This is a genomic window from Gymnodinialimonas sp. 57CJ19 (genome assembly GCF_038396845.1).
Lineage (GTDB): Bacteria > Pseudomonadota > Alphaproteobacteria > Rhodobacterales > Rhodobacteraceae > Gymnodinialimonas.
The window spans coordinates 2,051,448-2,958,328 of the sequence record NZ_CP151587.1 but is presented as its reverse complement, the minus strand read 5'-3'; the positions used below and the strand labels follow the sequence as shown (position 1 = coordinate 2,958,328).

Annotated in this window: 865 protein-coding genes, 14 tRNA genes, 1 other RNA gene, 5 pseudogenes and 3 riboswitches (2 of these 888 cut by a window edge); of the genes and pseudogenes, 454 read left to right on the top strand and 431 right to left on the bottom strand. The window is 61.6% G+C overall.

Translation table 11 applies throughout. The annotated features are described in order from the left end of the window. Positions 1-675, top strand: the final stretch of a protein-coding gene (locus tag AADW23_RS14475; RefSeq protein WP_341861648.1) for a ribonuclease E/G. It extends 1,983 nt beyond the left edge of the window; the window shows 675 of its 2,658 coding nt (coding positions 1,984-2,658); the start codon falls outside the window, past its left edge; it ends in the stop codon at positions 673-675. Positions 676-752: 77 nt separating this feature from the next. On the opposite strand, the gene AADW23_RS14470 is transcribed toward AADW23_RS14475, so the two are convergent. Then, entirely contained in the window at positions 753-1,505 is a 753-nt protein-coding gene (locus AADW23_RS14470) for a DsbA family protein (RefSeq protein WP_341861647.1), read from the bottom strand. Positions 1,506-1,620: 115 nt separating this feature from the next. Here AADW23_RS14470 and AADW23_RS14465 point away from each other — a divergent pair, with 115 nt between their 5' ends. Next, positions 1,621-2,766 carry an aminotransferase class I/II-fold pyridoxal phosphate-dependent enzyme gene (locus AADW23_RS14465; protein ID WP_341861646.1) on the top strand — a complete coding sequence of 382 codons (1,146 nt, stop codon included), beginning with the start codon at positions 1,621-1,623 and terminating at the stop codon, positions 2,764-2,766. A 53-nt stretch (positions 2,767-2,819) separates the two neighbouring features. Then, positions 2,820-4,025, top strand: a complete 1,206-nt coding sequence (locus AADW23_RS14460; RefSeq protein WP_341861645.1) for an N-acetylmuramoyl-L-alanine amidase — start codon at positions 2,820-2,822, stop codon at positions 4,023-4,025. Here the strand turns inward: AADW23_RS14460 and AADW23_RS14455 are convergent. Next, the gene (locus AADW23_RS14455) at positions 4,012-4,614 is read right to left on the bottom strand and encodes a class I SAM-dependent methyltransferase (RefSeq protein ID WP_341861644.1); all 603 of its coding nucleotides are present in this window, start codon (positions 4,612-4,614) and stop codon (positions 4,012-4,014) included. The genes AADW23_RS14460 and AADW23_RS14455 overlap by 14 nt on opposite strands. Positions 4,615-4,721: 107 nt before the next feature. Here AADW23_RS14455 and AADW23_RS14450 point away from each other — a divergent pair, with 107 nt between their 5' ends. The 4 genes from AADW23_RS14450 (at position 4,722) to AADW23_RS14435 (ending at position 10,894) form a co-directional block, all read left to right on the top strand. Further along, positions 4,722-7,289, top strand: coding sequence for a PBP1A family penicillin-binding protein (locus AADW23_RS14450; RefSeq protein ID WP_341864336.1), 2,568 nt, complete (start codon positions 4,722-4,724; stop codon positions 7,287-7,289). A 165-nt stretch (positions 7,290-7,454) separates the two neighbouring features. Next, positions 7,455-8,582, top strand: a complete 1,128-nt coding sequence (prfB, locus tag AADW23_RS14445; protein WP_341861643.1) for a peptide chain release factor 2 — start codon at positions 7,455-7,457, stop codon at positions 8,580-8,582. Positions 8,583-8,654: 72 nt separating this feature from the next. Next, positions 8,655-10,025 carry an amidase gene (locus tag AADW23_RS14440; RefSeq protein ID WP_341861642.1) on the top strand — a complete coding sequence of 457 codons (1,371 nt, stop codon included), beginning with the start codon at positions 8,655-8,657 and terminating at the stop codon, positions 10,023-10,025. 59 nt (positions 10,026-10,084) lie between these two features. Next, positions 10,085-10,894, top strand: a complete 810-nt coding sequence (locus AADW23_RS14435; protein ID WP_341861641.1) for a DUF2189 domain-containing protein — start codon at positions 10,085-10,087, stop codon at positions 10,892-10,894. A 66-nt stretch (positions 10,895-10,960) separates the two neighbouring features. Here the strand turns inward: AADW23_RS14435 and AADW23_RS14430 are convergent, their stop codons facing one another. From AADW23_RS14430 to AADW23_RS14415, 4 genes are all read right to left on the bottom strand, one after another. Then, positions 10,961-11,566 (bottom strand): polymer-forming cytoskeletal protein, encoded by a 606-nt coding sequence (locus tag AADW23_RS14430; RefSeq protein ID WP_341861640.1) that lies wholly within the window; start codon positions 11,564-11,566, stop codon positions 10,961-10,963. Further along, positions 11,556-12,893, bottom strand: a complete 1,338-nt coding sequence (locus AADW23_RS14425; protein WP_341861639.1) for a M23 family metallopeptidase — start codon at positions 12,891-12,893, stop codon at positions 11,556-11,558. The genes AADW23_RS14430 and AADW23_RS14425 overlap by 11 nt, the downstream gene beginning before the upstream one ends. A 202-nt stretch (positions 12,894-13,095) precedes the next feature. Then, complete coding sequence (locus AADW23_RS14420; protein WP_341861638.1) at positions 13,096-13,923, bottom strand: ferritin-like domain-containing protein; 828 nt, start codon at positions 13,921-13,923, stop codon at positions 13,096-13,098. Between the two features lie 153 nt (positions 13,924-14,076). After that, positions 14,077-14,538 (bottom strand): peroxiredoxin, encoded by a 462-nt coding sequence (locus tag AADW23_RS14415; protein WP_341861637.1) that lies wholly within the window; start codon positions 14,536-14,538, stop codon positions 14,077-14,079. A gap of 115 nt (positions 14,539-14,653) precedes the next feature. Here AADW23_RS14415 and AADW23_RS14410 point away from each other — a divergent pair, with 115 nt between their 5' ends. The 5 genes from AADW23_RS14410 to lpdA (AADW23_RS14390) all read left to right on the top strand — a co-directional run bounded on the left by AADW23_RS14410 (position 14,654) and on the right by lpdA (AADW23_RS14390) (position 22,464). Then, complete coding sequence (locus AADW23_RS14410) at positions 14,654-17,962, top strand: AsmA-like C-terminal region-containing protein (protein WP_341861636.1); 3,309 nt, start codon at positions 14,654-14,656, stop codon at positions 17,960-17,962. An 8-nt stretch (positions 17,963-17,970) separates the two neighbouring features. Continuing rightward, a complete protein-coding gene (queA, locus tag AADW23_RS14405) occupies positions 17,971-19,032 on the top strand; it encodes a tRNA preQ1(34) S-adenosylmethionine ribosyltransferase-isomerase QueA (protein ID WP_341861635.1) in 1,062 nt (353 codons plus the stop codon). Between the two features lie 55 nt (positions 19,033-19,087). Beyond that, entirely contained in the window at positions 19,088-20,377 is a 1,290-nt protein-coding gene (locus AADW23_RS14400) for an MFS transporter (RefSeq protein WP_341861634.1), read from the top strand. Beyond that, positions 20,374-20,949, top strand: coding sequence for a DUF924 family protein (locus tag AADW23_RS14395; RefSeq protein WP_341861633.1), 576 nt, complete (start codon positions 20,374-20,376; stop codon positions 20,947-20,949). The genes AADW23_RS14400 and AADW23_RS14395 overlap by 4 nt, the downstream gene beginning before the upstream one ends. A gap of 120 nt (positions 20,950-21,069) precedes the next feature. Next, positions 21,070-22,464 carry a dihydrolipoyl dehydrogenase gene (gene lpdA / locus AADW23_RS14390; RefSeq protein WP_341861632.1) on the top strand — a complete coding sequence of 465 codons (1,395 nt, stop codon included), beginning with the start codon at positions 21,070-21,072 and terminating at the stop codon, positions 22,462-22,464. A gap of 162 nt (positions 22,465-22,626) precedes the next feature. Here the strand turns inward: lpdA (AADW23_RS14390) and AADW23_RS14385 are convergent, their stop codons facing one another. Continuing rightward, entirely contained in the window at positions 22,627-27,000 is a 4,374-nt protein-coding gene (locus tag AADW23_RS14385) for a VWA domain-containing protein (RefSeq protein WP_341861631.1), read from the bottom strand. A 166-nt stretch (positions 27,001-27,166) separates the two neighbouring features. Here AADW23_RS14385 and AADW23_RS14380 point away from each other — a divergent pair, with 166 nt between their 5' ends. Together AADW23_RS14380 and uvrA are read left to right on the top strand one after the other, a co-directional pair. Continuing rightward, positions 27,167-28,279, top strand: a complete 1,113-nt coding sequence (locus AADW23_RS14380; RefSeq protein WP_341861630.1) for an MFS transporter — start codon at positions 27,167-27,169, stop codon at positions 28,277-28,279. Positions 28,280-28,353: 74 nt separating this feature from the next. Next, complete coding sequence (gene uvrA, locus AADW23_RS14375) at positions 28,354-31,245, top strand: excinuclease ABC subunit UvrA (RefSeq protein ID WP_341861629.1); 2,892 nt, start codon at positions 28,354-28,356, stop codon at positions 31,243-31,245. A 19-nt stretch (positions 31,246-31,264) separates the two neighbouring features. On the opposite strand, the gene AADW23_RS14370 is transcribed toward uvrA, so the two are convergent. The 6 genes from AADW23_RS14370 to AADW23_RS14345 form a co-directional block, all read right to left on the bottom strand. Then, the gene (locus AADW23_RS14370; protein ID WP_341861628.1) at positions 31,265-31,975 is read right to left on the bottom strand and encodes a site-2 protease family protein; all 711 of its coding nucleotides are present in this window, start codon (positions 31,973-31,975) and stop codon (positions 31,265-31,267) included. Then, positions 31,975-33,135 carry a cytochrome P450 gene (locus AADW23_RS14365; protein ID WP_341861627.1) on the bottom strand — a complete coding sequence of 387 codons (1,161 nt, stop codon included), beginning with the start codon at positions 33,133-33,135 and terminating at the stop codon, positions 31,975-31,977. Before AADW23_RS14365 ends, AADW23_RS14370 begins: the two co-directional genes overlap by 1 nt. An 80-nt stretch (positions 33,136-33,215) precedes the next feature. Further along, positions 33,216-35,759, bottom strand: a complete 2,544-nt coding sequence (locus AADW23_RS14360) for a TRAP transporter fused permease subunit (protein ID WP_341861626.1) — start codon at positions 35,757-35,759, stop codon at positions 33,216-33,218. 250 nt (positions 35,760-36,009) lie between these two features. Continuing rightward, complete coding sequence (locus AADW23_RS14355; protein WP_341861625.1) at positions 36,010-37,002, bottom strand: TAXI family TRAP transporter solute-binding subunit; 993 nt, start codon at positions 37,000-37,002, stop codon at positions 36,010-36,012. A gap of 249 nt (positions 37,003-37,251) precedes the next feature. Beyond that, a complete protein-coding gene (locus tag AADW23_RS14350; protein ID WP_341861624.1) occupies positions 37,252-38,607 on the bottom strand; it encodes a sigma-54 dependent transcriptional regulator in 1,356 nt (451 codons plus the stop codon). Further along, on the bottom strand, positions 38,604-40,514 hold the full coding sequence (locus AADW23_RS14345; RefSeq protein ID WP_341861623.1) for an ATP-binding protein: 1,911 nt from the start codon (positions 40,512-40,514) through the stop codon (positions 38,604-38,606). Before AADW23_RS14345 ends, AADW23_RS14350 begins: the two co-directional genes overlap by 4 nt. A gap of 192 nt (positions 40,515-40,706) precedes the next feature. On the opposite strand from AADW23_RS14345, the gene AADW23_RS14340 reads away from it, so the two are divergent. Next, positions 40,707-41,969: a DVUA0089 family protein gene (locus tag AADW23_RS14340; RefSeq protein ID WP_341861622.1), complete on the top strand. Its 1,263-nt coding sequence runs from the start codon at positions 40,707-40,709 to the stop codon at positions 41,967-41,969. An 80-nt stretch (positions 41,970-42,049) separates the two neighbouring features. On the opposite strand, the gene tpiA is transcribed toward AADW23_RS14340, so the two are convergent. Beyond that, entirely contained in the window at positions 42,050-42,796 is a 747-nt protein-coding gene (tpiA, locus tag AADW23_RS14335; protein WP_341861621.1) for a triose-phosphate isomerase, read from the bottom strand. A 73-nt stretch (positions 42,797-42,869) separates the two neighbouring features. Between tpiA and AADW23_RS14330 the strand changes: the two genes are divergently transcribed. Then, a complete protein-coding gene (locus AADW23_RS14330; RefSeq protein ID WP_341861620.1) occupies positions 42,870-43,790 on the top strand; it encodes a 2-oxoglutarate and iron-dependent oxygenase domain-containing protein in 921 nt (306 codons plus the stop codon). A 296-nt stretch (positions 43,791-44,086) separates the two neighbouring features. On the opposite strand, the gene AADW23_RS14325 is transcribed toward AADW23_RS14330, so the two are convergent. The 4 genes from AADW23_RS14325 to AADW23_RS14310 form a co-directional block, all read right to left on the bottom strand. Continuing rightward, positions 44,087-44,416: a TfoX/Sxy family protein gene (locus AADW23_RS14325; RefSeq protein ID WP_341861619.1), complete on the bottom strand. Its 330-nt coding sequence runs from the start codon at positions 44,414-44,416 to the stop codon at positions 44,087-44,089. A 7-nt stretch (positions 44,417-44,423) separates the two neighbouring features. After that, positions 44,424-44,804: an iron-sulfur cluster assembly accessory protein gene (locus AADW23_RS14320; protein ID WP_341861618.1), complete on the bottom strand. Its 381-nt coding sequence runs from the start codon at positions 44,802-44,804 to the stop codon at positions 44,424-44,426. Between the two features lie 83 nt (positions 44,805-44,887). Beyond that, entirely contained in the window at positions 44,888-45,580 is a 693-nt protein-coding gene (locus tag AADW23_RS14315; RefSeq protein ID WP_341861617.1) for a DUF3307 domain-containing protein, read from the bottom strand. Positions 45,581-45,789: 209 nt separating this feature from the next. After that, positions 45,790-46,152 carry an SUF system Fe-S cluster assembly protein gene (locus AADW23_RS14310; protein ID WP_341864335.1) on the bottom strand — a complete coding sequence of 121 codons (363 nt, stop codon included), beginning with the start codon at positions 46,150-46,152 and terminating at the stop codon, positions 45,790-45,792. A gap of 350 nt (positions 46,153-46,502) precedes the next feature. On the opposite strand from AADW23_RS14310, the gene tgt reads away from it, so the two are divergent. The 3 genes from tgt to lon all read left to right on the top strand — a co-directional run bounded on the left by tgt (position 46,503) and on the right by lon (position 50,897). Further along, a complete protein-coding gene (gene tgt / locus AADW23_RS14305; RefSeq protein ID WP_341861616.1) occupies positions 46,503-47,633 on the top strand; it encodes a tRNA guanosine(34) transglycosylase Tgt in 1,131 nt (376 codons plus the stop codon). Between the two features lie 84 nt (positions 47,634-47,717). Continuing rightward, positions 47,718-48,272: a hypothetical protein gene (locus AADW23_RS14300; protein WP_341861615.1), complete on the top strand. Its 555-nt coding sequence runs from the start codon at positions 47,718-47,720 to the stop codon at positions 48,270-48,272. A gap of 222 nt (positions 48,273-48,494) precedes the next feature. Beyond that, entirely contained in the window at positions 48,495-50,897 is a 2,403-nt protein-coding gene (lon, locus tag AADW23_RS14295) for an endopeptidase La (RefSeq protein ID WP_341861614.1), read from the top strand. 115 nt (positions 50,898-51,012) lie between these two features. On the opposite strand, the gene AADW23_RS14290 is transcribed toward lon, so the two are convergent. Beyond that, on the bottom strand, positions 51,013-51,192 hold the full coding sequence (locus AADW23_RS14290) for a hypothetical protein (RefSeq protein ID WP_341861613.1): 180 nt from the start codon (positions 51,190-51,192) through the stop codon (positions 51,013-51,015). Between the two features lie 304 nt (positions 51,193-51,496). Here AADW23_RS14290 and AADW23_RS14285 point away from each other — a divergent pair, with 304 nt between their 5' ends. The 6 genes from AADW23_RS14285 to AADW23_RS14260 all read left to right on the top strand — a co-directional run bounded on the left by AADW23_RS14285 (position 51,497) and on the right by AADW23_RS14260 (position 56,661). Further along, positions 51,497-52,276 (top strand): polysaccharide deacetylase family protein, encoded by a 780-nt coding sequence (locus tag AADW23_RS14285; RefSeq protein WP_341861612.1) that lies wholly within the window; start codon positions 51,497-51,499, stop codon positions 52,274-52,276. Between the two features lie 121 nt (positions 52,277-52,397). After that, complete coding sequence (locus AADW23_RS14280) at positions 52,398-52,886, top strand: HU family DNA-binding protein (protein WP_341861611.1); 489 nt, start codon at positions 52,398-52,400, stop codon at positions 52,884-52,886. A 15-nt stretch (positions 52,887-52,901) separates the two neighbouring features. Then, positions 52,902-52,973, top strand: a tRNA-Val gene (locus AADW23_RS14275). Positions 52,974-53,207: 234 nt separating this feature from the next. Then, positions 53,208-54,194, top strand: coding sequence for a TAXI family TRAP transporter solute-binding subunit (locus tag AADW23_RS14270; protein ID WP_341861610.1), 987 nt, complete (start codon positions 53,208-53,210; stop codon positions 54,192-54,194). Further along, positions 54,194-54,667: a DUF1850 domain-containing protein gene (locus AADW23_RS14265; RefSeq protein ID WP_341861609.1), complete on the top strand. Its 474-nt coding sequence runs from the start codon at positions 54,194-54,196 to the stop codon at positions 54,665-54,667. Before AADW23_RS14270 ends, AADW23_RS14265 begins: the two co-directional genes overlap by 1 nt. After that, a complete protein-coding gene (locus tag AADW23_RS14260; RefSeq protein ID WP_341861608.1) occupies positions 54,667-56,661 on the top strand; it encodes a TRAP transporter fused permease subunit in 1,995 nt (664 codons plus the stop codon). Before AADW23_RS14265 ends, AADW23_RS14260 begins: the two co-directional genes overlap by 1 nt. A 53-nt stretch (positions 56,662-56,714) precedes the next feature. Here the strand turns inward: AADW23_RS14260 and AADW23_RS14255 are convergent, their stop codons facing one another. Then, positions 56,715-56,921 carry a hypothetical protein gene (locus tag AADW23_RS14255; protein WP_341861607.1) on the bottom strand — a complete coding sequence of 69 codons (207 nt, stop codon included), beginning with the start codon at positions 56,919-56,921 and terminating at the stop codon, positions 56,715-56,717. Between the two features lie 72 nt (positions 56,922-56,993). Between AADW23_RS14255 and soxR the strand changes: the two genes are divergently transcribed. The 8 genes from soxR to AADW23_RS14215 all read left to right on the top strand — a co-directional run bounded on the left by soxR (position 56,994) and on the right by AADW23_RS14215 (position 61,591). Beyond that, positions 56,994-57,494 (top strand): redox-sensitive transcriptional activator SoxR, encoded by a 501-nt coding sequence (gene soxR, locus AADW23_RS14250; protein WP_341861606.1) that lies wholly within the window; start codon positions 56,994-56,996, stop codon positions 57,492-57,494. Continuing rightward, positions 57,487-58,095, top strand: a complete 609-nt coding sequence (locus tag AADW23_RS14245) for a histidine phosphatase family protein (protein ID WP_341861605.1) — start codon at positions 57,487-57,489, stop codon at positions 58,093-58,095. The genes soxR and AADW23_RS14245 overlap by 8 nt, the downstream gene beginning before the upstream one ends. A 52-nt stretch (positions 58,096-58,147) precedes the next feature. After that, positions 58,148-58,223 (top strand) — tRNA-Val (locus AADW23_RS14240). A gap of 340 nt (positions 58,224-58,563) precedes the next feature. Further along, positions 58,564-58,944 carry a hypothetical protein gene (locus AADW23_RS14235; RefSeq protein ID WP_341861604.1) on the top strand — a complete coding sequence of 127 codons (381 nt, stop codon included), beginning with the start codon at positions 58,564-58,566 and terminating at the stop codon, positions 58,942-58,944. 93 nt (positions 58,945-59,037) lie between these two features. Next, positions 59,038-59,970 carry a pirin family protein gene (locus AADW23_RS14230; RefSeq protein ID WP_341861603.1) on the top strand — a complete coding sequence of 311 codons (933 nt, stop codon included), beginning with the start codon at positions 59,038-59,040 and terminating at the stop codon, positions 59,968-59,970. Positions 59,971-60,098: 128 nt separating this feature from the next. After that, a complete protein-coding gene (locus AADW23_RS14225; RefSeq protein WP_341861602.1) occupies positions 60,099-61,073 on the top strand; it encodes a DMT family transporter in 975 nt (324 codons plus the stop codon). Positions 61,074-61,157: 84 nt separating this feature from the next. Further along, positions 61,158-61,234, top strand: a tRNA-Asp gene (locus AADW23_RS14220). A 280-nt stretch (positions 61,235-61,514) separates the two neighbouring features. Beyond that, positions 61,515-61,591 (top strand) — tRNA-Asp (locus AADW23_RS14215). Positions 61,592-61,796: 205 nt separating this feature from the next. Here the strand turns inward: AADW23_RS14215 and mnmA are convergent. Then, positions 61,797-62,939 carry a tRNA 2-thiouridine(34) synthase MnmA gene (mnmA, locus tag AADW23_RS14210; RefSeq protein WP_341861601.1) on the bottom strand — a complete coding sequence of 381 codons (1,143 nt, stop codon included), beginning with the start codon at positions 62,937-62,939 and terminating at the stop codon, positions 61,797-61,799. Positions 62,940-63,069: 130 nt separating this feature from the next. Between mnmA and AADW23_RS14205 the strand changes: the two genes are divergently transcribed. From AADW23_RS14205 to AADW23_RS14185, 5 genes are all read left to right on the top strand, one after another. Next, entirely contained in the window at positions 63,070-63,351 is a 282-nt protein-coding gene (locus AADW23_RS14205) for a DUF1153 domain-containing protein (RefSeq protein ID WP_341861600.1), read from the top strand. Between the two features lie 106 nt (positions 63,352-63,457). After that, positions 63,458-64,174 (top strand): response regulator transcription factor CtrA, encoded by a 717-nt coding sequence (ctrA, locus tag AADW23_RS14200; protein WP_341861599.1) that lies wholly within the window; start codon positions 63,458-63,460, stop codon positions 64,172-64,174. Positions 64,175-64,398: 224 nt separating this feature from the next. Further along, a complete protein-coding gene (gene ligA / locus AADW23_RS14195; protein ID WP_341861598.1) occupies positions 64,399-66,669 on the top strand; it encodes an NAD-dependent DNA ligase LigA in 2,271 nt (756 codons plus the stop codon). After that, complete coding sequence (gene recG / locus AADW23_RS14190; protein WP_341861597.1) at positions 66,662-68,764, top strand: ATP-dependent DNA helicase RecG; 2,103 nt, start codon at positions 66,662-66,664, stop codon at positions 68,762-68,764. The genes ligA and recG overlap by 8 nt, the downstream gene beginning before the upstream one ends. A 146-nt stretch (positions 68,765-68,910) precedes the next feature. Continuing rightward, on the top strand, positions 68,911-69,033 hold the full coding sequence (locus AADW23_RS14185; RefSeq protein WP_341861596.1) for a hypothetical protein: 123 nt from the start codon (positions 68,911-68,913) through the stop codon (positions 69,031-69,033). A 349-nt stretch (positions 69,034-69,382) separates the two neighbouring features. Here AADW23_RS14185 and AADW23_RS14180 read toward each other — a convergent pair whose 3' ends face one another. Next, positions 69,383-69,835 carry an iron-sulfur cluster assembly scaffold protein gene (locus tag AADW23_RS14180; RefSeq protein ID WP_341861595.1) on the bottom strand — a complete coding sequence of 151 codons (453 nt, stop codon included), beginning with the start codon at positions 69,833-69,835 and terminating at the stop codon, positions 69,383-69,385. 83 nt (positions 69,836-69,918) lie between these two features. On the opposite strand from AADW23_RS14180, the gene hisI reads away from it, so the two are divergent. Next, positions 69,919-70,281 (top strand): phosphoribosyl-AMP cyclohydrolase, encoded by a 363-nt coding sequence (hisI, locus tag AADW23_RS14175; protein ID WP_341861594.1) that lies wholly within the window; start codon positions 69,919-69,921, stop codon positions 70,279-70,281. A gap of 227 nt (positions 70,282-70,508) precedes the next feature. On the opposite strand, the gene gluQRS is transcribed toward hisI, so the two are convergent. From gluQRS to AADW23_RS14135, 8 genes are all read right to left on the bottom strand, one after another. After that, a complete protein-coding gene (gene gluQRS, locus AADW23_RS14170) occupies positions 70,509-71,405 on the bottom strand; it encodes a tRNA glutamyl-Q(34) synthetase GluQRS (RefSeq protein WP_341861593.1) in 897 nt (298 codons plus the stop codon). Continuing rightward, on the bottom strand, positions 71,402-72,010 hold the full coding sequence (locus tag AADW23_RS14165) for a methyltransferase domain-containing protein (RefSeq protein ID WP_341861592.1): 609 nt from the start codon (positions 72,008-72,010) through the stop codon (positions 71,402-71,404). The genes gluQRS and AADW23_RS14165 overlap by 4 nt, the downstream gene beginning before the upstream one ends. Positions 72,011-72,041: 31 nt before the next feature. Further along, positions 72,042-73,403 carry a methylenetetrahydrofolate--tRNA-(uracil(54)-C(5))-methyltransferase (FADH(2)-oxidizing) TrmFO gene (trmFO, locus tag AADW23_RS14160; RefSeq protein ID WP_341861591.1) on the bottom strand — a complete coding sequence of 454 codons (1,362 nt, stop codon included), beginning with the start codon at positions 73,401-73,403 and terminating at the stop codon, positions 72,042-72,044. A 317-nt stretch (positions 73,404-73,720) separates the two neighbouring features. Continuing rightward, positions 73,721-74,089 (bottom strand): DoxX family protein, encoded by a 369-nt coding sequence (locus AADW23_RS14155; RefSeq protein WP_341861590.1) that lies wholly within the window; start codon positions 74,087-74,089, stop codon positions 73,721-73,723. After that, positions 74,082-74,315, bottom strand: coding sequence for a hypothetical protein (locus AADW23_RS14150; RefSeq protein ID WP_341861589.1), 234 nt, complete (start codon positions 74,313-74,315; stop codon positions 74,082-74,084). Before AADW23_RS14150 ends, AADW23_RS14155 begins: the two co-directional genes overlap by 8 nt. Next, positions 74,308-77,061 (bottom strand): DNA gyrase subunit A, encoded by a 2,754-nt coding sequence (gene gyrA, locus AADW23_RS14145; RefSeq protein WP_341861588.1) that lies wholly within the window; start codon positions 77,059-77,061, stop codon positions 74,308-74,310. The genes AADW23_RS14150 and gyrA overlap by 8 nt, the downstream gene beginning before the upstream one ends. 143 nt (positions 77,062-77,204) lie before the next feature. Then, on the bottom strand, positions 77,205-77,687 hold the full coding sequence (locus AADW23_RS14140; protein ID WP_341861587.1) for a disulfide bond formation protein B: 483 nt from the start codon (positions 77,685-77,687) through the stop codon (positions 77,205-77,207). A 14-nt stretch (positions 77,688-77,701) separates the two neighbouring features. Further along, on the bottom strand, positions 77,702-78,280 hold the full coding sequence (locus tag AADW23_RS14135) for a YqaA family protein (protein ID WP_341861586.1): 579 nt from the start codon (positions 78,278-78,280) through the stop codon (positions 77,702-77,704). Between the two features lie 114 nt (positions 78,281-78,394). Between AADW23_RS14135 and AADW23_RS14130 the strand changes: the two genes are divergently transcribed. Further along, a tRNA-Leu gene (locus AADW23_RS14130) sits at positions 78,395-78,479 on the top strand. Positions 78,480-79,341: 862 nt separating this feature from the next. Further along, positions 79,342-86,682, top strand: coding sequence for a cadherin-like domain-containing protein (locus tag AADW23_RS14125; RefSeq protein ID WP_341861585.1), 7,341 nt, complete (start codon positions 79,342-79,344; stop codon positions 86,680-86,682). A gap of 206 nt (positions 86,683-86,888) precedes the next feature. Here AADW23_RS14125 and AADW23_RS14120 read toward each other — a convergent pair whose 3' ends face one another. From AADW23_RS14120 to AADW23_RS14105, 4 genes are all read right to left on the bottom strand, one after another. Beyond that, on the bottom strand, positions 86,889-87,473 hold the full coding sequence (locus tag AADW23_RS14120) for a nucleotidyltransferase family protein (protein ID WP_341861584.1): 585 nt from the start codon (positions 87,471-87,473) through the stop codon (positions 86,889-86,891). After that, positions 87,470-89,890 (bottom strand): FAD-dependent oxidoreductase, encoded by a 2,421-nt coding sequence (locus AADW23_RS14115; protein ID WP_341861583.1) that lies wholly within the window; start codon positions 89,888-89,890, stop codon positions 87,470-87,472. Before AADW23_RS14115 ends, AADW23_RS14120 begins: the two co-directional genes overlap by 4 nt. 194 nt (positions 89,891-90,084) lie before the next feature. Beyond that, on the bottom strand, positions 90,085-91,197 hold the full coding sequence (aroB, locus tag AADW23_RS14110) for a 3-dehydroquinate synthase (protein WP_341861582.1): 1,113 nt from the start codon (positions 91,195-91,197) through the stop codon (positions 90,085-90,087). Next, positions 91,190-91,765, bottom strand: coding sequence for a shikimate kinase (locus tag AADW23_RS14105; RefSeq protein WP_341861581.1), 576 nt, complete (start codon positions 91,763-91,765; stop codon positions 91,190-91,192). Before AADW23_RS14105 ends, aroB begins: the two co-directional genes overlap by 8 nt. Between AADW23_RS14105 and AADW23_RS14100 the strand changes: the two genes are divergently transcribed. The 5 genes from AADW23_RS14100 to AADW23_RS14080 all read left to right on the top strand — a co-directional run bounded on the left by AADW23_RS14100 (position 91,764) and on the right by AADW23_RS14080 (position 96,648). After that, a complete protein-coding gene (locus AADW23_RS14100; RefSeq protein ID WP_341861580.1) occupies positions 91,764-92,033 on the top strand; it encodes a hypothetical protein in 270 nt (89 codons plus the stop codon). The genes AADW23_RS14105 and AADW23_RS14100 overlap by 2 nt on opposite strands. Then, positions 92,023-93,549: a hypothetical protein gene (locus tag AADW23_RS14095; RefSeq protein ID WP_341861579.1), complete on the top strand. Its 1,527-nt coding sequence runs from the start codon at positions 92,023-92,025 to the stop codon at positions 93,547-93,549. Before AADW23_RS14100 ends, AADW23_RS14095 begins: the two co-directional genes overlap by 11 nt. Before the next feature lie 3 nt (positions 93,550-93,552). Then, positions 93,553-94,491, top strand: coding sequence for a tyrosine recombinase (locus tag AADW23_RS14090; protein ID WP_341861578.1), 939 nt, complete (start codon positions 93,553-93,555; stop codon positions 94,489-94,491). A 137-nt stretch (positions 94,492-94,628) separates the two neighbouring features. Continuing rightward, on the top strand, positions 94,629-95,993 hold the full coding sequence (locus AADW23_RS14085) for an HlyC/CorC family transporter (RefSeq protein WP_341861577.1): 1,365 nt from the start codon (positions 94,629-94,631) through the stop codon (positions 95,991-95,993). A gap of 100 nt (positions 95,994-96,093) precedes the next feature. Further along, complete coding sequence (locus tag AADW23_RS14080) at positions 96,094-96,648, top strand: VOC family protein (RefSeq protein WP_341861576.1); 555 nt, start codon at positions 96,094-96,096, stop codon at positions 96,646-96,648. Positions 96,649-96,791: 143 nt separating this feature from the next. Here the strand turns inward: AADW23_RS14080 and AADW23_RS14075 are convergent, their stop codons facing one another. Continuing rightward, on the bottom strand, positions 96,792-97,706 hold the full coding sequence (locus tag AADW23_RS14075; RefSeq protein WP_341861575.1) for an AraC family transcriptional regulator: 915 nt from the start codon (positions 97,704-97,706) through the stop codon (positions 96,792-96,794). 161 nt (positions 97,707-97,867) lie between these two features. On the opposite strand from AADW23_RS14075, the gene AADW23_RS14070 reads away from it, so the two are divergent. Further along, a complete protein-coding gene (locus AADW23_RS14070) occupies positions 97,868-98,821 on the top strand; it encodes an SDR family oxidoreductase (RefSeq protein ID WP_341861574.1) in 954 nt (317 codons plus the stop codon). A gap of 204 nt (positions 98,822-99,025) precedes the next feature. On the opposite strand, the gene gpt is transcribed toward AADW23_RS14070, so the two are convergent. Together gpt and fabI are read right to left on the bottom strand one after the other, a co-directional pair. After that, a complete protein-coding gene (gene gpt, locus AADW23_RS14065; RefSeq protein ID WP_341861573.1) occupies positions 99,026-99,544 on the bottom strand; it encodes a xanthine phosphoribosyltransferase in 519 nt (172 codons plus the stop codon). 1 nt (position 99,545) lies between these two features. Beyond that, on the bottom strand, positions 99,546-100,370 hold the full coding sequence (fabI, locus tag AADW23_RS14060) for an enoyl-ACP reductase FabI (protein WP_341861572.1): 825 nt from the start codon (positions 100,368-100,370) through the stop codon (positions 99,546-99,548). A 135-nt stretch (positions 100,371-100,505) separates the two neighbouring features. Between fabI and pdxH the strand changes: the two genes are divergently transcribed. From pdxH to modC, 8 genes are all read left to right on the top strand, one after another. Beyond that, positions 100,506-101,126, top strand: a complete 621-nt coding sequence (gene pdxH / locus AADW23_RS14055) for a pyridoxamine 5'-phosphate oxidase (protein ID WP_341861571.1) — start codon at positions 100,506-100,508, stop codon at positions 101,124-101,126. A gap of 126 nt (positions 101,127-101,252) precedes the next feature. Beyond that, positions 101,253-101,798 carry a cold shock domain-containing protein gene (locus tag AADW23_RS14050; protein WP_341861570.1) on the top strand — a complete coding sequence of 182 codons (546 nt, stop codon included), beginning with the start codon at positions 101,253-101,255 and terminating at the stop codon, positions 101,796-101,798. Between the two features lie 58 nt (positions 101,799-101,856). Beyond that, on the top strand, positions 101,857-102,339 hold the full coding sequence (locus AADW23_RS14045; RefSeq protein ID WP_341861569.1) for a DUF192 domain-containing protein: 483 nt from the start codon (positions 101,857-101,859) through the stop codon (positions 102,337-102,339). 59 nt (positions 102,340-102,398) lie between these two features. After that, positions 102,399-102,475, top strand: a tRNA-Pro gene (locus tag AADW23_RS14040). Positions 102,476-103,077: 602 nt separating this feature from the next. Continuing rightward, positions 103,078-106,755: a vitamin B12-dependent ribonucleotide reductase gene (locus AADW23_RS14035; RefSeq protein ID WP_341861568.1), complete on the top strand. Its 3,678-nt coding sequence runs from the start codon at positions 103,078-103,080 to the stop codon at positions 106,753-106,755. 388 nt (positions 106,756-107,143) lie between these two features. Further along, a complete protein-coding gene (gene modA / locus AADW23_RS14030; RefSeq protein WP_341861567.1) occupies positions 107,144-107,887 on the top strand; it encodes a molybdate ABC transporter substrate-binding protein in 744 nt (247 codons plus the stop codon). Beyond that, on the top strand, positions 107,884-108,585 hold the full coding sequence (modB, locus tag AADW23_RS14025) for a molybdate ABC transporter permease subunit (protein ID WP_341861566.1): 702 nt from the start codon (positions 107,884-107,886) through the stop codon (positions 108,583-108,585). The genes modA and modB overlap by 4 nt, the downstream gene beginning before the upstream one ends. Then, entirely contained in the window at positions 108,578-109,627 is a 1,050-nt protein-coding gene (gene modC, locus AADW23_RS14020; RefSeq protein WP_341861565.1) for a molybdenum ABC transporter ATP-binding protein, read from the top strand. Before modB ends, modC begins: the two co-directional genes overlap by 8 nt. A gap of 117 nt (positions 109,628-109,744) precedes the next feature. Here modC and AADW23_RS14015 read toward each other — a convergent pair whose 3' ends face one another. The 6 genes from AADW23_RS14015 to miaA form a co-directional block, all read right to left on the bottom strand. Further along, positions 109,745-111,859 (bottom strand): ABC transporter ATP-binding protein, encoded by a 2,115-nt coding sequence (locus AADW23_RS14015; protein WP_341861564.1) that lies wholly within the window; start codon positions 111,857-111,859, stop codon positions 109,745-109,747. A 90-nt stretch (positions 111,860-111,949) separates the two neighbouring features. Further along, positions 111,950-113,422, bottom strand: a complete 1,473-nt coding sequence (locus AADW23_RS14010) for an ABC transporter permease (RefSeq protein WP_341861563.1) — start codon at positions 113,420-113,422, stop codon at positions 111,950-111,952. A 12-nt stretch (positions 113,423-113,434) separates the two neighbouring features. Continuing rightward, the gene (locus AADW23_RS14005) at positions 113,435-114,544 is read right to left on the bottom strand and encodes an ABC transporter permease (RefSeq protein ID WP_341861562.1); all 1,110 of its coding nucleotides are present in this window, start codon (positions 114,542-114,544) and stop codon (positions 113,435-113,437) included. A 189-nt stretch (positions 114,545-114,733) separates the two neighbouring features. Further along, positions 114,734-116,389, bottom strand: a complete 1,656-nt coding sequence (locus tag AADW23_RS14000; RefSeq protein WP_341861561.1) for an ABC transporter substrate-binding protein — start codon at positions 116,387-116,389, stop codon at positions 114,734-114,736. Between the two features lie 355 nt (positions 116,390-116,744). Next, a complete protein-coding gene (locus AADW23_RS13995) occupies positions 116,745-117,542 on the bottom strand; it encodes an AraC family transcriptional regulator (protein WP_341861560.1) in 798 nt (265 codons plus the stop codon). 170 nt (positions 117,543-117,712) lie between these two features. After that, positions 117,713-118,579 carry a tRNA (adenosine(37)-N6)-dimethylallyltransferase MiaA gene (gene miaA, locus AADW23_RS13990; RefSeq protein ID WP_341861559.1) on the bottom strand — a complete coding sequence of 289 codons (867 nt, stop codon included), beginning with the start codon at positions 118,577-118,579 and terminating at the stop codon, positions 117,713-117,715. 108 nt (positions 118,580-118,687) lie between these two features. Here miaA and pyrH point away from each other — a divergent pair, with 108 nt between their 5' ends. Beyond that, positions 118,688-119,437 (top strand): UMP kinase, encoded by a 750-nt coding sequence (pyrH, locus tag AADW23_RS13985; protein WP_341861558.1) that lies wholly within the window; start codon positions 118,688-118,690, stop codon positions 119,435-119,437. Here pyrH and AADW23_RS13980 read toward each other — a convergent pair. Further along, positions 119,418-120,533: a Hint domain-containing protein gene (locus AADW23_RS13980; RefSeq protein WP_341861557.1), complete on the bottom strand. Its 1,116-nt coding sequence runs from the start codon at positions 120,531-120,533 to the stop codon at positions 119,418-119,420. The two genes, pyrH and AADW23_RS13980, sit on opposite strands and share 20 nt — an antisense overlap. Before the next feature lie 159 nt (positions 120,534-120,692). Here AADW23_RS13980 and frr point away from each other — a divergent pair, with 159 nt between their 5' ends. From frr to lpxB, 12 genes are all read left to right on the top strand, one after another. Continuing rightward, on the top strand, positions 120,693-121,256 hold the full coding sequence (frr, locus tag AADW23_RS13975; RefSeq protein WP_341861556.1) for a ribosome recycling factor: 564 nt from the start codon (positions 120,693-120,695) through the stop codon (positions 121,254-121,256). A gap of 120 nt (positions 121,257-121,376) precedes the next feature. Continuing rightward, entirely contained in the window at positions 121,377-122,102 is a 726-nt protein-coding gene (gene uppS, locus AADW23_RS13970) for a polyprenyl diphosphate synthase (RefSeq protein WP_341861555.1), read from the top strand. Between the two features lie 8 nt (positions 122,103-122,110). After that, positions 122,111-122,974 carry a phosphatidate cytidylyltransferase gene (locus AADW23_RS13965; protein ID WP_341861554.1) on the top strand — a complete coding sequence of 288 codons (864 nt, stop codon included), beginning with the start codon at positions 122,111-122,113 and terminating at the stop codon, positions 122,972-122,974. Further along, complete coding sequence (dxr, locus tag AADW23_RS13960) at positions 122,971-124,158, top strand: 1-deoxy-D-xylulose-5-phosphate reductoisomerase (protein ID WP_341861553.1); 1,188 nt, start codon at positions 122,971-122,973, stop codon at positions 124,156-124,158. Before AADW23_RS13965 ends, dxr begins: the two co-directional genes overlap by 4 nt. Next, entirely contained in the window at positions 124,158-125,489 is a 1,332-nt protein-coding gene (rseP, locus tag AADW23_RS13955) for an RIP metalloprotease RseP (RefSeq protein WP_341861552.1), read from the top strand. Before dxr ends, rseP begins: the two co-directional genes overlap by 1 nt. Positions 125,490-125,642: 153 nt before the next feature. Continuing rightward, on the top strand, positions 125,643-125,780 hold the full coding sequence (locus AADW23_RS13950; protein ID WP_341861551.1) for a hypothetical protein: 138 nt from the start codon (positions 125,643-125,645) through the stop codon (positions 125,778-125,780). A gap of 210 nt (positions 125,781-125,990) precedes the next feature. Next, positions 125,991-128,309, top strand: coding sequence for an outer membrane protein assembly factor BamA (bamA, locus tag AADW23_RS13945; RefSeq protein ID WP_341861550.1), 2,319 nt, complete (start codon positions 125,991-125,993; stop codon positions 128,307-128,309). Between the two features lie 23 nt (positions 128,310-128,332). After that, complete coding sequence (locus AADW23_RS13940) at positions 128,333-128,911, top strand: OmpH family outer membrane protein (protein WP_341861549.1); 579 nt, start codon at positions 128,333-128,335, stop codon at positions 128,909-128,911. A gap of 66 nt (positions 128,912-128,977) precedes the next feature. Then, positions 128,978-129,451: a 3-hydroxyacyl-ACP dehydratase FabZ gene (gene fabZ / locus AADW23_RS13935; RefSeq protein ID WP_341861548.1), complete on the top strand. Its 474-nt coding sequence runs from the start codon at positions 128,978-128,980 to the stop codon at positions 129,449-129,451. Further along, entirely contained in the window at positions 129,452-130,258 is an 807-nt protein-coding gene (gene lpxA / locus AADW23_RS13930) for an acyl-ACP--UDP-N-acetylglucosamine O-acyltransferase (RefSeq protein ID WP_341861547.1), read from the top strand. Positions 130,259-130,262: 4 nt separating this feature from the next. Beyond that, positions 130,263-131,030, top strand: coding sequence for a UDP-2,3-diacylglucosamine diphosphatase LpxI (gene lpxI / locus AADW23_RS13925; RefSeq protein WP_341861546.1), 768 nt, complete (start codon positions 130,263-130,265; stop codon positions 131,028-131,030). Next, a complete protein-coding gene (gene lpxB / locus AADW23_RS13920) occupies positions 131,027-132,169 on the top strand; it encodes a lipid-A-disaccharide synthase (protein WP_341861545.1) in 1,143 nt (380 codons plus the stop codon). Before lpxI ends, lpxB begins: the two co-directional genes overlap by 4 nt. Before the next feature lie 25 nt (positions 132,170-132,194). Here lpxB and AADW23_RS13915 read toward each other — a convergent pair whose 3' ends face one another. Further along, positions 132,195-132,665: a YbaK/EbsC family protein gene (locus AADW23_RS13915; protein ID WP_341861544.1), complete on the bottom strand. Its 471-nt coding sequence runs from the start codon at positions 132,663-132,665 to the stop codon at positions 132,195-132,197. Positions 132,666-132,734: 69 nt separating this feature from the next. Here AADW23_RS13915 and AADW23_RS13910 point away from each other — a divergent pair, with 69 nt between their 5' ends. Beyond that, a complete protein-coding gene (locus tag AADW23_RS13910; protein WP_341861543.1) occupies positions 132,735-135,518 on the top strand; it encodes a glutamine-synthetase adenylyltransferase in 2,784 nt (927 codons plus the stop codon). Positions 135,519-135,525: 7 nt separating this feature from the next. After that, the gene (locus AADW23_RS13905; protein ID WP_341861542.1) at positions 135,526-135,798 is read left to right on the top strand and encodes a hypothetical protein; all 273 of its coding nucleotides are present in this window, start codon (positions 135,526-135,528) and stop codon (positions 135,796-135,798) included. Here the strand turns inward: AADW23_RS13905 and AADW23_RS13900 are convergent. Together AADW23_RS13900 and AADW23_RS13895 are read right to left on the bottom strand one after the other, a co-directional pair. Further along, on the bottom strand, positions 135,795-136,856 hold the full coding sequence (locus tag AADW23_RS13900) for a hypothetical protein (RefSeq protein WP_341861541.1): 1,062 nt from the start codon (positions 136,854-136,856) through the stop codon (positions 135,795-135,797). The genes AADW23_RS13905 and AADW23_RS13900 overlap by 4 nt on opposite strands. After that, a complete protein-coding gene (locus tag AADW23_RS13895) occupies positions 136,853-137,848 on the bottom strand; it encodes a GlxA family transcriptional regulator (RefSeq protein WP_341861540.1) in 996 nt (331 codons plus the stop codon). The genes AADW23_RS13900 and AADW23_RS13895 overlap by 4 nt, the downstream gene beginning before the upstream one ends. A 189-nt stretch (positions 137,849-138,037) precedes the next feature. On the opposite strand from AADW23_RS13895, the gene AADW23_RS13890 reads away from it, so the two are divergent. Continuing rightward, the gene (locus AADW23_RS13890) at positions 138,038-139,411 is read left to right on the top strand and encodes a class II 3-deoxy-7-phosphoheptulonate synthase (RefSeq protein ID WP_341861539.1); all 1,374 of its coding nucleotides are present in this window, start codon (positions 138,038-138,040) and stop codon (positions 139,409-139,411) included. A 94-nt stretch (positions 139,412-139,505) separates the two neighbouring features. Here AADW23_RS13890 and AADW23_RS13885 read toward each other — a convergent pair whose 3' ends face one another. Further along, positions 139,506-140,201: a PAS domain-containing protein gene (locus tag AADW23_RS13885; RefSeq protein WP_341861538.1), complete on the bottom strand. Its 696-nt coding sequence runs from the start codon at positions 140,199-140,201 to the stop codon at positions 139,506-139,508. A gap of 168 nt (positions 140,202-140,369) precedes the next feature. Here AADW23_RS13885 and AADW23_RS13880 point away from each other — a divergent pair, with 168 nt between their 5' ends. From AADW23_RS13880 to AADW23_RS13870, 3 genes are read left to right on the top strand one after another with little or no spacing between them, the layout of a single operon-like run. After that, positions 140,370-141,272, top strand: a complete 903-nt coding sequence (locus tag AADW23_RS13880) for a YicC/YloC family endoribonuclease (protein ID WP_341861537.1) — start codon at positions 140,370-140,372, stop codon at positions 141,270-141,272. Continuing rightward, positions 141,269-141,940, top strand: a complete 672-nt coding sequence (gene gmk, locus AADW23_RS13875; protein ID WP_341861536.1) for a guanylate kinase — start codon at positions 141,269-141,271, stop codon at positions 141,938-141,940. Before AADW23_RS13880 ends, gmk begins: the two co-directional genes overlap by 4 nt. Beyond that, positions 141,937-142,455: a gamma carbonic anhydrase family protein gene (locus tag AADW23_RS13870; RefSeq protein ID WP_341861535.1), complete on the top strand. Its 519-nt coding sequence runs from the start codon at positions 141,937-141,939 to the stop codon at positions 142,453-142,455. The genes gmk and AADW23_RS13870 overlap by 4 nt, the downstream gene beginning before the upstream one ends. A 23-nt stretch (positions 142,456-142,478) precedes the next feature. Here AADW23_RS13870 and AADW23_RS13865 read toward each other — a convergent pair whose 3' ends face one another. Next, positions 142,479-143,102, bottom strand: a complete 624-nt coding sequence (locus AADW23_RS13865; protein ID WP_341861534.1) for a histidine phosphotransferase family protein — start codon at positions 143,100-143,102, stop codon at positions 142,479-142,481. Between the two features lie 18 nt (positions 143,103-143,120). Between AADW23_RS13865 and AADW23_RS13860 the strand changes: the two genes are divergently transcribed. The 3 genes from AADW23_RS13860 to AADW23_RS13850 all read left to right on the top strand — a co-directional run bounded on the left by AADW23_RS13860 (position 143,121) and on the right by AADW23_RS13850 (position 145,077). After that, positions 143,121-143,321, top strand: coding sequence for a DUF3553 domain-containing protein (locus tag AADW23_RS13860; protein ID WP_341861533.1), 201 nt, complete (start codon positions 143,121-143,123; stop codon positions 143,319-143,321). 162 nt (positions 143,322-143,483) lie between these two features. Next, entirely contained in the window at positions 143,484-144,260 is a 777-nt protein-coding gene (locus AADW23_RS13855; RefSeq protein ID WP_341861532.1) for a GNAT family N-acyltransferase, read from the top strand. Beyond that, positions 144,253-145,077 carry a lysophospholipid acyltransferase family protein gene (locus AADW23_RS13850; protein ID WP_341861531.1) on the top strand — a complete coding sequence of 275 codons (825 nt, stop codon included), beginning with the start codon at positions 144,253-144,255 and terminating at the stop codon, positions 145,075-145,077. Before AADW23_RS13855 ends, AADW23_RS13850 begins: the two co-directional genes overlap by 8 nt. 40 nt (positions 145,078-145,117) lie before the next feature. Here the strand turns inward: AADW23_RS13850 and AADW23_RS13845 are convergent, their stop codons facing one another. After that, on the bottom strand, positions 145,118-145,747 hold the full coding sequence (locus tag AADW23_RS13845) for a thiamine phosphate synthase (RefSeq protein ID WP_341861530.1): 630 nt from the start codon (positions 145,745-145,747) through the stop codon (positions 145,118-145,120). A 207-nt stretch (positions 145,748-145,954) separates the two neighbouring features. On the opposite strand from AADW23_RS13845, the gene AADW23_RS13840 reads away from it, so the two are divergent. From AADW23_RS13840 to AADW23_RS13830, 3 genes are all read left to right on the top strand, one after another. Further along, entirely contained in the window at positions 145,955-146,704 is a 750-nt protein-coding gene (locus AADW23_RS13840) for an RNA methyltransferase (protein WP_341864334.1), read from the top strand. A 169-nt stretch (positions 146,705-146,873) separates the two neighbouring features. Further along, positions 146,874-148,013: a heme A synthase gene (gene ctaA / locus AADW23_RS13835; RefSeq protein ID WP_341861529.1), complete on the top strand. Its 1,140-nt coding sequence runs from the start codon at positions 146,874-146,876 to the stop codon at positions 148,011-148,013. Further along, positions 148,013-149,479 carry a carboxypeptidase M32 gene (locus AADW23_RS13830; protein ID WP_341861528.1) on the top strand — a complete coding sequence of 489 codons (1,467 nt, stop codon included), beginning with the start codon at positions 148,013-148,015 and terminating at the stop codon, positions 149,477-149,479. The genes ctaA and AADW23_RS13830 overlap by 1 nt, the downstream gene beginning before the upstream one ends. 57 nt (positions 149,480-149,536) lie before the next feature. Here the strand turns inward: AADW23_RS13830 and AADW23_RS13825 are convergent, their stop codons facing one another. Next, complete coding sequence (locus AADW23_RS13825; RefSeq protein ID WP_341861527.1) at positions 149,537-150,343, bottom strand: enoyl-CoA hydratase; 807 nt, start codon at positions 150,341-150,343, stop codon at positions 149,537-149,539. 74 nt (positions 150,344-150,417) lie between these two features. Between AADW23_RS13825 and AADW23_RS13820 the strand changes: the two genes are divergently transcribed. After that, positions 150,418-150,837, top strand: coding sequence for a PaaI family thioesterase (locus AADW23_RS13820; protein WP_341861526.1), 420 nt, complete (start codon positions 150,418-150,420; stop codon positions 150,835-150,837). Positions 150,838-150,946: 109 nt separating this feature from the next. Here the strand turns inward: AADW23_RS13820 and speD are convergent, their stop codons facing one another. Next, positions 150,947-151,354 (bottom strand): adenosylmethionine decarboxylase, encoded by a 408-nt coding sequence (gene speD / locus AADW23_RS13815; RefSeq protein ID WP_341861525.1) that lies wholly within the window; start codon positions 151,352-151,354, stop codon positions 150,947-150,949. Between the two features lie 269 nt (positions 151,355-151,623). On the opposite strand from speD, the gene rplM reads away from it, so the two are divergent. The 5 genes and pseudogenes from rplM (at position 151,624) to AADW23_RS13790 (ending at position 156,142) form a co-directional block, all read left to right on the top strand. After that, positions 151,624-152,088, top strand: a complete 465-nt coding sequence (rplM, locus tag AADW23_RS13810) for a 50S ribosomal protein L13 (protein ID WP_341861524.1) — start codon at positions 151,624-151,626, stop codon at positions 152,086-152,088. Further along, positions 152,088-152,582, top strand: coding sequence for a 30S ribosomal protein S9 (gene rpsI / locus AADW23_RS13805; RefSeq protein ID WP_341861523.1), 495 nt, complete (start codon positions 152,088-152,090; stop codon positions 152,580-152,582). Before rplM ends, rpsI begins: the two co-directional genes overlap by 1 nt. A gap of 619 nt (positions 152,583-153,201) precedes the next feature. After that, positions 153,202-154,014: pseudogene (locus AADW23_RS13800) on the top strand (ABC transporter permease); the annotation flags it as partial. 248 nt (positions 154,015-154,262) lie between these two features. Next, a complete protein-coding gene (locus tag AADW23_RS13795) occupies positions 154,263-155,069 on the top strand; it encodes an ABC transporter permease (protein WP_341861522.1) in 807 nt (268 codons plus the stop codon). Continuing rightward, positions 155,066-156,142 (top strand): ABC transporter ATP-binding protein, encoded by a 1,077-nt coding sequence (locus AADW23_RS13790; protein ID WP_341861521.1) that lies wholly within the window; start codon positions 155,066-155,068, stop codon positions 156,140-156,142. Before AADW23_RS13795 ends, AADW23_RS13790 begins: the two co-directional genes overlap by 4 nt. A 90-nt stretch (positions 156,143-156,232) precedes the next feature. Here the strand turns inward: AADW23_RS13790 and AADW23_RS13785 are convergent, their stop codons facing one another. Then, complete coding sequence (locus AADW23_RS13785; protein ID WP_341861520.1) at positions 156,233-156,553, bottom strand: sulfurtransferase TusA family protein; 321 nt, start codon at positions 156,551-156,553, stop codon at positions 156,233-156,235. Here AADW23_RS13785 and AADW23_RS13780 point away from each other — a divergent pair. Genes AADW23_RS13780 through AADW23_RS13770 form a run of 3 tightly spaced genes read left to right on the top strand, consistent with a single transcriptional unit; the run spans position 156,552 to position 159,975 of the window. Beyond that, positions 156,552-157,307 (top strand): cytochrome c biogenesis protein CcdA, encoded by a 756-nt coding sequence (locus tag AADW23_RS13780; protein WP_341861519.1) that lies wholly within the window; start codon positions 156,552-156,554, stop codon positions 157,305-157,307. The two genes, AADW23_RS13785 and AADW23_RS13780, sit on opposite strands and share 2 nt — an antisense overlap. A gap of 41 nt (positions 157,308-157,348) precedes the next feature. Next, a complete protein-coding gene (locus AADW23_RS13775; protein WP_341861518.1) occupies positions 157,349-158,611 on the top strand; it encodes a hypothetical protein in 1,263 nt (420 codons plus the stop codon). Then, entirely contained in the window at positions 158,608-159,975 is a 1,368-nt protein-coding gene (locus AADW23_RS13770) for a cytochrome P450 (protein ID WP_341861517.1), read from the top strand. Before AADW23_RS13775 ends, AADW23_RS13770 begins: the two co-directional genes overlap by 4 nt. On the opposite strand, the gene AADW23_RS13765 is transcribed toward AADW23_RS13770, so the two are convergent. From AADW23_RS13765 to AADW23_RS13740, 6 genes are all read right to left on the bottom strand, one after another. Further along, positions 159,962-160,249 carry an N-(5'-phosphoribosyl)anthranilate isomerase gene (locus tag AADW23_RS13765; protein WP_341861516.1) on the bottom strand — a complete coding sequence of 96 codons (288 nt, stop codon included), beginning with the start codon at positions 160,247-160,249 and terminating at the stop codon, positions 159,962-159,964. The genes AADW23_RS13770 and AADW23_RS13765 overlap by 14 nt on opposite strands. 35 nt (positions 160,250-160,284) lie before the next feature. Then, a complete protein-coding gene (locus AADW23_RS13760; protein WP_341861515.1) occupies positions 160,285-160,512 on the bottom strand; it encodes a ribbon-helix-helix domain-containing protein in 228 nt (75 codons plus the stop codon). After that, the gene (locus AADW23_RS13755) at positions 160,505-160,687 is read right to left on the bottom strand and encodes a DUF4169 family protein (RefSeq protein ID WP_341861514.1); all 183 of its coding nucleotides are present in this window, start codon (positions 160,685-160,687) and stop codon (positions 160,505-160,507) included. The genes AADW23_RS13760 and AADW23_RS13755 overlap by 8 nt, the downstream gene beginning before the upstream one ends. Before the next feature lie 6 nt (positions 160,688-160,693). Further along, the gene (gene fumC / locus AADW23_RS13750) at positions 160,694-162,082 is read right to left on the bottom strand and encodes a class II fumarate hydratase (protein WP_341861513.1); all 1,389 of its coding nucleotides are present in this window, start codon (positions 162,080-162,082) and stop codon (positions 160,694-160,696) included. A 68-nt stretch (positions 162,083-162,150) separates the two neighbouring features. Next, positions 162,151-162,708 carry a methyltransferase domain-containing protein gene (locus tag AADW23_RS13745; RefSeq protein WP_341861512.1) on the bottom strand — a complete coding sequence of 186 codons (558 nt, stop codon included), beginning with the start codon at positions 162,706-162,708 and terminating at the stop codon, positions 162,151-162,153. Positions 162,709-162,747: 39 nt separating this feature from the next. Next, positions 162,748-163,248: a ClpXP protease specificity-enhancing factor SspB gene (locus tag AADW23_RS13740; protein WP_341861511.1), complete on the bottom strand. Its 501-nt coding sequence runs from the start codon at positions 163,246-163,248 to the stop codon at positions 162,748-162,750. A 320-nt stretch (positions 163,249-163,568) separates the two neighbouring features. Here AADW23_RS13740 and AADW23_RS13735 point away from each other — a divergent pair, with 320 nt between their 5' ends. Further along, positions 163,569-165,158: a Hint domain-containing protein gene (locus AADW23_RS13735; RefSeq protein WP_341861510.1), complete on the top strand. Its 1,590-nt coding sequence runs from the start codon at positions 163,569-163,571 to the stop codon at positions 165,156-165,158. Positions 165,159-165,276: 118 nt separating this feature from the next. Beyond that, on the top strand, positions 165,277-165,651 hold the full coding sequence (locus AADW23_RS13730) for a VOC family protein (RefSeq protein ID WP_341861509.1): 375 nt from the start codon (positions 165,277-165,279) through the stop codon (positions 165,649-165,651). 34 nt (positions 165,652-165,685) lie between these two features. Here AADW23_RS13730 and ssrA read toward each other — a convergent pair. Next, positions 165,686-166,055, bottom strand: a transfer-messenger RNA (tmRNA) gene (gene ssrA / locus AADW23_RS13725). 3 nt (positions 166,056-166,058) lie between these two features. After that, the gene (locus AADW23_RS13720; RefSeq protein WP_341861508.1) at positions 166,059-166,658 is read right to left on the bottom strand and encodes a GntR family transcriptional regulator; all 600 of its coding nucleotides are present in this window, start codon (positions 166,656-166,658) and stop codon (positions 166,059-166,061) included. Positions 166,659-166,846: 188 nt separating this feature from the next. Here AADW23_RS13720 and AADW23_RS13715 point away from each other — a divergent pair, with 188 nt between their 5' ends. Further along, entirely contained in the window at positions 166,847-167,320 is a 474-nt protein-coding gene (locus AADW23_RS13715; protein ID WP_341861507.1) for a hypothetical protein, read from the top strand. A gap of 436 nt (positions 167,321-167,756) precedes the next feature. Here the strand turns inward: AADW23_RS13715 and AADW23_RS13710 are convergent, their stop codons facing one another. Together AADW23_RS13710 and AADW23_RS13705 are read right to left on the bottom strand one after the other, a co-directional pair. Further along, complete coding sequence (locus tag AADW23_RS13710) at positions 167,757-168,791, bottom strand: extracellular solute-binding protein (RefSeq protein ID WP_341861506.1); 1,035 nt, start codon at positions 168,789-168,791, stop codon at positions 167,757-167,759. Between the two features lie 142 nt (positions 168,792-168,933). Beyond that, entirely contained in the window at positions 168,934-169,671 is a 738-nt protein-coding gene (locus AADW23_RS13705; protein WP_341861505.1) for a GntR family transcriptional regulator, read from the bottom strand. Between the two features lie 102 nt (positions 169,672-169,773). Here AADW23_RS13705 and AADW23_RS13700 point away from each other — a divergent pair, with 102 nt between their 5' ends. From AADW23_RS13700 to AADW23_RS13690, 3 genes are read left to right on the top strand one after another with little or no spacing between them, the layout of a single operon-like run. After that, complete coding sequence (locus tag AADW23_RS13700) at positions 169,774-170,718, top strand: DUF2182 domain-containing protein (protein WP_341861504.1); 945 nt, start codon at positions 169,774-169,776, stop codon at positions 170,716-170,718. A gap of 10 nt (positions 170,719-170,728) precedes the next feature. After that, the gene (locus AADW23_RS13695; RefSeq protein ID WP_341861503.1) at positions 170,729-171,445 is read left to right on the top strand and encodes a DUF1326 domain-containing protein; all 717 of its coding nucleotides are present in this window, start codon (positions 170,729-170,731) and stop codon (positions 171,443-171,445) included. Continuing rightward, entirely contained in the window at positions 171,442-171,954 is a 513-nt protein-coding gene (locus AADW23_RS13690; protein ID WP_341861502.1) for a DinB family protein, read from the top strand. The genes AADW23_RS13695 and AADW23_RS13690 overlap by 4 nt, the downstream gene beginning before the upstream one ends. Here AADW23_RS13690 and AADW23_RS13685 read toward each other — a convergent pair. Continuing rightward, positions 171,951-172,415, bottom strand: coding sequence for a hypothetical protein (locus AADW23_RS13685; RefSeq protein WP_341861501.1), 465 nt, complete (start codon positions 172,413-172,415; stop codon positions 171,951-171,953). The genes AADW23_RS13690 and AADW23_RS13685 overlap by 4 nt on opposite strands. 75 nt (positions 172,416-172,490) lie before the next feature. Between AADW23_RS13685 and AADW23_RS13680 the strand changes: the two genes are divergently transcribed. Together AADW23_RS13680 and acuI are read left to right on the top strand one after the other, a co-directional pair. Then, complete coding sequence (locus tag AADW23_RS13680; protein ID WP_341861500.1) at positions 172,491-173,594, top strand: dimethylsulfoniopropionate demethylase; 1,104 nt, start codon at positions 172,491-172,493, stop codon at positions 173,592-173,594. A gap of 51 nt (positions 173,595-173,645) precedes the next feature. Further along, the gene (gene acuI, locus AADW23_RS13675; protein WP_341861499.1) at positions 173,646-174,638 is read left to right on the top strand and encodes an acryloyl-CoA reductase; all 993 of its coding nucleotides are present in this window, start codon (positions 173,646-173,648) and stop codon (positions 174,636-174,638) included. A 9-nt stretch (positions 174,639-174,647) separates the two neighbouring features. Here acuI and AADW23_RS13670 read toward each other — a convergent pair whose 3' ends face one another. Then, positions 174,648-175,106, bottom strand: coding sequence for an Lrp/AsnC family transcriptional regulator (locus tag AADW23_RS13670; RefSeq protein WP_341861498.1), 459 nt, complete (start codon positions 175,104-175,106; stop codon positions 174,648-174,650). Positions 175,107-175,223: 117 nt separating this feature from the next. Between AADW23_RS13670 and AADW23_RS13665 the strand changes: the two genes are divergently transcribed. Both AADW23_RS13665 and AADW23_RS13660 read left to right on the top strand, forming a co-directional pair. Beyond that, positions 175,224-175,430: a DUF6356 family protein gene (locus tag AADW23_RS13665; protein ID WP_341861497.1), complete on the top strand. Its 207-nt coding sequence runs from the start codon at positions 175,224-175,226 to the stop codon at positions 175,428-175,430. Continuing rightward, positions 175,431-176,216, top strand: a complete 786-nt coding sequence (locus AADW23_RS13660) for a class II glutamine amidotransferase (RefSeq protein ID WP_341861496.1) — start codon at positions 175,431-175,433, stop codon at positions 176,214-176,216. It begins immediately after the preceding gene. Here the strand turns inward: AADW23_RS13660 and AADW23_RS13655 are convergent. The 6 genes from AADW23_RS13655 to AADW23_RS13630 all read right to left on the bottom strand — a co-directional run bounded on the left by AADW23_RS13655 (position 176,213) and on the right by AADW23_RS13630 (position 182,262). After that, complete coding sequence (locus AADW23_RS13655; RefSeq protein ID WP_341861495.1) at positions 176,213-176,968, bottom strand: SDR family oxidoreductase; 756 nt, start codon at positions 176,966-176,968, stop codon at positions 176,213-176,215. The two genes, AADW23_RS13660 and AADW23_RS13655, sit on opposite strands and share 4 nt — an antisense overlap. Positions 176,969-176,981: 13 nt before the next feature. Then, positions 176,982-177,371, bottom strand: coding sequence for a hypothetical protein (locus AADW23_RS13650; protein ID WP_341861494.1), 390 nt, complete (start codon positions 177,369-177,371; stop codon positions 176,982-176,984). Between the two features lie 118 nt (positions 177,372-177,489). After that, positions 177,490-178,704, bottom strand: coding sequence for an NADP-dependent isocitrate dehydrogenase (locus AADW23_RS13645; protein ID WP_341861493.1), 1,215 nt, complete (start codon positions 178,702-178,704; stop codon positions 177,490-177,492). Between the two features lie 203 nt (positions 178,705-178,907). Next, positions 178,908-181,103: an NADP-dependent isocitrate dehydrogenase gene (locus AADW23_RS13640; RefSeq protein WP_341861492.1), complete on the bottom strand. Its 2,196-nt coding sequence runs from the start codon at positions 181,101-181,103 to the stop codon at positions 178,908-178,910. A gap of 266 nt (positions 181,104-181,369) precedes the next feature. Beyond that, on the bottom strand, positions 181,370-181,603 hold the full coding sequence (locus tag AADW23_RS13635) for a hypothetical protein (protein WP_341861491.1): 234 nt from the start codon (positions 181,601-181,603) through the stop codon (positions 181,370-181,372). A gap of 5 nt (positions 181,604-181,608) precedes the next feature. Beyond that, positions 181,609-182,262: an alpha/beta hydrolase gene (locus AADW23_RS13630; RefSeq protein WP_341861490.1), complete on the bottom strand. Its 654-nt coding sequence runs from the start codon at positions 182,260-182,262 to the stop codon at positions 181,609-181,611. Positions 182,263-182,470: 208 nt separating this feature from the next. Between AADW23_RS13630 and AADW23_RS13625 the strand changes: the two genes are divergently transcribed. The 11 genes from AADW23_RS13625 (at position 182,471) to AADW23_RS13575 (ending at position 193,485) form a co-directional block, all read left to right on the top strand. Then, positions 182,471-182,929: an Rrf2 family transcriptional regulator gene (locus tag AADW23_RS13625; protein WP_341861489.1), complete on the top strand. Its 459-nt coding sequence runs from the start codon at positions 182,471-182,473 to the stop codon at positions 182,927-182,929. Positions 182,930-183,030: 101 nt separating this feature from the next. Then, positions 183,031-184,071, top strand: coding sequence for an aminotransferase class V-fold PLP-dependent enzyme (locus AADW23_RS13620; protein ID WP_341861488.1), 1,041 nt, complete (start codon positions 183,031-183,033; stop codon positions 184,069-184,071). Between the two features lie 22 nt (positions 184,072-184,093). Further along, positions 184,094-185,623 carry a Fe-S cluster assembly protein SufB gene (sufB, locus tag AADW23_RS13615; RefSeq protein ID WP_341861487.1) on the top strand — a complete coding sequence of 510 codons (1,530 nt, stop codon included), beginning with the start codon at positions 184,094-184,096 and terminating at the stop codon, positions 185,621-185,623. Between the two features lie 43 nt (positions 185,624-185,666). Continuing rightward, positions 185,667-186,572, top strand: a complete 906-nt coding sequence (locus AADW23_RS13610) for an FkbM family methyltransferase (protein ID WP_341861486.1) — start codon at positions 185,667-185,669, stop codon at positions 186,570-186,572. Then, positions 186,572-187,432 (top strand): FkbM family methyltransferase, encoded by an 861-nt coding sequence (locus AADW23_RS13605; protein WP_341861485.1) that lies wholly within the window; start codon positions 186,572-186,574, stop codon positions 187,430-187,432. The genes AADW23_RS13610 and AADW23_RS13605 overlap by 1 nt, the downstream gene beginning before the upstream one ends. Further along, positions 187,429-188,220 (top strand): polysaccharide pyruvyl transferase family protein, encoded by a 792-nt coding sequence (locus AADW23_RS13600; protein WP_341861484.1) that lies wholly within the window; start codon positions 187,429-187,431, stop codon positions 188,218-188,220. The genes AADW23_RS13605 and AADW23_RS13600 overlap by 4 nt, the downstream gene beginning before the upstream one ends. A 12-nt stretch (positions 188,221-188,232) precedes the next feature. After that, positions 188,233-188,988 (top strand): Fe-S cluster assembly ATPase SufC, encoded by a 756-nt coding sequence (gene sufC, locus AADW23_RS13595; RefSeq protein ID WP_341861483.1) that lies wholly within the window; start codon positions 188,233-188,235, stop codon positions 188,986-188,988. After that, positions 188,989-190,281 carry a SufD family Fe-S cluster assembly protein gene (locus AADW23_RS13590; RefSeq protein ID WP_341861482.1) on the top strand — a complete coding sequence of 431 codons (1,293 nt, stop codon included), beginning with the start codon at positions 188,989-188,991 and terminating at the stop codon, positions 190,279-190,281. A gap of 3 nt (positions 190,282-190,284) precedes the next feature. Next, positions 190,285-190,824 (top strand): YIP1 family protein, encoded by a 540-nt coding sequence (locus AADW23_RS13585; protein WP_341861481.1) that lies wholly within the window; start codon positions 190,285-190,287, stop codon positions 190,822-190,824. Between the two features lie 63 nt (positions 190,825-190,887). Beyond that, on the top strand, positions 190,888-192,111 hold the full coding sequence (locus tag AADW23_RS13580) for a cysteine desulfurase (RefSeq protein ID WP_341861480.1): 1,224 nt from the start codon (positions 190,888-190,890) through the stop codon (positions 192,109-192,111). 81 nt (positions 192,112-192,192) lie between these two features. Further along, entirely contained in the window at positions 192,193-193,485 is a 1,293-nt protein-coding gene (locus AADW23_RS13575; protein ID WP_341861479.1) for a PAS domain-containing protein, read from the top strand. On the opposite strand, the gene AADW23_RS13570 is transcribed toward AADW23_RS13575, so the two are convergent. From AADW23_RS13570 to mazG, 10 genes are all read right to left on the bottom strand, one after another. Further along, complete coding sequence (locus AADW23_RS13570) at positions 193,426-194,043, bottom strand: TetR/AcrR family transcriptional regulator (RefSeq protein ID WP_341861478.1); 618 nt, start codon at positions 194,041-194,043, stop codon at positions 193,426-193,428. The genes AADW23_RS13575 and AADW23_RS13570 overlap by 60 nt on opposite strands. Then, positions 194,043-194,927: a polyphosphate kinase 2 gene (gene ppk2 / locus AADW23_RS13565; RefSeq protein WP_341861477.1), complete on the bottom strand. Its 885-nt coding sequence runs from the start codon at positions 194,925-194,927 to the stop codon at positions 194,043-194,045. Before ppk2 ends, AADW23_RS13570 begins: the two co-directional genes overlap by 1 nt. An 81-nt stretch (positions 194,928-195,008) precedes the next feature. Beyond that, positions 195,009-195,965 (bottom strand): alpha/beta hydrolase, encoded by a 957-nt coding sequence (locus AADW23_RS13560; RefSeq protein WP_341861476.1) that lies wholly within the window; start codon positions 195,963-195,965, stop codon positions 195,009-195,011. Then, positions 195,962-196,903: a homoserine O-succinyltransferase gene (metA, locus tag AADW23_RS13555; RefSeq protein ID WP_341861475.1), complete on the bottom strand. Its 942-nt coding sequence runs from the start codon at positions 196,901-196,903 to the stop codon at positions 195,962-195,964. The genes AADW23_RS13560 and metA overlap by 4 nt, the downstream gene beginning before the upstream one ends. Positions 196,904-196,965: 62 nt before the next feature. Further along, positions 196,966-197,838 (bottom strand): ATPase, encoded by an 873-nt coding sequence (locus AADW23_RS13550; protein WP_341861474.1) that lies wholly within the window; start codon positions 197,836-197,838, stop codon positions 196,966-196,968. 50 nt (positions 197,839-197,888) lie between these two features. Beyond that, positions 197,889-198,263, bottom strand: coding sequence for a hypothetical protein (locus tag AADW23_RS13545; RefSeq protein WP_341861473.1), 375 nt, complete (start codon positions 198,261-198,263; stop codon positions 197,889-197,891). 53 nt (positions 198,264-198,316) lie between these two features. Then, entirely contained in the window at positions 198,317-199,255 is a 939-nt protein-coding gene (locus AADW23_RS13540; protein WP_341861472.1) for a DMT family transporter, read from the bottom strand. Between the two features lie 118 nt (positions 199,256-199,373). Next, complete coding sequence (locus tag AADW23_RS13535; protein WP_341861471.1) at positions 199,374-200,540, bottom strand: hypothetical protein; 1,167 nt, start codon at positions 200,538-200,540, stop codon at positions 199,374-199,376. A gap of 157 nt (positions 200,541-200,697) precedes the next feature. After that, entirely contained in the window at positions 200,698-201,624 is a 927-nt protein-coding gene (locus AADW23_RS13530) for a DMT family transporter (RefSeq protein ID WP_341861470.1), read from the bottom strand. Beyond that, the gene (gene mazG, locus AADW23_RS13525) at positions 201,621-202,418 is read right to left on the bottom strand and encodes a nucleoside triphosphate pyrophosphohydrolase (RefSeq protein ID WP_341861469.1); all 798 of its coding nucleotides are present in this window, start codon (positions 202,416-202,418) and stop codon (positions 201,621-201,623) included. The genes AADW23_RS13530 and mazG overlap by 4 nt, the downstream gene beginning before the upstream one ends. A gap of 115 nt (positions 202,419-202,533) precedes the next feature. On the opposite strand from mazG, the gene AADW23_RS13520 reads away from it, so the two are divergent. Next, positions 202,534-203,694, top strand: a complete 1,161-nt coding sequence (locus AADW23_RS13520; RefSeq protein WP_341861468.1) for a M20 aminoacylase family protein — start codon at positions 202,534-202,536, stop codon at positions 203,692-203,694. Between the two features lie 75 nt (positions 203,695-203,769). Beyond that, positions 203,770-205,008: a DUF2254 domain-containing protein gene (locus AADW23_RS13515; RefSeq protein WP_341861467.1), complete on the top strand. Its 1,239-nt coding sequence runs from the start codon at positions 203,770-203,772 to the stop codon at positions 205,006-205,008. 6 nt (positions 205,009-205,014) lie between these two features. Here AADW23_RS13515 and AADW23_RS13510 read toward each other — a convergent pair whose 3' ends face one another. Beyond that, a complete protein-coding gene (locus tag AADW23_RS13510; RefSeq protein ID WP_341861466.1) occupies positions 205,015-205,512 on the bottom strand; it encodes a flavin reductase family protein in 498 nt (165 codons plus the stop codon). 152 nt (positions 205,513-205,664) lie between these two features. Between AADW23_RS13510 and speB the strand changes: the two genes are divergently transcribed. The 7 genes from speB (at position 205,665) to AADW23_RS13475 (ending at position 211,393) form a co-directional block, all read left to right on the top strand. Further along, positions 205,665-206,630, top strand: a complete 966-nt coding sequence (gene speB / locus AADW23_RS13505) for an agmatinase (protein WP_341861465.1) — start codon at positions 205,665-205,667, stop codon at positions 206,628-206,630. Positions 206,631-206,712: 82 nt separating this feature from the next. Then, positions 206,713-207,675 carry a lysophospholipid acyltransferase family protein gene (locus AADW23_RS13500; RefSeq protein ID WP_341861464.1) on the top strand — a complete coding sequence of 321 codons (963 nt, stop codon included), beginning with the start codon at positions 206,713-206,715 and terminating at the stop codon, positions 207,673-207,675. Then, entirely contained in the window at positions 207,675-208,484 is an 810-nt protein-coding gene (locus AADW23_RS13495) for an aspartate/glutamate racemase family protein (protein WP_341861463.1), read from the top strand. The genes AADW23_RS13500 and AADW23_RS13495 overlap by 1 nt, the downstream gene beginning before the upstream one ends. A 112-nt stretch (positions 208,485-208,596) precedes the next feature. Further along, positions 208,597-209,625, top strand: coding sequence for an N-acetyl-gamma-glutamyl-phosphate reductase (gene argC, locus AADW23_RS13490; protein ID WP_341861462.1), 1,029 nt, complete (start codon positions 208,597-208,599; stop codon positions 209,623-209,625). Positions 209,626-209,664: 39 nt separating this feature from the next. Then, positions 209,665-210,111 (top strand): cytochrome c maturation protein CcmE, encoded by a 447-nt coding sequence (gene ccmE, locus AADW23_RS13485; protein ID WP_341861461.1) that lies wholly within the window; start codon positions 209,665-209,667, stop codon positions 210,109-210,111. A 125-nt stretch (positions 210,112-210,236) separates the two neighbouring features. Then, positions 210,237-210,848 (top strand): holin-associated N-acetylmuramidase, encoded by a 612-nt coding sequence (locus tag AADW23_RS13480; RefSeq protein ID WP_341861460.1) that lies wholly within the window; start codon positions 210,237-210,239, stop codon positions 210,846-210,848. Further along, the gene (locus AADW23_RS13475) at positions 210,839-211,393 is read left to right on the top strand and encodes a holin family protein (protein ID WP_341861459.1); all 555 of its coding nucleotides are present in this window, start codon (positions 210,839-210,841) and stop codon (positions 211,391-211,393) included. The genes AADW23_RS13480 and AADW23_RS13475 overlap by 10 nt, the downstream gene beginning before the upstream one ends. 9 nt (positions 211,394-211,402) lie before the next feature. On the opposite strand, the gene AADW23_RS13470 is transcribed toward AADW23_RS13475, so the two are convergent. Further along, positions 211,403-212,770, bottom strand: coding sequence for a M20/M25/M40 family metallo-hydrolase (locus AADW23_RS13470; protein ID WP_341861458.1), 1,368 nt, complete (start codon positions 212,768-212,770; stop codon positions 211,403-211,405). A 74-nt stretch (positions 212,771-212,844) separates the two neighbouring features. Next, positions 212,845-213,747 carry a LysR family transcriptional regulator gene (locus AADW23_RS13465; protein ID WP_341861457.1) on the bottom strand — a complete coding sequence of 301 codons (903 nt, stop codon included), beginning with the start codon at positions 213,745-213,747 and terminating at the stop codon, positions 212,845-212,847. Between the two features lie 99 nt (positions 213,748-213,846). On the opposite strand from AADW23_RS13465, the gene AADW23_RS13460 reads away from it, so the two are divergent. Beyond that, complete coding sequence (locus tag AADW23_RS13460) at positions 213,847-214,872, top strand: NAD(P)-dependent alcohol dehydrogenase (RefSeq protein WP_341861456.1); 1,026 nt, start codon at positions 213,847-213,849, stop codon at positions 214,870-214,872. Here AADW23_RS13460 and AADW23_RS13455 read toward each other — a convergent pair. Further along, a complete protein-coding gene (locus AADW23_RS13455; protein ID WP_341861455.1) occupies positions 214,808-215,359 on the bottom strand; it encodes a hypothetical protein in 552 nt (183 codons plus the stop codon). The genes AADW23_RS13460 and AADW23_RS13455 overlap by 65 nt on opposite strands. 91 nt (positions 215,360-215,450) lie before the next feature. Here AADW23_RS13455 and AADW23_RS13450 point away from each other — a divergent pair, with 91 nt between their 5' ends. Then, the gene (locus tag AADW23_RS13450; protein ID WP_341861454.1) at positions 215,451-216,023 is read left to right on the top strand and encodes a Crp/Fnr family transcriptional regulator; all 573 of its coding nucleotides are present in this window, start codon (positions 215,451-215,453) and stop codon (positions 216,021-216,023) included. A gap of 3 nt (positions 216,024-216,026) precedes the next feature. Here AADW23_RS13450 and AADW23_RS13445 read toward each other — a convergent pair whose 3' ends face one another. Then, positions 216,027-216,773, bottom strand: a complete 747-nt coding sequence (locus AADW23_RS13445) for an SH3 domain-containing protein (protein WP_341861453.1) — start codon at positions 216,771-216,773, stop codon at positions 216,027-216,029. 147 nt (positions 216,774-216,920) lie between these two features. Then, positions 216,921-217,010 (bottom strand) — tRNA-Ser (locus AADW23_RS13440). Positions 217,011-217,221: 211 nt separating this feature from the next. Here AADW23_RS13440 and AADW23_RS13435 point away from each other — a divergent pair. From AADW23_RS13435 to phoB, 15 genes are all read left to right on the top strand, one after another. Beyond that, positions 217,222-218,100, top strand: a complete 879-nt coding sequence (locus AADW23_RS13435) for a hypothetical protein (RefSeq protein ID WP_341861452.1) — start codon at positions 217,222-217,224, stop codon at positions 218,098-218,100. A 189-nt stretch (positions 218,101-218,289) separates the two neighbouring features. Further along, positions 218,290-219,045, top strand: coding sequence for a 50S ribosomal protein L21 (locus AADW23_RS13430; protein ID WP_341864333.1), 756 nt, complete (start codon positions 218,290-218,292; stop codon positions 219,043-219,045). A 7-nt stretch (positions 219,046-219,052) separates the two neighbouring features. Continuing rightward, positions 219,053-219,322 (top strand): 50S ribosomal protein L27, encoded by a 270-nt coding sequence (gene rpmA / locus AADW23_RS13425; protein ID WP_341861451.1) that lies wholly within the window; start codon positions 219,053-219,055, stop codon positions 219,320-219,322. Positions 219,323-219,475: 153 nt separating this feature from the next. Further along, positions 219,476-220,015 (top strand): GNAT family N-acetyltransferase, encoded by a 540-nt coding sequence (locus AADW23_RS13420; RefSeq protein ID WP_341861450.1) that lies wholly within the window; start codon positions 219,476-219,478, stop codon positions 220,013-220,015. Between the two features lie 111 nt (positions 220,016-220,126). After that, on the top strand, positions 220,127-221,161 hold the full coding sequence (gene obgE / locus AADW23_RS13415) for a GTPase ObgE (RefSeq protein ID WP_341861449.1): 1,035 nt from the start codon (positions 220,127-220,129) through the stop codon (positions 221,159-221,161). Then, positions 221,149-222,255: a glutamate 5-kinase gene (gene proB, locus AADW23_RS13410; protein ID WP_341861448.1), complete on the top strand. Its 1,107-nt coding sequence runs from the start codon at positions 221,149-221,151 to the stop codon at positions 222,253-222,255. Before obgE ends, proB begins: the two co-directional genes overlap by 13 nt. Before the next feature lie 63 nt (positions 222,256-222,318). Beyond that, a complete protein-coding gene (locus AADW23_RS13405; RefSeq protein ID WP_341861447.1) occupies positions 222,319-223,602 on the top strand; it encodes a glutamate-5-semialdehyde dehydrogenase in 1,284 nt (427 codons plus the stop codon). Positions 223,603-223,688: 86 nt separating this feature from the next. After that, positions 223,689-224,879: an aminotransferase class I/II-fold pyridoxal phosphate-dependent enzyme gene (locus AADW23_RS13400; RefSeq protein WP_341861446.1), complete on the top strand. Its 1,191-nt coding sequence runs from the start codon at positions 223,689-223,691 to the stop codon at positions 224,877-224,879. A 108-nt stretch (positions 224,880-224,987) separates the two neighbouring features. Continuing rightward, complete coding sequence (locus AADW23_RS13395; protein WP_341861445.1) at positions 224,988-226,040, top strand: ATP-binding protein; 1,053 nt, start codon at positions 224,988-224,990, stop codon at positions 226,038-226,040. Between the two features lie 120 nt (positions 226,041-226,160). Further along, entirely contained in the window at positions 226,161-227,204 is a 1,044-nt protein-coding gene (locus AADW23_RS13390; protein WP_341861444.1) for a substrate-binding domain-containing protein, read from the top strand. A gap of 69 nt (positions 227,205-227,273) precedes the next feature. Further along, complete coding sequence (gene pstC / locus AADW23_RS13385; RefSeq protein ID WP_341861443.1) at positions 227,274-228,650, top strand: phosphate ABC transporter permease subunit PstC; 1,377 nt, start codon at positions 227,274-227,276, stop codon at positions 228,648-228,650. Between the two features lie 12 nt (positions 228,651-228,662). Beyond that, positions 228,663-229,955, top strand: coding sequence for a phosphate ABC transporter permease PstA (gene pstA / locus AADW23_RS13380; protein ID WP_341861442.1), 1,293 nt, complete (start codon positions 228,663-228,665; stop codon positions 229,953-229,955). Between the two features lie 20 nt (positions 229,956-229,975). After that, the gene (gene pstB, locus AADW23_RS13375) at positions 229,976-230,821 is read left to right on the top strand and encodes a phosphate ABC transporter ATP-binding protein PstB (protein ID WP_341864332.1); all 846 of its coding nucleotides are present in this window, start codon (positions 229,976-229,978) and stop codon (positions 230,819-230,821) included. Between the two features lie 4 nt (positions 230,822-230,825). Further along, positions 230,826-231,551: a phosphate signaling complex protein PhoU gene (gene phoU, locus AADW23_RS13370; protein WP_341861441.1), complete on the top strand. Its 726-nt coding sequence runs from the start codon at positions 230,826-230,828 to the stop codon at positions 231,549-231,551. Then, positions 231,541-232,227, top strand: a complete 687-nt coding sequence (gene phoB, locus AADW23_RS13365) for a phosphate regulon transcriptional regulator PhoB (RefSeq protein ID WP_341861440.1) — start codon at positions 231,541-231,543, stop codon at positions 232,225-232,227. Before phoU ends, phoB begins: the two co-directional genes overlap by 11 nt. A 300-nt stretch (positions 232,228-232,527) precedes the next feature. Here phoB and AADW23_RS13360 read toward each other — a convergent pair whose 3' ends face one another. Further along, positions 232,528-232,869 (bottom strand): RidA family protein, encoded by a 342-nt coding sequence (locus tag AADW23_RS13360; protein WP_341861439.1) that lies wholly within the window; start codon positions 232,867-232,869, stop codon positions 232,528-232,530. Continuing rightward, positions 232,866-234,767 carry an AMP-binding protein gene (locus tag AADW23_RS13355; protein ID WP_341861438.1) on the bottom strand — a complete coding sequence of 634 codons (1,902 nt, stop codon included), beginning with the start codon at positions 234,765-234,767 and terminating at the stop codon, positions 232,866-232,868. Before AADW23_RS13355 ends, AADW23_RS13360 begins: the two co-directional genes overlap by 4 nt. A 125-nt stretch (positions 234,768-234,892) precedes the next feature. Here AADW23_RS13355 and AADW23_RS13350 point away from each other — a divergent pair, with 125 nt between their 5' ends. From AADW23_RS13350 to AADW23_RS13330, 5 genes are all read left to right on the top strand, one after another. Then, entirely contained in the window at positions 234,893-235,291 is a 399-nt protein-coding gene (locus tag AADW23_RS13350) for a rhodanese-like domain-containing protein (RefSeq protein ID WP_341861437.1), read from the top strand. Between the two features lie 88 nt (positions 235,292-235,379). Further along, positions 235,380-235,817: a type II 3-dehydroquinate dehydratase gene (gene aroQ / locus AADW23_RS13345; protein WP_341861436.1), complete on the top strand. Its 438-nt coding sequence runs from the start codon at positions 235,380-235,382 to the stop codon at positions 235,815-235,817. 6 nt (positions 235,818-235,823) lie between these two features. Then, on the top strand, positions 235,824-236,627 hold the full coding sequence (locus AADW23_RS13340) for a LuxR family transcriptional regulator (protein ID WP_341861435.1): 804 nt from the start codon (positions 235,824-235,826) through the stop codon (positions 236,625-236,627). 462 nt (positions 236,628-237,089) lie between these two features. Further along, on the top strand, positions 237,090-237,902 hold the full coding sequence (gene blaOXA, locus AADW23_RS13335; protein WP_341861434.1) for a class D beta-lactamase: 813 nt from the start codon (positions 237,090-237,092) through the stop codon (positions 237,900-237,902). Beyond that, positions 237,899-238,237, top strand: a complete 339-nt coding sequence (locus AADW23_RS13330; protein ID WP_341861433.1) for a hypothetical protein — start codon at positions 237,899-237,901, stop codon at positions 238,235-238,237. Before blaOXA ends, AADW23_RS13330 begins: the two co-directional genes overlap by 4 nt. Before the next feature lie 91 nt (positions 238,238-238,328). Here the strand turns inward: AADW23_RS13330 and tsf are convergent, their stop codons facing one another. Beyond that, a complete protein-coding gene (tsf, locus tag AADW23_RS13325) occupies positions 238,329-239,204 on the bottom strand; it encodes a translation elongation factor Ts (RefSeq protein WP_341861432.1) in 876 nt (291 codons plus the stop codon). A 78-nt stretch (positions 239,205-239,282) separates the two neighbouring features. After that, positions 239,283-240,074, bottom strand: a complete 792-nt coding sequence (rpsB, locus tag AADW23_RS13320; RefSeq protein WP_341861431.1) for a 30S ribosomal protein S2 — start codon at positions 240,072-240,074, stop codon at positions 239,283-239,285. Between the two features lie 263 nt (positions 240,075-240,337). Here rpsB and AADW23_RS13315 point away from each other — a divergent pair, with 263 nt between their 5' ends. The 3 genes from AADW23_RS13315 to AADW23_RS13305 all read left to right on the top strand — a co-directional run bounded on the left by AADW23_RS13315 (position 240,338) and on the right by AADW23_RS13305 (position 242,906). Next, on the top strand, positions 240,338-241,228 hold the full coding sequence (locus AADW23_RS13315; protein WP_341861430.1) for a PfkB family carbohydrate kinase: 891 nt from the start codon (positions 240,338-240,340) through the stop codon (positions 241,226-241,228). Beyond that, positions 241,225-242,142: a pseudouridine-5'-phosphate glycosidase gene (locus tag AADW23_RS13310; protein ID WP_341861429.1), complete on the top strand. Its 918-nt coding sequence runs from the start codon at positions 241,225-241,227 to the stop codon at positions 242,140-242,142. The genes AADW23_RS13315 and AADW23_RS13310 overlap by 4 nt, the downstream gene beginning before the upstream one ends. Before the next feature lie 68 nt (positions 242,143-242,210). Further along, complete coding sequence (locus AADW23_RS13305) at positions 242,211-242,906, top strand: DUF502 domain-containing protein (RefSeq protein WP_341861428.1); 696 nt, start codon at positions 242,211-242,213, stop codon at positions 242,904-242,906. A 211-nt stretch (positions 242,907-243,117) separates the two neighbouring features. Here the strand turns inward: AADW23_RS13305 and AADW23_RS13300 are convergent, their stop codons facing one another. Next, positions 243,118-244,830 (bottom strand): extracellular solute-binding protein, encoded by a 1,713-nt coding sequence (locus AADW23_RS13300; RefSeq protein ID WP_341861427.1) that lies wholly within the window; start codon positions 244,828-244,830, stop codon positions 243,118-243,120. A 439-nt stretch (positions 244,831-245,269) separates the two neighbouring features. Here AADW23_RS13300 and AADW23_RS13295 point away from each other — a divergent pair, with 439 nt between their 5' ends. Together AADW23_RS13295 and AADW23_RS13290 are read left to right on the top strand one after the other, a co-directional pair. After that, positions 245,270-246,055: a 3-hydroxybutyrate dehydrogenase gene (locus tag AADW23_RS13295; protein ID WP_341861426.1), complete on the top strand. Its 786-nt coding sequence runs from the start codon at positions 245,270-245,272 to the stop codon at positions 246,053-246,055. Positions 246,056-246,124: 69 nt separating this feature from the next. Then, on the top strand, positions 246,125-246,472 hold the full coding sequence (locus AADW23_RS13290; protein WP_341861425.1) for a pentapeptide repeat-containing protein: 348 nt from the start codon (positions 246,125-246,127) through the stop codon (positions 246,470-246,472). 56 nt (positions 246,473-246,528) lie between these two features. Here the strand turns inward: AADW23_RS13290 and AADW23_RS13285 are convergent, their stop codons facing one another. Continuing rightward, entirely contained in the window at positions 246,529-246,813 is a 285-nt protein-coding gene (locus tag AADW23_RS13285) for a hypothetical protein (RefSeq protein WP_341861424.1), read from the bottom strand. A 214-nt stretch (positions 246,814-247,027) separates the two neighbouring features. Between AADW23_RS13285 and AADW23_RS13280 the strand changes: the two genes are divergently transcribed. Next, a complete protein-coding gene (locus AADW23_RS13280; protein WP_341861423.1) occupies positions 247,028-248,056 on the top strand; it encodes a patatin-like phospholipase family protein in 1,029 nt (342 codons plus the stop codon). Positions 248,057-248,069: 13 nt separating this feature from the next. On the opposite strand, the gene AADW23_RS13275 is transcribed toward AADW23_RS13280, so the two are convergent. After that, entirely contained in the window at positions 248,070-248,696 is a 627-nt protein-coding gene (locus AADW23_RS13275) for an XRE family transcriptional regulator (RefSeq protein WP_341861422.1), read from the bottom strand. Positions 248,697-248,763: 67 nt separating this feature from the next. Between AADW23_RS13275 and AADW23_RS13270 the strand changes: the two genes are divergently transcribed. The 3 genes from AADW23_RS13270 to AADW23_RS13260 all read left to right on the top strand — a co-directional run bounded on the left by AADW23_RS13270 (position 248,764) and on the right by AADW23_RS13260 (position 252,165). Continuing rightward, on the top strand, positions 248,764-250,209 hold the full coding sequence (locus AADW23_RS13270; RefSeq protein ID WP_341861421.1) for a class I adenylate-forming enzyme family protein: 1,446 nt from the start codon (positions 248,764-248,766) through the stop codon (positions 250,207-250,209). Next, on the top strand, positions 250,206-250,868 hold the full coding sequence (locus AADW23_RS13265; protein ID WP_341861420.1) for a DsbA family oxidoreductase: 663 nt from the start codon (positions 250,206-250,208) through the stop codon (positions 250,866-250,868). The genes AADW23_RS13270 and AADW23_RS13265 overlap by 4 nt, the downstream gene beginning before the upstream one ends. A gap of 82 nt (positions 250,869-250,950) precedes the next feature. Further along, complete coding sequence (locus tag AADW23_RS13260) at positions 250,951-252,165, top strand: multidrug effflux MFS transporter (protein WP_341861419.1); 1,215 nt, start codon at positions 250,951-250,953, stop codon at positions 252,163-252,165. Between the two features lie 39 nt (positions 252,166-252,204). Here the strand turns inward: AADW23_RS13260 and AADW23_RS13255 are convergent, their stop codons facing one another. The 3 genes from AADW23_RS13255 to AADW23_RS13245 form a co-directional block, all read right to left on the bottom strand. Further along, a complete protein-coding gene (locus AADW23_RS13255) occupies positions 252,205-252,930 on the bottom strand; it encodes a DUF2306 domain-containing protein (RefSeq protein ID WP_341861418.1) in 726 nt (241 codons plus the stop codon). Between the two features lie 77 nt (positions 252,931-253,007). Next, on the bottom strand, positions 253,008-256,475 hold the full coding sequence (gene mfd, locus AADW23_RS13250; RefSeq protein WP_341861417.1) for a transcription-repair coupling factor: 3,468 nt from the start codon (positions 256,473-256,475) through the stop codon (positions 253,008-253,010). A 42-nt stretch (positions 256,476-256,517) separates the two neighbouring features. After that, the gene (locus AADW23_RS13245) at positions 256,518-257,036 is read right to left on the bottom strand and encodes a component of SufBCD complex (RefSeq protein ID WP_341861416.1); all 519 of its coding nucleotides are present in this window, start codon (positions 257,034-257,036) and stop codon (positions 256,518-256,520) included. Positions 257,037-257,187: 151 nt separating this feature from the next. Between AADW23_RS13245 and hemB the strand changes: the two genes are divergently transcribed. The 4 genes from hemB (at position 257,188) to AADW23_RS13225 (ending at position 262,021) form a co-directional block, all read left to right on the top strand. Then, entirely contained in the window at positions 257,188-258,186 is a 999-nt protein-coding gene (gene hemB, locus AADW23_RS13240; protein WP_341861415.1) for a porphobilinogen synthase, read from the top strand. 145 nt (positions 258,187-258,331) lie between these two features. Further along, positions 258,332-258,907: a YSC84-related protein gene (locus AADW23_RS13235; RefSeq protein ID WP_341861414.1), complete on the top strand. Its 576-nt coding sequence runs from the start codon at positions 258,332-258,334 to the stop codon at positions 258,905-258,907. A 93-nt stretch (positions 258,908-259,000) separates the two neighbouring features. Further along, positions 259,001-259,489, top strand: a complete 489-nt coding sequence (locus AADW23_RS13230; protein ID WP_341861413.1) for a DUF302 domain-containing protein — start codon at positions 259,001-259,003, stop codon at positions 259,487-259,489. Between the two features lie 51 nt (positions 259,490-259,540). Beyond that, positions 259,541-262,021, top strand: coding sequence for a penicillin acylase family protein (locus AADW23_RS13225; protein WP_341861412.1), 2,481 nt, complete (start codon positions 259,541-259,543; stop codon positions 262,019-262,021). Positions 262,022-262,027: 6 nt separating this feature from the next. Here AADW23_RS13225 and hflX read toward each other — a convergent pair whose 3' ends face one another. The 9 genes from hflX to dusB all read right to left on the bottom strand — a co-directional run bounded on the left by hflX (position 262,028) and on the right by dusB (position 274,119). Continuing rightward, positions 262,028-263,278 carry a GTPase HflX gene (hflX, locus tag AADW23_RS13220; protein WP_341861411.1) on the bottom strand — a complete coding sequence of 417 codons (1,251 nt, stop codon included), beginning with the start codon at positions 263,276-263,278 and terminating at the stop codon, positions 262,028-262,030. A 53-nt stretch (positions 263,279-263,331) separates the two neighbouring features. Next, positions 263,332-263,565: an RNA chaperone Hfq gene (gene hfq, locus AADW23_RS13215; protein WP_011455365.1), complete on the bottom strand. Its 234-nt coding sequence runs from the start codon at positions 263,563-263,565 to the stop codon at positions 263,332-263,334. Between the two features lie 115 nt (positions 263,566-263,680). Beyond that, positions 263,681-265,198: a potassium transporter TrkG gene (locus tag AADW23_RS13210; protein WP_341861410.1), complete on the bottom strand. Its 1,518-nt coding sequence runs from the start codon at positions 265,196-265,198 to the stop codon at positions 263,681-263,683. 12 nt (positions 265,199-265,210) lie between these two features. After that, a complete protein-coding gene (trkA, locus tag AADW23_RS13205; protein WP_341861409.1) occupies positions 265,211-266,587 on the bottom strand; it encodes a Trk system potassium transporter TrkA in 1,377 nt (458 codons plus the stop codon). 253 nt (positions 266,588-266,840) lie between these two features. After that, complete coding sequence (locus AADW23_RS13200) at positions 266,841-268,238, bottom strand: sigma-54 dependent transcriptional regulator (protein ID WP_341861408.1); 1,398 nt, start codon at positions 268,236-268,238, stop codon at positions 266,841-266,843. A 2-nt stretch (positions 268,239-268,240) separates the two neighbouring features. Next, positions 268,241-270,454: a PAS domain-containing sensor histidine kinase gene (locus AADW23_RS13195; protein ID WP_341861407.1), complete on the bottom strand. Its 2,214-nt coding sequence runs from the start codon at positions 270,452-270,454 to the stop codon at positions 268,241-268,243. 134 nt (positions 270,455-270,588) lie between these two features. After that, the gene (locus AADW23_RS13190; protein WP_341861406.1) at positions 270,589-271,968 is read right to left on the bottom strand and encodes a response regulator; all 1,380 of its coding nucleotides are present in this window, start codon (positions 271,966-271,968) and stop codon (positions 270,589-270,591) included. Between the two features lie 88 nt (positions 271,969-272,056). Further along, positions 272,057-273,124, bottom strand: coding sequence for an ATP-binding protein (locus AADW23_RS13185; RefSeq protein ID WP_341861405.1), 1,068 nt, complete (start codon positions 273,122-273,124; stop codon positions 272,057-272,059). Further along, a complete protein-coding gene (gene dusB / locus AADW23_RS13180; RefSeq protein ID WP_341861404.1) occupies positions 273,121-274,119 on the bottom strand; it encodes a tRNA dihydrouridine synthase DusB in 999 nt (332 codons plus the stop codon). The genes AADW23_RS13185 and dusB overlap by 4 nt, the downstream gene beginning before the upstream one ends. A 168-nt stretch (positions 274,120-274,287) precedes the next feature. Here dusB and AADW23_RS13175 point away from each other — a divergent pair, with 168 nt between their 5' ends. The 4 genes from AADW23_RS13175 (at position 274,288) to AADW23_RS13160 (ending at position 277,735) form a co-directional block, all read left to right on the top strand. Beyond that, positions 274,288-275,454: a bifunctional 2-C-methyl-D-erythritol 4-phosphate cytidylyltransferase/2-C-methyl-D-erythritol 2,4-cyclodiphosphate synthase gene (locus tag AADW23_RS13175; protein WP_341861403.1), complete on the top strand. Its 1,167-nt coding sequence runs from the start codon at positions 274,288-274,290 to the stop codon at positions 275,452-275,454. Continuing rightward, positions 275,451-275,936, top strand: a complete 486-nt coding sequence (locus tag AADW23_RS13170) for a phosphatidylglycerophosphatase A (RefSeq protein WP_341861402.1) — start codon at positions 275,451-275,453, stop codon at positions 275,934-275,936. Before AADW23_RS13175 ends, AADW23_RS13170 begins: the two co-directional genes overlap by 4 nt. Further along, on the top strand, positions 275,933-276,415 hold the full coding sequence (locus AADW23_RS13165) for a CinA family protein (protein WP_341861401.1): 483 nt from the start codon (positions 275,933-275,935) through the stop codon (positions 276,413-276,415). The genes AADW23_RS13170 and AADW23_RS13165 overlap by 4 nt, the downstream gene beginning before the upstream one ends. 135 nt (positions 276,416-276,550) lie before the next feature. Further along, positions 276,551-277,735: an ammonium transporter gene (locus AADW23_RS13160; RefSeq protein ID WP_341861400.1), complete on the top strand. Its 1,185-nt coding sequence runs from the start codon at positions 276,551-276,553 to the stop codon at positions 277,733-277,735. Between the two features lie 136 nt (positions 277,736-277,871). Here the strand turns inward: AADW23_RS13160 and AADW23_RS13155 are convergent, their stop codons facing one another. Beyond that, positions 277,872-278,315 (bottom strand): type II toxin-antitoxin system RatA family toxin, encoded by a 444-nt coding sequence (locus tag AADW23_RS13155; RefSeq protein ID WP_341861399.1) that lies wholly within the window; start codon positions 278,313-278,315, stop codon positions 277,872-277,874. A gap of 85 nt (positions 278,316-278,400) precedes the next feature. On the opposite strand from AADW23_RS13155, the gene hpt reads away from it, so the two are divergent. The 4 genes from hpt to AADW23_RS13135 all read left to right on the top strand — a co-directional run bounded on the left by hpt (position 278,401) and on the right by AADW23_RS13135 (position 281,969). Continuing rightward, positions 278,401-278,940, top strand: coding sequence for a hypoxanthine phosphoribosyltransferase (hpt, locus tag AADW23_RS13150; RefSeq protein WP_341861398.1), 540 nt, complete (start codon positions 278,401-278,403; stop codon positions 278,938-278,940). Between the two features lie 143 nt (positions 278,941-279,083). After that, entirely contained in the window at positions 279,084-279,563 is a 480-nt protein-coding gene (locus AADW23_RS13145) for a cytochrome c (RefSeq protein WP_341861397.1), read from the top strand. 12 nt (positions 279,564-279,575) lie between these two features. Beyond that, positions 279,576-280,481 (top strand): cytochrome c, encoded by a 906-nt coding sequence (locus AADW23_RS13140; protein WP_341861396.1) that lies wholly within the window; start codon positions 279,576-279,578, stop codon positions 280,479-280,481. Between the two features lie 141 nt (positions 280,482-280,622). Beyond that, on the top strand, positions 280,623-281,969 hold the full coding sequence (locus tag AADW23_RS13135; RefSeq protein ID WP_341861395.1) for a methyl-accepting chemotaxis protein: 1,347 nt from the start codon (positions 280,623-280,625) through the stop codon (positions 281,967-281,969). Between the two features lie 85 nt (positions 281,970-282,054). Here the strand turns inward: AADW23_RS13135 and lipA are convergent, their stop codons facing one another. From lipA to AADW23_RS13115, 4 genes are all read right to left on the bottom strand, one after another. Further along, complete coding sequence (lipA, locus tag AADW23_RS13130; RefSeq protein WP_341861394.1) at positions 282,055-283,002, bottom strand: lipoyl synthase; 948 nt, start codon at positions 283,000-283,002, stop codon at positions 282,055-282,057. 117 nt (positions 283,003-283,119) lie between these two features. After that, complete coding sequence (locus AADW23_RS13125; RefSeq protein ID WP_341861393.1) at positions 283,120-283,380, bottom strand: hypothetical protein; 261 nt, start codon at positions 283,378-283,380, stop codon at positions 283,120-283,122. 354 nt (positions 283,381-283,734) lie between these two features. Further along, positions 283,735-284,529 carry a hypothetical protein gene (locus AADW23_RS13120; protein WP_341861392.1) on the bottom strand — a complete coding sequence of 265 codons (795 nt, stop codon included), beginning with the start codon at positions 284,527-284,529 and terminating at the stop codon, positions 283,735-283,737. Positions 284,530-284,781: 252 nt separating this feature from the next. After that, positions 284,782-285,648, bottom strand: coding sequence for a DUF6456 domain-containing protein (locus AADW23_RS13115; RefSeq protein ID WP_341861391.1), 867 nt, complete (start codon positions 285,646-285,648; stop codon positions 284,782-284,784). Between the two features lie 483 nt (positions 285,649-286,131). Between AADW23_RS13115 and AADW23_RS13110 the strand changes: the two genes are divergently transcribed. Then, positions 286,132-286,374 (top strand): DUF6477 family protein, encoded by a 243-nt coding sequence (locus AADW23_RS13110; RefSeq protein WP_341861390.1) that lies wholly within the window; start codon positions 286,132-286,134, stop codon positions 286,372-286,374. Between the two features lie 132 nt (positions 286,375-286,506). Here the strand turns inward: AADW23_RS13110 and AADW23_RS13105 are convergent, their stop codons facing one another. Beyond that, positions 286,507-288,060, bottom strand: a complete 1,554-nt coding sequence (locus AADW23_RS13105; RefSeq protein ID WP_341864331.1) for a trimethylamine methyltransferase family protein — start codon at positions 288,058-288,060, stop codon at positions 286,507-286,509. 142 nt (positions 288,061-288,202) lie between these two features. On the opposite strand from AADW23_RS13105, the gene guaA reads away from it, so the two are divergent. The 6 genes from guaA (at position 288,203) to bhcD (ending at position 295,977) form a co-directional block, all read left to right on the top strand. Further along, on the top strand, positions 288,203-289,795 hold the full coding sequence (gene guaA, locus AADW23_RS13100) for a glutamine-hydrolyzing GMP synthase (protein WP_341861389.1): 1,593 nt from the start codon (positions 288,203-288,205) through the stop codon (positions 289,793-289,795). Between the two features lie 542 nt (positions 289,796-290,337). Next, on the top strand, positions 290,338-291,183 hold the full coding sequence (locus AADW23_RS13095; RefSeq protein ID WP_341861388.1) for a bifunctional allantoicase/(S)-ureidoglycine aminohydrolase: 846 nt from the start codon (positions 290,338-290,340) through the stop codon (positions 291,181-291,183). A gap of 345 nt (positions 291,184-291,528) precedes the next feature. After that, positions 291,529-292,719 carry an L-aspartate--glyoxylate aminotransferase BhcA gene (bhcA, locus tag AADW23_RS13090; protein ID WP_341861387.1) on the top strand — a complete coding sequence of 397 codons (1,191 nt, stop codon included), beginning with the start codon at positions 291,529-291,531 and terminating at the stop codon, positions 292,717-292,719. Continuing rightward, complete coding sequence (bhcB, locus tag AADW23_RS13085; protein ID WP_341861386.1) at positions 292,719-293,684, top strand: beta-hydroxyaspartate dehydratase BhcB; 966 nt, start codon at positions 292,719-292,721, stop codon at positions 293,682-293,684. The genes bhcA and bhcB overlap by 1 nt, the downstream gene beginning before the upstream one ends. Before the next feature lie 14 nt (positions 293,685-293,698). Further along, entirely contained in the window at positions 293,699-294,865 is a 1,167-nt protein-coding gene (gene bhcC, locus AADW23_RS13080) for a 3-hydroxy-D-aspartate aldolase BhcC (protein ID WP_341861385.1), read from the top strand. A gap of 146 nt (positions 294,866-295,011) precedes the next feature. Next, a complete protein-coding gene (gene bhcD / locus AADW23_RS13075; protein ID WP_341861384.1) occupies positions 295,012-295,977 on the top strand; it encodes an iminosuccinate reductase BhcD in 966 nt (321 codons plus the stop codon). A gap of 133 nt (positions 295,978-296,110) precedes the next feature. Here bhcD and lpdA (AADW23_RS13070) read toward each other — a convergent pair whose 3' ends face one another. The 6 genes from lpdA (AADW23_RS13070) to puuE all read right to left on the bottom strand — a co-directional run bounded on the left by lpdA (AADW23_RS13070) (position 296,111) and on the right by puuE (position 305,369). After that, on the bottom strand, positions 296,111-297,847 hold the full coding sequence (gene lpdA / locus AADW23_RS13070; protein WP_341861383.1) for a dihydrolipoyl dehydrogenase: 1,737 nt from the start codon (positions 297,845-297,847) through the stop codon (positions 296,111-296,113). 14 nt (positions 297,848-297,861) lie between these two features. Next, the gene (gene aceF / locus AADW23_RS13065) at positions 297,862-299,154 is read right to left on the bottom strand and encodes a dihydrolipoyllysine-residue acetyltransferase (RefSeq protein ID WP_341864330.1); all 1,293 of its coding nucleotides are present in this window, start codon (positions 299,152-299,154) and stop codon (positions 297,862-297,864) included. A gap of 4 nt (positions 299,155-299,158) precedes the next feature. After that, on the bottom strand, positions 299,159-301,816 hold the full coding sequence (gene aceE / locus AADW23_RS13060; RefSeq protein ID WP_341861382.1) for a pyruvate dehydrogenase (acetyl-transferring), homodimeric type: 2,658 nt from the start codon (positions 301,814-301,816) through the stop codon (positions 299,159-299,161). 162 nt (positions 301,817-301,978) lie between these two features. Then, entirely contained in the window at positions 301,979-303,418 is a 1,440-nt protein-coding gene (locus tag AADW23_RS13055) for a nucleobase:cation symporter-2 family protein (RefSeq protein ID WP_341861381.1), read from the bottom strand. Between the two features lie 26 nt (positions 303,419-303,444). Then, a complete protein-coding gene (locus AADW23_RS13050) occupies positions 303,445-303,963 on the bottom strand; it encodes an ureidoglycolate lyase (protein ID WP_341861380.1) in 519 nt (172 codons plus the stop codon). Next, positions 303,960-305,369, bottom strand: a complete 1,410-nt coding sequence (puuE, locus tag AADW23_RS13045; RefSeq protein ID WP_341861379.1) for an allantoinase PuuE — start codon at positions 305,367-305,369, stop codon at positions 303,960-303,962. Before puuE ends, AADW23_RS13050 begins: the two co-directional genes overlap by 4 nt. Positions 305,370-305,518: 149 nt before the next feature. Here puuE and uraH point away from each other — a divergent pair, with 149 nt between their 5' ends. Next, positions 305,519-305,872 carry a hydroxyisourate hydrolase gene (gene uraH / locus AADW23_RS13040; protein WP_341861378.1) on the top strand — a complete coding sequence of 118 codons (354 nt, stop codon included), beginning with the start codon at positions 305,519-305,521 and terminating at the stop codon, positions 305,870-305,872. A 53-nt stretch (positions 305,873-305,925) separates the two neighbouring features. Here the strand turns inward: uraH and AADW23_RS13035 are convergent, their stop codons facing one another. Further along, positions 305,926-306,858, bottom strand: coding sequence for a LysR family transcriptional regulator (locus AADW23_RS13035; protein WP_341861377.1), 933 nt, complete (start codon positions 306,856-306,858; stop codon positions 305,926-305,928). 101 nt (positions 306,859-306,959) lie between these two features. On the opposite strand from AADW23_RS13035, the gene AADW23_RS13030 reads away from it, so the two are divergent. Then, entirely contained in the window at positions 306,960-308,201 is a 1,242-nt protein-coding gene (locus AADW23_RS13030) for a urate hydroxylase PuuD (RefSeq protein ID WP_341861376.1), read from the top strand. Between the two features lie 231 nt (positions 308,202-308,432). Here the strand turns inward: AADW23_RS13030 and AADW23_RS13025 are convergent, their stop codons facing one another. Both AADW23_RS13025 and hdhA read right to left on the bottom strand, forming a co-directional pair. Then, positions 308,433-310,064, bottom strand: coding sequence for a serine hydrolase (locus AADW23_RS13025; RefSeq protein ID WP_341861375.1), 1,632 nt, complete (start codon positions 310,062-310,064; stop codon positions 308,433-308,435). 4 nt (positions 310,065-310,068) lie between these two features. Continuing rightward, positions 310,069-310,836 carry a 7-alpha-hydroxysteroid dehydrogenase gene (gene hdhA / locus AADW23_RS13020; protein ID WP_341861374.1) on the bottom strand — a complete coding sequence of 256 codons (768 nt, stop codon included), beginning with the start codon at positions 310,834-310,836 and terminating at the stop codon, positions 310,069-310,071. 259 nt (positions 310,837-311,095) lie between these two features. Between hdhA and AADW23_RS13015 the strand changes: the two genes are divergently transcribed. Together AADW23_RS13015 and AADW23_RS13010 are read left to right on the top strand one after the other, a co-directional pair. Further along, positions 311,096-312,178, top strand: a complete 1,083-nt coding sequence (locus AADW23_RS13015; RefSeq protein ID WP_341861373.1) for an AI-2E family transporter — start codon at positions 311,096-311,098, stop codon at positions 312,176-312,178. Positions 312,179-312,490: 312 nt separating this feature from the next. Then, positions 312,491-313,090, top strand: a complete 600-nt coding sequence (locus AADW23_RS13010) for a YdcF family protein (protein WP_341861372.1) — start codon at positions 312,491-312,493, stop codon at positions 313,088-313,090. Positions 313,091-313,103: 13 nt separating this feature from the next. Here AADW23_RS13010 and AADW23_RS13005 read toward each other — a convergent pair whose 3' ends face one another. Further along, positions 313,104-314,447 carry a PQQ-binding-like beta-propeller repeat protein gene (locus AADW23_RS13005; protein WP_341861371.1) on the bottom strand — a complete coding sequence of 448 codons (1,344 nt, stop codon included), beginning with the start codon at positions 314,445-314,447 and terminating at the stop codon, positions 313,104-313,106. A gap of 100 nt (positions 314,448-314,547) precedes the next feature. Beyond that, positions 314,548-315,381, bottom strand: a complete 834-nt coding sequence (locus tag AADW23_RS13000) for a hypothetical protein (protein ID WP_341861370.1) — start codon at positions 315,379-315,381, stop codon at positions 314,548-314,550. 295 nt (positions 315,382-315,676) lie between these two features. On the opposite strand from AADW23_RS13000, the gene AADW23_RS12995 reads away from it, so the two are divergent. Both AADW23_RS12995 and AADW23_RS12990 read left to right on the top strand, forming a co-directional pair. Then, on the top strand, positions 315,677-317,029 hold the full coding sequence (locus AADW23_RS12995) for an efflux RND transporter periplasmic adaptor subunit (RefSeq protein ID WP_341861369.1): 1,353 nt from the start codon (positions 315,677-315,679) through the stop codon (positions 317,027-317,029). Continuing rightward, on the top strand, positions 317,026-320,910 hold the full coding sequence (locus tag AADW23_RS12990; protein WP_341861368.1) for an efflux RND transporter permease subunit: 3,885 nt from the start codon (positions 317,026-317,028) through the stop codon (positions 320,908-320,910). Before AADW23_RS12995 ends, AADW23_RS12990 begins: the two co-directional genes overlap by 4 nt. A gap of 222 nt (positions 320,911-321,132) precedes the next feature. Here AADW23_RS12990 and AADW23_RS12985 read toward each other — a convergent pair whose 3' ends face one another. Together AADW23_RS12985 and AADW23_RS12980 are read right to left on the bottom strand one after the other, a co-directional pair. Continuing rightward, positions 321,133-322,932 (bottom strand): ABC transporter ATP-binding protein/permease, encoded by a 1,800-nt coding sequence (locus tag AADW23_RS12985; protein ID WP_341864329.1) that lies wholly within the window; start codon positions 322,930-322,932, stop codon positions 321,133-321,135. A gap of 146 nt (positions 322,933-323,078) precedes the next feature. After that, positions 323,079-324,548: a hypothetical protein gene (locus AADW23_RS12980; RefSeq protein WP_341861367.1), complete on the bottom strand. Its 1,470-nt coding sequence runs from the start codon at positions 324,546-324,548 to the stop codon at positions 323,079-323,081. Positions 324,549-324,682: 134 nt separating this feature from the next. Between AADW23_RS12980 and AADW23_RS12975 the strand changes: the two genes are divergently transcribed. From AADW23_RS12975 to AADW23_RS12965, 3 genes are all read left to right on the top strand, one after another. After that, positions 324,683-325,231 carry a TIGR00730 family Rossman fold protein gene (locus AADW23_RS12975; RefSeq protein ID WP_341861366.1) on the top strand — a complete coding sequence of 183 codons (549 nt, stop codon included), beginning with the start codon at positions 324,683-324,685 and terminating at the stop codon, positions 325,229-325,231. After that, a complete protein-coding gene (locus AADW23_RS12970; RefSeq protein WP_341861365.1) occupies positions 325,228-326,121 on the top strand; it encodes an endonuclease in 894 nt (297 codons plus the stop codon). Before AADW23_RS12975 ends, AADW23_RS12970 begins: the two co-directional genes overlap by 4 nt. Positions 326,122-326,209: 88 nt before the next feature. After that, entirely contained in the window at positions 326,210-326,491 is a 282-nt protein-coding gene (locus AADW23_RS12965) for a hypothetical protein (protein ID WP_341861364.1), read from the top strand. A gap of 51 nt (positions 326,492-326,542) precedes the next feature. Here the strand turns inward: AADW23_RS12965 and AADW23_RS12960 are convergent, their stop codons facing one another. The 10 genes from AADW23_RS12960 to AADW23_RS12915 all read right to left on the bottom strand — a co-directional run bounded on the left by AADW23_RS12960 (position 326,543) and on the right by AADW23_RS12915 (position 335,122). Next, positions 326,543-327,052, bottom strand: a complete 510-nt coding sequence (locus AADW23_RS12960) for a host attachment family protein (RefSeq protein WP_341861363.1) — start codon at positions 327,050-327,052, stop codon at positions 326,543-326,545. A gap of 1 nt (position 327,053) precedes the next feature. After that, positions 327,054-327,284 carry a hypothetical protein gene (locus AADW23_RS12955; RefSeq protein WP_341861362.1) on the bottom strand — a complete coding sequence of 77 codons (231 nt, stop codon included), beginning with the start codon at positions 327,282-327,284 and terminating at the stop codon, positions 327,054-327,056. 131 nt (positions 327,285-327,415) lie between these two features. Beyond that, positions 327,416-328,015 (bottom strand): superoxide dismutase, encoded by a 600-nt coding sequence (locus AADW23_RS12950; protein WP_341861361.1) that lies wholly within the window; start codon positions 328,013-328,015, stop codon positions 327,416-327,418. A 203-nt stretch (positions 328,016-328,218) separates the two neighbouring features. Then, a complete protein-coding gene (locus AADW23_RS12945) occupies positions 328,219-328,782 on the bottom strand; it encodes a sarcosine oxidase subunit gamma family protein (protein WP_341861360.1) in 564 nt (187 codons plus the stop codon). Next, positions 328,775-331,789 (bottom strand): sarcosine oxidase subunit alpha family protein, encoded by a 3,015-nt coding sequence (locus AADW23_RS12940; RefSeq protein ID WP_341861359.1) that lies wholly within the window; start codon positions 331,787-331,789, stop codon positions 328,775-328,777. Before AADW23_RS12940 ends, AADW23_RS12945 begins: the two co-directional genes overlap by 8 nt. Beyond that, a complete protein-coding gene (locus AADW23_RS12935) occupies positions 331,786-332,109 on the bottom strand; it encodes a sarcosine oxidase subunit delta (RefSeq protein WP_341861358.1) in 324 nt (107 codons plus the stop codon). The genes AADW23_RS12940 and AADW23_RS12935 overlap by 4 nt, the downstream gene beginning before the upstream one ends. Positions 332,110-332,112: 3 nt before the next feature. Next, positions 332,113-332,847 (bottom strand): hypothetical protein, encoded by a 735-nt coding sequence (locus AADW23_RS12930; RefSeq protein ID WP_341861357.1) that lies wholly within the window; start codon positions 332,845-332,847, stop codon positions 332,113-332,115. A gap of 51 nt (positions 332,848-332,898) precedes the next feature. Beyond that, positions 332,899-333,120: a hypothetical protein gene (locus AADW23_RS12925; protein WP_341861356.1), complete on the bottom strand. Its 222-nt coding sequence runs from the start codon at positions 333,118-333,120 to the stop codon at positions 332,899-332,901. Positions 333,121-333,271: 151 nt separating this feature from the next. Further along, positions 333,272-333,799 carry a hypothetical protein gene (locus AADW23_RS12920; protein ID WP_341861355.1) on the bottom strand — a complete coding sequence of 176 codons (528 nt, stop codon included), beginning with the start codon at positions 333,797-333,799 and terminating at the stop codon, positions 333,272-333,274. 78 nt (positions 333,800-333,877) lie between these two features. Beyond that, the gene (locus tag AADW23_RS12915; RefSeq protein WP_341861354.1) at positions 333,878-335,122 is read right to left on the bottom strand and encodes a sarcosine oxidase subunit beta family protein; all 1,245 of its coding nucleotides are present in this window, start codon (positions 335,120-335,122) and stop codon (positions 333,878-333,880) included. Between the two features lie 219 nt (positions 335,123-335,341). Between AADW23_RS12915 and ccmI the strand changes: the two genes are divergently transcribed. From ccmI to AADW23_RS12900, 3 genes are read left to right on the top strand one after another with little or no spacing between them, the layout of a single operon-like run. Beyond that, complete coding sequence (ccmI, locus tag AADW23_RS12910) at positions 335,342-336,583, top strand: c-type cytochrome biogenesis protein CcmI (protein WP_341861353.1); 1,242 nt, start codon at positions 335,342-335,344, stop codon at positions 336,581-336,583. Then, entirely contained in the window at positions 336,580-337,065 is a 486-nt protein-coding gene (ruvX, locus tag AADW23_RS12905) for a Holliday junction resolvase RuvX (RefSeq protein ID WP_341861352.1), read from the top strand. Before ccmI ends, ruvX begins: the two co-directional genes overlap by 4 nt. Next, positions 337,062-337,307 (top strand): DUF1289 domain-containing protein, encoded by a 246-nt coding sequence (locus AADW23_RS12900; protein WP_341861351.1) that lies wholly within the window; start codon positions 337,062-337,064, stop codon positions 337,305-337,307. The genes ruvX and AADW23_RS12900 overlap by 4 nt, the downstream gene beginning before the upstream one ends. Here AADW23_RS12900 and AADW23_RS12895 read toward each other — a convergent pair. Further along, complete coding sequence (locus tag AADW23_RS12895) at positions 337,304-338,128, bottom strand: sulfite exporter TauE/SafE family protein (protein ID WP_341861350.1); 825 nt, start codon at positions 338,126-338,128, stop codon at positions 337,304-337,306. The genes AADW23_RS12900 and AADW23_RS12895 overlap by 4 nt on opposite strands. A gap of 176 nt (positions 338,129-338,304) precedes the next feature. Then, entirely contained in the window at positions 338,305-341,706 is a 3,402-nt protein-coding gene (locus tag AADW23_RS12890; protein WP_341861349.1) for an indolepyruvate ferredoxin oxidoreductase family protein, read from the bottom strand. A gap of 196 nt (positions 341,707-341,902) precedes the next feature. Between AADW23_RS12890 and AADW23_RS12885 the strand changes: the two genes are divergently transcribed. The 5 genes from AADW23_RS12885 to grxD all read left to right on the top strand — a co-directional run bounded on the left by AADW23_RS12885 (position 341,903) and on the right by grxD (position 346,606). Beyond that, positions 341,903-342,817: a LysR family transcriptional regulator gene (locus AADW23_RS12885; RefSeq protein WP_341861348.1), complete on the top strand. Its 915-nt coding sequence runs from the start codon at positions 341,903-341,905 to the stop codon at positions 342,815-342,817. Positions 342,818-343,050: 233 nt separating this feature from the next. After that, a complete protein-coding gene (locus AADW23_RS12880; RefSeq protein WP_341861347.1) occupies positions 343,051-343,527 on the top strand; it encodes a GNAT family N-acetyltransferase in 477 nt (158 codons plus the stop codon). 137 nt (positions 343,528-343,664) lie between these two features. Beyond that, on the top strand, positions 343,665-345,824 hold the full coding sequence (gene purL, locus AADW23_RS12875; RefSeq protein WP_341861346.1) for a phosphoribosylformylglycinamidine synthase subunit PurL: 2,160 nt from the start codon (positions 343,665-343,667) through the stop codon (positions 345,822-345,824). A 60-nt stretch (positions 345,825-345,884) separates the two neighbouring features. Continuing rightward, positions 345,885-346,121 (top strand): BolA/IbaG family iron-sulfur metabolism protein, encoded by a 237-nt coding sequence (locus AADW23_RS12870; RefSeq protein WP_341861345.1) that lies wholly within the window; start codon positions 345,885-345,887, stop codon positions 346,119-346,121. A 125-nt stretch (positions 346,122-346,246) separates the two neighbouring features. Further along, positions 346,247-346,606 (top strand): Grx4 family monothiol glutaredoxin, encoded by a 360-nt coding sequence (grxD, locus tag AADW23_RS12865; RefSeq protein WP_341861344.1) that lies wholly within the window; start codon positions 346,247-346,249, stop codon positions 346,604-346,606. A gap of 171 nt (positions 346,607-346,777) precedes the next feature. Here grxD and der read toward each other — a convergent pair whose 3' ends face one another. The 4 genes from der to AADW23_RS12845 form a co-directional block, all read right to left on the bottom strand. Next, positions 346,778-348,220 carry a ribosome biogenesis GTPase Der gene (gene der, locus AADW23_RS12860; RefSeq protein WP_341861343.1) on the bottom strand — a complete coding sequence of 481 codons (1,443 nt, stop codon included), beginning with the start codon at positions 348,218-348,220 and terminating at the stop codon, positions 346,778-346,780. 81 nt (positions 348,221-348,301) lie between these two features. Beyond that, on the bottom strand, positions 348,302-348,754 hold the full coding sequence (locus AADW23_RS12855) for a YaiI/YqxD family protein (protein ID WP_341861342.1): 453 nt from the start codon (positions 348,752-348,754) through the stop codon (positions 348,302-348,304). Beyond that, entirely contained in the window at positions 348,747-349,784 is a 1,038-nt protein-coding gene (locus AADW23_RS12850) for a hypothetical protein (protein ID WP_341861341.1), read from the bottom strand. The genes AADW23_RS12855 and AADW23_RS12850 overlap by 8 nt, the downstream gene beginning before the upstream one ends. A gap of 14 nt (positions 349,785-349,798) precedes the next feature. Further along, positions 349,799-350,557: an HpcH/HpaI aldolase/citrate lyase family protein gene (locus tag AADW23_RS12845; protein WP_341861340.1), complete on the bottom strand. Its 759-nt coding sequence runs from the start codon at positions 350,555-350,557 to the stop codon at positions 349,799-349,801. Between the two features lie 264 nt (positions 350,558-350,821). Between AADW23_RS12845 and AADW23_RS12840 the strand changes: the two genes are divergently transcribed. The 9 genes from AADW23_RS12840 to AADW23_RS12800 all read left to right on the top strand — a co-directional run bounded on the left by AADW23_RS12840 (position 350,822) and on the right by AADW23_RS12800 (position 357,786). Further along, positions 350,822-352,018: an ABC transporter substrate-binding protein gene (locus tag AADW23_RS12840; RefSeq protein ID WP_341861339.1), complete on the top strand. Its 1,197-nt coding sequence runs from the start codon at positions 350,822-350,824 to the stop codon at positions 352,016-352,018. A gap of 99 nt (positions 352,019-352,117) precedes the next feature. Further along, complete coding sequence (locus AADW23_RS12835; RefSeq protein ID WP_341861338.1) at positions 352,118-352,909, top strand: ABC transporter ATP-binding protein; 792 nt, start codon at positions 352,118-352,120, stop codon at positions 352,907-352,909. Beyond that, positions 352,906-353,736 carry an ABC transporter ATP-binding protein gene (locus tag AADW23_RS12830; protein ID WP_341861337.1) on the top strand — a complete coding sequence of 277 codons (831 nt, stop codon included), beginning with the start codon at positions 352,906-352,908 and terminating at the stop codon, positions 353,734-353,736. The genes AADW23_RS12835 and AADW23_RS12830 overlap by 4 nt, the downstream gene beginning before the upstream one ends. A 4-nt stretch (positions 353,737-353,740) precedes the next feature. After that, complete coding sequence (locus AADW23_RS12825; RefSeq protein ID WP_341861336.1) at positions 353,741-354,163, top strand: hypothetical protein; 423 nt, start codon at positions 353,741-353,743, stop codon at positions 354,161-354,163. Next, the gene (locus tag AADW23_RS12820; protein WP_341861335.1) at positions 354,160-354,525 is read left to right on the top strand and encodes a hypothetical protein; all 366 of its coding nucleotides are present in this window, start codon (positions 354,160-354,162) and stop codon (positions 354,523-354,525) included. The genes AADW23_RS12825 and AADW23_RS12820 overlap by 4 nt, the downstream gene beginning before the upstream one ends. A gap of 41 nt (positions 354,526-354,566) precedes the next feature. Further along, positions 354,567-354,968, top strand: a complete 402-nt coding sequence (locus AADW23_RS12815; protein ID WP_341861334.1) for a hypothetical protein — start codon at positions 354,567-354,569, stop codon at positions 354,966-354,968. Between the two features lie 86 nt (positions 354,969-355,054). After that, complete coding sequence (locus tag AADW23_RS12810) at positions 355,055-355,342, top strand: hypothetical protein (protein ID WP_341861333.1); 288 nt, start codon at positions 355,055-355,057, stop codon at positions 355,340-355,342. Positions 355,343-355,435: 93 nt separating this feature from the next. Continuing rightward, a complete protein-coding gene (locus tag AADW23_RS12805) occupies positions 355,436-356,446 on the top strand; it encodes a branched-chain amino acid ABC transporter permease (protein WP_341861332.1) in 1,011 nt (336 codons plus the stop codon). Next, positions 356,443-357,786, top strand: coding sequence for a branched-chain amino acid ABC transporter permease (locus AADW23_RS12800; protein WP_341861331.1), 1,344 nt, complete (start codon positions 356,443-356,445; stop codon positions 357,784-357,786). Before AADW23_RS12805 ends, AADW23_RS12800 begins: the two co-directional genes overlap by 4 nt. Before the next feature lie 211 nt (positions 357,787-357,997). On the opposite strand, the gene AADW23_RS12795 is transcribed toward AADW23_RS12800, so the two are convergent. The 4 genes from AADW23_RS12795 to AADW23_RS12780 form a co-directional block, all read right to left on the bottom strand. After that, positions 357,998-358,774, bottom strand: coding sequence for an enoyl-CoA hydratase-related protein (locus AADW23_RS12795; protein WP_341861330.1), 777 nt, complete (start codon positions 358,772-358,774; stop codon positions 357,998-358,000). Positions 358,775-358,849: 75 nt separating this feature from the next. Then, positions 358,850-359,323, bottom strand: coding sequence for a cytochrome c-type biogenesis protein (locus AADW23_RS12790; RefSeq protein ID WP_341861329.1), 474 nt, complete (start codon positions 359,321-359,323; stop codon positions 358,850-358,852). Then, complete coding sequence (locus AADW23_RS12785; protein ID WP_341861328.1) at positions 359,320-361,308, bottom strand: heme lyase CcmF/NrfE family subunit; 1,989 nt, start codon at positions 361,306-361,308, stop codon at positions 359,320-359,322. The genes AADW23_RS12790 and AADW23_RS12785 overlap by 4 nt, the downstream gene beginning before the upstream one ends. A gap of 248 nt (positions 361,309-361,556) precedes the next feature. Then, entirely contained in the window at positions 361,557-363,119 is a 1,563-nt protein-coding gene (locus AADW23_RS12780; protein ID WP_341861327.1) for a helicase HerA-like domain-containing protein, read from the bottom strand. 514 nt (positions 363,120-363,633) lie between these two features. Here AADW23_RS12780 and AADW23_RS12775 point away from each other — a divergent pair. After that, positions 363,634-364,308 carry an invasion associated locus B family protein gene (locus AADW23_RS12775; RefSeq protein ID WP_341861326.1) on the top strand — a complete coding sequence of 225 codons (675 nt, stop codon included), beginning with the start codon at positions 363,634-363,636 and terminating at the stop codon, positions 364,306-364,308. A gap of 113 nt (positions 364,309-364,421) precedes the next feature. Here AADW23_RS12775 and AADW23_RS12770 read toward each other — a convergent pair whose 3' ends face one another. The 4 genes from AADW23_RS12770 to AADW23_RS12755 are packed head-to-tail and all read right to left on the bottom strand — an operon-like array spanning position 364,422 to position 368,648. Then, positions 364,422-365,627 (bottom strand): beta-ketoacyl-[acyl-carrier-protein] synthase family protein, encoded by a 1,206-nt coding sequence (locus tag AADW23_RS12770; RefSeq protein ID WP_341861325.1) that lies wholly within the window; start codon positions 365,625-365,627, stop codon positions 364,422-364,424. Between the two features lie 3 nt (positions 365,628-365,630). Then, positions 365,631-365,897: an acyl carrier protein gene (locus AADW23_RS12765; RefSeq protein ID WP_341861324.1), complete on the bottom strand. Its 267-nt coding sequence runs from the start codon at positions 365,895-365,897 to the stop codon at positions 365,631-365,633. A gap of 28 nt (positions 365,898-365,925) precedes the next feature. Next, positions 365,926-367,023, bottom strand: coding sequence for a UDP-3-O-(3-hydroxymyristoyl)glucosamine N-acyltransferase (gene lpxD, locus AADW23_RS12760; protein WP_341861323.1), 1,098 nt, complete (start codon positions 367,021-367,023; stop codon positions 365,926-365,928). Positions 367,024-367,052: 29 nt separating this feature from the next. After that, on the bottom strand, positions 367,053-368,648 hold the full coding sequence (locus AADW23_RS12755; protein WP_341861322.1) for a L,D-transpeptidase family protein: 1,596 nt from the start codon (positions 368,646-368,648) through the stop codon (positions 367,053-367,055). A gap of 409 nt (positions 368,649-369,057) precedes the next feature. Between AADW23_RS12755 and AADW23_RS12750 the strand changes: the two genes are divergently transcribed. The 3 genes from AADW23_RS12750 (at position 369,058) to msrA (ending at position 370,784) form a co-directional block, all read left to right on the top strand. Next, positions 369,058-369,615 (top strand): DUF882 domain-containing protein, encoded by a 558-nt coding sequence (locus AADW23_RS12750; protein WP_341861321.1) that lies wholly within the window; start codon positions 369,058-369,060, stop codon positions 369,613-369,615. Between the two features lie 213 nt (positions 369,616-369,828). Next, the gene (msrB, locus tag AADW23_RS12745) at positions 369,829-370,278 is read left to right on the top strand and encodes a peptide-methionine (R)-S-oxide reductase MsrB (RefSeq protein WP_341861320.1); all 450 of its coding nucleotides are present in this window, start codon (positions 369,829-369,831) and stop codon (positions 370,276-370,278) included. Continuing rightward, positions 370,275-370,784: a peptide-methionine (S)-S-oxide reductase MsrA gene (gene msrA / locus AADW23_RS12740; protein ID WP_341861319.1), complete on the top strand. Its 510-nt coding sequence runs from the start codon at positions 370,275-370,277 to the stop codon at positions 370,782-370,784. The genes msrB and msrA overlap by 4 nt, the downstream gene beginning before the upstream one ends. Before the next feature lie 92 nt (positions 370,785-370,876). Here msrA and AADW23_RS12735 read toward each other — a convergent pair whose 3' ends face one another. After that, on the bottom strand, positions 370,877-371,863 hold the full coding sequence (locus AADW23_RS12735; protein WP_341861318.1) for an Ldh family oxidoreductase: 987 nt from the start codon (positions 371,861-371,863) through the stop codon (positions 370,877-370,879). 269 nt (positions 371,864-372,132) lie between these two features. Between AADW23_RS12735 and AADW23_RS12730 the strand changes: the two genes are divergently transcribed. The 4 genes from AADW23_RS12730 (at position 372,133) to AADW23_RS12715 (ending at position 375,002) form a co-directional block, all read left to right on the top strand. Next, the gene (locus tag AADW23_RS12730; RefSeq protein ID WP_341861317.1) at positions 372,133-373,380 is read left to right on the top strand and encodes an integrase arm-type DNA-binding domain-containing protein; all 1,248 of its coding nucleotides are present in this window, start codon (positions 372,133-372,135) and stop codon (positions 373,378-373,380) included. Between the two features lie 368 nt (positions 373,381-373,748). Further along, positions 373,749-373,925 carry an AlpA family transcriptional regulator gene (locus AADW23_RS12725; RefSeq protein ID WP_341861316.1) on the top strand — a complete coding sequence of 59 codons (177 nt, stop codon included), beginning with the start codon at positions 373,749-373,751 and terminating at the stop codon, positions 373,923-373,925. 99 nt (positions 373,926-374,024) lie between these two features. Continuing rightward, positions 374,025-374,321, top strand: a complete 297-nt coding sequence (locus AADW23_RS12720) for a hypothetical protein (RefSeq protein ID WP_341861315.1) — start codon at positions 374,025-374,027, stop codon at positions 374,319-374,321. A 261-nt stretch (positions 374,322-374,582) separates the two neighbouring features. Beyond that, complete coding sequence (locus AADW23_RS12715) at positions 374,583-375,002, top strand: helix-turn-helix domain-containing protein (RefSeq protein WP_341861314.1); 420 nt, start codon at positions 374,583-374,585, stop codon at positions 375,000-375,002. A gap of 423 nt (positions 375,003-375,425) precedes the next feature. On the opposite strand, the gene AADW23_RS12710 is transcribed toward AADW23_RS12715, so the two are convergent. The 5 genes from AADW23_RS12710 to dusA form a co-directional block, all read right to left on the bottom strand. Then, on the bottom strand, positions 375,426-376,295 hold the full coding sequence (locus tag AADW23_RS12710; protein ID WP_341861313.1) for a hypothetical protein: 870 nt from the start codon (positions 376,293-376,295) through the stop codon (positions 375,426-375,428). 176 nt (positions 376,296-376,471) lie between these two features. Next, positions 376,472-376,939, bottom strand: a complete 468-nt coding sequence (locus AADW23_RS12705; RefSeq protein WP_341861312.1) for a hypothetical protein — start codon at positions 376,937-376,939, stop codon at positions 376,472-376,474. Between the two features lie 162 nt (positions 376,940-377,101). Beyond that, complete coding sequence (locus AADW23_RS12700) at positions 377,102-377,524, bottom strand: thermonuclease family protein (protein ID WP_341861311.1); 423 nt, start codon at positions 377,522-377,524, stop codon at positions 377,102-377,104. Positions 377,525-377,644: 120 nt separating this feature from the next. Further along, a tRNA-Arg gene (locus AADW23_RS12695) sits at positions 377,645-377,721 on the bottom strand. Between the two features lie 51 nt (positions 377,722-377,772). Next, the gene (gene dusA, locus AADW23_RS12690) at positions 377,773-378,780 is read right to left on the bottom strand and encodes a tRNA dihydrouridine(20/20a) synthase DusA (protein WP_341861310.1); all 1,008 of its coding nucleotides are present in this window, start codon (positions 378,778-378,780) and stop codon (positions 377,773-377,775) included. A 221-nt stretch (positions 378,781-379,001) separates the two neighbouring features. On the opposite strand from dusA, the gene AADW23_RS12685 reads away from it, so the two are divergent. Further along, complete coding sequence (locus tag AADW23_RS12685; protein WP_341861309.1) at positions 379,002-379,709, top strand: DUF4386 domain-containing protein; 708 nt, start codon at positions 379,002-379,004, stop codon at positions 379,707-379,709. A 115-nt stretch (positions 379,710-379,824) separates the two neighbouring features. Here AADW23_RS12685 and AADW23_RS12680 read toward each other — a convergent pair whose 3' ends face one another. Both AADW23_RS12680 and AADW23_RS12675 read right to left on the bottom strand, forming a co-directional pair. After that, positions 379,825-380,712: an amidohydrolase family protein gene (locus AADW23_RS12680; RefSeq protein WP_341861308.1), complete on the bottom strand. Its 888-nt coding sequence runs from the start codon at positions 380,710-380,712 to the stop codon at positions 379,825-379,827. Positions 380,713-380,838: 126 nt separating this feature from the next. Further along, positions 380,839-382,716, bottom strand: a complete 1,878-nt coding sequence (locus tag AADW23_RS12675) for an FAD-dependent monooxygenase (protein ID WP_341861307.1) — start codon at positions 382,714-382,716, stop codon at positions 380,839-380,841. Between the two features lie 160 nt (positions 382,717-382,876). Here AADW23_RS12675 and AADW23_RS12670 point away from each other — a divergent pair, with 160 nt between their 5' ends. Continuing rightward, positions 382,877-383,104, top strand: coding sequence for a DUF6455 family protein (locus AADW23_RS12670; RefSeq protein WP_341861306.1), 228 nt, complete (start codon positions 382,877-382,879; stop codon positions 383,102-383,104). A 10-nt stretch (positions 383,105-383,114) separates the two neighbouring features. Here AADW23_RS12670 and AADW23_RS12665 read toward each other — a convergent pair whose 3' ends face one another. The 12 genes from AADW23_RS12665 to AADW23_RS12610 all read right to left on the bottom strand — a co-directional run bounded on the left by AADW23_RS12665 (position 383,115) and on the right by AADW23_RS12610 (position 395,654). After that, the gene (locus AADW23_RS12665) at positions 383,115-384,128 is read right to left on the bottom strand and encodes an aldo/keto reductase (RefSeq protein ID WP_341861305.1); all 1,014 of its coding nucleotides are present in this window, start codon (positions 384,126-384,128) and stop codon (positions 383,115-383,117) included. After that, positions 384,125-386,191: an FAD-dependent oxidoreductase gene (locus AADW23_RS12660; protein WP_341861304.1), complete on the bottom strand. Its 2,067-nt coding sequence runs from the start codon at positions 386,189-386,191 to the stop codon at positions 384,125-384,127. The genes AADW23_RS12665 and AADW23_RS12660 overlap by 4 nt, the downstream gene beginning before the upstream one ends. A 38-nt stretch (positions 386,192-386,229) precedes the next feature. Continuing rightward, entirely contained in the window at positions 386,230-387,132 is a 903-nt protein-coding gene (locus tag AADW23_RS12655; RefSeq protein WP_341861303.1) for a helix-turn-helix transcriptional regulator, read from the bottom strand. Continuing rightward, positions 387,122-387,580, bottom strand: a complete 459-nt coding sequence (locus AADW23_RS12650; protein WP_341861302.1) for a thioesterase family protein — start codon at positions 387,578-387,580, stop codon at positions 387,122-387,124. The genes AADW23_RS12655 and AADW23_RS12650 overlap by 11 nt, the downstream gene beginning before the upstream one ends. Before the next feature lie 9 nt (positions 387,581-387,589). Continuing rightward, positions 387,590-388,786, bottom strand: a complete 1,197-nt coding sequence (gene boxA, locus AADW23_RS12645) for a benzoyl-CoA 2,3-epoxidase subunit BoxA (RefSeq protein ID WP_341861301.1) — start codon at positions 388,784-388,786, stop codon at positions 387,590-387,592. Then, positions 388,783-388,947 carry a hypothetical protein gene (locus tag AADW23_RS12640; RefSeq protein WP_341861300.1) on the bottom strand — a complete coding sequence of 55 codons (165 nt, stop codon included), beginning with the start codon at positions 388,945-388,947 and terminating at the stop codon, positions 388,783-388,785. Before AADW23_RS12640 ends, boxA begins: the two co-directional genes overlap by 4 nt. A gap of 56 nt (positions 388,948-389,003) precedes the next feature. Continuing rightward, positions 389,004-390,452: a benzoyl-CoA 2,3-epoxidase subunit BoxB gene (gene boxB / locus AADW23_RS12635; protein WP_341861299.1), complete on the bottom strand. Its 1,449-nt coding sequence runs from the start codon at positions 390,450-390,452 to the stop codon at positions 389,004-389,006. Positions 390,453-390,569: 117 nt separating this feature from the next. Then, the gene (gene boxC / locus AADW23_RS12630) at positions 390,570-392,225 is read right to left on the bottom strand and encodes a 2,3-epoxybenzoyl-CoA dihydrolase (RefSeq protein ID WP_341861298.1); all 1,656 of its coding nucleotides are present in this window, start codon (positions 392,223-392,225) and stop codon (positions 390,570-390,572) included. Between the two features lie 140 nt (positions 392,226-392,365). Then, the gene (locus tag AADW23_RS12625; protein WP_341861297.1) at positions 392,366-392,803 is read right to left on the bottom strand and encodes a DUF309 domain-containing protein; all 438 of its coding nucleotides are present in this window, start codon (positions 392,801-392,803) and stop codon (positions 392,366-392,368) included. A 2-nt stretch (positions 392,804-392,805) separates the two neighbouring features. Next, complete coding sequence (locus AADW23_RS12620; RefSeq protein WP_341861296.1) at positions 392,806-393,621, bottom strand: alpha/beta hydrolase; 816 nt, start codon at positions 393,619-393,621, stop codon at positions 392,806-392,808. Then, positions 393,618-395,153: a benzoate-CoA ligase family protein gene (locus AADW23_RS12615; RefSeq protein WP_341861295.1), complete on the bottom strand. Its 1,536-nt coding sequence runs from the start codon at positions 395,151-395,153 to the stop codon at positions 393,618-393,620. Before AADW23_RS12615 ends, AADW23_RS12620 begins: the two co-directional genes overlap by 4 nt. Positions 395,154-395,186: 33 nt before the next feature. Beyond that, positions 395,187-395,654 (bottom strand): DUF4863 family protein, encoded by a 468-nt coding sequence (locus AADW23_RS12610; RefSeq protein ID WP_341861294.1) that lies wholly within the window; start codon positions 395,652-395,654, stop codon positions 395,187-395,189. Between the two features lie 148 nt (positions 395,655-395,802). On the opposite strand from AADW23_RS12610, the gene AADW23_RS12605 reads away from it, so the two are divergent. Together AADW23_RS12605 and paaG are read left to right on the top strand one after the other, a co-directional pair. Beyond that, positions 395,803-396,285: a MarR family transcriptional regulator gene (locus tag AADW23_RS12605; protein ID WP_341861293.1), complete on the top strand. Its 483-nt coding sequence runs from the start codon at positions 395,803-395,805 to the stop codon at positions 396,283-396,285. Between the two features lie 74 nt (positions 396,286-396,359). Beyond that, positions 396,360-397,142 carry a 2-(1,2-epoxy-1,2-dihydrophenyl)acetyl-CoA isomerase PaaG gene (gene paaG, locus AADW23_RS12600; protein ID WP_341861292.1) on the top strand — a complete coding sequence of 261 codons (783 nt, stop codon included), beginning with the start codon at positions 396,360-396,362 and terminating at the stop codon, positions 397,140-397,142. A 9-nt stretch (positions 397,143-397,151) separates the two neighbouring features. Here the strand turns inward: paaG and AADW23_RS12595 are convergent, their stop codons facing one another. Both AADW23_RS12595 and AADW23_RS12590 read right to left on the bottom strand, forming a co-directional pair. After that, positions 397,152-399,461, bottom strand: coding sequence for a PIG-L family deacetylase (locus AADW23_RS12595; RefSeq protein WP_341861291.1), 2,310 nt, complete (start codon positions 399,459-399,461; stop codon positions 397,152-397,154). Positions 399,462-399,473: 12 nt separating this feature from the next. Beyond that, on the bottom strand, positions 399,474-400,643 hold the full coding sequence (locus AADW23_RS12590; RefSeq protein ID WP_341861290.1) for an ROK family transcriptional regulator: 1,170 nt from the start codon (positions 400,641-400,643) through the stop codon (positions 399,474-399,476). A gap of 119 nt (positions 400,644-400,762) precedes the next feature. On the opposite strand from AADW23_RS12590, the gene AADW23_RS12585 reads away from it, so the two are divergent. The 7 genes from AADW23_RS12585 to AADW23_RS12555 all read left to right on the top strand — a co-directional run bounded on the left by AADW23_RS12585 (position 400,763) and on the right by AADW23_RS12555 (position 408,605). Then, positions 400,763-402,025, top strand: a complete 1,263-nt coding sequence (locus tag AADW23_RS12585; RefSeq protein WP_341861289.1) for an extracellular solute-binding protein — start codon at positions 400,763-400,765, stop codon at positions 402,023-402,025. Positions 402,026-402,116: 91 nt separating this feature from the next. Then, positions 402,117-403,067, top strand: a complete 951-nt coding sequence (locus tag AADW23_RS12580; RefSeq protein WP_341861288.1) for a sugar ABC transporter permease — start codon at positions 402,117-402,119, stop codon at positions 403,065-403,067. 3 nt (positions 403,068-403,070) lie between these two features. Continuing rightward, positions 403,071-403,958 (top strand): carbohydrate ABC transporter permease, encoded by an 888-nt coding sequence (locus AADW23_RS12575; protein ID WP_341861287.1) that lies wholly within the window; start codon positions 403,071-403,073, stop codon positions 403,956-403,958. Further along, on the top strand, positions 403,955-405,445 hold the full coding sequence (gene argH, locus AADW23_RS12570; protein WP_341861286.1) for an argininosuccinate lyase: 1,491 nt from the start codon (positions 403,955-403,957) through the stop codon (positions 405,443-405,445). The genes AADW23_RS12575 and argH overlap by 4 nt, the downstream gene beginning before the upstream one ends. Then, positions 405,442-406,503, top strand: coding sequence for a sn-glycerol-3-phosphate ABC transporter ATP-binding protein UgpC (gene ugpC, locus AADW23_RS12565; protein ID WP_341861285.1), 1,062 nt, complete (start codon positions 405,442-405,444; stop codon positions 406,501-406,503). Before argH ends, ugpC begins: the two co-directional genes overlap by 4 nt. Before the next feature lie 132 nt (positions 406,504-406,635). Further along, positions 406,636-407,589, top strand: coding sequence for a p-hydroxyphenylacetate 3-hydroxylase reductase component (locus AADW23_RS12560; protein WP_341861284.1), 954 nt, complete (start codon positions 406,636-406,638; stop codon positions 407,587-407,589). Between the two features lie 101 nt (positions 407,590-407,690). After that, positions 407,691-408,605, top strand: a complete 915-nt coding sequence (locus AADW23_RS12555) for a LysR family transcriptional regulator (RefSeq protein ID WP_341861283.1) — start codon at positions 407,691-407,693, stop codon at positions 408,603-408,605. A gap of 63 nt (positions 408,606-408,668) precedes the next feature. On the opposite strand, the gene AADW23_RS12550 is transcribed toward AADW23_RS12555, so the two are convergent. Then, positions 408,669-409,688: a Gfo/Idh/MocA family oxidoreductase gene (locus AADW23_RS12550; protein ID WP_341861282.1), complete on the bottom strand. Its 1,020-nt coding sequence runs from the start codon at positions 409,686-409,688 to the stop codon at positions 408,669-408,671. A 491-nt stretch (positions 409,689-410,179) separates the two neighbouring features. On the opposite strand from AADW23_RS12550, the gene AADW23_RS12545 reads away from it, so the two are divergent. From AADW23_RS12545 to AADW23_RS12505, 9 genes are all read left to right on the top strand, one after another. Beyond that, positions 410,180-410,536, top strand: coding sequence for an OsmC family protein (locus AADW23_RS12545; RefSeq protein WP_341861281.1), 357 nt, complete (start codon positions 410,180-410,182; stop codon positions 410,534-410,536). A gap of 302 nt (positions 410,537-410,838) precedes the next feature. Continuing rightward, positions 410,839-411,501 carry an AEC family transporter gene (locus tag AADW23_RS12540; RefSeq protein WP_341861280.1) on the top strand — a complete coding sequence of 221 codons (663 nt, stop codon included), beginning with the start codon at positions 410,839-410,841 and terminating at the stop codon, positions 411,499-411,501. A gap of 16 nt (positions 411,502-411,517) precedes the next feature. Then, positions 411,518-411,673, top strand: coding sequence for a hypothetical protein (locus tag AADW23_RS12535; RefSeq protein ID WP_341861279.1), 156 nt, complete (start codon positions 411,518-411,520; stop codon positions 411,671-411,673). A gap of 37 nt (positions 411,674-411,710) precedes the next feature. After that, positions 411,711-412,394: a TRAP transporter substrate-binding protein DctP gene (gene dctP / locus AADW23_RS12530; RefSeq protein ID WP_341861278.1), complete on the top strand. Its 684-nt coding sequence runs from the start codon at positions 411,711-411,713 to the stop codon at positions 412,392-412,394. A 31-nt stretch (positions 412,395-412,425) separates the two neighbouring features. Beyond that, positions 412,426-412,674: a hypothetical protein gene (locus AADW23_RS12525; protein WP_341861277.1), complete on the top strand. Its 249-nt coding sequence runs from the start codon at positions 412,426-412,428 to the stop codon at positions 412,672-412,674. Next, complete coding sequence (locus AADW23_RS12520) at positions 412,671-412,820, top strand: hypothetical protein (RefSeq protein ID WP_341861276.1); 150 nt, start codon at positions 412,671-412,673, stop codon at positions 412,818-412,820. Before AADW23_RS12525 ends, AADW23_RS12520 begins: the two co-directional genes overlap by 4 nt. 207 nt (positions 412,821-413,027) lie before the next feature. After that, positions 413,028-414,254 carry a tripartite tricarboxylate transporter permease gene (locus AADW23_RS12515; RefSeq protein ID WP_341861275.1) on the top strand — a complete coding sequence of 409 codons (1,227 nt, stop codon included), beginning with the start codon at positions 413,028-413,030 and terminating at the stop codon, positions 414,252-414,254. Positions 414,255-414,312: 58 nt separating this feature from the next. Next, entirely contained in the window at positions 414,313-414,957 is a 645-nt protein-coding gene (locus AADW23_RS12510) for a tripartite tricarboxylate transporter substrate-binding protein (protein WP_341861274.1), read from the top strand. Positions 414,958-415,033: 76 nt separating this feature from the next. After that, positions 415,034-415,498, top strand: a complete 465-nt coding sequence (locus AADW23_RS12505; protein ID WP_341861273.1) for a hypothetical protein — start codon at positions 415,034-415,036, stop codon at positions 415,496-415,498. Between the two features lie 16 nt (positions 415,499-415,514). On the opposite strand, the gene AADW23_RS12500 is transcribed toward AADW23_RS12505, so the two are convergent. Both AADW23_RS12500 and AADW23_RS12495 read right to left on the bottom strand, forming a co-directional pair. After that, complete coding sequence (locus AADW23_RS12500) at positions 415,515-416,246, bottom strand: Ldh family oxidoreductase (protein WP_341861272.1); 732 nt, start codon at positions 416,244-416,246, stop codon at positions 415,515-415,517. After that, entirely contained in the window at positions 416,239-416,523 is a 285-nt protein-coding gene (locus AADW23_RS12495) for a hypothetical protein (protein WP_341861271.1), read from the bottom strand. Before AADW23_RS12495 ends, AADW23_RS12500 begins: the two co-directional genes overlap by 8 nt. An 8-nt stretch (positions 416,524-416,531) precedes the next feature. On the opposite strand from AADW23_RS12495, the gene AADW23_RS12490 reads away from it, so the two are divergent. From AADW23_RS12490 to AADW23_RS12460, 7 genes are all read left to right on the top strand, one after another. After that, the gene (locus AADW23_RS12490) at positions 416,532-416,714 is read left to right on the top strand and encodes a hypothetical protein (RefSeq protein ID WP_341861270.1); all 183 of its coding nucleotides are present in this window, start codon (positions 416,532-416,534) and stop codon (positions 416,712-416,714) included. Between the two features lie 123 nt (positions 416,715-416,837). Beyond that, positions 416,838-417,524, top strand: coding sequence for an FCD domain-containing protein (locus AADW23_RS12485; RefSeq protein ID WP_341861269.1), 687 nt, complete (start codon positions 416,838-416,840; stop codon positions 417,522-417,524). A 105-nt stretch (positions 417,525-417,629) separates the two neighbouring features. Then, the gene (locus AADW23_RS12480; RefSeq protein ID WP_341861268.1) at positions 417,630-418,364 is read left to right on the top strand and encodes a Gfo/Idh/MocA family oxidoreductase; all 735 of its coding nucleotides are present in this window, start codon (positions 417,630-417,632) and stop codon (positions 418,362-418,364) included. 140 nt (positions 418,365-418,504) lie between these two features. Next, entirely contained in the window at positions 418,505-418,714 is a 210-nt protein-coding gene (locus AADW23_RS12475) for a hypothetical protein (protein WP_341861267.1), read from the top strand. Beyond that, positions 418,711-419,214 carry an NAD(P)-binding domain-containing protein gene (locus AADW23_RS12470; protein ID WP_341861266.1) on the top strand — a complete coding sequence of 168 codons (504 nt, stop codon included), beginning with the start codon at positions 418,711-418,713 and terminating at the stop codon, positions 419,212-419,214. The genes AADW23_RS12475 and AADW23_RS12470 overlap by 4 nt, the downstream gene beginning before the upstream one ends. Positions 419,215-419,223: 9 nt before the next feature. Further along, a complete protein-coding gene (locus tag AADW23_RS12465) occupies positions 419,224-419,391 on the top strand; it encodes a hypothetical protein (protein WP_341861265.1) in 168 nt (55 codons plus the stop codon). A gap of 157 nt (positions 419,392-419,548) precedes the next feature. Further along, positions 419,549-419,695 (top strand): hypothetical protein, encoded by a 147-nt coding sequence (locus AADW23_RS12460; RefSeq protein WP_341861264.1) that lies wholly within the window; start codon positions 419,549-419,551, stop codon positions 419,693-419,695. A gap of 7 nt (positions 419,696-419,702) precedes the next feature. Here the strand turns inward: AADW23_RS12460 and AADW23_RS12455 are convergent, their stop codons facing one another. From AADW23_RS12455 to glyA, 5 genes are all read right to left on the bottom strand, one after another. Further along, positions 419,703-420,164, bottom strand: a complete 462-nt coding sequence (locus AADW23_RS12455; RefSeq protein WP_341861263.1) for a cupin domain-containing protein — start codon at positions 420,162-420,164, stop codon at positions 419,703-419,705. Between the two features lie 14 nt (positions 420,165-420,178). After that, a complete protein-coding gene (locus AADW23_RS12450) occupies positions 420,179-421,090 on the bottom strand; it encodes a dihydrodipicolinate synthase family protein (RefSeq protein WP_341861262.1) in 912 nt (303 codons plus the stop codon). Continuing rightward, the gene (locus tag AADW23_RS12445) at positions 421,087-421,452 is read right to left on the bottom strand and encodes a zinc-binding dehydrogenase (RefSeq protein ID WP_341861261.1); all 366 of its coding nucleotides are present in this window, start codon (positions 421,450-421,452) and stop codon (positions 421,087-421,089) included. The genes AADW23_RS12450 and AADW23_RS12445 overlap by 4 nt, the downstream gene beginning before the upstream one ends. Before the next feature lie 68 nt (positions 421,453-421,520). Next, entirely contained in the window at positions 421,521-422,258 is a 738-nt protein-coding gene (locus tag AADW23_RS12440) for an alcohol dehydrogenase catalytic domain-containing protein (protein WP_341861260.1), read from the bottom strand. Positions 422,259-422,403: 145 nt separating this feature from the next. After that, on the bottom strand, positions 422,404-423,675 hold the full coding sequence (glyA, locus tag AADW23_RS12435; RefSeq protein ID WP_341861259.1) for a serine hydroxymethyltransferase: 1,272 nt from the start codon (positions 423,673-423,675) through the stop codon (positions 422,404-422,406). A gap of 117 nt (positions 423,676-423,792) precedes the next feature. Here glyA and AADW23_RS12430 point away from each other — a divergent pair, with 117 nt between their 5' ends. Next, positions 423,793-424,683, top strand: coding sequence for a LysR family transcriptional regulator (locus tag AADW23_RS12430; RefSeq protein ID WP_341861258.1), 891 nt, complete (start codon positions 423,793-423,795; stop codon positions 424,681-424,683). Positions 424,684-424,689: 6 nt separating this feature from the next. On the opposite strand, the gene AADW23_RS12425 is transcribed toward AADW23_RS12430, so the two are convergent. The 4 genes from AADW23_RS12425 to AADW23_RS12410 all read right to left on the bottom strand — a co-directional run bounded on the left by AADW23_RS12425 (position 424,690) and on the right by AADW23_RS12410 (position 427,253). After that, positions 424,690-425,574: an MBL fold metallo-hydrolase gene (locus AADW23_RS12425; RefSeq protein ID WP_341861257.1), complete on the bottom strand. Its 885-nt coding sequence runs from the start codon at positions 425,572-425,574 to the stop codon at positions 424,690-424,692. 24 nt (positions 425,575-425,598) lie between these two features. Continuing rightward, positions 425,599-426,024: a DUF6691 family protein gene (locus tag AADW23_RS12420; RefSeq protein ID WP_341861256.1), complete on the bottom strand. Its 426-nt coding sequence runs from the start codon at positions 426,022-426,024 to the stop codon at positions 425,599-425,601. Between the two features lie 3 nt (positions 426,025-426,027). Beyond that, positions 426,028-426,459, bottom strand: a complete 432-nt coding sequence (locus tag AADW23_RS12415; protein ID WP_341861255.1) for a YeeE/YedE family protein — start codon at positions 426,457-426,459, stop codon at positions 426,028-426,030. A gap of 128 nt (positions 426,460-426,587) precedes the next feature. Beyond that, complete coding sequence (locus tag AADW23_RS12410) at positions 426,588-427,253, bottom strand: Crp/Fnr family transcriptional regulator (protein ID WP_341861254.1); 666 nt, start codon at positions 427,251-427,253, stop codon at positions 426,588-426,590. Between the two features lie 191 nt (positions 427,254-427,444). Between AADW23_RS12410 and AADW23_RS12405 the strand changes: the two genes are divergently transcribed. Then, positions 427,445-428,665: an acyl-CoA dehydrogenase gene (locus AADW23_RS12405; protein ID WP_341861253.1), complete on the top strand. Its 1,221-nt coding sequence runs from the start codon at positions 427,445-427,447 to the stop codon at positions 428,663-428,665. A gap of 164 nt (positions 428,666-428,829) precedes the next feature. Next, positions 428,830-429,846 (top strand): AbrB family transcriptional regulator, encoded by a 1,017-nt coding sequence (locus tag AADW23_RS12400; RefSeq protein WP_341861252.1) that lies wholly within the window; start codon positions 428,830-428,832, stop codon positions 429,844-429,846. Between the two features lie 5 nt (positions 429,847-429,851). Here the strand turns inward: AADW23_RS12400 and cueR are convergent, their stop codons facing one another. The 14 genes from cueR to AADW23_RS12330 all read right to left on the bottom strand — a co-directional run bounded on the left by cueR (position 429,852) and on the right by AADW23_RS12330 (position 444,067). Then, positions 429,852-430,238 carry a Cu(I)-responsive transcriptional regulator gene (cueR, locus tag AADW23_RS12395; protein WP_341861251.1) on the bottom strand — a complete coding sequence of 129 codons (387 nt, stop codon included), beginning with the start codon at positions 430,236-430,238 and terminating at the stop codon, positions 429,852-429,854. Continuing rightward, on the bottom strand, positions 430,235-432,460 hold the full coding sequence (locus tag AADW23_RS12390; protein WP_341861250.1) for a heavy metal translocating P-type ATPase: 2,226 nt from the start codon (positions 432,458-432,460) through the stop codon (positions 430,235-430,237). Before AADW23_RS12390 ends, cueR begins: the two co-directional genes overlap by 4 nt. An 80-nt stretch (positions 432,461-432,540) precedes the next feature. Next, the gene (gene kynU / locus AADW23_RS12385) at positions 432,541-433,728 is read right to left on the bottom strand and encodes a kynureninase (protein WP_341861249.1); all 1,188 of its coding nucleotides are present in this window, start codon (positions 433,726-433,728) and stop codon (positions 432,541-432,543) included. Then, entirely contained in the window at positions 433,725-434,546 is an 822-nt protein-coding gene (locus tag AADW23_RS12380; protein WP_341861248.1) for a tryptophan 2,3-dioxygenase family protein, read from the bottom strand. Before AADW23_RS12380 ends, kynU begins: the two co-directional genes overlap by 4 nt. A gap of 27 nt (positions 434,547-434,573) precedes the next feature. Beyond that, entirely contained in the window at positions 434,574-434,945 is a 372-nt protein-coding gene (locus AADW23_RS12375) for a Rieske 2Fe-2S domain-containing protein (protein ID WP_341861247.1), read from the bottom strand. A gap of 3 nt (positions 434,946-434,948) precedes the next feature. After that, positions 434,949-435,875 carry a metal ABC transporter permease gene (locus AADW23_RS12370; protein WP_341861246.1) on the bottom strand — a complete coding sequence of 309 codons (927 nt, stop codon included), beginning with the start codon at positions 435,873-435,875 and terminating at the stop codon, positions 434,949-434,951. Continuing rightward, positions 435,876-437,075, bottom strand: coding sequence for a metal ABC transporter permease (locus AADW23_RS12365; RefSeq protein WP_341861245.1), 1,200 nt, complete (start codon positions 437,073-437,075; stop codon positions 435,876-435,878). After that, positions 437,075-437,911, bottom strand: coding sequence for a metal ABC transporter ATP-binding protein (locus AADW23_RS12360; RefSeq protein ID WP_341861244.1), 837 nt, complete (start codon positions 437,909-437,911; stop codon positions 437,075-437,077). Before AADW23_RS12360 ends, AADW23_RS12365 begins: the two co-directional genes overlap by 1 nt. Then, positions 437,908-438,840, bottom strand: a complete 933-nt coding sequence (locus AADW23_RS12355; protein ID WP_341861243.1) for a zinc ABC transporter substrate-binding protein — start codon at positions 438,838-438,840, stop codon at positions 437,908-437,910. The genes AADW23_RS12360 and AADW23_RS12355 overlap by 4 nt, the downstream gene beginning before the upstream one ends. A 204-nt stretch (positions 438,841-439,044) precedes the next feature. Continuing rightward, positions 439,045-440,094: a sn-glycerol-3-phosphate import ATP-binding protein UgpC gene (locus tag AADW23_RS12350; RefSeq protein WP_341861242.1), complete on the bottom strand. Its 1,050-nt coding sequence runs from the start codon at positions 440,092-440,094 to the stop codon at positions 439,045-439,047. 14 nt (positions 440,095-440,108) lie between these two features. Continuing rightward, the gene (ugpE, locus tag AADW23_RS12345) at positions 440,109-441,017 is read right to left on the bottom strand and encodes a sn-glycerol-3-phosphate ABC transporter permease UgpE (RefSeq protein WP_341861241.1); all 909 of its coding nucleotides are present in this window, start codon (positions 441,015-441,017) and stop codon (positions 440,109-440,111) included. A gap of 14 nt (positions 441,018-441,031) precedes the next feature. After that, positions 441,032-441,913, bottom strand: a complete 882-nt coding sequence (locus tag AADW23_RS12340; protein WP_341861240.1) for an ABC transporter permease subunit — start codon at positions 441,911-441,913, stop codon at positions 441,032-441,034. A 104-nt stretch (positions 441,914-442,017) separates the two neighbouring features. Next, positions 442,018-443,319 carry an extracellular solute-binding protein gene (locus tag AADW23_RS12335; RefSeq protein WP_341861239.1) on the bottom strand — a complete coding sequence of 434 codons (1,302 nt, stop codon included), beginning with the start codon at positions 443,317-443,319 and terminating at the stop codon, positions 442,018-442,020. A 376-nt stretch (positions 443,320-443,695) separates the two neighbouring features. Next, a complete protein-coding gene (locus AADW23_RS12330; RefSeq protein ID WP_341861238.1) occupies positions 443,696-444,067 on the bottom strand; it encodes a methylglyoxal synthase in 372 nt (123 codons plus the stop codon). Between the two features lie 137 nt (positions 444,068-444,204). On the opposite strand from AADW23_RS12330, the gene AADW23_RS12325 reads away from it, so the two are divergent. Next, positions 444,205-444,969: a DeoR/GlpR family DNA-binding transcription regulator gene (locus AADW23_RS12325; protein WP_341861237.1), complete on the top strand. Its 765-nt coding sequence runs from the start codon at positions 444,205-444,207 to the stop codon at positions 444,967-444,969. On the opposite strand, the gene AADW23_RS12320 is transcribed toward AADW23_RS12325, so the two are convergent. Continuing rightward, on the bottom strand, positions 444,966-445,901 hold the full coding sequence (locus AADW23_RS12320; RefSeq protein ID WP_341861236.1) for a LysR family transcriptional regulator: 936 nt from the start codon (positions 445,899-445,901) through the stop codon (positions 444,966-444,968). The two genes, AADW23_RS12325 and AADW23_RS12320, sit on opposite strands and share 4 nt — an antisense overlap. Before the next feature lie 107 nt (positions 445,902-446,008). Between AADW23_RS12320 and AADW23_RS12315 the strand changes: the two genes are divergently transcribed. From AADW23_RS12315 to AADW23_RS12280, 8 genes are all read left to right on the top strand, one after another. After that, a complete protein-coding gene (locus AADW23_RS12315) occupies positions 446,009-446,989 on the top strand; it encodes a sterol desaturase family protein (protein WP_341861235.1) in 981 nt (326 codons plus the stop codon). Between the two features lie 396 nt (positions 446,990-447,385). After that, complete coding sequence (locus AADW23_RS12310) at positions 447,386-447,625, top strand: Flp family type IVb pilin (protein ID WP_341861234.1); 240 nt, start codon at positions 447,386-447,388, stop codon at positions 447,623-447,625. A 103-nt stretch (positions 447,626-447,728) separates the two neighbouring features. Then, complete coding sequence (locus tag AADW23_RS12305; protein ID WP_341861233.1) at positions 447,729-448,970, top strand: hypothetical protein; 1,242 nt, start codon at positions 447,729-447,731, stop codon at positions 448,968-448,970. Beyond that, positions 448,967-450,595, top strand: a complete 1,629-nt coding sequence (locus tag AADW23_RS12300; protein ID WP_341861232.1) for a CpaF family protein — start codon at positions 448,967-448,969, stop codon at positions 450,593-450,595. Before AADW23_RS12305 ends, AADW23_RS12300 begins: the two co-directional genes overlap by 4 nt. 3 nt (positions 450,596-450,598) lie before the next feature. Then, positions 450,599-451,561: a type II secretion system F family protein gene (locus AADW23_RS12295; RefSeq protein WP_341861231.1), complete on the top strand. Its 963-nt coding sequence runs from the start codon at positions 450,599-450,601 to the stop codon at positions 451,559-451,561. Between the two features lie 30 nt (positions 451,562-451,591). Then, positions 451,592-452,560: a type II secretion system F family protein gene (locus AADW23_RS12290; RefSeq protein WP_341861230.1), complete on the top strand. Its 969-nt coding sequence runs from the start codon at positions 451,592-451,594 to the stop codon at positions 452,558-452,560. Positions 452,561-452,571: 11 nt separating this feature from the next. After that, a complete protein-coding gene (locus tag AADW23_RS12285; RefSeq protein WP_341861229.1) occupies positions 452,572-452,991 on the top strand; it encodes a TadE/TadG family type IV pilus assembly protein in 420 nt (139 codons plus the stop codon). A 64-nt stretch (positions 452,992-453,055) separates the two neighbouring features. Then, the gene (locus AADW23_RS12280; protein WP_341861228.1) at positions 453,056-454,756 is read left to right on the top strand and encodes a hypothetical protein; all 1,701 of its coding nucleotides are present in this window, start codon (positions 453,056-453,058) and stop codon (positions 454,754-454,756) included. Between the two features lie 82 nt (positions 454,757-454,838). On the opposite strand, the gene AADW23_RS12275 is transcribed toward AADW23_RS12280, so the two are convergent. Further along, positions 454,839-455,450, bottom strand: a complete 612-nt coding sequence (locus tag AADW23_RS12275) for a helix-turn-helix transcriptional regulator (protein ID WP_341861227.1) — start codon at positions 455,448-455,450, stop codon at positions 454,839-454,841. 640 nt (positions 455,451-456,090) lie between these two features. Here AADW23_RS12275 and AADW23_RS12270 point away from each other — a divergent pair. Genes AADW23_RS12270 through AADW23_RS12260 form a run of 3 tightly spaced genes read left to right on the top strand, consistent with a single transcriptional unit; the run spans position 456,091 to position 459,046 of the window. Beyond that, complete coding sequence (locus AADW23_RS12270) at positions 456,091-456,675, top strand: TRAP transporter small permease (RefSeq protein WP_341861226.1); 585 nt, start codon at positions 456,091-456,093, stop codon at positions 456,673-456,675. Continuing rightward, positions 456,672-457,967, top strand: coding sequence for a TRAP transporter large permease (locus tag AADW23_RS12265; RefSeq protein ID WP_341861225.1), 1,296 nt, complete (start codon positions 456,672-456,674; stop codon positions 457,965-457,967). The genes AADW23_RS12270 and AADW23_RS12265 overlap by 4 nt, the downstream gene beginning before the upstream one ends. Before the next feature lie 35 nt (positions 457,968-458,002). After that, on the top strand, positions 458,003-459,046 hold the full coding sequence (locus tag AADW23_RS12260) for a TRAP transporter substrate-binding protein (RefSeq protein ID WP_341861224.1): 1,044 nt from the start codon (positions 458,003-458,005) through the stop codon (positions 459,044-459,046). 43 nt (positions 459,047-459,089) lie between these two features. On the opposite strand, the gene AADW23_RS12255 is transcribed toward AADW23_RS12260, so the two are convergent. Genes AADW23_RS12255 through AADW23_RS12245 form a run of 3 tightly spaced genes read right to left on the bottom strand, consistent with a single transcriptional unit; the run spans position 459,090 to position 461,288 of the window. Further along, on the bottom strand, positions 459,090-459,419 hold the full coding sequence (locus tag AADW23_RS12255; RefSeq protein WP_341861223.1) for a hypothetical protein: 330 nt from the start codon (positions 459,417-459,419) through the stop codon (positions 459,090-459,092). Positions 459,420-459,477: 58 nt separating this feature from the next. After that, entirely contained in the window at positions 459,478-459,900 is a 423-nt protein-coding gene (locus AADW23_RS12250) for a glyoxalase superfamily protein (RefSeq protein ID WP_341861222.1), read from the bottom strand. Next, entirely contained in the window at positions 459,897-461,288 is a 1,392-nt protein-coding gene (locus AADW23_RS12245; RefSeq protein WP_341861221.1) for an MATE family efflux transporter, read from the bottom strand. The genes AADW23_RS12250 and AADW23_RS12245 overlap by 4 nt, the downstream gene beginning before the upstream one ends. A gap of 256 nt (positions 461,289-461,544) precedes the next feature. On the opposite strand from AADW23_RS12245, the gene AADW23_RS12240 reads away from it, so the two are divergent. The 6 genes from AADW23_RS12240 (at position 461,545) to AADW23_RS12215 (ending at position 466,462) form a co-directional block, all read left to right on the top strand. After that, on the top strand, positions 461,545-462,111 hold the full coding sequence (locus tag AADW23_RS12240; RefSeq protein WP_341861220.1) for an XRE family transcriptional regulator: 567 nt from the start codon (positions 461,545-461,547) through the stop codon (positions 462,109-462,111). A gap of 82 nt (positions 462,112-462,193) precedes the next feature. Next, on the top strand, positions 462,194-463,396 hold the full coding sequence (locus AADW23_RS12235; RefSeq protein ID WP_341861219.1) for a glycine C-acetyltransferase: 1,203 nt from the start codon (positions 462,194-462,196) through the stop codon (positions 463,394-463,396). 8 nt (positions 463,397-463,404) lie between these two features. Then, positions 463,405-464,433 carry an L-threonine 3-dehydrogenase gene (gene tdh, locus AADW23_RS12230; protein ID WP_341864328.1) on the top strand — a complete coding sequence of 343 codons (1,029 nt, stop codon included), beginning with the start codon at positions 463,405-463,407 and terminating at the stop codon, positions 464,431-464,433. Positions 464,434-464,540: 107 nt separating this feature from the next. After that, positions 464,541-465,110 (top strand): carboxymuconolactone decarboxylase family protein, encoded by a 570-nt coding sequence (locus AADW23_RS12225; protein WP_341861218.1) that lies wholly within the window; start codon positions 464,541-464,543, stop codon positions 465,108-465,110. 106 nt (positions 465,111-465,216) lie between these two features. Continuing rightward, complete coding sequence (locus tag AADW23_RS12220; RefSeq protein WP_341861217.1) at positions 465,217-465,861, top strand: DsbA family oxidoreductase; 645 nt, start codon at positions 465,217-465,219, stop codon at positions 465,859-465,861. A 4-nt stretch (positions 465,862-465,865) separates the two neighbouring features. After that, a complete protein-coding gene (locus tag AADW23_RS12215) occupies positions 465,866-466,462 on the top strand; it encodes a helix-turn-helix domain-containing protein (RefSeq protein ID WP_341861216.1) in 597 nt (198 codons plus the stop codon). Between the two features lie 47 nt (positions 466,463-466,509). Here the strand turns inward: AADW23_RS12215 and AADW23_RS12210 are convergent, their stop codons facing one another. Both AADW23_RS12210 and AADW23_RS12205 read right to left on the bottom strand, forming a co-directional pair. Then, positions 466,510-467,490 (bottom strand): zinc-binding dehydrogenase, encoded by a 981-nt coding sequence (locus AADW23_RS12210; RefSeq protein WP_341861215.1) that lies wholly within the window; start codon positions 467,488-467,490, stop codon positions 466,510-466,512. Between the two features lie 20 nt (positions 467,491-467,510). Beyond that, positions 467,511-468,104, bottom strand: a complete 594-nt coding sequence (locus AADW23_RS12205) for a TetR/AcrR family transcriptional regulator (protein ID WP_341861214.1) — start codon at positions 468,102-468,104, stop codon at positions 467,511-467,513. Positions 468,105-468,411: 307 nt separating this feature from the next. Between AADW23_RS12205 and AADW23_RS12200 the strand changes: the two genes are divergently transcribed. The 4 genes from AADW23_RS12200 (at position 468,412) to AADW23_RS12185 (ending at position 470,700) form a co-directional block, all read left to right on the top strand. After that, positions 468,412-468,831, top strand: a complete 420-nt coding sequence (locus tag AADW23_RS12200) for a DUF2852 domain-containing protein (RefSeq protein ID WP_341861213.1) — start codon at positions 468,412-468,414, stop codon at positions 468,829-468,831. A gap of 111 nt (positions 468,832-468,942) precedes the next feature. Further along, on the top strand, positions 468,943-469,380 hold the full coding sequence (locus AADW23_RS12195) for an RDD family protein (protein WP_341861212.1): 438 nt from the start codon (positions 468,943-468,945) through the stop codon (positions 469,378-469,380). Between the two features lie 106 nt (positions 469,381-469,486). After that, entirely contained in the window at positions 469,487-470,320 is an 834-nt protein-coding gene (locus AADW23_RS12190) for an arginyltransferase (RefSeq protein ID WP_341861211.1), read from the top strand. After that, positions 470,320-470,700 carry a VOC family protein gene (locus AADW23_RS12185; protein ID WP_341861210.1) on the top strand — a complete coding sequence of 127 codons (381 nt, stop codon included), beginning with the start codon at positions 470,320-470,322 and terminating at the stop codon, positions 470,698-470,700. The genes AADW23_RS12190 and AADW23_RS12185 overlap by 1 nt, the downstream gene beginning before the upstream one ends. A gap of 125 nt (positions 470,701-470,825) precedes the next feature. Here the strand turns inward: AADW23_RS12185 and AADW23_RS12180 are convergent, their stop codons facing one another. The 4 genes from AADW23_RS12180 to AADW23_RS12165 form a co-directional block, all read right to left on the bottom strand. Next, a complete protein-coding gene (locus AADW23_RS12180; protein WP_341861209.1) occupies positions 470,826-473,180 on the bottom strand; it encodes a TRAP transporter large permease subunit in 2,355 nt (784 codons plus the stop codon). Between the two features lie 51 nt (positions 473,181-473,231). After that, positions 473,232-474,140, bottom strand: a complete 909-nt coding sequence (locus tag AADW23_RS12175; RefSeq protein WP_341861208.1) for a C4-dicarboxylate ABC transporter permease — start codon at positions 474,138-474,140, stop codon at positions 473,232-473,234. A 126-nt stretch (positions 474,141-474,266) separates the two neighbouring features. After that, positions 474,267-475,355, bottom strand: a complete 1,089-nt coding sequence (locus AADW23_RS12170; RefSeq protein WP_341861207.1) for a twin-arginine translocation signal domain-containing protein — start codon at positions 475,353-475,355, stop codon at positions 474,267-474,269. A 518-nt stretch (positions 475,356-475,873) separates the two neighbouring features. After that, positions 475,874-476,503, bottom strand: a complete 630-nt coding sequence (locus AADW23_RS12165; RefSeq protein ID WP_341861206.1) for a hypothetical protein — start codon at positions 476,501-476,503, stop codon at positions 475,874-475,876. 109 nt (positions 476,504-476,612) lie between these two features. On the opposite strand from AADW23_RS12165, the gene AADW23_RS12160 reads away from it, so the two are divergent. The 6 genes from AADW23_RS12160 to AADW23_RS12135 all read left to right on the top strand — a co-directional run bounded on the left by AADW23_RS12160 (position 476,613) and on the right by AADW23_RS12135 (position 482,197). Beyond that, positions 476,613-477,584 (top strand): LysR family transcriptional regulator, encoded by a 972-nt coding sequence (locus AADW23_RS12160; RefSeq protein WP_341861205.1) that lies wholly within the window; start codon positions 476,613-476,615, stop codon positions 477,582-477,584. Positions 477,585-477,869: 285 nt separating this feature from the next. Continuing rightward, a complete protein-coding gene (locus tag AADW23_RS12155) occupies positions 477,870-479,624 on the top strand; it encodes an acetolactate synthase 3 large subunit (protein WP_341864327.1) in 1,755 nt (584 codons plus the stop codon). A gap of 115 nt (positions 479,625-479,739) precedes the next feature. Further along, on the top strand, positions 479,740-480,351 hold the full coding sequence (locus AADW23_RS12150; RefSeq protein ID WP_341861204.1) for a hypothetical protein: 612 nt from the start codon (positions 479,740-479,742) through the stop codon (positions 480,349-480,351). After that, positions 480,348-481,007 carry a hypothetical protein gene (locus tag AADW23_RS12145; RefSeq protein WP_341861203.1) on the top strand — a complete coding sequence of 220 codons (660 nt, stop codon included), beginning with the start codon at positions 480,348-480,350 and terminating at the stop codon, positions 481,005-481,007. Before AADW23_RS12150 ends, AADW23_RS12145 begins: the two co-directional genes overlap by 4 nt. 15 nt (positions 481,008-481,022) lie before the next feature. Then, positions 481,023-481,580 carry an acetolactate synthase small subunit gene (gene ilvN, locus AADW23_RS12140; RefSeq protein ID WP_341861202.1) on the top strand — a complete coding sequence of 186 codons (558 nt, stop codon included), beginning with the start codon at positions 481,023-481,025 and terminating at the stop codon, positions 481,578-481,580. Between the two features lie 2 nt (positions 481,581-481,582). After that, positions 481,583-482,197 (top strand): hypothetical protein, encoded by a 615-nt coding sequence (locus AADW23_RS12135; RefSeq protein ID WP_341861201.1) that lies wholly within the window; start codon positions 481,583-481,585, stop codon positions 482,195-482,197. Between the two features lie 211 nt (positions 482,198-482,408). Here AADW23_RS12135 and AADW23_RS12130 read toward each other — a convergent pair whose 3' ends face one another. After that, positions 482,409-482,678 carry a hypothetical protein gene (locus AADW23_RS12130; RefSeq protein WP_341861200.1) on the bottom strand — a complete coding sequence of 90 codons (270 nt, stop codon included), beginning with the start codon at positions 482,676-482,678 and terminating at the stop codon, positions 482,409-482,411. Between the two features lie 317 nt (positions 482,679-482,995). On the opposite strand from AADW23_RS12130, the gene AADW23_RS12125 reads away from it, so the two are divergent. The 3 genes from AADW23_RS12125 (at position 482,996) to AADW23_RS12115 (ending at position 485,080) form a co-directional block, all read left to right on the top strand. Continuing rightward, a complete protein-coding gene (locus tag AADW23_RS12125; RefSeq protein ID WP_341861199.1) occupies positions 482,996-483,568 on the top strand; it encodes a sigma-70 family RNA polymerase sigma factor in 573 nt (190 codons plus the stop codon). A 113-nt stretch (positions 483,569-483,681) separates the two neighbouring features. Next, entirely contained in the window at positions 483,682-484,824 is a 1,143-nt protein-coding gene (locus AADW23_RS12120; RefSeq protein ID WP_341861198.1) for an aromatic ring-hydroxylating dioxygenase subunit alpha, read from the top strand. 4 nt (positions 484,825-484,828) lie between these two features. Then, complete coding sequence (locus AADW23_RS12115; protein ID WP_341861197.1) at positions 484,829-485,080, top strand: hypothetical protein; 252 nt, start codon at positions 484,829-484,831, stop codon at positions 485,078-485,080. Here the strand turns inward: AADW23_RS12115 and AADW23_RS12110 are convergent. Together AADW23_RS12110 and AADW23_RS12105 are read right to left on the bottom strand one after the other, a co-directional pair. Continuing rightward, positions 485,077-485,709, bottom strand: coding sequence for a hypothetical protein (locus AADW23_RS12110; protein WP_341861196.1), 633 nt, complete (start codon positions 485,707-485,709; stop codon positions 485,077-485,079). The two genes, AADW23_RS12115 and AADW23_RS12110, sit on opposite strands and share 4 nt — an antisense overlap. Next, positions 485,693-486,202, bottom strand: a complete 510-nt coding sequence (locus AADW23_RS12105; protein ID WP_341864326.1) for a lytic transglycosylase domain-containing protein — start codon at positions 486,200-486,202, stop codon at positions 485,693-485,695. The genes AADW23_RS12110 and AADW23_RS12105 overlap by 17 nt, the downstream gene beginning before the upstream one ends. A gap of 270 nt (positions 486,203-486,472) precedes the next feature. Between AADW23_RS12105 and ssb the strand changes: the two genes are divergently transcribed. The 4 genes from ssb (at position 486,473) to trpE (ending at position 491,800) form a co-directional block, all read left to right on the top strand. Then, the gene (ssb, locus tag AADW23_RS12100; RefSeq protein WP_341861195.1) at positions 486,473-487,009 is read left to right on the top strand and encodes a single-stranded DNA-binding protein; all 537 of its coding nucleotides are present in this window, start codon (positions 486,473-486,475) and stop codon (positions 487,007-487,009) included. Positions 487,010-487,146: 137 nt separating this feature from the next. Next, positions 487,147-488,334 (top strand): aminotransferase, encoded by a 1,188-nt coding sequence (locus tag AADW23_RS12095; protein ID WP_341861194.1) that lies wholly within the window; start codon positions 487,147-487,149, stop codon positions 488,332-488,334. Between the two features lie 93 nt (positions 488,335-488,427). Beyond that, complete coding sequence (locus tag AADW23_RS12090; protein WP_341861193.1) at positions 488,428-490,281, top strand: SurA N-terminal domain-containing protein; 1,854 nt, start codon at positions 488,428-488,430, stop codon at positions 490,279-490,281. 10 nt (positions 490,282-490,291) lie between these two features. Further along, a complete protein-coding gene (gene trpE, locus AADW23_RS12085) occupies positions 490,292-491,800 on the top strand; it encodes an anthranilate synthase component I (protein WP_341861192.1) in 1,509 nt (502 codons plus the stop codon). 218 nt (positions 491,801-492,018) lie between these two features. Here the strand turns inward: trpE and AADW23_RS12080 are convergent, their stop codons facing one another. Further along, a complete protein-coding gene (locus AADW23_RS12080; protein ID WP_341861191.1) occupies positions 492,019-493,656 on the bottom strand; it encodes a divergent polysaccharide deacetylase family protein in 1,638 nt (545 codons plus the stop codon). A gap of 189 nt (positions 493,657-493,845) precedes the next feature. Between AADW23_RS12080 and AADW23_RS12075 the strand changes: the two genes are divergently transcribed. The 6 genes from AADW23_RS12075 (at position 493,846) to lexA (ending at position 498,981) form a co-directional block, all read left to right on the top strand. Then, positions 493,846-494,427: an aminodeoxychorismate/anthranilate synthase component II gene (locus tag AADW23_RS12075; protein ID WP_341861190.1), complete on the top strand. Its 582-nt coding sequence runs from the start codon at positions 493,846-493,848 to the stop codon at positions 494,425-494,427. After that, positions 494,424-495,455 (top strand): anthranilate phosphoribosyltransferase, encoded by a 1,032-nt coding sequence (trpD, locus tag AADW23_RS12070; protein WP_341861189.1) that lies wholly within the window; start codon positions 494,424-494,426, stop codon positions 495,453-495,455. Before AADW23_RS12075 ends, trpD begins: the two co-directional genes overlap by 4 nt. 207 nt (positions 495,456-495,662) lie before the next feature. Next, the gene (gene trpC, locus AADW23_RS12065) at positions 495,663-496,472 is read left to right on the top strand and encodes an indole-3-glycerol phosphate synthase TrpC (protein ID WP_341861188.1); all 810 of its coding nucleotides are present in this window, start codon (positions 495,663-495,665) and stop codon (positions 496,470-496,472) included. Continuing rightward, entirely contained in the window at positions 496,472-496,966 is a 495-nt protein-coding gene (gene moaC / locus AADW23_RS12060; protein ID WP_341861187.1) for a cyclic pyranopterin monophosphate synthase MoaC, read from the top strand. The genes trpC and moaC overlap by 1 nt, the downstream gene beginning before the upstream one ends. Next, entirely contained in the window at positions 496,963-498,159 is a 1,197-nt protein-coding gene (glp, locus tag AADW23_RS12055) for a gephyrin-like molybdotransferase Glp (protein ID WP_341861186.1), read from the top strand. Before moaC ends, glp begins: the two co-directional genes overlap by 4 nt. 135 nt (positions 498,160-498,294) lie before the next feature. Further along, the gene (gene lexA, locus AADW23_RS12050) at positions 498,295-498,981 is read left to right on the top strand and encodes a transcriptional repressor LexA (RefSeq protein ID WP_341861185.1); all 687 of its coding nucleotides are present in this window, start codon (positions 498,295-498,297) and stop codon (positions 498,979-498,981) included. A gap of 53 nt (positions 498,982-499,034) precedes the next feature. Here the strand turns inward: lexA and AADW23_RS12045 are convergent, their stop codons facing one another. Continuing rightward, positions 499,035-500,453 carry an FAD-binding domain-containing protein gene (locus AADW23_RS12045; protein ID WP_341861184.1) on the bottom strand — a complete coding sequence of 473 codons (1,419 nt, stop codon included), beginning with the start codon at positions 500,451-500,453 and terminating at the stop codon, positions 499,035-499,037. A 100-nt stretch (positions 500,454-500,553) separates the two neighbouring features. Here AADW23_RS12045 and pepN point away from each other — a divergent pair, with 100 nt between their 5' ends. Beyond that, a complete protein-coding gene (gene pepN, locus AADW23_RS12040) occupies positions 500,554-503,127 on the top strand; it encodes an aminopeptidase N (protein WP_341861183.1) in 2,574 nt (857 codons plus the stop codon). Positions 503,128-503,132: 5 nt separating this feature from the next. Here pepN and AADW23_RS12035 read toward each other — a convergent pair whose 3' ends face one another. After that, positions 503,133-503,879: a heparan-alpha-glucosaminide N-acetyltransferase gene (locus AADW23_RS12035; protein WP_341861182.1), complete on the bottom strand. Its 747-nt coding sequence runs from the start codon at positions 503,877-503,879 to the stop codon at positions 503,133-503,135. 162 nt (positions 503,880-504,041) lie between these two features. Between AADW23_RS12035 and AADW23_RS12030 the strand changes: the two genes are divergently transcribed. Further along, on the top strand, positions 504,042-504,455 hold the full coding sequence (locus AADW23_RS12030; RefSeq protein WP_341861181.1) for a hypothetical protein: 414 nt from the start codon (positions 504,042-504,044) through the stop codon (positions 504,453-504,455). 55 nt (positions 504,456-504,510) lie between these two features. Here the strand turns inward: AADW23_RS12030 and AADW23_RS12025 are convergent, their stop codons facing one another. The 3 genes from AADW23_RS12025 to AADW23_RS12015 all read right to left on the bottom strand — a co-directional run bounded on the left by AADW23_RS12025 (position 504,511) and on the right by AADW23_RS12015 (position 506,994). Further along, positions 504,511-505,482, bottom strand: coding sequence for a transglycosylase SLT domain-containing protein (locus tag AADW23_RS12025; RefSeq protein WP_341861180.1), 972 nt, complete (start codon positions 505,480-505,482; stop codon positions 504,511-504,513). A gap of 119 nt (positions 505,483-505,601) precedes the next feature. Further along, positions 505,602-506,225, bottom strand: coding sequence for a transglycosylase SLT domain-containing protein (locus tag AADW23_RS12020; protein WP_341861179.1), 624 nt, complete (start codon positions 506,223-506,225; stop codon positions 505,602-505,604). Positions 506,226-506,433: 208 nt separating this feature from the next. After that, positions 506,434-506,994, bottom strand: a complete 561-nt coding sequence (locus tag AADW23_RS12015) for a type 1 glutamine amidotransferase domain-containing protein (RefSeq protein ID WP_341861178.1) — start codon at positions 506,992-506,994, stop codon at positions 506,434-506,436. Positions 506,995-507,121: 127 nt separating this feature from the next. Here AADW23_RS12015 and gatB point away from each other — a divergent pair, with 127 nt between their 5' ends. From gatB to AADW23_RS11995, 4 genes are all read left to right on the top strand, one after another. Continuing rightward, entirely contained in the window at positions 507,122-508,636 is a 1,515-nt protein-coding gene (gatB, locus tag AADW23_RS12010; protein ID WP_341861177.1) for an Asp-tRNA(Asn)/Glu-tRNA(Gln) amidotransferase subunit GatB, read from the top strand. A 3-nt stretch (positions 508,637-508,639) separates the two neighbouring features. After that, positions 508,640-508,864 (top strand): hypothetical protein, encoded by a 225-nt coding sequence (locus AADW23_RS12005; protein ID WP_341861176.1) that lies wholly within the window; start codon positions 508,640-508,642, stop codon positions 508,862-508,864. Further along, entirely contained in the window at positions 508,857-508,985 is a 129-nt protein-coding gene (locus AADW23_RS12000) for a hypothetical protein (RefSeq protein WP_341861175.1), read from the top strand. Before AADW23_RS12005 ends, AADW23_RS12000 begins: the two co-directional genes overlap by 8 nt. 139 nt (positions 508,986-509,124) lie before the next feature. Next, complete coding sequence (locus AADW23_RS11995; RefSeq protein WP_341861174.1) at positions 509,125-509,526, top strand: DUF4177 domain-containing protein; 402 nt, start codon at positions 509,125-509,127, stop codon at positions 509,524-509,526. Here the strand turns inward: AADW23_RS11995 and AADW23_RS11990 are convergent. Then, positions 509,503-509,760, bottom strand: coding sequence for a BolA family protein (locus AADW23_RS11990; protein WP_341864325.1), 258 nt, complete (start codon positions 509,758-509,760; stop codon positions 509,503-509,505). The two genes, AADW23_RS11995 and AADW23_RS11990, sit on opposite strands and share 24 nt — an antisense overlap. A gap of 78 nt (positions 509,761-509,838) precedes the next feature. Between AADW23_RS11990 and AADW23_RS11985 the strand changes: the two genes are divergently transcribed. Together AADW23_RS11985 and AADW23_RS11980 are read left to right on the top strand one after the other, a co-directional pair. Continuing rightward, complete coding sequence (locus tag AADW23_RS11985; protein ID WP_341861173.1) at positions 509,839-510,471, top strand: J domain-containing protein; 633 nt, start codon at positions 509,839-509,841, stop codon at positions 510,469-510,471. 49 nt (positions 510,472-510,520) lie between these two features. Then, entirely contained in the window at positions 510,521-511,711 is a 1,191-nt protein-coding gene (locus AADW23_RS11980; protein ID WP_341861172.1) for an NAD(P)/FAD-dependent oxidoreductase, read from the top strand. Here the strand turns inward: AADW23_RS11980 and AADW23_RS11975 are convergent. Further along, a complete protein-coding gene (locus AADW23_RS11975; RefSeq protein ID WP_341864324.1) occupies positions 511,708-513,156 on the bottom strand; it encodes a TrkH family potassium uptake protein in 1,449 nt (482 codons plus the stop codon). The genes AADW23_RS11980 and AADW23_RS11975 overlap by 4 nt on opposite strands. A 207-nt stretch (positions 513,157-513,363) precedes the next feature. Between AADW23_RS11975 and AADW23_RS11970 the strand changes: the two genes are divergently transcribed. Both AADW23_RS11970 and AADW23_RS11965 read left to right on the top strand, forming a co-directional pair. Beyond that, positions 513,364-513,543 (top strand): hypothetical protein, encoded by a 180-nt coding sequence (locus tag AADW23_RS11970; RefSeq protein ID WP_341861171.1) that lies wholly within the window; start codon positions 513,364-513,366, stop codon positions 513,541-513,543. A gap of 82 nt (positions 513,544-513,625) precedes the next feature. After that, on the top strand, positions 513,626-513,943 hold the full coding sequence (locus AADW23_RS11965) for a hypothetical protein (RefSeq protein WP_341861170.1): 318 nt from the start codon (positions 513,626-513,628) through the stop codon (positions 513,941-513,943). Between the two features lie 91 nt (positions 513,944-514,034). On the opposite strand, the gene folE2 is transcribed toward AADW23_RS11965, so the two are convergent. The 3 genes from folE2 to metZ all read right to left on the bottom strand — a co-directional run bounded on the left by folE2 (position 514,035) and on the right by metZ (position 516,981). Continuing rightward, complete coding sequence (gene folE2 / locus AADW23_RS11960; RefSeq protein WP_341861169.1) at positions 514,035-515,114, bottom strand: GTP cyclohydrolase FolE2; 1,080 nt, start codon at positions 515,112-515,114, stop codon at positions 514,035-514,037. A 182-nt stretch (positions 515,115-515,296) separates the two neighbouring features. Beyond that, entirely contained in the window at positions 515,297-515,791 is a 495-nt protein-coding gene (locus AADW23_RS11955) for a GNAT family N-acetyltransferase (protein ID WP_341861168.1), read from the bottom strand. After that, positions 515,788-516,981, bottom strand: a complete 1,194-nt coding sequence (gene metZ, locus AADW23_RS11950) for an O-succinylhomoserine sulfhydrylase (RefSeq protein WP_341861167.1) — start codon at positions 516,979-516,981, stop codon at positions 515,788-515,790. The genes AADW23_RS11955 and metZ overlap by 4 nt, the downstream gene beginning before the upstream one ends. A 78-nt stretch (positions 516,982-517,059) precedes the next feature. Then, positions 517,060-517,138: riboswitch (SAM riboswitch) on the bottom strand. 334 nt (positions 517,139-517,472) lie between these two features. Here metZ and AADW23_RS11945 point away from each other — a divergent pair. The 4 genes from AADW23_RS11945 (at position 517,473) to AADW23_RS11930 (ending at position 521,947) form a co-directional block, all read left to right on the top strand. Further along, positions 517,473-518,408 carry a 5-bromo-4-chloroindolyl phosphate hydrolysis family protein gene (locus tag AADW23_RS11945; protein WP_341861166.1) on the top strand — a complete coding sequence of 312 codons (936 nt, stop codon included), beginning with the start codon at positions 517,473-517,475 and terminating at the stop codon, positions 518,406-518,408. Positions 518,409-518,412: 4 nt separating this feature from the next. Next, positions 518,413-519,615 carry a toxic anion resistance protein gene (locus AADW23_RS11940; RefSeq protein ID WP_341861165.1) on the top strand — a complete coding sequence of 401 codons (1,203 nt, stop codon included), beginning with the start codon at positions 518,413-518,415 and terminating at the stop codon, positions 519,613-519,615. Positions 519,616-519,623: 8 nt separating this feature from the next. Continuing rightward, a complete protein-coding gene (locus tag AADW23_RS11935) occupies positions 519,624-520,565 on the top strand; it encodes a DUF2927 domain-containing protein (protein ID WP_341861164.1) in 942 nt (313 codons plus the stop codon). Between the two features lie 263 nt (positions 520,566-520,828). Then, entirely contained in the window at positions 520,829-521,947 is a 1,119-nt protein-coding gene (locus tag AADW23_RS11930; protein WP_341861163.1) for an SPFH domain-containing protein, read from the top strand. Positions 521,948-522,051: 104 nt separating this feature from the next. Here the strand turns inward: AADW23_RS11930 and AADW23_RS11925 are convergent, their stop codons facing one another. Both AADW23_RS11925 and AADW23_RS11920 read right to left on the bottom strand, forming a co-directional pair. Next, entirely contained in the window at positions 522,052-522,579 is a 528-nt protein-coding gene (locus AADW23_RS11925) for a hypothetical protein (RefSeq protein WP_341861162.1), read from the bottom strand. 163 nt (positions 522,580-522,742) lie between these two features. Beyond that, on the bottom strand, positions 522,743-523,165 hold the full coding sequence (locus AADW23_RS11920; protein ID WP_341861161.1) for a cytochrome b/b6 domain-containing protein: 423 nt from the start codon (positions 523,163-523,165) through the stop codon (positions 522,743-522,745). Positions 523,166-523,273: 108 nt separating this feature from the next. On the opposite strand from AADW23_RS11920, the gene AADW23_RS11915 reads away from it, so the two are divergent. Then, the gene (locus AADW23_RS11915) at positions 523,274-524,173 is read left to right on the top strand and encodes a DUF1206 domain-containing protein (protein ID WP_341861160.1); all 900 of its coding nucleotides are present in this window, start codon (positions 523,274-523,276) and stop codon (positions 524,171-524,173) included. Here the strand turns inward: AADW23_RS11915 and AADW23_RS11910 are convergent. Beyond that, positions 524,170-526,308 (bottom strand): malate synthase G, encoded by a 2,139-nt coding sequence (locus AADW23_RS11910; RefSeq protein ID WP_341861159.1) that lies wholly within the window; start codon positions 526,306-526,308, stop codon positions 524,170-524,172. The genes AADW23_RS11915 and AADW23_RS11910 overlap by 4 nt on opposite strands. 62 nt (positions 526,309-526,370) lie before the next feature. Next, on the bottom strand, positions 526,371-528,416 hold the full coding sequence (locus AADW23_RS11905; RefSeq protein WP_341861158.1) for a ComEC/Rec2 family competence protein: 2,046 nt from the start codon (positions 528,414-528,416) through the stop codon (positions 526,371-526,373). Between the two features lie 183 nt (positions 528,417-528,599). On the opposite strand from AADW23_RS11905, the gene gltX reads away from it, so the two are divergent. Beyond that, positions 528,600-530,006 carry a glutamate--tRNA ligase gene (gene gltX, locus AADW23_RS11900; protein WP_341861157.1) on the top strand — a complete coding sequence of 469 codons (1,407 nt, stop codon included), beginning with the start codon at positions 528,600-528,602 and terminating at the stop codon, positions 530,004-530,006. Between the two features lie 130 nt (positions 530,007-530,136). Further along, positions 530,137-531,429 (top strand): citrate synthase, encoded by a 1,293-nt coding sequence (gene gltA / locus AADW23_RS11895; RefSeq protein ID WP_341861156.1) that lies wholly within the window; start codon positions 530,137-530,139, stop codon positions 531,427-531,429. Between the two features lie 147 nt (positions 531,430-531,576). On the opposite strand, the gene AADW23_RS11890 is transcribed toward gltA, so the two are convergent. Next, on the bottom strand, positions 531,577-531,993 hold the full coding sequence (locus AADW23_RS11890) for a SufE family protein (protein WP_341861155.1): 417 nt from the start codon (positions 531,991-531,993) through the stop codon (positions 531,577-531,579). A 145-nt stretch (positions 531,994-532,138) separates the two neighbouring features. On the opposite strand from AADW23_RS11890, the gene AADW23_RS11885 reads away from it, so the two are divergent. Continuing rightward, complete coding sequence (locus AADW23_RS11885; RefSeq protein ID WP_341861154.1) at positions 532,139-532,585, top strand: hypothetical protein; 447 nt, start codon at positions 532,139-532,141, stop codon at positions 532,583-532,585. 23 nt (positions 532,586-532,608) lie between these two features. Here the strand turns inward: AADW23_RS11885 and rnd are convergent, their stop codons facing one another. The 3 genes from rnd to purM form a co-directional block, all read right to left on the bottom strand. Beyond that, positions 532,609-533,769: a ribonuclease D gene (rnd, locus tag AADW23_RS11880; protein WP_341861153.1), complete on the bottom strand. Its 1,161-nt coding sequence runs from the start codon at positions 533,767-533,769 to the stop codon at positions 532,609-532,611. Positions 533,770-533,880: 111 nt separating this feature from the next. After that, complete coding sequence (gene purN, locus AADW23_RS11875; RefSeq protein WP_341861152.1) at positions 533,881-534,474, bottom strand: phosphoribosylglycinamide formyltransferase; 594 nt, start codon at positions 534,472-534,474, stop codon at positions 533,881-533,883. Beyond that, positions 534,471-535,520: a phosphoribosylformylglycinamidine cyclo-ligase gene (gene purM / locus AADW23_RS11870; RefSeq protein ID WP_341861151.1), complete on the bottom strand. Its 1,050-nt coding sequence runs from the start codon at positions 535,518-535,520 to the stop codon at positions 534,471-534,473. Before purM ends, purN begins: the two co-directional genes overlap by 4 nt. Before the next feature lie 196 nt (positions 535,521-535,716). Between purM and AADW23_RS11865 the strand changes: the two genes are divergently transcribed. Both AADW23_RS11865 and AADW23_RS11860 read left to right on the top strand, forming a co-directional pair. Further along, the gene (locus AADW23_RS11865; protein ID WP_341861150.1) at positions 535,717-536,667 is read left to right on the top strand and encodes a hypothetical protein; all 951 of its coding nucleotides are present in this window, start codon (positions 535,717-535,719) and stop codon (positions 536,665-536,667) included. Positions 536,668-536,785: 118 nt separating this feature from the next. Continuing rightward, positions 536,786-536,862, top strand: a tRNA-Ile gene (locus tag AADW23_RS11860). A 285-nt stretch (positions 536,863-537,147) separates the two neighbouring features. Here the strand turns inward: AADW23_RS11860 and AADW23_RS11855 are convergent. The 3 genes from AADW23_RS11855 to AADW23_RS11845 all read right to left on the bottom strand — a co-directional run bounded on the left by AADW23_RS11855 (position 537,148) and on the right by AADW23_RS11845 (position 540,024). Beyond that, entirely contained in the window at positions 537,148-537,924 is a 777-nt protein-coding gene (locus tag AADW23_RS11855; RefSeq protein ID WP_341861149.1) for a hypothetical protein, read from the bottom strand. A gap of 545 nt (positions 537,925-538,469) precedes the next feature. Continuing rightward, positions 538,470-538,613 (bottom strand): hypothetical protein, encoded by a 144-nt coding sequence (locus tag AADW23_RS11850; protein ID WP_341861148.1) that lies wholly within the window; start codon positions 538,611-538,613, stop codon positions 538,470-538,472. A 106-nt stretch (positions 538,614-538,719) separates the two neighbouring features. Next, positions 538,720-540,024 (bottom strand): ATP-binding protein, encoded by a 1,305-nt coding sequence (locus tag AADW23_RS11845; protein WP_341861147.1) that lies wholly within the window; start codon positions 540,022-540,024, stop codon positions 538,720-538,722. 30 nt (positions 540,025-540,054) lie between these two features. Here AADW23_RS11845 and AADW23_RS11840 point away from each other — a divergent pair, with 30 nt between their 5' ends. The 4 genes from AADW23_RS11840 to AADW23_RS11825 all read left to right on the top strand — a co-directional run bounded on the left by AADW23_RS11840 (position 540,055) and on the right by AADW23_RS11825 (position 542,946). Further along, positions 540,055-540,918, top strand: a complete 864-nt coding sequence (locus AADW23_RS11840) for an MBL fold metallo-hydrolase (protein WP_341861146.1) — start codon at positions 540,055-540,057, stop codon at positions 540,916-540,918. A 58-nt stretch (positions 540,919-540,976) separates the two neighbouring features. Further along, positions 540,977-541,051: transfer RNA gene (locus AADW23_RS11835), tRNA-Asn, on the top strand. A gap of 510 nt (positions 541,052-541,561) precedes the next feature. Then, positions 541,562-542,614 carry a glycosyltransferase family 2 protein gene (locus AADW23_RS11830; protein ID WP_341861145.1) on the top strand — a complete coding sequence of 351 codons (1,053 nt, stop codon included), beginning with the start codon at positions 541,562-541,564 and terminating at the stop codon, positions 542,612-542,614. After that, a complete protein-coding gene (locus AADW23_RS11825; protein WP_341861144.1) occupies positions 542,611-542,946 on the top strand; it encodes a hypothetical protein in 336 nt (111 codons plus the stop codon). Before AADW23_RS11830 ends, AADW23_RS11825 begins: the two co-directional genes overlap by 4 nt. Positions 542,947-542,966: 20 nt before the next feature. Here the strand turns inward: AADW23_RS11825 and AADW23_RS11820 are convergent. The 6 genes and pseudogenes from AADW23_RS11820 to AADW23_RS11795 all read right to left on the bottom strand — a co-directional run bounded on the left by AADW23_RS11820 (position 542,967) and on the right by AADW23_RS11795 (position 548,047). Continuing rightward, positions 542,967-543,993: pseudogene (locus tag AADW23_RS11820) on the bottom strand (transposase). Between the two features lie 230 nt (positions 543,994-544,223). After that, on the bottom strand, positions 544,224-544,961 hold the full coding sequence (locus tag AADW23_RS11815) for an Asp/Glu racemase (RefSeq protein ID WP_341861143.1): 738 nt from the start codon (positions 544,959-544,961) through the stop codon (positions 544,224-544,226). Continuing rightward, positions 544,958-546,118: a Xaa-Pro peptidase family protein gene (locus AADW23_RS11810; protein WP_341861142.1), complete on the bottom strand. Its 1,161-nt coding sequence runs from the start codon at positions 546,116-546,118 to the stop codon at positions 544,958-544,960. Before AADW23_RS11810 ends, AADW23_RS11815 begins: the two co-directional genes overlap by 4 nt. Beyond that, on the bottom strand, positions 546,115-547,140 hold the full coding sequence (locus AADW23_RS11805; RefSeq protein WP_341861141.1) for a pyridoxal-phosphate dependent enzyme: 1,026 nt from the start codon (positions 547,138-547,140) through the stop codon (positions 546,115-546,117). Before AADW23_RS11805 ends, AADW23_RS11810 begins: the two co-directional genes overlap by 4 nt. 135 nt (positions 547,141-547,275) lie before the next feature. Continuing rightward, positions 547,276-547,593 (bottom strand): hypothetical protein, encoded by a 318-nt coding sequence (locus AADW23_RS11800; RefSeq protein ID WP_341861140.1) that lies wholly within the window; start codon positions 547,591-547,593, stop codon positions 547,276-547,278. Between the two features lie 142 nt (positions 547,594-547,735). Next, positions 547,736-548,047 (bottom strand): hypothetical protein, encoded by a 312-nt coding sequence (locus AADW23_RS11795; protein WP_341861139.1) that lies wholly within the window; start codon positions 548,045-548,047, stop codon positions 547,736-547,738. A 125-nt stretch (positions 548,048-548,172) separates the two neighbouring features. Between AADW23_RS11795 and AADW23_RS11790 the strand changes: the two genes are divergently transcribed. Both AADW23_RS11790 and AADW23_RS11785 read left to right on the top strand, forming a co-directional pair. Then, positions 548,173-548,526: a TfoX/Sxy family protein gene (locus AADW23_RS11790; RefSeq protein WP_341861138.1), complete on the top strand. Its 354-nt coding sequence runs from the start codon at positions 548,173-548,175 to the stop codon at positions 548,524-548,526. Positions 548,527-548,619: 93 nt separating this feature from the next. Then, positions 548,620-549,885, top strand: coding sequence for a calcium-binding protein (locus AADW23_RS11785; RefSeq protein ID WP_341861137.1), 1,266 nt, complete (start codon positions 548,620-548,622; stop codon positions 549,883-549,885). A 116-nt stretch (positions 549,886-550,001) separates the two neighbouring features. Here the strand turns inward: AADW23_RS11785 and ndk are convergent, their stop codons facing one another. Further along, positions 550,002-550,424: a nucleoside-diphosphate kinase gene (ndk, locus tag AADW23_RS11780; protein WP_089946822.1), complete on the bottom strand. Its 423-nt coding sequence runs from the start codon at positions 550,422-550,424 to the stop codon at positions 550,002-550,004. Between the two features lie 171 nt (positions 550,425-550,595). Here ndk and AADW23_RS11775 point away from each other — a divergent pair, with 171 nt between their 5' ends. The 3 genes from AADW23_RS11775 to AADW23_RS11765 all read left to right on the top strand — a co-directional run bounded on the left by AADW23_RS11775 (position 550,596) and on the right by AADW23_RS11765 (position 553,800). Next, entirely contained in the window at positions 550,596-552,437 is a 1,842-nt protein-coding gene (locus AADW23_RS11775) for an ABC-F family ATP-binding cassette domain-containing protein (protein WP_341861136.1), read from the top strand. Between the two features lie 133 nt (positions 552,438-552,570). Then, the gene (locus AADW23_RS11770) at positions 552,571-553,188 is read left to right on the top strand and encodes a MarC family protein (RefSeq protein ID WP_341861135.1); all 618 of its coding nucleotides are present in this window, start codon (positions 552,571-552,573) and stop codon (positions 553,186-553,188) included. Between the two features lie 33 nt (positions 553,189-553,221). After that, positions 553,222-553,800 (top strand): TIGR02281 family clan AA aspartic protease, encoded by a 579-nt coding sequence (locus AADW23_RS11765; RefSeq protein ID WP_341861134.1) that lies wholly within the window; start codon positions 553,222-553,224, stop codon positions 553,798-553,800. On the opposite strand, the gene AADW23_RS11760 is transcribed toward AADW23_RS11765, so the two are convergent. Both AADW23_RS11760 and AADW23_RS11755 read right to left on the bottom strand, forming a co-directional pair. Further along, a complete protein-coding gene (locus AADW23_RS11760; RefSeq protein WP_341861133.1) occupies positions 553,797-554,261 on the bottom strand; it encodes a DNA polymerase III subunit chi in 465 nt (154 codons plus the stop codon). The genes AADW23_RS11765 and AADW23_RS11760 overlap by 4 nt on opposite strands. A gap of 29 nt (positions 554,262-554,290) precedes the next feature. Continuing rightward, positions 554,291-555,757, bottom strand: a complete 1,467-nt coding sequence (locus AADW23_RS11755; protein WP_341861132.1) for a leucyl aminopeptidase — start codon at positions 555,755-555,757, stop codon at positions 554,291-554,293. A gap of 162 nt (positions 555,758-555,919) precedes the next feature. On the opposite strand from AADW23_RS11755, the gene lptF reads away from it, so the two are divergent. From lptF to rsmA, 6 genes are all read left to right on the top strand, one after another. Further along, positions 555,920-557,038 carry an LPS export ABC transporter permease LptF gene (gene lptF / locus AADW23_RS11750; protein ID WP_341861131.1) on the top strand — a complete coding sequence of 373 codons (1,119 nt, stop codon included), beginning with the start codon at positions 555,920-555,922 and terminating at the stop codon, positions 557,036-557,038. Further along, a complete protein-coding gene (gene lptG / locus AADW23_RS11745; protein ID WP_341861130.1) occupies positions 557,035-558,129 on the top strand; it encodes an LPS export ABC transporter permease LptG in 1,095 nt (364 codons plus the stop codon). The genes lptF and lptG overlap by 4 nt, the downstream gene beginning before the upstream one ends. Continuing rightward, positions 558,126-560,264 carry an LPS assembly protein LptD gene (gene lptD, locus AADW23_RS11740; RefSeq protein WP_341861129.1) on the top strand — a complete coding sequence of 713 codons (2,139 nt, stop codon included), beginning with the start codon at positions 558,126-558,128 and terminating at the stop codon, positions 560,262-560,264. Before lptG ends, lptD begins: the two co-directional genes overlap by 4 nt. 73 nt (positions 560,265-560,337) lie before the next feature. Then, the gene (locus AADW23_RS11735) at positions 560,338-561,594 is read left to right on the top strand and encodes a peptidylprolyl isomerase (protein WP_341861128.1); all 1,257 of its coding nucleotides are present in this window, start codon (positions 560,338-560,340) and stop codon (positions 561,592-561,594) included. Next, the gene (pdxA, locus tag AADW23_RS11730; protein WP_341861127.1) at positions 561,595-562,596 is read left to right on the top strand and encodes a 4-hydroxythreonine-4-phosphate dehydrogenase PdxA; all 1,002 of its coding nucleotides are present in this window, start codon (positions 561,595-561,597) and stop codon (positions 562,594-562,596) included. Positions 562,597-562,732: 136 nt separating this feature from the next. Beyond that, positions 562,733-563,590: a 16S rRNA (adenine(1518)-N(6)/adenine(1519)-N(6))-dimethyltransferase RsmA gene (gene rsmA, locus AADW23_RS11725; RefSeq protein WP_341861126.1), complete on the top strand. Its 858-nt coding sequence runs from the start codon at positions 562,733-562,735 to the stop codon at positions 563,588-563,590. Positions 563,591-563,662: 72 nt separating this feature from the next. Here rsmA and AADW23_RS11720 read toward each other — a convergent pair whose 3' ends face one another. The 4 genes from AADW23_RS11720 to AADW23_RS11705 form a co-directional block, all read right to left on the bottom strand. Further along, positions 563,663-564,382, bottom strand: coding sequence for a DUF4167 domain-containing protein (locus tag AADW23_RS11720; protein WP_341861125.1), 720 nt, complete (start codon positions 564,380-564,382; stop codon positions 563,663-563,665). A gap of 234 nt (positions 564,383-564,616) precedes the next feature. Then, positions 564,617-565,456: a peptide chain release factor N(5)-glutamine methyltransferase gene (gene prmC, locus AADW23_RS11715; protein ID WP_341861124.1), complete on the bottom strand. Its 840-nt coding sequence runs from the start codon at positions 565,454-565,456 to the stop codon at positions 564,617-564,619. Then, positions 565,453-566,520 (bottom strand): peptide chain release factor 1, encoded by a 1,068-nt coding sequence (prfA, locus tag AADW23_RS11710; protein ID WP_341861123.1) that lies wholly within the window; start codon positions 566,518-566,520, stop codon positions 565,453-565,455. The genes prmC and prfA overlap by 4 nt, the downstream gene beginning before the upstream one ends. Continuing rightward, on the bottom strand, positions 566,520-567,038 hold the full coding sequence (locus AADW23_RS11705; protein ID WP_341861122.1) for a DUF1499 domain-containing protein: 519 nt from the start codon (positions 567,036-567,038) through the stop codon (positions 566,520-566,522). Before AADW23_RS11705 ends, prfA begins: the two co-directional genes overlap by 1 nt. Positions 567,039-567,133: 95 nt before the next feature. On the opposite strand from AADW23_RS11705, the gene AADW23_RS11700 reads away from it, so the two are divergent. Together AADW23_RS11700 and AADW23_RS11695 are read left to right on the top strand one after the other, a co-directional pair. Then, positions 567,134-568,069: a nucleoside hydrolase gene (locus tag AADW23_RS11700; RefSeq protein WP_341861121.1), complete on the top strand. Its 936-nt coding sequence runs from the start codon at positions 567,134-567,136 to the stop codon at positions 568,067-568,069. A 96-nt stretch (positions 568,070-568,165) separates the two neighbouring features. Then, positions 568,166-569,605, top strand: a complete 1,440-nt coding sequence (locus tag AADW23_RS11695) for a protein adenylyltransferase SelO family protein (RefSeq protein WP_341861120.1) — start codon at positions 568,166-568,168, stop codon at positions 569,603-569,605. A gap of 91 nt (positions 569,606-569,696) precedes the next feature. Here AADW23_RS11695 and AADW23_RS11690 read toward each other — a convergent pair whose 3' ends face one another. Then, positions 569,697-570,590: a DMT family transporter gene (locus tag AADW23_RS11690; protein ID WP_341861119.1), complete on the bottom strand. Its 894-nt coding sequence runs from the start codon at positions 570,588-570,590 to the stop codon at positions 569,697-569,699. 167 nt (positions 570,591-570,757) lie between these two features. Between AADW23_RS11690 and AADW23_RS11685 the strand changes: the two genes are divergently transcribed. From AADW23_RS11685 to AADW23_RS11665, 5 genes are all read left to right on the top strand, one after another. Continuing rightward, positions 570,758-571,666 (top strand): tellurite resistance TerB family protein, encoded by a 909-nt coding sequence (locus AADW23_RS11685; RefSeq protein ID WP_341861118.1) that lies wholly within the window; start codon positions 570,758-570,760, stop codon positions 571,664-571,666. Positions 571,667-571,770: 104 nt separating this feature from the next. After that, entirely contained in the window at positions 571,771-572,184 is a 414-nt protein-coding gene (locus tag AADW23_RS11680; RefSeq protein WP_341861117.1) for a Fur family transcriptional regulator, read from the top strand. Positions 572,185-572,452: 268 nt separating this feature from the next. Then, the gene (locus AADW23_RS11675; RefSeq protein WP_341861116.1) at positions 572,453-573,313 is read left to right on the top strand and encodes a DMT family transporter; all 861 of its coding nucleotides are present in this window, start codon (positions 572,453-572,455) and stop codon (positions 573,311-573,313) included. A gap of 84 nt (positions 573,314-573,397) precedes the next feature. After that, positions 573,398-574,675: a phosphopyruvate hydratase gene (eno, locus tag AADW23_RS11670; protein WP_341861115.1), complete on the top strand. Its 1,278-nt coding sequence runs from the start codon at positions 573,398-573,400 to the stop codon at positions 574,673-574,675. Positions 574,676-574,774: 99 nt separating this feature from the next. Continuing rightward, positions 574,775-576,109: an ATP-binding protein gene (locus AADW23_RS11665; RefSeq protein WP_341861114.1), complete on the top strand. Its 1,335-nt coding sequence runs from the start codon at positions 574,775-574,777 to the stop codon at positions 576,107-576,109. A gap of 18 nt (positions 576,110-576,127) precedes the next feature. Here AADW23_RS11665 and AADW23_RS11660 read toward each other — a convergent pair whose 3' ends face one another. After that, a complete protein-coding gene (locus AADW23_RS11660) occupies positions 576,128-577,273 on the bottom strand; it encodes an anhydro-N-acetylmuramic acid kinase (protein ID WP_341861113.1) in 1,146 nt (381 codons plus the stop codon). Between the two features lie 61 nt (positions 577,274-577,334). Between AADW23_RS11660 and tyrS the strand changes: the two genes are divergently transcribed. Next, the gene (gene tyrS / locus AADW23_RS11655) at positions 577,335-578,582 is read left to right on the top strand and encodes a tyrosine--tRNA ligase (RefSeq protein ID WP_341864323.1); all 1,248 of its coding nucleotides are present in this window, start codon (positions 577,335-577,337) and stop codon (positions 578,580-578,582) included. Positions 578,583-578,662: 80 nt separating this feature from the next. Next, positions 578,663-579,589, top strand: coding sequence for a GNAT family N-acetyltransferase (locus AADW23_RS11650; RefSeq protein WP_341861112.1), 927 nt, complete (start codon positions 578,663-578,665; stop codon positions 579,587-579,589). 40 nt (positions 579,590-579,629) lie between these two features. On the opposite strand, the gene AADW23_RS11645 is transcribed toward AADW23_RS11650, so the two are convergent. After that, entirely contained in the window at positions 579,630-580,352 is a 723-nt protein-coding gene (locus AADW23_RS11645) for a GNAT family N-acyltransferase (RefSeq protein ID WP_341861111.1), read from the bottom strand. Between the two features lie 116 nt (positions 580,353-580,468). Next, a complete protein-coding gene (locus AADW23_RS11640) occupies positions 580,469-580,939 on the bottom strand; it encodes an outer membrane protein assembly factor BamE (RefSeq protein ID WP_341861110.1) in 471 nt (156 codons plus the stop codon). A gap of 215 nt (positions 580,940-581,154) precedes the next feature. Between AADW23_RS11640 and AADW23_RS11635 the strand changes: the two genes are divergently transcribed. The 10 genes from AADW23_RS11635 to AADW23_RS11590 all read left to right on the top strand — a co-directional run bounded on the left by AADW23_RS11635 (position 581,155) and on the right by AADW23_RS11590 (position 589,825). Further along, positions 581,155-581,706, top strand: a complete 552-nt coding sequence (locus AADW23_RS11635) for a YceD family protein (protein WP_341861109.1) — start codon at positions 581,155-581,157, stop codon at positions 581,704-581,706. Positions 581,707-581,939: 233 nt separating this feature from the next. Then, positions 581,940-582,143, top strand: coding sequence for a 50S ribosomal protein L32 (gene rpmF / locus AADW23_RS11630; protein ID WP_341861108.1), 204 nt, complete (start codon positions 581,940-581,942; stop codon positions 582,141-582,143). A 32-nt stretch (positions 582,144-582,175) separates the two neighbouring features. Next, positions 582,176-583,273 (top strand): phosphate acyltransferase PlsX, encoded by a 1,098-nt coding sequence (gene plsX, locus AADW23_RS11625; protein ID WP_341861107.1) that lies wholly within the window; start codon positions 582,176-582,178, stop codon positions 583,271-583,273. Next, on the top strand, positions 583,270-584,250 hold the full coding sequence (locus AADW23_RS11620) for a beta-ketoacyl-ACP synthase III (RefSeq protein WP_341861106.1): 981 nt from the start codon (positions 583,270-583,272) through the stop codon (positions 584,248-584,250). Before plsX ends, AADW23_RS11620 begins: the two co-directional genes overlap by 4 nt. 97 nt (positions 584,251-584,347) lie before the next feature. Then, a complete protein-coding gene (gene ihfA / locus AADW23_RS11615) occupies positions 584,348-584,650 on the top strand; it encodes an integration host factor subunit alpha (RefSeq protein ID WP_341861105.1) in 303 nt (100 codons plus the stop codon). 111 nt (positions 584,651-584,761) lie between these two features. Continuing rightward, entirely contained in the window at positions 584,762-585,607 is an 846-nt protein-coding gene (locus AADW23_RS11610; protein WP_341861104.1) for a MerR family transcriptional regulator, read from the top strand. A gap of 59 nt (positions 585,608-585,666) precedes the next feature. After that, positions 585,667-585,743: transfer RNA gene (locus tag AADW23_RS11605), tRNA-Pro, on the top strand. 74 nt (positions 585,744-585,817) lie between these two features. After that, positions 585,818-586,903, top strand: a complete 1,086-nt coding sequence (locus AADW23_RS11600) for a 2'-deoxycytidine 5'-triphosphate deaminase (RefSeq protein ID WP_341861103.1) — start codon at positions 585,818-585,820, stop codon at positions 586,901-586,903. Between the two features lie 225 nt (positions 586,904-587,128). Further along, the gene (dddP, locus tag AADW23_RS11595) at positions 587,129-588,460 is read left to right on the top strand and encodes a dimethylsulfonioproprionate lyase DddP (RefSeq protein ID WP_341861102.1); all 1,332 of its coding nucleotides are present in this window, start codon (positions 587,129-587,131) and stop codon (positions 588,458-588,460) included. A 132-nt stretch (positions 588,461-588,592) separates the two neighbouring features. After that, positions 588,593-589,825, top strand: coding sequence for a bifunctional alpha/beta hydrolase/OsmC family protein (locus AADW23_RS11590; RefSeq protein ID WP_341861101.1), 1,233 nt, complete (start codon positions 588,593-588,595; stop codon positions 589,823-589,825). Here AADW23_RS11590 and AADW23_RS11585 read toward each other — a convergent pair. Continuing rightward, entirely contained in the window at positions 589,782-590,258 is a 477-nt protein-coding gene (locus AADW23_RS11585) for an Lrp/AsnC family transcriptional regulator (protein ID WP_341861100.1), read from the bottom strand. The genes AADW23_RS11590 and AADW23_RS11585 overlap by 44 nt on opposite strands. A gap of 141 nt (positions 590,259-590,399) precedes the next feature. Between AADW23_RS11585 and cysG the strand changes: the two genes are divergently transcribed. The 6 genes from cysG to AADW23_RS11555 all read left to right on the top strand — a co-directional run bounded on the left by cysG (position 590,400) and on the right by AADW23_RS11555 (position 595,856). After that, positions 590,400-591,794, top strand: coding sequence for a siroheme synthase CysG (gene cysG, locus AADW23_RS11580; RefSeq protein WP_341861099.1), 1,395 nt, complete (start codon positions 590,400-590,402; stop codon positions 591,792-591,794). Beyond that, the gene (locus AADW23_RS11575) at positions 591,794-592,117 is read left to right on the top strand and encodes a DUF2849 domain-containing protein (RefSeq protein WP_341861098.1); all 324 of its coding nucleotides are present in this window, start codon (positions 591,794-591,796) and stop codon (positions 592,115-592,117) included. Before cysG ends, AADW23_RS11575 begins: the two co-directional genes overlap by 1 nt. 3 nt (positions 592,118-592,120) lie before the next feature. Further along, positions 592,121-593,782 carry a nitrite/sulfite reductase gene (locus AADW23_RS11570; RefSeq protein ID WP_341861097.1) on the top strand — a complete coding sequence of 554 codons (1,662 nt, stop codon included), beginning with the start codon at positions 592,121-592,123 and terminating at the stop codon, positions 593,780-593,782. Further along, positions 593,772-594,485, top strand: a complete 714-nt coding sequence (locus AADW23_RS11565; protein ID WP_341861096.1) for a phosphoadenylyl-sulfate reductase — start codon at positions 593,772-593,774, stop codon at positions 594,483-594,485. The genes AADW23_RS11570 and AADW23_RS11565 overlap by 11 nt, the downstream gene beginning before the upstream one ends. A 22-nt stretch (positions 594,486-594,507) precedes the next feature. Beyond that, complete coding sequence (locus tag AADW23_RS11560) at positions 594,508-594,930, top strand: DUF934 domain-containing protein (RefSeq protein WP_341861095.1); 423 nt, start codon at positions 594,508-594,510, stop codon at positions 594,928-594,930. A 65-nt stretch (positions 594,931-594,995) separates the two neighbouring features. After that, complete coding sequence (locus AADW23_RS11555; RefSeq protein WP_341861094.1) at positions 594,996-595,856, top strand: ferredoxin--NADP reductase; 861 nt, start codon at positions 594,996-594,998, stop codon at positions 595,854-595,856. A gap of 98 nt (positions 595,857-595,954) precedes the next feature. Here the strand turns inward: AADW23_RS11555 and AADW23_RS11550 are convergent, their stop codons facing one another. Beyond that, positions 595,955-596,794 carry a hypothetical protein gene (locus AADW23_RS11550; RefSeq protein WP_341861093.1) on the bottom strand — a complete coding sequence of 280 codons (840 nt, stop codon included), beginning with the start codon at positions 596,792-596,794 and terminating at the stop codon, positions 595,955-595,957. Between the two features lie 186 nt (positions 596,795-596,980). On the opposite strand from AADW23_RS11550, the gene infC reads away from it, so the two are divergent. Beyond that, positions 596,981-597,529 (top strand): translation initiation factor IF-3, encoded by a 549-nt coding sequence (infC, locus tag AADW23_RS11545; RefSeq protein WP_349771074.1) that lies wholly within the window; start codon positions 596,981-596,983, stop codon positions 597,527-597,529. A gap of 60 nt (positions 597,530-597,589) precedes the next feature. Here infC and AADW23_RS11540 read toward each other — a convergent pair whose 3' ends face one another. The 9 genes from AADW23_RS11540 to AADW23_RS11500 all read right to left on the bottom strand — a co-directional run bounded on the left by AADW23_RS11540 (position 597,590) and on the right by AADW23_RS11500 (position 608,521). After that, positions 597,590-598,141: a sugar O-acetyltransferase gene (locus AADW23_RS11540; protein ID WP_341861091.1), complete on the bottom strand. Its 552-nt coding sequence runs from the start codon at positions 598,139-598,141 to the stop codon at positions 597,590-597,592. Positions 598,142-598,144: 3 nt separating this feature from the next. Further along, positions 598,145-598,927: a xanthine dehydrogenase family protein subunit M gene (locus AADW23_RS11535; protein WP_341861090.1), complete on the bottom strand. Its 783-nt coding sequence runs from the start codon at positions 598,925-598,927 to the stop codon at positions 598,145-598,147. Positions 598,928-599,020: 93 nt separating this feature from the next. Further along, positions 599,021-601,387, bottom strand: a complete 2,367-nt coding sequence (locus AADW23_RS11530; RefSeq protein ID WP_341861089.1) for a xanthine dehydrogenase family protein molybdopterin-binding subunit — start codon at positions 601,385-601,387, stop codon at positions 599,021-599,023. A gap of 132 nt (positions 601,388-601,519) precedes the next feature. Then, the gene (locus AADW23_RS11525) at positions 601,520-602,005 is read right to left on the bottom strand and encodes a (2Fe-2S)-binding protein (RefSeq protein ID WP_341861088.1); all 486 of its coding nucleotides are present in this window, start codon (positions 602,003-602,005) and stop codon (positions 601,520-601,522) included. Positions 602,006-602,182: 177 nt separating this feature from the next. Then, positions 602,183-603,136: an XdhC family protein gene (locus AADW23_RS11520; protein ID WP_341861087.1), complete on the bottom strand. Its 954-nt coding sequence runs from the start codon at positions 603,134-603,136 to the stop codon at positions 602,183-602,185. A 133-nt stretch (positions 603,137-603,269) separates the two neighbouring features. Beyond that, positions 603,270-605,018, bottom strand: coding sequence for an OmpA family protein (locus AADW23_RS11515; protein ID WP_341861086.1), 1,749 nt, complete (start codon positions 605,016-605,018; stop codon positions 603,270-603,272). Positions 605,019-605,117: 99 nt separating this feature from the next. Further along, a complete protein-coding gene (locus AADW23_RS11510) occupies positions 605,118-606,401 on the bottom strand; it encodes a VWA domain-containing protein (RefSeq protein WP_341861085.1) in 1,284 nt (427 codons plus the stop codon). Between the two features lie 137 nt (positions 606,402-606,538). After that, entirely contained in the window at positions 606,539-607,501 is a 963-nt protein-coding gene (locus AADW23_RS11505) for a hypothetical protein (RefSeq protein WP_341861084.1), read from the bottom strand. Positions 607,502-607,621: 120 nt separating this feature from the next. Further along, entirely contained in the window at positions 607,622-608,521 is a 900-nt protein-coding gene (locus AADW23_RS11500; protein WP_341861083.1) for a MoxR family ATPase, read from the bottom strand. Between the two features lie 296 nt (positions 608,522-608,817). Between AADW23_RS11500 and AADW23_RS11495 the strand changes: the two genes are divergently transcribed. Continuing rightward, complete coding sequence (locus tag AADW23_RS11495) at positions 608,818-609,615, top strand: hypothetical protein (RefSeq protein ID WP_341861082.1); 798 nt, start codon at positions 608,818-608,820, stop codon at positions 609,613-609,615. 80 nt (positions 609,616-609,695) lie between these two features. Here the strand turns inward: AADW23_RS11495 and AADW23_RS11490 are convergent, their stop codons facing one another. Genes AADW23_RS11490 through AADW23_RS11480 form a run of 3 tightly spaced genes read right to left on the bottom strand, consistent with a single transcriptional unit; the run spans position 609,696 to position 611,351 of the window. Next, positions 609,696-610,091, bottom strand: coding sequence for a carboxymuconolactone decarboxylase family protein (locus AADW23_RS11490; protein WP_341861081.1), 396 nt, complete (start codon positions 610,089-610,091; stop codon positions 609,696-609,698). A gap of 12 nt (positions 610,092-610,103) precedes the next feature. Beyond that, positions 610,104-610,919 carry a cyclase family protein gene (locus tag AADW23_RS11485; protein WP_341861080.1) on the bottom strand — a complete coding sequence of 272 codons (816 nt, stop codon included), beginning with the start codon at positions 610,917-610,919 and terminating at the stop codon, positions 610,104-610,106. A 42-nt stretch (positions 610,920-610,961) separates the two neighbouring features. Continuing rightward, complete coding sequence (locus tag AADW23_RS11480; RefSeq protein ID WP_341861079.1) at positions 610,962-611,351, bottom strand: lysozyme inhibitor LprI family protein; 390 nt, start codon at positions 611,349-611,351, stop codon at positions 610,962-610,964. A 159-nt stretch (positions 611,352-611,510) separates the two neighbouring features. Here AADW23_RS11480 and pyrC point away from each other — a divergent pair, with 159 nt between their 5' ends. The 11 genes from pyrC to AADW23_RS11425 all read left to right on the top strand — a co-directional run bounded on the left by pyrC (position 611,511) and on the right by AADW23_RS11425 (position 621,308). Beyond that, entirely contained in the window at positions 611,511-612,551 is a 1,041-nt protein-coding gene (gene pyrC, locus AADW23_RS11475) for a dihydroorotase (protein ID WP_341861078.1), read from the top strand. Positions 612,552-612,627: 76 nt separating this feature from the next. Then, positions 612,628-613,308: an orotate phosphoribosyltransferase gene (locus AADW23_RS11470; protein ID WP_341861077.1), complete on the top strand. Its 681-nt coding sequence runs from the start codon at positions 612,628-612,630 to the stop codon at positions 613,306-613,308. A gap of 270 nt (positions 613,309-613,578) precedes the next feature. Further along, positions 613,579-615,096, top strand: a complete 1,518-nt coding sequence (locus AADW23_RS11465; RefSeq protein WP_341861076.1) for a replicative DNA helicase — start codon at positions 613,579-613,581, stop codon at positions 615,094-615,096. 129 nt (positions 615,097-615,225) lie between these two features. Then, complete coding sequence (gene alr, locus AADW23_RS11460) at positions 615,226-616,251, top strand: alanine racemase (RefSeq protein WP_341861075.1); 1,026 nt, start codon at positions 615,226-615,228, stop codon at positions 616,249-616,251. Next, a complete protein-coding gene (locus AADW23_RS11455; RefSeq protein ID WP_341861074.1) occupies positions 616,248-617,033 on the top strand; it encodes an ABC transporter permease in 786 nt (261 codons plus the stop codon). Before alr ends, AADW23_RS11455 begins: the two co-directional genes overlap by 4 nt. A gap of 103 nt (positions 617,034-617,136) precedes the next feature. Next, positions 617,137-617,880 carry an ATP-binding cassette domain-containing protein gene (locus tag AADW23_RS11450; RefSeq protein ID WP_341861073.1) on the top strand — a complete coding sequence of 248 codons (744 nt, stop codon included), beginning with the start codon at positions 617,137-617,139 and terminating at the stop codon, positions 617,878-617,880. A gap of 47 nt (positions 617,881-617,927) precedes the next feature. Continuing rightward, a complete protein-coding gene (locus AADW23_RS11445; RefSeq protein ID WP_341861072.1) occupies positions 617,928-618,356 on the top strand; it encodes a hypothetical protein in 429 nt (142 codons plus the stop codon). After that, positions 618,357-618,767, top strand: coding sequence for a hypothetical protein (locus AADW23_RS11440; protein ID WP_341861071.1), 411 nt, complete (start codon positions 618,357-618,359; stop codon positions 618,765-618,767). It abuts the gene before it with no gap. Positions 618,768-618,805: 38 nt separating this feature from the next. Then, on the top strand, positions 618,806-619,258 hold the full coding sequence (locus AADW23_RS11435) for a paraquat-inducible protein A (RefSeq protein WP_341861070.1): 453 nt from the start codon (positions 618,806-618,808) through the stop codon (positions 619,256-619,258). 45 nt (positions 619,259-619,303) lie between these two features. After that, positions 619,304-620,671, top strand: coding sequence for a DNA repair protein RadA (radA, locus tag AADW23_RS11430; RefSeq protein WP_341861069.1), 1,368 nt, complete (start codon positions 619,304-619,306; stop codon positions 620,669-620,671). A gap of 58 nt (positions 620,672-620,729) precedes the next feature. Then, positions 620,730-621,308 carry a CvpA family protein gene (locus tag AADW23_RS11425; RefSeq protein WP_341861068.1) on the top strand — a complete coding sequence of 193 codons (579 nt, stop codon included), beginning with the start codon at positions 620,730-620,732 and terminating at the stop codon, positions 621,306-621,308. Positions 621,309-621,356: 48 nt separating this feature from the next. On the opposite strand, the gene AADW23_RS11420 is transcribed toward AADW23_RS11425, so the two are convergent. Next, on the bottom strand, positions 621,357-621,812 hold the full coding sequence (locus AADW23_RS11420) for a hypothetical protein (RefSeq protein WP_341861067.1): 456 nt from the start codon (positions 621,810-621,812) through the stop codon (positions 621,357-621,359). 157 nt (positions 621,813-621,969) lie between these two features. Between AADW23_RS11420 and purF the strand changes: the two genes are divergently transcribed. Genes purF through AADW23_RS11405 form a run of 3 tightly spaced genes read left to right on the top strand, consistent with a single transcriptional unit; the run spans position 621,970 to position 624,466 of the window. Further along, a complete protein-coding gene (gene purF / locus AADW23_RS11415) occupies positions 621,970-623,448 on the top strand; it encodes an amidophosphoribosyltransferase (RefSeq protein WP_341861066.1) in 1,479 nt (492 codons plus the stop codon). After that, on the top strand, positions 623,445-624,053 hold the full coding sequence (locus AADW23_RS11410; RefSeq protein WP_341861065.1) for a DUF2199 domain-containing protein: 609 nt from the start codon (positions 623,445-623,447) through the stop codon (positions 624,051-624,053). The genes purF and AADW23_RS11410 overlap by 4 nt, the downstream gene beginning before the upstream one ends. Continuing rightward, on the top strand, positions 624,050-624,466 hold the full coding sequence (locus tag AADW23_RS11405; protein ID WP_341861064.1) for a DUF1284 domain-containing protein: 417 nt from the start codon (positions 624,050-624,052) through the stop codon (positions 624,464-624,466). The genes AADW23_RS11410 and AADW23_RS11405 overlap by 4 nt, the downstream gene beginning before the upstream one ends. Before the next feature lie 89 nt (positions 624,467-624,555). Here the strand turns inward: AADW23_RS11405 and AADW23_RS11400 are convergent, their stop codons facing one another. Next, positions 624,556-625,161, bottom strand: a complete 606-nt coding sequence (locus tag AADW23_RS11400; RefSeq protein ID WP_341861063.1) for a biotin transporter BioY — start codon at positions 625,159-625,161, stop codon at positions 624,556-624,558. Between the two features lie 108 nt (positions 625,162-625,269). On the opposite strand from AADW23_RS11400, the gene AADW23_RS11395 reads away from it, so the two are divergent. Continuing rightward, positions 625,270-625,950 (top strand): SDR family oxidoreductase, encoded by a 681-nt coding sequence (locus AADW23_RS11395; RefSeq protein WP_341861062.1) that lies wholly within the window; start codon positions 625,270-625,272, stop codon positions 625,948-625,950. 61 nt (positions 625,951-626,011) lie between these two features. Here the strand turns inward: AADW23_RS11395 and AADW23_RS11390 are convergent, their stop codons facing one another. Next, positions 626,012-626,440 carry a cell division protein ZapA gene (locus AADW23_RS11390; protein WP_341861061.1) on the bottom strand — a complete coding sequence of 143 codons (429 nt, stop codon included), beginning with the start codon at positions 626,438-626,440 and terminating at the stop codon, positions 626,012-626,014. Further along, positions 626,433-627,404: a hypothetical protein gene (locus AADW23_RS11385; RefSeq protein WP_341861060.1), complete on the bottom strand. Its 972-nt coding sequence runs from the start codon at positions 627,402-627,404 to the stop codon at positions 626,433-626,435. The genes AADW23_RS11390 and AADW23_RS11385 overlap by 8 nt, the downstream gene beginning before the upstream one ends. A gap of 295 nt (positions 627,405-627,699) precedes the next feature. On the opposite strand from AADW23_RS11385, the gene tkt reads away from it, so the two are divergent. Then, positions 627,700-629,715 carry a transketolase gene (gene tkt / locus AADW23_RS11380; protein ID WP_341861059.1) on the top strand — a complete coding sequence of 672 codons (2,016 nt, stop codon included), beginning with the start codon at positions 627,700-627,702 and terminating at the stop codon, positions 629,713-629,715. Between the two features lie 338 nt (positions 629,716-630,053). Here the strand turns inward: tkt and AADW23_RS11375 are convergent, their stop codons facing one another. After that, positions 630,054-631,022 (bottom strand): DUF808 domain-containing protein, encoded by a 969-nt coding sequence (locus tag AADW23_RS11375; protein WP_341861058.1) that lies wholly within the window; start codon positions 631,020-631,022, stop codon positions 630,054-630,056. Between the two features lie 209 nt (positions 631,023-631,231). Here AADW23_RS11375 and gap (AADW23_RS11370) point away from each other — a divergent pair, with 209 nt between their 5' ends. The 12 genes from gap (AADW23_RS11370) to AADW23_RS11315 all read left to right on the top strand — a co-directional run bounded on the left by gap (AADW23_RS11370) (position 631,232) and on the right by AADW23_RS11315 (position 641,635). Continuing rightward, entirely contained in the window at positions 631,232-632,236 is a 1,005-nt protein-coding gene (gene gap / locus AADW23_RS11370; protein WP_341861057.1) for a type I glyceraldehyde-3-phosphate dehydrogenase, read from the top strand. 314 nt (positions 632,237-632,550) lie between these two features. Then, positions 632,551-633,036, top strand: coding sequence for a cupin domain-containing protein (locus AADW23_RS11365; protein ID WP_341861056.1), 486 nt, complete (start codon positions 632,551-632,553; stop codon positions 633,034-633,036). A 39-nt stretch (positions 633,037-633,075) separates the two neighbouring features. Beyond that, the gene (locus tag AADW23_RS11360; RefSeq protein WP_341861055.1) at positions 633,076-633,219 is read left to right on the top strand and encodes a hypothetical protein; all 144 of its coding nucleotides are present in this window, start codon (positions 633,076-633,078) and stop codon (positions 633,217-633,219) included. Between the two features lie 128 nt (positions 633,220-633,347). Then, positions 633,348-634,349: a type I glyceraldehyde-3-phosphate dehydrogenase gene (gene gap, locus AADW23_RS11355; RefSeq protein ID WP_341861054.1), complete on the top strand. Its 1,002-nt coding sequence runs from the start codon at positions 633,348-633,350 to the stop codon at positions 634,347-634,349. 199 nt (positions 634,350-634,548) lie between these two features. Next, on the top strand, positions 634,549-635,745 hold the full coding sequence (locus AADW23_RS11350) for a phosphoglycerate kinase (RefSeq protein WP_341861053.1): 1,197 nt from the start codon (positions 634,549-634,551) through the stop codon (positions 635,743-635,745). 84 nt (positions 635,746-635,829) lie between these two features. Beyond that, positions 635,830-636,720 (top strand): fructose bisphosphate aldolase, encoded by an 891-nt coding sequence (locus AADW23_RS11345; RefSeq protein ID WP_341861052.1) that lies wholly within the window; start codon positions 635,830-635,832, stop codon positions 636,718-636,720. Positions 636,721-636,846: 126 nt separating this feature from the next. Further along, positions 636,847-637,140 carry a septum formation initiator family protein gene (locus AADW23_RS11340; RefSeq protein WP_341861051.1) on the top strand — a complete coding sequence of 98 codons (294 nt, stop codon included), beginning with the start codon at positions 636,847-636,849 and terminating at the stop codon, positions 637,138-637,140. Between the two features lie 213 nt (positions 637,141-637,353). Further along, complete coding sequence (pdhA, locus tag AADW23_RS11335) at positions 637,354-638,382, top strand: pyruvate dehydrogenase (acetyl-transferring) E1 component subunit alpha (RefSeq protein WP_341861050.1); 1,029 nt, start codon at positions 637,354-637,356, stop codon at positions 638,380-638,382. Continuing rightward, entirely contained in the window at positions 638,383-639,756 is a 1,374-nt protein-coding gene (locus AADW23_RS11330) for a pyruvate dehydrogenase complex E1 component subunit beta (RefSeq protein WP_341861049.1), read from the top strand. It begins immediately after the preceding gene. Then, positions 639,732-640,004, top strand: coding sequence for a hypothetical protein (locus AADW23_RS11325; protein ID WP_341861048.1), 273 nt, complete (start codon positions 639,732-639,734; stop codon positions 640,002-640,004). The genes AADW23_RS11330 and AADW23_RS11325 overlap by 25 nt, the downstream gene beginning before the upstream one ends. A gap of 27 nt (positions 640,005-640,031) precedes the next feature. Further along, positions 640,032-641,342 (top strand): pyruvate dehydrogenase complex dihydrolipoamide acetyltransferase, encoded by a 1,311-nt coding sequence (locus AADW23_RS11320; RefSeq protein ID WP_341861047.1) that lies wholly within the window; start codon positions 640,032-640,034, stop codon positions 641,340-641,342. Next, a complete protein-coding gene (locus tag AADW23_RS11315; RefSeq protein ID WP_341861046.1) occupies positions 641,339-641,635 on the top strand; it encodes a hypothetical protein in 297 nt (98 codons plus the stop codon). Before AADW23_RS11320 ends, AADW23_RS11315 begins: the two co-directional genes overlap by 4 nt. 1 nt (position 641,636) lies before the next feature. Here the strand turns inward: AADW23_RS11315 and AADW23_RS11310 are convergent, their stop codons facing one another. The 8 genes from AADW23_RS11310 to AADW23_RS11275 all read right to left on the bottom strand — a co-directional run bounded on the left by AADW23_RS11310 (position 641,637) and on the right by AADW23_RS11275 (position 648,846). Further along, entirely contained in the window at positions 641,637-642,167 is a 531-nt protein-coding gene (locus AADW23_RS11310; RefSeq protein WP_341861045.1) for a pseudouridine synthase, read from the bottom strand. Next, positions 642,167-642,601 (bottom strand): hypothetical protein, encoded by a 435-nt coding sequence (locus AADW23_RS11305; protein ID WP_341861044.1) that lies wholly within the window; start codon positions 642,599-642,601, stop codon positions 642,167-642,169. Before AADW23_RS11305 ends, AADW23_RS11310 begins: the two co-directional genes overlap by 1 nt. Position 642,602: 1 nt before the next feature. Beyond that, on the bottom strand, positions 642,603-642,956 hold the full coding sequence (locus tag AADW23_RS11300; RefSeq protein ID WP_341861043.1) for an MmcQ/YjbR family DNA-binding protein: 354 nt from the start codon (positions 642,954-642,956) through the stop codon (positions 642,603-642,605). Then, entirely contained in the window at positions 642,953-645,742 is a 2,790-nt protein-coding gene (polA, locus tag AADW23_RS11295; RefSeq protein ID WP_341861042.1) for a DNA polymerase I, read from the bottom strand. Before polA ends, AADW23_RS11300 begins: the two co-directional genes overlap by 4 nt. A gap of 95 nt (positions 645,743-645,837) precedes the next feature. After that, the gene (locus AADW23_RS11290; RefSeq protein WP_341861041.1) at positions 645,838-646,515 is read right to left on the bottom strand and encodes a TIGR02117 family protein; all 678 of its coding nucleotides are present in this window, start codon (positions 646,513-646,515) and stop codon (positions 645,838-645,840) included. Continuing rightward, entirely contained in the window at positions 646,512-646,694 is a 183-nt protein-coding gene (locus AADW23_RS11285) for a zinc-finger domain-containing protein (RefSeq protein ID WP_341861040.1), read from the bottom strand. The genes AADW23_RS11290 and AADW23_RS11285 overlap by 4 nt, the downstream gene beginning before the upstream one ends. A 186-nt stretch (positions 646,695-646,880) precedes the next feature. After that, complete coding sequence (locus AADW23_RS11280; RefSeq protein ID WP_341861039.1) at positions 646,881-647,255, bottom strand: HIT domain-containing protein; 375 nt, start codon at positions 647,253-647,255, stop codon at positions 646,881-646,883. 13 nt (positions 647,256-647,268) lie between these two features. Next, a complete protein-coding gene (locus AADW23_RS11275; protein ID WP_341861038.1) occupies positions 647,269-648,846 on the bottom strand; it encodes a DUF5928 domain-containing protein in 1,578 nt (525 codons plus the stop codon). A 153-nt stretch (positions 648,847-648,999) separates the two neighbouring features. Here AADW23_RS11275 and AADW23_RS11270 point away from each other — a divergent pair, with 153 nt between their 5' ends. From AADW23_RS11270 to AADW23_RS11260, 3 genes are all read left to right on the top strand, one after another. Then, positions 649,000-649,818, top strand: coding sequence for a sulfotransferase family protein (locus AADW23_RS11270; RefSeq protein ID WP_341861037.1), 819 nt, complete (start codon positions 649,000-649,002; stop codon positions 649,816-649,818). A 167-nt stretch (positions 649,819-649,985) separates the two neighbouring features. Further along, positions 649,986-651,215: a tetratricopeptide repeat protein gene (locus AADW23_RS11265; RefSeq protein WP_341861036.1), complete on the top strand. Its 1,230-nt coding sequence runs from the start codon at positions 649,986-649,988 to the stop codon at positions 651,213-651,215. Between the two features lie 2 nt (positions 651,216-651,217). Continuing rightward, positions 651,218-652,069 (top strand): FecR family protein, encoded by an 852-nt coding sequence (locus AADW23_RS11260; RefSeq protein WP_341861035.1) that lies wholly within the window; start codon positions 651,218-651,220, stop codon positions 652,067-652,069. Between the two features lie 22 nt (positions 652,070-652,091). Here the strand turns inward: AADW23_RS11260 and AADW23_RS11255 are convergent, their stop codons facing one another. Continuing rightward, on the bottom strand, positions 652,092-654,287 hold the full coding sequence (locus AADW23_RS11255; RefSeq protein ID WP_341861034.1) for an adenylate/guanylate cyclase domain-containing protein: 2,196 nt from the start codon (positions 654,285-654,287) through the stop codon (positions 652,092-652,094). Between the two features lie 189 nt (positions 654,288-654,476). On the opposite strand from AADW23_RS11255, the gene AADW23_RS11250 reads away from it, so the two are divergent. Continuing rightward, entirely contained in the window at positions 654,477-655,166 is a 690-nt protein-coding gene (locus AADW23_RS11250) for a cyclic nucleotide-binding domain-containing protein (protein ID WP_341861033.1), read from the top strand. Between the two features lies 1 nt (position 655,167). Here the strand turns inward: AADW23_RS11250 and AADW23_RS11245 are convergent, their stop codons facing one another. The 4 genes from AADW23_RS11245 to nth are packed head-to-tail and all read right to left on the bottom strand — an operon-like array spanning position 655,168 to position 657,958. Continuing rightward, entirely contained in the window at positions 655,168-655,887 is a 720-nt protein-coding gene (locus tag AADW23_RS11245; RefSeq protein WP_341861032.1) for a cyclic nucleotide-binding domain-containing protein, read from the bottom strand. Positions 655,888-655,902: 15 nt separating this feature from the next. Then, positions 655,903-656,895 carry an adenosine kinase gene (locus AADW23_RS11240; protein ID WP_341861031.1) on the bottom strand — a complete coding sequence of 331 codons (993 nt, stop codon included), beginning with the start codon at positions 656,893-656,895 and terminating at the stop codon, positions 655,903-655,905. Positions 656,896-656,900: 5 nt separating this feature from the next. Further along, positions 656,901-657,290 (bottom strand): RidA family protein, encoded by a 390-nt coding sequence (locus tag AADW23_RS11235; RefSeq protein ID WP_341861030.1) that lies wholly within the window; start codon positions 657,288-657,290, stop codon positions 656,901-656,903. Further along, entirely contained in the window at positions 657,287-657,958 is a 672-nt protein-coding gene (nth, locus tag AADW23_RS11230) for an endonuclease III (RefSeq protein ID WP_341861029.1), read from the bottom strand. Before nth ends, AADW23_RS11235 begins: the two co-directional genes overlap by 4 nt. A 119-nt stretch (positions 657,959-658,077) precedes the next feature. On the opposite strand from nth, the gene AADW23_RS11225 reads away from it, so the two are divergent. The 3 genes from AADW23_RS11225 to AADW23_RS11215 all read left to right on the top strand — a co-directional run bounded on the left by AADW23_RS11225 (position 658,078) and on the right by AADW23_RS11215 (position 660,695). Continuing rightward, entirely contained in the window at positions 658,078-658,926 is an 849-nt protein-coding gene (locus tag AADW23_RS11225; protein WP_341861028.1) for a bifunctional helix-turn-helix domain-containing protein/methylated-DNA--[protein]-cysteine S-methyltransferase, read from the top strand. 178 nt (positions 658,927-659,104) lie between these two features. Beyond that, the gene (locus AADW23_RS11220; protein WP_341861027.1) at positions 659,105-659,767 is read left to right on the top strand and encodes an OmpA family protein; all 663 of its coding nucleotides are present in this window, start codon (positions 659,105-659,107) and stop codon (positions 659,765-659,767) included. Positions 659,768-659,927: 160 nt separating this feature from the next. Further along, positions 659,928-660,695 carry an FCD domain-containing protein gene (locus AADW23_RS11215; protein WP_341861026.1) on the top strand — a complete coding sequence of 256 codons (768 nt, stop codon included), beginning with the start codon at positions 659,928-659,930 and terminating at the stop codon, positions 660,693-660,695. Positions 660,696-660,806: 111 nt separating this feature from the next. Here AADW23_RS11215 and AADW23_RS11210 read toward each other — a convergent pair whose 3' ends face one another. Further along, the gene (locus AADW23_RS11210; RefSeq protein WP_341861025.1) at positions 660,807-662,027 is read right to left on the bottom strand and encodes a mandelate racemase/muconate lactonizing enzyme family protein; all 1,221 of its coding nucleotides are present in this window, start codon (positions 662,025-662,027) and stop codon (positions 660,807-660,809) included. 82 nt (positions 662,028-662,109) lie between these two features. Then, on the bottom strand, positions 662,110-663,192 hold the full coding sequence (locus AADW23_RS11205; RefSeq protein ID WP_341861024.1) for a Zn-dependent alcohol dehydrogenase: 1,083 nt from the start codon (positions 663,190-663,192) through the stop codon (positions 662,110-662,112). 144 nt (positions 663,193-663,336) lie between these two features. On the opposite strand from AADW23_RS11205, the gene pcaD (AADW23_RS11200) reads away from it, so the two are divergent. Then, the gene (gene pcaD, locus AADW23_RS11200) at positions 663,337-664,128 is read left to right on the top strand and encodes a 3-oxoadipate enol-lactonase (RefSeq protein WP_341861023.1); all 792 of its coding nucleotides are present in this window, start codon (positions 663,337-663,339) and stop codon (positions 664,126-664,128) included. Then, entirely contained in the window at positions 664,125-665,447 is a 1,323-nt protein-coding gene (locus AADW23_RS11195; protein ID WP_341861022.1) for a lyase family protein, read from the top strand. The genes pcaD (AADW23_RS11200) and AADW23_RS11195 overlap by 4 nt, the downstream gene beginning before the upstream one ends. Here the strand turns inward: AADW23_RS11195 and AADW23_RS11190 are convergent. The 7 genes from AADW23_RS11190 to fabA form a co-directional block, all read right to left on the bottom strand. Next, on the bottom strand, positions 665,444-666,427 hold the full coding sequence (locus tag AADW23_RS11190; protein WP_341861021.1) for a threonine/serine dehydratase: 984 nt from the start codon (positions 666,425-666,427) through the stop codon (positions 665,444-665,446). The two genes, AADW23_RS11195 and AADW23_RS11190, sit on opposite strands and share 4 nt — an antisense overlap. Then, entirely contained in the window at positions 666,424-667,257 is an 834-nt protein-coding gene (locus AADW23_RS11185) for an alpha/beta hydrolase (protein WP_341861020.1), read from the bottom strand. The genes AADW23_RS11190 and AADW23_RS11185 overlap by 4 nt, the downstream gene beginning before the upstream one ends. Beyond that, positions 667,257-667,946 (bottom strand): haloacid dehalogenase type II, encoded by a 690-nt coding sequence (locus tag AADW23_RS11180; RefSeq protein WP_341861019.1) that lies wholly within the window; start codon positions 667,944-667,946, stop codon positions 667,257-667,259. Before AADW23_RS11180 ends, AADW23_RS11185 begins: the two co-directional genes overlap by 1 nt. Before the next feature lie 136 nt (positions 667,947-668,082). Continuing rightward, positions 668,083-668,871 (bottom strand): SDR family oxidoreductase, encoded by a 789-nt coding sequence (locus AADW23_RS11175; RefSeq protein WP_341861018.1) that lies wholly within the window; start codon positions 668,869-668,871, stop codon positions 668,083-668,085. A gap of 11 nt (positions 668,872-668,882) precedes the next feature. Continuing rightward, a complete protein-coding gene (locus AADW23_RS11170; protein ID WP_341861017.1) occupies positions 668,883-670,112 on the bottom strand; it encodes a beta-ketoacyl-ACP synthase II in 1,230 nt (409 codons plus the stop codon). A gap of 63 nt (positions 670,113-670,175) precedes the next feature. Next, a complete protein-coding gene (locus AADW23_RS11165) occupies positions 670,176-670,850 on the bottom strand; it encodes a M50 family metallopeptidase (protein WP_341861016.1) in 675 nt (224 codons plus the stop codon). Then, the gene (fabA, locus tag AADW23_RS11160) at positions 670,850-671,359 is read right to left on the bottom strand and encodes a bifunctional 3-hydroxydecanoyl-ACP dehydratase/trans-2-decenoyl-ACP isomerase (RefSeq protein ID WP_341861015.1); all 510 of its coding nucleotides are present in this window, start codon (positions 671,357-671,359) and stop codon (positions 670,850-670,852) included. Before fabA ends, AADW23_RS11165 begins: the two co-directional genes overlap by 1 nt. Before the next feature lie 182 nt (positions 671,360-671,541). Between fabA and irrA the strand changes: the two genes are divergently transcribed. The 3 genes from irrA (at position 671,542) to typA (ending at position 675,011) form a co-directional block, all read left to right on the top strand. Beyond that, positions 671,542-671,967, top strand: a complete 426-nt coding sequence (gene irrA / locus AADW23_RS11155; protein ID WP_341861014.1) for an iron response transcriptional regulator IrrA — start codon at positions 671,542-671,544, stop codon at positions 671,965-671,967. A gap of 1 nt (position 671,968) precedes the next feature. Beyond that, a complete protein-coding gene (locus tag AADW23_RS11150; RefSeq protein WP_341861013.1) occupies positions 671,969-673,102 on the top strand; it encodes a histidine kinase dimerization/phosphoacceptor domain -containing protein in 1,134 nt (377 codons plus the stop codon). 91 nt (positions 673,103-673,193) lie between these two features. Continuing rightward, positions 673,194-675,011: a translational GTPase TypA gene (gene typA, locus AADW23_RS11145; protein WP_341861012.1), complete on the top strand. Its 1,818-nt coding sequence runs from the start codon at positions 673,194-673,196 to the stop codon at positions 675,009-675,011. A 72-nt stretch (positions 675,012-675,083) separates the two neighbouring features. On the opposite strand, the gene cysE is transcribed toward typA, so the two are convergent. From cysE to AADW23_RS11015, 26 genes are all read right to left on the bottom strand, one after another. Then, positions 675,084-675,914: a serine O-acetyltransferase gene (gene cysE / locus AADW23_RS11140; protein ID WP_341861011.1), complete on the bottom strand. Its 831-nt coding sequence runs from the start codon at positions 675,912-675,914 to the stop codon at positions 675,084-675,086. A 99-nt stretch (positions 675,915-676,013) separates the two neighbouring features. Then, positions 676,014-676,721 (bottom strand): DUF2793 domain-containing protein, encoded by a 708-nt coding sequence (locus AADW23_RS11135; protein WP_341861010.1) that lies wholly within the window; start codon positions 676,719-676,721, stop codon positions 676,014-676,016. Further along, a complete protein-coding gene (locus AADW23_RS11130; protein ID WP_341861009.1) occupies positions 676,714-681,171 on the bottom strand; it encodes a glycoside hydrolase TIM-barrel-like domain-containing protein in 4,458 nt (1,485 codons plus the stop codon). The genes AADW23_RS11135 and AADW23_RS11130 overlap by 8 nt, the downstream gene beginning before the upstream one ends. A gap of 1 nt (position 681,172) precedes the next feature. Beyond that, positions 681,173-681,607, bottom strand: coding sequence for a peptidase (locus AADW23_RS11125; RefSeq protein WP_341861008.1), 435 nt, complete (start codon positions 681,605-681,607; stop codon positions 681,173-681,175). Beyond that, entirely contained in the window at positions 681,604-682,482 is an 879-nt protein-coding gene (locus AADW23_RS11120; protein WP_341861007.1) for a DUF2163 domain-containing protein, read from the bottom strand. The genes AADW23_RS11125 and AADW23_RS11120 overlap by 4 nt, the downstream gene beginning before the upstream one ends. Continuing rightward, positions 682,479-683,111 carry a DUF2460 domain-containing protein gene (locus AADW23_RS11115; RefSeq protein WP_341861006.1) on the bottom strand — a complete coding sequence of 211 codons (633 nt, stop codon included), beginning with the start codon at positions 683,109-683,111 and terminating at the stop codon, positions 682,479-682,481. Before AADW23_RS11115 ends, AADW23_RS11120 begins: the two co-directional genes overlap by 4 nt. 12 nt (positions 683,112-683,123) lie before the next feature. Further along, positions 683,124-683,792, bottom strand: a complete 669-nt coding sequence (locus AADW23_RS11110) for a phage tail tape measure protein (RefSeq protein WP_341861005.1) — start codon at positions 683,790-683,792, stop codon at positions 683,124-683,126. Further along, positions 683,776-684,000, bottom strand: a complete 225-nt coding sequence (locus AADW23_RS11105) for a rcc01693 family protein (RefSeq protein ID WP_341861004.1) — start codon at positions 683,998-684,000, stop codon at positions 683,776-683,778. The genes AADW23_RS11110 and AADW23_RS11105 overlap by 17 nt, the downstream gene beginning before the upstream one ends. Then, positions 683,997-684,314, bottom strand: coding sequence for a gene transfer agent family protein (locus AADW23_RS11100; RefSeq protein ID WP_341861003.1), 318 nt, complete (start codon positions 684,312-684,314; stop codon positions 683,997-683,999). Before AADW23_RS11100 ends, AADW23_RS11105 begins: the two co-directional genes overlap by 4 nt. 3 nt (positions 684,315-684,317) lie before the next feature. Next, entirely contained in the window at positions 684,318-684,731 is a 414-nt protein-coding gene (locus AADW23_RS11095; RefSeq protein WP_341861002.1) for a phage major tail protein, TP901-1 family, read from the bottom strand. Between the two features lie 40 nt (positions 684,732-684,771). Further along, the gene (locus AADW23_RS11090) at positions 684,772-685,182 is read right to left on the bottom strand and encodes a DUF3168 domain-containing protein (protein ID WP_341861001.1); all 411 of its coding nucleotides are present in this window, start codon (positions 685,180-685,182) and stop codon (positions 684,772-684,774) included. Further along, a complete protein-coding gene (locus tag AADW23_RS11085) occupies positions 685,179-685,505 on the bottom strand; it encodes a head-tail adaptor protein (RefSeq protein ID WP_341861000.1) in 327 nt (108 codons plus the stop codon). The genes AADW23_RS11090 and AADW23_RS11085 overlap by 4 nt, the downstream gene beginning before the upstream one ends. Then, positions 685,502-686,089, bottom strand: a complete 588-nt coding sequence (locus AADW23_RS11080; RefSeq protein WP_341860999.1) for a hypothetical protein — start codon at positions 686,087-686,089, stop codon at positions 685,502-685,504. The genes AADW23_RS11085 and AADW23_RS11080 overlap by 4 nt, the downstream gene beginning before the upstream one ends. A 164-nt stretch (positions 686,090-686,253) precedes the next feature. After that, a complete protein-coding gene (locus AADW23_RS11075) occupies positions 686,254-687,435 on the bottom strand; it encodes a phage major capsid protein (RefSeq protein WP_341860998.1) in 1,182 nt (393 codons plus the stop codon). Positions 687,436-687,484: 49 nt separating this feature from the next. Continuing rightward, a complete protein-coding gene (locus AADW23_RS11070) occupies positions 687,485-688,036 on the bottom strand; it encodes an HK97 family phage prohead protease (protein WP_341860997.1) in 552 nt (183 codons plus the stop codon). Between the two features lie 9 nt (positions 688,037-688,045). After that, entirely contained in the window at positions 688,046-688,294 is a 249-nt protein-coding gene (locus tag AADW23_RS11065; protein ID WP_341860996.1) for a hypothetical protein, read from the bottom strand. After that, positions 688,291-689,451, bottom strand: a complete 1,161-nt coding sequence (locus AADW23_RS11060) for a phage portal protein (protein WP_341860995.1) — start codon at positions 689,449-689,451, stop codon at positions 688,291-688,293. Before AADW23_RS11060 ends, AADW23_RS11065 begins: the two co-directional genes overlap by 4 nt. Positions 689,452-689,541: 90 nt before the next feature. After that, positions 689,542-690,897 carry a terminase family protein gene (locus tag AADW23_RS11055; protein ID WP_341860994.1) on the bottom strand — a complete coding sequence of 452 codons (1,356 nt, stop codon included), beginning with the start codon at positions 690,895-690,897 and terminating at the stop codon, positions 689,542-689,544. Beyond that, on the bottom strand, positions 690,812-691,168 hold the full coding sequence (locus AADW23_RS11050) for a hypothetical protein (RefSeq protein ID WP_341860993.1): 357 nt from the start codon (positions 691,166-691,168) through the stop codon (positions 690,812-690,814). Before AADW23_RS11050 ends, AADW23_RS11055 begins: the two co-directional genes overlap by 86 nt. Positions 691,169-691,629: 461 nt before the next feature. Further along, on the bottom strand, positions 691,630-692,787 hold the full coding sequence (gene mltG, locus AADW23_RS11045; RefSeq protein ID WP_341860992.1) for an endolytic transglycosylase MltG: 1,158 nt from the start codon (positions 692,785-692,787) through the stop codon (positions 691,630-691,632). Between the two features lie 6 nt (positions 692,788-692,793). Then, complete coding sequence (gene fabF, locus AADW23_RS11040) at positions 692,794-694,050, bottom strand: beta-ketoacyl-ACP synthase II (RefSeq protein ID WP_341860991.1); 1,257 nt, start codon at positions 694,048-694,050, stop codon at positions 692,794-692,796. A 249-nt stretch (positions 694,051-694,299) separates the two neighbouring features. After that, on the bottom strand, positions 694,300-694,536 hold the full coding sequence (locus AADW23_RS11035) for an acyl carrier protein (protein WP_341860990.1): 237 nt from the start codon (positions 694,534-694,536) through the stop codon (positions 694,300-694,302). Positions 694,537-694,766: 230 nt separating this feature from the next. Next, a complete protein-coding gene (fabG, locus tag AADW23_RS11030) occupies positions 694,767-695,504 on the bottom strand; it encodes a 3-oxoacyl-[acyl-carrier-protein] reductase (protein ID WP_341860989.1) in 738 nt (245 codons plus the stop codon). A gap of 18 nt (positions 695,505-695,522) precedes the next feature. Next, on the bottom strand, positions 695,523-695,936 hold the full coding sequence (locus tag AADW23_RS11025; RefSeq protein WP_341860988.1) for a hypothetical protein: 414 nt from the start codon (positions 695,934-695,936) through the stop codon (positions 695,523-695,525). After that, a complete protein-coding gene (fabD, locus tag AADW23_RS11020) occupies positions 695,933-696,874 on the bottom strand; it encodes an ACP S-malonyltransferase (protein ID WP_341860987.1) in 942 nt (313 codons plus the stop codon). Before fabD ends, AADW23_RS11025 begins: the two co-directional genes overlap by 4 nt. A 161-nt stretch (positions 696,875-697,035) precedes the next feature. Next, positions 697,036-697,923: a hypothetical protein gene (locus AADW23_RS11015; RefSeq protein WP_341860986.1), complete on the bottom strand. Its 888-nt coding sequence runs from the start codon at positions 697,921-697,923 to the stop codon at positions 697,036-697,038. A 336-nt stretch (positions 697,924-698,259) separates the two neighbouring features. On the opposite strand from AADW23_RS11015, the gene rpsF reads away from it, so the two are divergent. The 4 genes from rpsF to AADW23_RS10995 all read left to right on the top strand — a co-directional run bounded on the left by rpsF (position 698,260) and on the right by AADW23_RS10995 (position 700,808). Then, positions 698,260-698,613: a 30S ribosomal protein S6 gene (rpsF, locus tag AADW23_RS11010; protein ID WP_341860985.1), complete on the top strand. Its 354-nt coding sequence runs from the start codon at positions 698,260-698,262 to the stop codon at positions 698,611-698,613. Between the two features lie 32 nt (positions 698,614-698,645). After that, complete coding sequence (gene rpsR / locus AADW23_RS11005; RefSeq protein ID WP_011454743.1) at positions 698,646-698,873, top strand: 30S ribosomal protein S18; 228 nt, start codon at positions 698,646-698,648, stop codon at positions 698,871-698,873. Positions 698,874-698,885: 12 nt separating this feature from the next. Then, positions 698,886-699,506, top strand: a complete 621-nt coding sequence (gene rplI, locus AADW23_RS11000; RefSeq protein ID WP_341860984.1) for a 50S ribosomal protein L9 — start codon at positions 698,886-698,888, stop codon at positions 699,504-699,506. 93 nt (positions 699,507-699,599) lie between these two features. Next, the gene (locus tag AADW23_RS10995) at positions 699,600-700,808 is read left to right on the top strand and encodes a PQQ-dependent sugar dehydrogenase (protein ID WP_341860983.1); all 1,209 of its coding nucleotides are present in this window, start codon (positions 699,600-699,602) and stop codon (positions 700,806-700,808) included. 134 nt (positions 700,809-700,942) lie between these two features. Here the strand turns inward: AADW23_RS10995 and AADW23_RS10990 are convergent, their stop codons facing one another. The 5 genes from AADW23_RS10990 to tig all read right to left on the bottom strand — a co-directional run bounded on the left by AADW23_RS10990 (position 700,943) and on the right by tig (position 706,249). After that, positions 700,943-701,398 (bottom strand): hypothetical protein, encoded by a 456-nt coding sequence (locus AADW23_RS10990; RefSeq protein WP_341860982.1) that lies wholly within the window; start codon positions 701,396-701,398, stop codon positions 700,943-700,945. Between the two features lie 250 nt (positions 701,399-701,648). After that, the gene (locus tag AADW23_RS10985; protein ID WP_341860981.1) at positions 701,649-703,157 is read right to left on the bottom strand and encodes a hypothetical protein; all 1,509 of its coding nucleotides are present in this window, start codon (positions 703,155-703,157) and stop codon (positions 701,649-701,651) included. Positions 703,158-703,400: 243 nt separating this feature from the next. Beyond that, a complete protein-coding gene (locus tag AADW23_RS10980; RefSeq protein WP_341860980.1) occupies positions 703,401-703,925 on the bottom strand; it encodes a hypothetical protein in 525 nt (174 codons plus the stop codon). A 78-nt stretch (positions 703,926-704,003) separates the two neighbouring features. Further along, positions 704,004-704,663 carry a hypothetical protein gene (locus AADW23_RS10975; RefSeq protein ID WP_341860979.1) on the bottom strand — a complete coding sequence of 220 codons (660 nt, stop codon included), beginning with the start codon at positions 704,661-704,663 and terminating at the stop codon, positions 704,004-704,006. 260 nt (positions 704,664-704,923) lie between these two features. After that, entirely contained in the window at positions 704,924-706,249 is a 1,326-nt protein-coding gene (gene tig / locus AADW23_RS10970) for a trigger factor (protein WP_341860978.1), read from the bottom strand. Between the two features lie 248 nt (positions 706,250-706,497). On the opposite strand from tig, the gene AADW23_RS10965 reads away from it, so the two are divergent. Next, positions 706,498-708,603: a protein kinase gene (locus tag AADW23_RS10965; RefSeq protein WP_341860977.1), complete on the top strand. Its 2,106-nt coding sequence runs from the start codon at positions 706,498-706,500 to the stop codon at positions 708,601-708,603. A 6-nt stretch (positions 708,604-708,609) separates the two neighbouring features. Here the strand turns inward: AADW23_RS10965 and AADW23_RS10960 are convergent, their stop codons facing one another. Beyond that, entirely contained in the window at positions 708,610-709,260 is a 651-nt protein-coding gene (locus AADW23_RS10960; protein WP_341860976.1) for a tyrosine-protein phosphatase, read from the bottom strand. Positions 709,261-709,361: 101 nt separating this feature from the next. On the opposite strand from AADW23_RS10960, the gene AADW23_RS10955 reads away from it, so the two are divergent. Beyond that, entirely contained in the window at positions 709,362-712,844 is a 3,483-nt protein-coding gene (locus AADW23_RS10955; protein WP_341860975.1) for a protein kinase, read from the top strand. Here AADW23_RS10955 and AADW23_RS10950 read toward each other — a convergent pair whose 3' ends face one another. The 14 genes from AADW23_RS10950 to AADW23_RS10885 form a co-directional block, all read right to left on the bottom strand. Then, positions 712,845-713,801, bottom strand: a complete 957-nt coding sequence (locus AADW23_RS10950; RefSeq protein WP_341860974.1) for a sulfite exporter TauE/SafE family protein — start codon at positions 713,799-713,801, stop codon at positions 712,845-712,847. Further along, the gene (locus AADW23_RS10945) at positions 713,798-714,247 is read right to left on the bottom strand and encodes a hypothetical protein (protein ID WP_341860973.1); all 450 of its coding nucleotides are present in this window, start codon (positions 714,245-714,247) and stop codon (positions 713,798-713,800) included. Before AADW23_RS10945 ends, AADW23_RS10950 begins: the two co-directional genes overlap by 4 nt. A 25-nt stretch (positions 714,248-714,272) precedes the next feature. After that, positions 714,273-716,279: an FHA domain-containing protein gene (locus AADW23_RS10940; RefSeq protein WP_341860972.1), complete on the bottom strand. Its 2,007-nt coding sequence runs from the start codon at positions 716,277-716,279 to the stop codon at positions 714,273-714,275. A 9-nt stretch (positions 716,280-716,288) separates the two neighbouring features. Further along, on the bottom strand, positions 716,289-717,152 hold the full coding sequence (locus tag AADW23_RS10935) for a hypothetical protein (protein WP_341860971.1): 864 nt from the start codon (positions 717,150-717,152) through the stop codon (positions 716,289-716,291). Between the two features lies 1 nt (position 717,153). Then, complete coding sequence (locus AADW23_RS10930; protein ID WP_341860970.1) at positions 717,154-718,638, bottom strand: protein phosphatase 2C domain-containing protein; 1,485 nt, start codon at positions 718,636-718,638, stop codon at positions 717,154-717,156. Next, a complete protein-coding gene (locus AADW23_RS10925) occupies positions 718,635-719,234 on the bottom strand; it encodes an FHA domain-containing protein (protein WP_341860969.1) in 600 nt (199 codons plus the stop codon). The genes AADW23_RS10930 and AADW23_RS10925 overlap by 4 nt, the downstream gene beginning before the upstream one ends. A gap of 127 nt (positions 719,235-719,361) precedes the next feature. Further along, positions 719,362-719,928, bottom strand: coding sequence for a DUF3726 domain-containing protein (locus AADW23_RS10920; RefSeq protein WP_341860968.1), 567 nt, complete (start codon positions 719,926-719,928; stop codon positions 719,362-719,364). Beyond that, the gene (locus AADW23_RS10915; protein WP_341860967.1) at positions 719,925-721,610 is read right to left on the bottom strand and encodes a hypothetical protein; all 1,686 of its coding nucleotides are present in this window, start codon (positions 721,608-721,610) and stop codon (positions 719,925-719,927) included. The genes AADW23_RS10920 and AADW23_RS10915 overlap by 4 nt, the downstream gene beginning before the upstream one ends. After that, positions 721,607-722,578 carry a membrane dipeptidase gene (locus tag AADW23_RS10910; protein WP_341860966.1) on the bottom strand — a complete coding sequence of 324 codons (972 nt, stop codon included), beginning with the start codon at positions 722,576-722,578 and terminating at the stop codon, positions 721,607-721,609. The genes AADW23_RS10915 and AADW23_RS10910 overlap by 4 nt, the downstream gene beginning before the upstream one ends. Before the next feature lie 88 nt (positions 722,579-722,666). Continuing rightward, the gene (locus tag AADW23_RS10905) at positions 722,667-724,211 is read right to left on the bottom strand and encodes a trimethylamine methyltransferase family protein (protein WP_341860965.1); all 1,545 of its coding nucleotides are present in this window, start codon (positions 724,209-724,211) and stop codon (positions 722,667-722,669) included. Continuing rightward, entirely contained in the window at positions 724,180-725,034 is an 855-nt protein-coding gene (locus AADW23_RS10900; protein WP_341860964.1) for an isocitrate lyase/phosphoenolpyruvate mutase family protein, read from the bottom strand. The genes AADW23_RS10905 and AADW23_RS10900 overlap by 32 nt, the downstream gene beginning before the upstream one ends. Continuing rightward, positions 725,031-725,450, bottom strand: a complete 420-nt coding sequence (locus tag AADW23_RS10895; protein ID WP_341860963.1) for a DUF2867 domain-containing protein — start codon at positions 725,448-725,450, stop codon at positions 725,031-725,033. The genes AADW23_RS10900 and AADW23_RS10895 overlap by 4 nt, the downstream gene beginning before the upstream one ends. Further along, positions 725,447-726,322 (bottom strand): homocysteine S-methyltransferase family protein, encoded by an 876-nt coding sequence (locus AADW23_RS10890; RefSeq protein WP_341860962.1) that lies wholly within the window; start codon positions 726,320-726,322, stop codon positions 725,447-725,449. Before AADW23_RS10890 ends, AADW23_RS10895 begins: the two co-directional genes overlap by 4 nt. 65 nt (positions 726,323-726,387) lie before the next feature. Beyond that, positions 726,388-728,838, bottom strand: a complete 2,451-nt coding sequence (locus tag AADW23_RS10885; RefSeq protein WP_341860961.1) for an FAD-dependent oxidoreductase — start codon at positions 728,836-728,838, stop codon at positions 726,388-726,390. A gap of 231 nt (positions 728,839-729,069) precedes the next feature. Here AADW23_RS10885 and AADW23_RS10880 point away from each other — a divergent pair, with 231 nt between their 5' ends. Then, positions 729,070-729,918, top strand: coding sequence for a LysR family transcriptional regulator (locus AADW23_RS10880; protein WP_341860960.1), 849 nt, complete (start codon positions 729,070-729,072; stop codon positions 729,916-729,918). 97 nt (positions 729,919-730,015) lie between these two features. Here AADW23_RS10880 and AADW23_RS10875 read toward each other — a convergent pair whose 3' ends face one another. After that, complete coding sequence (locus tag AADW23_RS10875; protein ID WP_341860959.1) at positions 730,016-730,963, bottom strand: NAD(P)-dependent oxidoreductase; 948 nt, start codon at positions 730,961-730,963, stop codon at positions 730,016-730,018. Between the two features lie 203 nt (positions 730,964-731,166). On the opposite strand from AADW23_RS10875, the gene AADW23_RS10870 reads away from it, so the two are divergent. The 5 genes from AADW23_RS10870 (at position 731,167) to AADW23_RS10850 (ending at position 734,886) form a co-directional block, all read left to right on the top strand. Next, a complete protein-coding gene (locus AADW23_RS10870) occupies positions 731,167-732,660 on the top strand; it encodes an FAD-binding oxidoreductase (protein WP_341860958.1) in 1,494 nt (497 codons plus the stop codon). Between the two features lie 103 nt (positions 732,661-732,763). Next, a complete protein-coding gene (locus AADW23_RS10865; protein ID WP_341860957.1) occupies positions 732,764-733,168 on the top strand; it encodes a hypothetical protein in 405 nt (134 codons plus the stop codon). Beyond that, a complete protein-coding gene (locus AADW23_RS10860) occupies positions 733,165-734,211 on the top strand; it encodes a hypothetical protein (protein ID WP_341860956.1) in 1,047 nt (348 codons plus the stop codon). The genes AADW23_RS10865 and AADW23_RS10860 overlap by 4 nt, the downstream gene beginning before the upstream one ends. Next, the gene (locus AADW23_RS10855; protein WP_341860955.1) at positions 734,201-734,497 is read left to right on the top strand and encodes a hypothetical protein; all 297 of its coding nucleotides are present in this window, start codon (positions 734,201-734,203) and stop codon (positions 734,495-734,497) included. The genes AADW23_RS10860 and AADW23_RS10855 overlap by 11 nt, the downstream gene beginning before the upstream one ends. Positions 734,498-734,499: 2 nt before the next feature. Next, complete coding sequence (locus tag AADW23_RS10850) at positions 734,500-734,886, top strand: DUF1801 domain-containing protein (RefSeq protein WP_341860954.1); 387 nt, start codon at positions 734,500-734,502, stop codon at positions 734,884-734,886. Positions 734,887-735,093: 207 nt separating this feature from the next. Here the strand turns inward: AADW23_RS10850 and katG are convergent, their stop codons facing one another. After that, the gene (gene katG / locus AADW23_RS10845; RefSeq protein ID WP_341860953.1) at positions 735,094-737,295 is read right to left on the bottom strand and encodes a catalase/peroxidase HPI; all 2,202 of its coding nucleotides are present in this window, start codon (positions 737,293-737,295) and stop codon (positions 735,094-735,096) included. A gap of 130 nt (positions 737,296-737,425) precedes the next feature. Between katG and AADW23_RS10840 the strand changes: the two genes are divergently transcribed. Then, positions 737,426-738,337 (top strand): hydrogen peroxide-inducible genes activator, encoded by a 912-nt coding sequence (locus AADW23_RS10840; RefSeq protein WP_341860952.1) that lies wholly within the window; start codon positions 737,426-737,428, stop codon positions 738,335-738,337. On the opposite strand, the gene AADW23_RS10835 is transcribed toward AADW23_RS10840, so the two are convergent. Next, the gene (locus tag AADW23_RS10835) at positions 738,334-739,920 is read right to left on the bottom strand and encodes a hypothetical protein (RefSeq protein WP_341860951.1); all 1,587 of its coding nucleotides are present in this window, start codon (positions 739,918-739,920) and stop codon (positions 738,334-738,336) included. The two genes, AADW23_RS10840 and AADW23_RS10835, sit on opposite strands and share 4 nt — an antisense overlap. Before the next feature lie 167 nt (positions 739,921-740,087). On the opposite strand from AADW23_RS10835, the gene AADW23_RS10830 reads away from it, so the two are divergent. From AADW23_RS10830 to AADW23_RS10820, 3 genes are all read left to right on the top strand, one after another. After that, a complete protein-coding gene (locus AADW23_RS10830) occupies positions 740,088-741,272 on the top strand; it encodes a phosphatase PAP2 family protein (protein ID WP_341860950.1) in 1,185 nt (394 codons plus the stop codon). Positions 741,273-741,276: 4 nt separating this feature from the next. Further along, complete coding sequence (locus tag AADW23_RS10825; protein WP_341860949.1) at positions 741,277-743,352, top strand: S8 family serine peptidase; 2,076 nt, start codon at positions 741,277-741,279, stop codon at positions 743,350-743,352. A gap of 326 nt (positions 743,353-743,678) precedes the next feature. Next, positions 743,679-745,781 (top strand): DEAD/DEAH box helicase, encoded by a 2,103-nt coding sequence (locus AADW23_RS10820; RefSeq protein ID WP_341860948.1) that lies wholly within the window; start codon positions 743,679-743,681, stop codon positions 745,779-745,781. Here AADW23_RS10820 and AADW23_RS10815 read toward each other — a convergent pair. From AADW23_RS10815 to AADW23_RS10780, 8 genes are all read right to left on the bottom strand, one after another. Next, positions 745,778-746,590, bottom strand: a complete 813-nt coding sequence (locus tag AADW23_RS10815; RefSeq protein ID WP_341860947.1) for a citryl-CoA lyase — start codon at positions 746,588-746,590, stop codon at positions 745,778-745,780. The genes AADW23_RS10820 and AADW23_RS10815 overlap by 4 nt on opposite strands. 70 nt (positions 746,591-746,660) lie before the next feature. Beyond that, positions 746,661-747,656: a fatty acid desaturase gene (locus AADW23_RS10810; protein WP_341860946.1), complete on the bottom strand. Its 996-nt coding sequence runs from the start codon at positions 747,654-747,656 to the stop codon at positions 746,661-746,663. A gap of 200 nt (positions 747,657-747,856) precedes the next feature. Further along, the gene (locus AADW23_RS10805) at positions 747,857-748,255 is read right to left on the bottom strand and encodes a DUF2177 family protein (protein ID WP_341860945.1); all 399 of its coding nucleotides are present in this window, start codon (positions 748,253-748,255) and stop codon (positions 747,857-747,859) included. Between the two features lie 34 nt (positions 748,256-748,289). Then, positions 748,290-749,027: an SDR family NAD(P)-dependent oxidoreductase gene (locus AADW23_RS10800; RefSeq protein ID WP_341860944.1), complete on the bottom strand. Its 738-nt coding sequence runs from the start codon at positions 749,025-749,027 to the stop codon at positions 748,290-748,292. After that, positions 749,020-750,177 carry a cyclopropane-fatty-acyl-phospholipid synthase family protein gene (locus AADW23_RS10795; protein WP_341860943.1) on the bottom strand — a complete coding sequence of 386 codons (1,158 nt, stop codon included), beginning with the start codon at positions 750,175-750,177 and terminating at the stop codon, positions 749,020-749,022. Before AADW23_RS10795 ends, AADW23_RS10800 begins: the two co-directional genes overlap by 8 nt. Beyond that, on the bottom strand, positions 750,177-750,929 hold the full coding sequence (locus AADW23_RS10790) for a DUF1365 domain-containing protein (RefSeq protein WP_341860942.1): 753 nt from the start codon (positions 750,927-750,929) through the stop codon (positions 750,177-750,179). Before AADW23_RS10790 ends, AADW23_RS10795 begins: the two co-directional genes overlap by 1 nt. After that, on the bottom strand, positions 750,929-752,209 hold the full coding sequence (locus AADW23_RS10785; RefSeq protein ID WP_341860941.1) for an FAD-dependent oxidoreductase: 1,281 nt from the start codon (positions 752,207-752,209) through the stop codon (positions 750,929-750,931). Before AADW23_RS10785 ends, AADW23_RS10790 begins: the two co-directional genes overlap by 1 nt. Before the next feature lie 184 nt (positions 752,210-752,393). Next, positions 752,394-754,061 (bottom strand): GMC family oxidoreductase N-terminal domain-containing protein, encoded by a 1,668-nt coding sequence (locus AADW23_RS10780; RefSeq protein ID WP_341860940.1) that lies wholly within the window; start codon positions 754,059-754,061, stop codon positions 752,394-752,396. Positions 754,062-754,166: 105 nt separating this feature from the next. On the opposite strand from AADW23_RS10780, the gene AADW23_RS10775 reads away from it, so the two are divergent. Together AADW23_RS10775 and AADW23_RS10770 are read left to right on the top strand one after the other, a co-directional pair. Beyond that, the gene (locus AADW23_RS10775) at positions 754,167-755,129 is read left to right on the top strand and encodes a LysR family transcriptional regulator (protein WP_341860939.1); all 963 of its coding nucleotides are present in this window, start codon (positions 754,167-754,169) and stop codon (positions 755,127-755,129) included. A gap of 70 nt (positions 755,130-755,199) precedes the next feature. After that, entirely contained in the window at positions 755,200-755,895 is a 696-nt protein-coding gene (locus AADW23_RS10770; RefSeq protein WP_341860938.1) for a YoaK family protein, read from the top strand. Positions 755,896-756,171: 276 nt separating this feature from the next. Here AADW23_RS10770 and AADW23_RS10765 read toward each other — a convergent pair whose 3' ends face one another. After that, a complete protein-coding gene (locus AADW23_RS10765) occupies positions 756,172-756,471 on the bottom strand; it encodes an SCP2 sterol-binding domain-containing protein (protein ID WP_341860937.1) in 300 nt (99 codons plus the stop codon). Positions 756,472-756,703: 232 nt separating this feature from the next. Beyond that, positions 756,704-757,066, bottom strand: coding sequence for a helix-turn-helix domain-containing protein (locus tag AADW23_RS10760; RefSeq protein ID WP_341860936.1), 363 nt, complete (start codon positions 757,064-757,066; stop codon positions 756,704-756,706). A 112-nt stretch (positions 757,067-757,178) separates the two neighbouring features. Between AADW23_RS10760 and AADW23_RS10755 the strand changes: the two genes are divergently transcribed. From AADW23_RS10755 to AADW23_RS10700, 12 genes and pseudogenes are all read left to right on the top strand, one after another. Next, positions 757,179-758,108 carry a ring-cleaving dioxygenase gene (locus tag AADW23_RS10755; protein ID WP_341860935.1) on the top strand — a complete coding sequence of 310 codons (930 nt, stop codon included), beginning with the start codon at positions 757,179-757,181 and terminating at the stop codon, positions 758,106-758,108. Further along, entirely contained in the window at positions 758,105-758,812 is a 708-nt protein-coding gene (locus AADW23_RS10750; RefSeq protein WP_341860934.1) for a dienelactone hydrolase family protein, read from the top strand. The genes AADW23_RS10755 and AADW23_RS10750 overlap by 4 nt, the downstream gene beginning before the upstream one ends. A gap of 11 nt (positions 758,813-758,823) precedes the next feature. After that, the gene (locus AADW23_RS10745) at positions 758,824-759,111 is read left to right on the top strand and encodes a GNAT family N-acetyltransferase (RefSeq protein WP_341860933.1); all 288 of its coding nucleotides are present in this window, start codon (positions 758,824-758,826) and stop codon (positions 759,109-759,111) included. A gap of 42 nt (positions 759,112-759,153) precedes the next feature. After that, positions 759,154-760,131, top strand: a complete 978-nt coding sequence (locus AADW23_RS10740) for a pirin family protein (protein WP_341860932.1) — start codon at positions 759,154-759,156, stop codon at positions 760,129-760,131. Positions 760,132-760,797: 666 nt separating this feature from the next. Beyond that, the gene (locus AADW23_RS10735; protein ID WP_341860931.1) at positions 760,798-761,067 is read left to right on the top strand and encodes a DUF1127 domain-containing protein; all 270 of its coding nucleotides are present in this window, start codon (positions 760,798-760,800) and stop codon (positions 761,065-761,067) included. A 94-nt stretch (positions 761,068-761,161) separates the two neighbouring features. Further along, the gene (locus AADW23_RS10730; protein ID WP_341860930.1) at positions 761,162-761,395 is read left to right on the top strand and encodes a hypothetical protein; all 234 of its coding nucleotides are present in this window, start codon (positions 761,162-761,164) and stop codon (positions 761,393-761,395) included. Positions 761,396-761,493: 98 nt separating this feature from the next. Next, positions 761,494-762,411, top strand: coding sequence for a universal stress protein (locus AADW23_RS10725; RefSeq protein ID WP_341860929.1), 918 nt, complete (start codon positions 761,494-761,496; stop codon positions 762,409-762,411). Positions 762,412-762,453: 42 nt separating this feature from the next. After that, positions 762,454-762,933, top strand: coding sequence for a DNA starvation/stationary phase protection protein (locus tag AADW23_RS10720; RefSeq protein WP_341860928.1), 480 nt, complete (start codon positions 762,454-762,456; stop codon positions 762,931-762,933). Positions 762,934-763,070: 137 nt separating this feature from the next. Then, positions 763,071-764,324: an MFS transporter gene (locus AADW23_RS10715; protein WP_341860927.1), complete on the top strand. Its 1,254-nt coding sequence runs from the start codon at positions 763,071-763,073 to the stop codon at positions 764,322-764,324. A 767-nt stretch (positions 764,325-765,091) separates the two neighbouring features. Then, positions 765,092-766,087, top strand: coding sequence for a nitronate monooxygenase (locus AADW23_RS10710; RefSeq protein ID WP_341860926.1), 996 nt, complete (start codon positions 765,092-765,094; stop codon positions 766,085-766,087). 401 nt (positions 766,088-766,488) lie between these two features. Continuing rightward, positions 766,489-767,618 (top strand): annotated as a pseudogene (locus AADW23_RS10705) (IS3 family transposase). 534 nt (positions 767,619-768,152) lie between these two features. Beyond that, entirely contained in the window at positions 768,153-768,395 is a 243-nt protein-coding gene (locus tag AADW23_RS10700; RefSeq protein WP_341860925.1) for a transposase, read from the top strand. Positions 768,396-768,811: 416 nt separating this feature from the next. Here AADW23_RS10700 and AADW23_RS10695 read toward each other — a convergent pair whose 3' ends face one another. Both AADW23_RS10695 and AADW23_RS10690 read right to left on the bottom strand, forming a co-directional pair. Next, complete coding sequence (locus tag AADW23_RS10695) at positions 768,812-779,242, bottom strand: Ig-like domain-containing protein (protein ID WP_341860924.1); 10,431 nt, start codon at positions 779,240-779,242, stop codon at positions 768,812-768,814. Positions 779,243-779,366: 124 nt separating this feature from the next. Further along, a complete protein-coding gene (locus AADW23_RS10690; protein ID WP_341860923.1) occupies positions 779,367-782,825 on the bottom strand; it encodes a hypothetical protein in 3,459 nt (1,152 codons plus the stop codon). 294 nt (positions 782,826-783,119) lie between these two features. On the opposite strand from AADW23_RS10690, the pseudogene AADW23_RS10685 reads away from it, so the two are divergent. Next, positions 783,120-783,264: pseudogene (locus AADW23_RS10685) on the top strand (transposase); the annotation flags it as partial. A 104-nt stretch (positions 783,265-783,368) separates the two neighbouring features. Here AADW23_RS10685 and AADW23_RS10680 read toward each other — a convergent pair. From AADW23_RS10680 to AADW23_RS10665, 4 genes are all read right to left on the bottom strand, one after another. Next, positions 783,369-784,073 (bottom strand): IS6 family transposase, encoded by a 705-nt coding sequence (locus AADW23_RS10680; RefSeq protein WP_341860922.1) that lies wholly within the window; start codon positions 784,071-784,073, stop codon positions 783,369-783,371. Positions 784,074-784,972: 899 nt separating this feature from the next. Next, positions 784,973-785,812, bottom strand: a complete 840-nt coding sequence (locus AADW23_RS10675) for a hypothetical protein (RefSeq protein WP_341860921.1) — start codon at positions 785,810-785,812, stop codon at positions 784,973-784,975. Between the two features lie 68 nt (positions 785,813-785,880). Then, the gene (locus AADW23_RS10670) at positions 785,881-786,756 is read right to left on the bottom strand and encodes a DUF4231 domain-containing protein (RefSeq protein ID WP_341860920.1); all 876 of its coding nucleotides are present in this window, start codon (positions 786,754-786,756) and stop codon (positions 785,881-785,883) included. A gap of 178 nt (positions 786,757-786,934) precedes the next feature. After that, on the bottom strand, positions 786,935-787,249 hold the full coding sequence (locus tag AADW23_RS10665) for a TIR domain-containing protein (protein WP_341860919.1): 315 nt from the start codon (positions 787,247-787,249) through the stop codon (positions 786,935-786,937). Between the two features lie 641 nt (positions 787,250-787,890). Between AADW23_RS10665 and AADW23_RS10660 the strand changes: the two genes are divergently transcribed. Then, positions 787,891-788,307 carry a Stf0 family sulfotransferase gene (locus tag AADW23_RS10660; RefSeq protein WP_341860918.1) on the top strand — a complete coding sequence of 139 codons (417 nt, stop codon included), beginning with the start codon at positions 787,891-787,893 and terminating at the stop codon, positions 788,305-788,307. A 1,247-nt stretch (positions 788,308-789,554) separates the two neighbouring features. Here the strand turns inward: AADW23_RS10660 and AADW23_RS10655 are convergent. Both AADW23_RS10655 and yacG read right to left on the bottom strand, forming a co-directional pair. Further along, positions 789,555-789,629, bottom strand: a tRNA-Phe gene (locus AADW23_RS10655). A 102-nt stretch (positions 789,630-789,731) separates the two neighbouring features. After that, positions 789,732-789,914 carry a DNA gyrase inhibitor YacG gene (yacG, locus tag AADW23_RS10650; RefSeq protein WP_341860917.1) on the bottom strand — a complete coding sequence of 61 codons (183 nt, stop codon included), beginning with the start codon at positions 789,912-789,914 and terminating at the stop codon, positions 789,732-789,734. A gap of 139 nt (positions 789,915-790,053) precedes the next feature. Here yacG and AADW23_RS10645 point away from each other — a divergent pair, with 139 nt between their 5' ends. Beyond that, positions 790,054-791,319, top strand: coding sequence for a lytic murein transglycosylase (locus tag AADW23_RS10645; RefSeq protein WP_341860916.1), 1,266 nt, complete (start codon positions 790,054-790,056; stop codon positions 791,317-791,319). Between the two features lie 145 nt (positions 791,320-791,464). On the opposite strand, the gene AADW23_RS10640 is transcribed toward AADW23_RS10645, so the two are convergent. The 8 genes from AADW23_RS10640 to AADW23_RS10605 form a co-directional block, all read right to left on the bottom strand. Then, positions 791,465-792,511: a ribonuclease E/G gene (locus tag AADW23_RS10640; protein WP_341860915.1), complete on the bottom strand. Its 1,047-nt coding sequence runs from the start codon at positions 792,509-792,511 to the stop codon at positions 791,465-791,467. Then, positions 792,508-793,080 (bottom strand): Maf family protein, encoded by a 573-nt coding sequence (locus AADW23_RS10635; RefSeq protein WP_341860914.1) that lies wholly within the window; start codon positions 793,078-793,080, stop codon positions 792,508-792,510. The genes AADW23_RS10640 and AADW23_RS10635 overlap by 4 nt, the downstream gene beginning before the upstream one ends. A gap of 12 nt (positions 793,081-793,092) precedes the next feature. Continuing rightward, positions 793,093-793,641 (bottom strand): hypothetical protein, encoded by a 549-nt coding sequence (locus AADW23_RS10630; protein WP_341860913.1) that lies wholly within the window; start codon positions 793,639-793,641, stop codon positions 793,093-793,095. Between the two features lie 6 nt (positions 793,642-793,647). After that, positions 793,648-793,866 carry a translation initiation factor IF-1 gene (gene infA, locus AADW23_RS10625; protein WP_341860912.1) on the bottom strand — a complete coding sequence of 73 codons (219 nt, stop codon included), beginning with the start codon at positions 793,864-793,866 and terminating at the stop codon, positions 793,648-793,650. Positions 793,867-793,935: 69 nt separating this feature from the next. After that, complete coding sequence (locus AADW23_RS10620; protein ID WP_341860911.1) at positions 793,936-794,826, bottom strand: carbon-nitrogen hydrolase family protein; 891 nt, start codon at positions 794,824-794,826, stop codon at positions 793,936-793,938. After that, entirely contained in the window at positions 794,823-795,404 is a 582-nt protein-coding gene (locus tag AADW23_RS10615; protein ID WP_341860910.1) for a GNAT family N-acetyltransferase, read from the bottom strand. The genes AADW23_RS10620 and AADW23_RS10615 overlap by 4 nt, the downstream gene beginning before the upstream one ends. Next, the gene (locus tag AADW23_RS10610; protein WP_341860909.1) at positions 795,401-795,802 is read right to left on the bottom strand and encodes a ketosteroid isomerase-related protein; all 402 of its coding nucleotides are present in this window, start codon (positions 795,800-795,802) and stop codon (positions 795,401-795,403) included. Before AADW23_RS10610 ends, AADW23_RS10615 begins: the two co-directional genes overlap by 4 nt. 60 nt (positions 795,803-795,862) lie before the next feature. Further along, positions 795,863-796,597, bottom strand: a complete 735-nt coding sequence (locus AADW23_RS10605) for a WYL domain-containing protein (protein WP_341860908.1) — start codon at positions 796,595-796,597, stop codon at positions 795,863-795,865. A 109-nt stretch (positions 796,598-796,706) separates the two neighbouring features. On the opposite strand from AADW23_RS10605, the gene AADW23_RS10600 reads away from it, so the two are divergent. Continuing rightward, positions 796,707-797,063 (top strand): VOC family protein, encoded by a 357-nt coding sequence (locus AADW23_RS10600; protein WP_341860907.1) that lies wholly within the window; start codon positions 796,707-796,709, stop codon positions 797,061-797,063. A gap of 31 nt (positions 797,064-797,094) precedes the next feature. Here the strand turns inward: AADW23_RS10600 and AADW23_RS10595 are convergent, their stop codons facing one another. The 7 genes from AADW23_RS10595 to AADW23_RS10565 are packed head-to-tail and all read right to left on the bottom strand — an operon-like array spanning position 797,095 to position 802,299. Beyond that, positions 797,095-797,553, bottom strand: a complete 459-nt coding sequence (locus AADW23_RS10595; protein WP_341860906.1) for a low molecular weight phosphatase family protein — start codon at positions 797,551-797,553, stop codon at positions 797,095-797,097. Positions 797,554-797,557: 4 nt separating this feature from the next. Then, entirely contained in the window at positions 797,558-798,031 is a 474-nt protein-coding gene (locus AADW23_RS10590; protein ID WP_341860905.1) for a UPF0262 family protein, read from the bottom strand. 6 nt (positions 798,032-798,037) lie between these two features. After that, complete coding sequence (hisD, locus tag AADW23_RS10585; protein WP_341860904.1) at positions 798,038-799,342, bottom strand: histidinol dehydrogenase; 1,305 nt, start codon at positions 799,340-799,342, stop codon at positions 798,038-798,040. A 47-nt stretch (positions 799,343-799,389) separates the two neighbouring features. After that, entirely contained in the window at positions 799,390-800,397 is a 1,008-nt protein-coding gene (locus AADW23_RS10580) for a GNAT family N-acetyltransferase (RefSeq protein WP_341860903.1), read from the bottom strand. Beyond that, positions 800,394-800,855, bottom strand: coding sequence for a DUF2948 family protein (locus tag AADW23_RS10575; RefSeq protein ID WP_341860902.1), 462 nt, complete (start codon positions 800,853-800,855; stop codon positions 800,394-800,396). Before AADW23_RS10575 ends, AADW23_RS10580 begins: the two co-directional genes overlap by 4 nt. Beyond that, complete coding sequence (gene murA, locus AADW23_RS10570; RefSeq protein ID WP_341860901.1) at positions 800,852-802,111, bottom strand: UDP-N-acetylglucosamine 1-carboxyvinyltransferase; 1,260 nt, start codon at positions 802,109-802,111, stop codon at positions 800,852-800,854. Before murA ends, AADW23_RS10575 begins: the two co-directional genes overlap by 4 nt. Positions 802,112-802,128: 17 nt before the next feature. Further along, positions 802,129-802,299: a hypothetical protein gene (locus AADW23_RS10565; protein WP_341860900.1), complete on the bottom strand. Its 171-nt coding sequence runs from the start codon at positions 802,297-802,299 to the stop codon at positions 802,129-802,131. 190 nt (positions 802,300-802,489) lie between these two features. Here AADW23_RS10565 and AADW23_RS10560 point away from each other — a divergent pair. The 9 genes from AADW23_RS10560 (at position 802,490) to AADW23_RS10520 (ending at position 811,224) form a co-directional block, all read left to right on the top strand. Continuing rightward, positions 802,490-802,564: transfer RNA gene (locus AADW23_RS10560), tRNA-Thr, on the top strand. Between the two features lie 174 nt (positions 802,565-802,738). Next, positions 802,739-803,770 carry a LacI family DNA-binding transcriptional regulator gene (locus AADW23_RS10555; RefSeq protein ID WP_341860899.1) on the top strand — a complete coding sequence of 344 codons (1,032 nt, stop codon included), beginning with the start codon at positions 802,739-802,741 and terminating at the stop codon, positions 803,768-803,770. Between the two features lie 120 nt (positions 803,771-803,890). After that, the gene (locus AADW23_RS10550) at positions 803,891-805,210 is read left to right on the top strand and encodes a sugar ABC transporter substrate-binding protein (protein WP_341860898.1); all 1,320 of its coding nucleotides are present in this window, start codon (positions 803,891-803,893) and stop codon (positions 805,208-805,210) included. A gap of 125 nt (positions 805,211-805,335) precedes the next feature. Next, the gene (locus tag AADW23_RS10545) at positions 805,336-806,202 is read left to right on the top strand and encodes a sugar ABC transporter permease (RefSeq protein ID WP_341860897.1); all 867 of its coding nucleotides are present in this window, start codon (positions 805,336-805,338) and stop codon (positions 806,200-806,202) included. 10 nt (positions 806,203-806,212) lie between these two features. After that, positions 806,213-807,043: a carbohydrate ABC transporter permease gene (locus AADW23_RS10540; RefSeq protein WP_341860896.1), complete on the top strand. Its 831-nt coding sequence runs from the start codon at positions 806,213-806,215 to the stop codon at positions 807,041-807,043. Positions 807,044-807,054: 11 nt separating this feature from the next. After that, positions 807,055-808,059: an ABC transporter ATP-binding protein gene (locus AADW23_RS10535; protein ID WP_341860895.1), complete on the top strand. Its 1,005-nt coding sequence runs from the start codon at positions 807,055-807,057 to the stop codon at positions 808,057-808,059. After that, positions 808,056-808,829 (top strand): L-iditol 2-dehydrogenase, encoded by a 774-nt coding sequence (locus AADW23_RS10530; RefSeq protein WP_341860894.1) that lies wholly within the window; start codon positions 808,056-808,058, stop codon positions 808,827-808,829. Before AADW23_RS10535 ends, AADW23_RS10530 begins: the two co-directional genes overlap by 4 nt. A 14-nt stretch (positions 808,830-808,843) precedes the next feature. Next, positions 808,844-810,361 carry a mannitol dehydrogenase family protein gene (locus AADW23_RS10525; protein ID WP_341860893.1) on the top strand — a complete coding sequence of 506 codons (1,518 nt, stop codon included), beginning with the start codon at positions 808,844-808,846 and terminating at the stop codon, positions 810,359-810,361. 170 nt (positions 810,362-810,531) lie between these two features. Continuing rightward, the gene (locus tag AADW23_RS10520) at positions 810,532-811,224 is read left to right on the top strand and encodes a fumarylacetoacetate hydrolase family protein (protein ID WP_341864322.1); all 693 of its coding nucleotides are present in this window, start codon (positions 810,532-810,534) and stop codon (positions 811,222-811,224) included. Between the two features lie 21 nt (positions 811,225-811,245). Here AADW23_RS10520 and AADW23_RS10515 read toward each other — a convergent pair whose 3' ends face one another. From AADW23_RS10515 to AADW23_RS10495, 5 genes are all read right to left on the bottom strand, one after another. Then, positions 811,246-811,746, bottom strand: a complete 501-nt coding sequence (locus AADW23_RS10515) for a hypothetical protein (protein WP_341860892.1) — start codon at positions 811,744-811,746, stop codon at positions 811,246-811,248. Positions 811,747-811,947: 201 nt separating this feature from the next. Next, positions 811,948-813,102 carry a CapA family protein gene (locus AADW23_RS10510; RefSeq protein ID WP_341860891.1) on the bottom strand — a complete coding sequence of 385 codons (1,155 nt, stop codon included), beginning with the start codon at positions 813,100-813,102 and terminating at the stop codon, positions 811,948-811,950. A gap of 57 nt (positions 813,103-813,159) precedes the next feature. Then, positions 813,160-814,365, bottom strand: coding sequence for a crosslink repair DNA glycosylase YcaQ family protein (locus AADW23_RS10505; protein WP_341860890.1), 1,206 nt, complete (start codon positions 814,363-814,365; stop codon positions 813,160-813,162). A 9-nt stretch (positions 814,366-814,374) separates the two neighbouring features. Further along, positions 814,375-816,264, bottom strand: a complete 1,890-nt coding sequence (locus tag AADW23_RS10500; RefSeq protein WP_341860889.1) for an acyl-CoA synthetase — start codon at positions 816,262-816,264, stop codon at positions 814,375-814,377. A 107-nt stretch (positions 816,265-816,371) separates the two neighbouring features. Continuing rightward, positions 816,372-818,198: an ABC transporter transmembrane domain-containing protein gene (locus tag AADW23_RS10495; protein ID WP_341860888.1), complete on the bottom strand. Its 1,827-nt coding sequence runs from the start codon at positions 818,196-818,198 to the stop codon at positions 816,372-816,374. A 407-nt stretch (positions 818,199-818,605) separates the two neighbouring features. Here AADW23_RS10495 and AADW23_RS10490 point away from each other — a divergent pair, with 407 nt between their 5' ends. After that, complete coding sequence (locus AADW23_RS10490; RefSeq protein WP_341860887.1) at positions 818,606-820,723, top strand: M10 family metallopeptidase C-terminal domain-containing protein; 2,118 nt, start codon at positions 818,606-818,608, stop codon at positions 820,721-820,723. A 69-nt stretch (positions 820,724-820,792) separates the two neighbouring features. Here the strand turns inward: AADW23_RS10490 and AADW23_RS10485 are convergent. Continuing rightward, positions 820,793-820,866 (bottom strand) — tRNA-Gly (locus AADW23_RS10485). Positions 820,867-821,250: 384 nt separating this feature from the next. Between AADW23_RS10485 and AADW23_RS10480 the strand changes: the two genes are divergently transcribed. Together AADW23_RS10480 and AADW23_RS10475 are read left to right on the top strand one after the other, a co-directional pair. Further along, on the top strand, positions 821,251-821,427 hold the full coding sequence (locus AADW23_RS10480) for a hypothetical protein (protein ID WP_341860886.1): 177 nt from the start codon (positions 821,251-821,253) through the stop codon (positions 821,425-821,427). 238 nt (positions 821,428-821,665) lie between these two features. After that, positions 821,666-821,815: pseudogene (locus tag AADW23_RS10475) on the top strand (IS5/IS1182 family transposase); the annotation flags it as partial. Between the two features lie 388 nt (positions 821,816-822,203). On the opposite strand, the gene AADW23_RS10470 reads toward AADW23_RS10475, so the two are convergent. From AADW23_RS10470 to AADW23_RS10460, 3 genes are all read right to left on the bottom strand, one after another. Then, positions 822,204-822,869: an RraA family protein gene (locus AADW23_RS10470; RefSeq protein WP_341860885.1), complete on the bottom strand. Its 666-nt coding sequence runs from the start codon at positions 822,867-822,869 to the stop codon at positions 822,204-822,206. A 167-nt stretch (positions 822,870-823,036) separates the two neighbouring features. Beyond that, positions 823,037-824,002 (bottom strand): mannonate dehydratase, encoded by a 966-nt coding sequence (locus AADW23_RS10465; protein WP_341860884.1) that lies wholly within the window; start codon positions 824,000-824,002, stop codon positions 823,037-823,039. Positions 824,003-824,012: 10 nt separating this feature from the next. Then, positions 824,013-825,521 (bottom strand): M81 family metallopeptidase, encoded by a 1,509-nt coding sequence (locus AADW23_RS10460; protein WP_341860883.1) that lies wholly within the window; start codon positions 825,519-825,521, stop codon positions 824,013-824,015. 108 nt (positions 825,522-825,629) lie between these two features. On the opposite strand from AADW23_RS10460, the gene AADW23_RS10455 reads away from it, so the two are divergent. Further along, on the top strand, positions 825,630-826,565 hold the full coding sequence (locus tag AADW23_RS10455) for a succinylglutamate desuccinylase/aspartoacylase family protein (protein ID WP_341860882.1): 936 nt from the start codon (positions 825,630-825,632) through the stop codon (positions 826,563-826,565). A 26-nt stretch (positions 826,566-826,591) separates the two neighbouring features. Here the strand turns inward: AADW23_RS10455 and AADW23_RS10450 are convergent, their stop codons facing one another. After that, positions 826,592-827,446 (bottom strand): SMP-30/gluconolactonase/LRE family protein, encoded by an 855-nt coding sequence (locus tag AADW23_RS10450; protein WP_341860881.1) that lies wholly within the window; start codon positions 827,444-827,446, stop codon positions 826,592-826,594. A gap of 207 nt (positions 827,447-827,653) precedes the next feature. Here AADW23_RS10450 and AADW23_RS10445 point away from each other — a divergent pair, with 207 nt between their 5' ends. Next, complete coding sequence (locus tag AADW23_RS10445) at positions 827,654-828,745, top strand: pyridoxal-phosphate dependent enzyme (RefSeq protein WP_341860880.1); 1,092 nt, start codon at positions 827,654-827,656, stop codon at positions 828,743-828,745. After that, positions 828,738-829,532, top strand: coding sequence for an SDR family oxidoreductase (locus AADW23_RS10440; protein WP_341860879.1), 795 nt, complete (start codon positions 828,738-828,740; stop codon positions 829,530-829,532). The genes AADW23_RS10445 and AADW23_RS10440 overlap by 8 nt, the downstream gene beginning before the upstream one ends. A gap of 11 nt (positions 829,533-829,543) precedes the next feature. Here AADW23_RS10440 and AADW23_RS10435 read toward each other — a convergent pair whose 3' ends face one another. Continuing rightward, entirely contained in the window at positions 829,544-830,467 is a 924-nt protein-coding gene (locus AADW23_RS10435) for a dihydrodipicolinate synthase family protein (protein WP_341860878.1), read from the bottom strand. A gap of 1 nt (position 830,468) precedes the next feature. Continuing rightward, positions 830,469-831,212, bottom strand: a complete 744-nt coding sequence (locus tag AADW23_RS10430; RefSeq protein WP_341860877.1) for a phytanoyl-CoA dioxygenase family protein — start codon at positions 831,210-831,212, stop codon at positions 830,469-830,471. Positions 831,213-831,383: 171 nt separating this feature from the next. Between AADW23_RS10430 and AADW23_RS10425 the strand changes: the two genes are divergently transcribed. Continuing rightward, positions 831,384-832,136: a helix-turn-helix domain-containing protein gene (locus tag AADW23_RS10425; RefSeq protein WP_341860876.1), complete on the top strand. Its 753-nt coding sequence runs from the start codon at positions 831,384-831,386 to the stop codon at positions 832,134-832,136. A 4-nt stretch (positions 832,137-832,140) separates the two neighbouring features. Here AADW23_RS10425 and AADW23_RS10420 read toward each other — a convergent pair whose 3' ends face one another. Continuing rightward, positions 832,141-833,445, bottom strand: a complete 1,305-nt coding sequence (locus AADW23_RS10420; RefSeq protein ID WP_341860875.1) for an aminotransferase class III-fold pyridoxal phosphate-dependent enzyme — start codon at positions 833,443-833,445, stop codon at positions 832,141-832,143. A 65-nt stretch (positions 833,446-833,510) separates the two neighbouring features. Between AADW23_RS10420 and AADW23_RS10415 the strand changes: the two genes are divergently transcribed. Continuing rightward, a complete protein-coding gene (locus AADW23_RS10415) occupies positions 833,511-834,542 on the top strand; it encodes an amidohydrolase family protein (RefSeq protein WP_341860874.1) in 1,032 nt (343 codons plus the stop codon). Here the strand turns inward: AADW23_RS10415 and AADW23_RS10410 are convergent. The 6 genes from AADW23_RS10410 to AADW23_RS10385 form a co-directional block, all read right to left on the bottom strand. Further along, positions 834,539-835,468 (bottom strand): dihydrodipicolinate synthase family protein, encoded by a 930-nt coding sequence (locus AADW23_RS10410; RefSeq protein WP_341860873.1) that lies wholly within the window; start codon positions 835,466-835,468, stop codon positions 834,539-834,541. The genes AADW23_RS10415 and AADW23_RS10410 overlap by 4 nt on opposite strands. Before the next feature lie 38 nt (positions 835,469-835,506). Continuing rightward, positions 835,507-836,514, bottom strand: coding sequence for an ABC transporter ATP-binding protein (locus tag AADW23_RS10405; RefSeq protein WP_341860872.1), 1,008 nt, complete (start codon positions 836,512-836,514; stop codon positions 835,507-835,509). After that, positions 836,504-837,511, bottom strand: coding sequence for an ABC transporter ATP-binding protein (locus AADW23_RS10400; protein WP_341860871.1), 1,008 nt, complete (start codon positions 837,509-837,511; stop codon positions 836,504-836,506). Before AADW23_RS10400 ends, AADW23_RS10405 begins: the two co-directional genes overlap by 11 nt. Before the next feature lie 4 nt (positions 837,512-837,515). After that, the gene (locus AADW23_RS10395) at positions 837,516-838,451 is read right to left on the bottom strand and encodes an ABC transporter permease (RefSeq protein WP_341860870.1); all 936 of its coding nucleotides are present in this window, start codon (positions 838,449-838,451) and stop codon (positions 837,516-837,518) included. 3 nt (positions 838,452-838,454) lie between these two features. Further along, positions 838,455-839,417 (bottom strand): ABC transporter permease, encoded by a 963-nt coding sequence (locus AADW23_RS10390; RefSeq protein WP_341860869.1) that lies wholly within the window; start codon positions 839,415-839,417, stop codon positions 838,455-838,457. Positions 839,418-839,510: 93 nt separating this feature from the next. Further along, positions 839,511-841,130 (bottom strand): ABC transporter substrate-binding protein, encoded by a 1,620-nt coding sequence (locus AADW23_RS10385; RefSeq protein ID WP_341860868.1) that lies wholly within the window; start codon positions 841,128-841,130, stop codon positions 839,511-839,513. A gap of 289 nt (positions 841,131-841,419) precedes the next feature. Here AADW23_RS10385 and AADW23_RS10380 point away from each other — a divergent pair, with 289 nt between their 5' ends. From AADW23_RS10380 to AADW23_RS10355, 6 genes are read left to right on the top strand one after another with little or no spacing between them, the layout of a single operon-like run. Further along, positions 841,420-842,445 carry a Gfo/Idh/MocA family oxidoreductase gene (locus AADW23_RS10380; protein WP_341860867.1) on the top strand — a complete coding sequence of 342 codons (1,026 nt, stop codon included), beginning with the start codon at positions 841,420-841,422 and terminating at the stop codon, positions 842,443-842,445. Next, on the top strand, positions 842,442-843,212 hold the full coding sequence (locus tag AADW23_RS10375) for an SDR family oxidoreductase (RefSeq protein ID WP_341860866.1): 771 nt from the start codon (positions 842,442-842,444) through the stop codon (positions 843,210-843,212). Before AADW23_RS10380 ends, AADW23_RS10375 begins: the two co-directional genes overlap by 4 nt. Then, positions 843,206-844,171, top strand: coding sequence for a Gfo/Idh/MocA family oxidoreductase (locus tag AADW23_RS10370; protein ID WP_341860865.1), 966 nt, complete (start codon positions 843,206-843,208; stop codon positions 844,169-844,171). The genes AADW23_RS10375 and AADW23_RS10370 overlap by 7 nt, the downstream gene beginning before the upstream one ends. Then, a complete protein-coding gene (locus tag AADW23_RS10365) occupies positions 844,171-844,959 on the top strand; it encodes an SDR family oxidoreductase (RefSeq protein WP_341860864.1) in 789 nt (262 codons plus the stop codon). Before AADW23_RS10370 ends, AADW23_RS10365 begins: the two co-directional genes overlap by 1 nt. A 15-nt stretch (positions 844,960-844,974) precedes the next feature. Continuing rightward, positions 844,975-845,781 carry an aldolase/citrate lyase family protein gene (locus AADW23_RS10360; protein ID WP_341860863.1) on the top strand — a complete coding sequence of 269 codons (807 nt, stop codon included), beginning with the start codon at positions 844,975-844,977 and terminating at the stop codon, positions 845,779-845,781. Then, positions 845,781-847,061, top strand: coding sequence for an amino acid deaminase (locus tag AADW23_RS10355; protein WP_341860862.1), 1,281 nt, complete (start codon positions 845,781-845,783; stop codon positions 847,059-847,061). Before AADW23_RS10360 ends, AADW23_RS10355 begins: the two co-directional genes overlap by 1 nt. Positions 847,062-847,098: 37 nt before the next feature. Here AADW23_RS10355 and AADW23_RS10350 read toward each other — a convergent pair whose 3' ends face one another. Genes AADW23_RS10350 through AADW23_RS10340 form a run of 3 tightly spaced genes read right to left on the bottom strand, consistent with a single transcriptional unit; the run spans position 847,099 to position 849,305 of the window. Further along, positions 847,099-847,497, bottom strand: coding sequence for a RidA family protein (locus AADW23_RS10350; RefSeq protein WP_341860861.1), 399 nt, complete (start codon positions 847,495-847,497; stop codon positions 847,099-847,101). An 18-nt stretch (positions 847,498-847,515) separates the two neighbouring features. Next, positions 847,516-848,523, bottom strand: a complete 1,008-nt coding sequence (locus tag AADW23_RS10345) for a GntR family transcriptional regulator (RefSeq protein WP_341860860.1) — start codon at positions 848,521-848,523, stop codon at positions 847,516-847,518. Then, positions 848,520-849,305 carry an SDR family NAD(P)-dependent oxidoreductase gene (locus AADW23_RS10340; protein ID WP_341860859.1) on the bottom strand — a complete coding sequence of 262 codons (786 nt, stop codon included), beginning with the start codon at positions 849,303-849,305 and terminating at the stop codon, positions 848,520-848,522. Before AADW23_RS10340 ends, AADW23_RS10345 begins: the two co-directional genes overlap by 4 nt. Before the next feature lie 63 nt (positions 849,306-849,368). On the opposite strand from AADW23_RS10340, the gene AADW23_RS10335 reads away from it, so the two are divergent. After that, on the top strand, positions 849,369-850,547 hold the full coding sequence (locus AADW23_RS10335; protein ID WP_341860858.1) for an amidohydrolase family protein: 1,179 nt from the start codon (positions 849,369-849,371) through the stop codon (positions 850,545-850,547). Position 850,548: 1 nt separating this feature from the next. Here AADW23_RS10335 and AADW23_RS10330 read toward each other — a convergent pair whose 3' ends face one another. The 4 genes from AADW23_RS10330 to AADW23_RS10315 form a co-directional block, all read right to left on the bottom strand. Further along, positions 850,549-852,708, bottom strand: a complete 2,160-nt coding sequence (locus AADW23_RS10330; protein WP_341864321.1) for an MFS transporter — start codon at positions 852,706-852,708, stop codon at positions 850,549-850,551. Positions 852,709-852,782: 74 nt separating this feature from the next. Next, on the bottom strand, positions 852,783-853,880 hold the full coding sequence (locus tag AADW23_RS10325) for a sialidase family protein (protein WP_341860857.1): 1,098 nt from the start codon (positions 853,878-853,880) through the stop codon (positions 852,783-852,785). Between the two features lie 38 nt (positions 853,881-853,918). After that, positions 853,919-855,433: a M81 family metallopeptidase gene (locus AADW23_RS10320; protein WP_341860856.1), complete on the bottom strand. Its 1,515-nt coding sequence runs from the start codon at positions 855,431-855,433 to the stop codon at positions 853,919-853,921. Positions 855,434-855,515: 82 nt separating this feature from the next. Further along, positions 855,516-857,087: a putative N-acetylmannosamine-6-phosphate 2-epimerase gene (locus tag AADW23_RS10315; RefSeq protein ID WP_341860855.1), complete on the bottom strand. Its 1,572-nt coding sequence runs from the start codon at positions 857,085-857,087 to the stop codon at positions 855,516-855,518. Between the two features lie 249 nt (positions 857,088-857,336). On the opposite strand from AADW23_RS10315, the gene AADW23_RS10310 reads away from it, so the two are divergent. The 3 genes from AADW23_RS10310 to AADW23_RS10300 all read left to right on the top strand — a co-directional run bounded on the left by AADW23_RS10310 (position 857,337) and on the right by AADW23_RS10300 (position 860,740). After that, positions 857,337-858,068, top strand: a complete 732-nt coding sequence (locus tag AADW23_RS10310) for an SDR family oxidoreductase (protein WP_341860854.1) — start codon at positions 857,337-857,339, stop codon at positions 858,066-858,068. Between the two features lie 12 nt (positions 858,069-858,080). Beyond that, positions 858,081-858,935, top strand: a complete 855-nt coding sequence (locus tag AADW23_RS10305) for a fumarylacetoacetate hydrolase family protein (RefSeq protein WP_341860853.1) — start codon at positions 858,081-858,083, stop codon at positions 858,933-858,935. A 983-nt stretch (positions 858,936-859,918) separates the two neighbouring features. Beyond that, entirely contained in the window at positions 859,919-860,740 is an 822-nt protein-coding gene (locus AADW23_RS10300) for a lytic murein transglycosylase (RefSeq protein ID WP_341860852.1), read from the top strand. A 263-nt stretch (positions 860,741-861,003) separates the two neighbouring features. On the opposite strand, the gene AADW23_RS10295 is transcribed toward AADW23_RS10300, so the two are convergent. From AADW23_RS10295 to AADW23_RS10285, 3 genes are read right to left on the bottom strand one after another with little or no spacing between them, the layout of a single operon-like run. Beyond that, the gene (locus tag AADW23_RS10295) at positions 861,004-861,999 is read right to left on the bottom strand and encodes a substrate-binding domain-containing protein (RefSeq protein ID WP_341860851.1); all 996 of its coding nucleotides are present in this window, start codon (positions 861,997-861,999) and stop codon (positions 861,004-861,006) included. A gap of 35 nt (positions 862,000-862,034) precedes the next feature. Next, the gene (locus tag AADW23_RS10290; protein WP_341860850.1) at positions 862,035-863,072 is read right to left on the bottom strand and encodes an ABC transporter permease; all 1,038 of its coding nucleotides are present in this window, start codon (positions 863,070-863,072) and stop codon (positions 862,035-862,037) included. Continuing rightward, a complete protein-coding gene (locus tag AADW23_RS10285; protein WP_341860849.1) occupies positions 863,069-863,863 on the bottom strand; it encodes an ATP-binding cassette domain-containing protein in 795 nt (264 codons plus the stop codon). The genes AADW23_RS10290 and AADW23_RS10285 overlap by 4 nt, the downstream gene beginning before the upstream one ends. A gap of 252 nt (positions 863,864-864,115) precedes the next feature. On the opposite strand from AADW23_RS10285, the gene AADW23_RS10280 reads away from it, so the two are divergent. The 7 genes from AADW23_RS10280 to AADW23_RS10250 all read left to right on the top strand — a co-directional run bounded on the left by AADW23_RS10280 (position 864,116) and on the right by AADW23_RS10250 (position 870,483). Then, entirely contained in the window at positions 864,116-865,012 is an 897-nt protein-coding gene (locus AADW23_RS10280) for an AraC family transcriptional regulator (protein ID WP_341860848.1), read from the top strand. 118 nt (positions 865,013-865,130) lie between these two features. Further along, complete coding sequence (locus AADW23_RS10275; RefSeq protein ID WP_341860847.1) at positions 865,131-866,240, top strand: NAD(P)-dependent alcohol dehydrogenase; 1,110 nt, start codon at positions 865,131-865,133, stop codon at positions 866,238-866,240. After that, on the top strand, positions 866,237-866,962 hold the full coding sequence (locus tag AADW23_RS10270; protein ID WP_341860846.1) for an SDR family oxidoreductase: 726 nt from the start codon (positions 866,237-866,239) through the stop codon (positions 866,960-866,962). The genes AADW23_RS10275 and AADW23_RS10270 overlap by 4 nt, the downstream gene beginning before the upstream one ends. Before the next feature lie 55 nt (positions 866,963-867,017). Next, positions 867,018-868,478 carry a xylulokinase gene (gene xylB / locus AADW23_RS10265; RefSeq protein ID WP_341860845.1) on the top strand — a complete coding sequence of 487 codons (1,461 nt, stop codon included), beginning with the start codon at positions 867,018-867,020 and terminating at the stop codon, positions 868,476-868,478. Positions 868,479-868,856: 378 nt separating this feature from the next. Then, positions 868,857-869,063: riboswitch (cobalamin riboswitch) on the top strand. Between the two features lie 39 nt (positions 869,064-869,102). Then, the gene (locus AADW23_RS10260) at positions 869,103-869,282 is read left to right on the top strand and encodes a CbtB domain-containing protein (protein WP_341860844.1); all 180 of its coding nucleotides are present in this window, start codon (positions 869,103-869,105) and stop codon (positions 869,280-869,282) included. Between the two features lie 4 nt (positions 869,283-869,286). Next, the gene (locus tag AADW23_RS10255) at positions 869,287-869,979 is read left to right on the top strand and encodes a CbtA family protein (RefSeq protein WP_341860843.1); all 693 of its coding nucleotides are present in this window, start codon (positions 869,287-869,289) and stop codon (positions 869,977-869,979) included. Between the two features lie 27 nt (positions 869,980-870,006). Continuing rightward, a complete protein-coding gene (locus AADW23_RS10250) occupies positions 870,007-870,483 on the top strand; it encodes a hypothetical protein (protein WP_341860842.1) in 477 nt (158 codons plus the stop codon). Here the strand turns inward: AADW23_RS10250 and AADW23_RS10245 are convergent. From AADW23_RS10245 to cbiE, 7 genes are read right to left on the bottom strand one after another with little or no spacing between them, the layout of a single operon-like run. Continuing rightward, positions 870,467-870,817, bottom strand: a complete 351-nt coding sequence (locus tag AADW23_RS10245) for a DUF1636 family protein (RefSeq protein WP_341860841.1) — start codon at positions 870,815-870,817, stop codon at positions 870,467-870,469. The two genes, AADW23_RS10250 and AADW23_RS10245, sit on opposite strands and share 17 nt — an antisense overlap. Beyond that, positions 870,814-871,554 carry a precorrin-6A synthase (deacetylating) gene (gene cobF / locus AADW23_RS10240; RefSeq protein ID WP_341860840.1) on the bottom strand — a complete coding sequence of 247 codons (741 nt, stop codon included), beginning with the start codon at positions 871,552-871,554 and terminating at the stop codon, positions 870,814-870,816. Before cobF ends, AADW23_RS10245 begins: the two co-directional genes overlap by 4 nt. A 1-nt stretch (position 871,555) precedes the next feature. Beyond that, positions 871,556-872,278 (bottom strand): uroporphyrinogen-III C-methyltransferase, encoded by a 723-nt coding sequence (gene cobA / locus AADW23_RS10235; protein WP_341860839.1) that lies wholly within the window; start codon positions 872,276-872,278, stop codon positions 871,556-871,558. After that, positions 872,275-873,600, bottom strand: a complete 1,326-nt coding sequence (locus tag AADW23_RS10230) for a cobyrinate a,c-diamide synthase (RefSeq protein ID WP_341864320.1) — start codon at positions 873,598-873,600, stop codon at positions 872,275-872,277. Before AADW23_RS10230 ends, cobA begins: the two co-directional genes overlap by 4 nt. Further along, on the bottom strand, positions 873,593-874,387 hold the full coding sequence (cobM, locus tag AADW23_RS10225) for a precorrin-4 C(11)-methyltransferase (protein ID WP_341860838.1): 795 nt from the start codon (positions 874,385-874,387) through the stop codon (positions 873,593-873,595). Before cobM ends, AADW23_RS10230 begins: the two co-directional genes overlap by 8 nt. Next, complete coding sequence (locus tag AADW23_RS10220; protein ID WP_341860837.1) at positions 874,384-874,758, bottom strand: cobalamin biosynthesis protein; 375 nt, start codon at positions 874,756-874,758, stop codon at positions 874,384-874,386. The genes cobM and AADW23_RS10220 overlap by 4 nt, the downstream gene beginning before the upstream one ends. Beyond that, positions 874,755-875,951 (bottom strand): precorrin-6y C5,15-methyltransferase (decarboxylating) subunit CbiE, encoded by a 1,197-nt coding sequence (gene cbiE, locus AADW23_RS10215; RefSeq protein ID WP_341860836.1) that lies wholly within the window; start codon positions 875,949-875,951, stop codon positions 874,755-874,757. Before cbiE ends, AADW23_RS10220 begins: the two co-directional genes overlap by 4 nt. On the opposite strand from cbiE, the gene AADW23_RS10210 reads away from it, so the two are divergent. Continuing rightward, positions 875,950-876,714, top strand: coding sequence for a cobalt-precorrin-6A reductase (locus tag AADW23_RS10210; RefSeq protein WP_341860835.1), 765 nt, complete (start codon positions 875,950-875,952; stop codon positions 876,712-876,714). The genes cbiE and AADW23_RS10210 overlap by 2 nt on opposite strands. Here AADW23_RS10210 and cobJ read toward each other — a convergent pair. The 7 genes from cobJ to AADW23_RS10175 are packed head-to-tail and all read right to left on the bottom strand — an operon-like array spanning position 876,678 to position 884,668. Continuing rightward, positions 876,678-877,454, bottom strand: a complete 777-nt coding sequence (cobJ, locus tag AADW23_RS10205; protein WP_341860834.1) for a precorrin-3B C(17)-methyltransferase — start codon at positions 877,452-877,454, stop codon at positions 876,678-876,680. The genes AADW23_RS10210 and cobJ overlap by 37 nt on opposite strands. Continuing rightward, complete coding sequence (locus AADW23_RS10200; protein ID WP_341860833.1) at positions 877,451-878,188, bottom strand: precorrin-2 C(20)-methyltransferase; 738 nt, start codon at positions 878,186-878,188, stop codon at positions 877,451-877,453. Before AADW23_RS10200 ends, cobJ begins: the two co-directional genes overlap by 4 nt. Further along, the gene (locus AADW23_RS10195; RefSeq protein WP_341860832.1) at positions 878,185-878,814 is read right to left on the bottom strand and encodes a precorrin-8X methylmutase; all 630 of its coding nucleotides are present in this window, start codon (positions 878,812-878,814) and stop codon (positions 878,185-878,187) included. Before AADW23_RS10195 ends, AADW23_RS10200 begins: the two co-directional genes overlap by 4 nt. A gap of 2 nt (positions 878,815-878,816) precedes the next feature. Beyond that, positions 878,817-879,941, bottom strand: coding sequence for a precorrin-3B synthase (locus AADW23_RS10190; RefSeq protein WP_341860831.1), 1,125 nt, complete (start codon positions 879,939-879,941; stop codon positions 878,817-878,819). Further along, on the bottom strand, positions 879,938-883,210 hold the full coding sequence (cobN, locus tag AADW23_RS10185; protein ID WP_341860830.1) for a cobaltochelatase subunit CobN: 3,273 nt from the start codon (positions 883,208-883,210) through the stop codon (positions 879,938-879,940). Before cobN ends, AADW23_RS10190 begins: the two co-directional genes overlap by 4 nt. Before the next feature lie 6 nt (positions 883,211-883,216). Next, positions 883,217-884,269 carry a cobalamin biosynthesis protein CobW gene (cobW, locus tag AADW23_RS10180; RefSeq protein ID WP_341860829.1) on the bottom strand — a complete coding sequence of 351 codons (1,053 nt, stop codon included), beginning with the start codon at positions 884,267-884,269 and terminating at the stop codon, positions 883,217-883,219. Positions 884,270-884,272: 3 nt separating this feature from the next. Then, positions 884,273-884,668: a DUF1636 domain-containing protein gene (locus tag AADW23_RS10175; protein WP_341860828.1), complete on the bottom strand. Its 396-nt coding sequence runs from the start codon at positions 884,666-884,668 to the stop codon at positions 884,273-884,275. 32 nt (positions 884,669-884,700) lie between these two features. Next, a riboswitch (cobalamin riboswitch) is annotated at positions 884,701-884,898 on the bottom strand. Between the two features lie 77 nt (positions 884,899-884,975). Here AADW23_RS10175 and cobO point away from each other — a divergent pair. Next, the gene (gene cobO, locus AADW23_RS10170) at positions 884,976-885,584 is read left to right on the top strand and encodes a cob(I)yrinic acid a,c-diamide adenosyltransferase (RefSeq protein ID WP_341860827.1); all 609 of its coding nucleotides are present in this window, start codon (positions 884,976-884,978) and stop codon (positions 885,582-885,584) included. 253 nt (positions 885,585-885,837) lie between these two features. Next, on the top strand, positions 885,838-887,283 hold the full coding sequence (locus AADW23_RS10165) for a cobyric acid synthase (protein WP_341860826.1): 1,446 nt from the start codon (positions 885,838-885,840) through the stop codon (positions 887,281-887,283). Here the strand turns inward: AADW23_RS10165 and pcaD (AADW23_RS10160) are convergent. The 4 genes from pcaD (AADW23_RS10160) to AADW23_RS10145 form a co-directional block, all read right to left on the bottom strand. After that, a complete protein-coding gene (gene pcaD, locus AADW23_RS10160) occupies positions 887,278-888,072 on the bottom strand; it encodes a 3-oxoadipate enol-lactonase (RefSeq protein WP_341860825.1) in 795 nt (264 codons plus the stop codon). The genes AADW23_RS10165 and pcaD (AADW23_RS10160) overlap by 6 nt on opposite strands. Beyond that, on the bottom strand, positions 888,072-889,181 hold the full coding sequence (locus tag AADW23_RS10155) for an LLM class flavin-dependent oxidoreductase (RefSeq protein WP_341860824.1): 1,110 nt from the start codon (positions 889,179-889,181) through the stop codon (positions 888,072-888,074). Before AADW23_RS10155 ends, pcaD (AADW23_RS10160) begins: the two co-directional genes overlap by 1 nt. A gap of 178 nt (positions 889,182-889,359) precedes the next feature. Then, positions 889,360-890,682, bottom strand: a complete 1,323-nt coding sequence (locus AADW23_RS10150) for a TRAP transporter large permease (protein WP_341860823.1) — start codon at positions 890,680-890,682, stop codon at positions 889,360-889,362. A 13-nt stretch (positions 890,683-890,695) separates the two neighbouring features. After that, entirely contained in the window at positions 890,696-891,163 is a 468-nt protein-coding gene (locus AADW23_RS10145; RefSeq protein WP_341864319.1) for a TRAP transporter small permease, read from the bottom strand. A 294-nt stretch (positions 891,164-891,457) separates the two neighbouring features. Here AADW23_RS10145 and AADW23_RS10140 point away from each other — a divergent pair, with 294 nt between their 5' ends. The 3 genes from AADW23_RS10140 to AADW23_RS10130 all read left to right on the top strand — a co-directional run bounded on the left by AADW23_RS10140 (position 891,458) and on the right by AADW23_RS10130 (position 894,037). Next, positions 891,458-892,534 carry a C4-dicarboxylate TRAP transporter substrate-binding protein gene (locus AADW23_RS10140; RefSeq protein ID WP_341860822.1) on the top strand — a complete coding sequence of 359 codons (1,077 nt, stop codon included), beginning with the start codon at positions 891,458-891,460 and terminating at the stop codon, positions 892,532-892,534. An 82-nt stretch (positions 892,535-892,616) separates the two neighbouring features. After that, entirely contained in the window at positions 892,617-893,501 is an 885-nt protein-coding gene (locus AADW23_RS10135; protein WP_341860821.1) for a polysaccharide deacetylase family protein, read from the top strand. 2 nt (positions 893,502-893,503) lie between these two features. Continuing rightward, positions 893,504-894,037 carry a cupin domain-containing protein gene (locus AADW23_RS10130; protein WP_341860820.1) on the top strand — a complete coding sequence of 178 codons (534 nt, stop codon included), beginning with the start codon at positions 893,504-893,506 and terminating at the stop codon, positions 894,035-894,037. Positions 894,038-894,040: 3 nt separating this feature from the next. Here AADW23_RS10130 and AADW23_RS10125 read toward each other — a convergent pair whose 3' ends face one another. From AADW23_RS10125 to AADW23_RS10095, 7 genes are all read right to left on the bottom strand, one after another. Continuing rightward, entirely contained in the window at positions 894,041-894,448 is a 408-nt protein-coding gene (locus tag AADW23_RS10125; RefSeq protein ID WP_341864318.1) for a GFA family protein, read from the bottom strand. 61 nt (positions 894,449-894,509) lie between these two features. Further along, positions 894,510-895,130: a glutathione S-transferase family protein gene (locus AADW23_RS10120; protein WP_341860819.1), complete on the bottom strand. Its 621-nt coding sequence runs from the start codon at positions 895,128-895,130 to the stop codon at positions 894,510-894,512. Between the two features lie 18 nt (positions 895,131-895,148). Further along, positions 895,149-897,524, bottom strand: a complete 2,376-nt coding sequence (locus AADW23_RS10115) for a xanthine dehydrogenase family protein molybdopterin-binding subunit (protein ID WP_341860818.1) — start codon at positions 897,522-897,524, stop codon at positions 895,149-895,151. Next, positions 897,521-897,991: a (2Fe-2S)-binding protein gene (locus AADW23_RS10110; protein WP_341860817.1), complete on the bottom strand. Its 471-nt coding sequence runs from the start codon at positions 897,989-897,991 to the stop codon at positions 897,521-897,523. The genes AADW23_RS10115 and AADW23_RS10110 overlap by 4 nt, the downstream gene beginning before the upstream one ends. A gap of 3 nt (positions 897,992-897,994) precedes the next feature. Beyond that, positions 897,995-898,813, bottom strand: a complete 819-nt coding sequence (locus AADW23_RS10105) for a xanthine dehydrogenase family protein subunit M (RefSeq protein ID WP_341860816.1) — start codon at positions 898,811-898,813, stop codon at positions 897,995-897,997. Between the two features lie 101 nt (positions 898,814-898,914). After that, entirely contained in the window at positions 898,915-899,580 is a 666-nt protein-coding gene (locus tag AADW23_RS10100; RefSeq protein WP_341860815.1) for a TetR/AcrR family transcriptional regulator, read from the bottom strand. Beyond that, on the bottom strand, positions 899,577-900,068 hold the full coding sequence (locus AADW23_RS10095; RefSeq protein ID WP_341860814.1) for an OsmC family protein: 492 nt from the start codon (positions 900,066-900,068) through the stop codon (positions 899,577-899,579). The genes AADW23_RS10100 and AADW23_RS10095 overlap by 4 nt, the downstream gene beginning before the upstream one ends. Before the next feature lie 89 nt (positions 900,069-900,157). On the opposite strand from AADW23_RS10095, the gene AADW23_RS10090 reads away from it, so the two are divergent. Together AADW23_RS10090 and AADW23_RS10085 are read left to right on the top strand one after the other, a co-directional pair. Continuing rightward, entirely contained in the window at positions 900,158-901,114 is a 957-nt protein-coding gene (locus AADW23_RS10090) for a cyclase family protein (RefSeq protein ID WP_341860813.1), read from the top strand. Positions 901,115-901,125: 11 nt separating this feature from the next. Next, on the top strand, positions 901,126-901,710 hold the full coding sequence (locus AADW23_RS10085) for a glutathione S-transferase N-terminal domain-containing protein (RefSeq protein WP_341860812.1): 585 nt from the start codon (positions 901,126-901,128) through the stop codon (positions 901,708-901,710). On the opposite strand, the gene AADW23_RS10080 is transcribed toward AADW23_RS10085, so the two are convergent. Further along, on the bottom strand, positions 901,707-902,900 hold the full coding sequence (locus AADW23_RS10080) for an FAD binding domain-containing protein (RefSeq protein WP_341860811.1): 1,194 nt from the start codon (positions 902,898-902,900) through the stop codon (positions 901,707-901,709). The two genes, AADW23_RS10085 and AADW23_RS10080, sit on opposite strands and share 4 nt — an antisense overlap. Positions 902,901-903,058: 158 nt before the next feature. Here AADW23_RS10080 and AADW23_RS10075 point away from each other — a divergent pair, with 158 nt between their 5' ends. Both AADW23_RS10075 and AADW23_RS10070 read left to right on the top strand, forming a co-directional pair. Further along, a complete protein-coding gene (locus AADW23_RS10075) occupies positions 903,059-903,619 on the top strand; it encodes a carboxymuconolactone decarboxylase family protein (RefSeq protein ID WP_341860810.1) in 561 nt (186 codons plus the stop codon). Then, entirely contained in the window at positions 903,616-904,566 is a 951-nt protein-coding gene (locus AADW23_RS10070; RefSeq protein ID WP_341860809.1) for an SLAC1 anion channel family protein, read from the top strand. The genes AADW23_RS10075 and AADW23_RS10070 overlap by 4 nt, the downstream gene beginning before the upstream one ends. On the opposite strand, the gene AADW23_RS10065 is transcribed toward AADW23_RS10070, so the two are convergent. From AADW23_RS10065 to AADW23_RS10055, 3 genes are all read right to left on the bottom strand, one after another. After that, complete coding sequence (locus tag AADW23_RS10065; protein ID WP_341860808.1) at positions 904,563-905,243, bottom strand: SOS response-associated peptidase; 681 nt, start codon at positions 905,241-905,243, stop codon at positions 904,563-904,565. The genes AADW23_RS10070 and AADW23_RS10065 overlap by 4 nt on opposite strands. A gap of 21 nt (positions 905,244-905,264) precedes the next feature. Next, positions 905,265-905,432 carry a hypothetical protein gene (locus AADW23_RS10060; protein ID WP_341860807.1) on the bottom strand — a complete coding sequence of 56 codons (168 nt, stop codon included), beginning with the start codon at positions 905,430-905,432 and terminating at the stop codon, positions 905,265-905,267. Between the two features lie 181 nt (positions 905,433-905,613). Next, a protein-coding gene (locus AADW23_RS10055; RefSeq protein ID WP_341860806.1) for a 5'-nucleotidase C-terminal domain-containing protein crosses the window boundary here: on the bottom strand, positions 905,614-906,881 show its 3' portion. The gene runs 331 nt beyond the window's last position; only the last 1,268 of its 1,599 coding nucleotides appear in the window; its start codon lies beyond the right edge, outside the window; it ends in the stop codon at positions 905,614-905,616.

Here is a 906,881-nt window from a genome sequence, read left to right as displayed (position 1 = left end):
GTCGCCGACGAGTCCGATGACGCCGTGGAAGCGCCCGAGGAAGTCCGTGCCGACGACGAGCAGCCGAAGAAAAAGCGCCGTCGGCGTCGCGGTGGCCGGGGCCGTCGTCGCAACGGCGACGAGACGGCTGAAAACGCCGAGGACGGCCCGCAGGGCACGGAGGAGGGTGCCGCGGAGGCGTCAGCCGACGCTCCCGCCGAGGCGCAGTCCGAGGGGGATGGCGAAGCCAAGCCCGAAGGCGAAGAGCAGCCCAAAAAGCGTCGCCGTTCGCGCCGTGGGGGCCGTGGCCGCAAATCTTCTGAAACGACAACCGAAGGCGCAGAAGCCGAAGGCAGCAACGCTGATGCCTCCGCAGAGGCCGAACCCGCTGCGGAAACGCGCCCAGAGCCAGCCGCAGAACCGGTAGCCGAAGCCGCCCCCGAAGCGCAGCCTGAAGCCGAAGCCGCACCGGAGCCGCAGGCCGCACCCGAGGCGCAACCGGAAGCAACCCCGGTTGCAGAGGTTGAACCCGCCCCCGAGCCGGAAGCCGCGCCCGAAGCTGAGCCAGAGCCTGCCCCGGAACCCGTGGCAGAAGAAACGCCCGAGCCAGCCATGGCCGAGGCCGCTGTCACACCGGAACCTGTGGCAGAGGCCCCCGCCAAGCCCAAACGGCGCGGTTGGTGGTCGCGCGGCTAACCCGCACGACCTTTTCCAGACAACAAAAAGGGCGCCTCACCGGGCGCCCTTTTCTTCAACGAGGTTCGTAAAACCTGTCAGCCCGCCGTGTCGCGGATAATCGCCACGATATCTTGCATATTCGCCAGCGGCACATAGCCCTGCACCAACTGATCCCCAAACACGAACGACGGCGTGCCGGTAATCCCCATCCGCTGCCCTAATGCGTAGTTTGCATCAATGGTGGACTGCACGATCGGGTCGTCGATCGCCGCGAAGATCGCTTCGCTATCAAGGCCCAAATCGTCCGCCAGACGCGCCAAGGCCAGCTCTGTCACATCTGAGCGCATCGCCATCAAACCATCGCTGATCTGCTCATAGGCCTCGCCGCCCAAAGCGATGCGCGTGGCGATGGCGAAGCGCGACGCCAGCACCGATTGCTCGCCCAAGATGGGGAATTCCTTGGTGATGATGCGGATGTTGCCATCGGTTTCGACCAGTTCATTCACCTCGGGATGGGCGCGGCGGCAGTAGCCGCACCGGTAATCAATGAACTCGACGATCACGACGTCGCCTTCAAGGTTACCGCCCACATGGTCAAACGCCGACCCGAAGATCGCCGGTGCGTTATCGGCCACGGCGACCTCTTGTGCGGCGGCCTCATCGGCGGCCTGGCGTTCTTCCAGCACCGCGATGGCCTCCATCAGAACCTCGGGGTTGGTCAGCAAATACTGGCGCACTTCTTCGCGGAAGGTCTGGCGCTCAGCTTCTGTCATGTCGCCAATATCGGTGGCGACCACGGGGCCTGCCAGAAAGGCCAGAGCGGCCACGCTCATCATCAGTCGTTTCATAAAGCTCTCCGCTCGATAAATCCTTTTGCACGGTCTAGCACATCACAGCCGCGCCGCCATTGACGAATGCGCCATTGGGTGGTCTCACACCTTCGTGAGCAAAAAGGAGCCGCCCATGCGCCAATCGACCCGATCCCATGTAGATCCGTTCATCGTGATGGACGTGATGGAGCAGGCCCGTGCGGCGGAAGAAGCCGGACGCCACATTATCCATATGGAGGTCGGCCAACCGGGCACCGGCGCCCCGAAAGCGGCGCGCGACAGGTTGGCGACGGAAATGGCTGCGGGGCCTTTGGGCTATACCGTGGCCTTGGGGCGGCCCGATCTGCGCGCAGGCATCGCGGCGCTATATGATGAATGGTACGGCATTGATCTGGACCCGGCCCGTGTGGTGCTGACGGCGGGCGCGTCGGGGGCGTTCATCCTCGCCTTTACGGCGCTGTTTGATGCCGGGGCGCGGGTCGCCCTGGGGGAGCCCTGCTACCCCAGCTATCGCCAAATCCTCACCGCGCTGTCGCTGAACCCCGTGGGGCTGCAAACCCATGCCGACACGCGCTATCAGCCGACGCCGGACCACCTGGACCCCAGCCTGGATGGCCTGATCGTTGCCAGCCCCGCCAACCCGACGGGCACAATGCTGTTCAAGCCCGAGTTAACGGCGTTAACCAATGCCTGCGCGGAACAGGATATCTCGCTGATTTCAGATGAGATTTACCACGGCCTGCAATATGATTCCCGCGCCGTCAGTGCCCTTGAAGTCACCGACGACGTGTACGTCATTAACTCTTTCTCCAAGTATTTCTCGATGACCGGATGGCGGCTTGGCTGGATGGTCGTGCCCCCCGACCATATCCGCACGATCGAACGGCTGGCTCAGAACATGTTCATCTGCCCATCCCACGCCGCTCAGGTCGCCGCACTGGGCGCCCTTTCGCCTGAGGGTCGGGCCGAGTTGGACCAGCACCGCGACATCTACACGCGCAACCGCACGATCTTGCAAGACGGGCTGAAGGCGGCGGGCCTATCCAACACTGCGCCTGCCGATGGGGCGTTCTACGTCTATGCCGATGTCAGCCACCTGACCGATGACGCCCGCGCCTTCGCCGCGCAAATCCTTGACCGCGCAGGCGTCGCCGTGACGCCGGGGCTCGACTTCGACAAGCAGCGCGGGGCAGGGACATTGCGCTTCAGCTATGCCCGCGCGACCGAGGATATCGAGGAAGGCGTCGCCCGTCTGACGGCCTTCTTCAACAGCCTCTAGGACCGCCGTATCTGATCCGCTAATGTGGCCCAAACATGCAAAGGGATAACCCCGTGGTCCGAGCATTTCTGATTGCCCTATTTCTGTGTCTTGCGGGTCCCGTTTCGGCCCAAACCCTCAGCGCCTCGGCGCGGGCTTTGCCCGAAGACTCGTCGCTGGAAGGGAACCGCCGCGGGACCGAGCTGCGCTTGGTACTGAGCCAAGCGGTGCCGTTCCGGGTGTTCACGCTGGATGATCCGATGCGGGTGGTGATGGATTTCCGCACCGTCGATTTCAGCGCCTTGCCCGAGGATTTCAACGATGCGCGTCTGGTCGAAAGCGTGGCCATGGGCGGCGCGTCCAGCCCCGGTTGGTCGCGCATCGTCCTGTCGCTGAACGCCCCGCAATCGCTGGACGTCGCTGCGATGGATACCGATGAGCTTACCGGCGAAGCTATTGTTTCCCTTACGCTATCCCCTTCAGATGCAGATAGTTTCGCGGCCAGCGCCGGGGCCCCTCCGGGCCTTGATGCGGTGTTGCTGCCCGTTGTGACCCAAGCCGTGCCCCAGGACGATGACACGCTTGTGGTGATGCTTGATCCCGGCCACGGCGGCGTTGATCCAGGTGCGCTTCGGGAAGGCCATTCAGAGGCGGAGTTGATCCTGTCCTTCGCCCGAGAATTACGCGAAGTGATGCGCCGCACCGGGCGGATTGAGGTCGCCATGACCCGCGACGCCGATGTGTTCGTGCCGCTGCCCACCCGTGTCACCCTTGCCCGCGCGGCGGGGGCGGATTTGTTCATCTCGATCCACGCCGACGCCATCGCCGAGGGCCGCGCCCAGGGGGCAACCATCTACACCCTGTCGGACGAGGCCACAGACGCCGCCACCGCCGCACTGGCCGAGCAGCACGACCGCGCCGATCTGCTGCAAGGGGTGGACCTGAGCGGGGCCGATGATGAGGTTGTTGGTCTTTTGCTGGACCTCGCCCGGATCGAGACCGCGCCGCGCAGCCGCGCCTTCGCCGATATCCTTGTGCAAGCCATTGAAACAACGGGGTTGGACCTGCACGCGCACCCCCGCAGTGAGGGTGCATTCTCGGTCCTGAAAGCGGCGGATTTCCCGGCGGTGCTGCTGGAAATCGGGTTTTTAAGCGAGGGCGGCGATCTGCAAAATATCCTCGATCCGCAATGGCGGGCTCGGATGCAGGCGGCGATTACCGGCGCCGTGATTGCGTGGAGCGAGGCAGACGCCGCGGCAGAGGCGCTCAGACGCCAGTAGACCGCGCCAACCACACGGAATGGCCACGCAACGCCGCATCTTCGGGGCGGAACCAGATCACCTCAAACCCATTCTCTGCCAGCAGCGCCCGGTATTCATCGGGCGCAAGGCTGGCGTGGTAGACCGGGCTGGTGCCAACGGTCCCCATGGCCTCTCCCGCGTCGGGACCTGAGGTGAATAGCAGTCGCGCATCGTCGGCGGCATGGGCGGCGAAGGTGGGAAACATCGCCCGCTGATCCACCATCGACAGGTGGAAAAAACTGTTGAACGCCAGAATGATGTCGAACCGCTCCGCCAAATCCAGCCCGCGCATATCGGCCATCACGCGCCGCATCTCTGGCACCCGTGTGGCGCATTCCGCCAGCATCTCGGCCACGCCATCCACGCCCGTCACGTCATGGCCCTGCGTCACAAACCACTGCGCAATCGGCTGGCCCGCACCGCATCCAAGGTCCAGCACGCGCAAGGGGGCAGGGCGCTCTGCCACGCAGGCCTCTAGCGCGGGGCGTTCCCACAGGTCTTGGCTTCGTTGCCGCGCCCATTGGGCTGCTTCGACGCCATAGGTTGCCAATATGTCTTCCGGCCCCATGTTATCCCCTAATTGTGACTTGTTTTCACGGCGAAAACTCGCGCACATGCTTTTGACCGCCGCGCCTGCGCGCTGTATACCATAGCCACTCTTGGGGAAGCAGGCTCATCATGCGATTCATTATCGGATTTTTCGGCGCGATCTTTAGTGCCGTGACCCTTGGGCTTGTCTTTGCCGCGCTTGGCTTGGGCGGGCTGATCTTCATGTATTCGCGCGGCCTGCCGGATCATGAGACCCTGGCCCGATATTCGCCCCCCACCATCAGCCGCATCTATTCGCGCCAAGGCATGATCGTGGATGAATTTGCCACCGAACGGCGTCTGTTCACCCCGGCGGAAGAAATCCCCGACCTGGTGTCTTTCGCCTTTGTCTCGGCAGAAGATCGCAATTTCTACAATCACTCAGGCTATGATCCCCGCGCCATTGTGGCGGCTTTCGTCGATGCCGTGCGCTCGCGTGGGCAGGACGTGCGCGGCGCCTCCACCATCACGCAGCAGGTGATGAAGAACTTCCTTCTCGATGGCTCCCGCACCGTGGAACGGAAGGTACGAGAGATCATTCTGGCCGCCCGGATTGAACGCACCCTGTCCAAGGACCGCATCCTGGAGCTGTACCTGAACGAGATTTTCCTCGGTCAGAATTCTTACGGCGTGGCGGCTGCGGCGCAGACCTATTTCAACGCGACGCTGGAAGATCTGACGCTGGAACAGGTCGCCTACCTGGCGGCTTTGCCCCAAGCCCCGTCGCGGTTCCACCCGGTCGATGATTATGAACGCGCAATCAACCGCCGCGATTATGTGCTGCGAGAGATGTATGAGAACGGCTACATTACCCGTGATGAGATGGAGGCCGCGCAGGCCAGCGCGCTGGAAACCGTCCAAGGCGGCCATATTGAGGCTTACCGCCTGACCCGTCCGCCGCGGAACTACTTCACCGATGAAATCCGCCGCCAACTCAGCGCGGAATTTGGCGCGGACGAGTTCTTTTCCGGCGGCTATGCCGTGCGCTCCACCATGGATGAGGGGCTGCAAGAGGTCGCCGAAGCCTCACTGCGGCGCGCGTTGGAGCAATATGACCGCAATCTGGGCACCTGGCGCGGGGCGACGGACACGATTGACCCCTCGCTTCTGGAGGATGAGGCGACGTGGCGCGAGGCTCTGTCCGGTGCTCAAATCGCCCGTGACGTGGACGGCTGGTTTGCCGCCGTGGTGCTGGAGGTCGGCGAGAGCTCGGCGCGGATCGGCATTGAGGGTGTGGAAGACGACGAAGACGGCCACTTCATCCCCGCCAACGACGTGACATGGGCACGGCCCCTGCGCGAGGACGGGTCGCGCGGTAACACAGCACGGGTCGCGGGCGATCTGCTGTCCGTGGGCGACGTGGTGCACGTGCGCCGCATGACCAGCGATAGCGACGGCAGTTTCATCCGCTGGACCCTGCGCCAGATCCCCGAAGTGCAAGGCGGTTTCATGGCGATGGATGTGCATACGGGCCGGGTTCTGGCGATGCAGGGCGGGTTCTCGTATCAATATTCCTCGTTCAACCGCGCCACCCAGGCAACGCGTCAGCCGGGCTCGAGCTTCAAACCTTTCGTTTATGCGGCAGCGCTCGATTCCGGCTATAGCCCCAACACCATCGTCATCGACGCCCCCATCGAGGTGGAGACCGGCGAAGGTATTTGGCGGCCCCAGAATGCGTCGCGGCAGTTTTACGGTCCGTCGCCCCTGCGCACCGGGATTGAGCGGTCAAGGAACCTCATGACGGTGCGTTTGGCTCAGGACGTAGGCATGGAGACCGTTGCGCGCTATGCGGAACGCTTCGGCGTCTACGACGAAATGCAGCCCTTCCTTGCCAATTCCCTCGGGTCGCAGGAAACCACCTTGTTCCGCATGGTTGCGGCCTATGCGATGTTCGCCAATGGCGGCGAGCGGGTAGAGCCGACGTTGGTGGACCGGATCCAGAACCGCTATGGTGAAACGGTCTATCGCCACGACCAGCGGCTGTGCCCGGATTGTGACGTGGCATCCCTTGATCCCGGCGTTGCGCCCCGGATCGTCTCCACGCGGGAGCGGGTCATTGACCCGATCACGGCCTATCAGTTGACCTCGATGATGCGCGGCGTGGTCGATCGCGGCACGGCGTCGTCCTCGGTAAACCTTCCAGTCCCCACAGCGGGTAAGACAGGTACCACCAACGACGCCCGTGACGTGTGGTTTGTGGGCTTCACCTCCAACATCGTGGCGGGCTGCTACATTGGCTACGACCAACCCGAAAGCCTGGGGCGCGGCGCGTCGGGCGGCGGCATGTGTGGGCCGGTGTTCCAACGCTTCATGCTGGAAGCGATCGAGGAATATGGCTCGGGCGATTTCCCGGTGCCGGAAGGGGGGCAGTTCTTCCCCATCGACCGTTTCTCGGGCGCACGCCTGCCGGACGGGGCCCAGGGCAACAACGTGGTGTATGAGTTGTTCCGCGCCGGTGAAGAGCCGTATGCGGGGCTGTTGTCAGTGATCGACGGCGGGTGGGCGATGTCCTCGGACATCCCGATGTTCACTCAGGATGACGGCAGCGGCGGGGGCGGGGGCCAAGGCACCTTGGTGGAAACCTCCGACGGGGATACGGCCCGCGTGCCGACAAACACCGGTTTCGGCACGCTCAGCTCCGGTGGATTGTACTGACGGCACCCGCTGCCCAGACAGACTTTTGCAAAAGTCTGTCCAAAGCCTTGCAAGGCTTTGGATGCGCTGGCGGTGATGTTGGTTTTCCGTTTCAAGGTGATCAGCGCCTTGAGGGTTGCGCGGCGCTGGTCTATCCCTGCATGAGCATTTCTGAGAGGCACTCCCATGCGCGCCGAGACCACCGCAAACATTGAAAAGATCCAAAACTCGTTGACCCTTTTGGGCCAGCGTATGGACATCGAGACGGCGCCCTTTCGTCTGGAGGAATTCAACGCCCGCGTTGAGGACCCGGACCTTTGGAACGATCCCGAGAAAGCGCAGAAGTTGATGCGTGACCGGCAGGTTCTGGTCGATAAGATCAAGCAGTACGAGGCGATCAAGCGCGGGGTGGAAGACAACGCCGAGCTGATCGAATTGGGCGAGATGGAAGGCGACGCGGAAGTCGTGGCCGAGGCCGAGGCGGCCTTGGCGGCGCTGGTTGAAGACGCCGCCGCGAAAGAGCTGGAAGCCTTGCTGGATGGCGAAGCTGATAGCAATGACACCTTTCTGGAGATCAACTCGGGCGCGGGCGGCACGGAAAGCTGTGATTGGGCCTCCATGCTGGCGCGAATGTATACGCGGTGGGCTGAAAAGCAGGGATATGATGTGGAGCTGCAAAGTTTCAGCGCCGGGGATGAGGCCGGGATCAAGTCTGCCGTTTACAAGATATCGGGTCACAACGCCTATGGATGGTTGAAGTCCGAGAGCGGCGTGCACAGGCTTGTGCGGATTTCACCGTTCGATAGCGCGGCCAAGCGGCATACGTCGTTCACATCGGTGAAGGTTTACCCCGTGGTGGATGACAACATCGAGATTGAGGTTAATCCCTCGGATATCCGGATCGATACCTACCGGTCATCGGGGGCGGGCGGCCAGCACGTGAACACGACGGATTCGGCGGTTCGGATTACGCACCATCCGACAGGGATCGTGGTGACCTCGTCCGAGAAGTCGCAGCACCAGAACCGCGATATCGCGATGAAGGCGTTGAAGTCACGGCTCTATCAGATCGAGTTGGACAAGCGCTCGGCCAAAGTCAACGAAGTCCATGAGAATGCAGGCGACGCGGGGTGGGGTAACCAGATCCGGTCCTATGTGTTGCAGCCGTATCAGATGGTGAAAGATCTGCGGACGTCCTTTGAGACATCGGACACTCAGGGCGTGCTGGACGGTAATCTCGACGGGTTGATGGCGAGCGTTCTGGCGATGGATGTGTCGGGCAAGAGCCGGGCTGAGGCCAACGCAGGGGACTGACTTCTGGCGGCGGCGCGGGGGGCGGGCCGTCGGATTCGATATTTACGAAAAGGTGAAGCGGGGGGAGCGCCCATGACTGAGCTGTGGCGTCTTGGGGCGAGGGCTTTGTCGCGGAAGATTGCGGCGGGCGAGGCCTCTTGTGTGGAGGTGATGCGGGCGACTTTGGCGCGGATCGATGCGGTCAATGGCGAGGTGAACGCGATTGTGTCGTTGCGCGACAGGGAAGCCTTGATGGGAGAGGCTAGGGTCGCGGACGCTGTGGGCGGCGGCGGTTGGCTGAGGGGCATTCCGGTGGCCGTGAAGGATTTGGTTGCCGTGAAGGGGGTGCGGTCCACCTGGGGGTCGCAAATATTCGCGGATTTTGTACCTGAGGCAGATGATGGCTTGGCGCGCGCCTTGCGCGGTGTGGGCGCGATCGTCATCGGAAAGACCAATGTGCCGGAATATGGGTTGGGCTCGCATTCCACCAACGCGGTCTTTGGGGTCACGCGTAATCCGTTTGATATGTCGCGCACGGCTGGAGGATCTTCCGGCGGGGCGGGGGCGGCTTTGGCCACGGGGATGGTAAGCGTCGCCGATGGCTCCGACATGATGGGCAGTTTGCGCAATCCGGCGGCGTGGAATGATGTTTACGGATTTCGCCCCACGGTGGGCGTGGTGCCGGGAGAGCCGAGGGACAATGTCTTGTTGCACCGTCTAGCGACCTTGGGGCCGATGGGGCGGTCCATTGAAGATGTGAGCGGCCTGTTGGACACGATCGCGGGGCGATCCGTGGCGGTGTCGCACGCGCCCAGGGCGCCACGCGTGGCATGGCTTGGGGATTGGGGCGGCGCTTACGGGATGGATGCGGGCCTGTTGGAGGCCGGGGAAGCGGCTGTGGTACAGGCGGAAGATCTGGGGTGGCAGGTGGAGAAGATCACCCCGCCCATGGCCGCGGGAGCATTGTGGGACAGTTGGACGACGTTGCGATCCTTCGTAGTGGCGCAGGACCTGGCCCGCCATTGGCGCGACCCGGCGCAGCGCGCGTTGCTGAATGCGCAGGCCCTGTGGGAGGTGGAGCGCGGGCTTGCCTTGACCAGCGATCAGGTGGAGCGGGCCAGTGCCATTCGCCGCGACTGGTTGGCCGTGCTGGACGATTTGTTCGCGCGATTTGATGCCCTCATGCTGCCTGCGACTCAGATGTGGCCGTTTCCGGCGGATTGGGATTGGCCGCGCCAATTGGCGGGGCAAGAGACCGACAGCTATCATCGCTGGATGGAGTGCGTCGTGCCCGCCAGTCTAGCCGGGGTGCCTGCGCTCTCGATGCCGGCGGGCTATGGCGACAGCGGCTTGCCCCACGGGGTGCAGTTGATCGGGCCGTCGGGGGCGGACGGTAAGGTTTTGGCCATGGGCGCCGCGTGGGAGGAAATGATCGGCCCGCGCCTTGTCCGAGATCCTGCCTGAACGCGCCCCTTTGCGCCGCGTGCGTAAGCCCCTACACTTGCCGAGGGAGGGGCGATGACATGACCGACAGCACTGTACATCCGGTGGGAGAGGGCGCGCCGGCGATCCGAGACCTGAGGCTTGGCGATCTGGCGAAGGCATTGCGCCTTGGGCTGAGGGATTTCCTGCGCAAACCGATGATGGGGCTGGGGTTTGCTGCCGCCTATATGGTGGGGGGATGGTTGCTTTACCTGCTTCTATTCGTCACCGATCAGGATTGGCTGGCGATCCCGATCACGGTGGGCTTCCCACTGTTGGGGCCCTTTCTTGCCGTCGGGCTTTACGAGGTGTCCCGCCGTCTGGAGGCCGGGCAAACTGAGTGGGCGCGGCGCGACATTCTTGGGGTGATCTGGCGCCAACGCTTGCGGCAACTACCGTCGATGGCTTGGGTGATTATCGTCTACTTCCTGTTCTGGTCGTTCTTCGCCCACATGCTGTTCGCGCTGTTTCTGGGGCCATCGGCCCTGACCAATGTGACATCATCCTACGGCTATCTGTTGCAGCGAGAGGGCATCTTGATGCTGCTGGTGGGCACGGGCTTTGGGGCGATCTTTGCGTTTGTCCTGTTTGCGCTGACTGTGGTGTCACTGCCGCTATTGCTGGACCGGGAGGTGGATTTCGTGACCGCCATGATCACCTCTGTCTCGGTGGTGAAGCAGAACTTTACCGTCATGGTGGTCTGGGGCGTCATCATCGCCGGGCTGACCTTTTTGGCGCTGCTGCCGGGGCTGTTGGGCCTGTTCGTGGTGCTGCCGGTCCTCGGCCATGGATCATGGCATTTGTATCGTTTGGCGACGGTCACCGGGCCGGCGCGCAATCCGCACGCCTGAGCAGTCCTGAAACGAAAAAAGCCGGGCAGGGCGCCCGGCTTATTCCAATCAATATAGCCCCGGGGCTTAGTCCTTGGAGGACGGCACCGGGCCAGCGGCTGCCGGGCGCGGGATCGACGAGGACGGCGCCTCGGCCGCGGAGGGCGAGCCGGTGGAAACGGGCGTACGCGCCGTTGGAACCGGGTTCGACGCGCCCGTGGACAGCGGATCTTCGGCGCGCTGAACGGAGCCTTCGAAGTGGGCACCGCTTTCGATGGCGATGGTCTTGTGGATGATGTCGCCTTCGACACGGGCAGTGGACGTCAGGCGGACTTTCAAGCCACGCACACGGCCAACAACGCGGCCGGTGACGACGATGTCGTCTGCCACAATCTCACCCTCGATGTTGGCGCTTTCGCCGACAGTCAGAAGGTGGGCACGAATGTCGCCCTGGACAGTGCCTTCGACCTGAATGTCGCCGGTTGTGCGCAGGTTGCCGACAATCGTCAGGTCCGTGGACAGCATCGAAGGCTGTGGCTTGGTCTTGCTGCCGGTCGCGGCGGCGGTATTCGTTTTATTCATGGTATCTCCAGAAGAGTTGCCCGTTACCCCGGTCGAACCAGTGCTGGCGGACCCGGACGACGCATCGCCAGTCTTAGGTCCGGGTTCGTTGATCTTGGATTTAGAAAACATTGCGTCCTGCCCTTATGAACGTCATCGGATTAACAGGCGTGCCATTGCGATGCACTTCATAGTGCAAATGCGTGCCTGTGCACCGACCCGTGCAGCCCATATCACCTAACAAGTCCCCGCGCGAGACCCTTTGGCCTTCGTTCACGCGAATACGCGATAGATGCGCGTAGCGAGTCATGAACCCGTTAGCATGGGTCACTTCTACTGTATTGCCGTAACCGCTCATCCGTCCAGCGTGGGTCACAGTTCCCTCGCCACCGGCAACAATCTGCGTGCCACGGGCCCCGGCGAAGTCAACGCCGTTGTGCATCCGGCGCGACCCGTTGAACGGGTCGCCGCGCGGGCCGAAGCCCGACGTGTTGCGGTAAGAACCGTTGACCGGGTTGGCAAGCGGAAGACGCTCGGCCGCGATGCGGTACATGTTGATCCGGTCGAGGCTTTCGAGAACCTCATTGGCGCGCATCGACAATCCGTCGGCGGGCTCCCCGGAGGTGGACAGGATCGGCGTCAGCGGGCCGCCCTGGCCGGAATAGCCCCGGCGCACGGCGTCGATCAGATCGTCGGTGTTCATGCCGGCGGCACGGAACATTTCGTCCAGCGGTTCCATGGAAACGGCGACCGCCTCTTCCAACTGGCGGAACACGCGGCTGGAGCGTTCGTCGGTGAGGGCCGCTTCGAAGTTCAGGCGGTTGATTTCCTCTTCCGCCTCAGCAACCAGCGTGTAGCCGGTGTCACGTTCTTCGGCGGTAAACTCGAGAGCCTGGTTCAGGAAGGCGAGGGTTTGCTCCAGCTCGTCTTCGCGCTCGGCGGCGGTCAGGACGGTGCCGGTGTCCGCTTGCAGTTCCGACTGGAGGGCCGCTTGGGCGACACGGGCGTCGTCGCGTTCGCCGATGGTGCGGCGCAGGGTGGCCTGGATCACGTCAACGGCGATTTCCAATTCACGGGCGCGTTCTTCACTGTCGAGAAGTTGCGTCTGCATCGCCGACACCTGATCCATCGCCAAAGCGAAGCGGTCCTGGGCGGCGCTGGCCTCGGCGGCGCGGGCGTCGCGCTCATGGGCCAGAAGGTTCAGGCGCAGTTGATAGGATTCCTGTTCGCGCGCCGCCAGGTCCCGAGCGTTGCCCGAGGAAATGGAGTCGATCAGAAAAAATGACGTGACGATGACTGTCCAGCCCACCGCAACGGCAGACCCCAAAATCATGCTTGCCTGCGTGATAGGGCGAAGGCGGATAAACCGCGTCCCCTCTTCCGATTTCAGGAAGAGGCGTTGTTCTGGCAGATGCCGTTCAAGCGCCGCATTCACGCGGCCATAAAGCCGAGAGTTCACTATCCTTAAGCCTCGCTTCCCCTTGTGTATGTCTGCATCGCCAACTTGTCCCTAGCGGCAGTCGCAGCAGGCTTGGGGATAAGCCACACCGCGCTTTGTGCCAACACCCTAATGGAGAACTGCTTAAAACGCACCGAAAAATCGCGCAATTGCGGCGGAAATTCGCCGAAGTGGCCTCGTTTCTGGTATACAGGTCGGAGGGTTAGCGTCGAATCTCGTCCGCCAGTGGCCAGTAGAAGTCTGGCGGAATGCCCGCCTCGGCCCGTTTCTCTTCGTTGAACGGCGGCTTCAGGGGGCCGTGGAAATAGCGCTGGACCAGATCGTGAAACGCCTCTTTCGGGTCAAGGTCATGGCGGCCACACAGGAAGTGGAACCACTTGGAGCCATAGGCCACGTGGTGGACCTCTTCGGCGTAAATCACTTGCATGGCGTCTACCGCCTGCTGCGCGGCGGGGTCGTTCTTGGCGTTCTGGAAGATCTTGATCATCCCCGGCGTGACATCGAGGCCACGGGCCTCGAGCACCATGGGCACCACGGCGAGGCGGCCCAACAGATCGCCCGCGGTGTCTTGCGCCGCGCGCCACATGCCAGCGTGGGCAGGCAGAGCCCCGTAGTGGGACCCCATGACCTCCAGACAATCGGCGATCAGGTTGAAATGCTTTGATTCCTCATCGGCGGCGCGGACCCAATCGTCGAAAAAGCCGATGGGAAAGGGCGTGGCCGAAAATCGGGCGATCAGATCCCAGTGCAGGTCGACGGCGTTCAATTCGATATGAGCGACGGCGTGCAGGATCGCGATGCGCCCCTGCGGCGAACCCGGTTTGCGGCGTGGCACGTCGCGCGGATCAAGCAGCACAGGCGCGTCGGATCGGGCCGGGGCATCGGGCGGAGGGGCGGTGCCAATCTCGGGGCGTGCGCCAGCGTCACGGGCGGCTTGCCACTGGGCCGCGAAGCGCCGCGACAGGGCAGTTTTTGCGCGGGCATCGGCCGTGCGCAGGACCTGGTCGGCCATTTCGGCAAGGGGGATCATGGGGCTGGCCTTTACGAACTCGTCAAAATGCGCGGCTAAAGTCGCATTGGCATTTGTTAAGGGGAGGGGGGCGCGGCCCCCCTGTCAGTCTTTTGCGGGCAAAAGCCTGCCACCCCCCGGGATATTTCTGGAACGAGGAAGCAGGGACGCGGGTTACAGGGCGCGCGCGGCTTCGAGCACGGCCTCGGCATGGCCGGGGACTTTCACCTTGCGCCAGATCTGGGCGATGTTGCCGTCGCTGTCGATCAGGAAGGTGGCGCGTTCAATGCCCATGTATTTCTTGCCGTACATGTTTTTTTCCACCCAGGTGCCGTATTGCTCGCAGGTGTCGTGGTCGGTGTCAGAGACAAGCGCGATGGAGAGGTCGTGTTTGGCGATGAACTTGTCATGTTTGGCGGCGGTGTCTTTGGAGATGCCGATGAGGGTGGTGTTGGCTTCGGCGAAGGCGGATTCGAGGCCGGTGAAGGCGATGGCCTCCTTAGTGCAGCCCGGCGTGTCGTCCTTGGGGTAGAAGAAGAGGACCACGGCCTTGGGGCGTTGGTCGGACAGGGTCAGGGTTGTGCCGCCGTCACGGGGCAGGGTGAAATCGGGGGCGGGGTGGCCTGTCTCTAGCATGGGCGGTCCTTTCGGGGCATCGGCGTATTCACGTTGCAAGCTAGGGGATTTGCGCGAAGAATAAAGGGAAGACAACCGGCAAGGTGTTTTTGGGGCTTAGGACGGGTTTTGGGGTTTGACGGGTAGCGGCACGGACGAAGCAGAGCAGCAAGGCAGGGGGCGCAGGCGCTGGCGCATTGCGCTCATCGTGCTGGCGTTGGTTGTTGTGCTGCCGTTGGGCGCGGCCTGGGTGCGGTTATCAATTGCGCCGATGAGCTTGCCCGCCGCGATGCAGGACCAGATCGAGGCGCGGATCAACGCGGCGATGGCGTTGGGCGATGTCTCGGTCGGGGATATGGTTCTGGGCTTGCCGCAAGGGGGACGTGCGCCGGCGTTGGAATTCCGCGATGTGGTGATGACCACCGTGGAGGGCGACGTGAGGGCGGCGTTTCCGGTGCTGCGGTTGCGCGTGGCGCCGGGGCCGCTGGTGTTGGGCCGGGCGCGGATCAAGCGGATTGTGGTGGTGGGCGCGGGCCTGAACATGACCCGAGACGCCGATGGGCGCATTGATTTGGCCTTTGCCGGGAATTTCGCCGGTGGCGATGACGCGGATAGCACCGGGGAGCGGGCGGAGCGGACCTTGGTGGAAACGTTGGCGCTGTTGGATCTGATGTTCGCGCGAGAGGTATTCTCCCGCCTCGACGAAGTGCGCGGAGAGGCGATGCAGGTGAGCTTGTCGGACGCCGAGACGGGGCGCGACATGCGCTTGCACGGGGCCGAGGTGCGCCTGACGCGGGGCGAGGGCGCGATGACCTTGCAGATTGACGGTAATCTGGAAGGCAGCCGCGATGCGGCGTTGAGCGTGACCATTGGCCGGGATGCGATCCGGGGCGTCACCGACATGGCGATGGTTTTTGACACCTTGGCGGCACAGGATTTGGCCGCCATGTCTCCGGCTTTGGGGTGGTTGGACCTGATGCGCGCGCCGATTGACGGCGAATTGACGGCAGAGCTTGGGGATGACGGTGTTTTGGGCGCCTTGGATGGCGCGTTGCAGATCGGGCCGGGGCAGGTGACCTTGCCGGGACAGGACGCGCCGCTGCCGTTCAACGCGATGGAAGCACGGCTCAGCTACGCGCCCGGCACCCGACGCGCCCGGTTCGAGCAGCTGGCTGTTTCGGCAGATCAGCTCTCGTTCGAGGCGGTGGGCCATGCGGATATTGACGCGGCGGGCCGGGTGTTTACCGGGCAATTCGCCGTGCGCGATGTGATCGCTGATCCCGAGGGGATGTTCGATGCGCCTTTGCAAATTGATGGGCTGATGCTCGATCTGCGCCTTAGCTTGGGCGAAATCGTGCGCCTTGATGTGGGGCAGGCGACGGTCTTTGATGGCGCCTTTCGCGCCACGGCAAGGGGCCGCGCTATGGCTGCGCCGGAGGGGCTGACGCTGGCCCTTGACCTGTCGATGGCCGAGGTGGATGTCGCCTCGGCCCTGTCGTATTGGCCCGCCACGGCGATCCCCAATACCCGCTGGTGGGTGACCGAGCGGATGTTGGCAGGCACGGCGACGGGCGCGGATTTGTCGCTACGAATGCAGCCCGACCACGACCCGATTTACGAGCTGTCCTTTGACTTCACCGACGCCGATCTGATCGCCTTGCCTGCGGGGCCGCCGATCCGTGGCGCATCGGGGTTCTTGCGGCTGGAGAATGACACGCTCTCCGTCGGGCTGGATGGCGGCGGCGTCGCGGCCGAAGGGCAGGGCGCAGTGTCGCTTGCGGGGTCCCGGATGCGGATTGGCGATGTCTCGGTTCCGGGGCCGTTGGCCACGTTTGACCTTGAAATCAACGGCGATGTCCCGGACCTGATGCATATCCTCGCAGGTCCGCCCTTCGCGGTGTTGGAGGCCAGCGGCTACGCCCCTGATGAGATTGGCACAGGCCAGATCGTAGCGCAGGCGGCCCTTGCGACCCACCTGGTTGCCCGCACCGAGGCGACGGGATTTGACGGTGTTGATATAGACGCCTCTGCCATCGTGACCGGCTACCGGGGCACGGAACTGGTGCCCGACCGCACGTTGACCTCGAACCGGCTCACCGTGGCGATGACGTCCGAGCGCCTGTCTGTGGGCGGGCGCGGTGCCCTTGATGGTGTGCCTGTCACCGGAAACTGGAGCGTTCTGCTGGACCCAAGCGCGCCGCCCGGCAGTTTGATCGAGGCGCGTGCGCAGGTGGACCGCGCGAGCCTTGCGACCTTTGGGGTGGACCTGCCCGATTGGCTGATCTCAGGCCAGGGAGAGGCCGACATGACTGTCGCCCTTCACCCCACGCGCCCGGCGCAACTTCGGGTCCGTTCCGACCTTGATGGCATCGCCTTGGCGATCCCGCCGCTGGCGTGGCGCATGGCGGCGGGGCGGACCGGGGACTTCACCGCCGAACTCACCCTTGGCCTGCAACCCGAGGTGCGGTCCCTGGCGCTGGAAGGCGCGGGCCTGTCGCTGGATGGGGCCGTGACCTTCACCGAAGATGGCTACCTGAACCGCTTCTCCGCCGGGCGGTTTCGCCTTGGGCAATGGCTGGACGTGCAGGGCGGCCTTGTGGGGCGGGGCAATGCCGCCCCCGCAATCGAGGTGTCGGGCGGCGTGCTTGATTTCCGCACCATGCCCTCGCTTCTGGGGGCCAGTGGCAGCGGTGGCGGCGGGGATGTAGGGCCGTTGGACGTGCGCCTTGACCGGATGCAGATCACCGAAGGCATTGCGCTGACTGGCCTTCGGGCCAGCCTTGATGGCGCTACGGGCAGCGGCCAGTTTCGAGGCCAGGTTAACAACGGCGCGCCCATCAGCGGCCAGTTGGTGCCAAGCGCCAACGGCCCTTCAGTGCGACTGCAATCGCCGGACGGGGGCGCGGTTCTGCGCTCGGCCGATATTTTCGAGAACATGCACGGCGGCGCGTTTGACCTGATCCTTGCGGCGCGGGCGCAATCGGGCGAATACGATGGCCGCCTGACCATCGACAGCCCACGCCTGCGCGATGCCTCTGTCATGGCAGAACTGTTGAACCTGATTTCCGTGGTGGGCCTTCTGGAGCAACTCTCCGGCGACGGCATCAATCTGGGGCAGGTGGATGGCGCATTCCGCATCACCCCCACCGCGATCACGGTTCAGGAAGGCACCGCCGTCGGCCCCTCCATGGGGTTCTCCATGGACGGTGTTTATGACGTGGCTTCAGGACGTTACGAGATGCAGGGCGTGGTCTCTCCGTTCTATCTGGTGAACGGGTTGTTCGGCGCGATTTTTGCGACGCGGCGCGAGGGACTTTTCGGCTTCAATTATCGGCTGATCGGCGATAGCGACGACACGCGGGTGACGGTGAACCCCTTGTCGATTCTCACCCCTGGCATCTTCCGTGAAATCTTCCGTGCGCCGCCGCCGGACTTCTCCCAGTAGGGCTATTGATGAAACTTGACGACTTCGATTTTGACCTGCCTGACGCCCTGATCGCCACACGGCCGGCGCGGCCCCGGTCCTCGGCGAAACTGTTGGTGGCGGACGGGGCGGCGACCCGTGATCTGACCGTCGCCGACCTGCCTGCGCAACTGCGGGCGGGGGATCGTTTGGTGCTGAACGATACCCGCGTGATCCCCGCACGGCTATCGGGCACGCGCACAAGGATGAGCGCCCAGGGCGAGGTTACCGCCAAGATCGAAGTGACCCTGATGGAGCCGCAACCCGATGGCACATGGTCCGCCCTTGGAAAGCCCATGCGCAAGCTGAAGGTGGGGGAGATTGTTATCTTTTCCAAGGATTTGCGGGCGGAAGTTAAAGCGATGGATGAAGGCTTGCGCCTGGCCTTCAACCTCAGCGGGGATGACTTTGACGCCGCCCTCAATGCCGCCGGTGCCATGCCTTTGCCTCCGTACATCGCGGGCAAGCGCGCCCCCGATGCGCGTGACCATGACGACTACCAGACCATCTGGGCCAAACACGCGGGCGCAGTCGCCGCGCCGACGGCCAGCTTGCACTTCGACGCAGAGCTTATGGCCGCGCTCTCGGCCAAGGGGGTGGAGGTCTCTTACGTCACCCTCCATGTGGGCGCGGGCACGTTTTTGCCCGTCACCGTCGAAGACGTCACCACCCACAAGATGCACGCCGAATGGGGCGAGGTCAGCGCCGAGGCCGCCGCCCAGATCAACGCCGCCAAAGCCGCCGGCGGGCGGGTCATTCCCGTGGGCACCACTGCTCTGCGCCTGATTGAGAGCGCGGCGAAAGATGGCCAGGTTCATCCGTTCGAGGGCACGACCGAAATCTTCATCTACCCCGGCTACACGTGGCAGATCACCGACGCGCTGATGACCAACTTTCACCTGCCCAAATCGACTCTGCTGATGCTGGTCAGCGCGTTGATGGGCAAGGACCGGATGGACGCCGTCTACGCCCATGCCATCGCGCAGGGCTATCGCTTTTTCTCCTATGGCGACGCCTCTTTGCTAATTCCGTCGCAAACCCGCCAGACCTAGCCAGACGCCGCGCGTTAGCCGTCGCAAAACTTCCCCTTTGGAAAGGCACGTTTCCATGATCACCGTTATCCGCAGCGCATGGGCGCTACTTTTTGGCATGTTCCTCTTGCAGATCGGCAACGGCCTGCAAGGCTCCCTCATGGGTGTTCGGGGCGCGATCGAGAACTTCTCGACATTCCAATTGTCCCTGATCGGTTCGGCCTATTTCATTGGCTTTCTGGGCGGTTCCAGCATGGCGCCCAAGTTCATCGCCCGGGTTGGCCATGTACGCGTCTTTGCGGCGCTGGCCTCTTTCATCTCGGCGATTGTGATCTCTTACCCCATCGTCGCCGACCCCTATGTCTGGATGGTTCTGCGCGTTGGCATCGGGTTTTGCCTGTCCGGCGTTTATGTGACGGCCGAGTCGTGGCTGAACAATTCCTCCACCAACGAGACCCGGGGCCAGTCGCTTTCGGCCTATATGCTGATGCAGATGTTCGGCCTTGTGGCGGCGCAGGGCTTTCTTGCGGCGGGTGATCCTTCGGGTTGGCTGTTGTTCGTGATCCCCTCGATCCTGGTGTCGCTGTCGTTCGCGCCGATCCTTCTGGCCGCCACGCCGACACCGGCGATCGAAGAAACTCGTTCCATGTCGCTGCGCCAACTCTATGACGCCTCACCCTTCGCCTCGGTCGCGATGCTGCTGATGGGGGGCGTGTTTGCGGGCCAATTCGTCATGGCCCCGGTCTATGCGACGGAACTGGGCCTGAACCTGCAACAGCTCTCCGGTTTCGTGTCCGCCATCTTTCTGGGGGCGATTGCGTTTCAATACCCCATCGGCTGGATGTCGGACCGTATGGACCGCCGCCTGTTGATCGTGGGGGCTGCGTTTCTGGGGGCGGCTGTGTCGATCCTGGGGATGTTCTTGGGCGGCAACTACTGGGCGCTTCTGGCCATCGCCGCGCTGTCGGGCGGTCTGGCGCAGCCGCTATACGCGCTCATCATCGCCTATATAAACGACTATCTGGAACCGGAAGACATGCCCGCTGCCTCGGGCGGGATGATCTTTGTGAACGGCATTGGTGCAATATCTGGCCCGCCTCTCATGGGTCTGTTGATGGGTAATATCGGGGCCTCCGGGTTCTGGCTGTTTCTTGCCGTAGTCCTTGTCTCCATGGGCGTTTACGGGGTCTTCCGGATGACGCAGCGGGTCTCGGCCTACACCGAGGAAGACGATTACGACGCGGTTCCTTACGCCTCGATCATGCCGGGCACTGCATCGCCTGTAGCCGTTGAGGCCGCGCAGGAGTACTATGTGGAGGCCGCTGAAGAAATGGCGAGCGATGCAGAAGAGGATCAAGACCCATGACCCACGCCGCCGACGTTTTAACCTTCTGGCTCTCTGCTGGACCGTCCAAATGGTACATCCAGGACGATGCCTTCGATCAAGCGATCCGGGATCAATTCGGTCAGGTGTGGCAGGCAGCCCACGACGGCTACATGCCGAACTGGGCAGCGGATGCGCCGGGTGCCTTGGCGTTGCTGATCTTGTTGGACCAGTTCCCTCGCAACATGTTCCGCGATGATCCGCGGGCCTTCGCCACCGATAGCAAAGCGCTTAAGGTTTCGGGCCAGGCGATGGCCCACGGCTGGGACCGTCAAACGCCGGAGCCTGAGCGTCAGTTCTTCTACATGCCGTTCATGCACTCGGAAAACATCGACCACCAAGACGCCTGCGTCGAGCTGATGGACACAAGGATGGAAACCGGCGACAACGCGCTTCACGCCCGTGTTCACCGAGAGATCATCAGGCGATTTGGCCGCTTTCCCTACCGCAACGGCCCCTTGGGCCGCACCACGACCGATGCAGAGCAAGCCTTCCTTGATGACGGCGGCTACGTGACGCTTCGCAAGAAATTCCAAGCGGATCATGGCCTTTAGGCGCTATGCACTGGCTGCAAAGCGGCATGCGACGTAGCGGCAATTGTCTGGCTTGGGATATTGGTTTAACGTTGAACAAATCTCAAAGACGTTGACGTCCCAGACCCGGAGAAGACCCCAATGGCCGCACAGAACTTTGATCTTATTGTTATTGGGGCCGGGCCGGGCGGCTACGTTGCCGCCATTCGCGCCAGCCAGCTTGGCTTGAAGACCGCGATTGTTGAACGCGAACATATGGGCGGCATCTGCCTGAACTGGGGCTGTATCCCCACCAAGGCGCTTTTGCGCTCGTCCGAGGTGTTTCACCTGATGCACCGGGCCAAGGAGTTTGGCCTGTCCGCCGATGGTATCAGCTATGACCTGAATAAGGTGGTGGACCGCTCTCGCAAGGTGGCCAAACAGCTTTCGGGCGGCGTGGCGCATCTTATGAAGAAGAACAAGATCACCACCGTGATGGGGGAGGCGACGATCCCTGCCAAGGGCAAGGTCGTGGTTAAGACGGAAAAGGGCAGCGAAGAGCTGACGGCGAAAAACATCATCGTCGCCACCGGCGCGCGGGCCCGTGAATTGCCGGGTCTCGAGGCCGACGGCAAACGTGTCTGGACCTACAAAGCCGCGCTTAACCCGCCCCATATGCCGAAGAAGCTGCTGGTCATCGGCTCGGGCGCGATTGGCATCGAGTTTGCCAGCTTCTACAACACGCTCGGCGCTGACACGACCGTGGTGGAAGTCATGGACCGGGTGTTGCCGGTGGAAGACGCTGAAATCTCGGCCTTCGCCAAGAAGTCGTTTGAAAAGCAGGGCATGAAGATCATGCAGAAGGCGATGGTCAAGCAATTGGACCGCGCCGCCGATAAAGTCACCGCGCATATCGAGGTGAACGGCAAGGTCGAGAAGCAGGAATTCGACACCGTGATCTCCGCTGTCGGCATCGTCGGCAACGTGGAAAACCTGGGACTGGAAGCGCTTGGCGTGAAGATCGACCGGACCCATGTTGTGACCGATGAATACTGCCGCACCGGCGTCGATGGGCTCTATGCCATCGGTGACATCGCCGGCGCGCCTTGGTTGGCGCATAAGGCGTCGCACGAAGGGGTTATGGTTGCGGAGTTGATCGCCGGTCAGAAGGCGCATCCGATCAAACCCGAAAGCATCGCGGGCTGCACTTATTGTCATCCTCAGGTGGCCTCGGTCGGGCTAACGGAAGCGAAAGCGAAAGAGCAGGGCTATAAGGTCAAGGTCGGACGCTTCCCGTTCATTGGCAACGGCAAGGCGATTGCTTTGGGGGAGCCTGAGGGGCTGATCAAGACCGTCTTCGATGAAAAAACCGGAGAGCTTCTGGGCGCTCATATGATCGGGGCAGAGGTCACGGAATTGATCCAGGGCTACGTCGTCGGCCAGAAATTGGAGACCACGGAGCAGGACCTGATGGAGACGGTCTTCCCGCATCCAACCCTGTCGGAGATGATGCACGAAAGTGTGCTCGACGCCTATGATCGCGTGATCCATATCTGAGGTGCGAACCCGGGGTGCTCACGCTTGAGCACACATCTTAAGGGACTGCAAACACTCGATATTCACATTGTTATACAAGAAAAAAGAGGGGCCACGGATGTGTGGCCCCTCTTTCTTCGTCTCGGCATGAGGGCGGCGAATTGTGCCGCCCGTTTTGCCGCTCTACTGCACCGTGATCGGCAACTCTGCAATCGCGCGGCGATCCTGGTCCATGAAGTAGCGCAGCACATATGAACCCGGCGTCTCTGGCACGTTTAGGGTGACCGTGCTGCCCTCGCTTGTGCGAGCATAGCTTTGCCACTGGCCGCCGCCGGTGGCCCCGACAAGACCCAAACCGATGAAGTCACGGTGATAGTCAGGCCCGGTCCATTGAACCTCTACCGTACCTCCGGCAGGAGCGACGGTGGGGGCCGCGAGGGTTGCCGTGACATCGGTGAGGGTCATTGGAACTTCGGCAATCGCTACGCGGTCCTGATCAATGAAGTAGCGGATCAGGTATTCGCCGGGCTCTGTCGGCATCAGCAATGTCAGGGGAGAGCCTTCACTGGTACGGGTGTAGTTCTGCCATTGCGCACCGCCCGTGGCCCCAACGGCCCCGATGGCGATGAAGTCACGATGATAATCCGGCCCGGTCCAGCCAAGCTCGACCACGGAACCCACGGGCGCCGTTGTCGGAGCCGTGAGTGTCGCGGCGGGCGCGGTGAGGGTGATTTCCGCCTCGGCCTGCACCACTCGATCCTGATCCACGAAGTAGCGGATGACATAGGTGCCCGCCTCGGGCGGTGTCAGCAGCATGAGCGGAGAGCCTTCTTCGGTGCGCGTGTAGTTTTGCCAGCGTTCGCCGCCGGTCGCGCCCACGGGGCCGATGCCGATGAAATCGCGGTGATAATCCGGCCCGGTCCATGCAACCTCGATGACTGACCCCGCAACCGCCGTCGTCGGTGCGGTAATGGAAGATGCAGCCTCGGTCAGGGTGATCCGTGCTTCGGCCAGAACCGAGCGGTCTTGGTTGAGGAAATAGCGGATCACGTATTCGCCCGCCTCAGGGGGCGTTTGCAGACGCAGGATCGGGCCTTCTTCGGTGCGCGTGTAGTTCTGCCAGCGTTCGCCGCCGGTCGCGTCCACGGGGCCGATGCCGATGTAATCGCGGTGATAATCCGGCCCGGTCCAAGCAAGCTCGATCGTCGAGCCTGCCACGGCTGTTGCCGGTGCGGTGATGGAGGCCCCGACCGACGTGACCTCCAGCGTGGCGGTGGCAAGCTCGGTATTGCCCTGGTTCATGAAGTACGAAACTTCATAGGTACCCGGCTCGGACGGGACCAAAAGCTGCACCGGATTGCCGTCGGCGGTGCGGCTGTAGTTCTGCCACTGCGCGCCGCCGGAAGCGCCAGCGGGGCCGATGCCGATGTAATCGCGATGATAATTCGGCCCGGTCCAACCCACTTCGACAGTCGAGCCCGCCACCGCGCTGGCCGGCAGGGTCACGCTGGCTTCAGCCGGGGTGACGGTAAGCAGCGCAGACAAAAGGCTCGTGTTGCCCTGATGCAGGAAGTACTGCACCCGGTATGTGCCCGGCGTGGGCGGCACCTGCAATTGCAGCGGATTGCCGTCTGCCGTGCGGGTGTAGTTCTGCCACTGTGCGCCACCGGAAGCGCCATCGGGGCCAATACCGATATAGTCGCGCGGCGCGTCCGGCCCGACCCATGCAACCTCGATCATTGATCCGGCCACGGCGGTGTCGGGCAGGGTCAGCGCGGCGTCAGCCTCTGAGACCTCGACCGTCATCCGCGCCAGCACCTGCCGGCCCTGGTACTGGATGTATCGCAGCTCATACGTGCCGGGCGTTGCGGGATATTGCAGACGCAGGGGATTGCCCTCGGCCACCGCCGCACGGGTCGCGAAATCGTAACTGTGGTTCGAGGTGTCAGCGGGGTCGATAAAGCCGATCCAGTCGCGGTCATAGGCGGGGCCCGTCCAGCCGACTTCCGCGAATTGCCCGGTCTCGCCTGTAGCGGCGGTGGTCAGGGTTGCCTGCACCTCTGTCACTTCGACGGTCATCCGAGCTAGCACCTGACGGCCCTGACGCTGGATATAGCGCAACTCGTACGTGCCGGGAGCAGCGGGGTAGTTGAGGCGGACGGGGTTGCCCTCCGCCACTGCCACGCGGGTAGCGAAGTCGTAGGAGTGGTTGGAGGTGTCAGCGGGATCGATGAAGCCGATCCAGTCGCCGTCATAGGCGGGACCGGTCCAGCCGACCTCGGCCTGCGCGCCCGCGATGCCTGTGGCGGCGGTGGTGAGGGTTGCCTGCACCTCTGTCACTTCGACGGTCATCCGGGCCAGCACCTGACGGCCCTGACGCTGGATATAGCGCAATTCGTAGGTGCCGGGAGCGGCGGGGTAGTTGAGGCGGACGGGGTTGCCCTCGGCCACTGCCACGCGGGTGGCGAAATCGTAGGAGTGGTTGGAGGTGTCAGCAGGATCGATGAAGCCGATCCAGTCGCCGTCATAGGCGGGCCCGGTCCAGCCAACCTCGGCCTGAGCGCCTGCGGTGCCGGTGGCAGAGGTGGTCAGGGTTGCCTGCACCTCTGTCACTTCGACGATCTGGCGCGCCAGCACGGTTCGGCCAAGCGCCATCACGTAGCGCAGTTCATAAGTGCCTGCTTCGGCGGGGTAATTCAGCGCCGTGGGGGAGGTTTCGCCATTCAGCTGCACCCGGGTCAGCGCATCATAGCTGTGGGAGGCGGTATCATCGACGCGGTAGTAGCCGATCCAGTCATCGGAGAAATTGGGGCCGGTCCAGGTCACGGTGCCGGTGTCGCCCGCGATGCCGGAGGCGGCCTCGACCGAGGCGGGTTGGGGCAGAACTTCGAAGGGCAGGCGGGCCAGAACCTGGCGGCCATTCTCGGCCAGGATATAGCGCAACTCGTAGGTGCCGGGCAGCGGCGGGACGCGCATGCGCTGGGGGTTGCCCTCGGCCGGGGAAAGGCGGGGGGTGAGGGCGTCATAGCTGTGGTTGGAGGTGTTCGCGGTCGGGTAGAAGCCGATCCAGTCGCCCTCGGCCCCGGGGCCGGTCCACGCCACTTCGATGGTATCGCCCGCGCGGGCCTGACCCACGGCGGTGAGGCTGGCCTGGGGCACGGGCTCGGGGAAGACCACGACGATCTGACGCGGTTGATCCACGACCACGAAGTCAACGCTTTGCTCGATCTCCTGAGCGGTCCAGTAGGCGGTGACGCGGTAGGCGCCGCGCGACATCTGGAAGGTGGCAGGGTTGGAGGTGACGGGGTTGGTTTGCAGCGGCTCCACATCCCAGATGACCGGGTCGGTGATGGTCACGCCGCCGACGCTGCCGATGCGAGCGACAAAGTCGATTTCCACGGTGAGGGCGGGCAGGGGAACGATGACCTCTTGCGGGGTGTTGGGCTCGACCGTGAAGCGGGCCTCGTGGCGGGTGCCGGCGTTGGCGCGCTCCACCTCCAGGCGGTAGTCGCCGGGCAAAAGCGCCACGTTGCCGCCGGGGGCCACGACGGGGCCAAGAAGCGCCGTGTCAGCGCTGTCAAACAGCGTCCACGCCAGTTGCGAGGCGGGCACCGACATGTCGGGCCGCACGCGGGCGGTGAAGGTGATTTGCGAGGTGTCGATGATCGGAGGCATGGCGACGATGACGAGGTCTGTCTGGCCGTCGATCACGGTGAAGGAGGTTTGATAAGTCTGCGGGCCGTTGGGTTCCGTCCGGGTCGCTTGGGCGATGTAGGTGCCGGGGAACAGGCTCACGTCGATGGCGGGGCCTTGGATGCCGGTGCTGACGGTATCGCCATCGGTGCCCAGAAGTGTCCAGCTGACGGGGCGGGTGGGCAGGGCGCCTTCGGGCAGAACCTGCGCCTCGATCCGCATGGGAGTGGGGGCGATTGCGACAACGGTTTCAAGGGCTTCGCCTAGCTCTGTCGCGTTGTCGGCGGTCAGAAACTGCCCGCCGGTGTTGTCGGCAATGCACTGCATCTGCGCCCGCGCCTCGGGCTCGGAGGCGACATCGAAACCGATCACATGGGCGGTGAAATCCACGCCCGTGGCTTCCAGTTCGGCGGCGATGGCGCAGGGATCAGGGTTACAGTTCTCGATCCCGTCGGAGACAAGGATCACTGTCGCGGCCTCTTCGGTGGAGCGCAGCGATTGCGCGGCGGCGATAACGGCGTCGGTCATCGGTGTGCGCCCGCGCGGGTTGATCGCGTTCACAGCGGCGAGGATTTCATCCTGAGTGCCGGGGGCGGGGGAAACGATCGTCTCAATATCCGTGCAGCTGCCCCGTTGGCGATGGCCATAAACCGTCAGACCAAGAGAGACATCGTCGGCCATGTCGGCCAGCATTTCAGCGATAACTTCCCGCGCGATAACGATTTTATTGACCCCATCAATCTGCCCCCACATGGAGCCAGAACCGTCCAACACCAAAATCGTGTTGGGCCGATCCGCTGATTGCGCCAAGGCTGCAAGGGGAAGCATGAGGAGTGTAAACAGGGCGAGGAAAAACGCGCGCATAAAAAGTCATCCGTTCTAGACAAATGGGGCAGGGACCGGGCGAACTCCGGCCATTCCCGTTCACGGTAACGTGTTCGGGGCGTGCCGCATAGGGCGGGTTTTCCTGCCATTGGAACAGGGCGCTGCGTTTGCTTGACGGCGGCGCGAAATCGGACGATGCAACCCCATGACCCTTTCCGAGACCCGCACCCCCTGGCCGCTGATCGCGGCATTATATCTGACCGGGTTGATCGCGGGGATGCAGTTTTCCAAAATCTCCCTGACGTTGACGGCCCTGGCTGAGGCCTATCCGGGCTGGCCCGTCGCCTTCGCGGTGTCGGGCGTGGCGGTCATGGGCATCCTCTTTGGGGTCATGGCGGGGGGGATCACCGCCAGTATCGGCCCGCGCCGCGCGATCCTGATGGCGTTGGCGGCCTCCGCAATTGTGGGCGGGGCCGAGGCCTTTTTGCCGCCATTCCAAGCCTTTATGGCGCTGCGGGTCATCGAAGGCGCAGGACATCTGGTGCTGGTCGTGGCCGTGCCCACATTGATGGCGCGTCTTGCCGCCCCCAAGGACCGAGGTCTGGTCATGGGCCTTTGGGCCACCTTCTTTGGTGTCGGTTTCTCCGTCGCGGCCCTGCTGATGGGCGATAATCTGGTGCTGGCCTACGGTGGCCACGCGGTCTTTGCGGGCCTGATGTTTTGCGTTCTTACGGCCATGCTGCCCCGTGGCGTCGTGGCGGTGCGCCGCCCGTTGCCGCGATTGTCCGATCACCTGACGATCTACGCCACCCCGCGCCTTTTCGCGCCCGCATTGGGCCACGGCATTTACGCGATGTTGTTTCTGGCGCTGGTGACATTCCTTCCGCTGGCCCTTGGCGCGTTATGGCTTGCCCCTATCCTTCCGCTGGCGGGCATCCTGGGGTCGTTGCTTGCCGGGGTGCTGATCCGCTGGTTCACGCCCGGAACGCTGGTGCCCACGACCTTCGCGGCGATGGCGCTTCTGTTTTCGCTCACGCTTCTGGGGGGCGCCGCGGCGCCCTATGTCCTGATCCTCGCCATGCTGTGCAGCGGCGTCACGGCGGGCGCGGGTTTCGCGGCCGTGCCCTGGCTGAACGAGGCCGACGACGACCGCGCCCTGTCCAACGGAGCCCTTGCGCAATTGGGCAACATCGGGACGTTCACCGGCACGCCGGTTCTGGCAGCCCTTGGGTCTGCGGCCTACCTTCCCGTGGCGATTGGCGTCTGTATCGTGGCGGCAGTTGTCACCTTCCTTGCGTATCGCGCCGCCCGTTCTTAATTTGTTCCTCTTTTTCTGTTGGAGACTCGGACAGTAGCACCTATGTGTAACCGCACAGTTAATCGGGGGCGGATATGGCCGAGTTGAAGAACATCGAGGTGCGCGGCGCGCGCGAACACAACCTCAAGAACATCGACCTTGATATTCCCCGCGACAAGCTCGTGGTGATTACAGGTCTGTCGGGCTCGGGCAAATCCTCCATCGCGTTTGACACGATCTACGCCGAGGGTCAGCGCCGCTACGTTGAATCGCTGTCCGCTTATGCACGCCAATTCCTTGATATGATGGAGAAACCCGACGTCGATCACATCAGCGGCCTGAGCCCCGCAATTTCGATCGAGCAAAAGACGACCTCCAAGAACCCCCGTTCCACCGTGGGCACCGTCACCGAAATCTACGACTATCTGCGCCTGCTTTTTGCGCGCGCGGGCACGCCCTTCAGCCCCGCCACCGGCCTGCCGATCGAGGCGCAACAGGTGCAGGATATGGTCGACCGCGTCATGGCGATGGAGGAAGGCACACGCGCCTATTTGCTCGCCCCCATAGTGCGCGACCGCAAAGGCGAATATCGCAAGGAATTCCTAGAACTACGCAAGCAAGGTTTCCAAAGGGTTAAAGTCGACGGCGCCTTCTACGAATTGGACGAGCCGCCGACCCTCGACAAGAAATTCCGCCACGACATTGATGTTGTCGTGGACCGGATCGTGGTGCGCGAAGGTACGGAAACACGGTTGGCCGACAGCTTTCGCACCGCGCTGGATCTGGCCGACGGCATCGCGGTGCTGGAACTGGCACAGCGAAGCGGCGAGGACCAGGCGCCCCAAGAGGGCGACAGGGAGGAGCCGCAGCGGTTCACCTTCAGCGAGAAATTCGCCTGTCCCGTCAGCGGATTCACCATCCCCGAGATCGAGCCGCGCTTGTTCTCGTTTAACGCGCCGTTTGGCGCCTGCCCGTCGTGCGACGGCTTGGGGATGGAGCTGTTTTTCGACGAGGGTCTGATGGTACCCGACAAGGCCCTGTCCCTTGAAGATGGCGCTATCGCCCCGTGGCGTAAGGGAAAATCCCCCTATTTCGTGCAAACGATCGAAGCTATCGCCAAGCATTACGGCTTTGCGCCGAAGACAAAATGGAAAGACCTGGACCCGAAGATCCAGCAGGTTTTCCTGCGCGGATCGGGGGAGGAGGAAATCCAATTCCGCTACGACGAAGGCGGACGCGTTTACCAGGTTGAGCGCACCTTTGAAGGCGTCATCCCCAATATGGAGCGCCGCTATCGCGAAACCGATAGCGCGTGGATCAGGGAAGAATTTGAGCGGTTCCAGAACAACCGCCCCTGCGGCGACTGCGGCGGCTATCGTCTGCGCCCTGAAGCGCTGGCGGTAAAGATCGCGGGCCTCCACGTGGGCCAGGTGGTGCAAATGTCGATTTCCGAGGCCTTCGCATGGTGCGAAACCGTGCCCGAAAGCCTGACGAAGCAGAAAAACGAGGTTGCCCGCGCGATCTTGAAGGAAATCCGTGAGCGTTTGGGGTTTCTTAACAATGTGGGGCTTCAATACCTTACGCTATCGCGCAACGCGGGCACTTTGTCGGGCGGTGAAGCGCAGCGTATTCGGCTGGCGTCGCAGATCGGCTCGGGCCTGACGGGGGTGTTGTACGTGCTGGATGAACCCTCGATCGGGTTGCATCAGCGTGATAACGACCGGCTGCTGACGACGCTGAAGAACCTGCGCGATCAGGGCAATACGGTGATCGTGGTGGAGCATGACGAAGAGGCGATCCGCGAGGCGGATTACGTCTTCGATATCGGCCCGGGTGCGGGGGTGCATGGCGGGCAGGTGGTGGGTGAAGGCACGCCCGACGACCTGATTGCCAACCCCAACTCGATCACTGGGGATTATCTGGCAGGACGGCGCGAGATCGCGATTCCGGCCAAGCGGCGCAAGGGCAACAAGAAGAAGCTGACGGTGGTGAAGGCCACGGGCAACAACCTGCAGAATGTCACGGCGGATTACCCGCTGGGGCAGTTCGTGTGCGTCACGGGCGTGTCGGGGGGCGGCAAGTCCACGCTGACAATCGAGACGTTGTTCAAGACGGCGTCGATGAAGCTGAACGGAGCGCGGCAGACGCCGGCGCCGTGTGAGACGATCAAGGGGTTGGAGCATCTGGACAAGGTGATCGACATCGACCAGCGCGCCATCGGACGCACACCACGGTCCAACCCCGCGACATACACCGGCGCCTTCACGCCGATCCGGGATTGGTTTGCGGGGCTGCCCGAGTCCAAGGCGCGGGGCTACAGGCCGGGACGGTTCAGTTTCAACGTGAAGGGCGGCCGGTGCGAGGCCTGTCAGGGTGACGGGCTGATCAAGATCGAGATGCACTTCCTGCCAGACGTCTACGTGGAGTGCGAGACCTGCCGGGGCCAGCGCTACAACCGCGAGACGTTGGAGGTGCAGTTCAAGGGCAAGTCCATCGCCGATGTGCTGAACATGACGGTGGAGGACGCGCAGGAGTTCTTCAAGGCGGTGCCCTCGATCCGCTCGAAGATGGACGCGCTGATGCGGGTGGGTCTGGGCTATATCAAGGTCGGCCAGCAGGCCACGACACTGTCGGGCGGTGAGGCGCAGCGGGTGAAGCTTTCCAAGGAACTGGCGAAGCAATCCACGGGACGCACGCTCTATATCCTCGACGAGCCGACGACGGGCCTGCACTTTGAAGACGTGCGTAAGCTGTTGGAAGTGCTGCATGAATTGGTGGATCAGGGGAATTCTGTCGTTGTCATTGAACATAACCTCGACGTGATCAAAACTGCCGACCACATCATCGACATTGGCCCCGAGGGTGGCGATGGCGGTGGGCAGATCGTGGCCAAGGGCACGCCGGAGCAGGTGGCGAAAGTGGCCGAAAGCCACACCGGGCGCTATCTCGGGCCGATGCTGGAGGCACGGCAGCACGCGGCGGAATAACTGCGCGGCAGCGGTCAGGTTAATAAAACCCCTGACCGCTGCGCATCATGCGCCAGCTTTGCATGAAGCTGGGGAAGAACAGCAGAATGAAGCCGAAGGCGAAATAGGCGGCGAACATCAGCGGTATCCACAGGATCGAGAAGATAACGCCCACGGCTCCGGTGATCTTGTTGGCAGTGACCGCGCGGACGTAGCGATGCAGCCAGGAATGCAGCAGCCGCCCGCCGTCTAACGGCAAGATTGGCAACAGGTTGAACAGCGCGAGGAACAGGTTGAGTTGTGCGAAAAAGCCCAAGTTACGGGTCAGCTCTGACGTGCCCTGAGGCGGGGTGATCAGGGTGCCGTTGATGTTGACAGGCGTAGGCTCGGCAATCGTGAGGGGGACGATCAGGGTGATGATTGCCCAAAGCGCGAGGTTCACAAGGGGGCCCGCGACGGCGATGAACTCGGTCTGGCGCGGGCTGACACGGGCGTGGTATTCACAAAACCCCCCGCCCCCAAAGAGCACGATGCGCGTAACGGGGATGCCTTGGGCCACGCATGCCGCCGCATGGCCCAGTTCATGGAGCAAGATCGCCACCACGATCATCGAAAAGCCCATGGCGGCGGCGGCGATGCCGCGATCCATGAAGAGCATCGCGAAGAGCACGGCGAGCAGCAGAAGGCTGATGTCGAACTGGATCGGGATGCGCCACGGGCCGCGCAGGGTGAAGACGATGGCATTGCCCATCAGCTGCGCACCATCAGCGCATCGAGGCCGTGGAAGTGATAGATATCAGCATATTGCGGCACGGCGGTCAGGGCCAGATCAGGGCAACGCTGGAAGAGGATCGGCAGGGCGATTTGCAGCTCTAGCCTGGCCAGAGGTGCGCCGACGCAGAAGTGCAGGCCCGCGCCGAAGGCTAATTGTGCGGGGCCAGAGCGATCGGGCAGGAAGGTATCGGGATCGGGGTAGACCTCTGGGTCACGGTTGGCCGCGCCGAGCAGGAGCGCCACTTGGTCGCCGCGCTGGAAGGTGTGGCCGTGAACCTCAACCTCCTCATAGGCGGTGCGGGTGAACATATGCAGCGGCGGGTCGATGCGCAGCAGTTCTTCGGTGAATTTGGCAGGGTCGGCAGGGGGGCGGTGGCCGTCTTCGAGGCAGAGTTTCATGCCGTTGCCGATGGAATGCACCGTCGCCTCGTGACCCGCGTTCAGGAGCAGGATGCAGGTGGTGATCAGCTCGTCGGTGGAGAGCTTCGCGCCGTCTTCCTCGGCGGCGATGAGCGCGGTGATCAGGTCGTCCTGTGGGTCGCGGCGCTTGCGCTCGACGTAGTCTCGCATGAAGGCCACGAACTCCTCCGTCGCCGCAACGGCGACGTCCTCGTCGGCGCGGGTGCGGCCCGCCTGGTACATCATCACCATGGCGTTGGACCAGCGCAGCAGGTCTGGGGCCATATCCTCGGGCACGCCAAGGAGGCGGGCGATGATGGTGACGGGAAGGGGCCGGGCGAAGGTTTCAAGCAGGTCGTGGTTTTCGGGGAAGCGGTCGATCAGGTCGTGGGTCAGCTGGGTGATCTCGGGCGCCAGTTCCTTGATCCGGTGGTTGGTGAAGGCACGCAGCACGAGGCCGCGCAGGCGGGTGTGGCGGGGCGGCTCCAGCTCCAGCATGGAGTGGGCTTCGACGTTGTAGAACGGTTTGAGGTGGTCCGGCACGGGGAGCGCATCCACAGGCTCACGGCCGAAGCGGCGGTCGCGCAGGATGGCATTGGTGGCCGCGTGGGTTGTGGTGCAAGGCATGGCGTAATCGTGCCAGTGGAACAGGGGGCCATGGGCACGGGCGCCGGCGTAGAACGGGTAGGGGTTCTGCACGAAGGCGGGGTCGGTCGGGGATTGGTGAAGTGTGATCATGGGACTGTTTAAAGTGATCGACGCCCCGCTTGGTAGGGGGCGTCGTGCAGTTTTTCGATATTTAAGAAAAGGTGAAGGGCCTAGTCGGCGCCGCGCACCGGGATGGCAGCGTTTGCCGTGGGGTTGAAGAGGCGTTGGATCAGGAAGATCACCACCGCGGTTGCGATGCCGGCGATGTCGGTGGTCCAGCCGCCTGCGATCAGCAGGAGGGCGGCGAGGATCAGGCCCACCCGTAGGAACCACACGGGGCGATTGCCCACGAACCAGCCCTGGATGCCCGATGTCAGCAGGAAGATGCCCAGGATTGCCGTGATGCCTGCGCGCAGGAGGTTATACCAGGCGGGGGCCTGGTGGATCATTTCACCGGCTTGTTCGACGATGGGGCCCTGCATCAGGAGGTTGCCGTTGTAGAAGAACATGAACGGCACGATGAAGGCGGCGATGCCGATCTTGAAGCTGGCGACGCTTGTTTCCATCGGGTTGGCGCCAGAGATGCCAGCGGCAGCATATGAGGCCAGGGCCACGGGCGGCGTGATGGCGGAGACCACGGCGAAGTAGAAGACGAAGAAATGTGCCGTCAGTTGCGGGATGCCGAGGGACACGAGGCCCGGCGCCACAACGCTTGCGGCCACCGCGTAGGCCGCCGTGGTGGGCATGCCCATGCCCAGAAGGATCGCGATGCACATGGCGAAGAACAGCGCCAGAAGTTGGCTGACGCCTGCCAGGTCCAGAAGGACCGAGGAAAAGCGCGCGCCAACGCCGGTAAGGGAGATGACGCCAACGATGATGCCTGCACAGGCGCAAACGGCGATGATCTGGATCGACATGACGCCTGCGATCTCGAGCCCGCGCAGCATGCCTTTCATGCCGAGGCCAAGGGTGCTGTCGGGGTTCGCCACTTCCTGCACCGAGATGTAGAGGAAGCTGGCCACAATGATCAGGCCGGTTATCAGCGCGAGGTTCGTCATCAGTGCGCTTTGATCAGCCCCCGGTGCCGGGGCGGGGGTGACGATCCAGACGACGGTGAGGATGATCGTCATTGCCGAGATGGCGAGCACGAAGAGGCGTTGCAAGGACCAGGCGCCGCGCGGCAAGAAGTGCTCGGGCGCGGCCCAAGAGACGACGACGGCGGCAACTGTGGCGAGTGTGCCTGCTCGGATCACCGAATAGCCCATGAAGAGCGCCGCAATCAGGATGACGATCGGCAGGAACAGGAAGACCTTCTTGGCCATTTCGCGGAACTTTGGCAGCTCGTCTTCACGCATTCCGCGCATGCCGAGTTTGGCGGCCTCAAAATCCACCATGAAGTAGATGGAGGCGAAGTACAGCACGGCGGGGATCAGCGCCGCGATGGCGATGTCCTGATAGGGGATGCCGGTGATCTCGGCCATGATGAAGGCGCCCGCGCCCATGATCGGGGGCATGATCTGCCCACCGGTGGAGGCGGCTGCTTCCACGGCGCCGGCGGTTTTCTTGTGGTAGCCGACTTTCTTCATCAGCGGGATCGTCAGTGAGCCGGTGGCCACCACGTTGCCCGCCGATGTGCCGTTGATCATGCCCATCAGGCCCGAGGCGAAGATTGCCACTTTCGCAGGCCCCCCACGGGCACGGCCCGCGGCAGCGAAGGCGAAGTTGACGAAGTAATCGCCCACTTTGGAGGCCTGGAGGAAGGCGGCAAAGATGATGAACAAGATGATGTAGGTCGACGACACGGCTGTGGTTGGCCCAAGGATGCCTGCGTCGGTGTAAACGAAGCCGAAGAAGCGCTGCCAGTCATAGGGGTTTTGCACCGCAAGGATGCCGGGCAAAAGATGTGCCGTGAAGGTGTAGACGAGGAAGACCCCGGTGATGATGACGAGGGCCAGACCCGCGACGCGGCGGGTCAGCTCCAGGATCATCGCGGCGCCTGCGGTGGCCGCGAAAGCCACTCCGATGGGCACGAAGGAGGTGCCGACAGCGTTACGCGCAGCGGTGGAATAGATCGGGATCAGGTAGAGCGCGACGACCACGGCGCAGAGCGCCAGCACGATGTCGGAGGCGGCGAAAGAGCCGCGGCCCTGACGCTCGAACCAGCCAAGCACGATGGCACCGCCGGTGGCGACCAGCAGGGGCAGGCCGAAGTGGAAGACTTCGGCATTGTAAATATCGGTGCCGGGGAAGGCGGCCCAAGTGGTCAGCCCGCCCATCTGCGGCAGCTCTCCGCCGTTGATTTGGGCGATGAAGCCCAGGACGGTATAGGCGGCATAGAGCGCGGGAAGGGCGAAGAGTGCCGCGACCAGTGAGATCGCTCTTGTCGAGCGGTCCGACGCGACCTCTGCGCCGAAGGTATGGGCCGAGAACAGCAGGAACCCCAAGGCCAGGGCGCCCGCGATATGGGTGATGCGGAAGTTCCATGTTTCCATTGGGAACTGCGGCAGGAAGGGCAATTCAATCCCGGTCATCGCGGAAATGGACAGGCCGTTCAGGGCCGCCATGTGGAAGCCCGCATAGAGCACCGACAAGATCCCCACGATCAAGAACGCGCGGCCCTCGAACAAGCGGCGATTGCTTTCTACCGGCTCTTCATCCACGCCGTCGGCGATGATCGGGCCGTCTACTTGGTCTGTCGCTGCTTGGTCGGTCATGGGCTGTCCCTTGGGGCTATGGGATTGGGGGCTGCGGGATTGGCGGTCTGCGCTGCGGATGATCGCGCGCGAAGAAAAGACGTGGAGACGGACCGGACGCAAAGGCAATGCCTGCGCGGTGGTGCGCCGAGCAGGGGCACGGCGATCCGGTTCGGATGCGGCCGAGGTGGCCAGAGGTGTGTCGGAGTGGTCCGAAGCGCGGGGCGAGGGGGGAAGGGACAGGCCCATGAAAGGCCCGCCCCAAAACCGATTAGCCGCCGTGGATCATGTCCGCAGGGATATCAGCGCCTGCGTTCTCGGTGAACCAACGGGCCGCGCCGGGGTGCCAGTTCAGGACGTTGTTGCGGTCCCAGTTTTCTGGCAGGGTCGAGCGTGCCGCGCCGTGGATCGCCTGCATCCGCTCGTTGTCGGACATGACGATGTCGACGACGGCGTAAACGAAGCTTTCGGGCAGTTCACAGTTGGCGATGGCGAAGTTCCACATGGAAACCGACTGCGCATCTTCGGTGAGGGTCTCGTAGGTGCCCGCGGGGATCGTGAAGGGCGATACGGGGAACGCTTCCATGATCGTGGCTTGCTCTTCTTCGGTGAAGGCAATGAAGTTGATCTCCGTTTGCACTTCAAGCTGGCTCACGGCGGGGGTTGGAACGCCAGCTGCGAAGGCGATCACGTCCAGCAGCCCGTCCTGTACCTGACCGCCCAGGTCGGTCCAGTTGCCGTTGCGGCGGTCAAACTCGACGCCGAGGGTTTCCATCATGCGAGGGAAATAGGTGTCCGAAGTGGAGCCAGCGGGGCCAAAGCCGATGCGGGCGCCCGCCGGGATATCAGAGATGGACTCGATGCCGGAAGAGGCCAGAACGGTCACCGCGAAGGGCGTCTGATACATGGGGAACATCGCGCAGGCGCCGGTCATTTGCAGGCCGGGGGCGATGGGGTTGGTGCCTTGCAGCGATTCAGCGGCCGGACCCATGGTGGTCATGCCGAACTGTGCCTCGCCGGTGTGTACCAGGGCCATGTTCTGCATTGGGCCGCCGGTGATCTCGGAGCCGCCGGAAATGCCCAGCTCGTCCGCCACAAGGTTGGCCCAACCGGAGCCATAGGCGAAGTAGGTGCCGCCCTGACCGGCGGTGCCAAGGGTGAAGTTCTCGGGCCAACCGGTGCGATCAACATGGCCGTCCGCAAAGGCGGAGGTCGCAACGATAGCGGTGGACAGCGTCAATGCGCCGAGTTTTGTAAATGTCATGGTAGTCTCCCTAAGATACCTGCGACCGGGCTCCCGCCCCGATCGCTTGCACGTTTGGTGTGGGCAAACCCCCCCGGCAACAACCGTGCATTTACCGTGTTTGCGCTAAAAACGAGCGCCCCCTTGTCACTTTGGGTGGATTTCTACCCATTCCCGCCCTTCACTTGGGTGGAAATCCACCCATCAAGCGGGGTCAAATTCCTTGCAAGGAATTTACCAGAGCCTTGCAAGGCTCTGAGCAAAACCCTTTCAAGGGTTTTGGGCGTCTGGGGCGGGGCGGAAGTCAGACCGATCCAGGGCGTGTTTTTGCATCTTCTCGTAGAGCGCTTTGCGGCTGATCCCCAGCGCCTCATAGGTCGCTTTGATCGAGCCGTTTTGCGCGCTGAGTGTTGCCGCGATCAGGCTGCGTTCGTGGGCGGCCATTTGATCGGCCAGCCGACCGGTTCTGTTGGGGTCGCCTTGCAGGCCAAAGCCAAGCACCGCCCGTTCGGCTTCGTTGCGCAGCTCTCTGATATTGCCGGGCCACGCCTTGGTGGCCAGGTCTGCCAAGGCCTCAGGCGAGACTGGCGGGACCGGTCTGCTATGGCGGGTGGAAGCCTCCGCCATCAGGATCTGGAACAGGGGCGGGATGTCCTCGCGCCGCTCCGCCAGGGGTGGCATGCGCAGGGTCACCACGTTCAGCCGATACAGCAGGTCGTCGCGGAACGTGCCCTCGCTGGCGGCTTTGGCCAGATCCCGGCGCGACGCGGCCACGACCCTCAGGTCGAGCGCCACAGGTTCGTTCGAGCCAAGCGGCGTAATCGCCCGGTCTTGCAGCGCCGTCAGCAGCTTGCCTTGCAGGGCCAGCGGAATACTGTCGATCTGGTCAAGGAACAGCGTGCCCCCACGGGCGTGTTCAAACTTTCCGTAACGCTCCCGCGTGGCGCCGGCAAAGGCGCCGGGGGTGTGGCCGAAAAGCTCGCTTTCTATCATCGTGTCGGGCAGGGCGGCGCAGTTCACCGCCACGAAGGGCCGAGCGGCCCGGTCGGACGCTGCGTGCAACGCCCTTGCGGCCACTTCCTTTCCGGTGCCCGTCGCCCCCTCGATCAACGCATCGGCGTCGGTCTCGGCCACCGCTCTGAGCTGCGCGCGCAACTGGGCCATGGCGGTGGAGCGACCGTTCAACATTGCCGCGATCGGGTCAGTGCCCGCCGCGCCCGAGGATTGCGCCTTCAAGGCCCGCACCTCCATCGTCAAGCGCCGCTTGTCCAGCGCCCTTTGGATTGTCTCGACCAAGCGCGCGGGATCATAGGGCTTTTCCAGAAAATCATAGGCCCCCTGGCGCATGCTTTGGACCGCCAACCCCACGTCGCCGTGACCCGTGACCAAAATCACCGGCAGGTCCGGGTCGCGGTCCAACGCTTCGGCCATCAGGGCCGTGCCATCCATGCCCGGCATTCGAATGTCCGTCACGAGAATGCCCGGAAATTCCTTTGAGATATGTCCGAGGGCCTCTGCCGCCGTCGGGCAAAGGATCACGGGGATATCGGCCAGCGACAGGGTCTGCTCTCCGGCGAGGCGCAGATCGGGTTCGTCGTCAACAAATAGGACCGGAGCGTCGATCATTGCGCGGCACTCTCCTTGGGTTCAGGTGGCACAGCTTCTAGGGTCATCCGAAACACCGCGCCACCCTCTGGGTGGTTCTGGGCCGAAAGCCGCCCGCCAAAATCGCCAATGATATTGAAAGAGATCGACAGTCCAAGGCCAAGACCCTTCCCCGGCTCTTTGGTGGTGAAGAAGGGATCAAACGCCTGCTCCAATGCTTCTGCCGATAGGCCGGGCCCGATATCGCGCACGGAAATTTCGGGCCGCTGCCCGCCGGTCAGCGTGATTTCGATCCGAGGCGCATCGAGGTCGGCCATCGCATCCATCGCATTGCCCAATATGTTCACGACCACTTGTTGCAAGCGCACGCGGCCGCCGCGCACCCAGATTTCTTCCTCGGGTGGATGATAGACCACCTCTGCGCCCCTCAGGCGTGCGGCCATCAACTCCAACGCGTCGTGGATCACCGGCCTCAACGGTACGGGGCCGGTCTTCTCTCCGGGGCGACGGGCGAAGTTACGCAGGTGCTTGGAGATCGCAGCCATCCGGTCCGTGAGCCCGCTGATCCGCTCAATATTGCTACGGGCGTCTTCGGGGCGCTCCCGGTCCAGAAAGGCGCGGGCGTTTTCGGCGTAAGACTTTATCGCCGACAAAGGCTGGTTGAACTCATGGCTGAGCGCGGCCGACATCTGCCCCAAGGCCGCCAGTTTCCCCGCTTGCACCAACTCGGCCTGTGTCTTTCGCAACCGAACCTCCGTGGCGCGGCGTTCCTCAACCTCGGCCTTCAACGCGGTGGTGCGTTCGGCCACCCGCGCCTCCAGCAAGGTCGCGAGCGAGCGTTCTGCTGCCAACCGCTCGATCAACCGGGCGCGTCGGGCAAATATTGCCGCCGACACAAGGCCCACGATGACCGCCACCAAGACCAGCAACAAAACTGCCGTCCACGCCCTTTGGGTTGCCGGCCCCGTCGGCGTCAGGATCGACACGCGCCAGCTGGCCGCCGCCACCAATGCCGTCTGGCTGACAAAGCTTTCGCCCTCCACATTGGCCAATTCCAGACCGAACCCAAGGTCGGGATCAAGGGCGGAAAACGTCATCTCCAAAGGCGTCAGTAGCGCAATCGGATATTGCCGAGTGCGCGCGATTTCATCCATGACCCAATGGGCAATCAGCCCCGTCCTGCGAAAACGCCACGCCGCTCGATCCGATAGAAAAACCACACTGTTGACGTCACGCACCATGATGGAGGCATCAGAAGCGGCCCAAGTTTCCTCGAACTCATCAAGGCGGATCTTTACCACCACCACGCCGATGATGCGCGTATCCTCGATCACCGGAGAGGCAAAGTAATACCCCCGCTGTCCCGATGTGGTCCCCAAGCCGTGAAACCGCCCCAACCCGGCCCCCATCGCATCAATAAAATACGGGCGGTAGGCGAAGCTCTGGCCCACGAAGGAATGCTCGGTCCGATAGTTTGACGCCGCAATCGTGCGCCCTTCGGTGTCGAGCACATAGATATCCGACACATCCAGCGACAGGGCAGACTGTCGCAGCAGTTCGTTGGCAAAGGGGACGATCCCTTCGTTGTCAGGTTCCGCCAGAAGCTGCGGCAAAATCGGGCGGTCTGCAATCAGGGCGGGCAGGGCTTGCGTGCGCTCCAACGCGCCGCGCAGTACCTCGGTTGCCAGCCTTAGGGTCGCGGCATCCTCGGCCCCGGCCTGGCGCAGGTACAAACGCTCGATCCGGGGTTGTGCGGCGAGAATGACGCCGACAACGAGCAGGGTCAAAAACGCAACAATCCAGATCGCACGGCGGGGCCGGGTGGCGCGGGGGCGGCCCAGGTGCATTGCCTCGGTCGCAGGCCTTGATGCCAGCGCGGCAGTGGCGCGGGCAATCGGATCAAGGTCAGAGGCAGAGCGATGGCGCATGGCAATATCTATGGCAGGCGCCGTGCGGGCTGGCCAGAGGGCAGGGGAAACCGGACAAGCGTCGGCAATCACGGAACTTTCCCCGTATGAATTCCCAAACCCTTCATTGGAAAACACTGGCAGGACGTGCATATTCCCCAGGAAGGAGCCACCGCGCCACACCCCGCGGTCGCACGTTTGGAGGATACCTTAATGAAATTTACGTTTTCCGCCCTCGCCACCACAGCTATCGTGGGCCTGACCGCAGGGGCCGCCTCGGCGCAGGACCTGACCTGTGGCGGTTTCGGGGTTGATGGCCAATGGATGGGCGGCACGCCGGACGCATCCGATATTGCCACCGCTGACGGCCCGTTGACCTTGTCAGGTCTGCCGATTGCGCTGGAAGGCAACACGGTCGGCTATTTCTCTACCTCCGAGGCGATGGACGTGCGGGTCGAGGCGCAGCCAACCGATGGCGGCGATAGCGTGATCGAGCTGTACGACGAAGCGGGCGCATTGGTGGTAACTGACGATGACAGCGGCGGCGGTTGGGCGTCGCGCGCGGAAACGGCTTTGGCGCCGGGCAACTACTGCCTGACCACACGCGGCTATGCAGGCGGCGGTCTGACGACGGATATGCGGGTGGGTCGGCTTGAGCATGAGACGATCACCAACGGCCTGAATGGCGGCTTCTTTGGCGGCGGCACAGGCGGCTACTTCGTGGGCGTCGATGCCTGCACGTCGGAAACAGAGGCCACGGTTCTGGGCAATGGTCCCCTTGATGGCCAATTGTTCGAGGGCGGCGCTTCTGCGGTCAACACGATCACGGGCGTGCCTTACTACCGCTTCACCCTCGAGAGCCCGCAAGCGCTGTCGATCCGGGCCGAAAACCCCTCGGCTGATCCCTACATCTATTTCTTCGACGGCAACGGCACGCTTTTGGCCGAGAATGACGACTACCAATCGCTCAACAGCCGGATTGATTTCACCTCGCCTCTGGCTGCGGGCACCTATTGCATCGGCATGCGCGCGCTGTCGAACCCCAATATTCCGGTGACGGTTTCCGTGGTGGGCTATGACGCGGCCACGGCCTTGGCCGAGCTTTACGACACCGGCGAAGCCGCCCCTCCGATGGATGGATCGTACCCGATCACCGATCTGGGCGTGCTTCCGGGCCGCTCCGTGCGGGACGCCCAGATTGCGGGCCGTCAGGCGACTTGGTTCTCGTTCGAAGTGACGGAACAAGGCGCGGTCGTGATTGACGCGGTGGAAGTGACCGACAGCGACCCGGTCATCTTGCTGTTCAACGATCTGGGTCAGGAAATCGCCTATAACGATGACCATGGCGGAACGCTCAACAGCCAGATCACGGCACGGGTTCAGGCCGGGCGCTACCTGTTGGCCGTGCGGCAGTATTCCGAAAATTATCAGGGCATCATCCGCATCGCGACGGAACGCTACGTTCCTGCCGAGTAATTGGGCCTGCCGAGTAATCGGGACGACAAGATCGGGGCCGCCCGCGCAACCCTGCGGGCGGTCGCCTTTTTTTTGGCCGCTCAGGCTGCCGACAGCGCGGCGATGATGCCGCCAAAATCCGCCGCCTTCAGGGAGGCGCCCCCGACCAACGCGCCATCGACGTTGGACACGGCAAATATCTCGGCCGCGTTGCCGGGTTTGACAGAGCCCCCATAGAGCAGCGGGATATCTTGCGCCGCGCCGCCCCGGCGAGCTGCCAGTTCAGACCGGATATGATCATGAACCTCCGCAATTTGCTCCAACGTTGGCGTGCGCCCGGTGCCGATGGCCCAAACGGGCTCGTAGGCGACAACGATCTGCTCGGGCTTGGCGCCCGTGGGGATCGAGCCTGCCACCTGCGCCGCGACCACCTGCAAGGTAACGCCCGCGTCGCGTTCTGCCTCGGTCTCTCCGACACAGACGATGGCGATCAACCCTGCTTCAATCGCCGCGCCGACCTGCAAGGCCACATCCACGCTGCTTTCCCCGTGGTCCGCGCGCCGCTCGGAATGGCCTAGGATCACATGGCTCGCCCCCGCATCCGCCAGCATTCTGGCCGAGATGTCGCCGGTGTGCGCCCCCGTTTGCGCCGTGTGGCAGGTCTGCCCCCCCACATAGAGGTCCATCAACCCCGCCCGCGCCGCCATGGGCGCGATCAGCGTCGCCGGTGGGCACAGCAAAACCTCGCAGGTGGCCGCCTCTACGGCGCTCGCCAAGGCGTCAACCTCGCTCAAATCCGCCTCAACCCCGTTCATCTTCCAATTGCCAGCTGCCAATTTCCGTGCCATCGCCATCTCCAAAGTTATGTTGCCCATGTCGTGGCAGCCGCGGCGCAGAAGTCAACCCGACAGGAGGTCCCTGATGATCCCGCATATTGACGCCCAAGCCCTTGCCGCCGGTGATCCCGCTGCGCTGGCAGCGACCAAACAAGGCGCAGAAGAGGTGGGCTTCCTGACCCTCCACAATACCGCGCTAAGCGCTGCCGATGTGACCGAGACCATCGCCGCCTACCGCGCCTTCTTCAAAGGCAGCGCCGCGACCAAGCAAGCGGTGAACATGAATGTCACCGGCTCCAACCGGGGGTGGGGCGGGGCAGGGTCCGAGCAGGTCGATCCCAATGCCAATCCCGACTACAAAGAAGTCTTCGATTGCGGCGTTGAGTTGCCCAAGGACGATCCCTTCGCGCGCCTTCCGGTCTATGCGCCCAACCAATGGCCCTCCGCGCCGCCCGCGTTCCAAGCCACGGTCGAGCGCTACTTTATCAAAGCCCGCGCCGTTTCACTGGACCTGCTGCAAGGTATCTCTGCGGCCATCGGCGCCGACCCGCACTTCTTTGCCGACAAGTTCACCAAACCCATGGCGCTCTTGCGCGGCAACTACTACCCCGAGCGCCCCACCTGGGCCGGCAAGAAAGACTTCGGTATCGCCGCCCATACCGATTACGGATGCCTCACCCTTCTGGCCACCGACGGGCAACCGGGCCTCGAAGTGCAACTGCGCGACGGCACTTGGGTGCCGGTGCAAGCCGCGCCGGGCACCTTCATCATCAATTTCGGTGAAATGCTGGAGATGTGGACAGCCAACCTGCCCGAAGGCGGCCAAATCCGCGCCACGCCCCACCGCGTGATTGGCGGCGCCCAGGAACGCATCTCGATTCCCCTGTTCTTCAATCCTGCCTTTGACACAAACGTCTCCCCGATGGGCGCGGCCCCAATCACCGCAGGCGAACACCTGTCCAAACGCTACCAGGAAACCTACACCCACCTGCAAGACGCCTCCTGAGCCCGCCCCACACCCCCTCGCGCGGCCCCTCCTTCATCTTGGCTTTACAACTCCGGGGGTTTGGGGGCCGGCCCCCAATGAAGGGTGCGTTTGGGGGCTGGCCCCCAATGAAGGGTGCGTTTGGGGGCTGGCCCCCAATGAAGAGTGCGTTTGGGGGCTGGCCCCCAATGAAGAGTGCGTTTGGGGGCAGGCCCCCAATGAAGAGTGCGTTTGGGGGCAGGCCCCCAATGAAAGGTACGTGTTGGGGGACATCGGAAGCACGTTCAGGCGTGAACCCCACATATCACACCGAACCGCTACAGATACGCCAAAGCCCGCCGTGCCCATGCGACCGCTTCTTCCGGGTCGTCCAAAGCCGCCTCGGGCATGGTCCAATAGGGCATGGCTGTGGGCTTTCGCTTTGCCCCTTCGCGCTCGTAGGTCCAGCGGGTGCAGCCTTCGGCCTCCAACACGTCACGAAACGCGCCGGCCCCTTTCAGGTGCAGCTGTCCGTCGGACATCAACAGCGCGAAAATCGTGCCTTCATGGTAGATGCATAACCCGCCCATCATCTTGCGGGTGCTCAGCCCTCCGAGCCCGTCGAAAAGCTCCAGAGCGTGGGCGATCTCTTCGTCGGAAACGCTCATCGCGCACTCATGAAGACGCGTTCTCGGCCTGCAACTCGTCCATATCCTTGAACTTGATCGATTCACCGCAACCGCAAGCATCCGTCACATTCGGATTGCGGAACTGGAACGAGGCCTCCAGCAGCGACACTTCGTAATCAATCTCGGTGCCAAACAGGAACATCTGAGCCATCGGCGCGATCATCACGCGGGCGTCGTCTTGCTCCACCACTTCATCGAGCGGATCAATCTCGGACACGTATTCCATGGTGTATTCCATGCCCGCACAGCCGCCTTTCTTGACGCCAATACGCAACCCCTGCGTGCCACCTTGCTGCATCAGCTTGGCGATCTGCTTGGCGGCTTTATCCGTCATGGTGACGGCCTGTTTTCCGGGGATACCGAACATGGGCTTGGCTTTCCTGTGACTGCTTGACCTCTAATGTAGGCTCCAAGGGGCGCTTTCTCAAGCCTGAGTGGAGGACTCGGACATCAATGCATCATCGGCATTGCCAGAGCCATGGGCACCGCCACCGCCAACCCCCATGCGAGGCTGACCGCCGTGCCCAACAGCAGGCGGTACCTTGCGCCATTGTCGCGGCTCGCAAAGCTGATCCCGAGATAAAGCCCCTTCACCGCGACCACCGCGGTCAGAAGCAGGGGCCAGATCTGCCATCCGCCAATGAGCACGACACATAGCGCCGCCCGCTCGACCCAGCCCAACAAGACCCCGTGGCCCGATCCCGGCCCGCGCCCGGCCATCAGCATCGCCACGGCATATTGCCCCCCGCGCGCGGCGAAGACGACGCCGCCGATAATCATGTAATAAAGCGGGATATGAACCACCTCGACCTCTGCCAGGGGGCTCATCGGCCATATCTGCGGCGCCAACAGAGCGATCCCCGCGATCGAGGCGACGTGCAGCACCTGATCGGCCACATAGGCGCCCAAGCCTTCGGGCATCGCATAGGTCTTCACGATGTCGATCCATAGATGCAGCGCCGCGAGGGCCAGAAACCACGGATTCAGCGTCAGCGTGGTCAGGCACATCGTCCCCAGAACCAGCCCGATATGGGCGGCCATGGCGATGGGTCGCTTCTTGTTCACCACCATCCAAGTGGTTTGCAGCACGTAATCCGCGATCACATGGGCAAGAAATAATGCGGCAAATGTATAGGCTGCCATTTGGTGTGTATGATCCCGTTTCGCCGGGGCACAGGCTTGCGCCTACACCCCGATGACAGCGCAAGATACGCCGTCCCCTTCCAAAATATTCCCCTTCAGGAAGGATGGCAGGACCGCGCCGCGGGGACAAGCAAGGGAAACCGCTAGGGGACGTAAGGAAAGCCTGCCTTTACACCGGCGCAACCCGCGCCAAGGCAGGATGGCGGTGCTTACATGAAGCCCAGTTCAAGACGCGCTTCGTCGGACATCATGTCCATGCCCCAGGGCGGCTCCCAGGTGAGTTGCACGTCAACCTGCTTCACGCCGTCCAGCGGCTCGACCGCGTCGGCGACCCAGCCGGGCATCTCGCCCGCCACCGGACACCCCGGTGCGGTGAGGGACATGGTGATAGACACCTCGTTCTCGGCCCCGATGTCGATCGTGTAGATCAAGCCAAGGTCGAAAATATTCACTGGAATTTCAGGGTCATAAACAGAACGACACGCCTCCACGACGGTATCGTAGAGGGGGTGGTCGGTGGTCGAGGGCGCGATCAGCGGTGCGCCTTCCATTTGTGGTGTCTGTTCGGTCATGGTCATTCCCGGTTCATATCTGAGCAAAGATATAAGGATTGAGAGGGAGGCCGTAAAGGGAGGCAGGGCGCCGATCTCGTCCGAAAGTGCGTTCTCTTGGGGTCAGCGCTCTATCTCAGGGGCGGGCGAGGTCAGAAATCTGGCCAAAACGGTCAAGACGCGGCCCTCGGGTTGGCGGACGAGCCTTTGCCCGTGGGCCAGCCCTACGATGCGGTCGGCCAGTGGCTACATTGGCACGGGTGAACATGCCGTGCGGGGGGGGGTGTTTCGAGCCAACGCGCAGCGCGCAGCGCGGTGCAATGCAGACGCCCCTTTGCAATTCTCGCGCCGCGCCGCTATGGGCTGGCGGTATGACAAAACGCTTCTCTTTCAGCCTCAACGCGACCTCGGGCAAGGCCCGCACGGGCGTCATCTCCACCCCGCGCGGCGCCATTCGTACGCCCGCCTTCATGCCCGTGGGCACGGCGGCGACGGTAAAGGCGATGATGCCCGAAAGCGTGGCCGCCACGGGCGCGGATATCCTGTTGGGCAACACCTATCACCTGATGCTGCGGCCCACGGCGGAACGCATCGCCAACCTTGGCGGGCTGCACAGGTTCATGAACTGGGACAAGCCGATCCTGACGGATTCGGGCGGGTTTCAGGTGATGTCGCTGGCCGATCTGCGCAAGCTGACCGAGGAGGGCGTGACCTTCCGCAGCCATATCGACGGCTCCAAGCATTTGCTGTCGCCCGAACGCTCGATGGAAATTCAGAAGCTTCTGGGCAGCGATATCGTCATGTGCTTCGACGAATGCCCGGCGTTGCCTGCGGATCGCCGCGCGTTGGAGGAGTCCATGCGGCTTTCCATGCGGTGGGCCAAGCGCTCGAAAGAGGCGTTCGGCGACCGTCCCGGCTATGCGCTGTTCGGCATCCAGCAGGGCGGGCTGGAGGAAGACCTGCGCGAGGAATCGGCCAAGGCGCTGCGCGAGATCGAGTTCGATGGCTACGCCGTGGGCGGTTTGGCCGTGGGCGAGGGGCAGGAGGCCATGTTCGGCTGCCTCGATTTCGCGCCGGATCAGTTGCCTGTGAACAAGCCGCGCTACCTGATGGGCGTGGGCAAGCCGGATGATATCGTGGGCGCGGTCAAGCGCGGCATCGACATGATGGATTGCGTGCTGCCCTCCCGCTCCGGCCGGACCGGGCAGGCGTGGACCCGGCGCGGGCAGGTGAACATCAAGAACGCCCGCCACGCCGATGACCCGCGCCCGTTGGATGAAAACTGCACTTGCCCGGCCTGCGCCAATTACTCCCGTGCGTATCTTCACCACGTCTTCCGCGCGCAGGAGATGATTTCGGGCATGCTGCTGACATGGCACAATCTGCATTATTACCAACAGCTTATGGCTGAAATGCGCGACGCCATCGCCGCCGATGATTTCGCCGGGTTTGAGGCACGTTTCCACGCCGAGCGCGCGCAAGGCGATATCGCGGTTCTGTAAGGTGTCAGAGCCGCGGGTTTTCCGCAGCTACACAAGCCAATGGGCAAAATGCATAGTGACCTCCAATCACGATTGGAGCGGCCTATGACTGAACGCGTTGTCTTCAATGGAAAAATGAGCCTCGGCATCGCGCTGTTCGTCAGCGTGATCTTTGGCGGCATCGCAACCTTTGGGGTGATGATCCTCTACGTCGCCGCGCGTGAAGGGGTTTTTGACCTGTTTTTTGTCGCCATCGCGGTGGTTGTGGTGCTGTTGTTCTGGGCCGTGATTGGCGTGTTATGGAGCGCCCTTGGCGTCTGGCTCATCATTACGCCACAGTATGTCCGCACCGTGGGCGCGTTTGGCACTCACACCTACCCGGCAGAGGGCTTGCGGGCCGGCATTTTCGCCAAGCGCCTGTCCACCGGGCAGATCGGGAAAGCCAACTACAAGACCCATAAGGGTGAACAGCTATGGCTTCGCGCCGCGGGTCAGAAACCCCGGATGATTGCGCAAGGCTTGGCTGACGACGCCGGAATTCAACGTGTCATGCAGACCTTACAGGATCTCATCGGCATCCCCGTGCAGCGCTTGCATCCCGATGCCACGACACTGGTGATCAAACCGGATTTCGGTCCCTTCGACGAAACGCTTTCTTAACCGAATATCCCCAATATTTTGCGCTTTACCCAGCGCAAACCTCCAAATCTCGGTTGTGCCGCCCAAGTTGCGGGTGCACAGTATTTCCTAACTTTTGCACCGCGCGTTTGCTTGAAATTGCATCCTGCGCGCCCCACGTTAAGAAATCCTGAAGATGGAGGGGGCTAGGTTGCCGCGAAGCGGGGCCCGGACCCTCGGCCAAAGACCAAGGAAGTAGGCATTATGTCTGACCAAACGATCTATCCCGTCCTTCCCCTGCGCGACATCGTCGTGTTCCCGCACATGGTTGTGCCGCTCTTCGTGGGCCGCGAAAAATCCGTGCGTGCACTGGAGGAAGTGATGCAGGACGACAAGCAGATCCTGCTGTCGTCGCAGCGCGACCCGGCCGAGGATGATCCCGGCGCGGACGACATTTATGAAAACGGCGTGCTGGCCAATGTGTTGCAGCTGCTGAAACTGCCCGACGGCACCGTGAAGGTGCTGGTCGAAGGCCGCCGCCGTGTGCGCATCGACGAATTCACCAACACCGACCCATTCTTTGAGGCGATCGCCACGGAACTGTCGGAATCCACCGGTGATCTGGAGGCCATCGCGGCCCTGACCCGGTCCGTTGGGGAAGAATTCGAAAAATACGCCAAGGTGAAGAAAAACGTGCCGGAAGAGGCGCTTACCTCTGTCTCCGAGGCTCATGACCCGGCGAAGCTGGCGGACCTCGTGTCCGGTCATCTGGGCATCGAAGTGGATCAGAAGCAGGAGCTTCTGGAAACCCTGGAAGTCGCCGCCCGGCTGGAGAAGGTATATGGCCTGATGCAGGGCGAAATGTCTGTTTTGCAGGTCGAAAAGAAGATCAAGACCCGCGTGAAGTCGCAGATGGAGCGCACCCAGCGTGAGTATTATCTGAACGAACAGATGAAGGCGATCCAGCGCGAGTTGGGCGACGGCGAAGAGGGCGAAGGCGAAGTGGCCGAGCTGTCCGAGCGGATCGCCAACACCAAGCTGAGCAAAGAAGCGCGCGAGAAGGCGGACGCCGAGCTGAAGAAGCTCAAGAACATGTCGCCGATGAGCGCCGAGGCCACGGTTGTGCGCAACTACCTCGACTGGATGCTGTCGATCCCGTGGGGCGTAAAATCTCGCGTCAAGAAGGACTTGGCCAAGGCTGAAGCCATCCTGGACGACGATCACTATGGCTTGGAGAAGGTCAAGGAACGCATCGTTGAATATCTTGCGGTGCAGCAACGCTCCAAGAAGCTGAAGGGGCCGATCATGTGCCTTGTCGGCCCTCCGGGCGTGGGTAAGACCTCGCTTGGCAAGTCCGTGGCGAAAGCGACGGGGCGTGAGTTCATCCGGATCTCTTTGGGTGGGGTGCGTGACGAATCCGAGATCCGCGGTCACCGCCGGACCTACATCGGCTCCATGCCCGGCAAGATCATCCAGGCGCTCAAGAAGGCGAAAACGACGAACCCGCTGATCCTGCTCGATGAAATCGACAAGATGGGTCAGGATTTCCGGGGCGATCCGGCGTCGGCCATGTTGGAGGTCCTGGACCCTGAACAGAACGGCACCTTCGTCGATCACTATCTGGAGGTCGAATATGACCTGTCGAACGTGATGTTCCTGACCACGGCGAACTCCTACAACATGCCGGGTCCGCTTCTGGACCGGATGGAGATCATTCCGTTGGCGGGCTACACAGAGGATGAGAAGGCCGAAATCGCCAACCGTCACCTGATCGCCAAGCAGGTCAAGAACCACGGGCTGAAGGCCAATGAATTCACGCTGGAGCCCGAGGCCCTGCAAGAGATGATCCGCACCTACACCCGTGAAGCGGGCGTGCGGAACCTGGAGCGGGAAATCGGCAAACTGGCGCGGAAGGCCGTGACCAAGATCGTCCGCAAGAAGGTTGAGGAAGTCGTTGTAACCCCTGAGAATCTCGGCGAATTCCTTGGCGTGAAGAAGTATCGCTATGGCTTGGCGGAAGATGCCGATGCCATCGGCGTCGTCACGGGCCTTGCCTATACTTCCGTGGGCGGCGATCTGCTGCACATCGAGGCGTTGAAGCTGCCCGGCAAAGGGCGGATGAAGACGACGGGTAAGCTTGGCGATGTGATGAAGGAGTCCATCGACGCGGCGGCCAGCTACGTGCGCTCCATCGCGCCCGAGATCGGGGTGAAGCCGCCGAAGTTCGACCGCATGGACATCCACGTCCACGTGCCCGACGGCGCGACGCCCAAAGACGGGCCAAGCGCGGGTCTGGCGATGGTGACGTCCATCGTCTCGGTGCTTACTGGAATTCCGGTGAAGCGCGATATCGCGATGACGGGCGAGGTTTCCTTGCGCGGCAATGCGATGCCCATCGGCGGCTTGAAGGAAAAGCTATTGGCGGCTCTGCGTGGGGGGATCACGACTGTTCTCATCCCGCAGGAGAACGAGAAGGACCTGGTGGAGATCCCCGACAACGTGAAGGAAGGGCTCAACATCATCCCGGTCAAACATGTGTCCGAGGTTCTGGCCCATGCCCTGACCGAAGTACCTGAAGCGATCGAATGGGACGAGGCCGCAGAGGAAGCCGCCGCCGCCGCGGCTGCGATCGCACGCGGGGGCGAAGGGGCGACCGCGCACCACTAAGGTGGTGCCTGAGCGTCACACGCTAACGTGTTGAAACAAAAAGGCCCGCATCCGTAACTGGATGCGGGCCTTTTCATGCTCGGTGGGTGCGGCGGTGCCGTCCCTCGAAGCGAAATTAGTGGTGCGTTGCCAGAATGAACAAGATCAACGCGAAGGCAGGAACAAAGATGCCTTGGTTGGAAGACGCCGTGTCAACGACCACAACTTCCTGTGGAACCGCAGGCACATAGCCGCTGGCGTTGGCAGAGGTCGAGATTACGGCAACCGCAGCAGCGGCGATAAGAGCTTTTTTCATGGTATTCCCCCAAGGAATAAAAACAGACTGGATCACGCAACGTTGCAGCGTCGCGCTCGTCAAACATTTTGGCAGAAAATGGCCGACAGGAACAACGAAGCGCTAACTTTGCCCGAGGTGTGCGGTTTGAATTCGGCGTAAGTGGCTAAAAAGTCACGAAATACAGGCGTTCAACAGGGTTTTGTGACTTATCGACAACGCTAAAGGCGCATTCTTCCCCTACGTAAAGGGTGATTCGTTGATTTAAATTCAGAACTGCCCCCATGATTCGCCCGACCGATTGCCCTTATTCAGGAACTCAGTCGTGGAATATAAAATTAAACGCAGATCATTAATTGCAGGGGCTACGGCGGGCCTTTTCGCGCCGCTTGTCGCCCGCCCCAGTCACGGGCAGGGCTTGCCTCTAACCTTCGCCGGGCGCGGTCCGATCACCCGGGCCGAGGCCGCCACGGTGACCCGCATCCCCTCGGGTCAGCCCTTGGTGGCGATGACCTTTGACGATGGACCGCACCCTAGTTTGACACCGCTTTTGTTGGATATGCTGGCGGCACGCGGCATCCGGGCGACATTCTACGTGATTGGGCGAAACGCGGAACGCCACCCGCAGATCCTGCAACGGATGGTGGACGAGGGCCACGAGGTCGGCAACCACACCTGGTCCCACCCCAATCTGCACGGCTATTCCGATGCCGCTTTGCTGTCCCAGATAGACCGCACCAGTCGCGCGGTTTTTGACGCGGTGGGGCGGTCACCGGTCACGATGCGGCCCCCTTATGGCAATCTTTATGCGCGCCAAAGGCTGCTGCTGTACCATCAACGCGGGATGCCGACGATCTTATGGTCGGTCGATCCGTTGGATTGGCAGCGTCCCGGCTCTAGCATCGTGGCGCAGCGGATCGTGGGCAATTGCCACAGGGGCGCGGTGATCCTGGCCCACGACATCCATCGCGCCACGGTCAGGGCGATGCCGCAGGCCTTGGACGGCATCATCGGGCGCGGCTATCGGTTCGTCACCATGTCCGAGCTGATCGGCTGGCCCAGGTGGGATCGGCGCCGTTTCCGGTTGCTGGACGCGACCGCTTAACCTTTATTCATGGGGTAGGGTGGCCCAATGCCCCTTCTTCCGCTAAGCTGTTTCTAGAACAGAAACAATCTGCGCCGTGTCCAATGGGCCTGAGTGCAGAGGCAGCATGTGAGGCATACCCATGGCGACGAAAGCAACGCGCAAACGCAAATCCACCTCCGCAGGTCCGCGCCGATCAAGCGCGCTTGGCACCACGGCGGCGGCCAAAACCACGGCCCCCGCGTCGCCCGAACCCGCGACACCCGAAGTTGCGACACCCGAAGCTGGGGCCGCAGTCACGCCGCCCGCCCCTGAGGACGTAACCGCCGCCCCAAGCGGCTCTGCCGACGATGATCGCCTCAAGCGCCCCGACCTGATCGAGGCGGTGGCCAAGCGCGTGTCCCTGAAACGGTCCGAGGTGAAAATGGTCTTTGACGTGGTGCTTGATGAGATCGGCAAGGCGATGGACGCCTCCGATGAGGTCGTGGTGCCGCCTTTGGGTAAGTTGATGGTAAAAAAGCGCATGGAAAAGCCCAATGGCGACATGCTGACAGTCAAGCTCAAACGCGCCGCAGCAGACCCCGCCGCCGGCGACGTGGCCCCCCTTGCAGACGTGGATGAGGACAGCTAAAAGCCCGCGCAGGTCGGGTGATTAGCTCAGTGGTAGAGCGCTTCGTTCACATCGAAGATGTCAGGAGTTCAAATCTCTTATCACCCAAAAATTCCCTCCGTTCAGCCCTGTTCCCAACCTATCCAGCGTGCTCTCGCGCGCCTCAGATCACCGCTCTTTTTGCCTATTTTTTAGGCGGTTAGCGGAGGGTGCAGCAGTAAGCTAGCGGTGTTCAGCCTCGGCAAAAAGGGCCGTTGTTATTCCCTTGGAAGGGTTGTTATTGTCCTCCAGTCTCCGGAAAAAACCGGGGTTACGGGCGTGACGCCCGATAGGGAGGAAACTATGTTCAATCACTTGATCCGCAAGCCCGTATGCTTGCTTGGAACGGCGGCGCTGGCCGCGATTACATTTGCTGCGCCGGCAGTGGCACAAGAACAACTGTCGATCGCCACGGGCGGCACAGGCGGGACGTATTACCCCGTCGGCGGCGGTCTGGCCGAGATCGTTAACAACCACGTCGAAGGCTATTCGGCGACCGCAGAAGTCACCGGCGCATCGGTCGAGAATATGGGCCTGATTGCCACCGGCGACGCCGATCTGGCGATTGCCTTGGCCGATACGGTCGCCCATGCCTACAACGGCACCGGCAACTTTGACGGTCAGCAACTGCCCATGGTGCGCGGCCTCGCCTCGCTTTACGCCAACATGGTGCACATCGTGACCCTTGAGGGCAGCGGCATCACCTCGCTTTCCGATCTGGCGGGCATGCGCGTTTCCGTTGGCGCGCCCGGGTCCGGTACGGAAGTGAACGCTTCTGCGATCCTTGGGGCCAATGGCATCTCTTACGATGACATCGACGAACAGCGCCTGAACTTCAATGAGACCGCCGATGCGCTGGCAAACGGCGATATCGACGCGGGCTTCTGGTCCGTTGGGGCGCCGACGTCGTCGATCCTCAACCTGGCCACGACGCAAGATATCGTGATCCTCAGCTTGTCCGAGGACGAATTGGCCGCTTCCATGGGCGCTCACAGCACCTTTGCGACCACCACGTTGCCCGGCGGCAGCTACAACGGCGTGGACGCCGATGTGGCCGTTCTGGGTATTCCCAACGTCCTGACCGTATCGTCCGAGATGTCGGACGATCTGGCCTACGCCCTGACCCAAGCGATGTTTGAAAACATTGCCGAATTGCAGGCCGTGCACCCCGCAGCGAATGAAACCACGGTCGAATTCACCATGTCGGCCACGCCGATCCCGCTGCACCCCGGTGCCCTTCGTTACTATGACGAAATCGGCGCGGATGTGCCGGACCACCTGCGCGAGTGATGCGTGACACGACTGTAAGAGGGGGGCTTTTTGCCCTCCTCCTGCTATGTGTGGCCGGCCCCGGTGCTGCCGATGACCTTGTCGCCACCCATGAGGATGGCCGGGAAATTACGCGACTATCGGTCCCCGAGGGGACGGAATGGTGCGTGCTCTGGCATCATTCGGTCGAAGGGTTCGAGGTCACCGATTGCTATGAGAACCGCGAAGGGCGGATGGTGCTGGTGCACTCGCATTTGCCGGATTTCGCCGCAGGGCTCGATCACATTCCCGGCCGGGGCACGCAGGTGTCTGACGGGCAGGGCGGATATTTCATTCTCGATATTGATGAGCCCGTACCGGGGGACGCCTATGTGTTGCGTCCGGGTCTGGGGCCTGTCGATCATCGGTTGCGGGTGGGCGATACGATTGTGTCCCTCTCCGCTGTTGCCCCGCGAGAGCGGGTGCGGATCGCTTTGGTAAGGAGCGCTGAGTAATGGTCACCGACACAGAAGTCCCGACCGAACCCGCACCGCAACCAGCGTTTGTGCTGCGTGTGATTGCCGTGATCGGCATCGCGTTGTCGCTGTTTCAACTGTATGCGGCGGGCGTGCAGCCTCTGGGTCTGTTCTTCCAGCGCCCCATTCACCTCGGGTTCATTCTGGTTCTGTGTTTCCTGATCTACCCCGCCTTTGGCCGTGACCGTCCGCGCGGCGTGTTGGGGTGGATCATTGACGGCACGTTGATCTGCGCCGGGATCGTCGCGGGCGCTTGGGTGCCGGTGAACATCGACACCATCGCCAACCAGATTTTCCCGCGCACCATCGACGTGTGGATCGGCGTGATGACCATCGTTGTGGTGCTCGAAGGGGCACGCCGCGCCGTGGGCCTTGGCATGACGATCATCGGCGCGGGGTTCATCGCCTACGCCTTTGCGGGCCGGAGGGGAGAGCTGCCGTTTCTGGCCGATTGGTTGCCCGGCATCCTGAACCATCGCGGCTATTCGCTAGAGCGTCTTTCAAGCCAGATGACCTTGGGCGCAGAGGGCATTTTCGGCATCCCCTTGGGCGTTGCGGCGACGTTTGTGTTTATCTTCGTGCTGTTTGGCGCGTTTCTGGAAGTCACCGGCGCGGGCAAGTTCTTCATTGATCTGGCCTATGCCGCGACGGGGCGGCAACGGGGCGGCCCGGCGAAAGCGGCCGTGATCGCCTCGGCTGGCATGGGATCAATCTCGGGATCGGCGATTGCCAATGTGGTGACCACGGGCGCGTTTACCATTCCGCTGATGAAAAAGCTTGGCTACCGTCCGGCGCAGGCCGGCGGGATCGAGGCTGCAGCCTCCACCGGCGGGCAGATCATGCCGCCGCTCATGGGGGCAGGGGCCTTTCTGATGAGCGAGTTCACGCGGGTGTCCTATGTGGACATCGTGCTCGTCTCGATCTTCCCGGCGGTTCTGTATTTCGGCACGGTTTACCTGCTGGTCCATATCGCTGCGGTAAAACAGGGCATGAAGGGCTTATCCGTGGCGGACCTGCCCCGAACCCGCGAAGTGCTGGCCGAAGGGTGGCATTTCCTGCTGCCCCTTGTGGCGTTGATCGCGCTGTTGGTGGCGGGCTATTCGCCCATGCGCGTGGGCTTCTACGCAATTCTGTCGATCATCGCCGCCGCCTCGGCCCGTGCGTTGTGGACCTTCGCGGCCTCTGGCCCGACGACGGCGGGCTTTATCGCCATGTGCCGCAAGGGGCTTTCGCTGACGCTGGAGGCGCTGGAACTGGGCGCACGCAACGCGGTCGCCGTGTCCATGGCTTGCGCCGTTGCGGGCATTGTCGTGGGGGTCGTGGGGCTGACCGGCTTGGGCCTGAAGTTCTCGGCCATGATGATCGCGTTTTCCGGCGGCAACATCGTCTTGGCGCTGATCCTCGTGCTGTTGGCCAGCTTGATCCTTGGCATGGGCCTGCCGGTGACGGCGGCCTATATCGTGTTGATTATCCTAGTCGGCCCCGCCCTGACCGAGCAGTTCGGCATGCCGATCCTGATCGCCCATCTGGTGGTGTTCTGGTACTCGCAGGACAGTAACGTGACGCCCCCCGTGGCGCTCGCGGGCTTTGCGGGGGCAGCGATTGCCGGGTCAAAACCGATGGAGACAAGCGTTCAGGCGTGGAAATACGCCAAGGGGCTCTATCTGATCCCGCTGTTCATGGTCTTTAACCCTGAGATCATCATGGGCGGCGAGGTGCCGGTCGTGATCTGGAGCGGCGCGATTGCCGTTCTTGGCCTTGCCGCCTTCGCCGCAGCGTTGGAGGGCTACCTTTGGGCCCCTATGCCGATGTGGATGCGGGTGGCCTTGGTGCCCGGCGTCGTCGCGCTGTTCTGGCCGAATTTCACGGTGGAAGTCGTGGGGGCGGTGCTGATCGTGATCTTGCTGGCGCTCAACTGGTGGCAGGCGCGGGGTGCACAACCACCCGCAGGTCCGGAGACCTCAGCCGCCTAGACAGGGGCCGCGGGCCCATGCGGCCCGCGCCCGAGTGGCTATGGGTGTGCATTCTACATCAACCCTAGGTCATGGCGCTGCGGACTGCGCAGTGGCATCCCCAGGTCTTTCGCCATGTGGGGATCAAGCGTCACGTCACGCAGGTGGTGCATTGGCTGGCGTTGCGCGGCCCGCAACCACCACCTCCGCCATGCTTCCGCAAGGGAAGGGCCGGGGCGCGGAGGGGCGGTGGAACGGGGCAAATCAACATGGAACGTCATTGGAATACCTCTTGGCGAATCGTTGCGATTTCTAGACGCTACAACCTCAAGCTAACTTGAGGTAAAGCGCTAATGTCCGGTAAGATGTCCACCGACCTCAGCGTCGGCCAAATGGCTGAGCGTGCTGGTGTCGCCGTGTCCACGCTGCATTTTTACGAGGCCGAAGGGCTGATCCGCTCGGCCCGCAACAGCGCCAACCACCGCCGTTATGAGCGCAAGGAGCTGCGCCGCGTCGCCATCATCCGCACCGCGCAATCGGTCGGCGTGCCCCTGTCCGAGATCAAAGCCCTGTTCGATGGCTTGCCAAAGGGCAAGATCAGCGCCGCCGATTGGGCCCATGCCGCAACCCAATGGGCGGACCGTCTGGACGACCAGATCGAAACGCTGTTGCGCCTGCGCGATCAGATGGGGGCGTGCATCGGCTGCGGATGCCTGTCGATGACGGCTTGCCCCCTGTATAACCCCGATGACCGCATTGCCGCCAAAGGGGCTGGCCCAAGGCGATGGAACGGCGGGCCTGAAGATCGGGCAGAGATGGACACAAGCTTCGAGAAAGCCCAAGGCGATGCGTGACCTTCCCCCCCTCTATATCCTGCGCCATGGCGAGACGACGTGGAACCGCGAAGGTCGCTGCCAAGGCCATCTGGACGCGCCGCTCACGGAATTGGGCCGCACCCAGGCCGCGCAACAGGGGCGGATCATTGCGGATCATATCTTGCCGCGTTATCCCGAAATCTCGGTCTGGGTCAGCCCCCTTGGGCGCGCGAAAAGCACCTGGGCGATCGCGGCAGAGGCCTCAGGGCTGGCGTCGCGCGCCGTCCGGTCCGAACCGCGTTTGGCCGAGGTCCACATGGGCGACTGGCAAGGCCGCCGGCGCGACGACTTTCTGGCCGAAGACCCCGCGGCCCGGGCCCACCCGAACCTGTTTGAGCTGTCCCTCAACACACCCGGCGGCGAAAGCTACGACGCCCTGCGTTCGCGGCTGGTTGAGTGCCTGCACCAAGTGAATCAGCCCACCATCTGCGTCACCCACGGCATCACCTCCTTGGTGCTGCGCGGGCTGATCCTGGGACTACCCCGCGAAGAAATGGCCGATCTGGGACACGATCAGGGCATCGTTTACCGTTTAAATGAGGGGGCAGAGCACCGATTAGAGGCTTCATCGCAGAAATGATCCAGATTGCCTCTTGCCCGTGCCAATTCCTCACGCTATCACGCGCTCCGTGGGGTCGTTAGCTCAGTTGGTAGAGCGCTTCGTTTACACCGAAGATGTCGGGAGTTCGAGCCTCTCACGACCCACCACTTCTACTGCTCTACCGTGATACTGCCGCCCAAGCACGGCGACGATGGCCCGACCCGCGCGGATTTCTTTTGTAATCCTCTGGGTCGGGAGTTCGAGCCTCTCACGACCCACCACTTTCCTTGCTCTACCGTGATACTGCCGCCCAAGCACGGCGACGATGGCCCGACCCGCGCGGATTTCTTTTGTAATCCTCTGGGTCGGGAGTTCGAGCCTCTCACGACCCACCACTTTCCTTGGTCTACCGTGATACTGCCGCCGTGCCCAAGGGCGGGCATTCCGGCAGTTGACCCATATACGTATCACAGCCAAACTTGGATTTCCCCAAGGATGGAGCGCAAGATGATGGACCCCGACACACCGCAAAAGCCGATTAACGCCCCCGGTCACGGGAAGCCGATGCAATCGGCGATCATCATCTACGTGCTCTATGGGGCGGGCGTCGTTTTCCCCCTCGCGGCCCTTGCGGGGCTGATCTACGCCTATGTGGAGCGGGGCAAGGATGCGACGTTGGACACGCACCTCAGCTTTCAGATCGCCACGTTCTGGTGGGGATTGCTGATGATTGTTGTTGGGCTTGTGCTGATGCTGTTTATCGTCGGCTTCCTGGTCTGGCTTTTCTGGTTCGTGTGGCTGGTGGTGCGGTTGATTACCGGGTTCCAGTTGGCGGACGCGAACCAGCCGATTTCGGGCACCGAGATGTTCGGGTTGAAGGCGATCTAGGTGCGCCTGCGCACAGCGGTCGTTTTTATTGGTCGAGTATGCGCATCTGTGCGGAGCAGCTATATTCCCTCCTGCAACAAAAGAGCCTGACCCATGAGCTGGAACCCCATCCTCGACACGCATTATCCTATCGGCACCGATGTGGACGCGATTGAGACAGTGATTGTCCCTCGGGCCCGTGACCTCGGTGATTTTGAAGTGCGCCGCGCGTTGCCCGCGCCAAAGCGGCAGATGGTCGGGCCGTTCATCTTTTTCGATCAGATGGGGCCAGCGGAATTTCTGACCGGGCAGGGGGTGGATATCCGGCCCCATCCCCATATTGGCCTGTCCACGGTGACGTATCTGTTTGAGGGCAAGTTTCACCACCGCGACAGCTTGGGCACCGACCAATGGATTGAGCCGGGAGCAGTGAATCTGATGACGGCAGGCCACGGGATTACCCATTCGGAGCGGGTGGACGGCGAGATGCTGAACGCGCCCTACACGCTGTCGGGGCTTCAGACATGGATCGCGCTGCCCAAGGACGTGGAAGACGGCAATCCGGCATTTGCCCATGCCGCCAAAGGTGATCTGCCGCTGCTCGAGGCCGAGGGCAAGCAACTTCGCCTGATCCTTGGCGATGCCTACGGAGAGGTGGCACCGGTTCAAACGCCCTCGCGCATGTTCTACGCCGATGCTCTGCTAGAGGCGGGCGCGGCGTTGCCCATGCCCGAAGATCACGAGGATCGCGGCGCTTATGTGCTCGACGGATCGGTGACGGTGGCCGGACAAGAGTTTGAGCGGGGTCAGATGATGGTGTTTCGCCCCGGCGACAAGATTGCCATGACCGCAGGCGGGCAGGGCGCAAGGGTAATGATCCTGGGTGGAGACACCATGGACGGCCCACGCCATATCTGGTGGAATTTCGTGGCGTCCTCGAGGGACAAGATAGACGCGGCGAAAGAGGCGTGGCGAGAGGGGGATTGGATGCATGGCCGGTTCCAGCTGCCCCCCACCGACAATGCCGAGCACGTTCCGCTTCCCTGACGGTTTCCCGAACCATCCTGCGCAATTGCCCTTGCCGTTGGTCAAGGGTTTCGCCACCGTGCGAGAATGAAGCAACTCTTCGATATTTTCCAACGCCCTAGGCGGCCCATGCCACGGGATGCCAGCTGATGAGTTCCCCCGACGCCACGCCGCTGCGCGCCATTGTGCTGATCCTGATCGGCATGGCCTGCATCTCGGTCAACGACATGCTGATCAAGTTCCTGTCTGGCGGCTATGCGCTGCATCAGATGGTGTTCATCCGCTCGGTCATCGGCATTGTAGTCACCAGCGTTTTCGTCTGGTTCGAGGGCGGCTGGCAGATTCTCAAGACGGATCGTCCCGGCCTGCACCTCATGCGGGCGGCGCTGATCGTTTCGGCCAACATGCTGTATTTCGCGGGTCTTTCCGTCATGCCGCTGGGGGTGGCGACGGCGCTGTTCTTCGTGGCGCCGCTGTTCATCACGCTGCTGGCCATTCCTGTTCTAGGCGAGAAGGTGGGCCGCCACCGTCTGACGGCCCTTCTCATCGGGTTCGTGGGCGTGGCCGTCATGATGCTGCCCGCCAATGACTGGTCCGAGATCCCCCGCGCGGCGATGTTGCTGCCGATCATCGCGGCTGCGTGCTATGCGGGCATGCAGGTGATGACCCGGAAGTTGGGCGCAAAATCCGCAGCCTCGGCCATGGCGATCTACATCCAGTTGGCCTTCATCGTGGTTTCGGTCGTGTCATTTTTCGCCGTGGGCCATGGCCGCTACGCCGAGGGCGTGGAAAGCGAAAGCCTTATCTTCCTTTTGCGTGCCTGGATATGGCCCGCACCGGACGACATCTGGAAGTTCATCGTCCTTGGCGTGACCTCGGCGCTGATCGGCTACTCGCTGTCGGCAGCCTACCGGATCGGCAATGCGGCAACCGTGGCCTCCTACGAGTACGCAGCCCTGCCGATGGCGATCTTCCTGGGGTGGCTGGTTTTCGGAGAGCGCCCCGGTTGGGTCATGCTGCTTGGCACCGCCCTGATCGCTGGCGCGGGCCTCTATGTTTTCGCCCGAGAGCGCCGAAGTTCAGGCATTGGGCCCGCCGCAGAACGCCCCATTCGCCGCGGATAGGGCGGCTGTGAGAAAATTTCCTCGAATTCATCGCCCGCGCCCGCTTGACCGCACCGCACGGCGTCGTTATCCCACCCCTCACGCGCGGTTGTAGCTCAGTTGGTTAGAGTACCGGCCTGTCACGCCGGGGGTCGCGGGTTCGAGTCCCGTCAACCGCGCCATTTATCCCCTTCCTTTTACTGTCCTACCGCCCTTCGGGCTACTTGAGGACGGCTGTGACCGTGCTGCCGCGCTTCGTGGGGGGGGAAGCGTCGCAATCACCCTTTACGCGATTGGGACGAAGGGGGCCAAATCACCCACCCGGCAACATCCGAAATCAGACCGCATTCGCCCGTTGATAAGCGCAAAAACGGAGCAATATGGATTACCGCAAAATTCGCCCGAAAACCGACAGTTTCCCGCTTGACCGCATCGCAGCGCGTCGTTATCTCGACCCCACGCGCGGTTGTAGCTCAGTTGGTTAGAGTACCGGCCTGTCACGCCGGGGGTCGCGGGTTCGAGTCCCGTCAACCGCGCCACTTATCCCCTTCCTTTTAGTGTCCTACCGCCCTTCGGGCTCCTTGAGGACGATCACGCTTGCCGTAACGGCCTTCGGGCTACTTGAGGACGTGCGCATTTATCCCGTCGCGCTTCGCGCGGGGGGGGGGGAGGCGCTTTCGCGCCTCCGGTGGCCCTTCGGGCAAGAATGGCGTTGCGGTGGCGCGGGACAGTCGGAAAAGGCCCTTAGCCCCTGTGAATCCAGCCGCCGCCGAAAATGCGGCCGCCTTCAGGGGCGTAGAACACGCAGGCCTGACCGGGGCTGACGCCTTCCTCGGCCACGATAAGCTCAACCTCCGCCTCGGTGGCGGAAAGCGGGCGGATCACCGCGGAACGGGGCGGACGGGTAGAGCGGATTTTGACCTCCAACTCCCATGACTCCTGGCTGTCGAACGGCACGTCGCCGAGCCAGTTGATCTCTCGCACAGGCACCGTGCGGGTCGAGAGCATTTCTTTCGGGCCGACGATCACTTGCCGCGTGTCCGGGTCCAGCTTTACCACATAGAGCGGGTCTTCCAGACCGCCGATCCCCAACCCGCGCCGTTGCCCGATGGTATAGTGAATCACACCCCGGTGCTGCGCCAGCACGTTGCCCTCCATGTCGACGATGTCCCCGGGGTCGGCCGCGCCGGGGCGCAGTTTCTCGATCACGGCGGCGTAATTGCCGTTGGGAACGAAGCAGATGTCCTGGCTGTCTGGCTTGTCGGCCACGCTCAACCCGTATTTCGCGGCCAGCGCGCGGGTCTCGGCCTTGCTTTCCAGATGCCCCAAGGGGAAGCGCAGAAAATCGAGCTGCTCTTGCTTGGTCGAAAACAGGAAATACGACTGGTCGCGCGCGGCATCGGCGGCGGAGTGCAACTCGGCCTTGTGGGCGCCCATTTTGCGTTGAATATAGTGTCCCGTCGCCATGCAATCGGCGTCGAGGTCTTTTGCCGTCTCCAGCAGATCCTTGAACTTCACCCGCTCATTGCAGCGGATACAGGGCACCGGGGTGGCGCCAGCAAGGTAGGAATCGGCGAACTCGTCGATCACGGCGTCCTTGAAGACGTTCTCGTAATCCAGCACGTAATGGGGGAAGCCCATCGTTTCGGCCACCCGCGCGGCGTCGCGAATATCGAGGCCGGCGCAACACGCACCTTTCTTGGCCAGCGCCGCGCCGTGGTCGTAAAGCTGCAAGGTGACACCCACCACATCATAGCCTTCATCGGCCAATTGCGCGGCAACGGCGGACGAATCCACCCCGCCAGACATCGCCACCACAACTCGGGTGTCGGCGGGAGCTTTGGCAAAACCTAAAGAATTCAGGCCGTGGGGGCGGTCGAGAGCCATGGAAAACTGTCCTAATCAGGGGGGCGTGTGCGAAATATAGGAAAAAGGCGACATATCACAAGGTTCGCTTACCCGATGTTAAACCTCATGGGCCATCACTCGTTTAGATGAATGAAAAATTGAGGCCGAGATGTATATCAGGAAAATCCAAGGGCCGCATGCAGTGTCACTGCCTGACGGCAGCACAATGACGCGATCTGATCTGCCGTCGCCGGACACAACGCGGTGGGTGGCCAGCCGAAAAGCGGCGGTGGTGCGCGCGGTCGCCCATGGTCTGCTCAGCGCGGAGGAGGCGATTCGCACCTACTCCCTTTCGGAAGAGGAACTTAGCTGCTGGACAGACGCCGTGGAGAAGCATGGAGAAAAAGCGCTCAAAACAACGGCCATACAGAAATTCCGTGAAACCGAATAAAAAAGAATTAGATGTTTCGGTGAAAAGTCTGCGGGTAGGTAACCTCGTGTTAACTATTTAGACGAAAACTAGGCGTATCGGATGTGAGTTACCTGGAGTTAAGAGTATGCGAGTATTGTTAGTCGAAGACGATCCCACCACTTCGAGGAGCATCGAAATGATGCTCAAGCACGCGAACCTTAACGTGTATGCGACCGATCTTGGTGAGGAAGGGATGGACCTGGCGAAGCTGTATGATTACGACATCATCCTTCTGGACCTGAACCTGCCCGATGTTTCTGGTCATGATGTCCTTCGCCATTTGCGCACAGCTCGGGTGGAAACGCCAATCCTCATTCTTTCCGGGCTTGATGACCCCGAAAACAAATTGAAGGGTTTCGGTTTCGGGGCCGATGACTATTTGACCAAACCGTTCCACCGCGAAGAACTGGTTGCCCGAATTCACGCCATCATCCGACGCTCCAAAGGCCACGCACAATCGGTGATCAATACCGGTAAGATTTCTGTAAACCTTGATGCGAAGACAGTCGATGTGGGCGGCACGCCGGTCCATCTGACGGGCAAAGAATACCAGATGCTTGAACTGCTATCCCTGCGCAAAGGCACGACGCTAACCAAAGAGATGTTCTTGAACCATCTCTATGGCGGAATGGATGAGCCTGAGCTGAAGATCATCGACGTTTTCATCTGCAAACTGCGCAAAAAACTGTCGGAAGCGACCGGTGGGAATACACACATCGAGACGGTCTGGGGCCGCGGGTACGTTCTGCGTGATCCGGTTTCTGCTGCCGATATGAACATGGACATGGCCGCCACTGGATAAGTTTAACGCGACCATGAGCGTCCCGACGTTCCGACGATGCGGGGGCTTCGTCTGAATATGTTCGAGATGACGCGAAAGGCGGCCCGGTAGTTCCTGGGCCGTTTTTTTGTTCACCGAGGACGGGCGGGGCCGGAAATTGACGCTCTGAAGCTGTCTGATCTCTGGACCAATCCCGCGCCGCCTCCTATCACAACACCCACGTATTTGCAGCTTTGGGGGCGCGCATGTCACAACCACTCACCGACGCGGCCGACTTGGCGGCTCAGCTCTCGGACGATGAGGCGGCGAAGCGCTTGGCAGAACTCGCTGCGATCCTGAGCGATGCCAACGCCGCCTACCACGGTGAAGACGCCCCCGACATTTCCGACGCCGATTATGATGCTCTGAAGCGAGAGAATGCCGCGATCGAAGCGGCGTTTCCCGCGCTTAAACGCGCCGATAGCCCCAGCGATCAAGTGGGCGCGGCCCCCTCGGCGGGTTTTGCCAAACTGACCCACAGCCAACGAATGCTATCGCTCTCCAACGGCTTCGACGCGGCAGATATCCGGGACTTTGTGGCCGGCATCCGGCGCTACCTCAACCTGTCCAAGGCCGCGCCACTTTCCTTCACCGCTGAACCCAAGATTGACGGGCTCTCCCTGTCCCTGCGCTATGAGGGCGGCACCCTCGTTTCCGCCGCGACCCGAGGGGACGGAGCCGTGGGCGAGAACGTCACCCAAAACGCGCGCACGATCTCGGACATTCCGCAAACCCTGACGGATGCGCCTGACATCCTGGAGGTGCGTGGCGAGGTCTACATGAGCCACGCCGATTTCGAAGCCCTGAACGCACGCCAAATCAGCCACGACGCCAAACCCTTCGCCAATCCCCGCAACGCCGCGGCCGGATCTTTGCGCCAGTTGGACGCGGCCATCACCAAATCGCGCCCCCTGAAGTTCTTCGCCTATGCCTGGGGCGAGCTAAGCGCCCCTCTGGGAGAAACCCAGTCCGAGGCGCTTAAGACTTTAGAATCCCTCGGTTTCACCATCAACGACCTCACCAAAACTTGTCACAGCTGCGAGGAGATGCTGGCGCATTACGCCAGTATCGAGGAGGGGCGCGCTGATCTGGGCTATGACATCGACGGCGTCGTCTACAAGGTTGACAACCTCGACTATCAGCGACGCCTTGGGATGCGCTCCACCACGCCGCGATGGGCCATCGCCCATAAATTCCCCGCCGAACTGGCGTGGACCACCCTTGAGGCCATCGACATTCAAGTCGGCCGCACCGGCGCGCTCAGCCCGGTTGCGCGGCTGACGCCAGTGACGGTGGGCGGCGTTGTCGTGTCCAACGCGACGCTGCACAATGAGGATTACATCGCCGGGCGCGACGCCAATGGCGGGCCGATCCGGCCCGATGAAAACGGGGTGGGCAAGGACATTCGCGTGGGCGACCGGGTGCAGGTCTACCGCGCAGGCGACGTGATCCCGAAGGTGGCGGATGTGGACCTGTCCAAACGCCCCGCCGATGCGCAGCCCTACGTCTATCCAACCGATTGCCCGGAGTGTCAGTCGGCTGCAATCCGCGAAGAAGGCGATGCGGTACGACGCTGCACCGGCGGCCTGATCTGTCCTGCACAAGCCGTTGAAAAGCTAAAACATTTCGTCAGTCGCGCGGCTTTCGACATCGACGGCCTCGGCGCAAAGCAGGCCGAGGCTTTCTATCTGGACGAATGGATTTCAGAACCTGCGGATATCTTTTTGTTGCGGGAAAGATACGGCGAGGGGCTGCAACAGCTCAAGAACCGCGAGGGCTGGGGCGAGAAATCGGCCACCAGCCTGTTCAGCGCCATCGAAGATAAACGGGAAATCGCCCTGCACCGCCTGATATTTGCCCTGGGCATCCGCCATGTGGGCGAGGTTGCGGCAAGTGATTTGGCCCGGCATTTCGGCACGTGGGACGCCTTGGCCGAAACCATCGACGCGGCTGCGCCGGCTGCCGAAGCGCACCTGAGGGCCGAGGCGGCCATCATCGCCGAACGCAAAGCCGCCGCCGACATGGGGCGCCGCGCCTCGCTGCAACCGGAGCGCGACAAGGCGTGGGCCGGCACGCCCGCCGCCGCCAAGGCCGCATGGGAGGATTTGACCGGCATCGACGGGATCGGCGCGACGGTTGCTGTGTCGCTCGTGACCACCTTCCAACAGCCGCGCGAAAGGGCCTCGATCGACCGCCTTATTGCGCAGGTCACCGACGTTCCGCCGCAAGCGCGCGCCACCCAAAGTGCCGTGGCGGGCCTGACCATTGTGTTCACCGGATCACTGGAGCGGATGACAAGATCCGAGGCGAAAGCGCGGGCCGAGGCGCTTGGCGCGAAGGTCTCGGGCTCGGTCTCGGCCAAGACAGATATCGTGGTGGCGGGGCCGGGGGCCGGATCAAAAGAAAAGAAAGCCAAGGACTTAGGGATTGAGTTGCTGACCGAAGATCAATGGCTGGACCGGATCGGCGATGGCTGATCACCTTCCCAAAGGCCGGCCCGAAATCCTGTTTCCGCTGTTTGCGGGATTGGAAACTTTGGATGGTGTCGGCCCGAAGACGGCCAAGAACTACAGCGGCATTAACGTGGAAACGCCCCGCGATCTGATTTTTACGCTGCCCGCGGGCGGTCTGGACCGCACCCGCCGCGCCTCCATCCGCGATGTACCTCTGCCGGGCCCGGCAACGGTCGAGGTTACCATCGGCGCCCACATCAAGCCCAAGGGGCGTGGCCCGTATCGGATTGAGGTGGAGGACGCGCAGACCTCTTTCCAACTCGTGTTCTTCCACGCCCGCGGAGACTATCTGGAACGCCAACACCCGACCGGCGCGCGGCGGGTCATTTCGGGCAAGGTGGAGCTTTATGACGGTGTGGCGCAGATGGCCCATCCTGACCATATGCTCCCCCCCGAAGAGGCCGAGACCATTCCCGAATACGAGCCGGTCTACCCCCTGGCCCAAGGTCTAACCCAACGCGGCGTCCACAAAGCGGTGCAATCGGCGTTAACCAAGGTCGAGCATCTGGGCGAATGGATAGATCTTAACACCGTTAAGGAACGCGATTGGCCCGCGTGGTCCGAGGCGATCCAAGCCGTCCACGCGCCAAAGAACGCAAGCGATCTCAGCCGTGCCGCGCTGCCCCGCGAACGGCTCGCCTATGATGAACTGTTTGCCCACCAATTGACCCTCGCACTGGCGCGGAACACCCGGCGGCGCAAGGCCGGGCTCGTCTCGGAAGGTGACGGAAAGCTAAGGGCCAAGGTGCTGGCGGCTTTGCCCTATACGCCGACCGGGGCGCAACTGCGCACGATCCAGGAGATTTCCGAAGATATGGCCAAGCCGCAGCGGATGAACCGCCTGCTGCAAGGGGACGTCGGCGCGGGCAAGACGCTGGTGGCCCTGATGGCGCTGCTGGTCGCGGTAGAGGCGGGCGGGCAGGGGGTGATGATGGCCCCGACCTCGATCCTGGCGGGGCAGCATTACCTGAACCTCAAACCTCTGGCGGATGCCGCAGGCGTGGTGTGCGAGGTGCTGACCGGCGCGGACAAGGGTAAGGATCGCCAAGGTAAACTCGCCGCGTTGGCAAGGGGCGATATCCACATCCTCGTGGGCACGCACGCCGTGTTCCAAGACGATGTGGCGTTCAACAGCCTGCGTTTGGCCGTGGTGGATGAACAGCACCGCTTTGGGGTCCGCGAAAGGGTGCGGCTGAGCCAAAAGGGCGAGATGGCAGATGTGCTGGTGATGACCGCCACGCCGATCCCGCGCACGCTGTCCCTGGCGCAATACGGTGACATGGATGTGAGCGTGTTGGACGAAAAACCGCCGGGGCGCACGCCAGTGAAAACGGCGCTGATTTCAACGGCGCGGATGGATGAAGTGGTGGCGCATCTGCGCGGCGCGTTGGATCAGGGGCGGCAGGCCTATTGGGTCTGCCCGTTGGTGGAGGAATCCGAGGTCTATGACGCGACCGCCGCAGAAGAGCGGTTCAAGATGCTCCGCGCGGCCTTCGGAGAGGGTAAAGTGGCGCTGGTCCACGGGCAGATGAAGCCGAAGGAAAAAGACGCCGTGATGGCGGCCTTCAAAGCGGGCGAAACAAGGGTGTTGGTGGCGACCACGGTGATCGAGGTGGGGGTGGATGTGCCCAATGCCTCGATCATGGTAATTGAACAGGCGGAGAATTTTGGTCTGTCGCAATTGCACCAACTAAGGGGAAGAGTGGGGCGAGGATCGGCGGAGTCCACCTGTCTGTTGATGTACCGCGCACCTTTGGGCGAAACCGCCACCCGCCGCCTGCAAGTGATGCGAGAGACCGAGGACGGCTTCCGCATATCCGAGGAAGATTTGGCGATCCGGGGCGCGGGCGACGTGATCGGAACAGCGCAATCGGGGCTGCCCAGGTTCCGCGTCGCCAACCTTGAAGAGCAGAGCGCGCTGATGGCGCTGGCCCAAAGCGACGCACGGGCGTTGCTGACGCTCGACCCCGATTTGGAAGGGGCACGCGGGCAGTCTGCAAGGGTACTTTTGTGGCTGATGGAGCAAGACAAGGCGATCCGACTACTGGACGTAGGGTAAGGCTGGGGAGGTCTAAAACGAGAACGGAACACGCTTTGTTCTCAAATGTTCTCAAAAAGTTCTTTACAATTTTAGCGGAACGTGGGAACAAAGATGCAACAAAGACGTTACCTACCCAGACGTTCGGTAATACAGGAGACGCCCCGATGATTGCACAAGCCGCTCAAATTCTCGCCCGTTCGCGCGATACGCTGATGTATGATCTGGCAGGCGTTGTGGCACTCGCCTTGATGACGGTTGGGATGCTGCATCTGCCCGGTCTGGTCTGAATTTTCGCCCCCTGTATTTTTGCCCCTGTCGGTATCTGACCCGCCCGCCGCCCCGCAAGGAGTTGTCCCACCCCTAGATTTTTCGCGCAGCAGGACTTGAGAGAGACCTGAAACCTTCCAGACTGCGCCCGTTTTCTGCCTGCGATCCACGGGTTTCGTTTGCGCCACTTGTCCCGGCCCAAACACGATTTGCCTCGCCCTTAGTCCCATGCCTCGGGACGTCACGGATACGCATTACTACGCCGCCATCCTTGTCCGGGATGCGCGGCGTTTTTTTTGGGGAAATGGCGGCGCGGTGTGGAAGATCCTTGCAAGGATCTTCCCAGTCTTTTGCAAAAGACTGGGGCGTCTAGGCGCAGGCGGCGTGTTCGGCCTCGGCCATGGCTTCGGCGGTGGCGTCGAGGGCGAGCATGATGGAGGCGTGACGATTACGGTATTCTTTCGCGGGTTCGAGCACCTCGTAACCTTCCCAAGGGGCGCCGGGGGGCGGGCCGTCGAATTTGAGCATCGCTTTCAGGGCATCGCGGGCGGCTTCCACCTCGAGCCTCGTGCGGCCGATGACGTGCTGTCCGAGAAGGGCTGCGGCCGCCTGACCAAGGGCACATGCTTTGACGTCCTGGGCGAAGGCGGAGACCTTGTCGTCGGTCAGGCAAAGTTCAACGGTCACGGTCGAGCCACATAGCGGCGCGCGTTTCTTTACCCGCGCCTGGGGGGCTTTGAGCGCGCCACGATGGGGGATGTCCGCTGCCAACGCGAGTATGCGTTGAGAGTAGAGTTTAATCAGATCGCTATCCGCTGCCATCGTTCGCCTTTCGGGGCTTTGCCTTTCGGGTCCGTCATGACGTAAGTAGCGTCGCGTGGGCCATTTGCAAAGAGGACGACCCGATGAAAGACTTTGATAGGGCAACACTTCGCTATGATGTGAACGGGTTGATCCCCTGTATCGCGCAGCAGGAAGGCACCGGTGAGGTCCTGATGATGGCGTGGATGAACGCAGAAGCGGTGGCAAAGACCTTGGAAACGCGGCGGGTCACCTATTGGAGTCGGTCACGCCAAGCCTTTTGGGTCAAGGGAGAGACCAGCGGTCACACCCAGGCTTTGGTAGATTTGCGGATAGATTGTGACCGGGATTGTTTGTTGGCGGTGGTCCAGCAAGAGGGCGCCGCGTGTCACACGAACCGGCGGGTGTGTTTTTACACCTCGGTCGTTGACGGCGAAGAGGTTGAGTTGATGGCGCCGATGGGGTGAGGAGGTGCTGGTTTTGCGGAGGGGTGTGGTGCTTGGGTGCGGGAGCAGGCCTTGGATCGATCGCGTCTAACTGGGGCCAGCCGTCCAGACTATGCTTTTTTAATGGGGGGGGCGAGCCCTGTTGAACAAGCCTCTCTAACTGGGGGGCCAGTCCCCCAGACCATGCCTCTTTAACTGGGGGGCCAGCCCCCCAGACCCCCGGCGATATTTTTGAAAAGATGAAGGGGTCAGAGGCCGACGAGGTGGCGGATGTCGGCGGGGCTGGCGCCTTCAGTGCGGTAGGTACGGATGGCGCGGGCATCGTCGCGTTTGGCGAGGCGGCGGCCGTGGTTGTCACGGATCAGGGCGTGGTGATGGTAGGTGGGCGTGGGCACTCCGAGGAGGCGTTGCAAGATCACGTGGATTTTGGTGGCGGCGAAAAGGTCATCGCCGCGGATCACATCGGTAATGCCTTGGGCGGCATCATCGAGAACGACGGAGAGATGATAGGAGCCCAGGAAATCACGGCGCGACAGGACGATATCGCCGATGTTCTGTTCCATCTCGGTTGCTGTGAACTCGATCAGACCCTTGGGGCGCCGTCCGGTTTCGGAGAATGACGCGAAGGTTTTAGCGCCATGTTCGGTCCTGCGTGCGTCCATGACGCGGGTCACGGCCTTACCCATGTCTAGGCGAAGGGTCGTATCTTGTGGGAGGGGAACGTCGCTGTGCCGTCGGCCTGACCCGGCGTGGATGCCACGACAGGTACCGGGGTAGATGATCCCATCGGGGCCCATGGGTGGGTCTCCCTCATGGGGGGCGGATGCAGCGGCGAGGATGTCGCGACGGTTGCAGGTGCAGGGATAGAGCAGGTCGTCCTGCCAGAGCGTTTGGAGAGCGGCGCGGTAGGCGGGCAGTCGGGTGGATTGGCGCAGAGGCTCGGCGTCCCAATCGAGGCCGAGCCAGCGAAGGTCGTCGATGATCTGTGTTTCCCATTCAGGTTTTGAGCGCTGGCGGTCGATGTCTTCGATCCGCAAGAGGAAGGTGCCGGTTTGAGCACGGGCCATGTCATGGGCCAGGATCGCGGAATAGGCATGGCCCAAGTGCAGAGGCCCGGTGGGAGAGGGGGCGAAGCGGGTAATCACGTGCGACGGAACACGTAAACCGTGGACATGACGTCGATACCGGGCAGATGCGCGCCGCGTTCTTCAGAGATCAGCTCCATGAGATGGGCTTGGGCGGCAAGCGCCGCCGGGAATTCCGGCGCCTCTAGGGCCACATCGTTGAGAGAGATGACGAAATAGCCGGCTGAGGGCAGGGCTGAGACGAGGGGCGCGATCACCTCGGCTGGGGCGGCGCCGGGGCCGATGGCGCCGATTGCAGTGATGGCTTGGTAGGTGTTCGGGGCCACGGGGGGCGGAGCGTCGGCTTGGGCCTTGGTGAGCGTTCGGTAGATGTCTTTTGCCCGCGCTTTGGTCAGCATTGCATCCGACAGGTCCACGCCGTCAATAACGCGGAAACCCTCGGCCCACAAAGCCTCGCCTGAGAGGCCCGTGCCACAGGCGAAATCGAGGATCGGGGCGGTTTTGGCCAAGCCTGTCGCCGCAAGCGCTGCGGCACAGCGTGTCGGGGTGGCATAGGCGTTGGCGGTGATCTCGGCCTCGTAGGTGTCGGCCCATTGATCGTAGTAGTCGCGCACGCCATCGCCTTTGAGGTCGTAGACCTTTGACAAGAATGGTGTATCTGGCATGCGCGATCTCCCACCTATGGCCGCTTATGAGCTATTGTGCGGCTGCCTCTGAAGGAGATAGCCACTGGGTCCATGCCTCCTTGGCGCGGTCCGTGTAGGCTTTATAGCGGTCTTTGCGGCCCCTGCGTCCACCCTTGAGGCCCTCAACCGGGGGAAATAACCCGAAGTTGACGTTCATTGGCTGGAAGGTTTTGGCGTCCGCGCCGCCCGTGATGTGGGTCACGAGCGCACCCATGGCGGTGGTGTTGGGGACCTCTGGCAGGGTCTGGCCGAGGATTTCAGCGGCGGCCATGCGGCCCGCGAGAAGGCCCATGGAGGCGGACTCGACGTAGCCCTCAACGCCCGTGATCTGGCCCGCGAAGCGGATGTGGGGCTTTGAACGCAGGCGCATCTGAGCGTCCAGCAGGGTGGGCGAGTTGATGAAGGTATTGCGGTGGATGCCACCGAGCCGGGCAAAGGAGGCCTCATGCAGGCCCGGGATCATCGCGAAGACCTGCTTTTGCGCGCCGTAGGTCATCTTGGTCTGAAAGCCCACGATATTATAGAGCGTTCCCAAGGCGTTATCGCGGCGCAGCTGCACCACGGCGTAGGCCTTGGTTTGCGGGTCATGGGGGTTGGTCAGGCCCACGGGCTTCATCGGACCAAAGCGCAGGGTCTCGCGGCCCCGCTCGGCCATAACTTCGATGGGGAGGCAGCCGTCGAAGTAGCCCGCCGTTTCCCCCTCCTTGAACTGGGTCTTGTCGGCGGCCAGGAGCGCGTCGATGAAAGCCTCGTACTGGTCATGGGTCAGGGGGCAATTGATGTAGGCTTGCTGTTCCTCCAGCGTGTCGCCCTTGTCATAGCGCGACTGGCGCCAGGCGATATCCATGTCGATGCTGTCGGCGTAGACGATGGGGGCGATGGCATCGAAGAAGGCCAGCGCGTCCTGGCCAGCCTCGCGCGCGATGGCGTCGGCGAGTTTGGAGCCGGTCAGCGGACCCGTGGCGATGATGGTGGGGCCATCGGTGGGAAGGTCCGTGATTTCGCCGTAGGCGATCTCGATATTCGGATGGGCTTGCAGCTTGGCCGTCACGGCCTCGGCAAAGGGATCACGATCGACGGCCAGCGCACCGCCCGCGGGCAGCTTGTGGTCGTCGGCGGTGTGCATGATGACCGAATCCGCCGCACGCATTTCCCAATGCAGCAGACCCACGGCGTTTTGCTCGCTGTCGTCAGAGCGGAACGAGTTGGAGCAGACCATTTCCGCCAGGTTGCCGGTGCGATGGGCGAAGGTTTCGACCTTGGGGCGCATCTCGATGATTTTGACGGAAACGCCCATGTTGGCGGCCTGCCAGGCGGCCTCGGACCCGGCCATACCGCCGCCGATGATTGTAAGTTGTGATGACTGTTTCATGGGGGGTGATGTAGGGAGTTCTTATGAAAAGGGAAAGCCACGAGTGCATACTGGAAAGGGGGGAACCGGATTTCAGGTGTAGGTGCACGCCGGAAATGGCGGGGCTTTGTTCTTTTGTTTGGCGTGTGGGGTTGGCGTGAGCCCGAATGGGTAGGCTAATTCGGGGTGTTGGCTTGGGATGAATTGCTGAGAGGCCGTTTACGGGCAGGTCTGCCGTAAACAGGCCAGTGCAAGGGTATCTGCGAGTCGCGATCCGCCTCAAGGACGCCTACGGCGCCGCGCAGGCGCGGTCTGCGATCCTTGACCCGGTTCCCGACTCACGCGGTGGGGTGCAGGGCGAAGCGGCCGGGGCCGTGGGCGGCGAGCATCAGGTAGCCGCCCGCGATGGTCCAGTTCTTGAAAGCGATGGTCATCTGCCACGGGTCATCCATGAGGATGTGAAAGCAGGAGGTGACGATGCAGTAGGCGGCGGCGGCGAGTGCGAGGGGACGGGTGTAGAGGCCGAGGGCGATGCCCACGCCCGCGATAGTGGTGAAAATGCCGGCGGGCCAGAGCAGCCCGGCGGGCAGGTTGGCCAACGCGAGCAGGGCGCCCGCACCGGTGGGGTCAGAGATCTTCTGGACCGTTCCAGCCAGCATCAGCGATGCCAGAAGGAGCCGCCCGACAAGCGCCAGAAGGTCACTCACCGCGCCGTTCCAGGGCCGCGGCGACCCGCTCCATCGCAGTGGCACTGCGCTCGGCGGCAGCAAGCTGGCGCTCCTGCATCTCGATCTGACGCGCCTGGTTGGCTTCGATCTGCTCGTTGGTCTTCTGCATCCGTCGCCCGCGCGGGATGCCGACGATCAGCATGATCGCCAGCATCAGCATCATGACCGTGAACGCCACGGTCAGAAAGGTGTCGGTATCAGACATCCTCTCCACCTTCGATCACCTCGGCGTCTTCATCACCCTGGTCGGCGATATAGGCGACGCTGACGATGTCCTCGCCCTTGGCCGTGTTGAAGACCTTCACGCCACCCGCAGAGCGGGACCGGAACGAGATGCCGTCGATTGGCACGCGAATGCTCTGACCCGTGGAGGTCGCCAGCATGATCTGGTCGTCCATCTCCACCGGGAAGCTGGCCACAAGCGTGCCGCCGCGCATTGCCTTGTCGATGGCGCTGACACCTTGGCCCCCGCGACCGCGCACGGGATAATCATGGGACGAGGACAGCTTGCCAAGGCCGCCCGAGGTGATCGTCAGGATCAGGTCCTCGGCCGCGCTCATTTCGGCGTAACGCTCTGGCGAAAGATCACCCTCGGGCACGTCATCCTCATCGGTTTCCGTTTCCTCGGTCACACCCGCCATCAGGCGGCGTTGCTTGAGGTAGGCGGCACGTTCCGAGGCTTCTGCATCGAAGTGCCGGATGATCGACATCGAGACGACCTCATCGTCCGTACCAAGGCGAATCCCTCGCACACCGGTCGAGGCGCGGGAGTTGAAGACCCGCACGTCAGTGGCCGGGAACCGGATCGCGCGGCCCTGTTTGGTGACCAGCATCACGTCATCGTCGTTCGAGGCGATGCGCGCGTTGATCATCCGCCAGCCTTCGCTGTCGCCTTCGAACTTCATCGCGATCTTGCCGTTGCGCATGACATTGGCGAAATCACTCAGCGCGTTGCGGCGCACGGTGCCGCGGTCGGTACAGAAGACGACCTGCAACTCGCCCCAGTGATCCTCATCCCGGTCCACGGGCATGATCGCGGCAATCCCGGTGCCCGTTTCGATCGGCAGGATATTCACGATGGCCTTGCCCCTGCTGGAGCGGCTTCCCGACGGCAAGCGCCATGTCTTCAGCTTGTAGACCATGCCGCTGGTCGTGAAGAACAGCAGCGGCGTGTGGGTGTTGGCGACGAACATCGACGTCACGACGTCGTCGTCCTTCATAGAGCCGCCGGACACGCCCTTGCCGCCGCGCTTCTGCGCCCGGAAGTCGGCCAGTGGCGTGCGCTTGATGTAGCCGCCTTGGGTGATGGTGACGACCTGATCCGAGCGTTCGATCAGGTCTTCGTCGTCCATGTCACCGGACCATTCGACAATCTCTGTCCGGCGGTCCACGGCGAATTTCGCGCGCACCTCGGCCAATTCGTTGGATATGATCTCCAGGATCCGTTCTCGCGAGGCGAGGATGGCGAGGTAATCCTTGATCTTGCCTGCCAGCTCTTCCAGCTCGTCGGTGACTTCCTTGACGCCCAGTTGCGTCAGGCGTTGCAGGCGCAACTCCAGAATGGCGCGGGCCTGCGTTTCCGACAGGTTGTAGGTGCCGTCTTCGTTGGCCGTATGGGTCGGGTCATCAATCAGCTTGATGAACGGCAGGATTTCCTCGGCTGGCCACGCGCGGGTCATCAGGGCCGCGCGGGCGGCGGGCGCATCGGCGGAGGCGCGGATCGTTGCCACGACTTCATCGACGTTGGAAACCGCCACGGCCAAACCGCACAACACATGCGCCCGGTCGCGGGCCTTGCGCAACTCGAACGCAGTGCGACGCGCCACGACTTCTTCGCGGAAATCGAGGAACGACGTCAGGAACGCGCGCAGGGTCAGTTGCTCGGGCCGGCCACCGTTGAGCGCCAGCATGTTGCAGCCAAAGCTTGTCTGCATCTGCGTGAAGCGGAACAGCTGGTTCAGCACCACCTCGGGCGTGGCGTCGCGCTTCAACTCCACCACCACACGCACGCCGATCCGGTCGGATTCGTCGGCCACGCCGCTGATCCCGTCGATCTTCTTGTCGCGGACCAGTTCGGCAATGCGCTCGATCATGCTCGACTTGTTCACCTGATAGGGGATTTCGTCGATGACAATGGCGTAGCGATCCTTGCGGATCTCCTCGACGCGGGTCTTGGCGCGGATGATGACGCTGCCGCGCCCCTCCAGATACGCCTTCTGCGCGCCGGAACGGCCCAGAATGATCCCGCCCGTGGGGAAGTCAGGGGCGGGGACATATTGGATCAACTCTTCCGAGGACAGGTCCGGCTTCTCGATCAGTGCCTGACAGGCATCAATCACTTCGCCCAGATTGTGGGGCGGAATATTGGTGGCCATACCAACGGCAATACCGCCCGCGCCGTTCACCAGCATATTGGGGAAGCGGGCAGGCAGAACCGTGGGTTCTTGTTGTTTGCCGTCGTAGTTGTCCTGAAAATCGACGGTGTCTTTGTCGATATCTTCTAGAAGATAGGCAGCCGGGCTATCCATGCGCACTTCGGTGTAGCGCATCGCGGCGGGGTTATCGCCGTCCATGGAGCCGAAGTTGCCTTGCCCGTCCAGCAGGGGCAGCGACATGGAGAAATCCTGCGCCATCCGCACCAGTGCATCGTAAATCGCGCTGTCGCCGTGGGGGTGGTACTGGCCCATCACGTCGCCCACAGGCCGGGCCGACTTGCGGTAGGCTTTTTCATGGGTGTTCCCGGTCTCGTGCATCGCGAACAGAATGCGGCGATGAACCGGCTTGAGGCCGTCGCGCAGGTCCGGGATCGCCCGAGAGATAATCACCGACATCGCATAGTCGAGGAACGAGGTCTTCATCTCCGCCGAAATGTCGATCGAGGGGCCGGAAAACTCGGGCCGCTCGGGCAGGGTTTCCCCGTCGTTTTCAGGGGGTTCAGGAGTGTCGGTCATTTGTCCGCCCGTTCGTCGTGTTATACGCTATATTTTGTTGAGCGGACTATAGCTGCCCCCGATATGGGGTGCAATGGCGCGATCACACTGCGAGGAGGCCCCGTAGAGGCCGAGGAGGGGCTGAAAAACGAGGGGCAGGGCGGTTACGCCCGTGCCTTCTCCTTCGTCAGGGCGGCGGTCAGCCAAATACCCGCCAGCACAACGCAGAAGATGCCGTTCCAGCTGGCCATCGACAGCCCGGCGAAATGCCAGGCCGCCTCGTTACACAGGACAATCTGGGGCCCGGTGGTGGTGTCGAACAAATCCTCCATCGACAAGCTGCCCACATCTTGTGCCGCGCCCGCGCCGCAGACCTGCGGGCCGTCCCACCAGCGTTGCTCTACGCCCGTGTGCAGTAGCGCGATGCCCGCGTTCACTGCCATGGTCAGCCCGCCGAGCCATGCGATGACCGCACGGGGGAACACCACGCCCACCAACGCCAGGCCGATGGCGATGCGGTGCGGCCAGCGTTGCCACAGGCACATGGTGCAAGGCAGAAGCCCCACCCAATATTGAAAGTAGAGCGCGCCGCCAAACAGCGCGGCAGAGCCCAAGCCCGCCAGTAAGATAAGATTGCGCCGTGTCATGATCGTGCTCTCCATTACAGGAACTTCAACACATAGAACCCGCCGCCCAAAAGCAGGCAGAACAGGATGAACATCAGGCCCAAACGCTTCTCGATGAAGTCCTTGATCGGGGCGCCGAATTTCCACAGCAGCGCCGCCACAATAAAGAAGCGCAAACCACGTGCTATAATAGATGTGACGATAAAGGTGCCAAGGGGCAAGCCAGTCCAACCCGACATGATCGTGATCACCTTGTAGGGGAAGGGCGTCAGACCCGCGATCAGCACAGGCCAGAAGCTCAGGTCATTGAACTGCTCGTTGAACTGTTCAATCCGCTCTATCTTGCCAAGGGCTTCAAAGATCGGGCGGCCAATCTCTTCAAACGCAAAAGCGCCGATGGCGTAGCCCAGAAGCCCGCCCAGAACCGAGGCCACAAGACACACCCCCGCAATCAGCCAGGCCCGCGATGGACGCGCCAGGATCATGGGAATCATCAAGACGTCGGGCGGGATCGGAAAAACCGAGCTTTCCGCGAAGCTTACAATCGCCAAAACCCATAGTGCATTGGGGTGTCCGGCAAAGCCCATAACCCAGTCATAAAGGCGGCGTAGCATCTTGGCGTCCTCATATAATTCGCCCGCTTAGTGACGTATCGCGCACAAGGGAGCAAGCGGAGGCTTACAGCGTGTTGACGGCGCCGTCCGGGGGCGCTATCCGGTCGCCACAGGGCCCGAGTGGCGGAATTGGTAGACGCAGGGGATTCAAAATCCCCCGCCGCGAGGCTTGTCGGTTCGAGTCCGACCTCGGGTACCAGCCCTTCGCAAGAAGACGACGACAAACGCCGGGGTTCGCCCCGGCGTTGCCATTTTTCGGGGCGTGTGTTTCCGGCATGTCGCTATGTGGCACGAATGCGGCAAAGCCTTGGCCCAGGGCCACCGCGCCCGGCGTCACCTTCTCGCCAAAACGCCCGTGGCGCTATCGCTCCGATTCGGTTGGATTAATTCTGAAAATGCGCAACTGACCGGAAGGACATGTCCAAATGGTCAGGTTTTGCGTGTCGTAGCGGTGCACTGCTGGCAACAGACTGTTTCCGTTACGTCGGTTCGCGTTTGTTGCTGGATTGGCGACAATCGTGCAGAAGCGCCAATCGCTCGCTTTGGGCTGCTTTGACCAAGGGGCAAGAACGCAACGTTTGCGGCAAGAAAAACAGGCGTTTCCAAATGTGGCGATTTTGTGATCTCGAAACAATCATGGCGAAAACACGGCCAACACCATGCCGTTTCAGCCCCAGTCTGACCCAAAAGTTGACACATTCTCTAAAAATTTCCCTTCTCCTTACTCAATTCTTTGGGGTATCTCTCACTCAGCCCAACTGGGGGGCGATGTCTGCAAATAGGCCACGGGGGCGGCCGCACACGAATGTCGCGTGAAAACGCGGGAGGGGTGTTGCCGTTAAGAAGACCGGTCAAGAATGACTGCGTTGGCAATCGGTGCGAGCTACGACCGTCGAGGCGTAGTATCGTCCTGTCGAGACCCGTGTCTCGATCCTCTCCTTCCACTTGGAACATTCTTGTGCGTGCCGCCCTTGGGCCAGCCAGCATCGCATCAGTTTGAATAATTTTTTCCTGCGTGAGTGGGGAGGTCCGGCGTTCGGTCGGCAATAGGAGAGTGCGAGATGACGAATTTCACTGACCCGGCAAATCTGGATAAATTGATCGGACTTTGGGACTTCCGCGAAGGCAACGAGACGGCCGACACGGGACTGGATGACGGCATCGCGCAAAACGGCGAGACGCTGGACAATCCTCCCGACGGCTCCAACGCGCAGGCCGCCAGCTTCGGTGGCGGTTACCTTCACGTCGGCAGCGGCAGCAACAGCCACCCGACCGTCTTCGATGTGAACGCCGATGCGAACAGTTCTTCCGACGATGAACAGTTCAATCTCGATCGCGGCACCCTTGAAGTGCAGTTCATTCAGACGGAACAATCGGGTAGCTCAGAAGATGTGATCCTTTCGCGCGGCGAGGAGAAGATCGACGAGGACGACGAAGGTTTCTTCGAGATCCGGGTCACGAAATATGGCGAAGTCGAAGCCTATCACAACACGAACGACGGCGACGCCAAGGTCGAGCTCTCGACCAGCAAGGATTTCTTCTGCCCCGGAGACGTCGTCAACGTTAAGTACAGCTTCGACGTCGCCACCGGCGCGACCCTGACGGTAACCAACGTGACAGCGGGCACATCCGAGACGATCACGGTAGAGGAACCCGGTCTCACGTTCGATCTGACCGACAACGACGATGAGGAATTCACCTTCGGCGCGCGTGAGTCAGACGACGGCGAATACGACAAGGAATTCGAGGGCAAGATAGATTACGTTGCTCTCTACACCACCGAGGGCGGCCCCTCCGGTCCTGGCGGGCCCGACGGCATCGTTGATGGCGAGGACTTCGGTGAGGTCATGCTGCCGGGTTACGACGACGCCAACGCACCGACCGATGGCGGCGGTGACATGATCGACGGCGACGATGGTCTCGACGACGTGATCATGGGCAATGGCGGCGACGACAGCATCCACGCGGGTCTTGGCGACGACACGGTCTTCGGCGGCGCGGACAATGACACGATTTCTGGCGATCAGGGCGATGATCTGATCATCGGCGACGGGACAACCAGTGCCCCGGTCACCATGGTGCGCGAGAGCTTCGAGTGGGACAAGGCGCCTGATCCCAACGGGCCCGGCGACATCGAGAATGGCGATCCGATCACCGGGTTCACCCAGAACACCGGCAACGTTGACGTGGCCTTCTCGATCGTGACAGCGGACGCTTCCGTCGACAGCGAATTTGCCAACAACAAGCAAAACGTCGATGACATCGTGGACGATGGTTCTGACGTCGACGAATACAGCTCTCTGTCCAGCACGGCAGAGCACAATGGCGACCGCGAGGCCTATCAGCTAGAGTTCTCGGACCCGGTCGAAAACGTCTCGTTCCGTGTCAATGACATCGACGGCGACGGCGTGGTGAAGTTCACCGCTTATCTTGACGGCGCGCCGGTCGAATTCCTGTTGGAGGGCGGCAAAAAGCTGACGCTTCTGGATACCGACGGCGTCGCAGGCGTGGACACCGCGGATTCCCAAGGTGACTACAAGGACGACGATTCCGACTATTACTCGGTGCTGGTCACGATCCCCGGCCCGGTCGATCGTATCGTCATCGACCACAGCCAGGACGGCAATAACGACAGCGGCATCAACGTCACGGACGTCTACTTCGACGCGCCCGAAGTGGCGGACGTGCCTTTCGGCGACGACAGCCTGCTTGGCAGCGAAGGCGACGACACCATTTACGGCGACAACGGGGACGTGGCCGCCGGAGATCCTGCGCAGAGCGGTGGTAACGACACGCTGATCGGCGGTGAAGGGGACGACGCCCTCTTTGGCGAAGGCGGCGATGACACCATCATTGCAGGCGCGGGCGACGATGTGACCGGCGGCGAAGGCTCCGACATGATCGTTGTGGACGCCGACGAGATCGACGGCGCGGGCAATAAAACCGGCGATATCAACGTCGATGGCTCTACCGAGGGCACCGACAACGATACCCTCGACCTGACGGCCTTTGAAGCCTACCGCAACCTGACCGAGACACCGGACGCCGACGGCGACAGCACCTCGGGTACCGTCGAAGTGCAAAACGGCGACGGCGATTGGGTGAACGTCAACTTCCTAGAGATCGAGAACCTGCTTCTGCCAGACCTCTACAATGAAGGCCCGGATGCGGTTGACGACTCCATTCCCGTGGACGAGGACGAGTCTGTCACCTTCAACCCATTGGCCAACGACAGTGATCCCGAAGGCGACCCCCTGACGGTCACCGATATTTCTGACCCGTCAAACGGCACGCTGACGGACAATGGCGACGGCACATACACCTACGAGCCGAACGACGACTTCAACGGCACCGATAGCGTCACCTACACCATCTCCGATGGGAACGGCGGCACGGATACGGCGACGATCACCTTTAACGTGGCCCCGGTAAACGATGCGCCGGATGCGGTGAACGACTCGGTCACCACCGATGAGGATACGGCGATCACCATCGACGTGCTGGACAATGACACCGACGTGGACGGCGACCCGCTGGAGATCACGGGCGCTTCCGTGCCTGCCGATCAAGGCACCGTGGAAATCGTCGGCAACGAGCTGCTTTTCACCCCGGCCGAGAACTTCAACGGCCCGGCGACGATCAGCTACTCTATCTCCGACGGCCAAGGCGGCACCGACACGGCAGAGGTGCTCGTGAACGTGACCCCGGTTAACGACGATCCTGTCGCGGTAGATGACACCGCTTCCACCATGGAAGACGAAAGCGTCGTCATCGACCTGATCGGTAACGACACCGATGTGGACGGCGACACGCTGGAACTGGCTTCGGTCTCTGTCGATCCAGCGCTTGGCACTGTTGTGGACAACGGCGACGGCACGGTGACCTTCACGCCTGCGCCTGACTACAACGGCCCGGTGACGATTGATTACACCGTTTCCGACGGCAATGGCGGCACCGATGATGGCCAGGCGGTTGTCTCTGTGGGCGCGGTCAACGATGGCCCAACGGCTGTTGACGACAGTGCATCCACCGATGAAGACACCGCCGTTACGATCAACGTGATCGGCAACGACACCGACCCCGATGGCGATACGCTGGAAGTGGTGGGCGCGACAGTTCCCGCCGATCAAGGGACGGTCGTGAACAACGGCGACGGTACGCTGACTTTCACCCCGGCTGAGAACTACAATGGTCCGGCTGAAATCACCTACACCATCACCGATGGCAACGGCGGTACCGATGAGGGCACTGTTAACGTAACGGTTAACCCCGTTAACGACGATCCAGTCGCGGTAGATGATATCGAGACAACCGACGAAGACGTTGCGGTTGTGGTCGATCTGCTCGGCAACGACACCGACGTGGACGGCGACACGCTGGAGCTGGCCTCGGTCTCGGTTGATCCGGCGCTTGGCACCGTTGTGGACAACGGCGACGGCACGGTGACCTTCACACCTGCGCCTGATTACAACGGCCCGGTGACGATTGATTACACCGTTTCCGACGGCAACGGCGGCACCGACGATGGCCAAGCCATCGTCTCGGTCGGTGCGGTCAATGACAGCCCCGAGGCCGAAGATGACACCGCGTCTACCGATGAGGACACGCAGGTCATCATCGACGACGTGCTCGACAACGACAGCGATCCCGATGGCGACACGCTGACGATCATCTCCGCCACTGTGCCTGCCGATCAGGGCACGGTCACGATTGACGGCGACAACCTCGTCTTCGACCCGGCAGAGAACTTCAACGGCGACGCGACGATCACCTACACGATCTCGGACGGCAACGGCGGCACAGACACGGCGGACGTCGTGGTCACCGTGGCCCCCGTCAACGATGACCCGGACGCGGTGGATGACGCCGACAGCACCGACTTCGAGACTGCGGTTGAGATCGACGTGTTGGCCAACGACAGCGACCTCGATGGCGACACGCTTACGGTTGCCAGCATCTCTGTCCCGGCCTCGGAGGGTACGCTTGCGCCCACCGGCACCGAAGGCGTCTACTCTTTCACGCCGGCAGACGGTTTCGAGGGCACGGCGACGGTCACCTACACCATCTCTGACGGCAATGGCGGCACCGATACCGCGACCCACACCATCGAGGTTGGCGCAGATCCGACCCCGCCCGATGGCGTTGTTGACGGCGAGGACTTCGCCGAGGACATGGGCCCCGGCTATGATGACAGCAACCTGCCCACCGATGGTGGCGGTGACTTCATCGACGGACCTGATGGCGACGACGACATCATCGAAGGCAACGGCGGCGATGACACGATCAACGCGGGCCAGGGCTCTGACACCGTATCCGGCGGCACGGGCGACGACAGCATCGTCGGCGGCGCATCCGACGACGGCGATGACCTGAGCGGCGATGAAGGCGACGACACGCTGCGCGGCGGTGGCGGCGACGACACCCTGGACGGTGGCGTCGGCGACGACGTGACCGACGGCGGCACCGGCGATGATGATATCACCGGCGGCGACGGCGCCGACAGCGTTTTGGGCGGTGACGGCAACGACACCATCGACACCTCTGGCAGCCAGGATCTGTTGGACGCAGGCTGGCCGGGCTACGGTCCGATCCCCGCTGTCGCACCCGACAGCGACCCCGATGATGACAAGGACACCGTTGACGGCGGGGCGGGCGATGACCTGATCTCCACTGGCGACGATGCCGACGTGATCAACGCGGGCACCGGTAACGATACCGTGGACGCAGGCATCGACGATGACAGCGTTCAAGGGGGCGCGGGCGACGACCTGCTGATCGGTTCCGAGGGTAACGATACGCTTTCGGGTGGCGGCGGTGACGACACCATCTTCGGTGGTCTTGAAACGCCGGCTCCCGATGGGGTGAACCTTGCCGACGACGGCTTTGGCGCACCGTTCGGCCCCGATCCCGATCCTCTCAACAACGCCGACCTCATCGACGGTGGCGCGGGCGACGACCTGATCTACGGCCAGGACGATGCCGACACGATCACGGGCGGCACCGGCAACGACACCATCGACGGCGGAGTGGATGACGACTCTATCATGGGTGGTCAGGGCGAGGACTCCATCGAAGGAGGCCACGGTCAGGACTTCATCCAGGGCAACAACGACAACGACTGGATTTCCGGTGGTCGCGGCTCGGACACGCTGGAAGGCAACGCAGGCGATGACACGATCATCGGCGGCGCGGGCGACAGCATCATCGGCGGTGGCGGTGCGGACAGCATCTTCATCGACCAGGACGAAGTGGACGAGAACGGCGACAACGACGCTGCCATCTTCGTGGAAGGCAACACCTTCGGCGATGACAACGACACGCTCGACCTGACCGACTTCGTGGCCTACCGGAACCTGGTGGAAACCACCGATGGCGACCTGGACAGCACCTCTGGCTCGGTTGAAGTCCAGAACGATGAGGACGAGTGGGTTGAAGTCACCTTCAACGAGATCGAGAACCTGCTGCTTCCCCCGAAAGCTCCCGATGGGGTGGTCGACGGCGAAGAATTCGGCGAGGTCATGGATCCCGGCTATGATGACAGCAATCCGCCCACCGACGGCGGCGGTGACATCATCGACGGACCCGACGGCGACGACGACAGCATCCGTGGCAACGGTGGTGATGACACCATCAACGCGGGTGAGGGCGACGACACCGTAGATGGCGGCGACGACGACGACAGCGTGCGGGGTGGCAACGGCGACGACATCGTCATGGGCGGTGACGGCGACGACACTGTGCGCGGCGAGGAAGGCGACGACACCGTTTCCGGTGGTGACGGCGACGACTCCGTCACTGGCGGCGCTGGCGATGACGTTCTGGATGGCGGCGCAGGCGACGACAGCCTGACCGGCGGCTCCGGCGATGACACCATCGACGGTGGCTTGGGTGATGACACGATCACCGGCTCCACCGGTGCCGACAGCATCACCGACATGGATGGCGACAACGTAATCAACTCGGACAACCCGGGCTCGTTCAACCCAGACCTCGGCACGCCAATCCCGACTGCCGGTGGCACCGGGCCGTTCATTATTGCGGCGCCGGATGCAGATCCTGACGACAACAAGGACACCATCACCACAGGTGCCGGCGACGACACCATCAATGCCGGTGACGATGCCGATGTGATCGATGCAGGCGACGGCGACAATGTCGTTGACGGCGGCACCGATGCGGACACCATCACGACGGGGTCCGGCGACGACAGCATCGTGGGTGGCGAAGGCAGCGACCTGATCAACTCTGGCGACGGTGATGACACCATCGACGGCGGCGTCGGCAACGATCTGGCCAACTTCATCGACGAGCCAAACGACGGCTTCACCGGCGACCCAATCTTGAACAATGGCGATGACACCATCAACGCCGGCGCCGGGGACGACGTGGTCAACGGCGAGGACGACAACGACCTTATTGATGGCGGTGAAGGCGACGATACGCTGGACGGCGGCATCGACGACGACACCATCCTGGGTGGCGAAGGCGACGACGTTATCATCGGCGGCCAAGGGGCAGATAGCCTTGACGGTGGCTTGGGTGACGACACTTTCAACGTGGGCACGTTCACCGATCCGAACGGCACCGGTGACTATGTTGAAGGCGCGGGCGACACCATCGTTGGCGGTGAAGACCCCGGCGACGGCGATGTCGACACCCTCGACCTGACGGGCGCGGGATCGCTGAAAGTTGTTTACGACGACGGGATCGACCCAACCGGTACGCCCGGTGAATCCGGCACGGTGATCTTCTACACCGACAATACTCAGAGCGAAGAAGCCGGCCGCCTTGAGTTCAAGGAAATCGAGAACGTCATCCCCTGCTTCACGCCGGGGGCGATGATTGCCACACCACGTGGTGAGGTTCCGGTGGAAACCCTGCGCGAAGGCGACAAGGTGATCACCCGCGACAACGGCATCCAGGAGATCCGTTGGACCGGAAACCGGACCCTGAACCGCACGGAATTGGCGGAAGGGAATGGCCTCAAGCCGATCCTGATCAAGGCGGGCTCCCTTGGGCGCAATCTGCCCGAGCGGGACATGCTGGTCAGCCCGCAACACCGCGTGTTGATCACCGGCGAGACTCCGCAGCTCTACTTTGAAGAGAGCGAAGTTCTGGTCGCAGCCAAGCATCTGGTCGGCAAGCAGGGCGTGAGCGTCATGGATACGATGCGCACCACCTACATCCACTTCATGTTCGACCGCCACGAAGTGGTTCTGTCGGACGGCGCTTGGACGGAAAGCTTCCAGCCAGGTGATCAGACCCTGGGTGCCATGGGCGAGGCGACACGCGAGGAAATCCTTGCGCTGTTCCCTGAGCTTGCCACCGAAGGCGGCCTGACCGACTACGCGGCAGCGCGCCGCTCGCTTAAGGCCCATGAGGCGAAACTGCTTCGCCTCTGACGGCCTAGGGGACGCGTGTTGCTCGCACCACGCGCGTCCCTCCGGACACTGTAGCTACGTGTAACGAGTGTTGAGCGTGTGTGTTTTGTAACGAGTAAGACGACGTAACGCTTAAACGGTACCGCGGACGATCTCAGGGGGCTGAGGTCGTCCGTTTTTCGTAGACCGGGCCTCGGCCCGGGGCCGCCGCGTTGCCACGCGACGCCTCAGGACGACCGATTCGCCCGCCACGCGGCCCAATCCTCGGGCGTGTCCAGATCGACGGTGGCGCGGTCATCCTTCAGCGGGATCAGCGCCACATCGCTGGCATGGGCTTTCAAAATCGACCGCGCCCCTTCATCGCCTTGCAGTTTCGCCAGATGCTTCAGATACTTGGCCGCGAAGACGACCGGCTGCCCCGGCGTGCCCGTGTCGCTGGCCGCCTGAACGATGGGGGCAATGCCTTGGCCGTGCAGACCCAACAACAAATGCAGATCGCCTGCGGTGATGTCAGGCATATCGGCCAGAGCGATCATCACAGAAGTGTTCTTGAGCCCCGCCACGCCCGCCCGGATGGAAGCGGCCATGCCGTCGTCGCCTTCGGCCTCCACAACCTCGGCGGTGATACCGTCCAGCGCGGCACGGCGCGCGGGTTGGTCCGGGCCAAGCACGATGCGGGTGTCACCGCCTTTGACGCAACGCTCGGCCATGAGGCGCAGAAGCGGTCGGCCGTCCACCTCTTCCAGCAGCTTGTCGCGATCCCCCATCCGGGAAGAGGCACCGGCGGCCAGCAGAACAATCAAACGGCTCATCCGCGCATCCGCACGTCTTCGCCGTCAAACAACGGATTGGTGATCAGACGGGCAGGGCGCATACGGCCGAGGATTTCAATCTCCACCGCCAGCCCTTCGACGGCCCTGTCGCGCGGCACAAAGCCAAGGGCGATGGATTTCCCGGCGGTGTGCGAATAGCCGCCCGAGGTGCAGAACCCTACGACCGCACCGTCAATCGAGATCGGCTCATAGGCGACAACATCGGCGTCGAGAGCGTCCACCTCAAACGCGGCGAGGACGCGGCTTGGCGCAGAGGAGCGGTCAGCCTCGGCCGCCGCGCGGCCAATGAAGTCGGTGTTTTTCTTCCAAGAGATGAAGCGATCAAGCCCGGTCTCCGCGGGCGTGTAATCAGGCGAAAATTCCCGCATCCACGAGCCAAAGAACTTGTCCAACCGCAGCGACATCATCGCCCGCATCCCGAACGGCTTTATCCCGAACGGCTGGCCCGCCTTCCATAGCACCTCCCACAGGGCGCGTTGTTCCATGGCGTCCACGTAGATTTCATACCCCAGATCGCCGGTGTAGCTGACGCGCTGCACAAAGGCGGTGGAATGGCCGATGGTTAGCTGGCGCGCGTCCATGAACTTCATGTCGGCCACGTCCTCGCGGGCCACAGCCTGCAACACATCACGGGCATGGGGGCCTGCGATCTGAAACCCGGTGCGCCGGTCCGAGACGTTATCAAGGCGCACATCGCCGTCCGCGTCGTCTGGCGGGTTCTGCATGAACCAGCGCATGTGATAGGCCTGCGCCCCGTAGGAACCGGTCAGCTGAAAGTGTGTCTCGGACAGGCAGGTGACGGTAAAATCGCCGATGATCTGGCCCTTGGGCGAGAGCATCGGGTTCAGCGCCAGCCGCCCCGGTTTGGGGATGCGGCCCGCCATGATCCGGTCCAACCAGGCCCGCGCGCCGGGGCCTTGCACGTCGTATTTGCCGAAGTTCTGCACTTCGTTGATGCCGACGGCCTCGCGTACCGCTTTCACTTCCCGCGCGGTGGCGTCCCACGCGTTGGAGCGGCGGAAGGAGGGGGCCTCATAGCGAGGCTCGTCGGGGGCCGCGAAATAATTCGGCACTTCCAGCCCGTACTGCTGCCCCCAGACCGCGCCCATACCGTCAAAGACGTCATACATCGGCGTGGTGCGGCAGGGGCGCGCGGCGGGGAGTTCCTCGTTCGGGTAGACCACCGAGAAGCGGGTTTGATAGTTCTCGATCACCTTGGGCAGCGTGTAGGCGGGGGTGATCCAGCGACCAAAGCGAGCCACATCCATGGCCATCACGTCGCGCTCGGCCTCGCCCTCGACCATCCATTGCGCAAGCGACAGGCCAACCCCGCCGCCCTGGCTGAAGCCCGCCATCACGCCGCAGGCGGACCAATAGTTGCGCAGGCCCGGTACGGGGCCGACCAGAGGGTTGCCATCAGGGGCGAAGGTGAAGGGGCCGTGGACAACGGATTTGATGCCCGCGCGTTCCAGCACCGGGAAGCGGCGGAAGGCGAAGGCGATGGAATCCTCAATCTTGTCGAAGTCGTCGGGCAGGAGTTCATGGCCAAAATCCCAAGGGGTGCCATCGACAGCCCAGGGGCGGCAGGTTTTCTCGTAGAAGCCGATGCAGAGGCCACGCCCTTCTTGCCGGAGATAGGATTCGCCCGCGGGATCCATGACGTGGGGATGCTCGGTGTCGCGCTCGTAGATCTCAGGCGTTTCCTCGGTCACAAGGTATTGGTGTTCCATCGGATGCAGCGGCAGGTAACACCCCGCCATGGCCGCCACCTCCCGCGCCCAGAGACCTGCGGCGTTGACCAGATGCTCGGCGATGATCGTGCCTTTGTCGGTGACGATCTCCCACGATCCATCCACACGAGCGTTGGTCTCCAACACCTTGGTATGGGTATGAATTTGCGCACCGCCCATGCGCGCGGCCTTGGCATATGCATAGGTGGTGCCAGAGGGGTCCAGATGGCCATCGAGCGGATCATAGAGCCCGCCGAGGATGCCTTCGGTGTTGGTGATCGGCGCGAGCTTGGCGATTTCCTCGGGCGAGACGATTTCCGTCTCGAGCCCCATGAAGCGGTGCTTTGCGCGCTCGGCCTTGAGCATGTCCAATCGCTCGGGCGTGTCGGCCAGGGTGACGCCGCCCACATGGTGCAAGCCGCAGGACATGCCGGTGAGGTCTTCGAGTTCCCGGTAGAGGCGGATGGTATAGCCCTGAAGGGCCGCCATGTTGGTATCACCGTTGAGCGTGTGAAACCCGCCCGCCGCGTGCCAGGTGGAGCCTGACGTGAGTTCAGAGCGTTCCAGCAGCGTCACATCGGACCAGCCCAGTTTCGTCAGGTGGTAGGCGACGGAACAGCCAACGACGCCGCCGCCGATGATGCAAACACGGGTGTGGGATTTCATCGCTGTGCCTCCTGTGGGTTTGGGTCATCTGAGGTCACGGGGCGATGGTGGGCAAGTCTGATTGCGACATTAGCGGGTCGGTCGCGGACGGGATCTTGGGGGGCGCGGGTGAGGCGCTTCAATCGCGGACCCGATCGTATGGGGCGGCGGGGGAGTGAGTTGTATGGGCCAAGATGAAGGGGGAGCGGCGCGCTTTATTGGCTGGCGAGGGCGTCTTGCAGCAAGGTCATGACGGTGTCGGTGGGGACATCGGCGGTGACGAAGGCGTCCCCGATGGCACGGGCCAGGATGAAGCGGAGTTGGCCTGCGACGACCTTTTTGTCTTGTCCCATGAGCTCCATGAGGGTGTGCGCCTCGGGGAGGTCGCCGGGGATGTCGTGGAGGTCTTTTTTCATGCCCATGGCGGCGAGGTGGGCACGCACACGCGACGGGTCTTCCTGGGAGCAGAGGCCGAGGCGGAAGGAGAGCTCGAACGCCAGTGCACAGCCAATGGCGACGCCTTCGCCGTGGAGCAGGCGGTCGGAGTAACCGGTGGCGGCCTCCAGAGCGTGGCAAAAGGTGTGGCCGAGGTTAAGGAGCGCCCGGTCGCCTTGTTCGGTTTCATCGCGGGCGACGATATCGGCTTTCATCTGGACGGCGCGTTTCACCGCTTCCTGGCGCAGGGCTGTGTCGCCCTGGGCCATGGCGGGGCCGTTGATTTCCAACCATTCGAAGAAGGCGGCATCGCCGAGCATGCCGTATTTGGAGACCTCGCCGTAGCCGGCAAGGAAATCACGGCTCTTGAGCGTGCCGAGGACATCAATATCGGCCAGCACCAGAGAGGGTTGGTGGAAGGCCCCGATGAGGTTTTTGCCTTGGGGGGCGTTGATCCCGGTCTTGCCGCCCACGGAGCTGTCCACCTGCGCCAGAAGCGAGGTCGGAATTTGCACGAAACGGATGCCGCGGCGATGGATGGCAGCGGCAAAGCCCACCAGATCGCCGATCACGCCGCCGCCGAAAGCCACGACGATATCGGCACGCTCGACCCGTTCGGTCAGCAGCCAATCGGCGACCCGTTGCAGGTGTGGCCAGGATTTGGTGGCCTCACCGGGGGGGAGGATCAGCGCATCACTTTCGATGTCGGCCGCAGAGAGGCCCGCACGCAGGGCATCCAGGTGCAAGGCGGCGACGGTTTCTTCCGTGACGATCCAGACCTTGGGCCGGGTGAGGAGCGGCGCGATGCGGGCACCGGCCGTGGCGATAAGCCCTGAGCCGATCTCGACATCATAGGCGCGATCGCCAAGGTCTACTCGGACAGTATCAATCATCGGCAGGGGCCTTTTGCAGGGTGCCATTGCGGCGCAGGATCTCCATCACCTTGTCGGCGGTGGCATCGATCGACCAATCGGGTTGGACCGTCACCTTATCGGGCGCCAGGGCGTAGGCGGGGGTCCGTTCCGCCAGCAGGTCGGCGAGGGTGGCCCGCGGGTTCGAAGTGCGCAGAAGCGGGCGGTGGGTCTTGTGCCGTACCCTTGACCATAGCAGCGGCAGGTCGGCCTCGAGCCAGACCACGGTGGCCTTTGCCAAAAGCATGTCGCGGTTGGCGGGCGATAGCCACGCGCCGCCGCCGGTGGACAGGATGCAGGGCGGTCCGCGCAACAGACGCTCGATCACTTGCCCCTCTTTTTCGCGGAAGAAGGGCTCTCCGTAGCGGTCGAAGATCTCGGCGATGGTCAGCTGAGAGGATTGCACGATTTCGACGTCCGAGTCGTGCATCGGCACGTCCAACATTAACGACAGCGCCCGGCCGATCGCGGTTTTTCCGGCGCCCATCATGCCAATAAGCACAACGCTTTTGACCAGTTTCCCCGGCACCTGTGGCACGCTTTCGCCCATGGCTGAAAAAATTCCCTCGATCAGTGGCGAAATCTCGCCTTCCATGGCTTATATGATGTCGCAAGCGGCGGCAAACGTCGAAGGCATCCAAAGGCGTCGGATGCTGACATTTCTAAGGGCAGGTGGACCGGATATGGGGCGGATCATTATTTTGATTTTGGTGTTACTTCTGCTGAGTGCGATCGCACTGGTGGGATATGCCTATTCGGGCTTGATGCAGCCCGATGTGCAAACCGTCACACAACCGGTTGATTTGGATGTGGATTAACGGCGTTAACCTATGGGTCATCGCCTGTGTGTTCGGGGGCGTGGCGGCGGCGCAAGAAATCAATACCAGCGACCTGCCGCCCCTGGGTACGCCCGATTGGCTGTCGGACACGATCACACGGCCCCATGCCAATATCGCTACCGATGCCTCAATCCCGGCGATCACGGTGCTGCCTTTGGATGCGATCCAGCTGGACGCTGTCGGGCTGTTGCCAAGCTCGATCACTGGCTTGCCTGCGGACCTTTGGGGCGCGTCCGAGACGGCGACCTTGGCCGCCTTGATGCGGGCGCAGCCGGTGCAGGGCCTGCCCGCGATGCAAAGCTTCACGCAGACCCTTGCCTTGGCAGAATTAGCGCCGCCGCAAGGGGCCTCACCCGAAGGGTCCGACCTGTTTCTTGCCCGCCTCGACATGTTGCTGACGCGCGGCGCGCTGGACCCGGCGCAAGCCCTGATGGAAAGGGCAGGGCCCACGGCCCCGGCGGTGTTTCGGCGCTGGTTTGATGTGTCCCTGCTGACCGACCGGGCCACCCGCGCGTGCGCCGCGATGAACGCCAACCCCGATATCGCCCCAACCTTGCCCGCCCAGATCTTCTGCCTCGCGCGTGGCGGAGATTGGCCCGCCGCCGCCCTGTTGTTGGGCACCGGAGAGGCCTTGGGCCAGATATCCGAGGACGAGGGAGACCTGATCGCCCGCTTCCTTGACCCTGAATTGTTCGAGGGCGAGCCACCGCTGCCACCGGACGCGAACCTGACCGCGCTGGAGTTCCAGATGCGCATGGCCATCGCCGAACGCCCCGATTCCACCGGTCTGCCCCTGGCCTTCGTTCACGCTGACCTGAGCGTTCTGGCGGGCTGGCGGGCACAGCTTGATGCGGCGGAAAGACTGACCCGCTCGGGCGCCATTGCGCCGCAACAATGGTTGGCGATCTATACGGCCCAAGCCCCGTCGGCCTCGGGCGCGGTCTGGGACCGGGTTGCGGCGGTACAAGCCTTCGACGCCGCCCTGCTGGCCGGTGATCCGGTGGAAACCAGTCGCCGTCTCGTACCGGCATGGGACGCGATGGGGGCCGCGGGCTTGCAGGTGGCATTCGCCGATATCTATGCGGATCGGTTGTTGCGCACGCCGCTGGTGGGCGACGCGGGCATCCTTGCGCGGCAGGTCGGCTTGCTGTCGCCGATCTACGAGGAAGTGGCCCAATCCGCCGTGCCCCAGGATGCCGATGAGCGCTTCGCTTTCGCCATTGCCCGTGGGCTGCCGCCTGATGTTGTTCCCGGCACCTCCGTTCTTGGCCGCGCCGTGGCTGCGGCCTTCGCCGATCCGCTCCCGTCCCACCGCTACGCATCCTACCAGCAAGAAAACCGCTTGGGAGAGGCGCTTTTGCGGGCCGCCCAGACCCTTGCGAGCGGCAGTGCCGATGCCGATGACACCACCGACGCGTTGGTTCTGTTCCGTGCCGTCGGGCTCGAAGACATCGCCCGCCGCGCCGCCCTGCAACTCCTGCTGCTCGAAAACTGACCGATGACAGCCCCCGCCACCGATAGCGACTGGATCGTGCTCTACCTTGATGCTGCCGCGGCCGAGCAGGGGGCGGCGCGCAACACGCTGTTGGCCTATGGCCGTGACTTGCAAGATGCCATGGCGGCGCTCTCCAAATCCGGCGGCTTTGCCACGGCCGACCGCGCGGCATTGGAAGCCTATATCGCGCGGCTCGAGGCCGAAGGCCTAGCCCCCGCCACCCGCGCCCGCCGCCTGTCATCCCTGAAGCAACTCTACCGGTTCGCCCATGAAGAGGGCTGGCGCGATGACAATCCGACGCTACAAATCACCGGCCCCGCCCGGGCGCGCAAACTGCCCAACACGCTCTCGATGGAAGAAGTTGACGCCCTGCTCGAGGCCGCCACCACCCATGGCCGCACCGCGTCCGATCGTCTGCGCAATCATTGCCTGATGCAAATCCTCTACGCCACCGGCCTGCGCGTAACCGAGCTCGTCTCTCTGCCCCTCGCAGCCCTGCGCGGTGATCCGTCTATGCTGTTGGTCCTTGGCAAAGGTGGCAAGGAACGCATGGTTCCCCTCTCACCGCCCGCGCGCGCTGCCATCGCTTCATGGCTCAACTACCTCGATGAAACCCATCAGGCGTCACGCACTGCCCCCAATCCCGCCCCGCAAAGCCCTTTCGCCTTTCCCTCCCGTGGCAAATCCGGCCACCTGACCCGTGTGCGCTTCTTTACCCTGATCAAAGAACTCAGCGCCGCCGCCGGGATCGACCCTTCCCGCGTCACCCCCCACACCCTGCGCCACGCCTTCGCCACGCATTTGCTGCAAAACGGGGCCGACCTTCGCGCGATCCAAACCCTGCTCGGCCACGCCGACATCGCCACGACCGAGATCTATACCCACATCCTCGACGAACGCCTTCGCCAACTGGTGCTCGATAAACACCCCCTCGCGCGGTAGCCGCCGCACTTTCGGGCGCCACGCAGCCCCCATTTCACCTTTTCATAAATATCGAATCCACCGCTCTCCCCGCGTCGATCCATCGGCGTTGAGGCGCAGCCCTTGAACGCGCGCCACCGCAGCCCCATAACCAATCCATGGAAAACGAAACCCTCCCCCTCGATCCCGCCGCTGACACCTCCGCTGCGCCGTTCTTCGACCCCGCCGCCTTCAACGATCCCAGCACGTGGATCGTAGCGGCCGTAATTCTGTCGCTCCTGGTGTTCTCGGGTTTCTTTTCCGGCTCCGAAACGGCGCTGACGGCGGCATCCCGGGGCAAATTGCGCTCCATGGCCGACAAAGACGACCGAGCCGCCAAGGGCGCTCAAAAGGCGTTGGACCTGAAAGAGGACAACGAACGGCTGATCGGCGGCATCCTTTTGGGCAACAATCTTGTGAACATCCTCGCCACATCGCTGGCGACCGTCTTGTTCACCACGCTTTTGGGAGAAGGGGCCATCGTCGCGGCCACCTTGGTGATGACGGCCCTCGTCCTGATCTTTGCCGAGGTGTTGCCCAAGACCTACGCCATCACCAACCCCGAAACCTCTGCCGCGCGTATCGCCCGGCCCATCGCGCTTATCATTGCGCTGATCGCGCCGATTGTGGCGGTCGTTCGGATCGTCGTGCGCGCCGTACTACGCCTCTTTGGTCTGCGCATTGATGCGGGGGCGAACATGTTGTCGGTGCAAGAAGAAATCATGGGCGCTTTGACCATCGGTCACCAGGAAGGCTCGGTGGAGAAGGAACAGCGCGACAGGCTTTTGGGCGCACTCGACCTCCATGAACGCACGGTGGAAGAGATCATGCTTCACCGCTCCGGGATCGAGATGATCGACGCCGATGATGATCCCCAGGCAATCCTCAGCCAAGCCTTGCAATCGCGCCACACGCGCCTTCCGGTATTCCGCGATGATCCCGAAAACATCGTCGGCGTTGTCCACGCCAAAGATCTTTTGCGCGCCATTGATCGCCTGACCCGTGGGAAAGACGCGCCCGGCCTTGAAAGCTTCGATGTCTCCGCCGTCGCGATGGAGCCCTACTTCGTGCCCGAAACCACGACGCTCGACGATCAGATGCGTCAGTTCCTGCGTCGTCACACCCATTTTGCGCTGGTGGTGGATGAATACGGCGCCCTTGAGGGCCTCATCACGCTCGAGGATATCCTTGAAGAAATCGTCGGCGAAATCACCGATGAATTCGACACACCCGAAGAGCCGACGCTGCTGCCGGACGCGTCGGGCAATTTCACCGTTGATGGGGCCATGACGATCCGTGACCTCAACCGCGCGGCCGAATGGACCTTGCCCGATGATGAGGCCAACACCGTCGCCGGTCTGGTGATCCACGAGGCGCAGACAATTCCGTTGCCGGGACAATGCTTTGCCTTCCACGGTTTCCGTTTTGAGGTGGCAGGCCGCGAGGCGAACCGCCTGACGCAGCTCAAGATCCGTCGACTGTAGCGGTCTGCTCAAGCGTGAGCAGGGGATTAAACCTCTGTTCTGGATCAATAAAAGTGTTAACGGGCGCATGCGCATGCCGCCCTGACCGAAAGGACAGCCCATGCACAAATTGCAATCCCAAGGCCTGCATCACATCACAATGATGGGCGCGGATCGTCAGACCTCCATCGACTTTTGGGAAGGCGTTCTGGGGATGCCGTTCATCTTCGAGCAACCCAATCTGGACGACCCGGACCAAGGCCACCTGTACTTCGATCCGGGCGACGGGCGGCTGATCACCATCTTCACCAACGAGGCCCGCACGGCCCCGGACCATGCCGCCGAGCAAAGCACCGGGATGCTGCACCACGTGGCCTTCTCGGTCAGCCAGTCGATGTATAGCCAACTGGTGGAGCGGCTCGACGCGCGCGGCATCAAACATTCGGGCGAGAAGGACCGGGGCTTCATGAACTCCATCTACTTCCGCGACCCTCTGGGGATGCTGATCGAACTGGCATCGTATCGTTTCGAGCCGCCCGCGGTGCATACCCACGCCGATGTCCTGATGGCCGCGCACAAGGTGCGGGTAGAGGCCGGGGACAAGGCGATAGGCGACAAGCATCTGGCGATCGCGATCGAACAGTTAAGCGCGACGCGGGCCAGTTTGAGTGATTGAGGTGGGGGTGCGGAGGGCAGGTTAGAGCGCGTAACGTCGGATGCCGCGCATAGCATAGAGGGTAGGAAAGGGCGGATTTCAGACAGTCGCTGCACTTTACTCCGAGGTCTGCTGTGCGGGACTTTCCGCCGTTCGATTTGCCTTCATAAAGGTCCGCTAAGTTGGCCCTGGGCCACCCCTGCCGCAAGTTGTTGGTCGTGACTCCATTGTCGTGGTGATTGGCCGTACACCCTTTTGAACTCACGGCTGAACTGAGATGCGCTTTGATAGCCCACGGCCCAGGCCGCCTCGGACACGGTCTTCCCCTCGGCGATCTTCATCGCAGCGTTATTCAACCGCATCGATTTCACGAACTGGATCGGCGACATAGTCGTCGCCTCCTTGAACCGCCGATGGAAAACTGCGCGGCTCATCCCCACATGGTCGGCCATATCGTCGATAGTGACCTGTTCGTTCAGATGGCTCGAGAGATAGTCGATTGTACGCGCAATCTCATTTCCGATCCCGAAGGCCCGTCTTGCAACGGTCCCGGCTTCGCCCACGAGCACCGCGTAACATAACTCGCGCAGCCTCCCTGTTCCCAGCACCTCAAGATCGACCGGATTATCGAGTAACTCGAGGAGCCGCAGCAAAGCCTCGGTGAATCCGGCATCCCATGACGCCAAGGCCAGAGCCTGTGCCGCCTCAACCGGAGACTGTCTCCTGCCAACTGCAGTTGCCCCGATCTCCATCGTGAGTTCGCGCATCATTCTTGGGTCCAAAGTAATCATCACGCCGAGCAGAGGATTTTCTTTGGACGCCTGAGGCGTGCCCGCCTCCACCGGTAAAGTCATGGGACACAATAGGTAATTGTCGCTGCCATAGACGTGGTGCTCACCGTCCAGAACAGCTTCTTTAGAGCCACAGAGAACAGCTACCACTGTGGGCTCGTAGACAGCAGGCACGCAGGGCATGGCCTCGGTCACCCGGAAAAGCTGGACGCCCTTGAGTGCTGTATCGACAAGGCCTGCCTCGGGTAGACGGCGCTCGATAAGGTTTTTGATCTGGTCTTTGCTCATGCACACTTGCTGACAGAGGACTTTCATCATTGCAATGTCGTTGAGACGATTGGGCAAGTAATCGAGAGAATGCTGCCTGTTTCTGCATCCTGCTTGGGTCTATCTGTGCTTTCAGACAATGACACCGCAAACCGCCAGCCTGCGCTGGCAGGAGACAGAAAATGGCAGATACGACATTCGGACCGAAAGGCTGGACGCCAGAACGCCTCGGCAACCAGTTAGGCAAGACCTACATCATCACCGGCGCCAACGCGGGCGCTGGCTTTCAGGCCGCGCGCATCCTTCTGAAGAAGAACGCCAAGGTGGTGATGCTGAACCGCTCGGCGGAGAAATCCGAGGCTGCAATCGCTGATCTGAAAGAGGAATTCGGTGCAGAGGCCGACGTGAGCTTCATCCGGATGGACCTGTCTGTTTTGGACAGCGTGCGCAAGGCTGCCGAAGAGGTCCTGAAGACGGTGCCGCGCATCGACGCGCTGATCAACAACGCCGCCATCGCGCAGGTGCCAACACGCAAGCTGACCGTCGACGGGTTCGAAAGCCAGCTTGGCACCAATCACTACGGACATTTCCTGCTCAATGGTCGGCTGTTCGATCGCATCGCGGAAAGCAAAGGCCGGATCGTGGTCGTCGCCAGCCTCGGCTATAACATGGGTCTAAAAACCATCAAGTTCGATGACATGAACTGGGATGAGGGCTATGGCGCGAACACCGCGTATTCGCAGAGCAAGCTGGCGCAAATGATGTTTGCCTATGAATTGCAGGACCGTCTGGCCGCGGCGGGGCGCAAGGATGTCGAGGTCTTCGTCTGTCATCCGGGCTCGTCGGCCACATCGCTTATAACCACCAGCGGAAGCCGCACGATGCGTTTCATCTGGTGGCTGATGAGCAAGACGCCGATGGTCCAGACTGCCGAACAAGGATCATACCCTGAGGTCATGTGCGCGACCGAAGAGGCTCTGACCGAGCAACGCGCCCTCTATGGTCCGACGGGCCGAATGGAAGCGGTCGGCCCGGTCGGCAAGGGTTCACTGAACGCTCACGCCTATGACAAGGCTGTCATGACAAGGCTTTGGAATGAGTCGGAAAAAGCTGTTGGGTTCGAGTGGAAACTCTGACCCGCTAATATAAGTCAGCTGCCAGCGCACCCTTCCAGAGAGCGGCCATTCGTACACACCGCAGCATTGGTCAATTCGGGCTCGAAGCCGTCATTCGCTGCAGACATCACCAAGGTCAGCAAAGGCCCGAAAGCGGGCAAATCGGTTGATTACCGATCGACTGCTTCGTCCCCGCTCAGCAGACTTGTGCCTCGTCGCCCCCCGTCAATCCTTGCCGCGATACGGCTCCACGTATTGCAGAGCCATATCCCAGGGGAAGAAAATCCACGTGTCTTGGGATACGCCCGTAATAAACGTGTCCACCATCGGCTCGCCTTCCGGCTTGGCGTAGACCGTTGCGAAATGCGCCTTGGGGTAGAGCGAGCGGACCAGTTCGAGCGTTTTGCCGCTGTCCACCAGATCATCGACGATCAAGATGCCTTCGCCGTCGCCCATGATCTCGGCGTCGGGGGATTTCAGCACCTTCGCCTCGCGGCGCTTGTCGGCTTTGCCGCCGCCGGAATGGTAGGACACGACAGAGATCGTGTCGACGGTGCGGATGTCCAACTCTCGGGCCACGATCATCGCAGGCGCCATGCCGCCGCGGGTGATCGCGACGACCGCACGCCATGCGCCGTCATCGGGGCCACGGCCATCCAAGCGCCACGCCAAAGCGCGGCTGTCACGGTGGATTTGGTCCCAGGAGATGTGGAAGCCTTTTTCGTGGGGCAGTTGTGTTGTCATCTTACTCGCCCTTCTTCTCGATGCTCATGTCGGGCGCTTCGGGGTTCTTCATGCCGATGACGTGGTAGCCCGCATCGACGTGGTGAACCTCTCCGGTGACGGCACTGCCCATGTCAGACAGCAGATAAAGCGCGGATTTGCCGACTTCATCCTGGGTCACGGTGCGGCGCAGGGGCGAATTATTTTCGTTCCATTTCAGGATGTAGCGGAAATCACCGATGCCCGACGCGGCGAGGGTCTTGATCGTGCCGGCGGAAATCGCGTTCACACGGATGCCGTCGCGGCCCAGATCCTCGGCCAGATACATGACGGAGGCCTCCAGCGCGGCCTTTGCCACGCCCATGACGTTGTAGTGGGGCATCACCCGCTCGGCGCCGTAATAGGTGAGCGTCAGCAGCGAGCCGCCGTTGTTCATCATCTTCTCGGCCCGTTGGCACACGGCGGTGAAGGAGTAGACCGATATGTTCATCGTCATCTCGAAGTTCGCGGGCGAGGTTTCGACGTAGCGCCCGCGCAGCTCATTTTTGTCCGAGAAACCAATGGCGTGGACGACGAAGTCCAGGTTGTCCCATTCCTTGCCCAATGTCTCGAACAGGCTGTCCAGGGACGACTCGTCGCCAACATCGCAGGGGATGACCAGCGACGATCCCAGCTGCTCGGCCAAGGGCCCCACACGCTTGAGCAAGGCATCGCCCTGATAAGAGAACGCCAGTTCAGCCCCTTCCGCAGCGAGCGCCTTGGCGATCCCCCATGCGATGGATTTATCGTTGGCCAGGCCCATAATCAGACCGCGCTTACCGTCCATCATACCCATCGTGTGTCCCATTCTCTTAATCGTTTGTTGACACTCTCGTAGGCCATACCATGCAGGGCTTCAAGAACTAGGCGTCGGGTCGGTGCCTCTTGTCGGGGCGGCTGTTGCCCGCTAGCTCAGGTAACAACGACGATCAGGAGGCATCAGATGAGTGAGCGAAACGGTATTTTTGCGGGCGATGATCCCTTTGCACTGGCGCAGACCTGGCTGGAAGAGGCCGAAGCGGCCGAGCCCAACGATCCCAACGCCATCGCGCTATCCACTGTCGATGCCACGGGCATGCCGAACGCGCGGATGGTCTTGCTGAAAGAGATCGAGGCACCGGGGGCGGGGCAGGGTGGTTTTGTCTTCTATACGAACTATGGCTCCGCCAAGGGACAAGAGATCGACGCGACCCAAAAGGCCGCTTTCGTGATGCATTGGAAAAGTCTGCGCCGTCAAATTCGCGTGAGGGGGACGACCGAGAAAGTCGCCGGGCCGCAGGCTGATGTCTACTATAAGTCGCGCTCTCTCAAGAGCCGTCTGGGGGCGTGGGCCTCGGACCAATCGCAGCCCTTGGACAGTCGCGCGTCGCTGATGGCCGATGTGGCACGGGTCACGGCCGCGAAGGGGACGAACCCGGACCGGCCGCCATTTTGGGGCGGTTTCCGGATCGTGCCCACGGAAATCGAGTTCTGGGCCGATGGTGCCTTCCGCCTGCATGACCGGTTTCAGTGGCGTCGAACCGGGCCGGAAATGCCTTGGAAAGTTCAGCGTCTGAACCCGTGAGTTACGTTAACGTCACCTGACTTGGGTGTTGCCGATATACAATTTGGCGTTACGCGAAATTGCAACCTATTGATAAACCTTATTTCTTTAGCCTTGTGTGCGCGTACAACGATGCCACGATAGGTCATGGTACGTGATATTGGAGATATGGGTTTGGGACGCGCAGAAAGTGGTGCTGGCGGCGCTATGGTCGCGGGTCAGGTAAAATGGTTCGACACGACCAAAGGGTTTGGTTTTGTCCTCGCCGAAGATGGCGGGCCCGATATCTTGCTCCACGCGAATGTGTTGCGCAGCTTTGGCCGTGGGTCGATCGCGGAAGGGGCGCGCGTGATGCTCCGCGCACAAACCACCGGTCGCGGACTTCAGGCGACCGAGGTGATCGCCATTGAAGCCTCTGATCACGATGCCCCGGACGAGCCGCGCCCGTTTCCCGACCTTCCCGATGCCACTGACCTGCCCCTTGTCGCGGCGCGTGTGAAGTGGTTTGACAAGGTGAAGGGCTTTGGCTTTGCCAATGTCTTTGGCGACGCCACGGATGTCTTCGTGCACGTCGAGGTTTTGCGCAGTTCCGGTTTCGCTGAGTTGCAGCCCGGTGAAGCGATTGCCGTGAAGGTGGTCGACGGGCCGCGGGGCAAAATGGCCGCCGAAGTGCGCAACTGGGATACGATTTAGGCACATTCCTCTGGGTTCGGGGCCGTGTGCCGCGACAAAGAGAAGTGAGACCTTATCCATGCGACGTAATCTTCTGGGATGTCTGATCTTGGCTGCGATGCCGTTCGCTGCCGCGCCTGCCTTGGCCAATTGCAGCGAGGACCGCGTCGAGCTGCGTGGCGATTGGGGCAGCGCCCGATTCCGCGTGGCCATCGCCGATGAGGTGCACGAACGCGCCCAGGGGTTGATGCACGTGCCCGAGCTGCCGCGCCTTGGCGGGATGCTCTTTATCTATGACCATCCACAGCGGGTAAGCTTCTGGATGGAGAACACGCTGATTCCCCTCGACATGATTTTCGCCGATGAGACGGGGCAGGTGGTTAACGTCCACACCGATGCCGTTCCCATGGACCGCACGCCGATTCCCGGCGGCAGCGATGACATACTATATGTACTGGAGGTGAACGCAGGCACAGCGGAAACTTTCGGGATCGCGCCGGGAACCCAATTGCGCCACGTCTCTGTGGCGCAAGAAATCGCTGTTTGGCCCTGTTCGGAATAAAGAAGTGCAACTGGGGGCTTGCACACCCCTCCCGTCTCTGGATATGACCCCCGCACGGTCGGGGCGTGGCGCAGTCTGGTAGCGCACCTGTTTTGGGTACAGGGGGTCGTGAGTTCGAATCTCGCCGCCCCGACCACTTTCCAGCACAATCCACATTTTGGGGCCGATTTGGCCGAACCCTCGAATTATTGGGTTGTCTGTGACTTATCTGTCATGACCACACTATATCTAGTGTTTGGGCGCCTCGCGCTGAATCGGGCGAGCCGTGCGAAGTAACGGGACCGTGATTCACCCAAGGTCACATGCAGCACGTCGGCTATCCCGCCCGGTTTAAAGGGAAACCCTTGATTGGTTAACGTTGACACCTGTGCACAGGAATCAGCGGGCAAATTGGAGCCCCTGCGATCGGTCGCGATTGCAAGGTTTATTTCCCTGTGGATTATCCAAAAAAGTGATTGACCCGATTGGTCCAGATACGTCAGTTAGTGTATGTCGGATCAAGCGCTACCACATATAGCGCATCACCGGCAGGGGCAGAGGGTAACCTCAGCAGTATCTGTGCGAGTACATCAATGGACTGCCGACCGCAGGCAATCTGCGGCCGTCCGGACCGATGTGCGCATTGCAAGGATAACGCGCTCCACAAGATTAGAACGGTCAGAGGGCAGAAGACCCTGGCAGACCGCTTGGATGGGACATGGGCCGCAGGCTCTGGTGAGAATTTAAAGAGGCAGATTCATGAAGATTGAACGGCGATTTACCCGCGACGGCGCAGATGTGTATGCGGATCAGACTTTCACGACGACCACGTCGGAGATTCGCAATCCCGACGGGACAATCGTGTTCAAGCTCGACAACGTCGAAGTGCCGACCGGCTGGAGCCAGGTTGCCTCGGACGTGATCGCCCAGAAATACTTCCGCAAAGCGGGCGTGCCCGCCGCGACCAAGCCTGTAAAAGAAAAAGGCGTCCCCGCATTCCTTCAGCGCCACGTGGCCGACGAAAAGGCGCTGGAGGCTATGCCGGAAGACCAGCGTTATGGTGGCGAAACGTCCGCCAAGCAGGTCTTCCGGCGCCTTGCGGGCGCTTGGGCTTACTGGGGCTGGAAGGGCGGCTACTTCACGTCTGAGGCCGACGCACAGGCGTACTTCGACGAGATGCAGCTGATGCTGGCGCGCCAGATGGCAGCGCCCAACAGCCCGCAGTGGTTCAATACCGGCCTGCATTGGGCCTACGGCATCGATGGCCCGGCCCAAGGCCACCACTATGTGGACTACAAGACCGGTAAGCTGACGAAATCCACCTCTTCCTACGAGCACCCACAGCCCCACGCCTGCTTCATCCAAGGCGTGCAGGATGACCTGGTGAACGACGGCGGCATCATGGACCTGTGGGTACGTGAAGCGCGTCTGTTCAAGTACGGCTCGGGCACCGGCACCAACTTCTCTCACCTGCGCGGTGAGGGCGAGAAGCTGTCGGGTGGTGGTAAATCTTCGGGCCTGATGGGTTTCCTGAAGATCGGTGACCGCGCGGCGGGCGCGATCAAGTCCGGCGGCACTACGCGGCGCGCGGCGAAGATGGTGATCGTGGACGCCGATCACCCCGATATCGAGGAATTCATCGAGTGGAAGGTGCTGGAAGAGCAAAAGGTTGCCTCCATCGTGGCCGGCTCCAAGATGCACGAAAAGATGCTCAACGGTATCTTCGGCGCGATCAAGACATGGGACGGCTCCCTGGATGATGCGGTTGACCCGGCCAAGAACGACGCGTTGAAAGGCGCGATCCGCGAAGCCAAAAAGGTCATGATCCCCGAGACTTACGTGAAGCGCGTGCTGGATTACGCCAAGCAGGGCCACACCAGCATTGAGTTCCCGACCTACGACACGGATTGGGACAGCGAGGCGTATAACTCGGTCTCTGGCCAGAACTCCAACAACTCCATCCGCGTCACCGATGCCTTCCTCAAGGCGGTTGAGAATGACGACGACTGGAACCTGATGAATCGTCGTGACGGCAAGCCAGCCAAGACGATCAAAGCCCGCGACCTGTGGGAAAAAGTCGGCCACGCCGCCTGGGCCTGTGCCGATCCCGGCATCCAGTACCACGACACCGTCAACGCATGGCACACATGCCCCGAGGACGGCGAAATCCGCGGCTCCAACCCGTGCTCCGAGTACATGTTCCTGGACGACACGGCCTGTAACCTGGCGTCGATGAACCTGCTGACCTTCTACAACGGCGGCACGTTTGACGCGGAAAGCTACATCCACGCCTGCCGTCTGTGGACGCTGACGCTGGAAATCTCGGTGATGATGGCGCAGTTCCCCTCCAAGGAAATCGCCCAACGCTCCTACGACTTCCGCACCCTGGGCCTTGGCTTCGCCAACATCGGCGGCTTGCTGATGAACATGGGGCACTCCTACGACAGCGCCGAGGGCCGCGCCCTTTGCGGCTCGCTCACCGCGATCATGACCGGTGTGGCTTATGCGACCTCCGCCGAGATCGCCTCCGAGCTTGGGCCCTTCGCCGGCTACAAGAAAAACCGCGAGCACATGCTGCGGGTGATCCGCAACCACCGCAACGCGGCCTACGGCAAGACCGACGGCTATGAGGCGGTGAACGTGAACCCCGTTGCCCTCGACCACGCCAACTGCCCCGACCAAACGCTGGTCAGCCTTGCCAAGCAAGCATGGGACGAGGCGCTGACCCTGGGCGAGCAGCACGGCTACCGCAACGCGCAAGCAACCGTCGTGGCGCCTACGGGCACCATCGGCCTTGTGATGGACTGCGACACCACCGGCATCGAGCCTGACTTCGCCCTGGTGAAGTTCAAGAAGCTGGCCGGCGGCGGTTACTTCAAGATCATCAACCAGTCGGTGCCTGCCGCGCTGGAGACACTGGGCTATTCCTCCAGCCAGATCGAAGAAATCATCGCCTATGCGGTCGGTCACGGCACCATCGGTCAGGCGCCCGGCATCAACCACACCAGCCTGATTGGTCACGGTTTCGGCCCCGCTGAAATCACCAAGATCGAAGAGGCCCTGCCACAAGCCTTTGATATCCGCTTCGTATTCAACCAATGGACCCTCGGCGCGGACTTCTGCACCGAAACCCTTGGTATCCCTGCGGAAAAACTGAACGATCCCACCTTCGACCTGCTGCGTCACCTCGGCTTCACCAAAGCCGATATCGAGGCCGCAAACGACCACGTCTGTGGGACCATGACCTTGGAAGGCGCACCGTTCCTGAAGGACGAGCACCTTAGCGTGTTCGACTGCGCGAACCCCTGCGGGAAGAAAGGCAAACGCTACCTGAGCGTGGATAGCCATATCCACATGATGGCCGCGTCCCAGTCCTTTATCTCGGGTGCGATTTCCAAGACGATCAACATGGCCAACCACGCCTCCATCGAGGATTGCCAGAAAGCCTACGAGCTCTCCTGGTCCCTGGGCGTCAAGGCCAACGCTCTGTATCGGGACGGCTCCAAACTGTCGCAACCTCTGGCCGCTGCCTTGGTCGAGGACGACGACGATGCCGCTGAAATCCTGGAAACGGGCTCGCCGCAGCAAAAAGCCAACGTGCTGGCCGAAAAGGTCGTCGAGAAGATCATCGTCAAGGAAATCTCCCGCGCGCGCGAAAAGATGCCTCAGCGCCGGAAAGGCTACACTCAGAAAGCCATCGTCGGCGGCCACAAGGTCTACCTGCGTACCGGCGAGTACGAGGACGGCAACCTGGGCGAGATCTTCATCGACATGCACAAGGAAGGCGCAGGCTTCCGCGCGATGATGAACAACTTCGCCATCGCCGTCAGCGTGGGCCTGCAATACGGCGTGCCGCTGGAGGAGTTCGTGGACGCCTTCACCTTCACCAAGTTCGAGCCATCGGGCATGGTCCAGGGCAACGAGACGATCAAGAACGCGACCTCGATCCTCGACTACATCTTCCGCGAATTGGCCGTGTCCTATCTGGACCGCACTGATCTGGCCCATGTGGCCCCGACCGGCGACACGTTCGATGACGTGGGCCGTGGACAGGAAGAGGGCGTGCGCAACTTCGAGGAAGTGCCGGGATCGCGTGCCGCCTCAGCCGTTGATGTGCTCAAGCAAGTGGCCTCCACCGGTTACCTGCGCTACCGGGCCCCACAAGAGCTGCACGTGTTGCAGGGCGGCATGAACGCGGACCCGGTGGCCACGCTGGAAACGCTGGTGCCTGAAACCAAGGGCAGCGGCGGCACCATGGCGGCGGCCACCGCCACCACGGCTGTGTCCACCGGCTCTGTCTCCATTGATGCCCGCACAAAGGCGAAGATGCAGGGCTATGAGGGCGAGGCCTGCGGCGAATGTGGCAACTACACGCTGGTGCGCAACGGCACCTGCATGAAGTGCAACACCTGCGGCGGCACCTCTGGGTGTAGCTGAGCAGACGATACCGGGGCCAAATTCCTTGCAAGGAATTTGCAAAACTCTTGCAAGAGTTTTTGCCCCACCAACCATTCGGGTGCCAAGGTCCTCACCAGACTTGGCGCCTGGGTAATCGGGGTTTGTAACGGAACCCTCGATATCCGGGGCGGGTGCGCTCGCCCCAGACGCTGATCAGGTCGCAGGCAGAACACGACGGGCAGTCAAATATCAGAGCCTGATCAGCGAACCTAGGGGGGGCCAAGTGCCCTCCCTTTTTTTCTGTCTGGCACAGGGCTTCGCCGGATAATTTCCGCCCAAATTCAACGCCTTCTGCGACGATGTTTACCTAAGGGGCACGCGCTATCGCCGCTTGCCCAACCTCGCTAGGCAGGCGATAGTCGCTGCCATGCGTTCACTATTTTTTCACTGTTTGGTTTTTATCCTCCTGACGTTGCCGGCGCGGGCGGAGAATATCCTTGTGTTCGCAGCGGCCAGCTTGGCCGGGCCGCTCGACCGTGTTGCTGCCGCATGGGAAGAAGAGACGGGCCAATCCGTCACCCTCGCTTATGCCGGGTCCTCTGCACTGGCCCGGCAGGTGCAAGCGGGCGCTCCGGCGGATGTGGTGTTTCTGGCCAATGCCGACTGGATGGATGTGCTGCAAGAAAGCGGCGCCCTGCAAGCCGACAGCCGCCGTGATATCCTTGGCAACGCGATGGCTCTGGTAATCAATACCGCGGCCTATGAAGCCCTGAACCTAAACACTATCCCGGACCCCTACGAGGGGCGCTTTGCCATGGCCCTGACAGATTCCGTGCCGGCGGGCATCTATGGCCGTGCGGTATTGGAGGCGATGGACCTTTGGGAGGACCTGCAAGATCAGGTGGTGGAGGCCGATAACGTCCGTGCCGCAACGCGTTTGGTAGCGACTGGCGCGGTGGAGCGGGGCATTGTCTACCAGACGGAAGCACTTGCCGACCCGCGCGTCTCGATCCTTGCTCTTGCTTCTGACCGGTTGCACCCGCCCATCCGTTACCCCGCTGCGTTAACCTTGAATGCCACGCCGCAAGCTGCTGAATTTGTTTATTTTCTCCAGAGAGAAACTGCGCTTGAGATCTTCGGTCAGGCTGGATTCCGGGCCGCGCCGCAATGAACGGGTTTCTCGGCCCCGCCGAATGGGAGGCCTTAGCCCTATCCCTGCGCGTGGCTCTGACCGCGACGCTGGTTGCGCTGCCGTTCGGCATCGCGGTGGCCTACGTCTTGGCCCGCAAACGCTTCCCCGGTCACGGTCTTCTCAATGGGCTGGTCCACCTGCCGCTGATCCTGCCGCCCGTGGTCACAGGATACCTTTTGTTGGTCAGTTTCGGCCCTCACGCCCCCTTGGGCGCGGCGTTAGAGGTCATGGGCCTCGGCGTTGCTTTCCGCTGGACCGGCGCGGCGCTGGCCGCCGCAATCATGGCGTTTCCCTTGATGGTCCGGGCCATTCGCCTTTCGCTGGAGGCCGTTGACCCCAAGTTGGAAGAGGCCGCCAGCACCCTTGGCGCGTCAAGGTTAAGGGTTTTTACCACGATCACGCTGCCCCTGATGGCGCCGGGTATTTTGACCGGCACCGTGCTGGCTTTTGCCAAGGCGATGGGTGAATTCGGCGCGACTATCACCTTCGTTTCCAACATCCCCGGCCAGACGCGTACCGTACCCTCGGCCATCTACGCCTTCTTGCAAATGCCCGGCGGCGAGGGCGCGGCATGGCGCTTGGTCATCGTGTCCGTCGTGGTCGCCATGGGCGCGCTTCTGGTGTCAGAAATGCTTGCGCGGCGGGTCCGGAGCCGGATCGGAGGCGCCGATGCTTGAGGTTCGGATAAAGCACGATTTTCCCAGCTTCGCCTTGGACGTGGCGTTCGCGGCGCCCATGGGGGTGACGGCTCTGTTCGGGCGCTCTGGCGCCGGAAAAACAAGCGTTGTCAGGGCCGTGGCGGGCGTTCTTGAAGCGGACGTGGCGCAGGTCACTGTGGATGGAACGGCGTTGGACGGCCTGCCAGTTCCCCAACGACGCATCGGCTATGTGTTCCAGGAGCCGCGGCTATTTCCCCATATGTCGGTCCGCGCGAATCTGTCCTACGGGATGCGCGGCGCAGAGATGGGACCGGTGGTGGAGATGCTCGGGATCGGCGATTTACTGGACCGCCGCCCCGGCGCGTTATCGGGTGGTGAGGCGCAAAGGGTGGCCATCGGGCGCGCGTTGTTGAGTGCGCCACGGCTGTTGCTTCTCGATGAGCCCCTGGCCGCTTTGGATGAGACGCGAAAAGCGGAAATTCTGCCCTATCTGGAGCGCCTGCGCGATGAGGTGGGGATACCGATCCTATACGTGTCCCACTTGGTGCCGGAAATCGCGCGTCTGGCGACAACGGTGGTGGCGCTGGAGGGGGGCCGTGTGGTGCGGGCGGGGCCCGCGGCAGAGGTATTGGCAGACCCCGATGTGGTGCCGGTGTTTGGGGTGCGAGAGGCGGGGGCCTTGGTGAATGCCACCATCGCGTCCCACCATGACGACGGGTTAACGGCGTTAACCTGGTCGGGCGGTGAGCTTTTGTTGCCCCATGTGCCGCAACCAATCGGCGCGAAAGTCCGGGTCCGGGTGGAGGCGCAAGATATCATGCTGGCCACCACGCGGCCCGAGGGGATATCGGCCTTAAATATCGTTCCGGTGAGCGTAGTTTCCCTGCGCGATGGCGCCGGGCCGGGGGTGATTGTGCAGCTCCGCGCCGGTGATGATGTCTTGCTGGCGCGGGTGACCGGGCGCTCGGCCAAGGCGATGGACCTGTCCGAGGGGTGGCAGGGCTACGCGGTCCTGAAATCCGTCGCCGTCGCGGCCGGAAACATCAGCCGCACAGGCTAGGGAACGGCCGCCTTCGAGCCCCCCACCGCAAGCGGCGGGGAGCCGCTCAGGCCAGCCGTCGCCGCATTAAGCGGCGGGCGCTTGGGGCCAGTGGCCCGTGTCGCTTATTCGGGTCGCCTATTCCGCCGCGATCTTAATCACCGGCTCCATCCGCGCGAGGATATCTTCCGCCAAATGACACTTGATCTGGTGCCCATCGGCCATGGTCCGCATGGGCGGCACGTCGCGTTCACAAAGGTCACCGGGCACTTCGGATTTCCAGTTGCACCGGGTCTGGAACGGGCAGCCGGAGGGCGGGTTCATGGCCGACGGAATGTCACCTTCCAACACGATATGCTTCTTCTCAACGGAGGTATCGGCGATGGGGACAGCGGACAAAAGCGCCTCGGTGTAGGGGTGGTAGGGTGGGCTAAACACTTGTTGTGTATCGCCAATTTCCACTACATGGCCCAAGTACATCACCATGACCCGGTCCGACAAATAGCGCACGATCGACAGGTCGTGAGAGATGAATAGAAGCGTCGTCTTTTCGCGGCGCTGGATTTCCATCAACAGGTCCGTCACGGCCGCCTGCACCGACACGTCGAGCGCCGAGACAGGCTCATCGGCCACCACGATCTTCGCATCTCCCGCAAAGGCCCGTGCAATGCCGACACGCTGCTTCTGGCCGCCCGACAGCTGGCGCGGCATGCGGTCCGCAAAGGCGCGGGGCAGCTTCACGAGGTCGAGCAGTTCCAGCATACGGTTGCGCCGATCCGCATCGCTGTTGCCGATCTTGAACACCTCCAGCGCCCGGATGATCTGGCGGCCTACGGTCATCGAAGGGTTGAGGGTGTCGAAGGGGTTCTGGAACACCATCTGGATGCTCGACACCGTCTTGGTATCGCGATCCTCGATGGCGGTGCTCTGGATTTCCTGACTGCCCATGACGATGGAGCCGTCGGTGGCCGTCTCCAGCCCCATCAGCACCTTGGCGAGGGTGGACTTGCCGCAGCCGGATTCCCCCACGATGGCCAATGTCTCGGATTCGCGGGCCTCAAAGCTCAATGTTTCATTGGCTTTAACCACCTTTTTGTCGCCGCCGCCGAAGAGCGCGTTGGCGGCGACTTCGTAGTATTTCTTCAGATTGTCGATCTTCAGGACCACGTCGCCGATGGGCGCTTTCTCGGTGGTTGCGGCCAGCTCGATCGGGGCGTTCCAGTCGATCTCCTTGAACTTCACACAGCGCGAGGCGTGGCGGTCATTGCCGGGGACCGTTTCCATCGGGATCGGCGCGGCGTCGCAGCGGCCGCTTTCAAAATAGTCGCAACGGGGGCCGAAATTGCAGCCGGGCGGGCGTTCGTGGGGCAGGGGGAAGTTGCCCGGGATCGCCACGAGGGGACGGGCGTTCTTGTCGGCACCCGGCAGCGGAATCGAGCGGAACAGCGCCTGCGTATAGGGGTGCTGCATCTCGTCGAACACGTCCTCGATTGAGCCGGTCTCCACCGCCTCGCCCGAGTACATCACGCAGAGCCGGTCACAGGTTTCCAGCACCAGCCCAAGGTTGTGAGAGATGAACAGCATCGAGGTGCCATATTTTTCGCCCAGTCCCTTAACCAGGTCCACGATGCCCGCTTCAACCGTCACGTCGAGCGCGGTTGTCGGTTCGTCCAGGATCAGCAAAGAAGGCTTTGACATCAAGGCCATAGCGATCACGATGCGCTGCTGTTGGCCGCCCGACAATTGGTGAGGGTAGCTTTTCAGCATCCGCTCCGGGTCTGGCAGGCGCACGTCTGTGACGACCTCTAGCGCAAGTTTATAGGCCTGTTTCTCGGACACGCCTTCGTGGATCATCGGCACTTCCATCAGCTGTTTGCCGATCTTCATGGCGGGGTTCAGGGACGCCATCGGCTCCTGATAGATCATCGCAATTTCGGACCCGCGCAGGTCGCGCAGTTCCTCGTCCGACATCGCGTTCAGGTCGCGGCCCTTGAACTTGATCGTACCGCCGACGATCCGCCCGTTCACGCCCAGATCCTGCATCACGCCAAGGGCCACGGTGGATTTGCCGCAACCGGATTCGCCCACGAGCCCCATCGCCTCACCGGGCATCACGGTGCAGGAGAAATCCATCACGGCGGGGATTTCGCGCAAGCGGGTGAAGAACGAGATTGAGAGATTCTCGATTTCCAGAATTGGGCCGTCGTAGCGGTCCGGGACAGCTTTGATGTTGTCTGCGATGGTATCGACCATGTTAGTTTTCCTTAACTGACCGGCCCGCCAGGGGCTGTGACATTCGTACACCGAGGCGTACACAGGCTGTGCATACAGGTGACATACCCATCAATCCTTCAAGCTTTCTTCGCGCAGGCCGTCGGCCAGCAGGTTGAGGCCAAGCACCAGCGTCATCAGCGCCAGTGCGGGGGGCAATGCGGGGTGGGGGTAGATCGTCAGAAGGCGGCGGCCTTCGTTGATCGTGCTGCCCCAGTCCGGCGATTCCGGCGACACGCCGAGACCGAAGAAGCCGAGCGTTCCCAGAAGGATCGTGGTGTAGCCGATGCGCAGGCAGAAATCGACGATCAGGGGACCCCGCGCGTTGGGCAGGATCTCCCACAGCATGATGTACCACGGGCCTTCGCCGCGGGTTTGGGCGGCGGCCACGTAGTCGCGGGTTTTCACGTCCAAGGTGATGCCGCGCACGATGCGGAACACGGTGGGGGAGTTCACGAAGACCACGGACACGAACACGATCAGCAGGTTGCCCGCGATGTCGAACAGGTCCAGCGCCTCGGGCCAGAAGCGGATCGGCGCATCGGGGTCTGAGGCGTTGGAGATCAGCGAGAAATACGCCCAGAAGCCCACCGCAGCGGCAAGGCCCACGTAGATGTTCCGGCGCATCGGGTCGGTGTGATAGCGAGAGTTGAACAGCACGATCAGGAACATGATCGGGAACAGGAACAGCACCATCGACATATATTGCGGCACGCCCGCGGCGACGATTTCCGGCGTGACCAGCAGGAAGAACAGCAGAATGACCGGGAACGCCAGCGCGAGGTTGGCGATGAAGGTCAGGACGGTGTCCAGTTTGCCGCCGAAGTAGCCCGCTGGCAGGCCAAGGGTGATGCCCACCATGAAGGCAAACAGCGTGGCGACGGGGGTGATGGACAAAACGTCCGCCGCCCCGAAGAACACGCGGGAGAACACGTCACGCCCCAGATTGTCGCCCCCCAGAAGGTAGTAGGGGTAGGCGCCTTCGTCGATCTCGCCCTGGGGCAGTGGGGTGCCGGGCAGCTCGTTCCGCATGGACGACACAAGGTCGATCGCGCCATGGGTCGGCACCAAGGGGAACAGGCCCGAAAAGATCGCCGCAAAGACCCAGAACATGACAAGGAAGAACCCCGCCATGCCGATGGGGCTGTCGAACAATTTGCCGTAAAGGCCCAGCTTGCGCTTGAAGATCATGGACAGCGTGAAGGTCACGATCAGGGCGATCCAGACCGGCAGAAGCCGCAGGGCCATGGCCCCCAGGATGCCCTTTTGTTCGATCGTGGGCAGGAGGATGCCGCCGATGATGAAGCCCAGACAACAGGCCACGAACAGCAGCACGCCGTATTTCATCGTGTCCAGCGCGTAGTCTATCGCCGTCTTGCGCAAGGACATGGTGCCGTCGCCGTTGAACTCCAACTCTCCGGCGCGCACGCCCGCGATGGTGAGGATGGTGTTGGCCAGAAAGCCCAGGACGAAGACGGCCAGGGCCACCAGCATCAGCGGGTTGAGGAAAGCTCCGAAGGAGCCGGACCAGGTGAGAGGTTCCATTGCTCGGGCTCCTTAAGAGATGCGAATGCGAGGGTTGAGGAAGACGTAGCCGATATCCGAGATCAGCTGCGTGAGCAGGACCACGAAGACGGCGACGATGGAGCAGGCCAAAAGCAGCTCGATATCGTTGTTCGATGCCGCTTGGACCATGGTCCAGCCGAAGCCGTTGTAATTGAACAGTGTTTCCACGATCACCACGCCGGTCAGCAGCCACGGGAATTGCAGCATGATGACGGTGAAGGGCGCGATCAGCGCGTTGCGCAGGGCGTGCTTCATCACGATGTTGCGGAAGCTGACGCCTTTGAGGCGCGCCGTGCGGATATATTGCGCGGTCATCACCTCGGCCATGGAGGCCCGCGTCATGCGCGCGATGTAGCCCATGCCGTAAAGCGCGATGGTGGTGACGGGCAGGGTGAAGTTCCAAAACGTGATGTCTTCCATCGCGGAACGGGCCGAGCCGAGGAACAGCGTGCGGCGGTCGCCAAGCCAGCCATCGCCGCCAAGCCAACCCCATTCCGTCAGCGTGCTCGACACGCCCGCGGTGGTGGAGGCAAAGAGCACGATGAAGATCACGCCCGACACATATTCCGGCGTCGCGGTGGAGCCGATGGAGAGGGTCGAAAGCGTCCGATCCAGCCGGGAGCCTTCGCGCATCCCCGCCAGAACCCCCACCAGAAGGGCGGCAGGCACCATCAGGCCAAAGGCCCATCCCATCAGTTTCAGGGTCAGTAAAAGGCGGCCGGGAAGGACGTTGGCGACATCTTCGTCAGACACGGTGGAGAAGCCCAGATCCCCTTGCAGCAACCCACAGCGGGTCGGCGCATCGGCGGGATCGGTGCCGAAATCAATGCAACGTCCGGTAATTTCACCGGTCTCGGGGTCTTCCTGCGTCCAGCCGGGCATGACGCCCAACCATTCGCCGTAGCGTAGCAACATGGGGCCGCCGTAGCCGTTGTTGTCGAGCCAGCTCACGACCTCTTCGTCGGTCATGCGCGCGTTGCCTTGGGTTTTCGCCAGTTTCTCCAGGTTGGGAAACAGGTTGGTCAGGAAAAACACGACAAGCGTCAGGCAGAGTGCGGTCAGGATCATCACGCCGGTCCGGCGCAGGATGAAAGCCCCCATGAAAGTATCCCCTGTGTCTGGGTATACGCAGCGATTGCGTAAACCTGGATGGCACGTTCCCAACCTCGGCCCTGGGGGCGGATCGGGTTTGGCCGCGACGCGCAGGTTTGTTCAGATCACCCACGTCGCCATGAAAGAAAGAAGAAACCGGCGCCCGCGTATGGTGCGGGCGCCGGTGATGCGAAGCGCTTAGGCTTCGAAACCAATGTAGTGCACGTTGATCTCGAACTTCGCGTGCATGTCGTTGTTGACAAGACCCGGGCGCGAGTGACGGAAGAGCGAGCGCCAGTACGGCTGGATGGTCACGCCTTGCTCCTGCATGATCTCTTCCAGACGCGCCATGATCTCGCGGCGCGCATCGGCGTCCTGGATACCGTTGGCTTCGGTCAGCAGAGTGTCGAACTCCTCATTGGCGAAGCCTGCCTCGTTCCATGGCACACCGGAGCGGTAGGCGAGGTTGAGGATCTGAACGCCCAACTCGCGGTGGTTCCAGTTGGTGGAGCTGAACGGATAGGACGTCCAGTCGTTCCAGAAGGTGGAGCCGGGGATGATCGTCCGCGTGACGTTGAAGCCGGCGTCGCGCAACTGCGCGGCCACGGCATCGGTGGTGTTCTTGCGGTAATCATCGTCGATCGAGATCAGCTCGAACTCGAAGTCTGCGTGGCCGGATTCCTCAAGCAACGCGCGCGCGCCATCGGGATCGACCGTTTGAGGCGGCAGTTCTGCATACTCGGGGTGAATGGGGCAGACGTGGTGGTTTTCTGCCGTGACGCCCTGGCCGTTGATGCCCAGATCAAGGCAGACCTGGTTGTCGACGGCCATGTGGATCGCCTGACGCACCTGAAGGTTGTCGTAGGGGGCGTTGTTCTGGTTCGGACGCACCACAACGGTGGCCGCCGTCACAACTTCGGACTGATCCCAGCCGATGGCCTGGAACAGATCCACGAATTCGCCGACCGTCTCGTAGGTCATGTCGAATTCGTCGGCCTCGGCGGCGGCGAACCATGCGGCAGGATCCTGGCCCAGATCGACGAACTGGATTTCATCCAGATAGGTGTCGCGCCAGTAGGTGTGGCCTTCCTTGCGCGACAGGGTCGCGGAAACGCCAACTTCGTAGTTGGTGATCTCATAGGCGCCGGTGCCCACGCCGTGATCGGCGGGGTTGGTGCCGATCAGGTCACGGTGCTGGATCGCAGAGGGGTAATCTGCCACGCCCGGCACGAAGGTGATGTCGGGGTTGGGGTAGGTGACGCGGACGGTGTAGTCGTCCACGACCTCGATCGCGCCTTCGCGCGCCACGCCGGTGTCTGCATCCACAAGCTCGCCCATTCGGGTGGCCATGGAGTTGCCTTCCACGGTGGTGTCGCAGAAGCCGATCAGGTTGGCGGCCACATCGTTGGCGTCAAACGTGTCGCCGTTGTTCCACATCACGCCCTGGCGGACGTTCAGCGTGTAGACGGTCGCATCTTCGTTGGCTTCCCAGCTTTCCAGCAGCACGCCTTCGAACGAGCCGTCGTTGTTGTACTGGATCAGATACTCCAGAAAACCGCGGGTGACGTTGGCCATTTGCGACCAGTCATAGGTGCGCGGATCCTTGAGGGCGCGGACTTCTTGCTGGATGCGCAATGTGCCGCCCTGGGCGGGCACGGCGCGGTGGCCATCGGCGCTGGCCGGTGTCGCGCCGATCAGCGAATAGGCGGCGGTGGCAGTCAGACCCAAAGCGGTGGAGCGCACGAGGAATTCGCGACGGTCCAGTTTGCCGGCCTTGTGTTCGGCGGCATACATCTCGGCGACGGGGTGGGTCGTAAGGCCAGCCTCGGCGCGCGTGTGGGTGAAATCTTTCATGTGTCGTCGTCTCCCTGTGACGTCGTTATGTTGTTTTCATGTCGTGCGTTAGACCGACCCCTTCGGGCATTCTGTGCGCCCGATTGGTTTCGGCTCGATGCCAACTAACTTTATTAGCATCCGTATCAAGGGCCTGCGTCAATCGTTTGTTGCGCCATCAAATGGTCTATTTGCGACATCCAAATTTATCAGAACCGACATTGCGTTCAGATGCAACCAATAAGATGTATACAGGTGGCCCGCACAGCCACGCAGAAACCGTCGAAATACGACACGACGAACAGGCGTGCGACACGCCGCGACGCTCAGGCTCGCTGCATAACGAGGCGGTCAGACGTTCGACATGCTGCGACGGTCAGGCGCGATGCGGCGGTTTGCGAAACTCGGAAGGGGTGCGGCCCACAGATTGGCTGAAGGCACGGGTGAAATAGGCCGCCGAGGAGAACCCCAATTGCTGCGCGACTTCACGGGCCGGAAGATCGGTTTCCTGCAACAGGCGGCGCGCCTCGTGCATGGTGCGTTCGGTGAGAAGGGCCAAGGCGGGGCGGCCCGAGGCCTCGCGGCAGACGCGGCTGAGGTGGGTGGGGGTGACTTGCAGGAGCTTGGCGTAATCGGCCACGCCGATCCCTTTGCGGAAGTTCTCTTCCAGTTTGGCGGCGTAAATCTCCACCAGTCGGTGGGACCCTTCGCGGGCGATCGCGCCCTCTTGTCGCGCCAATTCCCGGGCCATCCATGCGGAGACCAGAAGCGAGTACGCGGTGAGGGCCTGATCCAGGGCGGGGGCTTGAGCGGCCAATTCATTCTCGATCTTCTCGATATGAGAGGTGATCGCGGCCTGGCTTTCGATGTTGGAGACCCGCAAATGAAACGGGTCCTTGGGGAGGGCCAGGCTTTCGTCGGTGGGAAGGCAAAGCTGCAACCCCTGGGTTTGAGAGGCAAGTTCCAGCGCCATCGGCACGTGGGCGGGCACGAAGACCGCCGTATTGGGGCCGTAACCGCGGGTGACGCAGTTGACCGTGACGCGCCCTTGTCCGCGGGTGATCCAATAAAGGCGATTGCGCGGAGAGGCGTGCAAAAGCTCCACCCGCCAAGCGCCTTGCATGCGCAGTTTGCCCAGAGAGGCAACGGCGTGAACGGTGGGTTTTTTCGACATCTCAAACATTGGTCTAGGGTAGCGGCGGGGCGAGGTGGTGCAAAGGGGAGATGTTGGCGTTTCGCGTCAGATGCGGCGATTGATTCTTTTGTTAAGAATTGGGGGGCGCTGCCCCCACTGCGCGGCGGGGCCGCGCAGACCCCCCGGGATATTTCAAGAACGAGGAATTGTCAGGGGAGTGTGACTTGGGTCCAGTGTTTTGTATTGGAGCGCAACCAAGAGCGTTGGCGTTTGGCATATTGGCGCGTCGCTATGATTGCAGCCTCGCGCGCGGCGTCGAGCGTGAGGGTGCCTTGCAGGTGCGCGATGAGTTCGGGGGCGCCGATGGCCTTGGCGGCACCGCCCGCCTGGGGCCAGAGGGGCAGGTTTTGTTGGGCCTCAATCAGGGCGCCTTGGGACATCATCTGATCGAAGCGTTGCGCGATGCGGGTGTTGAGCCAGTCCCGATCGGGCATCAGGGCGAAGGCTGTGGTGGCCGGGAGGGGGAGGAGGGGCGGCGCGGTCTCGTCCTGCCAAGCGGAGAGGGGGCGCCCGGTGGCGCGCAGCACCTCCCACCCGCGCTGAACGCGCATGCGGTTGTGGCAATCGATGCGGTCTGCGAGCGCCGGGTCGCCCGCGCGCAGCTCGGCGAGAAGTTGCTCAGACGGGAGGGCGTCGGCCCGGGCGCGGACGTCGGCGGGCACGGGGGGGATATCGGCGAGGCCCTGGGTGAGGGCGCGAAAGTACAGGCCGGTGCCGCCCACGATCACGGGGTTTTGCGGCAGGAAGGGGGTGACGTCCCGGAGCCATTGGCCCACGTCGTAATGCGCCGTGAAGGGGACATGGCCGAAGAGGTGATGGGGGGCGGCGGAGGTTTCCTCAGGCGAGGGGCGGGCGGTGAGCACGCGCCAGCCGTCATAGACCTGCAACGCATCGGCGTTCACGATGACCCGCGACTGCGCCTGAGCGATAGAGATCGCCAGCGCGGTCTTGCCCGACGCCGTGGGTCCGGCGATCAGGACCGGTTTGTCGGTGGGGAGGGACGCGATATCTATCAAAGCATGGCCACTTGTGCATCAGGGGGCGGAAATCGGCCACTTTCGGGCGTTGAACCGCCGCGCCATTTAGATCATTGTGCGCGGCAATATCAAACAAGGATCAGCTCCATGCCAAATGATGTCATCTCTGACGCAAATTCCGGGGACGACGTGCGCTACAAGCGCGTCATGTTGAAAATCTCAGGCGAGGCGCTGATGGGCGATCAGGGGTTCGGGTTGCACCCGCCCACGGTGGAGCGGATTGCCAAGGAAATCCAATCGGTTCATGAGCTTGGCGTGGAAATCTGCCTGGTGATCGGCGGCGGCAATATCTTCCGGGGCTTGCAAGGCAGCGCCCAGGGGATGGAGCGGACGACAGCCGACTACATGGGGATGTTGGCCACGGTAATGAACGCGCTGGCGATGCAGGGCGCGTTGGAAAGCCTGAACGTCTACACACGCGTCATTTCGGCCATTACGATGAACGAAGTGGCCGAGCCCTACATTCGCCGCCGCGCCATTCGTCACCTGGAGAAGAAGCGCGTGTGCATCTTTGCGGCGGGCACCGGGAACCCCTATTTCACCACCGACACGGCGGCGACGCTGCGGGCCTCGGAGATGGATTGCGAGGCGATCTTCAAGGGCACCAAGGTGGACGGCGTCTATGACAAAGACCCGGCCAAACACGCCGATGCCAAGCGCTACGAGAGCGTCACCTATGACGAGGTTCTGGCGCAGCATCTGGGCGTTATGGACGCCAGCGCCATCGCTTTGGCCCGCGAAAACGACCTGCCGATCATGGTTTTCTCCCTCGATGAGCCGGGCGGGTTCCGCACGATTTTGTCGGGGCAGGGGACGTTTACGCGCGTCCACGACTAGAAGAAGACGCCATGGCGGGTCTTTGGGCCTGCCATGCGCGCATGTTGGCAATATGGCGCTGAGCCAACCGCTTCTGGCGGTTGGGGGCGGGCACCGGACGGGCGGGAGCCTTGGTCAGTTGTGCAAGGTCGTCCAAACTGTCCACCGCAAAGATCGACAGGATTTCTGCCACCGCCGCCGCGCCGAGGGTCTTCACGGCCTCTGGCCCCAAGAATAGCGATTCTGCCCATATGCCGTTGGCGCAGACGACCTCATGCCTATCAAATAGCATGTGCCAATAGCGCGTTGGCGTATCGCCGGGGGCTTGGGCCACGCCGGGATGATCCAGCAGGCGCAGGGCAGGCACGAGAACCTCGGCGATGCCGAACATCCGCTGCACGATGGGCGACTGAACCAATATGCGATGTTGCGGGGAGACCGCTAGCGCATGGGTGGGCAGAGCGTTTCCCAAGGCGCCCGCGGCAATCTCGACCGGGGCGCGGGGACCGGGGCGGGCCAGGCGCTGCCCGCCGATCCAACGAAGCGTCTGCGGACCATTGTCGGCGGTGATGACCTGATCGCCGGGGCGCAAACGCTCGATCCGGGTAGGCCCTTGAGGTGTGTCGATCAGGGTGCCGGAGACGAAACACACCGTTGTGTTATTGACCGAGTAGGTCTTGTAGGCCCCCACGAAATTCGTGCTTGCCGGTGACGTCAATTCGATCTGCGTGATCTGCATGTTGTCGAGCGATGGCGCCCCTTCGCGATCCACGATGAATGAATCGCCATTGGGCATCTGTTTGACGACGACCTGCAACGTCGTCTGGGTGCCATCCGCTTCGGTGATGACCGCGTTATAGAGGACGGAGGCATCAATCGGGCCGGAGTAGCTGCCGGTGCTGGTGGTGTAGCTGATCGAATCTGCGGTGCCGCCTTCGTCATCGTAGAGGATGCCGTCGTCGCCGTCGTCAAATTGCGTCACCGTGACCATTTCCATGTCGCCAATGCCGTAGGTCCCTTTCACCGCATCGGGATTGTCGGTGTCCCAATCGGATTCATCATTGTCCATGATGGCAAAGTTGCCGATGAAGATATGATTTGCTGTCGAATAGGACATGGCGGACCTCTTGCTGTCAGAAGAGGCGAGGGTAGGGATAAAGAGTAAACAAGCGGTGCATGGGCCCGAAATCTCTGGCGCGAGATGGAGTGTTGTCGAACCTCCCCGTGGCGGGTTACAAGCGTCGACAGTAAAGAAACAAAAGCAGGCCAGGATAAAATGTCCGACGATTTTATGCTCGACACCGATGATCTGGAGCGACGGATGGAAGGGGCGATCGCGTCACTTCGCACCGAATTCGCTTCCTTGCGGACAGGACGGGCCAGCGCCTCAATGCTGGAGCCGGTGATGGTGGACGCCTATGGCAGCCCGACGCCGATCAACCAGGTGGGCACCGTCAACGTGCCAGAGCCACGTATGGTCACGGTAAACGTGTGGGACAAGGGCCTTGTCAACAAGGTCGAAAAGGCAATCCGCGAAAGCGGTCTTGGCATCAACCCGCAGCTCAATGGCACGATCATCATGCTGCCGATCCCCGAGTTGAACGAGGAACGGCGCCGGGATTTGACCAAGGTTGCCGGCACCTACGCCGAAAACGCGCGGGTCGCAGTGCGCAACGTGCGCCGCGATGGCATGGATCAGGTGAAGAAAGCCAAATCCGACGGTCTGGGCGAAGACGACCAGAAGTTCTGGGAAAGCGCGGTGCAAGAACTGACCGACACGTACATCAAGCGCGTCGACGATCAGTTGGAGATCAAGCAAGAAGAGATCATGCAAGTTTAAGGATTTTATGATCTGGATCGGGGAAAGGGGGCCTGCACGGCCTCGCCCCCCGCCCTGTTGGATGTGGAATATGTAGACCTGCACCCGTTTTCTGGTTGCTCGCCGAAAGGACGCCCCGCCATGCCAAGCCCGTCTGACAAGACCAAGGCCCCCAAGCACGTTGCGATCATCATGGATGGCAATGGGCGTTGGGCGCAGATGCGGCATCGGCCTCGGTTGGTGGGGCATCATGCGGGGGCCAAAAGGGTGCAGGAGATCGTGCGCGCCGCCCCTGATCTTGGGGTGAAATACCTGACGATCTTCGCGTTCTCGACCGAAAACTGGAAGCGCACCCAGACGGAAGTGGCGGGGCTGATGAAGCTGTTCAAACGCTACATCCGGCGCGAGGCGCAAAACCTGCTCGACGAGGGGGTGCGGGTGCGGTTCATCGGTGACCGGGTGAAGCTGGAGCCTGCCTTGGTGGACCTGATGGACGGGCTGGAGCTGTTGACCGCCGATAACGACCACGTCCACCTGACGATTGCCCTGAACTATGGGGGCCGCGATGAGGTGGCACGGGCCGCAAAGCGCATGGCCTACGACGTTTCCATGGGCAAACTGGATCCGCGCGATGTCTGTGATGAGACATTCCCCAGATACCTCGATACCCATGTTCTGCCGGACCCCGATCTGGTGATCCGCACATCGGGAGAGGCGCGGATTTCCAACTTCTTGCTGTGGCAGTCGGCCTATGCGGAATACGAGTTCATCGACACGTTGTGGCCGGATTTCACGGCGGACGTCTTTGCGACAGTTGTGGGGCGCTTTGGCGCCCGTGACCGCCGCTTTGGCGCAGTAGAGGCCTGAAGGCAGTCATGGCGGAGGCACCCAAATCGGCGTCGGGCCCCAAGTTCGCGGACCTCTTGCCCCGTATCGTCTCGGCGGTGGTCTTGTTGACGGTGGCGGGCCTTGGCCTGTGGCTTGGCGGCTTGGTCCTGGCCCTGTTGCTGTCGATTTTCGGGGCCGTGATGGTGTGGGAATACTTCCGCCTCATCATCCGCCTCACACGGCCCTTTGCGATGGTCTGCACGGTGCTCAGCTCGGCCCTGCTGGCGCTGTCGCTGGTTCTTGAACATGCGCTGGTGACCGAGTCCGACGACTTGCTGGCCGTGTCCCCCATGGCCACAACGGTCATGGCGATTGCGATGATCGTCACCGCGATCCCGGTGCGCAAATCACGGCTCGAGTCGCTGTTCGGGGCGATGATCCCCTTGGCGACGTTCCTGTTTTTCTACCTGCACCAGTCCATCCCCTACGCCATGTGGCTGGTGGTGGCCGTGGTCATCACCACCGATGTATCGGGCTATTTCTTTGGCAAGCTGATTGGCGGGCCGAAGTTCTGGCCCTCTCTCAGCCCCAATAAAACCTGGTCGGGCACGGTGTCTGGCTGGATCATGGCGGGGCTGATTGCGCTGGTGGTAAGCTGGCAGGGCGAGGAAAAGCTGTCCACGATCGCGATTGCGGTGGCTTTCGCCGTCGTCGTGGCCTTCGCCGCCCAGATGGCCGATATCGCGGAATCGGCCCTGAAGCGCCGGGCAGGGGTCAAGGACAGCTCTAACTTGCTGCCCGGCCATGGCGGCGCATTGGATCGCTTTGACGGCATGTTGGGGGCCTTCACCGTAGCCGGGCTGGTCTTTGTGCTACTTGGCTTTGCGATTGGGGCGCCCGTCGCTCCATGAAGCGGGTCAGCATTTTCGGGGCGACAGGCTCCATCGGCCAGAACACCCTTGATCTGATCGCCCGCGATCCGGGCGCCTATGATGTCGTGGCCCTGACCGGCGCGCGCAACATCGCGCAACTCGCCGCAGATGCGAGGAGGGTTTCGGCGAGCATCGCCGTAACAGCCGAGGAGGATCTGCTGCCCGATCTGCGCGCCGCGCTGGAGGGCTCGGGCATCGAGGCCGCCGCAGGCCCCAAAGCCCTGCTGGAGGCCGCCGACCGCCCCGCCGATTGGATCATGTCCGCCATCGTGGGCGCAGCCGGTCTTGCGCCGGGGTTCCGTGCCCTGCGCCATGGCACCACGCTTGCGCTGGCCAACAAGGAAAGCCTTGTCACCGCAGGGCCGCTTCTGCTGGCGGAAGCTGCCAAGCACGGGGCCACGATCCTGCCTGTCGATTCCGAGCATTCCGCCGTTTTCCAGGCGCTGGTGGGCGAGGACATGGCCGCGGTCGAGCGGATCATCATCACCGCCTCGGGCGGCGGTTTGCGCGATTGGCCCGAGGCCGCGCTGGCCAATGCCAGCCCCGCGGATGCGGGCGCCCATCCCAATTGGGACATGGGGCAGCGGATCACGATCGACAGCGCCTCTATGTTCAACAAGGCGATGGAGCTGATTGAAACGAAAGAGTTTTTCGGCGTCCGGCCTTCACAGATCGAGACCGTTGTTCACCCGCAATCGCTGATCCACGCCCTTGTAGGTTTCAACGACGGCGCGTTAATGGCGCACCTTGGCCCGCCCGACATGCGCCACGCCATTGGCTACGCGCTCAACTACCCCGATCGCGCCCATTTGCCCGTCGCCCGCCTCGACCTTGCCCAGATCGCGACGCTTGAATTCCACGCCCCGTCGCCCACCCGCTACCCCGCGCTGGCCATTGCCGCGCAGGTGATGGAGACCGGCGGCACCAGCGGGTGTATCTTCAACGCCGCCAAGGAAATCGCCCTGGATGGATTCCTTGCAGGCCAGATCGGTTTCATGGATATGGCAGGCATCGTGGCCGACACCCTTGACGCGATGTCGTCACAGGGCAGCCTTTCAATTGCCCCACAAAGCCTTGAGGACGTCCTCAAGACTGACCAAATAGCCAGAGACATGGCTAAACGCATAATCACGTCCCGGTTCGAGCAAAAAGAGAACGCTTAATGGAATTCCTCCCCGCTTTCGGCAACTTCGGTTTCACCCTTCTGGCCTTTGTTGCGGCCCTGTCGATCATCGTGGCGATCCACGAATATGGTCACTACATCGTGGGCCGCTGGTCGGGCATCCATGCCGAGGTGTTCTCGATCGGGTTCGGACCTGTGTTGTGGTCGGGCGTGGACCAGCACGGCACGCGCTGGCAGTTGGCGGCGCTGCCCTTTGGCGGTTACGTGAAATTTCTGGGCGATGCCAATGCGGCGTCAGCCGGGGCTGATGGTGAAGCATTGGGCGAGATGGACGCGGCGGAGCGTCGTCGCACCATGCCCGGCGCGCCCCTTTGGGCCCGGGCTGCCACCGTGGCGGCGGGGCCGATCTTCAACTTTATCCTGTCGATCCTGATCTTTGCTGGCGTGCTGTTGGTCAATGGCCGCGCCGCCGATGAGGCGATTGTCGGAGGCCTCATCCCCGTGCCCGAACAGATTTCGGTGCTGGAGCAGGGCGATCTGATTACCGCGATTGAAGGGGAGCCTGTTGGCTCTTTGACCGATGTCTACGAGCTGAGCCGCTCTCTCGATCCACAGCAGACGGTGACTTACGATATCGTGCGCGATGACGCCCCGATGCAGGTCGAAGCCGCGTTCCCGCTTCTGCCCATCGTCGGATCAGTGGCGCCGCAATCGGCGGCTATCGCGGCGGGCATTGCCGAGGGCGATGTGATCATGTCGGTGGACGGCGCGCCGATTTATGGTTTCTCTCAACTGCGCGACGCGGTGGATGCCTCGGAAGGGACGGAACTGGACCTGAGCGTTTGGCGCGACGGCGACATGCTGGAGCTGACCCTTGCGCCGCGCTCCACCGATCTGCCCACCGCAGAGGGCACGTTCGAGACCCGCTGGCTGATCGGCATTACCGGGGGCCTGATTTTTGAGCCTGAAACAGTGTCCGTCGGCCCCTGGGATGCACTTACATCGGGGGCGCGTCAGACGTGGTTCGTGGTTAATTCGTCTTTGTCGGGCCTCAAGCACATCATCACCGGCGCGATTTCGACCTGTAACCTGCAAGGCCCCCTGGGGATTGCGGAAACCTCCGGGGCGGCGGCGTCCCAAGGCTTGGACAACTTCATCTGGTTCATTGCCGTGCTGTCCACCGCCGTGGGCCTGCTTAACCTGTTCCCGATCCCGGTGCTGGATGGCGGCCACCTTGTTTTCCACGCCTATGAGGCGGTGGCGGGCAAGCCCCCTTCGGACAAGGTGCTGAAGGTGTTCATGATGGTGGGTCTTGTGCTGTTGCTGTCGCTGATGGCGTTTGCGCTGACCAACGACATCTTCTGCCCCTAAGGCGCTGATTGCCCAGTGTTTATTTCCTGCATCGCCACCGGCGGGGCAGGGAGGAGTGGGTAAAGGAACCTTTAAAACTCCCCGGGGGGAACAAGGTATGGCCACATTTGGACCGGATATTGACGGTAACGAAATCAGACGGAGCCGGTTATCATGCGTTACCTCACCAACAGCACCCGCGGAATGACTCAGCTTTTGTCGCTGAACACGGACCGTTTCCTTGCGCCGCTTCTGATCGTGGCCGCGCTGACCCTTGCAGGCTGGCTCCTGCGGATCTCTGGCCCGTTCTGAAGCGGTCAAGACCGAATAGTTAACGGCGTTAAGGCGGCGGCATATAATTGCCGACCGCCTTTTTTGTATGGTGTGGCCCGTGTCGAGAAGGCCACAGATTGTTACAAACCTTTGAAAAGGCACAACCCATGCCCCCACAGGGGTTTGACTACCTGACGGGCGCACGATACCCACGTCCTGTCTGCTATTTTGACCAAAGGGTGGGATACCATGGTCCTTCGTGCTTTTGCGCACTTCACGTCACACGTGGGGCGGCTGCTTGCCCCCGTATTCGTCGTGCTTTCGCTTGTCGCTGTCGCCGCTCCGGCTGACGCGCAATCGTTCCGATTCAACAGCTTCGACGTGCAGGGTAACATCCGCACCAACGACGCGTCCGTGCTTCAGGTTGCGGGCATCGCGCCCGGCTCGACCGTTTCCGCAGGGCAGGTGAACGACGCCTTGCAACGCTTGCAGAACTCGGGCCTGTTCGAAGAGGTCGAGGTTTCGCCCCGTGGCAACACGCTGGTGATCTCGGTCGTGGAATACCCGACGATCAACCGCATCGCGGTGGAAGGGAATCGCCGCCTGGATGATGATGAGCTTTTGGCCATCCTCGAATCCACCCCGCGCCGCGTGTTCTCTCCGATCACCGCCGAGCGTGACGCCGCCGCGATTGCCGAAGCCTACCGCGTGACCGGCCGCCTGACGGCCACCGCAACGCCGCAGATCATCCGCCGCGATGAGAACCGCGTTGATCTGGTGTTTGAAGTCTCCGAAGGGTCCGTTGTGGAAACGCAGCGCATCGCCTTTGTCGGCAACCGTGACTACTCGGACCGTCGCCTGCGCCAAATTCTGGAATCGACCCAAGCGGGCCTGTTCCACGCGTTGATCCGCTCGGACACGTTCATCCAAGATCGCATTGCCCTGGACCGTCAGCTGCTGACCGACTTCTATCAGGATCGCGGCTACATCGACTTTGCCATTCAATCGGTAACGCCAGAACTTAGCCGGGACCGGGGTGCGTATTTCGTGACCTTCAACATCCGCGAAGGCCAAAGCTATCGCATTGGCAACGTCTCGGTCGTGTCGCAGATGCCCGGTGCCGATGCTGCGGTTTTCCAGAACGTCATCAACGTGCGCCAAGGGGTGCGGTACAGCCCGCGCGTGATCGACAACGTGATTACACGGATGGAGAACCTTGCCTCGGATCAGGGCCTGCGGTTTGTCCGCGTAGAGCCGCGCCTTGTGCGCGACGATGCAAACCTGATCGTGAACGTGGAATTCGTGATTTCCCGCGGCGAGCGTGTGTTCGTGGAGCGCATCGACATTGAGGGCAACCAGACCACTCTGGACCGGGTGATCCGCCGTCAGTTCGACGTGGTGGAAGGCGACCCGATGGACGCCCGCCAAGTCCGCGCCGCGGCCGAGCGCATCCGCGCCACCGGCTTCTTCGCTGACGTGCAAGTGGCCGGTCGCCAAGGCACCTCGCCCGAGCAAGTGATCGTGGACGTGGACGTGGAAGAGCAGCCAACCGGCTCGCTCGGGTTCTCGGCCAGCTATTCGACAGATTCGGGCGCTGGCCTTGCGGTCAACTTCTCGGAAACGAACTTCCTTGGCCGGGGTCAAGCCGTCGCCTTGGGCTTCAACACCACCGACGGGTCGCAGTCGTTCAACTTCTCCTTCACGGAACCCGCGTTCATGCGCCGTGACCTCGCCCTTGGGTTCTCGGCCTATTACGGGATCACGGAAGACGACGATTCCAGCGCGGAATATACCCGCTACGGCGTCGGCACGAGCTTGGCCTTCCCATTGAGCGAAAACAGCCGTTTGGCCCTGTTCTACAACTACGACCACGATGAGACTTCGGGGTATGACCCTGCCGCTGACTCCGCCATTTTGGTTCGGGAGGCCGACGAAGCAGACACCTCTCGCGTAGGCTTCACCTATAGCTTCGACAACCGCGACACGGGCCTGAATCCCAACGCGGGCGTCTCCTTGGCCTTCACCGGCGAATACGCTGGCTTGGGCGGCGATACCGAGTTCCTGCGCACGCAAGTGCGCGCTCAGGCGGAAACGCGGGTCGCTCGGGAAGAAGTTACCCTGCGCGCCACGTTTGAAGGCGGCGCGATCAATGCCTTGGACGGCGGCACACGTCTGGCCAACCGGTTCAGCCTGAACTCCCGTCAAATTCGCGGCTTTGAAAGCGGCGGCATCGGGCCACGGGACATTAACGCGAACAACCAGAACGCCCTTGGCGGTAACTACTTCGCCGTGGCTCGGTTTGAGGCGGCGTTCCCCCTCGGTCTGCCAGAGGAATACGGGATATCCGGCGGCGCGTTCTTTGACGTCGGCTCCGTCTGGGGATTGGATGATACGGCGGGCACCGGCGGCACGGTAGACGACAGCTTCGCGCTGCGCTCGGTGGTTGGTGTGTCGGTCTTCTGGGACACGGCCCTTGGCCCGCTACGGTTCAACTTCTCGCACCCCTTGCAGTACGAGGATTACGATCGCACCCGGGCCTTTGACTTCACGGTCGAGGCGCGTTTCTAACCGCCATGCCTAGGTTATGCCCAATGCTTCGCGCCGCCGCCCTTGGGTTGGCGGCGCTTGCCGTCTCGGCCCCGGTGGGGTCGGCGCAGACCCTTGCGCCGCCGGCCGCGTCGATCCTTGTGCTCAATCAGGACCGGCTCCTGACCCAGACCGAATTTGGGCAGCGCATTCAGCAAGAACTGGATGCCGCGTCGCGGGCGCTGGCTGCCGAAAACCGGCAAATCGAAAGCCAGCTTACCGAGGAAGAACTGGACCTGACCGAGCGACGCCCCTTGATGTCGCCCGAAGATTTCCGCGTTCTGGCCGATGAATTCGATAGCCGCGTCGTGGCGATCCGGGCCGCGCAAGATGCTAAGAGCCGAGATATCCAGACCCAGTCCGAGGCCGCCCAACAGCGCTTCTTCGAGGAAACCTTCCCCGTGCTTCTGGAGATTGTTCAGGCCCGCGGGGCCGCGGTCTTGCTGGATAGTCGCACGGTTCTGCTCTCGGCGGGGTCGGTCGACGTCACCGACGCCGCCATCGTCGCCATTGATGAGGCCTTGGGGGATGGGGGGGAAGACCCGCTGATTTCCCTGCCCGGCGTTACCCCAGACGAGCAATAGCCGCTTCTTGCCGTAGCCGAGCGGAGTTGCTAGGCGTCATTCAACAAAACTTTCGGGAGACCCGCCATGACGGCCGACGTTCAAACCACCGCCGACATCGACCTGATCCAACGGATCTTGCCCCACCGCTATCCGTTTCTTCTGGTGGACCGGGTGCGGGATATCGTGCCGTTTCAATCCGCTGTGGGCCTCAAGAACGTCACGGTGAACGAGCCGCATTTCCAAGGCCACTTCCCCGGCGTGCCGATCATGCCCGGCGTCACCATCATCGAGGCGATGGCCCAAACCGCTGCCGTGATGGTGGGCGTGTCGGCCGATTTGGCGGACAAGAACTTCCTCGTCTACTTCATGGGCATCGACGCGTGCAAATTCCGCCGCAAGGTGGTGCCCGGCGACGTGCTGGAGCTGCACGTTGAAGCCACCCGGGGCAAAGCCGGCGCGAAGGTATGGAAATTCGCGGGCCGCGCCACGGTTGAGGGCGAACTGGCCTGCGAATGCGCCTTCACCGCGATGATGGATATCCCCTCGGAGGCGAGCTAAATGGCCATCGACGCCAGCGCCAACATCCACCCCAGCGCGGTGATCGAGGACGGCGCGACCATCGGGGCGGGCTGTCAGATCGGCCCGTTTTGCGTGGTCGGCCCCGAGGTGACCCTTGGGGCGGGTGTGGTGATGAAATCTCACGCGATCGTCACGGGCTGGACGGAAATCGGCGATGACTGCGAGATCTTTCCGTTCTGCAACATTGGCGAGATCCCCCAGGACAAGAAATTCGGCGGCGAACGCACGCGCCTGATCGTCGGCAAACGCAACCGCATCCGCGAAGGCGTGACGATGAACACCGGCACCGAAGGCGGCGGCGGCGTAACCCGTGTGGGCGACGACGGCCTGTTCCTCGCCAATGCCCATGTGGCCCATGATTGCATCGTGGGGGACCGGGTCATCATGGTGAACTCTGCCGCACTGGCGGGGCATTGTGTGGTCGGAAATGACGTGATTATCGGCGGATTGTCCGGTGTGCATCAGTTCGTGCGGATTGGCCACGGCGCGATCATTGGCGCGGTCACCATGGTCACCAATGATGTCATTCCCTACGGTCTTGTGCAGGGGCCGCGTGGAAAATTGGACGGTTTGAACCTTGTGGGGTTGAAGCGGTCGGGCGTCGCGAAGGCGGATATCACCGCCTTGCGGGCCGCGTTGCAGGCGTTGAAGCAGGGCGAGGGGACCAGTTTTCAGGAACGCGCCCGCCGCCTTGGCGAGAGCGAGGAAATCGACAGCACCTACGTCCGCGAGATCGTTGATTTTGTAATGGGCGACAGCGACCGCTCATTCCTGACGCCGGAATAAACTGATGCGTGCGATTTTAGCGGGAAAAGGGGCCTTGCCGAGGCTACTGCTCGAAGCGGGCTCAGCCGAGGTGGTGGGTTTCAAGGGGATGCCGGTCTCGGTCGTGCCCACTGTGGATGCGCGGTTCGAGCAGATGGGGCTTTTGTTCGATGAATTGCGAAAACGCGATGTCACGGAGGTCTGTCTTGCAGGCGCCATGTCGCGTCCGCCGCTGGACCCCGTCGCCTTTGACCCGCTGACCGCATCAAAGATGCCGCTGATCATGAAGGCCATGGGGCAGGGCGACGACGCCCTTCTGCGCGCCGTAATCGACGTGATCGAGGGCGCGGGTTTCAAGGTTGTCGGGGCAAAGGATATCCGGCCCGATCTGGTCGCCCCGGTGGGGCTTTTGGCAGGTGAAGAGATGTCTGACAGGGATGCCGCGCGGGGCCGTGCCGTGCTCGACGCGTTGGGGCCGCACGATGTGGGTCAGGGCGTTGTCGTGGCGCGGGGGCAGGTGATTGGGGTGGAAACCCTGCAAGGCACCGATGTGATGTTGGACTTCGTCGGCCGCACCATGCCGGGATCGCGCGGGGTGTTGGTAAAACGCCCCAAACTGGGCCAGGACTTGCGGGTCGATATGCCCGCCATTGGCTCCAACACGATCCACAACGCCGCCGCCGCGGGTCTTGCCGGGGTCGAGATTGCCGCCGAAAACGTGCTGCTTTTGGACCGTGACGCGATCCTCAAGGCCTGCGCCGAGACCGGTGTTAGCCTTCGGGCAGGCCCTTGAAACTGTTCCTTGTCGCCGGAGAGCCCTCGGGCGACCGCCTTGGCGGCGCAATGTTGCAGGGCTTCGCTGATATCGACGTGGCGGTGGCGGCTATGGGCGTCGGCGGCCCGATGATGGCAGCCCAAGGCATGGCGTCGCTGTTCCCCTATGAAGAACTCGCCGTGATGGGCATCGCCGAGATTTTGCCGAAGTACCGCCACCTCAAGCGCCGCATCGCCGAGACGGCCCGCGCGGTGGCCGCCTCTGAAGCGGAGGCATTGGTCACCATCGACAGCCCGGACTTCGGCCTGCGCGTGGCCAAACTGGCCCGTGCCGCCAATCCCTCGCTCAAGACGATCCACTACGTTGCCCCTTCGGTATGGGCGTGGCGTCCCAAGCGGGCGACCAAGATGGCCCGAGTGATCGACCATGTTCTGGCGCTATTGCCGTTCGAGCCACCTTATATGGAAGCGGCGGGCATGAGCTGCGATTTCGTCGGCCATCCGGTCGTTTCCGAGCCATTGGCGACAGCGGCGGAAGTGTCTGCGTTTCGCAGCGCCCATGGGCTTTCGGAGGGTCCTGTGGTGCTGGTCCTGCCCGGGTCTCGTGGGTCGGAAGTGTCGCGGCTGGTGCCGGTGTTCGGCCAAGCCCTTAACGGCGTTAACGCCTCGTTGGTATTGCCCACGTTGCCCCATACCCGCGCCACGGTCGAGCAGATGACAGGGGATTGGACACAGCCGCCGATCTTGGTGGATGCCTCGGACGCCGTGCAAAAACGCGCCGCCTTTGCCTGCGCCGATGGGGCGCTTGCGGCGTCCGGCACCGTGTCGTTGGAACTCGCCGCCAATGGCACGCCCATGGTGATCGCCTACGACATGAACTGGCTGACGCGCGCAATCATGAAGCGCGCGATCCAGATAGATACCGTAACCTTGGTTAATCTGGTGTCGGAAACCCGCGTCGTGCCTGAATTCCTCGCCGAGGACTGCAAACCCGACGCCATTCGCGCGGGGCTACAGGCGATCTTGCAAGGCGACAGCGGGCAAGAGGCCGCCATGGCGTTGACGATGGAACGGCTGGGGCGGGGACAGGAGGCGCCCGGTATCCGGGCCGCTCGGTCTATTCTGAAGGTGGTCTATCCTGAAGGCGGTCAAACCTGAGCGCCGTTAACCTTCCCTGACGGCGTTAACCCGTGAAATCCGCCGCCTCAGCGCCCGCCAGATCAACCAACGTCTGCGGCGCAATCGCGAAGATATGGCGCGGCGTGCCCGCGGCCGCATAGACCACGTTGAAGTCCTGTAGGCGCGGGTCGTACCACGCGCGGATCGGCGACAGATGCCCCACGGGCGATACGCCGCCAATGGCAAAACCGGTCTGTGTGCGGATCAACCCCGCGTCGGCCTTGCCCAAAGGCACGCCAGCCACTGCGCTGGCCTTAGCCGCGTCCACAAGGTTGCCCCCCGCGGTCACGAACAAGACAGCCTCGCCGTTGGTTTCATCGCGGAAAATGATCGACTTGGCGATCTGGTCCAATTCGCAGCCCGCCGCCTGTGCCGCGTCGGCGGCGGTGCGCGTGCCGTCCGACATCTCTAGCACTTCCACCGTGACGCCCGCTTCTTCCAACGCGCGGCGCACGCGCTTTAACGACTTTGACACTGTCCCAATCCCCTGCCATTCCATGCCTGACCTAGCTAGTTCCATTCGGACCGAACCGGAAGACCGCTCATGCCCTTTGCCGCCCGCCTGACCCGCACGCCCCTTGCCTATGCGCCCGATCGCGGGGCCGAGGCGTTAACCCAGATGCACGATCTGCCGCCGGAATTGTCCGAGCTGATTTCTGGCGCCGCAGGGTCTTCTCCGTTTCTGGCGGAGTTGATCCGCAAGGAAGGCCATTGGCTGTCCCACGCCCTGTCCGAAGAACCGGAAGAGGTTGTCGCCGGCCTGATCGAGGAGACGGGCACGTTAACCACGGCCACGATCGACGCGGGCCTGCGGCAGTTAAAGCGGCGCGCGGCATTGGTGGTGGGGCTGGCGGATTTGGGTGGCGTGTGGGGGCTGGCGACGGTCACGCAGGCCTGGACAGATTTCGCCGATGCCTGCGTGGCGGCGGCTTTGGCGGTGCATGTGGCGGCGCAAGCACGGCGCGGCAAGATCCCGGGCCAGACCGAGGCCGACGCCCTTAAAGATGGGGCCGGAATGGTGGCTTTGGCGATGGGCAAGATGGGCGCGGGAGAGTTGAATTACTCCTCCGACATCGACCTGATTTGCCTGTTTGATGAGAGCCGTTTCGATGGCCCCGCCGAGGAAATGGAGGCGCGTGCAGGTTTTATCAAAGCCACCCGCGCCATGGCGGCCACGCTGAACGACCCCACCAAGGACGGTTATGTTTTCCGCACTGATTTGCGTCTGCGCCCTGATGCTTCGGTCACGCCGGTGTGCATCTCCATGGCGGCGGCAGAACGGTATTATGAGGGGGAAGGCCGGACATGGGAACGCTCCGCCTATATCAAGGCGCGTCCGGCGGCGGGGGATAGCGCGGCGGGGGCGAATTTCTTAACGGCGTTAACGCCTTTCGTCTGGCGCAAGCATCTGGACTTCGCCGCCGTGGCGGAGACCATGGATATGCGCCAGCGTATCCGAGACCATAAGGGACTGCATGGGAAAGAGCTGGAAGGGCGCAACCTGAAGCTCGGCCACGGCGGTATTCGCGAGATCGAGTTCTTCGCCCAGACCCGCCAGCTTGTGGCCGGGGGCCGGGACCCAAGCCTGCGCCAGCCCCGCACGGTGAAGGCCTTGGCCGCCCTTGCGAGGGCCGATTGGATCACGCGCGAAGATGCCAGCACTTTGGCCGACCACTACGCCGCCCTGCGCGAGGCCGAACACCGCTTGCAGATGATCGACGACGCACAAACCCATTCCCTGCCGAAAACGCCGGAAGGTTTCGACCGCCTCGCAAGGTTAAGCGGCGAGGACAACACGGCGCGGTATCGCGCGGTGTTGGAGGAGCGGTTGGATGCGGTCGCCACCCTGACCCAAGACCTCTACGCCTCCAAATCCAGCACAAGTGTCGCGCCGGTTCTGTCGGAGGCGGCCCAGGATATCGTGGCCCGCTGGCCCGGCTATCCGGCCCTGAAGTCAGAACGCGGGCAGGCCATTTTCGAACGCCTCAAGCCTGACCTTTTGAACCGTTTCACCCAATCCGCCCGTCCCGACGAGGCATTGTCAAACTTTGACGGTTTCCTACGCGGCCTGCCTGCGGGGGTGCAGATTTTCTCGCTCTTCGATGCCAACCCCAGCCTCGTGGATCTACTGGTCGATATCTGCGCCACGGCCCCCGGTCTGGCGGCCTATCTGTCGCGTCACAGCCAGGTGCTGGATGCGGTTCTGGATGGGCAGTTCTTTGCCCCCTGGCCCGGGGCGCAGGGGCTGGAGGATGGCCTGTCCGAAACTCTGGCCCCCTTGGATTACGAGGCACAGTTGGACACGGCGCGGCGCTGGCAGAAGGAATGGCACTTCCGTGTCGGGGTTCACATGCTGCGCGGGCTGATCGACGCCAAGGACGCGGCACGGCAATATTCCGATGTGGCGCAAGCGGTTGTTGCGGCGCTCTGGCCCTGCGTCTGCGCCGATGTGGCGCGGCGCCACGGAGAGGCACCGGGGCGCGGCGGTGTGGTGTTGGCGATGGGATCGCTTGGGGTGCGGGAAATGACCGCCACCTCGGATCTGGACCTGATCGTGATTTTCGACGCCCAAGGGGTCGAGATGACCGACGGGCGCCGCCCCCTCGATCCGCGCGGCTGGTTTGCCAAGGCGACCAAGGCGATGATCACGGCGCTTAGCGCGCGCACCGCAGAGGGGAAGCTCTACGACGTGGATATGCGTTTGCGGCCATCGGGCGGGCAGGGGCCGGTGGCCACGGCGCTGTCGTCGTTCGAACGCTATCAGCGAGAGGAGGCCTGGGTTTGGGAACATATGGCTCTGACCCGCGCCCGTGTTGTGGCGGGCGACACCACCTTGGCGCGCGACGTAGACGCGATCCGGCACGCGATGATCGAGGGCCGCAAGGGCGACGCCAGCGTTTTGCCCGAAGCCGCCGTCATGCGCACGCGCCTGCAAGAGGCGGGGCGCGCGGGCAGCACGTGGTCGGTGCGTGACGGGGCGGGCGGAATGCAGGACATCGCCCTGGTCGCCCAAGCGCTGGCCTTGTCAGCGGGTCGCGCCGTGGAGGGCACATTGGCGCAGATCGACACCGCCACTCGGGCCGGGCTGATAGGGGCAGAGGACGCGGCCCAATTGGCCAAAGCTTACGATCTGTTTCAAACCGTTTCCCAAGGCGGGCGCTTGCTGACCGATGCCTCCCTAGAGATCGACAATACCGGCGAAGGGGGCCGCGCGTTTCTTCTGCGCATGGCCGGCGTGACGGCGACGGAGCTTTTGGTGACGCAGTTGGACCAATCGCGCCATGCCGCTGCCGCTATCATCAACAAAATTCTAACCCCAACCGAGTGACCTTGCCATGAAAGACCAAGACCCCAACGACCCCAAGGGTCTTATCCGCGAAGCCTTCAAGATCGAAGGTATCTCGGCCCCTGAGTGTCGGTCGATCTTTGTGGATTGGGCGCTGAGCGTTCAGTCCGACAATCACGGGCCTTTGATCGAGGCGTTGCTGGATCGGCACGCGGCAGAGCCTGCGGATCACCCGATGAAGGCGGTTCTGACCGAGGGCTTGGCGGAGAAGCCCACAGCAACGCGGCGCGGGGGGCGAGCGGCGCGGGTCAAAGACAGCTAGGGGCGTTGGATATAGCGGGTCTGATAAGTAATTTCGATCGGCTCTGCGATGCGCACGGCATCGGCTTCCAGTTCCGCCAGTGTCGGATACCAATCCAGCGGCGTGGGGGTGCCTTCGGGGTTTGGGGTCTCGACCATGTGACGCAGCGCACCGCGCAGGCCCGCAAGGTCACGGCCGCCGTCGAACAGCTCGCCTAGATCAAGGGTTGCGATGTTGGCGCAGGCCTCGGGGACGCAATCGACCCAAATCTCATAGGGTTCACCCCAGACGCCGGGCAGAATACCGGTGGTGCCATTGTGGGCGATCGCCATGCCGGAAACCGGCACACCTTGGCCGTCGGCGCCGCGATAGGTGAGGTTCGGGTTCGAATTGGGGCGGCGTCGGAAGGCCATTTGTGCCTGACCCAAATGCGCGATGATCCGCGTTTCGATCGCGTCCTCAACCTCATGGCGGCGCGGTGTCTGGCCATCCAGATACCACATGAGCGGCGGCGTGAGGATGTAGCGCTGCGTGTAGGGCACCATCGAACGGGGACCAGAGACCATCGCACGGGTCGGGTCTGCGGCGACGTCGGCGCTTAGCTCCAGCACGGCGTCACGGGAGAGGTCCTGTTCGATCATCTCCACGGCGGTCGAGAATGCATGCAAGGGGCCAAGGTCCATCCGGCGTGGGTTGCAGAAGGCGTAATCCTCGGCGATATGCGCGTCGCGCACGGTCCAAAGCACCTTGGCGCTTTGGTTGCTGCAATAGACCGGGACGTGATCGCCGCTGGCGAACAGGTCAATCATCCGGCCGGTGTGAAACCCGATCTGGGTATCGGCGGGCAGGGCGTTGATATCTAACTCAAACCACCCTTCGCCGCCGTCTTGGAAGACGACAACATCGGGGGCGCTATTCTCTAATTGCAGAAGGGACGCGACAGACACTTGCGGTAGCGCCGCCAAGGCACGGGCATCCCGCAAAGAGCGCAGCGATTGTTGCGGGCCGCCCATCAGCAGCAAGACACCGGCCAGCAGAGTCAGGCCGATTATGCCCCCGAAGAGCACCCGTTTTGTCATGCTTTGGCTCGAGCCGCGTGGCTGCCGCGTTCGCGGTATGGGGTCGTGTCATAATGGGCGCGGTAGCATTTGGAGAAATGCGACGGAGAGGCAAAGCCGCAAGCCAGCGCCACGTTGATCACGCTCATATCCGTCTGCATCAGAAGGTTGCGGGCTTTACCAAGGCGCAGCTCCATATAATACCGCTTCGGAGAGCGGTTGAGATACCGGCGAAACAGCCGTTCCAGCTGGCGCGTGGACATGCCCACATCCATCGCCAATTGCGCGGGGCTGATCGGGTCTTCGATGTTTTGTTCCATCATCCGAATGACCTGGCCCAGTTTCGGGTGCCGCACGCCGATGCGCGTCGGGATCGACAAGCGTTGGGTGTCCTGGTCCGTTCGGATCGAGGTGTAGATCAGTTGATCGGCCACCAGATTGGCCAGATCTTCGCCCTGATCCTCGGCGATCAGCTTCAGCATCAGATCAATCGAGGCCGTGCCCCCCGCCGTGGTGATCCGATTGCCATCGACCACGAAGACGGATTTCGTCAGGGTCACATCTTCGAACTCTTCGGCGAAACTGTCCTGGTTTTCCCAATGGGTGGTGGCGCGTTTGCCGTCCAGAAGCCCGGCCTTGGCCAAGGTGTAGCCCGCCGTGCACAGCCCGCCGATGACCGGGCCTTTGCGGGCCTCGCGCCGGATCCAGCTGAGCAGGCGCTTGGTCGTTGCCCCCGCCACATCAATGCCACCGCACAACAACACCACATCGTCGCGGTTCACCTCTTCAAGGTCACTATCGAGGCGAAACCAAATCCCGGCAGAGCATTGCGCATATTCGCCGCCTTCGCCCGCAAGGGTCCATTCATAAAGCTCTTGGCCCGACATGCGGTTGGCGATCCGCAGTGCCTCCACGGCTGAGGCGAAACACAGCATGGTAAACTGATCCAGCAATACGAAGACAAACCGTTTCGGGCCTTCGTTTGGGCGCAGGCGGGCACCTTTGTCCGACATTTCTCAACCTTCCGATGTGGCCGAATAGGCGTGGCATACCTATCGTAAGGTGTAGCGAAAGCACTTATATTGCGCTGGCGCAATCCCATGGCGGCAAATTCGATGCCGCAGATATGGAAAATCCGGGATTGGAAGCGGGGCGGGCCTTGTGTAGAGAGGTCGTCGATCCCTGCGACATTGGAGAAAGTTATGACCGCAGCAAGCAGCTGGACGAAATCCGATTGGCGCGCAAAGCCGCGCGTTCAAATGCCTGACTATCTGGACGCCGACGCGCTTGGCGCCGTCGAGGCGCAGCTTCGTCAGTATCCGCCGCTTGTGTTTGCAGGCGAGGCGCGTCGCTTGCGCGACGAATTGGCGGCCGTATCCCGTGGCGATGGTTTTCTTCTGCAAGGGGGCGATTGCGCCGAAAGCTTTGCCGAATTCTCGGCCGACAACATCCGCGACACGTTCAAGGTGATGTTGCAGATGGCGATGGTGCTGACCTACGGCGCGAAGGTGCCTGTGGTGAAGATTGGCCGTATGGCAGGGCAGTTCGCCAAGCCGCGTTCGGCGCCTACGGAAACCCAAAACGGGGTGGAGCTGCCCTCGTACCGCGGTGACATCATCAACGATCTGGATTTCACCGAGGCCGCGCGTATCCCCAACCCGGCCAAGATGCTGCAAGCCTACACCCAGGCTGCAGCCTCGCTGAACCTGGTACGAGCCTTTTCGACCGGTGGTTTTGCCGATATTCATCACGTTCATTCCTGGACACTGGGCTTCACCGACAGCGAAGATGCGGGCAAATACCGCGACATGGCCAACCGCATCCAGGATGCGCTTGATTTCATGACCGCAGCGGGCCTGACTTCGGAAACCAACCATGAACTTTCGACGGTTGATTTCTACACCTCTCACGAGGCGCTTTTGCTGGAGTATGAAGAGGCACTGTGCCGTTTGGACAGCACCTCGGGCAAGTGGTTGGCGGGCTCTGGCCATATGATCTGGATCGGCGACCGCACCCGTCAGACCGACGGCGCCCATGTGGAGTTCTGCAAAGGCGTGCAGAACCCGATTGGCATCAAATGTGGCCCGACACTGACACGTTCGGACCTGAAAGAGCTGCTCGATACGCTGAACCCCAACCGGGAAGCGGGGCGCATCGTGCTGATCAACCGCTTCGGCGCAGGCAAAGTGGGCGACCACATGCCCAAGTTGATCCGCGCAGTGGAAGAGGAAGCGCACCCCGTTGTCTGGACCTGCGACCCGATGCACGGCAACACGATCAAGGCCGACAGCGGGTACAAGACCCGTCCGTTCGAAAGCGTGCTGCGTGAAGTGCAGGAATTCTTCGCGGTTCACGGGGCAGAGGGCACGATCCCCGGCGGCGTCCACTTCGAGATGACGGGCCAGGATGTGACCGAATGCACCGGCGGCGTGCGGGCCGTGACGGACGAGGATCTGTCCTCGCGCTATCACACCGCTTGCGATCCGCGTCTGAACGCCTCGCAATCGCTGGAACTGGCGTTCCTGGTGGCGGAAGAGCTTTCGGCAAACCGCAGCGCGATGCGGGCCACGGCGTAAGTCGCGGCTCTGCGCCGCGGCGCAAAATACAAAGGAAAACGGCGGGTGGCTTAGGGGCCAACCCGCCGTTTTTTATGGTGCGCCTGTGTGGGGTTCAGGACAGCCCGCCGGTGATGACCTGAAACACGGGCCGGGCCTGCGGCGTATCTTCGGATTGCACCTGCGTGGCCGTTTGCGTCGCCAAACGGGGGCGCATCACCCGGGTCGAGATCAGTTGGCCCGGCGTTGTATCGCCCATCGGCCCAATGATCGGCCCGGTTTCGGGAATGTCCAGCGTCCAGCTGTCGGTCACGTGGAAGCGCCCGCGCATATCGGACACGAAGGGCGTCACCGCCGCGCGTTCGGCGTAAATCGCCAAGGCCCGTGTCAAGGCGCCGCGGGTGTCGGTTAAGGGCAAAATGGCCATCTGAGCCTCGGGCACCGGGCCGGAGCGCTCTTGCCGGGCAAGGGACAGGATGCTGACTGCAGGCGTGGTGATCGCGGTTTCGGCGGCATCCATGGCGCGGTTGCGGTCGTCCAGCTCGAACAAGGCGCGAAACGGCATTCCGCGCAGTTCCATCCCGGCCCGTGTGGACATGGTGGCCCCGGCCAAACGCACCCGCACCGTGCCGGCGCGGGGACGTTCCAGAATACAGATGCGCGACAGGTGGCGGGTGATGGCGGCGGGGCTGATCTCGGTCCGGCCGGGGGCCACGCGGTCGCCGCGCAATTCGTCCCAATAGCGCAGAACACTGGTGATCCGCCCGCCCATATCGGGCTGCGTATGGGTCATGTCATAGGTATTTCTCATCTCGCACACTCCAACGTTGTTTGGCCTGACGTTGAATGCCAAGGGACCAGAACCTTTCTTTTGGCCGTGCAACGAATGGCGCGTCTTATCGCCGTGCTGCACTTCCTGATCCTTTTCGAATACACTGTATAAAATTGTTCGGGCAGGGGGAGAATTGACAGATGGTTAATGACACGAGGCGAAAACATGGGGGCTAACGGGCTTGCGTCGATGACGGCATTCGCCAGCGCCGAAGGCGCGACGGAGGGCTTTTCGTGGAGCTGGGACCTGCGCTCGGTCAACGGGCGGGGTTTGGATTTGCGGCTGCGCCTGCCCGATGGATTGACCCCGTTGGAGCAGCCGTTACGCGCTGCGCTGCAAAAGGCGCTGTCGCGGGGCAATGTGACGCTCGGCCTGCGCCTGAACCGCGTGGGCACCGCCGGCAGCCGCCTGTCCACACAGGCGCTTGATGCCGCCCTGGAGATGATTTCCGAGGTCGAGGCTCGGGCCAACGGCGGGCTGACCCACTCCACCGCTGTGGACGTGCTGGGGATGCGCGGCGTGATGGATGGCGCGGATGACGTGGCGCTCCCCTCGGTCGATCTGCTGATGGCTGAAGCCGCTGCGCTGATCGACGCCTTCGTTGCCATGCGCGCGGCAGAAGGCGCGGCGATGACGGCTGTGATGAACGCACAATTGGACCGCATGGCGCAGCTGACGCAGGACGCCGCCACCGCCGCCGCGAAAAGAACACAGGCGCAGGGCAGCCGGTTCCGGGCGCAAGTCACGGCCCTGTTGGAGGAAACCGATATCGTGGACGAGGCGCGTCTGGCACAAGAAGTGGCGATCTTGGCGGTCAAAGGCGACGTGACCGAGGAAATCGACCGCCTATCCGCTCATATCGCAGCGGCAAAAGCCTTGGTGGCCGAGGGCGGCCCCGTGGGGCGCAAGCTGGATTTCCTGATGCAGGAGTTCAATCGAGAGGCCAACACGCTTTGCGCCAAGTCCGCTGACACAGCCCTGACCGCCATTGGCCTTGACCTGAAACTGACCATAGATCAGATGCGCGAGCAGGTACAAAATGTGGAATGACCATGACTGATACGCAGCGACACGACCCGAAACGACGGGGCCTTCTGATTATCCTGTCGTCACCGTCGGGGGCGGGCAAATCCACCCTGGCGCGACGCCTTATGGCTTGGGACGAAACGCTCAGCTTTTCGGTCTCGGCCACCACCCGCGATCCCCGTCCCGGCGAGGTGGATGGGCAGGACTATCAGTTCATGGCAGAGGCAGAGTTCAAGGGCCTCGTGGCCGATGGTCAAATGCTCGAACACGCCCATGTTTTTGGCAATTTCTACGGCTCGCCCATGGCGCCCGTGTCCCGCGCGATTGAGGCCGGGCGCGATGTCTTGTTCGATATTGATTGGCAGGGCGCGCAGCAGATCCGCAACTCTGACCTGGGCAAACACACGTTGTCGATCTTCATCCTGCCCCCCTCGATTCCGGAGTTGAAAAAGCGTCTGGAAGGGCGCGCGCAAGACAGCGCCGAGGTCATCGAAAAGCGGATGCGGCGCAGTTGGGATGAAATCAGCCGGTGGGACGCCTACGACTACGTTTTGGTGAACGACAACCTGTTGATGACCGAAGAGCGTTTGAAGACGATCATTACGGCAGAGCGTTTGCGCCGTGAACAGCAACCCGGCTTGCAAACCCACGTGCGCGCATTGCAAGCGGAATTTGAGGATTTGGAACAATGATCTATGAGTTAGGCGGCGTTTCGCCCGATATTGCCGAAGACACGTGGATCGCGCCCGATGCCAATGTGATCGGCAACGTGGTGTTGGAGGCAGGCGCCAGCGTGTGGTTTGGCTGCACCCTGCGCGGTGACAACGAGGAAATTCGCGTCGGCGCGGGCTCTAACGTACAAGAAAACGTGGTGGGCCATACGGACCCCGGCTGCCCGCTGTTGATTGGGCCCGATTGCACGATCGGTCATAAGGCGATGTTGCATGGCTGTGTGATCGGCGCGGGCAGTTTAATCGGCATGGGGGCCACGGTGCTGAATGGTGCCAAGATCGGCGCGGGCTGCTTGATCGGCGCGGGTGCCCTGATCCCGGAGGGCAAGGTAATCCCCGATGGGTCACTGGTGATGGGAATGCCCGGCAAGGTGGTGCGCGAGTTGGACGAGGCCGCGCGGGCCGGTCTGTTGGCATCGGCCGAACTCTATCGCCAGAACATGCGGCGGTTCAGGGCGGGTTTGCGCGCGCTGTAAAGGGCAAGCCGCGCCCTGGGGCGTCAGGCGGTGGACATGCGAAACGTTTCCGCCTCGGCCACGTAGTTTACGGTCATGCCGAGCGCTTGCGCGGCCCGTAGGAGTACGGGAAATTGCGCATCGGATGGACGCAGGGGCCGATCGGGTGATGGTGCACCCGAACGCAGGATGTCCCACAGGTTTTCATCCACATTGATCTTTGGGCCCGTCGCTTCCAGTTCCCAATTGCCGGTGGGGTTGGGACCCAGACGAATGGTGCCGCCCATGGGCAGGGCAGCTTCGGCGCAAAGCAGCATCAGCAACGCCATCTTGGTTTCCTGACGGGTGCGATCTTCTTGTGCCATCCATACGGCAGCGATGCGGCTTTGGTGAAAGTAGCCGTCCACCACTGCTTTTGCCTCGCGCAGGGAGGTGAGCTGCTCGGGCACGGCGCCGCCAAATGCGAGCCGAAACAGCCTTATCCGCGCTTCAGCCGCGCGCACGGCGTCGCGGATCAACTCGACCTCCGGGCCATCGGCCTTTCCGGTCATCTCCAGAAGCTCAACCCCATTGCCGATTGCGCCTAATGGGTTAATTAGATCATGGCACAGGCGTGAGGCCACCAAATCGGCCAAATGAGTGGCCGGATCAATCAATTCATCCCGCATCGAAGGCTCTTTCCTGATATGGACAAAGACAGTTCCGCTGCCGACATCACCGCCATTCTTGCGCCGGGCATGTTCGTGCGCAATCCTGCCGCGCCCGAGTGGGGCCGTGGGCAGGTGCAATCCAACATTTCAGGGCGGGTAACGGTCAACTTCGAGAACGAGGGCAAGCTGGTTTTGGACGGGCACAAGGTTGCATTGCTCATTGAGTATCCCTCCTGAAACGTTGCTGAACGCTAACGCCAAATGGTTAATTCTCTTTTAACGCCCGTAAACGAATTTGATTTGGTACCGTTGCGCCAAACTTGCAAATAAGCAAGAGGTTGGTAAACCCGCCCCGCGCCCGCACAGGGGCACAGTTTTCAGGGAAAACACCCAAACACCATGCAGATTGATGAGCCACATCTAGCGCTGAGGCTGGCCCAGACGCCCGCTGAAATCCGTGCCGCTCAGCGCCTGCGCTACAGTGTCTTCGTCGAAGAACTGGGTGGCTCCGGCCCGATGGTGGACCATGACGCCCGCCTGGAGATGGACCGTTTTGACCCGCATTTCGACCACCTGATCCTGTCCGATCACCGTCGCGCGGCGGGGGATGAGGTGGTGGGCGTTTACCGTGTGATGCGTTCCGATGGGGCCGCACGGGCCGGGCAATTCTACTCGGAAGACGAATTTGATCTCGGCGTGCTACGCCGCTCGGGCCGGACGCTGTTAGAGCTGGGGCGGTCCTGCGTTCACCCCGATTATCGCGGCGGCACAGCGATGATGCATCTGTGGAACGGCCTTGCCGATTATATCGCGGACCATGGGATTGAAGTGATGTTCGGTGTCGCCAGTTTCCACGGGCAGGATCCCGCGCCCTTGGCGGGGCCCTTGTCACTGTTGCACCATCGCCACCTGGCGCCGGAAGACATTCGCCCCAGGGCCCGTGCCGACGGGGCGCAGCCGATGGGCTTGATCGCGGAAGACGCACTCGACCGTCCCGCCGCCATTCGGGCCATGCCGGCGCTGATAAAGGCTTATCTGCGCCTTGGCGGTTTCGTGGGTGAGGGGGCCTATATCGACCGGGCGTTCAACTGCGTTGATGTCTGCCTTGTCATGGACGTGGCCCGCATGTCCGCGACCCACCGGGCGATCTACCAAAGGGGCGGCACCCGTGATTGAGCCGTGGGAAGGCCCCGAAACACCCAAGCGCCGCGAGATTGGCGTGTCAGAGAGCCTGCGCATCGTAAGGCGGGCGACGCCCTTGCTCGCGATCTTGCTGATCTGTTTCCCCACACTGCTGATTTTGCGACTGCCCGAGCGGTTGATTGCCGGGCAAAGGCGGCCGGTGACGCCCTATCTGACGCAGCTGGTATGCATCGTGGCCTGTTGGAGCCTGAACCTGAAACGCAGCGTCAAAGGCGCCCCCATGCGCACGCCGGGGGCCTTTGTGTGCAACCATGTAAGTTGGCTCGACATATTTGTGCTGAACGCAAACAAGCGCATGTACTTTGTGGCCAAATCCGAGGTGAGCGGTTGGGGGGGCATCGGCTGGTTGGCACGAGCGACGGGCACGGTGTTTATCCGCCGCCAAAGGTCCGACGCTGCTACGCAGACGCGGCTGTTCGAAGATCGGCTGATTGCGGGCCACCAGCTATTGTTTTTCCCCGAGGGCACCTCGACCGATGGAGAGCGGGTGCTGCCGTTCAAGACCACGCTGTTTCAGGCGTTCTTTGCTGAGCGGTTAAGGGTTCGGGTCAGCATTCAACCCGTGACCCTGTCCTACACCGCCCCCCAAGGCGCGGATCGGCGGCATTACGGGTGGTGGGGCGATATGGATTTTGGGCCAAGCCTGCTGCAAATTCTTGCCACGCCGGGGCGGGGCCATGTGCAGGTGCAATACCACACGCCGCTTCCGGTGGCCCAAGCCGCCAACCGCAAAGCCTTGGCAAAAGCGGCTGAAGAGGCGGTGCGCACGGGCTTTGACGCAGCCCTTTAATGGGGCAAGGGCCGGGAAATGGCGCGGTGTTGCGAGAGGATCAGCGCAGGCTGGCGGTCAGGGCCTGAAGGGCAGCGACGGGGTCATCGGCGTGCCAGATCTCGGCTCCGATGCAGAAAAAATCCGTCACGGGCGTGAAGGCTTCCACCAGCTCTGCCGTCAGGGCGCCTTCGGCGACAATCGGCACTTCGATCATCTGCGACCACCAGGCGAACAGATCATGCTCGGCACGGCTGCCGTCACCCAGAGTGCTTTCCCCCACGGGACCGAAGCTGACGTAATCCGCGCCCGCCTCTCCGGCGTTCATGCCGTCGTGGCGCGACGTGCCGCAAGACGCGCCAATGATCGCATCCGCGCCCAACGCCTTGCGGGTGTCGCGCACGCTGCGTGACCCGTCGAGCAGGTGCACGCCGTCAAGGCCAAGGCGTTCGACCAGCTGCACATGGCGGTCAATCACCAGCGGGATATCGCGGGCGTGGGCGATTTCGCGGCATTGGTCGGCGGCACGGGAAAGGGTGCTTTCGTCTTCGGTGGTCAGGGTAAGGCGCACACAGGCGATATCAACGGCGTCCAGCAGGGCGGCCAGTTGCGGCGCGAAGGTGTCGACCTCGAAGGCGGTGGGCGTCATCAGGTAGAGTTGCGGGGTCTCTTGGGGCGCTTGATCGTCCATGGGGGCTCTTTGTGTGGCTTTGGGGCGCGGGGGCGCACATTGGGGTTGGCTGCGCTGATACAATCCAACGCGCGGCGGAGCAATGGCCCAGGCAGAGCGCTGCCGTCAGCATGCTTGCACGGGGCCGGTCCCGGCGCTATGGGCAGGCCCATGTCAGATCAGCCCGATACACCGCCCGCAGTGCCGCAAATGCCCGAAGCGTCGCAAATGCGCGCCTCGCAACCCGCCTTCATTCTTGTGCGCCCGCAGATGGGGGAAAACATCGGCGCGGCGGCGCGGGCGATGTGGAACTTTGGCCTCGACCGGATGCGGGTTGTGGCCCCACGCGACGGTTGGCCGAATGAGCGGGCCGTGGCCCTGGCCAGCGGCGCGGGGCGGTTGCTGGATGAGGCGCAGTTGTTTGACGATGTACCCTCAGCCTTGAGCGATTGCACCTACGTCTTTGCCACGACGGCGCGGGACCGGGGGCTGACCAAGCCCATCGTGACGCCCGAGCGGGCGATGGAACAAGCGAGAGAGATCATTGCCCAAGGCGGCAAGGTCGGCGTGATGTTCGGGCCAGAACGGGCCGGGTTGGAAAACGCCGATGTGGCGCCCGCCAATGCGGTGATCTCTGTGGATGTGAACCCGGCGTTTCCGTCCCTGAACCTGGCGCAATGTGTGTTGCTCTGTGGGTATGAGTGGCAGCGCCACGGCGCCAGCGTCGCGCCCGAGGTCATGGCTTTGGCCAAGACCGAGTTTGCCAGCGGTCTGGAGTTGGAGAAGCTGGGGGCGCATTACGAGGAACGGCTGGAGGAGGCCGGTTTCTTCTGGCCGCCCGCGAAAGCCGAGAGCATGAAGCTGACCCTGCGCAATTTATGGGGGCGGTTGAACCTGACCCGCGCCGATGTGCAGACCCTGCACGGCGTGATGCGGCAAATGGTGAGATGGGCCGAGGGGCGGCGTAAGGATTTGTAAGCCAGCGTCAGCGGGCGGTGCTTGTGGCAGAGGTTGACTGGGGCGCTGCCCCAGACCCCGGGAATATTTGAAGAACGAGGAAGATGGGGTCGCGCGTAAGGTCGCGGGCGCTTGAAGGGCGTGCGGGGGCGCGATAGGTCAGGTATTGAGACGAGACAAGGGGTGCGTCATGGCTGGCCAACGCAGTATTTTCGAAGACGTGGACGGGGCGCAGAAGCCCGCGGCGACACCGGGCGGCGTGAGCCGGGACCGGGGGCGCGGGCGCGGTCGGGTCCGTTTGTTCATCATGGTGTTGTTTGCCATGGTCGTGGTGCAGATCGCCGTGGGCGGGCTGACGCGGCTGACGGATTCGGGGCTATCCATCACCGAGTGGGCGCCGATCTCGGGCGCGGTGCCGCCGATGGATGGGGCGGCATGGGAGGCAGAGTTGGAGGCCTACCGCGCCACGACAGAGTATCAGGAACAGAACCGCGGCATGAGCCTTGAGGAATTCAAGGTGATCTATTGGTGGGAATGGGGCCACAGGCAGTGGGCGCGGTTGATTGGCGTGGTTTGGGCCGCTGGATTCGGGGCGCTTTTGGCGACGAAATCGGTGCCTGTGGGCTGGACGGGCCGGTTGGTTCTGCTTGGAGCATTGGGCGGTTTGCAGGGTTTTGCGGGCTGGTGGATGGTGTCCTCAGGAATGGCGCCGGGGATGTTTGATGTGGCCTCGTACCGCTTGGCGGTGCATTTGGTGCTCGCGTTTGTGATCCTTGCCTTGATGGCGTGGTACATCATGACATTGGCCCGAGCGGAGGCCGAGTTGATGACCGCGCGCCGCGACGGGGACCGCAAGTTGGGCGGCATGGCGACGGGGCTGTTGCATCTGAGCATGGTGCAAATCCTGATCGGAGCCATGGTGGCAGGCATTGATGCGGGACGGAACTTTATTGACTGGCCGCTGATGGCAGGGGCGTTCACGCCGCCGGACATGTGGGCGATTGAGCCGTGGTATCGCAACCTTTTCGAGAATGACGGAACGGTGCAGTTCATCCACCGCATGGTTGGCTACGTTTTGCTGGCCTTCGGGATTGGCGCTTGGGTCGCGGCAAGACGCTCGGCCCGGGTGGCCACCAAGCGGGCCTTCGACTGGGTCATGGTGATGATGCTGGGACAGGTCGTTTTGGGCATTGTGACGGTCATGCATTCTTCTCCATGGTATCTGGCGATTGTCCATCAATTCGGGGCGGTTGTGCTAATTACCCTGATCATGCGGGCGCGGTTCTTGGCGCGCTATCCGCTTCCCCAATCCGTGAGAGGAGCCGCCTGATGGCTGCATTGGAAGACCTATTGGCATTCAACCGCACGACTGAAGCCCTGGGGCAGGTCATGGGCCGTTTGGGATGGGATCAGGAAACAATGATGCCCCCCGCCGCAGCGCAACAACGCAGCGAAGAGATGGCGGCGTTGGAAAGCGTGCTGCACGCGCGGCGCACGGACCCGATGGTAGGGGAATGGTTGGCGCAGGCGCGGCCCGAGACGGATGTGGACAGGGCGCAGGTCCGAGAGATCGCGCGCAGCCATGCCCGCGCGGTGAAGGTGCCTGCGGATTTGGCGGCGGAACTGGCGCGGCTGACCTCAGTCAGTCAGGGGATATGGGCCAAGGCCCGCGCGGCGGAAGACGTGGCGGCGTTCTTGCCGACCCTCAAGCAGGTCGTGGCGTTGAAGCGAGAGGAAGCGGCGGCGATTGCAGACGGGGGCAATCTCTATGATGCGATGCTGCAAGATTATGAGCCCGGCGCGACGGCATCCGAGATTGGCGCGTTGTTTGACCGGATGCGGCCGCGTTTGGTGGCTTTGCGGGATCGGTTGGCAAGCGTGGAGATGCCGGACGCCCTGAGCGGCACCTTCCCCGAGGCCGCACAAATGGCACTGGGCCGAGAGATAGCAGAGCGGTTCAGCTACGACTTTGACCATGGCAGGTTGGATCAGGCGGTGCATCCGTTCAGCTCTGGCTCTGGGGCGGATGTGCGCATCACCACGCGGGTGGACGAGAATGAGCCGATGGGGTGTTTGTACTCCACCATCCACGAGGTTGGGCATGCGACTTATGAATTGCACATCGCGGATGAGCTGCGCCTGACCGCATTGGGGCAGGGGGTCTCGATGGGGGTGCATGAGAGCCAGAGCCGGATTTATGAGAACCAGTTGGGCCGCTCGGAAACGTTTTGCCGGTTCCTTCATGGGCGCATGACAGAGTATTTCGGTGAGCTCTCGGCCCCTGGGGACGAGATTGCGCGGGTGATCAACCGCGTTGAGACGGGCTACATTCGCACAGAGGCCGATGAGGTGCATTACAACCTGCACGTCATGTTGCGGTTTGATCTGGAGCGCCAGCTTTTTGGCGGCGCGTTGGAGGTTGCGGATCTGGAGGAGGCGTGGAACAGCAGGTTCGCGGCCGACTTTGGGATGGTGGTGGACAAGCCCTCCAACGGGGTGTTGCAGGATGTGCATTGGTCGGTGGGGCTGTTTGGCTATTTCCCGACCTACGCCTTGGGCAACGTTTATGCCGGGTGCCTGAATGCCGCGTTGCGGCGCGATGTGCCGGGGGTGGATGAGGCCCTTGCGGCCGGTGATCCGGGCCCTGCTTTGGCGTGGTTGCGCGAAAACCTCCAACGCCATGGCGGGCTGCGCAGCCCCAGAGACACGATCATCCATGCCACGGGGGCCGAGATTTCCGAGGCGCCGCTGTTGGATTATCTGGACGCTAAATACGGCGCACTTTTCGGGGTGTGACCCCTTCGGGGCGGAATCCTTCCTCGGGCGGTTCCCGCCCTCGTCACAGTGGTACCGTTAGTCTTTGGCCCAATCGGGCGCGCGTTTCTCCAGGAAAGCGGAGATGCCTTCGTTCGTGTCGCGATTTTGCATGTTGGTGACCATGGCCGCGCCGGTCAGGGCGTAGGCTTGGGCCAACGGGAGGTCTGCCTGGTCGTAGAAGGCTTGCTTACCAATACGAAGGGCGGCCCCGAGTTTACCTGCGATGACTTCGGCCAGATCGGCGGTGGTGGCGTCCAGCTGATCTGCGGGCGCGATGCGGTTGATCAGGCCCAGATCGCGGGCGCGGGTGGCGGTGAGGAATTCACCGGTGGTGAGCATCTCAAACACTTGCTTAGGGGGCATGACGCGGCTGAGCGCGACCATGGGCGTGGAGCAGAACAGGCCGATGTTGACGCCGTTCGCGCCAAAGCGGGCGTCATCGGTGGCCACGGCCAGGTCGCAGGAAGCAACCAGCTGGCACCCGGCAGCGGCTGCCAGCCCGTGGACCTGGGCAATGATCGGCTGGGGTAGGCGGGGCAGGGTTTGCATCATGTGAGAGCAACGGTCGAACAGGTCTTTCCACGCGGCGCTGCCTTGATCCGCATGTTGGCGGGCGGCCTGCATTTGTTTGAGGTCGTGCCCGGCGCAGAAGACACGGCCTGCGCCTTTGAGAACGATCACCTTCTGGGAGGCGCTATTGGCGAGGGCGTCCAGCGTGGATTGGAGGGTGTCGAGCATCTCATCCGATAGGGCATTGAGATTGCCGGGAGAATTGAGGGTCAGGTGGGTGACCGCGCCGCGATCCTCGCGGAGGACAAGTGGGTCAGAGACAGGTTCAGACATGGGGGGCAGGTGTCCCTTGCGCAGTTGGATGGTTTTGGAAAGGGTAGCGTTCAACACGTGAAGGGGGAAGAGCAATGGGCGTGATGATGCAGGCGGAGGAGATTGCGGAGTATCTGGACGAGGTGTTCCCTCAGGTCCGCGGCGATTTTGTGATTGAGGAGGTGGCGGACCGCGCGGTGCGCATTCGGATGCCCGTGGCAGAGCGGCATTTGCGCCCCGGCGGCACAGTGTCGGGCCCGGCGATGTTCGCGCTGGCGGATGTGTCCGTCTACATTGCCGTATTGGCGATGAAGGGGCGGGAAGCATTGGCGGTGACCACGGGGGGCTCGTTCGACTTTATGCGCAAACCTGTCGCCGGGGTTGATCTGATCTGCGAATGTCGCCTGCTGAAGATCGGCCGGGTATTGGCGGTGGGGGAGTGTCTGATCTTCTCGGAAGGGATGAATGAGCCCGTGGCAAGGGCGTCGATGACCTATTCGATGCCGCCCAAGTGAGTCTTTTTGAGGCGCCCAAGGGCGCGGGAGGGGCGCTGCCCCTTTGCGGCATTTCCAAGAGAAATGCCGCATACCCCGGAGGTGTATTTGCCAAGATGAAGGGGGAGCCTCAGTCTTTGGGGGCGCCGCGGTGCAGTTCTTTGAGATCTAGGTGGGCGGGGGTGAAGGCAGCCTTCAGAATCGGGATGGCGGCGTGGGGATCGGTGGCCCCGCACATGAAGATATCGAAGGCGGCGTAGCCGATCTCGGGCCATGTGTGACAGGAGATGTGGGATTCCGCGAGGATCGCCATGGCGGTGACGCCCTGGGGAGAGAAGCGGTGCGAATGGATGTGCAGGAGCGTGGCGCCGGTGGCTTTGGTCGCGTGGCGGAGGGTCTGTTCGATGAGGGCTTGGTCATCGAGGTTTTGCGCATCGTGCAGATCAATGATTAGGTGCGTGCCCGCGTAGGTCTCGCGGCCCTGGTGGGTCAGGTGCGGGGCGGTCTGGGGGGGCGGTGTGTTGGGCGTGTGGGTCATGGGGCGAAGATGGGCGCGAGGCCGCGGTGGCTGCAAGGGGGAAAAGAGGCTCATTGGTGGGAATGGCGGTGGAATTGCCGTGAAAGGGGCGCGAAAGTATGGGGTAAAATAATACCTTAATTGTAAGGCATTGCTTTTGCATCGTTTTGTGATGGTGGCTGCCCTTGACGCGGGCGCAACAATGCTTAGAAGACATCCAATGTTCGGGGGGCTTGCCCTCCATTGTTTTTCTTGGGTGCGTAACGCATCTACCCGTAAGGAAATACACCATGAAAACCTTCTCTGCCACGCCGGCGGATATCGACAAGAAATGGATCATCATTGACGCCGAAGGCGTCGTGTTGGGCCGTCTCGCGTCTGTTATCGCCATGCGTCTCCGCGGCAAGCACAAGCCGTCTTTCACGCCGTCCATGGATATGGGCGACAATGTTATCGTGATCAACGCCGACAAGGTGCAGGTCACGGGCAACAAGCGTGACAAGCCCAACTACTGGCACACCGGCTACCCGGGTGGGATCAAGTCCCGCACCACCGGTCAGATCCTTGAGGGCAAGTACCCTGAGCGGGTTCTGATGCAGGCCGTCAAGCGCATGCTGCCCGGCGGCAAGCTGTCGCGCCAGCAGATGACAAACCTGCGCGTTTATGCGGGCGCCGAGCATCCCCATGAAGCGCAAGATCCAATCGTTCTCGACGTCGCGTCGATGAACTCCAAAAACACACGGGGAGCGAAATAATGGCTGAGACCCTGACATCGCTCGAAGAGCTCAAAGGCTCTGTCGAGGGCGTTGACGCAGCAGCTCCTGCTGTTGAGACCATCTCCCGCGAGCCCCAGCGCGACGCGCTTGGCCGCTCTTACGCCACTGGCAAGCGGAAGGACGCGGTCGCCCGTGTCTGGATCAAGCCCGGTTCCGGCAAGATCACCGTGAACGGCAAAGACATGCCCGCGTATTTCGCGCGTCCTGTGTTGCAGATGATGCTGCGTCAGCCGTTTTCGGTTGCCGGTGTTGAAGGTGAATTCGACGTCATGGCAACCGTTAAGGGCGGTGGCCTTTCCGGTCAGGCCGGCGCGGTTCGCCACGGCGTTTCCAAAGCATTGCAACTTTACGAGCCCTCTTTGCGGGGCGCGCTGAAAGCGGCAGGTTTCCTGACCCGCGACAGCCGTGTGGTTGAGCGTAAGAAGTTTGGTAAGGCGAAAGCCCGTAAGAGCTTCCAGTTCTCCAAGCGCTAATCGCTTTGCTCCAAAATCAAATCAAGCGCGGCTTCTGCCGCGCTTTTTTTGTGGCTAACCGATGGGTCAGGCCCTTTTGGCGGACCTTTTGGGGGCGTTAGCCTTTTCTTGACTAATCAGAACTTATTAATCAATTATTAACATATTGCGACATGGCCGAGCCAAGCGGCTATGGGCAAAAAGTGTTGCACTGTGCAGGGAAATTTCACTCCGGCACGTGATATTCATATTTTTGTAGTGCCTGGACGCTTTTTGCGGTCAGGTCGGAGTATTTGAAAACGGACAGAAGTGTTCGCCGAGGGCGGAGCAAATTGCGCTTTTTCAACTGCAAGAGATGTGACCACGCGATGCGATATGGGGCATCCCACTGCGGCGCCTGCTGGGAGCCGACACCCGCCTACAACCGAAAACCACTGCTGGTGTCACTTTTGATTCTTGTGGCACTTGCCCTTGTCGCCGCAGCTTTCCAGACCCTTTGACCCGGCGCACAAGCACGGGGAAAAATGCCTTGACGGTCATCGCCGTGAGGTAAAATTCTGCTGCCTGAAACCTTCCTCTTGTGGTTAACGTGGTAAACGGCAATCGTGGTCTGATCGCTGAAAAGGGGACGCGGCGCGCAATGGGGATTGGTTTGTCGAAAGACGCGAAGCAGGGGTTGATTATTGTCAGCCCGGCCTTGGTCTATGCGGTTCTTTTATTGGCGGTGCCGCTGCTGACGATCATTCTGTTCAGCTTCTGGACGCAGAATTTCCTGACAATCGACCGCACGCTGACGCTAGAGAACTACGCCGAGGCGCTGACCGATCCGCTTTACCGGGCGTTGATGCTGCGCAGTTTACGGATATCGGCCTCGGTCACGGCGGTGACAGTGGTGCTTGCCTTCCCGATTGCCTATTTCATCAGCTTCTACGTGCGTCCGCAGAAGAAGGCGCTTTGGCTGTTTCTGATTACCATCCCGTTTTGGACCAGCTACCTGATCCGCATCTTTTTGTGGCGGGTGATCCTTGCCTATGACGGGCCAGTGAATGGCACGTTGATGGGACTTGGACTGATTGATGAGCCGCTGTCTTTCATCCTCTATAACGCCAATGCGGTCGTCATCACGCTGGCCCATGCCTTCGCGCCCTTTGCGATCCTGCCGATTTTCGTGAGCCTGGAGAAGATCGACCGCAGCTTGCTGGAAGCGGCCCGTGATCTGGGAGAGGCCACGGTGATGACCTTCCTGCGTGTGACCTTGCCCCTTGCGATGCCGGGCGTGCTGGCGGCGGTCTTGATCGTGTTTATTCCGACGGTGGGCGATTACGTGACGCCAAAGCTGGTGGGCGGATCGGGCGGCACGATGATTGCCAATATGATCTATGTGCAGATTTTTGACCTGTCGAACCGCCCCATGGGGGCAACTTTGGCGGTCTTTGCGATGGCCAGCGTGACGATCACGCTGGCTTGGGGGATATTGCATGTCCGGTTCTGGGTCCACCTTTCGGACAGCATCGGCGGCGGGTTAAGGGGCACCGGTTTGACGCTGGCTGCCGCCGTGGCAGAGATTGCGGCTCTGCGGTGGATCTTTCTGAACGGCGATCCCTATTTCGGGCCAGCGGGCACCTTGGGGCTGATGGCCGCGATCATGGCAGGCGGCGCGATTGCCATTGCCGTTCTCTTGCCCAAGGGGAGGTGGGGAATATGAGAATTTCCGCTCTGGGCGTCTTTGCCGTGCTCTATCTGATCTTTCTTTATGCGCCGATCATTTTGCTGCCGGTGTTCGCTTTCAATGACGGCACGATCATTGCCTTCCCCTTGCAGGGCTTCACCTGGGGATGGTTTGCAGAGCTGCGCAACATCCCGGCACTCCACGAGGCCACGGTTAACTCACTCATCATCGCGGTGTCGGTGGCGATCTTGTCGACGACCCTTGGGCTGTTCGCCGCGCGCGCCGCGACGCGCCACGACTTTCCCCTGAAAGCGGGAATCATGGGGTTCATCATGCTGCCCCTTGTGCTGCCCGAAGTGATCGTCGCGATTTCGCTTTTGGTGGTGTTGATGCAATTGGGGCTGAACACGTCGGTCTATACGATCATTGGCGGGCATACGTTGCTGTGCATGCCCTTTGCGATTGCAATCTTGCAGGGCAGTTTCTCGGGCCTTGATAACAGTCTGGAGGAAGCGGCGATTGATCTGGGAGAGACGCGCTTGGGCGCATTTCGACTGGTGATATTGCCGCTGGTGACGCCGGGAATTGTGGCCTCACTGCTGATCTGCTTCATCATCAGCCTTGATGAATTTATCATCGCCTTCTTCCTGTCCGGCAATGAGCCGACCTTGCCAGTATACCTTTGGGGCCAGTTGCGCTTTCCGGCACGGCTGCCGGTGGTCATGGCGCTTGGCACCATCCTTGTGGCCCTGTCGATCATGCTGTTGATCGTGGCCGATATCTTCCGCCGCCGGGGCCTGCGCCGGGCGGGCCAATCTGATGCCGGAGGGTTCTTATGACCGACGCGCTTATCTCGTTGCAGAACGTGAACAAATACTACGGCGATTACCATGCGCTGCGCGACATCTCGGCCCAGATTGGCAAGGGGGAGTTCTTCTCGCTTTTGGGGCCATCGGGCTGCGGGAAGACGACGCTTCTGCGGTCGATTGCCGGGTTTGAGGAGATATCCTCGGGCGTGATTACGCTGTCGGGGAAGGATATGGTCGGGGTGCCGCCGAACTTGCGGCCCACGAATATGGTGTTCCAAAGCTACGCGATCTTCCCGCATTTGACAGTGGAGCAAAACGTGGGCTTTGGCCTGCGCCGAGCCGCGATGAATGCGACGGAAAAGACCCGTGCCATTGGGCAGGCGCTGGAGATGGTCGGGCTGGGACATTTGGGCCGCCGTGCCGCCCACGCCCTGTCGGGCGGGCAACGCCAGCGTGTTGCCTTGGCGCGCGCGTTGATCCTGAAGCCAAAGGTCTTGCTGTTGGATGAGCCCTTGTCGGCGCTGGACCGTAAGATGCGCGAAGAAATGCAGGTGGAGTTGATGAAGCTTCAGCGGGAAGTGGGGATTACCTTTGTTCTCGTGACCCATGACCAGGAGGAGGCCCTGGTCATGTCCGATCGTATCGCCGTGATGTTTGAGGGCGAAATCGCGCAGCTGGACGATCCAGAGGTCCTGTACCGGCGCCCTGCCAGCAAGCGGGTGGCGGATTTCATCGGGGTGATGAACTTCCTGCCCGCCCATGCAACGGCAGATGGTGTGGATGTAGCAGGACTTGGCACGGTGGCGTTGGAGGCTGCGCAGATGCCGGGGGGCGCTGTGGTGGGAGACTGCTCCGTCGGGTTGCGGCCGGAGACCTTGTCGATCCTTTATGAAGGAGACGCGACACGGGCGCGGGAGACGGAGGGTCGGGTCGAGGAAGTCGTCTACTACGGGGACATGACCTACTACGACGTGACATTGGACGGCGCGGCGCGGCCGGTGCGGATTTCGATGCGCAATGTTGTCGGGCGTGAAGTCCTGGAGGTCGGCGCACGGACCCGGGTGGCGTGGGATCCGAGGGCAATTGTGGCCTTTGGCGCCTAAGAGAACGCGGGCGGCGGGATTTTTGGCAGGCGGCGGATTGAGTTGTACTTGCCAAGATGAAGCAGGAGCGCGGCGCTTGGGGTCGCCCCCCTAGGCGCTTTTTTGGACCGTGTAGGCGGTTGTGCTTTCGTCGATTTCGGTGGCCGAGAGCAAGCTGTGGCCTTGCTCGGCGCAGAAGTGGGGCACGTCGATGAGGGCGGCGGGATCGGTGGCGAGCAGGCGCAGGGTGGTGCCGGGGGCTGAGGCCTCCAGCGCTTTGCGCAGGCGCAGGACGGGCAGGGGGCAGAGCAGGTCGCGGGCGTCGATATCAATCATGTCTGCGTGGATAGGGCCACGGTCGGGCGGCGTCCACGGGAATGTGACCGAGCGCCCCCGTGACGACAGCGGGTAGGCAGCATAAGGGTGGGGCATGTTTGGAATTGATCTTTTTGATGCCGCGATTCTGCCGGCCATGGTGGTGGCCCTGACCGCCGGGGTGCTGAGTTTCCTGAGCCCCTGCGTGTTGCCGATCGTGCCGCCCTATCTTGCCTATATGGGCGGGATCTCCATGAGCGATATCCAGAACGAGGCACGGGCGTCACGGCGCAAGGCCTTGTTGGCGGCGGTGTTTTTTGTGATGGGGCTGTCGACGGTCTTTGTTTTCCTGGGCTTCACCGCATCCCTGTTGGGGCAGTTTTTCTTGCAGAACCAGATCCTTCTGGCGCGTATCTCGGGCGTTGTGGTGATCATTTTCGGCCTGCATTTCCTGGGCGTTTTCCGCATTCCCTTGCTGGACCGTGAAGCGCGTTTGGATGCGGGCGACAAGGGCGGCTCGACCCTGGGGGCCTATGTGTTGGGCTTGGCCTTTGCGTTTGGCTGGACGCCCTGCATTGGCCCGCAGTTGGGGGCAATCCTGTCGATCGCGGCGCAAGAGAGCAGCGTGCAGAGGGGCACAATGTTGCTTGGCGTCTACGCGGTTGGTCTGGGTCTGCCGTTTCTTATTGCGGCCGCCTTTATCGACCGGGCGCAGGGGCTGATGGCGCGGCTGAAACGCCACATGGTGCTGATCGAGCGGATCATGGGCGGGCTTTTGATTGTCGTGGGCTTGGCCCTGTTGACCGGGGCGTTTTCGGCCTTCTCTTTCTGGTTGTTGGAAACCTTCCCAGCCTTGGGGCAATTGGGTTAATCGGCCCTAGCCCTGCCGCAATCCGGGACTATGCTGCGCCTATGACGCAGGTTCACAAACGCCATGTTCTCTATATCCCCGGTTTCGACCCGGTGCCGCCCCGTGCGTATCGCGAGAGGTATCGGCGCGAGGCGGCGTTGCAGGCCGACATCTCTGGCTACCGGATCGAGAATGGCACAGCGCCCAAGGGCGCGCGTTTTGGCTGGCACGTGGATGCGCAGATCGAAGGGGCAGAGGTTTCGACCGATCTGGAGGTGCTTTACTGGGCCGATATTGTGCGCAAGGGGATGAGCGCGGGCGTCGCGGGGACCTACTGGCAATTGCTGCGCACGGCGTGGATTTACATCAGCTCGGGGGCGTTGTTTCGCCTGATGCGGCTGCGCAAGGGCCCGGTAATTGCGGCGCTGTACCCGGTTGCGGTGCTCCTTGGCCAGGCGCTCCTCGCGGGGGGGCTGTGGTTCGCGGTGTTCTTGGGCTTCATGTATGTCAGCGAAGAGGTCTTGGCGCTGATCGAAGGGCGCGCGTGGCTCTTGCAAAGCGACTTCGGCGCACGCGCGTGGTTTGCCATTCTGGTGCTTGGCCCGATTACGGCGTGGCTTTTTTTGCGATGGTGTGCGCGAAGGGATCACTTGCTGGCGTGGTATTTGATGAAGGATTACGCCTTTTCGGCCCAAGCTTGGGGGGCGTATCCGGCGGAGCAGGAGGATCGGATGCGGGCCTTCACCGACCGGATTGCAGAGGTCTTGCAAAGCGACGTCGATGAAGTTCTGGTCGTTGGCCATTCATCGGGCGCCTATATCGCGGTGTCGGTTCTGGCGGATCTGATCCGGGCGGGGCGCGTGCCAGAAGACGGCCCAGAGCTGTCGTTGCTAACCCTTGGGCACGTCGTGCCAATGGTCAGCTTCTTGCCGAAAGCCACCCGGTTGCGGGCTGATTTGGCCTTCATGGCCGCGCAGGATGTGGCTTGGGTGGACGTGACCGCGCCGGGGGATGGGTGTTCGTTCGCGTTGTGCGACCCGGTCGCCGTGTCGGGGGTGGCGCCTGTGGGCAAGACGGGGCCCTTGGTCCTCTCGGCCGCCTATACGCAAACCTTGAGTGCCGCGCGGCAAAAGGCGTTGAAGTGGCAGCTGTTCGAGCTGCATTTCCAGTACCTCAATGCCTTCGATAATTTGCCCGATAGATCAGACGCTTACGACTACTTCCGCGTGACCGCCGGGCCGCTTACGTTGGGGGCGCGGTTTGCCAATCGTGCGCCCTCTGCGAGCCGAATAGAGACACCCGTGAACAAGTTTACCGACCCATGAGCGATCTGCCCCCAAAGCCGCCTGCGCGCGCGGATCGCGTGTCGCTTTGGCGCTACATGCGGCTGTTTCGCGAGGACATCCTGTCGGCGCAGCCAGCGCGGCTTTATCACGCCTGGATGGCCGAGTTCCGCACGCCGTTTTTCCGGTCGTACATGGTGAATGAGCCTGCTTTGGTAGACGAAGTCCTGAAGGCGCGGCCGATGGACTTTCCGAAATCGGACCGGGTGGGCGAGGGGTTGCGGCCGCTCTTGGGCAATAGCGTGTTCCTCACCAACGGGGAGACGTGGAAACGCCAGCGCCGGATCATTGATCCTGCGTTTGAGGGCGGGCGCCTGCGCGACACGTTCCCGGCGATGTGGGCGGCAGGCGAAGCAGCGGTGGCGCGGATGGGGGAGGGGCTGCAAGGCCCCGCTGCCCCCATGGAGATTGAAGAGGAAATGTCCCACGCGGCCGCCGACGTCATCTTCCGCACCCTGTTTTCGCTCCCCATCGAGGCTGATATCGCGGGCCGCGTGTTCCACGAATTCCGTGCCTATCAGCGCACGCAACCGATCCTGAACGCGGCCGCCTTCGTGCCTCTGCCGCGTTGGCTCCCGCGCGGACACCGGGCCAAGACCCGGGAAACCGCGCGGAACATTCGGGCCCTGATTACGCAGATGACCGCCACCCGCATGGCCGAGATTGAGGCGGGGAACGCCCCCGATGATCTGGCGACCAAGATCATGACCACCGCCGATCCAGAGACCGGAGAGAGGTTTACCACCCAAGAAATGGTCGATCAGGTCGCGATCTTCTTTTTGGCGGGCCATGAAACATCTGCCTCGGCCCTTGGGTGGGCGCTGTACCTGTTGGCGCGCTACCCAGAGTGGCAGGATAAACTGGCGCAGGAGGCGTCGAGGCTGCCCGACGTCGCGGACTTCGCCGTTGTGTCGAGACTGAAACTGACCCGTGATGTGTTCCGCGAGGCCCTGCGCCTTTACCCGCCGGTTCCCATGATGGTGCGCGAGGCCACGTGCCCAGAGACGTTCCGCAAGCGGGCTGTGAAGCGCGGCAGCCAGGTGGTGATCTCGCCTTGGCACCTGCATCGACAAGACCGGCTCTGGGATAACCCCGATGGCTTCGATCCGGGGCGCTGGCATACGGATAATGGCAAGACCTGTATGCGCGAGGCGTTTATCCCGTTCTCCGCCGGGGCGAGGGGTTGCACCGGAGCGGGCTTTGCCATGGTGGAGGGGGTTTTGTTGCTGGCGATGCTTTTGCGGTCGTTTCGATTTGAACGGATCGAAGGGGATGATCCGGTGCCCGTCGCTTATCTGACGGTGCGGGCCAAGGATGGCATCCGGCTGCGTGTTAGCCGCCGGTAACTGAAGCGGCACCGGGGGGCGGGTTCCCACGACCGGGGCCAGAGGCCAGAATGGCCACGGGCAACGTATTGCAAAACACGACGATATTGCCGTCGTTTTCCAGCGCCCGAAACTTGCGCCGATCCAGTTCCTGTTTGAAGCGCTCCATCCCCGCACCCCGTTTCACGGCCTTGACCGAGATCCGGAACAAGCCGCCGTTATGGACGCCGGGGCAATCGAACGTCTGTTCAATCCATGTTTCGGAAGGATCACCGGTGGGCGTATTGGCTGTCATGGGGCAAACGCTACTGGACCGAGCTTAACAGTGACTTAAGGCTGCTCAGATTTTGCGGCGTTCAGAACATAGACCCGAATGGCAGAGGCCAGCCCCGCACTGACGCCGCGGGCGGCATCAATTTCGGCCACCAGCGCGTTGACCGACAGGCCCCGGTCTGTCGCGATGGCTTGCAATTCGATCCAGAAGGCATCCTCTAGCGACACGGAGGTGCGGTGTCCTTGCAGAGTGAGGGAGCGTTTGCGGGGGCGGGCGTCAATCATCGTCGCGCCCATGCCCCTCAAGCCGCTTTTCGGCCAAGGCCTTACGCGCGGCTTCCAGATCACGCTCGGCCCGTGTGCGGCCATGCTTCACGGCGTTTTCGTCCGCGCTTCGCTTGGCCGCGTCGCGCGCGCGCGCTTTGCGCGCGCGGTTGAGGTTGATGGGCGCGTCCGCCATGGCCGCTTACTTCGGGCCGATCATCTGCTCGGGGCGGACGACCTTGTCGAAGGTTTCTTCATCCACGAAGCCCAAGGCGACCGCCTCTTGTTTCAGGGTGGTGCCGTTCTTGTGGGCGGTCTTGGCAACCGTGGTGGCGTTATCGTAGCCGATGGTCGGTGCCAGCGCGGTGACGAGCATAAGCGACTCGTTCATGATCTTCTCGATCCGCACGACGTCTGCCTTGATGCCTGCGACGCAATTGTCGGTGAAAGCCACGCAGGCGTCACCGATCAGCTGCATGGACTGGAGCACGTTATAGGCCATCATCGGCTTGTAGACGTTAAGTTCAAAATGGCCCTGCGATCCGGCGAAACCCACGGCGGCGTCGTTGCCAATGACATGGGCGCAAACCTGCGTCATGGCCTCGCACTGGGTCGGGTTCACCTTGCCGGGCATGATCGAGGAACCGGGCTCGTTCTCGGGCAACATCAACTCGCCCAAGCCGCAGCGGGGGCCGGAGCCGAGCAGGCGGATATCGTTGGCGATCTTGAACAACGCGGCGGCGGTGGTCTTCATCGCGCCCGACATGGCGACCATGGCATCGTGGGCGGCGAGCGCCTCGAACTTGTTGGGAGCGGTGACAAACGGCAAGCCAGTGATCCGCGCCATGTTGGCGGCGACCTCTTCGCCCCACCCTTGAGGCGTGTTCAGGCCCGTGCCCACGGCGGTGCCGCCCTGGGCCAGCTCGTAAATATCGCCAAGGGCAGTTTCCACACGCTCGATGCTTTTGAGGACCTGATGGGCGTAGCCGCCGAATTCTTGCGCCAGCGTAAGCGGCGTGGCGTCCATGGTGTGGGTGCGCCCGATCTTGATGATGCCGTCAAACTCGGCCACTTTTTCCACCAGACAGGCGTGCAGCTTGCGCAGGCCGGGCAAGGTCACGTCCCGCGCCGTCATGGCGGTGGCGATATGCATGGCGGTGGGGAAGGTGTCGTTGGAAGACTGCCCCATATTGCAATGATCGTTGGGGTGGACGGGATCTTTCGATCCGATCGTGCCGCCCAAGATCTCGATCGCACGGTTTGCGATCACTTCGTTGGAGTTCATGTTGGACTGGGTGCCAGAGCCCGTCTGCCACACGACCAGCGGGAAGTTGTCGTCCAGCTTGCCGTCGATCACCTCTTGCGCGGCCTCGAGCATCGCGTCGCCGATGCCGTCCAGCTTGCCACGGGCGATGTTCGCCTCAGCACAGGCGCGTTTGATCACGCCAAGGGCGCGGACAACGGCCACGGGCTGCTTTTCCCACCCAATGGGGAAGTTCATGATCGAGCGCTGCGTCTGCGCGCCCCAATATTTGTCAGAGGGAACCTCCAGGGGGCCAAAGCTGTCGGTTTCGGTGCGGGTGGTGGTCATGGGCATGTCTCCGGTATGCATTTGTATGCCGTCTATCTTTGGCCCGCCGGGGCGTCCATGCGACAGCTTTACTCTTGGGAAAAACGATACACGCGCGCGGGGGGCATGTTCCACCAAATCTTGTGGCTTTTGCGCCATGTGAGGCCCAATTCATCACGCACCGCTTTGGTCACGGGGGGCTTGGGGCCATAGGTGAACTGTACATAGTCGCCGCCGGGCGCGACCAGCTTGGCAAACCCGCTTAAGATATCGCGTTGCAACTTTGTGGACATCGACAGCAGCGGCAGCCCCGACACCACCGCCTGCACACCACTCAGGGGCAGGGTGCCGCACTCGCCCGCGCTCATCTGATGGACGTTCAAGCCGGGAAACCGAGACCGGAGGCGGTCGCAAAATCCCGGGTTCATCTCGATCGAATGGCAATTCTCCGGCGCAATCCCGGCATCCAGAATGGCCTTGGTGATACTGCCTGTGCCAGCCCCCAGCTCCACTACCGGGCCTCTGGTGGGGTCAAGCTCACGTGTCATTTCGGCGCACAGCACGGCAGAGGAGGGGGCGAGGGCCACTATTTGATGGGGCCGCCGCAGCAATTGCCCCATGAAGAGCGCGAATTCACTGGAGGCCATGGGGCAGAAATCCTTGAAAGCCGGAGCGCGTGGCAGGGTCTAATGATTGCGTCGGAACGTATCGAGGCTCACAACCTCTGCCTCTTGCGTTTGGCTGTCGCCGTCATCGCCCGTTTTATCATCGGAATCGTCCGGCCCGCCGAAGGGCGGCGTGGGATCATCGTCCCCGTCTTCATCATCAGACTGCTCGAACCGCCAGCCAAACTCCACCGACGGGTCCACGAAGGTCGCAATGGCATCGAATGGGATTTCCAACCGCTCCGGCGCGTCACCGAAGTTGAGGGTGATGGCAATGCCGTCTTGGTTGACCACCAGATCGTCGTACCAGTTCTGGATCACGATCATCATCTCTTCGGGGTATCTTTCGCGCAGCCAATCGGCCAGCCCCACATCGGGGTGGCGGGTATCGAAGGTAATGAAAAAATGGTGCTCTCCGGGCAGACCATCGCTGGCAACGCGGTTCAAGACCTCTCGGATCACGCCGCAGACGGCCTCGTGCATAAGGCGGCCATAGGGGATGGAAGGAGGGGTATCAGACATTACGCAATCGCCATATCGTTTGAGCAGACACGGGCATTGTAGAAGATTCGCCAGCGGATGTAAGACGCGGTTTGGCGGAGCACCCGGGCCCAAGTGCTCCGGGCGGTTTTAGGTGCCGAACGCAGCAGACACCGGGATAGCTTGCCCGGCAGGCCCGACAACTGCCCAGAAATTGCGCAAGCCCCGCCGCAAGACCGCCACTTACGACAACTGTGACGTGTCGCAAATTGCTTTCCCCTTACTTCAAGGGTATCCACTAATTATCTTTTTAAAACAGTTACTTTTTCCATATCGGAAACAATCGCCACTGGGGGTGCGCTATGGTTTCGTCTACCGATACACAGTCCGGGTCCGACTCCGGCACTATAAACGGGATCGACGTGGGCCTGACCGCGACGCTGCCGGCCTATGCCACCGATAGCTTTGAAGTTGGCGCTGACATCACAACCGGCGCCTCGACGCAGGACATCAACGTGGCCCTGGTGATTGATACATCAGGCTCTACCGCGAACAGCTCTGGCTCTGATGTGGACGGGGACGGCGTGAACGACACGTTTCTGGAGGCCGAGAAACTGGCCGCCAAACAGGTGTTCCAATCCCTGATGGATGCAGGCTACGCCCCCGAAGACGTGACCATCACGCTGATCGAATACAACAGCAACGGCAACACTCTGGGTCATTTCAACCTGAACGAGCAGAGCGCGTTCGACGCGGCCGTCGATGGCCTGACGGCGGGTGGCGGCACCAACTTCGAGCAGGGCTTGGACGAGGTCGTGGATGCATGGCGCGCCACGACGACCGATGGCAATGCCGACGACAACCCGGAAAGCGAAGTCACCTCGAACGACAACAACCTTGTGCTGTTCCTGTCTGACGGGCGCTCCAACCGGGGCAATCCCAACAGCGAAGTGAACGAGCTGGAGAACGAGTTTGACGCCGACATAACCGCCATCGGCATTGGCTCGGGCGCGGTGCTGGGGCAGTTGAATGCTCTCGACAACACGGGCGGGGCCGACAAGATCACTGACCTGACGCAGCTAGAGGCGTTGATAACCGCGCCCCCACCGCTGCCGGAATTGAACTACGTGGAAATCGTGGTGAACGGCGTCGTGCTGGAAACCATCCCTGCCGATGATCCGCGTATCGTCGAGACGCCCCTGGGTCTGCGCATAGATTGCGCCGAGGTCACGGGCTATCCCTACAATGTGGGGGACTCGTTGGATGTAGAAGTCCGCGCGGTCTTCGAGCCCACGGGCGAGGCGCTGAGCGTTAGCGGTTTTGCTGTGCCGCTGTTCGTTTGCTTTACACGAGGCACCCATATTCTGACCCCAGCCGGGCAACGGGCGGTTGAAGACCTGAGCGTCGGCGACCGGATCGTGACCCGTGACCACGGCGTTCAGGCGATCCGCTGGATTGGCGCCACTCATTTGCCCGCCGCAGCACTGGCCGTGCGCCCCGATCTGCGCCCGATCCGCATCAAAGCGGGCGCATTGGGCCCGGACACGCCGATGCGCGACCTGTGCTTGTCGCGTCAGCATCGGGTCTTGGTCCGCGATTGGCGAGCGGATCTGTTGTTTGGTAGCCCCGAAGGCGTCCTGACGCCCGCGTTTACCTTGGTGAACGACCGCGACATCCGCGTCGATGACGGCGGGGCCGAGGGCGTGGAATACTTCCACATCGCCTTTGACACCCACGAAGTGATTTATTCCGAAGGTCTGGAGACCGAAAGCTTCCACCCGGCCTCGGATACGGTCTCTGTCCTGAGCGAGCCTCAGCGGGAGGAGCTTTATGCGATTTTCCCTGAACTCGAAGACGGCATCGCCGACATGCCCGCCGCCCGTGTGGGCCTGAAGGGCCGTGACGGTCACGCGCTGAACACGCGCCGCATTCGGATGACTGCTGCAGAGTAGGCGCGGCTTAGACGTAACGATACGGAAGCGCCCTGCCGGAACCGGTAAGGGCGTTTATATGTCCGCGCTGTGCCAGAATGATCTTGCCACATAGCCCCAAACGCACGACGCTTCCCCCATGTCCCAATCCCGGCGCGCAATCTCTTTCGTAGCAACGGCCATGCCCGATCTGGCAGAGGCGTTTTACAGCGATACTCTCGGGCTGACGCTGACCGAAAAGTCGCCCTATGCCTTGGCTTTTGCGGACGGCGACGCGGTTTTGCGGGTACAGATCGTCCAGACCTTCACGCCCGCGCCCTACACTTCCCACGGGTGGGAGGTTCCTGATATCGCGCAGGAGGTGGCGGATCTGACTTCCAAAGGTGTGGCGTTCGAGCGTTTTGAGCCGCTGAATCATGACGCGATGGGGGTGTGGACAACGCCCGATGGACACCGGATCGCTTGGTTCAAGGATCCCGATGGCAACATCCTTTCCCTGACGCAGCGTGCGTGATCGCCATTGGCAAAATGGCATCGCTGTGAGGGAAAGTGCAGGCTTCTGTTGCCAGGTGCCTGCGAACCCCGCCTAACGCGGCTAGGCGTTAGGGCTTAAAGTCGGCGACTAAGACAGCTTACGCTGCGATAGCCATTGCCGGAGCACGGTTGTCATTTGCAACTGTACGATGTGAACCGATAACGGTGGTATCTCACCGGGACAAAGCTAACCCCTTTAGACGTTCGTCGATCCTATTTCGACCCCATAGCCAACCCGCAAATGACGGGGCCCCAAGATTGGGATTTGGTGGAGTCGCCGGGTACCGCCCCCGGGTCCGATCCGCTTATTACGAGCGCGTTTATGTCCATAGTCCCCGAAGGAACATGCAACACATAGGCGGCTGTGCCGCTGCGATCAAGGGGCGCTTAGGGCAGTTGTGCCTCCAAAAGCGCACGTACGGTGCCGATCCGGGTGGCATTGGCCATGCGCTCCATCACTTCGGGTAGGCGGCTGTCCTTGCCGTCGGACGATTGCGCCGCCTCTGCGATCCGCCAGCGGAACAAACGCCACAGCGCGGCTTTCAACGCCTCGGCCAGAATGTCACTGGACATCTCCTGGCTAATTACCGCCAGAGAGGTGGCGCGGATCTTGAAGTTGGTTTCAAGGTCAATGGCCTCGGTGGTGCTGACCTGCCGTTCCAAAGCAACGATATAGGCGTTTGCTTCAACCGACAGGGGCTTGTCGCCCTCGATATCTGCACCGACCCGCAGCAGCGAAAAGGCAAGCTCGATGTCGAGATCGCGGCGCGATTCATCCAGCGGCGACACCACCGTGCCCACGCCCGAGCGTACTTCGACCAAGCGTTCATAGGCCAGACGCTGCAACGCCTGCCGCACGGGAGTACGTGAAACGCTGAACTCCTCAGCAAGCGCCTGTTCATGCAACACCGGGCTGGCGGTGGGCGGTTCGAGGCAAATGCGCTTGCGCAGCGCATCTGCGATAGACGCGGCGTTGTGTTTTGACAATTCAGCCATCCTTAGAGCGATTGCGTTGCGACTGCATTCGGATAGGCGTATCTGTATACAGGAGCAAGCGAAAGCAACTAAAAATGTCAGATATTCAATCGTCACCGCGTTCAGACTCGACCCCGAGCGCGCGCCTCCAGGGCAGTATGCGGGCCGTTATCCCCCATCCCTATGGAGGCAAAGTCGCAATGACGGGCTTTCCCGGCCTCGAAACGGGCTTTGACGGTTCAGCGCTTTTTACCCCGGAACTGTGCCGTGAAACACTGATGGGACTCTACGCCCAAGGTGCCCGTGACCTGTTTGTCATGGTTGAACCGGACGAGTTGGACGAGGTTGGCTTCCAATTACTGGAAACCACCGCGTCAGAGGTGGGGATGTCGATCATCTACTACCCCATCCCTGATTATTCTGTCCCCTCCGAAGAACTGACGACCGCATGGATGGCCCGTCGCCCCGAGCGTGAGGCCCTTTTGCGCGGCAACGGCACCATCGCCTTCAGCTGCCAATACGGGGCAGGGCGCAGTGGTTTGATGGCGTGCTGGACATTGATGGAAGCGGGCCTTTCCGCCGATGAGGCGATTTCGTTGGCGCGCACTCATTTCTCGGAAGCCGTTGAAAGCGGGTCACAAAAAGCGTGGCTGCACGCGCTTGTTACGGGGTAGCCACGCCTCTGGCGTCCCAATTCTCCGCTCTAGCGGTTCTTTACACGCGTAAATATACTGTTGCCATACACAACCACTCATGTATACACGTACAGGAGAGGACGCGATGCGATGGAAGCGTGCCTGGAGAAATCCAGAATTTGCATCGCGCTCCGGCCCCCACAGGTGCAGCCAGCTACCCGTGTCATGGTTGTAACTGTGGGGGACACTCTCTTCTGGTACCGAGTGTTTTGTAGCGAGTGTCTTGTACCGAGTGTTTTGTACCGAGTGTGTTGGGTGCGAGTGCTTTGCAGTTTACGAGTGAAGGTCTCGGGTTTTAATGCTGTTGGGGTGAAGCAACTAGGTTGCTCTCAAAACCGGCAATGACCTTAAACTAAAGGCGCCCCGTTCTTTCCGGGGCGCCTTTTTTTGTTTGGACTGTGTGGGAGTGGGGGCTTTAGAAGCCCGCCTTGATCCGCTCGAACGCTTCGGCTTGACGCTCACGCTGTTCATTGGAAATTGGCAATTGCGCCAGAACCGGCACCGTCACTTCGCCCAGACCTGCGGCTTCCATTGCTTCGGTTCCCAAAGCTTGCAGGGCTGCGTCATTGGCCGAGCCGAACCCGTCGTTCAGCAAAGGACCAGCGGAGGCGTCGGAAAGCACGGCGTTCACGTAATCATAGGCCAAGCTCTCGTCAGCGGTGCCTTCGACCATGTTCACATAGCCGCAAAGCCACACAGAGGAGCCTTCCGTCGTGTTGCGCGAAAATCCGACGTTGAAGCCTTCTTCGGCCATTGCGACCGGCACTTCGTTCCAGACCCAGGCGGCCAGGACTTCGCCGGAACCAACCAGTTGGCTGATCTCGGCAGGGTCCGTCCAATAGGTGCGCAGGTTGCCGTGAATGCCCCGCAGCCAAGCGGTGGCGGCGTCAAACTCGGCGTCGGTCACGTCGGACCAATCGGTCACGCCGGTGGCCAGATAGGCCAGCGCATAGGCGTCGTCCACGTTGTCGGGGATCGACAGGCGGCCCGCATAGGCGGGGTTGTTGAAGATCTCAAGCGAGGTCACATCATCCGCCGACAGCTCATCCGCGTTGTACGCCACAGCGGTAGAGCCATAATCCGTCGGCAAGAAGAACAGCTCTTCGCTGCCCGCCAAAACGTCTTGGCCCACAAGGTCCGCGTTCAACGTGGCGAATGCGGCGATCTGGTCCGTATCCCACGCCTCAATAATGCCCGAGGCCTGCCAGCGCGGCACGGAGCCCGCACAAATGTGGGTTACATCGGACTGAAACCCGGCCAGAAGCCGTTGGAATGCTTCATCTTCGTCGCCGAAGAAGACAAACTCCGGCGCGCCATGGGCATCCACGAAAGGTTGATGGAAAGACGGGTTCTCAAATCCCGAATAGTCAAAGACCGTCAGGTCCTGAGCCGTGGCAGGCAAGGCAAACGCCAGAGCGATTGCAGAGGTGAGAAGGGTAGTTTTTTTCATTGTGTAGACATCCCTGTTGAGACCTTGAATGTAAGGTTGCCGCAAAGATTAGGGCCGGGGACAGGCAATCTCAAGCGTTTGAAGGCATCACGCCGCACGATTTCAGGGAATAAGCAGCATTTTGCAGGGACGGCGCCGGGACTTACTTGGCGGCGGTTTGGGCGCGGGCGGCAAAGACCGATTGCGCAAGGGTCTTGGTGTAGCTTTCCAGCTTCGCCAAGGCCTCTGATACCGCCGTGCCGTCGCGGGCTTCGGCCGCGTCGGCGATGCAGGTATGCAAGCGCACGATCTCTTCGCGGTTACGGGCGGTGAAGGTGATCATGTTCATCAACGGTTGCATCGCCTCCACCGCGCCCGCCAGTTGGTAGGACATCACCGGATTGTCGGCCCCGTCCACCAAGGCCCGGTGAAACGCCACGTCCGAGGCGCAAAACGCCTCGTCGCTCAGGCCCGGCTGCCCTTGGCGCAGCGTCTCCACCCGCATCGTGGCCAGATGATCGGCCGTGCGCCGTTTGGCAGACAGATCGGCGCAGGCCCGCTCCAACGCAAAACGCGCCTCGCAGGCAGTGTCGAAAGCCACGTCGTTCATTCCCAACAGCAGGGTCGAAGTGGTGATATGTTGGCCATAGGCGTCCTCATAGGACAGACGGTTCACGAAAGCCCCGCCAAAGGCGCCCCGTTGTGTGCGGATAAGCGATTGCGCTGCAAGCCGCTTCAGCGCCTCGCGCACCGTCGATCGAGACACCTTAAAGGTTTCAGACAGTTCCGCCTCTGACGGCAAGCGCTCGTCCACGATCAACGCGCCCGAGATGATCGCATCCCGGATCGCCGTGGCAATCTGCGCCGATAGGTCGGCTTTGCTGTTTGGGTCGATTTTCATTTGTCAGACATTTAATTGTCTGACATCACTTTGGGCAAGTAGATTCGCCGCGCCGTATCTAAGTGCGTCTCAGCGGCAACGAAGAAGCGGGAGAGTCTTCGCATGACCCACACGATCAAATCCGCCCTCTGGCTTGGGTTTTTCACGGTCATTTTGGTGTCTTGGGTCGTTTTGTACCAGATGAGCACCGGCATGGGCCTCGACCTGATCGGCCGCCCCGCGATGGACATGCCCATGGCACAGAGCGCCGCCGAGGACATGGGCGGCATGGATATGCCGAGCATGGAGGAGGGTTCCCCGCCCGCCGCAGGCGCACAAGAGGTACCCGCCGCAGTTGAACAAGAGGCACCCGCCGCAGGCGAGATGGCTATGCCCATGGCGATGGAAGGCATGGATATGGCCGATATGGATATGGGCAACATGGATATGTCGGCCATGACCCGCTTCGGCCCCTTGTTTGGCATGTGGTCGATCATGATGGCCGCGATGATGTTGCCCACCCTTGTGCCAACCCTGACAAACTACGACCGCCTGATCGCCTCGGCCGATGGGACGCGGGCCGGATGGCTTGGGGTGCTTGCTGGCTATTCCATCGTCTGGATCGGGGTCGCCGCGCTGTTTGCTGTCACGCAGATCCTGCTGCTGCGTGCGGGGCTGATTGATATGATGGGCATCGCCTCCAACACATGGATCGCCGGTAGCCTTCTGCTCGCCGTAGGCGCGTTCCAGTTCACCCGCGCGAAAGAGGTCTGCCACGGCGTCTGCCACGCCCCCATGACTTACTTCCTCGGCCATTGGAAAACCGGGTTCCGGGGCGGCATCCGTATGGGGATGGGCCTTGGCGTGTTCTGCGCGGGCTGCTGCTGGGGCTTCATGGCCCTGGGGTTTGTGGGCGGCATGATGAGCCTTCTCTGGATGGGCCTCGCCACGCTTTTCATGGTCCTCGAGAAACTGCCCCAAATCGGGCATTATGTAACCAAGCCCCTTGGGGGTGCACTGATTATCGGCGGATTGGGCGTGCTCGCCTATCCGTTCATCGCTGGATAGGGAGACCACCATGAGCCTCAAGAAACGACCCGACGCCGACCGTCTTGCCGTCAGTCAACGCATTGATCAGCGGATGGAAAACCCCAAACGCCGCAAGATCACGCCGCGCGATTGGGCGATCAAGGGCGAGTTGATCCTAAACTGCTCGTGCACCGTATTCTGCCCCTGTGTCGTATCCTTGGGCAAACACGAACCGACCGAGGGTGACTGCAAGGCGTGGATGGGCATTGCCATTGATGAAGGCCATTTTGAGGGCGAAGACCTGTCGGGCCTCAACGTCGGTCTGATGGTCTATATCCCGGGCCGCATGGCGGACGGCGGCTGGCAGGTGGCGGCCTATGTGGACGATCGCGCCTCGGGCAAGGCTTACCAAGGGCTGCTGGAGATCTTCTCGGGCGCGGCGGGTGGCACCACGGGGCTGTTCACGCTTCTTGTGTCTGACATCGTGAATGCGGAACGCGAGAAGGTCGAGATCACCCGTGATGGCAACAAACGTGGGCTGTTTGTCGGCAAGAAGATCCAGGGCGAGGTCCAAATGCTTGATGGGGGCAACCCCGATCACCCGGTGATGATTACCAACTCCAAATACTGGATGGGCCCCGATATTATCGCGGCCAAGGGCCTCAAATCCCGTGTGCGGGACTTCGGCAAGATGTGGGATTTCTCCGGCAAATCCGCCGAGATTTGTCCGATTGACTGGTCCGGCTCTGCGGGCGGCAAGCGGTGATCAGCCCCGACTACGCCCGCTATATGGCCCGCTACAACGCGTGGCAAAACCAGTGGATGTATCAGGCCGCCGATGGCCTGACCGAGGCGCGGCGCGAGCAAGACCAGGGCGGATTTTGGGGCGGCATCCGCACGACCCTGTCGCATCTGTTTTGGGGCGACACCATCTGGATTTCGCGCTTTGATGGCGGGCCGGGGCCTACCATGGCGATGGATACGTCGCGGGGCTATGATTGGCCCACGCTGATGGCGCAACGCCCCCAGCTTGACGCGCGGATCGCGGCTTGGGCGTGGTCCACTGACGATAGCGATTTTGCGGGCGATTTCAGCTGGTTCTCGGACGCAATGCAGCGCGATTTCACCATGCCCAAAGCGGTTTGCGTGATGCAGTTGTTCAACCACCAAACCCACCACCGAGGCCAGGTGCATCAGATGCTTACCAGCCTCGGCGTGAAAACCACGGACACCGATCTGCCGTTCATGCCGGACGAGGTGCCGGAATGGCTTTAGCGGGTCTGTGCCATGGCCGCGTAATCGCTGCGGCCGATGTAGTTGATATCCTCAAAGCCCCAGCTTGTATCTTCGGGGCTGTCGAGGGTCAGAACGATGGCCATGTAGCGACCTTGCACGCCCGATCCAAGGGCGGCGGGGCCGTTCGCGCCCTCGATGGCGAAGGGCACGATAGCTTGGCCGCGTGTGTTGTAGCGGACCGGCAAGATCATACCGTCCCAGCCGCGGCCCGCGGCCCCTCGGGTGCCCTCGAACAGCTCTGCCGGGCTCTCGCTGCCATTGGAGATGGCATTGAAGAACTCCGCGTTGGTCTCGTTCGAGAATGGCGCAATGGCGTTTACATCTTGCTGCACATACCCATGCAAAATGGCCGAGGCGACGCGGTCCGCGCCGATGTCCTGGGCCGTGGCAATAGAGGTCGTGGCCAGCACCGACAGCGCCGCGAATGCAATTCGTTTCATGTAAATATCCCTTGGGTTGTTTCCGGCAATTGTAACGCCACTTCCCCTCACACGCCAAGGTAAGGAGACCCTCACATGGCCCTGATCTCTCCGTCGCGCCGTCTGCGTCGTACCCCGTTTTCCGACGGGGTCGAGGCCAGCGGCTGCAAAGCCTACACCGTTTATAACCGTATGCTTCTGCCCACGGTGTTCCGGTCGGTGGAAGAGGATTACCACCACCTGAAATCTGCCGTGCAGCTGTGGGACGTATCGGTGGAACGTCAGGTTGAAATTCGCGGCCCCGATGCAGGGCGCTTGGTGCAAATGCTCACGCCCCGGGACCTGCGCGGCATGCTGCCGGGGCAATGCTACTACATGCCTGTGGTGGACGAGACAGGGGGGATGCTGAACGATCCGGTCTTGTTGAAGCTGGCCGAGGATCGCTGGTGGATCTCCATCGCGGACAGTGACCTTCTGTATTGGGTCAAGGGCGTGGCACAGGGCTACCGCTTGGATGTTCTGGTGGACGAACCCGATGTCTCTCCGCTTGCGGTGCAGGGCCCTCAGGCGGATGCGCTGATGGCCCATGTCTTTGGCGACGCCGTGCGTGATATCCGCTTCTTCCGCTTTGGTTGGTTCGAATTTCAGGGCCACGACATTGTTGTCGCGCGGTCGGGCTACTCCAAGCAGGGCGGGTTCGAGATTTACGTTGAGGGCTGGGATATCGGAATGCCCCTTTGGAACGCGCTGATGGAGGCGGGGCGCGATCTGGATGTTCACGCCGGATGCCCCAACGGGATTGAGCGGATCGAGGGCGGCTTGCTTAGCTTCGGCAACGACATGACCGATGACAACACCCCCCACGAATGCGGCCTCGGCAAATTCTGCAACACGGCCACTGCGGTGGGTTGCATCGGCCGCGACGCGCTGTTGCGGGTGGCGAAAGAGGGGCCGGTGCAGCAAATCCGCCCCATAGCAATTGATACCGATACCCTTCCGCCATGCGACCGGGTTTGGCCGCTGATGGCTGGAAAGAAGCGCGTGGGGCAAGTGACCTCTGCCGCCTATAGCCCGGATTTCCAGGAAGGCGTGGCGATTGGCATGGTCCGCATGACCCATTGGGACGCGGGGACGCAGTTGCATGTGCTGACCCCGAATGGGTTAATGCCAGCCGAAGTGCGCGACGGTTTTTGGATTTGATTGCAGGCCATTACGGCGCAATCTTAAAGTGATACATAAAGGAGTGACGCAATGACGTTCAACGCTTTGATCGTAGAAAAGAATGATGAGGGCAAGACCAGCGCCTCGGTCCAAGCCATCACTGAAGATCGGCTGCCCGACGGCAATGTGACAGTCGCGGTGGAGTATTCCACCCTCAACTACAAGGACGGCCTTTGCGTCGGCCCCGGTGGCGGTCTGGTCCGCAATTACCCGCACGTGCCGGGCATCGACTTGAGCGGCACCGTGGAAGCCTCTGACGACGCACGTTATTCTGTCGGCGACAAGGTGGTGCTGACCGGTTGGCGCGTGGGCGAAATGCACTGGGGCGGCTATTCCCAAAAGGCCCGCGTGAATGCCGATTGGCTCGTACCTTTGCCGGATGGTCTGACAACACGTCAGGCAATGGCCGTGGGGACCGCTGGGTTCACTGCGATGTTGGCCGTGATGGCGCTGGAAGATCACGGCCTAACCACTGGAAATGGCGAGGTTTTGGTGACGGGCGCGGCCGGCGGCGTAGGCTCTGTCGCCACGGCGATCCTTGCGGCTCGCGGGCACGAGGTTGCAGCAGTCACGGGGCGGCCCGAGACGGGGGATTACCTCAAATCCCTTGGTGCCGCCCGCATCGTCGCCCGAGAGGAGCTGAACGAGACCACCAAGCGCCCGCTGGAGGCCGAAACATGGGCCGGTTGCGTGGATGCCGTGGGGGGCGACATGCTGGCGCGGGTTCTGGGACAGATGAAATATGGCGCTTCGGTTTCTGCCGTCGGTCTTGCAGGTGGCGCGGGGCTTCCGGCGACGGTGATTCCGTTCCTTCTGCGTGGCGTGAACCTTCTGGGCATAGACTCGGTCATGCAGCCCTATGAAAACCGCGTCCGCGCGTGGGCGGCGATTGCCAAAGACCTGCCGATGGACAAGCTGGAAGCAATGGTGGAGCCCGCCACGCTCGCCGACTTGCCAGAGCTTGGCCGCGCCATCCTGAAAGGCGGCGTTCGGGGCCGTGTGGTCGTGGATGTGAATGCCTGAATGGCAGGGTCAAAGGGGGAGGGCGCTGCCCTCCTTCAACTCCTCCATGACGAAGCTGGCCGAGACATCGCCCATTTCAATCCGGGCGATAAGGCGTTGATATAGCTTGTCATAATCGGCCATGTCCGCGACGCGCGCGCGGATTAGATAGTCCAGATCGCCGGTCATGCGGTAGACACCCAAGATCTCGGGCATGGCACGCACGGCGCGGCGAAATTGATCCAGCCAATCGGCGGAATGATGCGCTGCGCGGACTTGAATAAACACCATCAGTCCAAGACCTACGGCGGCAGGGTCCACCACGGCGACGCGGCCGGTCAGAACGCCCCGATCCTCCAGCGCCTTCACCCGTCGCCACACGGCGTTGCGGGACAGGCCGACGTGCTGGCCAAGTTCCTCTAGCGGTTCATCGCAGCGCTGTTGCAAACGGGCGAGTATCTTCGCGTCCATTGGGTCAAGACTTATCATAACCCTCTCATAGTGGGAAATTTTCCACAAGTCACCGACAAGCTGCCGAATTTTTGGGAGCTTTGCACACGTCTCCTGTGGCAATCTGCAAAAAACACTCACCAACAGGAGCAGACCATGATCCGCCGCGTATTCCTCGACCATCCCGCAGACGTTGACGAAAGCTATCTTGAGCATATGGCTTTCGCCGGAAAGTTCAGCGTTAAACTATTTGCCGCCGCCGGTGCTGCCGCGGTCCACGCGCTGATCCCTTGCCTGTTTGAAAAGACCGCCAGCAAGTTGATCGCCGAGATGTATGCCAAGACCCACAACCGAGGCGCGTGAATGTGCCGTTGGGCCGCCTATCTGGGCGAGGCGATCTATCTTGAGGAATTATTAACCAGTCCGGGCCATTCTCTGATCACCCAGAGCCGCGCCGCAACGGAATGCAAGACGGCAATCAATGCCGATGGGTTTGGCGTGGCTTGGTATGGGGACCGGGCGGAGCCGGGGCTTTATCGGGACGTGTTCCCGGCATGGTCGGACCCGAACCTCGCATCCTTGGCGCGCACGGTTAAAAGCGGTGCATTTCTGGCCCATGTGCGGGCCTCGACCGGGGCGGCGACCAGCCGCAACAACTGCCACCCCTTTGCCCATGGTCGGTGGAGCTTCATGCACAATGGCCAGGTCGGGGGCTTTGACCGGTTCCGCAGGCACGCGGATATGGGCGTGTCAGATCGGCTATACTCGCACCGGAAAGGGGCCACGGACAGCGAGTTGCTGTTCCTCTATGCGCTGGAAGGCGCTTTGGATGCCGACCCCATGGGCGCGATGCTTGCCGCGCATTGCACCCTGGAGGCGATGTCGCTGGCCCAAGGAACCACACCGCATCTGCGCAGCTCTGCCGCGTGGAGCGATGGAAAAAGACTTTTCGCCCTGCGCCTGTCGTCCGACCACATCGCGCCCTCGGTCTATTACCGCTGGAGCGAAAGCCGCAACGGGTGGGCTGTGGTGTCAGAGCCGCTGGAAGTCGGGCAGGGCGGTTGGACCGAACTACCCCCCGGTCACGGCGCGGTGTTTGAGGGGACAACGGTGGACATTCAGCCGCTGGAAATCCGCCAAGTGGCCTAGATGGAGCCCGCCTCGACCATGTAGTTATGGGCCGAGCACATGGCCGCGTCGTCGGAGGCCAGGAACAGCGCCATGCGCACCACATAGATCGGGTCAATCGGGTCCGGCAGGCACTGGCGGTTGAGTTGCGATTGCAGCGCCTCTTCCGTCACCCACAGCTCTTTCTGCCGCTCGGTCATGATCCAGCCGGGAACGATGGTGTTGACCCTGATGCGGTGCCGCCCCAGATCGCGGGCCATGGTGCGGGTCAGCCCGTGGGCCGCCGATTTGGCCGTGGCATAGGCGGGAAAGCCGCCGCCTGCCTCCCACCACGAATTGGACCCCATGTTGATGATCGAGCCTTTGCCCGCCGCGATCATCGCGGGGGCGACGGCTTGGATGGCGAAGAACTGATGGCGCAGGTTGGTGGCTTGGCGGTCGTCCCAGTATTCGGGCGTGACCTCGTCCCATTCGTGGCGGTCATCGCGGGCGGCGTTGTTGACCAAGACCTCTGCCGGGCCGTTCACCTCTACCAGCTTGGCGAAGGCGGCCCGCAAGGCTTCGATGTCGCGCAGATCGCACGCCGCAAAGGCCGCGCCTGTCTCTGCCGCGATGGCCGTCCCTGCGGTTTCGTCCAGGTCCACAAACCCCACCTTCGCGCCCTGTTCCGCAAAGGCGCGAACCATGCCCGCGCCAATGCCCGACGCGCCGCCGGTGATAATGACAGAGGCGCCGTTGAGGCTGGGGTAGGTCGCGAATTGAGGTGAGGTCATGGAAGGCTCCGGATTAGGCTGAGGGGGCGCGCGCGTCGTAGTTAACCCGAATGGTCACGCCGCCGCTGTTGTCGCGATAGCTGTCGTTGATGAAAAACGTTAAGATGCGCCATCGGTCCAGCTCAAAACAAAGAGACGCGGGGTTTTGAACCGCTTGCTCCGGTGTCGGCCATTGGGCCGAATGCGCCCTCAGCACCGTTGACGAGGTGTCCGAGAAGCCATCGCTCATCACGGAAAAACCGGTCTGCCATGTGCCTTTGTACCTTGGTGTCCACGCCATGTAGTCGTCTGTGCCGCCCCTGGTCGCGGTCAGCTCATACAGCCCGGCGGGCGCGCGCATTGTCACAAAAGGCGGATGGGTTGCGGTCGGACTGGGGGACAGAATGACGTCGTAGGTTTGCATGGGAAATCCTTCAAGAAAATGAGGCCCCACTTGACCCGCACAACCGTTGCTCTGTCAAATCCTTCCACACAAACGAAGACCGCCGGGTTTGGCGGTCTTCGGGGTCGTGTTCGTCTGATTAACCCGCCAAGGCGGCGTTCAGGTTCTCGTCAATCTTCTCAAGAAAGCCCATGGTGGTGAGCCAGCTTTGATCCGGCCCCACCAACAGCGCGAGGTCTTTGGTCATGTGCCCGGCTTCCACCGTCTCCACGATCACCCGCTCCAACGTTTCGGCGAACTCCAGCAGTTTGGCGTTGTCGTCCAGCTTGGCGCGGTGCTTCAGCCCGCCTGTCCACGCGTAAATCGAGGCGATCGAGTTCGTAGACGTGGCCTTGCCTTCCTGATGGTTGCGGAAGTGGCGCGTCACTGTGCCGTGGGCGGCCTCGGATTCCACGATCTTGCCATCGGGCGTCATCAGCTGCGACGCCATCATCCCAAGCGACCCGAAACCCTGCGCCACCACGTCGGACTGCACGTCGCCGTCGTAGTTCTTGCAGGCCCACACAAAGCCGCCGTTCCACTTGATCGCACAAGCAACCATATCGTCGATCAGGCGATGTTCGTACCAGATGCCCTTTTCTTCGAACGCTTCTTTGAACTCGTTATCGAAGACCTCCTGGAAGATTTCCAGAAAGCGGCCATCATATTGTTTCAAAATGGTATTCTTGGTGGAGAGATACACCGGCCAGCCAAGGTTGAGGCCGTAGTTCAAAGACGCTCGCGCGAAATCGTAGATGGATTTGTCGACGTTATACATCGACATGAAGACGCCCGCGCTGTCGGCCTTGTAGACCTCATGCTCAATCTCGGTGCCATCTTCGCCGACGAATTTCATCGTCAGCGTGCCCGCACCGGGGAATTTCATGTCTGTCGCTTTGTACTGGTCGCCAAAGGCATGGCGGCCCACCACAATTGGCTGCGTCCAACCCGGCACAAGGCGGGGGACGTTCTTGCAGATGATCGGCTGCCGGAAGATCACGCCGCCCAGAATGTTGCGGATCGTCCCGTTGGGCGATTTCCACATCTTCTTCAGCCCGAACTCTTCCACCCGCGCTTCATCGGGGGTGATCGTGGCGCATTTGACCGCTACGCCCACTTCTTTGGTCTTTTCAGCGGCATCAATGGTGATCTGATCGTCGGTGGCATCGCGGCTTTCGATGCTGAGATCGTAATAAAGCAGATCAATGTCGAGGTAGGGCAGGATCAGCTTGTCTTTGATGAACTGCCAGATGATGCGCGTCATTTCATCGCCGTCCATCTCAACGATGGGATTATCAACTTTGATCTTGGTCATTGAGCCATGTCCTTCGGAGGAGGGTCTGTTGAGATGCTTAGAACAACCAAGCCACGCTGAATCAAGCCTACAGGCCGTAGCTTCGCATCTTCGGCACAGCAGAAGGCGTGTCCGCCCTATTCAGCCGCATTTTTGGCAGCAAAGTCTTGCCAAATGCTAAAAGCGGCATCGCCGAGCAGAGGCCCGGCGATGCACGTCGGCGTTTAGTCGATGATCGCGTTCAGCGTCGCGGAGGGGCGCATGACGGCGGCCAGCTTGACCGGATCGTTCAGGTAGTAGCCGCCCGTGTCGGCCTCGGACCCTTCGGTTGCGTCCAGTTCTGCGATGATCGCGGCTTCACCCTCGGCCAGTGCCTTGGCGATGGGTGCGAATTCTGCGGCCATCTCGGCGTCCGTGGTTTGGGCGGCTAGCGCCTCGGCCCAGTAACGGGCAAACCAGTAATGGCTGTCGCGGTTGTCGGGCTGGCCGACCTTGCGACCGGGCGAGCGGTTGTCGTCCAGGATGCCTTGGGTCGCCGCATCAACTGCGTCGCCGAGAACCCGCGCTTTGGCGTTGCCCTTGGCATCGGCAAGGAAATTGAAGGACTCGCCCAAGGCGCAGAACTCACCCAAGCTGTCCCACCGCAGGTGGCCTTCGCTGTGGAGCTGCTGAACGTGCTTGGGGGCAGAGCCGCCCGCGCCGGTTTCAAACAATCCGCCGCCCTGCATCAGTTTCACGATCGACAGCATTTTGGCCGATGTCGCCAGTTCCAGGATCGGGAACAGGTCGGTCAGGTAATCGCGCAGCACGTTGCCGGTGATGGCGATGGTGTTTTCCCCCTTGGTGATCGTCTCCAGCGAGGCGCGTGTTGCTTCGCGTGGGGCCATGATCTCAAATTTGTCAGCAACACCAGCGGCTTCCAGCAGGGGCTTCACGTATTGGATCAACTGAGCGTCATGGGCGCGGTTGGCATCCAGCCAGAAGATGGAGCGGAACCCGGTGGCTTTCTGCCGGGCAATCGCCAGCGCAACCCAATCCTCGATCGGCGCCTTGCGCGCCGAGGCCGAGCGCCAGATATCGCCCGCCTGCACATCGTGGGAATGAAGCACTGTGCCGTCGGAGGCGATCATCTTGACGGTACCGGCCTCGGCAATCTCGAACGTGGTGGGGTGAGAGCCGTATTCCTCGGCCTTCTGTGCCATCAAGCCAAGGTTTTGCACCGTGCCTGCAGTGGCCGGGTCCAACGCGCCATTTTCTTTAAAGAACGCGATGCTCTCGTCATAGACGGGGGCGTAGGAGTTGTCGGGGATGACGCAAACGGCGTCGTCCTCTTGCCCATCGGGGCCCCAACCCTTGCCGCCAGCGCGGATCAGCGCGGGCATGGAAGCGTCGATGATCACGTCAGAGGAGACGTGAAGGTTGGTGATGCCCTTGTCGCTATCGACCATATACATCGGCGGACGCTCTGCCATGCAGGCGTCAATCGCGGCCATGTTCTCGGCGTCGTCTTTCACACGTGCCAGCAGATCGCCCAAGCCTTGGTTCGGGTTCACGCCCAACTCGGCCATCTTGTCGCCGTGGGCCTCAAAAACCGGTGCCAGGAAGGCGCGAACCGCATGGCCGAAGATGATCGGGTCCGAGACCTTCATCATCGTTGCTTTCATGTGCAGCGAGAACAAGATGCCCTCGGCCTTGGTTTTTTCGATCTCGTCAGCGAGGAAGGCATCAAGCGCGCTCGCACTCATGTAGGTTGCGTCCAGCACGGTTCCTGCGGGGTAGGAGAGGCCGTCTTTCAGAACTGTTTCACCGTTCGCGGTTTCCAGGACGATCTTCGCTGTCGTATCCTCGGCCAGCGTTACGGACGTCTCGTTCGAAAAGAAGTCACCACCCGACATGGAGGCCACGCGGGTTTTGCTATCGGCGCTCCAGGCGCCCATGCGGTGGGGGTTGTTCTGGGCGTAGTTCTTGACCGCGGTGGCGGCGCGACGGTCCGAGTTTCCTTCGCGCAGAACCGGGTTCACGGCGGAACCCTTGATCCCGTCATAACGGGCGCGGATCTCTTTTTCTGCATCCGTTTCAGGGGTTTCCGGATAGTTGGGGATGTTAAATCCCTTTCCCTGAAGCTCGGTAATTGCGGCCACAAGCTGCGGCACAGAGGCCGAGATGTTGGGCAGCTTCACCACGTTGGCCGACGCGGTCTTAACCAGTTCACCCAAAGCGGCCAGATCATCGGAAATGCGCTGATCGTCGGTCAGGTTTTCAGGGAAAGTCGCGAGGATGCGGCCCGCAAGGCTGATGTCCTTGGTGCCGACGGTGATGTCGGCTGCCTTGGCGAAGCGTTGGATGATCGGAAGCAGCGAGGCCGAGGCCAGCTCGGGCGCTTCGTCGACTTTGGTGTAGATGATGTCAGGAGTTGTCATGGAACGGCCCTCTGCGCGTGTTTGTGTGTTGCGGTCCGTGTAGCGGAACAACGCGCGGTGGGGAAGGGCGTATACCGTGGTATACTGGCGACGCGGTGTCGCGGGAAGCCGGGTGGCATCACGAAACGGAATGACGACGGTCGCAAGCGGGTGGTGCTACATTAAGCAAATCAAAAGAAGGTCGCGCGGCGCGGGTTTGCAACTTTGCAAAACGGCAAAAGGGGCAGCTGATTATAGGGAAAAAGGTCGACCGCCACGCGAAGGCGTTACTGGCCTGAAAGCGCGGCCTCGGCCGCCTTGATCTTCGCCTCAAGAACTTTGCGGGCCCGAGCCTCGGCCTGGATCACGCGTACGGCGGTTCGGTAGAGTTCTTCGGTGGTGGGAGAAGACGCGCCGACGACCTGAGCGATGGTTTCCGGCAGCGTTTCATCATCCAAGGCAATCGCCGCCGCACAGGCGTCGATTGCGAGTTTCTCGGCAAGGTCGTTGGCAAGGCCCATGGAATTTACCGTGTGTTTTCCGTCAGGCGACGACGCACGTAGGTTTGAACAGTTTCGATCATCGGGTCCATGTAGGGATCCTCGAAGAAGTGTCCCGCGCCTTCCATCTCCTCGTGGGTAATGGTGATGCCCTTCTGCTCGTGCAGCTTGTCCACAAGGATGCGGGTATCTTGCGGTTTCGCAACGCGGTCAGCCGTGCCGTTAATCATCAAGCCCGAGGCCGGGCAGGGCGCGAGGAACGAGAAGTCGTACATGTTCGCAGGGGGAGAGACCGAGATGAACCCAGTGATCTCGGGGCGACGCATCAGCAGTTGCATCCCGATCCATGCCCCAAAGGAGAAGCCCGCAACCCAGCAGTGCTTGGAATTGGGGTTCATGGATTGCAGGTAATCCAGCGCGGAGGCGGCATCGGACAGCTCGCCAATACCCTGATCGTATTCGCCCTGAGACCGGCCCACACCACGGAAGTTGAAACGCAGAACCGTGAAGCCCATCTGATGATAGGCGTAGTGCAGGTTATACACGACACGGTTGTTCATCGTGCCGCCGAACTGCGGGTGCGGGTGCAGGATGATCGCGATAGGCGCGTCTTTTGCCTTTTGCGGGTGGTAGCGGCCTTCTAGCCGGCCTTCTGGTCCGGGGAAAATTACCTCGGGCATCCACGTCTCCTACTCGTATCGTGTGCTCTCGGGAGGAATGGCGCGGTTTTCTTGACGGGCCGCGCGGGCCTCCCTAGAACGATTCCAATGTGAGCGCGGCTGGTTAACCGCGCAAAGGTTGCATCGCAGTTAAGGGCGGGGCGCGAAAAGGTCAATCATTCAAGCACGTGTGCGTGCCGATTGCGGGGCCTGTGGCAGGAGCGATGGGATGAAACTGAGTACAAAGGGCCGCTACGCGATGGTGGCGATGGTTGATCTGGCGTTGCAAGAGGGCGACCGGCCCACATCGCTATCGGAACTGTCGAAGCGACAGGGCGTGAGCTTGCCGTATCTGGAACAATTGTTCGTAAAGTTGCGCCGGGCCGAGTTGGTCGTATCGGTGCGCGGCCCAGGGGGCGGCTATCGCTTGGGTCGGGCGGCATCGGATATTCGCGTGGTCCAGATCTTTGAGGCCGTGGATGAAACGGTGAGCGCGATGCATCAGGGAGCGGGCGCATCGAGCAAGGCATCGGGGAGCCGCGCCCAAAGCCTGACGAACCGGTTGTGGGAAGGCTTTTCGGCCCATGTCTACGTGTTCTTGCACCAAACAAGGTTGTCGGACGTGGTGAAGAATGAATTGTCGCCCTGTCCCGCGGTGCCGAACCTGTTCGAATTGGTGGATGAGTAAGCGATAGCGCTGAAACGCGGGCGGCATTGTGTGCGGCTGGTGTTGGAGTGAGTTGTATTGGCCAAGATGAAGCCAGCCCAGAGTGCTGACCGGAGAGTTTTATGAGAGTGCGCAGTTACCTCGACTGGAACGCCACGGCGCCCCTGCGCCCGGAGGCGCGCGCGGCGATGGGGGCGGCGATGGATTTGGTCGGAAACCCCTCGTCCGTGCATCAAGAGGGGCGGGCGGCGAAGGCCATGTTGGAGCGGGCAAGGGCGCAGGTGGCGGAAGCTTTGGGTGCCTTGGCGGCCGATGTGGTGTTTGTGTCGGGTGCGACGGAGGCGGCGGCGCTGGCGATGGCCGGTCGCGGGCTGGCCTGCGCAGAAGTGGAGCATGATGCGGTGCGCGCCTGGGGCGAGGGGCCGTTGGACGTGAGTGCGCAGGGGCGGGTTGTGATTGGGGAGCCGTCCCGGTCCAGTGTGCAGGTGGCCAATTCCGAGACCGGGATTTTGCAGGATTTGCCGGAGGGTTTGGCGGTCAGTGACTGGACGCAGGGCTTTGGCAAGGTGCCTTTGGCCTTTGATTGGGCGGGCATTGATATGGTTTTTGTGTCGTCGCACAAGGTCGGTGGCCCCAAAGGCGTTGGGGCGTTGGTGATGCGGCGTGGTCTGGATGTGCAGGCGCAGATCCGCGGTGGCGGGCAAGAAAGTGGCCGTCGCCACGGGACCGAGAACCTGATTGGGATCGCCGGTTTTGGGGCTGCTGCAGAGGCTGCCGCACGCGATTTGGCCGACGGATTGTGGGAGCCGGTGGACAAACTTAGAATATTTCTAGAAAAGACTCTGGAAGACGCGGCGAAATCGACTATTTTAGTCGGGAAAGGCGCGGCACGCTTGCCCAACACCTCGATGTTTATCACCGAGGGGTGGAAGGGCGAGACGCAAGTGATGGCGATGGACTTGGCGGGGTTTGCGGTTTCTGCGGGCTCGGCGTGTTCCAGCGGCAAAGTGAAGATGTCGGGCGTATTACGCGCGATGGGATATTCCGAGGTCGAGGCGGGAAGCGCGTTGCGCGTATCGCTTGGGCCCGAAGTGACAGAGGGGCAGGTCGCGGCATTTTGCGATGCGTGGCTGGCCGCTCGGGACAAGAAATTCGCCCGTTGAGGCGGGCGTTTGGAGGTGCAGGATGAGCGCGTTGGATATGGATGAAGTTCAGGTCAAGGAAGGTGTCGATCAGGAAACGGTCGATGCGGTCAAAGGTCTTGGCGGGGCGTATAAATACGGCTGGAACACTGAGATCGAGATGGACTATGCGCCCATCGGCGTGAACGAAGACATTGTGCGCCTGATCTCGGAAAAGAACGAAGAGCCCGAATGGATGCTCGACTGGCGCCTGCAAGCGTTCAAACGCTGGAAGCAGATGAAAGAGCCGGAGTGGGCGATGGTGGATTACCCCGCCATCGATTATCAGGGCCAATATTACTATGCCCGTCCCAAAAGCATGGAGACCAAGCCCAAATCCTTGGACGAGGTCGATCCCAAGTTGTTGGAAACTTACAAGAAACTCGGTATTCCGTTGAAGGAGCAGATGATCCTTGCCGGTGTCGAAGGGGCGGAAGATGCGCCGGCGGAAGGCCGTAAGGTTGCCGTGGATGCGGTCTTTGACTCGGTCTCTGTCGGGACAACGTTCCAGGCAGAGCTGAAAGCCAAAGGCGTGATCTTCTGCTCGATCTCCGAGGCGATCAAGGACCATCCGGATCTGGTGAAGAAGTACCTCGGCTCGGTCGTGCCGATCACCGACAACTTCTTTGCGACGCTCAACAGTGCAGTTTTCTCGGACGGGTCGTTTGTCTACATCCCGCCGGGCGTGCGCTGCCCGATGGAGCTGTCCACCTACTTCCGGATCAACGCCGAAAACACCGGCCAGTTCGAGCGGACGCTGATTATCGCCGACAAGGAAAGCTACGTCTCCTACCTTGAGGGTTGCACCGCGCCAATGCGCGACACGCACCAATTGCACGCGGCGGTGGTGGAGCTGGTCTTGCTGGAAGATGCGGAGATCAAGTATTCCACTGTTCAGAACTGGTATCCCGGTGACGAGAACGGCAAGGGCGGCATCTACAACTTCGTGACCAAACGCGCCGATTGCCGGGGTGATCGGTCCAAGGTGATGTGGACGCAGGTCGAGACCGGCTCGGCCGTGACGTGGAAGTACCCCAGCTGTATCCTGCGGGGGGATGACTCTCAGGGCGAGTTCTACTCCATCGCCATTGCCAACAACATGCAGCAGGCCGACACCGGCACCAAGATGGTGCATCTGGGCAAGCGCACGAAATCGCGCATCGTCTCCAAGGGTATTTCTGCGGGCAAGGCGCAGAATACTTACCGGGGGCTCGTGTCGATGCACCCGAAGGCCAAGGACAGCCGCAACTATACCCAGTGCGACAGCCTTCTGATTGGTGACAAATGCGGGGCGCACACGGTGCCTTATATCGAGGTGAAGAATAACTCGTCCCGCGTGGAGCATGAGGCAACGACGTCGAAGGTGGACGACGACCAGATGTTCTACTGCCAGTCGCGCGGCATGGACGAGGAAGAGGCCGTGGCCCTGATCGTCAACGGCTTCGCCAAGGAGGTGCTGCAAGCCCTGCCGATGGAATTCGCCATGGAAGCGCAGCAGTTGGTGGCGATCTCTCTGGAAGGGTCGGTGGGCTAAGGCCCGCACCGGGCCCGACCATCACCACGATTGAGGTAAAGAAGTGAGCGTTCCTTTTGATGCAGATCGCGCCCGCGCGATGATCGAGATCTTGTCGCCTGAGCGGCGCACGAGGGTTGTCGACATTGGGGCTAATCCGCTCGACGAGACGCCCTACAAAGGTCTGCTCTCGATCGGTGCCTGCGACGTCTGGGGATTTGAACCGCAGCGTGCGGCCTTTGACAAGTTGATGGAGGCGAAAGGCCCGCGCGAAAACTACCTTTGCGCGGCAGTGGGCGATGGCAACCGGGCAGAGCTGAAGGTCTGTGCCGACAGTGGCTTTACCTCGTTGTTGGAGCCCAACCTTGCGCTGGCGGAGGCAACAGGACAGTTCCGGGACCGGGTTAAAGTGCTCGAGCGGATCGAAATGGACACGACCCGACTGGATGATCTGGACGAGATACCTCAGTTCGATCTTTTGAAAATCGATATTCAGGGCGGCGAGCAGATGGTGTTCCGCAACGGTCCCAAAGCCATATCGCAGGCATTGGCCGTGATCACCGAAGTTGCCGCCTTGCCGATCTACGAGGGGCAACCCCTGCTCCATGATCAACTGAATGAGTTGGCGCAGCATGGGTTCTATCTGCACAAATTCCTTTTCATGAAGGCGATTGGGTTCCGAAACCCCCACAGTGCCCGTTTGTCACGTGGCCTGTACCGCAGTCAGGTTAGCGATGGTGACGCGGCCTTGGTGCGTGGGATGACGGATATGGCGTCGCTGAAGACAGAGGAACTCAAGCATCTCGCGATCCTTGCCGATAGTGTCCTGCTGACTCAGGATCTTGCTGTCGTGGCAATGACGGAGTTGGTGAAGCGCGACGTGCTGACCGACGATGCCGTCCATGACTACATTGATTTGCTGCCCAGAGTACGCCCGCACGCGCGCGCGGCTGGTGGGGGCGCGAACTGATGCATAGCGTGTTGGAACAAGCTCGCGCGATTTGTAACGCGGACCCGGTGCTGGCAGCTCTGTTGCCTGACGTACCCGGTGCGATCGAGATCACTGAGTGTGAGATCGACAGCAAAGACGTGCGGTTTGCCACCAACATGGAACGCGATCCGATCCAGCGCAGCCATCGCAACAAGCGCTTTTTTGAGCCGCAGGAATTGGACCTGATGCGCACCTACCTGCCCAAGGGCGGTACGTTTCTGGATATCGGCGCCAATGTCGGCAACCACAGCCTCTATGCTGGCCTCTTCTGCCAGGCCGGGCGTTTAATCCCGTTCGAGCCCAATCCCCTGGCCTACCGGCTTTTGGTTCTGAACCTTGTGATGAACGGCCTCCAAGACCAAACGGTGTTTGACTATGTGGGCTTCGGCGCGTCCGATGTGGACGCCGAAGGTTTTGCCATGACTGATCGGCAAAAGAACCTTGGCGCGGCCCGCATGGTCGCCGGAGAGGGAGAGATTGCGACCCTGCGCCCCGATGACTTCCTGACCGACGAGACGCCCCATTTCATCAAGATCGACGTGGAAGGGATGGAGATGGAGGTGCTGCGCGGGTTGCAGAAAACCATCCGACGCACGCGCCCTGTGCTGCTGGTTGAAGTGGACCGCGCCAACATCCATGACTTTGCCGATTGGCGTTTGGCCAATGGGTTTGAGCTTCCGGCCTCGATCAAACACTACAAGGAAAACCGCAATTTTCTTTGTGTCCCAGAAGAGCGGGGGGACGACCTTTCCGTGCCCGACGCCCGCGCCCGTGACGCGGCGGCAAAGCTGTTTGCGGGCCGAAAGGCTGCCGCACCGCGCAAGGAGGGACGGGGATGAGTGATCCGATCCGCCTCTACTATTGGCCCGCGCCGAATTTCGGCGATGCGCTGTCGCACCTGATCGTGGAACACGTTTCGGGCAGGAAGGTCGTGAACGCGCGCCCGAAACAGGCAGAGCTGTTTGCGCTTGGCTCACTCATGCATGTGATCTCCAAACACTGGACAGATCACTCGCGTGGCGAGGGGCCGATTTTGTGGGGTACGGGGCTGTTGAACCCGTTCTATCGCAAGGATTTCCTGGAAAACGTCCGGGTGCGGCTTCTGCGCGGCCCGATCTCGGCCGCGTTCCTGCGCCTGAAAATGACCGAGTTCGGCGATCCGGGCCTGTTGGCGGATGAGGCCCTTGGCCCTGTCACGGAACGTCACGACCGCGTGGCGATCGTGCCCCATCACAGCCAGATGGAGGACCCCCGCTTCGTTGATATGGTCGAGGCCGACCCGGCGCTGCATTTGATCGACGTGCGCCTTGATCCCGAAACCGTATGCCGTGAAATCGCGTCTTCGGCCCATGTGTTCAGCGCCTCTCTGCATGGGTTGATCGTGGCCGATGCCTACGGCGTTGCGAACACATGGATGGACCCTGACACACAGGGCCGTCTGAAATACCACGACTATGCGGCCTCTATCGGGCGCGACTTGATCGCCCCGGTCGAGGTTGACGATGTCCCCAAAGCGGCCCGCGCCGCCCAGGATGGACCGCTTCCCTATACCGAAGGTATCGCGCGTTGCCGCGAGAGCCTTCACCGACATTTTCCGGCCGAACTGCGTGCCGGAACAACTCCATGAAGAGGATAGAACATGCTGAATATCAAAGGCTTGGCCGTAGAACTTGAAGAAGAAGATAAACAGATCCTCAAAGGTGTTGATCTGGAAGTAGGCGCGGGCGAAGTGCACGCGATCATGGGCCCGAATGGCTCGGGTAAATCTACCTTGTCTTACGTGTTGTCCGGGAAGGGCGGCTACGAGGTCACAGGCGGCTCGGCCACGCTGGACGGCGAAGATCTGCTGGACATGGACCCCGAAGAACGCGCGGCAGCGGGCCTGTTTCTGGCATTCCAGTACCCCGTTGAAATCCCCGGCGTGGGCAACATGACGTTCCTGCGCACCGCCGTGAACGCGCAGCGCAAGCAGCGCGGCGAAGAGGAAATGTCGGCGGGCGAGTTCCTGAAGGTGATCCGTGCCAAGGCCAAAGATCTGAAGATCGACGCCGAGATGCTGAAGCGCCCCGTCAACGTCGGCTTCTCGGGCGGCGAGAAGAAGCGCAACGAAATCCTGCAAATGGCGATGCTGGAACCCAAGATGTGCATCTTGGACGAGACGGACTCGGGCCTCGATGTGGACGCCATGAAGCTTGTCTCCGACGGCGTGAACGCCCTGCGTAGCGAGGGGCGCGGCTTCCTTGTTATCACCCATTACCAACGTCTTCTCGACCACATCAAACCCGACGTTGTGCACATCATGGCCGATGGTCGTATCGTGAAATCCGGCGGCCCGGAGTTGGCCCTTGAGGTCGAGCAAAACGGCTATGCCGACATTCTGGCGGAGGTAGCTTAAATGGCCAATCCGGCTGCAAAACTCGATCTGACCGAAGCGCGGATTGCCGCGCTGACGATGCCAGACAACGCGCCCGATGCCCGTGGCGCAGCCCTCGCGCGGGTGCGCGAAATGGGGTTGCCCACGCGCCGTGATGAATATTGGCGCTACACCGATCCCGCCACTTTGACGCAGGCCAACACACCGCGTGCGGCCGTGTTCCACGACCCGACCGAGACGCCCTTGTTCGCGGATATCGACCGCCTCAAGGTCGTTTTTGTCGATGGCGTGTTTGATGCCGACAAGTCCGATGATCTCGCCATGGCGGGTCTGGAGATTGAGCGTCTGGAAGACGTCTTGGCCAAGGACATTCATTGGGCCAAGGATTTCTACGGCACCCGGGAAACTGCGGGCCAGGACCCCGTGGCGCGTCCCCTTGCGGCGCTCAACACCGCCTTTGCCACCGACGGCGTCGTGATCCGGGCCACCGCCAAGGCCGAAAAGCCCGTAGCGCTGATCTACTTGCACCGCGATGAGCGGTCAGAGGTCATGTTGCACCATCTGGTGCGGGTCGAAACCGGTGCCGAGCTGACCTTGCTGGAGGTCGGCCCCGCCGCTGCGCGTTTTAACAAATGCTTGGAAATCGACGTGGCCGACGGCGGCGCGTTCCATCACGTCTGCGCCCAAGGCCGCGACCATGAACGCCGTGCCGCGACCCATATCTTTGCCCGTGTGGGCGCGGGGTCGCTTTACAAGTCGTTCACCACGACGGCCAACGGCGTGACCACGCGCAACGAGCATGTCATCGACATCGTGGGAGACAACGCCATGGCCCATGTGGCAGGCGCGGCCCTCGGAGATGGCAAGAGCGCCGATTTCCATCACGATGACACAGTTTTCATCACCCACGACGCGGTGGATTGTGAAAGCCGCCAAGTCTTCAAAAAGGTCCTGCGCAACGGGGCCGAGGGCGTATTCCAAGGCAAGATCCTTGTGAAAGCGGGGGCGCAGAAGACCGATGGCTATCAAATCAGCCAGTCACTTCTCCTCGACGAAGACAGCAGTTTTCAGGCCAAACCCGAGTTGGAGATCTACGCCGACGATGTGATCTGCTCTCATGGCTCCACCACCGGCGCGATCGACGAAGAGGCGATGTTCTACCTGCAATCGCGCGGCGTGCCCGTGGATCAGGCGACAGACCTTTTGGTTCTTGCCTTCCTGGCCGAAGCCATCGAGGAAATCGCCGATGAAGCGATCCGCGATGACGTCACCGCGCGGCTCGAAGAATGGCTGGTGCGCCGGCGGGCCGGCTGATCCATGAGCGTAAGCCAAGATATGGTCGCAACCTGGCGCAGGCCGCGTGCGGTGATGCGCAAGCTGCTGGCGATGGGCGTTCGAGAAGATCGGGCGCTGGCGCTGCTGTTCGCGGCCTGTCTGATGATCTTTGTCGGCCAGCTGCCACGCTTGCAAAGGGCCAATACGTTGGAACAGCAAGAGTGGTTGGCGACGGCCACCAAAGCCTCGGACCAGGTGGCAACGTTCCAGGCCGAAATTGCCATCACCGGCTTTGCGTGGCTGCTGGTCTGGCCGCTGATGTTTTACCTCATCGGCGGGCTGACCCATATCATCGCGCGTCTTTTCGGCGGGCGTGGCAGCTTCTATTCGGCGCGTCTGGCACTGTTTTGGGCGCTTCTGGCGTCCAGCCCCGCGTGGCTGTTTCACGGCCTGGTCTCGGGCTTCATCGGCCCCGGTCCGGCGCAGCAAATCGCGGGCGTGATCGTCATCGGCTCTTTCCTTGGGTTCTGGAGCATCTGTCTGCGAGAGGCGGAAACAAACCCTGAAGGGGCCACCCCTTGAACCTTTCTTACCAACACCGGACGGCCCCCAAGGCCGCCCCCCAAGATACGGGCGGTCTTTCCCATGACCTATGATGTAGAGGCGATCCGCGCCGATTTCCCGATCCTCTCGCGAGAGGTCAACGGCAAACCCTTGGTCTATCTCGACAATGGCGCCTCGGCCCAGAAGCCGCAGGTGGTGATTGATGCGATTACGCAGGCCTATTCGCAGGAATATGCGAATGTGCACAGGGGCTTGCACTACCTGAGCAACCTTGCGACCGAGAAATATGAAGGCACCCGCGCCACCATCGCGCGGTTCCTTGGCGCCGCCGATGAAGAAGAAATCGTCTTCACCACAGGCACAACCGAAGCGATCAATCTAGTGGCCTATTCCTGGGCCATGCCACGCATGGAAGCGGGTGATGAGATCATTCTGACCGTCGCCGAACACCACGCAAATATCGTGCCATGGCACTTCCTGCGCGAACGCCAAGGGGTGAAACTGGTCTGGGTCGATGTGGATGCCAACGGTGACCTTGATCCGCAAGCGGTCATTGACGCCATGACCCCGCGTACCAAACTGGTCGCCATGACCCATATGTCCAATGTCTTGGGCAGCGTCTTCGACGTGAAAACCGTCGTCGATGCCGCCCACGCCCGTGGCGTTGCGGTGTTGGTGGATGGCTCTCAATCCTCGGTCCATATGCCGGTGAATGTGGATGCCATTGGGGCGGATTTCTACGCGATCACCGGTCACAAGCTTTACGGCCCCAGCGGCTCGGGCGCGATCCACATCAAACGGTCCCGCATGGACGAGATGCGCCCCTTCATGGGGGGCGGCGACATGATCCGGGAAGTGAGCCGAGAGGTCATCACTTGGAACGACCCGCCGATGAAGTTTGAGGCCGGCACGCCGGGCATCGTCCAGCAGATCGGCCTTGGTGTCGCGTTGGAATATCTGATGGATATCGGGATGGAGAACATCGCCGCCCACGAAGCCGATATCGCGGCCTATGCTGGCACGCGCCTGAAGGGGCTCAACTGGTTGAACGTGCAGGGTAATTCCGCCAGCAAGGGGGCTATTTTCAGTTTCACCATGTCCGGCGCAGCCCATGCCCATGACATCTCTACCGTGCTCGACAAGAAGGGCGTGGCGGTACGGGCAGGGCACCATTGTGCGCAGCCCTTGATGGAACACATGGGCGTTAACGCCACCGCTCGCGCGTCCTTCGGAATGTACAATACGCGCGCCGAGGTCGATACGCTGATCGACGCGCTGGAGCTGTGCCACGAGCTTTTCGCCTGACGTGATGCCGCAAGACCTGTGCGTTAAGGATATTGTAAGACGCATCTGAGACGAAAGAGGCCTACCAGAAAGGTCTCATACATGCCGAAAGAAGTCGCCGTTGGGGTGCAGCCCAGAAACACAAACCGGGAGACACCATTTCACCCCGAGGAGTTGTTCTTTTCGCGCGCTGACAGACGAGGGATCATTCGCGGCGGGAATGGCGTTTTCTGTCGCGTCAGCGGCTATCAGTGGGATGAACTGGTCGGCTCGCCTCACAAGATGGTGCGCCATGATGATATGCCCAAGGCCGTCTTCTGGCTGATGTGGAAAGCCATCTTGGCAGGCGAACCCCTTGGCGCTTATGTGAAAAACCGGGCCAAGGATGGGGGATATTATTGGGTCTATGCGATTGTGATCGCCCAAGATGACGAATTCGTTTCGGTTCGTCTGAAGCCCACCAGCCCAATGTCGGACACGGCCAAATCCCTATATGCCGACATCCGCGCCTTGGAAAAGACGGGCGAGGTGACGCCGGAAGAAAGCGCGCAGGCGCTTTTGGCGCGGCTGATGGATCTCGGCTACGCCGATTACGCCAGTTTCATGTCAGCGTCATTGTCCCAGGAAATTCGCGCGCGCGATGCGTTGATTGCCCGTGGCCCCAATAACCGGATGGAGCGTTTTGCAGAAATGCTCACATTCCTGGAGACGATCCGAACCGAAGGGCAAACCATCATCGATGGCTTCAAAGCCATCGAGGATTCCCCCAAGAACATGCGCGTCCACGCCACGCGGTTAGGCGAATGCGCCGCGCCCCTAGGGGTGATTTCCTCCAATTTTCATGAGATTGCGACGAATATCAAATCCGGGATCAAGCCGTTTCTTGACGGATTGGATCATGTGGCGGAATGCCTGGGTCGCGGCCTTTTCGTGAACTGCGCCGTCAGCATGTTGAGCGAGATCATCGTGCAATTCGGGGCCGAACCGGACCGCCAATTCGCCGCTTTCACCTATGATGAAATGGATCGCCTCAAGGCGCAGCACCCAAAACAGACCGAACAGGGGCAGGAGGTTCTGGAAGATGTTTTGCGCACATTGGCAGAGTTTGCAGGCGCTTGTTTGACGTTGAAGCGGACCCTGTCGGGGCTCAACATCATGCGGGTGATGAGTGAGATTGAAACCGCCCGCATCGGTGATCCCACGGGCAGTATGGGAGAGATCATCATGCAGTTGCACCGGTTCCAGACACTCACGCAATCCTGCCTAAGCAGTATTGAAACCCACAGCGGCCGCATCCAAAGCATCCTGCGCAAGGAGCTTTCCGTTGAAAGTCGCCTAAGCGTCCGGGTCGATCAACCCCAGGCCACGCAAGTAAATGCCAATACCGGCCTCTAGCAAATCTTCGGGCGGGAAGGGCGCAATGGCACCGGGGCGACCGCGGGCAAAAAGCTCTACCACACCGTGGGACATGGCCCAGATGTGGGCGGAGAACATCGATGACGGCGGGCGCTTTTCCGGCGGGATATGCTCGGAGAGTGCCTCAGCAGCGTGCTCCAGAATGGCGCTGGATTTGTTCGCGGCCGCAGCCAATTCCGGCGTCGCATTGACCGAGGTGCCGGATTCAAACATCGCCATGTAATGGCCGGGGAATTTGCGGGCAAACGCCAGATAGGCGCGGCCCGTCGCTTCGAACGCCGCAAGGGCCGAAGGCTGTCCGCCGTTGAAGGCATGGACCATCAGGTCCGCAAAAATCTCGTGGCCCTGGCGCGCGCATTCCGCGATCAGTTCTTCGCGCCCATCAAAGTGGCGATAGACCGCCGCAGGGGTCACGCCTGCCGTCTTCGCCGCCTCCGACAGGGTGAATCCTGTCGGGCCTTTCGCCTCGATCAGGTGCAAGGCCGCATCGACCAGAGCCTGCTTGAGGTTGCCGTGATGGTAGCCGCGTTTGGACATCAGTTGGCCGCACCGGGATCTGTCCACATGTCCGGCCCGCCGGTGATTGCGGGATCGGGCACGCCCACCAGTTCCGCGTTTTTGCTGTCGTAATCCAGCCCCTGCAACACGGCGCGGATCACCGCCAGCCGCGCACGGCGCTTATCGTCGGAACGGATCACCGTCCAAGGTGCCGCCGCCGTGTGTGAGCGTTCCAGCGTTTCCGCGATAGCATCGCTATAGGCGTCCCACTTCTTCAGGCCTTCCACGTCAATCCAGCTGAGTTTCCAGTGCTTTAGCGCATCTTCTTCGCGGGCCATGAAACGGCGCAACTGCTCGGCCCGGCCCACGTTCAACCAGATCTTTGTCAGGTGAATTCCATCGGTTGCAATCGTGCTTTCAAAGCCCGGAAGTTGCGCGAAAAACGTCTCTCGCTGCGCGTCCGTACAGAAGCCAAAGACCTTTTCCACCACGCCGCGATTGTACCAACTGCGGTCAAACAGGCGGATTTCCCCGGCGCTTGGCAGGTGTTGGATGTAGCGTTGGAAGTACCATTGCCCGGCTTCACGCTCCGTCGGCTTCGACAAGGCCACGACGCCTGCCGCCCGGGGGTTCAGGTTCTCGCGGATGCGTTTGATCGCGCCGCCTTTGCCTGCCGCGTCACGACCCTCGAAGACCACGGCAACCCGCGCACCGCTATCACGCACCCACGCCAGCATCTTGACCAGCTCAATCTGGAGCGCGGCAAGATCTGCCTCATAAGCATCCTTATCCATCCGCTTCTCATAGGGGTACGACGGGTCCAGCACGCGGTTCTTCTTCGCGTTTTCAATCTGCTCGCGCACCCAATCCGGGGCGGCGTCGTTGAAATAGGCGCTGATGGCGCCGTCAAAGGGTTTGCTCATGGCTCGGGCCTGCTCTCGCAAAATGTTATTATCTATTACATTAGGGGGCTGGTGGCGATTTCGCAATGAAACAGCGCGGTTTCAGCGCAGTCCCGCCCGTGAGGTAACGCGGGCAATCGCTTCGGCAATCGCCTCGGGTTCGGCGTGTTGAGGCATATGGCCGACGCCTTCCAGCACCGTAAGGGCAGCGTCGGGGATTTGCTGACTGAGCGGGGTGGCGTGAATGTGGAGGCCAACGGTCGTGTCGGCGTCCCCGTGGATAATCTCGACCGGCAGTGCGACGTCGCCGTAGCGCGGCACCATCGCCTCAATCTGCGGCAGCAAAGCCACCCGTTGGAGCGCGTTTTCACGAAGCGAGGCGCGGCGCAGGGTCAGACCGGGGGCGAAATGCTGGCCGTAGCCCGCGGGCGCCGATTGCGGGGTGAAGACCGCGTTCACCTGCTCGGTCACGATCCGTTCCGGCACCCATGCGGCCAGAAGGTTTGCCAGGATCGGCCCCCCAATGGGGTGGGCCAAGGTTCGGTAATAGGCGCTGATCCCGGTGTCCCAAGGGTTTGTCGCGCCTGCCAAAACCACAAGGCCCGCCATCACATTGGGTCGCTCCACCGCCCAAGCCGTCGCCACGGACCCGCCAAAGGAATGGCCCACCACGATGGGGTTTTCAGCGCCCAGGGCAAGGCTCGCCTCGGCCAGAAGCCGCGCCTGATCGGCGATGGAAACGCCGTCACTCGGCACCTCCGTATAGCCATGACCGGGGCGATCAAACGCAATGACGCGATAGCGGTCGCGAAGGCGCGCGACCATGTCGAAGGTCCAATCATTCAGGTTCCCGCCCGACCCGTGCAGCAGCACGACGACGGGGCCTTCGCCCTCATCTGTGTAGTGAACGCGGGCGTCTCCGACCTGCACAAAGGCCCCCGAAGGGGGATTGGCCGCCTCTGCCGCCGCCTCATTCCGTCCGGCACGCCAAACAGTGACCAATGCGAGGAGGCATGTGGCGCAAGCCAAAATGCCGAGGAGGGCCAGCACCAGTTTCACCGCCGCAAATCCGTAGAGGCGAAGCCGATCTGATCCATGTCGAAGGGCGTCGTCAGGTACAATTCACTGACCCAATTGCCGTAGAGCAGATGGGCGTGGGACCGCCAGCGGTTCATCGGTGTGCGGGTCGGATCGTCGTCGGGATAGTAGTTCACCGGCACGTTGATCGGCGCGCCGGCCTCTGCGTCGCGGTCGTATTCCTGCTTCAAGGTCTCGCTGTCATATTCAAAGTGGTTGAACACATAAAGCGCCCGGTGGCTTGCGTCTTCCACCAACGCGGGCCCCACTTCATCCGAGCCGATCAGCGTCGTCAGGCCCGCCTGCGCCACCTCGTCGGCCCGCACTTCCGTCCACCGCGACACGGGCATCAGCACATCGTCCGAGAACCCCCGCAGGTACGGCGACGCCGGGGCTTGGTTCACGTGGCGGAAGCACCCAAAGGCTTTCGCGTCCAGCATGTGCTTCTTGATTCCGTGGAAATGATACGCCATCGCCATACCGCCCCAGCAAATGCCAAAGGTCGAATGCACATGGGTCTGGGTCCAATCCATTACCGTCTTCAGCTCATCCCAATAGGTGACTTCTTCAAACGGCAAATGCTCGATCGGGGCGCCGGTAATCAGCAGCCCGTCAAACTTCTCACCGCTGGCCTGCACTTCCGAGAAGGGACGGTAGAACTCATCCATATGCTCGGACGATGTGTTTTTGGAGGCATGGTCCGACATCCGGATCAGCGACAGTTCGATCTGCAAGGGCGAGGCCCCAATCAGCCGCGCAAACTGCGTTTCCGTCTGGATCTTCTTGGGCATCAAATTCAGAAGCCCGATCCGCAGGGGACGTATATCCTGCTGCGAGGCCGCGTCCTCGGGCATCACCATCACGCCTTCGCGCGACAGGACGTTATAGGCGGGCAGGGTATCGGGCAATTTGATGGGCATGGGTTTATTCTCTTGCTGCGTTGGCAGAATTTAGGCGGAGGGGGGCCGATGTGCCAGTGACCTCACATAGATTTGCGCGCCAGCGCCTGCGCGATCATCTCCTCGGCGTCGCGCCCGTCGCGCACGGCTTCCACCGCGGCTGCCGTGACGCCGACGCCCCAGTTCTGCGCCATCGCCCGATAAAGGGGCGCACGGTTATGGATCACCTGCGAAAAGGCGTGGACGGCGAAGTCATCGGGGTCCACCTGCGCGTCGGTCACGCCATGGTGGGCAAGGTAGTCTTGCCAGAGCGTCTCTAGCAGGGCGGGCGGATAATAGATCGGCTTTGGGTTCAGCTTGAATCGGCGGATCAGTTCGGCGTCGTGGCCTTCGGGGGATTCAATCCAGATCATCAGGGTGTTGGACGCCAGCGTCTGCAACACCTCGTCCTTGGGGTCGTCAGGGGACACCACTTCGCAGATGGAGCCGCCGGTATCGCAGATGAAATGACCGTACCCGTACAAGGCAGCCGCGCGGTGAATGAACGGCACCGTGTCCAGAAGGGCGTTCACCTCGGCGCGGCGATGCAGCGCTTGGCGGCGCTGGTATTCGGCAAACGGCAAACCGCCCTTGGACGGATCGCCGGGCTTGCCCAGATAGGTGGACAGCGGCGCGAGGTTATCGAAGGTAATGTTGGACCCGATATAGATACTGTCCGAGCGCAAAAGCTCGGCCAATAGCGGCACCTTCATCGCCTGCGCCTTCAGGTTGTCGGCAATATGCTCGCCCATATAGGCGGTGCCGATCCGGTAATCGACGCTGTAGTGAAACCAATCCCCGCCATCGCGCAGCTTGTTGGACAGCACCGTTTTGCCAAGGCCAGACATGCCAAAGACGGCCACCCGTTTGGCAGGGGCATCAAGGAAGGCTTGCGGGCTGTCGTAGATCAGTTCCATCGCCGATGCTTGCCACGGGCAAACGCCTCAAGGCAAGCGGGCGAATGCGTTTAGCGATACCAGATTCCCTGGTTTGCCAAGTACCCCTCCACTTGCAGGCGATGGTGCTGGTGCAATCGGTAGCCTTGCGACAGGTAGTTCTGGTTGGTCTGGGCGAATTGGGCGTCCGACATGCCGTGGTGCGTGGCCCAATCGCGCAGTCCTGCGGGGGCCGGGCCGAAATGGGCGTTGAACTGCAAGTGCCCATACACAAGCCCGGCCTCTACGTGGACGGGAATAAGGGGGTGATAAAAGGCCTCATCGAAGAAATACTGGTAGTCAGCGCTGGACACCCAGCCTGTGGTGCTTTGCTGAGCCTGGCTGCTCGGCGCGCTGAATGTAAGGAGACACAGAGCCGTCAAAGCGGATGCGATTAGGTGTTTCATGATCTAATTCCATTGCAGATAGTGGGCGAAATATGCCCGCAATGAAGGTGACGTTAGGGCAATCCATGCCCGCCGGTCAAATGTTTCGACCCGCGCTTTAGGACGCGCAGAATACGCCCGTCTAAAATCAGCAACCCCACCGCCAATAGCGCGAAGCCCAAGAAGGCCTCGGGCGCAAGGCGCTCCTCCAACACCACGGCTCCCAAAATGATCGCCACGGGCGGGATCAGCAGCGTCACCAACATGGCGTTGCCCGTGCCGACCATGGCGAGGACGCGGTAATAGAGAAGATAGGCGAAGGCCGTGCCGAAAACGGCAAAGTAGCCCACAGCGAGGTATGTCTGGGGCAGGGCGGGCCACGTGGGGGCGCCGTCCATGACCAGAGCGGCAGGCAGCAGGATCAGGCTTGCACCCGTCAACATCCCCGCCGCTGCCACCGCCGGGGTTAACCCCATTAACCTTTTGCGCGCCCAAGCACTGGCCAAGGCGTAGGAGAACGTCCCCCCAATCACCGCCAATTGCGCGAGGCTTCGGATATCGAATTGCCGCAAGCTGTCCAGACCGATCGCCACAGCGACCCCGGCAAATGCCACCGCCACGCCGATGGATTTGCGCAGGGTCAGTCGTTCATCAGCAAAGCACAGGGCCGCCACCAACACCCCAAAAATCGCCGTGCCGGCGTTGAAGATCGAGGTCAGCCCGGTCTCGATAAACTGCTGCCCCCACGCCATCAAAGCAAAGGGGATCACGTTGTTCAGCATCCCCATCACCACGAACGCGCCCCAAATGCGAAGATCGCCGGGCACGGGCAGGCGGCGGATCAGCACATAGATCCACAAGATCACGCAGGCCCAGATCACCCGATGCGCCACGAGGGTCAGGAAAGGGATTTCCTCCAGCCCCAGCTTGATCGACAGAAATGAGGCGCCCCAGATCAGGGCTAAAACGCCCATCTCGGCCCACGCGCGGGTGCTTACAGAGGTTTGTGTCATGGCAACGGTCTAGGCCCCCACGAGCCGCCCCGCGACCCGGAACTTGCGATAGCGACAAAGAAAAACCCCGCCAGCGCAGAGCGCGGCGGGGTTTGAAGATTTTGAAAGGTACAGTCGGTTAGAAGGTGTAACCAACTCGCAGGCCAAAGCCCACGGCATGGTTGTCGTCAAAGTTGGCAAAGGTCGTACCGGGAGTGACTGGGGATTCCGTGATCGCATCGCCTATGAAGGTGTAATTGATCCCGCCCGTGATTGTTGTATCGCCAATGGTGTAACGTGCTCCCAACCCTAAGGAGGTACGTCCATCAGTTGGGCCGAGATTGCCGGAGAAGCCGCCATTTGAAGTCTCGTGAGTAATAGACCCCAGAACCGTCCAAGTGTCATTCAAAACGCGGGCTCCACCTAGCGTATATGTGAAAACGTCATTGTCATAGCTCACCAAGGAGTTTCCCGATGAGATGGAACCGGTATAAAGTGGGGGGGTAATGTTGAATTCCGTCCAATCTACCCAACGGACCGAACCAAACACCAAAGTGCCTTCTGCGACGCCAGTTTGAGCTTCAAGAAGCAGCTGCTGTGGAATTGTCGTTTCGAAAGTCGTCGGTCCCACACCACCGGCAGAAGTGCCCTCAGTTCCGGAAAACGTGTGATCGGTTGCGCTGTAGTAAGTCAGCGCCACTCGCAAAGCGATGTCGGGGCGCTCATAAGCCGCCCCAAGCATATAACCCAGCTCATAGTCGCTTTCTGCGTTCATCAAGTAACGGCCGCCGGCTCCCGCAGAGCCATCAAAGAGAGCTACGCTTCCCTCTGCACTCACGGCACGCAGACCGCCATATACCGAGAAGTTCTCAGAAAATTCGTAGCGTGCTGCGAGGGTCAACGCGTTAGAATTAATCTCTGCTTGTGATCCGCGTCCCGTACCATAGGCATAACCTGGGCCAGAATTAGGCGTATAGTTTACGTCAGCCCCAATCGGCTGATCATACATCACTGCGAAAGATAAGGCGTCCGTTACGTCTTGGCGGTATGCAAAACTAGAATAGCTATAAGCCGGGGCAATATCGCGTGACTCTGATCCGGCAGAAGACCCAAGTGTAGCGATAGTTTCTTGCTGCACTCCAGTTATCTCCGGATCAACATAGGTGAAGCCGAACTCCACATAGGATCCGTCTTGAAACAGGATCGCGGGGCTCTGGCCTTGGCGCTCCACGCCGCCTGCATGGGCGATGGTGGTGGTGGCCAGAAGGGCCGCGAGTGTGGTGGTGGTTTTTGTAAAGCGGGTCATGTGAATGCCTCCCCGTCGATGTGTCCCTAAACGTATCCTGCGTTCTCCCTCGCAGGGCTTGGCATCAATAACGCCGAGAAACCTCCCCTCCGGTCAAATATTCCCCTGCGTCACATCTGGGTTATGGGCGGATCAACACGCTAATGTGTCTCAAAAGCTACACATTCGACGCGCGTCCGCGCCTGCGGCGGTGTTCTACTAATATATTCATGTAGTTCGCCCCGAAAATGAGAATCGCACCCAGTAGAACCGCCCACTCCAACGGCTCCTCAAAGAACAACGCGCCCACTATGGCGATCAGGGGCAGGCGGGCGAAATCGATTGGCATCACGACTGAGGCCGGTGCCAACGCGAAGGCCGATGTCATGCAAAAATGCGCCAAGAGCCCGCAAATCCCGATCAGAACCACCCAAGGCACCAGGGCCAGCGACGGTAGGGCCATGGTGCCGTCGTAGAGGCAGAATATCAGGCCAAAGATAAATTGGATCACCGTTAGCCAAAACAGGATGCAGGTGATTGTCTGGTCGCTTGTCAGGCGTTTGGTGAAAATCGCCGTCGCCGCAAAGAACACCGCCGCTGCAAGCGTGGCCCCCATGCCGAAGGAGAACGGCGCGGCACCTGGCTGCACGACAATCAATATCCCAATAAAACCAATAACTCCCGATGCGACCTTCATCCAAGTCAACCGCTCGCCCAGAAACAGCGCCGCAAATATGATGACCCAGAGGGGCGCGGTGAATTCCAGCGCGAATACCTGCGCCAAGGGGATCGCACTGACCGCGAAAAACCACAGGTTCTGCCCGGCAAAATGGCAGGCGTTGCGGATGATGTGAAGCGGCAGGCGGTCGGTGCGTATCTGGTGCAGATGGCCGCGCAACCCGCTAATGAGCAGGACCAGTACCAGCCCCACGGCCGAGCGGTAGGCCATCAACTCGAACGTATCCAGCTCTGCCGTCACGCGCCGTCCTGCCACGGCCATGGCCGAGAAAGACACGATCGCGCCGATCATGAACGCGGCGGCCCTCGGCACATTAGGCGGAGGCACGTTGGACGGACGCACGTTAGACGGGGGGGCCTCGCTCATAAGCCTTTGGCTTTCGCGTCGTCCCAAAGCGCGTCCATTTCTTCTAGTGTGCTTGAAGTGGGGCTTGAAGAACGCTCCGCAAGCGCCTGTTCAATATAGGAAAACCTGCGCACGAACTTGGCATTCGCGCCGCGCAGCGCCGTTTCCGGATCCACCTTCAGGTGACGCGCCAGATTGGCCATCACGAATAACAGGTCCCCCATTTCCTCGGCGATTTTTTCCTGTGGCAGGGTGTCTCTCGCTTCGGCCAGCTCTCGGGCTTCTTCAGCGATCTTGTCGATGACATGCCCAATCTCGGGCCAGTCAAACCCCACCCGCGCCGCGCGTTTTTGCAGCTTTTCGGCGCGCATCAAGGCGGGCAGTCCCATCGCCACGTCATCCAACACGCCGCCGGCATCCTTGGCGGCCCGCTCAGCCGCCTTCACCGTTTCCCAATCCGCCACCTGTTGCTCGGCCGATTTGGCGTTGCTTTCGTCGCCGAACACATGGGGATGGCGGGCGATCATTTTGTCGCCAATGCCCCGGGCCACATCGTCAAAGTCGAAATGCCCGCCATCCTCGGCCATCTGCGCGTGGAAGACGGACTGGAACAGCAGATCCCCCAACTCTCCACGTAGCTCGTCCATATCACCACGCTCGATGGCGTCGGCAACCTCGTAGGCCTCTTCGATGGTATAGGGGGCAATTGACGCAAACGTCTGCTCCACGTCCCACGGGCAGCCATGAACGGGATCGCGCAGCCGCGCCATGATGGCGCGCAGGCGGTGCATCGGGTCGGAGGGGAGCGTTTTCATGGTGCAAGGGATGGGCCAACATTCACCCCAGAGCAAGCCCCCAGTTAGGTCCTTGCATCTTCGCCCCACAGGCTCAACACTGGGCACAACACCCCCCCCGATATTGGAGAACTCCATGCCCATCATCAACTCCATCGCTGCTATGGCCGACGACATGAAAACCTGGCGCAGGCATCTTCATATGCACCCGGAATTGCAGTTCGAGTGCCACCAGACCGCTGCTTTCGTGGTGGACAAGCTCAAGGAGTTCGGCATCAGCGATATTCACGAGGGGATCGCGACCTCGGGCGTTGTGGCGATTATCGACAGCGGTGTGCCCGGCGACACCATCGGTCTTCGCGCCGATATGGATGCGCTTCCGATTGAAGAGGCGACGGGGGCCGACCATGCCTCGACCATTGCCGGGAAGATGCACGCTTGCGGCCATGATGGCCATACGACGATGCTGTTGGGGGCGGCGAAATATCTGGCCGAGACGCGCAACTTTACGGGTCGCGTGGCGCTGATTTTCCAACCCGCGGAAGAGGGCGGCGGCGGCGCGGGGGTGATGGTGGACGAAGGCATCATGGATACCTTCAACATCGCCAAGGTCTTCGCGCTGCATAACGTGCCGGGCAAAGAGTTGGGCAGCGTCTTTACCAACCCCGGCGCGATCATGGCGTCCGCCGACACGTTCCACGTGAACATCAAGGGCAAGGGCGGCCATGGCGCCTATCCCCATGAAACCTTGGACCCAATCCCGGCGGCCATTGCCGTAGCACAGGGCTTTGGCACGATCGTGTCACGCAACAACAGGGCGCTGGATGACCTGGTCGTGTCGGTCACGCAAATTCATGCGGGCTCTACCGATAACGTGATCCCGGAATCCGCCTACCTCAACGGTACCGTGCGCACCTTTGATGCCGATGTCCGCGACATGGTTGAACGTCGCATGGGCGAGATCGCCGAAGGGCAGGCGGCCAGCTACGGGGTGGAAATCGACTTCGTCTACGAGCGTGGCTACCCCGCCACGATCAACGACCCGGGCGCTGCGGCTTTCGCCATTGACGTCGCCCGAGATGTCGCCGGGGCCGAGCGCGTCGATGGCAATGCCTCCAAAGAGATGGGAGCCGAGGATTTCGCCTATATGCTGGAGGCCCGGCCCGGTGCCTATCTGTTCGTCGGCGCGGGCGAAGGCGCGGGTCTGCACCACCCCGAATTTGACTTTAACGATGAAATTTCGCCCCTGGGCGCCAGCCTTCTGGCGGGCTTCGTGGAACGCGCCAATCCCGCCTAGGGACCACGAGCCCTGCGTGGAAATAATTTGCGCGACGGCCATTGCTCGCTGGCGCCGTTGCTCTATCATCCTGTCATGATTAGCAAATGGCTTTGGACGCTGCGCAGCCTGTTGCGCGAACTGTGGGTGCGCGTGGCGGCTTTTGCCGTTTTGGCAATCCTTGTAGCGGCGGTCGCGCCGCTGTTGTCACCGCTTATTCCCGAGGAATGGGCCGAGGCTTTGGGCGGCAATGCTGTCGATGACGTGTTGCATATCCTTGCCTCGTCGATGCTGGCGGTCACGACCTTCTCACTGTCCATCGCAGTGAACGCCTTTACAGCGGCAGCAAGCGCTGCCACGCCGCGCTCCACCGCGCTTTTGCAGCAAGACACCACGACCCAAACCACGCTGTCCACCTTTCTGGGGGCGTTTGTCTACTCCATCGTGGCGATCATCGGCCTGAACGCGGGCTATTACGACCCAGGAGCACGGTTGGTGCTGTTTATTGCCACGATCCTCGTGGTGATTGTCGTTGTGCTGACCCTGTTGCGCTGGATGGGCTACCTGCCGGAATTCGGGCGCATGAACAACACCCTCGACCGGGTCGAGGAAGCCGCCCGTACAGCCCTGAGCACCCGGCTGAAAACACCTTGGATGGGCGCGCGCCCCATGAAAGGACCACCACCCGAGGGCGCGGTCCCCCTGAAAAGCGATCAAACCGGCTACATCCAACACATAGATGTCGAAGCCCTGAATGACTGCGCCGAGGCGGCGGGCTGCCAGTTCTATCTTGCCACTTTACCCGGAGATTTTGTCTACCCCGGCGCGCCCCTTCTCCATGTGTTGGGCGGATTCGATGATTCCGAGCCGGTGCGGCACGCCTTTACCGTGGATCGGTTCCGCAGTTTTGACCAAGACCCGCGCTATGGCATGATTGTTCTGGCCGAAATCGGATCGCGGGCGCTTTCGCCTGCCGTGAATGATCCCGGCACTGCCGTTGCGGTGATTGGCAGACAGCTTTCGGTTTTGGCGCAGTGGGAGGTTCGCGAAGCCCCCGACGTGCGCTTTCCCCTCATCCACGTCCCCTCTACCGATCCCGTTGATATGGTCGAGGCCGCGTTCCGCCCCCTGATCCGTGACGGGGCGCAAAACGCGCAGGTGCAACTACATCTGATGGAGGCCCTGGAAGCGCTCAACACCATCTCTGCCGAGGTTTTCGGCCATTCGGTGCGCACCCTTTTGGATGAAATCAAGGACAGGATTGACGGCGCCGAAGGATTGTCACGGCGCGACCATGACGATCTGGCCAAGCGTCTTTCGTCGATTGATGCCTAGACGCGCCTAATGGTTCTCGGCCCGGAGGTAGCGGCGCATCCCGTAGAGCAGCGGCTTGCCATCCTCGGCCACACGTACGGCCTCAACCGCGCCGATGCAGATGTGGTGCGAGCCGATCTTCTCGGCCGACACAAGGCGGCAATCAAACCCCACCAACGCCGCCGACAGAAACGGGGCGCCGGTTTCAAGTATGGTGTGATCCACGGCGTTGAACTTGTCGCCCCCCGGCGCGGGGATGCGTGACGAGAAGATGTCGGAAATCTCGGTTTGGCCGATCCCCAGCACGTTGATGCAAAAGCAGCCGTTTTCCAACACCAACGGCAGGGAGCTGGCGCTGGCGTTGAGGCACGTCAGCATGGTCGGCTGATCGCCATCGGCCGAGATCGAGGTCATGGCCGAAACCGTCACCCCGCCGCGTCCCGCAGGGCCGTCGGTTGTCACCACACAGACCGAGGCGGCCGCGCGGCTCATGCCTTCCAGAAATGTCGCTTTCAGATCGTTCATTTTCATCCCTTTGTCGCCGGCCCGTCTTGCCCGCTTACCTGTTGGGGGAAACATCGCCCACCCCGGTTCCCGGTACAAGATGGATCAATTCAGGGCTTCGCCAAGGCCCAATCCGGGTATAGCAAGGGCACAGGAAACGCGAAGGGCAAATCATGGCACTGGAAGATGCAAAGAACGAGGTCGATGGGGCGTTCACCCGGGGCGGGCTCAAGGGATTGGCATTCGAGAACGCCTTTTCCGGCGCGCCCTCGTTCTTGCGGCGCCGCTACACCAAGGATTTGTCCGGCGTGGATGTGGCGATTTCCGGCATTCCGTTTGACCAATCTGTCACCAACCGCCCCGGCACGCGCCTGGGGCCACGGGCAATCCGTGCGGCCTCGGCGCTTCAGCCCTTTGATCCGCCCTATGGATGGAACGGCTATTCCCCTTTGGAGGCGCTGGCCATCGCCGATTATGGCGACATGCCCTTTGACTATGCCCACACCGCCGATGTCCCCGCCCGGATCGAGGCCCATATTGCGGGCATCCTCGGGGCAGGGGCGGCGGCCATTACCCTTGGCGGCGATCATTCTATCACCCTGCCGATCCTGCGCGCCCATGCGGCTGTTCATGGACCCTTGACGCTGATCCAAGTGGATGCCCACACCGACACCTGGCCCGATGATGACCCTTCACGGATCGACCACGGGACGTTTTGCTACACGGCGGTGAAGGAGGGGCTGATTGACGTGGCTCGGTCCTCTCACATCGGCATTCGGACTGTGGTGGAGGATAACCTTGGCATCCACATCCACGACGCCCGTGAAATGCACGAGGCCGGAGCCAGCGCGGTTGCCGCGGCCGTGAAGGCACGGGCGGGCGATGGGCCGGTCTATCTGTCGTTTGATATCGACGCCCTGGACCCCGCCTTCGCGCCCGGCACCGGAACGCCCGTGTGGGGGGGCATGTCCAGCGCTCAGGCAGCGATCTTGTTGCGGGACCTGGCCGGGATCAACCTTGTGGGCGGCGATGTGGTAGAGGTCTCTCCGCCGTTCGACGTGTCGGAGATCACCGCCGTGGCGGGCGCCCATGTGGCGATGGAGCTTCTGTGCCTTTGGGGATGGACCCGGCGTGGATAGCGCGGGCCTTGTCCAAACATCACTAGACCCGCACAAAACGACTGACTAAGTGTTTCGTACAGCCTTCTGACGAGGTCATCCAATGCCCCTACGTCGCCGTTCAAATCGCAAGGCGCTGCACGCTTCCGAAAGGGCTGTGGCACGCGATATTTCTTATGCCAACTCTGCCGTCACCAAAGGCGGCCGGGCGCTGATCCGCGCGATGGAGAACTCGACCGGGCGGCTCAGACTGATCCGCCGTGCGAGGGGCTACGCCGAGGACATGCGCCAAGGCCGCGACTTCTGGGACGTGATGGTGCAACGCTACAAGCTGGAGCTTGAAGTGGTGGGCGGATCGCTGGATAACATCCCCGAAAACGGCCCGCTGGTGATGATCGCCAACCACCCCTACGGCATTCTGGACGGGCTGATGTTGGGCCATATTCTGGCGCAGACCCGAGGCGATTTCCGCATTCTGGCGCACCAGGTGTTCCAAAGGGCGGAAGACCTCAACAAGGTGATCTTGCCCGTATCGTTTGAAGACACGAAAGCGGCGCTGGCCCAGAACATCGCTACCCGCAAGACGGCGCTGTCCTACCTGGACGATGGCGGCGCGATTGGCGTCTTCCCCGGCGGCACGGTCAGCACGGCGGCCAAGCCCTTTGGGCGGCCCATGGACCCGAAATGGCGCAGCTTTACCGCGCGGATGATTGCCAAATCCGAGGCGACCGTGGTGCCGATCTATTTCGAGGGCCATAACTCTCGACTGTTTCAATTGGCCAGCCACTTGCACTCGACCCTGCGCATGGGGTTGCTGATCAAGGAGTTCCGCGCGCGCACCAACTCCAAGGTCAAGATCGTCGTGGGCGCGCCGATCTCACGGGCCGAGCTGGACGCGCGGGCAGGGGATCCGGTTGCGTTGATGGAGTTCCTGCGCCAAACCACCTATGCCTTGTCGCCACGCCCCCTTGACCCCGAGGCGCGGGGATTTGAATTTGAGGCTAAACATCGCAGGCCAGACGCAAAGAAGCCCGCGACGCGAAAAACGATAAAGGAGCGGTACTGATGGCAGTAGGAATTTTCGACAGCGGCCTTGGCGGGCTGACGGTGCTCGATGCGGTGTCCAAGGCGCTGCCCGATGTGCCGCTGATCTATTTGGGCGACAACGCCCATGCCCCCTACGGGGTGCGCGACGCCGATGACATCTACGACCTGACAACCGCCGGGGTTCAGCATCTGTTCGACCGGGGCTGCGATCTGGTGATCTTGGCGTGCAACACGGCCTCGGCCGCGGCGCTTCGGCGGATGCAGGAAGGCTGGGTGCCGGAAGGCAAGCGGGTGCTTGGCGTCTTTGTGCCGCTGATCGAGGCGCTGACAGAACGCAACTGGGGCGATAACTCTCCACCGCGCGAAGTGGGCGTGAAAGAAGTGGCGCTGTTTGCCACCCCAGCCACCGTCAGCAGCCGCGCGTTTCAGCGGGAGCTGGCGTTTCGGGCCATTGGTGTGGATGTAGAGGCGCAGCCCTGTGGTGGCGTCGTCGATGCCATTGAAGACGGCGACATGATTCTGGCCGAGGCGTTGGTGCGGTCCCATGTGGACGCGTTGAAACGACGGATGCCCGAGCCGCAAGCAGCAATCCTTGGCTGCACACACTACCCGCTGGTCGAAGAGGTGTTCCGCGCGGCCCTCGGCGACGGCGTCGCCGTCTTCTCGCAGCCGTCCCTGGTGGCGGCCAGCCTTGGCGACTACCTTGAGCGTCGCCCCGAAATGTTGGGCTCAGGCGAGCCTGCGTTTCTGACCACGGGTGATCCGAAATCGGTGGAAGCTCAAGCCACGCTGTTCCTGCGACGAGAGATCAAGTTTCAGGCCGTCTAGCGGCACACACTCGGCATAGACCAGCGGCCGTTATGGCCCCATAACGAACCGTGATTTGTAACGGCGGTGGCTTTGGCCTATTCCCCGTCAGACGCATCAGAAAGCAAGTCCCATGACCAAGAAAATCGCGATCCTAGGCGCTTCCGGCTACACCGGGGCCGAGCTGTGCCGTCTGATCCATGGCCACCCTGATATGGAGATCGTGGCCCTGACCGGAGACCGCAAGGCCGGGCAATCCATGGCCTCGGTCTACCCGTTCCTTCGCAGCGCCGCGCTGCCCGATTTGACGCGGATCGAGGATGTGGATTTCTCTGGGGTTGATCTGGCTTTTTGCGCATTGCCCCACGCGACATCTCAGCGCGTTATCAAAGACTTGCCCCTCGACCTTAAAGTTGTGGACCTTTCCGCCGATTTCCGCCTGCGCGATGTGGCTGACTATGCCAAATGGTACGGCAAAGCCCACGACGCGCCCGAGCTTCAGGCCGAGGCCGTCTATGGCCTGACCGAGTTCTACCGCGACGACATCGCCTCGGCCCGGCTGGTGGCAGGCACGGGCTGCAACGCGGCCACGGGGCAATTCGCCCTGCGGCCTCTGATTGCGGCGGGGGTTATTGACCTCGATGACATCATCCTCGACCTGATTTGCGGCGTCTCCGGTGCGGGACGCTCCCTGAAAGAGAACCTTTTGCACGCGGAATTGTCCGAAGGCACAAACGCCTACGCCTTGGGCAGCACCCACCGCCATCTGGGGGAATTTGACCAAGAATTCAGCCTGATCGCAGGCCGCAAGGTCGAGATCCAGTTCACCCCTCATCTGGCGCCGTTCAACCGGGGCATCCTGGCGACGGGCTATGTAAAAGGCGACGCGGACGCGATCCATCAAACGCTGGTTGACGCATATCAAAGTGAGCCGTTTATCGAGGTGCTACCCATGGGCGCAGCCCCCTCGACCCATGACGTGCGGGGCACCAACTATTGCCACATCGGCGTGGCAGCGGATCGGCGCAGCGGGCGGGCTCAGGTCATCGCGGCGTTGGATAATTTGTGCAAAGGCTCCAGCGGGCAGGCGATCCAGAATGCCAACCTGATGCTGGGGCTGGATGAGACTGCGGGCCTGATGGGCATGGGCGTATTCCCTTAAAGGATTGCGCAATCGTAGGGCAGGAAGAGAGGCGGCAAGATGCGTGGACTAAAGAAGCAACGGCGTATTCAGATTATCGTGCTGGCCTTCGTTTTCATGACGGCAGCCGTCGCGTTGATCGTCTATGGCTCACAAGATGCCTTCAACTTCTTCCGAGCGCCCGCTGAGGTTGCCTCGGACCCGCCGCCGCCCCATGAAGTGTTCCGTATCGGCGGCTTGGTGGAGGAGGGCTCTTTGGTGCGCGGGCAGGGTGAGACGATCACCTTTGCGGTGACCGATGGCGCGGCCTCGATCCCGGTGAGCTACACGGGGATCTTGCCTGACCTGTTTGGCGAAGGTGAAGGCATGGTCGGTACCGGGCGGCTCGTGGACGGCACGTTTGAAGCGACGGAAATCCTCGCCCGCCATGACGAGACCTACATGCCCGCCGAGGTGATCGAAGCGCTGCAGGAACAGGGCGTCTACGTCGACCCCAACGATAGCTGACGACGCGCCTCTCCTCGGCCAAAGGCCTCCTCGCAGGCTTGCGTTTCTTTGACGATGTTAGGGGTTTGTTAACCCCGCCATGGTGGATTCAAGCCTCCAGAAACCAAGAGCATGGAGGGCGAGCCATGCAAACGGTTCGGTCTATCGCAGAACAGATTGTGGCCCGTGAAGGCGGGTTCGTGAACGACCCCGATGATCCGGGTGGCGCGACGAAACATGGTGTGACGATCCACACGATGCGGGCGTTGGGGCTGGATCTGGACGGGGACGGCGATGTCGACGTGAACGACGTGCGCCGCATCACGCCGGAACTGGCCACGGACCTGTTTCTAGAACATTATTTCACCCGTCCCAACATCCATATGCTGCCCGATCCGCTGCAAGCCAGCGTCTTCGATATGCAGGTGAATGCTGGCTCCAACGCGGTGCGGATACTGCAACATCTGCTGCGGGATATGGGGCTGGATATTGCCGTGGATGGGGCCATTGGTCCGCAGACCGCGCGGGCGGCCCACGCCGCGATTAACACAGCGCCCGATCATCTGGTGGACGCCTACGGCATCGCGCGTCGGAATTACTATTACAGGTTGGCCGACCGCCGACCCGCCTCGCGCAAATACGCGCGGCGGCGCGATGGCGGCAAAGGCGGTTGGATCATCCGCGCCGAGGAATTCATTTCACCGCGCTACCACCTGACGGCGGCGCAACATCGGGATCGGACAGCATCATGGGATTGATTGATCGGGCCTTGGATGGCCTAGGAGCTGGCAGCACTGTGGAAGGCATCGGCGAGGCGGCGGAAGGATTGTCAGAGGTTTTCGTGCCCAACGCCACACGGGCGATGGAATTGGCTGCAGAAATTCATCAAGCCACGCTCGAAACCGCCGCGTCAGAGTTTCAGCACGCGGGCACGGGCCGGTTCGACCGAATGATTAACGGTCTTAACCGCTTGCCGCGGCCGTTTCTGGCCTTGGGAACCCTCGGCCTGTTTGTCTACGCGATGGCAGAGCCCGCAGGCTTCGCCACCCGAATGGTTGGCTTGCAAGAGGTGCCCGAACCGCTTTGGTGGCTATTGGGCGCAATCGTCAGCTTCTACTTCGGCGCGCGGGAATTTCACTATACCCGCGATCCCTCTGCATCCCGGGACGGCGCGCGGCGGCGGAGCCTTCGCGAACGCCTTGGGGGTATTTTTCGCCGCCGCGCCCCTGCGCCTGATCCCGCCGCTCCGACGGGGGAGCAGGCTGCCGACAACCCCGCCCTTGAGGCGTGGAGGGACCGCTAAAGGGCGGAGTTACCGCAAGTCCTCGGGGCGGGTGCCCGCCAATGCCCCCAACACGACACTCATCACGCCTGTTGCATCTTGCAGCAGGCGTTTTGGCAGATGCTCATCGGGGGCGTGTTGCGAACAGCCGGGGAAGGAATGCGGCACCCAGACCGTCGGCAGGCCCAGTCCATCGCGGAAAATGTCGTTGGGCAAAGAGCCCCCAAGCGACGGCAGAACCACCGGCGCCGTGCCGGTCCCCTCGGTGATCGCTTGGGTCACAAATTGCGCCGCCGGATGGCCCACCGGGGTCTGGCTTGCGGCGAAAGACGGGCCTTCCTGGGTGATCTTGATGTCCGTAAATCCGTGGATATCCAGATGCTTACGCAGGGCCTCCGCCAAACCCGCGGCCTTGGTGCCCGGCGCAAAACGGAGTTGCACCCAAGCCGAGGCACGGGGCGGGATGGCATTGACCGGGGCAGGCGGGTCGCCCGCGTGCATCGCCAGAACCTCGGCCGACGACCAAGCGTGGATCCGCTCGGCCGGGGTGAGCCCTTCGGCGCCCCAATCCGCGTCAATCGCGCCGCCCGCAGGGGTTAACCCTGTTAACGCTTCACGCGTTGCATCGGGGATCGTGCCGGGGGTCCATTCCGCAATTTGTAACGCGCCGCTGCGATCGGTGATGCAGGCCAGCGCGTGGGCCATTTCCAAGGCCGGGTTCCGCAGGGCGCCACCAAAGTTGCCAGAATGCCGCCCGGCGATGCGGTGTTCCAAATCCAACCTGAAGGTGGCCGCGCCTCGGGCGCCCAGAAAGACCGTCGGTCGCCCTGCATCCATGCGCGGCCCGTCCGAGGCCAACAACAGATCCGCGTCCAGCAACGCCCTGTTATGGTTGCAAAATTCCGCCAGTCCGGGGGAGCCTACCTCCTCCCCCATCTCGATCAACCACGTGACATTGGCCCCCAAGCTGCCCCGTTGCGCCAGCACGGTTTCAAGGGCGGTCAGGTTCACCAGAAACTGCCCCTTGTTGTCGGCTATCCCGCGCCCGAACCAATCGTCCCCCACTTCGGTCAACGCCCAGGGGTCGAGCCCGTCGCGCCATCGGCCCGCCATTCCAGGCACCACATCGCCGTGGGAATAGCTAAGGATGGTGGGCAAATCCGCGCCCTCATGGCGCTTGGCGACCAGAAAGGAATGCCCCTCGCAATCATGCACATCGCAGGTAAACCCTAACGCCGTTAACCAACCCGTCACATGGGACAGGAACGCCGCGAGCTGCGGCGCCGAGGCGGGGTCGGTGGCGTCGGTTTGATAGGCGATAAGGTCGCCCAATCGTTGACGAAACTGGGGGGTGCGAGCGGCGGCCGCGCCGGCGGAATAAAGGCTGGATCTGGTCATGAAAAGCAGACTATGCGGCAGGACAGTGAAGTGCACGGCGGAATTTGCAGTAGCGCGAGATGGGCATCAGCCGTCTATTTGCGCGACAATTCTTGCACCAAATAATCGTAAACCCGACGAATGCGCCGCGATGTCGTGACGTCGCGATGGGTCACGAGCCAGATGGGAAAGCTGAGCGGCTCCAAATCCGGCAATACCCGCACCACGGCGGGGTCAGCATCGCCGATGGCCGAATCCAGAATGCCTATGGCGGCGCCCTGCTTAACCAGTTCCCACATCACCAGATAACTCTCGGTGAACAAGGGGAAATTCGCATCGGTCAACCCAAGCCCCAAAGAGTTAAGCCCCTTAATCATTCCGCCCCCGCGATCCATATTCACAAAACTGGCATGGCGCAGATCATAGGGCGTGGCGGGGTGTCCCAACTCCTCCAGATAGCTCGGCGCAGCATAGAGCACCGCGTCGGCCATGCCAATTTTGCGCGCAATCAAATCCGGCTCAGTCGGGCGGAAGTTTCGGATCGCGATATCGGCTTCCCGGCGCAGAAGATCGCTGGCGTGGTTGGCGACCACGACCTCCACCTGAATGCCCGGCTCGAGGCGGCGCAGCTTGGCGACGATGGCGGGCAGCAGAACCGTCGCATAGGTCTCGCTCGCGGAAATGCTGATGCTGCCTTCAAGGGCCTGCGATTGACCAAGGGCGGTCAGCGACACCCGCCCCGCCGCATCGCCCATGGCGCGGACGTGTTCCAGCAATTCCATCCCGCTTGGGGTCAACGTCAGCCCGCGTCCGACCCTCTCGAACAGCACGATCCCCAGTTCTTGCTCCAACCCATCGACCTGCCGACCTAACGTCGGTTGTGCCATGCCCAAAGCCCGCGCCGCCGCCGAAAGCGAGCCTTCTTCTGCGGTCACCAAAAACGCGCGCGCTTTGTTCCAGTCAAATTTTACAGCACGCCAATCCATACGAATATGCATACCAAACTTAGAACTTTGGTCAATTCGTATGAGGCTTCCGGACCGATAAGCAGGGTCCACAGCGCCCGCAAGGTCGCGCCCCTCAATTGGATCGAAACGATGTTTGCCTATACCTATTCGCGCTACGGCGCCCCCGAAGTGCTTGAACTGACCCAAGTGCCCAAGCCGACCCCAAAACCGAGCGAGGTGCTGGTGAAAATCCACGCAACCACCGTCAGTGCCGGAGATTGGCGGGCGCGAAGTTTGACGATGCCCAACGGGATGGCTCTAATGGGGCGGTTGTTCTTCGGGATAACCGGACCGCGAAAACCCATCCTTGGTACCGAGTTCTCGGGCGTGGTCGAGGCGGTCGGAGCGGAGGTCACCGCCTATGCCCCCGGCGATGCAGTGATCGGATTTCCCGGCGCGAGCTTTGGGGCCCATGCTGAATATATCGTGATGCCCGAGGGCGGAAAGTTGGTGCCTATGCCCGAAAATTTGTCCTTTGCCGAGGCAGCTTCCTTGCCGTTTGGCGGCACCACAGCATTCGATTTTCTGGTTAACAGGGCCGGGATCAAAGCCGGGGAGGCGGTGCTTATCAACGGCGCGTCGGGGGCGGTCGGGTCGGCCTGCGTGCAGATCGCCAAGCACCTGGGCGCCCACGTGACGGCGGTGTGTTCTGGCAAGAACGCTGATCTGGTGCGGTCCCTTGGGGCGGACGAGGTCATTGACTACAAGCAGCGGGATTTCGCCGCCGAGGCCACTTTGTTTGATGCCGTGGTGGACACCGTTGCCACCGCGCCGCTCAAGCGCGTGCGGCATGTTCTGCGCCCCAGGGGGCGGTTGGTGATAATCGCCGGCAGCACCACGGACCTGCTGTTTGGCGCGGTGAAGGCGCTGTTTTATCGTCGGAAAACCATCGGCGGGGTGGCAAGCGAGGCCCGAGATATCTTGCAAGCCGTGGTGGACTTGGCGGCAGAGGGGCAGTTTCAGCCAGTGATCGACCGTTGCTATGGCTTCGACGTCATGCGGGCCGCCCACGCCCATGTGGACACCGGGCGCAAGAAGGGGGCTGTGGTGGTCAGCCTTCTGCCCGAAGCCCTCGCCAACGTGCCCAAAGACAGCCCCCAGCAAGGAGCAGCGTAGCCGTCACCGCCCCCGTCGTCAGGAGTGCCTTGGCGACGGAGGCAGCGCTTGTCGCAGCCACCAGGGGGGCAGGTAGATGCGGCATGTTAAGGATCATCGCCACGATGCCTGCATTCTCTGCGTAATCACAAAGCGCGGCCCCGATCGCGAGGGGGGAGGCAAGCCTTTGCCAGCCAACCGGGCGGCCCGCTGTAAGGAACCGGTTGGTGCTGACCAGGGTAGCCGCCAGTAGGGCGGGGTAGGCGGTATCAAGGGGGATTTGGCGGCTAAGGTAGTAGTGCCGCCCACTGGCCCCGAGCGCGTCCAACAGCGTCGCCGCCTCGGGGCCGCTATAGCCCATTGGGCGCATGTCAAAGGGCACCAACCCCGAAAGCGCCTGCAAGTGGGCGAGGGTTCCAGTGATCATTGTGACGTAAATCACCGCAGCCACGAACCCGAAGGTAAGGGCGGCGCGGGCATGTTGTTGGGGCAGGAAACGTGTCATCATCGGAAGACCTATTGGGATGTCATGGGGTAGTTGGGTCATCTGCCCTGATTGCGCCCGCGCGTGCATTATCATTTGTTAAGGGAATTAACCGTTGGACCTGCTGAGTTTCCTGCGCCAGTCGCCGGCGCTGAAAGACCCTGTCCAAGCCAAGCATTTCGCGACGCTCTGGGCCACGCGCAGGGGGCCGAAGGGCGCTCGGATCGCGTCGCAGGGCACGCCGGACAAGGCAGAGATCATCTTGCTCGACGGGGCGGCGGCCAGTTTGATCAGCGACGCCGAAGGGCGCACGGCCTGCGTCGGCCTGTATCAAGGGCCGTGCATCGTGACGCCGAGCATCGCCCGCACCCGCGATGGCCAGTCCCTTGTCACGATCGAGGCCCAAACCGATACGCTGATCGCCACCATGGACGCGGACGCCCTGAGCGCAGAGATGCTCTCCAACCCTTATGTGCGCGATTGGGCCAACGGCGCTCTGCGGGCCGCTTTGGCGCAGAAGGCGGACCGCGAATGGTGCCTTGCGGCTCTTGGCGGCGCTCAACGATTGGCATGGCTGCGAGAGAATTTCCCGAGCATGGAAGAGGTGTTCCCCCACGCGCTGATCGCCTCTCACCTAGGGGTCACGCCTGTGACCCTTAGCCGATTGCGGCAGGCTGCGAAGGCATAGGCATCACTGAAACACTTCACCGGTTTGCGCGTTTAAATACAGACGGTTCGCGACGGTCGCTCCACCACAATAGGTGAAGTAGATCGGTTGACCCCGGTGGCTGGAGGACGCCACCCATCCGCCCATGTCGCGAAAATCCTGAGCGGTGCAACGGCCTTGCCCGATCAGCGATTGGGCAGCCGCCGCAAAAGCCGCGCGGTGGCTGGCAAAATCGTCAGATCCGGCGATCAGTTCCTCAACACCCGAGGCACCAGCCGCAGGATCATCGGGACGCGTCCGGGAAAGATGCGCCAAGGAAACCCACTCGGCGAAAGCCCCGTCCGAGATGCCGTTGGCAGGGTCACAAGCCCCATTGCCGCTATCGACATAGGCGCTTTGGCCGCCGACACAGGCCGCGTCATAGGGCTGCGTGATCCGCGCCCACCCTGCGTTTTGCTCCCGCACAACCACCCCCTCGCGGAAAAACAATTGTCCAACGATACCGCAGCTTTGGGACGCACATGTGCGGCGGTTCAAACGGTCAGAGATGACCCAATACCGATCCTCAGCCCCATTCTCGGCCCAAGGGCGCGCATTCTCGTCTGGCAATGGGGGTACTGATCCCTCAGGGACGGGGTCGATCGTGCCGAGCACAACAAAGCAGACGAGAAAACTAACCAGGGCCACCCAACGCCGTTGGAAGGGCCGGAACGGGTAAACCACCCCCGCAAGCGACACGAGCGCCGCAAGCACCAAGAGAATTGTGGTCACAACGCCCCCCCTAAAGCTCTCATTTTTTAAGATAGTGGTTAAAAATCTTTTAATTTGAGGATGCAGACTGTCTGAGCCCGCGCAATTATGTCCGCATCAAGAAATGCCGTAGGGCACGCCAACTTAAAGGAACGGGAAGGGGGCTAGTGGCGGAGAGACAGGGATTCGAACCCTGGGTAGGCTTGCACCCACAACGGTTTTCGAGACCGCCCCGTTCGACCACTCCGGCACCTCTCCGCGGTCTCGGCCAATTGGCCGTGGCGGGTCGATAACGGCAAGCGGCGGACCGCGCAAGGGGCTGTTGGGGGGGTGAGGTTGGATTTTTACGCTCGCATCCCCATTATGCTGCCCTAAATGCAGGCAGTGTCCATTCTTTTGGGTGACCGCCCCATGGCCAAAGGGTCGCAACCGCGCCATGTTGCCCGCCGAGTGTATGAAGGAGCTTCCCATGATCCGCGCCGTCTTGTTGTCGTTGTCTATCGCCCTTGGGGCATTGGTTTGCACCAGCGACGGGCTGAGGGCGCAAGACGTTCAAGCCGTCAGCTCGCCCCGCTTGGCCGCAGAGGCGCCAGAACTCCACGCAATTCTTGATGGGTTGGGAATGTATGAGATCATTGCACTGATGGGCACTGAAAACACTCAGGGCGGCATTGATATAGAAGCTCAGCTTTTTCCCGGCGCAGGCGGGCAGGCGTGGCAGGCGACCGTGATGCGCCTTCATGCGGGCAATCGCATGGCGGTGCTCTTTGAAGATACCATGAGCCAAGACACGCTGTCGCCCGAGCAGATGCAGGAGATACAGGCCTTTATCGCGACCGAGGCCGCGCAACGCATGATTGCCGGAGAGATTGCCGCGAGGCGGTTGTTTCTTGACCCCGAAGCGGTGGCCACCGCGACCGATGTGTTTTTTACCGCGGTCCAAGAGGATGACCCACGCATCGACCTGCTGCGCAGGTTCAATGATGTGAACGGGCTGGTGGAGCGCAATGTTATCGGAGCGCTCAATTTGCGGGTGGCCTTCTATCGCGGCCTGATAGATGGCGGCGCTTTTGATAATGACGTGCCCGAAGGCATGATGCTGTCCGAGGTCTGGTCCCACGAAGCTGAAGTCCGGGAGATGACGATCGAATGGCTCTATGCCTATCAATTGGTGGCCTATGCCGACGCCAGCGACGACGATCTGGAAGCCTATATGGCGCTGGCGGCCTCCGATGCGGGGCGGGCGTTGAACTCGGCCTTGTTCAACGCCTTTGATTCCATGTTGACGACCCTGAGCTATGAATTGGGAACGTCAGCGGCAGCTTTCATCGCAGGGGAAGACACTTGAGGCGCAGAGCCTGTTGACAAAAACCCGAACATGACCGATACGGCGGCTTCCGGTGCGCCTTGGCGTGTGGGAATTGGTATGTATGATGCCCGAAAAGGGCGCGCAGCCCGAGGTGGGGAAACCCGGAACATGGACGACACCGAAAGGCATCGTTCGGACCACAGGGCGCGGGAAATGAAGGAAGATACTATGTTCGCTGTCATGAAGACAGGCGGCAAGCAATATAAAGTCCAGGCCGGCGATAAGCTGCGCGTGGAACTGCTTGCAGCAGAGGCCGGTGAAGAGGTCCAGTTCAACGAAGTTCTGATGCTTGGCGGTGACACGGTCACCGTGGGCGCGCCCCTCGTGGAAGGCGCCGCCGTACAGGCCAACGTGATTGATCACGTGAAGGGCGAAAAGCTGATCCACTACGTGAAACGTCGTCGGAAGCACTCGTCGCAGCGCAAGAAGGGCCACCGCCAGAAGCTGACCCTGATCGAGATCACCGACATCCTGGAGTCGGGCGGCGACAAGTCTGGCCGCAAGATCGCCATCGGCGCGGGCATCGCCGGTGTGGCCATTGGTGCCGCTGCCGCTGCTGCCGTTGTGGTTGCCAAGAAGTCCGCCAAGAAGGACGACGCCCCCAAGGCCGAGAAGAAAGCCGCACCGAAGAAAGCCAAGGCAGAGGCAGCCCCTGCCGCTGACGCCGCACAAGAGGGCACGCGCCCCGCAAACCTGCTCACGGAAGCCCGTGGCGGTCAGCCTGACGATCTGAAAAAGATCTCGGGCGTGGGTCCGAAGCTGGAAGGCCTGCTGCACGAAAACGGCGTGTTCCACTTTGACCAGATCAAAGATTGGGGCCCCGCAGAGATTGCCTATATGGATGACAAGCTGTCCTTCAAAGGCCGCATTGAGCGTGACAACTGGATCGAGCAAGCGACGACGCTTGCCGCAGAACAGGAGTAATTGAACTATGGCACATAAAAAAGCTGGTGGTTCCTCCCGCAACGGCCGCGACTCAGCTGGTCGCCGCCTTGGCATCAAGAAGTACGGCGGCGAGTCCGTTATCTCTGGCAACATCATTGCACGTCAGCGTGGCAACAAGTGGTGGCCGGGTGAAGGTGTGGGCGAAGGCAAGGATCACACGATCTATGCCGTGACCGATGGTCATGTGTCGTTCCGCAAGGGCTTCAAGGGCCGCACGTTCATTTCCGTCCTTCCGGCAGCCGAGGCTGCCGAGTAAGCGCCACTTCCCGTGGGTATGATTTTTCAGGGGGCCGGCGACATCGCCGGCCCTTTTCGCATTTCTACCGATGTTCTTGTGCGTGGAGGCTGCCATTCCCATTTATAGGGAGCGGGAGAGCAAAAGAATAACGGGGTCGGAGGAGGCCCAAACATGAAACAGGAAACCATATTGGCCCAGGCCGTGATCGAAACGCCCCGGATGTTTTTACGTCCCATGCGCCCGTCGGACGCAGGGTTGTTGGCGATGTATCACGCGGACAAACGCGTGGCGGAGATGACGACCTCGATCCCCCATCCGTTACCGCCCGGCGCGGCTGAGAGCTTTATTGCCAACTATATCAAGCCTGACCGGACATCTTTCGCCTGGGTCATGGACGCGACAGAGTTTGGCGGATCGGAAGTAATGGGGGTGATCACTCTCGATCAGATGGACCGGGATCAGTCTGAGATTGGCTATTGGGTGGCGCCCGCCATGTGGAATACGGGTTTTGCCTCGGAAGCGGTGCAAGCGATGGTGGATGCCAACCCGTTGCGGAACAAGACCGTGTTTGGATCGGTGTTTCAGGACAATCCCGGATCAGCACGGGTGTTGACGAATGCGGGGTTTGACTACCTTGGAGATGCGGAAGCGTTTTCCGTCGCAAGAAATGCCAAGGTTGCGACGTGGACTTACCTCAAGCGTTTGGCGTAAGAGGCGGGGAAGCGGAAGGGGGCCAGCCCCCTTTGCGCATCTGAAGATGCGCTGACCCCCGCGATATTTTTGAAAAGATGAAGGGCGGACGCGAAAGTGTCCGGCGATGGTATGAAATTTCTCGATCTGGCCAAAGTTTACATCCGCTCGGGCGGCGGCGGCGGCGGGTCGGTCTCGTTCCGGCGTGAGAAGTACATCGAGTATGGTGGACCGGACGGGGGCGACGGCGGCTCGGGCGGGAATGTGTTTATCGAGGTGGTCGAAGGGCTGAACACCCTGATCGATTTCCGCTACCAGCAGCATTTTTTCGCCAAGAACGGTCAACCTGGCATGGGTAAGCAGCGCACCGGTCGCGATGGCGCGGATATCGTGCTGCGCGTCCCCGCAGGGACGGAAGTGTTGGAAGAGGATCAGGAAACACTGATCGCTGACCTCGACGAAGTGGGGCAGCGCATTTGCATTGCCAAGGGCGGTAATGGCGGTTTCGGGAACCTGCATTTCAAGAGCGCCACAAACCAGGCGCCCCGTCGCGCGAACCCTGGGCAAGAGGGCGTGGAGCGCACGATTTGGTTGCGCCTGAAGCTGATTGCCGATGTGGGTCTGTTGGGTCTGCCGAACGCCGGGAAATCTACGTTTCTGGCGGCGACGTCCAACGCAAGGCCAAAGATTGCGGATTATCCATTCACCACGCTGGTGCCAAACCTCGGCGTTGTCGGCGTGGACGGTGCGGAATTCGTGGTCGCCGATATCCCCGGCCTCATTGAAGGCGCAAGCGAGGGCAGGGGCCTTGGAGATACGTTCCTTGGCCATGTGGAGCGCTGCGCGGCCCTGTTGCATCTGGTGGACGGGACTGCCGAGGATGTGGTGGCCGATTACCACACGATCATTACCGAGTTAGAGAACTACGGCGGAGAGCTGGCGTTGAAACCGCGGATCACCGTGCTCAACAAGGTGGACGCGATCGAGCCTGGGGAACTGGCCGAGAAGCGCGCAGCCCTTGGCGCGGTGGCCGGAAACCTGATGGAGATGTCCGGCGTTGCAGGCACCGGCGTGACCGAGGTGCTACGCGGGTTGCGCGCGCGCGTAGACGCAAACCAGAAGGCTGCGCGAGACGCTCTTGAGGAGCCCGAGCAATGGCGTCCCTGACGGGGGCCAAACGGGTCGTCGTCAAGATCGGGTCGGCACTGTTGGTGGATCGAAGCACCGGTGATCTGCGCGGTGAATGGCTGCATTCCCTCGCGCTGGACGTGGCGGCCCTGAAAAGCAATGGCACCGATGTGATCCTGGTGTCTTCGGGGGCCATCGCACTGGGACGCGGCGCGCTGGATCTCGGCCATGGGGCCCTGTCCCTTGATGAGGCACAAGCCGCCGCTGCCGTTGGCCAGATCCGCCTCGCGCGCGCCTATGAGGAGGCCCTGGCCCCCCACGGCCTGACTTCGGCGCAGATCCTCCTGACGTTGGACGACAGCGCTGATCGCCGGCGCTATCTGAACACACGCGCAACCTTTGCGGCGCTTTTGTCGCGTGGTGCGGTGCCGATCGTAAATGAGAACGATACCATCGCGACGGACGAAATCCGCTATGGCGACAATGACCGGCTCGCCGCCAATGTAGCCGTCATGGCGGGCGCGGATGCCTGCGTCTTGCTGAGCGATGTGGACGGCCTCTATACCGCCAACCCTAGCGACGACCCAAGCGCCCGCCACCTCCCGGTGATCGACACGATCACCCCAGAGATTGAAGCGATGGCTGGGGATGCGGGATCGGGCCTTTCGAAGGGGGGGATGAAGACCAAGGTGATGGCGGCGCGCACAGCAACCGCTGCGGGCTGCGCCATGGCGATCACCCAAGGGGCGGTCTCACACCCCCTTGATGCTCTGCAAAGCGGGGCCAAAGCCACTTGGTTTACCGCTACCCTTTCTCCGCAACAGGCCCGCAAAGCGTGGATCGGCGCGATGAAACCCAAAGGTGCGCTACGCCTTGATCCCGGCGCCGTCAAAGCCCTTGCCCATGGAAAATCTCTTCTCCCCGCAGGGGTCAGCGCCGTTGAAGGCGACTTCCACCGCGGCGATCCCTTGCGCTTGGAAGCCACAAACGGCGACGCAATCGGCATCGGCCTCAGCCGTTATGCCGCCGATGAGGCGCGTGCGATCCAAGGCCACCATTCCGATGAAATTGAAGAAATCCTCGGCTATCCGGGCCGTGCGGCCTTGGTGCACCGCGACGATATGGTACTCTGATCCAACAGCTTCACCTTTTTACAAATATCGACTCTGCCTTTCCATCCCGCGATGAGGTTTCCGATGAAAGACCTACCTAAATTAAACTCGGAGAATGACGTTCCCGCCCTGATGGCCGAGATCGGCAAGCGGGCCAAAGCGGCCAGCGCGGAGCTGGCATTCGCAACACCGGAAGCAAAGACGCAGGCGTTGAACGCCGCTGCCGATGCCGTTTGGAACAAGCGAGAGGCGATCATCGCGTCCAACGAAAAGGATATGGCGTTTGGACGTGAAAAAGGCCTGTCCGATGCCATGTTAGATCGCCTTATGCTGGACGAGGCAAGGGTAGAGGGCATCGTGCAAGGCTTGCGTGCCGTGGCGGCGCAGGATGATCCCGTTGGGCAAGTGCTGACAGAATGGGACCAACCCTCGGGCCTGCATATCAAACGGGTGCGCACACCTCTTGGTGTGATTGGCGTGATCTATGAGAGCCGCCCCAACGTGACGGCCGATGCGGGCGCTCTGTGCCTGAAATCCGGCAATGCCGTGATCTTGCGCGGCGGCTCGGAGAGCTTTCACTCCTCGGGCGCGCTGGCCGATTGTCTGCAAGAGGGGCTGCGTGCCGCCGGGTTGCCCGCGGACGCTGTGCAACGCGTGCCAACCCGAGACCGCGCCGCAGTGTCTGAGATGTTGACGATGACCGACTCGATTGACGTGATCGTGCCTCGGGGCGGCAAGGGCTTGGTGGGGCTGGTGCAGCGCGAAGCGCGGGTGCCGGTTTTTGCGCATCTGGAGGGCATTTGTCACGTTTACCTCGATGCCTCGAGCGACCCGGAAAAGGCGTTGCGCGTGGTCTTGAACGCCAAGACCCGGCGCCCGGGGATCTGCGGCTCGGCGGAGTGCTTGCTGATCCACCGCGATGTGGTGGACACGATCGGGCAGGGCGTCGTGCGGGCCTTGCTGGATGCCGGTGTTGAAGTGCGCGGCGATGCGGGCTTACAGAAGATTGAGGGCGTGGTGGCCGCGCAGGAAAGCGATTGGGGAAAAGAGTTCCTCGACATGATTATCGCTGCGAAGGTGGTGGATGATATTGATGCGGCACTGACCCATATTCGGACTTTTGGCTCCAATCACACCGACGCGATTGTTGCCGAGGATGACGCCGCGGTGGCGCGGTTCTTTCAGCGGCTGGATTCGGCGATTTTGATGCACAATGCCTCCACCCAGTTTGCCGATGGTGGCGAATTTGGGATGGGTGCGGAGATCGGAATTGCGACGGGCAAGATGCATGCACGTGGACCGGTCGGGGCGGAGCAATTGACCTCGTTCAAGTATCTCGTTACGGGCGATGGCACGATCCGGGGATAAGGGTACGCTTTTTTCGGAGCGGTTAAGCGGGGGACCAGTCCCCCGCGCCCCCTGCGATATTTTTGAAAAGATGAAGGAGAGCCGTGATGGCGAATGGTCGGAATGAGAAGCCCGGAACATTGGTGCGCCGCGCCGCTTTGCGAGAGGGCGTGAGCCGCGCCGTTGTGACGCCGATCCAGCCTTCTGTTGTGTACGCTTCGCCGTCGATTTCTACCTTGCACGATCAGTACGAGGGGCGGGCGCACGGCTATACCTACGCGCGGGAGGGGCACCCGAATGCGGAGCTTTTGGCACGCAAGATCGACATGTTGGAGGAGGCCGAGGGCGGATTGGTTCTTGGCTCGGGCATGGCGGCGGTGTCGGCCACGATCATGGGTCTGTTGGGGCAGGGCGACCATATCGTCGGGGGCAACCAGCTTTACGGGCGTTCGTTGCGGTTGATGCATCAGGATTTGGCGCGATTTGGGATTGCGACATCGGTTGCAGATCCGACGGACGTGGAGGCGATGCGGGCGGCGATCCGGCCGGAGACGAAGATGATCTTGGTTGAGGTCATCTCCAACCCGACGTTGCGGGTTGCGGATATGGCGGGGATTGTGGCGCTTGCGAAGGAGGCGGGCGTGATCTTGGCGGTGGACAACACCTTTACCACGCCGATTGGGTACAAGCCGTTGACCGAGGGGGCGGATATTACGATTCAATCCGTGACCAAGTTGCTGGCCGGGCATTCGGACGTGACCCTTGGCTATGTGGCCGCCCGCGACCCAGAGCTGATGCGCAACATCTATGACTTCGCCGTCACCGTCGGGATGACGCCCGCACCAAACGAATGCTGGTTGGCGGAACGCGGTCTCTACACATTCCCGCTGCGATTTGAGAAGGCGCAGGCCAACGCCGCGGCTTTGGCCGATTGGTTGGCCGACCACCCCAAGGTGGGTCGGGTCCTGTACCCCGGTCGCGCCGATCACCCCGACCACGAGGTTGCGGCCTCGATCGTAGGACAAGCCTTTGGCAACATGGTAAGTTTCGAGCTGAAGGATAAGACCGAGCCCGCCGCAGACCGGATGGTGCAAGCCGCCCCCGATCTGCCGTTCGCGCCTACTTTGGGGGATGTCGGCACCACGTTAAGCCACCCGGCATCGTCAAGCCACCGGGGCCTTGGAGCCGAGGGGCGGGCGGCGCTGGGGATTTCTGATGGGTTCTTCCGGGTGTCGGTCGGGATCGAAGAGATTGAACTGCTGATCGCGGATTTTGAAGGCGGGCTGCGGGCGGTCTAAGCCGAGCATACTGCGGCGCGGCCCTTCACCGAGGGGCCGCAAGCCCGTTGCAAGACGGCGCAGAATCGCGCCACACCTCCGGGGCGTACTGGCAGGGGGACGCCGCCGATGACCCGAAACCTGATTAACACCGTCATGTTCACGGTGCCGGACCCGATGGTGTTCATCGACAGTAGCGGCGCCATTGAGGATGCAAATCCGGCTGCCACAACGCTTTTTGGCGATTGGATTATCGGGCGCAATTACGCGGCCCTCCTGCGCCAGCCGGCGTTGTTGAGCCAAATCGACACCGTTCTCGCGGGGGCTGCCGCGGCCGAAGCACGCATAGAACGCGCCGATCAAACCGGGGTTTCGCAGTACCGGGTGCGCATTTCAGCGGTCGAAACGCCAGAGGGCCGCGCCCTTTTGCTGCATTTCAACGACATCACCCATCTGGGAGAGGCGCAGGAAATGCGGCGCGACTTCGTGGCCAATGTCTCCCATGAGCTACGCACGCCGTTAACCTCGATGATCGGGTTTATCGAGACCTTGAGAGGCCCGGCCCGAAACGATGCCGACGCCCAGGACCGGTTCCTGTCGATCATGGAGGAAGAGGCCCTGCGGATGGACCGTCTGATCTCGGACTTGCTGTCGCTGAGCCGGGTGGAATCCGTCAAACGCCTGCGCCCCAATGATACGGTTGATCTGGCGGGGGTTGTGGCCAGCGTCATCGCCACCCTGACGCCGAGGGCACGGGACACCGGCAACGTGCTGCGGCTGATCCATGACGGGACGCCCGCGATGATCCAGGGGGACCGGGATCAGGTGATCCAGGTCTTTCTGAACCTGGCTGAGAACGCACTGAAGTACGGCGGGGCGGAGAAGCCTGTGACGATCGCCATTTCGCGCGGGCAGGGAAGCGGGGCCACGGTGGGGGAAATCCTTATCGTGGATGTCACCGATGAGGGCGAGGGGATCGCCTCGTTACATTTGCCGCGCCTGACCGAGCGTTTTTACCGGGTCGATTCGCATCGGTCGCGGGAAATGGGCGGCACCGGGCTGGGGCTGGCGATTGTGAAGCATATCGTCAACCGGCACCGGGGGCGGCTAAAAATCACCTCAAAACGAGGGCAGGGCAGCACATTCTCGGTGCAGTTCCCGGCGATCTCCGAGGCGTCTTAGCCCGTGTCATAAAACTGATACGTACCTGTCACAAAAGCATAGCGATGCTGCCGTAGCAGGGGGCCAAGCGCGCCAACAACAAGCGCGTGATGTCTGAAAACCAAATGGAGAGAGTCTTAAATGTCTTTCGCAAAAATCAGTGTTTCGGTTGTCGCACTTGCCGCCGTTTCTGCCACTTCCGCTTTGGCCCAGGGCCGGGAAGAAATCCGCGTTGTCGGGTCCTCCACCGTTTTCCCATACTCGCAAGCGGTTGCTGAGCAATTCGCAAACCTGACCGGCGCCCCTTCACCCATCGTTGAATCCACCGGCACTGGTGGCGGCATGCAGATCTTCTGCGGCGGTATCGGCGAAGCCCACGCAGACGTCACCGGCGCGTCCCGCGCCATGCGGGCATCCGAGTTCGAGCTTTGCCAAGAAAACGGCGTGACCGACATCACCGAAATCTACTTCGGCTCCGACGGTCTTTCCCTTGCGATCTCTCGCGACAGCGAATTCGCTTGGGACCTGACGCTGACCCAAGTCTACCTTGCCCTGGGCGCACGGGTTCCTGTTGACGGCGAATGGGCCGATAACCCCTACACCTTGTGGAGCGAAATCGACGCTTCCCTGCCCGCGGTTGAAATCCTCGCCTACGGCCCTCCGCCCACATCCGGCACACGCGATGCCTTTGTTGAGCTGGCCATGCACGCCGGTTGTGAAGAGCTGGCCTACGTCCACGACGGCGGTTTTGACGGCGACTGGGTCGAAGAAAACTGCTCGCGCATGCGCACCGACGGGCCTTTCGTTGAAGCTGGTGAGAACGACAACCTGATCGTCCAGCGTCTGCAAGCCGATGCCAACGCTTTGGGCATCTTCGGCTACTCCTTCCTGTACGAAAACCTCGACACCTTGCAGGCTGTGAACATCAACGGTGTTGCACCTGACGCGGCAACGATTGCCTCGGGCGACTACCCGATTTCGCGACCTCTCTTTGTTTACGTGAAAAACGCCCACCGCGGTGTGATCGCGAACCTTGAAGAGTTCATCGAAGAGTTCGTTTCCGAAGAGGCCATGGGCCCCGGCGGCTACCTGTCCGAGCGTGGCCTTGTGCCGCTGGAAGACGACCTGCGCGCCGCCACCAATGACGCGGCAATCACGGCCGTGACTTACACAGGCGCCGAATAAACGGCTCCCGATCTACTCTGGCTGCCCGGCGTTTTGTCGGGCAGCTTCCTTCTCTTGCAGAGTTTTCCCATGACCCTGACCGCCTTTCTCATTCTGATTGCCTTCGCCATCGCGGGCTACATGTTGAACCGCCAAACGGCTGCGGCGATCCGGTCCGATGGGACGCGCCTGCATTCGTTACTGCATTTCCACGGCCTCTACGCGATGCTGATGATCCTGGTCCCGGTCTTCGTGATCTTGGTCCTGTTCCTGATCCTGGAGACGCCGGTGATCGACACCATCGTCATGAGCGGCGTCCCTCAGGCTGAGCTAGAGGGGCTTGATAGCGGCGCGGTGCAACTTATCCTCGCGGAGATCCGCTCTATCGCGAACGGGCAGGTGTTTGGCACCCCCGCCGACTGGAAGCTGGGGGCCGCCGAGCGCCTAAGCGCCCTGTACCGCAACGCCGACATTCTTCTGATCGTTCTGGTCCTGCTGCTAAGCGTCGGTATCCTGTTCTACACCCGCAACCGCGTCTCGGCCGAATTCCGGGCTCGCCAAGCGGTGGAGGCCATTGTCAGCGGCCTGATGATCGCCTGCTCGCTTGTGGCCATCTTCACCACCGTGGGCATCGTCTTCGCGCTGGTCTTTGAGACCTGGAAATTTTTCCAGATGGTGCCGCTGCAAGACTTCCTCTTTGGCGTGAACTGGGAGCCTCAGATCCCGATCCGTGAAGACCAGATCGCTGCGGAAGGGGCCTTTGGCTGGCTGCCGGTGATCTTGGGGACGGTCGTGATCTCGGCTGTGGCCATGTTTATCGCAACGCCTGTTGGGTTGATGTCAGCGATCTACCTGAACGAATTCGCGCCGCGCCGGATGCGGGCTGTGGTGAAGCCGCTTCTGGAAATCCTCGCCGGGGTTCCCACGGTTGTTTACGGCTTTTTCGCCATCCTGGTAGTGGCGCCCGCCTTGCGCGGGGCAGGGGCCGAGCTTGGCATTCCGGTCTCGCCCAACACCGCGCTGGCGGCGGGCGGCGTGATGGGGATCATGTTGATCCCCTTCATTTCTTCCTTCGCCGATGATGCCTTGTCCGCCGTGCCGCGTAGCCTGCGCGATGGGTCGCTGGCGCTTGGCTCAACCCGAGCAGAAACCATGCTGAAGGTGCAATTCCCTGCCGCCATTCCCGGTATTGTGGGCGGCGTCCTGCTGGCCGTCAGCCGCGCCATTGGCGAGACTATGATCGTGGTGATGGCCGCAGGCCTCATGGCTCGAATGACGATCAACCCCCTCGATAGTGTGACCACGGTGACAGTGCAGATTGTGACGCTGCTGATCGGCGACACGGCTTTCGACAACCCCAAAACGCTGGCGGCCTTCGCCCTGGGTCTGATGCTGTTCATCATCACCCTCGGCATCAACGTGTGGGCCCTGCGCATCGTGCGCAAATACCGCGAAATCTACGATTGAGGCGACGGATCAATGGCAAACTTTCCAGATACCAACGGTACGACCCCGGCCCGGTCGCTGCGTCAGGCGTCGGCCCAAGTGCGTCGCCGCAAGCGTAAAGAGTTGCTGCTGCAAGCCTGCGGGCTTGGGGCGATCCTGCTGGCCTTCTCGGTGCTCTTTATGCTTGTCGCCTCGCTGGTGAAAACGGGTCACACGGCCTTTGTGCAGACCCATGTGACCCTTGATGTCTACGTGGACCCCGCCGAGATCGAGGTGGACCGTCTGCCACGCGGCGGCTTCCAGAACGTGCTGACGGCGGCCGTACTGGCCAACCTGCCATCGGCGGACCCGGAAACCGACGCCCGTGCGGTGCGGGGCATCCTATCCAACGGGGCGCAGTTCGACCTGCGCGACCGGGTTGTGGCTGACAACGATCTGATTGGCCAGACCATCACCCTGACGCTGCCCGTTGCCGATATTTTCGACCAACTCAACAAGGGCGGCATTCGTCGCGACACGCCGGAAGAGCTGCGCCGCGTCAACGACCAAGAGATCCTTTGGTTCGACGAATTGGACGCCGCTGGCCTGATCTCTCGGCCCTTCAATGTCGCGCTCTTCACCAACGCCGATAGCCGCTTTCCTGAACTGGCGGGCCTGAAGGGGGCTTTGGTGGGATCATTCTGGGCGCTGCTGACCTGTTTTGTCATCGCCTTTCCCATCGGCATCGGCGCGGCCATCTACCTGGAGGAATTCGCCCCGAAAAACCGCCTGTCGGACTTCATCGAGGTGAACATCAACAACCTCGCGGCGGTGCCGTCGGTGGTCTTCGGTCTTCTGGCCTTGGCAGTGTTCCTGAACTGGTTCGGCATGCCCCGGTCGGCCCCATTTGTAGGCGGCCTGACCCTGGCGCTGATGACCATGCCCACGATCATCATCGCGACCCGTGCGGCCCTGAAAGCGGTGCCACCCTCGATCCGAGAGGCCGCCTTGGGCCTTGGCGCATCGCGTCAGCAGGTGGTCTTCGGGCACGTCCTGCCCTTGGCCATGCCCGGCATTCTTACGGGCACAATCATCGGCCTTGCTCAAGCGCTTGGGGAAACCGCGCCGCTGCTTCTGATCGGGATGAACGCGTTCATCACCTCGGCGGCCAGCTCTCCGTTTGATGCCGCCACGGCGATGCCCACACAGATCTTCATCTGGGCCGACAGCCCTGAGCGCGGCTTCGTCAGCCGGACATCCGCCGCGATCCTCGTGCTGCTTGGCTTCCTGGTCATCATGAACGGCATCGCGATCTATCTGAGAAATAAATTCGAAAGACGGTGGTAGGCCTCATGAAGGATTTCAACGTGAACGACATGCGCACAATCGACCAAGAGGTAGCTGTGGAAACGCTCAAGATGAAAGCCCGCGGCGTAGATGTGTTCTACGGGGCAGGGAACGGCAAACGCTCTGCCGAGAGTATGCTGAACGACGCGTCCGTCACCCGTGCCATCAAGGGCGTGGATGTGGATATTGCCGACAAGACAGTGACGGCGTTCATCGGCCCTTCGGGGTGCGGTAAATCCACCTTTCTGCGGTCGCTCAACCGGATGAACGACACCATCGAGGGCTGTAAGGTCACCGGAGAAATTACGCTGGAAGGCGAGAACATATACGACCCGCGCATCGACCCGGTGCAATTGCGCGCCAAGGTGGGCATGGTGTTTCAGAAGCCAAACCCGTTCCCCAAGTCGATCTTCGAAAATGTCGCCTACGGTCCCCGCATTCACGGGCTGGCCCACAAAAAAGCGGACCTTGAGGAGATCGTTGAAAAATCCCTGCGCCGCGCTGCCATTTGGGACGAGGTGAAAGACCGCCTCGATGCGCCTGGCACCGGCCTTTCCGGTGGGCAACAGCAGCGTCTTTGTATCGCCCGTGCGGTCGCCACATCGCCGGAAGTTCTGCTGATGGACGAGCCTTGCTCGGCGCTGGACCCCATCGCGACGGCGCAAGTGGAAGAACTGATCGACGAGCTGCGGGAGCGATACTCTGTTGTCATCGTGACTCATTCGATGCAGCAAGCCGCACGGGTCAGCCAGAAGACCGCGTTTTTCCACCTTGGGAACATCGTCGAATTCGACGACACCGACAAAATTTTCACCAACCCCAGCGATCCGCGCACGGAAAGCTACATCACGGGACGGATTGGATAGCGCCATGCCAAACCAGGAACACATCGTCAGCAGCTTTGACCGCGACCTCGAAGGGATTCAGACCAAGATCATGCGCATGGGCGGCATGGTGGAGGAGTCGATTGCCAATGCGTCCACCGCGTTGACCACCCGCGACATCGAACTGGCCCAGGCCGTTCGCAAGGCCGACCGCACTATTGATGCGGCAGAGATCGACCTTAACGAAGAAGCCGCACGCATCATCGCGCTGCGCCAACCCGCGGCTTCGGACCTGCGAATACTACTGTCGGTTTTCCGCGTGTCAGGAAACCTGGAGCGGATCGGAGACTACGCCAAGAACATCGCTAAACGCAGCGAAGCAGTGATCGCGCTGCCCTCGGTTCCCGGCGACGCAGCCGCGCTCAAACGGATGGCACGCCAAGTTGAAATGATGCTGAAAGACGTGCTCGACGCCTATATTCAACGCAACGCCGACCTTGCCGAGGATGTGCGCCAGCGCGACCTTGAAGTGGACCAGATGTATTCCGCGCTGTTCCGGGAATACCTGACCCACATGATGGAAGATCCGCGCCACATTACCACCTGTATGCACTTGCATTTCATGGCAAAAAATATCGAACGGATGGGGGACCACGTGACCTCGATCGCCGAGCAGGTGGTCTATCTTGTGACCGGCGAAGCCCCAACCGACGACCGCCCGAAAGACGACGAAACGGCTTTCGTGAAAGGGCGCCTGAACGATGGCTGGTGAACCGATCGTCCTTGTGGTGGAAGACGAGCCTGCTCAACGGGAGGTGCTCGCCTACAACCTCCGTGCCGAGGGGGTCTCGGTCGTGACGGCGGCCTCGGGCGACGAGGCGTTGATCGTGGTGCAAGAGACGTTGCCAGACCTCATCGTGTTGGACTGGATGCTGCCCGAGGTCAGCGGAATCGAGATTTGCCGCCAATTGAAATCGGGGGCCGCCACGTCAAAAATCCCGATCATCATGCTCTCGGCGCGGTCCGAGGATACGGACAAGGTGCGCGGCCTCGAAACCGGCGCCGATGACTACATCACCAAGCCGTATTCTGTGGCTGAACTTCTGGCCCGCGTGCGCACTCAGTTACGTAGGGTAAGGCCGTCCTCGGTGGGAGAGCGGATGGAGTATGAAGACATTGTCGTCGACCTGGCCGAGCACCGGGTTTATCGCGGCGGAGACTTGGTAAGCCTTGGGCCGACAGAATTCCGCTTGCTGACCGCGTTCATGGAACGGCCGGGCAGGGTGTGGGCCCGCGAACAGCTTCTGGACCGGGTCTGGGGCCGCGACATCTACGTCGATAGCCGTACGGTGGACGTCCACGTGGGCCGCTTGCGCAAGGCGTTGAAGGTGGCACAAGCCGGCGACCCGATCCGCACGGTGCGCGGCGCGGGCTATGCGCTGGGGTAAAGTTGAGCGTGAGCGTTGCGGCGTAAGTGATTGGACTGGCGAGACAATCATGTCGGCGGGTGTGTTGGCATCTTGGCAGCGGCGCTCAGCCGTCGCTGAGGGGCCGTTGCATAGGCTGTCGGCGCTCAGATCGACGAGAGCGCCAGTTTAGGCCGATGCGATCCGAGATTTTCAACGCCCAACATACGAGGGGGCGGCACCATAGCGGCACCATATCCCTCAGTGCATTTAGCCAGTAATCATGATTATGTTAAATATGCAGATACCCAACTATGCCAGACACTTACAAAGCCCCCCGGTTCAAACCACCGCCGCTGTGACAATCATTTCCACCTTCAGCACGTCACGCGCCAACCGCGCTTCGCCACAGGCCCGCGCTGGTGCGTGGCCTTCAGGCACCCAGGCGTTCCAGACCTCGTTCATGGCGGCGAAGTCGGCCATGTCCGCCAGCCAGATCGTGACCTGCAACATATGTTCGCGCGACGACCCGGCTTGCGTCAGCAGCGCATCGACACGGCGCAGGCATTCGTGGGTCTGTTCCGTGATATCGGCACCCTCGCCCACTTGGCCCGTCAGATACGCCACACCATTGTGCTTCACGATTTTCGAGCTGCGAACGCCCGGTTCAATCCGTTCAATCATCCGATCAATCCTTTATCGGTTAAAACTTGCGTGATCTCATCAAGGATCACAGGGTCATCAATGGCGGCGGGCATCTTATAGGCCTCAGCGTCCGCAATCTTCTGCATGGTGCCGCGCAGAACCTTGCCAGAGCGCGTCTTTGGCAGGCGTTTCACCGGTACCGCCAATTTGAACGCGGCAACAGCGCCGATGTCATGGCGGACCTTTTTGACCAGTTCGGTGGTGATTTCATCAACGTCTTGCTCCACACCTGATTTCAGGACGAAGAAGCCCAAAGGCACTTGGCCCTTCAATGCATCCGCCTTGCCCACAACCGCGCATTCGGCCACGGCATCGTGGTTGGAAAGGACCTCTTCCATCGCGCCGGTGGACAGCCTGTGGCCGGCCACGTTGATGATGTCGTCGGTCCGCGCCATGATGTGCAGATAGCCGTCTTCGTCCAGAATTCCCGCATCTGACGTCGCAAAATATCCTGGGAATTCATTGAGATAGGACGAGTGGAACCGTTCCTCCGCGTTCCAGAGTGTCGGCAAACATGCCGGCGGCAGCGGCAGTTTCACCACGATGTTTCCAAGCGTCCCGTTAACAACGGGATGGCCCTCATCATCCAGGACCTGCACGTCATAGCCCGGCATCGGAACACCCGGAGAGCCATGTTTTACGGGCAAGGCCTCGATCCCCATGGGGATTGCGGAAATCGCCCACCCGGTCTCGGTCTGCCACCAATGGTCGATCACTGGCACGCCAAGTTGCGCCTCAGCCCAAGCCAATGTCGCCGGGTCCGAGCGTTCGCCCGCAAGGAACAATGTGCGCAGGCCCGAGGTGTCGTATTTCTTCAGAAACGCGCCTTCTGGGTCCTGCCCCCGGATCGCGCGGAATGCCGTGGGCGCGGTGAACAGAACGCTCACGTCATGCTCCTCGATCACGCGCCAGAATGTGCCGGCATCCGGTGTGCCGATTGGCTTGCCTTCAAACACCACAGTCGTGCAGCCCGCCAGCAAAGGCGCGTAGCAGATGTAGGAATGCCCCACGACCCACCCCACGTCCGACGCGGCCCAGAACACGTCTCCTGCGGACACGCCGTAGATATTTTTCATCGACCAGTTGAGCGCCACCATATGGCCGCCGGTGTCGCGCACCACGCCCTTGGGTTGGCCCGTGGTGCCGGAGGTATAAAGGATATAAGCCGGGTCCGTCGCCAACACCTCGGCGCAGGGGGCGCGGCGCCCCTCGGCACGGGCGCGGGCCATTTCCTCGGCCCAATCCAGATCGCGGCCCGCGGTCAGTTCAGCGGGCTGGATGTCACGCTGGAGAACCAAGCAGAACGACACGTCATTTTGCGCAATATCAACAGCTTCTGACACGAGGCTCATGTAATCAATGACCCGTCCCGGCTCGATCCCGCAAGAGGCCGTCAGGATAACCGTGGCATCCGCATCGTCGATCCGCGTGGCCAGCTCAGCCGGAGCAAAACCGCCGAAAACCACGGAATGAACCGCGCCAATTCGGGAGCACGCCAGCATCGCAACCAGCGCCTCTGCCACCATCGGCATATAGATGATGACACGGTCCCCCTGCCCCACGCCCATGTCTGTCAGCACCGCACCAAGGGTGGCGACCTCGTCCAGCAGCTCTGCGTAGGTGATCGTGCGCTTGCTGTCGGTGACGGGGCTGTCGTAGATGATCGCAGGCTGGTCGCCGCGTCCGGACGCCACGTGGCGATCCACGGCGTTGTGGCAGGTGTTACCAACCGCGCCTTCAAACCAACGCCCATACACGCCGGAACCGCGCGTAAACGCCTGTGTCGGCGGTGTCATCCAATCAATCGCGCCGGCGGCCTCTAGCCAAAAGCTTTCGGGGTCCGTGCTGGCCCGTTTGAATGTCGCTTTATAAGTCATCTAGTCTTCCTCCCGCCGACGCAGCCCAAAGCGCCAGCCCCGCAAATGTCATCGCAGGTTGCGGCGCGGCGCGGGCGCGGTCAATGTGCGTTACCGCTATCTGCGACAGAATAGGAGCTTTCGCCATGGGCCTGAAAACCTCTGCCTCACAATTGGTTGCCACCGCTCGCGCCCGGATTGAGGAGGTCGAGACCGCCGAGTTGATCGCCAAGGTCGATGACCCCGATGTGGTGATCGTGGATATCCGCGACATCCGCGAGCGTCAGCGCGGGTATATCCCCGGCTCGGTCCATGCGCCGCGCGGCATGATCGAATTCTGGGTGGACCCCGATAGCCCCTACTTTAAGCCGGTCTTTGGACAGGAAGGAAAGAGGTACGTGTTTCACTGCGCCTCGGGCTGGCGATCGGCCCTGACGGTGGCGACACTGCAAGACATGGGCTTTGACGCGGCACACCTGCGCGAAGGATTTTCACCATGGGAAGAGCACGGCGGCCCGGTTGAGATCCCGGAGCCCAGGAAATAACCGCTAAGGGTGCCAAAACTTGGCCAATTCAACGACTCGACGCAAGCCGCCGGTTGCCTATACAGTGCCGCTAAAGGGATACTGACGAATGAAGCTATTAGTCCTCAACGGGCCCAACCTTAACCTCCTGGGAGAGCGTGAGCCGGGCATCTATGGGGCCGCGTCCCTGGCAGATATCGAGGCCGAGTGTCAGGCCTTCGTCAGCACCTTTGGGTCCAGTGTTCGGTTTGAACAATCCAACCACGAGGGCGGGCTTGTGGACGCGCTTCACGGGGCGCGTCACGACACCGACGGCGTCGTGTTGAACGCGGGCGCCTACACCCATACTTCCATCGCACTGCGCGATGCGATCAGCGCCACGCGCTTGCCGGTGATAGAGCTTCATTTGTCCAACACCCATGCCCGCGAAGAATTCCGCCACACATCAATGATCGCGGCGGTGGTCGTCGGTATCATCCAAGGCTTCGGCGCAGACGGCTACCCCCTCGCCCTGCGTGCCCTGCATCAACACCTTTCAAAAAAGTAGCATTCTATGAAACGTCTCCGCCCCTATATGGAAATGTCCACCGTCGAAGACCTCTGGGCCCACCATACGAAAGTATTGGCAGGCTACGGCTTTGACCGCGTGTTTTACGGCTTCAATGCCTTTCGCGGCGCGGGTCTGTACGACAACCCCGAAGACGCGCTGCTTCTGACGAACATGCCCTCCGACTATGTAGAGGCCTATGTCGACGGCGGCATGTTCCGAGACGGCGTGATGATGCGGTGGGCGACCGAGAATGTGGGCGCCGCATCCTGGCGCGACGTCTACACGGCCATGGCCCACGAAGAGCCCTCCAAGGGCGAGTTGGCCATGCGCGCGATGAATGAAAAACACGGCATTACAGCGGGTTACACGGTGAGCTTCCCCATGGCGATCAAGAACGCCAACGCGGGCATTGGCATGGCCGTGAAAAAGGGCATGGACCAGGACGCCGCCGATGCGATCTGGGCCGAGCATGGCGAGGATATCGAGACGATCTGCCATGTGGCCCACCTGTGCATCCTGCAACTGCCCGCGACGGGTCAGCGCAAACTACTGACCCCGCGCCAATCCGAGGTGTTGGAACTGGTGGCCGACGGCAAGACCATGGCCGATATCGCGCTACTGCTGGAACGCAACGTGGCGACGATCGAAAAGCACCTGCGCGGCGCACGGGATGCGTTGGGGGTTGAGACGACCGCACAGGCCGTGCGCAAGGCCTCGATCCTGAACCAGATCTTCCGCCTCGATGACCGCGAAGACACCACGCCCCGCCTGCCCCATATGGCGGGAACCGTCGGTGATCGCCGTTAACCTGTCCTAATCGACAGGTAGGGATTCCCCTATCTATCGCGATGAAGCCACATCCTGCATAACGTCCTTGTTCCGTGAGTGATGGCAATTAACGCCAGGAACACCGGGTTTCGGAGGTACGTATTTTCCCGCCTCCGGACCCACCCGGCGCCTGCTTGCACGCGGTTGGGTTCGGAGCGGTTGGTCCGTATTTTAAGGGCCGAACACCGCTTCGGGGAAACGGCGGCGGGGTCTTCTCCCTCCCCTCGCGCCGCAAATTCAGATTGCGCCTCAGCTGTCCCTTGAGGTGTAAGATCCGGCGCTTCGTCCTTGTCCCTCGTGCGCCGGACATTCCAAGACGGTGCTGCCCCTGTCCCGGGCAGTGCCGTTTTTTGTGGCCTTTCCTATATCTCAGGTCCCCTTCTCTTGTCCTGTGCACGCGGTTATGAAGACCCTTAAGTCCACCCCATTCGGAGCCCCACGATGCCCAAACAAGTGATCGCTGGTGCCCTCACAGGCCTGTGTCTCTCCGTTAGCGCCGCCCAAGCCGAGACGATCTGCACCCTGATCGCGTCCCCTTCAGCGCAGGACGCGATTTACGAGGTCGGCGATTGCGACCGCCGGGTCACGCCCGCCTCTACCTTCAAGGTAGCCCTATCCCTTATGGCGTTTCACGATGGTGTTCTACTGGACGCCCACACCCCGACCCTGCCCTACCAGAGCACCTATCCCGACTGGGGCGGCGAGAACTTGCGGCAGGCCACCGACCCGGACCGCTGGATGACCTATTCCGTCGTGTGGTTTTCACGGCAAATCACGCCGCTTTTGAGTCTGGATCGGATGACAGAGCTCGCCCAAGGCATGGGCTATGGAAACGCGGATTTCAGCGGAGACTATGGCCAGAACAACGCGCTGGAACGGGCTTGGATGACCTCCTCTTTGCTGATCTCTCCACGCGAACAGGTCGCGTTCTTATCGCGAATGATTCAAAATTACTTGCCGATCTCAGGCGAAGCCGTCGCGCAAACGATTGAGATTATGGATTATACCGACACACCCGGCGGTTGGCGGATCTATGGCAAGACGGGTGCGGCCTACCCTAGAATGGAATCCGGTGCGTTTGACTATGCCCAGGGCTGGGGCTGGTACGTGGGGTGGGCCAGCAATGGCGACACCACATTGGTTTTCGCCCACCTGACCCAAGATGAGACCCGGCACCAGACCTCTCCCGGCATCCGAGCGCGGGAAGCTTTTCTTGCCGGGTTTGAGGCCCTCGCCAACGGCGCGCTGCAATGACCAGCCCTACACTGGCTTTCGTATGTGTCGCGGCATTGTGCGTGCCGCTGGTTCCGGCTCATGCTCAAACTGTGGACCTAGGGGGGCTGACATGGGTCGAACAGAAGTGTGTGCTCTATCAAAGCGCGTGGGATTGGGCCGTTAACAGTGTCGGGGCAGAGCAGATCAGCGCAAACTTCATTGCCGACAACGACCGGTTCGTGGCCTCGGGCTGCCTGGCGGATATTGCCGTATGCCCCACAAACGATGCGGAATTTGAATTGGCGAATTTGCTGACTGTTATGACAATGAACGAAGGCATGGCCAGTACCTTCGTGCCTTTTGCCTGCCCCTGACGCGGCAAGCATCAGCGCAACAAAAAGGGGCAGAGGATTGCTCCCCTGCCCCTTCGTATAGCGCGTAGACCGGACATTTGCCCGGGGACGCTTAACCTTTGGCGGTCTTGGCCACTTCTTCTGCGAAGTTCTCGACCTTCTTCTCGATGCCTTCACCCACTTCGAGGCGAACGAAACCGGTGATCTCGGCGCCGGCCTCTTTGGCGGCATCGCCAACAGTCAGGTCAGGGTTCACAACGAAGGCCTGGTTCACGAGCGTGATTTCCGAGAGGTACTTCTTCATACGACCCACGATCATCTTTTCGATGACCTGCTCAGGCTTGCCGGATTCGCGGGCGATGTCGATCTGGACCTGCTTTTCCTTCTCCAGCATTTCCGCGTCCACGGCGCCCTCGTCCAGAGCGGCGGGGTTCACGGCGGCCACGTGCATGGCAACCTGCTTGGCGAAGGCTTCGTCGCCGCCTTTGGTAGCAACCAGAACGCCGATCTTGCCCATGCCCTCGGCAGCGGCATTGTGCACGTAGGAAACGACAACGTCGCCTTCCAGCGCAGCCATGCGGCGCACGGACATGTTTTCACCGATCACGGCAACGGCGTCAGTCACGGTCTGCTCGACGGACTTGCCGCCCATGTCAGCCGCTTTCAGCTCGTCCACATTGTTCACGCCCTTGGCGACGTCAGCAATGCCAGCAACCATTTTTTGGAAGTCAGCATTCTTGCCCACGAAGTCGGTTTCAGAATTCACTTCAACCGCAACGCCTTTGTTACCCTCAACGGCAACAGCCACGAGGCCTTCAGCGGCCGTACGGCCGGATTTCTTTGCGGCTTTTGCAAGGCCCTTGGTGCGCAGCCAGTCAACGGCCGCTTCCATGTCGCCTGCGGTTTCGGTCAGCGCCTTCTTGGCGTCCATCATGCCAGCGCCAGTTGTGTCGCGCAGCTCTTTTACCATGCTTGCAGTGATTGCCATGTCATGGATCTCCTGAATGAAAATGGTGTCGGGCCCGGCAATACCGGGCCCTTGTATCAGTTCCGCAACGCCCGGGGCTTATGCCTCGGCGGCAGGGGCTTCTTCAGCTGCGGGCTCGGCGATGGCTTCCTCAACGGAGCCCTCTTCCAGACCACCAAGGTCAACACCGGCTGTTTCCAGTTGCGTGGACATGCCGTCCAGCGCCGCGCGGGAAATCAGATCGCAGTAGAGTGCAATGGCACGGGCCGCGTCGTCGTTACCGGGGATGATGTAATCCACACCATCGGGCGAGCAGTTGGTATCAACCACAGCCACAACAGGAATGCCCAGTTTCTTGGCTTCGGCGATGGCGAGGTCTTCCTTGTTGACGTCGATCACGAAGATCAGGTCTGGAAGGCCGCCCATTTCGCGGATGCCGCCGAGGGAGGCTTGCAGTTTGATCTGGTCACGCTCCATGCCCAGACGCTCTTTCTTGGTCAGACCTTCGAGAGAGCCGTCGGCTGTCTTCTCGTCGATCTCTTTCAAGCGAGAGATGGAGTTGGAAACGGTTTTCCAGTTGGTGAGCGTGCCGCCCAACCAACGGTGGTTCATGTAGTACTGTGCGCAACGCTCTGCGGCATCGGCCACAGGCTTTTGCGCCTGACGCTTGGTGCCCACGAAGAGGATCCGGCCGCCTTTGGCGACGGTCTCACGCACAACCTGAAGCGCTTGCTCCAGCATCGGGTGGGTCTGGGTCAGGTCGAGGATGTGGATGCCATTACGGTCGCCGTAGATGAACTCGCCCATGCGGGGGTTCCAGCGTTGCGTCTGGTGGCCGAAGTGAACGCCAGCTTCAAGAAGCTGACGCATGGTGAAATCTGGAAGCGCCATGCCAATTTCCTTTCCGGTTTGCGCGTAGGGCGAAGGATTAGAGAAAGCGCCTTGGACGCGGACTCAACCGGTGGACTGATCCATGGAATTTGCCATGGGGCCCGCCTTCGCCTGAGAAGTGAGGGTGCCTTAGGGGGTTTGGGGAGAGGTTGCAACCTATGAATGAGCGTCAGGCGGGTGGAAAGCGAGGGATTGAGTTGTATTTGCCAAGATGAAGGAGGGAGTGTCTTGCGGGGCGGCGGATGTCAGGGCAAGAGGAGAGGATGGAACAGAGACCGGATATTTTGTGCATCGGCGCAGTTTTGTGGGACATCATTGGCCGCACAGACGAACCGATGGTGCTTGGCAATGACAAGCCGGGGCAAATCAGCCGTTTGCCGGGAGGCGTGGCGTTGAATATTGCCATGACACTTTCGGGATTCGGGTTGCGGGCGGCTTTGTTGTCGGTGGTGGGTGAGGACACGGAGGGGCGCGAATTGCGCGCGGCGGCAGCCGAGATGGGGCTGGATGTAAGCCCGATGTTGGTGGATGCCGCCCTGACCACGGATCGCTATATGGCGATCGAGGCGCAGGGCCAGTTGATTGCGGCGATTGCCCATGCCCATTCGTTGGAACGCGCCGGCGCCCGCATTCTGGCACCTTTGGCCGACGGCACCTTGGGGTCTGAAGCCGAGCCTTGGAACGGTCCTGTTGCCCTGGACGGCAATCTGACGGAGGCTCTTTTGCAAGACATCGCGGTTAGCCCCTTGTTCGCGGAGGCGGATTTGCGGATTGCGCCTGCCTCGCCAGGCAAGGCATTGCGGCTGCGCCCCTTGCTGTCGCATCCCCGTGCCACGATTTACGTGAACCGAGAGGAAGCAGGGCTTCTGACAGGGACACACCCCGCCAATGCCGCCGCCGCCGCCGAAGCCCTGATCGCTGCGGGCGCTCGCAGGGTGCTGGTCACGGAAGGCGCGCAAATGGCCGTAGATGCCTGCGCCGATCACAGCTTGTCCGCCGTACCGCCCGCCGTTGAAGCGCGGCGGATCACCGGAGCGGGCGATACATTCATGGCAGCCCATATTGCTGCCGAAGTCGCGGGGGAATCCCGCGAGAAATCACTGGAAGCCGCGGTGAATGCAGCGGCCACCTACGTCTCAGGAGATACCCCATGACGCTTCCCCTTACCTTTTCGCCCGAGGTTGTCGAGGCCCGTGCCAACGGCACTCCCATCGTAGCGCTCGAATCCACGATCATCACCCACGGCATGCCCTATCCGCAGAACCTCGACACCGCACGTTTGGTCGAAGACGAGATCCGTGAAGCCGGGGCGGTTCCCGCAACAATTGCGATCATGGACGGTCGGATCCAGATTGGCTTGACCGAGACGGAGTTAGAGGTTCTGGCCCAGGCCCAAGACGTCTCGAAGCTTAGCCGCGCCGATTTGGCCGCGTGCCTGGCCATGGGTGGCGTCGGTGCCACGACGGTTGCTGCAACGATGATTTGTGCCGCCATGGCCGACATCAAAGTGTTTGCAACCGGCGGCATTGGTGGCGTCCATAAGGGCGCGGAAGAGACCTTTGACATCTCCGCCGACCTGCGTGAACTGGCCCATACCCCTGTGAGCGTCATTGCAGCGGGTCCCAAAGCGATCCTCGACCTGCCCAAGACGCTGGAAGTTCTCGAGACCCTTGGGGTACCGGTGTTTGCCTACGGCCAAGATGCCTTCCCCGCATTCTGGAGCCGTGACAGCGGGCTGACGGCGCCCCTACGGGCGGACACGGCGGCACAGATTGCCCAATCGCATCTGATGCGCACCCGCCTTGGCCTGCCAGGCGGACAACTGGTGACCAACCCGATCCCCTTGGCCGATGAAATCCCGGCGGCCACCCTTGCGCCAATCATCGCGCAGGCGCAGTCCGAAGCCGACGCCAAGGGCATCTCCGGCAAACAGGTCACCCCGTTCCTGCTGCAACGCCTGTTCGAGCTGACCGACGGCGCCACGCTGACCTCCAACATTGCCCTCGTGCGCAACAACGCGCGGCTTGCCGCAGCGGTCGCGCGTGAAATGATCGCCGGGACACCGTGATCCTTGTACGCCCCACCCTCGGCGCTTAGTTAATCCAAAGCCCCACTCATTCGAGAACCGCTCCGCCGATGAAATTGCCTCCTACGCCAGATATTCCACGACGGGGGTTGTTTGCCTCTCTACGGTCGAACTTCCTGACGGGTTTGATCGTGATTGCGCCCATCGGCATCACAATCTGGCTGATCTGGACCCTGACAGGCTGGATTGACAGTTGGGTCCTGCCCTTTATCCCCAATGCCTATAACCCCGCGATGCTGATTAACGAGTGGACCGGCATCCAAGTGAACATCCGTGGCATCGGCGTGGTGACGTTCCTGATCTTCACCATGATCGTGGGCTGGATTGCGAAGGGTTTTATTGGACGGTCAATGATCCGTTGGGCCGAAAGCCTCGTGCTGTCGATCCCGATGGTGCGCACGATCTATTCCGGCCTGAAACAAATTGCCGAAACGATCCTTCAGCAAGGGCAACAGAACTTCGACAAAGCCTGTCTCGTGGAATATCCGCGTCGCGGCATCTGGGCGATCGCCTTCATTTCTACCACCGCCAAGGGTGAAATCGCCAAACGCGCGCCCGAGGACATGGTCTCGGTCTTCCTGCCCACAACACCCAACCCGACATCGGGCTTCTTGCTGTTTGTCCCGGTCAAGGACACGATTGTTCTCGATATGACGGTCGAGGACGCCGCGAAACTGATCATCTCCGCGGGTCTGGTCTATCCAAACGGCCAAGACCCCTCGCAACCTCCTGCGCCCAAACCCTAGGCCACAGGAAAAGGGCGCTCCTATTCCGAAAAGCCCTCCTTCATCTTTTTAAAAATATCGCCGGGGGTCTGGGGGGCTGGCCCCCCAGGTAATCAGGCTTGGTCTGCGGGGCTGGCCCCCAGGTAATCAGGCTTGGTCTGGGGGGCTTGTCATCCACTCTTAAGGTGGGTCTCAAGCCTGCCTCTAAGGTCTCTATCGTGACCTGAGGGGCTTACTCCTCCTCAACCCACCAAACGTCCGGCTGCCAACCAATCCAATCTCCGTAGATCGGAATGTAATCCGGGAAATGCAGTTCAGAATTGTAGGCAATCCGGCTGATGGGGTTGTGGTGGAACGGCACCACGTAGCGGTCCGAGATCAAGATCCGGTCCAAGGCCCGCACTGCTGCACGGTAGTTCTCTTGCGAGGACGCGCTCAGCATCTCGTCGATCATCGCCTCAATCGCCGGATTGCACCCGCCGTGCAGGTTGCGGCCGCCATCGACCAAACCCGCGTCGCAGCCCCAGTAGTTGCGCTGTTCGTTTCCGGGGCTGAGCGAAAGGCCCCAGCGATAGTAGATCATGTCGTAATCATAGACGTCGCGCCGCTCCCGGAACTGGGCACTGTCGACACGGGTGACCGTCACCACAATCCCCAAACGCGCCAGCGCTTCGGTGTAGATATTGGTGATCGCATCGTTCTCGGAACTGCCGGTCTGGAGCAGGATCTCGAACGTCACGGGGCCGTTGGGTCCGGTCATCACGCCTTCCTCTACGGTGTATCCGGCCTCTTCCATCAGGGCGATGGCGTTGCGGATGCCGGCGCGGTTGCGTTCGGTGCCGTCGGAGATGGGCAGCGTGTAGCCTTCGATGGCTCCGGGAAGCAGCTCTTCTGTGAAGGGCTGCAGGATTTCCAGCACCCTGCCCTCTGCCGCGCCCTCGTGCATGGCCAGAGGAGAGTTCGCGAAGGGCGACGTGATGCGGGGGTCGACCCCGCCATTGACTGTCTCGTTAATGAACTCAAAGTTGAACGCTTGGATCATCGCCTCGCGCACGCGCCAGTCCGAGAAAACCGGACGCCGCGTGTTCATCACAAATCCCGTCATGCCCGAAGGGCGTTGATGCGCCACCTCGGAGAGCTGAACTTCACCCGATTGCACCGGGGGGAAATCGTAATCCGTGGCCCATGCCTGCGCCGAGGTTTCGCGCTGCGTCGTCACCAGGCCGCTGGTGAAGGCCTCGGTCATGGCCGTGCCATCGGCGAAGAACTCCATGCGGATCTCATCAATGACATTGGTGCCGCGCCGAAACGGAATATCCGCGCCCCAGTAGTCCGGGTTGCGGGTCAGGGAGACGAAACGTCCCGCCTCAAAGTCGGTAACGACATAGGGCGCCGTGGCGATCGGGATGACATCAAGACCGCTTTCAAGGAAGGCATGCTCCTCCCACTGGGCCGCTTGCAAGATCGGGCGCAGGCCCATGATCATCGCCAACTCTCGGTCAGGCTCGGTCAAGGTAATCCGAACCGAGCGATCGCCGGTCGCCTCGATGCCTTCCACCCGGCTCCATGCGCCCAGATAGCGGGGGTGGCCTTCGGTCCCCAAGGTCTCAAACGACCAGATCACATCTTCGACCGTGACCGGAGACCCGTCGGAGAATCGCGCCTCCTCACGGATTACGAATTCGACCGACAGGTTGTCCTCTGCAATGTCCACCGATTCGGCCAAGAGCCCGTACAGGGTGAACGGTTCATCCCAGGACCGCCCCAGAAGCGATTCGTAAGTCAAGAATCGCAGCTGCCACGGGGTAGAGCCTTGGCGGATATGCGGGTTCAGGCTGTCAAAACCGCCCACTTCCCCCGTCACGATCCGCCCGCCCGTGGGCGCATCGGGGTTGGCATAGGGCAAATGCGTGAAGTCCGGCGCCAGCGCAGGCGCGCCATACATGGCCACACCATGTTGTGGGTCAGTATGGCCTGCGGTGCTAAGTGCGATGCTCAGCCCAATAGATAAGGCGCATTTCGTGAAACAATTCGTCGGCATTTGCGAACAATCCTCCAGCAGCTCGTTTTTGTTATGGTTAAAGGCTACCGGGCGGCGGGCGTGGGCGCAAACTTTTCAGTTGGACTCCGGCCAAGTCATTGCTTATAAAGAACTCACTGCTCGATAGGTTTCTTGCCTGTATGAAACCTGCCTCAATGACTTAGCCCTGGCCTTGTGCCAGGGTTTTTTTTGTCCCTCCCCCTGCCCGTCCCGCGTCCCCAAAAACTCTTGCAAGAGTTTTCCAAGGCTTTTGCAAAAGCCTTGCACCGTTGGCCGCAACGCCCTCTGTTCATTTCGCACGTGCAGCATTAGCCTGCCGGAAACGACCTTTAGGAGCACAACAATGGCCATCATTACTGACATGTCCGGCAAGACCGCCATCATCACCGGATCGAACTCTGGCATCGGGTTGGGAATCGCCCGTGAACTGGCCCGCGCCGGGGCCGATGTTGTCCTCAATTCCTATACCGATGACGAGGCCGACCACGCGCTCGCCGCTGAAATCGCGGCAGAGCACGGGGTGACGGCCCGCTACATTCAGGCCGACATGTCCAAAGGCGACCAGGCCCGCGCCCTGATCGAGAAGGCCGGCACCTGCGATATCCTGATTAACAACGCCGGCATCCAGCACGTTGCCCCGATTGATGAGTTTCCGACAGGCAAGTGGGACGCGATCATTGCGATCAACCTCTCGTCCGCCTTTCACACCACCGCCGCTGCGCTTCCGATGATGCGCAAAGCCGGTTGGGGCCGTGTGGTGAACATCGCCTCTGCCCACGGGCTGACGGCCTCTCCCTACAAATCCGCCTATATCGCGGCCAAGCACGGGATCGTCGGCATGACCAAGACCGTGGCCCTGGAAACCGCGCAAGAGCCGATCACCGCCAATGCCATCTGCCCCGGCTACGTGCTGACGCCTTTGGTGGAATCGCAGATCCCAGACACCATGCGCGAATACGATATGTCGCGTGAGGATGTGATCAAGAACGTGATGCTCAAGCGTCAGCCCTCCAAGGAATTCGCCACGACCGAGCAGATGGGCGGCACGGTTGCGTTCCTGTGCTCGGCGGCGGCAGACCAGATCACCGGCACAACCATCAGCGTTGACGGCGGTTGGACCGCGTTGTGATATCAACGGCGCGGGGGCGATGCGCCGCTTCCCCGCGCCAACAATGACGTCTCAATCAGGAGAGCCCGAATGGCAGACCAACCCGAAGCTGGCCGCGATAAGCTGCAAATCAGGAATATGTATTTGTGCGGGTCAACCTTCACCTCGGTGAGCTTGAAGGACGCAGAGTTCCGCGAGACCCATCTGATGGGGGCCGTGATCGACGATGTGAACGCTACGGGCCTGAAGTTTCACAACGTGAACCTGACGGCAGCCTCGTTCGAGGATGTGAACCTGTCGATGACGACGATCAATTCTGCCAATCTGGAAGGGGTGTCCATCACCAACGCCAATATCACCGATATGACGATCGAGGGCGTCAAAGTCAGCGACATGATCGTCCTATGGAACAAGATACATGGCGACGACGACGGGTGATCCATGGCTACGGTAACCGCCCCAAAACCAACGGCGTTGGGGCGGCGCAGTCTTATTCAGCCCTCGGGCAGGGCGTTCAGGCAATCGAAGGCGGCGACACGGTGCGCATCGTAGGTGGTACGATCTTCCGTCGACAAGGCGTCACGCTCATCGCTGCGCACGGCGCTAACCTGGTTGAACCAGACCGTATGCTGACGGGCGACATCACGGGTTTCAGCGGCACAGGCCGCCTCACGCTCTGCGGCGGCTTCGGCCACCAAATTGGAGCCGCCGCCCAAGACAAAGAACCAGACCGCTGCGCCCACAAGGGCAAGGGCCACAATCGCAATTACTGCGCGCATAAGAGACTTCCTTCTGAAATTGGCATTGAGATCAGGCCGATGGCCCACCTCCGCCTTCTTAGTGTGCAACCAGACATACAGCAGCCAACATCCGCAACAATGCGGTGAAACCGTACCTTTTACGCCCCATCCCCCTTGCGCCCTGCCCCCGGACCATGGCCAAAGCCCCCGGAACAAGACCCAAGACAAGACCCACGACCAAAGGACGCCCTCTATGACCAAACGGATCAACCTTGCCCTTCAAGGCGGCGGTGCCCACGGGGCGTTTACCTGGGGCGTGCTGGACACCCTGCTGCAAGAGCCCGAGATCGAGATCGCTGCCATCTCCGGCACCTCGGCGGGGGCATTGAACGGGGCGGCGGTGAAATCGGGCCTGTCGCAAGGCTCCAACGCGGCGGCGATCGACACGCTGGCTTGGGTCTGGGAAAAAGTGGGTGCCATCACCGATCCGACGTTTACGCCCTGGCTCAATATGTTCTCGCCCCAAGCGGTCAGCGCAATCCTGGAAACCTCGATCCCGTTTCTGGCCGGGGATGCCTATTCCCGTGCCGTCAGCCCCTATGCCTCGGGGCCGTTCTACAAGAATCCCTTGCAAGACATTGTCTCGGAGCTTCACTTCGATAGCATCTGTGACGACAACGGCCCCGCGTTCCATATCTGCGCCACCAACGTCCGGTCCGGCAAAATCCGTGTGTTCACCGGAGATGAGATCAGCCCCGAGGCGATCATGGCCTCGGCCTGCCTGCCCACCATGTTCCGCGCCGTGGAAATCCAAGACCCCACCACCGGCAAGCAAGAGGCTTATTGGGACGGCGGCTACACCGGCAACCCGGCCCTTTTCCCCCTATTCGCGCCCGACCTGCCGCGCGATATCGTCATCGTCAATATCAACCCGCTGCACCGCGATGAGGTGCCGACAACGGCCCGCGCGATCCAGAACCGGATCAATGAGATCAGCTTCAATTCCTCCTTGTTCCGGGAATTGCGGGCGATTGATTTCGTGCAGCGCCTTTTGCACCGCGACATGATTGGCGGGGATGCCTTCAAGGATGTGCTGATCCACATGATCGCCGATGATGAGCTGATGCGCCAACTCTCGGTGGCGACCAAGGTCATTGCGACGCCGCAGGTGATGCACCAATTGCGCATGGCGGGGCAGCACGCGGCGCAGAATTTCCTGCGCGATGCGATTGATCATATTGGCGAGGATAGCACTCTCGACTTGCGGGGTATGTTCGAATAGCGCGGCAGCGCGCTTACGCCAGTGACGTCACCCAAAGGATCGTCGCGTCATCGTCCGAGGTAGACACGACGTTATGCCCCATCGCGGCATCGTAATAGGCGCTGTCCCCACGAGACATGTCAACCGGTTGATAAAACTCGGTGAATAGCCGCACGGTGCCGGTTAACACATAAAGGAACTCTTCCCCCTCGTGGCGCACCCAACCGTCAAACTCGTCGAAGGCACGAGCACGGATGCGGGCGCGGTAGGGCAGCATGGACTTCTGCACCAATTGGTCGGCCAGCAGCTCGTGCTCGTAAGTTGTGGTGGCGTGGGCCGCCCCCTCGCCGCGTTTCGTGGTCACCATGCGCCCGCCGCCCTGCGGCGTGGCCGAGGGCGTGAACAGCTGCGGCACCGAAATCCCAAGCCCACCCGCCAGCTTTTTCAGCGCGTCATAGGTGGGCGACATCTGACCGTTTTCGATCTTTGACAGGGTTGATCGCGCCAGCCCCGCTTCGCCGGCGGCCTGTTCCAACGTCCAGGCGCGTTCCTTGCGCAGTTCGCGCACCCGCGCGGCAAGGTCTACGGGCAGCGGCGCGGCCTCATCGCCGGTGGCGCGGGCGATGCGGATCAGGCTGGGGTTGTCAGGCAAATCACTCATGTAGCGTGCGATAACGCACAGGGACTGTCCCTTGCAACCGTCCTGAGTGTCTCATACCCAATGCATTATGCCCTGCCCGTCCCGCTTTAACCTTTCGTCCTATGTGCTGTCCAAAGCGCGGGAGACGCCCGATAAGATCGCGCTGGCGATCCTTGGGCCCGCACGGGCAGAGCGGTGGTCCTACGCGCGGCTGGAAGACGCCGTGGCGCGGGCGGCGGGCGGCTTGGTTGCAGCGGGGTTAACGCCCGGTGATCGGCTGATGCTGCGCCTTGGCAATTCGGCGCGGTTTCCCATCGCCTATCTGGGGGCGATCCGGGCAGGTATCGTGCCAATCCCCACGTCTGCTGCCTTTACGAAGCGCGAAATTACCGTTATTTCCCAGACACTTCCGCCCGACGCCGTGCTGGCAGAGGAGGGCATCGCCCTGCCCGATGCGCCCTGCCCCGTGCTGTCGCCTGACGTGCTGGATGGCGCGCCCCTTGGCCCCCATGACAGCGCCGCCGATGATCTGGCCTATATCGTTTTCACCTCGGGCTCATCGGGTAGACCCAAGCCCGTGGCCCATGCCCATCGGGCGGTTTGGGCTCGACGGATGATGTGGGAGGGCTGGTACGGCCTGCGCCCCGACGATCGGTTAATGCACACGGGCGCGTTTAACTGGACCTATACCCTTGGCACCGGCTTGCTGGACCCTTGGGCGATGGGCGCCACGGCGCTGGTTCCTGCCCCTGGCACTGCGCCTGAAAGCCTTGCTTTATTGGCAAAACGCCATGATGCGACCATTCTGGCAGGCAGCCCCGGCATCTTCCGCAAGCTGCTTCACGGCCCCCTTCCACCGATGCCGAAACTCCGCCATGCCCTCTCCGCTGGAGAGGCTCTGCCTCCGTCGCTCCGCACCCGTTGGCAGGCCGCGACCGGCACCGATATTCACGAGGCTTTGGGGATGTCCGAGGTCTCGACCTTCCTGTCGGGCTCCCCCGCGCGTCCCGCGCCGGAAGGCACCACGGGTTACCCCCAAAAAGGTCGCCGCGTTAAGGTTAACGACATGGTTAGCGACGGGTGCCTTGCGATCCACGGAAGCGACCCCGGCCTGATGTTGGGGTATATCAATGGTAGATCAATTGATCTGCCCCTACGTGACGGATGGTTTCAGACCAGTGACCGGGTCGAAGAGGCAGAGGACGGCGCGTTCCGCTATCTGGGTCGCGCCGATGATGTTCTGACGGCGGGCGGCTTTCGGATCGCGCCGCTGGAAATCGAGCATGTGTTTGACGCGCACAAGGACGTGACCGATTGCGCCGCTTTGACGGTCCATCCGAACCCTGAAACCACCATTCTCGCCCTTGCCTATTGCGGCCCTGCAAGCGAGGATCAGTTGAAAGAGCACGCACGCCCTCTTCTTGCACACCACAAACACCCCCGTGCCTATTTGCGCATGGAACGCCTGCCCCGTGGGGCCAATGGCAAACTGAACCGAGCCGCCTTGAGAGCGGCCGTTAAGGACTTGATATGATTAAACTAGACATCCTCTCGGACCCGATTTGCCCTTGGTGCTACATCGGTTGGTCCAACCTTGCCCGCGCCATGGAGGCACGCCCCAACCACCCCTTCACGATTGAATGGCATCCGTTCCAGCTGAACCCCGATATGCCGGAAGGCGGGATGGACCGCCGCGCCTATCTGGAAGGCAAGTTCGGTGGCAAGGACGCCGCCGTGAAGGCCTATGCGCCCGTGGCCGAGAAGGCCAAGGAAGCAGGACTTGCGATGAACCTGGAGGGGATCAAGCGCACACCAAACACCCGCGACGCCCATCGGTTAATCCATTGGGCTGGGATCGAGGGGCGTCAGACCCCCACCGTTCTGGCGCTGTTTCGTGCCTATTTCGTGGATGGTCGCGATATTGGCGACCGGGAAACGCTGCTGGATATTGCCCAAAGCGTCGATCTGGACCGCGACATGATCGCCAAGCTCTTTGAGAGCGGTGCCGACGCCGATGATATCCGTGCCCGCGACACCCATGCCCGCGAGCGGGGCGTTCAGGCGGTGCCGACCTTCATCGTCGCCAACCAACACGCCGTCCCCGGCGCGCAACCGCCCGAGCAATGGGAAGCGATCATCGACGATTTGAACGCGCAGCTTGAGAAGGCAGACCAAGCAGACAGCGCGGAATGACCCATCTAGCCGCCATGTGTTTGATCCCCCGACACGACGCCCCGATCTGGAGCGCCCTTGCGATATTCTGGAGACGAAAACCTTGATCAAAGCGCCAACAGCTCGGCTTTCCACCGGCGAATTCATTGCCTTGATGGGAATGGTCTTTGCAACAATCGCCTTCTCGATGGACGCGATGTTGCCCGCTCTCCCCCAAATCGCAGAGGAGCTTTCCCCAAGCGAGCCGACTTTGGCGCAATTTGTGCTGACCAGTTTTGTGGTCGGCATGGGCGTTGGCACCATCTTCGCGGGCCCGTTGTCGGATCGGTTTGGCCGCAAGCCGGTGATTTTCATTGGCTCTGGCATCTACGTCTTGGGCGCGTTTCTGGCCTATATCGCGCCGACGTTGGAACTGGTCCTTGCGGCCCGTGTGTTGCAAGGCCTGGGCGTTGCCGGCCCCCGTATCGTGGCCATGGCGATGGTCCGAGACCTGTATTCCGGTCGCGAAATGGCACGCATCACTTCGTTCGTGATGTTGGTTTTCACCATCTTCCCGGCCATCGCGCCCTTGATCGGAAACGGGATCATTACCCTGTTTGACTGGCGCGCCATTTTCCTCGCCTTTGTGGTTTTCGCCATTATCTCGGTCGGGTGGTTGATGCTGCGCCAGCCCGAAACCCTGCACCCCGAGGACCGCCGCCCCCTGAACCTCGGCAATCTATGGGAGGGCACGAAAGAGGTCATGGCCGTGCGGCAAATGCAATTGTCGATTGCGGTGCAAACCCTGATCTTTGGGGCGCTTTTCGCGAGTATATCCTCGATTCAGCAAATCTTCGACCTGACCTATGGGATGGGCCATTGGTTCCACTGGCTGTTTGCCGCCATCGCCCTGCTGACCGCGCCTTGTGCGCCAATCAACGGACGTTTTGTGGTGCGGATCGGGATGCGTCCGCTTATCTCTCGGGCGCTGGTGTTCCAACTGGTCTGTTCGGTGATTTTCATCGGCTCCCTGATGCTGGGCGCCGCCCCGGAGGTAGAGGTCTGGTACTACTTCGCGTGGTCCGTGACGGTCTTCATGATGATGGGGTTCACCATCGGCAACCTGAACGCGCTGGCGCTGGAGCCTCTGGGCCATGTGGCGGGGCTTGCGGCCTCGATCATGGCGGCGATTGGCACGATTGGCGGCGCGGTACTGGGCGGTATCATTGGCCAGCTTTACAACGGCACGGCCCTGCCCCTGGCCGCCTGCGTGGGTGTGCTGGCGTTGGTCGGCGTGGTGATCATGCGGCGGATGCCACGGGAGAAAACGGACGGGTAAGGGCGCTTAGGCGGCAGAGGAGCGGCAGAGGGCGAAACGCTACTCTGCCGCCTGAACCGCGGGCCGCGCGGCGCGGTTTTGTCGGTGCCACCACCAGGCCACCACCAGCACATTGGGCACCCAACAGGTCCAGCCGAGGTAGGGAAACACCACGTCCATATCCCAGAAAATCCGCAGGATCGGCAGTTGCAGGCGGAAAGACACGGCCCCGAAACTGAGCGCCGCCATCATCACCATCCAGCGTTGGTGCAGCACCAAACGCTTGGTCTTGATCGCCCAGATCCCCATGACCAAGGCGCCGAACCACGCAACCGAACCCATGGCAAAGCCCAGTTCCGACCAGAACGGCAGGGTCATGTTGAAACTGATCGGCGGCGTTGTCAGGGCTGCGATGGTCACGATGGGCACCAGCGCCCACCCCAGATAGACATGCTTGCGCCGGTCCCCGCGCCGCCACATGCGGCTGACTTGCACCGGCACCAGAAGAACGGCCAAACCCCCAAAGATCATGTGGACGGCCAGAATAGAGCCTACGTTTTCAATGTGATAGGCGACATGGTCGGCCCCGCGAGAGATACCTTCCACCACGAATCCGGCCCAAGGGGCATCGAATCCTTCACCCCAATGGGCAAAGACGCCGTAGATCAGCCCCGGCGGCACAAACTTGAAGGCCGAGGCCGCAGAGATGAACGAAAACAGCAAAAACGCGATCCAGCCCCAGCGGGGGATTTGGCGTTTGGGAAGCGGTCTGGTGGGGTCTGACATCGGGCTTTGATCCTGAACGGGTGACGTCGCACTGGGCGCGTTTTAACCCGCCCACAGGGCCGCGGCAATGCGGCGGTTCACCCCTTTGCAAACACCGCCAAATCACGCGCGACGGCGAAGGCCCCCTTGATCTTGTCGGCGTCTTTGGGCCAGTCGGCCATGACCACGATCTTGTTGTCCTTCACCTTCGCGCGGCCGTTCTGGTCCTGCACGAATTGCACCAGCCCTCCGGGGTTGGGGAATTTGTCGTTGTGGAACTGGATCGTCACGCCTTTCGGCCCCGCGTCCAGCTTGGCGATATGGGCGCGTTTGCACATGGCTTTGATGCGCACGACCAAGAGCAACGTGTTCACTTCCTTGGGCAATTTGCCGAACCGGTCGATCAACTCGGCCGCGAAGCCCTCCAGATCCACCTTGGTTTCCAACTGCGACAGGCGGCGGTAGAGGCCAAGGCGCACGTCGAGGTCGGGCACATAGGCTTCCGGGATCAGGACCGGCACACCAAGGTTGATCGTCGGCGACCATTGGCCGTCGCTGTCGCCCAGAAGCCCCTCGCCCTCGCCGGAACGGATCTTGGCAATCGCCTCTTCCAGCATGGACTGGTAGAGCTCGAACCCCACTTCCTTGACGTGGCCCGATTGCTCCTCACCCACGATGTTGCCGGCGCCGCGAATGTCGAGGTCCTGGGACGCAATCGTGAAGCCCGCCCCAAGGCTGTCGAGGCTGCCCAGAACCCGCAGCCGCTTCTCGGCTGACGGTGTCAGCTTTCCGCGCGGCTTCGTCGTCAGGTAGGCGTAAGCCCTTGTTTTCGCGCGCCCCACCCGGCCCCTGATCTGATAGAGCTGCGCCAGCCCGAACATATCGGCCCGGTGAATGACCATGGTGTTGGCGGTGGGGATGTCGATGCCGGATTCCACAATCGTCGTGGCCAGAAGCACGTCATATTTGCCGTCGTAGAAGGCGACCATGCGGTCGTCCAACTCTCCGGCGGCCATCTGCCCGTGGGCGGTGATGAAGCTGACTTCGGGGACGTGATCGCGGAGAAATTCCTCGATCTGCGGCAGGTCTTCGATGCGGGGAACCACGTAGAACGACTGCCCGCCGCGATAATGTTCGCGCAGCAGCGCCTCGCGGATGGTGACGGTGTCGAACTCAGAGACGTAGGTGCGGATGGCGAGGCGGTCCACGGGCGGCGTGCCGATCATCGACAGGTCACGGACGCCGGAAAGCGACATCTGCAAGGTGCGCGGGATCGGCGTGGCCGACAAGGTCAGCACGTGAACGTCACTGCGCATCTCCTTCAAACGTTCCTTGTGGGTGACGCCAAAGCGCTGCTCTTCGTCGATGATCATCAGGCCAAGGTTCTGGATCCGCACGGTTTTCGCCAGGATCGCATGGGTGCCGATGACGATGTCGACGGTGCCGTCGGCCAGGCCCTTGCGCGTCTGCTCGGCCTCTTTGGTGCTGACGAACCGGCTGAGTTGGCGGACCGTGATCGGGAACCCCCTGAAGCGGTCCTGGAATGTCTTGGCGTGTTGCCGCGCCAGCAGCGTCGTGGGGGCCACCACGGCCACCTGCATGCCTGAGGCCGCCGCCACAAAGGCCGCGCGCATGGCGACCTCCGTCTTGCCGAAGCCCACGTCGCCCACCACAAGGCGGTCCATCGGGCGGCCCATGGTGAGGTCTTCCAGCACATCCGCAATCGCTGAAAGCTGATCGTCCGTTTCCTCATAGGGGAAGCGGGCGTTGAACGCCTCCCACATGTCGCCGGGCGGCTCGAAGATCGGGGCCTTGCGCAACTCGCGCTCGGCAGCAATGCGGATAAGCTTGTCCGCAATCAGGCGGATGCGTTCCTTCAGGCGGGCCTTCTTGGCCTGCCATGCGCCGCCGCCGAGTTTATCCAGTAGCCCATCGTCATGGCCATAGCGCGACAGCAGTTCGATATTCTCGACCGGAAGGAACAGACGGTCTCCGCCCGCATATTCCAGCGCGATACATTCGTGCGGCGCACCGGCCGCTGTGACGGTTTCCAAACCGTTGTATCGGCCCACGCCGTGATCCACGTGAACGATAAGATCGCCGGGCGACAGGCTTTGGGCCTCGGTCAGGTAATTGTCGGCGCGTTTAACCTTGCGCTTGGGGCGGATCAGCCGGTCCCCCAACACGTCTTGTTCCGAGATCACGGTGACACTGCTGCCCTTGGTGATCGGCCCGGTGAAGCCTTCTTCAAGCGGCCAGACGGTCAGGTTGACGGAGCCCTTGCCGCCAATCCCCCGGGCATCGTTAACGCGGTTAACCTCTGTCAGACCTTCGTCTTCCAGAAGGCCCTCCAACCGCTCCCGCGCGCCTTCGGACCAAGAGGCGATGACGACCGCGCCATCTTTACGCATCGCTTTAACATGATCCGCCAAGGCCGCGAAAAGGCTGATGTTTTCTTGCTGCCGCTCCGGCGCGAAAGAGCGCCCGACACGTCCGCCCGCATCAATGATACCGGGTCCGGGGGCCGCAGCGTTAACCGAGAATTGCACCAGGCGGTGTCCGTCCACGGCAGCGGTCCATGCGGCATCGTTCAGATACAGCAACTCGGGCGCGGCGGGCTTGTAGACGGTGTCCAAACGCCCCTTCTGGGTCAGGGCGGTTTTGCGGGTGTCGTATTGGTCGGTGATGCTCTCCCACCGGGCCAAGCGCTGGGGCGTGGATTGGTCATCGAGCGTGATCGTCGCGCCGGGGAGGTAATCGAACAGTGTCTCCAACCGCTCATGGTAGAACGGCAACCAGTGCTCCATCCCCTGCGCCTTGCGCCCCGCCGAGACGGATTCATAAAGCGGATCTTCCGAGCCGCCTGCCCCGAACTCTACCCGGTAATTCTGCCGGAACCGCGCGATGGCGGCGTCGTCAAGGATGACCTCGGACACGGGCGCAAGCTCCACCCGCTCCAGCTTTTCGGTGGTGCGTTGTGTCACCACATCAAAGCGCCGCGCCCCGTCGAGCGTATCGCCAAACAGGTCCAGCCGCACGGGGCTGTCTTCGCCCGGCGGCCAGACGTCGATGATGCCGCCGCGCACGGCGTAATCGCCGGGCTCGCTAACCGTGGGAGACTGCACGTAGCCCATGCGCACGAGGAACGCGCGAAGGGCCACTTCATCGACCCGGCCCCCGACAACGGCCGCGAAGGCCGAGGGCGCCAGAAGATCACGGGGCGGCACGTATTGGGTGGCGGCGTTCAGCGTGGTCAGAAGAATAAACGGCCCCGAAAGCCTCGCCGCCAAGGTCGCCAGCGTCGCCATGCGGGCGGCGGAAATCTCGGCCTGGGGGGACACTCGATCATAGGGCAGACAATCCCAGCCGGGAAACTCCAGCACAGGCACCTTGGGATTGAAGAAAGCCAAGGCCGTGGCCATGGCACGCAGGCGTTTGTCATCACGGGCCACATGGACCACGGGCGCACCTTTTGCGGCTTCGGCCAGCACAAGGGTGGCGTCAAAGCCTTCAGGCGCTCCGCCGCAAAGAATATGGGCGCTTGGGATATGAGTTTGATCAGCCATGGATCGCCTCACCTACGCCGAAGCGCGGTCAAGTCAAGCCTGTCACCCCAAGGGGCCGACGTTGACGTTTTGGTACATGCCCCAGAAAGCGGTGACAAAGATGAACACGACGCCCAACATCTGAACCATCGTGCGGTGCTGGCGCAGGATCTGCGGCACATGGCGATAGTCATCTGCTTTCAGGCGGTAAGACGTCCAGACACCAAGCGCGATCACCAGCATGGAGGGGCACAAGAGCAGGAAAATCGCCTGCGAAAACTCCACCCCATAGGCCCATCCCGTGACAGCAAGGCCCGACAGGATAAAGGTCGAAAAACCCATCGCAACGGTGCCGGAGGTCTGCGCGTAGGTCACGTTACGTTCCGCGTTCATTCGGGTGAGCACCAGCAAATCCTCGGCTGCCTGCGCGTCGCCGCGTTTGGACCGGGTGACAAGGTAGTAAGGGACGCCGACGGTCCAATGGCTCATCGAGGACCACAGGATGGCAAGGACTATCCAATACCACAGGTTTGAGAACGACCGGAGGTCGATCACTTCGGTAAGAAGATCGAAGAAGTCCAAAGGGTATTCCAATTAGGCAGGCGGCAATTTTGCGCACCATATGCGCGGCGATAGGCAGATGCTAGTCCCCCGTTGTGTTGGGGGTGGCCTTGCGTGGCGTGCGTTGCCGTGGCACCTCTGTCGCGCCTGAAATCAGCGAAAGTTTGTTCCCATGACCGTCAATCAAGCCTCGTTTCCGCAGACCCGTTTTCGGCGCAACCGGTCCTCGGGCGCGCTGCGCAATCTGGTGCGCGAAAGCCAGCTGTCGGTCCATGATCTGATCTGGCCCGTTTTCGTCTGCGCCGGCACCAATGAGCGGCAGGCCGTAGCCTCGATGCCCGGTGTGGAGCGCCTATCGGTTGATCTGGTGGTAGAGGCCGCGCGGGACGCGGCCCGCCTTGGCATCCCGGCGATCTGCATCTTTCCCTACACCGACCCTGCCCTGAAAACCGAGCTTTGCGAGGAGGCCTGGAACCCGGACAACCTGTCAAACCGCGCCATTCGTGCGATCCGGGATGCAGGGATCGAGATTGCGATCATGACCGACATCGCACTGGACCCCTACAACATCAACGGCCACGACGGCATCGTGCGCGACGATGTGATCGTCAATGACGAAACGGTCGAGGCGCTGGTGAAGATGGGGCTGGCCCAGGCCGAAGCGGGGGCCGACATTTTGGGGCCGTCCGATATGATGGACGGGCGCATTGGCGCGATCCGCTCCGTGCTGGAGGCCGAGGGCCATACAAACGTGACGATCATGTCCTACGCTGCGAAATTCGCCAGCGCCTTCTACGGCCCGTTCCGCGATGCGGTGGGCGCGTCGGGCGCATTGAAGGGCGACAAGAAGACCTACCAGATTGACCCGCTGAACGCCCGAGAGGCCCTGCGCTGCGTCGAACGCGACCTGAGCGAAGGGGCGGATATGGTGATGGTCAAACCCGGCATGCCGTATCTGGACCTCTGCCGCCAGGTCAAAGACCGCTTCGGCGCACCGACCTTTGCCTACCAGGTCAGCGGCGAATACGCGATGATCCAGGCGGCGGCGGGCAACGGTTGGATCGACGGAGACAAGGTCATGCTGGAAAGCCTGATGGCGTTTCGCCGGGCGGGCTGTGACGGGGTGTTGACGTATTTCGCACCGCGCGTGGCGAAGCTGTTGAACGGATAGCGCACGTCCTGCGCCCTGACATCGGCGAAAACCCGCAGATGCAGTGGTTTCACGGATGACAGGGCAGGTTTTTCGGCGTATTCTTGCCGCCAAGGATCGGGGCGCAAAGTCCCGGCAAATGCAGTTATATAGGCAAGGTATTCCCATGGCAGATGGTCTTTCGACACCAGCGCTTTCCCGGCGTTCCGTTCTTCTCGGCGCGGGATCACTCCCGCTTCTCGCAGCATGCGGCAACCCGCTGGGCAACGCCAATGCGCCGCGCATTGATAGCCGCGTAGACGCCGCGATCGAGTTCATGCAGCAAGAGGTGCCCGGCACCGCGGACCTGATCTCGCAGGCCTCGGGCATGTTGGTCATGCCGCTGATTTCCGAGGCCGGTTTCGGCGTCGGCGCAAGCTACGGACGTGGCGCGTTGCGCGTGGGCGGGGCGACGGTGGATTATTACTCGGCCGTGTCCGGCAGCTTTGGCTTGCAGATCGGCGCGCAACAATATGCGCATACCTTGTTCTTCATGACCCCCTCTGCCTTGGCCGATTTCCGCGGCTCTGTCGGGTGGTCCGTGGGTGCGGATGTGCGCTATGCGGTTAACACCAACGCGGGCAATCTGGGCTTTGATACGGCTACATTGGCCGAGCCAGTGATTGCGGTGATCTACGGCCAAGCGGGCCTGATCATCGGGGCAACCCTGGACGGCACACGCTACACGCGGATCATTCCGTAAACGCCGCACGCCAAAACACCCTCGCGCATCTGTGACTGGCCGCCTACCCGTGGCCAGTCCACTGTGCCACCTCCACCCTGTCGGAGGTCTTTCATGCTGCGCGCGTTTCTTGCGATCCTGATCCTAGCCCTGCCCCTGTCCCTGCCTGTTTCGGCCCAAGAGGTCGCCGACATTGCCCCGCTACCGGGGTGGGAGGTCCACGCCACCGCCCATGATTTCGCGACCCTAACCGAACGGACCCGCGCCGCCGTCAGCGACAATGGCTTGGCCGTCGTGACCCGCGCAGGCCCCACCGCCGCCGCCGCAAACAGGGGCGTCACCATCCCCGGCAACATGGTCATCGGCGCTTTCAACAACGCTTTCGCCGTGCGCATCGTGCGCCTGTCCACGCCCGCGATGATCCACGCCCCGATCCGCCTTTACGTCACCGAAAACGCCGACGGCACTGGGACGCTCAGCTATATCCGCCCCTCGCACCTATTCGCCCCCTATACCGACGCCGCCGCCCCCGATTTGGCCGTGGCCGCGCGGGAACTGGATGTGATCTTTGCCGCCATTGCGGCACAGGCCGCTGCAAGGTAGAGATTTGCGATGCGCATGCGCGACTCTCTGGGGTGAAAGGCCACGCAACCGATGATGACTCTCCTGCGATGGCTGACCCGTCTTGTCGGCGCTGGACTTGTGATCGTCGTGCTGGTCGGCACCTTGTTTTACTGGATAGCCGGACGCTCGATCCCCGAATATGAAGCCGATTGGACGGTTCCCGGCCTGCAAGCCCCGGTGGAAATCGTACGCAACACCGCCGCTGTGCCCCATGTCTTCGCCCTGACCGATCACGATGCCTACTATGGGCTCGGCTTCAGCCACGCCCAAGACCGCCTGTGGCAAATGCTGCTGATGCGCCGACAGGGCCAAGGGCGTCTTTCCGAAATCTTCGGGCGGCGCACGCTGGAGATTGACGACCTGATGCGCAGGCTGGATCTGGATGGCCACGCGAGCCGATCCCTGAATGCCTTGTCCGATGAAACCATGGGGATCTTGCAGGCCTATGCCGACGGCGTGAACGCATGGCTGCGCCTGATCGGCACCGAGGCCTTGGGGCGCGGCGCTCCGGAGTTGTTCCTGTTCGAGCCGGAAATTGCCCCGTGGCGGCCCACGGATTCTGTCCTGATCTCAACGCTGATGGCGCTGGAGATGGCGACGCACCACGAGAATGAGATCCTGCGGGCGCGGGCCTCGCTTGCTCTGCCCGATCCGGCGCGGATCACCGACCTGATGCCCGATGCGCCGGGGTCTGGCGCAGCCGAACTGGGGGATTTCGCCAGCCTGATGCAGCTGCCGCGCCGGATGTTTGCCGAAGCCACGGGCGCGAGCGCGCCGCGCGATCCCCTGCACCCCAATGCCTTTGGGCTGAACCGGGGCGGCGCGTCCAATGTGTGGGCTGCGACCCCTGCCCGCTCGGCTGCGGGCGGTGCCCTGATGGCCTCGGACCCGCATATGAACCTGACCGCGCCCTCCACCTTCTATCTTGCGCGGTTGGAGCTGGCCACGGGCGGCGTCATCGGGGCCACCATCCCCGGTATGCCCACCATCCTCAATGGCCGCACAGACCGGCTCAGCTGGGGGCTGACCGCCGCCTATCTGGACGACATCGACCTCTATATCGAACAGGTTAACCCTGAGAATTCTCAGCAATACCGTACGCCCGACGGTTGGGCCGATTTCGACACCCGGCGCGAGATTATCGAGATCGCCGATGAAGCCCCCGTCACCATTACCCTGCGCAACACGGTCAACGGTCCCGTCATCCCCGGCGCCCATTGGAACGCGGGCAGCGTGACCCCCGCGGGCCATGTCATGGCGATGCGCTGGACCGCGCTGACCGACGAGAACACAACCATCCAGGCCGGGCTGCGCCTGATGCGGGCGCGAACCATCGAAGAGGCGTTGGAGACCGGGGCCGACTACGTCGCGCCCTCGGCCAACCTGATGCTGGCCTCGGAAGATGGGCGCATTGCGATGCAAGTGATCGGCCATATGCCCTGGCGCTTGATCGAGCATGAGACCCAAGCCCGGATGCCGTCGCGCGGGTGGGTGGAAGGCAACCTGTGGCAAGGCACGACGCAATATTTCGCCAACCCCACCTTTCTGGACCCCGAAAGCGGCGCCTTGGGCAATACCAACAACAAGATGGTGGAGCGTGATTTCCCCCTTCATGTCAGTTACTTCTGGGGCGACACGCAGCGCATTCAGCGCCTTGGCCTGCTGATGGAAGCAAGAGAGGTTCACACCCGCGACAGTTTCATCGGGGCGCAGCTTGATACCGTGTCCCCCGCCGCGCGCAACCTGCTGCCGCTGGTGGCGCGGGATCTGTGGTTCACCGGCCAGCCCGCCGCCATCGGCACGACTGAGCGCTTACGCCAGCGGGCGCTGGAGCTTCTGGCCGATTGGAACGGCGAGATGAACGAACATTTGCCCGAGCCGCTGATTTTCGCCGCGTGGATGCGGGCGTTGCAGCACCGCCTGATCCGTGACGATATTGGCCCCTTGGCCGAAGAGTTCTGGCAGGTGGAACCGGTGTTTCTGGAGCGCGTGTTCCGCAACATCGACGGCGCCTCAAGCTGGTGCGATGTGCGCCCGTCCAACGCCATCGAGACCTGCACCGACATGGCGGAACTGGCGCTGGACGAGGCGCTGCAGGAGCTGTCGGAAAGCTACGGCAGCGACATTGAAAGTTGGCGTTGGGGCGCGGCCCATGAGGCGGTGCATGTGCATCCGGTCCTGGGTGACACGCGGCTGTTTTCGTGGATCGTGAACATCCGCCAAGCAACATCGGGCGGCGATTTCACCCTGAACCGGGCCGCCACCCCCGGCACCGGGCCGGAGCCCTACATCAACATCCATGGCGCGGGCTATCGCGGGGTTTACGACTTCGCCGACCCCGATAGTTCAGTATTCATCATCTCTACCGGGCAATCGGGCCACCCTTTCAGCCGTCACTACGACGATATGGGAGAGCTTTGGCGGCGCGGGGAATATGTGCCGATGACGCTCGACCCAGAGCTGGCACGCGCTGCCAACCTTGGCATCACGGTGCTGTCGCCGCCCCAGTAAGGCGCCCTACAAAGAGCGGAACGCCTTTTGCTGCCGCGCGGTCCAGAGAACGGACAATTCAGTGCCGTCCTGGCCCGGCAGTTCGCTTTCCACCACGCCCTGCTCAAACAGCCAAGCGCGCTTGCGTCCGTCGCTGTGGGGCAGTGTGACCACGTCCTCGAACCGCGGCGGAGACAGGGATTCTGACACCGCTGCCAACATCTCGGCCATGCCTGCGCCGGTCAGGGCCGAGGTGGCAAAGATCGCCTCGTTCCGGTCGGCTTCGGTCTGGCGGGCCTCTTGCGCCTCTGCATCCAGAAGATCGAGTTTGTTCCAGACCTCCAGCTGTGCGGATTGGTCCGACACGCCCAGATCGGCCAGGATCGTATGCACATCCTTGGCCTGCTCGGCCGATTGCGGGTGGCTGATGTCGCGTACATGCACGATCAGATCAGCGTCGAGCACTTCTTCCAGAGTGGCGCGGAAGGCGGCCACAAGCTGCGTTGGCAGATCGCTAATGAAACCCACCGTATCGGACAGGATTACATCGGTGCCATCGGGCAATGTCACGGCCCGCATGGTGGGGTCGAGGGTGGCAAAAAGCATGTCTTTCGCCATCACGTCAGCGCCCGTCAAGCGGTTGAAAAGCGTCGACTTTCCGGCGTTGGTGTAGCCGACCAGGGCGACAATCGGATAGGGCACCTTGGCCCGGGCAGACCGGTGCAGGGCACGGGTTTTCACCACCTTGCCCAATTGCCGTTTGATGCGGGTCACGGCCTCATCAATGGCGCGGCGGTCGGCCTCGATCTGGGTTTCACCGGGGCCGCCCACAAAGCCAAGCCCGCCCCGCTGGCGTTCCAGGTGGGTCCAGGCCCGCACAAGGCGCGTGCGTTGATAGGACAAAGCCGCCAGTTCGACCTGCAACACGCCCTCACGGGTGGCGGCGCGGTCGGCAAAAATCTCCAGGATCAACCCGGTTCGGTCCAGAACCTTGCAGCCCCATTCCTTTTCAAGATTGCGCTGCTGCACTGGCGTCACGGGGCCGTCGATCAACACAAGGCCGATATCCAGCGCCTCCACCAGATCGTGCAATTCCTTGATCTTGCCGGTGCCAAACAACAGGCCGGGCTGCGCACGGGGCAGACGCACGACCTGGGCGTCAACGACTTCCAGATCGGGCAGCGCGGCGGCAAGGGCCACGGCTTCATCCAACGCGAATTCGGGCGCACGACGGGCACGGTCGGACTTGATATCTGGGTGCAGGACAAGCGCCCGCATTGGGCCTTTTTCAAGGTCCCCGTCCCCGAGTTCAGTGGCGCGGCTATCGGCGCTCACTCTTCCCCGTCGTAAAGGCTGATGGGTTGCGCAGGCATTACGGTGGAAATCGCGTGTTTGTAGACAAGTTGCGACTGTCCATCGCGGCGTAAGAGCACACAAAAGTTATCAAACCAAGTGATGACACCTTGCAGTTTCACGCCGTTTATCAAGAATATCGTCACCGGAACCTTCGTCTTGCGGACGTGATTCAGGAACGCATCCTGCAAGTTTTGTTTATTTTCGGCCATTTTTTTATACGCCCTGTTGGTGTTTTTGGCCCGAGGTTTTCCCCGGTTACGTTTCGTGCCCGTCCACTATGTCTGCGATTCTGCAGGATTTCCACCCCCGGCTGTTGACTCTCCGTCAATCGCGCCAGAACGCGGGGTTTAGTAGCGCAATCATCACAAGGGTTTCGATACGGCCCACGATCATCGCGCCCGCGCAGATCAGTTTCGCGATATCGGACAGAAGGAAGTAATCAATCGGCTCGGCCCCGGCCACCGAAGCCAGCGGCCCGGTCGTTGTCAGGCTGGAGATCGCAAGGATGGTAGAGACTTCAAAATCAAGGCCCGTGGACGACAGGCCCACCATCACCACCGCGATGCTCAGCACCAGCAACATGAATACGACCCATGCGATATAGGCACCCTCGCGGCGAATACGCCGCCCCAGACGGCCCGCACCGGCGACCGAGTTGGGGTAGATCAATTTCCCCATCTCGCGCACCCCATGTTTATAGAGCGCATAGACCCGCAGCAGTTTCACCCCGCCCGCCGTTGTCGCCACGCCGCCGCCCATCAACACCAGTCCGACAAGCAGCAACCCCGGTGTTTGCAGCCCCGACCATGCCCGCGCGTCGCCCCAGGCTTCGCTGACGAAACCCGTCGTGGTGAGAAACGAGATCACGGTGAAGACCGCCCCCCACAGGGCCGAAACGGCGGCTTCGCCGTCTGCCAGCTCGTGCACCTCGTAGGCGCCAAACCAGTGGCGGACGAACAAAAGCGTCGGCAGCACGATGCCAGCAAAGAGCGCCAGGCGGATTTCGCGGTCTTTGGTCAGGCGTTCGCGCAATTCCCGGCCCGCGCCGCTGGAGTAGGTGCGCCGCGACAGGGCAAAGAGGAAGAACACGAAAATCAGCGCCTCGCCAAACATCCCCACGGGCCGCTCTGCCAGCCCGCTTACGGGGCTGATGCCCGATGTGGCCAGCGTGGACATGGCGTGGATGGCCGCCACCAACGGGTCCTCTCCGCCAGCGGTCAGGCCCACGGCCAGCACGACCGTCAGACCCGCATAGATCGGCGTCAGGCGCACGGCGTGTTTGCGCAACCTCTCGGACGCGCCGGCGGCCCGCATCTGGCCACGGGCGTTCACGATCTTGCCCTGAACCGTCGCCTCCGATGTCACCTCGTAGCCGCCAAGGTTCAACGGCGCGAGAACCGCAAAGGCGGTGATCCAGATCAAAAGCCCGCCAAACCACCCCACAAGGCCGCGCCAAAGGTGCACGGCAGGGGCAAGGCGTTCGGGGTCAAAAACCTCGGCCCCGGTGGTGGTCAGGGCCGAGACCATATCGAGGTAGACGTTGATGAAGTAGGTATTGCGCACCGCCTGATCCATCGGCAGCGCCAAGACCAGAGGCAGCCAAAGGTAGGCCAGAAAGAGCGAGGCCAGATGGCTGCGCTCAGACGGCGGGCGGCGTGGCGTCTGGCAGGCAAACCCCAGAAGGATCGCCCCCATGCCCACCATCATCGCGGTATAGAAAAACACCCGCCCGGTCGCGAAATCCTGCATCCCCGTGGCCACGGCGGCCGGGATGAACATTGCCCCGGAGGCCACGAATATCAGGATCGCGAAGAACGGCAGATTGCGGAAATAAGCGGTCATCGCGCGCGGCTGTCAGAAAAAGTCGATGGAGACTTGCAGCAGCGTTTCAACCGCTGGCACGTCCGAGGTCAGCGCGAAGATCACCACGGCGTCGCCCTCCTCGATCCGGGTGGCGCCGGTGGGGCGGAACACCTTCTTGCCGCGCTGCACCGCGCCCAGAAGCGCCCCTTCGGGGAAGTCGATATCGCGGATGGTCTTGCCCGCCATGGGCGAAGTGGACAATACCTGCGCCTCGATCACCTCGGCCTCGGCATCACCGATGGAGTAGACACCACGCACGCGCCCGTGGCGGATATGGCGCAGGATCGAGCTGACGGTGGTCGAGCGCGGGTTCACGTAGGCATCAATCCCAAGGGGCGACATCAGCGGCACCAAAGTGGGATCATTCACGAGGCTGATCGCCACCCCCGCCCCGGCAGATTTGGCCCGCACAGAGGCCAGCATGTTGGTCTTGTCATCATCGGTCAGGGACAGCACCACATCGGCCCGTTCCACCCCGGCTTCCCGCAACAGATCAATGTCGAGCCCGTCGCCGTGCAAGACGATCGTGCGCTCCAAGGCATCGGCGGCCCGCTCGGCGCGGGTGCGGTTCGCCTCGATCACCCGGGTGCGCATCCTTGTGGCAGATTTCTCCAGCCGCGACGCAACGCTCAGGCCGACATTGCCGCCGCCGATAATCACGATGCGTTCGGGCATGGCACGGGTTTTGCCGAAGATCTCCAGCGCACGGGCCACGTCATCAATGTGGCTGAACACATAGATCTGGTCGCCTGCAAACATCTGATCGCCGGGCTCTGGCGCAAACAAGGTGCCCTCGCGCCGGATGCCCACAACGATGGCGCGCAGGGTCGAGAACAGTTCCGACAATTGCTTCAGAGGGGTTGTGAGGACGGGGCAGTCTTCGTCCAGCTCGATCCCCATCAGTTGCGTGCTGCCACCCAGGAAGCTTTCGGTATCAAAGGTCGAGGGCGACGCGATACGGTTCAGCACCGCTTCGGCCACTTCCTTCTCCGGGGAGATGACCACATCAATGGGCAAGTGATCGCGCCGGTAGAGGTCGCTGTAGATCGTGTCGAGATAGCTTTGCGCCCGCAGACGCGCAATCTTGCGCGGCACGCCAAAGACCGAATGGGCCACTTGGCAGGTCACCATGTTGACCTCGTCCGAGAAGGTGGCCGCGATCACCATGTCGGCATCGCGCGCGCCTGCACGGTCCAACACATCGGGGTGGCTGGCAAAACCTGTGAGGCCCTGAACGTCCAACGTATCCGTCGCCCGCCGCACAAGATCGGCGTTGTTATCGACCACGGTGACATCGTTGTTTTCCGAAGAGAGGTGCCGCGCGATTTGCCAGCCAACCTGGCCCGCGCCACAAATAATGACCTTCATGTGGGGGCTTTCCCGTGACGATCCGAATGGCCGTCTTGTTCGCAGTTTGCGAGGGCCGCGTCAATGTCGGGCGTGGCGTTGGGGTGCGGGGGCGGGATTGAGTTGTATTTGCCAAGATGAAGGAGGGAGCGTTGTGCGGCACATTGGCGGCAGCGATGCCCGCAAGCGGGGGGGAGTGGCTGGCTGACCTCGGGACGTGTGGTGGCGGCGAGGACAGCCTTTGGCTGGAGGAGCCGTTGGAGGGGCGTGTGCCCTACCCTTCGCTGACCTGCGCCACCCGCGTTCCTGCCTTGGACGTCGTGACCACGCCAAGGGATTTGAGTTTCCGGTGCAGCGCCGAGCGTTCCATGCCCACGAAGCTGGCGGTCCGGGAGATATTGCCGCCGAACCGGTTGATTTGAGCCATGAGGTATTGCCGCTCAAACAGTTCTCGCGCCTCGCGCAGGGGGAGTGTCGTCAGGGAAGCCGACAGGGCGAGATCATCTTCGGAGGTGGGCGCTTCTTCCTGTCCCGGCAGATCGCGGGCTTCGATCGGGCCGGAGCCGTCGCCCAGGATCATCACCCGCTCGATCACATTCTTGAGCTGGCGCACATTGCCCGGCCAAGCCATCGTTTGCAGCATCGCGCTGGCGTCTTCGCCCAACTCGCGGGCCGCCATGCCTTGTTCCTTGTTGAACAGGTCAATGAAGTAGCGCGCCAGTTCCGGCACGTCCTCACGCCGATCTTCCAAAGACGGCACTTCGACCGGGACCACGTTGAGGCGGTGGTACAATTCTTCACGGAACCGCCCTTCGGCAATTTCCGCGTTGAGGTCTTTGGTCGTGGACGAGATCACCCGCAGGTCCACCCGTACTTTCGCTGTGCCGCCCACCCGGGTGAAGCTTTGGTCCACCAACACGCGCAGAATTTTGCCCTGCGTCGCCAAGGGCATATCTGCGACCTCATCGAAATAGATCACGCCGCCGTGGGCTTGTTCCAGCAGGCCTTGTTCCACCCCCCTTTGTTGGCTTTCGCGGCCAAAAAGCACCTCTTCCATATGGTCAGGCTGGATCGAGGCGCTGGAGACCGTCACGAAGGGCGCATCGGCGCGGTTGCTTTCGGCGTGGATGTAGCGCGCGGCCACTTCCTTGCCGGTTCCGGGGCCGCCCGTCAGCATCACGCGGCCGTTGGATTTTGTCACTTTATCCAGCTGGCTTTTCATCGTGCGGAACGCCGAGGAGCTGCCGATCATATCGGCCGAGCGTGTTTCCTGGCGACGCAGAGACACGTTTTCACGGCGCAGGCGGCTGGTTTCCATCGCCCGTTTGATAACGACCATCAACTGGTCAATGTTAAAGGGCTTTTCAATGAAGTCGTAGGCGCCCTGCTTGATCGCCGCGACGGCGATTTCCACATTTCCGTGGCCCGAGATGATCACCACCGGAACCTCTGGGTTATCGCGCTTCACATGGCCCAGGATATCAATCCCGTCCATGTTGCTGTCCTTGAGCCAGATATCCAGGATCATCAGCCCCGGCTCGGCTTTGTTCAACTCGGCCATGGCCTCGTCCGAATTGCCCGCCATGCGGGTGCTGAAACCCTCATCCTGCAAAATATCGCAGATCAATTCCCGGATGTCGCGTTCGTCATCGACGACAAGAATATCACTCATACTCAATCTCCACTGTTGTCGGGAATGCGTGGCAGGGTAATACGCGCTGTGGCCCCGCGATGGGCGCCGTCGGTGAACGGTTCCGCATCCCGCAGCTCTAGCGTTCCGCCATGCTCCTCAATTATTTTTTTAACGATCGGCAGGCCTAGACCCGTGCCGCTATCGCGTGTTGTGACGTAGGGTTCAAACAATTTCGCGCGGTCCGGCGGCAGGCCGATCCCGTTGTCGGAAATCTCGATACAGATCGCATTCGGGGTCAATGACGCGTCCACTTTCAGCTGTGGCTCATGCCCTTGGGGCTTACCCTTTTCGTAAAGACTTTCAATGGCTTCGCCCGCGTTCTTCAACAGATTGGTGAGCGCTTGGCCGATCATGGTTGAATCGACCTCTGCCATGACTTCACGATCGGGGATATTGATCTCGAACCGTGTCCCCGGCTGCCCTGCCCGTTGCAGCAAAATCGAATTGTTCAGCAGTTGAACTATATCTTCCGTGCGGGTTTCGGGCTCGGGCATCCGGGCAAACTTGGAGAATTCATCAACGATCCGGCGCAGGTCGTTGGTTTGACGCACGATGACCCCGGTCATCTGCTCTAGGGATGCTTGATCTTCGCCCTCCAACATCTTGGAGAACTTACGCTTAATGCGTTCGGCCGAGAGCTGGATCGGGGTCAAAGGGTTCTTGATTTCATGGGCAATCCGCCGCGCCACGTCGCCCCAGGCGGCCATGCGCTGAGCGCTGACCAATTGGGTCACGTCGTCGAAGGCCACCACATAGCCTTCCAGATCTCCGGCCTCGTTGCGGCGGGTGGCCATGCGCACCAGCAGACTTTCCTGCTTGCCGCCCCGAGTCAGTTTGATTTCTTCTTGAACCGTTTCCGCAGCTGTGCCCGTCAACTTGTTGAAAAGCGAGGCAAATTCTGGGATCGCGGCCTCTAGCGTCAGGCCGTTATCGCGTTGCTCGACCAAGGCCAACAAGCGCCGGGCCGAGCGGTTCATGAAGTCCACGCGTCCGCCTTCCTCCAGCCCCACAACGCCCGCGGTGACCGAGGACAAGACGCTATCAAACAACCGCCGGGATTCCTCGGTCGCGGCGTTCTGTTCGACCATCGTTTCACGCTGGCCCTTTAGCTGGCGGGTCATCTGGTTGAACAACCGCCCCAACATGGCGATCTCGTCGTCCGATGTCGCCTCGGGCACGCGCACGTCAAGGTCGCCTTGCCCCACCCGTTGCGCGGCGCCTGCAAGCTGGCCCACGGGGCGCGACAAACGCTCGCCAAATGACAGTCCCGCCCAGATCGCGGCGAGGATCATCAGCGTCGCAAAGCCCAGATACAAAAGCGCGAAGTCAAACAGCAGCCGCCCCCGGTCCTCTTCAACCTGACGATACAAAAGCACGGTCTGCTCTGTCTCATCGAGCAGCGCGATAATCTGTCCATCAACCTCGCGCGAGATATAGAGGTAGCGGTCAGGAAACGCCGCCAAGCGGTAGAGGGCGCGGAATTCGTTTTGGGCGCGGTCCTCGGAGAGCACCACCTCACCGCCAGAGGCCAAGGCCAGGTCTTCGGCGCTCGGGGCGTCGTAGTCGAACAGGTAGGACCGGGCGCCGCGTGCCCGGATTTCTCCGGCGCTGTCGATCACGAAGGCCTCTCGCAGGCCGCGCTGAATTTGGCTTTGTCCGGTGTTCAGGACCTGCCGCAAGTCTCCATCGGACAGGAACGGTGTCGCGCGGCGGTTGATGTTCAAATAGGCCCCCAATGCTCGGGCATCCTGTTCCAGATCATCGCGGTGTTCTTGTTGGTAAGCCACGGCCGCATCTACGGAATTTCCAAGCGCGGTAGAGACGCGATCCGAGAACCAGCCCTCTAGTCCCATGTTCACACTCAGAACGGCAAGGACGGCCACGACCACGGTCGGGACCAAGGCCACCACCCCGAAAATCGCCGTGAGCCGCAGGTGCAGACGCGATCCCGCCGATTGCGCCCGGCGCGAGGCAATGATCTGCGCCACCTCGCGTAGAACCAGTGTGATGATGACCAGAATATAAATAAAATCAGCCAGCAACACGAGCGTGCGCACCGTGCTGTCCGTGGTCTGATTAAGCGGGCTGAAAGCAAAAAACGTTGCCAGCGCAAGGACAGGCGCCAGCACCACAAGGCCTACGGTGCCAATGCTCCGCAACCGCTTGTTGCGGCGCAACAAACTTAGACGGTCCATCAGTCTATGCTGATCGCCCAAACCTTGGGCGGGCTCATCCACCACTCAATCCCCCACAATCACGCATTTGAACGGCCTGACAGGACCGCTACGCACCGAAAGCCTGTTTCCAATGCGCCACGCGTGTTGCGATATTACACCAGTTTGCGGCGGCGTGTCACGCGAATATCGAGATCGGTGATCTTTTTACGCAAGGTATTGCGGTTGATGCCCAGAAGGTCCGCACATTTAGCCTGATTTCCCGCCGTAGCATCCAGAGCGATTTCGATCAAAGGTGCCTCAACTTCCTTTAAAATACGGGCGTATAGCCCCGGGGATGGGAGCACACCGCCGTGCAAATCGAAGTAACGGCGCAGGTGTTTGGCGACCGAAGCGCTCAGCTTGTCGCCCTCGCTTGTGCCGGAAATCAGCGGCTCGATCGCGGGTTGAGAGCCCAAGACGGCCTCCACCTCTGCGCGGGTGATTTCCTCGGTCTGGGCCGTGACCGTCAGGCGGCGGATCGCGTTCTCCAACTGGCGCACGTTGCCGGGCCAGGTGTAGGCGCGCACAAGGTCCAGCGCCTCGGCCGAGAAGCGCCGGGGGGCGGCCCCGTCACGTTCCGCGCGGGCCAAGAAGTGGGTGCTCAGAAGGGGGATGTCGTCGACCCGCTCGCGCAAAGCCGGTACAGTGATGCTGACACCGCTCAGACGATAGAACAGGTCTTGGCGAAAGCTCCGCTCTTCCATCCGGTCGGCAAGGTCCTTTTGCGACGTCGCCATGATGCGTGGGTTGGCCTGGGGCATGGCGTCGAGCATCCGCACGATCTTCGCCTGTGCGTCATCGTCCAGATCGCCCACCTCATCGAACAAGATGGAGCCGCCCTTGGCGCGGTTCAGAATGGTCGCGGGCCCGTCTGCCCCCTCCAGATCCGCGGCGGAGGCCACAACGAACGGCAAGGTGCGACGATCCGAGAAGTCGTGAATTGCCCGTGCAATCAGGGACTTGCCCGTGCCGCTTTCGCCGGTGACCAGCACCGGCAGATCGCTGTTCATCACCCGCGCCACAAGCCAGTAGAGCGCCTGCATCGCCGGGGTCCGCCCCACGAGTGGCAGGTCTTCCCCCATCGCCGGAAGCGCCGATTCCGGCGCCCTTGCGGCAGGGGGTGCGTGGCGTTTGACCTCTAGCGCGCGGGCTGCACGCTTCATGAGGTCAGGCAAGTCAAAGGGTTTGGGCAGATAGTCGTAGGCCTCTTTCTCGGTCGCCTGAATCGCCGTCATGATCGTGTTTTGGGCCGAAATGATGATGACCGGCAGACCGGGGCGCCGTTCGGTTATTTGCGGCAGGGTATCAAGGCCATTGCCATCGGGCATCACCACGTCCGAGATCACCAGATCGCCCTTCCCTTCATCCACCCACCGCATCAACGTCACAAGGCTGGAGGTCGCATGAACCTTGCACCCTGCCCGTGTCAAAGCCTGGGTCAACACGGTGCGAATTGTGCGGTCGTCATCTGCAACTAGAACGGTTCCGTCCATGGGTCATGTGCCTTTTAGGTTGTTATTCGCCAGATGGGTACGGGGCGTTCCCCGCTTATGGTAAACGGACCGGGGGCTGCCGCTTTCATCACCGGGCCTCTTTCGGGACGACGGGAAATGACACGCGAAACGCAGTGCGCCCCGGCTTGCTTTCCACAGCAATCCAGCCGTCGTGGTCGGCCACGATCTTTGAAATCAACGCAAGCCCCAGACCGGTGCCGTTTTCGCGGCCCGAAACGAACGGCTCGAACAGGTCTTGTTGCAGTTCGGGCGGAATGCCGGGGCCGTCGTCGACAACTTCAATCTGCAACGGTGCGGCGGTGCCCTGCCCATCGGCGCGGCGCACCTTGAGAGAGGCCTCGTAGAACGTGCGCAACCAGATCGTGCCGCCCGACTTTCCGGCTTCGGCCGCGTTTTTCATCAGGTTTACAATCACTTGTTGCAACTGATCCGGGTCCACCCATGTCGGCGGCAACGACGGGTCGTAGTCTTCCACAAGGGTCATATGTGACGCAAAACTGACCGAGGCCGACTTGCGCGCGCGGTCCAACACATCGTGGATATTGACCGGGCGCCGTTCCGGCGGGCGCACATTGCCGAAGTCTTCGACCTGCTCCAACAGCTTCAGGACGCGGCGGGTTTCGGCAACGATTAAATCCGTTAACTCTCGGTCCTCGGCATTGGCGTTCATCGAGATCAGCTGCGCCGCGCCGGTGATCCCCGCCAACGGGTTCTTGATTTCATGGGCCAGCATTTCAGCCATGCCGATGGCAGATTTCGCCGCGGTCTTGGAGGACATTGCCCGGTTCATCCGGCCCACAAGCTCTCGGTTTTCCAACAGCACCAGGACGTGGTCAGGGCGGTCGGCGAGCGGGCCGATTTGAATGTTGCACGACACCGGTCGCCGGCTGCTGGTCCCCACATCGACGCTATTCACAAACATCGGCGACTGCGCCGCACGTACCCGCGCCACACTGTCGCGCAGATCGGGCTCCACATAGATTTTTTCCCAAGCGTGCTTGCCGACAAGGGATTTGAACGATGCGTTCAGGAATGTCTCTGCCACGGGATTCACGTCGCGGATGCAATCGTCGGCATCAAGGATCATGGCAGGCGTCGGCAGGGACGCCCAAAGCGCGGTGGTGATTTCGGTCATGCAACCGCCCTATCTGCTTCATGCAACAAGGCATCCGGCAACATCCGAAACACATCGTCTGTTCTTTTTTCAGTCAGGATCTTCTTACGCAGCGCCGAGGCCGTGCCGACCCGGTCCATATACCAGCCAAGGTGCTTGCGGGCGACGCGTGAACCCAACTCGGCGCCATAAAACGACAGCATGTCCTGATAGTGGGTGGCCACCATCTCTGCGAATGCCGCGCCTTCCGGCACCTTGGCCGGCTTGGTGCCGAACAAGGAAGCGCCGATCTGCGACAACAACCAAGGCTGCCCCTGAATGCCGCGCCCGACCATCACACCATCGGCCCCCGAAAGCGCCATGGCTTGCCGCGCGGCGGCGGCGTTCACGATGTCCCCGTTGGCGATGACCGGCACATTCACCGCGTCTTTCACAGCGCGGATCGCCGCCCAATTGGCCTGCCCCTTGTAGAACTGGCACCGGGTTCGGCCATGGATCGTGATCATCTGAATGCCCGCGCCTTCCGCCCGCCGCGCCAATTCAGGGGCGTTCATCATGTCGTCATCCCACCCCAGGCGCGTCTTCAGCGTGACGGGAACGTTAACGGCATTAACGACTGCGTCGATCAGGTGCAGGGCATGGTCCAGATCCCGCATCAAAGCAGAACCCGACAGCCCCCCCACGACTTTTTTCGCGGGGCAGCCCATGTTGATATCTATGATCCGCGCGCCCTTGGATTCCGCGATACGCGCGGCTTCGGCCATCCAATAAGCCTCGCGCCCCGCCAGTTGCACGGCGCTGGCCTGCTCCGTTAACCCTAATTCCGCCCGCGCCCGGACCGAGGTCTTGGCCTCCACCATTTCCTGGCTGGCGACCATCTCGCTCACCACAAGGCCCGCGCCAAAGCTGGACACGAGGCGGCGGAACGGCAAATCCGTGATCCCGGCCATCGGCGCGAGCAGGACCGGAGGGGATAAGGAGATGGAGCCAAGGGTGAGCGACAAGGTATTTTCCATGGGTGACTGCAAATTTTGGTAGTCCCCGCCCGCGGCGATGACAAATAAGGGATCGGGTCCTTTTGCACGCAATCGTGCATTTGCACAAATATTAAGCACTAACGGTGAATAAACGGGCAGACCATCAAGAGATTGTACCAGAAAGGCTTTGGGCCTAGACCCTTGGGCATGAGCCATACGCCCTCCATCATGCCCTCTCAACCCGCCACAGCCCTGCTGGTAGCCGCCGGACGCGGCACCCGCATGGGCGGAGAATTACCAAAACAATACAGAGAGTTATGCGGCACGCCCGTGATTGCCCGCACGATCTGCGCCTTCGATTCCCATCCAGAGGTGGCAGAGATTGTCGTGGTAATCCACCGCGATGATGAAGCCTATTTCGCCCGCTGCTGCCCAATCACGCAGACGCCCCTGCGCCGGGTGTTCGGCGGGGCGACCCGAGAAGCCTCGGTCCGGGCGGGGTTGGACGCGGTTCAAACCGGCGAGATTGTCTTGATCCACGACGCCGCCCGCCCCTTGGTGAGCCGCGCGGTGATCGACGGGGTGCTGGAGGCGCTCGGCTCGCACCCCGGCGCGGCCCCCGCCCTGCCGGTAACCGACGCGCTTTGGTACGGGGAGCAAACCGTTAACGGCGTTAAGGATCGCACCAACCTGTGGCGGGCGCAGACCCCGCAAGGGTTCCACCTGGACGCCATCCGCGCCGCCCATGCTGCGCAAACCACCCCCGCCGCCGATGACGTCGCCGTGGCCCGTGCCTTTGGGCTTGATGTGGCGATCACGCCGGGCGACGAGGCCAACCTGAAACTAACCGCGCCCGGTGATTTTGAACGGGCCGCAAAACTGCTGGAGAGCACCATGGATATCCGGGTCGGCAATGGGTTTGACGTGCATCGGTTTGGGCCGGGCGATCAGGTATGGCTCTGCGGCGTTTCCGTTCCGCACACCCGCGGCTTGCAGGGGCATTCCGATGCGGACGTGGGCCTCCATACCGTGACCGACGCGATCTACGGCGCCTTGGCCGAGGGCGATATCGGCACCCATTTCCCGCCCTCGGACCCGCAATGGAAAGGCGCGCAAAGCCATATTTTCCTGACCCACGCTGTAGATTTAGCCGCCGCGCGGGGCTTCAAGATCTCCAACGCTGACCTTACATTGATGTGCGAGAGGCCGAAAATCGGCCCCGTCGCGGGTGCGATGCGCGCCCGCTTGGCAGAGCTGTTGCGCATCGATGTGGGCCGCGTGTCGGTCAAGGCGACAACGACAGAAAGGCTCGGATTTACCGGCCGGGAAGAAGGGATTGCGGCGATGGCGACAGTAACCTTGGTGGCCCCATGATACGGGCGATTACAACCGTGGGCGGCGTCGGCCTGCTGCGCCCCGCGCCGGGCACTTGGGGTAGCCTTGCGGGGCTGATTGCCGGGGTCGTGTTGCACATGATTGGCGGCTTCTGGCTGCTGTTCGTGGCCAGTTTCGCGGTGACCGGCTTGGGCTGGTGGGCCGTGCTGCAAGAGGTGGGCGACAGCGCCGACGACCCGTCGGAGATCGTGATAGATGAGGTCGCAGGCCAATGGATTGCCCTGTGGCCAGTGTCGTTTGGCGCGTGGATGATGGGGGCAGACATCCTGGCGCTCTACCCTGGATTGATCGCCGCATTCCTGGCATTTCGCGCCTTTGACATCTTGAAACCCGGCCCCGTTGGGTGGGCAGATCGCCAGCACGGGGCGTTTGGGATCATGGCTGATGACGTGATCGCGGGCTGGTTGGCGTCGATGGTGGTGGCGCTGCTTACCGTCTTCGCACATGTGGTGCTGATGTGAGTGTTAACGCCGTTAACGCTTTGCGTGCTTGCGGCTGGATGATGGCCACGGCGGAAAGCTGCACCGGCGGGCTGATCGCCGGAGCAGTCACCGATATCGCGGGATCTTCCGCTGTGTTTGACCGCGGCTTCATCACCTATTCCAACGCCGCCAAGACGCAGATGTTGGGCGTGCCCATGGAACTGATCGAGGCGCACGGCGCCGTCAGCGAAGCGGTGGCAGAAGCCATGGCCCAAGGGGCGCTGGCCCGATCCGAGGCGCAGGTCGCCGTCGCTGTCACCGGCATCGCCGGACCCGGAGGGTCCGAGCACAAGCCCGAAGGGCGCGTGTGTTTTGGGGTCGCGACAGGGACCCAGGTGCACGTGGAAACGGTCGAATTCGGCGCTTTGGGACGGGCGCAGGTCCGAGCACGGACCGTTGCCCACGCGCTGGCACTGGTGGAAGAAGCCGCCCGCGCTGCGCCCAACGTTCAGGCATAGTCCACCGATACGCGCCTAATTATTGCGCACTTTAAAAATCGCCCGCAGAATTAGCGCTGAATCCGCCCCCTGCCTCTTTTTCTCGCGCCCACAACCCGCTTTCTCGAACCAAACCGATGAAAGAGGGACATCGAAATGAACGGAGCAGACACCGCATGGATCATCGTCGCCACGGCGCTGGTTCTCTTTATGTCATTGCCGGGACTGGCACTTTTCTACGGCGGCCTCGTGCGCGCCCGCAATGTGTTGAGCGTGTTCATGCACGTCTATTCAATCGCCTGCGTGATGAGCGTGCTTTGGCTGGCCGTTGGCTACTCCATCGCCTTCGGCCCCGGTGAAAGTGGCTTCTGGGGCGGGCTGGACCGCGCATTTCTTAACGGCGTTAATCCAGACACCCTATTTGGCTCTCTTCCCGAAGTGTTATTCTTCGCTTTCCAGATGACCTTCGCCATCATCACCCCCGCCCTGATCGTCGGCGCCTATGTGGAGCGGATCGGCTATGGCTTTGTGCTGCTTTTCTCGGGCCTCTGGATGCTGGCGGTCTATGCCCCCGTGGTCCACTGGATCTGGGGCGGCGGCTTGTTGTCGGATGGGGGCATTTTTGGCGACATCGGCGTGCGTGACTTCGCGGGCGGCATCGTGGTCCACGAGACGGCGGGCCTTGCCGCCTTGATCCTAGCCGTCCTCTTGGGAGCGCGGCGGAACAGGACCACACCGCCCCACAACCCCGGCATGGTGATGATTGGTGCGGGGATGCTGTGGGTTGGCTGGTTCGGCTTCAACGGCGGCTCGCAACTGGCGGCCGACGGCGGCGCGGCGATGGCAATCACCGTCACCCATATTTCAGCCGCTGCGGCGTCGATCACCTGGGGGCTGTGGGAAAAGGTTAAGTACGGTAAGGCCTCGCTCGTGGGTATCGTGACCGGGACGATCGCGGGCCTTGCCTCGATCACGCCGGCCTCGGGCTTTGTGGGGCCGGTTGCGGCGCTGATCATCGGCTCGGTCGCTGGTATTCTGTGCCAGGAAGCGGTGAACCTGATCCGCAACAAGGCGCGCGTTGACGATACGTTGGATGTCTTTGCGGTTCACGGCGTGGGCGGCATCTTCGGCACCATCATGATCATCTTTTTCGGAAGCGGTGTCAGCGCCTTGGCCCAATTCGGCGGCCTTGCGGTTGTGGGTATCTACACCTGCGTTCTGACCGTGGTGATCGCGAAACTTGTGGGCCTTGTGACGCCTTTGCGCGTGGATGCGGAAACCGAGGTGACGGGGCTCGACATCACGGTGCATGGAGAACGGGCCTACGACATCACGTCCTAAGGGTTAACGCCGTTAAGAAATCAAAACGTCCGGGTCATGAAGGTTCGGGCGTTTTTTGTTCCGGAAGCTGCATTCCTGTGACGCTTGAGCCGATCGTCCCCGGCCCGACCCCATTGCCCCCGGCTTGAGGCCCGGTCTACCCGTAAAGCGCCAAGGCGCGGGTCTCGAACGCGCGGACGATCCGCTGCATCGCGTCCATGAAGAACAAGCCCGCAGCCCCCTGTAACAGGCGGTTCTTGAACTCGAAATCCACCTTGAAGCGGACTTCACAGCCCACCTCCACATCCACAAATTCCCAGTTGGATATCAGGTACTTGAACGGGCCATCGACGTATTCAGTGTCGATCTTGCCTTCAGACTCCCACAGGGTGACGCGGCTTTGGAAACGCTCTCGGAACATCTTAAAGCCCACGACCATATCGGCGTGCATAATATCGCAGCCTTCGCCACGCTCGACCGAGCGGACACGGGTGGCGATTGTCCAGGGAATGAACTCAGGGTATTTGGCGACATCGGCTACCAAGTCATACATCTGTCGGGCAGTGTAAGGCAGCACACGGGTTTCAGAATGGCTTGGCACGGGCACCCTTTCGGCTTTTACCTTTGCAGACCATGTCATAAAACGGACAAGGGAATTCAAGGCATGACAAAGATTTGGGGGCGAAATGGCGCAGCAAAGCTACACGGTCGAGCAGATGATCTCGGCCAAATCCATCGCCGCACGGATTGAGGAATTATGCCGAGAGATTGAAACCGTATACGCCGACACCAGCAAATTGGTCGTGGTGGGCTTGCTGCGCGGCTCCTTCGTGTTCATCGCCGATCTGGTGCGCGAATTGGACCTGCCGGTTGAGGTCGATTTCCTGGAGGCCTCCAGCTACGGCAACGCCATGGAAAGCTCGCGCGAGGTGCGCATCCTCAAAGATATCCGAGGAGAGATTCAGGGACGCGATGTTCTGGTGGTGGAAGATATCGTCGATACCGGCCACACGCTGACCCACGTGGTGGCGCTGCTGAAGCAACGTCAGCCGAACCGCCTGAAGACCATCGCGCTTCTGAACAAGAAAATTCGCCGAGAGGTAGAGATTGAGGCCGATTGGGTCGGGTTCGAGATCCCCGACGAATTCGTCGTGGGCTACGGGATCGACTATGCGCAGCGCAACCGGAACCTGCCGTTTATTGGCCGGGTGCGGCAGGAAGATTAAGGCGCGAGCAACGCGCCTGCACTACCCTATCGCCGCAGGGGATCGTTCGAAATCGCACCGAAGCGTGAGTTGACAGGTAAATGTGCCTCTCTACCCTGAGGCGTAGACAGTCACCCTCGTCCGCAATCAACCGGAGCCCTGCTATGAACCCAGTAAAAACTGCCGCCACAGCCGCCCTGACAATCGCCCTCGCCGTTAGTTCGGTCGCGTTGACCGCGCAAGCCGACGGTCATGGCGTCGACCCCGCCGTCAGCGCCCGTCAGGGTCAGTTTCAGATCATGTCTCTCAACATCGGGGTGCTGGGGCAAATGGCCCGAGGCAACACCGATTACGACTCGGAGACAGCCCAGGCGGCGGCCAACAACCTGCTTGCCATGAGCCAGATAGACCAACGTTTCCATTGGGTTCCCGGCACCGATAGCGACAGCATCGAAGGCACCCGCGCCCTGCCCGCCATTTGGGCCGACGATAGCCGTGTGTTGGAGATCTGGGGCCAGTTTGGCACCGCAGCGGAAGGCTTGGCCGGGGTCGCCGGTGACGGGTTGGATGCCATGCGTGCCGGTATGGGCCCCGTGGGCGCGGCCTGTGGCGCTTGCCATGACGACTATCGTCAGCCGCGCTAGGCAGGGGGCACCATGGGCCGTGTTTTGCGCATATGCGCCGTCTTGGCGGTGCTTGGATTGGGCGTCGCCTGGGCCCTGACACGGCCCACCTATATCACCCAGACCGACGTGGCCGGCCTTGCCCCCGGCGATCCGGTTGCCGGAGAGGCCGTCTTTTGGGCCGCCGGTTGCGCTTCATGTCACAGCCGCGAGGACGCTCCAGCGGAGGAGCGGTTGGTTCTGGCTGGAGGCCAGGAATTCCCCAGCGATTTCGGGACCTTCCGAGCGCCCAACATCTCGCCTGACCCCACCCACGGCATTGGCCGTTGGAGCTTGTCGCAGTTCCTGACCGCCCTGCAAAACGGGATCAGCCCCGATGGGCAGCACTATTACCCGGCCTTCCCCTACACCGCCTACCGCCTTGCCGAGCGGCAGGATCTGGCAGACCTGTTCGCCTTTATGCAAACCCTGCCCGCATCCGATACCCCGTCCCTGCCCCATGACGTGGGCTTCCCGTTCAATATCCGCCGCGCTGTGGGGCTTTGGAACGTGCTGAACCTGCGTGACACCTACACTGTCACCGCCGATTTGCCTGACACCGCCGCCCGTGGCCGCTATCTGGCCGAGGCGTTGGCCCATTGCGGCGAATGCCACACACCGCGCAACGCCATCGGGGCTCTGAACCGCTCCGCGTGGCTTACGGGGGCGCCAAACCCCAGCGGTCGCGGCACGATTCCGGCCCTCACACCGGGTGAGTTGCGCTGGTCCGCCGACGAGATCGCCGCCTACCTCTCCGATGGTTTTACCCCTGAATTCGACAGCGCCGGCGGCCACATGCGCTCTGTCATCCTGAACCTCGCCCAGATCAGCGCTGAGGATCGCGTCGCGATCGCCGCTTATCTTTTGGCTCTGCCCGAGGCGGAGCAACCGGCGCCTTAACCAACCAGAAAGATCATGGTGCTAGGGCTGAACCGTCTCAACAATGGCGGTCCAATGGCGGTTCCCTCTTTAAACGATCCTGATGCTTCATTCGAAGTACCACAGCGTGCATCCAGTGAAGGTCTGCAAAGGCTTGGCAGTTTGGCGGAACGCACCGGGCTCAACATCATAACGCTGGCCGCTCACCTGCAGCAGATTGATAAAGACGCGGGCGCGCAGTTGAATGTGGTAAAAGATGTGGCGGTTCAGGCCGCATCGCTGACCACCAACATCGGCACGATGTCAGATGTGTTGGAGACGGTTGCTGCCGCCAATTTACGCGCCAAGGACACCCTTGATGGGTCGATTGATACGCTCAAACACTCCGCCGAGCGAAGCAAGGACGTGGCCGCTTGGGTTGGCGATCTGGAAGGGGTATTATCCACCGTCGAAAGCACACTGGCCACGGTGAACCAAGCGAACTTCAAGATCGCAGCCATCGCAAAACAGGTGAATATCCTTGCGGTGAATGCCCGGATTGAGGCCGCGCGTGCTGGCGACGCGGGCCGCGGCTTTGCCGTCGTGGCCGAAGCAATCAATGCCCTTTCCAAGGAAACTGCCGGTGCCGCGGCAGAGGTATCGGGCTCCACCCGGTTGCTGCAAACCGCCATCAGCGATCTGCGAAGCGATGCCCAGAAAACCGCCGAAAGCGCACATCTCGTGCTAAAAGGCTCCTCCCACGTAGATAAGGCTTTAAGCCAGATCAACCGCGACGTGTCCGCCGCCACCCAAGGCACCCAAGAGCTTACGGAAAATGCCGTTGGGGTCACCTGTGCCGTGGATCAGTTCGGCCCGGCCTTCGCAGGCCTGATCACCGCCTTGAAGGGTACGGCGCTTGGGGTTCACAACGCCAATACCCGAGCCGAGGAAATCATCGACATATCGGAACGCGCGGTGCAAGTCGCGGTCGAGCTTGGCGCTGACAACGCCGATGCTGCCATTATCGAGCTGGTCCAGGATCGCGCCGCCGAAGTCAGTGCCCTGTTCGAGCGCGGCATCGCCCAAGGGGACATCACAGCACCTGAGCTATTTGACGCCACCTACACCCCAATCAAGGGAACGCGGCCGGAACAATTCATGGCCCCCTTCACCCAATTCACCGATGCCGTGCTTCCCGCAGTGCAAGAAACGGTACTGACCGTCGACCCTCGTGTGATTTTCTGCGTTGCGATTGACCAAAATGGCTACCTGCCGACCCACAACGCCATTTTCTCATCCCCCCAGGGCGATGATGAAGTATGGAACGCAGCCCATAGCCGAAACCGCCGCTTCTTCAACGATCGCGTTGGTCTGAAAGCAGGGCGCAATACGGCTCCGTTTTTGATGCAGACGTACCGACGCGATATGGGTGGCGGCAAATTTGTGATGATGAAGGACATTTCCGCCCCCATCATAGTCAATGGCTGCCATTGGGGCGGCCTACGCATTGGCCTGAAAATTCAACGCTGACGGCGCCACTTCCATCGGCATCGCTCCCGCCACCCAATGGATACAGCATTCCCCTCGCCCCGCCGGGGCAGGCGGCGCAGGCGACTTAGGCCAGCTTCGCCATTCGGTTAGCCCGCAGCCGCGCGAAGTCATCGCCCGCGTGGTAGGATGACCGGGTCAGAGGCGTGGCCGAAACCATCAAGAACCCCTTGCCCCACGCCGCTTTCTCGTAGCTTTCGAATTCTTCCGGCGTCACGAACCGATCCACGGCGTGGTGTTTTGGGGTCGGCTGCAGATACTGCCCAACGGTCATGAAATCGATGTCAGCGGCGCGCATGTCATCCATGACCTGCATCACCGATTGGCGATCTTCACCCAGGCCGACCATGATGCCGGACTTGGTGAAAATGCTCGGGTCCAGTTCCTTCACGCGCTGCAACAGACGCAGGGAATGGAAGTAACGGGCGCCGGGGCGGACCTCGGGGTAGAGGCCGGGCACGGTCTCGAGGTTATGGTTAAAGACGTCGGGGCGGGCCGCGACGACAATCTCAAGAACCTCGGGCGCCGCCTTGATAAAATCCGGCGTCAGAATTTCGATTGTGGTGTCGGGCGCACGGTTGCGGATAGCGCGGATGGTTTGGGCAAAATGCTCGGCCCCGCCATCTTCCACATCATCGCGATCGACCGAGGTGATGACCACGTGATTCAGGCCAAGCTTGGCCACGGCATCGGCGACACGGCCCGGCTCAAACACGTCCAACGCCTCGGGCGGCTTGCCCGTCGCGATGTTGCAGAAGGTGCAGGCGCGGGTACAGACCTCGCCCATAATCATCATCGTGGCATGACCCTGGGACCAGCATTCGCCCACGTTCGGGCAGCTGGCCTCTTCACAAACCGTGGTCAGCTTGTGCTCGCGCATGATCGAAGCGGTGGCCTTGTACCCCTCCCCGACCGGCGCTTTCACCCGGATCCAGGATGGCTTCTTGGGCTGAGGATTATCCGGACGCCGCGCCTTTTCGGGGTGGCGTTGTTCAGGAATCTTCAGGTCGCGCATAGGAGCCTCCGGTTCGGTAACGTCTTTGATTACCTTGTTTTACCGGGAATGTAATTCCCCTATTTCGACACAGCCGCCATGCCCGGATCACAAACCTGGATCCGGGCGAAGCTACTTCTATCCCCCCGTGCCCGACGTCGAAACGGTCACCCCTACCCCTTGCGTGATGACCGTGGCGAAGGTGCCCGGCGCGGTGGCGTTACGCGCCAGCGCCTGGAAATACGGCGTGCAGCCGGCCACGGCCGAGGCGGCGTAGTTTTGCGTGCCCGCCATCATCATGGCCTCACATTGCGCGGGCGTCATCGCCGTTTGGGCGGCCAGTGGCGTAGCGGCAAGCGTGAGCGCGATGGAGGCAGCGGTAAACATGGGGCGTTTCATTGGATTTCCTTGGGCTAAGATCGACACTCTTTGGCGCGGATCGTGAGGGATGATTTAATTGACCCGTCTATTCGCCCGAATTGGCCCCGGTGACGTAAACCGAATAATCCGATGCATCTTATGAAAACTGGTAAAGCCTTCGGAATAAACGAACTAATTCATAGTGAATGAATTGTTACTCAAGCCAATTCCGGCGGAGCAAACGGGTAATTCACATTTCCGCCACATTCCGATTCCGATGACAGAGGCGTTTGAGGCGCCAGACACCACCACTGTCCCACGAAAAAGGCGGCGCAATCTGCGCCGCCCTCATCCCAATCTCAATGGGCATCTTTGTCGTTGAAACCCTTGAGCTTAGTTTAGAAGTCCGACGCTGATCGACAGGCCAGAACCTCCGCCAACGCTTACATCTGCAACCGAATGGCCGCCGACGTCTGCACCTACAGACAGACCGCCATCGGAGCCGGAGCCGACGGAAACATCGGCCAGATCATGCCCGCCCAGATCGGCGTCAACGTTCAAACCGCCACCGTGGCTGCCGCCACCGTTTACACCTACGTCGACAAGGTCATGGCCGACCAAATCGGCGTCTACGGCCAAGCCAGACTGGTTGGCTGCAACGGTCAGGTCAATGAAATCGCGGCCATTGATGTCGACGTCCGCGTTCAGGACCACACCACCGTCGCCCAGAAGCATATGGCGCGCGCCCCGTGCTGTTTGCATAAGCACCAGCGAGCATGTCTGCGTACCGCCCCCTGTCATGCCAAGGCACACGCTCGGGTCAAGCCGACCGTCACGAAAGGCGCTGGCGGTGATGGTCAAAGGGGCTGTGCCGTTACCGCCGCCGCCGCCCGACGCCGTATCACCGCCACCGGAGCCAGAACCACCGGAGTTCACATCGGCGTCCGCGTTGAATTCGGCAGACGTGCCGCGCGTTACAGCAGTCTCGTTCGCAGCCAGAGCGGCCAAAGCACTACCACAGGCTTGGCGCACCGCTCGTCGAACGAATGCTTGGTTCATTTCCATCACTTCGCGGCATTCATCCATGGAAAGGGATTGTTGGGCGTTTGCCGCCGTTCCGGCAAACAGAGCCCCCGCGGTCAGTGAAAGAACGCCCAGTGTCTGAATTGTTTTGCTGCTCAAAGTCATTTCGGCACCTTCTCAGTTAATAGCGCCCCCACCAATTACGTTAGCAAAGATTTCCTCCCGTCCAAGTCTAAAATGTAATTTTCTTTCAAATAGTCGATTTTCTGCGCAATTTTTCGCCACTGACGGGAATTTTGTCTTGAGATCAGCACATTACGAGCGCCAGTTTTGCGTTAACGCTTTGTTAATGATTGTGGCGAGAATTTGAATACTCAATAAAATAGCACTATTCTCGCCACAAAGCCCTGTGTTGTTTCAATCACGCGTTGCGGGCCGAAAGTCTGAAACGGATTCGTAATGCTGCAAAAGTCGCTGCAAACCGATCTTCAGAACCACCTTTCCCGACCGTGCAGACCAACCAAGCCGTTTCTCGGCGGTCTCAAGCCCATCGAGGAAACAACACACCCGCATCACCACGTCCCCAAGGCCGGGCCCAAGGGCATCGAGGGCATCGGATACTCGTGCGCGCGCGGCGCGTGGGCCCTCTCCGATTCCGCCGTCGGCCATGAACCCGCCCCGGTCCGATCCGGAAAGGAACCGATCCCAGTTCTGCCCGACACGGGGCCCCATCTGGGCGCGCTCGAACTCTTCACGCAACCGTTCTCCGGCTTGCACCAGCTCTGGCCCCAAGAAGGGTTTGCCATCGGGGCCCTTCCGGCGTGCTAACCCGGCCAAGGGCGATTCCGACAGGTTCACCCGCATCGTTTCGCGTTTTCCCTGCGCCCCCGCGACATCGCGCGTGCCCCAAGTGGCGTGCTGGCCCTGGAAGGCGGTTGCGCCCTCGGCAAAACCGGCGGTGCCCATGCGGCGCTTGCGGTCTTCCTCCAACAAGCGTTTCAGGGCGGTCTTCCCGACCGCGGTGATAGCGTAGCGGGCCAGTTTGCCGCCCTGCTGCACGCAAGAGATCCAGTCCTTCACCGCAAAAGCCTGCGCCACGCGGCGGTCCACCACGGCTGTGCGGGTCTGATCTCCATCGGCGCCTTGGCGCAGCACCACGGCTTTGTCCATGTCCTGAGCTACCGCCAAGATCGCGCCAGTCTCGCACAGGCGGCGAAGAATGCGCCTGGCCTCCCGTGTGACCAAAGCCTCGTCATCAATCGGCATCCGTATTGGGGCAGTCATGCGCCTCGTCTCCTTGTTCATTGTCCGGTGGCTTTGAGTACCGGGCCCTTCGGCCAGCGTACTCAACACTTCATCGATAAGTGGGTCGTCACGCCGGGCTTCCATTTGGCGAATGCGACGAGCGATCGTCGAAGGCGCCTGCCCGGTCCGTTGTGCGATCTTCCGCAAGGATTGCCCCTCAGCCACATGTGCAAGGTATTGGCATGCCGCCTCTGGCACCCATCCCGGCATCGTCATGGTGTTTTCTGGTTCGCTGTGAGCGTTGGGGATCATGGCCGTCGGGCCCTTTGAAGTTGCAGAAGTATCGCAGCAGGATTCCGCCGGATTGATTACTGAAACGTTAAAATCTGTGGATAAGTGCAAAATTGTTTCTAATTCGTAAACAATTGGGAAGGGTCCGAACGCAGAGTTGCCCGATGGCGCAACACGCCCCGTTCCGGGGGCATTCTTGGGATCAGATCAACTTCCCAAGGAGCGTTAGATATGACCGACCTGACCACTCACCTGACACAGATGCACCGTCCCGGCCTTCTGGTAAAAGCGGCCACATTGGCTTGTGTTACAGGGGATGCGCACCGCCGAGCCAGGCGCCGACCGGTCGGAAAGCTACTGGCAGAGGAGGAAATGCTGAATGCCGCACGGATGGGCGGAGGCATGGGATATTCACCCACCCGCCACGTCCAGGTGATGAGCGCCCTACTGGCCGCCGCAAGGGGCGAATCCTAGACAATTTTAAGAAAAGTCGCGCGGATCGTGATTCGGGCGCCAAACCTCGAAATGCGGCCGCTTTGCCACAAAAACGGGCGACTCACCCCGGCATTGATCCCGGAAAAAGTCGCCCGATACTTCATGAACGGCCTAGATGAACGCGTCAGGCATAGAGGCCTTCTTCTCGGCCACATATGCGCGCAGCGCCTCATCGGTGATTGGGTCCAGATGGGGCTGCTGATAGTCGCCAAGCATCTGATCGACCTTGGCGGCGGCCAGTTCATAGGTAGAGCGGCTGCCCTCTTCCGCCCACGTCTCATAGGGTTTGTAATCCAGCACGTTGGTCCGCCAGAACGCGTCCTTGTAATTGGCTTGGGTATGGGCGCAGCCAAGGAAGTGGCCACCGGGGCCAACTTCGCGCAGGGCGTCCATGGCCTGGGCGTTCTCATCGACCGCCACGCCTTCGGCCATCCGGTGCAAAATGCCCAATTGGTCGGCATCCAGCACGAACTTCTCGGGGCTGGCGGACAGGCCGCCTTCCAACCAACCGCACGAATGCAGCATGAAGTTCACCCCGGACAGCAGCCCCATATTGAGGGAGTTGGCGGTTTCATAGCCGGCCTGCGCATCGGGGATCTTCGCGCCGGTGAACGCCCCGGCAGAACGGTAAGGCAGGCCCAAGCGACGGGCCAACTGGCCCATGCCGTAAGTGATCTGCGACGCCTCAGGTGTGCCGAAGGTCGGCGCGCCGGAGTTCATGTCGATGGAGGTTACCATCGCCCCCATGATCGCAGGCGACCCCGCCCGCACCAGTTGTGAATAGGCAACCCCGGCCAGCCCTTCGGCCAGACATTGGGTCAGCGTTCCGGCCACAGAGACCGGCGCCATCGCGCCCCCCACGATGAACGGAGAGATGATCGAGGCCTGGCCCGCGGCGGCATAATGCTCCAACGCGCCCATCATTACGCCGTCAAACGTCAGCGGAGAGTTGATGTTGATCAACGAGGTCATGACACAATTGTTTTCGACCACATCGGCGCCAAACAGGATCTTCGACATCTCAATGGAATCGACCGCGCGCGACGGCTCCGTGACCGAGCCCATGTAGGGTTTATCGGACAACGACATATGGGCATAGAGCATATCCAGATGGCGCTTGTTCACCGGCACATCGGTCGGCTCGCAAACGGTGCCGCCGGAATGGTGCAGCCACTTGGACATATAGCCGAGTTTCACGAACTTCTCAAAATCGGCCATGGTGGCATAACGCCGTCCGCCGCCGTGATCGTGCACGAACGGCGGGCCGTAGACCGGTGCCAGCACCATCGTATTGCCGCCGATTTCCACATCACGGGCCCGGTTGCGGGCGATTTGCGTGAACTTAGAGGGCGCGGTTTTCACCAACTGCCGCGCAAGGCCACGGGGAATATGGACCCGTTCGCCACGCACATCGGCACCCGCCTCGCGCCAACGCTTCAGCGCTGCGGGGTTTTCCACGAACATGACGCCGATTTCTTCCAGAACCGTTTCGGCATTTGCCTCGATGATCTCTAGCGCCTCATCGTTCAGGATATCGAGGGTGGGGATCTTGCGCTCGATGAACCGTGCGGTCTCGAAGCTGACGGCCGAACGCGACGCCCGACGCGCTGCGCCACCGCCACCCCGTGCCCGTCGCTTGCCTGTTGTTTGTTCTGCGTCGCCCATGATGACATCCTCCACCGGCGTGAATTCCATATCCCTCCCTAGCCCGTGTTCGGACGTTTCCATCGCCGGAGTGCGACATGTGGGACGCGGATGCGACATGCGATGTCTTGCGCCCCGCCCCGACGCGCCTTAATCCGTGGCCATGAACAACGCCGCTGTCCCAGACCCCGCCAATCATGAACGCCTGCTGATCATCGACTTCGGATCGCAGGTCACGCAATTGATCGCCCGCCGCCTGCGCGAGTTGAGCGTTTATTGCGAGATTCACCCTTATCAAAACGTCGACGACGCCTTCATCGCGGAATTCGCGCCCAAGGCGATCATCTTTTCCGGCGGGCCGGATTCAGTGACGCGCGAAGGCTCTCCTCGGCCGCCGAAAGCGGCCTATGACGCGGGCGTGCCAATCCTTGGCATTTGCTACGGCCAACAGGTCATGATGCAGGATTTGGGTGGCGAGGTGCACGGCGGGAAGATTTCCGGCGGCGGCGGCACGGCCGAGTTCGGGCGTGCCTTCGTGGAGCCCACCGGCGCATTGGCGCTGTTGCAGGGCTGGTTCGCCGATGGGTCTGAACAGGTCTGGATGTCCCACGGCGACCACGTGGCCAAGCTGGCACCGGGGTTCGAGGTTTATGGCACCTCTCCCAATGCGCCCTATGCGATCACGGCGGACGTATCGCGCAACTTCTTTGCGGTCCAGTTCCACCCCGAAGTCCACCACACCCCGCGCGGCGCAATGCTGTACGAAAACTTCGTGCGCCTTGCAGGTTTCAGCGGCGATTGGACCATGGGCGCCTACCGCGAACAGGCGATCGAGGCGATCCGCGCCCAGGTGGGCGACGCCAAGGTGATCTGTGCCCTTTCTGGCGGCGTTGACAGCTCGGTCACGGCGGCGCTGCTGCATGAGGCCATCGGCGATCAGCTGACCTGTGTGTTCGTGGATCACGGCTTGTTGCGCCTGAATGAAGGTGTGGACGTGGTCGAAATGTTCCGCGACCACATGAACCTCCACGTCATCCACGCCGAAGAGCAAGAGCTGTTCTTGGGCGAGTTGGAAGGCGTTTCCGACCCCGAGACCAAGCGCAAGATCATCGGCAAGCTGTTCATCGACGTTTTCCAGAAATATGCCGACCAGATCGAAGGTGCGGCCTTCCTTGCCCAAGGCACGCTTTACCCCGATGTGATCGAAAGCGTCTCGTTCAGCGGCGGCCCATCGGTGACGATCAAATCACACCACAACGTCGGTGGCTTGCCCGAGAAGATGGGCCTGAAGCTGGTCGAACCTCTGCGAGAGCTGTTCAAGGATGAAGTCCGCGCCTTGGGTCACGAATTGGGGCTTCCGGCGCATTTCATCGCCCGCCACCCCTTCCCCGGCCCCGGCCTTGCGATCCGCTGTCCCGGAGAGATTACCCGCGCCAAGCTTGATATCCTGCGCCAGGCCGATGCGGTCTATATCGACCAAATCCGCAAGCACGGGCTTTATGATGAGATCTGGCAGGCCTTCGTCGCGATCCTGCCTGTGCGCACCGTTGGTGTCATGGGCGATGGTCGCACCTACGATTACGCCTGCGCCTTGCGGGCCGTGACTTCGGTGGACGGGATGACCGCCGATTACTTCCCCTTCAGCCATGAGTTTCTGGGAGAAACCGCGACGCGCATTATCAACGAGGTACCGGGGATCAACCGCGTCACCTATGACATCACATCAAAGCCTCCGGGCACAATCGAGTGGGAATAGCCAACGGCTGAGCGGCGCCCAGATTGGCGCGCTCCGCTGTCCCCGGAAAGGTACCCCGCCCGACCAAACTGTCGTAGATTTGGCGGGGTTAAAGGTGTTGGAAGGTCCGATGGACGGGGTGGCCACTGCGCGGATCACTTTGCTTGACCTGAACACACTGCTCGGCCCCCGCGCTTCCACCCGAAGCTTGGCCCATTGGGCGACGCCCAAGGTATCCTTGGCCAAGTCGTGGGATGGATAAATCAGCGCGGCGGTGGCGCAACGGGGCCGGACATCAATGATGTCGGTCTGACGGAGGATCGCGCCACTTGACAGATCTTGGCACAGCACGTCGCCCTCGGGCGGCGCCTCGGTATCGTGTCGCGGCCCGATTTGACAGCGCTTTGAACGCGTAGGGCAGGCACGGCACCGGTTTCGCGTTCATGCATCTAAACGCGCCCATTTTATGGTTTTTGCAAAAGGTGCCTTTCCCTAGATCGCAATAGTCCGCACCGTGGTATGGGGCCTAGTATCCCTTAAAAGCTGTCACCAACGGAGTTGTCATGACGTCTCGCTATTTCGCGCCCACGGGGGGGCATCCGCCGCAGGAACAACTGCTCACCGATCGTGCTGTATTCACCGACGCCTATGCCGTGATCCCAAAGGGAACGATGCAGGATATCGTGACCAGCTTCCTGCCATTCTGGGAGAATACGCGCCTTTGGGTCCTGTCGCGTCCGCTCAGCGGTTTTGCCGAGACGTTCTCGCAATACATCATGGAAGTCAGCCCCGGCGGCGGATCTGATCGGCCCGAAACCGATCCCGGTGCGGAAGGCGTGCTGTTTGTCGTCGATGGCACCGCAGACATCACGGTTGAGGGCACAACCCACGCCCTGCGCCCCGGAAGCTATGTCTTCCTGCCACCGCAGACCGATTGGTCCTTCAAGAACGACAGCGATGCGCCGGTGCGCTTCCACTGGATCCGAAAGGCTTACGAGCCCGTCGACGGCCTGCCCCACCCGGACGTCATCGTCCGGCATGAAGATGATGTAGAGCCCGGCATCATGCCCCATACCGAAGGCAAATGGGCCACGACCCGCTTTGTCGATCCGTCAGACCTGCGCCATGACATGCACGTGACCATCGTGACGTTCCAACCCGGCGCAGTCATTCCCTTTGCGGAAACTCACGTGATGGAGCACGGGCTGTATGTGCTGGAAGGTAAAGCCGTCTACCGCCTGAACCAGGATTGGGTGGAGGTTGAGGCCGGTGATTACATGTGGCTGCGCGCGTTCTGCCCGCAAGCCTGCTATGCCGGTGGGCCCGGTCCGTTCCGCTACCTGCTCTACAAGGATGTGAACCGCCACATGGCGCTGCGTCCTGCGCACACCGGAATTGCCGCTTCCTAGACGCCGTCGCGAACAGCGGCTGATGAATACAGGTTCCCCCGCGTGCTTTGACCACGTGGGGGATTTTGCATTTGGGAAGCCGCAGTCGGCATCGGGCCATCACGGACCAAGGCGCAACTTGGGCCGGGAATATGCGGCCTGCACGAACAACCGATGTTGATTGTTCGGGAAATTCATAAGATGCGTTGTTTGAATGTGAAAAATGATTTTACATTATGAAAAATTCAACTTGCTGATTTTAATGGTTAAATCAAACACCCTTCACCATCAGGCCCGAAATCTGCAAAAATTACCATTGGACTCTCGTTGTATTAAGGTCTCCTGAAATCGCATTAGGAGAGCGTCATGAGCATGCAAAACCCTGTCTTTATCCCCGGCCCCACCAATATGCCCGAGGCGATCCGCCAAGCCTGCTACATGCCTACGATCGACCACCGCTCGCCCATGTTCGGCAAGATCCTGCATCCCTGCCTCGAGAACGTTCGCACGATCCTCAAGTCGAATTCGGCGCATATCTTCATCTTCCCTTCCACCGGCACCGGCGGCTGGGAAACGGCGCTGACCAACACGCTGTCTCCCGGTGACAAGGTTCTGGCGGCGCGCAACGGGATGTTCAGCCACCGCTGGATCGACATGTGCCAACGCCATCAACTGGACGTGCAGATCGTGGAGACGACTTGGGGCGATGGCCTGCCAGCCGATCGCTACACGGAGATCCTCAAGGCCGACAGCAACCACAAGATCAAGGTCGTGCTCGCCACCCACAACGAAACAGCAACCGGCGTGAAGTCTGACATCGCCGCCGTGCGCGCCGCGCTGGACGCCGCCGGCCACCCTGCCTTGCTGTTCGTGGATGGCGTCAGCTCCATCGCGTCGATGGACTTCCGCTTCGACGAATGGGGCGTGGACGTTGCCGTCACCGGATCACAGAAGGGGTTCATGTTGCCTGCCGGTCTGGCGATCGTGGGCTTCTCCCAGAATGCGATTGATGCGGCGCGGGACGCCAAGCTGCCGCGCACCTTCTTTGACATCAATGACATGGCCAAGGGCTATGCTGCCAACGCCTTCCCCTACACGCCGCCCGTAGGCCTGATGAACGGGTTGAAACTGGCGACGGACATGCTTCTGGAAGAGGGGTTGGAGAACGTCTTTGCCCGTCATCACCGCATTGCGGAAGGTGTGCGTCAGGCTGTTTCTGCTTGGGGGCTGGAGCTTTGTGCCTCCTCGCCCGACGTCTACTCTGATACCGTCAGTGCGATACGGACGCCCGAGGGGTTCAACGCCACCGAGATAGTTACCCATGCAGCTGACAAATACGGCGTGGCGTTTGGTGTCGGGCTTGGCGAGGTTGCGGGCAAAGTCTTCCGCATCGGTCATCTGGGCAGTCTGACGGACGTGCTGGCCCTGTCCGGCATCGCCACGGCCGAGATGGTGATGGCCGATCTTGGCCTTGACGTTCGGCTTGGATCGGGCGTTGCCGCGGCGCAGGAATACTACCGCTCCAACCCTGCCGCTTCGGCCCTGATGGCTGCGTGATGAAGGATTTGCAGATGTATATTCCCACCTACGAAGACATGCTGGCAGCGCATGAACGGATCAAACCGCACATCCGCCGCCCCCCTGTGCGCGTGTCCCATTATCTCAACGAGCTGACCGGCGCCGACCTGTACTTCAAGTGCGAGAACTTTCAGGAACCGGGCGCCTTCAAGGTGCGCGGGGCCACCAATGCGGTCTTCGGGTTGTCTGACGAACAGGCCGCGAAGGGCGTGGCGACGCATTCCTCCGGCAACCACGCCTCTTGCCTGTCCTATGCCGCTATGTTGCGGGGCATTCCGTGCAACGTGGTGATGCCGAAGACCGCGCCGCAGGCCAAGAAAGACACCGTGCGCCGCTATGGCGGGGTGATCACGGAGTGTGAGCCGTCGACGACTTCGCGCGAAGAAACCTTCGCCCGCGTCGAGGCCGAGACGGGTGGCGACTTCGTCCACCCCTACAACGATCCGCGCGTGATTGCGGGGCAAGGCACCTGCTCCAAGGAGTTTTTCGAGCAGACCGACGGCATGGACATGGTTGTGGCCCCCATCGGCGGCGGCGGCATGATCTCGGGCACGTGCCTGACGTTGGCGACGCTGGCCCCTGAATGTCAGGTCATCGCGGCAGAGCCAGAGCAGGCCGACGACGCCTACCGCAGCTTCAAGGCGGGGCACATCATTGCCGACGACGCGCCCAAGACCATCGCCGACGGCTTGCTGGTGCCGCTGAAAGAGCGCACGTGGTATTTCGTCAGCAATCATGTATCCGAGATTTACACCGCGTCCGAGCAAGAGATCATCGACGCGATGAAACTGACATGGAAGCACCTGCGCATCGTGATGGAGCCCTCCTCCGCCGTGCCGCTGGCCTGCATCCTCAAGAACGCGCAAGCCTTCAAGGGCAAGCGCGTCGGCATCATCATAACAGGCGGCAATGTCGATCTTGACCGCCTTCCCTGGACCCTCTGAACGGAGCTAATCCCATGAACAAGCAAGTGAATATAGACGAACTGGAAGTCGGCTTTGACGTCCCTGCCCTGCCCGGCATGGACGAGGCTGACATTCAGACGCCGTGTCTTGTGCTGGACCTCGACGCGCTGGAATACAACATCAAGAAGATGGGCGATTACGCCAAGGCCCACGGGATGCGCCACCGCGCCCACGGCAAGATGCACAAGTCCGTCGATGTGCTGAAGCTGCAGATGGAACTTGGCGGTGCCGTTGGCGTGTGCTGCCAGAAGGTCTCCGAGGCCGAGGTCTTTGCCCGCGCCGGGATCAAGGAAATCCTCGTCTCCAACCAGGTCCGTGACGCCGCAAAGATCGACCGTCTGGCCCGGATGCCAAAGGTCAGCGGGGGCGAAGTCATCGTCTGTGTCGATGACGTGGCGAATGTGGCCGATCTGGACGCCGCCGCCGCCAAGCACGGCACCAACCTTGGTGTCTTCGTCGAGATCGATTGCGGTGCGGGCCGTTGTGGCGTGACCACGACCGAGGCTGTCGTGGAAATCGGCAAGGCTGTGCGCGACGCCGGGAACCTGACGTTCCGTGGCATCCAAGCCTATCAGGGCGCGATGCAGCACATGGACAGCTTTGACGACCGTCAGGCCAAGCTCGACGCCGCAATTGCGCAGGTACAAGAGGGCATCGACGGCTTGAAGGCCGAGGGGATCGAGTGTGATCTGGTCTCGGGTGGCGGCACGGGATCGTACTACTTCGAAAGCAACTCGGGCGTTTACAACGAGTTGCAGTGCGGCTCCTACGCGTTCATGGACGCCGATTACGGTCGTATCCTCGACAAGGACGGCAACCGCATCGACGACGGCGAATGGAAGAACGCGATGTTCCTGCTGACCTCGGTCATGTCCCACGCCAAGGCCGACAAGGCGATCGTGGACGCAGGGCTTAAAGCGCAATCCATCGACAGCGGCCTGCCGTTCATCTATGGCCGCAGCGATGTCGAATACATCAAATGCTCGGATGAGCATGGCGTGGTTGCGGATCCCGATGGCGTTCTGAAGGTCAACGACAAGTTGCGTCTGGTGCCGGGTCATTGCGACCCCACCGCCAACGTTCACGATTGGTACGTCGGCGTGCGCAACGGCAAGGTCGAAACGGTCTGGCCCGTGTCGGCACGCGGCAAAGCCTACTGATCCTGAGACGCGGGGGCCCGGCGGGAGGCCGAGCCAAGTCGTTCGCGTGCGGTGGCCAACCCACGGGTATGCACGCGAACGCATGAAATTTGCGCGCTCCGTCCTGCGGGGCGCGCACTCAAATAACTCATCTCAAGGATAGCCCCATGATTATCGTTCCTGAACGCTACATCGCCGACCTCATGACGCGGGACGCCGCGTTCAGCGCCGTGGAAAAGGTTTTTGCGGCCATGGCGGCAGGCGATGCCTACAACTTCCCCGTGGTTCGTGAGGCTATCGGTCACGAGGACGCGCTATACGGTTTCAAGGGCGGGTTCGATCGGGCGGGGCTGACCCTGGGGCTCAAGGCGGGTGGCTACTGGCCCCACAACCTTGAGAAGCGGGAGTTGATCAACCACCAATCCACCGTGTTCCTGTTTGATCCGGATACCGGCAAGGCGAAGGCCATGGTGGGCGGCAACCTGTTGACGGCGCTGCGAACGGCGGCGGCTTCGTCTGTTTCGATCAAGCATCTGGCGCGGGACGACGCGAAGGTCATCGGCATGATCGGCGCGGGCCATCAGGCGACCTTCCAACTGCGCGCCGCGTTGGAGCAACGCCAGTTCGAGAAGGTCATCGGCTGGAATTACCACCCCGAGATGCTGCCTAACATCGCCGCCGTGGCTGAAGAAGCAGGCCTGCCGTTCGAGGCCGTCGATCTGCCCGGCATGGTGGCGGCGGATGTCATTATCTCCATCACCTCGGCCTTTGCACCGTCGCTGATGGCGGATCATGTGTCACCCGGCACGCATATCGCCTGCATGGGTACCGACACGAAGGGCAAGCAGGAGGTCGAGACCGCGCTGTTGACCCGTGCCACGGTGTTCACCGACGAGGTGGCGCAGTCGATTTCCATCGGAGAGGCGCAGCATGCGATTGCAGAGGGCGTGTTGACCGAGGCGGACGTTCATCAGATCGGCGCCGTCATCAATGGCACGCACGCGGGCCGCACCTCGGCGGATGAGATTACGCTGTTCGACGGCACGGGCGTGGGCCTGCAGGACCTTGCCGTGGCGGCGGCGGTCGTTGATCTGGCCGTAGAAAAAGGCATCGCCATCGAGGTGGATTTCTAGCCTCCGGGTTGGTGGAGGCCGACAGCTGAGGTGCGACGGGTGCCGCACATTTCGCCAGCGGGGCGTGCCCCTAAATCGCTGAAATAAGGCTAATTCCGGCGGACGGGGCATTTCCCGCCCGCCGGATTGCGTTTCACTTCTTCTTTTTCGGCGGCATCAGGTCGGTGATCGCGCCCTCAAACATCTCGGCGGCGAAGTTGACCGTTTCGCTGAGTGTCGGGTGCGGGTGGATCGTGTGACCCAGATCCACGGCGTCAGCGCCCATCTCGATGGCGAGTGCTACTTCGGCGATCAGATCGCCCGCGTTGGGGCCAACGATGCCTGCGCCGATGACGCGGTCATCGCTGGGGTCGAAGATCAGCTTGGTGATGCCCTCGGATCGTCCCAAAGACAGCGAGCGGCCCGACGCGGCCCAGGGGAACACGCCTTTGGCGACCTTGAGGCCCTTGGCCTTGGCCTCCGTCTCGGTCACGCCGACCCAAGCGACCTCCGGATCGGTGTAGGCGACGGAGGGGATGACCTTGGCGTCGAAGTGGCGCTTGTGTCCCGCGCAGACCTCTGCCGCGACCTTGCCTTCGTGAACGGCCTTGTGGGCCAGCATCGGCTGGCCGACCACATCGCCAATGGCGAAGATGTGCGATTGTCCCGTGCGTTGCTGGCTGTCGACGGCAATGAAGCCGCGCTCATCCACGGCGACGCCCGCCTTTTCGGCGTCAATCAACGCGCCGTTGGGGCGGCGACCGACAGAGACGAGGACCATGTCGAAGGTGTCCGACTTTTCGCCATCGGGGCCTTCCATTGTTACCTTCAGACCCTTTTTCTGGGCCTCCACAGCAGTCACTTTGGTCTTGGTCAAAACCGCCTCGTACCGACCTTCGATGCGTTTTTGCAGCGGCTTCACGATGTCTTTGTCACAGCCCGGAATGATTTGGTCCATGAACTCGACGACCGTGACCTTGGAGCCGAGCGCATCATACACGCAGCCCATCTCAAGCCCGATGATCCCGCCGCCAAGCACCAGCAAACGCTTGGGAATCTGGGTCAGCTCCAGCGCGCCCGTAGAGTCGATGACACGCGGGTCGTCGTGGGGGATGAACGGCATCTTCACTGGTTCCGATCCCGCCGCGATGATGCATTGATCGAAGCTGACGGTCGTGGTGGTGCCGTCGTTCTCCACGGCGATCATGTTGGGGCCCGTGAACTTGCCGAAACCCGTCACCGTCTTGACCTTGCGCGCCTTGGCAAGGCCGCCCAAGCCGCCCGTCAACTGGTTGACAACGCTGCTTTTCCAGTCGCGCAGGGCGTCGATGTCGATCTTCGGCTTGCTGAACTTGACGCCGTGATCGGCCATCTCCTCGGCCTCGGTGATCACCTTGGCCGCATGCAGCAGCGCCTTGGAGGGGATGCAGCCCACGTTCAGGCAGACGCCGCCAAGGTTGTCGTATTTCTCGATCAGGATCACGCTCTTGCCCAGATCGGCCGCACGAAATGCCGCCGTGTAGCCGCCGGGGCCAGAGCCCAGAACGACGACCTCCGCGTGCAGGTCGCCCTGCCCGCTGGCCGTACCGGTGGCTGCCACTGCAGACGGTGCTGTCGCCGGAGCCTCCTTAGCCGGAGCATCCGTGGGGGCTTGCGCCGCCTCCGCCCCTTCCAGCAGCAAGATCAGCGAGCCTTGAGAGACCTTGTCCCCCTCGGCCACCTTGATCTCTTTGACCACGCCGCCCGAGGGCGAGGGCACCTCCATTGTGGCCTTGTCGCTTTCGATCTCGATCAGCGGATCTTCCGGCGCAATCGTGTCGCCCACTTCCACAAGGATCGTGACCACGGGGACGTCGTTGAAATCACCAATATCGGGTACTTTGACTTCCATGTCTCAGCCCCCCCTTACAGCATCAGCCGGCGTACATCGCCGAGCAAATGTTTGAGGGTCGCGCAGAAGCGCGCCGCCAATGCGCCGTCGATGGCGCGGTGATCGTAGCTGAGCGACAGAGGCTGCATGTTGCGGGGCACGAACGCCTCGCCGTCCCACACAGGCGCCATCTTGGAGCGCGTGAGGCCCAGGATAGCCACTTCGGGCGCGTTCACGATGGGAGTGAACGAGGTGCCGCCGATACCGCCCAGAGACGAGATCGTGAAGGTCGCGCCGGACATCTCATCGCCCTTCAGCTTGCCGTCGCGGGCCTTGGCGGACAGATCGCCAAGCTCCTTCGAGATCTCGATTATGCCCTTGCGGTCCGCATCACGGATGACGGGAACCATCAGGCCGTTGGGCGTATCTGCGGCAAAACCGATGTTGTAGAAATCCTTCTTGATCAGCTTGTCGCCGTCCGGGTGGACGGAGGAATTGACCTCCCAGTGCTGCTTGAGGGCCGAGACACTGGCCTTGATGACAAAGGACAGAAGCGTGACGCGGTAGCCGTCTTGCTTGGCCTGGGTGTCCAACTCGCGGCGGTAGCCGTCGAGGTCGGTGATGTCGGCTTCCTCGTTGTGGGTGACATGCGGGATGTTCAGCCAGGAGCGGTGCAGCGCGGGGCCGGACAGCTTCTTGATCCGGGGCATCTCCACATCTTCGACGGGGCCGAATTTGGAGAAGTCGACAACGGGTATGGGCGGGATACCCATGCCGCCGCTGGCCCCACCGCCCGCCGCAGCCGGCGCGGCGCTGGCCTTGAGGTGCGCCGTGACATCCTCGCGCAGGATGCGGCCCTTGCGGCCCGTGCCGTTCACCTTGGCCAGATCAATGTCCAACTGCCGCGCGAAGGCGCGCACGGACGGCGACGCGTGGACCTTGCCGAAACCGCTATCCGTCACGGCAGCCGGCGCGGGGGCCGGAGCAGCGGCAGGCGCCGCCGCAGGAGCGGGAGCCGCAGCGGGTGCATCGGCAGCCGGAGCTGCCTCAGCCGCAGGCGCGGCCCCTGCCCCATCGCCTTCCACAGACAGGATCAGTGACCCTTGAGAGACCTTGTCCCCCTCGGACACGTGGATTTCCTTCACCACGCCAGCGGCGGGCGATGGCACCTCCATCGTGGCCTTGTCGCTTTCGATCTCGATCAGCGGGTCTTCCAGATCAATCGTGTCACCGACGGCCACCAGAATGGTGACCACGGGCACATCGTTGAAATCGCCGATGTCGGGTACTTTGACGTCATTTGCCATGTTCTTCAGTCCTTTCTTCAGCGGTTTACACCAGCCGTGGGTTCGGCTTGCCGCCGTCGATGTCGTATTTCTTGAGAGCCTTCTGGAGGTCCGCCTTGGTGACGGCCCCGTCCCGGTGCAGGTCCACCATGGCGGCTGCCGCGATATGGGCGGCGTCCACCTCGAAGAACCGGCGCAGGTTGGCGCGACTGTCCGAGCGTCCGAAGCCGTCAGTCCCCAGCACCGTGAAGCGCTGTGGCACGAAGGCCCGCACCTGCTCGGCGTAGTTCTTCATGTAGTCCGTGGCCGCAATCACCGGGCCCTTGGCGTTCTCAAGTTGCTTGGTGATGAAAGGAACACGCTCTTCGGCCAACGGGTTGAGGCGGTTGTGACGCTCTGCATCCTGCCCGTCGCGGGCCAGCTCGTTGAAGCTGGTCGCCGACCAGATGTCAGAGGTGACGCCGAAGTCCTCCTTCAGCATCTCTGCTGCCTTCATCGCCTGCACCAGGATCGTGCCAGAGCCCATCAAATTGACGTGCTTCTTGCCCGGCTTCTTGGTGGCGTGCAGGCGGTAGAGGCCGCGGATGATATCCTCCTCAACGCCCATGGGCATGTCGGGGTGGGCGTAGTTCTCGTTCATCAGGGTCAGGTAGAAGTAGACGTCCTCCTGGTCGCCATACATCCGCTTGATGCCGTGCTGCACGATCACCGCCACTTCGAACTGGAAGGTCGGGTCGTAGCTGATGCAGTTGGGGATCGTGCCCGCAAGGATATGGCTGTGGCCGTCCTCGTGCTGCAATCCCTCGCCGTTCAAGGTGGTGCGCCCTGCGGTGCCGCCCAACATGAAGCCCCGCGCGCGGCTGTCGCCTGCGGCCCAAGCGAGATCGCCGATGCGTTGGAACCCGAACATCGAGTAGTAGATGTAGAACGGGATCATGGGCACGCCGTGGTTGGAATAGGACGTTGCCGCCGCGATCCAATCGGCCATGGCGCCGGCCTCGTTGATGCCTTCCTGTAGAACCTGACCATCGGTCGATTCCTTGTAGAACATCATCTGATCGGCATCCTCGGGCGTGTAATTCTGCCCCAGCGGGTTGTAGATACCCACCGAGCGGAACAGCCCCTCCATCCCGAAGGTGCGGCTTTCGTCCGGGACAATCGGCACGATGTTCTTGCCAATTTTCTTATCGCGCAGAAGCGTGGTCAGGATGCGCACGAAGGCCATGGTGGTGGAAATCTCACGGTCTCCGGTGCCTTTGAGCTGCGCCTTGAAGGCGTCCAACTCGGGCACTTCGAGGGCTGGCACATCGCGCCATTCGCGCTTGGGGAACTCGCCCCCCAATGCCTTGCGGCGGTCTGCCAGATAGGACTTTTGCGCGTTGTTCAGCGTCACGAAAGGCGCGTTGGCAAGGTCTTCGTCCTTCACGGGAATGTCGAAACGGTCCCTGAAGTCGCGCAGCTGATCTTCGGCCAGCTTCTTTTGCTGGTGCGAGGTGTTCATCCCCTCGCCACCCGAGCCCATGCCGTAGCCCTTGACCGTCTTGACCAGCAGACACGTGGGCTGATCCTTGGTGTCCGTGGCGCGTTTGAAGGCGGTATAGACCTTCTCGGGGTCGTGTCCGCCGCGCCTCAGCGCCCAGATCTGGTCATCGGTCCAATCCTCGACCAGAGCCGCCGTTTCGGGGTATTTGCCGAAGAAGTGCTTGCGGATGTAGGCACCGTCCTTGGATTTGAACGTCTGGTAGTCGCCGTCGACGGTTTCATCCATCAACTGACGCAAACGGCCAGAAACGTCTTTCTCCAAAAGCGCGTCCCAGCCCTTGCCCCAGAGCAGCTTGATCACGTTCCAGCCCGCGCCGCGGAAGTCGCCCTCCAGCTCTTGCACGATCTTGGAGTTGCCGCGCACGGGCCCGTCGAGCCGTTGCAGGTTGCAGTTGACCACAAAGATCAGGTTGTCGAGTTTTTCGCGTGCGGCCAGGTCAATCGCGCCCCGGCTTTCCGGCTCGTCCATCTCTCCATCGCCCAGGAAGCACCAGACCTTGCGGTCGGCCATGTCGATGTGGCCCCGGTTGTGCATGTATTTCATGAACCGCGCCTGATAGATCGCCATCAGCGGGCCGAGGCCCATGGAGACCGTCGGGAACTGCCAGTAATCCGGCATCAGCCAGGGGTGCGGGTACGACGACAGGCCGCCGCCGGATACCTCGGAGCGGAAGTCTTCCAGCTGAGCTTCCGAAATTCGCCCCTCCATGAAGGACCGCGCGTAGATGCCGGGAATCACATGGCCTTGGAAGAACACCAGATCGCCGCCGTGAATTGCGGACTTTGAGCGCCAGAAGTGGTTCAACCCGATGTCATACATCACCGCAGAGGACGCGAAGGAGGCGATGTGTCCGCCGTACTCGCTCGATTCCTTGTTGCGACGCACGACCGTGGCCATGGCGTTCCAGCGGTTGATCGTGCGGATGCGCCATTCCATCTCCAGATCGCCCGGAAAGTCGGCCTGATCATCGGTGGGTATGGTGTTTTGATAGGGTGTCGTCGCGGAAAACGGCAGATTTGCCCCTGCCGCCCGCGCCTGTTGCACTGCCTTGTCCAAAAGGAAATGCGCGCGGTTGGATCCGTCGCGCTCAATGACGTCTGCAACCGCATCTTGCCATTCCTGGCTTTCGATGGGGTCGATATCGGGTTGGTCTTTGGACATATTATGTCGCTCCCGGAAAGAGAGTTGGGGGAAGGTGAGAATTTTTGTGTAGCACGGTCCGTGGGCAAAATCGCCTACTTCCAGACCGCCTGTGATCGGAGCCGGACCTCGCACTCCGTCGCGTTGAATGCGGCGCCGCTTGGGGCGCCGCATTCAGGACCTTCAGACGTGGTCTTCAGTGTCGATCGAACCGCGCCCATGTCCAGCCATACCGCCAGAAACTTCTTCGGTTGCCTCGTCCGCCAGTTCTTCCGGCAAGACAAGGTTCAGGAAGATGGCAATGAAGGCGGCAGGCAGCAGGCCCGATACCATCAGAACACGGGCCCAATCAGGCAGGTACTGCACCGCGCCGGGCTCCAGCTGGAGGCCAAGACCCACTGACAGAGCGACCGCGAAGATCACCATGTTGCGGCGGTTCCAGTTCACGTCCGACAGCATCGAGATACCAGCGGCCACAACCATGCCGAACATCACGATGACACCGCCACCCAAAACTTCGATCGGGATCGTGCGGATCAGGCCGCCCACTTTCGGGATCAGGCCGCAGATGATCAGGAAGATCGCGCCGCAGGTCACAACGTGGCGGCTCATCACACCAGTCATGGCGATCAGGCCAACGTTCTGAGAGAAGCTGGTGTTTGGGAAGCCGCCGAACAGGCCCGCAAACGCAGTACCCAGACCATCGGCGAAGGTTGCGCCCTGGATCTCTTCGTCGGTTGCTTCACGACCTGCACCACCTTTGGTGATCCCCGTAACATCGCCGACCGTTTCAACGGCAGAGACGAAGGACATCAGGCAGAAGCCGAGAATGGCAGCGACGGAGAATTCAAACCCATAGGCGAACGGACGCGGCAGCGCGAAAACGGCGGCCCGGTCCCAAGAGGTTGCGATGGATTCGAACGACAGCATGTCGGTGAAGAACAGGCAATAAGCATAGCCGACACCCAGACCAATCAGAACGGCCGAGATCGACAGCATGCCACGGGCGAAGAACTTCAGCGCCAGCGTTACGAAGACCACGATCAGTGCCACTGTCCAGTTGCCAAGCGAGCCGTACTCTTCCGTACCGATCGCAGGCACGCCACCGGCGGCGTACTGAATGCCAACCTTCACAAGCGCCAGACCGATCATGGTCACGATCAGACCGGTGACCAGCGGCGGAAGCGCGAAGCGGATCTTGCCGATGAACAGGCCCAGGAAGCCGTGGAAGATACCGCCGATAATCACGCCGGTGAACAGGGCTGCAAGCGCGTCAACGCCTTGGCCCGCTACAAGCGGGATCATGATCGGCAAAAAGGCGAACGACGTACCCTGAACGATGGGCAGTTTCGCGCCAACCGGCCCGATGGAGATGGTCTGGAGCAGCGTCGCAACACCCGCGAACAGCATCGACATCTGGATAAGGTACAGCAGTTCCGGGAAGTCGGGGCTGTTGGACCCGAAGCCGAAACCAGCGGCGCCTGCCACGATGATTGCCGGTGTCACGTTGGACACGAACATCGCCAGAACGTGCTGGATACCCAGTGGAATCGCCTTGTAAAGCGGTGGTGTGAAGTTTGGATCGCGGAGCTGTTCCGGCGTTCCGATTGAGTTATTGGCCATTTTGTCCCTCCCTAGGTAGCCCTATCTTATACCAGCCCCGCGCTGGTGCATTGTTGGCCCGGCTCGACGGTATACGGGGTATCGAACCAGTGTTCTTCCAGGTTTGGCGTTGTGCCGATCCTGTCGACCACCGCAAACAGACCCGGCGCATGAAGGGGGGTCAGAACCCCGTGCCAGGTGTTGCGGTGGAAGTTGATGCCCTGCCCCGGCGCCGCCACGAAGGCGCGCGGTTTGGCGGGGGTGCCGTTCTCGTCATCGGCTACGACCACAAGGAACGGATGGCCGCTCATGCAGATAAAGGCCTGAGAGCCCTCTGGATGACGCTCCACCAGCTCGACGGTGATGGGCCACAGTCGCACCTCGCCATGGAAAACGCTGATCCCGGCACGCCCGTCCGGGCCGAAATCGAGCTGCGCGCGGTCGTGAAAGCGCCCGCAAAGCCCTTGGTTGATGATCTTGTCCGCCTCTCCCGTGGCTTCCAAAACCTCGCCGTAGGGCGCGAAGGCCTCGGCCGTCAGGGGTTGTGCTTGCAATTGCTGGCTCACCCCAATTTCTCCTGAAGGCGCAATTCGGCGATGCGTTCGACCTGTCGGCAGGCCTCGGCGAACTCCGTGTCACGGTTATTGTCGATGCGGCGGTGGAAGGCGGCCAGAATGCTGGCTTTGTCGTTGTCTTTCACCGCGATGATAAACGGAAAGCCGTGGCGTTTGACGTATTGCGCGTTGAGGTCCTGGAACATTGCGCGTTCGTCGTCGGTCAGCAGATCAAGACCCGCGCCGGCCTGTTCCGCGGTGGACTCTTCGGTCAGCTGACCCGCTGCGGCCAACTTGCCCGCCAGATCGGGGTGCGCTGTCAGCACGCCAAGGCGTTGCTCTTCCGAGGCACTGCGGAACACGCGAGACAGGGCGTTATGGACGCCCGCCGCCCTGTCGTGCATCGGCCCAAGCTCCAATTCGTACGCCCCTTCCGCGATCCATGGCGAATGCTCGAAGATGCTGCCGAAGGCTTCGACAAAGGTCTCGCGGTCCATTTGTGACGGACGGTCGCCGTGCCGGGGCGGATGCTCTGCCGCCCAATGGTCCGCAATCTGTTCGCGGGTGGCGAACCAGACGCCGTCATGGCTCTGCATATACGCAAGCGCCCGCATCAAGGCCGCCGCGCGTGAGGGGCGACCGATCAGGCGACAGTGGAGGCCGATGGACATCATCTTGGGGGCGCCGGCTTGGCCTTCGGCGTAAAGCACATCAAAGGCATCACGCAGCATCGCCTCGAAATCTTCGCCGGTGGTGAAGCCCGCCTGAATCGAGAACCGCATGTCATTGCAGTCCATCGTATATGGAATGATCAGCTGATCCTTGCCGCCCGCCCGGCGCCAGTAGGGCAGATCGTCGGAATAATCGTCGGAGATATAGGCCAGATCTCCCTCCTCCGCCGCCAGATCGACCGTGTTCATCGAACAGCGCCCCGTATACCAGCCGCGTGGGGGCGTGCCGGTGACTTCTGTATGCAGACGGATCGCTTCCTTGATTTGCGCGCGTTCCTCGTCGGCGGGCATATCCTTGTGCTCGACCCACTTCAGGCCATGGCTGGCGATCTCCCACCCCGCGGCCTTCATGGCGGCGACTTGCTCGGGCGCGCGGGCCAGTGCTGTGGCCACGCCGTAGACAGTTGTCGGGATATCCTTAAGGATCCGGTGCACCCGCCAGAACCCGGCGCGGGAGCCGTATTCATAGAGCGATTCCATGTTCCAGTGCCGCTGACCCTGCCAAGGCTGTGCGCCTGTAATCTCGGACAGGAACCCTTCAGACGCCGCATCGCCGTGCAAGATGTTGTTTTCGCCACCTTCTTCGTAGTTTAGAACAAACTGCACAGCGATCTTGGCGCCGTTGGGCCAGTTCGCTGCAGGAGGCGTTGCACCATATCCAGCCATATCTCGAGGGTAGCGGTTCACGGGGTAGATTCCTTTCAAAGTTAAGCATTCATAGGGCAAGGCAATGGAATTGTTTTTCAAAAAAAACGAAAAGGAGCCTTCTGTCCCTCACTCTTTGCGATCTCCTCAGGCTGGAACCTATAAGGGTGCAACCAATCGGAGGACTACACATGGCCGGATATCTTACCACGCACGTACTCGACACCGCTCGGGGTGTTCCCGCTGAAGGTATCAAGATCGAGCTGTTTCGGATCGAGGGTGAGGCCCGCACGCTGCTCAAGACCTTGCACACTAATGACGACGGACGCACGGACGAGCAGATTTTGCCTGCCGATCAGTTCACGACGGGCACCTATGAGTTGGTATTCCACGCAGGCGCCTATCTGGATGCCATCGGCACGCCCGCCGAAGACCCCCGGTTCCTGGACATCGTGCCACTGCGTTTCGGCATGTCCGAGGCAGCGCATTATCATGTGCCGCTGTTGCTTTCGCCGTTTGGCTACTCGACCTACCGGGGAAGCTGACGCCACGCGCGCGCAATTTGTCTCGAAACCGGTGCTTCCTTACGGATCGCGCCTTACCGGGTAAGATGCGCCAACGCCTCGGCGCTCCTGATTTCTTCGCTGACCCGGTCAATGACGAAGTCCATGAACAGCCGGGTCTTGGGGTCCTGCATGCGGCGGTGCGTATACAAGCAAGCCATCTGAATGGGCGTTGGCGGAGTTTTCTTGCCGACAACGATCAGACGTCGTTTCTCCAGATGTTCCGCCACCTCGAACACAGGTTTCAAGGCGATACCGCGACCGTCCAGCGCCCAATCGGTCAGGACATCTCCGTCGTCGGATTCGTATCGGCCAGGAACCCGGAACCGCTGTAGCCCCTCAGGGGTCTGTAGCTGCCAGCGGAATTCGGTGGCGCCGGGAAAACGCAGACTCAAACATTCATGCTGCCCCGACAACAGGTCTTCGCCACTTTCCGGGGTGCCGCGCGCCTTCAAATAACTCGGCGACGCACATAAAACGCGTTCCACATCGGCAATCTTGCGAATGCGCAAGTTGCTGTCTTCGGGCTGGCCCAGAAAAAACGCCAGATCAAGGCCCTCGGTTGTCAGGTCCACCTTCCGATCCGTCAGCCTCAGTCGAATGTTCACATCGGGATAGAGTTCCAGAAACCCCGGGACTTGCGGCGCGATCAGCCTCCGCCCGACCCCAAGAGGGGCCGCAACGTACAAGGCCCCTTTCGGGTTCTCCGTAATGTCGACGACTTGAGCCTCGGCGTTGCTGACCGACTCCAAAATCTCGCAAGCCCCTGAATAGAAGGCTTTTCCATGTTCTGTCGGCGAGAGGTTCCGGGTCGTGCGTTGAAACAGCCTGACACTCAAGTGCCCCTCCAGTTGGGAGATGCGCGACGACGTGACTGCCGGAGAGATTCTCAGATCCCGCCCCGCAGCCGACATCGAGCCCAACTCATAGACGCGAACAAAGGTGCGGATGTTATCGAGGTAAGACATTCTTCGGCTTTTTTTGATGCAGCTTGGCTTGTACCTGCGATACCAGAAAGGTGCGACTTCGCCTAGGGTGGCACAAATTACGACTTTTTGGGAGACAGGTCATGTTCGATTTTCTTGTCATGTGGGACTGGATCGCCTTCGCGGTCCGCTGGTTGCACGTCATCACGGCGATGGCGTGGATCGGCGCATCCTTCTATTTCATCGCGCTTGATTTGATGCTGAAACCATCGCCCGCCCTGCCTGAGGGCGCCTCGGGGGAGGAATGGGAAGTTCACGGTGGTGGCTTCTACCGCACGGTGAAATACAACGTCGCCCCTTCCGAGATGCCAGAGCATCTGACCTGGCACAAATGGCAAAGCTACACCACGTGGCTGTCGGGGGCGGCGCTTTTGATGATCGTGTATTGGGTGGGCGGCGAGATCTTCCTGCTCGACCCCAACCGCGCCGACATTTCCCTGTTTCTAGGCATCCTGATTTCCGCGGGCTCGCTCGGCATCGGCTGGCTTGCCTATGACTTCATGTGCAAATCCAAGCTGGCGGATCACCCAACGATCCTGATGTTGCTGCTGTTCGTGATCCTCGTGATCATGTCTTGGGGCTACAATCAGGTCTTCACGGGCCGCGCCGCGCTGCTGCACCTGGGGGCGTTTACTGCCACAATCATGACCGCAAACGTGTTCTTTCAGATCATGCCGAACCAGCGGATCGTGGTGAAGGACCTCATGGAAGGGCGCACGCCGGATGCCAAGTACGGCAAGATCGCCAAGGTCCGCTCCACCCACAACAACTACCTGACACTGCCGGTCATTTTCCTGATGCTGTCCAACCACTACCCCCTGTCCTTCGCGACGGAGTATTCGTGGATCATTGCCGCCCTGATCTTTCTGACCGGGGTCACGATCCGGCATTACTTCAACACCATGCACAAGACGGGCAAGGGCCCCCATTGGACATGGGCCGTCACGGTTTTACTGTTCATCGCCATCGCATGGCTGTCCACCGCCCCCATGGGCGACACCTACGAGGAAGCGGAGGCGCGCGCCTTCACCCCCTACGAGGAGCAGTTCGTCCAGGCCGCTACCTGGGAGGATGCCCGTCAGATCGTGATGGGCAACTGCTCTATGTGCCACGCGCGTGAGCCCGTTTGGCCCGGCATGATGTGGGCCCCGCGCAATGTCGTGCTGGAGACAGATCAGGACATCGCGCGCCATGCGCAGCAGATCGTGCTGCACGCCGGATACTCTGGCGCCATGCCGCCCCCCAATGCGGTCTCGACGATGACACCGGAGAACCGCGCAATCCTTGTGGCTTGGTACAACGAGGCCACCCGCGGCGCGGAATAAGTCGCGGCGAGCCGGAGCTTTGGGCGCGTCTTCAAACGACGAGACGCAGGGCATGCGGCGGCTTGTCTTTCGAACCGAGAGTTTTGATTTCCAACGCGACGGGGGGCGCGACGGGGGGGCGGTAATCCGCGATCTCTTTGCAGATCAGCCAGACCGCGTACAAGCCGCACCCACCAAACACGGGCGGAAACCGCGCTCTGTGTTCCTTGGATTTGTCCTTATTGCCGTATCTCAACGTCTCCGCGCGGCAATGGTCTCACCGCCGTCCGTCGTGAGGACCAGCGCGCCGGTGGCGTCGATCTCGAACGAGACCGCGGCGGGCAGCAGCGCCAGCAGCCGCTGTTCCTGATGCGCCACGGCCTCGGGACAGGCCATCATCGTGGTGCCGGAAAGCATCACAGACAAACCGGTGTCCGTGGCTTCATAGCTACCGATCAGGCGGTTGCAGCTGGCATTTCCGGCCAAGGACCCATCGGGCAGGAACTCCAGGCTGGCGGGGCTGTTGTCGATAACACCCCGGCCCGCGATATCTTCGATGACCCACTCCGGCCCCGTGAGGTTCGGCGCGGTTTGCGACATCAGATACTCGGCCACCGCGCGGTAGGCGGGCAGCGACGTAGGATCACTGGCCGCGTTTCCGGCAACGGGGTGCGACGCAAAACGCACGATCACCATCTCGGCCGTGGGGTCAATCCAGATGGTTTGGCCGTGAACACCACGGGCTGCGAACGAGCCATCGTCGTCATGGCTGACCCACCACATGCCACGATAGCTCCAATCGGGCAGCAGGTCGTAGCCCGCGCGGGCAAAGGCCTGGGGCGAGCCACCTTGGCGAATCCGGTCAATGGCCGCCCTCGGCAGAACCTGTTCGCCGTTCCACGCGCCATCTTGCAAGATCAGCTGACCCAGCCGCCCCATGTCGCGCAGCGTGGCATTGAACCCGCCCCCCGCGAAAGGTGTGCCGATGGAATCAACGGTGTAGAACGCCTCCCGCTCGGCCCCGATACGCGACCAGATGCGGTCAGAGAAGTAGTCGGCAACCGACATGCCCGTGGTTCGGGCAATCAGCCACCCTGCGGCGTCGGAGTTGATGGTGCGGTAGCCAAACGCCTCACCATGGGTGCCATTGGCCTCCACCGTTTGCAGATAGTCAAAGTAGCTGCGCGGTCCCTCGTAGCCTTCTGGCACGGGCAGAGGCGACCCGGCCTGCGCGTAGGTCCAAACCTCGGCATCGGGGTCGCTATAGTCCTCAGAATAGTCGAGCGCGGTGGTCATCTCCACCACCTGACCCACTGTCGCGTTGCCGAAACCGCTATCGGCCAACTCCGGGATAAGATCACCCACAAGGGCCGTCTCATCCAACGCACCTTCTGCAATCAAGACCTCGGCCATTAATCCGGTAAGGCTCTTGGTGACCGACATCGCGCCGTGCAGGGTCTGCGCGTTCAGGCAACCGTCATAGCGTTCATAGACGATGCGCCCCTGATGCAGAACAAGGATGCCGTCGGTGTAGTTGGCGTCAAACGCGGCGTCCCACGTCATTTCGTCACCACCGCCGAGGGGCGTGAAGGTCACGGCGTTGATCCCTGCGTCCAATGCCACCGGCAAGTCGCTTGTGCCGCCATTGCGCACGGCAACCGTCGGCATCAATTCGCGGAAATGACAGACCGTCCAGCGCAGGCGCGGGAAGGCAAAGTAATCAGGGTCCGTGAAACGGATCATCTGATCGGCGGCGGGGGGAAAGCCCTGCATCCAGCCCATCGTGATCGGGTTCGACGCCGTGGCGTCCAGTGTTTCCTGCGCCATGGCGGGTGCTCCGAGTGTCAAAGTTGCGGCCATGGCCGCTGTCATCATCTTTTTCATAGTCTTACCCCAGTTCCTGCACGCCGCCGCCCGAGACGGTCAAAATTTGTCCACTGACCCACGAGGCCGCCGGAGAGCATAGAAACAGCGCCGCGTTGGCCATGTCCTGCGCGGCCCCGAGGCGGTGGATTGGAGTGTGCTCCAACATCTTCGCCTCGATCTCATCCGTCAGCACCGACTCTAGCGCCGCTGTGCGCGTGGCTCCGGGGGCTACTCCATTTACGCGGATACCCTTGGGGCCGAGGTCAAACGCGATATTGCGGATCAGGTGGTTCGTTGCCGCCTTGGAAGAGCCGTAGGAGGCCATCCGTCGGTTCTTGTTCTCCCCCGCCATCGACGTCACCGCCAGCATTGCGCCGCCGCCTGCCTTCTCCATCTCGGGCGCGGCCAATTGCGCCAGCCGGAACAAGGAGAACACGTTCAGATCATAGGCAAACTTGAAATCATCCATCGGCATATCAAACGGCTTCGGACCACCGCCACCGGCGTTGCTGACCAGGATCGTGAGTTTCCCAAACGCGGCGACCGTCTCGGCCACCACGGCGGACAGATCTTCTTCAACCGTCACATTGCAAGCAATCGCGCGGGCCGTGCCGCCTGCTGCCGTGATCTCATCCGCAACACCGCGCGCGGTTTCCAGATCAAGATCACTGACCATGACCGACGCCCCCGCCGCCCCAAGGGTCATGGCGATGGCACGGCCAATTCCGGCCCCTGCCCCGGTCACCAGAGCGACATCGCCCGCAACCTCAAAGTTCGAAGATTTGTACATGTTGATCGCTCCATCAAAACCGAGCGGCGGCCGCTCTGTCGCTTAAAGGTTCCCAGGCGTCCGGGACGAAGGCCTTGCCAAGGGGCAGGCCAATGTCGGATTAATCCTTGGGCGGCGCTTTCGCTCAGGCCGACGCGCCTGACATGTTATCGCGCGCCGCTGCATTCAACCCCGGCGCACATCCCCGGCGGGTCACATCGGCCGGTTCTGGCCGACCCGGTACGGTGACGGTGCCCACGACGAATGATTGGACGAACGAATGACCACACCCCAGCCGCGAACACAGACGCCGCGTCTTCAGACGATCGTCCATGCCATCTTGCTGGTCGTGATGGTGGGGTATCTTCTGGTCATCGGGCAGTCATTGCTGCTGCCGATCTTCGTCGCCGTGATTTCAGTCTACGTTCTGGTGTCTGCAAGCAATTCGTTGGGCAACATCCCTGTGATCGGGCAGCTGCCGGCTTGGGCGCGACGGAGCATCGTCTTGCTCGCATTCGTTCTTGCGGTTGTAGCTCTGACGGGCGTTGTCATCTCCACCGGTGGGCAATTGCTGGCTGAAATCCCCACATATCAGGCGAATCTCGAACAGCTTGCCGAGCGCCTGATCGCGACTGCGGGGTTTGAGGTGCCGGAAGACTGGAGCGGCGTGTGGGAGGCCACCATAGGTCAGATCAACCTGCAATCCGTTGCCACAACCGCCCTTGGGTCGCTGGGGTCGCTGGCGGGCGTGATCTTCCTAGTGGTCATCTACGCGATGTTTCTGATGGGCGAACGGGGCGGCTTCGCTCACAAGGTGGCCATTGCCCTGCCCGGCGAAGGCGGTGTGCAGGCCCAAAGCATCATCTCTGACATCAACACAAGGATCGGCGACTACCTTGCCGTGAAGACCCTGATCAACGTGATCCTTGCCTCAATTTCCTACGTGGTGATGTGGGCTTTTGGCGTCGATTTCGCGCTATTTTGGGCCATCTTCATCGGTCTTCTGAACTACATCCCCTATGTCGGCTCTCTCATCGGCGTCGTCTTTCCGGTCGCGCTAACGCTGGCGCAATTCGGCTCGCTCCAGACGACCGCCTTCGTGCTTGCGCTGTTGGCGGGCGCACAACTGTGGGTTGGTAATTTTCTGGAGCCGAAGATGATCGGAAAGCGGGTGAACCTATCTCCTTTCGTTGTCCTCGTTTCCTTGACCCTATGGACATCGCTGTGGGGTGTTGCGGGCAGCATCTTGGCAATTCCACTCACGTCGATCCTTGCCATCATCCTGGGCCATGTCCCTGCCACGCGCCCAATCGCGGTTTTCCTGGCCGATGACCCCGATCAACCGGCACGCGGAACCCCGTGACCCCGCCTTTGCGCTTGCTGCGGGTCATCTTCGCGCCCCCCCCCCCCCGCGCATCGGTGTCGTACCACCACAGCGAGGGGGGAAGCTGTCTTGTCGCCTTGAACCTTATTGCCCCCCTTAAGCGGTGGACCCGGCCAATGCCGTGCTTCGCCTTTCGATAGATACGGAACAATAGAATTTGGTCGTACAGGCAAGAAAACCGTAATTTCAAAAGGCCGGAGTTTTTATGGCCCCCCTGACGGCAGCCGCACAAGGAACTGAACTTTTGCACAACACCAAGATCCTGATTGCCCCATTGATGATCGAGCTGGAATGAACCGCGCGGGTCAAACCCTCCGTCTGGTTCTTCTGATCTATCTCCAGACGCTGTTGATTGTCGTCGCCGTTGAATTCTTTTGGCCGCGCGACACCCTTCCCGCGTCAGCCGATGCGATCATTTGCTTAGGCGGAAGCGCGTCCCAAGAGGCGTTGGGCGTGGATGCCACCCAAAGAGCCGCCCGCTGTGTCGACCTGTTTCAGGCAGGCGTTGCCCCCGCAGTCATCTTCTCTGGCACCGTCGCCGCACCTCTCATGGCGGAATACACCCTTGCCCAGGGTGTCCCGGAAGACGCTGTTTTTGTAGAGGATCGCAGCCGCTCAACCCTGCAAAACGCGCGGTTTACGGCGGGCATGCTGGCGCCGGACGCGCGGGTGGTTGTGGTCAGCAATGCTTACCACTTGCCCCGGTCCGCCGTTTCGTTCTGGGTAATGGGATACCGCGATGTGGCTTTGGCGGCGGCAGGGCCACCATCGCTTCGGCCCCGGCCCCTTTTGCGCGAAGCGCTCGCCATCTGGTTCAACATGGGGCGTGTGGTGCTGTGGTGGGCAACACCCTGGATGGATGAGGCGCCCCGCACGGCGTTGCTGGCCTGAGGCTTGTTAACGCTTAACGGAACGCCGTCAGGCGGCCATCTTCGGTCACCACCAAAAGCGTATCGCCCACAATGATGGGATGCGCTGCAGCGCCCTGGCGCAGCTCCAGCGCGCCGGTCAATGCGCCGGACTCGGGGCTGAAGAACCGCACATTGCCATCGCCCGAGGCCATCACCAGACGCCCGCCCGCAAGGATCGGGCCGAAGTGCGTATAGACGGCGCGGCGGCGACGCTCGCGGTCATTGACGTAGAGCGGCAGTTCCGTGCCCCAAACCCGCGCGCCGGAGCCCGCATCAAGGCGGATCAGCTCGTTACGATCCGAGATGAAGAACAAATCGCCCCCGGTGTGCAGAACCGGCGAATAGGCGCCCTCGTCCGCTTGCCACAGCTGCGATCCACGGGCGGTGTCAAAGGCCACAACACGGCCCGATTGGTTGCCGATGTAGACGCGGTTGCCCACAACGACCGGATCACTGGTGACATCGTTGATGTTGGCATACGCCACGCCATTGCGGCCCGCTGCAACGGAGGTGTTCCACAGAAACGCGCTGGAACGGCGCAACACGCCACCGATCTCGCCCGAACCGAAAGGCATGATGACAAGGCGGCCCGATACCGCGGGGGCGGCCCCTCCGGCCAGCACTGCGCCCGTGGCCGTGCCCGGCACGTTCCATTCCAAACGGCCTGTGTCGGCGTCAATCGCCCACCCCTGGTTATTGCGGCTCACCACATAAACGGTGCCGTCGGCAATGGTCGGCGCGCCGATGCCTGCATCCAGGCGCTGGCGCCAAGCCACGGCGCCCGAGGCCGCGTCGAGCGCGATCAGCTCTCCAAACCCTGTCGTGACGAACAAGCGCCCGCCCGAGACGGCCAAGCCGCCGCCCGAGATATTCCCGCCCCGGTCAAAGCCCGGCTGCAAGTCAGCGGTCCAGAGAGCCGCGCCAGAAGTGACCGACGTGGCCACAACACCGGCCCGAGAATCCATCGTGAACACGCGGCCATCGGCGGCAACGGGATCGGCGGTAATACGGTGACGGCGCGAGTTCCCCTGCCCGATCTCAGCTGTCCAAACAGCCGTCGGATTGGCGCTCAGCGTGGCATGGGGGGTCCGGTTCAACGCATTGTAGCCGCGCTGTTCCCAAGCGCTCAGACGCGCCGCAGAGGGCAAGCTAATGGCGCGGGGACCATCGGTTGTCACCTCGACACCTGCGCCGCCGTCCAGCACCGCATCGACCGAGAAGCGTTCCCCCGGCAAGATCGTTTCGCGTTCACAGCCGACAAGAACCAGCGATGTGACCAAAGCCACCCCCGCTTTCAGAAGCGTCTTCGAAGAAATCATCGTGCTTGCAAGGCTCATGCCGCGTCCACCACTCGTTCCGGGACCAGAGGCATTGGCATCGGCCAAATCCGGTCCTTACGTTTTCGTCCTTCGGGCTTTAGGCGCAAATGCGCGGGCCCTATTCTTCCTCGACCGCGCCTTCGGCGGGCTCTTGTTCCGCTTCCGCACCCGCGTCAACGTCGCCGCCTTCGGCTGCTTCCGTGTCCGCGTCGCCTTCGGCATCCGCTTCTACAGGCGCTGCCTCCTCAGCTGGCGCGTCCTCGGCGGGGCTCGCTTCTTCTTCCGCGGGCTCAACCGGCGCGTCTTCCAAGACTGCACCACTTTCCAGCGCCACAATCAACTGCGCTGCGCGTTGTTGCAAGCCTGCCGTTGCCGCGGCGCTGCGCTCAATCGCCCGCAAACGATCCAACGCGGCATCCAGATCACCGGCGCGAACTTCCATCAGGGCCAATTGTTCCTCGGCCAATGCCGAATAAGGCGCGCCGGGGGCGGCAAGCGCCTCGAGCACGATACGCGCTTCCGCTTCGGGTGCGGGGTCGAGCATTTCGGCCTTCAATAGCGCCAGATCCACATAGCGACGTGCCACGCCAGGGGCATCGGCGGCGGCCCGCAAACGGGCGGCGGCATCAACGCGGTCCTCGCCATTGGCGGCCTCTCCAGCGGTCAAAAGCGCCAGAATGATGCTTGCTTCGGCAGAGGGCGTTTCCACAGCTTCAAGCGCCGCAATGCGGGCTTGGGTGTCTTCGGCGTCCAACGCTTGCAAAAGGGCGTCGCCAAAAGCCTCGGCCTGGGCGCGGTCTTGGGCGCTTTTCCATTCCAGATAGGCTGCACCGCCCACAATGGCGAGCACCAGCAATACGGGGATCCAACCCCAACGGCGCATCAACCCATAAAGACGGTCGCGGCGGACCTCTTCGCTGACCTCATCAATAAAACTGTCTGTATTGGCCATGGACGCCGCTCCACCCCGGATCATTCATTGTTGGCACCGACTTACCCCGCCTTTACCCATGGGGGCAAGGCCCCCTGGTCGCGATGGGATAACCCGTGCGCGACACGATCTCATGAACACCGGGACGCCCCTCGTTTTACGGCTTGGTCTGATCCGCTCTGAGGCCTTCGGTTCGCGCTTGCGCAGGCTGTACACAGGTCGTAAACTGAACTGGTCGGTTTAGCACTTTGAACCTGCATGACACGATACGCGCCCCTTCGACGGAAATTTAGGGTCGGACCAGAGAGGTTCTTGGATGAAGTTGTTCCCGATGCTGACCGCGGCGATTGTGTGCGTGGTCTTGTATTTTGCCATTCTGGACCGCCAAACTTTGGTTGATTTTGCCGATGGATTCGTCTCGACGGCGGGCGACATTATTCCAGAACCCAACAATGTGCCGACAGATATCACGCCGCTGGACGCGGATGAGGCCGACATCTCGGACACGGACGAGGGCCTGATCAGCGTGGTTGTGCGCCGGTCCGAGGCGCAGATCACCGAGAATGCCGTGGTGTTGCGGGGCCGGACCGAAGCCTTGCGTTTGGTCGATGTGGCGTCCGAGACATCGGGGCGCATCATCTCTACTCCCATTCGGGCGGGCGCTTTCGTGGAAGAAGGCCAAGTGATGTGCGAGATTGATCCCGGCACATCCGGCACCGCGTTGGAAGAAGCCCAAGCCCGCCTTGGCGAGGCGCAGGCTCGTGTCCCCGAGGCCGAGGCCCGCATTCCGGAGGCAGAGGCCCGTCTACCGGAAGCCCGCGCCATGCTGGCACAGGCGCAGGCGCAGCTGACATCGGCCCAGATCGACGGCAACGCCGCCACGCGACTGGCGGAATCCGGCTTCGGCTCGGACACCCGCGCCGCCTCGGCCACCGCAGGGGTTGCCGCCGCAGAGGCCGGCGTTGAAAGCGCCATGGCACAGGTGCAAGGGGCGCAAGCGGGCGTTCAAGCGGCGCAGGCCAGCGTGCAATCGGCCCTTGCAGGGGTTCGCGCCGCAGAGGCCGCCGTGACCCGAGCCGAAGAAGCGATCACCATGCTGACGATCCACGCCCCGTTTTCGGGCCTGTTGGAAACCGACACGGCCGAGCTTGGAACACTGATGCAGCCCGGCACGATCTGTGCCACGATCATCCAGTTGGACCCGATCAAACTGGTGGGCTTCGTGCCCGAAGCGCAAGTGGACCGCATCCAGGTGGGGGCAACCGCAGGCGCGGAGCTGGCCAGCGGCCAGCAAGTGCAGGGTGAAGTGACGTTCCTGTCACGCTCCGCCGATGAACGCACACGCACCTTCCGGGTGGAGATCACCGTGCCAAACTCGGCGCTGACAATCCGCGACGGCCAGACCGCCAACATCCTGATCCAGACCGAGGGCGCGCCATCGCATCTGCTGCCCGCCTCCAGCCTGACCCTGAATGACGAGGGGGTTCTCGGGGTGCGCACCGTGGAAGATGGCGTCGTCCAGTTCATCGAGGTGCAACTGATCCGCGACACCGCTCGCGGGGTGCTGTTGTCGGGCCTGCCGGACACCGCCGATGTGATCGTTGTGGGGCAGGAATTCGTGACCGCCGGTGTCGAAGTCGCCACCACGTTTGAGGAGTTGACTCAATGACGGGTGTGATTGACTGGGCCGCCCAACGCGCGCGCATGGTCATCGCCTTTGTGGTCCTTTCCCTTGCCGCTGGCACCGCCGCCTATGTGGGCCTGCCAAAAGAAGGTGAGCCGGATATTGATATCCCCGGCCTCTTCGTGTCGGTGCCCTTCCCCGGTATCTCGGCCCTCGATAGCGAACGCCTACTGGTGCGCCCGATGGAGGCCGAGTTCCAAGACCTCGACGGCTTGTTGACGATCAACGCCACTGCCGCCGAAGGCTACGCAGGGATCTTCCTTGAGTTCGAGTTCGGCTGGGACAAGGGCGAAACCATCGCCGACGTGCGCGACGCCATGGGCCGCGCCGAGGTGCAGTTCCCCGAAGGGGCCGAAAGCTACTCGATTAACGAGATTAACTTCTCTGAATTCCCGATCATGGTCGTGGCCATGTCCGGCTCGGCGCCCGAGCGGACCTTGATCCGTCTCGCCAACGAGATGCAGACCGAACTGGAGGCGCTGTCGCCAATCCTCTCCGCCGGGATCGCCGGTGCCCGGGACGAGATGCTGGAGGTCATCGTCGATCCCCTGGCGCTGGAAGCCTACGACGTGACCGCCGCCGACCTGATTAACGCGGTCCAAGGCAACAACCAACTGATCGCAGCGGGCGAAGTCACGACAGAAAGCGGCTCAATCTCGGTGACGATCCCCGCCAGTTTCGACAACGCCCAAGATGTCTACAACCTTGCCATCTCGGTCAACGGCGACAGGGTCGTGACCCTGGGCGAGCTGGCCGACATTCGCCTGACCTACCAAGACCGCGACGGCACCGCCCGGTTCAACGGCGAAACCACCATCGCTTTGCAGGTGGTCAAACGCCAGGGCTTCAACATCATCGACACCGTCGCCCTGATCCGCGAAACCGTCGCCGCCGTAGAGGCCACCTGGCCAGAGGAGCTTCGCGCATCGGTCCATGTGGAAACCACCCTGGACCAATCGGTGCAGGTGGACGGCATGGTGCGCCAGCTTGAAGGCTCGGTCCTGACGGCGATTGCGCTGGTGATGATCGTGGTGCTGGCAGCCCTCGGCACCCGTTCTGCGCTGCTGGTGGGCTTTGCGATCCCCACATCGTTCTTGTTGTGCTTCATCCTTCTGGGAATCATGGGCATCACCATTTCCAATATCGTGATGTTCGGTCTGATCCTTGCCGTAGGCATGTTGGTGGATGGCGCGATTGTCGTGGTGGAATACGCCGACAGGCGCTTGGCCGAAGGCGCCCGCCCGATGCAGGCCTACGCCGATGCGGCCAAGCGCATGTTCTGGCCCATCGTGTCTTCGACCGCGACGACGCTTTGTGCCTTCCTGCCGATGCTGTTCTGGCCCGGCGTACCCGGTGAATTCATGGGCATGTTGCCCGTGACGCTGATCTTCGTGCTGTCGGCCTCGCTGATCGTGGCGCTGATCTACCTGCCGGTTCTGGGCGGTGTCGCGGCCCGTTTCAGCCGGTTGATCGACACCACGGCGCAAGCCGTCAAGGGCGCGTTGCCTTGGTACCTTCTGCGCCTGATTGTCACCATCGGCATGGCCTATGTGATGTTCCTGTCGGCCCTGCAAGTGGTGCGCAACGGGGTGTTGTTCACCCTGCCCGCCGGGCTTTCCCCCCTGATGCAAATGGCAATCAGCGGCGCGGTCTTCGTCGGCATTTGCGTGGTCATGTCGGTGCTCGTGTCCTCCATCCAGATCCCGCGTCGCGAAAAGAAAGTCACCTCGGGCTACCGCCGCAGCTGGTTCGGCTGGATCATCCATTTCCTGACCGGCAACCCGGTCATGCCTCTGGTCTCCATCGCCGCCGTCAGCGTCTTTGTCGTCAGCGTGTTCACCTACTTCGGCGCCAACAGCCGCGGGGTCGAATTCTTCGTCACCACCGAGCCTGAAACCGCCATCGTCTACGTCCGCGCCCGGGGTAACCTGAGCGTGGATGAACAAGACGCCATGGTCCGCCAAGTCGAAGAAATCGTGCTGAGCCAGGAAGGCGTCCGAGATGTCTTCGCCTTCTCCGGCTCGGGCGGATTGAACAACAACACCGGCGGTGCGGCCGCGCCCGCCGACACCGTGGGTCAGGTCCAGATCGACCTTGAACCCTGGGGCACCCGCCCCGGCGGCGATCTGATCCTGGAGCAATTGCAAACCCGCCTGGACCGCCTTCCCGGTTTCCAGACCGAGATCTTCTCGGTCGCCAATGGTCCGGCGGCAGGCAAGCCGATCTCGCTTCGCTTGTCCGGCGACAATTGGGAAGAACTTCAGGAAGCCACCCGTATCGTGCGCACCTACTACGAGAACCTCGACGGGCTGACCTTGGTGGAAGACACCCTGCCCCTGCCCGGCATCGACTGGCAGATCAACGTCGATGTCGAAGCCGCAGGCCGGTTCGGTGCCGATGTTCAAACCGTGGGCGCCATGGTGCAACTGGTCACCCGTGGCATCTTGCTGGACACAATGCGCGTCCCCACCTCGGACGAGGAAATCGACATCCGCGTGCGCTTCCCTGAAGAGGCCCGGGTGCTTTCCACCCTCGACAGCCTGCGCGTGCGCACCCCCGATGGGCTGATCCCGCTGTCCAACTTCGTCTCCTACGCGCCTGCACCGCAACTGGCCACGATCGAACGTATCGACCAGTCGCGGTTCTTCATGGTGAAGGCCGATGTCCTGTCGGGCCTTGTCAGCGTCACTGATACCGAGGGCGAGACAATCGCCATCCTGCGCGACGTGGCCGAGATTGCTACCGGCGGCACGGCCGATCTCACCATCGATGACACCGAGTATCAGATCTTCAGCGCTTATGATGGCGCGACCGCCGTCGATATCGACGAAGGACTTGCCGATGCAAGCCTGACGACCACACCGGTCAACGCCAATGAGCGTATCCAAGAAATCACCGCCTGGCTGGAGGCCGAAAATCCCCTGCCCGCCTCTGTGTCTTGGGAATGGGCAGGCGACCAGGAGGAGCAGGAAGAATCCCAAGCCTTCCTTTCGTCCGCCTTTGCCGCCGCCCTGGGCCTGATGTTCATCATCCTGCTGGCGCAGTTCAACTCCATCTACAATTCCGTCCTGGTCCTTCTGGCGGTGGTCTTGTCCACCACGGGCGTGCTGATTGGGATGCTGGTTATGGATCAGACCTTCTCCATCATCATGACCGGCACTGGGATCGTGGCACTGGCGGGCATCGTGGTGAACAACAACATCGTTCTGATCGACACCTATCAGGAATACGCCCGGTATATGCCCAAACTCGAAGCCATCGTGCGCACCGCCGAGGCCCGCATCCGCCCGGTCTTGCTTACCACAATCACCACAATGGCAGGCCTCGCCCCAATGATGTACGGCATCTCGCTGGACTTCGGCGCCGGCGGCTACACCGTCAATAGCCCCACCGCCCTTTGGTGGAAACAACTGGCAACGGCGGTCGTCTTTGGCCTGGGTATCGCGACCGTGCTCACCCTCGTGTTCACCCCGTCGCTTCTGGCGCTTCGCGTCTGGTTCTGGACCATCCTTGGCGGCAGCTTCCGGGGCCTTGCCCTCGTGGGGGCGCGCAGGCTGAGCACCCGTGCCCAAGACTGGAGCCTGCAACGCAACGCCCGCCGCACCCGTGATCCGGTGATCTACTGGGATGATGCCCCTGCCGAGGAAATCCTCTCTGATGAGGTTACTCCATCAGAATCCGAACCAACGGAGCCGATCCCAGAGCCGGAACCTCAGACCACCCCCGCCAATGACGTGCCGCTGGCACCGCCGGCGGCCCCCGTTCCGCCGCCCCCGGCCGACGTCCCCGAAGTTCCAGACCCCTTCGAGGACACGGAACTCGATAGCGACATCGGCCCCCAGCCGCCCGTACGCGCCGCTGAGTAACGCAACCAGAAACCGCCGCCGAACAGCAATACGCCCTCGGCGGCGCGACCACGCCTTCATTCCTCGTTCTTCAAATATCCAAAAAACGGCCCGCAGGGCCGGCCTGCCAACCGCTTCCACAGCGCCCGTCAAACGTAGAACCCCACCAAATCACACCGCCGAGGAGCGCGCGAAGCGCCGCGAGGAGGCCGCCGCTGAGCGCCGAAGGCGCGCCCTCGAGGCCTAGTTCAGATCCTCATCCGCCGCCTGTCGGTTCCACAATTGCGCGTAGCGTCCTTCTTGCAGCAACAGCGCCTCGTGGGTGCCTTCCTCGACAACTTCGCCCTTCTCCAGCACCACAATCCGATCCGCTTCCACGATCGTCGAAAGCCGGTGCGCAATGGTCAACACCGTGCGGCCCTCGCCCATGGCTTTCAACTCGGCCTGAATCTCCATCTCCGTGTCGGTGTCCAACGCGCTCGTGGCTTCATCCAGCACAAGGATCGGCGGGTCTTTCAGCAAGGTCCGCGCAATTCCCACGCGCTGTTTCTCTCCGCCCGACAGCTTCAAGCCGCGCTCCCCTACGGGCGTGTCATACCCCTCTGGCAGGGACAGAATAAACTCGTGGATCGCCGCCGCTTTCGCCGCTTGCTCCACCTCCGCCCGGCTGGCCCCGTCGCGGCCATAGGCGATGTTGTAGTAGATCGTGTCGTTGAACAGCACCGTATCTTGCGGCACCACGCCGATCTGTCCGTGGACCGAGGCTTGGGTGACATCCCGCAAATCCTGCCCATCAATGGTGATCCGCCCCGCGCCGACGTCATAGAAGCGGAACATCAGCCGCCCGATGGTGGACTTGCCCGACCCGCTGGACCCGACAACCGCCACCGTTTGCCCCGCAGGGATGTCGATATCGACCCCCTTCAAGATCGGACGCGCGGCGTCATAGCCAAACTTCACGCCTTCCAGCCGCACATTACCGCCAGTTACTTTCAACGGCCCCGCCCCCGGGGCATCGCGCACCTCTTGCGGCTGCTCCAGCAGGTTGAACATCTCGCCCATATCCACCAGCGCTTGGCGGATTTCCCGATAGACCGTCCCCAGAAAGTTCAGCGGCATGGTGATCTGGATCATATAGGCGTTGACCATCACGAAATCGCCCACGGTCAAGGACCCGTCCTGCACCCCGAGGGCCGCCATCACCATGACGATCACCAGCCCCGCCGTGATCAACAACGACTGCCCGAAGTTCAAAAACGCCAAGGAGTACGAGGTCTTCAGCGCCGCTGACTCGTAGCCCGCCATGGCGGCGTCATAACGCTCTGCCTCGCGGGTCTCTGCGCCGAAATACTTCACCGTCTCAAAGTTCAGAAGGCTGTCGATGGCCTTTTGGTTGGCGTCGGTATCCTGGTCATTCATCTCCTTGCGGATGCGCACTCGCCATTCCGTCACCTTGAAGGTGAACCAGATATAGAGACCAATCGTGACCGCCAGAACGATCAGGTAATTGACGTCGAACACCACCGCCAGAATGATCCCGGTCAGGGCCAGTTCCAAGACCAGCGGCCCGATAGAGAACAACAGGAAGCGCAAAAGGAACTCGACCCCTTTGACGCCGCGTTCGATAATCCGACTTAACCCGCCGGTCTTGCGCTGGATGTGGTAGCGCATGGACAGAGCATGGATGTGCTGAAAGGTCTCCAGCGCCAATTGCCGAAGCGCCCGTTGGGCCACCTTGGCAAAGACCGCATCGCGCAATTGGTTGAACCCCACGGTCAAGGCGCGGGCCATGCCGTAGGCGATGGTCAGGCCCACGGCCCCTGCCCCCAACGTCCATGCGGGGCTGACCGAGCCGTCTTGGGCCAACATATCCACCGCGGCCTTGTATAGAAACGGCGTGCCCACCGCGATGACCTTGGCCACCGCCAACATGATTAACGAGATGACGACACGCTGCTTCACCCAAGGCTTGTCCTTGGGCCAAAGGTAGGGCGCGACCTTGCGGATCGTGCGCCAGCCCGAGCGTCGCTCGGCTTCCTCCATCTCTACGGTGGCCGCCGCTTGGGGCTTCTCTGCCGTATCTTCAGGGGTATCGGATTGAGTCGTCGTGTCAGCTGGCATTGTGCGGGCATCCCTTGGCGTGCCCTTCTACCTAGTGTGCGATCAGGTCCGAGACCAGAGCCAGCGGCTCAGTTCCCGTCATTCTCTGCCCCAAGGGTCGGAAGACGGAAAATCTGGCCGGGGAAAATCCAGTTTGGATCACGGATTTGGTCCTGATTTTCCTCGAATATCTGCACGTAAAGGATGCCATCTCCAAAGGTGTTCTCGGCCATGCCCCAAAGGGTGAAACCGGGCTGCACAGTAATGAGGTCGATGCCATCGGCATCGGCCACCGGCGCCTCGGCGACCCGTTCCGGGTCTTCTCGCAGAAACGGCGTCTCGACCCGGCTGACGGTCGTGCCGTCATTGGCCAGTTCCGCCACCGCCAGCGTATAGGTACCGGGGTCCACATCGGGCAATTGCAAGGACCATGCGCCGCCGGGACCGACCTCTCCCAGATGGATCGGCTGGTTGTTGAGATAGACTTGGATATCGGCCGCCGCAGAGCCGCGCCCCGCAAGGATCACCGCGCCATCGGCATTGTAGGAAATCGCATCGAGCCTCACAGAGGTTTGCACCGCAGGCTCTGCAACGGTGTTCTGCACCACCCGCAGGCCTTCTGGCCCTGCGATCACCACCGCGGGGGCCGCCGCGCGGGTGGGCTGAGTTGCCACGGGGCGCGGAGCGACAGGGCTCGCATCGGCGATGGCGGGCGCTGTTGAAACTGCGGGGGGGGTCGGGTTACCGGGCGTAGTGGCCAAGGCGCCGGGGGCTTCGGGTGTTGCGGTTGGTTCCGGCTCAAGCGGCGCGATGGCTTCGGGTTCTTGCGGTTCAACGGGGGGGTGCGGCTCTGCCAGGAGAGGATCGGCGACCGGTTCGATCACCTCCTCAGGAACCGGTTCAACCACTGGATCAACGCCCGGGTCAGCCAATGGGCCAGCCGATGGGTCAGCCACCGCCGCAACCATCGTTTCGGCCACCGCCTCAACTTCAGGATCAATCTCCGGACCGTGGGCCACTTCCGCGCTTGCGCCGGCAAAGGGCGCGACAAGGACCGTTTCAACACCCGCGATAGGCTCTTCCCCGTCCGGGCGGGCTTCGACCCCCAACATGCGCGGCGCGTCAGAAGGTGCGAGCGTCAACATCGCCACGAAATCTCCCGCGCCATCAGCCGTGGTTTCCGCGATGCCTTCACCGTCCAAAAAGATCGTGATGCTCAGGTTCGGCGCGGTGCGCCCTGCGATGACTGCGGTGCCATCGGCGTTTACGCGCAGCAGATCAAGACGCGGGGCCTCCACCGTCAAGACGGGTGCGGGATCGGCGGGTGTAGGATCGGCGGCGGGTTCCGGGCTTTGGGCCGCGGCAATTTCTGCGACAGGTTCGGGTGCGGCGACTGGCTCGGCATCAGGCTCTGCCACTGTGACCGGCGACGCATCCGGCGCCTCGGACCCTGAGTTGAATACGGTGAACCCAACAGCGCCCGCAACCACGACCACAGCTCCCACAACCGTGGCCCCAATAGCACCGGAGCTGCTTCCGAACATCGCCGCGAGTTTCATTGCATGTCCTCTGGCACGGTTTCCCCCTTTAAACCCTGCAACACGCCCTGCGCCTGCTGCGGATTACCCCGCTTGAGGCCCAAGCCAATGCGCAGTATTAGGGCCCAAGGGTTAACAAAGCGCAAGGTGTTGCGATGAGACGGCTATCTTTGTGTGTCTATTGTGGCTCTCGCATGGGGAAGGACCCGGCTTACGAGGCCATGGCCACGACCTTGGGCACAGAGATGGCGCGCCACAATATGCGTCTGGTTTACGGCGCGGGCGACGTGGGGCTGATGGGCGCCGTGGCCCGTGCGGCGCAGGCTGGCGGTGCCGAGACCTTTGGCGTTATTCCCACCCATTTGATGCACATGGAGGTCGGCAAGACCGATCTGACCACCTCTGTCGTGACCGAGACGATGCACGAACGCAAGAAGGTGATGTTCATGAACGCCGATGCCGTCGTGGTGCTGCCCGGCGGCGCGGGATCGCTGGATGAGTTCTTTGAGGTGCTCACCTGGCGGCAATTGGGCCTGCACGCCAAGCCGATATTCTTGATGAATACCAAGGGCTACTGGGACCCGCTGCGCGCTATGATGGATCATGTGGTGGACCAGGGCTTTGCCGATGCCAGCCTGTTGCAGTTCGTGGAAACCATAGATGACGTCCCCGGGCTGATGACCGCGCTCCAGCGGGCCGCATGACAGGCATCCTCACCAGATTGCTTTGCCTTCTGGTCTGCTTGAGCCCCCTGGCCTGTGCGCCCACCACCACCCCCTCCGCCGATCCTGCGCCGCCGCCTGATGCGCTTCGGGTGGCCACCTTGAATGTCCACTACATCCGCCCGTCAAACCCGCGCGGCATCGCCTCGCTTCCCGATTGGGCGCGCCGGCAAGTGCCACTCAATACGGCGTTTCAGTCAATCAACGCCGATATTTTTGCCCTGCAAGAGGTGGGAACCTTCCCCTGTTGCAGCCAGAACGGGGCCAACCCTTCCCTTGATTGGCTGCTATCCCAGAACCCCGCCTACAGTGTCGCGGCCCATGGTCCGGGCGAGGTCTTTCCCCAAATTCAACCCATCCTCTACCGCCATGACCGGGTGTCTTTGCTGGATCAGGGGTATTTTTTCTTCTCCCGCACGCCCGGCACCCTCGGCTCGCCCGGGTATCGCGCCGGATCTTACCCGACCTTCGCCAGTTGGGCGTCGTTCCGCCACAGTGGCGCAGTAGTGCATGTGGTGAATGTGCATCTTGATGTGACGAGTTGGGACAACCGCCGCGCCTCTGCTGCGCTGATCGGCCATGCCATCGCCCCTTGGCTGGACGCCGGAGAAAGGGTGATGGTGATCGGCGATATGAATTCCTTTACCCAAACCCGCCCCGTGCAGACCCTGGCCCGCACCCTGACCGTGGCCCCGGTGCGCGGTGCAACGTTCCATTTCTATCGGGGCCTCCACCTCTATGGGGCGATTGACCATCTGAGCTATTCCGACGGCGTCACGCCGGTCAGCCCCCCTCGGGTGGTACGCGGGCGCTTTGCGGGCGGCTTCCCGTCAGACCATTATCCGGTGTTCATGGATGTTGTGCTGGACTGAGAGACTTGGCCCGGTTTCTTTAACGATCTGTTAACTCTGCATGGCCATAAAACCCCCGTGAAATTGAGTTTTGAGGAGGGAGCCAGCCATGACCGATGAAGAGATGCTCAGGGCGCTACACTCGGTAGGTTTTGCGGCATTCGTCGCGCATTTCGACATTTTCGACGGGCCACTATCGAATGCTGACGCGACCGCGCGTTTGCAAGAGCGTACCGGATGGGCCGCCACCGGATGCCGGACCCGCGTCACCCGCGCCCGCGCCGTGTTGGACGCGGGACGGAAGGCCGATGCCTACGATCTGATCGCCCGATCGGAAAAGGCGTCCGAAGCCGCCCGCGCCCGGGCGCGGGCGCTTCTGGCTCTCGCATAGAACGGCCCGCCGTTTGACGGGCGGGCCGAGCGTCGCGCTTGAACGGACGCGTCAGGCAGGCGGCGTGGTGGCCTCAGAGATCCGTTTCGTGATCTCGTCGATCGGGTGGTTTGTCAGCGTCAAATCCGCCTCGGCCACAACCCGGTCTTCAACCTCTTTATGAAGTTCTTTGCGCAACTCGCCTAGGATTTTAGGCGACGCACAAATGATCAAGCGCTCGAACTCGTTCCGATGCGCCTTGAGATAAAGGATATCGGCCAAATCACTGGCGAACCGTTCCTTTTCCAGCCAATGCCAATCCGTATCTTGCACGGCGGAGCGATGGATCGAAGGGCCATCGTTGAATCGCCCCGGCCGGTCTGTGCCCTGTTCCCGCGTTGGGGGATTGTCTTGCTCCTCCTCGCGGAAGACCACCAAGTTCGGGTCGTCGGCATCGGTGATATTGTGCAGGAACAGCGCTTTTTCACCATCGGCCACCAACACCCACGTGCCATGGGTAAGAGGGGAACGATTATGCGTGACCTGCTCGACATCGGTTTGTTTTAAAGAGGCATTTGCCATGTCACTTGTTCCTTTCACCCAAGTTATCGGTGCCGGGCCGGTCCTCGTCGGATTTGGTGACGCGTGTTGCCCCGGCAGAGGCATTGGTGAAATGGCGTAGCTCATCCTTGGTGCCCGTCTTCCGGGCTAGGTTGCCGCCACTGCGTCCTGCAAAATCGGGGGCGTCAGGAGTGTCTCCCAACAGCTCTTTCGTTTCACTGCGGCCGTCTTTCGATCTATGACGCTCTGCCATGACGTTTCCTCCTCGGATCAGTTTCACTCAAGGAATAAACGCCTTCGCCCGCCACACAGTTCCAACGCGTGCCATAAAAAAGGCCCGCCGTATGACGGGCGGGCCTTTCGAAAAGATGCTTTCGCCACAGATTACATGCGCGAAGCGACGTTTTCCCAGTTGACCAGATTGTCGAGGAAGTTGGTCAGGTAGGCCGGGCGCTTGTTGCGGAAATCAATGTAGTAGGAATGCTCCCACACATCGCAGCCAAGCAGCGCTGTCTGGCCGAAGCACAGCGGGTTCACGCCGTTTTCGGTCTTGGTCACAGCCAAGGAGCCGTCGGCGTTCTTGACCAGCCAGCACCAGCCGGAGCCGAACTGACCCGCACCCGCCGCGGAGAACTGGGATTTGAACTCATCGACCGAGCCAAAGGACTCATTCAATGCGCTTTCCAGCTCGGACGGCATGGAGGACGCGCCCGGCCCCATCATTTCCCAGAACTGGTTGTGGTTCCACAACTGGCTGATGTTGTTGAAGATACCGTTTTGCGCGACAGCGTTTGCGTCGTAGGTGCCGGTGATGATCTCTTCGAGGGATTTGCCCTCCCACTCCGTGCCTTCAATCGCCTTGTTACCGTTGGTGACATAGGCGTTGTGGTGCAGGTCGTGGTGGTATTCCAGCGTCTCGGCGGACATGCCGTGGGCGGCAAGCGCGTCGTGGGCGTAGGGAAGGTCTGGAAGTTGAAAGGCCATGGTTGGTCCCCCTGTTAGGTTGCAATTCACTACGGCACAGATGGAGGGTGCAGCCCCCCGCCGTCAAGGGGCGTAGGTCGCATAGCGGCAAAATCACCCCGCAACCTTGGGCCGTACGCCAAGGCGCTTTCCGGTTCCCGCGCGGGTGTGGCCCTTGGTTCCACTGGCCCGACGACGTGGCGCGAGGAGGCAACGAGCGCGGCTCAGTAATAGCCCACTTCGCTGCCTTCCGCCGCCGCGTTCGACAGCAAATCAAAGGCATATTGAGCGACGGACCGGAAGCAGATCACGCAAGCATGGGTCTGATCATTGATCCAGAACGCCGCCGGAACCTGTGCCAGCCGCGATCTGCGCACTTCGCCGTATTTCAGTATGCCGAGGTCTGCGGGCGTCAGCTTTCCCAATACTTCGCGCACGTCGGCAGCTTCAACGGTGAAAACTGCCCGCGCGTCTGACACGTTGACGGCAAGATGATGGGCGTCACCCATGTCTTTCGCCAAGCTGGCCACGACCTTGTCCGCGTCTTCATGTTTGCACATGATCAACACCTCATCCGGGGCCATCCACGCCACGCTTACGGGATCGCTCCCTGTGGTGATCGCGCGTTGCGTCGGCATGTCCAGCCCGACAGCCGCCTTCACCGCTGCCGCAGTTTCGGGCGCGGACAGATCGGCCCGCAGGGTGACCATGCCCAAGAGGCCCATCTCCCGGACATGGGCAAATCCGGTATGTGAAGCACCTTGCAATGCGCTGACAGAATTAGACATTTTGCTTCTCCCCCTCGGGATCAAAGAACACCGGGCTGACGATTTTCGCCGCAACAGTGGAGCCGTCCACCTTGTTCAAATTCACCACCTCGCCCATGCGTTCCGGCCCGTTCAGAACCAAACCCATGGCGATGCCCCGATCCAGGGTGGGCGAGTAATAAGTGGAGGTGACGCGCCCTTCCACATTGGCCTGCCCGTTGGCGTTCTTGCCCTCGGCCACCGCATAGGCGCCATCGGGCAGGACGGAGGCATCCAGCGTCTCCAATCCCACAAGCTTCCAGCGATTGGGGTCGGTCATGAATGTCCGCTGTTGGCCACGCTTGCCGAGGAAATCCTCTTTCTTCTTGGAGATCGCCCAGTTGAGCCCCAAATCCTGCGGGATCACGGTGCCGTCGGTCTCGTCCCCGATCATGATGAAGCCCTTCTCGGCCCGCATGACGTGGAGCGCCTCGGTGCCGTAAGGAGTGGAGTTGAACTCCGCGCCCGCCGCATGAAGCGCCTCCCAGAAGGCCGCGCCTTGGCTTGCGGGAACGGCGATCTCGAAGGATAGCTCGCCCGAGAACGAGATGCGGAAGACGCGAACCGTGAAGCCGCCAAGCGTCCCCTCGGCCATGCCCATGAACGGCAGCGCCTCGGCCGACAAATCGAAATCCGCGCCCATCTTCTGCAACAGCTTGCGCGCGTTCGGGCCAACAACGGCCACCTGCGCCCACTGCTCGGTCACATTGGCGGTGTAGACGTCCCAGTCCCACCATTCGCATTGCAACCAATCCTCCATATGGGCGTGAACATGATCGGCCCCGCCCGAGGTTGTGTGACAAAGGAACGTATCCTCATCTAGCCGCACGACCACACCGTCATCCATCAGGAAGCCATTTTCCGAGCACATCAGCCCGTAGCGGCATTTGCCCGGTTTCAGATTGCTCATCATATTGGTGTAGAGCATGTCCATCAGCTTGCCCGCGTCCGGCCCCTTGACGATGATCTTGCCCAGGGTCGAGGCATCCAGCAGCCCCAGCGAGTTACGCGTGGCGTTGATCTCGCGGATCACCGACTGCGCATGCGTCTCGCCCGTACGCGGGTAGGTATAGGGACGCCGCCAACCGCCGACGGGCTCCATGTAGGCGCCCTGCGCTTCGTGCCACTCATGCATCGGAGTGCGGCGTAGGGGTTGGAAGATCTCGCCCCGCGCTTCGCCCGCAATCGCACCCATCGAAATGGGGGTGTAGGGCGGACGGAACGTGGTGGTGCCGACGCGGGGGATTTCTTCGTTCAACGCATCAGCAAGCACGGCCAGACCGTTGATGTTGCTGAGTTTCCCTTGATCTGTGGCCATGCCAAGGGTGGTGTACCGCTTGGTGTGCTCCACGCTCTCGTAGCCTTCACGGGCGGCCAGTTGCACGTCCGAGACCTTCACATCGTTCTGGAAATCGAGCCACATCTTCGAGCGTTTCTTGTAGCCCGCGCTGTGGGGCATGACCCATACCGGGGCCAACGGCTCCTCGCTATCGCTCCTCGCCGCGCTGCCACCTTCGGCGGATTTTCCAAATGTTTGCAGCACGTTGCCAGTGTTAGCTAAAGTATTCTCTAGCGTCGCATCCGCCATTAAAGCGCCATCGGCGCTGCCGACGCAGGTCACGAAACCCTCGCCGTTCTGGTTTAACGGGGGCCGTGCGGGGTCGGGGCGGAAGAAGGCGTTCTCGGCGTCCCAAGTCAGTTTGCCGCCGCAGTGAGACCAAAGGTGCACCACCGGAGACCAGCCGCCCGACATCGCCACGGCGTCGCAGGAGATCTCCTCCGTCACCAAGCCGTCGCCGTCCTGGGCGCACAAAGCGACAGAGACAACGCCGCGCAAGCCCTTGACCTTGGCAATGGCCGTATTGACTTTAACATTGACCCCTAAGGCACGCGCCTTATTGGGCAATTCCCCATTCGCCTGCGCCCGTGCGTCGACCACACAGGCAACGTCCAACCCGGCATCAACCTGAGCGATCGCCGTCCGGTAACCATCGTCGTTATTGGTCACCACCACGATCCGCTGACCCACGGCCACGCCGTAGTTCACCAGATAATCGCGCACGCTGGACGCCAGCATGACGCCCGGCTTGTCGTTGCCCGCAAAGCTGAGGGGCCGTTCCAACGCGCCGGTGGCCGAGATGATCTGATCTGCCCGGATGCGCCATAGACGGTGGCGCGGGCCATCCTGACCGGGGGTGTGATCACGTAACCGCTCATACCCCAGCACATAGCCGTGGTCGTACACGCCCGAGACCATGCAGCGCAGGCGCAGCGTTACATTTTCAAGGGTTTCAAGCTCTTCCACGGCGTTCTTCACCCACTCGTCGGCGGGCAGGCCATCCACTTCCACCCCGTCAACGGGCGCACGTCCGCCCCAATGGGCGCTTTGCTCCATCAACAGAACCTCAACCCCGGCGCGGCCCGCCAGAAGCGCGGCTTGCAGCCCGGCGATGCCGCCACCGGCGACCACCAGATCGCTGTGGGCGTAGAAATATTCATAGGTATCAGGGTCGCGGGTTTCAGGGTCCGGCGCTTTGCCAAGGCCAGCGGATTGGCGGATGAAAGGCTCAAACACATGCTTCCACGCGGCGCGGGGGAACAGGAATGTCTTGTAATAGAAGCCTGCCGGAAGGAACCGGGAAACGAGGCCGTTGATCTCGCCCACGTCGAACTCCAGCGACGGCCAGTGGTTCTGGGACGTGGCGCTGAGATCGTCAAACAGCTCGGTCGTGGTGGCGCGTTGGTTCGGCTCGTGGCGATGACCTTCACCCAGATTCACCAGCGCGTTTGGTTCCTCGGCGCCGCTGGTCATGATGCCGCGCGGGCGGTGATACTTGAAGGACCGGCCCACCAGCGTCTGCCCATTGGCCAGCAGCGCTGAAGCCAGCGTATCGCCCTTGTGGCCACGCATTTTCTTACCGTTAAAGGTGAACGTCACCTGAGCGTTGCGGTCGATCAGGCGGCCTTGGGATTCGAGACGAGTGCTCATTGGGGGAAGCTCCAACCGGGGCGTTTGCTTTGGATTTTGGCGATCAGATCAGCGGGCGGCGCAAGGGTCTGCGCGGAATAGGTGCCGAAGACCTCCAACGTGGCGGTATCACGGGCGGCAAGAAACCATTTTCCGCAACCGGCCGCGTGACGCCACCGTTCGAAATGCACGCCCTTGGTGTTGGGGCGCATGAACATGTATTCTTCGAACTGGTCATCGGTCGAGCCAGGCCCGAAGCGCTTCAGATGTGCTTCACCGCCGGGGGCAAGCTCGGTTTCGCAGGCGGCCACGCCGCAGACAGGACAGGTGAGGGTCAGCATTGGCTACGGCTCCTCTGAAGGGTGAGAGTTCAGGGGCAAAGGCTCGATCGCATCGAGCACAAAGGCCACGTCGTCAAAGAGTTGCGGGTCGGGCGTGCCCTCGTATGTATCAAGGGTCGTGCCCCAATGGTGCTCAGCGTATACCGGGCCCGGCCCATCATAAAGCGGGCCTTTCTTGTGTCGCGGCACAAAGAAATAAGCGGGCCAGATGCGCAGGTCCTTGATCTCTGCGCGGTACTTCTCAAGGAAATTGCGCAGGAACAGATTGCCGACGCTGATCCACGGCTGCCGCGCGGTTTGTGGCGCATCGGCGTAGGTGGTGTGGATCTCATCCACGGTCAGGGCCAGCGTCGTGGTGCCGGGGGCCGAGGCCAGATAGGGCGTCAGTTTGGAGCGCCGCTTGGGGTGGGTCTCATAGCAGGTGTAGGTGCACGGCTCGGCAAACAGCTCATCGCAGGGGCGCAGGGCTTCGAAATCTGCTCCGGGCAGAAAGCCGCCGCGCTCAAACAGGATTTCGTAGCGCATCAGATCCGCAACGCCTTCAAAATGGCGCTTGCGGAAGTAATGCGCCATCAGGCGTTGGTTTCGCCAGCGGCGGCCCGTCAGATAGACATTGTCATAGAGGGTATACGCCCAATCAGGGTGCAGATCGCGCCACGTCTGCATCCACCGCTTGGGCGCAGGACGGTCCCCGATCCAGATATGGCCGAGGCGTTTGGGGATGGCCACAGCGCTCATCGGCGCGCACCCGGCCCGGACAGGGCGAGGCCCGTCCGGACCGCCTGTTGCTTAGTCCACCAAAGCGGGGCTTGTCGGGTCGACAACCGGCGTGACTGTTGCAGGCGCTGTGCCGTCGTCCGGCAAGGTGCTGCTGCCCCCGCCCATGAAGAGCATGGCGAGGATAAACAGCACGACAATGCCGCCAATGAAAATGAGCGCTCCTGAACCAGAGCCGCCCCGCGTGGGCGGTGTGTAGTCAAAGGCGCGGTTGCGATGGTCGTAGTCAGACATGAGGCATCCTCCATTGCTGCGTGCCTCAGTGTGGGGCCGCAGGTGGAGGGTGCAAAGGATGCGAGAGCGGCGGCGCGAATTGCGCCAAAAAGGGCCGGATCGGAGGCTTTGCATGAGCCAAAGCCCGCCACGTCCCGGCGTTTGGAAGAAATCAGAGGGGAGACTGACCGATAGACGCTTTTCGGATGTTGTTGGCCATGCGTGGTCCCGCAAACGCCCCGATCAGCGGGGAAAGGCCAAACACGGTGGTCGTCACCAGCCAAACAACCCTGGTTGTTCCAGCGCCATAAGTGACCTCGCTGTCCTCTCCGACAATTGTATAGGTGTACTCGTTGGACAGAGCGACAAGGCGCGGGATGATCCGAGACGGCTGTGTCCCTGCGAAGTCCCACAGGGCTGGCCACCCGAATTCCAACCCGAACCAAACGGCCCAGAATGTGATCACGCCCAATCCGCCGCCCACGACCGCAAACACCACGCGCGCAGGCAGCCGCCGGGCCGCGTCGCCCGACACCACAACTATGGAGAACCCGCTTATCGCCACTGCGATCATCAGAATTTTCGGATCCGCATTGACCGTCGCCAAGCCGCAATAGAGCGCCGCCAGCATGGCGGGCAAGGCAATCGCCTGAATGGTACGAAATCTGCGGCGCGCGGCCGGACTTTGGACGTCTGGCATATCTCAATCCTTCACAAACCGCCCCTGCGGCCTGTGATATCAGCGCAAATGCGCCAAAGGGATGGAGGATTTCCGCCACTAGTGCGCCACGCCCGCCGCAACGCTTTCGTCGATGAACCGCCCCTCGCGGAAACGCTCCATGCCGAATTCGGCGGTCAGCGGCGAATGCCCCTTGGCCATCAGTTCCGCAAAACCCCAGCCGGAACCCGGGATTGCCTTGAAGCCCCCCGTGCCCCAACCGCAGTTCATGAACATGCCCTCGACTGGCGTTTTCGACAGGATCGGAGAGCGGTCACCCGTTACATCCACGATCCCCCCCCACTGGCGCAGCATCTTCAGGCGCGACAGCATCGGGAAGGTCTCGATCAACGAGCGCACGGTTTCCTCCACGTGGTGGAACGACCCGCGCTGGGTGTAGTTGTTGTGCCCGTCGGTGCCGCCGCCAATCACCATCTCGCCCTTGTCGGACTGGGACAGGTAGCCGTGGACGGTGTTGGCCATGACGACCACGTCCATGCAGGGTTTGATCGGCTCGGAAACCAACGCCTGAAGCGCGACGGATTCCATCGGCAGACGGAAGCCCGCCATCTCGGCCAGCACCGAGGAGTGGCCCGCGACCACGCCGCCAAGCTTCTTGCAGCCGATGAAGCCTTGAGAGGTCTCAACCCCTTGCACCGCGCCGCCCTCAACCCGGACGCCTGTCACCTCGGTCTGCTGGATGATGTCCATGCCCATGTCCGAGCACGCCCGCGCATAGCCCCAAGCCACCGCGTCATGGCGTGCCGTGCCGCCGCGCGGCTGCCAGAGCCCGCCCAGAACCGGATAGCGCGGCCCTTCGATATTCATGATCGGCACAAGTTTCTTGACCTCGTGCTTGTCGATGAAGCGTGTCTCAACGCCCTGCAAAGCATTGGCCTGCGCCGTGCGCAGATAGCCGCGCACCTCATGGTGGGTCTGGGCCAGCATGATCACGCCGCGGGGGCTGAACATGATGTTGTAGTTCAGGTCCTGGCTCAATGTTTCGTAGAGCGAGCGCGCCTTCTCGTAAATCGCGGCAGACGGATCTTGCAGGTAGTTCGACCGGATGATCGTGGTGTTGCGGCCCGTGTTGCCGCCGCCGAGCCAGCCCTTTTCGATCACCGCGACATTGGTGATGCCGAAGTTCTTGCCCAAGTAGTAGGCCGTCGCCAAACCGTGGCCACCCGCCCCTACAATCACCACATCATAGGCGGCCTTGGGCTTGGGCGAACGCCAGGCACGCTCCCACCCTGCGTGGTGGCGAAAAGCTTCTTTGGCGATGGCAAAGGCGGAATATTTACGCATGGACGGGCTCCGGGTCTGATACTTTGCTTTTGGGCTGCCTTGGGAAAAAGAGGATACTCTGCGCGACATGTAAGGATCAATTTGCGACCACCCCCCATGTTGTCGCGACTTCCCGGACATTTCGCCATGGGTCTTATCGCGATTGTGACAGTTCAACGTCTTTCGCTTGTGCCGGATGCGGCTTATGTCGGGGCAAGTCACTAAAAGGGACCGCAGAACATGGCGTTTTGGATTGCAGCGGGCTTTATCAGCCTGGGGGTGGCGGCCATCGTCTATTTGGCGGCGCGGCGCCCCGTTCAGGTACAATCGCCCACGGCGGCCTATGACCTGAAGATCTACCGCGATCAGCTCACCGAGTTGGACCGCGATCTGGCCCGTGGCACCCTGTCCGAGGATGAAGCGACCCGTGCCCGCACCGAAGTCAGCCGCCGTATTCTGGACGCAGACCGCGCGTTGCAAAAGGCCCGCGCCGGGGCTCGCGAAGGCGGGCTTGGCACCGTCCCCATCATCATCGGTCTGGCGGCCATGGTCGCAGGCGCCGGGCTGCTTTACGCGGAACTCGGCGCGCCGGGCTATCCCGACATGCCCCTGCAACCGCGCATCGCGATGATCGAGCAGACCCGCGAAAACCGCCCCTCCCAAGCCGCCGCCGAACAACAGCTGCCTCCGGCGCCGCTCCCCGAGGCAGACCCCGACCGTGTGGCGCTGGTCACCCAGTTGCGCCAGGTGATGGCCGAGCGCCCCGACGACGCCCAAGGCTTGACCCTTCTGGCCGCGAATGAGGCGATGCTGGGCAATTTCACCGCCGCCCATACCGCCCAGACCCAACTGATCGCGCTTCTGGGCGAAGAGGCCGCCACGGGCCGTCACTACATTGATCTGGCCGAGATGTTGATCTTCGCCGCCGGCGGCTATGTCTCCCCCGAAGCCGAGCAAGCCCTGCGCCAAGGTCTGGCGCTGGAACCCGGTGACGGCATCGGCCGCTATTACGCCGGAGAGATGTACGCCCAACAAGGCCGTCCCGATCTGGCCCTGCCGATCTGGTCTTCGCTTCTGGCCAACTCACGGGCCCAGGCCCCTTGGGTGCGCCCGATCCGGCAACAGATTGAAGCCGTGGCCTTTGCCGCTGGCGTCGATCTGGACCCTGCCCTTCTGATCCCGGCTCCGGCCTCCAACGGCCCGACTGCCGATGACGTCGCCGCCATGGAGGACCTTTCGCCCGAGGATCAACAGGCGATGATCGCCTCGATGGTCGAAAGCCTCGCCACGCGCCTGGGAACCGAAGGTGGCCCGGCTGAGGATTGGGCCCGCCTGATCACCGCATACGGCGTCTTGGGCCGGGTCAACGCGGCGCAGATCGTCCATGACGACGCGCAAACGACCTTCGCCGATGCGCCCGAGGCGCTGGCAATGATCGACGCCGCCTTCCGCGCGGCCATGGCCCGGATCGGTTCCGAATGATCTACCCCGAGCTCTCTGACCTCGTCCCGCTCCTGCCGCCGATGCGCGGGCTCATGGGCCTTGATCTGGGGACCAAGACCATCGGCGTGGCCCTTTCCGATCGCCTGCTGACGTCGGCCAGCGCCTTGGAAACCGTGAAGCGCAAAAAGTTTGGCGTCGATGCCGATGCCTTGGCCGCGCTGATCGCCAAGCACGAGATTTGCGGCATCGTTCTGGGCCTGCCCCGCAATATGGATGGCTCCGAAGGCCCAAGGGCGCAGGCCACCCGTGCCTTCGCCCTCAACCTGTCGCGCCGTCCAGACTTTGCCGAGCTTCCGATCACCTTCTGGGATGAACGCCTCAGCACCGTTGCCGCTGAACGCGCCTTGATCGAGGCGGATACGACCCGCAAACGTCGCTCCGAGGTGATCGACGCCGTCGCCGCCAGCTATATCCTGCAAGGGGCGCTGGATCGCATGCGTCACCTGAGGGCCGGGATATGAGCGACAAGGTTTGGAAACGTGACGAGGTGCAATCGCCCTGCGTCAACATCTGCGTAATCCACCGCGAGGCGCGGCTTTGCACCGGCTGCCTGCGTACCATCGACGAGATCACCCAATGGAGCCGTCTCACCGATGAGGCGCGCGCCGAGGTGATCGCCGCCCTGCCCGCGCGTCAGTCCAAACTCTCGGTGCGCCGCGGTGGCCGCGCCGCCCGATTGGCCCGCAACACAGGCAATTCCTAGAACCCAAGCGCCTTGCGCAGCATGTTCAGGGCCATCACCATGATGAACACCGCAAAGACCCGCTTCAGGGGCTTGGGGTCCATCGCATGGGCCAGCTTCACTCCCAACGGCGCGGTGATCAGCGTCATGGCCACAACCGACACAAAGGCCACGATATTGACCTGCCCCACGGTGAACGGCGGACGTCCCGCCGCCTCTCCCGGTGTCAGCAGAAAGCCAATGACCGCTGGCACCGCGATAATCACGCCAAAGCCCGCCGCCGTGGCCACCGCCCGGTGGATCGGCACACCATAAAGCGTCATCATCGGCACCCCGAACGATCCGCCGCCAATCCCCATCAACACCGATAGAAACCCGATGACCGGAGAGGTCGCAATGGTCCCCGCCCGCCCCGGCATCTGCGCGCCCAAGCGCCACTCGGCCCGGCCAAAGGCCATGTACAGCCCAACCGCCAACCCAAGCACGCCGAAGATCGCCATCAAGACCTCGTTGCGCAGCCCGCTGGCCGCCACAACGCCCAATGCGGCCCCCACAGCAATGCCGGGGCCCCATGCTTTCAGAATGTTCCAATCCACCGCGCCGCGCTTGTGGTGGCCCAAGACCGAACGCACCGACGTCACCACAATTGTCGCCAATGACGTCGCCAGGCAAATCTGCATCAACCCGTCAGGACCATAGCCAAGCCCCTCAAACGCAAAGAAAAACGCCGGCACCAGCACGATGCCGCCGCCGACCCCCAACAGACCCGCAATCACACCGGCCAATGCGCCGATCGCCAGGATCAGCGCCAACATCGGCAAAAATTCAGCAAGTTCCGGCATAGGCCCTCCAGGTTCTCTCCCCCTCGCGCCTATCCCACAGGGCTTAGGGTGAAAACCCCCTCTTGCCCTTCACCTTTTCAAAAATATCGCTGCACACCACTTGCCGCGCAGAGCACCCCCTCGACCAAAACGCCCGCACAACACCTGCGAGGAGGCCTTGGCCGAGGAGTAGCCGCTTATTCCGCCGCGCGCGCGTGCCCGCCCGTGTCCGATAGCGCCACCAGCAACTCTTCCCGTCGCTTTCCAGCCTTCTCGGCATTCTTGTCCTTGACCGGACCAAAACCACGGATGGACAATGGCAACTCCGCCAAGGCCACCAGCGCATCCATCTTGGCAGCGCTCGCCTTGGGCAACCATGCCGCCATATCCGCCTCATATTGCTTGATAAGCTGGCGCTCCCTTCGCCGCTCGGCGGCATAGCCGAACACATCCAGCGGCGTGCCGCGCAGACCCTTCATTTTCGCCAGAAGCTTGTAGACACCGCCGACCCAAGGGCCAAAGTTGCGCTTTTTCGGCCTGCCAGCGCTATCGCGCCCCGGCAGCATCGGCGGGGCCAGATGATAAGTCATCTTGAAATCCCCCGTCAGGGTTTCGCGGGCCTTGGCTTCTGTCTCCAAGTGCAGACGGGCGACCTCGTATTCATCCTTATAGGCCAATAGCTTATGGTAGCCCTTCGCCACCGCTTCCTTCAGGCGGCGGTCCTCTACGGTATCCGCCAATTTGCGGAACCGCCTGGCCAGACGCTTGTTCTGATAGGCCACCAGATGGCTCTCTCTGTAGCTGATCTTCTCTTCCAGGGTTTTCGGCAGAGCAACGACATTGGGCGCAATCAACCCCTGCACCTTGTCAGGGTTCACAGCCGCCCAACGGCCCATTTCAAAGGCTTGTTTGTTGGCCTCAACCGCTGCACCGTTCATGGTGATCGCGGTCATGATCGCATCAAGGCTCAGGGGCACAATCCCCGCCTGCCAAGCCGCGCCGAAGGTCATCATGTTGGAGAAAATCGAATCCCCCAGCAAAACCCGGGCCAGTTCAGTGGCATCAAACAACACCAGCTTTTCACGCAAGCGCGCCTGAAGGGCCACTTCCAGGTCTTTGCCGGGAATGGTGAATTCGGTGTTCAGGGTGAAATCTCCGGTGGTGATCTCGTGGCTGTTCACCACCGCCCCCGTCCGGCCCGTTTTCATCTGAGCCAGCGTTTTGGCCCCGCCTGTGACCACCAGATCGCCGCCAATCACCGCATCGGCTTCGCCTGCGCCGACGCGAATGGCCGAGATATCCTCAGGCCGATTGGCCAGCCGCAGGTGGATCGCCACAGCGCCGCCCTTCTGGGCCAGCCCCGCCATCTCGATCATGCCCACGCCTTTGCCGTCCAACTGCGCGGCCTGCGCCATCACCGCCCCGATGGTCACAACGCCCGTGCCGCCCACGCCGGTCACCAGCATATTGTGGGTGCCGTTGATCTCGGGCAGCTCTGGGTCAGGCAGCCCCGTCAGATCAACCGAGGCCGAGGCTTCCTTGCGGATTGCCGCCCCTTCCAAAGTCACAAACGACGGGCAGAAGCCATTTACACAGGAGAAGTCCTTGTTGCAGGTGGATTGGTCGATCGCCCGTTTTCGGCCCAGTTCCGTTTCCACCGGCACGATAGAGACGCAGTTCGACTGCACCCCGCAATCGCCGCAGCCCTCGCAGACATCGGTGTTGATGAACACGCGCTTGTCGATATCGGGGAAGGTGCCACGCTTGCGGCGGCGGCGCTTTTCGGCAGCACAGGTCTGCACATAGATGATCGCCGACACGCCTTTGTGGTGGCGGAATTCCTCTTGCACTTTCATCAGATCGGCCCGCTCGAACCGGGCCAGGCCCTTGGGGAACGCCGCGAAATCAATCTCTTCCTTGGCGTCATAGACCAGCGCGATGTTTTCCACGCCCATGGCCTTGATCTCATGGGCGATGCGGGCCGGGTCCAGATCGCCCTCATTATCCTGCCCGCCGGTCATGGCGACGGCGTCGTTGAACAGGATCTTGTAGGTGATGTTGGTGCCCGCCGCCAAAGCCGCCCGGATCGCCAATACGCCCGAGTGGTTGTAGGTGCCTTCGCCCAGGTTCTGGAACATATGTTCACGGGTCGAGAACAGGCTTTCGCCCAACCAGTTCACCCCTTCGCCGCCCATGTGGGTGTAGGCTTCGGTCTCTCGGTCCATCCATTTGGCCATGAAGTGGCAGCCGATCCCCGCCCCCGCGCGCGAGCCCTCGGGCACTTTGGTGGAGGAGTTGTGCGGGCAGCCCGAGCAGAACCAAGGCGTCCGCTTCGCCAAATCCGGCGCATTGGACGCGCGGCGTGCCTCTTCCACCGTCGCCATGCCCGCCCGCACGCGGTCCGTGGCGCAGCCTTCGTCGATCAGGATCTCGCCCAGTTTGACGGCGATATCGGCCGGGTCCAGCGCGAAATGGGTGGGGAACAGCGTGTTGCCCTTGCCGTCCTTGTAGCCGTAAACGCGGCGCCCCCGGCGATCGTCGAAGATCGCCTCTTTCACCTGCACTTCGATCAGTTTGCGCTTTTCCTCGATCACAACGATCAGGTCGAGCCCATCGGCCCAATCGTGGAACCCACGCATATCCAGCGGCCAGACTTGGCCGACCTTATAGGTGGTGATCCCCATCGCCTCGGCAGCCGCATCGTCAATCCCAAGCGCCTCCATCGAAGAAATCAGATCGAGCCAGTTCTTACCGGCGGCCACAAAGCCAATCTTCGCCCCCGCGCGCCCGTGGACGCGCTTGTCGATCTTGTTGGCGTGGGCAAAGGCCTCTGCCGCGTGGCGTTTGTGTTCCAGAAGCCGTTCTTCTTGCGGAATCCAATGATCCCCAAGGCGAATGTTCAACCCGCCCTCAGGCATCTCGAAATCAGGCTCTACAAACTGCATCCGATCGGGCCGTCCATCGACGACCGCCGTGGCCTCGACGTTATCTTTCACGCACTTGAGGCCCACCCAAACGCCCGCATAGCGGCTGAGTGCATAGGCATAGATGCCGTAGTCCAGAATTTCCTGCACACCCGCAGGGTTCAGGACGGGCATATGCACATCCACCATCGCCCAATCGGATTGGTGACACACGGTCGAGCTTTCGCCGATGTGGTCATCACCCATCGCCATGATGACGCCGCCATGCTTCGAAGTGCCCGCCATATTGGCGTGGCGCATTACGTCGCCGGTACGGTCCACGCCGGGGCCTTTGCCGTACCAAAGGCCAAAGACACCATCGAACTTGCCCTCGCCGCGCAGCTCTGCGGTTTGCGCGCCCCAATGGGCGGTGGCGGCAAGGTCTTCGTTCAGGCCCGGCTTGAAGGTGACGTCGTTGGCGCTCAGCACCTTTTCCGACCGCGTCATTTGCAGATCCACCCCACCCACGGGGGAGCCGCGATAGCCGCTGACGAAGCCCGCCGTATTCAACCCGGCGGCCCGGTCGCGTTCCTTCTGCATCAGCATCAGGCGCACCATCGCCTGGGTGCCGTTCAGCAATACCTGAGACTTCGACAGATCAAATTTGTCGTTAAGCGAGACTTGTTGCACTCCCATAGGGACCTCCCGTGCGCCGAACGAGCGCTTCTCAGGCTCGAAAGAGTTTCTGGCACCCTTATAGGTCATAAAGGCTGACCTGTCCACTGTTGTGAATCCGCCATTAACTCAAGTTCAACTATGTTTCACTAGAATTTCCGTTGCGCATGAAGCATAGCCCCTTACGTTAGCGCAAACGTCAAGAAGGCCGGAAAAAATGGATTGGGATAAACTACGCATCTTTCATGCGGTTGCTTCTGCGGGGTCGCTGACCCACGCGGGCGATACGTTGCACTTGTCTCAATCCGCCGTGTCACGCCAAATCCGCGCGTTGGAAGAAGGGTTGGACACGACCCTGTTTCACCGCCACGCCCGCGGCCTGATCCTGACCGAACAGGGGGAGCTTCTTTATGATGCAACCCGACACATGACCAAGCGCCTCGATGCGGCCTCTGCGCGTATTCGCGACAGTGAAGAGGAAGTGTTTGGCGAATTGCGCGTTACAACCACCATCGGCTTCGGTTCGCTCTGGTTGGCCCCCCGCCTGCCCGCCTTGTACGAAAAATACCCCGATCTGAAGATCGACCTGATGCTGGAAGAACGCCTGCTTGATTTGCCCATGCGAGAGGCGGACGTTGCCATTCGGATGAAGGAACCCTCGCAAGCGGATTTGATCCGCCGGCGTTTGATGACGATCAATATGCGCCTTTATGCGACGCCCTCTTATATCGAAGCCCATGGAATGCCGGCCAGCATTCGGGATTTGGGAAAACACCGTTTGATCTCTCAAAACGCCTCTGCCGCGCAGGTTAGCGCCGGTGCAATTCTGGTGCGCGAATTGATGAGCTATGACGTAGGATCAACGCTGTCTGTGAATAACTATTTCGGTGTTTTGCAGGCGGTGATCCATGATCTGGGTATCGGCGTTCTGCCCGACTATCTCACCCAGGATTTTCCTGACCTCGTCCGTGTCCTGCCCGAGGTGGAATCAGCCGAAGTACCGGTGTTTCTCGCGTACCCCGAAGAGTTGCGCCAATCGCGCCGGATTGAAGTGTTCCGCGACTTCGTCAGCGAAGAGGTTATCGCCTACCGGCGCCGCCAGAGAGAGGCCGAAGCTTCGCCGGGTGCGTAAAATCTGTGCAAAGGGTCGTATTTGGTTGTGTGCTATGCGCCACAGGCATAGCGGGTTTGCACCGCAAAACCTTAGTTTGCCTTGATTAAAGGCGGTTTGATTAATAAAACATTATTTATTGGAGACGCCGCCTAGCGGTCCTCCAATACCTCCCTGTTGGACTTCGGCCGAGATTCGTCTCGGCCTTTTTTTTGGCCTATACCCATCGGCTAAAATTCCGAAGTGACATGGCCATGACAAATTTCGAAACTCAGTTCAATCCTCACCACGGCCCCGCGCCCGAGGCGGTTCATGATTTCTTGAACACCTGCTTCGCGCCCATGGCAGACCGGATTGATCCGCCCTCCTCTCTCACCTCGATGAGCTTAACGGATGTGGCGCAGAAAATGGCGGATGAGGATTTCTTCTGCATCTGCAACGGCGTGGCCCCCGTGGCATGTCTGTTTGGTCATGGCGAGGGGACGGTTTATGAAGTGGGCAAGATCGCCGTGGCTCCGAACCAGCGCAAACAGGGGCTGGCCCGTGTTTTGGTTGATACCGCCGCTGCCCACGCCCACGCCAAGGGTTTCGCCACGCTGCAACTTTATGCCCGTGTGCAACTGGTGGAAAACCACGCCATTTACACCGCCATGGGCTTCACCCGATCGGGCACCTTTACCCACCCCGGTTTTGACGCCCCCACCGCCCTGATCTTCCAGCGCGCCCTTTGATGCGCCCCTCCCCGTGCTCCAAAGGCACAACCGCCCATGCGACATGGTGTGAGGCTTCCCCCCCGCGCCTAGGGCGCTTATAGAACCCCCAGAATATGGGCCTTGGGGCCTGAACTGCGCAAATCTGGGGAATATGAATGACCGATCCTGCCATCACACCCGATGTGATCGCCGCCCACGGCTTTACCGACGACGAATACGCCGAGGTAAACAATATTCTCGGACGCGCGCCGAATTATACCGAGATGGGCATTTTCTCGGCCATGTGGAACGAGCATTGTTCCTACAAATCTTCGAAAAAATGGTTGCGCACCCTGCCGACAGAGGGCCCGCAAGTTGTTTGCGGCCCCGGCGAAAACGCGGGCATCGTGGACATTGGCGACGGTCAATGTGTTGTTTTCAAAATGGAAAGCCACAACCACCCCTCGTATATCGAGCCCTATCAGGGCGCAGCGACAGGTGTGGGCGGCATCTTGCGCGACGTCTTCACCATGGGCGCGCGCCCCATTGCGGCGATGAACGCGCTGTCATTTGGCGAAACGTCTCACCCCAAGACACGCCAGCTGGTGCACGGTGTGGTGGAAGGCGTCGGCGGCTACGGCAATTGCTTTGGCGTGCCAACGGTTGGCGGCGAGGTGCGTTTCCACGCGGCCTATAACGGCAACTGCCTGGTCAACGCCTTCGCGGCGGGCTTGGCGGACACCGACAAGATTTTCTACTCTGCCGCCTCGGGCGTGGGGATGCCTGTTGTCTATCTGGGCGCAAAAACCGGCCGTGACGGCGTCGGCGGGGCGACGATGGCCTCGGCCGAGTTCGACGATACCATCGAAGAAAAGCGCCCCACCGTTCAAGTGGGTGACCCTTTCACCGAGAAACGCCTGATGGAGGCCACGCTGGAGCTGATGGCGACCGGCGCCGTGATCTCGATTCAGGATATGGGCGCGGCGGGCCTGACCTGTTCCGCCGTGGAAATGGGGGACAAGGGCGGCCTTGGGGTCCGCCTCACATTGGAGGACGTGCCGCAGCGCGAAGAAGCTATGACGGCCTACGAGATGATGCTTTCGGAATCCCAAGAGCGGATGCTGATGGTGCTGAAGCCCGAGCTAGAGGCCGAGGCCCGCGCGGTGTTCGAGAAATGGGACCTCGATTTCGCCATCGTCGGAGAGACGATTGCAGAGGACCGCTTCCTGATCATGCACAACGGAGAGGTCAAAGCCGATCTGCCGCTGTCCAAGCTGGCCTCTACCGCGCCGGAATACGACCGCCCCTGGGTGCCGACTGAGCCCGCGCCCGAGATGGACCCCGTGCCGGAAGTGGACCCCATCGACGCGCTGCGCGCGTTGTTGTCCTCGCCCAACTATTGCTCGCGCCAATGGGTGTATCAGCAGTATGACCACCAAGTGATGGGCGACACGGTCGTGTCGCCGGGCCTGGGCGCAGGGGTTGTGCGGGTGCATGGCACCGACAAGGCGCTGGCCTTCACCTCGGACGTGACACCGCGCTACGTGAAGGCCAACCCGGTTGAGGGCGGCAAGCAGGCGGTGGCGGAAGCCTACCGCAACCTGACCGCCGTGGGGGCCAAGCCGCTCGCCACGACCGACAACATGAACTTCGGCAATCCCGAGAAGCCCGAAATCATGGGGCAGTTTGTGGGGGCTATTCAGGGCATCGGCGCGGCCTGTCTGGCGCTGGATACGCCGATCGTGTCTGGCAACGTGTCGCTTTATAACGAGACCGACGGCACGGGCATTCTGCCCACGCCGACAATTGGGGCCGTGGGCCTCCTCGATCATATTCATGATCTCATCGCAGGTGTCGCCCGCGAGGGGCATTTGCTGATGTTGGTGGGGGAAACCGAAGGGCATCTGGGGCAATCCGCCCTGCTGGCCGAGGTGTTCAACCGCGAAGATGGCGACGCCCCCCATGTTGATCTGGAGGCCGAAAAGCGCAACGGCGATTTCATCCGCGACAACCGGGAATGGATCGGCGCCTGCACCGACCTGTCCGATGGCGGTCTGGCTGTGGCAGCCTTTGAGATTGCCCATGCCGCAGAATGTGGCGTGACCCTGGATGTGGCCGACACGGCGACATTGTTTGGCGAGGACCAGGCCCGCTATCTGATCGCCACCTCCTTTGATAAGGCGGAGGCGCTGATGGTAGCGGCGGGTCAAGCGGGCGTGCCGCTGTCCACAGTGGGCAAAGTCGGCGGAGATTTGGTGCGGATCGGCAGCTCGGATGCGCCTTTGGCCGAATTGTCCGAGGCCTATATGAGCACCTTTGCCCAAACCTTTGCGTGACATGGTTGCGGCGGGGCCAGCCCCGCCCTACATTTTATCCCGACAACCAAGGATTTGATCATGCCGATGCAAGCCTCTGAAATCGAAGCGCTCCTGCGCGAGACTTTTCCCGATGCGAAGATTGAAGTCTCGGGCAATGACGGCGTTCATATGGCCGCAATGGTCGTGGACGAAAGCTTTCGCGGCAAGAACCGCGTCCAACAACAACGCGCTGTTTATGCTGCGCTAAAAGGCAAAATGGACGGTACAGCGGGCGAATTGCACGCGCTGGCCCTGACAACCAAGGCGCCGGAGTGATGCGCCGCCTGAACACAATCGTTGCGATTGCTGCGTTCGGGCCGTTTGCCCTGCTCCTCCGCTCTGTGCGGACCCATCTTTTTCGCGCACGGCCCCGTGCCGATGACCAAAAGGACTAAAACGCTATGACCGCAGAAACTCAGATCAAAGAGACGATCACCACGAACGATGTGGTTTTGTTCATGAAAGGCACCAAAGAGATGCCCCAATGCGGGTTCTCGTCCCGCGTGGCTGGCGTGCTGAACTACATGGGCGTGGATTTTGCCGATGTGAACGTGCTGGCCGATGAGGGGCTGCGCCAAGGCATCAAGGATTTCTCGGACTGGCCAACGATCCCCCAGCTCTATGTGAAGGGTGAGTTCGTGGGCGGCTGCGATATCATCACCGAGATGACGTTGTCGGGTGAATTGGACTCGTTGTTTGCCGAGAACGGCGTCAGCTACGACAAGGATGCGGCGGATAAGATCCGCGAAGCGAACGCCTGATTTTGGGTCGCCCGTGCTATGTGCGGGTGACACTGTTCGGGGCTCTGCACGGGTGACGCTGTTCGGGGGCTCTGCCCAAGTCCCACTGTTCGGGGGCTCTGCCCCCGGGACCCCCGGAGTTGTATGGCCATGATGAAGGAGGGAGCGCCTCGAAGGGGGGGCGCGAGGGGATTAGTCCTTCTTCTTTGTGAGGCCCTTTTTGACGTGTTTATTGAGCCGTGAGGGGATGGACTTTTTGCGGTTTTTGTATGGGTTATCATCTGCTTGGCTGCGCATGTAGAGGCGGATCGGCGTGCCGGGCATGTTGAAGTCTTCGCGCAGGCCGTTGACCAGATAGCGAGAATAGGCCTCGGGCAGGAGTTGCGGGTGAGAGCACATGACGACGAAGCCCGGGGGTCGGGTTTTCACTTGGGTCATGTAGCGCAGTTTGATGCGGCGGCCGCCCGGCGCGGGGGGCGGGTGCGCCTCGATCATGGCGGAGAGCCATTGGTTCAGGCGCGCGGTGGAAATGCGGGTATTCCACGTCTCGTGGATTTTCATGATCGCGGCGTGGAGTTTATCGAGGCCTTTGCCGGTTTTGGCGGAGACCGTCACCAGAGGCGCACCACGCAATTGCGGTAGCAATTTCTCGAACCCGACCCGCAGGTCTTTGAGCTTTTGCTGCTTTTCAGGCTCCAGATCCCACTTGTTCACGGCCACGACCACGGCGCGGCCTTCGCGTTCGGCCAGGTCGGCGATGCGCAGGTCTTGGCTTTCGAACGGGATCGCGGCATCAAGGAGCACCACGACGACTTCAGCGAATTTGACCGCACGAAGGCCATCGGAGACCGAGAGTTTTTCCAGCTTTTCCTGAACCTTGGCGCGTTTGCGCATACCGGCGGTGTCGAAGATCCGCATGGGCACGTTGTCCCACTCGAACGGCAATCCGATGGCATCGCGGGTGATCCCGGCCTCGGGGCCCGTCAGCAGGCGGTCTTCGCCGATAATCTGGTTGATCAGAGTGGATTTGCCCGCATTGGGGCGGCCAACAACGGCGATTTGTAGCGGCTTGGCGGTGGAGATGACGCGGTCTTCGCCTTCCACATCCACGTCGGTTTCGGCTTCTTCCGTTTCCTCCATCCCCTCGATCAGGGGGCGCAGGACCGCGGCGAGATCGGCCATGCCCTCGCCGTGTTCCGCCGAGAGCGCCAGAGGTTCGCCAAGGCCCAGAGAGAACGCATCCAGAAGGCCCGCCTGGCCCGCATTGCCTTCGGCCTTGTTGGCGGCCAGCACCACGGGGCGGCCAGATTTGCGCAGGATGTCGGCAAAGACCAGATCGTTGGCGGTCACGCCCGCGCGGGCATCCATCACGAACAGTGTCGCGTCGGCCATTGTCACAGCGCGTTCCGTCAGGCGGCGCATGCGCCCTTCAAGGCTGTCGTCGTTGGCGTCTTCAAGGCCCGCGGTGTCGATGATCGTGAACCGCAGGTCCGCCAGACGCGCCGCACCTTCGCGCAGGTCACGGGTCACGCCGGGTTGGTCATCGACCAGCGCCAGCTTCCGGCCCACGAGCCGGTTGAACAGCGTGGATTTGCCGACATTGGGTCGGCCAACAATGGCGAGAGTGAAGGACATGAGAGCCACCTTAAACAGAAGAGGCGCACCTACGCTTCTTTTGCAGCTATTTCAAGCGGTCTCCGGCACCGCAACGCGGGGTTACAGCTTGCGCAGGGCGGTTTCCAGCGCATTGGAAAAGGCGGATCGGTCTGCTTTGGAAAACGGTTTCTGCCCGCCGATGGCCTGCCCCTCCAACCCCGCACGAAGGTCAGCCATGATCGCACGGGTCGCGACCTGCGCCCCGATGGAATTGGCGGTGAAGGCGTCGCCTTTGTGGTTGAGCACCACCGCCCCTTCCGACAGGCACCGTTCGGCCAGAAGGATATCGGCCGTTATCACCAAACTGCCCTGCCCCGCGCCTTCGGCGATCACATCATCTGCGGCGTCAAAGGCATCGCCCGCCATCACCATGGTGATCAGCGGATGCTCGGGGTGGCGCAGGTAGCTGCCTGCCACCAGTTTCACGGGAATATTGTGGCGGTAGGCGCATCTATACACCTCTTCCTTCACCGGGCAGGCATCGCCGTCGATCCAGATCATGCGGTCAGTCAAAGTGATCCTCCGGGAACGGGATGGCAAGGAAACTGCCCCCGGCTTCGGTCAATCGCAGATGGCCGCTTTCCAGCGTGACTTCCGTCAATTCAGACCAGCCCGGCGGGCGCGGCAAAGAGACCATGGCATGGCGGATCACGTGGCGCGGCCCAAGGCTCAGGCATGTGGGCACGCCCATGGCTGTCAGGCGATTGTCGGCGCAGGAGGCCGCCAGCCCCTCTCCGCCCATGGCGCAGCCGTCCTCGATACCCAGAACGCCGGTGTGGCGGCTGTTCCAAGGGGGGAAGTCGCGTGCGCCGTTGGAGATCCAAAGCATCGTGATCGGCAAGACCTGCGCGTCTTTCAGCACGATCACCATGTCGTCTTCCGCATTGCGCATCACGCAGGTCCAGCCGAGCGTCGCGCCGCGGGCCTCGACCAATGTGCAGAAATCCTCCACCACGTGGCCGGCGGGATAGGTGCCGGGGTTCCACTGGCTGCCGTCTTCGCGGTCCAGGTCCAGATCGCCGCGCAACTGGTTCAGCGCCCAGAGGTTCGCGCCTTCGTGCTGCGCTGTCGGGTCTGTCAGGGCGGCGCGTTTGGGGCTGAAGGACACCCGCCCGCCTTCCGCCATGCGGGTCATGGGATGATGGGCAAAGGTTACGTCACCGCTACCGCCGTCCACCACATGGGTGGTCAGCAACGACGAACCGACAAGGCGCACCTCCTTGGTGACATGGGCCCCCAGAACCCCGGTGCTCAGGGCAAACCGGGCCGTTGCTGCATCCTGGGCGACCAGCTTCCAAGGGTCATTGGCGGTGGGGCCGTGGATTGGCCCGCCATGGACGTCATCACGCCCGAAGGGCATGCACAGGAAGTCGCCCGCCAGCCGTTTATCGACCAGCGCCACGGTGGGGTCGTCCTGGACCTCGGGCTCATCGCGCCAAGGGGCCACGTGCAAAGGCACCCGGCCCGAGACCTGCCAATGGGGGATGTTGCCGACACGCGGATCTATCAACACCTCGGCGTCACCATGGGCGATCCGAATCATGTCTTGCGCCCCGGTCATTGGGCCGCCAAGGCCGCAAGCCCCGCTTGCAACACGCCCGCATCGCCGCCGCAGCCAAGGAAGGTCACGCTCGCTTTGACCATCCGGGCCTCCATCTCGGCACCGCTGACGATAATGCCCGCAGCTTTTCCACCGCGCCGAATAGAGGCAATGGCGCCCTCGATGATTTCCCACAGCTCTGGATTGGCCAAATCATCGCGAAAGCCCAAGTCAGCCCCCAGATCGGCAGGGCCGATGAAAACGCCGTCCACGCCCTCCACCGCGGTAATCGCTTCCAGCTTATCCAGCGCGGCGCGGCTTTCGGCCTGGACGATGATGCAGATCTGGTCATTGGCCGTGGCGGGGTAGCCTTCGGTGGCGCCAAAGCGTCCGGCACGGGCCACCATCGCCCCCATGCCGCGCGTCCCCTCGGGCGGGTAGCGGCAGGCGCGGACCACGGCTTGCGCCTCTTGTACCGAGTTCACCATGGGCACCACCAAGGTCTGCACCCCCAGATCCAGCGCCTGTTTGATGATCCATTCGTCGGCCACGGGCACGCGGACCACGGCGGGGGTTGGCGTTGCGGCAAGGGCAATGAGCTTCGCGCGGATCGCATCCGGAGCCCAAGGCCCATGCTCTCCATCAATCAGACACCAGTCAAAGCCCGCGTTTCCGGCCATTTCCGCCGTTACCATGCCGGGCAGGTTCAACCACAGGCCCCGCTGCATCTTCCCTTCCGAAAGGGCGGCTTTGATCGGGTTTGGATCGGCGGGCATGGGCAAAGGTCCTTTCCGGGCGGGCGGGCGTGTCGCGCCCCCAAGGGGGACATTGCCCGTAGTCGATCAAATCCACCACCCCGGCGCAAGACCGCAAGATGAATGGCCTTGCCGCAGCTTGCCCCGAGTGCCCCGCAGACCTTTCTAAAAACTGATGAAAACGGGCGTTCAATTGGGCACCGATTACCCCCTTTCCCTTTTAAAGAACCGCGGCTAGAGTTCCGGCCATCAAGGGCAAAAATGCCCAGATCAGGGAGTAAAGTAATGAAAAAGTTTTTGCTGGCATCCGCCGCATCCATGGCGCTGACAGGCGTTGCTATCGCAGACGGCCACCAAGGCGACGTGACCCTTGGCGTGATCCTCGGCTTCACGGGTCCAATTGAATCGATCACACCAGCGATGGGCGACGGCGCGGAATTGGCGATGGCCGAAGTCACCGCCTCCGGCGCATTGTTTGGCGGCGCGGCCGTCACCTCTGTACGTGCAGACAGCACCTGCGTTGACAGCTCTGCCGCGCAAGCCGCTGCCGAGCGTCTGATCACATCCGATGGCGTGCACGGCATTGTCGGTGCCGATTGCTCGGGCGTGACCGGCTCCATTCTTGCCAACGTTGCCCTGCCAAACGGCATGGTCATGGTCTCACCTTCTGCAACATCCCCCGGCCTGTCCGACGCTGAAGACAACGGTCTGTTCTTCCGCACCGCGCCGTCCGATGCGCGCCAAGGTGTTGTGATGGCTGAAATCATCATGGAGCGCGGCATCGACACCGTCGCCGTCACCTACACCAACAACGACTATGGTCAGGGCCTGGCCGATGCCTTCACCGCCGCGTTTGAAGAAGCCGGTGGCACCGTTACGCTTTCCGCAGCCCATGAAGATGGCCGTGCGGATTACTCTGCTGAAGTTGGCTCTCTGGCATCCGCCGGTGGCGACGCCCTTGTTGTAGCAGGCTACGTGGACCAAGGCGGCTCTGGCGTGGTTCAGGCGGCATTGGACACGGGCGCGTTTGATACATTCGTCTTCCCAGACGGCATGGTATCTCAGGCCATCGTCGACAACTTCGGCTCTGACATCGACGGTTCCTTCGGTCAAAACCCCGGCACCGACTCGGAAGGCGCTGGCATCTACCAAGCGATGGCCGAAGAAGCGGGCTTCGACGGCACGTCGCCGTTCTCTGCGGAATCCTATGATGCCGCCGCTCTGATCTTGCTTGCCATGGCCGCTGCGGACTCCCGCAACGCTGCCGACTACATGGGCGAGATCATGAACGTCGCCAACGCACCGGGCACCGAGATCCTCCCCGGCCAGCTTGGCATGGCGCTTGAGATGATCGCCAACGGCGAAGACGTGGACTACGTTGGTGCCTCGGCTGTGGACCTCATCGGTGGTGGCGAGTCTGCCGGCAACTACCGTGAGATCGAGATCGTTAATGGTGAGTTGACGGTCGCTGGTTACCGTTAATTGATCTACCATTGATATAGGGGCGGCCCGGTTTGCGTGACCGGGCTGCTCTTTTTCTGATTTTAGGGCTGTCTCTTTCAGCAGCTCGGAAGGACGCCCATGATCGAAGTCCACGACCTTCACAAACATTTCGGCGGTTTCCATGCCGTGGATGGCGCAAGTCTGCGGATCGAGACCGGTTCCATCACCGGACTTATCGGCCCCAACGGCGCCGGCAAGACGACATTGTTCAACGTCATCGCGGGCGTGCTGCCCCCCACTTCGGGGCGCGTCGTGATGGATGGCGAAGACATTACCGGCCTGCCGCCCCACCAGCTGTTTGGCAAAGGCCTCTTGCGCACATTCCAGATCGCGCACGAATTCTCGACCATGACATGCCGCGAAAATCTGATGATGGTCCCCGAAGGCCAATCGGGCGAGACGCTTTGGAACACGTGGTTCGGCCGCAAACGCATTGCCGATGAAGAACGCGCCCTGCGCGCCAAGGCCGATGAAGTGCTGGAATTTCTGACGGTTGAGCATTTGGCCGAACAACCAGCGGGCCAGATTTCGGGCGGACAAAAGAAGCTGCTGGAACTGGGCCGCACCATGATGGTGGACGCCAAGATCGTGTTTCTGGACGAGGTCGGCGCAGGCGTGAACCGCACGCTTTTGAACACCATTGGCGACGCGATCATCCGGCTCAACCAGGAACGCGGCTACACGTTTTGCGTGATTGAACACGACATGGATTTCATCGGCCGCCTGTGCGATCCGGTGATCTGTATGGCCGAAGGCAAAGTGCTGGCGGAAGGCACGCTGGACGAGATCAAAGCCAATGATGCCGTGATCGAGGCCTATCTGGGCACCGGCTTGAAGAACAAAGACCAGCTCGAAGGGGCGGACGCATGAGCGCTGATCCATACCAGAACGATCGCGGCAACAAAGACCGCTCCATCACCAAACCCGCGCCGCCCTCCATGGGCGATCCGATCCGCAAAAGCGGCAAGCCTGTGGCCGTGGACGGGGAACATCCGTTCCTGATTGGCGAGGCAATGACAGGGGGTTACGGCCAAGGGCCCGACATTCTGCACGATTGCACCATCGCCGTGAACCCCGGCGAGATTGCCGTGATCGTGGGGCCAAACGGGGCCGGTAAATCCACCGGCATGAAGGCTGTTTTCGGCATGCTGAACCTGCGCCAGGGCCGGGTTCTGCTGGATGGGCAAGACATCAGCACACTCAGCCCGCAAGCGCGAGTTGCGGCGGGCATGGGCTTTGTGCCGCAGACCTCGAACATCTTCACCTCGATGACGGTGGAAGAAAACCTTGAGATGGGCGCGTTCATCCGCAAGGACGATTTCCGCCAGACGATGGAACAGGTCTATGACCTTTTCCCGATCCTGCGCGAGAAGCGCAACCAAGCCGCAGGCGAGCTTTCGGGCGGCCAGCGTCAGCAGGTGGCCGTGGGCCGCGCGTTGATGACAAAGCCCAAGGTTCTGATGCTCGATGAACCGACCGCGGGCGTTTCCCCCATCGTGATGGACGAACTTTTCGACCGCATTATCGAGGTCTCGCGCACCGGCATCCCGATCCTGATGGTGGAACAGAACGCCCGCCAAGCCCTTGAGATCGCTGATAAAGGCTATGTTCTTGTGCAGGGCCGCAACGCGTTCACCGGAACGGGAAAAGAACTGCTTGCCGATCCAGAGGTACGCAAGAGCTTCCTCGGAGGTTAGAGGCATGAGGGCTGGCGTTACCACAGCCATGGCGGCGGCGTTCTGCGTTGCAGCGCCCGCCTTGGCAGCGCTTGAGGACCTGACGCCCGAGGCCTACCGCGGCATCTGCGTAATGACCCAGACGTGCACCGATACCGGCGCCTGTGGCACGACGCCCGCGTTGGGCGAATTGCTGGTGGTCATCTCCGAATCCGCGACCCACATGGGGCGCAACGAGGGCGATCTACGCCAGATCGACCGCTTCGGGGCGCTGGAAGACGCGCTGCCCCTGCCCCGGACGTCCGATTTCCGGCGAGAGTTTCTGGTCGATCTCGCGCCGGACGGTCGCCACCGGCGCTTTGCGGTTCACGTCCAAACCACAGATCCCCAAACCGACGCGCCCGCGCTGCGTCCGCAATATTTCGTTCTGTCGTGTGAGGGCCAATGAAGGCCGCGGCGCTTCTTCTTTTTGTGCTGCCCACTGCGGCCACGGCCAGCGGGTTGGATTGCATCTTTACCACGATTTGCAGCCCGCAAACCGATTGCCAGACCCACCCCGGCGTGCCTTTCAGCTTCGAATCCAACTTGGGAAACCTTAGTTTTTCCGTGGAAAACCAGCAGATAACCGGCAGCCCCCTGTCTCACCTTGCGACACCTGCCATGGGGGCGCTGTTTCAAACCTCGGACACCAGCACCGTCTTGCTGACGATCGCCGCCAACCGCGCGGCGGTGATGACGCAGCAAGACGTTTCGGCCACCGGGGGCGTTCGATCGGTCTCTTATTTCGGCAGTTGCGAGCCCGTCGCATGACCGCCCTCTACCTCAGCTTTCCTCCAAAAAGGAGCCGCCCGATGCGCGTTGCAATCCTCGCCGCCTTCTGCGCCCTGCCTTTCAGCGCCCAAGCCCAAGAGGCCCCCGTCAACTGGACCTGCCAGTTGGATATCCTGTGCCCCGACACGGGCGCGTGTCGCGACTGGACGCAACAGATCACGATTGTTGAAGGGGGCGAGAATTGGCAAGTGAACTGGAACGCGGATTTACCTTCGGATTACGATCTGATCGCCGATTATCTGCCGCCCGAGGACGCCGTGGAACAGGTCCGTGTGCGCACGCTGGTGTTCCGCAATGAGCGTGCGCAATCGACTCAGATGGTGACCTTTGACAGCACCGGCCATGTGGTGGTGACGGGCCATCAGCCGCAAGCGGGCACGCGGGTTGTGACCGGCCTTGGCACGTGCGAGCAAAGCGAGTGAAACAACACCGCCCGTCCCCTTGGCCACTGGCCTGCGCCCTGGTACTTTTGCCTTTGGGCGCAGCGGCAGAGCCCTGGACCTGCCAAATGACCGTCCAATGCGAAAACCTGGATTGTTTCAGCATCAACGATACCTATGACGTCATCGCCGCCGACCACGCCGGAGAGTTGTTCTTATCCTCGCTCGCCGGGGACCGTCCGGTCGTCCGCCTCAATCCCGGCAACACGACCTCCGCCGCCTATGCCAGCGCCGGACACCACGCCATCGGAGAGCTGTTGACCATCACCCAGGACGGCCTTGCGACCGTTTCCATCCACGGGTCCGACGGCCCGACCCGCACCATCACTGTTTTTGGAACCTGCGAGGCACTTTAGTCCCGCTTTTTCTGGCCAACCGCGCCCATGCGCGTTACCAAATACCGATGCAAGCACCACCATAAGGCGCTGCAAACCAAGGGGAGACACTGCGTGGACTATCTCAACGCGCTCGTGGCACTGACGAACTTCGTGATCGTGCCCGCAACCGCCTATGGCGCTCAACTGGCATTGGGGGCGCTTGGCGTTACCCTGATCTACGGCATCTTGCGGTTTTCAAACTTCGCCCATGGCGACACGATGGCCTTCGGCACGATGGTCACCATCTTCGGCACATGGGGATTGCAGGCGGCTGGGGTTTCCCTTGGGCCGCTTCCCACGGCGCTGCTGGCGCTTCCCCTCGGCATCGCGGTGACGGCTGCAATGATGATCGGCACGGACCGGGTGGTCTATCGCTTCTACCGCGAACAAAAGGCCAAACCGGTGATCTTGGTGATCGCCTCCCTTGGGGTGATGTTCATCATGAATGGTATCGTGCGCTTCTTGATCGGCGTGGACGATCAGCGGTTCTCCGACGGCGAGCGTTTCATCATCCGCGCCCGAGATTTCCGTGACATGACAGGGCTGGACGAGGGCCTCGCCTTCCGCACCACTCAGGGCATTACCATCGTGGTGGCGATCGTCGCGGTTGTGGCGCTGTTCTGGTTCCTCAACAAAACCCGCACCGGCAAGTCCATGCGCGCCTTCTCGGATAACGAGGATTTGGCGCTGCTGTCGGGCATCAACCCCGACCGCGTGGTGCTGGTGACCTGGATCATCGTGGCGGCACTGGCGACCACGGCAGGCGTGCTCTACGGGCTGGACAAGTCGTTCAAACCCTTCACCTATTTCCAACTGCTGCTGCCGATCTTCGCCTCGGCCATCGTCGGGGGCCTCGGCAACCCCCTGGGGGCAATCCTCGGCGGCTTCCTCATTGCGTTCTCGGAAGTTGGCGTCACCTACGCGTTCCGCAAGGTCGTAGGCTACCTCGGGCCAGAGGATTGGCAGCCAGAGGGGCTGCTGCAACTGCTCTCCACCGATTATAAATTCGCGGTCTCCTTCGGGATCTTGCTGATCGTGCTGCTGTTCAAGCCTACGGGCATCATGAAGGGGAAATCGGTATGAGCGACGCAACCGCACCCACCACATCCGCTGCAACTTCCGGCGGAAATACCAAGAACATCCTCCTGTTCGCTTTGGTCGCAGTCCTGTTCCTTGGCACGGGCTTCCTGCAATCCTGGAACACCGCCCTGACGATCTTCAACATGGGGCTGATCAGCTGCATCATGGCCTTGGGCGTGAACATGCAATGGGGCTATGCGGGCCTTTTTAACGTGGGCGTCATGGGGTTTGTGGCCCTGGGTGGCCTCGCAACAGTTCTGATCTCGGTCGACCCGGTGCCCGAAGCTTGGGCCGCAGGCGGCTTGCAAACAATCCTTGGGCTGTTGCTTGGCGCGGGCACGATTGTCGGCGCGATCCTGCTTTGGAGCGCTCTGCCCAAGGGCCGCCTCCGAGGGCTCGTGATCTTGGCCTTCCTGATCATCGGCTTCGCCATCTTCCGCCGTGTCTTTGACGCCGGCACCGAAGCGGTTGAGGCCATCAACCCTGCCTCCACCGGATTTCTTGGTGGCCTTGGCCTTCCCGTACTTCTGGCTTGGCCCGTGGGCGGGCTTCTGGCCGCAGGCGTGGCTTGGATCATCGGCAAAACCGCCCTTGGTCTGCGGTCTGACTACCTTGCTATCGCCACGCTTGGCATCGCCGAAATCATCATCGCTGTGCTCAAGAACGAGGACTGGCTGGCGCGCGGCGTGAAAAACGTCATCGGCATCAAACGCCCCGTTCCCTATGAGGTGGACCTGCAAGCCAACACCGGCTTTCTCGACTTCGCGGCCAACATCGGCGCCGATCCGGTCACCGCCTCGACCCTGACAGTGAAGCTCCTCTACGCAGCCCTGTTCCTCGCGGTGCTCGGCGTGCTGATCTGGCTGTCCGAGAAGGCTTGGAACTCCCCCTGGGGACGGATGATGCGGGCGATCCGCGATAACGAGGTTTCTGCCTCGGCCATGGGAAAGGACGTGAAACAACGCCACCTGCAAATCTTTATCCTCGGCTCCGCCGTCTGCGGCATCGCGGGCGCCATGATGACGACGCTCGATAGCCAATTGGTCCCCGGCACCTACCAGCCGCTCCGCTTCACCTTCCTGATCTGGGTCATGGTGATCGTCGGCGGATCGGGCAACAACTGGGGCGCGGTGCTCGGCGGCTTCCTGATCTGGTGGCTCTGGGTTCAAGTCGAACCCCTGGGTCTGATGCTGATGCAGGGCATCACCTATGGCATGGAAGACGGCTACTGGCTGCGTGACCACCTGCTGGACAGCGCCGCACATATGCGCCTTCTGACCATGGGCCTCGTGCTGCTTCTGGTCCTGCGCTTCAGTCCCCGCGGCCTGATTCCCGAGAAATAGGCCCAAAAACAATACGCAGGGGCCGCTCATGGGCCCCTGCTTCCTCGTTCTTCAAATATCCCGGGGTATGCGCATCTTGATGCGCAAAGGGGCAGCGCCCCTTCCGCCGCCCCTGGGGCGGCCAAACATGTCGTCGCCTCTGGCGGCAATACCAAAACGCGCCGGCGGATCTCTCCGTCGGCGCTTGGCTATTCACGAAGAAGCCAGTGCTTCACCGCCCCTCAAAAGCTGCCGGGCGCTTTTGCAAGAACGCCAGAACGCCCTCTTTGAAATCTCGGGACTTGCCGCATTCGCCCTGCAATTGCCCCTCCAGCAATAGCTGCTCTTCCAGGGAATTCCCGATGCTGGCCCGCATAACCTGCTTGATCCGCTTGAACGCCTCACTCGGGCCAGTCGCCAGATGCATGGCGCGGGCGGTCCACAGGGCCTCAAACTCGGCGTCACTGGCCATCTCCCAGATCATGCCCCACTCAGCCGCCTGTGCCGCGCTGATCTTTTCCGCGAACAATGCCGCCCCCATGGCGCGTTGCAGGCCAATCGTGCGCGGCAAAGCCCATGTGCCGCCGGCATCGGGGATCAGGCCGATGCGCGAGAACGCCTGAATGAACGAGGCAGATTCAGTGGCGATCACGACGTCGCAGACCAGCGCGAGGTTCGCCCCTGCCCCCGCAGCGGTCCCGTTCACAGCGGCAATGACGGGTACCGGGCAATCAACGATAGCATTGAGCATAGGGATATATTCATCGCGCAGGGTGCGTTCGAGGTTCAGGTTGCCCATATTCGCCCGGTCGCCCAGATCCTGGCCGGAACAAAATGCAGCGCCGGTGCCGGTTAGCACAACTACGCGGGCATCTTGCGCAGCGGCATTGACCGCATGGGTCAATTCGGCCCGCATCTGCGTGTTCAGGGCATTCATCACCTCTGGACGGTTCATGGTGATAACGGCCATGCCGTCACGGGTTTCTGCGGTGATTGTCTCGTAGTTCATCGGCGAGGCCTCCCTAAGGTTGCCCGGACCTTAGCAAAGCGACGGGGCTAGAAAAGCCTAAACGCGGCGTCAGTTCTACTTTGGCTCATCCGACAGGATCGCCTCCAGCCGCGCCTGCTCCTCCGGGCTCAGCCCGTCCTCGCCGCTTGGCTGAGCACGGGCGCGTCCGCGCACGTAGGTCAGCGACAGGCCCAGGCCCGCCAGAAGCAGCAAAGGCCCGGCCAACCACAACGCAATGGTCGAGCCGTCGAATGTCGGACGCAGCAGCACATATTCGCCGTAGCGGGCGACGATATAGGCCACGGTCTCCGCGTCCGTGTCCCCTGCCACAAGCCGTTCGCGCACCAGCAATCGCAGGTCGCGGGCCAGATCGGCGTTGCTCTCGTCGATGCTTTCGTTGCGGCACACAAGGCACCGGAGCCCCGCAGATATGTCGCGGGCGCGTTCTTCCAGCACCGGATCGTCAAGCACCTCATCGGGTTGCACCGCGAAAGCGGGGCCTGCAAAAGTCACGACTGCGAGGAGCGTAGCGAGGAGGAGGTGTTTCATTCCGCAGGCATCCCCTTGGCCGCAGGCCGTTGCCGGGCAGCGCCCGCAGCCATGCGGTAGCGCCGGTCGCTCAGGCTCAACAAGCCGCCCAAAGCCATGACAATCGCCCCGCACCAGATCCAATTGGCAAAAGGTTTGATCCAGACCCGCAGCGCCCAACCGCCGCCCTCCTGGGGGTCGCCCAGGGTGATATAGACGTCCCGGGCCACGCCGCCGTCGATACCGGCCTCGGTCGTGGGCATCCCGGCCACCGGGTAGATGCGCCGCTCGGGCGTCAGCACTGCGATCTCAGCGCCCGAGGATGGATCGCGAACGATCACCGTGGCGATGGTGCTGAAGTAGTTGGGACCGGGGACGCTATCTTCCACACCCACCAGCTCCACCTCATAGGCGCCGACGACATAGGCCTCACCCTCTTGAGCGACGCGGATATCTTCGATTTGGTAACCGGTCAACGTGACAACTCCAAAAAGCGTCACGCCCACACCCGCATGGGCAACGGACTTGCCCCAATCGGCCCTCGGCAAACGCCATAGTCGCATCATGCGCCCCCTCAAGGCACCGCGCCCGGTCCGTGACCAGAGATCTGTCACAGCGCCCGCCACCAGCCAGACCGCCAGGCCAACCCCCAAAGGGGCAATCGCCGTGCGGCCGGAATACATCGCCCAAGCCAGCAATCCGACCGCAATCGCCAGAACGGCAGCAGGCACAAGCGCCCGCAGGGGCTTGCCGAGCTTTGCGCGCTTCCAGGGCAACATTGCCGCGACGGGAAGCACAACGGCCAAGCCGAAGACAAAAGGCGTGAAAGCGGCGTCAAAGAATGGAGGGCCAACCGACAGGGTTCGGTCAAAGAACAACTCGGCAATCAGGGGCCAGATCGTGCCGATGAAGACCACAAAGCATGACACCGCCAGAAGCAGATTATTGATCACCAACCCGCTTTCGCGGCTGACCGTGGAGAAGACGCCCTTAGCCTCCATCGCGCCGGCGCGCAGGGCAAACAACAGCAACGCGCCGCCCATGAAGATCGCCAGAATGACGAGAATAAAGACCCCCCGTTCCGGGTCATTGGCGAAGGCATGGACCGATGTCAGCACGCCAGAGCGTACGATGAAGGTGCCAATCAGCGAGAAGCCGAAGGCGAGAATGGCCAGAAGGATGGTCCAACTTTTAAGGCTTTCGCGTTTTTCCACCACGATGGCCGAATGCAGCAACGCCGCCGAGATCAGCCAAGGCATGAAAGAGGCGTTCTCGACCGGGTCCCAGAACCAGAAACCGCCCCAACCAAGCTCATAATACGCCCACCAGGAGCCCAATCCGATACCAATGGTTAGAAATACCCAGGCCGCCAAGGTCCAAGGGCGCACCCAACGGCCCCAAGCCGCGTCCACACGGCCCTCGATCAGGGCGGCGACGGCGAAAGAGAAGGCCATCGAGAGGCCTACATAGCCCAGGTAGAGAAACGGCGGATGAAACGCGAGACCCGGGTCTTGCAGGAGCGGGTTGAGGTCTTGGCCGTCGAAGGGCGGCTGCGCGAGGCGCAGGAAGGGGTTGGACGTAAACAGGATGAAGGCAAAAAATGCCGTGGCGATCGCCGATTGCACCGCAAGGACTCGGGCCCGAAGTGTGGGCGGCAGGCCCTTCCCGAACCAGGCCGCACAGGCGCCAAAGAGGGTCAGGATCAGAACCCAAAGCAGGAGAGAGCCTTCATGATTGCCCCAAACGCCAGAGATTTTGTAAAGCAGCGGCTTGGCCGTATGGGAATTGGCCACCACGAGGCTGAGGGAGAAATCCGAGGTCACGAAGGCATAGGTCAGCGCCGCGAACGCAAAGCCCGTGAGCAGGAATTGCGCACTGGCCGCGGGTTCGGCCGTGCCCATCCAGGCCTGGTTCCCCCGCGCAGCGCCGAGCATGGGAACGATCGTTTGAAAAATCGCTACCGCAAAGGCGAGGATCAGGGCGAAGTGTCCGAGTTCAACTATCATGGGGGTGTTGTAGGGCGCGGGAGGCGGTGACACCAGAGAGCACCGAGGGGGATGCGACGCTTTGGCGGGGCTTTGGCCGGAGGATAACGGGGATGTGAGGGGGCGTGTGTGCGATGGCATGGGAATATGGCGCCAATCGACCCTCCGGGGGGAGGTGTATTTGCCAAGGTGAAACAGGCAGGGGTGGCGGGTGACCGCGAAGGCGCGCGCCCGGATTGGCAGGCGCGCGAGTTTTTGGGGGCTGGGTGTTAGCGGCCGCGGAAAAGGCCACCAAGGATGCCCCGGACCACGGCGCGGCCCGATTGGGTGCCCATTTGGCGGGCAAAGCTTTTGGCAAAGGCGGTGCCAACGCTATCGGAGCGGCTGGAGCGGCGGCGCGGTTTGGAGGTAGAACGGCTGACGCCGCCGCCGGTGTAGCGACGACCGGCGCGGTATTCCCGCTCGGCCGGGGGGGCCTCTTCTTCCTTGGCTTCGGCTTGCTCGGCTTCCCGGGCGGCGGCGGCGGCGCGTTGCTGAAGGATTTCATAGGCACTGTTCCGATCCTGTACGGCCTCGTATTTTCCAGCCACCGGAGACTGGTTGATGAGTTCCGCACGGGTTGTTGCGGAGATTGGGCCCAGTTGCGAAGACGGGGGCCGGATCAGCGTGCGCTGCGCCATGCCGGGGATGCCTTTGCGTTCCAGCAGGGAGGTCACCGCCTCGCCCACGCCGACTTCGCGGATCGCATCTTCGATATCGAAAGCGGGGTTATCACGGTAGTTTTCCGCGGCCTGTTGCAAAGCCCGGCGGTCTTTGGCGGTGAAGGCGCGCAGGGCGTGTTGGACACGGTTGCCAAGTTGCCCGAGGATATCTTCGGGCACGTCGGCGGGGTTTTGAGTGATAAAGTAGACGCCCACGCCTTTGGAGCGGATCAGGCGGGCGACTTGCTCGACCTTGTCGACCAGGGCCTTGGGGGCGTCCTCGAACAACAAGTGGGCCTCATCAAAGAAGAACACCAGCTTGGGTTTGTCCGGGTCGCCGACCTCGGGGAGGGTCTCGAACAATTCTGACAGCAACCAGAGAAGGAAGGTCGCATAGAGGCGCGGCGACTGCATCAGCTTGTCGGCGGCGAGGATGTTGATCCGCCCTGCCCCGGCCTCATCGGTGAGAAACAGATCATCGAGGTCCAGTGCCGGTTCGCCGAAGAAGCCTGTGCCGCCCTCGTTATCGAGCACCAGGAGGCGCCGTTGAATGGCGCCGACGGAAGCGGTCGAGACATTGCCGTAGCGCAGGGACAGCGTCTTGCGGTTCTCGCCGACCCACACCAGCAGCGCTTGTAGGTCCTTGAGGTCGAGGATCGGCCATTCCTCTTCATCGGCGACACGGAAGGCGATGTTCAGGACACCTTCCTGCGCATCGGACAGATCCAGAAGGCGCGCCAGCAGGAGCGGGCCCATCTCGGCGACGGTCGTGCGGATCGGATGGCCTTGTTCGCCGAAGAGATCCCAGAAGGTGACCGGGAACGCGCGGTAAGCGTAATCGGCGAAGTTAATAGTCTGCGCCCGCTCGGTGAAGGCACCGTGGAGCTTGAAGCTCTCGGATCCGGCCTGAGCAAGGCCAGAGAGATCGCCCTTCACGTCCGACAGGATCACCGGCACGCCCAGGGCCGAGAAGCTTTCAGCGAGGATCTGCAACGTGACCGTTTTGCCGGTTCCCGTCGCGCCTGCAATCAGGCCGTGGCGGTTTGCGTAATCGGGGCGCAGCAGTTGCGCCAAGCCATAATCCGGCCCGCCGCCGCCCACGAAAATCCCGTTGTTCACCTGCTCTGGCATTACGATTTGTCCCTGATCTCAGTTTTTCTCCGCTGAACAATACATTTTTAACCTTTCTACGCCAGAGTCAGTTCATCACCACGCCTTTGGCGCGGTGTTGACTTCCTCCCTGTCAACTGGCCGCGCCGCTCTGGCGCGGTTTTTTTATGGGCAAGCAATTGTATTCTAAAGGGAAATGACGCTCATCACATTCCTTGAAATGGGCTGTTGACGGGTCGCTACCTGTCCCTTAGGTTGCTGTACACAAGTCGGCCAGTCCGACAGGGAGAGACAAAAGAAAAGGGTCCGTACTACGGACCCTTTCGCCTTTTCGGGGGGGGGCCGCATCAGGGCCGCCCATTCCGCCTTTCGCGATAATCGCCACCTGCCCGACCAGATCCGCAAACCTTTGCCGACGCCCCCCGCCCAACGTCATTTTGCGCCTGACAGACCGGCCCCCTCCATGATAGCCACCATTCTAACGGCCCCTAGTTAACGGGCCGAATAGACTGACGTTTATAAGGAAGCGCATCGTATGACGTTTTTTAAGCCGATCGTTTTGGGCCTTGTAGCTGCCCTGACCCTGCCGAGCCTCGCCTTGGCGCAGGCCGCTGAACCGCTGGTATTGCCAGACCGCAGTGAAGTGGAGGCCGGAGAGCCCTATGTCGCGGAAATTTTCCGCGATTGGCAGGTGCGGTGCATCCGCTCGGAGGGGGAAGACATCCCTGACCGTTGCGAGATGTTCCAACTGCTGGAAGAGGAAAACGGCAACCCCGTCGCGGAATTCCGCATCGCGGCCGCCTTGATCGACGATGGCGAAACTGTCGCCAACGCCACGATCCTTACACCGCTCGATACGCTGCTGAGCCCGGGTCTTCAGATCCGCGTTGATGACGCCGAGCCCGCCGTTGTGCCCTATGCCTTCTGCCGCCCCATCGGGTGCTTTGTGCAACTGTCCCTGACGGCGGAAAACGTGGCCCAGTTTGAGAACGGAGCCGACACGCAGGTGGTGCTGTTCGCGCTTCTGCGCGATGAGCTTGGCCAGATGGGCGGCGCGCCTGTCCCCACGACCGCTTCTTTGCGCGGGTTCACCGCCGCGTTCGACTCCCTGCAAGAACGCATTACCGAGGTGCGTGCCTTTATCGCGGCACAGGAAGAAGCCGCAGCCGCTGAAGGGGACGCGGAGCCTGCCGAAGAAGCGACGGAGTAAGCGCCGGAACAACCGCCCGACGCGCACCATACGGCGCAACCGGGACGGCAAGATTGGCCCGCTGGAGCGATCCGGCGGGCCTTTTCTTTAGCTCACTCTTTGGGGAAGGCGTCTTAGGGCGCGGCGCGGAGCGCCAGAACAGCGTTCAAGCCCCCGAAGGCGAAGGCGTTGGACAGGCAAGCGTCAACATTGGCCTCTCGTGCCTCGTTGGGGACAACGTCCAGGGCGCATTCGGGGTCCGGTTCCTGATAGCCAATGGTCGGCGCAATCACCCCGTCCTTCAGGGCCATGATGCAGGCCAAAAGCTCCACTGCGCCGGTGCCGCCGATCAGATGGCCGTGCATGGACTTGGTGGAGGAGATCATCAGGTCATCGGCGTGGGGACCAAAGACATGGGCCACGGCGGCGCATTCCACCTTGTCGTTGGCCGCTGTCCCGGTGCCATGGGCGTTGATGTAGCCCACGTCCTCGGGGTTCAGACCGCCGTCTTGCAGCGCCGCGCCGATGGCCCGGGCGGCGCCCTGTTGCGAGGGCATCACGATATCCGCCGCGTCCGAGGTCATGGCAAAACCCACCACTTCGGCCAGAATCTCGGCCCCCCGGGCGCGGGCATGGTCCAACTCCTCGAACACGAAAACCGCCGCCCCTTCGCCCTGCACCATGCCGTTGCGGTTGGCCGAGAACGGACGGCAGGCGTCCTTGGACATGACGCGCAGGCCTTCCCACGCTTTTACGCCGCCAAAGGATAACATTGCCTCGGACCCGCCGGTCACCATCACATCGGCCCCGCCATAGCGGATCAGGTTGAAGGCTTGTCCCATCGCATGGTTGGACGACGCGCAGGCCGTCGCGACCGAGAAACTCGGCCCCTTAAGGTTCCATTCCATCGACACATGGGACGCGGCCGCGTTGTTCATCAGTTTGGGCACCACAAAGGGGTGTACGCGGTTCTTCCCCTCTTCATAGACCGAGCGGTAGTTTTCATCCCAAGTGTTCACCCCGCCCCCGGCGGTGCCCAGAACCACACCGGCGCGTGCGGCGGCCTCACCGGAAAAGCTCATGCCATCAAGGGCTTGACGGGCTGCAATCAGGGTAAATTGGGTAAAGCGGTCGTACAGCGCGATCTGCTGGCGGTTGAACAGGCTTTCGGGGTCATAGCCCTTTACTTGCCCGCCGATCTTGACACTAAGCCGGTCCACGTCACGCAGTTCCAGCTCGGAAATCCCACAACGCCCCTCGCGAAATGCCTCAAGGGTTGTAGGCACATCAGCCCCCAGCGCATTGATCGTGCCCTGCCCGGTAATCACAACGCGGCGCATGGGTTACCCCTTTTGCTCGGCCAAAAGGCCTTCCACCGCCCGCACAATCGCTGCCACCGAGGAGATGTCGAAATCCGACGCCTCAGGCTCATTGGCGTTGAAGGGCACCTGGATGTCGAAGGCTTCTTCAATCGCAAAGATGGATTCCACCAACCCAAGGCTGTCGATCCCCAGATCGTCCAGCGTCGATGTCTCTGACACATCGCTTGGCTCAAGCACGGCTTGCTCGGCGATGATCGCGATCACTTTGTCTTTGACGGTCGTGGCCATGGCTCTCTTCCCGCTGGTTGGCGCTGGTCTAAGACGTCTTGTCAGGCTTGGAAACGGCTTTTTGCAGATCCGAGACGATGCGGGCCGTACGCGGCAGGCGGCGCAGGGCTTTGTACATCTCGACGTGGGTGTCCATTTTCACCGCCGGATGCCCCATGACCATGCGGCCCGCAGGCACATTGGTGAACAGCTTTGAAGATCCCGCCGCCACCACGTCATTACCGATGGTGATATTGTCGCTGACGCCGCATTTCCCGCCCAAAACCACGCGATCACCCATCTGGACCGAGCCCGCAAAGCCGGTTTGCCCGCAGATCAGGCAGTCTTTACCGATCACGCAGTTATGGCCAATATGCACGAGGTTATCGACCTTGGTGCCGTCGCCGATTTCCGAGTTCGCAATCGTGCCGCGGTCAATCGCCGTATTGGCTCCGACCTCGACATCATTGCCGATGATAAGAGAGCCGAGCGAATGGATCCGCACCCAAGATTGCTCGGGCGCGGGATCAGACGCAGTGCCAAGGCTTTCACGGGCGCGTTCCACCTGCGACTTCTGTGGGGTCACAAAGCTGAAGCCATCGCCGCCCAAAATGGCACCGGGTTGGGCAATGAAGCGGTGCCCAATCTGGACGTGGTGGCAAACACGCACCCCTTCGTGAAGCAGCACATCATCGCCAATCTGCGCCCCGTCCTGGATAGAGCAATGGGACGCGATCCGCGCCCGGGCGCCAATGCGGACCCCTGCGCCGATCACCACAAACGGACCAATCGCGGCCCCTTCTCCGATTTCGGCACTGGGGTCGATCACGGCCATGGGATGTAGACCGGGCTTCAGCCCGGGGCCCGGGTCCATCGCCGCTGTTACCCCGGCCATGGCATAGCGCGGCCGCGGCGCGATAATCGCGGCCTCCAGCCCCAACGCCTGCCAGTCCATATCCGCGCCAATCACCGCAACCCGGGCCCGGCCCGCCCGAAGGCCTTCCGCGTATTCGGGTCGCATCGCCAGCGCCAAATGCTCTGGCCCTGCCTGCGCCGGCTCGGCCACGCCCGTCACCAAAAGATCAGCGGCGCCCAAGACCTCTGCCCCAAGCGCCGCTGCAATCTCTCTTACGCTGAATTCAGCCATGTCATTCCCCGTAGCTTACGAGGACAGGATTAGCTGTTCACGCCTCTGATCTCCACCCCAAGGTTCTGGATCGCCTGGCGCAATTGCGCGTTCCGACCATAGATGTCGTTACGGAAGTTCAGGCGGCCCTCGGTATCCACCCAAGAGGTCCAGTAAACGATGTGGACCGGAATAGGTGTTTCAAGGTTTACCTGAGTCTCACGGCGCGACTGCAAGATCGTGTCGAAGAAGGTACGGCTGTCTTCTTCCTGCGCGGCAAGAAGGTGGTAGGCCAGCTCATAGGGGTCATCCAGACGGACACAGCCCGCCGAATAGGCCCGGACCTCATGGGTCATAAGATGCTGATCGGGGCTATCGTGCAGATAGATGTTCCACCGGTTCGGGAACATGAACTTCACCAGACCAAGGGCGTTGCGCGGACCAGGGGGCTGGCGCAGGTCGAACGGGAAGTTCCCCGCCGAAACCCGGCTCCAATCCACGTTGGCACGGCTTACGGGGCGGCCATTTGCCATCAGCTCAAGATGATTTGCCCCGCCCGCGAGGATCGACGGGATGTACCCCCGCGCAATGGACCGTGGCACGTACCAGCTCGGGTTGATGACCATATGCTCCATCGTGTCCGAGAACTCGGGCGTGCGGCGGTCGCTATCGCGCGATCCGATAACGGAGCGGGTGATAAAGGTCACTTCCCCGTCATCAATCACGCGGGTGTGGAAATCCGGCAGGTTGACGAAGACGTGGCGCGGGCCGCGCTCGAAATTCAGCCAACGCTGACGCTCCATCGCGAGGATGACCTCGGACAAATGCTCGGACGCGGAGCGATTAACAGCACGGATCGTGTCGCCCCCGGCGATGCCGTCGGCCGTGATCCCGTTATCAACCTGAAACTCCAGCACGGCCTGCTGCAAGCGCACGTCGTAAGTCGCAGTGGCCGAGCGATCCAGATAGCCCATCGCCATCAGGCGGTTGCGCAGCTGCACGACCGAAGTGCCCGTGGCCCCCGGCGCGAGGGAACCCGCCTGAACCGTGGGGCCATAGCCGCCATCGTCAATCAGCGCCTCAAGCCGCAGCTTGGCACGCTGCAATCGCGTATATTCCGGGTGCTGCGGCGGCAGCGTCGCGATGTATTCATACGGGTTTGACGCGGCGAACTCGGTGAAAAGCTCAAGCGGATCGCGGCGCGGCAGGGTGTGAACGATATCCCCCACAATGTCGCCCGGCTCCAGGAAACCCGAGTTGATGTCGCGGGCGTACTGCAAGAACAAAAGTGAAGCCTGAACGTCCGCGCGGCCCATATCGTAGGGATTCGTTGCGCTTTCGAAGGCAGCTACAAGATCGGTCGTGTCATAGCGCTGCGTCGGCAAACCGTGGTTGTGGGCGTCTGCCAGCGCGCTAAACAGCGCATTACGACGGTCGGCGGCGTCGGCGGTCGTCCAGATCGGCTGGAAGTCACGCTCCCGGTAGAAGGCGGCAAGCTGCTCTTCCGTGGATGACGCCTCTGCGATTGCTTGGCGAAGGGCTGAGAACGCCTGCGCTTCGGCTTGGCTTGGGGACAGCATGACCGACACCATCGGCGTCCCGGCCAAAGCCAGCGACAAAAGCGAAAGTTTCGCGAATTTCAACATGTTATTCCTCCCCGAGGCGGCAATACGAGTGCAGACATTTACTGGAATCCACCCTCGCGTGACGACGCGGCAGTGTCTATTCACGTTTTTGTAAGTTTTTAGCTTTAGTTTCAATCCTGCAACGGTGGGAAACCCCACCTTGTGACGGAGGTTCGACGTTCTCCAAGGCGCGGCGCGATCGGTATTCTGGACCATTTTCGCCGATGTAATTCCGCCATACCGGCAGAAAATCGCCTAGATTCGAGGGTATGCCCATCGGGAGCGCAATAAGACTTCCGAAAAAGTTTCGATTGTGTCATTCAGTCCACACTAAGCCTGTGGGGACAGTGCACAATCTGGTGAGGGTCGCTTTGGACGAGTGGCCTGACTGTGCTGACACGGAACGGGCAGTAAAAAGGGGCAATATCCCATGACGACACAATTTTCTCGACGCTCGCTAATGCGCGCGTTCGCGGCCACTACTGTTGCCGCGGCGCCGGTGATGGCGAACGCAACCGGTCTTCTGCGGGGCGCTGGCGATATTCGCCGCCTCAATATGTACAATGGCCGCGCGGGTGAAAACCTGAACATGATCTACTGGATCGAAGGGGAATACATTGCCCCTGCTCTGGAAGAGGTTAACTACTTCATGCGCGATTGGCGCACTGATGGCGTGATCGACATCAATATTGGCACGGTCGATATCATGGCTGCCGCGCACAACTTGATGGAAACGTCCGAACCTTACACGCTGCTGTCGGGCTACCGATCTCCCGAAACCAACGCGATGCTGCGCCGCCGCTCGTCCGGTGTTGCGCGGAATTCGCGTCACATGGTGGGCGAAGCCGCTGATTTGCAACTGCAATCGCGCTCCGTCAACCAGATCTTCAACGCGGCGCGCGCTTGCAACGCAGGCGGTGTCGGGCGCTACTCCAGCTCCAACTTCGTACACATGGACTGCGGCCCCGTTCGCAGCTGGGGCGGCTGAGTTAGGATCTGGGCAGGCGCGAGACTTCATGCCTGTCCAACACCCGACATAAGCAAAAGTTCCAGGCCCCGTCCAAAAAATTCATGAACGCCCCAGCCACCGCGCCTGGGGCGTTTTTCGTTGTCCGCCCCAAACGCGCAATCGTGATCGCAAACCCCGTTGGACAATTCCACCGCCGCCCCCATATCCTGCGTGACAACAAGCGGAGGCCCCATGACCACCTACACCAAGAACCCCGATGTAATCGCCAATCTGACGCCGGAACAATTCCGCGTCACACAACAGGATGCGACGGAGCGTCCGGGCACCGGAGAGCTGCTTTATAACAAGGAGCCAGGCATTTACGTGGATATCGTCTCGGGCGAGCCGCTGTTTGCCTCGTCCGACAAATACGAATCCGGCTGCGGGTGGCCGAGCTTCACCAAGGCGATTGAACCCGCCCACGTGAACGAGCTGCGCGATATGTCCCTTGGCATGGTCCGCACCGAAGTCCGCTCCAGCCACGGCGACAGCCATTTGGGTCACGTTTTCCCCGATGGCCCGCCGGATCGTGGCGGCTTGCGCTACTGCATCAACTCCGCCTCCTTGCGTTTCGTGCACCGTGACGACATGGAATCGGAAGGTTATGGCGCATACATTAACCAAGTGGAGGACGTAGCATGACGGAACGCGCAGTACTGGCGGGCGGGTGCTTTTGGGGCATGCAGGATTTGATCCGCAAGATGCCGGGCGTGGAATCGACGCGCGTGGGCTACACCGGCGGGGACATCGAAAACGCCACCTATCGCAACCACGGCACCCACGCCGAAGGGATCGAGATCCTCTATGACCCGGCAAAGATCAGCTACCGGCAATTGCTGGAGTTCTTCTTCCAAATTCACGATCCCACCACGGAAAATCGCCAAGGCAACGATCGCGGCCTGAGCTACCGCAGCGCGATCTACTACGTTGATGATACTCAGAAAGCCGTGGCTGAAGACACAATCGCCGATGTGAACGCTTCGGGACTGTGGCCCGGAAAGGTCGTGACCGAGGTGGAACCGGTTGGCGCCTTTTGGGAAGCCGAGCCAGAGCATCAGGATTATCTGGAGCGTATTCCCAACGGCTATACCTGCCATTTCGTACGCCCTGATTGGGTACTGCCCAAACGATCCACCGCAGCGGAGTAATTCTACGGCCACCAGACGAGTGGCATCCGAAACCTCGCCTACTTCGCGGGCGGTGCTGCCGCTCGGCGATCGCAAGCGGGCTGGGACGAGAATTAACCCTCCGCCAGACCGCGGACTAACGTCCATAGGGCATCGGGCACATCGACCGGGTCCAAATGCTTGCGCGGCGCGCCGGGAATACGCCCGGTGCCGCCGTCGCTTGCGACCACATCGGCCACCCTCGCCAGGCGGTCGGCCATGACATCGGCCCCCGCATGCCCCTGCGGGTCGATCAGCAGATAGGTCTGTCCCAAGTCGTGGGGTTTGCCATCCGCCAGCTTCAAGCCTTTGACATCCAACGAATTAACCGATCCCGTCAGCCCGGCCGCCATCACTTCTACCAACAGACCAAAGGCCCATCCCTTTGGCCCGGCAGCACTGACCAAAGCGCCCTTCAACGCCGCTTCCGGGTCCGTGGTCGGCTGGCCCTCGGCATTCACAGCCCACCCGAGCGGTATCGCCTCGCCCGCTGCTTTGGCCATGGTGATCTTGCCCAAAGCCACCGCCGAGGTTGAGAAATCCGCGTGCATCAGCGGCGCATCGGGGCCTGGCACCGTCATGGCGATGGGGTTGGTCCCCAAAACCGGCGTCTTGCCCCCCGGGGCCGCCACGATGGCAGAAGCATTGGTGAACCCGATGGCGATCATTCCGTGCGCCGCGATCTGTTCTGTAAAGTAGCCAAGGGACGTGCAGGTATGGGCGTGGGCGACGGTCAAGGTCGCAACGCCCACCTCCTGCGCCGCTGCCACCGCTTGCGCAAGCGCGCGCGCAAACGCCGGTTGAGCAAAACCAAACCCTGCGTCCACTCGTGTAACACCTTGCTTAGGCTGCGAAACCTCCGGCTCCACCGTACCATTCACCCGGCCTGAGGCAAGCTGCGTGCAATAGCTTTCAAGGTAGTAGAGCCCGCAAATAATGTTCCCCGTCTCCTCTGCCCGCGCGACGGCTTTGGCCACTTCCGCGGCCTGAAAAGCGCCCGCTCCATGGGCCAGCAAAGCCGCTTCAGCTGTGGCGCGAATATCAGCGATGGAGATGTGCATGGGCAGCCCTTCTGTGCGAAATCATTCCGGTGAAGAAACAGGATTGTGGATCACGGTGCAAGAGCCGTGGAGAACCGCGGCCGCACTTGAACAGGCGCGCCCTTGGGGCCGGCAAGGGATTGCGAAGAAAAGAAATGGCGGACCCTAGAACCGCCAAACCACGTTCCGAAGGCGTCCAAGAAAGTATCAATTTCAATGACTTAAACCACCTATTTGTCTTGCAACGTCCAGTGCCGTCCCCCATATTCCTATAAAGAATGGGGGGTAGAATGGTGGACGAAACGAAAGAGACCAATACGCGCGAGGCACGCCGCAAGAGCGGGCAACACCCTGAGAAAGCCCTAAGTGCCGCGTTCGTGCGGTCTGCCAAAGAACCCGGCAAATACTTCGACGGTCACGGGCTTTTCTTGAAGGTGGACGCCAGCGGCGCAAAGCGTTGGGTCCAGCGGATCAACATTCGCGGCAAGCGCCGGGAAATCGGCATTGGCTCGACTTCCCTTGTCTCTCTGCAAGAGGCGCGTGAAACTGCCCTAGAGAACCGCAAGCAAGCCCGCGCGGGTGGTGACCCCCTCCAAGCCAAGAGACAGGCACAGGCCGTCCTGACGTTTGAGGAAGCCGCGCGAAAGGTTCACGAACTCCACCGCCCGTCATGGCGCAACGCCAAACACGCGGCGCAATTCCTTTCCACACTCGAAACCTACGCCTTCCCCACCATCGGGCGCTTGCGCGTGTCAGAGGTGTCTACGGCGGACGTGCTGGGCGTTCTGACGCCGATCTGGCATACAAAGCCCGAAACGGCGAAGCGGGTACGCCAGCGCATCGGCACAGTGATGAAATGGACCGTTGCCCAAGGTTGGCGACAGGATAACCCGGCCCAAGCGATTGCGTCCGCCCTGCCCCGTCAGGAAAAGGCACAGAACCCCCGCAAGGCGTTGCCTTATGGTGACCTGCCCGCATTCCTCAATGACCTACAAGCAAGCGAAGCAAACCCGCTTACCAAGCTGGCCTTGGAATTGATTATCCTTACCGCTTGCCGATCTGGCGAGGCTCGATTGGCGCAATGGGAAGAAATCGACCTGGACACGGCTGAATGGACCATCCCGGCAGAGCGCATGAAGGCAAAGCGTGTTCACCGCATTCCCCTATCCGCCCGCGCGGTAGAAGTGTTGAAACATGCTAAGGTTGAGGGCGCACGATTAGGCGATGAAAGCGGGCTTGTGTTCCCCGGCACCAAACGCGGCAAGCCATTATCCGACATGACTCTGACAAAGCTGGTCAAGGCGCTGGGCTATGACGTTCACGTTCATGGCTTCCGCACGTCGTTCCGTACATGGGCGCAAGAGCGCACCAACTACCCGCGCGAAGTGGCCGAGGCCGCCTTGGCTCATGTAAACGCTGACAAGGTAGAAGCCGCCTATGCGCGGTCTGATCTGTTTGAGAAGAGACGGCAGATGATGGACGGGTGGGAGCGAAAAGTTTCCCACGTTGGGGGCGAAGTTCTATCTTTCTCCGGTTGAGACCCACTCAGTCTACCGCCTTATTCTCCAAGTCGAATGAATAAGATCTGGCGTGGCTGTTCAGCCACGTCACATCCACATATTGACAATTCCAAGACTGAAACAACAACATATAGCGCAACCTCAGCTATAGTGGCACTAATCAAATTACCAATAGACTTACCAAAGTTGCTGAGTTGGAGATGGCCGATGTATACCGAGTCAGGCCGATTTGATGCGAAAAGATCGGTGCCTCCCAACGCCGTGCATGGCATCAGGAGGCGGGTCGAAAATGACTTACCACGGTGCATTTTCAGACTCCTGTCTCGCAAACCATAGGGCCAAGCGCAAACTTTTTTTGCGCTGCCCGTTGCCAAAGGAGTATCCATATGGAGCGCCATCTTAGACGACAGGCCGTCGAAGAAATCACCGGACTTTCCCGGTCCACTCTCTATGCCATGATTTCAGAGGGCACTTTTCCACGGCCAGTGAAGCTAGGCAAACGAGCCGTAGGTTGGTCTGAATCAAGCATTCAGACTTGGCTTTCTCAGCGCGAAACCGCCTGAGAACCGCCCACACTCACCACCATATGAGCGCGGGCGGGACATCGCTTTCCTGCATACGGAATAGTTACCCACTCCGCGCGACAATTGAAAGGAACGGCTTTGGCTGATTCTACTATTGTGCGCATTCGCCCCCACAACGGCGTCCCCTTCACCATCAACGTAAAAGGGCGCGACCTTTGGGCGCTCGAACAACTCGCAAAGGCTGCTCAATCGGGTGTTTCCCCAAGGGACGAACCCACTGGGCCACGCTGGTCTGCATACATCCACAACTTGCGAGGGCTGGGCGTCCCCATCGAAACCAGGCGCGAACCCCACGGCGGCGAATTTCCCGGCACCCACGGCAGGTACATCTTGCACGCCACCATTGAGCGGTTGAGTGCCGAGGTGGCGCAATGATGGCCCAACGCATCGCCCGCCTTCGCCGCCTTCACGGTTGGTCCGCCACCAAGGCCCGCCAAATGGCCCCTCTGATCTATGGGGAGGGTCGGCCATGAAGACCACTGCCCACCTCACCCACACCCAAGGCCAGTGGCGCGTTCATATCGAACGCGCCGCGCAGGTAGGCCGTGACGCGCATCTGCTCAACTTGGGGGGATGCACTAGCCGCAAGGTCGCCGTGCGCGTGTGGCTCTCTGTATTAGCGCAGGAGGGATAGCCATGAGCAGAGCAAAGGGAAAGCGCAGCGAGACTGAAGGGCAATACATCAACATGCCCTACGCAATGCTGAAATCGGAAGCATGGCGGTCCCTTTCAGGGGCCGCTATCAAAGTCTGGTTTGAGCTGCACACGCGATACCACGGCGGCAACAATGGCAACGTGCGCCTTTCAATGAATGAAGCGGTCAAGGCGCTTGGCATTTCAAAAGGGACAGCACAACGCGCCTTTGTTGAACTCCAAGACAAGGGCTTCATTGCGCTACACCAACCGGGCAACTGGTACGGGCGCAAGGCGCACGAGTGGCGCATAACCACGAAAAAAATGCAGACCGTGAAAGGGGCTAAGAACGCCTCAAACGATTGGGCTAAGTGGCGCAAAAAACAAAAGACGGACCATGAGAGTACCCGTCGCCACTTTTGACGGGACCAATACAAAACCCGAACGACACAAAGGGTCCACCAGAGAACCCGTCAAAGCCCGTTGTCGGCAGATGTTGGGTACTCTGGTGGGACACTAATACTTACCACTCATAGGAGGGGGCACCAGTGTGCTAGCATGCCAAATGCGCAACTATATCCGGACTATTTGCCTTCAAATTGACGACTTCAAAATTCGGCTACATCCGCCGGTCTCTCATCAGAGGCTTGCAACTTCCCCCCCCCTCAACTGGCCCTTGGAACGGGTCACGTTCCGAACGTGTTTTTAAGATATATAGAGGCATCAGTGCGGCAGCGATGGCTCAAGACAAGCAACAGATTGCCGAGACTTACCACCTTTGGCACTTAAACTTCTCGCGCCAACCTAGACGAAAGTAGTCCATTTTCTTGTCCGAACACTCGCAGCCTATTGGAACTCGCCTTCTTGAGCAAATAAGAAACGTAGCTCCGGAGGCAGATACTCCAGTTGAAGTTGTGCAGCGTGCACAAGTTCTAGAATCCGCCTTGTCGCATTTGAGTTCACATAGCGGTTCCGCAAAACGACACTAAGCCCACTAGTGCTTTCAAGGGCCCATCCGACGGATTCATACTCTGAAAGCGCTACGACATTTGAAGGCAGGGAAAAATCTGGATCTTCGATGTCACGTGGATCGAAGACATCCCAATTTCCGGATGAGATCCAAAAAGCGTCCTGCGGCATTGCCTCGCTGTCTGCCCCTCCGTACAGAAAGGCGCTAGCACCTGTCGACACATCGAAGAACAACGATTGAACAATTCTAGAGTCGTATGGTTCCGGCGCTCCATGTTCTCGCAGCATGTAAGAAACATGTTGATCCAGCGGAAAATTTGGCAGCTGCAATAAAGCGGCCTCAACGGCCTCCTCAGCCGCAGAGCCACCAAAAAACGAAGTCTCTTGTGCCTGCCCTAGCGCAATCATTTGAGCGGCAAAATTAGATTGCATTTCAGACGGTTCGCGCAGTCCACCCACTCGCCATGCGGCTTGCATAGCCAACTCTGACTGTACCACCGTTGTATGTGCTAACAGTGCGACCGCAAGTTGCATGCAATCCCAACCACCTTGCTCTATCAAGGTTTGTGGGTCCATGAAAACAGCCGAGGCACGACCCTCGGGGGTCATAAAGCACCAGCCATCGATATCGGTTGCGTTTAGTAGGTCAATCGTTATGGAACTAGCGCCAGAGTCCCAAAGATAATCCCTCAGACGCACTCCAGCCACGACTGAAATATCCTCTTCAGTTAAACCTGAGCGGGTCATGCTTTCAACTGCGCTTGCTACAGTCGACCCCGAAAGAATCAGTGGGTAACTGTCTCCTTCAGCTTCCTGTAAACAAGAAGATGAACCCAACGGCCCGATTGATGTACTGCAAGCGCTGGATGTTGTCGGGAAAAATGTTACAATCGCCCCAAGGAAACCTGATAGCGCTGCTAACGCTACCGAACTGGCACTGGGTCTACGTCGATAAAACTGCCCAGGAGGGAAATCGAGACTTCCAACAATACAGGATTGGCGTGTTCGCAGCGCTGAAGGTCGTCGTATCCGCATACTCGGTCCAGGATTCTCTCGTAGGTAATAGTGTTGGTAGAAGCATCTATTACTCCGCTGGGGAAAACAATTGCGGTTCCATTAATTTGCGAAGGAGCAATGAGGTCGCTCGGTGCCCAAATCGGCCTTACTGTGATATAGTCAGGTTGAATAAATTCAGGTCCACCCCCTGACAGGACAAGATTTCCGTCGACGCTAGACGCAGTGTAGCTAGATATTCTTGCTTGGATGGCAACAGTGTTTTTATATAGCAAAACGGTCGCCACAATCCCGGCTATCGCCACAATCACTGCAAGGCCAGTTATCCAATTGGAAACCTTGCCCTGCGTCACGGAAGCTGCTTCAGAACCAAACATAGCATCGCCTCATTCATACCGATGAAGATTACCACCAACCTACGGCGAAGTCACTAATCTACGGTTAACAGAGTTGTGTCCCGCATCTGGAACACGGTCGACCACCGCTAGAAATAGCGCGAAAAGGTCGCAAGTAATCTGGTGCTAGCAAGCGGCTTCAGATCAGCGGCACCAGAACTCTTCGCCATCGGGCCAATATCGGGCCAACCCTTCTCGCACAAGTATATCGCCCACGTCCTCACCGTTAATGTAGATGTTGGCCAGCACTCGCCCGTAGCGGTCCGCTTGCCCAAGAGAACGCAGTTCCCAATTGTTGTGATTGAGGAGGTCTCGGAGACGCCGTGTCGCGGCGCGTGCTAAGTCAATTTCAGCAAACCCACCGCAAACATTGTTGTATTCTTCCGGCGTGTCGTACCCTTCAAGTCGATAGTTCACACCTTCAAGCCAAAGAGTGTCGCCATCGACAACGCAGGTATAGCGGTCCGATCTGGGGCACATCTCTATCGCGTTCGCTGGCACGGTCCAGCCGAGGGCGAAAAAGATGAAAAGGAACGCGAATGCAGTGTGGAGCGGAGTGCTTTTCATGACGAGACCTCTTCAGCGACGCACGGGCCAATACCAAATTGAAAAGGCGGTCAAAATGGGGGACACGTGGCATAGGTTATCTGTTAAAGTTCTGATTTTAAATCAAAAATTGAATTTAAATGGCGGACCCTAGAGGATTCGAACCTCTGGCCTCTGCCTTCGGAGGGCAGCGCTCTATCCAGCTGAGCTAAGGGTCCGCTGAGGCGCGGTATATCCGCCCCTTTGCGCCCCCGCAATCTCAAATCCGCTCAAGCGGCGCGGGTGGTGACTTCTTCCAGGGCGCGTTCGATCAGTTCGGGGCCTGCGCCGTCCAGATGGGCGCCTTCGGAAAGCACCCGCTTCCAGCCGCGGGCACCGGGGCGGCCTGCAAAAAGCCCAAGGATATGGCGGGTGATCTGGTTCAAACGACCGCCGCCCGACAGATGCGCCTCAATGTAGGGGAGCATTCGGTGGGCCACATCCACGGCACTGCGCGGCGGATGATCCGAGCCGTAGATCAGCTGATCGGCCTGTAAGAGGACTTCAGCCGGAGTGTGATACGCAGCCCGGCCGATCATCACACCGTCAAGGCCCGCGTCCAGATGCTTGCGCGCCTCAGCAAGCGTGGCGATGCCGCCGTTGATGGAAATATGCAGCTGCGGATGGGCGCGTTTCATGGCGTGGACCAGGTCATAGTCCAACGGCGGCACATCGCGATTCTGTTTCGGGCTCAACCCCTGCAACCATGCCATACGCGCGTGGATCGTGACACGCCGCACCCCTGCCCCGACGATGGCGTCAAGGAACTGCGGCAGGGCCTTTGCCGGGTCTTGCTCATCCACGCCAATACGGCACTTCACGGTGACCTCAACCGCGCTGGCGTCCTGCATTGCAGCGACGCATTCGGCCACCAGGTCGGGTTGCTTCATCAAGACAGCCCCGAAGCAGCCCGATTGCACCCGGTCCGAGGGGCAGCCGACGTTGAGGTTCACCTCATCGTAACCCCAGTCATTGGCGATCCGCGTAGCCCGCGCCAGCTCTGCCGGGATCGAGCCGCCCAGTTGTAGCGCCACGGGATGTTCGGCCCCGTCGAAGTCCAACAATCGCGCCCGGTCGCCGTTAATGACCGCGGGGGCTGTCACCATTTCGGTATAGAGCAACGCCTGCTGCGACATCAGCCGATGGAAATAACGACAGTGGCGGTCGGTCCAATCCATCATCGGCGCGACCGAAAGGCGGGCGGCGGCATCTAGATTAACTTGTTTACTATCAGTCACTTATCTGATCCACAGGCAGGCGATGGGGCAATGTATCTAGTTAGGGCAAAACCGGGCTGACGACAATAGCCAGGGCGTCTGGCGACCGGGTCCGCGACCAGCGTCGGGGGCCATTCCATGCAATTTTGCATATGAATTCCGCAAATCCATTCAATTCCATGGGGCTCGGATCGGCGTATGACAAAGGGAGATTTCAAACTCACCGCCACAGGAGCCCTCCCATGCGTGTCTTGGATAATCCCTCCTCTCGGGCCTATGCCCGTGTCACCGGCCTGCTCTATCTTATCATCGCGCTCGCCGGGGGCTTTGCCATTCTCTATGTGCCGAGCACCTTGAACGTCCCCGGAGATCCGGCGGCGACCTTCGCCAATATCACGGCCCAACGCGGACTTTTCCATGCCGGTCTGGTGGGAGACGTGGTGATGATGATGGCGGAGGTTCTGGTCTGCGTCATGCTGTATTTCATCTTCAAACCGGTCAACGAGACGCTTTCACTGGCGGCGTCTTTCGCGCGGTTGATGATGGTCGCCGTGATGGCCGCGATGCTGTTTTTTCACGCGGGCGCTTTGGCGCTGGCCGATGGCACGGTGCCTTTGGGCAGCTTTTCCGAGCTTCAGCGCCTCGAATTGGCCGGACTTATGCGCCATATCCACGATGCGGGCGTCTGGATTTGGCAGCTGTTTTTCTGCCTGCATCTGCTGCTGCTTGGCGGGTTGGTGATCCGATCGGGCCTGTTTCCTCGGGTCTTCGGAGTGGGGTTGATGGTGGGGGGCGTGGGCTATCTGGTGGATAGCGTGCAGATGTTCGCCCTGCCCCACGCCACCACGTTGGCGGCGGTGAAACTTGCCCTGCTTGGGATCGTGTCCCTTTCCGAGATCGGCTTTGCCCTTTGGCTGCTGATCCGGGGCCCAAGGGCCGCGAAGGCCTAAACCACGAGGGCGGACCGCGGGCCGTTTGCTGAAATGGCATGGCCCGCGATCAGCACCACGGCTGCAATCGGGCCGATCCACGTTTCAATTTCGGCTCCGCCTTATGGCCGCACGATCACGTGGTTTCGCCCAACAAACGCATCGCGTTTTCCTTCAGGATCAAGGGGCGCACCTCGTCCTTGAAGGGGGCGTTCTCGAAATCTGCCAACCAGCGGTCCGGCGTGATGGCAGGCCAGTCCGAGCCAAACAGCATCTTCTTTTTCAGGATAGAATTGGCGTAGCGGATGAAGGTCTCGGGGAAATACTTCGGGCTCCAGCCGCTCATGTCGTAGTAGACGTTGGGCTTGTGCTGACAGACCGCCAGCCCCTCTTCCGTCCAGGGAAATGAGGGGTGGGCCAGAATGATCGGCATGTCCGGGAAATCGACGGCCACATCATCCAGATGCATCGGGTTGGAATACTTCAGTCGCATCCCCATGCCGCCACGCATCCCGGACCCGACACCGGTTTGCCCGGTGTGAAACAGGGTTATCACGCCCTCTTCCGCGCAAGCCTCGAGCACCGTGTAGCAGGCGTCGCGGTCGTTAGGGAAAAAGCCCTGCATCGTCGGATGAAACTTGAACCCGCGCACCCCGAAATCGCGAACCAAGCGGCGGACTTCGCGTGCGCCTGCCTTGCCCTTATGGGGGTCAATCGACGCGAAGGGGATCAGGATATCGTCATTTTCGGCACAGATCCCGGCCACTTCTTCATTGGAATAGCGGCGAAACCCGGTCTCGCGCTCGGCATCGACGGGGAAGATCACGGCGGCAATATTGCGCTCGCGGTAGTAGGCGGCGGTGTCTTGCACGGTGGGCAACATCCCTTCAGCGCCTGCGGGATTCTTGAAGTAGGCCGCCATTCCGGCCTGAAATTCATTGTACCCATCGTCGCGGCCATGGTTGCACGGCTCCTCGGCGTGGGTGTGGAAATCAATCGCTCGGACCTTGCTGAAATCGACCATGATGCGCCTCCTCTTTTGGTCGATATATAGAATAATAGTTATATCGCAAAACGTTTTGCCCCCCGAAGGAACATGCAACCAAAAAGCCATTGGGTTTGTGGCCAAGGGGTGCCCTGATTACATTCCCTATGCAGGCGCTCGGAATATCCCATCAAAGAAACGCGCAAGCGCATCGAGGCCGTCCAACGGCAAGACATGCGCCACGAAATGATCCGGGCGGATGACGACCAATGCGCCTTCCCGGCGATCAATGCCGCGCATGTCAAAGATGTCCTGAGCGTCGTCGCCCGTGACGGTGAAAATCTTCTCGTAATCCCGCAAGTGAAACCGCCCTTTTCGGGGCAAAAGCAGCGGCGGCATGGCTGCCAGGTCAAGCGTCCGGTGCGGTTGCTGAAATACGGCGCGGGTATCAATCACCCTGTCCGCATCCGCAGTCCCATGTCGGCGCACAGGCGAGCGTGGGTCTTGCGACAGGAAATCACACAGCCTCGCCACGCCGCGCCCTGGCGCACCGTCATCATCGGCGGCGGCAAACGCAATCAGCCGCCAACGGCCATCGGCCTCCAGACACTCTGCCAATTGTAGGGGCTTGGCATCGGCCAGCCGGATCACCGGCGCCGAGTGGAAGCGCTTGCCGATGCGTTGCCCGCGCGCCAAATGCTGATGCGTCGCCTCCCCCACAATCTGCGACGGCGCATAGGTCGTCTCGACCCCCGCCGTGTAGCGGCCGTGGGTCTGGAAATAGCGTTGAAACTGGGCTTCTTCCGCGGGCGTCTTGGGTTTTTCGCTGAACAACCGCGCCATGTCGCGGTCAAAGTCGATCAGCTCTTGCGCCTTGGCTTGGCGCTCGGACGAATAGGTGGACAGCAACGCAGGCCGCGCTTGCCCCTTCAGGACCGAGGCCAACTTCCACCCAAGGTTAAACGTATCCGCCATCGACACATTCATCCCCTGCCCCGCCTTCGGGCTATGGGTGTGGCAGGCATCACCGGCAATAAAGATGCGTGGCGGCTGGTCGGTGCCATCCGGCCCCGTCGCGTCATCAAATCGGTCGCAGACCCGTTGGCCGATCTCGTAAGCGGACCACCACGCCACTTCTTTCACATCGAAGCTGTAGGGGGCCAGAATGGCCTGGGCCTTTTGCGCCAACATCTGCGCCGAAACGTTGCGGTCGGCGGCACGTTCATCGCCGTGCAGCGCGTCCAACTCAATGTAGAGGCGCACTATATAGCCGCCCTCGCGTGGGATCAGCAGGATGCTGCCCGCCGACGCAGATTGGATGGCGCATTTCAGCCGAATGTCCGGGAAATCCGTGACAGCGAGAACATCCATCACCCCCCAAAGCTGCCGCGCCGCGTCGCCCTTCAAGGCATGGCCTAATGAACGGCGCACCGCACTGCGTGCGCCATCACAGCCAACCACGTATTTCGCTTGCACCGTTTCCGTCTGCCCCGGCGCATCGAGGCAATCAAACACCGCCGTCACCGGGTATTCCGCCGCCTCTTCGCGCGTCAGAGAGGTAAGATCGCGATTGTAATCTGGGGTCAGCCGCGCCGGTGCGTTCTGCATCACTTCAAGGTAGAAATCGTGGATACGCGCTTGGTTGAGGATCACATGGGGTTGGTGGGACAGGTCATCTTCCACATCTTGGATGCGGTCTGCCCGGCGCAATCCTTCAGCCCCCGCCTTGGGACGCCAGAAGGTTGTTTCATTGACCCAATAGGCTTCGCGCCGCACGCGGTCCACAAAGCCGAAAGCCTCGAACATCTCCATCGAGCGGCATGCAATGCCATCGGCTTGACCCACTTCCAGCGGCCCCGACTTGCGGTCAAATATCCGCACGGACATCCCGCCAATCACTGCCAATTGCGCCGCCAGCGTCAGGCCCGCAGGGCCGCAACCGATGATCGCCACATCGACCTGAGCGGCCTTCTCGTCGGTATGTGCATCTGCCTGCGCAACGCACGGGTCGCCGGGACGAAACCCGTCCAAATGATACTGCATCGCGCGACATCTCCCCCCAAGGCCTGCTCAATATAGTACGTATACTTATTAAATATACCCGTCAAGAAACCTCCTCACACCGGTTTTGACACAGATCAAGGCGCAGCACTGCGGATACGGCCAAGATGGACATAATCGACCCAACACACAGAGATTTATCATGTTTTTAAGAAAGATAGACGAGAGCTGCACCCTGATGACAGGCATGGCGGAGCGCTTGGGAACCCATGTTCCGGGAACCGAGGCCGTGACCTCCACCGCGAATGCATACGCCTTGCGCTCTGCGGTTTTACGGTGTGCCGCTTGTAAACAGCACGACGCCTGCCAATCGCTCCAAGATGAAAACCCACGGCTGGAAGCCGCGCCGGATTATTGCCGGAACTGGTAGGGTCTCCCCTTCAGGCGCGGGGCCGGAAGGGGTGGATTTCGTTGTCTTTGCCAAGGGCGAAACGGCGCAGATAGGGCGATTTGATCAAGTCATGGGGGAAACCCAGGCGTGGGGCTGTGGCCTCCGTCAAGCGATCCGCAAGGGCTTCATCCAAGGGGCCATCCGCGGCCCGCAAGCTCTCAGAAAGCTGCGCCTCATTCCGGGCCCCGATCAGGGGGACTACCGGGGCCGACTGACCGGAACGCAAAAGCCAGCGCAGGGCCAGTTCACGCAGGGATAGCCCTGCTTCATCGGCAATCTGACTGACGGCTTCCGCGGTCTTGCGGATGTGGCTTGGCACCTTGTCCGTCGGGCGCCGCTGCGGATTACTGCCACCGCTCAACGCGCCTGCGGCAAGCGCGCCCCAGCCGACGACACCAAGATCGAGGGCGGCCGCCATTGGCAGAAATTCTCGCTCCGCCTCGCGGGCCGCAAGGGAATATTCCACCTGCACCGCCGCCGGGCGGGCCCATCCGCGAAACTCTGACATCGTCAGCGCCCGGCTGACCAACCAGGCTGGCACGTCCGAGAAACCAATGTAGCGGATTTTTCCCGACGTGATCAGCGCGTCAAAGCCTTTCAAGATCTCTTCCAGCGGTGTGGTTCCATCCCAGAAATGCAGCCAAAATAAGTCGATATGATCCGTCTTTAACCTCTTGAGACTACGTTCGACCGAAGCCACCATGGTGCGCGCGCTATTGCCGCCCGCCAGCACGTGGGGGCTGCCCGAGGCGGTATATTTGGTCGAAACCACCACCTCATCCCGGCGCGGGGCGATGAACTCTCCGATGATCTCTTCGGCGGCCCCATTACCATAGTTCGGGGCGCTGTCGATCAGGATTCCGCCCGCCTCGGCAAAGCGCGACAGGACCGCAAGGGATGCCTCCCGATCCGCGCCCCAGGCCTTGGCCTCGCCGAAATTCAGCGAGCCCAATGCAAGTTCCGAGACCCGCAGGCCGGAATGTCCCAGCAGACGATACTTCATGGCGCAGGCGTCGCGTCAGCCAGCGCCGTGCCATCCTTGGCGCATTGCAACAGAAGCGGAGACACCTTCCAGACAAGCGGGTCTTCCTTGGCGTATTCCTCTAGCTGCGCCACGATCGCCTTGGCTCCGAGCGTGTCGGCGAAATGCATCAAGCCGCCGCGCCATCGCGGGAAGCCGTAGCCAAAGACCGTGACCACGTCGATGTCACGGGCCGATTGGGCGATGCCTTCGTGCAGAATATCCGCGGCTTCGTTTATCATGGCGTGCAGCAGACGGTCGCGGATTTCATCCTCGGAATACTCAACCCGGGTGATCCCGGCGAAATGGGCTTCCTCAAGGGCCAGATCAGCCACGATGGGGTCTTCCACCTTGCCGCCCCCCCCGGGGTAGCGATACCACCCTGCCCCGGTCTTGCGGCCCAGTTTGCCCAGTTCCACCATCCGGTCCGCAATGGGAATGTAGCGCCGGTTCGGGTCGCGTGTGGCGTCTTGGCGGCGGCGATTAGCGTGGGAGATATCAAGGCCGGACAGGTCTTGCGTTTCATACAGGCCCATGGCGTAGCCAAAGGCGACCATGGCTTCATCAATTTCCCACGGGGTGGAGCCGTCCATCAGCACCGTATCGGCCGCCTCGCGGTAGCGGGCCAGAATGCGGTTGCCGATGAAACCATCGCAGACACCCGCCAACACCGGCACCTTGCGCAGCTTCTTGGCCAGCGCAAAACCCGTGGCCAGCGCCACATCGCTGGTGGCATCGGCGTTCACGATCTCTAGTAGTTTCATGATGTGGGCAGGCGCGAAGAAGTGCAGCCCCACCACACGGGACGGGTCGGAAACGCAGGCCGCGATCTCATTCACGTCAAGGTACGAGGTGTTGGAGGCCAGGATCGCATCGGCGCCCATGACCGCTTCCAACTTGGCGAAGACGTCGCGCTTCACCTCCATTGATTCAAACGCGGCCTCGATGGCGAGGGTCGCACCGGCCGCGTCCGCGTAATCATGGCTCAGCGTCAGGCGGGCGCGGTGATCGTCGGCGCGAGCCGCGTCAATCATGCCGCGCTTCAGGCTCGCCTCGATGATCTTGTCGACGTTGGCCTTGGCACGCGCCACCCCGTCGGCGTCAGTTTCCAGCAGCGTCACGCGCAGCCCCGCGTTCAGCAAAGCATAGGCGATGCCCGCGCCCATGGTGCCGCCACCGACAACCGCAATGTGATCCAAGGCGACAGGTGCCGCGTCCAGATCGGCGGGCGCTTTGGCACCACGTTCGGCAAAGAAGATATGGCGCAGCGCCTTGGCCTGATCGCCGCCCTTCAGCTCGATGAAGGCCGCGCGTTCAATGGTCAGCGCCTCGTGGAACGGCAGCGAAAGGCCAGCCTCAATCACATCAATGGCGCGTTGCGGGGCGATTTGGCCCGACATCTTTTTGGCCACACGGTCACGCGCCGCCGCCAGAACATCGGCATCCGCTTCGGGCGGGTTGAATTCCCATGTCGGCACAATGCAGCCCAGTTCCTCGGTGTTGACCATGAAGGCGGCCTCTACCGGGTCCTCTTCGATCACATGGACCAAGCCCGCGTCCAACGCCGCTTGCGCACGCAACGGCTTGCCGCTGGTAATCAGGTCGAGCGCCGTTTCCAGCCCCACAAGACGCGGCAAACGCGCCGTGCCACCGGCACCGGGGATCACACCCAAGGTCACTTCCGGCAGGCCAATTTGGGCGCCAGGCGCCATGATCCGCATCCGGCATGCCATGGCGATTTCAGCGCCGCCCCCAAGGGCCACCCCGTTGATCGCCGCCACCCAAGGCACGAAGCTTTCGTCAATGGCGTTCATCACGTCGGGCAGATGAGGTTCCACCGGCGCTTTGTCGAATTCCTTGGCGTCGGCACCGGCAGCAAAAGCGCGGCCCGCGCCGGTCACGATCACGCGGTCCAACATCTCTTTTTCGGCCCACCGCACGGCATCCAGCAAGCCTTGGCGCACCGCTTGGTTAATGGCGTTAACCGGGGCGTTGTTGATCTCGACGTAGCCGACGTTTTCTTCGCGGCGGGTGGTCACGCTCATGGGTGCTCTCCTCATGTGTGCTAGGACATTGGACGCGATCAGCGGCGATCGGAGCCCAGAATTTGATAGGTTTGGATCAGGTCGGACAGCTCGGCCTGGCTCACCTCCACAGGCTTCCCGCCGGTATCTAGCAGGTGGTCCGCCTGGGAGTAATAGACTTCGCGTGCCTTCAGGATCTGGCGCAATTGCAGCATCGCCTGCGGGTTGCCTTCCATCGGCCGTACATCGCCTTGGGCGCGGACCCGTTCCATATGCTCATTGGGCGACGTGCGCAGCCAAACGGTATGGAACCGCGACAGCAACTGCTGAAACGTCGTTTCCTCGGATACGATCCCGCCTGCTACGGCAACGATGGCGCGTTCATGTTTTTTCACAATATTATCAAGAGTATCTGCCTCTAGCTGGCGATACCCTTCCTGACCATATAGCGCGATGATCTCAGCCACGGGGATGCCCGCGCTGCGCTCAATCTCATCGTTCAGTTCGATGAAAGGCGCATCAAACGTCACCGCGAGTTTCGCGCCCAAAGTCGATTTCCCCGCGCCGCGCAGGCCCACGAGACACAATCTTTCGGCCTTTTGGGCGCGGGTCCGGGCGGGGTCCAGCATTTGCAACACGCGGGCCCGCGTGCCGGCATCGGCGCGGCGGTACATCTGCGTCAGATGCCTGATTTCCGCGCCTTGGTGATCCTCGCGGACCAAAAGCTGCTCTACCGGGGTGTCCAACGCCAATGCCACCCGCTTGAGCAACCCGATCGAGATGTTGCCATCGCCTGCTTCCAGCTTCGCCAAATACCGGGGCGACACGCCTGATGTTTCCGACAATTCCCGCCGCGACATCCGCCTTGCCTTGCGCAAAGACAATACCGTGCGGCCGACATGGGCGATCAGGTCGGCAACGTCTTCTTCAAAAGGCATATGTCGGATGTCGTCAGGCATCATAACCCTTGGGTTGCGCGGCAATCAGCGGTTCAATAATTGCGCGCACTTCTTCTGGGGCGCGTTGCTTCTTGAACTGGTCGGCCACGATGAAAACGCTCACCGTGCGAGTCGAGAAACACAGCTTCCCGTCCTGTTCACCGTCCACCCGGAAGGTGATCGAGCTTTCGCCCAACTTCTCGGGCCAGACATGGCAAATCAGATCATGGCGTGGCGTGACCGGTGTGCGGAAATCCATTTCCAACCGCACAAAAGGCGTACCGAAATTACGGTCTGTCTCCATCTGGAACCAACCGTCGCCGTCCAGATGGGCCTCCCACCAGCTGTTGATGGCATCGAGTGCGAACCACGGAAGACGCCCGGTGTAGACGATCTTTGCGGGGTCACAATCGCCCCACGTGACGTTGATCTTGTGCTGCAATGCCGTGGCGGGACGGCCCTTGTCGGACATGGGGGCCACTTAATACGTCTCCACATGGTATCGGCCATCTTCCCGCATGGCATCGCGCAGGTTAAGCCATTGTTCCCCAATGGATTCCGCGATGTTGGTGAAGGCTTTCTCCACCCCTTCCTCCATCCCCTTGAGGCCACAGATATAGATGTGGGTCTTGGGGTCTTTCAGGTATTCGGCCACGGCGTCTTCTTCCGCGCGCATGCGGTCTTGCACGTATTCCTTTTCCGCGCCGGGCATCCGGCTGAACACAAGGTGTTTGTGCAGCAATTCATCGGGCATTTTCTTGAGCGGCCCGAAGTACGGCAGGCTATCGGGGGTGCGGGCGCCGAAGAACATCATCATGCCGCCGGGTTTGGTCCCCACAGTGCGTTGCCGCGCCATGGTGAACGACCGCATCGGGGCGGATCCGGTGCCGGTGCAGATCATTAGAAGCCGCGCATCGGGGTCAGAGGGCAACAGGAACGTCGCGCCGAACGGCCCGGTGATATTAACCTTCGCGCCGATCTCCAGATCACACACGTAGTTGGAGCAAAGCCCCCCCTCTTCCCGCTTCACGGTGAGAGAGACATTATGATACCCCGGCCGCTCGCCGTCACGCGGGCTGGACACGGAATAGAGGCGTGGCAGATGGGCGTTGCCATCGGCGTCGGTGCCCGGCGCGATGATGCCCAGGGACTGACCTTCAAGTACCGGGAACGGCTTGCCCTGGAAATCCAGGATGATGTGGCGCACGTCCGCGTCAGAGTCCTCTGCGGTCAGACGGTAGTTGCCTTGCACCACGGCCTCTACCGGGTGGCCCAGATTATGCAGGTTAATGGCGGGCTTGGAGGCCGTCGCCGGGGCCTTTGCCTTACCGCCCGCGCCCTTGTGCGCCTCGGCCAGCAGGGCCGCTACGGGGTCCACTTCGGCGTCGCCCGCCTCAGTACCACTCGCGTCGGGTTGGTCGACCTCGCCCTGTTCGGGCAGCTCGTCAAACTCGTATTGTTCTTCCAGCGTATAGGGCGTGTTGACCACGCGCCATTCGTCGATGGAGCCTGTCGGGCAGACCGGAATGCAATCCATGCAGAAGTTGCAGGCGTCGGCATTTACCACGACGTTGTTGTCGTCATGCTCGATCGCGCCCACAGGGCAGGTCATCTCGCAGGTGTAGCAGCGGATGCAGATCTCTGGGTCAATCAGGTGCTGTTTCAGAGGTTTGTTCACAACTTGCCCTCCCGGCGGCGGCGTGGAAATTCAGGCAGCAGGGCCATTTGCATCAACTCCAAGCACGTGCCCTGGCAATCAGCGCAGCCAAGGCAGGCCTCGCGCTGTATCGCAATGGCCCCCGTGGGTTTGGGCGCAATCGCTAAGCGTTTGATAACCATGTCTTTCCTCCCTGTCGCCGGATGGGAAGGCCGTTGACGGCCTTCCCGCTTTTCTATCAAGCCATGTGTAGTTTGACATACTCGAAGTCGCCGGGCTTGTTGTCGATCCCGATCTTTGGGGCCGAAATCCAGCTGGCGTATTTGCCGGGCTCGTAGCAAGGAACCATCAGCGATTGGATGAACGCTCCATCTTCTTTGGTGGGGATCCACTTGTGCTCATTCTTGGCCCATTCCTCGGCCGAGATGATATCGCCCTGCGGGTTCGCCTTGATCGCCGAGAAGACGCCGATCTGACGGTGGAACGCCTCGTGCGGCATCTCCAGTTGGAAGTCGATGCCAGCCTTTTGCAGCAGCTTGTTCCACCGGCCCACGCCGCCTGCGGCATCGCGGATGTAATCATCGCGAAGACGCATGTTGATCGCCGTCAGCGCCGGCACTTCTTCGGCCACGATCTTGCCGTCCACCACATTGCGCACGATGTAGGTGTCGTTTTGCAACTTGTGGTCGTCGTCGATCCGCTGCTCCATGTAGCGGCCCTTGATGCCCGAGTTGAACGCGTTGGCCGCGTTGGTCGAGACTTCCTGCCCAAACAGGTCAAGCGACAAGGAGTAATGCAGGTTCAGCTTCTTCTGGATCGTCGGCAGGTCGATGACGCCCAGGTCACGCACCCGGCCAATGTCATAGGGGTCGTTGATGCCCGCCTTGTTCATCGCGTCACAGGTCGCCTGCAACACGCGGCCCACACCGGTTTCGCCTACAAACATATGGTGCGCTTCTTCGGTCAGCATGAAGCGGCACGTGCGCGACAGCGGGTCAAAGCCCGATTGCGCAAGGCTTTCCAGCTGCATCTTGCCGTCACGGTCCGTGAAGTAGGTGAACATGAAGAACGACAGCCAATCCGGCGTCTCCTCGTTGAACGCGCCAAGCATCCGAGGCGCTTCCTCAGAGCCGGACGAGCGGCGCAGCAGGTCATCGGCCTCTTCACGGCCATCCTTGCCGAAGTATTTCTGAAGCAGATAGACCATCGCCCAAAGGTGGCGACCTTCTTCCACGTTCACCTGGAACAGGTTGCGCATGTCGTAAAGCGAGGGCGCGGTCAGCCCGAGGAACTTTTGCTGCTCGACCGAGCCCGGCTCGGTATCGCCCTGAATCACGATCAGGCGCTTGAGCATGTTGCGGTACTCGCCCGGCACCTCCTGCCAAGCGGGCTTGCCCGCATGCTCGCCCATGGGGATCGTGCGGCCTTCCACCTGGGGGGCCAGCAGAACGCCCCAACGGTATTCGGGCATCTTCACATAGTCGAATTTCGCCCAACCCTTGGGGTCCACGCTGACGGCTGTGCGCAGGTAGACCATGCTTTCCTGGAAATTCTGAGGGATCAGGTCATTCCACCAGTTGATATAACCGGGGTGCCATTTTTCCAGCGCCTTCAGAACCTTACGGTCCTCGGACAGGCCCACGTTGTTGGGGATCATTGTGTCGTAGGATACGTCGATTGCAGTCATCTTGCTTCTCCTCCTGAACCCGGGCCGAGGCCCGGTCTACATCTGTCGGTGTCTCGTAGACCGGGCCTTGGCCCGGGGCCGCGCGGGCCTAGACCCGCGCCGCGTCAGACCCGTGGGTTACACCCGTTCCATGTTGTAATCGCCGCGCACGCCGGTGCCGTAACGCTGCAACGCGCCGTCCTCACCGACCGCGTTGGGGCGGTTGAAGATCCAGTTTTGCCACGCTGTCAGGCGCCCGAAAATCCTTGTCTCCATGGTTTCCGGTCCGGCAAAACGCAGGTTCGCCTCCATGCCCGTCATCGCATCGGGCGAGAAGCTGGCGCGTTCTTCCATGAAGATACGCACTTCGTCATCCCAGTCGATATCGTCGAGGATCATCGTCACAAGGCCCAATTCCTCGGCCGCGTCGGCATCGAGGTCTTCGCCGATGCTTTCCTTAGCCTTATCGACCGCTTCCGGCGTGCCGAGGAAACGGGTCTGCAGGCGGGTCAGATCGTTGCCCATAGGATAGGCGCCGAAGTTGGATTCCGACAGTTTGATCGTGGCTTCAGGCCGATTGTCGCCCTCAAACTCACCTTCCATCATGTAGGTCCGGTCCACGGCGAACAGGATTTCCGCGAGGATACCCGCAAAACACGACCCGTTCTCCACGAATGCCGCAAGCGAGCGCGACGTCACGTCGATCCGCTTCAATGTACGCTTCCAGAACTGGCGCACTTCGTTGGCCAGCCAGTGGTCAGAGCCCGCGATCACAGCCTCATGGGCCAAAAACGCATCGGCGTCGCCTTCGGTTTTGAAGATCCACAGACCTGCTTCCATCTCGTTCAGACGCAGATGCAGAATCACGTCTTCCAGCTCTCGGGCCAATTTCAGCATATAGGCCTGATCGCCCTGGGCGTGGAACGCATCCATGTCCGCAGGCGCATCTTCGGTCGGCGCCTTCAGGGTGATCGTGGCGCGGCGGGCGTCACGCTCCAACTCGACTTCCACGAAATCGTAGGTGATCGCCGTGTCGGTGATCGTCCGGTTCAGTGGCCCAAGGGTGATACCCCGTGCGCCATCGGTCTTTTCCGACGCAGCGGCGAATTCGCGGGCACGTTCCTGCACTGTTTCGTCGAATTTGGAGTTGGCGATCACTTCATCCACAAGGCGCCAATCCTTCGCGCGCTTGCCTTTGACGCCCTCTTCGATGGAGCAGAAGATATCCGCCAGATCGCGGCGCACTTTGCGCTTGTCGGTAACACGGGTCAGGCCGCCGGTGCCCGGCAGAACCGCCAGCAGCGGCACTTCGGGCAGACCCACGGAAGAGGTGCTGTCGTCGGTCAACATGATGTGGTTACACGCCAGGGCCAACTCGTAGCCGCCGCCCGCACATGCGCCCTTCACGGCGGCGATGTACTTCTGGCCGCTCTCGGCCTCTGCCGCTTCAAAGGCGTTACGCGTCTCATTGGTGAACTTGCAGAAGTTGACCTTGTGGCTGTGGGCCGCGCCGCCCAACATGCGGATGTTCGCACCGGCGCAGAAGACCTTGTCCTTGCCCGACTGCATGACGATGACGTTCACTTCAGGGTGCTCGAACCGCATCCGCTGGACGATGTCGCTCAGCTCGATATCAACACCCAAATCGTAGGAGTTCAGCTTAAGCTGGTAGCCATCGAACAACCCGCCGTCTTCATCCACATCCATGTAGAGGTTCGCCACAGGCCCCTCATACTCCACACGCCAATGACGGTAGCTGGATGGATCTGTTTGAAAATCAATCACCTTGCCCATGATGGGGGTTCCTCCCTGAAAACTGTTGCCGTCAGTCTAGGGCGAGGGAAATGATAAGTAAACGTATTATTGCACGATAGAGCCGGTATTTAACCTATAAAAAACAGTAGATTAAGCTCTATGCAGCAGAAATATGCATTTTAATGCATATACCGCAATTCCACCGCTAGAGAATCGACACGCGCCAGAAGGGCCGCCACGTCAAAGGTCATGATCGCCCCACCGTCCGTCTGACCAAGCAGTGCGTGCACGATATCGCAAAGACGCAAGGCTGCTTTCGGGCGGTCCATCTTCTGCTTGAGGTGGGCGTTGGCCAATTGGATCAAGGCCTGCACCATAAGGCGGGCATCGCTGCCTTCGGGAAGCACCATCCAGACCGGTTCCAGAAGCTCATGGGCCTCCCAGAAATAACCGTGCTCCAGGTAGGCCACCCCGGTTTGGAACGCGGCACTTTCGGCCAGTTCCTGTTCGGTCATGCCGGGCCGCGCGGTGTCGCGGATCGGGTCAAAACACCCCTCTGGATGGCGGGGTGTCTTGCCGGGAACATAGGCGTGGGTCGGCGTCAGAGCCTTGGGCAATATCACTGCGCCACGGGGGCCGCTTCGATCTGCTCCAGCCGGGCGCAGAAATCTGTCAGGCCCGCGAGCACCGCTTCAGGCTGTTCCAGAAACGGCGCATGGCGACAATCATCCAGCAGAAGCGTATCCACCGGAGCATAGCTGCGATTTTCAATCTCTTCGATCTGCGCAAGGGTGCCGTATTGGTCCTGTTTGCCCTGAATGGCGAGGATCGGCACGCGGATGTAATCGAGGACCTCAGACACGTTCCACGCCTTGAAATCAGGGTGCAGCCAACTGTCGTTCCAGCCGCGAAACGCATTGTCAGGGTTGGCATGATACTTCGCCATCCGGTCGCGCAGATTGGTTGTCTCGTAGGCCACCTTGGCGGCGGCGATCTCGGTCAGGCCCATGTCTTCGGTGAAGAAATGCGGGGCCATCAACGCCAGCCCGCGCACCCGGTGATCTTGCACGCTGCCGCCATAGATCGCGGCAATCGTGGCCCCGTCGCTATGGCCCACCAACACGGCGCGGCGGATACCTGCGGCGTCCAGAACCTCGGGCAACACATCCGTCGCCTCGCGGGTCATATAATCCAACGGGCGCGGCAGATCGGCGGGGTCCGAGCCGCCGTATCCGGCCCGAGAATAGGCAAACACCCCAAGGCCTGTCGCCTCTGACAGCTGTTGCGGAAAGTCGCGCCACAGAGCGGTGCACCCCAACCCTTCGTGCAACAACACGAGCGTCAGCGCGTCCGAGGGCGCAGGCCCCCAGCAAGCGTACTCCAAACCCTTGCCCGCTGCCTGAAGCCTACCCTTTTCTGTCCGAGGCGCGCTCATGCGACAGACCTCAGCTTGAAGCGCTGGATCTTGCCCGTCGCGGTTTTTGGCAGATCATCAACGATTTCGACCCAACGGGGGTACTTCCACTTCCCGATCTTCTCTTTGATGAATTCCTTTAACTCGTCCATATCGAACGCCGACTGCGCGTCCTTCAACACAATGAACGCTTTGGGTTTTTCCAGATCATCCGCGTCCTTATGGGCCACCACGGCGGCCTCCAGGATGCTGGGGAACTCTACCAGAGCTTGCTCAATCTCGAACGGGCTGACCCAAATGCCCGACACCTTGAACATGTCGTCGGTGCGCCCGCAATAAATGTAGCGGCCCGCTTGGGTCAGTTCATATTTGTCGCCGGTGCGTGTCCACTGCCCCTCGAACGTGGATTGGGATTTCCCGCGTTGGTTCCAGTAGTCAGCCGCAGATGATCCACCGCGCACCAGCAATTCACCCACACCACCCGGCGCGACGTCGCTGCCGTCGTCTTCGACCAAGCGCACCTCATACCCCGGCACTGCGGTCCCCGAGGTGCCATATTCCACATCGCCCGGACGGTTCGACAGGAAAATGTGCAACATCTCGGTGGAGCCGACACCGTCAATGATGTCGACACCCCAAAGCGCCTTCCACTTGCGCCCGATGTCGGCGGGCAATGCCTCCCCCGCCGAGGTGCAAATCCGCAGGGGCGCTTGCGGCGACGCGTTTTCGGCCTCCCACTTGTGCAACATCGCGGCAAACAATGTGGGGACACCGTAGTAGATGCTGGGTTTGTAGGTGCCCAGGATGTGGCTGACGCTGTCGGGCGTGGGTCTGCCGTTGAACAGCAGGCTTGTGGCGCCCACCGACATGGGGAAGGACATGCCGTTGCCAAGACCATAGGCGAAGAACAGTTTTGCCGCCGAGAAAGTCACATCGTCTTCGCGGATATCCAGCACGTCGCAGCCGAAGGTGTCGCAGGTTACCCGCAACGAGCCGTGGACATGGCGCACGCCCTTGGGGGCCCCGGTGGAGCCAGAGGAATAGAGCCAGAAAGCGATTTCATCGGCGCAGCAGGTAACAGCCTCTTGCGCGGGCGCGTCGGCCATGAAGGCGTCCCAAGAGATCGTGCCTTCAGGCGCCACCCCACCGATCACCACGATCTGGCGCAGATCGGGGGCGTCCTTGGCGGCGGGCAGAACCACGTCCAGCAGCTCTGCCGAGACAAAGGCAATCGCCGCACGGCTGTCATTCAGGATCGAGCGGTAAACGTCCGTGGCCAAAAGCGTGTTCAGCGGCACCGGCAATACACCGGCCTTCAACGCGCCCCAGAAGATCTGGGGAAACTCGATCTGGTCCAGCACGAACATGGCCGCGCGGGCCTCTCGGTGGATGCCGGCGCGGGTCAACGCGCCCGCCACGTGGCCCGTGCTTTGCGCCAATGCGCCGTAAGATAGCTCGCGCCCGCCGTCCCATGCCTCGCGGAACGCGATCTTATCGGCGCGCCCCTCGGTCACATGGCGCTCTACGAACCAGTTAGCTGCATTTCCCGTCATAATGTGGCTTCCTCCCTGCCGATTATGTGGTGCCTATTTTCCGGTGAATTCAATCGCCCCGTCCGGCAGAAGGTACAGCACATAGGCGTCCCCTTCCGTGACGGTCGGATTGTGGTCCGATCCCGGCGGGTAGACGTACCACCCCGGCGCGAACCCATCGAATTTCGGCGCGCCCGAGATGGGCATGATCGCCCCGATTTCCCCTTTGGTATGGATGTGATGCGGCCCCTTCACGTCTTTCATGCGGACCACATCGACGCTGAAACCACCGGCCACTTCCCCCGGCTTGATCGCCCGGCCAAACTTGATCCCGCCGTGTTCGCGCGACATCAGCCAGCCCTCTGCCTCGCCCTCGGCACAAAGCGCGGTGAGGCGCTCGAAGGTCTCTCCGTCCACCGGAAAGGTACTGTTGAGATGTGCTTCCATCTCGGCGTCCACGGCACGCCCCTCCAAACTTTCCGCGACTTGCGTCATCAGGCTCTGGAATTCCTGTTTCGACATTAGTCACCTCCCAACCAAGAATCAATTTTAGTAAGCGTACGTTCTATTTCGTCCATTTGCAATTTATTGCGCGGAAAACATGATTTGCGCAATATTGTGCATCATAATGCCTACTTGCCAATCCCCGCCCCGCCCGTATGTTCCCGCCATGAGCGCCATCTACACCATGCCCGGACATTTGATCCGCCGTCTGCAACAGATTTCGGTCTCGATCTTTTCCGAGCAGATGCGATCAGAGGGCATCGACATGACCTCACCTCAGTTCGCGGCGCTGGCGATCCTTGAGGAACATCCCGGCATTGACCAGGCGACCCTGGCGGGCCTGATCGCGCTGGATCGCCCCACCATCGGCGGCGTGATTGACCGTCTGGCCGCAAAGGGCCTCGTGGCACGCAAGGTAAGCGAGACCGACCGCCGTGCAAAGCAACTGGCGCTGACACCGGAAGGCACGGCCATGGTCGCGCGGATGCGCCCCTTGGTCGAGGCGACCCAGTCCAAAGTGCTCGACGGGCTATCGGCCGATGAACAGGCGCAATTCACCGCCTTGGCCGAGAAGATTGCCCGCCTGCACAACGACCAAAGCCGCGCGCCTTTGGTGATGCCCAAGAGGAAATCCGCCCCGCCCGCTTAAGGGGCGGCGTCCCTTGAACCTTGGGCGCGGCCATGCAAGCGATAAGTATACAAATCATTTACGAAAGAGACCCCATGGCAGATCCCATTTTGGTCACCGACCACGACACATGGTGTGAAATTACCTTGAACCGGCCTGACCGGCTCAACAGTTTCACGACCGAAATGCACCTTGCCCTGCGCGAGGCTTTGGTCGCCGCAGCGGGTAAACGCGCGGTCCTGTTGACGGGCGCGGGCCGCGGTTTCTGCGCGGGCCAAGACCTGGGCGACCGCGATCCACGCAAGATGGACGGGCCGCCTGATTTGGGCGCCACGGTGCGCAATTACTGGGCGCCGTTGGTGCGCCAGATCCAAGCCCTGGAGATGCCCGTGATCTGCGCCGTGAATGGCGTGGCGGCGGGGGCCGGGTCCAGTGTGGCGCTGGCATGTGATATCGTTTTCGCAGGCGAAAGCGCGAAGTTTATCCAATCATTCTCGAAGGTTGGCTTGATCCCTGACACGGGCGGAAGCTGGCATTTGACCTCGATCCTTGGGCGGGCGCGGGCCATGGGGCTGGCCCTGACGTCCGAGCCCCTCAGCGCCACACAGGCCGCCGATTGGGGCTTGATCTGGAAAGCCTTGCCCGACGACACGCTGATGGATGAGGCCCGCGCCTTGGCCGAGAAGCTGTCCCATGGGCCCACATTTGGCTACGCCCGCACCAAGGACGCGATCTCGGCGGCGGCAACCAATTCGCTGGACGCGCATTTGGAGTTCGAGGCCGATCTGATGAAGCTGTGCGGCGAACATCCCGACTATGCCGAAGGCGTGTCCGCCTTCCTGGATAAACGCGACCCGAAGTTCACGGGGCAACGCTGAAGACAGGGGCTAGGACGTGCCGCGCAGGTCAAGGATATTGGCCATCAAGCGGTACGCGCCCGGCACCAGATGCTCTAACTGGTGGTGCAGGTTCAGGGCCACATGGGCATGGCAGCCGCGTCCGATCTGCCCCACCAACAGGCCGCCATCCAGCGGCTGCTCCTCGGGGTCGGCCATGCGCAACAGCGGCGTGTAGCTGTCGGACCAAGATTTCGCGAAATAGAGCCCGCGTTCCTTCTTCCACCCCGCCCAATCGTCGGGGCCGATAGGATTGGGGCCCGTGAAAACGGGGTGATCGGGGTGCATAACCGTGACCGCCGCCGCTGCATCGGTGATGCGCCACCGCAGGGACGGCTGCCCGATTTCAATCGGAGCGGGCGGCGTGTTGGCAGGGTCCCAATCGTCCCAAGGCCGGTGATAGAGCGTGACCAACGTGCCGCCAGTATCACGCACCCAAGCGTTCAGACGCGCCACAACCGGGGCCAACGCCGGACGGAAGCGATAGGCGAATACGCCCACCAGCACGGTATCAAAACCCTCAAAAGGGTCTGTCCGTGCCAGATCGGCGTCAGACAGATCGGTGATATCGACGCCAATGGCCCGCAGCGCATCGGCGATACGGTCATTGCCCGCGCCAATATAGGCGATGCGCCCTCTTGGCAGCGCAATGTTGGCCAACCGAAGGGTCAACACAGCCGGACTATGGCTGACCACCGGCGCGATATGTTCGTGGTCGAGCACGCGCGCGGAGTGGGCGGGTATGCCGTTAATCAGCACCGGCAGTTCATGCAGGCCCGGCGCGGCGTTGTCGGGTACTGTGATGCTTACCCCATCGGCACCCCACGCCTGCTGAAAGCCGTCCGGCAGATCGAACGCGCCGTCTGGCGCATCGACGGAAAGGCGCACTGCTCGGCCCGGTTGCGAAAGATTCAAGAAGGCCCGTGTGCGCGACAGGCTGGCCAGCGGATCGGGCACCACAAGGATCGGTTGCTCCAGCGCGACGCGCATTGGAATCTCCACGCCCAATACGTGGGCCGACACCTGCATCGCGGGGGCGCGCGGCGAAAGCGGGTCGTAGGTGTCGGGGTAAGGGTCACTAGGGGCGGCGTCGGCCTTCACATGCACACCGTCCGGTGTCTCGCTCATCGTCTCGGGAAGCAAAAGCGCGGTTTCGACAGCCTCGGCACGGCCCGCGGCAACCTCGGTTTCGATCGCCACATCGTGGCCCGGCGCGACGGCTGACTGCGCGGGAGTGGCGCGAACGCTGACGCCTGACACAAGCTGCACGAGCCGCGCCAATTGTTGGCGTTTCCGGCTCACGCGGTGGCGATGCACGTCGGCTACTTCGACAGAGGCCAGCATGGCGTAAGCCTCGGCCCCCAACCGCGCCATGGCGGCGAAATCCGGGAAGGCCGCAAGCATCGCGTCAATCCGTTTCTGCGCCGCGCTCAGCCCGATATCTGCCAGCGTTTGCGGCAGGTTGTCTGTCACCGCGCCAGTGTCGTCGCCAACGGCCGAATAGGCCAGATGCAGGGGCCAGTCGCGCTCCTGGCCGGCGGCAATCCAACGGCCCATGCCTTGGGTGCGGTGAAATTGGCGCGACCATTGGCCGATCCGCTCGTAGCTCATGCCCAAGACAGGATCGCTGCCCTTCGCCGCGACCGTCAAGGTGGCAGGCGGCGGCGGCACCTCGTCATCGTAGGCTCCGCCCGCGCCGGACCACGCCGGGAGATACAGTTTTGAGACCTGCCACACCGGCAAATCGCAGGGAAACGCCGGATCAGCGGCCAGCGCGATCACCGCGTGAGCGGCTTCGGTCATGGCACGGTGGTGGCCGTGTTGGCCGGGGATGTCCAGAAAGGTGGGGCACAAGATATCGGGGCGCTCTGTCCGCACGATCTCTACGAAGCGGGCCATCAGCCTTTCGCGGCCCCAAATTGCCATCGTCTCTGTGCCGGACTTCGAGAATCGGAAATCGGTGATCGTGTCATCGGGCGTTTGCCCATGCCAATACATCACCATATCCAGAACATCGCAGGCCCGCTCCATCTCGGCCGTGCGCAAAGCGCCAAGGTCGGGGCCCGCTTCGGTGCCGATGTCGTTCTGCCCGCCTTCGCCACGGGTGGAGCAGGCGTAAGACAGGTTCACCCCGTCGCGCAGCCACAACGCCGCCAACATGGCGCTGGTCTCGTCATCGGGATGGGCGCCGGTATTCATGACCCCCACGACAGAACGCAGCCCCGCCATCGCCTGCCAAACGCGGGCAATAAGGGGGGCGCTGGCCTCGGCCAGAATGCGGGATTGCGTGGTGTTGGGCATGGGAAGATGGTCCTATTGAGCGTCCACAAGACGCGGGGAAAGAGCAGAATTCACAACCAGAGCCGCCGCCCCAAGGGTCGCGGCCATGCGCCCCGCCTGCCCCGCCACAAGGCGCGGGCCAACGCGGTCGGCACGGTTTGAGACGGACAGATCCGGCAGCTCCACACGTGCCACCAGTTCCTCCAGCAGCGTGGCGGGCAAGGCGCCGGTTATCACGATCGTTTCGGGGTCCAGCATGTTTTCCAGCAAATGCACCGCCTGACCCAACCCGGCGACGGCGGTGTCCAACCAAGCCTCCAACGCCTTGGGACGGCGCTCAAATTGCGCTGCCAGGTCATCAACGGTGGTGGCGCGAATACCATCGCTCGCCAAGGCACGCACCAGCGAAACGCGGCTGACCAGCGCCTCCAACGGAAAGCGGCCTCCGTCGGAAAAGACGGGGATGTGGCCAATCTCTCCGGCGTTGCCGAAGGTGCCTTCATAAACCTTACCGCCATCTACGATCCCAAGGCCAAGGCCAGTGCCGAAGTAGAGACAAGCGAAGGTGTTATACCCTTGCGCCGCGCCCAAAATACGCTCGGCCATCGCCGCGGAATTGGCGTCGTTTTCCAGCTTGATCGCCACCCCAAGGGCATCGGCCAGCACCGGGCCTGCCGCGATCTTTCCCCAGCCGGGCAATTGCGTGGCGCGGTCTGACAGGCCGGTTTGCCCCACGGGGCCGGGCATCACGACGCCCGCGCCAATCACCGTCTTGTGGTCCACTCCGGCCACTTCCCCCAACGACGGCAGGCCGGCGATTACGGGCAGCACATCTTCGGGCCGTGCCGATGGCAAGGCGATGCGTTCCTTGTGCAAAACCGGCCCGCCCAGATCAATCCACGCGGCCAAGACGGCGTCGGGGCGAATCTCTACCCCCAAGGCCGTGTGGGCCCCGCAGCGGATCGCATAAGTAACCGCAGGAAGGCCGCGCTGACCCGCGCGTTTGCCGGTTTCCGCCACCCATCCCTCGTCGAGTAAATCGGCGATGATATTGCTTACGGCCTGAATGCTTAGACCCGATGCGCGGGCAATTTCCGCCCGCCCTGCCTCACCTTCACGGTGCAAATGGCCAAGCACGAGCCCGCGATTGTAGGTCCTGCTGCGTTCGGCATTGGAGCCGGGAGGAGAAAGATGGGAAGCCATGGGAATCGAATAACTCAACTCACTTGATAACTCAACGCCCCTGCGCTAGCGTTCTCTCAATGGCACCGTCCGCAGATGTCGGGCCTCTGACCAGACCAGCCACTCAGGGAGAGTTTCCAATGCTTCGCAAAACCCGGAACACGCTTGCCGTTCTTGCCACCTCCGCCGCCGCATTGACGGCCGCAGGGGCCGCGACGGCTCAAGAACAAGTCACTATCGAATACTGGCAGTATTTCTTTGAAGCCCGCGTCACGGCGATGGATCAACTGATCGAGAACTTTGAAGCGGCGAACCCCAATATCAACGTCGAGATGACCCATTTCCCCTACGCCGATTACCGCACCCGCACTGCCGTGGCGGTGCCATCGGGCGAAGGTCCGGATGTAGTGCAGCTCTTCTACGGCTGGCTTAACGATTATATTGATGCGGGCCTGATCCAGCCCCTTCCCACCGATACATTCTCGCCCGAGATGGTGGAGGCAGAGTTCTTCCCCATGGTCCAGGCGATGGAGCGTGACGGTCAATATTTCGCCCTGCCCACCGCCGTTCGCTCGCTTGCGTTGTTCTATAACGAACGCCTTCTGGAAGCCGCCGGTGTCGACGTTCCCACCACGCTGGAAGAACTCGTCGCCGCCGCCGCCGCGACCACCGAGCGCGATGGCGCGGGCAACATCACGCAAGTGGGTTTCACCACCGGCATGACCGCCCAGGACCACCATTGGTTCCGCGAAGTTCTGATCCGTCAAATGGGCGGCGAGCCCTACACCGACGGCTATCGCAACGTGAACTACGACACCGAGGCCGGGCGCGCCGCGCTTGATTTCTACCTTGGGCTGGAGGAGCAGGGCGTCACCCAGTCGGGCTTCATGGACGAGCCTCAGGCCGCCTTCCGGTCGGGCCGTGCAGCATTCCACATCGACGGGTCTTTCCGCATCGGTGCGCTGGAAGGCGAACGCGGTCTGCGGTGGGGTGTGACCGAGCTGCCCGCCAATGAAGAAGGTGTGCGGTCGAACTATTCCTCCTATTGGGTGAACGCGATCACCTCGTCGGCGGAAGGCCCGGAATACGACGCCTCTGTGCTGTTCATGGAATACATCACGTCGCCCGAGGCGATGGAGATCTGGCTTGAAACGGTTGGCGAATTGCCTGCCCGCTCGGCCGTGGGCATGACCGATGAGAACGCCAATGATCCGGTGTTTGGCCCCTTCATCCGCGGCTTGGAATACGCCCACACCACGATCTTCGCCGACGAATCCGCACAACGCCAAGTCCTTGTGGACATGGTCGAGCGGGTGCAGCTGCAAGACATGGACCCCGGCGAAAGCCTGACCATCGCTGCAGAGGCCGAACAAGCGATCCTGGATGACTTCCACGGAGAGTAATCCGCCCAATTGACAAAGGCACCGGGCGCGTCTGTCGCCCGGTGCCATCCACCACCCTCTCCTGCAAAAAACTTCCTCCCGAGGCCCCTATATGGCGCGAAATCCGTCCTCCGACGCCCCAAACAGCGCGACTGCCACCGCCGAGCCCGCGCCAGCATTTGGCGGGCTGACCATCACCCAAAAACGCACGATCTGGGCGTGGGCATTTCTGGCGATCCCGGTCCTTTTCTACGTGGTGATCCGCTTCTACCCGACGGCCAACGCGATGGTCTTGTCGTTTCAGGAATGGAACCTTCTGGGCGAGCGTACATGGGCAGGGCTTGATAACTACCAGGTACTGTTTAGCGACCCGGTGTTTTGGCAGGTCTTCCGCAACACCTTCATGTATCTGCTATTGGGGACGCCGATCAGCCTCGTGCTGGCCTTTATCGTGGCATATCATCTGGACCAGGTGCGCTTCATGCATGGCACCATTCGGGCGCTGTACTTCGTGCCTTTCATGACCTCGGCCGTGGCCATGGCCTGGGTTTGGCGCTGGTTCTACCAAGATGTGCCCATCGGCCTGTTCAACAACGCTTTGGCGACCATAGGCATCCCACAGATCGACTTCCTCGACAGCACCACGAACGCCCTGCCCTCGATCCTTGCGCCCGCCATCTGGGCCGGCCTTGGGTTTCAGATCATCATCTTCATGGCCGGCCTTCGCGCCATACCACGATCTTTCTACGAGGCAGCCAAGATCGACGGTGTGTCGACCTGGACGGTGCTTTGGGAAATCACCCTGCCGCTGCTGCGCCCCACGATTGTGTTCGTGGTTGTCCTGTCCTCCATCGGCTTCCTGCGGATCTTCGACCACGTCTTCAACATGACCACCGCCAATCCTGGCGGGCCGTTGAACGCCACCAAGCCGCTGGTGTTGATGATTTATCAAACCGCCTTTGACAGCTTCGACATGGGCTATGCGGCGGCACAGACCGTTGTCCTCTTCGTGATCTTGCTGGTGGTCAGCCTGATCCAACTGCGCCTTTTGAAAGATCGTTAATCCATGACTACCACCACCGACGACCTGACAATCCGCGCCTCCTCCGAGGCCCTGTTGAAGGCGCCCACGCCGCCCAAACGGCGCAATACGGCGCAGTTCATCCGCTGGGTTTTGCTATTTGGCGGCGGCATCCTGATGGTGATGCCCTTGGCATACATGATCTCGACTTCGATGAAATGGCCGTGGGAGGTCTATGAGATCGGCCTGATCCCCGAGGAGCCAACGCTGGAGAACTACACCTATGTATTGGCGGACGGTCGCTTCTTTGGGTGGTTCATCAACTCGACCGTTATCGCCGCAATCACCACCATTTCCGCGCTCTTCTTCGATAGCCTCGTGGGCTACACCCTTTGCAAATTCAAATTCCGGGGCCGCTATATCGTCTTCATCGCGATCCTCTCGACCCTGATGATCCCAACCGAGATGCTGGTGATCCCCTGGTACATGATGAGCCAATCGCTTGGCTGGCTGGATACCTACTGGGGCATCATGTTCCCCGGCCTGATGACCGCCTTCGGCGTGTTCCTGATGAAACAGTTCTTTGAGACGGTGCCTGACGACTTCCTGGAGGCCGCACGGATCGACGGGCTGAACGAGTTCCAGATCTGGTGGCAGGTCGCCATGCCCATGGTACGCCCGGCATTGGCAGCGCTGGCGATTTTCATCTTCCTTGGCAATTGGACCGCCTTCCTTTGGCCCTTGATCGTCACCACCTCGCCCGACCTCTATACGCTACCCGTGGGCCTGTCGTCCTTCGGCGATGAGGCGGACGTGGCGTGGGAGTTGATCATGACCGGCGCCGCAATCTCGACCTTGCCCACGCTGGTCTTCTTCCTGATCTTCCAACGCTTCATCATTCGCGGCGTTGTCATGGCGGGGTTGAAAGGATGACCGACACCACAACTTTCCCCGATCCCACCTATCGCGACACGGTCCTTGCGCCCCTGTTCGAGGGGGTAAAAACCCACTTCGCCTCCCCCATGGATGCGATCAACCAAGCGCATCTGGTGATGCTGGTGGAGACGGGGATTTTGCTGCGAGAAGATGGCGAAGCCATCGCCGAGGCGCTGGCTGATATTGAGAAGAACGTCGACCGGCAAGCCGTTGAATACACCGGAGAATACGAGGATTGGTTCTTCCTCGTGGAATCGGAACTGCGCGCGCGCCTTGGCGATTTGGGTGGCGCATTGCACACGGCGCGATCACGCAACGACATGGATCACACCATGTTCAAAATGGTCCTTCGCGACCGTGCGGAAGATGCCCTTTCGCGCATGAATACTCTCGCGCAAGCCCTTGTGAATAAAGCAAAATCTGAGCGTGACACGCTGATTGTCGCCTATACCCATGGCCAACCGGCACAACCTTCCACCTTTGGCCATTACCTTTCGGCCGTGATCGAGGTTCTTCTGGCCGACGCAAAGCGGCTAGAGGCCGCAATCCTCCATGTCGACCACAGCCCCATGGGGGCCGCCGCGATCACCACATCCGGCTTCCCGATCGATCGAGAGCGTATGGCGGAATTGCTTGGATTTCAGGCGGTTAGAGTGAACTCTTACGGTTGTATCGCGGGGGTGGATTACGTCACCGGCCTCTACTCTGCGTTGAAGCTGGCGATGATCCATCTGGGCCGTGTGGTGCAGGATATGGCGTTCTGGACGGCGTTTGAGGTGGGGCAGTTGCATGTGCCGCGTAGCCTTGTGCAGATCAGCTCGATCATGCCGCAAAAGCGCAATCCCGTGCCGATTGAACATATGCGCCACCTTGCCTCTGTCGCCGCAGGCCGGTGCGATACAATCGTAAATACGATGCACAACACCCCGTTTACCGACATGAACGATAGCGAAGGTGAGGTGCAGCAAGCCGGATACAGTGCCTTCGATCATGCGGGCCGTGTGTTGGACCTGTTGACGGCATTCCTGCCTGCCTGTTCAATCAACGCCGACCGCGTGGCCCGTACCACCGATGCGGCCTGTATCACCATCACAGAGCTGGCCGATACCTTGGTGCGAGAAGAGGGGCTGACCTTCCGCCAGGCCCATGACATCGCCGCAAAAACCGCCAAGGCGGTCATCGCCGCAGACCAGCCCCTCGGCGGCGGTTACACCGCCTTCTCGCAGGCTTACGAGAGCGCCATCGGCTCTGCCTCAACCTTGGATGAGGCCGCATTCCGCGCCGCTGTAGACGCCCGGAGCTTTGTTGCGCGGCGCGATCGGACTGGCGGGCCCGCACCTGCTGCGCTGGACGCGGCATTCGCGACCTACCAAAACAAAATCAACGACATAGAAAGCGATCTTCATGCACGACTTGAACGTCGCGCCTCCGCTTCCGCCTCCCTTTCCACCGCCTTCAACGCCCTTCTGAAAGACCCGCAATGACTGAATTGATCCTTACCGACCTTGTTAAGAAATACGGCGACACCGAGGTCCTTCATGCGATCAATCTGACCGTTGAACCCGGTGAGTTTCTGGTCCTCGTCGGGCCATCGGGCTGCGGTAAATCCACGACCCTGCGGATGATCGCGGGGCTGGAAGAAGTCTCCTCCGGGACCATCGAGATTGCCGGGCGCGTTGTGAACAATCTGGAACCCAAAGAGCGTAACATCGCCATGGTGTTCCAGAACTACGCGATCTATCCGCATATGTCCGTGAGGCGGAACATTGGCTTTGGACTGAAGACCTCCAAACTGTCCAAGCCCGAGAAAGCCAAGCGGATTGAAGAGGTTGCCGACATCTTGGGCATGACGGACCTGTTGGAGCGCAAGCCCGCGCAGCTTTCGGGGGGCCAACGCCAGCGGGTGGCGATTGGGCGGGCGATGGTGCGCGACCCGGCGGTGTTCCTCTTCGACGAGCCGCTATCGAACCTCGATGCGCAGTTGCGCACCCAAATGCGGTTGGAGATCAAGAAACTCCACGCTCAGATGGGGCGGATGATGGTGTTCGTGACCCACGACCAAGTGGAAGCCATGACCATGGCCGATCGGATCGTGATCATGAAGGACGGCCATATCCAACAGATCGGCACCCCGGCCGAGGTCTATCACGCGCCCGCCAATACCTTTGTCGCGCAGTTCATCGGTGCCCCGGCAATGAACCTGCTGACCGTGACCAGCACGGGCGATGGCGTGACCCTAAACAACGGCCACACTATCGCCATGCCCGGCCTGTCGGTGCCCGCGGGGGAAACTCTGCAACTGGGCGTGCGGCCCGAGGATCTGACCGCCGAAGCGGAAACATTCCTGTCCGGCACCGTCACCGTGGCCGAGCCGTTGGGCTCGGAAACGCTGGTCTATGTGAATGTGGACGGGGTCGAATTGACCGCCACCGCGTCGGGCCGCAATCCACCCCGGCCCGGCGATGCGATCCAGCTGGGGTTCCGCGCGGACACCGCGCATCCCTTTGATGCGAACACCGGGACGCGCCTCTCTCTCGGCTAGGCCGCGTGCCCCATCAGGAAAACCGATGTCCTGCATCAGAAATCTTCGGTTTTCCTGATGCCCTGTCTTGATCCACCCTTGTGGCGACACGAGAAGGCCCAAGGGGGGCCACCGCGCAAGGGAAGACACATCATGGACACCGCCCAAGACGAGACGCAGATCAACCCGAAGGCTTTCCGCCGGGCTCTGGGCAACTTTGCCACTGGGGTGACGATCATCACTGCACGCGGGCCCGACGGCACGATCGTGGGGGCCACGGCGAGCAGCTTCAACTCGCTGTCCATGGACCCGCCGCTGATCCTTTGGAGCAGTATCAAAGGCACCCCAAGCTGCGCGATTTTCGAGCAGGCCGACCATTTCGCCGTGAACATTCTGGCCTCGGACCAGATGGACATGTCGAACCACTTTGCCCGCCAGCAAGAAGACAAGTTCGCCGGAGTGGCGTGGGAGCCAGGCCTTGGCGGCGCGCCGATCTTTCCCAATTGCGCAGGACGCTTCCAATGCGAAACCTACGCCAAGTTGGATGGCGGAGATCACTGGATTTTCGTGGGGCGCGTCCGTGCGTTTGACGACTTTGGCCGCCCGCCGTTGTGCTTCCACCGCGGCTCTTATGCGATGGTGTTTGACCACCCGTCCGCCTTCCCACAGATGGACGCAGCGCCACTGCCCGAGGACAACGACGGGCGCATGGGCAACCACACGTTCTTCATGATGATGCGCGCCAGCCGCGCCTATCAGGACCGTTACCAGCCAAAACTGGAGACCCTTGGCCTTAGCCTGATCGAGTCGCGCAGCATTCTGGCTCTGAACGATGTGCCGGGGCTGACGCCCGAAGACATCGTTCCCCACGTCCACGCGCCGATTGATGAAACCAGAGCCGCACTGGTGAACCTTACTGATCGCGCGTTGGTGACCGCGCAGGATGGCGGCTACGTTCTGACACCCGAGGGGCACGCGAAAGCCGACGCCTGTTGGGACATCGTGAAAGCTCACGAGAGAGAGTCGTTCCAAGGCGTCAGCGATGCGGAATTAGAGACCTTTAACAAGGTTCTGCGCCAGTTGATCGTGCCCCAGACGGCAAAATAGCCGGGAACGCAGCGGTTTCGCCTTCCCTGAGATAGTTATAATGCGCCCTTCACATCCACAGATATTAACTCCTATTCTGCATCAGAAAAACGGATAGGGCGATGAAGCTTCAACAACTCAAATACTTTGCCGCCGTGTATGAAAGCGGTTCCTTTTCTGCGGCGGCGGAAAAGGTGAATGCGACCCAATCGGGGCTGTCGATGCATGTCAGCCAGATTGAAAAGCGCTATGATATCAATCTGTTCACCCGAACGTCTTCGGGGGTGACGCCCACGCAAGCGGGTCGCGCCTTCTATGGGGACGCGGTGAAGGTTCTGGCCGCCGCGCGCCGCGCCGAAGACCGTCTGCTAACCCTTTCAAAAACTGTCGTGGGCCACGTTCATGTGGGACTGATGCCGACCTTTACCCGCGCCGTGTTAACCGCCGTGGTACTGAGGTTTGCGCAGGAATACCCCAATGTGCGCGTGTCAGTATCCGAGGCCTATTCCAGCGCGTTAAGCAAGGAAGTGGAGGAGGGGCAATTGGACTTTGCCGTTGTGCCGACCTCCTTTGAGTTGAGCGATGTGCTGCGCACGCAACTGATGGGGCAAGATCAGGAATGTCTGGTCTGTCGCGCGGATCGGGAACTGCCGATGAAAAATGGCGTGGTGCAGCTTCGCGAGATGGCACCGCTCAAGCTGGTTCTGCCGGGGCGCAATAACGCCCGCCGCCAGAACATTGAGCATTACATGAAGGTGAACGGGATCGAGGTAGCCGATATCCTGGAGCTTGACACCATGCACGGCACGCTCGGGATAGTCGCCCATTCCGAATGGGTTACGATTTTGCCAGGCATCCTGTGTCTGCCCGATCTGGATGGCGGTCGCCGGCAGGTCACGCCACTGGCTGACCCGCCGCTGACGGTGGACTATGCCCGGATCGAGCCGGTGAAAAACCCGCTCAGCACGGCCGCGCAGGCCTTCGCGGATATCTTGCAGGAAGAACTTAACTCTGCCCTTGAGATCGACCTGACTTAAGCCGCGATCATCGGGCAGTAAGAGAGCCCGCGCGCAGGGGTCGGCCACGCGCGGGCTCTGGGCTTAGACGTCGGAGAGATCAACCGCCTTGCCCGTCTCGGATGACCGCACGATGGCTTCGAGAACCTGAATGTTGTGGATCATTTCTTGCGGCGTGAACGGATATTCGGCGCAGCCCAACGCGGCGTTTGCAAAGGCCTCCAGATTAGTGGTCACGGCGTCCGCCCAATCGTAGTTTTGTTGCATTACCGGCTGCCCCGAGGTGCCGGTCAGCACGCGCACGATGCCGTCGGGCGTATCGGGGTGGCTGTCGTTCAGGACTTCGACCCACTTCTGCGTGCCAAACACATGCATCCGAATGAAATGCGGCGTGTGAAGAACCGCGCTGAACGTGGCGGTCATGCCCGCTTCAAATTTCATCTGCACCGTGACCACGTCCCCCGTTTCCCACCCAAGGGACCGGTCCGCAGTAAAGGCGTGCAAAGTCTGTACCGGCCCAAAAAACGAGATCATCAGATCGCTCAGGTGGATGCCCATCGCCGTCATGCCCGCCGCCGGAGAGACCTCTTTGCGGGTGCGCCAATCATTGGCTTTCACCCCGATCAGCTTATCGTGGCTAAAGGCCGCCTCGGCGTGCATGATCGTACCCAGATCGCTCGCATTCAGAGTGTCGCGCAGGGCCAGCATAGCGGGCTCAAACCGGCGCTCATGGCCGATGCCCAATTGCACGCCCGCATCCAGACAGGCCTGAACCGAGCGCCGCGCGCTATCGGCCGTCAGACCTATGGGCTTTTCGCAGAACACATGCTTGCCCGCCGCCGCCACCTGGCACACCTGCGCCTCATGCAGGGGGTTGGGCGTCGTCAGGATCACCGCGTCGATGTCATCAAGGGCCAGAGGGGTTTCGAAATCCTCCCACACGCGAAGGCCCATATCGGTGATGGCGCCATGGTTTTGTGTCGCAGGCTCGATCACGCCCGCGACCCGCAGCCAAGGGTGGTCGTGCAGTCGGGTGGCGATATGTTTGCCCCACCAACCGAATCCAGCAATGGCGACGGTGAAGGTCTGCGGCGCGTCGGTCATATAATCCTCCCGTGGATGATGCGTCTTGCAGGCGGGATGAATTCACGAATGCGAACCACCCCGGCCTGCGTGCGTGTCCAAGATTAGCGACACGAAAATAGCCACGCCAAATCATGTAAACTGATGCCGGTCCCCACGATCTTTGATGCCCCCCCCTAACGAAACAAGGGCGATCAAGGGATCAACTTTCCTGAAGTCAGAAGGGCAGAAACACAAATTCCTTTGCTGCGACAGGTTGTGCAAGTTTTTTGGACAGCGTGCCAAGCTTTGGGAGGAGCGGCGCATGATTGGGAGGAAACAGGACCATGCACGCGGCCCCCATCCCGACGTTACCGCCCCTCTCTGATCCTTGCCGATATCCATTGAGGCAGAGACAGATGTCGACTGTCAAAGAGTAACCTATCTGGAAGTTCACAGTTAACGGACGCCAAAACACCAACACCCAGTCGGTAGCCGAGGCCCGTGGCAAAAGCGTCGTAATCGACGCGCCCGTGCTGCGCGGCGGCACCGATGAAGGCTCAATGCCCGTCGAATACGTCTTCATGGGGCTGGTGGGATGTACCCACGTGATCGCCAACAATCTGGCCGCCGCCAACGGCATCACCCTCACCTCGATGGATATCAAGATTGACGTGACGATGGACAGCCACGGCACCCGCTTGATCAACCCCATTGATGTGCCGTTCCCATCCTGCATTCTACACATCACAGCCGAATTTGACGGCCCCCGCGAAGGCGCAATCAAAGTGACCGAGATGCTGCGCGACCATTGCGCCGTGTCCAAGATGCTTCAGGAATCGGGCACGATCGTGACCGAGAACTGGATGCTCAACGGGATCGCGATCTGAGCCGTGCCCGTCCTGTTGCGCCCCCCTTGCCCCCAATGGCTCAATCCCTCTCTGATCGGAGTGCGACGCCATGCTAAGCCAGATGACCGAGGTCATGGCCCCGATCTGCATCATCGTGCTGATTGGATTTGCGATGGGCCGCTCCAAGGTGGGGTTGGAGACGCGGACGCTCAGTTCTCTCATCATATTGGTGGCGACGCCGGCGTTGATCTTTCACACGCTGGCCTCGCTTCAGGTGCCCACCGACACGATCCAAGTGATGTCGGTCGCCGCCCCTGCTGTGCCTTGTGGTGGCTGGCGGCATGGGCCTGGCGCTGCTGCTTCTGTTCAAAGGCGCCGTGCGCAGCTACCTGCCGCCCCTGATGTTGCCGAATTCGGGCAACCTCGGTCTGCCGCTGGTGTTTCTGGCCTTCGGGCAAGAAGGGCTGGAACTGGGCATCGCCTACTTCTTCGTGGTCGCCCTGGTGCAGCATTGCTTCGGGATGTCGATCTATGCCGGGTCGCTGAAACTGGGCGTGTTGATGCGCCAGCCGCTGTTCTACGCGGTAGCGGCCGTTCTGGCGGTGACCTGGGCGGGCATCGAGGTGCCGACGATCATTCTGACCACGACCGAGATGTTGGGCGGCATGATGATCCCCGCCATGTTGGTCCTTCTGGGCGCGTCGCTATCGCGTCTGCAAATCACCTATCTGCGCCCTGCCCTCGCCTTCGCTTTCGGGCGGTTAACCATCGGAATTGCCTCGGCCGCTTTGGTCATCTGGCTGCTGGATTTCAGCGGCGCCATGGCGGGAACGGTGTTTCTTCTGGCCTCCATGCCCACGGCGATCGTGAACTACATCTACGCCGAGCGCTATCAACACAATCCGCGCCGAGTAGCGGGATCTATCGTGGTCTCTACGGTGCTTACGTTCCTTTGCTTGCCCGCCATCGTTTGGGCGGCGCTGGCGATTGCGGGGTCACGATGATTGGGGACCGGTCCCAATGACTGCGCCGTTGCGCATAACGCTTGCGGGCTACCAAGGCCCCGGCTCGGTTCATACCCGGGGGATGGAGGTGTTTCGCGGCGCGATGACCCGCCAATTGGGCGAGCGTGTAGAAGTTGTGGTACGCCCCAATGTCGGCCCCGAAGAGATCTAGACCAAGGATTTTCCTGGCTTGGTAGAGGCGGGCGATTTTGACGGCTGCTACATCGCCTCCAGCTATCTTGCGGGCCGCGTCCCCCCCGCTGTCCCTGTTTGACATGCCCTTCAGTGCCCCGGACCGGGCGCGGGGATTGGCGACGGCGCAAACGCCCCTACACGCGCCCACCGATTGCAAGGGACTGGTGCTGCGCACCCTGCCCAACGACGACCATCAGCGCGTGTTCCGCGCCCTAGGCTTCAACCCACAGGTAATCGACGCCAAAGACCTGACCGAGGCCGTGAACAGCGGCCAAGTTGACGCCCGGGAAAATCCGCTGACCAACACGTTCAATTTCAACCTTCACGGGCCTATGCCGATCATCACCCTGACGGCGCACCTCATGGACATTGCTTTGCTGGTGTTCAACAAGGCCCGCCTCGCCACCCCGCCCGAAGACATCCGCGCCGCAATCACCCTTGCCGCGTCCGAGGCCACCGCCGCCCAACGCGCCCTTGCCCAAAGCGATGACGCTGAGTGTGCCAAGGCACGGCAAGACGCAGGCGCGACGCTCGTGGATCTTACCACGGCCGAGCATGCCGCCGGGCAAGCCGCCGCCGCCCCGCACACCGCCCGCGCCCAACACGACGCCGCGCTCCTGGGGCTTTGGGATGACGCGGCGCCGACATCACAAATGGCCAATTCTGCGCCTTCGGCGCAAGGCGGAGAAGCCGTTTGACCCATCCAACCCCCACAACAAGAGGTGCGACGTGACCTTCAAATCCATCCTCCGAACACCCGAAGCGCAGATGACGCTCGTCCTTCTGGTGGCTTCTGTCCTGTCGCTTGTGTTCATGGGTTCCCCCATCGCCGCACCTCGGGCGCTTTTTGGACGGTCGCTTTCCGCGATCCCGCCAAGCATGTTCCCCGCCATCACGATCACCCTTCTGGCGGTGCTTTGCGTGATCGCCCTGGTGCTGATCGCACGCGGCCAGGGGCGGTGCAGGACGCACCGATGAGACGCGCCGAATGGGCCCGATCCTTCATCCTGTTTGGCATCCTCACCCTATACGCGCTGACCATGGCCCCTTTCGGGATCCTGATTTCGTCCGCTGTGACCATCGCGCTGCTTTCGCTGGTGATGGAGGCCCGCAACCCGACCTAGATTGTGTTGGTCAGCCTGATCGGCCCTATTGCCCTGTACCTTGCCGCCACGCGCCTTCTGGCCGTGTCGCTTCCTGAACTGATCGCGATCGAGCTCTTTTACGCCCGCGTTCTGCCGTTTTGACCCATCCCGTGACCCTGACTGTAGAGGCTTAAATGATAGACCAGTTTATCGAAGGGTTCGGCATACCATGCGGCTGGACAAACCATGGTTGCCATTGGCCTGTTTGCCGGGATGCTTGTCGGCTCCTTGCCCGGCTTCACCACCCTGATGGCCATGGCGATCCTGCTGCCGATCTCGTTCTTCATGGACCCGCGCGTGGGCATCCGCTTCCTGCTTGGTATCTACAAGGGAGGCATCTTCGGCGGCAGTGTTCCGGCGATCTTGCTGTCGATGCCCGGTACGGGCGCGGCGGTGGCGACGTCAAGGGATGGCTATAAGCTGACCCAACAGGGCAGGTCGCGCAAAGCCCTTGATATGGCGCTGTTTGCGTCCGCTTCGGGCGATACGTTCTTCGACATCTTCACCATCATGATGATTTTCCCCATCCCCTTCCTGGTGATGCAGTTCGGCCCGCCAGAACTGTTCGCCGTGCGGCTGATGAGCCTTGTGATTATCGCCGCCACCTCTGCCGCGAACCCGGTCAAAGGCTTGGTGATGATGATGTTCGGCCTGTGGCTGTCGTTCATCGGGACAGATCCATTGGGCGGCGTGGAGCGCTTTGCTTTCGGGCTGCTTGACCTGCGCTCGGGCATTCCGCTTCTGCCCGTGCTGATCGGCGTCTTCGCCATTCCTGAGGTCGCCTCCATCGTGATCCGCAACGAGAAGGGCCGCAAGCTCGCCGCCCTGATGGGAGAACGCCTGAAACTGCACGAGTTCCGCCGCTGCGCCCGGACCATTGGCCGCTCTACCCTGATCGGGACAGGCATCGGGATCATCCCCGGTCTGGGCAAAATCGTGGCCGCGATGATGGGCTATTTGGCGGCCAAGAACGCATCCGACCACCCAGAGACCTTTGGCGAGGGCGAGCTTGAAGGCGTCGCGGCCGCAGAAGCCGCCAACAACGCCGTGAACGGCCCCACGCTGGTGCCCTTGCTGACCCTTGGCATTCCTGGCGACAACGTCACGGCCATTCTGCTGGGTGCTTTCGTGGCCCAGGGCCTGCGTCCGGGACCGGAGTTGTTTAAACGGCAAGGCGCCACGGTTTTCGCGATCCTGGTGGCAATGGTGGTGGGCTTCATCCTTGGGCCAGCAATGGATTACGCCTTTGGCCAGACCGTCGCCATGTCCAACGGCGATGCCCTTGGCTTCTTCGTGACCGAACGCATCGGGGCGATGCTGATCCTGCTGGCCACGCCTTTCGCCGGATACCTTTTGTGGAAGCGCCTTTACGGCAAACCCACAACCAAATCCACAACGACACCAACCACATAGTACGGGACGCGGCGCAGGAGGGCGCCGCTTTCCACCATCAAACCCAGGGAGAAAAGACATGATGAAGAACTGTGCAGCAGCCTTGGCCGTTACCGGAGCCGCCGTCGCCGCGACCGGCGCCATGGCCCAATCCGAGTACCCCGAACGCCCCATCACGATGGTCATCTCATTGGGCGCTGGTGGATCCCCTGACTTGAACGCACGGGTCATCACCTCGATCATTCCGACCTATCTGGAACAGGCTGTGATCGTGCGCCTGACCCCCGGCGCCGGCGGTCAGCTTGGCACTCAAGAAGTCGCCAACGCCCCCGCCGATGGCTACACGCTTTTATTCACGCACAACTATATCGACATGCTGCAAAAGCACGTCGAGAACCTGCCCCACAACCCGGCCGAAGATTTCGTGACCGTGGCACGGGTCAATTACGCGCCGATCGCCGTGGCCGTGAACGCCGACAGCCCTTATGAGACCATGGACGACCTGATTGCCGCATCCCGTGAAACCCCCGCCGACACGCCAGAAGATGCCTTGGCAACTCTGGGCGAGGCGTTTGAGACCCTTGGCGAAGGCACCACCTTAACCCCCATGATGGGCCGTCTGGGCGAGAACATCTATATCATCACCGGTGACGAATACGAGGCCATGCGTGCTGACCAAAGCGTCGCCTACGAGGCGCTGGTGAACCAACTGGCAGCGCAATAATGCAGTAACATCGGGCGGGGGTGGCCGTTGGGGTGCCCTCGCCCTTCCCCCGCTGAATATGGACCGGAGATCAGCCTTGTCTGACAGATTTGGACCCCTTGGCGTCCTGGCACTGATGATCCCGCAGCAAAATTCAAACATGCAGCCCGAGCATGAGATGCTCCGCCCCGACGGGGTCAGCAATCAGACCTATCGGTTTGATATCTCGGTCCAGGATACGGTGCCCGAGACCGCTTGGCTCCACGTCAAAACCTCGGACCGGATCATTGACGTGACGATGAATGCGATCCACGCCGCCTTTGACAAGGTGAACACGGACGAGGTCGATACCATCCTTCATGTGGGCGGGGCCCTTGGGATCGCCGACATTGTCGATGATCTAGAGGATCGCTTGGGTAAACCGGTGATCTCGTCCACCTCGGTCGGTTATTGGTACGCCTTGCGGATGATGGGCCTTGATATGCCGCTGAGCCTTGGCGCGCAGATCACGCGCCACCCCCTGCCCGCCCGCTTTCGCGACCCGACACGCCGTGTCTCGTAGGTTCCGAGGCGGCGCGTTACAGCGCTGCCACGACCAATTCCTCGGCCAGCGCCGCCAGTTGTACGCGCAAGGCGTCCGACAGCGGAATGCCCTTGGTGGATCGTTCCAGCCGCACGCGGTCCATCCTCTCCCCCGGCAGGCGGATCTCGTCCACGCCGGGCATCTTGGCCGAGGATTTCATCTGCCGCCACACGTCATCAATCTCGGCCCGGAAGACATCGGGGTCGGCAAAGGCCGCGATATCGAGGGCAAGGATCATTTGACCGGTGTTCGTAACGCTTGTGGCGTCGGCGTTGAAATCCACCACATCGCGCCCAAAGGCGGCCCCGTTCAGAACGCCCGCAAGGATGCCGAACACCAGCGACAGCCCATATCCGTTGGGCCCGCCGATGGGCAGCAAGAAGCCTTCGCCCGCGCGGGTGGGATCGGTCAGCGGATCACCGTTACGGTCCACCATCCAGCCCTCGGGCATCTGCTCGCCCCGTTGCGCGGCGGTCTTGACCTTGCCGTATGCCGCAACCGTCGTGGCCATATCCAGCACGATCGGCGGGTAATCCTTGGAGGGCAGCGCCACGGCAATCGGATTGGTCGACAGCAACATATCCGTCCCGCCCCAAGGCGGCATATGATTGGCCGAACCCACCGCCAGATAGAGGCCGATCATATTCTCTTGCACGGGCATCCCACAAAACGCCAGACACCGGGCGATGAAGGCCACAAGATCGCTTTGAGAAACAAGATCAGACATTGGAAACCTCTTTGAACAAAAGGAACGGGATATGGGATACCCTCCGGAAGCCGGCACGATCATCATCTGCGGGGACATCACGCCGTTCGCCCGAGGCGACGGGGTGAAAACGCGCTTGATGGTGGGCAAATCCGTGGCCGATGCCACCCCCTTCACCGCCGGCACGACCGTTTTCCCTGCGGGTGCCGCCGCGCCGCTGCATACGCACAACTGTGCCGAGCAGGTAACGACCTTGGCGGGCCATGCCGAGGCAATGGTGCGCGGCGATGTCACTCACTGGGGCCCATGGACACCAGCTTCGTGCCCGCCGACGTGCCCCACTACTTTCGCAACATCGGCGTTGGCCCCCTGACAATCCTGTGGATCTACGCCGCCCGTGATGTCACGCGGACTTTCATTGAGACCGGAGAAACCGTCGCCCATATGTCGCCCCGCGATCAGGTCTCGGCGAATACGGCTCTGCGGTAGATTTGGTTGACCAATTAACGCCATTTGTGACACTCTCCCCGTTAGATAATGACCATAAACAATAAAGTTTCGAGCGAAATCCCGTATATCGCACCGAAATCTGGCGGGTAAATTGGACAACCAATGCAAGACAGAAACCTGACACGCCTGCGGCGCTGGATCGCGACATCAGATATGGCGCGGGGCGCACGCCTGCCGCCGGAAAGACGCCTGTCGGAAGCCTTGGGCCTGAGCCGGGCCGAACTGCGCAATGCTCTGCTGGTGCTGGAATCCGAAGGCCTGCTGGAGCGCCACGTCGGGCGCGGCACGTTCCTTGCCAGAACCCCGCCACCACCGCGCAGCGCCATGGGGATTGACGCCACCATCGGTGCACTGTCAGAGACCACGGGCCCCGTCGATGCGTTGGACGCCCGCGTTGTGCTAGAGCCCGCCCTCGCCCGCTTGGCAGCCCTTCACGCGACACCTAAGCAATTGCGTTCATTGCAGGAAATGTCCGATGCCATGCGTGGTGCACCCACTTGGGCCGCCTATGAAAAGCTCGACCACGACTTTCACAGCCTGATCGCCGCCGCCTCGGGCAACACGATGCTTCTGGCGCTTTTCGATATCCTCAACGGAGTGCGCCAAGTGGTGGTTTGGCGCAGGCTTGCCCCTGCCGACCAGCAGCCCGAGCGGGATTACCATTCGTTTGACGAACACGATGCAATCGTCGCCGCGTTAACCACGCGCGACGGGGCGGCCGCCGCGAAGGCCATGGCCGCCCACCTGCATGCAACACGCGCGGTCCTGACTCAAAGCTACGAGGAATAGCAGCGGGATTAGAACTTCACATACCCCTTAACAGGAGGTCTTGTTTGGCTGATCGCACCCCAGTTCTGTAAATTCTTTCAATAACTTGGACAGGGTGGATTGTGCATGAGACAGGTAGAAGTGGCGGTGACCGGAACAGGCTGGTGTGGCGGAATGCGCGCCGAGTCCTTGGCGAAATCCGCTTTGGTGGACAAGCTGCACATCTGTGAAGTCATGCCCGAGCGCTTGGCCGAGGTGCGCGCGTTATCCAACCCCGCCACGGCAACCGATGACTACCAAGACATCGTGCACAACCCCGCGATGGAGGTGGTCTATATCTCCACCACGCCCGAACCCACGCACTACCCCATCGCCCGCGACTGCCTGAAGGCGGGCAAGCATGTTTTGCTGGAAAAACCCATCGCGATGGAGCTGGCCGAGGCCGATGACCTGATCAACATCGCCGCCGAGCAAGGGGTGAAGTTCACCATCGGCTATTCACAACGCTTCAACCCCAAGATCGCTTGGGCCAAGAAGAACATCGCGGAAGGCAAGCTTAGCAAAATTGTTAACGTCATGGTCAGCCGCCACCTGTCGCGCAGCTTGGGCTCTCGGATTGCGGGGCGGGTGAAATTGTCGCCCGCGGCGATGGAATCCACCCACGATCTGGACTTCGTCTACTGGCTGCTCGATGCGAAGCCGACCAAGGTCTACAGCCAAGGCGCCTACGGCTATATGGAAAAGCTCAACGGGTCCTTTGATTGCATGTGGAACACCGTGAACATGGATAACGGCACGCTGGTGGTGATCGGCGGCGGCTGGAACCTGCCCCGCGCCTACCCCAATTATTGTGGCACCTAGATCGAGATTACCGGCACCGAAGGCGCGTTGATCCTGGACGACACCTCGCGCGATAATTGGTATTCGACCGTGGAAGGCCACACCCAATTCCCCTCTCCACCATGTCGGGCGAACACGTAGACCACATGTATGCAGGGCAAATGGGCCTGGAAACGGTGCATTTTCTGGAGTCGGTCCTGCTCGATCGTGACCCGTTGGTCTCGCCTGCCCGTGCGCGGATGGTGATGGAAAGCTATCTGGCCGCCGATATTTCGGCCGCAACGGGCGACCCGGTGGAACTGCTCCTGTCTAACCAAGCACTGTCGACCCTCGCCGATATGCTCGCGGCGCAGAAAGAAGGCTCCTCATGACCCGGATTGGCGTCGTTGCCATTAGTCAGATGGGCGGCGGCATCGCCCGCTGTCTGGACCGCGCGGGCGTGCTTCACACGGCCCGCGATCGCAAAGCAGAACAGCGACAGGTGGCGGGGCTTTCTGTGGCGGTTAGTGATGATGTGGCGGGTTGCGACGTGATCCTTTTCGTGGTGCCAAGCACAGCGCAAGTCGCGGAAGTTATGGCAGATTTACCGACTCGAGCGGGGCAAGTGGTCGTGGACCTCACGACATCTCACCCCGATGACAGCATGGCGCTGGCAGCCGAGGTTTGGGCCGCCGACGTGGTGTTTTCCTGCGTGTATGACACCGACCAATTGGCCGAGCTGATCGCGCAGGCCCCGGTGTCGCAAACAATCCTGATCTCGCTCAGCACCTGTGACCCGGACCGCATGGCGGCCCTTGCCGCTGACGCGCGGCCGAAAGGAATCACTCTGTTGGAGGCGCCGATTTCCGGCACCAGCAAGGGCCTGGCGTAGGGCGATGTCTTGCTTCTTGTGGCCGGAGATTTGGCCTCTGCCGAAACGGTCACGCCGCTATTGGACGCCATCGCGCGGCACCACATTCATGTGGGCGAAATCGGCAATGGTAACCGGGCCAAACTGGCGATCAATCTTGTGCTCGGCCTTCACCGCGCGGCCTTGGTGGAGGGCTGATCTTTGCCGAAAGCATTGGATTGGCGGGTGGTGAGTTTCTGGAACTCGCCCAGGCTTCTGCCGCCTATTCCGCCGTCATGGATGCAAAGGGCGCGCCAATGGTTAACCGTGATTTCGCCCCGCAAGGTTGCATCGCAAATCGGCCAAGGACTTCTCCTTGATCCAAGCCCAAGCGCAGGCCACCGGGCAAGGGTTGCCATTCACCCGGACCTATCTGGAAATGATGGAGGAAGCCCTGCGCCACGATGAGGGGGACTTGGACAATTCTGCTGTCTTGCTCCCCATCTCTCGTAGCCGCGCCTGACCGGGGTTCAATTCGGCTTTTTCAGCCGCACCTCATCGGGCACGGCAAGCGGAGTATTGGGGCCGTCAATGAATTCTACCGTCGTGAACAGCAAGTCCGTTTCGCCAATGTTTTCAACGGAATGGACCATGTGATCCCCATCACCATAGTCGAAATGCTTGGTCTCTCCGGCGTAGTGCACCACATCATTTATTACGCCGGAAGAGAAGTATCCCCGCGCTTTTCCGTCCCCCAGTGCGGACCAGAAATAGCGGTTCACATGGCGGTGGAAACGGCACCGCCCCCCGGCAGGGATATGCAGGTGCCAGATCCGCATCGTTTCCGTCTCGGACACCAGAACCGACCCCACGCACCCGTTGTCCAGATCGCCCAACATCTCTTGATAAAGGCCATCGGGCCAATGGGCGAAAGCTGTGGGATCTTGGTTAATCACAACATGGTCGGGGCCATGGGTCTGGGAGGTGGTCATGGTGTCCTCCGGGGTTAAATGGCCGTTATCGCGTCCAGATCTTTCTTGAACGCCGCTTTTTGTTCTTCTGGCATCGGGCGCAGAGGGGGCTGCATCGTTAACCAGGTTTCATCGCCGCTGCGCCAGCTTTCTGCGGTCTTCATCGACGCCATCAGTGGGTACTTTGACGCCGTGGCGCGGGCTGTGCGCACGACCTCCATCGCGGCGTCTCGGGCCGGACCCTCGGGGGCATTCTTCGCGGCTTGAACCGCGCGCGCCGTGAGGTTGGTCGAGCCCGAGATAATGCCCGCAGAGCCGGTCGACAGTCCGTCCCACAAGAACGCCTCGGACGAGGGGTAAACGTCGAAATCTTCAGCCACACCGCCCGTCGCCTCAATGAAGCCGCGCGACTGCTCAAAATCGCCGCTGCTGTCCTTGAGACCCGCAATGATCGGGCCAAATTCAGTCTTCAAGCGGAGGACCAGATCGGTGCTGAAGGGCACCATCGACATCTGCGGGAAATGATACAAGAAGATGCGCAGATCATCGCGCCCCACCTGCTCGATCACCGAGGCATAGAAGGCGAACAACCCGTCATCGGAGGCATTCTTATAGTAGTATGGCGGCAGGATCAGCGCGTTAAAATAGCCCGACGCACAGGCCGCAGAGGTCAGTTCGACGCAATCAGGAAGCGAGGGCGCACCGGTGCCGAAAATCACCCGGTCCGCTTCAATTCCGGCCTCCGCGAAGGCGGCAGGCAGGGCCAACCGGTCCGCCATCGCGGTCGAGGTTCCCTCTCCGGTGGTGCCAATGGGGGCCACGCCGTCACAGCCGCCATCGCTTAGCAAATGCTGGCAATAGCCAACGAGTTTTTCCTGCTGCACGCGTCCGTTTTGGTCAAAAGGCGTCACGGCGGCGGCGTAGATGCCGCGTCTTGCTTTGGTCATATCTGTGGTCCTTTGGATTTCGCGCCGCCAACGACGCCCGGCCTGTTGGATACGACAACTTTGATGGCATCGTCGATCCGCTCTTTCGCGTATTTCAGCGCGGTGGGCAGATCGTCCATCGGAAACGTATGGATGTGAATCAAGCTGGCGTCAAAGGTGCCCGCTTCCATGAGGGCCATCGCGCGGTGGGTGGCCGAACGCCCCTCGCCCCGGATGCCATAAAGGTAAATGTTGTTAACCGCCAACGCACCGAGGTCGAATTCCACCGCGTTTTTCGGAAAGGCCGCAAGACAAATCTTGCCGCCCCGGTTGGTCATGGCGACGGCTTGGTTCACCGTCGTCTCATTGCCCGCGCAATCCACGACGTAATCCGCGCCCTTGCCCGTCAGTTACTTCACCCGTGCCACGACATCCTCGAATCGGGCATCAATCACGTGATCGGCCCCCAATTGCAGGCCAATGGCATTGCGGCTTTCGCGCGTGCCGCCAACACCACCGGCGACGCGCCAAGCGCCTTGGCTACGGCCACCGCCAGCAACCCAATGGGCCCCGGCCCGATCACCACGACGTTTTCGCCAGCCACCAAGCCGCCGAATTCCGTCAGCCCGTACATGGAGGTGCCCGCCGTCACCACCAACGTGGCCTCCTCATCGGACATCGCGTCGGGGACCCGGATCAATGTGTAAACGTTGTTAACCGCGTACTCCGCAAAGCCCCCACCGGTGGTGAATCCATTGGCGCGATGGCCTTTATTCCTGTCCCCGTAGTTGAGTCCATAGTTGTGGCACGAGGTATACATTCCCATGCGACGCCGTTTGCATTGGCCGCAGCCCGCGTGGATTTCTACCGTCACCCGGTCACCCACGGCGAATTCATCTACCCCCGGCCCCAGCGCCGCGACGGTGCCCATATACTCATGGCCCGGCGTGTAGTTTTTGTTGAATGGGGGCCCGCCCTCGATCAGCGCCGGGGTGCCATAGGTCAGGATCTCCAGATCGGTGGCGCAGATCGCGACAGCGTCGATGCGCACCAAAACTTCGGCCCGGCCCGGTGAGGGCATTGGCTTATCCGTTAGGGTCAACTCCTCTGGGTCGCCAAGTACCCATGCCCCCATGGTGTCGGGAAGATCATCCCCCAGGCTGCGGCTTTGCTCTGATGTGCGCGCCATTGCTGAAACCCCTCATATTGGTTTACCAATTCCTCAAATGAGGAAGAGGTGATCCGAAGGGTGTGGACGCACTTTTCAACTATTCGAAACAGAATATTTCCATTCTATCAGAATATTGGTTTTCCGACTTAGACATTACAACCAATCATCGCCCCTCCACCCCATAAATCGGATAGCTCGCGCAAAGCTCTGCCGTCATCATCCGAGCCGACGCCAACCGCTGGTCCCGCGAGCCATCATCTGCCGTCACAATGGCCGCAATCTCTGTGCCTAACCGGTCGAAATCTGACGCCGAGAAGCCGCGCGTGGTGGCCGCTGCCACCCCAAGGCGCAGGCCCACCCATTTGTTCGGGTTCGCCACGTCGTAGGGCACCGGATTCTTGTTGCTGGTGATGTTGGCCTGATCCAATAGCGCCTCTGCTTCGCGGCCCAAGATGCCATGGCGGCTCAGGTCCAGCAGCACAATATGGGTGTCCGTCCCGCCGGACACGATGTCGATCCCGCCCGCTTGCAAGGCTCGTGATAGGGCGGCGGCATTGTCCACCACGCGGGCGGCGTAATCCTTGAACGAGGGATCCAGTGCTTCGCCCAGGCACACCGCTTTGGCGGCCAGAACCTGCGTGTGAAGGCTGCCTTGGACGCCCGGAAACACGGAAGATTGCAGCTTCTTGCGCCATGCCTCATCACGCGACAGGATCAACCCGCCGCGAGGGCCCCGCAGGGTTTTGGTGGTGGTGCAGGTCACGATATCCGCATGGGGAATAGGCGACGGATGCACCCCGCCCGCGACCAATCCGGCGATATGGGCCATATCGACCATAAAATACGCCCCGACCTTCTCGGCAATCTGCTCCAGTCGGGCAAAATCCAGCGTGCGGGGGTAGGCAGAGCCGCCCGCGATCAGCAACTTGGGCTGCACCTCCTGGGCGCGGGCCTCGACCGTGTCGTAGTTAATGGTGCCGGTGCCACGATCCACGCCGTAGTGATGCGCCTCAAACCAACGGCCCGAGAGGTTGGCGGACAGACCGTGGCTCAGGTGACCGCCAGCGGCCAGATCTAGGCTCAACACCCGGTCGCCGGGTTTGAGAAGGGCAAAGAACACCGCAAGATTGGCTTGGCTGCCAGAGTGGGGCTGCACGTTGGCATAAGCGCAATCAAACAGCGCACAGGCTCGGTCAATCGCGGCTTGCTCCACCACATCCACGTTCTGCCCGCCCCCATGAAACCTCGCGCCGGGGTAGCCTTCCAACGTCTTGTTGGTCATCTCGTGGCCAAGGGCATCCAAAACGGCACGGCTGACGATATTCTCGGACGCGATCAGCTCGATCTGGGTCTGTTGCCGCGTGAGCTCGGCCTTCAAGGCGTCGGCGATCAACGGGTCAGTTTGGTCAATTGGGGCTGAGAAGTATTGCGTCATCGTTGGGCTCTGCTTGCTTTGAGGGGGCTGCGCGGGTGCGCGACACTTGCACCACACGACCACGCCATCGCCCCATCGCGCAAACGAGATTTACTTCGCCTTAGGCGTAGAATATCTATGCCTAGCATGACCATTCCTTCCAAACGCCCAAACCTGCCGCCCCTGAACGGTCTGCGCGTGTTTGAGGCCGTCGCCCGCCTTGGCAGTTTTGTCGCCGCCGCTGATGAGCTTTGCGTGACCCCCGCCGCCGTGTCGCAACAGATCAAAGCGCTGGAGGCGTGGTTGGGCATGGGGCTGTTTGACCGCCACGCCCAAGGCGTCAGCTTGAATGACGCAGGCCGCAGTGCGGCGGCGGATTTGACCCAAGCCTTTGATATCATGGGGGGCGCAGTGGTGGGCCTGTTGCGCAAGGCCAGCCCCCTGACGATCCGCATCGCGGCATTGCCAAGCGTCGCACACCTCTGGCTTGCGCCGCGCCTTGGGGCCTTGCGGGCGGCGGTGCCCGATCTGCGGGTCTCTGTCACTGCCCGCGAAACGCCGCCGAACCTGAAGCGGGAGCCGTTTGATCTGAGCCTTTTCGTACTGGACCACGGGGACATGGACGACGCACTTGCCATCGCGCGGGATGAGATTTTCCCCGTCTGCGCTCCGGACATTGCCGCACGCCTAACCACCCCGACGGACCTATCGGCTGAGACATTGCTGAGTGACGTGAACTGGCACGCCGATTGGGAGACATGGAACGCGGGTGTGAGCGCTGGATTGGACCTGCGCACGCCGGGGCCGACATTCTCGCTCTACGGCTTGGCATTGGAAGAGGCCAAGAACAGCGCGGGCGTATTGATGGGGCACGGTTTCTTGGTAAACGAGCCCCTGCAGCGCGGGCGTTTGGTGGCGCCGTTTGCCGAGAAGATTGCCCTGAACCGGAGCCTCTGCCTTCAGATTGGCGACACCCGTGGACAAGACGCGGTGATCAACAGGATCGTTGCCGTGCTGCTTGCGGGTTAGGCTGCGCTACAAGCCGTTCACAGGCACTTTCAACACCGGGTTACCGTCAGCATCCTTGGGAATTTCACCCGCCCGCATGTTCACTTGCAGCGATGGGATAATCAGCTTGGGCATCGCCAGCTGCGCGTCGCGTTCCGTGCGAAACGCGATGAAGTCGTCTCGGGTTTTGCCGCCACCCACGTGGATATTGCTGGCCTTCTGCTCAGCCACCGTGGTTTCCCACGCAACCGCGCGGCCCCCCGGCCCGTAGTCGTGGCACATGAACAGGCGCATCTCGTCGGGCAAAGACAGAACTTTCTGGATGCTGTCGTAAAGCTCGCCCGCGTCCCCGCCGGGAAAATCCGCGCGCGCCGATCCGCCGTCGGGCATGAACAGCGTATCCCCCGCAAAGGCGGCGTTACCCATGACATGCACCATGCAGGCGGGCGTGTGACCCGGTGTGGCCATCACGAACACCGGCATCGTGCCGATCATGTAGGTGTCGCCATCATTGAACAGCGCATCAAACTGGCTGCCGTCGCGCTGGAAATCGGTGCCCTCATTAAACACTTTCCCAAAAGTGTCCTGGATCACCATGATATTGGCCCCGACACCGGTCTTGCCGCCCAACTTCTCCTGAATATAGGGGGCGGCTGACAGGTGATCGGCATGGACGTGGGTCTCGATAATCCATTCCAGCGTCAGGCCCTGTTCTTGGATGCGGGCAATCAGCGCGTCCGCATGGGCCGAGGTAATCCGCCCCGCCGCATAGTCGATGTCCATCACCGTATCGACCACCGCACAAGCGTCAGAGGCCGGATCCTTCACGATATAGCTGATCGTATTGGTGCCTTCGTCGAAGAAGCCTTCAACTAGCGGCTCAATATCCATGTTGACGGGGTAGTTGGGCATATCAATCTCCTGTCGTTTTGGATGTCAGGCCTTTGCAGCCATGGCGATCTGAACGCGTCGCGCCACGATGATGCCAAGGCCGAGAGCCCCTGTGAAGGCAAATACCTCCCACTGTCCGGTCCCGAGGGCGGGCAATGCGCCGCCGGGGCAAAAGCCCGCGATGCCCCACCCGATCCCGAAGACCGCAGAGCCGCCGACCAACGGCAGATCAATGTCGCGCCGCTCGGGCAGAAGGAACGCCGAGCCAAACAGCGGTGCAGAGCGGCCGAACACCAGCTTGTAGCCGATGAAGGTCGTGACCAGCGCGCCGCCCATGACGAAGATCAACGACGGGTCCCAAGTGCCTGCAACATCGAAGAAATTCAGCACCTTGGCAGGGTTCGCCATGCCAGAAATCGAGATTCCGACACCGAAGATGATCCCGATCGCGTAAGCAATGATTAAACGCATACCTCAGGCCCCCAATACGTGGCGCACGATGAACACCGTGACCAAAGTGGCAATCATGAACGTGGCTGTGGCCACGATAGAGCGAGGCGAAAGTCGGGCGATACCGCAGACCCCGTGGCCGGATGTGCACCCGCCGCCATAGGTCACCCCAATGCCGACAATAAAGCCGCCCACCAGCAACATCGGCAGGCTGATTGGCACCTGAACCTCGGGCATGTTGCCGCTGACCAGCAAGACAACCAACGGCCCCGTCACCATCCCCGCCACCACGGCGGCGCGCCAAGCGAAGTCCGCGCGCGATGCCGGAAAGATGACGCCCGCAAGAACCCCCGTCGCCCCCATGATCCGCCCTAGAAAGAGCATCAGCAAAGTCGCAGACAGGCCGATCAGCCCCCCACCTAGTAGCGATATCCATGGGGTAAATTCAGTTTCCATCAAGCCTCTCCGGTTTGGTTCTTGGGGTAACGCGCCGCATCGCGTGGGCGCTGGTTCAGTTGATCTATGCCCTGCGCGGCGGATGTTCTGTGACGAAGTCACCAAACCGCACAGAAAAGGCGCGGGCGTCAGCCTGTCGCCAAGTCAGACAGGGCACTTTGGTCCAGTATTCGCACCCGGCCCCGTTGCTGCTCTAGCCACCCGCGGCGCTGGAATTCGTGCAACTGACGAGAAATCACCTCTCTCGCGGTGCCCAGTTCGCTGGCCAGCGCCTGATGGGTGGCGGTAACCTCGGCTGCGCTGTCAGACAGCTCCAGCAAGCGCGCCGCAAGCCGCACATCAATGCGCCCAAAGGCAACGTCTTCGATGATCTTGAACAGCCCGGTCAGGCGGTGCGAATAGGCGGCCAGAATGAAATCGCGAAACACCGGCGAGTCCGAGACAAGGGCGTCGAAGGTCGCCTTGGGCAGCGCCATGGCGGTCACATCGGTTTCCGCGATGCCTTCGGCCAAATAGGCCTCATGGGCCAGCATACAGGCCGTGGTCATGACGCAGCTTTGCCCCGCTTCGACCCGGTACAAGACAATCTCTCGCCCGCTGTCCGAGGTTTGGGAAACCCGCACCGTACCGTTGAGCAAAAACAACAGGTTCTCAGGCACATGACCGGGGCCAAATATCTGCGCCCCCTCGGTCACCCGTATCAACTTGCCATCGGATTGCAGCTTTCGGCGCACAGAGTCCGGTAAACGGGCCAGCCCGGGAAACTGTTGCGTCCAGTCTTTTGGTCCACTCATGTGCATCTCTTGCCTAAGGAAAACAGCGGGCTTTCCCGATGAAGATAGGCTTGCGATGGCGAAGTTACCACCGCCAACAACGCGAAGAATAAGGGGCGGTCAACGCCCGGTTCGCAGCCCTTCACTCGGCTTGCAGTCGCCGGGGAACGCGCCTAATAATCCGGGAAACCCCTTACAATCGGAGACAGTCCATGGACGCTGCCAGCACCTCCCCCCAATCCGCCCGCGCCAAGCCCGCGAGCCTGGTTTGGGACGACCCGTTTCTGCTGGAAAACCAGCTGACGGAGGAGGAGCGGATGATCCGCGACAGCGCCCATGCCTATTGCCAAGAGGCCCTGGGGGCGCGCGTCGTCATGGCCAACCGCCACGAGACATTTGACCGCGATATCATGACCGAAATGGGCGATATGGGCCTTCTGGGCGCGACCATCCCCGAGGAATACGGCGGCATCGGCGCCAACTATGTCTCCTACGGGCTGGTCGCCCGCGAGGTGGAGCGGGTCGACAGCGGTTACCGCTCGGCCATGTCGGTGCAAAGCTCGCTGGTGATGCACCCGATCTTCGCCTACGGCACCGAGGCGCAGCGCCAGAAATTCCTGCCTGAGCTGGCCTCGGGACGCATGGTCGGCTGCTTTGGGTTAACCGAACCGGACCACGGATCGGACCCCGGCTCCATGGTCACCCGTGCAAAGCCGGTGGACGGCGGCTACAGCCTGTCCGGCGCGAAGAACTGGATCACCAACTCGCCCATCGCCGATGTCTTCATCATCTGGGCCAAGTCCGACGCCCATGACGGCAAGATCAAGGGCTTCATCCTCGAGAAGGGAATGAAGGGCCTGAACGCCCCGAAGATCGAGGGGAAATTCTCGCTTCGCGCCTCGATTACGGGCATGATCCAGATGGATGAGGTCTTTGTGCCCGAGGATAATTTGCTGCCTGAAGTCAGTGGCTTGGCCGGTCCGTTCGGATGCCTCAACCGGGCGCGCTTCGGCATCGCCTGGGGTGCTATGGGCGCGGCCGAGGCCTGCTTCCACGCCGCCCGCGACTACACCATGGACCGCAAGCAATTCGGCCGCCCGCTGGCGCAAACACAGCTGATCCAGAAGAAGCTGGCCGACATGCAGGCCGAGATCGCCCTGGGCCTGCAAGGGGCCCTGCAACTGGGCCGGATGTTCGACGATCACAACGCCCCTGCCGAGTTGATCAGCCTGATGAAGCGTAACAATTGCGGTAAAGCGTTAACCATTGCCCGCGAAGCCCGCGACATGCACGGCGGCAACGGCGTCAGCGACGAATACGGCGTGATCCGCCACGTGATGAACCTTGAGGCCGTTAACACCTACGAGGGCACCCACGACGTCCACGCCCTCATCATGGGCCGCGGCATCACCGGTTTGCAGGCCTTCGCCTGACCCCATCGCATGGCCCGGACCCGCTGAAAAGCGCCCCGGGCCATGGCACCCTTTTCGTGCAATCGGTCGCCCTCAAGGGCCGTCTGCGCCCCTGGTCCCGGAGCCCCGATGACCCACGCCCTGCCCCCACGAATGATCGCTTCTGCCGCTCAACCGGGCCGCCCGTGTTAGTCTTTGCGCGGACTTATGTGATCGCGGCGTTAGGCGTCGCGGTCTTTTATGGGTTAGGCTTGCCTTTGCCGTTCCTGCTTGGCCCCTTGGCCTCTTGCCTTGTCGCCGCGTTATTGGGCATCGCGATGAGCGGGAATGCCACGATCAACCACGCGATGCGCACCATTCTGGGGGTCGCCGTGGGCGCAACCCTGAGCATGAGTGTTGTGCTTGGCCTGGGCGCCATGTGGCCTACGCTGCTGATGATGCTGGTGATGACAGCACTTATCGGCGCGGTCGGCATCCCCTATTTTCAGCGTCTTTGGGGGTTCGATTTCCCCACCAGCTACTACTCAGCCATGCCCGGTGGCTTGCAAGACATGCTCGCGTTTGGCGAAGAAGCAGGCGGCGACGTGCGGGCCCTGTCGCTGATCCATGCCACGCGCGTTTTGGTGATCGTGACTGTCCTGCCTTTCGTGCTGGTCGGCGCGTGGGAGGTGGACCTGAGCAACCCACCCGGAGCACCTGCGGCTTCACTTCCGTGGAACGAACTGCTGTGGATGGCGGCGGCGGGGCTTGTCGGCTGGCAGGTTGCCAAAGCCGTCGGCCTGTTCGGCGCGTCGATCCTGGGACCTCTGATCGCCGCAGCAATCCTGGCGATGACGGGCATTTTGAACCACCGCCCGCCCGCCGAGGCGATCTTCGTGGCACAGTTCTTCATTGGCATGACCATTGGCACCAAATACGGCGGCGTGACGGGGCCCGAGGTGCGGCGAGACGTTCTGGCGGCGCTCGGCTATTGTGTCATTATCCTGTTGATTTCAGGCGTTTTCGCCGAGGTTGTAGTGGCCCTTGGGCTGGCGCCGCATATGGAATCTCTGTTGGCATTCGCCCCAGGCGGGCAAGCCGAAATGACAGTGCTGGCGCTGATCGCCGGGGCCGATGTGGCCTTTGTGGTGGCCCACCATCTGCTGCGTATCTTGGCAGTTATCATCGGCGCGCCCATCGCCGCACGTCTGTTTGGTCGTTAACGCCGTTAACCTTGCGCCAAAGACCTCAGGATCGGGCAATCGGGTTTCGCGTCGCCCGCGCAAGTTTCAACCAAATGCGACAGGGTGGCCCGCATGTCAGTCAGGGCTTTGATCTTAGCGTCAATCTCGTCCAAATGGGTCGCCGCCACCGCCTTCACTTCGGCGCTGGAGCGGTCCTTGTCCTCCCAAAGCGCCAAGAGAACGCGGCATTCGTTGATCGAAAAGCCCAATGCCCGGGCCCGGCCTATGAAGGTCAGTTTATGCAGATCCTGATCGCTGAAGTCCCGGTAGCCGTTCGACCCTCGCGCTGGGGTAATCAGGCCGATCTCCTCATAGTAGCGGATCGTTTTAGCCGGCAGATCAGCGGCTTGGGATACGTCTTTGATGTTCATGCTGCCCCCATGCCGCGCAACCGCAAGGCGTTGACGACGACGGAGACGCTCGACAAAGCCATCGCGCCCGCCGCAAAAGCCGGAGATAACAGCAGCCCAGTGAAGGGGTAAATCACCCCCGCCGCCACAGGGATCAGCGCCGCGTTATAGGCGAACGCCCACCCAAGGTTCTGACGGATATTCCGCATCGTGTGCTTTGAGACATCGAAGGCCGTGACCACGCCCGACAGGTCACCGGACATCAACACCACATCGGCGCTTTCAATCGCCACGTCGGTCCCGGTCCCAATGGCGATACCGACATCTGCCTTCGCCAGAGCGGGGGCGTCGTTGATGCCGTCGCCCACAAAAGCCACCGTCGCCCCCTGACGCAGTTCGTTAAGGGCGTTAACCTTTCCGTCCGGCAAGACCTCGGCCACCACCTCGTCCACGCCGACCTGTGCGGCAATGGCCAGCGCAGACGCGCGCCGATCACCGGTAATCATCGCGACCCGCAGACCCCGTTCCCTGAGCGCCGCAATTGCCGCGGCGCTAGAAGGTTTCACCTGATCCGCCACGGCGATCATCGCGGCGATCACACCGTCCACAGCCACGTAGACCACCGTTTCCCCCCGCGAAAGGGGCGCGTCTTCCGCGCTGGAAATGGGGCCGATGGAAATGCCGTCGCGGGCCATGAAACGATCCGATCCCACGGCCACCGTCCGCCCATCGACCTGGGCGCGGATGCCGAAACCGGGGATAACAACGGCATTGGTCGCGGTAAACACGCCCTTGGCGGCCCGCACGATCGCGTGGGCGATCGGGTGTTCCGAAACGGCCTCTACCGCCGCCGCCTGAGCCAGCACAGTTTCACGGGTGAAGCCGTCGGCCAATCTCACCTCGGTCACCTCCGGCCGCCCTTGTGTGATCGTGCCGGTCTTGTCCAACGCGACAAGCCCGACGCCGCTAAGCCCTTGCAAAGAGTCGCCTTTTCTAAACAGAACCCCAAGCTCTGCCGCCCGTCCCGACCCCACCATGATCGAAGTCGGCGTGGCCAATCCCATCGCGCAGGGGCACGCGATGATCAACACGCTGACCCCCGCCACAAGGGCGTAAGTCACCACCGGATCGGGGCCGAAGATCAGCCAGATCACCACGGTTAACGCCGCCAGCACCATCACCGCAGGGACGAAATAAAGCGTTACGCGGTCCACGATGGCTTGGATCGGCAGCTTCGCGCCCTGGGCGTCCTGGACCATACGCGTGATTTGCGAAAGCGTGGTGTCGGCGCCGACCCGTGTCGCACGGATTTGCAAGGGCCCCGACCCGTTCACCGTGCCGCCGGTGACCGCCGCGCCGGATGACTTTTCGACGGGAACCGGCTCTCCAGTAATCATGGATTCGTCGAGGAATGACGTGCCCTCAATGATTTCTCCATCCACCGGCACTCTCTCTCCGGGACGCAGGACGATGATATCGCCGACCCGTAAGGCGTCGATAGCTATGGTTAACGTGGCGCCATCACGCAGCACCCGGGCCTCTTGCGGTTGCAGGCCGATCAGGGCGCGGATGGCGGCGCCGGTCTGGCCCTTCGCGCGCGCCTCCAGGGCGCGGCCCAACAGGATCAGCGTGACGATCACAGCGGCGGCCTCAAAATACACGGCACGAGAGGCGGCGGGCAGCACTCCCGGCGCGAACGTTGCGAGGGTTGAATAGGCGAACGCCGCCGCCGTGCCCAAAGCTACGAGGCTGTTCATCTCGGGGGCGCCCTTCAGCAAGGCCGGCACGCCAAGGCGGAAAAATACCCTCCCCGGTCCCAAAAGGATTAACGCTGTAAAGGTAAACTGGATTAACCAAGATCCTTGCTGACCGAGTGTGACGCCGATCAATTGGTGGAAGGCGGGGAATAGATGCGCGCCCATTTCCAAGGTGAAGACCGGGACTGTCAGGGCCAGCGCGATCCAAAGCCGCCGGAATGCGGCCTCGGTCTCTTTCGCCGTATCGGGCGCACGGGTCGAGGTGTCTTCCAGCACCTGCGCCGGGTAACCGGCCTTGCCAGAGGCTTCGGCCAATTCACCCGCACGCGCCGCATCGGGCGCCACCTGCACCTGCGCCGTTTTTGTGGCCAGATTGACGGCGACCTCAATGACGCCCGGCTCTGCCGCCAAGGCCCGTTCCACCCGGCCCACACAGGACGCGCAGTTCAGGCCTTCGACCGAAAGTCTGACAATATCGTTAGGCATGGAAGCAATCCTTGATCATGGGTGCCGCCTCACTACACCTTCCAGTCACTGGAAGCTCAAGCCCTAATCTGATCCCGACCCTAGGTCACCCGCTGACGGGTTGTGTACTCGGGCCGGTCCCACAGCTTGTCGCGCAGGATTTCCGCAAGGATCGCAACCGCTTGGCTAACGTCGTCCGCATCCAGATACAACGGCGTGAAGCCGAACCGCATCGTATCAGGGGCGCGGAAATCGCCGATCACGCCGCGCGCGATCAGCGCCTGAATGGCGGCGTAGCCTTCCGAGAAGTGGAACGACACCTGCGAGCCACGCTGCGCTGCGTCGCGCGGGCTGGCAAGGGTGAGGTCCGGGCAAGCGGCCTCCACCTCGGCGATGAACTGCTCGGACAGAGCGACAGAGGCCGCACGGACATCGCGCATATCGACGCCATCCCAGACCTTCAAAGCATGCTCCAGCGCGGCCAGTTGGATCACGGGCGGCGTGCCAACGCGCATCCGCTCGATCCCTGCGCCGGGGCGGTAATCAAGATCGAAGGCAAAGGGGGACTCGTGCCCCAACCAGCCCGAAAGCGCGGGGTTAACGTCGTTAATGATATCGGGACGCACGTAAATAAACGCGGGCGCACCGGGGCCGCCGTTGAGGTATTTGTAGGTACAGCCCACCGCAAATTCCGCGTTCGACGCGGTCATATCCACCGGGATGGCCCCGGCCGAATGAGCCAAATCCCACAACATCACCGCGCCCGCTTTGTGCGCCGCCGCGGTCACGGCGTCCATGTCGTGGACCCGGCCCGTGCGATAATCTACCTGCGTGATCATCACCACCGCGACGCTGCCGTCGATGGCTTCCAGCACGTCCTCAGGGGCGACGACGCGCAGCTCGTGGCCTTGCTCGAGCTGTTGGATCAAGCCTTCCGCCATATAAAGGTCGGACGGGAAGTTGCCGCTGTCAGACAGGATCACCTTGCGGTCGGGCCGCATTTTCAACCCGGCAGAAAGCGCCTGATACACCTTCAGTGACAGCGTTTCCCCCATCACGACACTGTCCTTGGGCGCGCCGATCAAACGGCCCACCTGATCGCCAACGCGGGTGGGCAGGGTCATCCAGCTATCGACGTTCCAGCCCTTGATCAGGTTACCGCCCCATTGGTCGGCAACCACGGTCGACACATGCTCGGTCACGCCTGCGGGCAATGGCCCCAGAGAGTTGCCATCAAGGTAGATCATGCCTTCGGGCATCACGAATTTATCTTTTACGGGCAATGTCATAGCTGTCCCCTTACGTTCCAGAGTTCGGGGAACAGTTCCACGTCCAACATCCGTCGTAAATAAGATACCCCCGACGTTCCCCCGGTGCCACGTTTGAAGCCGATGACGCGTTCCACCGTGGTGACGTGATTGAAGCGCCAGCGGCGGAAATAATCTTCCAGATCGACCAGCTTTTCGGCCAACTCGTAAAGGGTCCAATGCGCTTTCGGATCGCGGTAGACCTGCGCCCATGCGTCCTCGATCGCGGCTTGGGCGGTGTGGGGGGCGTCCAGGGGGCCGGTGGGCAGATCAAGGCCAAGGCTTTCGCCCAAACGCGCAATCGCCACATCATAGAGAGAGGCCTGCGACAGTTCCTGCGTCAGCATCCGGTGCAGATCGGGGCGGTGTTCATGGACCCGCATCATCGCGGTGTTACGGTTGCCAAGAATGTACTCGATCAAGCGATACTGGTGGGATTGGAAGCCGCTGGATTGGCCCAAGTCCTCGCGGAAATCGGTATATTCCGAGGGCGTCATCGTGCGCAAAACGTCCCAGGCATTGTTGAGCTGTTCAAAGATCCGCGCCACGCGGGTCAGCATCTTGAAGACCGGCTGATCATCGCCCGCCGCCAGGGCGGTGCGCGCGGCGTCCAGCTCATGCAGGACCAGACGCATCCACAGCTCCGAGGTCTGGTGCTGGACAATAAACAACATTTCGTCATGGGCGTTGCTGAGCGGCTTGGACGCGCCCAGAATGGGGTCCAGGGACAGATAATCAACATAGCTCATCGCGTCCTTGAAGGACATCTTCGCGCCGTCTTGTTCGGGGTTTTCCGCCATCTGTCTTGCAGCCTCTGTCTTGGGATTTCAGTTGGTTATGCCACCAATCAGCAGCGCCGCACCATGCACATGAACCGGCACGGGGTCCAGAGCGCACCCCTGCCCCAACCCATCCAATCCCGCACCTGTGCAAGCGTCAAAACCGGCGTCGTGGTTGGAGCACCGCAACATCTCGGCATCTGGTGACAAGATCGCTTCGCTGCGCCAATCCAGCGGAAGGAATTGGTGCGGGCAGGCGTTCACATAGGCCCGCAACCCCTCGGCCGAGGCGACAAGGATCAGGGGAAAGCCGTTGATATCATAGCTTTTCACGCCTGTTGCGGGGATATCGGCACTGTCGCAGATGCGGGTCCCCAAGGCGGGTGCGTTCGGAAAACTGGCCCATGCGTCTGCGTTCATTTCCTACCCTCCCGCTGCAACACCTACCCGGCTCCGCGCGGGGCCGAATACACATGCTAGGGCAAGGAATATGCCAGACACAACCGCCACCATTCCCGCTGCCGAGACAGAGCTTCGCGCCCCAATCCAGATCGGCCCATAGCCCGCCAGAACGTAGCCGATTATCGCAGAGAGGCAGGCGAAAAGCAGGCTCCACGCCACCTGGCGGCCAAGGCGGTTGGTCATCAGCCGGGCGGCGGCAGGCGGGCAGATGAACATCGCAATAACGATGATAGAGCCCACCGCATCGAAGGCCGCAACCGCCGCCGCAGCCGCCGCGGTGACAAGGCCAAGGCCGATCACCGTTACAGGCATGCCGAGGGTGCGGGCGAAGCCCTCATCAAAGGACGACAGTTTCAACGGCCGCCAAAACACCGCCGTCAGCACCGCGATGATGCCCGCGACCAACGCCATGCGCGGCAGCTCGGGTGGCAGGTGGCGCAGCGCCTCGGGGTCCAGCAGTGACCCCCACCCATCGGCGCGTAGCCAGATCAACTGTTCCAGATTGCCCATCAGCGCATGTTCCACGTCCAGATGCACGGCAGAGGTGTCGGTCTGCTCCAACAGCAAGACGCCGCCCGCAAACAGAGAGGTAAAGACAACCCCCATCGCCGCCCCCGGCTCAATCCGGCCAAGGCGGCGCACCGCCTCGATCAGGACAACCGCCACAAGCGCCGCCCCCGCTGCGCCCAGAAGCATCGGCCAGGTCGTCACGGTGCCGGTAATCAGAAACGCCACCACGATCCCCGGCAACACCACATGGCTGATCGCATCCCCGATCAGCGCTTGGCGGCGCAGGATCAGGAAGTTGCCCGGAAGCGCACAGGCCATGGCGGCGAACATGCCAATCAGGATCGGCGTGAGTGAGAACTGGACAAATTCGGCCCCCATTTAAGTGCTCCTCAACAAGGCGGCATCGAAATGCGCGATTTCATCGGCCGTAAAGACGTCTTCAATGGGGGTCAGGCCATCGTAGCGGCCGGTCAGCGCGGTATCGAGGTGCTGTTGACGCGCAATAGACCAGCGCTGCTCATCCCGAGAAATCCTTTCACCGGCGGACCTACCGGCATCGGTCGCCACCCCGTCGGCGCGCATAAGCTGTTCGCGGCGCAGGATCTTTACGGTAAGCGGGTCGTGGATAGGCTCCGCCCGGCTCAGCGCCAACAAGCCTTGGCGACGATGAACGCGGGTCTGGAAGGCGCGCCGCGCAAGGACCGCGGCCAATACGCCACGGGAAGGCGCGAGCAGCAACGACAACACGAACAGCGCCGCAGAGATCAGCACGATAATCGGCCCGGTCGGCAGAGCCGGCGCAGAAGCAGACAGCGCCGCCCCCACATAGCCCGAAACCGCGCCGATGATCCCCGCTGCCCAAACCACCGCCTCGGCCCGCTCAGACCAGAACCGCGCGGTCACTGGTGGGATAATCAGCAAGGCCACGATCAGGATCAGCCCCACCAGTTTCAGGCCGATCACCGTCACCGCCAAGACCAATCCCATCATCGCAAGGTCGATACGGCGCACATCCACACCACTGGCGGCGGCGAAACCGGGGTCAAATGCCACCATCGTCATGGGGCGACGCAACGCCCAGATCAGCGCCACAACCAAGGCCCCGCCGCCCGCGATCAACATCGCATCCTGGAACAACATGCCGGCGGTCGACCCGAGCAAGAACCCCTCCAAACCCGCTTGGCGGCCTTGGCTCATGGATTGAATGACCGTCAGCAACACCACGCCGAGGCCGAAGAACACCGACAAGATCGCGCCAATGGCCGCATCCTCGGACAGACGTGTGCGGCGCACGATCCATTCCACGGCCAGCAGCCCCAGCCAAGCGGAAATGGCCGAACCGATCAGCAAGCCCGGCAGGCTGCGCCCGTCCCCGCCCAGGGCGACCATGACAATAAAAGCAAGACCCACCCCCGGAAGAGTGGCATGGGCCACCGCGTCTGACACCAAGGCGCGTTTGCGCAGGAACAGGAAACTACCCCCAGCCCCCGCCGCAAAGCCCAACAGCGCCGCCCCGATGGCCACGAGCGCCGCATTATAGCCCACCTGCAAAAGGAGCGCGTCAAAGAACGTGGCCATCAAGGGATCTTCCGCGAGGATACGTTATCCCCGGTCTTCGGGCCCGACTTCGACAGCGCAAGACTGTCGATCTGCACCGCCCCAAGGCGGCCGCCGTAGGTCTCGGACAAGGTATCTTCGGTGAAGGCCTCGGCCACCGGGCCTTCGGCAATCCGCGTCAGGTTAATCAGCATGACATGATCGAAATAAGAGGTGACCGTCGATAGATCATGGTGCACGGCAATGACGCTTCGCCCCTCGGCTTTCAGGGTTTTCAGCACGTCGATAATCGCCGCCTCGGTCGCGGCATCGACGCCGGCAAAGGGCTCATCCAGCAAGAACAGATCGGCCTCTTGCGCCAGGGCTCGCGCCAGAAACACCCGCTGCTGCTGCCCGCCGGAAAGCTGTCCAATCTGGCGGTCCGCGAAATCGGCCATGCCGACCCGGTCCAGGCAGGCGCGGGCGCGATCCTTCTGGGCACGGCTGATGCGCCGCCAAAGACCAAGCTGGCCGTAAAGCCCCATCAACACTACATCCACCGCCGTCGTCGGAAAGTCCCAATCAACGGAAGCGCGTTGCGGCACGTAGGCGATCCGGTCACGGGTGCGCGTGACCTCTCGGCCAAAGACGCTCACCTCGCCGGATACGCGGGGGATCAGGCCAAGGGCTGCCTTCAGGAAAGTCGACTTACCCGCGCCGTTCGGCCCCACGATGGCCGACATCGCCCCCGCCGGAAACGTCGCATCCAGCGAGAACAGCGCGGGCTTTTCGCCGTAAGACACCGTCATGCCGCGGACAGCCAAGGGGCTGGCGGCATCAAGACCGATCTGATCCGGGACAACATGCAGGTCTTTCATTGCAGCAATCCTTGCATGCCGCCTTCCGGGGCGTCCCCGCCCAAGGCGCGCACAATCGTGGTGACGTTGTGGTCAATAATGCCGATCCAGGTTCCCTCATAGGTGCCGTCTTCGCCCATCGCATCCGAGAACAGCTCTCCGCCGATCACGACCTCATGGCCCCGCGCGGCCGCCCCCTCGATCAAGGCGCGGATGTTGCGATCCGAGACCGAGGATTCCACGAACACGGCCCCAATATCGCGGGTCACCAGCAAGTTTACGAGTTCTCCGATCCGCTGCAAGCCCGCCTCGGATTCCGTGGAAATTCCTTGAATGCCAATGACTTCGAACCCGTAGGCCGCTCCAAAATAGTTGAACGCATCATGGGCGGTCAAAAGAACACGGGCGCTTTCGGGGACAGAAGCAAGAGCCGCGTCGCTATAGGTGATGAGCGCGTCGATCTCGGCCTGAAGGGTCGCGGCATTGGCAGCAATTGAGGCGCTGTCGTCCGGCAGAGCTTCGGTCAGCACACCTTCGATGGTTTGCACCACATCGGACCAAATTGCCGGGTCCATCCAGACGTGGGGGTCAAAGCGGTCCGCGTAATCTGCTGACCCAAGCAGAATGTCGCGGGGCAAGGCATCGGCCACTGGGATGACGGTATTTGTGTTGGCCAGTTCCAACAGGAACTCTTCCATCTGCGCCTCGAGATAGAGCCCGTGCCACAGAACCATATCGGCCCGTGCCGTCGCTACGATGTCGGACCGCGTTTGACGGTATGCATGGGGGTCCACCCCCGGCCCCATCAGGGCCTGCACGGTGACCAGGTCGCCCCCCACCTGCCGCGCGGTGTCGGCGATCATCCCTGTCGTGGCAACCACGCTCAACTCCGCATGGGCGGGTGCAGTCAGGGCAAGCGTCAAAGCAAGAGCGGTGGTCGCGCGAAGCATATGTGGTATCATGTCTGGTGAACTCCTCAGATGAATATGAGAGTTAGTCGCAACAAGATCAAGTAGATTGCGAATGACTTGCAATAACGATGCGAGAAACCGCCGTAGGGCGGTGCCGAGGGGCGCGGAAACGGGTCGTTTGCCGAAAGAAAAGGCGGCGCAAACGCGCCGCCCTTCCCCATCTCATCGCAGACACGTCGAAGACTACAGGCGGCGGCCCGTATCGGCGCTGAACAGATGCACCGCGCCGGGCTTCACGCTCAGCGTCATGGCACCCGTGTCCGCCACTTTATCCTTGGGAACAGCGACAGAGAACGCCTGCCCGCCCACATGGCCGTGCAACAGACGCTGAGCGCCCAATTCCTCGATAATATCCACGTCAAAGGCCAGATCTCCGGCCGGATCGGGCCAGGTGTCTTCCGGGCGGATACCCACCTGGATCGCCCCATCGTGGCCTTCCGCATTGGCATGGGGCACGTCCACGCCCCCCCCCAACGTGACGCGCCCATTGCTGGCGGTGCCGCGCAACAGGTTCATCGGCGGCGCCCCCATGAACGACGCCACGAAGGTAGAGGCGGGATGCTCGTAAATCTCGTTCGGGGTGCCGATCTGCTCGATCGTGCCCGCATTCAGCACGATGATCCGGTCCGCCATGGTCATGGCTTCCACTTGGTCGTGGGTCACATACATCGCGGTGGTGCCAAGGCGACGTTGCAGGGCGCGGATTTCGATCCGCATTTGGTTGCGCAACTTGGCATCAAGGTTCGACAGAGGCTCATCAAACAGGAAAAGGTCCGGCTCCCGCACAATCGCGCGGCCCATGGCAACCCGCTGGCGTTGCCCGCCCGACAGCTGCGACGGGCGGCGGTCCAGAAATTCATTGAGGTTCAGCATATCTGCCGCCTCACGCACCTTCGCGGCAATCGCCGCCTTGTCCATGCCCCGGTTCTTCAGCCCGTACCCCATGTTCTGGGCCACCGACATGTGCGGGTAGAGCGCGTAGTTCTGGAACACCATGGCGATGTTGCGGTTGGCGGGGTCCACATCGTTAACGACCCGATCGCCGATGGAAAGCTCGCCCTCGGTGATTTCTTCCAGCCCCGCCACCATGCGCAGCAGCGTGGACTTGCCGCAGCCCGACGGACCGACAAGAACGGTCAATTCACCGTCAGGGATGGAGAAGGAAGAGGCCTCCAGCGCTTCCGCGCCATTGGGGTAGACCTTGCGGACAGCGTTCAGGGAAACTTGTGCCATTTGAATGGTTCTCTCTACTTATCAGACTCGGTAAGGCCCTTGACGAACCAGCTTTGGAAGAAGACCACGATCAACACCGGAGGCGTCATGGCGATGATCGCCAAGGCCGCCGCTTGTCCGTAATCCGGTGTTTCGCCGCCGTCGGCGTAGGATTGGATGATCTGCCGAATACCGCGCACCAGGGTGAACATGCTTTCGTCCGTGGTGATCAGCGTGGGCCACAGGTATTGGTTCCAGCCGAACACGAACATGATGATGAACATCGCCGCAATCATGGTGCGCGACAGCGGTACAAGGATGTCGATGAAGAACTTCACCGGCCCCGCCCCGTCAATCCGCGCCGCCTCGATCAATTCCTCGGGCACCGAACGAAAGAACTGCCGAAAGAAGAACGTCGCCGTGGCCGAGGCAATCAGCGGCACAATCAGGCCAGTATAGGTATTGCCGAGGTTCATATCGGTGATGACCTCGTAGGAGGGCAGAATACGGACCTCTAGGGGTAGAAGCAGCGTGGTGAAGATCATCCAGAACGCCAGCGTGGCAAAACGCAGGCGGAAGTAGACAATCGCATAGGCCGCCATCATGCCGACGATGATTTTACCAATGGCAAAGCCAAGGCCCAGGATCATCGAGTTCGCCAGCATCGTGACGCCGTTCACACTGTCGGTGAACCCGCCATATTCAAACAGAGCGGCGTTATAGTTGACGCCAAACTGGTCGCCAAAGCCAAACTGCATCCCGTTGCGGTGGATCGTGATAGCGTCCCAACTCGAGGTCGCGAAAACCATATAGACGGGTACCAGCATCAGCAGGGCCCCCGCGATCAGAACCGCGTGGTCAACAACCGTGTCCCACCGGAACCGTCTGGCCGGGCGCGTCGGGGCTGTTGCGGCGCTGGTGTGGGTCTCAGAGATATCAGACATGTCTCAGCCCCCCCTCAAGTATAATGGATGCGGCGTTCCAGGAAACGGAACTGCACAACGGTGAGGATTAGAACGAGGATCATCAGAACCACCGATTGCGCGGAAGACCCGCCCAGATCCTGGCCCCGGAAGCCATCAACGAACACGCGATAAACCAGCGTCATCGGGTTGTTACCCGGCTCGCCCTTCACGATCGTATCGACGATGCCGAAGGTATCGAACAGCGAATAGGTGATGTTGATGATCAGCAAGAAGAAGCCCGTGGGGGCCAGCAGCGGAAAAGTGATGTCCCAGAACCGGCGTGTGCCCGATGGGTTGTCGATCATCGCGGCCTCACGCACCGAGCGTGGAATAGCTTGCAGGCCGGACAGGAAGAAGATGAAGTTCACCGGGATCTGTTTCCAGATCGAGACCGAGATCATCGCCGTCGCCGTATCCCAGTAATTCACACCCAGGCGATACTCGATCCCCATCATCCCCAGCAGTTGGGTGATGTTGCCACGCGATTGGTCAAACAGCATGACCCCGATCAGGCCCGCCACAGGCGGCGCCACGGCGTAGACCCACATCAAAAGCGTGCGATAGGTCTTGGCACCGCGGATAACCTTGTCGGCCTTGACCGCCAGCAACAGCGCAATGGCGAGGGCGAAGAAGGTCACAAGAGAGGTGAATATCAGGGTGAACCAAGCGCTCGACATATAGCTGGAGGAGCTGGCGAGGCGGGTGTAATTGTCGACCCCCACAAAGGTAGAGCCAAACCCGAACGGATCTTCCAGATAAAACGAAGATTGGATCGCATAGCCTGCGGGCCAATAGAAGAAGATCGCAATAATGGCGAGCTGCGGGATGAGCAGCAATATCGGAAAGCCGATATGGCCGAATGCGGCGCGTTTCACGAAAGGTATCCCCCTGAGGTCTTGAACGTGTTTTTGCTTGGCAACTGGCCGGGCACTAAGCCCGGCCAATGCAGTATCGTGAAGGTATTAACCCGAACTGGGGCTTAGCCTTGGGTCTGAGCGAAGCGCGACAGCAGATCGTTGGCTTCTGCCTCGATCGTGTTGAAGGCGTCTTCGACAGTGGTTTCACCGGTCAGGATGCGGCCGTACTCACGGTTCATCACGTCACGGATCTGCACGTAGAAGCCCATGCGGTAGCCACGGGTGTTCTCGCCCGCGTCCAGCATCAGCTGCTGAATGCCAACTTCGGCGGCGGGGAATTCATCATAGTGACCCTGCTCGGCCGCAGCTGCGTAGGCCGCTGTGGTAATTGGCACATAACCCGTTTCGGTGTGCCACATGACCTGCGCGTCAACGCTGTCGAGGTAGTCGAAGAAGGCGGCTGTTGCGGCGTTTTCTTCAGCGTCAAAACCGGACATCGCGAACAGTGCCGCGCCCCCGATGAAGGTTTGCGTTGGCTCGGTCGTCACGGCCTCCCAGTAAGGCAGCACAGTGGCGGAGAAGTTGAACTCCACACGGTCAGCGATACCGCCGAACGAACCCGAAGACCCGAGCCACATGGCGACTTCACCTGCTTCAAAGGGATCCTGGTTGTCGGCCCAACCGGTGCCGTACCACTCAAAATAGCCCGCATCCTGCCATTCGGTCAGGGCAGTGAAGTGATCGCGGATGGCGGGGTGGTTCACCAGAATTTCAGTGTCCACGCCAGTGTAGCCATTGTCGTTCGTGGCGAACGGCAGGTTATGGCGCGAGAAGAAGTTCTCGGTGAAGATCCAGGGCAGGTGCGATTGTGCCAGCGGGATGTAGCCCGCTTCCACCAGCGCAGGCGCTGTGGTTTCGGCGAATTCTTCCCACGTTGCAGGCGCTTCAACACCAGCCGCTTCAAGCGCGTCGGCGTTGTAATACATGATCGGCGTGGAGGAGTTGAACGGCATGCCGATCATCTGGCCATCGGCGTCGGCATAGAAGTTACGCACGCCGGAGATATAGTCTTCGATGTCGAAGCCAACACCGTTGTCGTTGAGAAGCTGCTCAACCGGGATTGTCGCGCCCTGGGCACCGATTACGGTCGCCGCACCGGCATCGAAAACCTGAACGATGTTAGGCTGTTCGCCCGCACGGAACGCCGCAATGGCGGAAGTCAGTGTCTCTTCGTAAGTGCCCTTGAAGACGGGCGTAATCACGTAGTCGCCTTGGCTGGCGTTGAAGTTCTCGGCGATCTGGTTGACCGTTTCACCCAGCTGGCCGCCCATGGCGTGCCACCATTCGATCTCGGTCTGTGCCTGTGCGGCGCCGGCCATAAGGCCCAGTGCAAGGCTCGCGCCTACTGTGTTTTTCAAGTTCATTTGTCTCTCCCATCGTGACGCGACCGCATTTTGGGCCGCAAGTGTCGCGTGACTTCCCCTCGGTCCATACCGAGGCGAGCTGATTTGTTACCGGGTCGCATATTAGAAGACGCGTCCTCCCCCCGGATCACCGCGAAGCCGAAGCCTACACGCAGATCGGAAGAGTGCAAACGTTTACGAACCGAGACCTCGGCCCGGCATCTTCTGCCCCCTGGTGGGGGCTCACTAGACCCTGCCCATGACGGCTATGTGACACCCGCCGCAAAGGGCTGTCATATTCCTGTTACAAAAGGGATTTGGGGTGCCCTGCCCCCCGCCGACACGCAGCAATCGCGAGGTTGCAGACGATTTTCGCCGCCGAATTAAAAAAATTCCATTACGCTACGGAAAGAGATTTCATGACCGCTGTCGCCGTCTCTTCGTTAACCGCCAGAAGCGTATCATAGAGAATCGCTAGACGGATCAGCGACTTAACATCAACATCGTGGGGCATCGCCGAAAGCGGGTCGATGAAGAACACCAGAACCGGCAGCTTTCCTTCGGCAATCATCGCGCCCAATTGTGCGTCACCGCCCAAGGGGCCTGACTTCACCGGCGTCACCGCAAGATCCGTTTCCGTCTGCAAGCGCCCCCCGGTTGTGCCCGTCGCAAATAACGTGTGCCCCGTTAGCACAGCCTCGTGGGCCTTGGCCCAGGCGACAAGGGCATCTTTCTTCTGATCGTGGGCAACAAGGGCAATCGTGGTCATGGGGCTCTCCGCAGGTTCATCTTGCCATAGCGCACCTGCCCCATCACGTCACGCGGGTTGCCGCGCCATGGCTTGCGGCCGTTTTGTTCTGCGCCCATACGCGCTACCGTCCAGCCGCACCCGATAGGATGACCCCCATGCCCCTTGGTTTTCGACAGGCCGAAATTCTGGAAATCGCCAACCGCGACGGCAAGGTAACCGTCGACGGCTTGGCCGCGCATTTTGCGGTGACGGTACAAACCATTCGCCGTGACCTGACCGAGTTGGATCACGCGGGCTTTCTCAACCGGGTCCACGGCGGCGCGATGCCGGCCTCGGGCACCCACAACTACGCCTATGAAGAACGCCGCGGTCTGCAAGCCGAAGCGAAGGCGAAGATCGCCCAAGCCTGCGCCCAGCAGATTCCCAACGATTGCTCGGTCTTTCTGAACATCGGCACCAGTACCGAGGCCGTGGCCGAACGTCTGCGTCGCCATGAGAACCTTCTGGTGGTCACCAACAACCTCAACATCGCCAATATCCTGTCCCAAAGCCCCGCCATCGAGATTGTCGTCACTGGCGGCACCCTGCGCCGGGCCGATGGCGGGTTGATCGGGCCGCAGGCGGTGGACACGATCAATACGTTCAAACTCGATTACGCCGTGATCGGCTGCTCGGCGCTGGATCTGGACGGCGACGTGCTGGATTTCGACGTGCAAGAGGTCGGCGTGAGCCAAGCCATCGTCGCGCGGTCGCGTAAAACGTTTCTGGTGGCCGATGCGTCAAAGTTCGACCGCACCGCCCCGGCCCGCATCTGCTCTCTTCAAGATGTGGACGGCTTTTTCACCGATGCCCCCCTTGCCCCGCCTCTTGCCCAGTATTGCGACCAATGGGGCGTGAGCGTTCACAACAACTCGGGCTAGTCGCCGCTCGGCTCTACAATATAACGATGACCTGTGTCTGCCGTAGCGAAATAGGTACGGCACCCGTCAACAAAGTGCTGCACCAACCGGCGCGGGCGTGACTTGTCATAGCCAATCGCAAGGGTCAGCGGCGGCACGGGATCGGCAATCGGAAGGGTCACCACGCGGCCGCCACTATATGTTACATCGGTGAGCGGCTTCATATTCAGGACCGCGCAGCCCTGCCCCTCGGCCACCAGCGCGCGCACCATCTCGGTCGAGGAGGCATAGGCCGCAACTCCGGCCCCCTTGGCGTGGGTGTCGAACAGACTTCGATAATAATCGCCCGCAACGGGGCGGTTGAGCACAACCAAAGGCTCCCGTGCGATGTCAGCCATGGTGACGCTTGGTTGCCGCGCCAAGGGATGGTCCTCGGGCACAAGACAATATGCGGGCGCTTTAAGGAGCGGATCGAATTGAACCGTAGGCCGCGCCCCTTCGCTGACAAACAAGATCACATCAAAGGTGCCGTTCAGCAGACCGTCTTGTGCCGTATCGTTGTCACATTCCTCCAGATGCACCGTGACGTCGTGCCCCCGGGGGACCAGCGACGCAAGGATCGGGGGCAGAAACGCTGGCGCAATGGGGGCGTAATAGCCGACGCGCAAGGCGCCACTCAGCGATTGCTTCAGGTCCGCGCCTTCTGCCATCGTGGCGCGGTAGTCCTCTAGCAACCTCTCCAGCTTCTGCGCCACAAGGCGGCCGCTGGCGTTGGCCTGTATCCCCCTTGAGCGCTGCCGTGTCACAAGGGTCAGATCAAAGGCCGCCTCCACCTGATCTATTGCCGTGGCCACTGCCGACGGCGCGATATGCAGCACTTCGGCCGCCTTTGCGATGTTCCCATGGCGCACGGCGGTGGTGAAATAAGACATCGCTTTGAGCGTTACGGTCATCGCCACCTCGGAAATTCAGACGTTAATGGCGCTTATAAACTGTTTTTCACAGCAAGAGAACGTCGGCAGAGTACCCCCAGCCCTGCCCAGACAATAAAGGTATCCCCATGGACGACGCCCCCCTGAAAGGTTGGAACCATGTGCCCGATGTACCGCTGAAGGTGTCGCCCTTCTTCAGCTGGCCCCCGCGTCCGATGGATATGCTGGCTTGGGTCTGGAACGCCTGGTTCCTGATTACCGAAAAGCTGATCATCGTCGGTATCGCCTTCGTGTCGTTCTACTGGTTTCAACCGCCTCTGGCAGAAACCCAAACCTTCGCCATTGGATGGATCGCCTCGATGTATGTGCGCAACCTTGTGTTGATGATCGCCGTGGCGGGCGGTTTGCACCTCTACTTCTATACCTTCACCAAACAAGGCAAACGCCTGCGCTATGACCCCCGCCCCTTGATGAAGAACGGGCGCCAGTTCACCCTGGGCGGCCAAATCCGCGACAACATGTTCTGGAGCCTCGCCAGTGGCGTCACAATCTGGACCGCCTACGAGGTGCTGATGTTCTGGGCGCTGGCCAATGGCTATGCGCCCATGCTGACGTGGGCCGCGCATCCGGTGTGGTTTGTGGCGCTGTTCCTTGCCATCCCCGTGTGGGAGAGCTTCTATTTCTACTGGATCCACCGCCTTCTGCACGTCCCGTTCTTCTACAAACACGTCCATGCCCTCCACCATCGCAACATCAACGTCGGGCCTTGGTCGGGTCTTTCGATGCACCCGGTCGAGCATGTAATCTTCCTGGGCTCGGTCCTGATCCACTGGGTTGTGGCGGCCCATCCCGTCCACATCCTCTTCCACCTGCAATATTACGCCCTGACCGCCGCAACGACCCACACGGGGTTCGAGGGCTTAGTGGTAAAGGACAAGAACCGACTGGCCTTGGGCACGTTCCACCACCAAATGCATCACCGATATTTTGAGTGTAACTACGGCTCGCTTGAAATCCCTTGGGACAAGTTTTTCGGATCGTTCCACGACGGAACAGCTGCAGCGGACGCGCGGATGAAAGAGCGCCGCAAGCAGCTGATGGGGTCGTAATCGAGGACAACCGCGCTACGCCCCTTTGAGGGCACGGGTGAAGGCGAGGATTTCGTAGCCGGGAATTCAACGCGAATCTCAAGATTGGTGGGTGAGAAATGAGCCCGCGAAACCTCCGCGAAATGCGGAGGGAAGCGGGCCTAAATCTGGCGTTTTTGTGCCCGCTTTTCACACAGGTATACAGCTGCAAAACGCCAACGAGCAACATAGTTAAGTTACTTATTTTAATGGAATATTTTGGCTTTCATACCATGGTCGTACGCCCGTAATCCCTAGGTCTGGTCGTAGCTGATTGCCCCCGTCGACGGATATCTACTTTTCAGCGCTTGGGTCATTAATGGGTCATCGGCGGCCAACTGGTCATGCCACGTAATCACCCAACTAGGAGCTACCCCAATGACACGTATCTTTAACTTCTCGCCCCTCACTTCCTTCGCCAAAGACGAAAGCGGCGCCACCGCGATTGAATACGGCCTCTTCGCCGCCCTAATCGCCGCCGTGATCGTTGGTTCCGTTGCCACATTGGGCACCGAGACGGAATCCGGCTTTGATACTGTTGCATGCTCCATGCAACAAGCGAACGCTGGCGAGGAAGTCACAGGTACAGGCTGCAGCCCCGCCGACCCCGGCTTGTAATACCTCCCAAGCCACCCAACTACCCCGTGTGGCACGCGGAAGGTCCGCCCGTGTATTGGGCCTTCCGCGCGTCCCTTTTTCCCTTTCCCCCCAGGAGGCATCCATGCCGTCGCTCGTCCAACCCGTTGCAACTGCTCCCGTTGAAAGCCCCGTTACCGCCTATGTCTGCACCGAACAGGGTGCGGCGGTCGTCCGGGACTTCGCTGCCAACATCGGCAGCAATGAGCCAGAGTTGTATGGCGGTGGCGTAAGCGGTGCGGCCCGTGTCGCCGATCCATCAAAAGCGTCCCATATCTTGCTGACAGAAATCGGCAACCTGCCCCTGTCCACCGCTTGTGAAAGCGTTGCTGAAATTCGTCGCTCTGGCGCCCGTGTCGTGGTGTTTGGCGAGCAAACAGATATCTCCACCTACCGCGCCATTGTCGCTGCGGGGGCGGTGGATTACTTCCCGTTTCCCGTAAGCTCTGCCGATATCATCGAGTCGCTGAGCCGCGCTCCTGCCAACACCCCCACTGCTGCGCCCGAACTTACCGTGGTGCCAGATGCGAGCCCGGCCCTGCGCATTGGCGTGACCGGCAGCAACGGCGGCGTCGGTGCCAGCCTTCTGGCGCAGAACCTCGCTTACATCTCCTCCACCAGGAAAAATGCGGTACGCAATACGGCACTGGTGGATGGCGACCTGCATTTCGGTTCCGCCGCTTGTGACCTGAACCGCAACCCCACCCCCGGTCTGCTAGAGGCGCTTTCCGCCCCGAACCGAGTGGATGAGACCTTTCTGACTGCTTCCATGGATCAGATGACGCCGAAGCTGTCGATCTACTCGGCCCATTTGCATCACGGCGGCGATGATACCCGCGCCATTGACGGCATGACCCACCTGATCCCAACCCTGTCCAAGCACTTTGAGGCCACCATTCTGGATGCGCCGCGCGACCTGCTTCTGCGCAAACCCGCGCTGTTGGAAACGTTGGACCGCCTCGTCGTTGTGATGCCCGGCGGCTACTCTGGCGTTCACGCCGCAGTGCGAATGCTGGACGCGCTGAAAGAGGCCGCGCCAGAGCTGACCGTCGTGCCGGTCCTGACCGAGCTGCGCCGCGATGCGGGCCTGTCGGCGAAAGACATGTCCAAGGCTCTGAAGGCCGACCTTCGCCACACCCTGCCCCGCTCGGACGCCGCTATCATGCGCGCCCACCGCGCCGGGGTGCCCCTGGTGGCGCGCCAACCCCGCAGCCCCTACGGCAAGGTCGCCCAAGCCCTTTGGGACGACATCTCCAAGCCCGTAAAGGCCAAGGAGCCTGACGCCGCCGCGCCGCGTCGCGGCTTTCTGAAGCGGGTGAAGGGATGACCCTTCACATTGAACAACCCTCCCTGCGGGAGGCGCTGGACCAAGTCCTGAGCCTTGCCCGTCGTATTGATGCCGCCGGCCTGTCAGCAACGGAGCGCGCCAATGCCGCGATCACCTTCGTGGTCGAGGACAGCGGCCACCCTTGGCCGATGAGCCTTCAGCGGCAAATCCTGACCCAGGCAGCCGCGATCTTGGCCGAAGATGATACCGCTGATGATTTCACCGCCCCCGCTCCTGCCAAGACGGGCCTGACGGTGCCACCAGCTTCCCCTTCTGCCGCCGCTCCCAAGCCGGCGGCCCCGTCGTTTGCGGCCCCTGCATCGGCTCCTTCCGCAGCGTTCCAAGGCAACTCGGAAGAGACATTGGCCCGCCTGCGCATGGCCAATGAAATCACGCTGGCCCTGTCCAAGCGCATGGATTTCGCCGAACTCGCCGTGCTGAGCCGCCGGGTACAAGAAGAAAACATCCGCGTTGCGATTTCCGAACTGTCATCCGAGCGTAAGCTGCAACTCAACGGCACCGAGATCGCCGACCTTGTGGGCACGATCCTGTCGGACATGCTTGGTCTCGGCCCGCTCGAGGCGCTTTTGGCCGATGAGAGCATCACCGACATCATGGTGAACGGTCCCGATCAGGTCTATGTGGAACGCGGTGGCAAGCTGACGCTGACCAACGTGCGCTTTCGCGACAACGCCCATGTTCTGGGCGTCGCAACCCGTATCGTGGCCGACGTGGGCCGTCGTATTGATGAAGCGCAACCCATGGTAGATGCGCGTCTGGCCGATGGCAGCCGGGTAAACGTGGCTATTCCGCCCTTGGCGATTGATGGCCCCACGATCACCATCCGTAAATTCCCCAATCGCGCCGTAAAGTTCAACGCTCTGGTCGAGGGCGGATCTTTGTCGTCGCAGATGGCGGGCTTTCTGGGGCTCGCGTCTTTGCTGCGCCTCAACATTCTGATTTCCGGCGGCACCGGCTCGGGTAAAACCACCCTGATGAACGCCATGTCCGAGTTCATCCCAGCCGATGAGCGGATCGTCACCATCGAAGACGCCGCTGAACTGCGCCTGCAACAGCCCCATGTTGTCCGGTTCGAGACCCGTCCCCCCTCCATTGAGGGCAACGGCGAAGTGACGACACGGACGCTGGTGCGCAACTCTCTGCGGATGCGCCCTGATCGCATTATCATCGGCGAGATCCGGGGCGACGAAGTGCTGGACCTTCTGCAAGCCATGAACACGGGCCACGATGGGTCCATGTCGACCCTGCACGCCAACTCCCCACGCGAGGCACTGACCCGTGTGGAGAGCATGGCTGCATTGGCGGGCTTCGCCCCCGGTGGCAACGTCGTGCGCAAGCAGCTGTCCGATGCCGTGCACCTGATCGTGCAGGTCAGCCGGATGCGCGATGGTCGCCGCCGTATCACCTCGATCTCCGAGATTGCGGGCCTCGCGGGCGATGCGATCACCTTGCAGGAAATCTTCCACTTCGACGTCTCTGCGGACAGCACCCGTGATGCGGTGCAGGGCCAGTTCGTGCACACGGGCTACCGCCCCAACTTCGCGACCCGTGCCGCCGAATACGGCCTTGGTGACGATCTGGATCGCATCCTGGGGATGCACTGATCCATGGGCTTTGATCTAATCCTTCTCGTTCTGGGTGGTCTTGCCCTGGCAGGCGTGGTTCTGGGGGCGTTGATCGCCCTCGACCGTCGTCGCCGGGCCCACTTGGAACGGTTGGAGCGGGCGCTTCCCGCGCGTCAGATCACCGGCACCGATACCCCTGCGCGCCGTAAACGCGGCACGGCTCACGCGGCGGCCAATGGCAACGGCGTGGCCCGTGTTCTGGCGCGGCTGGAACGCGCAATTGCCCGCGCGGGCCTGCGCCTGTCGGCCACTGAATGCCTCTTTCAGGTCGGCATTGCCGTATTGATCGTTTTCGCCGGTCTGACGATTGGTCTGGGGCATCCTCCCTTCCTTGCCGCGATCCTTGCCATTGCCCTGCCCGCCGTGGGCCTGTCCTTGATCCTCAAGATCGCCTACGGCCGCCGGATCACCGCGTTCACGCAACAACTGCCCGAAGCGCTGGACGTATTCGCCCGCGGCCTGAAAGCGGGCCGCCCCGTCGCCGATAGCCTGAGCATCGTGGTGGAAAACGCGCCCGAGCCCCTGCGTTCCGAATTTGCGACCTGCCACGGACAGCTGGTGCTTGGCACCGGGCTGGCCGACACCTTCACCGATCTTGCCACCCGCATGCCCACGCCCGAGGCCAATTTCTTCGGCGTCGCCACGTCCCTGCAAACCGAGACCGGCGGCAATCTGGTCGACACGATCGAGAACCTTGCCCAGCAGTTGCGTGATCGTCGCCGCCTCAAGCAAAAGGCCCGTGCGCTATCGTCCGAGGCCCGCGCCAGCGCCATGATCCTCGCCTCCCTGCCCTTCGGCATCGCCGGGGTGATCTTTGTGCTGAACGCCGAATACCTTTCGCCACTGTTCTATGACCCCCGCGGGCAGAAGCTGCTGGCAGCGGGCATTATGGGTATCATCATCGGCGTGTTCATGATGGTTCGAATGGGGCGTCTTGATGTTTGATCATACAGTATATTCTCAGGAGCTGGCCCCATGCTGAGCGGTGACACCACCATTTTCTGGCTGGCGTTTGGCGGGCTGACCCTTGGTCTGATGGCCTGTGCCGCGCTGATCGCTGACGCCCGGATCAAGACCACGGCGGATCGCCGTTTGATGCGCGCTGCCGGGCGGATGAAGGGCAGCAATTCACCCATTAACACGCCCGACGCACCTTTGCTGGAGCGGATGCGTAACAGCACCCTGTCGGTGATCACCAGTGTCGGGGAACGCCTGGCGGTTCTGCTTGGAGGCGAGGCCGAGAAAACCGCCGCTGACCTGCGCTCTGCCGGGTTCAAGGACCGCGATGCGCTGATGATCTACGCCTTCGCCAAGACGCTGCTTCCCCTGGCCACCGCCGTCATCGGGGTCGGCTGGGTATTCCTGACCCGTGCGCCGGACGACTCGCTTCTGATCCCGCTGGCCACCAAGGTCGCCGCCGCGCTGGCTCTGTCCAAGGGCGTAGACATCGCGCTGGACGCCATGCGCAAGAAGCGGCTGGCGCGCATCCGTGCCGGGGTGCCGGACTTGCTGGAACTGCTGGTGATCGCCAGTGAAGCGGGCCTTGGCCCTCAACCCGCGCTGCAACGGGTGTCCTTTGAAGTTGCCTTGGCCCACCCCGAGCTTTCGGCCGAGATGTTGCAGATGGTGGCCGAGATGCGCATGACCAACGACCGCCGCAGCGCCTACGAGGGCCTTGCCGACCGTGTCCCGCTGCCTGAAATCGGGGTCTTTACCCAAACCCTCGACCAATCCGACCGCTATGGCACGCCGTTCTCTCGGGCGATGAAAACGCTGATGTCGGAACTGCGCGCCGACCGCCTGTTGCGGGTGGAAGAAAAAGCCGCGCGCCTGCCCGTCATCATGACCGTTCCGCTTATTTTCTGCATCATGCCTGCCGTTTTCGTTGTGCTGGTCGGCCCCGCCGCCATTAGCATCATCGACAACATCTTTGGCGCGACCTGAGCGGAGCAACCATGTCCAAGATCCTCTCCCCCCTTCTACGCTTCTTCCGCCGTGAAACCGGCGCTGTCGCGATCGAATTTGTCCTTCTCGCGCCGCTTCTGTTCGGCCTGCTGTTCGGGATCATCTTCGTGGGCTACGCCATGGCGCTCAGCCATTCGGTGCAGCAATTGGCCAGCGCCTCTGCACGGGCCAGTGTGGCCGGGATCACGACGCAGGAGCGGACCGAAATCTATGACGCCTATATCGAGGAAGCCTCGAGCAACTACCCCCTGTTGCGGCAAGAGGCTATCGCCGACACCCCCACCATTACCGGCTCGGATATCCGGGTCGAGATTTCTTACGCCGTGGATGGCTCTTTGTTGGATCTTGCCAGCGGTATCCTCGGGATGGAGCTGACCCATTTGGAAGGGAGCGCCTATGTCGCGTACTAGCGCCCTTTCCCGGCTTCTTTGCCATACACGAGCTTTCTCCCGCGACGATGAAGGTGCCGCTGCCGTGATCGTTGCCCTCTTGCTCACCGTGTTGTTGATCTTCGTGGCCTTCGGCACCGACATCGCCGTGATCTACCGCGATCAGTCGCAGTTGCAGGCCCACAGCGACCTGACAGCTCTGGGTATTGCGGCAGATCTGGACGAAGCCGATGATCGCCGTATGCAAATGCTCGATGGCAACGCGCTGACGGATGAGGATTTCGTGGATTGGCAATTCGGCCGCTACCTGCGCAACCCGGCCATTGCCCGTGAGGATCGGTTCCAACCCCGCGCCCAAGGCGACCCGGACGTGAACGCGGTGACCGTCCGCCTGCGCACCGACGCGCCGCTCACCTTCGGGCAATTGATTTACGATGGCGACAGTATCCCGCTCAACTCCGTGGCCACGGCCTCTCGCACCGGGGCGGCGCGATTCACGTTGGGATCGCGATTTTTGGGCTTTGATCCCGACGCGCTTTCAGGCCTGCTGACCGGTCTTTTGGGGGCACAAATCACCCTGAATGCCGGCGATCAGGTCGCGCTGGATAGTGAACAGATCAACATCGCAGACTTCCTGGACGCATTGTCGAACCGGATGGGGTTTGATCCCTTGAACCCCGCTGACGTGCTGACGATGCGCCCCAGCTTGGCCAATTTTGTCCGCACCATGCAGGACATGCTTCCCGCCGGGGTTTCAGGGCGCTTGGCGCAATTCACCGTCCTGCCCGTGTCGCTTGAGGCAGGGATCAATGATATCATCGTGTCCGACCAAGACGCCCGCGATCTTGGCCTGACCCTGACCGCCTTCCTCGGTGAAACGGAAGTCAGCGCCCTTGATCTGTTGATCGCCGCTGCCGAGGCGGTCGATGGCACCAATACGGCGGACCTGGACATCGGTGTCGCGGCTCCGGGTATTCTTGACGTCGATGCGGCCCTCAGCTTTCCAGATAGCCCCGCCGATTCCGGTTGGCTGGCCATTGGCGAGGAAGGCACGACCCTTAGCACTGCCGCCGCTGAGTTGGATGTTGATGTCGAGGTGGAGCCAAGCATTCTGGGCGGCCTTGTTTCCAGCGTCGCCGCCACCCGCCTTCACCTGCCGCTTCATGTCGACGTTGCAGGGGCGACCGCCACTTTGACGGAGCTGAACTGCGCCACGACCGATCCCAACGATGTCATCGCCCGCTTCTCCACCGCCCATAACCCGCTTACACCCTCCGATGGCGTTTCTGTCGCGGCGCTGTATCTGGGCGATCGCACCTATGACCCGGTGACTTCCAGCTGGGTGAATGACTACGCTGATTTCCTGGATATTCGCGTCAGCTTGCTGCTCGTGAGCGTTGACCTGACGCTGCAAATCCGCGCCTCCGCGACCGTTGGTCAATCGCAAGTGGAAGAAGTCTCGTTCACCGAGAACGACATGACTAACGGCACCAACATGCGCACCTTCGGATCTGGCGATCTGCTGGCCACAGCCATTAGCGATCTACTGGCCACTGACAACACCGAGATCCGGATCAAACCCAGCAATGGGGGTCTTCTGACATCTGCGGTCAACGGCATTGTCGGCACGTTGATCTCGGTGCTGCCCGGTCAACTGCTGGCAACGCTTGCCTCTCCGTTGGACACGGTTCTTGATGCGGTGTTGGACGCCGTCGGGCTAAACCTTGGAGAGGGCGAACTGACTCTGACCGGTCATCATTGCGAGAGGGTGCAGCTTGTTCAGTAGCCGCCGCCCGCTTCCCCGCACAGCGAAAAGGCCAGCACACCGGAATGTGCTGGCCTTCCACGGGAATTTTAAGCGTGAAGCGTCAGGCTTGCGCGGCGCGGGGCAGCGCGGCCATGTCCTGGTCGGCCGAAGCAGCGCGATCAACGGCGGAGCGGCGCTTTTTCTTTGCAACCGGAAGCTCGGTGACGGTGGCGGTTTCAACCTCCCCCGTGTCCGAGGTCTGCGCCAGGGCGCAGACCTCGTCGGTCACAAAAGCCATCAACTGATAGCGCGTCTCAAGACCGGATTTGTTGTAAATGCTGCCAAGCTGCGATTTGACCGTCGCAATGGCACAGCCGCGCATGTCAGCACCTTCGGCGTTGGAAAACCCCTTGGCCACGAACAGCGCCACATCACTCTCGGCCTGCGAAAGGCCCCATTCCTTGGTGTAGCGCAAAATGACCGCCTCTTTCGACACCTCGGTGCCAACTTCGGGCGCTGGACGCTCGATCGCTTGCACGTCGAAATGCGCGCGGAATTGGTAGAGAGCGGCGGCTGCAACGGCGGCGGTCAAACCCACAAAGACGATGAACATGCCGACGATCAGCGCGGGGCTTTGTTGTTCAACCGGGACCAGAAACTGAAGCGCCAGCCCCGTTTTGACTGCTCCGACTAGTCCAACGCCGGCTGCTACTGAGACAATTAACCTTGTCATTTTTTCTTCCTTTTTCCCGTGTTCCTTAACGCTAGGATCGGATTGTGGCGGAATTTGGTGGTAGATTAGGGCACCGCGTGGCTTTCATTTCGTTATTGTTGCGTCTTAAACCTTAAGGATGAGAACCAACTCCCCAAGTCGCACGGACCAACCGAGAAGCTATGAGGGATCAACTAAAGGTTGGATGGCTTCCAAATAATACACTGAATTTAAATAATAAAAACCGCCAACCCGGCGTATCATACCTTCGTCGCATAGGCCATTTTGGCCCCAAACGGGAACCGTGCAGCCCCCGAGAGGTCACCCGTTTTCTGCCACAATGTGTCCTGCCCCTACGTCATTGCGACAGAGTGTTTCTTTGCCGCTTCCTTAACGCTTCGACCGTTCAGGCCCCGGCTTGCCCCCCGCCTAAATCATCGGCACATCTTACGTCCGCCCGCCTTGGCCCGGCGAATTGTAAAATCTCGCGTTGCCTAACGGTCCGCGAACGGCCTAGCGTGCTGCCTATGGTTCGACGCGCAACTCTCTCATTTGGCAAGCTCCCCCAGGCATCGGCGCCAGCGCGGCCCGAAGTTCTTGCGATCGTCCCCCCGCGCCACATCTCTGCCGCCGGTATCGTTTCAACAGGAGGCGCCCCCGCGTGCACCAATTCCATAGGTTAACCACAAAAATCAGTACCTGGCTTGCGTGGGCAGCGGGGGCGGTCATTCTGTTTGGCTGCGCCGTGCCCATCGCCATTGACGTCGTGTCCCGCGCCACGTTGGGCCGCACAATTGTCGAGAGTTTTGAGATCTCCAGCTACGCTTTCGCCGCCTGCATCGGCCTTGGAATGGGCTACACCGTGTCCAGCAAGGCCAATATCCGGGTCGATATCCTGACCGCCAAGCTACCGCGCCGCTTGCGCCTTGGCTTCGATCTGGTGGCTGCCTTGGCGATGGCCTTAACCGCAACCGCCTTGGCCTACTACACCTTTGATGTTCTGGCCGAGAGCTGGAACCTGGGCTCGCGTTCACAATCCACATTGCAGGTGCCGTTGATCCTGCCCCAAAGCCTGTGGTGGGCCGGGTTGGTGTGGTTCGCCACGGTCGCCTGCCTCACCCCGCTTTTCGCGGCCGCCCGTCTGTTTGCCGGCGATCCTGATGGGGCCGAGGCGTTGATCTCCAACCCCGACTTGATGGACGAAATCAAGGACATCGGCATTGATGTGGACGAGGACACCCCATGATCAAGGGCGCGATCTTCTTCCTGCTGATCGGGCTGGCGCTGAGCCTGCCCGTGGCGGCTGTTCTGGCGATCACCGGTTATTACCTGTCGGAAACCTACGCCTTCATTCCAATGACCCGCGCCGCCGGGCCGATCATGTGGAGTCACTCCAACGACTTCATCCTGATCGCCGCGCCGATGTTCATCATGATGGGTGAGTTGATGCACCGCTCGGGCGTGTCCGAGCGCTTGTTCGGCGCACTGGCCCCTTGGTTTGCACGGGTGCCGGGACAGTTGATCCATACCAACATCGCCTCTAGCGCGGTCTTTGCGGCCACCTCCGGGTCTTCGCTGGCCACCGCGGCGACCATCGGCACGGTGGCGGTGCCGAATATGGACAAGGGGGGCTACAACCGTCCGCTGTTTCTGGGCTCGATCGCTGCGGGGGGCACTTTGGGCATCCTGATCCCGCCGTCGATCAACATGATCGTCTATTCGGTGCTGTCGCAAACCTCGGTCACGGACCTTTATGCTGCGGGGTTTATTCCCGGCACGCTGCTGGCGATGCTGTTTTCCGGGATCGTCCTTTTTGCCGTTCTCGCCAAGCCTTCGCTGGTCAAATCCAAGCCTTCAACCGGATCGCTCTGGCCCGCGCGGATTGCCGGGTTGCCGCATTTGCTGCCGCCGTTGGGGCTGTTTTTCGTTGTTGTAGGCTCCATCTACGTGGGTCTTGCCACCCCGACCGAAGCCGCGGCCTTGGGCCTTCTCGCGACCCTTGGGCTTGTCGCGTGGAACGGCAAGCTATCGGTCGCTGTGCTGCTTAGCGCCTTTGAAGGCACCGTGCGGACCACCTGCATGATTATGCTGATCGTGCTGGCAGCCTTTTTCCTGAACCTTGCCATGGTATCGGTCGGGCTGGTGGATACGATCACCACGGCCATTCTGGCCCTTGGCTGGCCGCCCTTGATGATGCTGCTGGCGATCATCGCGTTCTACCTGCTGTTGGGCTGTTTCATGGAGACGATCTCGATGATGATTGCCACCACGCCGATCATCGTGCCCGTCATCATTGGGCTTGGCTATGATCCGGTTTGGTGGGGCATCGTCTTTGTCATCCTGATCGAGGCGGCCTTGATTACGCCACCCGTGGGGATGAACCTTTATATCGTGCAGGCAGTGCGCAAATCGGGCTCTATCCTTGATCTGTTCATCGGCTCGATCCCGTTTCTGTTGGCCATGCTCATCATGATCGGCCTGCTGATCGCCCTGCCCGGCCTCGCGTTGTGGCTGCCTGAAATCGTTAACCCAAGATAGGCCGGGACCAACCCGGCCCCAACAAGGAGAGTATTATGAAACATCACCTTACCGCTGTCAGCGCCCTGGCCCTTGGCCTCGCCGCCGCGCCGACACTTGCCCAAGATATCCCCGCGACCGAATTCAACGTTGTGGGCTCCATCGGCATTCTGTCGATGTACCAGGATATGGAGCAACCCTTCTGGTCCGAAACCATTGTTGAGGCAACCGACGGCGCGATCACGGCCAACATCCGTCCCTTCAACGAGCTAGGCTTTGATGGCGGAGAGCTGTTCTCGCTCGTGTCCAACGGCACCGTGCAAATGGCGCACCAAGTCCTTGCCTATACCTCGGGCTCTGTGCCGATGAACGAGGCGACCGACCTTGTGGGCGTTGTGGCCGATGTGGAGGCCGTTCACCAAGCCGCCATGGCCTTCCGCGATACCCACACGGCGTTCCTTGCGGAAAACCACGGTATCCAGCTTCTGGGCTACGGCACCTATCAAAGCCAAGTCGTCTACTGCCGCGATGAGTTCACCTCTCTGACCGATCTGGAAGGGCGCCAGGTCCGCGCGTCGGGCGCCTCTCAGCAGGTGTTTTTGGAACATATCGGGGCCTCTCCCATCGGGATGGCGTTCGGCGAGGTTCCCACCGCCATGGCCAACGGCACAATTGATTGCGCGATCACCGGCGCGTTGTCCGGCTATCTGGCCGAATGGCACCAGCCCGCAAACTACATCTCGGCCATTCCGATCAACCACGGCGTGATCGCCCATATCGCCAACCTTGATTGGTGGAACAGCATCGACCCCGCCGCCCAAGAGGCGATCTCTACCGGCTTGGCCGAACTGGAGACCGAGATGTTCACCCTTGCCGCCACCGAAACGGCGGACGGTCTGTCGTGCAATACCGGGGGCGAATGTGCTTATGGCGATGCGGCGAGCATGACGCTGGTTCCTGCATCCGATGCCGATATGGCGCTGATGGCCGAAGCCGCGACCGAGGCCGTTCTGCCCGCCTACCGTGACCGTTGTGGCGACGAATGCGCCACCGCTTGGAACGAGACCATCGGGGCCGCGATGGGTTTTGAGATCCAGTAAGTTGATACCGGGATGAGCGGGATTGCCTGCTCATCCTCCCCCTTCAGGCGTCGTCGTCCAAGGTCTCCAAGGGGCTTTGCAGAAACGCCCGGCGGCCATCGGTGTGATAGGCCTGCGCCACCTGATTGGCGATAAGATCAAGGGTGAAATGGTTCACCTCTCCCCCCCGAAAATTTGCGTAGCGCGTCCAATAGGTGTCGCCTTCCATGCCCCATTCTGCCGTGTCTTGTGTGCCGTCAGCAAAGCGCGCCACGCAGTCCCCTTCCCTGCCATAAGTGACCGACGCGACCCGCGCCTTGGTATCAGGATCAAACGCGTACAGGGTCTTGCCCGCCATGAACGATTGCAACTCTTCTGCGGTAAGACGTGGCACCGGGCGTTTCCTTTATCAGAGTGGTCGCGCCAATGCTCCATGCACTGGCGCGAGAGGTTTACCAGTTATCCAACTGCAAATGCGGCTGCCCGTCACTGGTTTTCTCGACCGATTGCCCCTTGGGGCCCACAACACCGCGAATGCGTTTGCGCAGGTTCGAGAATGCGTCCGAGGTGACAACATCCACAGCCTCATCCAGATGCAACGACAGTTGCACCCAACCGGGGCGCAGCTCAGACATCTCCCGCACCTCGCCCGCGAACGGCTGCCCCATAAAGCGACCGCTCACCCTGTCGCCGACCGCAACCGCCGCCTTGCCGAGTGTGGCCGACATGGTGTTCCAATCGTGGAACCCGTGCCGCTTCGCCACCTGCTCCAACGCTTTGCCTTGGCCCATGGGCTGCCCCTGCTCTGCCATCTCCCGGCGCAATTGTGCCGCCTGATCTTTGGCCTGAGCGATTGTTTTTGGTTGAACGCTCATAGCGCCTCTCCTTTCTTTGGCTGGAAAATACCCCACGCCAAGTTGCTGTGTCTGCCGCGCCGAAACAGCACGACTAAGGTTAGGCCAAGCAGCAGGATTTCTGCCAATGGCCCCGCGAGCCAGACCCCGATTTCCCCAAACGACAGGGGCAGCAGAAGGGTTAACGGGATCACGAATAGGTAGGGTTTGGTCAGGCCCAAAATGGCCGCGTTCAAGGCTGATCCGATGGCTTGAAAATAGCTCGCCACCATCATCAGCGGCCCCATAAGGAAGAACACGACGGTCATGATCGGCAAGATGCGCACGACCTCGGCGATGACGGCGGGGTCATCTACAAAAGCGCCCGCGATTTGGGCCGGAAAGCGCATCACAATGGCTTGCACCGTGGCGCAGTAGATCAGTGCCACCCACAGGGCGATCCGAAAACTTGCGTCCGCCCGGTGCCAAATCTGCGCGCCATAGTTGTTGCCGGTGATCGTCTGCATCGCAAACGACAGCCCAAGAAGCGGCAGAAAGGTAAAGGTGACCACGCGCGTGATGATCCCATAAGCCGAGATCGTATCGCTGTAGGCCGGGCTACCCACCCATTGCAGCATCATGATAATCGCCACAGACGAAAGGGAGAGGCCCAAGAAGTTCAGGCTCTGCGGCGCACCAAGGGCAAGGATACGCCCCCACCCATGCCCCATCGAATACCGCCGCAAAATCGCCGGTCGCAACGCGGTTTTGCCCCAGATACGGAACCCGATAACGATACAAAGCGCCAAAGTCTGCGCCGCTGCCGTGCCATAGGCAGACCCGGCCACGCCCAACTCGAATATCGCGATCAGGACGTAGTTGAAGGCGATGTTGGCCAGCGACACCAGTAAGCTCATCGCAGCCATGAAGCCCACGCGCCCCTCGTTGCGCAGCGCGTCAGAGTTTACCGACAAAACGAACAACAAGGGCGAGAAATAGACCGTGATCCGCAGGTAGATCACGCCCATCCGCGCCAGTTCCGCGTCACCACTGGCCGCGCTTAACGCCATCGCGGGACCAAAAAGGGTGAACAACACGATCAACCCGGCCCCCACCGCCAAGGCAAGCCCATGAGCGCCCACAAAAACAGCGCCCGCCCCACGCATATCCCCTGCCCCCAACCGGCGGGCCAGAAGACTGGACATGCCGTTGGAAACAAGGGTCGAAAGCGCCACGATCAGCATGTAGATCGGGAACATGAGGGTGACGGCGGCCAAGGCCGCGGGGCCCACATAGATGCCCAGAAACAGCGCATCGGCCACCGACAGCAAGCCGTTCATCCCCATCACAAAAATGATCGGAACGGCGGTTTTCAGGTAGATCACGCCAAGGGGCGCATCCGTGAAGGAATTCGGGGGGGTATCAGACATTTCCAATATCTCTTTAGCAACGTCGCGCAGTGAAAGATGGAACCCGCATTACCATCCGCGCGATTGCGGAAAGAGATTGTGAAAACGTATCACGTAGAACTTCACCAAGACTTGCGTCAGCGGGCGGCAGGCGTCTAAGGCCTGAGCGCCATCTAGGAAGAGTCTTCGTACCGGTCAAGCATTTTTATTTTGGCCTGTTGGAGGCGCGGGCTTCCTCCGCTATGTTGGATTCGACGAACGAATGGAGCAGGACGCAATGACGGACCGGGCAGAAATCACGGCGCGTTTGGCGTCTCGGCTGAAAGAAGAACGGGCGGCCAAAGGGCTGAGCCTGGACGCTTTGGCGAAGTTATCGGGGGTGTCTCGGTCCATGCTCAGCCAGATTGAGCGCGGCGAAAGCAGCCCCACGGTCGCCAGCCTCTGGAACCTGACCCGCGCCCTATCCATTGATTTTGCGTCCCTTTTGGATGACGATTCCGAACCGGCCCATCCAATTCGCGAGATCGTCCATGCCGACAACACTCCCGTTATCCGCAACCGCGCCGCAGGCTGCGAGATCCGCATCCTGAGTGCCCCCGATGAGGTGGGCGGAACCGAGGTCTACGATATCCGTTTTAACGCCGGCGCGGCACTGGAAAGCGCCCCGCACAAGGCGGGATGTGTGGAACATCTGACCGTTTTGGAAGGTGCCTTGGCCGTCGTGTCCGAAGGCGAACGGGCCGAGGCTGGCACTGGCGACACCATCCGTTATGCCGCCGATGTGGAGCATTCAATTCTTGCAGAAGATCAATCGCGGGCGCTTTTGATCGTGAAAAACGCCTGAATTCCAACTTAACGGCGAAAATCCCAGATATTGACAAGCGGCACCTCCAACGGATACTTATCCGCTAAACCGGAGGCTCCCCATGTCCACGCAATTTCTCGACCACATTTCCAACACGCTGACCGGCATCGAAAATGACGGGCTGTATAAGAGCGAACGCCTGATTACCTCGGCCCAAGCGGGGCGGATCACGGTGGCGCTGCCCGACGCCAGCACGCGCCAAGTGATTAACCTTTGCGCCAACAACTACCTCGGCCTCGCGGACCATCCGCAACTGATCGAAGCCGCGAAAGACGCGATGGACGACCACGGTTACGGCATGGCCTCGGTCCGGTTCATCTGCGGCACCCAGGACCTGCACCGCGAGTTGGAACAAAAGCTGGCCGCGTTCCTGAACAAGGACGACGCAATCCTTTTCGCCGCCTGTTTTGACGCCAATGGTGGCCTGTTCGAGCCCCTTCTCGGCCCCGAAGACGCGATCATCTCCGATAGCCTGAACCACGCCTCGATCATTGACGGCATCCGCCTGTGCAAAGCCAGCCGCTACCGCTACGCGAACTCTGACATGGCGGATCTGGAGGCCAAACTGAAGGACGCACGCGCGGCGGGCGCGAGGTTCATCATGATCGCCACCGATGGCGTTTTCTCGATGGATGGCTATCTGGCGAAACTGCCGGAAATCGCTGAATTGGCTGCAAAATACGATGCCCTGGTGATGGTGGATGACTGCCACGCCACCGGTTTCATGGGCCCCAAGGGTGCAGGCACGCCGGCCCATCACGGCGTCGATGTCGACATTCTGACCGGCACGTTGGGCAAGGCCCTTGGCGGCGCGATTGGCGGCTATATCGCGGGACCTCAGCCGGTGATCGACCTGCTGCGGCAACGGGCGCGTCCTTACTTGTTCTCCAACTCCCTGCCGCCGTCGGTTGTGGCGGCAGGGCTGAAGGCGCTTGAGCTGGTGGAAGACGGCGACGCGCTGCGCCAGCAATTGTTCGACAACGCCGCCTATTGGCGGACCGGGCTGGCGGAGCTTGGGTTTGACCTTCTGGAAGGCGAACATCCGATTATTCCGGTGATGTTGGGGGATGCGAAACTCAGCCAAAAGATGGCCGCGCGCCTTTACGAATTGGGTGTCTATGTGGCGGGCTTCTTCTTTCCCGTCGTGCCCAAGGGCCAGGCCCGCATTCGCACCCAAATGAACGCGGCCCTGACCCGTGAAGAACTGGACACAGCCCTCGCCGCCTTCGCCACGGCGGGCCGCGAGTTGAGGATCATCCGATGAATGGCACCATGAAATGTCTGGTGAAATCCAAGGCCGAAAAGGGCCTTTGGATGGAGACCCGGCCAATCCCGCAAATCGGCCCTGATGAGGTGCTGATCCGGGTGAACCAAACCGGGATTTGCGGCACCGATGCGCATATCTGGAACTGGGATGAATGGTCCCAAAAGACGGTGCCTCTGGGGCTGATAACCGGCCACGAATTCGCCGGTGAGATCGTAGAGCTTGGCCGCAATGTCGATGATCTAAGCCTCGGCCAGCGCTGTTCGGGCGAAGGGCATCTGATCAGCAAACATTCCCGCCAAAGCCGGTCGGGCAAGTTCCATCTGGACCCGGAAACCAAGGGCATCGGCGTGAATGTGGACGGCGCCTTTGCCCAATACCTCGCCCTGCCCGCCTTCAATGTGGTCCCCCTGCCCGACGCCATCTCTGACGAGATCGGCGCGATCCTTGATCCCCTCGGCAACGCGGTTCACACCGCGTTAAGCTTTGATCTGATCGGAGAGGACGTGCTGATTACCGGCGCGGGGCCCATCGGCATCATGGCTGCCGCGGTCGCACAGCATGTCGGCGCACGCCATGTGGTGATTACCGACATCAACCAAGATCGGCTCGATCTGGCGGCGCAGGTCACGGATGTCGTAACGGTGAATGTCTCCACGACAGATCTGCAAAGCGTGATCGACAATTTGGGCATGAAACAAGGCTTCGATGTGGGGCTCGAGATGTCGGGCAACGCGGCGGCGTTTGATCAGATGATCGAGGCGATGGTGATGGGCGGACGTATCGCGATGCTTGGCATTCCGCCCGGCAAGTCGCTGGTGGATTGGAACCGCATCGTTTTCAAGGCGCTCACCATCAAGGGGGTCTACGGCCGCGAGATCTTTGAGACCTGGTACAAGATGATCGCCATGTTAGAGGATAATTTGGACATCTCGCGCATCGTCACGCACCGCTTTCCCGTGGACCGTTTCGAAGACGGCTTCGCGGCGATGCTGTCGGGAAGCTCTGGCAAGGTGGTTTTGAATTGGCGGGCGTAGGCCAGCGCCTCATGTTTGAGTGATTGCTCAAATATTTTATTGAGCGATCACTCAAGGCCTCCTATCTGGCTGTTGTCAACTCTGATACCGGCCCGAAAAGACACGCCATGGCTACGTTTCCCATCCACACCATCGCTTCCGCCCCCGAAGCTGCAAAACCCGCTCTGGAAGCCTCGTTCAAAAACAACGGTCGCATTCCGGGCCTGCACGGCGCCATGGCCGCCGCGCCGCCACTGCTGGAAGCCTATGCTTTCGCTCATCAACAGTTCATGGCCACCAGCCTCTCCGCCGAGGAGAAAACCGTTGTTTGGCAAACGATTAACGTCGAAAGCAACGGCCACTACTGCGTGCCCGCCCACACTGGCATCGCGAAAATGATGAAGGTGGATGACGCCATCACCGAAGCGCTGCGCAATGAGACGCCCCTGCCGACGGCCAAGCTGGAAGCCCTGCGCACCTTCACGCTGGCGTCGATCCGTGACCTTGGTTTTGTCTCCGACGCCGACACCCAAGCCTTCCTTGATGCGGGCTTCACCGAGACGAATATCCTGGAGATCATCCTGGGTGCCGCGCAAAAACTGATGTCCAACTACACCAACCACTTCGCCAAAACGCCCGTCGATCAGGTGTTCCAGAAGTTTGCCTGGGAAAAGAATGACGCCGTCGCAGCCGAATAAGGTTAACGGCGGGGGGCTGGCGTTTGGCGCCCGCCCCACCCATATGACAGCGCAAGCGGCGGGCATTGGCCCGCCTTTGCTTTGATGCGCCCAGAAAGGACCGAAAATGACCGAGCCCCTGAAAATCGACATCATCTCTGATGTCATGTGCCCCTGGTGCATCATCGGCTACCGCCAGCTTGCCACCGCCCTGGAAGCATCGGGCACACCCCATGAAATCCAATGGCACCCGTTCGAGTTGAACCCCCAGATGCCGCCCGAGGGGCAGAATACCCGCGAACATATCATGGAGAAATACGGCAGCACGCCGGAACAATCCGAACAATCGCGCCAGCAAATGAAGGCCTTGGGCGATAGCCTTGGGTTCGACTTCGCGTGGTCCGAGGACTCGCGCATGCACAACACGTTCAACACCCACCAGCTGCTCCATTGGGCCAATACCCAAGGCCGGATGCACGACCTGAAACAGGAGCTTTTCAAGGCCCATTTCACCGATCAACGCAACCTGTCCGACATCACCGTGCTGGCCGATGTTGCGGGCGAAATCGGGCTGGACCGGGCCGAGACGGTGGCCGTGTTGGAAGATCAACGCTACGCCCAAGAGGTGCGCAGCGCGGAACAGTTCTGGCAGCAACAGGGCATTACTGGCGTGCCCGCCGTGGTCTTTGACCGCAAACACCTTGTCACCGGGGCGCAGGGCGTTGAAAACTACACCAGTATCCTGACCCAACTGGCGGAAATGAGGGACTAATCCCATGGCACGCGCCGCAAATTACGACCGTGATGCCGCCCTGGAGGCGGCCATGGCCGTATTCTGGCGCAAGGGCTATCACGCGACCTCCCTCAAGGATCTGGAGGTCGCGTTAACCATGAAACCGGGCAGCATCTACGCGGCGTTTGAGAGCAAAGAGAACCTCTACCTGCTGGCGATTGAGCGGTATTTTGAGGCCTCCCGCAAAGGGTTTCTCGCCCAGATCGCCAATGCCGACACGCCGCTGACCGGGCTTGCGGCGCAGTTTCAAACCTACGCCGACCTTTCCGGGGCCGAGCCGACGCGGCAGGCATGTATGTTAATGAAAACGATGGTCGATACGGCCACGACGGAACCGGCAATCGCCACAGCGGCGCAAAACTACCTCGAACAGATGTGCGCGGCCTTTGCCGATACCTTCAAAGCCGCCCAATCGGAAGGGGAAGTCCGCGCCGACGCCGACCCCAAGCGCCTTGCGCGGCGCTACCAGGCCAATATCTCGGCGCTCCGGGTAGAATTGCTGCGCGGCTTGCCCCGTGAAGACATTCAAAAACTCGCCGATGATATGGCGCAAGAAACACTGGCCTTGGGCACAGCGTAACGCGCCACCCTACCCTGTTGAGCGAAGTGGCGCGTCGTATTCTCCGCTTATGGCCGCAGCATTACCTTACCCGCGCGGCCCGGCTCTAGCGCTGCTGTCATGGCCTCGGACACGTGATCCAGCCCAAAGACACCACCGTCGGCCAACGTCAGGTCACCCTTGGCCGCCAATGTCACCAACTCGGTGATCAGGCGGGTGCGTTCCTCGGGGGCCATGTCCTTGCTGACGCGAGAGCCCCAGAAGCCCTTCACCGTGATGTGCTTCATGATCAGCGCCCCCGACGACAGTGGCATCGCCGCCCCGGTTGCCGTGCCAAACACCACCAGCTCTCCGTCCAAGCCCAGAAGGTCGACCAGATCGGCCGAGGTTTCGCCGCCAACGGAATCAATCGCCGAAACGGCGCCCGCCGGGCCGGTCAACTGCGCCGCTTTCTCTTTCCAATCAGCGTCGCTGGTGGATAGGACGTTGCCAAAGCCCAGGTCTTTCAACTCCTGCGCGGCAGCGTCGCGGCGCACAAGGTTTACCAGGTTGATCCCCCGCGCTTTCGCCAGCACTTCCATGATCCGCCCCACGGCGCCGTTTGCCGCGGTTTGGATGATCCAATCGCCTTTCTTGGCCTTCAACGTCTCTAGCAAAGACAGGGCGCTGAACGGCATGGCGATCAATTGCGCGCCAAGCGTGTCAGAAATCGCGTCTGGCAGAGGCAGAACGCCCGCCGCCGGGGCCACGAAATATTCGGCCCAAGACCCGTGGATGCCCGCAACCGCCACACGCTTGCCGACCATGGCCGCGTCAACGCCGTCGCCCACGGCCTCTACCGTGCCAAGGGCCTCGGACCCGCCGATGGCGCCGGGCAGGTCGGGCTTGTAGCCATAGTTGCCCCGGATCGTCCAAAGGTCGTGGTTGTGGATGGGCGACAGGGTCATCTTGACCAGAACTTCACCCGCCGCAGGGGCAGGTTTGGTCGTTTCCTTGGCGACGAGCACGTCCACCGGTTCGCCAAATGTGTCGTGGATTGCAGCTTTCATTTTCAGTCCATTCATTGAGGTTATCTTGATGTGTAGATGTGTCGAGTCTCGGCCAGCGCCTGCTGTAGCGGCAGGTCACTCCGAGATATCTTGGCAAGGATGGCCGCCCCGAGAAACTTTGCGTAAAGCATCCGCGCCACCGCTTGCGGGTCGTCAACGGGACGCACGGACCCATCGCCGACGCCCGCAATAAGTAGGGCAGCGATCCGGTCCACCAAGGCGTCCACGCCCGTATCCAGGACCACGCGCATCCCCTCCGACAGATCGGCGATCTCTGCCCCAAGCTTGACCACAAGACAGCGGGTCGAAATCCCGCCCGCCCCCTCATGGCCAAGCCACGCGCCCCAAAAGGCGGCCAGTTTGTCGCCCGCCAGCTGCGGGCTCGCGGTCAGCAGATCCATGCGTGACAGGTAATCGTCCACATAATCGTGCAGCATCGCCTGCCCAAAGGCGTCCTTGGAGGGGAAGTAATAGTAGAAAGACCCCTTCGGCACGCCGCTCTCCGCAAGGATTTGCGCGATACCAACGCCGCTAAAGCCCCCCTTCAAGGCAAGCTCTCGCCCCGCCGTTAGGATTTTCTTACGTGTCTGATCGGATTTGGTTTGCTCTGTCATGAGCGATATATAGGTAATAATAGACCGGTCGTCTAGTCACCTCTCCCTATCGTGAGATGCCGACATGGCTTGCGCTATCCGGCTGCAAATAAACGGATTTCTGCGCCTAGTGGAGTAGAGCCCCACCGTCCGCTAAGGGCTGGCTTGCGTCCCCAAAAGCCCGCCCCTGCCGCCGTTCCCTGCTCCCAATTCAGAAAATGTAAAAAAGATTTACTTTGCCTCTTGCCCGGGCCGTCCGACCTCCCATATGAGTTAATGTGATTTACATTTACATTCGAACAGCCCACCAACCCCAAGGAGAACTTCCATGACCACAACAACCGCCCCCACCCATTCCCATGAAAGCCTTGGTTGGTTTTCTCGGGCGGAAAACTGGCTTGATGCCCGTGGCAAAGGCGCTTGGATCGCTGCCATGGTCATCGGTTTCATCTTTTTCTGGCCGATCGGCCTCGCCCTTCTGGCCTACATGATCTGGAGTAAACGCATGTTCAACGGTTCCTGCACATCCCGCCGCCACAGCCACCGTGGCCACAAGTTCAACTCTTCCGGGAACAGCGCCTTCGACGCCTACAAGGCCGACACGCTGAAGCGCCTGGAAGATGAGCAAGGCGCGTTCGAGGCCTTCTTGCAACGCCTGCGCGATGCCAAGGACAAGTCCGAATTCGACGCCTTCATGGACGACCGGGCCGAAGCCGCAAAGGCTGAGACCGAAGAAGCCAAGGCGTAACCGTCCCCCCTCGCCTTAGGCTTGTCCCCGCGCGCGCCCACCCGTCCCAATCCGGGCGCGCGCCCCTTTTTCCCCTTCCCAAAGGCCCCCCTTATTGCCATGTCCTTGTCCATGACCCGCTCGCCCCTGCCCGACCCAACCTATGATGCTGCCTTCTACGACGGCGTCTTGCCCAAACGCCTGTTTGCCTGGGCCATCGACGCGGCGCTGATCTTTGTCGCGATGCTGATCCTGAGCGTTCTGACCGCGGGGATCGCCTTTCTACTCTGGATACCGGTGCACTTTGGCCTCGCCTTCCTGTACCGCTGGCGCACGATCCGGGCGGAATCCGCAACCCTCGGCATGCGTCTGATGAATATCGAGCTGCGCGGTCCCTCCGGTGCCCGCCTCACCAGCCAAGAGGCCGCCGTGCATACCGGCTGCTATATGGTGGCCGCCACGATTTTCGTGATCCAGCTGATTTCCATCGGCATGATGATGGGTCGCCCGTTCAACCGCAGCCTCTCCGATGAGCTTGTCGGCACCGTGATGATTAACTGTCCGGCCTAGGACTGGACCCAAGGGGCAACAGCAAAGTAACCACGTTCCAGAAAGCGGTTGCCCCATCGCGGGCGAGTGGTGCACTCTAGTACCGTCGACACGGGACCCTTTGTTTATGCGCCATACGCTACCCATCGCGCCACAATTCTATGTGACAGCGCCGCAAGACTGCCCCTACCTCGACGGCAGACGCGAACGCAAACTGTTTACCGCGTTGCAAGGGGATCATTCGGAGGCGTTAAACAATTCGCTCTCCAAGCAGGGGTTCCGCCGGTCGCAAAACGTGCTCTACCGCCCCTCCTGCACCGATTGCGCCGCTTGCCTGTCCGCCCGCATCCGCGTGGCGGATTTCGCGCCTAAACGCGGTCACAAACGGATATCGAAGCGCAACAAACACCTGATCCGCCACCCCCGCTCTGCTTGGGCCACGGAAGAACAATACGCCCTGTTCCGCAGCTACCTTGATACCCGCCACGCCGATGGCGGCATGGCCGATATGGATGTGTTCGAATTTGCCGCAATGATCGAGGAAACGCCGGTCAAATCTCGCGTGATCGAATACCGCGACCAGACCGAGGGCGATGATCTGGCCGCCGTCTGCCTGACCGATATCCTCGATGACGGCCTCAGCCTCGTCTACTCGTTCTTCGCCCCGGAATTGCAGCGGAACTCTCTGGGAACCTACGTGATCCTCGATCACATCGCCCTCGCGCAAGAGGCCGGCTTGCCCTACGTCTACCTTGGATATTGGGTGCCAGGATCATCGAAAATGGGCTACAAGGCAAACTTCCCCGCACTCGAGGTTTACGTGAACGGCCAATGGCAAGACATTGGCGCGCAAGAAGATTACGATACCCAAACCCACCCCCTCTCGACCGATCCAATCGCAGAGCAGGTGGCCCAAATCACCCTTCCCGATCTGCGCGCCGCCCCCGACAGCAACCACTGATGCGCCTCGCGCTCGTGACCCTGATCGTGCCCGACTACGATGAAGGCATCGCCTTCTACGTCAATGGCCTCGGGTGGACGTTGTTGAGCGACGAGGACCAAACCCACAAGCGTTGGGTCACCGTCAGCCCCTCCCCACAGGGCCCCGCCCTTCTCCTCGCGGTGCCCACAACCGACCGCCAGTCCAGGGCCCTTGGCCAGCAAACCGGCGACCGCGTGGGATTTTTCCTTCACTCAAGCAACTTCAAGGAGGACGCCGCCCGGATCACCACCGCGGGCGGCACCTTTGTGGAAGCGCCCCGGCATGGGCCCTACGGCACCGTTGCCCAATGGCGCGACCCTTGGGGCAACCTTTGGGATCTGATCCAACCCGCCGCTTGAGCGCCCTCCCTTCATCTTTTCAAAAATATCGCCCCCGGAGGGTCCGCCCCCACCTCCGTGCCTCCAAACGACAAAGGAGGGCCGCCATGGCCCCCCCTCCCCAATCTCTACAAACTCCCGAAACCTTAGTTCGGCAGCAGATCCGGTACGATCGTCACGATGCCCGGGAAGAACCACAAGATCGCCAATCCCAACACCTGAATGCCCACGAACGGCAGCACCCCTCGGTAGATGTGGCCCGTCGTCACCGACTTCGGTGCCACGCCCCTCAAATAAAACAGCGCAAAACCAAAGGGCGGCGTCAGGAACGAGGTCTGCAAGTTCACCGCAATCATGATCGTCACCCACTTCGGGTCCAACGTCCCGCCGTAAATCACCGGCCCCACAATGGGGATCACGATGTAGATGATTTCAAGGAAATCGAGCACGAAGCCCAGAAAGAACAAGATCGCCATCACCAGCAGGAACACGACCCATTCCTGGTCAAACGCTCGCAAGAACTGCTGGATGTAATGCTCACCGCCGAAGGCGATCAGCGTCAGGTTCAACACTTGGCTCCCGATGAGGATGGTAAACACCATGCTCGTGACCTTAGCCGTCTCGCGCACCACGGGCCCCAAAACGCTGGTGCGCAGAAGCGTCCAACAGGCAAACAGCAGGCCGAAGAAGGCGAAATGATAGGCACCTTGCGTCACGATATAGGCCAGCCAATCGGCAACGGTCACGGCCTCGCGCGACATCCGCAGGTCAAAGTTCACGCCCACGACAATCATGATCACCACGGCAAAGGCCGCACCGACAACAATTTTTGCTCCGCGCCGGTCATCGCCAAGCTTGCGATAGGCCGCCAACATGATCGCCCCAGCCGCACCGAGGGCAGCGGCCGGTGTCGGGTTGGTAATCCCGCCAAGGATCGAGCCCAGAACCGCCACGATCAGGACCAGCGGCGGGAAGACCACGCGCAGAAGCTCGTTTTGCGACAGACGCCCCACTGCGTGATAGCACCCATAGACCGTCAGACCGAAAGGAATGGCGAGGACCGCGAACGTCCTTCCCGGACCCGTCAACGGACCGATGAACATCACATCAGCCGCCAGGGCCAGCACGATGCCCAATCCCCCCACCAGCAATGGCAGCGGAGAGGACGTCGGAGAGATACCGCGTGCCAGCACCAGGGTCAGCGCCAGAAGCGTGAACAGGACCGCAACACCGCTGCCGATGGGTGCCGCCGCGGCAAGGGCCGCATCGGTGGCCGCAACCATCTCTTCCGGTGTGCGCTCTTGGGAAACTTCCCCTGCTTCGCCCGCTTCAATCGCGGCCTGCTCGGCGACGGCCACGTCCCAGGCCTCCTGACCATGCAGGTCGATCATGCCCGCCGCACATTGCTCGGATACATTGGTGCGCAGCGACGCGCTGGCCGCCCCGTCGGACATATCCGACACGGTGATCGTCTGGCTGCCGACGATGCCCGCAGTGGCCGCAAGGCTTACCCCGATGATGATCGCCGCCGGCACCCCAAGGAACCATGTCAGACTTTCGCCCCGCGTGACGGGTTCTCCGGTGCTGGCGCCCATTTGCACCGCGGGCGCTTTCGATGGGAACACCAAGGCGTAGCCGAAGGAGTAGGCGCCATAAAGGAAGGCCAGGAAGATACCCGGCAGAAGCGCCGCCTGGAACAACGTGCCCACTGACAGAACCGCAGGCTGGCCCAGATAGGTCAGCGCGTCGCGGCACCCTGCGGCGACGGCGCGGGTCTCTTGCCCCGTGGCATAGAGATCACCCGCCAGCGTGCCCAGAAGAACGATCACGATGGAAGGCGGAATGATCTGCCCCAAGGTGCCGGAGGCGGCGATCACGCCGGTGGCCAACTCGGGCGAATAGTTGTTGCGCAGCATTGTGGGCAGGGCCAGCAGGCCCATGGTCACCACGGTCGCGCCGACGATGCCGGTCGAGGCCGCAAGAAAAGCGCCCACGATCACGATCGACACAGCCAGACCGCCGGGAAGCGGGCCAAACACACGCGCCATGGTGGTCAGCAGGTCATTGGCAATCTTCGAGCGTTCCAGCGTGATGCCCATCATCACAAACATCAGAACGGCCAGCAGAATCTCGATGGATTGACCCGCAATCACACGCTCGTTCATGCGGTTGACGATGAACGACAGGTTGCGATCCAGCGCGGTTTCCCAGCCGCCGGTGAACAATGCCTCATCTATGCGCGGCAAATCGGGATACCTGAAGGTTGAAATCGTATCTCGGGGGACGCCATCGGCAATCAGCGCCAGATAATCCTCTGATCGCACATCCACCGCTTGGTGGATCAGCAAGCCAGAGCTATCCAAAACCGCGATGATCGCGAAGGAAATCACACCCGCGCCACCAATGGCGAAGGCCACCGGGAAGCCCGTCATGATCCCACCAAACAGGGTGAGGAACACGATGATCAGGCCAATTTCGACCCCGTCCAAACCAAAAAGCATCTTTTAAGTCCCTATGCTGCGCCACTCATGGGCACATTGTCGTGTATTGGATCAGGTCGAGCCTGAGTGGATCGCGTGCTCGATCTCTTCTGCCTCGTCGCCCAAGTAGTCGCGGTCAAGGTATTTGCCTTCGCTGGCCTCGCCCTCACGCCATTCCAGGTACGAGCGCCAGAACATCGACCAGGCTTGCAGGAAGACCATCACGCAATAGGCCACGATCAGCACTTTGAAGAGGAAGTAGGCGTTGAACCCGTTGGGGCTGAAGCCAATGGTCTCGACGTTCCAACGCAGGGCGCGCGCTTGCATGATCATGCGCTCCAGCGTGCCCGAGGCGGAAGGGTTCGGCACCACAAGATGACGCCACATGAAGAACCAGGCGTACATATACGTCAGTGTCACAACGGGCAGCATGAAGAGCATCGCGCCCAACATATCCATCACCTTCTTGGTGCGGAACTTCACGGCGGAGTAGACAAGGTCCACACGGACATGGCCACCTTGCACGAATGTATAGGTGACACAGAGGGTCACGATGATGGCGTTATAAAGCTTCAGCTCTTCCGCCCACCACGACAGGTCTTGGGTGAAGGAAATGCCAAGCGGCCCCATGGAGATGTCCGACACCCGGAAAATCCGTTGCAGGAAGACGATCATCACCTGTTGCAACACCATCAAAAGCCCCACCCAAGCGGCGGTTCTGCCGACGGCATTGGCGAACCCCTCCTGGATGCGAACGCACGTCCACAGGAATTCCCGCTTGAACATGCCGACGACGGTGATGACCGAGAAAAGGAAGAACAAGGCGAAGAACAGCTCGACCGATGCACCATAGTAGATGAACCGCATCAACGATTCCGTATTGGACCAATCTAGCCAGGAGCCGGGATTGAGAAGGGCGGTGACAATATTCACCGGCGCCGTCACGTACTCGGTCAAGGCCCAGAGGATCAGGTCTAGCATGTTGAGGAACTCCAGCCGAAAACAACCCTGTCACATTCCGCACCCTAGCGGCGCTGTTCAACTGGGTCTTGAAAACTCCCCCGCCCACGAATTGCAGGCGGAGGAGTGCCGTAAAGCGTCAGGCGTTTAGCCTGCGTTGTTTACACGGTTACGCTGACGCTGATACTCGCCATCGGCGATCTCGTACCAACCGGCAGACTCGTCGAGCGACGCAAAGTAGGAGTTTGCGATGTTGGCATAGATCTCGTCGCTCATGTTCTCTTCACGAACCTCAGCAGCGGCACGGCCGAACGCGTCCCATACTTCGTCGGGGAACTGGCGCGTCTGCACGCCACCGGACACAAGACGCTCAAGCGCAGCGCCGTTTTCAGCCAACGACAGCGCGGTGTTGTGGGCGTGGGCGGCACGGGTTGCCACATCACAGATCTGCTGCTGCTGCGGTGTCAGGGATTCCCAGACGTCCAGGTTGAACCCGAAGGTCAACGCGGCACCCGGCTCGTGGAAACCAGCAGTGTAATAGGTGTTGGTAACCTCCTGGAAGCCCATGCGCTCATCTGCGTAGGGACCGATCCACTCCGCGCCGTCGATCTGGCCCGAAGACAACGCCTGGTAGATTTCGCCACCGGGGATGTTCTGAACCGAAGCACCAAGACGACCCAGAACCTGACCACCTTGGCCTGGCATGCGGAAACGAAGACCCTGAAGATCCTCGGCAGAGTTGATTTCCGTGTTGAACCAACCACCGGGCTGCATCGCGGTCATACCACACATCAGCGGCTTCAGGCCGAACAGCGACGACACTTCGTCGTGCAATTCCTGACCACCGCGGCGGTAGTACCAGTTGGACATTTCCTGGCTGGTCATGCCGAACGGCACGGAGGTAAAGAACGCCAGCGCCGGGTGCTGGTTCAGGAAGTAGTACTCAGCCGAGTGATATACGTCAGCTTGGCCCGAGGAAACGGCGTCAAAAACTTCGAACGCGCCAACCAGTGTGCCGGCCGAGTTTTTGTTGAAGGTCAGTTGACCATCCGTCATGGCGGCGACGTAGTCGATGGCAAGCTGTGCTGCGTCATCGAAAATCGCAAAGCCGTCTGGAACAGACGTCACAAGCGTCAGCTCGCGGTTACCTTGCGCGTACAGCGGTGCTGCAAGTGTCGTAGAGGCGGCTGCTGCCCCGCCAACAGCGGATGTCCGCAAAAAAGAACGACGATCCATTGGTGTATTCCTCCCGGTTGGATCTTTTCCCCGAGCCCCCCTCCTGGGTGCTCAGTGGCTTATAAGTGTCGGCACGTTAGCGCGGCGTTTGCCGCCAGAAAACAGCTTTTCTTCACCTTTGACGTGGTTTTTGTAAAATCTTTTGACCAATCCGGGCAATTTGGGGCTTGCACGCCCCTCTCGGTGCCGTCGTTAGCGCTATCAAGCTGCCAACAATATCTGGTGACTTTGGAAAATGCGGCCACAACGCTTAAAATTTGGGCCTGCGCGCCGGGTGATGGTGATTTTTTGCGCTTCTTATTTGCCCGCGAAGGGGTGGCGCGGGGCATCATTCCCCTCAAACTTGGCGGAAATCACACCTTCCATCCCGAGACCAGGCATCGTGATTCTATGAGACAGGCTCAGCACAGCACCGCAGCCCGACAACTTCGTCGACAGAGCAAAAGGGGCCGCACCGATATGCCGCCCCATCTTGTGCCTAGTATATAGTAGGAGCCTTAGTTGATCACCGCGCCCGATCAGTTCGAACGCAAATGGCTTGGCACGAACAGCGCGACCTGCCGAGAGACGCAGGTATTTCCGCCCCCTTCCCCGTCACTGCGCGCGCTCTCGGGGTAGAACGGTGGGACGCTTTCCAACGTACAGCCTCCCCGGAAGCTCGACAGCATGTCGCTGGCCAGATCGGGCGCAAGGGGGCCATGGTCATGCACCACCAGATGGTATTCGGACATCTCGGGCTCGGTGAAACGGGTCTCGAACATGTTCGTTGGCACCTCGCCCGCCGGCAAGAAGGCCGAGACCCGGATTTCCCCATCCTCCGGCACCACCGTACCGCCACCGTTCACCGCAACGGCGTTCATCTCGGGCATGCCCATCGCCTCCATGGGGGTGCAGGGATTGGATTGGCACAGATGCGGGTTCTGCACCGCCACGAACCAAACCGTAATCGCGTGCCCCGGCGCGATGCCTTCCGTCACGATCTGCATCGCCGCCCCCTCTGGCCCGGTCACCAGTATCGCTTCCGTTCCTTCAATCGGGCCGGGCGTCATGCCGCTTGGCGGCGTCCAGGACATCGGCAAGGTGTCTGCCACCACGGCTTGCGCCGACAGGATCAGGCACGCGGCCATGAGTGTCTTCGAGAGTTTCATTTGTTCCTCCTTTTCCATGCCCCGCAGCGTCCTCAATCTGACGTCCCGTGCGCAAATCAGTTCTCCTCGCGTCTTGGGCAAGGTATGCTTGGGTGAAATGAAAAACCGGATGCCCTCCATCAACGCGCTGCGCAGCTTTGACGCCGCCGCCCGGCACCTCAGCTTCAAGGAAGCGGCAGCAGAGCTTTCCGTGAGCCCCGCCGCCATCGGCTATCAAGTCAAACGGCTGGAGGAGGATTTCGGACGTGCTCTGTTCCTGCGCAAACACCGTGCCATTGAACTGACGCCCGAGGGCTTGGCCCTGTCGCGCCGCCTCAGCACGGGTTTCGCTGCGATCGAGGCCGCCTGGACGGACGCCAGGATGCCGAAGGCGCAAGAGACCATCCGCGTCTCCGCCCCCATCGCGGTCGTGCAGAAGTGGCTCTATAATGAGCCGACCCTGAACGCAGACCCGGCGGCCGCTTACAAGGTGGAATGGGACGTCAGCCAAGCCTTTCGCGCGTTGCAGGGCGCGGGCATTGATGCGGCCATCCGCTACACCGCCACCCCAGACCCCGAAGCCTTTGCCGAGCCGCTGCTTCGGCAATGCTACACGCCGCTGATGCGGGCCGACATGGCCAGGACGGTCTCTGAACCAGCCGACCTTCTGCACCACGGGTTGATTGACCTGGGCTTTGACCTTGCAGCCGAGCCCGACCTCAACATCTGGAAAGCCTGGTGCACCGCCCAAGGCCTCGCGCCGCCCAACCGCTTTGCCATGACCTGCGGCTACACCATGTCTGCGGTGGAAATGGCGCGCGAGACGGGGCACATCGCCATGGGCGGCTTCTTCGTGGTCGCCGAAGACATCGCTGCGGGCCGCCTTGTCGCGCCTTTTGACGTGGCCGTCGTGCCGCAATCGCAGCTTTGGATCATGTGCCGGAAGGGCCGCGAGGACGAACCCATGATGCGCTGGTTCCGCGCTGCCGCCCACGCCTGCGCCGCGCGCCTGCAAGAAACGGCGGCGCATCTGACCCTCGTGGATCTGAACGGCCAGCGCCTCCCCGACCAAGCGCCGCCAACGCCCCCAAAGTCACTTTAGTTGCGCAAAACGCCGCTGATACGACATTTTCTTCACACTCTCGCGCTTTTGCCTGTTGACGCCCAAAACCCTCAGTCATAACGTCCGGCCACGCGATAATAGGAGGCTCGGCGATGTCCGGCATTCTCGTACTTGTAGGAAAAAGGCGCATGGGTCGGTAACGACATCCATATCTGGAACCATGCGCCCCCGGATCACCGTCCGGGGGCTTTTTTTTGGAAATACAATTTCGCATACGAATGATGAAGCGCGATGAAGAAGGATGAAGCGCCCATGTCACAGAGCATGTCACAGCAGATGACCGGAGCAAAGATGATCGTCGAGGCCCTCAAGGAGCAGGGTGTCGATACGGTATTTGGCTATCCCGGCGGCGCCGTCCTTCCGATCTATGACGAGATCTTTCAGCAAAACGCGATCCGCCACATTCTGGCGCGTCACGAACAAGGCGCGGTTCATGCCGCCGAAGGCTATGCACGCTCTACCGGCAAACCCGGCGTTGTTCTGGTGACCTCTGGTCCCGGTGCCACCAATGCGGTGACTGGCCTGACCGACGCACTGATGGACAGCATCCCGATCGTTTGCCTGACCGGACAGGTGCCCACCTTCATGATCGGCTCGGACGCGTTCCAAGAGGCCGACACCGTGGGTATCACGCGCCCCTGTACCAAGATGAACTGGCTGGTGAAGGAAACCGATCGTTTGGCGGATACAATCCACCAAGCCTTCCACATCGCCACCAGCGGTCGCCCCGGCCCGGTTCTGGTGGACATCCCCAAGGACGTGCAATTCGCCACCGGTGAATACACGACAAAGCCCAAGGCCAAGATCAGCCATTACCAACCCAAGGTGAAGGGCGACATTGACGTCATCACCGCCTTGGTTGAGGCGATGGAAACCGCCAAGCGGCCTCTGTTTTATACCGGCGGCGGGGTGATCAACTCTGGCGCCAAGGCCAGCGCACTTCTAACGGAATTGGTCGAGGCAACAGGCTTCCCCATCACCTCGACCCTGATGGGCTTGGGCGCATACCCCGCCACGGGCGACAAATGGCTTGGCATGTTGGGAATGCACGGCACCTACGAGGCCAATCTGGCCATGCACGGCTGTGACCTGATGATTAACATCGGCGCGCGTTTTGACGACCGCATCACAGGCCGGATCGCTGATTTCTCGCCCAATTCACGCAAGGCGCATGTGGATATCGACCCCTCGTCGATCAACAAGGTGATCCACGCCGACTTCCCGATCCTTGGGGATGTGGGCCATGTGCTGGAAGACATTCTGAAGGTCTGGAAAGCGCGGGGCCGCAAGGCCGATCGGGCTGCCGTCAAAGATTGGTTCGACCAGATTGAGACATGGCGCGCCGTGCGGTGCCTTGATTACAAAGCGTCCGAGACAGTGATCAAGCCACAATACGCCCTGCAACGTTTGCAAGAGCTGACCAAGGGCCACGATCGCTACATCACTACGGAAGTGGGCCAGCACCAGATGTGGGCCGCGCAGTTCCTCGACTTTGACGCGCCGAACCGTTGGATGACATCGGGCGGGCTTGGCACAATGGGGTACGGCACCCCGGCCTCCATCGGGGTTCAGGTTGCGCACCCGGAATCGCTGGTGATCAACGTTGCCGGTGAAGCCTCCTGGTTGATGAACATGCAGGAAATGGGCACGGCCATGCAGTACCGTCTGCCGGTGAAACAGTTCATCCTGAATAATGAGCGGTTGGGCATGGTCCGCCAGTGGCAAGAGCTGCTCCACGGAGAGCGCTATTCGGAAAGCTGGTCCGAAGCGCTGCCCGATTTCGTGAAGCTGGCCGAAGCCTTCGGCGCCCACGGTATCATCTGCTCGGATCCCAAGGATCTGGACGACGCGATCATGGAGATGATCAACTACGAGGGCCCGGTGATCTTCGATTGCCTGGTAGAGAAGCACGAAAACTGCTTCCCGATGATCCCGTCAGGCAAGGCCCACAACGAGATGCTTCTGGGCGAAGCCGACACCCAAGGCGTGATCGGCGACGCGGGTGGGGTTCTGGTGTGAGCAAAGCCCGGTCCATGGGGCTCGGTACGAGGTTTCCGACTACACCTCGTCCGGGTCATTGGGCCGCCGCCAGACTCGTGCCGATTAAACCTTAACCCAATGATGGAGCCCAAGAATGTCAGGTTCATGTGACACCGCGACCCCGGAACGCCGGTTCGGCCTGACCGCAGCCACGCTCTGTGTGCTGACGATTATTTCCCCGCCCGCCAACGCTCAAGCCAACGTTGAGGCTCTCTTTGACCTGCTCTGCGGGCGGACGGTGCATTTCTATGACGGATCGGGCAATCAGATCGAATATACCGCGGGCGATGGGACGGCCTATCTTTGGTACCATGACTTGCCCGATGTGATTGTGGGGTCGTGGGGTGTTTACTCCGATGCCGAGTTGCGGGAGCTGCAAAATGATGGCTCGAACGACACGGGCCGCGATGGGGGCTTGGATAGCCGAGAGCTGTTTGATCTACCCATCGGCGGCGCGCAGGTTTGCTATGAATATCCCGCGGGCGGCTTTGGTCCACTGGACCCCGGCGGGTTCCATTGTTGGGACGAATTGGACCTGTTCGAGACCGTGGTGGAAGGCGGCGTTTTCCCCGGTGATCGCTATGGCTTGCGCGACGGCGTGCCGCCGTTCAATCTGCCCGAGCATCCGTTTCAGGCGCTGGAATCCTTCGACGCTGATTTCCCGCAACTGCCGCCTGAGCCCGCTTGTGGCGTGCCGATCTCATGATCCGGGCCGCGCTTTCCATTGCCTGCGCCTTGGCCTTGCCCGTTCAGGGACAGGCTCAAGACTTTCGTGGGCTTTTGCCGGGCATGCCTGCGTCGGAATTGGCGGTTCTTGGGGAACCGTTCGATTTTCAGTCCCAACAAGGCACCGTAACAGCGCGTTATCCGTTGCCGTATGAACGGCATATGACAGTGCTGTACGAGAATGGCCGAATTCAATCGCTAGGTCTCGGCTACGGCGGTATCGGTACGACATTGCACCCACCGGCAACCCAAGGATTGCGCGTCGGCGTCACCACATTGCGCGAAGCGGTCGCGTTGGCGGGATCCGAAGGATTTACCTTCGATGATCCCAATGGCCTGAGGGTGATTGGCGACGTGCCGATTGGCTGGTTCTTGTATTATGAGTTACAAGACCACCCGGACTTGCTGCTGGAATTGTCCTTTCAAGACCGAAGCCTTGCGACTGCCCGAGCGGATAGCGACACTGGCCCCACGCCGTTGCCACGCGACGCGCTGTTGGTCTCGGCCACGCTCTACCACGATGAATTCACCACCCGGCACCCTGATGTCCATGGCTCCACACCCATGGACCGACCCGGCGCCGTCCCTTTTGCCCTTCCCTTATCAGAAGCCTTCCCTCTGACCGTCCTACCCTGAAAAGGAACTCTGCCCATGGCCCTCAATATCGAGCGCGGCTCCACCAGCCATTCCGCCTATGACCTCCGCAGCCACCTCAGCGATGTGATCGAAACCCACACGTTGGCCATTCTGGTCGAAAACGAGCCCGGCGTTCTGGCCCGTGTCATCGGCCTGTTTGCGGGCCGCGGCTACAATATCGAAAGCCTGACAGTGGCGGAGGTGGACCATGGCGGCCACCGCTCGCGCATTACCATCGTGACGTCGGGAACGCCGCAGGTGATCAACCAGATCAAGATGCAGCTTGAACGCATGGTGCCGGTGCATGAAGTCGCAGACCTGACCGTGGACGGCCCCTTTGTGGCTCGGGAGTTGTCGCTGATCAAGGTGATCGCCACGGGCGAAAAGCGGGTAGAAGCCCTGCGTACTGCCGAAATCTTCCGCGCCAATGTCGTGGATAGCACGCTGGAAAGCTTCGTGTTTGAGATGACCGGCACGCCTGAGAAAATTGACGCCTTTTGCGACCTGATGCGCCCCTTGGGTGAGGTCAAACTGGCTCGCACGGGCGTGGCGGCCATCGCTCGGGGCACCTGAGGATGCGGGCCACTCTGGCGCCTGTGCGCGCCGCCCTCTTGGCGCTGAGTGTGCTGGCGGGCTTCACGGCTCTGCCAGCAATGGGCCAGACCCTGCACGGCATCACCTTCGGAGAGCCGATCCCCGCAGGGCTGCCACAGCCCGACGATACGCAAACCCAAGCGCCGTTTACCCGGTCGATCTGGACACAGCTGAATGACATGATGGTCACGGTCATCGCCGATAGCGAAACCGGGGGCGTGCTGTTCATGGAAATGCGCCCCGCCGCGCCGGGCCCGGTGGCCACGCAGATCGACGGGCTTGTCTTCGGAGAAACGACGCTGGCCGAACTCCATGCCCGCTTTGGATCGGAAGGCGTCGTATTCGCCAATGTTGGACGTGGCGGCGTGTTTGATGACATCCTGGTCCACTTCGCGACCTATGAGATTGACAATAGCGATACCGTATTGTCCCTCGCCACTACGGAACCGCTGCAGACCGCCACCCAAGACAGCGCCGCGCAGGCCGTTCTCGACAGCGTGATCGTCGCAGACAGTGCCTACCTTACCCAAGTCTGGGGCCTCAACCGTGGGCGCCTGCCGGGCTACTCCCCCATCGCCGACCCGTTCGACGGCTGACCTTGGCGCAAGAGCCTTGCAAGGCTCTTGTAAAGCCTTTTGCAAAAGGCTTCCCTCAAAAGCCTTGCAAGGCTTTTTCTGAGTTTTTTGCAAAAAACTCTGCCGCCCCATCGGCAAAGCCTCCACGACGCGGGGGCCGTCTGCCCCGCCCCCGCGCCGCATCCTTGGCCCGCCGCAGTAACCTGGGGAAGGCGGACCAAGAAGGGGGGAGTTATTCGACGGGCAGCAAGCCAGCTTCCTGCGCCGCTTCGATCTCTTCGCTGTTCAGGAGCGTATCGCCGTCGGCATCAAGCGCCATGAACTCGGCCTCGCTCAGCGATGGCATAACGATCAGCAGTTCCGTGAAGCTGACCATGCCGTCACCATCGGCATCAACGGCCGCGCCTTGGGCCGTCGCAAGGCTCGTGCTGGCCACAAGGGCGCCAAAGGCAGCTGCTGCGGTGAATGCCTTGAGGTGCGGCGTGTCAAAAATCGTGTCCATGAAAGGTGTCCTTCATTTGGTTACGTGTCAGATGCGCACCGCGTTCATGGGCGGGGCATCTACAAGAGAAGAGCCTTCGTGCGCCTGTTTCGTCCCGCCGTGTCCGCGCCCCTCCCGCGATCGGCGGCGCTTCGCTCAAATGGCCGCGCCGTCCCTGCAACGTCCCGCCGAGGCCAACCGGCGTCGGCAATGGATTGCCCGCCATGGGCGGCTTTGGGGCGCAGGCCGCCCGGATCGCGACTGCCGCCTTGCGGCATGACGCAGGGCGCAGCAGCGTCATGGGTGCTCACGGAACCCCATATTGACCGAGGCCCCCCATGCCCAACGCTCATCCGCTTCCTCGCCAGGAAGAAACTGACGTCTCCCTCCCTCATACGCGCATCTTCACCGCGCTTCTCACGGACCTGCGCCGCTCGGCCCGGCGCTTGGCCCGCTCCGCGGATGAGGCCGATGATCTGGTCCAGGAAACGCTGCTCCGGGTCTGGTCGCGCATGGCCCTATCGTTTGAAGACGGCACCGATGCCACGCCGATCGACGATTTGCGCGCCTATGCTTTCGCCACCCTGCGCCACAGGGCCTATCGCCGGGGCGCTGTGGCCCCTTCCACCGGAATCGAACCAGATGAACTGGTCGCCCCGCGCGGCTCTGACGGCACCACGCGGCTCGCCTGCGCCGAAGCGCTTGAGGCATTGGCCGCCCTCCCCCCGGACCAGCAAGTCGTTCTGCGCCTACGGGCCATCGACGGCCTGAGCTATGCTGAAATCGCCAGGAAGACTGGCCTCGCGCCGGGCACGGTCACGTCGCGTTTGGCACGCGGGCGCGCGTCGCTGCGGCTGGCGCTGGACCTGCCCCCCGGCGCCCCGGTGACGGACCTGTTGGGCAGCGCCTAGGCACCGCCACGCTTCTCCATGTCTTTGGGAGCCATGGAATTGTCGCGGATTGGCAAGACGTAGACGCGCCGGGGACCCACGCTAGGGGCCAGACAACAACCGGAGCATGTGCCATGCCAGATGATCTGATCCGCCCCCTCACCGATGTGACCGCCCCCATTGATCGTGCCCGTGGCCTGCCCAACAGCCACTACACCGATCCCGCCACGATCATGGCAGAAAACAACGCAGTGCTTCGCCAGCAATGGGCTGCTTTGGCCGTCGCAGCGGACGTGCCGGAGGTCGGCGATGCCCGCCCGATCGAATTCCTGGGCCAGCCGCTTCTGCTGCTGCGCGATGACGAAAACCGGGTACGCGTGTTCTTCAACATCTGCCGCCATCGCGGCATGATCCTTGTGGATGCCCCCCGCAAGATCGAAGGCGCGATCCGCTGCCCCTACCACTCCTGGTGCTACGCCAAATCGGGCAAGCTGGTGGCCACCCCCCATGTGGGCGGACCGGGCCAGAACGCCCACCCCGGCATCGACCGTGCCACCCTAGGCTTGGCGGAAGTGCGCAGCCACGTCTGGCGCGATGTGGTGTTCATCAACCTCTCCGGCGATGCCGCCCCGTTTGAAGACGTCCACGCAGAGCTTCTGACACGGTGGGCCGAGTTCGAGCAGCCCATGTACCACGGCGGCGCCGACAGCAGCTTCACCCTTGATCTTGCGACGAACTGGAAACTGGCGGTCGAGAACTATTGTGAAAGCTATCACCTGCCTTGGGTACACCCCGCGCTGAACACCTATTCGCGCCTGGAGGATCACTATCACATCGAAGAACCGGGCCACTTCTCGGGCCAAGGCACCTATGTCTACCGGCAACTCAAAGGCGATGACGGGGCCACCTTCCCCGATTTCCAAGGTCTCAGCAGCCATTGGGACGCGGGCGCGGAGTATATCTCGGTCTTTCCCAACGTGCTGATGGGCGTTCACCGGGACCACGCCTATGCCATTGTGCTGGAACCCGTCGCCCATAATCGCACCCGCGAACATGTGCATATCTACTACCCCGCTCCCGTCACCAACGCCGCCCTTCGGGCCAAGAACGCGCGACAATGGAAAGACGTATTCGAAGAAGACATCTTCGTGGTGGAAGGGATGCAGCGGGGCCGTGCGGCCGAGGGCTTTGACGGCGGCAGGTTCTCTCCGGCGATGGATGGGCCGACGCACCTGTTTCACGCCTGGATAGCCGCCAAGATCGAGGCGGCACAGTAGCGCCGTGTCCCACCCGCGATTTGAAGCGGCCCTGTACCACGGGCAGCAGACCGGCGATTGGGCGCAGGTCATCACCCAATATATGGAGGCGGCCGAGGCAGAGGCGACCGAGCAAGGCGCGGCATTTTACCTGACCCACGCCTATGTCCATGCCCTGGAGGCCGGTGATCCACGCGCCGACACCCTGAAACAGCGACTGATTGCCCTCGGCGCAGAGGTCGAAGCCGATGAGGCGCCGCCTACGGCCCCAGACTAACGCTCGGCCCAAACCCTTTGACGGCCCCGCAACAGGCGCAGACCTGCCAGCAATGACCACGATGCCCAAAGGGGCCAGAAGACGGGTTTGTAATTGATCGGGAAACACCCCTTCGAGGTGCCCATCGACAGCCCATCGCGGAGGGCGTCAAAGAAACCATCATTGCGCGCGCCCGGACCGATGCGCAGGGTCGCTTCGTTTACCCGCTCAACCGTGACGGTGCCGCGACTGGTGATCAGATCAAGGACGCGAGCCACACCTTCGCCGTCCTCTCCGCGCGTCTCAAGGGTTTCGACCAATTGCGTGCAAATGTTGACGTTGGACAAGGCCGTGGGGCCAGACGGCGACAGGGCATCCGAGAAGACCGCCCAGGTGCTGCCCCCGTAGGGGCCGACGTAAGGGGTGCATTGCGTGCCCACGCAAGGGGTCACGGCAATGGGCTCAAACCCCACATCGCGCATCCGGTCCGAGATCCAGACCAGGATCAGCGTGGACAGACAGCAAAACAGCACCGCCTCCAATACGCGCAACACCCAATCGAGGCGAAACGCTTCGGTATCAGGCTGCCCGGGATCCGACTGCTGGGGCTTTGGCTGACCGCCGTCGGGCGGCTTAGCTTCGTGTGCCAAGGATCACGCGCACGTAGTGTTGCGTTTCGTCATAGGGGGGGACGCCGTCGTGGCGCTCAACCGCCTCGGGGCCTGCATTATACGCGGCCAAGGCCAGCCGCCATGTGCCAAAACGGCGGAATTGTTGCGACAGATAGCGTGCGCCCCCATCAAGATTGGCGACAGGGTCGGACGGGTCCACACCGAGGATATCCGCCGTGCCCGGCATCAACTGCGCCAATCCGATCGCCCCCGCGCTGCTGAGCGCAGCGGTGTTCCAGCCGGATTCTTGCTGCACGAGGCGCAGGAAGAGATCCTCGGGCACGCCGTGGCGGCGCGCCGCCGATCTTGCGACTTCAAGGAAGGGGCCATCATAGGCGCCCTCAAAGGCCGGAAGCCCGCGCGTCTCGACCGAACCGGGGCGCAGGCGGGATGAGAATTCGTATTGCGTGGCGGCGCGACCATCGAGCACGCCCATGGCCCGGTCAAGACGGTCCAAACCGCTTTGCGCCATGGCAGGCAGGGTGAAGAGGACGCTGAAGATGGCGGCGATCCGCAACAAGGGACCGCGCGGGGCAGCGGGGAACAGTCGAAAATAAAGCATCAAGCCTCGGATCGCTTGGGAATAATCCCGCAGAATATAGCCTGCGGGGGCGGTTATTCCTAGGGGGAGGATTATCGGGCAAGGTTTAAGGGTTTTCTTAACCTTGATCGGGTGGTCTAACCGGAAACCAATCACGCGCCCGGAATCGGGGTGCGTCAGTAATCCACGAGGGGGAAAGCGATGGCCGGGTCCGTCAATAAAGTCATTCTAATCGGCAATCTGGGGCGCGACCCCGAAGTGCGCAATTTCCAAAACGGTGGCAAGGTCTGCAACCTGCGTATCGCCACGTCGGAGACCTGGAAAGACCGCAACACCGGGGAACGCCGCGAGCGGACGGAGTGGCACAGCGTTGCGATTTTCCAAGAGGGCTTGGTGCGGATCGCAGAGCAATACCTGCGCAAGGGCTCCAAGGTGTATATCGAGGGCCAGTTGCAGACCCGTAAATGGCAGGACCAAAGCGGACAGGATCGGTATTCGACCGAGGTTGTGTTGCAGGGCTTTGGCGGCACATTGACCATGCTGGACGGACGCGATGGCGGCGGTTCTGGCGGCGGTGGCGGTGGCGGCGGCTACGGTGGTGGTGGCGGCGGCGGCTATGACGACCGCGGCGGATCGGGCGGCGGCTTTGGCGGCGACGATCGCGGCGGCAATGGTGGCGGTGGCGGTTTCGGCGGCGGTGGCGGCGGCGCCGATCTGGATGACGAAATACCGTTCTAAGGGTTCGATAAACAGTTTGCAGCGCAGCGCGGTGCCCGGATGGTCGACGTTCGGGCCCGTGGCTGAGGCTGGGATTGAGTTGTATTTGCCAAGATGAAGAAGGGAGCGCGGCGCGTTTCCTTTGAGGGGAGCGCGAGATGACGCCTTTGAATCCGAATATGAAAGCGACCTTCGCGCCTCCGGTCATGGAGGCAAGGCGCTGGATTGAGGGCAAGGTGTTCTCGGACGCGCGGCCTTTGATGAACCTCAGCCAGGCGGCCCCCGTTGATCCGCCCCCCGAGGGGTTGGTGGCGGCCATGGCCGAGGCAATCTTGAGCGACCCCCTGGCACATCTTTATGGGCCGGTTTTGGGCAATGATGTGCTGCGCGCGGAATTGGCGACGCAGTGGTCGCAGGCTTATGGGGGAGAAATTGCGCCCGCACAGGTGGCGATTACCTCCGGGTGCAATCAGGCGTTCACCTCGATCATGTCCACGATTGCACAGGCGGGCGATGAGGTGATTATCCCGCTGCCGTTCTATTTCAACCATCAGATGTGGTTGGATATGCAGGGTGTGAAGGCAAGGTATTTGCCCACGGGCGATGATTTGTTGCCGGACCCTGAAGCAGCGGCGGGTTTGATTACAGATCGGACCAAGGCGATCGTTTTGGTGAGCCCGAACAACCCGGCGGGCGTGGAATATCCCCCTGCCCTATTGGCTGCGTTCCGGGATTTGGCGCGGGCCCATGGCTTGGCGTTGATTGTGGATGAGACCTACCGCGACTTCCATTCCTCGGAAGCAGCGCCGCACGGGCTTTTTGCGGATTCTGACTGGGACGACACCTTCATTCACCTTTATTCCTTCTCCAAGGCCTATCGCCTGACCGGGCACCGGGTGGGGGCGATCATGGCCTCGCCCCAGCGCCTGGCTGAGGTTGAGAAATTTCTGGACACGGTCGCGATTTGCCCGCCGCAGATTGGCCAGATCGGCGCACTTTGGGGGATGCAGAACCTGGGCGATTGGCTTGCCGGAGAGCGGCTGGAAATTCTCGCGCGGCGCGATGCGGTGCGACAGGGGTTTGCGCAACTGCCCGATTGGCAGCTGTTGGGGTCGGGCGCGTATTTTGCCTATGTGCGCCATCCGTTCGACGCGCCCTCAGACGTCGTCGCCAAGCGTTTGGTGGACGAGGCGAGCCTGTTGGTTCTGCCCGGCACCATGTTTGGCCCCAGCCGCGAACAGGGCGGCGCGGGACAGGCCGAAGCCACCCTGCGCATCGCCTTTGCCAATGCCGATCGTGCCGGACTTGGCGATCTTGTGACCCGCCTGGCCCCATTGAGCGCCTGATTGCCCCCCCAGCGGCCAGCACACCCTTGCCCCCATTGGGCCAAATGCGTATCCGTTTGCGTAACACACTGCCACTGAAAGGGCCTGATCCACATGGCGACCTCTGCTGCGAAAAAAGTCTCGAACCTGTTCGTCTGGATCCTTATGGGCCTGTTGTTTGTTGCCCTTGCGGGTTTCGGCATCGGCTCGTTCAGCGGCGGGGCCTCACGGGTGGGGTCTGTCGGCAACGCCGAGATCACCGCAGAGGATTACTTCCGCGCCCTCAACAATGAGATCAACGCCCAATCCGCGCAAACCGGGCAGGCTGTGTCCTTCGCACAGATCCGCGCGCGCGGCATTGATGAGCAGGTCTTGGCCGGGCTGACCGCCCGCGCGGCCCTGAACCATGAAGCGGCCGAGATGGGCATCTCGGTGGGGGATGGCGAAGTGGCCAGCCAAATCGCACAGGTGCAGGCGTTTCAGAACACGTCGGGCGAATTCGACCGCAACTCCTATGAGTTTGTTCTGCAACAACAAGGCTCTAACCCCCGAGAGTTTGAGGAAGACACCCGCGAGGATGTCGCCCGCGCGCTGCTGCAAACGGCCGTCATTGGCGGGCTGACCCCGCCCGAGCTCTTCGCCGAAACGATCACCGCCTACCAGGCCGAGACCCGCGATTTCATCCGCCTCGCCGTGACCGAAGGTGACCTGCCCGAGCCGATCGCCGATCCCACCGACGCGCAACTGGCCGCCTATTATGAGCAATTCCCCGAGCGGTTCACCCGCCCCGAAGCCCGCCGGATCACCTATGCGTGGATCATCCCCTCGGACATCATGGATGACGTGGAGATCGACGAAGAGGCGCTTCTGGCGCTCTACAACGACCGCATTGATGAATACGTCCAGCCCGAGCGTCGCCTGCTGGAACGGCTGGTCTTCAGCTCGGACGAAGCGGTGCAAGAGGCGCTGGATGCTATTACCGCCGAGGAAACCGACTTCGACACCTTGGTCGCCGACCGGGATTTGACGCTGGAAGATGTGGATCTGGGCGAAATCGCCCCAGAAGATCTGAGCGACGCCGCCGCCGCGATCATCTTCGGCGACGATGAGGCAGAGCTTTTGGGCCCCGTGCCCACCGCTTTGGGCCCCGCGATCTTCCGGGTGAACGCCGTGCTTGAAGCCTCGGAAGTGCCGTTTGAAGACGCCCGCGATGACCTGAGCGCAGAGCTGGCCCAGGAAGGTGCCCGCCGCATTATCGACGATATGCGCGAAGATATCGACGATCTGCTGGCCTCCGGTGCCACCTTGGAGGAACTGGGCGCGGACACGCAGATGACCCTGGGCACGCTGGATTACACCATCGCCTCCGAGGACGGCATCGCCGCCTACGACAACTTCCGTGACGCGGCTGCGGCGGTGGAGGAAAGCGATTTCCCAGAGCTTCTGGACCTCAGCGATGGCGGCCTATTCGCCCTGCGTCTGGATGAAATCGTGCCTCCGTCCCTTCCCCCCCTGGCCGAGATCGAACAAGACGTCGCCAATGCCTGGCAGGCCACCGCACTGCGCGAAGCCGTGGCTGACCGCGCCTCGCAGCTGGTGGCGCAACTGGCCCAAGGGGCGGCACTGGAAGACCTCGGCGATACGGCGGAAGAACGCCTGATCCGCCGCCAGGACCTGCTGCCCGACCTGCCCGCCACCACCGTGGCTCAGGTGTTCCAACTGGACGCGCCCGGTGACGTGGTCATGATCCCCGGCGCCGAAGCCGCCCATATCGTGCGGCTCGAGGCGATCAACTCCGGCGTGCGCGACGCGCCCGATACCTCCATCCTGCTGACGATCATGAACCAGACCATCGCCCAATCCATGGCCACCGATATTTTCGAGGCCTATGGACAGGCCCTTCAGGCCGATGCGGGCATCTCTACCAATCAGGGCGTGATCAACTCGGTCCACGCCTCCTTCCCTTAAGGCGGTCCCGATGGCGCAACTCTCCGAGTTCGAGGATTTCCGCGCCGCGTGGGAGCGGGGCGAAAACCAACTGGTCCACGCCCGTCTGGCCGCTGATCTGGATACGCCCGTGTCGGTCATGCTCAAGCTGACGGACGCCGGGCGCGATGCGTTTATTCTAGAGTCGGTTACCGGCGGAGAGGTCCGGGGCCGCTACTCCATCATCGGCATGAAGCCCGATCTGGTCTGGGAATGCCACGGCGAAAAGGCGCGCATCAACCGCGCTGCCCGCTATGATCGCGACACGTTTGAACCCTGCGCCGAGACCCCTCTGGACGCGATCCGCGCCCTGCTTGCGGAATCCGCCATCGACATGCCCGAGGCTCTGCCCGCCGCTGCCGCCGGCCTGTTTGGCTACCTCGGCTACGACATGATCCGGCTGGTGGAACACCTGCCCGACGTGAACCCCGATCCACTGGGCCTGCCCGACGCGGTCCTGATCCGCCCCTCGGTCATCGCCGTTCTCGACGGCGTGAAGGGCGAGGTCACCATCGTGTCGCCCGCCTGGCAATCCTCCGGCTTGTCGGCCCGTGCCGCCTACGCCCAAGCGGCAGAACGTGTGTCTGATGCCCTGCGCGATCTGGAACGCGCGCCCTCTGTCGCGGCCCGTGAAATGGGCGACGCGCAACCCCTGGGGGAGCCGGTCTCGAACTTTACCCACGACGGCTACCTCAAGGCCGTGGAAACCGCCAAGGACTACATCCGCAAGGGCGACATTTTCCAGGTCGTCCCCTCCCAACGCTGGAGCGTGGATTTCCCCACAGCCCCCTTCGCGCTCTACCGCGCCCTGCGCCGCACCAACCCCTCTCCGTTCATGTTCTACTTCAACTTCGGTGAGTTTCAGGTCGTGGGCGCCAGCCCCGAAATCCTCGTGCGCGTGTTCGAGGATGAGGTCACAATCCGCCCCATCGCCGGCACCCGCCCCCGTGGCGCAACCCCGGAAGAAGACCGCGCCCTGGAGGCCGACTTGATGGCCGACCAGAAGGAACTGGCCGAGCATCTGATGCTGCTCGATCTGGGCCGCAACGACACCGGCAAGGTCTCCAAAATCGGCACCGTGCGCCCGACCGAGGAATTCATCGTCGAACGCTACAGCCACGTCATGCATATTGTCTCCAACGTGGTGGGCGAACTGGCCGAGGATCAGGACGCCCTGTCCGCTTTCATGGCCGGGATGCCCGCAGGCACCGTCTCCGGCGCGCCGAAAGTCCGCGCCATGGAAATCATTGATGAGCTGGAGCCCGAAAAGCGCGGCGTCTACGGCGGCGGCGTTGGCTACTTCTCCGCGGGCGGCGACATGGATATGTGCATCGCGCTGCGCACCGCCGTCATCAAGGATGAAAAGCTCTACATTCAGGCGGGCGGCGGCGTCGTCTACGACAGTGATCCCGAGGCCGAATTCGTGGAAACCGTGAACAAATCCCGCGCCATCCGCAAAGCCGCCGAAGATGCCAGCCTCTTCACCCGTGGCAATTCCTGACGCCCCCGTCTGCACACCTCTCCAAATTTCCTCGTTCTAAAAATATCCCCCCGCGGGAGCGTGGGGGAGGCTGAGGCTTCGGCCTCAGACGGGGGCAAAGCCCCCCCCTCTTCAATCAAAATAATCGCCGAAGGCGCCACCGGCACCCCGCGCCGCAGGCGCGTCTCTTGCCGAAGGCAAGCCTATCGCGCCAAATGAAAGACGCCCACGGCTGGACCTTACTCCGCCGCCCGCAGCATCGTGGCCGACAGCGGCGCCAAAGCAACCGCCTCCGTGCGCCCGCCCAAGGCCCAGGAAAACAGTGCCGTCACCGTATCGGGGCGCGTGCGTCCGACCACGATCACTGTCCCCTCTTGCGCCGCCGCAAAGGCCGCGCGCGACAGGAAACGGGTGATCACCGTGGCGCGTTGATCCTCTCCGTCAAGGAAGCGGAACACCGTCGCGCCCGGTACACCCGCCCGTGACGCCGTCTGCTCCGCCGCGTTCAATCCGCGAGGGAACGCCAGCAACCCGTGGCCGCTCTCCGCCAAGGCTCCGACCGTGGCATCCAATACCGGGCGATCCCCTTGAATGCGGCTCTCGGGGGTGTCGATCACGGCAACCGCCTCGGGCAAGGTCTGCAAGGCTGCGGCCAAGGCTACTTCGGTATCCACCGCCGTGGCCCCTTCCGCGATCATCGAGCCCAGAACGACAACCTCGAACCCCGCCGCGCGATACGCCGCCGCCCGAGCCTCCGCTTCGGGGTGCAGCGGATCAATTGCGAAGGCTACGGGGAAACTGAACCGTGTCAGCGTCTCCAGATCGATCCCGCTACCGGGCTCATCAATCAAGACCACCGCCATGAGGGGCCTCGTTTCGGCCCCATCAAACGGCATGGCGAAAGCTTGGATCGCGGGCAAATCCTCAATCACTTCTTCCGCTTCAGTTTCCGCTTCCGCCTCAACTTCCGGCTCCAAGGGCGCAATCAACGGGGCGACCGTTGGCAAGCCACTGGCCCCCGTCACCGACGGCAGCGTCGATGCGGCAGCCTCTTGCGGGGCTTCTTCTTCGGGTTGCGCAGGCTCGGCCGGCGCGGTCAGCGCCGCGTCGCCGACCGTGGGCAGGGTTGGCCGCGTCAGAGCTTCCGGTTCGACGTCTGCTTCCGGCTCGGCGTTTGCCACTTGCGGCAGCAGCGTCGTGCGCACTTGGGGCGTTTCGCTGGCCGCAGGCTCGGTCAATGGGGCGGGACCGTTCGCTACCGAGGGCGCGGGGGCGGAGGCGGGGCTGGCAGGTGCCCCGGTATTCATTGGCTCGGCAGCGATGGCGGCCGGCGCCACGGCATCCACGGCAGGGGGCGCGGCGGGCGCGGTATCAAGGCTTGGGGCGGCCCCGTCGGTTACCAATGCAGGCGCTTGCGGCGCAGCGGAAGCCGGCGCCGCGTCGGGCGCAGGCAGGGCAGCTTCCGGTTCTGGTGGGGGGCGGTTGAACTCGGACCCTGACGGAAGTGGGACCTCCGTGGCCGGGGCGCTATCCTGGGTCGGCGTCGTCTCTGGCGCCGCTTCTGGCGCGGCCTCAGGTGCCACTTCGGGCGCTGCTTCGGGCGCGGCCTCAAGCGCTGCTTCGGGCATCGCTTCCGGCGCTTCTTCGGCAACGGGCTCGGGGGCCTCTTCGGGCTCGGCCGTCGGCGCTACGGCCTCAGCCTCCTCAGGCTGCGGTTCAACCGCAGTCTCTTCCACCAGAACCACAGGCGCGTCAGCCGCGCCCGCCTGCCCCGTATCGTCGCCCCGTGGCGGCAAGGGAGAGCTTAGCGACAAGGCCGCAAGGCCCACCGCCGACACCACAGTTCCCCAAAATACACCGATACTCAGACCGCCCATGGTCCCGCTCCTGTCTGCTCCGCCCGGACCGCGCCCGTGCCTATGTCGGCAGAGATTGCGTCTCTGCGCGCTCTTATTTGTCGCAATGCAGCCGTCCGCTTGACCCTGCCCCTCGCTTTGAAACATGTATAGCGTGGGCGCGCGCCGCCTTTAACCTTTTTTTGCGGCCCCCTTTCAAGGAATACCGGGATGCTTCTCCTGATCGATAACTACGACAGCTTTACCTATAACCTTGTGCATTATCTGGGCGAGCTGGGGGCCGATGTGCGCGTGGTGCGCAATGACAAGATCACCGTGCAGGACGCGATGGCGTCGGGCGCCAGCGGGATCGTGCTCAGCCCCGGTCCCGGCTATCCGACGGATGCGGGCATTTGTCTGGCTTTGACAAAGGCAGCGGCGGGGGCTGGAATGCCCCTGTTGGGCGTGTGTCTGGGCCACCAGACGATTGGAGAAGCTTTTGGCGGCAAGATCGTGCAGCACGCCGAGATCGTGCACGGCAAGCTGGGGGCGATGAACCATACCGATAAAGGCGTGTTCCACGGGCTCCCCTCGCCCCTGAACGCGACCCGTTACCACAGCCTTGTGGTGGACCGCGCCACCCTGCCCGATGACCTTGAAATCACCGCAGAATTGGACGACGGCACGATCATGGGCCTGCGTCACAAGGAACTGCCGATCGAGGGCGTTCAGTTCCACCCCGAAAGCATCCGGTCCGAGCACGGCCACGCTATGCTAGAGAATTTCCTGAAAATCACGAAAGAACCCGCATGACCGACGTATCCGCATCCGAGTCCATGAAGCCGATCATCTTTGCGGCCTCTGAAGGGCCCCTGTCCCGTGCCCAAGCGGAAGAGGCGTTCCGCCACCTGTTCGACGGCACAGCCACACCGGCGCAGGTGGGCGGTTTGATCATGGCGATGCGCGCGCGGGGCGAATCAGTGGCCGAATATGCCGCCGCCGCGCAAGTGATGCGCGAAAAATGTGTGCCCGTGACTGCGCCCGAGGGGGCGATGGATATCGTGGGCACCGGCGGCGACGGCATGGGGACGCTGAATATCTCCACCGCGACGGCCTTTGTGGTGGCGGGCGCGGGCGTGCCCGTGGCCAAGCACGGCAACCGCAACCTTTCGTCCAAGTCGGGGGCCGCCGATGTGCTGACCCAGATGGGGATCGAGGTGATGGTCGGCGCCGATGTGGTAGAGGCGTCGCTGAAGGAGGCGGGCATCGGCTTCATGATGGCCCCGATGCATCACCCGGCGGTCAAACACGTCATGCCGATCCGGCAAGAACTTGGGTGCAAGACGATTTTCAACATCCTTGGCCCCTTGACCAACCCCGCAGGCGTGAAGCGCCAGTTGACCGGGGCTTTCGCGATCGACCTGATTTACCCGATGGCCGAGACGTTGAAGGAATTGGGGTCCGAGGCGGCCTGGTTGGTCCATGGCTCGGACGGGACGGACGAGATCTCGATCTCGGGCAAGACCGATGTGGTGGAATTGAAGGACGGCGTGTTGCGCTCGCGCGTTGTGCACCCCGAGGACGCGGGCCTGCCGGTGCACCCGTTCCGTGACATCCTGGGCGGCACCCCCGATGAGAACGCCCAAGCCTTCCGCGACCTGCTGGACGGCGCCCCGGGCGCCTACCGCGACGCGGTGCTGATGAACGCCGCCGCCGCGCTGATTGTGGCGGGCCGGGTGACAGAACTGCGCGACGGGGTGGAGATTGCCCGAGAGGCCATCGACAGCGGCGCCGCCAAGCGCGCGGTGGAAGCCGTGGCAAGGGTAACATCCGCAGGTTAAGGGAAAGGGAGCGTCTGCGCCCTTTTCAGATTGCGCCTACGGCAGGATATTCTTGGCGCCAAGGGCGCGAGGGGCTCTGCCCCTGAGCGCCCTTTTCGGGGAAAAAGGCGCTCTCCCCGGAGGTGTATTGGCCAAGATGAAGGAGCGAAGCTGCCGCTGGTGACCCGGTGACTTGGCGGGGGACGAGCGATGGCGTATGGGGAAGAGATGAGCACCATTCTTGATAAGATCAAAGCCTACAAGCTTGAAGAAGTCGCCGCCGCCAAGGCCGCCCGTCCCCGTTCCGAGGTGGAGGAGGCCGCGAAGGCCGCCCCCCGGGTAAGGGGGTTTGCCGATGCCCTATGGGCGGCACAGGACGCTGGATATGGCTTGATCGCAGAGATCAAGAAGGCCAGCCCATCCAAGGGGTTGATCAGGGAGGATTTCAATCCGCCCGCTTTGGCCCGTGCCTATGAGGCGGGCGGGGCGAGTTGTTTGAGTGTGCTGACGGATACGCCCTCGTTCCAGGGGGCGCCTGAGTTTTTGGTGGCGGCCCGGGCGGCGGTCACGCTGCCCTGTTTGCGCAAGGACTTCCTCTACGACACGTACCAGGTGGCCGAGGCGAGGGCCTGGGGCGCCGATTGCATTTTGATCATCATGGCGTCGGTCAGCGACATGCAGGCGGCGGAGCTTGAGGATGCGGCACGCCACTGGGGGATGGATGCGTTGATCGAGGTTCATGACGGCGACGAATTGGACCGGGCGATGGCGTTGAAATCGCCGTTATTGGGGATCAATAACCGCAATCTGAATACGTTCGAGACATCGCTCGAGACCACGCGAAGCCTTTCGGCGCGGGTGCCTGAGGAGCGGATGGTGATCTCGGAATCGGGGCTGTTCTCGCCGGCTGATCTGGCCGATATGGCGGGCCATGGTGCGCGTAGTTTCCTGATCGGCGAAAGCTTGATGCGGCAAGAGGATGTGGAAGCGGCGACAAGGGCGCTTCTGGTTGATCCCGTCGCCAAGGGCAGCCACTGATGGCGGAGCTGACCCATTTCGATGGAGAGGGACGCGCCCATATGGTCGATGTCTCGGGCAAGGCTGTGACGGACCGGATTGCCGTGGCCGAAGCCTATGTGACGATGCGGCCTGAGACCCTGGAGCTGGTCGCTCAAGGTACCGCCAAGAAGGGCGATGTGCTGGGGGTGGCAAGGCTTGCGGGGATCATGGGGGCCAAACGTTGTGCCGATCTGATCCCGCTGTGTCATCCCTTGCCCATCACCAAGGTGGCCGTGGACTTGCGCGTCGACGCGGATCTGCCGGGGGTAAGGATCGAAGCGACGGTGAAAACCTCGGGCCAGACGGGGGTGGAGATGGAGGCGCTGACGGCGGCCTCTACGGCGGCGCTGACGGTCTATGATATGCTGAAGGCTGCGGAAAAGACGATGGAAGTCGGGGGCTTACGGGTTGTCCTGAAGGATGGCGGCAAGTCGGGGCGGTTTGAGGCGGCCAACGCGGAGCCAACCCCATGATCTCTGTCGAGGACGCGCTGGCGGCTTGTCTTGGGCTGGCCGCCCCGGTTGGCACGGAAACCGTGCCGTTGACCGCAGCGGGGGGGCGCGTTTTGGCGGCGCCTGTGACCGCGACGCGCGACCAGCCGCCTTTCAGTGCCTCGGCGATGGATGGTTATGCCGTCCGCGATATGGAGGCTATTCCCGGTCGGCGTCTGAAGGTGGTGGGCGAAGCCCCCGCGGGCCATTATTGGCACGGCACCATCGGCCCCGGAGAGGCGCTGCGGATTTTCACCGGGGCCCCCCTGCCCGATGGCACCGACCGTGTGGTGATCCAGGAGGACGTGACCCGCGACGGTGACCGCATCACGCTGGGGCGTGATCTGGGCTCGGGCCATAACGTGCGGCCCTCAGGCGCGGATTTCGTGGCGGGCGATACGATGCAAGCCCCGCGCCGCCTGTCTCCGGCGGATGTGGCATTGGCCGCCGCGATGAACGTGCCTTTGCTGACGGTGTCGCGCAAACCCTCAGTTGCCCTGATCGCGACGGGGGACGAGTTGGTCACGCCCGGCGAAGAGCCGCGCCCGGACCAGATTATCGCCTCCAACACCTATGGCCTGAAGGCCCGGATCGAGGCCGAAGGCGCGGAGGCGCGTTTGCTGCCCATCGCCCGCGATAATCGCGACAGCCTGGAGCAGGTCTTTGATCTGGCCGCAGGGGCCGATCTGATCGTGACCGTGGGCGGGGCCTCGGTGGGGGATCATGACCTGGTGGGCGATGTGGCCGCCGCACTCGGCTTGGACCGGGCCTTCTACAAAGTGGCAATGCGGCCCGGAAAACCCTTGATGGCCGGGCGCTTGGGCGATGCGGTTCTGCTGGGGCTGCCGGGAAATCCGGTCTCTGCCATGGTCTGTGGAGAGCTGTTTCTGATCCCCATGTTGCACGCGATGATGGGCCTTCCCACCGGGGCGCGGCCCCGGATGCGGGCGCGTCTTGGGGTCGATCTGGACGCCAATGGCCCGCGCGAACACTACATGCGTGCCGATGTCAGCGCAGGGGAAGACCTGCCCGTGATCACGCCCTACGGCAGCCAGGACAGCTCTTTGCTGACCGTGCTTTCGGGGGCCTCGGGCCTTTTGGTGCGCCCGGTGGATGCGCCGCGCGCGCGTGTCGGCGACATTGTGGAATATGTGCCGCTGAACAAGATGTTCTGATGATTCGTTGACAGAACATTCGGAACATGTATAGAACATACCCTGAACGGGCATGGAATGTGCCTGCATTGTTCTCGGTTTGTCAGTCCGGGGCAAAAAGCGGCGCACGACGCCATCATTGCGAGGGAGACGGGTATGCTGACGCGGAAACAGCGCGATCTTTTGGAGTTTATTAACAGAAGGATGCAGCGCGATGGGGTGCCTCCGTCATTTGATGAGATGAAAGACGCCCTTGATCTGCGCTCCAAGTCCGGCATTCACCGCTTGATTACGGCGCTGGAAGAACGCGGCTTTATCCGTCGCCTGGCCCACCGCGCCCGCGCCATCGAGATCGTGAAAATGCCCGATGCCATGAAGGACGGCGGCTTTGCGCCCCGGGTGATTGAAGGCGACCGGACGGACCCGCCTGCGGGCGCCATGGCGGTGCAAGCCTCGGCCGCCCGTGAGTTGCCGGTGATGGGCCAGATCGCCGCCGGTGTCCCGATTGAGGCGATTTCCCAGGTCGCCTCCCATGTGGCGGTGCCCGAGCAGATGCTTGGCACCGGGGGAAATCACTATGCCCTTGAGGTTAAAGGCGATTCCATGATCGACGCGGGCATCAACGATGGTGATATCGTGGTGATCGAAGAAGGCTCCACCGCCGATAACGGCGACATCATCGTGGCTTTGGTGGAAGATCATGAAGCGACCCTGAAGCGCCTGCGTCGCAAGGGCAACATGATCGCGCTGGAGGCGGCGAACCCGGCCTACGAGACCCGCGTTTTCCGATCCGATCAGGTGAAGGTGCAAGGCAAGCTCGTGGGGCTGATCCGCACCTATTAAGCGCGTGTTGCGCCATGAAATCATAGGCCAATGCCGCCCCTGCGGCGTGGCCGTCAAAGGTTGAACGACAATTGATCCGGGGTCTCCGACGTTTCGCGGCGTGGTGCGGCGGGGGGCTTGGTGGGTGGCACTTCCCCCTCCCCCAGACTGAACACCGCCTGGCCCGCGTTCTCTGCGGCTTCGCGCTCAAACCCCTCGCCCCGTCGCAGGGCGGTGGCGCGGGCGCGGGCGGCACTGGCGGCCTCTTCCACATCGACGATCCGCACCGGGTAGCGACGGCCAAGCAGCTTGCCTGCGCCGTCCCACAACCAAGGTGTTTGCACGTAAGCGTCCGGCACATCGCGCAACTCGGGGCACCATTTGCGAGTGAATGCGCCGCTGGGGTCCAGCAATTGGCCCCGCTTCATCGGGTTGTCTACGCGAATTGATCCCACACCCGTGGTGCCCGCATGGGCCTGCATCTGAGGCCAGTGGATGCCGGGATCATAGTCGGTGAACAGCCGCGCCAAATGCGGCCCCGTTACCCGCCAATCCAGCCACAGATGATAGGCCGCAACAGACACCAACATGATGCGCAGCGGGTGCGGCAACCACCCCGTTGCGATCAGCCCGCGCATGGCGGCATCGACAAAGGGAATGCCGGTTTGCCCCGCCTCCCACGCGCGAAACCGGTCCTTGGGGGGCGGCGGTTGCCACAGGTCCTCATAGGCGGAATGCAGGCAGCGGCTCTCCATCATCGGCTTGTTGCGCAGGGTCGCGTGGTCCTGCTCACGCAGCGCCAGATTGGCTTGCAGCTTGCGAAACTGGCTGCGGGCAAGGGCATCATCGGCGGGCACCACGGCGCGACGGGCCACGATGCTGTCTGCCACCTCCGGGGCCGAGACGACGCCCCAGGCCAAATGCGGCGATAGGCGCGACGATGCCTCGCCGCCAAAGGCCCGCAACAATACGGTGGCCGAGGACCGCCCGCCCCGCTGCCGTCCGGGGCAAGGGTCAAACGCCAGGGACAAGTCGCGCGCCTCGGGGATCACGCCCGGTGCGGCCCCGGTGCCATGCAAGCCTTCTGGGCCGTCCACCGCTTGCCCCTCTGGCGCAATAGTCCACGCCACCCCCGCCGCCTCTGCCCAGGCCGCGACGCGGGCGTTGCGGGCGGCTTCCCACTGGGTGGTGGGGGCGTCGTTGCTGATGATCTCGGCCACCGAATGCTCGGTGCACAGCGCCTCCAGCACCGACAACATATCGCCGCAACGCACCACCAAGGGCGCCCCAAGCGCCCCTAACTCGGCCCGCAGTTCCCCAAGGCTTTCCGCCACGAACCGCCATTGCCGGGCCGAGGCGTCGGGCTGCGCCCATGCCTCTGGATCGGCGATGAATACCGGCACGACAGGCACCCCCCGCGTTGCCGCTAGGGCAAGCGCAGGGTTATCGTGGACACGCAAAGCGCGTTGAAACAAAACGAGAACTGCCTTCATTAGGCCAGAGGTAGCAGATTTCCGGGGCTAGACAAGTCAGCCCATTGCAGCCCCCGCCCGCCCGTCCTACCTTCCGCCCAACACGTCCCGGAGGACCCAGATGACCCACGCCCCGCAGCCCGTTCGCCTTGCCGACTACACCCCCTTTGGCTACCTGATCGACAGCGTCGCGCTGTCCTTCACCCTCCACCCCACCGCGACGCGCGTGAAATCCAAGATCGCCTTCCGCCCGAACCCGGATCAAGACGCCACCGACCCGCGTTTTTTCCTGCATGGCGAACAGCTTACCCTCATCAGCGCCGCGATCGACGGCGTGCCCTTTGCCCCCGTCGTTACCGACGCGGGCCTGTCCTGCCCTGTCCCCGACGCGCCCTTCGTGTGGGAGGCCGAGGTCGAGATCAACCCCCAGGCCAACACCGCCCTTGAGGGGCTCTATATGTCCAACGGCATGTATTGCACCCAATGTGAGGCCGAAGGTTTTCGCAAGATCACCTATTACCCCGACCGCCCCGACGTCATGGCCCCCTTCACGGTGCAGATCGACAGTGACCTGCCAGTGTTGCTGTCCAACGGCAATGAGACCGCCCCCGGCCAGTGGACCGATCCTTGGCCCAAACCCGCCTATCTGTTTGCGCTGGTGGCGGGCGATCTGGTGGCCCACTCGGACCATTTCACCACCGCCTCCGGTGCGCCCGTGGACCTCAACATCTGGGTGCGGCCCGGTGACGTGGACAAATGCGCCTATGCGATGGACGCCCTGAAGCGCTCCATGCGGTGGGACGAGACGGAATATGGCCGCGAATATGACCTGAGCGTTTTCAACATCGTCGCCGTGGATGATTTCAACATGGGCGCGATGGAGAACAAGGGGCTGAACATCTTCAACTCCAGCTACATTCTGGCCTCCCCCGAAACCGCGACGGACAAGGATTATCTGTGGATCGAATCCGTTGTGGCCCATGAATATTTCCACAATTGGACCGGAAACCGCATCACCTGCCGCGATTGGTTCCAGCTGTGCCTGAAAGAAGGCCTGACGGTTTTCCGCGATCAGCAGTTCACCAGCGACGTCCGCTCGGCCCCCGTCAAACGGATCGAAGATGTCATCAAGCTGCGCGCGCGCCAGTTCCGCGAGGATGCCGGGCCGCTGGCCCATAACGTGCGCCCCGAGCAATTCATTGAAATCAGCAACTTCTACACCGCCACCATCTACGAAAAAGGCGCCGAGGTGATCGGCATGTTGCGCACCTATCTGGGGGCGGATCTGTACCGTGCCGGGTGCGAGCTGTACTTCAACCGCCACGACGGGCAGGCCTGCACGATCGAGGATTGGCTCGCCTGTTTTGAAGAGATCGCCGCCGTCGACCTGAGCCAGTTCAAGCGTTGGTATTCCCAAGCAGGCACGCCCAAGGTCAGCGCCTCTTGGCGGCGCGACGGCGACAGCCTGCACTTGAGCTTTTCGCAGCAGGTGCCGCCGACACCGGGCCAACCGATGAAAGAGCCCGCGAAGATCCCGGTCTCCCTTGGGCTCTTGGCCGGCGACGGGACCGAGATTCTCAGCTCCACCCTGATCGACCTTGATGGGCCGTCCCTTGATCTGACTTTTGACTTGGCCGCGCTGTCGGGCGGCACCGCGCCTGACCATGTCGTGCCCTCGATCCTGCGCGGCTTCTCGGCGCCTGTGGTGCTTGATATGGAGATGACCGCCGCCGACCGCGCCCTTCTGCTGGCCCACGACACCGATCCTTTCAATCGGTGGGAAGCCGCGCGGAGCCTGTTGAAAGAGGTACTCGTCGCCGAGATTTGCCACGGGGAAGCGGGCCAGAAAGACGCGCGGGCTATGGTCTGGAACGCGCTGCAAGACTTCTGCAATGACACCACACTGGATCCCGCGTTCATCGCCCTCGTGCTCAGCTTCCCGTCGGAAGATGACCTGACCCAAGCCACCGTGGACGCGGGCGTTGTGCCCGACCCCACCCTGATCGCTCAGGTCCGCGACGCAAGGATGCGTGACGTGGGTGCATGGCTAAAGCCCACGCTGGAAGGGTTCATTGACGCGGTGGACCCCGATGCTCCGTTCTCCCCCGACGCCGCCAGCGCGGGCAAACGGGCGCTGCGCAACACCGCCCTATCGCTTCTGAGCAGCCCCTCTGATCTGGCCCGCGCGCAAGATGCCTTCGCCTCGGCCACCAATATGACCGACCAACTTGCCGCGCTGGCCATTCTGATCCGCTGCGGCGACCGCGACGCCGCCGCCGCGTTCGAGGCACAGTGGCAGCACGAACGGTTGGTATTGGACAAATGGTTCATGATCTCGGTCGCCAGCGCCCCAAGCGCCGAGGCTTTGGATACCGCCGGAGCGCTCAGCCACCACGCGCTGTTTGACTGGAAGAACCCCAACCGCTTCCGCGCGTTGATTGGCGGGTTGGTCGCAAACCCCGCCGCCTTCCACGACCCCTCGGGGCGTGGCTACGACTTCGTGGCGAAATGGCTGATCAGGATGGACGGCGCGAACCCGCAAACCGCGGCCCGCATGTCCTCGGCCTTTGACACATGGCGCCGCTACGACGCGGACCGCCAGGCGCTAATGCAAAACGCGCTATCGCGCATGGCCGCTTCTCCGGGGCTCAGCCGCGACTTGGCCGAGATGGTATCGCGCATGCAGGCAGCCTGACCGCGCTACCGCAAAAGCTGCGTCGCGCTCCAGACGATGCCGATCAGGATCGGCTGGTGGATCAGGTAAATCAGCAAGGAATGCCGCCCCGGCAAGCCCGCCAGACGCGCGGCGCGTGTCGGGGTTTGTGTGGTGACGCGAGCCCAAATGCCGAAATGGCTGGCCAGCTTTGACGCCGCGATCCCGGCCAGAAACGGCGCGAACCAGGGGAAGATCGGCTCGTAATCCACCGTGCTCAGGGGGATTGTCTGCAACCCGCTCCACCACCAATAGGGCGCATTGAACATCGGCCCGCTCAGGAAGTTTGGCGCGTAGAAAACAGCCACGGCCAGCGCCGCGATCACTACGACGGGCAAGCGCAAGACGGCAAGGCCCAGAAGGCTGCACAGGGCGATGGAATGCAGGATGCCGAAGAACACAAAGGCATGGGGGAAGGCCAGATAGGTGCCAATGCTCACCAATGCCGCCGCCCCCACGATCACCGCGAAGCGGCGCAGGAACGCGGTCCAACGGATGCCATTTGCGTGCGCCAACCACAGGCCCACCCCCGCAAGAAACAGGAACGAGCCCGCCGTGCCCACCGCCAATGCCCGCCAAAAGCCCGTGGTTGCGGTCCCGAAGGGGACGTGGCCGAACATCTCCAGATCGAAGGTGAAGTGGAATACCGCCATGGCGATCAACGCGAGGGTCCGCGCGATGTCGAGGGCGGGAATGCGCCCTTTGGCGCGTGCATCTATTGGGGCGTGGGTCATGGCGCTTGTCTAGCAGCCCGCTTTCGGCTTGCCCATCGTGCAATCTGCGCCCCGATTGAGGCACCTTTCCGCGACTTGCCCCCACAGCACGCCCGAAAAGCAACACTCGGCGGCCTTAACCGTTCCCTAATCTGGGCACAATTGGCCCTCTATATCATCGCCATGACAGATACTTTTGAATATGCATCCCGCCCCGGAAGTGCCAGCCTAAGCATTCTCAGCTTTACCGGCCTGAGCGCTCTTACCGTGTTCCTGTGGCAGATCGCCCCCGGCTTCGTGCTCCTCCTGATGGTGCCGGCGCTGCTGGTGTGCCTGTTCCAAGTCACCCGCGTACCCACCTACGGCATAAAGATGACCCGGTCATCGTGGAGGATCCATGGCGGGAACGAGGATATCGTCATTCCCACCGCGCAGATTTCCCACCTGAGCGTGATCAATCGTGGCGCCGATCGCCGCATGGGCCTGATGCTGGAGGACGGGACCGAGATTGTCCTGCCGCTGCAATGCTTGCCCGATCCCTACGACATGATCCGCGAAGCTACGAACCGCGGCATTCCGGTTCGCGAACGGTCTTGATATGGCCATCCTACGTGAACAAAGCCCCCTTTCGCGGGGGCTTTTTCGTTTGCGCCTATAGGTTTACGGGCCGAGGCACGGGCCGGACGTCCTGGGCCGAGACCGGATGCGGTGACAGCACCCGCGCTTCATCCAGCATCGGCGCCTCATCCAGCATCGGCAGGTTTGCACCTTCGGGCCGCATCACCGGGCGCATTTGCGGGGCGCTGGCCTGACAATATTCCTGCTCTCGCACCCAATTGCGCATATCCTCGCGTTTGCGCGCGGAATGGAACGGCCCCCAATCGGCGGCCACGCCGCGCATCCCTTCGGACACGACATCATCACGGGGCACAGTCACCCCCATGATCCGCACGCCGCAGCGCAGGTTAGCTGCGCCGTTCAACAACGCCTCGCCCGAGCGGACATCGCAATCGCGCCACCGCGCCGTCCCTGGAGAGATCTGCACCAGCCCGAACCATTGCCCGCCACCGCCCACAGCGCGGGGGTTATGGGTGCTTTCGTGCCACGCGAGCGAGGATATCAAGCCAGTCCAAAACGCGGCCCGCTGCTCGGGCGAAGCATCCAGATAGCCGGGGCACCAGGCGCCGATATCGCGCGGCTCGGTCTCCAGCAGCGGCGCGCCGGGTCCGCGCAGGGCCGCCAAGACAGCCGCCGTCCAACGGGGGCCGCGCGGGTGTTCATCCCACCTTGCGGCGGGCACGGCCCACGAATCGCGCACCACGGGGCGCAGGCTGCTATCTGGGGCCAACTCACTGATCTCGGGCGCGTCATCTGCCACCTCTGGCACAATCGCCAGATCGGGCAGCCCGTCCCCGTCGGTCGGGACATGCAGCAAAGGCGCCGCCCCCGAAGGCACCGCCTCGATCGAGCCATCGGGCCCCGCCACGGCAGAGGTCACTTCGACCGCCGCCCCTTGGGTTGCCGCCCCCACAACCGCTTCAACTTGCCCAAAGGCAAGCCCCGGCGCACAGGCCGTCACAGCGGCAAAGCCACTGGCAAAAGAAATAAGACGCAGAACGCCCATTGGCAGCCATCCCCCCAGGTTTGGCACAGGGCATGAACATGCCCGAATAATAAGCAGCAAAGCAAGGGGGCGCAAAGAAACCATGGACCCCGGTAAAACAGCTCGCGGTTAAAACGTGGTTAAGTCGCGCAATAGGGCTGCGAGGATATCCACTGGCGCATTTCTTCACGCTTGGGCGCTTGCACGAACGGCCCCCAATCTGCGGCCACCCCGCCGCGGGAGGCGGCTACAACGCCATCACGCGGCACGGTCGTGGCCCAAATCCGCATGGCGCAAGAGATATTGGCGTCCCCGTCCAGCAAGGCCTGGCCGCTTGTCGCCTGGCACCCGTAGTGACGCGCCGTGGCCGGGCTGATCTGCACAAGGCCAAACCAACGCCCGCCGCCGCCGACCGCTTGCTGGTTCCATGTGCTTTCATGGCGGGCCAAGGCCGACATCAAGCCGGTCCAGAACGCCTCTCGGTTCTCCAGCGGCGCTTCGGGATAGGCAGGGCACCACTGCGCGATATCGGCAGGCACCAGCGTTGGCAGCACGCTGGCGTGGGTGTCCAAAGCCGCGAACGCCGTCGAGGTCCACGAGGCCCCATCGGGGCGATGATCCCACCGCATCACCGGAATTTCCACCACTTCCACTTCGCGCTCGAAGCCGGGAAACGAAATGTCCGACAAGGCATTGCACGCCGTCAAACTCAGCACCGCAGTCATACATACCCCGAACCGGGCCACGCGGGAAAACACACTCATCACTTCTTCACTCTATATAAGGCAGACGTTTTTGATCGACCGGAGGTGCGCGGGGACATCGTTCAAATCAACCCATCCCCCTTGTTCCCTTGGGAAAAACGGCTGGTTTCCGCCCAAAAACCGGGGATTCGGCATGAAAATGGGCCGAAGCGTATAAAACACCCCGGCCCCTTTTACCGTCATTTCAGTCCTGTTCGGCGCAAGAGAATCAGGCAGCCGAGCGTTCGTGGCGGCCTTCTTCGACCTCTTCAATGATCTTCGTCACGAAGGCTTCCAGATCATCGGGGTTCCGGCTGGTGATGATCCCGTTGGAAATCGCCACCTCGCTGTCTTCCCATTTCGCGCCAGCATTTATCAGGTCCGTCTTGATCGACGGGTACGAGGTCATCTCACGCCCCTCAACCACGCCGGCTTCCACCAGCATCCATGGGCCGTGACAGATCGCAGCGACGATTTTGCCCGTCTCCACGAACTCTTTCACCAGCGCCACGGCATCGGGTTTGGTGCGCAGGATATCGGGGTTGATCTGGCCGCCGGGCAGCACCAAAGCGTTGTAATCGGCGGGGTTCACCTGATCCAGCGTCAGATCAACGCCGACCTTATCGCCCCAATTCCCGCCATCCCAACCGGTGATCTCTCCGGCTTCGGGGGCGGCCACATGCACCTCGGCCCCTGCGTCGCGCAGCTTTTTCAGCGGCACTTCCAGCTCCGATTGCTCAAAACCGTGGGTGGACATAATCAGGATCTTTGCGTTGCTCATCTCGGGCATAATTCATGCCTCCTTTGCATTGGGTACGGGGGCCCAACGTGACGAAGCCCAATCGTGTTCCATCCCACTCTTGCCCGGCCCCCGCCCCTGCCCTAAACCACCTCGCAACACATTGCCGGAGACACCCATGCTCGACCTCACCTATGACACCCCGAAACCTCGTGTGATTGCAGGCGCCAAGCAAGATTGGGAGCTTGTGATCGGGATGGAGGTTCACGCCCAGGTCTCCACCAACGCCAAGCTGTTCTCTGGCGCTTCCACCAAATTCGGGGCCGAGCCCAATTCCAACGTCGCCTTCGTGGACGCGGGCATGCCCGGCATGTTGCCCGTCATCAATCAGGCCTGCGTGGATCAGGCCGTGCGCACGGGTCTGGGCCTGAAGGCCGAGATCAATCTGGAATCCGCATTCGACCGCAAGAACTACTTCTACCCGGACCTGCCCCAAGGCTACCAGATCAGCCAGCTCTATCACCCCATCGTGGGCGAAGGCGAAGTGCTGGTGGAACTGGGCGACGGCAAGGCCCGCCTTGTGCGCATCGAACGCATTCACCTTGAACAGGACGCCGGAAAATCCATCCACGACATGGACCCGGCGCTGTCGTTCGTCGACCTCAACCGCACCGGCGTGGCGCTGATGGAGATCGTCTCCAAGCCCGACATCCGCTCGCCCGAGGAAGCCGCGGCCTACGTGGTGAAGCTGCGCCAGATCATGCTGTACCTCGGCACCTGCGACGGCAACATGCAAAACGGCAACCTGCGCGCCGACGTCAACGTTTCGGTCTGCGCGCCCGGTCAGTACGAGAAATATCAGGCCACGCAGGATTTCTCCCACCTCGGCACGCGGTGCGAGATCAAGAACATGAACTCCATGCGCTTCATTCAGCAAGCCATCGAGGTTGAGGCAAAGCGCCAGATCGCCATCATCGAAGGCGGCGGCACGGTCGATCAGGAAACCCGCCTTTACGACCCCGACAAGGGTGAAACCCGCTCCATGCGGTCCAAGGAAGAGGCGCATGATTACCGCTACTTCCCCGACCCCGATCTGCTGCCCCTGACCTTCGATCAAGCCTATGTCGACGGCATCGCCGCCAATCTGCCGGAACTGCCCGACGCCAAGAAGGCGCGGTTCATTGGCGACTTTGGCCTGTCGGATTACGATGCCTCGGTTCTGACCGCCGATGTGGAAGCCGCCCAGTATTTTGAGGCCGTGACCGCAGGCACCAAGAACGGCAAACTCGCCGCCAACTGGGTGATTAACGAGCTGTTCGGCCGCCTGAAGAAAGACGAGCGCCAGATCGAAGACAGCCCCGTGACACCCGCCCAATTGGCGGAGCTGATCGAACTGATCGAAGCCGACACGATCTCGGGCAAGATCGCCAAGGACGTGTTCGAGATCAGTTATACCTCTGGCCGCTCGCCCTCCGAGATTGTGGAAACCGAAGGTCTCAAGCAGGTCACGGACACCGGCGCGATTGAAACGGCGGTGGATGAGATCATCGCCGCCAACCCCGATCAGGTCGCCAAGGCGAAACAGAACCCGAAACTCGCGGGCTGGTTCGTGGGTCAGGTGATGAAAGCCACCGGCGGCAAGGCCAACCCCAAGGCCGTCAACCAGATCGTCTCGGCGAAACTGGCCGAGTAGGCGATGCGCCTTCGCGATCCGCTGGCCACCCATAACGAACGGATCAAGCTGCGTGCGGGGTTTCTGAACGCGCTTGCAATCGGTTTTCTGGGCTTTGCGCTGTTGCGGCCCCTCGTGGAAGGTACATTGACCGTTAACCTTCTGACGCTAGTATTTTTGGGCACCGGGGTAGCTTTGCACGCCGGGGCCAACTATATTCTAAGGTACTTAGAAAAGGAGGATGACTGACATGGAAAGCCTGAGCCTTCTTGCGATCCCCGCCTTTGCTCTTGCCTTGGCGGCGGCCCTGATCTGGGATTCCCGTCGCACCGCGCGCCGCAATGAACGGGTTAAGCACCCTGCCGAATAAGGCCGCTTGGGTGGATTTGACAGCCACTCAGAATTCCCCTGCCCGCCTCATGGCACAGGCGAAATGACCTTCAACCTATCTGCGACGTCCAGCCCAACAGGCCCTTGCCCGTCCTCCTTAGCCGCGCCATAACGCCCCCATGAAAACCGAGTACAAAGTCGTCCCCGCCCCCGAAAAAGCCCGCAAGCAGCGTGGCCTCAAAGGCGCTGCATTGTTCGCCCATTCCGTTGAGGCGTTGATGAACGAATTGGCGGCTGAAGGCTGGCAATACCTGCGTGCCGACACCCTCCCGCATGAGGAACGCTCGGGCCTGACCAACAAGACCACGACCTACCGGAATTTGCTTGTTTTTCAGCGCGTCGTGGATGGTGAAGTGACGCAAACGCCGCCCCACGAAACCGAGACCGTGGCAATCGTTGATGTGACCGGAACCGAGAGCGACGATGACTTTGAGGATGAACCAGACGATGACGAAGTGGTAAACCTCTGGGACGCCCCAGATGAGGCGCCCGCGCCCCTAGTCGCGGATCGTAAGGGCTAGGGCGTGGATCTCTGACATCAGCTCGGCCCCAATCGCCGCATGCACCGCCCGGTGCCGCGCGATCCGGCTAAGCCCTTGAAATTTATCGCTTTCTATAAGCACGTTAAAATGGCTCTCGCCGCCATCCTGATATCCCGCGTGGCCCCGATGGGCCTCGCTATCGTCCACAACCTCAAGATGTCTCGGCGCAAAGGTTTCGCGCAAAGCCGCCTCAATTTTCTGTGCCCGTGTCATCATTTTCACCCTCTAAGACCTTCCCCTCAGCCGCCAAAACACTAAACTGCTTACTCCCAATGATACAGGTGCATTCCCATGGCCGACAAAGATCCCTTCAACTTCGATCTTAGCGTCAAGTCTGACAAGAAGAAGCGGCGCACAGGACGCCGTGGCATGTCCGGCGCCGTCGAGACATCTCAAAGACCATGTGAAGCGCCCGGCTGCCAGGAGCCAGGCCAATACCGCGCGCCCAAAGGCCCTGATAATCTTGAAGAATTTCACTGGTTCTGCCGGGACCACGTTCGCGAATACAACCTGAAATGGAACTTCTTCGAGGGCACGACAGAGGCCGAGATGAACGCCCAGATGGATCGGGATCGGGTGTGGGATCGCCCCACAAAGCCCCTGAAACGCTCCGCCGAGGAACGCGCTTGGCAGCGGTTGGGCATTGAAGACCCCCATCAGGTTCTGGGCCAGAACGCGACGCAAAATCCGGGCCGTGGTGCGGGCTCCAAGGGGCGTCGTCTGCCGCCCACGGAACGCCGCGCGGTGGAGATCCTTGAGGTCAAGGACAACGCCACGAAGCCGGAAATTCGCAAGGCTTACAAAGCCCTGATCAAGGTGCTGCACCCTGATATGAACGGCGGCGACCGCTCGGATGAAGAGAAGCTGCAAGAGGTCGTCTGGGCCTGGGATCAGCTCAAAGTCAGCCGCAACTTCGCGGACTGACACGCCCTGAAACGGTGCGGTCAATGCGCCCTGGATCGACGGAAACGCCTTGGCCCACCACGTTCACACTCTCATCCTTGGCGCCGGGGCCGCGGGCCTTATGTGCGCCGCCCACGCCGGGCCCGATACCCTTGTAGTGGACCACGCCAAAGCCCCCGGAGAGAAGATCCGCATCTCTGGCGGGGGGCGCTGCAACTTCACCAACATCTACACCGGCCCGGAAAATTTCCTGAGCGAGAACAAGCACTTCGCCAAATCCGCGCTTAGCCGCTACACCCAATGGGATTTCCTCGACCTCGTGCAATCCCACGGCATCCCCTACCACGAAAAAACCCTTGGCCAGCAGTTCTGCGACCGCTCCGCCAAGGATATCATCGCCATGTTGATGGCGGAAATGGCGCCGGCAAAGCTCTGGCTTCAGACCGAAATTTCCGAGGTGTCCCACCGCGATGGCCTGTTCCACGCCGCCCTCCTGCGGGAAGGGAAGAAAGCCACCGTCACGGCGCGTAATCTGGTGCTGGCCACGGGCGGCAAATCCATTCCCAAAATGGGGGCCACGGGCCTTGCCTACCGCCTTGCGGCCCAGTTCGGCCATCGCCTCACCGATACGCGCCCCGGCCTTGTTCCATTGACGTTCGAGGGCGCGGCGAAGGAACATTTCGCCGCCCTTTCCGGCACCTCTGTGCCTGCCCGCGTGTCGTGCAATGGCACCAGCTTTGACGAAGGGATGCTGTTCACCCATCGCGGGCTTTCGGGGCCGTCGATCCTGCAAATCTCCTCCTATTGGGTGGAGGGGGACGCGCTGTCGCTGCATTTACTGCCGGACACGGACCTGTTTGACACCCTCCGCAGCCGCCGCACCCAGGTGGGCAACAAGGCGTTAACCACGGTGCTCGCCGACCTTTTGCCCAAGAAGTTGGTGCAGCATTTGGCCGAGACCTGGGAGATTTCCGGCAACCTTGCCGATCAATCCGACACCGCGTTGCGGACGTTGTGTGACCGTTTGACGGGCTGGCCCGTGACCCCGACCTCATCTGAGGGCTATCGCACCGCAGAGGTCACCTTGGGCGGCATTGCCACCGATGGGCTGTCGTCGAAAACGATGGAAAGCCAGCATGTTAGCGGCCTCTATGCGATTGGCGAGGCGGTCGACGTGACGGGCTGGTTGGGGGGGTACAACTTCCAATGGGCGTGGTCCTCTGGCGTCGCCGCGGGGCGTGCCATTACCGCAAGCCGCTAAGCGCGCCAGAACGTGGCGGTGAACAGCACCAGAACCGCCATCAACTCCAACCGACCGATCAGCATCGCCGCCGACAAGATCCACTTGGCCGCGTCGTTGAGCGTGGCGAAGTTCCCGCTTGGCCCGATCACATCCCCAAGGCCCGGTCCGATGTTGCCCAAAGCCGTGGCCGCGCCCGAAATTGCCGTGACCACATCCAAGCCCGTCAGGCCCAGGAGCACCGCGAAAATGCCAAGGAAAACAAAGAACAACACGAAGAATGCCATGACGGAAGAGATGACTTCCTCGCCCACGGGGCGGCCCTCGAACTTCGGTTCAAAGATGCCGTGGGGCGCATAGAGGCGCTTTACCTGGGTCGAAATCGACGCGAACAGCAGTTGGTAACGGAACACCTTGATCGAGCACGACGTCGATCCAGCGCAGCCGCCGATCAGGCCGATAAAGAAGAACATCACCGGCACCGACGGCCCCCAAAGCTGGTAATCCACGCTGGAAAACCCGGTGCCCGAGATGATCGAGGTGACGTTGAACAGCCCCTCTCGCAACCCGTGCTCCACCGTGTCGCCGTTGGCCATCAGTCGGTAAAACGTGAAAATCAGCGTAAGGATCGCGATGGTCGCCAAATAGGCCCGTATCTGCGTGTCGAGGAAGAACGGCCGCGCCGTGCCCGCCACCAGTTGGATATAGCGCACGAACGGCAGGCTCGCGAGGATCATGAAGACGGCGGCGACGTATTCTGCTGGCCCCTGAAACGTGCCGAACGACGCGTTGTAGTTGGAAAAACCGCCCGTGGACATGGTGGTGAGCGCATGCATCAGCGCATCAAACGGCCCCATGCCAACGGCCAGATAGGCTAGGCCACAAGCCACGGTCAAACCCAGATAGATAACCGAAATCCGGCTGGCGATCTCACCGGCGCGGGGAAGGATTTTCCCCATGGTGTCAAAGGCTTCCGAGCGGAAGATCTGCATACCGCCCACCCGCAGTTCCGGCAGGAACACCATCGCCACAACAATGATCCCGATGCCGCCAAACCACTGCATCAATCCGCGCCACAGGTTCAGACCATGGGGCAGATTGTCGAGGTCCGTCAGAACGGTAGAGCCCGTTGTGGTCAGCGCCGACATCGCCTCGAACACCGCATCGACGGTGCGGGCGTCGGTATCGCCGAACACGAAGGGCAAGGCACCAAACAGCGGCAGCACCAGCCACACGCCCGTGGTCAAAAAGAACGTCTGCTGGATCGAAAGCCCCTCGGACACCCCATTGGCGCAGGCCAGCGTCAGCAGCATCCCCACGACGACCGTGATCGCCGCCGCTTCCGCAAACGCCCCCCAATGGCCGTTGCCCTGCCAGACATCGGCTCCCAACGGGATCACCATGGTGACACCAAGGGTCAGGACCAAAAGGCCAAGAACATAGCCCACAGGGCGCACATCGAACATAGGCGGAGCGTTGGCGCGACCAAGCGCGGCTGTCAAGACGGCCCCGCCGTCGCGGTGGCGGCTTGGACCACTAAAGGATTGATTTGATGCATCTCTGCGGCTACCGTTTGGTCAACTTGGTACTGTAAGACGTCGTCTTCCACGGCAAACACACCGCAGGACACGTTTGGGCCATTGGGCGAAAGGCTGCGAGAGGGGATGGAATTAATGACGAAAGATGCCCCTTTGGGTAAGGCAAAATCGCTCTCTGACGGCGATATTTCGACATACGCGCGCCGCGCTGGCCCCGCCTCGGGCGCGCCGGGCACTGATTCCGATGCCCACAGCGATTCTGACGCCCCCGCCACCGATCACGATGCCGCCCCGGCGACGGATAAAGACAGTTAACGCATAACGATAAAAAGCCAGACCCCGGCGCCTTGCCGGAAACAGCATTCAACCCAGCCCATTTGCAAGGGAGATCGCCAAGATGGACGATAACACGAACGACAAGAAAAAAGACGCCTCCAAGGGCAAACCGCTTTCTGCGGATCAGATTACCTCGAAGCGAATGGACCGCCGCGCGGTTCTGCGCAGCGTGGGCCTTGCGGGTCTGGGTGCCGGTGCCATGGGCGTGACCGCTTGTGTGCCCTACGGCGTAACGGATGTGGACAACGGCAACATCACCGATCCCATCGGCGCAGGCCGCGGCGCACCGCTCAGCTATCGTTCCGGCACAACGGACCGCGACTGGGGTGGCAACATCACCGACCGCGTGGGCTATGGCCGCGGGCGTCCCTACTACTAATTCAGGGCACTACGCCTGACAAGAAAGCCCCGGCAATACTGCCGGGGCCTTTTGTTATCAGGGCCTTACAAGGCGACGTTAAGGCTTCGCGTTAGCCTTTGTGGATCAACGACCCGAACAGCTTTGGATCAAGGCTGGCGTCGGCGAAGGTGTCGCCCTCGGTCAGAAGGCTGACCGCATCATGGCTGTGCAGGCTTTCCTGATGGCTGGCCAGGACGCGGAAATCACCAACGCCTGCGTGATCCTGCAACTGCTCTGCAAACAGGCGAGCGGCGTCTTCGACGAAAATCGGATTGGCGGCGTTAAGCTCGGCGAAGGCTTGTTCATCCTCTCGCTTCACCATCACTTGGGTCTCGGTCGGGACGGCACGGCGGGCGGCCTCGATCAGATCCTCGAACGTGATCCCCTCCCCCTGCTGCACCACAGACAGACGCGCCACGGAGCGCTGCGAATGGGGCGTCGCCAATTGTCCGCGCGTGGCACGGGCATGTTCGCTTAGTTCCAGAGAGCACGGGCAAGTGGAGGAATAGACGTAATCCAAATGCACGATCCGCTGCCGGACCCCGGCGCTTTCCACCAGCTCCAGCGAGATATCGTAATATTGCCACCCCGTCAGGCCCGAACGCAGGCTTTCCACCTGCATCGGAAAGCTCATCCCCATCTGGATGCGGGCGTCGAAACTGCCAAGATCAGCCTTGTAATCGTCCAGCGCTGCCTCGATCACGTCGAAACCAAAGGCCGCGTCGGCGTGTTTGTAGAAGGACCGCATGATGCGGCTCATGTTGATGCCCTTCTGGTCCGCCTCCAGGCTGACAGTGCCAGTAACCGAGGTTTCCAGAAGCATTTCGGCCCCGTCGCGAAGGCTGTAACGCAACGGCAGGCGGAAGTTCGATATCCCCACATGCTGGATGCGCCGCTTGGCCCCTTTGATCAGGGACGCCGGGCCGTTTTGAAGGTCTGGCAGCGTGGCGCGATAGGCCGCATCCGCTTTAAAATCAGCGGGATACACATTCGAGAGGCCCGGCGCGCGCAGCACTTGCGCAAGCGCGGGCTCCAAGGCTTCAATCTGATCAGAGGACGCATCCGCCGCCCAAGCATTCAGAACCGCGAGGGCTTCCTGGGCTTGTTGGCTGGATGGTTTTTGATCGGCGGTCTTAACATGAATGTTCACGTGCCACCCCTTCCTTCACTGTTTCTCAGATAGATATGGCCTAAAATTCCCAAAACCCAAGCGCTGTTTTCCCGAGGCATACCGCCGCAGAGCGTTTTTAGGAACAAAAACAACACGTTGGGCGAAAGCGTCACAATAGTGTGCGAGCCGTTTTCCTGCCGGGTTGGCGCGAAGCCGCCGCCTCAGGCCGCCGCGAACCGCCGCACGAGGCGCTTTTCCATGCGGGCGTTAGGGATTTTCACCCCCGAACGCTCCACCTCCTGGCGCTGCACCAGACGCCAGCCGTGGCGCAGGAAGAAGGGTTCTGCCAGAAGGCTGGCCTCTGTCTCCAAGGTCAAATGCCCCTTCACACGGGCCCTCCCCTCGATGACGGCATAAAGGGCCGAGGCCACGCCCTTGCCCATGAACTCCGGAGAAACATAAGCGAAATCGAGGAATCCCGTCTCGATATCCAAGGTCATGAAGCCCAGAAGCGTCCCATCGCGCTCAGCCACGATGGTTTCGGCCTCCTCAACCCGCGCGCGCCAGCCCTCGCCCGTGGGGGGCGCGGGGGACCAGGCTTCACGCTGCTCGGGGTCGTACTTCTGCGCCGCCCCCTCACGCACCGCGCGGTGGAACAATGTCGCCAAGGGGATCGCGTCGGCCGGGCGATAGGGCCGAATGATAAGCCCGTTCATGCCGCCCCCAATGCGCCCAAAAGGTCGGCCATCAGATCGTCGGTATCCTCCAGGCCCACGGACAGGCGCAACAGGCCCGGCGTGACGCCGACCTCGGCACGTTGCGCGTCGGTCAGGCGCTGGTGGGTCGTGGTGCCGGGGTGGGTCGCGATGGATTTTGCATCGCCCAGATTGTTGGAAATCGTGAATATATCCAAGGCGTTAAGGGCACGGAACGCGCCGTCTTGGCCGCCTTCAACCTCGACCGAGATCACGGTGCCGCCCGCCCCCATCTGCGCCGCGCAAAGGGCGTGCTGCGGATGGGACTTCAGCCCCGGATACAACACCCGCGCCACGCCTTTGGCACCTTCCAGCGCCTCGGCAATCGCCTGTGCGCTGGCGGCTTGGGCACGGACCCGCAGGTCCAGCGTTTCCAACCCCTTGAGCATGACCCAAGCGTTGAACGGGCTCATCGCGCCGCCGGTATGCTTAAGGTAAGGCTCCACGGTTTTGCGGATGAACTCTTCGGTGCCCAAGATCACGCCGCCAAGGCACCGGCCCTGCCCGTCGATATGTTTGGTGGCAGAATAAACAACCACATCAACCCCTTGGGCGATGGCGTCGCTGAACGTGGGCGTGGCAAAGACGTTGTCACAAATCACCGTCGCGCCGACGGTGTGGGCGATCTCGGCCACGGCCCGGATATCAATGATTTCAAGCGTCGGGTTCGAAAGCGACTCGAAGAACACCGCCTTGGTGTCTTCGCGCACCGCTGCGCGCCAAGCGTCCAGATCGGTGCCGTCCACGAACGTCACCTCTACGCCGAATCGCGCTAAGATTTCGTCAAGAATGTAGTGGCATGATCCAAACAGCGCCCGCGACGACACCACATGATCCCCGGCCCGTAACATCGACGTCAGCGCGCCTGACACAGCCGCCATGCCCGATGCAGTGGCAAAGGCCGCCTCCGCCCCTTCCAGCGCGGCGATGCGGTCCTCAAACATGGCGACCGTCGGGTTGCCGTAACGGGCGTAGATATATTCATCCTCGCCCGATTTGATGAACCGCGCCTCGGCATCCTCAGCGGTGTCGTAGACGAAGCCCTGGGTCAGGAACATCGCCTCGGAAAGTTCACCATATTGCGAGCGGCGGCTGCCGGCGTGGACCGCACGTGTGCGTTTGGACCAGTTTTTCTTGGTGGTATCTGTCATACCCCATTCTCCATTTCAGCGGGCGGGGGCCTGCCTCAGGCTCCGATATCCCATAGTTATGGTCGGGGACGGCGCTGCATTGCAGCGGCCTCGACCTCTTTAGCGGAATGTTTAACGTGGCCCGCAATCCGGTTCACAAATCACCACGGGGTTGGCCTACGCCCACGGGCTTTTCGCGTCAAGATGCAAGCGCGTGCCATGGGGGAGCGTGCAATACGCTTTCCCCCCAATCCCCCCTTGCGATCACGCCCCCGTGACCCGATCTGTTTCCCACACCAGCGCTGCACGGCAGCAAACCGCCTGCCTCTCTGGTTTTCGACGCAAAAACTGCATAACGTTGCAGGTGACAGAGCCTATCATTCGTGAAAGGCACAACTAAACGGCAAGAATGGGGTCCATATGTCATCCAGCTTTCTTCAAGGCGTGTCTTTCTTCGTGCTGATCCTTGTGATCCTCGGCGCGATTTTCGGCGGATTCGGAGCGCTTTAAGCATGGCAAAAAGATATGGTGGCGAACATAGCCCCACCGGGCAACGCGACGGTGAGACGCCGCGCGAAATGGTGTCTCATCAGAAGATGGAAGTTGCCCCCTTCAAGGGACGCAAGCCCATGCGCCACGGGGCCAAGCTGAACATTCTGTTCATTCTGCCTTTGCTGACGATATTCTCGGTCCTGTTCAACTCGGGCGTGACCGAAATGGCGACGGATCTGGCAGGCGGTGCCTTGCTGCTGCTGGCCGCTTGGCTGACCCGCGATGGTGTGCGTGCCGAAGATGCGTTCAACGAACGCAAAGTGGCCCGCAAACCCGCGATCCCGCGCAAGATCTTTGGTGCCGTGGGCACCGGCATGGGCGTGGCCTTCCTGATCCTTGGCGGATCGGATTTCAGCGCCGGGTCCATCGTTGCCGCCAATGTGGTGGGCTTCCTGGCCGCGGGCCTGCACCTGTTTTCGTTCGGGTTGGATCCGTTGAAAAACAAGGGGATGGAGGGGATGGACACCTTCACCTCTGACCGCGTCGCGCGCAAGATTGATGAGGCCGAGGCCATCTTGGCCCGCCAGAAAGAGGCGATTGCCCGCGTCCGCGACGCACAGCTTGAAGCCCGCGTGGATCGCTTCCAAGATGTGGCCCGTGGCCTGTTCCGCCAGGTCGAAGAAGACCCCCGCGACCTGAACGCCGCACGGCGCTATCTGGGCGTCTACCTGCAAGGCGCGCTGGACGCGACGGTGCAGTTCGCCAACCTCTATTCACGCAAGACCGATTACGCGATCCGCAGCGACTACATCGCCTTCCTCGACGATCTGGAACAGAACTTCGCCGCCCGCAAGGAAACGCTTCTGATCGACGATCGCACGAATTTCGACGTGGAGATTGAGGTCCTGCAAGACCGCCTGAACCGCGAAACACAATACTTGGAACGACAGGGATAAGATTATGGAAACCGAAACCCACCAAAAGGCCCAAGAGGTCGAAACGATGGTTAATGAGCTGAACGCAGTTGTGCTGCCCGAACCCTCTGCCGATCTGGTTCCCCTGCCCGAAGCAGACGCGCCGACGTCCGAGCAAATCCGCTCGCGTATGGCCGAGATCAACATGAACGACACGAATTCCATCGTGTCCTTCGGCTCCTCCGCCCAGGCCGAGTTGCAGCAGATTTCCCAAGCCATGCTGGCCGGCGTGAAGAACAAGGACGCAGGCCCCGCCGGCGACAGCCTGCGCGAGATCGTCGGCACCATCCGCGGCTTCTCGGTTGATGAACTGGACCCAAACCGCAAACAATCCTGGTGGGAGCGTCTCTTCGGCAAGGCCAAGCCGATCCACGATTTCATGGCGAAATACGAGGACGTGCAGGAACAGATCGACAAGATCACCGACAACCTGCTGCAACACGAGCATGTCCTGATGAAGGACATCAAGTCGCTCGACAAACTCTACGAGAAGACCCTCGATTTCTACGACGAACTGGCGCTCTACATCGCCGCCGGCGAAGAGAAGCTGAAGGAACTGGACGAGCAGACCATCCCCGCCAAGGAAGCCGAAGTCGCCGCAGCGCCCGAGGATGACCAGGTCATCAAGGCCCAGGAACTGCGCGACCTGCGCGCCGCCCGGGACGATCTGGAACGCCGCGTCCACGACCTGAAACTGACCCGCCAGGTAACGATGCAGTCCCTGCCCTCGATCCGCCTTGTGCAGGAAAACGACAAGTCGCTGGTCACCAAGATCAACTCCACCCTCGTCAACACCGTGCCGCTGTGGGAAACGCAACTGGCCCAGGCCGTGACGATCCAACGCTCCACCGAGGCCGCCAAGGCGGTGAAGGAAGCCACCGACCTCACCAATGAGCTGCTGACCCGCAACGCCGAAAACCTGCGTGAAAGCAACCGCATGGTCCGCCAGGAGATGGAGCGCGGCGTCTTCGACATCGAAGCCGTCAAGCACGCCAACGCCGAACTGGTGGCCACGATCGAGGAAAGCCTCCAGATCGCCGACGAAGGCAAGCGCAAGCGCCGCGAAGCCGAAGTCGAGATGGAGAAGATGGAGCGCGAATTGCGCGACACGCTGTCCTCGGCCTCTGCCCGCCGCCCGGCGGCCGATGCCGATGTGATCGACGGCGACGCCACGCCGGTTCAGTCCTGAGCCGCACCGTGGTTCTTTGCCGCTATCTGCCCATCGCGGTGACGCTCGCCCTCGCGGCCTGCGTCACCGTCACTGCGCCCGAAGTCTCGCCCATACCAGAGCCTCGGTCCGAAGCCGCCCCCAATACAACCGCATCCCCCCCGTCTGAGCTAAGCCAGGCCCTCGCCCGCTACTATCGCAGTTCCGAGGCCCGGCTGGTGGGCCGCGGCATGCTGCGGACCGATGGCGGCGGCCCCGATACGCCCTTCACCGCCGATGAGCTTGCCGCCAATTTCGAACGCATCGCGCTCTACGATGAATATGAACTGGTAAATGGACGCTTTGTCGCCCGTCAGTCCCCCTCCACCCTGCGCCGCTGGACCGCGCCGGTGCGCCTGCAACCCCATTTCGGCGCCTCGGTCGAGGCCGGACGGCAGGCCGAAGACCGCGCCATCCTGGGCACCTACGCCGCGCGGTTGACCCGCCTCACCGGCCATTCCGTGCGGGCCGTGAACAGTGGCGGAAACTACCACGTCCTGTTCATGAACGCCGACGCCTTGTCAGATTCCGCACCGCTTCTGCGGCAACTGGTGCCAAGCATCAACGACGCCACGATCCGTGAAATCCAGGACATGGGCCGCCTCACCTATTGCTCGATCTTCGCCTTCTCGCTTACCGGCACCTCGGAATATATCGCCGCGATCGCGGTGATCCGTGACGAACACCCCGACCTCCTGCGCCGCTCCTGTGTGCACGAAGAAATCGCCCAGGGCATGGGCCTTCCCAACGACAGCCGCACCGCGCGTCCCACCATCTTCAACGATGACGAGGAATTCGCCCTGCTCACCCGCCACGACGAACTGCTCCTGCGCATCCTCTACGATGACCGCCTCTCCATCGGCATGACCCCAGACCAAGCGCGTCCCATCGTGCGCCAAATCGCCCGTGAACTGGTCGGCGGCCCCTCCTAGGTCGCCCCCGTCCCCGCCTTGCCCCCACAAGCACGCCGCGCCCCCACACGACCGCACCCCACACGACCGCGCGCCCCGCGCAAGCGCGCCCCCTCCCCTTCATCTTGGCAAATACAACTCAATCCCGCCCTCTCCGCCCCACCGCCGTACGATAAGGTGAAAAAACGGTAAGGTTTCCCTCCCCCACTTCTCTGTAGATTGGCGGCGGTCATACCTATATCATTCGGGAAAACGCACAATATTTCAGTGGGAGTTGCTAGCGCATGGCCATTATGGATTTTCTCAAAGGTCAATTTATTGACGTCATCGAATGGACGGACGACAGCCGTGACACGATGGTCTACCGGTTTGAACGCTATGGTCACGAGATCAAGTACGGCGCCAAGCTGACGGTGCGCGAAGGCCAGGTTGCGGTCTTCATCCACGAAGGTCAGCTGGCCGATGTGTTCACCCCGGGCATGTATATGCTTGAAACGAACAACATGCCGATCATGACCTCGCTCCAGCATTGGGACCACGGCTTCTCCAGCCCCTTCAAGTCCGAGATCTACTTCGTGAACACCTCCCGGTTCACCGATCTCAAGTGGGGCACCAAGAATCCCATCATGATCCGCGACAGCGATTTCGGCCCCACGCGCATCCGCGCCTTCGGCACCTACACCGTGAAGGTGCAGGACGCGGGCCTGTTCATGACCGAGATCGTCGGCACCGATGGTGAATTCACCACCGATGAAGTCACCCACCAGATCCGCAACATCATCGTGCAGCAGTTTTCCCAGGCCGTTGCAGGCTCGGGCATTCCGGTGCTCGACATGGCCGCGAACACGGGCCAGATGGGCGAGGTTGTGGCCGAGAAGATCTCTCAGACGATCTCCAGCTACGGCCTCACCCTGCCGGAATTGTATATCGAGAACATCTCCCTGCCGCCTGCGGTAGAGGAAGCGCTCGACAAGCGGACCTCCATGGGCGTGGTCGGCGACCTCAACAAGTACACCCAGTTCCAGACGGCAGAGGCCATGGCCGCCGCCGCCTCCACCCCCGGCTCCGGCATGGGCGAAGGGCTCGGCATGGGCTTGGGCATGGCGATGGCCAACCAGATGGCGTCCAACATGCACCAGCCGCAACAACAGCAGCCCCATCAGGCCGCCCACGCCGCGCCCCCGCCGCCGCCGGTGGAACACGTCTGGCACACGGCGGAAAACGGCGCCACAAAAGGCCCGTTCTCCAAAGCGACCTTGGGTCAAATGGCCGGCGACGGCTCGCTCACCCGCGACACGATGGTCTGGACGGCAGGTCAGGACGGCTGGAAGAAGGCCGGAGAGGTGCCCGAGCTGGCGCAGCTGTTCACGGTAATGCCACCGCCGCCTCCACCGCCGATGTAAGCGGCCAAGAAAAAAAGCCCCGACGCTCACAGCGCCGGGGCTTTTTCTTGGAAAGCGTCACTGCCGGGACAGGCACCGACGTGCCGGTCCAAACAGCCCCGCTTTTAGCCGACATTTTCCAGCAGGAAGCCCAATTGCGTCCCGCCCATGCTCAGCCGGCCCTCGCCGCCCCGGCCCATCGCGTCAGCGCCCAGGGCTGCAGCCGCGCTGGCGACCGGCAGCAGGAAGCCCAGACCGGCGGTGCGGCCATTGACTTCGATCTCCAGACGACCCCGCGCGCCGCCACTTCCGAAGTCACCAAACGTCATGCTCTCGATGATGATCCATGCCGTGTTGGACCCGACACTGACCGTGACCTCCTGTCCCATGACGCTTCTGCCATCAAAACCTTGCAGCCGCTCAGCGGGGGGCATGCCAATGTTGAACCTCGACGAGGGCGGCATTCCAATATTGAAGCCCAGGCGCGTCACCTCCAACAAGAAGCGGTTTTCACCTTGTTGGGTAATCGTGGCCCGCGCCCCTTCCTGGGATGCGGTGACTTGGACCAATCTGCCCTCTTGGGCACCGGCAATCATCGGAACGCTCAAGAGAGGCAGGGAAGCGAATGCGGAAAGAAGGGTTCTGCGATGCATAAAGGTAACTCCATAAACAAAAAAATCGGGAAGAACTCCCTGAAGGACCGTAGGGGATTTCGATCGGGCCGATCAAGGCTCTCTGCGTCTCGCCGACCTCATGGTAAGCGGACTTGACACCAGCCGAAGCCCCTTCACGGGCCAAGCCTGTCCCCCCGCCGCCTCACAGCATCCGCTTCAGCAACCCGTCCTTCTTGAACAGCTGATGCCGCAGGACCAGTCCGATATGGCCCACCATCGCGGCCAGCAGCACCCAGCCCGCCACGATATGCACCCATTTGAAGACGTCTCGCAGGGTATCATCGCGCGGCAATGGCCGGGGCATCTCCCAGACCCCGAACAGGTTCACCCCGTAGTGGCCGTACATCACGTAGAGCCAGCCGCTGATCGGCATCACCAGCATGGCGGTATAGAACACCTGCTCCACCCGGTGGATGAACTTCTGCTCAAACGTCGTCAGGGTCGGGGCCCAGGGCGGCAGTCGCTCCATCAGCCGATTGATGATCCACACCACCGCGACCACCTTGGAAACATAGCGCCCGGTTGCGCCAAACAATTCCGCGTGGGTGCCGCCCCCACCTCGCACGTCCCTCGTACCTGCATCACCGCGCGGGCACGAAATACGGAACCAAACCGCCGCAAGGTGGGTTTAGGAAAGGTCCCCACAGCCGCAACCTCAAAGGAGGGCCACCCATTGTCCATCAGCGAATCCCTCGGCCTTCCGGCAAATTCCACCCGCTCGAAGATCCTCGACCAGATTGACCCAGACCAGTTTCGATGGGCCGTGCCGATCATGCGAGCCGGATACGCCGGGCGCGCGCTTGTCTACGCTTTGGTGGGCGGGGCGTCGATCTGGTCGCTGATCCGTGGCGGGCAGGCGCAGGGGACGCAGGACGTCATGACATGGCTCGGCGGCACATGGGACACTGCCATCCTGTGGCCGATTGCGCTTGGCATGTTTGCCTATGCGATCTGGCGGCTGGTGGACAGCATCTGGGATCTGGAGGCTCATGGAACCGACGCCAAGGGGCTGATTGCACGGGCCGGCATGGTTGTCACGGGCGCGATCCATGGTGGAATCGGTGTTCTGGCCCTCTCGGCCCTGGGTTGGGCCAACGCCTCGGGCGGTGGTGGCGCTGGCGGCGGCGGCAACGGCCCTGTATCGCGCCTGATGCAGACGCCGGGCGGGCCCTGGATCATCGGCATCGTCGGCGTGGTCACGATCCTTGTGGGGGGCTATTACCTGCGCAACGCCGCGCGGCAAGACTACCTTGAGGTTCTGGAGGCCAACGCCTTCACGCGCCGCGCCGACCCGGTTCTACGAGCTGGCGTCGCGGCCCAGGGCATCGTCGTGGCCATCGTCGGTGGCCTGATCTTCTACGCCGCATTCCAGAGTGACGCGTCACAGGCTGGTGGCATCGGCTCGGCGTTTGAGTGGCTGCACGCGCAACCATATGGCCGCGCGCTTGTCGGCGCTCTTTGTGCGGGCTTGATCGCCTTTGCGATCTTCTGCGCCGTCAACGCAGCCTACCGGATTGTGCCAAAAGCGGCGGGCGACGGCACGCGCAGCATGCGCGCCGCCCTCCAAGACTAGGCCGCCTTCCATTCCAAACGGCTGCGGTGAAGCACCGGCTCGGTATAACCACTGGGCTGGTCGCGCCCTTTCAACACCAGGTCCAAAGCCGCCCCGTAGGCGATCCCGTTGAACCCCGGCGCCATCGGTTGATAGAGCGGATCGCCCGCGTTTTGCTCGTCGACGACCTCAGCCATGCGGCGGAACACCTCCACCACGTCGGCCTCGGACACCACGCCGTGATGGAGCCAGTTGGCGATGTGCTGTGCTGAAATCCGGCACGTTGCCCGGTCTTCCATCAAGCCCACGCCGTTCAAATCCGGCACCTTCGAGCATCCAACCCCCTGATCGACCCAGCGCACCACATAGCCCAAAATCCCTTGGGCGTTGTTCTCGACCTCTCTGATGATCTGATCCCGGTCCCAACGCCGATAGGCCGCCAGCGGAATATCCAGAAGCGCCGTCACATAGGCCCGCTTTCCGCCCGCTTGCAGCTTCTCCTGCACCGCCGCCACATTTACCTTGTGGTAATGCAACGCGTGCAAGGTTGCAGCGGTCGGCGAAGGTACCCAAGCGCAATTCGCGCCCGCGCGGGGATGCTCGATCTTTTGCTCCAGCAGGTCCGCCATATCATCGGGCTTGGCCCACATGCCTTTGCCGATCTGGGCCCGCCCACGCAGACCGCATTCCAGACCGATATCCACGTTCTGGTTTTCATAGGCCGTGATCCAGCCCTTGCGCTTGATGAAATCCTTGCGTGAGAACGGCCCCGCCTCCATGGAGGTATGGATCTCATCCCCCGTGCGATCCAGAAAGCCGGTGTTGATGAACGCGACCCGGTGCTTGGCGGCGCGGATGCATTCCTTCAGATTCACCGAGGTTCGGCGCTCTTCATCCATGATGCCAAGCTTGACGGTATAGCGCTCCATCCCCAGCGCGGCCTCTACGCGGGTGAAAATCTCGTCCGCAAAGGCGACTTCTTCCGGCCCGTGCATCTTGGGCTTCACCACATAGACGCTTCCCGCGACCGAGTTTCCGCCCTCGCGGGCCAGATCATGCTTGGCGATCAGCATCGTCACCATCGCATCCATCAGCCCCTCATAGACCTCTGCCCCATCGCGGAGCAAAACCGCGGGGTTGGTCATCAGATGGCCCACGTTGCGCACCAGCATCAGCGCGCGCCCCTTCAGCACTTTCTCCGCCCCGTCCGGCCCGGTGAAAACCCGGTCCTCGGCCAGCGCCCGCGTGACACTTTTGCCGCCCTTCTCGAAGGTCTCAGCCAGATCGCCCTTCATCAGGCCAAGCCAATTGCCGTAGGCTAAAACCTTGTCCTCGGCGTCGACACAGGCGACACTGTCTTCGCAATCCATGATCGCGGAAACGGCGCTTTCAATCCGCACATCCGCCAGCCCCGCCTGATCGCGAGCGCCGATGTTATGGGCGCGGTCAAAGACCAGTTCCACATGCAGGCCGTTGTTGACCAAAAGCACCGCATCGGGCGCCTTGGCGCGGCCGACGTAGCCCGCGAACTGGGCTGGATCGGCAAGCGGCTTGTCGTCCACCAACAGCGCACCCTTTTCCACATGGTAGCGGCGGGCATCGGCGTGGGACGCGCCTTCAATCGGGAAGGTATCATCCAGAAACACCCGAGCGCGCGCCACTACACGGGCACCGCGGCCGCGGTCATAGCCGCCCGGGGCAGGCCGCGATCCCATCGCGTCGGTGCCGTAAAACGCATCATAAAGGCTACCCCACCGCGCATTGGCCGCGTTCAGGGCAAAACGCGCGTTGGTAATGGGCACCACCAATTGCGGGCCCGCAACGGTCGCAATCTCCGGGTCGATCTTGGTGGTCTCAATCTCAAACGCGTCCCCCTCGGGGACCAGATAGCCGATATCCCTGAGGAATTCGTGATACGCATCGGGGTCATGGGCCTGATCGCGCCGGGCGATGTGCCATTGGTCGATCTTGTTTTGCAGTTCTTCACGCCGCGCCAAAAGAGCCGTGTTCTTCGGGGCAAGGTCATGGGCGAGGTCCGAGAAACCTTTCCAGAAATCATCGGAGGTCACACCACTGCCGGGAAGCGCCTGTTCCTCGATAAAATTTGCCAGTTCCGGGGCCACCTGCAGGCCATGTTTCTCGATCCGTTGTGTCACTGGAATGTCCTCCGCAAAGTTTCCAAATGGGTCTATGCCAAAGGGGAGGTTGCAGCAATAGATCAGCGCGACCAGAGACGTCGTCCCTGATGACGGCGTGCGGTATCGAATTGGAGCGTGCCATCCACCAAGGACACGGCAATCGCCCCGGTGTCGCGAAGCGTTCGGGGCGTCAGAAACAAGCAGCCTTCCGGCACGGGGGCGTTGGGGGTTGTCAGGTATCGCCGCGTTTCCCTTTCGGCCCGTTGCACCGCCGCGCCGGGGTCTTCGGGCGGCACATTCACCACAAGCAGATCATGGGCGGCACAGGCTTGATCCACCAGCCGAGAGGCGGCGCGCCCGGTCCCATGCCAAAGGCTGAAGTCGCCAATCAGCGCCAAAGCGCCGGGGTCCGCATCGGCCCAGGTCGGGCGGCTTGCAGCATCCGCTTGATTGGCCCGGTCGCCATCATTCTCCAACCAGATACCGGCCACGAAACCGTCGCCTCGCGGGCGGCTCAAAGCGCGGCCCTGTGGGGAGAGGACGCCCACAATGCCCCCCGGCTCGGAGATCAGCACAAGCGGCCGCGTGCTGCCTTGCCACAGCACCAGCCCCAGCGCGATGGGGGCCAGCGCCAGCCACCGCCCCCTGCCGTTCCATAAGCACAGGGCGATCCCGCCCACGGCGATCAGCGACAGCACGGCGGCGGGCGGATTGGCGACCATACGCACGGCCCCCGGCAAGCGGGCGACGTAATCTGCCACGCCCAAGATCCAGTCCAACGCGTACTCCATAATCCAGAAGGCAAACCCCGCCGCCCCGAAAGGTGCAAGGATCAGCGCCAGCACCGCGACCGGGATAACGACCGAGCCCATCACCGGCACCGTCAGCAGGTTCGCCCCCAACCCGTAGACCGCCAAGCGGTTGAAATGAGCCGCTGCAAAGGGGGCCGTCGCCCCGCCCGCGATGATCGAAGACGTCAGCAACCCCCAAGCGCCCTTCACCCAGCCCGGCCAATTGCGCATCCAGACCGCGCCTTGCAGTCCCGTGAAGGCGGCCACAAGGGCCGTGGTGGCCGCGAAAGACATCTGGAAGCCCGGCGACATCAGGGTTTCAGGCCGGTGCAGCAATACGATTATCGCCGCGATGGCCACGGACCGCAGGGTGATGGCGCGGCGGTCCAGAAGCACAGCGGTGAACATCACGGCGATCTGGATAAAGGCCCGCTCCGTCGCGACATTGCCGCCGGACAGGGCAAGATAGAACGCGCCCGAGGCCAGTGCCGCCACCGCCGCCCATTTGCGGATCGGGTAGCGCAGGGCCACCGGAGGGGTCAGCGCCAGAAGTACGCGCAGGGCGGCATAGACAAAGCCCGACAGCAACCCCATGTGCAGGCCCGATATCGCCAACAAATGCGCGATATTACTGTCGCGCATATCCTGGATGGAGGTCAGTGACAGGCCCGAGCGATCCCCGGTCAGCACCGCTGCGGCAAAGGCCCCCGCCTGCCCCGGTATCTGCGCCTGGATCGTGGCCGACATGCGCATTCGCAGACTGAAAAGCGGCGCCACCCCCTCGGCCGGCGGTGACAATAACAACACCGGAGACCGGGTGTAGCCAACCCCGCCGATGGATTGGAACCAGGCGTGCCGCTGGAAATCAAACCCGCCGGGCTCTGCCGCGCCATTGGGGCCGGACAGGTGGCCCGTGGTGAAGATGATCGCACCCGGTAGCGGCTCCATGAACCCTTGATCGCCGTGCAACGCGATGCGCACCCGCCGGGGCGTATTGCGCACATCGTCCAGCCGCACTTGATCCAAGGTCAGCCGCACCGCATCGCTGGAGGATCGGTCAATCCTTACAATCCGCCCCTCAATCGCGCCGTAGTAGCGAAAATCTATCACCGGCCCCGCAACCCAATGAGCCCGCGCCCCCGCAACGCAAAAACCCAAAGCCACCAGAACGGCGGCCGTGGCTAAGGGCCCCCAAACCTCTCGGCGACGCAGGCCCACAATGCCGCAAAGCACACCACCGCAAACCACAAGCCCATAGGTCAAAGGCCCCGGCTCCACCCCCAACGAGAAATAAAGCGCCACGCCAAGGCCCAAGGCGACAGCGGACCAAGGCATCAACGAACCCCTCTGGCCCTGCTGGACCGCGTTCACCGCGCCTAAGATCAAATCATCCGCCTTCTCTTGCCCGGCCCTTGCCGGGATCAACCGCCCAAGATACCTAGCCTCAACGGTGCCAGAACATGGTTGCCAAAAGGTTAACGCGCGCGGCCCGCCCGAGGGGCCGGAAAGGTTCTCTTCATGTCAGACGTTCAGCAAGTCGTCACCCGTATCGCCCCCTCGCCCACCGGCTACATGCATATCGGCACCGCCCGCACGGCACTGTTTAACTGGCTCTATGCCCGTGCGCGGGGCGGCAAGTTCGTGCTGCGTGTCGAAGACACCGACCGCGCCCGCTCCACCCCCGAGGCGACCCAAGCGATCCTTGACGGGCTGGCGTGGCTTGGCCTCGACTATGACGGCGAGGCCGTCAGCCAGTTTGAACGTGCCGACCGGCACCGAGAGGTGGCCGAGCAAATGCTGGCCGCGGGCCATGCCTACAAGTGTTTCTCCACCCAAGAGGAAATCGCGGCCTTCCGGGACGCCGCCAAGGCCGAGGGTCGATCGACCCTGTTCCTTTCCCCTTGGCGCGACGCGACAGACCACCCCGATGCCCCTTATGTGATCCGCCTGAAAGCGCCGCGCGAAGGCACCACCGTAATCCGCGACCAGGTCCAAGGCGACGTGACAATCCAGAACGCGACGCTCGATGATATGATCCTGCTGCGCTCGGACGGGACGCCCACCTACATGCATGCGGTCGTGGTGGACGATCATGATATGGGCATCACCCATGTGATCCGGGGCGATGACCACCTTAACAACGCCGCGCGTCAGGTCCAGATCTTCAAGGCGATGGATTGGCCCGAGCCGGTTTGGGCCCATATTCCCCTGATCCATGGCGATGACGGCAAGAAACTGTCCAAGCGCCATGGCGCCACGGGCGTGATGGAATACGCCGAAATGGGTATCCCCGCCGCCGCGATGCGCAATTACCTTGCGCGCCTTGGCTGGTCCCATGGCGATGATGAGTTGTTCACCGACGAACAGGCGCTGGAATGGTTTGATCTGGACGGCATCGGCAAATCGCCGTCGCGTCTGGATATGAAAAAGCTGGCCAACGTCACGGGATGGCACATCGCGCGGGCCGATGACGCGGATTTGGTGGCCCAGATCAACGATTTCTTAAAACTCACGGGCCAAGCTGAGCTTTCGCAGGCGCAGCATGATGGGCTGATCCGTGCGATGTATTGCCTCAAGGATCGGGCGAAATCTCTGCCGGATCTTCTCGATAAGGGGCGGTTTGTATTGGAGAAACGCCCATTTGAGTATGATGAAAAGGCCGTGAACGCCCTCGATCCGGTATCCCGTGGTATACTGCGGGAATTGACTGCGCAGTTGCAGAATGATAGCTGGACACGAGACACGCTAGAAGGCGTCCTGAACGCCGCCGCGCAATCCCACGGATTGAAATTCGGCAAACTGGCAGGCCCGCTCCGCGCGGCGCTTTCCGGGCGCACAGTATCGCCCAGTGTGTTTGATATGATGCTTGTCATCGGCCGGGACGAAACAATCGCCCGCCTTGACGAAGCCGCCTCCCTCTCCTGATCGCGGGGGGCTGCCTCTTTTGGGGATGCCGGACTTGTTCCGGTCGTCCCAACCGCCGTTTAGGAGGACTCTCTCCTAAGCCCCCAACTTCCCGCCGGCATCCCGCCGCGCGCCTTACGAAGGGACGACCATGGCCGACACCAGAACCGCCACTTTGACCATTGATGGACAGACCGTCGATCTGCCAATCCACACGCCAACCGCGGGCCCCGATGTCGTCGACATCGGCAAGCTCTATGGCAAGGCGAGCGTGTTCACCCACGATCCCGGCTTCACCTCCACCTCGGCTTGCGAATCGTCGATCACGTTCATTGACGGCGACAAGGGTGAACTGCTGCACCGCGGCTACCCGATCGACCAACTGGCGGCTCAGTCCCACTACCTCGAAGTCTGCTACCTGCTGCTCTACGGCTACCTGCCCTCCGAGGCCGAGCTGGAAAAGTTCGAGACGACCATCACCCACCACACGATGCTGCACGAGCAGATGGCCAACTTCTTCCGGGGCTTCCGCCGCGATGCGCACCCCATGGCCGTCATGGTTGGCGTCGTCGGCGCCATGTCCGCGTTCTACCACGACAGCACCGACATCAACGACGAGCGCCAGCGTGAAATCGCCTCCCATCGCTTGATCGCCAAAATGCCCACGATCGCGGCATGGGCTCACAAATACACGATCGGCCAACCCTTCGTGTATCCCCGCAACGACCTCAGCTATGCGGCGAACTTCCTGCGCATGTGCTTTGCGGTTCCGGCCGAAGAATATATCGTCGACCCGATCCTCGAACGCGCCATGGACCGTATCTTCACGCTCCACGCCGACCATGAGCAGAACGCCTCCACCTCCACGGTGCGCTTGGCGTCGTCCTCCGGGGCAAACCCCTTCGCCTGCATCGCGGCTGGCATTGCCTGCCTCTGGGGCCCGGCTCACGGGGGCGCCAACCAAGCCTGCCTGGAAATGCTCAAGGAAATCGGCACCGTTGACCGCATTCCCGAATTCATTGCCCGTGCCAAAGACAAGAACGACAGCTACCGCCTGATGGGCTTCGGCCACCGCGTCTACAAGAACTTCGATCCCCGTGCCACGGTGATGAAGCAATCCGCGGATGAGGTACTGGAACTGCTCGGCGTGGAGGATAACCCCCTCCTGCAAGTCGCCATGGAACTGGAAAAACAAGCCCTCGCAGATCCCTACTTCTCCGAGAAAAAGCTCTTCCCCAACGTGGATTTCTACTCCGGCATCATCCTCGAGGCGATGGGCTTCCCCACCTCGATGTTCACCCCGATCTTCGCGCTGTCGCGGACCGTGGGCTGGATTTCCCAGTGGAAAGAACAACTGGACGATCCCGCTTTGAAAATCGGCCGCCCTCGCCAACTCTACACCGGTGAAACGGCCCGCGATTACGTCGATATCAAAGACCGCTAATCACATCCCAGACAAAACAAAGGCCGCTCCCAACTGGGGCGGCCTTTTCCGTTGCTACATCTCTCCAGGAATGACCTCCGCTACTCCGGTCGCGCGGCCTCCCCTTCATCTTGGCAAATACAACTCAATCCCGGCCTTTCAGCCCGCTCAGCCGCCCGCTTTTTCCGCTGCCAGCAGCCCAATACGCTCTACCATCGCCCGCACCCCGTTGGACCTCTGCGATGACAGGTGCTCGTCCAACCCCAGCCGCGCCAGTTCCGCAGGCGCATCCACCTCCAAAACCTCCCGCACCGAAATCCCGCTATACAGCGCATGGAGCACCGCAATCAGCCCGCGCACGATGATCGCGTCGCTGTCGCCCTGAAAATCGAACCTCTCCCCGTCGATCCGGGGCAAGATCCACACCTGCGACGCACAGCCATCCACCTTGGTCGCCGGTACTTTGACCGCGTCATCCATGGCGGGCATTGCTTTGCCAAGTTCGATCACATGGCGATAGCGTTCTTCCCAATCGTCAAGGAATTCAAAGGTTTCGGCGATTTCTTCAAAGGCTTCGCTGGCCATGTCGCGGCTCCGATAGACTATTATCCACCGCTCTGAGGTAGGGCGTTCCGGCCACGCCGTAAAGGGCTGCCTTCATCGCCCGGGTTTCCAACCCGCCCGCGATCGTTTACGCACGAGCACAAGCTAATCTGTGAGGGTCCTTGCCATGTTGCGCGCCATCGTTGTTGTCTCTGCCATCTTGTCCCTTACGGCCTGTGATAGCCGCATAAACCCGCTTAATTGGTTTGGCGGCGATCGCGAAGAACGGATCACCCTGAACCCCGATGCCGTGGGCGCAAATGCGATCATCGACGGGCGCAGCCTTGTGGCCGAGGTCACGCAGCTCTCCGTCGAGCAAACCACCTCTGGCGCCATTGTGCGCGCCCAAGGCATCATGCCTTCGCAAGGACACTACGATGCGGAATTGGTACTGGTTGAGGTGACGGACACGGTTATCGCTTATGAATTCCGCACCGCGCCGCCTTTGGGTCAGTCCACAGCGGGCCTGCAACAGATTGATGTTGCGGCAGAACTTACCGTTGGCGAACTGGCGGGCATCCGCACGATCACGGTCATCTCGCAAAACAACCGCCGCTCGGTCGGGCGTCGCTAAGCCCTGCGTTGCGTCGCGGCCCGTCAGGCCGCGACGATCTTGACCTTCTGGCCCTTAGCCGACAGCGCGATCTCTCCATTCAGAAGCCGCTGCGCATCGGCGCCGAAGACCTCCTGGCGCCACCCCGACGACCACACCCCATCGGTATAGCCCGAGGCGATGTCGTCCAGATCGCTGGACGAGGCGATCAACTTTGTCGCCACGCCGGCCTCTTCCGCCTTGGCCTTCAACAAGACCCGTAACAGATCCGCCAGTGCGGGGTTGAGGCTGGACCGATCGCGCCCCGCCGCGACCTTGGGCATATCGCTGTTGGCCACCGCCATGCCGCGGGCCACAGCTGCCACCAATCCTTCGGCAATCGCGCCCTTGCGGGCATCGCGCAGCAGAAGCCGCGACTTGCTCAGGTCGGCCACCGTCTTGGGCTTGGTGCCTGCCAATTCCAGCAGGGCGTCGTCCTTCAGCACCCGGTTGCGCGGCACGTTCTTTTCCTGCGCATAGGTCTCTCGGAAGGCGGCAAGCTCTCGGGCGATTGCCACGGTGCGGCCGGAATTTGTGCGTAGTTTCAAACGCTTCCATGCATTTTCAGGATCAACCACGTAGTTGTCCGCATTGGTCAGCTGCGCCAGTTCCTCTTCCAGCCAATGGGTGCGCCCTGTCCTGGCCAATTCCGCCGACAGATGCTCGTAGATTTGGCGCAGGTAGGTCACATCGCGCAACGCATAGATCTTTTGCGCGTCAGACAAGGGCCGTCGGGACCAATCGGTGAAGCGAGAGGATTTATCGAGATCGGACTTCGCAATCCGTCTCACCAGCGTCTCGTATCCCACTTGGTCGCCGAAGCCGCAGACCATCGCCGCGACCTGGGTGTCAAACAAGGGGGCGGGCACAATGCCGCCTTCGACGAAAAAGATCTCGAGATCTTGCCGTGCTGCGTGGAAAACCTTCACCACATCGGGGTTGCGAAACAAATCATAAAGCGGCTCAAGCGAGATCCCGTCGGCCAAGGGATCAATCAACACCGCGTCGCTATCGTCGGTCCCCGGAAGGGCCACCTGCACCAAGCAAAGCTGCGCGAAATAGGTGCGCTCTCGCAAAAATTCAGTGTCTACAGTGACATAGGGCTGTGTTGCGGCACGGGCACAATAGTCGGCCAGCGCTTGGGTCGTCGTGATTGTATGCGGCACGTGTGAGCGTTCTTCATCCAGAAAAAAGGGTCTTGTTTGTGTAGAGGAGTGGCGCTCGGATGAAAAGGCGGTGCGCCAAATTCCCATGGCAACGCGGGGGACCCCGGTGAGTTAGCCCAGATAAATGGGCGTGCGCTCGCCGTTTGCAAACCGACGCAGCGCGGCGGGATAGAGCTGATGCTCGAAGGGCAGAATACGCGCGGCCAAGGTATCGGGCGTGTCACCCGGCGCGATATCCACACGCGCTTGGCCTAGAATGGGGCCGTCATCAAGGGCGGCGGTGACCTCGTGAACCGTGCATCCGGCCTGCGCATCGCCGGCCTCAATCGCGCGGGCATGGGTGTTGAGCCCCTTATAGAGCGGCAGTAAAGACGGGTGGATGTTCAGCATCTGCCCTTCCCACCCCGCCACAAAGTCCGGAGTCAGAATGCGCATGAAACCAGCCAGGCAGATGATATCGGGCGCGTGGGCATGAAGCACGTCATTCAAAGCCTTCTCGAAGCGTTCGCGATCCTTGCCGAAAGGTTTGTGGTCCACGCAAGCCGTTGGAACCCCTAGCCCTTCCGCTTTCGCCAAGCCCCCCGCACCGGGCACGTTGGACACCACGACACAGGGCCGCGCGGGGTGGTCCCCGGTCATGGACTGGACCAGAGACACCATGTTGGAGCCGCCGCCCGAGATCAGGATTGCGACCCGTTTGTTCAAAGAAGCGAGCCCGAATAGCGCACGCCCTCACCGGCCGTGACGGTGCCGATGCGGTGCACGCTTTCGCCGGCCTCTTGCAAGGTCCACGTCAGCCCATCCACCGCCTCGGCGGAAACGGCCAAGACCATGCCGAGGCCCGCGTTGAAGGTCTTCAGAAGCTCTGCTTCTTCCATCCCCCCCTCTTGCGCCAACCAGCCGAACACCGGCGGCAAGGGCCAAGCGCCCAAGTCGATATCGACGCCGAGGCCGTCGGGAAGGACGCGGGGAATGTTCTCGGTCAGGCCTCCGCCGGTGATATGGGCCAAGGCATGCACCCCGCCCGCGCGGATCGCGGCAAGCGCGGGTTTCACGTAAAGGCGTGTAGGGGCCAGAAGCGCCTCGCCCAAGGGGGCATCTGCGAAGGGCGCAGGCGCGTCCCATGCCAGGCCCGAGCGTTCCACAATGCGGCGCACCAGCGAATAGCCGTTGGAATGCACCCCATCCGAGCTGAGGCCAAGCAGAACATCGCCTTCTTCCACGCGCGCAGGCAGGGTTTGCCCCCGCTCCATCGCGCCCACGGAGAAGCCCGCAAGGTCAAAGTCGCCGGGCGCATACATGCCGGGCATCTCAGCGGTCTCACCGCCAATCAACGCGCAACCCGAGGCCGAGCAGCCCGCCGCGATGCCTTCCACAATACGCGCGGCGTCATCGACATCCAGTTTGCCCGTCGCGAAATAATCCAGGAAAAACAGCGGCTCCGCCCCTTGGCAGACCAAATCGTTCACGCACATCGCCACCAGATCGACACCGATTGTGTCGAAGTTCCCGGTATCAATGGCAATCTTCAGCTTGGTGCCGACACCGTCAGTGGCCGCGACCAGAACCGGGTCCGAATAGCCCGCAGCCTTCAAGTCAAACAGAGCGCCAAAGCCGCCCAAGCCAGCCATAACCCCCGACCGCGACGTTGCGGCGGCAGCGGGTTTGATCCGGTCAACCAGCGCATTCCCGGCGTCGATATCAACGCCTGCTGCCGCATAGGTCAGCGCGTCCGTTTTCTTGTCGCTCATGTGATGGCCCCTTCTCGCAGACGCCGCTCAGTTATCAGCCTGTCACCGCCCCGTCTATGGACATCCGCACCTTGGGAACCCTTGCAAGGGCGCAACAATCCCACTGTTCTCGGTGGATTGTCCCTGCATCTGCCCAATTTTAGACAAAATAGCCTCATATCGGTTGAAAAAGACCATAAGAGACGAGGCAACCGGCATGAAACGTAATCCCTCCACCGAAGTATTTTTCATTGTCGATGGTGAACGTCTGGAGGCGCAGGCCACGTTGCTGGCCGCAACCCTGAAGCGCCATCTGATGCCGCATCAACGCGCCGTGGCCTATGTACGCGAAGATTACCGGGACAAGATGCAAGACTTCACCGTCAGCGTGTTGGACGCCAGCGATGTCGAAATCCGCCTGATCCCCAATACCAACGGCGGCCACGCCCCTTGGCTGGCCCCCTACCCCCAAGGCAACAAGATCCTTGCCGCAGCGACCCCACGCGATTGCGACGTGTCGGTATTCCTCGATACCGATACCGTGCTGACCGAGCCTGTGGAATTTGCCGATGAATTGGGCGACGGGCTGGTGGCGGCTTGTGTGTCGGATTACGCGTCCTCCACGGGAACGCAGGAAGATTGGGAAGACTATTACGCCGCGTTCAAGCTGCCCTTCCCCGAGGAAAGGGTACAGTTGAGCGGCGGGCGCAAGTTGATGTCGGTACCCTATTTCAATGCGGGCGTTCTGGTGTTCCGCGAGCGTACCGATGATGGCGTGTCGCTGGAGTTCGGCCGTGATTGGCTTGGCGCTGCGATGCATTTCGAGCGTGACGTGAAGCGCGACTATGCCCGCTCCAACATCGACCAGTTCACCTTGCCGATCTTGGGCTACTTGCGCGGCCAGCCCGTCCAGATCATGGGCCAGCACATGAATTTCAACATCCAAGGCCACGGCGATGGTGAGGGCCAAGCCCAGAAAGTGGCCCATTATCACGCCATCGGTGCCCTGTGGAAACACAAGACCCACGGTCGCAGCGCCCTGGAAGCGATTGCCGAAGTCAAAGGCCAAGCCGCCCCAGAGCAGTTTCTAGAGGTCTATGGCATCCACGCCCGTCGCAAGAATATGAAACACCATCTGCGGGCGATGGCCGCCGATCGAGCGGCCTAATCCCCCGTTTGGGACGGTGTTGCACAGCGGTTGTCGCGCAAGATTCTCTTCCCGACCCATGGCGATGCCATTGGCCCTTCAAAGTGGCGAAAGCCTCTGCTAGTCCTGCGGCCATCGGGGGCCTGTAGCTCAATTGGTTAGAGCAGAGCGCTCATAACGCTTTGGTTGCGGGTTCAAGTCCTGCCGGGCCTACCAAAACCCCCTTAAGTATCTGATTTTATTGACTATTTTTTGCCCCAAGAATTGCTTAGGTGCTATATCTATCAATGAGTTACAAGATTGTTGCCCCCAAAGGCCTAAAACTTGGAAACCGTCTTGTACCGGATAGACGTACTGTCGCACGCGGCGACGCCTCGAAGGGAACAACTCGCACTCATGCAACTTTCGGCCTAATGCGTTCGCCCATAACCTTCTCCTTGCAAGAGGTTGGCACCCCCGCAGGTCCCAAGCGAAGCATTGCTGACAACTTCCAGCATTAATCTAATTTGATAAACGAAATGCGTCGTCCAACTCGCGCGACCTGAGCCCGAAGCCGATATACTCAGAGGCAAAAGTGTTTCCTCCAAGCGTCGTGAGTTCGAGCCCCGCGCAGACACTAAGCGTGTGCACCATGTACGATAGACATGGCCCCCCTAGGGTCACATGCATTTCAATTGATGCCAAATTTTGCGCGGCTTCTTCGTTGTCGCCAGCGAAAGTCCGTCCACTTGCAAAAAGTGCTTCCTGAAATTCACTTGCTCGGTGGGATTCAAAAACCGTAAAACCCATTTCAAGATTCCTTGCGTGCAACGTCATGTCCATACGCTCCTCGGCAGCGACGCGATGGTCGAACGACGAAAATAAATCTAAATAGCCAAGATTGATCGGCTCGCCAGTAGGAGCTTCGAGCGCCTCAGATGTGTTCCATACATCAAAGCGTTCTTCAGCCAGAAAGCGAAAAGACATGACTTGATTAGGCGCTATGCTAAACGGGCGCCCATCCCAATACTCTCCGTCGATGAGTACTGGTGGAGGGAATAATCCACTTGGTGAAATATCGACCCGTTGCACCACCGTAGACCTACGGCTTTCGTTCACGACCACAAACTCAACCTCTTGGGATACGCCGTCGTGGGTAAGATAAAACTGTCCCGATCGTTCCGATGGCTGCACGAAAAAGCGTTCTCTCACGTTGATCCAATCGGAATAAACAGCGTAGGCGCCTAAACCAATCGCCACGATGGTTCCGACAACATGGATCGTCTCACCAAGTTTCATGTTTGGCCCCTCAAAATACTTATGCTTCCTCACGGTAGATGACATTCATCAGAACCTGAGCGAGTAGTGTCGTTCAATTCACCAGATACCAAAGAGCCTGCGCAACATAGAGAAAATTCGTTGGATTCTTAGGGACCGACTTGGTTCAGATATTTGTCTCTCGCTCAGCGATTCTATCATCGAACCTTTCAACATGTGAGGCGCGAGTAACGGCCCGAGAGGAAAAAGGCGGTCGAATTGCACGATCAAAATGAAATCTTGGGGGCAATGGAAAGCTATGTTTTGTAGGTCACCGATACATGCATGGTAGTCCCCGAACGATGCTTGGGGGCAGGAAGCAAGAAAAATGCTTAATTTTCAATGGCGAAAAGAAAAGGTCTTGATCCTGCCGGGCCTACCAAATGCCCCGAATTGCCGCGAAAACACTGCCGCCTGGGCCTTGACGGTTCCGTCTCCGCAGGGTCGAGAGGCACTAGCTGTTTCGGTATGATCCCCCCCGAATGGTATGGCTGCCGTTGCCCATGGCGAACAAAGCAACCGCAGGATCACCCCGCCCCGTTAGAGGCATTGGTGAGGTGAACCGTTAGGGTCGGTGCCACGTTCATATGGCCGCCCACGGGGAAGGCCTCGCGATCCTTGGGGTCAAGCTGCATACTGCCGATCACCTCGGCGCTGACACCGCGTTTCAAGGGTGATCCGTCGATTTCTGCGACCCGTCCGTTGGTGCCCCACACCGGGCGTTGTTGCGCCGTCGCACCAAGGCTGGACAAGGATGGCGGAATGGTCGCCGAATATCTAGCGAGGCAGCGTCAGATCCACCCGCAACCCGCCCAAAGAGGCGCTTTCCCCCAGCGCCAAAGACCCGCCGTGGCGGCGCGTGATGTCATGGGTAATGGCCAGCCCCAGCCCGACGCCGGACCCTTGGTTCTGGTTGCGGGCGGTATCGAGCCGAATGAAGGGGCGCAACGCCTCCTCCCGCAACTCGGGGGGGATACCGGGGCCCGCATCCTCCACCGTGATGCGCAAGGTCCGCTCCATCACCGCGACAGACACCGCCGTGCGCCCGCCATATCGCAAAGCGTTCGATACAAGGTTGGTGACGGCCCGCTGTACTGCCATGGGGCGCAGCAACACAGCCTCCACCGCGTCGGGCATCTCAAGGCTCACGTCGCCCCCGGCCCTTTGCGCGTTCTCCACGATCTTGCGCACCAATGCGAGGGGATCGACCAGCTCCGGATCATCCAGCACATCGCCGCGCACGAAATCAAGGAACGTGCTGACAAGGTTCTGCATCTCGTCCACGTCCTGGATCAACGCATCGCGATCCGCGCTGTCGTCCATCATCCCCAACGCCAGTCGCATCCGTGTCAGAGGCGTGCGCAGATCGTGGGACACGCCTGACAGCATCAGGGTGCGTTGCTCGAGGTATCCCTCGATCCGGCCCCGCATATCCAGAAACGCCCGCCCTGCCGAGCGTACTTCCGTCGCCCCGGACGGGTAATAGGGCGTGTTGCGCCCCTTGCCGAAGTCTTCCGCAGCCCGTGCCAAGCGGCGGATCGGGCGCAATTGGTTGCGCAAGAACAGGTAGGCCACCAAGGTCATCAACACCCCCGTCGCAACCATGATCACCAGCAATTGGTGGGGTGCTGCAGCAGACGCACGACGCCGAGACGTGGTCAGCCCGATTTCCGTGCCCGCCACCTCGACCACCGCCGAAACCAGCCGTTCATTGCTGCGCAGGTCCACCGCCATAACACCGGGCACCCGGTCCCTCAGCACCTCGATCACCACGACGCCTGAAAGATCGTAGAAATACCAATCGTCAGACATGACCGAAGGCGGATCGGTAAGATCAATCTGCAGCTCCGACGCCAGCGCCTCGGCGGCCTCGCGGCCCTCTTCCACCAGCGTATCCAGCACGAGGTTGAGGTCGAGGCTTAACGCGTTGGTCAGCTGTCGCGTCACATCCTCGAAATGGCGTTGCAGAAAGACCGAACTGACGACAAGTTGGATCGTGACCACCGGCACGATCAGGATCAGCGCCGCACGCCCGTAAAGGCTACGGGGCAAGAAGCGTTTGATCCAAGCCGAAGGTGTCATGGGATGTATCTAAGCGGGACAGGGCCGATCATGCAAAGCGAAACACTGGAGCCGGGCCTGCGGCGGGTGACGGCCAACAACCCGTCTCCGATGACATACACCGGCACCCAGACCTATATCGTTGGGGAGGGTGAGGTTATCGTGATTGATCCCGGCCCTTCCGAGCCCGCCCATCTTGATGCCATCCTGGCCGCTCTGCACCCCGCAGAGCGGGTGGCGAAAATCCTCGTGACCCATTCCCATTTGGACCATTCCCCCCTTGCCCGCCCCCTTGCCGAAGCGACGGGGGCGCCCATCTTCGCCGCCGGGTCTTCAGATTGGGGCAAAAGCCCGGTGATGACCGCCTTGGGCGACGGCGTGGGCGGCGGTGAAGGCGTGGATGCGGCGTTCTCCCCCGATGAGCAGATATCCGAGGGCGACGTGATCGAGGGAATCACCGTGCTGGAAACCCCCGGCCACATGGCCAATCACCTGAGCTTCGCCTGGGGGGATGCGCTGTTTTCGGGCGATTTGGTCATGGGCTGGTCCACGTCGCTGGTGTCTCCGCCCGATGGCGACATGACCGAGTTCTTCACGTCCGTCGCCCGGCTCGAGGCGCGCACGGATCGCATCTACTACCCCGGCCACGGCGACCCGGTGACCGAGCCGCAAGCCCGCTGCACCGCGCTGATCGCCCACCGCCGCACCCGCGAGGCGCAAATCCTTGAAGCTTTGCGCACCATCGGCCCCGCGCGGGCCGAAACCCTCGCCCGCCACATCTACACCGACGTGGCCCCCGCCCTGCTTCCAGCCGCCGCCCGCAACGTGCTGGCCCACCTCATCGACCTCCACACCCGCGCCCGCATCACCACCCCCGGCCCGATCCGCGCCGACAGCCTTTTTCACCCCGATTGAATTTTTCCGGTTTCCCCCACTGGACGCCCCAGAAGACCCTTGCTATATCGCCCTCAGTTCCGGCGTAGCTCAGCGGTAGAGCAGTTGACTGTTAATCAATTTGTCGTAGGTTCGATCCCTACCGCCGGAGCCAGTTTTTCACATTAAATCAATGCGTTACTGGCATGTGAGCTTGTCTCACGGCAAGTGTTTAAATGCGCTGGAAGCATTGCGGAAGCAGTAGCGCCGATGTTCCAGACGTGTTTCGCAAGCAACAGTAAATAAAACTCACGCCTCGCGCCGTGGCATAAGAGCAGGCCGCATCTACCCTCGTTCCACTCGGCGCGTCTTCTGCGCGTGACGTCGGCCCGCCGTCACTCGGGCCGTTTTGAGGCACCCCCGAGGAGACCATTCACCATGCCCCCCTAGGCACTGCCCGATATGATTGAAGATATCAGTCTTCTCGAAGCTGCCGTTCAAGACAATTCAATTTCCAGCACGCAACTTTCCAAGAGCGGGCCTCGGTAGAGCTTGAAGTTTGTTCAAGTAACCAGATACTCGATCTCGACCATGGGTGTTCTATGTCCCACGTAACCTGCAAAGCAATTTCTGAGAACTTGAATACACGTGCGCGAAAAAACAGAATTGGAATTAGGAACACTGGATGGCGCTTGAAACCGAACATCTTCAGCTTGTCGGCGCTGACAAGACAGATCGCGGCGCCTATGTCTGCCTGCTCCTTGTCCACAATGAAGGTAACCTCATCGAGCCATTTTTGGAGCACTACCGAAGCTTCGGAAACATAACCTTCATCGTCATAGACGACCGAAGCACCGATGGATCGACCGAGTTCCTTTTGGCGCAGCCCAACGTGACGGTCCTAGCCCCGAAGGAGGGCTCGACCTACGCGAAACACAAACGCGAATGGCGCGGCCAAGTATTGGATGAGGTCGCCGATGGACGTTGGATTTTGGCACCCGATGCGGACGAGCACTTGTTCTGGCACGGTGCGCCGGAACGCAGTTTCGATGACCTGATCAGGGTTCTGGACGCGGAAGGTGCGGGTGCGCTCTATGCGATCATGATCGATATGTATGCCGACAGGCCGCTGGACGAACACGTTTATACCGGTGGGTCACTGTCGCAGTCTTTCCCGCTTTTCGACGATCCAAGGATCGACCCCGCCGGCACTTGGATGGAGCGTGGCGCAAGCCGTTTCCTGAAAAACTGGCCAACGCCTGCGGTATCGGTGCTTGGTGGCATGCGGCAACGCCTGGTGGATTCCCAGTCTTCGCAACTCATTCCGCTGCGCCGGTTCAATCGTCGTCTGCTTGGACGCCTGCGCGACCATCAAGGGATGGGCAGTAATTTTGGCAGGGCATTGACGAAGCACCCCAAGACGATGCCTGCCAATCTTCTCACCAAGCTACCGTTGGTCAAATGGAAGCGCGGTTTCCGGTTTTATGGAGGGGCGCATAGTCTGAATGCCGAAACCGCCATTTCTTCCGAAAGAGCGGTGCTGCTCCACTTTCCAGTGACAAGAGGGCGCGATGGGCTAGACAGCATCGTCTCGCGGGGGCAACACAGCGCCAATTCCGGTCACTACAGAGCGCTTTTAGGAGTAGCAGAGATCAATCCGACGTATTACGGAACTCGAGAGTTGACGTCCCTGAAGGATATGGACGGCATCACCCTACCGCCACGGAGGCCGACATGAAGCCGAAGTTCCGAACATTGCGCCGACGCTACCATGAACTGGTGAACAGCCAGACCGTATCGCTTGACGGTATTCGCGTCGATGCGCGCGCCGATGTCGTGGGCCATGATGTCCGACGCGAAATCATCAGGGGCACCTACGAATTTGCAGAACGTAAGCTTCTGGCGCAGGTCCTACGCTCTTCGGATCGCGTGGTTGAAATGGGGGCTGGCATCGGTGCAATCGGTTTGCTGGCTTCTCGTTTGATTGGCGCCGAGAATGTGACGAGTTTTGAAGCTAACCCGGCCTTGGAAGCCGTGATTCGTAGCAATTACGGTAATCCCTCGTTTTAGATGGGGTCCAGCCGTAGAATTCAGACGGCAGTCTTCAGTTTCATGGCGCGCGTCATGCCGCCGAAACCCATGTTGGGTCGCTGGTTGCCGTAAGTCCAGACCCATTCAGTTGCTTGGTCTCGCGCATCCTCAAAGGTTTCGAAGATGTATGGTCCAAGCCATTCGCCGCGAACGGTGCGGTTGTCGCGTTCAATGTAGGCATTCTGTTATGGGTTGCCCGGCTGGATGTATCCCATTCGAACATTGCGTTTCTCGGCCCATTCCATCAGCTTACCACTGATTTACTCTGGGCCATTTTCGACGCGAATTGTCTGCTGTTGACCACGCCATTCAATGATCTGGTTTTAGCATCTGACCACGCTCTCTGCGGGCAGTGAGAAGTCCACTTCGATGTACAGGCCTTCACGAATAAAGACATCCAGCACATTCAATGTCCTGATCGAGCGCCCATCAGCCAGCTGATCCGCCATGAAATCCATCGACCATGTCTCATTGGGCTTATAAGGGACAGTCAGGGGGGCCGGCTTGTCCCGCTTCAAGCGTTTCTTGGGTTTGATACGCAGGTTTAGCTCCAGCACGCAGAAGATCAGATAGACCCGCTTGTGGTTCCAGCCATAACGCTGGACGATCCAGCTAATCGGTGAACTCTTCATTCTCATCGTTCATAACAGGGCTGTATCCATAGCATGTCTCGCTGATTTCGAATGCCCGGCACGCCGACGCGATGCTTACACCAAGTCGTGCGACCGCATTCATAGCCAATTCTAGACGCAGAGACAGCCTTAGCGCTTATTTCCAAGGGCTTCCTTCAGAAAGTCATTCCGCATGCTCATCTCAGCATACATGTGTTTCAGACGGCGGTTCTCCTTCGCCATATCTTCATCTCAGAAATCAAAAACGCATCCATGCCACCAAACTTGGCGCGCCACTAATAGAATCTGGAGCTGCTCATGCCATGCTCACGGCAAAGCTCAGAAACCGGCACACCGCCCTCTGCCTGCTTCAACATTGCCATGCTCTTCCATCACTGTATCGTTCGTTCTTCATCGTAAATCTCCTCAGATGTCTTGCCGAGAAAATTCGGCTCTTGGCCACCGGAAATTATCGGGGGAATTGCCCCTGTACCGGAACGCGCTGTGGCGGAGCGGGACATCATGTCAGGGTCACGAAGGGGGGCAAACTCTCTGCGGTATTGGGCGTGGTGCAGCGCAGATAAGATCATTTTTAGGTGTAGGCGACATCCTCGCCGTCATCAGCGGCATGGAGCGCGTGCCCGCCTAACGTGCCACCAATGCAGCCCCCGTCCGCAAGGACTGCGCCACGCCCGCCAATCGCGCCATGTGCCAAGCCAAAACCAGATTGCTGGACAGCACCGGCACGCCCAATTCGGCCTCGGCCCCTGCGATCACGTCCAATGTACGTAGATTCGTGCACGACAGGAACACCCCGTCGCAAGGGGCTTGGACCGCCGTCACCCGTGCGGCGTTGGCGATTGAAGACGCGTCGATGCGCACAACGTTGGCCTCCTGCGCCTCGTTGAAACTGGCGAATGCGGAGATTTCAATCCCGGCCCCTTCCAACACGTCCACCAACTGGGCAGAGACCTCGGCCACATAAGGGCTGACGAGGGCGAGCCGCTTGATACCCAAGTGCTGACACGCCGCGATCAGGGCCGACACAGGCTCTGTCACCGTGGCGACATCGGCCCCCGCCCGCAGGAGCTCCGCAACCTGAGAAACCCCGATCTGGGCCGTGCCCGAGGTGCAGCCGAACCCAAGGGCCGCGAACCGGGCCCCGCGTGGCAGCAGGCGGGCGGCGGCGCTCAGATCGGCCTCCATCGCGGCGAGGCTTTGGCTTGAAACGCTTGTGGCGGACGGAACGCGGGTGACCAGAAGTTCCGTTTCCTCCGGCAAGAGACGGCGCAAATCATGCTCCAGCGTTTCATCCGCTTGCAGCACGACGATGCCCAATTGCACGGGGCGGTGGCCAGAGAGTTGATAGGCTAGCACACTCATATCACGACCATTTCCGCCCCTTGCGGGCGCGTCAGGTAGCGTGCGCCTTGGGCCTCGATCACGATATTCTCTTCGTGCACCATGATTTTGCCGCCGGGCAAGGTGACGCCTGGCTCCAGGGTCAGGACCATGCCCTCCTCTAGCAAGGTGGTATCGGCCGCGATGAGAGACGGCCATTCGGTCAATTGCATCCCCAACCCGTGCCCCAGCCGCCCCGCGTCCGAGCCGCCACGGCCGGGGTCCACGATATCATTCATCGCGTGAAACACGTCGCACATCCGCGCGCCGGGTTTGGCGGCGGCGAAGCCCGCTTGCGTGGCCTCGATCAGTTGCGCGTGGCCCTCTGCCACTGCGATTGAGGGCGGGCCGAGGCTGAAGTTTCGGTCAAAGTCGCAAAAGTAGCCATCCCAGATCAGGCCGGTGTCCAGCATCATCACATCACCCGCCCGAAGCGGCGCATCATCGGCGGGAGAGATCACATCCCCGTAGCCCCCCGGCGCGGCGGCCCCGGCCAGATAAGGCACCCAATCTGCCCCTTCTTCCAAACAGAGCCGCTGAAAATCGCGGAAAACTTGTGACAGTGCTACGCCTTCGCGGGCAATCTCGGGCACCCGGTCAAAGGCGCTTGTGCCAATGGTCACGGCATGGGTGATTTTGGCGATTTCCGTGGTCGATTTCACTTGCCGCAAACGACGGGTGATCGTGGCATCGCCCATGATCCGCCGTGCCCCAATGGATCGTTCCAAGCGGCGCAAATGGGCCAAGGGCATTCGCACGTGGCTTTCCATCTGGTCGGCAAGGCCAATGGTCCCCTTCGCGGGCGTGAGTTCCTGCAATGTTGCGGCCAGCAACCCCACGCCATCATCGGCGTAATCGGGGGCTTGCCATGTGCGAATGTCCTGCACCCATGTCTGCCCCATCAGATGGGCGCCAATGCTGGGGATGACCGCCACGGGCTTGCCCTTGGCCGGGACGATCACAAACCAGACCCGCGTGGGGCTTTCCCAGAAGCGGGTGAGAAAGCCGGTGTAGTAGCGTATTTCCGGCTCGGTCGTCAGCAACAGCGCGTCAATTCCGGCCTCGGCCATCAGGGATTGCGCGCGGGCGGTGCGGGCCTGAAATTCAGCCTCGGGGAAGCCTCTGGGCGGCGGAGTCATTCCGGCCCCTCGCTGAGGATCACCAGGACACGCGACGCGGTATCCAAACCAAAGCCTCCCTTGGCCGCCACCGCAAGGCCCGCAATACCTGCCGCCCCTGAGGGGGTGGAGGGCATGCCAGCTGCCGCGGCGATCGCGGCACCCTCCGTGCCCTCGGCCTCGGAAATTACCATGAAATCAGTAGCATCCCGCGCCAATCCCTTCAGCGCAATCAACGAAGGCTCTTTACAATCAAGTCGCCCCATGGCGCTGGCGGGCCCCTGTGTGACCTGTGTCGCCCCGGCGGCGACCGAGGCAATCAGCGCGGGCGCGGCCTCGGGCTCTACCACCACGATGCGCGGGCCTTGGCCCCACACCTTCCGCGCATAAGCCGCCACAGCGCCGGCCAATCCGCCGACGCCCGCTTGCAGGAAAATATGGGTGGGCGGCGCGGGCATCTGTGCGGCGGCCTCTTGGATCAGGACCAGATAGCCCTCCATTAACCGCCAGGGGCGCTCCGTGTAGCCGGGCCACGAGCTGTCGGAAAGAAGCACCGCCCCTTCGGCTTCCGCATCAGCCTTGGCCGCTGCCATGCTGTCCTCATAGACCTCCCCGCGCCAACGTACTTCGGCGCCCATCGCCTCGAGCCGGGCCGCGAAGGCTGTGGGCACTGTTGCGGCCAGATAGATCACCGCGCGGGCCCCGAATGCCTGCGCCCCCGCCGCAACAGATAACCCGTGGTTGCCCGCGCTGGCCGTGAAATAGGCCTGCCCCCGCGCCTTTCCCGCCTGCGCATCGCAAGCAATAACATAGGCCGCGCCAAGGGCCTTGAAGCTGCCAAGCCCCATCCGCGCCCGTTCATCTTTGACGTGAAGACTGGCAACCGCGAAGCGTTCTGCCACCTCTGGCAAGGGCGTCAACGGCGTTTGAGCGGCCTCGGGGCAATGGGCCAACAACGCCGTCGGGGCCTGCGCATCGACCGATGGCGAGGGGATATCAGACAGGCCAGCCAACAAGGCGGCGGTTTGGGCGGGGGTGGGCATAAGATGGCGCATGACCAATGGGTAACACGGGCCATCGGTGTGCCAAGAAAAAACAGACAGAATCGAAAAGGGCGCCCCAGTGGGGCGCCCTTGGTCTAGGGAGAGACCAAAGAGAAGGGTCGAATGACCTTTGACTTATTCGGCGTCGAGACGCTCGAAGATTTCGGCGCCATAGGCAGGTGTGCCGCCAACGATTGTCGCACCGTTCAGACCCGCCATGTCGCTGGGTGTGTCGGCGGAGCGGTTGAGGATCTCAAAGGTCTCGGCCAGGGTCGAAGCGCCGGTGGTGGAGACTTGAGTGAGGTTTGTGTTGCCACGGTAGTCGATGACGTCAGAAGCGTGGTCAGCGGACTGGTTGAAATGCGAAATTGCGAAGGCAGTGGAGGTGGACTGCGCAACAGCAGGCGCGGCAGCAGTTGCAACAACAGCGGCGATAAGTGCGATATTTTTCATTGGGTTAGTCCTTTTCTTGTCGTTGTGGGGCGCATTATTTCTGCGGCCCATTTGGGTAGGTTGTTTTAGGGAAGTGACCCGTTGTGTGTCGCTTCGATGACAGAGATATGGACCCCGTTTCTGGGTGTTTCCAGACACGAAATTACGATTTTTGCCAAATATTGGTGCGCCAGTGCACAGCATTTCTTCCCGCCTGCACCAAGCGCACAGGGCCGTGATCCGAGCCCAAAATCCTGTAACAATCGGAAAATATTTCGACGGAAATGCGTGCTCGCGCGTAGGCGATTTCAGCCTGATCTCGGCGCGGCACGGCGGATTTTCGGGGCAAAATAGCCGCCACATTCTCGCCATACTTTTGTTCCGGTAATCGCCTGATTTCAAAAGCAGCATCAAAAAGGTCAACAGCAAAAAAAAGGAGCAGTCCCATGCCGACCCGCAAACCAAAGCCCGCCAAAGGCCAATCCCCCGCGAAAGAGCTCCCTACCCCGGTTCGGTTCTCGGATTGGGCCAGCATCTAGGCGCGACACGTCTTTTCGCTGGAAGAAACTCTGATATAAATCGGTCCTCAACCCGAGGATCATGATGACTGACGCTTTGGATGACACCGCCCCCGTGACGGTGATCCGCAACATCGGCCCTGCCCAAGCCGAGGTTCTGGCCCGCGCCGGAATCCACACCGCCCGCGCCCTGCGCGATCTGGGCGCCCACGAGGCCTACCGCGCGATTCTGAAAACCGGCACCGCGCCTCACTTTATCATGTACTACGTTTTGCACATGGCGCTGCAAGGCCGCCCTTGGAACGATTGCAAGGGTGCCGAGAAGGATGCCCTGCGGGTGCAGTTCGACGCCCTCAAGACGGGTGAGGCCAAGGCGGGCAACAACCCCGACCTTGAAAAGCTGCTCAACACCATCGGCACGGGGCTTCGGCGCTAGGCCTGTCTTCTAAAACGAAACCGACTGTTTCTGATCTTTCACCTTTATGCTCTGCCCAAGTTTTGCCACAATTGGCAAAATGAGGGATGTTTTATGGTTGGTATTTTTGCACTCATGGCCCTTTTGGGCCTCGCGTTTGCCCTGAGCGGCGGCGATGACGACAGCTCGGGCGCAGAGGAAACGCCCGTCGGCGGCCCCATGCCGGAAATTGAAGGCACAAACGGCAATGACGTCATCTCGGGCACGGCCCTGTCTGAGCTCATCTTCGGGCTTGATGGCGATGACGCCATTGATGCCGACGGCGGCGACGATATCGTGGAAGGCGGCGCGGGCGAAGACAGCATTATCGCAGGCACGGGCAACGACATGGTTGACGCAGGCGCGGATGATGACCGCGTCAACGCGGGCCCCGGCAATGACAGTGTTGAAGGCGGCACGGGCAATGACACGGTGCGTGGTGAAGGTGGCCGCGACCTGATCGGCGGTGGCGATGGCGATGACGTCCTGCGCGGCGGCCTGTGGAACGACACCCTTCTGGGTGAAGGCGGCATGGATAGACTGTTCGGCGATGCCGGCGATGACGAGATCTATGGCGGCGACGGTGCCGACCGAATTTCCGGCGGCTTCGGCAATGACGGCCTTTTTGGTGGTGCAGATAACGACACCCTGACCGGGGAAGATGGCAACGACTTCCTCTCTGGCGGGGCGGGCGATGACAACCTTCGCGGACAGTTCGACAACGACACGATCCTGGGCGGTGACGGCAACGATCTTGTCTCGGGCGGCTCTGGCGATGACACCGTCGTAGGCGACGCGGGCGACGATACCGTCTTGGGCGGTAACGGCGACGACTTCCTTGATGGCTCTGCTGGAAACGATATCCTTGACGGCGGCGTGGGCAACGACACGGTGATCGACCACTTTGGCGAGAACACGCTTTACGGCGGGGCGGGCAATGACCTTCTGGATGCCTTGGCCGCGCCTTTGTTCTCTGCCCCTGGCCTTGCCAGCAGCCTGTTTGGCGGTGACGGGAATGACCTTATCCGCGGCGATAACGGGGACGAGCTGACCGGTGGGAACGGCGCTGACCTATTCGAGGTCTACACCAATGGTGACCTTGAAGCAGTCGAAGTGCTCGACCTCGACCTGTCGCTGGATGCCGTCAATATCTACGCCGATCTGCCGGCCGAGCTGATCGCGTTGGGCGACCCCTATATTACCGTCGATGACGCCGCCGATGGCGATGGCAAGGCACTGACCCTGCACACGGGTGACGGAGCCACAGAAGTTGTGGCGCTTCTTCGGGGCCTTTCGGGGGCGGTCAGCATCTCGGGCTCTTTGACGGTTCGTCCGACGTAATCCACGGCGACTGCTGCTAAAACACCCACGAAAAAGGGGCCGCACGATCACGCGTGCGGCCCCTTAGTTAATGACGTTAAGACTTCGGCGCCGGCCATTGGCCGTAGCCGCTGGCCTTAGCCAACCAGTTCAAGACCGGAGAAGAAGAACGCGATCTCTTCGGCAGCAGTCTCAGGCGCGTCAGAGCCGTGAACCGAGTTCTCACCGATGGACAGGGCGAATTCCTTGCGGATCGTACCTTCGGCCGCATCGGCAGGGTTCGTAGCGCCCATGACTTCGCGGTTTTTCGCGATGGCGTCTTCACCTTCCAGGACCTGAACAACGATCGGCTCAGAGATCATGAATTCGCAAAGTTCGCCGAAGAAGGGACGCTCGGAATGCACGCCGTAGAACTGCTGCGCTTGGGCCAGCGTCAGCTGGATGCGCTTGGATGCGACGATGCGCAGGCCAGCTTCTTCGAACTTGGCGGCGATCTTGCCGGTCAAGTTGCGCTTGGTGGCGTCGGGTTTGATGATCGAGAATGTACGCTGGATGGCCATGGGGCTGCTCCGGTTTGACTTGGGTTAAGATTTCGCGGCGCAGGTACCATGGGCGCGGGGATTTGGAAAGGCTTGTTGGTGCGGCAAGGTTTACGCCCCTGCCCCCGCGATCTTCCCGTTAGGCAAGACAGGCCCTAGCGGCGGCCCCAGACCTCTGTTAGGCCGCGCCCCATGTTACGCATGTCTGATATCGGTTATTCCGTCGCCGGCCGCACTCTGCTCGAGGGCGCCTCTGTCACCATTCCTGCGGGCCATAAGGTCGGTATCGTGGGACGCAACGGCACGGGCAAAACCACGCTTTTCCGCATCATCCGGGGCGAATTGGGCCTTGATACCGGCGACATCACCCTGCCCGCCGGCACCAAGATCGGCGGTGTGGCGCAGGAAGTCCCCTCCTCTGACACCTCCTTGATCGACACCGTGCTGGAGGCCGATACCGAACGCGCCGAACTGCTGGCCGACACCAGCCAAGATCCCACCCGGATTGCCGAGGTGCAGGCCCGCCTCGCCGATATTGATGCTTGGGGCGCTGAGGCGCGGGCCGCCACCATCCTGCGCGGCCTAGGCTTCAGCCACGAAGACCAGCAACGCCCCTGCTCCGCCTATTCCGGCGGCTGGCGGATGCGCGTGGCACTGGCAGGCGTGCTGTTCTCGCAGCCCGATATCCTGCTGCTGGACGAACCGACCAACTACCTCGACCTTGAAGGCGCGCTCTGGCTGGAGGCTTACCTGGCCAAATACCCCCACACCGTGCTGATCATCTCCCACGATCGCGGCCTGCTGAACCGCGCCGTGGGCCATATCCTGCACCTCGCCGACAAGACGCTGACCTATTACACCGGCGGCTACGACACCTTCGCCAAGACCCGCGCGGAACGTCGCGCCGTACAGGCTGCCGCCGCCAAGAAGCAAGACCTCCAGCGCGCCCACCTGCAAAGCTTCGTGGACCGGTTCAAGGCCAAGGCCTCCAAGGCGAAACAGGCGCAATCGCGCGTGAAGATGCTGGAGAAGATGGAGACGATCCGCGCGCCTGAGGATGCCGCGCGCACCGTCTTCACCTTCCCCGAGCCCGAGGAACTCTCGCCCCCCATCGTCGCCATGGACAACGCCGCCGTGGGCTACGGCGACCGCGCCGTTCTCAAGCGCCTGAACCTGCGGCTGGATCAGGACGACCGCATCGCCCTTCTGGGCCGTAACGGTCAGGGCAAATCGACCCTCTCGAAACTTCTGGCCGGCAAGCTGTCCACGATGGAGGGCCGCGTGACGTCGTCCTCCAAACTGCGCATCGGCTACTTCGCGCAACATCAGGTGGACGAACTCCACCTCGATGAAACCCCGCTCGATCACCTGCGCCGCGAACGCCCCGCCGACGCGCCCCCGAAACTCCGCGCGCGCCTTGCAGGCTTCGGCCTCGGCGCGGATCAGGCCGAAACGCTGGTGGCCAAGCTCTCCGGCGGCCAAAAGGCCCGCCTCTCGCTCCTGCTCGCCACCCTGGAGGCCCCTCACCTGCTGATCCTCGATGAGCCGACAAACCACCTCGATATCGAATCCCGTGAAGCGCTGGTAGAGGCGCTGACCGCCTACACCGGTGCCGTGGTACTGGTGTCGCACGACATGCACCTGCTCAGCCTCGTGGCCGACCGCCTCTGGCTGGTCAAGGACGGCCACGTCGCCCCCTACGCCCACGATCTGGAAACCTACCGCCAGTCGCTTCTGGGCAACGAGCCCAAGGCCCCGAAACCGGCAAAGCCCTCCAAACCCAAACAACTTACCCACGATCAAATCAAAGACCTCCGCGCCGAGGTCAAAAAGGCCGAAGCCCGCGTCGAAAAGATCGAAGAAATGCGCGAAAAACTCGCCAAGAAACTGGCCGACCCCGCCCTCTACGAAGATGCCCGCGTGGGTGAGCTCACGACCTGGCAGAAGAAATACGCCGAGGTGATGGAAGGTCTGGCCCGCGCCGAAGACCTCTGGGAAAAAGCGCAGGCCAAACTCGATACCGCCAAGTCGTAAGCGCCTCCTTCATCTTGGCAAATACACCTCCGGGGTAAGCGGCTTTTCCTTCGGGAAAGTCGTGAAGGGGCAGCGCCCCTTCCCCTTTGAAAATAATGCAGCTCCGCTGCACAATTTACTTAGAGTACCTGCCATGGATCTCAGCTTTTACATCCCCGCCTTCGTGACGCTCTTCGTCATCATCGACCCCATCGGCCTTGCGCCGCTGTTCGTGGCCCTGACCCAGGGCATGACCGAACGCCAGCGCCGCTCCATCGGAATCCGCTCTTGCCTTGTAGCGGCGGGTCTCCTGACCCTCTTTGGCCTTGCGGGCGAAGCCGTTCTTGGCTTCCTCGGAATCTCCATGGCTGCCTTCCGCATGGCCGGTGGCATTCTCCTATTCCTCACCGCCCTCGATATGCTGTTCGAGCGTCGGACCCAGCGCCGCCAAGGCACCGCCGACGCCGAGCCTGAGGGCGATGACCCCTCCGTCTTCCCCCTCGCCATCCCGCTGATTGCCGGCCCCGGTTCCATCGCGACGATGATCCTGCTGACCGGGCAAAACGACACCACCGCCAACCTGATCGCGATCCATGCGGTGATGGCTCTGGTGATCGTCTTCGTCTTCATCCTCTTCCTTCTGGCGGCTCCGCTTGAGCGCCTTCTGGGGCCCACGGGGATCAACGTGGTGACACGGCTCTTGGGGATGCTTCTGGCCGCGCTTTCCGTGCAATTCGTCATTGATGGCTTCCGCGACCTGCAAGTTTTCTGATCCGTCCCTATATCTATCGAGATCGGAGCGCCCATGGACAGCCAAGACATCCCTCGCCTTATCTACCTGATCGCACTTCTGTGTGCGGTGGGCGGGTTTTTCCTGTGGGGGCAGCGGGGCAAGATGGGGCAGATGATGAAATACCTCGCCGTTTGGGGCTTCATCTTTCTGGGCGCTCTCGTCGCGGTCGGCCTCTGGAGCGATATTTCCAGCTCCATCGCGCCGCGGCAATCGGTCATGCAGACTGGCGCAATTACCGTGCCGCGCGCCTCGGACGGGCATTTCTACCTCGTGCTCGAGGTCAATGGCGTGCCGACCCGCTTCGTGGTCGACACCGGGGCCACCTCCATCGTGCTCAGCGAAGCAGATGCGGCCCGCGCCGGGGTGCCCATCGACGATTTGATCTTTTCCGGCCGCGCCAACACCGCCAACGGCAGGGTGAATACCGCGCCCACGCGCATCGCCAGCCTGTCGCTCAGCGGTATCGTCGATGAAAACGTGCGCGCCGTGGTCAATGGCGGCGAGATGTCGGGCAGCCTTTTGGGCATGAGCTACCTCAACCGTTTCTCGCGGCTGGAAATAGCCAACGGCACGCTTATTCTAGAGCGTTAATCCCGCTTACTCTCGGCTTTCATTTCCCATCGTCCCGATGCCTCGGACCAATATTTCGCCGCACATCCCGCGGCGGTCAGGGCTTTCCACTGCTCTCTTGCGGTCTGCAACGCGCCCTCATCATGGCCGTCAAACAAGACCATCACGCGGTCCATCCGGGTGACTTCCTCGGGCGCGACAGCCGCCCCTTCCACCGATACCAAGCAGCTCGGGTCATTGCCCGCATCCCCCGTGGTCAGCAACACCGGCTGCACCGCATCGTGCGGGCCACCAGCGCGGCCGTGGGGCAGGAAGCTGTCAGGCGGTTGCAGCCAGAGCGCTTCGTCCAACCGGTCCAACACCGCGTCCGAGCGCCCTCGGACCGCCACCCGCCAACCGGCTTGCAGCGACTTCCCCAAAAGCACCCGAAGCGCCACGTCGGACGGCGACTGGGTGAGGTGATAAAAATACGCCTCACCCATAACTTAGCCGCCGTTCTTCATGTAATGGGTTAGCTTTCATAGCCATCGCGCACCAAGCGATCGAGCGCCATCACGCCCCAGCCCGTCGCGCCCTTCGGGGCCAAGGCTGTCTCGGATTTCACGCTGGCCACGCCCGCGATATCGAGGTGAATCCACGGCGTTTCATCCTTCACAAACCGCTGCAAGAACTGCGCCGCGGTGATCGAGCCTGCGGCCCGTCCGCCCACATTCGCCATATCCGCCACGCGCGACTTCAGCATCTTGTCGTAAGCATCCCCCAAGGGCATCCGCCAAGCGCCCTCATTCTCGGCCCCCGCGGCCTTCAGGAAAGCGCCCGACAGCGCGTCCGAGTTGGAGAAGACGCCCGCGTTCTCATGCCCCAGCCCAATGATGATCGCGCCCGTGAGCGTCGCCAGATCAATCATCCCCACCGGCTCAAACCGTTCTTGGGCGTACCACATGACGTCGCACAGAACCAAACGCCCCTCGGCGTCGGTGTTGATAACCTCAACCGTGTCCCCCTTCATCGAGCGGATCACATCGCCGGGGCGTGTGGCGCGACCATCGGGCATGTTCTCGACCAAGCCGACAACGCCAACGACATTCGCCTTCGCCTTACGCAGCGCCAAGGTGCGCATGACGCCGGAAACAACGCCCGCGCCGCCCATGTCCATGGTCATGTCTTCCATGCCGCCCGCCGGCTTTAGGCTGATCCCGCCGGTATCGAACACAACGCCCTTCCCGATCAGCGCGAGGGGCTTTTCGTCGCCGCCGCCGTTCCATTTCATCACCACGACCTTCGACGGGCTTTCCGAGCCTTCGCCCACCGACAAGAGCGTACGCATTCCCAATTCGGCCAGTTCCGCCTCATCCAGCACCTCAACCTCCAGGCCGACGTCCTTCATCGCGGCCAGACGGTCTGCAAATTCCTGCGTTGTCAGGACGTTGGCGGGCTCGTTGATCAGATCACGGGTGAAGAACACGCCCTCTGCGACGGCCATGGCGGTTGCCGCCTCGGGCTTCACCTCATCGGGCTTGGCGCAATAGATCATTGCGCCCGCAACCTCAGGCTTGTCTTTGGTGAAGTGGTCGTCAAATCCGTAAGAGCGGAGCGCCAGGCCAAGGGCGACGTCCGCCGTGCGATTGAACGCACCGGCACAAAGCACCAATGCGTCAGTGCCTTTGAACTTCGCCAACGACGCCCCCGCCTTGCGCGCCTCGGCCACGGATGGGCGGCGATCAAGCTTCACGACCAACAGGGATTCTGCGGCCAAACCAGCCGGGAAGCCCATGGTAAAGCCTTCACCCGCCTTCACTTTTTCCCAACGATCCGAGTCCACCAAACGGGCCACAGCCTGTTTCGTCAGTCGGTTCACCCGGCGGCCCGCAGGGTCCAACTTGCCCTCGGGCGTGACAAGAATCGCCAACTTGCCGGGCGCATCGGCCAAGGCATCAAGGTCGGTTTCAGCAAAATCAATGGAGATGAGGTCGGTCATCAAGGGCTCCTAATGGGCGAAAAGCGTGACATTCGCGCCAGACATTAGGGCGCTGTGCCGCCGATGGCCAGATCGCCCCTACGCAAGCCGGAAAAACTGCTCTAAAACATAGATGACGCGGTCGGGCTGCCACCCGGACACCGCATGTAGGGGGTACCCGGCTTGGGTCAATTCGACCGATATATCCTAAGACAGCTTGTGATGCTGTTCGGGTTCTTCAGCCTTGTGCTGGTGTCGGTCTATTGGGTCAACCAAGCCGCACGCCTGTTCGACACCCTGATTGCAGACGGCCAGAACATCAGCGTGTTTCTGGAATTCTCGGCCCTGACCCTGCCGTGGATCGTGCAATTGATCCTGCCCGTTTCGGCCTTCGTGGCCACGCTCTACATCTTCAACCGACTGATCAGTGATTCCGAACTGGTCGTGTTGCAGACCGCTGGCCTGTCGGCCCTGCGCCTGTTGCGCCCGGTCTTTGTGTTCGGCTGCCTGATGGCGATCTTGGTGGCCCTGCTCAGCAATTTCCTTGCCCCCACCGCACGGGCGCAGTTCGTACAGCGCCAAGCCGAGGTGCGCGACGATCTGACAGGCCGCTTCCTGCGCGCCGGAGAGTTCATTCACCCCGCCGCAGGTCTGACCGTCTATATCCGCGAAATCAGCGAGTTGGGCGAATTTCGCGACCTGTTCCTGCAAGATACCTCCACCCCCGGCGTCGAGGTGACCTATACCGCCACCGACGCGCTTTTGGTGCGCTCGGACAGCGGGCCGAGGCTGGTGATGTTTGACGGCGTTGCCCAAACGTTGGACTTGGATACCGGGCGGTTGGCGACGATATCTTTCAACGATTTCACCTATTCAGTCGCCAGTTTGATGAATGACGGTGCCCTGCGGCGGGTGAATGTGAGGGAGCTTCCGACAGCCGTTCTGCTGACGGCGGATGAGCGTTTGGCCACCCTACTCAACATTCCTTTGGCCCATATGCTGTTTGAGGGGCATGACAGGCTGGCGCAATCACTGTTCGTCATCTTCGTGCCGCTGATCGGGGCCGCGTCCCTGATGCTTGGCAGTTTCTCGCGCTTTGGGGTGTGGAAGCAAATCATGATCGCGGTGGCGCTGGTGTTGCCGATGCAGATGGTGCGCAACGCGGGCGAATCCATCGTGCGCTCCGATGCCGATGCCTGGCCCATGGCCTATGCGCAACCGGCCTTGGCAGCCTGTATCGCGGCGGCCATGGTGGTCTTGGCGATGCGCAGGTCCACCCGGTGGCGGAGTATTCCGGCATGATCCTTGACCTCTATATCGCGCGGCGTTTTCTGGTGGCCTTTGGGATCGTGCTGGCGGTTTTCGTCGCCATTTTGCTGCCCATCGACATGGCCGACCAGTTGCGCCGTGTCGGCGCGGATCAGGGGTTTTCCGCCGTGCTGCAATTGGCGTTGCTGAACCTGCCACGCAGTCTGACCGGCCTGATGCCCCTGTTTGTGATGCTGGCCACCCTGGTGCTGTTTCTGGGGCTTGCCCGCACTTCCGAGCTGGTTGTTGTTCGCGCGGCTGGACGCTCTGCCCTGAGATCTGCAAGCGCGCCGGTCATGGTCGCCCTGCTGATCGGGGCGTTGTCCTTGCTGGTCCTCAACCCGTTGGTCGCCGCCACGGCTCGCCAATACGACCTGACGCTGGCGCGTTTGTCGGGGCTGGAAAGCCGCTCGGTTTCGGTCACAGGTGAGGGGTTGTGGTTGCGTCAGGGCGTGGAAAGCGAGCAGACGGTAATCCGCGCTTCGGCCACGAATTCGGACGGGACGCATCTGTTTGACGCCTCGTTCTTTACCTTCGATGACGCTGGCCTCTTGCTGGAGCGACTGGACGCCCGCGAAGCGTTGCTGGAACGGGAGGCGTGGACCCTGACGGACGTGAAACGTTGGCCCTTGGCCGGATCATCCAACGCCGAGGCCGACGCCGTCCATTTCGCCACGCTGATCCTTCCCTCGACCCTTACGGCCGAGCAGATCCGCGATAGTTTCGGTGACCCGGAGACCGTGCCGATATTCGAGCTTCCGGGCTTCATTCGCCAACTGAATGAGGCGGGCTTTGCCGCGCTTCAACACCGCACATGGTTCCAGATGCAATTATCCTCGCCGCTCTTGCTGGCCGCGATGGTGTTGATCGGCGCGGGCTTCACAATGCGCCATACCCGCTTCGGCAAAACCGGCGTCATGGTGCTACTATCCATACTGTTTGGCTTTGGCGTTGTATTCATTCGCCGTTTCGCCGAAGTTCTTGGGGAAACCGGGCAAGTGGCCGCCGCTCTGGTCGCTTGGACACCGCCGATTGCCGCAATCCTCTTGGCGCTCGGCTTTTTATTGCATACGGAGGATGGGTGACCCGCCGTGTCGGACATATCGCTGCGGTCGTTTTGGCCGCTGTCGTCTGCCTCTCGTCTCCGGGGGCGGCGCAGGAATCTTCTGCGCCTGCCACGCTGATTGCGGACAACATCCGTTTTGACGGCTCCAGCACCGTCACGGCACGCGGCGCGGTTGAGGTCTTCTACGAAGGCATGCGATTGCGCGCGGAATCCATCACCTACGATGGCACCGCCGATAATCTGCGCGTGCAAGGCCCGCTGACGCTGGTCGACGCCGACGGGGGCACCGTCTTTGTTGCCGACTTCGCCGAATTGTCCGCGGATCTGCAAAACGGCGTCTTGCAATCGGCCCGGCTGGTTCTGGACCGCCAATTGCAGGTCGCAGCCTCCGAGATCACCCATTCCGAGGGACGCTACACGCAGCTTTATCAGGCCGTCGCCTCGTCGTGTGAGGTCTGTTTCGATAACCCCACCCCACTGTGGGAAATCCGCGCCCGCCGCATCATCCATGATGCCGAGGAACAACAGCTTTACTTCGACAACGCGCAGTTGCGCGTGTTGGGTATTCCGGTGTTCTTTCTGCCGCGCATGCGCCTGCCCGACCCCACGCTGGAACGTGCCACCGGTTTTCTGGCCCCCTCCATCAGCGCCGATGATCTGACGGGCACGCAAATTCGAGTGCCCTATTTCATCGAATTGGGCGACCATGCCGACATCACGGTTACACCTTGGATCGGCCTTGGCACCCAGACGGTTGAACTGCGCTACCGCCAAGCCTACCGCAACGGCGAGCTGCAAATTGACGGTGCCGTGTCCTGGGATGATCTGACAGACAACGACACCCGTGCCTATCTGTTCGGCGATGCCAGTTTCGAGCTTCCCCGCGACTACACGCTGGATGTGCAGGTGCAGGCCGTCAGCGACCGGGGCTATTTGACAACCTATGGTTTCAATTCACCCGACCTGTTGGAAAGCTACGCCCGCATCAGCCGGGTGCGCCGCGATGAGTACGTCGAGGCCTCGGCCACCCTATACGAGTCCCTGCGCGAAGGCGTCGACAACGAGATCCTGCCCACCCGTGTCGCCCACGCCGAAATCACCCGCCGGATCGTGCCGCCGGTGATCGGCGGCACCCTGACCGCAGAGTTGGAGGGCACCGGGTTCTATCGCTACTCCAGCGTCGATGGCGATGACGGGCGCGATGTGTTCCGTGTCACGGGCGCGTTGGATTGGCATCGCTCGGAAACCTTTGGCGGTCTGTTGACGACGTTTCAGGGCGCTTTGCATGGGGGCGTCTACAACACCCTGCAAGACAGTGCCTTTGACACGACCGTGCAGCGCCTGACCCCCTATGCCGCCGTGGAATTGCGCTACCCGTTCCAAGCGATCAGCGACTCGGGCGTCAGCCATGTGATTGAGCCCATTGCGCAATTCGTGTGGTCTGACTCCTACGGAAATGCCCCACCCAATGAGGACAGCTTCATCGTGGAATTTGACGAGGCGAACCTGTTCTCCCTCGACCGGCTGCCCGGCTCTGACCGGCGCGAAATCGGGGCGCGGGCGAACCTCGGCCTGTCCTATAGCCGCGTCGCGCCCGGTGGGCTGACCCTTGGTCTGGCCGGCGGCGTCGTCCTGCGGTCCGAAGATGAAGGGCAATTCACCGACGGCTCGGGGCTGGACGGGACGCAATCCGATTACTTGCTGGCCGCCCATGTCAGCTTCAATGACAGCTTAAGCTTCATCAACCGGTCCCTCTTCAACAGGTCCTTTGACTTCACCTCCAGCGAATTTGCCTTGTACTGGAGCGGGGACCGCCACGAGATCGTTTCGACTTATACGTTCCTCGATGCCGACAGCGGCGAACAGCGCGATGATCCACTGGCAGAACTGGCCTTCGACGGCGAATATATGCTGAACAGCGGCTGGGATGCGGGGCTGGATTTCCGCTATGACTTCTATGGCAATGAAGCCACCCGCGCTGCCGTGACTTTGGGCTACACGAATGAATGTCTGGATATGGAGTTTTCGGTCGCGCGCCGATATACGACTACCAGCGCCGTTGAACCGGCCACGACCTTTGGCCTGACCGTATCGTTGGCCGGGTTTGGGGCCGGGCGCGAAGGCCGCTCGGTGGCGCGTAGTTGCCGCGGCTAGGGCTCGACATGGGCCTGTGATTAAATACGCCTCGCAACCGCGCAGGCAGAGAAGAATGAACAGGGGTTCACGTATGAACGGCATGGTCTTGGCAGCACTTCGTTTGCGGCAGATGACACGGCAAGTGGTGGCACTATCGGTGTTGTGCCTCGGAATGGCGATTGCCGCCCCCGCTGCGGCGCAAAACCCCTTCTCTGTGGCGATTGAGGTCGATGATAGCGTCGTCACGAACTACGAGATCTCCCAAAGGATGCTGTTCCTTCAGGCGCTGAATGCCCAAGGCGACCTGCGTGCACAGGCGATTGTAGCACTGGTGAATGAGCGATTGCAGGTGAACGCTGGATTGGCCGTAGGAGCCGAAGCTTCCCCTGATGCGATTGAGGCGGGCTTGGGCGAATTTGCCGCCCGCGCCAACCTTGGGCCCGAACAATTCCTGCGCCAGATGGGTCAGGCGGGCGTTGCCCCCGAAACCGTGCGGGACTTCGTGGCCAACGGCATCACATGGCGCAATGTCGTGCGCGCGCGGTTCGCGCCGCTGGTGGAAATCACCGACGAAGATGTAGAACGGGCGTTGGAACTGGGCACCGTTCTGGGCGGCGGGATCGAGATCGCGCTGGCCGAGATCATCATCCCCGTCACCCCGGAAAACCAATCGAATCTGCAGTCCGAACTGGGCCGCCTTGGCAGCCAGATCAACGGCGACGTCGAGCAATTCTCCGAAGCCGCCCGCCGCTTTTCGGCCGCACCCACCCGGGAAGCCGGAGGCGTGACCGGATGGCGCCCCCTGAACCAACTGCCCGAAGGCCTGCGCGAGATGTTCATGAACATGGGCTACGGTCAGGTCAGCCAACCCGTGCCTTTGGGCGGCGGCCAAGCCTATGCTCTGTTCCAATTCCGAGGCCAGCGCGAGGTTACCTCTCCGCGGCTTCCGATCACCGCGATCGACTACGTCACCATTGCCCTGCCCGGTGGCCGCACCCCCGAGACGCTGGCCGAAGCCGCACGTCTGGACAGCGCCGTGGACGTTTGCAACGACTTCAATGGCGTGATCCCCCACGCCTTTGAACGCCACAACGTGCCGCCAAGCCAGGTTCCCGACGACATCGCCCTTGCCCTGCGCACCTTGGACAACCACGAGATGACCACCGCTGTCACCCGCAACAATGGCACCGTGCTTCTGGCCGTGATGCTCTGTGACCGCGTATCAGCCGAACCAGAAGCGGGTATTGACGGCATCCGGGAACAGCTTTTCGGTCAGCAAATGCAGCGCTTGTCGGCGAATTATCTGGAACAACTGCGTGGCGAAGCCCGCATCAACTACGTCAACTAAATGACCCTCCAGCAGACGGCCCCTATCGCCCTATCCGTGGGTGAGCCTGCGGGCGTCGGCCCGGAAATCGCTGCCCGCGCTTGGGCGGCCTTGGGCGCGGAATTGCCGTTTTTCGTGATCGGTGACCCGGCGCATTTGGCGGGCCATGGCGCGGCGGTGGTTGAAATCACGTCCCCAGCCGAGGCGCCTACGGCCAGCCGCAGCGGTTTGCCGGTTTTGCCCCACTCCTTCGCCGCCCCCGCCGTTCCCGGCCAACCGGACGCGGCCAATGCCCAAGGGGTCATTGACGTGATCGCACGGGGCGTGGATCTGGTGATGCGCGGCGAAGCCTCGGCCCTGACAACCGGTCCGATCCACAAGAAAGCGCTGAAAGACGGCGCGGGCTTTGGCTTTCCCGGCCATACGGAATACCTCGCCCACTTGGCGGGAGTTGACCGTGTCGTGATGATGCTTGCCTGCTCGGAATTGCGGGTGGTGCCGGTGACGATCCACATCTCGATCGACGCGGTGCCAAGCGCCCTCACACCTGACCTGTTGCGAGACACGATCCGCATTACCGAGGCCGCTTTGCGCCAGGATTTCGGCATAAGCGCCCCAAGGATCGCGGTGGCGGGCCTGAACCCCCATGCGGGCGAAGGCGGCGCAATGGGCCAAGAAGAAATCGACATGATCGCCCCCGTTCTGGACGGGCTGCGCGCAGAAGGGCTGACGATCAGCGGGCCGGCGTCCGCCGACACGATGTTCCACGCCAGCGCCCGCGCCCGCTATGACGCAGCGGTGGCGATGTACCACGACCAGGCACTGATCCCGATCAAGACCATCGACTTTGCCGGCGGCGTGAACGTGACCCTCGGGCTGCCGTTCATCCGCACCTCTCCCGATCATGGCACCGCCTTTGATATCGCCGGAAAAGGCATGGCCGATGCGACCTCGTTGATTGCCGCGCTGAACATGGCCCGTGATATGGCGCACGCCCGAAGCCAATGGACGACACCCCAATGACCCGGCGTTTCGCCCGTTGCCTTCAGGCGTGCTCGGGCCCGAAGGGGCCCCTGCGCCCCGCAAGCGACGTGGCAGATTGCACAGCGCCCTTGGCGCCGCACAATCTGCGGACGCGCCCCATCAGAAAGGACGCCCCATGAGTGGCATCGACGATCTACCTCCCCTGCGAGAGGTCATCGCCACCCATGAGCTGTCTGCTCGCAAGGCATTGGGTCAAAACTTCCTGTTGGACTTGAACCTGACCGCCAAGATTGCCCGTCTGGCGGGGGATCTTTCCGGCGCGGATATTCTAGAGGTCGGCCCCGGCCCCGGCGGTCTGACGCGGGGACTTCTGGCGGAAGGGGCCCGCCGGGTCGTGGCGGTGGAAAAAGACCCCCGCTGCCTGCCCGTCCTGGCCGAGATCGAGGCCGCCTATCCGGGCAAGTTGAAGGTTCTCAACGCCGACGCGCTGGAACTGGATTGGGAGGCAGAGCTGCAAGCGCCACGCAAGATCGTGGCGAACCTCCCCTACAACGTGGGCACCGAATTGCTGGTGCGCTGGCTGACCCCGGCCTCTTGGCCGCCCCCTTGGGAAAGCCTGACCCTGATGTTCCAACGCGAGGTTGCGGAACGGATCGTCGCCAAGCCCGGCTCCAAGACCTACGGGCGTTTGGCGATCCTGTCACAATGGCGCGCGGACCCTCGGATCGTGATGAGCCTTCCGCCTGAGGCCTTTTCCCCGCCGCCCAAGGTGCATTCGGCCGTGGTCCATTTCACCGCCCTGCCCGCTCCCCGGTTCAAAGCCGACGCCCATGTGCTGTCGCGCATTGTCGCCACCGCCTTCGGGCAACGGCGCAAGATGCTGCGCGCGGCCCTCAAGGGCCTTGCCCCGGATATCGAAGATCGCCTGCTGAAAGCCGGGCTGAAGCCCACGGAGCGGGCCGAGCAGGTGCCGCTGGAAGGGTTCTGCGCCTTGGCCCGTGTGATGGAAGACGTGATTACACCGCGTGGCTGAACGAACGCCCGCGCCACGGTGCGTTTCTTTCCAATAAAAAAGGGGCCCGCGAAGGCCCCTTTTTCGTATCGTTTATTCCGCGGCTTCTTGCGGAGGCTTACCGTCTCCGCCGTCGCTGGCCTCTGGGGCATCCGCTGCGGGGGCGTCCGCCGAGGGCGCGTCGCTTGGGGCGTCCTTGGGCGTGTCCGCCTTGCGCCGCCGGGTCCGGGGCCGTTTGGGCTTGGGCGCGTTTTCCGGCGTTTCCACCAGACCGCTATCACCCGTGGCCGGATCAATTACAGCATCGAAAGAACCCTGCTGCGCTTCCACGGCTGGCTGATCGGTCTTGCCCTCATCCTGCTGCTTCTGGTCCGCCTGTTGGCCGCCCTGCTGCTGGTGATCCTGGCCGCCGCCACGGTTGCGGCGGTTGCCGCCCTTTTGGTCGCCTTGATTGTTGTTACCCTGATTGCCGCCCTGCTGGTCGTTACCGCCCTGCTGGTTGCCGCCACCGCCCTGGTTGCTTTGCTGGTTGGCCTGATGTTGGGCCTGCTTGGCCTCTTGCTCGCGCTGCGCCTGGGCCAACATGCGGGTGTAATGCTCGGCGTGTTGCTGGAAGCTTTCGGCAGCGACGCGGTCATTGGACAACTGCGCGTCACGGGTCAGCTGGTTATACTTATCGACAATCTGCTGCGGCGTTCCGCGCACTTTGCCTTCTGGGCCCGACGAGTCGAATACCCGGTTAACAATATTCCCAACCGAGCCATTGCGGTTGCGGTTACCTTTGGACCGCGAGCGGTTCTTCGAAGATCTCATGTGTGTACTAATCCAGTGGTCCTGGTTGGCGGCCACATCGCAACTTTGGCGGGGCCCGGGAAGTCTCAGTCTGCGCGTGGTTGTGCCGGGTCCTGGCACTGCGCGATCTGGCGAGAAAAGCGCGGCGGGCTTGGAAAGCCTCGGTTCGCGCTTGGAAGTGATTACACATGTGCGCCGCGTTGAGTCTAGCACAAATTAGCGAATAACAGTGTTTTCGGCACGAAATCGCGCTGTTTACCGCCGAAAGCCCCGCACAACGCGGGATTTTCCGTTAAGGTCCGTTAACACCTTGATATTGGACAGGTCCGCGTTCGCAAAAAGCGCCGCCACAGCCGCCCCTTGGTCAAAGCCGATTTCAACCATCAACGCGCCGCCGGGGCGCAGGTGGGCGGGCGCATGGGCGGTAATGATGCGGTAGGCGTCCAGCCCGTCACCGCCGGGGGTCAGGGCGATCTCCGGCTCCCACCGGGTGATCTCGGGCTGCAACGTGGCGTAGGTCTCCGCGTCCACATAGGGCGGATTGGACACGATCAGATCGAAGCTGCCCTCGATCGCGGCCAGCCAGTCGCTTTGCACCAAGGTGACGCGGTCGGCGACGCCAAGGCTCTCGGCATTCTCGGCCGCCACCGCCAGCGCCGCCGACGATATGTCGCTGGCCACCGCTTCCGCCTCTGGCAGTTCCGCCAGTAGCGTCAATGCCACGGTGCCCGGCCCGGTGCCCAAATCCAGAAAGCGGCGAGGAGAGGCCGCCAAAGCGGCATCGAGGAGCCGTTCGGTATCGGCACGCGGCGACAGGACATCGGGCGTCACCCGGAACAGGCGGTCGCGAAAGGGCGCAAAGCCCAGGATCTGCGCCAAAGGTTGGCGCGAGCGCCGCGCGGCAATAATCGCGTCCAACTGCGCGGGATCGCCCTCAAACACATCGCCACCGCCGACGCTTTGCTGCACCCGACTCATCCCCGTCAGATGCGTGATGACAAGCCCCGCCTCCCGGCCCGCCTCATAGCTGCCGGTGAAATCCTTAACGGCGTTAACGTAAGCGATGTGGACATCGCGCAGGCGCGGCTTACTCACCCGTTCATCTCGGCCAGTTTCATCGCCTGATCCTCGGCCGTCAGGGCATCCACGATCTCGTCCAGATCGCCCTGCATCACCGCGTCCAGCTTATAAAGCGTCAGGTTAATCCGATGGTCCGTCATCCGCCCTTGGGGGAAATTATAGGTCCTGATCCGTTCAGATCGGTCGCCCGAGCCAATCTGCGCCTTTCGGTCCGCGGCCATGGCATCATCGGCCTTCTGCCGTTCCAGATCATAAAGCCGCGTGCGCAGGGTCTGCATCGCGATTTCACGGTTGCGGTGTTGGGATTTCTCGGAACTGACCACAACGATCCCCGACGGCACGTGGGTGATGCGCACGGCGGAATCGGTGGTGTTCACATGCTGCCCGCCTGCCCCGCTGGCACGCATCGTGTCGATGCGGATATCCGTGGCGGGGATGTCGATATCCACGTCCTCGGCCTCGGGCAGAACAGCGACAGTAGCGGCAGAGGTATGGATACGCCCGCCGGATTCCGTTTCCGGCACCCGTTGCACCCGGTGCACGCCGGATTCGAATTTCAGACGCGCAAAGACGTTTTCGCCTTCCACCCGCGCCGTGCATTCCTTGATCCCGCCCAGATCGCTTTCCTGCAAATCCACCAGCTCTATCCGCCAGCCTCGCGCTTCGGCGTAGCGCGTATACATGCGCAGCAAGTCACCGGCGAACAGCGCCGCTTCGTCGCCGCCGGTGCCGGGGCGGATCTCGATCATCGCGGGGCGTGCGTCGGCGGCATCCTTGGGCAGAAGCGCCAGTTGCAGGCTTTGCTCGGCTTCGGGGATCGCGGCCTCCAGGCGCGGCAGTTCCTCCAGCGCCAGCGGCTTCATGTCGGGGTCTTCCAACATCGCCTGGGCTTCTTCCAGATCCGCCAAAAGCTGCTCGTAGGCACTGATTTCGGCCACAACGGGCTTCAGTTCTGCATATTCCCGGCTGATCTTCGCGATTTCCGAGGCGTCCGGGCCGCCGTTCAACTGCGCCTCAAGAAACTCGAACCGATCCGAGATTTGCCGCAAACGGTCGCGCGGAAGGCTACTGGCCACCATTATTCGCCACCCTCTTCGCCACGGGCCGCCGTCAGCCAGCGGTGGACGCGCACCGTGTTCACCCCAAGGTCGCTATAGCCGTAGCGCGACCGAGAGAAGATGTGCATCCGCGTCGTGTCCCCTTCCGGCACCAAGCGGATGGAGATGAAATCAGGGTATCCCATGACCCGCGAACGCACGACGTAAGTGACAAAGCCTTCGCCCAATGATCCGGCCAGAACCCTTGCCCCTTCGGCCTCGGCAATGTCTTGCAGACGTCCCGCAACGGCCAATGCGGGCGCGTCAATCGACGTGGCCCCGCCGCCCGCAATCAACGAGAAGTTCGGCGTCGTGGGCGGCGTCACCGTTTCCGGGTCCACATGCCAACGGGCCACGTCGATGGGGGCAAGACGAACGAAAACCGCTGCGGCAATGGTCAGAACCACAAGGGCCGCGATGATATAAAGCAAAATACGCATGGATACGGAGATGCGCCGCATCGGCCCGCCCGTCAAGTCAGACACGACATCCGGGCGCATATTTGCCTTCGCGCAAACCGAGGCGTTATCGCCGCTGCGCCACCTTGCATCCCCCGCCCCGCTGCACTTTTATGCCCCCGACCTCAGGAGGCCCCATGGCACGTAAAATCATCATCGACACCGACCCCGGCCAAGACGACGCGGTCGCCATCTTGTTGGCGCTGGCCTCCCCGGAGGTCGAGGTTCTGGGCCTCACGGCCGTGGCGGGCAACGTACCGCTGGAATTGACCGCCAAGAACACAAGGATCGTGTGCGAATTGGCGGGCCGCCCGGATGTGCCCGTGTTTGCAGGATGCGACCGCCCGATGAAGCAGCCTCTGGTGACGGCGGAACATGTCCACGGGAAGACGGGCCTTGATGGGCCAGTGATGCCCGATCCCACCATGCCGCTGCGCGATCAGCACGGGGTGGATTTCATCATCGATACCCTGCGCGCGGAACCTGCGGACAGCGTCACGCTTTGCCCCTTGGGCCCGCTGACCAACATTGCCACCGCGTTTGAACGAGCCCCCGATATCGTTGAAAAGGTGCAGGAAATCGTACTGATGGGCGGCGCGTATTTTGAGGTGGGCAACATCACCCCCGCTGCCGAATTCAACATCTACGTGGACCCGGAAGCGGCGCAGATCGTCTTCGGCTCGGGCCGCCCGATTACCGTGATGCCGCTGGACGTGACCCACAAGGCGCTGACCACCGCGCCACGGGTGCAGGCGTTTCGGGACATGAACACCAAGCCCGGCACCATGGTCGCTGAATGGACCGACTTCTTTGAGAGGTTCGACAAAGAGAAATACGGCAGCGCCGGTGCACCGCTCCATGATCCCTGCGTGATCGCCTATCTGATCCGACCCGAGCTATTTTCGGGGCGTCACGTCAACGTCGAGATCGAAGTCCAATCCCCCCTGACCCGCGGCATGACCGTCGCCGATTGGTGGGGCGTCACGGACCGAGACAAGAACGCGATGTTCATGGGAGATATCGACGCCGATGGCTTTTTTGATTTGCTGACCCAGCGGATCGGCCGTCTGTAGGGGCGCGCGCCGCCAAGGCACAGGGACCCCAGCACCCATTGGACCTGTGCCCCAAAGCCCTTACATGGGGTGTCTCACCATGAAAGCCCCACCGTTATGACCGCCTTTCCCTTCGACAATTCCTATGCCGCCCTGCCCGATCGTTTTTTCACCCGTCAGGCCCCCACCCCGGTCGCCGATCCGGGGCTGATTGCCGTGAACCAGCCTTTGGCAGACCGTCTTGGCATTGATCTTGACGGCTCCGACGCCGACCTCGCGCAGATCTTTGCCGGAAATGTGGTGCCGAAGGGCGCAGAGCCCTTGGCGCAGGTCTATGGGGGCCACCAATTCGGCGGTTGGTCGCCGCAATTGGGCGACGGGCGCGCGGTGCTATTGGGAGAGGTCGTAGCCCCCGATGGGGCGCGGTTTGACGTGCAGTTGAAGGGCTCGGGCCCCACGCCCTATTCGCGGCGTGGCGATGGGCGCGCGTGGCTTGGTCCGGTGATCCGAGAGTATCTCGTGTCCGAGGCGATGGCCGCCCTTGGCATCCCCACCACCCGCGCCTTGGCCGCGGTGACAACCGGCGAAACAATCCTGCGCGAAGGCCCGATGCCCGGCGCGGTGCTGACCCGTGTGGCGGCCTCTCATATCCGGGTGGGAACGTTCCAGTATTTCGCCGCCCGCCAGGACACCGAGGCGTTGCAAGCGTTGCTGGATCACACCCTCGCCCGCCATTACCCCGATGCGGAAGGTCCCCTTGGGTTGCTGAACGCCGTGTTGCAGGCGCACGCCGAATTGGTCGCGAGTTGGATGGGCGTAGGCTTTATTCACGGGGTGATGAACACCGACAACATGACGCTATCGGGCGAAACCATCGACTACGGCCCTTGCGCCTTCGTGGATACCTATGAGGCGGGCAAGGTGTTTTCCTCGATCGACCAGTTTGGCCGCTATGCCTACGCGCAACAGCCGCAAATTGCGGCGTGGAACCTGGCGCAATTGGCCACGGCGTTGCTGCCGCTGATGCCCGACAGAGACGCTGCAATTGAAGCCTTTACCGAGGCCGTCAACGGCTTTGCCGCCCGGTTCGATGCCGCATGGCATAACGTGTTACGGGCGAAACTGGGGTTAAGCGGCCAAGGCGATGACGATGCCGCCCTGGCGTTCGATCTGCTGCAACGGATGGAGCAAGGGGGAGGCGATTTCACCCAGACGTTCCGTGCCTTGTCCGGCCCGGAGCCTGAAAGAGCCGCCGAGGCATGGGCTGCCCCCGCCCCCTTCGGGGCGTGGTTGGAAAGCTGGAAGGCTCGACTGGCGCAGGATGGCGTGTCAGAGGCCGAAAGGATTGCACGGATGCAGGCGGTGAACCCGGCGTTGATCCCGCGCAATCACCGGGTGGAGGAGGCGATTGACGCCGCTGTGGCCGGAGACTTTGGACCGTTCCAGCGGTTGCAGGCCGCGTTGGCGGAGCCATTCAGAGATCGGACGGAGATTGTAGATTTGCAGGCCGCGCCTGCGCCCTCGGAGGCTGTGTTACGCACGTTTTGCGGAACCTGAGCGCGGGGGGTAAGGGAGGCGGTGTTGAGGGGCCAGCCCCTCAAACTCCCCGCGATATTTTTGAAAAGATGAAGGGGCGACAGTGGTGGGTTCAGCCCCGGCGCGCAGGGCGGTTGATGAGGATCAGGCCCAAGCAGACCAGAACGAGCGCGGCCAACAGGCTCAGGCCCACAGGCTCATCCAGCAAGAGCCAACCAAGCGCCACACCAAAGACTGGCGACAGGAAAGAAAACGCTGCGACTGAGCCGGCGGGATAGATGGTTAGGAGCCAGAGCCAGAACAGGAAGCCGGCAGAGACAATGATGAGGATTTGCGCCCCAAGACCGATCCAGTGGATCAGTTCCGGTTCGCGCAGGAACGGGCCGAAGAAAAAGGCAGCGAGCAAGAGCACGGGGGCGGAGACGGAGAGTTGCCAGAGCAATTGCATCTCGGGGCGGACGTCCTTGAGGGAGGTCGCGCGGGCGCAAAGGGCGATTGCGGCCCATGTGATGGCCCCCAGCAGAGCGAGGAAGTCGCCGAGCAAGGACGCCTCTGCGCCAGCGTCATTGCGCAGGGTAAGGGCGATGACGACGCCCACAAAGGCGATGAAGAGACCGGTGGATTTCAGCGGCGTGAGACGCTCGCCGGGGATCAGGAAATGCGCGCCGAACGCCAGCCACATGGGCATCGTGTAGAAGATCACCGACGTGCGGATGACGCTGGTGAGGTCAAGGGCCCAGAACAGGCAAATGAACTCTGCCGCGAAGACGACACCGATCAGCAGTCCCGCAGGAATTGTGCCGGGTTTGATCGCCACGGACAGCCCGCGATATTTCATCCAAGCGAAGATGACCAAGGCACCCCCGAGGGAGCGAAGGCCTGCGAAGAACACCGGCTGGAGCCCCTCGTTCACCTGTTTGATCATCACCTGATTGAACGCGAGCAGCAGCGCAAAGCCAGTGAGGGAGATCGCCCCAAAGGCGTCGATCTGTGGTTTGCGGTCCATGAAATGCGTCCTTTTACAAGCCATACGGCAGTGCCGGGGGAAGTGGAGAGTGTCAAGAAAGGACGGAGGGTTCTTTTTGAGCTGCAAGAGGATGGCGCAGTTCAGGCTTTGCCGTTTGGGGCTGCTCTGCCAGGGTGACATGGCGTATTTCAGGAAAGGAATTGGATATGAGCCTGTTGAGGACCTTAGCAACTGTTGCTGTCGGTGTGGCGGCGGCAAGGGGGGCACGCAGCCTGGCAAACCGGGGCAGCCGTCGCGAGGAAGCGCGCGATCGAGGTGGATTGCTCGACAGCTTGAGGGGGCACGACAACAGCGGCGGCGGGCTTGGCGCATTGTTAGGTGGAGGTGGGGCGGCAAGCGGCGGCGGGCTTGGCGGTTTGTTGGAGGAATTTGGCGGCTCCGGCGCGTTGGGCGGGTTGGGCGGTATACTTGGCGGCGGCGCCGCGGGGGGCGCTTTGGGCGGGCTGCTCGGGGGCGGCAACCGGGGGGGCGCTGCGGGCTTTGGGCGGCGGTTGAACCAGTCGTTGTTGAGCGGCGGTGAGCCGGACGACGCCCCCACTGAAGATGAAGAGGCCATGGCCGCCCTGATGATCCGGGCGATGATCATGGCCGCCAAATCCGACGGGCGCATCGACGGGGACGAGCGCGCGATGCTGACCGACCGCCTTGGCGATCTGAGCGCGCAGGAGCGGCGCTTTGTGGAGGACGCGTTGGACGCGAGGATCGACGTGCAGGATTTTGCCCGGGATGTGCCGGATCATCCGGGCCTGAAGGCGCAGATTTTCGCGGCGGCGATGTCGGCCATTGATGTGGATAGCCCCCGAGAGCGGGAATTTGCAGAGGACCTCGCGGCGGCGTTGGGGTTGGAAGAAAAGGCCAGAGGCCATGTCCAGCGGCGCATGTCTGGCAGCTACGGCCAGCAGCCCGACGACCCGTGGCAGAAGCGGGATGTGGATCGTGCCTATTCGCAGCCTATTCAGGCACCAGGCGGCGCCGGAGGACCGGTGCGCGGCACCAAAGGCATGCAAGGCAACGCTGGGATGGGCGATGGAACGGGACGGCCGTACCGAAAGTAGGCACAAACCTGCCCGTGCGGGCTTTATCCGCGCGGGCAAATCACCTAGACCCCGCGCAGAAATGCCCCATTCCGTGACACGTGTTTCCCGCGCGAGGACCTGCCATGACCGACACAATCGAGGATCGTTGCGCCGCAAAGGGCCTGCGTATGACCGAGCAGCGCCGGGTGATTGCGCGTGTGTTGCAGCGCTCGGACGACCACCCGGATGTGGAGGAACTTTACGGGCGGGCGGTGGCGGTGGACCCCAAGATCTCGATTGCGACGGTGTATCGGACGGTGAAGCTGTTTGAGGAGGCAGGTATCCTCGACAAGTTGGAATTCGGTGATGGGCGCGCCCGCTATGAAGATGCGGAGCGGGATCATCATGACCATCTGATCGACATGAACTCGGGCGAAGTGATCGAGTTTCTGGACCCAGAGATTGAAGCGTTGCAGGAACGGATTGCTCAAAAGCTCGGGTATCGGCTCAAGGGGCATCGGTTGGAGCTATATGGGGTTCCGATCAAGAAGGGTTGAGCGGGAGGCGTCGCGGTGCTCAAGTTTGAGCAGCCCCATATGTCTTTGTTTTCTCTACCTTTATGAATTTTGTTAACCTTTAGGGGGCGGGCACCGCGTCCGCGCCGGGGCCCGTCTTCGGCATGGCGGCGGCTTGTGCCCCATGGGCGACGGCGGCGCCCGTGGCGGCGTTGGGATTGAGTTGTATTTGCCAAGGTGAAGGGGGCGCGTTTGCGCTGTTATCCGGGCGGGGGACGGCGTATGGCGGGGCAGGCAAAGGGGAGCGGGCATGGATAACCTGAAAGGTATGGGCTGGATGACCTTGGCGATGTTGGGGTTCGCCTTGGGGGATACCTTCGTCAAGCTGACCCTTGGCGCGTTACCTGTGGGCCAGGTCATTGCCGTTTTCGGGTTTGGCGGTGCGCTGGTTTTTGGGGCTTGGGCTGTCTTGAAGGGGGAAAAGTTCTTCGACCGGAACTTGTTTACCTTGCCTTTCGTGTTGCGGTTGGTGTCTGAAGTTGTGGGGACGACAAGTTTCATCATCGCATTGGCCTCGATCGAGTTGTCACTGCTGTCGGCCATCATTCAGGCCAACCCCTTGTTGGTGACCCTTGGCGCGGCCGTATTTCTTGGGGCCACTGTTGGCTGGCGGCGCTGGGTGGCGATCCTGATCGGCTTGGTGGGCGTGTTGATCATCGTGCGCCCCGGCCTGGCCGGGTTCGACGTCAACAGCCTATGGGCCTTGGGCGCGGCGATTGGGTTGACGGGTCGGGATCTGACCACACGGGCGATCTCGCGCGATGTCTCGACCTTGCTATTGGCGGCATGGGGGTTTGTGGCGGCCGGTGTTTCGGGCGTGATCTTGTTGTTGGTGACTGGCGGCGCCACCCTGCCCGATGGGCTTTTGACGCTGCAACTGACCGGGGCATTGATCTTTACATTGGTGGCCTATTACTCGGTGACCGCCGCCATGCGGGTCGGCGATATCCCCATTGTGACGCCATTTCGCTACACGCGGCTGGTCTTTGCCCTGATCCTTGCCTTCTTCGTCTTTGGGGAACGGCCTGACATGTGGACGCTGATCGGGGCGGCGATTGTGATTGCAACCGGCCTTTACACCCTTTGGCGCGAGAGGGTCGCGGCGGCTTGAATGCGGCATGTTACCGCTAACAGGACGCTTCGCCCCGGCAGATTCCTCTGCTATAGCGCCCGTAACGTCACTTAGGAGAGACCCATGAGCGTTATTATCGACATCCATGCCCGCGAGATCCTCGACAGCCGGGGCAACCCGACGGTGGAGGTGGATGTGACGTTGGAAGACGGCACTCTGGGTCGTGCGGCGGTGCCCTCGGGTGCGTCCACGGGCGCTTATGAGGCAGTGGAAAAGCGCGACGGCGACAAGAGCCGCTACAAGGGCAAGGGTGTGCTGGCCGCCGTGGAAGCGGTGAACGGAGAGATTGCCGATACGCTGGTGGGCTTTGACGCAACCGAGCAGGTCGCGATTGACCAGACGATGTGCGAGTTGGACGGGACCGACAACAAGGGCCGCTTGGGCGCGAATGCCATTCTGGGCGTGTCGCTGGCCACCGCGAAGGCGGCCGCCGATTTCACCGCGCAGCCGTTGTATCGCTACGTGGGCGGCACCATGGCGCATGTGTTGCCGGTGCCGATGATGAACATCATCAACGGGGGCGAGCACGCGGACAACCCCATCGACATTCAGGAATTCATGATCATGCCGGTGGCCGCGACCTCGATTGCCGAGGCCGTGCGCATGGGCTCGGAAGTGTTCCACACGCTGAAGGGCGAGTTGAGTGCAGCGGGGCTGAGCACCGGGATCGGCGATGAGGGCGGCTTTGCGCCGAACCTGTCGAGCACGCGGGATGCGTTGGATTTTGTGCTGAAGTCCATCGAGAAGGCCGGGTACAAGCCCGGAGACGACATGGTGCTGGCGCTGGATTGCGCGGCGACGGAGTATTACCGCGACGGCAAGTATGAGCTGGCGGGTGAGGGCAAGAGCCTGACGTCCGAGGAGAATGTGGATTATCTGGCCGCGCTGGTGGCGGATTATCCGATCTTCTCCATCGAGGATGGCATGGGCGAGGACGACTGGGACGGTTGGATCGCCCTGACCGAGGCGCTTGGCGACAAGGTGCAGTTGGTGGGCGACGACCTGTTCGTGACCAATCCTGCCCGGTTGAGCGACGGGATTGCGCGCAAGGCCGCAAACTCGCTGCTGGTGAAGGTGAACCAGATCGGCACGTTGACCGAGACGCTGGCCGCCGTGAACATGGCGCATCGGGCGCGCTTCACCTCGGTCATGTCGCACCGCTCGGGCGAGACCGAGGACGCGACCATTGCCGACCTCGCCGTGGCGACAAACTGCGGGCAGATCAAGACCGGGTCGCTGGCGCGGTCTGACCGGCTGGCGAAGTACAACCAGCTGATCCGGATCGAAGAGCAGTTGGAAGAGACAGCCGTTTTTGCAGGCCGTTCGATCCTGCGCGGATAAGCGGCTAAGTCAGGCGAAAACCTGACAAAAACACATGCTGACAGACAGCACTATCCAAGGGTATGGTATTTTTGACCCACCCCTGGATAGGTAATTCCCATGACGCAGGCGACAACGTTCCAGCCTGAACTCAGCATTTCGCCATCGGCCACGGACCTGGATGCGCTTTGGCAGGCGCAGTTCGGCTCCCGCACCGAGGTGTGGTTTCGCTGTATCTGTATTGCGACCGCCGGGCTGTTGATTTGGGCCTACGAGGGCGCAATCGTCGGGCCGGTCTGGTCGGTGACCTATCTGCTGGGGCTTTGGTCACACTTCCGCCTGCTGCGCCCCAGAGCCGATGGCCGGCCCCGGAACCGGTTCCTATGCATCGCCAACTTTGTTTTCCTGACCTGCGTGTATCTGGCGATGCCGGTTTACCTGATGCTAAGTGGTGACCCTTTCCTGTCCTTCTGCGCCGCCTTGGCGGTCTTCGCCTTTGCGGTGTTCACCCTGTTCCGATCCGAGCCGCCGGGCTACGTGGTTGTCTTGGAGGTGACTTTGATCGGGGGCTTGGTGGTGACGGCGGCGCTTGTGTTCATGCCCATCGGCGCGACTTCGATGGAGCACGCTTTGATTGCCGCCATGTGCATCGTGTTGGGCGTCTATTACCTCATGGCCGACCTGGCGAACCGCAAGAATCGCAAGGAGCTTCGCCTGGCGCTGCATCGCAATCTTGAGGCCCAGAAGATGGAGGCCATTGGGCGACTGTCCGGCGGCGTGGCCCATGACTTCAATAACATCCTGGCCGTCGTGCAAGGCAGTCTGGAATTGTACTACGAGGTTTTGGAGACCACCGAAAAAGACGAACTTGTCGCGGACGCAAGTGCCGCCACGGCGCGCGCCTCGGCCCTGGTGGCGCAGCTTTTGACCTTCGCGCGCCGTGCACCGCTGGAGGCCCGCCCCCACGACGCCGCGGCGCTTGTGAAAGACCTCTGCACCTTGGCCGGGCGCGTTTTGCCCTCCGGTATCGTGTTGGAACATCAGGTGCCGCAGGATCAGGTCTTCGTGCTGGCCGATGCCACAAGGTTGCACGCCGCGCTATTGAACCTGATCCTGAACGCCAGCGACGCGATGGACGGCCATGGCCGCGTCTGCGTGGAGGTGAAATTGGCCGACGGGCCCGCCGACGCGGCGGGAACCTTGGCCGCAGAAGACATCCAAAACGCGCATCTTTGCTTTCAGGTCGCAGATAACGGCCCCGGCATGCCCCCCGAGGTCGCGCGCCGCGCGGTTGAGCCGTTTTTCACCACAAAAACGGTGGGCAAAGGCTCGGGCCTGGGCCTGTCGATGACCATGGGTTTTGCCGAACAATCGGGCGGCGCGATGCGGATCAAGACCAGCGCGGCGGGCACGATGGTTATGCTGCATCTGCCCGTGTCGACCTCTGGACCCTAGGCCCCGACAACGCCGCCGCTAGGCCAGAGCGGCCCCTGCGGGACGCGACCGCCGACCGCCGCCCACGGGCGCTGCAACGCCCGTGGTTGAAGGGGCAGAGGTCGGCAGCCCCCGCGCCACGCGCACCGCCAGATAGGCGAAGGCCTGCGCCTCCAGCGCGTCCCCGTCCAGCCCCACATCCTCCACCGCGAGAACTTCTGCGGCTGTGGCCTCGGCCAGCATCGCCATGAGCGTCAGGTTCAGCCGACCGCCGCCGGTGACCAACACCTGTTTCGGGCACGTGGGGAGGTGCGGCACCGCGCGCCCGACGGCTCCGGCTGATACCGCCGTCAGCGTCGCCACCGCGTCTGCGTCGCTCAGATGTGCCACCGCTGCCCCCACCTGTGCGAAGGCATCACGGTCCAAAGACTTGGGCGGAGCGACATCGAACCAGGGATTTTGCAGCGCCGTTTCCAGAACATCCATATCAATCTGCCCCTGTGCCGCGAGCGCCCCCCCTGCATCAAAGCTGCCAAGGCCGCGCAGCGCCATCAGGTCATCAATCGGCGCATTTGCAGGCCCGGTATCAAATGCCACGCAAGCCCCCGGCATCTCGGGCGCGGCGACAGTGGGATCGACCCAAGTGGTGTTGCCCACGCCGCCCAGATTGAGAAACGCCACCGGCCCCTTGGCCCCGATCCAGCGGGCGCAGGCCCAATGGTAAAACGGCGCAAGCGGCGCGCCCTGCCCGCCCATGCCCATGTCGGCGCTGCGAAAATCCCAGATCACCTCGACCCCGAGGGCCGTCGCAAGACGGGCCCCGTCGCCCACCTGATGGGTCCGCCCCCCCACCGGGTCATGTGCCAAAGTCTGGCCATGAAAGCCCAACATCTCGACCGGCGGCAAATCCACCATGGCGGCGATATGAGCGGCCTCGGTCACCCGCGCCGCCGCATCGGCCCGCGCCTCGCCTGGCCATGCGCCCATGGCGGCGCGCAACACGGCGCGGTCGGCGTCGGAATAGGCCGTGGACCGGACCTCTCCGAAATCCGCGATCTCAATGCCATCGGTGCGTAAAACCGCCACATCCACCCCGTCAAATGACGTGCCCGACATGGCCCCCGCCGCCCAAACAGGCGCGTATTGGGCACCATGATGCCCGGCCCTCTTTTCCTTACCCATCATTCCCGCTAGACCTCATCCGCGCCGCATCCCGGCCATGCGTTTACTCTGGACCTATCCCACCATGACCTACCAGCCCAAATCCGAATTCCTGCACACCATTGTCGAGCGCGGCTTTCTGGCCGATTGCACCGATTTGCAGAGCCTTGACGAAGCGCTATTGGAAGGGCCGCTGACCGCCTATATCGGTTATGATGCCACGGCGAAATCGCTGCATGTGGGGCATTTGCTGAACGTGATGTTGCTGCGCTGGTGGCAAAAGACAGGCAACCGCCCGCTGACCTTGATGGGCGGCGGCACCACCAAGGTGGGCGACCCCAGCTTCCGCGCCGATGAGCGCCCGCTTCTGGGGCCAGAACAGATCGACGCCAATATCGAGGGCATGGGCCGCGTGTTTGCCCGCTACCTGGATTACAGCGACGGCAAGGCGATGATGCTCAACAACGCGGAATGGCTGGACGAGCTGAACTACCTCGACTTCCTGCGCGACATCGGGCGGCACTTCAGCGTGAACCGAATGCTGAGCTTTGAATCGGTAAAGTCGCGGCTGGATCGGGAGCAATCGCTCAGCTTCCTCGAATTCAACTACATGATCCTGCAAGCCTATGATTTCCTTGAGCTTAGCCGCCGCCATGACTGCCTGTTGCAGATGGGGGGCAGCGACCAATGGGGCAATATCGTTAACGGTATCGACCTGACGCGGCGGGTCATCGACAAAGAGATCTTCGGCCTGACGACGCCGCTTTTGACGACGTCAGACGGGCGCAAGATGGGCAAGTCCCAGGGCGGCGCGATCTGGCTGAATGGTGACATGCTGAGCCCCTACGAGTTCTGGCAATTCTGGCGCAACACGACCGATGCCGACGTGGGCCGTTTCCTGAAGCTCTACACCGAATTGCCGGTGGCTGAATGCGACCGTCTGGGGGCCCTTGAAGGGTCCGAGATCAACGCCGCGAAGGTGATCCTTGCCAATGAGGTCACGACCCTGTTGCACGGCGCCGAGGCCGCGCAGGCGGCTGAGGCGACCTCGAGGGAGGTGTTTGAGAAGGGCGGCACCGGCGACGATCTGCCAACGCTGACGCTGAGCGCGGCTGATCTGGGCGACGGCATGTCCATCGCACAGCTGATCACCCGCTCGGGCCTTGCGAAGTCCGGCAAGGACGCCAAACGCCTGATCGCCGAAGGCGGCGCGCGGATGAATGACGCCGCCGTGACCGATGCGGGCTTGATGATTGCGGCCAGCGATTTGGCGGAGCCGATAAAGCTGAGCGCGGGCAAAAAGCGCCACGCCTTGGTGGTGTTGCAGGGGTAAGCCGCGTACCACGGGATGCGGGGCGGAAAAATGGGCGGCGTTAACCACTAATTTAGGGAATCACCGCCAATGTTCCCCCTATGTTCGACGCACAGCCAGAGACCCCGCTTTCCGCTTCGCCCCCCAGTAGGGGCGAATTTGTCCCCTTGCAGCAAAGCCCGATATGGCTCGCGGCCACGCGGCTGTTGGGCAGCGATGCGGGGATGGTGGATCTGGGCGATTGTCGCACGCTGGTCCTGCGGCGGAGGCTGCGGTTTGTGGGGGATATGGCCCTGCTATCGCGGGCGAATTTGCAGATTTCACCGGCCGAAGCGGCCAAGTTGCGCGACCGGGTGAAAGCCAAGCATCTTGTTGTGAATGCCGAAACAGCCCAGGACGCCCGCGCCCTGTCTGCCGCTGGATTCCACCGCATTTTTGCCCCTCGGGTGATTGCCAACCTGCCGCTTGATCCCTCGGCCGACGTGATGGCGGCGCGGCTTAACCAGAAGTGGCGAAACAGGTTGCGCCACGGGCAATCTCAAGGCCTTGTCATTCGCCGTCGCCCGATGGCGCCGGACAAGAATTTCTGGCTGTTCAAGGCAGAGGCGGTGCAGTCGCTGCGCAAGTGGTATCAACCCCTCGCGCCAGAAATGGTCGCCGCAATGGCCGCGTGCAAACCCGGCGCGGCGCAGGTGTTTACGGCCTACCACATGGGCCGCCGCGTCGCCGCGATGCTGTTTCTGCGCCACGGCGCTGCTGCCACCTATCAAATCGGGTGGAGCAACGCCGACGGGCGGAAGATGTCCGCAGGCCCCGCGCTGATGTGGCGGGCGATGGTTGAATTGCAAGCCATGGGGACGGAACAGATTGATCTGGGCGCCGCCGACAAAAGCCTGGCCCCCGGTCTGGCGCATTTCAAACGCGGCACGGGGGCAGAGTTGCGCGAACTGGGCGGGACCTGGCTCGATACCGCTTGGACCCGGCGCAAACCCCGCGCCCGGCCCACGCCCGCCCTCATGGCACGTTAGGCCGCCAGCATGGCAGGCCAGGTGGCCAGTACCCGGCGCCCTACCCCGCCAAGTTGCGCAGCAAACGCGCCCGCGCCGGCGGCACCGCGCTGATCTCTAACCCCGTGAACACATGAAGCGTATCCATATGCCGATCGATCACCGCATGGTCGCTGACCCAGCCCCCCATCAGAAGATAGGTGCGCAGAAGCGGCGGCATGGCAGCTTGCGCGGCCCGAAGATCCGGCTTGCGCCGCAACCGAGAGGCGAACTTGAAGACCGAGGGCGCTTTCACCCGGGGCAGCCACCGCTTTGGGGCCAAGTGCCTGTCTCGCAACAGGGCAAAGGCATCGTAATAATCCCGCGCTTGGGTGCCATGAAAAGAGGAACAGCCAAACAACATCTCCACCCCTTGGGCATCGACATAGGCGGTCATGGCCCCCCAGGCGACGCGCAGGATATCGGGATCAAGACGATCGGGGTCGATGCAAAACCGCCCCATCTCCACCATCGGGCCGGTGAAATTGGCCAAGGCGGAGAGCTCGTAGAACTGAGCCGAATAGCTGCGCTCGATCTCGGCGCCGCTGTCCAGATGCAGAAGCCGGAAACAACACACCACCGCCCCGTCACGAAGGTCTTCAACCAACACATGGGCGCAGGTCGCATCGTATGGGTCCACGCAATCGCCCCGGAACGCCCGCGCGCGCAATGCCCGGGCGGCGGCATGATCGGCGTCACCGTCCGCCATACGCGCGGCATAGCGCCCGTTGCGAAATGTCTGCATCGGCTCGCTCCTGAACCCAACATCACGAGAGACCGCGCAGGGCCCGCCCGCGAACTGCCGTCAAGCGGCGCTCGTTTTCACGATGATGTGCAGAGCCGCGTCCCGGCGCAAGGGGGTTAACCGCCGATGTCGCCCAGATTGATTCTGCCGAAGTTCGACAAGATCGACCGCAGGAACGAGACATCGCGCACCGAGCTTTCGGTCACGCGGCGCGACAGCTGCACCAGCTGGCCGTCTTCCAGGCCGAAACGCTCGATATTGGTGACCCGGCCCGCATCGCTGAAGGAGATCGCCACGATGTCGCGCTCGATCACTTCGGGGGCATTATAGGTGAAATTGCGCACGCGGTATTGGGTGTAGAACCAAGCCTCATCGCGCATCACGCCGCCGGTGCCGGGGGAACCGGCGATCTCGGCCACCTGCTCTCGCGAGGTGCCAATGCCGATTTCCGACAGCACGTCGGGCGGCGGCACATAGCCGTGGTTGGTAAACGTGGCCGAACACGCGGCCAAACCGCCTGCAAGGGCCAAGCCAAAGCCAGCGCGTCTGATCGCGGGGCCGAAGGCGGAGAAGAAAGACTGACGCATCACGAATGGCCCTGCCTGAACATGCTCTGTGGCCCCATGGGGGGCTCTCGTTGGGCCCAGATTGCTCGCGGCAAACTGGACGGAGACACCGTACACGACTTGCGAACGCACACGAAGCTGAATATCGGCTTAACGCAGGGGCGCGCTTGGGGCAAGCAAAGCCCCCCTCACCTTCTGTTAACGCCCCAAGAAATATGAAGCCGGAGGCCCTTATCATGTCCGAAGTTCTGGCCCTCGCGCGGTTGGGCCGCGCCAGCGACACGACATTCACATTGGAACCCGACGCCGAGGCGCGCAAGCGCATCGCCGACGATCTGTCCCTTCTTGGGTTGCGAAAACTGCGTCTGACAGGCACCGCAACGCCCGTTGGCAAAAACGATTGGCACCTGAAAGCCACCCTGGGCGCGACCGCCGTGCAGGAATGCGTTGTCACGCTGGAACCGGTCACCACCCGCATCGACACTGAAGTGGTGCGCAACTACGTCGCCGACATGCCCGTGCCCACCGAGGAAGATTTCGAGATCCCCGAAGACGACACGGTCGAGCCTTTGCCCCAAAGAGTCGTCCTTAAAGACCTGTTGGTCGAGGCGTTGGCCCTTGCTTTGCCTGATTATCCCCGTGCCGAAGGCGTCGAATTGGGAGAGGCGCTATTCGCCGCCCCCGGCGTGGAACCCATGACCGATCAGGACGCCAAGCCCCTTGCGGGCCTCGCGGCGCTCCGCGATAAGCTGGAGAAGGGTGAAAACGACCCTGAAAAAGAAGACTAAATGCAGGTCACCCATTGCTCTGAGCGGCATTGGGGAATAGGGCTTGCATGGCTGCGGAATCAGAGTATGTTCCCGGCCTCATTCGCACCCCGGTTTTGATGCCGCCTGGGCCTTGCCGCGAACCATCGCGCAAGACTTGGATCCGGCACCGAAGATATCGGAACGCGAGCCGATTTTAGATAGAGACGCAAGGCCCACCATGGGCGGCGCGGTCCCAAACCCGAGGTTGTGACATGGCTGTCCCCAAGAGTAAGATCACGCGCTCCAAGCGCGGAATGCGTCGCGCACATGATGCGTTGGTCGCGGCAAACCCTAACGAATGCCCTTCCTGCGGCGAGTTGAAGCGCCCGCATCACGTTTGCCCATCGTGCGGCGTGTACAACGAGCGTGACGTTGTCGTTCAAGACGAAGTCGATCTCGACGAAGACGCGGCCTGAACGGTCGCCTGACCTAGGGCGGGCCGGATGATATGAGCGATGGTGCAGCGTTAACGGAAGGTGCGGTGGGTCACACCGTTTTATCCATTGACGCAATGGGGGGTGATCTAGGCCCCGGCGCTGTCGTTTCCGGCCTGTCCCAAGCTGCCGCTCAGAGCCCGCAATTGCGCTTCATTGTGCACGGCGACGGGCCCGAGCTAGAGCGCCTGATCGCCAAAAAGCGCGGTTTATCCGACATCTGCGAGATCCGGCACGCCAAAGGCGTGGTCACCATGGACGCAAAGCCGTCCCATGTGATGCGCAATGGCAAAGACACCTCCATGTGGTCGACGATTGAAGCGGTGCGCGCGGGCGAAGCCTCGGTCGCGGTGTCGTGCGGCAACACGGGCGCATTGATGGCGATTTCAATGATCCGGCTGCGCAAGCTGGAAGGTGTGAACCGCCCCGCGATTGCATGCCTCTGGCCCTCGCGCAATCCTTCTGGGTTCAATGTGATGCTGGATGTGGGCGCCGATATTCGCGCCGATGCCGAGGATTTGCTGCAATATGCGCTGATGGGCGCCAGCTATGCCCGCAACGGGTTGGACCTTGTGCGCCCCCGCATTGGCCTGCTGAATGTGGGCACCGAGGAACATAAGGGCCGGGCCGAATTGAAGGTCGCAGCCGAGCTGATTGACCGCGTCGCCCCGGCGGCGGATTTCGAATTTGTGGGATTCGTGGAGGGAGGCGACCTGCCGTCCGACCGGGTCGATGTCATCGTGACCGACGGTTTCACCGGCAACGTCGCCCTGAAAACCGGCGAAGGCACCGCCCGCCTGATCCGAGAGCTTTTGACAGAAGCGTTCAAGAAAACGCCGTTCTCACGCGTCGCCGCGCTGCTGGCCTACACGTCCCTGCGCCGCCTGGTGAAGCGAATCGACCCCCGCCGGGTGAACGGCGGCGTGTTTCTGGGCTTGAACGGCACTGTGGTGAAATCCCACGGCTCGGCCGATCCAACCGGCGTCGCGGCTGCGATTTTGCTGGCCGCGCAGCTTTCCGCCACCGGTTTCCACAAACGTCTGGCCGCGCGCATCGCCCAATCCGAGGCCGCAGCCACCCAAGCCATCCAACAAGAGGGGTCCTCCGAATGACAATCCGCGCGGTTCCCGTTGGCATTGGCCACTACCTGCCTGAACGCGTTGTCCCCAATACCGAATTTGAGGCGATGGAAGGCTTGGAAACCACGGACGCGTGGATCAAATCCCGCTCGGGGATTGAGCGGCGTCATTTCGCGGCCGAAGGAGAGACGACCAGCCAGATGGCCGTCGCCGCCGCCCAGAACGCCCTGCGCCACGCGGGGCTGGAGGCCGATGACATCGACGCAATCGTTGTGGCCACCTCGACCCCTGACCTCACCTTTCCGTCCGTCGCCACCATGGTGCAGGCGGGTCTGGGAATGTCGGGGGGATTCGCCTTCGATGTGCAGGCCGTTTGCGCCGGATTTGTCTACGCCTTGGCAAATGCCAACGCGCTGGTGGTCTCGGGGCAAGCCAAGCGCGTTATGGTGATCGGCGCCGAAACCTTCAGCCGAATCATGGATTGGACGGACCGCACCACCTGCGTTCTGTTTGGCGACGGCGCGGGCGCACTGATCTTGGAGGCCCGCGAAAAAGCCGGCACTTCCGACGATCAAGGCGTGCTCGCCACGGACTTGAATTCCGATGGTTCCTACCGCGATCTGCTCTATGTGGATGGCGGCGTGTCCAGCACCGGCACCACTGGCGTTCTGAAGATGCAGGGCAAGGAAGTTTTCCGCCACGCCGTTGAAAAGCTTACGAAAACCGCCGGATCAGCGTTGGAAAAAGCAGGCGTTGGCTTGGAAGACGTGGATTGGGTTGTGCCCCATCAGGCCAACATTCGCATCATCTCGGGCACCATGAAGAAGTTCGGCCTGCCGATGGAGCAATGCATCGTCACGGTGCAAGACCACGGCAACACCTCGGCCGCGTCGATCCCGCTGGCGATGTCCGTGGGCGTCCATGACGGGCGCATCAAGCCTGGCGATCTGCTGGTGACCGAGGCCATCGGCGGCGGCCTTGCCTGGGGGTCCGTCGTGCTCCGCTGGTAGGCGCTCAAGTGCCGGTGAAACGACGCCGCGCAACACACTGGATTGACTAAATAAACCGCATAATTCATCCTGCCCTCCAAACAGGGGGACGGAATTGATGTCAGCAAAGACTTTGACGCGCATGGACCTGAGCGAAGCGGTGTTCCGCGAAGTGGGTTTGTCGCGCAATGAAAGCGCCCAATTGGTGGAACGTGTATTGGAGTTGATGTCCGATGCGCTGGTGGATGGCGAACAGGTTAAGATCTCGTCATTCGGCACCTTCTCGGTCCGCTCCAAAACGGCCCGCGTCGGGCGCAACCCAAAGACCGGTGAAGAAGTGCCGATCAGCCCGCGCCGCGTGCTGACGTTCCGGCCCTCGCACCTGATGAAAGATCGCGTCGCAGCGGGCAACCGCAGCTAAAGCGATCCATGCCGCGCATTGCCTCGTCAGAGGGCAAGCAGGCAACAGAGGCACAGAAATGCAGCGCCCCACCCACGGCGGGAAGGGGCGTTGGAGCAGAGGACATGAGAAATGGCCAAATCCGCCCAAGCCTTCCGCACGATCCGCGAAGTCGCTGATTGGCTCGATGTGGCTGCCCACGTCCTGCGCTTTTGGGAATCGAAGTTTCCGCAAATCAAACCGGTGAAACGTGCGGGCGGGCGGCGCTACTACCGCCCCGCCGATATGGAGCTTGTGGGCGGCATCAAGGTGCTTCTCCACGACCGCGGCCTGACGATCCGGGGCGTTCAAAAAATGATCTCTGAAGAGGGTCTGCCCGCCGTCATGGCGCTGTCGCCCTCTGTGGATACGTTCGTCAGTGACGGCGACGTGGTCGAGCAAAGCCCCAGCGACGCATGGGTCGAAGATGCCAACGCCGAGGCCAATACCCCGGCGGAAACAGCCCCCGAAGCGCCCGCGCCCGAAGAACGGGTCGCAGCCGAGGTCGCAGCCCCCCCGCAAGACGAAGCGCCGACACCAGACGACGAGCCGGCACCAAGTGAAGAACCGGCACAAGACGACGGGCCACCATCAAGCGAAGAACCGGCACAAGAAGCCAGCACCCAGGAAGACCCCGCAGCAGAAGAAGACCCAGCACGAGAAGTAGCCGGGCCGGAAATCATTGATTTCCCGCAACAAACACCCGCAAACAGCCCCGCACCGTCAGACATCTCTGGCGCAACCGCTGCCCCCACACACGACACCCCGGCCCCCGCAGCCTCTGCTGCCGTGCCGCAGTCGGACCGCGCCGAAGGCACCCTTGGCACCTTGGCAAGCCTGTCGCGCCTCTCTCCGGCACAAGTCGCCCGCATCACCCCGCAAATCGCCGCGCTGTCGCAGTTGCGCGACCGCATGGCGCGGCCTCCGGGCGCAAGATAGCAGGCAACTGCGAACAGCCCCTTGCGCCGCCCCCAGAAATCCTTAGAAGGACCGTCAGTCGGGCTATGGCGCAGCCTGGTAGCGCGTCCGTCTGGGGGACGGAAGGTCGCAGGTTCGAGTCCTGCTAGCCCGACCATTTAAACCGCTCTACCTCCCTGCCACCTCTTTGAATTGCTGAACCGCGCCCCTGCGCGTAGAAGCGTCGGCACCATGACTGATTCCCCCTCTTCCAGCGCCCAGGGCGTCCTCCCCGATCATGCGATTTCCGCAATGATCGCCAGCGGTGCCATCACCGCCTCCCCCGCAATCCCGGCCGAGCAGATCCAGCCTGCCAGCCTTGACCTGCGTCTGGGGACGAAAGCCTACCGCGTGCGCGCCTCTTTCCTGACCGGCGCAGGCAAAACTGTGGCCGCCCGCCTGCCGGAATTCACCATGCACGAAATGGACCTGCGCCCCGGCGCCGTGCTGGAAAAAGGCTGCGTCTATGTCGTGCCGCTGATGGAGGGGCTCTGCTTGCCCGCCGACATCACCGCCGTGTGCAACGCCAAATCCTCCACCGGACGCGTCGATTGCCTGACCCGTGTGATCGCCGACGGCGGCGTCGAATTTGACCGGATCCCCGCAGGCTACACCGGCCCGCTCTATGCGGAGATCTGCCCCCGCTCCTTCTCCGTCAAGATCGAGCCCGGACTGCGCCTGAACCAAATCCGCTTCCGCCGGGGCCAGGCCGTCCTGACCGACGCCGCCCTGCAAACGCGCCATGCCCAAACCCCTCTGGTCGATCAAACGCCCCTGATTGATGATGGCCTGGGCTTCTCCGTCGATCTCTCCCCCTCCGACACAACCCTCGTCGGCTACCGGGCCAAACCCCACGCAGGCGTCATCGACCTCACCCAGATCGGCACCCATAAAACCGCCGAGTTCTGGGAGGAAATCCACAGCGACAACGGTCAAATCATCCTCGATCCCGGCGCATTCTACATCCTCGTCAGCCGTGAAGCCGTGACCATCCCCCCCGATTGCGCGGCCGAAATGGCGCCCTATCTGGCCATGGTCGGTGAATTCCGCGTCCACTACGCGGGCTTCTTCGACCCCGGCTTCGGCCACGGCATTCCCGCGCGCGGCGTCCTTGAAGTGCGCTGCCACGAAGCCCCCTTCGTGCTAGAACACGGCCAGACCGTGGGCCGCCTCGTCTACGAGACAATGGCAAGCGCCCCCGCCCAACTCTATGGCACCGACATCGCCTCCAACTACCAAGGCCAAGGCCTGAAGCTCTCCAAACACTTCAAAGCCTGACGCGCGCTCCCCTGTTCATCTTGGCCAATACACCTCTGGGGAGTCTGCGCCCCCGGGGCGCAGGCGGGGCAAAGCCCCCCTTTCGCGCTTCAGCGCGTAGATAACTAGCCGCTCAGACCCAACGGCTCCCCCTGCCAAAGTCCATTTCCGACCCCTTCACGCCGCGATCTGACACGCGCGCCCCCCTCTGCTCGCGCCACGCTTGGCTGTGAAGGGAGCGTACAAATGACCCAAGCCTATCGCCGCGAGGTCCGCAAAATCGACCCGACCAAGGGCGCCATGCTGCCCGATGGCACGGCCAACGATCACGACCGAATCGAGATAGGGCCCACCGCGCTCGCCTATGCTGAGTGGGAAGCCGCCCGCCTCACCCTCCCCAACCTGCAAAACCTGCGCGAATATCGCCTGTCGCGCCTTGTGGCCCAGTTGCACGAACGCGACCTCGCGGGCGTGCTGATGACCGACCCCCTCAACATCCGTTACGCGACCGATGCCACCAACATGCAGCTCTGGAACACCCATAACCCGTTCCGCGCCTGCCTGGTCTGCGCCGACGGCCACATGGTGCTTTGGGAATACAAGAACGCGCCGTTTCTGGCCGATCACAATCCGCTGGTGCGTGAAATCCGCTCTGGCGCGTCGATGTTCTACTTTACCGCCGGGGACAGGGGGGCGCAGGTGGCCGACACCTTCAGCGCCGAAGTGGCCGAGTTGCTGCAAACCCATGCCGGGGAAAACAAGCGCCTCGCGGTCGATAAAATCATGCTCCACGGCGCAAAGGCGCTCGAGGCGCGCGGCCTCGTCCTGTCCGACGGGGAACTCGTCACCGAACACGCCCGCAAGATCAAATGCGCCGATGAAATCCTCGCCATGCGCTGCGCGGTGGATGCGTGCCAGAAGTCCCTGCAAGCGATGGAAGACGCCATCGCGCCGGGTAGGTCCGAGGATGAGATTTGGGCCGTCCTCCACGCCGAAAACATCAAACGCGGCGGGGAATGGATTGAAACGCGCCTGTTTTCCAGCGGGCCGCGCACCAATCCGTGGTTCCAGGAATGCGGCCCTCGCACCCTTCTTCCCAATGAGATCAGCGCCTTGGATACGGATCTGATCGGGTGCTACGGGCTTTGCGTCGATATCTCCCGCACCTGGTGGACCGGCCCCGGCAAGCCGCGCCCCGACATGATCGAGGCGATGCAGCACGCCCATGAACACATCACCCAGAACATGGAACGCCTCAAACCCGGCCGCTCGATCAACGATCTTGTCCACAACGGTCACAAGCTGGCCGACAAATACTGGGCGCGGAAGTACTCCTGCCAGATGCACGGCGTGGGCCTGTGCGATGAATGGCCCCATGTGGGCTACCCCGACCACCACCACGACGATGCGTTCGATTACGAGCTGGAACCGGGCATGATGCTGTGTGTGGAGGCTTTGGTGGGCGAAGAAGACGGTGATTTCTGCATTAAACTGGAAGATCAGGTGCTTATCACCGACGACGGGTTTGAGAACTTGACCACCTATCCCTTCGACGCGGCCCTGATGGGGCACACCTAGCGCGCGCGCCTCCAGCTTCCGGGATCACGCCATCAGCACACCAGAGCACAGACCCGTGAGCGTTCTGACACAAGGCTTGCGGCTCATGGGCCTGAACCCACATGATCGTGATGACAGAAGGGACAGGACGACATGCAAACGGAACGCTTCACTTTTCCCGGCCACGCCGGTGATCTTCTCGCCGCGCGGCTCGACCTGCCCGATGGACCGCATCTGGCCACCGCGCTGCTGGCCCATTGCTTTACCTGTGGCAAAGACATTGCCGCCGCCCGTCGGATTGCGGCGCGTTTAGCGGAACAGGGCATTGCCGTCTTGCGCTTTGACTTCACCGGGCTTGGCCATTCCAAGGGCGAGTTCGAGAACACGTCTTTCACGTCGAACGCGGGCGATCTGGTGGCCGCAGCCAATGCCTTGGCCGACCGGGGCATGGCCCCGGCACTTCTGATCGGCCATTCCCTTGGCGGGGCGGCGGTGTTGCGGGCAGCGCGCGATATTCCTTCGGCTCGGGCCGTTGTCACCATTGCTGCGCCCTTTGATCCCGGCCATGTCACCGATAATTTCGGCAGCGCCCTGGAGACGATTGCCCGTGACGGCGTAGGCGAAGTGAACCTTGGCGGGCGCCCTGTTCGCATCAGCAGCGGCTTTGTGGAGGATGTGAAGGCCTCTACCCTCCAAGCCGATATCGCCTCTCTCGGGAAGGCGCTTTTGGTGCTCCATGCGCCCCGCGACGCTATCGTAGGGATTGAAAACGCGACACAAATCTTTGTCGCGGCCAAGCATCCCAAAAGCTTCGTGACCCTTGACGACGCCGACCATCTGATCTCGGATCCAGCTGATGCGGAATATGCGGCGGATGTCATCGCCTCTTGGGCCGGGCGCTATTTGGCCTTGCGCTACCCTGCCCCGCCCATCGGGGCGCCCGAAGGCGTGACCCGCACGTCAGAGGTTGATCCCGACGGCTTTTTGCAAGACGTGATGGCCGGGCCGAAGCACCATGTTTTCGCGGACGAACCTGCAAGTTACGGCGGCACTGACCGGGGGCTGACACCCTACCAGTTCCTTGCGGCGGGTCTTGGGGCCTGCACCTCGATGACGATCCGCATGTACGCGCGGCGCAAGAAATGGCCGTTGGATCATGTGGCTGTGGACGTGACCCATAACCGTGTCCATGCCCAGGATGCAGGCGTCGATAATGGGCCGTTGGACCAATTCACCCGCGCGATCACGCTGACCGGTTCGCTGGATGAGGCGCAGCGCAAGCGGTTGTTGGAAATCGCCGACAAATGCCCCGTGCACCGGTCCCTGGAGGCCGGAGCGACGATCAAGACGGAACTGTTGCCAGGGGTAGCAGCGGCGTCGATTTGATCTCTTCCATGCTTAGAAGTGCGGTGACGTTGTAGATCCGCACTTCCGAGATCAACGCCTGATAAAATTCGTCATAGGCGCGGGCATTGGCGACGCGCACTTTCAGGATGTAGTCGATGTCGCCGGCAAGACGATGCGCCTCCATCACCTCGGCCCGCTCGCGCAGGGTTTTGAGAAATTTGTTCTGCCACTCTGCCTCATGCTCGGACGTGCGAATTAGCACGAAGAAACAGGCCTCTAGCCCCAGCGCCTCTGCATCGAGAAGCACCGTTTGCTGGCCGATGATCCCCGCCTCCTTCATCTTGCGAATCCGGGACCACACAGGCGTCTTGGATGACCCCACATGTTTGGCAATTTCTTCGAGCGACCGGCTTGCATCCTCTTGCAAAGCGATGAGGATTTTCCGGTCGAGCGCATCAATCTGAACAGACATTCGGGTGTCCCTTGCATTTCCAAACAGAGGTTCTGATCTGCCACGGATACAGAACATGCGTCCTTACCAGCAAGCCCATACTGCCACTTTTCGGGAAAATGTTCTATCTAGATAGGGAATTCAGCCAAAGAGGTTCCTGCAATGCGCCATTTTCCGATCTTCCTGGACCTACGCGGCCGCCGTGTCGTTTTGGCGGGCGGTGGTGAAGCCGCGCTGGCCAAGCTGCGGCTGATCCTGAAATCCGAAGCCAGCGTCACCGTTTTCGCCGCTGATCCGGCCCCGGAAATTGTCGCTTGGGACGCCGAGCGCAAGCTGCGTCTTGTGAAACGCGCCTTCGCACCCGGTGACGCGCTCTGCGCCTCTCTCGCCTATGCCGCGTCAGAGGATGACGCCGAAGACGCCCGTGTCGCAGGCCTTGCCCGCGCCGATGGCGCTTTGGTTAACATCGTGGACAATCTGGAAGGCTCTGCCTTCATCACCCCCGCCATCGTGGACCGCGACCCGGTCACCATCGCCATCGGAACCGAGGGCGCGGCCCCGGTTCTGGCCCGCAAGATCAAGGCCGATCTCGAAGCAAGCCTGCCCGCGTCGTTGGGGCTTCTGGCGCGTATCGGCCAAGGGTTCCGCGCCGCGGCGAGCGCCCTGCCCATGGGCCGTAAGCGGCGAGAGTTCTGGTCTGACTTCTATTTCAGCAAAGGCCCCGATGCCCTTGGGAAAGAGGGGAAAGTGGGGGCAGAGCTGGCTTTGGGTGATCTGCTGATCGACCACTTACATGGCACGCAAACCAAGGGCCGTGTTGACCTTGTGGGCGCGGGCCCCGGCGACCCGGACCTGCTGACGCTGAAGGCGCGCAAGCTTCTCGATCAGGCGGATGTGGTGATTTATGACCGCCTCGTGTCGCCGGAAATTCTGGAACTCGCCCGGCGCGAGGCGCAAATGGTTAACGTTGGTAAGAAAGGCTTTGGCCCATCCACCAAACAAGAAGACATCGGCGCGGCCATGGTGAAACACGCCCGCGAAGGGGCCCATGTGGTGCGCCTGAAGTCCGGCGATCCCGGTGTTTACGGCCGTTTGGACGAAGAAATCGACGCGCTGGACGCGGCGGGAGTGGAATGGGGCATCGTGCCCGGCATCACCGCCGCCAATGCCGCCGCCGCGCAGATCGGCCAGAGCCTGACCAAACGCGGACGCAATGGCGCGATGCGGTTTCTGACCGGCCACGACGTGAAAGGTTTCGCCGAGCAGGATTGGACCAGCCTTGCCAAGCCCGGCCAGGTCGCCGCCATCTATATGGGCACCAAGGGCGCGCGGTTCCTGCAAGGCCGTTTGATGATGCATGGCATCGCCCCCGATACGCCCATCACCGCGATCGAGAACGTCTCGCGGGCCGATACGCGTCTGATCGCTTCCACCATTTCCCGGCTGCCCGCCGATCTTGACGCCGCGCGGCCTGACGGCCCCGTGATCTTGATGCTTGGCCTCGCGCCACGGGCTGCTGCCGCTCAACTCCCTGCTTTGCAAGAGGAATTCGCCTAATGGCCCGCATCTTTACCCCCAAAGTCGTCACCGCAAACGCGCTTCTGGAAGGCGATGTCGTCTATCTGACAGCCCAAGGTGACTGGACCCGTGTCCACGCCGAGGCCGATCTTGTGGAAGATCAAGCCACCGCAGATATTCGCCTGTTGGAAGCCCAAGCCCAAGCGCATCTGGTCGTTGGCCCCTACCTTGCCGACGCCATCGCGGGCGACAACGGCCCCGAGCCGGTCCATTTCCGAGAGGCATTTCGCACCCGCGGCCCCTCCAACTATGTCCACGGCAAGCAAGCGGACCTTGTGTCCGGCAGCCAGCAGAAAGCCTGAACCATGTACGCCTATTCAGATTTTGACCGCGATTTCCTTGCCGAGCGCAACGCTCAGTTCCGCGCCCAGGTGGAACGTCGTATCGACGGCTCCCTGACCGAGGATGAGTTCAAACCCCTGCGCCTGATGAACGGCCTCTACCTGCAATTGCACGCCTATATGCTGCGCGTCGCGATCCCCTATGGCACTCTGAACGCTGTACAAATGCGCCAGTTGGCGATGATCGCGGACCGGTGGGACAAGGGCTATGGCCACTTCACCACGCGCCAGAACATCCAGTACAACTGGCCCGCCCTGAAGGACGTGCCCGATATGCTGGACGCCCTGGGAGAGGTCGGGATGCACGCGATCCAGACGAGCGGAAACACGATCCGCAACGTGACCGCGGACCATTTCGCAGGGGCCGCCGCCGAAGAGGTGGCCGACCCGCGCCCCGTGGCCGAATTGATCCGCCAATGGTCCACCGACCACCCGGAATTCCAGGCTCTGCCGCGCAAATTCAAGGTGGCGGTGACGGGATCGGATCAGGACCGCGCGGTCACGGCAGCCCACGACATCGGCCTGCGGCTGGTGGAGCGTAACGGCGTCATCGGCGCGACGGTCCTGGTCGGTGGTGGCCTGGGACGGACACCGATGATCGGCAAGGTTCTGGCAGATTTCGTCGCCTTTGACGATCTGCTACCTTACCTGGAGGCCACCGTCGCCGTCTATAACGTGTTGGGACGCCGCGATAATAAATACAAAGCGCGGATCAAGATCACGGTGCATGAGAATGGGATCGACGAGATCCGCCGTCTTGTGGATGCGGAGTTTATCCCGCGCCGTGCTGTGTTCAACGGGGCCGACATGGCGCTGTTGCAGAAGATCAACGCCGATTTCGCCGCCCCCCAGTTCACCGAGGGCGCGGGCGAATTTGACGGCCACTACGCCGACGACCCCGTGTTCCGCAGCTTCGTGGATACCAACGCCGCCGCTCATCGGCACCCGGATTACACGATCCTGACGGTCTCTCTCAAAGCCCATGGGGCCACACCCGGTGACGCGACCAGCGACCAGATGCGGGTTCTGGCGGACCTGGCCCAGACCTTCGCCCATGACGAGTTGCGCATCAGCCACGAGCAGAACGTGATCCTGCCCCATATGCCCAAACGCCACTTGCGGGCGGTCTTTGATGCGCTGGCCGAAGTGGGCCTTGCGACGGCGAACATCGGGCTTGCGTCCGACATCATCGCCTGCCCGGGCATGGATTATTGCGCTCTGGCCACGGCCCGTTCCATCCCCGTGGCGCAACAAATTGCGACCCGCTTCGAAGAACTGAAGCTGGAACATGAAGTCGGTCCCCTGAAGATCAAGATCTCGGGCTGCATCAACGCGTGCGGGCACCACCATGTGGGCCACATCGGCATCCTTGGCCTCGACCGGGCGGGGGTGGAGAACTACCAGATCACCCTTGGCGGTGACGGTGGCCCCGATGCGGTGATCGGCGAACGGGCCGGGCCGGGCTTTGCCTATGACCAGGTGGTGGACGCCATCGAACGGTTGGTCCGCGCCTATCTGGCACAGCGCGAAAGCGCCGAAGAAACCTTCCTCGACGCCTACAAGCGCCTTGGCGCTGCGCCGTTCAAAGCCGCTCTTTACCCAGAGGTACAAGCCAATGCCGCTTAAGGAACTTGCCGAACGCCGCACCCTTCTGCACCGCAAAAGCGATGCGCAAACCGTGCTGGCCCATGCCCTTGATGACCAAGTCATTGGCCCCGTCGCCATGGTCAGCAGCTTCGGTGCCGATAGCGTCGTGCTGCTGCATATGTTGAGCGAAATCGACAAATCGGCCCCCGTGCTGTTCGTCGATACGGAGTTTTTGTTCCCCGCCACCCTGACCTATCAACGTGACGTGGCCGAGCAGTTGGGCCTGAGCGATGTTCGGGTCATCAAGCCCTCTCGTGCAGCGCTGCTGGAGCGGGACGTTGACGGCATCTTGCACCATTTCGACCCCGACGCCTGCTGTGCCTTGCGCAAGACGGAGCCGTTGGAGCAGGCGTTGGAAGGGTTTGGCGGCTGGATTACCGGGCGCAAACGTATCCACGGTGGAGCGCGTCAAACGTTGCCGCTGTTTGAGAAGAACGCACGGCGCATCAAGGTGAACCCCTTGGCCAACTGGACGCAGCCGATGGTCGCGGACTATATCACCAAACACGATCTGCCGCGTCATCCGATGGTGGCGCAAGGGTTCCCCTCGATCGGGTGCCAGCCCTGCACAACCGCCGCAAAGGCCAATGAAGATCCCCGCGCCGGACGGTGGCGCGGGCAGGCCAAGACCGAATGCGGCATTCATTTCATTGACGGCGTGATGCAACGACGCGCCTCCTGACAGCTATGGGAAAGGGCCAGATATGGGCCAGACGATTGTAACCGATACGGGCTTTGCGCCCGACGATTGGAACGGCTACGCGGTGCCCTTGGCCGAGGGTATCGCCGCCAATGCGACGGCAGTGGATGTCGCGCCCTCGGATGATGTGGCGGTATTAGCGGATGCGTTAACGCAGTTAACCATGATCCGCGTGGGCTTCCCCTCGTCCCACGATGGGCGCGGCTTCACGTTGGCCAAACGCCTGCGGGCGATGGGCTACACAGGCCGTTTGCGGGCCGATGGCCACGTTCTGGCCGACCAATACGCCATGGCGCGCCGGTCCGGCTTTGACGAGGTCGCCATTGACGACGCCCTCGCCGCTCGCCAACCACAGGACCAATGGATGGCCCGTGCCAACTGGCAGGCCCACGACTATCAGGCCCGCCTGCGCGGACGCGTCGCCTAAGCGGCCTTTCCCTGATACAGATCAAAGACTATTGCTAAGGAGCGGGTGCACAAAGCGCCCGAACAATGATGACCGAGCAAACACCCGTGACCAAAATCGACGCCGCGCCTGTCAAGGCGACCCCCACCCTTCCCGACGCTCAAACCGTTACCGAGGTTAAGCATTACACCGACCGCCTGTTCAGCTTCCGCTGCACCCGGCCCGCGTCGATGCGCTTTCGCTCGGGCGAGTTCGTGATGATCGGGCTGATGGGCGACCCCCACCCCGAAACCGGCAGGCAAAAGCCGCTGCTACGCGCCTATTCCATCGCCTCCCCCAGCTGGGACGAAGAGTTGGAGTTCTACTCGATCAAGGTGCAAGACGGCCCGCTGACCTCTCGACTTCAGCACATTCAGGTGGGCGAGCAGATCATCCTGCGCCCCAAGCCCGTCGGCACGCTGGTCCATGATGCGCTGATCCCCGGCAAGCGCCTGTGGTTTTTCGCCACCGGCACCGGGTTCGCGCCCTTCGCAAGCCTCCTGCGCGAACCGCAGACCTATGAGGACTACGACGAGATCATCATCACCCACACCTGCCGCGAAGTGGGAGAACTGACCTACGGCCACGACCTGATCGAGGCGCTGAAGTCCGACGAATTGCTGAACGAGGTGATTGGCGAAGGGTTCTGGAAGAAAATCAAATACTATCCCACCACGACCCGTGAGCAGAGCCCGAAGATGGGCCGGATCACCGATCTGATGCGGTCTGGAGAGGCGTTTAATGACCTGGACGTGCCGCCCCTGAACCCCGACACGGACCGCGCGATGATCTGCGGCAACCTCGCTTTCAACCTGGAGCTGAAAGAGATGCTCGAGGAATTCGGTCTGGAGGAAGGGGCCAATTCCAAGCCCGCCCATTACGTGGTCGAGAAGGCGTTCCTGGATTAAAGCGTCACGTTAACGTCGCCCGCCAGCGACTTGAGGCAAAAGAAAAACCCCCGCTGGATCAGCGGGGGTTTCTTTGTACTGTCAGCCGCCAGACTGGCTTATTCGAGGCCAAGCGCCGAACGGGCTGTCTCAAGCGCGGAACCCAGAAGTTCAGGGTTGTTACGCGCCTGCTCAAGCGCCGAGGTCACGGCCAGACGAACCGGAGCGGAAAGCTCTGCGTTCTCAACAGCGGCAAGGGCGGCGTCGATGTCAAAGCCTTCTGCGGTGAACAGATCGGCAAGACCGGCGGTCTCAACAGCGGCGTCCGTGGCGGCTTCGGTGGCCTCAGCAGCGGCCTCGGTCGCTTCTTCGGCAGCCGCGGCTGCTTCTTCCGCAGCGCCTTCGGCGGCTTCAACGGCTTCTGCGGCTGCTTCTTCAGTTGCTTCAGCGGCAGCAGCAGCTTCGGCCTCTACGACGTCGGCAGCCCCGGCAGCTTCGGCTTCGGCAGCAGCGGCTGCTTCAGCGGCTTCGGCTTCGACGGCGGCAGCAGCTTCTTCCGCGGCCGCGGCAGCTTCAGCGGCTTCGGCTTCAGCGGCGGCAGCAGCTTCTTCCGCAGCTGCGGCGGCAGCGGCGGCTTCCGCTTCGGCAGCAGCGGCGGCTTCGGCAGCTTCCGCCTCGGCAGCGGCGGCGGCCTCTTCTGCGGCAGCGGCAGCAGCTTCTGCGGCGGCAGCAGCCTCTGCTTCAGCGGCAGCAGCGGCTTCAGCAGCAGCTTCAGTCGCTTCTTCAACAGCGCCAGTCACTTCTTCTACGGCACCCTCGACAGCGTCGGCAGCGGCGCCCGCTGCATCACCCGCGGCTTCGCCCACGGCCTCGACCGAAGGCTCTTCGCCTTGGATCAGAAAGTAGCCACCCACACCAAGGGCGGCGAGAATCACGATAATAATAAGTGCACGGCTCATGTCAGTTCCCCATTGGGTCAGTCAAAATCAACGCTCTGCGCTTACCGTGCAGCGCCCCGTCACGCAATGGCGCAAATGTGATATCATTCCCCTTAACCTCAGTTTAGGCCGTTATCCGCCTTGAAGAAATGAGGCGGAATGGATATCTTTAGCCATCGACATGAAGGCTACAAAAGGACAATCGCCATAGCCCGCAGACCCCATAACGCGCCGCCTCAACGTGATACCGGCCCGCGCGTAAACGACCGTATCCGCTCTGACTCCGTTCGCCTGATCGGCGCTGAGGGTGAAAACCTCGGTGTTGTAACCCCGGCGCGCGCAATGGATTTGGCCGCCGACGCTGATCTGGATCTTGTAGAGATCTCTCCGAACGCCGATCCGCCCGTGTGTAAGATCATGGACTTCGGCAAGTTCAAATACGAGACGCAGAAGCGCGAAGCCGAAGCCCGCAAAAAGCAAAAGACCATCGACATTAAAGAAGTGAAGATGCGCCCGGGAACGGACGATCACGACTTCATGCGCAAGGTCAATGACGCGGTCAAGTTTCTGGAAAACGGCGACAAGGTGAAAGTCACCCTGCGCTTCCGGGGCCGTGAGATGGCACACCAGAACCTGGGCCGCGAGATGCTGGAAAAGGTCGTCGAGAATATCGAAGGCATCGGCAAGATCGAATCCATGCCGCGCATGGAAGGCCGCCAGATGGTGATGATGATTAACCCGGTTAAGGCAGGTTGATTCTGTCTTAAGCGTGAATGCCCTACCCAAGGCGCGCCCCGACCGGGCGCGCCTTTTGCGTTAGTCCCGCGCACGCGCCGGATTGCCCATCACCCGCGCGCCAGAAGGGACATCGCGCGTCACCACAGATCCCGCCCCCACTATCGCGCCGTCACCGATGCGCACGCCGGGCAGCACGATCGCGCCGCCACCGATCCAGACATCTTCGCCGATGGTCACCGGCAAGGCCCGCTCGATCCCGGCAGCGCGCTGCGCCGCGTCGCGGTGATGGTCTGCGCAATAAAGATGCACCCCCGGTCCCAACATGCTCCGCGCCCCGATCCGAACCGGAGCCGTGTCCAGGACCACGCAACCGGCGTTCAGATACACCGCAGCCCCAAGGCTGATGTTATGGCCGTAGGCGCAATGAAACGGCGCCTCCAACAGCGCGTCATCTCCGACATTTGCAAATAGATCCGCCAGCGAGGGCGCCATGGCACCCCGCTCGGGCGGCGGCATCGTGCTGTGCTGAAAACACGCGGCGCGCGCTTGATCGCGCAGCGCCTCAAGCTCGGGATCGAGGCAGCAATACCACGCCCCCCGATCCCGCTTTTCTCTCTCGCTCAAGGCCAAGCCTTAGGCAGCCGCAGCCACCGCGCGCCCCGTCAGAACCTTGACCAAATGCGCCCGGTATTCTGCCGTGCCATGCAAATCTGCAATCATATCACCGCCGGGCACCGCCAAACCGTCCAGGGCCGCCGCCGAGAAATCAGCGCTCAACGCGGCTTCAGCTTCCGTCCACCGGAACACCCCGTCGGACGAGGCTCCGGTCACGGCAACCCGAACCCCATCGGCGAACTTCGCCACAAAGACCCCCACCAACGCAAAGCGCGAGGCCGGTTGCACAAACTTCTGATAGTTCGACACCTCTGGCACAGGGAACCGCACCTCGGTGATGATCTCTCCTTCGTCCAGCGCCGTCTCAAACATCCCCTGAAAATAGTCATCCGCGGCGATCTCGCGGGCGTTCGTCACAATCACAGCCCCCGAGGCCAAAGCCGCCGCCGGATAGCAGGCCGAGGGATCGTTATTCGCCAATGATCCGCCAATCGTTCCCCGGTTGCGTACCGCCGGGTCGCCAATGCGCCCCGCCAATGACGCCAACCCCGGATACGTCCCGTCCGCCGCAACCGCGCCGTGGGTCGTCGCGCCGCCAATACAAACCTGCCCGCCTTCATGGCGAATGCCGACCATCTCACCGATCCCATTCAGACTGACCAGCGTTTCGGTCTGCGCCAGCCTCGCCTTCATGGTGGGGAGCAGCGTCTGCCCCCCACCCAGCGCCTGCGCCTCCTCCTGCGCTAGCGCTGATACCGCCTCGGCAATCGTGCCGGGTTTTACGAACTCGAAATTATACATTCCGTCTCCTTTCGGAACGCGCCGCGGCGCTCCTTCATCTTGGCAAATACAACTCAATCCCGACGTCGATACCAGATCGAACGCCGGCAAACCTCATCCCTGCATCGCCGCCCAAACCCGTGCGGGCGTCAGCGGCATATCAATATGGGTCACCCCGGTATGGCCGCCACGCTGCAACGCATCCACAACCGCATTCACCACCGAGGGCGGCGATCCAATCGCCCCCGCTTCACCGCAGCCCTTCACCCCCAAGGGGTTGTGGGTGCACGGCGTCTGGCTGGAATGGTCTACCTGGAACATCGGCATGTCGTCGGCCCTGGGCATGGTGTAATCCATGTAAGACGCGCTCAGAAGCTGGCCGTTTTCGTCATAGGTCACATTCTCCAGCAACGCTTGCCCGATCCCCTGGGCAAGACCTCCGTGAACCTGGCCCTCCACGATCATCGGATTGACCACATTGCCAAAATCATCGGCCGCGGCAAAGGAACAGACCGTCACCTTGCCAGTGTCGGGGTCCACTTCCACCTCGCAGGCATAAGCGCCAGACGGATAGGTGAAGTTGTTGGGGTCGTAGAACGCGGTCTCTTCCAGGCCGGGCTCGATCTCTTCCAGTGGATAGTTGTGCGGCACATAGGCCGCCAGGGTCACGTCACCCCAGGCCACCGATTTGTCTGTGCCCGCCACGCTGAACGCGCCGTCTTTCAACTCAATATCGCCCTCGCCCGCTTCCAGCAAATGCGCGGCGATCTTCTTGGCCTTGGCGATGATCTTTTCCGTCGCCCGCACCATAGCCGAGCCACCCACCGCCAGCGACCGAGACCCATAGGTCCCCATCCCCATCGGCGTATTCGCCGTATCTCCGTGGACGATCTCAACCTGATCCTCAGGGATACCGATCATATCGGCCACGACCTGTGCAAAGGAAGTCTCGTGCCCCTGCCCGTGGCTGTGCGAGCCCGTCATCACGACCAAACCGCCGGTGGCATTCACCCGCACCGTCGCACTCTCGTACAGGCCCGCACGCGCGCCCAATTGGCCCACCAAGGCCGAGGGCGCAATGCCGCAGGCCTCGATATAGCAGTTCACCCCAAGGCCGCGCAGCTTGCCATTGGCCGCACTTTCCGCCTGACGCGCCTCGAACCCGTCGCGGTCGATCATCTCCAGCAGTTTCGTCATCGTGCCTTCGTAATCGCCGGTGTCATATTCCACCGCCACCGGGGTGGCATAGGGGAACTCGGTGATGAAATTCTGCCGCCGCAGCGCGATTGGATCGACGCCCAATTCGCGCGCCGCTTTGTCGATCACCCGCTCCAGCTGATACGTCGCCTCAGGGCGCCCGGCGCCGCGATAGGCATCCACGGGCACCGTGTTGGTAAACACCGCTTTGACGTTCACATAGATATTGGGCGTCTTGTAGTTACCCGCCATCAACGTGCCGTGCAGCCATGTGGGCACGCTCGGCGCGAAGGTCGACAAATACGCGCCCATATTGGCGTAGGTATCCGTACGCACCCCGGTAAAGTTGTTGTCCGCATCCAGTGCCAGTTGGATCGTGGTGACGTGATCGCGCCCATGGGCGTCGGTGATAAACGCCTCGGACCGCGACGAGGTCCACTTCACCGGACGGCGGCAGGCCTTGGCTGCGAAGGTGCAGAACGCCTCTTCCGCGTAGTGGAAAATCTTGGAGCCGAAGCCCCCGCCCACATCGGGCGCCACCACACGCAATTTATGCTCTGGAATGCCCAACACGAACGCGCCCATCAACAGGCGGATCACATGGGGGTTCTGAGAGGTCGTATAAAGCGTGCTATCGTCCGTGCCGGGGTTGTAATCCCCCACCGCAACGCGCGGCTCCATCGGGTTGGGCGACAGGCGGTTGTTCACCAGTTCCAACGTCGTCACATGGGCCGCAGCTTCAAACGCCGCATCGACCTGAGGCTTGTTTTCCTCAACAAAACCCCAGTCATAGCAAAGGTTCGAGGTCAGATCGTCATGGACCTTCGTGGCGCCCTCTTTCACCGCCTCTTTCATATCGACGACCGCTGGCAGCTCTTCAATGTCCAGCTCAATCGCCTCTGCCGCGTTGCGTGCCTGATCGGCGGTCTCTGCCACCACGGCTGCAATCGCATCGCCCACGTAGCGGACTTTGCCCTGTGCCAGAACCGGGTGCGCCGGCTCTTGCATCGGCTCTCCGTGTTTGTCGGTGACCTGCCAGCCGCAAGGCACGCCGCCCACGCCCTCAAAATCTGCGCCGGTGAAGATGCGCACGACGCCGGGCATTGCTGCTGCCGCGCTCGTGTCCACGCCCTTCAAAATCCCGTGGGCCACATCCGAGCGCAAGAAATGCACATAGGCCTGTCCATGAAGGTTAAGATCGTCCGTATAGCGCCCCTGCCCGGTCAGAAACCGAATATCCTCGCGCCGCTTTGAACTTGCTCCGATGCCGTGATCTTTGGGCATGTCAGCCCTCCCTGTTTCTCAACTCCCGCCGCTCACCACCATAGGGAGCTGGCCTTGGCTGACAGGGCCTCCCGCCCTGTCCTCTGTCTTGCAATGCCCTCGCCGCAGCCCTCCCAGACCGCGATCAGGGCCTTACTCGGCCGCCACCGCAGCCACGTCTTGCCCGGAGGCCGCCATGATCGCCTTGACGATGTTGTGATATCCGGTGCAGCGGCAAATATTGCCTTCAAGGTACTCGCGCACCTCTGCCTCAGAGGGTTTGGGGTTGTCCTTCAACAACGCCGCCGCCGACATCACCATGCCCGGCGTGCAGAAGCCGCATTGAAGCCCGTGATGATCCTGGAAAGCCTGCTGGATCACCCCAAGCGATCCATCGGCATTGGCCATGCTCTCGATCGTGTTGACCTCGGCGCCCTCGATATCCAACGCCAATGTTGTGCAGCTCTTGACCGCTTCGCCGTTCACATGGACCACACAGGCACCGCATTGGCTGGTGTCGCAGCCCACATGGGTTCCCGTTAGCCGCTGGCCTTCCCTCAAGAACTCGCTCAGCAGCGTCCGCCCTTCAACGTCCCCGGAGACGGTCTTGCCGTTCACCGTCATCGTTACCTGGGTCATGTATTCCTCCCTTGGTGATTTATCCCATCCAAGCACGAAATCCGAGAAAGACAAACCCCCAGTTTCGCCAAAACGCGCCTCAATCAGCCTCGGCCCCATGCTGCACATGCAGCATTTTCTTCAACCATTCCAGCGACCTGAGGCATCAGCCTCGGAGACACTGGCCAAGGGATTGCCTCACCCCTGTCGCAACACCTGCGTGACCTGCGCCATGACGGAAACCGCGATTTCCCCCGGCCCCCGCCCGCCAATCGCCAGGCCGACCGGCCCGTGAATGCGCCCGATCTCCGCCGCGCTGAAGCCCTTGGCCTGCAACCTCTCGACCCTTTTGGCGTGGGTCCGGTTTGACCCCAAACACCCGAGATAAAACACATCCGACCGCAACGCCCGTTCAATCGCGGGATCATCCAGCTTCGGGTCATGGGTCAACGTCACCACGCACGTCCTTGCATCCAGCCCGAGACGATCCAGCGCCTCGTCGGGCCAATCCTCGGCGATCACCTCTCCGGGAAACCGCGCCTGCGCCCCAAACGCGGGTCGAGGGTCCACAATCACCGGATCATAGCCCGCCAACCGCGCCATCGGCACGAGCGCTTGCGCGATATGCACAGCCCCCACCACGATCATCCGCAACGGGGGGTTGTGGATGTGCACGAACACATCCCCCTCCATCCCCGATTGATCGGCGCGAAACCTTGCCTCGAACCCCTCCCTCACCAGTTCCCGCGCGCCCGTCTGCACGTTTACGCAATAGGCCACCGCTTCCCTTGCGGCCCGCGCGGCCACCAGTTCCTGCAACAAGGCACCCATGGCCACGACCGGTTCCACCCAGACCTTGATGCGCCCGCCGCAGGCCAGGCCGACCGCGAAGGCCTCATCATCTGACACGCCGAATTCCAGCATCCGGCCCGCGTCCGCGCCGACCATTTCCATGGCCTCCACAACCACCGCGCCCTCTACGCAGCCGCCCGAGACCGAGCCCGCCATCTCGCCGTCGCCCGAGACCACAAGCTGCGCCCCCACGGACCTCGGCGCCGAGCCCCATGTTTCTACGACCGTTGCCAGAACCGCGCCGCGCCCCTCTCGGTGCCACTCAAGCGCCCGCTCAGGCATTTGCTCCAGATCATCCATGATAAAAGCCCCCTGCGACGCAGCCTATCGCCGCCGGCCCCGCGCGCAAGGTTGTTTGCGCGGTTGCCCAGTACCCAAAACACCCCGGCGGGGGCGCCGGGGTGCTAGAGTCTTGTCGATTGTTGCGCGACGGTCAGTTCGCCTGAGCGGTCTGCAACAGGGGCGTGACGCGACGCACGACCACGCGGCGGTTGGCGCGTTCGTCCTCCAGCGTCGGCACGCGCAGGTCCGTCTCGCCATAGCCTTGCAGGACCATGTTGGCCGTCGGAACCCCGAAGAACTCGGACAGGGCTAGGGCGACGCTTTCCGCGCGGCGGTCCGACAGGGTGAGGTTCGACACGGCAGAGCCGACGGCATCCGTGTGACCTTCGATCAGGAACACCTCTTGCGGGTTCTCCTCGATAAGTTCGGCCATCAAGGTGCCCAGATCCAGCAGGGATTGCACCTGACTTTGCTGCACCGCGGCGGAGCCGGTGGCAAAGGTGATGTTGTCGATCTCGATGGCGGGGGCCAGGTAGCGCACCCGCTCGATCTCGCGCACCTGCGCCAGGGAGAAGCTGCGCTCGACGCCATTGGCCTGCTGCAACGCCGCGCGCAGGGCTTCCATGTCGGTCTGCTCTGCCCCGGTCGTCGACGCGCGCTCGGGTTCGGGCAAGGTGCTGACATCCACCGCCGCGAAGCTTTGCGTGTCGTCAAAGAGGACGAACTCCCGCCCATCGGTGCCGATGATCGACCGGCGCAGCACGCGCAGGTCGGCAGACTGGATCGTCACGATGCGGCTGCCATCGGGCTGCAGGACCACTGTCCGGGACGAGCCGTCCTCGAACCGCTGCGTCGTCACTTCCGAGCCGGGCTGGCGCAGGATCGCGTCGTCATCGCGCAGCAGCTGCAGGTTGCCGCTGGGGTCACGAACCACCACGCGGTCAGGCGCCGTGCTGACCACTTCGCGGTCGCCGTTAAGAAGCGCCCCGACAACAAACCCACCCGCAGCGCCCAGAAGCGCGGCTTCAAGGTTGGTCAGCCCGCCAGAAGACGCGCTGGCGTCGCCAGTGGCCTCTGCTTCGGCGGTTGCTTCGGCGGTCGTCTCGAATTCTTCGTCCGAGCGGCGGCTCGTCTCTTCGGTCACAACTTCGGTTATTTCTTCCACGGGCGCGCCTGCGCCGTCGTCACTGCCGGCCATGGTTTCAGCGGCTTCACCACTGGCGGCCTGCGTTTCGGCGGTGGAGGGTGCTTCGGGCGTCTCCGGGTTTTCCTCGGGCGTCTCGACCACCAGTTCGGCGGGCGCTTCATCGCCCTCTGCGGCAGGGGTCATCTCTGCTTCTGCTTCTGCTTCTGCTTCTGCTTCTGCTTCTGCTTCTGCTTCTGCTTCTGCTTCTGCTTCTGCTTCTGCTTCTGCTTCGATTTCTACAGGCGCATCGGCGTCAGTGTCGACGACCATCTCGGAGGCTGCATCGTCCGCTTCCTCTTCGACGACGATCTCTGCTTCTGTCTCGGTCTCGGTCTCGGCTTCAGCTTCTACTGGTGCCGTCTCTTCCATGACCACTTCTTCGGTCGTCTCAACGGCCTCAGCAGCGGCTTCTGCGCCCTCGGCGGGCGCTTCTTCAACCGGTCCGACTTCTGCGGGTGTCTCCACCTCGGCTTCGGCCTCGGCTGCCGGAGCGACCTCTTCTACAGGGGTTTCTACGACCTCATCGACGACGGGATCCTGGACGACGTCCCCGTCGATTGCCCCCTCAGCCTGAAGGGCCGCGCAAACTTCTGCGACGGTATCAGCGGGGCATTCGATTGTCGCAGCGTCATCGTCCTGAGCGATGACAGGGAACGGAACCACCAACGACAGGCTGGCAACAAGGGCGGTGGTAGTTGCAAGGGAACGGCGCATGTAATCCTCCAAGGAATTGAACTTGGGAGGTTAACGCCGTCCCGAACCGGAGGTTCCAACGCTACAATTTTCCTCGGCGCTTTCTGGCTGAGATTTTTGCTAGAGCGCCGCCATCAGACGTGCTTTCTCTCCAGCATCATCGGGCCGCGCCACCGCCTCCGCCAGCCCCTGCAACGCCGCAATATTATGCCCCGCGCGAAAACTGCTCACATGGGGCAACATGGCCCTGATCCCTGCCGCTTTCGGCGCGAACCCGTCCCACCTTAGCAGCGGATTCACCCAAATCACCCGGCGCGACGACAGCGACAACCGCTCCATCGCCGCCTCCAGGCGCTCCGGCTCGTCCCGGTCCAATCCGTCGGTAATCAACAACACAACCGCCCCCTGCCCCAAGACCCGGCGCGACCAATCGCGGTTGAAATCCTCCAGACAGGCGCCGATCCGTGTGCCGCCTTCCCAATCCTGCGCCTCCGCGCCCGCTGCCGCCAAGGCCGCATCCACATCCCGTGCGCCCATGTGACGGGTGATGTTCGTCAACCTTGTGCCAAAGGTGAAGGCATGGACATCCGCCCACCCCGCCCCCTTCTGATTGGCCACCGCATGCAGGAAATGCAGCACCGCCCGGCTATAGGAGGCCATTGACCCCGAGATGTCACATAGCGCCACAAGCGAAGGCCAGCGTTGCCGCCGATCTTTTCGCGCAAAGTCCACCACGTCGCCGCCGTGGCGCATCGCGCCGCGCATTGTGCGCCGCCAATCGGGCTGTGCGCCCCTGGACGAGGCCAAGGTGCGCCGCGACGAAAGCGGCGGCACCGCAAGGGTCATCTGCGCAATAATCCGTTTCGCCTGCGCCATCTCGGCCACGGACATCTGCTCGAAATCGAGGGTCTTCAGCCTCTCTTCCCGCGACATCGTCAGGGTCGCGTCCACCTCGATTTCCGAGGCCTCTTCGCCGCCCTCAAGGTCCGGCGTGTCACGCTCTACCCCTTGTAACAACGCCTCCGCGGCGCGTTTCTCGGCAGGTTTCGCCATACGCTCTTCCGCCGCGCCGCGCACGGCGGGCAACAGCATCGACATCATATGATCCAGATAGCGCGGATCGCGCCAATACAGGCGAAACACCTGATCGAAGATCACCCGATGCTCGGGCCGCGCGGTGAAACAGGCCCGCAACGTATAGTAAAATTCCGCCTTCTCACTGAAACCAACCGCCGCCACAGCCGCAATCGCATCGGCGACCCGCCCCGGCCCCGCAGGCAACCCCGCCACCCGTAATGCGCGGGCGAAGTGCGTGATATTGCGGGTCAGTTGTGGTGTATCAGGAAGCTCTAGCGGCGCATATTCCATCTGATCTCGCGCCTCGTTCCTGCCCTCGGGAGCCATAGGTTACGCCGAAGAGCACCGACTTAGCCATAGTCCAGCCGCGCCGCGCACCTCCCGCAGCGGGCAAACAGAAAAATGCCCCCGGCCCGTCCATAAGGCCAGAGGCGCATGGGCTTTAATTAAAGGCCCCGCCAAGATTATTCGTAAATCCAAAGGCGCGCCGGGTTGTTGGAGGAGTTGTTATACGCCCCCGCCCAGATATCGTATTGCCCCTGCAAAACAGGCGAGAACGTCAGCATCGAGTTGAACGTGCCGTTGGAATCATCGTTGAAGAACCACTGGCCGTCCGGCGTGTTCACCAACAGCACCGTATCCACCGCGCCAGAGTCGAGCTGGAACGTCAGCCGACCGGTGGGCGATTGGCCCTGGTAGAAGAAACGGAAATCAGGCCGCGTAATGGTGAACCCGCGCCAGCCTGTTCCGGGAAAGCAGTTGGTCAACGGATAGCGCCCGCCCGCCGTGATATAGGGCACCTGGTAGCGTCCCTGGCCTGCGTACATCGTAGCCTGACCAAAGGCCGTGCGCCCAATGGTGTAGTTCGGGCACCCGGAATATCCGCCGCCTCCCCCATGCACGAAGGCCCCGGCGCTGACCGCTGTCATGGTGCCACCGGGCTGCGGCGCCGGTGTGGGCGTGGGGGCCGGTGCAGGCGATGGCGTGCCGTTGGCATATATGCCCGCGAAATACCCCGCCCCGGACCCATAGTTGGCGTTGGGGTTGGAACAATCGTTCGCGTCGGTGCCCCAGGCGCAAAGGTTCAAGCCGTTGGGCTCATCACAATCGCCATCGTTGGTGTAGGGACAAGCCACCGGCACAGGCGGGGGCGTGGGCACAGGAATCGGGGTCGGGGTCGGCGTCGCGCCCCCGGTATAGGCCCCAGCCGAATAGCCCGGCCCATTGCCGTAGTTCGCACCCGGGTTGGAACAATCCAACGGGTCGGTGCCCCACGCGCAGAGCCCCAAACCGTTGGGCTCATCACAATCCCCATCCCCCGCCCAGGCCGAGGGGCATGGATTGCGCAATCCCTGCGCCTGCACAGGTGCAGAGGACACGATACCGATCGCCAATACGGCGGTGAAAAACGAAAAACAAAATCTCATCAAACATCTCCCAGTAAGATGTCTTATCTTAGCGGCGGGTATCGGCACTCTGTCAAAGGAAACTAGGTTAACGCGCTGCGCTTCACTGTGTCGCGCGCCGCCGTGCCGGGCTTTTTGGGCCTAGCTCAAGGCATCGCCGCGCAAATCGTCAAGGATGCGCTGCGCTTCCGAGCCCTGCACCTTCGCGATATCGTCTTGGTACTTCAAGATCGCCCCCAATGTATCGGCAATCACCTCGGGGCTCAGCTCAATCACATCGAGCGCCAGCAAACATTTCGCCCAGTCCAACGTCTCCGCCACGCCGGGGCGCTTGAAGAGATCCTCGGTTCTCAGGCGCTGCACAAAGGCCACGATCTCTCGGCTCAGGGTCGCGTCTGCCTCGGGCACGCGGGCGCGCAAGATCTCCATCTCTCGGTCCAGATCAGGGTAATCCACCCAATGATACAGACAGCGCCGTTTCAGCGCGTCATGCACCTCACGCGTGCGGTTCGAGGTCAGGATCACAATCGGCGGCTCCGGCGCTTTGACCACGCCAAGTTCCGGGATCGTGACCTGGAAATCCGACAGTGCCTCCAGCAAGAACGCCTCAAACGGGGCGTCGGTGCGGTCAATCTCGTCGATCAACAGAACCGGCGCGCCCCCGGCATCGCCGCGCATGGCCTGCAACAGCGGCCGCTCGATCAGGAAATCAGGGCCGAACAATTCCTGCGTCAACGCGGATTTGTCCGCGCTCCCGCCCGCTTCCGCCGCGCGAATGGCAATCATCTGCGCCGCGAAGTTCCACTCATAGACCGCGCTGGCCGCGTCCAATCCCTCATAGCATTGCAGCCGGATCAGGCGCCGCCCCATGGCCGCTGAAATCGCCTTGGCGATCTCGGTCTTGCCGGTGCCGGCCTCCCCCTCAAGGAAAAGGGGCCGCTTGAGCGTCAACGCCAGAAACACCACCGTCGCCAGCGCCCGCCCGCAAACGTAGCCTTCCGCCGCCAAAGCGCCCTGCACATCCTCGATTGACTGAAACACTTTGGCTGCCCTCTCTGCTTTTGCCCCACAATGCCCTGTGGCGGCCTCGGGTCAAGCCATGCCTGCCCCGTCCCGCGTACCCGCAAGCGTTAACGCCCCCCATGGCCGGTTAACCGAAAGTTAACCAAAACGCACCGAAATGCCCGCCTCCCATCGCATCGCCGCCACAGTCTTTCCCGATACCGATCTTCGTGGCAAAAGGCCCACGCAAGACCCCTTAATCCGTTGTCAGAGTTTGTACCCCAATGCCCGACACTCAAGCCCCTCTCTCGCCCCGCCAAACCTGGTTGAATCACATGGCCAGCATCGGCGAGGCCCATGGTTTCTTCACCCGAATCTCGGCCCGCCACATGGCGCTGTTCGTAGACGAAGGCGATACGCTCGTGCTCAGCTTTGACCGAGCAGATCGGACGTGGCATCAGGGTGATAGCGGGCTTCCCCTGGGATTCGACTGCTTGCGCGCGCTGGAGTATTCGCTGCTGTCGATCCTGTCTGTCGGCCGCACATGGTTCCGCGACGCCTTTGTCGAGGAAATGCTGCAAAACCTGGCGCAAGAGGGCTTTTTCTCCAGCTACAAAGAAGTGCTTATCCTCGCCAGCGGTCCCGATTGCGGCCACGCCGCCGCCCGTGCCGCCCGCTTCGTACCTGGCGCAAAGGTGCTTCTCAGCCGCCCGGCCGCCGCGATCTCAGCCCGACATGCACCATTTGAAACACGCTTCACAGCCGACCGCCGTACAGATCCCGACACCCCTCTCCCCCTGGGCCCCGAGGCTCTGCGCCACGCTGCATCAACCATGATCCTGTTCGATCCAATCCATACCCTTGAGGCCGCCCAAGCCGCGCTCTTCACGGCGCCAAACACAACCCGCATAGCCCTTCCCCATAGCGGGGCCGCCCTGGATCGGACCTTCACCAAAGGCGAGGTCATCGTGCCGCTGTCCCGACACCTGCAATCGGGCACGCTCACGCCGCAAAAAGCGCGCGAAATCCTGCGCCCGTCCCTGCGGCGCGACCCCGGCTACCTCGCCCGCCTCAGCACCAACGCCGCCTACTCCGCTCGCGCCGCCACGGTGGCGCGCAACAGCCGCCCCTAAGCGCCCCTGATTCCTCGTTCTTGAAATATCCCGGGGAGCGTGAGGGGCTGGCCCCTCACTCCCTCCCTCTCTCCACACACCTACGCCTGAAATTCAGCGTCCACCGGCACCTGTAACCCGGTGACCAGGCCGTTGGTCTGCATCGCCATGCCAATGACCGCCAACATCTCTGCATACATCTCGTCCGACATCCCCTTGGCTTTCGCGCTGGCCGTATGAGAATGCACACAATACGAACACCCATTGGCCGTGCTCACCGCCACATAAAGCATCTCTTTCACCAGCGGGTCCAAAGCCCCCGGCGCCATGACGTCCTTCAAGCGCTCCCAGGTCGCCTTCAAAAGCGCCGGATCACGGGCCAGCGCCCGCCAGAAATTGTTGATGAAATCTGTGCCGCGAACGGCTCGGATATCGTTGAAGACGGCCAGCGCCTCGGCGCTGACCTCCTCGTCGCTCAAAAGCGCGACTGTTGCCATCTCAGGACCCCCTCAAACCATCGCGAAGATGCGCGCAGGCCCGCCGGTGCCGCCCGCATGTTTGGGTGCACCAATGATGATCGTGGCCCCCGCTGCCGGCACTTGGTCCAGCCCCGCAAGGCACTCAATCCCGAACCGCCCCTCGGGGAGCCAGGCGTAGTGGGTGGCGAAATCTGCTGATATTCCGTGGTCCAGTGACAGCGTATCTACCGCAATCGACCTTGCCCCCGTCTCCAGCAACATCTGCACCGCCTCCACGTGGAAGCCCGGATAATGCTGCGCCGTGCCGTCGAACCCTCGGAAGGCATCGCTGCCCATCTTCCCGGCCCAGCCCGAGTTCATCGCCACACACGCCCCATCGGGAATCTCTCCATTGGCGGCAACCCAGGCGGCAATATCGTCGGGCGTCACGCTCGTGTCCGCATCCCCTTCGGCCCTTGCAGCGATATCAATCACACACAACGGCGCCACGAGATCGCCCACCGGGATTTCATCCACCGACGCCCCATCGGCACTGAAGTGCAGCGGCGCATCAATATGCGTGCCCGTATGTTCGTTGACGGTCAGATTGAACAGGTTGAACCCATTGTCGGCAAAGTTGAACAATTGCTCGCGCGAAAACTGGCTGTCTCCGAAGTAAGTGGGGAAATCCTCGTGCAGCGTGTGGGTCATGTCGACAAATGCGCTGTGTCCGTCCGCCATCGCAGGCGTCGTCTGCCCCATCGTGGCGGCCGCGGCCCCCGCAGCCACCGCGGCACCCCCCTTGAAGAATGAGCGCCGCGACAGCATCCGCTCCTTGACCGAGTTCATTACGCAAATATCACACATTGCCTAGTCTCCTTTGGTTGGTTTCCCTGCAATCTCAGGTCTTTATCGTCTCAAGTATGTCTCCAGATCGCGGGCACGGCGCTCGGTCAGTCGGGCCAGACACCCCAGCCGCACCATCGCCTCGCCCGAGCCTGCGCCCATGGCGTCGGCCTCCATCTCACAGGTGGCATCGCGGTAGATGATCCACGCCCTTTGGGCCACGCGCAGGCGCTCCTCCTCCTCGCCATCGCGCTCTGCGATAACTTGTTGGTATGCGTTGTTGAGCAAGCTGTCCCAGAAGGCGTGCTGCTCTCCCAGACAATGAATAATGCCTTGCTGCGGCAAGCTATCCATGGCGTCGCAATCCCAATCCTGCGCCACCACAGGGCCGCTTAACGGCCCCATCACAAATGCCAGTACCGTGCCCAAACATCCCGATCTCATGACGCTCATGTCACCCCGTGCCTGTCGTACGACGTCCACCGTGGAACATCCCAGCGATTCCGTCCATGGTTGTTCGCCCCCCGCCCTCCGCATGCATCGTCGCGCGGCTTCCCATGCGCCGCCTTGCCCCTTTGCACCCGCTTGCCCCTTCGTGTAGCGGGTGTGGCGATGACACAGACACTCACAATCCGCCGCCCCGACGACTGGCACCTTCATCTGCGCGACGGCGCGATGATGCGCGCCGTCCTTCCCGAAACCGCCCGTGATTTTGCGCGTGCAATCATCATGCCGAACCTCGTGCCCCCCGTGGTCACAGCCAGCGATGCCCTCGCCTACCGCGATCGGATCCTCTCGGCCCTGCCACCGGGCGCGGATTTCACACCCCTGATGACCCTCTACCTGACAGAGCAAACCGACCCCGATGATGTCGAGGCCGCCTTCGCCGATGGTCTGATCCACGCGGTCAAACTCTACCCCGCGGGCGCCACCACCAATTCGCAATCCGGCGTCAGCACCCTCAAAAACGTCTACCCGGTGCTGGAGCGCATGGCCAAAATCGGCCTTCCCCTGTGTATCCATGGCGAGGTTACAACATCCGAGGTCGATATCTTCGACCGCGAAGAGGCGTTCCTGAACCAAATCCTCATCCCCCTGCGCGCCGACATCCCCGGCCTCAAGATCACCCTTGAACATATTACCACCGCCCAAGGCATCGACTATGTCTCAGAAGCCGATGGTGACATCGCCGGCACGATCACGACCCACCACCTGATGATCAATCGTAACCATATGCTCGTAGGCGGCATCCGCCCCCACTACTACTGCTTGCCCATCGTCAAACGTGCCTCCCATCAACACGCGCTCCGGGCCGCGGCCACGTCCGGCAACCCGCGCTTTTTCCTCGGCACCGATTCCGCCCCTCATCTCGATGGCGCGAAAGAAACCGCCTGTGGCTGCGCCGGCGTCTTTTCTGCCACCAACACCATGTCCTGCCTCGCCCATGTCTTCGAAGAAGAAGGCGCCCTCGACAATCTCGAAGCCTTCGCCTCCCTCAACGGCCCCGCCCGCTACGGCCTGCCCCCGAACGAGACGACACTCACCCTCGAAAAACGCGCAACCCCCTGCGCCTACCCCGCCAAGTTCGACACTGATGATGGCCCCCTCACCCTCTTCGATCCGGCCACGCCACTCCATTGGCACGTGACCTAAGCGTCGCTGCCTCCTTCATCTTGGCAAATACAACTCACTCCCGCCCTCGCCCCACCCCCTGCTGCTAGAGGTTCCCATGATCCCCACCTCCTATCCTTCCGACGCCACCATGGCCGCCATGACCGCGCGTATGCTGCTCGATATCCGCGCCGTGCATTTCAACACCAAAGACCTCTTCACCCATGCCTCCGGCAAACAGGCCCCAACCTACATCGACTGCCGCAAACTGATCTCCCACCCCCGTATCCGCGCCACGGCGATGGATTTCCTGACCTGCAAAGTCATGCGTGACGCCGGACTCGAAGCCTTTGACAACATCGCCGGGGGCGAAACCGCGGGCATCCCCTTCGCCGCCTTCGTGGCCGAGCGTATGGCCCTGCCGATGTCCTACGTGCGCAAGAAGCCCAAAGGCTACGGCCGCGCCGCCCAGATTGAAGGTGAAATGTCTGAGGGCGCCCGTGTTCTTCTGGTAGAAGACCTCACCACCGACGGCGGCTCGAAACTGAAGTTCGTCGATGCAATTCGCGCCGCCGGGGCCACTTGCGCCCATACCGCAGTGGTCTTTTCCTACGGCAACCTCCCCGACACCGAGGCCAATCTCGCCGCTCACGGGCTGACGTTGCATTCGCTGACCACCTGGGCCGATGTGATTGCCGAAGCGCGGCGCGGCGGTGACTTTGACGACGCCACCCTGTCCGAGGTCGAGCGATTCCTCGAGGACCCTGAAAGCTGGCGCAGCGCCCGCGGCCTGACCTAGCGTTCCGTTCTCCTTTATTAATATTTGGCGTGGCCTTTGGGCCACGTCCGCCGCGCCACCCCAGCACATCTTGACGCGCCAGCGCCAATTCCCACATGATATAGCGACACGGTGGCAAGCAATGCTCGGGGTGAGTTACTCACAGACTTACCAAAGTTGACGGCCCCGCAGGCCATTAAGTTATACCGACCGCACAAGGATCACGGCGCGGGAATCGCGCCCGGCCTGCCAGCCGCGGATCTTTGCGCCAACCAGCAGCCAGGGGACCACATGAACGAAATCGCAACATTGAATCCGTCCCTTCCCGCCGGCGTTTCCCCTGAGTCCGACGCGGTGGAAACCGCCGCTGTCCTCCCCCATAATATCGAAGCCGAACAACAGCTTCTGGGCGCGATCCTGACGTCGAACGACGTGCTCGACCGGGTCGATGATCTGGTCAAACCCGATCACTTCCACGATCCCGTCCATGCCGAGGTCTATACCATGGCCGCCGCCCGTATCGCCAAAGGCCTGCAAACCGACGCGACGACGCTGAAAACCTTTGCCTCAGATATCCCCGGCCTCAAGGAATTGGGCGGCGCTGAATATCTGGTGAAGCTGCAACTTTCCGCCATCGCCACCTCTGCCGCGCGCGACTACGCGCAACTGATCCACGACCTGGCCGTGCGCCGCGAGTTGATCGAATTGGGCAACCGTGTCACCGACCGCGCCCGCGCCATGCGCGATGACGTGGCCCCGGACGACCAGATCGTCGAGGCCGAAAGCGAGCTGTTCGCTCTGGCCTCCACCGGCTCCACCAACAAGGGCTTCCAGTCCTTCCTGCACGCTCTCCACGACGCGGTGCATATGGCGAACGAGGCTTACAACCGCCAGGGCGGCCTTGCGGGCGTTTCAACAGGGCTGACAGACCTCGACCGTATGCTTGGGGGCTTGCACCGCTCCGACCTTCTGATCCTTGCCGGACGTCCTTCCATGGGGAAGACCTCGCTGGCGACCAACGTGGCGTTCAACGTCGCGAAGGCGTTCCGCGAAGGGGTCAAGGAAGATGGCAGCCAAGGCACCGTGGATGGCGGCGTGGTCGGGTTCTTCTCTTTGGAAATGTCCTCGGCCCAGTTGGCGCAACGGATCTTGTCGGAGGCTGCAGAGGTACCCTCGGAATTGATCCGCAAAGGCGACCTGAACGAGCAGGAATTCCAGCGCTACCTGAAGGCCGCAGGCGATCTGGAACGCTGCCCTTTGTTCATTGATGACACCCCCGCGCTGCCCATCGCCCAGGTCGCGGCACGCGCGCGGCGCCTGAAACGGTCCCCCAAGGGGCTCGACCTCCTGATCATCGACTATCTTCAGCTCCTGAAAGGCTCCGGCAAATCCGACAACCGGGTGAACGAAGTCTCCGAGATTACTCAGGGCCTGAAAGCGATCGCGAAGGAATTGGACATCCCGGTCATCGCCCTGTCCCAGCTGTCGCGCCAGGTTGAAAGCCGCGAAGATAAACGCCCGCAACTCTCGGACCTGCGTGAATCCGGCTCGATTGAACAGGATGCGGATGTGGTCATGTTCGTGTATCGCGGCGAATACTACAAAGAGCGCGAAAAACCCGGTGAGGATAATCTGGAAGCCATGACCAAGTGGCAACAGGATATGGAGCATCTGCACGGCAAAGCCGAAGTCATCATCGGCAAACAACGCCACGGCCCCGTCGGCTCGGTCGAACTGGCCTTCGAGGGTCGCTTCACCCGCTTCGGCAACCTCGCCCAAGACCGCCACGGCCCTCCCGACACCTACTGACGCGCTTGAAAACTCTTGCAAGAGTTTTCCCCAAGGTCTTCCAAGACCTTGCCCCAATTCCTTGCAAGGAATTGCCAAGGCTCTTGCAAGAGCCTTGACGCGCCCCGCGTTTGATCGCACCACCCCTACATGGCTGTTGGAACCCTTACGATTGATCTCGGCGCTTTGGTCGCCAATTACCGCGCCCTGTCGCGCCTTACCTCGGGCGAGGCCGCTGCCGTAGTCAAAGCCGATGGCTATGGCCTGGGCGCCGCACCAGTCAGCACAGCTCTCGCCAAATCAGGCGTAAACCGTTTCTTCGTGGCCACCGCCGAAGAAGGCGCGGATCTGCGCCAAACCCTTGGAAACGCGCCCGAAATCAACATCTTCTCCGGTCATATGGCGGGCGACACCGCTCTGATCCGCGAAGCTAACCTGACGCCCATGCTGAACGCGCCCGAGCAGCTAAAGCGCCACCTTGCCCTGCCCGATCACCCCTATGGCATCCAGGTGAACTCCGGCATGAATCGCCTTGGGTTCCAGCCTGAGGATTGGGCCGCAAACCGCGACCACGCCCAAGACGCCACTCTGATCATGTCGCACCTGGCCTGCGCCGATGAACCAGACCACCCCCAAAACGCCGCGCAACTGTCGCAGTTTCGCGCAATGACCGACGGCATCAAGACGCCGAAATCCTTAGCCGCAACCGGCGGCACGCTCCTCGGGGCCGACTACCATTTCGACCTGATTCGCCCCGGCGTGGGCCTCTACGGTGGCCTGCCTTTCGCGCAGGCCCAGCCCGTCGTCCGCCTCTCCCTGCCCGTCATTCAAATTCGAACCGTTCAACCGTCTGAAACGGTCGGCTATGCCGCCGCCTACACCGCCAAATCGCCCCGCCAGATCGCAACGGTGTCGGCGGGTTACGCCGACGGCCTGATCCGCGCCATGTCCGCGCGGGCGACCCTGTTTCACAACGACACCCCCTGCCCCCTCATCGGCCGCGTTTCCATGGATCTGCTCACCGTCGACGTGACCGATTGTGCCCAGCCGCCCGAAGCGCTCGACATCCTGGGCCCCCGCCAGACCGTCGACCAACTGGCCGACGCCGCCGGCACCATCGGCTATGAAATCCTCACCTCGCTTGGCCCCCGCTACAAACGCGTGGTCCTCCCATGAGCCTCGCCACCGCCCCCCTTGGCGCCGTGGGCCGCACCCTCCTCACCCTTCTCTCCAGTATCGGCCAAGTCGCGCTCTTCGCCGTTTCGGCCCTGCGCCACCTCGCCACCCCTCGCTATTATCTCCGTGAAACCGTCCAGCAGTTCCTTACCATCGGCTGGCTCAGCCTCCCTGTTGTCGGCCTCACGGCGCTGTTCACCGGCGGCGCCCTCGCCCTGCAAATCTACGCCGGCGGTGCCCGCTTCAATGCCGAAGCCGTGGTCCCCCAGATCGTCGCCATCGGCATCGCGCGAGAGCTTGGGCCCGTCCTTGGCGGCCTCATGGTCGCAGGCCGCGTGGCCTCTGCCATTGCAGCAGAAATCGCCACGATGAAGGTCACGGAACAGATCGACGCCCTGCGCACCCTCTCCACCGATCCGATGAAATACCTCACCGCCCCGCGCCTGATCGCCGCCACCCTCACTCTGCCGCTGCTCGTGGCAGGGGGCGACAGCATCGGCATCTTCGGCGGCTACCTCGTCTCCACCACGCGCCTCGGCTTCAACGAGGCCGCCTACCTCTCCAACACCTCCGACTTCCTGCAGACATGGGATGTCACCTCTGGCCTCCTGAAAGGCGCGGCCTTCGGCTTCATCGTCGCACTTATGGGCTGCTACCACGGCATGAACTCAGGCCGTGGCGCGCGTGGCGTGGGACGAGCCACCACTTCCGCCGTCGTCTTCGCCTCCATCCTGATCCTCGCGGCCAACTACCTGCTGACCGAGGCCTTCTTCTCCGCATGACACACCCCCAATGCACCACGCGCCACCGTGGCTCCTTCATCTTGGCCATACACCTCCGGGGGTATGGGGGCTGGCCCCCATCTGCGCACCACAGGCCCCACCCATGACGCCAAAAATCTGCCTCACCGGCCTCAGCAAATCCTTCGGCCCCAAACACATTCTTCAAGACATCACGCTGGATGTGGCCACAGGCGAAAGCCTTGTGGTGATCGGTGGCTCGGGCACCGGGAAATCCGTGCTGCTCAAATGCATTCTCGGCCTCCTCACGCCCGATGCTGGAACGATCCAGATCGACGGCAAACCCACAGCCTCGAACCCCGCTTTCCTCGATCGTTTCGGGATGCTGTTTCAAGGGGCCGCTCTATTCGATTCCATGCCGATCTGGCAGAACGTGGCCTTCCGTCTCTTGCAAGGCCCCACCTCCCGGCGCGAGGCCCGTGACATCGCGATCGAAAAACTGCGCCGCGTGGGCCTCACCCCCGAAACCGCAGACCTCTTCCCCTCGGAACTCTCAGGCGGGATGCAGAAACGTGCGGGCCTTGCGCGGGCCATCGCCGCCAACCCCGAGATCATCTTTTTTGATGAGCCGACAACCGGCCTCGACCCGATCATGTCCGGCGTGATCAACGACCTGATTCATGAAATCGTGACCGAGATGGGCGCCACCACCATCACCATTACCCATGACATGACCTCCGTTCGGGCCATCGCCACCAGCGTGGCCATGCTTCACGATGGTCAGATCCGCTGGCGCGGGCCGGTGGGTGACATGGACAGCGCCGATGACCCTTATCTGCGCCAATTCATCGGCGGGCACCCCAACGGCCCGATCGAGACCCTGCGCTGACGCCTCCCCGCGTCGTTCCCTGCAACCAAGGCCCATAGACCCGAACCATGCTTGACGATTCTCTTCCCACCGCCGCCGATTTTGGCATGTCTTTCTCGGACCCCGCTTTCGCGTTGATCCTTATCGGTGCAGCGTTGCTACGGCTGATCCCGGTACTGATCGTCATATCTGCGGTGATAAAACTGCGCCGTTACCCGGCGCTGCGCCCCCTTCACTCGCTGCTGCTAATCTCGACCCTCCTGGTGATCTTTCTTGCTGGGGTCGAAGCCTTCGTGCCTGCTCTTATTCCCACGCCTTGGCGCACGACGGGGGTCTGGTCCTTCGTCTGGATCTTCGCCGTGGCATGGATGGCGGTGGGCTGGACGCGCTCGGCATTCAAAACCGGCCTGCGGCCCCGTGGCTTGGACATCCCCATACTCGTCGCCGCCGCAGGGTTTGTCGCAGCGCTGTTCATCCCAATCGCGGTGGCTTGGTGAATGCTCGTCATTGTTGCACTTTCCGCTTATTTCCTGGGGCAACTCGCCAGCGTGGGCACCTTGTTCCTGGCCGCTCTTTTTGCGGGCCTGTCCCGGCACCCCGTTGCGATCGTTCCGCTTTCGCTCGCAGGGCTTTGGATATTCGGAACCGTCGATTTCAGCAATTATGCCGACGGCCCCATGCGCATCGACGCAGAGATGAACCTTGTGGGCGCAGGCGCAGGCCTGCCCCCTTTGCTGAGCAACGGAAGTGACGGCCCGGCGTGGTGGATTGCGGCGCTCTCCGCTCTGACCTTCGCGGCGTTTGTGTTCTGGCCGAAGCTGCCGCACCTCCGTACGGCGGCCGTCATCGGCCTTGTCAGCCTGGCCGTTACTTACGGTGGCTTTGCCGCTTTGGGCGCGATGTACTAGAAGCGCCGCCGCACCCTTCGCCAAGAAAGCCGCCCCCCATGCCCAAAGCCCTGATCGCCGCCAATCTCCTTTTGCTGATCGCTTTCCCGGTCTCCTGGATGGCGCCGCTGATGCGGGCCGGGCTTCTACCGCTGTTTGGCCTGTCGGAGATCTCAATCCTCTCGGGCCTTTCTGCGCTTTGGAGCGACGGGGAATACGCCCTGACCGCACTTGTCGCCCTTCTGGCGCTGATCGCGCCCATGGCGAAAACCATCTGCCTTACGCTGATCCACCTGTCCCGCGCCCCCACCCGCCTGCTCCCCGCGTTGGAAATCGCAGGAAAACTGGCCATGGCCGACGTGTTCCTGATTGCGGTATATGTGACACTGGCCAAGGGGCTTTCCGTGGGTCGGGTCGAAACCGCTTGGGGGTTGTGGCTGTTCACTGCCTGTGTCCTCGCGTCGCTGGCAATTTCGATGTTAACGGCCCGCGCGGCGAAGGCCGGGGGCTGAACGCGGGCTATTCCCCTCTTCGGCGTCCTCGTCTAAAGGCTGTGCATGGCAAAACCGGTCACACAATTCACCTGCTCCAACTGCGGCACGACCCATAAGAAATGGTCTGGCCGCTGTGATGATTGCGGCGAATGGAACACCATCCGCGAAGAAACGCCCCTTGGCACCGGGCCGGGCAAGGCGGCCCTAGGCTCGGTCAAGGGCAAGCGGATGATCCTGAAAGATCTGCGCACCAAGGAGACCCCGCCACCACGGCAATCGGCCGGCGTGGCTGAGTTGGATCGTGTCTTGGGCGGGGGCCTTGTACCCGCTTCCGCCACGCTGGTGGGCGGTGATCCGGGTATCGGCAAATCCACCCTTCTACTGCAAGCCGCCGCCGCCTTTGCGCGCCAAGGGCTGAAGGTTGTCTATGTCTCGGGCGAAGAAGCGACGGCACAGGTCCGTATGCGGGCCGAACGCCTTGGCCTGTCGGAAAGCGCCGTGATGTTGGCGTCCGAAACCAACCTGCGCGATATTCTGACCACGCTGGAGGCCGAAGCCCCGGACCTGGCGATCATCGACTCGATCCAGACCATGTGGCTCGACACCGTCGACAGCGCCCCCGGCTCGGTCAGCCAGGTGCGCGCGTCGTCCCATGAGCTGACGACCTTCGCCAAGCGGCGCGGCACGTCGGTGATGTTGGTGGGCCATGTCACCAAAGAGGGGCAGATCGCCGGCCCGCGCGTGGTGGAACACATGGTGGACACGGTCCTGTATTTTGAAGGCGAGCGCGGCCATCAATTCCGCATCCTGCGCTCCGTCAAGAACCGCTTTGGCCCCGCCGATGAGATTGGCGTGTTCGAGATGACGGGCCGGGGCTTGGCCGAAGTCTCCAACCCCTCGGCCCTGTTCCTGAGCGACCGCGAACAACCCGCCCCCGGATCGGTGGTTTTCGCAGGCATTGAGGGCACACGCCCGGTTCTGGTCGAGTTCCAGGCCCTTGTGGCGCCCTCCAACCTGTCGCAGCCGCGCCGCGCCGTTGTGGGGTGGGACGGGTCGCGCCTGTCGATGATCCTTGCGGTGCTGGAGGCGCGCGCGGGCATCTCGTTCCAGGGGCTCGACGTCTATCTGAACATCGCAGGCGGGATGCGCATATCTGAACCCGCCGCCGATCTTGCCGTTGCGGCCGCCCTTCTGTCGGCCCGTGAAGACAGCGCTCTGCCCCGCGAAACCGTGGTTTTTGGGGAACTTTCCCTATCAGGGGCGCTCCGTCCGGTGTCTCAGGCGGAAAATCGGTTGAAAGAAGCGGTGAAACTTGGTTTTTCGACAGCAATTGCACCGACAGGCTGTCGGATTGCTGATAATGCAGGTGTGAACGTCAAATCCTTTACGGATCTCCCCACTTTCGTGGGTGACATCTTTGGGGCAGGCTGACAGGCGCGACGCACGCAAAAGACCCCCATTCGCGGGGAAGTGAGTTAAGAGGGCAGACATGGACGGATTTACTATTTTTGACGGGGTCGTCGGTGGCGTGATCGTCATTTCGGCCATTCTGGCTTACGCCCGCGGTTTCATCCGCGAGGTGATGTCGATCGCGGGATGGGTTGCAGCCGCGGTGGTTGCCTTCATTTTTGCCCCCAACGCCTTGCCCCTGATCTCGGAAATTCCCGTCTTGGGCGATTTCATCGGCGAAAGCCGCGAGTTGGGAATTCTAGCCGCCTTTGCCATCGTGTTTGTCATAGCCCTGGTGATCGTGTCGATCTTCACGCCGCTGTTTTCGACCGTTGTGCAACGCTCGGCCCTTGGCGGGTTGGATGCGGGCCTTGGGTTCCTGTTCGGCGTGGCGCGCGGCGTGTTGTTGGTTGTTGTGGCCCTGATCGCCTACGATCGCATCGTCGGCGATGAGCCTATTCCCGCCATCTCGGAAAGCCGATCCTCGGCGGTGTTTGCCAATATGCAAGCGCAGATCGAGGCGCAGATCCCCACCGATGTACCCGGCTGGATTCTGGAACGCTACGAGACATTGATCGACGGCACCGACGAAGAAGCCGCCCCCGCTGTCTCCGAATAAACAGCGGGCTGCGAAACGGCGGGGTTGGATCCCCGCCGCTTGGCCTCCCTAGCGCCGCCCGAAGGTGGCGATCATTCCGGCCAGCAACAAGACGGCGGCACCGCCCGTGTACATCCAGAACCCGGCCCGGATGAAGTCTCCCAAAAGGTCATAGACCTGCCCCAAATCCTGAAAATTGACCGAGAACGGCAGCCCGAAGTCTGCCCGCACATCTTCTGCGCGCAGGTAATAGTGGACGCACAGAACCAGCGGGGAAGCGCCTGCCAGAAAGGCGAATAGTCCCGCCCCGCGTCCCAACAGCGACAGGAGTGCGGCAAGGCCCGCCAAGGCAAAGCCTCCCAGAAACACCCAGGCCTGCCACGGCCCCTCGGTGATAAGCCCTTGCAAACGATCGCCAATCAGAACCGAGGGAGAGATTTCCTGCCCCGCAAATGGCGGCTCTACCCATGTAACGACGTAGCTGGCGGCCATGGCGGCCCCCGCAAGAAAGATGAAGAAACGCATGTGACTGCTCCGCGTGCTTTTGTCTGTTATTATGCGGCATCCTACCGCAATCGCGCAGTTCGGTCCAATGCCGGGGGATTTCATTCATGATCGTTTGGTGACACCGCCGCCCGGGCGTCCTATGTGTCTGTCACGCACAGGACCAAGGATTCGCCCGATGGACGAGACAGCCTTCCCCCAGCATCCCTTTGATGCCCGCGATGATGACAAATTACGCGAGGAATGCGGCGTGTTTGGCGTCATTGGTGTCGCCGACGCTGCCAACTTCGTGGCGCTCGGCCTCCACGCCCTTCAGCATCGCGGTCAGGAAGCCGGCGGCATCGTCACCCACGACCCCGAAGCGGGCTTCAGCTCGGCCCGGCGTTTTGGCTACGTCCGCGATACGTTTACCTCGCAAAAGGTGATGGAGACTTTGCCCGGGTCCATCGGCATTGGCCACGTGCGCTATTCCACCGCCGGGTCCAAGGGCGCCACGCAAATCCGCGATGTGCAGCCCTTCTTTGGCGAATTCGCCATGGGCGGGGCAGCTATTGCCCACAACGGCAACATCGTGAACGCCGATGAACTGCGCAAGGAACTGATCGAACGTGGCTCGATCTTCCAGTCTTCCTCGGACAGCGAATGTATCATTCATCTGATGGCGCGGTCGTTGCAGAAGAACATCCCCGAGCGGATGAAAGACGCCCTGCGCCGCGTTGAAGGGGCGTTCTCGGTTGTGGCGACGACCCGCACCAAGTTGATCGGTTGCCGCGACGCCTTGGGCGTGCGCCCGCTGGTGATCGGCAAATTGGGTGACGGCTTTGTGCTGTCGTCCGAGACCTGCGCGCTGGACATCATCGGCGCAGAGCTGATCCGCGAGGTTGAGCCCGGCGAAATGGTGGTCATCACCGAGGCGGGCATCGAATCGTCCAAGCCGTTCAATCAGAAACGCTCGCGGTTCTGCATTTTTGAACACGTCTATTTCTCTCGCCCCGATAGCATCATCGGCGGGCGTTCTGTCTATGAGACGCGCCGTCAGATCGGTGTGGAACTGGCGAAAGAGGCCCCCGTGGAGGCCGATCTTGTCTGCCCCGTACCCGACAGCGGCACGCCAGCGGCCATCGGTTATAGCCAGGAAGCGGGCATTCCCTACGCCATGGGCATCATCCGCAACCAATACATGGGCCGCACGTTCATTGAGCCGTCCGAGCAGATTCGCAACATGGGTGTGCGCCTGAAGTTGAACGTGAACCGCGCGTTGATTCGCGGCAAACGGGTGATCTTGGTCGATGACAGCGTGGTGCGCGGCACGACCTCTCGCAAGATCAAGGAGATGATCCTTGATGCCGGTGCCGCCGAAGTGCATTTCCGCATCGCCTCTCCGCCCACCGCATGGCCGTGCTTTTACGGCGTCGACACGCCCCAACGCGAAAAGCTGTTGGCCGCGACCATGTCGGAAGAAGAAATGCGCCAACATCTGGCGGTCGATAGCCTGAAGTTCATCTCCCTCGACGGGTTGTACCGCGCCGTGGGTGAGGCCGAGGGCCGCGATCCCGCCAAACCCGCTTACTGCGACGCTTGTTTCTCGGGCGAATATCCCGTGGTCCCCACCGATCAGATCGCGAAAGGTTTTGAACTGGTGGAGGCGGCAGAATGATCCGCCTGTTCCGCCGGACCAAAGCCCCCAAAGTGATCCCCGAGGCCGAATTGGCCCGGCGGCTGGTGGACCCTGACTACACCTGCGTGTGCTGCGGCAAGGTGGTTGGCGCGGCCAAGCGCTTGCGCCCCGAGGCGCCTTTCAGCTGGAAAAACCCGCCCGAGCCCGCTGACGATGACAGTTTCGATGCCGGCGGGGTCGAGATCTTCACCCACAACTACGCCCGCCGCGACGGCGACAACCTGTTGCGGGCCTATCTTCCGGTGCCGGTAAAGGGCACGGAAGGCTCGGTCTTTCTGGGGATTTGGTGCAGTCTCAAAGCGGGCAACCACGCCCGCTTTCGCGCCGCGCAGGCCCGCGGCGATGCCGATAAACTGGGCGAACTGCATTCGTGGCTTTACACGCAATTGCCCCGCCTGACCGGACCGCTTCTGACCGAGGGCGTCTTGGTCCCTTACTCCGAGGGGCGCAAACCGCTTTATTGGATCACCAATGAGCGCCACCCCTTCCATGCCGCACAGCAAGAGGGGTTGAGCGCCACGGAAATTCTCGAGGTCTATGAAAGCTTTGGCCACGGCGACGTGGTAAGCTGCCTCAAGGCATGAGCGTGCCGCCGCTCCGCCTGCGGCCCCACCACATCCTGTGTTCGCTGGGGTTTGAAGGCCACGGCTATTCCGACACCTTCACCGCGAATATGGAAGCCATCGTTGTGGGCCGCCTCCGCGCCGCATTGGGCGATGCCACGATGGTCGAGATCACGGCCACCGCCGATGCCATCTGCGCCCCCTGCCCCCGCAAACGCGGGCAAGGGTGCGAGGCGCAGTTCGAGATCGACACCCTCGACACCGCCCACGGCGCGGCTCTGGGGGTGTCTGCGGGTGAGCGTCTGACGTGGGGCGAGGCGCAGGACCGTGTCCGCGCCCGCATCAAGCCCGATGATCTGGACGTGATTTGTGCCGGCTGTCGCTGGCTGGACCTTGGCCTGTGCAAATCCGCCGTGGCGCGGTTGCAGGGTTAGACGACAAGCCGGCCCTCGCCCATCTGGCAAATAAAAACGCCGCCCTCCCGGAAGGAGAGCGGCGCCAAATCTTTAAGCTGGCAGAGGGCTTAGCCCGCTTTACGCGCAGACAATGCCGCCCAACCGCCGGTGACAACCAAAGCCGCCAGAACCGCTTTTACCGCGTCGCCGATCAGGAAGGGCGATACGAAATGGGTCCAGTAGAAGCCCATGCCTTGGCCCGCCCATCCGGCTTCCATGCCGAAGGTGCCTGCGACGGCCATCGGCCAAGCCAGACCGGGCACGTACAGCAGGGCAGAGATAACCACTGCGGTCGCCGCCGTGCCGAAGAAGCCTTTGGCGAGGCCACGTTCAGCCGCCCATCCTGCGGCCCATGCCATCGCGACGAAGCCGATCAGGAAACCAGCGGTCGGGCCAGCGAAGGCCAAGCCGTTCATGCCGTTGGCGAATACCGGAAGACCCATCGCGCCTTCGGCCAGATAGGCCAGCAGCGTTGCCGCGCCGAGGCGCGAGCCGAAGGTGAAGCCCACGGCCAGGATCGCCAGCGTTTGCAGCGTCATTGGGACGGGGATCATTGGCACCGACGTTTGCGCGGCCAATGCGATGACAAGCGTGCCCCCGACGACCAGCAGCGCCTTGCGCAGAAGGCCCTCTTGTCCCAGCGTCGCGGAAAGAAGTGTTGCGTTGTGGCCCATCAGATCAGGCTCCCTTTAATGTGTCCCGTAAGAGTGAGGGCGCTATGACCCCTTGCCGCAAGGGTATACCCCTTGCGCTTGGGCGTGCAAGCGGGCAACACGCGCGCCATGACAGGAAATGACGCTCAAAAACCGCTCGCTGGCAAAATCGCTCTGGTCACGGGGGCCTCTCGGGGCCTTGGGGCCGCTTCGGCCCTATGGTTGGCCGAACAAGGTGCCCATGTTGTTGCCGTTGCCCGCACCATTGGCGGGCTGGAAGACTTGGATGATCGGATCAAGGCCGTTGGCGGGCAAGCCACCCTTGCGCCGATGGATATCACCGATGAGGGCGCGATTGCGAACCTCTGCCGCTCCATCCACGATCGCTGGGGCAAGGCCGATATCTGGGTTCACGCTGCCTTTCACGCCAGTGTGCTGACCCCGGCGCCTCACGTGGAGGTCAAAGATCTGGACAAGGTGATCGCCACCAACATCCGCGGCCTGTCGCGCCTTATCGCAAACGTCGAGCCGCTGATCCTGCCCTCTGATGCGCCCGCCGCCGTTTTCTTCGACGACACATGGGACGCGAAATTCGCCGGTGCTTACGCCATGTCGAAAGCCGCACAACGGGCGCTGGTGCAAAGCTGGCAGGCCGAGACGGCAAAAGCACCATTGGCGGTTCATCTGGTGACACCCAAACCGATGCCCACGGCGATCCGGGCACGCTTCTATCCCGGCGAGGACCGCACGCCTCTGGCCGATCCTGCGCAAGAGGCCGCCCGCCTTCTGGGGCCGCTTTTCACCGCCTGAACAGAAAACGCCCGCCCCATCTCTGGGCCGGGCGAGACTGTGCCAAAACCGACTGCAAGGTTTACACTTTGTCGGAGGCTTCCATTGCTTCTGCCATCGCTTCGGCCCGTGCGGCCAGATCGGCAAAGCCTACGCTGATCTCTTCGGGGATCGCCACCGCCGTGCCACTGCTGGCGCCCGCTTCTTGCAGTTCCGAGATCTTCCGCCCCCGGTCCGCCAAACGCTCCTCAGCCGAGCGCAGCGCCCGGTCCTGGGTGGCGATCTTGTCCTGCATCTCGCGCAGGTCATCCTCCATGGCCGCCGTTTTATCGGCAAGCATCAAGCCCGCCATCAACAGCATCCGGTCAGGCGGCATCCGCCCGATTTGCCCCAGAACGACGGCGGCTTCCGTATCCAGCATCTTCGCAGCCGAGCGCAGGTAGTTTTCTTCACCATCCTGACAGGCGACGCTGAACACCCGCGTCCCGATTTCGATTTCCACCTCAGGCATCTTGGCCTCCTTCGGCACGGTCCAACCCGGCCTGCATTTCTTGTACGATCCGGTCCAATTCCGCCGCATCGGTATCACGCAACTGGCGCAGGGTCTCGACCTCGGCCAGCAACCCCTGATCGAGGGTAGCGCTGTCCACATCGGCGCCGCTTTGCAGCAAAGAGACCTGAGCCGCCAAATCCTCGGCCCGTGTGCGCATCAGGCGCAATTGCCGCCGCAGTTCCAGAATGCGGTCGTCCACACTGGCCCCGGTGGCCTCTTGCAGCTCTTCCAGCGCGTCGGTGGCCGCGTCACATGCAGTGCGGGCCGCATCGCGTTCTTCCCGGGCGCGTTCCGCCCGACGCCCCAATACGGCAAGGGCTTTCTCCATATCCTCAGGCTCGGCTTCGGCTTCATCACGCACCTCCGGTTGCGCCGCTTGCGCCGCCTCCAGGGCCGCCTGCAATTCGGCCAGCGCCGCGTCTTTTTCGGCCAACTCGGCGCTGCGTGCCTCCAATTCTGCGTTGCGGGCGTCCAGTTCAGACTGCGCCGCCCCCCGAGAGGCCTCTGCCGCTGCCAGTTTCTCTTCCATCGCCGCCAGCGTCGCCGCATCGGTGCCCGGCGTTTGGGCTGCGTGAGCAATGGCCGTTTCAGCCTCAGCCCGAGCTGCCTCGGCCTCGGCGCGGGCCGAGGTCACATCGCTTTGCGCATCGGCCAACGCGTCCTGGGTTTCGGCCAAGCGGGCCTCCAACGCGCTGACACGGTCCGCGGCCTCGGTCGCGCGGGCCTCGGCATCCTGGCGCGCGGCCTCTGCCTCTGCGGCTTGGGTCGCAGCCCCGGCAGCAGCCGCAATCGCGGCCTCAGCGGCGCCATCTTCGGCCTGCGTATCCCTACTTGCGGCAATCCCTGCCGCGATGCGGTCCAAGGCCTGCGACAGACGCTGTTCCAGCGCTTTCAGGTGTTCAATATCGGCGGTGTCGCTCATGACAGCCGGTGCCCCCTCGTCATCCCGCATAGGCGCGGTGTTTAGATTTCTATACATCCGCTTCCGGCAGGCTTTGCGCCCGTTTCGTCGCAGATGTCGTGTATACTGCCTCTAACGTACCCCTATTTGGGGGTCAAACCGCATCACTTTGCAAGGTTTTCTACACCTCAAACGCCGTTTTAGGCCGGAAATGGCCCTTCTCAGGCCCCGAAAGGCCCTTGTGCGGCTTGCACTTCATCGGGCCTTTGATATCACGCCTGCAACCAAAGCCATTGCTGCCACAAAGGATCCTTCCATGGACATCAAAGCCCTTGCAAGCGCCAACCCCGATCATTGGGCCCGCGCTGCCTGCATCCGCACCCTGACGCTGGACGCCGTGGCTGCCGCCAATTCCGGCCACTCTGGCATGCCGATGGGCATGGCCGACGTGGCCACGGTGCTGTTTGACAAGCACCTCAGCTTTGATGCTTCCAACCCCGATTGGCCCAACCGCGACCGCTTTATCCTGTCGGCGGGCCATGGCTCCATGCTGATCTACTCGCTGCTGCACCTGACCGGCTACAAGGACATGACGCTGGAGCAGATCAAGAACTTCCGCCAGTTGGGCGCGATCACCGCAGGCCACCCTGAATACGGCCACGTGAAAGGTGTCGAGACCACAACCGGCCCCCTTGGCCAAGGCATCGCCAACGCCGTGGGTTTCGCCATGGCGGAAGAGCATCTGCGGGCCACCTGGGGCAAGAAGATCATCGACCACTACACCTATTGCATCGCCGGCGACGGCTGCTTGATGGAGGGCATTAGCCAAGAGGCGCTGGCGCTCGCCGGTCGCCAGGAGCTGTCGCGCCTGATCGTCATGTGGGATGACAACGGCATCACCATCGACGGCAACGTGTCGATGTCCGACTGCACCGACCAGAAGGCGCGGTTTGCCGCGTCCGGGTGGGACGTGTTCAGCTGCGATGGCCATGACCCCGCCGATATCGACCGCGCCTTGACCGAGGCCAAAGCCTCCCCCCGCCCCGCGATGATCGCGTGCAAAACCCACATTGCCATCGGCTCCAGCGCGCAAGACACCGCCAAAGGCCACGGCGCTTTGACCGACCCGCAGTTGGTTGCCGACACCAAGGCCGCCTACGGCTGGCCCCATGCGCCCTTTGAAATCCCCGCCGACCTGAAGCAATGGTGGGAGGCCGTAGGCCGCCGCGGCGAGGAGCAAAGCGCAGCGTGGGAGGAGCGGTTCAATGCCCTTTCCGCAGGAAAGCAGGCCGAGTTCACCCGTGCCTTCGCCGGCGAAATGCCCAAAAAGCTGTCGGCCACGATCAAGGCGTTCAAAAAGCAGCTCTCCGATGAGAAGCCCAAGGTCGCGACCCGCAAGGCCAGCCAAATGGCGCTTGAGGTTATCAACACCATCGTCCCAGAAACCCTTGGCGGTTCTGCCGATCTGACCGGATCGAACCTGACCCATACGGGCGGGCTTGGCATCTTCTCTCCCGAAAATCGCAAGGGCCGTCACGTCCACTACGGTATCCGTGAACACGCCATGGCGGCGGCGATGAACGGCATGGTGCTGCACGGCGGCATCAAGCCCTACGGCGGCACCTTCTTCACCTTCACCGACTACGCCCGCCCCTCTATGCGCCTGTCCGCGCTGATGGGCATCGCGCCGGTCTATGTGATGACCCACGATTCCATCGGCGTTGGCGAAGATGGCCCGACGCACCAGCCTGTGGAGCACCTCGCCATGTTGCGCGCCACGCCCAACATGAACGTCTTCCGCCCTGCCGACGCCGTGGAAACCGCCGAGGCTTGGGAACTGGCGCTGAGCACCAGCAAGACCCCTTCCACGCTGGCCCTGTCTCGCCAAGGTCTGCCGACGGTGCGGACCGAGCACAAGACCAAGAACCTCACCGCTCAGGGCGCCTACGTTCTGGCCGACGCCGAGGGCAAACGCCAGGCGATCCTCATGGCCACCGGTTCGGAAGTTGCCATCGCCATGGCGGCCCGGGACCTGCTGCAAGCCGAAGGCATCGGCACCCGCGTGGTGTCCATGCCTTGTTGGGAGCTGTTCGAGCAGCAAGAAGAAAGCTACCGCAAGCGCGTACTGCCGGGCGGCCCGGTCCGTGTGGCCGTGGAAGCCGCCGTCGATTTCGGTTGGGATCGTTGGTTGTTTGGAGAGCGTGGCAAGCGCGACAAGGGCGGTTTTGTCGGAATGCCCGGCTTCGGGGCCTCCGCGCCGGCGGAAGACTTGTACGCCCACTTCGGCATCACCGCCGAAGGCGTCGCTGCCAAGGTGAAAGAGCTGCTGTAAGCTCTGGTTTCGGGCCTACCGGCCCACCTGCACACATCGCCCGCCCGCGCCTTCCGCGTTGGCGGGCTTTTTCTTGGGATCTTGGCGGCCGCGTTCGGCGGCGCGGAAACGGCCATAACGCAGAATGAGATAGAAGCCACACAACAGCGGTCCCCCCCGGCGGGGTCCAGACCACCGAGGGTTCCTCTTAGACGGGTCAGAAGCGATGCTGCATCCTGACCACGGAGCATTGGTTAACATGCGATCATAAAGATATGGTTAACGCCGCGCGAAAAACCCGCACGGCACAGCGGTGTCGGCCCTATGTGACGCCGAAGGGGGCGCAGAAACGGCCGAATTTAGTGGCTCGCCTCACCGGCCAGCCCAACGGCCCGCATGATTGGGCCAATCACATGGGTCACGATGGGGATCAAGATCATCCCCAGGATCACGCCCAAGATGCCATCAATCGCCGCGGTCACGATCCAGGTGATGGCGCCGTTCTCGCCGCCAACGGAATGGGCAATGCCCTCAATCCAATGCTCCGGCCCGTGCCAGCCCATTTCGGCCAGGCCATGCACGATGATCGACCCGCCGACCCATAGCATCGCCGCCGTGCCCACAACGGTTAACGCCTTTAGAAAGCCCGGCATCCCGCGCACAATCGCTTCGCCGATCTTCTGGGTCACCCCAAGACGCCCGTTGGAGGCCATGTGCAGCCCCACATCATCGGCCTTCACGATCAGCGCCACCGCGCCGTAAACCAGCAATGTGATCCCTATGGCCACAACCGCCAAGGCCCCGGCCTGGAACCAGATGTTATCGGTCTCCAATGCCGCCAAAGCGATGGTCATGATCTCGGCCGACAAGATGAAATCGGTCTTGATCGCGCCCTTCACCTTCTGCTCTTCCAGATGCGCCGTATCTACGCCCGATGCCTTCACGGCGGCAGCCTCGGCCACATCGTCATGGCGGGACGACAACCAGTGGTGGATCTTCTCGGCCCCTTCAAAGCACAAATACGCCCCGCCCAACATCAGAAGCGGCGGGATCATCCATGGCGCGAAAGCCGACAACAGCAAAGCCACCGGCAACAGGATCACCAACTTGTTGAAGACCGAGGCGCGTGCGATCTTCCACACAATGGGAAGCTCTCGCTTGGCCGAAAACCCGTGGACATACTTGGGCGTCACGGCGGCGTCATCAATCACCGCCCCCGCCGCCTTCGCGCCCGCCTTGGCGGCCTGCGAAATCACATCATCCACCGAAGCCGCAGCCACTTTGGCAATCGCTGCCACGTCATCCAGAAGGGCCAGTAGTCCGCTCATGGTACATCCTTAAAATTCGCACTCTTCGCGTAACATAAGCCACTGGCCGCCCACGTCCACCGAAGAACGCCCGACAATTGTTAGCGCAATCACGCGATGTTTGCGCCACCGTTTCCGCTAACATCCCGAAATGGCATCTCTTTTGGGTTCACAGACGGCGCAATGCGCCCTAACCAAGTCCCAAGCGATGAGATGATAGGAGCTGCACCATGACCATCACCCTCGGCATCAACGGTTTTGGCCGCATTGGACGCGCCACACTGGCCTATATCGCCGAGAGCGCGCGCAATGATGTGCAGGTGGTCAAGATCAACGCCACCGGTCCGGTAGAGACTTCGGCACACCTGCTCCGCTTCGACAGCGTCCATGGCCGCTTCCCCGGAGAGGTTCGAGTAGATGGCGACACGATGGATCTGGGGCGTGGCCCGATGCAGATGTTCTCGACCTACGACCCGGCCGAGCTGGATTGGGAAGGTTGCGATGTGGTTCTGGAATGCACCGGCAAGTTCAACGACGGCCGGAAATCCAGCGTGCATCTGGAACGCGGCGCGAAGAAGGTGCTGATCTCGGCGCCCGCGAAAAACGTAGATCGCACCGTTGTTTACGGCGTGAACCACCGCGACATGCTGGCGGATGAGCGGATGATCTCCAATGGATCGTGCACCACCAACTGCCTCGCCCCGCTGGTGAAGGTGCTGAACGAGGCCATCGGCATCGAGCGCGGCATCATGACGACGATCCATTCCTACACCGGCGATCAGCCGACGCTGGACCGCCGGCACGATGACCTCTACCGCGCCCGCGCCGCCGCCATGGCGATGATCCCCACCTCCACCGGGGCCGCCAAGGCCCTGGCCGAAGTTCTGCCCGAGATGGAAGGCAAACTGGACGGCACCGCCCTGCGGGTGCCCACGCCAAATGTCTCGGCCGTAGACCTGACCTTTGAAGCCGCCCGTGATGTCACGGTTAACGACGTTAACGAAATCATGGCAGAGGCCGCCAACGGCTACATGGGCGCCGTCCTGTCCTATGATCCCGCCCCCAAGGTATCGGTCGACTTCAACCACACGACGCCGTCGTCGATCTTCGCGCCCGACCAGACCAAGGTCGTCGGCGGTCGCACGGTCCGCGTGTTGGCATGGTACGATAACGAGTGGGGCTTCTCTGCCCGCATGGCCGACGTCGCCAGCGCCATGGGCCGCCTGACGCATTAAACATTGGCGCTACCGCGCTTCGCGCGGGCTCCTTCCATGCGCTACCGCGCTTCGCGCTACTTGAGCGCGGGCTCTTTCCATGCGCTATCGCGCTTCGCGCTACTTGAGCGCGGGGTCCATCCATGCGCTACCGCGCTTCGCGCTACTTGAGCGCGGGCTCTTTCCATGCGCTACCGCGCCTCGCGCTGCTTGAGCGCGGGCGCGCGTCGTGGCCCGTGATGTCAGCTCAACTGACATACCCCTTCCCATTGCCCCTTTACCCATCCCCAACCCTCCCCCACTCTGGCCCGTAACCAGACCGCAGGAGGCCCCCCATGACCGACAAATACCTACTCAAAGCCGCAGACATTGCCGAGATGGAGGGGTTGGCCAAGGTCCACTTTCTGAACCCCGACGCCAAGCGCGTGAATACATCTCTGGGCGATGAAACCGGTCTCACGGGCCTCGGCATCCACTTGATCGAGGTCGCCCCCGGCGATGAGACCACCGAATACCACGTCCACCACTATGAGGATGAGGCCGTCTATATCCTGTCAGGCACCGGCACCGCGACGATCGGAGAAGAAGATCACCCCATCGCCCCCGGTGATTTCATCGGCTACCGCAAGATGGGCCTCGCCCATACCATTGTGAACACCGGGATCGAGCAACTGCGCATCCTCGTGATCGGGCAACGCCTGGCCCATGACGTGGGCGACTATCCCCGCAAGGCACGACGGATTTACCGCAACGCGGGCCTGCCTTGGGACCTTGTCCCCCATGACGCAATGGCGCACCCCCAGGCGGGGGCGAAGAAATAGCCTTCCGCCCGCCTCCGCCCCGTGGCAGGGTCCAAGCCCATGACCAATACGCTCGCCATATGGATCATCATCGTCATCGCCGCCTTTCTGGCGGTAGATGCGGTTATGTTTGACTGGAGCTTGTCGCTCTTTCTGGGCCGCAAGTTCGCGAGCCTTCTTTTGTGGATGGCCTTCTGGCGGTAGGACACTCCGCCCCTTCCCAAACGGCTGCGCACGCGCTAATACGCAAATGTTATCGCTAACAGCGCTCTCGGATCGCGCGAAAAGCCCCCGCCGCCGCCCGCGCGGCACATACCATTAGGAGTCTCCCCATGGCCGTCAAAGTCGCCATCAACGGATTTGGTCGCATCGGACGTAACGTGCTGCGCGCCATCATTGAATCGGGCCGCACCGATATTGAAGTTGTGGCCATCAACGATCTCGGGCCGGTCGAGACCAACGCCCACCTGCTGCGCTACGACTCAGTCCACGGGCGCTTCCCCGCGACCGTCACCACAACCGACACAACCATCGACGTCGGTCGCGGCCCGATGGCTGTCACCGCCATCCGCAACCCCGCCGACCTTCCCTGGGCGGACGTGGACGTTGTTCTGGAATGCACCGGCATCTTCACCTCGAAAGAGGCTTGCCAGGCGCATCTGGAGAACGGCTCCTCGCGGGTCCTGATCTCTGCGCCCGGCAAAAACGCCGACAAGACGATCGTATTTGGCGTGAACGACGACCAGTTGACCGCCGATGATATCGTAGTGTCGAATGCCTCTTGCACGACAAACTGCCTGTCTCCGGTTGCCCATGTGCTGCACTCGGAAATCGGAATCGTCAAAGGCTTCATGACGACGATCCATTCCTACACCGGCGACCAGCCGACACTGGACACCATGCACACCGACCTCTACCGCGCCCGCGCCGCGGCCTTGTCGATGATTCCAACCTCTACCGGTGCCGCCAAGGCTGTGGGCCTCGTGCTGCCGGAACTGGCGGGTAAACTTGACGGCGTAGCGATCCGTGTCCCTACGCCCAACGTGTCGGTCGTTGACCTGACATTTGAGGCCGCCCGTGAAACCTCGGTCGAGGAAATCAACGCCGCCATCGCCAAAGCCGCCAATGGCCCGCTGAAAGGCATCTTGGGCGTCACAGACGAAAAACTGGTGTCGATGGACTTCAACCACGATCCCCATTCATCGATTTTTGCCACCGATCAGACCAAAGTCATGGAAGGCACAATGTGCCGTATCCTGACATGGTACGACAACGAATGGGGCTTCTCGAACCGCATGAGCGATACCGCGGTCGCCATGGGAAAGTTTCTCTGACCGCGCACAAGTATCCGACGCCACCGATTGCCGCGGCGTCGGATTCGATATTTGGAAAAAGGTGAAGAGGGGCGAGAGCCGCACGCGCGCCGCCCCTCTTCATCTTTTCAAAAATATCGCCGCCGGAGGCATCTAAACTCTTTCGGTGCGCCCTCGCCTCATGCGAGACATAGAATGACTGGCACCGCAGGAGGAAACCATGCGCTTTAACACCCTCAACGACATGGACCTGTCAGGCAAACTTGTGCTGACCCGCGTGGACATCAATGTGCCCGTGGAGGACGGGAAGGTGACGGACGCCACCCGCATCACGCGCATCGTGCCGACGATCAAAGATATCCTCGCCAAAGGCGGTCGCCCAGTGATGCTGGCGCACTTCGGCCGTCCCAAAGGCGAATACGTGCCCGAGATGAGCCTTCGGGTGACGGTGCCCGCGCTGGAAAGGGCCCTTGGCCAGCCGGTGAACTTTGTCGAACGCCCCGATCGCGAGAGCCTTGATGCGCTGCCCCAGGGCACCGTGACCTTGATCGAAAACACACGCTTTGCGGCCATGGAAGAGGCGAACGACCCGAAGATGGCGGGCTTCCTTGCCTCTTTGGGCGATGTTTATTGCAACGACGCGTTCTCGGCGGCGCATCGGGCCCATGCGTCCACCGAGGGGGTGGCCCGGTTGCTGCCCGCTTGTGCCGGGCGCCTGATGGCGGAAGAGTTGAATGCACTGGACCGCGCGCTTGGCACACCCCAGCGCCCTGTGGGTGCTGTTGTTGGCGGCGCAAAGGTCTCTAGCAAATTGGATCTGCTCTATAATCTGGTGGAGAAGCTGGACGTTCTGTTTATCGGGGGCGGCATGGCCAACACCTTCCTGATGGCGCGGGGTGCGCAACTGGGGGCCTCTTTGGTGGAGGCTGAGCTGCTCGACACCGCGCGGGACATCATGGCCAAGGCCAAGAGCACGGGCTGCCGGATCATCTTGCCCACGGACGGCCTTGTGGCGCGAGAATTCAAGGCGGGCGCGGCCTATGACAATGTCTTCCTGGACGAGACCACCGAGTTGGCCGCGGATCAAATGGTGCTGGATGCCGGCGCCGACGCGGTCACGGGCATCGTTTCGGAATTCGCGACCCTCAAGACTCTCGTCTGGAACGGTCCCTTGGGCGCGTTCGAGATCGAGCCCTTCGACACCGCCACCAACGCCGCTGCCCGCGCGGCGGCAGAACTGACTCGTGATGGGCGCTTGACGTCGGTTGCCGGGGGCGGCGACACGGTCGCGGCCTTGAACAAGGCGGGCGTGGCGGATGATTTCTCCTACATCTCCACCGCCGGCGGCGCGTTTCTGGAGTGGATGGAGGGTAAGACCCTGCCCGGCGTTGCCGCATTGGAAGCCGCAAAAACCTAGGCTTTGCCAATGGTAGCGCAACCATGATGGACGCCTTCGTCCCTGCCCCTTAGACCGCTCTTAACGGAACCGAAGGAGCATCCCATGGGCAACGTCGAGCAGATCGCACAAATGCAAAACGGCGCGGGCTTTATCGCCGCGCTGGACCAATCTGGCGGCTCGACGCCCAAAGCGCTAAAGCAATACGGCGTCGATGAAACCGCCTATGGCTCGGACGCCGAGATGTTCGACCTGATCCACGCCATGCGTGCCCGCATCGCCACCGCCCCCGCCTTCACCGGCAAAAAGGTCATCGGCGCGATCCTGTTCGAGATGACGATGGACCGCGAGATTGAAGGCACCCCCGCCGCGGAATACCTGTGGTCGCAACGGCAAGTGGTGCCATTCCTGAAAATCGACAAGGGGTTGGAGGCCGCAGGCGACGGCGTGCAGATGCTTAAACCCATGCCCGATCTGGACGCCACGCTGGAACGCGCTGCCGCAAAAGGCATCTTCGGCACCAAGGCGCGGTCGGTAATTGCCGAGCCCAACGCCCAAGGCATCGCCGCCAATGTGGCGCAGCAATTCAAGGTTGGTGCGCAGGTGTTGAACCACGGCATGGTGCCCATTCTGGAGCCTGAAGTTTCTATCACCGCCCCCGCCAAGGCCGAGGCGGAGGCGGTGTTGCGCGACGCGATCCTGGCCGAACTGGACGCAATGTCTGGCGATCAGCAGATCATGCTGAAACTGACCCTCCCCGAGGAGGCCGACTTCTACGCCCCGCTGATTGCCCACCCCAAGGTGATGCGGGTCGTGGCGCTTTCGGGCGGCTACGCCCGCGATGAGGCCAACGGCAAATTGTCCGCCAATCACGGCATGATCGCCAGCTTCAGCCGCGCCCTGACCGAGGGGCTTTCCGCGCAGCAGGACCAAGCCGCTTTCAACGCCAAGCTGGAAGCCGCGATCGGCTCGATCCACGCGGCCTCGATCACCTAGGCCACGGTTCTTTCGCCCCCACAACATGTGGGGGATTCACAAAGCCTTTGAATTATGCGAATCTGTCTGGGACGGACCCGTTAGAGGCCCGCATTGAATGGCTTGTGATAGCCAAGAGGCAGAACCATGTTGCGGACCCTTTCCCTGACCCGAGCCATCGTGCCGGGAATCCTGTTCCTTGTGGGATTTTACTTCACCTTCACCGCGGTGCAGGGGAACAACGGTCTGTTTCAACGCATTCAGGTCGAGGCAGAGCGGGATCGTTTGACTGAAGAGCTCGCCGCCTTGCAGATGCAGACCCAACGGATGGAAATCCTGACCCATCGCCTTTCGGACGATTATCTGGATATTGACCTACTGGATGAACGCGCCCGCAGCGTGTTGGGCTATGTGCGCCCGGACGAGGTGATCCTTCCTTAAGCCGGTTGTGTCGCTGCTTGGGCCGACACGCGCGACCCGAGCGATTTATTCCTCACGAACTCGGCACCTAACCTTCTGCAACCAAAGGCATTCCCTGCACACATGGCAGGTCTGTGCCCCTGCGTCAGCATTACCGGAAGACTCCCGGCAAAACCTCTGATAACAATTGGTTCAACGTTAAACTATTCCCGGCTCGAAGAGGAGTGGCACGCGATGGCTGCACGCAAGACGACCGAAAAGACAGGCTCAAAGGCCAATGTCTCTGCCGAGGATCTCAAGAAATACTATCGTGAGATGCTCTTGATCCGCCGCTTTGAAGAAAAGGCGGGCCAACTTTACGGCATGGGCCTGATTGGGGGCTTCTGTCACCTTTATATCGGGCAGGAAGCGGTCGTTGTGGGCCTCGAAGCCGCGGCCGAGGAAGGCGACAAGCGCATCACCTCCTACCGCGATCACGGCCATATGCTGGCCTGTGGCATGGACCCCAAGGGCGTCATGGCCGAGCTCACGGGCCGCGAGGGCGGTTATTCGAAGGGCAAGGGCGGCTCCATGCACATGTTCTCCAAGGAGAAGCATTTCTATGGCGGCCACGGCATCGTCGCGGCACAGGTGCCGATCGGCGCGGGCCTTGCCTTCGCCGATAAATACCTCGGCAACGACCGCGTGACCTTCACCTACTTTGGCGACGGCGCAGCCAACCAGGGCCAAGTCTACGAGACATACAATATGGCCGAACTGTGGAAGCTGCCTTGCATTTTTGTCATTGAAAACAATCAGTACGCCATGGGTACCTCTACCCAACGCTCCACCAAGTCCCCGTCCTACTGGGAACGGGGCGTCGCCTACGGCATCCCCGGCGAAGAGGTGGACGGTATGGACGTTCTGGCCGTTAAGGCCGCCGGCGAAAAGGCCGTGGCCCACTGCCGGGCGGGCAAAGGTCCCTACATTCTGGAAATCAAGACCTACCGCTATCGCGGCCACTCCATGTCTGATCCGGCCAAGTACCGGACCCGCGAAGAAGTGCAGGAAATGCGCGAGAAGCGCGACGCGATCGAACACGTGCGCCAGATGCTGCTGACGGGCGGTCACGCCTCGGAAGACGATCTGAAAGCCATCGACAAAGAGATCAAGGAAATCGTCAACGACTCCGCCGAGTTCGCGAAAACCTCGCCCGAGCCCGCGCTGGAGGAGCTTTGGACCGACATTTACGCCGAAGAGGCACCGCAAGGGGAGGCTGTGTAAATGGCTGTAGAAATTCTGATGCCCGCCCTCTCCCCCACGATGGAAGAAGGGACCTTGGCCAAATGGATGGTCAAGGAAGGCGACACCGTCCAATCCGGCGATATTCTGGCCGAGATCGAAACCGACAAGGCCACGATGGAGTTCGAGGCCGTCGATGAAGGCGTGATCGGCAAGATCCTGATCGAGGAAGGCACCGAAGGCGTGAAAGTGAACACCGCCATCGCCATCATCGGTGAGGAAGGCGAGGACATGTCCGCCGCCTCTGCTTCTGCCGCACCAGCGTCAAGCGCCGAGGAAGCCGCGCCAGCGGCTGAGCAGGCGGCCCCCGTCGCGGCTGCCGCTCCCGCCGCGCCGAAAACAGACACCTCGCCCGACTGGCCCGAAGGCACGGCGATGAAAACGCAAACGGTGCGCGAAGCGCTCCGCGATGCGATGTCGGAGGAAATGCGCGCCGACGAAAGCGTTTTCGTGATGGGTGAGGAAGTCGCAGAATACAACGGGGCCTATAAAATCACCCAGGGCATGTTGGACGAATTCGGCGCCAAGCGCGTCATCGACACGCCGATCACCGAGCACGGTTTCGCCGGTATCGGTGTCGGTGCCTCCTTTGGCGGTCTCAAGCCGATTGTGGAGTTCATGACCTTCAACTTCGCCATGCAGGCGATTGACCATATCATCAACTCCGCCGCCAAGACGCTCTATATGTCCGGCGGCCAGATGGGCGCGCCCATGGTGTTCCGGGGTGCCAACGGTGCCGCTGCCCGTGTGGGCGCGCAGCACTCCCACGATTACGCCGCATGGTACGCCCAGGTGCCCGGCCTCAAGGTCGTGATGCCCTACTCGGCAGCCGACGCCAAAGGCCTGCTGAAAACCGCCATCCGCGACCCCAACCCGGTGATTTTCCTCGAGAACGAGATCCTCTATGGCCGCTCGTTCGAGGTGCCGGACATGGATGATTTCACCATTCCCTTCGGCAAGGCCAAGATCTGGCGCGAAGGCACGGACCTGACCATCGTGTCCTTCGGCATCGGCATGACCTACGCGCTGGAAGCGGCCGAAAAACTGGCCGAAGAAGGCATCTCGGCCGAAGTCATCGACCTGCGCACCCTGCGTCCGCTGGACTATGACACCTTGCTGGCCTCGGTGATGAAAACCAACCGCTGCGTCACCGTAGAGGAAGGCTTCCCCGTCGCCTCCATCGGCAACCACCTCAGCGCCTATTTGATGGAAAACGCCTTCGATTACCTCGATGCGCCGGTCATCAACTGCACCGGCAAGGACGTGCCCATGCCCTATGCGGCGAACCTTGAACGCCACGCGCTGATCACCACTGATGAGGTCGTGGCCGCGTGCAAACAGGTGACCTACCGCTGATGCAAGTCCTTGGTAAAAATGCTTCTGCTGATGCCTACCGTGTCTCCGTCGATCTGGGCGGGGATGCGGTAGTGGCTCTGGTCCCGGACGCTTTGCTGTCTCAGCAATATGGCACCGACAAAGCTGTCAGCCACGATCAGGCCTACGAATGGATCGCCACGCAGCAGCACGACCTGACGGACGCCATCAAAGCCCTCAAGAAAGGCGCCACCCCGCGGGCGCCCTTCACTCACATCACGCTCGAATAAGCGACACCCCCTCCAAGGGAGAAACCCATGCCTATTGAACTTCTCATGCCCGCCCTCTCCCCCACGATGGAGGAAGGCACCCTTGCCAAATGGCTCGTCAAGGAAGGCGACACCGTCCAGTCCGGTGACCTGTTGGCCGAGATTGAGACCGACAAAGCCACGATGGAATTCGAAGCCGTAGATGAAGGCATCATCGGCAAGATCCTTGTTGCCGAAGGCACCGAAGGCGTGAAGGTCAACACCGCCATCGCCCTGATCGGCGAAGAGGGCGAAGACTTCTCTGCCGCGCCAACAGCGCCCGCCGCAGGTTCCAGCGCCGTGGAGGCCTCGGGAGAGGCCGAGCAGGCGGACGCCAAGCCCGCCGCGACAGCGGCCACCCCTGCCCCCGCAGCCCCCGCAACGGCCAGCGGCGAACGCATCTTCGCCTCCCCCCTCGCGCGGCGCATCGCGGCGGATAAGGGCGTTGACCTTGCCTCAATCACCGGCTCCGGCCCCCATGGCCGCATCGTGAAAGCCGATGTGGAAGGCGCATCTGCCGCCCCCAAAGCCGCTTCTGCCCCCGCCGAAGCGCCCAAAGCTGCCGCCGCGGGTGGGTCCATGCCCACGGGGCCAAGCGCCGAACAAGTCCTCAAGATGTACGAGGGCCGCGAGTTCGAAGAGGTCAAGCTCAACGGCATGCGCAAGACTGTCGCCGCCCGCCTCACCGAGGCCAAGCAAACGATCCCACACTTCTATCTGCGCCGCGATATCCAGCTGGATGCGTTGCTCAAGTTCCGCTCTCAGCTCAACAAACAGCTGGAAAGCCGGGGCGTGAAACTGTCGGTCAACGACTTCGTCATCAAGGCCTGCGCCCTTGCCCTGCAACAGGTGCCCGACGCCAACGCCGTTTGGGCCGGCGACCGGATGATCAAGCTGAAGCCCTCCGATGTGGCCGTTGCGGTGGCCGTCGAGGGTGGTCTGTTCACCCCGGTCTTGCAGGACAGCGATACGAAGTCCCTTTCGGCTCTGTCTGCCGAAATGAAGGACCTCGCAGGCCGAGCCCGCGATGGCAAATTGCAGCCCCACGAATATGTAGGCGGTTCCTTCGCGATCTCGAACCTCGGGATGATGGGGATCGAGAACTTTGACGCCGTCATCAACCCGCCCCATGGCGCGATCCTGGCGGTTGGTGCGGGCGTCAAAAAACCCGTCGTCGGCGCGGACGGAGAGCTGACAGTGGCCACCGTCATGTCCACCACGCTCTCTGTCGATCACCGTGTGATTGACGGCGCTTTGGGGGCCGAGCTTCTGGCCGCGATCAAGGACAACCTTGAAAACCCAATGGTAATGCTGGCGTGAGACTGCTTAAAGCCCTGGGCCTTATGGCCCTCGGCAGCCTTATGACGATGGTGGTTTTGATCGCCACCCGGGCCGACCCGGTCGGCCCCTTCGTAGTTCCGGCCTATATGGGCGGCGGCGACCTTGGGTTTGTCGCCCCCTACTGGCCTCCGGTCAGCGAATTGGACCGCTTTGCCATCGACTATTCCGCCGCCATGCGGTGCGAAACGATCAACATGTCCCGGCTATCGGTCGAGGTGACGCCACCCCGTGGCCTTCTGCCCGGCTGGATCGAGATCACCTGTAGCGCCTAGACTAAAGCTCTCGCCATTCTCCGGGCGCTAACCCTCTGATATCGTGGGGCCCGATAGAAAACCGCACCAGCCGGATCACCGGGAATCCTACGCCCGCGCACATGCGGCGCACTTGGCGGTTTTTACCCTCCGTCAGAGTTAACCGCACCCATGTATCGGTAATGCTCTTGCGGATGCGCACCGGGGGGTCACGGTCCCAGATCCAATCGGGCGTGCCCACGGCTTCGGCCTCGCAGGGCGCGGTCTTGCCGTCTTTCAACACGACGCCCGTGCGCAGTTTGGCCAAGGCAGCGTCATCGGGCACCCCCTCCACCAAAGCAAAATAGACCTTGGGTGACTTGTACTTGGGCGAAGATATCCGCGCTTGTAGCCCGCCGTCGTCCGTCAGCAGAAGCAGCCCTTCGCTATCGCGGTCCAACCGTCCAGCGGCATAAACACCCTTGGGCAATCCAAGCGCGTCCAGCGCGGGCCAGCCGCCTTCGGACGTGAATTGCGACAGCATGTTCATCGGCTTGTTCACCGCGATAAGCATCAGCGCAGGCCCTCTGGCGTCCGTCTACGAGTTTGCATTTCTTTGCCCATCTGCATCTCTTTGCGAAACCCGAACGCGCCGACCCAGAACACGCCGCCAAAAATCGCCCCCACAATCGGGCTTGCGACGGCCATCACCAGACCGACGAGGAGCTCTCCATCCGCCAAGGTGCTCAGGAACGTCAGGCCAAAGAAGATCCCCGCGCAAACGCCCATCGCTTGGCGAAACGTCACAAGTGCCTGTTTCTTCGCCAAAATTCCCCAAACCACAAAGACAACAATCTGAAGCGGGATCAGCGCAAAGAGGCCAAAGAAAGCCACGAGCCATATCGCCCCGGGTGCTTGACCACCCTCAATCAGCATCGGGATGGCGACGAGCAAAATGCCAAAGAGGTAAGCCACCAGCGTGCCGCGCAACACATAGAGCCACTGCATCCTAGACCTCCCCCGCGTCGAATTTCGCCAACCACCGCTTGGGCGCGTTTTCTCGCCATGTGCGGCGCAACCGCGCTTCGGCCCAACCGCGGTCAATTCGCCCTGCGGCGACCAAAATGAGCCCCGTTTTGGCATAGTGGTCGTGCATCACAAACGTGTCGGGGTCGGCTTCGCGCAACATCTCGCGCTCGTCCCGGGTGCCCTTGAAGATCGCGGCATCGATGTAAGGCGACCACCAGCACCACATCTTGCCGTGGGCCTTGAGGTTCGGATTGCCCCAACTGACGGCGTCTTCGACCTTCGGCAGGCCGAGCGACAGGGCGAAGGCGCGAAGTTGGGGCCAGTCCTGTATCAATGAGCCTCGGCCCAGTTCGCCCCTTGGCCTGCGTCCACTGTGATCGGCACCGACAGATGAACGGCGGGATCAGCCGCGCCTTCCATCACCTCTTTTGCCTTGGAAATCAGGGCGTCCGTGGCATCTTCATCCACTTCAAACACCAATTCATCGTGGACTTGCAGCAGCATCGTGGCGGGGATGTCCTTGATCGCATCCTCCATCCGCACCATGGCGCGCCGGATAATATCGGCGGCGGTGCCTTGGATCGGCGCGTTGATCGCGGCGCGGCCCGCGAAGCCTGCGCCGGGTCCCTTGGCGTTGATCTCGGGCGTGTGGATCTTGCGACCGAACAGCGTCTCTACATAGAGGTGGTCCTTGGCGAATTTCTTGGTGTCGTCCATGTAGGTGCGGATGCCGGGGAAACGCTCGAAGTAGCGGTCGATGAAGCCCTGCGCCTCGGCCCGTGGGATGCGCAGGTTACGCGCCAACCCGAAGCCCGAGATGCCGTAGATCACGCCGAAGTTGATCGCCTTGGCTTGACGGCGCACGTCCGGTGTCATGTCTTCGAGGGGCACATTGAACATCTCGGACGCCGTGGCAGCGTGGATATCCTGACCTTCCTTAAAGGCCTGTTTCAGCGCGTCGATCCCCGCAATATGGGCCAGAATACGCAGCTCAATCTGGGAATAATCGAGCGCCACCAAAACCTTACCGGGTTCCGCCACGAAAGCTTCGCGGATGCGGCGGCCTTCATCGGACCGGATCGGGATGTTTTGCAGGTTGGGATCGGTGGAGGCGAGGCGCCCGGTGTTGGCGCCCGCAATCGAATAGCTGGTGTGCACGCGGCCGGTGTCCGGATTGATGTGATCCTGCAACGCGTCTGTGTAGGTGGATTTCAGCTTGGACAGCTGCCGCCAATCCAACACCCGTCCCGGCAAATCGTGCTCCGTCGCCAGATCTTCTAGAATATCTGCACCGGTGGAATATTTGCCGGTCTTCCCTTTTTTCCCGCCCTGCAAGCCCATCTTATCAAACAGTATTTCTCCCAACTGCGCGGGGGAGCCTACGTTGAAGCTTTCGCCTGCCAACTCGTGAATTTCCGCCTCAAGACCCGCCATTTTCTGAGCGAATGCGTTGGACATGCGTGACAGAACCTCTCGGTCCACCTTGATGCCAGATCGCTCCATTCGGGCCAGAACGGGCACCAAAGGGCGCTCCAACTTTTCGTACACTTTCGTGACGCCAACGGTGTGCAGTTTCGGCTTGAAAAGCTTGTGCAGCCGCAGCGTGACATCGGCGTCTTCCGCCGCATAGGGCGCGGCGTCCGCAATCGGCACGCGGTCGAAAGTGATTTGGGATTTTCCGCTTCCGATCAAGGACTTGATCGGCAGAGGCGTGTGCCCGAGGTAGCGCTCAGACAGGCTATCCATACCGTGGTTATGCAAGCCCGCGTGCATCGCGTAGGACAGCAACATCGTGTCGTCGATGGGCGCGACACTCACGCCGTAATTGGCCAGCACCTTCACGTCATATTTGGCGTTCTGCGCAACTTTCAGGACGCTTTCGTCCTCTAGCATCGGCTTCAGCACGGCCAAGGCGTCTTCTAACGGGATTTGCCCTTCCGCCAGAGAAGTATCGGCAAACAGGTCGTCGCCGCTGCCCCGGTGCAGCAGGGGGATGTAGCAAGCTTCGCCGGGCTTGATGCAGAGCGAGACGCCGACCAGTTCCGCCACCATCTCATTCAGCGAGGTCGTTTCCGTATCAAACGCGACGGTACCCCAGGCCGAGGCCCGGTCTACCCAGTCCTGCAAGGTCTTAACGTCGTTAACCACCTCGTATCCTGCGTGGTCGATGGGCGGCATTTCCGGGGCTTCCTGGGCGGCGGGGGCTGCGGGCTCGGCAATGGCGGGGGCCTCTACGCCCGCTCGCTCTGCGATACGCTTGGTTAACGTGCGGAACTCCATCTCAGCCAGGAAAGCAAGCAGCACGTCCGGCTCTGGGTCGCGCACTTCCAGATCATCCAGCGGTTCCGGCACTTGCACCTGATCGTCCAACAGAACTAACTGCCGCGACAGACGAATTTGCGCCTCATTGTCGATCAGGGTTTGGCGGCGTTTGGGTTGCTTGATTTCCTCCGCACGGGCCAGAAGTTCGTCCAGGTCGCCGTATTCGTTGATCAGAAGGGCGGCGGTCTTGATCCCGATCCCCGGGGCACCGGGCACGTTATCCACGCTATCTCCGGCCAGGGCCTGCACATCCACCACACGCTCGGGTCCGACGCCGAACTTAGCCTCCACCCCTTCGCGGTCGATGCGCGTGTTTTTCATGGCGTCGAACATTTCCACGCCGTCGCCGACCAATTGCATCATGTCCTTGTCCGAGGAAATGATCGTGCAGCGCCCCCCGGCCTCTCGGGCTTGGCGGGCGTAGGTGGCGATAATGTCGTCGGCCTCGAACCCCTCCATCTCGATGCAAGCGAGGTTGAACGCCCGCGTCGCGTCCCGGGTCAGCGGTATCTGCGGGCGCAAATCCTCGGGCATCGCCTCGCGGTTGGCCTTGTATTGATCATAGAGCTCGTTGCGGAAAGTGTGGCTACCTTTGTCAAAGATAACAGCGGCATGGGTGGGAGCGTCAGGGCCTGTGTTGGCTTCAATCATGCGGTGCAGCATGTTGCAGAATCCCGCGACAGCGCCAATCGGCAAGCCATCGGATTTCCGCGTCAGCGGCGGTAGCGCGTGGTAGGCGCGAAAGATGAAGGCCGAGCCATCCACCAGATGTAGATGATGCCCTTTACCGAATGCCATGTGCGCCCCTCCTGATGGTTGCCTTCGTTCTACCGTGCCACAGGGGCAGACGCGACCGGGATTTTCACCAATCGCAGGGGTATTCCTTAATGGCGTTAACGCACTCCCGCCCGCCACAGGGACAAACGCACGGCGTAGGGGGTCGGCGTCCAAGCGCCCATGGGCACCCCTGCCCCCCGCAGCACGCGGCCAACCCATGTGTTGCAGGTGCGCAGGATGTGAAACCGCCCTCGCGCCTCGACAAATCCGGATGTGGCGCGGTGGCCCTCTGCCTCGACCCCGATTGCGTCCGGTGTAGCTGTCGCGGCGATCTCGGCCAAAAGCGCCGCATATTGATCGGCGGAAAGCGACAAGCGGGGCAATTGGTCGAAGGCGATGTTGGGCTGCACCACGTCCACCCGCAGGACCGAGGCATCGCCGGTAATCGCCCGAAGCGTCGCCCTTGCGCTCAGATCCGCCCATTGCGGCGTCGTGGTGTAGAAATCCCGGGCGCCCCAACCGACGATGAAATAGCCCACGCCCGCGTCCTCCACTTGAACCCCGCCAGTGCGCGCAAATTGCAGCGCCTCTCGGGTCTGCGCCGTGGCAGGGAGCAGAAAGTCGACGTGGATCGGCCCGTAAAGTAGTGCAATTTCAACATCATCGCCTGCGGGAACATCGGCAGAGCGGCCGGGGATCAGCCCGCCAACCGCTGCCCCCAAAAGATAGAGCGCGACAACGAAAAAGGCCGCCCCAAAGAGGCGGCCCAAACCCTTGCCGAAGCGGCGGATCACTCTGCGGCATCCACGAAATCCTTGTGGATGAACTTCTTGTCGCAATAGCCGCATTCCACGAAGCCGCTGTCGGGGTCGATCATCAACCACACGCGCGGATGGCCCAACGCGCCCTCTCCACCATCGCAGGCAACGCGGCTCGCGGTCACAATCTCGATCTCGGGGGCGTCAATGCTCATCATGGGGCTCCATTCACTGTGGCTGCTTTTGGATATGGCAGAGGTCTTGCGACCGGGCAAGGGTGGAGCACGCCGCACGGGCCCCGTGACCGCGCGACCTGTCGGCGCATCCGCGGCAGCGCGCGGGGCCGAGCGGCTCCGGCCCAACCGGTTGGGCCGGGGCTTGAGGCCGCGCGCCCCCCCGTTTCAGGCCTTCGCCAACATCCGCCCCAGATGCCGCCCGCCCAATATGTGCATGTGGTAATGCGGCACCTCTTGCACCCCATCATCGCCCGCGTTGGAGATCGTGCGGAAGCCGTCCCCACCATTTCCGGGCGACACCTGCGCACAGACTTGCGCCGCCACCCGGTGGAAATCCACGATTTCCGCATCAGACGCTTCGGCGGCAAAGTGATCAAAGCACACATATGGCCCCTTGGGGATCACCAGGACATGCACGGGCGCTTGCGGATACAGGTCCGCGAAAGCCAGCGTATGGTCGCTTTCGGCCACGGTTTTGTTGGGAATCTCCCCTCGCAGGATTTTCGCGAAGATGTTCTGATCGTCGTAAGAATAGGCCATCGAAGCCCCCTTTTTAATCTGCAAACAGGTGTTGGGTCTGCGCCAACTCTCGACCAACGTCTTGGTCTATCCCGAAGAAATCCGCCAGAACGGCGCCATTTTCTTCGTCCGATTTACCCTCTCTCAAACGCCAATGCTGTTTGAACTCCGCCTCTCGGATTTCCAACTGCTCGTCCAGAAATTCGTGGCGTAGGGTCGGCAGCATCCGTTGCAGAACCTCGCCCGGCGTGTCGTCCGTGGCCAGCCCGACCCGGTGTGCGTGACCCACCAGATATTGGTCATCAAAGTTGCACTGCAATTCAAGGATGCGCGCATTCGCCCGATCGGACATGAAATCACGCATCAGGTCGAGGTTGGCCGGATCAAGGCAGATCACCAGCTGCTCTGTCCCGTAGTAATCAAACAGCATCCGGACCAGCGCACGGCGGTGGCGGTTGCGCTTTTCCATCGTGCGTTCAATCCCGCCCAGGTGGGGAACACGGCAACCTTCTTCGTCAAATAGATACTCAATCCCGCGCACATCCAACTTCTCGGACGAGGCTTTGAGAAGCCGCTTGGCCACATGCCACTTCTTGCACACCAACATATAAAGGTCGCGGTCCGCCCCAAGGGTGCTTTCGCGTTCCCAGAACCTTGTGCCAAAGCGTTTGCCCACCCGGCCCCGCCCGGTCAGGAAGGCGTGTAGTTTCGGCCCCTCCTTCGAGGTGGCAAAGTCCTTGCGGTCCGAGTTCCACAATGCGCCAAGGCGGTCCTTCAGCAAGGTGGCTTCGGCAGAAATCTTGCGGGCGAACAGATAGTCCTGCGAAATCAACAGGTCATATTGGTCGTTATAGAAGGTCACCGGCATGCCGTAGTCGCTGAACATCTTGAACGTCAGGGTCCGGCTCTCAATTTCGCGCGACGGGACGAGGTGACGCACAAGGGTTTGGAAAAACGTCTCATCCGGAATCCAGGTGGTCTTGAAGAAACGGATCACATCGGGGCGCTGGCGGCAGAAATCCAGGATCGACAAAATCGTGCTGCGTCGCAGACACCACCATTGCGAGCCGATCATCACCTGAATGTCGTCGGGGATCTTGCGTTCCAGCCGGAATTTTCGCTGCAAATGGAACGAGGCATAAAACAGCTTCTTGTGGTTCCGCTCGTTAAAGAAGTGGCGGTAGAACAGACGCTCGCCCTTGAAGCCCGTCTTGATCCAGTCCGAGTTGAAGAAATCGAAGCTTTCGACATAGTCCATGTCGCGGTCGTCAAGGAACCTATGGGCGTAGTCCGCCGACTTCACCGCCGCACAATCCCCCGACAGCATGTAGAAATGCGACGCCTTGGGAAACGCCTCTACCGCCGCTTCAATCGCATGCAGCGTGGCTTGGCACAGCGACCATTCCCCCCACCCGCATTTGATGCGCTTTTTGGCAAAGGTGACGCCCGCGTTGTCCTTCAGGGCCTCTTGCAGGGCCGCAAAATCCGCCGGTTTGGCGTTTGCGTCAAAATGAATCGACACATAATCGCCCGTCGCCGTCAAACGCTCAGCCTGACGGATGATGCTTGGCGCATCCTTGTGACACAGGAGAATAAAGGCGATTTTTGCCATTCTGGAAACGATTGCCCCGGACTTACGCGCATTGTTGCGCCTTGTTGTTAACGTATTAATACCTGAGAGAGATTGAAGCGACACCAATTCTTTGCAATTTATGTCTTAAGACCGGGTGAACACAGCACCGGGCATCACGTGAGGTAAGAGCATATGGGATTTCCGGGCACCTGGATGACGACAAGCGAAAGCATGGTGTATCGTGTGGTACCCAAATGCGCTTGCTCAACCATCGGTCAGATCATGTATTACGCCGACAACGGCGAATATTTTGATGGCGACATCCACGATGCCACTGGCGGCATGCACAAGTGGGCCTTCGACAATAGTCAGCCGGTTATCACCAGCAACGTTCAGGCGCACAAAAGCTATGCCTTTACCTGCGTGCGCAACCCCTACACCCGAATCTTGTCCAGCTTCTTCGATAAAATCTGCGGCATTCAACGCAATGGCCGCCGCTATCGGGGCAACATGGTGCCGCTCTTGATCCAGAAATATGGCATCGAAGTGGGCGGCGATGACGGCAAGGGCGAGTTCGACCAAATCGCCAGTTTCCGCCGGTTCTTGCTGTTCGCCCGCGACACCATCCGTTGGCGCAAGCCCATGGACCCGGATATCCATTGGTCCGCCATGTCGGGCCATGTCTCCACGTTCATCGTGAACGGTGGCCAATATGACAAGATTTTCTGGACCGAAAGCTTCAACGACGGCATGCAAAGCGTGCTGGATGCCACCGACAACGCCCATCCGATCAAGCTGAAGGATGTGCCGCGTTTCAACGAATCTGAGGGCCACGGCCCCAAGCGTCTGCACCCGGTCGAGGACTATTTCGACGATCTCTCGATGCATTTGGTCAAGGAAATCTACCACCGCGACTTCGATCTGTTCAAATATGACTTCGACAATCCCGGCAACAAGATGCCCATCGGTGAGATCGACCTTGATGAGGTTCACGCAAAACTGGGCAGGTAATTTCGCCACCCTTCTGCGTCCGCGCCCCGAGACCGTTGCCCCAATGCCGCATGGGCCGCGCGCTCCTCGGGGTGGGTTTGCGGCATTTATTGAATAAATTGGCCACGCCTCGTATGGTTTTGCCAGTTCGAACGACTTTCTTTTCTCTTTCTTCGTAAGGCCCGAAAATGATCCGAGCCCCTCTTCTGGCGTCTATTGCCGCGATCTCGTTAATTTCCACGCCGCTGGCGGCGCAAAACGCAAGCGCTGACGCGCAGCGCCAAGCTATTTTCCAGCAGATGCTGACCGATCCAAGCAACCGACAGCTGATGCGTGACTATGCGCGGCTTTCTGTCCAGGCCCGTGATTTTGAGGCCGCCGCCGCGACCTTGGAACGCCTTGTTGATCTGGAGCCGAACAACGCTACGGCCCGTGTGGAATTGGCGATTGCCTACTTTGCCTTGGGCTCTTACGCGGTGGCCGAATACCATCTCGCGGCGGCTCAATCTTCTGGCTCGTTGTCTCCCGAGCAGCTGACCCAAGTGGCCCGCTACCGCGACGAGGCGCAGGACCGCGATGACCGCTCTGACTACCGGGGCCGCCTTGCCGTGGGCTACGCCTATGCCGACACCAGCGGCGAACAGGGCGCGTTTGTGACCGGCTCGGTGGATTGGCGCATCGACATGGGCGACGCCGATGTCACCCAATGGATCACCGAATTTGCCTTCTCCAGCTATGAACCCGGCGACAGCTCGATCAACAGCCGCAGCTCCGGGCGCTTGCGCACCGGCCCGCAATGGCGCCTGGCCCGCGACGCCTACGGCCCGCGCCTGCAAGCCTATGCCGAACTTGGCTGGTTCCAGAACGATTCCACCCTGTCGGGGGACTATACCTCTTGGGGGGTGGGCCTTGCCTACGCCAACCCAATCAATGAGCGTTTCACGGTCTACGCCGACGCAACCACGGGCCGACAGATCGCCCGCGCCGCCACCGGTTCCGATTTCGATTTTTACGACTTTGATCTGGGCGTGACCTACCGCCCCTCTCGGGACACACGGGTCCGGCTTTCGGGCACCATGGGCGGGCGTGAGGAAGTGGACGATCCCACCCCGATTGAGATCACCGAGGCCTCTGTCCGGTTGGCCGCCCAACACGCCTTTGACGTGGGTTGGGAACATCTGCCAAACCGCTGGATCGCAGGCGCATGGGCCGAAGCGGGGCAGGCAGAACGGATCGACGGCGGCACCACCACGGACGTCGATGAGGAAAGCTATGGGGTCTGGTTACGGGCCTTCGTATTGGAAGATATCTATATTGAAACCACTGCCGCGCAGGTCTTTGAGGATTCTGTCACCGGCGGTGTGACGACCTCACGTGAAGAATTAATTTATACATTCCAAGTCGGTTGGGAGTTTTAAGTATGCCCTTCAAAACCATCACATGGGCCGCCGTTGCGGCCCTGACATTCGCCGCGCCCCTGGCGGCGCAAAACATCGGCACTGTCGCCTCGAGCGAGCCGACGTTGCGTGGCACCCCACCCGGGGCAGGAACGCGGACGTTGGGTTTGGGCGCGGGCGTTGTCCAGAATGAAACCATCGCCTCGTCTGGTTCTGGCCGCGGGCAGATCCTTTTTGTCGATCAGACAACGCTGTCCATGGCCCCCAACACGACAATCGTGTTGGATGAATTCGTGTTCAACCCCAATCGCTCCGGTCAGATGGGCCTGCAAATGACCCAAGGCGCGCTGCGCTTTATCGGTGGCTCACTATCGCGGGGCCAGGAGGCAACGGTCACGACCCCCACCGCCACCATCGGCATTCGCGGATCAAGCGCGTTGATCATTTACCAAAACGGCGAGACGATAACCGTGTTCTTGGCGGGGGAGCGGCTCTGCATCACGTCGACCGCGGGCGGGCGTGCCTGCACCAGCCGCCGCGGCGGCGTGCTGACCGAAGATGGCTACCAAGGCCGCGTGAACCCTGCGTTCCTTGCCCAGGTGTTGGAACTGATCGACGGCGCGCCGGGCGGCGGTGGCGGCTCGGGCCTTGGCTCGGGCGTGGACAATCCCAACCCCTCGGATCGTGGGCCAGTCTCCACAACCGGGGAAGAGTTCGATCCAGAGATTTTCGACGAAGATTTCCGCTTCGATGACCTGTTTGAAGGTCTGCCGGAAAGCCCCCCTGAAACGCCCATAGACCTCTGCGATTACGGCAGCTTGGATTCCGGTTATCTCGATCCTCCCCAGGGCTCGATATTGATTCCCTGCGATTAACGGGCGGCCTGCGCTGACTGATCTACCGCTTTGACTGCGCTACAAATTCCCCCTGCCAGCCCTCTGGCGGGGGGATTTCTTTGTAGGCCTCGATACGATCCAGATAGGCTTTGGCCAGAAGCGCCGTATTGCACGTCGGCACCTTGATCTTGGCCACCCGCATCATCGCCGCCTCCGCCCCTGCCCAATCCTGGGCGATAAAGGTGGCGCGGGCCTCGGCCAAGGCGGTCGCAAAGGCCTCCAATCCCGGTGTCATGCGCGGCAGAACCGTTGACACCTCTACCGCGTTGGCAAAGCCCTTCACCGCGATCAAATCCAGCGTAACGGCCTGCAAATGCGGCGGGCATTCGGCCACTGTGTTCGGCCCCACGCAGTTGCGCGTGCCGTAGATGCGGGTCAGCCCCTCCAGCCGCGCCGCAAGGGTCACGCTGTCGCCGATGCAGGTGTAAGACAGCCGGTCGCGCGAGCCCATCAATCCCACAGACGCAGGCCCGGTGTTCAGGCCGACCCCCAGATTAACCCTCGGCAAGCCTTGCGAGGTCAGCAGAAAATTCGCCTGTTCCGCCGCTTCGTTCACCGCGTGGAGGGCACCCAGGGCGGCGATGGCGTGGTCGGCACGCTCAATCGGCGCGTTCCAGAACGCCATCACCGCGTCGCCCATGAATTTGTCGATCGTGGCCCCGTGATCCACCAGAGCCTCGGCCACAGCGCTCAGGAAAGTGTTAACAAGAGTAACGACTCGGTCCGGAGGCATCCCTTCGGTCACCGTGGAAAACCCCCGCATGTCTACAAACATCACCGTCAAATCCCGCTCCGCCCCTTCTGGTGTCAGGGCGGCGGTGGGGTTCTTTTCGATCTCGGCGATCAGGGGCGGCGGCAGGAAGCGGGCAAAGCGTTCGCGGATCGACCGGCGGGCGCGTTCCTTCGCCAGATAGCCCAGGGTCGTGCCGGGGAGATAGACAAGCACCGCCGTCAGCACCGCCGTCACCGGGTTGAACAACACCCCCCCCATGGAGAACGCCATCACACCGCCCACCACTGAGCCACCGCCAAAGACCAACGCCGCCCCAAGGCCAAGCAGGGGCCGCTCCAGTCGGATCAGGATGGTTAGCAAAATGCCCGAGAGCGCGACGATCAAGATCTCCAGCCCGCGCATCCAATCGGCCCGCATCAAGAACGCGCCTGACACGATTTGTTCAATTATTTCAGCGTGTAGCGTGACGCCTGCAATCTGCCCATCCAAGGGCGTCGTTCGGATATCGAAAAGGCCCTGCGCCGACGACCCGACCAGGATGATCCGCCCCGCAAACCTGTCTTGCAGCTCTGGGCTGATCCCTTCGGCCTCAAACAACGCCCCCACCGGCGTCACGCGTTCCGGCTGATAGCCCGCGTAATACATGCGAAAACGCCCGTCTGCCTCCAGCGGAAAAGACAGCGCGCCGACCTGCATCGCCGTGGCCGCAACGGTTCCGCCCGACATCTCGCCGGACGCTTCCGAGGTGCGCAGCACATGCCCCCCCGCCCCTTGCGCCACCCGCAACAGCTCTGCCGACAGCGACGGGATCAACACCCCCCCGAAATCCGAGACCATGGGAACGCTGCGCGTAATCCCATCGGCGTTGCGCCCCAAAGAGATCGTGCCAATCCCGCTGGCCGCCGCCGTCAGCTCGGGCAGATTGCTGATCGCGCCGGGATAAGTGGTTAACGTGCTCGGCGTGGCCCCGGTCACGGCAAACCCGGCCACGGCCTCGGGCATGGAGCCCTCCAACCCGCCCGCGACCGACAAAACCACCGGCCGCCCCCGCATCGCCTCGGCAAAGCGCGTGTCATGCGGGGCGATGCCAAGGTCCGGCAAGACGGGTGCCGCGCCATCGGTGAACCGGGCCCAGGAGTCGACAATCAATTCAGGAGAGGTCCGGTCCGGCTCGGCAAACAACACGTCGAAGCCCACCGCCGCCGCGCCATGGTCAAACACGCGATCCGTCAGCTCCGCCATGTAGCTGCGCGGCCACGGCCACTGGCCGTAAGCGCCCAAAGCGGCCTCATCAATATCAATGATGTGGACCGGCGCCGTTGGGTCGTAGGGGCGTGGCATCGTGCGTTGGTAGCCATCGAAAACCGCATCGCGGGCGCGTTCAAAAATCGGCGGGGGAAAGGCCGTCAGGCCGACCATCAGTGCCGTCACCACCAGTCCCAAGATGACTGTTATCCGTGACATCGCCGCCCCTCTTCGTGGTTTTCCATTGGCCCCCTTGCTGCAATGGGTCCCTTGTTGCTCGGATCGTGGCGGATTTTCCGTGTCGTCGCAAACCCTTCCGGCGCCCTCGCGGGATTTGACAGGCCGGTGTGTCGCAGTCCACCCTGTTGGCTGACGCGGGCTTTCTCTTGCGGCAAGGACAAGACAGCCATGGAATATTCGATCTGGTCGGCCTCCGGCCTGCTGGGGGTTGCCCTTTACCTATCGGCTTACGGCGGCCTGCAACTGGGCCTTCTGCGCGGCAGCTCTCTCACCTACACGGCGATGAATTTACTTGCCGCCTCGGCCGTGTTGATCAGCTTGAACGAGGCATTCAACCTGTCTTCGGCGTTGATCCAGGTTTTCTGGATCGTCCTATCCGTGGTGGGATTGGCGCGGTTGGCGTGGCACCACAGCCAAGCCCGGTTCACGCCCGACGAACAGGCGTTTCTTGCCGCCCATTTCAGCACCCTTCCGCCCCATCTGGCACGTAAATTCCTGCGTTTGGGGCGCTGGCAAACCGTCAGCCCCGGCACGGTTGTGTCGCGTCAGGGCACCATGGTTCACGAGCTGATTTACATCGGATCAGGCCAGGCCGATGTCCGCGCCCATGGTGCGACGGTCGCCATCCTTAGCCCTGGCGCGTTGATCGGAGAGTTAACGATTCAACATGGCGGAGAGGCCACCGCCGATGTCGAGATAACGGCCGAGGCCCATATTTTCACCCTGCCCCGCGCCGCCCTGATCCGAGAGTTGGAGGCGGATCATGCCTTCGCCCTCGCCGTTTCGGGCGCCTTGCAGATTGAGGCGCAGCGCAAGATTGACGCCGCCAACCGCGAGCGGGCCGTCGTAGCGCCCTAATTCAAGAGGGGTTAACGTCGTTAACCTTCTCCGCCCCGACGGCTGGGACGATCGGCACCGACTCCGCCACCTTGCGCGCCAACTCTGCCCCGAAAAGCGCGGTCATCGCGTTCTTGAACGCAGGCGAGTGCGCCATATGTTTGCGCAAAACCGTGCTATCCACGCGCAAAACCGTGCCGCCATCGGGCAAGGTCACATCGGCGCTGGAGACGTTGCCTGTCAAAAATGCAATCTCCCCCACGAAAGCCGGACCTCGGATCGGAAAGCTCTCGCCCCCCTTGGTGATGGTGATCGTGGGGGCGAAGACCAACATCAGGTCATCCACTGGCGCGCCCTCTTGTGTCAGCACGGTGCCCGCGTCGGCGAGCTCTGCCTTAACCATCTTTCTCAGGCGGCGGAACTGTCCCGGTGTGAGGGTCGAGAAATGGCTGAACGTCTGCCGGTCATCCGCAGACATCCGCCACGTTGTCCGCTCGGACACGATGGCCACGATCAGCACCACGTTGATGCTGAGTAGCGCGATGTTCGAGAAGACAGAAGGCAAGATCGGATCCGCGCGGAAGAAGTAATACGCGGCGTCGCAGATGAAGCCGCATACCACCAGGACCCGCAGCCACATCTCATCGCGCACCGCGAACCCCGCAAGCTTGAACACCAGCCCAACCAGCAAGATCGCAATGCTGCCCGTGCCCATGTTCAACTGTGCAATAAGGTCCGCCATGTGCCCGCCTCTACCTTAGATCAAACCTTGCTCGGCAAAGACCTCACGCAGGGGGCGCTTGGGGCGGGGGCCCACATGGGCGATAACCTCTGCCGCCGCAGCGACGCCCATTTTACCTGCGACCTCAAGGGTTTGTCCTGTGGCGACACCGTAAAGGAAACCCGCTGCAAACTGATCGCCCGCGCCTGTGGCATCCACCGGCGTGACCCGATTAACCGGCACTTCGACACGCTCGCCGTCGCGGATCAAGATCACCGGGTCGCCCGAGCGGGTGCAAACCACCGTCTCACAATCGGCCGCGGCTTCGGCCAGCGCGGCCTCGATATCCTCCACCTGGTAAAGCGAAAGCCACTCTTCTTCATTGCCGAGGGTGAAGTCCATTTCCTCGGCGATCAAGCGCCGGAAATCGTCGCGGTGACGGTCCACGCAGAAGGGGTCGGACAGCGAAACACCGGCCTTGCCGCCGCCCTTGTGGCAGGCTTGCGCGGCGGCTCTGAAGGCGCGTTTTCCCTCGTCCTTGTCATAGAGGTATCCCTCCAGAAACAGATACCGCGTGTCGCCCGCAACGCCTGCGTCCACGTCGCCTTCGTCAAAGTCTGCGCCCGCGCCCAGATAGGTATTCATCGAGCGTTCCCCATCGGGAGAGACGAAAATCATCGACCGTGACGTGGGCGGCACATCGCCATCTACGGGCGGATTGGGAAAGTCGATTCCGTCCGACGTCATGCCATCTGCATAGAACTTGCCCAACGCGTCGGATTTCACTTTTCCAAGAAACGCTGCTTTCAGGCCCAAGGTCCCGGCCCCCGCGACCGTGTTCGCAACGGAACCGCCGGGCGCTTGCACACGGTCGGTCATCGCGCCGTAAAGGATCTCGGCGCGTTCGCGTTCGATCAGCTGCATGATGCCTTTCTGGATTCCCATATTGTCCAAAAAGCTCTCATCCCCATGAGAGATCACGTCAACAATCGCGTTGCCGATGCCGACAAGGTCGTATTTCTGGGCCATGGGTTCTAGTCCTTTAGAATGGCGTCGAGTTCGATCTCGACCAACCAGTCGGGATCAACAAATGCGGAAACCGCCATCACCGTGGTGACGGGGCGGATGTCGGTGAACACCTCGGCGTGGGCGCGGGCTGCGTCCTTGAAGGTGTTGATATCAGTCAAAATTATGCGGGTGCGGATGACATCGGACACGCTGCCGCCCGCATCCGTTAACGCCGTTAATGCAATCTCGAGGCAGCGCTTCGTCTGGCCGTATACGTCGCCGACGCAATCGGTGCCGCCGCCCGCGGCAATCGGAGCCGTGCCGCCGATGGCCACGATATTGCCGATGCGCACCGCCCGCGAGAATCCGATCTGAGGCTCCAGATAAGACCCGGAAGAAACATTCTGACGGCTCATCTTTTGGCCTTTCCGGGCAAGGGATCGGGTGTCTTGTCTTCAAAAACGCAGAGGTCGCGGATCAGACAAGCGCCGCACTTGGGTTTGCGCGCCACGCAGATGTAGCGACCGTGAAGGATGAGCCAGTGATGGGCGTGCAGTTGGAATTCGGCGGGGACGTTATCCTCGACGGCGCGTTCCACCGCTTCCACGTCCTTGCCCGGCGCAATCAGCGTCCGGTTGCCGACGCGGAAGATATGGGTGTCCACCGCCTGTGCGGGCATCCCCCACCACATGTTCAGCACCACATTCGCGGTCTTGCGCCCCACCCCCGGCAGCGATTGCAACGCCGTGCGCGATGAGGGCACCTCGCCCCCGTATTCATCCACCAGTATCTGGCTTAACTTGATGACATTCTTGGCTTTATTCCGGTAGAGGCCAATGGTTTTTATGTGCTCCGTCACCGCCTCCAACCCAAGGTCGAGCATCTTTTGCGGCGTGTCGGCGATCTTGAACAGCTCGGCCGTGGCCCGGTTCACGCCCGCATCCGTCGCCTGCGCCGACAGCGCCACCGCGACCACCAGCGTATAGACGTTGACGTGGTGCAATTCGCCCTTGGGTTCGGCCTCGGCATCGCGGAACCGCGTGAAGATCTCGTGAATCGTATGATATGGAAGCGCTTTTGCCATAGCGTCCCTTTTGGCGCGACACGGGCGGGCGGGCAAGCCCCCCACCCTTCCCGCAAGAAGCGGGTCGCGAAACGGCGGCGCTCTGCGATAGGTTAATCCCGTTAACGGAGATCCGAGCCATGCCCCAAGACCAAGACCCATCCGGCAGCTACCACTTCAACGTCATGCGCCGGGCGTTGGACCTGATTGACGCTAACCCACACCAATCGCTTGATGATTTGGCAAAGGCCCTCGGCATGAGCCCGGCTCATTTCCAGCGCACCTTCAGCGGGTGGGTCGGCGTCAGTCCCAAGCGGTATCAACAATACCTGACGCTGGATCACGCCCGCCGCCTGCTGGCGGACCGCTTTACCGTGCTCGACACGGTGGGGGAGACCGGGCTGACCAGCGGCGGGCGGCTGCACGACCTGTTCCTGAGATGGGAAGCGATGAGCCCCGGAACCTATGCCAGCGGCGGCAAGGGCCTGACGATCCGTTGGGGGTGGTTTGACAGCCCCTTTGGCCCCGCCCTGGTGATGGCCACCGAGAAAGGCATCTGCGGCATCGGTTTCGCCGCAGAGACCGGGCCGGAAGCCGCGATGGACGACCTCTGCTCACGCTGGCCCAATGCCGAATATGTGGAAGACGCCGCCTCTCTCAGGCCCATGGCCGAAGCCGCGTTCCATGGCACGGGCGACTTACATCTGTCGCTGATCGGCGCCCCGTTCCAGATCAAAGTGTGGGAAGCCTTGCTGTCGATCCCCACGGGCCACGTCACCACCTACTCCGAGATTGCAGGCGCCATCGGCAAGCCCCGTGCCGTGCGCGCCGTGGGCACAGCGGTGGGGCGCAATCCGATCTCGTGGTTGATCCCCTGCCACCGCGCGTTGCGCAAATCCGGCGGTCTGGGCGGTTACCATTGGGGCCTTCCGGTGAAGCGGGCCATGCTGGCCTGGGAAGCCGCCACAACGGAAGATGGCGCGGCCTGAGAGATGCGGCGATGACGGGCCCCGCCCGGAGGAGCCGTCTGAAAAGCCGCCAAAATCGGCCAGGGCCCGCCCGCGCCCCCGGCAGTCGCACTTTACCCCTGTGCCAACCGCCACAGCTTGATATAAAGGCCGCAATAACTCCCGCGGGAAACGGGATAACAGGCAAAGGGCTACACTCATGGCACGACATATCAAACCCCTCATTCTGGCCACCGCCAGCGCATTGGCCCTGACGGCCTGCGTCGGCAACACCGTGGCCCCTACAACCGCCAACGGCCAAAACCGCACCCGTGACGGCGCGGTCATCGGCGGCCTCTTGGGCGGCTTCCTCGGCGCAACAGCCAGCGGCGAAAACCAGGGCCGCAATGCGGTGCTTGGCGCGGCAGCGGGTGCCGCCGCAGGCGGGCTGATCGGCAACGCGCTGGACCGTCAGGCACAGGACCTGCGCGGGGCGCTCTCCAACGACCGCATCCTGATCGAGAACACCGGATCAGAGCTTGTCGTCACCATGCCCGAAGGCATCTTGTTCGACGTCGATAGCGCCGCCATCCGGGCCGGTCTGCAAGCGGACCTGCGGGCATTGGCCAACAACTTGAACCAATACCCGGCCACCGATGTGCAGGTGGTGGGCCACACCGACAACACCGGGTCCGCGGGCTATAATCAGGACCTCTCCACCCGTCGCGCTCAAGGTGTGGCCGGCGTCCTGCTCGAGGCGGGCGTCGCCCCTTCGCGTGTGCGGTCTTCCGGGCGCGGCGAAAGCGAGCCGATTGCCACCAACCTCACCCCCGAGGGGCGCCAGCAAAACCGCCGGGTCGAAGTCATCATTCGCCCCCGCTAAGGGCGACTTCTCGCACGTACAAAATGACACCGGCATGACACCGGCCTGCCCTTTGGGCGGGCCGCTTTCGTATCTGGCCCCGTGATCTCGGGTAGACAGACCCCGGCCGTGGTCATATCGTTTGACCAATTCCGCCAAGGCTGAGGGAGGCAGAGGGCCCATGCCATTTCAACGTGTCGAAGCGGAAAAGCTCTCTCGCTCGGTCGTCAAGCAAATCGAACAATTGATCCTGCGCGGCATCCTGCGCCCCGGGGAACGCTTGCCCTCGGAGCGGGAGTTGAGCGAACGCCTTGGCGTGTCCCGCCCCAGCCTCCGCGAGGCGGTATCCGAGTTGCAGGAAAAGGGGCTTCTGGCAACCCGCGCCGGCGCGGGGATCTATGTGGCCGATGTTCTGGGATCCGCCTTTTCACCCGCGTTGATCGCGCTTCTGTCGGCCCACGAAGAAGCGGTTTTTGATTACATCTCGTTCCGCCAGGACCTTGAAGGCATCGCCGCAGAACGTGCCGCCATTCATGGCTCGGACACGGACCTGAAGGTGATCGGGGTGATCTTGCAGAAGATGGAAGCGGCTCACCGCAAACGCAACCCCGCCGATGAGGCCGCCTTGGATGCGGAGTTCCATTTGGCGATCATTGAGGCCAGCCACAACGTCGTGCTGCTGCATATGATGCGCGCCAGTTTCGATCTGTTGCGCCAGGGGGTGTTCTTCAACCGACAGCAAATGTTCAAGAACCGCGCCACCCGCGACATCCTTCTGGAACAACACCGCGCCATGAACAACGCCATCCAGGAACGCGATCCAGAGGCCGCGAAGGCTGCCATCATTCACCATCTGGACTACGTGAAGGAACAGATGGCCACGTTGAAAGCCACACGGAAGAACGAAGAAATCGCGCAATTGCGATATGCCCAAGAGGTGGAGCGTTAGGCGGGGACGGCCCCGGGCCAAGGCCCGGTCTACCGAGGGCGACACACCGCGCGGTGCCCCGAAGTATCCGCGCCGGGCGTAAACCGGGCCTTGGCCCGGGGCGACCTCGGCCTAATCCACCGGGCCGCCCCCAAAGGTATTGCCGTTCTGCCAATCACAGGGCGCTTCCTGCATCTCTAGGTGCAAACGATCGCCCGTATAGAGGTTTGCAAGGGCCACATCATCGTTCAGCGTGATCCCAAGGCCGGGGGCATCGGGGGCCGCGACAAAGCCGTTGTCGACCCGGGGCCGCCCAGTGACGAGCGCGTCATGGAACGGGGTCTCGATCGCCTCCACCATCAGAAGGTTCGGACAGCTGACACCCAGATGCACATTCGCGGCCCATTCCACCGGTCCGGCATAGAGATGCGGCGCAAGCTGCGCCCCAAAGGCGGCGGCGAGGGTGGCGATTTTCTTCCCCTCCCATATTCCGCCTGCACGGCCCAAGGCGGGCTGCAAGATCCGCGCCCCGTGGTGCAGCGCCTGGGCAAATTCCCCAACCGTGGTGAGCCGTTCGCCCGTGGCGATGGGGATCGGGGTATGGGCGGCGATCTCTGCCAATCCGGGAAGGTTATCAGGGGGAAGGGGTTCCTCAAACCAAAGCGGATCATGGGGCGCAATAGCTTGGGCCAGTCGGATTGCCCCCGCTGGAGAAAATTGCCCATGGGTGCCAAACAGCAGATCGGCCCTTGTGCCTACCGCATCCCGGATCGCAGCACAAAAGCGGGCAGAGAGGTCAATATCGCTGAGCGCGGGCATATGGCCGCCCCGGATCGTGTAGGGGCCAGCGGGATCGAACTTGATCGCCGTATAGCCTTCGTCCACCCGGGCAAGTGCGCTTTCGGCGGCCATTTCGGGAGATGTCCAGAAGGCCACGGGGTCGTGGTGGGGTTCGGGGTAGAGGTAGGTATAGGCGCGAATTTTGCCGTTCATCTTGCCGCCCAGAAGCGCGTAGACCGGGCAGTCACGGGCCTTGCCGAGGATATCCCAGCAGGCAATTTCGAGGCCGGAGAAGGCGCCGAGCACGGTGGGGTCGGGGCGTTGGGTGAAGCCCGACGAATGCGCGCGGCGTGACATCAGCTCGATATTGGCGGGGTCTTCGCCGCGCATGTGGCGGGAGAAGACATCTTCGATGACGGCCTGCATGGCTTTGGGACCGACGCCTGCGGCATAGACCTCTCCAAGGCCGGTGAGGCCAGTATCGGTGGTGAGGCGGACGATCAGCCAATAGCGCCCGCCCCAGCCGGGCGGAGGTGGGGCTGTGGCGAAAATTTCGAGATTGTCGAGTTTCATGTCAGTTGCGTGAATGAGGGACTAGTCCCCCAGACCCCCTAGAGGTGTATGGCCAAGGTGAATGGAAGAGCGGCGCGCGTGATCAGAAGGTGATGACGTTGCGGCGGGCCTGGCCTGTGTTGGTGTCGGAGATCGCCTCGTTTATCTGATCGAGGGACCAACGGGCGGAGATGAGTTCGTCGAGTTTCAGGCGGCCTTGGCTGTAGAGGTCGACCATCCAGGGGATATCGCGTTTCAGGACCACTTCGCCCAGGAAGGAGCCACGGATGCCTTGGCCGGTGGCGGCGAAAATGACCGGCTCGTAGGGGGTGGTTTCGCCATTGTGGGTCATGCCGACGGCATAGGCGGTGCCCCGGGGGGCGAGCAGGCGCAGGGCGGACTCGTAGGCGGGGATGGCGCCCACGGAGACAAAGACATGGTCGGCCAGGGTGCCGCCGAGCAGCTTGGAGAGGGCCTTCCAAGGCTTGTCGGTTTGGGCGGGGAGCGTATCGGTGGCGCCGAACTCGATGGCGTCAGCGAGCTTCTTTTCTTCGAGATCCATGGCGACGATCCGGGCCGCACCCGCGATGCGCGCGCCTTGGATGGCGTTGAGGCCCACGCCCCCTGCCCCGATCACCACCACCTTGTCGCCGGGTTTGACCTTGGCCGTGTTGATCGCCGCACCAAGCCCCGTGGGCACGCCGCAGGCCAGAAGGCAGGCCACATCTGAGGGGATATCATCGCCGATGAGAGCGGTCTGGCTGGCGTCTACCACAACGGCCTCGGCGAAGGCGCCGCAGTTCATGGCTTTTACCACGGGGGCGCCGTTTGGGGTTGTGATCACCTGAGCCTCAGGCGTGTTGCCGGCGCAGTACATGGGTTGCGCAGAGGCGCAGGACGGGCATTGGCCGCAGGATTTGGCGAGGGTGACGATCACCCGGTCCCCTTCTTGCAGGGCGACGCCCGCGCCCACGGCGGTGACTTTCCCCGCCGCCTCATGACCATAAATCGCGGGCAAATCACCGCCCCAGGCGCCCTCCATATAGGAGATATCGGAGTGGCAGATCGCCACCGCCTCCAGGGTGACTTCGACCTCTCCGGGGCCGGGGTCGCGCAGGGTGACCGTTTCGATACTGAGCGGCGCGCCATGGCTGTGGCAAACGGCGGCGCGGATATTCTTGGGCATGGGGCTCTCCGGTCCTGTGGAGCCCCAGCATTGCGGGTGATAGGCGCAATTGCGAGACAAAACGCGCCATTAGAGACGCAAGTTGCGACTTGGCCGCAGCGTAATCGGCTTGCGGAAAGTGGCGCGATTGAGGGACAAGGTGCCATGGATGTTTTGAGCTTTGATGATGTGTCCCTGCATGTGCAGGTGGATGGGCCCGAGGATGGCCCGGCGGTGGTGTTTGGCAATTCGCTGGGGACGGACCTGCGGTTGTGGGACCCGGTGGTGGCGCCGTTGCCCAAGGGGTTGCGGCTGATCCGCTATGACAAGCGCGGCCATGGGCTATCGACCTGCCCGCCCGCCCCCTACGGCATGGGCTCTTTGGTGCGCGACGCAGAGCGGGTGATGGACGCTTTGCAGGTGCGCGATGCGGTTTTCGTCGGCCTTTCCATCGGGGGGCTGATCGCGCAGGGGCTGGCGGCGAAGCGCCTGGACTTGGTGCGCGCTGTCGTGTTGTCCAACACCGCCGCGAAGATCGGCACCCGCGCCATGTGGGAGGACCGGATTGCCGCCATAAACGCGGGCGGTTTGGCCCCCATGGCCCCGGCAATCATGGAGCGCTGGTTCTCGCGCGCGTTCCGCGAAAGCCCTGCCGTGGCCCCCTGGCAGCGGATGGTCGAGACCTGCCCCGTGGAAGGCTACACCGGCTGTTGCGCAGCCATCGCGGGCACCGATTTTTATAGCACCACGGCCGCGCTGCGCCTGCCGGCGCTGGTGATTGCGGGCGATCAAGACGGGGCGACGCCGCCGGATCTGGTCCGTGAACTGGCCGAGCTGATCCCCGGGTCGAAGTTCGAATTGATGCGCGGCGCGGGGCATTTGCCGTGCGTGGAGGCCCCCCAGACCTACGCCAAGCACCTTACCACATTCCTTAGCGAAATCGGGCACTTGCCATGAGCACTTCTGTTTTCGACAGCATTCTTCACCGTGATCTTTTCGGCGACGCCGAGGTGGCGCGCCTGTTGTCCGACAGCGCCGAAGTGCGCGCCATGATGTTGGTGCTTGGTGCTTTGGCCAAGGTCCAAGGGGCGGCCGGGGTTATCCCCGAAGTCTCGGGCGTGTTCCTGCACCGGGCCACGATGGAGATCCAGATCGACCCGATGGGCCTTGCGGGGATGAACGGCGTGGTGGTGCCGGGTCTGGTTGGCGCGATGCGCACCGCGTTGGAGGCCCCGGAACATGCGCAGTTCCTCCATTGGGGCGCGACGTCACAAGACGTTCAAGACACCGCCCAAAGCCTGCGTTTGCGGCAGGTTCTGGGGCTGATGGAGACCCGCCTGCGCAATTTGTTAACGGTGTTAACCGATTTGGCCGACGCCCACGCAGAAACCCCGCAGGCCGCCCGCACCTACGGCCAAGTAGCTGTCCCCAGCAGCTTTGGCGCCTTGGTGGCCACTTGGGGCTATCCCGTCATCCGCCTGCTGGAGCGGTTGCCTGACCTGCGCCGCCACGCGCTTTGCGTGTCGTTGTCCGGGGCGGCGGGCACGGCCAGCCAGTTGGGCCCGGACCCTGCGGCCCTGCGCGGGGCCTTGGCCGAGGCCTTGGGCCTGAGCGACCCACAGCAATCCTGGCATGCCGAGCGCGGGCGTCTTATCGAGATAGCACAATGGCTTAGCGCCGTGACCACCACGATGGGAAAGATCGGCGAAGATGTCTTGCGGCTCAGCCGATCCGACGTGGGAGAGACGCAGCTTGGGGGCGCGGGGGCGTCCTCGACCATGCCGCAGAAACAGAATCCTGTGGCCGCATCAGCCCTAGTGGCCTTGGCCCGGATGGCGCCCGCGCAACTCTCGGCGCTGTCCATCCCCCATGGAGAGGCCCGCGACGGGGCCGCTTGGTTCACCGAATGGTTAACGCTGCCGCCGCTGGTTTCCGCCGCCGCCCGCGCCAGCGCCTTGGCCGGCGATGTGACCCGCAGCCTGTCGCCCAATGCCGCCGCCATGGCCGCGCGTCTGGCCGATCCGCTGGGGCTTATCCGGGCCGAGGCGCTGTCCTTCGCGCTGACCGCCACCCTGCGCCGCCCCGACGCCCAGGCCGAGGTGAAACGGCTGACAAAAGAGGCGATTGAAACGGGCCGCCCCCTGCCCGATTTGGTGGCCGAGGCGCATCCCGACGCACCCATGCCGCCGCTGAGTTCCCCGGCGGATTTGGGCCAGGCCCCGCAAGACGCGCGCGCGTTCGCCGCCGCTGCCCGCAAGGTGCTGTCGGCAGATTAACCTGCCGCCGGTTCCGCCAGGATCTGCGCAAATAGCGCCGGGTCCACATTGCCGCCCGACAGCGTGGCCGTGACCGGGCCGGGCGCGAGGGCATCGCCGTGAAACAGCGCCGCCGCCAAGGCGACCGCGCCGCCGGGTTCCACAACCAGCTTCAGGCGGATCGCCGCAAGGCGCATCGCCGCCTTGACCTGCGCGTCCGTCACCACGATCCCCGGCCCGCAAAGGCGCTGCATCAGCGGGAATGTCAGCGCCCCCGGCGCAGGGGTCAACACGGCGTCGCATAGGCCCACCTCCGGGCCCTCGTTGGACAGGATTTCACCGGCCACAAGCGACCGCGCGGCATCGTCAAAGCCCTCAGGCTCTACCGGGCGCACCGTTAATCCGGGCGCTTTGGCCTCTAGCGCCGTCGCGATGCCCGAGGTCAATCCGCCCCCGCCGCAGCAGGTCAGAACCGTGCCCTCTGTCATGCCCGCCTCTGCGGCCTGCTCCGCGATTTCCAACCCGCAGGTGCCCTGCCCCGCCATCACATTCGGGTCGTCGTAGGGCTTGACCAAGGTCAGGCCCCGTTCCTCGCTTAGGGCGGCGCCAATCGCGCCCCGATCCTCGCCGCCGGCGCGATCATAAAGCACCACCTCCGCGCCCATGGCGCGGGTGTTGGCGATCTTCAATGCGGGCGCATTGTCCGGCATCAGGATCGTCGCAGGCACGCCCAAAATCTGCGCGGCTCGCGCCACCCCTTGGGCGTGGTTCCCCGAGGAATAGGCGATCACGCCCCGCGCCCGCTGGTCATCGGTTAACGCCGTTAACGCGGACCAACCGCCGCGAAACTTGAAAGATCCCGTGTGCTGCAACACCTCGGCCTTCAGGTAGACCTCGCGCCCGGCGATCTCATCCAAGAAGGGCGACGACAGCAACGGCGTGCGCCGAACGACCCCCTGCGCCCGTTTGGCAGAGGCCTCGATATCGCTGATCGTGATCATGCACATTTCTCCAAAACACTTTCGATTACGGCCCGAGATCCCGACTCGTCCAGAAACGGCACATGGCCCCGGTCACCCAATTCCACAAAGGCCATGTCTGGCCTGCGGCGGCGCATCTCGGTGGCGGTTTCCGCCGACAGAATGTCCGATTGCGCCCCCCGGATCAGGCCAAGGGGCACGCCGTCCAGCGCGTCGAACAACGGCCAAAGATCGGGCGCCTCAAAATCGGGCGCAAAGGCTGGCGCCACCGCATCGCGCAACTTCGGATCGTAGCGCAAGTGCAACGCGCCCCCCTCCTCTCGCCACACACGGCGCGCGAACGCGGCCCACGTGGCGGCAGGCACGTTACGAAACGCGCCCGCATAGACGTCCGGCAAGGCCGCCGCCGCCGCCGCCAACGAGCCATAGGCCGGCGGCTTGCCAATATAATCCATAATATTGGCCAAACCCTCGGCCATGATTTCCGGGCCAATGTCGTTAAAAATAACGCCGCTCAGTCGGTCCCGTGCCATCACGGCCATCATCAACGCCACCAATCCGCCCCGCGACGTGCCCAGGACGCAAGCCTTCTCCAGCCCCAAATGATCGAGCAAAGCGACCACATCCTGGGCCTCCTGCATCGGCGTGTAGGTGGCGAAATCCGCGTAGTCCGAGGCCCCACGCCCCCGAAAATCCACCCGGATCACCCGAGCGCGATCCCGGTAATGTGCCAGCACCGGCTCAAAATCATCCATGTTGCGGGTCAATCCCGGCAGACACAGCAAAGGCACACCTTCGCCTTGGTCGTCATAGGCAATCTTCACACCATCGGGCGCGGTCACAAAATCCATCACGCCGCCCCCACCAGCGCCGCCACGCCGGTCAAATCCGCCGCCTCGCGCCCCGGTTTTCCACTCAATCTATCCATCGGCTCTCCGGCGCGGTTCACCCATAGGGTATCGAACCCATAAGCCGCCGCAAAAGACGCGTCCCACCCGTTGGAGGACACGAACAACACCTCCTGCGGCGTGCAAGCAAAGCGCTGCCCCACAAGGTCATAAACCCTCACATCCGGCTTGAAGACGCCCACATCCTCGACGCTCAAGACCGCGTCCAACACCTCTTCGATGACCGCACTTTCCACCGCGCCTGCCAACATATCGGGCGAGCCGTTGGACAAAATTCCGGTCTGCAATCCCGCGGCCTTCAAGCGCGCCAACATCTCTGGCACCTCCGGATAGGCGTCCAACTCCCAGTAGAGGCCCAACAAATCCTCTCGCAATTGCGCATCATCCAACCCCGCCTTCACCAAGGCCCAATCCAACCCGTCGCCTGTCACCTGCCAAAAATCGCAATGATCCCGCGCCACCGCACGCAGCCACGAATACTGCAACTGCTTCAAACGCCAATCATTGGCCACCTGCATCCACACTTCGGCAAACGCTTCTCTCCCCGGCTGCCCCGCCAAGGCGCGCGCCGCCGCGGCGACATCAAACAACGTGCCGTAAGCGTCGAAAATACATGTGGTGATCTTGGCCATGGAACCTCTCCCCGATTGTCCTCTCAAGTCGTGACACGCAAAAAAGGGGGCCGCAACGCCCCCCTTCCTCGTTCTTCAAATATTCCCGGGGTTTGGGGCAGCGCCCCAAGGCGCAACACCCGTGCCAATCGCGTCGCTACAGGTTCTCGGGCTGTGCCATGCCAAGCACGTGATAGCCGCCGTCCACTGTCACGATTTCGCCGGTGGTACACGCGCCATAATCCGACGCCAGATACACCGCCGTGCCGCCCACGGCCTCCAACGTCGCATTCGCGCGCATCGGTGCGTTTGCTTCCGTGGTCTTGAACGTCTTGCGGGCCCCGCCAATGGCCGCCCCTGCCAGCGTTTTCATCGGCCCCGGCGAGATCGCGTTCACCCGGATGCCCTGCGGGCCCAAATCGTTCGCCAGATACCGGACCGAGGATTCCAACGCCGCCTTCGCCACGCCCATCACGTTATAGAACGGCGTAACCCGGTTGCTGCCCTGATAGGTTAACGTCAGTAACGTTCCGCCCTCGGGCATCAGTTCCGAGGCCCGCTTGGCCACGTCGATAAACGAATAACAGCTGATCGTGAGAGAGTTCTTGAAGTTCGCCCGCGTCGTGTTGATGAATCGGCCCGTCAGCTCATTCTTGTCGGAAAACGCGATGGCGTGAACGACAAAATCCAACGACCCCCATTCAGATTTCAACGTGTCGAAACACGCATCCATGGAGTCGTCGTTGTTTACGTCCACATCCACCATCAATGTGCTGCCAAGGCTTTCTGCCAGCGGGGCCAAGCGTTTGCCGAAGGCCTCTCCCTGATAGGAGAACGCCAATTCCGCGCCTTCCCCATGCAGCGCTTTTGCGATGCCCCACGCGATCGAGCGTTCATTGGCGACGCCCATCACAAGGCCCCGCTTGCCCTTCATCAAATCAGCCATGCTTTATCTTCTCACTTCTCAAAACGGCTCAGCAACATCGAGCCATTCGTGCCGCCAAAACCAAAAGAATTCGTCATCACAGTATCCAGCCCCGCATCAGCCTTGAATGCCGTCGCAATCTCTTCCGGGTTCAAGGCCGGGTCCAGCGTTTCGACGTTGATCGAAGGCGTGATGAAATCGCCGTCCAGCATCAGCAGACAGAAGGTCGCCTCCAACGCGCCGGCCCCGCCCTGGGCGTGGCCTGTCATTGATTTTGTCGAGGAAATCACTGGCGTGTTACCTTCGCCGAAGACCCGGCGCACGGCTTCAACCTCACCCACATCGCCCACGGGGGTCGAGGTGCCGTGGGCGTTGATATAGCCCACTTTGCGGCCTTCGGGCAGTGTTTGCATGGCCAGGCGCATCGCCCGCTCACCGCCTTCGCCGCTTGGCGCGACCATGTCGTGGCCGTCCGAGGTGGCGGCAAAGCCGGTCACTTCCGCGTAGATTTTCGCACCGCGGGCCACGGCCCGCTCCATCTCTTCCAGCACCAGGATCGCGCCGCCGCCGCCGATCACAAACCCGTCGCGGTCCGCATCGAACGCCCGGCTCGCGCGCTCTGGCGTGTCGTTGTATTTCGAGGACATCGCGCCCATCGCGTCAAACAGGCAGCTGAGCGTCCAGTCCAACTCTTCCGCGCCGCCCGCAAACATGACGTCTTGTTTGCCCATCATGATCTGTTCTGCCGCCGAGCCGATGCAATGCAGGCTGGTGGAGCAGGCGCTGGTGATCGAATAGTTAATGCCCTTGATCTTATAGGCGGTCGACAGATTGGCCGAAATCGTGGAGGACATGCACTTGGGCACCGCAAAGGGCCCGATCCGCTTGGGAGAGCCCTTTTCCAGAACTGTCTGATGGGCCGTAAACATTGCGCTGGTCGATGGCCCGCCCGAGCCCGCAATCAGGCCCGTCCGTTCGTTAACCACGTCGGCTTCGTCCAGACCCGCATCAGCAATTGCTTGCCCCATGGCGATATGGGCGTAGGCCGCCCCCGGTCCCATGAACCGCAACGCGCGTTTGTCCACATGCTCGGCCACGTCGATTTTCAACGTGCCGGCCACTTGGCTGCGGAACCCGTGCTCCGCCATTTCAGGCGACGCTTCGATCCCGGACCGCCCCGCCTTGAGGCTTTCAGTTACCTCAGCGGCATTATTTCCGATGGGGGATACGATGCCCAATCCAGTCACGACGACGCGGCGCATGGCGTTCTCCTCTTGCTGCCTGTTATGTGTATCTAGGCGTTCGGCCCCGCTTCGCGCAACCCGTTAGCGGCCAAAGGAAATGTTGCTATCGCGCCCAAGGCCCTTTCTCAGGCACCAGAAGATTACCGCGAAGCTGACAATCAGCCACAACACGCCCCACATCATCGTGGTGCCGCCGATCTCTTCCGCCAGCATCCTTGCGTCCGACCGCAGCGACGCCCGGCGCAAGGTGTCGTCGAAGATGTCGTAGGGGACGTAGATCATGCTGCTCAGCCCGATGAGGCGCAGGAGCAAATCGCATATGGGTGCGGACAAGAACCGCCCCGCCGCGATCAAGGCCGCGCCCGTGGCGCCACAGATGAGTATCGCCGCAAAGTCCCGCACGTATAGCACCAGCACGATCAGCATCAGCGCGCCAAGCCCCATCAAAACACTGCGATCCGCCCGGCCCCTCAAGGCGGCCAATAACAGCCCGACCCCGATCAGGAGCGATCCCAGATAGCCCGCCGTCAGGGTCAAGAAGCGCGACCCGCCTCGGGTCCAGGCCTCACCACCCTGTTGGAAATTAACGGAAATAGACTCGATCGACCCGCCCGTCAGCACCGCCGCAAGCCCGTGGGACAGCTCGTGGAAGAACACCACAAGCAGCTTCAATGGCATCACGACCGGTGTGGACCACAGGGCGAAAACTGCAACGGTTAACGCGATTAACTGCCAATGGCCGCGCAGAAATGCCATCAGCTTTCCGACAGCGCGACCTTCATGTCTTTCACCATGTAGATCACCTCGCCGTCGGCCTCGACCCGGCCATCGGCCACGCCCATCGTCAGGCGGCGGGTTTGGATCGCCTTGGTGAAATCCACGTAATAGGTCAGCATCTTGCGATCCGGCCGCACCATGCCCGTCAGCTTCACTTCGCCCACGCCCAACGCATAACCGCGCCCCTGCCAGCCGCGCCAGCCAAGGTTGAAGCCGGTCAATTGCCACAGACCATCAAGGCCCAGGCACCCCGGCATGATTGGGTTTCCGGGGAAATGGCAGTCGAAAAACCAAGCGTCTGGCTTGATGTCAAACTCGGCCACGACATGACCTTTGCCGTGCTCGCCGCCATCGCCCGAGATATCGGTGATCCGGTCCATCATCAGCATCGGCGGCTCTGGCAGTTGTGCGTTGCCTTCGCCAAACAGCTCTCCGCGCGCACAGCGCAAAAGGTCATCGCGGTCAAAGCTCGTTGGATAATCGGACATAGGGGCCCCCTGCTCGTCGTGTTTCTTGCCGCTTGCGGCTTGCCCAACACCTAGCACCGCGCCCCTTTTCGGCGCAAGTGCACCCCATTTTGCATGATAATGCACAGGATGCATTGGCGTTTGCAAAGCGCTCGCAATAGGCCATATATGTGGGGAACCCTTAATAGAAAGCCACGGGCACCATGACCCCCGAAGCTCTTGAACGCTCTCAGGCCTGGCTTGGCCAAGCTGAACTCCGCCCGACCCGTCAGCGCCTTGCGCTGGCGTCCTTGCTGGTGGGCGATGGCCAGAACCGCCACGTCACGGCGGAGGGCTTGCACGAAGCGGTTCTTGGCACCGGCGACAAGGTGTCCCTTGCGACCGTCTACAACACGCTGCGCGCCTTCTGCGATGCGGGCTTGATGCAAGAAGTCACCGTGGACGGAAACCGCAGCTACTTTGACACCCGTGTAGACGACCACCCCCATTTCTACCTTGAAGGCTGCGGCTCACTCAAAGACGCCCCAGCGGCTGAGTTGGAGATCAAAAGCCTGCCCGACGTTCCCGACGGGTACGAGGTCGCGAAGGTCGATGTCGTGATCCGCCTTCGGCGCAAAAGCTGCTCCTGACATGGCAAAATTGATCGCCCCTGCATCGGCGAAGGGTTATGTGGCAGCGCCGCACCCTTTGAATGACCGTCGTGTTGCGGCCCTGCACGCCTATGGCATCCTCGATACCGAGCGCGAGGCCGAATATGATTCCGTGGTCGAGCTCGTCGCACGGATTTGCGACGTGCCCTTTGCGGTCATCAACTTCATCGACGAGGATCGGCAGTGGTTCAAGGCCGAGGTGGGCCTTGGCACCCGAGAATTGGCGCTGGACGAATCCATTTGCGCCCATGCTTTGATGTTGGACGACTTCATGGAAATCCCCGACACGCTGTCGGACGATCGTCTATGCGGCAACCCGCTTTGCCTGGACGAGCCAAACCTGCGGTTTTACGCAGGTGCTCTGCTGAAAACGGCCGACGGCCTGCCCCTTGGCACCCTTTGCGTGCTGGATAACAAGCCGCGCACTCTGACCGATTTGCAACGCGACACCTTGAAGGTGATGGCCGAACAGGTCATGCGCCAACTGGAATTGCGCCTTGCGCTCCGCCGCGAAGAAATGTTGCGGCTGGAGGTGGACCACCGGGTGAAGAATTCGCTTCAATCCGTATCTGCGATGGCACGGATTCAGGCACGGGTCATGACCGATGAGGGCGGGCGCCGCGCCCTGACCTTGATGCAGCAACGCATCGAGATTATCGCCGCCCTGCATGCGGCGCTTTACAAGACCAACGCGGGCGAACGGATCGACATTGCGGATTACCTGGCCTCGGTGGTGGAGCTGATCGGCGGGGCGCTTTTGCCTAATCTGACCATCACGCTCAACACGACCAGCAAGAATGCCACGATGACCTCTCAGGAAGCCGCGGCTTTGGGGCTGATTGTGGCGGAGCTGTCGGCAAATTCGCAAAAGCATGGCTTCGCCGATGGACGCGAGGGCGAAATGACGTTGGGTTTGACGCAAACCTCTGATGGTGAGCTGGTTCTTACCTATGACGACAACGGCCAAGGCAGTGCCGCAGAGGGTGCTGATAATGACGGCGGCATGGGCACGTCGATCATTGAAATGCTTGCCGATCAGTTGGGCGGCGCCTTTTCCGCCGAGATCAACGCGGACGGCTACCACAGTGTTCTGCGCTTCCGCGCCGCGGCGTGACTTCCCCTTTTTCCCTAGCCATCGACGCGAAAAACCCCTAAGCGCCCCCCAAAGCCCTACAGCAACACTTCTTTAGTTAAAGGCCATCGTAATGGACCTCCGTAATATCGCGATCATCGCGCACGTTGACCACGGCAAGACCACATTGGTGGACGAGCTTCTGAAACAATCCGGCGCCTTCCGGGAAAATCAGGCCGTCGCCGAACGCGCCATGGACAGCAACGACCTTGAGCGCGAGCGCGGGATCACCATTTTCGCCAAGCCCACATCGCTGGAATGGAAGGGCACGCGGATCAACATCGTTGACACCCCCGGCCACGCTGATTTCGGTGGCGAGGTAGAGCGGATCTTGTCGATGGTAGACGGCGTTGTGCTGCTGGTGGACGCGGCTGAAGGCCCGATGCCCCAGACCAAATTCGTGACCTCCAAGGCGCTTGCCCTTGGCCTGCGTCCGATCGTGGTGCTCAACAAAGTGGACAAGCCCGACGCCGAGCCTGACCGCGCACTGGATGAGGTGTTTGACCTCTTCTCCTCGCTGGACGCCGACGAAGACCAGCTGGACTTCCCGCATATGTACGCCTCGGGCCGCTCCGGTTGGGCCGATCACGAGCTTGACGGGCCGCGCAAAGACCTGCACGCGCTGTTCAACCTGATCGTGAACCACGTCCCAACGCCCAAGCAGATCAACCATCAAGACGATGACTTCCGCATGCTGGCCACCACCCTTGGCGCGGACCCTTTTGTGGGCCGCCTGCTGACGGGTCGCGTGGAATCGGGCCGCCTCAAGGTTGGCCAGACGGTCCAGACCCTGTCGCGCCTGGGTGAAAAGATCGAACAGTTCCGCGTCACCCGCATCCAAGCCTTCCGGGGCCTTGCGCAGCAAGACATCGACGAGGCGCTGGCAGGCGACATCGTGTCCCTCGCGGGGATGACGAAATCCACCGTGGCCGACACCATCTGCGCCTTGGCCGTGGACGAGCCGCTGGAAGCGCAACCCATTGATCCGCCTACCATTACCGTGACTTTCGGCATCAACGACTCGCCTCTGGCGGGTCGGGACGGCAAGAAGGTGCAATCGCGCGTTATCCGTGAGCGTCTGATGAAAGAGGCGGAATCAAACGTCGCCATCAAGATCTCGGACACGCCCGGTGGCGAAGCCTTTGAGGTTGCCGGACGTGGCGAACTTCAGATGGGCGTTCTGATCGAAAACATGCGCCGCGAAGGGTTCGAGCTGTCGATCTCTCGACCGCAGGTTCTGTTCCGCGAGATTGACGGTGTGCGCCATGAGCCCATCGAAGAAGTCACCATCGACGTGGACGACGAATACTCCGGCGCGGTGATCGAAAAGCTGACGGGCGGACGCCGGGGCGAGCTGGCCGAGATGAAACAGGCAGGCGCGGGCAAGACCCGCATCATCGCCCACGTCCCGTCCCGCGGCCTGATCGGCTACCACGGCGAATTCTTGACCGACACGCGCGGCACCGGTGTTCTGAACCGTGTGTTCCACGAATGGGCACCTTTCAAAGGCCCGATCCCCGGCCGTCGCCAAGGTGTTCTTATCTCTATGGAAAACGGTACTTCGGTGGCGTTTGCCCTGTGGAACCTGGAAGATCGTGGCAAGATGTTCATCGGTGCTCAGGCCCCGGTCTACACCGGCATGATCATCGGCGAGCATTCGCGCGACAACGATCTGGAAGTGAACCCGCTGAAGGGCAAGAAGCTGACCAACGTACGGGCCTCGGGCACCGACGAGGCGGTGAAACTGACCACGCCTGTGACCATGACACTGGAGCAGGCCATCGCCTATATCGACGATGACGAGTTGGTCGAAGTGACACCAAACGCCATCCGCCTGCGCAAGCGCCACCTTGACCCGCACGAGCGCAAGCGCGCCTCTCGCGCGGGCTAAAAGCCTGACTTAGAACGCAATAAGCCCCCGCATGGTGATCCATGCGGGGGCTTGATTTTGTCATCTCGATACTTAAACCGCGCTGGCGGGCCCGCCAAACAGGTGGTCCATCGTCAGGGAAGGCTGATCGCAACCGGCCTCTCCCACGATTTTCGCAGGCACGCCGGCAACGGTCTTCATCGGCGGTACAGCGGACAAAACCACCGAGCCCGCTGCAATGCGCGAGCAATGGCCGATCTCGATATTGCCAAGCACCTTCGCGCCTGCCCCGATCAACACGCCATCGCCGATCTTTGGGTGGCGATCCTCTTCCTCTTTGCCGGTGCCGCCCAAGGTGACGGAGTGCAGCATCGAGACGTTGTCGCCCACCACAGCCGTTTCGCCGATCACAATGGAATGCGCGTGGTCGATCATGATCCCTTGCCCCACGCGGGCCGCCGGATGGATATCCACCCCAAAGACCTCACTCACCCGCATCTGGATGAAGTAAGACAGGTCGCGGCGCCCCTGCCGCCACAGCCAATGGCCGACGCGGTAGGCCGTGATTGCTTGGAAGCCCTTGAAAAACAACAGAGGTTGCAGGAACCGATGGCAGGCGGGATCACGGTCAAAGACCGCCACAATATCCGCACGCGCCTGCGCGCCAAGGGTGGCGTCCGAGGCAAAAGCCTCATCCGCGATCTCGCGCAGAAGCTGCTCGGACATCTCAGAGGACGCGAGCTTTTGCGCCACGCGGTACGCGAGGGCCTTCTCAAGGGAGGGATGGTGGAGGACGCAAGCATGGACCAACCCGCCGAGCAATGGCTCCGAAGCGATGGCGGTCGTGGCTTCCTCGGTGATCCGGGTCCAAACGGGATCAACTTCCGTGATATGGGTCCGGTCGTTGGGTTGAGTGCGCGCCATGGGCCGCCTCCTTTGCGATACGTTGCCGCTAGAATAAGCGAGCGTACCGCAAAGGTCCATAAAACGATAACGTGTAGACTGTAAGTTGAAGTTACAGTTTTACACAGGATCGGGCAGCGACAGTTCCGCATAATGGGCGACCAGTCTGATCGTTCCGCCCGCAAAATTGCCACCCTGGGCGGTGATCTCCAGCGTCGTGGGGGACCAATAGACCTGCGGCGTACCGGGGCCGCTGACCCAAGAATTCAGGGACGTGCCTAGGCCCGACCCATAGCGCTGCAAATCGCCCGTTACCCCGATATCCCATGTAGTCGCGGCCCCGGTGATGGCCGAAATGACCCGCCCCGTTATACCGTAAGCGATTGATCGCGCGGGAAAAAGAACAGGCGTTGTGACGCTTGCGCTGGCTGTTAGGGGCACATCGAATTCCGCACTCGTCACCCCGACCGAAGCGCCACCCGGCGTCAATGTCTGCGCGCCCACGCGCCACGCGGCCCCGTCAAAAATCGCCAGCGATCCCGCGTCGAGCACCACCGCGCGCCAGCCCCGTTGCGCCGGCACGAAAATCCAGCCGCCCCCTGAAGCGATGGCCACCGCCCCCTCCTGTCCGGCCCAAGCGTTCACCGCGCCAGATGGCACGGCATAGGCAAGCCCGTCAGACGCCGCCGGGGGGGTGGTTTCCGACACCGACTGCAAGCGCAATTGCGCCAGTCCATCCAAGCGCATCAGCGCCTCGTTAACGGTGACATGCTTTTGCGCTTGAGCCGGTGCCAACAACGGCAGCGCCAGTTCTGGAGTATCAGTCATTGATCTGAATCCTTGCAATTGGCCCCGCCCCGAACCGTTCGGAGACTTGAGCGACCTCAATGGAGTAGTCCGTGAGCGTGCCGTCGCTGGCGCGCATCGCGTCGGTGTAGGCGAAGGCGGGCGCGCTCAGCACCTCTTCCCGGCGGATCGTTTGCGCGTCCGATATCCGCAGAATGTACTGCTCGGATGCCTCGCCAAGAGGCACATCGGTGCCATCCCAACTATCCGCATCAACCCGTGACCGTCGTATCCAGGTGATGTCACGCGCCGTTCCGCTATGGCTGCTACGCAGGTGAGCGGGACTATAGGGGCGCAGTCCAATACCATGGAACGCAACGACTTTTTCCACGTAGCTTGGGTCATCCACGGACCTGCGCGACGGACCGACGCGCCAATAGCGTTCTAACCCGCGGGCAGAGCTGGCCAGATCGACCTGCCCCACCGCCCCGTCCAGAAGCACGAAAAGACTGCCCTCTGGCCAGACATCCGGGATCACCGCATCGGTGCCTTGCTGGCCCCGCAGGCGCATCGCGATTTCCCATGTATCGGGGCCCACAAGCGTGGCCTCGGCAAACTGCATGACCTCCCAGATGTCATCTTCGCCCGAGCCGATCGCCGCCGCGTTACCTCCCGCCAGAACGGCCGACAGCTCCGCCGAAGACAGGCCCCCGGTTTCCAACCGTATTTGCACCGCGCCTGCCCGGTCCCAAATCCCCGGCTCTTGGCGATGCAGCGGTTGCAACAGCGTGCCCACGATGGCGGGGCGCTCCACCAGACGGTTCAGGGCAAACCCATCGGGGCCGGGCGCGGAATAGACCGCCGCCGTACCGGGCCAAGGGTCAGCGGCAACGGCCAAATGTGGTGCATGTTCAACCTCGTCCCCCGTCAAAAGCGGCAGATCGAGGAACACCGGCGTGACCGGAAGCGGCGGCACGAAAGCGGCAAAACTGGCAGCGTCTTCCACCTCATCCGATGGAAAAGAGGTTGAGGGTTCGACCCGGACCGCCTCGAGGTGACGAAAGCCCCGATCTTCTACACGATCGACGCGCCACGTATGCCCGTCCTCTGTTGCGATCAGGGCCCCAGCCCCCAAGGCGCGCTCCGACGGGGGCAGCGCAAAGCGCAACGTATCTTGGGCCACCCGTCCCTCAGCCAACCAGCGCTCGGCCATGCCCTGCCCTTCGGCTGAGGTCAGCGCCAGCGGCAAATCCACGTCGTTCACCTGATCGGCACCGTCGCCGGGGTAGACCGCCTCTGCCACCTTCTCATCATAGCTGCCCTCGGCTTCGGTATAGCCGATACGCAAGCGTCCCACAGTTTCCGCTTCCGGGGCGCGCGCGTGGGTAAAGCCGCCCTCCCCGTCGTCATCACGGGCCGTCAGTGGGGCCTCGATCACCGTCTCTGGCTCTTGCGGGACCGGCAGAAACACCAGCTTTCCGTCGCGCTCAACCGCGTGGAAACCATAAGCCAGCATCAATGGCTGTAACCGCGCCCGTGCACTTTGTGTCTGCGCCGAGACATGGCCGCGCACCAATCCAAAGAGCTTTGAGACATCATAATCTGTGATGCCAGCCTCTTCGCAGATTTCCGATACCACGAGGTCGAGCGGTTGCGCATCCAACCGCCCCGTTAACCAGTGCCCCTTCGCCCAGTTCTCCCCATCGCTCCACCGTTCTCGGTCGTTGGGGAAGGCCGGCCACACCCGAGCGTCCCAGGCCCAGGCATGGGCGCGCGCCAATTCCAGCATCGGTCCATCATATTGATCCGACAGGGGATTTCTGCCTTCTTCGGCCCAATAATCCATCGTGGCGCGCAGGTATTGCGCTTGGATCAGGTCGTCGCGCCGCCCATTGGAGTATTTGGGAATGCCACTTTCCGTCGATTTCGGATCAAGGAAGCGGTTAGGTTGGTTCGTGCCCTTATCAATAGCCGCGCAGCCAAATTCGGTGAACCAGATTGGTTTGGATTTTGGGACCCAAAGCGAATGCCCTGACAAAGACGCCACGGAGACCTGCGACACCTGCTGAACCACCCCTGCAAGAGTGTTAGCGGAGAAGCCGTTGAACCCGACGGCGATGCGCCACCCTTTGAGCCCCGACTGCATCCGACCAACGCCGATCAGATCTTCCGGCACCACGTCAGTTTGATAGTCCACCCACCCATCCGCGACCTCCAGCCCACTGAACGTCGCAACGACACTGTATCCGCCGTACCCGCCGTCATCGCGGATGCCCAACGCGAACACCATAAACTGGTGCGACTGGCCACTGGCAAGCGGCGCCGTCAACCGCGTCCGCACGGTCAAACGTATCCGTTGCCCCGGTATGAAGGGTCGAAAGCCACGTTCACTCATGATGCGATACGCGTCGCGAACTTGAAGCACCTGACCTTCGCCTGCCACGGTTTCGACCGACGCCTCGGCATAGGCCGCCGTAAACCCTATCTGGCTATCAAGGGAGCTTTCTCCAAAGGGATAGCTTGCTGCCCAATAGTCATCGTCGTTGCTGAACGCCCCATCAAACGGCAGTGTCGAGGTGAGGGGCGTCGTGGCCAGTTGATAACCGTCGCGGCGGTCTAAGTGCGGGTTAGTCCACCAATTGCGCAAATCCTTGAAGCGGAAGATCCAATCCTGCCCAAAGGCGCCATCCTCGATCACGTCGCGGCGCTGCGCTGCTTCGGCCTCGGGACCGGAGTAATACCAGTCGTACCCCTCGCCGCCTTCGATATTGGCTTTCAAGTAATCGAGCGAATGTATCGGCCCGTTGTCATGATCCAGATGCGCGGTCCCCTCGCGCCAATCGCTCATCGGCATGTAGTTATCGATGGCCACCATGTCGATGTTGTCATCGGCCCACAGCGCATCAAGGTGGTAGTAGACGTCGCCTGTTCCATCCTGGGGCTGATGGCCAAAATATTCTGTCCAATCAGCGGCATAGGTGATCTTCGCGTCGGGCAGTAGCGCGCGCACCTCGGCGGCGAGCGCGATATAGGCATCCACCGCAGGAAACCCCTCATCGTCACGCATTTGCGTCAAGCCGCGCATTTCCGATCCGATGCAGAACGCCTCCACCCCGCCCGCCTGCGCACACAGCGCGGCGCAATGCAGGATGAAGCGGCTGTAGCTCCATTCTGCCGGACCAGAATAGCCGACGCCCGCGTACCCGGTGCTAAAGTCCGAAGCCTTCGCGGTGCCAAAAAACGCCTCGATCGCCGTGCGATTAGCTGCGGTTTTATCGGTGGTGCCGGGCAAGCCAGCCGCCACATCACCGGTCATCCGGCCCCGCCACGGCAACGCAGGCTGTTCATCGGCGCCGTAAGGATCGGGCAAGCCGTTGCCTTCCAACACTTCCATCAGCAGAAACGGGTAAAATGTAACCTCTTGGCCGCCCTCGTGGATCGCCGCAATCGCCTCCAGGATCGAGGCATCGGCAGGTGTCCCGCCATAAATCGCGCGGCCATCGACCTGCGCAATCTCCTCAGCCATTTGCCGGTTAATCCCGCCGGCACGCCATGGCATTTCCAATCCGTCATAGTCGCCCTGCTCCACCTTCGGGCGCACCTCGCAATGGCCCGCACGCAGGTCATCCCCGAACCACGAGTAGATCAATGAGACCGACTCGAGATTGGGCAAAGTGTCCCGCAAATGTTCCACGGATTGAGAGAAATCCGTCACCCCGCCCTCAGCGCTCACATTGGTGGAAGACCCTCTGGCAAGGCCGAAGCGGCGGCTCACCGGGGTGGTGGCCAGCGCGTATTCTCCGGTGCCAGGCATCAACGCAACGGCGCGGATCGCCTCTGCCGCACTGGGCACATGGGGGGCCTTGGGCTGCGCCGGGCGCACCACTTCAAAGGCAAATTGCGGCACGCGGTTGCCATAGGGCGTCAGGTCGAGATCCTCGAACACGATATAAGCGGTGCCGCGATAGGCGGGCACCGCGCCGTCCCCCTCCACCGCCTCGAGCAGCGGATCGGGCATCTGATCTTCGGTCCCCTTGTAAAGCCGCCAGGTCACAGCTTCCCGGTCAATTTCCACCCCGTCCACCCAGATCCTGCCGATCCGGGCGATCTTCCCCTCACACAGCGCCACTGCAAGGCTGATGCTGTAGGAATAGCTGGTGGTCTGCGGCTGCGGCGGCGCGCCCTTGCCGCTGCCGCCGCTTGTGTTTGCGTGCTCTTGGAACTGCGTGGCCCAAATCACGTGGCCGCCCATGCGCATCCGCCCATAAAGCTGCGCAATGGGTGCCCCTTCCCCCGCGCCGGTGATTCGAAGGCGGTCGGTCTGACCCACCTCGATCGGGTCCGAGCCGCTCCCCAAAAGCCGTTGGTCGATCACCCGACCAATGGTTGCGCCAACGGCACGGCCAAGCACAGCGCCGGTCATGCCAAGAATGGGGGCCTGAATAAGCCCCCCAGCCGCCGCACCAGCGGCAGAAAGGAGAAGGGTAGCCATATCAGTTATTCCTTTCGGGGAAGGCAAAACGCGCCGCAACGCGCCGTGCCCAAGGGGGCGTGAAAGCGCCCTCGGTGACGCCGCGCCCGGAATAGGCATGTAGAAAGCGGGGCTGAGGGTGTGCCTGCGTTTGCAAACCCACATGCTTCGCGACCGCACCTTTGCGCATGCGAAAAATTAGGACGTCACCGGCCGCGCACTCTTTTAAAGGTTTTTCGATCAGGTGCTTACGCGCCGCATGCAGCAGCCGTTCTTCGTGCGAGGTTTCAGACCAGTCGTTGGTGTAGGCCGGAACCGGCGCGGGCAAATCTCCGTAGAGCTCGCGCCACACCCCCAGCAAAAGCCCAAGGCAGTCACATCCCGCACCCTTGCACGCGGCCTGGTGCACATAGGGCGTCCCCACCCATGCCCTCGCCGTGCGGACCACGTCATTCATCGGAGAGACCCGCCGTCACGCGACGAAAGCCGCGTCGGATGCGCCGCCTGCCAATCGTCCCCCGGAATATCGGGGAAACCCTGGTAGTTAACGAGGTTAACGAATTTCAGCCGACAGGTTTCCATGCGCTTGTCGCAGCCTGCCGTCAGTCGAATACGATCACCCGGTGCAATCGGCAGGCGTAGGCTATCCCACAACTCAACCTTGCGAATATCATCTGCAACGCGGTCCAACTTCACCGCGCCCGACAGGCCCGCCGCGGCCCCGGTCAGCACTTGCAAATGCCCTCGCTCAAACCAACGCGGCTCAAACGCCATCAGGCCGTCAAAGCTGAACATGCGCCCATCGGTCGTGCTCACCAATGCTTCCGTCCAATAGCCTGTCGTTTCCAGATCAAACCCACATGCCCTTTCCCCCAGCACAGCCTGACAATTGCGTTGAAAAACGCGCCCCGTCGGCACATTCATCCGCTCCGCCAAGCCACGCAGTTCGGCCGAAAAGGCGCCATTGGCCCGCGTGATCTCTCCGATGGTGCCGCGAAATTGCAGAACCCGGTTCTCTGGGGCGGCCCATTGCACCAGCCACGCCTCGACCTCGGCGCTATCAAAGCGCCCGGCGAAAATATCTTCCTCGCTGATGGCGCCGTCCGAAAGCGCACCCACGGCTTCGGTGTTGTCGACCGAAAGTCCGGTGGTTTGGGTAAGTGCCGCAGCACTAAGCCCCGTGCCCGCGCGAAAGGTTGTGCCGTCGAACGACAGGTCACAATCGTGGTCGGTGAACCCGTATTGGGTGCCATCGACGCGGGTCACGCGCCAGCATCTCGACACGCCCGTCGCGCCGGTTTTCAGATGAATATCAAGTTCTTGAACACTCATATCCTGATCTCCACTACAGGCACATTTGGCACTTCACCGGCCTGGAATGACGCAACAGACGTTTGGATTGCGTCCGTGTCGAAGCGTACCGGGACGTCAAACTCAAAGCCCGCCGTGACCTCTGCATCTTGGGGCGGCGCGTCCGCAAAAGTGATCTCTCCGCTGGTGTAATTGACGGCGAAATGCACATCCGCGACCAGTTCATCCACCGACACGCCAGCAAGCACAGTGCCCTGCACCGGTTTCGTTAACGGCCGCGCGTAAGAGTTAATGCCCGACTGATAGGTCTTGCTCAGTTGGAACGTTCTAGTTTCTCCGTCGCCGGTCCCGATACGCTGATCGCGGAAAGTAGGCTCGGCCGAGGGGATGCAGGATTTGAAGTCCGACCAATCCTTCCACCGAAACCCATAAAGCTGGCCGCGACGGGCCTCGAAGAAGTCAATCATCAGCGCGATATCATCGAGTGAGCGCATCGAGACGCCCGCATCATAGCGCCTGCGTGAATGTGCCCACGGCGTGTTGCGTTCTTCAAACCCGTTGGTCAGCGCAACCACCTCCGTGCGGCGCTCGGGCCCGCCGACAGAACCGAAACTCAAGTTTGCAGGAAAGCGAACCTCATGAAATCCCATGGCTTTTCTCCCCTAGCGATTGCGTTGGCCACGTGCCAAAGCACGTTGCATCTGTGCGGCCACCTGGCTGGAGGACCGCTGAAAACCCGCTACATCGGGCGAAGTGATATTCATCGTGACATGCACTGGGCCGCCGCCGCCGCCCGCCGCCGCCACACCCAATTTGCCATCGGGTCCGCGCCGCAGGGGCATGATCGCCTCGGGCCCCGCTTCGCCCATTAGCCCCGTTCCGCTGCGCATGGGAAATGTCGTCGGGCTGCTCACCACGCCGCCGCGCGCGAACGGCATGACCCGCCCTTGGCTGATCGCACCTCCCTTTTCGAAGGGCATAATCCCGCTCAGCAAATTGTTAATGCCATTGCCCACGGCCGACCCGACGGCGTTTTGAACCGGGCGCATCGCGGTGTTGTAGGCCGCGTCGACCATGCTGGTAGCCACGTTTCGCAAGGCATCAGACAAGCGCATTCCGTCGAACACCACGCCGTCAAAAGCCCGCCGCAACCCGCCGCCAATGGCCCGGCTCATCGAGCTGACCTCGCGTCCGGTATAGAGCATGGCGCCCTGCATTTCGCGCAGCTCCCCCTGGAACGCCGCCGCCATCGAGGTCGCCCCCGCAAGGCTCGTTTCCAGCTCAGCAATCTCGGTATCAAAGCGGCTGAGAGTGTCATCCATCTCTGTCATATCCGTCCTCATTCATTGTGTCTGGGAACCTCGAAAGAAGCGCCTCGAACGCGTCTCTTCGTAGCGGCGCCGCGCTGTTTTCCGGGCCAAGTAGGATCAGAAACTCCACTGGCGTCATTGCCCAGAAATCCGCGGGTGACAGGCCAAGCCCCTGAAAAGCCACACGCATTAATGCCGGCCAATCGAAACCGACGGGGGCGCTGCTCATGCGGGCACCGGGCGGAAGGCCAGGATCAGAAGCCGTGCGGCGATCTTTGCCGCCTCCAGGATGCCGCCTTCAATCTCGGCCTCCAAAAGGTCCTCCATCTGGCCCGACCAGCCGCCGCCGCGCAGTCCCGCGCAAACCAACGCCAGCACGTCCGCGGACTTCAGCCCGTCGCCCTCGAACCGGGCGACCATCTGGCTGAGCGATCCCGCCCCCAGCCATTCCTCCAACTCCGCCAACGCCCCCAGCGTCAGCTTCGCCGTGTGCCGTTCCCCGTTTAAGGTCAACGCCACTTCGCCCGTCCAAGGATTGGCCATGGCTCAGATCGCCGTAAAGGTTAACGCGCCCGCCGACGCCATGGAGATCTCGTAAGTCGCCTCGCCGTCATGGGTACCCGCGTATTCGATGGAGCTGATCTGAAACGCCCCCTCCACGATGCCAAAATCAGGGATCACGACCTGGAAGTCGGGCATTCCGCCTTCAAAGAAAATGTCCCGCGCCCGCTCGTCCGTGGAGGCGTCCCGAAAGATGCCCGAGCCGCTGATCGAGGCCGATTTCACCCCCGCCCCACGCAGCAATTCCCGCCACCCGCCGGTGCTTTCCAGGCTAGTCACATCCACGCTTTCGCTGTTGAACGACAGACGCGAGGCACGCAGCCCCGCCAATGTTTCAAACACGCCGTTCCCGTCCATGTCTACCTTCACCAGAAGGTCTTTACCGTTCTGTGCCGTCATGGGATTTCTCCATCATTGTCAATTTGTTATCTGGAAACGCCTAGGCGTCACTGGAATCGATCATGGCGCGAAACCAAATGTCGATTTCGCGCCCATCCCCGACCCGTCGGGCGCGGGCGCGCAGGAAATTCAGCCCGATCAAAGTGCCCCGTGAGAGGGCCAGATCGGCATCCGTCAAGGCGTCGGACACGGCGGCGGCGATGGTCTTGGCGGCTTGAAAACCCGCTGCGTCGCAGACCACCGTGACGGGGAAGTCATGCACCGCCCCGTCGCCCACAACATCCGAGGCATCGCGCACCCGTTCCGGCCCAAGGCTGACATAAACCGAGGGCACAGGCCCCGGCGGTAACGCGTCGTAGATCGCGTCGTTGGTCAACATCGAGACCGCCGAATCCGTGGTCAACGCAGTGAAGACCGCCTCTTGCAGAGCGGCCGTGGCGGCATAACTCATGCGCCCACCTCCTCTTTGACAAAGCACACCAGATAGCGGCCGGCGGCATCCGCCTCCGTGACCGCGTCGATGTAATACACCCGGGCTCCGTCCCGAAACCGCATCGCCGCCGTGGGCCGCGACGGTGCACCTTGGGGAGCTGCCCTGATCGTGACCTTCAAATTCAGCTCAGAAGCTTCCGCCTCACGGCCAGACCCGCGGGGCATAACCTCGCCCCAGATGCAGCCAAGCGCTTGCCAAACCTCGGAAAAACCGCCCGCGCCGTCACTGGTGCGGGTCGGCGCCTCCAGGGTCAGTTTTCGGTTGAGATGAGGTTCTTTCATAACGCCCCCCCGCGCAGTCGGATCTGCCGATAGGGTTCGATCAGGGCCATCACATGGCCCGGCATTTGTGGCGACACCGCTCCGCCCGAACCGTAGAATTCACTCGCCAACGCCAATAAGGCACGTTGCAGATCGGCGGGGATGTTATTCCAATCCGGCCCGAAACCCGCCGTTAGCGTCACCTCGATCGTACCGCCCTCGGGCGGCGTCGGCAGGGATCCGGCCACGGTCTCAATACTCGGACGATGCGCATCCGCACGCAGTACGTAGCGATCTTCATCCACGATGGTCTCAGCGCCATTTCGCGCGATTAACTTCACGCTATCAACGCTGGAAACCGGCGCAATCGGCAACCCATGGCTGGCCGGATTGTGCCAGACCACCAGTGTCAGGGCAAACTGGCGCCGCATCAAAACCTTGCCAATTCGCGCCTCAATCGCGGCCATGGCGGACCGCAGGCACCCCTCCAACAGCGTGTCCTGACTGCCATCGTCCGCGAATCCCGAGGACAAGCGCAAGTGGCTCGACAGCGCATCCACCGGCAGTGAAGCACTGGGAACAGAGGTCAATTCGACCATCATCATGTTGAAATCTCCGGGAAATTCGTTTCGGTGAAATGTGGGGCGTGGCACCGACCTCCGCGCTGCTCATGCGGAGAGACGCGCAGCTGGACCCGCAAAGGCCCGCACACACGCCCCGCCCGCCCCATGGCTACACTCGGCCACCGGACGGGATGGATGAATTGCATTCAGCTTGTGCCGAATTTCATCAGTTTGATCGCAGCAAAATCGGTCACATCGCCGCCCACGCGCTTGGTGGCGTAGAACAAAACGTGGGGTTTGGCCGAGAACGGGTCACGCAGAACCCGCAGATCGGGCCGCTCGGCAATGGTGTAACCAGCGCCGAAATCACCAAAAGCGACCGCCATCGCGTCCACGGCAATGTCGGGCATATCCTCTGCGATCAGAACCGGATAGCCCATCAGACGGGCGGGCTCTCCGGCGGCAAGACCGTCGGACCACAGGAAGCGGCCATCGGCGTCCTTCATTTTGCGCACGGCACCCGCAGTCTTTGAATTCATGATGAAATTCGCGTTCGCGCGGTAACGTGCGCCCAAAGCGTAGACCAGATCCACGATGGCATCGGCCGGGTTGGCGGCATCAAAATCGCCCGCCGTTCCGGTGGCCACATAGCCCAGGTTGCCCCAGGTCCAGCTACCGTTTGCCGCTGTTGGATGGGTCAACAGACCGGTCGGCTTGCCCGAGCCATCCCCGTTGATGAACGACGCCGCTTCCGCGCGGGCGAACTTGTCGGCAATGCGCCCCGCCAGCCAGCCTTCGATGTCGAATGCCGCATCATCCAAAAGCCGCTGAGAGGCCTTGGGCAGCGCCGAAAGCTCGTGCAGCGCGATGGAGATCCGCTCAATCGTCGGGGTATCCGTTTCCGTCGTGGCGCTGACCTCATCGGCCCAACCCGCGCCGGTATCCGTGCTGTCGATCAGAACATCAAAGGACGTCGCCTCGACCGTGACCACATTGGCCACCGACCGCAGCGACGAGGAGGACCGCAGCACCGACTGGATCATCTCAGAGGTCTGCGGATCGACCAGATAGCCGCCCTCGGCATTGACGGCGGTGTTCATCGCCTTGCCTTCCAGTTCAAGCCCCCGAAGCGCATCATCATCGCCGCAGCGAAGGTAGGATTTCAGCGCCAATTTATGGGGCACTGTTGTGTCGATGTCCGCGGAAAGGGCGGGACGTTGATAAGAGTTGGTCTTTGTGTTCAGCATGGCAATACGGTCTTCCTGCTTTTGAAACTTTGCATTCATGTCGTCTTGAAACTGGTTGAATTCATTCAAGAACCCGCCGATCGCGGTCTTGACTTCAGCCATAGGAGCGCTGCCCGCGCTCCGCTCAGCGGTCTCGGTCATGGGATGTCCCTTGTGGTTGAGTGTGCCCCCCAGATTGCGGGGGCCGAGATCAGCGGGCCTTGCGGGCCGCCAGGGATTGGCGTGCGGTGTCGAACACCCGCGCCAGCTCTAGAAGCGTGTCCGATTTGCCCTCGTGGGCATCCAAACGCGCCTCTGGAAGCATGGGGAATGTGACAAGCGACACCTCCCACAGCTCCACTTCCGAAAGGCACCGCAGGCCCCTTTCGTTCTTGTGGGATTTCACCGTGCGGTAGCCGATGGAAAGCCCGTCAATCGCGCCAGCTTTGGTCAGCGCGGCGGCCTCTCGGGCGCGGGCCACGGACTTCAAAAGCCGTCCCTTCACGTACAATCCACGGTCATCTTCGCGGATTTCGTCCCAGATCCCGATGGGTTCATTTGGATCATGCTGCCACAGCATTTTAACCCGGCGCCCGTTGCCCAAGGATTTGGCGTAAGCGCCTTTTTCCACAACATCTCCGCCCTGGTCCTTGGCGCCGAACAGCGAGGCATATCCCTCAATGACAAAGCCGTCATCCAAGGTCAGGTCTCTGTCGAACTTCTGGAATTTCATCTCCAGACCACTTTCAGAAAGTGATTTCATATCAGGCTCCTATCCGCCGAGGTTCAAGTTAAGTAGCTGACTTATCCCCTGCGCGAGGATCACCGAGACGACGCCAAAGACGGCCAGCCAAAGGCGCTTTTCCAGCCGTTGCAGCGCCAGCTCGATCGCCTCAAGGCGGAATGCCAAAGCGGCCCATCGCTCCTGCTGGACCCGCTCATTGGCCTCGATCTGCGCGTTGGCGGCATCAAAGGGCGCATAGAGATAACGAGAGCCGCCAGCCCCCCGCGTATCCGTCATGTCTCGGGCTGCTCCGGCAGCCCCAGCATCCGGCGTTTTTCTGCATCAGTCAGGAAGCCCGCCTCCGATACGCGTCGCCATTGCGCCTCGCGTTCGGCGGCAAGCGCGGGGACCCCGTCGAGGTCCGGTTTGACCTCCACCACGTCGCCGGACAGGCCCGACAACCAGTGCGAGAGAGAGGCCCAAACCCGCTCTGCCAGCGGCAAAACCGTCAAGCGATAGAACGCCCGGTTGGCCTCGGCGTAGTTGGCGTAGGTCGCGTCGCCGGGGATGCCAAGCAGCATTGGCGGCACCCCGAACGCCAGCGCGATATCGCGGGCGGCGGCGTCCTTTGTTTTCTGGAATTCCATATCCGACGGGCTGAACCCCATCGGCTTCCAGTCCAACCCGCCTTCCAACAGCATCGGGCGGCCCGCGTTTCGGGCGCCTTGGTGGTGGCTTTCAAGCTCCAACTGAAGGCGGTCGAATTGATCCTGGCTCATCGTGCCCGCCCCCTCCAAGCCGTTGTATACAATAGCGCCTGACGGACGCGCGGCGTTGTCCAGCAGCGCTTTCGACCACCGCGCGGCCGAGTTGTGCACATCAATCGCCGTCGCTGCGGCTTGGATCGGCGCAAGGCCATGGTGGTCATCTTGAGGGTGGAAATTGCGGATGTGGCAGATCAATTCCGCCGGATAGCGGTGACTGCGCGCGCCGACCGTGTAGTCGTAGGCCTTGGGCCAGCCATCGGCACCGGGGATCAGGCTCATCCGGTCCGAGCGCAGGACGTGCAGCTCCCCCGGCATGCCGACCTCGGGCATCAGCGCCTCGACGTAGGCGTTGCCCGATAACATCAGCTGCGCAAAGGCGGCCTCCAGCAGGTCCGCGCGGGTTTGGCCAGCGTTGGGCCGTGCCAAAAGCGACAGAACCGGGTGCGCGTCATAGCGGCGCTCTGCGTCGCGGCAGATCACCGGCAGGGCGGCGGCGGCCTCGGCGATCACTTTTACCGCCCGGAAGCCCACCGGGTTGCCAAGGAAGCCATTTTTCGTCAACGAGCCCACGTCCCGCGGGCTCCAGACCACGCGGCCCGACGATCCCCAGACCGCCAGTTTCGCGCTGGCAGAGGCCTTGACCTCCGGCACCGGTGAAGCGGGTTTCTTTAGTAAATCCAATACCATATGAGCCTCTCCTCAAGTCATACATGAAGAACGTGCCCGCCTGCGCGTGCCCGCTCTATAGCCACCTAGCGTGGCCCGTTCAGGGTGTTGTCAAAGGTTGCGAATGGCCGGGTTCAGCCGGGTCTTTGCGGGCACCAACATGCCCTCGGTCAATGCCCAAACCAGCGCGTCGACCCGATCCGGAGAGCCTTGGCCCTCAAACCCTGTCAGCGCCATTTTGCACATTTCGTCTTCCAGTTCCGCGTGGGTGCCCACATGGGCCACGCGCCCTTGCTCATAAAGTGCTGCGACCGGTTCCGCCCGCGCCACCTTCCCGACCGAGGCGCGCACTTCGCGGAAATTAATCGTGGGGTCCACCGACCGGACCACGTCCGTGACCAGCTGCCCGCCTTGATTCACCTCGCCGACCATCCGGCTCGCACCGAAGCGGTGGTAGACGGCCACGGCCACGTTGGCCCATTGGTTCGGCGACACCCCCTGGACCGAGCAATCCTCCAGCACCACGGCACGCCATTGCGCCGGGTCGCCGCTTTCGATGATGCCCACCGCGACGATCCCGCAAGCGTCCGATCCCGCGTGCCCCGTTACCGGCGGGTCTACCGCCACGACCACCCGTGTCACTTCAGGCGCTTCGGCCAAGCGGTTGGCGTCGATTTCCGGGCGGGTCCACAACGCGCCTTCCACGTCGTCCAGCAACACGCCGTCCAGCTCTTGGCGACCCAACCTCGTGTCGCCGTAACGCAATCGCACCTCAGACAGGAACGAATCCGCCAGATAGGCCGCGTTGGCCTCGGTGGGGGCGTGGGTGTGGGCCACGCCGTCGCGCTTCAGCAATTCCTTAAGGACGTTAACATTTCGCGGCGTGGTCGTGACGATCTGCTGAGGGTGCTTCCCCAGCCGCAACCCGAACTGCAACATATCCCATGTTTCCTGCGCCTTCGGCCACTTCGCCAATTCATCCGCCCAAGCCAGATCAAACTGCGGCCCCCGCAACGCCTCGGGGTCATGGGCCGAATAGACCCGTGCTTCAGCGCCGTTCGGCCACACCAGCTTGCGCTCCCCGGCAATCCAGCGTGGCACTCGATCGGGCGGAGAGCAGGCGATCAGCCCGCTCTCTCCCTTCACCATCACCGCCAAGGCCTGATCGTAGGTTTCCCCCACTAGGGCCACGCGCTTGGCCTGCCCCGGCGCCTCTGGCGTGGCCCCCTCCACCATCGAGCGGACCCACTCGGCCCCTGCCCGCGTCTTGCCTGCGCCCCGGCCGCCCAACACCACCCACGTGGTCCAATCCCCCTCGGGCGGCAATTGGTGCGGCAGGGCCCAGAACTCGAACAACCAAGGCAGGGCGGCCAGCGCGTTCTCATTCAGACTGCTCAGAAATGCCGCCTCCGTGTCCCGATCCGCGCAGGCAAGCCAAGCGGAGCCCGATTTCAGCCCTGGCTTCATCAAGGTCGAGCGTGCCAGCCCCCCCCGCTCCGAAACGTTTGCAACCTGCTTCACGTGCCTTCTCCCGCATTTCCATAGTGTGCAGAAACGCGCCATTCATCTGGCGCACTGCTTTCGTCACATCCCCTTCTCCGGCGTCGGGTGCTTGCTCCAGCGTGGTGCAGCTGTCTTGCAAAGCCCGCACGGCGCGGTCGAACGCCTCCTGCGCTTGTAGCGCCAGCGTTTCGTCCCGCGTGTCGTCCGAAGGGTCAATTTCCTGGTTACGTGTCATGTTAGATATCCTCGTGTCCGTGAAAACTCTCGGTCACGAGCAGGATGTCGCCTCGCAAAAGCGATCTTTCGTCCGCCGGGGCGTGCGACCCCGTCTCACCCGGACAAAAAGAAACGGCCCCCAAGGAATTACCCCTGAATGGCCGTTGAACCCACATCTTCCAGCGTGCTTAAATAGGTGCCATGGGCCGTTCGATGGGTCAACAAGTTTTGCGTTTTCAAAGGGTTAACGCATGCACCGTGCGCTAACGATTGATTAACCAAGCAGCACCCAGCCCCACAAAAACAAGCGTTTGGACCCGCAGCTATCCGCGCAAAGCACCGTACGCCGCCCGCGAAAAACTTGCACAGCTTGGCACCCCTTCCCGCGACTGAACGCTCAAAAGGTTAACAAGATCGTCGAAAATGAGGAAAATCCGGCGGGGGAGAGGGCCGATTCCGCCCTCTCCCCTCAATGCCGGGTCAGTTGTCGTTACGCTCAGCCTCAATCGCGCGCCAGCGGGCGACGTTGGCGTTATGCTCGTCCAACGTAACGGCAAAGGCGTGCCCCCCCGTGCCATCGGCAACGAAGAAGATGAAGTCGGTGCTGTCGGGGTTTACCGCCGCTTCAATCGCCGCCTGTCCGGGGTTGGCAATCGGCGTAGGGGGCAGACCGTTGATGACATAGGTGTTCCACGGTGTTTCTGCACGCAGCTCAGACTGACGCAAGCCGCGCCCCAGAATGCCGCGACCATTGGTGACGCCATAGATCACCGTAGGGTCCGTTTGCAGGCGCATTCCTTGGTTCAGACGGTTGGTAAACACGCTGGCCACCCGGCCCCGCTCGTCGGGGACGCTGGTCTCTTTCTCGATGATCGAGGCCAGAATCAGCGCCTCTTCGGGCGTGCTGATCGGAATGTCGTCGGCACGGTTCGCCCAGGCCTCTGCCAAGATCCGTTCCTGGCTGGCCTGCATTTCCGCCAGCAGTTCCAGACGGTTTTCGCCCCGGCTCACCTCAATCGTGGTGGGTGCCAGCATCCCCTCGGCGGGGATATCGACGATTTCACCTTCAAGGAAATCCGCCGCCATCAAGCCCTGCACCACCTGCCAGCTTGTCAAACCTTCTGGAATAACAAGGCGGTAGAGCATCGGCGTGCCCTCATCCACCAGCGTGGCATATTCCACGGGAACGCCATCTTCATAAGCAAAACGCGCGATTTCCTCGACCTCGCCTGTCGACGGATTGCGTTCGCTCAGGCGCAGTTGCCCGGTGCCCGAGTTGCGCAAGACGTAAGTGGCCCGGTAGCGGAACGACGAAGGCCCGCCCGCCGTGACGATCTCCAACACCTGCGCCATGTTCGCGCCGGCGGGGATTTCATAGTTACCAAACCGCAGGTCGCCCGCCCGGTCCGCCGCACGGACGCCGACGCGGAACACCGTTGCAGATCGGATCGCGCCCGCCGCTTCCAACCGTTCCGAGACTCGAGACAGCGTATCGCCCTGCTCCACTTCAAAGAACGCGGCTTGCGCCAGCGGGCCCTCACCGGTCCATTGCCGCTGTCCCCAGCCCAAAGCCGCAGCCGCTGCGATCAGGGCCACGATCAGGAATGAAATGCCGTTGGCGGCAATGTGCTTCCACATGGTCGGTTACACCCGGCCCATGATCAGGCAAGCGTTGGTGCCGCCAAACCCGAAAGAGTTCGACTGCACGATGTTGATCTCGCCTTCCTGCTTCTCGTTGGCGCACAGGTTGATCTCTGTCTCCGCCGCTGGATCGTCGAGGTTCATCGTGGGCGGTGCCACGTTATCGCGGATCGCGAGGATGCCGAAGATCGCCTCAATCGCGCCCGCAGCCCCCAAAAGGTGCCCCGTCATGGACTTGGTCGAAGACATCCGCAGATTCTTTGCGTGATCGCCCATCAGACGCTCTACCGCGCCCAACTCGATCGTGTCCGCCATGGTCGAGGTGCCATGGGCGTTCACGTAATCAACCGCCGACGGCTCCAGCTTGGCGCGTTTCAGCGCCGCACGCATGGCGCGCTCTGCGCCTTCATGGTCAGGGGGCGGAGCGGTGATGTGGTGGGCGTCGCCGCTCAGGCCGTAGCCCAGGATTTCGGCGTAGATCTTCGCGCCACGTGCTTTGGCGTGCTCGTATTCCTCCAGCACAACCATGCCCGCGCCTTCGCCCATGACGAAGCCATCACTGTCGGAATCCCACGGGCGCGAGGCTTTTTCCGGCTCATCGGCACGCTTGGTGGACAGCGCCTTGCAGGCGTTGAACCCGGCGATACCGATCTTGCAGATCGGGCTTTCCGCGCCGCCTGCGACCATCACATCGGCGTCGTCAAAGGCAATCAGACGGGCCGCATCGCCAATGGCGTGGGCGCCCGTAGAGCAGGCCGTCACCACCGAGTGGTTCGGGCCCTTGAAGCCGTAGCGGATCGAGACTTGGCCCGAGATCAGGTTAATCAACGCGCCGGGCACGAAGAATGGCGAGACCCGGCGAGGACCACGCTCGTTCAAAATGATCGACGTGTCCGCGATCGACGAAAGCCCGCCGATGCCCGCCCCCATCAAACAGCCGGTGCGCTCCAGGCTTTCCTTGTCAGTGGGTTTCCAACCGGCGTCTTCCACAGCCTGAACGGCGGCAGCCATGCCGTAAAGGATGAAATCGTCAACCTTGCGCTGCTCTTTCGGCTCCATCCACTCGTCTGGGTTGAATGTGCCGTTAGTGCCGTCGCCGCGCGGGACTTCGCAAGCGTAAGTCGTGCCGTAGCCTTCAGGATCAAACCGTGTGATCGGACCCGCGCCCGATTGCCCCGCCAAAAGACGGCTCCACGTTTCCTCTACGCCCGATGCCAAAGGCGTTACCAGCCCCAGACCCGTTACAACCACTCGCCGCATGCCCAAACCCCTATGTTTGTCTTTGCCTGTTCAATTACCGGAAACGCCCCCCAAGGCGCAATCCCTTCGGGCCAGCCTCGGCGGAAACACTCCAAGATAGCCTCTGTGGGACGGCGGGAGGGGCGATGTGAACGTTTTTGCATCGCAAAATCGTTGACCAGCGTCTTCCCCGTCCAACGTAAAACGGCGCCCGGATCGCTCCGAACGCCGTAAAATCGCATGCGCTGTCGCGCAAGAAACACTGCGCAATCAGGCAGTTGCTTCGCTGATGAACTTCGTCGCGTCGCCGAACGTCTGGATCGTTTCGGCCGCGTCGTCAGGGATCTCGATCCCGAATTCTTCTTCAAAAGCCATGACCAGCTCGACCGTGTCGAGCGAATCTGCGCCCAGATCGTCGATGAAGGACGCGCCCTCAACAACTTTATCTTCGTCCACGCTCAGGTGCTCAACAACGATCTTTTTCACGCGGCTTGCGATGTCGCTCATGTTACGTTCCTCATCTTGTGTCAGGGCAAATGCACGGTTTTGTGCGCCCCTGTTTCAGTGCTGCCGTTGCGGCCTCTCAGGATGCCCGCACCACCCGGATTAGGTGGGAAAGGCCAACCGGGTGAACAAGTCCTCCGGTGAAATCTGCGCCGCCTATAGCATATGTTGCGGCCATGGCAATGCCTTGAGCATGCCTTTCTAACGTAAGGTCAAGTGCCCTAGCATACCATCTAAATCATCGCCATGCCGCCATTTACATGCATCGTCGTGCCGGTCAAATAGCCCGCTTCTGCGCTTGCAAGGAACAGGGCCGAGGCCGCGATTTCGTCGGCAGAGCCCATGCGACCGGCTGGAATTTGCACCAGAATTTTTTCTTTCTGATCGTCGGTCAGCTTGTCGGTCATCGCTGTTTCAATGAAACCGGGCGCAATGCAGTTCACGGTGATTCCACGGCTCGCGACCTCATAGGCCAGCGATTTCGACATGCCCACCATGCCCGCCTTGGAGGCCGCGTAGTTGGCTTGTCCCGGGTTGCCCGTGGTCCCCACAACGCTCGAGACGTTGATGATCCGGCCCCAGCGCGCCTTCATCATGCCGCGCAAGGCGCCCCGGCACAGGCGCATGGTCGAGGTCAGGTTGACCTCCAGCACGCTCGCCCATTCCTCGTCGGACATGCGCATGAACAGGTTGTCCTTCGTGATGCCCGCGTTGTTGACCAGCACATCCAGGCTGCCCATCGCGGCAATCGCCTCTTTCGGCAGGGCGTCCACCGCCTCGGCATCGCTCAGGTTGCAGGGCAACACATGGGCGCGGTCACCCAGCTCAGCGGCCAGCGCCTCCAACGGCTCTACCCGCGTGCCCGACAGGCCCACCGTGGCGCCTGCTGCGTGCAACTGCCGTGCAATCGCGGCACCAATGCCGCCCGATGCGCCGGTGACCAGCGCGTTTTTTCCGGTTAGATCAAACATTTCTGCCCCTTTTCTCTTCTATTCCAACGCAAGCGTGCCAGCCAATGCCTCACGCTCCCCCAACACCCAACGCCCCACGTCCACATAATCAAACGCCAGTGAGATGACGATGATCGCAAGTGACACCGACATCAAGCCACGCGGCCAAATCGGCATGTCTTCGCGTCGGACCAGACGCCACAGGTAGACCGCCAACGGCGTCCAAAAAACGACATGAGCCAACCCCAAGAGCTTCACGTAGCCCAGCTGATCGTACATCCAGCTCACCCCATACGCCGCCAAGATTGAGGCCCCCAAGGTCAGCACCCCCGCGACCCGGCTCTGCTTCCAGATCAGAAAGCTCACCGGCAGGAAGTAGGCACCCAAAACCAGGATAATCACCCACGTGCGCACCCAGAAGGGTTGTACCGCTACGGCGTCTGCAAGGCTCATTGCGCAAGCGTCGCAACCGCCTTTGACACATCATCGGGCGTGCCGACCGCATGGGGCGTGACTGCGCGGTCAATGCGTTTGACCATGCCCGACAGGGCCTTGCCCGCGCCGATCTCGTACACTTCCGTGACGCCCTCGGCTGCCATCCACGCCACGCTTTCGCGCCACCGGACCCGGCCCGTGACCTGCACAACCAAGTTCTCCCGGATCACCGCCGGGGCGCTTTCGGCCCGCGCCAATACGTTGCCCACCAGCGGCACGACGGGGGCTTGCATATCCACCTCGCCCAACGCTTGCGCCATGGCATCGGCGGCCGGTTGCATCAACGCGCAATGGAACGGTGCGGACACCGGCAGCAGCAAGGCGCGTTTTGCGCCCTTGGCTTTGGCAATCTCGCATGCCCGCTCCACCGCGGCTTTCGCGCCAGAGATCACAACTTGCGCCGGGTCGTTGTCGTTGGCCGCTTCGCAGACCTCTCCCTGGGCCGCTTCCGCTGCCACTTCTTCTACCGCTGCAAGGTCAAGGCCCAGAACCGCCGCCATGGCCCCCTCGCCCGCCGGAACGGCCGCTTGCATCGCCTCGCCACGCAGGCGCAACAGGCGCGCGGTATCTGCAAGGCTGAACGTGCCCGCCGCACAAAGGGCCGAGTATTCACCCAGAGAATGCCCTGCCACAAAGGATGCCGCCGTGACGTCAACGCCTTCCGCCTTCAACGCCGCCATGGCCGCCAATGATGTGGCCATCAACGCAGGCTGCGCGTTTCGCGTCAGGGTCAGGGCCTCGATCTCGCCTTCCCAGATCAGCGACGACAGGCTTTCGCCCAAGGCGTCATCCACCTCGGCGAAGACGGCCTTTGAGGCCGGATAAGCATCCGCGAGGGCGCGGCCCATGCCGATGGTTTGCGCCCCTTGGCCGGGAAAAATGAAAGCTCGGGTCATATGCGGTCCCCTTGGGTCAGTCGCGGAACAAAATGGTGACCTTTCAGCTACCCCAAGCCCGCGCCTATCGCAACGTTGCACAAAACGGCACCTGCACGAAAACAGGCGGCCCGCTGACGCGCACCGCCTGTTTCGTGATGTTTATCGACGTCGGCGTGTCGTTAGTCCCGAGCGCGAATCTCCAGCTGTGCGTTGCAGGTACCGCCGGAATATACCCCCAACCATACATCCACACGCCCGTTCAGCGCATCGGTATCATTAAGCCTCAGCTTCGAATAAAGACCGCTGCCGCCGTCATCATCGAAGTAGAAGTTGCCCTGCGCATCGCGTACCAAAATCGTGGTGTCGCACGACGCATCCCGAACCCGAAACTCTAGCGATTTATAGTTTTCCATATCCGTCAGGCTCAGCGTGAACGTCGGGTTCGCGTCGAAATGCGCCCAGTTGTTTGGCATGCCGCTACAGGAGCGCAGGTTGGTATAACCCGAGTACCGTACATAATAGTCGTCTCGCCCCGTCAGGTCCGACCCATCCGACGCAATCGGGATACCGTAATACGCCGTCGACGGGCACCCGGCCGCAGGCGCACTGGCAGTTGGTGGGTCAGGATCGGGATCGGGCGTCGGATCGGGGTCCGGCGTCGGATCGGGATCGGGCGTCGGGTCTGGGTCAGGATCGGGATCAGGCGTCGGATCGGGATCAGGCGTCGGATCGGGATCGGGCGTCGGATCGGGATCGGGTGTTGGGTCAGGCGTCGGATCGGGGTCTGGCATCGGGTCGGGTCCCGTACCCGTGCCCGGATCACATGAGTTTCCACCCGTGCAGTCTTCACCCGCTTCGCTATCAGGCTGAACCGCCAACTGGCTGTCCCAAGCGGTCTCGAACAAACCACCCTGAAGCTCGCCCTGAATTTGGCCGCTTTCGGTCGTCAGCGCCTCTCCGGTCTGGTTCGACACGGCAAGACCCAGCCCCACCAACAGAGCCATTACCACGACCCAATCGACCGTCGCGGCGCCGTTTTCGTCCCTTATATAACATTGGTACGCCACGGGGGCCTCCATTCACTTGGTTCTTGGGGCATCTGCCCTTGTCTGTTCTGGGCAAATCCGCCCATTTGTGCGCGATAGTCCGACGTCGGACGGCACAATCCGAGGCTTTTGTGCCAAGGCATCGTGGTGGAAATGGGGCAGAAACGCGCAAACCCTGTGGTCACTGGTCCAAAAGCCCCTTCGCGGGCGACGAAAGGCTAGACATCCACGCCGCACGGGCGTACACGCGCCCATCCTTGCTAAGATATGTGTTTGGCGTGATCCCTCGTGGCTGGGGGGCAAGGATTGAAGTGCCCGGCCTTTGAAACGCGCCCGAAACGATGAACTGGAGTTCCCATGGCTCTCTATGAGCACGTGATGATTGCGCGTCAGGACCTGTCCAACACGCAAGCCGAAGCGCTGAACGAGCACTTTGGCACCGTCCTTACCGACAACGGCGGCACTGTGGTCGACACCGAATATTGGGGTGTTAAGACCATGGCCTACAAGATCAACAAGAACCGCAAGGGTCACTATTCCTTCCTTCGCACGGATGCACCATCCGCCGCGATCCAGGAAATGGAACGCCTGATGCGCCTGCATGACGACGTGATGCGCGTTCTGACCATCAAGGTTGACGCCCACGAGGACGGCCCTTCCGTCCAGATGCAAAAGCGCGATGAGCGTGAACCCCGCCGCGAGCGTCGTTGATTCGACCGCCTTCAGTTTGAAAGGACACCAAAATGGCCGCTAAACCATTCTTCCGCCGCCGCAAGACCGACCCGTTTGAGGGCGAGAACGCGCCGAAGATCGACTATAAAGACACACGTCTTCTGCAACGCTACATCTCCGAGCGTGGCAAGATCGTGCCTTCCCGTATCACCGCTGTAGGTGCCAAGAACCAGCGTGCGCTTGCAAAAGCCATCAAACGCGCCCGGTTCCTCGCCCTGCTGCCCTACGCCGTTAAATAAGGAGCGCACACCATGGACGTTATCCTTCTGGAACGTGTGGCGAAGCTGGGTCAAATGGGCGAAGTAGTCTCTGTCAAAGAGGGCTACGCGCGCAACTTCCTTCTGCCGCAAAAAAAGGCGCTTCGCGCCAACGAAGCCAACCTGAAGACCTTTGAAAACCAGAAAGCGCAACTTGAAGCGCGCAACCTGGAAACCAAAGCCGAAGCCGAGAAGCTGGGTGAGACACTTGCTGGTCAGCAGTTCATCATCATCCGCTCTGCTTCCGATTCTGGTGCGCTTTACGGCTCTGTCACCATCCGTGACGCCGCCGAAGTTGCGACAGCTGAAGGCTTCTCCATCGATCGCAAGCAGGTCGCATTGACCGCACCGATCAAGGACCTGGGCATCCACACGGTCATCGTCAATCTGCACCCCGAAGTGCAGGTCGAGATCGAGTTGAACGTGGCCCGCTCCACCGAAGAAGCCGAGCTTCAGGCATCGGGCAAATCCATTCAGGATCTGGCCGCTGAAGAAGAAGCACAGGCAGAGTTCGAGATCGCCGAGCTGTTCGACGACATCGGTGCCGCAGGCTTGGATGACGACGACGTCGCCCCAGCGCCGGCCGCTGAGGAAGAAGCCTCTGACGAGGACTAATCTTGCCGATCTTGGCACTTCACGAAAAAGTAGGCCGTCTCCCCGTGGAGGCGGCCTATTTGTTTAGGCAACAGCGTTTTCCAAAGGTCCATCATGCTTCGCATTCTGTCCGCCCCGGCCCTCCTCGCTACGCTCCTCGCAGGCGCAGCCTTCGCGCAAGTGGCTCCCGTCGACGACGGCAGCGGTAATTTCGACGCCTCCGTCGCGGCCTTCGCCGGACAAACCGAAGCGCCAGAGGTCACCTCGGGTGTGACCTTCGACGAGGAGGTCATCAGTGGCACCCTCGCCCATCCCTGGGGGCTCGCGATCCTGCCCGAAGACGCGGGCTACATCGTGACAGAACGCGGCGGCACCCTGCGCCACATCACCCGCGACGGCACCATGGGCCCCGAGATCAACGGCGTCCCGGACGTACGCGCGATCCGTCAGGGCGGTTTGTTGGACGTGGCGCTTGCGGCAGATTTCGCCGATAGCCGCGCCATCTACCTCACCTATTCCGCTCGCGAGGGCCTTGCCGCCTCGGCCACGGCGCTTGCCCGCGCAACCCTGTCCGAGGATCACACCGCATTGACGAACGTAGAGGAACTCTGGCGGCAAACGCCCGCCTCGGCGATCCCCGCGCATTTTGGAAGCCGCGTGTTGGTGGATGATGAGGGCTTCGTATTCGCCACCACGGGCGACCGTTTCACGCCGGAAAACAGAGAATTAGCCCAAGACCCCGCGTCCGCGACCTACGGCGCGACCATCATGCTGCAACCCGACCACCATCCCGCCACGTTGGATTTCGTCGACGGTGCCCTACCCGGCGTTCTGACCTACGGACACCGTAATATCCAAGGCCTCGCCATCCAGCCCGAGAGCCAACTTGTGTGGGCGCTGGAACACGGCCCCGCGGGTGGGGACGAGCTGAACGTGATCGAACCGGGCGGCAACTACGGCTGGCCGCGGGTGAGCTACGGGGTGAACTACAACGGCTCCGACGTGGGCGACGGCGAACAGGCCCATGCCCCCGACTTTATCGAACCGCGCTACTACTGGGACCCCTCCATCGCGCCCTCGGACCTGATCTTCTATGAGGGCGAGATGTTCCCCGACTGGCAAGGCGACATCCTTCTGGGCGCTCTGGCGGGGCAATCGCTTGTACGGCTGGATATCGACGGCACCTCGGTCATCGCAGAGGAACGCTTCCGCACAGGCCAAGGGCGCGTGCGTGATGTGGACGTCGATGCAAACGGTGCCATCCTGATCCTGATAGACGACGACCCGGGCGCCCTGATCCGCCTGACCCCCGCCGCTGAATAACGGGACGGCGGGTGGGGCGTGGTATGCGGTTTTGCGTAGGCAAAAGCGCGGACCCGCGTCACCGCGTCCCCGACCAAACGCAAACGGCCCGCCGAAATGGGCGGGCCGTTCTTTAGCAATATCAGTCTTCTATATCAGAATGTTTCCATCTGCAGCGTCGCACCACACAGGTTGGTGCCGTAGGTGCCGACCCAGATGTCGTATACGCCGGAACGTGGGTTCGACAGGTTCACCAGCGGGTTCAGGTTGCCCCAGCCATCGTCGTTGAAATACCAGTTACCGCTCGCGTCGTTCACCAGCAGAACTGTATCGCAGGTGCCGTTCACGCGGATCTCGAGGCGGCGATATTGCTCCAGGCCGTCGATCTGGAACTCGAAGTCAGGGCGAGAGATCACGTGACCGGAATGGTTCCAACCGCAGTTGCGCAGGGACTGGTTGCCGCCCGCCGTGACCGAGTAATGGTTCGGCGTCCAAAGGTCCTGACCGGTCGTATAGCCAGTCTGCACACCTTGGTTCTGCCACGCAGGGCAAGCGGCGGCGACGCCGGCGGTGGCGACCAGAGCGAAGGCGGCGGCGAGAAGCTTTTTCATTGTGTTACTCCGAAATTTCTTTGTCTTGGAAGGGGTTTAGGTTGTTTGGTGTTTCTGTGTGTTTGCAGGCGTTTGGTGTCGTTTGCCTATGAAAGGACTATCGCCTTCGCGGCGCAAATTCGTAAGGCTGGAAATCCTTACCTGTCGTTAATCTTTGGCCTGCCCGCCCCCCTCAACACTCTAACCCAAACAGAAAAAGGGCGCGGTCACGGATGACCACGCCCCTATTCTCGTCAAAGAAGCCTCTGGATTAGAAGTTCCAGGTCTCCAACTCGATCTCACCCTGACACGAGATGGATTCGCCGTAGGAGCCAACCCAGATATCGACCCGGCCATTCAACGCGGCCGTGTTGGCCAGGTTCAACTCAGGCTGGAAGCTGCCGCCCGAGTCGTCGTCGAAGTGCCAGTTGCCCGCGGCATCGTTAACCAAAAGCGTCGCGTCGCAATCGCTTTCAACTTCGATCTCCAGGCGACCATAGGTCTCCATCCCCGACAGGTAGAAGGTGTAGTCCGGGGTGGAGTAAGCCACGCCAGTGCTGCTTGGGATATCCGCGCAGGTGGACAGAGGCGTCACGCCACCGACGTTGATCGCGAAACGATCTGGACCGTACAGCTCGGACCCGGTGGTGGTGACCACGGTTCCTTCAATCGCTGTCGTTGGGCACCCGGCCGTTGGCGTGGGTGTGGGGACAGGCGTCGGTGTGGGCACTGGCACCGGTGCAGGTGCAGGTGTTGGTGCAGGCACCGGAACCGGCACAGGCTGCGGTACGGGTTGTGGAACAGGCTGCGGCACCGGAACGGGCACAGGCTGGGGCGTTGGCGCTACCGCAACAGGGATCGCCTGAAGCGTGAAGGTGCTGGGGCAAACCCGGTCACCATAGGTGCCGACCCACACATCAATCCGGCCATTCAGAGCCGCTGGATCAGCAATGTCCAACTGTGGCTGCAACTGGCCTTGGCCGTCATCGTTGTAGAACCATTCGGTGTTGGCGCCGTTCACCAAAAGCGTGGAATCGCATTCCGCGTTGGCCAGAAGGCGCAGGCTGTGGCCGTCCATACCCGACAGGGAAACCGAGAACTGAGGAACCTGGCTGGCGTAGCCGGCACCCTCTACACCAGGGCATTCGCGTACATTCGTGCCGCCGGTGGCCTGGGCCACATAGGACAGCGGCTGAAGGATTTGGCTCGCGTCAAACGAAAGCGCGGGGCCAGGGACTTCCCATGTGGGGCACGCGCTGGCCGGAACCGGCACAGGTTGCGGCACGGGCTGTGGGACGGGCTGAGGCACGGGAACCGCGCCGCCACCCAAGGCCTGAACCGCCAGCGTCGCGGGGCAACCGCCGCCAGCAAATGTACCGATCCAGATATCGACACGGCCGTTACCGGCGCCCGCAGGAAGGGTCAGGCCGGGCTGCAAGCCGTTGCGGTCATCGTTGAAGTACCACTGGCCGTTGGCATCGTTCACCAAGAGCGCCGGGTCACAGCTGGAGGTCGCCGTCACATCCAATTCGCGGCCCGCCATGCTGGTCAGGTTCAACGTCAGATCGGGGGCCGAACGGAACTGGCCATAGCCCAAGGACCCCAGACCACATTGGTCCAGCGTGAAGTTACCGCCTGCCGTTACCGAGAACCCCTGGGGGTTGCCGATCTGAGAGGCATCGTAGCTTAGCGCTCCGGTCGAGAGTTGATAGTTGGGGCAAGCCATTGCGGCACCGCCCATTGCAAACATTGCAATCGCGCTCGCAGTCATAAGACGCATGGTGTTGATTTCCTTCCTGTTTGGGGACTGGCGAGGGGTGCCTTGTCCGCCTTAGTTCGTCGTAATGAGATCAATCATATTGTTAAAAATGCTGCCGCAGAACTGCGGAAACCCTGACCTTCCGTATACAAGCAATACGTTAGCCGGGCAGACGGAATGACCAAAGCCTTTTTTATCCAATGGATCAAAAAGCCAAAACCGCCCCCTGTTCTGCAAGGGGCGGTGGCCGATCGGTCAGGGGGGTTAGCTGCCGAACAGACGCTGCCACAAGCTCAGGCGGGGGGCCTCTGCGCTGGGGCTGGACTGAATCACCGCCGTATTGGTGCCGTTCACGACAAAGGTGTTGCTGCCCGCAGGCGCGGCATTGGCGGCGTCCGCCATCATGGCAACAAGGCCCGTGTCCGCCTCTGGTTCTGCAACCGGGGCAACGCGCAGGGCTGCAACCTCGGGTGCGGCGTCCGGCGTCACGATCCGCGCGATGGAGCGGCGCGGTACCGGCGCCATGGAGGTCCGGGGCGCAAGGCTACGTGTCTCTGGCGCCAAGGCCGCGATCTGGTTGGCCAGCGCCGGGTTCACCGCGGCCCCCATGGCGCGCCCGTCAAACAAGGCGGACATATCGCGAGGCATGTTAGCCATCGCAGGGGCGTTGCCCATGTTCAGACGCGCGGCAAAATTACCGGGGTTCAGGATGCTGTTGATGTCTTGCGCCGCAACCGGGGCGGCAAGGGTGGCGGCCATAACGGCAAGAAGGGGAAATGTGCGTTTCATAATTTTTCTACTCGAATGGGTTGGAAGGAAAGGAGCGCCCTGCCCCGGCAAAATCACCGGGGCAAAACGATGGAGGGGTTAGAACGACCGCCAAGGAAAGCCATGTCGCGGCAGCATGTGTCGGGGCATCACGGACCGGGGCACCACAGCGCCCGGCGTATTCAGGCGGTGATAGAAGCCCGAGAGGTCATGGGCACCGGGCACAACGGGCCGGGGCAATGTCAACTGCGGAACCGTTGCCCGAGGCAGCGTCGGGAACACATGCCCGAACTGATGCGGCCGCGGCGCGATGACATGAGGGGCGCCGAGGGGGGCCGTGTTCCAGCCGAACAGCCGATGGGGAAAGGGCGAGACAGGACGCGGTGCGGGCAGCGCCTCAAAATGCTCCTCCAGGGCAGCGACATAATCTTCGCGGTCCTCGACCATCTGAGCCAGACGCTTTTCAGCATCCGCGATGTGGCGCGGGGTCCATTCAGGCATGATGCCGCCTTCTGCGGTCGCGTGCTCTGCGCCACAGTCCATCCCAAGGGTCTCACACATCTGGGTCAGGCGGTGGAACGCGGGCATGGACAGGATGTCGGCCCGGTCAAGGGCATCTTCCAGAAGCGGGGCATGGGGGCCGTGGTTGATGATTGCGGGTTCAAACGTGGGCGTGCCTTGAATGACGATCACGTCGGCATGGGCAGCGGCGGAAGCCACCGTCAGGCCAATCGCCACGGCGATGGGGAATTTAAACATTGGATTAAGCCTTTGAGTTAAAATTGGGGGCGGAAAGAAGGGACGAAGAAAGAAAGCGGTGTTGAAAATAGTGTCGTAAAAAATGCCGGGGATCGGCTGTGGGATGACTATGGCTACAGGTCGGCCTGATACTCAAAAGCGGGGCCGCGTTATCCAATAACAATGGGGGCAACCCCCAATGAAATATAGGGAAACGCGCAACAAAAAAGGCGCCCCCTGAGGGACGCCTGAATCTTGCAACCAGCCCCTGAGGGCGGCGATTATTCTTCGTCGAGCGCGTCTACAGCGGCCTTGAGGTCATCCTTGGAGACCTCTTTCTCGGTCACTTCGGCCATCTCACCGATGAAATCGACAACCTTGTCTTCGAACAGAGGCGCACGGACCTGCTGTTGCGCGGCCTGATTCTGTTGAATGAACTCGAAGAACGCACGCTCTTGACCGGGGTACTGGCGGGCCTGGTTCATGATCGCTTGGGTCATCTCGGCGTCGGAAACGGTGACGTCGTTTTTCTGACCCAGCTCGGCCAGCAACAGACCCAGCTTCACGCGACGCGCGGCAAGGGACTTGTGCTCGTCGGTGGTCTCGATCTCGGGGTGGTCGTGGCCTTCCACCTCGGGGTTTTCTTCGTGCCACAGCTGATGGGCGATCTGGCCCGCTTCGGCATCCACCAACGAGGGGGGCAGCTCGAAGGACACAACCTCGTCCAACTGGTCCAGAAGCGAACGCTTCATCACTGCGCGGGCAGCGCCGGTGTACTCAGAGGCCAGACGCTCGGTGATCTGACCCTTCAGGGCGTCCAGATCTTCGGCGCCGAATTTCTTCGCCAGCTCGTCATCCACTTCAGCGGCGACAGGCTTCTTCACCTCTTTGATGGTGCACGCGAAGACGGCGGCTTTACCGGCCAGATGCTCGGCCTGATATTCCTCGGGGAAGGTCACTTCCACGTCTTTGGTCTCGCCGGCTTTCACGCCAACCAGCTGCTCTTCAAAGCCGGGGATGAACTGGCCGGAACCGAGCTTCAGGGGGAAATCTTCCGCCGCGCCGCCTTCAAAGGCTTCGCCGTCCACGGTGCCGACAAAGTCGAACACAACCTGATCGCCGTCGGCTGCTTTGCCCTTCTTGGTGGCAAAGCTTTCAGCGTTCTCGGCCAGATTGGCCAGCGCTTCGGCCACTTCTTCCTCGGACGGGGTCACGACCAGCTTTTCCAGCTTGATCGCCTTGTAATCCACGTCAGGGATTTCGGGCAGTTTTTCGTAGGACATGGAAACAACGATATCGTCGCCTTCTTTCCAGTCTTCGTTGGTCATTTTAACTTCGGGCTGCATCGCGGGGCGATCGCCGGATTCGTCGAGGTGGCCCTGCATGGCCTCATCCACGGATTCCTGCATCGCTTCGCCCATGATCCGGGGGCCAAACTGCTTTTTCAGCAGCGCCATCGGGACTTTACCCTTGCGGAAGCCCTTCATTTCGACCTCGGGGCGCGCTTCTTCCAGCTTGGTGTTCACGCGGGTTTCCAGATCCGACGCCGGAACGGTGATCGTGTATTCGCGCTTCAGGCCCTCGGCCAGGGTCTCGGTTATTTGCATGGGGCATCCTCTTTGCAGCTCTCGCGCGCGCTTGTGTACGCGCGGGCATAATCGTCTTGAAAATCGCGCTCCTTCTATGGGCGGAGGGGCCGATACGCAAGGGGAAGACGTATCGCGCCGGGAGGCACGCGCACATTTGCGTAAGGTTAACCTGACGTTTACAAATTGAGCGGGGATTCGCCACAATCCGCACGGGGGTCCGCGTGGGCCCTGCCCCACCCGTAACCCGCCCGAAGGCCAGCTTTTTCATGTCCGACGATCCCGCCAAAACCCGGATCTTGCCCGACGCCCCCGCCGGAGAGCTTCCCGTCGGCGCAGAGCTGAGCCAGGGCATGTATCGGATCACGGGCCGTATCGCAGCGGGCGGTTTCGGCATTACCTATGAGGCACGCGACAACCTCGACCGTAAAGTTGCCATCAAGGAGTGCTTCCCCGCGGGCCTTGCCCTGCGCGCGGGCGATTTCACGGTATCCGCCGCCAGCGCCTCCACCGCCGAGCCGTTCGAGACCGCGCGCACCCTATTCCTGCGCGAAGCCCGCACCCTCGCCACCCTGCGCCACCCCAATATCGTCCACGTCCAGACCCTGTTTGAGGAAAACGGCACCGCCTACATGGCGATGGATTACGTGGAGGGGCGCGATTTGCAGCATGTCATCACCCATGAGCCCGAGCTGCTGACCCCCGCCTATATCATGGAGCTGACCCGCGCCCTGCTGGCCGCGTTGGACTACCTGCACCGCGATGCGCCCGAACGCGGCAAGGAACGGCTGCTGCACCGCGATATCAAACCCGCCAACATCCGCATTGATCCCCTCGACACGCCCGTCATCATTGATTTCGGCGCGGCGCGGCAGGAAACCAAGGCGCAAAGCCGGGCCGCTGGAACGTTCCGAGTGGTGTCCGACGGCTATTCACCCAATGAGTTCTACGTGCCCGGCACCGATCAGGGCCCGGCCTCGGACCTCTATTCGCTGGCGGCGAGCTTATATCATTGCATCGCAGGCGTGGCCCCGGCGGCGGCGGATGTGCGGGCGCAGAAAGTCTCGAACGGGGAAGAAGACCCCTATATGCCCCTCGCCGGGCGTTTCCCGGCCCATGATCCGCGTCTGTTGTCCCTGCTGGATCGCGCCCTGTCGCGCCCGTTGCGTGACCGTCCCGCCGATGCGCAGGCATGGCTCGCCGCGATCCCCGATGCCACCACGCGGATCATTGCGCCCGTGGCCACACCGCCCGCCCCCGATGCGCCCACCGCCCAAGGCAACGCTTGGAAAGGGGCCGCAATTGCCGGTGCCTCGGCCCTCGTTCTGGTGGGTGTCGGTGTCTATGCGCTGAGCGAGCCGCCCGCCACCGACGCGGAATTGCGCGCGCAACTGGTCGCAGCCCAAAGCGCCATGACCGAGTTGGAAAGCGAATTGGCCGAGATGTCGGACACCGCCGATGCCCTGCAAGCCAATGTGGCCGCCGCTACCGACGCCCGCGACCTTGCCACCAATCGCGCCGAGGAACTGTCGCGCACGGTCAGCGACCTACGCGCAGAGCTTCGCGCGGCGGGCGAAGGGGAAGGCGACCAAACCCGCGTGCTCCGCAGCCAGTTGAACCAAGCGATTGCGGATCAAGGCGCGGCGATTGATGCGCGTCGCACGCTCGAGGCCCAGATCATGGACCTGGAGGCGCAGATTGAAACCCTCGGGACACAAGCTACGGACCCCAGCGCCCTGACCGCTGCCCTTGCCGCGCAAGAGGCCGCCGACCGTGCCGCCACGCGCGCTCAGGCCGATTTGCAGCGCATGGCCGAAGACCTCGCCACCGCCGAGGCAGAGGCCGATCGCCTGACCCTGGCATTACGAGAGGCCGAGGCCACGATTGACCTGATGGCCGCCAACGCGACTGTTCCCAACCCCGGCCCCAACCCCGGCCCTGCCACGGACCCAGCCACCACCTGCCCCGTCCCCGGCGTATCGGGCGAGGAATTGCGCTTCACCGGCACCGACATCTACAGCCCTCAAACCCTGCACACGCAGGCCGGCGGCACGATTGACCTGAACGCCTGTGCCGACCTGCCGTTCAACGCCGCGGGTTTGGTGCATGAGACCCCGAATTATACGCTGTTCCTGTCTGAGATGGCCCAATTCCGCCGGGTAGAAATGCAGGTGGTGTCGGTTTGTGACACGACGTTGCTGGTGGCCGGGAATGACCGGGTCTGGCAGTTCGACAACGACAGCAACGGGGGCATTTTGCCGATGCTGAACCTGACGGGGGCTGCGGCCATCGACGGGCGTGTCGATATCTGGATCGGCACCGCCGATGGGTCCACCTGCACCGCTGATCTAGAGCTGGAAACTTGGCTTAACTAAGCCGCTTCAAAGGCTTGCGGGATCGTATTCAGTCGCGATCCAGTCGCGCAGGCTGATCGGAGCCTTGGCAACACGCGCCTCGTAAGCCTCCAGCACGCGGTCCAGAACTCCGGTCTTGGAAGCGCGGATATGCAAGTGCTTGAACCCCAGGGCACGCTTGGCCTCGGCCACGGGTTTACCCTCCACATGGATCGCCCACATGGCCGCCGCAAGGCCGGTGCGATCCGCCCCTGACTTGCAGTGGATCAAGGCGGGCAGCTGGATCGTATCGAAGGTATCCAACAGGCGCAGCAACGCGTCGGCGCTTGGCGCTTGGCGGGCCGTCAATGGCACGTTTCGCAGGGTCAGGCCCAGGGCGTCACAGGCTTCTGCCTCGAACAATTGTACCGCGTTGTTGGCGGGGCGCAGACTGATGACCTCTACAATCCCGCGTGCTTTCCACTGGGCCAATGTCCCGACGTGGGGATGATTGGAACGATACAAGCCCTCGGCAATCTGGCCTTCGTTGGTCCAGCGTTTTCGCAAAATGCCGTGGTCCACCATGTTGGCGAAAAACTGGCCCTGCCACCGCCCAAGGGCGCTATCAATTTTCTGGTCATAGCGGCGGGTCACAACATCCCACGCGCCAAGCGCTTTTTGCGAAAGACTTAACGACATTCCCCCCACTTGTTGCAGGGCAGCCAAGATTGCAAGCCCTGTAGGTGTTTGGGGCGAAACAGCCGTTTACACCGCCCCGTCCGCCGCGCGACAATGGCCTGATGCCAAACGCGCCCTCCACCCCGCGCGGCCCCGATGCCGTCACCAAACTTCTGCCCGCCGGAGAGCTTCCGGCCGGATGGAAACTGCTGGAGGGTCAGTATGAAATTGTGCGCCTGATCGCCTCGGGCGGGTTCGGGATCACCTATCTGGCCCGCGATACCTTGGGCCGCGATGTGGCGGTAAAGGAATGCTTCCCCCTTGGGCTGGCCCAACGCGCCGCCGCCAGCCACACCGTTAGCGCAACGTCTGCCGGCACGTCCGAGCATTTTGAGACCGCCCGAGGACAATTCCTGAGGGAAGCCCGCATGTTAGCGGGGCTGCGCCACCCAAATGTGGTCCATGTCCAATCCCTGTTTGAAGAAAACGGCACCGCTTATATGGCGATGGATTTCATCCACGGGCGCGACCTGCATGAAGAGATTGAGGGCGACGCCCTACCGCCATCTCGCGTTCTGGCACTGGCGCGCGACCTTCTGGGCGCGTTGGAGTATGTGCACGCCCAAGGGGTGCTGCACCGGGACATCAAACCGCAAAATATCCGCATTGACCGGTTCGGGATGCCGATGCTGATCGACTTTGGCGCAGCGCGGGCCGAAACGCAGGCCCGGTCGCGCATGGCCGGGACGTTCCGCGTTGTGACGGACGGCTACTCTCCCCACGAATTCTATGTCTCGGGCGCCAAGCAAGGCCCCCATTCGGACCTTTACGCATTGGCTGCCACCCTGCACCACGTCATCACCGGGGCCGCGCCGATTGCCGCCGATGAACGTGCCAGCGCCATGGCGACGGGACATGCTGATCCCTACGCCCCGATTGCCGACGCCCATCCCGAATTTGATCCGCGCCTTCTGCATCTGATCGACCGCGCCCTGCGCATGGTCCCCGATGAGCGCCCTGCCGATGCTCGCGCATGGTTAACGGCGTTAACCGATTCCGCAACGGCCCCCTCCTCTGCCCCGCCCGCCGCCGCCCCGTCGCGGCTTTTGGCCGGTGTCGCCATCGGGGCGCTTTTGGCGGGTCTGGCTGGGGCCGCGATCTGGGCGCTGCAACCGCCTTGGCTGTCTTCGGAAATGCCGGAAATGCAGGCGCAGATGCGGCAGCTGGAATCCGAGCTTTCGGGCGCAAACGCCGCCCGCACGGAGGCCGAGGCCCGATTGCAAAGCCTGGAGGCCACCTTGACCGAAGCCGAGGCCGAGTTGTCCCGGTTGGAAGCCGCAAGCGGCGACATGAGCGCCACGTTGGCCGAACTGGACGCGGCCCAAGCGGCCCGCGACGCAGCGACCGCGCAAATCACTGAACTGGAAGGGGAATTAGCGGCCCTGGCCGCGTTGTCAGCGGATCTGGAAGCGGCGCAATCGGCCGCGTCGGCCGCCGCAGAACGGGCTGTTGCCGCCGAGGCTTTGACGGCAGAAACTCAGGCCCGTTTGGTTAACGCCGAGGCCGCAGGCCGCGCCCTCGCCGCCGAAATCGCCGGGTTGGAAAGCGACGGCATCGCCGCCCGCGCCCGCGTCACGACCTTGGAAGCCAGCCTTGCGGAAGCCACAAGCCGTTTGGTGGAGGCCCGCACCACCCAGGCGCTCTTGACCCGCGCCGAGGAAGATCTGGCCGCCGCGCAGACGGCCCTGAACGCCGCCACAATCCGCGCCGCCACGCTGGATGCACAGCTACAACAGGCCGAGGCCCGAGGCACTGAATTGGACGCCGCGCAAACGGAATTGCGGGCGCTGGAAGCATCGCTTGAAACCTCGGAAGCGGCGCGTGAACGCCTGATCGCGCAAATCGCCACCTTGGAAAATGCGCCCTTGCCCAATCTGGCGGAGATCGCCGAATTGCGCGACCGTATCGGCGTGCTAGAAATTGAAAACAACGCCTTACGAGGCCAGATTGCCGCGTTGGAAGGCACAGAGGCTGAGCTTCGCGAGGCGCTAGAGATCGCAGAAAACGCTTTGGCGGCGGCCCTGCAAGCCTCGGTTGAGGCACGGGGCGATTGGGTGCTGCAAGCCACTCTGCGCGCGCCGAATGGCACCTTCGCGTTGCTGCCGCGCTTCTCTTGGGACAACCGCCGCATCGCCGCCGTGGATAGCACCGGCGGCATCGCGCTTTATGATCGGCAAAGCGGCGAATATGAGGCCCACCTTGCCCGCGGCATCCCCGACACTGTGGTGCGATTGGGATTTTCGGCTGGGGGGTCTTACCTGATTGCGACCACGCCGGACGGCACGCCGAACCGCCTGTTTGATGTGCGAACCCGTCGGGAAATCCTGCGGTTCGAACCGGTCACCGTCACCACCGCCAACCGCGCGATCAGCACCGACGAGCAGTTCTTCGTCTTCACCCGCGCTGCCGGGGGCGGACAGGTTAACGTCGTCAATACTTCGCTCGGCTCCCTGAGTGATCCCAACGCCACGCCGGTGGAGCGGATTATCACCTCCGTCCCCGAAGGCACGCCGGTTCGCATCGCCTTCTCTGAAACAAGTAACGAAATCAATATTCTAACCCCTTCCGGCGTCCGCGTCTTCGCGCCCGATGGGCGCCTTCTTCAGACCGCGACAAACCGCATCGGCGCGGTCGCCGCGCTGTCCCCCATTGGCGGCGATCAAGGGTATCTGGTGCTCCACGGCAGCGGCGAAGTGTTGATCTACAACAGCCTGATCGAACAGGAAGTCGTCGCCACCGTCGCGGCACGGGCCGCCTATACCACCTATCGTTTGTCGGGCGATCGGCTCAACTTTCTCCGCGCCAATGAGGAGACCTGGGAGGTGATCGACCTTCTGACAGGCGGCCTGCGCGGCAGCGGCCCGATCGAGGACGCGGCGCGGGGCGCCGCGCTGTCTATCTCGGCCGATGGCACGATGATTTTCATCGGCGCATCCCAGGGACGTACGGCGCGGTTGATGGACGTGGCCACAGGTCTTGAGATCAGGGATTTCGGCACCGCCACGCAGGGGTATTTCAGCTTCGACAACAGCTATCTCGCCACCGGCCGCGCCGATGGGGGCGAGGCCGAAATTTGGCGCATGGGGGTAGAGGAAACCGCCCCGGATTTGCGCGATTGCGCGGTGATCGACCGGGCTATGGATGGCATTCCGATCCTGCCCAACTCACTGGCGCGACAGCGTGTTTTTGACGTCGAAGCAGGCGGAGACGTGGCGCTTTTGCCCTGTGCAGGGGCGCAAGATTCCTCGCTCGCGGCGGCGTTGGAACGGGTGCAACTGGACCTCTCCGTCAGCCAGGCCCCCGATGTGGCGATCAACATACTGGGCACCGCACGCGACTACACGTTGCGCGTCACGGCGGAGGGCATTTGTAACCCCGTCGTCGTCGCTCGCTTCGGCGAAAGCTGGCATTTCGGCACGCAAGGCACCCCCCTTGCCTTACCCGATTCAGGCAACGCCACACGGGCGTTGGACGTATGGCTGGCGACGCCAGAAGGCGTGACCTGCGACGCGCGGATCACCCTTACCGGGGGCGAAGACGGTTAACTAACCAAGGAGAAGATTGAGGCTCGATCCGATGATCCAAAGCGACGCCAATGTTTTCAGCCACAGCGTTCCCAACACCTGTGCCATGCCCTTGGCCAAAGCTCCGCCAACAATCGCGCCGGGCACGGCGATCAGGACGATTTCGGACCGCACGAGACCTGTGAAATACCCCTCCCACACGCCGCAGAGCACACAGACAACGCTGACCCACACGGCCACGGCGATGGCGACCTTCGTTGGAAAGCGACGCAATATCAGATAGATGGCAAGAAACTCTCCGATTCCGACGGAAAACAGAGCCGTTGCGAAACCGCCAATCGCACCCAAGGCCAACAGCACCCACAACTCGGTCGGGGATACCCAGATCTTGCGGTCCTTGGCGGCGTTCCGGCGCTGCATCCAGGCGAAGATCAGCAAAGTGATCCCGAGCAGGAGAGAGAAGACCTTGAACCATCCCAGTAACGCCGCGCCGTCCACCTCCACATAAAATTGTGTTAACAATAGCGCCGGAACCCCCGTTGCGAGGGGTGTGAAGGTTAACGCCATTAAGGTTTGCGCCGAGACCTTCTCATCCCAAGCCAACGCATCCTTCACGAAGATCCCGTGGCCCCACACCAGCGCCCCCACGGACATGCCAAAACACTGTATCGCAAAGGAAACCGCAACGGTTTCCTCGGGTTTCAACGTCGCGATTTGCAACAAGGCAGGCGGCAAAGCGATGCCGCCATCCTGCAATGCACTGAAGACCGGCACAAAGACCACGCCGCCCCCCGTCCCCGTTGCATTGGCGATGAGCGCGCCAACCACGCCGACGGGGAAGAAAAACCAAAGGCCCAACACCGTGCTGAGCGCCAAGGCACTGTCCCAATACAACCACCCATAGGCCGCCAGAAGCACGGCCAGATGGATCGGAATCCATGCCTTCACAACAGGCATCATGGCAGATGGTCGGGTCACAGCTTACCCAACTGCCCGCCCTTGAAGCGCCAGCGAATAAAGAGCACCTGCATCGGCCCGAGCAACGCCAGGAAGGACGGCACGAAGACCAAGGTGTAGTGCCACGCCGGGGTGCTGAGGGATTGAAACGCCGCCTCGGGCAAGAAAGGGAAAAGCCCGGCGCGGGCGACGAAGTAGACGATCGCGAACTCTACCCACGAAAAGAAGGCTTGAAACGCGAAAGGCCAATCCCGTTCCCATCGCAGGGATTGGGCGAAAATGTAAACCGGGTCGAGCAGCAGCCCGCAGCCCGTCACCGCACACAAAAACCACATGTAGATCTGGATCGCGGGCCAGTTCCACGTCCAGCCCACTTGCGCCATCCCGAACAAGAGGGTCACGGGTATCCCGATGAAAAGGAAAAGAAAAATCCGCGTCTGAAGGCGACCCGCGAGGGTGGGAATCATTGCGACACCTCTGGCTTGGGACGGGTCATGGGCGGCGTCCGATCATCCATTTGCTCCACCCCGCGAAGGATCGGAACGGGCCAAGATTTCGCACCTTGTGCTGCCGCTCTGCCACCAGATGATCGACTGATCGCAGCGCAGAATATTGCAGACCCAAAAAGCTATCGACGGCCAGATACGGCCCGCCCGTGGTGATCGTACCGGCCGCATATACGCGGCCCGTGCCATTGCGCAGTCCCTCAATCTCGAAGTTGGAAGAGCACGCAAGACCCGTGGCATGCCCCTGCTCGGGCGTGTCACCACGCAAGTGGTAGGCATGGTTGCGCGGCAGGTCGTAGACATCCAGCAAATCCGCCAACAGGGGCGACCGGCGGATATCGGCAATTAGCCCGGTGCAATCAATAAGATAGTCGGCGTTGATCTGCTCGGTATTACCTTCCACTGTGGCAATCTCAACCCGCACGCCAGAAGGTTGCGCCCCCTGCGGCGGCAGGGGATGCAGGGCGCGGATCGTGCCGAATACGGGCCTGTACCAGCCTTCTTCGGTGCCCCGTTCCACCAGCGTTAACCAATCGGAGCGCTCCGCCGTGGTGGTGCCTCCTAGCTGGTTCAACAGCACGCCACGAGTCGGCGCGTCTGCCGCTTCATAGAGCACCCGTAGGTCGCCCCCCCAACACGACTTAGGCCAGTTAAAGGGCTGAATTTGCACGTTATTTCGCGCCAACCTGCGGGCATTTCGGAAACTGGCTCCGTCACCCGCGCCGATGGGGCTGCGCATGGAGTGAATGATCCGCAGGTCGGGGTTTTTCGCCCGCGCCTCGTGCAGCCTTTGCAGAATACGCGACGCCACAATCCCCCGCCCGCGCACCACAACTTGCACCGGACCGCCGCGTTTTTCGGCCTCGGCATAGATTTGATCGTGGGGCTCATAGGCGTTGGCAACTTGTGCCCGAGACTCAGGATGACTTGTGATAAAGGTTTGAAAATCATCGACAAAACGGGTCGCGGGGTAGCCCGTGGCAAGATGGATGACATCGGCCACCATATAGCGATTGCGCGCCTGACCAAGGGCCTCCCCGCCCCAAAGCTTATAGGCCACAGCATAGCGCCCGTCAGTGGTCTTTCGCAGGCCCAACACCTGCGCCTTAACCAACATTTCCGGCCAACCGATACGGGTCGCTTCCCGATCAAGGCTGTCAAAAACATCACCCGCACGCGGGGTATAGGATTGCGCCAAAGTGGGCTCTGCCAACACCTGCAACACGCCCAGATACCCGGTGCCTTGGCCCACTTCGCGCAACGCATAGCCGGGAAAGCCCCAGATGTTGTCGGGACGACTAAGCGAGTTTGAACGCAGCCGCTCGTGATCCGGTATCTGGCTGTTTTTACAATATCTTTTGTAGGTCTGGTAACAATTAGATTCGGTTCCGATCACTTTGATATCGGCCGCCGCGACCCCGTAGCAGCGCAGGTGGTCGACCCAGACGAAGCTGCCCAGACCGCCGCCGACGGCACAAAAACGCGCCTCTTCCACTGGATTGCCAGAGGCGCGTAGGGCCGTGACATCAACCGCCTCGCTCGTGCCAAATTCCGCATCGGGAAAGCGGCGGCGCGACCGAGGCGACGTGGCCTCATCGGAGATGACCAAGCGGCTCACGAGGCTCGCGTCGACGGCCTCCGTTCCGATGTGAGTGGCCCGCGCGGCGTCAGCAGACGGGCCCAAAAGCTCTAGCAACCAGCCGGGGATCGACACCTGATCGCCGACCGACAAGGCCACATCATCGGCCCGCGTCCCATTCACATAGGTGCCGTTGGTGGAGCCTTCGTCGCGCACCCGGACCTCTTGCGGGCTAAGCACCAGGGACATGTGCCGCCGCGACACGGCCTCCCCCGCCAGAGGGACATCTGCGTCGTCGTTTTTGCCGACCAGGAAGCTGCCCGCCTCTTCGCACAACAAGATGCGCGAGGGGCCGATGGCATTGCCATCAATGCCAATCTGACGGACCCGGAAGCGGACAGGGAACACAATCATCTCAACACCTTAGGAGTGAACCCAATAAGAGGTTCCATCCCCCAGACGTTGCCCGCAATAGCGGCAGTTTTCGCCCGGAAGGTAGGGGTTCAACTGACGGCAAGCGCTGTTTGTGCAGCTTAGCCCCTTGCCGTCTTCCGCCGACATGATCCGCAACATTTGTCCGCGGATTTCGACCGTATCAAGATGGTCCATCGGCACGGATTCGTCCGCATCCAGGGCGCGGCGATTGTGGGTGACCTCGCCCGTCACGCCGCAAATTGCCTCGATCCCGCCCGCGCCATCGGGGCCGACCATGACGAGGCAAGTGGTGCCCTCGGCACGGGTCGCACCCAACGCCGCGCGGGCTGCACCGGGGCGGCGGCGCATCAACACTTCCGCGCCATTGGCCACCAAGGAAATCGAGACGTCGTCAAGGTCCAGCGCCCTCAACCGCCCGCTGGACGCGCTGTCGTACACCAGATGCAGCGGCTGCCCGATCGTGGCCACCTGCGCGACGTTGGGCGCACAAATCGTGACCTTCAGCCCCACCGTCTCAAACGTGCGCATCGCGCCGGGCGCCATGCGCACCGTACCGCCCCGACCAAGCGCCACCGGGGCCGAACCCGCCTGCCCTATCTGTGCCACCCCGTTTGAGGAAATATCCGTCACCACCAGCACCCCGTCCGGTCCCTTGTCGATGGTCATGTGTGCCCGGGAAAGGGTGCCAAAACCCTCGCCAAAATGAAGGGTTTGCCCATGCCCGGCGCTGATCCGCCCGGTATTATGTGCCCCGAAGCGGCCCAGTTCCACGGGCAGGCGCAGGGTCTGCTGATCTATGAGAACCGTATCCGAGGCAGCCATGACGATCGAGATTTCAACGGTATCGTCCATGTCAGCGCCCCCGTTCCTGCGGCGCGACTCCATGCACCCCGCGCTGCGATTGCAGGCCCGGAAGGGGCGCCGTGCCAGGGGACGGTGCGTTGATCCCTTCGCGCAAGGGCACCACCGAGGGGACCGCGCCGAAAGGAAGAGTGGCGGCATCGGCCGTGGCCACACCGGTGGCGAATTTATCGGGGACAGAGGGCGGCGAAATCGCCTCAGAAATCTCGGCGGTGGGCAGGGCCAACGGGGTCGCCCCGCGGCCCAGGGCGGTGGGCGCGGCGATGGCACCCAAGGCCCCGGATACGTCCGCGGCAGCCTCTCCCGAAGGCACCGCTGCGATGCGGGCCCCGGCGGCCCCGCTCCCGGCGGGCGCAGGGGGAGGCGCGGGCGTTGGGGGAGGTGCGGGCGCCGGAACCGGGGGGGCTGCAATCTCGGGCGCGACGGCGGCGACCTCGATGGCGGGCTCGAACGTTGGGGCGATAGCCAGATCCGGCTCGCCGCCATTGGGCAAGCCAAACATCACCATTCCCAAGGCCGCCGCAGCGGCGCCGCCAAGCACGCCCGCAGGCAGTACCCAGCGCCGCCCACCGGCGGGGCGTGCCACGTCTGTTGGCGTTTGCGCGCGGGGTGAAGGCCCACCGGCCGGCGTCCCCACGGCCCGTTCAGACCGATCACTGGACGCCGCAGCGCCCCCCGTTGCAATCGCCACGGGTTCCGCATCCGCCGAGGTCAATTGCAGGACCAAAAGCGCCGTATTGTCTTGCATCGGATCGGCCCGATCCTTCAGAGCCCCGATCAGCGCCGCCGCGATATGCGCGCTGCTGCCCCCCTCCCCCACGATCTGAGAAATCTCTGCGTTATCAAGGTACTGCAATCCGTCCGAGGCTTGGATCAACACATCGCCGGGGTCCAGGACCGTCGCCGTTTCTGGCACGTCCATCGCCTTCAGGCTCCGCCCCATCAGCACCGAGGTCAGCGCGTTGCGATCGGGGTGGTTGGCGGCCTCTTCGCGGGTGATCTCTCCGCTTTTTGCCATCTGGTCGATGACCGGCGCCATGGAGTGGTCTTCGTTCAGCTGCCGCAGCGCCCCCTCGCGCCAGAGGTACAGCGGACTATCCCCGACCGACGCCCAATATAGCCGGTCTTCAAAGATCACCGTCGCCAGAAACGTCGTGCCCATCCCCTGCAACCGCCGATCATCGGCGGCGCGGTCGCGCAGGACATCGTTGGCTGTGGTGATGGCAGAGCTGAGCTCTGAATGAAGCGACTTCTCCAACCCCTCTCCATCGTGGATCAGGAATTTCAAATGGCTCGCCGCGTCGATCACCACCAAGCGAGATGCCAAATCTCCGGCCGCATGGCCGCCCATGCCATCGGCAAGAATCGCAAAGCCCCGGTCCACACCGCCGTGGAAATCCGCCAGCAGCGTATCCTCTTGATACGGGCGTGCGCCCTGCCAAAGGGCGGTGGCAACATCGTAACCAATCGCGCTCATGTATCGGTCCAATCGAAGTCAGCGCCGCAAAGCGCCACGAACCGTAACGTGGTGGCGCCAATGCGGATTGTGTCGCCGTGGGTTAGGTCATGGGTCGCCAAAACCGGCGTATCGTTAAGCCGCACGAGGTTGGTTTTCCCCGCATGAGTGACGAAAAAGCGCCGCGCCTCGTCATCATAGGTGACATAGGCGTGAGCCTCGCGGCTGATGCTGTTATCGCCGTAATCCAGTTGCACATGGGTGTTGTCACCGCGCCCAATGGCGTTCATCCCCATCGTCAGCGCGCAGGCCGCGCCCTTGCCCGGCCCGGAAACGACCACGAGCCAGCCCACGGGGGGATGTTCGCCCGCATTGTCCTGTGCTTGGCTCGCATCATCACGCGCTGCGGAGATCCCCAAAATCCGGGTCTTTGGCCGCGCATGGCCGGAAGCATCGCGCCCGCCAGAAGCTGCCTCAGTCGTGCGGGGCGTTTCCTGCGGGCCGTCCACTTGGCGCGTCGCCCCGCCCGTGGCCACAGGCCTTGCAGGCGGCAAGGGGCTGGCGTGGTCCGGCGGATCGCCGAAATCATCGTCTGTCAGGATGGGTTTCTTGACCATCGGCGTCCTCGGAATGTGGTGTTCAAATTGGTAACACACTCCGCCGGAAGTTGAAGGAGTTTGCGCAGATTGGCGAGTGGTGGAAACCCTTAGTGCGGCACCCTTCCCCCTCACACGTGGGTGCGTTCTAATCGTTGTCCGACAGCCCCGCCCCTGCCCCTTCTGCGCGACGCAGGGCGGTTTCGGGGGCATAGGTGCGGGCGGCAAGGCCCTGCAATACGGCAAGGGTTTCATCGGATATCTGGGCGCGAGAATGGACCGCAGGACAGGCGGTTTCACGGTGGATCATTTGGATTACTTGAGGCGTATGGGAGGCACTTTCCGACATTATATCAATACCATAGGGCGGCAGATGGTCCAGGAACGGGCGCAGCAGCAGGGGCGCGTAAACGGGACCGATCCGCCCTTCCGGCACAAGGTCGATGTCGGACAGGTAGCCGCCCAACGCCAGCGGGCACAACGCGCCCTGATCCACCTGCATCGCCCCCGGCAAAGCGCCCACAAGCGCCGCGTTGGCCATGCCATCCGTGGCGCGTAACAAGGCCACCAACGCCTCTGCCCCCGCCAAGCCGCGCGCACACAGCCACCTGACCGCGTGGCCCGCGTCCTCTGCCGTGCCAACCGCGCGGCCTGCGCCGCGGGTTGCCTTGATGCAAAGTGATTGCAGCTCCCCCAGGGATAAATCCCGGATCATGGCGCAGCGCTTCCAAGGGGTGGATAGCTCCAATCATCGGGGTCGGTGTGGGGCAATTCATGCGCGAATGGCGCGTTTTGAAACATGGTGATGCGCAGCCAACGGTCCGAGCGGGGATCAAACCGCGTGGCCCCAAAGAAGCTGAGCTTCGCGCGCAGCAGGTCAATCGGCGCCATATCCGCGTGGGTCATGTTATCGCGGATCTCTGCGTAGGGATGGGTAGCGGCCAGTTGCAGGCGGCGCACGGTGTGGCGATGCTCGGGATGGTGCAGCAGAAACGGCGCGATGGGCCCCGTCTGGCCCGATAGATCGGCGTAAAGCCGGGCCGCGTCATGGGCCGGGCACAGGGCATTTGCGTAGGGCTCAAGGTCCTCTTCCGCCCGCTCCCCCAAGCGCGGTTCCAACTTCTCTTCCGAGGTGTACCAGATCCGGGCGCGGGCCTCGGGGGCGGTCCAATCGGATTGGAGCGCACCGGGGTGGATCCGTTCAATCAACGCAGCAACGGTGGCAACATCCATCTGCCCGTCAAGGGGCGCGGGCGTCTCGTCGGCGGCCATGGTGTTGGCGGCGTGGTCGATCAGCGGCCCGTAAGGTTCCAACAGGAGAGAGGCCAATTGCTCCTGCCCCTCCACGCCCAAATGCGCCTTTGCCCAGTGCCAAAGCGCGTCCCAGGGCCGGGGTTGGGCGCCGTCGAAGGTGGCGAGTTGAGCCGTCAGCGCCGCCATGTCCGCGCGAAGTTCCGCCAGCTTGGCCTGCTGGATTGGATGCGCCGAGTGCCACCGGTCCGCGTTTAGCGCGGCGCGTTCGGCGAAGTCTCGCACCATCGCTACCTCGTGGTCGGAGGCGTGCGACAGCCCGCGCACCTCGGCCAGCGCCCATTCGCGGGCGGCAAACCAATGGTGGATCAACTGGGGGTGGTTGACCAGAAACGGGGCCATCCCAAGGCCGGTGGAATTGCCGATCCCGAAGCATCGCTTCAGGTCCGGGTCCAGCTTTGCCGCCGCCTCGTTCCGCGCCCGCGCCATATGCTCCACCAAGTCCATCACGAAGGTGCGGATCAGGTAGACGGTCAGCATTTCGGCCTGAAATGGGGCATTCAACTCGACGCGGTCCGCGATCACGGCGCGGTCCGCGGCCCCGAATTTGGCCGAGCCATAGACGGCGGTGGTGCGCATCAGGTAGCCCACGTCGTCAATCAACGTGGGGTCAGGTTGCTGGCCCTGCGCCAAGGCGTCTACCACGTGGTTCCACAACCGAACGGACCGGTTGGCGCGGCTAAGGGTCAGCACTTTTTCCGTCACGCGGCCCGCCTCTTGCAGGGGCACATTGGCGCGTAACTGGCTGATTTCGCTGGCCGTTGGCACGCCATCGAACAGCGCAAATGTGGCATCCCAAGCGGTGGCGATCACCCGGTCACTGCGTTGATCGGCGGGCAGATCGTGGGCGAAGGCCACCAGTGAATAGGCGCGGTCACGGGTGCGGGCGGTGTATACGGCATGGCCCTCGCCCGTTTTGTCCACGTCCCATTCGGGGCGGAAGAACTGCCAGCCCTCGGCTTTCATCCGCCGCAAAAGCACCCGCATGAACGACAATCGTGATTGATGCAGCGAGCCCATGCGCGCCAGCCGCATCACCTCTTGCGGGTCACGCAGGGGGATCGGCTTGCAAGGCCGCACGGTCATCGCGGGCCGAAGTTCTTATCAAAGAATTCCAGCCAATTCCCCCCGATCAGCGCCGCGACCGAGGCCGCGTCGAAACCCACCGCCCTCAGGCCGTCTTCAAGGTTCGGGAAGTCCGCGTTGGACCGGAACCAATCGGGCTGCGGCGGGAAACCTGCGTTGTCTTTGGAGCCTTCGCCATAGTCGATCTGCTTGGTCCAACGCCCCACGCGCATCCATTCCACCACACTATCGGGCTGGTCCTGGCACAGGTCGCTGCCAATGCCGAAATGCTGCACGCCGTATTGCTCGGCCATATCCATCATCGCCCCGCAGAAGCTGTCCAACGTGCAATCGCTGCCGCCCTTCAGGTGATGCGGATAGAGCGAGAACCCCATCATCCCGCCGCCCGCCACCACGGCCTCGATCACCGGCGGCTTCTTGTTGCGCCGCGCCGGGTGCCAGCCATGGGGGTTGGCGTGAGTGATGGCGATGGGGCGGGTGGAATGCTCCGCGGCCTCAACGGTTGACCGGTCGGCGGAGTGGCTCATGTCCACCACCAGCCCGACGCGGTTCATCTCGGCCACCACTTCGCGGCCCATGCGGGTCAGGCCGGGGTCTTCGGCCTCATAGCAGCCGGTCGCCAGAAGGGATTGGTTATTGTAGGTCAGCTGCATGAAACGCAGCCCAAGGGTATGCAGGATTTGCACGAGCCCAATGTCATCCTCGATCGGGCTGGGGTTCTGCGCGCCGAAAATGATCGCCGTGCGCCCCGATGCCTTGGCCGCCCCCACATCTGCCGCCGTATGGGCGGGCACAATCAGGTCGCTGTGATCCTCAAAATAGCGGTTCCAGCGCTCCATTTGTAGGACGGTTTCGCGAAACACCTCGTGGTAGGCGATGGTGACATGGACCGCATCCAGTCCGCCTTCGCGCATCTCCTCAAAGATGCGGCGAGACCAGTTGCAGTACTGTAATCCGTCAATTCTCATGGGGGTGAGTTGATCCATCCCGCAGGCTTACGTCAAGCGTCATAGGGCACCGGACAAGGCACAATTCCCTGCCCGGCTTCGTTATACTTCAACTGCTGAAATACATTGCGTATTTCGCCCGCACCGCTTGGTCGACCTCGGGCGAGATATGAGGCCGCGCTTCGGCCAATATCTTTTCTTTCCGGGCAATGGCCGAGGCCATCAGGTCGGGCTTCTGGTTCTCCTCCCATTCTTTGGGGCTCATGCGGTTGCCAAGGGTCGGATAGACGAAATCGCTTTGCATCAGGGCCAGCGTTTTATCGGTGCCAAGGTAATGCCCGGTGCCGCCCAAGCAGACCTCGGCCATCTGATCGAGCGCCAGCGTGTCTTCGTTCACTTCGATCCCACGCACGCAGCGCATGGCTTGGCCGATCAGGTCATCGGACAGGATCAGGCTTTCCAGACAGAACCCCAGAAGCGAGGCATGCATCCCCGCCGCCTCGTAGACCATGTTCAGCCCCGACAAGCCCGCCATCACGTTCGAGCACATCTGCTCCCATCCTGCTTGCATATCGGGCATCTTGCTGTCCGACGCGCCCCCCGCCGCGCCGCCGGGCAGGCCGTAGAACTGATGCATCTGGGCGCAGGCCGATGAAAGCAACGCCTGCTCGCCCGAGCCCAGGCACATGGCGCCGGTGCGCAGGTCCAAGCCAAACGGCCACGTCCCGAAAATCGCCGGAAACCCCGGTGTCAGAGCGTTTACGTAGACCAATCCGGCCAGACATTCCGCCGTGGCCTGGGTCACCGCGCCCGCGATGGTGGACGGCGCCGTGGCCCCCGCCATGGCCGCGCTAAGAAGCAGCACCGGCATCCCCGCGCGGATGCAATGTTCCATCGTCTCGCAGCTTTCGGTGGCGAACTTCATCGGCGGCACCACGAAGCAGTTGGAGTTGGAGATGAAGGGCCGCTCGCGCCAAGCGTCCTCTCCGCCCGCAAGCTCATGTATCAGGGCCATGCAGGGCGCCACGTGGGACGGATCGCTGAAGGACATGCCGATATGTTTGGTGGTGCCAGAGACGCTGGCGTAGATGGAATTCAGGTCCATCTCCAGATTGTCCACCACGTCACGGCACACCATGGGTCGTTGAAAGAAGTTCACGTTATCAAGGGATTGCGTGATTTGCGCGGCGTGATAGAGGTCCTGCGCCGTGCATTCACGGTAAGTGTTGCTGGCGGGTTCCACGATATGAACCGCCGCGCCTGCGGTGCCGTAGTGGACCTTGGTGCCGGATAGATGCAGGTCATGGGCTGCATCGCGCCCCATCAAGGTGATCCCCCGCGCGGCTTTGCCAAGGGCGTCTTCCACCACTTGGCGCGGGAAGCGGAGGCGGCCATCTTCGCCCAAAACCGCGCCGACCGAGACCATCAGATCAATCCCCGATTGTGGCGCGTCGGCAAGGCCAATGGTTTCCAGCGCTTGCAAAGCGGCCTCGTGGATCTGGGTGACCTGTGCGTCAGACAACACCTTCAGGGTGCCGCCTTCCATCCCCGCGCGGATCGGGCGCAATGCATCTGGCAGGGCCGCTGCCCTTGCGGCCACACGGGCGGCGCGGCCGCCGCCTCTACGGCCCTTGCGGTCCAAAATCTCGGTCATCTGCGCAGCCCTCCTGTAGCATTGCGTCAATCTCGTCCCCTGAGGCGCTCCCCTTCAGGACCGTGAAATCTCCGGCCATCACGCCGCCCATCGCGTCGCGGATCGCGGCATGGGTCACCCTTGCGATTTGACTGCCGAGCGAGATGCGCCGAACCCCCATCGCCGTCAGTTCTGCCAAGGACAGGTCCTGCAACGGCCCCACCGACAGCGCGTTCACCGGCGCCGTAACCGCCCCCAGAACTTGCGCCAATTCCGCCCTTCCCGGCGGAACGGGCAAATAGAGGCAATCGGCGCCCGCCGCCTCGAGGGCTTGCAAACGGCGGATGCCCTCGCCCAGATCATAAAGCCCGTTCATCACCCCGTCGGCCCGCGCGGTCAGCACGAAGGGCCGCCCCAACGCGCGTACGGCGGCCACGGCGGCCCGGATACGTTCCACGGTAAGGTCAAAGTCATAGGCGTTCAGACCGTCCTCAAAGCCCATATCCTCGATCCCGCAGCCCGAAAGCCCGACTTCTGCGGCTAAGCGGATCGTCTCGGCCACGGTGTCGGGGTCATCGCCAAAGCCGTTCTCAAAATCGCCAGACACGGGCAGGTTTGTGGTGCTGATGATGTCTTGGGCGTGGGCCAAAGCCTCATCCCGCGTGACGCCCCCCATATCCGCCCGCCCCAACGTGAACGCATGGCCCGCCGATGTTGTCGCCAAGGCCACCGCGCCGGACGCCGCCATCATCCGGGCAGAGCCGCGGTCCCAAGGGTTGGGCATGACGAAACAGCCCGTTTTGTGCAGGTCAGCGAACAATGCATGGCGGTCAGACAGCTTCATGCGAGCCTCCTGAGGGACAGTTTTACAATGATTTTATGGGGGATCAGGACAACGGCGAGGTACAACCGCCCGGTCCAGTGGTTGAACCAAATCCGCGTGGTCAGGTGGGCGGTGTCGCCATTGCGGATAGTTTGAAGGGTAAAGGTCAGGTGCCGGTCAATCAGGCCAAGCTCGTAGGCCTTGGATGTCTCGGACACGATGGGCAACTGCATCATGCCCTGCCCCATGGAGGGCGTCGTCAGGCCGAATTTGCCGACGATCCAGTTGCGCAGTTTCATCGCCCCGTGAACCCAAGGCGGCATCTGGCCAAGCGCGATCTCATAGGCCGCGCGGGCCGTTGGTATCTCTGCCCGCAGCGGGGCAGAGTGGGTGTCGGACCAATCGGGTGGCCGCAGGGGGCGCTTGAGGCCGGTCACGGCAAGGCACCGACGCGGCGGGTGATTTCCGCGATGTGGGCGGGGCCAACCTCGCAACAGCCGCCAACGATTGTGGCCCCTAGCGCGATCCATTCCATAACGTGATCGGCGTAGGTGTCCGGCCCCATATCCTGGCGCGAGGTCAAAGCCTCGACCGTGGGGGAATCCTCCAGGAAGCCGGCGCTGATCTCGGTGAACCCGTTGGCGTAGGCGCCAAAGGGGACGCCCGCGGTCGCCAACACTTTCAACGCGGCAGGCATCGCTTCAGGAACCGAGCAGTTTGCCAGCAACGCCGCCGCGCCATTGCTGACCGCAACCGCATCGGCCAAGGGCTCGCCCGAACGCAGGCGGCTGCCATCCTTGTCGTCCACCGTGAAGGCCAGCCACACCGGCACACCGTGCCCTTGCGCACCTTCCAATACGGAACGAGCATGAGCGACCGAGGCCACGGATTCACAGATCAACAGGTCACACAGGGGCGCTTGCAAGGCCGCAATCTCGGCGAATAGTGCGACGGCCTTGCTGTGTTCTGGTTGCAAATCAGGGCGATAGGACGCGCCTAACGGCCCGATCGCCCCCGCAACCAAGCCGCTGCCATGGGCATCGCGAGCGTCTCGCGCCTGGCGCAGAGCCAAAGAGTGGAGCGCCTCAAACTCATCTTCCGCCCCGGCACTCACCAGCCGATCCCGGTGGATGGCATAGGTGTTGGCCGTCGCGATCTGCGCCCCTGCCGCAAAAAAATCCCCATGGACGTCGCGCACCAATTCCGGCTGCGCCCGCATCACATCCGTCGACCAAAGCGGCGTTGGTGGGGCCTTTGATCTGGCGATCAATTCCTGCCCCATGCCGCCGTCCAAAATCGTGATATCCATGGCCAAACCTTCCCGTCAGAAAACTGCGCAGAGCGTTAGCGACGCGGCTATGCCGATACCAGCCCTCATGCGCGGATACGCGCGTTCTCCGCGTCCCAAATTGGGCGATCTCCGGTCACCGTCGCCTTGCAGATATTGCCGTAGATGTTGACGTCCAACTCCGTCCCCGGCGTGGCCAGATCAGCCCGCACCATGGCCAGCGCGACCGAGTGGCCAACCCTGTATCCCCATGCCCCGCTGGTGGTCTCGCCCACCACTTCGCCGTCATGGGTGATGGTGGACATATAGGGCGCGTCGGCCTCGCCCGCGTCGACTTTCAAGATCACGAAACGTTTCTTCACGCCCGCCTGCTTCTCGGCCAGCAGCGCCGCCTTGCCGGGGAAGTCCTGCGGCTTGTCGAACTTGATGAACCGCTCCATCCCGCCTTCCAGCAGCGTGTAATCGGTGGAAAGATCGCCCTTCCACGCGCGATATCCCTTCTCGATCCGCAAGGCATTGAGCGCCCACATGCCAAACGGCTTGGCCCCCGCATCCAGAACCGCCTCGTAGAGCGCCGGGATATCGGCATTGGCGGCGTGGATTTCCCAACCCAACTCCCCCGCGAAAGAGACCCGCGCCAGTGCACAATTCACGCCCGCCACCTTGGCCGGCTGATGCGAAAGCCAGCCCAGCGAAAGGTCGGCCTCGGTGCCGATCTTCTCGAACAGCTCTCGCGCCTTGGGGCCGGTGACGATCAGCGTGGAATATTCCGTCGTGTGATCCGTCAGACTGACACCCTCGGGCAATCCGCTGCGCCACAGCACCTCGAAGTCGTGCCATTGGGCGGAGGCCGCCGTGATCAGCGTGAAGAAATCCTCCGCGTGCCGCAGCACCGACATCTCCGTCAATATCCGCCCCCGCGTATCGGCGAAGTAGGCCAGGTTCATCCGCCCCACCTTGGGCAAAGCGCCCGCGATGCGCCCGCGCAGCCATTCCGCAGCCCCCTCGCCCGACAGGTTGAAGCGCGAGAAACCGCACAGGTCCAGCACGCCAACCCCGTCGCGCACCGCCTCGCATTCCTCGCGCACGCGCGGCTCCCACGGGCCGTTACGGCCCCATGTTTCGGTGGCCTCCAGCGAGGTGTCATCGCCCGGCTTGGCGAACCAATTGGCCCGCTCCCAGCCGCCATAAGCGTCCATCTGGCCGCCCAACTCGCGCACGCGTCCGTCCACCGGAGACAGCTTCTTGTCCCGCCCCGCAGGCCAGGCCTTCCATGGGAAATGCATCCCGTATTCGTGGCCGTAGGTCTCCAGCGCCTTCTCCAGGCAATAGTCGTGATCGGCAAAGTCGGTGTAACGACGCGGATCGACCGCCCACATGTCCCACTCCGTCTCGCCGTGCATGATCCATTCGGAAAGGACCTTACCCGCACCGCCGCCCTGCACGATCCCGAAGGTGAAGGAATGCGCCTCGAACGCGTTCTCCACGCCGGGCATCGGACCGATCATCGGCAAGCCGTCGGGCGCATAGGGAATGGGCCCGTTGATGTTGCGCCCCACGCCGCCCTCGCCCAGCAGCGGCACCCGCTCCATCGCGTCTTCGATGTACCACTCCAGCCGGTCCAGATCGTCGGGATACAGCTGGAAGCTGAAGTCCTCCGGCATCGGATCCTCGGGCGTCACCCAATGCGCCTTGCAGTTCCGCTCATAGGGCCCAAGGTTCAGCCCGTTCTTGTCCTGCCGCAGGTAATAGCTGCTATCCACATCGCGGATCAGCGGCAGTTTCTTTCCGTTGGCTTCCGTCCACTCCTTCACCGCCGGGATTTCCTCGGTCAGGAAATACTGGTGGCTCATCACCACCATCGGCACCTCGCGCCCGCCATAGGGCTTGAACCATTCCCCCACGCGCTGCGCATAATAGCCTGCCGCGTTCACCACGTATTCGCAACGGATCTCGCCCTTCTCCGTCTCCACGATCCACTCGCCATTCTCTCGGCGCACACCCGTCGCAGGTGTAAACCGATGGATCTGCGCGCCCAGATCCCGCGCCCCCTTGGCCATCGCCTGGGTCAACTGCGCCGGATCGATGTCGCCGTCATAGGGATCATAAAGGATCCCGCTCAGGTCATGGGTTTCCAGGAACGGATACATCTCCTTCGCTTCATCATTGCTCAACATCTTCATGTCGATGCCCTGATATTCCGCCATCCCCAAAACGCGCTGGAACTCCTGTGCGCGCTCCTTGGAGTGCCCCAGCCGCAGTGAGCCGGTGACATGGTAGTTCATCGGATAATCGACCTTCTCGGCCAGTTCCCGGTACATCTCCAACGAGTAGCGCTGCATGTTCAGCACCGCCCAAGAGGTTGAGAAGTTTGGGCAATTCCCTGCCGCGTGCCAGGTACTACCTGCGGTCAACTCATTCTTTTCCAGCAAAACGCAATCGCTCCACCCCCCCATCGCCAGATGGTAAAGAGCCGAGGTTCCAATGACCCCGCCGCCAATAATCACAACACGCGCCGTGCTGGGTAGTTCTGCCATTTCAAGCCTCCCGATGCGCCTAAAAACCAACGCGCCAATTCCCTGTTTCACTCCAGTATTACGCCATCCGCTTTTGACTTCAATTCGCTGATCACATCTGTATTAATCGAGAAAACCGATTAGTCTCCGCCTCCTTCATCTTGGCGAAAACACCTCCGGGGGAAGCGTCATTTCCTTTGGAAAAGACGCGGGGGCAGCGCCCCCACCCAAACCGCCCCAAGGAACGCCCCCATGCAGATCGACCAAATCGAAACCTTCCTAGACCTCCTCGACACGGGGTCCTTCAATCGCACAGCCGACAGGCTCGGCGTCACCCAATCCACGATCTCGGGCCGGGTCAAAGCTTTGGAAAAAGCCTTGGGCGAACGCCTGTTCGAGCGGTCGCGCTCCGGCACCCAACCCACCACCGCCGCCTTGCGCTTCGAGACCCACGCCCGCGTGCTCCGACGCGCTTGGGCAGATGGACAGGCCGATGTGAAACCCACAGGCTCCGCCGTCATGCTGCGCATCGGCATCCAACACGATCTGATCGACAACCACGTCGCCGATTGGCTCGCCGCCCTGCGCCAAGCCCTGCCCGATTGCGGCTTCTACGTGGATGGCGACTACTCCATCCAAATGTGTCGCGACCTCGAAAACGGCGTCCTCGACCTGGGCATCGTTTTCACCCCGCGCCCTTCGCCAGACCTCTATTTTGAAAGCATGGGCGACGTGACCTATCACATGGTCTCCACATCCCAACAGCCGCTCAAAGACGTCTCTCCGACCGATTACATCCTCCCCGCCTATGCCCCCGCCTTCAGCCAGACCCACGCCGCCCTCCATCCCGGCCTCAGCCTCGGCAGCGTCTCCAGCGGCCAAGCCGCCGCCGTCCGCGGTCTCTTCATCGCTCTCGGGGGCACCACCTACCTGCCTTCTGAGATGGCCCAAACCCTCATCGACGAGGGCACCGCCCACCGCGTCCCCGATGCCCCCGCCATCACGCAACCGGTCTTCACCGCCATGCACCTGCGCAACCGCCACCGTGCAGGCTACCGCCGCATGGCCAAAACGCTTCGCGGCCGCATCGCCCCCCAATAACGCCCAATCCCGCCAATCTTGCGCGCCGCTCCCCCTTCATCTTGGCAAATACAACTCTCCAACCTCTCCCGGCCCACACCGCGCGCCGCACCGCCACTTAACCCCTCCTGACGACAACCTCATACCCGGACTCTTCCGACTCCTCATCCACCAGAACCTGTGGAAACCCCTCGGCCCGCACGTCCAAGCCCGTTGCGGCCTCCAGCAACTCGATCATCCGGTCGCTCTGCGCCGCGTGTCCCAGGACCCTCTGCCCCTCGCTCAGCATCTCAATCACCTTGGGCGATAGCTCCAATGGCACGTTATTTCGCTCGGCAATGGCCTGAAACAAGCCCACATCCTTCTGGATCAAATCAAGCGTGAAATTCACATCCCTCGACCCGCTCAAGATCAACTGGCTTTCGGTCTCGTGCACAAATGAGTTGCCCGACGACACCGCAATCGCCTCGTAAGCCACCGCCAAATCAACCCCTGCCGCTTTCATCACCGCAAGGCTCTCACACAAGGCCAACAAATGGGTCGTCGCCAGATAGTTCGTCATTACCTTCAGGGTCGAGGCCGCCCCAAGCGGCCCCGTATGCAGCACCCGCCGCCCCATCTTGGTCAGCAGCGGCAAGACCCGGTCAAACACCGCCCTCTCCCCACTCATATAGATCGAGATGTTGCCCGTATCCGCCCGGTGGCATCCGCCCGAGACCGGGCATTCCGCAACCGCCCCCCCGCGGGCCGCAACCATCGGCGCCAACCGCAAGATCTCCGCGGCGTCGGTGGTAGACATCTCCATCCAGATCTTACCCTCTCGCACCTCCGGCAGCATCGCCTCCACCACGATGGCCGAGGCCGCGGGCGACGGCAGACAGGTAATCACCACATCGCACTGGCGCATCATCGCCGCCGGATCGCCGCCAGCGCGGGCCCCGCGCGTCACCATTCCCGCGACAGCCTCCGCCTCCAGATCGTGCACCGACAGCGCCACCCCGTTGCGCAACAGTGATCCCGCCAGCTTGCCGCCAACAGATCCTAACCCGATAAATCCAACCTGCATCCCAACCTCCTGCCAGACCGCTTAACCCTTCCCCCCAGCACCCGCCCTGTCATGCCCGAAAGCGACCTCCTTTCACCTCGCCCCAAAGGTCTTCTGTCGTTGTTCGACCATTTCAAACCCCAACGTCGCGCCGGGATTTGCCCATTTACAAATAAATGAACATCGTTCATTATTATTGAGAAGTCTCGTTAAAGGTGCTAACCATGAGCCGTTTGGGAAAGATGTCACGCAGGGGCCTTCTGCTCGGCGCAGGCGCGGCCGCAGGCTACGGGCTCGGCAATGCATGGGCACCCGGCCTGTCCCAAATTGACGGTGTCTCCCGCTTGGGCGCCCCCCCTCCCGCTCCTCTGGTGCTCAACGATGCGTCGGAACTGTCGGCCACCTCGATCCGCACCCACACCCGACCCGCCGCCCACGGTGACGCCCTGATCGAGGCCTTCCGGGCCGAGCTTGCCGCCGCCCGGTCCGACGCACGCCCCCTTTGCGTCAGCGCCGCGCGCCACTCCATGGGCGGGCAATCCATCCCGCGCGATGGCCACGCCATCACCGTGGACGACGCCTGGATCGAACCCGACACGGCCAATCAAACCTACCGTGTGAACGGCGGCGCGCGCTGGCGCGATGTGATCTCGGCCCTCGATCCACTGGGCTTCTCTCCCGCAGTGATGCAATCCAACCACGACTTCGGCGTCGCCGCGACGTTTTCCGTCAATGCCCATGGCTGGCCCGTCCCCTATGGCCCCATGGGCGCGACCGTGCGTGAAATCCGCATGGTCCTGCCTGGCGGAGACCTCGTCACCGCCTCCCGCACCCGAAACGCGGATCTCTTCAACCTCGCCGTGGGCGGCTACGGCCTCGCGGGCCTGATCGTGGATCTAGAGGTCGATATGGTCCCCAACCAACGCCTCGCGCCCTCCTTTACGCCTATGCCCGCTGCCGATTTCCCCACTGCCTTCCGCACCGCCGTGGATGATCCGACGATGCCCATGGCCTACGGGCGCCTGAACGTCACCCGTGAAACCCTCTTCGATGAGGCGCTCTTAGTCACCTATTCGCCGACGCTGGACCAAACCGATATCCCCCCCGCCACGGAATCGGGCTGGATGTCCTACGCCGCCTCCTACCTCTACCGGGGCCAGGTGGGCCGCGAGGGCATGAAGGACTGGCGCTGGTGGATGGAATCCTCCCTCGCGCCGCGCCTCGCGGGCCCCTCCACCCGGAATTCCCTGATGAATGAGCCGGTCATAACCCTCGATGACCGCGACCCGACCCGTGTCGATATCCTGCACGAATATTTCTTGCCCTTCGACGCCTTCGATGGCTTCCTGACCGCCTGCCGCGACGTGATCCCCGATGCCTTCGTGGAGTTTCTAAACGTCACCCTGCGCTTCGTGGACAGCGATACCGACAGCCTCCTGCCCCACTCCCCCACCCCCCGCATCGCCGCGGTGATGTCCTTCACCCAGGAACTCACCCCCCGTGCCGAGGCCGACCACGCCCGCATGACACGCGCCCTGATCGAGCGGATCATCGCCATCGGCGGCACGTATTACTTGCCCTACCGCCCCCATGCCACACCGGACCAATTCCAGCGCGCCTATCCCCGTGCGCCAGAATTCGCCGCCGCAAAACGCGCCCTCGACCCGACGCTCACCCTGCGCAATAACCTATGGGACAGCTACCTCTCGGCCCTCTAAACTCCCCCAATTCCTCGTTCTTCAAATATCCCGGGGAGCGCGAGGGGCCGGCCCCTCGCTCCCGCCCCAACCAAACTGCCCATCCGCAACAAGGGACCGCACCATGAGCTTCATTCGCCGCCTCTGCCTCGTCTACGCCGTCATCCTCCTGGGGGCGGCTGCCATCAACTACATCCCCGGCCTCACCGATGACGCGGGCCTTGCCTTCGGCATCTTCGCCCTTGACCCATTCGACGACGCACTCCACCTCGTTTCCGCCATCTGGGCCTTCCTTGCTGGCCTGATCAATAACCGCTCCGCCCGCACCTTCCTGATCCTCTTCGGCGCGGCCTATCTGGGCGACGGCATCTTCGGCATCTTCACCGGCTGGGGCTATCTGGACTTCGGCATCTTCACCAACGAGGCCCTCGGTATGGACTGGTCCTTTCAGCGCATCATGGCCAACGTCCCTCACATCGGCCTGGGCTTTGTCGCCCTCGTCTCCGGCATCGCGGCGCGCCGCGCATGAGGGCGCTGGGGCGGTTCATCAAACGTGCCTTGCTGGTGGTTCTGATCCTCGTGATCGGGCTGGCAAGCCCCGTAATCTATGTGGAAACCATGTGCCGCGGCAGGGCGACCCCCGCCCCCTCCGCGCCTCTATCCGGTGAAACGCGCCCCGAAATCCGCACCCTCCTGACCTATCCTGAATGGCACATCGTCCACGCCTATGATGACTACGCCGAGGTCATCCGCGAAGGAGACCCTCATGATTTCAGCTACTTACGTGCCATTTTTGGGTACTGGAGCTCCCTCTGCACCCTCACGACCCAAGCGGCATCCCTGGGTGAGATCGACGCAGAGACCCGCCAACTCGTCCACGTCATCGGCGTGTCGTTCACCTTCGAGATGTTGATGAAGGCCGCCTACGAGGAAACCATAGGCCGCGCCGCCACCCTGATCCGCGGCCCCCGACACGCTCGGCTCGATCATCTCTCGGCCCAACAAGCCGCCGCCTACGCCGCCTTCCTGCAGCAAGTCCCCTGGTATCGCTACGATTTCCGTGGCGACGCCGCCGCCCTGAACCAGGTCGCCACCGATGCCTTCCGGGACCGCGAACGCGCCTTCTCCCTCGGGCTCGAACACCTCGCCCGTGCCGCCTATGCCGATGTGATTGCCCAAGCCGTTGCGGCCACGGGCTACGACGATCTAACGCTGCAAATGGTGGTCTCTGACCTCCCCGTGGAAACCCTCACCGGCACCGATGGCGTCCGCGTGATCCGCGAAACTTCTGCCGGGTTCGAGGTCGAAACACCCCGCTACCGAGAGCTCACCCGCATCCTTGCCGATTGGGCCGCCCAAGGTGCCACCTTCCTCGATATGGCAGGCAACGATCAAATCATGTTCACCGCCACCTCCGACGCGGCCACCCAGGACGGCGCCTTGGCCAACCTCCCGCGCCAAGGCTACGGCGACACACGCCACCTGTTTCTGGTGCCGGTCCAGGACCTCGCCGCCGCGCTGCGCACCTTGGACGCCCGTGGCCTAAGGCTCGAGCATATCCATGACTATTAGACGCCTCCTCCTCGGCCTTCCCTTCCTGCTGATCGGCTGGATCGCCACCCTTGCAACCGTCATGGCCCTCGGCGGCGCAGCCCCCGCTGCCTTCGTACCCTTCCCGTCCGACAGGTTCATCGCGACCCTGCCCCAGGACATCGCCATCACCGGACGCTCTGCGATCTCCCTCACCCTTCGCAGCGACGCCGAAAACCTCGTCGCGCGCCTCTACCAATCCGGCGCTTGGCTGGTCCTCCCCGCGGGGCTGGAGGCCTGCATCCCAAACTTCCTCCGCGCATCTTGACCATGCCCCCGCCCATTCCCCCAGGGGTCGCTGCCGCCCTCTCCCTCCTGCCCGAGCGCCTGCTTAGGGCGCGTGCGCTGATCTTTGCCGCGGCCCAAACCACCCAAACCGCTCCCCTGACCGAGACCCTCAAATGGGGCCAACCCGCCTACCTTCCCGCCGGGAAGGCCGGTACCACCCTGCGCCTTGGGGCCACCAACCGCAAACCAACCCTCTTCGTGCCTTGCTCCACCACGCTCCTCGACAGGTATCGCGCCATCTTCCCCACGGAATTCACATACCTCGGGAACCGCGCCGTCGTCCTGCCCGCCTCCGCCCCCTTCCCTGACGCGGCTTTCCAACAACTCGCCGCCATGGCCCTCACCTACCACCGCGACAAACGCCGCTGATCCGCGCCGCTCCCCCCTTCATCTTGGCCAATACACCTCCGGGGGGAGCGCGCGTTTTTCCACTCGGAAAAACCGCGTGGGGGGCTGGACCCCCGATGCAGAACCCCTCCAACACATCGCGACAAACACGTGGCCACAAACACATCACCACAAAAAAGGGGCGCGCCAGATCCCCGGCGCGCCCCCCCTTTTTCAGTACCGTCACGCTTAACGGTGCAGATCAAAGCGATCGTTTTCCATTACCTTGACCCATGCCGCTACGAAGTCGGAGACCATCTTGGCCTCCGCGTCGGCGCTGGCATAGACCTCGGCGAAGGACCGCAGCTGGCTGTTGGAGCCGAACACCAAGTCCACCACCGTCGCGGTCCACTTGACCTCTCCGCTGGCGCGGTCGCGGCCTTCCAGCACGCCACTGTCGGCCTTGCTCCAAACGGTGCCCATATCCAGCACGTTCTTGAAGAAGGCGTTGTTCAACGTGCCCGGCGTCTGCGTCAGCACCCCTTCGCCCCTGTTTTCAAAGGTCGCGCCCATGGCCCGCATGCCGCCGACCAATACGGTCATCTCCGGTGCGGTCAGCCCCAGCAATGCCGCCTTGTCCACCAGCATCTCTGCCGGTTCGCGCAGGGCCTTGTCCGAGTGGTAGTTGCGGAACCCGTCGGATGTGGGCGCGAGCACGTCATAGCTTTCAACATCGGTCTGCTCTTGCGTTGCATCACCGCGACCGGGGGTGAATGGCACCTCGATCGTGTGTCCTGCTGCGGCGGCTGCCGCCTCGACACCGACACCACCGGCCAGAACGATCACATCCGCAACCGAGATCTGCGCCCCGCCCTTGGCATTGAACGCCTCTGCAATGCTTTCCAGCACTGGTAGAACCTTATCCAGCTCTGCCGGATTGTTCGCCTCCCAACCGCGTGCAGGCTGCAAGCGGATGCGGGCACCGTTGGCACCGCCGCGTTTGTCACTGTCACGGTAGCTTGAGGCCGAAGCCCACGCCACGCGCACCAGTTCCTGCACCGACAAGCCTGCTTCAAGAATAGCGCCCTTCAGCACGGCCACATCTGCGGCACTGACCTGTTCGCCCTGGGGCATCGGCACCGGATCTTGCCACAACAGCTCCTCCGAAGGAACCTCATCGCCAAGGTAGCGCTGGATCGGGCCCATATCGCGGTGAGTCAGCTTGTACCAGGCGCGGGCGAAAGCGTCGGCGAACTTCTCGGGGTTGGCGTGGAAATCACGGCTGATCTTCTCGTAGGCCGGATCCATGCGCAGGGCGATATCGGCTGTGGTCATCATCAACGGCACAGTGCCGTTGCCATCGACCTGTGGTGCCTGGTCGTTCTCATAATCCACCGGACGCCATTGGTTTGCGCCTGCGGGCGATTTCGTCAATTCCCACTCGTGCCCGAACAGCATATCGAAATACGTGTGGTCCCACTGGGTCGGCGTGGGCGTCCATGGCCCTTCCACGCCCGAGGTCGTCGTGTGCACGCCCTTGCCGGATTCGAACCCATTGGCCCATCCAAGACCCATCTCGGTCACGTCGGCGGCTTCCGGCTCGGAGCCGACCAATTCAGGATCGCCTGCACCGTGGGCCTTGCCGAATGTATGACCACCGGCCACCAGCGCGACGGTTTCTTCATCATTCATTGCCATGCGGGCAAAGGTGTCGCGGATATCGAAGGCCGAGGCCAGCGGATCGGGGTTTCCGTCCGGGCCTTCCGGGTTCACATAGATCAAGCCCATCTGCACGGCAGCCAGCGGGTTGTCCAGCGTGCGTTTTTCTCCGTAACGGGTGTTTTCCATGTCCGATGTGGCCAGCCACTCGGTCTCTGCACCCCAGTAGATGTCCTCTTCCGGCTCCCACACATCGACGCGACCGCCTGCGAAACCGAAGGTTTTCAGACCCATGTCCTCCAACGCCACGTTGCCCGCCAGGATCAGCAGATCGGCCCAGGACAGGCTGCGGCCATACTTCTCCTTGATCGGCCAAAGGATGCGGCGCGCTTTGTCGAGGTTGCCGTTATCGGGCCACGAGTTCAACGGCGCGAAACGCTGCGTCCCGGTGCTGGCCCCGCCGCGACCGTCATAGGTGCGGTAGGTGCCTGCCGAGTGCCACGCCATGCGGATCATCAGCGGGCCGTAGTGGCCATAATCCGCAGGCCACCAATCTTGGCTATCCTTCAGGCAGGCCGCGATATCGGCCTTCACAGCCGCCATATCCAGTTTCTGGAATTCTTGCGCGTAGTCAAAGCCCGCATCCATCGGGTCGAGCTTTTCAGAGTTCGCCGACAGAGGTTTCAAGTTCAACTGGTTTGGCCACCAGTGCTGGTTGGCCGACGTGCCCATGGGACGGCCCTTGCCGCCGTGCATGACTGGGCAACCCTCAGAATGTGCATTCCCGTCCATAGTATTAACTCCCCTGCTGACAGTAGCTGACGGCGACCACACCCACTGTGAGTCGCGATTGCGACATACCTAACACCCCAATCCGATTAGCTACAGTTGTATATTCTGATATGCCTGATAAGTTAAACTTATGAGAAATCTTACCCTGAAACAACTCAGATATGTGGATGCTCTGGCCCGTCACGGGCACTTCGGCCATGCGGCGGCGGCCTGTAACGTGACCCAGCCGGCGCTGTCGATGCAAATCAAGGAACTGGAGGACAGCTTCGGCCTGCCCCTGTTTGAACGCACCCCGCGCAACGTGCGGGTCACCGGGTTTGGCGAAACCGTGCTGGCCCGCGCGAAAGAGATTTTGCGCGCCGTTGACGCCTTGGATGATCTTGCGCGTGCAGCCCACGGTGGCCTGACCGGGCGTCTGCGTCTTGGGGTGATCCCCACCGTCGCCCCCTACCTTTTGCCCCGCGTGATCGGCGCCCTTGGCCTGCACTACCCGCAGGTGGATCTGCATATCCGCGAGACGTTAACGCCGCGCCTGCTGGAAGACCTGACCGCCGGGCGCCTGGACACCGCCATTCTGGCGCTGCCGATCTCTGAACCCACCTTGACCGAAGTGCCCCTGCATGACGAAGATTTCGTCCTCGTGCGCCCTCAGGCCGACGCCGACAAGCCGGTGCCCGATGGGGACGCCTTGGCGCAAATGCGGCTTCTGCTGTTGGAAGAGGGCCACTGCTTTCGAGACCAGGCCCTTTCTTTTTGCAACCTTCGCAACAACTTACCCACCGAGGGTTTGGACGGCTCCAGCCTTTCCACCTTGGTGCAGATGGTCGGCGCTGGGATCGGCGTGACGTTGATCCCTGACATGGCGGTCGAGGTTGAAACACGCTCTGCCGCCGTGTCCGTCGCCCGCTTCGATCAGGTCACACCCAAGCGCACGATTGGCATGGCATGGCGTAAATCCAGCCCCTTGGCCGAGCATTTGACCGGCTTGGCCGATGTTGTGCGCGACGCGATCACAGCGCCACCGATAACGTCGGAAGGTTAACGGGCCCGGCCCAGTTTACTGGCGTTCAACAGGGGCGAGGCGCGGAAGGCATCGCGCATCTTGTCCATGCCGTAATCGGGCTCGAACCGGCGCAGGGTTTCGACCATCGCCTCGGCGTCCGCCACCCGTCCGACCTTCATATAGAGCATCCCCATCAACCGCTTTGGCGCCAGAAACTGCGGCGCGTCGCGGCCCAGAACCTCTCCGATTTTGATCGCTTCGGTGTAGCGCCCGGCGCAGGCAGCCGAGCGCATCGCCACATAACGGATCGAGGATTTGGCATTGCGGCTCACCGAGAGCCCATTGGCGCGGCGGGTCAGGCGGTAGCCCTCTTCAAAATTCCCAAGGTGGGTGTGGACCATCCCCAGATACGCGATACCGAAGGGGTTGGACGGGTTCAAACCATGACTGCGCTGCGCCAATTCCAACGCCTCTTCATTGGACAAAAGCCACATGGAGTGGATGAAAGCGGCCAGGGACAGGACGATCGAGTTTTCGGGGTCCTGCTCCTCCGCGAGCATGATGAACCGCTCCATCTCCTCTCGGATCGCTTGCGTATTCGCGCCGCCCCCCTCGCCCAACAGAAAGGTGCGCAGATAGGCGCGCCATGCCAGAAACACCGGCTGCGGGTCTATTTCATAGGCTTTCGCGATCAGCGTGTCGGCGTTCTCGATTGTGGTGGCGGCATAATTCGTGACCGAATGCATCGCCCGCATACACATCGCCGTGGCAATCTTGTCGGCTGGCATGTCAGCCCCGTAGCTGGCGATTTCCTCCAGCGAATGCACAACCGCCTGATTGACCAAATCAATCATGTCCACATCATCGGACAGGCGCGTCAGATTGGTAAAAACTGTCCCATCGACCGAGCGGGTCAGGTTCACCGAAACGCCGCGCATCCCGCCGGTATCCATGCTGTTGACCTGAACCCGAAAGGCGCGGCTGGCATCGGCTTGAGACAGGCCCAACATAGCCCCCTCATCCAGCAGTTGAATGCGGCCCTGGTCATCAATGCTTTTGCAGATCAGGTCTTGCAGAACGGTGTTGTAGGTCTGCGAGTCCGTGGCGTCGTCCGGTTTCGCACGGATCACAATGGGGCGCGGCAAGGCCCGCGTGTTCGGCCGCTTCCGCCCGCCAAGTCGTTTGCCAAAGTGCGACCGGCGGTCCTTGAGCCAGCCCTGGAACGCAGGATCAGCAATGGACAGCCCGTCCAGAAAAACCGGGGCCTCAACCGTCTGTTCAGCCAGTTCCGTCAGATGCGCATCGTCGGCGGCATCCACCCAGACCTGTTCAGGATCGAGGCGCAACTGTCCTTTCTCGACCAGAAGAATGCCACTGCTATCCCCCAGATCGCGGCGCAGAGAGTGGAGGCATTGGCGCATCGACAGGCCCGATTGCGCCTGGGTCCGGTCGCTCCACAAATGCTCCTGCAACCACGCGCGGGGTCGGGCCATATCGCGCCCCGTGGCCAAAGCCGCCACGATGGCACGGGCTTTTTTTGATTTGATTTCAATGATCCCACCCGTCGGCGACCGCAAATGGAACGGGCCGAGCAGCGTCAAGCTGTGGACAGGTTTCGCCATGTCGCGTCCCAAGTTTGTGCGTGCATGCGCCCGCTGCCGGGCGTCAACATCGTTAAAAAAGCGTTATAGTCACAGGGTTTCTAGCACGAAAATTAACCTGCCGTTGACAAAATCGCACCTGAAATGCCGGTTTCCCTTACGCAAGGTAAATTGCCGGGTGGGGCATCATGACGACAAGCAGTTTTACTTCTGTGCAGCGCGGCCAACATGGTCAGCATGGCCAACACGGTCAGCACGGGCAACATGGTCAGCACGGGCAACATGGCCAACACGGGCAGCACGGACAGCATGGCCAGCACGGGCAATTCTCCTCTGCCTCCGGTGCGCCTGCTTCGGCGGCGGCAGCGCTTATCATGGGTCACGCCAGTAGCGCCGGTCCGTGGACCTGGACCCAGGACGCCCCGCGCCCTGACCCCTTGCCCTTCAACGATCCCGCGAACCTGCACACATGGTCCGCCGATGTGCGCGTGATGATTATCGTGCAGGAAATCGCGGCCACCCTTGCAGTGCGCCCCATCAGCGGCACCCCCGATGCAGTGAGCGTGAGCTTGCACGACGGCACGCAGATTGCGCGCCTGGACCGCCCCGGCAACGATACTTTCGCCAAGCAGCTGAATTATCTGGAATATTACGCCGACCAACGGGTCGAGCGGACGCCGGAAGTCCTGCAACAACTGACCGATCTGATTACCCCGTTCGGGGCTGTCCTGCCCCTTCATCCGGGGCGGCATCGCTGGACGTATGAGCTGATCCAGACCGCGCTGGAGGCTGTGTCGCTGATCGAGATGCAGTGCAAGCATCTGCTCGCGTGCCGGCGCCCGAATGAATTCTCGGCGCAGGTCCATCCGATGATCCAGACACCGGGCCACGGCAGTTTGCCCTCTGGCCATGCGACCGAAGCGTTCCTCGCCGCCACGATCCTGCGCGACCTCTCCCTTTGTGCGCAGCATCGGCCCCACCTCGCGGAGCAGCAATTGCTTCGCCAAGCCGCGCGGATTGCCCAGAACCGCACGGTGGCGGGGGTCCACTTCCCCGTGGATAGTGCGGCGGGGGCCACCCTTGGCGTGTCCCTTGGCGGCTATATCCTCGAGATGGCCGGAAGCGCGGGCCATGCAAACGGGTGGCATTGTGAAGGCGACGCCTATGGCGGCGCAGATTTCACCTATGAAAGCGTTGCAGGTATCTTCGGGCCGGACCCCTTGAGCGTCGCAGATCCCAGCACCAACACATCGGTGACTTATGCGACGCCGCTGGCCTACGCGCTGCAATCGCACCCGGCCACGTTGGCTTTGACCCAGCTTTACACGCTGGCCAAGGCCGAATGGTCCACCTCTGTCGAGACGCAAAGGTGACGTGATGACTTGGGGGTGGGGATCAGCGACGCGGATGGACGGAGGCGGCAAATCGGCCTCCGTACAAACCCCAGCCAGCGACTGGTGGCTGCGCGGCCTGATCGGTGACCTGCCCGCCAATATCGCCACGCCCGTGGACCGGGAGGTTTTCTCTGCCCATCCCGACGAGACCGCCCCGGTGATGCAGCGGGCCTTTTGCATCAACCCGAAGGCGGACCGCGGCGATGTCCCGCCGCTCGATGCGCCCTCGGGCACCGTCATCATGGGCATCATTGATGACGGCCTGGCCTTTGCCCACGCCCGGTTTCTGAAGCCCGGCCCCTCGGGCCGATACCAGACGCGCATGGCCGCATTCTGGAACCAGGATGCCACCTGTGGCAACACCCGCCCCACGGCGGGCTATACCCTGCCCTTCGGCCACGATTGGACCGAGGACGAGATCAACACCAGCCTGTTCACGTACCCCGAAGGCACGCTCTACCCCGATCAGGACATCGCCTATCGCAATGCGGAAATGGCGCGGTCTGTGGCCGGTATTGCCGCCCACGGCACCCATGTGATGGACCTTGCAACAGGCTATGATTGCGATGACGCCGCCGCCAATGATCTGGGCGAAGTGCCCTCTGATCTGGCAGCACGCCGTCCGATCGTTGCAGTGCAACTCGCCCGCCACGCGACCCGCAATTCATCGGGCGCGTTCATGGCGTCTTATGTAACCCACGCCATCGACTACATTCTGGACCGCGCGTTGCGTTTGCAGCCTACGGGGGGCGACCGCCTGCCTGTGGTGCTCAACTTCTCGTACGGGGTCTACGCCAGTGCGCTAAGCGGTCGTGCGGCGATGGAGGAATGGATCGACAGCGCGGTAAAGGCCATGTGGAAAGATCACCGCATTCCCGCTTGGGTCGTCCTGCCTGCAGGCAACAGCCATCTGGACCGCACCCATGGCCAGCAAATCGTCGGCAATGAGCGGCCCGTGGAAGACACCGCCGCGCCGCTGATCCTGCGGCACGCCGCCGGAAACAAGGCACCCACCGTGGTCGAATTCTGGTGGCCGGAACGCACCATCAGTCTTGCGTCCTACGGGTTGGAGAGGGTGAAGGGAATCAAGGATGGGCTGGATGCCAACCAACGCAGGCAGGTGGTTGAGCAGCTGTCCACCCTCCCTTCCCCTCTCCGGCTGGAAATAAAACCGCCCCAAGGCGGGGCTTGGATCACGGTGCCCGACGGGGACGTGCCGTTCTTTCATGGCCACCCCCTGAGCGATGGCACCCGCACCCTTGCCATGGTCTATCACGAGGCGATCCTGAGCTTTGGGCGCAAGGAAATGGACCGCGATGCCCCCGGCCTGTCTGCACAACACAAGCTGACGTTGATTTTGGCGCCGTCCGTGTTTGAGCAGGCCTTGGGCGGTAGTGAGTTCGCCCAGTCTGAGGCCACCTTGCCCGCCGGCGATTGGCAAGTGCGCCTGTGGAACACCGCATCGGAGACACCGGAAACCGTGGACATCCGCTGCCAGCGCAATGACACCCCCTTCGGGTTCCGCCCCTTTGGCCGCCAATCGCGGTTGGAAGATGCAAGCTACCGGGTCGTCGCCCCTGACGGGCGACTGGAAGAGGCCGATACCCAAGGCGCATGGGTGCTGCGGCGGGGGACGACGAATGCCATCGGATCGGGCGCCCATACGATACGGGTCGGATCGGCGCGGGCCGCCAATCTAGCGCGGCGCGAGGTGGAAAGTCTGCAGGCAACGGCGGCCTCGACCTTCAGCAGCGCAGGCGATGAGGACAACGACCGGGACGGGGTGGATATCGCCGCGATCTCGGAATTGAACCACGCGGTGCCGGGGATTTTGGGGGCGGGAACACGTTCGGGCGCGGCGGTGCGCTTGTCGGGAACCTCGGCGGCGGCGCCACAGGTGGCGCGATGGATCGCGCTTGAACTGGCGAAGCCCGGTATTCCGCCCCTGCGCGGCGCGTTGATTGCCGAAGCCGAGAATTCCACCGCAGTTTACTTCGAAGACAGTTACAGGCCCGAGCGCACAGGCGCGCGGATCTTGTTCGGACCGGGTGCCCGTTAATTCCAGTGGGGCACCTCGAAAGACGCGTGATCTCTTCCAGCGCGTCTCATCCGCCCGGCAGCCATCCCCTTGGTTGCCGGGCAATTTTTTCAGCGATTGGCGTGTTTGGGGCAAGCGCTGGCCTTGGGGGCTAGCTCCCCAAACCCCCCAGGATATTTCTGGAACAAGGAAGCAGGGACGGCGCGCTTTCGGAAAGGCGCACGAGCGCGACGTTGCGGCACTAACCGTGACGCGCGAGTGCCCTATACTTCTGCGGTGCAAGGCGTTAGGTGCGGCCCCTTGCGACCGCCCTTGAGGCGCTGCGTGTTGATGAAAGTGGATTAGACGTGAAACAGGCCCTTCAAAAAGCCCTCGACGCCAAGGGGTATGACACCCTTACCCCGGTGCAACAGGCGGTCTCGGACCCGGAATTGACCGGCAAGGATATGCTGGTCTCGGCGCAGACGGGGTCGGGTAAGACCTTGGGCTTTGGCCTGGCGATTGCGCCGGGCCTGTTTGGCGAGGCGGAAGAGTTTGGAACCGCGGGTGCGCCCTTGGCCCTGGTGATCGCGCCGACACGCGAATTGGCGATGCAGGTCAAGCGCGAGTTGAGCTGGCTGTTTGCCCATGCGGGGGCGGTCTTGGCCTCGACCGTGGGGGGCATGGACATGCGCGACGAACGCCGCGCCTTGGCCCGGGGCGCCCATATCGTCGTAGCCACGCCCGGCCGCCTGAAGGACCACATCATGCGCGGGTCGATCGACCTGTCCGGCTTGAAAGCCGTGGTGTTGGACGAGGCCGACGAGATGTTGGACCTGGGCTTCCGGGAGGACCTGGAGTTCATTCTGGAGGAATCGCCCTCAGACCGGCAGACGCTGCTATTCTCGGCCACGGTGCCCGGCGCGATTGCCAAGCTGGCACAGAACTACCAGAAAAACGCCGAGCGCATCGCTACAACGACCGGCGAAAAGCAGCATTCGGACATCGAATATCGGGCAATGACCGTGTCGGCGCGTGACACCGAGAACGCGATCATCAACGTCTTGCGCTACTACGAGGCGCCCAATGCCATCGTTTTCTGCAACACCCGCGCTACGGTGAACCGGATGACGACGCGGCTGTCGAACCGGGGTTTCTCGGTCGTGGCCCTGTCGGGGGAATTGACCCAATCGGAGCGGACCAATGCGCTGCAAGCCATGCGCGACGGACGGGCACAGGTCTGTGTGGCCACTGATGTGGCGGCGCGCGGCATTGACTTGCCTAACTTGGAGCTGGTGATCCACGCCGAATTGCCCACGAACCAAGACACGTTGTTGCACCGGTCCGGCCGCACGGGCCGCGCTGGACGCAAGGGGGTTTCTGCCCTGATCGTGCCGCCAGCTGCCCGCAAGAAAGCGCAACGCCTGTTGGGGTGGGCCAAGCTGACCGCCATTTGGGCCGACGCACCTTCGGCCGAAGAAGTCACCGCGAAAGATGATGAGCGGATGATGCAAAGCAGCGATTGGGAGGCGGAAGTTGAGCCCGCCAACCGCGACGCGGTGGCGCGTTTGGCCGAGATGTATTCCGCCGAGCAACTGGCCGCCGCCTATGTGCGGATGTACCGCGAGAAGCGTTCCGCCCCGGAAGAATTGTCTGACATCACCGCCGCGCCCGAACGCAAACCCTTCGGGCCGAGCGTCTGGTTCTCTCTTGCCGGGGGCCAAGCGGTGGGCGCAGAGCCGCGTCGCTTGTTGCCGATGCTGTGCAAGATGGGCAAGATCAGCCGCGAAGATGTGGGCGCAATCCGCATTCATCACGAAGCTTCGTTCATTGAGCTGCGCGAAAGCGCCGTCGATGGCTTCCTGTCGGCCATTGGTGGCAAGATGCAGCTTGAAGACGGCGCGGCGCTGACCCGTTTGGACAGCGCCCCCACCATGGATCGCGGCCCGCGCCCGCCCCGTGGCGATGCCCCCCAAGATCGCAAACCGCGCACCAACAAGTCCAATGATCGTCGCGGGCCCAAGCCTGCGCCACGCGACCATGACGCGCCAAAACCGAGCGCTCCAAAACCGAGCGCCCCAAAGCCGGGGCACTCCAAGCCGATTGATTGGAACGACGCGCCAGAGCCGCGCAAGAAGAAGCCGAAGAAGTCCGCCACTGGCGGCAAGCCGCGCCATAACGCGGCCGAGAGCAAGCCGGATTTACCACAGGCCGAGCCGTGGAAGGCCCGCAAGCCACGCCACAAGAACAGCAAGCCCGACGGCGGCGCAGGGTTTGAGCGCCCCACGCGGCCCGAGGGTAAAGCGGCGGCTAATCCCGGGGCACGTCTAGGTGCGCCCACAACCGGCAAACCCAACAGTAAGAAGAACAAAGCCCGCCGCGCGGCCGCCGCTGAGACCGGTGGAAAAGGCGCGCCGAAGCCGCGCAAACCCCGCGCCCCAAAGGCGACCAAGCGGCGCGATCCGTCTTAGGTTTCGCCCGCGTCCGGTATGTAGCGTGGCAGGTAGGCCGGGGGCATCGGGCCCTTGTTTCGGCCCCCCTGCTGCATCTGCTCCCACCCGTGGGCGAGGATGCCGACAGAGCGCGACAAGCAAAACAGGCCCCGCGCCAGGGGCGGCGCGAAGCCCAACTCACAGAAGATCACCGCTGTCGCCCCGTCGATATTCATCGCGATGGGAGCGCCTCGGTCTTGGCCGATCCGCGTTTGCAGCGCCTCGGCAATGTCGGCGAAACCGCCCTGCACCACGCCCGCTTTCGCGGCCTTTCGCACCAAGCCCATCAGGCGCGGGGCGCGGGGATCGGTGGGTTTGTGGAAGCGGTGACCAAAGCCCGGGATGATTTTGCCGTGAGCCGTGCGCCAATCGGCAAGGGCCGCGTCAAGGGCCGCGTCTTGCGGGGTGCCCGCGTCCATGCGACCGGCAATGTCTGTGTAAAGCTCGGCGCATTGCTCCCCCGCACCGCCGTGGACATCGCCGAGCATATTCACCCCCGTTGCCATCACGTTGTTCAGGCCAACGCCGCAGGTCGCTGCCATCCGCGCCGCCGCGATGGACGGCGCTTGCGGGCCGTGGTCAACGCCCGCCACCAAGGCTGCCTCTAGCAGCGCCCCTTGCTCGGGCGTGGGAAGATCGCCGCGGGTCATCAGCCAGATCATTTGCGGGAAGCTGACTGCGCCGATCAGCGCCTCAACCGGGTGGCCGCGAAAGGCGATCTTGCCAGGTTCCATATCAATGATCGAGGTGCGCCACCACGCGCGGACGGCATCGGCATCGTCTGTCATCGGCTATCCCATCTGGTCGCGCCCATCGGACAGAGCGCTTCAGATCACCATAACAAAAACACCCGGCGCGTTAAGCCGCCAAACGCCGGGCGGCCGCGAAGGACAGCAATTTGCGGCTCTCTTCATCCCACAGATGCAGACGGGCACATTTGAAGCTTTCCCAAAGGGTAATCCGCTGAGATTGCGCCAAAACATCGTGGTCACGCATCACTTCGGGCAAGCGGTAGAACGGGATACGGCTGGCTAGGTGATGGACGTGATGAACGCCGATATTACCGGTCAGCCAGCGCAGTACGGCGGGAAGATCGTAGTGAGAGCTGCCGTGCAGGGCCGCGTCCTGGATCGTCCAATCGCCGTCGCGGTCCCAAACCGTATCTTCAAACTGGTGTTGGATGTAAAACAGCCACATGCCGACAACAGCCGCCAGAAACACCGTGGGCAAGAAGATCAACAGCACGACCTTCAGCCCGCCAAGCCAGAACAACACCCCCACAATCGCCGCAACGCACAGGTTTGTGCCTTGGGCGCTGATCCAGTAACGCCAGCCCCCGCGCATGACGCCAATGGGCAACCGGTTTTGGAGGAAGAAGGTGTAGAACGGCACGACCCCAAACAAGAACAACGGGTTACGCACCAAGCGGTACAGTGCACGCCCGACCCAGCTTTTGGCGCGATATTCGCGCACGGTCAGTGTTGGCAGGTCGCCCGTGCCGCGATGATCCAGATTGCCCGTGGTCGCGTGATGCATGGCGTGGTTGCGACGCCACACGTCATAGGGCGTCAGCGTCAGCACGCCGATGAAACGGCCCAACCAATCGCCCACTTTACGGTTCTTGAAGAACGCGCCGTGGCCGCAATCGTGCTGGATCATGAACAGTCGCACCAGAAATGTGGAATTCGCCACCGCCAGTGCCAACGCCAACCAAGCGCTGACCGACAAGGACCACCACGCCAATGCCCAAATCACGATAAAGGGGGCAAGGGTTACGGCCACCTCGAAAATACTGCGCGAATGGTTCGGCTCGCGGTATTTCGCAAGGATGCGGGTCCAGTCAGATGGTTGCAATCGAGTCTCCTTCGCGCTTGGGACGTCAATTGCCCTCGTGCGTTAGTGGCAGGTCACGCGCGGGATGCATAGCCCCCATTCTGAAGGCAGTGCATATCGTGCGAAGACCAATCCCTCAGCCGATCACGGCCGAAGGACAAGAACGAAGGTAGCTGCCCGAAGGTAAATATTTCGTCAAAGACAGTGCACTGCCGACGCCTCTAGACCATTGCGCGGGTCACCATCACCCCGGCCCAGGCGGCAAAACCCGTCAACACGCCGCCCCAAAGGGTGTCCACGATGACCTGCTCGGCCGTCCAATCCGCCAAGGTGGCGAAGTTGGTAAACTCGTACGTACCGTAGGCCATCAGGCCCAATATCACACCACCGATCAGCGCCGCGGACGGGTCACCTGCCCGCAAGGCTGGCAGGGACACAAACCACAAAATGCCCCCCACATAGCCAAGGTAGAACAGCGCCGCCGGCACCGCGCGAAAGCTTTCGGCATAGAGGTGGTCGATGTGCCGATCAAACACTGGCTTGACCAACAAACGCAGACCGACCGCGTCGGCGGCAAAGAAGATTAAGGCGGTGGCAATATAAAGGATCAGAATATTCATGGATGGACTCCAGTGAAAGAATGGAAACTTGCGTTCATTGCGTCAACCGCCGCGTCAGGGGCAGCGCGGCCCAATAGGGCAGAACGCTCAGCAATTTCAGGGCGTAGGTGAAGCGGCGCGGGAAATGGACTTCGAACCGGCGGGAGTTCAGCCCGTCGATAATCGCACGCGCGGCGACCTCGGGGGTGACCATGGCGGGCATGGTAAAGTTGTTGCGTTGGGTCAGGCGTGTATCGACGAAACCGGGGCTTATCAGACGCACATCGCGGCTGCCTGAAAGCTCGGCCCGAAGCGATTGCACCAGGTTCATCACCCCCGCCTTCGTGGCCGAGTAGATTTGCCCCTGCGGCAAGCCGATATACCCCGCTACCGATCCGCAAAGCGCCAGTTGCCCGCCTTCGCGCAACAGCGGCGGGGCGATTTGGGAGATATGGAACGTTCCAGTGAGGTTCACGGTAACGATCTTGGCGGCAGTGTCCGGGTCCACTTCCGCGACTTTGCCGGGGTCATACATCGCCGCCAAGTGGACGACACGGTCCAACGGGCCGATGCTTGCGATGGTCTCGGCCGCCGCCACAAGGCTGCTCCGATCCGCCACGTCCAGGGGCAGCGCCACGTGATCGGGGCCAAGGCTTTCGGCGAGATCTTGCAACGCCCCCTCGGAGCGGGCCGACAGGATCAACCGCGCGCCTTTGTCAGCCCAAGCCCGGGCAAGGGCCGCACCGATACCGTCACTGGCGCCGATGATCCAGATGGTCTCGCGATTAGGCATGGGCCAGTTCCACTTGCACAACATTGGTGTGATCCGCAGAGAACGAGCCCGCGCAAATGCCCAGATAGTAGCGCCAGTTGCGCAGGAAGCTGTCGGAGTAACCCAAGCGCCGGATGCGGTCAGCCTGTGCGTCCAAACGGTCGCTCCATATCGACAGGGTGCGGGCATAGTCAGCCCCAAAGGCGTGGCTGTCCTTCACCACCAGCCCTGCCCGCTTTGCCTGATCTGCGATGACCGCGTCCGAGAGCAACATGCCGCCGGGGAAGGTGTAGTGGCGGATGTAATCCGAGCTTTTGCGGTAGGTCTTGAAGTAATTGTCCGGCACCGTAATCGCCTGAATGACCGCGTGCCCCCGGTCTGCCAGCCGGTCTTTCAGGGTCGCGAAATACGTGGGCCAATAGGTTTCGCCCACCGCCTCGATCATCTCGATTGAAACGATGTTGTCGAACTTCCCGTCGCATTTCCGGTAATCCTGAAGGCGGATTTCGGCGCGTCCATCAAGACGCGCATCGGCGTAGCCTTTTTGGCTGGGAGAGATCGTAAGCCCCGTCACATCGCGCCCATGCTCGGCGGCGCGTTCGGCAAAACCGCCCCACCCGCAGCCGATCTCCAACACCCGCTCTCCACTGCCTAAATGCCGCAAAATCCGGTCGTATTTGCGGTTCTGCGCCCGGCCGAGATCATCATCACCGGGCGCAAAGAGCGCCGATGAATAGGTCATCGTCTCGTCCAGCCACAGCTGATAAAACTCGTTGCCCACATCGTAATGGGCGCGGATGTTCCGCGCCGCCCCGCGCACGGAATTGGCCCGCATCAGACGGTGGGCGGCCAGAAACTTCAGGTTGTTCCAGAAGCCGGGATAGGCGTAGCCTTCAAGCTTCTCCATGTTGCGCACGGCCACTTCGGTCAGATCGGCAATAGATGGCGTGTCCCACAGACCCGCCACATAAGTTTCGCCCAGGCCGATATCACCGCGCGCGGCAAGTGAGGTTACAACGGACCAATCGTGGATCTCGATCTCGGCCGCGGTGCCGCCGTCGCCGAAATCATGCACCTCGCCTTCGGGCGTGCGCAGGCGCAAGGTGCCTTGGCGGATACGGGCGCAGCTTTCCAGGAAGTCGTGCTTCACGCGTTTGGTAAGGAATAACATTAAGTTACCTCCGATTTTGGCGGCGTTGGCCGGGGGCGATACACAGCCCCCTTCAATTTCAGTCGCAGGGCCTGCCAGTAGATCAACGCCATGGTGCGCATCGCGCCCAAGGGGCGGCGCAGGCTGGCCCCCAGTATGACCCGGTTTGTCAGGGGTGCACGGGGACCATACAGGCTGGCCGATATGCCCTGATCGCCGTTGCGATGCAGGATGTTGATCGCGATGCGATCGGGTTGGATATCGAAGTGGAATGTATAATCTCCGGCCACCTCCTGGAAGGGCGAGACATGAAGCGATTTCTGCGTCGTGATCCGCGTCTGCGCCGTGATCGGGGCAAATTCGGGGGAATGGCAAAGGTAGGAATGACGGTCGCCAAAAGGGGTTGAGACTTCGGCGATGACCGCAACCAGCGCCTCGTCCCGCTGTGCGAGCCAGAAGCTGACGGGGTTGAACCCATAGCCAAGATAGCTTGGCTGCGTGAGCAGGCGCAGGTCAATGCCGTCGCCGGGAAGCCCATGACGCTCCAGCACTTTCCGCGCCCAGACCGGGCCGCGCCCTTGGGACATCGGGCCGCCGTGGTCACGATCCCGGACCGCCATCAGGTTGAAGCGATTGCGCCCGAACAGGGCCGGACCCGGCGCACTGGCCTCGGGATCTATCAGCACGAAATCAACACCATAGCTAAAGTGGTGCTTGATTGCGCCCTTGCGCCGATGGGTCGTGGTGCCCGCGATATGTTCCGGCCGATGCATCAGGCCACCTGCCGGTCCATCATCCGCGCGATCCGCACCGCCGAGGCAAATCCGTCCTCGTGGAAACCGTGGCGCGTGTAAGCCCCTGCGAACCACGTGTTATTCTGCCCCTGCATCGCCGTCAGCTGCTTCTGCGCGGCCAAGGCTGGCCCGTCAAAGACCGGGTGGCGGAAGGTTGTCTGATCGTAAATCAAATGCTGCGGCACCTCGGTTGAGGGGTTGAGCGACACGAAAAGCGGGTCCGCCTCTCCGATTCCTTGCAAGCGGTTCATCCAATAGGTGACGCCGATGGCGGGCTCTGGTCGCGTGGTGTCAGCCTTATACACCCAACTGGACCACACCGCGCGGCGCTGAGGCATCTGGTTGGTGTCGCGGTGCAAGATCATCTGGTTGTCCTGGAAGCGCATGGCCGACAGCGCCGCGCGTTCTTGCGCTGTTGGTTGCTGCAACAGGCGCAAGGCCTGGTCGGAATGGCAGGCGAAGATCACCTGATCGAAGGGCTCAGGCTCCCCCTGCCCCGTCACAACGGATACGCCCCCCGCGGCACGCACCACTTGCTGCACCGGCGTACCCGTGCGGATCGTGACGCTATGGGCGCGAAGGTGCTGCTCCAGACGGCGGACGTATTCAATGCTGCCGCCATCCACCGTCCACCATTGATGCGTGCCCGACGCGCTCAGCAGCGCGTGATTGCGGAAGAACTGCACCAAAGCACGGGCGGGAAAGGCGCGGATTTCGGACGGCGGGGTGGACCAGATCGCGCCGCACAGGGGCATCAGGTAATACCGCTGGAACCAATCGCCCAAGCTCAGGTCGTCCATCAGCTCTCCGATGGTGGCGCTGTCGTCGGTGGCGTAACGCTCGGCCTTGTCGTTGAAGCGCAAGATATCGCGGACCATGCGCAGGAAACCGGGCCGCAGCAGGTTGCGCCGCTGCGCCGCCAAGGCCCCAAGATCGCGCAGGCCGTATTCAACTTTTCCGCCATCGACCGAGGCCCCAAAGCTCATGTCGCTTTTTTTCACCGGAACGTCGAGGTCTTGAAACATCCGCGTCAGATGCGGGTAATTGGCGTAGTTGAACACGATAAAGCCCGTATCCACGGGCTGATCCCCATTGCGCCCCGCCATCACCGTACGGGCGTGGCCGCCCAACCGAGGCGCGGCCTCAAAAATCGTGACCGCGTGATGGCGCGCAAGCAAGTAAGCCGACGCAAGACCAGAGATACCTCCGCCAATGATTGCAATACGTTGAGGGGCGATCGGGCGGGCGTCAAAGGGCATCGGAACTCCGGAGGGTTAGGTGTAACTGATACGCCTGCCCCATGGGATTGGATCAAAAACATGCGGATTATTTTCAGGCCCCATGTGGGGGGCTGAAACATCGCCTTCCGGTGACCGTACACGAATTAAGACCTGCACGTCTTTGGATCGTCCGTTTTGCCTTTAAAAAGCGACTGAATGGGCGTCAGCGGCCCGCCAAGATCCAAGCGGCGGCTTTTTCCGCGATCATGATTGTGGGGGAATTGGTGTTGCCGCTGGTGATATTCGGCATCACCGAAGCATCCACAACCCGCAGCCCCGCAACATTCTTCAACCGCAAATGCGGGTCTAGAACGGCGCTGTCATCGTCTGCGCGGCCCATCTTCACCGTGCCAACCGGATGGAAAATCGTGCTGGCAATATCGCCTGCCAGCGTCGCCAGCTCCTCATCGGATTGGTACTGCACGCCGGGTTTGAACTCTTCCGGCGCATAAAGCTCCATCGCGGGCTGATCCATGATCTGACGCACCTGCCGCAGGCTGTCAGCCGCAACTTTCCGATCCTCGTCCGTATCAAGGTAATTGGGCGAGATTTTCGGCGCGTCGCGGAAGTCGGGGGAAGCGATGCGCACATGCCCCCGGCTGGTGGGGTTCAGATTGCAAACGCTGACGGTGATGGCCGGGAAATCATGCAAATCCTCTCCGAAAGCCTCAAGGCTCAGGGGTTGGACGTGGTATTGCAGGTTCGCGTGGGGGCGGCTTGGGTCAGACCGCGCAAAGGCCCCCAACTGGCTGGGGGACATGCTCATCGGGCCGGTGCGCTTCAGGGCATATTCCAGACCGATCTTGGCCTTGCCGAACAGGGAACTTGCCAGCGTATTCAGGGTCTTGGTGCCCTTGACCTTATACACGGCGCGGATTTGCAAATGGTCTTGCAGGTTCTCGCCGACGCAAGGCGTGTCCTTTACCACGTCGATGCCATGGTCGCGCAGCAAACCTGCCGGGCCGATGCCCGAGAGTTGCAGGATCTGAGGCGAATTCACCGCACCCGCCGACAAGATCACCTCTTGCGTGGCGCGAACCGTGACGGGGGTGCCTTTACGGTTAACGACCGCGCCGGTGCAGCGCGTTTGCCCGCTGTCGGCCTTGGCGAAGGTCAGCTTCTCCACCTGCGCTTCGGTCCAGACCGTCAGGTTAGGCCGCGACGTTGCGGGTCGCAGAAAGGCCTTGGCCGTGCTCCAACGCCAGCCCGAGCGTTGGTTGACATCAAAGTAGCCGACGCCGGTATTATCGCCGGTGTTGAAGTCCTCGGTCTTGGGAATGCCCGCTTCGTTTGCGGCGTCCGAGAAACTGTCCAACACGTCCCACCGCAGGCGCTGCTTCTCGATCCGCCACTCTCCGCCGTGGCCGTGCATATCCGAGAACCGACTGTTGTCGCCCGTCGCCGGGTCTGCGCCCTCGTCCAGTTTGTAGTGATCCTCGTGCGCCTTGAAATCATTGAGAGAGTTTTCCCAGTTCCAAGCCGCCTCGCCGGTCAATTCGGCCCAATTGTCGTAATCACGCGCCTGTCCGCGCATGTAGATCATACCGTTTATCGACGAACATCCCCCCAAGGTCTTGCCCCGAGGGTACAGCAAACTGCGCCCGTTCAGCCCCTTGGCAGGCTGCGTTTTGTACATCCAATCGGCGCGCGGATTGCCGATGCAGTAGAGGTAGCCCACGGGGATATGTATCCACGCGTAACGATCGGGTTTTCCGGCCTCCAGCAGCAGCACCCGACGCGACGGGTCCGCGCTGAGGCGATTGGCCAGCAAGCACCCCGCCGACCCCGCCCCGACCACGATGTAATCGAAGTGGCTATCCCCATCCGTCATCTGCGCATCCTGTCCGCTCTCGTCCTTGATTGACCGTGACCCTTGCTGATCTTTGACCCAGGAATCTAATGACAATTCTCACATAGCTATATTAGTTCTTTTTATATGGATAGATTTTCCAACCGTAACACCATCTTGGCCTTCGTGACCGTCGCCCGAGAAGGCAGCGTGTCCCGCGCGGCAGAGGTGTTGAACCTGACCCAGCCCGCCATCAGCCACCAGATCAAACGGTTAAGCGAGGAAACCGGGATCGCCCTGTTCACCCGCACGGCCAGCGGGTTGAAGATCACCCACGACGGCGCGGCGATGCTGAGCAAGGCCGAGCAAGTCCTGACCGCCATGGGTGAGTTCCGCCGCAGCGCCCGCCAGCGCGTGGGGCAAGTCAGCGGGAAAATGACCCTCGGGACGATTGTGGACCCCGAATTCATCCGGCTGGGGCGTTTGTTGGCGCAACTGCGTAGCGATCATCCAAGGATTGAAACAGAGCTGATCCATGGGGTAAGCGGCGATGTGCTGAAATGGGTGAAACAGGGGCGTGTGGACGCGGGTTTTTACCTTTGTGGGCCCGATGACATGGCCCAGATCGGGACCACCTCCGATGCTCCTATTCACGCGATCAAGCTGGCAGACTTCAGCTACCGCGTCATCGCCCCGGCGGGGTGGCAGAACCAAGTCGAAAACGCCGATTGGTCGAGGCTGGCGACGTTGCCTTGGATTGGCACGCCGCAAACCTCGGTCCACCATCGCCTGTTGGCCAAGGTGTTTGATGGCACCGCCAAGCCGCAGAATGTGGTGGCTTTGGTGGATCAAGAGGCCTCGATGCTGGAAATGGTCCGATCCGGCATCGGGTTGAGCCTTTGCCGGGAATCCATCGCGCTGCACCAAAAGCAATCCTTCGGCCTTGCCGTTTGCGCCAATGTTTCCGTCCCCGCCTGCCTTTGCTTTATCGCCCTCGATCAACGCAAAAACGACCCGATCGTGTCCGAGGTTTTCACCCTGCTGGATCGTTCTTGGTATCGGACAGCGCCCTTCGGACAAGCGGATCAAGCCACATCTCCAACGACATGATGCCACCTTTACCGCATCTCGGCCGCGCCGCTAAACCCATGGTGCAAACCAAACCGGAGCAAGACGTGAAATGCTGATCAAGGTGGGCGATGACCGGACCGCCAGCATTGATCTGGTGCTCGCGGGCCTTCTTTCAGCCATTGCGGGTGCACTGAATGCCGTGGGGTTCCTGATTGCGGGGTCGTTCACCGCAAATATGACGGGCAATATTTCGGCCTTCGCCGACACCCTGGCCAACGGTGCAATCGCGATATCTGTGTCATTCCTCGGGCTTGTGGCAGCGTTTATCGGCGGCGCGGGCATTGCGGCACTGGCCATTCAGGCCGGGGAGAAACGAAACCTGCGGTCGATTTATGCCCTCGCAATAACCGCTGAGGCCGCGCTCTTGTTGCTGCTGAGCGTGGCCCTGTTGCGATCGGTCGTTCATCTGGATGAAACCTTGTTGGTTATCGTGCTCAGCTTCATCATGGGCCTGCAAAACGCCGTGACGACAATGATATCTCGGGCGCGGGTCAGAACGACCCATGTGTCCGGCATGGCGACGGACATCGGGATCGGATTGGCCGCGCTTGTGGGCGACAAAGAAAGCCGCAGTGACGCCGTACCTAAGCTGGCCTTGCATAGCCTGACCCTTGCCAGCTTCGCCTTCGGAGGGATCGTGGGCGCGCTTCTGTTTCAAGGGCTCGGTAGCTGGCTGTTTGTGATCGCGGCGACAACGTTGTTGCTGATCGCGGTCCCGGAAGCGCTGCGCGCGCATCGGAGTTAAACCGAGCCGTCGTTCAGATCATTCTCCGGCGAACGCAACCTTCTTGGCGCAAAGCGGGGTCGCTGCAAACGTCAGCCATCAGGGGCAAAGCAGCCTGCCCCACGACGCTGTCGCCTGTCCCGTCCCGCACCGCCACCAACACCATCGGTAGCGCGCCCATCTTGCGGGCGCATGAAGTCGAGATCCCCTTGCCGGGGCGTCCCACCCGCACCGGCGCGTCAGATCAGCCACACCTGCCGTGCGCGTCCTGATCAAACCTTGCGGGACAGCTTGAGCTTAATCTGCCGCGCTCAGGATTTCCCCGATCTTGAGCGCCTTCATCGGATTTCCGTCGACCTTCAACTGGCGCAGCATGAACGCTTTTGCAGGGTTCTTGGTCCCCATCGCGATGTCATAGAACACCTGGGCGTCAGCCGTCAGAGTTATGTCAGCGGCCTGATCGCTCTCTACAGCGCCTGTTTCGTCCACATAAAGCGTCACCGTACCCGGCATCTCCAGCCGGACGCTGCCTTTGATCCGGTCTTTGGAACGTTTGCTTACGATGTCTATTATTTCAGCTTTGCTTGGTTCGGTCACGATAGTCTCCTTCGCCCGGCATAGAAGTTATTGTCCGGTGCCGTGTCTAGATTGACGCTGGGTCGAGACCCGAAAATCGTTCCTTCAGCCTTGGCTTCGCGCCAAGCGCTCTTGCTAGGGACTTGTCCCCGCATGGGTTTCAGGCCTGATGGTCCGACTTGCCGCAAGCCAATGAGATACCGTCAATCGGCATCGCTACCTGCCGGTCAATTCCAATCTCGGCACAACATAACTAGGGGCGCGGAGCACTGTTGCCGCCTTGAAGGCTGTCTGCGATCGGGTCGAATTGCTTCAGGACGTCGTGGATCGCGCGGCCCGCCTCGGTAAGCCCGTAGGTGACCTTGGGCGGGATCGTGTTCTCCTGCTCGCGCCAGACCAGACCGTCGGCCTCCAACTCGCGCAGCCGTTGGGTCAAGATCTTGGGCGAAATGCCCGCAATGGTGCGTTTCAGAACGCCAAAGCGACAGGAATGATGCGTGCCGAGCACGTAGATCACATGGGTCTTCCACTGTCCCCAGAGCTTTCTGAGCAGGGCATCGGACGGACAACTCAGTGCGTTTTCAGTGACTTGGGCCGACTTCAATGTGGTTTCCATTTGGTAACTACTTTCAATAGGTGCCTGCCGATCTACATAGGACCCCAGTAGCAAAACACAACGGCACCACGCGGCATCCAAGCCTCGTGCGCCGATGAAAGAGGAGCCATCCATGTCCAGTTCAGACACCAAGGCCATCCCCGGCCTCCACCATGTCACCGCGATCTCGGGCCCGCCGCAGGAGAACCTCGATTTCTGGGTTGGGACGCTCGGCCAGCGGTTCGTCAAGCGCACGGTAAACTTCGACGATCCCGGCACCTATCACCTGTACTACGGCGACGCCGATGCCGCGCCCGGCTCGATCATGACCTTCTTCCCCTTCGTCGATGCGGGCCCCGGCCGCGCGGGCGCGGGCATGGCCTCGGCCGTGGCCTATGCCGTGGCGGATCTGGACAAGCGCATGGGCGAGCTGGCGGAGGCTGCCGTCGATTTCGAAGGCCCGTTCGATCGCTTTGGTGAACGCGCCATCGCGCTGAAGGACCCAGACGGGCTGCGGGTCGAATTGATCGAGGGCGGCGCGCGCGATGAAGGTTTCCACTCCGTCACCCTCTGGCTGAAAGACATCGCCGGGACTGCTTCGGTGCTGGAGGCCATGGGTTACGTGCATGAGGCTGACGAGGAAAGCGCCACGGGCGGCACCGGCGGCACCGAGACGCGCCGACGCTACCGCTCCACCGACCCCGAGCGCGGCTCGGCGGTGGATCTGCTGACATCGAACGCGGCCTCCATCGGGCGTCCGGGGGCTGGCACGATCCATCACGTGGCCTTCCGCGCCCGCGATGGAGAGGAGCAGCGCGCCTGGCGCGAGCGGCTCTCGGCCATCGGGCAAGAGGTAACGCCGGTGATCGACCGTCAATACTTCGACGCGATCTACTTCCGCACCCCGGGCGGCGTCCTGTTCGAGATCGCGACCGATCCACCAGGTTTCGCCGTCGATGAGGACTTCGACCACCTGGGCGAGTCCTTGAAATTGCCTGAAAAATACGAAAGCGCGCGTGCCCGTATCGAACAGATCCTGCCACCGATCAAGGTGCCGTCATGAGCACCGGAATCGGCTTGGAAACGGGCGGGCACGGTCCGCACGCAGGGCAGCGGCTGGTGACAACCGGTGCGCCTCTCTCGCGGGCCTCGGCGGTTGCGGTGATGCTGCACGGGCGCGGCGGCCAGCCTGCCGATATGGTGGGACTGGCCGAGCATCTGGGCCTTCCAGACCTTGCCGTCGTGGCCACCACGGCGGCAGGCCATTCGTGGTGGCCAGACTCATTTCTGGCGCCATTGGATGCCAATGAACCGGGCCTCGGCAGCGGGTTGAGCGTGGTTGAAGCGGTGTTGGACTCGCTGAGTGCCGAAGGCGTCACGGCAGGGCAGATCGTGCTCATGGGGTTCTCGCAGGGTGCGTGTCTGGCGCTTGAAGCCGCTGCACGGCTGGCGCGTCCGTTCCGGGCCGTGGCGGCGCTATCGGGCGGGTTGGTCGGCACCCAGGACACGGCAGAACCCGGGTCAGAGGCCCTTTACGGGCATCGCCCCAAGCAGTTCGACTACGCCGGCCGCCTCGACGGGGTGCCAGTCCTGATTGGCTGCCACGAACGGGACCCGCATATACCTCTTGCTCGCGTGCAACAGAGCGAACGCAAGTTGCAAGAAATGGGGGCCAACGTCGAAACAATGATCATTCCCGGTGCAGGCCATGGCATCATCGAGCAAGAAGCAACATGGCTGCGCAAGCATCTGAACACCGGCCCGTGACGGAGACGAACATGAGCGAAGAGATCAAGATTACCCGCGACGAAGGCGAGACCAAGGGGCGCTACGCGGCCGTTGTCGATGGCCACGAGGCCGAGCTGACATACTCGCGGCTTGGCGACGCCTCGATCATCATCAACCACACCGGCGTCCCTGCCGCGCTTGGGGGGCGTGGCGTCGGTCAGGCATTGGTGAAACGCAGTGTCGAGGACGCCCGTGCAGAGGGGCGCAAGATCGTGCCGCTCTGCCCCTTCGCAAAAGCACAGATTGCCAAACATCCCGAATGGCAGGACGTTCTTTAGGCGCCACCCGCGCCCCATTCGGTCAAACCAAGGAGATATCATATGAGCTGGAGCCCCTGCCCCGATCCTGTCCCCGGCGACGCGGCGAGCGTCGATGCGGTCGAGACCCTGATCGTGCCCCGTGCCGTGGACCTCGGAGAAATGGAGGTCCGCCGCGCGTTGCCTTCGAAGAAACGGCAGATGGTGGGGCCGTTCATCTTTTTCGATCAAATGGGACCGGCCGAATTTCTGACCGATCAGGGCATCGACGTGCGCCCGCACCCCCATATCAATCTCGCAACGCTGACCTATCTGTTTGAAGGTCAGATCTACCATCGCGACAGCCTCGGCTCGGATCTGGCGATCGAGCCGGGCGCGGTGAACTGGATGAAGGCCGGCAAGGGGATCGTTCATTCCGAGCGTACTTCCCCGGAAAGGCTTGCGACGGGCCAGCGCCTGTTCGGATTGCAAACCTGGATGGCCCTGCCCGAGGATGAAGAGGAATCCGACCCCGCCTTCATGCACCACGGCAAGACCGATCTCCCGACGGTCGAGGCCGAGGGTTTGACCGCCCGGATGATCGCGGGCCAGGCCTTTGGCGCGTCCTCGCCGCTCAAGACGGCCTCCGACACGCTTTATGCCGACGTGGGCCTCGCCCCCGGTGCCCGCGCGCCGATCGAGGCCACCACGGAGGAGCGGGCGCTCTATACGATCCGAGGCAAGATCGAGGTCGGGGGCCGCACCTTCGAGCCCGGCCAGCTTCTGGTTCTGCATCCCGGTGACCAGATCGTCGTGACGGGCGTGGACGATGGCACGGGCGACCATGCCCGGTTCATGCTCTTTGGCGGCGCCCCCATGGAAGGCCCACGCTACATCTGGTGGAATTTCGTGTCCTCACGGCCCGAACGCATTGAGCAGGCCAAAGAGGAATGGCGCCGAGGCCGGTTCGAGTCCGTACCGGGCGATGAGGAAGAGTTCATCCCCCTACCCGAAGATGGCCGAGAGGTCCTGCGTGCAGAAGGCGGTGTCCACTACCCCTGAGCCAAGTGGGCGAGGTCGCGCGTCGACGGGCGTGCGGCCGCGCCGCAAAGCGCAAGGGTGTCGAGCCAATCAGATGTGCTCGGCCCCTGGCCTTCCAGAAACCCCGCCGAGCCCGCGAAGTCATCCACTTCGTCAAAGGAGTGATCGCGTTTGCGAAACGCCGACGGCGGCCGCGCGGCCACGGGGCGCGATTACCGCATGGGAGGGGGGCGATGCGTGCAGCCAACGGCACCGGTGCGGCATGGATCGTGCCCATCTTCACGCGCTAATTTATCAAAGTCCGGGCTTTCGGTGCCTAAGCGCACGCGCCTTCTCTGATCGCGGGGCTACGCCGCCTTGCCCAGCAGCAGAGCACAAGCTGGCCATAATGCCGCACCCGTGCCCAGAGGCTTACAAGCGTGCGCCGTAAGGGCCATATAGGGAGCATGATGTTGTACATGCGCCATAGGAGGTTCCTGCTCTCCGCAGGAAATCTGCTGAACCGCCCGTAACCCCGGGCGGCGCCTGCATCCGTGCGGGCTCACGTCTCGGGGCTTCATTCGACTTCCCTGTTCTTACCGACGATCGCACCTGTGCTGATCTCTGTTTTCGTGGCTTTTGACAGTCCGATGCCAGAGTCCCGCGGGTCCGTTTGCGGTATCTCATACCCTCGAATTGGAGATCGGCATGCAAACTCATCCCGTCCACTACAACGACTATCTATCCCAAAATCCACGCAATCGTGGGTCCCGTCTGGGTCAGGTGCTTGGCAACTGGTACCGCGCCCGTGTGCGCAACATCCACCGTCGTCGCATGATCGAAGAACTGCGCGCCATGGATGACAAGATCCTGCGCGATATCGGGATCAACCGCGGAGAAATCCACAGCATCGTCTACGGGTTCAGTGACGATGAGCTGAAAATGGTTCCGACCAAAGGCGATCTGCGGGCGCACTGATCCGCTGCGTCGATCTCACGCCGACCGTGCTGCCAGCCACTGGCGGCACGGCACCCCTTTGGATTCCAGCCTCGATCAGAAAAGGACCCACGCCATGATGCTGTGCCAAGCCGATTTCGAAGATCTGTTTCCCGACCTCTTTCCCGGCGACACTCGTGAGACCGAGGCCATCCGCCTCAACGCTCCCAGCGCCCATTGTGTGACGCGATGGAAGGATGACGCCGCCCCCCTGCACGCCACCCCCCAGTCCGGGCGCCTGAACGCGTCCAAGCGCCCCCCTCTCCAGAAAGAGGCCGCGCGGCATCTGAGGCCGGTCGCCTTCGCTTGACCCGAGCCCACCGCAATCGCCGCGCGTCAACATGCCGGCCGGCGGCGCCCCCCCACCATAACCGCCTGGGAAAGCATGGTTTTCAGGAGTTGCTAGAAATGACCAAAACTACCGTGATTGCCGCCGTTGACCGGTTCCCCGAGGATGACGCTGTGCTGCTTCGGGGCATTGAAGTGGCCGGTCGGCACCAAACGACGCTGCGCATTGTGCACGTGGCCGACGTACCCGATTACGCGGCCTCCGCGGCGGTCATGGGCCCCAGAATCGCGCGGGCAAAAACCTCGGCGCAGCAGCGTATTGATGCAGCTCTCGGGCGCCTTGGCATCGCGCCCGACGCGGTCGACGTCAGGCTGGAGGTGGGCGACCCGGCGGACCGGCTCGTTGCCCTCAGCCAACAAATGGCGCCCGCCGTCATGGTGATGCGCGCACGGCACCAGCCATGGATCGCACAGAAGCTGTTCGGCTCGGTTACCGAGCGGGTCATCGCGGCAGGCGTGGCTTCCGTGCTTGTCGTCAAGCCCGAGGTCACCCGACCCTATGGCCGCGTTCTGGCTGCCGTCGAAGGCGCGGACACGGCGGACGCCGCCCTCTCTGACGCCATGGCGGCCGTGCCCGGCGTGGATATCGAGGTCGTGCACGCCGTAGCGGTGGAGCCGCGGCTGGAGCAAGCCATGTTGCGCGTCGGGTCCCCCTTGACGGAGATCACCGCCCATCTTGAGGCGCTGGTCCAAGATGCCGAGAGGCGGCTCGCCCTGCGGGCGCAGGCTTGGTCACCGGGGGTCACTTGGCGTGTGCTGCGTGGCGACCCGGCGCAACAGCTTGTCCACGCCACCCGTGCCGACGGCGTCGATCTGATCGCCCTGGGGCCGCACCGTTCGGGCATGTTGACCCGGATCTTCAGCGGCAGCGTGATTCAGCAGCTGATCCGTGACGCGGCCTGCGACGTGTTGATCGGCCCGGCCCCTGCCCCCGCGCCGGTCCAAGACAATGCCAGCCGCGCCGAAATCGTGGCGTGACGCCCCACTCTTTCAATCCATTGAATTAACAAGGAGTGCACCATGCCTCAGAGCTTGCACCACACCGCCGCCATTCGAAAAGACACCGCCAGCCGCCGCAGCATCGCCCCGGTCACCGAGGCTTTGCGCATCGTGTTGAACGAGACCTACCAGTTGATCCTCGACACGCAGAGTTGTCACTGGAACGTCACCGGGCCGCAATTCTACTCGCTGCACGAAATGACCGAAGCCCAATACAGCGACATGTTCCGTGCCGTCGATCTGCTGGCCGAGCGCATCCGGACCTTGGGGGAACCGGCCTATGTCGACCTGCGCGGGCGCAACAGCGCCGTGGTGACCGATCAGAGCACCGACGACATGTTGCATGGCCTGCTACAGGGGCACGAAGCGCTTTCGCATCAATTGCATGCGCTGGTCCGCGCGGCGGACGCTGCCGATGATCCGGTAACGGCGGATCTCGCGACGAACCGGGCTGCCTTCCATGACACGGCCGCCTGGATCCTGCGTGCCACGACGTCCTGACCTTGCCGGGTCTCGACAGTGGTTCAGCCCATGGGCAGGCGCTCTTGAGTGATCGACGACGGCACCGACCCGCGTGTCGGGGCGTTTTTTCCGAAATCGCTGTTTGTATCCGCGCACGATGAGTGCAGAGTGACTGGATGACTCACAGCCTCCGCGAGCTTCTCGGCCCAATCAAATCGCTTCTGGGCGGCACGGCCGCCTTCATGGCCGGCAACAGCCTTCTTGGCGTGGTGCTGCCCTTGAAGATGCAGGCCGCGGAATACTCAGTCTCCTTGATCGGTCTGATAATGGCCGCCTACTACCTCGGCCTCGCCTACGGGGGGTTGCAGGGCAAACACGTGATCCTGCGCATCGGCCACATCCGCGCGTTCTCCACTTTCGCCGCAGTCATGGCCGCCGCCTGCCTGGCATATGATTTCCTCTTCCACCCCGTCGCCTGGATCGGCCTGCGATTTATCAACGGCTTTTGCATTGCCGGAATGACCATCTCCATCGAGAGCTGGTTGAATGAGCGCAGCAGCAACGTGACCCGGGGCCGGGTTCTGGGCTATTACATGCTGGTGTTCTACCTGGCCGTCGCCCTGGGGCAGACCTTGGTCAACGTCACGCCGGTTGCCAGCAGTGATCCCCTGATGGCGGCATCGGCACTGGTGGCGCTGGCGCTGGTGCCTGTCGCCATGACCCGCCTGGGGGAGCCGGACCTTGGCGATCTGAGCGTTCTGGGGGTAAAGGCGCTTTTCAAGGCGTCTGCGGTCGGCGTAGTGGGGGCCGCCGTCGCCGGGGTCCTTGTCGGTTCATTCTACGCGCTCGGCGTCGTCTTCGCGCGCCAGATCGGCCTGAGCGTGACCGAAGCCGCCTTGTTCATGAGTACCGTCGTCGTGGGGGGCTTGGCCGCGCAGGTTCCCGTCGGATTGCTGGCAGATCGGTTCGACCGCCGCATCGTCATGGCCTGCATCTTGCTTGCCGTTGGGCTCAGCTGGGGGCTGTTGTCCAACTCGATCTCGAGCGGCCTGCCCCTTGGCCTTCTCATGGCCATGGCGTTGGCTTTCGGCGGCGCCATCAGCAGCGTTTATCCCCTTTGTGTAGCCCAAACCTTCGACCGACTGGATCGCAAATATTACGTCGCCGCCTCGGGACGTTTGCTGATGGTTTATTCTATCGGTGCCACGATCGGACCGCTTCTGGCGTCGACCTTCATGGCCACATACGGGCCGCGCACCTTCTTCTTGTTCGAATCCGCAATCGCGGTGCTCTACGCGCTCTATGTGCTCTTCACCGTCACACAAGGACGCGCCTTGCCGATGGAAGAACGCGAGAAATTCGTACCGCTCCCCGACATTTCCCCGGTCGCCGTGCGGATGGACCCCCGTACTGAACCGGAGGCGGAGTGAGCGGGCAATGAGGCTCATTGGAGACGCGGATCAAACAATGATCGAGCGGTGCCGCTCAAGCCATTTCGTCATCTTCGCGAACAAGTCTGGACGTAGTTCATGCTACTCTCTGCTGCGACCGATCAAGCTATGTTGCGTCGTTTTTCTGACAGTGGATCACAGTGCGTAGCTCGCCGCCGAGGGCAGAATGTGGGCGCAAGTGATCGCCAACGTCGATCACTTCCCTACGCCTGCCCCCGCCGCATCACCGCGCCTTCAGCGTACGGATAGACGCACCAACGGTCCTGTCGGCCGTGTAATGTCGGGAAAAACCACGCGCGATCCGTCGCGAGCAACAAGAAATGCCAGCCCAACAATAGCGAAAAAGGCAGTTTCACTTTCCAACATGGTCTACGCCTCCAGCGTTCAGTAGTGAAAACTGAAGGGAAACAGTAGCTTACCTGTAGGAAATGGTGCCCGGTGACGCGCAATCCCGGCTTCCTGTCCCTTGATAATCCCGATGATCTGCGCCTCGGTCAAACGGCTCTTTCGCACCTGTTTGCTCTATCAAAAGGTTTAGCAAACTCTACATCAGTACGAGGGAAGTTGCGGGCGGGCAGGTCACGGTCGCACACGGCTCAGAGCCGACCTTGGTAATGCCTGCAGCGAACGGCAACTTCGAGCCCAAAGTGTCGGGTGCTGCGAAGTGTTCTAACCTCCGCTTTGAGTAAGCCCGGCAATGTGCAATGTTGTTGTGCGCGCGCCCAACGACGTTGAAGGAAAAAGCCATGAAAGCATGTTTCTGCAAGTCTTTCAGGATCGAACACCCGGTGATTTTGGCTCCTATGGCTGGAGTGGTTCCCGACCCTTTGGTGGCAGCTGTCAGCAATGCTGGTGGCCTCGGAATTGCACCGCTTTGGCATGTCAGTGTTTGCGACCTTCGGAAATCCGTGCGCAGCATCCAGCAGATGACCGGCAAACCGTTTGGTGTGAACCTGAACATGGAATTCCCGAGCATGGAACATCTCGACGCATGTCTCGAAGAAGGCGTCGAGATTATTTCATTGTTCTGGCAACCACCTGGAGAATTCTTGGCGCATGCCCAATCGGGCGGTGCCAAAGTCATTTACAGCGCGGGCGACGCTGCAGATGCAAAGGCCGCTGTCGATCTTGGGGCAGACGCGATTTGCGCTCAGGGCTGGGAAGCTGGCGGACATGTGCGGGGCAATGTTGGCAGCATGGCCCTTATCCCAGCCATCGTCGATGCAGTTGGTGATGTTCCGGTCGTGGCAGCAGGCGGAATTGCAGACGGGCGAGGATTGGCGGCAGCTCTTGCGCTGGGTGCATCCGCCGCGTGGGTCGGAACCAGATTCCTTGCAGCAGCTGAGGCAGATGTTCATCCCGATTACCTGTCCCATCTGTTAGCCGCTTCGGAGAACGACACGGCCCATTTTGATGACTTATTTGATCTTGGATGGCCTAGTGCTCCGCATAGAGCTTTGAAAAACAGCACATCCCGAATGTGGGAAGAGGCAGGTGGCCTACCACTTGGTGAAAGACCTGGAGAAGGAGATGTTATCGCCACCACTGGTGCAGGTGCTGATGTCTTAAGGTATCAAAGTAAGTCACCTTCGTCCGACCTCACAGGGAATGTTGAGGCTGTCTCGATGTGGGCAGGGCAAGGAGTATCTCTGGTAAGGGAAGTTCAAAGCGCCGGCGATATTGTCCGTGACATTGTGAACGAGGCGAAAGCTACTTTGGAACGCCTTCGAGAATACCAATGAAGTTGGATGACACGACAACCTGACCTTAGAGCACCCGCAGCGAAAGCCAGCTTTGTCCTGCAGCGCGGACGCCCGCTACATCTCTCACTCCTGACCTTGTTTGAGTGCGCTGCCAGAGCCCGGTTTGAGCCCAAAGTAAGCGATGCTGCGATGTGCTCGAATGACTGCAGTCTGGAACTTCAGTAGAGCCGAGCATCTTCATCTGCTGTGTGATCGTCCTCGACCTCTTGAAGCGTCTGTTCTCTGTCAACTGTAGCAATCACCCACTCAGCAAGTGTGGGTGCCGTCTTCCGTTTCGGCCATTTATCAGTGTGCCACAACCGAGACCGTATAAATGATGGACCTGTCGCGGTTTGATGCCGCTCCTTTGACAGCATTTACTGCAACAAAGGAGACTGACTATGGGACTGAAACGGACGGACGAATTCCGCCAGGATGCGGTGCGTATCGCGCTAACCAGTGGGCTTACGCGTAAGCAAGTGGCCGACGATCTGGGCGTTGGCATGTCGACGCTGAACAAATGGATCACTGCGCACCGAGACACGGAGTTAGTGTCGAACGAAGATTTAGACCTCGCCAAAGAGAATGATCGGCTTCGACGCGAGATACGGCTCCTGAAGGAGGAGAGGGAGATCTTAAAAAAGGCCACCCAGTTCTTCGCGGGTCTAAAGCAATAAGATTTAGATTCATCGAAGAACACAGGTGCAGCTTCCCAGCCAGTCGGTTGTGTGATGTCGTTGGCGTCAGCACGCGTGGGTTACGGGCGTATCGCAGTCGTCCAGCCAGTCGCAGGCAGCGGTCTGATCTTGTGACGCTGGCGCATATCAAAGAACAATCGCGCCTCAGCCTGGGCAGTTATGGCCGTCCACGAATGACCGAAGAGTTGAAAGAGATCGGTTTGAACGTGGGCCACCGTCGTGTTGGCAGGTTGATGCGCCAGAACGGCATATCCGTTGTTAGAACACGCAAATACAAGGTCACCACAGACAGCAATCATAAGTTCAATATCGCGCCAAACCTACTAGATCGTGACTTCAACGCTGATGCGCCCAACCAAAAATGGGCAGGTGACATCAGCTATGTCTGGACGCGTGAGGGCTGGTTGTATCTGGCCGTGATCTTGGACTTACATTCTCGGCGTGTGATCGGTTGGGCCGTGAGCAACCGCATGAAACGCGACCTTGCGATCAGAGCTTTGAAGATGGCCATCGCGTTCCGACAACCGCCCAAAGGGTGCATCCATCACACGGATCGCGGGTCGCAATATTGTTCTCATGATTCTCAGAAGATCCTGCGCTAGGACGGGTTCAAGGTATCGATGTCTGGGAAAGGCAATTGCTATGATAATGCTGCCGTCGAGACGTTCTTCAAAACAATCAAGGCTGAACTGATCTGGCGGCATCCTTGGAAGACACGGCGGAAGGCCGAGATGGCCATCTTCGAGTACATCAATGGCTTCTACAATCCGCGCCGCCGCCACTCAGCATTGGGCTGGAAAAGCCCTGTCGCCTTCGAACGCAAGGTGGCTTAAACGAGCACTTGGGGCGGCACAAAAGCGCGACAGGTCCAAGTTGCATCTGATCCGATCGTAGGCCACGCGATTGATATGGTAGTCGCCCCGTAATACGAGCAGAAAATTAACCTCCCTCTTCACTGACTAAAAGACCGTTCGACGCAGGGACCCACAAGTTGCCGCCCCCCAATCAAGGTCACGACCCTACTCACCTATTATTGTTAGATGTTTGATCGCAGCGACTCCACCCCATGCGCCACTCGGAACGGTTTTTGTGAAGGGCGGATTGCGGACCTTCGCTGCACTCTGCGCAGAGGTCTGCTGTGCGGACTTTCCTGCCGTTCGCTGCGACCGCTCAGTTTGCGCTGCGATTGCGAGGGCCTTTGGAAAGGAAGGGCGGGAAGGAGACCTTCGCTGCGGTTTGCAATAAGGTCTGTTGTGCGGGACAATGTGAGCTTTCGCTGCATCTGAGCTAAAGTCGGCTCTTGCTGACTGAGGAGCCCCTAGATTTGTAGACGCTTTGCCCCCTAATTTTGAGGCTAGGAGGCCGACATGGGGACAAACAACTACAGCGATGACTTCAAGCGGGACGCGGTCGCGCAGATCACCGAGCGAGGGTATCCGGTTCGAGAGGTCTCGAAGCGTTTGGGCGTCAGCGCGTATTCTCTGTACAAGTGGCTGAAGCTCTACGGCGCGCCTGCGTCCAACCCAAAGCGCAAGCACACGAACAACGGCATGCTGTCGCCCGTAGACTTCGAAAGAAGACAGCAGAAACTGAGAGAGGCAGGTGTCTAGGAAACTAGGGGCACCTCAGTTCTATACAAGCGAAAGCCCAATCAACTGACGCATGGTGGGAACAAGCTGATCTCGGCAGGAGAAGTCGCCAGCCTGGGCACCGATGCGATCCATGCGATCACGGCGGATGGCAATGGGCAAAGCCATGCGATCCACATCTGTGAAGGTCCCCTGACGGCAGTGAAGCGGTCGCTGTTTGACTGGGTTAGCGGCGCGGAAGTCGACTTCACGATTGAGAATTTCCATGCCATGCGAGACTGAAATCCGACATGGCCGAGTTCCAGTGAAATCTGAAGACTGATCAGCCTGCCGAACTTCGCAGCGGTTCATAGCACCCGCCGACGAGGTGGACGTGTGGCGTTTAGAAAGACGGGGCCGCTGCTTGAACTGCCCCGCCAATTTCCATTACATCCGCCTTACCTGATCCGCGCGATGCTGGTTACGATCCGAAGTTCGTAATCCGCAGAACGACGCCAGCGCTGTTCGATCAACTCCTCCAGCACTTGAAGGTTGCGCCGCGCAAGCTCTGCGCTTTCTTCACCGCGATAGTAATCCAACTCCAGCACCGATGGCCGTTCACCCAGCACCTGCATCAATCGGTCGATGCCCTGAAGCAAGGCGTCGGACGGCTGGCCGTTGGCTTGGAACGCAGCCGCGGTCAGGTCAATCTCGATCAGTTGACCAAAGGTTGCCCCGAAGTTGAACACTGTCATCGTGCCGGGCGTCACCCGCAGGATACGGGGGTTTTCAGTTGTGATAAAGAAACCGGTCGGCAAAGTGCGGTCGTCCAGCTCCAACTGGAAATTTGACCCGATGTCGGCCCGGGGCAGCGCCGCACAGGGCACCGAGAAACGGCCATGTTCATCGGTGGTGATCAAGGTGCCATCTACCGTTACGAGGCGCACACGCGGCAGGCCTTGCTCGGTGCCTTCGTCAAAGATCCCGTCAAAGTCACGATCATCAAAGACACGCCCGATGATGTCGGCGCAATCAAACAGAACCTCGGCCCGCCGCGTTACGGTTGCGGAAGCGATGTTGGAAACGACCGATCCGTCCGCCGCCATGATAAAGGCACGGTTGGTCAGCTCGCCGCTTTCGCCGCCAAGGATGCGGGCCTGAAGGGCGATGGTAACCGTCTCTCCCGCCCCAATGGTCACATTGGGCCATCGCAATTGACGCCCAACAACATCGGGCACGGGTGTCGAAGCGCCGTTAAAGGTGGCTGTCCCCGGTGTAAATTCAAGTCCCGCAGGCAATTCGTCGATCAGCGTCAGCGCGCCTTCCGCTGTGGTTAGACGGTTCTCGAAGGTCATCGTATAGGTGATCGTATCACCGATAATAGCCGATTGCGGAGATGCCGCCTTGGTAGCGAATAGATCAGGTTCCGCGGTGATCCCCGCCACGACTGCCGTTGCGGTCACCGGCATCGTGATACGGTCCGACGAGACCGCCACCGTATTCGGTGAGGCCGGATTGCCCCCGGCAATATCGTAGCGCACGGTCAGAGTGATGGTGCCGCCCTGCCCCGGATCAAGGTCAACGGCCCCGTCCAGAACAAGCGTGTCCGTCTGTCCATCATAGGCCCCGTTGCCCACTGCGCCGTTCAGATCAGTCACGGCCGGTGTATCGACCCCGACCAGCGTGGCTGGGGCCACAAAGCCGGTCAGATCATCAACCACTTCAATGCCGGTTTGAGTCACGTTACCGGTATTCTCGATCTCGATCTCGAATTCCACCTGCGTCAAGGTCCCGTTGATCCGGATCGGCACTGCTGCTGTCTTGCTGACCGTTATCTCGTCAATCTGGTTAATTGCAGCCGGAGTTGGCGTGCTGCCACCGCCGCTGCCGGTGTCCGAGATGTCCACGACCGGCGATCCGGTTGGCGACGTCGCCTGGAACGTGGCCGAGTTCAGAACACCGCCTGCGTTAATGTCGCTCTGCTGGATCGTGTAGGTCACACGGTAGGTAGCCGAGGCATTCACCGCTAGTAGGCCCGTGGTATCACCTGCCGTCTGAACGATGCTGTCGGGCGAAAGGGCCGAGCCATCAAAGTTGGTCAAATCCTCTGTGGTCAACGTAAGGCCCGTCAACGTCACGTTGCCCGTGTTACGCACTACAATATCAAAGATGACTTCTTCGCCGGGCGTGTCCCCAACAGAGATCGTGTTTTTGATTACCTCAATAGAAGGAGTGCGCTCGATCTCCATTTCGGTGGGATCATCGGAGTTGTTGCCATCGGCAGGGTCGCCATCGCGCGACACGTCGCTGACGTCCGGACCACTGGGCGGAGTGCCTGTGACGGTGGCCGTATTGGACAGTCCGCCCGCATCGACATCATCCTGAGTCAACACATAGCGCAGTTCCCACACCCATTCTTCACCGGGATCAATCCCGGCCACATTGCCCGAGGTCAGTGTCGGCACACCAACGGGTCCGCCCACAGGCGTGCCGTCAATCTGCGTCAACATGTCAGTGATATCGGGCGTGGTCAGCGTCACGTTGCCGGTGTTGCGTGCGGTGATCGTGAAGACCACTTCATCGGTCGCAATCAGGCCGGGCGTCGTGACGATTTTCTCGACCTCAAGAGACGGCTCGCCAGTGATCTCAACGACAGTGGGGTCATCGACAGCGTTTCCGTCGCCGTCGTCACCGTCGTCCGAAACGTCGGATGTCGGATTACCCAGAAGATCTGTGGCGGTCGCCGTCGCAGTATTCTGGAATCCGCCCGCGTTCACATCAGCGAGCACAATTGAGTAAGTCGCGGTGTAAGTCCAAGTCTCACCTACATCCAACAAGTTGTTGGCCATGCCACTTTCGGTGGGGGCAGACAGCGGACCGATTGCCCCACCTGGCAAGCCATCATCCAGATGGGTCATCGTATCGTTAATGCTCGGCGGTTGCAGCGTGACTGTGCCTGTGTTCACGACCGTAAACGTGTAGGTCACCGTGCCGCCATCCCCAAGGAAATCGACACTGCTGGTCTTGGTCAGCTCAAGCGCCGGGTCCGGTGTTGGACCGGGCGTGGTGATCGTGTCGTCAACAGGCGCAATGGTGCCGCGATCCGGCGTTGCTATGACAGTGGCCGTATTGATAATTTCGGCCCGGTCCACGTCATCTTGGGTGATCGTATAGGCCAGCGTGCAGCTTGCGTTGCTGTCGCCCGGGGCCAGATCGGGCACAGCGCAGCTATAGGGCGGATCAAGCGGATCGGTCACCACGATATTGCGCAGGGTCACGTTGCCCGTGTTGGTCACAGTGAACGTGTAGATCACATCGCTCCCCAAGGGGCCGAACGGGTCGGGCGAGGCGGATTTGCCAAGGGTCATTGCCGGAGCGGCGGCGGGCATCGTGGTCGTTTCGCCATCGGTATCCGACACGCTGCCGCCCGCGGGCGTGTTGCCCGTGGCCGTCGCGGTATTCACGACCGTGCCCGCGTCCACATCATCCTGCGTGACGATGTAATTCTCGGAACAGATCAGGATGTCGCCGGGATCAAGCGTTGCCACTTCGCAGGTCAGGCCGGGCAAAAGCGGGTCCGTGACGGTGATATTCGTCAGCGTCTGGTTGCCGGTGTTCTGCACCTCAAATTCATAGGTGATCGTCTGGCCTACGGCGGTGATCGCGGCGCTGATCACACGCTTGTCGAAGGTGATTTCCGGGTCGGCATCGCCGGGTGAGGTCACGGTATCGGTGGGCGAATTATACGTTGTCGGAAGCGCCCCAAAGCTGGTCGAGGCAAAGGCGGTATTGACCACCTCGCCCGCATCCAGATCGGGCTGCGTGATCGCATAGGATCCGGTGCAGGTGGCGCTCTCTCCGCTGCGGAAATCCTCATCCGTGCCGGGAATGCGTGTCCAGCAAGTGACAGTGCCGCCCGCAATCAGCGGATCGACCACATCTATGTCGCCCACAAAGGCACGAGTTCCCGTGTTGGTGACCGTGAAGGAGTAATTCAAAATATCGCCCACGGCGAGGAATTCGCCGCCGGGCCGTGGTGTGCCGCCGGCATCGGTGACGGAGGCAAGGGATTTTGCAACGTCAAGCGCGGCTACGGCGCCCGTGGGCGTGATTTCACTGGCCGGTGGTGAAACCGTCGTGCCCGAGGTCGCCGTGGCGTTGTTGACGACAGAGCCCACATCCACGTCATCGCCCGTCACCGTATATGTGGCGGTGCAGATATAGGTTTCCGTTGGGGCAAGGCCCGCCGCAGGAAACGTCGGACAGGTGATGCCGGCCGGTTGGATGCGGTCATCGGTGATCGTGACCGGGTCCAGCAGCGTGACATTGCCCGTGTTGGTCACGGTGTAGGTGTAGCTCACCACGGCACCGACTACGAAATCGGCAGGCGGCAGAGGGTCCGACTCTTTCAGGAGGGCAAGTTCTGGTTCTTGCGAGGCGGAAACGGTGACCTCGTCGGAGGGGCTGACGACGGGGGTGTCGTCGAAGGTGGAGGACGCGGTTGCGCTATTGGTGACGGACCCGGCGTCGATGTCGGGTTGCGTCACCGTGTAGGTGCCCGTGCAAGTGACGGGTGTGTTTGGCGGCACCGGTCCGGTTGGGCAGATGACCGATCCACCCGCCCCAGTGATCAACGGATCGTCGATGACGATGGGGTCGGTCAGGGTCACGTTACTTGTGTTGGTCACGACAAATTCGAACGTCAGCACATCGGTCGTGTCGTCGAAGGTTGGCCCGCCGTTGGCAAGTTGCTTGTCGAGGGTAAGGCTAAGGACCGGCGCGATTTCTTGTACGGTCGGATTGTCATCGCCGATGCCGTCATTGTCGGACACATCCGTTACCGCGGGACCGCTTGGCGGGGTACCTGTTGCGGTGGCGGTGTTCTGAATGCCGCCTGCGTCGATATCCTCCTGTGTCAGCGTATAAGAGAGCGTGTAGAAGGCCGTCTCTCCCGGTATCAGCGTGCCGGAGGCAGAGCCCCCATCAGCGCTTGCAAATGTCGGGCCGTTAATCGCGCCGGTCACAGCGGAGCCATCAAGCCGCGTCAATGTGTCGGAGGCGATGCCAACGCTGGTCAGGGTTACGTTACCGGTATTCTCAACCGCAATCTGGAACACGACCTGCGCGCCCACGGTGGTCGCCGGGGTGGTGATCGTCTTGATCGCCTCAATCGAGGGCGCGGCAGGGATCTGAACGAGTGTCGGCGCGTCGCCGGTGGGTGAGTTGCCGTCCGAAGCATCCTCGACCGGGGTGCCAGAAGGGTCCGCAGCCTCGGCCAGCACCGAGTTCGAGATACCGCCTGCGTCCACATCGTCCTGCGTCAACGTGTAGGTGAGCGCATATTCCCACGTCTCACCCACGTCCAATACACCAATCGTTCCAATGTCCAGCGCAGGGCCGGTTGGGGTGGGCGTTCCGATCACAGAGCCGTCCAACCGCCCAAGCGTGTCGGTCAGGGTTACATTGTCGAGGGTCACATTCCCGGTGTTTTCCACCAGAATGCGGAAGGTTACATCCACGCCCGCCACCATATCAGCGGGCGGGTTCGGGACATCCTTGATGACTACCATGTCCGGCACGGCGGGCGACACATCGACCGAAGTCGCATCCGTGTCACTGGGCGCAGTCACGCCCGAGGGGGCGGTTGCATTTGCCGTGACGGTGTTGGTAAGGGCCACGCCCGCATCCACATCCGCCTGTGTCACTTCATATGTCGCCGTCAGCGTGGCACTTTCTAGCGGATCGAGCGACAGGACAACCCCGCCACCGCTGATCGCCAAAGGTGCCGTGCCCGAAGCCGAGGTATGCTGATCGTCCAACAAGATGTTGGTGAGCGTCACATTGCCCCGGTTCGTCACAACGTAGGTATAGGTGATGGTGTTACCTTCTGCGGCACCTGTCGTGATCGAAGGTGTCTTCACCACTTCGATCGCTGCATTGCGCGCGGCGGGAACCGTTTCCGTGGCCCCTGCGGTCAGGGGCGTACCGGGATTGGTCGGGTCATCAATTTCAACGGCGGCGATGTTGGTCACATCACCCGCATTCACATCGTCCTGCGTGGTCTCGTAGGTGCCCGTGCATTCAAGCGTCTGCGTCGGCAGCAGCCCGCCAGCGGGAACGGGATCACAGCTGAGGTCTGCGTCAGCGATGCGGTCATCGGAAAGATCAGGAGCCGCCGTCAGCGTCACGTTGCCGGTGTTCTGGATCACATAAGTATATGTAATCGTCTGGTTCGCCCCGGTGAATTGCGCCACATCCGCCGTCTTGGTTATGCTGATCGAGGGGGTCTGTTCAGCCAGAACCGTGACCGAGGATGTCGAAGTCAGAGGCGTGCCCGGATCTAGCGGATTGGGCATGGAGGCCGTGGCGGTGTTGACCACCTGCCCCGCGTCCACGTCACCCTGTTCGGTATCATAGGTGCCGGTACATGACACAGTGCCGCCGGGCAAAAGCCCGCCCACAGGAAGCGGATCACAGGTCACGCCCGTCGCACCGGGATCATTAATCGAGGGCGCACCGGTCAGAGTGATATTGCCGGTGTTCTCAATCTCGAACGTATAGGTGATCGTCTGTAGCGACGCGTTGAAGGTGGTCACATCGGCGGTTTTGATCAGCGTGATCTCCGGCGTCCGCGTGGGCCCCGGAGTGATCAGGTTGCCCGTCCGAGTGATCTGCCCCGCGCCAGACGTCGCAATCGGCGTGGCCAAACCACTGGCGGTGTTGTCGATCTGGCCGTCATCCACGTCGCCCTGTTCGACCGTGTAGACGAACCGGCAGCTATCATCGCTTTCGCCCGGCGCAAGCGGCCCGACGGTGCAAGTGCCCGGCACCCGCGTATCAGTCACGTCGATGCTGCTCAGCGTTACGTTGCCAGTATTACGCACTTCGACAGTGAAGCTGACTGTGTCCCCGTCGACGTTGTAGGCAGGCGTTGGTGTGCCGTCGGTCAATGTCTTGACGATCAGCATTTCAGGCGCCGGAGTGGCCAGCGGATGGGTATCGGTTCCGGTCTCGGACACCGGAGTGCCATTGGGCGACAGCGCCGAGGCCGTTGCGGTATTGGAAAGCGTCTGCGCATCTACATCGGCCTGCGTCACGGTGTAATCGCCCATGCAAGACAGAACCTCGCCCGGTTCCAGTGTCACGCTTGCAGGGGCCGCCACACCACCCACGGTACAGGTCAGGCTTGGGATCAGGGGATCACTAATGCTGACGTCACTGAGCGTTTGATTGCCGGAGTTCGTGGCCGTGATCGTATACGTCAGGACATCGTCGACATCCGCCGGATCCGGGCCCGTGGTCACATCCTTGGCTACGGTCAGTTCCGGGTTTGCCGCGGCTGGCACGGTTTCCGACGCGGTGGGCGAATTATAGGTGCTCGGCCCCTGCCCCACATCATTGTATTCGACCGAAGCGAACGCCGTATTGATCACTTCGGCGTCGTCCAGATCGCCCTGCGTCACCGTATATTCGCCCGTGCAGGTCGCCGTTTCACCCGGTGCGAACGCAAGGTCGCTTGGTGTCGGCGTATAACAGGTGATCGGGTTCGGCGTCAGCAGCGGGTCGGTAATGGTGATCGGTCGCACGAAAGCCACGGTGCCAGTGTTTTCGATCTCGAATTCGAAGGTTAGGACGTCATCGACTTCGTTGAATTGCAGACCGCTTGCCGTGCCGCCAACAGGATCTGCAATTGAAATGATGTCCTTGGTCAGTTCCAGAGCCGGATCTGTTAAAGAGGGCACGGTCACGCTTGCCGGGGGTGACGTGGTTCTGCCGGAAGTGGCCGTCGCGTTGTTAACAACCGTGCCGATATAAACGTCATTGACGGTAATTGTATAAGTCGAGGTACAGGTATAGGTGCCGCCCGGAGCGATCCCGGCCGCGGGGAATGCCGGACAGACGACTCCACCCGAAGGGAAGCGGTCATCGTCGATTGTAATCGGATCCGTCAACGTGACGTTGCCGGAGTTGGTGGCGACATAGGTGTAATCGATCGTGCCCCCCGGCAACAAAATCAGTGTCGCGGGAAGATCTTCGGTCTTGGCAAGCGTCAGCGCGGGATTCTGCTGCGCGTTAGCCGTTTCGCTGGCCGGGGTCGCCGTATTGACAGGGTGGCCGCCAAAGGTCGTTGCGGCGCTGGCTGTGTTCACAAAGCTGCCGTTTTCCAGATCGGGCTGCGTCACGAGGTAGCTGGCCGTGCAGGTCACGCTGTCGCCCGGCCCAAAGTTCGGGGTCGCGGGGCCACAATTCACAGTTGCGCCAATGTCTGTATCGGTGACCACGATCTGTTCGGTCAGCGTCACGTTGCCGGTATTCGTGACCGTGAAGGTGTAGTTCAAAACATCGTTGACCTCATCATAGGTCAGCGTGGCCTGTGCGGTGCTGTCCTCATCGGTGATGGAGGTCAGATCTTTCGCGATGCTGATTGCGGGCGATTGAGCTGCATTGGCGGTGGCCGAGACCTGAGGGGACGTCTCTGTCACGGTGGAGCCATTGGCGAGCGTCTGGGTCACACTCGCCGTGGCAAGGTTCACAACACTTCCGGCGTCCAGATCGCCTTGGGTCACGGAATAGCTGGCCGTACAGGTGATCGTCGCCTGTGGTGCAAGGCCGCCCGCAGGTAGCACGGGGCAGGACACGCTGGTGCGGTTGTCAGCCACGGTAATCGGGCTGGTGATCGTGATGTTGCCATCGTTGGTGACCAAATAGTCATAGGTGATCATGTCACCCACAGCCGCGTAGTTGTTGCCCCCGGTCACCGACTTGGCCACGATCAGTTGCAGGTCTTGGGCCGGGCCTGTCAGCACCAGGGTATCGTCATCGCTGACGGCGGTGCCCTGCGTTGTCGAGCCTGTCACCGTGACCGTGTTGGTATAGGTAGCAGCATCGACCAAGGCCTGCGTGATCGTCAAATCCGCGCTCAACGGATCGCCATTGGCGCAGGTCGTCGTATCGGCGCCGGGTGCCAAATCAGCCAATGGGCACGTAAGGCCTAGGTCCGGGTCGTTCAGGACAAGGCCCGATAGGGTCACATTTCCATCATTGAACACCTGAAAAGTGAAGGTCTCGGTATCGCCCTCTGGCCCAAAGGCAAGATCGCCTGCTTCATCGGTTTTCACAACCCGAACCGCCGCCGCTTCAGCGGGGCCTCCAACGGTGGCCGTGCTGGTCTGTTCAGGCAGGGCCGCGCCCCCGGCCCCATTGGCCGCGACGGTGGCCATGTTGACGATCTCGCCCCGGTCAATATCGGCCTGGGTTACGTTGTAGGTGAAAGTACAGGTCGTATTGTCGCTGATGCCCGGCGCTAGGGTGGCGATGGTGCAGGAGTAATCGGGGTCAAAAAACGCATCCGTGACAGTTACATCAGTCATCGTCACGTTGCCGGTATTCTCGACCGTAAAGGTAAAGACCACCGGGTCGTTTACCGCAGCAAAGCTTGCGACGTCGGTGGTTTTGGTAAAGGTGAAGCCTTCGTCCTGATCCACGGGGATGGAGGCTGTGTCGCTTTCCACGTCCGTTCCGGTTTCTGTCGTGGTCACTGCAACCGTGTTCACCACGGGCGCGCCGCTGTCGATGTCGCCTTGCTCGATGGTGTAAGAGATCGTGTAGGTCCACGTTTCGCCCACATCTATGCGGCCAAGCTGATCACGCCCATCGGTGCCGCCGCCCTCAACAGGACCAATCAAGGTGCCGGTGCTGCCGTTAGGCAAGGTATCAACGATGTTAACACCGGTCAGCGGGATATCTCCGGTATTCTCAACCTCAATCAGATAATTGACGAGCTGCCCCTCGGCGGTGGCCACCGCCACACCCGAGATGCGGCGCTTGTCGACCTCAAACCCAATATCGCCGGTCACATCAATGGTCACCGTCGCTGTCGCGGTCAGCCCGGCCGGGTCGGTCACCGTGTAGGTGAAGGTATCCGTGCCAAGGAAATAGGTGTCAGGTGTGTAAAGAAACGTACCGTCAGCGTTCAGCACCAATGTGCCGTCCGATGGCCCCGTGTCTGGCCCGGTCACCGTCAGCGCGCCGCCATCGGGGTCGTTATCGACGCCGTTGCCATTGTCTGCCGTCACGTCTCCGGTGATCGCGACGTTTACAGGCGTCGAAAAGTCATCGTCCTGGGCCAGGGGGGCGAGGTTCGGGAAGTTGGCTTGTGAACAGGAGAACCCGTCATTGTTGCCAGAAGGATCACCGACGCCAACCTGCACCGCACTTGGTGCAGCGGTGTCGTAGTCGAAAATCTCGTACAGAAGGCCATTGTTGTTGTTGAAAGTGAAAAGCCGCCCGGCCAAATCCGTCCAGGTTGCGCCAAAGCCCCCGCCTGGCAAGCCGCCGGATACGTTCAAGCGCGTCTTTTGCAGGGTCGTCAGATTGTAGACATACATCTGACCGCCACTGAAACCGACCAAACGGTCCCCACCGCCCGGAATGAAGGCGACGTCTGCCGGCCCGCCACCAACACCAACAAAGTTCAGCGTCGTGATCGCGCCGGTGGAAAGGTTAACCCGATCGTAGCGGTTGTTGTTGCGGCGCAGGTAGAAGTTGTTTGACCGGTCCAGATCACCGGAATATGTCCCGAAGCCCACGGAATAGGCGATCTCGGTTTCCCCGTCCGACCCGATCCGAATAATATTGTTCCTTTGGGACGCATAGGCATAGCCATCCACGACGTTGTAGCCCGCGCCGTTGTAGCTGCCTTGGTTGGTGCCGACGTTGGTATAGGAGGAGGTGACCGGGTCGAAGATACGCAATTGGCCGGACTGCACCTGATAGATGTCACCGGTACAAGCGAAGGTCGGCAAAGTGGAATCGTTTGGGTCGGGAACAGTTTGCGCCTGAACCTCGCCCCCTAGCGTCACGCCAATCAGCGCCACTAACCAAAACATAGATGCTCTGAATCCTGCGGCCTTGGTCATGCTCTTCTCGCTCCCCAGAGAATTTCGGCTCTTTCGCCGAATATGCTTATGTTGTTGTCTGGCCACCGTAACGGGGACGTTCAGCGGCACTTTGTCAGAAACTCGCCGTCAGATTGATAAACAGACCCTGATCATCCCGCGTCAGATCTGTGAGATCATCCGAGAAGGTGCCGAAATTATACCCCACTCCAAGGCTTATCCCGTTGCCCATCTGACGCGAGATCGCGCCAAGTACGCCGATATCCGTGCCACCCGCTTGCACCGTATGCAGTGCCCGCCATTCCAGCAACGCGTCCCAATCGTGCAGCATGTGGTAGCGCGCGTTGAGCACCGATAAAAACGCGTCATTCTGGGTAAAGGAATCCAGCTCTGTGGCCGCCGCTTCGGTCAGGCGGAAGCCGACACGCGCGCCGATACGCCAATGCTCATCCAGCAGGTAACTGGCATCGGCACTAAACACGTGGCTACGCTGCCTCGGGCCCAATTCATCGGTGTCATCAAGACGTTGGCCCACATCATCGAACAAGTAGCGGTAGCGCACCAACAGGTTCAGTCGGTCGTTGTCGGTCGGACGGAAGGCATAGCCGACGCTAGCGTCAACAAAGGTGCCATCAAGGATCGAGCTTTCGTCGGTATCGGTATCGATACCTTCGAAGGTGAAAACCACCCGTTCGTGTTCGTTGATCAGATAGCGCCCATCAAGGGTCAGCGCGATGGTTTCGCTACCCAGCGGCAGCCCCGAGCGTTCACCGGTTTCGGTGCGGTATTCCAGACGCCCGCTCGCTGTTAGCATTTCATCCTCGTAACGGACACCAAAGCTGATAGCAGTGCGGTCGAAATCATTGTTGAAGCGATCATCAACCGACCCGAACTCAACGGCCCCAGTGTAGCTGAGGAATTCGGTGTGTTGATAGGTCAACCCATAGGCCGTGGTCAGCGAATTGTAGCGCCCGAACATGTCGTAGGTATTTTCGCCAAAATAGGTCAACTGATCGTTCACCTGACGCCGCATGCCTGCAATGAAACGGCCATTGTCGCGGCCATCCAAGGTGACACCGGAAATCGTGCGGCCGGGATCAAGTTCATAGCCGAAATACGAGGTCGCCCCTGTGCCATCGTCGTAGCTGAACCGCAGCAAGCCCCCCGGGCCAATCGCGCCGCCGGAAATCTCACCCTCGACCTGCCAGCCGTTGTCAAAGGCATAGGACGCGCCGACACCGATACGGTCGTTGTCTTCAAGACCCTGATTGTCGAGGGTCGCCTGCCCAAAGATCCAGACGTCGCCATCAACGGCATAGGAGTAGGTCAACCGCGCACCGATGTCAGTGCGCCGCCCTTGATCGCCCACCGAAGCGGCGCGGTCGCGATCCAGGTGTTCGAGCCCAACTCCAACGGTGTATCGGTCGTTCAGCGCAAGTTCGACTTCGCCCTCGGCGCGGCGGTCATGTTCGCCCACACCATTGGAATATTCCTCGTAGCTCAGCGAATAGCGGAGCCCTTCGCGAGGGGCGGCATCAAGAAAGACACCCCAAAGCGTTTCATCGCCCGTCGCCGCAGTGACCGAGTAATCGAGGCTGGAGAACCCTTCGCCACGCTCCTCGAAGTATCCGCCGACAACACCCTCCCCCGGCAATCCGACATCGGCGAAACCCAGACGCACATCGGCCCGCACCGCCTGCCCCGAGCCACCGTTCGGCCCAACAGTATCGAAAACAAGGCCACCATCAGCCGAGAAAGTGGACCCGAAACCCGGCCCGTCACTTTCAGCATACTCCAGCCGGACATGACTGTTTTCACCGATGCGCCATTCGAGGTCCGCGCCAATAACGGTCTGATCTGCGGTGCCGGTCTGTTCGACCATGCCGGTGACGCCGACGCGCACATCGTCGGTAACCCAACCTTCAACGCGCCCACCGACCGAATAACCGTCTACGTCCCGCAGCGTCGGCGTGTATTCATATTGCGCCACCAGCCGCAGTTCCGGCGTATCGCCCGGCGCGGTGATGATCCCGGCATCATCAACCCGGCTGGCCAGCGGCTCGGACAGGGTCACGATGCCCTGAAGGTAGTTGATGGAATAATCCACGCCCGGTGCAAGGCGCACGATATCAATGACGCGGCCGGTGCCAGGATCGCGGATCTCGACGCTCAGAACCTCGGTGGCGACGCCGATGTCTTGGCGTTGCAGGACGTAAACCGACCCGCCGGTGCCAAGGAATACATCGCGTTGCGACAGCATGTCGGGGCTGGCCGCATAGACCGTGGCCGCTGCCCGCGCCTCGCCCCGCGTGGTGGTGTCTGCCGTGGCCCAATAGCCTTGCGCGCCGTAGAGCGAGCGATCATTGCGCACCAACGTGCCCTCGCCCAAATCCGCTTCAAAATCACCCCACAGGAAATGGTTTCCGTCCCGTTCGATCCGCAAGTAGAGGCGGCCCGAGGTTGGCGTATTGTCCACGATGGTCGAGTCGTCGCCATAGGTGGGATAGAGGTCATCGGGGTCGATCCGCTGCACGGTCGAACGCGGGTCACGCTCTTCTAGACGGCGGAAGATATCTTCGATCTCGCCCTCGCCCGTGTCGGCCTGTGCCGTGATCTCATAGCCGCTGGCGGTGCGCCCATCGATGTAGAAGGCAAGGCGTCCGCTGTTCCACGTCTCGCTGCCCTCGCCCTCTGTCTCGCGCCAGCCAAGGTAGAAATCCGCGATCCCTGTGGTGAACCATTCGGCGCGCGGAATCTCGATGTCGCGCACCAGATCGACCGATTGGCCGGGGCCAACCACGTTGACGTCGACGCCGTATTCCCCCGGCGGCAAAATCCGTTGCAACACGAAACCACCCGAAGGATCGGGGCGGATCACCTCGCCCAAGGCTGACACGCGCGCGTCGGGCACAATGGAGGTGCCGCGCACGGTCACAGCGCCACCATGGACTGGGATGCGGGACCGCGCCGTATTGTCGGAGTCGTCTTCGACACCATCGGCCAACGCCCTGCGATCCGGCGCGCTGAGCGGCACAGGATAAGTTTCGTCGTAGCGCCCGTCGGCATCATAGACACGGTGGACAACGGCAAGGTTTTCGCCCTGCGGCACGGTCAGTTGAACGCGGCCATTGGTCAGCATAGGGATAACGTCAACGGTTCGCGGCCCGCCGACCGCGCCAAGATCAACAAGGCGCACTTCGGATCGGGCAATGTAGGCAGGATAGTTGGTCGCCGATTGCAGGGTGGCCATGTCGCCCGGTTCATGAGCGCGAGGCTCTCCGACGACCTCAATATCGAGTCGCGGGGCCGCGCCCAAGCCATCAAAGACCACTTCGATATCGGCGTCGGCAAGGCGAACATCGGTGCGGCGCACAATATCGCGCACCTCGTCATCGCCTTCCAGAAGATCACCATCAACAGCGATCACAAACCCCGCCGGAGCATCCGCGACGCGAGGGCTGGGAACTGAGATCGCCGGCACACACAAGCCATCGACCACACGCGCATCACCGCCGCACGATTGCGCCACGACCGCCCCCGACGCGCTTGAAAAGCCAACAACCAGCGCCGCCATCTGGGCGGTCCTGACACCATAGGCACCTTCGCGGTTCCCTCGACGGTACTGCTTCCAATCAAGAAAAGTAAAAAGCTGGTCTCTCACGATGCGCGTCCCGCAATTAAACATACGCCACCGATTAGATGGCTTCGTTTTCAGTTTCATTGTGCGGTGTTATGAAATGTGTACCAACATGCACGATGTTCGTCAGTGCATGCAATGTACATCAATCCAAAGTGTGGCGGGAGCGCCACTAACTTTGAGGCAATACTATATTTCACATAACCAACGCTGATCGACGGGCATTAAACCGCACCGGGAAAGCCCATGCAGAGCGCATTCGTGGAAGGCTTCAACGGCAATGTCCCGGAATGAGCTTTTGATCGAAACCTTGTTCACATCGCTGGCCGAAGCCCGCAATGTAAACACGGCCTGGAAGGAAGACCACAACCAACACTGACCCCATTCATCCATCAGCAATCTTACTCTGCAGGGATTTACAATGAACCGTGCTGTCAGACTAATTCGAACCAGTCTCAGCTAGGACAGTGACGCTGCCGCTTAATCAGCGCAAAGGATCCGCCACTCGGTGAGAGCAGCGGTTCGTTTGAGCTTGAAGTTGTCTCGCGAGTAGAGGTGGCGTTCCTGATTGAAGTGATTACTTTCAGAAGCGTGAAAGGATGCAAATTTCTGCAAACTTCGCATCCGCCGGAAGCGGAGCATCGCCCTCTCCCTTCGTCGGAAAGGTAAGTGCGAATTCTCAGCACGATTGTTGACCCACCGACCTGTCTCCTGTCGATCTGCCCCACCGATTTCTCTTAACGCAGCACCATAGGAGCGAAGCTTGTCGGTGACGATTACTTCCGGTTGGCCATGCTTACGCATTGCTTTCCTTAGGAATTTCAGCGCGGCCCGCTTATCACGCTTCTTGGTGACATAGCTCTCCAGCACCTCTCCTTCATGATCTACAGCCCGCCAGAGGTAGTGCTGGCTGCCGCCGATCTTCACAAACACCTCGTCCAAATGCCAACGCCAGCGGCTCGACTTCAGACCCTGGCTTCTTCGTTTCTTTATCTCCGACGCAAACATCGGGCCGAACCGAAGCCACCAAAATCGGATCGTTTCGTGACTCACATCAATGCCGCGCTCGTGGAGCAGATCCTCCACGTTTCGGAGTGAAAGTGGAAACCGGACATAGAGCATCACGGCCAGGCGGATGATCTCAGGGCTCGTTTTGAAGTAGCGAAATGGGGAACGTTTGGTCATCCAATGAGGCTACGTGCCCGCCCTGCCCCGCTCAAGCCGGTTTCCTCTGACAAGACCATCCTGTGCCCTCCCTTGTTTTGGACTTCTAGGAGTTAGAACGCGCTGCGCGCGCAGTTCCGTCGTTTTTCGTTGTCCAAAACCGAATTTTCCGGAATTTCAGCCGTTATGCTTTGTGGATCCGATAAGCTGGTGGCAGGGCCGTCAGCAGCAAAAGCACGGCGGCGAGTGCAAACAGCCCGCAGATCAGATCAAGCGGTTAGTGCATAAGTGCAATAACCTAAAATTTTGTTTGCTGAAACGTAGCGCAGAGGCATACCGAACTCAGGCTTGGATAGGATGAAACCCTTCGCCTTGCGTAGAGAATATTAAGTCTTTTCATCCCGACCGCCAATTATTTTTCCTAAACGCAGTCATTCGCCCGGACCGCAGCATCGGACAGTTTGGGCTCGAAGTTGTCGTTCGCTGCGACTTACATCAAGGTCCGGTTTGGGCCGAACGTGTTGAGCGACACCAAGGGCGGACTCCGGTCATTCGCCACAAGTGCGAACCAGTCGCCCCACGACTTCGGAAGCCGACGCTCGTGCAGCCTAGAAACCGAGTGTGGCCCTGCAACGCTGCATTCCGGATTCGAGCCCCACCTGCAAATTCTTTCCTCTCACTGCGTGCGCTGGCAGCGCAGAGCATGCTGCACGTGCGTCGTTTCTCGTGTAACGCGCAGCCGAAGTAGTCGCCGTTGTTGCGACACATAGCACACTGCCGGACCCCGAATTGTATGTCGCGGGACCGTTGGGACGTTGTCTCGCTAGAAGGGCGGCCGGATACCCCGGTCTAAGTGGCCGATACTATCGGAATGACCGGCCGGATGCTCCGGAATACACACACGAGCAATAAGTCACGCTTCAGTGCCCGAGTATGGTTTGAATCCGCCCTGTCAATGCCGTGGCGAGGGCCTCGCGCCCCTCTGTGTTGTTATGGTATTTTACAAACCGAAGGTGTCGCAGATCGAAAGGAATGTCGTACTCACTTTGCGCGATGAGGATAACCTCACGCCCAAGCGTGTGCGCGATACCGGCCTCGTAAAACACATTTGGGTTTCGACCGCTGCAATCACAGATCACGACGCGGGAGCGATCAATCAAGGCTACCACGTCCTGAATAATTGCGGCGTTCTCCCATATGTCGTCGGCTCGCCTGCATCGAAGCCCCGCGTTTGTGGCAGCCTGTTGGATGCTCGTATAGACGTCGGAGAACTCTGCAGCAAATGGCATCATTGCAGAGGCGAGCGTCGGCTCGATGCTTTCATGCTCGGAAATTTGAAAAATAGTGGGCCGCTGGCGACGGGGGCGTACGCTGTTTAGTAGGAAGCGGTACAGGTCTACATCTTTCACAGCCCAGTGATTGCGAGAGAACTCGAAGTCTCGCGGCATATCAACTTCCAGCTGTCTCTCGTAGATGAAACCGTTCTGGAGAGGGGGGACATCGGCATCGAGTGAAAACCCGAAGGAAACTTCACCGCCCACGATTCTCGCTCTGATTAGTTGACCTACATAAACTGTTTCATCTCCAGTCCCTTCTTCCATAAATAAGCATGGAAGCGCCCTTAAGCGGTCAAGTGATGGGCGGCCGTTATCAAGAAATAGATCTTTGATATGGTCTTCAGTGTACTCAAATATTCGATCTATAGGAATAGACCCTTTACCGCTAGTCCAGTCGATATTGAGCATAATAAGGTTGAACATCTTACCATTCCATCCGATCATGATTTAGAAACTGGTGAAAACCAGATAACCGCTTGCGATACGATCTCTTAATCGTTTTGGCGAGCCACCCACTGTGTATGCTCACGGGAGAATGCTCTCTCTGCCTCATTAACAAATTCGGAAAACTCCTGCTCTCCGTTTACCATTTTTAGGCGCGTCTGAATTATCCCAATTTCGTGCGCTGTAAGGCTATATGCAGAGGCCAATTCATTAAACTTCTTTATTTGTATCCAGCCAAGTGATGCAGCAGCGACAACGAGAAGCGGCTCGCTTGGCCAGATCGAAAAAAATTCCGGTTGGCTTGAACGGAGAAGAACAAGCGCAATCGCACTTCCTTGCACGAAAACGCAAAAAATAATCCATCCAACAAAGCGTCGGCGATTTTTTTTCACGTTTTTTACGTACCAACCGCGCTGCTCGTTGATGCGCTCAACCAGGTAAAGGTCCTGACGTTCCGACAAGGGCCGTGCACGAACCTCGTCCATCTTTAGTGTTATTTGATCGCCTGCGTGAGGTCGCCGACTAATAGATTCTTGTACGTGGTTGTTTGCATCCAAGATTTCCTTAAGAAAGGCGGCATACTTGATCCTAACTTCGTTGAGTTGCGGAACGTTTTCGAAGGGTTCGGCGCGCATCATGTAACGCCAAGTCGATGTCTTAATAGACTCAGCAAGGGCACGGCAGCCATACCAGTCCTTCTCCGGCTTCTTCACAGACATGAAGATGAGCAGCGTTGTGGATGCGCCGACTATAAACGCAAACAACAATAAAAGGTTAGGTAGCCGATCAAACCATAGAGCAACTGCTGCTGCGGATACAAGAAGCCCATACTGAAGTCGAATCAGCCAAAGATAAGTTGCCTGTGCCGCGTTGGAAGCTTCATCAGAAGATCGAAATAGAGCTGGGTAATCTCCTGATTTCACAATCCAAGGTCCTTATAGACTTTTTCTTTATAATGCCAATTGTCGCCTTGGCCTTTGTACTTTGCATAATTTCCACCGAAATTATCCATAGCGTGCTTGATTATCCGAGCGTTGAAAGAAACGTGGATTGCATCTGTATTCCGAAGGATTGGGGGGCAGAGGTTCGGATCATGCTTTCTTAGTCCGTAAGATTGACTGCAACGATCGGCAGTCCAAGCGTTTGGCAGACCTCAATTTCCCAACGCACGAAACGGTATAGATTTTTGGTCGATTCTCCGACCAGCACGACCGCCTGCTTTGCGCCAGAAAAACGCTCACGGAGTTTTCGCTTTGTATTCTCTTCGCTGGACGCGTTTGTAATCGTGTTCAAATCATGAGCGTCGTGGAAGTCAAAGTCGATGTTTTTGTTCTGCTTCCAACCCTTCATGAAGGCGTAGGCCCACATATCCTCATCGCCGTCAAAAATAACATATGTTTTATTGCGATAACCCAATGCTTGGCTCCGTTCTTTTCCCTAGATAACAATGAACCGAAGGTTGGTCCTGTTGACGACCCGGTGCAACCCAAAATCGATGGGTTTCAAAGCATCATGTGAAGAGCACTTTGCTTTGGCAGAAGCGTTCCGGGCAGCGGTGAGTGGATATGCCTACATTTTCCGCTCCTCAAGCAACGGACGGCGTCTGTGCCGACTGTCGAACTTACACGCATCTAGCAGGAATCCAAATTTGGCTCGGTATTCAAACGAGGATTTCCTGCCCCGGGCACCATTAAATCGGCGAGTTACGCGGAACGATGAATCTATTAAGCTCATGATGGGCTCCTGTCGCACTAAGAGTGCAAGCCGCATTGTTCTATCCGAGAAGCCCAATCCAAGTTCGGTATGTTCCGTTCCGTCCCGCAGGCCGACGTTTGGCATGACAAAATGCTACGTGATGAACGAATGGCCGCAATGCAAAAGCTGCGACGCCGCATTAAACCGATTGTTGAACGGCAGGAAAGGGCCGTGAGTAACGACGGGAAGACGGGACGACGTCGCAATGCGGAGACCCGCAGTTTCGAGCCTTGGATAACCGATGCTGCGTCTTGCACAACTGACCGCTAGCGATAGCCACACTGCAAAAGGCCGTTCAAGATTTGACCAAGCTTCCGTCGCGCTCCTATGTGATCTGCACAACTCCCCGCAGTGGGAGCACGTTGCTGTGCAAGTTACTTGCGGCAACTGGCGTGTCTGGAATGCCAGACTCGCACTTCCATACGCCCTCGGTTGAACGGTGGTTGGCCGTCTATGGGCTTGATGAAACGCAGTTCGCCTCGCGGGAGGCGGCTGTTCAAGCGGTCTTCGAGGCGGCGCTGGCCCGAGGCATGGCCAACACCGACATCTTCGGCCTGCGCATGCAGCGGGGCAGTTTTGGCTTCTTCATGGAGCAGCTTTCGTATCTGTCGCCAATTCCCATGAGTGACGTTGAACGTATCGAGAGCGTTTTCTTAAGGAAGACATGCGCGGTTGAGCAGAAATACGCGAAGCTGACATTTGCATTTGAAGTTCAATAGGCAGCTAAGTCCCGCTGATCAGTCGCCAATTTCGTAATCGCGAGCGCTTCGGATGAACGGCCACTTCTGAGAAGCTGCTGCGCGGCCTGCATCTAGTTACTGGACGTCTGGCTTGCATCGAAAACGTCCGCCTTCCGGAGGGACAGAAAACGTAGGTCTGCACGAACGAGTGATCCAAGACTGCGCCCCTGTTCCAAGCTGACATTCAGACGATCGCGGCTTCCGAATGCAAAGGACTTACTTCCCGCATTTTCGGAAAGTAATCTGTATGACGCCAGCGCACGTGGGGCCGATAAATGCGATTGTCTAAGTCTGTACTTGTTGGTCAACAGTAGCCACTGAGCAATGGACAATGCGCACGACAACAAAGAGCCACGACGGACAGAACATCGAAGGCATCAAGAAGCCGACCACGTGCAAACATCGTTCAACTGATCGCCCCCCTGAACGCGCCTTGTCTTAGCGATCGGGTGGACAAGTTAAGGTTTGTTCTGGACGGCGTTAGCGACAAAGAAAATGAGACTTTGTCAGCCTCAAAGTTCGAGGACAAACAGTCGGACAACGTGCTGTGTCATCCGTTGCTCCCTGTGTGTGTTTACATGCAAGAAAGGGGTGAGCGGATATTAGCGGGAAGTTCTCTGAATCGTTCAGGTACTAAATAGAAGTCGGTAAGAAACGGCTGGCCGAGGACACTGCGCAGGCTGCAAACATTCATGTTTTTAGCGGCGCGTACCGGGAGGCTAAGACAGGTCATATGAAGACCCCTTTTACAAAGCCCTCACGCATTAAATATGCACTATAAGCCATCAATTTTGACGCTCTTATGTACATTCACGATGCACTATCCTTGCCCGAGCAGTGGGCTGTAGATCCACTGCTCGGGCATGCCTTCGTGAAACTGGCCACGTCGCGAATGCTCACAGCCCGGGAGCCCCAGACCACTGTAAAATAACGATATTTGGAAGACTTATTTCCTGGTGCCACAGACCTGCCCTTTGCGCATGGGCACCAAAGCCATCGCCTAAAACTGCAAAACTGGCCTTTTTTGTGGGTAGACGTGCGGAATAGTGGGTAAAAAAGTGGGTAAAACGGTCGCTCAGAAGATCCGTCAAAAAATAAAATCGTTTAATAACAGTGACTTAATTTTTGGCTGAAATTTCTATGCGGGAATGAACCGCAAAAATCACTCAACTCACGAGGCTTTTTGGCTTTCGTAAGTTGTTGATATTAAAGGGTTTTTTCTAAAATGGTGCCCGGGGGCGGAATCGAACCACCGACACGAGGATTTTCAATCCACTGCTCTACCCCTGAGCTACCCGGGCACGGGTTCAGGGACTTCAGGAAAGTCCCTCGGGTGGGCGCGTTCTAGGGCCTTCGCGCGGCACTGTCCATAGGGTCTGGAGGGTTTTTCTAACCCTTTGCGTTTAGTGTATTTTGGGGGCGGCCTGTGCGGCCTCGGACAAAGCTTGTTCCATGTCCTCCGGGTCGGTGGAGGGAACCGCGTAGGATTCGTTCAGCCAGCGCCCCAGGTCCACGTCTGCGCAGCGCTTGGAGCAGAAGGGGCGGAAGGTTTTGTCGGTGTCTTTTTCACAAATCGGGCAAGGCAAGGGGCTGTCTCCGGCTATGGATGCGGCCGCTATTGTGCGCGAGCGGAGGGGCGCCTGCAAGCCATGGATCGTGTTGATTCCCTTGCATTGTATGGTCCTACGTCGCTAGGTCTGGGGAAACATTTTGAGGGCGAATAATATGCGTATGACACGGCGGACATTTGGGGCGGGCGGCGCTTGTGCGGCTTTGAGCGGCTGTGTCGGCGGGATTGGCGGCGGGGGCGGTCTGGGCATCGGCTCGGCCGGGGATGGGGGGCCATCGACCGATCCCGAGTTCATGCCGCAGCCCAATGCCTCCTACAGTGAGTGGCTCACCGGGTTTCGGGCCCGCGCAAGGGCGGCGGGGATCTCGGACGATACGCTGACGCGCGGGCTGCGTAACGCGGGCTACCTGCCTGGCGTGGTGGAGCGGGACCGCAACCAGACGGAGTTCCGGCGGACCACGGAAGATTACCTCGCCCTGGTGGCGGGCGACGACGATGTCAGCCTTGGGCGGTCGCGTTTTGCTACCCATCGCAGCGTCCTGAACGAGGTCGAGGCGCGCTACGGCGTGCCCGCTGAAATCTGCTGTGCCGTCTGGGGCGTAGAGAGCCGATACGGCACCCGTTTGGGCGATATTCCGGTGATTTCGGCGGTCTCCACGCTGGCATGGGAAGGGCGGCGCGGGCGCTTCTTTGAGGCGCAGACAATCGCCGCGCTCCGCATCATCCAGAACGGCGACACGACGCCCGATCGCCTGCTGGGATCCTGGGCGGGCGCGATGGGACATACGCAATTCATTCCAACCACTTACGAGGAGCATGCCGTCGATTTCAGGGGCGACGGACGGCGCGATATCTGGAGCAATGATCCGACCGACTCATTCGCCTCTACCGCGAGCTATTTCAACCGCTCGGGGTGGCGCACCGGAGAGCCTTGGGGGATGGAAGTGCAGCTGCCCAGTGGGTTCAGCGCGACGACGGGGCGCGACACCCGCCGATCGGTCGCCAGTTGGCGCGAAGCGGGCGTGCGGCGGGCCGGTGGCGGCGCCCTGCCCGACCACGGATCAGCGGCGATATATGCCCCCGGCGGGGCCGGTGCGCCGGCGTGGATGCTGTTCCACAACTTCAACGTGATCCTGCGTTACAACAACTCCACCAACTACGGGATCGGGGTTGGATATCTGTCTGATCGTATCGCCGGAGGGGGGCCCCTGAGGCAGGAATTCGGTGCCGACGCCAGCGGTCTGACCCAGTCCCAACGCCGCCAATTGCAGGAGGCCTTGAACCGCGCCGGATACGACGCGGGCACCCCCGATGGGGTCATTGGATCGGGCACGGAAGCGGCGATTGAGGCGTATCAGGCGGCCAATGGGCTGCCCGTGACGGGCGAGCCATCGGCGGCGCTGTTGCGGCGGTTGCGGTAGCCTGACCGCCCTGTAACGTCAGTACACCGGGCGTACACCGGGGCGTACACATCGCGTACATACGCGGTTTGCGCACAGTGGCGGGCCAATTTACCCGACTTCTGTGCGGCGATTGTGCGGCTTCCAAGGGGTGCCTTTGGGTCGCCTATCGCGGCCAGACCTGTGCCAAGGGGGCACGGTCGCGCTTGCGGGTCAGCTCCAGCATCCCCAGCGGGGTCCAGCCCGCCACGACCACATCACCGCCCCCCAGACGGAACGCCTTTTTCACGGCGTCCTCCACCTGCTTGCGGTCGCGTTTGGGCATCGGCGCGAGGTCGAGGGTGATCTGCCCACCGAGCCCCTTGATCCGTGTCAAGCGTGGCAAGTCTCGGACCAGCGCGAGGTTGGCTTTCAACCCGGCGGCGAGGGAGTGGTCGGCGCCGGTGTTCACATCCACTGCCACGAGGGCACGGGTGGCCTCCACATAGGCATAGGCACCGCCGGACAGCGGCTGACGCGCGGCCAGTGCCGCATCGACGGCTTCCAGAACGCCGTTGTCGGCAAACCCGCCTTCGATCACCTCGTCAGGCGCGTCCCATTCGCGCCACGCGCGGGTGTGGGCGTCGTCGGCATCGAGCAGCCATTCCGGCGGAGCGGCGTGGCCCGGCGTGAATTCCGCAAGGGTCGCCGTCGCGGTCTTACACATCAAGTAGATGTCCTGGCGGACCTCCTCGGCGTCGACACCTTCGGCGCTGGACCGGACGATGATGCCGTAGTCCTCGCGGTACACGCCCACGTCATGGGCGATTTCCAACAGCCGGTCGCGCTCGTCCTCGTCCCGGATCGCACGGCTGACGTTTAGGCCAGGCTTGAACGGCGTCACAATCGCATAGCGGGATTTGAAGATCAGGTCCGGCGTCACGGGGGCCGCTTTGCCCGGTTCTGCCACGCCCGAGACCTGCACCAGAAACACATCGCCCGGCGCGATATCCTTCGCGCGGCGCATGTAGCCTTTGTCGCCATTGCCCAGATTCAAGGTGATCCCGCCCTGCCCTTTCAACGGCCGGTCAGCTTTTGCCCGAGAGATCGCGCCAACACCGGGGGCCGCCCCTTCGGGCGGGTCGATGAAGATATCGTGCAGTTTCCCGTCCACCATCAGCGCGGCGGCGCGGCGGCCTGCGACTTCATCTAGAAGAACGACTGTGCCTTTCATGTTTTCCACACCTCTATACCCGCCGCTTGCAGAAGCTGCGCGGTTTCCACCATTGGCAGGCCGACAATGGCCGAGTGGCTGCCCGATATCCACGGGATGAAAGCGCCCGCGGGACCGTGGATGGCGTAGCCGCCTGCCTTGCCCTGCCAATCGCCCGTGGCGATGTAGCCGTCCAGCTCTACCTTGCTGAGGCGCTTCATCTTCACACGACTTTCGACGATGCGTGTGGACAGGCCCTTGTCAGATTTCACCGCGATACCAGTCAGAACCCGGTGGCGGCGTCCGCCCAGAAGGGTCAGGAATTCGCGGGCCTGGGCCTCATCGCTTGGCTTGCCAAGGATGCGGCGGCCCACGGCCACGGTCGTGTCAGCGCAGAGCACCACATCGCCCGCATCGGACGGCACGGCAGCCGCTTTGCCCTTGATGATCCGGTCCACATAGGCGCGGGGCAGTTCGCCATTCAGGGGGGCTTCGTCGATATCGGGGGGGCGGATATCATCGGGCGTGAGACCCAAGACCGCCAAAATTTCAACGCGACGCGGGCTGCCAGAGCCGAGAATGAGCTTCATTGGATGCCCGATCTATTTCGCAAGAGCGATACGGGCGGCGGCATTGTAGTCGCGCTGCAACCGCTCCATCCGGCGCATGTCTTTGCCTTCGGGGATCACCAGTTCGGACTTGTCGCCCTTGAACTTGGTATGACGCCATTTGAAGGCATCCACGTCGTCGGCCAGCTTTGCCCATTTCACCACATCGGCGTCATCGGTCAAAAGGTGGCGTTGGGCTTTGCGCAGGGGTTTGGGGTCGAGGTAGTCAAACGCCCAATCGCTATCGCGGATGAACAGGATCTTTTCCTCTCCGTCCAGCGGCGGGGTGATATCGACCAGAGCGCCATCGCGATCAATCACGGCGTGGCGCTGTGCTTCCAGCCAATAACCGGTGAGTTCCCACACCAGCCAGCCGAACACGGGCGTGGCCCCTGCAAGGATCACATTGTAGAAAGGTTGGTCTTCAATCGCGCCGTCAGAGGGCGCGACCGTGACATATTCCGCAACGCCATCGCCAAGGGTCGCGGCATAGGCCGTGACCGCATCGGACATCTCAGGCGTGGTGATCGTGCGCTCAGACACGGGAGATCACTTGAAGCGGTAGTTGATCCGGCCTTTGGACAGATCGTAGGGGGTCATTTCAACCTGAACTTTGTCGCCTGCCAGAACCCGGATGCGGTTCTTGCGCATCTTGCCTGCCGTGTGCGCGATAATGGTATGGCCGTTTTCGAGCTCGACCAGGAATGTCGCGTTGGGCAGGAGTTCCTTAACGACACCAGGAAATTCGAGCATCTCTTCCTTAGCCATGGGTACTCCATTGATTGCGCCCCGACGGTGGGGCTGATTTCGGCTAAATGCGCCTAAACCCCAAAGGTTTCAAGGCAAATCGCGCAGCTTTCGGCTTTGGTCGGCGCGAGCGTGGCTCTCGGGCCAATGGGCGTGGTTGAAGACAGAGCCCTGGGCGCGCACACGGGCGATGGCGGCGGGGTCGATCTCGGCGAAGGTCCAGCCGGGGGTGTTCAGCGTGCCTTCGGCGATGATGCCATTGGGCGGGAAGCCCAGGTCGGGCGGGCCGTAAACGCTTGCGATCCCTACGTTTTCGTCGATTGCGGGGGACCATTTGGCGTCGCCCACGGTGGGCGATTGCACGGTCACGCACTGCCCCTCCAGCGCCCGCGCCATGGCCCCGATCCGCACCCGGGAATAGCCGGCGAGACTATCGGTACAGGACGGGCAAAGGATGATCTGGGCGCCCTGTTCGATCAATTCGCGCCCCAGCAGAGGAAATTCCGCATCGTAGCAAATAAGCGTGCCGATCTTGCCAAGGGCGGTGTCGATGACTTCCAGCGGCTCACCGGGGACGACGTCCCATTTCTCGCGCTCGAACCGGGTCATGACTTGCTTGTCCTGGTCCCCCAGAAACCCATCGGGCCCAAAGAGAGAGGCGCGGTTTACCGGACGCTCTGCCCCCTCCTCGAACACCGGGCCGGAGGCGGCGAGGATATGGACGCCGTAGCCTTCCGCCAGCGAGGCCATCAGCGCGTCCGCCTCTTCCGTATAGGCGTGGGCGGCGTGGAGGCTGGCTTCCAGATCCGCCGCCGCATCAGGCCCCGACAGAGCCGCCAATTCCATCCGGCCATATTCGGGGAACACCAGCAATTCCGCGCCTTCGCGGGCCGCTTCACGCACCCAGTTGATCTGCTTCTCGGCGTAGGCGGTGAAATCCGGCAGCAGGTCCAGTGAATAGGCGGCGGTGGCGATTTTCATAGAGGTTTCATCCAGAATTGCAGGGACTTGGGTATTTCATCTGTATCGCCAACGTCGGCCCAGTGGAACTGTGCCGTGACACCGGGCAGCGGCGCGTAGCCTCGGGCTTGCCAGAACGGATCGAGGGGGCTGTACCCGGAAGGGCGGGCGGGATGATCGGCGGGGCGGATCACGGCGCAGAAGGCGGAATGGGCGTGGCCAAGGGCGCGGGCGTGGGCTTCGCGCAGGTCAAAGAAGCGATGGCCGATGCCGTGGCCGCGATAGGTGGGCAAAAGCACGCTTTCGGCGCAGTAGAAAATCGTTTCAACGTCCGGCACGGGACCGGAGAGTTGCGAGGCATCGGCATGGGACACAAGCGGCATCCCCGTGGCCGCGCCAACGATGCGCGTGCCCTCCATGGCCGCCACAAGGATGGCACCGGGGGTGTCTTGGTAAGAGCGCAGGTAATTGGCCTCGTAGGCCTCATCCCCCTGATACAAATAGGGAAAGGCGCGAAACACCTCGATCCGCAGACGGGCGAGATCGGGCAGCGCGGCGGTCAGCGCCGCACCGGTCAGGGCCGCGACCCGTATGGTCATGGGCTGACTTGCGCCATCCAGTCGGCCAGATTGTAATAGGTCACGATGCGGGTGATTTTCCCGTCTGCCACGCTGAAGAAACCGCCCGCCGGAAGGCAGTAGGTTTGCCCCTGGGCCGCAGGCAGCCCTTCGTCGGTTTGCAGATAGGTGCCGTTGACGGTGAACTCTGCCGCCGCGCGGGTGCCATCGGGGGTGGCCATGACCACGATATCGGTGAGATTTTCGCGGTAGCAGCGGGTCATATGGGCGCAAAAGGCGGCGAACGCCTCGGTCCCGACACGGACGTTACCTTCGTTCACGTGGTGGGCCACATCGGGGGCAAGGCAGGCGATCATGGCGTCGGTGTCGGCGGCATTGAACGCGGCGTAATAGCGGGTGATGAGATCTGTGGTGTCCATGGCCCCAGAATAAGCGCAGAGGCGGGGGTGGGCAATGGCCCTGCGGCGGGGCGCGACGCCTTAGGCGAAGGGCGTTTCATCGAACAGGGAGGGGCCAAGTTTATCCTTTGGGAGCAAGGGGAAGTGATCCTCGGTTCCCAAAGCAGATAGCATTCGGTCACAGCGAAACGTCCGGGGGCTTTGGCGCAAGGTGTCAAAGGCCACCACGTACCAGATCGGGTATTTGAGCAGCAGGTAGTGAGGCGCGATCAATCGGTCCGAGGTCTCACCGTCCTCGCGCTGATAACGGATTTTCAGCAGCTTTTGATCAACGAAGGCCTGATGCAGCGCTTGCACCACCCGTTTGGGGGGCGCGGTGGCCCCGGCCTGAACGAAGGTGGAGGACGTCACCCCAATCACGATACGCGATTTCAGGCGGTCCACCTTGGCGCGTTTCTCGGGCGAGAACGAGGCCTCGAGCTGCCGCCGCACAGAGCCGAGGCTGGCCAGAAACAGCGGCGACTCCATCTGTTCGGCCACGGCGATGCTGATGAGCAAATCCACCGCTTCGGCGTAGGAAAGGTTCACCCGGCCCACGCCCCAGTTCCGATCCAGACGCACACCGCCGCCGCGCCCCCGGTCGGCGTCGATCTGCAAGCCTTGGTCGCGCATCAACGCAAGATCCCGCGCGATGGTCCGCGCGGAGACGCCGTGTTGGCGGGCAAGATCGGCGACGGTGCAATGGCTGTCTTGCTTCAGCTGCACCGCCAATTGATCGAGCCGCCTGATCCTGTCTGACGCATTGGCGCGGGTCATGGAACAAATAGGACATAAAATGTCACATTTAACAATAGACCGACGCCAGAGCCGGTGCGGGGGCTTCCCCCCTGCCCCACTCACCACCCCAAAAGTCGGAGAATGACCCATGAAGATGAACTACTATGTCGTCGGCACCAATGACCAAAAGGCTGCCGTTGCCTTCTACACCGCGCTGTTTGCAAAAGCGGGGGTGCACGTCATGGCGCCATCGGAGCGGATGACCTATTTCATAGGCGCGGATTTCGCCTTCGCGGTGGCAGAACCCTTTGACGGCGCGCCCGCGACGGTGGGCAATGGCACCATGGTAGGCTTCGCCGTGGGCGACGCCGCAGAGGTCACACGGATGCACGCGCTGGCGCTGGAGTTGGGCGGTCGTTGCGAGGGGGCACCCTGCCAGAAAGGGCCGAAATTTTCGGGCTACGTGAGGGACTTGGACGGCAACAAGCTGTGCCTTTCGGACTAAGCGACAGGCATCGTGCGCGGCGGTTGGGGCACTATTCCTCTGTCGCCGGGCCGAAGCGTTCTGTCATGCGGGTCACGATCTGATCGCGGGCCTGGCGGTAGCTGGTCAGCTTGGCTTCACGGGTTTCGCCAAGGCCCGTGGGGTCGATGATCGGCCAATATTCCACGTCGACGTGAAACGTCCCCGTCATCTCCAGCGCGCGGCGTTGGCTGGCGGGGGACAGAGCCACGATCAGGTCAAAGCCGGACAGATCATCGCCCCATTGCTCCATTTCATCAAAGGAGCGGACGCGGTGGCGTTCCAGTTCCACCCCCAATTCGGCGCAAACGGCGACGGCAAACCCGTCGATCTCCATCTCGCCCTTCACGCCCGCCGATTGGACATAGGCGCGGTGGCCGTAGAATTTCTTCATCAAGCCTTCGGCCATCGGCGACCGGGTAGAGTTGTGGTCGCAGCAGAACAAAACGGATTGCGGGAAGTCTTGGGCCAAGGGCTCAGGCTCCGAAGTGCAGGACGCAGATCAGGGTGAACAGGCGGCGGGCGGTGTCGATGTCGATCCCGGCCTTACCCTCCAGGCGTTCCTGCAACAGGCGCGCACCCTCGTTGTGGATACCCCGGCGGGCCATATCAATCGCCTCGATCTGCGAGGGGGGCAGCTTCTTGACCGCGTCAAAGTAGGCCTCGCAAATCTGCCAGTAGTCTTTCACCGTCTGCCGAAAGGGTGACAGCGACAGGTGAAACTCGGCCGCATCAGCGCTGTCCTCGGTATCAATATCGAACACCAGGCGTTTCTCTCGGATCGCCAGCGTCACGCGGTAGGGACCGGCGGGGGCATCTTCGTGGGGCAGCGTGAAGGTGTTTTCCTCCAGCAGATCAAAAATCGCGACCTTGCGCTCCTGCTCGATCTCGGGCGTCGGAGCGGGCAAGCCATCGGTGTCGATCTCGATATGGCAAATGTGCATCGTCATAGTCCCTTAGTCCCTGTTCAACCGCGCCAATCGCGCCGCCACAGACGCGCCGTGGGCGTCCAATCCTTCCGAGGCCGCAAGGACCTCTGCCGCCGGGCCAATCGCCTTGAGGGCGTCGGGCGTCATGCGGGCCAACGTCGTGCGCTTCATGAAGTCCAACACGTTCAGACCGCTGGAGAAACGCGCAGAACGCGCTGTGGGCAACACATGGTTCGGCCCGCCGATGTAATCGCCGATCGCCTCTGGAGTCCATTGCCCAAGAAAAACGGCGCCCGCGTGGGTAATCTGCGCGAAAAGCGCCTCGGGGTCGGCGACGCAAAGCTCCAGATGTTCTGGCGCGATGCGATCCGAAAGGGCGGCGGCCTGGGACAGGTCATCGCAAATGATAACCGCGCCATTGTCGCGCCAGCTGGCACCCGCGATGGCGGCCCGGGGCAGCGTTTCAAGTTGCCGGGTAACGGCCTCGGCCACCTTCGCGCCAAAGGCGGCATCGGTGGTAATCAGAATGGATTGCGCGGATTCGTCATGTTCGGCCTGGCTGAGCAGATCGGTGGCGATCCAATCGGGGTCGTTATCGCCATCGGCAATCACCAGGATTTCCGAGGGGCCGGCGATCATGTCGATGCCCACCTTGCCAAACACCCGGCGCTTGGCCGCCGCGACAAAGGCGTTGCCCGGTCCGGTGATTTTATCAACGGGCGCAATGGTTTCGGTGCCGTAGGCCATGGCGGCAATCGCCTGCGCCCCGCCAATGCGGTAGACCGTATCCACGCCGGAAAGCTTTGCGGCCAGAAGCACCAGAGGGTTCACGACGCCGTCGGGCGTGGGGGCGCAGATCACGAGGCGTTCCACCCCGGCCACCGCCGCGGGAATGGCGTTCATCAAAACGGAAGAGGGATAAGAGGCGAGGCCACCGGGCACATAGAGGCCCGCCGCCGAGACCGGGCCCCAGCGCCAGCCCAGTTCCGCGCCGTCGGGGTCGGTCCAGCGAGCGTCTTCGGGACGTTGGCGTATGTGGTAGGCGCGGATGCGCTCTGCCGCCAGTTCGAGCGCTTCGCGCTCTGCCGCTGGCACCTGCTCGATCGCTGCCGCGATCTCCTCGGCGCTGAAGGCGAGGGTCTCGGGCGTGAGGGTCAGACGGTCAAACTTAGCGGTCAGTTCCAGCACAGCGGCATCGCCGCGCGCGCGCACATCGGCGATAATATCGGCCACGATGGCATCCACATCGGGCGCATCTTCGCGCTTCATATCGAGAAGCGCGGCGAAACGCGCCTCAAAATCGGCGTCCTTGGTGTTGAGAAACTGTGGCATGGGCCCTCCTCGCGTTGGAGGGCAGATAGCGTGCGGGGGCCGGAGCCTCAAGCGTTGAGGGGGCGGATCATCAAATGCTGGTCATGGATGTGGCCCCCATGGTTCAGGCAATTGGGGATCGTGGCGGCGATGCGGTAGCCTGCGGCCTCGTAAGCCCTGATGGCGGCGGTGTTTTCGACGCCCACGTCGAGTTCCAATTGCATCTTGCCTTGCGCCTGCGCTTCTGCCGCGATTTCCGCCAACAGCTTGCCTGCCAGCCCCCTGCCCCGTGCGGCATGGGTCGTATAAACGGCGACCACATGGCCCCGGTGCGCCTGAACCGCGCCGGGCATGATGAACCAAGCGGCTGTGGCAAGGATCACGCCGCCCTCAATCACCGCCCAGATGTTGGAATTCGCCATCCAAGGCAGGATTTCGTCGGGCTGCATGGCGGCAAATTCAGCCGCGGTCATGCCAAAGCCCATCGGCTCTTTTTCCAGCATCTCCAGACGGATAGCCCGGTACATGCGCCAATCACCGGGGCCAAGGCGGCGCAGGCCATCGGGGCCGGGTTGCGCGATATCTTGGGTAAGATCGCGGACCATCAACAGGTCATCCTGGGACGCACCGTCCTGGATCACCGCTGCGGGCAAACGGCCCGAAGTGGCAAAGCCGTGGCGGGTATAGAACGCGCGGGCCCGGGGGTTTGCGGCGGCGACATAGAGTTCCAATTGCGTGGCGTTTTGGTCTTTGGCCGCTGCGACGAGGTGATCCATCAGCCGATCCGCCGCGCCCGCGCCCTGGGCGTCTGGGGTCACGTAGAACGGGCCGAGGGAGGCGCGGTGGCGCGACAGGGCGTTGCGTTGCGGGGCCAGACCCGCGAAGCCGATCAGGCGGGCAGCATCGAAAAGGCCGAAGACGGTGCCACTCTCGATCCATCGGCGCAAGGGTGCGTCGCTGGCTTGCGCCTCTGCCTCGGACAGCAGAAAAGCGTGGGGAAACAGGCGGATACCTTCAAGGCGCAGGGCAGACAGCGCGGGCAGATCGCCCGGCTTCAGCGTGCGCGCTACGATCATTCCGGGTGCGTGGGCGCCTTGCCCGAAACGGCGCCATAGGGCCGCGTGACGTCCTTGAGGGTGATTTCCAGCGCCTCAACCTCCAGCGCGATGGCGCCGTCGCCCGCAAGGGTCAGCTCCAACCGGCCCATGCCATCCTCGGACGGGGTCCAGTTGAGGGCGAGGACCGAGAACACCAGATCGGGATCGGCGCGGTCGATGCCTTGGCTGGACACCTTCAAGACATCCTCCACGGCCAGAACCGCCTGCACCCGTTCGGGGGTGCCGCCCTGCTGTTCCCAACGGAAACGGTTGATAAGCAAGGCAAACCGGCGACGGCTTTTTTCCCACCGCATCTCGGCGGCAGGAAAAATCGCGTCTTGGACAAGGGCCGAAATGACGGGCACGTCGGCGGCCTCCAGGGCGCGCAAGGCGACGGGGGCGTCGCTCGCATCCTCAAATCGGGCGTCTTGGGTCATTCGGAAATCCGCTCTACATTTGCGCCGACACCTTGCAGCTTGCGGGCCAGATGCTCGTAGCCGCGATCAAGGTGGTAAACGCGGTTAACCACTGTTTCGCCTTCAGCCGCCAGACCCGCCAGAATCAACGAGACCGAGGCCCGTAGATCGGTGGCCATGACCGGCGCACCGCGCAGGCTTTCAACGCCGGTGACGCGGGCGGTGTTGCCTTGCACATCAATCTGCGCGCCCATGCGCAACAGTTCGGGCGCATGCATGAAGCGATTTTCGAAGATCGTTTCTTCCAGCACCGAAGTGCCCTCGGCAAAGCACATCATCGCCATGAATTGTGCTTGCAAATCAGTAGGAAAGCCGGGGAACGGCGCGGTGGTCACGTTGACGGCCTTCAAGCGCCCGCCGGGATGACGAACCTTCAGGCCCGCGTCGGTTTCCGTGATCTCCAGACCCGCTTCTTCCATCTTGTCGCAAAGCGAAGCGACCAGATCGCGGGTGCCACCGAGGCATTCCACCTCGCCGCCCGCGATGCCGGGGGCGCACATATAGGTGCCCATTTCGATCCGGTCCGTAATCACGCGGTGGGTCGCGCCATGGAGCCGATCCACGCCGCGCACGACGATGGTTTCGGTCCCCGCCCCTTCGATGTCCGCGCCCATGGCGATCAGACAATCGGCGAGTGCCTTGGTATCAGGCTCACGCGCGGCGTTCTTGATGACAGTCGTGCCCTTGGCACGCACGGCGGCGCACATCACGTTCTCGGTCGCGCCCACGGAGGGGAACGGAAATTCAACCTCAGCGCCCTTCAGATCGCCCGAGGCGTGCACGTAGCCGTCGCGCAGATCCACCTTGGCACCCATTTTCTTGAGCCCTTCAAGGTGGAAATCCACCGCCCGCGCGCCAATGGCACAGCCACCGGGCAATGACACGATTGCCTCTCCGGTGCGGCCCAGAAGCGGGCCTAGCACGTTGAAAGAGGCGCGAAGTTTACGAACGATATCGTAGTGCGCCAACTGGGAGGTCAGTGTGTTGGCGGAAAACGCGAGGGTCTGGCCCTCGTCCAGCCGCCCGATTTGCACGCCGAGGCTTTCGAGAAGTTCCGACAGCGTGGCCACGTCCGACAGACGCGGCACATTGGTGAGCGTCAGCGGCTCATCACTGAGCAAGGCCGCGCACATCAGCTTGAGGCAGGTGTTCTTCGCCCCCGCAATCGGGATTTGCCCACTGAGCGGGCCCGAACCCTTTACGACAATTCTATCCATCTGCCCTGCCTTCTCGTTTACTCGTCCACCGGTTTTCCGGTTTGATCCTGATCGTCACCCGCCGCTGCACGGGCGCGCGTTTGTGCCTTGCGGCGGCCCATATTGGCCTTCAACGCCGCTTTCAACCGATCCTCACGGCCCGGTTTCGCGGATTTGGTGCCTTGGCCCTTGGTAGTTTTCTGCGCCATGGCCCTAGCCTTTACCCCGCGCGGGCAGAGGCGTCCAGATTGCGCTTGCATGGGGGCGCGTCAACGTCTAGGACGCGGCGAAATGTTGCTAAGCGCCTGCCTTGGTGGGAACGGAAGACAATTTTGAACGGGTCATGTTCGGACCCACTTGCCACGGCCCAGACACCGCGGCTAATAACCGGCACGGAATGCTGTGGTAGCTCAGTGGTAGAGCGCGTCATTGGTAATGACGAGGTCGGGAGTTCAATCCTCCCTCACAGCACCATTCCCCTACAATGGCAGCAGGTTACGGGTTTTCCGAGGGCGACGCTTGGGCGGCTGGACTTGCCTTCTATCGTGCGCTTCAGGCACCAAATCTTTACGCGCGACAAGATTTTTGCTTCTCAAACAGCCAACGCGGCACTACATTTCAGATGAGTAGGGGGGAGCCATCGATAAGATGTCGGACCAACAGATCAGAAATATGGAAGACTTCGCCGCCGTCAGCGGCATTTCTCGGCCTACGATATCGAAATACTTCAATGACCCGCAAAGTGTCCGGGCCACGACGCGCGCGCGAATCGAAAAAGCGCTCGACCTGTATGACTATCGGCCCAACATTTACGCGGTGAACCAGAACCGCCGAATGACCAAGAACATCGGCGTCATGGTGCCCTATCTGGCGGACCCGTTCTTTGCCGAGATCGCCCGTAACATCGAGATGATGCTGATTGAGGCAGGCTTCCGCCCGATTGTCCTAAGCTCCCATGGTAGTACCGAGCAGGAGGCCGAAAACTTGGAGAGCCTGCGGTCCCTGAAGCCTGCGGGCGTGTTGATGGCCCCGCTGGGTCGCGCCTCGGACAAAAGCGCGGTCGAGAAGTTTTGCCGCGACGTGCCCACCATCTTGTTCGACAGTAATCTGGACGGCATGGGCGAGGCGTTCATCGGCTCGGACAACGTGAGTTTTGTAGAGCAGACAGTAGGATACATCAGCGAAAACGGCGGCCCGCCGTGCTTCTTCGAGATGAAGAACCCCGCCAACCCGAACGCAAACAAGCGCCGCAAAGCCTATATCGCCGCGATGGAATCGCGCGGGATGGAGCCGCAAGTCGTCAGCATTGGCGGCGACGGTTGGGCGTTTGAGGAGATCGGGCGCCAGGGCGCACACCATGTGCTGGAAACCAAGCAGCTACCGACGGACACCGTTATCTGTAGTAACGACCGCCTTGCCATCGGCTTTCTGGCGGCTTGCTACGAGCGTGGCCTGCGCGTGGGGCGCAACGATGATTGCGCCTTGCGCGTTGCGTCCCACGACGACCACCCCTTCTCGCGCTTCACCTGTCCTGCCCTGACAACCGCCGCCCACGATTACGATTCGGTGTCGAAAGGCAGCGTGGACACCCTGTTTGAGCTGATCGAAAACGGCGCACGCTTCAAGGAACGGACCGAAACGGTATATCCCGCGAAATTAATCGTTCGCGCATCTTCCTGAAAATTATGCGCAAATTTTACGGATTTGCCAAAAATTTACGCGCGTAAAGTTTTTCATTGACCCGGCGTCCGTCTTCTCGCATCTTGAATGGGCAACATCCAACTTCAGGGAGGAACTCGGATGTCTCTCAAAAGAGCTTTGGGCGCCACAACAGCGCTCGCAATTTGCGCAGCAGGTACTGCTGCTTTCGCGGACGGCCACTCGGCCACAATCACCATCGCTACTGTAAACAACGGCGATATGGTCCGCATGCAGGGCTACACCGACCAGTTCACCGCTGAAACGGGCATCGCCGTCGAGTGGGTAACACTGGAAGAGAACGTTCTGCGCCAGCGCGTCACAACGGACATCACCACCAACGGTGGCCAGTTCGACATCATGACAATCGGCATGTACGAAACACCCATCTGGGGCGCAAACGGCTGGCTCGTCCCGCTGGACGGCCTGTCGGAAGAGTACAATGTTGACGACATCCTGCCCGCAATGGCAGGCGGTTTGTCCCACGACGGCACGCTATACGCGGCACCGTTCTACGGCGAATCTTCCATGATCATGTACCGCACGGACCTGATGGAAGCTGCTGGCCTGGAAATGCCAGACGCGCCAACATGGGAATTCATCCGCGAAGCCGCGGCTGCCATGACCGACCGTGACGCCGAAATCAACGGCATCTGCCTGCGCGGCAAGCCAGGTTGGGGCGAAGGTGGTGCATTCATCACTGCGATGTCCAACTCCTTCGGCGCACGCTGGTTCGACATGGACTGGAACGCTCAGTTCGACACCCAGGAATGGGCCGACACGCTGAACTTCTTCAACGACATGATGCAAGAGTCCGGTCCTGCCGGTTTCGCGACCAACGGCTTCAACGAGAACCTCTCGCTGTTCCAACAGGGTCTGTGCGGCATGTGGATCGACGCGACTGTAGCGGCATCCTTCGTAACCAACCCAGACGACAGCGAAGTTGCTGACTCGGTTGGTTTCGCCCTGGCACCCGACAACGGTCTTGGCCGTCGTTCCAACTGGCTCTGGGCATGGGCACTGGCAATTCCTGCCGGTACGCAGCAGCAGGACGAAGCCATGCAGTTCATCGAGTGGGCAACATCCACCGGCTACATCGAACTGGTTGCTGAGAACGAAGGTTGGGCGAACGTACCACCCGGTGCACGCACATCCCTGTACGAGAACCCCAACTACCTCGAGGTTCCATTCGCTCAGATGACGCTGGACAGCATCCTGTCGGCCGATCCGAACAACTCTACCGTCGAAGAGAGCCCCTATGTTGGTGTTCAGTTCGCGGCAATCCCGGAGTTTGCCGGTATCGCAACTGAAGTAAGCCAGGAATTCTCCAACGCTTACGCTGGTCAGCAGACCATCGAAGAAGCTCTGGCGAACGCCCAGGCGATCACGAACGAAGCCATGGAAGCAGCTGGCTACCAGTAAGCCTCTGATTTCCTAGCCAACTTAGGAAGGCGGCGTACGCGTCGCCTTCCAACACCAAATCCCCTACAATTTACTTTCTTTCCGATTAACCGAGCCCTTTGGCTCGAACGCAGAGGATATGTGTCATGGCGACTCAGCATTCCCGATCAGCGGCTCGTATCATGATGGCGCCAGCAGTTTTTCTGCTACTCGTCTGGATGCTCGTACCGCTCTGCATGACGTTGTGGTTCTCGTTCCGAGACTATCGCCCCCTTCGTGGTGGCGACCTTGGATGGGCCGGTTTCGACAACTTCATAGACTTCGCAACATCGCGGTCCTTCCTGCCGGCCGTTGGCACAACATTGTTGATCGTGGGCGGTGTCCTGCTGATCTCGATCGTTCTGGGTGTCCTTCTGGCGATCTTGTTGGATCAGCCAATGTGGGGCCAAGGGATCGTCCGTATCCTCGTGATTGCTCCGTTCTTCGTTATGCCCACCGTTTCGGCGCTGGTGTGGAAGAACATGTTCATGGACCCGACCAACGGCGTCTTCTCGCATTTATGGAGGTTCTTCGGTGCCGACCCGGTGGTGTGGCTACAAGACGCCTCGGTCTTCTCGATCGTCTTGATCGTGTCCTGGCAGTGGTTGCCGTTTGCAACGCTCATCCTTCTGACGGCGATCCAGTCGTTGGACAGTGAGCAATTGGAAGCGGCCGAAATGGACGGGGCGCCCCCGCTGTCGCGCTTCATCTTCATCACCCTGCCCCACCTGAGCCGCGCCATTACCATTGTGGTGCTGATCCAGACGATCTTCCTGCTGGCCGTTTTCGCCGAAATCTTCGTGACCACCGGCGGCGCGTTCGGAACGCGGACCCTGACCTATCTGATTTACCAGCGCGTGCTGGAAAGCCAGAACGTGGGCTTGGGCAGCGCAGGCGGCGTCTACGCCATCATCCTTGCCAACATCGTTGCCATCTTCCTGATGCGCATCGTCGGCAAAAACCTGGACAAGTGAGGGAATAGATATGGCACGTGCTGTTACACCCCAACGCAAAGCTTTGAATACGACCTTTGCGTGGATCATCGGGTTGCTGATCTTCTTCCCGATCCTCTGGACCGTCCTGACCTCGTTCAAAACCGAGGCCGAGGCGATCGCCAACCCACCCATCTTCCTGGCTTTTGACTGGACGCTGGAAAACTACGGTGTGGTCCTGGAACGCTCTAACTACCTGCGGTTCCTGACCAACTCGATCATCATCGCGGGCGGGTCCACCGTTCTGGGCATCATCATCGCGGTGCCTGCGGCCTGGTCGATGGCCTTCGTGCCCTCGCACCGGACCAAAGACATCCTGCTTTGGATGCTGAGCACCAAGATGCTGCCCGCCGTGGGCGTGCTCTACCCCATCTACCTGCTGTGCATTCAGCTTGGGGTCTTGGACAACCGCTTTGCCCTGGTCGTGATCTTGATGCTGATCAACCTGCCGATCATCGTTTGGATGCTTTACACCTACTTCAAGGAAATCCCCGGTGAGATCCTTGAGGCCGCCCGGATGGACGGGGCCACACTGCGCGAAGAAATCCTTTACGTGCTGACGCCAATGGCAGTGCCGGGCATCGCCTCGACCCTGTTGCTGAACTTCATCCTCGCATGGAACGAAGCGTTCTGGACGTTGAACCTGACGTCCGTGGATGCCGCACCGCTTACGGCATTCATCGCCAGCTATTCCTCACCCGAGGGCCTGTTCTTCGCCAAACTTTCGGCGGCCTCGACTATGGCGATCATGCCAATCCTCATCCTTGGCTGGTTCAGCCAGAAACAACTTGTCCGGGGCCTGACCTTCGGCGCGGTTAAGTAAGGAGACGACCCATGGGACGTATTACGCTTCAAAAAGTGCAAAAGAAGTTCGGTGATGTGGAAGTCATCCCGCCGCTGGATCTGGAAATTAACGACGGTGAATTCGTTGTCTTCGTTGGCCCCTCGGGGTGCGGTAAATCCACCCTCCTGCGTTTGATCGCAGGGTTGGAGGATGTATCGGGCGGGCAGATCAACATTGATGGCGAAGACGCCACGATGGTGCCCCCTGCCAAACGTAGCCTGGCGATGGTGTTCCAATCCTATGCGCTCTACCCGCATATGTCGGTGCGCAAGAACATCGCGTTTCCGATGCGGATGGCCAAGATGGATCAGGCGGAACAAGACCGCCGGATCGAATCTGCTGCTGCCGCGCTGAACCTGACCGATTATCTTGATCGGCGTCCGGGCCAGCTTTCGGGTGGTCAACGCCAGCGTGTTGCCATTGGCCGGGCCATTGTGCGTGAGCCTTCGGCCTTCCTGTTCGACGAGCCGCTGTCCAACCTGGACGCCGCGCTTCGTGTGGGGATGCGGATGGAGATCTCGGAGCTGCACAAAAAACTCGATACAACAATGATCTACGTGACCCACGACCAGGTTGAAGCCATGACCATGGCCGACAAGATCGTGGTCCTGCGTGCCGGTCATATCGAGCAGGTCGGCTCTCCTCTGGATCTGTACCGCACACCGCGTAACACTTTTGTTGCGGGCTTTATCGGATCGCCAAAGATGAACCTGATCGAGGGTGCAGCCGCCGCAGAACATGGCGTTCACACCATCGGCATTCGCCCCGAGCACATCGACGTGTCGATGACTGAAGGCAAATGGCAGGGCACCGTTGGCGTGGCAGAGCACCTTGGATCTGACACGTTCATCCATATCCACGGGATCGAGGGTTGCGACCCAATGACCGTGCGTGCCGATGGCGAAATGTCCGTGAAGCACGGTGACACCGTTTACCTGACGCCGCAGGACAAGCACCTGCACCGCTTTGGCGCCGATGGTTTGCGGATTGCATGAAACGGCTTGATGGCAAATCCGCCCTGATTACCGGGGCAGCCCGGGGTATTGGACGCGGATTTGCCGAGGCTTACCTGCGCGAAGGCGCGCAGGTGGCCGTTGCCGATATCGACCTGGCCGCAGCGCAAGCAACCGCTGACGCATTGGGAGAGAACGCCTACGCGGTGCAGGTTGATGTGACGGATCAAGCCAGCATCGACGCGGCGATCGCGATGGTCATTCAGACCGTTGGAAAGCTGGACATTCTGGTGAACAACGCCGCTTTGTTCGATGCCGCCGAGACCGTCGACATCACGCGCGAGAGCTATGAAAAACTATATGACGTGAACGTGGCAGGCACGCTGTTCACCATGCAGGCCGCAGCGAAACAGATGATCGCACAGGGCCACGGCGGCAAGATTATCAACATGGCCTCCCAGGCGGGCCGACGCGGAGAGCCCTTGGTGCTGGTGTACTGCTCTACCAAGGCGGCGGTGATCTCGATGACGCAATCGGCGGGGCTGAATCTGATCGGCCACGGGATCAACGTGAACGCCATTGCGCCGGGCGTCGTGGACGGGGCTCATTGGGACCATGTGGACGCGACTTTTGCCCGGCTAGAGGGCAAGGCGCCGGGACAAAAGAAGGCCGAAGTGGCCGCAGGCGTCCCCGCGGGGCGCTTTGCCACGCCGGACGATTTGACCGGGATGGCCGTATTCCTCGCCTCTCCCGAGGCCGACTACATTGTGGCGCAATGCTACAACGTCGATGGCGGCCAGTGGATGAGTTGATGAAAGACATGCGAATGGGAAAGACAATCATGGGAGATGAACCGATGGCCGCAACCGCTCCAGCGCAAAAGCTCAGCAACGCGACGCTTCGGGCGCTTCCCGAAGGCGTTCGGGTGCCCCGCTACGACCGCGCGGGCCTGACCCCGGGCATTGTTCACATCGGCCTTGGCAACTTCCACCGGGGCCATCAGGCGTGGTATTTGCACCGCTTGTTCGACGAGGGTCTGAACCACGATTGGGCGATTATTGGCGCCGGCGTACGCCCCGGTGATGCCGCCATGCGCGACCGCCTTCTGGCGCAAGATTGCCTGACCACGCTGATCGAATTGGATCCCTCGGGGCAGTCCGCCGAGGTCACGGGCTCGATGATTGATTTCGTCCCGGTCGAGGAAGACAACGGCGCGTTGATTGCACAGATGACCGATCCAGCGATCCGTATCGTGGCCCTGACCGTGACTGAAGGCGGCTATTACGTGGCCCCCGCCGATGGCTCTTTTGACGTGGACCATCCCGATATTCAGCACGACGCGATCAATCCCGGCACGCCGAAAACGGCCTTCGGCGCGATGATTGCCGCGCTGCGTCTGCGTCGCGATGCGGGCCATGGCCCGTTCACCTGCCAAAGCTGTGACAACCTGCAAGGCAATGGCGACGCCCTGCGTCAAACCGTGTTGGGGCTGGCCAAGATGTCCGACCCGGCCCTGGCCGAATGGATCGCAGACCATGTGACCTTCCCCAATTCCATGGTGGATTGCATCGTGCCCGCCACCGGCCCCAATGAACTGAAGCTGGCCAAGCAGTTCGGCATCGACGACGCCGCCCCCGTCACCCACGAGAACTTTCGCCAATGGGTCATCGAGGACAACTTCTGCGCTGGCCGCCCCGATTGGGACCGGGCCGGCGCGACTTTTACCGATGAGGTCCATGCTTTTGAGGCGATGAAAATCCGCCTGCTGAATGCGGGCCACCAAGTGATCGCCAATCCCGGAGAGGTCTTGGGTGTTGAGACAATCGCGGGGTGCATGGCCGACATTTCCATCAACGCGCTGTTTCGCAAGGTGGAAATGGAAGAAATTGCGCCCCACGTCACATCGGTCCCCGGCATGACGCCCGAGGCGTATGTTGACCTGATCGCCTACCGCTTCTCCAACCCGGAAATCGTGGATACCACCCGCCGCGTGGCGTTTGATGGCTCGTCCCGACACTCGGGCTTCTTGCACCCGATCATCCGTGACGGATTGGCCAAAGGCACCTCGATCGAGGGTCTCGCCTTGGTCGAGGCGATCTGGGCCCGCATGTGTGCAGGCACCCGCGAAGACGGCAGCGTGATCGAGGCGAATGACCCGTTGTGGGACGATCTGACCGCTTACGCCGTTGAAGCGCAGTCTCGCCCCGCCGCGTGGTTGGAGCAAGAGCACTTGTACGGCGATCTCGCTGATAATGCTGTATTTTCTGCCACGTTCACAAATTGGCTGACGCTGGTTTGGGCAGAAGGTGTGCGGGCCGCAATCAGCCAATACGCGGCGATCTAGGGCTTCCCTGCGCCGTTTGGTGGCAACGATCCGGCCAGTGCCTTGAACAGGCGCTGGCCGGATCGCGTTTTTGGGGATGTCGGGCTTTGGGGGATACCCAGCGCTCTGGCATCAGGGGCGCGAATGGGCCAATGATGCGCCAACGTGCCGCCCAAACAGGAGAAATCCCCTTGGCCTATGTCTTCACTCCGCTGCCCACCCCCACCGTTCCCGTCGCCGGAACGACAGAGCTTTTCCCCGTGCGGCGTATCTTCTGCGTCGGGCGCAACTATGCCGAGCACGCACGAGAAATGGGCCACGATGACCGCGAGCCTCCGTTTTTCTTCGCCAAACCCGCCGACGCCGTGGTGGGGGACGGGGCGACAATTCCCTACCCGCCGGTGACCGAAAACCTGCATTTTGAGGCCGAACTGGTCGTCGCAATCGGCGCGGAGGGCACAAATATCACCGAGGCGGCCGCTTTGGACCATGTTTTTGGCTATGCCTGCGGCAACGACCTGACCCGTCGCGATATTCAAGCGCAGGCCAAGAAGGCCGGACGCCCCTGGTCCATGGCGAAGGGGTTCGATAATTCTGCCGTTGTGGGGCCCATCCACCGGGTCGCGGATGTGGGCCATCGCGATTCCGGCACCATCCAGCTGACGCGAAACGGCGATTTGCAGCAAACCGGCGATCTGGCTGACATGATTTGGTCAACGCCCGAAGTTATCGCCTACCTTTCTGGCCTTGTGACCCTGATGCCCGGCGACCTGATTATGACAGGCACACCTGCCGGCGTCGGTGCGCTTGTTCCCGGCGACACGGCGGTTGTGTCGATTGCCGAGTTGCCCGACCTGACAATTACAATCGGTGATCGCGCCTAGGTCATCGTTATCAGGCAGAGGTTAAAGGTGGCTTAAAAGCTCGTCGGGCGCCTTGTAGGTGCCTGGCGCCATGAAGGATACAATATCCTCCACATGGACTGGCAAGGGAAGGTTGAGGAACGCGGACAATTCCTGCAAGAAAACAAGGGGGTAAGCTGCGGCTTTCTCGTAAGAGACCATCAAGCAGGGGGCACCTAGTTCTTCTACGAGCGCAGTATTGCGTAACTGGGCGCGCAAGCGCGTGGCGATGAAACTGCTCGCCTCCGCAGCGGTTTTCGCCCGTCGCAGCGCCATAGGCACCGGATCGCGGTAAACACACACCAGTTGAGGGGCACGGATGTCCCCGATAATTCGTTGCAAATAGCGCCCCGCGTTGGGAAATTTCCAACCCCAAACGTCATGGCTCGCGTTCCGCACCGCGATGATACTTCGGGCGTGATCGGCAAATGCCTCAGGCCGTTTGTTCTGCCGATCAAAGTTGAATTCCGGATCCTCAAGATTGCGGCCCAGGTCCGGCCCCATCGGCACCCCAAGACCCAGGATGGCCCCCGCCACCATGGATGTGCCGCCCCGCGCCGTGCCGAAACACACGACGGTCCGCGGCCCATCATTCGGCGCATTCTTACTGGGAATAGGCAGAGATGTCAGGTGCTTGGAATTTGGCTTCGGCATCGTCGCCTCGTGAACACGTGGCAAACACGCGCCACGCGCACACCTTAGCATTCAAGGCGTAACGCAAGGGTTAACAGACACCATCCCCGCCCCAAGAATGCGCTGAGCGTGGGCGACACTCGGCGCGCCTTGGGCGATCTGCGCGGCCGGGAATACAGCGACGCCGCGGTCCGTCGTGCGCTCTACCCGCGTGGGCATATAGCGGGGATCGGTAGCGTGGAGCCGCCCTTGCGGGTCACGCGCCAAATCGAGGTAGAGTATCGCCCCGGTGCGCTGCTCCAACCGCCATTGGGATGAGATGAGGTTCCCAAGGGAATATGCGACGGGCACGCGCCGCCCGTCAGCCGCCAGAAGCTGCTCGAGCGGTTGAAGAACGTGGGGGTGGCTGCCCACGATCGCTATGGCCCCCGCATCTGCCGCCGCCTGCGCCAAACGTCGCTGTCGCGCAGTGGGCCGGGCCGAGTATTCCGTTCCCCAATGGGGGAGGAGGATCACGCCATCAATCGTAGACTGCGCATTCAGGCTGTGGATAAGATTGGGGATGGAAGGGCTGTTTCCGTAACATCTCAGAACTTGGGACCGGGAATCGGGCAGGCCATTTGTTGAAAAACTGCAAGCGACCAACGCTAAATTATGGCCGCCCACCTGCTGGATTGCGTGCCTGGCCATTGCGCTGTTGGACGGATGGCTGCCCGTTGTGCTGAGCCCCGCCTCGGTAAGCGCCGAAAGTGTCCTATCCGCACCGAGGGAACCGCGATCCATCGCGTGATTGTTCGCGGTCTGCACCACATCGACACCAGCGTTGCGCAGGACAGCCGCGATTGAAGGATGGTAGTTAAACCTAGGATATCCCGCGTAAATTTGCCCGTCAAAGAGAGTGCCGGGGTCTTGCGCATTTCGGTTGGCTGCCGAGACATTACGCGCTGCCGGTCCCTCAAGGTTGACCACCGTGACGGCGGCCTGAGACAGCGCCGGGATGAGCGGTTCAAAGGCGGGCGCGAAGCCTTCAGGGCGTCTGCTGGCCTCGGACTGAATCAGGGAATGCAGCAGGACATCGCCAGCGAATGCCAGATCGGGCCGCCCACAAGAGTTGGCTGTATCCCCGCCCGTCGGGGTACATGACACGGCCATAGCGCCCCATAGAGCGGCCCATGCCGCAACACGAGCTTTGGCCGTGAGCTGTTTGAATTCAAAAGAAAACGCCATCGCGCACCCTGTGGATAACCCATACAGGGGACTATGCGCAGCCGTTTCTGTCAATGGTCAGGCAACCGGACCCCTTAGCCAGCCCTCATCATACCGCACCCCTCCACCGGTGGCGAAGCGGGCCGCGCGGGCGATCTCGGCCTGTAGGCGGGCCACCCGCCCTGCCCCCATTGAGACGCCTTGCTCTGCCCAGAACGCGCGGACAGACAGAGCCTCTCCCTCCCGCGCCATGTCAATGCGCCCGATCAGGCGCGTGCCTTCCATGACAGGGAAAACGTAATAGCCGTAGCGGCGCTTGGGGGCGGGCACGAATATCTCGATCCGGTAGTGGAACCCGAACAGACGCTCTGCCCGCTTCCTGTCGCGCAAGGCCGGGTCGAAAGGGGAAAGCACCCGTACGCGGGGCGATGGCGCGGGCAATTCATCCAGAGTTTCCAAGCCCTTGGGCCACATCACTGACCGGCGCAACTGGCCGTTGTTCAAGGTGATGTCCACCGCCACAACCCTGCCTTCTGCCAAGGCTTGGGCCACCCAAGTCTTGGCGTCCCCCGGGCGGATCAGGTCAAAGAACGCGGCCAATTCACCGCTGGTGGCAAAGCCCAAACGGTCCAAAGCCGCGACGCAGGCCCTGTCGATGATCTCTGCATCGGATACTTGCTGCGCCAGAACATCGGATGGGATCACTCGTTCGCTCAGATCATAAAACTTGCGAAAACCCACGCGCTTCGTGACGGCCAACTCGCCTGAGCGCCACAGGTATTCCAGCGCCACCTTCGAAGGCTTCCAATCCCACCAACCGGTTGATTTTTCGACCCTTTCATCCTCCATATCGGCAGAACAACAGACCCCATTTTCGGCCACATGCCGCAGCACTTTGTCGATCTCAGGGTGGAAGCCTTCGCCGTGCCAATCCTTCCATTTGGCGTGCAACCGCGCCCGGTCACGCTCAAATCGCATCCGCCAGAGGGGGTAGAATTCCATCGGGATGATCGAGGCGTCATGGGTCCAATGTTCAAACGTCGCGCGGGCGCGATCATTGATCCATCGGAGCGCCGCGGGTCGGTAGGTTTGCCTGCGAGACCATAGGATCAGGTCGTGGGCGCGGGCGAATGTATTGACGCTATCGACCTGCACAAACCCCAAGCCGTGAACCACTTGCGCCAGGGCCGCGCCCTTGGCCGGGCCTGAGGGGGGCTCCATCAAGCCATGGCGCGCCAGAAATAACCGGCGCGCCTGTTCGTTTGGAATGACGGGCGTCGTCATCGAAGGGGTTTACGCGCTTTCGACCCACTCCCAAGGCCGGGTGTACTCGCCCAGAACCTCCCGTACCCCCGCAGCGTCAGCGCCGTTGGCCTCTAGATAGGCGACCAAGCCACGCTTCTTGTCTTCGCGCACTTCAACCACGCGCGCGGCGTGCCCCGCTTCTTCCAGGGCGGCGTTGTAGATGCGCGTGATCGCCATTTTCCGGAGGTCCGGTTTGAACACTTTTCCAACGGCGGTCTTTGGCAATTCGTCCAGAACTTCCAGATACTTCGGTATCGCAGCGCGTTCGTGGATGCGGTCTTTTGCATAGGCCAAAAGCTCGGCTTCGGTAATCGTGGACCCGTCAACCAGCTCCACATAAACGCAGGGCAATTCGCCCGCGAAGGAGTCAGGTTGGCCGATGGCACCGGCGAAGGCGACGGCATCGTGTCCGGCCAGAGCCTCTTCAATCTCGGCGGGGTCAATGTTGTGACCGCCGCGAATAATCAGGTCTTTCGCGCGGCCCGTGATCCAAAGGTAGCCATCCTCGTCAAAGCGGCCCAGATCACCGGTACGAAGGTAGATATCGTGATAGAACAGATCCTTGTTCTTGTCGGCTTCGGTATAGGTCGCGCCGGGAATGACGCCGGGGTTGGAGATGCAGATTTCGCCAATGGTATCGGTCGCGGCCTCGACAGGACCATCGGGCGTATCGTTGAGGATTTTCACATCCGTGTGCGGGAAGGTCACGCCAATCGAGCCGATTTTCTTTTCGCCCTCAACGGGGTTACACGACACAAGGCAAGTCGCTTCAGTCAGGCCGTAGCCTTCGATCAAAGTCACACCCGTGGCTTTCTCGAACCGATGGAACAATTCTACCGGCAAGGGCGCAGAACCGGAGAAGGCGGTTTTGACCGACGAGATATCGGCATCCACCGGGCGCTGCATCATGGCGGATATCGCCGTGGGCACGGTGATGATGAAGGTCACTTTCCAGCGTTCCACCAGCTTCCAGAAGTTATCGAAAACCCCCTCGCCCCGGTAGCCTTGCGGCGTCGGGAACACCACATGGGCGCCAGAAGCGACCATGGCCATCAGGATCACGTGGCAGGCGAAAACATGGAACATCGGCAGAGGGCAGATAACCGTATCTTTTTCGGAAAACAGCAGCGTATGACCGATCCAGCCGTTGTAGATCATACCGGAGTATTTGTGTTGGGCGACCTTGGGCATCCCCGTGGTGCCACCGGTGTGGAAGTAGCACCCAATGCGGTCTTCGCGCACGTCCTCAAAGTCCAAGGTCTTGTTTTGCTTAGCGCATTCAGCCGCAAAATCCAGCACCCGGGCGCTGTGTTGCGGCGGGTTCTTGGGGCGCAGGAACGGCACGATGAACTTCTTGATGCCCGTGAGGTAGCGCAGAAGGTCCACCTCGAGCACTGTTTTGACACCGGGCGCCATGGCGAGCGCTTCGTTCACCTTCTGGGCAACGTCAGTCTTGGGGAACGGCTTCAGCGTCACCACAACTTTCGCGTTGGTTTCGCGCAGGATCGAGGCGATTTGCTCGGCCTCCAGCAGCGGGTTAATCGGCGCGGCAATGCCCGCGACAGCCCCCCCGAGAAGCGTCACGGCGGTTTCGTTACAATTGGGCAGCAGATAGGCCACCGTATCCGTGGGACCGACCCCAAGGGAGCGGAACAGGTTCGCGGCCTGCGTCACCCGCCCGTGGAACTGGTTCCAAGTCAGGGTTTCAGCCGGGTCCGTGGGCCCGGAAAACAGCTGAAACGTGATCGCGTTCAGATCACCGTGCGCGTTTTTGGTATTGGTCAAAAACTCATACATCGTGACCGCAGGCTGGCTTTCTGGCCAAGGCTGCTCTGCTTCTATGGTTTTGACGTCTTCGAGCGATGCAAAACGTGCCATGGCTCCCTCCCAATTTTAATTACGGGCACCTTATTTGCGGGCGCCTCTCCCACAGGTAGCATCGGCCAAAGCTGGGGTTCACGCAACAATAACGCAACGTAGACATATCATTCTGCGGCAAGGCCTGCGGTGAACTGCAACCGCGCCAGCCGCGCGTACAGCCCCCCCTGCGCCACGAGCGTGTCATGGGTGCCTTCTGCCACGATCTTACCGCCTTCAAATACAAGAATGCGGTCGGCCTGCTTCACCGTTGCCAACCGATGCGCCACGATCAGGGTGGTGCGGGTTGCGGACATTTCGGTGACCGCCTCTTGCACGGCGCGCTCCGATTCCGCGTCGAGCGCACTTGTGGCCTCATCCAACAGAAGAATCGGCGCGTCTCGCAGGATAGCACGGGCGATGGCGATGCGTTGCTTTTGGCCGCCCGACAGCATCATGCCCCGTTCGCCGACATAGGTGTCGTAGCCCTTGGGTAGCGCGGCGATAAAGTCGTGGGCCGCGGCGGCCTTTGCGGCGGCTTCCACCTCGGCATCACTGGCATCGAGGCGGCCAAAGCGGATGTTGTCACGGGCGGAGGCGGCGAAGATCACCGGGTCTTGGGGCACCAGAGCCATCGCTTGACGGAAGGTGTCACGGGCCATGTCCGGCAGGCCCACCCCGTCAAGAGAGATCGCCCCCGCTTCAGGGTCATAAAAGCGCAGCAACAGTTGGAAGACGGTCGATTTCCCTGCCCCGGAGGGCCCCACCAACGCCACCGTTTCACCGGGTTGGATCGTGAAGCTGACCCCCTCAAGGGCGGCCGTATCGGGCCGGGTGGGGTAGTGGAAACTCACGTTATCAAAGGCAATCGCCCCGCGTCCGGCGTCGGGCAATGTCACGGCGCGCACCGGGTCGGCGACGGTATCTTCGGTGCCCAGAAGCTCTACCAACCGTTCCGTCGCGCCCGAGGCGCGTTGCAACTCGCCCCAGATCTCGGACAAGGCCCCAACGGAGCCTGCAACCATGATGGCGTAGATCAGGAACTGGATCAAAGCGCCGACGGTCATCACCTCGGCCCGCACATCCCGCGCCCCTACCCAAAGGACACCAACCACGCCCGAGAACACCAGGGCGATCACGATCACCGTCATCACGGCCCGGGTCGCAATACGTTTGCGCGCGCTGTCAAACGACAGCTCCGTCACATCGGCGAACCGGCTGGCGGTGGGTTTTTCGTGGGTGAAGGCCTGCACGGTTTGGGCGGACAAAAGCGCCTCGGACGCATTGCCCGAGCTTTCGGCGATCCAATCCTGGTTCTGACGGCTCAGCACCCGCAAGCGACGCCCGAGAACAACGATCGGCACGATCACAAGCGGCACGATCAGCAACACCGCCCCTGCCAGTTTCGGAGAGGTCCAAAGCATCAAGCCGATGCCACCGATCAGGATCAGAACATTGCGCAGCGCAACCGACATGCTGGAGGAAATGACGCTTAGAAGCAGCGTCGTGTCCGTAGTGATCCGGCTCAGGACCTCGCCCGTCATGATGCGCTCGAAGAAGGCCGGGCTCATGGTGATCATTCGGTCAAACACGGCCTTGCGGATATCGGCAATCACCCGTTCGCCAAGGCGTGTCACAAGATAGTAGCGCAATCCCGTGCCAAGGGCCAAAAGGCCCGCGATGCCGATGGCTGCAAGGAAGTATTGGTCAAGAAGCGCGGTCGCTTCCGTCTCGAACCCGTCCACCACACGGCGCACGGCAAGGGGTAAGGTCAATGATACCGTCGCGGTCAGGACAAGCGCCGCGAGGGCGCCAAACACCATGATCTTATGGGGGACAAGGAACGGAACCAGTTCTTTCAGGCTACCGATCTTCTTCGAACGCTCCCGCTCTTCCGACGCGCCGTGGGGCACGGGCTTGTCCGGTGTCGGGGCGGTAGTTTGATCGTTTGCCATGGTCTTTTCGCCTGTTCAGGATGCCACGTTCTGCAAGGCCGCCAAGAAATGTAGCGACGCGAAACGGCTATCGCTGCCCCTTCTATCGTGCATTTCCCCGCCGGAGCGCGGCGACATGCCGACGCAGTTTTCCCCGCGGTTTCGGATGTTGGTACGCAGGTGGCCATGTTTCGGGCAATCCGCAAGGGCAGCCAGAGCAAATTGCCGGAACTTGCGCAACGCCCAGTTACCCCACGTTAACACTTTTGCGTTCTACAGAGCAGACACCGCCAGAACCATGACCTGACCCCATCACTGGCCCGCCCGACCACCGGCCCGCCAACGCCAAGGACCCCCATAGGAACGCCCCCATGTGTCAGATTTGTTCTGCCTTTAACCCGACCTTAATCGGTTGCACGTACGGAGACTTGATCGACAAAGATTTGATCGGCCAGAACTTGGTCGGCCAGGACCAGGGCGTGGCGCAAAATCCGGGGGCCATTAGCGCCCCCGGCGATACGTTGCTGGAAGGGACAGATGCCAGCGCCGACACGACAACCTCAGCAGAGATTGCGGTGGGCGAGTATTTCATGGGGGCCCTGTCATCGGGCTCGGAAAGCGATTGGATTGAAATAACTCTGGAGGCCGGCACCTATACCCTTGCCGCCGTGGGCGTGGGCCCGTTGAGCTCTGCCGTGAACGACATCACGCTGACCCTGCGAAACGCCGCCGGAAATTATGTTGACTATGACGATAGCAACGGCCCCGGATTGAATGCGGATATCACCGTTGCCGTCAGTGAAACGACGACATTCTACATTGATGTCGGCTCCTACAGCTTTGCCGACAGCGGCACCTATGGCGTGTCGGTGACCCAAGGCACCGTGGCCAGCTTCAATGCGGACATGGGGGCTGGCAATCTTTTGCGCCCGAACCAAGCGTGGGTGACGACACCGGGCACGGAAGTATCGTTAACATGGGCGTTCCGGGCGTCGGGCAACGATCCGTTGAACAATACCCCCTCAATCGCCATGAACGCGGACCAAATTGCCCTTACCGAAGCGGCGATGGCCTATGTGGACGCGATCTCGGGCCTGAATTTCACGCAGGTCGCACCGGGAGGCACCTCTAACAACGCAACCATGTTGTTCGGCGCCTATGAGGCAAGCGACGGGTCCGGCGCCTACGCTTATTATCCGGGATCGAACGGCGGCAATACCAATGCCAACGCGCTGCAAGGGGACGTTTGGCTAAACAACACCTCGTTCTATCCCGGCCAAACCTACGGCACTGGCACCTATACTGGCTATACGATGCTCCACGAGATCGGCCACGCCATCGGCCTTGCCCACCCCGGCGACTACAATGCCACGCCCGGCGTCTTTTTCACTTACGACAATCACGCTCAATTCCTGCAAGATTCGCAGCAATACACGGTGATGAGCTATTTTGGAGAGACGAATACCGGCGTCAGTTACGGTCTTGGATACCCCGATACCTTCATGCTGTACGACTTCATGGCGATCCATCAGTTGTATGGGGCGGACGTGAACTACAACGCAGGAAACACAATCTACGGCTTCAACGCGAGCGAGGCCGGGTCGGTCTATGATTTCACCACCAATACCACACCGTTGATGACGGTTTACGACGGCCAAGGCACCGACACGATCGACCTTTCCGGCTACGCCATGGGGCAATGGTTAACGCTGCAAGAAGGGGCGTTCTCCAACATTGGCGGCTATGGGGGCAACTTCTCCATTGCCATGGGTGCCGTGATTGAAAATGCCTTGGGCGGCAGCGGCGCCGATACGATTTCTGGCAACGGCGCGGCTAACGTGATCGACGGCGGTGCGGGGGCGGATAGTCTTTCAGGCGGCGCGGGCGCTGATACGCTGATCGGCGGATCGGAATTCGACTATCTGGAAGGCGGAGAAGGACGCGATTCGATCGTTGGCGGTATGGGCGATGACACGTTGATCGGCGGGGATCAGAACGATCGTCTCTCCGGCGGCAACGGAGACGACCTGATCCTTGGCGAAATGGGGGCCGACCGCCTGATCGGGGGACGCGGCGATGATACGCTGGATGGCGGGAACCGAAACGACAAGCTGATCGGCGGAGAGGGCAACGACATTCTTTTTGGCGGCACAGGCAACGACATGCTGCGCGGCGGCACCCAAAGCGACTACCTGAAGGGCGATGCAGGCGACGATGTATTATGGGGCGGCGCCGGGCATGACACGCTGATCGGCGGCGCCGGTAACGACACAATGACCGGCAATTTCAACGCGGATACATTCATCTTCTTTGACGGCCACGGCGACGACGCCATCAGCGATTTTGAGGCGACCAACGATTTTGAAAAGATCGACTTCTCTGGTCTTTCCTCCTTGAACAGCCTCTCCGAAGTGCTCGGGACGGGCTCCGGCACCGCCGCGGCCACCCAGGTGGGCGGTGATGTGGCGATCACCACAGGTGGGGGGACAATCATGCTGGAGGGCGTGAACTTCGTGGATCTCGACGCTCAAGACTTCATCTTCTGATGCGGGTCAAAAGCGGCAACGCCATAGCCGCGCCCTGCCGGACCAGAACAACGCACATACTCGGAAGGTTGGAGCGGGCGACGGGAATCGAACCCGTATCATCAGCTTGGAAGGCTGAGGTCTTACCATTACACAACGCCCGCGCGCTCTTGAGCCTGCATATTTTACACTGAATTTGGGGTCAAGCGCGTAGTGACGATAGGGATTCCGTGAGATCAACGGCAAACTGACAAGGGCACATAGGGCACACTTTCCGCAGAATGAATCGGCATTGCCTGCGGACTGCAAAAACCGGACCTTGGCGGCGCATGGTACCGACGGCTGCTGAGTGGACATTGGGGATACGCGCCCCGATAGTTGAATCGTCCCCTTCCAGCCGAAACCACCCGCGCCCTATTTGCCAGCGCCCCCTATCACAAGCCCGCCGATCCACCGGACCGGGTTCTGGCCTATCTCGACTTTCGAAAAGGGATCATCGTGGGGGAACCTTCGAATACACCTGCCTCGTCGGCACAATGACACAAGAGGTGCACAATAGCGTGCCCGAAATCCGCGAGGCCTGCGCCGATAGCATTCTTGGACATGCCGCTACGCTGGAGGCCGATATCGAAACGGCCCGTGTGCAGCGAAACATCGACGGACACTGGACCGCAATGGGGTTCCGCACTCCGGAGACGCCGAAGACGGGTGCTTTCAACCTCTGACGCGCGCGAAAAGTTCGAGATTGAGAGCACGCCATCGCCGCGTCACGTCCAGCGCGTGAACAAGACGTAGTCAACAATACTGCGCGATGCCTCGCTGCCGATCCTGCCGACGCGCTACTGCATGGGTGTCGCCGAACCGAAAGCCGCGCGGTTGCCGAACGGTTCACAGCAGCAGTTTCCGGATGGCGAAAAGGCCCCATGGCGGTACGGTTCATAGCCCCCAATTGCGGGGGACGTCATGCGCAACGTTCATTGGCCAACCGACGCGCAAATGTAGCGGCTACGCCCACACTTTCCGAAGTGCTCAGATCGCGTCCTTCACGACGATCGGCGCGTGCGGTGTGGCATTATCTTCATCATCGTCAATGGGTCACGACGCTGCGAGGCAACCGCCGGAGTCACAAGGGCTTTGCCGTGAAATACACCGACTGGTAAGTGGCAAGCGTCGCTTCACGCGACGAACTGCATCGAGATCTCGTTTGGCAGACCAAAGACTGGCGTCGCTACACGTTACGACAACTCGCCAATAGCCTGCGTCTCAGCCATCGCACGCGTCGCTTCCGTCGTCGTCTGATTATGGGGCCTGTGCCTAGGCAGGCAATGAATCTCACCCGCACTTCGAAATTTGAACAAGAACTTCGTGAAATGCCCATAGCCCGCGAATGGGAAAAAGCGCCCCCGCGAAACTAGCTGAGCGGCTTCGACGATCAATATCGGCCATGAAGTGCGACAAGCCGAATTTGTCAGTAGCCGCCCAGGATGCAACTTCGCGGTCGTTATAAAATGCCGTGCTTTTTGAAAACTTCGGCGAGGCTGCTTCCAGCTCGAAGCTCATCACGCACGGTGTTTTCAGAGCGCACCTTCTCAAGCGCGCCTGCAACAACCTCCTCCACTCTTTCGCTTGGGATGACGACGATACCATCGTGATCGGCGACAACCATATCACCCGAATTCACAAGAACGCCGCCGATAACACATGGCACATCGTACCACATCATCTTCCCACGATACTTGGTGTCCACTGGATTGCGCCCGCCAGAGAATACCGGAAATCCCATGTCTCGGATCATCGCTACGTCACGCACACAACCATCCGTAATACAGCCCGCGCTTTCGAGAACCTGCGCACGGGTCGAAAGCAATTCCCCCCAAGGTGCGATGTCTAGGTTTCCATTGCACGAAATGATCGGAACCTCTCCTGGTTTGAGATCATCGACCAGCGCGATCTCATGTTCGTAGACATTCACTTCGGCGTCGTCGTGGTAAATTGGCATGAAAAGGCCGACACGGGCATATCCGAAGATCGTCATGTCCTCGGCCAGAGGTGCGAGTCCCGGTGCGACGGTCTGGCTGCGCAGACCAAGGCTGTCGAGCGTATCGCATATCACTGCAGAATAGAGTTCTGCCTTACAAGTTTTCAGAATTTCGAGGCGGTCTGTCATGGTCTATCCTTTCTTGGCCGCGATCTCATGCGGCTGTCGGTTGGTTGATCATTGCACTGGCATCCATGATCTATGGACGTCGGCGCATAAGGTTGGTCTTTGATCTTTAAGTCTGTGCACCAAATGGCTCAGCGCGGAATTACGTAGAAATATTTTATATAATTCAATTATTTACCTTCCCTTCTTGCTACTTGCGCAAGACCTCTGAGGTAGCCCATCGCAAAGATATGCCCACTCATCGCGTAGCCGTCGTTTGTGGCATCATCGCAGGCCAGAAGCGGGGCATGATCGCTGCGGATAGGGCCATCGTAACCTGTTGCAACAAGTGCCTCGAACACGGCCAGCAGATCGTTCTGGCCGTCATCGGGGAACGTCTCGATAAAGTCATCCCAAGTGCCGTGCACGTCGCGCACATGAACAAACCCGATGCGTCTTTCCCAACGCCGGATCAAAGCGGGCAAATCGTGGCCATTCTCCGCAAAGCACCCAAGACACATCGTCATTGCATTTGCCGGACTGTCCGAGATCGCAAGCACCCGGTCGAAATCCTCAATGGAGCCGATAATCCTCTGCAAGCCGCAAAGCTCTGGCAGGGGTGGATCATCGGGATGCAGCGAAAGGCGCACGCCTGCGGCCTCTGCGGCGGGCACGACATCAAGCAGGAAACGCTCAAGATTGTCCCACATCTGCGCGCGCGCGATCGGCTTCTCGGTATGGGGTAGCGTCTGATCCGACATTTCCGTCAGGCGAAACCCGCTGGTTAATGCGCCGCCACGGGTCTGACGATCCATCGCCGTGCGCACGACCATGGCGTCTGGCGATACCTGAGGCATGAAGTTGTAGGCAACGACTTCCACGCCCAAAGCCCCGAGATGTCCAAGCGTCCGCTTGTAGCGCTCGGTCTGTTCTTGCCACCCGTGTTTGCCCATGACGATCTTGTCGATTGGCGGGCCAGATTCAGCGACTGTCCAGCGTAGGCCAAATGCGGCGTAGCGCGCATGGATCGCCGCCAACGCTTCGACATCATCCGGCAAGCCGTTCATGTCATAATGCACGGCCTCACTGGCCCCTAATTGGCCCAGTAGCTTCAGGTTGGTGTCATCAGGCGGGTTGGCGACCATCGTTAAACGCAAAGTGAACTCCTTAGAAATCATCGAGCGGGAAGAGCGGCCGAGTGACCCTTGTGTACTGCAGCTTGCGAACATCCGCACAGGTGGGACCCGGCGTGTCCGCCACCAGAATGCGGGCGGCAAGAGGTCCGAAACTCACCCGGAAGTGGGAGGGCGACTTTACAAAGACAAGCGCCGCTGTAGATGGGTCAAGGCCTTGGGACAGGTAAATGCCCGTGTCCCACTCCATCGACGGCCGGGTCCGAACAACGACGCGTAGTTGCCCGATGCCGAGCACGGCTGTCCGACCCATATCCATCGGAAGCCCCTGCGCGCCGGGGTCGTGCATCACATAACGTCCGTCTGATACGGAAAGGACGCGGGCTGACGTAGAAACCGGCGCGCCGTCGTTGATCGAGAATGCATGACCGAGACTCACCTCAATCACTGCCCCGACCCCAACGCCGTGGGCAATTTGCGCGGCAACCGGATCGCAGAGCGTCAATAGGGATAGTCGGGGTTGCTTGTCAGCGCCTGCGTCCAACAGCGCGCGCAGGACGGCGACATTATCGGCAGCAGCCCCCCCCGTCGGGGCGTCGCCACTGTCGGAAACAAGGGTCATTCCGTCATTTGTGTGAGCAACCTCAATCGCATGATCGAGCGGAACACTATCAAGTGTGAACTTGTGCCGGATTTCCATCACTCTGGCGGCCAACGCATCCGCAAACGCTTGGGCCGCCGCCCGATCACCATCGGCACACACCAAGGCTGCGAACCCTAGATCGGGCACATCAATCCACGGCTGCACCGGAAAGATCGATGCATGCAAGATTGAGCCTTCGCCCTCCATCTTGCGGGCCGCCCGTGCGACATGGGCCAGCGGTCCGTCGGTCGTGCGACCACAGACTGCGGGGACAAGTACGTTGCACTTCGCCAAGGCCATGACCGGCCGGCACTGGCCCGCCAGCGTTCGCGCCATCAAACCCGCAACCCGCTCTCCTGATTCATACATGTCGACGTGGGGATATTCTTGGTAGCCGACGTGAAATGTGTCGGGTTGCAGCATCAACGGCGTGATATGAGCGTGCAGATCAAGAGAAACACCGATAGGCATACCATCAGGCAAGATCGCCCGCATCCGTGCGACGACCTCACCATCCCCGTCAGGCTGGTCTTCGACAACCAATGCGCCATGCAAGACCAAGATCAGGCCGTCCACTGGCCCGGCATCGCGCAGACGCGCCTCCATTTCGGACACAAGTTCCTCAAAGGCGGGGCGCGTAATCGGCCCTGCGGCGGCGGCGTAGGACGCAATCAGGGGAACCACGTCGATTTCGGCCGCGGTCAGGCCTGCAAATACCCCCGGCACCTCGACGCGCGCCGCTCCATACCCATCGCGCATCGCGTCGCCGCGATGGATATAATATTCCTCGAAGACCGCAACTGTGGTGGGTATCGGAGAGAAGGTGTTGGTCTCTTGCATGAGCGACGCCACCGCCACACGAGGCCTGCGCGCCTTCGGCTTTTCGGGGTGCGAGATCATATCGCCACTTCCCTTGACGGCATCGGTGTTGCAATCTTTCCGCAGCCGACGCTTCCAGCTGCGCAAACTGCGGTAAACGACTGTACTTTATAGGAAAAATTACACCTCATGACCGCCCCCGGATTGATTGAAACGTGCCACCCGACCGCACTGTCGCAGCATCCGCTGCGGGTGTTCACACTGACGGGGGTCAGCCCCGGCCCAGTCTTGGCGTTGATCGGGGCGGTTCATGGGGACGAGTTGGAAGGGCCGCTTACCTTGTCGGCCCTGATGCAATATCTTGATCCCGCACGTTTGTGCGGCCAGCTGATCCTGTGTCCCGCAGCAAACGCGGAGGCCCTTGCCGCCAGCACGCGCTGCTCTCCCTCCGATGGGCTCAATCTGGCGCGGTGCTTTCCCGGTGATCCCAAGGGCGCCCCGACCGAGGTTCTCGCGGCGCTTATTGCGGAGCATGTGATCCGTCCGGCGGACGCGCTGGTTGATCTGCACAGTGGCGGCGGCCCCGTCGATTGCCCGGTCTTCGCAGGCTACGGCGATGCCCCGGCAACTCGCACTGCAAATCTTGCGATGGCCCGCGCCTTCGGCGCGCCTGTAATCTGGCGCCACCCCGCGCCGATAGCGTCGGGGCGCACGTTGTCCGAGGCGGACGCCTCCGGTATTCCCGCGATCTACATCGAAGCGGGCGGCGGGACGTTCCCGACCGAAGATATACTGGAGGCCTATAGCGACGGCGTGCGTCGCGTCATGGCACACCTCGGGATGATCGACAGCGCTCCACTGACCGCGACCGCGCCCCTGTTCGTTGCGGGAAATGGCGATCTCGACGCCGCGATCATGGCTCCGGCCTCGGGGCTTTGCAGCTGCCGGGTTTCGCTTCTGGACAAGATCAGCGCCGGGCAACCTTGTTTTGACATCACGGATATAGATGGGCGTTTGTTGCATACGATCGCCGCGCAAGCCGATGGTATCACGATGTTCCTGCGGCGCAGCAGATGGGTGTCCAAGGGCGACCTCTTGATGGCGAGCGCGACGCCGGACGATTAAGCGCCGCTTATAGAATCCTACCCCCTTCATCTAGCCAGTCTGACACGGTCGGGCTGCAATCCCTTGCTGCCGGTATCCGCCGCAAACAAGCGGCCTGCGTGGGGATCGTCGACGTCTTCACAAGCGGTCGTGATGAACAGTGTCCGGTAGTCCTGCCCGCCAAATGCGCAACTTGTCACCATTGGTGTTGGCACCTTGATCCGCCGTTCTTCCATGCCATTCGGAGCAAAGCAAATCACGCAAGATTGGCCCCAAACCGCAAGCCAAACGCAGCCCTCTGCATCTACGCACAGACCATCGGGCAATTGGCCCTCCGGCAGCGACACCCACGGCCTTCGATTAGAAACCGAGCCTGTCGGAAGATCGAAATCGAACACATCTATTCGGTGGGTCATCGAGTCCACATAGTACATTTCCGTGCCATCGGGGCTCCACCCAAGGCCGTTCGACATCGAAATTCCGGCGGCCATCTGGTTAAACCCCTGCCCCGCCCCATGTCGCCAAAGGCTGCATTCATAATGCCCGTCCGACGTGGCAGTTCCGACCCAAAACCGCCCCGCAGCATCAGGTTTGCCATCATTGAAACGCCCGATACTGGCCTCCGGAAGATCGGCGACTTCCTGAAGCGAGCCCCCTGCCGTGATGGTCAAAAGCTGTTGCCCGATGCCGAGGACCAAAGCTCCGTCGTCGGCGAGGGCCACGCATCCCGGGGCGTCCGGCAGGTCTCGCTGCATCGTGTCGCCAGATGCAACATCCGTCGTGTAGAGGCGGTGATGCCGGATATCGATCCAGACAAGCCGATTGCGTTCCGCGTCCCAGACCGGACCTTCGCCCAAGCCAGCTCGGATGTCTCCGACATGTTCCGGCACCGCGCTTCTCATCCGCCCATCCCTTAGCGTTATCTGGTTGGTGTAAGGTAGGATGTCACACTCCCACCTTACAGCGACTCATTTACATCGTCCCCCTTTGTTTAATGATTGTTTTTTATGGTGAAATCAAGTCAGTTAACCTCAAATAATGATAACTTGAATCTTGCGTTGTTGACGCTGCAACCCTAGCCTGTTTGCTCACACAGTATGGATGCGATCATGTCGAAACGTGGCCTCTATGAACGCTATGGGGAACTCTTGCCGAAGATCAGCGGCTTGGGGCCTGTCGATCTTGGGCAGGGCAACACGCCGCTTGTCCGCAGCAGATCAATCGGACCGGCGGCGGGTCTTCCTAACCTCCTGTTCAAGATGGAACATTTGAACCCGACCGGCTCCTACAAGGATCGTTTTGCGGGTCTTGCCGTGGGCGCTGCACGGGCATCGGGTGCGACCCGATGCATGGCGACCTCGTCGGGCAATACCGGGGCTGCACTTGCCGCCTTCGCAGCGGCAGGCGGGTTGAGATGCGCGCTCTACGTGTCCGAGAACGCCCCGGCGGGCAAACTTTCACAAATGCTGGCCTATGGGGCCGACGTCTATCGCGTTGATCAATTCACCATTGACCCCGTCGAAAGCATGGCGATTTCTGCCTTGCTGGAAGACGAAGCGCAAAAGCGAGGGCTTGAACTGTTCATCACGGCCTACGCGGTCTGCCCTGACGCTATGGAAGGGATCAAAACCATCGCCTACGAGATCCACGAAGACGCGCCCGAGGTGGCGGATGTCTTTGTCCCCGTCGGTGGCGGTGGTCTGCACGTCGCGATTTCGCGCGGGTTTGATGATCTTTCACAGGCGACCCCGGGCCTGTTACGTCCCCGGATGCACGCGGTGCAACTCAGTGGGAACGATACCGTCGCAACCCCATTACGCAACGGCGACACCCAAGCGCGTCCGGTCGATACGTCAACCTCGATCTCTGGCCTGGGGGTCGGTTTTATCCTTGATGGACACGACGTGATCCGCCATGCCCGCGCGACGGGCGGACAGGGCCATGTAATTGACGAGGATGTGGTCCGCGCTGTGCAGCGCAGGTTGGCGCTGGAGGAAGGTATTCTGGTTGAACCCGCCGGTGCCGTCAGCGTTGCAGGCGCCCTTGCGGCTGCGCAATCGGAGGAGATCTCGGGCGATGATCCGGTGGTCTGTATCTTGACGGGCCACGGATTCAAAGATCCCGACACCCTGCAAGCCATCGGCGGCGATGCGGTGCGGATCAGCCGGGGCGAGATTGCGGGAACATTTAAACATGACTGACAGGGTTCAAAAGGCCGGCGCATCTGACGCGGACCGGGTCGTTCTTGTGACGGGTGGTGGCACCGGTATTGGCGCCGCAAGCTGCGCCCGATTTGCGCAGGACGGTGCAACAATCGTGCTGTGCGGCATTGATACCGCCCCGATTGAACAGGTTGCGCGGAGCATATCGGACGCGGGCGGCACGGCTTTGCCCATGACTATGGATGTTACCGAGGCCGACGCGCGCACCGCGCTGTTTGAGGAAATTACTTCGACCTTTGGGCGTCTGGACGTTCTGGTCAACAACGCCGCCCTTATCGGGCAGGCCGCACTTGCACCCGCCAAAACGCAAACACTGGACCATTTCGAGCGCATTCTGTCAGTCAATCTGACGGCCGCCTTCGCGATGGCGCAGCTTGCCTATCCGTTACTGTTCAAGTCCGGAGGCTCGATCATCAACGTCTCGTCTGTGGGTGGCAGCGCTGCCCAATTCAATGCGGCAGCCTACTGCGCGTCAAAGGCAGGGCTGGATGCTTTGACCCGGAGCCTCGCGCTTGAATGGGCGAAGGACAGGATCAGGGTCAACGCAATTGCACCGGGCGACATTCAGACCGAAACCACAGATGCCCTTAAATCCGGGTGGGAGAAGGGCGTCGGAGAGAAATCGGACTTTGCCCGCACGACACCGCTCGGCAGGCCCGGAACAGCGGGCGAAATGGCCGACGTGATCGCGTTTCTGGCCAGCCCCGCCGCCAGTTTTGTCACCGGAGAGGTCGTGCGCGCGGACGGTGGGTTTCTGCTTTACTAGGGGGCCATGGGCTAGTCGTGGACCAAGTCTGGCACGAATTTCTGTGCGCTGGCTCTGATCGCGGCAACCATTTCGTCGCTGGCGCCGGAATAGGGCCAAAGCAGCGTTGGCCGAATTGGTAGCCAGCCCCCCGCCGCCGCCATCGCTTTGTCTAGGGCGGCATCCGACAACCCATGATTGCGGGCCAGAGGGGTCACCGCTTCATGTAGGAACTTCCGAAAACGCGCCTCTAGATCAAGGGCTGCGATCGGGTCCGTTTCTATCTGTTCCCACTGACGCACAGCTCCCGAAGGTGACAGGCAGGCCACATTGGAATAGGAGCCATCGGCCCCGAGAGGGCGACCGAAAGCCACGGTATGCCCGGCCACGAACACCGACAATTCGCCTAGTTTTGCGCGCCGTGCCGCGTACCAATCCGCATCTCCACCCGCGACCTTGACGCCAACAAGATCCGGCGTAACCGCACGCAGCGCGGCGATTTGGTCCACGTTGAGATGCGCCTTGGCGGTGGGGGGATTATACAAGACCAAGGGTAGCCTCTGCCCCGCTTCAGACATGCCAGCAATAAACCGTGCCCGCTCCTCCGCCGAAGGCGGCCACCAGTCGGGTAATGTCACCTGCGCGGCAACTGCGCCGCTGCCCGCAATCCGCTTCAGCCTGTCGCGTGCAACGCGCGGGTTGGAATTGCTGACGCCAATCTGTACGGGTATCTTGGCTTGCTCGGCCCTATCCAAAACGATCGCGGTGATGGCGTCGAATTCCGCCTCGGTCTGGTTGAAGAACTCGCCCGCCGTCCCGTTGGTATAGATCCCCGCCACGCCACTTTGGCATAGCATATCCACCATGGCTGTGAGCGCGCCTAAGTCTATGTTGCCCGCTTCAGACAGCGGCAGTAGCACTGCCCCCCAAATGCCTTCTGGCCGAAAATCCGACATCCTAAATCTTCGCTTGGGCGCGAAGATCGGCTTCGAGTTTGGCCTTGTAACCCGCCTTCGACGCCTGATCCACCTTTGCACTTTCACCAAAGTAGACAAACCCAAGGGCCCGCCGTGACCGGGTTGGGGATTGGTTTGCCCCTGCCCAGTGGATCGTCCTTGCATCATGCATCAAGAATGTTCCCTCAGCACCGGGAAAGGAGACGGTGTTGGCGGTGTCGTCATCGGTTCCGAAATCAGTCAGGCCTTGCGAAAACCCCAACACGTTCGAGCGTCCGTGGGGGCGAAAGCCATCCCCCTTATGGGAACCCCGCACATAGTGAATGCAACCGTTTTCAGAATCCACAGGCTCCAACGCCAACCACCCCGTTACTGCCTTGCAGGGTGAGAGGTGAAAGTAATACCCGTCCTGATGGGGCGGCGTTGGCTGGCCTATTCCAGCAGGCTTGTTAAAGTATTGCAGGTTTTGCGGCACCGCCTTCTCACCCATCACGGCACTTGCAATGTCGCTGATCACGCTCTCCTCCATCAGCGCGCGGAAGTATTCGTCATAAACCGAAAGCTTCTGCATCTGCTTCAGTGTCGAGCGGTCGTTACGATCCTCAAAATACACCTCTTCCACTGGCATCCCCGGCATGACGTCGCGGATATAGCGATCCAGCTCTGCGTTGATCTCACGCATTTTCTCGGCTTCAAACAGCGGAGTGATCGCCACAAATCCGTCAGCATTGAAGGTGTCTGACATCTGTCTTGGTTTCTGAATGGAATGCGTCACGATTGGTGTCCCTTCGGTGTGGTGTTGCCTTGAAGAGTGCATGAATCGGGCGAACAAAGCGCCATAGAGGATCGCCAGTGAACTAGGAATATCGACAAAAACATTATCAGATGGCCAAAGTTAATAGGAATTCTGTGAAACGTGCGTTTACTTCTCCATGCCTACGGCCGCTTTGATCAGCGACTGCCCATCGGTCCGGTTAGTTGGCCGTTCCATGATCTGTTGTGGATCCACCAAGGGGGGGCGCAACTGCGTTTTGCGGATGGAAGCGGTCTTACATTGAGCGCGCCCGACGGTGTTTTGATCCTACCGAATACCGCCTTCTCCGGCCATGCGATTGGCGCGGCTGCGACCGCTTCGGTGTGTCACTTCGAGACCGATGCCCCCTGCGATCCGGGCTACCTCTCTGCGGCCCCGTCCGAAAGGTTGGACCTAAGCGCGCTTATTAGGATGGCTCTCAGATTGGCCACCGAGATGCCTGATGCCTTGGATCGGCGGCAGCGTTTATTGCAGACGATCCTTGACGGGTTCACACCGGTGGAGACAACGACGCCGATAGACCGTGATGAAATCCGCGTGGACCGTGCCTGGACGCAAGCGGCGCAAAACCTGCACGTCATCCGCGGCCTTGTGGATGTGGCCGCTTTGATCGACCTGCGCGAAAGCGCCTTCAGAACGCTCCATCGCCGCGTTTACAACACCCCCGCTGGTGCACATCTGCGCGGGTTGCGTCTGGCCCAAACCCAGACGCTTTTGGCGACCACGGGTCTGACCCTAGATGAGATCGCCAAGCGGGTCGGTTATGGCCATGCGGAAACCCTGAACGCCGCGTTCCGCAAGGCCCGAGGCGTCACCCCCGGCGCGTTCAGGCGTCATGCGCAGCCCTTTGCCTGAGCCTTCACGCCAATCGCGCGAAACCGGCGTGGCAGACTGGTCCGTCCAACAGTTCCATCGGATCGCGGCCGTTCATGCATTCCGCAATCTGTCCGAAAATGGGGTCCAGTGCTTCGACGTAGCCGTCCAGCACTTCGTCCGAATGTTCGGTACAGACATAGACGCTGGTTCCTGCGAGGTAGCCAGATTTCAACATCTCTTGGGTAATCAGCGTCTTGTAGATCAATGCATCCGCACCTCCAACGGAGAAGCCAGTTAACGCGGGCAGGCCCGCCACGGTGATGTCTAACCCGTGCTTGGCGGCCAAGCTTTTCCAACGCTCACCAATGTCTCGACCTGTCTCGGTGATCACGTCCCACGACCCGACATCTTCCATCGCGTCCAGCGTCGCCAGTGCGGCCGCGGACCCGATGCGTTCAGTCCAGAATGTCGAACTGATGAAAGTGCTTTGAGCCGCTTCCATCACGTTGCGCCGCCCGATCACCGCCGTGACCGCATAGCCGTTGCCCAAGGCTTTGCCGAAAACTGCGAGGTCCGGTTCCACGCCGTAAATCTTGTGCAGGCCACCAAAAGATTGCCGGAAACCAGAGGTGCATTCGTCGAAGATAAGGACAATTCCATGGGCGTCGGCCAGCGCGCGAACCGCCTCCAGATAACCCGGTGCAGGCGCCGTGCTACGTTGAACCTCCATCTTGATGACGCCGATGGGATACTCCAAGATCAACCTCTCTAATCCCGGCAGGTCATTGTAGCTGAACGGAACGACAGACCCGGCCAGATCGCGCGGTACGCCTGCGGGTGCGAGACCGGGCAAAAGGTGTCCGTCCAGCCCCTCGGAATCGCCAAGGTTCGCTGCCAGATACCAATCATGCCACCCATGATAGCCGCAAATCGCCACGCCATCACGACCCGAGGCCGCGCGGGCGATCCGGATGGCGATGGCATTTGCCTCGCCGCCCGAACGGGCGAAACGCGCCATGTCTGCCCAAGGGTGCAGATCAATCAACCGTTCGGCCAGCGCCACTTCCTCCGGCGCGTTCAGCGTCGACATGTTGCCCGCGTCAATCACACACCTCACAGCCGCATCGACCTTTGGATGGCCGTAACCCAGCGTATTGGTCCCAACACTCATCAACGACATGTCGGTGTAGTCGCGACCGTCCATATCCCAGACAGTGACGCCAGACGCCCGAGAGAAATAGGCAGGCCAAGCCTCTGGCAAGTGCATTTCGGGACGCTTGGATAGCAGCATGTTGCCGCCGGGAACGACCGCCTTGGCGCGGTTCCATAATTTCTGACCATTGCTCATGACGCTCTCCCTATGCTTAGGGTATATGGTTATACTGCTAACATGCCAAATCAAGGGGGAACGTAATGACTGACATGCCTTGGAGACCAACGGAATTGGATGAACGTATCTGGGCCGAAGAGCTTGACCCTTTCGTGCCCCAGCGTGTCTTCGACGTGCACACACACCTGCATAGTTGGGACCACTATATCGACTTGGACAAACACGTCGGACCCTACGCGGGTACAATCGGCCATTACTTCCCACGGGCAGATCGCGTGATAGCGGACGCGGTTGATGCCAGCCTGATGCCGGGGCGTGATGTCGAAAGGTTATCATTCCCATACCCCTACCCTCGCCCAATGGACCTTGCGGCGGCCAATGCGCTGGTGGCGGACGAAGTCTGCGGAAACTCTGCGGGATTGATGATGGTTCACCCGGAAATGAACGTCGAAACCATCCGCACAACCCTGCGTACGACGGGCATAATCGGACTGAAGCCTTATCTTGTCTACGCCAAAGGCACCGCCCCTGCGGATGCCGCGATTACGGACTTCCTTCCAGAAGAACAGATTGCTCTGGCAGACGAACTGGGCCTGATCATCATGATGCACCTGTCCAAACGCGATGCCGTGGCCGACCCTGACAACATCCGGGACCTGCTGGACCTGACTGCGCGATACCCCAATGCCAAATGGATCCTTGCCCATTGCGCCCGTAGCTATTCCGCTTGGGCGATCGAGGCTGCGGCCTCGGCACTGCGCGACATTCCCAATATTTGGTACGACACCTCGACCGTGTGCGAAGCAGATACGTTGGATGCGCTTTACACAGGGGTCGGCGTGGACCGCGTAATGTACGGCAGTGACGATCTCATCGGCCCCATGCGTGGAAAATACATCGCCTTCGGACGCGCTTGGGCTCTACTTCATCCTGGCAATCACAGCCTGTCTCTTGGTCATTGCAACCCGGAGATGACATTTATCCGTTACGAACAGCTGCGCGCAATGAAACGGGGCGCGCGCCAAGTCGGGTTGACCGAAGCGCAACGCAATGCGTTGTTTCACGACACCGCGCGCGCCTTGGTCGACAGTGTCCCGAAACCAGACGGGACCTAGATCCCGTCGAGGAAGCCGATCCCGCTCAGGTCATGGGAATCCCGGAATGCCCGGAAGGCATCTTTTAGCGCCGCTTCCTGCTCCGGGGTTTCGTAGTTGTCGAAGGGTTTGCGGCAATAGCCCGCGTCCGCGCCCTGCCATGCCATGACCCTTTTAACCGCTGACATTGGATATTGTTGCAGCGTGAAGAAGATGATGTCGTTGGCCTTGTCTTGCAACGCCTTTGCGTCGTCCAAACGCCCTTCCGCCATCGCTTTCGTCAAATCGGCGTAGAGCTCGGGGATGATATTGTAAAACGAGCCGATCAGCCCGTCCGCGCCGAAGGCAAGGCCTGACATCGCCATTTCATCGGCGCCGGAGAAGACGCGGAACTGCGGCCCGATCTCTCGCTTCATCCGACCAATCTCAAAATGTGTTGGCGCGGTGTATTTCACCCCTTTTAAGCCTTCAATCGTCGCAAGCCGTGCCAACATGTCGAAGCCAAGTGCACCAGCGAGAGTGATGTTATAGGCCACCATCGGCAACGATGTAGAAGCGGTGACGTCCGTATAATAATTCACGATCTGATCCGGGGTGAATGGCCAGTAAATTGGCGGCACCGAGGATATGGCGTCTGCGCCTGCGGCTTCAGCCTGCTGTGCCAGCGCCACCGTTTGATAGGTGCTGATCGCGCCTACGTGAACCATCACGGGAACACGGCCCGCGACTTCGTCACAGACGACTTGGACAACACGCATCCGTTCATCAGGACTCATCATGAACCCTTCGCCGGTTGAGCCCGTCAGGTAAAAACCATCAACTCCGCGAGACAGCAACGACGCGGTCAACCCACGGGTCAGATCCTCATTCAGCGTACCGTCCAAGTCGAAGGCCGTGACAAGGGCCGGGATGACGCCGTGGAAGTCATTAATCGAGAATTTTGCCATGGTATTTGGAGACTTTCGTTTGTTTCTTCCCGTTGCAGTCATTCCGCAAGGGGGTGTTCTATCAGGTGGCAGGCCGCCAGATGTTCGCCCTGCCCGGCTTTGAATTTGCGCAGGCTTGGGACATCCGTTTTGCAGATATCCTTGGCGAAACGGCATCGCGGGTGGAACGGACAGCCGGAGGGCGGGTTGATCGGGCTTGGCACATCGCCCTCAAGCACGATGCGTTGCGTTTTGCGATCCAGATCCGCGACCGGGATCGCGGACAGCAGCGCCTGCGTGTAGGGATGCAGCGTGTTTGAATAAAGCTCATCCGCGTCGCAAAGCTCCACCACCTTGCCTAGATACATCACGGCAATACGATCGCAGAGGTATTCCGTGACGCTCAGGTCGTGGGTGATGAACACATAGGTCAGGTTTTTCTCTCGTTTGAGGTCTATGAGAAGTTGCAAGACCTGCGCCTGAATCGACACGTCCAACGCGCTCACCGCCTCGTCGCAGACGATCAGTTCCGGTCCGATGCTGAGCGCGCGCGCGATGCCGATGCGTTGCCGTTGACCACCTGAAAATTCGTGCGGATAGCGATCCATCGCCTCTCGCCGCATATTCACGGCTTCCAACAGATCACCCACAATTTTGCGGCGCTCAGCCCGGCTTTTTACGCCGTAGTGGCGCAACGGGTCTTCGAGCGAGCCAAAGATGGTGAACGCGGGGTTCAAGGAAGAGTGTGGATCTTGGAAAACGATCTGAAGCCGTTTGCGGAAGGCGAACAGTCCCGCATCGTCCAGAGTCGTCAACTCTGTCTTCTCAGTGTCGTCACTGTAGGTCACGGTGCCTTGGGTCGCGCGGACCAATTGCAAGATCGCCTTGCCGAGCGTGGTCTTGCCACATCCACTTTCCCCGACGAGGCCCAGAACCTCGCCTCGATGGACATCCAGATCAACTCCGTCCACCGCGCGGACGTGACCTGTTACGCGTTTCAGAATGCCGGTGCGTATCGGGAAATGCACCTCGACATCGCGCAGGCTTAGGATCGGATCACCGGCCATCTGCTGCAAACTCCTCATAGCGCCAGCACATGACGCGGTGACTATCGGACACCTGAGTTTCGGGTGGCATCTCATCACATTTTTCAATTCGGTGGGCGCAACGGTCTGCGAACTGGCAGCCTTTGGGCCGATCATACGGATCAGGCGTTTGGCCTGGGATTGCCTTAATCTCTTGATCCTTGCCGCGACCCAAAACGGGGATCGAGTCAAGCAGCGCACGGGTATAGGGGTGCACTGGATTGCGCATAACCACGTCCACCGGCCCCGCTTCCACGATATTGCCCATATACATCACGGCCACATCATCGGCCAATTCGGCCACAACGCCCATGTCGTGCGTGATCAACATGATCGCCGTGCCGTTATCGCGTTTCAACGTGTCCATCAGCTCGAATATCTGCGCCTGAATCGTCACGTCGAGCGCGGTCGTAGGCTCATCAGCGATCAGGATGCGCGGGTTGCACGACATCGCGATGGCGATCATCGCGCGCTGCCGCATGCCCCCGGAGTAGAGATGCGGATATTCGTTTACCCGCCGCTCAGGCATGGGAATGCCCATGGAAGCCAGCAGATCTATCGCCTTGGCATGGCGCGCCTTGCGCCCCAGCTTCGTATGATACATCAGCATTTCTTTGATCTGAAAACCAATGGAATAGACTGGGTTCAGTGCCGTCATCGGGTCTTGAAAGATCATCGCGATGTCTTTGCCGCGGATGCTGCGCATCTGCGCGCCATCACGCGGCAGAGCATCAATCCGCACCGGTCCGTCCGCGCCGTGCAAGGTGATCTCGCCTTCTTCAATCCGGCTCAAGGTTGGCAGAAGTTGCATGATAGAGGCAGCTGTCACGCTTTTTCCGCAGCCACTTTCCCCCACGATACATAGCGTTTTGCCTTGCCGGATCTCGAACGAAACACCGTCGATAGCGCGGTTGCAGCGGTTATTGTTATAGAAGTATGTCTTGAGGTCCTTCACGGACAAAGCAACGTCGTTTTCCATGCCCCTACCCCTGCTGCGACGGGTCAGTTGCGTCACGCAGGCCGTCTCCGATGAAATTTACACTGAGCACGAACAAAGAGATCGTGGCGCCGACGGGCAGCCATATCCACCAGTTCTGTTCTAACACACGCAGGTCTTGCGCGGCGTTCAGGATGTTGCCCCATGTGGGGACAGATAGCGGCACGCCGAGGCCCAGAAAACTCAAGCCCGCCTCCTGCAGGATGAAGGCCGCCGTCGACAGCGTGATGTTGACCATGATCGGGCCAAGCGCATTTGGCAGCATATGTTTGTAGGCGATGCGCGCGGGGCCAAGGCCAAAGCTGCGCAGGGCCTGAACGTATTCTTCTTCGCGGATCGACAACATCCTAGCCCGTGCCATCCGGTAAATGCCGCCCCACCCCGTCAGCGTGAATATCACGATGAGGTTCAAAAGAGACTGCCCAAGGATGGCAACCAATAGCAAAACAAGAATGATCTGCGGAAACGACATGAAGATCTCGGACACCCGCATGGCGACCCAATCCAGCCAGCCACCGACATAGCCTGAATAGACTCCGATAATCACACCAATCATCGCTGATAGCAGCGCGCTGCCAAGTCCGACCAGAATGGAGACGCGACCGCCGTAAAGCACGCGGGCAAAGATATCGCGGCCCGTCTTGTCGGTGCCAAACCAATGCTCGATCGAGGGCGGTTGCGCGATCGCGCGCAGGTTTGGAGACATGGGGCTGTGTTGCGCCAACATTGGCGCCAAAAGGCTCGCCATGCAGATGATGGCAAAAATCACAAAACCGATGAGTGCCAGTCGGTTGTTGAGGAACTTTCCAAGGAACCGTCCACGACGGCGGGACTTTCCCTGCATCGAAGCTTCGCGGTCCCGCAGGCGGTCAAACTGGGCATCTCGGCGGGTTCGGGGGCGTGTAATCTGCGTGTCGGTCATGGCTTAGTCCCCCAACCGCACACGGGGATCGATGATCGCCGTCAATAGATCAACAATCAGGCTCGCCAGCAGCACGGCAAGCACCGAGAACAGAGCTACCATCATCACCAAAGGATAGTCCTGACTTCGCACGGCCGAGACAAACTCCTTGCCGATGCCGGGCCATTGAAACACCTGCTCGATGATGACCGAGCCGCCGATTAGAACAGGCAAACGGAAACCGATCAAAACGATCACCGGGGTCAGGGCGACGCGGAAGCCGTGCAGGACGTTCACGCGCCATTCAGGCATTCCCTTGGACCGCGCGGTACGGATGAAGTCGCGGCTCAAGGCATCCAGCATGGAGGAGCGCGCGTAGCGCATCACGCCCGCCGTCATCATGATTGAAAGCACCAGCGCAGGCATAATCAGGTGGGGCAAGCGGTCCCAGAAGCCGTCATAACCGGGCAAGGTACGGCCACCGACAGGCAGCCAATCAAGGTTGAGAGAGAAGACAAGGATGGCCACAAGGCCGAAAAAGAACTCAGGGATGGATACGCCCAACATGCCTACTACGGTCAGTCCCTGGTCTGTAACCGTGCCTCGGGTCAATGCGCTGATCGTGCCAAGGATGGAACCGAGGATTGTCGAGATCACGAGGGCTGCGAACGAAAGTTCCAGCGTGGCGGGGAGACGGTCCAGGAAGATGGTGGAAATCGGAACTCCGCCCGCAAGACTGTATCCGAAATTGCCTTGGACAACGCCACTGATCCAAATCCAGTAACGAACAACGAACGGCTTGCCGAGCCCAAGGCTTTCGCGCAGTTCCTGGAGTCGGTCCGGATCCATCGAGCCATAGGCATCGGGGGGGATCATGTGGGAAACAGCGTCGCCCGGTGTCAGCTCTAGGCCAAGGAAGATCAAGAAGCTGATCGCGATCACCATCGGGATCAGGGTCAGCAATCTGCGGGCGATATATGTGAGCATTTGCCTCTGGGGGTTGGCCGGTGACAGGGAGTTTGGGCAACACGAGAGCGGCGTTGAGGCCGCTCTCGCACGTAGCGCTAGACGTGATCGAGATCAGTCCCGCGGGAACTGATTGATCCAGAACAAACGTGTGTAAGGGATGTTCACGGCGGTCACATTCATATGCTCCATCTCTTCGAGCGAGGGCACATCCGTTGCGTTTTTGGTGTAGCCGAAATCAGCACGCGAGGCGGCAGCGTTACGGATCAGGTTTTCATCCCCGTCATAGGACGGCAATGCGATGATCTGATCGATCAGCGCCACACCACGGTGATAATCCTGGAACGGCACCAAGGTCGTGAACTCGTTCATCCGCGCCTCTTCGATCATGTAGGGACCGGAGCCGATCGGCATCTGCCAGAACTCGTTTTGCTGCAGCTGGAGGGGATCTGCGCCCTCAAAGTAAGACATCGGCAGCGGCGCGAACTGGGTGAACGACAACAGGACGTTCGGGTCAAGCTCAGCAAATGTGAGGGTCACGGTGTTGCCGTCAACCGCGATCCCGCTGATCGCGTCTGCGTCACCTGCCGTGAACGCGTCTGCGCCTTCGATCCGTGACAGGGTAGCAGCAAGGACGGGGTGCGTGATCGGGAACTGAGAGGCCATCTCAATGCTGCCCTGCACATCCGCGCCCGTGATCGGGGTACCGTCGTGCCACGTGAGACCATCGATCAAGGTGAAGCTGAACGTCAGGCCATCGTCAGACAACTCATAGGTTTCCGCCAGCTCACCGCCGATAGGCGTTAGCGTGCTGTCCGCCTCAAGGATCGTATCGAAGACGTATTTGTTCGACACCCAGATGCCAAGGTTCTGCCAAGGCACCTCGAAGAACTGTGCCGGACCGGCGTTGGTGTAAGCAACCAATTCGCCATCCTCGTTGGGCTCTACAGTCCAAGTCTCGATGGCAGAGTTGTAGTTGTATTGCTCGTTACCGACGGGGGCGCCGTTGCGGTTGATCCTGTCACTTTGGAAAACGTATAGCTGCTGATAGTACAGCGGCAGCATGTAGACGTTCTCATTAATGATGCCTTCCATCGCGCGGTAGCCTTCCCGCTGGATTTCTGGATCTGCGGTCGCGTTCACAGCGGCCACATGGGGCAGCATCGCTTCCACGGTTGGCACAGTCGGCATCTCGCCTTCCGCGAAGCGGTTGAAATATTCCTGATTGGCGATCGCCGCACGGGCGCCGTAAAGGATATCCCAATCAACGGCAGCAGGCCCGTTTACCGGGTCTTCCGGAAGGCCGCTGATCTGCGCACCAACATCGCCTTCGAGCAGCCGATACGTAATGTCGATACCCACGTCGCCCAACTGCGCCTGGATAACCGCCATGAAGTTCGCTGTCAGTTCATCGGGGTAATAATAGACCACATCCAGGGTGCGACTGCTGTCCCACTCGGCCTCAGCCAGCAATTCGCGCGCACGCTCTGGGTCGTAGGAATAGCTGTTCATCCCGTCAGGATAGTTGGCGGCGTCAGACGTGAGGCCCACTGCCGGAATTGCGGCACCCTCAAACAAAGTCTCTGCAATTGTCTCCATATCAATAGCGTAGGCAATTGCTTGACGCACTCGTGGGTCAGATAAGCCATTGGAGTTGATGGCCTGAGCATAGGCGCCACCGGCCACCTGTGCTGCGACCAAGGCCATTACGGATGTTGTAACTAACTTGTTCATTCAAATCCCCTGCTTTCATTCATGATGTGCGGCCCGCGAAAGCACTCGCGTGGCCGCCCCATTTCAAACCGACGCAACAAGCGCGCGAATTTTCTTCGCTTGGTAAGCGCCCACCTGTGGCCCCTACACTTGAAACACCGTGTCCATCTGACCGCCAACATGGCGTTGACAGGCCAAGATATCCTATTAACATATCAACATGGCATTTTGTGGTGTGTCAAGAATTTGTAGCCACCAAATCCGATCTAAATTCGGCCACAAGTCAAGCAGTATGCTGGGGAGCACCGCAATGAGTTCAGGCAAGCGCAACGTTCTGATCATAGGTTCGGGCGGAATCGGCAGGCGACATATCAAAGGCTATATGGAAACCGGCCGCGCAGATTTGACCTTGATCGAGCCGGACGCGCAAAAGCGCGCGGCAGTCGTGTCGGAATTCGCACCCAAAGCAGCCTACGCCGACTTGAGCGAGGCTGACCTGAAGGACTTTGACTTGGCCGTCATTTGCACGCCGGCCAATTTTCATGTCGACATTATGGAAGCCTGTGCGGCTGCTAAGCTCCCATTTTTGGTAGAGAAACCGCTTGCAGTCACAATGGACGGCGTCGACGCGGCGATCAAAATGGTGGAATGCACAGGCATTCTTGCGCGTGTCGGCTACATCCGCCGGATCGCACCAGAAGTCCGGAACCTGCGTGCCCAGATCGACGCCGGAAAAATAGGCGCGCTGAAGCTTGCATATCTTAACAGCTCGCAAGACTTTGCGAAGTACCGCCCGGATTATCGCACGACATATTACTCCCGCCCTGACATGGGTGGCGGCGCAATCCTGGATGCTGCGAGCCATAGCTTCGACATGCTGATTTCAATCATGGGACGCCCTGTCACCGTTGGGGCGATGTACGATCAATACGCTCTTGAGGGTAGCAAAACCGAGGACACATGCTTGATAGTGATCAGATTCGCGAGCGGCGCGATGGCGAACTTGACGATCAACCAGTTCCAGAAACGCAATGTTGCGCAAGCTGAATTCATCGGAACCGACGGCAACTTGCTGTTGGAACATGCCACCCTAAGCTACGCAGGTGACGACAGCGGCCACTGGTCGGAACAGCGTGATTTCATGGAGGGGATGGTCCCGATGCAGGCCCATCAGGCGCGCTTCACGATCCAAGCAAAGGCCATGCTTGACGCGCTGGATGGCAAGCCGGACCCGCTTGCCACGTTGTCGGACGCCCGGACCAATCTGGCGCTGGCGTTGGCTGCGAAGCAATCGTGGATTGAGCGGCGCTTCATAGATCTGGAAGCCGTGGCATGAGCTTGTTTTCAATGGCCGGAAAAACAGTCCTGATTGCGGGCGGCGCAGGGTATCTGGGGCTGCCCGTCTGCGAAGCGTTGCGAGCGCAGGGTGCGAGCTTGTGCATTGCAGATCATCACGCGGGGCGTCTTGCTGAAGCCAAGGCAACGCTCGAGGCTCAACCGGGCGAAGGCACGGTCGCGACCCATCATATCGATATGGGGGATGAGGCCTCGATCCTTGCGAGTGTTGCGCAATGCCCGGAGCTTCACGGCCTTGTCATGGCAACCGCCGGGTCAAGCAATACGCACTTCGATCAACTCGAAGCCGCCGAATTTGACCGCACCAATCGGATCAACCTGACCGGTACGTTCGTGCTGGCACGTGCAGCCGCTGCCGCGATGCCCCATGGCGGTGCGATGGTGTTCTATGGCTCGATGTACGGCATTGTGGCCCCCGATGCGGCCAATTACCCAGGAGGAATGCCGCGAAACCCGATTGACTACGGGGCAAGCAAGGCCGGGATCGGCCAGATGGCGCGTTATATGGCAGGACATTATGGACGCTCCGGCATTCGGGTGAACGCCATTGCGCCCGGCCCCTTCCCGCCACAGGCCGTTCAGGATGCCAACCCTGAGTTCATCGCAAACCTGACCCGCGATACGATGATGGGCCGCATGGGACAGCGCCATGAAACTGCCGGTGCGGTTGTGTTCCTTTTGTCAGAGGCCGCCAGCTACATCACCGGGCAAACCCTAAGTGTCGATGGAGGATGGACGGCATGGTAAAATTTCCGTTGGGCGACAAACCCCTTCGCCTGGCAATGCTGGGAATGACGGAGGGCAACGGCCATCCCTATTCCTGGAGCATCATCGTCAACGGCAGCTACGATGCGGACGCTCTCGCCGACTGTCCCTACGCCACGATCCGCGACTATATCGCCAAGCAACCAGCTGAGACGTTGGGCATTGCTGGCGCACAGGTGACCCACGTCTGGACCGATGATCCTGCCGACGCATTACAAGTCGCAGCCGTCGCCCATATCCCGAATGTCGCGAACCGCGCCGAGGATGTTATAGGCCATGTCGACGCCGTGCTGATCGCGACGGATATCGGGCACCAGCACGTCGCCCGCGCCCGCCCGTTCGTCGAGGCTGGCATTCCTGTCTTCATCGACAAGCCGCTGTGCGACAATCGCGAAGACTTACAGCAGTTCTCCCAATGGGCAGCGCAGGGCCATCCGATCCTCAGCTCTTCCGCGATGCGATATGCAAAGGAATTCGCGCCGTATCACCAACGCACACACGAATTTGGAGATCTGCGTCACGTCACGATGACCATGGCCAAAAAATGGGAAACCTACGGCATTCACGCGCTTGAGACGATCTTGCCCATCACCGGCCCCGGCTTTGTGAGCGTGCGCAACACTGGTACGTTTGAGCGCAACATTGTGCATCTGAAGCACCGCGACGGCATTGATGTGACGATTTCGGTGATTGGCGACCAGATCGGCGGATCTGGCTTTCTGACGATTGCGGGTACACAGGGCGGCGTTCAACTACGGTCTCAAGACACCTACCACGCTTTCAAGACGCAATTGGTGGGGGTTGTCGACTGGCTGCGCTGCGGCACGCCCCCTGTGCCATGGGCCGAGACGCAAGAGCTCATGAAACTCGTCATCGCGGGCATTGAGAGCCGGGATAACGGCGGCACTGAAATCTTGATTAGCGATATAAAGGCAGGCTGATGAGCAACGTACTGGACACACTGAATCTGACAGGGAAGGTGGCACTGGTCACCGGGGGCGCTGGCCTCTACGGGCGGCAGATCGTTGCCGCCTTAGCCGAGGCCGGGGCGACAACCTATATCGCATCGCGCGGTATCGAAGCGTTGGAGGCCGTAGCGCAAGAGGAACGCGCGCGTGGGTACGATGTACGCGCCTTGCCCCTCGATTTGGGCGATCAATCCTCTATCGACGCACTTGTCGCGACGATCGAGGCAGAGTCCGACCCCTGCGACATCCTTGTGAACAACGCCGTGACTCGCAATCCTGAAGCCCTCTGGGGCGGGTCGATGGACGCCTATGACAAGGCACTTCGGGTAAACGCTTCTTCCCTGTTTTACCTTACACATTTGGTCTCGGAGGCGATGAAACACCGTGGCAGCGGCTCGATCATCAATATCGGGTCTATGATGGGCACTGTGGGCGTAGAGCCTGCCAATTATGCGGGCACCAACATGCACGACAATCCGTCGCCGCTTTATTTTTACGAAAAAGGCGGGATGCAGAACTTCAGTCGTTGGGCTGCCAGCATCCTAGGCGCACACAATATCCGGGTGAATTGCGTGGCACCCGGCGGCTTCTTCACCGACCAACCTGCGCCCTTTGTGGCTGCCTATTCCGAGCGCACACAGCTGGGGCGGATGGCAAATACAACGGACCTCAAAGGCATCATCGTCTTCCTCGCCTCCGATGCGTCAGCCTACATTACTGGCGCGAATATTCCCGTCGATGGCGGCTATACCGCGAAATAATCAAGGATATCTGTCATGGCTGAACCCTATGCCGCAAAGACCCCAGGTACATTTACTATGCGTGAAAGTCGCGTGTTACGAACGATACGCGCGGGCAAGGTCGCGCGGGTATTGAAGTTGAATACCACCGATCCGAAAGTAGCCGAGATTTTCGCCAGCGCACAACTCGATGCGATCTGGCTCTGCATGGAACATGTGGGGGCCAGTTGGGCGGATGTGGAACATCAGATCCGCGCGGCCCGAATCCATGACGTGGACACCGTTCTGCGTGTCGCGCGCGGCAGCTACAGCGATTATATTCGCGGGCTGGAACTGGATGCAGCGGGGCTCATCGTTCCTCATGTAATGAATAAAGAAGACGCCATAACCGTCCGTGATTACACGAAATTCCACCCCTTAGGGAAACGCGCTGTCGATGGTGGAAACGCCGACGCACAATTCACCCGCGTAGGATTGCTTGACTACATGGAACAGGCCAATTCCGAACGTTTCGTCTGCCATCAGATCGAAGATCCCGAGGCCGTCGACAACCTCGACGCGATTGCCGAGATCGATGGAGTGGATTGCTTGTTTTTCGGGCCGGGCGATTACTCCGTCGCGCTTGGAATTCCAGGACAGCTTGACCATCCTGATATCGAAAATGTCCGTCGCCGCGTGGCGGAAGTGGCACGCAAAAACGGCAAGATCGCAGCGACTGTGTGCTCTCAGCCCAACATCAGCAGCTATGCCGACATGGGGTATAACTTCCTGAGCGTCGGCGCTGATGTCGTCGCTTTGGTCAATTATGCCGATGCCGCGATGGCGGCCTTTGGAGACTTGTAATGCTCGTATCGGGAATTGAGGACACCATTCTGGACGGTCGCACTAAAGGCGTTCCGGGCACGGCCCCTCCGTTTCGTTTGGGCGATATCGCCGCGAAAGGCTGGAATGTCATGGAGGAGGATATGCCGTTACCTTTGCTCCTGCTCAAACGATCCAATCTTGACTACAACGCGGAAGTGTTCGGCGACTACCTTACAGCCCATAACCTGTCCCTTGCCCCCCATGGCAAGACGACGATGGCGCCTCAGATCTTTGACGAACAGCTACACAACGGAGCTTGGGGGATCACCGCGGCGACGGTCCAGCAGGCTTTGGTCATGCACCACTACGGCGTGAAGCGTATTTTGCTTGGCAATCAGTTGATCGGGAAATCAGCGGTTGCCAGTGTCTCTGCCATGTTGCACCGCGACGAGGAGCTTGAGTTCTACTGCTTCGTGGATTCCCCCGCCCAATTGGCTTTGATCGAGCGGCATCTTCAGGCCGCGCCCCCGTCCCGACCGATCCGGGTTTTGCTGGAAGTGGGTATCCCCGGTGGACGCACGGGAGTAAGGACGCGAGATCAGGCCAGCGCTTTGGCTGAGGCGATATCGCAGGCCGATCCAGCGCTAATCCGCTTTGCCGGCGTCGCTGCGTTTGAAGGGGTTGTGCCGGGCATCGCCGATAGCGCGGACCCGGTCGCCGAATACGCCCAATCCGTTGTAGACATCGCCTCAACCTTGCCCGGAAAACTTTTGGGTGGCTTGGACGAGTTCATACTGACCGGCGGCGGCTCTGCCCATTTCGACATGATCGCGCGGGCTTTCGCGACGCTTTCGCTTCCGGTTCCCGTCCGCATCGTGTTGCGCAGTGGGTGCTATGTAACCAACGATTCCGGTGCCTATTTCGCGGCCCAGGAAGCGGCCCGCAAAGACCCGGCGCGCGATTGGACGTCGACACTGAAACCGGCGCTAGAGGTCTGGGCCTATGTGCAATCGCGACCCGAGCCGGGTTTGGCGCTTTTGACCATGGGCAAACGGGACGCGCCCTATGACGCGGGTTTACCCGTGCCGTTCGCCCGCTTCGTGCCGGGCAAAGGCACTGCCCCATTGGGAGAGACCCAGATTTTCGCGATGAACGACCAACATGCCTTTGTTCGCTTACCCAAGGATAGCGATTGGCAGGTTGGTGACATGATTGGCTCCGGAATCTCCCACCCCTGTACCGCCTTCGACAAATGGCGGTTTATACCGGTTGTCAGCGACGACTACGATGTTACGGGCGGGATACTGACCGAGTTCTAGTAGAGCATCCAGAACTCGGTCTCTAACGCATTGTGGCTTAGCCGCGTTGCGCGTCTTGGCGGCGTGTGGGGGCGAAGGCGACGCAGTCGAGCTCATATTCAAGCATGGTGCCCAAGACGCCGGTGATCGTTGTTCTGGTCGGGCGTGGCTCTGCAAAATATTCAGGAAAGATTCGGTTGTGCTCGGCTACGTCATCCGCGCTTCGCAGATAGCAGCGCACGTTGATCACGTGATCAAGGCTCAAGCCCTCGGCCTGAAGGATCGCCTCCAAATTTTCGATGGACCGGCGCATTTCCTCTTCGAAAGTGCCATTTATGATGTGCCCATCTGTACGATCGACGGATGCCTGCCCCGAGACATACACAAAGTCGCCCGCCACAATGGCAGGGCTAAACGGCAGGTCGGAGAGAGCGCCTTTTTCGACGATTTTGAGCATTTGATTGGCCTTTCGAGGTTATGTAAGAAGCGGAGGAATGAAGCGGACGTCAAAGCTATGGACGGCGCCTCGTGCTTTTCGGTCTGCAAGGTTGTTGTAAACTTGCGGCAATACAGACTGCATCCAGTCTGACGCATGGACTACAAATCCCGCTCCCACAGCATCGAGGCCGTAGGGGTAGATTTGGGTTCCCGTCCGCGCCACCGATCGGATTTGTTCTAACCAGCCAGAGTTGGTGTAGCCAACGATGATATCGGGGTCGAAACGTTCTACTGCGTCGAGCACGGGCTTTACCCCGCCTTCTCCATCTTCTTGATGAACCATCGCCACATCCAACGTGCAGTCCTGACCAAACTCGGCCGCGGCCTGAACGATAGAGTTGCGCCGCATCCGCTGTTCGTTAGACGCGATTTGGCTATCGAGGTACAAGACGCGATGAGGCGCTGATCCGAAGTGTTGGAACATGTCACGGAACGCCTGCTGATAATCCAACCGGTAACTATGCACGCGTGGATGCACGAGGGTTTGGTCAATGACGCTGATTTGGCTCGCCGTTGTTTCCAGAAAATCGAGACTTGTTTCCCCAGTAATCGAAGTGAGGACAATCACGTCCAGCGCGTCCCATACAGCCATCGGCATTTTGGCGTTCGTAAAACTTCCCAAAATGAACTCGTGTCCGTCGGAAACCACAGCTCCCTCAAGGGCCACAACGAGGCGCGTGTAGAAGTCATTATCAAAGATCCCGCCACCCACGACGTCACGATTGTAGAAAAAGCCGACCCGGTGATGCGCTTCGGTCCAGGGGGTCCGTACAAGGAAAGAACCGCGTCCGACCTGCCGGCGTATGACACCTTCTGCCTCAAGATCTTTGAGCGTCTTAACCACAGTAATCAGCGAAAAGTCGCAAAAGCCGGCGATTTCATTCTGCGATTCAATCCGGTCACCCGGTCGCAACCCGCCGGCCTTCCAACGGTGAAACAACATTTCGCGAAGTTGGAGATGGCGTGGCACAAGCGTTGTATTCATGATGTGGGGTCCCATGACATTTGTTGGGCAAGGATTCCGCCGTCCACATACAGCATTTGACCCGTAATATAACCTGCTGCTTCTGACGCCAAAAACAAAGCTGCTCCCGCAATGTCCCGAGGTGTTCCAATTCGGCCCAGGGGAATCTGGCTCGCGATCTTGTCTCGCACTCCCGGCTCTGACAGAGCCGGATTGGTGAGGGGTGTTTCCACGAGGCCCGGACCGACGCCATTCACGCGGATACTTTCGTTGGCCAGCGTCACCGCCAGCGAACGCACCATCATCAAGACCGCCCCCTTCGACGTGTCATAAGCAACACTATTTCTCTCCGCCGCACGGCCGTTCGTGGATCCGGTGCAGATTATCGATGCATTGGTTTGCGCCGATGAAACCTGTGCCGCAAATGCCTGCGCACAGAGCAAGTATCCTTTGACATTCAGATTAAATGTTCGGTCGATCTGATCCTCTGTCAGCTCGGAGAAGGGGGCATCAAAAAAATTACCGGCATTGCAAACCAACGTATCGATCCCGCCCAGAACACGGATCGACTTGGCAATCAATGAGCGTGCGCCCTCTGCGGTGCTGAGATCTGCTTGAATGAAGTGGCATTCGGATAGCTCTGCCAATTGGTCACAGGCACCGCCGTCGTCTGCCGTGTGTGCGTTTATCACAACGCGCGCGCCGGTGCGGGCAAATGCCGTGGCGATGGCCAACCCGATACCGTGTGTGCCGCCTGTGACGCAGACACGTCGCGCGGCTTGCGTTGTTTGATCATGTGACACTGGCGTAATTCACTCCGGTAGCCTAACCTATTAATATCATAACATGCTAATAGGGATTCCGGAATGTCTGTCAATCAGCGTTGGAGCAATGTCACCACGATTACCCCAAATGGCCCGGAATTTCGCGACCTTTTGATCCAAGGTGATAGGTTCATGGCATTTATTGACGCGGATGAGGTCACCAGTTCCGATTGGAGGCGAATTGACGGGCATGGCGCGATTCTGTTTCCGGGTATTGTTGATCTGCTCCAACATGGGATGTTTCGGCATCTCTACGGCGACGCGCAGCCCGGCGCTCTGGCCCAGACATCAGAATTTCTGCTGTCGTGCGGTGCGACAGCATTTCTCCCATCCTTCGGGTGCACCCCTGCGCCGCGGATGTTCGAGGTACTGTCTGACCTAGGTCGACAGTGTGCCGAGGCTGAAGGCGCACGTGCGCTGGGTGTCCATAGTGAAGGTCCGTGTTTTGCAGAACCCGGCGCGCATAATCCGGCAAACCTTGCCAGTCCGTCCGTCGAATTGGCCCAAAAGATGCTGGAGGCATCCGACGGCACCTTGGCGGCCGTCACGGTTGCCCCGGAATTGCCCGGGGCGGAAGGCTTTATCCGGCACCTGAAGGCGGCCGACGTTTCCATCCACCTTGGCCACACATTTGCAGCACCACATGACGTGCCGCGCTATGTCTCTTGGGGGATCGACGCTGTCACCCATATATTCAACGCGATGCCTCCTGTGCCTTACGGCAACATGGGCATTCACCCCTACTCGCTTGCAGACGCTCTACTGGCGGAACCTGACCTTGCAATCGGCCTCATCTGTGACGGCATTCACACGGACCCAGGCTTCATACGCTTACTGGCGCAGTTGCCGGAACACCGGATATTTCTAGAAACCGATGCGATGAAATTCGCGGGGGCGGAAGACCAATCCTTCGAGTTTTATCCCGGCTACCGCGTCCATAGCGTTAAAGGTAACGCAGTTCATGATGACAAAGGCGGGTTATGCGGCTCATCTCTTACGCCAGATGAAGCAATGGCAAACTTTATGTCGATCGGCGGGGCTGACCTAACCCGCACAAGCCACGCCACCAGTTTGACACCTGCACGGGTCTTGGGCCGAGACGCTGACATGGGAAGCATCGAGGTCGGCAAACTGGCTGATTTTGTGGTGTTGGACCCAAGCTCATTTGGCGTAGTGGCGACTTATGTCGGAGGCGTCGAAGGCTTCCGCGCACAGACCTGAACTAAGCCGCGAAGATCCTGTTCAGGATCGCTGCCATCGCCACGAGTAACGCAGGATGCGGCTCTGCCGCTGTCCGCACTTCGTTCAGTACGTCGACAGCCAAGTCAGAATCCCGATGGCGCGATTGGTGCAAGGCCGGCAATAATTCGGCAAGTGCTGCCAACGTTGCTGCTGTGTCTTCCGCGTTATAGTCCGAAGTCAGTTCACGCAGCTTTGCGGAGGCCCCAGGCGCACCAGTTCGAACGCGGCCGGCTAACTGCAATAATATCTGTGGCATGGCGAGGCCCGACTGAACCTCCTCTCGGCGCCATTGATGGGAAAACTCTTCTTCGCACCTGAAGATTTTAGTGATGGCGAGTAGGACAACCTTGCTTCGCGGCTCAGCTACTCGGTTCGTCCGATCAGACGCTTGCTCAAGATAAAGATCGACCAATCCCGGCATGCTGGCGCGATCCTTCAGTTTTCCCAAGGCAGAGGTCGCAGCCAATCTGCAATCGAGATCAGGGTCATCGTGCAACATGGTCCGTATGCGCGGCAGGGAAGACAAGTCCCCTATCTCCCCTAGCGAACGTGCTGCTCGGGCACGAAGAAGGGGGTTGGGGTCCTCCATGAATTGGGCGATGCGAGGGGCGCATGAAGTCGCTTTCAATCGCCCGAGCGAGCCGAGGGCCGCATACCGCAATTCTACCAAACCATCATACTCCAGGACCGTCTCCAGTGCGTTCAGAACGGCTGGATGCGCGCTGATATGACCGAGGGCTCTGATTGCCTCGTGGCGGACATCGAAACTGGGGTCGCGAAGGGCGGCGATCAATTCTTCTTTGGCCAAAAGGCTGCCCACGCCCCCGAACTGAAAAGCAAGATCGCGACGACGATCTTCAGATGTACGGCTGGCATATCGATTGATCCCCCAAAGCGCCTTCATCGGATTGCCGGTCGTGAAGTGTCCGACGAAATCACGTACAGACAATGCCCCCTCTTCGTGCAAACGGCTATAGGCCAGCGCTGAGATCACGGTGAGGCCGGCAGCGACAAGGAACAGCACTTCGTATTTGCCCAAATCGACGCCGAGAACCGAAACCTCTCCGGCGCCAATCCATGCAAGTAAAAAGCCCGCGGCGAACGTGGCGAGCCCACCCGCCAGCCCGTCCATGCTGTAATGGAGCGCAGTGTACTCCTCCTTGGAGGCGGGTGGGATCACATTGAGCATATAGACTGTTCCAACGGCGATACCGGCCTGAAACAGAAATCCAAACAGGAAAAACGCAAGGGGGACCAGCGCACCAGCGGCGGGCACATCAGGCTCTAGAAGGGGCAATGCCAGTAAGAGCCCTATCTGCCCTGCCTGAAGGGCCGTACGGATAGCCCTGGTGCCGTAACGATCCACGAACCAACCCGCCGTGACATTGCCAGCGGCCGCACCCACGGGGATCAGCGCCACCAGAAGCACAAGCGCCCCAGAGCTCATCCCCAATCGGTCCCTGAAGAACAGGATCAGAAACAGGCTGATAGACACAAAGACAATGCTTTGGAGCGCTGACGCAAAGAGGTAGATTACAAAGTTCCGATCACGCAGCGGCTCGGTCAATGACCGACGACGCGGCGCGTTTGAGTCTGCAGCGCGTCCTCCTCGAAGCCCCAGCAACATCAGCGCGCCCGCAATGCCAATCACAATGCCCACTGCGAAGACCGGTACGAAACGATCCAACCCGGTTCGGCCGTCCAGCCAAGCCTGAATCGCCCATGACACCCCAAGTGCCACCGGCACATAGGCCAAGGCCATACGACCAGTGATCCGGCCACGGACAGAGCGCGGCATGAATTCCTGGCTCCAAGGTGAAATTGCGGCTTCAGCCAAGCTACGGCACACCGCAAACCCCAGCATCGCAGCCATAAGAACCCCAAACACGGCATCCGGTCGCGCGGCGAAGAATGGAACGATCAGGAACAAGCCGAGAAATACGTAACGCATCGTCAGAGCTGTCGTGGCGACGCTGCGGCTGCCAAACCGCAAGACGACGGGTAAAGACAGAATGCCAAGCGCCTGAAAGAACGGCATGATCCCGGACAAGAGGCCAATTCTGCCCTCGTCCATTCCCAGCTCTGCCGCGAACAGGGTTAGGGGCGCTGTTACGGTGCAAAGCGTGGCGGTCCCAGTCATCACTGTAAACAAATAGAGCCACGGCAACCGCCGCATCTTATCAAAGTCACTTTGTTCCTGAGGCTGTACTCGGGTCATTTCTCGGCCTCTAGGCTCAGGTGAAAGCCCTTAATCACATGCTGGCCATCTTCTACCGCCCAACACGTCGCCAGGACGCGGTCAGGTGCCAATCGAAGCAGGCCGGGCTGGCCAAACCGCAAACTTCCGAATTGATTGACGATATCGTTTGAAGCACTGGCAATAGAGGTCGCCCCGAAGATCGGGCACTCCGCTTCTAGCTGCACGCTACCCGGCCCCAAACGAAGCGCTCGAACCGTCAAGCTGACCGGCGTTTCCCTGTGGCAGTGGATCGTCAGCATGCGATCGCGGCCAAGAGCCATGATGCCAGACGCCTGCCCCATAATCCCCGTCCTGATCGCGGGCCCGAAGCTATGCCCTTCATCGTCTGACACCACGATGTGATTATCTAGGTTGATTTGCGCCGCCAAATCGTAGGCCCAAAAAATAACAGCCACGCGGCCGTCGCCCAAGTGGCACAAGCGACACTCCCACGGAGCGACATGGCCGCCTGGCGACGCAAAAAATACCGATAGTCGGAACCATGTTTCCCCACCGTCGTCACTGGCGATGATCCAGCCCTCGTGGTCTTCCGTTCCAAGATGAAATGGCGCTGCTGCGGCTAAAATACGCCCAGATGGCAAGACAACAGCCGGCCCTGAGAGTTCCAGGGGGGCGCCCTCGACGGAGAATTCCTTGGGTGGCGTCCACGTCCGTCCCTGGTCGTCCGACACTGACATCCGGTTGCGCAGCGGTAGCAGGGCCATAGTTTCGGGATCGACAATTGGGGTCAGCATATCCGGGCGCTTGAAAACATATCCTGTGGCAAGGATACGTCCATCTGGCAGAACAACAGGCTTGAAGCTTTCGGATGCCAGCTCGGTCCCGTGGTGTAGCGGTTGTGGCGCATCCCAGCTGACCCCGCCATCGCAACTGCGTGACACCACTGCTCGCATATCGGCCGCATCAAACGCCTGCCCGATAGAGAACATCGCCAACAGATCCCCACTCGATGCCCTGACAACACCCGCAAAAACCGCTTGGCGGCTAACCAACAGCGGTGTCGGGTTTGCGTAGATCGTAGTTTCGTTTTTGACGGTAATTTCCATGGCCAACCCCCTCCAAGTTGCGAACGCCCGCTAGGGTGATCCGATCAGCCGATCATATTGCCCTCTATCGAAATTCGCTTGCCCGACAGATTCTTATACGGAAGGCGCGTCAGGTTGCTGGTGCAAAGCCCGGCGCTATCGACATTAAAAGAGGCACGCGCAATCGGATCGTAGGCCGCTTTATGAGATACCGCCGCTTTTACGATTACGAATGCCGCGTTTTCGGGGCGCACTCCTTGAGAATGGACATGGCCAAGGTCCATCGGGGCGGTTTTGTGCGTCGTCAGTAGGATAATAGCTGACCGGTTTTCAATTACCGCACAGGGCCCCATCTCGATCCTTGTACCGCGCATGGAAGCTAGGTGCGACTTAGGATTTTCCAGATCAAATGCGCCGTCAGATAGGTGCCTGACCGTGCCTCGCATCGGAACAGGCGCACCATGGAACGCGTCAGTTTTTGCGCCGATGTCCAGTTGCACCTCTGCACCTTGCCCTGCCTTTATGCAGGCTTGGACGGCCTCGGGATCATTGATCGCGGCTACGATGCCTTGCCGACCGGACGCTATAAGCGGTCCGAGTATGTCTGTGGCATCGCCGGGTGAGCCACCGCCGATGTTATCAGCCGCCTCGACCAACAGCACCGGCCCGGAACCAGGCGGCAGCGCATCGACACGGCCAAGTACCACATCCAGCGTTTCTTCCTTCGGATACCCATCGGTCAAATGGGCCTCCAGCATGCCAACCAAGTCATCTAGATAGGCTTCGGCCTTCGCTGGGTCCCCACGGGTCGCGGCGTTCAGACTGAATCCGCAATCGGCGATATCTGCATAGGCGTAGCCTGCCATGACATTGATACCGATAATCTCCGGGTCCACCGTCTCTATGGCGCGCGCGCGCGCCAGCACCGACCGCATCGGATCAGCAGCAGAGCCAACCCCTGTCGGCGGCAACACATAGGGTGTGGGACGATGAACTTGGTGGACGTCACCCGGCGACTTCAGAAGCGAATCTAGCGTACCGGCCGCCCGCACCGCAGATTCACGGGCATCGCGGTGGGGGTTTTCTCGGTACGCATCAAGCACTGTCGAGCAATCCACCATTGCTTGCGAAACATTGGCATGGAGGTCGAGTACAGCGACGACGGGAATGCTTCGTCCTGCTTTCCCCAACTCCTCCGCAATACGGGCCAAAACCCGGCCTTCCACATCGTCACATCCGTCGCTGACCATCGCGCCATGGAGGATCAGAAAAATCGCGTCGACCTCTGAAATATGCGCTGCGAGATCCGCAAAAAAACGGTTTTCGAAGTACGTGAGAGCCGCGGCTTCGACAAGTCCTCCAGGCATGGCAGACATTTGAATTGAGGGGATCACAGTCCAGCCCGCCGCGTCGGCAACGCTCAACGCGCCATCCATGGGCGATCCATTGCCGCGAGCAGCGCGCAGCATTTCTTCGCCCTCGGTCCAGATGCCCGTCTTGAAGTCTTCTAGGGTCGTCTTTTGCGAAAGGAATGTGTGCGTTTCATGAAACAAACCCGCCATGAGAACCGTCTGCGTCATCGAGAATCCTCTGCGGATTGAGACCAGGGCGCAGGCCCATTTATCCCATTATCATGGTAACATGATCTTTCGTCAATCCAGATTATCCAGGATCGGCCATCGCAAGCAAACTGCCCAGCAGCGGCCCATCCCGTCGCAACTCAGCCGCCACAACCTCTGATCGAAACAACTCTGGAAGGGTTTCCAACTCACTCCGAACCTGGTCCACGTACCCGCTTGCAAGTCCAACACTTCCGCCGATAGCGATTTTTGTTATGCCCAGAATTGTAACGAGGTTCGCGCAAAGCTCTGCGATTGCGCGAACCGAGGTTGCCCGCAAATCTATGGCCCATTCATCACCGTTTGAAGCCGCACCAAACACGGCCCGTGCGTCCAGATCTCCATGGCCGGCGTCTTGGGCCATGCGCGCTATCGCGCGCCCGCTGGCCACACTTTCGACCGTCCCGAACCTACCACTTCCGCAAAGGACGGCCCCGGCTTGCGACGTCGAGAAACCCAGATGCCCTGCGATGCCATTGGGACTGTTGTGGAGCGAGCCGTCGAGTATCAGCCCGCCTCCGACACCTGTCGAAACCGTTATGTAGGCGAAGTTTGCGTGACCGCGCCCTGCCCCAAGACGATGCTCCGCCAATGTAGCGGCGGCGGCGTCGTTTATTATGGTAGCGTTACCGATGTGACGTGCAAGGTCACTGGCCAGCGGGACCGACGCGATATCTTGCAAGGTGGTCTGATTGACGGCATGCCATTCGCCCGCGGCATCCACACGCCCCGTTACCGCCACGGCGAGTCGATCATCGCGCTGATAGCCGAGCGTGCGCAGCATCTCTGCTATTTGCCTATACTGCCCTTCCGGGCCAGCGGCACCAACAGTCGCGCGTTCTTCATACTGCGTGACATGCCCTTCCACGATCCGTGCTACGGCGGTTTTGGTCCCGCCAAGGTCAACCGCGAAACCCGACATGCCGGACTTCGGAGTGGCATGGGTGACGGCATGGGCGAAGCTCTGTGTCATCAACTCCAGTCGGGTAAGCGCGCTGCCAACCGTGACGGCATCAGCTCCCGCTGCAAGCGCCTTGGCAGCTAAATCCGGCGTGTTAAATCGCCCTTCGGCCATCACGAAAGCACCCAACTCAGCAAACGACTCGATCAGGGAAAAATCCGGTGCATCGTCGACGCGCTGCGTCTCAGCGGTATAGCCAGAAAGGGTCGTTCCAATGATAGCGGCCCCGTTGCTTACAGCATGCACACCATCCGCCAGCGTTGCGCAGTCGGCCATGGCAAGCGCCCCGCCTTTGATGATGGCGTTCAAGATCCCGTCCCGGCCGTCCGGGCGCGGCCGATCCGTTCCATCATAGGCGATGACATCCGCGCCGGCATCTATCAGCGACTGAACATCTGCAATTGAGGCCGCGATCCGAACCGGCGTAGCCGCACTGGCAGTCTTGACGATGCCGATGATCGGAACGTCCACCACGGATCGCACGGCTCGAAGGTTTTCTATCCCTTCGATCCGCAGTCCTACGGCACCTCCGGAAATCGCTGCACTTGCCATTGCCGCAACGATTTCTGGACGGTCCATCGGGCCGTCATCGATTGGTTGGCACGAGGCGATCAGACCGCCGCGCAATTGAGACAAGAGGGGGGATGTTTGCATTGGCCTGTCCTGTTCCATGCGGTTTGTTACGCTCAATTTGCCACACGCCGCAACGGATCAATCAGGACGACACGGGGCCAAAAACTGGCCGCAAAGCAATCGGTACAAATTTTGATCTGGCACTTCCCGCCGCGAAGTAGGATGCTACCCCAGCCGAGGTGACCAAGCATATCTTGCTGTTCTGACTGCTAAAATTACTTAGCTCCAACAGTAGAACATCCCTACGGCGACGCATTTAGGAGGACAGAAATGGGACGACTAGACGGAAAGACGTGCCTTGTGACGGCCGCCGGTCAAGGCATCGGACGCGCGTCAGCGCTGGCGATGGCTGCGGAGGGCGCACGGGTTATTGCAACGGATGTCAATGAAGCTGCGTTGAGCACTTTGGAAGGCGTAGAAACGCGGTTGCTCGACGTACGTGACCCAGATGCTATCGCAAGCGCTACGGCCGAAATCGGGGCGCCAGACGTGCTATTCAACTGCGTGGGTTTCGTTGCAAACGGCACAATTTTAGACTGTGACGAGGATCAATGGGCGTTCTCCAATGATCTCAATGTGACGTCTCTGTACCGTATGATCCGCAGCTTTCTTCCGGGAATGATTGAGAACGGCGGCGGGTCGATCATCAACATGTCGTCCGTTGTTTCGTCCGTTATCGCGGCACCAGATCGGTTTGCCTATGGCGCGACGAAGGCGGCTGTGATCGGCATTACAAAATCAGTCGCGGCCGATTTCATCCTAAAGGGCATTCGCTGCAATGCGATTTGCCCCGCGACGGTGGAATCTCCATCGCTGGAAGACCGCCTGCAAGCCACCAATGACTACGAGGCTGCGCGCAAAGCCTTCATTGCGCGGCAACCCATTGGACGCGTCGGAACGCCCGAAGAGATTGCAGCATTGGTCGTATACCTCGCGTCCGACGATTCCGCCTATACCACAGGCACGGCCCAAATAATTGATGGCGGCTGGTCAAATATCTGAGAAGAGAGACACATGAAACTTGTTCGATTTGGCCATATTGGCGAAGAGCGTCCCGGTATTGTGGATGCAAATGGCACCGTACGTGATCTTACGGGCATTGTACCCGACATCGCGGGCAACACCCTATCTGATGCGGGCCTGGAGGTCATCCGCCAGACGGATCTATCGACGCTTCCAAGCGTTCCAGAGAGCACCCGCCTTGGGCCATGCATCAACGGTACAGGTAAGTTCATTTGCATCGGTTTGAACTACTCTGACCACGCGGCTGAAACTGGGATGGATGTCCCGTCCGAGCCGATCATCTTCATGAAGGCCACCAGCGCAATATGCGGTCCGGACGACCCGATCATCATTCCCAAGGGGTCGGTAAAGACCGATTGGGAGGTCGAACTGGCCGTCATTGTCGGCGCCCGCGCAAAGTACGTGACCGAGGCCGACGCAATGTCGTATGTCGCGGGCTATGCCGTCACAAATGACGTGTCAGAACGCGCCTTTCAGACCGAAAGATCGGGCCAATGGACCAAAGGCAAAAGCTGCGACAACTTCGGCCAAATCGGCCCTTGGCTGGTAACGCGTGATGAGGTCGATGACCCTCAGGACCTGCCGATGTGGCTGACCGTCAACGGTGAGACGATGCAAAACGGATCCACGGCGACGATGGTATTCGGTGTCGCGCATCTGGTAAGCTATCTCAGCCAATTCATGACCCTGCATCCCGGCGATGTGATCTCCACCGGAACACCACCGGGCGTAGGCATGGGACAATCACCACAACGCTATCTGAAGCCGGGCGACCGAGTTGAATTGAGCATTGATGGCTTGGGCGTCCAACGCCAAGAAGCCATCGCCGACCCAGAAGGCGTTTAGTGACTTACGACCTGCCGCCGGACGGCGGCAGGTCTTTGTGATCCAGCATGAACGGCGGATGAAAAATTTGCAGCTCCGATCCCGAAGCTCCGAGCCCCCCAGACTTTGCCGGCGCTCTAGCCGCCGTTCGCAACTCGATCAAACGCTTTGATACAGCCTCTCCAAAGCCGCCGCTAAATATGTCCTGAGCCGCCAAGACTCTTCCAAATTCGTGAAACGTCCGCCCAGCCAATGGACGGACAAATGTAGGCACGGTCTACAGGCGAACAGGTCATAGCGATTATTGATGAACAAAAAGCCGGCGAGAAGACGGGTGCTTCATGTCGGCGGAAAAGGATCAGGTCTACGACGTCCTACAAATGCAAATCGCCGTATGGTGGTATGGAACCAATGGACGCGGAACGGTTGCGGACGCTGCAAAACAAGAATGGCGAGCCGGAAAAGCTCCTCACAAAAGAACATCAGGCTATGCCGTACCACGAGGTGTCAATTCGCTAAATTGGTGACGCCCGTAGGTAAACGGTAGTTCATTTGGTGGAAATCCATGTTGTCCGACAATGACGCCGAATTCACCAGTCTGGCGATCCTCAAGTGGGTGCAGGACAGGACTATCGACAGGCCCGATATCGCGCCCGGAAAGCCGCAGGTGAACTGGGATCATCGAAAGCTAGCGCGGTATGAAGCACCGGGTTACCGCCCCCCCACCCGCGCCAGGGGACGTCGTGCCGATAAACTAACAGTCAATCATGTACCGCCTTTCAAATTAGCCCATTCAAGTGAGGCGCTCACGGCCAAAACCACGCCCCGCGAGATTTTCCGATAGGTGGCTTGGCGCCGGCTCGAAAGTTCATCGCGTGCTGCGAAAGTCTCCGTGAAAGAGCCGCTTTTTAGGGAGCATTTGATTTTTTGCCCACCTGGGCTTCTCTCATGCTACCCTTCACGCAATGCCGCCAAAGTCATCCCGTCGCTTTCGGAGATCTATTATGCACCCACGCTTATCCCGCGCCCTTCGTAACGCCCTGGTGACGTCCCTCATGCTCGGCGCACCCGCAGCGGCCATGGCTGCCACCTGCGGCAATGACGCCTCTGGCTTCGCGCGCTGGCAGCAGGAATTCGCAGCAGAAGCCGCCGCGGCAGATGTCGGTCCAGCCGGGTTACAAGCGTTGGCCGGCACGACCTATGCCACGCGCACGATTGCGGCAGACCGCGACCAACGCTCCTTCAGTTACTCGCTCGAAGAGTTCATGCGCATTCGTGGCGCGGCAACGATCGTCCAACAAGGTCGGCGGCGGATTGCAGAGAACGCTGAGTTTTACGGGTCGCTTGAGCGTGCTTTTGGTGTGCCCCCTGCGGTGCTCGTGGCGATCCACGGAATGGAGACGGGTTTTGGCAACTTCATGGGCAATGCGAACGTCGTCTCGGCCATTGCAACGCTTGCCTACGACTGCCGCCGGTCCGACTTCTTCAGCGAACATGCCTTGGCCGCGCTCATCCTTGTCGATCGCGGCGCAATCAGCCCCAATACAATCGGCGCGATGCATGGCGAACTCGGACATACGCAATTCCTGCCGGGCAACGTTTTGCGCTACGGCGTAGATGGAAACGGCGACGGGCGCATAGACCTGAATAATCTTACCGATGCCATGGCTTCGACCGCGAACTTCTTACGCCAAAACGGCTGGCGACCGGGCCGAGGTTATCAGGAAGGCCAACGCAACTTCAGGGCCATTCAAGCATGGAATGCGGCGCCGGTCTATCAGCGGGCCATTGCGATCATGGCGGGTCAGATAGAAGGCCAGCTCTGACCCTCGGCAAGCCGTGAAAGACCATTGGATCGACCACCTCCGGCCCTCAGGGATCGTGCAAACCATACGATCGTTTCCTGCGGAACCCTTCAGGGATAATGGGAAAATGCCGCGCTAAAAGGCCTGAAACACGGCGGTCCTGACGCCATCGCGATTGCCCTGATCGGCGCCTTCACGTGCCAAAAAATACGGGCCACGACCGTTGAGGTCGCAGCCCAAGATAGCAAGGGACTGGCATGACAGCCCCGCCTATGGCCTAAGGCTCACCGCCCCATCGCAGGGTTCGAGTAGCGGTTTGCATGGGAAACGATTGCTTCCGCATCACTGTCGGCATCAATCATCACGAAAGGCCCAGACCACACGGGTTCCACAGGCTCGCCGTTCATGTGAGCGTGGAACGCATCGGCCACGGCCACGCCGCTATCGTCGATGGAACGCAAGGGCGATGCACTAAGCCAGCCCTCGCTCATCGCCTGGATTTCGTCACCGGTGCCGCCGAAGCCAATCGACATCACCTGGTCAGACAGCCCCGCCCCGCGCAGGGCCTGACCGATACCAAGGCCAACTGCCGTCGACACGCCGTAGATGACGTCAAGATCGGGATGCGCCGCGATGAGGTTCTGCGTGGCCTCGAAAGCCCGCACACGGTCGAAATCCGTGTGGACACCGATCTCGAGGTCGATGCCTGGATGTTGAGACACCACATCGACAAAGCCCGCCATGCGCTGGTCACTGACCACACCTGCAACGCCCTGGAGCACAGCGACTTGGCCTTCGCCCTCCAGTTGCTCGACCGTCCATTCGCCCGCCATACGACCGCCTTCATAATGGTCGAAGGCGATATATTGCATGGCGCGGGACGCTTCGTCCTCGTGGGGTTCAAGGAAGTTGTAGACGACGACCGGAATGCCCGCCTCGTTCAGAAGGCGTAGCCCGACTGCGGCGGATTCGTACTCGGTCGCGCCCAAGAAAACATAGTCGGCACCGCGCTGGATCACGGCCTGGATCTGGTCCAACTGTCCCGCGTGATCTGACGCGTTCTGCACCGCCAGAAGCGTCACTTCATGATCTACGCCGAGCTCGTCCAGACGTGCGCTCATGCTCCAGTAGACGCGCTCCCAAGCGTCCGAGATATCGAATGAGGGCGACAGGTAAGCGATCTCGATCGCGTCGTCCTGTGCCATTGCGCCCGGTGCGGCCGTCGCCGCGATGGCGCCGGCCATCGCGCTGGCCATAAGATGTCTTCTAGTTACTTTCATCGTTCTTCCTCCCTTTGGTTTCTGTCTTGAGAATGTCAGCGGTTCTGAGCCCTTTCTGCGGCACGTCTGCTCCGCCATTGGGCGATCCATTCAATCCGGTTTTCACGGATGTTGTTCACCGTCACAGCGACGATCACGATGATGCCGACGGCAACGAGCTGGTAGAAGAAATCCACGCCGGCAATGACCAGGGCGTTGTTCAGCATGCTCAGCAAGATCGCCCCCAGGAGTGAGCCGTAGATCATGCCGCGCCCGCCAAAGAGGCTGGTGCCGCCAATAATCACCGCAGCGATCACATGGATTTCCATCGCGGTGCCAAGCGTTGCCTGGGTCCCGTCGATGCGGGCCATCCACAACAGCCCCCCAAGAGCCACGGCAAAACCGATGTAGGCGTATACCGCCAATTCGATCCGCCACACCTTGATACCCGCCAACCGCGCGGCCTCGCGGTTGCCCCCGACAGAGCGCACATGCATGCCGAAGGCGGACAAGTTGAACAGCCAATGGGTCAGGGCGACGAAGGCGGCGGCGATCAGGATTGGCACCGGAATACCCAGCACGTCCCCCTGCCCGAGCCAGACAACTTCTGGTGGCAATCCGAAATAGAGTTGACCGGCCGAATGCAGCAGCGCCAGCCCCCGAAAGGCCACCATTGTACCAAGGGTTGCAATCAGCGCCGGGATTGCCAGGAAGGCAACCATCGCGCCGTTGAGCGCCCCCAGAGCCATGGCCATGACAAACATCAGTATCAGCGCTGGGATATAGTGCATCCCGTTATCCATCAGGCTGAATGCCACACAGGTCACGAGCGCCATGAGAGACCCCACGGACAGGTCGATCCCACCTTTGGTGATGACCAGCGTCATGCCCATCGCAACGATCAGATATGTTGACGCCTGTGTCAGGACGTTAAGCAAGTTCGGTATCGACGCGAAACGTGGATTGATGAGTGTGAACAGCACGATCAGCGCCACAAGCACGAAGGTCAGGCCAACGCTTTCCATACGGAACTTTCGATCGTTCTGACCAAGTTGCTTCAGCTTTGGTCTGACGTGGGTGGTTGTATCGGTCATGCCTGGCTCCTGTCATCTTGAGCATTGCCAATTGTGATTTTGCGCACGATTTCTTCGCGGGTGACGTCGGCAGTGTTAACGATGTCAATCATCTGGCCGTTCTTCATGACCGCAACGCGATCAGCGATGCGGAAGACGTGCTCCAGATTGTGGCTGATGATCAGAACGGTCAGACCTTGCTCCCGCATCCGCTCAACCAGCGCCAGGACCTTTCCGCCTTCATCGACACCCAGAGCCGCCATCGGCTCGTCCATGATCAGAAGTTGCGGCTCGGCCAGCAAAAGACGGCTGATGGCGATGGTCTGACGTTGCCCACCGGAAAGCTGTTGGACCGGTTCATTGAGCGTCGGAAGGCCGATGGCAAAGTTGTGCAGCAACTCAACCGTCCGCTTGCGCATCTCTGCCTTGTCGAGCACTGGCAGACCGAAGACACGTTTGCGTAATTCTCGTCCCAGAAAGACATTTTGCGGCACGTTCAACTCATTCACCAAGCCGAGGCTCTGGTGAACCGTCTCGATGCCGATATCCGTGGCATCCAACGGACTGGTCAGCGTGACCGCGCGTTTATCAAACGTGATTTCGCCTGCGTCAGGGCGCAAGGCACCCGATAGGACCTTGATGAGAGTGGACTTTCCGGCGCCGTTATCACCGACCAAGGCCATAATCTCACCACGCCGGATATTGAGGCTCACATCATTAAGAGCCCGCAACCCACCGTATGACTTGTTCAGGTTCCGCGCATCAAGAAGCACGTCCCCCCGCACCGTCTGCGCGTCGTGATCATCAAACATTTCTTCCTCCCAATCCTGCGTCCAGCGTCTTCGCGGATGAACAGGCAAACACGGGGCCCCTTGCGATCAGGCCCATTTATTTATGGCCGTCGCACACCCGCTGATGAAAAAACGCTAACCAGACGCCGCAATTTAAGCGCCAAAATTCTTGGCGTTCTTGCAAACTTTCGTGCAAGTGTCTGCTCAAGTGGCGCATTTGAAGATAACCCTTCCCGGTATCAAACCAGCGCCCAAACCAAGAGGGAAACGGCCTTGCATCAGCTATATGACCCAGATTTCGAGGTAATTGTTTACGACCCGTCGCAGTCATTTCGTTGGGAAGTGCACGGCTATCCGCACCATCTGGCGAAGTGGCATCATCACCCCGAGTATGAGCTGCACCTGACCCAGGAAGTCGGCGGGAAGATGATGATTGGGGATCATATCGGCCCCTTTAATCCGGGATGCCTTGTGCTGACCGGGCCGAACCTGCCGCATAACTGGGTCAGCGATCTGCGCCCGGGGCAGCGACTGGAACAGCGCGACATGCTGGTCCAGTTCGTCCCGGACCTCGTTCGAACCCTGAAGGGCTTTTCCGAGATGGAAGCCGTGGAAGTTCTACTCAGGGAATCTGCCTATGGGGTCGAGTTTTCCGGGACGACCCGCGACGATGGCGCGGCCCTTCTGGCCCAGATAGGAGAAACCCGCGGGATACGTCGGTTAACGTTGTTTCTTGAACTTCTCCATCGACTTGCGGCTGTACCGGCAGAGCGGCGCGTGCTGTCGCAGTGCGCCCCCGGCATCGGGGCCCATACCACGACGTCACGCAAGCTCGAGACTGTGATGGCGCATATCTCGACCCACTACACAGAGGATCTGCGGCTAGGGGACATGGCCGATCTGGTTCACATGGCCACCAGCACATTCAGTCGCTTCTTCAAGCGGCAGACGGGGCACACATTTGCACGTTACGTCAACCAGATGCGCGTACATCATGCCTGCCGCCTGCTGGCCTCCACCGATCTTTCAATCACCGAGATTTGTTTTGAGTCCGGCTTCAACAACACGGCGAACTTCAACCGACAGTTTTTCGTACTTTGCCGCGAGACACCACGAGAATACCGCCTGAAACTACGCGAGACGCCATTAACGACTGAACCAATGGGCTAAACCCATGGGCGGCGCCATCTTTTTTTCGGCAAGAATGTTTGCCTGATCGCGCGTAAACGTGTGGCAAGCGGTACAGGCAGCATTTTAGGTTCACGTCGATGCCAAAGAGGATGCTGCCATGTTGATGACCCCCCGTGAAAACGCCAGCGACGACACAACCGCCCTGGTTCTGGAACGCAAGGGTAAGATCACCTTGCGGGAATTCGCTATAGAAGAACCGCTCGGCCCGCAGGATCTGCGCATTCGCGTCCATACCGTCGGCATCTGCGGATCGGACGTGCACTATTACACCCATGGCGCGATCGGCCCCTTTGTTGTGAACGAGCCCATGATCCTCGGCCACGAAGTCTCGGGCGTTGTGACCGAAGTCGGCGCGGAGGTGGAAAATTTCAACGTGGGCGACCGGGTCTGCATGGAACCCGGCGTCCCGACCCCAACGAACCGCGCGACCCGGATGGGCATGTACAACCTGGACCCTGACGTGCAGTTCTGGGCGACGCCGCCCGTGCACGGCGTTTTGCGGCGGAGCGTTGTGCATCCTGCGGCATTTACCTTCAAACTGCCCGAAACCGTGTCTTTCGCGGCCGGTGCAATGGTCGAGCCCCTTGCCGTGGGCGTGCACGCTGTGGCCAAGGCCGCGGCGGCCCCGGGTCATGTGGCCGTGGTGATGGGCGCAGGGCCGATCGGCTTGCTCAACGTGCTCGCTGCGGTGGCCGCGGGCGCATCGCAGGTGGTGGTCTCGGACGTGGATGATGACAAACTGAAGCTCGCGGCAACATTGGGGCCGGTCATTTCGGTCAATGTGCGCAGGGATTCCCTAAAGGCCGCAGTTCTTGAGGCTACAGAAGGATGGGGGGCCGATGTTGTCTATGAATGCTCGGGAAATGCGGCGGCGGCGGCGGGCGTTTTTGACCCCCTTCGACCGGGCGGGACGGTCGTATTCGTCGGCATCCCCCTGGAGCCGATCGCCTACGACGTTGCATCGGCGCAGATCAAGGAGGCGCGGGTCGAGCACGTGTTCCGCTATGCGCATGTGTTTGACCGCTGCGTCGCCATGATCGCCTCTGGTGCCATCGACGTCGAACCGCTGATCACGCGGACTTTCGATTTCGCCGACTCTGTTGCCGCTTTTGACTATGCGGCACAGGAACCGGCGGGCGAGGTGAAAATTCAGATCACGATGGACGCGGACGAGATCAACGGCTTGGCCACAGGGGTGCGAAAATGAACTTTCAAGACAAATCGGTGATGATTACCGGCGCTGGCAAAGGGATCGGTCGCGATACCGCACGCTACCTTGCGGCGCGCGGTGCGCATATCGTGGCGATCTCTCGGACACGGGAAAGCCTCGATAGTCTGGCAGAAGAGATCGGCTGCGACGTCATCGTCGCTGACCTGAAAGACCCTGACGCCGCCCGAGCCGCCGCGATTGAGGGGCTGCCTTGCGACTACCTTGTAAATTGCGCTGGTATCAACGTGTTGCAGCCCTTTGTTGATGTAACAGTAGAAGCCTTCGATCTGGTCTATGCCGTCAATACACGCGCCGCCATGATCGTGGCGCAGGAGTTTGCGCGGTCCCTCATCGGTGCCAAGAAGTCTGGTGCCATCGTCAACGTCTCCAGCATCTCCTCGCTGGTCGGATTCGAAGATCACGCCTCCTATTGCGCGTCGAAGGGGGCAATGGATGGCATGAACCGGGTCATGGCGAACGAATTGGGCCCCCACGGCATCCGCGTCAATTGCGTCAATCCCATCGTGACGATGACGGAACTGGCTGCCGAAGCTTGGAGCGATCCGGTGAAGGCGGGGCCAGTCCTGTCGCGGATGCCGGTGGGTCGCTTCTTAGAGACCCGGGATGTGGCCTCGGTAATTGCATTTCTTCTGAGCGACGATGCCGCGATGCTGTCTGGCCTGGCCCTGCCGGTCGATGGCGGTTTTCTTGCCAAATAAGGCTGCCCGGTCCACGTCGCCTATGTCCTACGAATGAACAGCCACCGGGGTTGATATGAGCTATCTTGGAATTGATCTTGGAACATCCGGGCTTCGCGCCCTCCTCATCGACGCCGCGGGGCGTCCGGTCGGATCGGCAGAGTGCGCCTATCAAACCAGCCACCCGCAGTCTGGCTGGTCCGAACAAGATCCGGCGGTTTGGATTCAGGCCCTGGAACAAACGGTTGCCACCCTGCGCGCCAACCACGACGCCTTCGCCGATTTACAGGGCATTGGCGTCGCCGGACACATGCATGGGGCGACCCTTCTCGACCGCGACGACAAGGTGCTGCGCCCGTGCATCCTGTGGAACGACACCCGCAGCCACGCAGAAGCCGCCACCCTTGACGCAAACCCCGCCTTTCGAGCGCAGACCGGAAACATCGTCTTCCCCGGCTTTACCGCGCCGAAAATCGCGTGGGTACGTAGCCACGAGCCAGAAATCTACGAGCAGATCGCCAAGGTGCTGCTCCCTGCCGCCTATTTGAACCTGTATTTGACCGGCGAACATGTGGCCGACAAATCTGACAGCGCCGGAACCGCATGGCTGGACATGGGCTCTCGCGATTGGTCCGCCGATCTTTTGGCCGCTGGTCATACACGCGCTGATCAGATGCCTCGTCTTGTCGAAGGCAGTGCCCCGGCCGGTATGCTGCGCAAGGAGCTGGCCCGGTCCTGGGGTGTGGGCCAGCCCGTAACCGTCGCGGGGGGCGCGGGCGACAATGCCGCCGCAGCCTGCGGCGTCGGCGCATTGAAGGAAGGCTTCGGCTTCGTATCCCTCGGCACCTCGGGCGTCCTTCTGGCAGCGCGTTCAGAATACTGTCCGGCCCCGGAAACGGCGCTGCACACCTTCTGCCATGCGGTACCGGACACTTGGTACCAAATGGGCGTCATGCTTTCGGCGACCGATAGCCTGAACTGGCTGTCGAAATTGCTGAACACCACGCCCAGGGCCTGCACAGAGCGTTTGGGCGACACATTGAAGGGGCCCGGCCGCGTCGGTTTCCTACCTTACCTGTCCGGAGAGCGGACGCCCCACAACGACGCGGATATCCGAGGGGCATTTACCGGCTTGGGCCATGATACCGACCTGAATGCGCTGACCCATGCCACAATCGAAGGGGTGTGCTACGGGCTGCGCGACTCCGCTGAAGCGATGCGTGCCACAGGCGCCCAATTCGAACACATGTTCGCCGTCGGTGGCGGAGCGTCCTCTCGGTATTGGCTGCAAATGCTGGCGACGGTTCTGGATATGCCACTGAACGTCCCGCACAGCCATGAGATTGGCGCGGCACTCGGGGCGGCCCGCCTGGGACAGGCTGCGGCCGCTGGTTCCCGGCCCGCGGCGATCATGCACACGCCCGATATCCGGGAGACCATCGCCCCGGACCCGGCCCTGACCGACGCTTATGAACAAAGCTACCAACGCTTCCGCGCAACCTATCCGGCGATCAAGTCGATCAAGGTGGGCGGTTAGAACAGAAGGGGCCGCTGGACGTGTGGCGGTTCCCTTTGGCGGCGCGACAATGCCGTCAGGCAAACCGGTGCACCACTCAAAAGGGACAGTGGGGTGGCCACAGCCGCCCGACTGGATTGTAGCGAAAGCCTCATGCGCCCCAGTCGATCAATCCTCCACCTGATTCTTGCCGTCACGCAGAAATTGATTGTGAAGGTTGCGACCGAGGGGTCGGAAACCGGTTGGCGACGAAGATCTTACGCCGATGTTGCACAAGCCCGTGCCATTGCGCGTCGCGACCGGGCCGCCGGGGGGCGGAAATGGCGGCAATCACGGCAAGCACGCGATCCAAGGCCGGTTTGGTGTGCATTCCGTTTGACAGTGCCCGCGCCCCTCTGTCATTGAATAGGAACATTCGGTTTCCCAAAGCACGCATATGCCGCGGGAATATAGAGGGAATGCAGTGCGGCCATCCGGCCAACCCTGCAGCTGCCCCCGCAACTGTAAGCGGTGCGTCAGGTTGTCGATGCCACTGGAGCGATCCGGGAAGGCCAACCAGACCAACAGCCGCGAGCCAGGAGACCTGCCGATTGTACAAAACGCAAACGGGCCGTCGGGTGTGACGGCAACAAGGAGCAAGACAAAATGACAACGCAAACGCAAAACCTGACCGGCGCCAAAACCGGCCTGTCCACCATCGGCGCGGCCCTGATGGTTGCTGCCATGGGCTTTGGCCTGATGATCGTCACGGGACACGTGCAGGCGGCAACGCTGCATGATGCGGCCCACGACGTGCGCCACGCCACCGGCTTCCCCTGCCACTAAGCAGATGTTTACACGCCTTTTGACCAGCGCGTTGTTCGCTGGTGCTGCCTCCGGGTTGATTGCCGCCCTGTTGCAGCTTTGGTTTGTGCAGCCTGTCCTGCTTCACGCTGAATTATACGAGACTGGCGCGCTGCTTCACTTCGGCGCCAACGCCAATGTGCCCGCCGCCCAAGATGTGGGCGGCATTGATCCGGTGCGCGATGGTCTTAGCATTGTGTTCACCATGTTGGTCTATTCCGGCTACGCCATGGTTCTGCTGGCCGCGATGGCCGTGGCCGAGGAACGCGGCGCGATCATTTCGCCACGCAATGGGTTGATCTGGGGCATCGCAGGGTTCGTCGCGGTGCATTTGGCGCCGGGCTTCACCCTTGCGCCAGAAGTGCCCGGTGTGGCCGCTGCCGATGTGACTCTGCGCCAAATCTGGTGGTTTGCCACTGTCATCATGGCCGCCATTGCTATGGGGTTGATTGGGTTTGGTAAAAGCTGGATCGCTTGGGCAGGCGCGGCGGTGCTGCTGCTCGCCCCTCACGTCTATGGCGCGCCCGAGCCTGAGGTTTTCACCGGCCCCGTCCCGACAGAGATCGGTGCTCTTTTCGCAGCACGCGCCTTGGGCGTCGGCATGGCGGCATGGGTCCTTCTGGGCAGCTTCGCAGGCTTCTTCTGGTCGCGTCGCATCGGCGCATCGGACCCCGCCTAACCCTCTGATCCGGGACGGAGATCCTCGATGAACACAGGTCTACCCCTTTTGGTAATCGGCCTCATCCTTGGCGGCGGCATCGGCTTCACGATTGCTGCCGCCAATGGCATCACGCTGGACGGCCACGACCACAGCGCCCATGGCGTTGCCGGCCACGGCGACATGGATCACGATACCGTGCTGTCCCTGCCCGCCTCGGCCACGGCCCCGAGCCTTGCTGTCACCGTCATCCAAGACCCGATGGCGGGCTACAACCTCCACATTCTGACCGAGAACTTCACTTTCTCGCCAGAAAACGCGAGCCTGTCTCATGTCGAGGGGCAAGGCCACGCCCATGTCTACATCAACGGGGTGAAGTTGGGGCGGTTCTACGGGCCATGGGTCCACCTCGATCATCTTCCCGAAGGCGAAGTGACCGTGGAAGTCACCCTGAACGCTAACGATCACAGACCCTTAGCGGTGGAACAAGCACCGCTCCGCGCCAGCGTTACGATCCAGAATTAAGCGCCGGGACGCGGCCTTTCAGGCAAAGCCGCAGGCGACCGCAGGCGGTTGCATCCTCGATCCAACCCGCTGGAGCGTCCAGGTAGGTGGCAACCGTTGCCACGATGTCCGCACGGTCCGCGACCGGGTCGATCCCGGCAAAGAAATACGTGGCCCGGCCCGGTCCTTGCACCGCAAGGCTGACAGGGCTGGCGCAAGCGTTCATGCAGGGTTGCGCTACGACCTCCGCCGCAAGTCCCGCGGTGGAAAGCGCTTCTTGCAAGCCATCGCGGGCCTGCGCGAAACCGGACGGCGCGCAGGTGGCGCAAAGGTGGATGACCGCGCTTTCGGTCATTCTGCCCCCTTGGGGCGCAACAGATAAGTATCCATGATCCACCCATGATCCGCCCGCGCCTGAGCGCGCGCCTCGACGATGCGCGGCCCTGCCTCTGACAGAGGGCCATGGTCGAGAAGCTCCTCCTCCATCCCCAGATAGGCGCCCCACCAGATCATCAGATCATCGCGGTCGAGTGTTTGGAAACTGCATTTGCCGTCCAGCATGACGACAGCCGTTTCAGCCCCCTTGGGCCAGCCAAATTCCCTCAAGCGACGCCCGGTCGTGACCGTCACAGCCCCCGCGAGCGTGTTGAAGGTCAGCCCATGGGCCGCCGTTAACGCCTGAAGCGCCGTGATGCCCGGCAGCACCCGCAAACGCGGCGCTGGCGTAAGGCGCGTGGCGATACGCAGCGTGCTGTCATAGAGCGAAGGATCGCCCCATACCAACAGCGCAATGGGGCCGTTGGACGACGCCCCGGCAATGGCGGCTTGCCAGCGACGGGCGATGTCGTCATGCCACGCGCGCACGCGGTCCTTGTAAGGGATCGCGGGGTCGCGTGTGGGGTAGTCGAATTCAACAACCTGCGCCGTCGCGCCCGCATCAGCGATAATCCGGTGCCGTATCCCCGCCAGGTCAGATTTGTCAGGCCCCTTTCGCGGCACAAGGATCACCGCGGCATCGCGCAAAGCGCGCTGCGCCTCCAACGTGATATGCGCCGGGTTGCCAGTGCCGATGCCGATTAACCAGAGGTCCATCTTAGCGCTCATCCGCTAACGGACCGTAAAGGATCAAAGCCGGTGCGGTGCCGACCTCGGTGGACAACTTCTCGGCAAGTGCGTGCAACGTCATCCGGTGCAGAGCTTGCTCCGGGGTGCTGACGGCCTCGGCCAAAATGGCGGGCGTGTCAGCGGGCAGGCCGCGTTCGATCAGGGCCGCGGCTAGTTTGGGAAACGTCCGTTTACCCATGAAAATCACGGTGCTGGCCGTGCGGTCGGCAAGGGCGTTCAGGTCAATATCATCGGGCAGTTCACCGGTCGCATCATGGCCGGTGACAAATTGCACCCGCCGCGCCGTCAGCCTTCGGGTCAGCGGAATGCCCGCCGCCGCCGCCGCCGCGATGGCGGAAGGCACGCCGGGAATGATCTCGTACGCGATCCCCGCCTCCCGCAACGCGACGAGTTCTTCTTCCAAGCGCCCAAACAGCCCGCTGTCGCCAGATTTCAGCCGTACAATGCGCTGGCCTGTCTTGGCGTAATCGACCAAAAGGCGGCTCACATGGCTCTGTCTGGGAGAGGGCCTTCCCGCGCGTTTGCCGACCCCGACAAGATCCGCCCCGCTGCGGGCATGGGACAGGATCGGACCGGAAGACAGATCATCAAAAAGCACCGCATCGGCGCGTTTGAGACGATCCACAGCCTTGAGAGTCAGCAATTCCGGATCACCGGGCCCGGAGCCCACGAAAGAGACAAAACCGCTCATGCCACGTCCTCTGCGATCATGTGGAAGAAGGTGCCAGTCACATTTCCCCTGACAGATCCGGTTTGCGCGCCGGGGTTTCCGTCGGCGTCAAAGACCTCGGCCAAAGGGCGATCGGGCTGTTGAAGAATGCTTGAATAATGAAACTCATGCCCACGTAACGCCGCTCCGACTGCAAATCCCGGCATGCTTTCTGTAAGAACTGCGCGACGGTAGCCCAGGTTGAATTTACGCTTCTCATAGGAGGTTTCCAGGCCCAAGAGCCCCGCCATCTCGTGCCGTGTGCCGTCCTTGTCAATCAGCCCCGCCCCAAGGGCCATGTAGCCCCCGCACTCGCCGTGAACCGGCTTGGTTTCCGCGTGCTGACGCAGGGCCGCGCGGAAAGTTGACGCCGCAGCCAAAGCCCCCGCATGCAACTCTGGGTAGCCGCCCGGCAACCAAACGAGGTCCGCCTCAGGGCACGGAACTTCGTCGGCCAAGGGAGAGAACGGCGTGATCTCGGCCCCAGCCTCACGCCAGCCTTTGAGCAGGTGAGGATAGGTGAAGGAAAACGCTGCGTCGCGGGCCAAAGCGATGCGCTGTGCGGGCGGTTTCGGCAACGCGCCACCGGGCAAAGCCGGCCCCGACACCGCCGCCGCGCGGATCGCCGCGAGGTCCACGTTGTCGCGCAAGAAAGCGGCGTAGCCGATGATCGCGGCTTCGAGATCCGGGTGCTCGACCGCTTGGATCAGGCCCAAGTGCCGTTCCGGCAGGGCCAAGTCCCCGCGTCTTGGCAGCACACCAAGCACGGTCAGGCCCGCGTGATCCATGCCGCGGCGGATTAACCTTTCGTGCCGAGGAGAGGCGACGCGATTCAAGATTACCCCCGCGATGGGCAGATCGGGATTGTAGGCCTGAAACCCCAGGGCCGTGGCCGCCGCAGACTGCGCCTGACCTCCGGCGTCGATGACCAGAACCACCGGCCAGCCCATGCGCTGCGCCGTTTCGGCCGAAGAGCCAAAGCCGCTTTGGCCCCGCGTCGCGACACCGTCGTAAAGGCCCATGGACCCTTCCGACACACAGATATCCGCCCCCGCGGCCTGCGCGGCGATCGCGTTGAGCAAGCCGCCATCCATCGCCCAGGTGTCGATGTTGAACGACGCCCGCCCAGAGGCCGCATGGTGGAAAGCGGGATCAATGTAATCGGGGCCGGATTTGAACGGCTGCACCGTGAGCCCATCATCGCGCAGCGCCCGCAAGAGACCAAGCATCACGGTGGTTTTGCCCGTCCCCGACGAGGGGGCAGAGACCAGAAGGCCGGGGGGAAGCATGTTCATCTCAGTCATCTCCATGCTGCCATTCAGACCAAGGGCTTTGCGCCGTTTGGGGCCGATAACGGCGATCATAATCTGCCGCGTAAAGGCGGCTTTCGGTGAAGTCTCGGGCGCCAATGGCGGGGCCCACAAGGATCAGCGCGGTTCGAGCGATGGTAGGGTCCATGGCCTCTTCCAGCGCACCAAGGCGGGCGCGGATGATCTTCTCATCCGGCCAGGAGGCTCGGTAAATCACCGCAACCGGACAATCCTCGCCGTAGTGCGGCACCAGATCAGAGACCACTTGTGTCAGATTGCCGATGGACAGGTGCAGGGCCAAAGTCGCGCCGGTTTTGCCAAAGTTCTCAAGGCTTTCACCATCGGGCATGGAGGACGCCCGGCCCGGTGTGCGGGTCAGAATCAGCGATTGCCCCACCCCCGGTAGCGTCAATTCCTGCCCAAGGCTCGCGGCGGCGGCTGCGAAAGAGGGCACGCCGGGGGTGACAGTGAAGGGGATGCGCAGGGCATCGAGGCGGCGGATCTGCTCGCCCATGGCGGACCAGACGGAAAGGTCGCCGGAATGCAGCCGCGCCACGTCCTTTTCCGCATCATGGGCGACGGCGATGGTGCCGATGATGTCATCCAACGACATCGGCGCGGTATTGATGATCTGCGCCCCTTCAGGGCAATGCTGCAAGATCGCCTCGGGCACCAGCGAGCCCGCGTAAAGACAGACGGGGCAAGCCGCGATCAGGTCGCGCCCGCGCAGCGTCAGAAGGTCCGGCGCGCCGGGGCCTGCGCCGATGAAGTGCACGGTCATGATGTCTCTCCTTCCGGAAATGTGGACGCGAGCGCACAGGTTGCCAATCGGTCCGCCGAGATCACGCGCGGGGCCAGCAAGCGGGCACCGGGACCCGCGGCGGCCAGCGCTGCGGCCTCGGCCACGGAGCCCACGCTGCGTTGTTTTTGTGAAGTCGTTGAAAGAGTTATAGTTGCCTGTTTGGTCAGATCATCAGGAAAAACCCCAACGAGGGACACCCCCGACTGCGCGGAGAAGGCGATCATCGCATCCGATCGTGCCTTGTCGGCAGTAGTGGCCAAGCGCCCCGCCCCGCCCCCTGCCCGGCCGTAAGCATCGGCCAGGCTATCGACTGTGGCAGAGGTGCGAAATCCGAAACCCGCGACGATCATAGAACCACGCTCCATTGCACCACGGGATAGGCTGATTGCCACGCCCGTTTACCGCCAAGGGGGGCTGCATGGGCGATTTCCACACGCATCAAATCGCCGCCATGGCGAGCTTGGGCGGCGGTCAGAAGGGCCTCGGCCTCCAGGGTCACGCCGTTGGCCACGATCCTTGTGCCGGAAGGCAGGGCCGTGACCTTTTCCAGGAGCGTCTCGGACAGGCCGCCGCCAATAAACACGGCGTCGGGCTGGGGCAAATTTGCAAGCTGCGCTACGGCCTCACCAAGATGAAGCTTGATCCGGTCCAAGCCAAAGGCCGCCGCATTGGCGCGGATCAACGCAGCGCGATCTTCGCGGATCTCGACCACGCTGGCGGTGCAGGTGCTGTGCGCCAAGGCCCATTCCACCGCGATGGTGCCGGAGCCGCCGCCGATGTCCCAAAGATGCTCGCCCGCGCGGGGGGCAAGGGCCGAAAGGGTCAACGCACGCATCGGGCGTTTGGTCATCACGCCATCTGTCTCAAACAGCTCATCCGGGCGGCCAGAGACCAAGGGGATTGCCGCGCCCTTTCCGGCCACTTTCAGGGCGACACAAAGGGGGGCATCGAAGGAGCCCGTCTTCGCCGCTTCAACATCGAGCACGCGCAGTTTTTCGCGCGGCCCGCCAAGCGCCTCTGCCACGGTTAGGGAGGTGTCCGCGAAGTCCTGCGTTTCTAGGTAGGTGGCCAATTCCGCCACCGCCGCCCCGTCGCGCAGCAGCACGATCGCCCGAAGCCCGGGGGCCAGATAGGGCCGCAACCGTGCCAGAGGCGCCGCATGGAGCCCGATGCACAGGGTATCTTCCACCGGCCAGCCCATCCGCGCCGCCGCAAGGGTAAAGACCGATGGCGCGGGAAGCGCCTGCCACTCGGATCGGTCAAACGCCTTGGAGATCGCCCGCCCGGCCCCGTACCAAAACGGATCGCCCGACACGAGCACCACGACCCGCTGCCCTTTCAGGCCTTTCAACACCGCAATCCCGTCGGCAAAGGGTACGGGCCATTCGATGCGCCGTGCGCCGCCTTCGGGCAACAGGCTCAAGTGCCGTTTCGGCCCCATGATGATTTCGGCCCGCGCCAAGGCCACGGCGCTTGCGGGGGACAACCCGTCCGGTCCATCCTCGGTCAGTCCGACAATCGTGATCCACGGAGCTTCAGCCATGACACCCAACCTTTTGATCCTTGGCGGCACGATGGAGGCCACGGCGCTGGCCCGCGCGGTGGCCGAGGCCGGGATTGCGGGCGTCGTGTCCTTTGCGGGGCGGGTTGAGCGGCCCGTGCGACAGCCTCTGCCGCAGCGTGTCGGTGGCTTCGGCGGCGCGGGCGGCTTGGCGGAATACCTGCGGGCCGAGAAGATCACCCATGTGGTCGATGCCACCCATCCCTTTGCCGCGCAGATGAGCGCCAACGCGATCTCTGCTTGCTCCATGGCTGAGGTTCCGCTGATCGCGCTGACCCGTGCCCCTTGGGAGGCGCAGCCGGGCGACAACTGGACCCATGTGCCCGATATTTCCGGAGCGGTCGCAGCCTTGAACCGGCCTGCCTTGCGCGTCATGCTGGCCGTGGGGCGGATGCATTTGGCCGACTTCGCGCCCAACCCGCAGCATTTTTATCTGTTGCGTCTGGTGGACCCGCCCAAGGCCGCGCTGCCCCTGCCGCGCACGCAAGTTCTTGTATCGCGTGGGCCGTTTACCTTGGCCGATGACCAAGCCCTGATGGAGGCCCATGACATCGACCTCGTGGTGTCCAAAAATGCTGGAGGCACAGGCGCTTATGCCAAGATCGAGGCTGCCCGCACCCTTGGCTTGCCGGTCATCATGATCGACCGCCCCGCGATCCCGAACCGCCCGGAGGCCCACGAGGTCGCGCAAGTTTTGGCGTGGCTGGATCATTCCGCATCCTTCGCCACGGAACGCGGCGTGTAAACAATCGGTGCGCCATCGCGCGGGATCAAGCGCGTCAGGGACGAGCCGACCAACACAACCGTCCTCATGTCCGCCATGTCGGGCGTCGCATCCGCCAAGGTGGTGACGTTGATCGCCTGATCCGGTGTGGAAACGGCACGGGCAAAGATAATCACCCGTTCCGGCTCGCAGCATTCGCGCAGGATATCGAGGGTTTTAACAAACCCCTCGGGCCGCGATTTGGAGCGGGGGTTGTAAAACGCCATGGCGAAGTCGGCCTGTGCGGCAAGGCGCAAACGGCTTTCGATCAGGGACCAGGGCTTGAGGTTGTCGGACAGGTTGATGCAGCAGAAATCATGGCCCAAGGGTGCGCCAGCGGCAGCAGAGGCGGCCAGCATGGCGGTGATGCCGGGCAGGACGCGGATTTCAAGCGCGCGCCATGCCTGTGGCCCCGCCTCAACCGCCTCAAACACTGCCGAGGCCATGGCGAAAACGCCGGGATCGCCAGAGCTCACAACCACAACCCGGCGGCCCGCCTGTGCCATGTCCAGCGCATGGGCGGCGCGGTCCAGCTCCACGCGATTATCGCTTTCGTGAAGGGTCAGCCCCGGGCGCGGCGCGATGCGACGCACGTAAGGAATGTAGCCTACGATATCGGTGGCCGCGTCAATCGCGGCTTGTGCGTCGGGGGTTATCAACCCCTCTGCCCCCGGCCCGAGACCGGCGATCACGACCCAACCGTTTGCTGCCTCATCGCTCATGGTCGCCGCCCCTGCCCATGGACCACGATGATCGAGAAATAGGGCAATGTTTTCTCGGTGTATTCCCCCAACGGCCGTACCGTTTGCCCCTCCATGCTGGCGTATTCCACCAGTACCGCGCGGTCATATTTGCCCGCCGCGTGCAAGGCGCGGCGCACCTTGGGCAGGTTACGGCCAATCTTCATCACCACCAAGGCGTCGGCCCGCGTCATTGCATCGGTCAAGGTTGCCTCGTCCAGGGTTCCCATGACCGTGGACAGGATATCATCGCCCCAGGTAATCGGCGCGCCCGAGGCTGTCCACGCCGCCGACATGCCGGTGATCGCAGGTATGACGCGCACGTCACGGGCGGCGCTCAGGCGCGTATAGAGATGCATGAAAGAGCCGTAGAAGAACGGGTCACCTTCGCACAAAACCACAACGTCTTCGCCCGTCGCAGAAAGCGTCCGCAGACGGTCGGCGCAGGTCTCGTAGAAGCCTGACAAAACTTCATTGTAACGCGGATCGCTGAGGGGAATTTCCGTGGTGACGGGATATTCCATCGGGAACTCAACAACATCCTCGCGCAGCATCCCTTCGACAATGGAGCGGGCTCGGCCACCACGGCCCAACTTGCGGAAGAACGCCACATGCTTGGCGCCGCGTACAAGACGGTCCGCCCGGACGCTCATCAGGTCCGGGTCTCCGGGGCCGAGGCCCACGCCGTGGATTGTACCTGTCCCTTGCCCGCTCATTCCGCGCGGCTCGCGATGGCGTTGATTGCCGCGACCGTGATGGCGGAACCGCCGAGGCGCCCCTTCACGATCAGGGACGGCACCGGGGCGGCTTCCCAGAGGGCGTCTTTGCTTTCGCGCGCCCCGACGAACCCCACAGGGCAGCCGATGATGGCGGCCGGACGGGGACAGCTTGGATCTTCCAGCATTTCCAGCAAATGGAACAGAGCGGTCGGCGCGTTCCCGATAGCCACGACAGCGCCTTCCAGACGGTCGCGCCATAGCTCCAATGCCGCGGCCGACCGGGTTGTGCCCAACTCTGCCGCCAGCGCGGGCACGCGGGCGTCGCGGAGCGTGCAGATCACGTCGTTGTCCGCGGGCAAACGTTTGCGGGTGACGCCTTCGCTCACCATATAGGCGTCGCAGAAAATCGGGGCGCCCGAGTCGAGGGCGGCGCGAGCCGATGTCACCATGCCGGGGGCGATGTGGACGTCATCCTCCAACCCGACAAGCCCCGCCGCGTGGATCATGCGGACGACGACTTGCTCATCCTCGGGGGTGAAGCGTGCCAGATTAGCCTCGGCCCGGATCGTGGCGAAGCTCTCCAGATATATCGCGGCACCGTTTTTCTCGTATTCATAGGGCATGGTCAGGCTTGGATATCCTTGAAACTAAGGGTTGCGGGCAAGCCGCGTTTGGTGGGCGCATCCCACGGTGCGCCGTTGGTGACAAGATCGAACCCGCCGTTGGCAGCGACCAAGGTGCGATCCGCCCTGCGGGGAAAGGCGCAGCCCTTGGCGCAGCCAGAGACATGGAGGCTTTCACCAAGGGGCAGGTCTTGCGCCAAGCGTCGCGCGAGGGCGCGAGTGGGGCCCAGTGCCTGCGCACAGCCCGGCGCGCCCGTGCAGGCGTGCACCTTCAACAAGATATCATCGGGGGCGCAGAACCCTTCGGCGATTTGCGGCGAAGAGCCCATGGCGAGGAGCCGTCGGCCTGGCAAAATCCGCAAAGCTTTCAGCGCTGTGTCTTCGGTTAGCCGCCGCAAGGCAGCGGTCTCTACCTGCCCGAAGGGCACGCCAAGGATGGTGCCGTAGGTACTGCTGCACGGGCTTTCATCATGCCGCCGCGCCGCCGTTAACCAAACATCCGGCAAGGAGGTGGTCTTCAGGTGCTTTGCCATACGACCCGATGCGCGGCCGCCACTCTCGACAAACCATGCGACCAGATCCTTGAGGGCCGCCATCGCAGTGGCCTCTGTCACGGGCAGACCGTACGCCGCGCCATCTGCGACAAGGATCAGCGGGTCAACGGCGCCGCGCTCCAGCCGAATATCACCGGGCGCATCGCTGATCCAAGGCGCATCACTTGTGTCGATCACATAGCCAAACTTCGAAGGCAAATCAGGGAGTTCCGGCAACAACTTCAACCAGTCCGACGCCAGCCGATGGGTCAAATCCCCCGCCGACCATTCCGGCGTCATCACAAGGTTTCGCCGCCCCTCCTGTGCCGGGTCGTCGTCCAGCAGGTCTGCCGACAAAAGCGCCTCGATGACCGCGTCATGATCTGCTTCGGTCACCCCGCGAATTTGCAGGTTTGCCCGGCTGGTGAGGTCAATCATGCCCGTGCCAAATTTCTCTGCCACCAAGGCCAATGCCTTGACCTGATCCACGCTGACCTCGCCCAACCATGGGCGTATCCGCACAACCAACCCGTCGCCCGACGCCATGGGGCGATAGGCACCGGGGCACCAGCCTTTGACAGCTGGACCTCTCATGACGACACTTCCAGTTCCGCGAGGATCGAGTTGCGACGCGACTGCCAGAGGTGCGCGGCATGGAGCGCGGCGAAGCGGTCCTGCATCGCGGCCAAAGCGCCTGGATTGGCGTCTTGCAGGAACGACGTGACCTCTGCGTTCCCAAGGGTAGCGTCGTAATAAGCGTCAAACAAATGCGACGGCACGACGGGGGCCAGTTGCGCAAAGGCGGCCATATTCTCTAGGGTTGCGGCGATCTCTGCCGCGCCGCGAAAGCCGTGGCGGCGCATCCCGGCGATCCAATCGGGGTTGGCGGCGCGGGCAAGGACGACGCGGGCAATCTCCTCGGTCAGGCCACGGGCACGGGGGCGATTTGGGTCTGTGACATCAAGGTGATAGGCCTTGGCGCTGCCACCCGTCAGGGATTGGGCTGCCAGAAACCCTGCCTCGTGGGTGGCGTAGTCTTCGGCCAGCAAGATATCTGTCTCGGGGAGGTCTTGCAGGTGTACGAAAGCGTCGGCCTGGGCCACGCGGGTGCGCAACGCGTTTTGGTCTTTGCGGATGCTGTCACCGTCCAATGCATAGGCAGAGGCGGCAATCCATGCCTCGCCTGCCGCGGCCTTTGCGGCCTCGGAGTAATCGCCAATCTGCGGCCCGATCCCGACGCCAAAACTGCCCGGCGCGGGGCCGAAAACGCGAGCCGTATCACCGCCCACATAGGGGTTCCAATCCGGTGCTTCGTCCCGTGCCGCAAGGCTGCGGACCGCTTGGTTGAACAGGGCCGACAGGGTCGGGAACACGTCCCGGAACAGGCCCGAGACGCGCAGGGTCACGTCGATGCGGGGCCGGTCGAGTTCGGCGATCGGTAGGACTTCGATCCCGGAGACACGCTCGGACCCTTCATCCCAGAGCGGACGCACGCCCAGAAGAGCCAAGGCCATGGCGAATTCTTCACCGGCGGTGCGCATGGTGGCGGAGCCCCAGAGGTCCACGATCAGCCCTTTGGGCCAATCGCCCTCGTCTTGCAGGTGACGGCGCATCAGTTCATCGGCCAGCACGCACCCCTGTGCGTACGCCGCGCGCGACGGCACCGAGCGGGGATCGGTGGTGAACAGGTTTCGCCCCGTGGGCAGTACGTCCGAGCGCCCCCGATAGGGGGAACCAGACGGCCCCGCGGCAATGCGCTTGCCGTCCAGCGCTGCGAGGAGGGCCGAGCGTTCCGCGAGGGCCGAGGAGGTGCTGTCGAAGGTCGATTGCCCCAATTCCGGCTGGCCCCACACATGCAGCCCGTCGCCAAACTGGCTTTCCTTCACGTCGCACACGAAGCCATCAATCCGGGTAATTGCCTCGGCCGAGCACGACGCGGCATCAAGGCCCAAATCCCCTTCCACACCAAGGGCTTGCGCCTCGACCCTAATGTCGCTTTGCAGCCTGTCGCGGCGTTTGGGATCAAGCCCATCGGCGTTGGAAAACTCATCCAGCAGGGCTTCCAGACGCACCAACCGTGTAGGCGTACGGGACGCTTTCATCGGCGGCGGGATGTGGCCCAAGGTAACCGCCCCGATCCGGCGCTTGGCTTGCGCTGCCTCACCGGGGTCGTTGACGATAAACGGATAGATCACCGGCAAGACGCCGGTCAGCGCATCGGGCCAGCAAGCGTCGGACAGGGCCACGGATTTGCCCGGAAGCCATTCCAACGTGCCGTGGGCACCGATGTGAACAAGCGCGTCTGCGTGGGTCTGCATCCAAAGGTAGAACGCCACATAGCCGTGGCGGGGGACGCGCGACAGGTCGTGGTATTCCTCATCCCGAAGCGCGGGCGTGCCGCGTTCCGGTTGCAGGGCAACAAGGGCGTTCCCGCGCGACAATATGGGCAAAAGCAGCCCCTCTTCGGACGCTGCCGCGTCCTCCTCGCAGGTGCCCCACGCGGCGTGGAGCGCATCTTGAAGGGATTGTGGCAGACGTGAAAGCGCGGCCTTGTAGTCGGCGAAAGGCCAGGTGAGCGCCGCGCCTTGCAGGTCATCGCCCGTGACCGCGCCGCGGGCGCGATAGCCTGCTTCGTTAAGATCGTTAAGGATTGCATTGGCAGAGGCAATCGCATCCAGGCCCACGGCATGGGCCGCGTTCCAATCACGGCCCGGATAGGTGGACAGCACCAGGGCCGGCACCCGATCCGAGGGCGGCTTCGCGGCCAGCTTGTGCCAAGCGGCGACCCGCGCGGCCAGCTGAGTCACCCGTTCCCAATGGGGGGTGTGAGCTTGGCGGGCGAATTGCAGATCGACATCACGCGCGTCGGGTTCTTTGAACGAGGCAACGCCCGCAAGGATGCGCCCGTCCACCTCGGGCAATACCACATGCATGGCGAGATCAGCCGGTGACAGGCCGCGCTCAGCTTCTTCCCATGCGGCTTGGGTGGAGGTGGCCATGGCGATCTGGAACACCGGCACCCCGGCCCCGTCCAGCGGGGACATGCCCCCTGCCCCCTTGCCGGAAAACGACGTAGCGTTGACGATGGCCACAGGTGCCAGGTGGGCCACTTGGCGGGCCATCCACTCTGCCGCGCCGGGGGCTTTGAGGGACGGCGCAAACAGGCCCATCACCGCGAAACCCTGATCGCGCAACGCAGCGAAAATGGACCGGATCGGCGCAAGGTCTGCCGCCACGAGGTACGATCGGTAGAACGTCACAAGGATCAGGGGCTTGTCGCCCTCCCCCGCCAGGACCGGACAGCAGACACCGTCTTCCGGGGTCCATCCGCCGACGCTTGGCAGGCCCTTCGCCCCGGCGACCGGGCCCGCGTAAAGGCCTGAAGCCAGTGCCATTTGCGCCAGTGCCGCGTGGGCCGCGACCTCTCCTCCCGCGTCGCAAAGATGCTGTAAACGGCGCAGGGTCGACACCGGTAGGGTCGAGATTTCGTCAAGCCGCGTATCATCGCGCCCATCGGCCGGAAGCACCGCCAACGCGATACCCTTCTCCCGGCACAGGGCCGCAATCTGTTGCAACCCGTAGGGCCAATAAGGCACTCCGCCGATCAGGCGGATCAAGATGCCTTTCGCGCCCACAAGCGTTTGTTCCACGTACGTATCAACGGACAACGGGTGCTTTAGCGCCACGATATTGGCCAGCCGCAGGGACGGCAAAGCGCCATTGGCCCGATGCCAGCCCGCCGCGAAAGCCCCAAGGTCAGAATCCGAGAGCGACAGCACCACCAAATCCGCTGGCGTTTGCGCCAGATCGGTTGGGGTCTCGGTCTCTTCTAACCCGTGGCTTTCGCGGAAGACGACGTGCATGACACGCTACTCAGCGGCGACGGCCGGGGCCAACACGGCGCGGATGGCGTCAGGGGAGACGTCATCGTGCTCGGCAATCACCACAAGGCGACCAGCGCGCGGCTCATCCGCGCCCCAAGGACGGTCGTACTGATGCCGCACCCGCGCGCCCACGGCTTGGACGAGCAGACGCATCGGCTTGCCCGCGACGCTGGCATAGCCTTTGACCCGCAGGATGTTCTGGGCGTTTGCCAATTCCTCAATCTGGGCGACCAGTTCCAAAGGGTCAGAAACCTCGGGGATGTCGATCACGACGCTTTCGAAGTCGTCATGCTCGTGGTCGTCGTGGCCGTCGTGGTGCGACGGACGTGCGTCCATATCGTCTTCGGCGGCGGCCTCGAGCCCAAGGATGATACGCGGATCAATGGCGCCTTCGGCAACCTCGACCACCGGCAAAACGCGCGGGGCTTCGGCGGCGATGATCGCCTTGGCCTTGGCAACACCTTCCGGGCCCGCAAGATCGGGTTTGGTGAGCAAGATGATATCGGCGCAAGAGATCTGATCCTCGAACACCTCGGACAGGGGTGTTTCGTGGTCGATGCTGTCGTCGGCCAAACGCTGCGCGTCCACTTTCGCCACATCAGGGGCGAAGCGACCCGCCGCGACAGCCTCGGCATCGGCCAGAGCAATCACGCCGTCTACGGTAATCTTGGAGCGGATATCGGGCCAGTCAAACGCCTTGAGCAGCGGCTTGGGCAGGGCCAGGCCAGAGGTCTCGATCAGGATATGTTCCGGGCGCGGGTCCAGCGCCATCAGCGCCTCGATCGTCGGAATGAAGTCATCGGCGACGGTGCAGCAGATGCAGCCATTGGCGAGCTCCATGATGTTTTCCGCGGGACAATCGGGAATGGCGCAGCCTTTCAGGATTTCGCCGTCCACGCCCACATCGCCAAATTCGTTCACCACCACGGCCAAGCGTTTGCCGCCGGGGTTCTGGATCAGGTGCGAGATCAGCGTGGTCTTACCAGAGCCGAGAAAACCCGTGACTACAGTGACGGGAAGTTTTGCCAGATCAGCCATTGCTCAGGCCTCCTTATTCGTAACGGGCGGAATGCGCGCGATGCAGTTGCGTTTGAAATGCTCGGGGCGCGCGCGCCACGGGATCAAACCGTCGTCGGTTTCGTGATAAAGGGCGATCCCTTCGGCCAGCATGTCGGGATGCGACGCCTCAAGGAAATTTCCGTAAACATAGGTCCATCGGGCGTCACCGCCCCGGATCGCCACGGAACAGCCGCTATCGCAGTTTTGCAGGCACTCCATCGGGCGAATGGTGACGCCTTCGGGCATCTCGCGTTGGATCAGTGCGTCATAGAGCGCCTGTCCGGGGCGAATGCCCTCTGCCGGTGCGTCGGTGCCGCGCAAGCATTTCACACAAACCAGCACTTCGGTCGCCGCTTTTTGGGGTTGGTCGTTCGTCATCGGTCCTCCTCCGGGGCACCCCGCCCGGGATTAACGTTTCAATAGCCGACGGCAGGTCTCCTGGCTCGCGGGTCAACACGCGCCTCGCGCCTTCCCGAATTCGCTGTGAATTCAGTGGCATACGCGGGGGCGCTTACCGCTTACAGTTGCGGGGGCAGCCGCGGTATCGCACCGCGTTCCCTCTTAGGCCATTGGCTTTCGCCGCAGGCACCATCGACGAGAACCCTGTTCATGGGCTGAAGCCCTTGTCAATCGGAGCGTTAGCCGCCAAGCCTTCCCAAAGCCGAATGCCGCAAGGAGAACGCCGATGACCGACGACAACGCCCGCCACACCGAGAAGATGCGCAAGATCAAAGCCGCGCGAGACAAGATGATGGAAACCAAGACCGAGGAGAAAGGTCTGATCATCGTCCACACCGGCCCGGGCAAGGGGAAGTCCTCTAGCGGGTTCGGCATGGTGATGCGGTCGATCCAACACGGGCTCGGCTGCGCTGTGGTGCAATTCATCAAAGGGGATCGCGACACCGGAGAGAAGTCGTTCCTGCGCGAACGCTTTGCCGATGAGTGCCGTTTTTTCGTGTCGGGCGAAGGCTTTACCTGGGAAACGCAGGATAAGGAACGTGACATTGCGGCGGCGCAGAACGGTTGGAAAATCGCGCAAGAGCAAATCCTCGATCCGGAGATTGGTTTCGTTCTGCTCGATGAAATCAACATCGCCCTGCGCTATGATTATCTGGATATCGACGAGGTGGTGGATTTTCTGCTGCACCAAAAGCCCCGGATGACCCATGTGTGCCTGACAGGCCGCAATGCCAAGCCGGAACTGATCGAGGCCGCCGATCTGGTGACCGAAATGACGCTGGTAAAGCACCCGTTCCGCGATGGGGTCATGGCGCAGAAAGGCGTGGAGTTCTGAATGGAAAGGGGCGCGCGCATCATTGATGCCATGCCCGGCTCCACTCCGGGCAGCCGGTTCAGGAACCTGTTCAGCTACGTGATCGCGAGGGCGAAGCCGCCAAAGATCACCACAGAGGCGATGGTCATGAAACGGTTGTATGTGCGTTCTGACATGGAATCCGACTGTGTTGCAGTTTCCGCTAACTCATATTGTCTATCAGGACGTTGAAGAAAATTAAACAAATGCAGAACATTTGCGGAATGCGTCCAACATGAGCCGTGCGGTGATGATCCAGGGGACGGGGTCCAATGTGGGTAAGTCGATGCTCGTGGCGGGCCTTTGCCGGATTGCACGGGCGCGCGGCCTCAGCGTGGCGCCGTTCAAGCCGCAGAACATGTCCAATAACGCAGCCGTCACGGCGGATGGCGGAGAGATCGGGCGCGCGCAGGCGTTGCAGGCTTTGGCCTGCGGGCTGGCGCCGCATACGGATATGAACCCGGTCTTGCTCAAGCCCGAATCCGAGACAGGAAGCCAGGTGGTCGTGCAGGGCAAGCGCCTGACAACCGCGCGGGCTCGGGAATATGCCAAGCTGAAGCCGCAGTTGCTGGAATCCGTGCTGGAAAGCTTCAACCGCCTGAAATCGCAACATGATCTGGTGATCGTAGAGGGCGCGGGATCTCCGGCGGAGGTGAACTTGCGCGCCGGAGACATCGCCAACATGGGCTTCGCGCGGGCCACGCAGACGCCCGTGGTGCTCTGCGGAGACATCGACCGAGGCGGCGTTATTGCGCAGATCGTGGGCACGCAGGCGGTGATATCGCCCGAGGATGCCGCCCTGGTGCGTGGCTTCATGGTCAACAAGTTTCGCGGCGATCCGCGCCTGTTTGACGACGGCTACAGGCTGATAGAACAGCACACCGGATGGCGCGGTTTTGGGGTGATCCCGTGGTTTTCCGATGCGGCCAACCTTCCCGCCGAAGACGCGCTGGACATCACCACACGCACCAAAGCGGAGGGGTTGCATATCGTCTGCCTGCGCCTGTCACGCATTGCGAACTTCGACGATATGGACCCGCTGGCCCTAGAACCCGGCGTGCGCCTGACGATGCTTTCGGCGGGAGAGGCCATTCCCGGCGACGCCGATGTGGTGATCATCCCCGGCAGCAAATCCACCCGGGGCGATCTGGCCTATCTGCGGGCGCAGGGATGGGATGTGGACCTTGCCGCGCATCTGCGCCGAGGCGGGCACGTCTTGGGCATTTGCGGCGGATATCAGATGCTTGGCACATCCATCGCGGACCCCGACGGGATCGAGGGGCCAGCAGGCACTGACCCCGGCCTTGGGCTGTTGGATGTGGAAACCGTGATGACGGGCGACAAACGGCTGACGCAGGTGGCGGCGGTTCACGCGCCATCGGAGACACTCTTCAATGGCTATGAAATCCACATCGGGCGCACCCAGGGCGCCGATTGCGCCCGCCCCTTTGCCCAAGTGAACGGCAACCCCGAGGGCGCGATCAGCCTCAACGGGCGGGTCAGCGGTAGCTATCTGCATGGCATGTTCCGCGATGACCGGTTCCGGGGCGCGTGGCTGGCGCAATTCGGCACGGCCGCCACGGTTAGCTATGACGCCACGGTCGAGACAACTCTGGACGCCTTGGCCGCGCATCTGGAGGGCGTGATGAATGTCGACGCCCTCCTGAATGTCTCTTTATAGGTCCAGGAATTCTGCAATCGCGGCGTTGAACGCCTCGGGGGCATTGATGTTGGCCACATGGGCCGCATCAGGGATCGAGTGGTAAACACCGCCCGGCGTTGCATCGGCCATTTCCTGCATCACCGCAGGGGCCGCGCCCATGTCTTTATCGCCGCCCACATAAAGGATCGGGGCCTTCGCTTGCGGAAGGTGCCGCAAGCAATCCAGGCCCTTCAAGGCATGACAACACGCGATATATCCCTGCGGATCATTGGCCAGCACCATGGCGCGGATTTCAGCCAGACGCGCGGGGTTGGCGTTGCGCCAATCCTCGGTGAACCAAGAGGCCAAGGTGCCCTCCACAATCGCCTCCAGGCCCCCTTCCTCTACGGCAGCGATGCGGCCATCCCACATGGCTTGGAATGGCGGCGGCGCGTCGGCGCGGCCATCGGCGCAGACAACGCGGGTGATCCTGTCGGCGTGATCCACCGCCAATCCCATGCCCGTCATGCCGCCCATGGAAAGCCCCATGAAGGCGGCGGTCTCGATCTCCAGCGCATCCATCAGGGCGATAACGTCGCTGTTGAGGTCCGCGAATGTTGTTGCCCCCACGGTGTCACTGCCCCCATGGCCGCGCGTGTCGTAGCGTAGGACGTGATATTTCGTGGTCAAAACCTCAATCTGTTCGTCCCACATGGTCAGGTCCGCCCCGAGGGAGTTGGAAAGGATAATCCATTCCTCCCCCCGCCCATCCATGCGCGTGTTGAGCGCGTGGGTGCCCAGATCAATCCGGTTGCTGCGATCCGCCATCATACGCCCCTTACTGTGGCTTTTGCCTCTGCCGCATCGACGGCCGGTTTCACCCGCTCAGCCAGAAGCACCATATTGCGACGCGACAGTTCTACGTCGGCCCAATCCTTGCCCGCCACCAAAAGCGTGCCGAATTGGCCGGTCTCCTCTCGGAACGATAGCAATTCATCAGCCACTTTGTCGGGCGTGCCCCAGATAATCAACCGTTCGCAAACGTGGTCCAACGTCACCTCGTCATCGGGCTGATCGCGGTGTTCCTTGAACAGATTAATGCGCCCGTGTTTTTTCAGTTTGGTGAACAACTGGCTGTAATAGAAGCGATAGGGGCTGTTGGGATCGGTTGCATAGGCCCGCGCCGTGTCCATATCGTCGGCCACGAAGACCGACTTTGCCACCCGCCAGTTCGCCATGTCCGCGGTGCGGCCTACGCGTTCGCAGCCCTCTTTATATTTCGGCCAATGGGACGCGACCCATTGGGGCATCAGGAAGTTAGCCGAGATCGGGTCCCACCCCCGCGCGGCGGCCTCTGTCACGCCCTTGGAGAAGGGGGCAACGGCGGTCACGACGATGGGCGGATGCGGGTCGTTTTGCAAAGGCTTGGGCATGATGCCCTGGCCAATTTCAGTCATCGCGGTCCGCTCCGTCGAGACGTTCCAATACTTGCCTTCGATGTTATAGGGCGCGTCGCTTTCCCAGATCTTCAGAACCGTGTTGATACACTCCAGGAACATCTCTTGCCGGTCCGCGTCGAGGTTGCCGAAGGCCTCTGCGTCCGAGGCCAGACCACCGGGAGAGATACCAAAGTTGAACCGTCCATCCAGCATGTGGTCAAGCATCGCCACTTGCGCCGCAACATTGGCGGGGTGGCTGTTGGGCAGGTTCACCGTACCGGTCCCAAGGCGCATGTTCTTCACGGCGGAAGCCAGCGAGGCGATGAACATCGTGCAGCTCACGATCTGCTCGGCCTTGTCGGTGACATGCTCTCCCACATAGGCCTCGGTGAAGCCCAACTCGTCGGCCAGCAAAAACGCCTCCCGATCTTCGGCCAGGCATTTGCGCCAGTCCTTGTCGATGGGGTGAATTGGCATCGTGAAGAACCCAAGGTCCATGGTGCAGTCTCCGCTTCCAGTTACAGGTTCAGGATATGTGCCGCAGCGCCTGTAGGGAAAATCAAAAGGAATCGCCGCTTCCATTAGAAAAGTTGATAGCCCGACTTCGGGCACCCAATTTGCAAAAGCCCCGCGGTGTTGGCGGGGCTTTTAAGCAGGGATCAAACGCCCAGGGCGGCTATCGTCCGAACATGACTTCCGGCAGCCAGGTGGCAAGGCTGGGGATGAACAACACAATCAACGCCGCCAACAGGATCAGGATGAAATAGGGCGTAGAGCCCAGAAAGATCTCTCCCAACGTGACGGAGGGGTCCGGCACTGCGCCTTTGACCGTGTAGACAAGCAATCCGAACGGGGGCGTCAGAAGGCCCGCCTCGATCACCAGGATGCCGAAGATCGCGAAGGCCACCGGGTCAATCCCCAGCACCACCGCAATGGGAGAGAAGATCGGCACCGTCAAAAGGATGATCGACACGGAATCGACCAGCATGCCAAGCACGATCCAGATCAGCATCATCAATCCGATGATCATCCACGGCTCGGCCCCAAGGTTGAAGAACAACCCCTGAATGAACGGCACCGCGCCGCCAATCGCCAGAAGCCGCGAATACATCTGGGCGGTGATCAGCAGGAACATGATCGGCGCCGTCGTGCGGCCCGCCTGATAGATTGCCTCCAGGATTTCCTTGCCGCGCATGCCTTTGATCAGGCCAATGATGAACGCGCCAATCGCGCCAAATCCTGCCGCTTCGGTCGGGGTGAAGAACCCCTTCCAGATGCCGCCGATCACCAACATGATAAGCCCCAGAATGCCCAAGCCGCCGATCAACTCGGACCGCACCTCTTGCTTGGTCAGCGGCACCAGTTCCGCTTGGAACGACGGGGCGATCTCCGGCTTGTGGGCGACCGAGATGATGACGAAAGCAGCAAACATCAGGGCCAGCATGATACCGGGGATGACGCCGGCGATGAACAAGGCCCCGACGCTCAATTCCGTCAGGATCGCCCAGACGATCAACAAGACCGACGGCGGGATCAACATCCCCAGACAGGCCGAACCGGCCACGGCCCCCAACGCGAAGGTGCGTTTGTAGCCTGCCTTTTTCATCTCGGGATAAGCGATGCGCGAAAAGGCGGCAGCGGCGGCAATGGACACGCCCGTTACAGCCGCAAAAACCGTGTTCCCGGCAATGGTCGCAATGGCCAGACGTCCCGGCAGACGCTTGAGGCTACGGTCGCAGATGCGGTACAAATCCCCCGCCGCCCCGGACCTAGATATGAAATCTCCCATCAAGACAAACAGCGGGATCACCACGAAAACGTCCTTTCGGATCGCCTCGTAGGCCGTGTTGCCAAGGATCGAGATTGCGGCCTCGAAGCTGCCCAGCATCAGATAGACACCAAGGCCCGAACAGACGGCCAAGGCCACGCCAATATGCGTGCCCAGCAAGATCAACAGGATCAAGAGACCCAGCATCCACAGGACGATATCACCTCCCATTACGGCTCTCCCCTCAATCCACGTGTGCCGGAGCCATCGCTCCCGGCGCTTCAATTTCGTTTTCCAGCTTGCCCATCCAGTCGAGCACGATCATTTGCAGATACGCCAAGGCGACGAAGCCCGACATCACCAGAACGACGCCCCGCACGGGCCATGTGGGCACGCGCAGCGACCCTTCGCCCTCGTACTCGCCGATCCGGTAGGCGTCGAAGAACGAGTCGCTCGTGCTCCAGACAAGGGCCACAAAAACCGTGATCCCCAGAAGCGCCGATATCGTGCGCAGGATACGACGCAGGCCCACTGGCACCGCATCGGCAAACACCGAGGTCCGCAACATGGAGCCGGAATAGATCGCAAGGGGCAGCTGCAAAAAGGCGATGGAGACCACCGAGTTTTGCAAAATCTCTTTCGTTCCAGGCACCGGCGTGCCCAGGAACTTACGACCCATGACGTCGCAAAAGATAAGCAACGCCAGCGCCATAGTCCAAAAAGCCGACACCAAGTGTATGCCCCGTGATAGTTTGATCGGCACGCCCATTAGACCCTCCCCGTCCGTTGCCTGCGACAATTTTGGAAACGCTACTGGATCAGCGCCGTGGGTCAAGCTGTTATTTAGCGGTCGATAAATAGTGAGCCAGAAAGCTTGACCGATGCGCCGTTTTGTGAGGAAGTACGCTAGATTAGCGACCGATAAATAAGGGAAGCATCCGAACGGACGGACCAAAACAACAGCGGGTCGCTGACGAACTATCGCCATCAATGGGAGGAGAAAACAATGGCAACACTGGCTTTTTTACGAGGGACGACCCTTGCGGCGGCCGCACTGACATTAGGCTCGGGCGCGGCGCTGGCGGATGATTTCACCCTGCGCATCGGCGCCGGGCACCCCAACGGGCCGACGGTCTATGTCTCTGACGTAGCGGACTTTTTTGTCCCCGAGGTCGTGCGGCGTGTGGAAGAAGAAACCGATCACACCATCACATTCGTTGAAGGCTACGGCGGCTCCATCGCGGGCGTGGCGGAGACATTGGAGTCTGTTGAAAACGGCATCCTCGACATCGGCGCCTATTGCATGTGCTTCGAGCCCGCCAAGCTGTTCTTGCACAACTTCCCCTACTACGCGCCCTTCGGCCCGCAGGATTCTGAACAGCAGATGGCAGCCGCTCGTGCCGTCTACGATCAGGTGCCTTGGCTAGAGGAACAGTTCACCGCGGAATACGGCCAAGTGCTTTTGGGCCTGCACGGGTGGGACAACTACCACCTTGGCACCACCGACCCTTGGGAGACGGTCGAAGATCTGCAAGGCGTGAAGATCGGCGGTGCGGGTCCCAACCTGCCATGGTTGGAATTTGCCGGCGCGCAACCGGTGCAATCGACGCTGCCTGACGGCTATCTGTCGCTGCAAACGGGCGTCTATAATGGCTGGCTGATGTTCCCCTCTGCCTACCTTGGCTTCCGCTTCTACGAACCCGCGCCCCATTATACCTTGATCGGGTTTGGCGCGATGGGCGTAAACGCCTTGACCATGAACGAACGCAGTCTCTCGCGGTTGCCGGAAGACGTGCAGGCGATCATCCTTGAAGTCGGAGCGGCCTACGAGGCACAGGCGGGTACATCGCTGAACGCGCGTCAGGTTTCGGGTCTTGAAGGGCTGGCCGAAGCCGGGGCCATGATCTCGGAAATCGAACCAGAGGTGCGCAGCGGATGGGCCGAATCCCTCGCCTCATTCCCCGGCCAGCAAGCAGCCGAGGCCGATAGCCGCGGAATGCCGGGGACCGAGGTGATGCAAGCCTACCTCAGCGCGGTGGATGAAACCGGCTACGAATGGCCGTACACCTACACCGTCGAGTAAGCACGACGTTGATCGGGGCGGCCTTTACGGGCCGCCCTTTTCCATCCCCCTCCCCCCAACATTCTGCACCGGAGTGCGCGTTATGGCCCTGTCCGATCGCATCCCCTATCAAGCTATTGTTGATCGCCCGAAACTGCGCCTTCCAGACGGTAAACGCGTCGCCGTTTGGGTGATCGTCAATGTCGAGGAATGGCGCATCGAAAACCCGATGCCCCGCACGGTGTTGCCGCCCCCAATGGGCCAGCCCCTGCTACCCGATGTCCCGAATTGGAGCTGGCACGAATACGGCATGAGATCCGGCTTTTGGCGGCAATATCAGGCGCTTGTAGACCGCGGCATTCCCGCATCCCTGGCGATCAACGGCAACGTCTGCGCCAGCTATCCCCGTGTTGCGGGTGCCGCACTTGAGGCCGGATGGGAGTTCATGGGCCACGGCCATCTGCAAGGCCCCATGCACCGGCTGGACGATCAAGAGGGCGCGATTGCCAAGGCCTTGGATCAAATCGAATCCTTCTGCGGCACCCGCCCTCGCGCCTGGGAAAGCCCCGGGCTGACCGAAACCGAAGAGACGCTGGATCTACTGCGCAAACATGGGGTGGAATATGTGGCCGATTGGGTGATTGATGACCTGCCCCAAGACGTCGCCACCCCGTTTGGCCGCGTCACCACCCTGCCCTATTCGGTCGAGACCAACGACATCGCCGTCTACGCCCTGCAAGGCCACCGCTCGGACGAGTTCCTGACCCGGGGCCGCGACCAGTTTGACCGCCTCTATGCCGAGGGCGCGACCAGTCCGCGCGTCATGGCGATCTCGGTGCATCCCTACATCACCGGCGTGCCCCACAGGATCAAATATCTGGAGGAACTGCTGGATTACGTCGGCGGCCATGAGGGCACGCAATGGATGACCGCCAGCCAGCTTGGCGATTGGTATCGGACTGAATTGACACGGGTAACAGGAGATTAGGAATGGAGATCAAGGACATCAGCGTAGAGGAAATGCAGGCGCGCGTGGCCCGCTATCGGGACCTCAAGGCCTCACCCCAGGCGTTCGTAGACACCCGGATTCCGGAGTATGAGCGCGATATCTACAACGTGATCGGGCGCGGCGTGACCGAGGATGCGGGGCTTGCCCCCTCCATCGTGGATTCGCGCTACTTCGGGATCACCTATGTGGGAGCAGAGCCCGGCAAAGGCGCGGCCCTTCATGCCCATGAAACGATCGAGGTCTTCATCCCCCTTACCGGCCGTTGGGCTGCGGTTTGGGGCGAGGATGGCGACAAGGAAATCGAGATTGAGCCCTTCGACGTCATCTCCTTCCCGCCCGGCATCTATCGCGGGTTCCGCAATATCGGGGACGCTCCAGCGATGTTGATGGCAATCATCGGCTCGAAAGAGACCACCGGCGACGGCGGTCGCGTCGAATGGGCCCCCAGCGTGCTGGAGGCAAGCCATGCCACGGGTCTGCGGGTGAATGAAACTGGCGATCTAGAGGCCAAGTAGTCGTCAGCCGTCCGGGTTCTCGCGATTGCGCTGGAACCCGGTCATTTCCGGGAAGGGCGGCAGCCACGCTTCGCGCCGCTCAACCCAGACTTCATAAGTGGGGCGAAAACGATCCGGCTGGTCGAACGCGCCAAGGTGAACCTCTGTCTCGTCCCCCGATTGCGCAAAAACAGATGACCCGCAGGTTAGGCAAAAGCACCGCCCCTGATACGCGCCGAAGTCCCCTTTGATCTGCACGGCATCCTTTGGCCATATCGCCGCCCCGTAGAACAACGCCCCATGGTGCTTGCGGCAGTCCAAGCAATGGCACAGCCCGACCCGCACCGGTGCCCCTGTCGCCGCGACCCGTAGCTTCCCGCACAGACACCCCGCTTCATGCTGTTGCACTCTCGGCTCCTCCTCTGCCCCCATGGCTGAACGCAAAACGCCGGGCATCCCTGCCCGGCGCTGCCATTGCTCTATGGTAGACGGCTTAAGCCACGCCTTCCAGCTTCCGGTTTGCTTGCACCGCGGGGCGCTGCTTCATCCGCTCGTAATGGGCACGCACGTTCGGCGGCAGATCCCAACCGGCCACATCTACGGCCCAGTATTCGTTATAATAGAGCGCGGTATCGGCGATGGAGTAATCGCCCATCAGCCACTCCTTGCCCTCCAACTGCTCATCCACCACGTCGAACGCGGCCATCATGGCCTCTTTCCCGCGCACCTTCAGCTGTTCCACCGCCTCGGGGATGTCCGAGTACGCATCGGGGCGTCGGAACATGCGCCACGACAGCATGTGGACGGTGCCAATAATGAAATCCATCGCCTCTAGCGTGCGGATCATGCCTTCGGTGTCCGTGGGCATCAGGTTTTTCTCGGGATGCTCCAGCGCCAGATACATGGCGATTGCCGCGTATTCCGTAACCACACTTCCGTCATCGCGCACCAATGCGGCAACCTTTCCCTTGGGGTTAAGCGCCAGATACTCCGGCGTCTTCTGCTCTTTCTTCGAGAAGTCCACGATCTTCAGATCATAAGGAATGCCGATTTCTTCTAACAGAACATGAATGCCGATCGAGCAGGTTTTCTTGGCGTAACAAAGCGTTGTCATGGGGTCTCCTTCAAGGGGCTAAACAGTGCCGAGCGCTTTTAGAATGCGCTCGGGCGTCATGGGCATTTGGTGGATTTGTGCGTCCAAGGGGCGAAGCGCATCGTTCACCGCGTTCAACAAAGCGGCCGGCGCGCCGCCGGTCCCGGCCTCGCCTGCGCCTTTGGCACCAAGGACACTGGTTTTGGTGGGCGTTTCCACGTGGGCAATGGTGATGTCGGGCATCTCAAACGCCATCGGCACAAGGTAATCGGCCATGGTCGCGTTCTCAAACTGGCCGTCCTCGGAGTAGATGCACTCCTCGTAGAACGCGCCCCCGATGCCTTGGATCACACCCCCGCGAATTTGTTCGTCGACCAGCTTGGGGTTAATCACCCGGCCGCAATCTTCCACCGCCCAGAAGTTGAGGATTTTTACAAATCCCGTGTCCGGGTCCAACTCGACCTCGGCGGCCATGGCGGCATTGGTGAAAACGAAGGGAAAATCGGTGACGCGGTAGTGGCGGGTGGCCACGAGTTCCGGTGTCATGTCTGAAGGCAATTCATTGCCTCGGTAGTAAACGGTGCGGGCCAGATCGCTTAGGCTCATGCGTTGGGTGCCGTCCTTGTCGGTGACATGACCTTCAACAATATCAAGGGCTTCCGGCTTGGCTTGCAGGATCACGCCCGCGATGTCCAACACCTGTTCTTTCAGGGCGTGGGCGGCTTGCAGTGTCGCCTCCCCTCCGATCCCGGCGCCCCGTGACGCCCATGTTCCACCGCCGTAAGGCGTGGTTTTCGTGTCACCGGTCGTCACCTTCACCCGGTCCATTGCGACGCCAAAAACCCCGGCCGCGATCTGCGCAAGGATCGTGTTGGTGCCCTGCCCCTGCTCGGTGACCGAGGACGACACATGGATCGCCCCGCCCGCCTCCAGCCGGATGGTAGAGCCGTCCTGGCTGGCAATCGGCGCGCCGCCGATGCCGTAGAACATCGGGCTGGGGTTCGTGACCTCGATCATCGAAACGAGGCCAAGGCCGCGGTGGATACCCTCTGCGCGCAGCGCCGCGTGTTCCGCCCTTTTGGCGTCGTAATCCATCGTCTCGATCAGCTTATCCAGCGTCTTGTGATGGCTCAGGTCATCCAGCTTCATCCCCGTGGCCGAGGTGCAGGGATAGGCGTCATCTTTAACAAGGTTGCGGCGACGGATTTCGACCACATCCATGCCGATCTTATGGGCCGCTTCCTCTAGCAGGCCATCGGCCACCGCCATGGCAATCGGGTGCCCCACAGCGCGATATTGGCACATCAGGTTCTTGTTCTGGAATACCACCTTGGCGTTGGCGCGGTAGTTCTCCAGCGCATAGGGCGCCCCGGTCAGGTTCAGGATCTGGTTCGCCTCTATCGCCGAGGTGCGCGGATACATCGAATAAGGGCCGATGCCGGTGATGTCATCAAAGGCAAGTGCCGCGATTTCCCCCTCTGGGGTGACTGCGATGCGCCCGTGCACCACATGGTCACGGGCGTGAATGTCGGTAAGGAAGCTTTCCAGCCGATCCGCCACAAACTTCACCGGGCGTTGCAGCAGTTTCGCGGCCGCTGCCGTGGCAATCTCATCGCCATAGGTGTGGATCTTGATCCCGAAAGACCCGCCCACATCATTCGAGATCACGCGCACGTTTTCTTCCGGCAAGCCCAAGTGCTTGGCGAAGATAAATTGCATCATATGAGGCGCTTGGCCCGAGTAGTGGCAGGTCAGCGTGTCCTCGGAAGGGTCATAATCCACGACGCTGGCGCGGGTCTCCAGGGTCACGCCGGTGTGGCGACCGAAACGGAACGTGCGCTCGACCACACTCACGTCATCGCGGGCAAAAGCGGCGTCTGGATCGCCCGCCTCAACGGTGCGTTCCCAGGCAAGGTTATTGCCGAAATCCGGGTGGATCACCGGCGCGTCAGGTTCCAACGCGCGCTCCATATCTGTGGCGGGGGGCAGGTCTTCGATGTCCACGAAGACCAGCGCCGCCGCGTCCTCGGCCACAGCCCGAGAGCTGGCGACAACCATCACCACCGGCTCTCCGGTCCAGCGGACGGTATCGATGGCCAAAGGCATTTGCGGCGCTGAGCGCAGGCCCACCATATGGCTGAGCACGCCCACGTAAGGCTCCACATGATCGGCCAGATCAGCCCCGGTATAGATGGCGATGACGCCGGGCACGGCGCGGGCCTCATCAAGATCAATCGACACGATCCGCCCATGGGCCACGGGCGCCCGCACAAAGGCCGCGTGGACCATGCGGGGCAGTTGGATATCGTCCACAAACTTGCCGCGCCCCTGCAAGAGACGCTTGGCATCGGGGCGGTCAACGGGCTTGCCGATAAGGGAATTGGGCTTGTCAAAAATCGTCAGAGGGCCGCTCATGAGCTTTCCCCCTCGATCACGTCGCACACGGCATCGACAATGGATTGGTAGCCGGTGCAGCGGCAATAGTTGCCGGAAAGGTGCTCTCGGATGGCGGCGCGATCGGCTCCGCCGCCGCCTTCCACATATTCCAGTGCGCTGGCCAACATGCCCGGGGTGCAATAGCCGCATTGCAAGGCATTGCGGTCGATAAACGCCGCTCGCAGTGCCGCGGCCCGGTCGCCGTAGCCCTCGATCGTGGTGACTTTTGCGCCGTCCGCTTGCACCGCAAGCATCAGGCAACCGCGCACCATGGCGCCGTCCACTTCCAGCGTACAGGCGCCGCACACACCGTGCTCACAGCCCACGTGGCTGCCCGTCAGACCCAGAGTGTTGCGCAGAAAATCCACCAGGTTCTGGCGCACCGGCACGGCGGCGCTTGCGGTCTCGCCGTTCACGGTGACAGAGATTGTTTGAGTGTCAGTCATGGCTCACAACGCCTCCAACGCGCGGGTCAGGACGACGCCTGACAGGTGCTTTTTCGTGGGGATGGCGGCATTGAGGTCGCCGGAGTACGGAAGCTCGGCCAAGGCGGCGACGGCGTCGATCACACTGCCGCCCTTGTCCAACACCTCTTCCGCGTCGAAGGCCCGTAACGCCCTGTCAGATATCGAGAAAAACGCGACGCGGTGGGCGTTGTCGCGCCGCGCCACAGCGACACCGGCCATCGCGTAATCGCCGTGGCGCCGGGCCAATTCATAAAAGGCGAAGCGGTCGGTCGGCGCGGCAACTGGAATGGCGATCTCAGACACAAGCTCCCCCTCCTCCAACGCGGTCTCATACATGCCAAGGAAGAAGTCCGTGGCCCCGTGGGTGGTGGTGCCTTCGGCCGATTGCACCGTGATCTGCGCATCCAACGCCAGCAACAGCGCGGGCATTTCGGCTGCCGGATCAGCCAAGGCAACGCTGCCGCCAATGGTGCCCCGGTTACGCACGGCGGCGTGGGCGATGTGGGGCAAAGCCATCGCCAACAACGGCGCGTGATCGGCCACCACCCCAGAGCGGACCAATTCCACATAGCGGGTCATCGCGCCGATGCGCACCATCCCGTCACTCAGGGTGATGCCGCGCAGGTCCTCCAACGCCGAAAGATCGACCAAGGTGCCCGGTTGCGCCAGGCGGAAATTCATCATCGGCATCAGGCTTTGCCCGCCTGCCAAAGGCGTCGCGTCGCGGTCTTCGTCCGCCAGCAGCGCCAGCGCCTCTGCAACGGAAGCAGGTCGTTCATAAAGAAACTCTGCCGCTTTCATGTCTTCCCCCCCAAAGCCGCGCAATGCGCCAATAGGGCTAATTTATCAATCTATAAATAACTAGCAAGGAGAAATTGGAAAACCAATAGAACCGTTTAAAATCAATTCGATGCGGCATCCCTGATCGAAGGAATTTGCAGCAGGAAGCTATCAATCGCCGTCTCGATCACGAAGGATTTGTTGTTCAGGATCGAGACTTCGTAGATCAGCGTCCGCACGCCGTAATAGTAAATGCCGCCGTGCATGATCCAGGCGGCCTCGACCTCTTCATCGGAGGGGTCAAGCGAATCCAATCCCGCGTCAAAACGAATCTCTTGCAGGATCGGCTCCAGAATGCGCTCGCGGACCAACTGCATGTAGCGGCGGTTTATATCGACGCCTTTCAGGCCCGAAAAAAGGAAGATGCGCATCCAGTCGTTGTGAAAGACGACCTCGGTATAGGCGTCGTAGAATTCCACCAGACGCTCCCGCAATGGACGCGAGCGGTCGCGCAACAAAGTGCCCCATTCATCCTGCCAGCGCTTCACGTAGACCGCATCGTAAACCTCTGCGATCAGGTCACTTTTTGACGGGAAGTACCGATATAACAAAGGCTGCGTGACCCCCAATCGGCGGGCCAACTCCCGGGTTGAGGATTCAAACCCCTCCTGCGCGAAGAACTCGATCGCTTTGGTCAAAAACTCTTGCCGACGCTCCTCCGATGACAGGCGACGGCGCGGCTGCTTGGGGGGCTCGGTCGGGGCGGTCGGGTCAGGTTCACTTGTCACGCATCATGCCATTCGTTGTCTAATTTCAGGCGGTGGCCGACGATAACGCCCTCCGCAAGGCTCTGCTCTAGAAAGCAGCCTTTCTTGGCGGCGTCCAGCAGTGCGCGTTGCTGATCGGCACTGGCGTCACTGTCCAACGCCACATCAAGCGAGAAACCGACGGGCGCAGTCACGTAGGGATCGTTGCCCTGCTGCTCGCCCTTCCAATGCAGGCGGGCGTCCACTTCCACCCCGCGCAGGTCGATCTTCAGGCGCTTGGCGAAGGCCCGGATCTGGGTCATCAGGCAGCCCGTCAGCGCGGCGGTGAACAGGGCCAGAGGCGGCGGCGCGGTGCCGTCACCGCCATGGAACGGGCCTTCATCGGTGGCCAGTTCAAACGTCTCTTTCATCATCGGCCATTCGACCGAAATATCGTTGCGCATTTTCCCCGACGCGACGCCCTTACCTTCAAAGACAACGTCAAAGGTTTTGATTGATTGATCTGCCATTGATCCCCCCTGTTGCGTGTTCGTTAACCCAACGCTAGCATCTATTTATCATTCGATCATTAAGAAACGCTGTTTGGGAGGACAGGACCATGGCCAAGCTGACCCGTCAGGACATTTATGATACCGCGAAAGAGCTCTCCAACTGGGGACGGTGGGGCGATGACGACCAAATCGGGACGTTGAACAATGTCACAGCCGATGATGTGGTGGCGGCGGCAAAGCTGGTTCGCAAGGGGAAGACCTTTGCCCTTGGCCTTGATCTGAAAGAGAAAATCCAATCCGGCCTGTTTGGAGGTCGATGGAACCTGATCCATCAGATGTTGGCCACCGGCACCGATGCGGTCCAAGGTGAACAGGATGGCGACGGCAAGGCGTACCTGCGCTACGCCGACGACGCGATTAACCTGCCCTGTCAGGGTAGCACCCAGTGGGACGCGCTGTGTCATATCTTCCTGGATGAGCAGATGTACAACGGCTACCCCGCGACCGATGTGACGGTGAACGGCGCGAAGCGGTTGGGGATCGAGCATGTGCGCGACAAGATGGTCGGGCGCGGCGTGCTGCTGGATATCGCGCGCTGGAAGGATGTCGATAGTCTGGAGGACGGTTATGGCATCACCAACGCCGATCTGGATGGCTGCGCGGCGGCGCAGGGGGTCGAAATCCGCAAGGGCGATTTTGTGATCGTGCGCACCGGCCATCAGGAACGCTGCCTCGCCGCCGAAGATTGGACCGGCTACGCGGGCGGCGATGCACCGGGCCTGTCGTTCGAGACCGCCCGCTGGATCAAAGCCCACGACATCGCCGCCATCTGCGCTGACACTTGGGGGTGCGAGGTGCGCCCCAATGAAACGGACGAGGCCAATCAGCCATGGCACTGGGTCGTGATCCCCGCCATCGGCATTTCGATGGGAGAGATTTTCTATCTGAAAGAATTGGGCGAAGATTGCGCCGAGGATGGCGTCTACGAGTTCCTTTTCACCGCCCCTCCCCTGCATATTCCCGGTGCGGCGGGCTCTCCGATCAACCCGCAAGCGATCAAGTAGGAGGTGATCCGATGATCCTTTGGGGGCGGCCAAGTTCGGTCAATGTGCAGAAAGTCCTGTGGGCCTTGTCCGAAAGTGCAGTGCCGTTCGACCATCATATTGTTGGCGGGAAATACGGCGGCACCGATACAGCCACGTTCAAAGTGATGACCCCCGTGCCCCGCGTGCCGGTGCTGCAAGACGGTGATCTGACCTTGTGGGAAAGCCATGCCATTTTGCGGCACCTTGCCGGGGGTGTGCCGCCCTTGGCTGACCAGTGGATGGAGTACACCACCTCCACCCTGCAACCAGCCTTTCTGCAAATGTTCTATGAGCTTGTCCGCACCGCTCCGGCAGATCGCACCAAGGATGCCGAGGCATTGAAGGCCACGTTTCTGGCCGCCGTGGCACCCCTGGAATGGCAATTGCGCAAGACCCAGTGGCTTGGCGGAGACAGCTTTGGCATGGCCGATATCGCGGCAGGCGCGATGATGGTGCGCGCCTGCGATCTGTGTGATCCCCTTAGCCCCCAGGTCGCGCGGTGGTACGAACAGTTGCAAACGCGGCCCGCCTACCGCGCCGTGGTCATGACATCTTACGAGGAACTGCGCGCCTAATCGAAATCCGCCACGGCCGTCTGGCGCATGATCTCTGCCATATGGGGGTTATGGCGCCCATCCATCGGGTCGCCGTGTTCGGGCGCTTGCGCCATGAATTGCCCCAGCATCTGCGACCGCGCGTAGGCGGCGCGGGAGGCGCGCGCGCGCTCCTCCGAATAGGCCTGTAGGCCCGCCTCCACATCCCCGCTCACATGCCGCGCAAGGGCCAGGGCATCTTGGGCCGCTTTGGTCACGCCCATCCCCACATGGGGCCGCGCCACGCAAGCGGCATCGCCGGCCAGTGCCACCCTGCCCCGCGCGAAAACGGGGGACAGGTGGTCGTAGATCGGCGTGAAAAAGGGCCGTTCGCTTTGGCGAAGCACATGACGGAACACATCGGGCAGGACCTGCTCGGCCTTCGCCTCCATCTCGGCGACGACCTCATCGCGCACCAGTGGCGGCGGAATGGAAATGCCATGCCGTTTGCCGCTTGCATCGGTCAGCATCGCATCCAGATCATCGGCGGCACAGGGCACGTACCAAACAAAGTTATAGCGCCGATGACCGGGGCGCAGGTCGTTGTTCTCCCCGGCAATCGGGTAGCCCACAATCTGCGTACCCGTGGGAAGGAACAGGCCGAACACGTTGAACAGACGTTCGCGAATTTGCGGCGACAGGGCGGCCTCCGGGGCCAAGGCCCGCCACACGACATAGCCCGCGTATTGCGGTTGCACCTCGGGCAAAAGCTGCCCCCGCACGGCCGAGCGGAAGCCATCGGCGCCCACCAGCATATCCACCCGCTCCTCTGCCCCGCTGGCAAAGGTCAATGAGACGCCCTCGGCATCCTCCGAATAGCTCACCAAGGATTCGCCCAAGTGGTAAGACGCGTCCGGGATCAATCGGCGCAACGTCTGGTGCATCCGGTCCCAGGACGTCACGATTTGCGGATAGGGCAGCGTTGCGCAGGGGGCGCCGTCGCGGTCAAAGGCCACCCGGTCGTAGACCAGTACGCCAAGGTCCGATGTATCCGCCCCCACCTCTGTCAGCGCGTCGAGCAACTGGGGATGGGTCACAATCCCCGCCCCGCGCCCCGCCAAGGCGACCGAGGAGCGCTCAAACACCTTGACGTTCCACCCCGCATTTCGCAGCGTCGCCGCCGCGAACAGCCCGCCAATCGAGCCACCGATAATTGCCACTGTTCGCGTCAAGAAACCTACCTCTGGATTAGCCGCTTCCCTTCTTATTTATCACCCTATAACTAAAAGGCGAGCCATGGGGCATAATTGCTATGCCAAGTCGCAATTTCACCGCCCCGATCCGCTTACCCCGACTGCTCAACCGGGCACGCACGCGCAGGACAGCTGACATGACACACCCCAATCTGGCCCCTATTCCCGCCAATGCTTGGCCCGATGTTTTGGCCGATCTCGACGATGCCTTTGCCGGAAAGCTTAATGTTTACCGCACCATGGCCCATCATCCGGCTCTGGTGCTGGCTTGGGCCAACCTGCGGCAACATGTGGTGTTGGACACCAGCCTTGGCCGGGTCCGGTCCGAGGTGGTGATCCTGCGGGCCGCCGTTGCATTGAACTCCGATTACGAATGGGCCCACCATGTGGACCGGGCCCGCGCCTTGGGGTTTTCGGACGCCAGGATCGCGACCCTGCGCGGCCCGCTCGAGGCGATGGACCCGGAAGACGCCACAATCGCGGGCGCCGTGGATGAGGTTTTGGCCAACGCCCGTTTGACCCCGCAAACCTTGGCAGAGCTGACATCTTTGGTCACTTCGCAAGGCGTGTTGGATCTGTTCGCCACGGTCGGTTTCTATTCCACCCTGGGCTTCATCGTGAACACGTTCTCGGTGCCAATCGACGGTGATATTGCCGCCAATCTCGCCGCCACTCCCTTTGCGGACGCCGCCCCATGACCGCCGCGCCCCATAGCAAACTCGCCCATGCGCCCATTGCGCTTTTCACCACCGCCATGGGGGTCTTTGGCCTCTCGCTTGCGACCCGCGCGGCGGGGTTGGACGCGATCTCGGTTGCGGTCGGTGCCCTTGGCTCGGTGCTGTTTATTGGCCTGATTGTCTTGTTCGTCGTCAAGATGATCCGCCATCCCAAGGCGATGGAGGCCGAATGGCACCACCCGGTAAAGCTGGCGTTCTTTCCGGCGGCGAGCATCTCGGCGCTGTTGATGGCGACGTTCCTGCACCCGCTTCTGCCCGACGCGGCCCATGTCATCTGGCTGCTCGGGGCCACGTCCCAAGGCGTGCTGACGTTGGTGGTGATTTCCGCCTGGATCAGCCACCGGGCGTTTGGGCCGGGGCAGCTTTCGCCCGCGTGGTTCATCCCTGCGGTGGGCAACGTGATGGCGCCTTTTGGCGGCATCCCCTTGGGCTATGTTGAGCTGAGCTGGTACTTCTTCGCCGTGGGCCTCTTATTCTGGCTCGTACTTCTCACGCTTGTCTTCAACCGGTTGATTTTCCACGACCCCCTGCCCGAAAAGCTGCGCCCAACCATCGTGATCCTGATCGCGCCGCCCGCCTTGGCATTCTTGACCTGGGTGGCGTTTCACGATGGCACCCTCGACGCGGGGGGGCGGATGTTGATCAACCTTGGCTACTTCTTCACAGCCCTTGTCGCGCTACAATTGCCGGCATTATTGCGCCTGCCCTTTGCCCTGTCATTCTGGGCCCTGTCCTTTCCCTTGGCCGCGATCACAACCGCCAGCTTCCGCTTTGCGGAGCTGACGGGATCAACGCTGCATCTGGTGTTGGGTTATGGCCTGTTGATCGCGCTGGCCTTGGCGCTCGCCGTGCTGACGATCCACACCGTTCGGGCCATTATCTCTGGGGCGCTATTCCAGCCGGACTAGGCCGCAAGCGGAGCGATGAGCCCTGCCCCGCGGGCACGGTTCGAGTTCACTTCCCGGTCCACGCGCCAACGCTGAAACGCGCCCTCAGGTGCGGGGCGCATCAGGGGGGCGGCTTTGGCAGCGGTTTCCCCCAACCACGTCGCCCAATCCTCGGGCGCGACCACCACGGGCTCGCGGTGATGGGTCTTTGCCATCCAATCAGAGGCGCCGGTCGTGATAATGGCGCAGGTGGTCAACGGTTCTTCCCCCTTGTCCCAGACCTGCCAAATCCCGGCGAACACCATCGGCGCACCGTCAGGGCGCGAGAAATACCACGGCAGTCGCGCGTCATCCTCGCCCTTGGTCCATTCATAGAATCCGGTCGCCGGGATCAGGCACCGCCGTGTGCGCACGGCGGCGCGAAACGCCGGTTTCTCGGCAATCGTTTCCGCACGGGCATTGATAAGTAGGGGGCCGTCATTGGGCTTCTTGTACCAATGGGGCACAAATCCCCATCGCATGGGGCGAAACGCCCTGTCGGCGCTTTCTGCGCCCCCCGCCCGCGCCGTGACGACGGCCACCGCGTTCGTGGGGCAGACGTTGTAATTCGGCACATGGGGGAGGTCGTTTGCCGGCGCCGCCTCAAACAGCTGCGCCATAGCGTCGTTGGGATGGGTCATCGTCATTCGGCCACACATGGCCCCAATAGACCCGGTATTTCAGCGGCCGTAAACCGAACGCAGCGCAATCTTGTGGGCGTCTTCCGGGTGCAGACCCAGATCTTCAACGGCCAGTTCTACGGGCAGAGCCGAGATTTCGGCGACGGTACGGTTGTATGCGGCACGTTTTTGGGCGGCCACGCGGAGGTCTTTGAACAAGTTAGCCATGGTGCAATTCCTATCGTTGTCAGGTGGCTTGTGGTCTCTGACACCCAATATGATAGCGCTAACGAAATGGACCAGTATGCGTTTCGGAAGACCCGGATTGCGCGGGTTGCATAGCAAATGAAAATCGGCGCAGGTTGCCCCGCGCCGATCAAATTTGATTAAATTTCCGTCAGGTAGAGGTTTACTCTACGGCAGCGATGCGCCCGTCGGTGTAGGGTGTGTAGCCTTCTGCCGCCATGATGTAATCCGCCACCACCTGCTCCAGGCCGGGGCCAAAGTCATAGGCATTGTCGGCTGTGGTGAAGCTGGCATAACCGTCACCGCCACCGCGCATGTAGTTGTTGGACACAACACCGTAGGTGGCTTCTGGGTCCAGCGGCTCTCCGCCGATCTCGACGGAAACGATGCGCGAACCGGGCTCTGCCGCAGGATCATAGGTGTAGGTCATGCCCGACACCTGCGGGAAGCGGCCTGCGCCTTCTTCCACGGCGCTGACGCCGTTCTCCAACGCTTCAACGATGCCCGCGCCGGTCAGCTGGAACGTGGCCAGCGTGTTCTGGAACGGCAGCACGGTGAAGACCTCACCCATGGTGATTTCGCCCGCGTCGATGGTGGCCCGCAGACCGCCGCCGTTCTGGATCGCCACGTCAATGCCCTGCTCGCGCACGCGCTCCAGCATGGCGTCTGCCACAAGGTTGCCCATCGGGCATTCCATCGCCCGGCAGGTATCGCGTGACCCGTCGATGATGTCCGAGGTTTCGCCGATCACAACCGACATCGCCTCTTCAATCGGGCCGCCCAATTCGGCCACGCGGGCCGCTATTTCCGGGTCGGGCGTCACGGACGCATCCAGCACCATCGTATCGCCCGAGGCGTAGACCACGTTGCCGTCGTCATCAAACGTCACCTCCAGGTGGCCCAGATACTTGGAGTACGCATAGGCCTGCACGATTGGCACGAAGTCGCCATCGGGGTTGGTTGCCATCGTCGGATATGCGCCCGCACGGTCCGGGTCCGAGGACGACAGATAGGTGTGCGAATGGCCGCCCACGATCACATCAATACCTGTCACGGCTTCCGCAATGCGGATATCGGCTGGCAGGCCCACGTGGGTCAGGGCGATGATGATGTTCACGCCTTGCTCTGTCAGCGCATCCACATCTGCCTGAAGCGCATCAACCTCGTCCTGGAAGATGACATTGGGACCGGGCGACGACGTTTCCGCCGTATCCACCGCCAGGGCCGAGACGATGCCGACCTGCACGCCGTTCACATCCAGCACGACATGGTCGGGGATCATCTCGTCGGTCAACACGTTGCTCTGCGACAGGTCCAGGTTGCCCGAAATGATCGGGAAGCTGGTCATTTCAACGAAGCGGGCAAGGTTCTCGGGGCCGTCATCGAACTCGTGGTTGCCCACGGCCATGACGTCAAAGCCGATCGCCTCCA

Excerpts from the sequence above, each read along its gene's own strand:
- AADW23_RS14470 (WP_341861647.1), bottom strand. The coding sequence starts at position 1,505 with ATGAAACGACTGATGATGAGCGTGGCCGCTCTGGCCTTTCTGGCAGGC.
- AADW23_RS14465 (WP_341861646.1), top strand. The coding sequence starts at position 1,621 with ATGCGCCAATCGACCCGATCCCATGTAGATCCGTTCATCGTGATGGAC.
- AADW23_RS14455 (WP_341861644.1), bottom strand. The coding sequence starts at position 4,614 with ATGGGGCCGGAAGACATATTGGCAACCTATGGCGTCGAAGCAGCCCAA.
- prfB (WP_341861643.1), top strand. The coding sequence starts at position 7,455 with ATGCGCGCCGAGACCACCGCAAACATTGAAAAGATCCAAAACTCGTTG.
- AADW23_RS14440 (WP_341861642.1), top strand. The coding sequence starts at position 8,655 with ATGACTGAGCTGTGGCGTCTTGGGGCGAGGGCTTTGTCGCGGAAGATT.
- AADW23_RS14435 (WP_341861641.1), top strand. The coding sequence starts at position 10,085 with ATGACCGACAGCACTGTACATCCGGTGGGAGAGGGCGCGCCGGCGATC.
- AADW23_RS14430 (WP_341861640.1), bottom strand. The coding sequence starts at position 11,566 with ATGTTTTCTAAATCCAAGATCAACGAACCCGGACCTAAGACTGGCGAT.
- AADW23_RS14420 (WP_341861638.1), bottom strand. The coding sequence starts at position 13,923 with ATGATCCCCCTTGCCGAAATGGCCGACCAGGTCCTGCGCACGGCCGAT.
- AADW23_RS14415 (WP_341861637.1), bottom strand. The coding sequence starts at position 14,538 with ATGCTAGAGACAGGCCACCCCGCCCCCGATTTCACCCTGCCCCGTGAC.
- queA (WP_341861635.1), top strand. The coding sequence starts at position 17,971 with ATGAAACTTGACGACTTCGATTTTGACCTGCCTGACGCCCTGATCGCC.
- AADW23_RS14400 (WP_341861634.1), top strand. The coding sequence starts at position 19,088 with ATGATCACCGTTATCCGCAGCGCATGGGCGCTACTTTTTGGCATGTTC.
- AADW23_RS14395 (WP_341861633.1), top strand. The coding sequence starts at position 20,374 with ATGACCCACGCCGCCGACGTTTTAACCTTCTGGCTCTCTGCTGGACCG.
- lpdA (WP_341861632.1), top strand. The coding sequence starts at position 21,070 with ATGGCCGCACAGAACTTTGATCTTATTGTTATTGGGGCCGGGCCGGGC.
- AADW23_RS14385 (WP_341861631.1), bottom strand. The coding sequence starts at position 27,000 with ATGCGCGCGTTTTTCCTCGCCCTGTTTACACTCCTCATGCTTCCCCTT.
- AADW23_RS14380 (WP_341861630.1), top strand. The coding sequence starts at position 27,167 with ATGACCCTTTCCGAGACCCGCACCCCCTGGCCGCTGATCGCGGCATTA.
- uvrA (WP_341861629.1), top strand. The coding sequence starts at position 28,354 with ATGGCCGAGTTGAAGAACATCGAGGTGCGCGGCGCGCGCGAACACAAC.
- AADW23_RS14370 (WP_341861628.1), bottom strand. The coding sequence starts at position 31,975 with ATGGGCAATGCCATCGTCTTCACCCTGCGCGGCCCGTGGCGCATCCCG.
- AADW23_RS14365 (WP_341861627.1), bottom strand. The coding sequence starts at position 33,135 with ATGATCACACTTCACCAATCCCCGACCGACCCCGCCTTCGTGCAGAAC.
- AADW23_RS14360 (WP_341861626.1), bottom strand. The coding sequence starts at position 35,759 with ATGACCGACCAAGCAGCGACAGACCAAGTAGACGGCCCGATCATCGCC.
- AADW23_RS14355 (WP_341861625.1), bottom strand. The coding sequence starts at position 37,002 with ATGACATTTACAAAACTCGGCGCATTGACGCTGTCCACCGCTATCGTT.
- AADW23_RS14350 (WP_341861624.1), bottom strand. The coding sequence starts at position 38,607 with ATGATCGACGCTCCGGTCCTATTTGTTGACGACGAACCCGATCTGCGC.
- AADW23_RS14345 (WP_341861623.1), bottom strand. The coding sequence starts at position 40,514 with ATGCGCCATCGCTCTGCCTCTGACCTTGATCCGATTGCCCGCGCCACT.
- AADW23_RS14340 (WP_341861622.1), top strand. The coding sequence starts at position 40,707 with ATGAAATTTACGTTTTCCGCCCTCGCCACCACAGCTATCGTGGGCCTG.
- tpiA (WP_341861621.1), bottom strand. The coding sequence starts at position 42,796 with ATGGCACGGAAATTGGCAGCTGGCAATTGGAAGATGAACGGGGTTGAG.
- AADW23_RS14330 (WP_341861620.1), top strand. The coding sequence starts at position 42,870 with ATGATCCCGCATATTGACGCCCAAGCCCTTGCCGCCGGTGATCCCGCT.
- AADW23_RS14325 (WP_341861619.1), bottom strand. The coding sequence starts at position 44,416 with ATGAGCGTTTCCGACGAAGAGATCGCCCACGCTCTGGAGCTTTTCGAC.
- AADW23_RS14320 (WP_341861618.1), bottom strand. The coding sequence starts at position 44,804 with ATGTTCGGTATCCCCGGAAAACAGGCCGTCACCATGACGGATAAAGCC.
- AADW23_RS14315 (WP_341861617.1), bottom strand. The coding sequence starts at position 45,580 with ATGGCAGCCTATACATTTGCCGCATTATTTCTTGCCCATGTGATCGCG.
- AADW23_RS14310 (WP_341864335.1), bottom strand. The coding sequence starts at position 46,152 with ATGACCGAACAGACACCACAAATGGAAGGCGCACCGCTGATCGCGCCC.
- tgt (WP_341861616.1), top strand. The coding sequence starts at position 46,503 with ATGACAAAACGCTTCTCTTTCAGCCTCAACGCGACCTCGGGCAAGGCC.
- AADW23_RS14300 (WP_341861615.1), top strand. The coding sequence starts at position 47,718 with ATGACTGAACGCGTTGTCTTCAATGGAAAAATGAGCCTCGGCATCGCG.
- lon (WP_341861614.1), top strand. The coding sequence starts at position 48,495 with ATGTCTGACCAAACGATCTATCCCGTCCTTCCCCTGCGCGACATCGTC.
- AADW23_RS14290 (WP_341861613.1), bottom strand. The coding sequence starts at position 51,192 with ATGAAAAAAGCTCTTATCGCCGCTGCTGCGGTTGCCGTAATCTCGACC.
- AADW23_RS14280 (WP_341861611.1), top strand. The coding sequence starts at position 52,398 with ATGGCGACGAAAGCAACGCGCAAACGCAAATCCACCTCCGCAGGTCCG.
- AADW23_RS14270 (WP_341861610.1), top strand. The coding sequence starts at position 53,208 with ATGTTCAATCACTTGATCCGCAAGCCCGTATGCTTGCTTGGAACGGCG.
- AADW23_RS14265 (WP_341861609.1), top strand. The coding sequence starts at position 54,194 with ATGCGTGACACGACTGTAAGAGGGGGGCTTTTTGCCCTCCTCCTGCTA.
- AADW23_RS14260 (WP_341861608.1), top strand. The coding sequence starts at position 54,667 with ATGGTCACCGACACAGAAGTCCCGACCGAACCCGCACCGCAACCAGCG.
- AADW23_RS14255 (WP_341861607.1), bottom strand. The coding sequence starts at position 56,921 with ATGACGTTCCATGTTGATTTGCCCCGTTCCACCGCCCCTCCGCGCCCC.
- soxR (WP_341861606.1), top strand. The coding sequence starts at position 56,994 with ATGTCCGGTAAGATGTCCACCGACCTCAGCGTCGGCCAAATGGCTGAG.
- AADW23_RS14245 (WP_341861605.1), top strand. The coding sequence starts at position 57,487 with ATGCGTGACCTTCCCCCCCTCTATATCCTGCGCCATGGCGAGACGACG.
- AADW23_RS14235 (WP_341861604.1), top strand. The coding sequence starts at position 58,564 with ATGATGGACCCCGACACACCGCAAAAGCCGATTAACGCCCCCGGTCAC.
- AADW23_RS14230 (WP_341861603.1), top strand. The coding sequence starts at position 59,038 with ATGAGCTGGAACCCCATCCTCGACACGCATTATCCTATCGGCACCGAT.
- AADW23_RS14225 (WP_341861602.1), top strand. The coding sequence starts at position 60,099 with ATGAGTTCCCCCGACGCCACGCCGCTGCGCGCCATTGTGCTGATCCTG.
- mnmA (WP_341861601.1), bottom strand. The coding sequence starts at position 62,939 with ATGGCTCTCGACCGCCCCCACGGCCTGAATTCTTTAGGTTTTGCCAAA.
- AADW23_RS14205 (WP_341861600.1), top strand. The coding sequence starts at position 63,070 with ATGTATATCAGGAAAATCCAAGGGCCGCATGCAGTGTCACTGCCTGAC.
- ctrA (WP_341861599.1), top strand. The coding sequence starts at position 63,458 with ATGCGAGTATTGTTAGTCGAAGACGATCCCACCACTTCGAGGAGCATC.
- ligA (WP_341861598.1), top strand. The coding sequence starts at position 64,399 with ATGTCACAACCACTCACCGACGCGGCCGACTTGGCGGCTCAGCTCTCG.
- recG (WP_341861597.1), top strand. The coding sequence starts at position 66,662 with ATGGCTGATCACCTTCCCAAAGGCCGGCCCGAAATCCTGTTTCCGCTG.
- AADW23_RS14185 (WP_341861596.1), top strand. The coding sequence starts at position 68,911 with ATGATTGCACAAGCCGCTCAAATTCTCGCCCGTTCGCGCGATACGCTG.
- AADW23_RS14180 (WP_341861595.1), bottom strand. The coding sequence starts at position 69,835 with ATGGCAGCGGATAGCGATCTGATTAAACTCTACTCTCAACGCATACTC.
- hisI (WP_341861594.1), top strand. The coding sequence starts at position 69,919 with ATGAAAGACTTTGATAGGGCAACACTTCGCTATGATGTGAACGGGTTG.
- AADW23_RS14165 (WP_341861592.1), bottom strand. The coding sequence starts at position 72,010 with ATGCCAGATACACCATTCTTGTCAAAGGTCTACGACCTCAAAGGCGAT.
- trmFO (WP_341861591.1), bottom strand. The coding sequence starts at position 73,403 with ATGAAACAGTCATCACAACTTACAATCATCGGCGGCGGTATGGCCGGG.
- AADW23_RS14150 (WP_341861589.1), bottom strand. The coding sequence starts at position 74,315 with ATGTCTGATACCGACACCTTTCTGACCGTGGCGTTCACGGTCATGATG.
- gyrA (WP_341861588.1), bottom strand. The coding sequence starts at position 77,061 with ATGACCGACACTCCTGAACCCCCTGAAAACGACGGGGAAACCCTGCCC.
- AADW23_RS14140 (WP_341861587.1), bottom strand. The coding sequence starts at position 77,687 with ATGACACGGCGCAATCTTATCTTACTGGCGGGCTTGGGCTCTGCCGCG.
- AADW23_RS14135 (WP_341861586.1), bottom strand. The coding sequence starts at position 78,280 with ATGCTACGCCGCCTTTATGACTGGGTTATGGGCTTTGCCGGACACCCC.
- AADW23_RS14125 (WP_341861585.1), top strand. The coding sequence starts at position 79,342 with ATGACGAATTTCACTGACCCGGCAAATCTGGATAAATTGATCGGACTT.
- AADW23_RS14120 (WP_341861584.1), bottom strand. The coding sequence starts at position 87,473 with ATGAGCCGTTTGATTGTTCTGCTGGCCGCCGGTGCCTCTTCCCGGATG.
- AADW23_RS14115 (WP_341861583.1), bottom strand. The coding sequence starts at position 89,890 with ATGAAATCCCACACCCGTGTTTGCATCATCGGCGGCGGCGTCGTTGGC.
- aroB (WP_341861582.1), bottom strand. The coding sequence starts at position 91,197 with ATGATTGATACTGTCCGAGTAGACCTTGGCGATCGCGCCTATGATGTC.
- AADW23_RS14100 (WP_341861580.1), top strand. The coding sequence starts at position 91,764 with ATGGCTGAAAAAATTCCCTCGATCAGTGGCGAAATCTCGCCTTCCATG.
- AADW23_RS14105 (WP_341861581.1), bottom strand. The coding sequence starts at position 91,765 with ATGGGCGAAAGCGTGCCACAGGTGCCGGGGAAACTGGTCAAAAGCGTT.
- AADW23_RS14095 (WP_341861579.1), top strand. The coding sequence starts at position 92,023 with ATGTGGATTAACGGCGTTAACCTATGGGTCATCGCCTGTGTGTTCGGG.
- AADW23_RS14090 (WP_341861578.1), top strand. The coding sequence starts at position 93,553 with ATGACAGCCCCCGCCACCGATAGCGACTGGATCGTGCTCTACCTTGAT.
- AADW23_RS14085 (WP_341861577.1), top strand. The coding sequence starts at position 94,629 with ATGGAAAACGAAACCCTCCCCCTCGATCCCGCCGCTGACACCTCCGCT.
- AADW23_RS14080 (WP_341861576.1), top strand. The coding sequence starts at position 96,094 with ATGCACAAATTGCAATCCCAAGGCCTGCATCACATCACAATGATGGGC.
- AADW23_RS14075 (WP_341861575.1), bottom strand. The coding sequence starts at position 97,706 with ATGAGCAAAGACCAGATCAAAAACCTTATCGAGCGCCGTCTACCCGAG.
- AADW23_RS14070 (WP_341861574.1), top strand. The coding sequence starts at position 97,868 with ATGGCAGATACGACATTCGGACCGAAAGGCTGGACGCCAGAACGCCTC.
- gpt (WP_341861573.1), bottom strand. The coding sequence starts at position 99,544 with ATGACAACACAACTGCCCCACGAAAAAGGCTTCCACATCTCCTGGGAC.
- fabI (WP_341861572.1), bottom strand. The coding sequence starts at position 100,370 with ATGGGACACACGATGGGTATGATGGACGGTAAGCGCGGTCTGATTATG.
- pdxH (WP_341861571.1), top strand. The coding sequence starts at position 100,506 with ATGAGTGAGCGAAACGGTATTTTTGCGGGCGATGATCCCTTTGCACTG.
- AADW23_RS14050 (WP_341861570.1), top strand. The coding sequence starts at position 101,253 with ATGGTACGTGATATTGGAGATATGGGTTTGGGACGCGCAGAAAGTGGT.
- AADW23_RS14045 (WP_341861569.1), top strand. The coding sequence starts at position 101,857 with ATGCGACGTAATCTTCTGGGATGTCTGATCTTGGCTGCGATGCCGTTC.
- AADW23_RS14035 (WP_341861568.1), top strand. The coding sequence starts at position 103,078 with ATGAAGATTGAACGGCGATTTACCCGCGACGGCGCAGATGTGTATGCG.
- modA (WP_341861567.1), top strand. The coding sequence starts at position 107,144 with ATGCGTTCACTATTTTTTCACTGTTTGGTTTTTATCCTCCTGACGTTG.
- modB (WP_341861566.1), top strand. The coding sequence starts at position 107,884 with ATGAACGGGTTTCTCGGCCCCGCCGAATGGGAGGCCTTAGCCCTATCC.
- modC (WP_341861565.1), top strand. The coding sequence starts at position 108,578 with ATGCTTGAGGTTCGGATAAAGCACGATTTTCCCAGCTTCGCCTTGGAC.
- AADW23_RS14015 (WP_341861564.1), bottom strand. The coding sequence starts at position 111,859 with ATGGTCGATACCATCGCAGACAACATCAAAGCTGTCCCGGACCGCTAC.
- AADW23_RS14010 (WP_341861563.1), bottom strand. The coding sequence starts at position 113,422 with ATGGAACCTCTCACCTGGTCCGGCTCCTTCGGAGCTTTCCTCAACCCG.
- AADW23_RS14005 (WP_341861562.1), bottom strand. The coding sequence starts at position 114,544 with ATGGGGGCTTTCATCCTGCGCCGGACCGGCGTGATGATCCTGACCGCA.
- AADW23_RS14000 (WP_341861561.1), bottom strand. The coding sequence starts at position 116,389 with ATGAAAGATTTCACCCACACGCGCGCCGAGGCTGGCCTTACGACCCAC.
- AADW23_RS13995 (WP_341861560.1), bottom strand. The coding sequence starts at position 117,542 with ATGTCGAAAAAACCCACCGTTCACGCCGTTGCCTCTCTGGGCAAACTG.
- pyrH (WP_341861558.1), top strand. The coding sequence starts at position 118,688 with ATGCCAAATGATGTCATCTCTGACGCAAATTCCGGGGACGACGTGCGC.
- AADW23_RS13980 (WP_341861557.1), bottom strand. The coding sequence starts at position 120,533 with ATGTCCTATTCGACAGCAAATCATATCTTCATCGGCAACTTTGCCATC.
- frr (WP_341861556.1), top strand. The coding sequence starts at position 120,693 with ATGTCCGACGATTTTATGCTCGACACCGATGATCTGGAGCGACGGATG.
- uppS (WP_341861555.1), top strand. The coding sequence starts at position 121,377 with ATGCCAAGCCCGTCTGACAAGACCAAGGCCCCCAAGCACGTTGCGATC.
- AADW23_RS13965 (WP_341861554.1), top strand. The coding sequence starts at position 122,111 with ATGGCGGAGGCACCCAAATCGGCGTCGGGCCCCAAGTTCGCGGACCTC.
- dxr (WP_341861553.1), top strand. The coding sequence starts at position 122,971 with ATGAAGCGGGTCAGCATTTTCGGGGCGACAGGCTCCATCGGCCAGAAC.
- rseP (WP_341861552.1), top strand. The coding sequence starts at position 124,158 with ATGGAATTCCTCCCCGCTTTCGGCAACTTCGGTTTCACCCTTCTGGCC.
- AADW23_RS13950 (WP_341861551.1), top strand. The coding sequence starts at position 125,643 with ATGCGTTACCTCACCAACAGCACCCGCGGAATGACTCAGCTTTTGTCG.
- bamA (WP_341861550.1), top strand. The coding sequence starts at position 125,991 with ATGGTCCTTCGTGCTTTTGCGCACTTCACGTCACACGTGGGGCGGCTG.
- AADW23_RS13940 (WP_341861549.1), top strand. The coding sequence starts at position 128,333 with ATGCTTCGCGCCGCCGCCCTTGGGTTGGCGGCGCTTGCCGTCTCGGCC.
- fabZ (WP_341861548.1), top strand. The coding sequence starts at position 128,978 with ATGACGGCCGACGTTCAAACCACCGCCGACATCGACCTGATCCAACGG.
- lpxA (WP_341861547.1), top strand. The coding sequence starts at position 129,452 with ATGGCCATCGACGCCAGCGCCAACATCCACCCCAGCGCGGTGATCGAG.
- lpxI (WP_341861546.1), top strand. The coding sequence starts at position 130,263 with ATGCGTGCGATTTTAGCGGGAAAAGGGGCCTTGCCGAGGCTACTGCTC.
- AADW23_RS13910 (WP_341861543.1), top strand. The coding sequence starts at position 132,735 with ATGCCCTTTGCCGCCCGCCTGACCCGCACGCCCCTTGCCTATGCGCCC.
- AADW23_RS13905 (WP_341861542.1), top strand. The coding sequence starts at position 135,526 with ATGAAAGACCAAGACCCCAACGACCCCAAGGGTCTTATCCGCGAAGCC.
- AADW23_RS13900 (WP_341861541.1), bottom strand. The coding sequence starts at position 136,856 with ATGACAAAACGGGTGCTCTTCGGGGGCATAATCGGCCTGACTCTGCTG.
- AADW23_RS13895 (WP_341861540.1), bottom strand. The coding sequence starts at position 137,848 with ATGTCGGACAAAGGTGCCCGCCTGCGCCCAAACGAAGGCCCGAAACGG.
- AADW23_RS13890 (WP_341861539.1), top strand. The coding sequence starts at position 138,038 with ATGACCGCAGCAAGCAGCTGGACGAAATCCGATTGGCGCGCAAAGCCG.
- AADW23_RS13885 (WP_341861538.1), bottom strand. The coding sequence starts at position 140,201 with ATGAGAAATACCTATGACATGACCCATACGCAGCCCGATATGGGCGGG.
- AADW23_RS13880 (WP_341861537.1), top strand. The coding sequence starts at position 140,370 with ATGACACGAGGCGAAAACATGGGGGCTAACGGGCTTGCGTCGATGACG.
- gmk (WP_341861536.1), top strand. The coding sequence starts at position 141,269 with ATGACCATGACTGATACGCAGCGACACGACCCGAAACGACGGGGCCTT.
- AADW23_RS13870 (WP_341861535.1), top strand. The coding sequence starts at position 141,937 with ATGATCTATGAGTTAGGCGGCGTTTCGCCCGATATTGCCGAAGACACG.
- AADW23_RS13865 (WP_341861534.1), bottom strand. The coding sequence starts at position 143,102 with ATGCGGGATGAATTGATTGATCCGGCCACTCATTTGGCCGATTTGGTG.
- AADW23_RS13860 (WP_341861533.1), top strand. The coding sequence starts at position 143,121 with ATGGACAAAGACAGTTCCGCTGCCGACATCACCGCCATTCTTGCGCCG.
- AADW23_RS13855 (WP_341861532.1), top strand. The coding sequence starts at position 143,484 with ATGCAGATTGATGAGCCACATCTAGCGCTGAGGCTGGCCCAGACGCCC.
- AADW23_RS13845 (WP_341861530.1), bottom strand. The coding sequence starts at position 145,747 with ATGGACGATCAAGCGCCCCAAGAGACCCCGCAACTCTACCTGATGACG.
- AADW23_RS13840 (WP_341864334.1), top strand. The coding sequence starts at position 145,955 with ATGCGCGCCTCGCAACCCGCCTTCATTCTTGTGCGCCCGCAGATGGGG.
- ctaA (WP_341861529.1), top strand. The coding sequence starts at position 146,874 with ATGGCTGGCCAACGCAGTATTTTCGAAGACGTGGACGGGGCGCAGAAG.
- AADW23_RS13830 (WP_341861528.1), top strand. The coding sequence starts at position 148,013 with ATGGCTGCATTGGAAGACCTATTGGCATTCAACCGCACGACTGAAGCC.
- AADW23_RS13825 (WP_341861527.1), bottom strand. The coding sequence starts at position 150,343 with ATGTCTGAACCTGTCTCTGACCCACTTGTCCTCCGCGAGGATCGCGGC.
- AADW23_RS13820 (WP_341861526.1), top strand. The coding sequence starts at position 150,418 with ATGGGCGTGATGATGCAGGCGGAGGAGATTGCGGAGTATCTGGACGAG.
- speD (WP_341861525.1), bottom strand. The coding sequence starts at position 151,354 with ATGACCCACACGCCCAACACACCGCCCCCCCAGACCGCCCCGCACCTG.
- rplM (WP_341861524.1), top strand. The coding sequence starts at position 151,624 with ATGAAAACCTTCTCTGCCACGCCGGCGGATATCGACAAGAAATGGATC.
- rpsI (WP_341861523.1), top strand. The coding sequence starts at position 152,088 with ATGGCTGAGACCCTGACATCGCTCGAAGAGCTCAAAGGCTCTGTCGAG.
- AADW23_RS13795 (WP_341861522.1), top strand. The coding sequence starts at position 154,263 with ATGAGAATTTCCGCTCTGGGCGTCTTTGCCGTGCTCTATCTGATCTTT.
- AADW23_RS13790 (WP_341861521.1), top strand. The coding sequence starts at position 155,066 with ATGACCGACGCGCTTATCTCGTTGCAGAACGTGAACAAATACTACGGC.
- AADW23_RS13780 (WP_341861519.1), top strand. The coding sequence starts at position 156,552 with ATGTTTGGAATTGATCTTTTTGATGCCGCGATTCTGCCGGCCATGGTG.
- AADW23_RS13785 (WP_341861520.1), bottom strand. The coding sequence starts at position 156,553 with ATGCCCCACCCTTATGCTGCCTACCCGCTGTCGTCACGGGGGCGCTCG.
- AADW23_RS13775 (WP_341861518.1), top strand. The coding sequence starts at position 157,349 with ATGACGCAGGTTCACAAACGCCATGTTCTCTATATCCCCGGTTTCGAC.
- AADW23_RS13770 (WP_341861517.1), top strand. The coding sequence starts at position 158,608 with ATGAGCGATCTGCCCCCAAAGCCGCCTGCGCGCGCGGATCGCGTGTCG.
- AADW23_RS13765 (WP_341861516.1), bottom strand. The coding sequence starts at position 160,249 with ATGACAGCCAATACGCCCACCGGTGATCCTTCCGAAACATGGATTGAA.
- AADW23_RS13760 (WP_341861515.1), bottom strand. The coding sequence starts at position 160,512 with ATGATTGACGCCCGCCCCCGCAAACGCTCCCTCACTCTGCAAGGACAC.
- AADW23_RS13755 (WP_341861514.1), bottom strand. The coding sequence starts at position 160,687 with ATGGCGGACGCGCCCATCAACCTCAACCGCGCGCGCAAAGCGCGCGCG.
- fumC (WP_341861513.1), bottom strand. The coding sequence starts at position 162,082 with ATGACCACCACCCGCACCGAAACCGACAGCTTTGGCCCCCTGGAGGTT.
- AADW23_RS13745 (WP_341861512.1), bottom strand. The coding sequence starts at position 162,708 with ATGGCCTCCAGTGAATTCGCGCTCTTCATGGGGCAATTGCTGCGGCGG.
- AADW23_RS13740 (WP_341861511.1), bottom strand. The coding sequence starts at position 163,248 with ATGTCTGATACCCCTCCTTCCATCCCCTATGGCCGCCTTATGCACGAG.
- AADW23_RS13735 (WP_341861510.1), top strand. The coding sequence starts at position 163,569 with ATGGTTTCGTCTACCGATACACAGTCCGGGTCCGACTCCGGCACTATA.
- AADW23_RS13730 (WP_341861509.1), top strand. The coding sequence starts at position 165,277 with ATGTCCCAATCCCGGCGCGCAATCTCTTTCGTAGCAACGGCCATGCCC.
- AADW23_RS13715 (WP_341861507.1), top strand. The coding sequence starts at position 166,847 with ATGACGGGCTTTCCCGGCCTCGAAACGGGCTTTGACGGTTCAGCGCTT.
- AADW23_RS13710 (WP_341861506.1), bottom strand. The coding sequence starts at position 168,791 with ATGAAAAAAACTACCCTTCTCACCTCTGCAATCGCTCTGGCGTTTGCC.
- AADW23_RS13705 (WP_341861505.1), bottom strand. The coding sequence starts at position 169,671 with ATGAAAATCGACCCAAACAGCAAAGCCGACCTATCGGCGCAGATTGCC.
- AADW23_RS13700 (WP_341861504.1), top strand. The coding sequence starts at position 169,774 with ATGACCCACACGATCAAATCCGCCCTCTGGCTTGGGTTTTTCACGGTC.
- AADW23_RS13695 (WP_341861503.1), top strand. The coding sequence starts at position 170,729 with ATGAGCCTCAAGAAACGACCCGACGCCGACCGTCTTGCCGTCAGTCAA.
- AADW23_RS13685 (WP_341861501.1), bottom strand. The coding sequence starts at position 172,415 with ATGAAACGAATTGCATTCGCGGCGCTGTCGGTGCTGGCCACGACCTCT.
- AADW23_RS13680 (WP_341861500.1), top strand. The coding sequence starts at position 172,491 with ATGGCCCTGATCTCTCCGTCGCGCCGTCTGCGTCGTACCCCGTTTTCC.
- acuI (WP_341861499.1), top strand. The coding sequence starts at position 173,646 with ATGACGTTCAACGCTTTGATCGTAGAAAAGAATGATGAGGGCAAGACC.
- AADW23_RS13670 (WP_341861498.1), bottom strand. The coding sequence starts at position 175,106 with ATGATAAGTCTTGACCCAATGGACGCGAAGATACTCGCCCGTTTGCAA.
- AADW23_RS13665 (WP_341861497.1), top strand. The coding sequence starts at position 175,224 with ATGATCCGCCGCGTATTCCTCGACCATCCCGCAGACGTTGACGAAAGC.
- AADW23_RS13660 (WP_341861496.1), top strand. The coding sequence starts at position 175,431 with ATGTGCCGTTGGGCCGCCTATCTGGGCGAGGCGATCTATCTTGAGGAA.
- AADW23_RS13655 (WP_341861495.1), bottom strand. The coding sequence starts at position 176,968 with ATGACCTCACCTCAATTCGCGACCTACCCCAGCCTCAACGGCGCCTCT.
- AADW23_RS13650 (WP_341861494.1), bottom strand. The coding sequence starts at position 177,371 with ATGCAAACCTACGACGTCATTCTGTCCCCCAGTCCGACCGCAACCCAT.
- AADW23_RS13645 (WP_341861493.1), bottom strand. The coding sequence starts at position 178,704 with ATGACCAAGATCAAAGTTGATAATCCCATCGTTGAGATGGACGGCGAT.
- AADW23_RS13640 (WP_341861492.1), bottom strand. The coding sequence starts at position 181,103 with ATGACAACTCCTGACATCATCTACACCAAAGTCGACGAAGCGCCCGAG.
- AADW23_RS13635 (WP_341861491.1), bottom strand. The coding sequence starts at position 181,603 with ATGGGCCTTGCCAACGACCTTGCCGAGAAACTCGCAATCGACGCCTGT.
- AADW23_RS13630 (WP_341861490.1), bottom strand. The coding sequence starts at position 182,262 with ATGCCCGAGGTAATTTTCCCCGGACCAGAAGGCCGGCTAGAAGGCCGC.
- AADW23_RS13625 (WP_341861489.1), top strand. The coding sequence starts at position 182,471 with ATGAAACTGAGTACAAAGGGCCGCTACGCGATGGTGGCGATGGTTGAT.
- AADW23_RS13620 (WP_341861488.1), top strand. The coding sequence starts at position 183,031 with ATGAGAGTGCGCAGTTACCTCGACTGGAACGCCACGGCGCCCCTGCGC.
- sufB (WP_341861487.1), top strand. The coding sequence starts at position 184,094 with ATGAGCGCGTTGGATATGGATGAAGTTCAGGTCAAGGAAGGTGTCGAT.
- AADW23_RS13605 (WP_341861485.1), top strand. The coding sequence starts at position 186,572 with ATGCATAGCGTGTTGGAACAAGCTCGCGCGATTTGTAACGCGGACCCG.
- AADW23_RS13600 (WP_341861484.1), top strand. The coding sequence starts at position 187,429 with ATGAGTGATCCGATCCGCCTCTACTATTGGCCCGCGCCGAATTTCGGC.
- sufC (WP_341861483.1), top strand. The coding sequence starts at position 188,233 with ATGCTGAATATCAAAGGCTTGGCCGTAGAACTTGAAGAAGAAGATAAA.
- AADW23_RS13590 (WP_341861482.1), top strand. The coding sequence starts at position 188,989 with ATGGCCAATCCGGCTGCAAAACTCGATCTGACCGAAGCGCGGATTGCC.
- AADW23_RS13585 (WP_341861481.1), top strand. The coding sequence starts at position 190,285 with ATGAGCGTAAGCCAAGATATGGTCGCAACCTGGCGCAGGCCGCGTGCG.
- AADW23_RS13580 (WP_341861480.1), top strand. The coding sequence starts at position 190,888 with ATGACCTATGATGTAGAGGCGATCCGCGCCGATTTCCCGATCCTCTCG.
- AADW23_RS13575 (WP_341861479.1), top strand. The coding sequence starts at position 192,193 with ATGCCGAAAGAAGTCGCCGTTGGGGTGCAGCCCAGAAACACAAACCGG.
- AADW23_RS13570 (WP_341861478.1), bottom strand. The coding sequence starts at position 194,043 with ATGTCCAAACGCGGCTACCATCACGGCAACCTCAAGCAGGCTCTGGTC.
- ppk2 (WP_341861477.1), bottom strand. The coding sequence starts at position 194,927 with ATGAGCAAACCCTTTGACGGCGCCATCAGCGCCTATTTCAACGACGCC.
- metA (WP_341861475.1), bottom strand. The coding sequence starts at position 196,903 with ATGCCCATCAAATTGCCCGATACCCTGCCCGCCTATAACGTCCTGTCG.
- AADW23_RS13550 (WP_341861474.1), bottom strand. The coding sequence starts at position 197,838 with ATGGAACTGATCTACGACAGCCCGCAAGCCTTCCTTGATGCCCCTGCC.
- AADW23_RS13545 (WP_341861473.1), bottom strand. The coding sequence starts at position 198,263 with ATGAAACACCTAATCGCATCCGCTTTGACGGCTCTGTGTCTCCTTACA.
- AADW23_RS13540 (WP_341861472.1), bottom strand. The coding sequence starts at position 199,255 with ATGACACAAACCTCTGTAAGCACCCGCGCGTGGGCCGAGATGGGCGTT.
- AADW23_RS13535 (WP_341861471.1), bottom strand. The coding sequence starts at position 200,540 with ATGACCCGCTTTACAAAAACCACCACCACACTCGCGGCCCTTCTGGCC.
- AADW23_RS13530 (WP_341861470.1), bottom strand. The coding sequence starts at position 201,624 with ATGAGCGAGGCCCCCCCGTCTAACGTGCGTCCGTCCAACGTGCCTCCG.
- mazG (WP_341861469.1), bottom strand. The coding sequence starts at position 202,418 with ATGAAAACGCTCCCCTCCGACCCGATGCACCGCCTGCGCGCCATCATG.
- AADW23_RS13520 (WP_341861468.1), top strand. The coding sequence starts at position 202,534 with ATGCCCATCATCAACTCCATCGCTGCTATGGCCGACGACATGAAAACC.
- AADW23_RS13515 (WP_341861467.1), top strand. The coding sequence starts at position 203,770 with ATGATTAGCAAATGGCTTTGGACGCTGCGCAGCCTGTTGCGCGAACTG.
- AADW23_RS13510 (WP_341861466.1), bottom strand. The coding sequence starts at position 205,512 with ATGAACGATCTGAAAGCGACATTTCTGGAAGGCATGAGCCGCGCGGCC.
- speB (WP_341861465.1), top strand. The coding sequence starts at position 205,665 with ATGGCACTGGAAGATGCAAAGAACGAGGTCGATGGGGCGTTCACCCGG.
- AADW23_RS13500 (WP_341861464.1), top strand. The coding sequence starts at position 206,713 with ATGCCCCTACGTCGCCGTTCAAATCGCAAGGCGCTGCACGCTTCCGAA.
- AADW23_RS13495 (WP_341861463.1), top strand. The coding sequence starts at position 207,675 with ATGGCAGTAGGAATTTTCGACAGCGGCCTTGGCGGGCTGACGGTGCTC.
- argC (WP_341861462.1), top strand. The coding sequence starts at position 208,597 with ATGACCAAGAAAATCGCGATCCTAGGCGCTTCCGGCTACACCGGGGCC.
- ccmE (WP_341861461.1), top strand. The coding sequence starts at position 209,665 with ATGCGTGGACTAAAGAAGCAACGGCGTATTCAGATTATCGTGCTGGCC.
- AADW23_RS13480 (WP_341861460.1), top strand. The coding sequence starts at position 210,237 with ATGCAAACGGTTCGGTCTATCGCAGAACAGATTGTGGCCCGTGAAGGC.
- AADW23_RS13475 (WP_341861459.1), top strand. The coding sequence starts at position 210,839 with ATGGGATTGATTGATCGGGCCTTGGATGGCCTAGGAGCTGGCAGCACT.
- AADW23_RS13470 (WP_341861458.1), bottom strand. The coding sequence starts at position 212,770 with ATGACCAGATCCAGCCTTTATTCCGCCGGCGCGGCCGCCGCTCGCACC.
- AADW23_RS13465 (WP_341861457.1), bottom strand. The coding sequence starts at position 213,747 with ATGCATATTCGTATGGATTGGCGTGCTGTAAAATTTGACTGGAACAAA.
- AADW23_RS13460 (WP_341861456.1), top strand. The coding sequence starts at position 213,847 with ATGTTTGCCTATACCTATTCGCGCTACGGCGCCCCCGAAGTGCTTGAA.
- AADW23_RS13455 (WP_341861455.1), bottom strand. The coding sequence starts at position 215,359 with ATGATGACACGTTTCCTGCCCCAACAACATGCCCGCGCCGCCCTTACC.
- AADW23_RS13435 (WP_341861452.1), top strand. The coding sequence starts at position 217,222 with ATGATCCGCGCCGTCTTGTTGTCGTTGTCTATCGCCCTTGGGGCATTG.
- AADW23_RS13430 (WP_341864333.1), top strand. The coding sequence starts at position 218,290 with ATGTTCGCTGTCATGAAGACAGGCGGCAAGCAATATAAAGTCCAGGCC.
- rpmA (WP_341861451.1), top strand. The coding sequence starts at position 219,053 with ATGGCACATAAAAAAGCTGGTGGTTCCTCCCGCAACGGCCGCGACTCA.
- AADW23_RS13420 (WP_341861450.1), top strand. The coding sequence starts at position 219,476 with ATGAAACAGGAAACCATATTGGCCCAGGCCGTGATCGAAACGCCCCGG.
- obgE (WP_341861449.1), top strand. The coding sequence starts at position 220,127 with ATGAAATTTCTCGATCTGGCCAAAGTTTACATCCGCTCGGGCGGCGGC.
- proB (WP_341861448.1), top strand. The coding sequence starts at position 221,149 with ATGGCGTCCCTGACGGGGGCCAAACGGGTCGTCGTCAAGATCGGGTCG.
- AADW23_RS13405 (WP_341861447.1), top strand. The coding sequence starts at position 222,319 with ATGAAAGACCTACCTAAATTAAACTCGGAGAATGACGTTCCCGCCCTG.
- AADW23_RS13400 (WP_341861446.1), top strand. The coding sequence starts at position 223,689 with ATGGCGAATGGTCGGAATGAGAAGCCCGGAACATTGGTGCGCCGCGCC.
- AADW23_RS13395 (WP_341861445.1), top strand. The coding sequence starts at position 224,988 with ATGACCCGAAACCTGATTAACACCGTCATGTTCACGGTGCCGGACCCG.
- AADW23_RS13390 (WP_341861444.1), top strand. The coding sequence starts at position 226,161 with ATGTCTTTCGCAAAAATCAGTGTTTCGGTTGTCGCACTTGCCGCCGTT.
- pstC (WP_341861443.1), top strand. The coding sequence starts at position 227,274 with ATGACCCTGACCGCCTTTCTCATTCTGATTGCCTTCGCCATCGCGGGC.
- pstA (WP_341861442.1), top strand. The coding sequence starts at position 228,663 with ATGGCAAACTTTCCAGATACCAACGGTACGACCCCGGCCCGGTCGCTG.
- phoU (WP_341861441.1), top strand. The coding sequence starts at position 230,826 with ATGCCAAACCAGGAACACATCGTCAGCAGCTTTGACCGCGACCTCGAA.
- phoB (WP_341861440.1), top strand. The coding sequence starts at position 231,541 with ATGGCTGGTGAACCGATCGTCCTTGTGGTGGAAGACGAGCCTGCTCAA.
- AADW23_RS13360 (WP_341861439.1), bottom strand. The coding sequence starts at position 232,869 with ATGATTGAACGGATTGAACCGGGCGTTCGCAGCTCGAAAATCGTGAAG.
- AADW23_RS13355 (WP_341861438.1), bottom strand. The coding sequence starts at position 234,767 with ATGACTTATAAAGCGACATTCAAACGGGCCAGCACGGACCCCGAAAGC.
- AADW23_RS13350 (WP_341861437.1), top strand. The coding sequence starts at position 234,893 with ATGGGCCTGAAAACCTCTGCCTCACAATTGGTTGCCACCGCTCGCGCC.
- aroQ (WP_341861436.1), top strand. The coding sequence starts at position 235,380 with ATGAAGCTATTAGTCCTCAACGGGCCCAACCTTAACCTCCTGGGAGAG.
- AADW23_RS13340 (WP_341861435.1), top strand. The coding sequence starts at position 235,824 with ATGAAACGTCTCCGCCCCTATATGGAAATGTCCACCGTCGAAGACCTC.
- blaOXA (WP_341861434.1), top strand. The coding sequence starts at position 237,090 with ATGCCCAAACAAGTGATCGCTGGTGCCCTCACAGGCCTGTGTCTCTCC.
- AADW23_RS13330 (WP_341861433.1), top strand. The coding sequence starts at position 237,899 with ATGACCAGCCCTACACTGGCTTTCGTATGTGTCGCGGCATTGTGCGTG.
- tsf (WP_341861432.1), bottom strand. The coding sequence starts at position 239,204 with ATGGCAATCACTGCAAGCATGGTAAAAGAGCTGCGCGACACAACTGGC.
- rpsB (WP_341861431.1), bottom strand. The coding sequence starts at position 240,074 with ATGGCGCTTCCAGATTTCACCATGCGTCAGCTTCTTGAAGCTGGCGTT.
- AADW23_RS13315 (WP_341861430.1), top strand. The coding sequence starts at position 240,338 with ATGGAACAGAGACCGGATATTTTGTGCATCGGCGCAGTTTTGTGGGAC.
- AADW23_RS13310 (WP_341861429.1), top strand. The coding sequence starts at position 241,225 with ATGACGCTTCCCCTTACCTTTTCGCCCGAGGTTGTCGAGGCCCGTGCC.
- AADW23_RS13305 (WP_341861428.1), top strand. The coding sequence starts at position 242,211 with ATGAAATTGCCTCCTACGCCAGATATTCCACGACGGGGGTTGTTTGCC.
- AADW23_RS13300 (WP_341861427.1), bottom strand. The coding sequence starts at position 244,830 with ATGTATGGCGCGCCTGCGCTGGCGCCGGACTTCACGCATTTGCCCTAT.
- AADW23_RS13295 (WP_341861426.1), top strand. The coding sequence starts at position 245,270 with ATGGCCATCATTACTGACATGTCCGGCAAGACCGCCATCATCACCGGA.
- AADW23_RS13290 (WP_341861425.1), top strand. The coding sequence starts at position 246,125 with ATGGCAGACCAACCCGAAGCTGGCCGCGATAAGCTGCAAATCAGGAAT.
- AADW23_RS13285 (WP_341861424.1), bottom strand. The coding sequence starts at position 246,813 with ATGCGCGCAGTAATTGCGATTGTGGCCCTTGCCCTTGTGGGCGCAGCG.
- AADW23_RS13280 (WP_341861423.1), top strand. The coding sequence starts at position 247,028 with ATGACCAAACGGATCAACCTTGCCCTTCAAGGCGGCGGTGCCCACGGG.
- AADW23_RS13275 (WP_341861422.1), bottom strand. The coding sequence starts at position 248,696 with ATGAGTGATTTGCCTGACAACCCCAGCCTGATCCGCATCGCCCGCGCC.
- AADW23_RS13270 (WP_341861421.1), top strand. The coding sequence starts at position 248,764 with ATGCCCTGCCCGTCCCGCTTTAACCTTTCGTCCTATGTGCTGTCCAAA.
- AADW23_RS13265 (WP_341861420.1), top strand. The coding sequence starts at position 250,206 with ATGATTAAACTAGACATCCTCTCGGACCCGATTTGCCCTTGGTGCTAC.
- AADW23_RS13255 (WP_341861418.1), bottom strand. The coding sequence starts at position 252,930 with ATGTCAGACCCCACCAGACCGCTTCCCAAACGCCAAATCCCCCGCTGG.
- mfd (WP_341861417.1), bottom strand. The coding sequence starts at position 256,475 with ATGGCTGATCAAACTCATATCCCAAGCGCCCATATTCTTTGCGGCGGA.
- hemB (WP_341861415.1), top strand. The coding sequence starts at position 257,188 with ATGACCGTCAATCAAGCCTCGTTTCCGCAGACCCGTTTTCGGCGCAAC.
- AADW23_RS13235 (WP_341861414.1), top strand. The coding sequence starts at position 258,332 with ATGGCAGATGGTCTTTCGACACCAGCGCTTTCCCGGCGTTCCGTTCTT.
- AADW23_RS13230 (WP_341861413.1), top strand. The coding sequence starts at position 259,001 with ATGCTGCGCGCGTTTCTTGCGATCCTGATCCTAGCCCTGCCCCTGTCC.
- AADW23_RS13225 (WP_341861412.1), top strand. The coding sequence starts at position 259,541 with ATGATGACTCTCCTGCGATGGCTGACCCGTCTTGTCGGCGCTGGACTT.
- hflX (WP_341861411.1), bottom strand. The coding sequence starts at position 263,278 with ATGCGGGCGCTTGTCCTGCACCCAGATATCAAGTCCGACCGTGCCCGT.
- hfq (WP_011455365.1), bottom strand. The coding sequence starts at position 263,565 with ATGGCCGAAAATAAACAAAACTTGCAGGATGCGTTCCTGAATCACGTC.
- AADW23_RS13210 (WP_341861410.1), bottom strand. The coding sequence starts at position 265,198 with ATGACCGCTTATTTCCGCAATCTGCCGTTCTTCGCGATCCTGATATTC.
- trkA (WP_341861409.1), bottom strand. The coding sequence starts at position 266,587 with ATGAAGGTCATTATTTGTGGCGCGGGCCAGGTTGGCTGGCAAATCGCG.
- AADW23_RS13200 (WP_341861408.1), bottom strand. The coding sequence starts at position 268,238 with ATGAGTGATATTCTTGTCGTCGATGACGAACGCGACATCCGGGAATTG.
- AADW23_RS13195 (WP_341861407.1), bottom strand. The coding sequence starts at position 270,454 with ATGGACCGTCTAAGTTTGTTGCGCCGCAACAAGCGGTTGCGGAGCATT.
- AADW23_RS13190 (WP_341861406.1), bottom strand. The coding sequence starts at position 271,968 with ATGGACGGAACCGTTCTAGTTGCAGATGACGACCGCACAATTCGCACC.
- AADW23_RS13185 (WP_341861405.1), bottom strand. The coding sequence starts at position 273,124 with ATGACCGAAATCACCACCGCGCTTTGGGCGTCCCTGCCGACGCCTGCC.
- dusB (WP_341861404.1), bottom strand. The coding sequence starts at position 274,119 with ATGGAAAATACCTTGTCGCTCACCCTTGGCTCCATCTCCTTATCCCCT.
- AADW23_RS13175 (WP_341861403.1), top strand. The coding sequence starts at position 274,288 with ATGAGCCATACGCCCTCCATCATGCCCTCTCAACCCGCCACAGCCCTG.
- AADW23_RS13170 (WP_341861402.1), top strand. The coding sequence starts at position 275,451 with ATGATACGGGCGATTACAACCGTGGGCGGCGTCGGCCTGCTGCGCCCC.
- AADW23_RS13160 (WP_341861400.1), top strand. The coding sequence starts at position 276,551 with ATGAACGGAGCAGACACCGCATGGATCATCGTCGCCACGGCGCTGGTT.
- hpt (WP_341861398.1), top strand. The coding sequence starts at position 278,401 with ATGGCGCAGCAAAGCTACACGGTCGAGCAGATGATCTCGGCCAAATCC.
- AADW23_RS13145 (WP_341861397.1), top strand. The coding sequence starts at position 279,084 with ATGAACCCAGTAAAAACTGCCGCCACAGCCGCCCTGACAATCGCCCTC.
- AADW23_RS13140 (WP_341861396.1), top strand. The coding sequence starts at position 279,576 with ATGGGCCGTGTTTTGCGCATATGCGCCGTCTTGGCGGTGCTTGGATTG.
- lipA (WP_341861394.1), bottom strand. The coding sequence starts at position 283,002 with ATGCGCGACCTGAAGATTCCTGAACAACGCCACCCCGAAAAGGCGCGG.
- AADW23_RS13125 (WP_341861393.1), bottom strand. The coding sequence starts at position 283,380 with ATGAAACGCCCCATGTTTACCGCTGCCTCCATCGCGCTCACGCTTGCC.
- AADW23_RS13120 (WP_341861392.1), bottom strand. The coding sequence starts at position 284,529 with ATGACTTTGAGCAGCAAAACAATTCAGACACTGGGCGTTCTTTCACTG.
- AADW23_RS13115 (WP_341861391.1), bottom strand. The coding sequence starts at position 285,648 with ATGACTGCCCCAATACGGATGCCGATTGATGACGAGGCTTTGGTCACA.
- AADW23_RS13110 (WP_341861390.1), top strand. The coding sequence starts at position 286,132 with ATGACCGACCTGACCACTCACCTGACACAGATGCACCGTCCCGGCCTT.
- AADW23_RS13105 (WP_341864331.1), bottom strand. The coding sequence starts at position 288,060 with ATGGGCGACGCAGAACAAACAACAGGCAAGCGACGGGCACGGGGTGGC.
- guaA (WP_341861389.1), top strand. The coding sequence starts at position 288,203 with ATGAACAACGCCGCTGTCCCAGACCCCGCCAATCATGAACGCCTGCTG.
- AADW23_RS13095 (WP_341861388.1), top strand. The coding sequence starts at position 290,338 with ATGACGTCTCGCTATTTCGCGCCCACGGGGGGGCATCCGCCGCAGGAA.
- bhcA (WP_341861387.1), top strand. The coding sequence starts at position 291,529 with ATGAGCATGCAAAACCCTGTCTTTATCCCCGGCCCCACCAATATGCCC.
- bhcB (WP_341861386.1), top strand. The coding sequence starts at position 292,719 with ATGAAGGATTTGCAGATGTATATTCCCACCTACGAAGACATGCTGGCA.
- bhcC (WP_341861385.1), top strand. The coding sequence starts at position 293,699 with ATGAACAAGCAAGTGAATATAGACGAACTGGAAGTCGGCTTTGACGTC.
- bhcD (WP_341861384.1), top strand. The coding sequence starts at position 295,012 with ATGATTATCGTTCCTGAACGCTACATCGCCGACCTCATGACGCGGGAC.
- lpdA (WP_341861383.1), bottom strand. The coding sequence starts at position 297,847 with ATGGAAGTCAAAGTACCCGATATTGGTGATTTCAACGACGTCCCCGTG.
- aceE (WP_341861382.1), bottom strand. The coding sequence starts at position 301,816 with ATGTCCAAAGACCAACCCGATATCGACCCCATCGAAAGCCAGGAATGG.
- AADW23_RS13055 (WP_341861381.1), bottom strand. The coding sequence starts at position 303,418 with ATGGCCAATAACTCAATCGGAACGCCGGAACAGCTCCGCGATCCAAAC.
- uraH (WP_341861378.1), top strand. The coding sequence starts at position 305,519 with ATGGCCGGATATCTTACCACGCACGTACTCGACACCGCTCGGGGTGTT.
- AADW23_RS13035 (WP_341861377.1), bottom strand. The coding sequence starts at position 306,858 with ATGTCTTACCTCGATAACATCCGCACCTTTGTTCGCGTCTATGAGTTG.
- AADW23_RS13030 (WP_341861376.1), top strand. The coding sequence starts at position 306,960 with ATGTTCGATTTTCTTGTCATGTGGGACTGGATCGCCTTCGCGGTCCGC.
- AADW23_RS13025 (WP_341861375.1), bottom strand. The coding sequence starts at position 310,064 with ATGAAAAAGATGATGACAGCGGCCATGGCCGCAACTTTGACACTCGGA.
- hdhA (WP_341861374.1), bottom strand. The coding sequence starts at position 310,836 with ATGTACAAATCTTCGAACTTTGAGGTTGCGGGCGATGTCGCTCTGGTG.
- AADW23_RS13015 (WP_341861373.1), top strand. The coding sequence starts at position 311,096 with ATGACCACACCCCAGCCGCGAACACAGACGCCGCGTCTTCAGACGATC.
- AADW23_RS13010 (WP_341861372.1), top strand. The coding sequence starts at position 312,491 with ATGAACCGCGCGGGTCAAACCCTCCGTCTGGTTCTTCTGATCTATCTC.
- AADW23_RS13005 (WP_341861371.1), bottom strand. The coding sequence starts at position 314,447 with ATGAGCCTTGCAAGCACGATGATTTCTTCGAAGACGCTTCTGAAAGCG.
- AADW23_RS13000 (WP_341861370.1), bottom strand. The coding sequence starts at position 315,381 with ATGGCCAATACAGACAGTTTTATTGATGAGGTCAGCGAAGAGGTCCGC.
- AADW23_RS12995 (WP_341861369.1), top strand. The coding sequence starts at position 315,677 with ATGAAGTTGTTCCCGATGCTGACCGCGGCGATTGTGTGCGTGGTCTTG.
- AADW23_RS12990 (WP_341861368.1), top strand. The coding sequence starts at position 317,026 with ATGACGGGTGTGATTGACTGGGCCGCCCAACGCGCGCGCATGGTCATC.
- AADW23_RS12985 (WP_341864329.1), bottom strand. The coding sequence starts at position 322,932 with ATGGAGGAAGCCGAGCGACGCTCGGGCTGGCGCACGATCCGCAAGGTC.
- AADW23_RS12980 (WP_341861367.1), bottom strand. The coding sequence starts at position 324,548 with ATGAAACTCGCGGCGATGTTCGGAAGCAGCTCCGGTGCTATTGGGGCC.
- AADW23_RS12975 (WP_341861366.1), top strand. The coding sequence starts at position 324,683 with ATGAGACGGCTATCTTTGTGTGTCTATTGTGGCTCTCGCATGGGGAAG.
- AADW23_RS12970 (WP_341861365.1), top strand. The coding sequence starts at position 325,228 with ATGACAGGCATCCTCACCAGATTGCTTTGCCTTCTGGTCTGCTTGAGC.
- AADW23_RS12965 (WP_341861364.1), top strand. The coding sequence starts at position 326,210 with ATGACCGATGAAGAGATGCTCAGGGCGCTACACTCGGTAGGTTTTGCG.
- AADW23_RS12960 (WP_341861363.1), bottom strand. The coding sequence starts at position 327,052 with ATGGCAAATGCCTCTTTAAAACAAACCGATGTCGAGCAGGTCACGCAT.
- AADW23_RS12955 (WP_341861362.1), bottom strand. The coding sequence starts at position 327,284 with ATGGCAGAGCGTCATAGATCGAAAGACGGCCGCAGTGAAACGAAAGAG.
- AADW23_RS12950 (WP_341861361.1), bottom strand. The coding sequence starts at position 328,015 with ATGGCCTTTCAACTTCCAGACCTTCCCTACGCCCACGACGCGCTTGCC.
- AADW23_RS12945 (WP_341861360.1), bottom strand. The coding sequence starts at position 328,782 with ATGTCTAATTCTGTCAGCGCATTGCAAGGTGCTTCACATACCGGATTT.
- AADW23_RS12940 (WP_341861359.1), bottom strand. The coding sequence starts at position 331,789 with ATGAGCACTCGTCTCGAATCCCAAGGCCGCCTGATCGACCGCAACGCT.
- AADW23_RS12935 (WP_341861358.1), bottom strand. The coding sequence starts at position 332,109 with ATGCTGACCCTCACCTGTCCTGTCTGCGGCGTGGCCGCCTGCGAAACC.
- AADW23_RS12930 (WP_341861357.1), bottom strand. The coding sequence starts at position 332,847 with ATGAGCGCTGTGGCCATCCCCAAACGCCTCGGCCATATCTGGATCGGG.
- AADW23_RS12925 (WP_341861356.1), bottom strand. The coding sequence starts at position 333,120 with ATGTCTGACTACGACCATCGCAACCGCGCCTTTGACTACACACCGCCC.
- AADW23_RS12920 (WP_341861355.1), bottom strand. The coding sequence starts at position 333,799 with ATGCCAGACGTCCAAAGTCCGGCCGCGCGCCGCAGATTTCGTACCATT.
- AADW23_RS12915 (WP_341861354.1), bottom strand. The coding sequence starts at position 335,122 with ATGCGTAAATATTCCGCCTTTGCCATCGCCAAAGAAGCTTTTCGCCAC.
- ccmI (WP_341861353.1), top strand. The coding sequence starts at position 335,342 with ATGGCGTTTTGGATTGCAGCGGGCTTTATCAGCCTGGGGGTGGCGGCC.
- ruvX (WP_341861352.1), top strand. The coding sequence starts at position 336,580 with ATGATCTACCCCGAGCTCTCTGACCTCGTCCCGCTCCTGCCGCCGATG.
- AADW23_RS12900 (WP_341861351.1), top strand. The coding sequence starts at position 337,062 with ATGAGCGACAAGGTTTGGAAACGTGACGAGGTGCAATCGCCCTGCGTC.
- AADW23_RS12895 (WP_341861350.1), bottom strand. The coding sequence starts at position 338,128 with ATGCCGGAACTTGCTGAATTTTTGCCGATGTTGGCGCTGATCCTGGCG.
- AADW23_RS12890 (WP_341861349.1), bottom strand. The coding sequence starts at position 341,706 with ATGGGAGTGCAACAAGTCTCGCTTAACGACAAATTTGATCTGTCGAAG.
- AADW23_RS12885 (WP_341861348.1), top strand. The coding sequence starts at position 341,903 with ATGGATTGGGATAAACTACGCATCTTTCATGCGGTTGCTTCTGCGGGG.
- AADW23_RS12880 (WP_341861347.1), top strand. The coding sequence starts at position 343,051 with ATGACAAATTTCGAAACTCAGTTCAATCCTCACCACGGCCCCGCGCCC.
- purL (WP_341861346.1), top strand. The coding sequence starts at position 343,665 with ATGACCGATCCTGCCATCACACCCGATGTGATCGCCGCCCACGGCTTT.
- AADW23_RS12870 (WP_341861345.1), top strand. The coding sequence starts at position 345,885 with ATGCCGATGCAAGCCTCTGAAATCGAAGCGCTCCTGCGCGAGACTTTT.
- grxD (WP_341861344.1), top strand. The coding sequence starts at position 346,247 with ATGACCGCAGAAACTCAGATCAAAGAGACGATCACCACGAACGATGTG.
- der (WP_341861343.1), bottom strand. The coding sequence starts at position 348,220 with ATGTCCTTCACTCTCGCCATTGTTGGCCGACCCAATGTCGGCAAATCC.
- AADW23_RS12850 (WP_341861341.1), bottom strand. The coding sequence starts at position 349,784 with ATGATTCGGATCGCCCATGGTGACGCCGAGGTGTTGATAGATCCGCGT.
- AADW23_RS12845 (WP_341861340.1), bottom strand. The coding sequence starts at position 350,557 with ATGCCCGCCGATCCAAACCCGATCAAAGCCGCCCTTTCGGAAGGGAAG.
- AADW23_RS12840 (WP_341861339.1), top strand. The coding sequence starts at position 350,822 with ATGAAAAAGTTTTTGCTGGCATCCGCCGCATCCATGGCGCTGACAGGC.
- AADW23_RS12835 (WP_341861338.1), top strand. The coding sequence starts at position 352,118 with ATGATCGAAGTCCACGACCTTCACAAACATTTCGGCGGTTTCCATGCC.
- AADW23_RS12830 (WP_341861337.1), top strand. The coding sequence starts at position 352,906 with ATGAGCGCTGATCCATACCAGAACGATCGCGGCAACAAAGACCGCTCC.
- AADW23_RS12825 (WP_341861336.1), top strand. The coding sequence starts at position 353,741 with ATGAGGGCTGGCGTTACCACAGCCATGGCGGCGGCGTTCTGCGTTGCA.
- AADW23_RS12820 (WP_341861335.1), top strand. The coding sequence starts at position 354,160 with ATGAAGGCCGCGGCGCTTCTTCTTTTTGTGCTGCCCACTGCGGCCACG.
- AADW23_RS12815 (WP_341861334.1), top strand. The coding sequence starts at position 354,567 with ATGCGCGTTGCAATCCTCGCCGCCTTCTGCGCCCTGCCTTTCAGCGCC.
- AADW23_RS12810 (WP_341861333.1), top strand. The coding sequence starts at position 355,055 with ATGACCGTCCAATGCGAAAACCTGGATTGTTTCAGCATCAACGATACC.
- AADW23_RS12800 (WP_341861331.1), top strand. The coding sequence starts at position 356,443 with ATGAGCGACGCAACCGCACCCACCACATCCGCTGCAACTTCCGGCGGA.
- AADW23_RS12795 (WP_341861330.1), bottom strand. The coding sequence starts at position 358,774 with ATGAACTACGAGACAATCACCGCAGAAACCCGTGACGGCATGGCCGTT.
- AADW23_RS12790 (WP_341861329.1), bottom strand. The coding sequence starts at position 359,323 with ATGAAACACCTCCTCCTCGCTACGCTCCTCGCAGTCGTGACTTTTGCA.
- AADW23_RS12785 (WP_341861328.1), bottom strand. The coding sequence starts at position 361,308 with ATGATAGTTGAACTCGGACACTTCGCCCTGATCCTCGCCTTTGCGGTA.
- AADW23_RS12780 (WP_341861327.1), bottom strand. The coding sequence starts at position 363,119 with ATGCCAGAGCAGGTGAACAACGGGATTTTCGTGGGCGGCGGCGGGCCG.
- AADW23_RS12775 (WP_341861326.1), top strand. The coding sequence starts at position 363,634 with ATGACGTTTTTTAAGCCGATCGTTTTGGGCCTTGTAGCTGCCCTGACC.
- AADW23_RS12770 (WP_341861325.1), bottom strand. The coding sequence starts at position 365,627 with ATGCGCCGCGTTGTGATTACCGGGCAGGGCACGATCAATGCGCTGGGG.
- AADW23_RS12765 (WP_341861324.1), bottom strand. The coding sequence starts at position 365,897 with ATGGCCACGACCGTCAAAGACAAAGTGATCGCGATCATCGCCGAGCAA.
- lpxD (WP_341861323.1), bottom strand. The coding sequence starts at position 367,023 with ATGGCTGAATTCAGCGTAAGAGAGATTGCAGCGGCGCTTGGGGCAGAG.
- AADW23_RS12755 (WP_341861322.1), bottom strand. The coding sequence starts at position 368,648 with ATGTTGAAATTCGCGAAACTTTCGCTTTTGTCGCTGGCTTTGGCCGGG.
- AADW23_RS12750 (WP_341861321.1), top strand. The coding sequence starts at position 369,058 with ATGACGACACAATTTTCTCGACGCTCGCTAATGCGCGCGTTCGCGGCC.
- msrB (WP_341861320.1), top strand. The coding sequence starts at position 369,829 with ATGACCACCTACACCAAGAACCCCGATGTAATCGCCAATCTGACGCCG.
- msrA (WP_341861319.1), top strand. The coding sequence starts at position 370,275 with ATGACGGAACGCGCAGTACTGGCGGGCGGGTGCTTTTGGGGCATGCAG.
- AADW23_RS12735 (WP_341861318.1), bottom strand. The coding sequence starts at position 371,863 with ATGCACATCTCCATCGCTGATATTCGCGCCACAGCTGAAGCGGCTTTG.
- AADW23_RS12730 (WP_341861317.1), top strand. The coding sequence starts at position 372,133 with ATGGTGGACGAAACGAAAGAGACCAATACGCGCGAGGCACGCCGCAAG.
- AADW23_RS12725 (WP_341861316.1), top strand. The coding sequence starts at position 373,749 with ATGGAGCGCCATCTTAGACGACAGGCCGTCGAAGAAATCACCGGACTT.
- AADW23_RS12715 (WP_341861314.1), top strand. The coding sequence starts at position 374,583 with ATGAGCAGAGCAAAGGGAAAGCGCAGCGAGACTGAAGGGCAATACATC.
- AADW23_RS12710 (WP_341861313.1), bottom strand. The coding sequence starts at position 376,295 with ATGACCCGCTCAGGTTTAACTGAAGAGGATATTTCAGTCGTGGCTGGA.
- AADW23_RS12705 (WP_341861312.1), bottom strand. The coding sequence starts at position 376,939 with ATGTTTGGTTCTGAAGCAGCTTCCGTGACGCAGGGCAAGGTTTCCAAT.
- AADW23_RS12700 (WP_341861311.1), bottom strand. The coding sequence starts at position 377,524 with ATGAAAAGCACTCCGCTCCACACTGCATTCGCGTTCCTTTTCATCTTT.
- AADW23_RS12685 (WP_341861309.1), top strand. The coding sequence starts at position 379,002 with ATGCGTGTCTTGGATAATCCCTCCTCTCGGGCCTATGCCCGTGTCACC.
- AADW23_RS12680 (WP_341861308.1), bottom strand. The coding sequence starts at position 380,712 with ATGGTCGATTTCAGCAAGGTCCGAGCGATTGATTTCCACACCCACGCC.
- AADW23_RS12675 (WP_341861307.1), bottom strand. The coding sequence starts at position 382,716 with ATGCAGTATCATTTGGACGGGTTTCGTCCCGGCGACCCGTGCGTTGCG.
- AADW23_RS12670 (WP_341861306.1), top strand. The coding sequence starts at position 382,877 with ATGTTTTTAAGAAAGATAGACGAGAGCTGCACCCTGATGACAGGCATG.
- AADW23_RS12665 (WP_341861305.1), bottom strand. The coding sequence starts at position 384,128 with ATGAAGTATCGTCTGCTGGGACATTCCGGCCTGCGGGTCTCGGAACTT.
- AADW23_RS12660 (WP_341861304.1), bottom strand. The coding sequence starts at position 386,191 with ATGAGCGTGACCACCCGCCGCGAAGAAAACGTCGGCTACGTCGAGATC.
- AADW23_RS12655 (WP_341861303.1), bottom strand. The coding sequence starts at position 387,132 with ATGATGCCTGACGACATCCGACATATGCCTTTTGAAGAAGACGTTGCC.
- AADW23_RS12650 (WP_341861302.1), bottom strand. The coding sequence starts at position 387,580 with ATGTCCGACAAGGGCCGTCCCGCCACGGCATTGCAGCACAAGATCAAC.
- AADW23_RS12640 (WP_341861300.1), bottom strand. The coding sequence starts at position 388,947 with ATGGTTATCAAACGCTTAGCGATTGCGCCCAAACCCACGGGGGCCATT.
- boxB (WP_341861299.1), bottom strand. The coding sequence starts at position 390,452 with ATGACTGCAATCGACGTATCCTACGACACAATGATCCCCAACAACGTG.
- boxC (WP_341861298.1), bottom strand. The coding sequence starts at position 392,225 with ATGGGCAAGGTGATTGATTTTCAAACAGATCCATCCAGCTACCGTCAT.
- AADW23_RS12620 (WP_341861296.1), bottom strand. The coding sequence starts at position 393,621 with ATGAGCGCGCCTCGGACAGAAAAGGGTAGGCTTCAGGCAGCGGGCAAG.
- AADW23_RS12615 (WP_341861295.1), bottom strand. The coding sequence starts at position 395,153 with ATGACGGGAAATGCAGCTAACTGGTTCGTAGAGCGCCATGTGACCGAG.
- AADW23_RS12610 (WP_341861294.1), bottom strand. The coding sequence starts at position 395,654 with ATGTCGAAACAGGAATTCCAGAGCCTGATGACGCAAGTCGCGGAAAGT.
- AADW23_RS12605 (WP_341861293.1), top strand. The coding sequence starts at position 395,803 with ATGAGCGCCATCTACACCATGCCCGGACATTTGATCCGCCGTCTGCAA.
- paaG (WP_341861292.1), top strand. The coding sequence starts at position 396,360 with ATGGCAGATCCCATTTTGGTCACCGACCACGACACATGGTGTGAAATT.
- AADW23_RS12595 (WP_341861291.1), bottom strand. The coding sequence starts at position 399,461 with ATGCCCAACACCACGCAATCCCGCATTCTGGCCGAGGCCAGCGCCCCC.
- AADW23_RS12590 (WP_341861290.1), bottom strand. The coding sequence starts at position 400,643 with ATGGCTTCCCATCTTTCTCCTCCCGGCTCCAATGCCGAACGCAGCAGG.
- AADW23_RS12585 (WP_341861289.1), top strand. The coding sequence starts at position 400,763 with ATGCTTCGCAAAACCCGGAACACGCTTGCCGTTCTTGCCACCTCCGCC.
- AADW23_RS12580 (WP_341861288.1), top strand. The coding sequence starts at position 402,117 with ATGGCGCGAAATCCGTCCTCCGACGCCCCAAACAGCGCGACTGCCACC.
- AADW23_RS12575 (WP_341861287.1), top strand. The coding sequence starts at position 403,071 with ATGACTACCACCACCGACGACCTGACAATCCGCGCCTCCTCCGAGGCC.
- argH (WP_341861286.1), top strand. The coding sequence starts at position 403,955 with ATGACCGACACCACAACTTTCCCCGATCCCACCTATCGCGACACGGTC.
- ugpC (WP_341861285.1), top strand. The coding sequence starts at position 405,442 with ATGACTGAATTGATCCTTACCGACCTTGTTAAGAAATACGGCGACACC.
- AADW23_RS12560 (WP_341861284.1), top strand. The coding sequence starts at position 406,636 with ATGGACACCGCCCAAGACGAGACGCAGATCAACCCGAAGGCTTTCCGC.
- AADW23_RS12555 (WP_341861283.1), top strand. The coding sequence starts at position 407,691 with ATGAAGCTTCAACAACTCAAATACTTTGCCGCCGTGTATGAAAGCGGT.
- AADW23_RS12550 (WP_341861282.1), bottom strand. The coding sequence starts at position 409,688 with ATGACCGACGCGCCGCAGACCTTCACCGTCGCCATTGCTGGATTCGGT.
- AADW23_RS12540 (WP_341861280.1), top strand. The coding sequence starts at position 410,839 with ATGGGCCTGGCGCTGCTGCTTCTGTTCAAAGGCGCCGTGCGCAGCTAC.
- AADW23_RS12535 (WP_341861279.1), top strand. The coding sequence starts at position 411,518 with ATGACTGCGCCGTTGCGCATAACGCTTGCGGGCTACCAAGGCCCCGGC.
- AADW23_RS12520 (WP_341861276.1), top strand. The coding sequence starts at position 412,671 with ATGAGACGCGCCGAATGGGCCCGATCCTTCATCCTGTTTGGCATCCTC.
- AADW23_RS12515 (WP_341861275.1), top strand. The coding sequence starts at position 413,028 with ATGGTTGCCATTGGCCTGTTTGCCGGGATGCTTGTCGGCTCCTTGCCC.
- AADW23_RS12510 (WP_341861274.1), top strand. The coding sequence starts at position 414,313 with ATGATGAAGAACTGTGCAGCAGCCTTGGCCGTTACCGGAGCCGCCGTC.
- AADW23_RS12500 (WP_341861272.1), bottom strand. The coding sequence starts at position 416,246 with ATGTCTGATCTTGTTTCTCAAAGCGATCTTGTGGCCTTCATCGCCCGG.
- AADW23_RS12490 (WP_341861270.1), top strand. The coding sequence starts at position 416,532 with ATGGACACCAGCTTCGTGCCCGCCGACGTGCCCCACTACTTTCGCAAC.
- AADW23_RS12485 (WP_341861269.1), top strand. The coding sequence starts at position 416,838 with ATGCAAGACAGAAACCTGACACGCCTGCGGCGCTGGATCGCGACATCA.
- AADW23_RS12480 (WP_341861268.1), top strand. The coding sequence starts at position 417,630 with ATGAGACAGGTAGAAGTGGCGGTGACCGGAACAGGCTGGTGTGGCGGA.
- AADW23_RS12475 (WP_341861267.1), top strand. The coding sequence starts at position 418,505 with ATGGGCCTGGAAACGGTGCATTTTCTGGAGTCGGTCCTGCTCGATCGT.
- AADW23_RS12470 (WP_341861266.1), top strand. The coding sequence starts at position 418,711 with ATGACCCGGATTGGCGTCGTTGCCATTAGTCAGATGGGCGGCGGCATC.
- AADW23_RS12455 (WP_341861263.1), bottom strand. The coding sequence starts at position 420,164 with ATGACCACCTCCCAGACCCATGGCCCCGACCATGTTGTGATTAACCAA.
- AADW23_RS12450 (WP_341861262.1), bottom strand. The coding sequence starts at position 421,090 with ATGACCAAAGCAAGACGCGGCATCTACGCCGCCGCCGTGACGCCTTTT.
- AADW23_RS12440 (WP_341861260.1), bottom strand. The coding sequence starts at position 422,258 with ATGGCGCGCACATCAGAGCAAAGCCGCAGCCTGGGGGATGATCTTCCC.
- glyA (WP_341861259.1), bottom strand. The coding sequence starts at position 423,675 with ATGACGCAATACTTCTCAGCCCCAATTGACCAAACTGACCCGTTGATC.
- AADW23_RS12430 (WP_341861258.1), top strand. The coding sequence starts at position 423,793 with ATGCCTAGCATGACCATTCCTTCCAAACGCCCAAACCTGCCGCCCCTG.
- AADW23_RS12425 (WP_341861257.1), bottom strand. The coding sequence starts at position 425,574 with ATGCCCAACTACCCCGTCAACATGGATATTGAGCCGCTAGTTGAAGGC.
- AADW23_RS12420 (WP_341861256.1), bottom strand. The coding sequence starts at position 426,024 with ATGCGTTTAATCATTGCTTACGCGATCGGGATCATCTTCGGTGTCGGA.
- AADW23_RS12415 (WP_341861255.1), bottom strand. The coding sequence starts at position 426,459 with ATGGAAACTGAATTTACCCCATGGATATCGCTACTAGGTGGGGGGCTG.
- AADW23_RS12410 (WP_341861254.1), bottom strand. The coding sequence starts at position 427,253 with ATGAGTGGACCAAAAGACTGGACGCAACAGTTTCCCGGGCTGGCCCGT.
- AADW23_RS12405 (WP_341861253.1), top strand. The coding sequence starts at position 427,445 with ATGGACGCTGCCAGCACCTCCCCCCAATCCGCCCGCGCCAAGCCCGCG.
- cueR (WP_341861251.1), bottom strand. The coding sequence starts at position 430,238 with ATGAACATCAAAGACGTATCCCAAGCCGCTGATCTGCCGGCTAAAACG.
- AADW23_RS12390 (WP_341861250.1), bottom strand. The coding sequence starts at position 432,460 with ATGCCTAACGATATTGTCAGACTTTCGGTCGAAGGCCTGAACTGCGCG.
- kynU (WP_341861249.1), bottom strand. The coding sequence starts at position 433,728 with ATGACATTGCCCGTAAAAGATAAATTCGTGATGCCCGAAGGCATGATC.
- AADW23_RS12380 (WP_341861248.1), bottom strand. The coding sequence starts at position 434,546 with ATGGCGGAAAACCCCGAACAAGACGGCGCGAAGATGTCCTTCAAGGAC.
- AADW23_RS12375 (WP_341861247.1), bottom strand. The coding sequence starts at position 434,945 with ATGAACGCAGACGCATGGGCCAGTTTTCCGAACGCACCCGCCTTGGGG.
- AADW23_RS12370 (WP_341861246.1), bottom strand. The coding sequence starts at position 435,875 with ATGGGGGCCGAATTTGTCCAGTTCTCACTCACGCCGATCCTGATTGGC.
- AADW23_RS12365 (WP_341861245.1), bottom strand. The coding sequence starts at position 437,075 with ATGGCCACGTTCTTTGACGCGCTCCTTTTGCAGGTGGGCTATAATGCG.
- AADW23_RS12360 (WP_341861244.1), bottom strand. The coding sequence starts at position 437,911 with ATGAAAGACCTGCATGTTGTCCCGGATCAGATCGGTCTTGATGCCGCC.
- AADW23_RS12355 (WP_341861243.1), bottom strand. The coding sequence starts at position 438,840 with ATGCTTCGCGCGACCACCGCTCTTGCTTTGACGCTTGCCCTGACTGCA.
- AADW23_RS12350 (WP_341861242.1), bottom strand. The coding sequence starts at position 440,094 with ATGGCACAAGTTTCCCTGAACGCTGTCCGCAAGGTCTACCCCAATGGC.
- ugpE (WP_341861241.1), bottom strand. The coding sequence starts at position 441,017 with ATGTCTGATATCTCTGAGACCCACACCAGCGCCGCAACAGCCCCGACG.
- AADW23_RS12335 (WP_341861239.1), bottom strand. The coding sequence starts at position 443,319 with ATGAACTTGAAAAACACAGTAGGCGCGAGCCTTGCACTGGGCCTTATG.
- AADW23_RS12330 (WP_341861238.1), bottom strand. The coding sequence starts at position 444,067 with ATGACCACGATTGCCCTTGTTGCCCACGATCAGAAGAAAGATGCCCTT.
- AADW23_RS12325 (WP_341861237.1), top strand. The coding sequence starts at position 444,205 with ATGCCCCTTGGTTTTCGACAGGCCGAAATTCTGGAAATCGCCAACCGC.
- AADW23_RS12320 (WP_341861236.1), bottom strand. The coding sequence starts at position 445,901 with ATGACCGTAACGCTCAAAGCGATGTCTTATTTCACCACCGCCGTGCGC.
- AADW23_RS12315 (WP_341861235.1), top strand. The coding sequence starts at position 446,009 with ATGGACGACGCCCCCCTGAAAGGTTGGAACCATGTGCCCGATGTACCG.
- AADW23_RS12310 (WP_341861234.1), top strand. The coding sequence starts at position 447,386 with ATGACACGTATCTTTAACTTCTCGCCCCTCACTTCCTTCGCCAAAGAC.
- AADW23_RS12305 (WP_341861233.1), top strand. The coding sequence starts at position 447,729 with ATGCCGTCGCTCGTCCAACCCGTTGCAACTGCTCCCGTTGAAAGCCCC.
- AADW23_RS12300 (WP_341861232.1), top strand. The coding sequence starts at position 448,967 with ATGACCCTTCACATTGAACAACCCTCCCTGCGGGAGGCGCTGGACCAA.
- AADW23_RS12295 (WP_341861231.1), top strand. The coding sequence starts at position 450,599 with ATGGGCTTTGATCTAATCCTTCTCGTTCTGGGTGGTCTTGCCCTGGCA.
- AADW23_RS12290 (WP_341861230.1), top strand. The coding sequence starts at position 451,592 with ATGCTGAGCGGTGACACCACCATTTTCTGGCTGGCGTTTGGCGGGCTG.
- AADW23_RS12285 (WP_341861229.1), top strand. The coding sequence starts at position 452,572 with ATGTCCAAGATCCTCTCCCCCCTTCTACGCTTCTTCCGCCGTGAAACC.
- AADW23_RS12275 (WP_341861227.1), bottom strand. The coding sequence starts at position 455,450 with ATGACAAGGTTAATTGTCTCAGTAGCAGCCGGCGTTGGACTAGTCGGA.
- AADW23_RS12265 (WP_341861225.1), top strand. The coding sequence starts at position 456,672 with ATGATCAAGGGCGCGATCTTCTTCCTGCTGATCGGGCTGGCGCTGAGC.
- AADW23_RS12260 (WP_341861224.1), top strand. The coding sequence starts at position 458,003 with ATGAAACATCACCTTACCGCTGTCAGCGCCCTGGCCCTTGGCCTCGCC.
- AADW23_RS12250 (WP_341861222.1), bottom strand. The coding sequence starts at position 459,900 with ATGAGCGTTCAACCAAAAACAATCGCTCAGGCCAAAGATCAGGCGGCA.
- AADW23_RS12245 (WP_341861221.1), bottom strand. The coding sequence starts at position 461,288 with ATGTCTGATACCCCCCCGAATTCCTTCACGGATGCGCCCCTTGGCGTG.
- AADW23_RS12240 (WP_341861220.1), top strand. The coding sequence starts at position 461,545 with ATGACGGACCGGGCAGAAATCACGGCGCGTTTGGCGTCTCGGCTGAAA.
- AADW23_RS12235 (WP_341861219.1), top strand. The coding sequence starts at position 462,194 with ATGTCCACGCAATTTCTCGACCACATTTCCAACACGCTGACCGGCATC.
- tdh (WP_341864328.1), top strand. The coding sequence starts at position 463,405 with ATGAAATGTCTGGTGAAATCCAAGGCCGAAAAGGGCCTTTGGATGGAG.
- AADW23_RS12225 (WP_341861218.1), top strand. The coding sequence starts at position 464,541 with ATGGCTACGTTTCCCATCCACACCATCGCTTCCGCCCCCGAAGCTGCA.
- AADW23_RS12220 (WP_341861217.1), top strand. The coding sequence starts at position 465,217 with ATGACCGAGCCCCTGAAAATCGACATCATCTCTGATGTCATGTGCCCC.
- AADW23_RS12215 (WP_341861216.1), top strand. The coding sequence starts at position 465,866 with ATGGCACGCGCCGCAAATTACGACCGTGATGCCGCCCTGGAGGCGGCC.
- AADW23_RS12210 (WP_341861215.1), bottom strand. The coding sequence starts at position 467,490 with ATGAAAGCTGCAATCCACGACACATTTGGCGAACCGGTGGACGTGCTC.
- AADW23_RS12205 (WP_341861214.1), bottom strand. The coding sequence starts at position 468,104 with ATGACAGAGCAAACCAAATCCGATCAGACACGTAAGAAAATCCTAACG.
- AADW23_RS12200 (WP_341861213.1), top strand. The coding sequence starts at position 468,412 with ATGACCACAACAACCGCCCCCACCCATTCCCATGAAAGCCTTGGTTGG.
- AADW23_RS12195 (WP_341861212.1), top strand. The coding sequence starts at position 468,943 with ATGACCCGCTCGCCCCTGCCCGACCCAACCTATGATGCTGCCTTCTAC.
- AADW23_RS12190 (WP_341861211.1), top strand. The coding sequence starts at position 469,487 with ATGCGCCATACGCTACCCATCGCGCCACAATTCTATGTGACAGCGCCG.
- AADW23_RS12185 (WP_341861210.1), top strand. The coding sequence starts at position 470,320 with ATGCGCCTCGCGCTCGTGACCCTGATCGTGCCCGACTACGATGAAGGC.
- AADW23_RS12180 (WP_341861209.1), bottom strand. The coding sequence starts at position 473,180 with ATGCTTTTTGGTTTGGACGGGGTCGAAATTGGCCTGATCATCGTGTTC.
- AADW23_RS12175 (WP_341861208.1), bottom strand. The coding sequence starts at position 474,140 with ATGCTAGACCTGATCCTCTGGGCCTTGACCGAGTACGTGACGGCGCCG.
- AADW23_RS12170 (WP_341861207.1), bottom strand. The coding sequence starts at position 475,355 with ATGGATCGTCGTTCTTTTTTGCGGACATCCGCTGTTGGCGGGGCAGCA.
- AADW23_RS12165 (WP_341861206.1), bottom strand. The coding sequence starts at position 476,503 with ATGAAACTCTCGAAGACACTCATGGCCGCGTGCCTGATCCTGTCGGCG.
- AADW23_RS12160 (WP_341861205.1), top strand. The coding sequence starts at position 476,613 with ATGCCCTCCATCAACGCGCTGCGCAGCTTTGACGCCGCCGCCCGGCAC.
- AADW23_RS12155 (WP_341864327.1), top strand. The coding sequence starts at position 477,870 with ATGTCACAGCAGATGACCGGAGCAAAGATGATCGTCGAGGCCCTCAAG.
- AADW23_RS12150 (WP_341861204.1), top strand. The coding sequence starts at position 479,740 with ATGTCAGGTTCATGTGACACCGCGACCCCGGAACGCCGGTTCGGCCTG.
- AADW23_RS12145 (WP_341861203.1), top strand. The coding sequence starts at position 480,348 with ATGATCCGGGCCGCGCTTTCCATTGCCTGCGCCTTGGCCTTGCCCGTT.
- ilvN (WP_341861202.1), top strand. The coding sequence starts at position 481,023 with ATGGCCCTCAATATCGAGCGCGGCTCCACCAGCCATTCCGCCTATGAC.
- AADW23_RS12135 (WP_341861201.1), top strand. The coding sequence starts at position 481,583 with ATGCGGGCCACTCTGGCGCCTGTGCGCGCCGCCCTCTTGGCGCTGAGT.
- AADW23_RS12130 (WP_341861200.1), bottom strand. The coding sequence starts at position 482,678 with ATGGACACGATTTTTGACACGCCGCACCTCAAGGCATTCACCGCAGCA.
- AADW23_RS12125 (WP_341861199.1), top strand. The coding sequence starts at position 482,996 with ATGCCCAACGCTCATCCGCTTCCTCGCCAGGAAGAAACTGACGTCTCC.
- AADW23_RS12120 (WP_341861198.1), top strand. The coding sequence starts at position 483,682 with ATGCCAGATGATCTGATCCGCCCCCTCACCGATGTGACCGCCCCCATT.
- AADW23_RS12105 (WP_341864326.1), bottom strand. The coding sequence starts at position 486,202 with ATGGCGCAAAGCGGTTTGGACCGTCTTGACCGGGCCATGGGCGTGCTC.
- ssb (WP_341861195.1), top strand. The coding sequence starts at position 486,473 with ATGGCCGGGTCCGTCAATAAAGTCATTCTAATCGGCAATCTGGGGCGC.
- AADW23_RS12095 (WP_341861194.1), top strand. The coding sequence starts at position 487,147 with ATGACGCCTTTGAATCCGAATATGAAAGCGACCTTCGCGCCTCCGGTC.
- AADW23_RS12090 (WP_341861193.1), top strand. The coding sequence starts at position 488,428 with ATGGCGACCTCTGCTGCGAAAAAAGTCTCGAACCTGTTCGTCTGGATC.
- trpE (WP_341861192.1), top strand. The coding sequence starts at position 490,292 with ATGGCGCAACTCTCCGAGTTCGAGGATTTCCGCGCCGCGTGGGAGCGG.
- AADW23_RS12080 (WP_341861191.1), bottom strand. The coding sequence starts at position 493,656 with ATGGGCGGTCTGAGTATCGGTGTATTTTGGGGAACTGTGGTGTCGGCG.
- AADW23_RS12075 (WP_341861190.1), top strand. The coding sequence starts at position 493,846 with ATGCTTCTCCTGATCGATAACTACGACAGCTTTACCTATAACCTTGTG.
- trpD (WP_341861189.1), top strand. The coding sequence starts at position 494,424 with ATGACCGACGTATCCGCATCCGAGTCCATGAAGCCGATCATCTTTGCG.
- trpC (WP_341861188.1), top strand. The coding sequence starts at position 495,663 with ATGAGCACCATTCTTGATAAGATCAAAGCCTACAAGCTTGAAGAAGTC.
- moaC (WP_341861187.1), top strand. The coding sequence starts at position 496,472 with ATGGCGGAGCTGACCCATTTCGATGGAGAGGGACGCGCCCATATGGTC.
- glp (WP_341861186.1), top strand. The coding sequence starts at position 496,963 with ATGATCTCTGTCGAGGACGCGCTGGCGGCTTGTCTTGGGCTGGCCGCC.
- lexA (WP_341861185.1), top strand. The coding sequence starts at position 498,295 with ATGCTGACGCGGAAACAGCGCGATCTTTTGGAGTTTATTAACAGAAGG.
- AADW23_RS12045 (WP_341861184.1), bottom strand. The coding sequence starts at position 500,453 with ATGAAGGCAGTTCTCGTTTTGTTTCAACGCGCTTTGCGTGTCCACGAT.
- pepN (WP_341861183.1), top strand. The coding sequence starts at position 500,554 with ATGACCCACGCCCCGCAGCCCGTTCGCCTTGCCGACTACACCCCCTTT.
- AADW23_RS12035 (WP_341861182.1), bottom strand. The coding sequence starts at position 503,879 with ATGACCCACGCCCCAATAGATGCACGCGCCAAAGGGCGCATTCCCGCC.
- AADW23_RS12030 (WP_341861181.1), top strand. The coding sequence starts at position 504,042 with ATGACAGATACTTTTGAATATGCATCCCGCCCCGGAAGTGCCAGCCTA.
- AADW23_RS12025 (WP_341861180.1), bottom strand. The coding sequence starts at position 505,482 with ATGGGCGTTCTGCGTCTTATTTCTTTTGCCAGTGGCTTTGCCGCTGTG.
- AADW23_RS12020 (WP_341861179.1), bottom strand. The coding sequence starts at position 506,225 with ATGAGTGTGTTTTCCCGCGTGGCCCGGTTCGGGGTATGTATGACTGCG.
- AADW23_RS12015 (WP_341861178.1), bottom strand. The coding sequence starts at position 506,994 with ATGCCCGAGATGAGCAACGCAAAGATCCTGATTATGTCCACCCACGGT.
- gatB (WP_341861177.1), top strand. The coding sequence starts at position 507,122 with ATGCTCGACCTCACCTATGACACCCCGAAACCTCGTGTGATTGCAGGC.
- AADW23_RS12005 (WP_341861176.1), top strand. The coding sequence starts at position 508,640 with ATGCGCCTTCGCGATCCGCTGGCCACCCATAACGAACGGATCAAGCTG.
- AADW23_RS12000 (WP_341861175.1), top strand. The coding sequence starts at position 508,857 with ATGACTGACATGGAAAGCCTGAGCCTTCTTGCGATCCCCGCCTTTGCT.
- AADW23_RS11995 (WP_341861174.1), top strand. The coding sequence starts at position 509,125 with ATGAAAACCGAGTACAAAGTCGTCCCCGCCCCCGAAAAAGCCCGCAAG.
- AADW23_RS11990 (WP_341864325.1), bottom strand. The coding sequence starts at position 509,760 with ATGACACGGGCACAGAAAATTGAGGCGGCTTTGCGCGAAACCTTTGCG.
- AADW23_RS11985 (WP_341861173.1), top strand. The coding sequence starts at position 509,839 with ATGGCCGACAAAGATCCCTTCAACTTCGATCTTAGCGTCAAGTCTGAC.
- AADW23_RS11975 (WP_341864324.1), bottom strand. The coding sequence starts at position 513,156 with ATGTTCGATGTGCGCCCTGTGGGCTATGTTCTTGGCCTTTTGGTCCTG.
- AADW23_RS11970 (WP_341861171.1), top strand. The coding sequence starts at position 513,364 with ATGACGAAAGATGCCCCTTTGGGTAAGGCAAAATCGCTCTCTGACGGC.
- AADW23_RS11965 (WP_341861170.1), top strand. The coding sequence starts at position 513,626 with ATGGACGATAACACGAACGACAAGAAAAAAGACGCCTCCAAGGGCAAA.
- AADW23_RS11955 (WP_341861168.1), bottom strand. The coding sequence starts at position 515,791 with ATGAACGGGCTTATCATTCGGCCCTATCGCCCGGCCGACGCGATCCCC.
- metZ (WP_341861167.1), bottom strand. The coding sequence starts at position 516,981 with ATGACAGATACCACCAAGAAAAACTGGTCCAAACGCACACGTGCGGTC.
- AADW23_RS11945 (WP_341861166.1), top strand. The coding sequence starts at position 517,473 with ATGGCAAAAAGATATGGTGGCGAACATAGCCCCACCGGGCAACGCGAC.
- AADW23_RS11940 (WP_341861165.1), top strand. The coding sequence starts at position 518,413 with ATGGAAACCGAAACCCACCAAAAGGCCCAAGAGGTCGAAACGATGGTT.
- AADW23_RS11930 (WP_341861163.1), top strand. The coding sequence starts at position 520,829 with ATGGCCATTATGGATTTTCTCAAAGGTCAATTTATTGACGTCATCGAA.
- AADW23_RS11925 (WP_341861162.1), bottom strand. The coding sequence starts at position 522,579 with ATGCATCGCAGAACCCTTCTTTCCGCATTCGCTTCCCTGCCTCTCTTG.
- AADW23_RS11905 (WP_341861158.1), bottom strand. The coding sequence starts at position 528,416 with ATGCCTTGGTCCGCTGTCGCCTTGGGCCTTGGCGTGGCGCTTTATTTC.
- gltX (WP_341861157.1), top strand. The coding sequence starts at position 528,600 with ATGTCAGACGTTCAGCAAGTCGTCACCCGTATCGCCCCCTCGCCCACC.
- gltA (WP_341861156.1), top strand. The coding sequence starts at position 530,137 with ATGGCCGACACCAGAACCGCCACTTTGACCATTGATGGACAGACCGTC.
- AADW23_RS11890 (WP_341861155.1), bottom strand. The coding sequence starts at position 531,993 with ATGGCCAGCGAAGCCTTTGAAGAAATCGCCGAAACCTTTGAATTCCTT.
- AADW23_RS11885 (WP_341861154.1), top strand. The coding sequence starts at position 532,139 with ATGTTGCGCGCCATCGTTGTTGTCTCTGCCATCTTGTCCCTTACGGCC.
- purM (WP_341861151.1), bottom strand. The coding sequence starts at position 535,520 with ATGAGCGACAAGAAAACGGACGCGCTGACCTATGCGGCAGCAGGCGTT.
- AADW23_RS11865 (WP_341861150.1), top strand. The coding sequence starts at position 535,717 with ATGAAACGTAATCCCTCCACCGAAGTATTTTTCATTGTCGATGGTGAA.
- AADW23_RS11855 (WP_341861149.1), bottom strand. The coding sequence starts at position 537,924 with ATGAAACTTGGTGAGACGATCCATGTTGTCGGAACCATCGTGGCGATT.
- AADW23_RS11845 (WP_341861147.1), bottom strand. The coding sequence starts at position 540,024 with ATGACACCTTCGGCTTGGATCAAACGCTTCTTGCCCCGTAGCCTTTAC.
- AADW23_RS11840 (WP_341861146.1), top strand. The coding sequence starts at position 540,055 with ATGCAAAGCGAAACACTGGAGCCGGGCCTGCGGCGGGTGACGGCCAAC.
- AADW23_RS11830 (WP_341861145.1), top strand. The coding sequence starts at position 541,562 with ATGGCGCTTGAAACCGAACATCTTCAGCTTGTCGGCGCTGACAAGACA.
- AADW23_RS11825 (WP_341861144.1), top strand. The coding sequence starts at position 542,611 with ATGAAGCCGAAGTTCCGAACATTGCGCCGACGCTACCATGAACTGGTG.
- AADW23_RS11815 (WP_341861143.1), bottom strand. The coding sequence starts at position 544,961 with ATGAGTGTGCTAGCCTATCAACTCTCTGGCCACCGCCCCGTGCAATTG.
- AADW23_RS11810 (WP_341861142.1), bottom strand. The coding sequence starts at position 546,118 with ATGACTCCGCCGCCCAGAGGCTTCCCCGAGGCTGAATTTCAGGCCCGC.
- AADW23_RS11805 (WP_341861141.1), bottom strand. The coding sequence starts at position 547,140 with ATGCCCACCCCCGCCCAAACCGCCGCCTTGTTGGCTGGCCTGTCTGAT.
- AADW23_RS11800 (WP_341861140.1), bottom strand. The coding sequence starts at position 547,593 with ATGAAAAATATCGCACTTATCGCCGCTGTTGTTGCAACTGCTGCCGCG.
- AADW23_RS11790 (WP_341861138.1), top strand. The coding sequence starts at position 548,173 with ATGATGACTGACGCTTTGGATGACACCGCCCCCGTGACGGTGATCCGC.
- AADW23_RS11785 (WP_341861137.1), top strand. The coding sequence starts at position 548,620 with ATGGTTGGTATTTTTGCACTCATGGCCCTTTTGGGCCTCGCGTTTGCC.
- ndk (WP_089946822.1), bottom strand. The coding sequence starts at position 550,424 with ATGGCCATCCAGCGTACATTCTCGATCATCAAACCCGACGCCACCAAG.
- AADW23_RS11775 (WP_341861136.1), top strand. The coding sequence starts at position 550,596 with ATGTTACGCATGTCTGATATCGGTTATTCCGTCGCCGGCCGCACTCTG.
- AADW23_RS11770 (WP_341861135.1), top strand. The coding sequence starts at position 552,571 with ATGGATCTCAGCTTTTACATCCCCGCCTTCGTGACGCTCTTCGTCATC.
- AADW23_RS11765 (WP_341861134.1), top strand. The coding sequence starts at position 553,222 with ATGGACAGCCAAGACATCCCTCGCCTTATCTACCTGATCGCACTTCTG.
- AADW23_RS11760 (WP_341861133.1), bottom strand. The coding sequence starts at position 554,261 with ATGGGTGAGGCGTATTTTTATCACCTCACCCAGTCGCCGTCCGACGTG.
- AADW23_RS11755 (WP_341861132.1), bottom strand. The coding sequence starts at position 555,757 with ATGACCGACCTCATCTCCATTGATTTTGCTGAAACCGACCTTGATGCC.
- lptG (WP_341861130.1), top strand. The coding sequence starts at position 557,035 with ATGATCCTTGACCTCTATATCGCGCGGCGTTTTCTGGTGGCCTTTGGG.
- AADW23_RS11735 (WP_341861128.1), top strand. The coding sequence starts at position 560,338 with ATGAACGGCATGGTCTTGGCAGCACTTCGTTTGCGGCAGATGACACGG.
- pdxA (WP_341861127.1), top strand. The coding sequence starts at position 561,595 with ATGACCCTCCAGCAGACGGCCCCTATCGCCCTATCCGTGGGTGAGCCT.
- rsmA (WP_341861126.1), top strand. The coding sequence starts at position 562,733 with ATGAGTGGCATCGACGATCTACCTCCCCTGCGAGAGGTCATCGCCACC.
- AADW23_RS11720 (WP_341861125.1), bottom strand. The coding sequence starts at position 564,382 with ATGAGATCTTCGAAGAACCGCTCGCGGTCCAAAGGTAACCGCAACCGC.
- prfA (WP_341861123.1), bottom strand. The coding sequence starts at position 566,520 with ATGGTGGCCAGTAGCCTTCCGCGCGACCGTTTGCGGCAAATCTCGGAT.
- AADW23_RS11705 (WP_341861122.1), bottom strand. The coding sequence starts at position 567,038 with ATGCGCCCGGATGTCGTGTCTGACTTGACGGGCGGGCCGATGCGGCGC.
- AADW23_RS11700 (WP_341861121.1), top strand. The coding sequence starts at position 567,134 with ATGGCACGTAAAATCATCATCGACACCGACCCCGGCCAAGACGACGCG.
- AADW23_RS11695 (WP_341861120.1), top strand. The coding sequence starts at position 568,166 with ATGACCGCCTTTCCCTTCGACAATTCCTATGCCGCCCTGCCCGATCGT.
- AADW23_RS11690 (WP_341861119.1), bottom strand. The coding sequence starts at position 570,590 with ATGGACCGCAAACCACAGATCGACGCCTTTGGGGCGATCTCCCTCACT.
- AADW23_RS11685 (WP_341861118.1), top strand. The coding sequence starts at position 570,758 with ATGAGCCTGTTGAGGACCTTAGCAACTGTTGCTGTCGGTGTGGCGGCG.
- AADW23_RS11680 (WP_341861117.1), top strand. The coding sequence starts at position 571,771 with ATGACCGACACAATCGAGGATCGTTGCGCCGCAAAGGGCCTGCGTATG.
- AADW23_RS11675 (WP_341861116.1), top strand. The coding sequence starts at position 572,453 with ATGGATAACCTGAAAGGTATGGGCTGGATGACCTTGGCGATGTTGGGG.
- eno (WP_341861115.1), top strand. The coding sequence starts at position 573,398 with ATGAGCGTTATTATCGACATCCATGCCCGCGAGATCCTCGACAGCCGG.
- AADW23_RS11665 (WP_341861114.1), top strand. The coding sequence starts at position 574,775 with ATGACGCAGGCGACAACGTTCCAGCCTGAACTCAGCATTTCGCCATCG.
- AADW23_RS11660 (WP_341861113.1), bottom strand. The coding sequence starts at position 577,273 with ATGATGGGTAAGGAAAAGAGGGCCGGGCATCATGGTGCCCAATACGCG.
- tyrS (WP_341864323.1), top strand. The coding sequence starts at position 577,335 with ATGACCTACCAGCCCAAATCCGAATTCCTGCACACCATTGTCGAGCGC.
- AADW23_RS11650 (WP_341861112.1), top strand. The coding sequence starts at position 578,663 with ATGTTCGACGCACAGCCAGAGACCCCGCTTTCCGCTTCGCCCCCCAGT.
- AADW23_RS11645 (WP_341861111.1), bottom strand. The coding sequence starts at position 580,352 with ATGCAGACATTTCGCAACGGGCGCTATGCCGCGCGTATGGCGGACGGT.
- AADW23_RS11640 (WP_341861110.1), bottom strand. The coding sequence starts at position 580,939 with ATGCGTCAGTCTTTCTTCTCCGCCTTCGGCCCCGCGATCAGACGCGCT.
- AADW23_RS11635 (WP_341861109.1), top strand. The coding sequence starts at position 581,155 with ATGTCCGAAGTTCTGGCCCTCGCGCGGTTGGGCCGCGCCAGCGACACG.
- rpmF (WP_341861108.1), top strand. The coding sequence starts at position 581,940 with ATGGCTGTCCCCAAGAGTAAGATCACGCGCTCCAAGCGCGGAATGCGT.
- plsX (WP_341861107.1), top strand. The coding sequence starts at position 582,176 with ATGAGCGATGGTGCAGCGTTAACGGAAGGTGCGGTGGGTCACACCGTT.
- AADW23_RS11620 (WP_341861106.1), top strand. The coding sequence starts at position 583,270 with ATGACAATCCGCGCGGTTCCCGTTGGCATTGGCCACTACCTGCCTGAA.
- ihfA (WP_341861105.1), top strand. The coding sequence starts at position 584,348 with ATGTCAGCAAAGACTTTGACGCGCATGGACCTGAGCGAAGCGGTGTTC.
- AADW23_RS11610 (WP_341861104.1), top strand. The coding sequence starts at position 584,762 with ATGGCCAAATCCGCCCAAGCCTTCCGCACGATCCGCGAAGTCGCTGAT.
- AADW23_RS11600 (WP_341861103.1), top strand. The coding sequence starts at position 585,818 with ATGACTGATTCCCCCTCTTCCAGCGCCCAGGGCGTCCTCCCCGATCAT.
- dddP (WP_341861102.1), top strand. The coding sequence starts at position 587,129 with ATGACCCAAGCCTATCGCCGCGAGGTCCGCAAAATCGACCCGACCAAG.
- AADW23_RS11590 (WP_341861101.1), top strand. The coding sequence starts at position 588,593 with ATGCAAACGGAACGCTTCACTTTTCCCGGCCACGCCGGTGATCTTCTC.
- AADW23_RS11585 (WP_341861100.1), bottom strand. The coding sequence starts at position 590,258 with ATGTCTGTTCAGATTGATGCGCTCGACCGGAAAATCCTCATCGCTTTG.
- cysG (WP_341861099.1), top strand. The coding sequence starts at position 590,400 with ATGCGCCATTTTCCGATCTTCCTGGACCTACGCGGCCGCCGTGTCGTT.
- AADW23_RS11575 (WP_341861098.1), top strand. The coding sequence starts at position 591,794 with ATGGCCCGCATCTTTACCCCCAAAGTCGTCACCGCAAACGCGCTTCTG.
- AADW23_RS11570 (WP_341861097.1), top strand. The coding sequence starts at position 592,121 with ATGTACGCCTATTCAGATTTTGACCGCGATTTCCTTGCCGAGCGCAAC.
- AADW23_RS11565 (WP_341861096.1), top strand. The coding sequence starts at position 593,772 with ATGCCGCTTAAGGAACTTGCCGAACGCCGCACCCTTCTGCACCGCAAA.
- AADW23_RS11560 (WP_341861095.1), top strand. The coding sequence starts at position 594,508 with ATGGGCCAGACGATTGTAACCGATACGGGCTTTGCGCCCGACGATTGG.
- AADW23_RS11555 (WP_341861094.1), top strand. The coding sequence starts at position 594,996 with ATGATGACCGAGCAAACACCCGTGACCAAAATCGACGCCGCGCCTGTC.
- AADW23_RS11550 (WP_341861093.1), bottom strand. The coding sequence starts at position 596,794 with ATGAGCCGTGCACTTATTATTATCGTGATTCTCGCCGCCCTTGGTGTG.
- AADW23_RS11535 (WP_341861090.1), bottom strand. The coding sequence starts at position 598,927 with ATGTATAATTTCGAGTTCGTAAAACCCGGCACGATTGCCGAGGCGGTA.
- AADW23_RS11530 (WP_341861089.1), bottom strand. The coding sequence starts at position 601,387 with ATGCCCAAAGATCACGGCATCGGAGCAAGTTCAAAGCGGCGCGAGGAT.
- AADW23_RS11525 (WP_341861088.1), bottom strand. The coding sequence starts at position 602,005 with ATGACCCAGGTAACGATGACGGTGAACGGCAAGACCGTCTCCGGGGAC.
- AADW23_RS11520 (WP_341861087.1), bottom strand. The coding sequence starts at position 603,136 with ATGGATGATCTGGAGCAAATGCCTGAGCGGGCGCTTGAGTGGCACCGA.
- AADW23_RS11515 (WP_341861086.1), bottom strand. The coding sequence starts at position 605,018 with ATGCGCCGTTCCCTTGCAACTACCACCGCCCTTGTTGCCAGCCTGTCG.
- AADW23_RS11510 (WP_341861085.1), bottom strand. The coding sequence starts at position 606,401 with ATGGCTCCCGAGGGCAGGAACGAGGCGCGAGATCAGATGGAATATGCG.
- AADW23_RS11505 (WP_341861084.1), bottom strand. The coding sequence starts at position 607,501 with ATGAGATTTTGTTTTTCGTTTTTCACCGCCGTATTGGCGATCGGTATC.
- AADW23_RS11495 (WP_341861082.1), top strand. The coding sequence starts at position 608,818 with ATGGCCAGCATCGGCGAGGCCCATGGTTTCTTCACCCGAATCTCGGCC.
- AADW23_RS11490 (WP_341861081.1), bottom strand. The coding sequence starts at position 610,091 with ATGGCAACAGTCGCGCTTTTGAGCGACGAGGAGGTCAGCGCCGAGGCG.
- AADW23_RS11485 (WP_341861080.1), bottom strand. The coding sequence starts at position 610,919 with ATGTGTGATATTTGCGTAATGAACTCGGTCAAGGAGCGGATGCTGTCG.
- AADW23_RS11480 (WP_341861079.1), bottom strand. The coding sequence starts at position 611,351 with ATGAGCGTCATGAGATCGGGATGTTTGGGCACGGTACTGGCATTTGTG.
- pyrC (WP_341861078.1), top strand. The coding sequence starts at position 611,511 with ATGACACAGACACTCACAATCCGCCGCCCCGACGACTGGCACCTTCAT.
- AADW23_RS11470 (WP_341861077.1), top strand. The coding sequence starts at position 612,628 with ATGATCCCCACCTCCTATCCTTCCGACGCCACCATGGCCGCCATGACC.
- AADW23_RS11465 (WP_341861076.1), top strand. The coding sequence starts at position 613,579 with ATGAACGAAATCGCAACATTGAATCCGTCCCTTCCCGCCGGCGTTTCC.
- alr (WP_341861075.1), top strand. The coding sequence starts at position 615,226 with ATGGCTGTTGGAACCCTTACGATTGATCTCGGCGCTTTGGTCGCCAAT.
- AADW23_RS11455 (WP_341861074.1), top strand. The coding sequence starts at position 616,248 with ATGAGCCTCGCCACCGCCCCCCTTGGCGCCGTGGGCCGCACCCTCCTC.
- AADW23_RS11450 (WP_341861073.1), top strand. The coding sequence starts at position 617,137 with ATGACGCCAAAAATCTGCCTCACCGGCCTCAGCAAATCCTTCGGCCCC.
- AADW23_RS11445 (WP_341861072.1), top strand. The coding sequence starts at position 617,928 with ATGCTTGACGATTCTCTTCCCACCGCCGCCGATTTTGGCATGTCTTTC.
- AADW23_RS11440 (WP_341861071.1), top strand. The coding sequence starts at position 618,357 with ATGCTCGTCATTGTTGCACTTTCCGCTTATTTCCTGGGGCAACTCGCC.
- AADW23_RS11435 (WP_341861070.1), top strand. The coding sequence starts at position 618,806 with ATGCCCAAAGCCCTGATCGCCGCCAATCTCCTTTTGCTGATCGCTTTC.
- radA (WP_341861069.1), top strand. The coding sequence starts at position 619,304 with ATGGCAAAACCGGTCACACAATTCACCTGCTCCAACTGCGGCACGACC.
- AADW23_RS11425 (WP_341861068.1), top strand. The coding sequence starts at position 620,730 with ATGGACGGATTTACTATTTTTGACGGGGTCGTCGGTGGCGTGATCGTC.
- AADW23_RS11420 (WP_341861067.1), bottom strand. The coding sequence starts at position 621,812 with ATGCGTTTCTTCATCTTTCTTGCGGGGGCCGCCATGGCCGCCAGCTAC.
- purF (WP_341861066.1), top strand. The coding sequence starts at position 621,970 with ATGGACGAGACAGCCTTCCCCCAGCATCCCTTTGATGCCCGCGATGAT.
- AADW23_RS11410 (WP_341861065.1), top strand. The coding sequence starts at position 623,445 with ATGATCCGCCTGTTCCGCCGGACCAAAGCCCCCAAAGTGATCCCCGAG.
- AADW23_RS11405 (WP_341861064.1), top strand. The coding sequence starts at position 624,050 with ATGAGCGTGCCGCCGCTCCGCCTGCGGCCCCACCACATCCTGTGTTCG.
- AADW23_RS11400 (WP_341861063.1), bottom strand. The coding sequence starts at position 625,161 with ATGGGCCACAACGCAACACTTCTTTCCGCGACGCTGGGACAAGAGGGC.
- AADW23_RS11395 (WP_341861062.1), top strand. The coding sequence starts at position 625,270 with ATGACAGGAAATGACGCTCAAAAACCGCTCGCTGGCAAAATCGCTCTG.
- AADW23_RS11390 (WP_341861061.1), bottom strand. The coding sequence starts at position 626,440 with ATGCCTGAGGTGGAAATCGAAATCGGGACGCGGGTGTTCAGCGTCGCC.
- AADW23_RS11385 (WP_341861060.1), bottom strand. The coding sequence starts at position 627,404 with ATGAGCGACACCGCCGATATTGAACACCTGAAAGCGCTGGAACAGCGT.
- tkt (WP_341861059.1), top strand. The coding sequence starts at position 627,700 with ATGGACATCAAAGCCCTTGCAAGCGCCAACCCCGATCATTGGGCCCGC.
- AADW23_RS11375 (WP_341861058.1), bottom strand. The coding sequence starts at position 631,022 with ATGAGCGGACTACTGGCCCTTCTGGATGACGTGGCAGCGATTGCCAAA.
- gap (WP_341861057.1), top strand. The coding sequence starts at position 631,232 with ATGACCATCACCCTCGGCATCAACGGTTTTGGCCGCATTGGACGCGCC.
- AADW23_RS11365 (WP_341861056.1), top strand. The coding sequence starts at position 632,551 with ATGACCGACAAATACCTACTCAAAGCCGCAGACATTGCCGAGATGGAG.
- AADW23_RS11360 (WP_341861055.1), top strand. The coding sequence starts at position 633,076 with ATGACCAATACGCTCGCCATATGGATCATCATCGTCATCGCCGCCTTT.
- gap (WP_341861054.1), top strand. The coding sequence starts at position 633,348 with ATGGCCGTCAAAGTCGCCATCAACGGATTTGGTCGCATCGGACGTAAC.
- AADW23_RS11350 (WP_341861053.1), top strand. The coding sequence starts at position 634,549 with ATGCGCTTTAACACCCTCAACGACATGGACCTGTCAGGCAAACTTGTG.
- AADW23_RS11345 (WP_341861052.1), top strand. The coding sequence starts at position 635,830 with ATGGGCAACGTCGAGCAGATCGCACAAATGCAAAACGGCGCGGGCTTT.
- AADW23_RS11340 (WP_341861051.1), top strand. The coding sequence starts at position 636,847 with ATGTTGCGGACCCTTTCCCTGACCCGAGCCATCGTGCCGGGAATCCTG.
- pdhA (WP_341861050.1), top strand. The coding sequence starts at position 637,354 with ATGGCTGCACGCAAGACGACCGAAAAGACAGGCTCAAAGGCCAATGTC.
- AADW23_RS11330 (WP_341861049.1), top strand. The coding sequence starts at position 638,383 with ATGGCTGTAGAAATTCTGATGCCCGCCCTCTCCCCCACGATGGAAGAA.
- AADW23_RS11320 (WP_341861047.1), top strand. The coding sequence starts at position 640,032 with ATGCCTATTGAACTTCTCATGCCCGCCCTCTCCCCCACGATGGAGGAA.
- AADW23_RS11310 (WP_341861045.1), bottom strand. The coding sequence starts at position 642,167 with ATGCTTATCGCGGTGAACAAGCCGATGAACATGCTGTCGCAATTCACG.
- AADW23_RS11305 (WP_341861044.1), bottom strand. The coding sequence starts at position 642,601 with ATGCAGTGGCTCTATGTGTTGCGCGGCACGCTGGTGGCTTACCTCTTT.
- polA (WP_341861042.1), bottom strand. The coding sequence starts at position 645,742 with ATGGCATTCGGTAAAGGGCATCATCTACATCTGGTGGATGGCTCGGCC.
- AADW23_RS11285 (WP_341861040.1), bottom strand. The coding sequence starts at position 646,694 with ATGAGCATTGACGCCCCCGAGATCGAGATTGTGACCGCGAGCCGCGTT.
- AADW23_RS11280 (WP_341861039.1), bottom strand. The coding sequence starts at position 647,255 with ATGGCCTATTCTTACGACGATCAGAACATCTTCGCGAAAATCCTGCGA.
- AADW23_RS11275 (WP_341861038.1), bottom strand. The coding sequence starts at position 648,846 with ATGGCAAAAATCGCCTTTATTCTCCTGTGTCACAAGGATGCGCCAAGC.
- AADW23_RS11270 (WP_341861037.1), top strand. The coding sequence starts at position 649,000 with ATGGGATTTCCGGGCACCTGGATGACGACAAGCGAAAGCATGGTGTAT.
- AADW23_RS11265 (WP_341861036.1), top strand. The coding sequence starts at position 649,986 with ATGATCCGAGCCCCTCTTCTGGCGTCTATTGCCGCGATCTCGTTAATT.
- AADW23_RS11260 (WP_341861035.1), top strand. The coding sequence starts at position 651,218 with ATGCCCTTCAAAACCATCACATGGGCCGCCGTTGCGGCCCTGACATTC.
- AADW23_RS11255 (WP_341861034.1), bottom strand. The coding sequence starts at position 654,287 with ATGTCACGGATAACAGTCATCTTGGGACTGGTGGTGACGGCACTGATG.
- AADW23_RS11250 (WP_341861033.1), top strand. The coding sequence starts at position 654,477 with ATGGAATATTCGATCTGGTCGGCCTCCGGCCTGCTGGGGGTTGCCCTT.
- AADW23_RS11245 (WP_341861032.1), bottom strand. The coding sequence starts at position 655,887 with ATGGCGGACCTTATTGCACAGTTGAACATGGGCACGGGCAGCATTGCG.
- AADW23_RS11240 (WP_341861031.1), bottom strand. The coding sequence starts at position 656,895 with ATGGCCCAGAAATACGACCTTGTCGGCATCGGCAACGCGATTGTTGAC.
- AADW23_RS11235 (WP_341861030.1), bottom strand. The coding sequence starts at position 657,290 with ATGAGCCGTCAGAATGTTTCTTCCGGGTCTTATCTGGAGCCTCAGATC.
- nth (WP_341861029.1), bottom strand. The coding sequence starts at position 657,958 with ATGGCAAAAGCGCTTCCATATCATACGATTCACGAGATCTTCACGCGG.
- AADW23_RS11225 (WP_341861028.1), top strand. The coding sequence starts at position 658,078 with ATGCCCCAAGACCAAGACCCATCCGGCAGCTACCACTTCAACGTCATG.
- AADW23_RS11220 (WP_341861027.1), top strand. The coding sequence starts at position 659,105 with ATGGCACGACATATCAAACCCCTCATTCTGGCCACCGCCAGCGCATTG.
- AADW23_RS11215 (WP_341861026.1), top strand. The coding sequence starts at position 659,928 with ATGCCATTTCAACGTGTCGAAGCGGAAAAGCTCTCTCGCTCGGTCGTC.
- AADW23_RS11210 (WP_341861025.1), bottom strand. The coding sequence starts at position 662,027 with ATGAAACTCGACAATCTCGAAATTTTCGCCACAGCCCCACCTCCGCCC.
- AADW23_RS11205 (WP_341861024.1), bottom strand. The coding sequence starts at position 663,192 with ATGCCCAAGAATATCCGCGCCGCCGTTTGCCACAGCCATGGCGCGCCG.
- pcaD (WP_341861023.1), top strand. The coding sequence starts at position 663,337 with ATGGATGTTTTGAGCTTTGATGATGTGTCCCTGCATGTGCAGGTGGAT.
- AADW23_RS11195 (WP_341861022.1), top strand. The coding sequence starts at position 664,125 with ATGAGCACTTCTGTTTTCGACAGCATTCTTCACCGTGATCTTTTCGGC.
- AADW23_RS11190 (WP_341861021.1), bottom strand. The coding sequence starts at position 666,427 with ATGATCACGATCAGCGATATCGAGGCCTCTGCCAAACGGGCGCAGGGG.
- AADW23_RS11185 (WP_341861020.1), bottom strand. The coding sequence starts at position 667,257 with ATGGATTTTGTGACCGCGCCCGATGGTGTGAAGATTGCCTATGACGAC.
- AADW23_RS11180 (WP_341861019.1), bottom strand. The coding sequence starts at position 667,946 with ATGGCCAAGATCACCACATGTATTTTCGACGCTTACGGCACGTTGTTT.
- AADW23_RS11175 (WP_341861018.1), bottom strand. The coding sequence starts at position 668,871 with ATGGCTGATTTGATGAAGGGCAAGCGGGGCCTTGTGATGGGCGTCGCC.
- AADW23_RS11170 (WP_341861017.1), bottom strand. The coding sequence starts at position 670,112 with ATGCGCCGCGTCGTCGTGACTGGATTGGGCATCGTATCCCCCATCGGA.
- AADW23_RS11165 (WP_341861016.1), bottom strand. The coding sequence starts at position 670,850 with ATGGCATTTCTGCGCGGCCATTGGCAGTTAATCGCGTTAACCGTTGCA.
- fabA (WP_341861015.1), bottom strand. The coding sequence starts at position 671,359 with ATGTCCGATTATCCAACGAGCTTTGACCGCGATGACCTTTTGCGCTGT.
- irrA (WP_341861014.1), top strand. The coding sequence starts at position 671,542 with ATGACCCCCGAAGCTCTTGAACGCTCTCAGGCCTGGCTTGGCCAAGCT.
- AADW23_RS11150 (WP_341861013.1), top strand. The coding sequence starts at position 671,969 with ATGGCAAAATTGATCGCCCCTGCATCGGCGAAGGGTTATGTGGCAGCG.
- typA (WP_341861012.1), top strand. The coding sequence starts at position 673,194 with ATGGACCTCCGTAATATCGCGATCATCGCGCACGTTGACCACGGCAAG.
- cysE (WP_341861011.1), bottom strand. The coding sequence starts at position 675,914 with ATGGCGCGCACTCAACCCAACGACCGGACCCATATCACGGAAGTTGAT.
- AADW23_RS11135 (WP_341861010.1), bottom strand. The coding sequence starts at position 676,721 with ATGACTGATACTCCAGAACTGGCGCTGCCGTTGTTGGCACCGGCTCAA.
- AADW23_RS11130 (WP_341861009.1), bottom strand. The coding sequence starts at position 681,171 with ATGGCTACCCTTCTCCTTTCTGCCGCTGGTGCGGCGGCTGGGGGGCTT.
- AADW23_RS11125 (WP_341861008.1), bottom strand. The coding sequence starts at position 681,607 with ATGAATGACGTGGTCCGCACGGCGAGGGCATGGGTGGGGACGCCCTAT.
- AADW23_RS11120 (WP_341861007.1), bottom strand. The coding sequence starts at position 682,482 with ATGAGTGTTCAAGAACTTGATATTCATCTGAAAACCGGCGCGACGGGC.
- AADW23_RS11115 (WP_341861006.1), bottom strand. The coding sequence starts at position 683,111 with ATGGGATTTCATGAGGTTCGCTTTCCTGCAAACTTGAGTTTCGGTTCT.
- AADW23_RS11110 (WP_341861005.1), bottom strand. The coding sequence starts at position 683,792 with ATGACAGAGATGGATGACACTCTCAGCCGCTTTGATACCGAGATTGCT.
- AADW23_RS11105 (WP_341861004.1), bottom strand. The coding sequence starts at position 684,000 with ATGAGCAGCGCCCCCGTCGGTTTCGATTGGCCGGCATTAATGCGTGTG.
- AADW23_RS11100 (WP_341861003.1), bottom strand. The coding sequence starts at position 684,314 with ATGGCCAATCCTTGGACGGGCGAAGTGGCGTTGACCTTAAACGGGGAA.
- AADW23_RS11095 (WP_341861002.1), bottom strand. The coding sequence starts at position 684,731 with ATGACGGCACAGAACGGTAAAGACCTTCTGGTGAAGGTAGACATGGAC.
- AADW23_RS11090 (WP_341861001.1), bottom strand. The coding sequence starts at position 685,182 with ATGAGTTATGCCGCCACGGCCGCTCTGCAAGAGGCGGTCTTCACTGCG.
- AADW23_RS11085 (WP_341861000.1), bottom strand. The coding sequence starts at position 685,505 with ATGAAAGAACCTCATCTCAACCGAAAACTGACCCTGGAGGCGCCGACC.
- AADW23_RS11080 (WP_341860999.1), bottom strand. The coding sequence starts at position 686,089 with ATGATGATGGTCGAATTGACCTCTGTTCCCAGTGCTTCACTGCCGGTG.
- AADW23_RS11075 (WP_341860998.1), bottom strand. The coding sequence starts at position 687,435 with ATGACCGAGACCGCTGAGCGGAGCGCGGGCAGCGCTCCTATGGCTGAA.
- AADW23_RS11070 (WP_341860997.1), bottom strand. The coding sequence starts at position 688,036 with ATGAAATCACTTTCTGAAAGTGGTCTGGAGATGAAATTCCAGAAGTTC.
- AADW23_RS11065 (WP_341860996.1), bottom strand. The coding sequence starts at position 688,294 with ATGACGGATACGCGGGGGGCTGGCGGCTCTCGTTATCTCTATGCGCCC.
- AADW23_RS11060 (WP_341860995.1), bottom strand. The coding sequence starts at position 689,451 with ATGGTATTGGATTTACTAAAGAAACCCGCTTCACCGGTGCCGGAGGTC.
- AADW23_RS11055 (WP_341860994.1), bottom strand. The coding sequence starts at position 690,897 with ATGAAGCCAGGGCTGAAATCGGGCTCCGCTTGGCTTGCCTGCGCGGAT.
- AADW23_RS11050 (WP_341860993.1), bottom strand. The coding sequence starts at position 691,168 with ATGACACGTAACCAGGAAATTGACCCTTCGGACGACACGCGGGACGAA.
- mltG (WP_341860992.1), bottom strand. The coding sequence starts at position 692,787 with ATGTGGAAGCACATTGCCGCCAACGGCATTTCATTCCTGATCGTGGCC.
- fabF (WP_341860991.1), bottom strand. The coding sequence starts at position 694,050 with ATGCGGCGAGTGGTTGTAACGGGTCTGGGGCTGGTAACGCCTTTGGCA.
- AADW23_RS11035 (WP_341860990.1), bottom strand. The coding sequence starts at position 694,536 with ATGAGCGACATCGCAAGCCGCGTGAAAAAGATCGTTGTTGAGCACCTG.
- fabG (WP_341860989.1), bottom strand. The coding sequence starts at position 695,504 with ATGTTTGATCTAACCGGAAAAAACGCGCTGGTCACCGGCGCATCGGGC.
- AADW23_RS11025 (WP_341860988.1), bottom strand. The coding sequence starts at position 695,936 with ATGAGCCTTGCAGACGCCGTAGCGGTACAACCCTTCTGGGTGCGCACG.
- fabD (WP_341860987.1), bottom strand. The coding sequence starts at position 696,874 with ATGACCCGAGCTTTCATTTTTCCCGGCCAAGGGGCGCAAACCATCGGC.
- rpsF (WP_341860985.1), top strand. The coding sequence starts at position 698,260 with ATGGCTCTCTATGAGCACGTGATGATTGCGCGTCAGGACCTGTCCAAC.
- rpsR (WP_011454743.1), top strand. The coding sequence starts at position 698,646 with ATGGCCGCTAAACCATTCTTCCGCCGCCGCAAGACCGACCCGTTTGAG.
- rplI (WP_341860984.1), top strand. The coding sequence starts at position 698,886 with ATGGACGTTATCCTTCTGGAACGTGTGGCGAAGCTGGGTCAAATGGGC.
- AADW23_RS10995 (WP_341860983.1), top strand. The coding sequence starts at position 699,600 with ATGCTTCGCATTCTGTCCGCCCCGGCCCTCCTCGCTACGCTCCTCGCA.
- AADW23_RS10990 (WP_341860982.1), bottom strand. The coding sequence starts at position 701,398 with ATGAAAAAGCTTCTCGCCGCCGCCTTCGCTCTGGTCGCCACCGCCGGC.
- AADW23_RS10985 (WP_341860981.1), bottom strand. The coding sequence starts at position 703,157 with ATGCGTCTTATGACTGCGAGCGCGATTGCAATGTTTGCAATGGGCGGT.
- AADW23_RS10980 (WP_341860980.1), bottom strand. The coding sequence starts at position 703,925 with ATGAAACGCACATTTCCCCTTCTTGCCGTTATGGCCGCCACCCTTGCC.
- AADW23_RS10975 (WP_341860979.1), bottom strand. The coding sequence starts at position 704,663 with ATGTTTAAATTCCCCATCGCCGTGGCGATTGGCCTGACGGTGGCTTCC.
- tig (WP_341860978.1), bottom strand. The coding sequence starts at position 706,249 with ATGCAAATAACCGAGACCCTGGCCGAGGGCCTGAAGCGCGAATACACG.
- AADW23_RS10965 (WP_341860977.1), top strand. The coding sequence starts at position 706,498 with ATGTCCGACGATCCCGCCAAAACCCGGATCTTGCCCGACGCCCCCGCC.
- AADW23_RS10960 (WP_341860976.1), bottom strand. The coding sequence starts at position 709,260 with ATGTCGTTAAGTCTTTCGCAAAAAGCGCTTGGCGCGTGGGATGTTGTG.
- AADW23_RS10955 (WP_341860975.1), top strand. The coding sequence starts at position 709,362 with ATGCCAAACGCGCCCTCCACCCCGCGCGGCCCCGATGCCGTCACCAAA.
- AADW23_RS10945 (WP_341860973.1), bottom strand. The coding sequence starts at position 714,247 with ATGATTCCCACCCTCGCGGGTCGCCTTCAGACGCGGATTTTTCTTTTC.
- AADW23_RS10940 (WP_341860972.1), bottom strand. The coding sequence starts at position 716,279 with ATGATTGTGTTCCCTGTCCGCTTCCGGGTCCGTCAGATTGGCATTGAT.
- AADW23_RS10935 (WP_341860971.1), bottom strand. The coding sequence starts at position 717,152 with ATGGACGATACCGTTGAAATCTCGATCGTCATGGCTGCCTCGGATACG.
- AADW23_RS10930 (WP_341860970.1), bottom strand. The coding sequence starts at position 718,638 with ATGAGCGCGATTGGTTACGATGTTGCCACCGCCCTTTGGCAGGGCGCA.
- AADW23_RS10925 (WP_341860969.1), bottom strand. The coding sequence starts at position 719,234 with ATGGTCAAGAAACCCATCCTGACAGACGATGATTTCGGCGATCCGCCG.
- AADW23_RS10920 (WP_341860968.1), bottom strand. The coding sequence starts at position 719,928 with ATGATCCGGGATTTATCCCTGGGGGAGCTGCAATCACTTTGCATCAAG.
- AADW23_RS10915 (WP_341860967.1), bottom strand. The coding sequence starts at position 721,610 with ATGACCGTGCGGCCTTGCAAGCCGATCCCCCTGCGTGACCCGCAAGAG.
- AADW23_RS10910 (WP_341860966.1), bottom strand. The coding sequence starts at position 722,578 with ATGAGAATTGACGGATTACAGTACTGCAACTGGTCTCGCCGCATCTTT.
- AADW23_RS10905 (WP_341860965.1), bottom strand. The coding sequence starts at position 724,211 with ATGACCGAGATTTTGGACCGCAAGGGCCGTAGAGGCGGCGGCCGCGCC.
- AADW23_RS10900 (WP_341860964.1), bottom strand. The coding sequence starts at position 725,034 with ATGAAGCTGTCTGACCGCCATGCATTGTTCGCTGACCTGCACAAAACG.
- AADW23_RS10890 (WP_341860962.1), bottom strand. The coding sequence starts at position 726,322 with ATGGATATCACGATTTTGGACGGCGGCATGGGGCAGGAATTGATCGCC.
- AADW23_RS10885 (WP_341860961.1), bottom strand. The coding sequence starts at position 728,838 with ATGGCAGAACTACCCAGCACGGCGCGTGTTGTGATTATTGGCGGCGGG.
- AADW23_RS10880 (WP_341860960.1), top strand. The coding sequence starts at position 729,070 with ATGCAGATCGACCAAATCGAAACCTTCCTAGACCTCCTCGACACGGGG.
- AADW23_RS10875 (WP_341860959.1), bottom strand. The coding sequence starts at position 730,963 with ATGCAGGTTGGATTTATCGGGTTAGGATCTGTTGGCGGCAAGCTGGCG.
- AADW23_RS10870 (WP_341860958.1), top strand. The coding sequence starts at position 731,167 with ATGAGCCGTTTGGGAAAGATGTCACGCAGGGGCCTTCTGCTCGGCGCA.
- AADW23_RS10865 (WP_341860957.1), top strand. The coding sequence starts at position 732,764 with ATGAGCTTCATTCGCCGCCTCTGCCTCGTCTACGCCGTCATCCTCCTG.
- AADW23_RS10860 (WP_341860956.1), top strand. The coding sequence starts at position 733,165 with ATGAGGGCGCTGGGGCGGTTCATCAAACGTGCCTTGCTGGTGGTTCTG.
- AADW23_RS10855 (WP_341860955.1), top strand. The coding sequence starts at position 734,201 with ATGACTATTAGACGCCTCCTCCTCGGCCTTCCCTTCCTGCTGATCGGC.
- AADW23_RS10850 (WP_341860954.1), top strand. The coding sequence starts at position 734,500 with ATGCCCCCGCCCATTCCCCCAGGGGTCGCTGCCGCCCTCTCCCTCCTG.
- katG (WP_341860953.1), bottom strand. The coding sequence starts at position 737,295 with ATGGACGGGAATGCACATTCTGAGGGTTGCCCAGTCATGCACGGCGGC.
- AADW23_RS10840 (WP_341860952.1), top strand. The coding sequence starts at position 737,426 with ATGAGAAATCTTACCCTGAAACAACTCAGATATGTGGATGCTCTGGCC.
- AADW23_RS10835 (WP_341860951.1), bottom strand. The coding sequence starts at position 739,920 with ATGGCGAAACCTGTCCACAGCTTGACGCTGCTCGGCCCGTTCCATTTG.
- AADW23_RS10830 (WP_341860950.1), top strand. The coding sequence starts at position 740,088 with ATGACGACAAGCAGTTTTACTTCTGTGCAGCGCGGCCAACATGGTCAG.
- AADW23_RS10825 (WP_341860949.1), top strand. The coding sequence starts at position 741,277 with ATGACTTGGGGGTGGGGATCAGCGACGCGGATGGACGGAGGCGGCAAA.
- AADW23_RS10815 (WP_341860947.1), bottom strand. The coding sequence starts at position 746,590 with ATGACAGACGATGCCGATGCCGTCCGCGCGTGGTGGCGCACCTCGATC.
- AADW23_RS10805 (WP_341860945.1), bottom strand. The coding sequence starts at position 748,255 with ATGAATATTCTGATCCTTTATATTGCCACCGCCTTAATCTTCTTTGCC.
- AADW23_RS10800 (WP_341860944.1), bottom strand. The coding sequence starts at position 749,027 with ATGCCTAATCGCGAGACCATCTGGATCATCGGCGCCAGTGACGGTATC.
- AADW23_RS10795 (WP_341860943.1), bottom strand. The coding sequence starts at position 750,177 with ATGTTATTCCTTACCAAACGCGTGAAGCACGACTTCCTGGAAAGCTGC.
- AADW23_RS10790 (WP_341860942.1), bottom strand. The coding sequence starts at position 750,929 with ATGCATCGGCCGGAACATATCGCGGGCACCACGACCCATCGGCGCAAG.
- AADW23_RS10785 (WP_341860941.1), bottom strand. The coding sequence starts at position 752,209 with ATGCCCTTTGACGCCCGCCCGATCGCCCCTCAACGTATTGCAATCATT.
- AADW23_RS10780 (WP_341860940.1), bottom strand. The coding sequence starts at position 754,061 with ATGACGGATGGGGATAGCCACTTCGATTACATCGTGGTCGGGGCGGGG.
- AADW23_RS10775 (WP_341860939.1), top strand. The coding sequence starts at position 754,167 with ATGGATAGATTTTCCAACCGTAACACCATCTTGGCCTTCGTGACCGTC.
- AADW23_RS10770 (WP_341860938.1), top strand. The coding sequence starts at position 755,200 with ATGCTGATCAAGGTGGGCGATGACCGGACCGCCAGCATTGATCTGGTG.
- AADW23_RS10760 (WP_341860936.1), bottom strand. The coding sequence starts at position 757,066 with ATGGAAACCACATTGAAGTCGGCCCAAGTCACTGAAAACGCACTGAGT.
- AADW23_RS10755 (WP_341860935.1), top strand. The coding sequence starts at position 757,179 with ATGTCCAGTTCAGACACCAAGGCCATCCCCGGCCTCCACCATGTCACC.
- AADW23_RS10750 (WP_341860934.1), top strand. The coding sequence starts at position 758,105 with ATGAGCACCGGAATCGGCTTGGAAACGGGCGGGCACGGTCCGCACGCA.
- AADW23_RS10745 (WP_341860933.1), top strand. The coding sequence starts at position 758,824 with ATGAGCGAAGAGATCAAGATTACCCGCGACGAAGGCGAGACCAAGGGG.
- AADW23_RS10740 (WP_341860932.1), top strand. The coding sequence starts at position 759,154 with ATGAGCTGGAGCCCCTGCCCCGATCCTGTCCCCGGCGACGCGGCGAGC.
- AADW23_RS10735 (WP_341860931.1), top strand. The coding sequence starts at position 760,798 with ATGCAAACTCATCCCGTCCACTACAACGACTATCTATCCCAAAATCCA.
- AADW23_RS10730 (WP_341860930.1), top strand. The coding sequence starts at position 761,162 with ATGATGCTGTGCCAAGCCGATTTCGAAGATCTGTTTCCCGACCTCTTT.
- AADW23_RS10725 (WP_341860929.1), top strand. The coding sequence starts at position 761,494 with ATGACCAAAACTACCGTGATTGCCGCCGTTGACCGGTTCCCCGAGGAT.
- AADW23_RS10720 (WP_341860928.1), top strand. The coding sequence starts at position 762,454 with ATGCCTCAGAGCTTGCACCACACCGCCGCCATTCGAAAAGACACCGCC.
- AADW23_RS10715 (WP_341860927.1), top strand. The coding sequence starts at position 763,071 with ATGACTCACAGCCTCCGCGAGCTTCTCGGCCCAATCAAATCGCTTCTG.
- AADW23_RS10710 (WP_341860926.1), top strand. The coding sequence starts at position 765,092 with ATGAAAGCATGTTTCTGCAAGTCTTTCAGGATCGAACACCCGGTGATT.
- AADW23_RS10700 (WP_341860925.1), top strand. The coding sequence starts at position 768,153 with ATGGGGACAAACAACTACAGCGATGACTTCAAGCGGGACGCGGTCGCG.
- AADW23_RS10695 (WP_341860924.1), bottom strand. The coding sequence starts at position 779,242 with ATGTTTTGGTTAGTGGCGCTGATTGGCGTGACGCTAGGGGGCGAGGTT.
- AADW23_RS10690 (WP_341860923.1), bottom strand. The coding sequence starts at position 782,825 with ATGGCGGCGCTGGTTGTTGGCTTTTCAAGCGCGTCGGGGGCGGTCGTG.
- AADW23_RS10680 (WP_341860922.1), bottom strand. The coding sequence starts at position 784,073 with ATGACCAAACGTTCCCCATTTCGCTACTTCAAAACGAGCCCTGAGATC.
- AADW23_RS10675 (WP_341860921.1), bottom strand. The coding sequence starts at position 785,812 with ATGTTCAACCTTATTATGCTCAATATCGACTGGACTAGCGGTAAAGGG.
- AADW23_RS10645 (WP_341860916.1), top strand. The coding sequence starts at position 790,054 with ATGCGTATGACACGGCGGACATTTGGGGCGGGCGGCGCTTGTGCGGCT.
- AADW23_RS10640 (WP_341860915.1), bottom strand. The coding sequence starts at position 792,511 with ATGAAAGGCACAGTCGTTCTTCTAGATGAAGTCGCAGGCCGCCGCGCC.
- AADW23_RS10635 (WP_341860914.1), bottom strand. The coding sequence starts at position 793,080 with ATGAAGCTCATTCTCGGCTCTGGCAGCCCGCGTCGCGTTGAAATTTTG.
- infA (WP_341860912.1), bottom strand. The coding sequence starts at position 793,866 with ATGGCTAAGGAAGAGATGCTCGAATTTCCTGGTGTCGTTAAGGAACTC.
- AADW23_RS10620 (WP_341860911.1), bottom strand. The coding sequence starts at position 794,826 with ATGAAAATCGCCACCGCCGCCTATTCACTGGACCTGCTGCCGGATTTC.
- AADW23_RS10615 (WP_341860910.1), bottom strand. The coding sequence starts at position 795,404 with ATGACCATACGGGTCGCGGCCCTGACCGGTGCGGCGCTGACCGCCGCG.
- AADW23_RS10610 (WP_341860909.1), bottom strand. The coding sequence starts at position 795,802 with ATGGACACCACAGATCTCATCACCCGCTATTACGCCGCGTTCAATGCC.
- AADW23_RS10605 (WP_341860908.1), bottom strand. The coding sequence starts at position 796,597 with ATGACCCGCGCCAATGCGTCAGACAGGATCAGGCGGCTCGATCAATTG.
- AADW23_RS10600 (WP_341860907.1), top strand. The coding sequence starts at position 796,707 with ATGAAGATGAACTACTATGTCGTCGGCACCAATGACCAAAAGGCTGCC.
- AADW23_RS10590 (WP_341860905.1), bottom strand. The coding sequence starts at position 798,031 with ATGACGATGCACATTTGCCATATCGAGATCGACACCGATGGCTTGCCC.
- hisD (WP_341860904.1), bottom strand. The coding sequence starts at position 799,342 with ATGCCACAGTTTCTCAACACCAAGGACGCCGATTTTGAGGCGCGTTTC.
- AADW23_RS10580 (WP_341860903.1), bottom strand. The coding sequence starts at position 800,397 with ATGATCGTAGCGCGCACGCTGAAGCCGGGCGATCTGCCCGCGCTGTCT.
- AADW23_RS10575 (WP_341860902.1), bottom strand. The coding sequence starts at position 800,855 with ATGACCCAAGACGCCCGATTTGAGGATGCGAGCGACGCCCCCGTCGCC.
- murA (WP_341860901.1), bottom strand. The coding sequence starts at position 802,111 with ATGGATAGAATTGTCGTAAAGGGTTCGGGCCCGCTCAGTGGGCAAATC.
- AADW23_RS10565 (WP_341860900.1), bottom strand. The coding sequence starts at position 802,299 with ATGGCGCAGAAAACTACCAAGGGCCAAGGCACCAAATCCGCGAAACCG.
- AADW23_RS10555 (WP_341860899.1), top strand. The coding sequence starts at position 802,739 with ATGTCGGACCAACAGATCAGAAATATGGAAGACTTCGCCGCCGTCAGC.
- AADW23_RS10550 (WP_341860898.1), top strand. The coding sequence starts at position 803,891 with ATGTCTCTCAAAAGAGCTTTGGGCGCCACAACAGCGCTCGCAATTTGC.
- AADW23_RS10545 (WP_341860897.1), top strand. The coding sequence starts at position 805,336 with ATGGCGACTCAGCATTCCCGATCAGCGGCTCGTATCATGATGGCGCCA.
- AADW23_RS10540 (WP_341860896.1), top strand. The coding sequence starts at position 806,213 with ATGGCACGTGCTGTTACACCCCAACGCAAAGCTTTGAATACGACCTTT.
- AADW23_RS10535 (WP_341860895.1), top strand. The coding sequence starts at position 807,055 with ATGGGACGTATTACGCTTCAAAAAGTGCAAAAGAAGTTCGGTGATGTG.
- AADW23_RS10530 (WP_341860894.1), top strand. The coding sequence starts at position 808,056 with ATGAAACGGCTTGATGGCAAATCCGCCCTGATTACCGGGGCAGCCCGG.
- AADW23_RS10525 (WP_341860893.1), top strand. The coding sequence starts at position 808,844 with ATGGGAAAGACAATCATGGGAGATGAACCGATGGCCGCAACCGCTCCA.
- AADW23_RS10515 (WP_341860892.1), bottom strand. The coding sequence starts at position 811,746 with ATGGGGCCGGACCTGGGCCGCAATCTTGAGGATCCGGAATTCAACTTT.
- AADW23_RS10510 (WP_341860891.1), bottom strand. The coding sequence starts at position 813,102 with ATGGCGTTTTCTTTTGAATTCAAACAGCTCACGGCCAAAGCTCGTGTT.
- AADW23_RS10505 (WP_341860890.1), bottom strand. The coding sequence starts at position 814,365 with ATGACGACGCCCGTCATTCCAAACGAACAGGCGCGCCGGTTATTTCTG.
- AADW23_RS10500 (WP_341860889.1), bottom strand. The coding sequence starts at position 816,264 with ATGGCACGTTTTGCATCGCTCGAAGACGTCAAAACCATAGAAGCAGAG.
- AADW23_RS10495 (WP_341860888.1), bottom strand. The coding sequence starts at position 818,198 with ATGGCAAACGATCAAACTACCGCCCCGACACCGGACAAGCCCGTGCCC.
- AADW23_RS10470 (WP_341860885.1), bottom strand. The coding sequence starts at position 822,869 with ATGACAGACCGCCTCGAAATTCTGAAAACTTGTAAGGCAGAACTCTAT.
- AADW23_RS10460 (WP_341860883.1), bottom strand. The coding sequence starts at position 825,521 with ATGATCTCGCACCCCGAAAAGCCGAAGGCGCGCAGGCCTCGTGTGGCG.
- AADW23_RS10455 (WP_341860882.1), top strand. The coding sequence starts at position 825,630 with ATGACCGCCCCCGGATTGATTGAAACGTGCCACCCGACCGCACTGTCG.
- AADW23_RS10450 (WP_341860881.1), bottom strand. The coding sequence starts at position 827,446 with ATGAGAAGCGCGGTGCCGGAACATGTCGGAGACATCCGAGCTGGCTTG.
- AADW23_RS10445 (WP_341860880.1), top strand. The coding sequence starts at position 827,654 with ATGTCGAAACGTGGCCTCTATGAACGCTATGGGGAACTCTTGCCGAAG.
- AADW23_RS10440 (WP_341860879.1), top strand. The coding sequence starts at position 828,738 with ATGACTGACAGGGTTCAAAAGGCCGGCGCATCTGACGCGGACCGGGTC.
- AADW23_RS10435 (WP_341860878.1), bottom strand. The coding sequence starts at position 830,467 with ATGTCGGATTTTCGGCCAGAAGGCATTTGGGGGGCAGTGCTACTGCCG.
- AADW23_RS10430 (WP_341860877.1), bottom strand. The coding sequence starts at position 831,212 with ATGTCAGACACCTTCAATGCTGACGGATTTGTGGCGATCACTCCGCTG.
- AADW23_RS10420 (WP_341860875.1), bottom strand. The coding sequence starts at position 833,445 with ATGAGCAATGGTCAGAAATTATGGAACCGCGCCAAGGCGGTCGTTCCC.
- AADW23_RS10415 (WP_341860874.1), top strand. The coding sequence starts at position 833,511 with ATGACTGACATGCCTTGGAGACCAACGGAATTGGATGAACGTATCTGG.
- AADW23_RS10410 (WP_341860873.1), bottom strand. The coding sequence starts at position 835,468 with ATGGCAAAATTCTCGATTAATGACTTCCACGGCGTCATCCCGGCCCTT.
- AADW23_RS10405 (WP_341860872.1), bottom strand. The coding sequence starts at position 836,514 with ATGGCCGGTGATCCGATCCTAAGCCTGCGCGATGTCGAGGTGCATTTC.
- AADW23_RS10400 (WP_341860871.1), bottom strand. The coding sequence starts at position 837,511 with ATGGAAAACGACGTTGCTTTGTCCGTGAAGGACCTCAAGACATACTTC.
- AADW23_RS10395 (WP_341860870.1), bottom strand. The coding sequence starts at position 838,451 with ATGACCGACACGCAGATTACACGCCCCCGAACCCGCCGAGATGCCCAG.
- AADW23_RS10390 (WP_341860869.1), bottom strand. The coding sequence starts at position 839,417 with ATGCTCACATATATCGCCCGCAGATTGCTGACCCTGATCCCGATGGTG.
- AADW23_RS10385 (WP_341860868.1), bottom strand. The coding sequence starts at position 841,130 with ATGAACAAGTTAGTTACAACATCCGTAATGGCCTTGGTCGCAGCACAG.
- AADW23_RS10380 (WP_341860867.1), top strand. The coding sequence starts at position 841,420 with ATGAGTTCAGGCAAGCGCAACGTTCTGATCATAGGTTCGGGCGGAATC.
- AADW23_RS10375 (WP_341860866.1), top strand. The coding sequence starts at position 842,442 with ATGAGCTTGTTTTCAATGGCCGGAAAAACAGTCCTGATTGCGGGCGGC.
- AADW23_RS10370 (WP_341860865.1), top strand. The coding sequence starts at position 843,206 with ATGGTAAAATTTCCGTTGGGCGACAAACCCCTTCGCCTGGCAATGCTG.
- AADW23_RS10365 (WP_341860864.1), top strand. The coding sequence starts at position 844,171 with ATGAGCAACGTACTGGACACACTGAATCTGACAGGGAAGGTGGCACTG.
- AADW23_RS10360 (WP_341860863.1), top strand. The coding sequence starts at position 844,975 with ATGGCTGAACCCTATGCCGCAAAGACCCCAGGTACATTTACTATGCGT.
- AADW23_RS10355 (WP_341860862.1), top strand. The coding sequence starts at position 845,781 with ATGCTCGTATCGGGAATTGAGGACACCATTCTGGACGGTCGCACTAAA.
- AADW23_RS10350 (WP_341860861.1), bottom strand. The coding sequence starts at position 847,497 with ATGCTCAAAATCGTCGAAAAAGGCGCTCTCTCCGACCTGCCGTTTAGC.
- AADW23_RS10345 (WP_341860860.1), bottom strand. The coding sequence starts at position 848,523 with ATGAATACAACGCTTGTGCCACGCCATCTCCAACTTCGCGAAATGTTG.
- AADW23_RS10335 (WP_341860858.1), top strand. The coding sequence starts at position 849,369 with ATGTCTGTCAATCAGCGTTGGAGCAATGTCACCACGATTACCCCAAAT.
- AADW23_RS10330 (WP_341864321.1), bottom strand. The coding sequence starts at position 852,708 with ATGACTGGGACCGCCACGCTTTGCACCGTAACAGCGCCCCTAACCCTG.
- AADW23_RS10320 (WP_341860856.1), bottom strand. The coding sequence starts at position 855,433 with ATGACGCAGACGGTTCTCATGGCGGGTTTGTTTCATGAAACGCACACA.
- AADW23_RS10315 (WP_341860855.1), bottom strand. The coding sequence starts at position 857,087 with ATGCAAACATCCCCCCTCTTGTCTCAATTGCGCGGCGGTCTGATCGCC.
- AADW23_RS10310 (WP_341860854.1), top strand. The coding sequence starts at position 857,337 with ATGGGACGACTAGACGGAAAGACGTGCCTTGTGACGGCCGCCGGTCAA.
- AADW23_RS10305 (WP_341860853.1), top strand. The coding sequence starts at position 858,081 with ATGAAACTTGTTCGATTTGGCCATATTGGCGAAGAGCGTCCCGGTATT.
- AADW23_RS10300 (WP_341860852.1), top strand. The coding sequence starts at position 859,919 with ATGCACCCACGCTTATCCCGCGCCCTTCGTAACGCCCTGGTGACGTCC.
- AADW23_RS10295 (WP_341860851.1), bottom strand. The coding sequence starts at position 861,999 with ATGAAAGTAACTAGAAGACATCTTATGGCCAGCGCGATGGCCGGCGCC.
- AADW23_RS10290 (WP_341860850.1), bottom strand. The coding sequence starts at position 863,072 with ATGACCGATACAACCACCCACGTCAGACCAAAGCTGAAGCAACTTGGT.
- AADW23_RS10285 (WP_341860849.1), bottom strand. The coding sequence starts at position 863,863 with ATGTTTGATGATCACGACGCGCAGACGGTGCGGGGGGACGTGCTTCTT.
- AADW23_RS10275 (WP_341860847.1), top strand. The coding sequence starts at position 865,131 with ATGTTGATGACCCCCCGTGAAAACGCCAGCGACGACACAACCGCCCTG.
- AADW23_RS10270 (WP_341860846.1), top strand. The coding sequence starts at position 866,237 with ATGAACTTTCAAGACAAATCGGTGATGATTACCGGCGCTGGCAAAGGG.
- xylB (WP_341860845.1), top strand. The coding sequence starts at position 867,018 with ATGAGCTATCTTGGAATTGATCTTGGAACATCCGGGCTTCGCGCCCTC.
- AADW23_RS10260 (WP_341860844.1), top strand. The coding sequence starts at position 869,103 with ATGACAACGCAAACGCAAAACCTGACCGGCGCCAAAACCGGCCTGTCC.
- AADW23_RS10255 (WP_341860843.1), top strand. The coding sequence starts at position 869,287 with ATGTTTACACGCCTTTTGACCAGCGCGTTGTTCGCTGGTGCTGCCTCC.
- AADW23_RS10250 (WP_341860842.1), top strand. The coding sequence starts at position 870,007 with ATGAACACAGGTCTACCCCTTTTGGTAATCGGCCTCATCCTTGGCGGC.
- AADW23_RS10245 (WP_341860841.1), bottom strand. The coding sequence starts at position 870,817 with ATGACCGAAAGCGCGGTCATCCACCTTTGCGCCACCTGCGCGCCGTCC.
- cobF (WP_341860840.1), bottom strand. The coding sequence starts at position 871,554 with ATGGACCTCTGGTTAATCGGCATCGGCACTGGCAACCCGGCGCATATC.
- cobA (WP_341860839.1), bottom strand. The coding sequence starts at position 872,278 with ATGAGCGGTTTTGTCTCTTTCGTGGGCTCCGGGCCCGGTGATCCGGAA.
- AADW23_RS10230 (WP_341864320.1), bottom strand. The coding sequence starts at position 873,600 with ATGACTGAGATGAACATGCTTCCCCCCGGCCTTCTGGTCTCTGCCCCC.
- cobM (WP_341860838.1), bottom strand. The coding sequence starts at position 874,387 with ATGACCGTGCACTTCATCGGCGCAGGCCCCGGCGCGCCGGACCTTCTG.
- AADW23_RS10220 (WP_341860837.1), bottom strand. The coding sequence starts at position 874,758 with ATGATCGTCGCGGGTTTCGGATTTCGCACCTCTGCCACAGTCGATAGC.
- AADW23_RS10210 (WP_341860835.1), top strand. The coding sequence starts at position 875,950 with ATGACACCCAACCTTTTGATCCTTGGCGGCACGATGGAGGCCACGGCG.
- cbiE (WP_341860836.1), bottom strand. The coding sequence starts at position 875,951 with ATGGCTGAAGCTCCGTGGATCACGATTGTCGGACTGACCGAGGATGGA.
- cobJ (WP_341860834.1), bottom strand. The coding sequence starts at position 877,454 with ATGAGCGATGAGGCAGCAAACGGTTGGGTCGTGATCGCCGGTCTCGGG.
- AADW23_RS10200 (WP_341860833.1), bottom strand. The coding sequence starts at position 878,188 with ATGAGCGGGCAAGGGACAGGTACAATCCACGGCGTGGGCCTCGGCCCC.
- AADW23_RS10195 (WP_341860832.1), bottom strand. The coding sequence starts at position 878,814 with ATGCCCTATGAATACGAGAAAAACGGTGCCGCGATATATCTGGAGAGC.
- AADW23_RS10190 (WP_341860831.1), bottom strand. The coding sequence starts at position 879,941 with ATGAGAGGTCCAGCTGTCAAAGGCTGGTGCCCCGGTGCCTATCGCCCC.
- cobN (WP_341860830.1), bottom strand. The coding sequence starts at position 883,210 with ATGCACGTCGTCTTCCGCGAAAGCCACGGGTTAGAAGAGACCGAGACC.
- cobW (WP_341860829.1), bottom strand. The coding sequence starts at position 884,269 with ATGGCTGATCTGGCAAAACTTCCCGTCACTGTAGTCACGGGTTTTCTC.
- AADW23_RS10175 (WP_341860828.1), bottom strand. The coding sequence starts at position 884,668 with ATGACGAACGACCAACCCCAAAAAGCGGCGACCGAAGTGCTGGTTTGT.
- cobO (WP_341860827.1), top strand. The coding sequence starts at position 884,976 with ATGACCGACGACAACGCCCGCCACACCGAGAAGATGCGCAAGATCAAA.
- AADW23_RS10165 (WP_341860826.1), top strand. The coding sequence starts at position 885,838 with ATGAGCCGTGCGGTGATGATCCAGGGGACGGGGTCCAATGTGGGTAAG.
- pcaD (WP_341860825.1), bottom strand. The coding sequence starts at position 888,072 with ATGGCGGATCGCAGCAACCGGATTGATCTGGGCACCCACGCGCTCAAC.
- AADW23_RS10155 (WP_341860824.1), bottom strand. The coding sequence starts at position 889,181 with ATGGACCTTGGGTTCTTCACGATGCCAATTCACCCCATCGACAAGGAC.
- AADW23_RS10150 (WP_341860823.1), bottom strand. The coding sequence starts at position 890,682 with ATGGGAGGTGATATCGTCCTGTGGATGCTGGGTCTCTTGATCCTGTTG.
- AADW23_RS10145 (WP_341864319.1), bottom strand. The coding sequence starts at position 891,163 with ATGGCGCTGGCGTTGCTTATCTTTTGCGACGTCATGGGTCGTAAGTTC.
- AADW23_RS10140 (WP_341860822.1), top strand. The coding sequence starts at position 891,458 with ATGGCAACACTGGCTTTTTTACGAGGGACGACCCTTGCGGCGGCCGCA.
- AADW23_RS10135 (WP_341860821.1), top strand. The coding sequence starts at position 892,617 with ATGGCCCTGTCCGATCGCATCCCCTATCAAGCTATTGTTGATCGCCCG.
- AADW23_RS10130 (WP_341860820.1), top strand. The coding sequence starts at position 893,504 with ATGGAGATCAAGGACATCAGCGTAGAGGAAATGCAGGCGCGCGTGGCC.
- AADW23_RS10125 (WP_341864318.1), bottom strand. The coding sequence starts at position 894,448 with ATGGGGGCAGAGGAGGAGCCGAGAGTGCAACAGCATGAAGCGGGGTGT.
- AADW23_RS10120 (WP_341860819.1), bottom strand. The coding sequence starts at position 895,130 with ATGACAACGCTTTGTTACGCCAAGAAAACCTGCTCGATCGGCATTCAT.
- AADW23_RS10115 (WP_341860818.1), bottom strand. The coding sequence starts at position 897,524 with ATGAGCGGCCCTCTGACGATTTTTGACAAGCCCAATTCCCTTATCGGC.
- AADW23_RS10110 (WP_341860817.1), bottom strand. The coding sequence starts at position 897,991 with ATGACTGACACTCAAACAATCTCTGTCACCGTGAACGGCGAGACCGCA.
- AADW23_RS10105 (WP_341860816.1), bottom strand. The coding sequence starts at position 898,813 with ATGAAAGCGGCAGAGTTTCTTTATGAACGACCTGCTTCCGTTGCAGAG.
- AADW23_RS10095 (WP_341860814.1), bottom strand. The coding sequence starts at position 900,068 with ATGGCAGATCAATCAATCAAAACCTTTGACGTTGTCTTTGAAGGTAAG.
- AADW23_RS10090 (WP_341860813.1), top strand. The coding sequence starts at position 900,158 with ATGGCCAAGCTGACCCGTCAGGACATTTATGATACCGCGAAAGAGCTC.
- AADW23_RS10085 (WP_341860812.1), top strand. The coding sequence starts at position 901,126 with ATGATCCTTTGGGGGCGGCCAAGTTCGGTCAATGTGCAGAAAGTCCTG.
- AADW23_RS10075 (WP_341860810.1), top strand. The coding sequence starts at position 903,059 with ATGACACACCCCAATCTGGCCCCTATTCCCGCCAATGCTTGGCCCGAT.
- AADW23_RS10070 (WP_341860809.1), top strand. The coding sequence starts at position 903,616 with ATGACCGCCGCGCCCCATAGCAAACTCGCCCATGCGCCCATTGCGCTT.
- AADW23_RS10065 (WP_341860808.1), bottom strand. The coding sequence starts at position 905,243 with ATGTGTGGCCGAATGACGATGACCCATCCCAACGACGCTATGGCGCAG.
- AADW23_RS10060 (WP_341860807.1), bottom strand. The coding sequence starts at position 905,432 with ATGGCTAACTTGTTCAAAGACCTCCGCGTGGCCGCCCAAAAACGTGCC.